General features: G+C 68.3%; 882 protein-coding genes, 3 tRNA genes, 3 rRNA genes, 8 pseudogenes and 2 riboswitches (2 of these 898 only partly in view). Of the genes and pseudogenes, 425 read left to right on the forward strand and 471 right to left on the reverse strand.

Going from position 1 to position 914,466, the window contains the following annotated elements:
* The 3 genes from ACQEVO_RS16970 to ACQEVO_RS16980 form a co-directional block, all read left to right on the forward strand.
* Positions 1-186, forward strand: the final stretch of a protein-coding gene (locus tag ACQEVO_RS16970) for an NAD-dependent succinate-semialdehyde dehydrogenase (RefSeq protein WP_432914193.1). Its footprint begins 1,320 nt before the window's first position; 186 of the gene's 1,506 nt are visible here — the last part of the coding sequence; the start codon falls outside the window, past its left edge; its stop codon occupies positions 184-186.
* Entirely contained in the window at positions 183-1,247 is a 1,065-nt protein-coding gene (locus tag ACQEVO_RS16975; protein ID WP_432914195.1) for a tartrate dehydrogenase, read from the forward strand. Before ACQEVO_RS16970 ends, ACQEVO_RS16975 begins: the two co-directional genes overlap by 4 nt.
* A gap of 500 nt (positions 1,248-1,747) precedes the next feature.
* Positions 1,748-3,001 carry a cytochrome P450 gene (locus tag ACQEVO_RS16980; protein WP_432914198.1) on the forward strand — a complete coding sequence of 418 codons (1,254 nt, stop codon included), beginning with the start codon at positions 1,748-1,750 and terminating at the stop codon, positions 2,999-3,001.
* Between the two features lie 123 nt (positions 3,002-3,124).
* Here ACQEVO_RS16980 and ACQEVO_RS16985 read toward each other — a convergent pair whose 3' ends face one another.
* Complete coding sequence (locus tag ACQEVO_RS16985; protein WP_432914201.1) at positions 3,125-4,876, reverse strand: acyl-CoA dehydrogenase family protein; 1,752 nt, start codon at positions 4,874-4,876, stop codon at positions 3,125-3,127.
* Positions 4,877-5,649: 773 nt separating this feature from the next.
* Here ACQEVO_RS16985 and ACQEVO_RS16990 point away from each other — a divergent pair.
* Positions 5,650-6,615: a glycerate kinase gene (locus ACQEVO_RS16990; protein WP_432914204.1), complete on the forward strand. Its 966-nt coding sequence runs from the start codon at positions 5,650-5,652 to the stop codon at positions 6,613-6,615.
* Positions 6,616-6,814: 199 nt separating this feature from the next.
* Here the strand turns inward: ACQEVO_RS16990 and ACQEVO_RS16995 are convergent, their stop codons facing one another.
* Positions 6,815-6,964 (reverse strand): hypothetical protein, encoded by a 150-nt coding sequence (locus ACQEVO_RS16995; RefSeq protein ID WP_432914206.1) that lies wholly within the window; start codon positions 6,962-6,964, stop codon positions 6,815-6,817.
* 103 nt (positions 6,965-7,067) lie between these two features.
* Positions 7,068-7,535: a PPOX class F420-dependent oxidoreductase gene (locus ACQEVO_RS17000; RefSeq protein ID WP_432914209.1), complete on the reverse strand. Its 468-nt coding sequence runs from the start codon at positions 7,533-7,535 to the stop codon at positions 7,068-7,070.
* Between the two features lie 180 nt (positions 7,536-7,715).
* Between ACQEVO_RS17000 and ACQEVO_RS17005 the strand changes: the two genes are divergently transcribed.
* From ACQEVO_RS17005 to ACQEVO_RS17045, 9 genes are all read left to right on the forward strand, one after another.
* Complete coding sequence (locus tag ACQEVO_RS17005; RefSeq protein ID WP_432914212.1) at positions 7,716-8,138, forward strand: ChaB family protein; 423 nt, start codon at positions 7,716-7,718, stop codon at positions 8,136-8,138.
* Between the two features lie 136 nt (positions 8,139-8,274).
* Positions 8,275-8,505 carry a hypothetical protein gene (locus tag ACQEVO_RS17010; protein ID WP_432914215.1) on the forward strand — a complete coding sequence of 77 codons (231 nt, stop codon included), beginning with the start codon at positions 8,275-8,277 and terminating at the stop codon, positions 8,503-8,505.
* Positions 8,506-9,048: 543 nt separating this feature from the next.
* Positions 9,049-9,369, forward strand: coding sequence for a hypothetical protein (locus tag ACQEVO_RS17015; RefSeq protein ID WP_432922732.1), 321 nt, complete (start codon positions 9,049-9,051; stop codon positions 9,367-9,369).
* Positions 9,359-10,855 carry an aminotransferase class I/II-fold pyridoxal phosphate-dependent enzyme gene (locus ACQEVO_RS17020; protein WP_432914218.1) on the forward strand — a complete coding sequence of 499 codons (1,497 nt, stop codon included), beginning with the start codon at positions 9,359-9,361 and terminating at the stop codon, positions 10,853-10,855. Before ACQEVO_RS17015 ends, ACQEVO_RS17020 begins: the two co-directional genes overlap by 11 nt.
* A gap of 379 nt (positions 10,856-11,234) precedes the next feature.
* Entirely contained in the window at positions 11,235-11,885 is a 651-nt protein-coding gene (locus tag ACQEVO_RS17025) for an ABC transporter permease (protein WP_432922735.1), read from the forward strand.
* Positions 11,878-13,062 (forward strand): ABC transporter ATP-binding protein, encoded by a 1,185-nt coding sequence (locus ACQEVO_RS17030; protein WP_432914221.1) that lies wholly within the window; start codon positions 11,878-11,880, stop codon positions 13,060-13,062. Before ACQEVO_RS17025 ends, ACQEVO_RS17030 begins: the two co-directional genes overlap by 8 nt.
* Positions 13,059-13,844, forward strand: a complete 786-nt coding sequence (locus ACQEVO_RS17035) for an ABC transporter permease (RefSeq protein WP_432914224.1) — start codon at positions 13,059-13,061, stop codon at positions 13,842-13,844. Before ACQEVO_RS17030 ends, ACQEVO_RS17035 begins: the two co-directional genes overlap by 4 nt.
* 71 nt (positions 13,845-13,915) lie before the next feature.
* Entirely contained in the window at positions 13,916-14,932 is a 1,017-nt protein-coding gene (locus ACQEVO_RS17040) for a glycine betaine ABC transporter substrate-binding protein (protein ID WP_432914226.1), read from the forward strand.
* A gap of 19 nt (positions 14,933-14,951) precedes the next feature.
* Complete coding sequence (locus tag ACQEVO_RS17045; RefSeq protein WP_432914229.1) at positions 14,952-16,616, forward strand: FUSC family protein; 1,665 nt, start codon at positions 14,952-14,954, stop codon at positions 16,614-16,616.
* A 46-nt stretch (positions 16,617-16,662) separates the two neighbouring features.
* On the opposite strand, the gene ACQEVO_RS17050 is transcribed toward ACQEVO_RS17045, so the two are convergent.
* A complete protein-coding gene (locus ACQEVO_RS17050; protein WP_432914232.1) occupies positions 16,663-17,409 on the reverse strand; it encodes a maleylpyruvate isomerase family mycothiol-dependent enzyme in 747 nt (248 codons plus the stop codon).
* A 66-nt stretch (positions 17,410-17,475) separates the two neighbouring features.
* Between ACQEVO_RS17050 and ACQEVO_RS17055 the strand changes: the two genes are divergently transcribed.
* Positions 17,476-18,069: a TetR/AcrR family transcriptional regulator gene (locus ACQEVO_RS17055; protein WP_432914234.1), complete on the forward strand. Its 594-nt coding sequence runs from the start codon at positions 17,476-17,478 to the stop codon at positions 18,067-18,069.
* A 16-nt stretch (positions 18,070-18,085) separates the two neighbouring features.
* Here ACQEVO_RS17055 and ACQEVO_RS17060 read toward each other — a convergent pair whose 3' ends face one another.
* Genes ACQEVO_RS17060 through ACQEVO_RS17075 form a run of 4 tightly spaced genes read right to left on the reverse strand, consistent with a single transcriptional unit; the run spans position 18,086 to position 20,524 of the window.
* Positions 18,086-18,364, reverse strand: a complete 279-nt coding sequence (locus tag ACQEVO_RS17060; RefSeq protein ID WP_432914237.1) for a cytochrome C oxidase subunit IV family protein — start codon at positions 18,362-18,364, stop codon at positions 18,086-18,088.
* A gap of 5 nt (positions 18,365-18,369) precedes the next feature.
* Positions 18,370-18,966, reverse strand: coding sequence for a cytochrome c oxidase subunit 3 (locus tag ACQEVO_RS17065; RefSeq protein WP_432914240.1), 597 nt, complete (start codon positions 18,964-18,966; stop codon positions 18,370-18,372).
* Positions 18,967-19,007: 41 nt separating this feature from the next.
* Positions 19,008-19,775: a hypothetical protein gene (locus ACQEVO_RS17070; protein ID WP_432914243.1), complete on the reverse strand. Its 768-nt coding sequence runs from the start codon at positions 19,773-19,775 to the stop codon at positions 19,008-19,010.
* The gene (locus ACQEVO_RS17075; RefSeq protein WP_432914246.1) at positions 19,772-20,524 is read right to left on the reverse strand and encodes a hypothetical protein; all 753 of its coding nucleotides are present in this window, start codon (positions 20,522-20,524) and stop codon (positions 19,772-19,774) included. Before ACQEVO_RS17075 ends, ACQEVO_RS17070 begins: the two co-directional genes overlap by 4 nt.
* Positions 20,525-20,830: 306 nt before the next feature.
* Here ACQEVO_RS17075 and ACQEVO_RS17080 point away from each other — a divergent pair, with 306 nt between their 5' ends.
* From ACQEVO_RS17080 to ACQEVO_RS17120, 9 genes are read left to right on the forward strand one after another with little or no spacing between them, the layout of a single operon-like run.
* Entirely contained in the window at positions 20,831-21,691 is an 861-nt protein-coding gene (locus ACQEVO_RS17080) for an MlaE family ABC transporter permease (protein WP_280425108.1), read from the forward strand.
* A complete protein-coding gene (locus tag ACQEVO_RS17085; protein ID WP_432914250.1) occupies positions 21,691-22,545 on the forward strand; it encodes an ABC transporter permease in 855 nt (284 codons plus the stop codon). The genes ACQEVO_RS17080 and ACQEVO_RS17085 overlap by 1 nt, the downstream gene beginning before the upstream one ends.
* Before the next feature lie 10 nt (positions 22,546-22,555).
* Positions 22,556-23,842, forward strand: a complete 1,287-nt coding sequence (locus tag ACQEVO_RS17090) for an MlaD family protein (RefSeq protein WP_432914253.1) — start codon at positions 22,556-22,558, stop codon at positions 23,840-23,842.
* Positions 23,839-24,876 (forward strand): MCE family protein, encoded by a 1,038-nt coding sequence (locus ACQEVO_RS17095; protein ID WP_432914256.1) that lies wholly within the window; start codon positions 23,839-23,841, stop codon positions 24,874-24,876. Before ACQEVO_RS17090 ends, ACQEVO_RS17095 begins: the two co-directional genes overlap by 4 nt.
* 6 nt (positions 24,877-24,882) lie before the next feature.
* The gene (locus tag ACQEVO_RS17100; RefSeq protein ID WP_432914259.1) at positions 24,883-25,971 is read left to right on the forward strand and encodes an MCE family protein; all 1,089 of its coding nucleotides are present in this window, start codon (positions 24,883-24,885) and stop codon (positions 25,969-25,971) included.
* Entirely contained in the window at positions 25,968-27,074 is a 1,107-nt protein-coding gene (locus ACQEVO_RS17105) for an MCE family protein (RefSeq protein WP_432914262.1), read from the forward strand. The genes ACQEVO_RS17100 and ACQEVO_RS17105 overlap by 4 nt, the downstream gene beginning before the upstream one ends.
* Positions 27,071-28,177 (forward strand): MlaD family protein, encoded by a 1,107-nt coding sequence (locus ACQEVO_RS17110; protein ID WP_432914265.1) that lies wholly within the window; start codon positions 27,071-27,073, stop codon positions 28,175-28,177. The genes ACQEVO_RS17105 and ACQEVO_RS17110 overlap by 4 nt, the downstream gene beginning before the upstream one ends.
* Positions 28,174-29,454 carry an MlaD family protein gene (locus tag ACQEVO_RS17115; protein WP_432914268.1) on the forward strand — a complete coding sequence of 427 codons (1,281 nt, stop codon included), beginning with the start codon at positions 28,174-28,176 and terminating at the stop codon, positions 29,452-29,454. Before ACQEVO_RS17110 ends, ACQEVO_RS17115 begins: the two co-directional genes overlap by 4 nt.
* Positions 29,455-29,464: 10 nt before the next feature.
* Complete coding sequence (locus ACQEVO_RS17120; RefSeq protein WP_432914271.1) at positions 29,465-30,058, forward strand: Mce protein; 594 nt, start codon at positions 29,465-29,467, stop codon at positions 30,056-30,058.
* 6 nt (positions 30,059-30,064) lie between these two features.
* Here the strand turns inward: ACQEVO_RS17120 and ACQEVO_RS17125 are convergent, their stop codons facing one another.
* Together ACQEVO_RS17125 and ACQEVO_RS17130 are read right to left on the reverse strand one after the other, a co-directional pair.
* Positions 30,065-30,652 (reverse strand): TetR/AcrR family transcriptional regulator, encoded by a 588-nt coding sequence (locus ACQEVO_RS17125; protein ID WP_432914273.1) that lies wholly within the window; start codon positions 30,650-30,652, stop codon positions 30,065-30,067.
* 223 nt (positions 30,653-30,875) lie between these two features.
* Positions 30,876-32,099 carry a cytochrome P450 gene (locus ACQEVO_RS17130; protein ID WP_432914275.1) on the reverse strand — a complete coding sequence of 408 codons (1,224 nt, stop codon included), beginning with the start codon at positions 32,097-32,099 and terminating at the stop codon, positions 30,876-30,878.
* 288 nt (positions 32,100-32,387) lie between these two features.
* On the opposite strand from ACQEVO_RS17130, the gene ACQEVO_RS17135 reads away from it, so the two are divergent.
* The 8 genes from ACQEVO_RS17135 to ACQEVO_RS17170 all read left to right on the forward strand — a co-directional run bounded on the left by ACQEVO_RS17135 (position 32,388) and on the right by ACQEVO_RS17170 (position 42,617).
* Positions 32,388-33,713 (forward strand): bifunctional o-acetylhomoserine/o-acetylserine sulfhydrylase, encoded by a 1,326-nt coding sequence (locus tag ACQEVO_RS17135; RefSeq protein ID WP_432914277.1) that lies wholly within the window; start codon positions 32,388-32,390, stop codon positions 33,711-33,713.
* Positions 33,714-34,391: 678 nt separating this feature from the next.
* A complete protein-coding gene (locus ACQEVO_RS17140) occupies positions 34,392-34,487 on the forward strand; it encodes a potassium-transporting ATPase (RefSeq protein WP_099421957.1) in 96 nt (31 codons plus the stop codon).
* Positions 34,484-34,573: a potassium-transporting ATPase subunit F gene (locus tag ACQEVO_RS17145; protein ID WP_098755706.1), complete on the forward strand. Its 90-nt coding sequence runs from the start codon at positions 34,484-34,486 to the stop codon at positions 34,571-34,573. Before ACQEVO_RS17140 ends, ACQEVO_RS17145 begins: the two co-directional genes overlap by 4 nt.
* On the forward strand, positions 34,574-36,244 hold the full coding sequence (kdpA, locus tag ACQEVO_RS17150; protein ID WP_432914280.1) for a potassium-transporting ATPase subunit KdpA: 1,671 nt from the start codon (positions 34,574-34,576) through the stop codon (positions 36,242-36,244).
* Complete coding sequence (kdpB, locus tag ACQEVO_RS17155; protein WP_432914282.1) at positions 36,244-38,391, forward strand: potassium-transporting ATPase subunit KdpB; 2,148 nt, start codon at positions 36,244-36,246, stop codon at positions 38,389-38,391. Before kdpA ends, kdpB begins: the two co-directional genes overlap by 1 nt.
* 1 nt (position 38,392) lies before the next feature.
* Positions 38,393-39,340 (forward strand): potassium-transporting ATPase subunit C, encoded by a 948-nt coding sequence (locus tag ACQEVO_RS17160; RefSeq protein ID WP_432914284.1) that lies wholly within the window; start codon positions 38,393-38,395, stop codon positions 39,338-39,340.
* A gap of 26 nt (positions 39,341-39,366) precedes the next feature.
* Entirely contained in the window at positions 39,367-41,907 is a 2,541-nt protein-coding gene (locus ACQEVO_RS17165) for an ATP-binding protein (RefSeq protein ID WP_432914286.1), read from the forward strand.
* Positions 41,908-41,945: 38 nt separating this feature from the next.
* The gene (locus tag ACQEVO_RS17170) at positions 41,946-42,617 is read left to right on the forward strand and encodes a response regulator (protein ID WP_432922739.1); all 672 of its coding nucleotides are present in this window, start codon (positions 41,946-41,948) and stop codon (positions 42,615-42,617) included.
* A gap of 11 nt (positions 42,618-42,628) precedes the next feature.
* On the opposite strand, the gene ACQEVO_RS17175 is transcribed toward ACQEVO_RS17170, so the two are convergent.
* The gene (locus tag ACQEVO_RS17175) at positions 42,629-44,446 is read right to left on the reverse strand and encodes an alkyl/aryl-sulfatase (protein WP_432922742.1); all 1,818 of its coding nucleotides are present in this window, start codon (positions 44,444-44,446) and stop codon (positions 42,629-42,631) included.
* A 434-nt stretch (positions 44,447-44,880) separates the two neighbouring features.
* On the opposite strand from ACQEVO_RS17175, the gene ACQEVO_RS17180 reads away from it, so the two are divergent.
* Complete coding sequence (locus ACQEVO_RS17180) at positions 44,881-45,114, forward strand: lipopolysaccharide assembly protein LapA domain-containing protein (RefSeq protein ID WP_432914288.1); 234 nt, start codon at positions 44,881-44,883, stop codon at positions 45,112-45,114.
* Positions 45,115-45,268: 154 nt separating this feature from the next.
* Here the strand turns inward: ACQEVO_RS17180 and ACQEVO_RS17185 are convergent, their stop codons facing one another.
* The 4 genes from ACQEVO_RS17185 to ACQEVO_RS17200 all read right to left on the reverse strand — a co-directional run bounded on the left by ACQEVO_RS17185 (position 45,269) and on the right by ACQEVO_RS17200 (position 49,088).
* Positions 45,269-46,954, reverse strand: coding sequence for a SulP family inorganic anion transporter (locus ACQEVO_RS17185; RefSeq protein ID WP_432922746.1), 1,686 nt, complete (start codon positions 46,952-46,954; stop codon positions 45,269-45,271).
* A gap of 122 nt (positions 46,955-47,076) precedes the next feature.
* Complete coding sequence (locus tag ACQEVO_RS17190; protein ID WP_432914290.1) at positions 47,077-47,502, reverse strand: DUF7144 family membrane protein; 426 nt, start codon at positions 47,500-47,502, stop codon at positions 47,077-47,079.
* 57 nt (positions 47,503-47,559) lie between these two features.
* Entirely contained in the window at positions 47,560-48,717 is a 1,158-nt protein-coding gene (locus ACQEVO_RS17195) for an AI-2E family transporter (protein ID WP_432914292.1), read from the reverse strand.
* Positions 48,714-49,088, reverse strand: coding sequence for an SHOCT domain-containing protein (locus ACQEVO_RS17200; RefSeq protein WP_432914293.1), 375 nt, complete (start codon positions 49,086-49,088; stop codon positions 48,714-48,716). The genes ACQEVO_RS17195 and ACQEVO_RS17200 overlap by 4 nt, the downstream gene beginning before the upstream one ends.
* Before the next feature lie 221 nt (positions 49,089-49,309).
* Here ACQEVO_RS17200 and ACQEVO_RS17205 point away from each other — a divergent pair, with 221 nt between their 5' ends.
* Together ACQEVO_RS17205 and ACQEVO_RS17210 are read left to right on the forward strand one after the other, a co-directional pair.
* The gene (locus ACQEVO_RS17205; protein ID WP_432914294.1) at positions 49,310-51,940 is read left to right on the forward strand and encodes a LuxR C-terminal-related transcriptional regulator; all 2,631 of its coding nucleotides are present in this window, start codon (positions 49,310-49,312) and stop codon (positions 51,938-51,940) included.
* 123 nt (positions 51,941-52,063) lie between these two features.
* A complete protein-coding gene (locus ACQEVO_RS17210) occupies positions 52,064-52,261 on the forward strand; it encodes a hypothetical protein (RefSeq protein ID WP_432914296.1) in 198 nt (65 codons plus the stop codon).
* Positions 52,262-52,351: 90 nt separating this feature from the next.
* Here the strand turns inward: ACQEVO_RS17210 and ACQEVO_RS17215 are convergent, their stop codons facing one another.
* The gene (locus ACQEVO_RS17215; RefSeq protein WP_432914298.1) at positions 52,352-53,359 is read right to left on the reverse strand and encodes a polysaccharide deacetylase family protein; all 1,008 of its coding nucleotides are present in this window, start codon (positions 53,357-53,359) and stop codon (positions 52,352-52,354) included.
* A gap of 113 nt (positions 53,360-53,472) precedes the next feature.
* Between ACQEVO_RS17215 and ACQEVO_RS17220 the strand changes: the two genes are divergently transcribed.
* From ACQEVO_RS17220 to ACQEVO_RS17230, 3 genes are all read left to right on the forward strand, one after another.
* On the forward strand, positions 53,473-55,071 hold the full coding sequence (locus ACQEVO_RS17220) for a putative glycoside hydrolase (protein ID WP_432914300.1): 1,599 nt from the start codon (positions 53,473-53,475) through the stop codon (positions 55,069-55,071).
* Between the two features lie 102 nt (positions 55,072-55,173).
* Positions 55,174-56,943: a cutinase family protein gene (locus ACQEVO_RS17225; RefSeq protein WP_432914302.1), complete on the forward strand. Its 1,770-nt coding sequence runs from the start codon at positions 55,174-55,176 to the stop codon at positions 56,941-56,943.
* 293 nt (positions 56,944-57,236) lie between these two features.
* Positions 57,237-57,734: a nucleoside deaminase gene (locus tag ACQEVO_RS17230; protein ID WP_432914304.1), complete on the forward strand. Its 498-nt coding sequence runs from the start codon at positions 57,237-57,239 to the stop codon at positions 57,732-57,734.
* Positions 57,735-57,786: 52 nt separating this feature from the next.
* Here the strand turns inward: ACQEVO_RS17230 and ACQEVO_RS17235 are convergent, their stop codons facing one another.
* A complete protein-coding gene (locus tag ACQEVO_RS17235; RefSeq protein WP_432914306.1) occupies positions 57,787-57,972 on the reverse strand; it encodes a hypothetical protein in 186 nt (61 codons plus the stop codon).
* 265 nt (positions 57,973-58,237) lie between these two features.
* Here ACQEVO_RS17235 and ACQEVO_RS17240 point away from each other — a divergent pair, with 265 nt between their 5' ends.
* The 4 genes from ACQEVO_RS17240 (at position 58,238) to ACQEVO_RS17255 (ending at position 60,656) form a co-directional block, all read left to right on the forward strand.
* Complete coding sequence (locus ACQEVO_RS17240) at positions 58,238-58,570, forward strand: hypothetical protein (RefSeq protein WP_432914308.1); 333 nt, start codon at positions 58,238-58,240, stop codon at positions 58,568-58,570.
* Positions 58,551-59,069 (forward strand): DUF6879 family protein, encoded by a 519-nt coding sequence (locus ACQEVO_RS17245; RefSeq protein WP_432914310.1) that lies wholly within the window; start codon positions 58,551-58,553, stop codon positions 59,067-59,069. The genes ACQEVO_RS17240 and ACQEVO_RS17245 overlap by 20 nt, the downstream gene beginning before the upstream one ends.
* Positions 59,066-59,914 (forward strand): helix-turn-helix domain-containing protein, encoded by an 849-nt coding sequence (locus ACQEVO_RS17250; RefSeq protein ID WP_432914312.1) that lies wholly within the window; start codon positions 59,066-59,068, stop codon positions 59,912-59,914. Before ACQEVO_RS17245 ends, ACQEVO_RS17250 begins: the two co-directional genes overlap by 4 nt.
* Positions 59,915-59,996: 82 nt before the next feature.
* A complete protein-coding gene (locus ACQEVO_RS17255) occupies positions 59,997-60,656 on the forward strand; it encodes a Uma2 family endonuclease (RefSeq protein ID WP_432914313.1) in 660 nt (219 codons plus the stop codon).
* Positions 60,657-60,671: 15 nt separating this feature from the next.
* Here the strand turns inward: ACQEVO_RS17255 and ACQEVO_RS17260 are convergent, their stop codons facing one another.
* Positions 60,672-61,199 (reverse strand): PadR family transcriptional regulator, encoded by a 528-nt coding sequence (locus ACQEVO_RS17260; RefSeq protein WP_432914315.1) that lies wholly within the window; start codon positions 61,197-61,199, stop codon positions 60,672-60,674.
* Between the two features lie 94 nt (positions 61,200-61,293).
* Here ACQEVO_RS17260 and ACQEVO_RS17265 point away from each other — a divergent pair, with 94 nt between their 5' ends.
* Positions 61,294-62,610: a carotenoid oxygenase family protein gene (locus tag ACQEVO_RS17265; RefSeq protein ID WP_432914317.1), complete on the forward strand. Its 1,317-nt coding sequence runs from the start codon at positions 61,294-61,296 to the stop codon at positions 62,608-62,610.
* Positions 62,611-62,627: 17 nt separating this feature from the next.
* Here the strand turns inward: ACQEVO_RS17265 and ACQEVO_RS17270 are convergent, their stop codons facing one another.
* Positions 62,628-63,323 carry a helix-turn-helix domain-containing protein gene (locus ACQEVO_RS17270; protein ID WP_432914319.1) on the reverse strand — a complete coding sequence of 232 codons (696 nt, stop codon included), beginning with the start codon at positions 63,321-63,323 and terminating at the stop codon, positions 62,628-62,630.
* Between the two features lie 219 nt (positions 63,324-63,542).
* Between ACQEVO_RS17270 and ACQEVO_RS17275 the strand changes: the two genes are divergently transcribed.
* Positions 63,543-64,748: a cytochrome P450 gene (locus ACQEVO_RS17275; RefSeq protein WP_432914321.1), complete on the forward strand. Its 1,206-nt coding sequence runs from the start codon at positions 63,543-63,545 to the stop codon at positions 64,746-64,748.
* 59 nt (positions 64,749-64,807) lie between these two features.
* On the opposite strand, the gene ACQEVO_RS17280 is transcribed toward ACQEVO_RS17275, so the two are convergent.
* The 3 genes from ACQEVO_RS17280 to ACQEVO_RS17290 all read right to left on the reverse strand — a co-directional run bounded on the left by ACQEVO_RS17280 (position 64,808) and on the right by ACQEVO_RS17290 (position 67,033).
* Positions 64,808-65,464: a class I SAM-dependent methyltransferase gene (locus ACQEVO_RS17280; RefSeq protein WP_432914323.1), complete on the reverse strand. Its 657-nt coding sequence runs from the start codon at positions 65,462-65,464 to the stop codon at positions 64,808-64,810.
* Positions 65,465-65,507: 43 nt separating this feature from the next.
* Positions 65,508-66,182, reverse strand: coding sequence for a TIGR04282 family arsenosugar biosynthesis glycosyltransferase (locus ACQEVO_RS17285; protein WP_432914325.1), 675 nt, complete (start codon positions 66,180-66,182; stop codon positions 65,508-65,510).
* 179 nt (positions 66,183-66,361) lie between these two features.
* Positions 66,362-67,033 carry a glycosyltransferase family 2 protein gene (locus tag ACQEVO_RS17290; protein ID WP_432914327.1) on the reverse strand — a complete coding sequence of 224 codons (672 nt, stop codon included), beginning with the start codon at positions 67,031-67,033 and terminating at the stop codon, positions 66,362-66,364.
* A 114-nt stretch (positions 67,034-67,147) separates the two neighbouring features.
* Here ACQEVO_RS17290 and ACQEVO_RS17295 point away from each other — a divergent pair, with 114 nt between their 5' ends.
* From ACQEVO_RS17295 to ACQEVO_RS17305, 3 genes are read left to right on the forward strand one after another with little or no spacing between them, the layout of a single operon-like run.
* A complete protein-coding gene (locus ACQEVO_RS17295) occupies positions 67,148-68,482 on the forward strand; it encodes a hypothetical protein (RefSeq protein WP_432914329.1) in 1,335 nt (444 codons plus the stop codon).
* 10 nt (positions 68,483-68,492) lie between these two features.
* Positions 68,493-69,206, forward strand: a complete 714-nt coding sequence (locus ACQEVO_RS17300) for a response regulator transcription factor (RefSeq protein WP_432914331.1) — start codon at positions 68,493-68,495, stop codon at positions 69,204-69,206.
* On the forward strand, positions 69,199-70,218 hold the full coding sequence (locus ACQEVO_RS17305; protein WP_432914332.1) for a sensor histidine kinase: 1,020 nt from the start codon (positions 69,199-69,201) through the stop codon (positions 70,216-70,218). Before ACQEVO_RS17300 ends, ACQEVO_RS17305 begins: the two co-directional genes overlap by 8 nt.
* Before the next feature lie 19 nt (positions 70,219-70,237).
* Here the strand turns inward: ACQEVO_RS17305 and ACQEVO_RS17310 are convergent, their stop codons facing one another.
* The 3 genes from ACQEVO_RS17310 to ACQEVO_RS17320 form a co-directional block, all read right to left on the reverse strand.
* On the reverse strand, positions 70,238-71,287 hold the full coding sequence (locus ACQEVO_RS17310) for an NAD-dependent epimerase/dehydratase family protein (RefSeq protein ID WP_432914334.1): 1,050 nt from the start codon (positions 71,285-71,287) through the stop codon (positions 70,238-70,240).
* 184 nt (positions 71,288-71,471) lie between these two features.
* Positions 71,472-72,074, reverse strand: coding sequence for a DUF3558 family protein (locus ACQEVO_RS17315; RefSeq protein ID WP_432914336.1), 603 nt, complete (start codon positions 72,072-72,074; stop codon positions 71,472-71,474).
* 29 nt (positions 72,075-72,103) lie between these two features.
* Positions 72,104-72,700, reverse strand: a complete 597-nt coding sequence (locus tag ACQEVO_RS17320; protein WP_432914338.1) for a DUF3558 domain-containing protein — start codon at positions 72,698-72,700, stop codon at positions 72,104-72,106.
* Between the two features lie 120 nt (positions 72,701-72,820).
* Here ACQEVO_RS17320 and ACQEVO_RS17325 point away from each other — a divergent pair, with 120 nt between their 5' ends.
* Complete coding sequence (locus ACQEVO_RS17325; RefSeq protein ID WP_432914340.1) at positions 72,821-73,819, forward strand: zinc-binding dehydrogenase; 999 nt, start codon at positions 72,821-72,823, stop codon at positions 73,817-73,819.
* A 107-nt stretch (positions 73,820-73,926) separates the two neighbouring features.
* Here the strand turns inward: ACQEVO_RS17325 and ACQEVO_RS17330 are convergent, their stop codons facing one another.
* The 3 genes from ACQEVO_RS17330 to ACQEVO_RS17340 form a co-directional block, all read right to left on the reverse strand.
* Positions 73,927-74,484: an SRPBCC domain-containing protein gene (locus ACQEVO_RS17330; RefSeq protein ID WP_432914342.1), complete on the reverse strand. Its 558-nt coding sequence runs from the start codon at positions 74,482-74,484 to the stop codon at positions 73,927-73,929.
* A gap of 62 nt (positions 74,485-74,546) precedes the next feature.
* On the reverse strand, positions 74,547-74,870 hold the full coding sequence (locus ACQEVO_RS17335; RefSeq protein WP_432914344.1) for an ArsR/SmtB family transcription factor: 324 nt from the start codon (positions 74,868-74,870) through the stop codon (positions 74,547-74,549).
* A 404-nt stretch (positions 74,871-75,274) separates the two neighbouring features.
* Positions 75,275-76,057: an aminoglycoside adenylyltransferase domain-containing protein gene (locus tag ACQEVO_RS17340; protein ID WP_432914346.1), complete on the reverse strand. Its 783-nt coding sequence runs from the start codon at positions 76,055-76,057 to the stop codon at positions 75,275-75,277.
* A gap of 164 nt (positions 76,058-76,221) precedes the next feature.
* On the opposite strand from ACQEVO_RS17340, the gene ACQEVO_RS17345 reads away from it, so the two are divergent.
* Positions 76,222-76,980 carry an ankyrin repeat domain-containing protein gene (locus tag ACQEVO_RS17345; protein ID WP_432914348.1) on the forward strand — a complete coding sequence of 253 codons (759 nt, stop codon included), beginning with the start codon at positions 76,222-76,224 and terminating at the stop codon, positions 76,978-76,980.
* A 181-nt stretch (positions 76,981-77,161) separates the two neighbouring features.
* Here the strand turns inward: ACQEVO_RS17345 and ACQEVO_RS17350 are convergent, their stop codons facing one another.
* Positions 77,162-77,650 (reverse strand): FBP domain-containing protein, encoded by a 489-nt coding sequence (locus ACQEVO_RS17350; protein WP_432914350.1) that lies wholly within the window; start codon positions 77,648-77,650, stop codon positions 77,162-77,164.
* Positions 77,651-77,989: 339 nt separating this feature from the next.
* Between ACQEVO_RS17350 and ACQEVO_RS17355 the strand changes: the two genes are divergently transcribed.
* Entirely contained in the window at positions 77,990-79,456 is a 1,467-nt protein-coding gene (locus tag ACQEVO_RS17355) for a flavin-containing monooxygenase (RefSeq protein ID WP_432914351.1), read from the forward strand.
* Positions 79,457-79,702: 246 nt separating this feature from the next.
* Positions 79,703-80,767 (forward strand): cell division protein ZapE, encoded by a 1,065-nt coding sequence (gene zapE, locus ACQEVO_RS17360; RefSeq protein WP_432914354.1) that lies wholly within the window; start codon positions 79,703-79,705, stop codon positions 80,765-80,767.
* Here the strand turns inward: zapE and ACQEVO_RS17365 are convergent.
* Entirely contained in the window at positions 80,761-81,222 is a 462-nt protein-coding gene (locus ACQEVO_RS17365) for a hypothetical protein (protein ID WP_432914357.1), read from the reverse strand. The two genes, zapE and ACQEVO_RS17365, sit on opposite strands and share 7 nt — an antisense overlap.
* Before the next feature lie 104 nt (positions 81,223-81,326).
* Here ACQEVO_RS17365 and ACQEVO_RS17370 point away from each other — a divergent pair, with 104 nt between their 5' ends.
* On the forward strand, positions 81,327-81,764 hold the full coding sequence (locus ACQEVO_RS17370) for a hypothetical protein (RefSeq protein ID WP_432914359.1): 438 nt from the start codon (positions 81,327-81,329) through the stop codon (positions 81,762-81,764).
* Between the two features lie 18 nt (positions 81,765-81,782).
* Here ACQEVO_RS17370 and ACQEVO_RS17375 read toward each other — a convergent pair whose 3' ends face one another.
* The gene (locus tag ACQEVO_RS17375) at positions 81,783-84,335 is read right to left on the reverse strand and encodes an acyl-CoA dehydrogenase (RefSeq protein ID WP_432914362.1); all 2,553 of its coding nucleotides are present in this window, start codon (positions 84,333-84,335) and stop codon (positions 81,783-81,785) included.
* A 205-nt stretch (positions 84,336-84,540) separates the two neighbouring features.
* Here ACQEVO_RS17375 and ACQEVO_RS17380 point away from each other — a divergent pair, with 205 nt between their 5' ends.
* The gene (locus tag ACQEVO_RS17380; protein WP_432914365.1) at positions 84,541-84,777 is read left to right on the forward strand and encodes a hypothetical protein; all 237 of its coding nucleotides are present in this window, start codon (positions 84,541-84,543) and stop codon (positions 84,775-84,777) included.
* Between the two features lie 17 nt (positions 84,778-84,794).
* Here the strand turns inward: ACQEVO_RS17380 and ACQEVO_RS17385 are convergent.
* Positions 84,795-85,738 (reverse strand): annotated as a pseudogene (locus tag ACQEVO_RS17385) (TerD family protein); the annotation flags it as partial.
* Between the two features lie 312 nt (positions 85,739-86,050).
* On the opposite strand from ACQEVO_RS17385, the gene ACQEVO_RS17390 reads away from it, so the two are divergent.
* From ACQEVO_RS17390 to ACQEVO_RS17400, 3 genes are all read left to right on the forward strand, one after another.
* Complete coding sequence (locus tag ACQEVO_RS17390) at positions 86,051-86,599, forward strand: hypothetical protein (protein ID WP_432914368.1); 549 nt, start codon at positions 86,051-86,053, stop codon at positions 86,597-86,599.
* Positions 86,600-86,794: 195 nt separating this feature from the next.
* Positions 86,795-88,021 (forward strand): NERD domain-containing protein, encoded by a 1,227-nt coding sequence (locus tag ACQEVO_RS17395; protein ID WP_432914370.1) that lies wholly within the window; start codon positions 86,795-86,797, stop codon positions 88,019-88,021.
* Complete coding sequence (locus ACQEVO_RS17400) at positions 88,015-88,464, forward strand: cytochrome P450 (protein WP_432914373.1); 450 nt, start codon at positions 88,015-88,017, stop codon at positions 88,462-88,464. Before ACQEVO_RS17395 ends, ACQEVO_RS17400 begins: the two co-directional genes overlap by 7 nt.
* Here the strand turns inward: ACQEVO_RS17400 and ACQEVO_RS17405 are convergent.
* The 13 genes from ACQEVO_RS17405 to ACQEVO_RS17465 all read right to left on the reverse strand — a co-directional run bounded on the left by ACQEVO_RS17405 (position 88,408) and on the right by ACQEVO_RS17465 (position 102,433).
* A complete protein-coding gene (locus ACQEVO_RS17405; protein WP_432922749.1) occupies positions 88,408-89,052 on the reverse strand; it encodes a DNA alkylation repair protein in 645 nt (214 codons plus the stop codon). The two genes, ACQEVO_RS17400 and ACQEVO_RS17405, sit on opposite strands and share 57 nt — an antisense overlap.
* 113 nt (positions 89,053-89,165) lie before the next feature.
* Positions 89,166-90,083: a hypothetical protein gene (locus ACQEVO_RS17410; RefSeq protein ID WP_432914376.1), complete on the reverse strand. Its 918-nt coding sequence runs from the start codon at positions 90,081-90,083 to the stop codon at positions 89,166-89,168.
* A gap of 28 nt (positions 90,084-90,111) precedes the next feature.
* The gene (locus ACQEVO_RS17415; RefSeq protein ID WP_432914379.1) at positions 90,112-91,878 is read right to left on the reverse strand and encodes a CocE/NonD family hydrolase; all 1,767 of its coding nucleotides are present in this window, start codon (positions 91,876-91,878) and stop codon (positions 90,112-90,114) included.
* A gap of 54 nt (positions 91,879-91,932) precedes the next feature.
* On the reverse strand, positions 91,933-93,156 hold the full coding sequence (locus ACQEVO_RS17420; protein WP_432914382.1) for an MFS transporter: 1,224 nt from the start codon (positions 93,154-93,156) through the stop codon (positions 91,933-91,935).
* A 6-nt stretch (positions 93,157-93,162) separates the two neighbouring features.
* A complete protein-coding gene (locus ACQEVO_RS17425; protein ID WP_432914385.1) occupies positions 93,163-94,449 on the reverse strand; it encodes a 2-hydroxyacyl-CoA dehydratase in 1,287 nt (428 codons plus the stop codon).
* Positions 94,446-95,759 carry a 2-hydroxyacyl-CoA dehydratase gene (locus tag ACQEVO_RS17430; protein ID WP_432914388.1) on the reverse strand — a complete coding sequence of 438 codons (1,314 nt, stop codon included), beginning with the start codon at positions 95,757-95,759 and terminating at the stop codon, positions 94,446-94,448. Before ACQEVO_RS17430 ends, ACQEVO_RS17425 begins: the two co-directional genes overlap by 4 nt.
* The gene (locus tag ACQEVO_RS17435; protein WP_432914390.1) at positions 95,756-96,994 is read right to left on the reverse strand and encodes a CaiB/BaiF CoA transferase family protein; all 1,239 of its coding nucleotides are present in this window, start codon (positions 96,992-96,994) and stop codon (positions 95,756-95,758) included. The genes ACQEVO_RS17430 and ACQEVO_RS17435 overlap by 4 nt, the downstream gene beginning before the upstream one ends.
* Entirely contained in the window at positions 96,994-98,148 is a 1,155-nt protein-coding gene (locus tag ACQEVO_RS17440; RefSeq protein WP_432914393.1) for a CapA family protein, read from the reverse strand. Before ACQEVO_RS17440 ends, ACQEVO_RS17435 begins: the two co-directional genes overlap by 1 nt.
* Complete coding sequence (locus ACQEVO_RS17445) at positions 98,145-98,963, reverse strand: amino acid ABC transporter ATP-binding protein (protein WP_432914396.1); 819 nt, start codon at positions 98,961-98,963, stop codon at positions 98,145-98,147. Before ACQEVO_RS17445 ends, ACQEVO_RS17440 begins: the two co-directional genes overlap by 4 nt.
* Positions 98,964-99,018: 55 nt before the next feature.
* A complete protein-coding gene (locus ACQEVO_RS17450; protein ID WP_432914399.1) occupies positions 99,019-99,954 on the reverse strand; it encodes an amino acid ABC transporter permease in 936 nt (311 codons plus the stop codon).
* Positions 99,955-100,000: 46 nt separating this feature from the next.
* Positions 100,001-100,918 (reverse strand): transporter substrate-binding domain-containing protein, encoded by a 918-nt coding sequence (locus ACQEVO_RS17455; RefSeq protein WP_432914402.1) that lies wholly within the window; start codon positions 100,916-100,918, stop codon positions 100,001-100,003.
* A gap of 130 nt (positions 100,919-101,048) precedes the next feature.
* Positions 101,049-101,882, reverse strand: a complete 834-nt coding sequence (locus tag ACQEVO_RS17460; RefSeq protein WP_432914405.1) for a PaaX family transcriptional regulator — start codon at positions 101,880-101,882, stop codon at positions 101,049-101,051.
* Positions 101,883-101,995: 113 nt separating this feature from the next.
* Positions 101,996-102,433 carry a MarR family winged helix-turn-helix transcriptional regulator gene (locus tag ACQEVO_RS17465; RefSeq protein WP_432914407.1) on the reverse strand — a complete coding sequence of 146 codons (438 nt, stop codon included), beginning with the start codon at positions 102,431-102,433 and terminating at the stop codon, positions 101,996-101,998.
* Positions 102,434-102,613: 180 nt separating this feature from the next.
* Between ACQEVO_RS17465 and ACQEVO_RS17470 the strand changes: the two genes are divergently transcribed.
* The 4 genes from ACQEVO_RS17470 to ACQEVO_RS17485 all read left to right on the forward strand — a co-directional run bounded on the left by ACQEVO_RS17470 (position 102,614) and on the right by ACQEVO_RS17485 (position 106,504).
* Positions 102,614-103,525 (forward strand): SDR family NAD(P)-dependent oxidoreductase, encoded by a 912-nt coding sequence (locus tag ACQEVO_RS17470; RefSeq protein WP_432914410.1) that lies wholly within the window; start codon positions 102,614-102,616, stop codon positions 103,523-103,525.
* Positions 103,526-103,533: 8 nt separating this feature from the next.
* Positions 103,534-104,427, forward strand: a complete 894-nt coding sequence (gene couO / locus ACQEVO_RS17475) for a 4-hydroxyphenyl-beta-ketoacyl-CoA hydrolase (RefSeq protein ID WP_432914412.1) — start codon at positions 103,534-103,536, stop codon at positions 104,425-104,427.
* Between the two features lie 23 nt (positions 104,428-104,450).
* Positions 104,451-104,918: a p-hydroxycinnamoyl-CoA hydratase gene (couM, locus tag ACQEVO_RS17480; protein WP_432914414.1), complete on the forward strand. Its 468-nt coding sequence runs from the start codon at positions 104,451-104,453 to the stop codon at positions 104,916-104,918.
* Between the two features lie 62 nt (positions 104,919-104,980).
* Positions 104,981-106,504 (forward strand): acyl-CoA synthetase, encoded by a 1,524-nt coding sequence (locus ACQEVO_RS17485; protein WP_432914417.1) that lies wholly within the window; start codon positions 104,981-104,983, stop codon positions 106,502-106,504.
* Between the two features lie 63 nt (positions 106,505-106,567).
* Here ACQEVO_RS17485 and ACQEVO_RS17490 read toward each other — a convergent pair whose 3' ends face one another.
* Positions 106,568-107,017: an MmpS family transport accessory protein gene (locus ACQEVO_RS17490; RefSeq protein ID WP_432914420.1), complete on the reverse strand. Its 450-nt coding sequence runs from the start codon at positions 107,015-107,017 to the stop codon at positions 106,568-106,570.
* Between the two features lie 263 nt (positions 107,018-107,280).
* On the opposite strand from ACQEVO_RS17490, the gene ACQEVO_RS17495 reads away from it, so the two are divergent.
* Positions 107,281-109,449 carry an elongation factor G-like protein EF-G2 gene (locus tag ACQEVO_RS17495; RefSeq protein WP_432914422.1) on the forward strand — a complete coding sequence of 723 codons (2,169 nt, stop codon included), beginning with the start codon at positions 107,281-107,283 and terminating at the stop codon, positions 109,447-109,449.
* A 34-nt stretch (positions 109,450-109,483) separates the two neighbouring features.
* On the opposite strand, the gene ACQEVO_RS17500 is transcribed toward ACQEVO_RS17495, so the two are convergent.
* Positions 109,484-110,812: an RNA polymerase sigma factor gene (locus tag ACQEVO_RS17500; RefSeq protein WP_432914425.1), complete on the reverse strand. Its 1,329-nt coding sequence runs from the start codon at positions 110,810-110,812 to the stop codon at positions 109,484-109,486.
* 12 nt (positions 110,813-110,824) lie between these two features.
* Positions 110,825-111,244: a YciI family protein gene (locus tag ACQEVO_RS17505; protein WP_432914428.1), complete on the reverse strand. Its 420-nt coding sequence runs from the start codon at positions 111,242-111,244 to the stop codon at positions 110,825-110,827.
* Positions 111,245-111,512: 268 nt separating this feature from the next.
* On the opposite strand from ACQEVO_RS17505, the gene ACQEVO_RS17510 reads away from it, so the two are divergent.
* From ACQEVO_RS17510 to ACQEVO_RS17525, 4 genes are all read left to right on the forward strand, one after another.
* Positions 111,513-111,968 (forward strand): DUF7144 family membrane protein, encoded by a 456-nt coding sequence (locus ACQEVO_RS17510; protein ID WP_432914431.1) that lies wholly within the window; start codon positions 111,513-111,515, stop codon positions 111,966-111,968.
* Between the two features lie 77 nt (positions 111,969-112,045).
* The gene (locus tag ACQEVO_RS17515; protein WP_432914434.1) at positions 112,046-113,311 is read left to right on the forward strand and encodes a cation:proton antiporter; all 1,266 of its coding nucleotides are present in this window, start codon (positions 112,046-112,048) and stop codon (positions 113,309-113,311) included.
* 2 nt (positions 113,312-113,313) lie between these two features.
* Entirely contained in the window at positions 113,314-114,279 is a 966-nt protein-coding gene (locus tag ACQEVO_RS17520) for a peptidase (protein WP_432914437.1), read from the forward strand.
* Between the two features lie 64 nt (positions 114,280-114,343).
* Positions 114,344-115,270 carry an LLM class flavin-dependent oxidoreductase gene (locus tag ACQEVO_RS17525; RefSeq protein WP_432914440.1) on the forward strand — a complete coding sequence of 309 codons (927 nt, stop codon included), beginning with the start codon at positions 114,344-114,346 and terminating at the stop codon, positions 115,268-115,270.
* Between the two features lie 27 nt (positions 115,271-115,297).
* On the opposite strand, the gene ACQEVO_RS17530 is transcribed toward ACQEVO_RS17525, so the two are convergent.
* Entirely contained in the window at positions 115,298-116,149 is an 852-nt protein-coding gene (locus ACQEVO_RS17530) for an alpha/beta fold hydrolase (protein ID WP_432914443.1), read from the reverse strand.
* Between the two features lie 53 nt (positions 116,150-116,202).
* On the opposite strand from ACQEVO_RS17530, the gene ACQEVO_RS17535 reads away from it, so the two are divergent.
* Positions 116,203-116,799: a TetR/AcrR family transcriptional regulator gene (locus ACQEVO_RS17535; protein WP_432914446.1), complete on the forward strand. Its 597-nt coding sequence runs from the start codon at positions 116,203-116,205 to the stop codon at positions 116,797-116,799.
* A gap of 35 nt (positions 116,800-116,834) precedes the next feature.
* Here the strand turns inward: ACQEVO_RS17535 and ACQEVO_RS17540 are convergent, their stop codons facing one another.
* The 6 genes from ACQEVO_RS17540 to aztA all read right to left on the reverse strand — a co-directional run bounded on the left by ACQEVO_RS17540 (position 116,835) and on the right by aztA (position 124,932).
* A complete protein-coding gene (locus tag ACQEVO_RS17540; RefSeq protein WP_432914449.1) occupies positions 116,835-117,614 on the reverse strand; it encodes a crotonase/enoyl-CoA hydratase family protein in 780 nt (259 codons plus the stop codon).
* Between the two features lie 157 nt (positions 117,615-117,771).
* Complete coding sequence (locus tag ACQEVO_RS17545; RefSeq protein ID WP_432914452.1) at positions 117,772-121,122, reverse strand: carboxyl transferase domain-containing protein; 3,351 nt, start codon at positions 121,120-121,122, stop codon at positions 117,772-117,774.
* A 366-nt stretch (positions 121,123-121,488) separates the two neighbouring features.
* The gene (locus ACQEVO_RS17550) at positions 121,489-122,775 is read right to left on the reverse strand and encodes an acyl-CoA dehydrogenase family protein (RefSeq protein ID WP_432914455.1); all 1,287 of its coding nucleotides are present in this window, start codon (positions 122,773-122,775) and stop codon (positions 121,489-121,491) included.
* Positions 122,776-122,783: 8 nt separating this feature from the next.
* Entirely contained in the window at positions 122,784-123,788 is a 1,005-nt protein-coding gene (locus ACQEVO_RS17555; protein WP_432914457.1) for a phosphotransferase family protein, read from the reverse strand.
* Entirely contained in the window at positions 123,785-124,093 is a 309-nt protein-coding gene (locus ACQEVO_RS17560; protein ID WP_432914460.1) for a DUF6285 domain-containing protein, read from the reverse strand. The genes ACQEVO_RS17555 and ACQEVO_RS17560 overlap by 4 nt, the downstream gene beginning before the upstream one ends.
* Before the next feature lie 167 nt (positions 124,094-124,260).
* Positions 124,261-124,932, reverse strand: coding sequence for a zinc ABC transporter ATP-binding protein AztA (gene aztA / locus ACQEVO_RS17565; protein WP_432914463.1), 672 nt, complete (start codon positions 124,930-124,932; stop codon positions 124,261-124,263).
* A gap of 59 nt (positions 124,933-124,991) precedes the next feature.
* Between aztA and aztB the strand changes: the two genes are divergently transcribed.
* From aztB to ACQEVO_RS17600, 7 genes are all read left to right on the forward strand, one after another.
* Positions 124,992-127,229, forward strand: coding sequence for a zinc ABC transporter permease AztB (aztB, locus tag ACQEVO_RS17570; protein WP_432914466.1), 2,238 nt, complete (start codon positions 124,992-124,994; stop codon positions 127,227-127,229).
* Entirely contained in the window at positions 127,226-128,143 is a 918-nt protein-coding gene (gene aztC / locus ACQEVO_RS17575) for a zinc ABC transporter substrate-binding protein AztC (RefSeq protein ID WP_432914469.1), read from the forward strand. The genes aztB and aztC overlap by 4 nt, the downstream gene beginning before the upstream one ends.
* Before the next feature lie 60 nt (positions 128,144-128,203).
* Positions 128,204-129,358, forward strand: coding sequence for a zinc metallochaperone AztD (aztD, locus tag ACQEVO_RS17580; protein WP_432914472.1), 1,155 nt, complete (start codon positions 128,204-128,206; stop codon positions 129,356-129,358).
* 190 nt (positions 129,359-129,548) lie between these two features.
* Positions 129,549-130,034, forward strand: a complete 486-nt coding sequence (locus ACQEVO_RS17585) for a DUF4396 domain-containing protein (protein ID WP_432914475.1) — start codon at positions 129,549-129,551, stop codon at positions 130,032-130,034.
* 134 nt (positions 130,035-130,168) lie between these two features.
* The gene (locus ACQEVO_RS17590) at positions 130,169-131,536 is read left to right on the forward strand and encodes a TerD family protein (protein ID WP_432914478.1); all 1,368 of its coding nucleotides are present in this window, start codon (positions 130,169-130,171) and stop codon (positions 131,534-131,536) included.
* Positions 131,537-131,663: 127 nt separating this feature from the next.
* Positions 131,664-132,200: a DUF1990 family protein gene (locus ACQEVO_RS17595; protein ID WP_432914481.1), complete on the forward strand. Its 537-nt coding sequence runs from the start codon at positions 131,664-131,666 to the stop codon at positions 132,198-132,200.
* A gap of 153 nt (positions 132,201-132,353) precedes the next feature.
* Entirely contained in the window at positions 132,354-133,160 is an 807-nt protein-coding gene (locus ACQEVO_RS17600) for a FadR/GntR family transcriptional regulator (protein WP_432914484.1), read from the forward strand.
* Between the two features lies 1 nt (position 133,161).
* On the opposite strand, the gene ACQEVO_RS17605 is transcribed toward ACQEVO_RS17600, so the two are convergent.
* The 16 genes from ACQEVO_RS17605 to ACQEVO_RS17680 form a co-directional block, all read right to left on the reverse strand.
* Positions 133,162-134,052: an acyl-CoA thioesterase gene (locus tag ACQEVO_RS17605; protein ID WP_432914487.1), complete on the reverse strand. Its 891-nt coding sequence runs from the start codon at positions 134,050-134,052 to the stop codon at positions 133,162-133,164.
* Positions 134,053-134,123: 71 nt separating this feature from the next.
* The gene (locus ACQEVO_RS17610; protein WP_432914490.1) at positions 134,124-134,525 is read right to left on the reverse strand and encodes a DUF427 domain-containing protein; all 402 of its coding nucleotides are present in this window, start codon (positions 134,523-134,525) and stop codon (positions 134,124-134,126) included.
* A 55-nt stretch (positions 134,526-134,580) separates the two neighbouring features.
* On the reverse strand, positions 134,581-135,222 hold the full coding sequence (locus ACQEVO_RS17615; protein ID WP_432914493.1) for a carboxymuconolactone decarboxylase family protein: 642 nt from the start codon (positions 135,220-135,222) through the stop codon (positions 134,581-134,583).
* 71 nt (positions 135,223-135,293) lie between these two features.
* Positions 135,294-136,118 (reverse strand): TauD/TfdA dioxygenase family protein, encoded by an 825-nt coding sequence (locus ACQEVO_RS17620; RefSeq protein ID WP_432914496.1) that lies wholly within the window; start codon positions 136,116-136,118, stop codon positions 135,294-135,296.
* A 23-nt stretch (positions 136,119-136,141) separates the two neighbouring features.
* Positions 136,142-136,696, reverse strand: a complete 555-nt coding sequence (locus ACQEVO_RS17625) for a nuclear transport factor 2 family protein (protein ID WP_432914499.1) — start codon at positions 136,694-136,696, stop codon at positions 136,142-136,144.
* 31 nt (positions 136,697-136,727) lie between these two features.
* Complete coding sequence (locus ACQEVO_RS17630; RefSeq protein ID WP_432914502.1) at positions 136,728-137,591, reverse strand: SDR family NAD(P)-dependent oxidoreductase; 864 nt, start codon at positions 137,589-137,591, stop codon at positions 136,728-136,730.
* 5 nt (positions 137,592-137,596) lie between these two features.
* Positions 137,597-138,118, reverse strand: a complete 522-nt coding sequence (locus ACQEVO_RS17635; protein ID WP_432914505.1) for a nuclear transport factor 2 family protein — start codon at positions 138,116-138,118, stop codon at positions 137,597-137,599.
* A 21-nt stretch (positions 138,119-138,139) separates the two neighbouring features.
* Positions 138,140-139,576, reverse strand: a complete 1,437-nt coding sequence (locus ACQEVO_RS17640; RefSeq protein WP_432914508.1) for an aldehyde dehydrogenase family protein — start codon at positions 139,574-139,576, stop codon at positions 138,140-138,142.
* A complete protein-coding gene (locus ACQEVO_RS17645; RefSeq protein ID WP_432914511.1) occupies positions 139,576-141,282 on the reverse strand; it encodes a thiamine pyrophosphate-binding protein in 1,707 nt (568 codons plus the stop codon). Before ACQEVO_RS17645 ends, ACQEVO_RS17640 begins: the two co-directional genes overlap by 1 nt.
* A gap of 2 nt (positions 141,283-141,284) precedes the next feature.
* The gene (locus ACQEVO_RS17650) at positions 141,285-142,199 is read right to left on the reverse strand and encodes an SDR family NAD(P)-dependent oxidoreductase (protein WP_432914513.1); all 915 of its coding nucleotides are present in this window, start codon (positions 142,197-142,199) and stop codon (positions 141,285-141,287) included.
* A 29-nt stretch (positions 142,200-142,228) separates the two neighbouring features.
* Positions 142,229-144,052, reverse strand: a complete 1,824-nt coding sequence (locus tag ACQEVO_RS17655; RefSeq protein ID WP_432914516.1) for a flavin-containing monooxygenase — start codon at positions 144,050-144,052, stop codon at positions 142,229-142,231.
* A 40-nt stretch (positions 144,053-144,092) separates the two neighbouring features.
* Positions 144,093-145,463 carry an aromatic ring-hydroxylating oxygenase subunit alpha gene (locus tag ACQEVO_RS17660; protein ID WP_432914519.1) on the reverse strand — a complete coding sequence of 457 codons (1,371 nt, stop codon included), beginning with the start codon at positions 145,461-145,463 and terminating at the stop codon, positions 144,093-144,095.
* Between the two features lie 58 nt (positions 145,464-145,521).
* Positions 145,522-146,367, reverse strand: coding sequence for an SDR family NAD(P)-dependent oxidoreductase (locus ACQEVO_RS17665; protein ID WP_432914522.1), 846 nt, complete (start codon positions 146,365-146,367; stop codon positions 145,522-145,524).
* A 7-nt stretch (positions 146,368-146,374) separates the two neighbouring features.
* Positions 146,375-147,982, reverse strand: a complete 1,608-nt coding sequence (locus ACQEVO_RS17670) for an SMP-30/gluconolactonase/LRE family protein (RefSeq protein WP_432914525.1) — start codon at positions 147,980-147,982, stop codon at positions 146,375-146,377.
* Positions 147,983-148,360: 378 nt separating this feature from the next.
* Complete coding sequence (locus tag ACQEVO_RS17675) at positions 148,361-149,680, reverse strand: GNAT family N-acetyltransferase (RefSeq protein ID WP_432914528.1); 1,320 nt, start codon at positions 149,678-149,680, stop codon at positions 148,361-148,363.
* A 291-nt stretch (positions 149,681-149,971) separates the two neighbouring features.
* Positions 149,972-151,297 carry an NtaA/DmoA family FMN-dependent monooxygenase gene (locus ACQEVO_RS17680; protein WP_432914531.1) on the reverse strand — a complete coding sequence of 442 codons (1,326 nt, stop codon included), beginning with the start codon at positions 151,295-151,297 and terminating at the stop codon, positions 149,972-149,974.
* 230 nt (positions 151,298-151,527) lie between these two features.
* On the opposite strand from ACQEVO_RS17680, the gene ACQEVO_RS17685 reads away from it, so the two are divergent.
* The 4 genes from ACQEVO_RS17685 to ACQEVO_RS17700 all read left to right on the forward strand — a co-directional run bounded on the left by ACQEVO_RS17685 (position 151,528) and on the right by ACQEVO_RS17700 (position 155,350).
* On the forward strand, positions 151,528-152,472 hold the full coding sequence (locus tag ACQEVO_RS17685) for a TIGR03564 family F420-dependent LLM class oxidoreductase (protein WP_432914534.1): 945 nt from the start codon (positions 151,528-151,530) through the stop codon (positions 152,470-152,472).
* 174 nt (positions 152,473-152,646) lie between these two features.
* Complete coding sequence (locus tag ACQEVO_RS17690; RefSeq protein ID WP_432914537.1) at positions 152,647-153,522, forward strand: ABC transporter permease; 876 nt, start codon at positions 152,647-152,649, stop codon at positions 153,520-153,522.
* Complete coding sequence (locus ACQEVO_RS17695) at positions 153,519-154,562, forward strand: taurine ABC transporter substrate-binding protein (protein ID WP_432914539.1); 1,044 nt, start codon at positions 153,519-153,521, stop codon at positions 154,560-154,562. The genes ACQEVO_RS17690 and ACQEVO_RS17695 overlap by 4 nt, the downstream gene beginning before the upstream one ends.
* Entirely contained in the window at positions 154,559-155,350 is a 792-nt protein-coding gene (locus ACQEVO_RS17700; RefSeq protein ID WP_432914542.1) for an ABC transporter ATP-binding protein, read from the forward strand. The genes ACQEVO_RS17695 and ACQEVO_RS17700 overlap by 4 nt, the downstream gene beginning before the upstream one ends.
* Before the next feature lie 47 nt (positions 155,351-155,397).
* Here the strand turns inward: ACQEVO_RS17700 and ACQEVO_RS17705 are convergent, their stop codons facing one another.
* On the reverse strand, positions 155,398-155,988 hold the full coding sequence (locus ACQEVO_RS17705) for a TetR/AcrR family transcriptional regulator (protein ID WP_432914545.1): 591 nt from the start codon (positions 155,986-155,988) through the stop codon (positions 155,398-155,400).
* A gap of 95 nt (positions 155,989-156,083) precedes the next feature.
* Between ACQEVO_RS17705 and ACQEVO_RS17710 the strand changes: the two genes are divergently transcribed.
* The 6 genes from ACQEVO_RS17710 (at position 156,084) to ACQEVO_RS17735 (ending at position 160,398) form a co-directional block, all read left to right on the forward strand.
* Positions 156,084-156,131 carry a hypothetical protein gene (locus ACQEVO_RS17710; protein ID WP_357048643.1) on the forward strand — a complete coding sequence of 16 codons (48 nt, stop codon included), beginning with the start codon at positions 156,084-156,086 and terminating at the stop codon, positions 156,129-156,131.
* 101 nt (positions 156,132-156,232) lie between these two features.
* On the forward strand, positions 156,233-156,754 hold the full coding sequence (locus ACQEVO_RS17715) for a DUF4242 domain-containing protein (RefSeq protein WP_432914548.1): 522 nt from the start codon (positions 156,233-156,235) through the stop codon (positions 156,752-156,754).
* Positions 156,751-157,782 carry an acyl-CoA dehydrogenase family protein gene (locus tag ACQEVO_RS17720; protein WP_432914551.1) on the forward strand — a complete coding sequence of 344 codons (1,032 nt, stop codon included), beginning with the start codon at positions 156,751-156,753 and terminating at the stop codon, positions 157,780-157,782. The genes ACQEVO_RS17715 and ACQEVO_RS17720 overlap by 4 nt, the downstream gene beginning before the upstream one ends.
* Positions 157,758-158,489 carry an ABC transporter ATP-binding protein gene (locus tag ACQEVO_RS17725; RefSeq protein ID WP_432914555.1) on the forward strand — a complete coding sequence of 244 codons (732 nt, stop codon included), beginning with the start codon at positions 157,758-157,760 and terminating at the stop codon, positions 158,487-158,489. Before ACQEVO_RS17720 ends, ACQEVO_RS17725 begins: the two co-directional genes overlap by 25 nt.
* Positions 158,486-159,640, forward strand: coding sequence for an ABC transporter substrate-binding protein (locus ACQEVO_RS17730; protein ID WP_432914558.1), 1,155 nt, complete (start codon positions 158,486-158,488; stop codon positions 159,638-159,640). The genes ACQEVO_RS17725 and ACQEVO_RS17730 overlap by 4 nt, the downstream gene beginning before the upstream one ends.
* Positions 159,637-160,398 carry an ABC transporter permease gene (locus ACQEVO_RS17735; RefSeq protein WP_432914561.1) on the forward strand — a complete coding sequence of 254 codons (762 nt, stop codon included), beginning with the start codon at positions 159,637-159,639 and terminating at the stop codon, positions 160,396-160,398. Before ACQEVO_RS17730 ends, ACQEVO_RS17735 begins: the two co-directional genes overlap by 4 nt.
* A gap of 87 nt (positions 160,399-160,485) precedes the next feature.
* Here the strand turns inward: ACQEVO_RS17735 and ACQEVO_RS17740 are convergent, their stop codons facing one another.
* Positions 160,486-161,031: a YceI family protein gene (locus ACQEVO_RS17740; RefSeq protein WP_432914564.1), complete on the reverse strand. Its 546-nt coding sequence runs from the start codon at positions 161,029-161,031 to the stop codon at positions 160,486-160,488.
* Between the two features lie 101 nt (positions 161,032-161,132).
* On the opposite strand from ACQEVO_RS17740, the gene ACQEVO_RS17745 reads away from it, so the two are divergent.
* Positions 161,133-161,969 carry a helix-turn-helix domain-containing protein gene (locus ACQEVO_RS17745; protein ID WP_432914567.1) on the forward strand — a complete coding sequence of 279 codons (837 nt, stop codon included), beginning with the start codon at positions 161,133-161,135 and terminating at the stop codon, positions 161,967-161,969.
* Between the two features lie 17 nt (positions 161,970-161,986).
* Here the strand turns inward: ACQEVO_RS17745 and ACQEVO_RS17750 are convergent, their stop codons facing one another.
* On the reverse strand, positions 161,987-162,784 hold the full coding sequence (locus ACQEVO_RS17750) for an SDR family NAD(P)-dependent oxidoreductase (protein ID WP_432914570.1): 798 nt from the start codon (positions 162,782-162,784) through the stop codon (positions 161,987-161,989).
* A 315-nt stretch (positions 162,785-163,099) separates the two neighbouring features.
* Here ACQEVO_RS17750 and ACQEVO_RS17755 point away from each other — a divergent pair, with 315 nt between their 5' ends.
* From ACQEVO_RS17755 to ACQEVO_RS17780, 6 genes are all read left to right on the forward strand, one after another.
* Positions 163,100-163,969: a MetQ/NlpA family ABC transporter substrate-binding protein gene (locus ACQEVO_RS17755; protein WP_432914573.1), complete on the forward strand. Its 870-nt coding sequence runs from the start codon at positions 163,100-163,102 to the stop codon at positions 163,967-163,969.
* A complete protein-coding gene (locus tag ACQEVO_RS17760; RefSeq protein ID WP_432914576.1) occupies positions 163,966-164,991 on the forward strand; it encodes a methionine ABC transporter ATP-binding protein in 1,026 nt (341 codons plus the stop codon). The genes ACQEVO_RS17755 and ACQEVO_RS17760 overlap by 4 nt, the downstream gene beginning before the upstream one ends.
* 12 nt (positions 164,992-165,003) lie before the next feature.
* Positions 165,004-165,666, forward strand: a complete 663-nt coding sequence (locus ACQEVO_RS17765) for a methionine ABC transporter permease (RefSeq protein WP_432914579.1) — start codon at positions 165,004-165,006, stop codon at positions 165,664-165,666.
* Positions 165,667-165,858: 192 nt separating this feature from the next.
* Positions 165,859-167,007: an aromatic ring-hydroxylating oxygenase subunit alpha gene (locus ACQEVO_RS17770; protein WP_432914582.1), complete on the forward strand. Its 1,149-nt coding sequence runs from the start codon at positions 165,859-165,861 to the stop codon at positions 167,005-167,007.
* Between the two features lie 31 nt (positions 167,008-167,038).
* Positions 167,039-168,244: an MFS transporter gene (locus ACQEVO_RS17775; protein WP_432914585.1), complete on the forward strand. Its 1,206-nt coding sequence runs from the start codon at positions 167,039-167,041 to the stop codon at positions 168,242-168,244.
* Between the two features lie 393 nt (positions 168,245-168,637).
* Complete coding sequence (locus tag ACQEVO_RS17780; protein ID WP_432914588.1) at positions 168,638-169,027, forward strand: alpha/beta fold hydrolase; 390 nt, start codon at positions 168,638-168,640, stop codon at positions 169,025-169,027.
* Between the two features lie 85 nt (positions 169,028-169,112).
* Here ACQEVO_RS17780 and ACQEVO_RS17785 read toward each other — a convergent pair whose 3' ends face one another.
* The 5 genes from ACQEVO_RS17785 to ACQEVO_RS17805 all read right to left on the reverse strand — a co-directional run bounded on the left by ACQEVO_RS17785 (position 169,113) and on the right by ACQEVO_RS17805 (position 173,922).
* Entirely contained in the window at positions 169,113-170,462 is a 1,350-nt protein-coding gene (locus tag ACQEVO_RS17785; protein WP_432914591.1) for an alpha/beta hydrolase-fold protein, read from the reverse strand.
* Positions 170,463-170,614: 152 nt separating this feature from the next.
* The gene (locus tag ACQEVO_RS17790; protein ID WP_432914593.1) at positions 170,615-171,127 is read right to left on the reverse strand and encodes a GNAT family N-acetyltransferase; all 513 of its coding nucleotides are present in this window, start codon (positions 171,125-171,127) and stop codon (positions 170,615-170,617) included.
* Positions 171,128-171,130: 3 nt separating this feature from the next.
* A complete protein-coding gene (locus tag ACQEVO_RS17795; RefSeq protein ID WP_432914596.1) occupies positions 171,131-172,114 on the reverse strand; it encodes an ABC transporter substrate-binding protein in 984 nt (327 codons plus the stop codon).
* A 49-nt stretch (positions 172,115-172,163) separates the two neighbouring features.
* Entirely contained in the window at positions 172,164-172,946 is a 783-nt protein-coding gene (locus tag ACQEVO_RS17800) for an amino acid ABC transporter ATP-binding protein (protein WP_432914599.1), read from the reverse strand.
* Positions 172,947-172,980: 34 nt separating this feature from the next.
* On the reverse strand, positions 172,981-173,922 hold the full coding sequence (locus tag ACQEVO_RS17805; RefSeq protein WP_432914602.1) for an amino acid ABC transporter permease: 942 nt from the start codon (positions 173,920-173,922) through the stop codon (positions 172,981-172,983).
* A gap of 704 nt (positions 173,923-174,626) precedes the next feature.
* On the opposite strand from ACQEVO_RS17805, the gene ACQEVO_RS17810 reads away from it, so the two are divergent.
* From ACQEVO_RS17810 to ACQEVO_RS17825, 4 genes are all read left to right on the forward strand, one after another.
* Positions 174,627-175,838: an LLM class flavin-dependent oxidoreductase gene (locus tag ACQEVO_RS17810; protein WP_280422314.1), complete on the forward strand. Its 1,212-nt coding sequence runs from the start codon at positions 174,627-174,629 to the stop codon at positions 175,836-175,838.
* An 11-nt stretch (positions 175,839-175,849) separates the two neighbouring features.
* Positions 175,850-177,208 (forward strand): NtaA/DmoA family FMN-dependent monooxygenase, encoded by a 1,359-nt coding sequence (locus ACQEVO_RS17815; RefSeq protein WP_432914606.1) that lies wholly within the window; start codon positions 175,850-175,852, stop codon positions 177,206-177,208.
* A gap of 123 nt (positions 177,209-177,331) precedes the next feature.
* Entirely contained in the window at positions 177,332-178,609 is a 1,278-nt protein-coding gene (locus ACQEVO_RS17820) for an IS256 family transposase (RefSeq protein WP_432913547.1), read from the forward strand.
* On the forward strand, positions 178,606-179,037 hold the full coding sequence (locus ACQEVO_RS17825) for a HEAT repeat domain-containing protein (protein ID WP_432913549.1): 432 nt from the start codon (positions 178,606-178,608) through the stop codon (positions 179,035-179,037). Before ACQEVO_RS17820 ends, ACQEVO_RS17825 begins: the two co-directional genes overlap by 4 nt.
* Positions 179,038-179,158: 121 nt before the next feature.
* On the opposite strand, the gene ACQEVO_RS17830 is transcribed toward ACQEVO_RS17825, so the two are convergent.
* Genes ACQEVO_RS17830 through ACQEVO_RS17850 form a run of 5 tightly spaced genes read right to left on the reverse strand, consistent with a single transcriptional unit; the run spans position 179,159 to position 186,254 of the window.
* Positions 179,159-179,989, reverse strand: a complete 831-nt coding sequence (locus ACQEVO_RS17830) for a nitroreductase family protein (RefSeq protein ID WP_432914608.1) — start codon at positions 179,987-179,989, stop codon at positions 179,159-179,161.
* A complete protein-coding gene (locus tag ACQEVO_RS17835; protein WP_432914611.1) occupies positions 179,986-181,188 on the reverse strand; it encodes a questin oxidase family protein in 1,203 nt (400 codons plus the stop codon). The genes ACQEVO_RS17830 and ACQEVO_RS17835 overlap by 4 nt, the downstream gene beginning before the upstream one ends.
* The gene (locus ACQEVO_RS17840) at positions 181,185-182,528 is read right to left on the reverse strand and encodes an MFS transporter (protein WP_432914614.1); all 1,344 of its coding nucleotides are present in this window, start codon (positions 182,526-182,528) and stop codon (positions 181,185-181,187) included. The genes ACQEVO_RS17835 and ACQEVO_RS17840 overlap by 4 nt, the downstream gene beginning before the upstream one ends.
* Positions 182,528-182,764 (reverse strand): hypothetical protein, encoded by a 237-nt coding sequence (locus ACQEVO_RS17845; protein ID WP_432914617.1) that lies wholly within the window; start codon positions 182,762-182,764, stop codon positions 182,528-182,530. Before ACQEVO_RS17845 ends, ACQEVO_RS17840 begins: the two co-directional genes overlap by 1 nt.
* A gap of 1 nt (position 182,765) precedes the next feature.
* A complete protein-coding gene (locus tag ACQEVO_RS17850) occupies positions 182,766-186,254 on the reverse strand; it encodes an alpha/beta fold hydrolase (protein WP_432914620.1) in 3,489 nt (1,162 codons plus the stop codon).
* Here ACQEVO_RS17850 and ACQEVO_RS17855 point away from each other — a divergent pair.
* Genes ACQEVO_RS17855 through ACQEVO_RS17885 form a run of 7 tightly spaced genes read left to right on the forward strand, consistent with a single transcriptional unit; the run spans position 186,222 to position 193,142 of the window.
* Entirely contained in the window at positions 186,222-186,512 is a 291-nt protein-coding gene (locus ACQEVO_RS17855) for a hypothetical protein (protein WP_432914623.1), read from the forward strand. The two genes, ACQEVO_RS17850 and ACQEVO_RS17855, sit on opposite strands and share 33 nt — an antisense overlap.
* 2 nt (positions 186,513-186,514) lie before the next feature.
* On the forward strand, positions 186,515-187,540 hold the full coding sequence (locus tag ACQEVO_RS17860; RefSeq protein ID WP_432914626.1) for a BMP family ABC transporter substrate-binding protein: 1,026 nt from the start codon (positions 186,515-186,517) through the stop codon (positions 187,538-187,540).
* Positions 187,541-187,548: 8 nt separating this feature from the next.
* On the forward strand, positions 187,549-189,099 hold the full coding sequence (locus ACQEVO_RS17865; protein ID WP_432914629.1) for an ABC transporter ATP-binding protein: 1,551 nt from the start codon (positions 187,549-187,551) through the stop codon (positions 189,097-189,099).
* On the forward strand, positions 189,096-190,265 hold the full coding sequence (locus tag ACQEVO_RS17870) for an ABC transporter permease (protein ID WP_432914632.1): 1,170 nt from the start codon (positions 189,096-189,098) through the stop codon (positions 190,263-190,265). Before ACQEVO_RS17865 ends, ACQEVO_RS17870 begins: the two co-directional genes overlap by 4 nt.
* Positions 190,262-191,206, forward strand: coding sequence for an ABC transporter permease (locus ACQEVO_RS17875; protein ID WP_432914635.1), 945 nt, complete (start codon positions 190,262-190,264; stop codon positions 191,204-191,206). The genes ACQEVO_RS17870 and ACQEVO_RS17875 overlap by 4 nt, the downstream gene beginning before the upstream one ends.
* 39 nt (positions 191,207-191,245) lie before the next feature.
* Positions 191,246-192,058, forward strand: coding sequence for a DUF1684 domain-containing protein (locus ACQEVO_RS17880; RefSeq protein WP_432914638.1), 813 nt, complete (start codon positions 191,246-191,248; stop codon positions 192,056-192,058).
* 4 nt (positions 192,059-192,062) lie between these two features.
* Positions 192,063-193,142 (forward strand): LLM class flavin-dependent oxidoreductase, encoded by a 1,080-nt coding sequence (locus tag ACQEVO_RS17885; protein ID WP_432914641.1) that lies wholly within the window; start codon positions 192,063-192,065, stop codon positions 193,140-193,142.
* Positions 193,143-193,206: 64 nt separating this feature from the next.
* Here ACQEVO_RS17885 and ACQEVO_RS17890 read toward each other — a convergent pair whose 3' ends face one another.
* Positions 193,207-193,545, reverse strand: coding sequence for a cupin domain-containing protein (locus ACQEVO_RS17890; RefSeq protein ID WP_432914644.1), 339 nt, complete (start codon positions 193,543-193,545; stop codon positions 193,207-193,209).
* A 179-nt stretch (positions 193,546-193,724) separates the two neighbouring features.
* On the opposite strand from ACQEVO_RS17890, the gene ACQEVO_RS17895 reads away from it, so the two are divergent.
* The 8 genes from ACQEVO_RS17895 to ACQEVO_RS17930 all read left to right on the forward strand — a co-directional run bounded on the left by ACQEVO_RS17895 (position 193,725) and on the right by ACQEVO_RS17930 (position 203,360).
* On the forward strand, positions 193,725-195,302 hold the full coding sequence (locus tag ACQEVO_RS17895; RefSeq protein WP_432914647.1) for an ABC transporter substrate-binding protein: 1,578 nt from the start codon (positions 193,725-193,727) through the stop codon (positions 195,300-195,302).
* Positions 195,299-196,249, forward strand: coding sequence for an ABC transporter permease (locus tag ACQEVO_RS17900; protein WP_432914650.1), 951 nt, complete (start codon positions 195,299-195,301; stop codon positions 196,247-196,249). Before ACQEVO_RS17895 ends, ACQEVO_RS17900 begins: the two co-directional genes overlap by 4 nt.
* Positions 196,249-197,133 carry an ABC transporter permease gene (locus tag ACQEVO_RS17905; protein ID WP_432922753.1) on the forward strand — a complete coding sequence of 295 codons (885 nt, stop codon included), beginning with the start codon at positions 196,249-196,251 and terminating at the stop codon, positions 197,131-197,133. Before ACQEVO_RS17900 ends, ACQEVO_RS17905 begins: the two co-directional genes overlap by 1 nt.
* Positions 197,130-198,974 carry an ATP-binding cassette domain-containing protein gene (locus ACQEVO_RS17910; protein ID WP_432914654.1) on the forward strand — a complete coding sequence of 615 codons (1,845 nt, stop codon included), beginning with the start codon at positions 197,130-197,132 and terminating at the stop codon, positions 198,972-198,974. Before ACQEVO_RS17905 ends, ACQEVO_RS17910 begins: the two co-directional genes overlap by 4 nt.
* Positions 198,971-199,957, forward strand: coding sequence for a hypothetical protein (locus tag ACQEVO_RS17915; protein WP_432914657.1), 987 nt, complete (start codon positions 198,971-198,973; stop codon positions 199,955-199,957). Before ACQEVO_RS17910 ends, ACQEVO_RS17915 begins: the two co-directional genes overlap by 4 nt.
* A 37-nt stretch (positions 199,958-199,994) precedes the next feature.
* The gene (locus tag ACQEVO_RS17920) at positions 199,995-201,248 is read left to right on the forward strand and encodes an acyl-CoA dehydrogenase family protein (RefSeq protein ID WP_432914660.1); all 1,254 of its coding nucleotides are present in this window, start codon (positions 199,995-199,997) and stop codon (positions 201,246-201,248) included.
* A gap of 4 nt (positions 201,249-201,252) precedes the next feature.
* Positions 201,253-202,557 (forward strand): LLM class flavin-dependent oxidoreductase, encoded by a 1,305-nt coding sequence (locus ACQEVO_RS17925; RefSeq protein WP_432914663.1) that lies wholly within the window; start codon positions 201,253-201,255, stop codon positions 202,555-202,557.
* A gap of 158 nt (positions 202,558-202,715) precedes the next feature.
* Positions 202,716-203,360 (forward strand): pentapeptide repeat-containing protein, encoded by a 645-nt coding sequence (locus ACQEVO_RS17930; RefSeq protein ID WP_432914666.1) that lies wholly within the window; start codon positions 202,716-202,718, stop codon positions 203,358-203,360.
* Positions 203,361-203,564: 204 nt separating this feature from the next.
* Here ACQEVO_RS17930 and bla read toward each other — a convergent pair whose 3' ends face one another.
* A complete protein-coding gene (gene bla, locus ACQEVO_RS17935; RefSeq protein ID WP_432914669.1) occupies positions 203,565-204,506 on the reverse strand; it encodes a class A beta-lactamase in 942 nt (313 codons plus the stop codon).
* A gap of 163 nt (positions 204,507-204,669) precedes the next feature.
* On the opposite strand from bla, the gene ACQEVO_RS17940 reads away from it, so the two are divergent.
* Together ACQEVO_RS17940 and ACQEVO_RS17945 are read left to right on the forward strand one after the other, a co-directional pair.
* Positions 204,670-205,545, forward strand: a complete 876-nt coding sequence (locus tag ACQEVO_RS17940) for a LysR family transcriptional regulator (RefSeq protein WP_432922756.1) — start codon at positions 204,670-204,672, stop codon at positions 205,543-205,545.
* Complete coding sequence (locus ACQEVO_RS17945) at positions 205,542-206,438, forward strand: serine hydrolase (RefSeq protein ID WP_432914672.1); 897 nt, start codon at positions 205,542-205,544, stop codon at positions 206,436-206,438. Before ACQEVO_RS17940 ends, ACQEVO_RS17945 begins: the two co-directional genes overlap by 4 nt.
* A 16-nt stretch (positions 206,439-206,454) precedes the next feature.
* On the opposite strand, the gene ACQEVO_RS17950 is transcribed toward ACQEVO_RS17945, so the two are convergent.
* From ACQEVO_RS17950 to ACQEVO_RS17960, 3 genes are all read right to left on the reverse strand, one after another.
* Positions 206,455-206,631, reverse strand: a complete 177-nt coding sequence (locus tag ACQEVO_RS17950; RefSeq protein WP_432914674.1) for a hypothetical protein — start codon at positions 206,629-206,631, stop codon at positions 206,455-206,457.
* A gap of 89 nt (positions 206,632-206,720) precedes the next feature.
* Positions 206,721-207,557: a mycofactocin-coupled SDR family oxidoreductase gene (locus tag ACQEVO_RS17955; protein WP_432914677.1), complete on the reverse strand. Its 837-nt coding sequence runs from the start codon at positions 207,555-207,557 to the stop codon at positions 206,721-206,723.
* Between the two features lie 62 nt (positions 207,558-207,619).
* On the reverse strand, positions 207,620-208,888 hold the full coding sequence (locus ACQEVO_RS17960; RefSeq protein ID WP_432914680.1) for a cytochrome P450: 1,269 nt from the start codon (positions 208,886-208,888) through the stop codon (positions 207,620-207,622).
* 418 nt (positions 208,889-209,306) lie between these two features.
* Here ACQEVO_RS17960 and ACQEVO_RS17965 point away from each other — a divergent pair, with 418 nt between their 5' ends.
* Entirely contained in the window at positions 209,307-209,891 is a 585-nt protein-coding gene (locus ACQEVO_RS17965; RefSeq protein ID WP_432914682.1) for a TetR/AcrR family transcriptional regulator, read from the forward strand.
* A gap of 95 nt (positions 209,892-209,986) precedes the next feature.
* Here ACQEVO_RS17965 and ACQEVO_RS17970 read toward each other — a convergent pair whose 3' ends face one another.
* Positions 209,987-210,703 (reverse strand): enoyl-CoA hydratase/isomerase family protein, encoded by a 717-nt coding sequence (locus tag ACQEVO_RS17970; protein ID WP_432914685.1) that lies wholly within the window; start codon positions 210,701-210,703, stop codon positions 209,987-209,989.
* A gap of 93 nt (positions 210,704-210,796) precedes the next feature.
* Between ACQEVO_RS17970 and ACQEVO_RS17975 the strand changes: the two genes are divergently transcribed.
* From ACQEVO_RS17975 to ACQEVO_RS18015, 9 genes are all read left to right on the forward strand, one after another.
* Positions 210,797-212,380, forward strand: a complete 1,584-nt coding sequence (locus tag ACQEVO_RS17975) for an AMP-binding protein (protein WP_432914688.1) — start codon at positions 210,797-210,799, stop codon at positions 212,378-212,380.
* A gap of 35 nt (positions 212,381-212,415) precedes the next feature.
* Entirely contained in the window at positions 212,416-213,612 is a 1,197-nt protein-coding gene (locus ACQEVO_RS17980; RefSeq protein WP_432914690.1) for an amidohydrolase family protein, read from the forward strand.
* Positions 213,613-213,623: 11 nt separating this feature from the next.
* Positions 213,624-215,051 (forward strand): FadD3 family acyl-CoA ligase, encoded by a 1,428-nt coding sequence (locus ACQEVO_RS17985; protein ID WP_432914692.1) that lies wholly within the window; start codon positions 213,624-213,626, stop codon positions 215,049-215,051.
* 65 nt (positions 215,052-215,116) lie between these two features.
* A complete protein-coding gene (locus ACQEVO_RS17990; RefSeq protein WP_432914695.1) occupies positions 215,117-216,217 on the forward strand; it encodes an enoyl-CoA hydratase-related protein in 1,101 nt (366 codons plus the stop codon).
* Positions 216,218-216,678: 461 nt separating this feature from the next.
* A complete protein-coding gene (locus tag ACQEVO_RS17995) occupies positions 216,679-218,076 on the forward strand; it encodes a CoA transferase (RefSeq protein WP_432914698.1) in 1,398 nt (465 codons plus the stop codon).
* Complete coding sequence (locus tag ACQEVO_RS18000) at positions 218,070-219,458, forward strand: amidohydrolase family protein (RefSeq protein WP_432914701.1); 1,389 nt, start codon at positions 218,070-218,072, stop codon at positions 219,456-219,458. Before ACQEVO_RS17995 ends, ACQEVO_RS18000 begins: the two co-directional genes overlap by 7 nt.
* A gap of 258 nt (positions 219,459-219,716) precedes the next feature.
* The gene (locus ACQEVO_RS18005) at positions 219,717-220,976 is read left to right on the forward strand and encodes an amidohydrolase family protein (RefSeq protein WP_432914704.1); all 1,260 of its coding nucleotides are present in this window, start codon (positions 219,717-219,719) and stop codon (positions 220,974-220,976) included.
* 141 nt (positions 220,977-221,117) lie between these two features.
* On the forward strand, positions 221,118-221,765 hold the full coding sequence (locus ACQEVO_RS18010; RefSeq protein WP_432914707.1) for a hypothetical protein: 648 nt from the start codon (positions 221,118-221,120) through the stop codon (positions 221,763-221,765).
* Between the two features lie 143 nt (positions 221,766-221,908).
* Complete coding sequence (locus ACQEVO_RS18015) at positions 221,909-222,649, forward strand: SCO6745 family protein (RefSeq protein WP_432914710.1); 741 nt, start codon at positions 221,909-221,911, stop codon at positions 222,647-222,649.
* A 288-nt stretch (positions 222,650-222,937) separates the two neighbouring features.
* Here ACQEVO_RS18015 and ACQEVO_RS18020 read toward each other — a convergent pair whose 3' ends face one another.
* Entirely contained in the window at positions 222,938-224,131 is a 1,194-nt protein-coding gene (locus tag ACQEVO_RS18020) for an erythromycin esterase family protein (protein WP_432914713.1), read from the reverse strand.
* An 80-nt stretch (positions 224,132-224,211) separates the two neighbouring features.
* On the opposite strand from ACQEVO_RS18020, the gene ACQEVO_RS18025 reads away from it, so the two are divergent.
* The gene (locus ACQEVO_RS18025) at positions 224,212-225,027 is read left to right on the forward strand and encodes a TioE family transcriptional regulator (RefSeq protein ID WP_432914716.1); all 816 of its coding nucleotides are present in this window, start codon (positions 224,212-224,214) and stop codon (positions 225,025-225,027) included.
* A 90-nt stretch (positions 225,028-225,117) separates the two neighbouring features.
* Here ACQEVO_RS18025 and ACQEVO_RS18030 read toward each other — a convergent pair whose 3' ends face one another.
* Positions 225,118-225,972 carry a hypothetical protein gene (locus ACQEVO_RS18030; protein WP_432914719.1) on the reverse strand — a complete coding sequence of 285 codons (855 nt, stop codon included), beginning with the start codon at positions 225,970-225,972 and terminating at the stop codon, positions 225,118-225,120.
* A 269-nt stretch (positions 225,973-226,241) separates the two neighbouring features.
* Between ACQEVO_RS18030 and ACQEVO_RS18035 the strand changes: the two genes are divergently transcribed.
* The 4 genes from ACQEVO_RS18035 to ACQEVO_RS18050 all read left to right on the forward strand — a co-directional run bounded on the left by ACQEVO_RS18035 (position 226,242) and on the right by ACQEVO_RS18050 (position 228,598).
* The gene (locus ACQEVO_RS18035) at positions 226,242-226,445 is read left to right on the forward strand and encodes a hypothetical protein (RefSeq protein WP_432914722.1); all 204 of its coding nucleotides are present in this window, start codon (positions 226,242-226,244) and stop codon (positions 226,443-226,445) included.
* 83 nt (positions 226,446-226,528) lie between these two features.
* Entirely contained in the window at positions 226,529-226,849 is a 321-nt protein-coding gene (locus ACQEVO_RS18040) for a hypothetical protein (protein ID WP_432914725.1), read from the forward strand.
* Between the two features lie 79 nt (positions 226,850-226,928).
* Entirely contained in the window at positions 226,929-228,053 is a 1,125-nt protein-coding gene (locus ACQEVO_RS18045) for a DUF6973 domain-containing protein (protein ID WP_432914728.1), read from the forward strand.
* Positions 228,054-228,061: 8 nt separating this feature from the next.
* Complete coding sequence (locus ACQEVO_RS18050) at positions 228,062-228,598, forward strand: hypothetical protein (RefSeq protein WP_432914730.1); 537 nt, start codon at positions 228,062-228,064, stop codon at positions 228,596-228,598.
* A gap of 279 nt (positions 228,599-228,877) precedes the next feature.
* Here the strand turns inward: ACQEVO_RS18050 and ACQEVO_RS18055 are convergent, their stop codons facing one another.
* The 8 genes from ACQEVO_RS18055 to ACQEVO_RS18090 form a co-directional block, all read right to left on the reverse strand.
* Entirely contained in the window at positions 228,878-229,549 is a 672-nt protein-coding gene (locus ACQEVO_RS18055; RefSeq protein ID WP_432914733.1) for a molybdopterin-dependent oxidoreductase, read from the reverse strand.
* Positions 229,550-229,834: 285 nt separating this feature from the next.
* On the reverse strand, positions 229,835-231,130 hold the full coding sequence (locus tag ACQEVO_RS18060) for an ATP-binding protein (protein WP_432914735.1): 1,296 nt from the start codon (positions 231,128-231,130) through the stop codon (positions 229,835-229,837).
* Positions 231,131-231,724: 594 nt separating this feature from the next.
* Positions 231,725-231,925 carry a DUF397 domain-containing protein gene (locus ACQEVO_RS18065; protein WP_432914738.1) on the reverse strand — a complete coding sequence of 67 codons (201 nt, stop codon included), beginning with the start codon at positions 231,923-231,925 and terminating at the stop codon, positions 231,725-231,727.
* Positions 231,922-232,911, reverse strand: coding sequence for a helix-turn-helix domain-containing protein (locus tag ACQEVO_RS18070; protein WP_432914741.1), 990 nt, complete (start codon positions 232,909-232,911; stop codon positions 231,922-231,924). Before ACQEVO_RS18070 ends, ACQEVO_RS18065 begins: the two co-directional genes overlap by 4 nt.
* Positions 232,912-233,233: 322 nt before the next feature.
* Positions 233,234-233,941: an ESX secretion-associated protein EspG gene (locus ACQEVO_RS18075; protein ID WP_432914744.1), complete on the reverse strand. Its 708-nt coding sequence runs from the start codon at positions 233,939-233,941 to the stop codon at positions 233,234-233,236.
* Positions 233,938-235,278, reverse strand: a complete 1,341-nt coding sequence (locus ACQEVO_RS18080) for a hypothetical protein (RefSeq protein WP_432914747.1) — start codon at positions 235,276-235,278, stop codon at positions 233,938-233,940. Before ACQEVO_RS18080 ends, ACQEVO_RS18075 begins: the two co-directional genes overlap by 4 nt.
* 2 nt (positions 235,279-235,280) lie before the next feature.
* Positions 235,281-235,910 carry a DUF3558 domain-containing protein gene (locus tag ACQEVO_RS18085; RefSeq protein ID WP_432914750.1) on the reverse strand — a complete coding sequence of 210 codons (630 nt, stop codon included), beginning with the start codon at positions 235,908-235,910 and terminating at the stop codon, positions 235,281-235,283.
* Positions 235,907-236,275 carry a hypothetical protein gene (locus tag ACQEVO_RS18090; protein ID WP_432914753.1) on the reverse strand — a complete coding sequence of 123 codons (369 nt, stop codon included), beginning with the start codon at positions 236,273-236,275 and terminating at the stop codon, positions 235,907-235,909. The genes ACQEVO_RS18085 and ACQEVO_RS18090 overlap by 4 nt, the downstream gene beginning before the upstream one ends.
* A 530-nt stretch (positions 236,276-236,805) precedes the next feature.
* Between ACQEVO_RS18090 and ACQEVO_RS18095 the strand changes: the two genes are divergently transcribed.
* Together ACQEVO_RS18095 and ACQEVO_RS18100 are read left to right on the forward strand one after the other, a co-directional pair.
* Positions 236,806-237,744 (forward strand): hypothetical protein, encoded by a 939-nt coding sequence (locus tag ACQEVO_RS18095; RefSeq protein WP_432914756.1) that lies wholly within the window; start codon positions 236,806-236,808, stop codon positions 237,742-237,744.
* A gap of 68 nt (positions 237,745-237,812) precedes the next feature.
* Positions 237,813-238,463: a Uma2 family endonuclease gene (locus ACQEVO_RS18100; protein WP_432914758.1), complete on the forward strand. Its 651-nt coding sequence runs from the start codon at positions 237,813-237,815 to the stop codon at positions 238,461-238,463.
* 82 nt (positions 238,464-238,545) lie between these two features.
* On the opposite strand, the gene ACQEVO_RS18105 is transcribed toward ACQEVO_RS18100, so the two are convergent.
* Entirely contained in the window at positions 238,546-238,983 is a 438-nt protein-coding gene (locus ACQEVO_RS18105) for a TIGR03667 family PPOX class F420-dependent oxidoreductase (RefSeq protein WP_432914761.1), read from the reverse strand.
* A 207-nt stretch (positions 238,984-239,190) separates the two neighbouring features.
* On the opposite strand from ACQEVO_RS18105, the gene ACQEVO_RS18110 reads away from it, so the two are divergent.
* The gene (locus ACQEVO_RS18110) at positions 239,191-239,451 is read left to right on the forward strand and encodes a hypothetical protein (RefSeq protein ID WP_432914764.1); all 261 of its coding nucleotides are present in this window, start codon (positions 239,191-239,193) and stop codon (positions 239,449-239,451) included.
* A gap of 86 nt (positions 239,452-239,537) precedes the next feature.
* Positions 239,538-240,416: a sulfurtransferase gene (locus ACQEVO_RS18115; RefSeq protein WP_432914767.1), complete on the forward strand. Its 879-nt coding sequence runs from the start codon at positions 239,538-239,540 to the stop codon at positions 240,414-240,416.
* A gap of 93 nt (positions 240,417-240,509) precedes the next feature.
* Here the strand turns inward: ACQEVO_RS18115 and ACQEVO_RS18120 are convergent, their stop codons facing one another.
* The 3 genes and pseudogenes from ACQEVO_RS18120 to ACQEVO_RS18130 form a co-directional block, all read right to left on the reverse strand.
* Positions 240,510-240,965, reverse strand: coding sequence for a cupin domain-containing protein (locus tag ACQEVO_RS18120; protein ID WP_432922759.1), 456 nt, complete (start codon positions 240,963-240,965; stop codon positions 240,510-240,512).
* A gap of 48 nt (positions 240,966-241,013) precedes the next feature.
* Positions 241,014-241,310, reverse strand: a pseudogene (locus ACQEVO_RS18125) (DUF952 domain-containing protein); the annotation flags it as partial.
* Between the two features lie 59 nt (positions 241,311-241,369).
* A complete protein-coding gene (locus ACQEVO_RS18130) occupies positions 241,370-242,551 on the reverse strand; it encodes a LacI family DNA-binding transcriptional regulator (protein WP_432914770.1) in 1,182 nt (393 codons plus the stop codon).
* A 158-nt stretch (positions 242,552-242,709) separates the two neighbouring features.
* On the opposite strand from ACQEVO_RS18130, the gene ACQEVO_RS18135 reads away from it, so the two are divergent.
* The 5 genes from ACQEVO_RS18135 to ACQEVO_RS18155 all read left to right on the forward strand — a co-directional run bounded on the left by ACQEVO_RS18135 (position 242,710) and on the right by ACQEVO_RS18155 (position 248,405).
* Positions 242,710-244,029 (forward strand): aryl-sulfate sulfotransferase, encoded by a 1,320-nt coding sequence (locus ACQEVO_RS18135; RefSeq protein ID WP_432914773.1) that lies wholly within the window; start codon positions 242,710-242,712, stop codon positions 244,027-244,029.
* Between the two features lie 39 nt (positions 244,030-244,068).
* Positions 244,069-244,932 (forward strand): ABC transporter permease, encoded by an 864-nt coding sequence (locus tag ACQEVO_RS18140; RefSeq protein ID WP_432914776.1) that lies wholly within the window; start codon positions 244,069-244,071, stop codon positions 244,930-244,932.
* 1 nt (position 244,933) lies between these two features.
* The gene (locus tag ACQEVO_RS18145; RefSeq protein ID WP_432914779.1) at positions 244,934-245,704 is read left to right on the forward strand and encodes an ABC transporter ATP-binding protein; all 771 of its coding nucleotides are present in this window, start codon (positions 244,934-244,936) and stop codon (positions 245,702-245,704) included.
* 18 nt (positions 245,705-245,722) lie between these two features.
* A complete protein-coding gene (locus tag ACQEVO_RS18150) occupies positions 245,723-246,685 on the forward strand; it encodes an ABC transporter substrate-binding protein (RefSeq protein WP_432914781.1) in 963 nt (320 codons plus the stop codon).
* A 268-nt stretch (positions 246,686-246,953) separates the two neighbouring features.
* A complete protein-coding gene (locus ACQEVO_RS18155) occupies positions 246,954-248,405 on the forward strand; it encodes an MFS transporter (RefSeq protein ID WP_432914784.1) in 1,452 nt (483 codons plus the stop codon).
* 65 nt (positions 248,406-248,470) lie between these two features.
* Here ACQEVO_RS18155 and ACQEVO_RS18160 read toward each other — a convergent pair whose 3' ends face one another.
* Both ACQEVO_RS18160 and ACQEVO_RS18165 read right to left on the reverse strand, forming a co-directional pair.
* A complete protein-coding gene (locus ACQEVO_RS18160; protein ID WP_432914786.1) occupies positions 248,471-249,679 on the reverse strand; it encodes a CaiB/BaiF CoA transferase family protein in 1,209 nt (402 codons plus the stop codon).
* Positions 249,676-251,145 (reverse strand): aldehyde dehydrogenase family protein, encoded by a 1,470-nt coding sequence (locus ACQEVO_RS18165; RefSeq protein WP_432914788.1) that lies wholly within the window; start codon positions 251,143-251,145, stop codon positions 249,676-249,678. Before ACQEVO_RS18165 ends, ACQEVO_RS18160 begins: the two co-directional genes overlap by 4 nt.
* Positions 251,146-251,377: 232 nt before the next feature.
* Between ACQEVO_RS18165 and ACQEVO_RS18170 the strand changes: the two genes are divergently transcribed.
* The 10 genes from ACQEVO_RS18170 to ACQEVO_RS18215 all read left to right on the forward strand — a co-directional run bounded on the left by ACQEVO_RS18170 (position 251,378) and on the right by ACQEVO_RS18215 (position 259,667).
* Positions 251,378-252,085, forward strand: coding sequence for an SDR family NAD(P)-dependent oxidoreductase (locus tag ACQEVO_RS18170; RefSeq protein WP_432914790.1), 708 nt, complete (start codon positions 251,378-251,380; stop codon positions 252,083-252,085).
* A gap of 46 nt (positions 252,086-252,131) precedes the next feature.
* Positions 252,132-252,326, forward strand: a complete 195-nt coding sequence (locus ACQEVO_RS18175) for a ferredoxin (RefSeq protein WP_432922762.1) — start codon at positions 252,132-252,134, stop codon at positions 252,324-252,326.
* A 16-nt stretch (positions 252,327-252,342) separates the two neighbouring features.
* Complete coding sequence (locus tag ACQEVO_RS18180; protein ID WP_432914792.1) at positions 252,343-253,695, forward strand: cytochrome P450; 1,353 nt, start codon at positions 252,343-252,345, stop codon at positions 253,693-253,695.
* 134 nt (positions 253,696-253,829) lie between these two features.
* Positions 253,830-255,515, forward strand: a complete 1,686-nt coding sequence (locus tag ACQEVO_RS18185) for a thiolase C-terminal domain-containing protein (protein WP_432914795.1) — start codon at positions 253,830-253,832, stop codon at positions 255,513-255,515.
* Positions 255,516-255,543: 28 nt separating this feature from the next.
* Positions 255,544-256,512, forward strand: a complete 969-nt coding sequence (locus ACQEVO_RS18190; RefSeq protein WP_432914797.1) for an alpha/beta hydrolase — start codon at positions 255,544-255,546, stop codon at positions 256,510-256,512.
* 3 nt (positions 256,513-256,515) lie between these two features.
* The gene (locus ACQEVO_RS18195; RefSeq protein WP_432914799.1) at positions 256,516-257,037 is read left to right on the forward strand and encodes a DoxX family protein; all 522 of its coding nucleotides are present in this window, start codon (positions 256,516-256,518) and stop codon (positions 257,035-257,037) included.
* Between the two features lie 21 nt (positions 257,038-257,058).
* Entirely contained in the window at positions 257,059-257,898 is an 840-nt protein-coding gene (locus ACQEVO_RS18200) for an NAD(P)-dependent oxidoreductase (protein WP_432914801.1), read from the forward strand.
* A 105-nt stretch (positions 257,899-258,003) separates the two neighbouring features.
* Positions 258,004-258,798: an NAD(P)-dependent oxidoreductase gene (locus ACQEVO_RS18205; RefSeq protein WP_432914803.1), complete on the forward strand. Its 795-nt coding sequence runs from the start codon at positions 258,004-258,006 to the stop codon at positions 258,796-258,798.
* Between the two features lie 66 nt (positions 258,799-258,864).
* Positions 258,865-259,251 (forward strand): hypothetical protein, encoded by a 387-nt coding sequence (locus ACQEVO_RS18210; RefSeq protein ID WP_432914805.1) that lies wholly within the window; start codon positions 258,865-258,867, stop codon positions 259,249-259,251.
* A gap of 68 nt (positions 259,252-259,319) precedes the next feature.
* On the forward strand, positions 259,320-259,667 hold the full coding sequence (locus tag ACQEVO_RS18215; RefSeq protein ID WP_432914807.1) for a winged helix-turn-helix transcriptional regulator: 348 nt from the start codon (positions 259,320-259,322) through the stop codon (positions 259,665-259,667).
* A 78-nt stretch (positions 259,668-259,745) separates the two neighbouring features.
* Here ACQEVO_RS18215 and ACQEVO_RS18220 read toward each other — a convergent pair whose 3' ends face one another.
* Positions 259,746-260,537 (reverse strand): NAD(P)H-dependent oxidoreductase, encoded by a 792-nt coding sequence (locus tag ACQEVO_RS18220; protein ID WP_432914809.1) that lies wholly within the window; start codon positions 260,535-260,537, stop codon positions 259,746-259,748.
* 139 nt (positions 260,538-260,676) lie between these two features.
* On the opposite strand from ACQEVO_RS18220, the gene ACQEVO_RS18225 reads away from it, so the two are divergent.
* Positions 260,677-261,525, forward strand: coding sequence for a helix-turn-helix transcriptional regulator (locus tag ACQEVO_RS18225; protein WP_432914811.1), 849 nt, complete (start codon positions 260,677-260,679; stop codon positions 261,523-261,525).
* 32 nt (positions 261,526-261,557) lie between these two features.
* On the opposite strand, the gene ACQEVO_RS18230 is transcribed toward ACQEVO_RS18225, so the two are convergent.
* Positions 261,558-262,727 (reverse strand): MFS transporter, encoded by a 1,170-nt coding sequence (locus ACQEVO_RS18230; RefSeq protein WP_432914813.1) that lies wholly within the window; start codon positions 262,725-262,727, stop codon positions 261,558-261,560.
* A gap of 58 nt (positions 262,728-262,785) precedes the next feature.
* Here ACQEVO_RS18230 and ACQEVO_RS18235 point away from each other — a divergent pair, with 58 nt between their 5' ends.
* Positions 262,786-263,544 (forward strand): AraC family transcriptional regulator, encoded by a 759-nt coding sequence (locus ACQEVO_RS18235; protein ID WP_432914815.1) that lies wholly within the window; start codon positions 262,786-262,788, stop codon positions 263,542-263,544.
* A gap of 34 nt (positions 263,545-263,578) precedes the next feature.
* Here the strand turns inward: ACQEVO_RS18235 and ACQEVO_RS18240 are convergent, their stop codons facing one another.
* Positions 263,579-264,184 carry a TIGR03086 family metal-binding protein gene (locus ACQEVO_RS18240; protein ID WP_432914817.1) on the reverse strand — a complete coding sequence of 202 codons (606 nt, stop codon included), beginning with the start codon at positions 264,182-264,184 and terminating at the stop codon, positions 263,579-263,581.
* Positions 264,185-264,288: 104 nt separating this feature from the next.
* On the opposite strand from ACQEVO_RS18240, the gene ACQEVO_RS18245 reads away from it, so the two are divergent.
* Positions 264,289-264,747, forward strand: a complete 459-nt coding sequence (locus ACQEVO_RS18245; RefSeq protein ID WP_432914819.1) for a MarR family winged helix-turn-helix transcriptional regulator — start codon at positions 264,289-264,291, stop codon at positions 264,745-264,747.
* Positions 264,748-264,817: 70 nt separating this feature from the next.
* Here ACQEVO_RS18245 and ACQEVO_RS18250 read toward each other — a convergent pair whose 3' ends face one another.
* The 4 genes from ACQEVO_RS18250 to ACQEVO_RS18265 are packed head-to-tail and all read right to left on the reverse strand — an operon-like array spanning position 264,818 to position 269,083.
* On the reverse strand, positions 264,818-265,693 hold the full coding sequence (locus ACQEVO_RS18250; protein WP_432914821.1) for an SDR family NAD(P)-dependent oxidoreductase: 876 nt from the start codon (positions 265,691-265,693) through the stop codon (positions 264,818-264,820).
* Positions 265,694-265,703: 10 nt separating this feature from the next.
* Positions 265,704-266,624: an LLM class F420-dependent oxidoreductase gene (locus ACQEVO_RS18255; protein ID WP_432914823.1), complete on the reverse strand. Its 921-nt coding sequence runs from the start codon at positions 266,622-266,624 to the stop codon at positions 265,704-265,706.
* A 32-nt stretch (positions 266,625-266,656) separates the two neighbouring features.
* On the reverse strand, positions 266,657-267,886 hold the full coding sequence (locus tag ACQEVO_RS18260; RefSeq protein WP_432914825.1) for an acyl-CoA dehydrogenase family protein: 1,230 nt from the start codon (positions 267,884-267,886) through the stop codon (positions 266,657-266,659).
* Positions 267,887-267,916: 30 nt separating this feature from the next.
* Positions 267,917-269,083, reverse strand: coding sequence for an acyl-CoA dehydrogenase family protein (locus tag ACQEVO_RS18265; protein WP_432914827.1), 1,167 nt, complete (start codon positions 269,081-269,083; stop codon positions 267,917-267,919).
* 142 nt (positions 269,084-269,225) lie between these two features.
* Here ACQEVO_RS18265 and ACQEVO_RS18270 point away from each other — a divergent pair, with 142 nt between their 5' ends.
* The 3 genes from ACQEVO_RS18270 (at position 269,226) to ACQEVO_RS18280 (ending at position 271,195) form a co-directional block, all read left to right on the forward strand.
* Positions 269,226-270,515 (forward strand): cytochrome P450, encoded by a 1,290-nt coding sequence (locus ACQEVO_RS18270; protein WP_432914829.1) that lies wholly within the window; start codon positions 269,226-269,228, stop codon positions 270,513-270,515.
* Positions 270,516-270,518: 3 nt separating this feature from the next.
* Complete coding sequence (locus ACQEVO_RS18275) at positions 270,519-270,716, forward strand: ferredoxin (RefSeq protein WP_432914831.1); 198 nt, start codon at positions 270,519-270,521, stop codon at positions 270,714-270,716.
* 143 nt (positions 270,717-270,859) lie between these two features.
* On the forward strand, positions 270,860-271,195 hold the full coding sequence (locus tag ACQEVO_RS18280) for a hypothetical protein (protein WP_432914833.1): 336 nt from the start codon (positions 270,860-270,862) through the stop codon (positions 271,193-271,195).
* A 165-nt stretch (positions 271,196-271,360) separates the two neighbouring features.
* On the opposite strand, the gene ACQEVO_RS18285 is transcribed toward ACQEVO_RS18280, so the two are convergent.
* The 3 genes and pseudogenes from ACQEVO_RS18285 to ACQEVO_RS18295 all read right to left on the reverse strand — a co-directional run.
* Positions 271,361-272,128 (reverse strand): enoyl-CoA hydratase/isomerase family protein, encoded by a 768-nt coding sequence (locus tag ACQEVO_RS18285; RefSeq protein WP_432914834.1) that lies wholly within the window; start codon positions 272,126-272,128, stop codon positions 271,361-271,363.
* A complete protein-coding gene (locus tag ACQEVO_RS18290) occupies positions 272,129-273,397 on the reverse strand; it encodes an acetyl-CoA hydrolase/transferase family protein (RefSeq protein WP_432914836.1) in 1,269 nt (422 codons plus the stop codon).
* A 368-nt stretch (positions 273,398-273,765) separates the two neighbouring features.
* Positions 273,766-274,905 (reverse strand): annotated as a pseudogene (locus ACQEVO_RS18295) (CaiB/BaiF CoA transferase family protein); the annotation flags it as partial.
* Between the two features lie 82 nt (positions 274,906-274,987).
* Between ACQEVO_RS18295 and ACQEVO_RS18300 the strand changes: the two are divergent.
* The 6 genes from ACQEVO_RS18300 (at position 274,988) to ACQEVO_RS18325 (ending at position 282,773) form a co-directional block, all read left to right on the forward strand.
* Positions 274,988-276,547: a class I adenylate-forming enzyme family protein gene (locus ACQEVO_RS18300; protein WP_432914838.1), complete on the forward strand. Its 1,560-nt coding sequence runs from the start codon at positions 274,988-274,990 to the stop codon at positions 276,545-276,547.
* Between the two features lie 71 nt (positions 276,548-276,618).
* Complete coding sequence (locus tag ACQEVO_RS18305; protein WP_432914840.1) at positions 276,619-277,530, forward strand: SDR family NAD(P)-dependent oxidoreductase; 912 nt, start codon at positions 276,619-276,621, stop codon at positions 277,528-277,530.
* Between the two features lie 174 nt (positions 277,531-277,704).
* Positions 277,705-278,688 (forward strand): acrylyl-CoA reductase (NADPH), encoded by a 984-nt coding sequence (gene acuI / locus ACQEVO_RS18310; protein ID WP_432914842.1) that lies wholly within the window; start codon positions 277,705-277,707, stop codon positions 278,686-278,688.
* A gap of 13 nt (positions 278,689-278,701) precedes the next feature.
* The gene (locus ACQEVO_RS18315) at positions 278,702-279,895 is read left to right on the forward strand and encodes an FAS1-like dehydratase domain-containing protein (RefSeq protein WP_432914844.1); all 1,194 of its coding nucleotides are present in this window, start codon (positions 278,702-278,704) and stop codon (positions 279,893-279,895) included.
* A gap of 285 nt (positions 279,896-280,180) precedes the next feature.
* A complete protein-coding gene (locus ACQEVO_RS18320) occupies positions 280,181-281,881 on the forward strand; it encodes a class I adenylate-forming enzyme family protein (RefSeq protein ID WP_432914846.1) in 1,701 nt (566 codons plus the stop codon).
* Positions 281,882-282,086: 205 nt separating this feature from the next.
* Entirely contained in the window at positions 282,087-282,773 is a 687-nt protein-coding gene (locus tag ACQEVO_RS18325; protein ID WP_432922765.1) for a histidine phosphatase family protein, read from the forward strand.
* A gap of 138 nt (positions 282,774-282,911) precedes the next feature.
* Here the strand turns inward: ACQEVO_RS18325 and ACQEVO_RS18330 are convergent, their stop codons facing one another.
* From ACQEVO_RS18330 to ACQEVO_RS18355, 6 genes are all read right to left on the reverse strand, one after another.
* Positions 282,912-284,021 carry an acyl-CoA dehydrogenase family protein gene (locus ACQEVO_RS18330; protein ID WP_432914848.1) on the reverse strand — a complete coding sequence of 370 codons (1,110 nt, stop codon included), beginning with the start codon at positions 284,019-284,021 and terminating at the stop codon, positions 282,912-282,914.
* Positions 284,018-285,226: an acyl-CoA dehydrogenase family protein gene (locus tag ACQEVO_RS18335; RefSeq protein WP_432914850.1), complete on the reverse strand. Its 1,209-nt coding sequence runs from the start codon at positions 285,224-285,226 to the stop codon at positions 284,018-284,020. Before ACQEVO_RS18335 ends, ACQEVO_RS18330 begins: the two co-directional genes overlap by 4 nt.
* A gap of 1 nt (position 285,227) precedes the next feature.
* A complete protein-coding gene (locus ACQEVO_RS18340; RefSeq protein WP_432914852.1) occupies positions 285,228-286,007 on the reverse strand; it encodes an enoyl-CoA hydratase/isomerase family protein in 780 nt (259 codons plus the stop codon).
* A 6-nt stretch (positions 286,008-286,013) separates the two neighbouring features.
* Positions 286,014-286,958, reverse strand: coding sequence for an acyl-CoA dehydrogenase family protein (locus tag ACQEVO_RS18345; protein WP_432922768.1), 945 nt, complete (start codon positions 286,956-286,958; stop codon positions 286,014-286,016).
* Positions 286,959-287,393: 435 nt separating this feature from the next.
* Complete coding sequence (locus ACQEVO_RS18350) at positions 287,394-288,614, reverse strand: acyl-CoA dehydrogenase family protein (protein ID WP_432914854.1); 1,221 nt, start codon at positions 288,612-288,614, stop codon at positions 287,394-287,396.
* A 110-nt stretch (positions 288,615-288,724) separates the two neighbouring features.
* Positions 288,725-289,405, reverse strand: coding sequence for a TetR/AcrR family transcriptional regulator (locus tag ACQEVO_RS18355; protein ID WP_432914856.1), 681 nt, complete (start codon positions 289,403-289,405; stop codon positions 288,725-288,727).
* 36 nt (positions 289,406-289,441) lie between these two features.
* On the opposite strand from ACQEVO_RS18355, the gene ACQEVO_RS18360 reads away from it, so the two are divergent.
* The 6 genes from ACQEVO_RS18360 (at position 289,442) to ACQEVO_RS18385 (ending at position 295,106) form a co-directional block, all read left to right on the forward strand.
* Complete coding sequence (locus ACQEVO_RS18360; protein WP_432914858.1) at positions 289,442-290,743, forward strand: acyl-CoA dehydrogenase family protein; 1,302 nt, start codon at positions 289,442-289,444, stop codon at positions 290,741-290,743.
* A 26-nt stretch (positions 290,744-290,769) separates the two neighbouring features.
* Positions 290,770-291,756, forward strand: coding sequence for a phosphotransferase family protein (locus tag ACQEVO_RS18365; RefSeq protein ID WP_432922771.1), 987 nt, complete (start codon positions 290,770-290,772; stop codon positions 291,754-291,756).
* Positions 291,753-292,529: an enoyl-CoA hydratase-related protein gene (locus ACQEVO_RS18370; RefSeq protein ID WP_432914860.1), complete on the forward strand. Its 777-nt coding sequence runs from the start codon at positions 291,753-291,755 to the stop codon at positions 292,527-292,529. Before ACQEVO_RS18365 ends, ACQEVO_RS18370 begins: the two co-directional genes overlap by 4 nt.
* On the forward strand, positions 292,526-293,500 hold the full coding sequence (locus ACQEVO_RS18375; RefSeq protein ID WP_432922775.1) for an NADPH:quinone oxidoreductase family protein: 975 nt from the start codon (positions 292,526-292,528) through the stop codon (positions 293,498-293,500). Before ACQEVO_RS18370 ends, ACQEVO_RS18375 begins: the two co-directional genes overlap by 4 nt.
* Before the next feature lie 295 nt (positions 293,501-293,795).
* Complete coding sequence (locus tag ACQEVO_RS18380) at positions 293,796-294,359, forward strand: dihydrofolate reductase family protein (protein WP_432914862.1); 564 nt, start codon at positions 293,796-293,798, stop codon at positions 294,357-294,359.
* A 60-nt stretch (positions 294,360-294,419) separates the two neighbouring features.
* Positions 294,420-294,578: riboswitch (FMN riboswitch) on the forward strand.
* Between the two features lie 75 nt (positions 294,579-294,653).
* Complete coding sequence (locus ACQEVO_RS18385) at positions 294,654-295,106, forward strand: 6,7-dimethyl-8-ribityllumazine synthase (protein WP_432914864.1); 453 nt, start codon at positions 294,654-294,656, stop codon at positions 295,104-295,106.
* On the opposite strand, the gene ACQEVO_RS18390 is transcribed toward ACQEVO_RS18385, so the two are convergent.
* The 4 genes from ACQEVO_RS18390 to ACQEVO_RS18405 are packed head-to-tail and all read right to left on the reverse strand — an operon-like array spanning position 295,076 to position 299,807.
* Positions 295,076-295,798: an ABC transporter ATP-binding protein gene (locus ACQEVO_RS18390; RefSeq protein ID WP_432914866.1), complete on the reverse strand. Its 723-nt coding sequence runs from the start codon at positions 295,796-295,798 to the stop codon at positions 295,076-295,078. The genes ACQEVO_RS18385 and ACQEVO_RS18390 overlap by 31 nt on opposite strands.
* Complete coding sequence (locus ACQEVO_RS18395) at positions 295,791-296,552, reverse strand: ABC transporter ATP-binding protein (RefSeq protein WP_432914868.1); 762 nt, start codon at positions 296,550-296,552, stop codon at positions 295,791-295,793. The genes ACQEVO_RS18390 and ACQEVO_RS18395 overlap by 8 nt, the downstream gene beginning before the upstream one ends.
* Entirely contained in the window at positions 296,549-298,543 is a 1,995-nt protein-coding gene (locus ACQEVO_RS18400; protein WP_432914870.1) for an ABC transporter permease, read from the reverse strand. Before ACQEVO_RS18400 ends, ACQEVO_RS18395 begins: the two co-directional genes overlap by 4 nt.
* A gap of 25 nt (positions 298,544-298,568) precedes the next feature.
* Positions 298,569-299,807, reverse strand: a complete 1,239-nt coding sequence (locus ACQEVO_RS18405; RefSeq protein WP_432914872.1) for an ABC transporter substrate-binding protein — start codon at positions 299,805-299,807, stop codon at positions 298,569-298,571.
* A 355-nt stretch (positions 299,808-300,162) separates the two neighbouring features.
* Here ACQEVO_RS18405 and ACQEVO_RS18410 point away from each other — a divergent pair, with 355 nt between their 5' ends.
* Positions 300,163-301,017, forward strand: a complete 855-nt coding sequence (locus ACQEVO_RS18410) for a TIGR03619 family F420-dependent LLM class oxidoreductase (RefSeq protein WP_432914874.1) — start codon at positions 300,163-300,165, stop codon at positions 301,015-301,017.
* Between the two features lie 99 nt (positions 301,018-301,116).
* Here the strand turns inward: ACQEVO_RS18410 and ACQEVO_RS18415 are convergent, their stop codons facing one another.
* The 12 genes from ACQEVO_RS18415 to ACQEVO_RS18470 form a co-directional block, all read right to left on the reverse strand.
* On the reverse strand, positions 301,117-301,740 hold the full coding sequence (locus ACQEVO_RS18415) for a hypothetical protein (RefSeq protein WP_432914876.1): 624 nt from the start codon (positions 301,738-301,740) through the stop codon (positions 301,117-301,119).
* A gap of 94 nt (positions 301,741-301,834) precedes the next feature.
* Positions 301,835-302,983, reverse strand: a complete 1,149-nt coding sequence (locus ACQEVO_RS18420) for an acyl-CoA dehydrogenase family protein (RefSeq protein ID WP_432914877.1) — start codon at positions 302,981-302,983, stop codon at positions 301,835-301,837.
* A gap of 7 nt (positions 302,984-302,990) precedes the next feature.
* On the reverse strand, positions 302,991-304,154 hold the full coding sequence (locus ACQEVO_RS18425) for a thiolase family protein (protein WP_432914879.1): 1,164 nt from the start codon (positions 304,152-304,154) through the stop codon (positions 302,991-302,993).
* A 285-nt stretch (positions 304,155-304,439) separates the two neighbouring features.
* Complete coding sequence (locus tag ACQEVO_RS18430) at positions 304,440-305,264, reverse strand: enoyl-CoA hydratase/isomerase family protein (protein WP_432914881.1); 825 nt, start codon at positions 305,262-305,264, stop codon at positions 304,440-304,442.
* Positions 305,261-306,493, reverse strand: a complete 1,233-nt coding sequence (locus ACQEVO_RS18435; protein WP_432914883.1) for a CaiB/BaiF CoA transferase family protein — start codon at positions 306,491-306,493, stop codon at positions 305,261-305,263. The genes ACQEVO_RS18430 and ACQEVO_RS18435 overlap by 4 nt, the downstream gene beginning before the upstream one ends.
* Entirely contained in the window at positions 306,493-307,260 is a 768-nt protein-coding gene (locus ACQEVO_RS18440) for an SDR family NAD(P)-dependent oxidoreductase (RefSeq protein WP_432914885.1), read from the reverse strand. Before ACQEVO_RS18440 ends, ACQEVO_RS18435 begins: the two co-directional genes overlap by 1 nt.
* Complete coding sequence (locus ACQEVO_RS18445; protein ID WP_432922779.1) at positions 307,260-308,426, reverse strand: acyl-CoA dehydrogenase family protein; 1,167 nt, start codon at positions 308,424-308,426, stop codon at positions 307,260-307,262. The genes ACQEVO_RS18440 and ACQEVO_RS18445 overlap by 1 nt, the downstream gene beginning before the upstream one ends.
* A 73-nt stretch (positions 308,427-308,499) precedes the next feature.
* On the reverse strand, positions 308,500-308,877 hold the full coding sequence (locus ACQEVO_RS18450; RefSeq protein ID WP_432914887.1) for a hypothetical protein: 378 nt from the start codon (positions 308,875-308,877) through the stop codon (positions 308,500-308,502).
* Positions 308,874-309,581, reverse strand: coding sequence for an ABC transporter ATP-binding protein (locus ACQEVO_RS18455; RefSeq protein WP_432914889.1), 708 nt, complete (start codon positions 309,579-309,581; stop codon positions 308,874-308,876). The genes ACQEVO_RS18450 and ACQEVO_RS18455 overlap by 4 nt, the downstream gene beginning before the upstream one ends.
* Positions 309,578-310,291, reverse strand: coding sequence for an ABC transporter ATP-binding protein (locus tag ACQEVO_RS18460; RefSeq protein WP_432914891.1), 714 nt, complete (start codon positions 310,289-310,291; stop codon positions 309,578-309,580). The genes ACQEVO_RS18455 and ACQEVO_RS18460 overlap by 4 nt, the downstream gene beginning before the upstream one ends.
* Complete coding sequence (locus tag ACQEVO_RS18465; RefSeq protein WP_432914893.1) at positions 310,269-312,395, reverse strand: ABC transporter permease subunit; 2,127 nt, start codon at positions 312,393-312,395, stop codon at positions 310,269-310,271. The genes ACQEVO_RS18460 and ACQEVO_RS18465 overlap by 23 nt, the downstream gene beginning before the upstream one ends.
* Before the next feature lie 6 nt (positions 312,396-312,401).
* Entirely contained in the window at positions 312,402-313,775 is a 1,374-nt protein-coding gene (locus tag ACQEVO_RS18470; protein WP_432914895.1) for an ABC transporter substrate-binding protein, read from the reverse strand.
* Positions 313,776-314,118: 343 nt separating this feature from the next.
* Between ACQEVO_RS18470 and ACQEVO_RS18475 the strand changes: the two genes are divergently transcribed.
* The 7 genes from ACQEVO_RS18475 to ACQEVO_RS18505 all read left to right on the forward strand — a co-directional run bounded on the left by ACQEVO_RS18475 (position 314,119) and on the right by ACQEVO_RS18505 (position 320,046).
* Positions 314,119-314,649 carry a carboxymuconolactone decarboxylase family protein gene (locus ACQEVO_RS18475; RefSeq protein ID WP_432914897.1) on the forward strand — a complete coding sequence of 177 codons (531 nt, stop codon included), beginning with the start codon at positions 314,119-314,121 and terminating at the stop codon, positions 314,647-314,649.
* A gap of 4 nt (positions 314,650-314,653) precedes the next feature.
* On the forward strand, positions 314,654-315,916 hold the full coding sequence (locus ACQEVO_RS18480; RefSeq protein ID WP_432914899.1) for an aromatic ring-hydroxylating oxygenase subunit alpha: 1,263 nt from the start codon (positions 314,654-314,656) through the stop codon (positions 315,914-315,916).
* Positions 315,906-316,247 (forward strand): hypothetical protein, encoded by a 342-nt coding sequence (locus ACQEVO_RS18485; protein WP_432914900.1) that lies wholly within the window; start codon positions 315,906-315,908, stop codon positions 316,245-316,247. The genes ACQEVO_RS18480 and ACQEVO_RS18485 overlap by 11 nt, the downstream gene beginning before the upstream one ends.
* Before the next feature lie 2 nt (positions 316,248-316,249).
* On the forward strand, positions 316,250-317,464 hold the full coding sequence (locus ACQEVO_RS18490) for a metal-dependent hydrolase family protein (protein WP_432914902.1): 1,215 nt from the start codon (positions 316,250-316,252) through the stop codon (positions 317,462-317,464).
* Positions 317,448-317,864, forward strand: coding sequence for a nuclear transport factor 2 family protein (locus tag ACQEVO_RS18495; RefSeq protein WP_432914904.1), 417 nt, complete (start codon positions 317,448-317,450; stop codon positions 317,862-317,864). The genes ACQEVO_RS18490 and ACQEVO_RS18495 overlap by 17 nt, the downstream gene beginning before the upstream one ends.
* 172 nt (positions 317,865-318,036) lie before the next feature.
* Entirely contained in the window at positions 318,037-319,125 is a 1,089-nt protein-coding gene (locus tag ACQEVO_RS18500) for an acyl-CoA dehydrogenase family protein (protein WP_432922782.1), read from the forward strand.
* 51 nt (positions 319,126-319,176) lie between these two features.
* Complete coding sequence (locus ACQEVO_RS18505) at positions 319,177-320,046, forward strand: acyl-CoA dehydrogenase family protein (RefSeq protein ID WP_432922785.1); 870 nt, start codon at positions 319,177-319,179, stop codon at positions 320,044-320,046.
* A gap of 362 nt (positions 320,047-320,408) precedes the next feature.
* Here ACQEVO_RS18505 and ACQEVO_RS18510 read toward each other — a convergent pair whose 3' ends face one another.
* The 4 genes from ACQEVO_RS18510 to ACQEVO_RS18525 all read right to left on the reverse strand — a co-directional run bounded on the left by ACQEVO_RS18510 (position 320,409) and on the right by ACQEVO_RS18525 (position 323,995).
* A complete protein-coding gene (locus ACQEVO_RS18510; protein ID WP_432914906.1) occupies positions 320,409-320,894 on the reverse strand; it encodes a hypothetical protein in 486 nt (161 codons plus the stop codon).
* 496 nt (positions 320,895-321,390) lie between these two features.
* On the reverse strand, positions 321,391-321,903 hold the full coding sequence (locus tag ACQEVO_RS18515; RefSeq protein WP_432914908.1) for a hypothetical protein: 513 nt from the start codon (positions 321,901-321,903) through the stop codon (positions 321,391-321,393).
* Between the two features lie 196 nt (positions 321,904-322,099).
* Positions 322,100-322,888, reverse strand: a complete 789-nt coding sequence (locus tag ACQEVO_RS18520) for an enoyl-CoA hydratase (protein WP_432914910.1) — start codon at positions 322,886-322,888, stop codon at positions 322,100-322,102.
* Between the two features lie 108 nt (positions 322,889-322,996).
* Positions 322,997-323,995, reverse strand: coding sequence for an acyl-CoA dehydrogenase family protein (locus ACQEVO_RS18525; protein ID WP_432914912.1), 999 nt, complete (start codon positions 323,993-323,995; stop codon positions 322,997-322,999).
* Positions 323,996-324,178: 183 nt separating this feature from the next.
* Between ACQEVO_RS18525 and ACQEVO_RS18530 the strand changes: the two genes are divergently transcribed.
* The 4 genes from ACQEVO_RS18530 to ACQEVO_RS18545 are packed head-to-tail and all read left to right on the forward strand — an operon-like array spanning position 324,179 to position 327,282.
* Positions 324,179-324,829: a TetR/AcrR family transcriptional regulator gene (locus tag ACQEVO_RS18530; protein ID WP_432914914.1), complete on the forward strand. Its 651-nt coding sequence runs from the start codon at positions 324,179-324,181 to the stop codon at positions 324,827-324,829.
* A gap of 54 nt (positions 324,830-324,883) precedes the next feature.
* Entirely contained in the window at positions 324,884-325,738 is an 855-nt protein-coding gene (locus ACQEVO_RS18535) for an acyl-CoA thioesterase (protein ID WP_432914916.1), read from the forward strand.
* Between the two features lie 33 nt (positions 325,739-325,771).
* Positions 325,772-326,851 (forward strand): NAD(P)H-dependent amine dehydrogenase family protein, encoded by a 1,080-nt coding sequence (locus ACQEVO_RS18540; RefSeq protein ID WP_432914918.1) that lies wholly within the window; start codon positions 325,772-325,774, stop codon positions 326,849-326,851.
* Entirely contained in the window at positions 326,848-327,282 is a 435-nt protein-coding gene (locus ACQEVO_RS18545; protein ID WP_432914920.1) for a nuclear transport factor 2 family protein, read from the forward strand. The genes ACQEVO_RS18540 and ACQEVO_RS18545 overlap by 4 nt, the downstream gene beginning before the upstream one ends.
* A gap of 162 nt (positions 327,283-327,444) precedes the next feature.
* On the opposite strand, the gene ACQEVO_RS18550 is transcribed toward ACQEVO_RS18545, so the two are convergent.
* The 3 genes from ACQEVO_RS18550 to ACQEVO_RS18560 all read right to left on the reverse strand — a co-directional run bounded on the left by ACQEVO_RS18550 (position 327,445) and on the right by ACQEVO_RS18560 (position 330,219).
* Positions 327,445-327,729: a hypothetical protein gene (locus ACQEVO_RS18550; RefSeq protein WP_432914922.1), complete on the reverse strand. Its 285-nt coding sequence runs from the start codon at positions 327,727-327,729 to the stop codon at positions 327,445-327,447.
* 188 nt (positions 327,730-327,917) lie between these two features.
* Positions 327,918-328,805: a methylmalonyl Co-A mutase-associated GTPase MeaB gene (gene meaB, locus ACQEVO_RS18555; protein WP_432922788.1), complete on the reverse strand. Its 888-nt coding sequence runs from the start codon at positions 328,803-328,805 to the stop codon at positions 327,918-327,920.
* A 265-nt stretch (positions 328,806-329,070) separates the two neighbouring features.
* A complete protein-coding gene (locus tag ACQEVO_RS18560) occupies positions 329,071-330,219 on the reverse strand; it encodes a thiolase family protein (RefSeq protein WP_432914924.1) in 1,149 nt (382 codons plus the stop codon).
* A 100-nt stretch (positions 330,220-330,319) separates the two neighbouring features.
* Between ACQEVO_RS18560 and ACQEVO_RS18565 the strand changes: the two genes are divergently transcribed.
* Together ACQEVO_RS18565 and ACQEVO_RS18570 are read left to right on the forward strand one after the other, a co-directional pair.
* Complete coding sequence (locus tag ACQEVO_RS18565) at positions 330,320-331,084, forward strand: SDR family NAD(P)-dependent oxidoreductase (RefSeq protein ID WP_432914926.1); 765 nt, start codon at positions 330,320-330,322, stop codon at positions 331,082-331,084.
* A 71-nt stretch (positions 331,085-331,155) separates the two neighbouring features.
* Positions 331,156-331,893, forward strand: coding sequence for an SDR family NAD(P)-dependent oxidoreductase (locus ACQEVO_RS18570; protein ID WP_432922791.1), 738 nt, complete (start codon positions 331,156-331,158; stop codon positions 331,891-331,893).
* Between the two features lie 241 nt (positions 331,894-332,134).
* Here ACQEVO_RS18570 and ACQEVO_RS18575 read toward each other — a convergent pair whose 3' ends face one another.
* From ACQEVO_RS18575 to ACQEVO_RS18595, 5 genes are all read right to left on the reverse strand, one after another.
* A complete protein-coding gene (locus ACQEVO_RS18575; RefSeq protein ID WP_432914928.1) occupies positions 332,135-332,770 on the reverse strand; it encodes a hypothetical protein in 636 nt (211 codons plus the stop codon).
* A gap of 178 nt (positions 332,771-332,948) precedes the next feature.
* Positions 332,949-333,716: an enoyl-CoA hydratase/isomerase family protein gene (locus ACQEVO_RS18580; protein ID WP_432914930.1), complete on the reverse strand. Its 768-nt coding sequence runs from the start codon at positions 333,714-333,716 to the stop codon at positions 332,949-332,951.
* 1 nt (position 333,717) lies between these two features.
* On the reverse strand, positions 333,718-334,806 hold the full coding sequence (locus ACQEVO_RS18585) for an acyl-CoA dehydrogenase family protein (protein ID WP_432914932.1): 1,089 nt from the start codon (positions 334,804-334,806) through the stop codon (positions 333,718-333,720).
* Positions 334,793-335,698 (reverse strand): acyl-CoA dehydrogenase family protein, encoded by a 906-nt coding sequence (locus ACQEVO_RS18590; RefSeq protein WP_432914934.1) that lies wholly within the window; start codon positions 335,696-335,698, stop codon positions 334,793-334,795. The genes ACQEVO_RS18585 and ACQEVO_RS18590 overlap by 14 nt, the downstream gene beginning before the upstream one ends.
* A complete protein-coding gene (locus tag ACQEVO_RS18595) occupies positions 335,676-337,160 on the reverse strand; it encodes a class I adenylate-forming enzyme family protein (protein ID WP_432914936.1) in 1,485 nt (494 codons plus the stop codon). Before ACQEVO_RS18595 ends, ACQEVO_RS18590 begins: the two co-directional genes overlap by 23 nt.
* A 100-nt stretch (positions 337,161-337,260) precedes the next feature.
* Here ACQEVO_RS18595 and ACQEVO_RS18600 point away from each other — a divergent pair, with 100 nt between their 5' ends.
* The gene (locus ACQEVO_RS18600; protein ID WP_432914938.1) at positions 337,261-338,316 is read left to right on the forward strand and encodes a 2Fe-2S iron-sulfur cluster-binding protein; all 1,056 of its coding nucleotides are present in this window, start codon (positions 337,261-337,263) and stop codon (positions 338,314-338,316) included.
* Positions 338,317-338,404: 88 nt separating this feature from the next.
* Here ACQEVO_RS18600 and ACQEVO_RS18605 read toward each other — a convergent pair whose 3' ends face one another.
* Both ACQEVO_RS18605 and ACQEVO_RS18610 read right to left on the reverse strand, forming a co-directional pair.
* On the reverse strand, positions 338,405-338,917 hold the full coding sequence (locus ACQEVO_RS18605) for a DUF1772 domain-containing protein (protein WP_432914940.1): 513 nt from the start codon (positions 338,915-338,917) through the stop codon (positions 338,405-338,407).
* Positions 338,918-339,065: 148 nt separating this feature from the next.
* Entirely contained in the window at positions 339,066-339,674 is a 609-nt protein-coding gene (locus ACQEVO_RS18610; RefSeq protein ID WP_432914941.1) for a TetR/AcrR family transcriptional regulator, read from the reverse strand.
* Positions 339,675-339,788: 114 nt separating this feature from the next.
* Between ACQEVO_RS18610 and ACQEVO_RS18615 the strand changes: the two genes are divergently transcribed.
* The 7 genes from ACQEVO_RS18615 to ACQEVO_RS18645 are packed head-to-tail and all read left to right on the forward strand — an operon-like array spanning position 339,789 to position 345,780.
* Positions 339,789-341,345, forward strand: coding sequence for an acyl-CoA synthetase (locus tag ACQEVO_RS18615; protein ID WP_432914943.1), 1,557 nt, complete (start codon positions 339,789-339,791; stop codon positions 341,343-341,345).
* 12 nt (positions 341,346-341,357) lie between these two features.
* Positions 341,358-342,545 (forward strand): acyl-CoA dehydrogenase family protein, encoded by a 1,188-nt coding sequence (locus tag ACQEVO_RS18620; protein WP_432914945.1) that lies wholly within the window; start codon positions 341,358-341,360, stop codon positions 342,543-342,545.
* Positions 342,542-342,712, forward strand: a complete 171-nt coding sequence (locus tag ACQEVO_RS18625) for a YidH family protein (RefSeq protein WP_432914947.1) — start codon at positions 342,542-342,544, stop codon at positions 342,710-342,712. The genes ACQEVO_RS18620 and ACQEVO_RS18625 overlap by 4 nt, the downstream gene beginning before the upstream one ends.
* 8 nt (positions 342,713-342,720) lie before the next feature.
* Complete coding sequence (locus tag ACQEVO_RS18630; protein WP_432914949.1) at positions 342,721-342,891, forward strand: hypothetical protein; 171 nt, start codon at positions 342,721-342,723, stop codon at positions 342,889-342,891.
* The gene (locus tag ACQEVO_RS18635) at positions 342,888-343,193 is read left to right on the forward strand and encodes a DUF202 domain-containing protein (protein WP_432914951.1); all 306 of its coding nucleotides are present in this window, start codon (positions 342,888-342,890) and stop codon (positions 343,191-343,193) included. The genes ACQEVO_RS18630 and ACQEVO_RS18635 overlap by 4 nt, the downstream gene beginning before the upstream one ends.
* Before the next feature lie 36 nt (positions 343,194-343,229).
* Positions 343,230-344,408 (forward strand): serine hydrolase domain-containing protein, encoded by a 1,179-nt coding sequence (locus ACQEVO_RS18640; RefSeq protein WP_432914953.1) that lies wholly within the window; start codon positions 343,230-343,232, stop codon positions 344,406-344,408.
* A 28-nt stretch (positions 344,409-344,436) separates the two neighbouring features.
* Positions 344,437-345,780, forward strand: a complete 1,344-nt coding sequence (locus tag ACQEVO_RS18645; RefSeq protein WP_432914955.1) for an MFS transporter — start codon at positions 344,437-344,439, stop codon at positions 345,778-345,780.
* A 56-nt stretch (positions 345,781-345,836) separates the two neighbouring features.
* Here the strand turns inward: ACQEVO_RS18645 and ACQEVO_RS18650 are convergent, their stop codons facing one another.
* Positions 345,837-347,669: an alkyl/aryl-sulfatase gene (locus ACQEVO_RS18650; RefSeq protein WP_432922794.1), complete on the reverse strand. Its 1,833-nt coding sequence runs from the start codon at positions 347,667-347,669 to the stop codon at positions 345,837-345,839.
* Positions 347,670-348,098: 429 nt separating this feature from the next.
* Between ACQEVO_RS18650 and ACQEVO_RS18655 the strand changes: the two genes are divergently transcribed.
* Genes ACQEVO_RS18655 through ACQEVO_RS18665 form a run of 3 tightly spaced genes read left to right on the forward strand, consistent with a single transcriptional unit; the run spans position 348,099 to position 350,942 of the window.
* Positions 348,099-349,826 (forward strand): sensor histidine kinase, encoded by a 1,728-nt coding sequence (locus ACQEVO_RS18655; protein WP_432914957.1) that lies wholly within the window; start codon positions 348,099-348,101, stop codon positions 349,824-349,826.
* Positions 349,823-350,488, forward strand: a complete 666-nt coding sequence (locus tag ACQEVO_RS18660) for a response regulator (RefSeq protein WP_432914959.1) — start codon at positions 349,823-349,825, stop codon at positions 350,486-350,488. The genes ACQEVO_RS18655 and ACQEVO_RS18660 overlap by 4 nt, the downstream gene beginning before the upstream one ends.
* A gap of 55 nt (positions 350,489-350,543) precedes the next feature.
* Positions 350,544-350,942 (forward strand): hypothetical protein, encoded by a 399-nt coding sequence (locus ACQEVO_RS18665; RefSeq protein WP_432914961.1) that lies wholly within the window; start codon positions 350,544-350,546, stop codon positions 350,940-350,942.
* 29 nt (positions 350,943-350,971) lie between these two features.
* On the opposite strand, the gene ACQEVO_RS18670 is transcribed toward ACQEVO_RS18665, so the two are convergent.
* The 4 genes from ACQEVO_RS18670 to ACQEVO_RS18685 all read right to left on the reverse strand — a co-directional run bounded on the left by ACQEVO_RS18670 (position 350,972) and on the right by ACQEVO_RS18685 (position 354,576).
* A complete protein-coding gene (locus ACQEVO_RS18670) occupies positions 350,972-352,069 on the reverse strand; it encodes a PQQ-dependent sugar dehydrogenase (RefSeq protein WP_432914963.1) in 1,098 nt (365 codons plus the stop codon).
* Between the two features lie 292 nt (positions 352,070-352,361).
* Positions 352,362-352,877 carry a carboxymuconolactone decarboxylase family protein gene (locus ACQEVO_RS18675; protein WP_432914965.1) on the reverse strand — a complete coding sequence of 172 codons (516 nt, stop codon included), beginning with the start codon at positions 352,875-352,877 and terminating at the stop codon, positions 352,362-352,364.
* Between the two features lie 40 nt (positions 352,878-352,917).
* A complete protein-coding gene (locus ACQEVO_RS18680) occupies positions 352,918-353,364 on the reverse strand; it encodes a DoxX family protein (protein WP_432914967.1) in 447 nt (148 codons plus the stop codon).
* 39 nt (positions 353,365-353,403) lie between these two features.
* A complete protein-coding gene (locus ACQEVO_RS18685) occupies positions 353,404-354,576 on the reverse strand; it encodes a serine hydrolase domain-containing protein (RefSeq protein ID WP_432914969.1) in 1,173 nt (390 codons plus the stop codon).
* A gap of 356 nt (positions 354,577-354,932) precedes the next feature.
* Here ACQEVO_RS18685 and ACQEVO_RS18690 point away from each other — a divergent pair, with 356 nt between their 5' ends.
* Entirely contained in the window at positions 354,933-355,814 is an 882-nt protein-coding gene (locus ACQEVO_RS18690; RefSeq protein ID WP_432914971.1) for a sigma-70 family RNA polymerase sigma factor, read from the forward strand.
* 13 nt (positions 355,815-355,827) lie between these two features.
* On the opposite strand, the gene ACQEVO_RS18695 is transcribed toward ACQEVO_RS18690, so the two are convergent.
* On the reverse strand, positions 355,828-356,796 hold the full coding sequence (locus ACQEVO_RS18695) for an SDR family NAD(P)-dependent oxidoreductase (protein ID WP_432914973.1): 969 nt from the start codon (positions 356,794-356,796) through the stop codon (positions 355,828-355,830).
* A gap of 54 nt (positions 356,797-356,850) precedes the next feature.
* Here ACQEVO_RS18695 and ACQEVO_RS18700 point away from each other — a divergent pair, with 54 nt between their 5' ends.
* From ACQEVO_RS18700 to ACQEVO_RS18715, 4 genes are all read left to right on the forward strand, one after another.
* The gene (locus tag ACQEVO_RS18700; RefSeq protein WP_432914975.1) at positions 356,851-357,273 is read left to right on the forward strand and encodes a MerR family transcriptional regulator; all 423 of its coding nucleotides are present in this window, start codon (positions 356,851-356,853) and stop codon (positions 357,271-357,273) included.
* 366 nt (positions 357,274-357,639) lie between these two features.
* Complete coding sequence (locus ACQEVO_RS18705; RefSeq protein WP_432914977.1) at positions 357,640-358,887, forward strand: cytochrome P450; 1,248 nt, start codon at positions 357,640-357,642, stop codon at positions 358,885-358,887.
* Positions 358,888-358,934: 47 nt separating this feature from the next.
* Positions 358,935-360,578, forward strand: a complete 1,644-nt coding sequence (locus ACQEVO_RS18710) for a flavin-containing monooxygenase (protein ID WP_432914979.1) — start codon at positions 358,935-358,937, stop codon at positions 360,576-360,578.
* Between the two features lie 170 nt (positions 360,579-360,748).
* Complete coding sequence (locus ACQEVO_RS18715) at positions 360,749-361,657, forward strand: MerR family transcriptional regulator (protein WP_432914981.1); 909 nt, start codon at positions 360,749-360,751, stop codon at positions 361,655-361,657.
* Positions 361,658-361,726: 69 nt separating this feature from the next.
* Here the strand turns inward: ACQEVO_RS18715 and ACQEVO_RS18720 are convergent, their stop codons facing one another.
* Genes ACQEVO_RS18720 through ACQEVO_RS18730 form a run of 3 tightly spaced genes read right to left on the reverse strand, consistent with a single transcriptional unit; the run spans position 361,727 to position 363,016 of the window.
* Positions 361,727-361,936: a DUF397 domain-containing protein gene (locus ACQEVO_RS18720; RefSeq protein ID WP_432914983.1), complete on the reverse strand. Its 210-nt coding sequence runs from the start codon at positions 361,934-361,936 to the stop codon at positions 361,727-361,729.
* A complete protein-coding gene (locus ACQEVO_RS18725; protein WP_432914985.1) occupies positions 361,926-362,135 on the reverse strand; it encodes a DUF397 domain-containing protein in 210 nt (69 codons plus the stop codon). Before ACQEVO_RS18725 ends, ACQEVO_RS18720 begins: the two co-directional genes overlap by 11 nt.
* A complete protein-coding gene (locus ACQEVO_RS18730; RefSeq protein WP_432914987.1) occupies positions 362,132-363,016 on the reverse strand; it encodes a helix-turn-helix domain-containing protein in 885 nt (294 codons plus the stop codon). Before ACQEVO_RS18730 ends, ACQEVO_RS18725 begins: the two co-directional genes overlap by 4 nt.
* A gap of 341 nt (positions 363,017-363,357) precedes the next feature.
* Between ACQEVO_RS18730 and ACQEVO_RS18735 the strand changes: the two genes are divergently transcribed.
* Positions 363,358-363,501: a hypothetical protein gene (locus tag ACQEVO_RS18735; protein ID WP_432914988.1), complete on the forward strand. Its 144-nt coding sequence runs from the start codon at positions 363,358-363,360 to the stop codon at positions 363,499-363,501.
* A 165-nt stretch (positions 363,502-363,666) separates the two neighbouring features.
* A complete protein-coding gene (locus tag ACQEVO_RS18740) occupies positions 363,667-363,861 on the forward strand; it encodes a hypothetical protein (RefSeq protein WP_432914990.1) in 195 nt (64 codons plus the stop codon).
* Between the two features lie 97 nt (positions 363,862-363,958).
* Here ACQEVO_RS18740 and ACQEVO_RS18745 read toward each other — a convergent pair whose 3' ends face one another.
* The 7 genes from ACQEVO_RS18745 to ACQEVO_RS18775 all read right to left on the reverse strand — a co-directional run bounded on the left by ACQEVO_RS18745 (position 363,959) and on the right by ACQEVO_RS18775 (position 371,470).
* Positions 363,959-364,720 carry an ESX secretion-associated protein EspG gene (locus ACQEVO_RS18745; RefSeq protein WP_432914992.1) on the reverse strand — a complete coding sequence of 254 codons (762 nt, stop codon included), beginning with the start codon at positions 364,718-364,720 and terminating at the stop codon, positions 363,959-363,961.
* Positions 364,721-364,792: 72 nt separating this feature from the next.
* Positions 364,793-365,953 carry a WXG100 family type VII secretion target gene (locus ACQEVO_RS18750; RefSeq protein ID WP_432914993.1) on the reverse strand — a complete coding sequence of 387 codons (1,161 nt, stop codon included), beginning with the start codon at positions 365,951-365,953 and terminating at the stop codon, positions 364,793-364,795.
* A gap of 52 nt (positions 365,954-366,005) precedes the next feature.
* Positions 366,006-366,494: a hypothetical protein gene (locus ACQEVO_RS18755; protein ID WP_432914995.1), complete on the reverse strand. Its 489-nt coding sequence runs from the start codon at positions 366,492-366,494 to the stop codon at positions 366,006-366,008.
* Positions 366,495-366,546: 52 nt separating this feature from the next.
* Entirely contained in the window at positions 366,547-367,149 is a 603-nt protein-coding gene (locus ACQEVO_RS18760; RefSeq protein WP_432914997.1) for a DUF3558 domain-containing protein, read from the reverse strand.
* Positions 367,150-367,594: 445 nt separating this feature from the next.
* Positions 367,595-368,857, reverse strand: a complete 1,263-nt coding sequence (locus tag ACQEVO_RS18765; RefSeq protein ID WP_432923400.1) for a hypothetical protein — start codon at positions 368,855-368,857, stop codon at positions 367,595-367,597.
* Between the two features lie 231 nt (positions 368,858-369,088).
* Positions 369,089-369,220, reverse strand: coding sequence for a hypothetical protein (locus tag ACQEVO_RS18770; protein WP_432923403.1), 132 nt, complete (start codon positions 369,218-369,220; stop codon positions 369,089-369,091).
* 1,302 nt (positions 369,221-370,522) lie between these two features.
* On the reverse strand, positions 370,523-371,470 hold the full coding sequence (locus ACQEVO_RS18775) for a hypothetical protein (RefSeq protein WP_432923406.1): 948 nt from the start codon (positions 371,468-371,470) through the stop codon (positions 370,523-370,525).
* On the opposite strand from ACQEVO_RS18775, the pseudogene ACQEVO_RS18780 reads away from it, so the two are divergent.
* From ACQEVO_RS18780 to ACQEVO_RS18805, 6 genes and pseudogenes are all read left to right on the forward strand, one after another.
* Positions 371,441-371,677, forward strand: a pseudogene (locus ACQEVO_RS18780) (toxin glutamine deamidase domain-containing protein); the annotation flags it as partial. The gene ACQEVO_RS18775 and the pseudogene ACQEVO_RS18780 sit on opposite strands and share 30 nt — an antisense overlap.
* A gap of 148 nt (positions 371,678-371,825) precedes the next feature.
* Entirely contained in the window at positions 371,826-372,374 is a 549-nt protein-coding gene (locus ACQEVO_RS18785; protein WP_432923409.1) for a hypothetical protein, read from the forward strand.
* Between the two features lie 596 nt (positions 372,375-372,970).
* Positions 372,971-373,897, forward strand: coding sequence for a glycohydrolase toxin TNT-related protein (locus ACQEVO_RS18790; RefSeq protein ID WP_432922797.1), 927 nt, complete (start codon positions 372,971-372,973; stop codon positions 373,895-373,897).
* Entirely contained in the window at positions 373,894-374,304 is a 411-nt protein-coding gene (locus ACQEVO_RS18795; protein ID WP_432914999.1) for a hypothetical protein, read from the forward strand. Before ACQEVO_RS18790 ends, ACQEVO_RS18795 begins: the two co-directional genes overlap by 4 nt.
* A gap of 155 nt (positions 374,305-374,459) precedes the next feature.
* The gene (locus ACQEVO_RS18800) at positions 374,460-375,080 is read left to right on the forward strand and encodes a TNT domain-containing protein (protein ID WP_432915001.1); all 621 of its coding nucleotides are present in this window, start codon (positions 374,460-374,462) and stop codon (positions 375,078-375,080) included.
* Complete coding sequence (locus ACQEVO_RS18805; protein WP_432915003.1) at positions 375,077-375,382, forward strand: hypothetical protein; 306 nt, start codon at positions 375,077-375,079, stop codon at positions 375,380-375,382. Before ACQEVO_RS18800 ends, ACQEVO_RS18805 begins: the two co-directional genes overlap by 4 nt.
* A 261-nt stretch (positions 375,383-375,643) precedes the next feature.
* Here ACQEVO_RS18805 and ACQEVO_RS18810 read toward each other — a convergent pair whose 3' ends face one another.
* Entirely contained in the window at positions 375,644-376,546 is a 903-nt protein-coding gene (locus tag ACQEVO_RS18810) for a LysR family transcriptional regulator (protein WP_432915005.1), read from the reverse strand.
* A gap of 153 nt (positions 376,547-376,699) precedes the next feature.
* Between ACQEVO_RS18810 and ACQEVO_RS18815 the strand changes: the two genes are divergently transcribed.
* Positions 376,700-377,572, forward strand: coding sequence for an aldo/keto reductase family oxidoreductase (locus ACQEVO_RS18815; RefSeq protein WP_432915007.1), 873 nt, complete (start codon positions 376,700-376,702; stop codon positions 377,570-377,572).
* An 87-nt stretch (positions 377,573-377,659) separates the two neighbouring features.
* Here ACQEVO_RS18815 and ACQEVO_RS18820 read toward each other — a convergent pair whose 3' ends face one another.
* Positions 377,660-378,607, reverse strand: a complete 948-nt coding sequence (locus tag ACQEVO_RS18820) for a LysR family transcriptional regulator (protein ID WP_432915009.1) — start codon at positions 378,605-378,607, stop codon at positions 377,660-377,662.
* Between the two features lie 89 nt (positions 378,608-378,696).
* On the opposite strand from ACQEVO_RS18820, the gene ACQEVO_RS18825 reads away from it, so the two are divergent.
* Both ACQEVO_RS18825 and ACQEVO_RS18830 read left to right on the forward strand, forming a co-directional pair.
* Positions 378,697-379,947 (forward strand): FAD-dependent oxidoreductase, encoded by a 1,251-nt coding sequence (locus ACQEVO_RS18825; protein WP_432915011.1) that lies wholly within the window; start codon positions 378,697-378,699, stop codon positions 379,945-379,947.
* A gap of 61 nt (positions 379,948-380,008) precedes the next feature.
* On the forward strand, positions 380,009-381,271 hold the full coding sequence (locus tag ACQEVO_RS18830) for an MFS transporter (RefSeq protein ID WP_432915013.1): 1,263 nt from the start codon (positions 380,009-380,011) through the stop codon (positions 381,269-381,271).
* A gap of 133 nt (positions 381,272-381,404) precedes the next feature.
* On the opposite strand, the gene ACQEVO_RS18835 is transcribed toward ACQEVO_RS18830, so the two are convergent.
* The gene (locus tag ACQEVO_RS18835) at positions 381,405-382,913 is read right to left on the reverse strand and encodes an MFS transporter (protein ID WP_432915015.1); all 1,509 of its coding nucleotides are present in this window, start codon (positions 382,911-382,913) and stop codon (positions 381,405-381,407) included.
* Positions 382,914-383,004: 91 nt separating this feature from the next.
* Here ACQEVO_RS18835 and ACQEVO_RS18840 point away from each other — a divergent pair, with 91 nt between their 5' ends.
* Positions 383,005-383,685, forward strand: coding sequence for a TetR/AcrR family transcriptional regulator (locus ACQEVO_RS18840; RefSeq protein WP_432915017.1), 681 nt, complete (start codon positions 383,005-383,007; stop codon positions 383,683-383,685).
* Positions 383,686-383,732: 47 nt separating this feature from the next.
* Here ACQEVO_RS18840 and ACQEVO_RS18845 read toward each other — a convergent pair whose 3' ends face one another.
* From ACQEVO_RS18845 to ACQEVO_RS18860, 4 genes are all read right to left on the reverse strand, one after another.
* Complete coding sequence (locus ACQEVO_RS18845) at positions 383,733-384,779, reverse strand: CaiB/BaiF CoA transferase family protein (protein ID WP_432915019.1); 1,047 nt, start codon at positions 384,777-384,779, stop codon at positions 383,733-383,735.
* Positions 384,780-384,903: 124 nt separating this feature from the next.
* A complete protein-coding gene (locus tag ACQEVO_RS18850; protein ID WP_432915021.1) occupies positions 384,904-385,860 on the reverse strand; it encodes a TIGR03564 family F420-dependent LLM class oxidoreductase in 957 nt (318 codons plus the stop codon).
* A 91-nt stretch (positions 385,861-385,951) separates the two neighbouring features.
* On the reverse strand, positions 385,952-386,353 hold the full coding sequence (locus tag ACQEVO_RS18855; protein WP_432915023.1) for a cobalamin B12-binding domain-containing protein: 402 nt from the start codon (positions 386,351-386,353) through the stop codon (positions 385,952-385,954).
* Positions 386,353-387,930: a methylmalonyl-CoA mutase family protein gene (locus ACQEVO_RS18860; protein ID WP_432915025.1), complete on the reverse strand. Its 1,578-nt coding sequence runs from the start codon at positions 387,928-387,930 to the stop codon at positions 386,353-386,355. Before ACQEVO_RS18860 ends, ACQEVO_RS18855 begins: the two co-directional genes overlap by 1 nt.
* A 75-nt stretch (positions 387,931-388,005) precedes the next feature.
* Between ACQEVO_RS18860 and ACQEVO_RS18865 the strand changes: the two genes are divergently transcribed.
* Positions 388,006-388,836 (forward strand): SDR family oxidoreductase, encoded by an 831-nt coding sequence (locus ACQEVO_RS18865; RefSeq protein WP_432915027.1) that lies wholly within the window; start codon positions 388,006-388,008, stop codon positions 388,834-388,836.
* A 45-nt stretch (positions 388,837-388,881) separates the two neighbouring features.
* Here ACQEVO_RS18865 and ACQEVO_RS18870 read toward each other — a convergent pair whose 3' ends face one another.
* Positions 388,882-389,715: a class I SAM-dependent methyltransferase gene (locus tag ACQEVO_RS18870; protein ID WP_432915029.1), complete on the reverse strand. Its 834-nt coding sequence runs from the start codon at positions 389,713-389,715 to the stop codon at positions 388,882-388,884.
* 90 nt (positions 389,716-389,805) lie between these two features.
* Here ACQEVO_RS18870 and ACQEVO_RS18875 point away from each other — a divergent pair, with 90 nt between their 5' ends.
* The gene (locus ACQEVO_RS18875) at positions 389,806-390,384 is read left to right on the forward strand and encodes a TetR/AcrR family transcriptional regulator (protein WP_432915031.1); all 579 of its coding nucleotides are present in this window, start codon (positions 389,806-389,808) and stop codon (positions 390,382-390,384) included.
* Between the two features lie 28 nt (positions 390,385-390,412).
* On the opposite strand, the gene ACQEVO_RS18880 is transcribed toward ACQEVO_RS18875, so the two are convergent.
* The 16 genes from ACQEVO_RS18880 to ACQEVO_RS18955 form a co-directional block, all read right to left on the reverse strand.
* Positions 390,413-390,616 carry a zinc-ribbon domain-containing protein gene (locus ACQEVO_RS18880; protein WP_432915032.1) on the reverse strand — a complete coding sequence of 68 codons (204 nt, stop codon included), beginning with the start codon at positions 390,614-390,616 and terminating at the stop codon, positions 390,413-390,415.
* Positions 390,617-390,886: 270 nt separating this feature from the next.
* Entirely contained in the window at positions 390,887-392,086 is a 1,200-nt protein-coding gene (locus ACQEVO_RS18885; protein WP_432915034.1) for a cytochrome P450, read from the reverse strand.
* Between the two features lie 33 nt (positions 392,087-392,119).
* A complete protein-coding gene (locus ACQEVO_RS18890) occupies positions 392,120-393,352 on the reverse strand; it encodes a cytochrome P450 (protein ID WP_432915036.1) in 1,233 nt (410 codons plus the stop codon).
* A gap of 2 nt (positions 393,353-393,354) precedes the next feature.
* A complete protein-coding gene (locus ACQEVO_RS18895; RefSeq protein WP_432915038.1) occupies positions 393,355-393,552 on the reverse strand; it encodes a ferredoxin in 198 nt (65 codons plus the stop codon).
* 43 nt (positions 393,553-393,595) lie between these two features.
* Positions 393,596-394,429 carry an SDR family NAD(P)-dependent oxidoreductase gene (locus tag ACQEVO_RS18900; RefSeq protein WP_432915040.1) on the reverse strand — a complete coding sequence of 278 codons (834 nt, stop codon included), beginning with the start codon at positions 394,427-394,429 and terminating at the stop codon, positions 393,596-393,598.
* A 54-nt stretch (positions 394,430-394,483) separates the two neighbouring features.
* Complete coding sequence (locus ACQEVO_RS18905; RefSeq protein ID WP_432915041.1) at positions 394,484-395,341, reverse strand: alpha/beta fold hydrolase; 858 nt, start codon at positions 395,339-395,341, stop codon at positions 394,484-394,486.
* Positions 395,338-395,949 carry an NADPH-dependent FMN reductase gene (locus tag ACQEVO_RS18910; protein ID WP_432915043.1) on the reverse strand — a complete coding sequence of 204 codons (612 nt, stop codon included), beginning with the start codon at positions 395,947-395,949 and terminating at the stop codon, positions 395,338-395,340. Before ACQEVO_RS18910 ends, ACQEVO_RS18905 begins: the two co-directional genes overlap by 4 nt.
* Before the next feature lie 10 nt (positions 395,950-395,959).
* Positions 395,960-396,949: a cyclase family protein gene (locus ACQEVO_RS18915; protein ID WP_432915045.1), complete on the reverse strand. Its 990-nt coding sequence runs from the start codon at positions 396,947-396,949 to the stop codon at positions 395,960-395,962.
* A gap of 21 nt (positions 396,950-396,970) precedes the next feature.
* A complete protein-coding gene (locus ACQEVO_RS18920; protein WP_432915047.1) occupies positions 396,971-397,855 on the reverse strand; it encodes a coniferyl-alcohol dehydrogenase in 885 nt (294 codons plus the stop codon).
* 27 nt (positions 397,856-397,882) lie between these two features.
* Positions 397,883-399,187 carry an LLM class flavin-dependent oxidoreductase gene (locus ACQEVO_RS18925; protein WP_432915049.1) on the reverse strand — a complete coding sequence of 435 codons (1,305 nt, stop codon included), beginning with the start codon at positions 399,185-399,187 and terminating at the stop codon, positions 397,883-397,885.
* Positions 399,184-400,899 (reverse strand): FAD-binding protein, encoded by a 1,716-nt coding sequence (locus ACQEVO_RS18930; RefSeq protein ID WP_432922800.1) that lies wholly within the window; start codon positions 400,897-400,899, stop codon positions 399,184-399,186. Before ACQEVO_RS18930 ends, ACQEVO_RS18925 begins: the two co-directional genes overlap by 4 nt.
* A 72-nt stretch (positions 400,900-400,971) precedes the next feature.
* Positions 400,972-401,937, reverse strand: a complete 966-nt coding sequence (locus ACQEVO_RS18935) for a 3-carboxyethylcatechol 2,3-dioxygenase (protein ID WP_432915051.1) — start codon at positions 401,935-401,937, stop codon at positions 400,972-400,974.
* A complete protein-coding gene (locus ACQEVO_RS18940) occupies positions 401,894-403,564 on the reverse strand; it encodes a bifunctional 3-(3-hydroxy-phenyl)propionate/3-hydroxycinnamic acid hydroxylase (RefSeq protein WP_432915053.1) in 1,671 nt (556 codons plus the stop codon). The genes ACQEVO_RS18935 and ACQEVO_RS18940 overlap by 44 nt, the downstream gene beginning before the upstream one ends.
* Before the next feature lies 1 nt (position 403,565).
* On the reverse strand, positions 403,566-404,429 hold the full coding sequence (locus ACQEVO_RS18945; protein ID WP_432915055.1) for an alpha/beta fold hydrolase: 864 nt from the start codon (positions 404,427-404,429) through the stop codon (positions 403,566-403,568).
* Positions 404,430-404,470: 41 nt separating this feature from the next.
* Positions 404,471-406,120: an FAD-dependent oxidoreductase gene (locus ACQEVO_RS18950; RefSeq protein WP_432915057.1), complete on the reverse strand. Its 1,650-nt coding sequence runs from the start codon at positions 406,118-406,120 to the stop codon at positions 404,471-404,473.
* Positions 406,121-406,233: 113 nt separating this feature from the next.
* Entirely contained in the window at positions 406,234-407,781 is a 1,548-nt protein-coding gene (locus ACQEVO_RS18955) for an AMP-binding protein (RefSeq protein ID WP_432915059.1), read from the reverse strand.
* Between the two features lie 503 nt (positions 407,782-408,284).
* Here ACQEVO_RS18955 and ACQEVO_RS18960 point away from each other — a divergent pair.
* From ACQEVO_RS18960 to ACQEVO_RS18985, 6 genes are all read left to right on the forward strand, one after another.
* Positions 408,285-409,145: a mycofactocin-coupled SDR family oxidoreductase gene (locus tag ACQEVO_RS18960; protein WP_432915061.1), complete on the forward strand. Its 861-nt coding sequence runs from the start codon at positions 408,285-408,287 to the stop codon at positions 409,143-409,145.
* Positions 409,146-409,315: 170 nt separating this feature from the next.
* On the forward strand, positions 409,316-410,680 hold the full coding sequence (locus ACQEVO_RS18965) for a cytochrome P450 (RefSeq protein ID WP_432915063.1): 1,365 nt from the start codon (positions 409,316-409,318) through the stop codon (positions 410,678-410,680).
* A 64-nt stretch (positions 410,681-410,744) separates the two neighbouring features.
* Positions 410,745-411,836: an amidohydrolase family protein gene (locus ACQEVO_RS18970; protein ID WP_432915064.1), complete on the forward strand. Its 1,092-nt coding sequence runs from the start codon at positions 410,745-410,747 to the stop codon at positions 411,834-411,836.
* A gap of 120 nt (positions 411,837-411,956) precedes the next feature.
* Entirely contained in the window at positions 411,957-413,102 is a 1,146-nt protein-coding gene (locus ACQEVO_RS18975; protein WP_432915066.1) for an amidohydrolase family protein, read from the forward strand.
* A gap of 245 nt (positions 413,103-413,347) precedes the next feature.
* On the forward strand, positions 413,348-413,713 hold the full coding sequence (locus ACQEVO_RS18980; protein WP_432922803.1) for a Rieske (2Fe-2S) protein: 366 nt from the start codon (positions 413,348-413,350) through the stop codon (positions 413,711-413,713).
* 93 nt (positions 413,714-413,806) lie between these two features.
* Entirely contained in the window at positions 413,807-414,676 is an 870-nt protein-coding gene (locus tag ACQEVO_RS18985) for an alpha/beta fold hydrolase (protein ID WP_432915068.1), read from the forward strand.
* A gap of 14 nt (positions 414,677-414,690) precedes the next feature.
* Here ACQEVO_RS18985 and ACQEVO_RS18990 read toward each other — a convergent pair whose 3' ends face one another.
* On the reverse strand, positions 414,691-415,164 hold the full coding sequence (locus ACQEVO_RS18990; RefSeq protein ID WP_432915070.1) for a hypothetical protein: 474 nt from the start codon (positions 415,162-415,164) through the stop codon (positions 414,691-414,693).
* Positions 415,165-415,282: 118 nt separating this feature from the next.
* Here ACQEVO_RS18990 and ACQEVO_RS18995 point away from each other — a divergent pair, with 118 nt between their 5' ends.
* From ACQEVO_RS18995 to ACQEVO_RS19005, 3 genes are all read left to right on the forward strand, one after another.
* A complete protein-coding gene (locus ACQEVO_RS18995; protein ID WP_432915072.1) occupies positions 415,283-416,611 on the forward strand; it encodes an NADH-ubiquinone oxidoreductase-F iron-sulfur binding region domain-containing protein in 1,329 nt (442 codons plus the stop codon).
* The gene (locus ACQEVO_RS19000; protein WP_432915074.1) at positions 416,608-416,877 is read left to right on the forward strand and encodes a ferredoxin; all 270 of its coding nucleotides are present in this window, start codon (positions 416,608-416,610) and stop codon (positions 416,875-416,877) included. The genes ACQEVO_RS18995 and ACQEVO_RS19000 overlap by 4 nt, the downstream gene beginning before the upstream one ends.
* 191 nt (positions 416,878-417,068) lie before the next feature.
* Positions 417,069-417,371, forward strand: coding sequence for an SDR family NAD(P)-dependent oxidoreductase (locus ACQEVO_RS19005; protein WP_432915076.1), 303 nt, complete (start codon positions 417,069-417,071; stop codon positions 417,369-417,371).
* A 104-nt stretch (positions 417,372-417,475) separates the two neighbouring features.
* On the opposite strand, the gene ACQEVO_RS19010 is transcribed toward ACQEVO_RS19005, so the two are convergent.
* The 6 genes from ACQEVO_RS19010 to ACQEVO_RS19035 form a co-directional block, all read right to left on the reverse strand.
* Positions 417,476-417,706 (reverse strand): hypothetical protein, encoded by a 231-nt coding sequence (locus ACQEVO_RS19010; protein WP_432915078.1) that lies wholly within the window; start codon positions 417,704-417,706, stop codon positions 417,476-417,478.
* A complete protein-coding gene (locus tag ACQEVO_RS19015; protein ID WP_432922805.1) occupies positions 417,676-418,179 on the reverse strand; it encodes a twin-arginine translocation pathway signal in 504 nt (167 codons plus the stop codon). Before ACQEVO_RS19015 ends, ACQEVO_RS19010 begins: the two co-directional genes overlap by 31 nt.
* Before the next feature lie 2 nt (positions 418,180-418,181).
* Positions 418,182-419,237 carry a hypothetical protein gene (locus ACQEVO_RS19020; protein ID WP_432915080.1) on the reverse strand — a complete coding sequence of 352 codons (1,056 nt, stop codon included), beginning with the start codon at positions 419,235-419,237 and terminating at the stop codon, positions 418,182-418,184.
* A gap of 23 nt (positions 419,238-419,260) precedes the next feature.
* The gene (locus ACQEVO_RS19025) at positions 419,261-419,566 is read right to left on the reverse strand and encodes a hypothetical protein (RefSeq protein WP_432915082.1); all 306 of its coding nucleotides are present in this window, start codon (positions 419,564-419,566) and stop codon (positions 419,261-419,263) included.
* Between the two features lie 26 nt (positions 419,567-419,592).
* The gene (locus tag ACQEVO_RS19030) at positions 419,593-421,095 is read right to left on the reverse strand and encodes a class I adenylate-forming enzyme family protein (RefSeq protein WP_432915084.1); all 1,503 of its coding nucleotides are present in this window, start codon (positions 421,093-421,095) and stop codon (positions 419,593-419,595) included.
* Positions 421,096-421,227: 132 nt separating this feature from the next.
* A complete protein-coding gene (locus ACQEVO_RS19035) occupies positions 421,228-421,887 on the reverse strand; it encodes a TetR/AcrR family transcriptional regulator (RefSeq protein ID WP_432915086.1) in 660 nt (219 codons plus the stop codon).
* A 146-nt stretch (positions 421,888-422,033) separates the two neighbouring features.
* Between ACQEVO_RS19035 and ACQEVO_RS19040 the strand changes: the two genes are divergently transcribed.
* Entirely contained in the window at positions 422,034-423,209 is a 1,176-nt protein-coding gene (locus ACQEVO_RS19040) for an acyl-CoA dehydrogenase family protein (protein WP_432915088.1), read from the forward strand.
* Between the two features lie 64 nt (positions 423,210-423,273).
* On the opposite strand, the gene ACQEVO_RS19045 is transcribed toward ACQEVO_RS19040, so the two are convergent.
* From ACQEVO_RS19045 to ACQEVO_RS19095, 11 genes are all read right to left on the reverse strand, one after another.
* Complete coding sequence (locus ACQEVO_RS19045) at positions 423,274-423,726, reverse strand: hypothetical protein (protein WP_432915090.1); 453 nt, start codon at positions 423,724-423,726, stop codon at positions 423,274-423,276.
* A 40-nt stretch (positions 423,727-423,766) separates the two neighbouring features.
* Positions 423,767-425,230, reverse strand: a complete 1,464-nt coding sequence (locus ACQEVO_RS19050) for an MCE family protein (RefSeq protein ID WP_432922808.1) — start codon at positions 425,228-425,230, stop codon at positions 423,767-423,769.
* Positions 425,231-425,232: 2 nt separating this feature from the next.
* Positions 425,233-426,504: an MCE family protein gene (locus ACQEVO_RS19055; protein ID WP_432915092.1), complete on the reverse strand. Its 1,272-nt coding sequence runs from the start codon at positions 426,502-426,504 to the stop codon at positions 425,233-425,235.
* Between the two features lie 4 nt (positions 426,505-426,508).
* Positions 426,509-427,756, reverse strand: coding sequence for an MCE family protein (locus tag ACQEVO_RS19060; RefSeq protein ID WP_432915094.1), 1,248 nt, complete (start codon positions 427,754-427,756; stop codon positions 426,509-426,511).
* Complete coding sequence (locus ACQEVO_RS19065; RefSeq protein WP_432915096.1) at positions 427,753-428,787, reverse strand: MCE family protein; 1,035 nt, start codon at positions 428,785-428,787, stop codon at positions 427,753-427,755. The genes ACQEVO_RS19060 and ACQEVO_RS19065 overlap by 4 nt, the downstream gene beginning before the upstream one ends.
* 1 nt (position 428,788) lies before the next feature.
* Entirely contained in the window at positions 428,789-429,805 is a 1,017-nt protein-coding gene (locus tag ACQEVO_RS19070; protein ID WP_432915098.1) for an MCE family protein, read from the reverse strand.
* The gene (locus ACQEVO_RS19075) at positions 429,802-431,085 is read right to left on the reverse strand and encodes an MCE family protein (RefSeq protein WP_432915100.1); all 1,284 of its coding nucleotides are present in this window, start codon (positions 431,083-431,085) and stop codon (positions 429,802-429,804) included. The genes ACQEVO_RS19070 and ACQEVO_RS19075 overlap by 4 nt, the downstream gene beginning before the upstream one ends.
* A 2-nt stretch (positions 431,086-431,087) precedes the next feature.
* Positions 431,088-431,945 carry an MlaE family ABC transporter permease gene (locus tag ACQEVO_RS19080; protein ID WP_432915101.1) on the reverse strand — a complete coding sequence of 286 codons (858 nt, stop codon included), beginning with the start codon at positions 431,943-431,945 and terminating at the stop codon, positions 431,088-431,090.
* 13 nt (positions 431,946-431,958) lie between these two features.
* Entirely contained in the window at positions 431,959-432,753 is a 795-nt protein-coding gene (locus ACQEVO_RS19085; RefSeq protein ID WP_432915103.1) for an MlaE family ABC transporter permease, read from the reverse strand.
* A 775-nt stretch (positions 432,754-433,528) separates the two neighbouring features.
* Positions 433,529-434,035 (reverse strand): hypothetical protein, encoded by a 507-nt coding sequence (locus ACQEVO_RS19090; protein WP_432915104.1) that lies wholly within the window; start codon positions 434,033-434,035, stop codon positions 433,529-433,531.
* Positions 434,035-434,637: a TetR/AcrR family transcriptional regulator gene (locus ACQEVO_RS19095; protein ID WP_432915106.1), complete on the reverse strand. Its 603-nt coding sequence runs from the start codon at positions 434,635-434,637 to the stop codon at positions 434,035-434,037. The genes ACQEVO_RS19090 and ACQEVO_RS19095 overlap by 1 nt, the downstream gene beginning before the upstream one ends.
* 432 nt (positions 434,638-435,069) lie before the next feature.
* On the opposite strand from ACQEVO_RS19095, the gene ACQEVO_RS19100 reads away from it, so the two are divergent.
* The 7 genes from ACQEVO_RS19100 to ACQEVO_RS19130 all read left to right on the forward strand — a co-directional run bounded on the left by ACQEVO_RS19100 (position 435,070) and on the right by ACQEVO_RS19130 (position 443,934).
* Positions 435,070-436,239: an amidohydrolase family protein gene (locus ACQEVO_RS19100; protein WP_432915108.1), complete on the forward strand. Its 1,170-nt coding sequence runs from the start codon at positions 435,070-435,072 to the stop codon at positions 436,237-436,239.
* A gap of 31 nt (positions 436,240-436,270) precedes the next feature.
* On the forward strand, positions 436,271-437,506 hold the full coding sequence (locus ACQEVO_RS19105; RefSeq protein WP_432915110.1) for a M24 family metallopeptidase: 1,236 nt from the start codon (positions 436,271-436,273) through the stop codon (positions 437,504-437,506).
* Entirely contained in the window at positions 437,496-438,620 is a 1,125-nt protein-coding gene (locus ACQEVO_RS19110) for a M24 family metallopeptidase (protein ID WP_432915111.1), read from the forward strand. The genes ACQEVO_RS19105 and ACQEVO_RS19110 overlap by 11 nt, the downstream gene beginning before the upstream one ends.
* 53 nt (positions 438,621-438,673) lie before the next feature.
* Positions 438,674-439,711, forward strand: a complete 1,038-nt coding sequence (locus tag ACQEVO_RS19115) for an enoyl-CoA hydratase/isomerase family protein (RefSeq protein ID WP_432915112.1) — start codon at positions 438,674-438,676, stop codon at positions 439,709-439,711.
* A gap of 611 nt (positions 439,712-440,322) precedes the next feature.
* A complete protein-coding gene (locus ACQEVO_RS19120) occupies positions 440,323-442,785 on the forward strand; it encodes a CoA transferase (protein ID WP_432915114.1) in 2,463 nt (820 codons plus the stop codon).
* Between the two features lie 40 nt (positions 442,786-442,825).
* Positions 442,826-443,461, forward strand: a complete 636-nt coding sequence (locus tag ACQEVO_RS19125) for a type 1 glutamine amidotransferase family protein (protein ID WP_432915115.1) — start codon at positions 442,826-442,828, stop codon at positions 443,459-443,461.
* A gap of 14 nt (positions 443,462-443,475) precedes the next feature.
* Entirely contained in the window at positions 443,476-443,934 is a 459-nt protein-coding gene (locus tag ACQEVO_RS19130; protein ID WP_432915116.1) for a MarR family winged helix-turn-helix transcriptional regulator, read from the forward strand.
* Positions 443,935-444,048: 114 nt separating this feature from the next.
* Here ACQEVO_RS19130 and ACQEVO_RS19135 read toward each other — a convergent pair whose 3' ends face one another.
* A complete protein-coding gene (locus ACQEVO_RS19135; RefSeq protein WP_432915118.1) occupies positions 444,049-444,804 on the reverse strand; it encodes an SDR family oxidoreductase in 756 nt (251 codons plus the stop codon).
* 91 nt (positions 444,805-444,895) lie between these two features.
* On the reverse strand, positions 444,896-447,457 hold the full coding sequence (locus ACQEVO_RS19140; protein WP_432915120.1) for a hypothetical protein: 2,562 nt from the start codon (positions 447,455-447,457) through the stop codon (positions 444,896-444,898).
* 498 nt (positions 447,458-447,955) lie between these two features.
* Here ACQEVO_RS19140 and ACQEVO_RS19145 point away from each other — a divergent pair, with 498 nt between their 5' ends.
* A complete protein-coding gene (locus tag ACQEVO_RS19145) occupies positions 447,956-449,683 on the forward strand; it encodes a sodium:solute symporter family protein (RefSeq protein WP_432915121.1) in 1,728 nt (575 codons plus the stop codon).
* A gap of 10 nt (positions 449,684-449,693) precedes the next feature.
* Positions 449,694-449,942, forward strand: a complete 249-nt coding sequence (locus ACQEVO_RS19150) for a hypothetical protein (protein ID WP_432915123.1) — start codon at positions 449,694-449,696, stop codon at positions 449,940-449,942.
* A 239-nt stretch (positions 449,943-450,181) separates the two neighbouring features.
* Here the strand turns inward: ACQEVO_RS19150 and ACQEVO_RS19155 are convergent, their stop codons facing one another.
* From ACQEVO_RS19155 to ACQEVO_RS19180, 6 genes are all read right to left on the reverse strand, one after another.
* Positions 450,182-450,673, reverse strand: coding sequence for a L,D-transpeptidase (locus ACQEVO_RS19155; protein WP_432915124.1), 492 nt, complete (start codon positions 450,671-450,673; stop codon positions 450,182-450,184).
* Positions 450,674-450,845: 172 nt separating this feature from the next.
* Positions 450,846-452,144, reverse strand: coding sequence for a hypothetical protein (locus tag ACQEVO_RS19160; protein ID WP_432915126.1), 1,299 nt, complete (start codon positions 452,142-452,144; stop codon positions 450,846-450,848).
* Complete coding sequence (locus tag ACQEVO_RS19165; protein ID WP_432915128.1) at positions 452,141-452,365, reverse strand: hypothetical protein; 225 nt, start codon at positions 452,363-452,365, stop codon at positions 452,141-452,143. Before ACQEVO_RS19165 ends, ACQEVO_RS19160 begins: the two co-directional genes overlap by 4 nt.
* Before the next feature lie 281 nt (positions 452,366-452,646).
* The gene (locus tag ACQEVO_RS19170) at positions 452,647-453,621 is read right to left on the reverse strand and encodes an alpha/beta hydrolase (protein WP_432915130.1); all 975 of its coding nucleotides are present in this window, start codon (positions 453,619-453,621) and stop codon (positions 452,647-452,649) included.
* Positions 453,599-454,273, reverse strand: a complete 675-nt coding sequence (locus ACQEVO_RS19175) for a TetR/AcrR family transcriptional regulator (RefSeq protein ID WP_432915132.1) — start codon at positions 454,271-454,273, stop codon at positions 453,599-453,601. Before ACQEVO_RS19175 ends, ACQEVO_RS19170 begins: the two co-directional genes overlap by 23 nt.
* Positions 454,270-455,613 carry a flavin-containing monooxygenase gene (locus tag ACQEVO_RS19180; protein WP_432915134.1) on the reverse strand — a complete coding sequence of 448 codons (1,344 nt, stop codon included), beginning with the start codon at positions 455,611-455,613 and terminating at the stop codon, positions 454,270-454,272. Before ACQEVO_RS19180 ends, ACQEVO_RS19175 begins: the two co-directional genes overlap by 4 nt.
* 173 nt (positions 455,614-455,786) lie before the next feature.
* On the opposite strand from ACQEVO_RS19180, the gene ACQEVO_RS19185 reads away from it, so the two are divergent.
* Complete coding sequence (locus ACQEVO_RS19185; protein WP_432915135.1) at positions 455,787-456,827, forward strand: NAD(P)-dependent alcohol dehydrogenase; 1,041 nt, start codon at positions 455,787-455,789, stop codon at positions 456,825-456,827.
* A gap of 7 nt (positions 456,828-456,834) precedes the next feature.
* Here ACQEVO_RS19185 and ACQEVO_RS19190 read toward each other — a convergent pair whose 3' ends face one another.
* Positions 456,835-457,314 (reverse strand): nuclear transport factor 2 family protein, encoded by a 480-nt coding sequence (locus ACQEVO_RS19190; protein WP_432915137.1) that lies wholly within the window; start codon positions 457,312-457,314, stop codon positions 456,835-456,837.
* Positions 457,315-457,570: 256 nt separating this feature from the next.
* On the opposite strand from ACQEVO_RS19190, the gene ACQEVO_RS19195 reads away from it, so the two are divergent.
* A complete protein-coding gene (locus tag ACQEVO_RS19195) occupies positions 457,571-458,104 on the forward strand; it encodes a mycothiol transferase (protein WP_432915139.1) in 534 nt (177 codons plus the stop codon).
* Between the two features lie 20 nt (positions 458,105-458,124).
* On the opposite strand, the gene ACQEVO_RS19200 is transcribed toward ACQEVO_RS19195, so the two are convergent.
* The 3 genes from ACQEVO_RS19200 to ACQEVO_RS19210 all read right to left on the reverse strand — a co-directional run bounded on the left by ACQEVO_RS19200 (position 458,125) and on the right by ACQEVO_RS19210 (position 460,080).
* Positions 458,125-458,940, reverse strand: coding sequence for an RNA polymerase sigma factor SigF (locus ACQEVO_RS19200; protein WP_432915141.1), 816 nt, complete (start codon positions 458,938-458,940; stop codon positions 458,125-458,127).
* Positions 458,930-459,439 (reverse strand): ATP-binding protein, encoded by a 510-nt coding sequence (locus tag ACQEVO_RS19205; RefSeq protein ID WP_348536632.1) that lies wholly within the window; start codon positions 459,437-459,439, stop codon positions 458,930-458,932. Before ACQEVO_RS19205 ends, ACQEVO_RS19200 begins: the two co-directional genes overlap by 11 nt.
* A 230-nt stretch (positions 459,440-459,669) precedes the next feature.
* Entirely contained in the window at positions 459,670-460,080 is a 411-nt protein-coding gene (locus ACQEVO_RS19210; protein ID WP_432915143.1) for an STAS domain-containing protein, read from the reverse strand.
* Between the two features lie 289 nt (positions 460,081-460,369).
* Between ACQEVO_RS19210 and ACQEVO_RS19215 the strand changes: the two genes are divergently transcribed.
* The 8 genes from ACQEVO_RS19215 (at position 460,370) to ACQEVO_RS19250 (ending at position 465,161) form a co-directional block, all read left to right on the forward strand.
* Positions 460,370-460,978, forward strand: coding sequence for a flavodoxin family protein (locus ACQEVO_RS19215; protein ID WP_432915145.1), 609 nt, complete (start codon positions 460,370-460,372; stop codon positions 460,976-460,978).
* Between the two features lie 63 nt (positions 460,979-461,041).
* Positions 461,042-462,052 carry an iron-containing redox enzyme family protein gene (locus tag ACQEVO_RS19220; protein WP_432915147.1) on the forward strand — a complete coding sequence of 337 codons (1,011 nt, stop codon included), beginning with the start codon at positions 461,042-461,044 and terminating at the stop codon, positions 462,050-462,052.
* A complete protein-coding gene (locus ACQEVO_RS19225; protein ID WP_432915149.1) occupies positions 462,049-462,708 on the forward strand; it encodes a HemK2/MTQ2 family protein methyltransferase in 660 nt (219 codons plus the stop codon). The genes ACQEVO_RS19220 and ACQEVO_RS19225 overlap by 4 nt, the downstream gene beginning before the upstream one ends.
* Before the next feature lie 103 nt (positions 462,709-462,811).
* Entirely contained in the window at positions 462,812-463,021 is a 210-nt protein-coding gene (locus ACQEVO_RS19230) for a CDGSH iron-sulfur domain-containing protein (RefSeq protein WP_432922811.1), read from the forward strand.
* Between the two features lie 180 nt (positions 463,022-463,201).
* The gene (locus tag ACQEVO_RS19235) at positions 463,202-463,432 is read left to right on the forward strand and encodes a DUF6480 family protein (protein ID WP_432915151.1); all 231 of its coding nucleotides are present in this window, start codon (positions 463,202-463,204) and stop codon (positions 463,430-463,432) included.
* 85 nt (positions 463,433-463,517) lie between these two features.
* The gene (locus ACQEVO_RS19240) at positions 463,518-464,102 is read left to right on the forward strand and encodes a nucleotidyltransferase family protein (RefSeq protein ID WP_432915153.1); all 585 of its coding nucleotides are present in this window, start codon (positions 463,518-463,520) and stop codon (positions 464,100-464,102) included.
* Positions 464,103-464,381 (forward strand): BON domain-containing protein, encoded by a 279-nt coding sequence (locus ACQEVO_RS19245; RefSeq protein ID WP_432915155.1) that lies wholly within the window; start codon positions 464,103-464,105, stop codon positions 464,379-464,381. It abuts the gene before it with no gap.
* Positions 464,382-464,405: 24 nt separating this feature from the next.
* The gene (locus ACQEVO_RS19250; protein ID WP_432915157.1) at positions 464,406-465,161 is read left to right on the forward strand and encodes a metallophosphoesterase family protein; all 756 of its coding nucleotides are present in this window, start codon (positions 464,406-464,408) and stop codon (positions 465,159-465,161) included.
* Positions 465,162-465,542: 381 nt separating this feature from the next.
* Here the strand turns inward: ACQEVO_RS19250 and mbp1 are convergent, their stop codons facing one another.
* The 15 genes from mbp1 to steA all read right to left on the reverse strand — a co-directional run bounded on the left by mbp1 (position 465,543) and on the right by steA (position 481,407).
* Positions 465,543-465,821: a microaggregate-binding protein 1 gene (gene mbp1 / locus ACQEVO_RS19255; RefSeq protein WP_432915159.1), complete on the reverse strand. Its 279-nt coding sequence runs from the start codon at positions 465,819-465,821 to the stop codon at positions 465,543-465,545.
* Between the two features lie 113 nt (positions 465,822-465,934).
* Positions 465,935-466,360, reverse strand: coding sequence for a nuclear transport factor 2 family protein (locus ACQEVO_RS19260; RefSeq protein WP_432915161.1), 426 nt, complete (start codon positions 466,358-466,360; stop codon positions 465,935-465,937).
* A gap of 172 nt (positions 466,361-466,532) precedes the next feature.
* Entirely contained in the window at positions 466,533-467,036 is a 504-nt protein-coding gene (locus ACQEVO_RS19265; protein WP_432915163.1) for a DUF1992 domain-containing protein, read from the reverse strand.
* A gap of 86 nt (positions 467,037-467,122) precedes the next feature.
* Positions 467,123-468,511: a hypothetical protein gene (locus tag ACQEVO_RS19270; protein WP_432915165.1), complete on the reverse strand. Its 1,389-nt coding sequence runs from the start codon at positions 468,509-468,511 to the stop codon at positions 467,123-467,125.
* Positions 468,512-468,637: 126 nt separating this feature from the next.
* Positions 468,638-469,570, reverse strand: a complete 933-nt coding sequence (locus ACQEVO_RS19275) for an alpha/beta hydrolase fold domain-containing protein (protein WP_432915167.1) — start codon at positions 469,568-469,570, stop codon at positions 468,638-468,640.
* A 241-nt stretch (positions 469,571-469,811) separates the two neighbouring features.
* Entirely contained in the window at positions 469,812-471,239 is a 1,428-nt protein-coding gene (der, locus tag ACQEVO_RS19280; RefSeq protein WP_432915169.1) for a ribosome biogenesis GTPase Der, read from the reverse strand.
* Entirely contained in the window at positions 471,236-471,994 is a 759-nt protein-coding gene (gene cmk / locus ACQEVO_RS19285) for a (d)CMP kinase (RefSeq protein ID WP_432922814.1), read from the reverse strand. Before cmk ends, der begins: the two co-directional genes overlap by 4 nt.
* Before the next feature lie 20 nt (positions 471,995-472,014).
* On the reverse strand, positions 472,015-473,439 hold the full coding sequence (locus ACQEVO_RS19290) for a pseudouridine synthase (RefSeq protein ID WP_432915170.1): 1,425 nt from the start codon (positions 473,437-473,439) through the stop codon (positions 472,015-472,017).
* 10 nt (positions 473,440-473,449) lie between these two features.
* Positions 473,450-474,217: an SMC-Scp complex subunit ScpB gene (scpB, locus tag ACQEVO_RS19295; RefSeq protein ID WP_432915172.1), complete on the reverse strand. Its 768-nt coding sequence runs from the start codon at positions 474,215-474,217 to the stop codon at positions 473,450-473,452.
* Positions 474,214-475,104, reverse strand: coding sequence for a segregation and condensation protein A (locus ACQEVO_RS19300; RefSeq protein ID WP_432915174.1), 891 nt, complete (start codon positions 475,102-475,104; stop codon positions 474,214-474,216). Before ACQEVO_RS19300 ends, scpB begins: the two co-directional genes overlap by 4 nt.
* Positions 475,101-475,976: a ParA family protein gene (locus tag ACQEVO_RS19305; protein WP_432922817.1), complete on the reverse strand. Its 876-nt coding sequence runs from the start codon at positions 475,974-475,976 to the stop codon at positions 475,101-475,103. Before ACQEVO_RS19305 ends, ACQEVO_RS19300 begins: the two co-directional genes overlap by 4 nt.
* Before the next feature lie 251 nt (positions 475,977-476,227).
* The gene (locus ACQEVO_RS19310) at positions 476,228-477,175 is read right to left on the reverse strand and encodes a site-specific tyrosine recombinase XerD (RefSeq protein ID WP_432915176.1); all 948 of its coding nucleotides are present in this window, start codon (positions 477,173-477,175) and stop codon (positions 476,228-476,230) included.
* An 11-nt stretch (positions 477,176-477,186) separates the two neighbouring features.
* Entirely contained in the window at positions 477,187-477,837 is a 651-nt protein-coding gene (locus tag ACQEVO_RS19315; RefSeq protein WP_432915178.1) for an NUDIX domain-containing protein, read from the reverse strand.
* Positions 477,834-479,561: a CTP synthase gene (locus ACQEVO_RS19320; protein ID WP_432915180.1), complete on the reverse strand. Its 1,728-nt coding sequence runs from the start codon at positions 479,559-479,561 to the stop codon at positions 477,834-477,836. The genes ACQEVO_RS19315 and ACQEVO_RS19320 overlap by 4 nt, the downstream gene beginning before the upstream one ends.
* Before the next feature lie 634 nt (positions 479,562-480,195).
* Complete coding sequence (steA, locus tag ACQEVO_RS19325; RefSeq protein ID WP_432915182.1) at positions 480,196-481,407, reverse strand: putative cytokinetic ring protein SteA; 1,212 nt, start codon at positions 481,405-481,407, stop codon at positions 480,196-480,198.
* Between the two features lie 184 nt (positions 481,408-481,591).
* Between steA and ACQEVO_RS19330 the strand changes: the two genes are divergently transcribed.
* The gene (locus ACQEVO_RS19330; RefSeq protein WP_432915184.1) at positions 481,592-482,011 is read left to right on the forward strand and encodes an SRPBCC family protein; all 420 of its coding nucleotides are present in this window, start codon (positions 481,592-481,594) and stop codon (positions 482,009-482,011) included.
* Positions 482,012-482,245: 234 nt separating this feature from the next.
* Here ACQEVO_RS19330 and recN read toward each other — a convergent pair whose 3' ends face one another.
* From recN to ACQEVO_RS19355, 5 genes are read right to left on the reverse strand one after another with little or no spacing between them, the layout of a single operon-like run.
* The gene (gene recN / locus ACQEVO_RS19335; RefSeq protein WP_432915186.1) at positions 482,246-484,018 is read right to left on the reverse strand and encodes a DNA repair protein RecN; all 1,773 of its coding nucleotides are present in this window, start codon (positions 484,016-484,018) and stop codon (positions 482,246-482,248) included.
* Complete coding sequence (locus tag ACQEVO_RS19340) at positions 483,996-484,964, reverse strand: NAD kinase (protein ID WP_432915188.1); 969 nt, start codon at positions 484,962-484,964, stop codon at positions 483,996-483,998. The genes recN and ACQEVO_RS19340 overlap by 23 nt, the downstream gene beginning before the upstream one ends.
* Positions 484,961-485,782, reverse strand: coding sequence for a TlyA family RNA methyltransferase (locus ACQEVO_RS19345; protein WP_432915190.1), 822 nt, complete (start codon positions 485,780-485,782; stop codon positions 484,961-484,963). Before ACQEVO_RS19345 ends, ACQEVO_RS19340 begins: the two co-directional genes overlap by 4 nt.
* A gap of 1 nt (position 485,783) precedes the next feature.
* On the reverse strand, positions 485,784-486,062 hold the full coding sequence (locus tag ACQEVO_RS19350) for a hypothetical protein (protein WP_432915192.1): 279 nt from the start codon (positions 486,060-486,062) through the stop codon (positions 485,784-485,786).
* 13 nt (positions 486,063-486,075) lie between these two features.
* A complete protein-coding gene (locus tag ACQEVO_RS19355) occupies positions 486,076-486,978 on the reverse strand; it encodes an HAD-IIA family hydrolase (protein ID WP_432915194.1) in 903 nt (300 codons plus the stop codon).
* 336 nt (positions 486,979-487,314) lie between these two features.
* On the opposite strand from ACQEVO_RS19355, the gene ACQEVO_RS19360 reads away from it, so the two are divergent.
* Complete coding sequence (locus ACQEVO_RS19360) at positions 487,315-487,803, forward strand: GyrI-like domain-containing protein (protein WP_432915196.1); 489 nt, start codon at positions 487,315-487,317, stop codon at positions 487,801-487,803.
* A gap of 277 nt (positions 487,804-488,080) precedes the next feature.
* Here ACQEVO_RS19360 and ACQEVO_RS19365 read toward each other — a convergent pair whose 3' ends face one another.
* The 6 genes from ACQEVO_RS19365 to ACQEVO_RS19390 all read right to left on the reverse strand — a co-directional run bounded on the left by ACQEVO_RS19365 (position 488,081) and on the right by ACQEVO_RS19390 (position 497,394).
* Entirely contained in the window at positions 488,081-489,247 is a 1,167-nt protein-coding gene (locus ACQEVO_RS19365; RefSeq protein ID WP_432915198.1) for a hypothetical protein, read from the reverse strand.
* Between the two features lie 413 nt (positions 489,248-489,660).
* Positions 489,661-489,777 (reverse strand): 5S ribosomal RNA (rrf, locus tag ACQEVO_RS19370).
* A 127-nt stretch (positions 489,778-489,904) separates the two neighbouring features.
* Positions 489,905-493,038, reverse strand: a 23S ribosomal RNA gene (locus ACQEVO_RS19375).
* Between the two features lie 320 nt (positions 493,039-493,358).
* Positions 493,359-494,875 (reverse strand): 16S ribosomal RNA (locus ACQEVO_RS19380).
* Together the 16S, 23S and 5S rRNA genes form the textbook arrangement of a ribosomal RNA operon.
* 532 nt (positions 494,876-495,407) lie before the next feature.
* Positions 495,408-496,700, reverse strand: coding sequence for a tyrosine--tRNA ligase (gene tyrS, locus ACQEVO_RS19385; RefSeq protein WP_432915200.1), 1,293 nt, complete (start codon positions 496,698-496,700; stop codon positions 495,408-495,410).
* A gap of 73 nt (positions 496,701-496,773) precedes the next feature.
* Positions 496,774-497,394: a DNA-3-methyladenine glycosylase gene (locus tag ACQEVO_RS19390; RefSeq protein ID WP_432915202.1), complete on the reverse strand. Its 621-nt coding sequence runs from the start codon at positions 497,392-497,394 to the stop codon at positions 496,774-496,776.
* 197 nt (positions 497,395-497,591) lie between these two features.
* Here ACQEVO_RS19390 and ACQEVO_RS19395 point away from each other — a divergent pair, with 197 nt between their 5' ends.
* From ACQEVO_RS19395 to ACQEVO_RS19405, 3 genes are all read left to right on the forward strand, one after another.
* The gene (locus ACQEVO_RS19395; RefSeq protein ID WP_432915204.1) at positions 497,592-498,329 is read left to right on the forward strand and encodes an ABC transporter ATP-binding protein; all 738 of its coding nucleotides are present in this window, start codon (positions 497,592-497,594) and stop codon (positions 498,327-498,329) included.
* Between the two features lie 98 nt (positions 498,330-498,427).
* Positions 498,428-499,180 carry an ABC transporter permease gene (locus ACQEVO_RS19400; RefSeq protein WP_432922820.1) on the forward strand — a complete coding sequence of 251 codons (753 nt, stop codon included), beginning with the start codon at positions 498,428-498,430 and terminating at the stop codon, positions 499,178-499,180.
* Positions 499,177-499,815 (forward strand): TetR family transcriptional regulator, encoded by a 639-nt coding sequence (locus ACQEVO_RS19405; protein WP_432915206.1) that lies wholly within the window; start codon positions 499,177-499,179, stop codon positions 499,813-499,815. The genes ACQEVO_RS19400 and ACQEVO_RS19405 overlap by 4 nt, the downstream gene beginning before the upstream one ends.
* A 10-nt stretch (positions 499,816-499,825) precedes the next feature.
* On the opposite strand, the gene ACQEVO_RS19410 is transcribed toward ACQEVO_RS19405, so the two are convergent.
* Together ACQEVO_RS19410 and ACQEVO_RS19415 are read right to left on the reverse strand one after the other, a co-directional pair.
* Positions 499,826-500,056, reverse strand: coding sequence for a Trm112 family protein (locus tag ACQEVO_RS19410; RefSeq protein WP_432915207.1), 231 nt, complete (start codon positions 500,054-500,056; stop codon positions 499,826-499,828).
* A 47-nt stretch (positions 500,057-500,103) separates the two neighbouring features.
* The gene (locus tag ACQEVO_RS19415) at positions 500,104-500,982 is read right to left on the reverse strand and encodes a GtrA family protein (RefSeq protein ID WP_432915209.1); all 879 of its coding nucleotides are present in this window, start codon (positions 500,980-500,982) and stop codon (positions 500,104-500,106) included.
* Positions 500,983-501,773: 791 nt separating this feature from the next.
* Between ACQEVO_RS19415 and ACQEVO_RS19420 the strand changes: the two genes are divergently transcribed.
* Positions 501,774-502,787, forward strand: coding sequence for a glycosyltransferase (locus ACQEVO_RS19420; protein WP_432915211.1), 1,014 nt, complete (start codon positions 501,774-501,776; stop codon positions 502,785-502,787).
* A gap of 293 nt (positions 502,788-503,080) precedes the next feature.
* Complete coding sequence (gene rffA / locus ACQEVO_RS19425) at positions 503,081-504,217, forward strand: dTDP-4-amino-4,6-dideoxygalactose transaminase (protein WP_432915213.1); 1,137 nt, start codon at positions 503,081-503,083, stop codon at positions 504,215-504,217.
* An 18-nt stretch (positions 504,218-504,235) separates the two neighbouring features.
* Here the strand turns inward: rffA and ACQEVO_RS19430 are convergent, their stop codons facing one another.
* Positions 504,236-507,178, reverse strand: a complete 2,943-nt coding sequence (locus tag ACQEVO_RS19430) for an AMP-binding protein (RefSeq protein ID WP_432915215.1) — start codon at positions 507,176-507,178, stop codon at positions 504,236-504,238.
* A 164-nt stretch (positions 507,179-507,342) separates the two neighbouring features.
* Here ACQEVO_RS19430 and idi point away from each other — a divergent pair, with 164 nt between their 5' ends.
* Positions 507,343-507,921, forward strand: coding sequence for an isopentenyl-diphosphate Delta-isomerase (gene idi / locus ACQEVO_RS19435; protein WP_432915217.1), 579 nt, complete (start codon positions 507,343-507,345; stop codon positions 507,919-507,921).
* A gap of 460 nt (positions 507,922-508,381) precedes the next feature.
* On the opposite strand, the gene argH is transcribed toward idi, so the two are convergent.
* Complete coding sequence (gene argH / locus ACQEVO_RS19440) at positions 508,382-509,791, reverse strand: argininosuccinate lyase (protein WP_432915218.1); 1,410 nt, start codon at positions 509,789-509,791, stop codon at positions 508,382-508,384.
* Positions 509,792-510,003: 212 nt separating this feature from the next.
* Positions 510,004-511,206, reverse strand: a complete 1,203-nt coding sequence (locus ACQEVO_RS19445) for an argininosuccinate synthase (protein WP_432915220.1) — start codon at positions 511,204-511,206, stop codon at positions 510,004-510,006.
* Positions 511,207-511,506: 300 nt separating this feature from the next.
* On the opposite strand from ACQEVO_RS19445, the gene ACQEVO_RS19450 reads away from it, so the two are divergent.
* Together ACQEVO_RS19450 and ACQEVO_RS19455 are read left to right on the forward strand one after the other, a co-directional pair.
* A complete protein-coding gene (locus ACQEVO_RS19450) occupies positions 511,507-511,650 on the forward strand; it encodes a hypothetical protein (RefSeq protein ID WP_280398140.1) in 144 nt (47 codons plus the stop codon).
* Between the two features lie 130 nt (positions 511,651-511,780).
* A complete protein-coding gene (locus ACQEVO_RS19455; protein ID WP_432915223.1) occupies positions 511,781-513,316 on the forward strand; it encodes a protein kinase domain-containing protein in 1,536 nt (511 codons plus the stop codon).
* Positions 513,317-513,482: 166 nt separating this feature from the next.
* Here the strand turns inward: ACQEVO_RS19455 and ACQEVO_RS19460 are convergent, their stop codons facing one another.
* Genes ACQEVO_RS19460 through argC form a run of 6 tightly spaced genes read right to left on the reverse strand, consistent with a single transcriptional unit; the run spans position 513,483 to position 519,291 of the window.
* Positions 513,483-513,992 carry an arginine repressor gene (locus ACQEVO_RS19460; RefSeq protein ID WP_432915225.1) on the reverse strand — a complete coding sequence of 170 codons (510 nt, stop codon included), beginning with the start codon at positions 513,990-513,992 and terminating at the stop codon, positions 513,483-513,485.
* The gene (gene argF / locus ACQEVO_RS19465; RefSeq protein WP_432915227.1) at positions 513,989-514,933 is read right to left on the reverse strand and encodes an ornithine carbamoyltransferase; all 945 of its coding nucleotides are present in this window, start codon (positions 514,931-514,933) and stop codon (positions 513,989-513,991) included. Before argF ends, ACQEVO_RS19460 begins: the two co-directional genes overlap by 4 nt.
* Positions 514,930-516,129, reverse strand: coding sequence for an acetylornithine transaminase (locus tag ACQEVO_RS19470; protein ID WP_432915229.1), 1,200 nt, complete (start codon positions 516,127-516,129; stop codon positions 514,930-514,932). The genes argF and ACQEVO_RS19470 overlap by 4 nt, the downstream gene beginning before the upstream one ends.
* Positions 516,126-517,040 (reverse strand): acetylglutamate kinase, encoded by a 915-nt coding sequence (gene argB, locus ACQEVO_RS19475; RefSeq protein ID WP_432915231.1) that lies wholly within the window; start codon positions 517,038-517,040, stop codon positions 516,126-516,128. The genes ACQEVO_RS19470 and argB overlap by 4 nt, the downstream gene beginning before the upstream one ends.
* Positions 517,037-518,242 (reverse strand): bifunctional glutamate N-acetyltransferase/amino-acid acetyltransferase ArgJ, encoded by a 1,206-nt coding sequence (argJ, locus tag ACQEVO_RS19480; protein ID WP_432915233.1) that lies wholly within the window; start codon positions 518,240-518,242, stop codon positions 517,037-517,039. The genes argB and argJ overlap by 4 nt, the downstream gene beginning before the upstream one ends.
* A complete protein-coding gene (argC, locus tag ACQEVO_RS19485; RefSeq protein ID WP_432922823.1) occupies positions 518,239-519,291 on the reverse strand; it encodes an N-acetyl-gamma-glutamyl-phosphate reductase in 1,053 nt (350 codons plus the stop codon). The genes argJ and argC overlap by 4 nt, the downstream gene beginning before the upstream one ends.
* Before the next feature lie 616 nt (positions 519,292-519,907).
* Between argC and ACQEVO_RS19490 the strand changes: the two genes are divergently transcribed.
* Positions 519,908-520,708 carry a crotonase/enoyl-CoA hydratase family protein gene (locus ACQEVO_RS19490; RefSeq protein WP_432922826.1) on the forward strand — a complete coding sequence of 267 codons (801 nt, stop codon included), beginning with the start codon at positions 519,908-519,910 and terminating at the stop codon, positions 520,706-520,708.
* Between the two features lie 173 nt (positions 520,709-520,881).
* Here the strand turns inward: ACQEVO_RS19490 and ACQEVO_RS19495 are convergent, their stop codons facing one another.
* Entirely contained in the window at positions 520,882-521,454 is a 573-nt protein-coding gene (locus tag ACQEVO_RS19495; protein WP_432915235.1) for a helix-turn-helix domain-containing protein, read from the reverse strand.
* A 64-nt stretch (positions 521,455-521,518) separates the two neighbouring features.
* Here ACQEVO_RS19495 and ACQEVO_RS19500 point away from each other — a divergent pair, with 64 nt between their 5' ends.
* Both ACQEVO_RS19500 and ACQEVO_RS19505 read left to right on the forward strand, forming a co-directional pair.
* Positions 521,519-522,289, forward strand: a complete 771-nt coding sequence (locus ACQEVO_RS19500; RefSeq protein WP_432915237.1) for an AzlC family ABC transporter permease — start codon at positions 521,519-521,521, stop codon at positions 522,287-522,289.
* Positions 522,286-522,609 (forward strand): AzlD domain-containing protein, encoded by a 324-nt coding sequence (locus tag ACQEVO_RS19505; protein WP_432915239.1) that lies wholly within the window; start codon positions 522,286-522,288, stop codon positions 522,607-522,609. The genes ACQEVO_RS19500 and ACQEVO_RS19505 overlap by 4 nt, the downstream gene beginning before the upstream one ends.
* Before the next feature lie 12 nt (positions 522,610-522,621).
* Here ACQEVO_RS19505 and ACQEVO_RS19510 read toward each other — a convergent pair whose 3' ends face one another.
* From ACQEVO_RS19510 to ACQEVO_RS19520, 3 genes are all read right to left on the reverse strand, one after another.
* Complete coding sequence (locus ACQEVO_RS19510) at positions 522,622-523,029, reverse strand: type II toxin-antitoxin system VapC family toxin (protein ID WP_432915241.1); 408 nt, start codon at positions 523,027-523,029, stop codon at positions 522,622-522,624.
* The gene (locus ACQEVO_RS19515; protein WP_432915242.1) at positions 523,019-523,258 is read right to left on the reverse strand and encodes a FitA-like ribbon-helix-helix domain-containing protein; all 240 of its coding nucleotides are present in this window, start codon (positions 523,256-523,258) and stop codon (positions 523,019-523,021) included. The genes ACQEVO_RS19510 and ACQEVO_RS19515 overlap by 11 nt, the downstream gene beginning before the upstream one ends.
* Positions 523,259-523,352: 94 nt before the next feature.
* Positions 523,353-524,057, reverse strand: a complete 705-nt coding sequence (locus ACQEVO_RS19520) for a GntR family transcriptional regulator (protein ID WP_432915244.1) — start codon at positions 524,055-524,057, stop codon at positions 523,353-523,355.
* 109 nt (positions 524,058-524,166) lie between these two features.
* Here ACQEVO_RS19520 and ACQEVO_RS19525 point away from each other — a divergent pair, with 109 nt between their 5' ends.
* Complete coding sequence (locus ACQEVO_RS19525) at positions 524,167-524,766, forward strand: polyketide cyclase (RefSeq protein WP_432915246.1); 600 nt, start codon at positions 524,167-524,169, stop codon at positions 524,764-524,766.
* A gap of 123 nt (positions 524,767-524,889) precedes the next feature.
* On the opposite strand, the gene ACQEVO_RS19530 is transcribed toward ACQEVO_RS19525, so the two are convergent.
* From ACQEVO_RS19530 to ACQEVO_RS19540, 3 genes are all read right to left on the reverse strand, one after another.
* Entirely contained in the window at positions 524,890-525,093 is a 204-nt protein-coding gene (locus ACQEVO_RS19530; protein ID WP_432915247.1) for a DUF397 domain-containing protein, read from the reverse strand.
* Complete coding sequence (locus ACQEVO_RS19535; protein WP_432922829.1) at positions 525,090-525,656, reverse strand: DUF5753 domain-containing protein; 567 nt, start codon at positions 525,654-525,656, stop codon at positions 525,090-525,092. The genes ACQEVO_RS19530 and ACQEVO_RS19535 overlap by 4 nt, the downstream gene beginning before the upstream one ends.
* A 72-nt stretch (positions 525,657-525,728) precedes the next feature.
* Complete coding sequence (locus ACQEVO_RS19540; protein ID WP_432915249.1) at positions 525,729-526,313, reverse strand: helix-turn-helix domain-containing protein; 585 nt, start codon at positions 526,311-526,313, stop codon at positions 525,729-525,731.
* Here ACQEVO_RS19540 and ACQEVO_RS19545 point away from each other — a divergent pair.
* The gene (locus tag ACQEVO_RS19545; RefSeq protein ID WP_432915251.1) at positions 526,312-526,458 is read left to right on the forward strand and encodes a hypothetical protein; all 147 of its coding nucleotides are present in this window, start codon (positions 526,312-526,314) and stop codon (positions 526,456-526,458) included. The genes ACQEVO_RS19540 and ACQEVO_RS19545 overlap by 2 nt on opposite strands.
* Positions 526,451-526,777, forward strand: a complete 327-nt coding sequence (locus tag ACQEVO_RS19550) for a hypothetical protein (protein ID WP_432915253.1) — start codon at positions 526,451-526,453, stop codon at positions 526,775-526,777. Before ACQEVO_RS19545 ends, ACQEVO_RS19550 begins: the two co-directional genes overlap by 8 nt.
* Positions 526,778-527,019: 242 nt before the next feature.
* Here ACQEVO_RS19550 and ACQEVO_RS19555 read toward each other — a convergent pair whose 3' ends face one another.
* Positions 527,020-527,568 carry a TetR/AcrR family transcriptional regulator gene (locus ACQEVO_RS19555; protein WP_432915255.1) on the reverse strand — a complete coding sequence of 183 codons (549 nt, stop codon included), beginning with the start codon at positions 527,566-527,568 and terminating at the stop codon, positions 527,020-527,022.
* 77 nt (positions 527,569-527,645) lie between these two features.
* Between ACQEVO_RS19555 and ACQEVO_RS19560 the strand changes: the two genes are divergently transcribed.
* Entirely contained in the window at positions 527,646-528,854 is a 1,209-nt protein-coding gene (locus ACQEVO_RS19560) for an FAD-dependent monooxygenase (RefSeq protein WP_432915257.1), read from the forward strand.
* A gap of 10 nt (positions 528,855-528,864) precedes the next feature.
* Here ACQEVO_RS19560 and ACQEVO_RS19565 read toward each other — a convergent pair whose 3' ends face one another.
* The 7 genes from ACQEVO_RS19565 to ACQEVO_RS19595 all read right to left on the reverse strand — a co-directional run bounded on the left by ACQEVO_RS19565 (position 528,865) and on the right by ACQEVO_RS19595 (position 536,169).
* Positions 528,865-529,356: a pyridoxamine 5'-phosphate oxidase family protein gene (locus ACQEVO_RS19565; protein WP_432915259.1), complete on the reverse strand. Its 492-nt coding sequence runs from the start codon at positions 529,354-529,356 to the stop codon at positions 528,865-528,867.
* Positions 529,357-529,411: 55 nt separating this feature from the next.
* Complete coding sequence (gene ppc, locus ACQEVO_RS19570) at positions 529,412-532,255, reverse strand: phosphoenolpyruvate carboxylase (protein WP_432915261.1); 2,844 nt, start codon at positions 532,253-532,255, stop codon at positions 529,412-529,414.
* 84 nt (positions 532,256-532,339) lie between these two features.
* Positions 532,340-532,759: a VOC family protein gene (locus ACQEVO_RS19575; RefSeq protein WP_432915263.1), complete on the reverse strand. Its 420-nt coding sequence runs from the start codon at positions 532,757-532,759 to the stop codon at positions 532,340-532,342.
* Positions 532,760-532,835: 76 nt separating this feature from the next.
* Positions 532,836-533,498: a hypothetical protein gene (locus tag ACQEVO_RS19580; RefSeq protein WP_432915265.1), complete on the reverse strand. Its 663-nt coding sequence runs from the start codon at positions 533,496-533,498 to the stop codon at positions 532,836-532,838.
* A gap of 145 nt (positions 533,499-533,643) precedes the next feature.
* Positions 533,644-534,150, reverse strand: a complete 507-nt coding sequence (locus ACQEVO_RS19585) for a GNAT family N-acetyltransferase (protein ID WP_432922832.1) — start codon at positions 534,148-534,150, stop codon at positions 533,644-533,646.
* Between the two features lie 296 nt (positions 534,151-534,446).
* Positions 534,447-535,628, reverse strand: a complete 1,182-nt coding sequence (locus ACQEVO_RS19590) for a Cmx/CmrA family chloramphenicol efflux MFS transporter (protein ID WP_432915267.1) — start codon at positions 535,626-535,628, stop codon at positions 534,447-534,449.
* 235 nt (positions 535,629-535,863) lie between these two features.
* Complete coding sequence (locus tag ACQEVO_RS19595) at positions 535,864-536,169, reverse strand: nitroreductase/quinone reductase family protein (RefSeq protein ID WP_432922835.1); 306 nt, start codon at positions 536,167-536,169, stop codon at positions 535,864-535,866.
* Positions 536,170-536,462: 293 nt separating this feature from the next.
* On the opposite strand from ACQEVO_RS19595, the gene mscL reads away from it, so the two are divergent.
* The 4 genes from mscL to ACQEVO_RS19615 all read left to right on the forward strand — a co-directional run bounded on the left by mscL (position 536,463) and on the right by ACQEVO_RS19615 (position 539,849).
* Entirely contained in the window at positions 536,463-536,933 is a 471-nt protein-coding gene (gene mscL / locus ACQEVO_RS19600) for a large conductance mechanosensitive channel protein MscL (protein ID WP_432915269.1), read from the forward strand.
* A gap of 77 nt (positions 536,934-537,010) precedes the next feature.
* A complete protein-coding gene (locus tag ACQEVO_RS19605; protein ID WP_432915271.1) occupies positions 537,011-537,823 on the forward strand; it encodes an ABC transporter ATP-binding protein in 813 nt (270 codons plus the stop codon).
* The gene (locus tag ACQEVO_RS19610) at positions 537,820-538,839 is read left to right on the forward strand and encodes an aliphatic sulfonate ABC transporter substrate-binding protein (protein ID WP_432915273.1); all 1,020 of its coding nucleotides are present in this window, start codon (positions 537,820-537,822) and stop codon (positions 538,837-538,839) included. The genes ACQEVO_RS19605 and ACQEVO_RS19610 overlap by 4 nt, the downstream gene beginning before the upstream one ends.
* A 317-nt stretch (positions 538,840-539,156) precedes the next feature.
* The gene (locus tag ACQEVO_RS19615) at positions 539,157-539,849 is read left to right on the forward strand and encodes an ABC transporter permease (RefSeq protein WP_432922838.1); all 693 of its coding nucleotides are present in this window, start codon (positions 539,157-539,159) and stop codon (positions 539,847-539,849) included.
* A 51-nt stretch (positions 539,850-539,900) separates the two neighbouring features.
* On the opposite strand, the gene ACQEVO_RS19620 is transcribed toward ACQEVO_RS19615, so the two are convergent.
* The 4 genes from ACQEVO_RS19620 to pheS all read right to left on the reverse strand — a co-directional run bounded on the left by ACQEVO_RS19620 (position 539,901) and on the right by pheS (position 545,567).
* Positions 539,901-540,944 carry a hypothetical protein gene (locus ACQEVO_RS19620; RefSeq protein WP_432915275.1) on the reverse strand — a complete coding sequence of 348 codons (1,044 nt, stop codon included), beginning with the start codon at positions 540,942-540,944 and terminating at the stop codon, positions 539,901-539,903.
* Positions 540,945-541,384: 440 nt separating this feature from the next.
* On the reverse strand, positions 541,385-541,861 hold the full coding sequence (locus tag ACQEVO_RS19625) for a hypothetical protein (RefSeq protein ID WP_432915277.1): 477 nt from the start codon (positions 541,859-541,861) through the stop codon (positions 541,385-541,387).
* Between the two features lie 102 nt (positions 541,862-541,963).
* Positions 541,964-544,465 carry a phenylalanine--tRNA ligase subunit beta gene (gene pheT / locus ACQEVO_RS19630; protein ID WP_432915279.1) on the reverse strand — a complete coding sequence of 834 codons (2,502 nt, stop codon included), beginning with the start codon at positions 544,463-544,465 and terminating at the stop codon, positions 541,964-541,966.
* Positions 544,466-544,493: 28 nt separating this feature from the next.
* Positions 544,494-545,567: a phenylalanine--tRNA ligase subunit alpha gene (pheS, locus tag ACQEVO_RS19635; RefSeq protein ID WP_432915281.1), complete on the reverse strand. Its 1,074-nt coding sequence runs from the start codon at positions 545,565-545,567 to the stop codon at positions 544,494-544,496.
* A gap of 170 nt (positions 545,568-545,737) precedes the next feature.
* Here pheS and ACQEVO_RS19640 point away from each other — a divergent pair, with 170 nt between their 5' ends.
* The gene (locus ACQEVO_RS19640; protein ID WP_432915283.1) at positions 545,738-547,030 is read left to right on the forward strand and encodes a glycosyltransferase family 87 protein; all 1,293 of its coding nucleotides are present in this window, start codon (positions 545,738-545,740) and stop codon (positions 547,028-547,030) included.
* Positions 547,031-547,074: 44 nt separating this feature from the next.
* Here the strand turns inward: ACQEVO_RS19640 and ACQEVO_RS19645 are convergent, their stop codons facing one another.
* Positions 547,075-548,523, reverse strand: a complete 1,449-nt coding sequence (locus tag ACQEVO_RS19645) for a DHA2 family efflux MFS transporter permease subunit (RefSeq protein WP_432915284.1) — start codon at positions 548,521-548,523, stop codon at positions 547,075-547,077.
* 119 nt (positions 548,524-548,642) lie between these two features.
* On the opposite strand from ACQEVO_RS19645, the gene ACQEVO_RS19650 reads away from it, so the two are divergent.
* On the forward strand, positions 548,643-549,185 hold the full coding sequence (locus ACQEVO_RS19650) for a TetR/AcrR family transcriptional regulator (protein ID WP_432915286.1): 543 nt from the start codon (positions 548,643-548,645) through the stop codon (positions 549,183-549,185).
* A gap of 188 nt (positions 549,186-549,373) precedes the next feature.
* Here the strand turns inward: ACQEVO_RS19650 and ACQEVO_RS19655 are convergent, their stop codons facing one another.
* The 5 genes from ACQEVO_RS19655 to infC form a co-directional block, all read right to left on the reverse strand.
* Positions 549,374-550,210 carry a TrmH family RNA methyltransferase gene (locus ACQEVO_RS19655; protein WP_432915288.1) on the reverse strand — a complete coding sequence of 279 codons (837 nt, stop codon included), beginning with the start codon at positions 550,208-550,210 and terminating at the stop codon, positions 549,374-549,376.
* A 133-nt stretch (positions 550,211-550,343) separates the two neighbouring features.
* Positions 550,344-551,138 carry an alpha/beta fold hydrolase gene (locus tag ACQEVO_RS19660; protein WP_432915290.1) on the reverse strand — a complete coding sequence of 265 codons (795 nt, stop codon included), beginning with the start codon at positions 551,136-551,138 and terminating at the stop codon, positions 550,344-550,346.
* A gap of 216 nt (positions 551,139-551,354) precedes the next feature.
* Positions 551,355-551,735 carry a 50S ribosomal protein L20 gene (gene rplT / locus ACQEVO_RS19665; protein WP_033245214.1) on the reverse strand — a complete coding sequence of 127 codons (381 nt, stop codon included), beginning with the start codon at positions 551,733-551,735 and terminating at the stop codon, positions 551,355-551,357.
* A 118-nt stretch (positions 551,736-551,853) separates the two neighbouring features.
* Positions 551,854-552,048 (reverse strand): 50S ribosomal protein L35, encoded by a 195-nt coding sequence (gene rpmI, locus ACQEVO_RS19670; protein WP_033245213.1) that lies wholly within the window; start codon positions 552,046-552,048, stop codon positions 551,854-551,856.
* Between the two features lie 143 nt (positions 552,049-552,191).
* Positions 552,192-552,818 (reverse strand): translation initiation factor IF-3, encoded by a 627-nt coding sequence (infC, locus tag ACQEVO_RS19675; RefSeq protein ID WP_432915292.1) that lies wholly within the window; start codon positions 552,816-552,818, stop codon positions 552,192-552,194.
* Between the two features lie 347 nt (positions 552,819-553,165).
* On the opposite strand from infC, the gene ACQEVO_RS19680 reads away from it, so the two are divergent.
* Entirely contained in the window at positions 553,166-553,714 is a 549-nt protein-coding gene (locus ACQEVO_RS19680; RefSeq protein WP_432915294.1) for a DinB family protein, read from the forward strand.
* 204 nt (positions 553,715-553,918) lie between these two features.
* Positions 553,919-554,260, forward strand: coding sequence for a DUF1844 domain-containing protein (locus ACQEVO_RS19685; RefSeq protein ID WP_432915295.1), 342 nt, complete (start codon positions 553,919-553,921; stop codon positions 554,258-554,260).
* Between the two features lie 57 nt (positions 554,261-554,317).
* Here the strand turns inward: ACQEVO_RS19685 and ACQEVO_RS19690 are convergent, their stop codons facing one another.
* Together ACQEVO_RS19690 and ACQEVO_RS19695 are read right to left on the reverse strand one after the other, a co-directional pair.
* Positions 554,318-554,785: an iron chaperone gene (locus ACQEVO_RS19690; protein WP_432915297.1), complete on the reverse strand. Its 468-nt coding sequence runs from the start codon at positions 554,783-554,785 to the stop codon at positions 554,318-554,320.
* A 122-nt stretch (positions 554,786-554,907) separates the two neighbouring features.
* Entirely contained in the window at positions 554,908-555,264 is a 357-nt protein-coding gene (locus tag ACQEVO_RS19695) for a VOC family protein (protein WP_432915299.1), read from the reverse strand.
* A 211-nt stretch (positions 555,265-555,475) separates the two neighbouring features.
* Here ACQEVO_RS19695 and ACQEVO_RS19700 point away from each other — a divergent pair, with 211 nt between their 5' ends.
* Positions 555,476-558,304: an ATP-binding protein gene (locus tag ACQEVO_RS19700; RefSeq protein WP_432915301.1), complete on the forward strand. Its 2,829-nt coding sequence runs from the start codon at positions 555,476-555,478 to the stop codon at positions 558,302-558,304.
* Positions 558,305-558,555: 251 nt separating this feature from the next.
* Here the strand turns inward: ACQEVO_RS19700 and uvrA are convergent, their stop codons facing one another.
* The gene (uvrA, locus tag ACQEVO_RS19705) at positions 558,556-561,609 is read right to left on the reverse strand and encodes an excinuclease ABC subunit UvrA (RefSeq protein WP_432915303.1); all 3,054 of its coding nucleotides are present in this window, start codon (positions 561,607-561,609) and stop codon (positions 558,556-558,558) included.
* Between the two features lie 334 nt (positions 561,610-561,943).
* Complete coding sequence (locus ACQEVO_RS19710) at positions 561,944-562,342, reverse strand: hypothetical protein (protein ID WP_432915305.1); 399 nt, start codon at positions 562,340-562,342, stop codon at positions 561,944-561,946.
* A gap of 158 nt (positions 562,343-562,500) precedes the next feature.
* On the opposite strand from ACQEVO_RS19710, the gene ACQEVO_RS19715 reads away from it, so the two are divergent.
* Entirely contained in the window at positions 562,501-563,835 is a 1,335-nt protein-coding gene (locus ACQEVO_RS19715; RefSeq protein WP_432915307.1) for a diguanylate cyclase domain-containing protein, read from the forward strand.
* A gap of 127 nt (positions 563,836-563,962) precedes the next feature.
* The gene (locus ACQEVO_RS19720; protein ID WP_432915309.1) at positions 563,963-566,293 is read left to right on the forward strand and encodes a HelD family protein; all 2,331 of its coding nucleotides are present in this window, start codon (positions 563,963-563,965) and stop codon (positions 566,291-566,293) included.
* 257 nt (positions 566,294-566,550) lie between these two features.
* Here the strand turns inward: ACQEVO_RS19720 and ACQEVO_RS19725 are convergent, their stop codons facing one another.
* The 3 genes from ACQEVO_RS19725 to ACQEVO_RS19735 all read right to left on the reverse strand — a co-directional run bounded on the left by ACQEVO_RS19725 (position 566,551) and on the right by ACQEVO_RS19735 (position 568,682).
* On the reverse strand, positions 566,551-567,003 hold the full coding sequence (locus ACQEVO_RS19725; protein WP_195057560.1) for a universal stress protein: 453 nt from the start codon (positions 567,001-567,003) through the stop codon (positions 566,551-566,553).
* 329 nt (positions 567,004-567,332) lie between these two features.
* The gene (locus tag ACQEVO_RS19730) at positions 567,333-567,740 is read right to left on the reverse strand and encodes a DoxX family protein (protein ID WP_432915312.1); all 408 of its coding nucleotides are present in this window, start codon (positions 567,738-567,740) and stop codon (positions 567,333-567,335) included.
* Between the two features lie 60 nt (positions 567,741-567,800).
* Positions 567,801-568,682 (reverse strand): AraC family transcriptional regulator, encoded by an 882-nt coding sequence (locus ACQEVO_RS19735; RefSeq protein ID WP_432915314.1) that lies wholly within the window; start codon positions 568,680-568,682, stop codon positions 567,801-567,803.
* 127 nt (positions 568,683-568,809) lie between these two features.
* On the opposite strand from ACQEVO_RS19735, the gene ACQEVO_RS19740 reads away from it, so the two are divergent.
* A complete protein-coding gene (locus ACQEVO_RS19740; RefSeq protein ID WP_432915316.1) occupies positions 568,810-569,280 on the forward strand; it encodes a VOC family protein in 471 nt (156 codons plus the stop codon).
* Between the two features lie 29 nt (positions 569,281-569,309).
* On the opposite strand, the gene uvrB is transcribed toward ACQEVO_RS19740, so the two are convergent.
* Complete coding sequence (uvrB, locus tag ACQEVO_RS19745; RefSeq protein ID WP_432915318.1) at positions 569,310-571,502, reverse strand: excinuclease ABC subunit UvrB; 2,193 nt, start codon at positions 571,500-571,502, stop codon at positions 569,310-569,312.
* Between the two features lie 121 nt (positions 571,503-571,623).
* Between uvrB and ACQEVO_RS19750 the strand changes: the two genes are divergently transcribed.
* Positions 571,624-572,148, forward strand: a complete 525-nt coding sequence (locus ACQEVO_RS19750) for a DUF402 domain-containing protein (RefSeq protein WP_432915320.1) — start codon at positions 571,624-571,626, stop codon at positions 572,146-572,148.
* A gap of 125 nt (positions 572,149-572,273) precedes the next feature.
* Here ACQEVO_RS19750 and coaE read toward each other — a convergent pair whose 3' ends face one another.
* Both coaE and ACQEVO_RS19760 read right to left on the reverse strand, forming a co-directional pair.
* Positions 572,274-573,476, reverse strand: coding sequence for a dephospho-CoA kinase (gene coaE / locus ACQEVO_RS19755; RefSeq protein ID WP_432915321.1), 1,203 nt, complete (start codon positions 573,474-573,476; stop codon positions 572,274-572,276).
* A gap of 483 nt (positions 573,477-573,959) precedes the next feature.
* Positions 573,960-574,658, reverse strand: a complete 699-nt coding sequence (locus ACQEVO_RS19760) for a TetR/AcrR family transcriptional regulator (protein ID WP_432915323.1) — start codon at positions 574,656-574,658, stop codon at positions 573,960-573,962.
* Positions 574,659-574,748: 90 nt separating this feature from the next.
* Here ACQEVO_RS19760 and ACQEVO_RS19765 point away from each other — a divergent pair, with 90 nt between their 5' ends.
* Positions 574,749-575,426 carry an NAD(P)-dependent oxidoreductase gene (locus tag ACQEVO_RS19765; protein WP_432915325.1) on the forward strand — a complete coding sequence of 226 codons (678 nt, stop codon included), beginning with the start codon at positions 574,749-574,751 and terminating at the stop codon, positions 575,424-575,426.
* 71 nt (positions 575,427-575,497) lie between these two features.
* Here ACQEVO_RS19765 and rpsA read toward each other — a convergent pair whose 3' ends face one another.
* On the reverse strand, positions 575,498-576,964 hold the full coding sequence (gene rpsA / locus ACQEVO_RS19770) for a 30S ribosomal protein S1 (RefSeq protein WP_280400532.1): 1,467 nt from the start codon (positions 576,962-576,964) through the stop codon (positions 575,498-575,500).
* 167 nt (positions 576,965-577,131) lie between these two features.
* Between rpsA and ACQEVO_RS19775 the strand changes: the two genes are divergently transcribed.
* Positions 577,132-577,992 carry a class I SAM-dependent methyltransferase gene (locus ACQEVO_RS19775; protein ID WP_432915326.1) on the forward strand — a complete coding sequence of 287 codons (861 nt, stop codon included), beginning with the start codon at positions 577,132-577,134 and terminating at the stop codon, positions 577,990-577,992.
* 90 nt (positions 577,993-578,082) lie between these two features.
* On the opposite strand, the gene ACQEVO_RS19780 is transcribed toward ACQEVO_RS19775, so the two are convergent.
* Both ACQEVO_RS19780 and ACQEVO_RS19785 read right to left on the reverse strand, forming a co-directional pair.
* Positions 578,083-578,256, reverse strand: a complete 174-nt coding sequence (locus tag ACQEVO_RS19780; protein ID WP_432915328.1) for a hypothetical protein — start codon at positions 578,254-578,256, stop codon at positions 578,083-578,085.
* Entirely contained in the window at positions 578,256-579,140 is an 885-nt protein-coding gene (locus tag ACQEVO_RS19785) for an SPFH domain-containing protein (protein ID WP_432915329.1), read from the reverse strand. The genes ACQEVO_RS19780 and ACQEVO_RS19785 overlap by 1 nt, the downstream gene beginning before the upstream one ends.
* A 170-nt stretch (positions 579,141-579,310) precedes the next feature.
* On the opposite strand from ACQEVO_RS19785, the gene ACQEVO_RS19790 reads away from it, so the two are divergent.
* Entirely contained in the window at positions 579,311-580,396 is a 1,086-nt protein-coding gene (locus ACQEVO_RS19790; RefSeq protein WP_432915331.1) for an isocitrate/isopropylmalate dehydrogenase family protein, read from the forward strand.
* 234 nt (positions 580,397-580,630) lie between these two features.
* On the opposite strand, the gene ACQEVO_RS19795 is transcribed toward ACQEVO_RS19790, so the two are convergent.
* From ACQEVO_RS19795 to ACQEVO_RS19805, 3 genes are all read right to left on the reverse strand, one after another.
* Entirely contained in the window at positions 580,631-581,386 is a 756-nt protein-coding gene (locus ACQEVO_RS19795) for an amino acid ABC transporter ATP-binding protein (RefSeq protein WP_432922841.1), read from the reverse strand.
* A gap of 20 nt (positions 581,387-581,406) precedes the next feature.
* On the reverse strand, positions 581,407-582,336 hold the full coding sequence (locus ACQEVO_RS19800) for an amino acid ABC transporter permease (protein ID WP_432915333.1): 930 nt from the start codon (positions 582,334-582,336) through the stop codon (positions 581,407-581,409).
* 141 nt (positions 582,337-582,477) lie between these two features.
* Entirely contained in the window at positions 582,478-583,341 is an 864-nt protein-coding gene (locus ACQEVO_RS19805; protein ID WP_432922844.1) for an ABC transporter substrate-binding protein, read from the reverse strand.
* 190 nt (positions 583,342-583,531) lie between these two features.
* Here ACQEVO_RS19805 and ACQEVO_RS19810 point away from each other — a divergent pair, with 190 nt between their 5' ends.
* Positions 583,532-584,089 carry a 2'-5' RNA ligase family protein gene (locus ACQEVO_RS19810; protein ID WP_432915335.1) on the forward strand — a complete coding sequence of 186 codons (558 nt, stop codon included), beginning with the start codon at positions 583,532-583,534 and terminating at the stop codon, positions 584,087-584,089.
* A 125-nt stretch (positions 584,090-584,214) separates the two neighbouring features.
* The gene (gene trxA, locus ACQEVO_RS19815; RefSeq protein ID WP_432915337.1) at positions 584,215-584,598 is read left to right on the forward strand and encodes a thioredoxin; all 384 of its coding nucleotides are present in this window, start codon (positions 584,215-584,217) and stop codon (positions 584,596-584,598) included.
* 102 nt (positions 584,599-584,700) lie between these two features.
* On the opposite strand, the gene ACQEVO_RS19820 is transcribed toward trxA, so the two are convergent.
* The 8 genes from ACQEVO_RS19820 to ACQEVO_RS19855 form a co-directional block, all read right to left on the reverse strand.
* On the reverse strand, positions 584,701-585,141 hold the full coding sequence (locus ACQEVO_RS19820; RefSeq protein ID WP_432915339.1) for a 2-keto-3-deoxygluconate kinase: 441 nt from the start codon (positions 585,139-585,141) through the stop codon (positions 584,701-584,703).
* A gap of 376 nt (positions 585,142-585,517) precedes the next feature.
* On the reverse strand, positions 585,518-588,262 hold the full coding sequence (gene polA / locus ACQEVO_RS19825) for a DNA polymerase I (protein WP_432915341.1): 2,745 nt from the start codon (positions 588,260-588,262) through the stop codon (positions 585,518-585,520).
* A gap of 55 nt (positions 588,263-588,317) precedes the next feature.
* On the reverse strand, positions 588,318-589,067 hold the full coding sequence (locus tag ACQEVO_RS19830) for an ABC transporter ATP-binding protein (RefSeq protein WP_432915342.1): 750 nt from the start codon (positions 589,065-589,067) through the stop codon (positions 588,318-588,320).
* Complete coding sequence (locus tag ACQEVO_RS19835) at positions 589,067-590,062, reverse strand: ABC transporter ATP-binding protein (protein WP_432915344.1); 996 nt, start codon at positions 590,060-590,062, stop codon at positions 589,067-589,069. Before ACQEVO_RS19835 ends, ACQEVO_RS19830 begins: the two co-directional genes overlap by 1 nt.
* On the reverse strand, positions 590,059-591,474 hold the full coding sequence (locus ACQEVO_RS19840) for a branched-chain amino acid ABC transporter permease (protein ID WP_432915346.1): 1,416 nt from the start codon (positions 591,472-591,474) through the stop codon (positions 590,059-590,061). Before ACQEVO_RS19840 ends, ACQEVO_RS19835 begins: the two co-directional genes overlap by 4 nt.
* Entirely contained in the window at positions 591,471-592,532 is a 1,062-nt protein-coding gene (locus ACQEVO_RS19845) for a branched-chain amino acid ABC transporter permease (protein ID WP_432915348.1), read from the reverse strand. The genes ACQEVO_RS19840 and ACQEVO_RS19845 overlap by 4 nt, the downstream gene beginning before the upstream one ends.
* A gap of 93 nt (positions 592,533-592,625) precedes the next feature.
* Positions 592,626-593,864 carry a branched-chain amino acid ABC transporter substrate-binding protein gene (locus ACQEVO_RS19850; protein WP_432922847.1) on the reverse strand — a complete coding sequence of 413 codons (1,239 nt, stop codon included), beginning with the start codon at positions 593,862-593,864 and terminating at the stop codon, positions 592,626-592,628.
* A 217-nt stretch (positions 593,865-594,081) separates the two neighbouring features.
* A complete protein-coding gene (locus ACQEVO_RS19855; protein ID WP_280397370.1) occupies positions 594,082-594,678 on the reverse strand; it encodes an ANTAR domain-containing response regulator in 597 nt (198 codons plus the stop codon).
* 218 nt (positions 594,679-594,896) lie between these two features.
* On the opposite strand from ACQEVO_RS19855, the gene ACQEVO_RS19860 reads away from it, so the two are divergent.
* The 3 genes from ACQEVO_RS19860 to ACQEVO_RS19870 all read left to right on the forward strand — a co-directional run bounded on the left by ACQEVO_RS19860 (position 594,897) and on the right by ACQEVO_RS19870 (position 597,167).
* Positions 594,897-594,983: transfer RNA gene (locus ACQEVO_RS19860), tRNA-Leu, on the forward strand.
* 451 nt (positions 594,984-595,434) lie between these two features.
* Positions 595,435-596,031, forward strand: coding sequence for a QsdR family transcriptional regulator (locus ACQEVO_RS19865; RefSeq protein WP_432915351.1), 597 nt, complete (start codon positions 595,435-595,437; stop codon positions 596,029-596,031).
* Positions 596,028-597,167: a serine hydrolase domain-containing protein gene (locus ACQEVO_RS19870; protein ID WP_432915353.1), complete on the forward strand. Its 1,140-nt coding sequence runs from the start codon at positions 596,028-596,030 to the stop codon at positions 597,165-597,167. Before ACQEVO_RS19865 ends, ACQEVO_RS19870 begins: the two co-directional genes overlap by 4 nt.
* A gap of 49 nt (positions 597,168-597,216) precedes the next feature.
* On the opposite strand, the gene ACQEVO_RS19875 is transcribed toward ACQEVO_RS19870, so the two are convergent.
* A complete protein-coding gene (locus tag ACQEVO_RS19875; protein WP_432915355.1) occupies positions 597,217-598,014 on the reverse strand; it encodes a 2-phosphosulfolactate phosphatase in 798 nt (265 codons plus the stop codon).
* 58 nt (positions 598,015-598,072) lie between these two features.
* Here ACQEVO_RS19875 and ACQEVO_RS19880 point away from each other — a divergent pair, with 58 nt between their 5' ends.
* Positions 598,073-598,633, forward strand: a complete 561-nt coding sequence (locus ACQEVO_RS19880) for a histidine phosphatase family protein (RefSeq protein ID WP_432915357.1) — start codon at positions 598,073-598,075, stop codon at positions 598,631-598,633.
* Positions 598,634-598,778: 145 nt separating this feature from the next.
* Here the strand turns inward: ACQEVO_RS19880 and ACQEVO_RS19885 are convergent, their stop codons facing one another.
* Positions 598,779-599,288, reverse strand: coding sequence for an O-acetyl-ADP-ribose deacetylase (locus tag ACQEVO_RS19885; RefSeq protein ID WP_432915359.1), 510 nt, complete (start codon positions 599,286-599,288; stop codon positions 598,779-598,781).
* Between the two features lie 319 nt (positions 599,289-599,607).
* Positions 599,608-600,189, reverse strand: a complete 582-nt coding sequence (locus tag ACQEVO_RS19890) for a TetR/AcrR family transcriptional regulator (RefSeq protein WP_432915361.1) — start codon at positions 600,187-600,189, stop codon at positions 599,608-599,610.
* A gap of 119 nt (positions 600,190-600,308) precedes the next feature.
* On the opposite strand from ACQEVO_RS19890, the gene ACQEVO_RS19895 reads away from it, so the two are divergent.
* The gene (locus tag ACQEVO_RS19895; protein ID WP_432915363.1) at positions 600,309-603,569 is read left to right on the forward strand and encodes an arabinosyltransferase domain-containing protein; all 3,261 of its coding nucleotides are present in this window, start codon (positions 600,309-600,311) and stop codon (positions 603,567-603,569) included.
* Positions 603,570-603,810: 241 nt separating this feature from the next.
* Here the strand turns inward: ACQEVO_RS19895 and ACQEVO_RS19900 are convergent, their stop codons facing one another.
* Both ACQEVO_RS19900 and ACQEVO_RS19905 read right to left on the reverse strand, forming a co-directional pair.
* Positions 603,811-604,368, reverse strand: coding sequence for a GNAT family N-acetyltransferase (locus ACQEVO_RS19900; RefSeq protein ID WP_432915365.1), 558 nt, complete (start codon positions 604,366-604,368; stop codon positions 603,811-603,813).
* Positions 604,365-605,426: a hypothetical protein gene (locus ACQEVO_RS19905; RefSeq protein WP_432915367.1), complete on the reverse strand. Its 1,062-nt coding sequence runs from the start codon at positions 605,424-605,426 to the stop codon at positions 604,365-604,367. The genes ACQEVO_RS19900 and ACQEVO_RS19905 overlap by 4 nt, the downstream gene beginning before the upstream one ends.
* A 727-nt stretch (positions 605,427-606,153) precedes the next feature.
* On the opposite strand from ACQEVO_RS19905, the gene ACQEVO_RS19910 reads away from it, so the two are divergent.
* Positions 606,154-606,471, forward strand: a complete 318-nt coding sequence (locus ACQEVO_RS19910) for a hypothetical protein (protein ID WP_432915369.1) — start codon at positions 606,154-606,156, stop codon at positions 606,469-606,471.
* A gap of 86 nt (positions 606,472-606,557) precedes the next feature.
* Here ACQEVO_RS19910 and ACQEVO_RS19915 read toward each other — a convergent pair whose 3' ends face one another.
* Complete coding sequence (locus tag ACQEVO_RS19915) at positions 606,558-607,061, reverse strand: HAD domain-containing protein (protein ID WP_432915371.1); 504 nt, start codon at positions 607,059-607,061, stop codon at positions 606,558-606,560.
* A complete protein-coding gene (locus ACQEVO_RS19920; RefSeq protein WP_432915373.1) occupies positions 607,058-608,581 on the reverse strand; it encodes a malate:quinone oxidoreductase in 1,524 nt (507 codons plus the stop codon). Before ACQEVO_RS19920 ends, ACQEVO_RS19915 begins: the two co-directional genes overlap by 4 nt.
* Before the next feature lie 105 nt (positions 608,582-608,686).
* On the opposite strand from ACQEVO_RS19920, the gene ACQEVO_RS19925 reads away from it, so the two are divergent.
* On the forward strand, positions 608,687-609,580 hold the full coding sequence (locus ACQEVO_RS19925) for a LysR family transcriptional regulator (RefSeq protein ID WP_432915375.1): 894 nt from the start codon (positions 608,687-608,689) through the stop codon (positions 609,578-609,580).
* Between the two features lie 122 nt (positions 609,581-609,702).
* Here ACQEVO_RS19925 and ACQEVO_RS19930 read toward each other — a convergent pair whose 3' ends face one another.
* Positions 609,703-610,368, reverse strand: coding sequence for a hypothetical protein (locus ACQEVO_RS19930; RefSeq protein ID WP_432915377.1), 666 nt, complete (start codon positions 610,366-610,368; stop codon positions 609,703-609,705).
* 174 nt (positions 610,369-610,542) lie between these two features.
* On the opposite strand from ACQEVO_RS19930, the gene ACQEVO_RS19935 reads away from it, so the two are divergent.
* Together ACQEVO_RS19935 and ACQEVO_RS19940 are read left to right on the forward strand one after the other, a co-directional pair.
* Positions 610,543-611,169, forward strand: coding sequence for a low molecular weight phosphatase family protein (locus ACQEVO_RS19935; RefSeq protein ID WP_432915379.1), 627 nt, complete (start codon positions 610,543-610,545; stop codon positions 611,167-611,169).
* Positions 611,170-611,322: 153 nt separating this feature from the next.
* A complete protein-coding gene (locus tag ACQEVO_RS19940; protein WP_432915381.1) occupies positions 611,323-611,727 on the forward strand; it encodes a hypothetical protein in 405 nt (134 codons plus the stop codon).
* Positions 611,728-611,818: 91 nt separating this feature from the next.
* Here the strand turns inward: ACQEVO_RS19940 and ACQEVO_RS19945 are convergent, their stop codons facing one another.
* The 9 genes and pseudogenes from ACQEVO_RS19945 to ACQEVO_RS19985 form a co-directional block, all read right to left on the reverse strand.
* On the reverse strand, positions 611,819-612,715 hold the full coding sequence (locus ACQEVO_RS19945; RefSeq protein ID WP_432915383.1) for an acyl-CoA thioesterase: 897 nt from the start codon (positions 612,713-612,715) through the stop codon (positions 611,819-611,821).
* Positions 612,716-612,738: 23 nt separating this feature from the next.
* On the reverse strand, positions 612,739-614,157 hold the full coding sequence (gene pyk, locus ACQEVO_RS19950) for a pyruvate kinase (protein ID WP_280397353.1): 1,419 nt from the start codon (positions 614,155-614,157) through the stop codon (positions 612,739-612,741).
* A 233-nt stretch (positions 614,158-614,390) separates the two neighbouring features.
* Positions 614,391-614,954: a TM2 domain-containing protein gene (locus ACQEVO_RS19955; RefSeq protein WP_432915385.1), complete on the reverse strand. Its 564-nt coding sequence runs from the start codon at positions 614,952-614,954 to the stop codon at positions 614,391-614,393.
* 553 nt (positions 614,955-615,507) lie between these two features.
* Positions 615,508-616,336: pseudogene (lgt, locus tag ACQEVO_RS19960) on the reverse strand (prolipoprotein diacylglyceryl transferase); the annotation flags it as partial.
* A gap of 391 nt (positions 616,337-616,727) precedes the next feature.
* Positions 616,728-617,528 carry a tryptophan synthase subunit alpha gene (gene trpA / locus ACQEVO_RS19965; protein WP_432915387.1) on the reverse strand — a complete coding sequence of 267 codons (801 nt, stop codon included), beginning with the start codon at positions 617,526-617,528 and terminating at the stop codon, positions 616,728-616,730.
* Positions 617,525-618,814: a tryptophan synthase subunit beta gene (gene trpB, locus ACQEVO_RS19970; protein ID WP_432915389.1), complete on the reverse strand. Its 1,290-nt coding sequence runs from the start codon at positions 618,812-618,814 to the stop codon at positions 617,525-617,527. The genes trpA and trpB overlap by 4 nt, the downstream gene beginning before the upstream one ends.
* Complete coding sequence (trpC, locus tag ACQEVO_RS19975; RefSeq protein WP_432915391.1) at positions 618,814-619,632, reverse strand: indole-3-glycerol phosphate synthase TrpC; 819 nt, start codon at positions 619,630-619,632, stop codon at positions 618,814-618,816. Before trpC ends, trpB begins: the two co-directional genes overlap by 1 nt.
* Before the next feature lie 146 nt (positions 619,633-619,778).
* Positions 619,779-620,777, reverse strand: coding sequence for a TIGR02234 family membrane protein (locus ACQEVO_RS19980; protein ID WP_432915393.1), 999 nt, complete (start codon positions 620,775-620,777; stop codon positions 619,779-619,781).
* Positions 620,778-620,908: 131 nt separating this feature from the next.
* Positions 620,909-622,498 carry an anthranilate synthase component I gene (locus ACQEVO_RS19985; RefSeq protein ID WP_432915395.1) on the reverse strand — a complete coding sequence of 530 codons (1,590 nt, stop codon included), beginning with the start codon at positions 622,496-622,498 and terminating at the stop codon, positions 620,909-620,911.
* A gap of 35 nt (positions 622,499-622,533) precedes the next feature.
* On the opposite strand from ACQEVO_RS19985, the gene ACQEVO_RS19990 reads away from it, so the two are divergent.
* Both ACQEVO_RS19990 and ACQEVO_RS19995 read left to right on the forward strand, forming a co-directional pair.
* Positions 622,534-622,998 (forward strand): peroxiredoxin, encoded by a 465-nt coding sequence (locus tag ACQEVO_RS19990; protein WP_432915397.1) that lies wholly within the window; start codon positions 622,534-622,536, stop codon positions 622,996-622,998.
* 142 nt (positions 622,999-623,140) lie between these two features.
* Positions 623,141-623,608: a MarR family winged helix-turn-helix transcriptional regulator gene (locus tag ACQEVO_RS19995; RefSeq protein ID WP_432915398.1), complete on the forward strand. Its 468-nt coding sequence runs from the start codon at positions 623,141-623,143 to the stop codon at positions 623,606-623,608.
* Between the two features lie 200 nt (positions 623,609-623,808).
* On the opposite strand, the gene ACQEVO_RS20000 is transcribed toward ACQEVO_RS19995, so the two are convergent.
* Both ACQEVO_RS20000 and ACQEVO_RS20005 read right to left on the reverse strand, forming a co-directional pair.
* On the reverse strand, positions 623,809-624,177 hold the full coding sequence (locus tag ACQEVO_RS20000; RefSeq protein ID WP_432915400.1) for a DoxX family protein: 369 nt from the start codon (positions 624,175-624,177) through the stop codon (positions 623,809-623,811).
* Positions 624,174-624,464: a hypothetical protein gene (locus tag ACQEVO_RS20005; protein WP_432915402.1), complete on the reverse strand. Its 291-nt coding sequence runs from the start codon at positions 624,462-624,464 to the stop codon at positions 624,174-624,176. Before ACQEVO_RS20005 ends, ACQEVO_RS20000 begins: the two co-directional genes overlap by 4 nt.
* Before the next feature lie 80 nt (positions 624,465-624,544).
* On the opposite strand from ACQEVO_RS20005, the gene ACQEVO_RS20010 reads away from it, so the two are divergent.
* Positions 624,545-625,411 (forward strand): sigma-70 family RNA polymerase sigma factor, encoded by an 867-nt coding sequence (locus ACQEVO_RS20010; RefSeq protein ID WP_432915404.1) that lies wholly within the window; start codon positions 624,545-624,547, stop codon positions 625,409-625,411.
* An 11-nt stretch (positions 625,412-625,422) separates the two neighbouring features.
* Here the strand turns inward: ACQEVO_RS20010 and hisI are convergent, their stop codons facing one another.
* The 4 genes from hisI to priA all read right to left on the reverse strand — a co-directional run bounded on the left by hisI (position 625,423) and on the right by priA (position 628,312).
* The gene (gene hisI / locus ACQEVO_RS20015) at positions 625,423-625,773 is read right to left on the reverse strand and encodes a phosphoribosyl-AMP cyclohydrolase (RefSeq protein ID WP_432915406.1); all 351 of its coding nucleotides are present in this window, start codon (positions 625,771-625,773) and stop codon (positions 625,423-625,425) included.
* Positions 625,773-626,546, reverse strand: coding sequence for an imidazole glycerol phosphate synthase subunit HisF (gene hisF / locus ACQEVO_RS20020; RefSeq protein WP_432915408.1), 774 nt, complete (start codon positions 626,544-626,546; stop codon positions 625,773-625,775). The genes hisI and hisF overlap by 1 nt, the downstream gene beginning before the upstream one ends.
* Positions 626,547-626,610: 64 nt before the next feature.
* A complete protein-coding gene (locus ACQEVO_RS20025) occupies positions 626,611-627,528 on the reverse strand; it encodes an inositol monophosphatase family protein (RefSeq protein WP_432915410.1) in 918 nt (305 codons plus the stop codon).
* A gap of 52 nt (positions 627,529-627,580) precedes the next feature.
* Complete coding sequence (gene priA / locus ACQEVO_RS20030; protein ID WP_280399127.1) at positions 627,581-628,312, reverse strand: bifunctional 1-(5-phosphoribosyl)-5-((5-phosphoribosylamino)methylideneamino)imidazole-4-carboxamide isomerase/phosphoribosylanthranilate isomerase PriA; 732 nt, start codon at positions 628,310-628,312, stop codon at positions 627,581-627,583.
* Positions 628,313-628,580: 268 nt separating this feature from the next.
* Between priA and ACQEVO_RS20035 the strand changes: the two genes are divergently transcribed.
* The 7 genes from ACQEVO_RS20035 (at position 628,581) to hisH (ending at position 635,265) form a co-directional block, all read left to right on the forward strand.
* Positions 628,581-630,152: a serine/threonine-protein kinase gene (locus tag ACQEVO_RS20035; RefSeq protein WP_432915412.1), complete on the forward strand. Its 1,572-nt coding sequence runs from the start codon at positions 628,581-628,583 to the stop codon at positions 630,150-630,152.
* Between the two features lie 46 nt (positions 630,153-630,198).
* Complete coding sequence (locus ACQEVO_RS20040) at positions 630,199-630,801, forward strand: maleylpyruvate isomerase family mycothiol-dependent enzyme (RefSeq protein WP_432915414.1); 603 nt, start codon at positions 630,199-630,201, stop codon at positions 630,799-630,801.
* Positions 630,802-630,838: 37 nt separating this feature from the next.
* Positions 630,839-631,270: a hypothetical protein gene (locus ACQEVO_RS20045; protein WP_432915416.1), complete on the forward strand. Its 432-nt coding sequence runs from the start codon at positions 630,839-630,841 to the stop codon at positions 631,268-631,270.
* An 85-nt stretch (positions 631,271-631,355) separates the two neighbouring features.
* The gene (hisD, locus tag ACQEVO_RS20050) at positions 631,356-632,693 is read left to right on the forward strand and encodes a histidinol dehydrogenase (RefSeq protein WP_432915418.1); all 1,338 of its coding nucleotides are present in this window, start codon (positions 631,356-631,358) and stop codon (positions 632,691-632,693) included.
* Positions 632,690-633,829: a histidinol-phosphate transaminase gene (locus ACQEVO_RS20055; RefSeq protein WP_432915420.1), complete on the forward strand. Its 1,140-nt coding sequence runs from the start codon at positions 632,690-632,692 to the stop codon at positions 633,827-633,829. Before hisD ends, ACQEVO_RS20055 begins: the two co-directional genes overlap by 4 nt.
* Before the next feature lie 19 nt (positions 633,830-633,848).
* Positions 633,849-634,481 carry an imidazoleglycerol-phosphate dehydratase HisB gene (hisB, locus tag ACQEVO_RS20060; RefSeq protein ID WP_432915422.1) on the forward strand — a complete coding sequence of 211 codons (633 nt, stop codon included), beginning with the start codon at positions 633,849-633,851 and terminating at the stop codon, positions 634,479-634,481.
* Positions 634,482-634,644: 163 nt separating this feature from the next.
* Positions 634,645-635,265 (forward strand): imidazole glycerol phosphate synthase subunit HisH, encoded by a 621-nt coding sequence (hisH, locus tag ACQEVO_RS20065; RefSeq protein WP_432922850.1) that lies wholly within the window; start codon positions 634,645-634,647, stop codon positions 635,263-635,265.
* A 260-nt stretch (positions 635,266-635,525) separates the two neighbouring features.
* On the opposite strand, the gene ACQEVO_RS20070 is transcribed toward hisH, so the two are convergent.
* A complete protein-coding gene (locus ACQEVO_RS20070) occupies positions 635,526-636,500 on the reverse strand; it encodes an alpha/beta hydrolase family protein (RefSeq protein WP_432915423.1) in 975 nt (324 codons plus the stop codon).
* A gap of 382 nt (positions 636,501-636,882) precedes the next feature.
* Between ACQEVO_RS20070 and ACQEVO_RS20075 the strand changes: the two genes are divergently transcribed.
* Together ACQEVO_RS20075 and ACQEVO_RS20080 are read left to right on the forward strand one after the other, a co-directional pair.
* Positions 636,883-638,061 (forward strand): winged helix DNA-binding domain-containing protein, encoded by a 1,179-nt coding sequence (locus ACQEVO_RS20075; RefSeq protein ID WP_432915424.1) that lies wholly within the window; start codon positions 636,883-636,885, stop codon positions 638,059-638,061.
* A gap of 25 nt (positions 638,062-638,086) precedes the next feature.
* Positions 638,087-638,725 (forward strand): GNAT family N-acetyltransferase, encoded by a 639-nt coding sequence (locus ACQEVO_RS20080; protein WP_432915426.1) that lies wholly within the window; start codon positions 638,087-638,089, stop codon positions 638,723-638,725.
* Positions 638,726-638,759: 34 nt separating this feature from the next.
* Here ACQEVO_RS20080 and ACQEVO_RS20085 read toward each other — a convergent pair whose 3' ends face one another.
* Positions 638,760-639,224 carry a MarR family winged helix-turn-helix transcriptional regulator gene (locus tag ACQEVO_RS20085; protein ID WP_432915428.1) on the reverse strand — a complete coding sequence of 155 codons (465 nt, stop codon included), beginning with the start codon at positions 639,222-639,224 and terminating at the stop codon, positions 638,760-638,762.
* 23 nt (positions 639,225-639,247) lie between these two features.
* Here ACQEVO_RS20085 and ACQEVO_RS20090 point away from each other — a divergent pair, with 23 nt between their 5' ends.
* Positions 639,248-640,075 carry an Rpn family recombination-promoting nuclease/putative transposase gene (locus ACQEVO_RS20090; RefSeq protein WP_432915430.1) on the forward strand — a complete coding sequence of 276 codons (828 nt, stop codon included), beginning with the start codon at positions 639,248-639,250 and terminating at the stop codon, positions 640,073-640,075.
* Positions 640,076-640,176: 101 nt separating this feature from the next.
* Here ACQEVO_RS20090 and ACQEVO_RS20095 read toward each other — a convergent pair whose 3' ends face one another.
* Positions 640,177-641,040 carry an arylamine N-acetyltransferase family protein gene (locus ACQEVO_RS20095; RefSeq protein WP_432915432.1) on the reverse strand — a complete coding sequence of 288 codons (864 nt, stop codon included), beginning with the start codon at positions 641,038-641,040 and terminating at the stop codon, positions 640,177-640,179.
* Positions 641,041-641,293: 253 nt separating this feature from the next.
* Here ACQEVO_RS20095 and ACQEVO_RS20100 point away from each other — a divergent pair, with 253 nt between their 5' ends.
* From ACQEVO_RS20100 to ACQEVO_RS20120, 5 genes are all read left to right on the forward strand, one after another.
* A complete protein-coding gene (locus ACQEVO_RS20100) occupies positions 641,294-642,361 on the forward strand; it encodes a hypothetical protein (protein ID WP_432915434.1) in 1,068 nt (355 codons plus the stop codon).
* A 178-nt stretch (positions 642,362-642,539) separates the two neighbouring features.
* Positions 642,540-643,352 (forward strand): SAM-dependent methyltransferase, encoded by an 813-nt coding sequence (locus ACQEVO_RS20105; protein WP_432915436.1) that lies wholly within the window; start codon positions 642,540-642,542, stop codon positions 643,350-643,352.
* Between the two features lie 102 nt (positions 643,353-643,454).
* Positions 643,455-643,937, forward strand: coding sequence for a hypothetical protein (locus ACQEVO_RS20110; RefSeq protein WP_432915438.1), 483 nt, complete (start codon positions 643,455-643,457; stop codon positions 643,935-643,937).
* A gap of 15 nt (positions 643,938-643,952) precedes the next feature.
* The gene (locus ACQEVO_RS20115; protein WP_432915440.1) at positions 643,953-644,690 is read left to right on the forward strand and encodes an ABC transporter ATP-binding protein; all 738 of its coding nucleotides are present in this window, start codon (positions 643,953-643,955) and stop codon (positions 644,688-644,690) included.
* Positions 644,687-645,523 (forward strand): ABC transporter permease, encoded by an 837-nt coding sequence (locus ACQEVO_RS20120; RefSeq protein WP_432915442.1) that lies wholly within the window; start codon positions 644,687-644,689, stop codon positions 645,521-645,523. Before ACQEVO_RS20115 ends, ACQEVO_RS20120 begins: the two co-directional genes overlap by 4 nt.
* A 50-nt stretch (positions 645,524-645,573) precedes the next feature.
* Here ACQEVO_RS20120 and ACQEVO_RS20125 read toward each other — a convergent pair whose 3' ends face one another.
* The 4 genes from ACQEVO_RS20125 to ACQEVO_RS20140 form a co-directional block, all read right to left on the reverse strand.
* Positions 645,574-646,974 carry a cytochrome P450 gene (locus ACQEVO_RS20125; protein ID WP_432915444.1) on the reverse strand — a complete coding sequence of 467 codons (1,401 nt, stop codon included), beginning with the start codon at positions 646,972-646,974 and terminating at the stop codon, positions 645,574-645,576.
* Positions 646,975-647,205: 231 nt separating this feature from the next.
* Complete coding sequence (locus ACQEVO_RS20130; RefSeq protein ID WP_432915446.1) at positions 647,206-648,123, reverse strand: helix-turn-helix domain-containing protein; 918 nt, start codon at positions 648,121-648,123, stop codon at positions 647,206-647,208.
* A gap of 61 nt (positions 648,124-648,184) precedes the next feature.
* Complete coding sequence (locus ACQEVO_RS20135; RefSeq protein ID WP_432915448.1) at positions 648,185-648,754, reverse strand: DUF397 domain-containing protein; 570 nt, start codon at positions 648,752-648,754, stop codon at positions 648,185-648,187.
* A 542-nt stretch (positions 648,755-649,296) separates the two neighbouring features.
* Positions 649,297-649,668: a winged helix-turn-helix transcriptional regulator gene (locus ACQEVO_RS20140; RefSeq protein ID WP_432915449.1), complete on the reverse strand. Its 372-nt coding sequence runs from the start codon at positions 649,666-649,668 to the stop codon at positions 649,297-649,299.
* 60 nt (positions 649,669-649,728) lie between these two features.
* Here ACQEVO_RS20140 and ACQEVO_RS20145 point away from each other — a divergent pair, with 60 nt between their 5' ends.
* A complete protein-coding gene (locus tag ACQEVO_RS20145; protein ID WP_432915451.1) occupies positions 649,729-650,487 on the forward strand; it encodes an SDR family oxidoreductase in 759 nt (252 codons plus the stop codon).
* Between the two features lie 39 nt (positions 650,488-650,526).
* On the opposite strand, the gene ACQEVO_RS20150 is transcribed toward ACQEVO_RS20145, so the two are convergent.
* Complete coding sequence (locus ACQEVO_RS20150; protein WP_432915453.1) at positions 650,527-651,039, reverse strand: inositol monophosphatase family protein; 513 nt, start codon at positions 651,037-651,039, stop codon at positions 650,527-650,529.
* A gap of 16 nt (positions 651,040-651,055) precedes the next feature.
* Between ACQEVO_RS20150 and ACQEVO_RS20155 the strand changes: the two genes are divergently transcribed.
* Positions 651,056-651,259: a hypothetical protein gene (locus tag ACQEVO_RS20155; protein ID WP_432915455.1), complete on the forward strand. Its 204-nt coding sequence runs from the start codon at positions 651,056-651,058 to the stop codon at positions 651,257-651,259.
* A gap of 114 nt (positions 651,260-651,373) precedes the next feature.
* Here ACQEVO_RS20155 and nadC read toward each other — a convergent pair whose 3' ends face one another.
* The 3 genes from nadC to nadA all read right to left on the reverse strand — a co-directional run bounded on the left by nadC (position 651,374) and on the right by nadA (position 655,335).
* Complete coding sequence (gene nadC / locus ACQEVO_RS20160; RefSeq protein ID WP_432915457.1) at positions 651,374-652,234, reverse strand: carboxylating nicotinate-nucleotide diphosphorylase; 861 nt, start codon at positions 652,232-652,234, stop codon at positions 651,374-651,376.
* 237 nt (positions 652,235-652,471) lie between these two features.
* A complete protein-coding gene (locus ACQEVO_RS20165; protein WP_432915459.1) occupies positions 652,472-654,169 on the reverse strand; it encodes an L-aspartate oxidase in 1,698 nt (565 codons plus the stop codon).
* Between the two features lie 110 nt (positions 654,170-654,279).
* Complete coding sequence (nadA, locus tag ACQEVO_RS20170; RefSeq protein WP_432915461.1) at positions 654,280-655,335, reverse strand: quinolinate synthase NadA; 1,056 nt, start codon at positions 655,333-655,335, stop codon at positions 654,280-654,282.
* Between the two features lie 64 nt (positions 655,336-655,399).
* Here nadA and ACQEVO_RS20175 point away from each other — a divergent pair, with 64 nt between their 5' ends.
* Both ACQEVO_RS20175 and ACQEVO_RS20180 read left to right on the forward strand, forming a co-directional pair.
* Positions 655,400-656,161, forward strand: a complete 762-nt coding sequence (locus tag ACQEVO_RS20175; RefSeq protein ID WP_432915463.1) for an NUDIX hydrolase — start codon at positions 655,400-655,402, stop codon at positions 656,159-656,161.
* A 91-nt stretch (positions 656,162-656,252) separates the two neighbouring features.
* Positions 656,253-656,323: transfer RNA gene (locus ACQEVO_RS20180), tRNA-Gln, on the forward strand.
* Between the two features lie 41 nt (positions 656,324-656,364).
* Here ACQEVO_RS20180 and ACQEVO_RS20185 read toward each other — a convergent pair.
* The 4 genes from ACQEVO_RS20185 to bioB form a co-directional block, all read right to left on the reverse strand.
* Positions 656,365-656,895 (reverse strand): DUF1353 domain-containing protein, encoded by a 531-nt coding sequence (locus ACQEVO_RS20185; protein ID WP_432915465.1) that lies wholly within the window; start codon positions 656,893-656,895, stop codon positions 656,365-656,367.
* A 152-nt stretch (positions 656,896-657,047) separates the two neighbouring features.
* Positions 657,048-657,737 carry a DUF2567 domain-containing protein gene (locus ACQEVO_RS20190; protein WP_432915467.1) on the reverse strand — a complete coding sequence of 230 codons (690 nt, stop codon included), beginning with the start codon at positions 657,735-657,737 and terminating at the stop codon, positions 657,048-657,050.
* Between the two features lie 2 nt (positions 657,738-657,739).
* Positions 657,740-657,967, reverse strand: a complete 228-nt coding sequence (locus ACQEVO_RS20195) for a hypothetical protein (RefSeq protein ID WP_432915469.1) — start codon at positions 657,965-657,967, stop codon at positions 657,740-657,742.
* Between the two features lie 32 nt (positions 657,968-657,999).
* Positions 658,000-659,028 (reverse strand): biotin synthase BioB, encoded by a 1,029-nt coding sequence (bioB, locus tag ACQEVO_RS20200; RefSeq protein ID WP_432915471.1) that lies wholly within the window; start codon positions 659,026-659,028, stop codon positions 658,000-658,002.
* Between the two features lie 147 nt (positions 659,029-659,175).
* On the opposite strand from bioB, the gene ACQEVO_RS20205 reads away from it, so the two are divergent.
* The 5 genes from ACQEVO_RS20205 (at position 659,176) to ACQEVO_RS20225 (ending at position 664,188) form a co-directional block, all read left to right on the forward strand.
* Entirely contained in the window at positions 659,176-659,772 is a 597-nt protein-coding gene (locus tag ACQEVO_RS20205; RefSeq protein ID WP_432915472.1) for a TetR/AcrR family transcriptional regulator C-terminal domain-containing protein, read from the forward strand.
* Between the two features lie 164 nt (positions 659,773-659,936).
* Positions 659,937-661,103, forward strand: coding sequence for an 8-amino-7-oxononanoate synthase (locus ACQEVO_RS20210; RefSeq protein ID WP_432915474.1), 1,167 nt, complete (start codon positions 659,937-659,939; stop codon positions 661,101-661,103).
* A gap of 302 nt (positions 661,104-661,405) precedes the next feature.
* On the forward strand, positions 661,406-662,134 hold the full coding sequence (gene bioD, locus ACQEVO_RS20215) for a dethiobiotin synthase (protein WP_432922853.1): 729 nt from the start codon (positions 661,406-661,408) through the stop codon (positions 662,132-662,134).
* Between the two features lie 275 nt (positions 662,135-662,409).
* Complete coding sequence (gene macS / locus ACQEVO_RS20220; protein WP_432915476.1) at positions 662,410-663,582, forward strand: MacS family sensor histidine kinase; 1,173 nt, start codon at positions 662,410-662,412, stop codon at positions 663,580-663,582.
* 183 nt (positions 663,583-663,765) lie between these two features.
* The gene (locus ACQEVO_RS20225) at positions 663,766-664,188 is read left to right on the forward strand and encodes an Hsp20/alpha crystallin family protein (RefSeq protein WP_280399159.1); all 423 of its coding nucleotides are present in this window, start codon (positions 663,766-663,768) and stop codon (positions 664,186-664,188) included.
* A 491-nt stretch (positions 664,189-664,679) separates the two neighbouring features.
* Here the strand turns inward: ACQEVO_RS20225 and ACQEVO_RS20230 are convergent, their stop codons facing one another.
* From ACQEVO_RS20230 to ACQEVO_RS20240, 3 genes are read right to left on the reverse strand one after another with little or no spacing between them, the layout of a single operon-like run.
* A complete protein-coding gene (locus tag ACQEVO_RS20230) occupies positions 664,680-665,441 on the reverse strand; it encodes an ABC transporter permease (protein ID WP_432915478.1) in 762 nt (253 codons plus the stop codon).
* A 9-nt stretch (positions 665,442-665,450) separates the two neighbouring features.
* Positions 665,451-666,260 carry an ABC transporter ATP-binding protein gene (locus tag ACQEVO_RS20235; RefSeq protein WP_432915480.1) on the reverse strand — a complete coding sequence of 270 codons (810 nt, stop codon included), beginning with the start codon at positions 666,258-666,260 and terminating at the stop codon, positions 665,451-665,453.
* A 9-nt stretch (positions 666,261-666,269) separates the two neighbouring features.
* A complete protein-coding gene (locus tag ACQEVO_RS20240) occupies positions 666,270-666,626 on the reverse strand; it encodes a DUF1048 domain-containing protein (protein ID WP_432915482.1) in 357 nt (118 codons plus the stop codon).
* Between the two features lie 326 nt (positions 666,627-666,952).
* Here ACQEVO_RS20240 and ACQEVO_RS20245 point away from each other — a divergent pair, with 326 nt between their 5' ends.
* On the forward strand, positions 666,953-667,588 hold the full coding sequence (locus ACQEVO_RS20245) for a response regulator (protein WP_432922856.1): 636 nt from the start codon (positions 666,953-666,955) through the stop codon (positions 667,586-667,588).
* Between the two features lie 135 nt (positions 667,589-667,723).
* Positions 667,724-670,198: a DUF2339 domain-containing protein gene (locus ACQEVO_RS20250; protein ID WP_432915484.1), complete on the forward strand. Its 2,475-nt coding sequence runs from the start codon at positions 667,724-667,726 to the stop codon at positions 670,196-670,198.
* Positions 670,199-670,507: 309 nt separating this feature from the next.
* Here ACQEVO_RS20250 and ACQEVO_RS20255 read toward each other — a convergent pair whose 3' ends face one another.
* On the reverse strand, positions 670,508-671,839 hold the full coding sequence (locus ACQEVO_RS20255; protein ID WP_432915486.1) for an adenosylmethionine--8-amino-7-oxononanoate transaminase: 1,332 nt from the start codon (positions 671,837-671,839) through the stop codon (positions 670,508-670,510).
* 459 nt (positions 671,840-672,298) lie between these two features.
* Positions 672,299-672,763: a MarR family winged helix-turn-helix transcriptional regulator gene (locus tag ACQEVO_RS20260; protein WP_432915488.1), complete on the reverse strand. Its 465-nt coding sequence runs from the start codon at positions 672,761-672,763 to the stop codon at positions 672,299-672,301.
* Between the two features lie 29 nt (positions 672,764-672,792).
* Here ACQEVO_RS20260 and ACQEVO_RS20265 point away from each other — a divergent pair, with 29 nt between their 5' ends.
* Positions 672,793-673,335 carry a cupin domain-containing protein gene (locus tag ACQEVO_RS20265; RefSeq protein WP_432915489.1) on the forward strand — a complete coding sequence of 181 codons (543 nt, stop codon included), beginning with the start codon at positions 672,793-672,795 and terminating at the stop codon, positions 673,333-673,335.
* A gap of 223 nt (positions 673,336-673,558) precedes the next feature.
* Positions 673,559-675,961 carry a malto-oligosyltrehalose synthase gene (gene treY / locus ACQEVO_RS20270; protein ID WP_432922859.1) on the forward strand — a complete coding sequence of 801 codons (2,403 nt, stop codon included), beginning with the start codon at positions 673,559-673,561 and terminating at the stop codon, positions 675,959-675,961.
* Between the two features lie 20 nt (positions 675,962-675,981).
* Here treY and ACQEVO_RS20275 read toward each other — a convergent pair whose 3' ends face one another.
* On the reverse strand, positions 675,982-677,382 hold the full coding sequence (locus tag ACQEVO_RS20275; protein ID WP_432915491.1) for an amidase: 1,401 nt from the start codon (positions 677,380-677,382) through the stop codon (positions 675,982-675,984).
* A gap of 123 nt (positions 677,383-677,505) precedes the next feature.
* On the reverse strand, positions 677,506-677,733 hold the full coding sequence (locus ACQEVO_RS20280; RefSeq protein WP_432915493.1) for a hypothetical protein: 228 nt from the start codon (positions 677,731-677,733) through the stop codon (positions 677,506-677,508).
* Positions 677,734-677,869: 136 nt separating this feature from the next.
* Here ACQEVO_RS20280 and ACQEVO_RS20285 point away from each other — a divergent pair, with 136 nt between their 5' ends.
* Both ACQEVO_RS20285 and ilvA read left to right on the forward strand, forming a co-directional pair.
* Complete coding sequence (locus ACQEVO_RS20285) at positions 677,870-678,304, forward strand: nitroreductase family deazaflavin-dependent oxidoreductase (protein ID WP_432915495.1); 435 nt, start codon at positions 677,870-677,872, stop codon at positions 678,302-678,304.
* Between the two features lie 102 nt (positions 678,305-678,406).
* Positions 678,407-679,762 carry a threonine ammonia-lyase IlvA gene (ilvA, locus tag ACQEVO_RS20290; protein ID WP_432915497.1) on the forward strand — a complete coding sequence of 452 codons (1,356 nt, stop codon included), beginning with the start codon at positions 678,407-678,409 and terminating at the stop codon, positions 679,760-679,762.
* Positions 679,763-679,786: 24 nt separating this feature from the next.
* Here ilvA and ACQEVO_RS20295 read toward each other — a convergent pair whose 3' ends face one another.
* Positions 679,787-681,010, reverse strand: coding sequence for a serine hydrolase domain-containing protein (locus ACQEVO_RS20295; RefSeq protein ID WP_432915498.1), 1,224 nt, complete (start codon positions 681,008-681,010; stop codon positions 679,787-679,789).
* Positions 681,011-681,399: 389 nt separating this feature from the next.
* Here ACQEVO_RS20295 and ACQEVO_RS20300 point away from each other — a divergent pair, with 389 nt between their 5' ends.
* Complete coding sequence (locus tag ACQEVO_RS20300; RefSeq protein ID WP_432915499.1) at positions 681,400-682,260, forward strand: helix-turn-helix domain-containing GNAT family N-acetyltransferase; 861 nt, start codon at positions 681,400-681,402, stop codon at positions 682,258-682,260.
* A 64-nt stretch (positions 682,261-682,324) separates the two neighbouring features.
* Here the strand turns inward: ACQEVO_RS20300 and ACQEVO_RS20305 are convergent, their stop codons facing one another.
* Entirely contained in the window at positions 682,325-682,903 is a 579-nt protein-coding gene (locus ACQEVO_RS20305; RefSeq protein ID WP_432915501.1) for a hypothetical protein, read from the reverse strand.
* Positions 682,904-683,061: 158 nt separating this feature from the next.
* Between ACQEVO_RS20305 and ACQEVO_RS20310 the strand changes: the two genes are divergently transcribed.
* The 5 genes from ACQEVO_RS20310 (at position 683,062) to ACQEVO_RS20330 (ending at position 688,831) form a co-directional block, all read left to right on the forward strand.
* Positions 683,062-684,345 carry a PucR family transcriptional regulator gene (locus tag ACQEVO_RS20310; RefSeq protein ID WP_432915503.1) on the forward strand — a complete coding sequence of 428 codons (1,284 nt, stop codon included), beginning with the start codon at positions 683,062-683,064 and terminating at the stop codon, positions 684,343-684,345.
* Between the two features lie 288 nt (positions 684,346-684,633).
* Complete coding sequence (locus tag ACQEVO_RS20315; RefSeq protein WP_432915505.1) at positions 684,634-685,617, forward strand: phosphotriesterase family protein; 984 nt, start codon at positions 684,634-684,636, stop codon at positions 685,615-685,617.
* A 75-nt stretch (positions 685,618-685,692) separates the two neighbouring features.
* On the forward strand, positions 685,693-687,477 hold the full coding sequence (locus ACQEVO_RS20320) for an ABC transporter substrate-binding protein/permease (protein WP_432915507.1): 1,785 nt from the start codon (positions 685,693-685,695) through the stop codon (positions 687,475-687,477).
* A 3-nt stretch (positions 687,478-687,480) separates the two neighbouring features.
* Positions 687,481-688,206: an amino acid ABC transporter ATP-binding protein gene (locus ACQEVO_RS20325; RefSeq protein WP_432915509.1), complete on the forward strand. Its 726-nt coding sequence runs from the start codon at positions 687,481-687,483 to the stop codon at positions 688,204-688,206.
* 130 nt (positions 688,207-688,336) lie between these two features.
* Positions 688,337-688,831 (forward strand): nitroreductase/quinone reductase family protein, encoded by a 495-nt coding sequence (locus ACQEVO_RS20330; RefSeq protein ID WP_432915511.1) that lies wholly within the window; start codon positions 688,337-688,339, stop codon positions 688,829-688,831.
* Positions 688,832-688,844: 13 nt separating this feature from the next.
* Here ACQEVO_RS20330 and ACQEVO_RS20335 read toward each other — a convergent pair whose 3' ends face one another.
* Positions 688,845-689,012: a DUF4236 domain-containing protein gene (locus tag ACQEVO_RS20335; RefSeq protein ID WP_432915513.1), complete on the reverse strand. Its 168-nt coding sequence runs from the start codon at positions 689,010-689,012 to the stop codon at positions 688,845-688,847.
* Between the two features lie 86 nt (positions 689,013-689,098).
* Between ACQEVO_RS20335 and ACQEVO_RS20340 the strand changes: the two genes are divergently transcribed.
* From ACQEVO_RS20340 to ACQEVO_RS20350, 3 genes are all read left to right on the forward strand, one after another.
* A complete protein-coding gene (locus tag ACQEVO_RS20340) occupies positions 689,099-689,713 on the forward strand; it encodes a class I SAM-dependent methyltransferase (protein WP_432915515.1) in 615 nt (204 codons plus the stop codon).
* Between the two features lie 129 nt (positions 689,714-689,842).
* On the forward strand, positions 689,843-690,352 hold the full coding sequence (locus ACQEVO_RS20345; protein WP_432915517.1) for a YbaB/EbfC family nucleoid-associated protein: 510 nt from the start codon (positions 689,843-689,845) through the stop codon (positions 690,350-690,352).
* Entirely contained in the window at positions 690,349-690,666 is a 318-nt protein-coding gene (locus tag ACQEVO_RS20350; protein WP_432915519.1) for a WXG100 family type VII secretion target, read from the forward strand. Before ACQEVO_RS20345 ends, ACQEVO_RS20350 begins: the two co-directional genes overlap by 4 nt.
* Positions 690,667-690,712: 46 nt before the next feature.
* Here ACQEVO_RS20350 and ACQEVO_RS20355 read toward each other — a convergent pair.
* Positions 690,713-691,066, reverse strand: a pseudogene (locus ACQEVO_RS20355) (acyl-CoA dehydrogenase family protein); the annotation flags it as partial.
* A gap of 24 nt (positions 691,067-691,090) precedes the next feature.
* Positions 691,091-694,639 (reverse strand): DNA polymerase III subunit alpha, encoded by a 3,549-nt coding sequence (gene dnaE / locus ACQEVO_RS20360; protein WP_432915521.1) that lies wholly within the window; start codon positions 694,637-694,639, stop codon positions 691,091-691,093.
* A 277-nt stretch (positions 694,640-694,916) separates the two neighbouring features.
* Between dnaE and ACQEVO_RS20365 the strand changes: the two genes are divergently transcribed.
* Positions 694,917-695,366, forward strand: coding sequence for a hypothetical protein (locus ACQEVO_RS20365; protein ID WP_432915523.1), 450 nt, complete (start codon positions 694,917-694,919; stop codon positions 695,364-695,366).
* 280 nt (positions 695,367-695,646) lie between these two features.
* Entirely contained in the window at positions 695,647-696,819 is a 1,173-nt protein-coding gene (locus ACQEVO_RS20370) for a sensor histidine kinase (RefSeq protein ID WP_432915525.1), read from the forward strand.
* Positions 696,820-696,942: 123 nt separating this feature from the next.
* Here the strand turns inward: ACQEVO_RS20370 and ACQEVO_RS20375 are convergent, their stop codons facing one another.
* The 7 genes from ACQEVO_RS20375 to ACQEVO_RS20405 form a co-directional block, all read right to left on the reverse strand.
* Positions 696,943-698,568 (reverse strand): solute symporter family protein, encoded by a 1,626-nt coding sequence (locus tag ACQEVO_RS20375; RefSeq protein WP_432915527.1) that lies wholly within the window; start codon positions 698,566-698,568, stop codon positions 696,943-696,945.
* Entirely contained in the window at positions 698,565-698,918 is a 354-nt protein-coding gene (locus ACQEVO_RS20380) for a DUF485 domain-containing protein (RefSeq protein WP_432915529.1), read from the reverse strand. The genes ACQEVO_RS20375 and ACQEVO_RS20380 overlap by 4 nt, the downstream gene beginning before the upstream one ends.
* A 234-nt stretch (positions 698,919-699,152) precedes the next feature.
* On the reverse strand, positions 699,153-700,904 hold the full coding sequence (locus tag ACQEVO_RS20385) for a cation acetate symporter (RefSeq protein ID WP_432915531.1): 1,752 nt from the start codon (positions 700,902-700,904) through the stop codon (positions 699,153-699,155).
* 322 nt (positions 700,905-701,226) lie between these two features.
* Positions 701,227-701,595, reverse strand: a complete 369-nt coding sequence (locus ACQEVO_RS20390; RefSeq protein ID WP_432915533.1) for a hypothetical protein — start codon at positions 701,593-701,595, stop codon at positions 701,227-701,229.
* Positions 701,592-702,332: a LytR/AlgR family response regulator transcription factor gene (locus ACQEVO_RS20395; RefSeq protein ID WP_432915535.1), complete on the reverse strand. Its 741-nt coding sequence runs from the start codon at positions 702,330-702,332 to the stop codon at positions 701,592-701,594. The genes ACQEVO_RS20390 and ACQEVO_RS20395 overlap by 4 nt, the downstream gene beginning before the upstream one ends.
* Before the next feature lie 99 nt (positions 702,333-702,431).
* On the reverse strand, positions 702,432-702,893 hold the full coding sequence (locus tag ACQEVO_RS20400; RefSeq protein WP_432915537.1) for a VOC family protein: 462 nt from the start codon (positions 702,891-702,893) through the stop codon (positions 702,432-702,434).
* Between the two features lie 97 nt (positions 702,894-702,990).
* On the reverse strand, positions 702,991-703,938 hold the full coding sequence (locus ACQEVO_RS20405; RefSeq protein ID WP_432915539.1) for a hypothetical protein: 948 nt from the start codon (positions 703,936-703,938) through the stop codon (positions 702,991-702,993).
* Between the two features lie 196 nt (positions 703,939-704,134).
* Between ACQEVO_RS20405 and lspA the strand changes: the two genes are divergently transcribed.
* The 3 genes from lspA to ACQEVO_RS20420 are packed head-to-tail and all read left to right on the forward strand — an operon-like array spanning position 704,135 to position 706,507.
* On the forward strand, positions 704,135-704,884 hold the full coding sequence (lspA, locus tag ACQEVO_RS20410) for a signal peptidase II (protein WP_432922862.1): 750 nt from the start codon (positions 704,135-704,137) through the stop codon (positions 704,882-704,884).
* Positions 704,881-705,807, forward strand: a complete 927-nt coding sequence (locus tag ACQEVO_RS20415; RefSeq protein WP_432915541.1) for an RluA family pseudouridine synthase — start codon at positions 704,881-704,883, stop codon at positions 705,805-705,807. Before lspA ends, ACQEVO_RS20415 begins: the two co-directional genes overlap by 4 nt.
* On the forward strand, positions 705,797-706,507 hold the full coding sequence (locus ACQEVO_RS20420; RefSeq protein ID WP_432915543.1) for a hypothetical protein: 711 nt from the start codon (positions 705,797-705,799) through the stop codon (positions 706,505-706,507). Before ACQEVO_RS20415 ends, ACQEVO_RS20420 begins: the two co-directional genes overlap by 11 nt.
* A gap of 2 nt (positions 706,508-706,509) precedes the next feature.
* Here ACQEVO_RS20420 and ACQEVO_RS20425 read toward each other — a convergent pair whose 3' ends face one another.
* The 7 genes and pseudogenes from ACQEVO_RS20425 to ACQEVO_RS20455 form a co-directional block, all read right to left on the reverse strand.
* A complete protein-coding gene (locus ACQEVO_RS20425) occupies positions 706,510-707,328 on the reverse strand; it encodes a PhzF family phenazine biosynthesis protein (protein ID WP_432915545.1) in 819 nt (272 codons plus the stop codon).
* A gap of 323 nt (positions 707,329-707,651) precedes the next feature.
* Positions 707,652-708,275 carry a GNAT family N-acetyltransferase gene (locus ACQEVO_RS20430; RefSeq protein WP_432915547.1) on the reverse strand — a complete coding sequence of 208 codons (624 nt, stop codon included), beginning with the start codon at positions 708,273-708,275 and terminating at the stop codon, positions 707,652-707,654.
* Positions 708,276-708,338: 63 nt separating this feature from the next.
* The gene (locus ACQEVO_RS20435) at positions 708,339-710,765 is read right to left on the reverse strand and encodes an HAD-IC family P-type ATPase (RefSeq protein ID WP_432915549.1); all 2,427 of its coding nucleotides are present in this window, start codon (positions 710,763-710,765) and stop codon (positions 708,339-708,341) included.
* A 153-nt stretch (positions 710,766-710,918) separates the two neighbouring features.
* A complete protein-coding gene (locus ACQEVO_RS20440) occupies positions 710,919-714,140 on the reverse strand; it encodes an arabinosyltransferase domain-containing protein (protein WP_432915551.1) in 3,222 nt (1,073 codons plus the stop codon).
* Positions 714,141-714,359: 219 nt separating this feature from the next.
* Positions 714,360-714,866, reverse strand: a complete 507-nt coding sequence (locus ACQEVO_RS20445) for a hypothetical protein (RefSeq protein WP_432915553.1) — start codon at positions 714,864-714,866, stop codon at positions 714,360-714,362.
* A 95-nt stretch (positions 714,867-714,961) separates the two neighbouring features.
* Positions 714,962-715,141 (reverse strand): annotated as a pseudogene (locus ACQEVO_RS20450) (DUF3553 domain-containing protein); the annotation flags it as partial.
* Positions 715,142-715,681: 540 nt separating this feature from the next.
* Positions 715,682-716,827, reverse strand: a pseudogene (locus ACQEVO_RS20455) (DNA polymerase IV); the annotation flags it as partial.
* Between the two features lie 670 nt (positions 716,828-717,497).
* Here ACQEVO_RS20455 and ACQEVO_RS20460 point away from each other — a divergent pair.
* Complete coding sequence (locus tag ACQEVO_RS20460) at positions 717,498-718,373, forward strand: UTP--glucose-1-phosphate uridylyltransferase (RefSeq protein WP_432915555.1); 876 nt, start codon at positions 717,498-717,500, stop codon at positions 718,371-718,373.
* A gap of 12 nt (positions 718,374-718,385) precedes the next feature.
* Here ACQEVO_RS20460 and ACQEVO_RS20465 read toward each other — a convergent pair whose 3' ends face one another.
* The 24 genes from ACQEVO_RS20465 to ACQEVO_RS20580 form a co-directional block, all read right to left on the reverse strand.
* A complete protein-coding gene (locus ACQEVO_RS20465; protein ID WP_432922865.1) occupies positions 718,386-718,889 on the reverse strand; it encodes an NlpC/P60 family protein in 504 nt (167 codons plus the stop codon).
* A 294-nt stretch (positions 718,890-719,183) separates the two neighbouring features.
* Positions 719,184-720,107: a hypothetical protein gene (locus tag ACQEVO_RS20470; RefSeq protein ID WP_432915557.1), complete on the reverse strand. Its 924-nt coding sequence runs from the start codon at positions 720,105-720,107 to the stop codon at positions 719,184-719,186.
* A gap of 261 nt (positions 720,108-720,368) precedes the next feature.
* Positions 720,369-723,524, reverse strand: a complete 3,156-nt coding sequence (ileS, locus tag ACQEVO_RS20475; protein WP_432915559.1) for an isoleucine--tRNA ligase — start codon at positions 723,522-723,524, stop codon at positions 720,369-720,371.
* A 356-nt stretch (positions 723,525-723,880) separates the two neighbouring features.
* Entirely contained in the window at positions 723,881-724,078 is a 198-nt protein-coding gene (locus ACQEVO_RS20480) for a hypothetical protein (protein ID WP_280398430.1), read from the reverse strand.
* 56 nt (positions 724,079-724,134) lie between these two features.
* The gene (wag31, locus tag ACQEVO_RS20485) at positions 724,135-724,977 is read right to left on the reverse strand and encodes a DivIVA-like cell division protein Wag31 (RefSeq protein WP_432915561.1); all 843 of its coding nucleotides are present in this window, start codon (positions 724,975-724,977) and stop codon (positions 724,135-724,137) included.
* A gap of 63 nt (positions 724,978-725,040) precedes the next feature.
* Positions 725,041-725,343: a YggT family protein gene (locus ACQEVO_RS20490; RefSeq protein WP_280398432.1), complete on the reverse strand. Its 303-nt coding sequence runs from the start codon at positions 725,341-725,343 to the stop codon at positions 725,041-725,043.
* 92 nt (positions 725,344-725,435) lie between these two features.
* Entirely contained in the window at positions 725,436-726,212 is a 777-nt protein-coding gene (locus ACQEVO_RS20495) for a cell division protein SepF (RefSeq protein ID WP_432915563.1), read from the reverse strand.
* A 107-nt stretch (positions 726,213-726,319) separates the two neighbouring features.
* Complete coding sequence (locus tag ACQEVO_RS20500) at positions 726,320-727,021, reverse strand: YggS family pyridoxal phosphate-dependent enzyme (protein ID WP_432922868.1); 702 nt, start codon at positions 727,019-727,021, stop codon at positions 726,320-726,322.
* Positions 727,022-727,325: 304 nt separating this feature from the next.
* A complete protein-coding gene (pgeF, locus tag ACQEVO_RS20505; RefSeq protein ID WP_432915565.1) occupies positions 727,326-728,054 on the reverse strand; it encodes a peptidoglycan editing factor PgeF in 729 nt (242 codons plus the stop codon).
* A 70-nt stretch (positions 728,055-728,124) separates the two neighbouring features.
* Complete coding sequence (ftsZ, locus tag ACQEVO_RS20510; protein ID WP_432915567.1) at positions 728,125-729,420, reverse strand: cell division protein FtsZ; 1,296 nt, start codon at positions 729,418-729,420, stop codon at positions 728,125-728,127.
* Positions 729,421-729,805: 385 nt separating this feature from the next.
* On the reverse strand, positions 729,806-730,498 hold the full coding sequence (locus ACQEVO_RS20515) for a cell division protein FtsQ/DivIB (protein ID WP_432915569.1): 693 nt from the start codon (positions 730,496-730,498) through the stop codon (positions 729,806-729,808).
* A 6-nt stretch (positions 730,499-730,504) separates the two neighbouring features.
* Positions 730,505-731,944, reverse strand: a complete 1,440-nt coding sequence (gene murC, locus ACQEVO_RS20520; protein WP_280398447.1) for a UDP-N-acetylmuramate--L-alanine ligase — start codon at positions 731,942-731,944, stop codon at positions 730,505-730,507.
* Positions 731,945-732,012: 68 nt separating this feature from the next.
* A complete protein-coding gene (murG, locus tag ACQEVO_RS20525) occupies positions 732,013-733,152 on the reverse strand; it encodes an undecaprenyldiphospho-muramoylpentapeptide beta-N-acetylglucosaminyltransferase (RefSeq protein WP_432915571.1) in 1,140 nt (379 codons plus the stop codon).
* A complete protein-coding gene (ftsW, locus tag ACQEVO_RS20530; RefSeq protein WP_432915573.1) occupies positions 733,149-734,576 on the reverse strand; it encodes a putative lipid II flippase FtsW in 1,428 nt (475 codons plus the stop codon). The genes murG and ftsW overlap by 4 nt, the downstream gene beginning before the upstream one ends.
* A complete protein-coding gene (gene murD, locus ACQEVO_RS20535; RefSeq protein ID WP_432922873.1) occupies positions 734,573-736,039 on the reverse strand; it encodes a UDP-N-acetylmuramoyl-L-alanine--D-glutamate ligase in 1,467 nt (488 codons plus the stop codon). The genes ftsW and murD overlap by 4 nt, the downstream gene beginning before the upstream one ends.
* Positions 736,040-736,088: 49 nt before the next feature.
* Positions 736,089-737,165, reverse strand: coding sequence for a phospho-N-acetylmuramoyl-pentapeptide-transferase (gene mraY / locus ACQEVO_RS20540; protein ID WP_280398439.1), 1,077 nt, complete (start codon positions 737,163-737,165; stop codon positions 736,089-736,091).
* Positions 737,162-738,715 (reverse strand): UDP-N-acetylmuramoyl-tripeptide--D-alanyl-D-alanine ligase, encoded by a 1,554-nt coding sequence (locus ACQEVO_RS20545; protein ID WP_432915576.1) that lies wholly within the window; start codon positions 738,713-738,715, stop codon positions 737,162-737,164. The genes mraY and ACQEVO_RS20545 overlap by 4 nt, the downstream gene beginning before the upstream one ends.
* A complete protein-coding gene (locus tag ACQEVO_RS20550) occupies positions 738,712-740,328 on the reverse strand; it encodes a UDP-N-acetylmuramoyl-L-alanyl-D-glutamate--2,6-diaminopimelate ligase (RefSeq protein WP_432915578.1) in 1,617 nt (538 codons plus the stop codon). The genes ACQEVO_RS20545 and ACQEVO_RS20550 overlap by 4 nt, the downstream gene beginning before the upstream one ends.
* Before the next feature lie 90 nt (positions 740,329-740,418).
* On the reverse strand, positions 740,419-742,371 hold the full coding sequence (locus ACQEVO_RS20555; protein ID WP_432915580.1) for a penicillin-binding transpeptidase domain-containing protein: 1,953 nt from the start codon (positions 742,369-742,371) through the stop codon (positions 740,419-740,421).
* A complete protein-coding gene (locus ACQEVO_RS20560; protein ID WP_432915582.1) occupies positions 742,368-743,486 on the reverse strand; it encodes a hypothetical protein in 1,119 nt (372 codons plus the stop codon). Before ACQEVO_RS20560 ends, ACQEVO_RS20555 begins: the two co-directional genes overlap by 4 nt.
* Before the next feature lie 565 nt (positions 743,487-744,051).
* Positions 744,052-745,029 (reverse strand): 16S rRNA (cytosine(1402)-N(4))-methyltransferase RsmH, encoded by a 978-nt coding sequence (rsmH, locus tag ACQEVO_RS20565; protein ID WP_432915584.1) that lies wholly within the window; start codon positions 745,027-745,029, stop codon positions 744,052-744,054.
* Positions 745,030-745,300: 271 nt separating this feature from the next.
* Positions 745,301-745,732, reverse strand: coding sequence for a division/cell wall cluster transcriptional repressor MraZ (gene mraZ, locus ACQEVO_RS20570; RefSeq protein WP_280399476.1), 432 nt, complete (start codon positions 745,730-745,732; stop codon positions 745,301-745,303).
* Positions 745,733-746,222: 490 nt separating this feature from the next.
* Positions 746,223-746,654 (reverse strand): DUF3040 domain-containing protein, encoded by a 432-nt coding sequence (locus ACQEVO_RS20575; RefSeq protein WP_432915586.1) that lies wholly within the window; start codon positions 746,652-746,654, stop codon positions 746,223-746,225.
* Positions 746,655-746,887: 233 nt separating this feature from the next.
* On the reverse strand, positions 746,888-747,325 hold the full coding sequence (locus tag ACQEVO_RS20580; RefSeq protein WP_432915588.1) for an SAV_6107 family HEPN domain-containing protein: 438 nt from the start codon (positions 747,323-747,325) through the stop codon (positions 746,888-746,890).
* 197 nt (positions 747,326-747,522) lie between these two features.
* Between ACQEVO_RS20580 and ACQEVO_RS20585 the strand changes: the two genes are divergently transcribed.
* The 6 genes from ACQEVO_RS20585 to ACQEVO_RS20610 all read left to right on the forward strand — a co-directional run bounded on the left by ACQEVO_RS20585 (position 747,523) and on the right by ACQEVO_RS20610 (position 753,008).
* Positions 747,523-748,137: a GNAT family N-acetyltransferase gene (locus ACQEVO_RS20585; protein WP_432915590.1), complete on the forward strand. Its 615-nt coding sequence runs from the start codon at positions 747,523-747,525 to the stop codon at positions 748,135-748,137.
* A complete protein-coding gene (locus ACQEVO_RS20590; RefSeq protein ID WP_432915592.1) occupies positions 748,134-749,699 on the forward strand; it encodes a phytoene desaturase family protein in 1,566 nt (521 codons plus the stop codon). The genes ACQEVO_RS20585 and ACQEVO_RS20590 overlap by 4 nt, the downstream gene beginning before the upstream one ends.
* A gap of 32 nt (positions 749,700-749,731) precedes the next feature.
* On the forward strand, positions 749,732-750,538 hold the full coding sequence (locus tag ACQEVO_RS20595) for a carotenoid biosynthesis protein (RefSeq protein ID WP_432922876.1): 807 nt from the start codon (positions 749,732-749,734) through the stop codon (positions 750,536-750,538).
* Positions 750,539-750,554: 16 nt separating this feature from the next.
* The gene (locus tag ACQEVO_RS20600; protein WP_432915594.1) at positions 750,555-751,331 is read left to right on the forward strand and encodes an LppM family (lipo)protein; all 777 of its coding nucleotides are present in this window, start codon (positions 750,555-750,557) and stop codon (positions 751,329-751,331) included.
* On the forward strand, positions 751,328-752,515 hold the full coding sequence (locus ACQEVO_RS20605) for a glycosyltransferase (protein WP_432915596.1): 1,188 nt from the start codon (positions 751,328-751,330) through the stop codon (positions 752,513-752,515). Before ACQEVO_RS20600 ends, ACQEVO_RS20605 begins: the two co-directional genes overlap by 4 nt.
* A gap of 121 nt (positions 752,516-752,636) precedes the next feature.
* On the forward strand, positions 752,637-753,008 hold the full coding sequence (locus tag ACQEVO_RS20610) for a hypothetical protein (RefSeq protein WP_432915598.1): 372 nt from the start codon (positions 752,637-752,639) through the stop codon (positions 753,006-753,008).
* Positions 753,009-753,256: 248 nt separating this feature from the next.
* Here ACQEVO_RS20610 and ACQEVO_RS20615 read toward each other — a convergent pair whose 3' ends face one another.
* The gene (locus tag ACQEVO_RS20615) at positions 753,257-754,258 is read right to left on the reverse strand and encodes a methylenetetrahydrofolate reductase (RefSeq protein ID WP_432915600.1); all 1,002 of its coding nucleotides are present in this window, start codon (positions 754,256-754,258) and stop codon (positions 753,257-753,259) included.
* Positions 754,259-754,601: 343 nt separating this feature from the next.
* Here ACQEVO_RS20615 and ACQEVO_RS20620 point away from each other — a divergent pair, with 343 nt between their 5' ends.
* From ACQEVO_RS20620 to ACQEVO_RS20635, 4 genes are all read left to right on the forward strand, one after another.
* The gene (locus tag ACQEVO_RS20620) at positions 754,602-755,702 is read left to right on the forward strand and encodes a polyprenyl synthetase family protein (protein WP_432922879.1); all 1,101 of its coding nucleotides are present in this window, start codon (positions 754,602-754,604) and stop codon (positions 755,700-755,702) included.
* Positions 755,703-755,892: 190 nt separating this feature from the next.
* Positions 755,893-757,491, forward strand: coding sequence for a phytoene desaturase family protein (gene crtI / locus ACQEVO_RS20625; protein ID WP_432915602.1), 1,599 nt, complete (start codon positions 755,893-755,895; stop codon positions 757,489-757,491).
* Between the two features lie 58 nt (positions 757,492-757,549).
* The gene (locus ACQEVO_RS20630; RefSeq protein WP_432915604.1) at positions 757,550-759,229 is read left to right on the forward strand and encodes an alpha-(1->6)-mannopyranosyltransferase A; all 1,680 of its coding nucleotides are present in this window, start codon (positions 757,550-757,552) and stop codon (positions 759,227-759,229) included.
* A gap of 245 nt (positions 759,230-759,474) precedes the next feature.
* A complete protein-coding gene (locus ACQEVO_RS20635; RefSeq protein WP_432922883.1) occupies positions 759,475-760,539 on the forward strand; it encodes a squalene/phytoene synthase family protein in 1,065 nt (354 codons plus the stop codon).
* 695 nt (positions 760,540-761,234) lie between these two features.
* Here the strand turns inward: ACQEVO_RS20635 and ACQEVO_RS20640 are convergent.
* Positions 761,235-761,603 carry an Rv2175c family DNA-binding protein gene (locus tag ACQEVO_RS20640; protein WP_432915606.1) on the reverse strand — a complete coding sequence of 123 codons (369 nt, stop codon included), beginning with the start codon at positions 761,601-761,603 and terminating at the stop codon, positions 761,235-761,237.
* 124 nt (positions 761,604-761,727) lie between these two features.
* Here ACQEVO_RS20640 and pknB point away from each other — a divergent pair, with 124 nt between their 5' ends.
* Complete coding sequence (gene pknB, locus ACQEVO_RS20645) at positions 761,728-763,662, forward strand: Stk1 family PASTA domain-containing Ser/Thr kinase (RefSeq protein ID WP_432915608.1); 1,935 nt, start codon at positions 761,728-761,730, stop codon at positions 763,660-763,662.
* Positions 763,663-763,698: 36 nt separating this feature from the next.
* On the opposite strand, the gene ACQEVO_RS20650 is transcribed toward pknB, so the two are convergent.
* Entirely contained in the window at positions 763,699-765,084 is a 1,386-nt protein-coding gene (locus tag ACQEVO_RS20650) for a class II 3-deoxy-7-phosphoheptulonate synthase (protein ID WP_432915610.1), read from the reverse strand.
* A 134-nt stretch (positions 765,085-765,218) separates the two neighbouring features.
* On the opposite strand from ACQEVO_RS20650, the gene ACQEVO_RS20655 reads away from it, so the two are divergent.
* A complete protein-coding gene (locus ACQEVO_RS20655; RefSeq protein WP_432915612.1) occupies positions 765,219-765,713 on the forward strand; it encodes a polyadenylate-specific 3'-exoribonuclease AS in 495 nt (164 codons plus the stop codon).
* A gap of 64 nt (positions 765,714-765,777) precedes the next feature.
* Here the strand turns inward: ACQEVO_RS20655 and qcrB are convergent, their stop codons facing one another.
* The 4 genes from qcrB to ctaE all read right to left on the reverse strand — a co-directional run bounded on the left by qcrB (position 765,778) and on the right by ctaE (position 770,182).
* The gene (gene qcrB, locus ACQEVO_RS20660) at positions 765,778-767,418 is read right to left on the reverse strand and encodes a cytochrome bc1 complex cytochrome b subunit (protein WP_432915614.1); all 1,641 of its coding nucleotides are present in this window, start codon (positions 767,416-767,418) and stop codon (positions 765,778-765,780) included.
* Positions 767,415-768,563 carry a cytochrome bc1 complex Rieske iron-sulfur subunit gene (gene qcrA / locus ACQEVO_RS20665; RefSeq protein WP_432922886.1) on the reverse strand — a complete coding sequence of 383 codons (1,149 nt, stop codon included), beginning with the start codon at positions 768,561-768,563 and terminating at the stop codon, positions 767,415-767,417. Before qcrA ends, qcrB begins: the two co-directional genes overlap by 4 nt.
* A gap of 102 nt (positions 768,564-768,665) precedes the next feature.
* Complete coding sequence (qcrC, locus tag ACQEVO_RS20670) at positions 768,666-769,529, reverse strand: cytochrome bc1 complex diheme cytochrome c subunit (protein WP_432915616.1); 864 nt, start codon at positions 769,527-769,529, stop codon at positions 768,666-768,668.
* A gap of 44 nt (positions 769,530-769,573) precedes the next feature.
* A complete protein-coding gene (gene ctaE, locus ACQEVO_RS20675) occupies positions 769,574-770,182 on the reverse strand; it encodes an aa3-type cytochrome oxidase subunit III (protein WP_432915618.1) in 609 nt (202 codons plus the stop codon).
* Positions 770,183-770,552: 370 nt separating this feature from the next.
* Here ctaE and trpD point away from each other — a divergent pair, with 370 nt between their 5' ends.
* Complete coding sequence (gene trpD / locus ACQEVO_RS20680; RefSeq protein WP_432915619.1) at positions 770,553-771,611, forward strand: anthranilate phosphoribosyltransferase; 1,059 nt, start codon at positions 770,553-770,555, stop codon at positions 771,609-771,611.
* A 293-nt stretch (positions 771,612-771,904) separates the two neighbouring features.
* On the opposite strand, the gene ACQEVO_RS20685 is transcribed toward trpD, so the two are convergent.
* Positions 771,905-772,180 carry an Lrp/AsnC family transcriptional regulator gene (locus tag ACQEVO_RS20685; protein WP_280402716.1) on the reverse strand — a complete coding sequence of 92 codons (276 nt, stop codon included), beginning with the start codon at positions 772,178-772,180 and terminating at the stop codon, positions 771,905-771,907.
* A 51-nt stretch (positions 772,181-772,231) separates the two neighbouring features.
* Entirely contained in the window at positions 772,232-774,016 is a 1,785-nt protein-coding gene (locus ACQEVO_RS20690) for a DEDD exonuclease domain-containing protein (RefSeq protein ID WP_432915622.1), read from the reverse strand.
* 544 nt (positions 774,017-774,560) lie between these two features.
* Between ACQEVO_RS20690 and ACQEVO_RS20695 the strand changes: the two genes are divergently transcribed.
* From ACQEVO_RS20695 to ACQEVO_RS20740, 10 genes are all read left to right on the forward strand, one after another.
* On the forward strand, positions 774,561-775,136 hold the full coding sequence (locus ACQEVO_RS20695) for a C40 family peptidase (RefSeq protein WP_432915623.1): 576 nt from the start codon (positions 774,561-774,563) through the stop codon (positions 775,134-775,136).
* Positions 775,137-775,302: 166 nt separating this feature from the next.
* Entirely contained in the window at positions 775,303-776,385 is a 1,083-nt protein-coding gene (locus ACQEVO_RS20700; protein ID WP_432915625.1) for an NlpC/P60 family protein, read from the forward strand.
* Between the two features lie 45 nt (positions 776,386-776,430).
* The gene (locus ACQEVO_RS20705; protein WP_432915627.1) at positions 776,431-777,555 is read left to right on the forward strand and encodes a glycosyltransferase family 4 protein; all 1,125 of its coding nucleotides are present in this window, start codon (positions 776,431-776,433) and stop codon (positions 777,553-777,555) included.
* A 212-nt stretch (positions 777,556-777,767) separates the two neighbouring features.
* Positions 777,768-778,148, forward strand: a complete 381-nt coding sequence (locus ACQEVO_RS20710; protein ID WP_432915629.1) for a polyketide cyclase / dehydrase and lipid transport — start codon at positions 777,768-777,770, stop codon at positions 778,146-778,148.
* A 42-nt stretch (positions 778,149-778,190) separates the two neighbouring features.
* The gene (locus ACQEVO_RS20715) at positions 778,191-778,628 is read left to right on the forward strand and encodes an SRPBCC family protein (RefSeq protein ID WP_432915631.1); all 438 of its coding nucleotides are present in this window, start codon (positions 778,191-778,193) and stop codon (positions 778,626-778,628) included.
* A gap of 74 nt (positions 778,629-778,702) precedes the next feature.
* The gene (locus ACQEVO_RS20720; protein ID WP_432922889.1) at positions 778,703-780,175 is read left to right on the forward strand and encodes an ArsA family ATPase; all 1,473 of its coding nucleotides are present in this window, start codon (positions 778,703-778,705) and stop codon (positions 780,173-780,175) included.
* Positions 780,172-780,690, forward strand: a complete 519-nt coding sequence (locus ACQEVO_RS20725) for a hypothetical protein (RefSeq protein ID WP_432915633.1) — start codon at positions 780,172-780,174, stop codon at positions 780,688-780,690. The genes ACQEVO_RS20720 and ACQEVO_RS20725 overlap by 4 nt, the downstream gene beginning before the upstream one ends.
* A complete protein-coding gene (locus ACQEVO_RS20730; protein ID WP_432915635.1) occupies positions 780,687-781,661 on the forward strand; it encodes an ROK family protein in 975 nt (324 codons plus the stop codon). The genes ACQEVO_RS20725 and ACQEVO_RS20730 overlap by 4 nt, the downstream gene beginning before the upstream one ends.
* 189 nt (positions 781,662-781,850) lie before the next feature.
* Entirely contained in the window at positions 781,851-782,576 is a 726-nt protein-coding gene (locus ACQEVO_RS20735; RefSeq protein ID WP_432915637.1) for a lysophospholipid acyltransferase family protein, read from the forward strand.
* Between the two features lie 21 nt (positions 782,577-782,597).
* A complete protein-coding gene (locus tag ACQEVO_RS20740; protein WP_432915639.1) occupies positions 782,598-783,323 on the forward strand; it encodes a phosphoribosylanthranilate isomerase in 726 nt (241 codons plus the stop codon).
* On the opposite strand, the gene ACQEVO_RS20745 is transcribed toward ACQEVO_RS20740, so the two are convergent.
* Both ACQEVO_RS20745 and ACQEVO_RS20750 read right to left on the reverse strand, forming a co-directional pair.
* Positions 783,232-784,116: an EamA family transporter gene (locus ACQEVO_RS20745; RefSeq protein WP_432915641.1), complete on the reverse strand. Its 885-nt coding sequence runs from the start codon at positions 784,114-784,116 to the stop codon at positions 783,232-783,234. The genes ACQEVO_RS20740 and ACQEVO_RS20745 overlap by 92 nt on opposite strands.
* Positions 784,113-785,426: a hypothetical protein gene (locus ACQEVO_RS20750; RefSeq protein ID WP_432915643.1), complete on the reverse strand. Its 1,314-nt coding sequence runs from the start codon at positions 785,424-785,426 to the stop codon at positions 784,113-784,115. The genes ACQEVO_RS20745 and ACQEVO_RS20750 overlap by 4 nt, the downstream gene beginning before the upstream one ends.
* Positions 785,427-785,594: 168 nt before the next feature.
* Between ACQEVO_RS20750 and ACQEVO_RS20755 the strand changes: the two genes are divergently transcribed.
* A complete protein-coding gene (locus ACQEVO_RS20755; protein ID WP_432915645.1) occupies positions 785,595-786,359 on the forward strand; it encodes a sporulation protein in 765 nt (254 codons plus the stop codon).
* A 286-nt stretch (positions 786,360-786,645) separates the two neighbouring features.
* Positions 786,646-787,923, forward strand: a complete 1,278-nt coding sequence (locus ACQEVO_RS20760) for an FAD-binding oxidoreductase (RefSeq protein WP_432915647.1) — start codon at positions 786,646-786,648, stop codon at positions 787,921-787,923.
* 102 nt (positions 787,924-788,025) lie between these two features.
* Here ACQEVO_RS20760 and ACQEVO_RS20765 read toward each other — a convergent pair whose 3' ends face one another.
* Positions 788,026-788,442 (reverse strand): cytochrome c oxidase subunit 4, encoded by a 417-nt coding sequence (locus tag ACQEVO_RS20765; protein WP_432915649.1) that lies wholly within the window; start codon positions 788,440-788,442, stop codon positions 788,026-788,028.
* A 13-nt stretch (positions 788,443-788,455) separates the two neighbouring features.
* Positions 788,456-789,442 (reverse strand): aa3-type cytochrome oxidase subunit II, encoded by a 987-nt coding sequence (gene ctaC / locus ACQEVO_RS20770; RefSeq protein ID WP_432922892.1) that lies wholly within the window; start codon positions 789,440-789,442, stop codon positions 788,456-788,458.
* Between the two features lie 445 nt (positions 789,443-789,887).
* Here ctaC and asnB point away from each other — a divergent pair, with 445 nt between their 5' ends.
* The gene (asnB, locus tag ACQEVO_RS20775) at positions 789,888-791,831 is read left to right on the forward strand and encodes an asparagine synthase (glutamine-hydrolyzing) (protein WP_432915650.1); all 1,944 of its coding nucleotides are present in this window, start codon (positions 789,888-789,890) and stop codon (positions 791,829-791,831) included.
* A 242-nt stretch (positions 791,832-792,073) separates the two neighbouring features.
* Here asnB and ACQEVO_RS20780 read toward each other — a convergent pair whose 3' ends face one another.
* Positions 792,074-793,045, reverse strand: coding sequence for a carbohydrate kinase family protein (locus ACQEVO_RS20780; protein WP_432915652.1), 972 nt, complete (start codon positions 793,043-793,045; stop codon positions 792,074-792,076).
* A gap of 182 nt (positions 793,046-793,227) precedes the next feature.
* A complete protein-coding gene (locus tag ACQEVO_RS20785) occupies positions 793,228-793,584 on the reverse strand; it encodes a HesB/IscA family protein (protein ID WP_432915654.1) in 357 nt (118 codons plus the stop codon).
* A 251-nt stretch (positions 793,585-793,835) separates the two neighbouring features.
* Between ACQEVO_RS20785 and ACQEVO_RS20790 the strand changes: the two genes are divergently transcribed.
* From ACQEVO_RS20790 to ACQEVO_RS20820, 7 genes are all read left to right on the forward strand, one after another.
* Positions 793,836-794,513, forward strand: coding sequence for a DUF3043 domain-containing protein (locus ACQEVO_RS20790; RefSeq protein WP_432915656.1), 678 nt, complete (start codon positions 793,836-793,838; stop codon positions 794,511-794,513).
* A 7-nt stretch (positions 794,514-794,520) separates the two neighbouring features.
* Positions 794,521-795,087, forward strand: a complete 567-nt coding sequence (locus ACQEVO_RS20795; RefSeq protein ID WP_432915658.1) for a bifunctional adenosylcobinamide kinase/adenosylcobinamide-phosphate guanylyltransferase — start codon at positions 794,521-794,523, stop codon at positions 795,085-795,087.
* 29 nt (positions 795,088-795,116) lie between these two features.
* Positions 795,117-795,767, forward strand: coding sequence for a maleylpyruvate isomerase family mycothiol-dependent enzyme (locus ACQEVO_RS20800; RefSeq protein WP_432915660.1), 651 nt, complete (start codon positions 795,117-795,119; stop codon positions 795,765-795,767).
* Positions 795,764-795,979 (forward strand): hypothetical protein, encoded by a 216-nt coding sequence (locus ACQEVO_RS20805; protein ID WP_432915662.1) that lies wholly within the window; start codon positions 795,764-795,766, stop codon positions 795,977-795,979. The genes ACQEVO_RS20800 and ACQEVO_RS20805 overlap by 4 nt, the downstream gene beginning before the upstream one ends.
* 217 nt (positions 795,980-796,196) lie before the next feature.
* On the forward strand, positions 796,197-797,405 hold the full coding sequence (gene cobT / locus ACQEVO_RS20810) for a nicotinate-nucleotide--dimethylbenzimidazole phosphoribosyltransferase (protein ID WP_432915664.1): 1,209 nt from the start codon (positions 796,197-796,199) through the stop codon (positions 797,403-797,405).
* Between the two features lie 25 nt (positions 797,406-797,430).
* Positions 797,431-798,180 carry an adenosylcobinamide-GDP ribazoletransferase gene (locus tag ACQEVO_RS20815; RefSeq protein WP_432915666.1) on the forward strand — a complete coding sequence of 250 codons (750 nt, stop codon included), beginning with the start codon at positions 797,431-797,433 and terminating at the stop codon, positions 798,178-798,180.
* Between the two features lie 214 nt (positions 798,181-798,394).
* The gene (locus ACQEVO_RS20820) at positions 798,395-799,108 is read left to right on the forward strand and encodes an MBL fold metallo-hydrolase (protein WP_432915668.1); all 714 of its coding nucleotides are present in this window, start codon (positions 798,395-798,397) and stop codon (positions 799,106-799,108) included.
* Positions 799,109-799,152: 44 nt separating this feature from the next.
* Here ACQEVO_RS20820 and ACQEVO_RS20825 read toward each other — a convergent pair whose 3' ends face one another.
* The 3 genes from ACQEVO_RS20825 to ACQEVO_RS20835 all read right to left on the reverse strand — a co-directional run bounded on the left by ACQEVO_RS20825 (position 799,153) and on the right by ACQEVO_RS20835 (position 802,230).
* Positions 799,153-800,253, reverse strand: a complete 1,101-nt coding sequence (locus ACQEVO_RS20825) for a branched-chain amino acid aminotransferase (protein ID WP_432915670.1) — start codon at positions 800,251-800,253, stop codon at positions 799,153-799,155.
* Positions 800,254-800,335: 82 nt separating this feature from the next.
* Positions 800,336-801,430 carry a glycine cleavage system aminomethyltransferase GcvT gene (gene gcvT, locus ACQEVO_RS20830; protein WP_432915672.1) on the reverse strand — a complete coding sequence of 365 codons (1,095 nt, stop codon included), beginning with the start codon at positions 801,428-801,430 and terminating at the stop codon, positions 800,336-800,338.
* A 188-nt stretch (positions 801,431-801,618) separates the two neighbouring features.
* Complete coding sequence (locus tag ACQEVO_RS20835) at positions 801,619-802,230, reverse strand: GNAT family N-acetyltransferase (RefSeq protein WP_432915674.1); 612 nt, start codon at positions 802,228-802,230, stop codon at positions 801,619-801,621.
* Positions 802,231-802,332: 102 nt separating this feature from the next.
* Here ACQEVO_RS20835 and ACQEVO_RS20840 point away from each other — a divergent pair, with 102 nt between their 5' ends.
* Both ACQEVO_RS20840 and ACQEVO_RS20845 read left to right on the forward strand, forming a co-directional pair.
* The gene (locus ACQEVO_RS20840; RefSeq protein WP_432915676.1) at positions 802,333-803,136 is read left to right on the forward strand and encodes a helix-turn-helix domain-containing protein; all 804 of its coding nucleotides are present in this window, start codon (positions 802,333-802,335) and stop codon (positions 803,134-803,136) included.
* A gap of 9 nt (positions 803,137-803,145) precedes the next feature.
* A complete protein-coding gene (locus ACQEVO_RS20845) occupies positions 803,146-804,657 on the forward strand; it encodes a leucyl aminopeptidase (RefSeq protein ID WP_432915678.1) in 1,512 nt (503 codons plus the stop codon).
* Positions 804,658-804,973: 316 nt separating this feature from the next.
* On the opposite strand, the gene ACQEVO_RS20850 is transcribed toward ACQEVO_RS20845, so the two are convergent.
* Complete coding sequence (locus tag ACQEVO_RS20850; RefSeq protein WP_432915680.1) at positions 804,974-805,327, reverse strand: oxidoreductase; 354 nt, start codon at positions 805,325-805,327, stop codon at positions 804,974-804,976.
* 254 nt (positions 805,328-805,581) lie between these two features.
* On the opposite strand from ACQEVO_RS20850, the gene sucB reads away from it, so the two are divergent.
* The 6 genes from sucB to ACQEVO_RS20880 all read left to right on the forward strand — a co-directional run bounded on the left by sucB (position 805,582) and on the right by ACQEVO_RS20880 (position 811,007).
* Positions 805,582-807,363, forward strand: a complete 1,782-nt coding sequence (gene sucB / locus ACQEVO_RS20855; protein ID WP_432915682.1) for a 2-oxoglutarate dehydrogenase, E2 component, dihydrolipoamide succinyltransferase — start codon at positions 805,582-805,584, stop codon at positions 807,361-807,363.
* Between the two features lie 10 nt (positions 807,364-807,373).
* Complete coding sequence (locus tag ACQEVO_RS20860; RefSeq protein WP_432915684.1) at positions 807,374-808,264, forward strand: TIGR01777 family oxidoreductase; 891 nt, start codon at positions 807,374-807,376, stop codon at positions 808,262-808,264.
* Entirely contained in the window at positions 808,261-808,788 is a 528-nt protein-coding gene (locus ACQEVO_RS20865; protein ID WP_432915686.1) for an N-acetyltransferase family protein, read from the forward strand. The genes ACQEVO_RS20860 and ACQEVO_RS20865 overlap by 4 nt, the downstream gene beginning before the upstream one ends.
* A gap of 2 nt (positions 808,789-808,790) precedes the next feature.
* Entirely contained in the window at positions 808,791-809,564 is a 774-nt protein-coding gene (gene lipB, locus ACQEVO_RS20870; protein ID WP_432915687.1) for a lipoyl(octanoyl) transferase LipB, read from the forward strand.
* Positions 809,561-810,583, forward strand: a complete 1,023-nt coding sequence (gene lipA, locus ACQEVO_RS20875) for a lipoyl synthase (protein ID WP_432915689.1) — start codon at positions 809,561-809,563, stop codon at positions 810,581-810,583. Before lipB ends, lipA begins: the two co-directional genes overlap by 4 nt.
* 136 nt (positions 810,584-810,719) lie before the next feature.
* On the forward strand, positions 810,720-811,007 hold the full coding sequence (locus ACQEVO_RS20880; protein ID WP_432915691.1) for a putative quinol monooxygenase: 288 nt from the start codon (positions 810,720-810,722) through the stop codon (positions 811,005-811,007).
* A 165-nt stretch (positions 811,008-811,172) separates the two neighbouring features.
* Here the strand turns inward: ACQEVO_RS20880 and ACQEVO_RS20885 are convergent, their stop codons facing one another.
* Positions 811,173-811,604, reverse strand: coding sequence for a pyridoxamine 5'-phosphate oxidase family protein (locus ACQEVO_RS20885; RefSeq protein WP_432915693.1), 432 nt, complete (start codon positions 811,602-811,604; stop codon positions 811,173-811,175).
* A gap of 131 nt (positions 811,605-811,735) precedes the next feature.
* Here ACQEVO_RS20885 and ACQEVO_RS20890 point away from each other — a divergent pair, with 131 nt between their 5' ends.
* Positions 811,736-812,329, forward strand: a complete 594-nt coding sequence (locus ACQEVO_RS20890; RefSeq protein ID WP_432915695.1) for a DUF4760 domain-containing protein — start codon at positions 811,736-811,738, stop codon at positions 812,327-812,329.
* A gap of 150 nt (positions 812,330-812,479) precedes the next feature.
* On the opposite strand, the gene ACQEVO_RS20895 is transcribed toward ACQEVO_RS20890, so the two are convergent.
* Positions 812,480-813,313 (reverse strand): SDR family oxidoreductase, encoded by an 834-nt coding sequence (locus tag ACQEVO_RS20895; protein WP_432915697.1) that lies wholly within the window; start codon positions 813,311-813,313, stop codon positions 812,480-812,482.
* A 99-nt stretch (positions 813,314-813,412) separates the two neighbouring features.
* Here ACQEVO_RS20895 and ACQEVO_RS20900 point away from each other — a divergent pair, with 99 nt between their 5' ends.
* Complete coding sequence (locus ACQEVO_RS20900; protein WP_432915698.1) at positions 813,413-813,949, forward strand: SgcJ/EcaC family oxidoreductase; 537 nt, start codon at positions 813,413-813,415, stop codon at positions 813,947-813,949.
* Positions 813,950-814,014: 65 nt separating this feature from the next.
* Here ACQEVO_RS20900 and ACQEVO_RS20905 read toward each other — a convergent pair.
* Positions 814,015-814,091: transfer RNA gene (locus tag ACQEVO_RS20905), tRNA-Met, on the reverse strand.
* 178 nt (positions 814,092-814,269) lie between these two features.
* A riboswitch (cobalamin riboswitch) is annotated at positions 814,270-814,482 on the forward strand.
* A gap of 101 nt (positions 814,483-814,583) precedes the next feature.
* Between ACQEVO_RS20905 and ACQEVO_RS20910 the strand changes: the two genes are divergently transcribed.
* The 3 genes from ACQEVO_RS20910 to ACQEVO_RS20920 are packed head-to-tail and all read left to right on the forward strand — an operon-like array spanning position 814,584 to position 817,413.
* Positions 814,584-815,639: a FecCD family ABC transporter permease gene (locus ACQEVO_RS20910; RefSeq protein WP_432915700.1), complete on the forward strand. Its 1,056-nt coding sequence runs from the start codon at positions 814,584-814,586 to the stop codon at positions 815,637-815,639.
* Positions 815,639-816,412 carry an ABC transporter ATP-binding protein gene (locus tag ACQEVO_RS20915; protein WP_432915702.1) on the forward strand — a complete coding sequence of 258 codons (774 nt, stop codon included), beginning with the start codon at positions 815,639-815,641 and terminating at the stop codon, positions 816,410-816,412. The genes ACQEVO_RS20910 and ACQEVO_RS20915 overlap by 1 nt, the downstream gene beginning before the upstream one ends.
* Positions 816,409-817,413 (forward strand): ABC transporter substrate-binding protein, encoded by a 1,005-nt coding sequence (locus tag ACQEVO_RS20920; protein ID WP_432915704.1) that lies wholly within the window; start codon positions 816,409-816,411, stop codon positions 817,411-817,413. Before ACQEVO_RS20915 ends, ACQEVO_RS20920 begins: the two co-directional genes overlap by 4 nt.
* Before the next feature lie 45 nt (positions 817,414-817,458).
* Here ACQEVO_RS20920 and ACQEVO_RS20925 read toward each other — a convergent pair whose 3' ends face one another.
* From ACQEVO_RS20925 to ACQEVO_RS20940, 4 genes are all read right to left on the reverse strand, one after another.
* The gene (locus tag ACQEVO_RS20925) at positions 817,459-818,187 is read right to left on the reverse strand and encodes a nuclear transport factor 2 family protein (protein WP_432915706.1); all 729 of its coding nucleotides are present in this window, start codon (positions 818,185-818,187) and stop codon (positions 817,459-817,461) included.
* Positions 818,188-818,309: 122 nt separating this feature from the next.
* Positions 818,310-819,233, reverse strand: a complete 924-nt coding sequence (locus ACQEVO_RS20930) for an SDR family NAD(P)-dependent oxidoreductase (RefSeq protein WP_432915708.1) — start codon at positions 819,231-819,233, stop codon at positions 818,310-818,312.
* A gap of 136 nt (positions 819,234-819,369) precedes the next feature.
* Complete coding sequence (locus ACQEVO_RS20935) at positions 819,370-820,008, reverse strand: NAD(P)-dependent oxidoreductase (RefSeq protein WP_432915710.1); 639 nt, start codon at positions 820,006-820,008, stop codon at positions 819,370-819,372.
* A gap of 52 nt (positions 820,009-820,060) precedes the next feature.
* Positions 820,061-821,284, reverse strand: coding sequence for an MFS transporter (locus tag ACQEVO_RS20940; RefSeq protein ID WP_432915712.1), 1,224 nt, complete (start codon positions 821,282-821,284; stop codon positions 820,061-820,063).
* A gap of 79 nt (positions 821,285-821,363) precedes the next feature.
* Here ACQEVO_RS20940 and ACQEVO_RS20945 point away from each other — a divergent pair, with 79 nt between their 5' ends.
* A complete protein-coding gene (locus ACQEVO_RS20945) occupies positions 821,364-822,236 on the forward strand; it encodes a LysR family transcriptional regulator (protein ID WP_432915714.1) in 873 nt (290 codons plus the stop codon).
* 41 nt (positions 822,237-822,277) lie between these two features.
* Here the strand turns inward: ACQEVO_RS20945 and ACQEVO_RS20950 are convergent, their stop codons facing one another.
* Positions 822,278-822,910, reverse strand: coding sequence for a class I SAM-dependent methyltransferase (locus ACQEVO_RS20950; protein WP_432915716.1), 633 nt, complete (start codon positions 822,908-822,910; stop codon positions 822,278-822,280).
* 122 nt (positions 822,911-823,032) lie between these two features.
* Between ACQEVO_RS20950 and ACQEVO_RS20955 the strand changes: the two genes are divergently transcribed.
* Positions 823,033-823,281, forward strand: a complete 249-nt coding sequence (locus ACQEVO_RS20955) for a hypothetical protein (RefSeq protein WP_432915718.1) — start codon at positions 823,033-823,035, stop codon at positions 823,279-823,281.
* Between the two features lie 51 nt (positions 823,282-823,332).
* On the opposite strand, the gene ACQEVO_RS20960 is transcribed toward ACQEVO_RS20955, so the two are convergent.
* Positions 823,333-823,722 carry a MarR family winged helix-turn-helix transcriptional regulator gene (locus ACQEVO_RS20960; RefSeq protein WP_432915720.1) on the reverse strand — a complete coding sequence of 130 codons (390 nt, stop codon included), beginning with the start codon at positions 823,720-823,722 and terminating at the stop codon, positions 823,333-823,335.
* A gap of 193 nt (positions 823,723-823,915) precedes the next feature.
* On the opposite strand from ACQEVO_RS20960, the gene ACQEVO_RS20965 reads away from it, so the two are divergent.
* Together ACQEVO_RS20965 and ACQEVO_RS20970 are read left to right on the forward strand one after the other, a co-directional pair.
* The gene (locus ACQEVO_RS20965; RefSeq protein WP_432922895.1) at positions 823,916-825,244 is read left to right on the forward strand and encodes an MFS transporter; all 1,329 of its coding nucleotides are present in this window, start codon (positions 823,916-823,918) and stop codon (positions 825,242-825,244) included.
* A 203-nt stretch (positions 825,245-825,447) separates the two neighbouring features.
* The gene (locus tag ACQEVO_RS20970) at positions 825,448-826,653 is read left to right on the forward strand and encodes an FAD-dependent oxidoreductase (protein WP_432915722.1); all 1,206 of its coding nucleotides are present in this window, start codon (positions 825,448-825,450) and stop codon (positions 826,651-826,653) included.
* A 99-nt stretch (positions 826,654-826,752) separates the two neighbouring features.
* Here ACQEVO_RS20970 and ACQEVO_RS20975 read toward each other — a convergent pair whose 3' ends face one another.
* Entirely contained in the window at positions 826,753-827,073 is a 321-nt protein-coding gene (locus tag ACQEVO_RS20975) for a DUF6191 domain-containing protein (protein ID WP_432915724.1), read from the reverse strand.
* 233 nt (positions 827,074-827,306) lie between these two features.
* Here ACQEVO_RS20975 and ACQEVO_RS20980 point away from each other — a divergent pair, with 233 nt between their 5' ends.
* The 5 genes from ACQEVO_RS20980 to ACQEVO_RS21000 all read left to right on the forward strand — a co-directional run bounded on the left by ACQEVO_RS20980 (position 827,307) and on the right by ACQEVO_RS21000 (position 834,050).
* Positions 827,307-828,092, forward strand: a complete 786-nt coding sequence (locus tag ACQEVO_RS20980) for an enoyl-CoA hydratase/isomerase family protein (RefSeq protein ID WP_432915726.1) — start codon at positions 827,307-827,309, stop codon at positions 828,090-828,092.
* Between the two features lie 17 nt (positions 828,093-828,109).
* Positions 828,110-829,093 (forward strand): ABC transporter substrate-binding protein, encoded by a 984-nt coding sequence (locus ACQEVO_RS20985; protein ID WP_432915728.1) that lies wholly within the window; start codon positions 828,110-828,112, stop codon positions 829,091-829,093.
* Positions 829,094-829,179: 86 nt separating this feature from the next.
* Positions 829,180-831,519: a CoA transferase gene (locus ACQEVO_RS20990; RefSeq protein WP_432915730.1), complete on the forward strand. Its 2,340-nt coding sequence runs from the start codon at positions 829,180-829,182 to the stop codon at positions 831,517-831,519.
* 29 nt (positions 831,520-831,548) lie between these two features.
* A complete protein-coding gene (locus tag ACQEVO_RS20995) occupies positions 831,549-832,496 on the forward strand; it encodes a quinone oxidoreductase family protein (RefSeq protein ID WP_432915732.1) in 948 nt (315 codons plus the stop codon).
* A gap of 9 nt (positions 832,497-832,505) precedes the next feature.
* Positions 832,506-834,050, forward strand: coding sequence for an AMP-binding protein (locus ACQEVO_RS21000; protein WP_432915734.1), 1,545 nt, complete (start codon positions 832,506-832,508; stop codon positions 834,048-834,050).
* A gap of 165 nt (positions 834,051-834,215) precedes the next feature.
* Here ACQEVO_RS21000 and ACQEVO_RS21005 read toward each other — a convergent pair whose 3' ends face one another.
* The 13 genes from ACQEVO_RS21005 to ACQEVO_RS21065 form a co-directional block, all read right to left on the reverse strand.
* On the reverse strand, positions 834,216-835,100 hold the full coding sequence (locus tag ACQEVO_RS21005) for an IclR family transcriptional regulator (protein ID WP_432915736.1): 885 nt from the start codon (positions 835,098-835,100) through the stop codon (positions 834,216-834,218).
* Positions 835,101-835,314: 214 nt separating this feature from the next.
* Positions 835,315-836,166 carry an alpha/beta fold hydrolase gene (locus ACQEVO_RS21010; RefSeq protein ID WP_432915738.1) on the reverse strand — a complete coding sequence of 284 codons (852 nt, stop codon included), beginning with the start codon at positions 836,164-836,166 and terminating at the stop codon, positions 835,315-835,317.
* Complete coding sequence (locus ACQEVO_RS21015) at positions 836,166-836,486, reverse strand: DUF362 domain-containing protein (RefSeq protein WP_432915740.1); 321 nt, start codon at positions 836,484-836,486, stop codon at positions 836,166-836,168. The genes ACQEVO_RS21010 and ACQEVO_RS21015 overlap by 1 nt, the downstream gene beginning before the upstream one ends.
* Before the next feature lie 3 nt (positions 836,487-836,489).
* Positions 836,490-837,500 carry an NAD(P)/FAD-dependent oxidoreductase gene (locus ACQEVO_RS21020; RefSeq protein WP_432915742.1) on the reverse strand — a complete coding sequence of 337 codons (1,011 nt, stop codon included), beginning with the start codon at positions 837,498-837,500 and terminating at the stop codon, positions 836,490-836,492.
* 264 nt (positions 837,501-837,764) lie between these two features.
* Positions 837,765-838,589: an ABC transporter permease gene (locus tag ACQEVO_RS21025; RefSeq protein WP_432915744.1), complete on the reverse strand. Its 825-nt coding sequence runs from the start codon at positions 838,587-838,589 to the stop codon at positions 837,765-837,767.
* Positions 838,586-839,449 carry an ABC transporter ATP-binding protein gene (locus ACQEVO_RS21030; protein ID WP_432915746.1) on the reverse strand — a complete coding sequence of 288 codons (864 nt, stop codon included), beginning with the start codon at positions 839,447-839,449 and terminating at the stop codon, positions 838,586-838,588. The genes ACQEVO_RS21025 and ACQEVO_RS21030 overlap by 4 nt, the downstream gene beginning before the upstream one ends.
* On the reverse strand, positions 839,446-840,399 hold the full coding sequence (locus tag ACQEVO_RS21035; RefSeq protein WP_432915748.1) for an ABC transporter substrate-binding protein: 954 nt from the start codon (positions 840,397-840,399) through the stop codon (positions 839,446-839,448). Before ACQEVO_RS21035 ends, ACQEVO_RS21030 begins: the two co-directional genes overlap by 4 nt.
* 411 nt (positions 840,400-840,810) lie before the next feature.
* The gene (locus ACQEVO_RS21040) at positions 840,811-841,683 is read right to left on the reverse strand and encodes an alpha/beta fold hydrolase (RefSeq protein ID WP_432915750.1); all 873 of its coding nucleotides are present in this window, start codon (positions 841,681-841,683) and stop codon (positions 840,811-840,813) included.
* 40 nt (positions 841,684-841,723) lie between these two features.
* Positions 841,724-842,677, reverse strand: coding sequence for a catechol 1,2-dioxygenase (locus ACQEVO_RS21045; protein WP_432915752.1), 954 nt, complete (start codon positions 842,675-842,677; stop codon positions 841,724-841,726).
* Entirely contained in the window at positions 842,677-844,017 is a 1,341-nt protein-coding gene (locus ACQEVO_RS21050; RefSeq protein WP_432915754.1) for a M20 family metallopeptidase, read from the reverse strand. Before ACQEVO_RS21050 ends, ACQEVO_RS21045 begins: the two co-directional genes overlap by 1 nt.
* Before the next feature lie 131 nt (positions 844,018-844,148).
* A complete protein-coding gene (locus tag ACQEVO_RS21055; RefSeq protein WP_432915756.1) occupies positions 844,149-845,444 on the reverse strand; it encodes an aromatic ring-hydroxylating oxygenase subunit alpha in 1,296 nt (431 codons plus the stop codon).
* Positions 845,445-845,530: 86 nt separating this feature from the next.
* The gene (locus tag ACQEVO_RS21060; protein ID WP_432915758.1) at positions 845,531-845,944 is read right to left on the reverse strand and encodes an acyl dehydratase; all 414 of its coding nucleotides are present in this window, start codon (positions 845,942-845,944) and stop codon (positions 845,531-845,533) included.
* Positions 845,941-846,426, reverse strand: a complete 486-nt coding sequence (locus ACQEVO_RS21065; RefSeq protein ID WP_432915760.1) for a hypothetical protein — start codon at positions 846,424-846,426, stop codon at positions 845,941-845,943. Before ACQEVO_RS21065 ends, ACQEVO_RS21060 begins: the two co-directional genes overlap by 4 nt.
* Before the next feature lie 102 nt (positions 846,427-846,528).
* On the opposite strand from ACQEVO_RS21065, the gene ACQEVO_RS21070 reads away from it, so the two are divergent.
* Genes ACQEVO_RS21070 through ACQEVO_RS21080 form a run of 3 tightly spaced genes read left to right on the forward strand, consistent with a single transcriptional unit; the run spans position 846,529 to position 849,199 of the window.
* Positions 846,529-847,380: an alpha/beta fold hydrolase gene (locus ACQEVO_RS21070; RefSeq protein ID WP_432915762.1), complete on the forward strand. Its 852-nt coding sequence runs from the start codon at positions 846,529-846,531 to the stop codon at positions 847,378-847,380.
* Positions 847,377-848,642 (forward strand): multidrug effflux MFS transporter, encoded by a 1,266-nt coding sequence (locus tag ACQEVO_RS21075; RefSeq protein ID WP_432915764.1) that lies wholly within the window; start codon positions 847,377-847,379, stop codon positions 848,640-848,642. The genes ACQEVO_RS21070 and ACQEVO_RS21075 overlap by 4 nt, the downstream gene beginning before the upstream one ends.
* A complete protein-coding gene (locus ACQEVO_RS21080) occupies positions 848,639-849,199 on the forward strand; it encodes a flavoprotein (RefSeq protein WP_432915767.1) in 561 nt (186 codons plus the stop codon). Before ACQEVO_RS21075 ends, ACQEVO_RS21080 begins: the two co-directional genes overlap by 4 nt.
* Before the next feature lie 80 nt (positions 849,200-849,279).
* On the opposite strand, the gene ACQEVO_RS21085 is transcribed toward ACQEVO_RS21080, so the two are convergent.
* Positions 849,280-850,503, reverse strand: coding sequence for an MFS transporter (locus tag ACQEVO_RS21085; RefSeq protein ID WP_432915769.1), 1,224 nt, complete (start codon positions 850,501-850,503; stop codon positions 849,280-849,282).
* Between the two features lie 97 nt (positions 850,504-850,600).
* Here ACQEVO_RS21085 and ACQEVO_RS21090 point away from each other — a divergent pair, with 97 nt between their 5' ends.
* Positions 850,601-851,563: a LysR family transcriptional regulator gene (locus ACQEVO_RS21090; RefSeq protein WP_432915771.1), complete on the forward strand. Its 963-nt coding sequence runs from the start codon at positions 850,601-850,603 to the stop codon at positions 851,561-851,563.
* Between the two features lie 73 nt (positions 851,564-851,636).
* Here ACQEVO_RS21090 and ACQEVO_RS21095 read toward each other — a convergent pair whose 3' ends face one another.
* Positions 851,637-852,650 carry an Lrp/AsnC family transcriptional regulator gene (locus ACQEVO_RS21095; RefSeq protein WP_432915773.1) on the reverse strand — a complete coding sequence of 338 codons (1,014 nt, stop codon included), beginning with the start codon at positions 852,648-852,650 and terminating at the stop codon, positions 851,637-851,639.
* Between the two features lie 135 nt (positions 852,651-852,785).
* On the opposite strand from ACQEVO_RS21095, the gene ACQEVO_RS21100 reads away from it, so the two are divergent.
* From ACQEVO_RS21100 to ACQEVO_RS21110, 3 genes are read left to right on the forward strand one after another with little or no spacing between them, the layout of a single operon-like run.
* Positions 852,786-853,886: an NAD/NADP octopine/nopaline dehydrogenase family protein gene (locus ACQEVO_RS21100; protein ID WP_432915775.1), complete on the forward strand. Its 1,101-nt coding sequence runs from the start codon at positions 852,786-852,788 to the stop codon at positions 853,884-853,886.
* A complete protein-coding gene (locus tag ACQEVO_RS21105) occupies positions 853,883-854,917 on the forward strand; it encodes a 3-hydroxybutyryl-CoA dehydrogenase (protein WP_432915777.1) in 1,035 nt (344 codons plus the stop codon). Before ACQEVO_RS21100 ends, ACQEVO_RS21105 begins: the two co-directional genes overlap by 4 nt.
* Positions 854,918-854,930: 13 nt before the next feature.
* Positions 854,931-856,346, forward strand: coding sequence for an MFS transporter (locus ACQEVO_RS21110; RefSeq protein WP_432915779.1), 1,416 nt, complete (start codon positions 854,931-854,933; stop codon positions 856,344-856,346).
* 65 nt (positions 856,347-856,411) lie between these two features.
* Here the strand turns inward: ACQEVO_RS21110 and ACQEVO_RS21115 are convergent, their stop codons facing one another.
* The 8 genes from ACQEVO_RS21115 to ACQEVO_RS21150 form a co-directional block, all read right to left on the reverse strand.
* On the reverse strand, positions 856,412-857,959 hold the full coding sequence (locus tag ACQEVO_RS21115) for a solute symporter family protein (protein ID WP_432915781.1): 1,548 nt from the start codon (positions 857,957-857,959) through the stop codon (positions 856,412-856,414).
* Complete coding sequence (locus ACQEVO_RS21120; RefSeq protein WP_432915784.1) at positions 857,956-858,255, reverse strand: DUF485 domain-containing protein; 300 nt, start codon at positions 858,253-858,255, stop codon at positions 857,956-857,958. Before ACQEVO_RS21120 ends, ACQEVO_RS21115 begins: the two co-directional genes overlap by 4 nt.
* A 114-nt stretch (positions 858,256-858,369) precedes the next feature.
* Complete coding sequence (locus tag ACQEVO_RS21125) at positions 858,370-859,326, reverse strand: PDR/VanB family oxidoreductase (RefSeq protein ID WP_432915786.1); 957 nt, start codon at positions 859,324-859,326, stop codon at positions 858,370-858,372.
* A gap of 10 nt (positions 859,327-859,336) precedes the next feature.
* Positions 859,337-860,077, reverse strand: coding sequence for an SDR family NAD(P)-dependent oxidoreductase (locus ACQEVO_RS21130; protein ID WP_432915788.1), 741 nt, complete (start codon positions 860,075-860,077; stop codon positions 859,337-859,339).
* Positions 860,074-860,586, reverse strand: coding sequence for an aromatic-ring-hydroxylating dioxygenase subunit beta (locus tag ACQEVO_RS21135; protein ID WP_432915790.1), 513 nt, complete (start codon positions 860,584-860,586; stop codon positions 860,074-860,076). The genes ACQEVO_RS21130 and ACQEVO_RS21135 overlap by 4 nt, the downstream gene beginning before the upstream one ends.
* A complete protein-coding gene (locus tag ACQEVO_RS21140; RefSeq protein WP_432915792.1) occupies positions 860,579-861,871 on the reverse strand; it encodes an aromatic ring-hydroxylating oxygenase subunit alpha in 1,293 nt (430 codons plus the stop codon). The genes ACQEVO_RS21135 and ACQEVO_RS21140 overlap by 8 nt, the downstream gene beginning before the upstream one ends.
* Before the next feature lie 20 nt (positions 861,872-861,891).
* Complete coding sequence (locus ACQEVO_RS21145; protein ID WP_432915794.1) at positions 861,892-862,257, reverse strand: hypothetical protein; 366 nt, start codon at positions 862,255-862,257, stop codon at positions 861,892-861,894.
* A 32-nt stretch (positions 862,258-862,289) separates the two neighbouring features.
* Positions 862,290-863,444, reverse strand: a complete 1,155-nt coding sequence (locus ACQEVO_RS21150; RefSeq protein ID WP_432915796.1) for an acyl-CoA dehydrogenase family protein — start codon at positions 863,442-863,444, stop codon at positions 862,290-862,292.
* A 174-nt stretch (positions 863,445-863,618) separates the two neighbouring features.
* Between ACQEVO_RS21150 and ACQEVO_RS21155 the strand changes: the two genes are divergently transcribed.
* The 6 genes from ACQEVO_RS21155 (at position 863,619) to ACQEVO_RS21180 (ending at position 868,516) form a co-directional block, all read left to right on the forward strand.
* Positions 863,619-865,112, forward strand: coding sequence for a PAS domain-containing sensor histidine kinase (locus ACQEVO_RS21155; RefSeq protein WP_432915798.1), 1,494 nt, complete (start codon positions 863,619-863,621; stop codon positions 865,110-865,112).
* A 66-nt stretch (positions 865,113-865,178) separates the two neighbouring features.
* Entirely contained in the window at positions 865,179-865,736 is a 558-nt protein-coding gene (locus ACQEVO_RS21160; RefSeq protein WP_432915800.1) for a flavin reductase, read from the forward strand.
* Positions 865,712-865,981, forward strand: a complete 270-nt coding sequence (locus tag ACQEVO_RS21165) for a hypothetical protein (protein ID WP_432915802.1) — start codon at positions 865,712-865,714, stop codon at positions 865,979-865,981. Before ACQEVO_RS21160 ends, ACQEVO_RS21165 begins: the two co-directional genes overlap by 25 nt.
* Positions 865,978-867,264, forward strand: coding sequence for an amidase (locus ACQEVO_RS21170; RefSeq protein WP_432915804.1), 1,287 nt, complete (start codon positions 865,978-865,980; stop codon positions 867,262-867,264). The genes ACQEVO_RS21165 and ACQEVO_RS21170 overlap by 4 nt, the downstream gene beginning before the upstream one ends.
* Positions 867,261-867,818 (forward strand): nuclear transport factor 2 family protein, encoded by a 558-nt coding sequence (locus ACQEVO_RS21175; protein ID WP_432915806.1) that lies wholly within the window; start codon positions 867,261-867,263, stop codon positions 867,816-867,818. Before ACQEVO_RS21170 ends, ACQEVO_RS21175 begins: the two co-directional genes overlap by 4 nt.
* 77 nt (positions 867,819-867,895) lie before the next feature.
* The gene (locus ACQEVO_RS21180; RefSeq protein ID WP_357979766.1) at positions 867,896-868,516 is read left to right on the forward strand and encodes a response regulator transcription factor; all 621 of its coding nucleotides are present in this window, start codon (positions 867,896-867,898) and stop codon (positions 868,514-868,516) included.
* Between the two features lie 6 nt (positions 868,517-868,522).
* Here the strand turns inward: ACQEVO_RS21180 and ACQEVO_RS21185 are convergent, their stop codons facing one another.
* Positions 868,523-869,293: an IclR family transcriptional regulator domain-containing protein gene (locus tag ACQEVO_RS21185; protein WP_432915808.1), complete on the reverse strand. Its 771-nt coding sequence runs from the start codon at positions 869,291-869,293 to the stop codon at positions 868,523-868,525.
* A gap of 126 nt (positions 869,294-869,419) precedes the next feature.
* Between ACQEVO_RS21185 and catA the strand changes: the two genes are divergently transcribed.
* The 5 genes from catA (at position 869,420) to ACQEVO_RS21210 (ending at position 873,376) form a co-directional block, all read left to right on the forward strand.
* A complete protein-coding gene (gene catA / locus ACQEVO_RS21190) occupies positions 869,420-870,268 on the forward strand; it encodes a catechol 1,2-dioxygenase (RefSeq protein ID WP_432915809.1) in 849 nt (282 codons plus the stop codon).
* Positions 870,269-870,298: 30 nt separating this feature from the next.
* Positions 870,299-871,420, forward strand: coding sequence for a muconate/chloromuconate family cycloisomerase (locus ACQEVO_RS21195; protein ID WP_432915811.1), 1,122 nt, complete (start codon positions 870,299-870,301; stop codon positions 871,418-871,420).
* A gap of 11 nt (positions 871,421-871,431) precedes the next feature.
* Complete coding sequence (gene catC / locus ACQEVO_RS21200) at positions 871,432-871,722, forward strand: muconolactone Delta-isomerase (RefSeq protein WP_432915813.1); 291 nt, start codon at positions 871,432-871,434, stop codon at positions 871,720-871,722.
* A gap of 209 nt (positions 871,723-871,931) precedes the next feature.
* Positions 871,932-872,954, forward strand: coding sequence for an alpha/beta hydrolase (locus tag ACQEVO_RS21205; protein WP_432915815.1), 1,023 nt, complete (start codon positions 871,932-871,934; stop codon positions 872,952-872,954).
* 209 nt (positions 872,955-873,163) lie between these two features.
* Positions 873,164-873,376: a hypothetical protein gene (locus tag ACQEVO_RS21210; protein ID WP_432915817.1), complete on the forward strand. Its 213-nt coding sequence runs from the start codon at positions 873,164-873,166 to the stop codon at positions 873,374-873,376.
* Between the two features lie 157 nt (positions 873,377-873,533).
* On the opposite strand, the gene ACQEVO_RS21215 is transcribed toward ACQEVO_RS21210, so the two are convergent.
* On the reverse strand, positions 873,534-873,857 hold the full coding sequence (locus ACQEVO_RS21215) for a 4a-hydroxytetrahydrobiopterin dehydratase (RefSeq protein WP_432915819.1): 324 nt from the start codon (positions 873,855-873,857) through the stop codon (positions 873,534-873,536).
* Entirely contained in the window at positions 873,854-875,182 is a 1,329-nt protein-coding gene (locus ACQEVO_RS21220; protein WP_432915820.1) for a hypothetical protein, read from the reverse strand. Before ACQEVO_RS21220 ends, ACQEVO_RS21215 begins: the two co-directional genes overlap by 4 nt.
* 166 nt (positions 875,183-875,348) lie before the next feature.
* Between ACQEVO_RS21220 and ACQEVO_RS21225 the strand changes: the two genes are divergently transcribed.
* The 3 genes from ACQEVO_RS21225 (at position 875,349) to ACQEVO_RS21235 (ending at position 877,012) form a co-directional block, all read left to right on the forward strand.
* Positions 875,349-875,699 (forward strand): hypothetical protein, encoded by a 351-nt coding sequence (locus tag ACQEVO_RS21225; protein ID WP_432915822.1) that lies wholly within the window; start codon positions 875,349-875,351, stop codon positions 875,697-875,699.
* Positions 875,700-875,766: 67 nt separating this feature from the next.
* A complete protein-coding gene (locus tag ACQEVO_RS21230; RefSeq protein WP_432915824.1) occupies positions 875,767-876,090 on the forward strand; it encodes a hypothetical protein in 324 nt (107 codons plus the stop codon).
* Positions 876,091-876,424: 334 nt separating this feature from the next.
* The gene (locus ACQEVO_RS21235) at positions 876,425-877,012 is read left to right on the forward strand and encodes a hypothetical protein (protein WP_432915826.1); all 588 of its coding nucleotides are present in this window, start codon (positions 876,425-876,427) and stop codon (positions 877,010-877,012) included.
* A 371-nt stretch (positions 877,013-877,383) separates the two neighbouring features.
* Here the strand turns inward: ACQEVO_RS21235 and ACQEVO_RS21240 are convergent, their stop codons facing one another.
* The 4 genes from ACQEVO_RS21240 to ACQEVO_RS21255 form a co-directional block, all read right to left on the reverse strand.
* Positions 877,384-878,112 (reverse strand): hypothetical protein, encoded by a 729-nt coding sequence (locus ACQEVO_RS21240; protein WP_432915827.1) that lies wholly within the window; start codon positions 878,110-878,112, stop codon positions 877,384-877,386.
* Positions 878,113-878,189: 77 nt separating this feature from the next.
* On the reverse strand, positions 878,190-878,987 hold the full coding sequence (locus tag ACQEVO_RS21245) for a hypothetical protein (RefSeq protein WP_432915829.1): 798 nt from the start codon (positions 878,985-878,987) through the stop codon (positions 878,190-878,192).
* A 5-nt stretch (positions 878,988-878,992) separates the two neighbouring features.
* Positions 878,993-879,316: a hypothetical protein gene (locus ACQEVO_RS21250; RefSeq protein WP_432915831.1), complete on the reverse strand. Its 324-nt coding sequence runs from the start codon at positions 879,314-879,316 to the stop codon at positions 878,993-878,995.
* Positions 879,317-879,424: 108 nt separating this feature from the next.
* On the reverse strand, positions 879,425-879,991 hold the full coding sequence (locus ACQEVO_RS21255; protein WP_432915833.1) for a hypothetical protein: 567 nt from the start codon (positions 879,989-879,991) through the stop codon (positions 879,425-879,427).
* A gap of 347 nt (positions 879,992-880,338) precedes the next feature.
* Between ACQEVO_RS21255 and ACQEVO_RS21260 the strand changes: the two genes are divergently transcribed.
* The 3 genes from ACQEVO_RS21260 (at position 880,339) to ACQEVO_RS21270 (ending at position 881,668) form a co-directional block, all read left to right on the forward strand.
* Entirely contained in the window at positions 880,339-880,635 is a 297-nt protein-coding gene (locus ACQEVO_RS21260; protein WP_432915834.1) for a hypothetical protein, read from the forward strand.
* A gap of 26 nt (positions 880,636-880,661) precedes the next feature.
* Positions 880,662-881,042 (forward strand): hypothetical protein, encoded by a 381-nt coding sequence (locus ACQEVO_RS21265; protein WP_432915836.1) that lies wholly within the window; start codon positions 880,662-880,664, stop codon positions 881,040-881,042.
* Between the two features lie 326 nt (positions 881,043-881,368).
* Positions 881,369-881,668: a hypothetical protein gene (locus tag ACQEVO_RS21270; protein ID WP_432915838.1), complete on the forward strand. Its 300-nt coding sequence runs from the start codon at positions 881,369-881,371 to the stop codon at positions 881,666-881,668.
* A gap of 423 nt (positions 881,669-882,091) precedes the next feature.
* On the opposite strand, the gene ACQEVO_RS21275 is transcribed toward ACQEVO_RS21270, so the two are convergent.
* Positions 882,092-882,898 (reverse strand): DUF3048 domain-containing protein, encoded by an 807-nt coding sequence (locus ACQEVO_RS21275; RefSeq protein WP_432915839.1) that lies wholly within the window; start codon positions 882,896-882,898, stop codon positions 882,092-882,094.
* Between the two features lie 564 nt (positions 882,899-883,462).
* Here ACQEVO_RS21275 and ACQEVO_RS21280 point away from each other — a divergent pair.
* Positions 883,463-884,200, forward strand: a complete 738-nt coding sequence (locus ACQEVO_RS21280) for a DUF4352 domain-containing protein (RefSeq protein ID WP_432915841.1) — start codon at positions 883,463-883,465, stop codon at positions 884,198-884,200.
* 86 nt (positions 884,201-884,286) lie between these two features.
* Here the strand turns inward: ACQEVO_RS21280 and ACQEVO_RS21285 are convergent, their stop codons facing one another.
* The 4 genes from ACQEVO_RS21285 to ACQEVO_RS21300 all read right to left on the reverse strand — a co-directional run bounded on the left by ACQEVO_RS21285 (position 884,287) and on the right by ACQEVO_RS21300 (position 885,838).
* Positions 884,287-884,478 (reverse strand): hypothetical protein, encoded by a 192-nt coding sequence (locus ACQEVO_RS21285; RefSeq protein ID WP_432915843.1) that lies wholly within the window; start codon positions 884,476-884,478, stop codon positions 884,287-884,289.
* Positions 884,475-884,843 carry a hypothetical protein gene (locus ACQEVO_RS21290; protein WP_432915845.1) on the reverse strand — a complete coding sequence of 123 codons (369 nt, stop codon included), beginning with the start codon at positions 884,841-884,843 and terminating at the stop codon, positions 884,475-884,477. The genes ACQEVO_RS21285 and ACQEVO_RS21290 overlap by 4 nt, the downstream gene beginning before the upstream one ends.
* Positions 884,844-884,895: 52 nt before the next feature.
* Positions 884,896-885,132: a hypothetical protein gene (locus tag ACQEVO_RS21295; protein WP_432915847.1), complete on the reverse strand. Its 237-nt coding sequence runs from the start codon at positions 885,130-885,132 to the stop codon at positions 884,896-884,898.
* Positions 885,133-885,310: 178 nt separating this feature from the next.
* A complete protein-coding gene (locus ACQEVO_RS21300; protein WP_432915849.1) occupies positions 885,311-885,838 on the reverse strand; it encodes a DUF3885 domain-containing protein in 528 nt (175 codons plus the stop codon).
* Between the two features lie 256 nt (positions 885,839-886,094).
* Between ACQEVO_RS21300 and ACQEVO_RS21305 the strand changes: the two genes are divergently transcribed.
* The 7 genes from ACQEVO_RS21305 to ACQEVO_RS21335 all read left to right on the forward strand — a co-directional run bounded on the left by ACQEVO_RS21305 (position 886,095) and on the right by ACQEVO_RS21335 (position 891,776).
* Complete coding sequence (locus ACQEVO_RS21305) at positions 886,095-887,171, forward strand: hypothetical protein (RefSeq protein WP_432915851.1); 1,077 nt, start codon at positions 886,095-886,097, stop codon at positions 887,169-887,171.
* A gap of 170 nt (positions 887,172-887,341) precedes the next feature.
* Positions 887,342-887,848 (forward strand): hypothetical protein, encoded by a 507-nt coding sequence (locus ACQEVO_RS21310; RefSeq protein WP_432915853.1) that lies wholly within the window; start codon positions 887,342-887,344, stop codon positions 887,846-887,848.
* Positions 887,849-888,101: 253 nt separating this feature from the next.
* Positions 888,102-888,560 carry a hypothetical protein gene (locus ACQEVO_RS21315; RefSeq protein ID WP_432915855.1) on the forward strand — a complete coding sequence of 153 codons (459 nt, stop codon included), beginning with the start codon at positions 888,102-888,104 and terminating at the stop codon, positions 888,558-888,560.
* A 315-nt stretch (positions 888,561-888,875) separates the two neighbouring features.
* Positions 888,876-889,595, forward strand: coding sequence for a hypothetical protein (locus tag ACQEVO_RS21320; protein WP_432915857.1), 720 nt, complete (start codon positions 888,876-888,878; stop codon positions 889,593-889,595).
* Positions 889,596-889,612: 17 nt separating this feature from the next.
* Complete coding sequence (locus ACQEVO_RS21325; protein ID WP_432915859.1) at positions 889,613-890,095, forward strand: hypothetical protein; 483 nt, start codon at positions 889,613-889,615, stop codon at positions 890,093-890,095.
* A 33-nt stretch (positions 890,096-890,128) separates the two neighbouring features.
* Complete coding sequence (locus ACQEVO_RS21330; protein WP_432915861.1) at positions 890,129-891,253, forward strand: hypothetical protein; 1,125 nt, start codon at positions 890,129-890,131, stop codon at positions 891,251-891,253.
* Positions 891,254-891,305: 52 nt separating this feature from the next.
* A complete protein-coding gene (locus ACQEVO_RS21335) occupies positions 891,306-891,776 on the forward strand; it encodes a DIP1984 family protein (protein WP_432915863.1) in 471 nt (156 codons plus the stop codon).
* A gap of 230 nt (positions 891,777-892,006) precedes the next feature.
* On the opposite strand, the gene ACQEVO_RS21340 is transcribed toward ACQEVO_RS21335, so the two are convergent.
* The 3 genes from ACQEVO_RS21340 to ACQEVO_RS21350 all read right to left on the reverse strand — a co-directional run bounded on the left by ACQEVO_RS21340 (position 892,007) and on the right by ACQEVO_RS21350 (position 895,615).
* On the reverse strand, positions 892,007-893,152 hold the full coding sequence (locus ACQEVO_RS21340; RefSeq protein WP_432915865.1) for an oxygenase MpaB family protein: 1,146 nt from the start codon (positions 893,150-893,152) through the stop codon (positions 892,007-892,009).
* Positions 893,153-893,272: 120 nt separating this feature from the next.
* A complete protein-coding gene (locus ACQEVO_RS21345) occupies positions 893,273-894,634 on the reverse strand; it encodes an MFS transporter (RefSeq protein WP_432915867.1) in 1,362 nt (453 codons plus the stop codon).
* 36 nt (positions 894,635-894,670) lie between these two features.
* Positions 894,671-895,615: an SDR family oxidoreductase gene (locus tag ACQEVO_RS21350; RefSeq protein WP_432915869.1), complete on the reverse strand. Its 945-nt coding sequence runs from the start codon at positions 895,613-895,615 to the stop codon at positions 894,671-894,673.
* Between the two features lie 210 nt (positions 895,616-895,825).
* Between ACQEVO_RS21350 and ACQEVO_RS21355 the strand changes: the two genes are divergently transcribed.
* Positions 895,826-896,671: a helix-turn-helix transcriptional regulator gene (locus tag ACQEVO_RS21355; RefSeq protein WP_432915871.1), complete on the forward strand. Its 846-nt coding sequence runs from the start codon at positions 895,826-895,828 to the stop codon at positions 896,669-896,671.
* A gap of 157 nt (positions 896,672-896,828) precedes the next feature.
* On the opposite strand, the gene ACQEVO_RS21360 is transcribed toward ACQEVO_RS21355, so the two are convergent.
* A complete protein-coding gene (locus tag ACQEVO_RS21360) occupies positions 896,829-897,002 on the reverse strand; it encodes a hypothetical protein (protein WP_432915873.1) in 174 nt (57 codons plus the stop codon).
* 207 nt (positions 897,003-897,209) lie between these two features.
* Here ACQEVO_RS21360 and ACQEVO_RS21365 point away from each other — a divergent pair, with 207 nt between their 5' ends.
* On the forward strand, positions 897,210-897,746 hold the full coding sequence (locus tag ACQEVO_RS21365; protein ID WP_432915875.1) for a hypothetical protein: 537 nt from the start codon (positions 897,210-897,212) through the stop codon (positions 897,744-897,746).
* A gap of 50 nt (positions 897,747-897,796) precedes the next feature.
* On the opposite strand, the gene ACQEVO_RS21370 is transcribed toward ACQEVO_RS21365, so the two are convergent.
* The gene (locus ACQEVO_RS21370) at positions 897,797-900,553 is read right to left on the reverse strand and encodes a helix-turn-helix transcriptional regulator (RefSeq protein WP_432915877.1); all 2,757 of its coding nucleotides are present in this window, start codon (positions 900,551-900,553) and stop codon (positions 897,797-897,799) included.
* 430 nt (positions 900,554-900,983) lie between these two features.
* On the opposite strand from ACQEVO_RS21370, the gene ACQEVO_RS21375 reads away from it, so the two are divergent.
* Together ACQEVO_RS21375 and ACQEVO_RS21380 are read left to right on the forward strand one after the other, a co-directional pair.
* Complete coding sequence (locus ACQEVO_RS21375; protein ID WP_432915879.1) at positions 900,984-901,544, forward strand: hypothetical protein; 561 nt, start codon at positions 900,984-900,986, stop codon at positions 901,542-901,544.
* Between the two features lie 171 nt (positions 901,545-901,715).
* Complete coding sequence (locus ACQEVO_RS21380; protein ID WP_432915881.1) at positions 901,716-902,027, forward strand: hypothetical protein; 312 nt, start codon at positions 901,716-901,718, stop codon at positions 902,025-902,027.
* A gap of 300 nt (positions 902,028-902,327) precedes the next feature.
* Here ACQEVO_RS21380 and ACQEVO_RS21385 read toward each other — a convergent pair whose 3' ends face one another.
* The 3 genes from ACQEVO_RS21385 to ACQEVO_RS21395 form a co-directional block, all read right to left on the reverse strand.
* Positions 902,328-903,149 (reverse strand): potassium channel family protein, encoded by an 822-nt coding sequence (locus ACQEVO_RS21385; protein ID WP_432915883.1) that lies wholly within the window; start codon positions 903,147-903,149, stop codon positions 902,328-902,330.
* A gap of 121 nt (positions 903,150-903,270) precedes the next feature.
* On the reverse strand, positions 903,271-903,678 hold the full coding sequence (locus ACQEVO_RS21390) for a VOC family protein (RefSeq protein ID WP_432915885.1): 408 nt from the start codon (positions 903,676-903,678) through the stop codon (positions 903,271-903,273).
* 59 nt (positions 903,679-903,737) lie between these two features.
* Positions 903,738-904,670 (reverse strand): AraC family transcriptional regulator, encoded by a 933-nt coding sequence (locus ACQEVO_RS21395; protein ID WP_432915887.1) that lies wholly within the window; start codon positions 904,668-904,670, stop codon positions 903,738-903,740.
* Positions 904,671-904,781: 111 nt separating this feature from the next.
* On the opposite strand from ACQEVO_RS21395, the gene ACQEVO_RS21400 reads away from it, so the two are divergent.
* Positions 904,782-905,465 carry an NAD(P)H oxidoreductase gene (locus ACQEVO_RS21400; protein WP_432915889.1) on the forward strand — a complete coding sequence of 228 codons (684 nt, stop codon included), beginning with the start codon at positions 904,782-904,784 and terminating at the stop codon, positions 905,463-905,465.
* Positions 905,466-905,868: 403 nt separating this feature from the next.
* On the opposite strand, the gene ACQEVO_RS21405 is transcribed toward ACQEVO_RS21400, so the two are convergent.
* A complete protein-coding gene (locus ACQEVO_RS21405; RefSeq protein ID WP_432915891.1) occupies positions 905,869-906,561 on the reverse strand; it encodes a TetR/AcrR family transcriptional regulator in 693 nt (230 codons plus the stop codon).
* A gap of 142 nt (positions 906,562-906,703) precedes the next feature.
* Between ACQEVO_RS21405 and ACQEVO_RS21410 the strand changes: the two genes are divergently transcribed.
* The 3 genes from ACQEVO_RS21410 to ACQEVO_RS21420 all read left to right on the forward strand — a co-directional run bounded on the left by ACQEVO_RS21410 (position 906,704) and on the right by ACQEVO_RS21420 (position 910,407).
* The gene (locus ACQEVO_RS21410) at positions 906,704-907,795 is read left to right on the forward strand and encodes a homogentisate 1,2-dioxygenase (protein WP_432915893.1); all 1,092 of its coding nucleotides are present in this window, start codon (positions 906,704-906,706) and stop codon (positions 907,793-907,795) included.
* A gap of 130 nt (positions 907,796-907,925) precedes the next feature.
* Positions 907,926-909,101 carry a serine aminopeptidase domain-containing protein gene (locus tag ACQEVO_RS21415; protein WP_432915895.1) on the forward strand — a complete coding sequence of 392 codons (1,176 nt, stop codon included), beginning with the start codon at positions 907,926-907,928 and terminating at the stop codon, positions 909,099-909,101.
* 97 nt (positions 909,102-909,198) lie between these two features.
* A complete protein-coding gene (locus tag ACQEVO_RS21420; protein ID WP_432915897.1) occupies positions 909,199-910,407 on the forward strand; it encodes a CaiB/BaiF CoA transferase family protein in 1,209 nt (402 codons plus the stop codon).
* A gap of 79 nt (positions 910,408-910,486) precedes the next feature.
* On the opposite strand, the gene ACQEVO_RS21425 is transcribed toward ACQEVO_RS21420, so the two are convergent.
* Entirely contained in the window at positions 910,487-910,684 is a 198-nt protein-coding gene (locus ACQEVO_RS21425; RefSeq protein ID WP_432915899.1) for a hypothetical protein, read from the reverse strand.
* Positions 910,685-910,734: 50 nt separating this feature from the next.
* Between ACQEVO_RS21425 and ACQEVO_RS21430 the strand changes: the two genes are divergently transcribed.
* Positions 910,735-911,598: a P1 family peptidase gene (locus ACQEVO_RS21430; protein WP_432915901.1), complete on the forward strand. Its 864-nt coding sequence runs from the start codon at positions 910,735-910,737 to the stop codon at positions 911,596-911,598.
* A 37-nt stretch (positions 911,599-911,635) separates the two neighbouring features.
* On the opposite strand, the gene ACQEVO_RS21435 is transcribed toward ACQEVO_RS21430, so the two are convergent.
* A complete protein-coding gene (locus ACQEVO_RS21435; protein ID WP_432915903.1) occupies positions 911,636-912,808 on the reverse strand; it encodes an acyl-CoA dehydrogenase in 1,173 nt (390 codons plus the stop codon).
* Between the two features lie 129 nt (positions 912,809-912,937).
* Between ACQEVO_RS21435 and ACQEVO_RS21440 the strand changes: the two genes are divergently transcribed.
* Both ACQEVO_RS21440 and ACQEVO_RS21445 read left to right on the forward strand, forming a co-directional pair.
* Positions 912,938-913,720, forward strand: a complete 783-nt coding sequence (locus ACQEVO_RS21440) for a hypothetical protein (protein WP_432915905.1) — start codon at positions 912,938-912,940, stop codon at positions 913,718-913,720.
* A gap of 1 nt (position 913,721) precedes the next feature.
* Positions 913,722-914,466, forward strand: the 5' portion of a protein-coding gene (locus tag ACQEVO_RS21445; RefSeq protein WP_432915907.1) for a hypothetical protein. The gene runs 353 nt beyond the window's last position; the window shows 745 of its 1,098 coding nt (coding positions 1-745); its start codon is at positions 913,722-913,724; the stop codon falls past the right edge of the window.

A 914,466-nucleotide genomic window follows, 5' to 3' on the forward strand; every position in this document is an offset into this window, starting at 1 on the left:
AGCCTGCGCCGCGGCCTGCGGGTCTGTGAGGCGCTCGACACCGGCATGGTCGGCCTGAACCAGGGCGTGGTGTCCAATCCGGCCGCGCCGTTCGGCGGGGTGAAAGAATCCGGACTCGGCCGCGAAGGCGGTCTGGTCGGTATCGACGAATTCCTCGAGATCAAATACATCGGAGTGCCCCTGTGAGCTCATATCGGATCGCGACCATCCCCGGTGACGGCATCGGCGTCGACGTCACCGCCGAGGCGGTCAAGGTCATCGACCGGGTGCTGCCCGGGATCGAATGGACCGAATTCGACTGGTCCTGCGAGAACTATCTGCGCACGGGCGCGATGATGCCCGCGGACGGCCCGCAGACCCTCGCCGGGTTCGACGCGATCCTGCTGGGTGCCGTCGGCTTTCCCGGCGTCCCGGACCACATCTCGCTCTGGGGGCTGCTGATTCCGCTGCGCCGCGCCTTCGGCCAGTACGTCAACCTGCGTCCCGTCCGGTTGCTGCCCGGCACCGAATCCGCCCTGCGCGACCGCACCGCCGCCGACCTGGACCTGCTGATCGTGCGGGAGAACTCCGAAGGCGAGTACTCCGAGATCGGCGGTAAGCACAACCCGGGCAGGCCGGAGGAATTCGTACTGCAGGAGTCGGTGTTCACCCGCGCCGGCTGCGAACGGATCATCCGCTACGCCTTCGAACGGGCGGGTGAGCGCACCGGCCGGCTGTGCTCGGCGACCAAATCGAACGGCCTGATCCATTCCATGCCGTACTGGGACGAGATCTTCGACCGGATCGCCGCCGAATACCCGGCGGTGCAGACCCGGCAGATGCACGTGGACGCCCTCGCGGCCGAGATCGTGCTGCATCCCGACCGGCTCGACGTGATCGTCGGCTCGAACCTGTTCGGTGACATCCTCTCCGACCTGGCCGCCGCCGTCACCGGCGGTCTCGGCCTGGCTCCCTCGGGCAATATCAACCCCGAGCGCGACGCACCGTCGATGTTCGAGGCGGTCCACGGCAGCGCCCCGGATATCGCCGGGCAGGGTATCGCCAACCCGGTCGCGCAGATCCTCGCGGGCGCTATGCTGCTGGACCACCTCGGTGAGCACGCCGCCGCGGCAGCGGTGGACCGCGCCGTCACCGACGTCCTGGCAACGGGCGGCCCCCGCACCCCCGACCTCGGCGGGAACGCCACCACCACCGAGGTCGGCACCGCGATCGCCGACCGGGCCGCGGCCCTGCTCCCCGCCGGCTGACGACAGCGGGCACCCGGCACGAACGGCTCGTCCGGTGGGGCCGCGGTTCTCCTCCCGGCCACACCGCTGTTCGTGGTCCACAAGATCCGGTCACCGGCAAACGGACTGGCCGCCAAGGGATAAGGGGAACCCGGCGCCGCCGTTCCGGCTGCCGCACCGCGGGGCTGTGAGTATGATGCTCCGACGTGGAACCTGTTGTGTGCGAATGCCTCGGTGGGAGGAACCGGCCGGGACCGGCGGTATCGACCGCCCGGCGGTACCCGGACGCAGACACCGGTCGCGCATTCGCAGCCGTCCCGGTTTCCGCCGTATGAACGGCGGAAACCGTCCACAGGTGTACAGGCATATGCCTTCCGGCGAACTATCCTCTCGAGTTCGTGTGGAGGCAATCCCTACCCGCCGCCGGCGGAAGCTATAACGCTGCCACGGGCCAGCGCAGCCAGACGCCCGAGACCTCGGCATTTTCGTCGTAATCCTGTTACGTACCTGGAGTCCCCGCATTGACCACACATTTCGAATCACCACACCACCAACCCCGGTACGCCGGTAACCAGCCGGTACCCACCATCCACGACCCGGGCCGGGTGCCGCTGTACATGGAGGATTTCGCCGCCGACCCGCACCGGACCTACTCGTCGATGCGTGCCCGGCACGGTTCGCTGGCGCAGGTGGAACTGGCGCCCGGCGTCCCCGCGACGTTGGTGATCGGCTACCGGACCGCGGTGCGGATCGGTAACGACCCCGCCCATTTCCCGGCAGATCCGCGCACCTGGGAGCAGAGTGTCCCCGATGCGTGCCCGGTGAAATCGATGATGCAGTACCGCCCGAATGCACTGCGCACGGCGGGAAACGAACATCTGCGCTACCGCGGGGCCACCGTGGACAGCATCAACGAGATCGATCTGTACAACCTGCACACCGAGATCGAGCGGATCGCTGTTCCGGAGGTCAACTCGTTCTGTGAAACCGGACAGGCCGACTTGGTGAGCCAGTACGCCGTTCCGGTGACATTCGCCTACCTCAACAGCATGGTCGGGTGTTCGGCGGAAATCGGGAACCGGGTCCGCCAGGGTATGGCCACGATGTTCGAAGGTGACCCGACGGGCGAAGGCAATCAGATGTTCGTCAGCGCGTTGTCGGACCTGATTCTGCTCAAGCGGGAGCAACCGGGCAACGACGTGGCCACTCGCCTACTGCAGCACGGGGCCGGACTGAGCCACGAGGAGCTCGTCCACCAGCTCGTCCCCATCTACGGTGCGGGAATCGAACCACTGGCGAACCTGATCGCCAACACGCTGCTGCTGATGCTGAGCGACGACCGGTTCGGCGGGGAGGCGGCGCTGACGACGATCGACGCGCTCAACGAACTGCTCTTCAAGGACCCGCCACTGGCGAATTTCCTCATCACCTATCCCCCACAGCCCATCCTGGTCGAGGACGTCTGGTTGCCGGCTCATCAGCCGGTGGTGACCAGCATGGCGGCCTGCAACAACGACCCCGAGATCGCCGGTAATTTCACCGACAACCGCTCGCACCTGGCCTGGGGCACCGGGCCACATGCCTGCCCCGCGCGGTCGGTCGCGTATTCGGTCGCGCAGAACGCCATCGATCAGCTGCTCGATATGCTGCCGGAAATCCGGCTCGCGTGCCCGGCCGAGAAACTGGTATGGCGGCCGGGTCCGTTCCACCGTTCGCTGGCGAGCCTGCCGGTGACTTTCGAACCGTCCCGGCCGTTCACTCCCGTATCCCGGTGAACAGCTGATACGCCGGCGGCCCCGGGGAAGAGGCGCAGAGCATCTTCCCCGGGGCCGCGCCGAATGCGATGACATACCGGCGGGCTCACCTGTCGAGTGACCCGCCGGGCCTTCCGGCTACGGTCAGCGACGGCTCGGCTCGGTGAAGCGGGCGTTCCACGCTCCGGGCAGATCGTCCGACAGCACTGGAGCGTCGAGGATCTCGTCGTCGAATTCGAACGCGTCCAGCAGCGCTGGCAGGTTGGCGGCCAGATGGTCGATGGCCCGGCGCAGCCCCTGCTTCGTCTTCTCGACGCCCGCGATATCGAGCAGACCGTGGGTGAGGTACCACGTGGCGTGCTGGTCGAGATAATGCAGCGCGAAAACATCACGCACAGCGGCGATTTCGGGCAACTCGGCGTGCCGGTCGAGCAAGCGCAGGGCTGCTTCGGCGCAATAGGCGTCGGCGAGGTCGAGGGCGTGCGGGATAACCGCCAGCCGGTCCTCGAGTCCCGGAGTCTCCAGGTGCGGCCGTGCTTCGTGGGCGATCGTCGCGGTGCGCGCGCTCAACAGACGCACGCGGTCCCCGGTGTCGGCAGGATCGTGCAGGACAGGCGCCGGCGGCGGTGTGGCGAGCAACTGTTTGGCCAGTGCTCGTCCGGCAACGGAACCGAGGACGGCACAGTCGCCCTCGCCGGTGATGGCCGCGTGACAGACGCCGAGGTAGTTCGCGATCCGGTTGGCGCTGAACATGCCCTGTGCACCCATCTTGATACGGCAGTGCGTGACCGTGTCCAGCGCATGCAGCTGGATGAAGTACTTGGCCAGCATCGCCGTCACGACGGTATCGCGATCGGTCAGATCACTGCCCGCGAGCATGGTCTTGACCTCGTTACCGTAAATCGTCCGGGCCACAGTACCCGCCAGGTCGGTGAGCAAGGTGTCCCGAACATGGGGGATATCGACCATGAGCGGATGGTCGACCGCCGTCATCGGCACCACTCGCTTGGTGGCGTAGTTCAAGGCGATGTAGAGCGCGGCGCGCGCCGACGCGTTCAAGCAGGACGCGAGCGCCATCCGGCCGACGGTCAGCTGGCTGATCGCCGACGGGAACGACCGCCGCCGGCTGTCCTCATCGCGCCAGGTGAGCACGCCGTTGTCGTCGATGGTGGCCAGATCATTGCTCAGCCAGGCCGCGCGATCGACCCGGAGGTTGTCGAAGCTGATGATCGCGTTGTCCATCACGACCAGCGGCTGATGGTCGAGCTGGGTGATCGTCACGCCGGGGGCCGGTTCGCCGTCGGCGTCGCGTAGTCGCGCGGTGAACAGGTGCACGCCCTGGTCGACGCCCGCGCCGTCGACGAAGCGGGCCGCGACGATGCAGACCCGGGAGACCGGGATACCCACCGAGGGCATGAATTTCCGCGCCCGCGGATTCGGGGTGTTGATGACGAACCCGTCACCGTCCCAGGTCGCGGTGGTCTGCATGAATTGGATATTCGACCCGCACCCGTACTCGGTCAGCAGGATGACGCCGATACTGGAGCCGTTGTCCAGATCCTGGAGGTACGGCGCGGCGGTATCGGAATCGGTGAGAGTGGACAGGCTGCCCGACACCAGGTTGTAGTGCCCGGAAATAAGCGGGACCAGGTCCGTCGCCAGCACCGCGGACCAGTCGAACACAGCGAAGAGGGCGGGCAGATCGGTTGCCGTGGTGCTGGTACTGCCGAACTTGCTGACCAGGTACTTCAGCTGGTCGTAGGCATTGGCACGCCGTTGCTCCTGGCTCTGCTGTTCCGTAACGGCGAAGTCCGGATTACTCAGGATCTCCTGGAGCTGCCGGTGCATCTCCGGGCTTCCGTGCCGAATCAGCTCGGCGAGCGATGTGCGTTCCATTTTCGTCTCCTACTCACTACCGATCCCACCGGTTCCCACCGCTGGGCATACGGTCATCGCGGCCGGCTCCACCGCTCCGGGACCGACGGTCACGACACGTCTTTGTGCGCGCCATCTGGACGGCGCGGAGCGGGGAAGCCGGACGATCACCTGTCAAGAGGCCAATACACCACACACCTTTACGGGGTTTGGTTCCGCCACCCGGCCGACGGAGGTGGTTACCCCGGCACGCAGCGGCGATAGCCGCCGAACACCGGTCGTTTTCACGCAGGGAGTGCGGGAGCGAGTTACGGCCACACGGCAGGAAGTCCCCGCAGAGCCGGAACTTGCGACCACCTCTTCCGGCAACAAAACTGTTGCCGTAGAGTTGCCGCCGACCCGCCCAGACACGAAATGTATTGTGCCACAGTCGGAGTTATCACTCATGCCGAATCATCACAGGACTTTGGTCTAGGCCTATCACCTGGTGTTCCGCGAAATATCGGCTCAGCAGCATATATCCACACCGATCGGGCAGCCGAACCGGCCACTGATTTGCCAGAAATTCTTTCTTACGAAACGGTCGGTACCCTTTGGCTTTCAGCGAGTGCGGCCGGTCGGCGCGCACGCGGACGATCCGGCCCCGTGGACAACAGAAGACGAATCGGCCGCGAAGCCGCGCGGGCGGGACAGCGGCGAGGTCGGCCGACTGCGATGCGATACCGGCCGGTCATTAAAGTCGCATCCATGGGTGTATCAGGGAATCGCGGCCCGATGGACGAGGGAACGCAGTCGTGACGGTGCTCATCGCTCCGGACAGTTTCAAAGGCACTTTCACCGCGGTGGAGGTCGCCGAGGCCATCGGTCAGGGGGTGGGGGAAGCCGGCGGCCGGGCGATCCGGCTCCCCGTGGCCGACGGCGGCGAGGGGACCCTGGACGTCCTGCGGGAACCGCTCGGTCTGCATACGGTGACCGTTACCGCGCGTAATCCGTGGGGCGCGCCCTGTTCCGCGACGTTCGGGTTGTCCGACGAGGGTGTCGCCGTGGTCGAGATCGCCGCGGCCAGCGGAATCACGACACCGCACGACGGCCCGCGTGATCCGGTCACCGCCGATACCTACGGCACCGGGATGCTCATCGCGGCCGCCGCGCGGCGCGGGGCCCGGCGGATCGTGGTCGCGGCGGGGGGTTCGGCGACCACCGATGGTGGTGCCGGCGCGATCTCGGCCATCGAGGACGGCGGCGGGCTGGGCGAGGCGTCGATCACCGTGCTCACCGATGTCACCACGCGGTACGTCGATGCGGCCCGGGTTTTCGGACCACAGAAGGGTGCGGATCCGGCCACCGTGGAATTGCTGACCCGGCGGCTGGCCGATACCGCGCGCCGCCTGCCGCGCGACCCGTCCGGAGTGGACGCCACCGGCGCGGCCGGCGGTTTCTCCGGCGGGATGTGGGCGCAGTACGGTGCCGAATTACGGTCGGGCGCCGAATACGTGCTGGATGCCGCCGGGTTCGACGCGCTGGTCGCGCAGGCGGATGCGGTGGTGGTCGGCGAGGGCCGCCTCGACGGGCAGACCCGCGCCGGGAAGATCATCTCGGCGATCCTGGCGCGATCGGGCACCACCCCGGTGTACGCGGTGGTGGGGTCGGTCGGCGCGGACCTCGGCGACTACCGCTCCCGATTCGCCGAGGTCATCGTCGCCTCCGACGCCGCCGCCATGCATGCGGCGGGCCTGCGTATCGGAGCGGAGGCCTCCTGAATTCCGCCGCGGCCAGGCGTCGGCGGCCCGCTGCCGGCATAAGGCGTGCATCGGTGCGGAACGACCGGCGGTATGCCGCGCGATCGGCAGCCGCCCGCCGGTCGTCGCCGGGGAGTCCCTCAGCCCGGCGACGGTACCGGGGCGCCGGGCGAATACCCGCGAGATTCGAACTGCGGGCCGGAACACCGCGATCGAGGCGCTACCACCAGGTCGACCGGCCGCCGCGCAGGGCAAGCACGCATCTCCGTCCGGGCGCGAGCAGCTGGGCGCCACCGTCCACGTACACCTTGTAGCCGTTGCCGGCGGCCTCGCCCCCGGCAGCCGCTGCCGCCGGGTGGACCTGGTTCACCGGATACCCGACGTGGCGCGCAGCTGCGCGATGGACATATCGCGGCGGCGGCTTCGGTGCCGTGGCAGGATACCGCTCGGGTTCTCGCCTTACCGCGGGCGACTCAGTCGACGGGGGCGTGTTCCGGTGGGAAACCGCCGGTCGCGATCGGACCCCAGCGTTCGATGGCGATCCGGATCAGCGATTTGTTCTGCCGGGCCATGGCCGCCCGGTATTCGTCCCAGTCGGGGTGTTCGCCGGCGATGCCGCGGTAGTAGTCGACGAGGCCGTCGGCGGCGTCGGGCATATCGATCACTTCGCCGCGCCCGTCCACCTGGACGTAGGCATCGTCGAAGTCGTCGGAGAGCACGCAGATCGAGACCCGGGGGTCGCGCCGGATGTTGCGGGTTTTGGCGCGGCCGGGATAGGTGGAGACGACGATCCGGCCCTGCGGATCGAGACCACAGGTCACCGGGGACATCTGTGGTGAGCCGCCGGCTCGCGTGGTGACCAGTACGCCGTGATGGCGGGTGCGCAGGAATTCCAGCAGGGCGGCGTGGTCGACGGTGGTGGCGGTCGCTGTGCGTGGCATGGAGGCCTTCCGGTCCGTTCGCTGGGTGGGCTTTCCGCGCAGCATATCCAGCGGGCACGACCGCCCGCGGTTTCCGGCGGCGGTCCGGATTCAGGTCTGTGGGAACGGGTAGCCGCCTCCTACCCGGGCAGGCCGGAGGGCAGGCCCGGACCACAGCCGATATCAGGAAGGAGCCAGGCGATGCCGAAAACCACCGGTCGCGGGACCGCCGTGAAGTCCGAATTGCCGAGCACCCTGCAGCGTTCGGACGCGAAGGCACAACGCACCTTCGCCAAAGCCCACGATTCGGCGATGCAGACCTACGGTAGCGAGCAGCGTGCGCACCGGGTGGCCTACGAGGCGCTCAAACACAGCTACGAGAAGGTCGGCGACCACTGGGAGCCCAAGAAGAAGCGGGGCCCGTCGGACGAACGCGCCGCGAGCGGCGGACCGAATCCCGAGGGCGCGACGGCCGAGGGTGTCGATGCCAACGCCTCGAAACAACATCTGCTCGACATCGCGGGCCGGCTCGATATCACGGGCCGGTGGAAAATGACCAAGGACGAACTCGTCTCGGCGATCGAGAAATCCAACCGCCGCGCGACCGCCCGCAGCCGGAAGTAACCGGCGCGGCAGCCGGTCCGCATCGATCGAGCGCGCCGCCCGGTTTACCGATCACACGGCCGGGTAGCGCGCCGATGGCGGGAACGAACACCGTCGGCGCCCGGATCGGGCGCGCATCGTCGAACAGGAGGCCGCAATGAGCATCCAGCAGGAAACCGGCCAGTTCACCGGAACCATGGACAAGGACTACAACCTCATCTGGTTCACCGAGGCATGCCTGAGCAACGCGTTGCGTATGGAGGTCTACAGCCACGACGCCGAACGCGCCGGCGATACCGAAGTCGCCGAATTCTTCAAGCGTGCCCAGCACGAGAGCCAGAAGGGCGCCGAGCAGGCCAAGGCCCTGCTCGCCCAGCGCCTGAGCTGACCGCCGACCGGCCCCGGCACCCCGGCCGCAGCCCGGCTCGCCGGCTCCTGAGCTGCCGGAACCCGAGAGGACGATCATGCGTGACGTCGAGCCGCAGCCGCCGCCCGAACCCGAGCCGTTACCCACGCCGCCGCCTCCCCCGCCGGATCCGGGGCAGCCACCCCCTGCGCCCGAACCCGGCCGGCCGCCACCGATGCCTGATCCCGATCGCCCGCCGCCGGATCCAGGTCGTCCACCGCCTGTTCCCGATCCGCCGCCACCCCCGTTCCCGGATCCCGGCCGCCCGCCCGCGCCCGTCCCACCGGACCCGGGCAGGCCGCCGGTACCGCCACCTGTGCCGCCGCCGGACCCTGGCCGGCCACCACCCGTCCCGGGCCCCGGCCCGGACCGGCCGCCGGTACCCGATCCAGCGCATCCCGCACCGCCCGGGCCCGCCCCCATCTGAGGTGGCAACGGTCTCGTGCGGCCGGTGGTTCAACCGCCGGTGAGCGGGTATTCGGGCCGAAGTCCCTGGTCGGAAGCTCGACAGGAAAGGACATGACCATGGTCGCCGGACACGAGCCGCAGCCCAGCGGCGAGCCGCATGAGCACCGTTTTCCCGATACCGAGCGGACCACGCGTTCGCATGCGGGGGAATCGATCGAAGACGCCCGGAACTGGCCCGGCATCATCTTGACCGCCCTCGGCCTCGTGCTGGTGGCCCTGACCCTGACCGCCGCCGGTTACGGCTTCGAGGGCTGGGCCGTCGTGGCCGGAATCTGCGCCGGTGTGTGCCTGGTGGCCGGTATCGGGCTCGTGGTCCTCGAGCATCGCCGGGTGAAGGTGGGGGAAGGGGCGACGCTGCGGGAGCCGCGTGGGCACTGAGCGGGGCGCCCGGGACGGTCTCGATCAGTCCCGGGCCCCACTGCTGGAAGCGCTGGCCGATTATCAGCGGCTCGGCCGCTACGGGTTCACCCCGCCCGGTCATCGGCAAGGACGGGGAGTGGACGAACGCGTCCTCGAGGTGATCGGCCGGGATGCCTTCGCCGCCGACGTACTCGCTTCGCCGGGACTGGACGACCGGCTGGCGCAGGGCGGATTCCTGGCGCATGCCGAGGAGCTCATGGCCGACGCTGTGGGCGCGGAGCGGGCGTTCTTCTCCACCTGCGGGAGTTCCCTCTCCGTCAAGGCCGCGATGATGGCGGTCGCCGGCGGACACGACGGCGGGTTGCTCGTCGCCCGCGACTGTCACAAGTCGATCGTGGCCGGCCTGATCTTCTCCGGGGTGCTGCCGCGCTGGATCACACCGCGCTGGGATACCGAACGCCATTTCACCCATCCCCCGTCGCCGGAGCAGGTGCGTGCCGCCTGGGCGAAATATCCCGACGCCGCGGGCGCGCTGATCGTGAGCCCCAGCCCGTACGGCACCTGCGCCGATATCGAAGGAATCGCGAAGGTATGCCACGAACGCGGGAAACCGCTGATCGTGGACGAAGCCTGGGGTGCGCATCTGCCGTTCCATCCCGACCTGCCCACCTGGGCGATGGATGTCGGCGCGGACGTGTGTGTGGTGAGCGTGCACAAGATGGGCGCCGGTTTCGAACAGGGTTCGGTGTTCCACCTGCAGGGCGATCTCGTCGACCCGGTACGGCTGCGGCACTGCGCGGACCTGCTGATGACGACCAGCCCGAACGTGCTCGTCTACACCGCACTCGACGGCTGGCGCCGGCAGATGGTGCAGCACGGCCGCGAAATCTTCGATCGTGCGCTCGGCACCGCCCGCCGTGCCCGCACCGAACTGGACCGGATACCGGGTATCCGCGTCATGGAGGACGAACTGCTCGGGGTGGAGGCCTCGCACGATCTGGATCGTCTGCAGGTGCTGATGGATATCTCCGAAACGGGTGTCAGCGGTTACGAGGCCGACGCCTGGTTGCGCGACCACTGCCGGATCGACCTCGGTCTCAGCGATCATCGCCGGCTGCTGGCGACCTTGTCGCTCGCGGACGACACGGAATCGATCGGCACCCTGATCTCGGCGATGCACGCCTGGCGGGCGCAGGCCCGGCCCAGCGATACCCCGCGCGAGATCCGGGTGCCCGGCCCGGACGAGCTGCTGCTGGAGACGACGATGCTGCCCCGTGACGCCTTCTTCGGACCCACCGAGATGGTGCCCATCGGCGCCGCGGCGGGGCGGATCGCGGCCGAACAGCTCACGCCCTACCCGCCGGGGATCCCGGTGGTCGTCCCGGGCGAGCGCCTGGAGCAGGGGGTCCTGGAGTATCTGAGCACCGGCCACGATCGCGGGATGAACGTGCCCGACGCCTCGGACCCCGAATTGGCGCAGGTCCGGGTGGTCGCCGGCGCCTGATTCGGCGGCCCGGCGCCGGGTACGCGCCCGATATGGAAATACTCGTGATCATCGGGATCGCGCTCGTGGTCGCCGCGGTCGTCGGGTACCGGCGCTTCACCGGCAGGCGCCCGGATACTCCCGAATCCCCGGACAACGACGGCCGGTGAGCCCGCCCCCGTACCCGGCGCGGCGGTAGTCACGCCGGGAGTGCGGCGCGGGTCTCGGGCGGGTTTCGGTCCGGTCACGGTCGGGTACTCCCCGCGCGGGCTCCGCTGCGCGCGCCACGCGACAGCCGGCGCCCGCCCCTGTGCTCTCGCCGGCGACGCGCCGCGCCGGAAACCGGTCCGGCCGCGGTGAGGCGACAGCCGCGCCGCGCCGGACAACTGGAGGTCTCGCCCTGGATACGCTGTGGACCTTCGTCGTGGAGCGGCGCCACCAGCTCTTCGTGGATTCCTATCTGCATGTTTCGGCGGTGGTGCAGTCGCTGGTGATCGCCACCGTGGTCGCGGTACTGATCGGGGTGCTCGTGTACCGCAGCCCGGCCGGTTCCGCCGCCGCCACGGCCGCGGCCGGCACCATCCTCACCGTGCCGTCGTTCGCGTTGCTCGGCCTGCTCATCCCGCTCTTCGGGCTGGGTGTGGTGCCGACGGTGATCGCGCTGGTGCTGTACGCGCTGCTGCCGATCCTGCGCAATACCTTGGTGGGCCTGTCCGCGGTCGACCCGGCGGTGGTCGATGCCGCGCGCGGGGTCGGGATGAACCGGCTGCGGGTGCTGGCCACGGTGGAACTCCCGCTGGCCTGGCCGTCGATTCTCACCGGGATGCGGGTCAGCACCCAGTTGATCATGGGCATTCTCGCCCTCGCCGCCTACGCCAAAGGTCCCGGCCTGGGCAACCTGATCTTTTCCGGCCTGGCCCGCCTCGGCAGCCCGAACGCGGTGCCGCAGGCCCTGACAGGCACCGTGCTGATCGTTCTACTCGCTCTACTGCTCGACGGGATCTTCCTGCTCGTCGGCCGTTTCACCATTCCGAGGGGGATTCGTGCCTGATTCCGCTACCACCGCCGACCCGGCGGTCTCCGGGGTCGAGATCGTGCTCGACGCGGTCACCAAACACTATCCGGGGCAGCGGCAGCCGGCGGTCGACGCGGTGTCGATGACGATCCCGGCCGGTGAGATCGTGGTCCTGGTGGGGCCGTCCGGATGCGGGAAGACCACCACCATGCGGATGATCAACCGCCTCATCGAACCCACCTCCGGCACCGTCACCATCGACGGCCGCGACGCCGCCGCCATGGATCCCGACCGCCTGCGCCGCGGTATCGGCTATTCGATCCAGCAGGCCGGTTTGTTCCCGCATATGACGGTCGCGAAGAACATCGCCACCGTCCCGGGCCTCATCGGCTGGGACCGGAAACGGATCGCCGCCCGTACCGACGAGATGCTGGAACTGGTGGGCCTGGACCCGGACACCTATCGCGGCCGTTACCCGCGGCAGTTGTCCGGCGGTCAGCAGCAACGCGTCGGGGTGGCCCGCGCGCTGGCGGCCGACCCGCCCGTGCTGCTGATGGACGAACCGTTCGGCGCGGTGGACCCGATCACCCGCGGCCTGCTCCAGGACGAATTGCTGCGGTTACAGGCCGAACTGGGCAAAACGATCGTGTTCGTCACCCACGATTTCAACGAGGCGGTCAAACTCGGCGACCGGATCGCCGTGCTCGGCGACCGGTCGCGCATCCTGCAATACGACACGCCCGCCGCGATCCTGGCCGACCCCGCCGACGACACGGTGGCCGGGTTCGTCGGCGGCGACGCCTCCCTCAAACAGCTGACGCTGACCCGGATCCGGGACGTCGTCCTCGGCGACTGCCCCACCGTCACCGAGGACGATTCGGTGGAAGCCGCCCGCGCCGCGGTGGCGGACCGGACCTGGGGCCTCGTACTCGACGCCCGCCGCCGGCCGGTGCGCTGGATCTCCGCCGCGCAGCTCGCGCACGCCGGATCGGTCCGCGAGACGGGAACGCCGCTGGGCGAAACGCTGTCCATGGCGTCGACGCTGCAGGACGGTTTGGAGGCGTTGCTCACCGATCACCACGCCACCGGCGTCGTCACCGGGCCGCGCGGCGAATACGCGGGCCTGATCACGATCGACACCCTGGTCGCCCATTTGCAGGCGCTGCGCAGCGAGCACGGCAGCGACCCGGTCGCGACGGAAGCGCCGGCATGACGGCCATCACCGGGCAGGCCGCCCCCGAGACGACCACACCGCCGGCCCTGCGGCGCGCCGACGGTGCGCGGCTGCTCGTACAACCCGTGCTGGTCCTGCTCCTCACCGTCGGTGTGCTGGTGTGGGCGCTGCGACGCGACCTCACCGTCACCCAGCAGGCCAGCCTGAACACGAGCAATCTCGTCACCGTCACCTGGCAGCACGTAGTGATCACGGCGACGGTGGTGGTGATCGTGGTCGCCGTCGCGGTACCGCTGGCTACCCTGCTCACCCGCCCGGGCTACCGCCGGCTCGCGCCGTTGTTCATCGGTCTCGCCAATATCGGCGCCGCCGCCCCCGCCATCGGGCTGATCGTGCTGTTCTACCTGGTCACCCGCACCACGGGGTTCTGGATCGGCGTCGCCCCCATCGCGTTCTATTCGCTGCTGCCGGTGCTGCGCAACACCATCCTCGGCTACCAGCAGGTGGATCCGCTGCTCATCGACGCCGGACGCGGACAGGGGATGTCGCCGGCCACCGTGCTGCGCCGCATCGAGTTCCCGCTGGCCGTGCCCTACATCCTGGCCGGCCTGCGCACCTCGCTGGTACTGGCCGTGGGCACCGCCACGCTGTCTTTCCTGGTCAGCGCCGGTGGACTCGGCATTCTCATCGACACCGGGTACAAACTGCGCGATAATGTCACGCTCGTCGTCGGCGCCGTGCTGGCCGTGGCGCTGGCACTGCTGGTGGACTGGCTGGGCGCGGTCGCCGAACGCCTCCTCGGACCGAGGGGGCTGGCATGAGTGGGTCGGGCCCGGAGGCGGTAGCGCAGCGTCACCACGCAGGGCCCCCACTCATGCCCCATCGACACAGCATGAGTGGGTCGGGCCCGGAGGCGGTAGCGCAGCGTACGCCGGCTCTCCGCCGCGCGATATGGGCGGTGTTGCTCGCGGGGGTTGTGCTGGTGGCGGGTTGCGGGCTGCAAGCCGGGAGCGCGGTGCCGTTGCGGGTGGGTCCCGGCAGTATCCGGCCGGTGCCCGAATTGCAGGGTGTCGCGGTGACGGTGGGGTCGAAGGATTTCACCGAACAGCACATCCTCGGCTACATCATCGAATTCGCGCTGGTCGCGGCCGGGGCCGAGGTCCGCGATCTCACCGATATCCACGGTTCGAACAGTTTGCGCGACGCGCAGCTCAGCGGTCAGATCGATATCGCCTACGACTACACCGGCACCGGCTGGGTCAACTATCTGGGCAACGAGAAACCGGTTCCCGACGAACAGGGCCAGTTCGACGCCGTACGTGAGGCCGACCGCGCGCAGCACGCGATGGTGTGGGCGGCGATGGCGCCGATGAACAACACCTACGCGCTGGCGACGGCCCGGCGCACCGCCGAGAAAACCGGAGTGACAACGCTGTCCGAGTACGCCGAGCTCGTCGCGACCGAGCCGGCCGCGGCGGCGACCTGTGTGGGCACCGAGTTCAATGTGCGCCAGGACGGGTTCCCCGGGATGGCCCGCGCCTACGGGATCGACGAGGGCCGGGTGCAGAAACGGATCGTGCAGGACGCCGTCGTCTTCCAGGCCACCGCAGATGCCGGCCAATGCGCGTTCGGTTCGGTGGCCGCCACCGACGGCCGGATCCCCGCCCTGGACCTGGTGCTGCTGGAAGACGATCGTGCCTTCTTCCCGAAGTACAATGCTGCGCTGGTGATGCGTGCCGAATTCGCCGACGCGCACCCGGAGGTCACCGCGCTCATGGCCCCCATCTCCGGGCTGCTCACCAACGAATCGATCACGGAGCTGAACCGGCAGGTCGATGTCGAGGGGCGCGAACCGGCGGAGGTCGCGCGGGATTGGATGGTCGCGAACGGGTTCGTCACCGAGGAGTGAACTGCTAGGAGGCGGTGGAGTGGTTGCCCCGGACGGCCCGAAGATACCGTCTCCCGCACCGGCCCGGTCGGTGCTGTTCGGTCTACCGCCCGCGGGCCGCCGGTTTCCCGGCGCCGCCCGGGCCGCGGTGGCATTCGGGGCACCCGCACTGCTGGCGGTGGCGCTGGGGCACGAACAGCAGGGCCTGATGGCGGCCACCGGTGCCCTGGCGGTGATCTTCGGTGAGGGTCAGGTCTACCGGCGCCGGTGGCGGGTGATCGGCGCGGCCGCGGTGGCCTTGGCGGTGTCGGCGTTCGCCGGCGGCCTGGCCGGGGAACTGATCGAGGGGCGGATCGCCGGCGGCGGATCGCAGTGGTGGCAGCTCGTACTGGTCGTGTTGATGACGGCGGTCGCGGTGGCGGGCACCTTCGTCAATTCGGCGCTGCGCCTGGGCCCGCCGGGTGGATTCTTCTTCGTCCTCGCCGCCGGCGTCGGCGCGCTCATCACCGGTCACGGGGTGCCACCCGATGAGGTGGCGTTGTGGACGGCGATCGGCGGGATCAGTGCGCTGCTCGCCGGGATATCGGCGGCACTCACCCGCGACAGCGCTCCGGAACAGCGCGCGGTGGCGGTCGCCGTCGCCGCGGTACACGATTTCGCCGCTCTCGACCCCGGCATCGACCGTACCGACGCCCGTTACGCCACCGCCATGAAGGTGCAGACGGCCTGGGCGTTGCTCGACGACGCCCGGCGGCCGCCGAACGACCGCGCGGTCGAGGAGCTCACCGGCGCCCAGCGGTCGTTCGCCGCGGCGCTGCATCGCGGCGATACGGGCGACGACGAATCCGATCTGCTGTTCGATACCGGCCGGCCCGCCCCGACACCCCGCCCGGCCCTGCGGTACCGGCTGTTGCGGTCGGTGTCCCCGGACAGCCACGCCGCGGTCTCGGCGAACCGGATCGCGATCGCCGCGCTGCTGGCCGGCGGGCTGACGGTCGCGCTCGACCTGGGGCGTCCGGACTGGGCGGTGCTCACCGTTACGGTCTTGCTGCATCAAGGCCCGGACCGGATGCGCGGGACCTACCGCGGGGTGCACCGCATCGGTGGTACCGCGTTGGGGCTGGTGTTGTTCGCCGGCCTCTACGCGCTCGAGCCGCGCGCCTGGGTGCTGGTGCTGGTACTGATGGCGCTGCAATTCGCGATCGAAACATTCGTCGCGCGCAACTACGGGCTGGCGGTCGTCTTCATCACCCCGCTCGCGCTGCTGATGGGCGGCGGCGGGCACTACGGCGATATCTTCCCGGTGATCCGGGACCGGCTGACCGAAAGCGTGATCGGTGTAGTGATCGGCCTGGCGGTGCTGTGGTCGATCGACCGCCGTGCGCACCGGCGGGTGCTGTTGCGAAACGATCAGCGGGTACTCGAGGTGGTCGCGCGGATACTGCGGTTGCTGTCGCTACCGCCAGTGCAGCGCCCGGACGCGGCCGGAGCCCGGCGGGAACTGGAATTCGAACTGATGGGTTCGACTCTCGGCGCGATCGACGCCGCGCACAACGAACCCGAATGGGCCCGCGCGCACTGGACCCGCCATCAGCGTATCCGCCGGCTCGGGCACGAAGTCCTCGCCGCGGACCTGTCCGCCGGCACCCGGGTGGATCCGGACCGGCTGAGCGGCTGGTCCCGCAGCCTCGCCGAACTTGCCTAGCGGGAGGAAGTGCGATGCCCGGGCCGGTCGGATATGCCGGGCGGGTTCAGGGAACGATCGGCTCCCGCAGCATCGCGTCGATATCGGCCCGGTCGCCCTCGACGGTCAGTCCTGCCTCGTCGACGGTGATACGGCCCCACAAGAGCAGCGCGAGACCTTCGGCGGAACCGGAAACCCGCAGCGGCACCTCGTCGATATCGCTGCCCACGCCACCGAGCACCCATCCGGGAGCGGGGTCGAGATCCGTGGCCACCAGCGCGAGCGGGGCCGCCAATGGGGCCATCCGCCCGATACCGATCTGGCGGGGGTAGAACACCGTCACCACTTCGTCCACCGCGTCCGCCCAGACCTCGGGCACCGCGCGCATCGACCCGAGCGCCGCCTTGCCGGCGATGGCGGCGCGCAGATCGTGACCGTGGACGAGTGTTTCGTGGACCTGCCGGCGGTGCCAGAACGACACCGGCCCCTCGGCCATCGGTTCCGGGTACGCCAGGACGCGGGCGGTCGCCGCCGGGTCCAGTTCGGCGAGGGTTTCGCGCAGTTCGGTGGCGCAGGCGGCATAGTGATCGGCGAGGTCGAACGGACCGTCCCCCAGGCGCGTCGCCTTCTGGTCGCGCGCATTGGCAGCCGCCCAGTGATGCACGAACGCGAGGTGCTCGACGAGTTCGCGTACGGTCCACGTGCCGCATGCCGGGACGGTGGCCGACGGATCGGCGTCGGGAATCGAGGCGAGGAACTCCCCTTGGAAGTCTGCCAGCAGCAGTGGGAAATCGAGACCGGAATGCGCGCTCATGGCGCCAAACTACCGCAGGTCTGCGACACCACGGTCGGCTCGGGCCGGGTCGGATAACCTGGCTGCATGCTCGCCGACAGCCCGCCGCAACGGCCATTCAGCAGTATTCCGTGGACCGCGGCGCAGCGCCGGACGATGGCGGCCGCGCTCGACCTGATCGGCGTGTACGGGGTGAGCGGAACATCACTGCAGATGATCGCCGATGCGGTCGGTGTCACCAAGGCCGCGGTGTATTACCAGTTCAAAACCAAGGAGGAGATCGTCGTCGCGGTCACCGCGAACGAGCTGGCCATCCTCGAGGACGGGCTGATCGCCGCCGAGGCCGAACCGGATCTGGCCCGCGCCCGCAAGGTGCTGCTCGATCAGGTCATCGAGCTCGCGGTATCCCGCCGGCGCTGGGTGAGCACCTTGACCAACGATCCGGTGATCACCCGCATCCTCAGTCAGCACGAACCGTTCCGGCAGTTCCTGAACCGCCTGTACTCGGTGCTGCTCGACGAGCGGCACGGCGACGACACCCTCACCCGGGTCTCGGCGGCCGTACTGTCGGCGGCGATCGGCGGCTCGGTGATCAACCCGCTGGTCATCGATATCGACGACGAGACGCTGCGGGCGACGCTGATCCACCTGACCCAGCGAATGCTCGATCTGCCGGACTGAAACCGGGTCATCGGCGCTACCACAGATAGATTCCCAGTACCGCACCCCACAGCACGATCAGCCAGGCATCGGTGGCAAGCCCCAGCCAGCGCGGCGCGGTACGTGCCTCCATGAAGTACCGGACGATCAGCCGGCCTTTGACAGCGCTTAGCACGATGACCAGCACCGTGATCGGCGTGCTCGCCGATACCGGCGCCGTGCCGTGACCCGGGGCCAGCGCCCAGGACAGCAGGGTGATCGCGGACAGCAGCAACCACACCGTGGTGGTCGCGCGCGCGGCAACGAATCGGAGCACTGCCCTCACCTCATCACATAGAGCAGGCCGAAGATGACGATCCACAGCAGATCGACCATATGCCAGTAGATCGCCCCGGATTCGGTTACCGATATCCGCCGCCGGCGCGGCGAGCGCAGTTCCCGCACCACGACTCCCAGGATCAGCAAGCCCAGCGCGACGTGGAACAGATGAACACCGGTGAGCATGTAGTAGAAGGTGAAGAACTCGCCGGACGAGAGGGTACGGCCCGCACCGGCCTCGGCGAACCATTCAAAGGCTTTGATCATCATGAACAGCACCCCGCAGGCGGCACCCGCGTAGACCAGGCGCAGCGCGCGCTCGTAGGTGCCGGCCCGGGCCGCGTGCACACTGCGCGCGACGAACCACGAACTGGCCAGCAGCACCAATGTATTGAGCGTGCCGAGATCGAGGTTCAGATGCTGCTGCGCGGCCAGGAATTCGTCCGGTGCCATGGCGCGATGCACCATGAAGATCACGAAGTAAGCGCCGAAGATCAGCAGGTCACCGAGCACCATCACCCACATATGCCCGTCACCGGGCAGCGGGGGACGCGCCCCCGCCGGGGCGGTTTCCGTGACGGACCGGTCGATATCGGTCATCGCGAACACCTCTCGTACGGGTGGGTTCCGGGCCCCGGGCGTCACGGCAGCGGTGGTTCGCCGGCGGGCTGCCTCTGCCCGGCTTTTCGCAGAAACGTGATGACACACATCAACCAGAACCCGAAAACAACCGTGCCCATCCAGAAGGAGATCGAACCGTTCCAGGCGAACGGCCCGGCCGTGGAGATGAATACCGGCGTGGCGAGTATTTCCGTCACAACCTGCCAGATGGTCACGTAGCCGAGCCATTTGGGGAATATGTTGTGGCGATCGTAGAAAATAGCGAGGGCGAATCCGATATACGCGGTCGTGAAACAGCCGAGTGAGCCCACATAGGAGAGCAGGCCGAGATCGTAGAGCAGGGCCAGGATTTCGGGATCGCGATCGGGGCGATACACCGCGACCAGGAAGCAGAACGCCACAAGCAGGCAGCCGGGCAGGGCACCCACCGCCATACCGCCCATATAGATGTAGGCGCCCACCGAGCCCGCCGACATCCGCTTCATGTGATAGACGACGATTCCGTTCGATATTCCCGCTCCGCCCACGATGAGCAGCAGGATCGCGAAACCGATCTGGATCGTGACGGTGTGCGTATCGAAGAATTCGGTGATCTGTGCCGGATTCGTATCGGGCCGGGGCGGGGGCATCACCCGGGCGAGTAGAACGAAGATCAAACCGAATGCCGTGTAGAACGCCGGAACGATAGCGAAGCAGAGCCAGACATCCCTTTTCCCGGCCGGCTTCGCGCCGGCGGTGCGCAGCGGCCGGTGCGCGGTGCTCTCGAGGAGTGGTTGCAGCAGTTTCATCGCGGGGTATCCCGTTGGGCGGCCTGCCGGTGCAATACGGCGCGCAGGACGAAGAACATCACCGCGACGAATACCGCGAACGCACCGTTGCGCAGCCAGAACGAAATGATCCCGTCCCAGGCCAGCGGACCGCTGGTCACCACGGCCGCTGCGGTGGCGGGGGCCATCGCCACGGCCGTGCCGACGGCGAAATGGCCTACCCAGCGCGGGAATATCCGGTCCGGTCCGTTGTCGAAATAGATCGCGGCGGCCAGCAGCAGATTCTGTGCTACCAGAATGCCCACGGGGGCGATGAAGATGATCCAGGCCATATCGTTGAGCAGCAGGATCAGTTCGGGGTCGCGGCCGGGCCGGAAAGCCGCGGCGAGATAGCAGATATCGGCGAGTGCGAAAATCGTCGCACCGCTGACCGTCGCGGTCAAATAGCAGTAGGCGAACACATGACTCTGGGTGGTCATTCGTTTCATCTGCGCGACGATCACCATGAAGAACGGAATCAGCATGATTCCACAGAGATTGAAGGTGATCATGCTGAACCGGATCAGCGCCTGATTGTCGGCGTAGAACGCTGCCACTCGATCCGCCGGCAGGTCGGGGGACATCGGTGGGAAGAATCCCGGGAAGGCCAGGAACGCGATCAGCAGGACGGCGCCGGCCACAGGCCCGGTCCACAGGCTGATCGTTTGGATCTCCAGATCCGCGGTGGACGTGGTTTCCGTGCCCGCCGCCGTTTCGGCCGGAATCTGCATCGCCCCTCGATTCACTCCGGACCGGCACCGGATGCGGTGCCGGACACGGCATATCACGCCATTCCACCACACCTAGCCGAACGGCTAGAACGACTGTAAACCCGGAGAGCGGACTTTGTCGATCCCCTACTTTCCGATTCTTCTGGGAGGCAGGCTTTTACCACACGACAAACCGTCGAGTGGGCCGATTCCGGATAGGAATTTTTTTCTAGCCGTTCGGCTAGCACGGCCATTCCGGATCCGTTAGCCTGCCTCCAACGCCGCTGAGCGCAAGCTCGATACCCAGCGGGTGGGCGGAGGTCTTCCATGAGCATCGGACCAACCCTCGACGACAACAAACCGGTAGCGACCGAGCAGATCACCGGATGGTTTCGCGGTTACCTGCAGCGCCATCCCGTTGCCGCGCTGGCAACTCTCGGACGCCAGGTACTCATGGGCCGGCAAGCATTGCGCTATCTGTTCGCCGACCTGGCCACCGGCCGCTTCCCGGTAGGCGAGTTCGTACACCAGGCCGCGTTCATGGTCCGCACCTCCTGGCTGCCGACCGTCGCGGTGGCGCTGCCCATCAGCGCGACCCTGTCCATCCAATTCGGTTTACTCGCCGGGCAGGTCGGGGCGACCTCGCTGGCCGGTGCCGCCAGCGGGCTGGCCGTGATCCGGCAATCGGCGCCCATGGTCACCGCGATCCTGATGGCCGCGGCGGTGGGTTCGGCGATCTGCGCGGATCTGGGCGCCCGCACCATCCGCGACGAGATCGATGCCATGGAGGTCATGGGTGTTTCGGTACTGCGCCGGCTGGTGGTGCCGCGGCTGGCCGCCGGGATCGTCGTCGCCGCGGCGCTCACCGGGTTGAGCTGCTTCATCGGCTTCCTGGCCGGATATCTGTTCAACGTCTATGTGCAGGCGGGCACCCCGGGCAGCTTCATGGCCACGTTCTCCTCCTTCGCCACCGCGAGCGACCTGTATCTGGCGATGGTCAAGGCCGTCGTCTTCGGTGTGATCGTCACGGTGATCGCCTGCGAGAAAGGCCTGAGCACCCGGGGCGGGCCCGGCGGGGTGGCCGATTCCGTGAATGCCACGGTGGTCGCGTCGATCATTTTCCTGATGGTCGTCAACGTCGGGTTCACCGAGATGTACACGATTCTCTTCCCGAGGACGACACTCTGATGGCCGCGACCTACCATTTTCCCGGGACCGCGCGGCCGATCGCGCTGGTCCGCCGGTGCGGCCGCTTGTTCATCACGCTCGGCCATATGATCACGTTCTTCGTGCGCGCGGTCGTTTCGATCCCGGTGGCCCTGCGCCACTACAGCCGTGAATCGATGCGGATCCTGTCGGATGTCACTTGGGGCAACGGATCGTTGGTCGTCGGCGGCGGAACCGCGGGCGTCATCATCGTGCTGGGGGCCGCCGCGGGCGCCATCGTGGGGATCGAGGGGCACAGTGCGCTGAAGTTGCTCGGGATGGAACCCGCCACGGGCATGATCGCCGCGACCGCCGCCACCCGCGAACTGGCGCCGATCATGGCCTCCATCGCCTTCGCCGCGCAGGCGGGTTGCCGGTTCACCGCCCAGCTCGGCGCGATGCGGATCGCCGAGGAGATCGACGCCCTGCACGCCGTGGCGATCAGGCCGATCCCGTATCTGGTGTCCACCCGGCTGCTCGCATCGATGATCGCCGTCGTACCGCTGTACGTCGCCGCGCTGGCCGCCGACTATCTGGCGGTGGAGTTCTTCGTCTGGGTGGCCGGGGGCGAATCGTTCGGAACCTACGAGCACTACTTCAATCTGGTGCTCGGCGGTACCGATGTCCTGTACTCGCTGCTCAAAGCGCTGGTCTTCGTGGTCATCACCACGACGGTGCAGTGCTATTACGGCTATTACGCGGCGGGCGGGCCGCAGGGTGTGGGCGTGGCGGCCGGCCGGGCCATGCGGGCGAGTATCACAGTGATGATCTCGGTGAATCTGCTGCTGACCCTGGCGCTGTGGGGTTTCGACTCCGGTTCACGGATCAGCGGGTAGGGGGCCTGAGATGCCGAGTCCTTTCGAAGCCGACGACCGGAACCTGCCGGATTGGAAACTTCTGCTGCGCGGGATCGGGTTCGCGCTGGCCGCCGCCGTCCTGGTGGCCGCCGGGATCGCCCGCTCACAAGGCGCTTTCGAAACCACGGTGCCGGTGACCGCACTGATGACCGATATCGGGGACGGTCTGCCGGTGAAGTCCGACGTGAAATACCGTGGTGTTCTGGTCGGCCTCGTCACCGAGGTCACACCCGGCACCGGCGGCGGACCGAACCGGATCGGGATCGAATTGTGGCCGGAACAGGCGCGCGGAATCCCCGCAACGGTCACCGCTCGCGTCGTCCCCAGCAATGTGTTCGCCGTTCCCTCCATCCAGTTGGTGGACAACGGCTCGGCGCCCGCGCTACGCCCCGACGCCGAGATACCGCAGGACCGCAGCCTCGCCACCGTCCAGCTGCAGACCTCGCTGACCGCATTGAGCCGGATCGCCGCGGCCGCCGGCCGCTCCCCCACCGACCCCACGGTCGGGATCCTGGCCACGGTCCAGCGCGCGACCAGCGGTCGCGGCGCGGAGATGGTGCGCGCCGGTGCCCAGCTGGAACGGATCGCCCAGGCGCTCGGCGAATTCGCCGCACCCGGCCAGGGCCCGTCGACGATCGACGCGCTCGCGCAGGCACTGGCCGGTTTGCAGTCGTCGGCGCCGGATCTGCTGCAGGCGGTGAACCATACGGTCGGGCCGATGCGTGTCGTGGCCCAGCAGCAGGGGCAGCTGGCCGCTCTGCTGTCCGGCGGCCTGGTCACCACGTCGAGTATCGGAACCGCCCTGAGCAATCACACCGGCACCCTCACCGATATCACCGGCAGCATGGCGCCGGTCCTGGATGTACTCGCCCGCGGTAGTCAGAACTTCGTTCAGATGACCACCTCGCAGGCGCGGCTCTCGCGCAAGTTCGGGACCGAGATCTGGAAACCCGGAACGCAGAGCGCCGCCGCCGCGGTCATCGTCGAACTCACCCCGCACAAGCAGTACACCCGCGCCGACTGTCCCCGTTACGGAAACCTCGCCGGACCCAGCTGCGCGACCGGCCCGGCCGGTTCGGCGCCGGTGATTCCCGGCGGGTTCACGCCCGCGAGCGCGGAGTACGGGGCCGGGGCGGTCGGCGGCCGGGGAGAACGCGAGAAGGTCACCACGGTGCTGGGTACCGAAGCCGACGATCTGTCGACGCTGCTGCTGGGGCCACTGGTGCGCGGCAACGAGGTCACGGTCGTACCGGCCACAACGGAAGGGCCGCGATGAGCTACCGCAAACCCTTACTCGGCCTGTCCCTCTTCCTGGTCGTCGCCATAACGCTGACCTGGATGGTGTACCTCACCCTGCAGCGGGGCGTGGCCGGGGAAACCCATTCCTACGAAGCTGTGTTCACCGATGTGTCGGGTCTGCGTGCCGGTGACGATGTGCGGATGGCGGGGGTGAAGGTGGGGCGCGTCGATTCGATCGCTGTCGACGGGACGCACGCCCGCGTGCGTTTCGAGGTCACCCGGGATCAGACGCTCTACGGCAACACCCTCGCGACGATCACCTATCAGAATCTGATCGGGCAGCGATACCTCGGACTGGCGCCCGACGATTTCGGCAGCCCCGAACCGCTCGGACCGGGGGCGGTCATCCCGGTGGAGCACACCGAACCGTCCTTCGATATCTCCGGCCTGCTCAACGGTTTCCAGCCGCTGTTCAGCATGCTCGACCCCGGCGATATCGACAAGATCACGGCCGCGCTGATCCGGGCGCTACAAGGTGAGGACGGGGCGCTACTGGCGCTGATCACCGAAACCAGTGCGCTCGTGGAATCGTTCGCGGGCCCGGATCAGGTGCTGGGTTCGATCATCGACAATCTCGGCCGGGTTCTCACCGATCTGTCCCGGCACAGCGGCGAACTGCAGACCACGATCACGCAGACCCGCAAGATCTTCGACAGCCTGCACGCCCGGCGCGACACCCTGCTGTCGCAGACCACCGATATCGCCGTCGTCCTGGACCGGGCGGCGCAGGTGGTCGGCGGCGCAGCCCCGGCGCTGGCCCATTTCGTCACCCGCGAACCGGGTTTCGCGCGGCATTTCCTGGAGAACAAACCGAAGTTCGCCTATCTGGGCGCCAACCTGCCACTGATGCTGAAGGCACTCGCCCGAATCGTCGACAAGGGGGCCTATATCAATGCCTACGTCTGCGATATCGGGTTCAGCATGGTGCCCGGTTTCGACCCGCTCATTGCCCAGATACTCGCGCTCGCCACGCCCAGCGGCCGGGTCGAGCATTCCGCGATCTGCAGGTGAGGACAGATGAAGTCGACACTGCGCACGGCCGGCGGATATATCGCGGCACTACGGAATCGGTTACCGGCCCGCCCGCGGCGCGCTACGGCGGACCGCGCCACCGGACCCCTCCGCCTCGGGATCGTGACGGTCGCCGTGGTGGCCGCGGTTCTGCTGGTCACGGTATTCGTCAATTCCCTGCACCTGGGAAAAACCACCTATCGGGCGCATTTCCGGCAGGCCGCGGGGATCGCCGCCGGCGATTCGGTGACCTACGCCGGGGTCCCGGTCGGCACGGTCACCGGCACCCGCCTCGACGGCGAACACGTATCGGTCACGATGAAGGTCGACCCCACCGTCCGGCTGGGGGCCGACACCCGGGCCGCGGTCAAACTCACCACCCTGCTCGGGACGCGGTATGTCGAGTTGCGGTCCACCGGAATCGGCGCGCTGCCCGACCGGCTGATCCCGCTTTCTCATACCAGCGTTCCCTACGATCTGGAAACCGCCCTGCAGGATGCGACCACCACCTTCGCCGGGGTCGACGCCGACCGGGTCGCGACGTCGATGACCGCACTCGCGCAGCAATTGCGGGGCCTGCCCCCACTGGTCCCGCAAGCCCTGCAGAACATCGAGACCGTCGCCGGTGTCATAGCGCAACGCCGGGACCAGATCGGCGCGCTGCTGCAGAGCACCGAACAGGTGACCACCGTATTGCGCGACCAGCAGGCCGATCTGGGGGCGTTGATCGGCCAGGGCCGCACCGTTCTCCAGGAGATCGCGGCCCGCCAGGCGGCGCTGCGCCGGCTTCTCGACGCGACCACGAATCTGGTGCGGGAGCTGGAACCGATCGTTGTCGGGGAACGCGGCAAGATCCAGGTACTGCTCGACGATCTGCGCGCGATGACGCAGCTGATCGCCGATAACGATGCCTTGCTGCGCAATATCCTCCAGGTCCTGCCGGTGCCCTGGCGGCTGTGGGCCAATGCCACCGGTACCGGAATGGAACTGTCGGCCAACGCCCCCGACGGCGCGTTCATCGATGCCTTCATGTGCGCCCTCAGCGGGCGTGCTGTCCAACTGGGTAAGGCCCCGTATTACGAGGACTGCCGATGAAACGATTGGCGCACCGCGTCGTGCTCGCCCTCATGGTGCTGGGGGTGGGGTTCGGTGGCTGTGCGAGCGCTCCCGGCCTCCGCACGCCCGACACCACCATTACCGCCCGATTCGCCAACGCCAACGGCCTCTACCCCGGCAACGCGGTGTCGGTCCTGGGTATGCGGGTCGGCGAGATCACCGGGATCCGGCCGGGCGGAACCGGGGTGGATATCGACCTGCGCGTCGACGGTTCGATCCGGCTGCCCGCCGATGTACTGGCGGTGGCGGTCTCGGATTCCCTGCTCACCGACCGCCGGATCGAACTGAGCCCGGTGTACCGCGGCGGCCCCGAACTGCCGCGCGACGCTGTGCTGGGTCTCGACCGCACCCGGGTTCCGGTCGAGTTCGACAGTCTGCTGGCCATGGTGCAGAAACTCGCGAACTCGCTCGGCGGAGACGGTGCGGGCAACGGCCCGGTCGGCGATCTGCTCGACCTCGGCACCGGCGTCACCGCCGGCCACGGCGAGCAGATGCGCACCGCGCTCGGGGAACTCTCCCGGGCACTCCAGCTCGGCAGCGATCAGGGCGCCGCGACCCGCGACGCGATCACCGCGGTGGTGACAAACCTCGACGAACTGGTCGCCGCCGCCGACCGCAACGATACGACGCTGCGCGAATTCGGCGCCGGTGTGCACCGGCTGAGCGATTTCCTCGCCGCGCAGGGCCTCGGGTCCGGTGATACCGGCACCCGGCTGAACCGGATCATCACCACGGTCACCGAACTGCTGCAACAGAACCAGGACACACTCGGCGCCCTCGCAGGTAATACGACCACCATCACCGGTGCACTGGCCGACTACCACGTGAACATCGGCGAATTCCTCGACGTCTTCCCGCTGGTCGTCGACAACGCCTACAACGCCATCGACCAGAACGCCGGCGCCCTGCGCGTGACGTTCGATCTCAACAAGTTCCTGCTCGACGGGCAGATGGTGAAAGAAGTGTGCAATCTGCTGCACCTCACCGAACTCGGGTGCGATACCGGAACCATGCGCGATATGGGACCCGATTTCGGTCTCACCGCGATTCTGCAGGCCTTGGCGGAGGGACAGCCCCGATGACTCCGGGCAGATTCACCAGATTCCTCGCCGTGGCGGCGGTCGCGACAGCCACGGCCACCGGCTGCTCGGCGAGTCTCGACGAGCTACCGCTACCCGCACCCGGAGTTCCGGGCGACTCCTGGTCGCTCACCGCGACCTTCGCCAACGCGCTCAATCTGCCGGCGCAGGCGAAGGTGCGCTTCAACGGCGCCGACATCGGCCTGGTCGAATCCATGGTGGCGCGTGACTACACCGCGGTGGTCACCATGCGGATCCGGCCCGAGGTGCAACTTCCGGCCGGGACGACCGCCGAACTGCGGTCGGCGACCCCCATGGGCGATGTGTACATCGCACTCGCCGCACCGCAGTCCCCGCCCCCGGACGGCGGTCTGCTCGGCGAAGGCGCGACCATCCCGATCGAGTCGACCTCGGCCGCAGCGACCATCGAAGAGGTCCTCAGCAGGTCGTCGTTGCTGGTGAACGGTGGGGCGATCAAGAACCTCACCGAAGTCGCCCAGGCGCTCGGTGAACACCTCGACGGCCGCGGCGACCGGGTGGCCGCGGTCCTGGACCGGACCCGGCAACTACTGGAAACATTGACCGCCCGCTCCGGGCAGATCGACGCGATACTCACCAGCGCTGCCGCGTTGAGTACCACCCTGGGTACCCAGCACACCGCCCTCGGCGACGCCGTCGCCGCGGCGCAACCGGCCACGCAGGTCCTCGGCGCGGAAACCGATTCGCTCATCGCCCTCGTCGACCGGTTGCACGCCATCACCGTGCAACTGGCCCGGTTCCCCTCGATCCAAGGCACCAACCAGGGCAGTATGGTCGCCGATATCAACGGTCTGGCGGCGGGGCTCAACGCCGCGGCGGTGAATCCGGAAGCCGACCTCGGCACACTCAACGACATCCTGTCGATCGTCCTCAAAGTCACCAACGGGTCCTCGGCGCATGCCGATATCGATGTCGCACAACTCGCGCTGGGTGCCGTACCCGATCCCAACTTCCCGGGCGATCCGGGCGCGCGCCTGCCGGACGCCACCGACTGGACCGCCTTCGTGGGATCGCTCCAGTACATGCTGGGGCGGCTCGGCGGACGACTGAACGGTCCCCCGCGATGAGCCGCCGCGGCGCCGTGGCCGAACGCCCGGCACAATTCCTCGTCGGCACGGTCGGCCGGATCCGGCGTTACCGCACCACGACATCCCTGCTGGGCCTGCTGCTCGTGCTGCTCACCGGCAGCGGATATCTGCTGTTCGGTGCGCTCGATATGAATCCGTTCGCCGGGCAGTACCGGATCCGGGTGGAACTGCGCGAATCCGGTGGGCTGCTGCCGGGCCAGGACGTCACGCTGCGCGGGGTGCGGATCGGCGAGGTCGATTCGGTGGAAGTGGCCGGTGGCAAGGTCGTGGCGGTCGCCGCCGTCGACGAACGGATCCGGATCCCGGCCACCGGGCGGGTCCGCACCGCTGCCCTGTCGGCCGCCGGCGAGCAGTACCTGGATTTCCTGCCGGAAACCGAGGGCGGCCCGTTCCTCGCGCCGGGCGCGGTGGTGACCCAGGACCGGACCTCGAGCCCGGTTCCGTTGTCCACCATGCTGGAAGGACTGTCCGGCATCCTCGCGCAGGTCGATCCCGATCAGCTCCGGGCGATCTCCGGCGAATTGGGTGTCGGCGAGGCGGGGCCGGACAAACTGGCCGCCCTCATCGACGGTGGCTTCTTCATGATCTCCGCGCTGGACGGAGTCCTGCCGGAAACGGTGCGCCTGCTACACAACAGCCGGACCGTACTCACCACGGTCGCCGACACCACGCCCGGACTGCGCGACACCGCGGCCGATCTGTCGGCAACCATGGGCGGAATCGCCGCCATGACAGGTGGATTCGAGCACCTCATCGGACGCACACCCGAAACTCTCGCGGCGATCGACACGTTGATGGCGCACAACGGACCGACCATGGTGCAGCTACTCGGCCAGCTCACCACCGTCGCGCAGATGGCGAACCCACGAGTACCGGCCTTCGAGGAGTTCTTCTTCCCGCAACAGCGCACCGGCTCCGCCCTCGACGCCATGGCCACCGCCTTCCACGACGGAAAGATCTGGGCGCTGGCCAGTATCTACCCGCGCTACCAATGTGATTACGCGGTCCCCCGGGCGCCCGGCCCCATCCCCGATTATCCCGAGCCATACCTGTATTCCGACTGCACCGACCCGGATCCCACCCTGCTGCCCCGCGGCGCGCGCAACGCCCCGCGCCCACCCGGAGTGAACCCGCTACCGGTGGTACCGCCGGGAGCGGGCCCGCTGGATACCGCCGACCCGACCCCCACCGGGCCGCTCACCATCCCGACCCCGTACGGCGGGCCGTATACGCCCACCTATGTGCCGCCCAACTGAGGAGCCAGCAGTGACATCCCAGGATGAAGCCACTCCGGATCCGGAGACCGCCACACCGGCACCGGACCGCACCGCCGGAACCGGGCCCGGCACAGACCTGTCCGCCACGGGAACGACGGTATCCGGCCGGCCCGCGCGCATCCTCGCCGGAGTCCTCACCGTGCTGCTGATCGCCGCCACCGGCCTGGCCGGCGTCCTCGGCTGGGAATGGAAGGACCGTCGCGATACCGACCGTGCGGCCACTGCCGCCCTGGCCGCGGCCCAGCAGTACGCGGTCGCGCTGACCAGTATCGATACCGAACATATGGACGCGGACTTCGCCGCCATCGCCGACGGCGCCACCGGCGAGTTCAAGAATATGTACAGCCGGTCCGCCGAACAGCTCAAACCGCTGCTCGCCCAGGCGCAGTCGGTGAGCAAAGGCAGAGTTGTCGCGGCGAGCGTCCAATCCGCGTCCCGGGACCGGGTGGTGGTTCTGCTGTTCGTCGACGCCGAGATCACCAACACCACCACACCGCAGCCCCGGCTCGACCGTAACCGCATCATCATGACCATGGACCGGGTCGGCGACCGCTGGCTGGCCGGCGAAGTCGAACTCGTCTGACCGGCCTCAGTCGACCGGCAGCCGCGAATCCAGCAGGAACGGCAGCAGGAAATCGCGCAGCATCGCCCGCTCCTCGGCCTCGTCCGCGGGCGGCAGCGTCAGCAGCGACACCATGATGCGCACCGCCCACCGGCCCAGCCGTTGCGCCGCCGCGGACGACAGCTCGGGCCGGAACCGGGTGACGAACGCGGTCACCAGGGCGTCGATCACCGCCGACGAATCCGCCAGCCGCGCCACGATTCCCGCATTGGCCGGTTCGAACCAGACGGCCAGATGCGGTGTCTTACGGGTCTCGGCCAGGGTGGCGGCGATACCGTCCAGCAGGCGTTCGGCACGGTCCGGGCCGTCGAGCGGGTGGTCACGCCAGACCCGTTCGATCAGCTGAGTCGCCTCGCGGCCGGCGAAGGCCACATACAGCGATTGCCGGCTGTCGAAATACCGGTAGAGCGTCGCGCGGGAACACCCGGCGGCCTCGGCGACCTCGGCCATCCCGACGGTCCCGGCGCCCTTGTCGATCACCAGCGTCCGCACGGCATCCAGAATCCGCTCCGCCGCCAGTTCGGTCCGCCCGCCCGCCAGCCAGTCACCGCTCATACGGCGTCCCTCACCCCCGGGGCCGAGGGCCCTGCGTGCTCACGTTGCGCTACCGCCTCCGGGCCCGACTCGCTCATGCTCTGCCTATCGGGCATGAGCGAGGGCCCTGCGTGGTGACGCTGCGCTACCGCCTCCGGGCCCGACTCGCTCATGCTCTGCCTATCGGGCATGAGCGAGGGCCCTGCGTGGTGACGCTGCGCTACCGCCTCCGGGCCTGACTCGTTCATGCCGTGCACCGGAACGGCACGCCGGTGGGGCGCCGGACATAGGGGCCGGGAGCGTAGGTGACGGCGTCGATATCGACCCGGTAGTCCGGGAAGCGGTCGAGCAGTTCCTCCAGCGCCACCCGTGCCTGCATCCGGGCCGCGGCCGCGCCGAGACAGTGGTGGGGGCCGTGCCCGAAGGTCATGATGCGCTGCGGGTTGCGGTCGATGTCCAGTTCCGCCGCGTCGGCGCCGAAGGCCTGTTCGTCGCGATTCGCCGAGCCGTACACCAAGAGCACTTTACGGCCCGCCGGGATCGTCCGGCCGCTCAACTCCACATCCCGGGTCGTGGTGCGGGCCAGTCCCTGGACCGGCGAGGTGAGCCGCGCGAGTTCCTCCACGGCGACCCGGATCCGTTCGGGGTCCCCGGCGAGCGCGGCCCGCTGCTCGGGGTTCTGTTGCAGCAACTGCACGGCACCGCCCAGCAGCCCGGTGGTGGTGTCGTTACCACCGGTAACCATGGTCCAGGTGTAGGCCAGGATCTGCACCAGCCCGTCCACATCGGAGTCGTCGGCCGCCATCCCCGCCTGCACCAGCAGCGACACCGTATCGTCGCCGGGGTCGGTGCGCCGCCGTTTGACCAGTTCGGCGAAATACCCCAGCATCTGCATCGACGCCACCTGCGCGTCCTCGGTGCGCTGAGTGCTCGCCGCGACCACGGCGTCGGTCCAGCCGTCGAACAGCGGCCGGTCCTCCTCCGGAACGCCCAGGTAGTAGGCGACCACCATGGTGGGCAGCGGTTTGAACAGGTCGAGCACGATATCGCCACCGCCGTGGGCGGCCAGCCGGTCCAGCCGCTCCCGGACGAACCGGCGCACCACCGGTTCGACCTCCTCGACCTGCCGGGGTGTGAAACCACGGGCCACGAGTTTGCGGAATTCGGTGTGCTCGGGCGGATCCTGCATCACCATCGGCGGGTTGGCGGTGAGGCCGATCTGCTCGAGTTCGCCGTATTCGACGGTCAGCCCCTGGCCGGAGGAGAAGGTGCCGACATCGCGTGCCGCCGCGTACACGTGTTCGTGCCGGGTCAGCACCCAATAGTCGTTGTCCGGGCGTTGCGCCGGCACCACCCGATGCACCGGATCGTGCTCCCGGAGCGCGGCGTACATCGCCCACGGCGACCGCCATGTCTCCCCCGAGCGCAGCTCGAAATACGCCTCGTCCTGATACGTCTTACCCTTCATGTCGTAACGGTAAGACATAATCAGCTATTTGTCTAAGAAATGCGTGGCGTTCGGCGGCGGCCGCCATACGAACCCGAAAACGCCGAACCCTGGTATCCACCGCTCCGGCACGGCACAGTTGGAATCGGAACGAACAAAACTGTGGTTTGTGCACCACGGAACGCCCTAGGTTTGGCGGGCCGCAGCGGTGCACGGGCCGCGGCAGGCCGGAACGCGTGTGCCCGAAGGGGATTCGTCGCGTTACCCGGCGCGATCGGCTGTTTCCCCGACCCTCAGGAGTATTTCGCGATGACCGAGTCCACGCCCCCGGCCGACCCGAGTGCCGGCTGGAGCTTCGAGACCAAACAGGTGCACGTCGGGCAGACACCGGACGGCACCACCAATGCCCGCGCGCTGCCGATCTACCAGACCACGTCCTATACCTTCCGCGATACCGCGCACGCCGCGGCGCTGTTCGGGCTGGCCGAACCGGGCAATATCTACACCCGGATCATGAACCCGACCCAGGACGCCGTGGAACAGCGGATCGCGGCGCTCGAGGGCGGGGTCGCCGCGCTGCTGCTCTCCTCGGGGCAGGCCGCCGAAACGCTGGCGATCCTGAACCTGGCCGGCGCCGGGGATCACATCGTCTCGAGCCCGCGGCTCTACGGCGGCACCTACAACCTCTTCCACTACACCCTGCCCAAGCTGGGCATCGAGGTGTCCTTCGTCGAGGATCCCGACAGCCTGGACCAGTGGCGCGCCGCAATCCGCCCGAACACGAAGGCGTTCTACGGGGAGACGGTGTCGAATCCGCAGAACCATATCTTCGATATCCCGGGGGTCGCCGAGGTCGCGCACAACGCCGGTGTCCCGCTCATCGTCGACAACACGGTGGCGACCCCGTATCTGATCCAGCCGCTCGCGCACGGCGCCGATATCGTGGTCCACTCGGCCACCAAGTACCTGGGCGGCCACGGTGCCGCGATCGCCGGAGTGATCGTCGACGGCGGCACCTTCGACTGGACCGTCCGCGGGGACGACGGGCCGCGTTTCCCCGGTTTCACCGAACCGGACCCCAGCTACCACGGCGCCGTCTTCGCCGACCTCGGCGCACCGGCGTTCGCCCTCAAGGCACGGGTCCAGTTGCTCCGTGATCTCGGTGCCGCCATCGCCCCGTTCAACGCGTTCCTGATCAGCCAGGGCCTGGAAACGCTGAGCCTGCGGGTGGAACGGCATGTGCAGAACGCGCAGGCCGTGGCCGAATTCCTCACCGAGCGGCCGGAGGTCACCTCGGTGTCGTATGCGGGCCTGCCCTCCTCCCCCTGGTACGAGCGCGGTAAGCAGCTCGCCCCGAAGGGCACCGGCGCGGTCGTCGGCTTCGAACTCGCCGGCGGGGTGGACGCGGGCAAGAAGTTCGTCGACGCGCTGACCCTGCACAGCCATGTCGCCAATATCGGCGACGTCCGCTCGCTGGTCATCCACCCCGCGTCCACCACGCATTCCCAGCTCACGCCCGAGGAGCAGCTGAGTTCCGGGGTCACGCCGGGGCTGGTGCGGCTCGCGGTGGGTATCGAGGGAATCGACGATATCCTCGCCGATCTGCGCGCGGGATTCGCGGCCGCCGCCGACTGAACCGCACTGCCGCCCGAACTCTCCGAGCCGGATCCGCGCCACCGCGGGTCCGGCTCTTCGTTTCGGCCGCACCGACTCGTCCCCGCCCGTTCGGCGGCCGGATCCCGGCCCGCCGCCCGCACCGGATGCGACGAGACGGACGGTACGCGGATTTCAGACCGGGACGCAGGGCGTGCCCGAGGAGTACACGTGCAGCACGCAGCGCACGGCCAGGATGATGGCATCGGCCAGTTCCGCGGGGGTATAGGCGAACGGGTGCATGAACAGTCCTCCGGGGTGCGGGGCCGGGCGGAACCGGCCGGACGGACATCGGTGTGCGTGAAGCCTTCCCGCAAGCGTGCGCTCTCGATTCCGTTCGTGCGCCGATTCGCCGGATACAGCTTGACATCGACTTCGCGCTCACCATCGCGCCTGAGCTCGGATTTCTCCCTTCGGCCGCGGAGCGGCACGCGGATGAATGCGCGAGGCGCGCGGCCGTGCCGGCGCGCCGTAGCAGTGATCTCGTAACGGTCCGCACCACACCTATCGCCGGCCGCGCGCAAGGAAGGCGTCAAGGCGCGGAAGCAGGGCGTAAAGGAGTCGTCAACGGGCGCGGCGCCGCGGTGCGGGACTCGTAGTTTCGACCCGGTTGGGCAGCCGCAGCCGCTCCGGTTGTGTCGCGCTGCCCCGGGTTTCGGAATGGAGGCGTACGTGTCGATCCTGGCCTATCTCGTGGTCACGGTCGCGGTATTCGGTGTGCTCGGGTTCGTGCAGCGGATGGTGGAGCGATTGTGAACGTCGTCAATGCCGTGGGCCTGGTCCTGGCTGTCCTGGTCACCGGGTTGCTGGTGGCCGCCCTGCTGTTTCCCGAGAGGTTCTGAGTGAGTACGACCGTGGCGGGTGTGCTGTTCCTCGGCACCCTGGTGGCGGCGCTGGCCGTGGTTCATGTGCCGCTGGGGGACTACATGTACCGCGTCTACACCGGCACGAAGCATTCCCGTTTCGAGCGGCGGATCTACCGGCTCGTCGGCGCCGATCCCGACCGTGAGCAGACCTGGGGCGGGTACGCGCGCAGCGCCCTCGCCTTCTCCGCGGTGAGCGTGATCTTCCTGTTCGTCCTCTTGGTGGTGCAGCACAGGTTGCCCCTCTTCCCGGACGGAACGGCCACGCCGATGTCGGCGGCGCCGGCCTGGAACACCGCGATCAGTTTCGTCACGAACACGAACTGGCAGAACTATTCGGGTGAGTCCACGCTCGGGCCGCCGGCGCAGGCCGCCGGGCTGACCGTGCAGAACTTCGTCTCGGCCGCGGTCGGGATGGCGGTCGCCATGGCGGTGGTCCGCGGGCTGGCGCGGGCCCACGCCGGTACGCTCGGCAACTTCTGGGTGGACCTGGTACGCGGCACGCTACGTATCCTGCTGCCGATATCCGCGGTGGCCGCGGTCGTCCTGATCGCCGGCGGGGTGATCCAGAACTTCCAGCTCAACGATCAGGTCGCGACCACGCTCGGTGGCGCGCAGCAGACCCTGCCCGGCGGGCTCGTCGCCAGTCAGGAAGCCATCAAGGATCTGGGCACCAACGGCGGCGGGCCGTTCAACGCCAACTCCGCGCACCCGTTCGAGAACCCCACCGCGTGGACGAACTGGCTGGAGATCTTCCTGCTGCTGGTGATCGCCTTCTCGCTGCCGCGCACGTTCGGCCGCATGGTGGGCAGCCGGAAGCAGGGATATGCGATCGCCGCGGTCATGAGTGTGCTGGCGCTGGTCAGCGTCGCACTGGTCAGTGTTTTCCAGCTCCAGCACCACGGCACCGTGCCGGCCGCGGTCGGCGCGTCGATGGAGGGTGTCGAGCAGCGTTTCGGCGTCGCGAATTCGGCGGCCTTCGCCGCCGCCACCACCCTCACGTCCACGGGTGCGGTGGATTCGATGCACGATTCCTACACCAGCCTCGGCGGCATGATGCTGATGTTCAATATGCAGCTCGGCGAAGTGGCGCCCGGTGGGGTCGGGTCGGGTCTGTACGGCATGCTGGTTCTCGCGCTGATCACGGTATTCGTGGCCGGATTGATGGTCGGGCGCACGCCGGAATATCTCGGGAAGAAGATCACGCCCCGGGAGATCAAACTGGCCGCCGCCTACTTCCTGGTGACCCCGGTGATCGTGTTGAGCGGTACCGCGCTGGCCATGGCCATGCCGGGGCAGCGCGCCTCGATCCAGGATTCCGGGCCGCACGGTCTGTCGGAGGTGCTGTACGCGTTCACCTCCGCCGGCAACAACAACGGTTCCGCCTTCGCCGGGCTCACCGGTAACACCGAATGGTTCAACACCGCGCTCGGATTGGCCATGGTCTTCGGCCGGTTCCTGCCGATGATCCTGGTGCTGGCCCTGGCCGGCTCCTTGGCGAAACAGGGCACCACCCCGGCCTCGCTGGGGACATTGCCCACCCATCGGCCGCAGTTCGTCGGCCTGGTCGTCGGTGTCACCGTGATCCTGGTCGCTCTCACCTTCCTGCCCGCGCTGGCGCTCGGGCCGCTCGCCGAAGGGCTCCACTGATGTCCGCACCCACCCTCGAATCGACCCCCGTACCGGCGGGTTCGCAACGCATGAAGAGCCAGGTCCGCGGCGGCCTGCTCGACCCGCAACTGCTGCTCACCTCGCTACCGCAGGCGGTGCGCAAACTCGACCCGCGCACGCTGTGGCGCAATCCGGTGATGCTCATCGTCGAGATCGGCGCGGTCTGGGCCACCGTGCTCGCCGTGGCCGACCCGAGTTTCTTCGCCTGGGCGATCGTCGCCTGGCTGTGGCTGACCGTGGTGTTCGCCAATCTCGCGGAAGCCGTCGCCGAAGGACGCGGTAAGGCGCAGGCCGACACCCTGCGCAAGGCCAAGGCCGATACCGTCGCACGCCGGCTGCGCGACTGGGCCCCCGGCGCCGCGCCGGCCGAAGAATCGGTGCCGGCCCCGGAGTTGCGCCGCGGCGATCATGTCGTCGTGGAAGCCGGGCAGGTCGTGCCCGGTGACGGCGATGTGGTCGAGGGGATCGCCTCGGTGGACGAATCGGCGATCACCGGCGAATCCGCACCGGTGATCCGGGAATCCGGTGGCGACCGGTCCGCTGTCACCGGTGGCACCACGGTGCTGTCGGACCGGATCGTCGTGCGGATCACCCAGGAGCCGGGCCAGAGCTTCATCGATAAGATGATCGCGCTGGTGGAGGGCGCGGCGCGGCAGAAGACGCCGAACGAGATCGCACTGAACATCCTGCTGGCGGCGCTCACCCTGATCTTCCTGGTCGCGGTGGTCACGCTACAGCCGCTGGCGATCTTCGCCCAGGACAACAATCCCGGTGTGCCCGACGGTCTGGCGCTCGGCAGTTACGGGATCACCGGGATCGTGCTCGTCTCGCTGCTGGTATGTCTGATCCCGACCACGATCGGTGCGCTGCTGTCGGCCATCGGTATCGCGGGGATGGACCGGTTGGTGCAGCGCAATGTGCTGGCCATGTCGGGCCGGGCCGTGGAAGCGGCCGGCGATGTGAACACCCTGCTGCTGGACAAGACCGGCACCATCACGCTCGGCAACCGCCAGGCCGCGGCTTTCGTGCCGCTGTCCGGGATCGGCGAACAAGAACTCACCGATGCGGCGCAATTGTCCAGCCTCGCCGACGAGACCCCCGAGGGCCGGTCCATCGTGGTGTACGCGAAGGACACCTACGGTCTGCGCGAACGCACCCCGGGCGAACTCGCCCACGCCGAATGGGTGCCGTTCTCCGCGACCACCCGGATGTCCGGGGTGGATGTGGACGGTGTCCAGCTCCGTAAGGGCGCCGCGAATTCGGTCGCCGAATGGGTCCGCGCCCAGGGCGGTTCGGTCCCGGCCGAACTCGGCGCCGTGGTCGATGAGATCTCCGCGGCCGGCGGCACCCCGCTCGCAGTGGGGGAGATCCGCGACGGCGCGGCCCGCGTACTGGGCGTGATCCACCTGAAGGATGTGGTGAAACACGGGATGCGGGAACGGTTCGCCGAAATGCGCCGGATGGGCATCCGCACCGTCATGATCACCGGCGACAACCCGCGCACCGCCAAGGCCATCGCCGACGAAGCCGGGGTGGACGATTTCCTGGCCGAGGCCACACCCGAGGACAAACTGGACCTGATCCGGCGGGAACAGCAGGGCGGGCGCCTGGTCGCGATGACCGGGGACGGTACCAACGACGCACCGGCGCTGGCGCAGGCCGATGTCGGGGTCGCGATGAACACCGGGACCTCGGCCGCCAAAGAGGCCGGGAACATGGTCGATCTCGATTCCGATCCCACCAAACTGATCGAAATCGTGGAAATCGGCAAACAGCTGCTCATCACCCGCGGGGCGCTCACCACGTTCTCGATCGCCAACGATATCGCCAAATACTTCGCGATCATCCCGGCACTGTTCGTGGGCTTGTTCCCGGGTCTGGATCTGCTGAACGTCATGCGGCTGGCCAGTCCGCAATCGGCGATCCTGTCGGCGGTGATCTTCAACGCGCTGGTCATCGTGGCGTTGATCCCGCTGGCGCTGCGCGGTGTGCGGTACACGCCGGGCAGTGCGGCCAAGCTGCTCGGCCGCAATCTGTCGATCTACGGGCTGGGCGGGATCATCGCGCCGTTCCTCGGCATCAAACTCATCGACCTCGTGATCCAATACCTCCCCGGGATGTCCTGATATGCCTGTTTCCGATCTGATCCGTCAGCATCTCGCCGCCCTGCGGGCGCTGCTGATCCTGACCTTGATCACCGGTTTCGCCTACCCCGGCCTCGTCTGGGTGGCCGGCCAGCTGCCGGGACTGCACGACAAATCGCACGGTTCGCTCATCGAAGCCGACGGCCGGGTCGTGGGCAGTTCCCTGATCGGCCAGTCGTTCACCGACGCGAACGGCGACCCGATCGCGTGGTACTTCCAGAGCCGGCCCTCGGCGGCCGGTGCCGGCTACGACGGCCTCGCCTCGGGCGGATCCAATCTCGGCCCGGAGAACATCGTCGACACCCCGGCCGACCCGGCCCTGCTCGCGGCCGGTACCGATCCGGAATCGGCGGGCTTCGAACCGAGCCTGCTCACCCAGGTCTGCACCCGCAGCCACGAGATCGGCCTGCGCGACGGGGTCGACGGCAGCCGGCCGTTCTGCACGGCGAGCGGCGTCGGGGCGGTGCTCTCGGTCATGGGGCCCCGCGCCGCGGACGGTTCGGTGCTCGCGGAGCGGGTCGTCAGCGTGAACGAGCCGTGCCCGGCCGGAGCCGGCGGCCCCGCCCCGGTGTTCCGCGCCGAATACCAGGGCGTACCGGTGGAGTGCGCCCGCTACGGCGAAGATTATTCGACCGGCCGGATCGTGCCGGTCGCCGGGGACGCACCTGCCCCGCCGGCGGTTCCGGCGGACGCCGTGACCAGCAGCGGCAGTGGTCTGGACTCGCATATCTCCCCCGCCTACGCCGAGATCCAGGTGAACCGGGTGGCGGCGGCCCGCGGTATCGACCCCGCGGCGGTGCGCGATATCGTGGCCGCCCACACCACCGGCCGCGAACTCGGTTTCGCGGGGGAACCGCGGGTCCATGTGCTCGAGCTCAATCTCGATCTGGACCACCGCTACCCGGTGTCCGGCACCGCGGGCGGTGCATGAACCGTGCACGATGACATGATGCGGGAGTGACCACGCCCGCCGACCGCACCCCGGGTGAGCTGCGCATCTATCTCGGCGCGGCCCCCGGGGTCGGTAAGACGTTCGCGATGCTCGGGGAGGCGCATCGCCGGCTGGCCCGCGGCCAGGATGTGGTGGCCGCCGTGGTCGAAACGCACGGCCGGGCACAGACCGCGGAACTGCTGGAAGGTATCGAGCAGCTGCCCCGGATCGCGATCTCCTATCGCGGCACGGTGCAATACGAACTGGATGTGGAAGCGGTGCTGGCGCGCCGGCCCGACCTCGTGCTCGTGGACGAACTCGCGCATACCAACACCCCGGGCAGCCGCAACCGCAAGCGGTACCAGGATGTCCAGGAACTGCTCGCCGCCGGGATCGATGTGGTGTCGACGGTGAACATCCAGCATCTCGAGGGTCTCAACGATGTGGTCGAGCAGATCACCGGGGTCACCCAGCGCGAAACCGTGCCGGACGCGGTGGTGCGCGCCGCCGGCCAGATCGAACTGGTCGATATCACCCCGGAGGCATTGCAGCGCCGGATCACCCTGGGCAATGTGTACGCGCCGGAGAAGGCCGACGCCGCGCTGGCGCACTACTTCCGGCGCGGCAACCTCACCGCGCTACGCGAACTCGCCCTGTTGTGGCTGGCCGACCAGGTGGACGCCGCGCTCGCCAAATACCGGGCCGATCACCGGATCACCGCCACCTGGGAGGCCCGCGAGCGGGTGGTCGTCGCGGTCACCGGCGGCCGGGAATCGGAAACCCTGGTGCGGCGGGCCGGGCGGATCGCGGCCAAATCCAGTGCCGAACTGCTCGTCGTGCACGTAGTCCGCGGCGACGGGCTGACCGGGGTCGCCGCCCCGCAGATGGCGGCGGTCCGCGAACTGGCGGCTCATCTGGGCGCCGAACTGCATACCGTGGTCGGCGATGATGTGCCCACCGCGCTGCTGGATTTCGCGCGAACGGTCAACGCCACCCAGCTGGTGCTGGGAACCTCGCGGCGGTCACGCTGGGCACGGATGGTCGACGAGGGCATCGGCGCGGAGGTGGTCCAGCAGTCCGGCACGATCGATGTGCACATGGTGACCCACGAGGAAGCCCGGCAGCGCCGGCGCCGGCGCAAACCGCGGCCCAAGCTGCGCCGCATGGCGGCCTGGGTGGCCGCGTTCGCGGTGCCGTCGGCGATCTCGGCGATCCTGGCCGTCTGGCTGGACCGCTACCTCGACCTGGTCAGCGAGAGCGCCCTGTATTTCGTGGCGGTACTGGCGGTCGCGCTGTTCGGCGGTGTGCTGCCGGCGATCGCCGCCGCGCTGCTGGCCGGGCTGCTGCTCAACGTCCTGTTCACCGATCCCCGCTACAGCATCACCATCCAGGAGCCGAACAACTTCCTGCCCGCGGTGCTGCTGCTGGTGGTCGCGGTCGCGGTCGCGGTGCTCGTCGATACCGCCGCGCGCCGCGCCGAACAGGCCGGGCAGGCGTCCCGGGAAGCCGAACTGCTGACCTTGTTCGCGGGTTCGGTCCTGCGCGGTGCCGACCCGACCGCCCTGCTGGACCGGTTGTGCCAGACCTACGGCCAGCGCGCGGTGAGCCTGCGCCACCGCGCCCGCGGCGTGCTCGCCGCGGTCGGCACCGATCCCCCCGAACGCGCCGATACGGCCGATACCGCCGTCGAGATCGGTGACGGCGACTATTGGCTGCTGTTGTCCGGCCCGACGCTGCGCGCCCGCGACCGGCGTGTCCTCGAAGCGGTCGCGGGCCAGGCCGTGGGCCTCATCCAGCGTCAGCAGCTCACCGAGGAAGCGAACCAGGCCGCGGCGCTGGCCGAGGCCGACCGGCTACGCCGCGATCTGCTCTCCGCGGTCAGCCACGATCTGCGCACGCCGCTGGCGGCGGTGAAAGCGGCGGTGTCGAGCCTGCGCTCCGACGATGTGGAGTTCTCGCCGGAGGACCGCGCCGAACTGCTCGCCACCGTGGAGGAATCCGCCGATCAGCTCACCGCGCTGGTCGGTAATCTGCTCGATTCCTCGCGGCTCGCGGCGGGCGTGGTGCGGCCACGTTTGCGGGCGGTGTATCTGGACGAGGTGGTGCACCGGTCGCTGGTCAGCGTGGGGGTGAGCCCGCGCGGGGCGCGCCGCGGCGCGCTCGACCGCGTACGGGTGAAAGTCGGGGCGACCGCCGTCGCGGCCGACCCCGATCTGCTGGAACGGATCCTGGCCAACCTGGTCGACAATGCGTTGCGCTACGGCGCGGAATCGGAGGTGCTGATCGATGCCGCCACGGTGGACGGCCGGGTGCTGGTGCGGGTCGTGGACCACGGGCCGGGATTACCCGGCGCGGATGCCGAACGGGTTTTCGACCCGTTCCAGCAGCTGGGCGACCGGGACAACACCAGCGGTCTCGGGCTGGGACTCTCGGTGGTCCGCGGTTTCACCCTCGCCATGGGTGGTTCGGTGAGCGCCGCCCCCACCCCCGGCGGGGGACTCACCGTCACCGTCGAACTCGCGGTCGCCGACCGCGGCGACACGCCGACCACGGAGGTATCGCAGTGAATGCCGCAGCGCCCGAGCACGCAGCGAAACAGCCCACGGTGCTGGTGGTCGACGACGAACCACAGATCCTGCGGGCCATGCGGATCAATCTGTCGGTGCGCGGCTACGACGTGGTCACCGCGTCGACGGGTGCGGGAGCGCTGCGCGCCGCGACCGAACGCAAACCGGATGTGGTGGTGCTCGACCTCGGTCTCCCCGATATCGACGGGATCGAAGTGCTCGCGGGATTACGCGGCTGGACCAAGGTGCCGATCATCGTGCTGTCCGCCCGCACCGATTCGGCGGACAAGGTGGACGCGCTCGACGCCGGCGCCGACGACTACGTCACCAAACCCTTCGGCATGGACGAATTCCTGGCCCGGCTGCGCGCCGCGCTGCGGCGGGCCGCGGATTCGGCCGACCCCGGTGAACCGGTGGTGGTCACCGATTCGTTCACCGTCGACCTGGCGGCGAAGAAGGTCGTCAAGGCGGGGGCCGAGGTCCACCTGACCCCCACCGAATGGGGTGTACTGGAGATGCTGGTGCGCAATCGCGGGAAACTGGTGGGCCGCCAGGAACTGTTGCGCGAGGTGTGGGGTCCGGCGTATCAGGCCGAAACCCATTATCTGCGTGTCTATCTCGCGCAGTTACGCCGCAAACTGGAGGACGATCCGTCCCATCCCCGGCATCTGCTGACCGAGCCGGGGATGGGCCACCGCTTCCGGGAGTAGGTCCCCGGCCGTCAGGGTGTCACGATCGGGAATTGCGGATCAGGCGTATCGAGCAGGCCGATGAAGGTGTGCAGCAGGCTTTCGTCGCCCTTCATGGTGATCCCCTCGAACCCACCGCCGCCCAGGGCCGTCAGCAGCTGTGCCTTGGTCATCGTCAAGGTCAGGTCGGCGTGCCCCGGCGCCGGTACGTCGGCCGTGGGCGTGCGGTGGGTGAGGGCGCCGTGCGAGAGGGTCAGGCGGTGTACCCGGTCCTCGTCGGTCAGCTCCCAATCCATGGTGAAATCGGACTCGGCCGCGCGCAGGCCGTCGATTCGAACCGCGAGCGAGTCGACGATCATGTCCAGTGACAGGACGTTCAACATTCCCGGGCCGGTGGTACTGGTGGGCGTCGGACTCGGGCCCGTACGCAGTTCGTGGGCGCCGACCAGAAAGAAGTTGCGCCAGGTTCCGTTCTCGGCGCCGTGACCGAGCCGGTCGTAGACCTGTGCGAGCTCCTTCTTGGCGCCGGTGTGCTGCGGTTCGGCGAATACCGCGTGCTGCAACAGGGTGGCGGCGAAGCGGAGATCGCCGTCGGCGGCGTACCGGCGACCCTTGTCGACGATCGCCTCGATACCGCCGTAATCGGCGACGTAACGCCGTGCCAGCTCGGCGGGTGGGTGTTCCCACAGGTGGGCGGGATTCCCGTCGAACCAGCCCATGTACCGCTGATAGATCGCCTTGACGTTGTGGCTCGTGGAGCCGTAGTAACCGCGGTTGGCCCAGAGACCGTCCAGCGCGGGCGGGAATTCGAACTGTTCGGCGATCTCCGGCCCGGTCAGCCCCCGGTTCGTCAAGCGCAGTGTCTGATCGTGCAGGTAGGCGTACATATCCCGTTGCCCGGCCAGCCACGCCGTCCAGTTCTCCCGGCCCCAGGTCGGCCAATGATGGGAAGCGAAGGCGACGTCGGCCTTGTCACCGAACCGGGCGATGGCCTCGTCCAGATACCGCGCCCAGACCCGTGAGTCGCGGACCACCGCACCGCGCAGCGTCAGCACGTTGTGCATATTGTGGGTCGCGTTCTCCGCCATACAGAGTGCGCGCTGATCCGGGAACAGGAAGTTCATCTCGGCGGGCGCCTCGGTACCAGGGGTGAGCTGGAAGACGATCCGGACGCCGTCGATCTCCTCTTCCTGCCCGGTCCGGGTGATGTCGACCGTCGGCGGTATGAGGGTGACCGTCCCGGTCGACGTCGTCATGCCGAGGCCGGCACCTATCTGCCCGTCGGGTGCCTTGTCCAGCGCCGCACCGTACATGAAGACCGCGCGGCGGTTCATCGCGTTACCGGCGTAGACGTTCTCGCTGACGGCGTGCTCGAGGAAACCCTCGGGCGCCAAGATCGGAACCTGCGGATGGCCTTCGGGCAGTATTCCCCGGGCACCGCCGAAATGGTCTACGTGCGAATGGGTGTAGATCATCCCGGTGACCGGGCGATCACCACGGTGTTCCCGGTACAGCGCCAGGCCCGCGGCCGCGGTCTCGGCCGAGATCAGCGGATCGATCACGATGACACCCGCGCGGCCTTCGACGAAGGTCATATTCGACAGATCCAAGTTCCGTACCTGGTAGATCCCCGCGGTGACCTCGAAAAGCCCCTGCTTGTTGCAGAGTTGCGCCTGCCGCCAGAGGCTGGGGTTCGCCGTGTCCGGGCAGTCACCGGCGAGGAATCCGTAGACACTCGTATCCCAGACCACGCGTCCGTCCGCGGCCTTGACCACCGGTGGGTCGAGTTCGGCGATGAACCCGCGGTCGGCATTCTCGAAGTCGGTGGTGTCGTCGAAGTCCACCTGCATGGTCATCGTTACCTCACTCTGCGATGTCTCGGCTGATCAAGCGGTCACGGCGCGGAGGTTCGAGCACCCGTTCGCCGGGCAGTCTTCCGGGCAGGACGGGTGTACCGGCGTTTCTCACGCTAGCCAGCGCCCGGCGCCGGAGGTATCACCTGAGGCGGGTGAATTATGCGTGTCGCGCAATCAGTGCGCAGGGCGGTCCCCGTCCCGGGACAAACCGGTCGCGTGCTGCCCGGCACAGCAAATCGACCACTTTCGGTGCGGGCGGCGGCGAGCGCGGCGACGGCTCGGTGGCCCCACCGGAGCAGACCGGCGCCGGCGGACAGAGCCGCCGTGCCCGGGCGAAGGCCGAACTCATCCGCCGAGGGTGAGGGTCGGCGGCCACCGGCGCGGCAGACTTCGGGGTACATCGCCGGCCGACTGTTCGGAGGACACCGATGACCACCGAGAACGCGCGAAAACCGACCCTGCTGTCGCGCATATCGTTCAATCAATGGCTGGCCGCCGTCCTGATCGTGCTGGCCGTCGTGTTCATCGTCCAGAACCGGGACCGGGTGGATATCAACTTCCTGCTCGTCACCGTCACCTCGCCGATGTGGCTGGTCCTGCTGGTCCTTTTCCTCGTCGGCACGCTCGCAGGTCTGCTGATCCGGCGCCGCGCACGCCGCTGACCCGACGCCACCGGCGCCACGAGAGTGCCGGGTGGGACGGAACTGCCCCGGGGGGACAGCGACGCGGTCCCATCGCCGGCGGATCGCCCAACGGAGCAGGCACCACCACCGGCTGGGCAGCTCTCCGCCCGACCGGATCCGGTGCGGCCGCCGGTCAGCGCGTATCAGCTCGCCCCGTTGCCCGCGGTGGTTCGGCTGTCGCGGCGGTGACGCTGGCGAACACCGGAATACGGTGGGCTCCCGATTGGGCCGCTGTCAGTTCGTCGCCGAACTGGCCGATCGAGCGGGCGATACGGAACTCGATACCGCGGTGGGCGAGGCTGTCGCGCAGATCGACCAGCATGGACGCGGCCGTGAAGTCGATGGCCGGGGAGGTTTCGGCGTCGAGTACGACCAGCCGGGTGTGCTCGGTGCACAACTGTTCGATCCGGCGCCGCACATGGTCGGCGTTGACGAAGTACAGCCCGGCTTCGACCCGCACCACCAGCTGGTCCGGTTTCGGGGCGAGCCCCGGGTGCCGGTGGACGTCCAGCCACAGGCCGTCGCGGGGTCCGAGAACCGCGATATGCGGCTGGGAACCGCGGTACACCAGCAGGACTATCGCGACCCCGGCGCCGATGAGCAGGCCCGGAAGCGTGTCGAACAGCAGCACACCCAGCAGCGCGGCGATCGCGGCGAGGAAATCGGCGCGGGCGGCGTGGCCGTAGATATTGCCCAGCCATTGCGTCCATACCCGGTAGAGCCGCCGTAGCGCCCCGATATCGACCAGTTCGACCACCGCCGCGATCACCACGGCGGCCAAGGTGGCTTCGGGCAGTTGTTCGAAGAGCCCGGTGAGTAACAGCAGGGTGAGCACGGTCAGCGCCGCCACCACCAGACCGCTCACCTGAGTTTTCGCCCCCGCCGCCCCGTTGACCGCGGTTTTGGACAGGCTGCCGTTGACCACCATCCCGGCGCAGAAGCCCGCACCGAGGTTGGCCGCGCCGAGGCCGAACAGCTCTCGGTTGGGCTCGATTTCGTACCCGGCCTTCGCCGCGTAGGTTTTGGCCGCCCCCAGCCCTTCGGCGAAACCGATCAGCAGCACCCCGACCGCGGGCCCGAGCAGGTCGACGTAGTCGTGCCAGGCCACGCCGCCGGGCAATCCGGGAACGGGCAAGCCGGAGTCGATCGGCCCGACGATGTCCACCCCCTTGTCGTCCAGGTCGAACAGCGCCACGGCCAGGATGCCGGTGAGTACGGCGAGTAATGCCCCCGGGACGATCGGCAGCCATTTCTTCACCGCGAGCACCAGCAGCAGGCTCAGCCCGCCGACCAGCAGCGTGCGCCACTGCGTATCGCCGAGACCGGTCAGCACGCCCCATAATTGTTCGAAGAAGTCGCCCTCGTGTTTTTCGATACCGAACAGTTTCGGCACCTGGCCGATGATGATCACCAGCGCCAGGCCGATGATGAAACCCTTCAGCACCGGCTCGGAGATGAACGAGGCGATGAACCCGAGGCGCAGCAGACCGGCGAGCAACCCGACCACGCCGGTCGCGAGCGCCAGTGCGGTGGTGAGCGCGAGATAGCGGCCGCCGTCGGCGCCGGCCAGCGGCGTGATCAGAGCCGCCGACAACGCCGCGGTCGCCGACATCGGGCCCACCACCAGCTGCCGGGAGCTGCCGGCCAGCGCGTACAGCACCAGCGAAGGGACCGCCGCGTACAACCCGACCACCGGCGGAACACCCGCGATCGTCGCGTACGCCAGCGCCTCCGGGACCAGCACCGCCCACACCGTCAGGCCGGCGACCACATCCGGGCGCAACCAGTTACGCCGATAACCGTGCAGCGACGGGAACAGCTGGGCGGCAAGGGCCCGGAGGTCGCCGGAGGTTCCGCCGGGCCGGGTAGCCGGGTCGCTCACAACTCACCGTGCCCTTCCTCGTGAATGGCCCTGCGCCGCGTTCGTCGCGGGAGCCGCCGTCAGGGCTGCGGGTGCCAGGTGGCTATCGCCCAGATCCCCACGACGCTCAGGGCGATGACCAGCGTGGACCACCACGGGTAGTACGGCAGCCACAGGAAGTTCGCGATGATCGCGAGCGCGAGGAAGCCGATGGACAGCACCTTGCCCCAGGTTTTCCCCGTCATCAGGCCCAGCGCCGCGGCGATCAGCAACGCGCCGAGCACGATATGGATCCAGCCCCACGTGGTGACGTCCAGCTCGTAGATGTAGGCGCCGCCGAGGACGAACAGGTCGTCGCGCGCGACCGCGGCGATCCCCTCGAACAGGGACAACGCGCCGACGGTGAGCAGCAGGACCGCGGCGGCGATCGAGGTGGCCGACGCGAAACCCGGTTTTATCGGTGACTGCACGGGGGTCGCGGCGGTGTACTGCTCTGCGGTGGTCATCTCCACTCCTTCCGGGCGCAGCACTACGACTGTCGCCGGTCGCGGTGCGGTCTCGCCTCACCCCGGCCGGGTGAACCGGCGCTTCCCCCCCGGCTCCCCCGGCTCCGTGGCTTCGGCGCCGGGCCGCCGGGCACGGTCGGGGACACGTTCCCCGATGAGCACGTCCATCCATCTGGTCGACGGATCCATATCGAACAGCAGTGCCTTCGCCAGCAGCGTCAGCGGAATAGCGAGCAGGGCGCCCAGGGCGCCCAGCACCCACGACCAGAACACCAGCGAGAGAAAGGTGATCGTCACGCTCAGCCCCACCGCGTCACCCACGAATTTGGGCTGGATCACCGACTGCACGATCACGTTGAACACGCAGTACAGCACGATCACCCAGATCATCTTGGTCACGCCGCTGTCCAGCAGCGCCAGCAGCGCGGGCGGCACCAGCCCGATGACGAAACCGATATTGGGGATGTAGTTGGTGATGAACGACAACAGTCCCCACAGCAGCGGGAACGGCACCGCCAGCAACCACAGCGCCACACCGTCGAGCACCGCCACGATCAGGCCGAACACGGTGGACACGATCAGGTATTTGCGGGTGCCGGCGGTGAACGACTCCAGCGCCTGCGCGATATCGGGCCGCATACTGCGCAGGACACCGATCCGGCGGCCGATGCTCATCCCGTCGAACACCATGAACAGCAGCAGCGTGACCACGAAGACCAAGTTGGAAAAGATGCCGGCCAGCCCCCGCAGCAGATCCTCGAACAGCTCCACCAGTTTGCCGAAATCGATTCCGCTCAGCGCGTGATCGATACGTTCCTGGTCGATATCGAATCGCGCCAGCAGGTCCTGGATCTGCCCGAGCAGATCGGCGAACCGGTCGGAGTAATCCGGTAGCGCGGTGGCCAGCTGGGCGGCCGAGACGGCCAGCGCGGCGACCAGCCCGAGCAGAATCAGATAAACGACCACCAGCGCCGCGAGCATGCCCAGCCAGGCGGGCCGCCCACGGCGCTGCATCCGATGCTGGATGGGTTGCACGGCGATGGTCAGCATCAACGCCAGGAACACCGGGCCCAGCACACCGGAGAACGCCTTCGCGCCCGTCACGGCGACCACTGTGGCCGCCGCGACGAGCAGCACGATCAAACCGCGCGGGATCGCCCACTGCCCGGACCCGGGCGCCGCGGGTGGCGGTGCCTGCGGGGACCCGTCGGTCACGCCATGGCCTTGGCCTTGAGCCGTTCGAACTCGCCTTCGGTGATGGTGCCCTCGGCGAGCAGCCGTTTCGCCTCGGAGATCTGCGCGGCCGGATTGGTACCCGCGGTCCGCTGGATGTATTCCTGCTCCGCGGCCTGCACCTGCCGGGCCTCGGTCATGGACCGTTGCGTCATCCCTTTACCCCGCACGATGAGGTAGACCAGCGAGGTCAGCAGCGGGAGCACGATCAGCAGTACCACCCAGATCGCCTTGACCCAGCCGGAGGTCTCCCGGTCCCGGAAGAGGTCGCCGATGATGTAGAACAGCAGCAGCAGATAGGCGATGAACGCGAAGCTCACGACAATCAGCCACAGCGCTTCCCAGAACGACACGGTGCACCTCGCTCACGTCGGATCCATCCGTCCCCGGGGTGGGGATCCACTCCACGCTAGGGCGGGCGGGCGGCGGTGCGACTCACCCGATCCGGATGAATATTCCCGGATACGCGCTGGTAACAGGTTGGTTCAGGTGCCGCTGAGGGTGCCCTCCGCTCCGGTAGGCTCCGGCCCAGTGCGTGCTAGTGCTGTTTCGGGAATTCTCTTCGGGAGGCACCGTGACCACTTCGCCAACACTGGATCCGACGGGCCGCCCGATAGCGCGAGCCCGGCCGCGGTCGCATATCCCGGTGTTCCCCTTCGACCCGGTGCCGCGGCCACGATTGCATGCCGGCCTCGACGCCGTCGTGGAACGCCGCCACGGCGGGGTCCTGCTCGTCTGCGGCGCGGTGGGGGTCGGCAAAACCGTGGCGGTGGCGGATTGGGCGGCAACGCATCTGCCGCGCGTCCGGCCGGACGCCCGGATCGCCTGGCTCACCGTGCGCGATCAGACCGCGCTGTGGCCGGAGCTGCGGTCCCGGCTGGGAGTGCGAGCCGCCGGATCGGGGCAGCCGGCCGCGGGGGTGGGCGAAGCGGATTCGATCCGCACCGCCCTGGCGGCCGGTGCGGAGCCGACGGTGCTGGTGATCGACGACGCGCACCTCATCACCGATCCCCTCGCACTGGCGGGCCTGGAATACTTCCTGCAGTACGCGCCGCCGACTCTGACAACCATCGTCTGCGCGCGTTTCGAACCGCCGATCCGCTGGCATCTGCTGCAACTGCAGTCCCGGCTGACCCGCTGGAGCGCGCACGATCTCGCCTTGTCGGCCGAGGAGGCCGCCCGCCTGTGCGAAGGGCACGACTGCGGCCTCGACCCGCAGGCGCTGCACACCTTGATGAACCTCACCGAGGGGTGGGCGGCGCTGGTCCGGATCGCGGCGATCTATCTCACCGCGAGTCCGAGCGAGAACGCCGACGCGCTCACCGCGCTCGCCCGGCCGCCGCACGCGTTCGCCGACCTGCTGGTCGGGGAACTCATCGATACCCTCTCCCCCGCCCTGCGGCATTTCCTCACCTGCACCAGCGTGCCGGAGGAGTTCACCGAACAACTCGCCGACGATCTGGTCGGCGGCGGGGCCGCGCATCTGCTCTACGAACTCGACCGGATCAATTTCCCGATGACCTCGCTCTCCCGCGGCGGCAAGGTCTGGTATTCCTACCATCCGATGCTGCGGGCCTATTTCCTGGCCGAAGCGAACCGGCTGGGCCCGGATCTGTGCGCCGATCTGCATCTGCGGGCGGCCCGCCGGCTCACCGCGACCGGTGAACTGCAGGCCGCGCTGACCCATCTGCTCGCGGTACCCGATCATCGTCCGCTGGGGTCGTTCCTGGCGGAGAACGCGCTGGCCCTGGTGTTCGCCGACCACGGGGAATCGCTGTTCGACGCGCTGGCCGCCGCGGCCCCCGATGTGCTGACCGATCCGTTCCTGCGCTTGCTGCAGGCCACCGACGCACTGCTGCACGGCGGCAGCGGTACCGCGCAGGCCTACCGGGACAGTGCGCGGATCCTGGCCGACGACGACCCGCATTCCGTGGCCGGCCCCTACCGCCTGGAAACCCTGACCGCGGCCGTGGACGCCGAACTGGCGGTGGCGACCGGTGCCGATACCGAGCCGATCGTGTTCCCGGACCGGATGCCCCCCGCCGACCGCCCCGACCTGGACGGCTACCTCGCCGTCACCACCGGCACGGCGCTCGCGCTACGCGGCGAACTCGCCCGCGGCGAGGAACGGCTGCGGATCGCGTTGAGCCGCACCCGGTCCCGTTGCCACCCGCGGCTGCGGCTGATCGCGGTGACCCGGCTCGCCGTCACCGCCGGGCTGGCGGGTTCGATCACCACCATGCGCCAGCGCGCCGAACGGGCCTGCGCCATCGCCCGCGACCACGACCTGCTCGACCTCCCGGAAACCGTGCACGCCACCGCACTCGAGGCGTACGGGGCGTATCTGCAGGGCTCCGATCCGCAACCGGAGCAGATCCGGATCCTGTGCGCCGAGCACATCCGGCGCGACGGTACGCCGGGCCCGGTAGCGGGCTGGCTACCGCATGTGGTGGGCAGCCTGCTCGACTGCCAATGCGGTGACGACCGCAGCGCGGCCGTCGACCGGTTGCGCCGCAGTATCGGCCGGCTGCTCGACGCCGACCCCGCCCCGGTGCTCGGCGGTGGCCTGCTCAGTGCCGCGGTGTGGGCGCTGCTGGGCGCCAACGAGTCCGCCGCCGCCCGCCGGCTGGTGGAACGCGGGCGGACCGTGCTGGGCATCACCCCCGACACCGTGCTGTCCACCGCCGCGCTCACCTCGATCGGCGGGAACCACCACGCGGTGATCGGCCAGGTGGAACCGGTGCTGACGCAGCCGGCCACGCATCCGGTCGCCCGTATCACCGCCTGGCTGTTGTATGCCCGCGCCCACCATCACCTGGGTAACGACGCCAAAACCCGGGAAGCCGTGGACAACGCGTTGCGGATCGGTGCCACGCACCGGATCGCCCGGCCGTTCTTCGACGTGCCCGGCACCGTCGACCTGCTCGACTACTACGCCGGCTGCTTCGGGCACTGCAGCGCGTTCGCCGATAGTGTCCGGGCCGGGCACCGGTCGCGGCGGCGGGTCCAGCATCCACCGCTGACGGCCACCGAGCTGCGGATCCTGCAGCAGCTGCCCTCGGGCCGCACGACCCAGCACATCGCCGACGATCTCAGTGTCTCGATCAATACGGTGAAAACGCATCTGCGCGGTATCTACGCCAAACTCGGCACCCGTTCGCGGATGGAAACGCTGCAGGAAGCGCGGCGCAGCGGGTTGCTCTGACCCGCCGCGGGCCGGTTTCACCCGGTGCGGACGATGTGCGGCCCCGGGACCACGGAACACACTTCTTTCCGACGCGGCGACGCCTGCCGCCGCGGCCCGGTCCGGACGAGGCAGGAGACGGCGATGCGATACCAGTTCACCATCGACGGCGAACTCTCCGAACGCGCGCTCGCCGCCTTCCCCGAACTCACCGGCGGCCATACCCAGGGCACCACTGTGCTGGCCGGTCCGGTCACCGACCCGACCGGGGTACGCGGCATCCTGGCGCGGATCGACAATCTCGGTCTCACAGTGATCGAGATGCGCCGCCTCCCGGACTGACCGCGCTCGCCGCACGGCGAGCCTTCGGCGCCGGCATGGCCTGCGCGGCGGCGGAATCGCGGGCCGGGCAATATTTCGCGCCCGAAGCCTTCAGTACGGATTCGCTCGATCCGCAAACCGCGGGGCGAGCCGGTCGGCCGAGGTGCGCGGGAACGAGATCCGCGCCGGGTCGCCGTCGGAGGTGTAGCGGCGGGCCGGATCGGCTGCCAGCACGTCGAGCCAGTAGGCGGAATCGAACGGGACCTCCCCCAGCCCGGACCGGATCCGGGGCACCGCCACCGGATCCACCGGGCCGAACGGGGACGGCGCGGGATTCGCGCCGACCAGCATCGCGGCGCCGAAGCGGTAGGCGGTGCCGCCCCAGGTCCCGGCGAGTGCGAGCGCGGGATCGGCCGGGGAACTGCCCAGCGGTAACGCCATCGTGCGGACCTGCGCACCCGGTACCGCAGCGGTGACCGCCCGGACGTTCTGTGCCAGCTCACGTTGCACGCCGGTCGCGTCCAGGCCCGCCAGGTCGGGGTGGGTGGCGGTGTGCGCGCCGATCTCGTAGCCGTGTCCGGCCAGCCAGGGCAGTGCGCGCGGGTCGGCTTCGAAGGGGTCGTTGTTGACGTAGAAGGTCGCACGGGCCGGGAAGTCCGGGTGTTCGGCGGCGAATCGTTCCAGCACCCCGGCAGCGCAGTCCGGGGTGGGTTCGCCGGCGGCGGTGAAGCGCAGCTGGCTGCCGGTGGAATCGTCGAAGGTGAGCACCACGGGATGGGTCCCGGCCGGTATATCGATCTCGCCGGAGATGTACTGGGCGGCGGTGATCGGGCGGTAGCCCTCCCGGTACAGCCGGTCCAGTTCGGCGCGGAACTCGGCCGGGCTCTGGTCGTATTCACCGGACGGGCCGGCGGTCACCTGGTGGTACATGAGGATCGGAACCTCGCCCAGTTCGTCGGCACCGACGGCCGCGGGGTCGGGCGGCGCGGGCGGTGGCACCGAGCTACTCGGGGGCGGTTCCGCCGCGGCGGGCTCCCCCGCTGTTCCGCAGGCCGTGGCCACCGCGCACACCAGTGCCGCCGCGACCACCCGAACATACTTCCCCGGGTACCGCACCATCGCCCGGATATTACGTGCCGGCAACGATTTACGGTTCATCTCCGCGAAACAGATCGGGGCCCGGGCGGACTCACCCATAGTGGGCGGGAAGCTGTTCTGGAAGTTGGTGTGTTGTGCTCGTGCGGGTCCGGGCCGCCGACCGGAAACGGTTGGCAGCCCTTGTTTTCGGTGTCGTCGTCGTTGTTCTGCTGGTATCGGCCGGTCTCGGCGCCGGCCGTTCCCCGGCGCCGGATCTGCCGATCGGCGGCCTGCCGGACGGGCCCGTCGGTGCCGCGGCGCTGCGCGATCTGACTCTGCGAGTGGACGCCACCGGTCACGACCCGCACGCCGTGCAGCTCACGGTGGACGGTTCGCCCGTCGCGGGCCGGGTCGACGGTACTTCCGTCCTCTATCGGCCGGAAGGTCTCGCCGACGGTGAGCACACCTTCACCGCCGAGATCCCGCCCGGCGGGATCACCGGATGGCTGCGCGACGGACCGGGCGCCACCGCGACCTTCACCGTCGACACCGCGGCGCCGGAACTCGAAGTGACACAACCGGATAAGGTCGCCTCCTATCGCGATCCGGTCACTGTGCGCGGCCGCGCACCCGATGCGCGACAGGTCTCGATCGGTACGCATGCCGTGACACCCGGCCCGGACGGCAACTTCACCAGCGAACTGCCGCACAGTCCCACCGGGGCGGAGGTCGTCGCCGTCGACGCGGCGGGTAATGCCACCACCCAGGCCCTCACCACCGGGATAGATCTGCCGCGGATGCGGGCCGTGCACGTCACCGCGCACGCCTGGTCGTACGCCCCGATGCGGGATGCCGTGCTGGACCTGGCCCGGCAGGGTCGCATCGATACCGTGCAGCTCGATATCAAGGACGAGGACGGTGTCGTCGGTTACGCCTCGCAGGTACCGCTGGCCCGCACGACCGGCGCCGCCTCTCCGATCTACGACGCGCGGGCGGCCCTGCGGCAACTGCACGAGATGGGCGTTCAGGTGGTGGGCCGGATCGTCGCCTTCCGCGATCCCACCCTCGCCGAATGGGCCTGGCACCACGGCCGCCGCGACTGGGTGGTGCAGAACCCGGCCCGGCAGCCGTACTCCAGCCACTACGGTGCGATCGCGTTCACCAATTTCGCCCATCCCGACGTCCGCGGCTACAACATCGCGCTCGCGGTGGAGGCCGCCGAACTGGGCTTCGACGGGATCATGTACGACTACGTCCGCCGCCCCGACGGCAGCCTGTCGAGTATGCGGTTCGCCGGCCTGAAAGGACCCGCGACCGAAGCGGTCGCGGGGTTCCTGGCACAGAGCCGCGATCCGGTGCACGCGGCGGGCGCCCACCAGAGCGCCGCGGTGTACGGCATCTCCGCGACCCGGCCCGATCAGATCGCGCAGGATATCCGGCTCATCGCCCCGCAGGTGGATTTCGTGGCGCCGATGATCTACCCCTCGCACTGGGGTCCGGGCGAATACGGTGTCGCGAATCCGAACGCCCAGCCGTTCGATATCGTCGCCGCCTCGCTCCGCGATTTCCAAGCCGTGACCAAGGGCACGGGCGCGACGGTGATCCCGTGGCTGCAGGATTTCAGCCTGGGCGTCGACTATGGGGATGCACAGGTCAGGGCACAGATCGATGCGACCTACCGGGCCGGGATCGACAGTTTCTTCCTGTGGAGTCCCAGCGTGGAATACCACGGCGGCGCCCTCGACCCGAAGTGATCGCGTAACGCCGCATTCCCCGGCCGCGACGTCTCCGGTGACGTAACGGCCCGTCGGGGGGCCAGTCCGTCCATTGGACAGTTCTGGAATGGAGCACGGGACATGGCTTTCCGAAGTATCTGGATTCTGCGGTTACGCAGCCGGCTCGCCCGGCACCGGGCCTGGTGGACCCAGCACCGTCTCGCCGCGGCGATCACCGCGCCCGCGGCGCTGGGTGTGGTGGCCGCGGTGGGCGCCACCTGGTCGGTGACCGCCCCCTCCCAGCAGGCGGATACGCAGCTGAAGGCATCGGTCACCGAATGCCACGATATGGTCACCATCTCGGTGGCCGGACGCGGCGACACACCCGCCGCGGGCACCACGAAACTGCTGGTCGACGCGAACGGTAACCCGCTGCCCGCGGCGCTGTCCGGCGATCACAGCAGCGAGTGGGTCGACCCGGTGGTCAACGCACCCGCCGACGATGTGGCGGCCGGTTCCTACGCCGCGGTCTACATCGCCTACCCGGCGGATATGGCCACCTACGAGGACGCGGTCACCACCGGCGTCGCCAACACCCAGCAGGTGATGCGTGAGATCACCCAGGCCTGCCCGGACACCCGGTTCGCCATCGTCGGCTACAGCGAGGGTGCCGATGTGGTGCGCCGGGTCGCGATGGAGATCGGGCATCAGGAACCGCAGGACGGCAGCTACGCGATCGTCGATCCGAACAAGGTCACCGGCGTGGTGATCCTCGCCGACGCCGGCCGCGCCGCGGGCGACGGACCCTTCCCGGGCGCCGAGAACCCACACGGCAACCCGGACGGTTTCGACCAGGCGTATCAGAACGGGAAGAACCCGGTCCCCGGCCAGGGCGCGCTGCCCGACACCGGCGGCGATTTCGGCGCACTGAACGGCAAGATCGCCTCGTTCTGCTCCGACGGCGACCTCACCTGCGCGGCTCCGGAGAACATCGCGCTGCTGCAACTGGTGGTGAACGTGGCGCGGCAGATGAACGTCGACGCCCTGGAACGTGAGGGCCTGACCCCGGCCACCGGGCAGGATGTGGCGGTCGTGCTGAGCCGGGTCGCGCTGCTCGCGCTGGCCGATATCCGGTCCCAGCCGAACTGGATGGCCAGTGACGAAACGTTCCTGGAAGTCCTGCTGCGCGTTTCGGAACCGGGCTACGAACCCGGCGCCGCCCCGCCCGCATCCGAGGATCCCGCGGATGCCATCTCCACCGACGAGATGGCTCCCCTGGCCTACCTGCCGCAGAAGGTGCTCAACGAGATCGTCGGGCTGATCGTCACCAACCAGAACACCATCCCGGTGATCCTCTCCGACCCCTACAACCTCACCCTCGGACCCAACGCCACCGGCCACCACTTCGACTACTGGCGCGACGCCGACCCGGCAAACGGTAAGCCGCTGACCTCCGCCGAATACGCGGCGGCCTGGCTCACCCACCTGGCGAAACAGGCGCAGGCCGGGGAACCGGTGAACACGAAGTCCACCCCCACCCCCGAGGATCTGGACGACGCCTACCGGGCGGCCGCGGCCACCGAATCCGCCGAGCCGACCACCACGGGCGCCGCGCCGACATCCACCACCGGCACCACGGCACCGACCACCACCGGTACCACCACGACAGCCCCGACCACCACGGACACCGCCCCTGCCACGACCACACCGGAAGCGACCGGCGAGCAGACAACCGCGCCGCCGTCGTCGGCAACGGACGCCCCGAGTTCGACGACTGCCGCCCCGGCAACGGAGGTGGCCGCGCCGCCGACCACCACACCCACCACCACCGTGCCCCGGACCACAGAGTCCACCACCGCGGAAACACCCGCACCGCCGGCCGGCGAGTCGGTCGCGCAAACCACGCGCTGACCGTCCGCGACTGCACATCAGCTGGACAAGAGGCCGGGACCGGCGAAACGGTCCCGGCCTCTTCTGTTCAGCCGCTCGCCACGACGGCCTCTGTTCGCCGAGAGGCGCACTGATGCCCGATTCGCCGATCGGCAGGGGCGATCAGCACGTGCGGCCGCCGCCTGACGCCCACGCGAGGGGAAGTTCCTCGCGGGCGGCGCCGACCGGCCGCGAGGCGTTGGCCGGTGCGCCGGCTCCGACACGGCATCGTTCCCGCTGCGTACGCGCGTCTCCGGATCGGCGAGGATATCCGTATGACCGTTACCGAACAGGATCTGACCCACCTCCGCCGCTGCGTCGACCTGGCCCGCGAAGCGCTGGCCGACGGTGACGAACCGTTCGGCTCCCGGCTCGTCGCCGCCGACGGCACCGTCCTGTTCGAGGACCGCAACCGGGTGAAGGACGGCGACCCCACCCAGCACCCCGAATTCGCGATCTCCCGCTGGGCCGCCGCCCACCTGCCCCCGGAGGAACGCGCCACCGCCACCGTCTACACCTCCGGCGAACACTGCCCGATGTGCTCGGCGAGCCACGGCTGGGTCGGCCTCGGCCGCATCGTCTACGCCACCTCGACCCGGCAACTCTCGGCCTGGCTCCAGGAATGGGACGTCCCCGCCGCCCCTGTCGCCGCCCTGCCGATCGGCGATATCGTCCCCGGCGCCGTCACCGACGGCCCGGTCGACGAACTCGCCCAGGAAGTCCGAGCCCTCTACCACGCCTGCTTCGCCCAACGACGCCAGAGCTCGTCCTGACCCGAGCGCCCACGGTTGCCCGCGTTCACTTCTTCGACGAACGAGCTCCGGCTCAACTCTCGGATATCAGCGCCCGCAAACTCATGATCTCGGATTTGTCCACCACCCGCCCGAGTTCCAAATCGACCTCGAACTCCGCCGGAGCGGCACCGCACTGCGCGATCATCTCGTGCGCCTGCGCGCGGATCGCCTTCCGGTCCGCTACGAACCGGCACACCCCGAACGCCGGTGCGTACAAAAACCACTGTGTCCCACAGCAACTCACCTGCACCGAGAACAACACGACCGCCCCTTACGTCTGTCGATGGTTTGCTCGCCGCGCCGAGGATGTAGGCACCCGGCGCGGCGGCTGAGAGAGACGCTAAGAGCGGGCTGCCCGACCGGTCCATGCTTATGCCGAGAAATGCTCGAATCCTCTTGAACCGCAGAAACGACGGAATTTTTGGGAGATACTTCGAGGGCAGCGCGCATAAGTGCGCCTACCACCGACAGGGGATCCGATCATGCGAATTCGATTTCTCGGCAAAGGCGGAACAACCGGCGGCGGTTGCCCGTCGCTCTACGCCACCGACAGAAGCACCTACCTGGTGCAGGGCTGGAAAACCGACCGGCCCGGAATGGTCGAGATACCGCACCTGCTGCTCGGGTACGCCGAACCGGATACATTCGTGGGCACCACATTGACCGACACCGGCCGGGGCACGTTCCTGCTGTCCGGTGCGCCGGTGTCGGACCCGGAAGCCTTGGCGCAGATGGATATCTACGCGGACGAAACGGCTGTCGAAGTGCCGAAGTCGGAGAGGAGCTTCTACGGCAATGCTGCTGTTGCAGGGTGAGGCGTTCGAGGAACTGTTCCGAAAGTCCGAACACGAAGCGTTCCACCTCGAGGTCCAGGACACCTACGAGACCCCCGAGGAGTCAGAGCCGTTCCGGCGGTTCCTCGCCGGGGAACCGGACGATTACGGCTGGTTCCAGCCCTGGCTGTCGCATGTCCGGGAGACCACGGCGCGGGGGGTCGCGGTCAACCGCACCCGAGTTGTCTCGGTGCCGCACACCGACTACACGCGGTTCGCCAAGGACGTCGCCCGGTTCAATGCCGAAGCAGGGGAAGATGTCCGCTATGTCTCCCGGCACCTCATCGACCCGGCCGTGCTCACCGAAGACGACTGGTGGTTGTTCGATGACGAGATTCTGGCATTCACCGTGTTCGAGCCGTCCGGCCGCTGGGCCGGTGCAGCGGTGACCACCGACCCCGTGATCGTCGATCATGTGCGGCGGGTCAAAGAGCGAGTCTGGTCCATCGCTGTCCCGTTGCCGGAATACACGACTCGGTGACCGGCCCGATTCGTGAGGCCAAAGAAGCTCTCGGGGGCAGGCTCCGAGAGCTTCGCCTCAGCTCCGGCCTGTCGGGCACCGAACTCGCCCGGTCGGCCGGCTGGCATCAGACCCGCGTACCGAAGATCGAATACGGCAAGACCAAGCCCACCGAAGCCGATATACGACTCTGGTGCTCCCTCACCGGAGCGGACGACCAAGTGCCCGACTTGGTTGCCACGCTCCGTAATATCGACGCCGCATATCTCGAATGGCGCCGTGTGCTGGCCGCCGGCACCAAGCGGCGACAACAGCTCTCGGTAAAACTCGAAGCGGACACCGAGTTCATGCGCTGGTACGAGCCGTTCTTGATACCCGGCTTGTTGCAAACAGCGGAATACGCCGAGGAGATCCTCCGCAACGTCATCGAGTTCTACCGCATAGCGGACGACCTGGACGAAGGCGTATCCAAACGAATGGAGCGCCAGCAGATCCTGTACCGCCGAGACCACCGATTCCACTTCGTCATCGCCGAACAAGCACTACACACCACAGTCGGCAACGACGACATCGTGATCGGTCAGCTGGACCGTCTGCTCGCGGTCTCGAGCATGCCGCGGGTCACCTTCGGCATCGTTCCGGCCACTACCCGTTATCGCGTACCGATCTCGAACTTCATCATGTTCGACGACCGCCGCGTCATGGTGGAGAACACGACGGCGGAACTCACCATCACTCAGCCGAGAGAGATCGCCCTGTACGCGCGTGCGTTCGAAACCTTGGCTGCCCAGGCGCTGGCAGGGGAGGCAGCTCGCGGACTGATCCGGGAGGCTCTGGAACGCCGGCGAACCGGCTCCGCGGGCTGAGAAGCGCGGATCTCGCGCCAGGTTGTTCCGAAATCCGCAGGTCAGCGCCGGGACCGGCCGAACTTGCTTGTAGCATGAGCGTATGGTCATGCCGAGTGCCCGCGACGCCGATCGTCCTGATCTTCCCGAGTACCTGACCTGGGAAGAACTCGAGCGGTTGCCCGACGAGACCGCCGCGCAGATCGAACTGTGGGACGGGCGGGTGGTCTGGTTGCGGCGGGGGCCGGGAGAACATCAGACGGCGATGCGGCGCCTGACCAACGAAATCGAACGGTGTGCTCGTGGTGATATGTCGTCACATACCGAGCGATGCTGGCGGGTGAACCTCGAGACCAACGTGTTTTTCGGGCACACCGGAAAGTCCGACTTCGTCACTCCCGATTTTCTCGTGCACCGTTGCCTTCCGCCGGGTTCGGATGTTCGAGCCACCGATACCGTGCTGGTAGGCGAGGTGCTTTCGCCGTCGAATACCCCGGGCGATATCGAAACGAAGAAGGCGCGGTATGCCGGCGGTGGCATTCCTTCCTATTGGGAGGTCGAACTGCGGCAGGATCTCACCGGTATCGCGGCCCTGCGTGTGTACATCCTCGAAATCGGCCACGCCGAGCTTCCACCGGGGGTCCGTCCGCTCCGGTCGGCCAATTACCTGATGGCAGGCGAGTGGACCCCTGACGCCGTCGCCGGAGTGTCTTTCCCGTACCCGTTCCCGATCGAGGTCCCCTGGTCGTCGCTGGCTTTCTGACCCGCCCGGCGAACCTCAGCGGGCCGCGTCTCGCCGGGCGGTGAGCCGGTCGGTGGCCCAGCGCGCCCATTCGGCTTCCATCCGGTAGTGGCGCAGCCCGTGTTCCAGGGCGATGCGGCCGAATTCGTTCGGCTCGCCGGCCCAGTCGATCTGTTCCAGGAGCGTGGTCAGATGCGCGAGTCCGGCCTCGGCCTCGTGCCGGATATCGGTGAAGAATTCGATCGCTTCCGAGGTCTCCACCTCCGACAACAGGAAGACCCGGAGCAGGCGTCCGCTTCTCGTCGGGGTGGTGTCGGGGGTGGCGAGCCAGTCACGCAGCGCCTGGCGGCCGGTGTCGGTGATCGCGTACATCTTGCGGCGGCGCGGGCCTTCGGCGGCGAGCTCGATCAAGCCTTCACGCTCGAGCCGGCCGAGTTCACCGTACAGCTGGCTCTGGGTGGCGGCCCATACGTTGGCCATCGAGATCTCGAAACGTTTGAGGAGGTCGTAACCGCTGCCGGGCTCTTGCGCGAGAAGACCGAGCGCGGCGAAGCGGAGACTCATGCGGCGATGATATCCCACTCTTGTCATGTCACTACTGACATGACAAAGTGGTAGGTATCGGCGCGCTTCCACTTCGTCCGAAAGGTACGATCCGATGCAGCTTCCGCACGACACCGATTCCTCGACGGGCCATCTGACAGGCAACTTCGCCCCGGTCGACCGTGAAGTCACGGTGGGAACCCTCCCAGTGACGGGCCGGATCCCCGCCGAACTCGACGGCCGGTACCTGCGCAACGGCCCCAACCCGCGCGACGGCTCACCCCACTGGTTTCTCGGGGAGGGCATGCTGCACGGTGTCCGGCTGCGCGACGGCAAGGCGGAGTGGTATCGCAATCGCTGGGTGCGCACCACGACATTCGACGGCGACCCCACTCCTCTCTACGATCCGGCCACCGGCAGCCGGAATCTGCACGTGGCCAATGCCAATACCCATATCGTCGGTCACGCCGGGCATCTGCTCGCGCTCGTCGAATCGTCACTGCCCTGGGAAGTGAACCGCGAACTGGACACGCTCGGTGTCTACGATTTCGGTGGCGCCCTGACGAATTCGATGACCGCCCACCCCAAGACCTGCCCCGCCACCGGCGAACTCCATTTCTTCGGCTACGGCAGTCTCACCGCCCCGCACGTGCGCTACCACCGCGCCGACGCCGGCGGCACTCTCGTGGTGGATCAGCCGATCGACGTCCCCGGCCTGACCATGATGCACGACTTCGCGATCACCGAACGGTACGTCCTGTTCTTGGACCTACCGGTGGTGTTCAGCCTCGACTTGGCACTACAGGGGACGATGCCGTATCGCTGGGATTCCGGCTACGGGGCCCGGATCGGCGTCCTGCGCCGCGACGATCCGGCCGCCGCGGTCCGCTGGTTCGAGATCGCGCCGTGCTACGTCTTCCACGTCGCGAACGCCTTCGATACCGGCGGCGTGATCACCCTGCACGCGGTGCGCTACGAATCGATGTGGGTCGGTTCCAGCTCGGCCTTCGACGACCACGGCACCCTGCACGAATGGACGATCGACCTCACCCGCGACCGGATCACCGAGCGGCCACTGGACGACCGCAGTATCGAGTTCCCGCGGATCGACGACGCCTCGACCGGCCTGCCGCACTCCACCGTGTACGCCGTCGGGTCACATCACCTCACCGGCTACGACATGACCTCGAACCGGCACCGCACCCACGAGTTCGGTGCGGACCAGCCCGGCGAGGCGGTATTCGTGCCCTCGTCCACCGGCGCCGGATATCTGCTGTTGTTCGTGTTCCGCGCCGAAACCGCCACGAGCGACCTCGTAATTCTCGACGCCGCTGATCCGGCCGCTCCCCCGCTCGCGGCGATCCATCTCGGCGTCCGCGTCCCCACCGGCTTCCACGGCAACTGGTTCCCCGACACCGATTCCGCGAGCTGACCGCCCATCGAACAGCCTTACGGCTGGTCACGAATGTGCCACCGTTCCACGACCATGACCATCTCCCGGCCGAGGTAGTCGAGATAGTCCGCGATCTCGTTCAGCCGGACACCCGAAGATGTTGTCGCACCCAGTATTCCGGCTCCGATCCGGGCGACCCGGACCCGTTCCTCGGCGGCCCGGGCGAGTTGCAGCGTGGTGCGGTACCAGGTGTCGCCGTCGATGTAGTAGCGGTCGCGGCGCGCAGTCCGCTGCCGGCGGAGGAGGTCGCGTTTCTCGAGCGCGCGGACGGCCGTGGAGATGGACGCGGGGCTCACCCCGAGCCGCTGGACCAATTCCGCGGCGGTGAGGCTACCGGAGTCGGTGAGATGCAGGCAGGTCATCACCCGTGCCTGCATGCGAGGCATCCCGTCGTAGACGAACAATTCGGTGAACTGCGTGGCGAATTCGCGTAGCGCCTCGTTGCCGGCCGTGACTTCCGGTGGCGAAGAGTGTTGCGGCCCAGTCACTCCGCTTCGCCGGGCCCGGACAGCGGTGGCCCGGTGCGCCCGCTCGGCGCGATAACGACCGGGCCCGCCGTTGCGCGCGACCTCCCGGCCGATCGTCGACGCCGGTCGCCCGAGCCCGCGCGCGATCTCGGTGTAGCCCAGACCCTCGGCCAGTCCGGACTGGATACATTCCCGTTCACGCAAGGTGAGTCTGCCGCCGGGCATGGGTGCCCTTCTCCCTTCGGTCCGTCGTGCCAGTATGCGTTCAGCACCATCCCATTGCACATCGGGTTCTGTTCGTTGCGTTAGGCGGCAGGGTCATTGCATCGGCGTAGCGGTCCTTTACCTGGGCTTATTGTCAGATCCTCGAGGCGTTCCGTTGAGTCATTTCTGAATGCAACCTAGCGTTCAGCTCATGCTGAATCCTGTGCCGGAAGGAACTCGATGACCGAGCCGGTGACCACCGCTGTATCGCTGCCCACCGCCCGGCCTCCCGGCTGCCCCTTCGACCCACCCGTCGAATCGGCACGGTTCCGGGAACACAACTCGCTGATCCGCATGGTCTTTCCGGACGGTCACCACGGCTGGCTGGCGACCGGGCACAGCACGGTGCGCGCCGTCCTGACCGATCCCCGCTTCAGCGCACGGCCCGAGTTGATGCACTCCGCCCTGGCCGACCTCGGCCCACTTCCCCCGGCACCTCCCGGTAACTTCCTCAATCTCGACGCACCCGAGCACACCCGCTACCGGAAGCTGCTCACCGACCGATTCACCGTCCGGCGGATGCGGCGGCTCACCGAGCGCATGACCCGGATCAGCGGCGAATACCTGGATGCCATGGAACGAGCCGGTGGTCCGGCGGATCTGATGACCTCGTTCGCCGCGCCGGTGCCGGCGACGATGATCTGCGAACTACTCGGCGTGCCCGAGTCAGACCGAGATAGGTTCCGGCAATTGATCGCCGGCCTGGTCACCACGTTCAACGATCCGGACATGCCCGTCGACCGCTCCTTCGCCGCTGTCGAGGAGACACAGGAGTACATCCGCGACCTGGTCGCCGCGAAACGAGCGCGGCCGGCCGAAGACCTGCTCAGCGATCTGGCCGCCACCGACCTTTCGGGCAGTGAGCTCACCGGAGTAGCGCTCCTGCTCTTGATCGGCGGTTTCGAGACCACGGCGAATACGCTGGGCCTCGGCACTTTCGCGCTGCTCCGCCACCCGGAACAGCTGGCCGCACTACGCGCCGAACCGGGCCTGGCCGATCGAGCGGTCGAGGAGTTGATGCGCTACCTGACTGTCGTCCACACGACCACCCGGTCCGCGCTGGTGGATGTCGAACTCGACGGACAGGTGATCGCGGCCGGTGAGACGGTGGCACTTTCCCTGCAGGCGGCCAACCGCGACCCCGCCGTGTTCGCCGATCCGGACCGTTTCGACCTGCGCCGGAACCCGGCGCGACACCTGGGTTTCGGACACGGTATCCATCACTGCCTCGGCCGGCAGCTGGCCCGGATCGAAATCCGCACCGCGCTGCCCGCCCTGATATCCCGGTTCCCGGAGCTGCGACTGGCCGTTCCGGCGGACACGATCACGATGCGCCCGGACAGGTTGGGTGTCCTCGGCGTGCAACGGCTTCCGGTCATCTGGTAGCCGGTTGCCGGCACGACGAGCCGCGATCACCGCTCGGACTCGACAACGCACGACACCGGCTATGTGATCAGCGGATTCTGTGCGGGTCCGCGTAACCAGGCGATATGGCGATCGGACACCTCGGCGGTGCCGAGCAGGCCGAATCCGGTTTCCGCGGCGAGCGCTGCGGCGTGATCGATAGCGGCTTCGGCCCAGGGGAACCAGTCGCCGGCGTGGGCGTGGGTTTCCAGGCGGATGTCCTGGACTCTGATTCCTGTTCCGGGAGGGGCGAATTCGACGACGGCCACGCCGCCCGGCCGGAGCAGCCGGGCAACCCGGCGCAGCATCCGGTGCGGGTCGCCGCCGATTCCGATATTGCCGTCGGCGAGCAGTGCGTAGTGCCAGCGTCCGTCACCCGGAAGAGGGCCGTAGACGTCGCGGGGTACGGCGGGGGCGCCGCGGTGGCGGGTGACCGCGACGGCGGTCGGGGAGATATCCACGCCCAGCGCCATCACGCCACTGCGGCAGAGGGTGGCGACGAGGCGGCCGGGGCCGCAGCCCAGATCGACTGTGGGACCGTCGCAGCAGCTCACCAGGGCCGAATCGACACGCCTGTCGGCCGCGGTGACGCGGGCGCCGCCGAGCCACCGGCGGGTCGGCAAGGGTGTGCGGTCGCCGTCGGCGGTGCGTACCCAGCAGTCCCCGCCGGTGAGCGCCGGATCGAACCGCCCGATCATCGCGGCACGCGCCGGTCGCCGAGCGCAGACCCGGACCACCTGATCACCGCGTGACCCGTTCCGCGTCGAGTACACGGACCTCGGCGGCGAACCGGCCTGTGCAGTCGGCGGCGACCCGCAGCGCGTCGGCATAGTAATCGACATCGGCGAGCGTCGGCAGCGTTTCCACCCGGTAGCCGTGGTCCTGCAGCGCCTTCCTGGTCACCGCACCGGTGCGGCCGGTCGACATCGGTACGTCGGTGAGCAACCGCGCGGCCCGGGGATCGGAAAGCCCCAGCGCCCACCACCCGCCGTCGGCGGCCGGGCCGAGCAGTGCCTCGGCGCCCGCGGCCAGCGAGCGGGCGGCGTCGGTGAGTAGCCGGGGGCCGGCCTGCGGGGTGTCCATGCCGATCTGCAGAACCGGTAGCCCGGCGCGCGCCGCGTCGGAGTGCGCGTTCGCCAGACGCACCCCGAATCCGCTTCCCCGCTGGCGCACGACCTCGAAATCGGCGAGCGCCCCGCCGATTTCCCCGCCGTATTCCGCTCCTGCGAGATCACCGGTGAACGCGACCATCCGGGTGGCGGCCGGGCAGGCACGCACCGCGTCGAGCGTGTCCAGCAGCGCGGCCGCCGCGAGCCGCGCCGCCTGTACCGGGGTCAGCGGTGGACTCATCCTCGTCTTGGCGAATCCGGGGACCGGCGCCTTGGCGACGATCAGAACAGTCACCGGAATCGGCATATCGGGTACTTCCTCTGATCTCGGGAACGCGTGCCGTTCCCGTGCGGTCTCGTGTTCGGCCCGCTCCCCACACCCGTGCCCGGGTGGCGTATCGGCCGCGGGCCGCCGGGCCGTGTTTGCCCCAGCGCACGTGGCCGCGTCCCGTGCTCGGGCGTCTGCCGGGCGTGGCGCCGGGCGGCTCATCGCAGCACCGCCAGGAAGTCGCGAGTCGCGCGCAGCGATCCCCGGGCCGACCCGGAGATCTTCGATTCTCCACCGGTCCGGGGGCGGTAACTGATGTCTATTTCGCGGACCGCCCACCCGGCCGCGGCCGCCCGGACCAGCAGCTCGAGAGGATAACCGAAGCGGTCGTGCAACCGGCCCAGCGATACCAGCCGGGCCCGCCGCGCGACCCGCATCGCACCGATATCGTGCACGGGCAGCCCGTAGCGCCGGCGTAACCGCCGGGCGACGACCCGGTTCCCGAGCCGGGTGTGCCACGGCCAGGCACCCCGGGTGACGGCTCGCCGGCGGCCGACCGCGAGATCGGCGCCCCCGCGGACCGCGGCCACCAGTCCGGGTAGTTCGCCCGGGTCCATCGACCCGTCACCGTCGAGAACCGCGACGAGTTCCGTACCGGCGGCGGCGATACCGGCCTGAACGGCGGCACCGTAACCGGGCCGCGTTTCGGAAACCACCCGCGCGCCGTGCTCGGCCGCGACGGCCGCGGTGGTATCGGTCGACCCGTTGTCGACCACGATCGCGCGGTAACCGGCCGGGACCGCGGCCAGTACGCCCGGCAACGCTTCGGCTTCGTTGCGGCACGGGATCACTACGGTGACACCGGCCGGTGCGCTGTCCTCTGTCGCCATGGCTGCCACGCTAAGCCCGAACCGGCCGGAAACCTGTGACAAAACGATGACGTCGTGTCCGGCCACCACGTGGATCCACGGTGACCGGCGGTGTCCGGGCCTAGGGTGGCCACTGTGCCGGATCCGATCGAAATCACCGCGGCCCGCCCCCGGGTTCGCGGTGAGCTGCTCGGCGCGGGTGCCGCCGCGCTGCTGGTGCTCGCCGCCTTCACCGTTCCGCAAATCGCGAGCGAATCCTGGCGGGAGCGCCTGTTCGCCGGGGCCGCACCGATCTTCGGCTGGTGGTCGCCGCATATCGGCTGGGGCACCGTACCGGCGGTCGCGCTGGCTGCGGCCGTGGTCGCCCGGGGACCCGCGGTGGCTCGGCGACTGGGCTGGCGAGCACTGCTCGCCGCCGGGTACGTGACCGCACTGGCCTGGGCCTTCGCGCTGGCCTTGGTGGACGGCTGGGAACGCGGGTTCACCGCGCGGCTGGCCGACGGGCACGAATACCTCGCGGAGGTGCCCGGGGTCAGCGATATCCCGCTGATGCTGGACACCTTCACCGACCGGATCCTGGACGGGCAGCCCGATTCCTGGACCACCCACGTGTCGGGTCATCCGCCGGGAGCGCTGCTGTTCTTCACCCTGCTCGACCGTCTCGGACTGGGCGGTCCGACCTGGGCGGGGATCGTCTGCGTGGTCATCGGCTGCAGCGCGCCGATCGCGGTCGCGGTGGCATTACGCGCCCTGGGCAGCGAAGACCGTGCGCGCACCGCGCTGCCGTTCCTGGTCCTCGCCCCCGCGGCGATCTGGATCGCGGTCTCCGCCGACGCCGTGTTCGCCGGTGTGACGGCGTGGGCGGTCGCCCTCCTCGCCCTCGCCACCCGGGCCGGGCCGGTGGTACCTACGGCCGGGGCGGCGGGGATGCTGTTCGGTTTCGGGATCTACCTGAACTACGGGCTGGTGTTGATGGGATTCGTAGCGGTGGCCGTGCTGGTGGCGGGACGCACCGCACGCCCGCTGCTTCCGGCGGTACTCGGCGCGCTGCTCGTGGTGGCCGCGTTCACCGTTGCCGGGTTCTGGTGGTTCGACGGTTATCACCTGGTGGTCGAACGGTATTACCAGGGCATCGCGACGGAACGTCCGTACGGGTACTGGTGGTGGGGCAACCTCGCGGCGACCGTGTGCGTGGTGGGCCTGGCGACGGCGGCGGCACTGCCCCGCGCACTCACCCGCCTCCGCGTCCGCGAACCGGCGGCGCTGCTGGTCGCCGGGGCGCTGTGCGCGATCGCCGCGGCCGATATCAGCGGCCTGAGCAAGGCCGAAACCGAGCGGATCTGGTTACCGTTCGATATGTGGCTGCTCGCCGCGACGGCCTACCTCCCGTACGCGCGGGCGCGGCCCTGGCTGGCGGTGCAGGCCGCGGGGGCGCTGGTGCTGGTCCATCTACTGTTCACGAATTGGTGAGGGCGATCCGATGTGCATACTCGTGGCCGACGACGACCCGGTGGTCCGGGAGGTGGTGCGCCGGTATCTGGAACGCGACGGCCGCACGGTCGTGGAAACCGGTGACGGCCGGGCCGCCCACGCCGTGCTCGCCCGCACGGGCACACCCGACGATGTGGAACTCGCGGTCCTGGATGTGATGATGCCGGAACCCGGCGGAATCGACCTGTGCCGGGCGGTGCGTGCCGGGCAGCGGCCGGATACGCCGATCATCCTGCTCACCGCGCTGGGTGACGAGGACGATCGGGTCCTGGGCCTGGAGGCCGGCGCCGACGACTACGTCACCAAACCGTTCAGCCCCCGCGAGCTCGCCTTGCGCGTGGCCTCGGTACTGCGGCGCAGCTCCCGGCCCGAACCGGCACCGGACCAGCAGCTACTGCGCGACGGTCCGTTCACCGTCGATCCTTCCGCTCAGCTGGTTTTCGCCGGCGATACCGCGCTCACCCTCACGCCCCGCGAATTCGATCTGCTGGTGTTCCTGCTGCGCAATCCAGGGCGGGTGTTCAGCCGGGAGAGCCTGCTGGAACAGGTGTGGGGCTGGGATTTCGGGGATCTGTCGACGGTGACCGTGCACATCAAGCGGTTGCGCGCCAAACTGGGTGCCCGGCATCGGATCGATACCGTCTGGGGTCGCGGCTACGCCTGGGGCCGCGCGGAGCTCGCCGGGGAGCCATCGGATGCCTGAGAACCTGCTCGAGATCGTCGGCTACACGCTGGCGTGTTCGCTACCGGTGGTACTGGCCGGCGCGCTGGCCCTGCGCGCACTGCGTGACCGTTCGCTCACCGCGAGTATGGCGGTGCTGGTGCTCATCCCGACGCTGGCGACCCTGGCCGGTATCACCGGTGTGAGCGGTTTGATGTTCACCGAGGAGTTCCGCCGCACCTCCCTGGTACTGCTGCTGGTGGCGGCCGTCACCGTGCCCGCGGCCATCCTGCTGGGCCGTGAGCAGGCGCGTAAAACAGTGTGGGAGAAGCAGATCCGGGAACAGGAACGCGCCGCGGAACAGTCCCGCCGGGAACTGGTGGCCTGGGTGAGCCACGATCTGCGAACTCCGCTGGCCGGTATCCGGGCCATGACCGAGGCGCTCAGCGACGGCGTCGTCGCCGATCCCGCCGATATCGCGCGTTATGCCGGGCAGATCGAACGGGAAACCCGGCGGCTGTCCCGGATGGTCGACGATCTGTTCGAGATGTCGAAGATCTCCGCGGGCGCCCTGCATCTCGATCTCGAACCGCTCGACCTGCGCGAACTCATCGACGAGATCTATGCCGCACACCGCACCACCGCCGACCGGGCGGGCATCGGTTTCACCGCCGAACAGCCCCCGGCCCCGCTCCCCGTCGCGGCCGACGACCACGCCCTGGGCCGGGTGCTGGCCAACCTGGTGTCCAATGCCATCGCCCACACACCGCCCGGCGGGAAAGTCGTGATCACGGCCGGACGCGACGACGGGCATATCTGGACCCGGGTCGACGATTCGGGTCCGGGTATCGCGGAAACCGATCTCCCCCGGATTTTCGAAGTCGCCTACCGCGGCACCGCGGCCCGCTCACCGGTGGCGGACAACGGCGTGCCGACGGGCAGCGGGATGGGTCTCGCCATCGCGGCGGGCCTGGTCCAGGCGCACAGCGGGGCGATCACCGCGACCAACAGAGAAATCGGCTGCCGCTTCGAGATCCGGCTGCCCGCCGGATAGCGGGAGCAGGGGTACCGGGTCAGCCGATAGGCACACCGAGTGCCGCGGCCGGGCGCAGTGGGGCTGTCGCGAATTCGGCCAGACCTGTGTCGGGCGTGAGCTGCGCGGTGAATCCCAGTATCTCCCGGGCGCGGGTGGGGTCGGCGACGATATGCCGGACATCGCCGGGGCGCACCTCGCCGGTGATCACGGGCTCGGGACCGCCGTGCGCGGCGGCGAGGGTCCGGGCCACCTGTCCGATGGTGACCGGCCGGCCCGAGCAGATGTTCAGCGGTACGAACCCGGGTAGTCCGGTTTCGAGGGCCGCCAGGTTGGCGGCGGTGATATCGGATACGTGCACGAAATCTCTTGTCTGGCCGCCGTCTTCGAAAACCCGCGGGGCACGGCCGGCGGCGAGCGCGGACCGGAATATCGCCGCGACTCCGGAATACGGTGTGTCCCTCGGCATTCCGGGCCCGTACACGTTGTGGTATCGCAGTGCCGTCACCGAAGAACCGGTGAGAGCCGCCCAGGCCGACGCATAGTTCTCCTGCGCGACCTTGCTCGCTGCGTACAGGCTGCGCGGCCGCAGGGGCGTGTCTTCCGGCACCGGCGCCCACGCGAGGTCCAGGCCGCCGGACCGATGCTCGAATCGGCCGGCCGCCAGATCCTCGCCGCGCCGTGCATCCACGGCGACGACACCCTCCGGTCCGCGATACAGCCCCTCGCCGTACACCACCATCGACGACGCCAGCACCAGCCGCGAGCAGCCCGCCCGGTCCATCGCCGCGAGCAGTACCGCGGTGCCGTAGTCGTTGTGCCCCGCGTAGGCGGGGGCGTCCTGTGCGTCGACCCCCGCACCCACCACCGCCGCCTGATGACAGACCGCATCGGCACCCCGCAGCACCCGGTCCAGCTCCGCCGGATCACGGATATCGACCCGGCCCACCCCCTCGGGCGGCCGGGCATCCGGACCGTGCGCGGCCGGCAGCATGAGATCGACGGCCACCACCTCATGACCCGCCCGCCGCAACGCGGAATGGATATGGGAACCGATGAACCCGGCCGCGCCGGTCAGCAGTACTCGCACCGCACCGATCCTGCCCGCTGCCCCGCCCGGGACGGGAGAGCCACGGCGGCGACGTCACGAATTCGTCAGATCCGCCCGAGCCTCGACCGCCCGAGGTGCCACATCCCCACGGGGCCGCCCGGCCGGTAGATCTTCCGGCAAGCCGCCAGGTGCTTCCCGACAGGGCCGGCGGACCGAACCGCGGTCACTCCATCTTGCCGGCGATAACCGTGGCGATATCGACGGCCTTCGGACAGGGGTCCCAGCTCACACCGGAGCGGACCCCACCGGCCGCTACCGAGACACTGAACGACCCGCCCGACGCCGCCCGGACGGACACACCGCAGCCACTGTGAGTGCCGTCGGCGTGGAGGTCACCGGGTTCCACCACGGCGCGTTCACCGCCGACGGTGATCTGCTGCGCGGCCGGGCCCCGATGTTCACTGTCGGTGTGGTCGAACCGGTCAGGCGCGAATCGAACCGTGAACGACCCGGACGGCGAGGTCTGGACGGAATGCCAGCTACACGCCGGAGGCGAGTTCGGCGGTGTATCCGGCACACCTTCCGGTCCGAGGACGAACCGGGCCGTGTCCTCGCCGTCCAGCACCGCGCACGGGTGATAGGTGAGTTCGCCGACCGTCCACGGGCGCTCCGGAACGGGTGGTAGCACCGGGACCACGACGGTGGTCGCCGGGGCAGGCGGAGTGGTGTCGCACGCAACGACGAGTGTGCTTGCCGCACAGGCTGCGAGCACGATCGTGTGCAGCCGCAGGGTGGGGTTCGTCCTGAGCCGCCTCGGTGCGGGCACAGCAGCTCCCCCGGATCCGCCGACGCCGCTCACCGCATTCGCCCCGCGACGAGGGTGGCGATCTCGACGAGCGTGTCGCAGTCCTGCGGAGTGATCACCGCGGCGGAGTCGTAGTCGGCGGAAAACTGAAGGAGCCCGCCCGAGCGGACCGAGACGTACGCGGTGCAGCCGAGCGGCTGTACCGCATCGTCGATGAACAGGAAGGCCGGCCGATCCGCCACGGCGAGCGTTCGAGTACCGTCCGGGCTCTTCTCGCGGTACACGTCTTCGGACACCTGGTAGTTGCCGTCATGGTCCGGTACGAAGCTCACTGTGTAGGACCGGCCGGCGCCGTCGCGGCCGTTCCAATAACAGTTCGGCAGTTGCGGTGGCGTACTCGCACGGCCGGGGGTTTCCAACCCGAATCGGGTGAGCTCGGACTCCTCGAGTACGACGCATGGATGGTAGGTCAGCTGCGCGGCCGTCCACGGCGCGACGGGCAGCGGCATCCCCGGTCCGGGTACCTCGACGACTACGGTTTCCGGTGCGGCCGCGGTCGTTTCACAACCCACCGCACCCGGCACGAGTACCGACACGGCGGCCATGACCCCGATCCCCCGGCACCGGGCCCGGACGGCGTTGCGCATCTCGATCTCCCTCCTGCCCGGAATCCAACCAGATTTCCGCCGGGATCGCCGCCGGACTTGACCTCAACATAGATCGAGGTTTCAGACTGGTCCGCGGACAACGAACCGAGGAGGCTCATCATGCGGGCAGTGCAGGTCGAGGAATTCGGCGCACCCGGGGTGCTCGAACTACGGGAGGTCGCGGCACCGGAACCCGGACCGGGCCAGGTGCTGGTGACGGTCGACGTCGCCGATGTGATGTTCCTCGATACCCGGCTACGGTCGGGCTGGGGCACCGATTTCTTCCCGGTGCAGCCCCCGTACATCCCGGGCGGCGCGATCGGCGGTACGGTGCGCGCGGTCGGGGCCGGTGTCGACACCGGCTGGGTCGGCCGGCGCGTCGCCGCCCGCACCGCGGCCAGCGGAATCGGCGGTGGACTACCCCTCGGCGGATACGCCGAGCAGGCGCTCGCCGGAGCCGATGTGATCACCGAGGTGCCGGCCGGGGTGAGCCTCGACCAAGCGACCGCACTGGTCCACGACGGGCACACCGCGCTCGCCGTCTTCGACCGCGCCGCCGTGCGGCCGGGCGATTCGGTGCTGATCACCGCGGCGGCCGGCGGACTGGGCACCCTGCTCATCCAATTGGCCCGGCAGGCCGGTGCGCGGGTGATCGCGGCGGCCCGCGGCGCGACCAAACTCGCGCTCACCGAACGCCTGGGCGCGCATACCTCGATCGACTACTCCGAACCCGGCTGGACCGACCGCGTCCTGGCCGCGACGGGCGGCCGGGGCGCGCACCTGGTGCTCGACGGTGCGGGCGGAGAACTCGGTGACGCCGCCCTCGCGATCACCCGCAGCGGTGGGCGATTCATCGGTTACGGGGCGGCCGCGGGCGAATTCGCCGGAAAAGCCTCGGACGGTGCGCGGCAACGCGGTGTCGACGTGGTAGGTCTGCACGACCTGAACACCGGTAACGACCACCGCGCCGCGTACGCCACCCGCATCCTCGAGGCGGTCGCGACCGGCACGATCGAAGTGGTCGTCGGCCAGACCTACCCGCTGGCGGAGGCGGCCCGGGCGCACGCCGCCATCGAAGCGCGCGCCGCCCTCGGCCGCACCCTCCTCCACATCGGCTGACCGGCCGCTGCCGCCTCCGGGCCCGACTCGCTCATGCTGTGCTCATCGCGGCACGAGCGAGGGCCCTGCGTGGTGACGCTGCGCTACCGCCTCCAGGCCTGACTCGCTCATGCCGGGGTCGCGTCGACGGCCTCGGTGTAGCGGCGGCGCAGGGCCGCGACCTCGTCCGGGTCGGGCATCTCGATCGGCCGGCCGTCCAGGGAATCCACCAGTTCGTCGAGGCAGACGTGGTATCCGGCGGCAGTTCCGGACAGTCCGTGCGGGCCGGGCGTACCGAACCACACCGTGCAGACCAGCCGGGTGCCCGGCTCCTCGGCGAACAACTCGAACCGCAGATGCTCGTCGTCCCACAGGAATTCGAACACGCGCGGCGGCTCCCAGGTGAGGATCCGGCCGGGCAGTTCCGGATCCTCGAGGTCGATGTCCATCTCGGTCAGTTCCGCCGAGGCCTGTTCCACCGCCTCGGGCCAGAACCGGAACCGGACCTCGGCACCGGCCCGGCGGTCGCCGAGGATATCGGCCGGGAACCAGTGCCGGAGATGATCGGATTCGGTGATCGCACGCCATACTTTCGCCGGCGGATGCGCCAGAATACGTTCGTAGCGCGTGCCCACGCGATCACCGTCGCGCAGTACCTCGCCGAGTCGCTGGGTTACTCCGGTCATGTCATTCCTCCGGTACAGGTTCACAGGGGTTCGCGGAGGCCGTTGCGAAGGTCTCGCATCGTTCACTCCTCCGGTTCGTCGGGCAGGGTGTCGAGATAGGTTTCGAGATCGTCGAGCCGGTCGGCCCACATCTCGCGGAACGGGGCCAGCCACGCATCGATCTCCCGCAGCCGGCCGGAGTCGAGCGCGTAGTGGCGGCGCGGGCCGTCCACCCGGACCCGCACCAACGCCGCCGCATCCAGCATTTTCAGATGTTTGGACACATTGGGTTGCGCGGTGCCCAGCGCCCCGACCAGATCGCCGACGGTGCGCTCACCGTCGCGCAGGAGGTCGAGAATCCGCCGCCGGGTGGGATCGGCGAGAACCTCGAATACATCGCGTGCCACGGCACCGATAATTCCCCATAAGGAATATTCTTGTCAAGGCATATATCTACGGGCCGCCTCGCTGCCTACGCGGTGCAACGCACACCGTCCCCGCACAAGGTGTAGCGGAATGGCTTTGACCAGCGATAAGACCAATGCGAGAAGGATCGCTGGAAGGTTTCGATCCCGGAAGGAGGTGAGACCCATGGGTTCCTTCGGACTCGATGTCGGTGTCGGCCTCGACCTGTTCCTGAAGTGGCTGTCCGTCACATTCGGACTCGGTGTCGGCATCAGCTGACCACCGGCCGGCAGCCGGCCGGGGCGGTCCGCCTTCTCCCGCTCCGGCCACCACGGCAGTGGGCAGCGCACCTGTCCCGCACTGCCCACTGTCCCGGCTCCGCGGCGACCGAACCGACGGCGGTCGATCAGGCCGACGCCCGGTCGACGCTGCGGCGCACGAACGACAGGAATGCGTCCACCTCGTCCGCGGGCAGGGCAAGCGCGCCCCGGCGCGGCCGTTCGAAACTCCGCAGCGCCTGCTCCACCAGCGCCCGGAAATTGTTCTCGGCGGCGGCAATCGATCGTCCGGCCTGTCGTTTGGACACCCAGCGCCCGGTGCGGCAGTAGCACACCGCCCGGCACCCGTTGAGCACCCTGTTGTCCGCGAGATGCCCTGCTCCCGAGGCATGTTCGTGCACAGACGCCGAAACGGCAGCCAGCAGGTCGCTCCGCCGGGGTGCGCCCAGCACCTCCCGTATCGGGCGGCCGGCGAGCGTCCATCCACTCTGGTGCCCGATCGCCCGATCGATCACATACCAGAAGCCCGGTGCGCCGGCCGGTTCGAAATCCGCCACGGCGGGTAACAAGGGCCCGGTATTCAGATTGAGCAGATACCCCGCGTCCGGCGCACCCCCCGCGGCGAATGCGGAGTCGTACACGACCAGTTCCAGCCCGGCCGCGGGGCAGCGGAACCCGGGATGCGCCAGCACTTCCGCCAGTTCGTGCGCCGATCGCCCCGGCACCGCGGGGTCGACGACAACCATGACGTCGATATCGCTGCGCCCGTGCTGGTAGTCGCCCAGCGCCAGCGACCCCACGGCACCGACGCTCACCAGCCGGTCCCGGTAAACGGCTGCCACCCGCCGCACCAGCTCGGACAGATAACGTTCCACTTCCGCGGGCGGACGCGCCGGTTCGGAATCCATCATCCTTCGACGGTAGGACATACGCCGGCCGCCGAACCGCCACCGGCCGACCTGATCGGGTCACCCGTCGTCCAGGCCTGGAACCCGGGGCATCGCCCCCGATCGCCGGTGGTCGATCGGCGGCCGCCCGCACCGAATCCGGTTGACACCAGGGCTGTAATGGAGCGGTGACGAACCTGATCAACGCGGTACAGACGCGAGACCGGGCGGCGGCCGGCGCACTGCTGAAGGCCGGTGTGTCGCCGGAAGAGACGAGCGCGGAGGGCACCACACCGCTCTATCAGGCCTCGGTCGACGGTTGCGCGGACCTGGTTCGCCTGTTGCTGGCACACGGTGCCGACCCGAATCGGCCCAGCGCGGTCGTCGAGGAGGGCCTGCCCCTGTGCGCCGCGGCCTGCTGGAATCATGTCGGCGTCGTGTCCGCACTGCTGACCGCCGGTGCCGACCCCGATCTCTGCGAGCCACCGCATCCGCAGCAGCAGGGTCCGGGGACACCGCCGTTGCTGTGGGCAGCGAGCAACGGGCACCTCGAAACGGTCGATCTCCTGCTCGCGGCGGGCGCCGACCCGAATATCGCGGGCACACCGCTCACCCGCGCAGCCGGACGCGGATGCTACGGAATAGTCCGGTCGCTACTGGCCCACGGCGCCGACCCCCGCCGCACAGACCACGAGGGGCATACCGCCGCGACGATCGCTGCCGGGCTCGCGAACGCCGACCTGGTCGCCGTCCTCGCCGATCAGCCGGGCTGGAGCGGGCGCGCGTACACGGTCGAGCGAACTCCCGCGGGGGACGGCACCGAACGGATCACCCTGCGCTACACCGACGCCGCCGGTGGCGGCGGGGAGACATCGATACAGAACGGGCACGCCGCTATCGCCGCACTGCTCGCGGGCTCGGGCGATTCCGGTCCGGGCCCCACCTGACGACCGGCCGGCCTCCTCCCCGGCCGGCACGGGCCGGCGTTCCGGACCGTCCCGGCCGGGGAGGAAGCGAGCATGACCGGATCCCGTCGTGGTGCGGGATCCGGATCATGCCGCGGGTTCGGTCTCGAGTATCGGCGCATCGGCCACAACCTCTTTCTCTCGTGCTCGATTCAGGTGACGATCAGGAGCGGACCCGGCCGAGGAACGCGGTCACGTTCTGCCCGACCTGCCTCACCCGGTCATCGGTATCGAAATCGTCGCGGTAGGCGCGGCCCAGCGTCGGCGTCTTCTTACGCCGGGCGTACAGGGAACAGGACAGGTCCTCGCACATGTAGGTGCCGGTGGTGTTCCCGCGGCGCCCGGCCTCGCCGGATTTGCGGGCGGTCATCAGTACGACCCCGCCGTTGCTGTGGGTGGTCGAGCAGATCGTGCACATCTGGGATCGGCGCGGACCGCCCGTTTCGTAGCGCAGGGCGATACCGGCGAGACCATCGGCCTCGGGGATCACCAGATAGGCGCGGCCGGGCAGGCCGGGGTCGGTCCAGCCGAGGAAGTCCAGATCGTCCCAGGGGCGGGTGTCCAGGTCGGCCGGTACCGTGAGGCGTTTGGCGTCTCCTTTCGAGCAGTTGACGAACGACGCTCTGATCTCTCGTTCGGTTACGGGTTCCATCGGGTGTCGAAACTCCTTCACATGATGAGGATGGGCAAACCGCGACACCTTATCGACCGCACCGAAGCGTCGGCAACGCCATTTCCGCACGTGAGGGAGTCGATCGATCCTGCCGGCATGCGGGTCCGGCCCCGGATCGGGCGTCGAACCGGTTGCTCCGCAGTTCGACCCGTTCCCCGGCCGGTTGGCCGAAAGTATCGATCCCGACCCGCACCGCAGACCTACAGTGAGAGGGGCCACAGTTGGACACGACCGGGCATGAGCGGGCCGGCCCCGGCGACGGCGGTCGGGCAGCCCGGCACCGGAGTCGACGCCCGGGTCCGATGGACAGGAGTAGCTATGAGTGGGGCACACCGGGTGTCGGTGCTGGTGATCGGCGCCGGTTTCGGCGGTATCGGGGTGGCGATCGAATTGCGGCGCCACGGCGTCGACGATATCGCCATCCTGGAGAAAGCCCACGATCTCGGTGGGGTCTGGCGGGAGAACACCTACCCCGGAGCCGCCTGCGATGTGCCGTCACCGCTGTACTCCTACTCGTTCGAACCGAAGCCCGATTGGCCGCAGCGCTACTCCGGGCAGGCCGCCATCCACGACTACCTGCGCGGGGTCGCGCGCCGGCACGATCTGCTCGACCGCATCGAGTTCGGCACCGAGGTCACCGAGGCCGTATTCGACGAGAAAACCGGCCGCTGGACGGTACACACCGCCGACGGCGCCACCCGGACCGCCGATGTGCTGATCTCCGCGGTCGGCCAGCTGTCCCGCCCGCAGCTGCCCGATATCCCGGGCGTGGCGAGTTTCGCCGGGCCGGCGTTCCATTCGGCGATGTGGGATCACAGTGTCGAGCTCGCGGGCAAACGCGTCGCGTGCATCGGCACCGGCGCGAGCGCGATCCAGTACGTACCGCAGATACAGCCGCGGGTCGCCCACCTCACCCTGTTCCAGCGCACCGCCGCCTGGGTGCTGCCGAAATTCGATACCGATTATTCGCCGGTGCAGCACAAATTGTTCGCGCGAATTCCCGGCATGCTGCTGGTGGAGCGTCTCGGCTGGTGGCTGACGGCCGAAGTCTCCTCGCTGGGGCTGGTGGAGCTGCCGATCATCAGCCGGCTCGTGGCGCGGCTGGCGGAACGGAATCTGCGCAAGAACGTCGACGATCCCGAATTGCGCGCGAAACTCACCCCGGATTATCCGATCGCGTGTAAACGCACACTGTTCTCCAGCGATTACTACCCGGCGCTCACCCAGCCGAATGTCGAGGTGACCACCGCCGCCGTCACCGAGATCACCACCGAGGGTGTGCGCACCGGCGACGGCGTGCTCCACGAAGCGGACGTGATCATCTACGGCACCGGTTTCAAGGGCACCGAATTCCTCTGGCCGATGCGGATCAGCGGCCGCGGCGGGCGGGAACTGGCCGAGGCGTGGGCCGGCGGGGCGCACGCCTACTACGGGATGACGGTGCCCGATTTCCCGAATTTCTTCCTGGTGTACGGACCCAATACGAATCTGGGGGTCGGGTCGATCATCTACATGATCGAAACGCAGTCCCGGTATATCCGCCAGGCTGTGCAATTGCTCGCCGGTAGACCCGGCCACGTGCTCGAGGTCCGCGCCGACACCGAGCGTGCGTTCAACGAGGCGCTGCAGAAACGCCTCGAGCGCACCCCGTGGAATTTCTGTTCCAGCTGGTATCGCAACGCGGCGGGGAAAATCACCAACAATTGGCCGGGCACGGTGACCCGCTATCGCCGCCGCGTCCGCCGGCTGGAACCCCAGGACTACACCCTCACCCCGGCCGCGTAACCTGCGGCGCGCTCACCTGACCACTCCGTCCCGTCCGGTCCGCTTCGACCGTGTGGGCGCGCGGGCGGCCCTGACGACCACAGTGGCGCACGACGTTCCCTCCCCATACCACGGCGAGTCGCCACCGTCACCCACGCAGGTCCGCCGGCCGGTTCCCGGCGCGATTCTTTTCACATGTGCCCCTCGTCTCTGGGTTCCGGGGACCCCGGCTGTCAGGCTGACCGCAGGCTCACAGGGAGGTGCGCGGTGGCGGGAACAGGCTGGGCGGCCGGGGTATTCGCGACGGCGGCGCGCGATGCGGGATTCGCACTCGACGAATCACAACGTGTCGCCGCCGCTCGTCTCGACCGCCTCGGCACCGAATTATGCGGGCGGCGACGTCTTTTCAGCACACCACCGCGCGGCGCGTACGTATGGGGCCCGGTGGGGCGTGGGAAGAGCTGGCTGGTCGACACCTTCTACGAAGCCGTTCCCACCCCGCGGAAAAGGCGGATCCATTTCCATGAGTTCTTCCGGGAATTCCACACCCGCTACGCCGCCCACCGCGACGTCGCGCGGGCCGGGGAGCGCGCCGTGCACGACCTCCTCGGCGACGCCCGCCTGGTGTGTTTCGACGAATTCCACGTCCACGACCCCGGCGACGCCACCATCCTGGCCAAGGTCGTGGACTCGCTGTTCGCCCGCCGGATAACCCTGGTCACCACGTCGAACTATCCGCCGTCGGGACTACTGCCCAACCCGCTGTTCCATCATCTGATCGAACCGGTGGCCGCGGCGCTGGAGGATGCCCTCGACATCGTCGAGGTAGCGGGTCCGTCCGACTACCGGCGCCACAGCCCGGCGCCGGCGGCCGGGTTCGGACTGGGACGCTACCTGTGGCCGGGGGACGCCCGGCAACTCACGGCCGCCGATCTACGCCTACCGGAACCCGGCGAACGCCATCGGGTCGGCGCCGGCAACCGCTCCGTCACCGCGCTGGCCGTGCGCGGGGATACGATCTGGTTCGATTTCGCCGATCTGTGCGACCGGCCCTACTCCACCATCGACTATCTGCACCTTGCCGACCGGTACCGCCGGTGGACGGTATCGGGACTCCCGATACTGGCGACCGTCCACCGCGACCCCGTACAACGTTTCGCCAACCTCGTCGATATCCTCTGCGACCGGCAGATCCCGCTGACCCTCATCGGCCGCGCGCCCTTGAACGAATGCCTCGCCGGCGATCAGCTGCCCCCGGATATCCACCGCACCGCCAGCCGCCTGGCGCTGCTGGCCGGCGCCACTCTCCCCGCCGCGCCGGCCGGTCAGTAGTCGGGGAACAACCACAGATCCTGGTCGGTCACGGCCTGCAGGTACGCCGCCAGCGACCGCACCCGGGTGAGCGCGTGCCCGTCGTCGCTGTCATCGCCGAACAAGGGCACCGCCGCATCCCCCGTTTCGACCCGGGTGAACCATTCGTCGAGTCGTTCGAGGAAACCGCGCACGTCATCGGGGTCGAGTACCTCGTACAGGCTCAACCCGAACTCGTCGGACACCCATTTCTCGTACACCTGGCCGCGGAACCCGGTCGGATCGCCGTCCGACGGCCAGAACAATCCGCCCTCGGCGAAATCGCGGGGTAGTTCCTCGAACGGTTCGAGATCGTCGGGATGCAACCACCCGAATTCCCCGCGTTCCTCCGGCGGCATCGCCTGGAGCTGCTCGAAGGCCGCCATATCGGTAACCCGGCCCTGGTTCGGCCGGACCGCGTATACGTCGAGTCCCATGCGCACGAGCCTATGCGTTTCCCCGCCCGAGCGCAGGCCTTGGGTTTACCCTGACCGCTGCGAGGGGTAACCCGCGCGCGAACGTCTTTGAGAGGAAAGTTTCTTTGCGAATGCTTCTGCGGCCGTTGGCCCTCGCTGCCCTCGCCGCATCCGCCCTGTTCCCGGTCGCCGCGCCCGCAGGTGCCCAGACGGCCGCCGATTTCGAGGACGCCCGGGTGGACGTGGCACCGGGCTGCGCCGGCACCGTCCGCACCGCGGTCGCCGTGGCGCCACTACCGGCCAATGTCCTCGGTGTCGCGGTGGCAGTACTGTTCCGGGCCGACCGGCAGGACCCGTCGTGCGTGGTGACACCCACGGTGTCCTGGCGCAATCTCGATTCGGGAGCCACCGGCTCCACGGAGGTCGCCGTTTCGTCGGTCCCCGCCCCGGTGGGCCCCTTCCCCACCGACCACGGCTACAACCGCGCCCTTGCCGACACCGGCCCCGGCACGGTGGTCGTCACCATCACCACGAACCCGGGCGAAATCACCATCAGGGTCTGATACCGGTGCGCCGGTCGATCAGGTCCGGCGACCACCCCGCGGCACCTCCCGGAACGGCACATTGTTATCGGAGCGCGCTTCCCGCGGCATCCCGAGCACTCGTTCGCTGATCACATTGCGAGCCATTTCGGTGGTTCCGCCACCGATACAGCTCACCTGCCGCATCAGGAACACGTCGGCGGTATCGCCGAACTCCCCGTCCCATACCGCATCCCCGGCGACCTCGAATTCGATAGTTGCCCGGCGGGATTCGGCGATACCGCGAAACAGGCGCCCGATACCGGCCGACTGTTCGGGCATCCGGCCGGTGGCCATCCCCATCCCGAGCCGTCGCTGCAGCGCGGTGCCGACGATATCGAGCATCCGGTCCTCGCCGATGAGGTCGCGCACACCCGGTTCGTCGATGGTGCCGGCCCGGCAGGCGATCTCCACCGGCGACCGGTCGGAGATGGCAGGTTTCGCGGGCACCGTGACATACGGCGATTCCGACAGCAGCCGTTCGTGCGACATCCACCGCGTTCCGACCGTCCAGCCCCCGTCCACTTCGCCGATCCGGTCGGAATCGGGGACCCGCACATCGGTGAGGAATTCCTGGCAGAATTCCCGGGCACCGTTGAGCATCTCGATCTGATGCACCTCGATCCCCGGCTGGTGAATGGGCAGGATGAACACCGTGAGCCCGCGGTGTTTCGGCACATCCCAGTTGGTGCGGGCCAGGCACAGCGCCCAATCGGAATACCAGGCGCCGGTGGTCCAGATCTTGGCGCCGTTGAGCACCCAGTCGGCACCGTCGCGGACGGCGGTGGTCACGGCGCCCGCCACATCGGAGCCGCCGCTGGGTTCGGAGAGGAACTGCATCCAGATCTCCTCGCCCCGCAGCATCGCCGGAATATGGCGCCGCTTCTGCTCCTCGGTCCCGAAATCGAGCAGCACCGCCGCGCACGGCGACAGCGTGGGCACCTGGCACCGCGACGGATACTCGAAACCGGCCATCTCCTCGGTGAACGCCCGCTGATGCGCGACCGTGAGCCCCTGACCACCGTATTCGACCGGTATCGCGATCCCGGCGAACCCCGCGTCGTAGAGCTTGCGTTGCAGCCGCCGGTCGTTGCCGACTGCCGCCAACTCCTCTTCCCGCGAAACCTTCCGCAGTCCGGCGACGGCTTCCGGCCGGTACGGCCCCAGGTTCGCCCGGATCCAGGCCCGCGCCCGCAGTCGGAAACTCTCGACGGCCTCGGGTTCTGTAGTTGTTCCCGGCCGATCGCCCAGGCCCGTTTGCCCTGGGTCATCACGCTCCGCGACCACCGTCCCGCCGGAGGGACTCGCCGACTCATCGGGAGTGGGCAAGGCTCCGCCGGGCTCGCCCTCCGGCGCCGCCACGCCGCGCGCCTGCTCCGAAGGATCCGGTGCCCCGCGATCATCCTGCCCCAGGGCTCCGGGGTCCGACGCGCTCGCCGCATCCTGTTCGATCAGCCGGTCGGCGATACGCCGGCGGTGCTGGGCCGGTGTGCCGTACAGCGTGCGGTTGACGGTGGCCCGGCGCAGGAACAGATGCAGGTCGTGTTCGAATGTCAGCCCGATTCCGCCGTGCAGCTGAACACAGTCCTGCAGCAGCTCCGGCCCGTAGTGGCCGATGAACGCCTGCGCCACATCCACCAGCTCATCCGATTCCGGGGACTGTTCGCCCACCGCGGCGGCGGCCCGGTCGGCGATCGCGTGCGCCGCCTCGAGCCACGATTTGAGATCGGCCGTCCGGTGTTTCAGCGCCTGGTACGACGCCAGCGGCCGCCCGAACGAATACCGGTCCGCCATCCAGTCCAGCACCATCTCGAAGCCGGTCTGCATGGCCCCCACGGTTTCGGCGCACTGCACGACCACCGCGATCTGCTCCTGCCGCGCGATCTGCTCCGCCGCCGCCCCGGGCACACCCACCAGCGCGCTGCGTGGAACCCGGACATCATCGAAGGCGACCGCCGAGAACCGGCGCGTGAGGTCGGGCGAGCGCAGCGGCGTCACGGTGACTCCCCGGCTCTCCACCGGCACCAGAACCTGGGTGAGGCCACCCTCGCACAGCCCGGTGACCAGCAGATACCGTGCCACCCCAGCCGACTCGACGGGCTGTTTCCCGCCGTTGAGGACCAGCTCGTCCCCGTCGACCCGTATCTCGAGTCCGACCCCGCGCTGCGGTGCCGCCTCGGCGTGACACCAGGTCGCGATCGATTCACCCGACAGCAATTCGGCGAGAACCTCCGCGTGCGAACCGTTCTCGGCCAACGCGGCAGCCACGATATTCCCCGGCACCAGCGGCCCGGGCGCCGCATGCCGCCCGAACTCGTACGCGATCAACGTCAGATCGACAACCGGCCGCCCACTGATCGATCCGCCGCCGGCCTCCTCCCCGACCAGCAAGGATGTCCAGCCGAGTTCGGCTCCACCCCGCCAATACTCGGCCCCGAACCCGTGCTCGTCGTGGCGCAACTCGCGAACCTTCTCCTGCGGGACACGGGCAGCCAGGAACTTCGCGGTCGTGGAGCGGAAGAACTCCTGGTCATCGGTGATATCGAACAGCATGCGGTCGGCTCACTTCTCTATGGGTCTCGGGAAGCCGGTCACACGCCGGAGTGTCAGCGCCACCGATAACGATGCTTCCTGATTCGGAAATATCACTCTCTCTATCGTAGATTCCTCTTCTTATTCGAATACCGCACAGTCAGGCACTTCCGCAATACCCGACACCAACTGCCCTGATAGGAGGCATCGCCGGGGCCTCGAAGGCATGGCAGCGAAATCGACACCTGGCACGACCTGGGGCCCCGTCGCGGCCCGGGTGGCCTTCAACGGCACGGTGCAGAACTGGGCCGCACGCAACGACGGCCTCAACGACGAAGTCCTCCAGGACACCGGCCTCGTCGACACCGTCACCACGCAAACCTGCCCCGATGTGCGCGACCGGGCCCTCGAAGCCCTCGACGCCGAAACCCTCGCCGCGGCCCTCGCGGGCTTCGGCGAATAGCGAACAGACCCTACTGTTTACGCACTGGCAGGTTCGACAACGGGTGCCGATGACTCCGATTGCTGTTTGGGCGCTGCGGGCGACCACGCCCGCAGCGGTTGCAACACGCTCCCGTAGAACGCGTCGACCGCGCCGGTCACGCTCGTGATGAAGCTCGAGGCAGTCCCCGATCGACGGTTACCCATCGGGAAGCTCTGCTCGAGAGTGAACGATGCGATCTGGCCGGAACGGCCGCCGGTCAGCAGTTTGGGTTCGGCACGTACCGCCTCGAGATACTCGCACGCCTCGTTTCCGTCTTCCGAGTACACCGCCTCGATCCGTACCGCACCCGGTGCGTCGGCGAGCTGTTTGAGCAGCCAGGACAATCGCCGGAAGGAGGTCCCTTCATCAGGGGCGGCCACCGTAGAGCGGCACAGTATCTTGTTCGTCCGCACATCGGCTACCACCACCAGATCGCCCACGGTGTCGGGGACGCGCAGCACCGCTTCGAACACCCCTTCGGCGGCCAACCTGCCGGCAAAGGCCGCATCGCGAGCAGCGGGATCGTTGGCAAACCGCCGCGGAAGGATGTTCTTCACCGTCACGCCGAGTTCGGCCGTGAGCCGCAACGCCAGGTGCCGGGACAGCGACACCCACCTCTCGGCGACCGCCGCCGCCTTCTGATCGCCGGCGCGCAGGGTTCCGCCGACCACCGCGTCGCGGACAGCCACCCAATTCCTGCCCATGTCCACGAATTCCCGCGCCCCTGAGCGGGGATGTTCGAGATAGCGGAGGAGCTCACCCAGCAGCCACACCTCCAGGCCGTCCTCGATACCCCGCCGTGTGTCAGCAGCATGCGGGCCTCGTGCGCAACCTCCGCCCACGACAGATGCCGCAGTGCGACTTTCGCCAGCTTGCGCCGGTCCACCTCCACCGGCAGTTCACCGGGCGCGGCCGGGACATCGTTGGACAGGCTGATCACCGCTTGGACAACAAAACAGACGTCACGGACTTCACCTTCGATCGAGGCGCGGAAAGGAGTTATGTCACACGCACATCGAGCCGGGGTAGGCGTCCGTTACGAGCCGATTTACCAGAAATCGCAGTTACGCAAACTTTTCCATAGCCTCCAGGATGCAACATGTTGACGACCGCCACTCGAGCCACCAGCCGGTTGCTGGAAACGTTTGTCGCCCGCCCTCGAGCTGCGCTTCGTCGCGCGGTTCGAGATGCGTATGCGACCTGACTTGGATTCCGATGCGTTAGGGTGGGCTCAGACTGATGGGGGGTTCGTATGACCGGTCCGCTGAACAATGCCGGCTACCCCGCTCCGCCACCGGGCTCCGGACACCCTGCACCGCTCGGTCTTTCGCCACGAGCACCGAACAATGGGACTGCGCTGGCGGCTGCCCTCATCGGCCTGCTCGGCGGAATCGTCGCAACCGTGCTGGCGGTCAATTCCTACTTCGCGTGGCGCAACTATGTCGAGACGGTCGATGAACTGAACGACGGGATGCCGACGGCCATCGCACTCGACCCCACTGTGTTCGTGTATGTGCCGGTGTTCGCGGTGACGGGGGCTCTCCTGCTCGCCGGTTCGGGATTGTTGTTCGCTCGTACCCAGCTCGGCCGGGTACTGCTGGTCATCGGCGGTGCGGTCGGCGCGCTGGCCGCGTTCGTGCCGCTGGTCCGGATGGCAATCGAGATCAACCGTATCTCCGAACTAGATATTCTCGTTCTGCAGTTGTTCGTGTCCGGCTCTATGGCGTTCGGTCCCGCAGCGGCCGGTGTACTGGCCGCGCTGCCCACGACCGGACGCTGGATCGCCGCGCGCCAGCGGTGAACCGGGCCCCCGCGCGGCCAACTGAATCGAGCAGCCGCATCAACCGTCCGACCACCGCAAACGTAAGCGTCGGACACTGACGCAGATGTGCCACTGTGAGCCAGGGAACACCCTCGGCCACAATGACTCTCGAAGCAGCGAGCCGAGTGCGGCTAAGGTGGGCCACATCACCAGCGAAGGGAGGGGGTCGGTTCGGTGCTCGTCATCGCCGACAAGCTCAGATCGGGTGCGGAGAAGCGGGTCGTCGCCTGGTTACGGAAATGGCAGGACGATTACCGGGTTCCCGGGGTCGCGATCGCGAACTGTTTCGTGGCCGGGCAGGAAGTCGATCTGGTGATCATCACGCCGTACACCACCGTCGTGTGTGAGATCAAGGGGGTGAATCCCGAGGTCGGCGGGGGTGTTCTGCACTGCACCAGCAACAGCCGGTGGACGGTTTCGGGGTTCGAGGGCGATCCGGTGAGCGTGCGGCACAGCGATACCACGCCCTACGATCAGGTGCGCGAAGCGGTTTTCAAACTGAAATCGGTGGCCGCTCGCGCCGGCGGGCCCACATTCGTCAGCGGTCTCGTGGTGGTGGTCCCGCCGCGTGAGACGACGTTACGGCTGGACAAGAAGTCGGCGCCGCAGGGCTGTGATGTGCTGGTGTGCAATAACCAGAACCCGCTGCGCGCCTGGTTCCACCGAGCCCATCACCGCGCTGCGGTCGTCTGGACCGCCGAACAGGCGTACGCGCTGGTCGATGCCCTGGAGCACGGCGGCAGCACCACGGTCGCCGACCTGGCCCACGAAGGGTTCCCCCTCGATGCCCCCGCCCGGTCCGCCGCGCCGCCCGACCGCGGTGAGCCCGCGAAAGCGGCGGCGCCGGCTTCCCCGCCATCAGCCCGGGTGGCGCCGGCGCCCGAGGTTTCGGCTCCCTCGGCCGCGGTCCCGCCGCCACCGTCCGCACCACCCCGCACACCCGGCGCCGGAACCCCATCGGTGCCCCCGGGACCCACGCCACGCCGCGCCCGAGCAGAGCCCGCCGGGCCGATACCGCCTTACACAGGGAACCAGGTTTCCGCCCCCACCGATCCCGCTCCTCCACCGGTCGCCGAAACATCGCTTGCTCAGGCCGCCCCCGGACCTGCCACTGCCTCGTCCGCACCCTCGGACTCGGAGCCGGCCGCAGGCTCGCGACGCCGGCGCCGCATCCAGCCCCAGACCGCCGCGGCGCTGGCGGCGATCGCCGTCCTCGCCGCCGGGATCTGGCTCTTGGCCCAACTCGGCAACGGGCGGACCGAGCCCCGGGGAACCACCGGTCAACCGCAGAACGGCTCGGCCACCGAACAGACAACGATGCCCCCTCCGCCGACGCCTCGCGTGGGACCACCCGCGCCACGAACAGAGCCTGTCTGTTTCCCGTTCCAGCCGAATTGCTGACGGGCGTAACCACCATCCCCGCGGGTGCGCACGTCCTGCCGCTGGTCGGCTCCGCGAATCGCGACCCGCACCGCTTCGCCGACCCCGGCGAATTCCGGCTCGATCGACCCGATATCCAGGACCACCTGGCATTCGGCGTGGGCATTCACTACTGCATCGGAAGCGCGCGCCCGGATGGAAGCCACAGCGTCGTCGCGGAGATCGCGCGTCGGGTGCCCGCCCTGGCGCCCGCGGGAACACCGCAGCGCATCGCGAGTCCGGTGTTGCACGGCCAGCGCAGCCGACCGGTTGCCCTGGGTATTCCCGCCGCACGACACCGTGACACCGGCCGGGAGCAGGTCAGGTCGAGGACCACCGGGCCCGTCCTCAGGCGCCGCCGCAACGACTCAGGCGCCCGCTTTGCGGCGCACCATTTCGGCGATCCAGGTGGGCGCGAACGGTGAGGTGCAGTTCGGCGGAGTCGGGTAGTCCTTCAACACCTCCAGGCGCTCGCCGATGGCGAGGGCCCGGGCCCGATACTCGGCATGCTCGATCCCGATCTGGGCGAGACACGTGTTCATGGCCCATTGCAGACGGTCCGGAGCGTTCTGCATTTCCGCCTCGATGATGTCGAGCAGACCCGCGAGATCGAGGCCCTCGGGTTTCTTCACCACACGTTCGGAGGTCAGCGCCCAGCCCGCACTGGCCACCACCGGGTCGGGATCGGCGAACCAGGCCAGGCGCAGCTCCTCGGCGTGCGGGTTCTTCTTCACCACATAGTTGACCAGCCAGTCGTGCACCTTGGGCGTTCGGGCCTGCCGCAGCATCGCGTCCAGTTCGTCCCGGTCGAACGCTTTCGGGCGGCAGATCAGCAGTGCGAGCAGTCGTGCCGCGGTGTCCTCGGTCGCCCACAGCTCGCGGGCGAAGTCCTGCCGCGTTTTCAGCCGTTTGGCGACAGCACGCAACTTGGTGAGATTCACGCCGTGGTCGTCGCCGTGCTTCTCGTTCACCGCGCGTATCTTCGGGTCCTCGAGCGCGGAAAGTTCCGCCATCACCTCGGCCACCGTTACCGGTTCCTTCGTGGTCCGGGCCACCTCGCCTCCTCTCCTCGCCTGTGGGCTTCAGCCTACGACGGCCGGGAAGCCCGTCATCCGTAGCCGGATGGTCAGAGATTCTTCGTTCGTACCGTCCAGGTGGGTTTGGTGCACAGGCCGCAGTCCGCGCCGGCGAATTGCGCTTCGGCGTCCTTGTTGCCGTGGAGGGTGTAGTCGAACCAGTCCGTGACCATCGTGTATCCGGCGATCAGCATCGGGCCGCTGGTGTCGCCGGCGTCCAGGCCGTAGGTGAGGCCGCTGTGGCCGGCGGTTTCCTGGGCGACGAGGACTGCGGGGGTGTCGAGTAGTTCGAAGTTGTCGACGCTGTTCTGCTGAGCTTGGTCTTTGTCACCGCCGTTGAACAGCAGGGTCGGTACCTCGATCTTGCTCAATTCGGTGCGTTCGAACCCGAACCGCTTGCGCGGGAAGAAGCCGGTGTTCAGGCCGGCCACGGAATCGACCCGCGGGTCCGATGCGGCGAGCAGCGCTTCGACACCGCCGCACGAGGTGCCCATCACCCCGATTGTGCCGGTATCGGCTTTTCCGCCGAACTGGGTGCCGCCGGTATCAGGGTCGGTGGCCCAGTCGATCGCGTCGGTCAGCCGGTCGGGGCGGGCGAGGGTGTCGTCGGGGAGCTGTTCGATCGGGTGTTCGCCGGGTGCCCCGTTCGCGATCACGATGTAGCCTTGGGCGGCGATACCGGTCAGGAAGCTCGTGGCGGGGATATTGCTGGTGCGGCAGCCGCCGTTGGCCCAGGCCAGGATCGGAACGCTGCCGTCGGGAAAGGCGTCCAGGTCCGCGGGCCGGTATACCGTGTGCCCGTCCAGTCCTGCGGTGGCCTCGCGGACGGTGGGGTGGTAGTCGTCTCGGGCATTGGCTGTCGCGGCCGGTGCCGGTTCGGACGTGCTCTGGCCGGTGCCGCAGGCGGTCGCGAGACCACCGGTCACGGCGAATGCGCACAGCAGGGCGGCGCTTCGGGAGAATTTCATGGATGACTCCTGGCTTTCGGGGCGGTGATCAGGACTTGACGACGGGCAACTGGACCAGCGACGGGTGTGCCGGATCGGAGACGACCTCGATCTTCGATCCGTGGGCGTCGGGTAGCGGGATGCTTTCCCGGTGGTCGTAGCCGGTCACCGTGATCTGCATCCGGTGGCCTTCGCGGAAGATGTAGGAGAGGGGCAGAATGTCGAACCGCATCCGTACGGCCTCCCCAGGGGTCAGCGGTTGCGCATCCTGGCGGAACGAACGGTGGTACGGCACTCCGGCCGGAAGAGCGTACGGTGCTTCGCTTTCCGTGCGCAGCGAGGCGGTGAGCCGCCCTTCGGTGACGACCGATACCGTGCCGTCCGGTGCCACGTCCTCGACGAAGGCGAAGAGGTGGGCGTCGCTGCGGTCGGCCCGGACGGTGAGAGCCGCGATCGGCGTACCGGTCACTTCGGTATCCCGGCTGAGGGGTGCGCTCGTGTACGAGGTGCCTTCGCCTGCCGTGTGACACGGTTGGACGGTCGACCCCGAGCCCGCCTCGGGGCATTCGACCGACGTGTTCACGGTGAACTTCCGGCTGCCCGGAGTGGCCGAGCCGAGTACCCCGTCGCCGCCGAGCGTGAAATCGGTGAGACCCGAATCGGTGGGCGGCCAGGCCTGCGCTGTACGCCAATCGATGGCACCGGTGGGGTTGTCGATATCCGAGACGGTGGCGTAGCGGATCGGTGGCTCCTCGTCGAGGCCGGTGTCGATCCCTTTCAGATGCTCGTCGAAGAACCGGTGTGCTTCCTGCACGAGCGCGAGACCGGGGTTCTCGCAGTGCAACCAGGGGCCGATCAGCAATTTCGAACCCGAAGTGTTGAGTGCGGTCACGATCCCCTGGTCCCGGAATTCGTCGCGCCACCCGCCCACGATGTACAGCGGTACTTGTGATTCGCGGATCTGTGCGGCGTAGGTGCTGAGGCTGCCTTCGGCCCAGAACCGGGAGCCGACCAGCGGGGAGAAATCGTCCCGGTACGGCATACCGGCCCACATCTTCGCCAGCGGTGTGGATTTCTGATGTTCCTCGGCGGCCTGCCGCAGCAGCACTTTGTCCTCGTCGCCGGCGACGGGGGTGACCGTCATATCGTCGGCGACGGTGCGGGTGGGCCCGTACCCCCACTGCGCCGCGATCCCGCCGCGCCGCATGGCGTCGAATTTGTTCCACGAGAAGCAACCCGCGAAGGCGGCTTTCAGATGCGGGGGTCGCATGGAGACCGCGTGCATTGCCGCGTCGCCGGTGTTGGAACACCCGTAGATACCGACCTGCCCGTTCGACCAGGGTTGGGTGGCGAGCCATTCGGTGACGTCGTAGGCGTCCTGCGCCTCGACGCGGTCGTGATATCCGCGCCGTACCCCGAACGATTGACCGTTCCCACGCCGGGCGACCTGCGCGATCGCATATCCGTGTTCGGTCAGGGCGGTGAGATTCGAATAGCCCGCTTCCCGCGGTCCCACCCCGTCTTTGGGGCTGGGGTAGATATCCAGTTTGTGATGCCAGATCACCGGGAACCTGCCGTCGGCAGCGCGGCCGCCGACGGCAGGGCGGTGCAGGAGGACCGCCAGCCGGGTCCCGTCCGTCATCGGAAGGTAGAAAGTTTCGGTGGTCGCCTCGGTGTACTGCTTGCCGGGGGTGTAGTCGGCGAAACCGGCGCGCGCGGAATCGGTTCCGGCCGGTCGAGTGACCGCCGCGAACAACGCGCCTGCGACGACCAGGAGGCCGACGAGACCCGCGACCAGCCAGCGAGCTCTGGACATAGGTATCTCCTTGAATTGTCACGGCGAGCAGAACTCGCCTGCACACCGCGGCGACTAGCGCAGCAGCGGTGAGTGTTCGGGCGCCGGATGCGGTGTCCGGTCGCCGCCGCGGGCGAGAACGGCGCCGCACACCAAACAGGTGATGGTGCCGACGAGTAACGCCACCCGCGCCGAGGAACTGTCGATGATCGAACCGGCGATCACGGCACCGACCGGGGCGACGCCGACGCTGCTCATGGTGAGCAGCCCGGCGGACCGCCCGAGCAGCCCGGGCGGGCTCAGCATCTGCACCGTGCTGTTGAGGGAGCTCTGGAATGCGCCCAGGCCGAGTCCGATGAGCGGCGAGAGCAGCAGGAATATCAGCGGATTCGGCGAGAACGCCGCCGCCCCCAGCGCGACCCCGAGAGTTGCGGTGGACAGCGCGACCACCCGGGTGCCCCGGTGCGCGATCGCCGAGATGATCAGTCCGCCGATCACCGCGCCCACCGCGTTCAGCGCGTGTGTGGCGCCCAGTTGCGCCGGATCGCCGTCGAGGGTGATGGTCACCATGGCGGTGACCACCACCATGAAGTTCATGGCGAGAACCGTGACGGCGATATTGGTACCGAACAGGCGCCGCAGGGTCGGGTCGCCGAGGAGTGTCCGCACCGCGCTCTTGTCGGTTTCTGCGGTCCGAACCCGCTTTTCCGCGAACGCCTTCGGATTCATCAGGCACAGTGCGAGCAGCACACTCGAGTAGGTGATCGCATTCACCGTGAAGCAGGTCGCCGCACCCGCTGCCGCGTAGGTGAGGCCGGCCAGCCCGGGCCCCAGCGACCGTGCCGCGGACAGCGCAACGGTGTTCAGCGAGACCGCCGCACCGAGTTCACGCGGACCGACGAGTTCGTACAGGAACGCCTGTCCGGCTGTCCGATCGAATGCCTGCACGACTCCGCTGATTGCGATGATCCCCAGCAGCGTGACCAGTTCGTCGTGTCCCGATGCGGCGGCGACGGCCAGGGCGGAGGCGCACAGCATCATCAGCGGTGCGGTGACGAACAAGATGGCGCGCGGCCGGAATCGGTCGGCCACCGCTCCGGCGGGTGCAGACAGCAGCAGCATCGGGGTGAACTGGCATACCGCCACCATCGACAGTGCCAGCGCGCTCTCGGTGGTCTCGACGATCCACAGGCTCAACGCCAGATTCTGGAACCAGACTCCGGTGTTGGAGAAGATCTGCCCGGCGAAGTACAGCAGGAAGTTCCGCCGGCGCAGCGGCGGCGGTAGCAGGGGTGCCATGGCGGGTCAGCCGAGAACTCGCCGCTCCAGGAAATCGCCGATGGCGGTTTCCAGCGCCGCCGCGGCGCCACCACGGGAATCGGCGTTGTCGGCGTTGATCTCCAGGACCGGGATACCGGCGTGTTCCAGTGCTTCGGTGGTGAACGCCGACCCCGGGACGTCATCGGCCACCAGGTGGACGACCGCGTCGACACCGTGGTTGCGCGCTTCCTTGACGTACCACTGCGCCGACATGGGCGGGGTGTACAGCTGGTCGGTGAATCCGGCGAAGCGGGCCGCGAGGGCGCGCATCGGGTCGTCGCCGTAGCGGGCGTAGCCGTCGGCGGCGATCGCCAGGTACATCGACCAGACGAACACCGCGCCGTATTTCTCCTGGAACCGCTGGTACAGGCCCAGATCGAACCAGAGCCCGCGCCCGATCCACATCAGCCGCACCCGCTCCCCGGGATATACGGCGCGGCCGTCGCGCACCGCTTCCTCGACCTCGTGGTACAGCGCGCGGGCCGCATCCCGCCCCCATTCGCTGCCGCGATGCCACTGCGGGATCATCACCGCGGGGATACTGTCGTTGAGGGAGACGGGGGCCGGGCGAGTGGCGGCGATCAGGTCCCGGGTGCGTTTGTTCCATTCGGCCTGCTCGTTGACCAGCACCATCACCTCGGCGAGCCGGTCGATCTCGAAGGTGCGCCCGGTGCGCTCGGTGAGGAATTCGACGAGCTGCCAGTTCTCGCTGGTCATCAGGTCGAGCCGGTCCTGCGCGTAGGCGCGGTCCCAGTGGTGCGGGACGATCTGCCACCAGTTGTCCGGTGCGGTGGTGGCCGAGGACCGTTCGAACGGGAAGAATTCGGTCTCCGGATGCTGCGCCCACAGCTCGAACACCTTGCGGGTGGCGTCACCACTGCATTCGGCGATCACGAAATCCGGCCGGGGCAGGCCGCCCCACGGCGCCTTCTCGGCCGGCAGGTCCATGGATCCGAGACCGATGGCGTCGTATTGCAGGGAATCGTCGGGATAGCCTTGCGCGGCAATACTGTTCAGCGCTTCCGGGCCCAGGCGTTTGGCCGAGACGACCGACGCCCACCACTGGTTGACCACATACGGGATTCCCATGGCCCGCAGGATTTCCTGCGGCGCGTCGGCGTTCACCAGGGCGAGCGGCGCCCCGGCGGCCACCTCCTCGCGCATCCGGGCGAACCACTGCTTCTGATACGCGGTCGCCGCCGTTGCCGCGGCGAGCCGGGTGGGCGGGACTGCAGCGACCCGGGTATTCGGTGCGGTGTGTGGTGCGTTCATCGTGCCGTAGCCTCGCAATCTTCCCGGATCAGCAGCGCGACGGCGGCGCCGAGTTCGTCCGCCGACCAGGTGTGGGCGGCCACGGACAGTGCCGCCACCCGCAGGTCCGATCCCAGTTCCCGGATGAGTCCCGGCCGGTCCCAGCCGGGCGCCGGATCGTTGTGGCGCCCGATCGAGAGCACTACCTCGGCGGCACAGCGGCGGGCGCAGGCCGCGCTGAAACGGGCGCGATCGGACAATCCGGACGTCTGTGCCATCGGACCGAGCCGCAACCGGTGCTCGGCGATCGCCGTATAGGTAGCCGCCGGTTCGGTGGCCGCAGCGGGCGCAGCCCAGAGGTCCGCGACCGGATCGCCCCAATTGTGGTCCTCACCGACGATCAGCACGCCGGCGGCTTCGAGCTTTTCGTACACCGCAACCTGATCGACCGTGCTCCCGGTGAGGAAGACACGGGGCTTACCTTCGGCCGGTGACTCGCTCGGGCCGACAGCTCCGGCCCGCCGACCCGCGGACCCAGCGCTGTCGGCAGTACCACGTGTGGCCGAGTGCAGGTCCGGTTCCCGGGGCGCAGCCGGCCGGGCCGATTCGAGCACCGCATCGATCAACGCGATCGAGTCGGCGGGCGCCTCGGTCTGCGCAAGGGCGTACAGGCGCAGTGCGGTCGCACCGGGGACGGCGCCCGCGACCCGCTGGGCGCGGAGGTCACGCAACGCCCCGGCCAGCTGCCCTCGCGATTCCCGTGCCTTGTAGAGCGTGGCCTCGGTGAGTGCGGTTCCGGTCCAGCCGGCCACGACCTCGGCCAGCGCCGCGATCTGGCGGGCGTTGTAGTCGCGCGTCGACTCCCGCGACAGGTGCAGCAGGTCGACCAGATGGACCTCCGGTACCGTGCGACCCTGCCGCGCCAGCATCCGCAGCACATAGAACAGGCGCAGCGATCCCTGGCAGTCGCGGGAAACGACCAGTGCACGCAGGAAACCGAATTCACCGGTGAGTATGCGGTCGAGAATCGAGTGGAATACCGAATCGACGGCAGCTCCGAGCAATTCGACCGCCTCCACGCCCGCTTCACGCTCCGCGGCGGACAACCGGAATGCGCGCCCACCACACGCCTCGATGATCTCCACCGGCACATCGCCGCCGACCACCCCGATCACCGGGCGACCGGAGCCGGCGCGTGCGGGTTCGGATTCGCCGGCGACCACACCGGCCACCGGGCGTGGATCTGCGGGTTCTCCAGCGATCCCCAGCCCTGCTGCGGCCCGGTCCACGCTGGAATCGTGGAGCTCCCGGACCCGTTCCGCGACGTTCACAGCACCTTGCTTTCCGCGAGGGCAGCGATCCGCTCGGCGTCGTAGCCGAGGAGCCGGCCGAGTACATCGGTGTTGTGTTCACCCAGGGCGGGTGCGGGCCGGTCCAGGCTGGTGTCGCTCTCGGACATGCTGATCGGCAGACCGCTGCCGAACAGTTCCACGACCTCGCCGTAGCTGGGGTGGCTGAGCGGCACCACTTCCCCGCGCTGCTGCACGATCGGATCGCGGACCGCGTCCCGCGGCGAGCGGACCTCCGCGCAGGGGGCGCCGTTGCGCTCGAGTTCGGCGATCACCTCGGCCACCGGTTTGTCCGCGGCCCACTGCGAGATCATGGCGTGCAGTTCGTCGGCGTTGTGCACCCGGCCGTCGCGTTTCGCGAACCGGGGGTCGGTGATCAGGTCGGGGCGGCCGATGGTGGTGAGTACCCCGTGCGCGAACGGGTCGGTGGGACCGCAGATCGCGAAGTATCCGTCGGCGGCCTCGAAGATCCCGAACGGCGCCAGCCGCGGCACCATATCGCCGGTGCGGGTGGGTAAGCCGATCATCTCGAAGGCGTCGAAGGGTTCGGCGGCGACCAGGGAGGTCAGCGCACCCAGCATGGAGACGTCGACGTGCTGGCCGCGCCCGGTCTGCCCGGCCTGGATCACCGCCGACAGGGTGCCGATCACCGCGAACAGCGGGGCCAGGAGGTCACCGATCGGGAGGCCGAACCGGATGGGGCCGTCGCCGGGGCTGCCGGCGGTCAACATGGCCCCGCTGAGTGCCTGGATGATGGTATCCATCGCCTTGCCGGTGCCGGGCCCGCCCTGGCTGCCGAACCCGCTGATCGAGGTATAGACGATTTTCGGATTCACCTCGGCGACCGCGGCGTGATCGATTCCCAGCCGCGTGGTGACTCCGGCGCTGTAGTTCTCGACCACGATATCCGCGTGCGCGACCAGGTCGAAGAAGACGTCCCGCCCGGCGGGCTGCTTCAGATCGAGGGTGATCGACTCCTTGTTCCGGCCGCGCGAGAGCATCGATACCGACATGTCCTCGTCGCTCGTGCGGCGTATCGACAGCCCGTCGCGGGTGACGTACGGGGAGTTGTTGCGGGACGCGTCACCGCCCCGCTCCGGATTCTCGATCTTGATCACCCGGGCGCCCAGCCCCGCGAGCAGCAGGGTCGCGTACGGGCCGGCCAGTGCGGTGGTCAGGTCCAGCACGACCTTGCCTTCCAACGGGCGCTGAGCCATCACAATGTCCTTTGCTGTTCGTGGGGCGCGGTTACCGTGACGAGATCCGCGTCGCGATGGAACTCGGTATCGAAACCGGCCGCCCGGGTGATCTTTTCGATGTAGTCCGCGACCTCACCGCCGCGCGGGTCGCCCGGTGTCAACGGGACCGGCCGGGCGTCGTCGTCGATCCAGCACGGCACGAACCCGGCGCGGACGATCCCCGCCGGGCCGAACGTGCAGGACGCGATCGCGGTATTGCGGCTCTCCGGGTGGAAGGGATACGACGGCATATCCGGATCCGGCACGAATCCGAACATCTGCTGCCGCCGTGCCGCCCAGGCCCGCCGTTCCGCGGAATCGCCACCGACCGGGGTCAGCGCATGCGTCACGGTGACGAAGTTGCCGAGTCCGTGGAAGATCGGCTTCCCGCGGTACATTTCGATCCCGCGCATGATGTGCGCGTGGTGCCCGATCACCAGATCGGCTCCCGCGTCGACCGCGGCCTGCGCGAGCGGCGATTCGTAATCGGCGAGGACCGCCGGTGTATGGCCGATCCCCTTGTGCAGGGCGACGACCACCACGTCCACCTCCGCGCGCAGTGCCCGGATATCGGATTTCATCCGGGCGAGGCTGTCGGGAGCGACGAAGGTGTAGACCGTGGGCGGCCCGCCGGGGGTGGCCGATTCGAGTTCGTAATGGGTGAGCACTTTGACGTAGGCCGCGCCGGCCTTCTGCGAGGCCGCCCACGAATCGCGCGGGCCGACACAGTTGAAGCTGAGCACCCCGATCCGCAGTCCCCCCGCCTCGTGGACGGCGGGTTCGCGGGCCGCGGCGAGGTTCGCTCCCCCACCCGCGGTTTTCAGGCCGGCTGCTCGCGAGTACCTGATCGTATCCAGCACACCGTCGGTGCCCACGTCGTAGAGATGGTTACCGGCCAGGGTGACGATATCGAATCCCGCATCGGCGACGGCGTCGAGCGCTGCCGGATCGGCCGGCGGGGCCGGGACATCGGTACTCGCCTGGACGGTACTGGTCGAATGGGGGACCTCGATATGCCCGATCGAGAGGTCGGCGGCCCGTAGCAACTCCGCGCTCGGCACGAAATACGCGGCGGGATCGGGTTCGTCGAGAACGAGATCCCCGACGGCGAGAATCGTGCAGGTGCCGCTCACCGGACCTCCTCGACGAGTTCCCGGCCACCCTTGCGGGATTCGTTGAATCGGCTGAGGAACCGCTGCAATCGCTGCGTCTGCGGTCGCTCGAAGAAATCTTGCGCGGTGTTCTGTTCGACAACCTTGCCGTCGACCATGAACACACAGCGGTCGGCGACCTGGCGGGCGAATTCCATTTCGTGGGTCACCACGACCATCGTCAAACCCGAGCGGGCGAGATCCTTGATCACGCTGAGCACCTCCTCGACCAGTTCGGGGTCCAGGGCGCTGGTCGGCTCGTCGAACAACAGCACCCGCGGCCGGGTGGCCACCGACCGGGCGATCGCGACGCGCTGTTGCTGGCCGCCGGACAGCTGTCGCGGATAGGCGTGCGCCTTATCGGGCAGGCCGACCTTCTCCAGCAGCGTTTCGGCCCGCTCGCGGGCCTCGTCCTTCGACATTCCGTGTATCGCCACCGCGGCCTCGGTGATATTGCGCAGCACCGTCCAATGTGGGAACAGGTTGAACTGCTGGAAGACCATGCCCATCCGGCGCCGCTGCTTGGCGATATCGTCCTCCGACAGCGGTCGCAGGGCGCCGTGTTTGTGCGCGAATCCCAGGAGTTCACCGTCGAGGTAGATCGCGCCGCCGTCGATCTTCTCGAGCTGGTCGATACAGCGCACCAGTGTGGACTTCCCCGACCCGGACGGGCCGAGCACGACGACGACCTCGCCTTCGGCGACAGTGAGATCCACACCGTCCAGTGCAGGCCGGCCGTGATAAACCTTGCGCAGATTCGACACCCGCACCAGCGGCGTAGGGGTCTGCTCGGTCATAGTGCCTCCTTCGAGGGCAGTACATGCGGTCGGCGGCGAGCGCAGCGTCGGCGCCTCACCGCGACTTCTTTCCCCGGCCCAGCGCACTACGCCAGCCGCTGCCGGTGCGCTCGTCACGGCGCTCACCGCGGCCGTAGCGGCGTTCGAGCCGGCGCTGGAAGAACGTCAGCAGCGTGACCACGGCCAGATACCAGAGGCAGGCCACGATCAGCAGCGGCACCACCTGATAGGTGCGGTTGTATATCAGCTGTACCGAGAACAGCAGGTCGGTCATGGCGATAACCGAGACCAGCGAGGTGCCCTTGAGCAGCGAGATGAACTGGTTGCCGGTGGGCGGGACGATCACCCGCATCGCCTGCGGCAGGATTATCCGCGAGAACGTCCGCCAGCGGCTGAAGCCCATGGCCATCGCCGCGTCCCGCTGTCCGGCGTCGACAGCGCCGATACCGGAACGGATGATCTCCGACATGTACGCGGCCTCGTGCAGGCTCAGCCCGATCAGCGCGGCGGTGAGCGGGCTGATCAGCTCGGTCGACGACCACGAGGCGAACGTCGGGCCGAACGGGATGCCGATCGACACCTGCGGCAGGAGGTAGGCGAGGTTGAACCAGAAGATCAGCTGAACCAGCGGCGGAATACCTCGGAAGATACCGACATACCCCTGACACACCAGCCGGACCGGCCAGAAATCGCTGTTCTGGCCGGCGGCGATCGCCACCCCCAGCAGCGAGCCCACCACCATCCCGACCACGGTGATGAACACCGACATGGCCAGGCCCTTCAGGACCGTCGGGTAGAACAAATAGCCCCAGACGATATCCCAGCCGAACCGCTCGTTGGTCACCACGAAATTGACCAGCTGCGCGGCCAGCACCAGCAGGATCACCGAGACGATCCACCGCAGTGGTCGCAGGCGGGGCCGGGCGGCGGAGACATCGTCGGCGGCGGCGGTGACGGTCGCCGACGGGCGCTCGGTCAGGGATGCGGTCATCGCTTTTCCTCGTTTGTCGAACATGGGACGGCCGGCCGGTCGCAGGTCACGCTGTCGCGGTGGGGTTCAGGACCGGTTCCGGGATCGCGATATCCGCGAGATTCCATTTCTCGACCAGTTCGGCGTATTGCCCGCCGGCGAACAGCAGCTTGAAGGCCTCGTAGAAAACCGGTCCCAGATTGTTGGTCTTGGGTGAGAGCAGCACCAGCTGATCGGCGCGGGCGCCCTGCTCCTCGGTCTGCGCGACGGCGCGCCAGGTATTCGGCTGCGCGGCGGCGGTATCGATGGCACCGCTCTGGGTGAGTGCCGCGGAATCGGCCCGGCCGGACTGGACGGCCAGCAGGGTGGCATTGGTATCGGCGAGGCCGACGAATTCGAGGCGCTGTTTGCCGTTGCTCTCACACCAGCCGGAGAGTTTGGCGGCTTGTTCCTCGGTGATCGACCCGATCACGCCCGCGGTGCGGGTCCCGCACAGATCGGCGGTGCTCTGCGCGCCGATACCACCGTTGATCGGCAGCAGATACGACGTCCGGCTGGTCAGCCACTGCACCCCGTCGAATTCGGCCAGGCGCTGCGGTGTGGCCTTCACCGGGCCGTTGAACGCGTCGTACCGGCCGGACAGCATCCCCGACAGCATGGCCGGAAGCCCGCTGGAGACCTCCATCCGGATCGGGATGCCCAGCACTCCGGACAGTGCCTGCTGGATATCGGGGTCCATACCGGTCACCGTCTGCCCGTCGGGCCCGACGGTGCGGTACGGCGGATGCGAATCGCCGACGAAGACGATCTCGCCCTTGTCCTTGATCGCCTGCGGCAACTGGTCGTACAGCACGCCGGCGTTCGCGCCCGGGCCGGACAGTTGTTCGGATTGCGCGGTCTTCTCGTCGATCGACGTACAGCCGGCGAGTGCCAGCACAGATAACGCGACGGCGGTGGCAAACGCCTTGGTACGAGTGAAGCTCATCGAATCCCTCACGTGATGGGCCGAATGGAATGTGCACGATTCGGGCCAGTGGACGAGCGCCGCCGGGCATCCGATGTGACCTGGCCAACATTAGATCTATTTTGTTCTACCGTCAACAAAATGACGAATATCAGCGGCGCGGTAGCGATTCCGGCGACCGGAGATCCAGCCGCTGCGCGGCCTCACCCCGGGCCACGGCGTCCAGCCGGTCGTGCAGGTCGTGGAACAACCGCTGGGCGGGCGCCGCGGGCCACGGGGCGGGCAGATGTTCCAGCGGCAGCCGGGGATCCTGGCGGATCACCTCGAGCCATTCCGTCACCAGCAGCAACTGCACGCCGAGCGCGCTGTGCGAGCGCGTCCGCTCCGGATCGCTCCAGCGCTCGATGAAATCGCTGTACAGGGCGGAGATCCCGGCGATATCCCAGGCGTCGCGCAGCATCCCCGGGATATCGGTCTCGGCGTCGGCCCGGCTCCGGAACACGCGCACCCGATCGGCGCCCTCGATACCCCGGAGCACCTCGCGAACGTCGGTGCCGGCGGGCGCGATCCACAGACCACCTTGGATCGACCCGAAACCCGCCCATTGCAGCCGCGCCCGCAGATCGTGCCGCTGACGCTGCCACGATTCCGGAAAGGTGAAGGTCAGCATGGTCCACGACCCGTCCCAGTTCGCCTCCACGGCACCGGTGCGCCAGATCCGGATATGGCCGTCGCGCAGTATCTCGGTGAGCCGGGGAGTCAGTGCGACATAGGCATTGCGGCCGGCCCGATGCCGGGTGAGCAGCCCGCGTTTGGCCATGCGATTGAGGGTCGAGCGGGTGGCGTGCTCGCCGATCCCGATCGAGGCCAGGACATCGATCAGGCTGGTCGTGCTCACCACCATGTCGCGATCGAGGACGTAGCGGCCCAGGACCGTGAGCAGAACGCTCTGTGGTTTCACCGACGACGCAAGGTCGTTAGGCATAATTTCTGCATGCGTCATGAATATGACCATATACACGCCGCAATGCCGGCGGTAGCGAAACGCCCCATCCCGGGGAACCGGACACTCCGGCAACCCCGGCGTCGAACCGGACTCTAGCCCGCCGACACCAGAACCCGCAGCGCCTCGCGCAGATCGTCGAGCACCTGTTCCGGCAAGTCACCGAAGCACTTGCGGTGGGCCTCCGCCACGAGCGCGCGCGCCTCGTCCAGCAACCGGTTGCCGGCCTCGGTCGTGACGATCAGCTTGTTGCGCCGATCGGCCCGGTCGGCGATCCGCTCGACCAGGCCCCGCCCTTCGAGCTCGTCGACCAGCGCGACGATCTGACTGGGGTCGAGCCCCATCGTGAGCGCCACCGCCCGCTGGTTCACTCCCGCCGGGTTCTCTCCGGCGAGCACCAGCACCGAGTAGGGACGCACCTTCAACCCGATCGGAACCAGCGCCTTGTTCACCGCCCCCGCCACGAGACCTCCCGCCCGCGACAGCAGGAAGCCGAGGTCGTCCATCAGCCGGACACCTTGGGACTGGTTCATCGAGCCTCCTCGGAAGCGGTAACCCGCCGACGACAGCGGCCACAGCAGCGAAGGTGCCGAATCGCACCCCGTGCCGCAGCCTGCGGTGATAGCGGACATAGGCTAGCAGAAATCAATAATTGACTTTTTCAACTATAGATGTTTCCTTGTTATCGGCACCACAATCCGAAGGAGCACGTAGTGGATCTCAGCACCAAGGTCGCCGTAGTCACCGGCAGCGGACAGGGCCTCGGCCTGGCCTACGCGACAGATCTCGCCCGGCACGGCGCGGCGGTCGTCGTCAACGACGTGAACGCCGAAGCAGCCGATAAAGCCGTTGCCGAGATCGAGGAAGCCGGCGGCCGGGCGGTCGCCGTCGTCGCGCCGGTCGGCCCCACCGAGACCGCGCAGCGGCTGGTCGCCACCGCGGTCGAGGAGTTCGGCCGGCTCGACATCATGGTCACCAATGCCGGCATCCTGCGCGACACCGTGCTCTGGAAGATGAGCGACGACGCCTTCGACGATGTGATCTCCGTGCATCTGCGCGGCACCTTCACCTGCGCCCGCGAAGCCGTGCTCCGGTTCCGCGAACAGGGCGAGGGCGGCCGCCTCATCTGCGTCGGATCCCCCGCCGGCCAGCGCGGGAACTTCGGGCAGACCAACTACTCCGGCGCCAAGGCCGGCATCGTCGGCATGGTCCGCACCTGGGCGATGGAACTCCAGCGCGCGGGTATCACCGCCAATGCCGTCTGCCCGGTCGCGGTCACCGCGATGACCGAGACCATTCCGCTGTTCCGGCCCTATATCGAGGAGATGAAGCAGACGGGCACCCTGCCGCCGCTGATCCGTCGCGATATCGGTATGGGCACCACCGGCGACGCCGCGGGAATCGTCACCTTCCTGGCGAGCGACGAGGCCGCCGAGATCACCGGCCAGGCCTTCGCCATCGGCGGCGACCGGGTCGCCCTGTGGACCCATCCCGCGCTCAGCGCGATCACCTACCACGACGCGGGCTGGAGCGCCGAAGACCTGGCCGCCGCATGGCCGGAACTGGCCGGGCACCGCGAGTCGGTCGGCGAGGAGTTCCCCGCCGAACTGACCGGCGGAAAGTGATACCCGCGATGACCACACGCTACGAATACGGTATCGACTTCGACACCATCGAAGCTCTCGATATCCACACCCACGTCGAAATCGACGGTTGCGGACACCGCTCCCTCGACGACGAGCTGATGGCGGCCTCGGCGAAATACTTCAAATCCGGTGCGGAACGCACCCCCACCATCGACTCGATCGCCGGCCACTACCGCGAACGCAAGATGGCCGCGGTGGTGTTCACCGTGGACGCCGCCGCCGGCAGCGGGCACGCACCGAACTCGGTCGAGGAGATCGCCGAGAAGGCCGCCGAACACAACGATGTACTCATCCCGTTCGGATCCGTCGATCCCTGGCAAGGGAAAGCAGCGGTGCGCCGGATCCACCGGCTCGTCGCCGAGTTCGGCGTGCGCGGCTTCAAATTCCACCCCAGTATGCAGGCGTTCGAGCCGAACGATCCGGCCTTCTACCCGCTCTACGAGGCGCTCACCGAAGCCGGGGTGCCCGCCATCTTCCACACCGGGCAGACCGGAATCGGCGCGGGACTGCCCGGCGGGCACGGCATCAAACTCCGTTACTCCGATCCGATGCTGCTCGACGATGTCGCCGCGGATTTTCCCGAATTGACGCTGATCCTGGCGCATCCCGCGGTGCCGTGGGTAGACGCGCAGATCGCGATCGCCACGCACAAGGCCAACGTCTACATCGACCTGTCCGGCTGGTCACCGAAATACTTTCCGCCGCAACTGGTGCGGGCCGCGAACACGGTGCTGCGGTCGAAGGTTCTGTTCGGCTCCGATTTCCCCGTCATCCAGGTCGACCGCTGGATGAACGATTTCGCGCACCTCGAGATCAAGCCCGAGGTGAAACCACTGATCTTCAAAGAGAACGCCCTACGCGCGCTCGGCATCACCCGCTGACTTCCGAACACTGGAGAAACCCCATGAGCACCACCACCCATGTGGCCACGCTGGCCGACCTCGTCGCACTCGAAGGCCGGTCCCTCGGCACCAGTTCCTGGATCGAGATCCCGCAGGACCGGATCGATACGTTCGCCGACGCCACCGGCGATCACCAGTGGATTCACGTCGATCCCGAACGCGCGAAGGCAGAGAGCCCGTTCGGCGGGCCGATCGCGCACGGTTATCTGACCCTGTCGCTGATCATCCCGATGTGGGACGAGGTGCTGAAGGTCGACAGTGTGACCATGGCGGTCAACTACGGCCTGAACAAGGTCCGTTTCACCAATCCCGTTCCCGCCGGGGGCCGCGTCCGATTGAACGCCACACTGCAGAAGGCCGAGCAACTGCCGAAGGGCGGTGTTCAGGTGACCGTCGATGCCCGGATCGAGCTGGACGGTGCCGAACGCCCGGCGGTGGTCGCCGAGGCCGTCTACCGCTTCTTCGAGTAGCCCCAGCCCACAATCCGGACCTGCCACACCCGGGTCGATCACCCGGCATCCGAAGGAGTCCCATGCGCAACCACGGCACCGGTTCCTGGCCCCTGCGCCGCGCCCGGCTGTGCCCGGACAAGACCGCGATCACCTTCGCCGGAGTACCGACGAGCTACCGCGACCTCGACGACCGGGTCACCCGGCTGGCGCACGGTTTACGCACGCTGGGTGTCCGCCGGGGTGATCGGGTCGCGCTGCTCAGTGCGAATCACCCCGCCTATCTCGAAGCCCTGTTCGCCTGCGGGCTGCTCGGCGCCACCTTCGTCCCGCTCAATGCCCGCTCGACCGCGGGCGAAGTGGAGTACGTACTCCGGGATTCCGGAGCGAGCACGGTGATTCACTCCGCGGAATTCGCCGCGGTCGCGGTGCCGGCCGCCGATGCGGCAGCGGTCGACCGGCGGGTGCTGCTGGACGGCGGCGACGACGGCCGGGCGACCCCGGGCTACGAGGAGCTGATCGAGCGGTCCGCCCGGGACCGGATCGACGAGCCGGTCGGCCACGACGACCCGTGTTTCATCATGTACACTTCCGGCACCACGGGCCGGCCCAAAGGTGTCGTACTCACCCACGGCAATATCGTTTTCGCCGTGCTGAACGCGGTCCTCGACCTCGATCTGCGCAGCGACGAGACCGCCCTGGTCTACGCACCGCTGTTCCACACCGCGGCACTCGATATGGTCGCGCTGCCCACCCTGCTCACGGGCGGGCAGGTGATCATCGATACCGGTTTCGATGCGGGGCGGGTGCTCGCGACCATGGAGCGCGAACGGGTGACCTACGCGTTCGCCGTGCCGACCATGCTCGACCGGATGAGTGCGCACGACCGGTGGTCGCACACCGATCTGTCCGCGCTGCGCCGGATCCTCGTCGGGGCGGCCCCGGTGCCGCCGCGGACGCTGCGCACCTACACCGACCGCGGTATCACCATGTGCCAGGGGTACGGCCTGACCGAAGCCGGTCCCAGCACGCTGGTGCTCACCGCCGACAATGCCGAACGCAAACTCGGCACGGCGGGTGTCCCGCATTTCTTCACCGATGTCCGTCTCGTCGACGAGGACAACCGGCCTGTCTCTGCCGGTGAACGGGGCGAGATCCAGATCAGCGGCCCGAATCTCATGCGGGAGTACTGGAACAACCCGCAAGCCACCGCGGCCGCGTTCACCGAGGACGGCTGGTTCCGGTCCGGTGATATCGGGGTGGCCGACGACGAGGGCTTCGTCCGCATCGTCGACCGGCTCAAGGACATGATCATCTCCGGCGGTGAGAACATCTACCCGGCGGAGGTCGAGTCCGCGATCCTCGAGATGCCCGGGATCGAGAGCTGCGCGGTGTTCGCGGTGCCGGATCCGAAATGGGGTGAGGTCGGGCGCGTCGCCGTGACGTTCGGTCCGGACGGCACCGCGACCTATGAGCAACTGGTCGAATTCCTGACGCCCCGGCTGGCCAAGTACAAGATCCCGAAGTCCATGGTGGTGCTCGGCGAGATCCCGCGGAATGCGACGGGCAAGATCCGCAAGGACGAACTGCGGCGCCGCTTCGGGTGAGCGCCCGGAGCGGTTCGGCGGACCGCTTCCGCGGCGGCGGCCGGACTTCGGGAACCGCCGGTGCTACTGCTCCCCCGCGTCCCCGGAACAACTCGCCGAGGCATAGGGGCCGCTGGAGGTCTGTTCGGACATCACCTTCCCGCCGACCAGGATCCGGCAGGTGATGTCGCCGCCGTCGGGGCCGTTGTTCGCGGTCAGCGAGACGATCTTGCCCCACCCTTGGATCGTCACATCCTTGCTCCACGGCACGGCGACCCCGGTTTCCCGGGCCATGCCGAGGTCGGGGCCCAGATAGGTCACCGAGGACGCGGGGGCTGTCCCGTCGACCCGGTAGGTCACCGTGATGTCGCCCTCGACCTGTTCGTCCGCCTCGTTCACCAGCATCGCGTACGCCGCGACACACCCGCCGACGAGGAGGACGAATACCAGCGCGACCCCAGCGACGATCCACGGCCATCTCGATGTCTGCCGTGGCGGTTGGTGGCCCTGCTGCTCGCCGGAAGGATATGACAATGTACCTCCTCTGCTCAGGGCGCACGTCCGCGCCATCGGGAGGTAGATCACAATTTCCCTCAGTGATGTTACACCGCTATTTATCCAGCTCATAAACATCGTCCGACCCGCCGATGCGCCTCCTCGCCGATCTTGTTCGACGGGTCGCCGCGGTCACCGACGGATACGTCCTCGCCCCTGCCGGGCGCCCGGCCCGTGGACCCGGGCGCGTCCGGGTGGGAAGATTTCACCAACCGCGTTCCGATTCCCGAGGACGGTGAGTCATGGTGGACAGAGCGAACGGGGTGCCGCGGCCGGTGGATATCCGGAATGTGGTGCTGGTCGGGGGCAGCGGAGCCGGCAAAACCACACTCGTCGACGCGCTGGCACTGGCCTGCGGTGCCGTGAACCGGGTGGGCCGGGTCGAGGACGGCACTTCGCTGTCGGATTACGACGAGATCGAGCAGCGGCGGCACCGGTCGGTGCAGTTGTCGGTGGTCCCGGTGCAGTGGGGCGGTGTGAAGGTCAATCTGATCGATACGCCCGGTTACGCCGATTTCGTGGGTGAACTGCGGGCCGGGTTGCGGGCGGCCGATGCCGCGTTGTTCGTCGTCTCGGCGGCCGACGGGGTGGAGGGGGTCGGCGGGGTGTCCCGGGCGCTGTGGGAGGAATGTGCGAGCGTCGGGATGCCGCGGGCCATCGTGCTGACCCATCTGGATACGGCGCGCGCGGACTTCGAGGAGATGGCGCAGACCTGCCAGGCGCTGCTCGGCGGGAGTTCGGCCGAGAATGTGCTGCCACTGCATCTGCCGGTGTACGGGCCCGCCGCCGCCGACGGGCACCGGCCGGCCACCGGGCTGGTGGAACTGCTGGAACAGCGGGTGGCCGATTATTCGACCGGTGAGCGGCGCTGGGTACCGGGCTCGCCGGACGATACGGCGCTCGTCGAAACGGCCCGGAACCGGCTCATCGAGGGCATCATCGCCGAGAGCGAGGACGAAACCCTCATGGACCGGTATCTGAGCGGGGAGGAACTCGAGCTCAGCACCCTGGTGGCCGATCTCGAACGGGCCGTGGCCCGCGGCAGTTTCCATCCCGTGCTGTTCGCGGCCCCGGCCGCGGACGAGGGACGGCAGGGTCTGGGCACCGTCGAACTGCTCGACCTGGTCACCGCCGGGTTCCCTACTCCCGCCGAGCACCCGGTCTCCGCCGTGCATACGGCGGACGGTGACCGGCCCGTCGCGTTGCGCTGCGATCCGGCGGCCGAACTGGCGGCCGAGGTCATCCGCACCTCCTCGGACCCGTATGTGGGCCGGGTGTCGCTGGTGCGGGTGTTCTCCGGAACGCTGCACGCCGACGACACCGTGCACATCTGCGGGCACGGTCCCGGCGCCGGCCACGACGCGGAGGAGCGGATCGGCGGTGTCACCGCGCCGTTCGGCCGGGAACAGCGCCCGCTCGACGAAGCGGTCGCCGGGGATATCGCCTACGTGACCAAACTGGGGCATGCCGAAACCGGCGATACGCTGTCCGGCATCGGTTCTCCCCTGCTGATCGAACCGTGGCAGATGCCGGACCCGCTGCTGCCCACGGCCGTTCGCGCGCACAGCAAGGCCGACGAGGACAAACTGTCGCAGAGCCTGGCCCGGCTGGTGGCCGAGGACCCGGCGCTGCGGGTGGAGAACAACGAGCACACCGGGCAGTTGATGCTGTGGTCGCTCGGGGAAGCGCAGCGTGATGTGGCGCTGGAACGGTTGCGCAGCCGGTTCGGGGTCACCGTGGATATCGAGGAGTACCGGGTCGCGCTGCGGGAGACGTTCGCGGGTAAGGCGGCCGGGCTGGGGCGGCATGTGAAACAGTCCGGCGGGCACGGGCAGTACGCGGTCTGCCGGATCGAGGTCGAACCGGCGCCGGAGGGCTCCGGGATCGAATTCGTGGACAAGGTGGTCGGCGGGGCGGTACCGCGGCAGTTCGTGGGTTCGGTGGAAAAAGGTGTGCGGGCGCAGGCCGCGCGCGGCGTGACGACCGAATACCCGCTGGTCGATGTGCGGGTGACGCTGGTCGACGGTAAGGCGCATTCGGTCGACTCCTCCGATGCCGCGTTCCAGACCGCCGGGGCGCTGGCCCTGCGCGATGCGGCGGCCCAGGGCCGGATCGATCTGCTCGAACCCATCGCGGAGGTGACGGTCCGGGTCCCCGACGAACATCTGGGGGCGGCGCTGAGCGATCTGTCGGTGCGCCGGGCCCGCATCCTGGGCACCGAACCGGCCGACGCGGGGCGGACGCTGATCCGCGCCGAGGTACCCGAGCTGGAACTCGCCCGCTACGCGGTGGATCTGCGCTCGCTCACGCACGGCGTCGCGCATTTCACCCGGCGATACCTGCGCCACGACCACGTACCCACTCAGCTGGCGGAACGGGTCCGCGCCGGCGCCCCGGTCGGCACCGGCTGATCCCGCGGCGCGGTACCGGTGGATGGGGCGGCTCTCATTCGCCATCGGCGGGCGGTGCCGACCGGCCGCCGGTCGGTGGGTCGAGTAGTCGGATCTTGTCTTCGAGCACCGTACGTTCGCGCGCGTTACCGCACCGGGACACCGCGCGTTCCAGTTCGATGCGCGCCTCCGGCGCACGGCCGAGGCGGGCGAGCAGCTCCCCGCGCACGCTCGGTAGGAGATGAGAATTCGGCAACGCGTCGGCAGCCACCAGATCGTCGACGATCCGCAGCGCCGCAGCCGGGCCCTCGGCCATCGATACCGCCACCGCCCGGTTCACCTCGACCACCGGGGAGGGCGCCAGCCGGCCGAGCGCTTCGTAGAGCAGCACGATGCGGTCCCAATCGGTCTCGGCGACCGACGGCGCCACCGCGTGACATTCCGCGATCGCCGCCTGCAGACCGTAGAAACCCAGCCCGCGTCCGGCCTTCCCGGCGCGCGCCAGCGCGGCACGGCCCCGGCCGATCGCGCTGCGGTCCCAGCGGCGCCGATCCTGGTGTTCCAGCAGTACGGGCGCACCGTCTGCTCCGGTGCGGGCGGGGAAACGGGCGGCGGTCAATTCCAGAAGTGCGAGCAGGCTGTGTACCTCCGGTTCGTCCGGGACCAGCCTGGTCAGCACCCGGGCCAGGCGCTGTGCTTCGGCCGCCATATCGACGCGGATCAGATCGCTGCCCGAACTGGCCGACGACCCCTCCGTGAAGATCACGTACACCACCCGGAGCACCGAGACCAGCCGCGCGGGCCGCTCGGCGGCGGGCGGGACCTCGAACGGCACCCGGGCGGCGGCCAGGGTTTTCTTCGCCCGCGTGATCCGCGCCTGCACGGTCGCCGTCGGGACCAGGAACGCGCGCGCGATTTCATCACTGGTCAGGCCGCCGACCACGCGGAGCGTGAGCGCCACCCGCGCCTCCGGCGACAGCACCGGGTGGCAGGAGATGAACATCAGGGCGAGTACATCGTCATCGATCCGGTCCGGATCCCAGAGTTCCGCGCCCGCCGTCCGAGCCTGCTGCGCCGGATCGCTGCCCGCGGCTACGCCGCCCTCGCCCAGTTCGCGGGCGAGAGCGGCGTAGCGGTCGTCGAGGGCGGCACGCCGGCGGAAACCGTCGATGGCGCGCCGCTTGCCGACGGTGAGCAACCAGCCGGCCGGGTTCCGTGGCACCCCCTCCCGGGGCCAGGAAACCAGGGCTTCGGCCAGCGCTTCCTGGGCCAGGTCCTCGGCGAGGGCGAAATCACCGGTGTAGCGGGCGAGGGCACCCACAATGCGCGCGGATTCGATCCGCCACACCGCGGCGACCGCGTCGCGGCCCTCGTGTTCGGCCATCGTCGGCCGCGCTCAGAGCTGGCCGGTGGCCTCGCGCCAGGCCTTCTCCTTCTGAATCCAGATATTGTCCTGCGGGAACTCGTCGATCGTGCTGACCCGCCGGATCTCGGTTTTGAAGCCCGGGCCCGCCATCGGCATCCGTTTGGCCCATTCCACCGCCTCTTCCTTGGAGGCGACGTTGAGAATGTAGAAGCCGCCGAAAAGTTCTTTGGTCTCGCCGTAGGGGCCGTCGGTGACCACCGGATCCTCGGCGGAATAGTCGACGACCACCCCTTCTGCGGCATCGTCGAGACCTTCCGCGGCGAGCAACACGCCGGCCCGGATGAGTTCGTCGTTGTACCGGCCGACGGTTTCCAGCATCTGCTCGAAATCGATATCGCCCATCTGGGCGAACGCTTCGTCGGTCGCGCGCATGATCAGCATGTACTTCATGGTCTGGTCTCCCTTTGTCGTCGGGCCCCGTCCGGACCCTTTCACCCATAGGTCGAACGCGGAACCGGCGGATCGACAACCTGCCGGAAATCTTTCAGAAGTATCGCGACTCGGCACCGAAACCGCTCGGTTCGACGGTTTACCACCTGGTCGGTGGCATACTCACCGTGCAGAACAAGGGAATCGAAGTGTGCGGCGTATGAGGGCGTCATCGGCGATCAGTTCGCAGGGTCCGGTGTGGCCCCTCCCGTCCCGAAGGGAGTTCCACATGACCACCCAACCCGCAGCGCAGGCTCCCGGAACCGGCCCCGCCGGAGCGCACGCGGCACCCGACGAACAGCCGGTGAAACAGGCCTTCGCCGGCGGCGCCACCATCGCGGCCGCCGCGTTGTTGCTGACCGCCGGTTTCATCACCCTGTTCCAGGGGATCTCCGCGGTCGCCGAGGACGAGGTGTTCGTCGCCGGCCCCCAGTACACCTACGAACTGGATCTCTCCAGCTGGGGCTGGGTCCATATCGTGTTCGGCATCCTGTTGATCCTCACCTCGCTCGCGCTCATGACGGGCGCGACCTGGGCGCGGATCACCGCCATCGGCTTGGCCGCGCTGTCGATCGTGGTGAATTTCCTCTGGCTGCCCTACTACCCGCTGTGGTCGATCCTGATCATCGCGCTCGATATCGTCATCATCTGGGCGATCGCCACCTGGGATACCGGGCGAGCCTGAACCTCGTATGGCAACGGTAGGACTCGTTCACCGTGTCGGCGCCGCGAGCCGCGGCGAACCGATGCGACCATGATCGAATGACGATTCGGGCGGCGTCCGTGGATACGGATCCGTCGGCGATCGTATCGCTGTTCTGGATCGCTGCCACCGCGGTGGTCGCGCCGCTGCTGTCCCGGCTGCTGCGGGGCGCGATCCCCGATGTGGTGCTGCTTCTGCTGCTGGGTGTGGCCCTGGGACCACACGCCCTGGCCCTGGCGGGTACCGCCGGGGGCGTCGACCTGCTCAGCGAACTCGGGCTCGGCATGCTGTTCCTGCTCGCCGGCTACGAACTGGACCCGAAACTGCTCGGCGGCAAACCCGGGCGCACCGCCTGGGTGACCTGGCTGGTCGGGCTCGTGCTGGCGCTCGGTCTGGTGTGGCTGGCCGCGCCCGACGCCGGATTCACCGCCTTGATCGCGGTCGCCATCGCCCTCAGTTCCACCGCGCTCGGCACACTGCTGCCGATCGTGAAGGAAGACGGTGTACTCGACCAGCCGCTCGGCCGCGCGGTGCTGGCGCACGGCGCGGTCGGCGAACTGGGCCCGGTCCTGGCGATCTCGATCCTGCTGACCGGGCACAACCTGCTGGCCTCGCTGGTGGTCCTGCTGCTGTTCGCGGCGGCCGCGGGTGTTCTGCTGTGGGTTCCGCAGCGGATCCTGGACCGCCACGCGGGGGCCGAACGCCTGATCGCGACGCTGGCGACCGGCACCACCCGGCTCCCGGTGCGGCTGGTGTTCCTGCTGCTGTTGATCCTGATGACCGTGGCGGAGGTTTTCGATCTGGATGTGGTGCTGGGGGCATTCGCGGCCGGTCTCATCCTGCGCCGGCTGGTCGCCGAAACCCATCCCGGAATCCAGGATTCGCTGGAAACCATCGGATACGGCCTGCTCATACCGATCTTCTTCGTCGTCTCAGGTATGGGTATCGACCCGGCGGCGGTCGCCGACGAACCCCTGATGTGGGTGTTGTTCGTCCTCGCGATCGGATTCGCCCGGGGGTCGACGGTCTGGTTCAGCGAACGATTCGTTCCGCACGGCGCCAATCTCGAATTCCCACATGAACGGGTCCAGCTGGCCCTGTACGCCGCGACCGGACTACCGATCATCGTCGCGGTCACCCAGGTCGCGGTGCGAGGCGAACTGATGACCGCGAATATGGCGTCGACGCTGGTCGCCGCCGGGGCGACGACGGTGCTCGTGTTCCCGCTCGCCGCCAAATGGGTGCGCGGCCGGGCCACCACACCGCCGCCCGGCACCGGCACACGCCAGGGCCCGGCTCGGTACACACCGGAGAACCAGGGGTGAGGATGAAACGCATACTCGTACTCGTCGCCGCCGCGCTGCTCGCCGTGGTGGGCTGCGATGACCAGACCGGTCCGGGTACCGACACCGGCGCCGGTTCTGCCGGCGCGCCGGTGAAACCCGGCCCGCCGCCGGAATTCTGGTCGGCACCGGCCGACACCCCCGAGCAGCAGGCGGCGGTGGCCCAGGCCACCCGCGAGCTCGATGTCTGTGCGCTACTCCCCCGCGAAACCCTCGACGACCTCGGCCTCGGTGATATCCGGAAGGTCGCGATCGGACTCGACTCGTGCCGGGCCGTCCTCGATGGCCCGGCGGGCGAATCCACGCTGACCTGGCATACGACACTGCTGCCGCCGCTCAACCCCAATCGCGGCACCAGCAAACAGCTCGGTGATGTGTTTGCCTTGCTCGTCCCCGTCCGCGACGGTGATCCGCGTGCCTGCGGCGCCACCGCCCGCTTTCCGGCGGGCGCCGCGTTCTACCTCGGCATCGCCGTGCCGGACCGCGATTCCTGTGCCGTGGCCGACGGTCTGCTCCCCGGAATGATCGAACGTTGGCGGCAATCACCGGGCCAGGGCACGTCGCCGGACACTGTCGACACCGTTCTCCTCGGCGCCGACCCGTGCGCGGTGCGTGCGAAACTGGCCGGCACCGCCGATACCGATCAGCGCCGGCTCACCGAATGCCTGTTCCGATACCGCGACGAAACCGTCACGGTGACCTACGCGTACCGCGTCCCCGAACAGATGCGGGCCCGCGGCACCGAGGAAAAATTCGACGGTCGCACCGTCTACCGCTCGACCTCGCTGTACGACCCCAGCATCCCGATCTACCACGCCCAGGTCGGGCCGGAGTTACCGCTGGACAGCACGGAGGGAGTTCCGCGCATTCCGGCCGTGGAGGTCACCTCCGCCACCGACGGCGTCGCCCGGGACGTGATGGCGCAGGCGCTGACCCTTTTCCCGCAATGACGGCTCCGGCGCGGGTGCGGCGAAACCGGCAACCCGCCGGGTACCGCGCTGTTAGCTTCGAGCGGTGGAGTTCGGGATTTATGTGCCGCAGCTAGTACCGGAATACCGGCCGCTGCTCGAACTGGCGACAACGGCCGAACGTGCCGGATTCGCCAATTTCTGGCTTTTCGACCATCTGTGGTCACCCGGTTTGCCGGAACACCCGTCGCTGGAAGCGTGGACCACGGCGACCGCGCTGCTCGCCGGGACCACGACCCTGCGGGTCGGCGCGCTGGTGTTGTGCAACAACTTCCGGCACCCGGTGGTGCTGGGCCGGATGGCGACCTCGCTGGATGTGATCTCCGGCGGCCGCCTCGAGTTCGGGCTCGGTAGCGGTTCGATCGCTACGGAACATCGGCAGTCCGGACTCCCTTGGGGCGCGGCGGGGGAACGCGCGGAGCGCTTGGGTGAGGCGCTGGAGATCATCACCTCGATGTTCGCCCGCGAACGCACCTCGTTCGACGGCAAGCACTATCAGGTCAGCGATATCCCCAATGTGCCCGGTCCGGTACAGCGGCCCCGGCCACCGATTCATATCGGCGGCGTGGGGCCGAAGTACACCCTGCCTTTGGTCGCGCGCTACGCCGATGTCTGGAACATCCCCACCTACGGTCTGTCCGACCACCGGCGGTTGACCGGACTGCTCGATGCCGAATGCACCCGGATCGACCGCGACCCGGCCTCGATCCGCCGCTCGCACCAGGCGATTCTGGCGATCGCCGAGAACGAACGCGAACTCCCCGAGGTGCAGGCCCGGGCGCGGCGCCACTACGGCGCGGAGGCGTTCGGACTCGACGACGGCTACGTCGGTACCCCGGCGATGCTGGTGGACCGGCTGGGCGAACGCTCCGAGCAGGGTATCGATGCGGTGATCTTCATGGTCGGGGCGAAACAGGCGGCCGCGACGATGGAACTGTTCGCCGCCGAGGTCGCGCCGAAGCTGCCCGCCTGAGGGCTCGGTGCCGACCGCCGAGACAACTCATGTGCCGGTTTCGGTGCGTTCGGTGAGGAGGAACTCCGACATGGCCTTCGCGACGGCCGCCGGCTGGTCGAGCATGGACAGCACGTAGGCGTCGGGGATTTCGACGAGCCGGGCCGCCGGAATCAGTTCGGCCAGTCGCCGCCCGTGCGCACGGGGCATCACCTTGCCGGCCGCGGACCACAGGATGAGCGCGTCGCCGCGGAATCGGCGCAATTCCTCGGTGTGCGCGATCAGTTCGCGGGCGGGGAATCCGGAACGCGTGTAGGCGAGCAGGTCCCGGCGGATGGCCGGGTCGCGCAGACCGGGTTCGGTCCAGCCGCGCACCAGGTCGTCGGGCAGCGGATTACGGGCCATCCAGCCGAAGAGCAGCGGCGTGCGCCGCAGCCACGGCACCCGTAGTTGCCGCAGCGCCAGCGTGAATCCGCCGGGGATCCGGCTCGTGACCGTCGCCATCTTCCCGGGGAGCCCGGGTGGGAAATTGTCGAACGCCTCGCACGGCAGTACCACGAGCCGGCCCACCCGCTCGTCGAGACCGTAGGCGGTGAGGAACAGCGCACCGCCCCAATCACTGTGCACCAGTACGACATCGTGCAGGTCGAGCGCGGCCAGGAAGTCCGCGACCACTTGGTTGAGCCCGCGCATACTCAGATCGGTGCCCGGTGCGAGGGGGATCGGGTGGGCCCCCAGCGGCAGGTCGGGCCGGATATAGCGGAACCCCGGCGGCAGCAGGCCGATGACCTCGTCCCAGATCGTGTGATTCATCAGCAGGCCGTGCAGCAGCACCACGGGTGGGCCGTCACCGTCTGCCACATAGTGCATCCGACCTGCGGGTATGTCTACTGTCGGCATCGGTGCGCCCCTTTCGAGCGATCGCTCTAGAGTGATTGCTCTAGTCTGGAACGGTGACCGAGAAGATGTCAACCACCGGCACCCGCGATCGGCTGGTGACCGCCACGATCGAACTCCTGCGCACCTGCGGCTACAGCGGCACCAGCGTGAAACAGATCAGCGCGGCCGCGAACGCGCCGATGGGGTCGCTCTACCACCACTTTCCGGGTGGAAAACCCGAGCTCGCGGCCACCGCGCTCCGGGACGCCGGCGTCGCCTACGGGCAGCTGATCCCGCTGCTGCTCGACCCGTACGCCGACCTGCAGGAGGCGATCCCCGCCGCCTTCGCCACCGCCGCCGAACAGATCGAGCAGACCGGCTGGATCAATATGTGCCCGGTCGGCACGGTCGCGGGCGAGATCGCCGACGCCGAACCGGGCCTGCGCGAGGTCACCGCGGAGATCATCACGTCCTGGATCGAGGACGGCACCGCCTACTTCGTGCGCCGCGGCCTACCGGAGGACTCCGCCCGCGAGCTGATCCTCGGCACCCTCACCGCCCTCGAAGGCGCATTCGTGCTGAGCCGCACCCTGCGTTCGACCGAGCCACTGCACGCCGCGGGCAGGGCGATGAGCGCACGGATGGTGGAACTGACCGCGCGGACGCTGTAGGCCACAGCCGATCCTCCGGCACCGAACACGGGCCGTCAGCCGAGGTCGGCGAATGTGCCCCCGCGGCCGGCACCGGCGGCGAAACGCTGAGCACCGGAAGCGGCGTCGGCGGTGAACGAGATCATGCCGTGTTCCCATTCGTTGGCGAGGGCCTCCTGTTCGGGCATACCGTCCTGTTCGAGCAGGGAGAGGCGGTCCTGGCGGGCGCAGGTCTGCGGAAAGCGGGCGATCTCGGCGGCGAGTTGTTCGGCGGCCGCGCGTTCCTCGCCGGCCGGTACGACACGGTTGGCCAGGCCCATGGCCAAGGCTTCCGTGGCGTCGACAGGGCGGCCGGTGAGGACCAGGTCCATGGCCCGGCTCGTACCGATCAGGCGAGGTAGGCGGACGGTCCCGCCGTCGATGAGCGGAACGCCCCAGCGACGGCAGAACACCCCGAATACCGCGTCGTCGGCCGCGACCCGTAGATCGCACCAGATCGCCAGTTCCAGACCGCCGGCGACGGCGTGGCCGGCGACCGCGGCGATCACCGGTTTGCTCAACCGCATCCGGCTCGGGCCCATCGGGCCGGGGCCGTCGGGGGCCAGGCGGTTGGCGCGGTCGGTGCCCACCGATTTCAAGTCGGCGCCGGCGCAGAAGGTGCCGCCTTCACCCCACAGCACGGCCACCGACGCGGAGTCGTCGTTGTCGAATTCGGTGAAGGCGTCGAACAGGGCGGCGGCGGTGGGGCCGTCCACCGCGTTGCGGGCGTGGGGTCGCGACAGGATCACGGTGAAAACCGGGCCGTCACGTTCGATGCGTACCGCTGGACTTGTCACAGGATCTCCGTTCGGTGTCGACGGCAAGGGGCCGGATCGGGGCGGGTGGGAGTCGTTTCGCTGCGCTCGTGCGGTTTCCGTCGAGCACGAACCGGGGACCTTCGTGGTTACGCTGCGCTACACCTCCGGGTCCGACTCGCTCATAGGCCGCGATCACCTACCAAGTATCAATTCCCACGCTGCGCGCGCTGTTGCGCCAGCCGTCGCGCGGCGGGCCCGGCCGGGAGAGCAGCACCGCCGCCAGGACTGCGCGGGTATCGGCCGGGTCGATCACATCGTCGATCTCCAGGTGCGCGGCGGTGTTGACGGCGCTGCCCTGCGCGTAGGCCAGGGCCACCAGTTCGTCGAATCGGCGGGCGCGTTCGTCCGCGTCGGGAATGGCGGCCAGGACGTCGCGGGAGGCGAGGTGCACCGCGCCCTCCAAGCCCATACCGCCGAATTCGCCGGTGGGCCAGGCGACGATCATATTCGTGTTGTGGAAACCGCCCCCGGCCATCGCCAGGGCGCCCAGGCCGTACCCCTTACGCAGGACCACTGTCACGATGGGCACGGTGAGATGGCCGCCGAGGACGAAAAGCCGCGGGAAATGCCGGACGGCCGCCTGCTCTTCGGAATCGGGTCCGACCATGAAACCCGGTGTATCGCACAGCGATACGACGGGCAGCCCATAGGCGTCGCAGAGTTGCAGGAAGCGGGCGAGTTTATCGGCGCCGGGTGCGTCGATCGCGCCGCCGAGCAGTGCCGGATTGTTCGCGACGACTCCCACCGGGGCGCCGTCGATCCGCGCGAGCGCGGTGAGCACGGTGGGGGCGAAATCGCGGCGGAGTTCGAGCACGGAACCGCGGTCGAACAACGTCTCGAGCACCGCGCGGATGTCGTAGACGCGTTTGCGGTCCGCCGGGACGAGATGGCGCAGAACGCGCTGGTCGGGCACGTCACCGCCGGGTATCCGGCCCTGGAAGTAGGATAGGTAGCGGCGCGCGACCGCGGTGGCTTCGGCCTCGTCGGCGACGACGATATCGACCACGCCGTTGTAGCGCTGCATCTCGATCGGCCCGACTTCTTCGGGTGCGTACACACCGAGACCGCCGCCTTCGATCATCGCCGGGCCGGCCATGCCGATCGTCGAGTTCTCGGTCGCGATGACCACATCGCAGGTACCGAGCAGGGCGGCGTTACCGGCGAAACAGCGGCCGGCGGCGATCCCGATGGTGGGCACGACTCCGCTCAGCGCGCCCATGGCCGCGAAGGTCGGGTAATGCAGTCCCGCGACCATCGGCGGATCGCTGTCGCCGGGCCGGCCGCCGCCGCCTTCGGCGAAGAGCACCACCGGATAGCCGCTGGTGCGGGCGAGTTGGAGCAGGCGGTCGGTTTTCTGATGGCTGAAATAGCCCTGGGTGCCGGCGAGAACGGTGTAGTCGTAGGCGAGCACCGCGCATGTGCTGCGATCGGTATCGAAATGGTCGCCGTTGATACGGGCCAGGCCGGTGACGATCCCGTCGGCGGGGGTACGGGCCTCGAGGTCGGCGAGGTCGCGGCGGCCGCGCTGGGCGGCGACAGCCAAGCCGCCGTATTCCACCAGCAGTCCGTCGTCGGTGAGGGCGGCGATGTTCTCGCGGGCGGTCCGCATACCGAGGCGGTGTCGTTTGGCGACCGCTTCGGGGCGGGCTTCGTCGTGGAGCTTGGCGCGGCGTTCACGCAGCGCGGCGAGGTCGGGGCGGATGTGGTCCGGGTCGGCAGCGGTTTCGGTGCTCCGGCCGGATTCGGCGGGCCCGGCCGCGGGGTCCAGCAGCGCGACCGTTTCCCCTTCGGCGAGGAAATCGCCGATATCGACCGCGACGTTCGCCACCGTCCCGGCGCGACCGGCAGTCACCGGGTGGTGCATTTTCATCGCTTCGACCACGGCGATCGTGGTGCCGGCCGAAACCACCGTGCCGGGTTCGGCCTCGATCGCCACGACGACGCCCGCGGTGGTGGTGCGTACCGCGTGATCGTCCCCGGCGGAAACCGGAACCGGCGCGGCACCTCGCGCGGCGCGGTTCGCGTCGCGGTGGCCGGTGGGCCCGGCCGGGGTGTGGGCCGCAGAACCCCGCCGGGCCTGCGGGGACGCCTGCTGTTCGAGTTCCTTTGCGCGCGCGGCCAACTGGACGAGATGGCGATCGACCCAGGTCGTATCGGCATCGCCGGCGGCGAAGGCCGCATCGGTCAGGATCGCCCGCTGGAAGGAGAGATTCGTGGGCACCCCGGTGATCACCGTTTCGCGCAGGGCCCGGCCGGCGAGCCGGTGCGCGGCGGCGAAACCCTCGCGGTCGTGCACCACGATCTTGGCGAGCAGCGTGTCGAACCGCGGATTGACCGGCGCTCCGGTGCGACCGGCGGTATCCACGCGGATCCCGGCGCCGGTGGGCAGGTCGAATCCGCTGAGGGTGCCCGCGGCGGGCGCGAGAGTGCCGTCGAGCCGGACGGTTTCGGCGTTCACCCGGATCTGGATCGCGCACCCGGCCGGTTCGCCGATCGTCGTCTGGTCGAGGCCGAGTTCGGCGAGGGTGGCCCCGGCAGCGAGCCGCAGCTGAGCGTGCACGATATCCACGCCGGTGACCTCTTCGGTCACGGTGTGCTCCACTTGCAGTCGCGGGTTGACCTCGAGGAAATAGAAAGCCCCGTCCGGCAGCGCGAGGAATTCGACCGTCGCGACACCCCGCAACCGGGCGGCGCGCCCCAGCCGTACGGCCGCCGCGAGCATCCGGTCCCGGGCGTCGCCGGTGAGTACGGTGCTCGGCGCGATCTCGACGAGTTTCTGGTGCCGGCGCTGCAGGGTGCAGTCGCGATCCCAGAGGTGTACGACTGCCCCGGTGCCGTCGCCCACCAACTGGACTTCCACATGCCGGGCCCCGGTCAGCAGCCGTTCGACGTACAGGTCCCCCACGCCGAATGCGCTCATCGCCTCGGCCCGGCACTGCTCGTAGGCATCCGGTAGCTGTTCGGCCGAACGCACCACCCGGGCCCCGCGACCACCGCCCCCGGCCACTGCTTTCACGATGACCGGGCCGTCCTGCCCGCCCAGGAATTCGATGGCTTGCGCGGGCGAGGTCGTGCCGGTGGTTCCGGGTAGGACGGGGACCTCGTGGTCGACGGCGAACTGCCGCGCGCGGACCTTGTCGCCGAACAGCTCCAGCGTTTCCGCCGCCGGCCCCACGAAGGTGAGGTCCGCCTTATCGCAGGAACGGGCGAAAAGCGCACTCTCCGAGAGGAATCCGTAGCCGGGGTGGATCGCGGTGGCCCCCGATTCACCGGCCGCCGCCACGATCGCATCGATATCGAGGTAGGCGGCCGGGCCCGAACCGGGCAATACCACCAGGTCGTCGCACCGTTGCGCGTGCAGCGCGCCGTCGTCGTCCTGCGAACGCACCCCGACCGTCGCGATCCCCATCGACTGCGCGGCGCGGAATATCCGCAGCGCGATCTCGCCGCGATTGGCGACCAGCAACCTGCCCGGTTCTGCGCTCATCGATCCTCGTACCTCCGCTCCTACCCACCGCCGCGGGCCGCATCCGACGCTACCCGGTTCGTCCGCTCGCAGGTCACGGCCCACGACGGGGGCGATCTCCCGGTCTCAGCGCTCCTACCGCCGGGGCGGTAGCGGGCCCGACGCCACCGCCGTCCGCCGCACAACGCGACCGAGCACAGGACTCACCGCGGGCCGAGCGGGCTTGTCGACTCCGCGCCGCTCGATCCAGCCGGCCGAGCAGCGTTTCCGGGATCGGAACCGGAGGCCCACCAGTGGCAAGCCTGCCGATGAGGCGGGCGCGTGGCGGCGCCGGGATGGTGTCCCCCGCACTGTCGCGGCGGTCGTACCCGCAGCACCGGCCGATTGCTAATGCGCCCCGGGGGCGCCGGTTCCCACGCCCTTGACCACGGCCCGGTCCATGAAGCCGAACAGGTAGCCGGCGACCCGCCGCATCTGGATCTCCTCCGCGCCCTCGGTGATCCGGTAGCGGCGGTGGTGGCGGTAGATGTGTTCGAAGGGGGTGTAGCGGGAGTAGCCGAGGCCGCCGTGCACCTGCATGGCCCGGTCGGCGGCCTCGCAGCACAGCCGGTTGGCCCAGTAGTTGCACATCGAGACCTGCTCGGATACCGCGAACGTGCCGTACTTGTCCATCGACCAGGCGGTCTTGTGCACCAGGGCGCGCAGCATCTCGCACTGGGTGTGCAGTTCGACCAGCTGGAACTGGATGGCCTGGTTGGACGACAGCGGTTTGCCGAACGGTTTGCGTTCGTTGGCATACGCGACCGCGCGATCCACGCAGTACTGCGCGGCGCCGAGGCTGGACGCGGCCTGGCGGATGCGGTTCTCGTTGAAGAAATGCTGGACCACCGCCAGCCCGCGGCCTTCCTGCCCGAAGATGGCCGCATCCGGGACCCGGACATCGGTGAGCGAGACGCGGGCGTGGTCGGTGGGCATATTGAAGGTCCACAGGTATTCCTCGACCTTGAACCCCGCGGCGTCGGTGGGGACCAGGAACGCGGTGATACCCCGCCCGTCGCCCGCGTTTCCGGAGGTGCGGGCGAAGATGAGGTCGGCATCGGCGATATGGACGCCGGTGTTCCAGGTCTTGGTGCCGTTGATGACCCAGTCGTCGCCGTCGCGGACGGCCGTGGTTTCCATATGGGTGGCGTCGGAGCCGTGTTCGGGTTCGGTGATACCGAAGGCGAAGAACCGGGTCCCGGCGGCGAGGCCGTCGACCCACTGCTCTTTCTGCGCCGGTGTTCCGTATTCCAGCATCAGCAGCAGGCCGACGTTGTTGGCGACGATCGCGTGTTCGTTCTGCAGGTCGCAGTGCAGGCCCAGCCCGCGCCGGGCGAGATGTTCCCGGATCACGGCCATGCCGAGGTTGGTGCCGTCGCGGCCACCGAATTCCTTCGGGAAGGCGTACCGGTAGTGGCCGGCGGCGTCGGCGCGGCGACGGGATTCGGCCAGCAGTTCCTCCCAGTCTGCGCTGGGCAGGCCGCCGCGCTCCCAATCGGTGCGGGCGTCTTCACGGCGATGGTCGAAGAACCGGATGTTGTCGTCGGTTCGTTCGAGCGGTTCGATTTCGCGTTCGATGAATTCGTCGAGTTCGGTGAGGTAGGCGCGCAGCTCGGCGGGCAACTCGAAATCCACAATGACTCCTATGCTTTCGCGGTGGGGCGAATCTGCATGAGCAGATCCCATTCGATTTCCGAGACCCGGCGCCCGCTGGCGGCCATGACGATATCGCGGACGGTGCCGTCCAGATGCGCGGCCGCCTGCTGGGCCAGGCCGGCACCCCAGTACAGGGTGCCCATCACCTTCCACCAGCGGAAGCGGTCGAGGTCGAAGGTGCCGCCCGCCTCCTCGTAGCCGCTCACGAACGTGTCGCGGCCGGCGAAACCGCCGAACTCCTGCGCGTCCTCGCGGAACCGCCACATCCGCAGAGCGGGCCAGGCGATATCGCGCATGGGGTCGCCGAAACGCTGGGTGCCCTCCCAGTCGAGCACGGCCCGCAAACCCTGCGCGCTGACGATGAGGTTGCCGTTGCGCATATCGGTGTGCACGAGCGCGGGCCGCGGCGGCGGGCCCGGCAGCCGCTTCTCCAGCCAACGCAGGGCGAGGGCGAACACGGGCCGGTCGGGCAGCAACTCCCCGACCACCGCCGCGACCTCGGCCAGGTGCTCGGCGGCGGGGTCGGCGCCGGCCGCCGGAACCGATTCCGGTGCCCGCGCCGGGTCGATGGCGTGCAGCCGGGCCATGGCCGCGCCCCACTGCCGCGCCGTCTGTTCCGCGTTCCCCGCGGCGGCGAGCGTGCGCAGCACCCGGCGCGGGACGGTTTCGCCGTCGATATGTTCGGAGATCAGGAACGGTTCCCCGACGTAGGAAGTATCGGTGCAGGTCGCGACGACCGCCGGGACGGGAACCCCGTGTGCGCGCGCCAGCTCCCGGACGCCGGCTTCCGCTCCGACGGGCATGAGTTCGACAGCCGGCGGAACCACGGTCGCGACCAGCCGGCGCGGCGTATCGCCGGCCGTCGCGGTGAAGGCGATATTGCGCCGCCGGGCTCCTGCCGAGAGGAACCGGAGATCGGAGATGGTGACCTGATCACCGAGTTCGCCGGTGAGGAAATCGGCGAGGCCGCGGGCGGGGCCGGCGTCGCTCATTCGCCCTCCCAGCTGTCGTAGCCCGGTTTGGCAATGGCGAGATCGGCTCGCACCACCTCGGTCAGCGCCTGCCAGAGCGCCTCCTCGTCACCGGCCGGAACCGCCTCGAGCAGTTCCTTCTCCCGGGTGGCCGCCGCGGGTCCGAACTCGACCTCGCGGCCCAGGATGCGGGCCAGATTCGCGCCGACCCGCGCGCGATGCTGCAAGTCGGCGGGCAGCGCCGGCAGCAACGTGTCCTCCAGCAATTCGGCGAGTGATTCCAGCAGCTCCGCTGCCGTGGGTCTGTTCTGCACTACGGCTCCCATCGATGGATTCCGGCGTCGCGGGACACGACGGCAGGCTCGCAGGAGTCCACGATCCGACCTCCATGTCGTCGCTTATGGGCGCGGGGTGAGACAAACAGTAGAGGATCTTCTCACCGTCGCACCAGGGCTCGTCCGGCCGTAGCAGTCCAACCGCGCGAAGCCGCGGTTTACGCGACCGCGGTGAGAACAGCCTCGGGTTCGCCCGCTCCCACCACGCGCCCACCTCGCAGCAGCACGCAGTGGTCGGCGTGCCGTACATCGGCGAGGTCGTGGGTGGCGTGCACGACCGTGACCCCCGACGCCGCGGCCTCCCGGACGGCGGCGCCGATGGCTTCCTGCGCGGAGGCGTCCAGTCCCGTACTCGGTTCGTCCAGGAGCAGCAGATCCGATTGCTGCGCCAGCGCGCGGGCCAGCAGGACCCGCTGACGCTGCCCGCCGGACAGCGTGTCGAGCCGGCGGCCGGCGAGATCGGCGATATCCATCCGCGCCAGGCAGTCCGCGACCACGGCCCGGTCGGCACGGGTGAGCCGGCGCCACAGACCGCGCTGCGCCCAGCGGCCCATGGCCACGGTTTCGGCGACCGTGATCGGCAAGGTCGGCGGAACCGACTGCTGCTGCACGACCAGGGCCGGGCGGTGGCCCCCGGGCCGGGCGACCGATCCGGACGCCGGCGCCAGGATGCCCGCCAGCACCGCGAGCAGCGTGGATTTCCCCGACCCGTTGGGACCCATCAGCGCGGTCACCCGGCCGCCCGGAAGAGTCGCCGTGACCTCGCGCAATACCGGGTTGTCCCGGTATCCCGCCGACAGTCCGGTGATTTCGATATCCGCCGCGCGCATACTGTGACTCCCGCAACCCAGTTGTAATGACAATCGTTTTCAGTTTACAGTCTTCGATCATGGATTGGCTGCTCACCCCGTTCGAGGTCTCATTCGTTCAACGGGCCCTCTGGGGCGGGCTGCTGGTCTCCTGCCTGTGTGCGCTCGCGGGAACGTGGGTTGTGGTGCGCGGTATGGCTTTTCTCGGCGAGGCCATGGCGCACGGGATGCTGCCCGGTGTCGCGGTGGCCGCACTGCTCGGCGGGAACCTGCTGATCGGCGCACTGGTGAGCGCCTCGGCGATGGCGGCGGGGGTCTCGGTACTCAGCCGCAACCGCCGGTTGTCGACCGATACCGGGATCGGACTGCTGTTCGTCGGGATGCTGGCAACGGCGGTGATCCTGATCTCGAGATCGCAATCGTTCGCGGTGGATCTCACCGGTTTCCTGTTCGGCGACGTGCTCGCCACCCGCCCGCGTGATCTGCTGTTCCTGCTGGTGGCGCTCGCGGTCGCGCTGGTGATCACGGTGGTGGGGCATCGCGCGTTCGTTGCACTGAGTTTCGATCCGCGGACCGCCCATACGCTGGGGTTGCGTCCACGCGCCGCACAGGTCGCACTGCTGGCCTTGCTCACGCTGGCGATCGCGGCGTCGTTCCATATCGTGGGCACCCTGCTGGTGCTGGGTCTGCTGGTGGCTCCCCCGGCGGCGGCGACCTACTTCAGCCATCGGATCCCCCGGATCATGCTGCTGGCAGCGGGTTTCGGCGTACTGTCCACCGTGCTCGGGCTGCTCGTCTCCTGGTACGCGCGGACCGCCGCCGGGGCGACCATCGCGGCGATCGCGGTCGCATTCTTCTTCCTCTCCGCCCTGACGGCACGGGTCCGCAGCGCTGTGCGGGCACGCACCGGAAACGAGGGGGCGAGCGGCGGTGGTCCCGATGAGCCCGGACCGTACGGCGGCAACTCCGGGCCGGGGGTATCCGGACCGACCGAGGAGGGCTCGGGCGTCTCCACAGTGCAAGAACCGGGCCGGAATCCGGGCGAGGCGGAGGCTGTCCCCGCGAACCCGGTATCCGCGAAAACCGATACGAACGGCGCCCGGTCCGAAAGCTCGGCGGCCGGCCGCGGCCGGACGTTCCGCGGCGCCCGACGGCTGGCGGCACCGAGAACCGTTGCGGGGGTGGTGCTCTCCGGGCTGCTGGTGGTTCCGGTCGCCGCGTGCGGAAGCGCGGAACCGGCCGCCGAATCGGTGCCGCACGGGTATGTGGAGGGCGCCGAGGAGAGCGCGAGCGCGCAACCGCGGCTGGTGGTCGCCGATCGGGATTCCGGCGCGGTCCGGCTCCTCGATCTGGTGACCGAGGAGGTCACGGAGCTGGATTCGGTCCCCGGTGTCGGCGGGATCGCGGGGGACGGGCGCTATGCCTATCTCGCCGCGGGAGGCGCGACCACCGTGGTGGACACCGGTAGCTGGGTGGTCGACCACGGCGACCACGTGCACTATTACCGGGCGCAGCCACGCCGGGTCGGCGTCGCCGAGGGCGCCGTCCGGTCCGCGTACAGCGATCCCGTGGTGGCCGCCGCGGCACTCGATACCGGGTCGACCGTCCTGGCCGACCGCGCGGCTCTCGATGAGGGAGAGCTGCGCACCGGCCCGGTGGTGGACGGGGTCGCGGTTCCCTACGGTGGGCAATTACTGGTCGCGCCCCCGGATTCCGCGCGCATCGAAGTCCGCAGCCGGGAGAACCGGCCGGTCGAGACGTTGACACCGGAATGCCGCGACCCGGGCGGATACACGGTGACCCGGCGCGGCGCGGTCTTCTCCTGCGCCGACGGCGCCCTGCTGGTAACCGAACGCGACGACCGGTTCGCGGCCGAAAAGCTGCCGTACCCGGCGGGGACCAGCGGTAGCGTGGGCGATTTCTTCCACCGGCCGGGCAGCGATGTGCTGGTGGCCGTCCGGGAGTCCCGGGTGCTCGTACTCGATATCGCCCGGCGTACCTGGCGGCCCATCGAGACAGGGCCGGTGATCGCCGCGACCACCGCGGGTGCGGATACCGCGATCCTCGCGCTCACCCCGGACGGCGTACTGCACGCCTACGATCCGGACACCGGCGCGGAAACCGCCCACAATCGCGTACTCCCCGCACCCGTGGACCCCGCCGCGGCCCCGGCTCTCCTCGTCGATTCCGAGCGCGCCTACCTCAACGACCCGGCCCGCCGCGAGGTGCACGAGATCGATTACGCCGACGACCTGCGGGTGGCCCGCACCTTCCCCTTCGATATCGAACCGGACCTGATGGTGGAGACCGGACGATGAGCACGATCACCCGTATCTGCGCCGCCCTCGTCGCCGGCGTACTCGCGCTGAGCGGCTGCGGCATCACCGATTCCGGCGGCGGCGGTGTCGTGGTGACCACCGATATCCTCGGTGATATCACCCGCGCCGTGGTCGGCGATACGGCACCGGTGACGGTGTTGATGCCACCGGGCTCCGATCCGCACTCCTTCGCGCTGTCGGCGCAGGAAGCCGCGGTGCTGGACGACGCCGATCTCGTGGTCGAGAACGGGCTCGGCCTGGAAGAGGGCCTGGCCCGGCATGTGACGGCAGCCGCCGAAGCCGGGGTGCCGAAACTGTCGGTGGGCGACCGGATCGATCCGCTCCCCTACCGGTCCGGCGATGCCGCCGGTGCACCGGACCCGCATTTCTGGACCGACCCGCAGCGGGTCCACACGGCGGTCGAGGTGATCCGCGACGAGGTGATCGCCTCGGTGCCCGGTATCGACGCCGCCGCCGTGCGCGCGAACGCCGGGCGCTATCTCACCGAACTCGACACGCTGCGGCAGTGGATGACCGAGCGTTTCGGCACCGTGGCGCCCGAGCGGCGCAAACTGGTCACCAACCATCACGTATTCGGCTATCTCGCGGAACGTTTCGGATTCGAGGTGGTGGGCGCCGTGATTCCGGGCGGAACCACGCTGGCCTCCCCGAGCGCCGCCGACCTCGCCGACCTGGCCGCCGCCATCCGGGCCACCGGGGTGCCCGCGATCTTCGTGGATTCCGCGCGGCCCGACCGTCTCGCGCAGGCACTCGCCGAACAAGCCGGCGTCCGGGTGCGGATCGTCGGCCTGTATTCCGAATCGCTCACCGCGCCCGGTGCCGGTGCGGCCACCTACCTGGAGATGATGCGCGCCAACACCACGGCGATGGTGGCAGGCCTCGCGCCCGCCTGACCCCGCACCACCCGCGGTGGACCGCCGCCGCGGGCAGCACGAAGAAGATGAGGGAACAGTATGCACACTCGGTCCGGCCCGAAACGGGCCGTCGCATTGTCCGGTCTGCTCACCGCGGTGGTCGCGTTGAGCGGCTGCGGCAACGGCGATTCCGACGAACAGACATCGATCGCCGACCCGCTGGCCGTCACCTACGACGGCGGTATCCATCTGCTCGACGGCACCACGCTGGAACGGGGCGGCGGGGTGGAGATCGGTGGCTTCAACCGGGTCAATCCCGCCGGTGACGACCGGCATGTCATCGTCTCCACCGCCGACGGTTTCGAAGTCCTGGACGCGGCCGGGGCACGGTTCACCGGTATCGAATTCCCCGGGCCGAAACCGGGGCACGTCGTGCGGCACGCCGGGCGCACGGTGTTGTTCTCCGACGGCACCGGCACCGTGATCTCCTTCGACCCCGCCGAACTCGCCGCCGGAAAACCGGAAACCACCGAATACCAGTCCGCCGCACCCCATCACGGTGTGGCAGTGGAACTGGAAAGCGGTGAACTCGCGGTCACCCTCGGTACCGAGGAGGAACGGGCCGGGCTGGCGATCCTGGATGCCGGGCGCAAGGAGATCACCCGCAACGAGAAATGCCCCGGCGTGCACGGCGAGGCGACCGCGGCCGGGGACACCCTGGTCGTCGGCTGCGAGAACGGCGTCCTGGTCTACCGCGACGGCAAGCTGACCAAGATCAGCAGCCCGGATTCCTACGGCCGGATCGGCAATCAGGCCGGCAGCGAGGTGTCCCCCATCGTGCTCGGTGACTACAAAACCGACGAGCACGCGGAACTGGAACGCCCCGAACGGGTTTCGCTGATCGACACCGAGAAGGGCACACTGCGGCTGGTCGACCTGGGTACCAGCTACACGTTCCGTTCCCTGGCGCGTGGCCCGCAGGGCGAAGCGCTGGTCCTCGGCACCGACGGCGCCATCCACGTGATCGACCCGGTCGCCGGCACCGTGACCCGCACCATCGACGTCCTGGATCCGTGGCAGGAGCCCATCGACTGGCAGCAGCCGCGGCCCGCCCTGTTCGTCCGCGACTCCATCGCCTACGTCTCCGACCCGGCCACCAAGCAGATCCACCGGATCGACCTGGCCACCGGTGCGATCACCGGATCGGCGACGCTGCCCGATATCCCGAACGAACTCAGCGGCGTGAGCTCCTGACCGGCGCCGGCGCGAGCCATCCCCGGTGCGGACCCGGATTCGCCGGGCCCGCACCGCGCCGCGCCGGAAGCGGGACATATCCGGGCGCACAGTGGCAGGATCGGCAGAATCGGTACGACGGACCGGGGTCAGTTCGAGCCGAAGGAGCGCAGATGGCCGACCGGAGGTACGCGACGCCGGGCTTCCGGCGATGAGCGGGCATCATCCGGGGCTCGCGGAACCGCCACACTCCGCGGGCGGCGGCTGGGGACCCGCCGTCTCGGCGACCCTGCACTGTCTCACCGGGTGCGCCATCGGTGAGGTACTCGGCATGGTCATCGGCACGGCCGCGGGTTTCCACAATGCCGCGACCGTCGCGCTGTCGATCGTGCTGGCCTTCGTATTCGGCTATGCGCTCACCATGCGCGGTGTGCTCCGCGCCGGGGTGGGGCTGCGGCGGGCGCTGCGGGTGGCGCTGGCCGCCGATACGGTCTCCATCGCGGTGATGGAACTGGTGGACAACCTGATCATGGTGGTGATCCCGGGCGCGATGGCAGCGGGCATCACCAGCCTGCTGTTCTGGGGTTCGCTGGCCTTCTCGCTCGGTATCGCCTTCGTCGTGGCCGTTCCGGTGAACAAATGGATGATCGGGCGCGGGATCGGGCACGCCGTCGTCCACGAATATCACCATCACTGACGGACGATCGGCGATCCGAATCCGCTGTCGTACCGACGGGGGCCTGCCCGCGTCGACCCGAACTCGGTACACCTCCCCCCGCCCGCCGCGCCGCCCCTACGCTGGTGGCGACGCGACGAACGACAGGGGAACGGATGTCCGAGACCATCGGTAAGGGCGCGAATACCGCACTACGCGGGGGCCGGTTGCGAATAACGGCGAGCCCGGCCGGAATCGACCTCACGGCCCTGTGCCTGCGGGAGAACGGCAAAGTCGGCAGCGACGACGATTTCGTGTTCTACAACCAGCCGGTCTCACCGGATTCCGCGGTACGACTGGTGGACGGTGCCCTGGCGATCGACCTGTCCGTGGTCGCGGCCGGTACGCATCGGCTGGTGGTCGCCGCGTCCGTGGATACGGGATCGTTCGGCGCGATCCCGCTCGCCGTGCGGGTCACCGAGGAGGGCGGCGGCAGCTTCGAATTGCCCATCACCGGACTGACCTCGGAAACCACGGTCCAGCTCGCGGAGGTGTATCGCCGGGGCGGGGGCTGGAAACTGCGCAATATCGGCCAAGGGTACGCCACCGGTTTGGCCGGTCTCGCCACCGATTTCGGTATCACCGTCGACGATCCGGGCACACCGGCGGCCGCGGTTCCGCCCACGCCCTCTCCGGCCCCACCCGTTCCGGCCGCGTCCGGGCACCCGTCCGCACCGGGGGATACGGCGCTGCCCACCGCCGGCTATCCACCTCCTCCCGGCCCGCCGGGATATCCCCCACCGGGCGGTCTTCCGCCGGCAGCGGCCGAATATCCCCCGCCCACCTCGTACAGCCCCGCGGCCGGGTCGGGTGGTATCGCCCCGGCAGGAGCGCCGGCGCCCGCGGCTTCTGCGCCCGGCGTGAACTTCAGTAAAGGCGCCGTCACGCTCACCAAGGGTGCACCGGCGGTGCTGCTGGAGAAGGCGCCGATGGTGCGGCTGCGGGTCGCGTGGGCCAGCGGTACCGATTACGAGGCCTACGCGCTGGTGGTTCTGAGCAGCGGGGAAGTCGTGCACGTGGCGACTTTTCCGGCGGCGGGGATTCCGGCGAACCCCCAGTTCCGTGATCTGGTGCGCCATCTCGGCGACCGCGGCCGCGGCGATGTGCGGCGCGGCGGGGGGCAGACCGAGGAGATCATCGAGGTGCGGCCGGCACCGGAGATCGTGGCAGTGGTGCCGGTGGCGTATTCGGCGATCAACAACGGCACCGGGTCGTTCCACAAGTACCGGGTCACCCTGTCGATCGAGAACGGTGCGGATACCGTCACGATCCCCGCCGACCAGGCCAAGAAATCGAGCTGGATCTTCACCTGTGTGCCGGGCATCGTCTACAACCGGCCCGACGGTGTGCTCGTCGAACGCCTCGAGCTCTACAGTCGCCGCTTCTCCGAACACCGTCCGGCGGTAACCCTCCAGCCCGACGGGCGGGTGCAGGTCCGGATGGACAAGGGACCGGTGAACCAGTTCAAGGTCGACCGGACCTGAGGGCGCGGACGGCCGCGGTCCCGGCACGGCGGGCACGAGCGGACCGGAACCGGGCTACGCCGGAGGTCTACCGCTTTCCGTGGCACCCTGCCGCTGTTGACGACAGGTAGCGCGGGAGAATCGTGTCGTGACGAGTTCTGCGGAGCAACCGCCCTTCACCTATGCGGAGGTCGGCGCCACCCGCGGCGCGCTGCCGGCCGGCTACCACCATGTCCGGGTGCGGCGGCGGCTGGGGCACGGACGCGCCGATTTCGAGCGCTTCGGCGATGCCGTTCTCGCCTACCGGATGCAGCGCGGCCTGCACCTGCTGGCCGACGCGCAGGCACCCCGGGCCGAGCCGGGAGCGCGCGTCACGGTCCGGCTCGGATTCGGCCGGCTCGGCGTGCTCGCACCGTGCCGGGTGGTGTACGTCCTGGACGAAGAAGACCGTCGCGGGTTCGCCTACGGCACGCTGCCCGGTCATCCCGAGTCGGGTGAGGAACTGTTCGCGGTCGAATACGACCCGGCCACATCGGCCGTGTACGGCGTGGTCACCGCGTTCTCGCGGCCCGCGGCCTGGTACACCCGCCTCGGCGGCCCGATCGGCCGCGGAGTTCAACGGCTTGCCGCGGAAGCCTATGTGGCGGTTCTGCGTCGTACACCCCGCCCGCCGGCGACTCCCTGAGGCGGCGCGGCCGGCGCCCCGGCCCCACCGGGTCCACCTGCGGCGCCGTCGAAGAGGTGGCCCGTCCTTTTAAATATTGCAATTATTGATGGGCTAGCACTTTCGCTATAAACTCGCGGGTATGGTGCACTTTTCCGGCCGTAAGCGGCTGTCGTGACGGCCCCGCGGCGTGGGCGGGTCACCCAGCATCGGGTGGCGCAGACGGTCGCGGCGGAACTGCGCACGCGAATCCTCAACAGCACCGACGATTACCGCCTCCCCACCCAGGATCAACTGGTCCAGGAATTCGGGGTGTCCTACCCGTCGATCCGCGAGGCCATCCGCATCCTGGAAACCGAGGGCCTGGTCACCGTGCGCCGCGGCAATGTCGGCGGCGCCGAGGTGCACCGGCCCGACGAGACCTCGGCGGCCTACCATCTCGGGCTCGCCCTGCAGGGCGGGCGGGTCACCTTACGCGATCTGGCCTCCGGCCTGCAGATGCTCGAACCGATGTGCGCGGCCGAATGCGCGCGGCGCGAAGATCGCCTCGAAGCCGTGGTGCCCGTGCTCACCGAGAACATCGAGAAATCGCGAGACCTCGTGGACGACGGAGTCGCCTTCACCCAGACCGCGCGCGAATTCCACGATCTGGTGGTCTCGTTCACGCCGAATGCGACGGTCCGCTATGTGGTCAGCAGTCTGGTCGCGCTGTGGTCGGCGCAGGAGGAGGCCTGGGCCGAAGCGCTGACCGGCCGCGGCGAATACCCCTCGCGAGAACAGGCACAGGCCGCGGTGCGCACCCACCAGAAGATCGTCGACGATATCGCCTCCGGTCAGGCCTCGGCGGCCGAACATATCGCGTGCGCGCATCTCGCGGCCACCCAGGCACTGCTGCTGGACCGGTTCGACGACGGCATCGTCAACGCCTCGTCGTCCATGGCCCAGCAGGCGATCCGCGGCGCCCACGGCATCCGCCGCTGACCTACAGCCGCGCTTCGCTCGGGATATCGGTGACCGGTCCGCGTTCGAAGGCGCGGATCATCGCCTCCTGGGTGAACGAGGCGATGAGCCGCCCGCTGCCGGTGCTGATCTGACCGCGGATATGCGCCGAACCCGCGCCCACGAAGGTCGCCTCGTGGTGGTAGCGCAGCCAGCCGTCCCAGGTCACCGGGTCGTGGAAGGTGACCGAAATACCCATCGGCGCCGTCGACAGGGTGTGATGCGCCTGCGCGGTACCCAGCCCCGCATGCGGTCGCAACGCGGTGGAGATCCCGAGATGCCCGGTGAAATGGGCCAGTACGGCGCGTTGCAGATCGTCGCGGGCGGGCACCTCGTCGTAGCGCACCCACGCGTCCACCACCGGCGGGCCGGTCTCCTCGGGATCGTTGATATCGGTGCAGCCGACGATGCGGACCTCCCGCCCCGGCAGCGGCAGACTGTCGGCGAGGATCGCGTCCGCCGGGCCGGGTACCGGCAGGCCGGCGGGTTCGTCGCGGCGGACGAGATCGGGTTGCGGGATATCCAGCAGCACCGTGCAACTCGTGCGGACCTTCAGTTCCTGCCGGGCGGTGACGGTGGCACTGGCGAAACTACGGCCGGCCTTGATCGTGGTGACGGTGAAGTCCAGCGGGATATCGGGATCGGCGGCGGAAACGAACAGGGCATGCGCGGTGCGGACGGTCCGGCCGGGCAGGGCCTTGCTCGCGGCGACAATGCTCTGCCCGAGGATCTGGCTGCCGTCGACAACCCGCCGGGAGCCGCCGTCGCTGTCACCGAGATACCGGGCCGGGACAACGGGATCGGGCCGGACATCGAAAATATCCACCATCCGCGCCATCGAGGATGCTGCCGCCTCCGGGCCTGACCCGCTCATGCTGTGCCCATGGGGCACGAGCGGGGGCCCTGCGTGGTTACGCTGCGCTGCCGCCTCCGGGCCCGACCCGCTCATGCCCGGACCCCCGTGTACCGGCCGCTACCGATGGTCACCTGGACGGCGGACTGGTCGAAGGCGATATACCCGGCCAGCCGCGCCACCGGGGGATGCGGGCGCGGGTAGGTCCAGGCGATCCAGGGCCGGTCGCTGCCGGGCAGGGACCAATACGACGCCTGGCCCTTGAACGGGCACACGGTGTGCAGGTCCACGGGTTCGAGCAGGGACAGGTTCACCGCACTCGGCGGGAAATACACGACCAGGCCGTGGTCCTGTTCGTCCACCAGCAGGGTTTCGTCGCTGGTGGCCAGCACCGTACCGTCGACGGCGGCGGTCATCGTGTTGGTACGGGCGAGCAGGTCGACCCGGTAATCCGGGCGGTCCCGGTACCCGGATACTACGTTCTCATCGTTCATCGTTGCTCCGAATCTCGCTCACGGGTCCGGCCACTACGTGGCCGGACCGTCGATTTCACTGTCGCACAGGCAAGTACGGCTCCAGGTCGGGCTCCGGCCGGACCCCGAACGAACGCATCGCCATCGCCAGCATCGCGTACGCCCCGACCGTGAAAACGATATCCATCAGCTGCTGTTCGTCGAATTCGGTGGCGAGCGCCCGCCACGTGCCCGCCCCGATCACGCCCGCATCGCGCAGTTCGTCGGCGGCCCGCAGCAAGGTGGCCTCCAGCGCCGACCAGCCGGCGGCGGCGGGACCGGCGGCGACCCGGCGGATCTCCTCGTCGGTCAGACCCGCATTGCCACCCAGTACGGCATGCTGGGCCCATTCGTACTCGCTGTCCCACAGATGGGCGACGCGCAGGATCAGCAATTCGCGCTGCCGGTCCGACAGGGCGGTCCCGTAGAGCAGGTGCCCGTTGAACGGCAGGAACGCCATGGTGAACGCGGGATGCCGGGCCAACGTCCCGAGCAGGTTCGTACCCGAACGCGTGTTCGCGGGCGCGGGTCCGCCGTGGTGCACCCGGCTGCGGAAATCGGCGAAGAACGCCCGTAGTTCCGCCGACCATTCCGCGGGCTTCAGCGGAGGGATCCGCTCCATCTCCCTCCCCTCCACGTGGTCACCCTCCGCTACCGCCTCCGGGCCCGACTCGCTCATGCTGTGTCCATCGCGCACGAGCGAGGGCCCTGCGTGGTCACGCTCCGCTACCGCCTCCGGGCCTGACTCGCTCATGCGATGGGCTCCGATCCGAGTACCGTCGACCGTGCCATGCGGCGCGGTTCGGACCGATCGAATTCGCAGGCCCGGTGCACCAGGCCGGTGTTGTCCCACAGCACCATGTCGCCCACCGACCAGGTGTGGGTGTAGACGCGGTCGGGGGTGGTCGCGCGGTGTTCCAGTTCGTCGAGCAGTTCCCGGCCCGCCGGATCGGTGCCCTCGATATGCGAGGCGGTGGCACCGAACACCAGGGATCGGCGGCCTGATTCGTGCTGCCACACCAGGGGGTGCACGCGAGCGGGGCGGCGCTCCCATTCCGCGATCTGCTCGGGCGTGGGATCGGGATGGCTCAACCGCTGTACCCGCGCCATTCTGTGGACGACCCTGATATCGGCGAGTTGTTCCTTCTCTCGCTCGTCCAGTTCGTCGTAGGCGACGTAGGTACTGGCGAACGCGGTTTCCCCGCCCCGGGCGGTGATCACCCGCGCGCTCATGATCGAGGTTTTGGCGATCATCCGGTCCAGGCAGCCATCGATATGCCAGTAATCGTTGCTCGGGAAATACGGCGCCAGCGGGTTCGCGGGATCGAAGCTGATCTCCATCACGTTCTTGTTCGGAAACTGCGGGAAAACCGCCAGCTCACCGAGTTTCGCGCCGAATTCGACCTGCGCCGCGTCGGTGGCGTGCAATTCGCGGAACAGCACCACCCCGTACCGTTCGAGCAGGTCGTCGCAGATCCGCGGGAGGTCGGGATCGGTGATCAACCGTTCGGCGTCGACATCGAGAACCTCGACGCCCACTTTCTCGCTCAGTTCCCGGGTGGCAACCGCCGGCATGATTGTCTCCTCACTCCCTGTGTTCAGCTCGGGATATTGGGCCGGCGCATATTGCGCAGCGGACGCGTATAGGACGGATCCTGTGGGCCACGCGACGGCACACCGTTGGCGTGGATATCCGGGATATCGGCGAACGGAATCGGCATCGTCGGCACCGTTCCGGACCATTCGACGGCATTGGTGCGCAACGCGATCCGCCACTGCCCGGCGCGGCGTTCGAGGCGGTCCAGATAGCGGCCGCCGGCCAGCCAGTTGCTGTCGTCGCGATTACGTGCCGCGAAGAGGTAGTAGGTTTCGGTGTGGGCGGTATCGCCGTCGATATCGCAGGTGTGGTTGAGCAGATTGTGGTGGGTCGCGTACTGGCCGCTCTCGTGCATGGCCGACGCCCAGTCGTAGAGGGCCTCCGGTCCACCCACGAAATCACCGGCGGCGATTTCGGCGTCCGGATGGAAAGCCGACAGGAACAGTGCCCGGTCGAACCGGTCCATTCCACGGCTGAACCTGGTCAGGCAGTCGAGAATATCCTGGCGGTCCAGGAGGGCCGCGAGTCTGGCCTGCTGGTCTGCGACGGTGCTCATAGTTCCTCGGAATATCGTTGCGGCGCAGTCTTCATGGAATCGGCGCCCAGATCGGTGCACCACGGGTTTCGCGCAGCGACGGGATCTCCCGGCCGTCGATATCGGTGATGCCGTATTCGCCGGCCAGTTCCGCGGTGATGAACGTCCCGCCGGTACGACGCATCAGGGCGGGATCCTGCGCGAGCGCGGCAATCACCCGGCCCGGGTATTCCGGGGAACAGCCGTGCGCGGGGGTGGTCGCCGCCTGACCGGCGAGTCCCGGGACCGTGGCGAGATTGCGTTCGGCCCGTTCGGTCATCGTGAGACCCTGCCACAGCGAAATCGAGGCGATACCGAACGGTTTCAACTCCACCGCCATATCCCGGGCCATCCGGTCCACCGCGGATTTGGCGGTTCCGAAAACCACACCGTAGGTGTAGGCGATTCCGGTGTAACCGGAAATCGCCACGATGAGACCGGATTCCCGCGGCACCATCAGGGCGGCGGCGTACCGGGCGGCCACGAAATTCGAGCGGACACCGATATCGACCATTTCCCAGTTCGACAGTGGTTTCTCCCAGAACGGTGCGGGATCGGTCAGATCCTCCGGCAGGGAGAACGCATTGTTCACCAGGATGTCGAGTCGGCCCTGTTCGGCACGGACCCGGTCGAACAGGGCCGCGACCTCGTCGTCGCGACCGTGGTCGACCGGGACCGCGACCCCCCGGCCACCGCGCCGTTCGCATTCCGCCGCGGTTTCGCCGATCGTGCCGGGGAGCGGGTGTTCGCCACCCGACACAGTCCGGCCGGTGACGTAGACCGTCGCACCGTGCTCGGCCAGCGCCAGGGCGATCCCCTTGCCGATTCCGCGGCTGGCACCGGTGACCACGGCGACCCGGCCGGACAATGCACCCATCTCGCCTACCCGCCGAAGAATTCTTCGCTGAAATCACCGTGTGCGCGCCCGACGAACCGCTGGTCGCGCAGCGGCGCACCCAGTACACCCTGCGACCAGTCCGCCGAAACACCCTGATCCTGCGCCCAGTCGTAGAGCATGATGCGCTGCGCGATCCGCCACCGTTCGTCGCGGAATTCGAACCGGTCCAGGTAGCGGCCGCCGAGCACCGAATCGCGGTGCTCGGCGCCGGTATCGAGCCGGTGGTAGGCGATCACCTGTGTTTCGGTGAGCGCATTGTCGCCGCGCAGGTCGATCGAGGTCTGCCCCAGCAGATGCTGAGTCGAGACCACCGCGGGCGAGCCGGGGATCACCCAGTTCAGGTACTGGTCGAAAGTGCCGTCGAAAATTCCGAAATCGACCGTGGCATCGGGCCAGAAGGAATCCTTCACCAGGGTGGCGTCGCGGCGGTCCTCGCCCCGCGCGAGCCGGACCAGGCAGTCCCGGATACGCGCGTGGGCCAGAATCGCCCGGACTTCCTCGGACACAGCGTTCACCTCGGGTCTTCCCTACGCCTGCGCCGCTTCGGGCGCATACCCGAGGATGCCCTTGACCTCCAGGTATTCCTCGAAGCCGGCGTCGCCCCATTCGCGACCGTTGCCGCTCTTCTTGTATCCGCCGAACGGCGCCGCGAAATCGAAACCGCCGTTGATACCGATCGAGCCGGCCCGCAGGCGCCGCGCGACGGCACGGGCCTGGTCCAGATCGCGGCCGGCGACGAACCCGGCGAGGCCGTACTCGGTGTCGTTGGCGATCGCGACGGCGTCGTCGATGCTGTCGTATCCGATGATCACCAGGACGGGGCCGAAGATCTCCTCCCGGGCGATGGTCATCTCGTTGCCGACCTTCGCGAAGACGGTCGGTTTGACGAAGTACCCCTTCTCCAGCCCGTCGGGACGGCCGGTACCGCCGGCGACGAGGGTGGCGCCTTCGTCGATCCCCTTCTGGATGAGTGCTTGGATCTTCTCGAACTGCGAGGCGGCGACCACGGGACCGACCGCTACCTCGCCGGTGGGATCGCCGACGGTGATTCCTTCGACAGCGGCGCGGGCGGCTTCGATCGCCTCCTCCATCCGTGCGCTGGGAACCAGCATGCGCGACGGCGCACTGCAGGTCTGGCCGGAGTTGCCCATCATATTGCCGACACCCGCACCGACATTGGTGGCGAAATCCTCGTCGTCGAGGATGATGTTGGGTCCTTTACCGCCCAGTTCCTGGGTCACCCGCTTCACCGTGGGTGCGGCGTTGCGGGCGATATCGACCCCGGCGCGGGTGGATCCGGTGAACGAGATCATGTCCACCTCCGGATGCGACGACAGCGGAACGCCGACACCCGGGCCGTCTCCTTGGACGAGGTTGAACACACCGGCCGGCACACCGGCGGCCGCGAGGATCTCGGTGAAGATCTGGCCGGTGAACGGGGAGCGCTCGGACGGTTTCAGCACCATCGTGCACCCGGTGCCCAGGGCGGGGAAAACCTTCACCGCGATCTGGTTCATCGGCCAGTTCCACGGCGTGATCAGGCCGCATACCCCGATCGGTTCCTTGACGATCAGGGTCGCGCCGCGCTGCTCCTCGAACCGGTAGTTCTCCAGGACCTCGATCGCCTGCTGCAGATGCCCGGCCGCCAGGTCGACCTGGAAACCGTTGGCCAACCCGGCGGGCGCGCCCATCTCCTCGGTCAGTGCGGCGGCCAGATCGCCGGTGCGTTTCTGGTATTCGGCGCCGATGGCACGGAACAGGTCCAGGCGTTGCGCGACCGTACTCGCCGCCCACGCCGGAAATGCCGCGCGCGCCGCGGCGACGGCCGCGTCCACATCGGCGGCCGAACCGGCCGCGACCTTCCCGCACACCTCCTCGGTGGCGGGATTGACCACGTCGAAGGTCTCGTTTCCGGTGGGGTCGACCCATCGACCGCCGATATAGAACTTCAGGTATTCGCGCATCACTGCATTCCTTCCGCGTACCAGGTGCGGAACTCGTCGTAGCTCGGCATCTCCTCGGAGTTCGCCTTCGGATCCACCGCTACATGGATGACGCCGGGCTTACCGCTGGCGAAGGCGCGTTTGATGGCGGGGGCGATCTCGGCGTCGGTGTCGACGTATTCGCCGTAGCAGCCGAAGCCTTCACCCACCTTGTCCAGCCGGGTCTGTTTGCTCCAGTGCACCGCGGTTTCGCGGGAGCCCTGACCGAAGGTGCGCTTGTACACACCGACCTCGAGCCCCCAGGCGTAGTCCACGGCGACCACACAGACCAGCGGAAGATTCAGGCGCGCCGCGGTTTCCAGTTCCGCGATCTGGAACTGGAACGAGGAGTCGCCGGTGATCATCAGCACCGGGCGTTTGCCGCCGTCGGCCACCGAGGCGCCGACCGCGTACGGGAGACCGGTGCCCAGATGCCCGAAGTTCTGGTTCCAGATCACATCGTGCGGTTTGCACTGGGTGTAGGTCCAGCCGAAGATCGTGGTGGCGCCGCCGTCGCGGACCAGGATGCCGTCGGCCGGGAAATCCTTGGTGGCCTCGACGACCAGCCGGGCCGGATGCACCGGGGACCTGCCGGACGGCGCGGATTCGGCGAGTTCGGCCAGCCGGGTGGCGTCCTGTTCGATCCACCGGGCCAATTCCGGGGTGGCGGTGCGCGGGGTGTCCTTCAGGGCGGCGGAGAGCTGGGGTACGACGGCGCGCAGATCACCGACCAGCGGTACGTCGATGGGGCGGTTGACCCCGATCGCGGTGGGGTCCTGTTCGATCAGCACCCACTTCCGGATCGCTTCGTTTTCCAGCCAGTGCCGGCCGCGGCCGTAGTGGACGGGTTCGCCCAGTTCGGTGCCGATCGCCAGGCACAGATCCGATTGCACGACCGCTTCCACCGCGGACGGCGAGAAACCGTACGGGAAGGTGCGGTCTTCCAGGCCCTCGATGAAGGAGGTGCCACCGGAGGTCTGCACGACCGGGCAGGCCATGAGATCGGCGAGCTCTTTCACCGACGCGCCGGCCCGGGAGGTGTGCACCCCGTGCCCGACCAGCAGCACCGGCTGCTTCGCCTGCCGGATGAGCTCGGCGGCCTCGTCGATCTTGTCCTGGCCGGCCGTCTGGCCGACCAGCCGGTAGCGGTGTGGCGGCAGCGGCGCCGGAACGTCGAGCTCTTCCTGGATCACATGCGAGGGGTATTCGATATACACCGGGCCCGGTACACCCGACAGCGCCTTGCGCAGGCCTTCGCGGATGATCTCGTCGGTCTGGTCGGCGTATTCGATACTCGCCGCATATTTCACCGAAGGTTCCAGCAGGCCGGACTGTTTCACGAACTGGATCCGCCCGCGGCGCACCCGCTGTTCGGTGATCCGGGCGCGCTGCCCGCCCAGGAAGATCACCGGCGAATTCTCCACCTTGGCGCACATCATCGCGCCGGCCATATTCGCCATACCGGGGCCCAGGGTGCCGATGCACACCGCGGCCTTACCGGTCATCCGGGAGACGGCTTCGGCCATGAACCCCGCGGATTCCTCGTGGTGCGGGGCCACCACGTTCCAGCCGCGTTCGTCCGCGAGGTGGAACAGGTGCACGAAATTCGGATCGGGGATGCCGAAGATCGTATTGATTCCCTCGGCTTCGAACAGATCCAGAATCCGTTCGTAGACTTTGACCGCCATACTCACTTTCCTCCCATGGCCATTGCGAAACTCCGACCGATATGGTCGCTGTGGGCCGACGGAACGACCGGCAGCAGCCATGAATCCTTGCTGTCCCGTATTTCGCCGATCCGGGCGTCGACGTCCTCGATCGACCACTCCGGTTGATACACGCCGGGGGTTTCCGCGATATACGCCCGCGCCACCCGGCCCGCGAGCGCCACCAGCATTTCACCGCTGACCGAACACGATTCGTGCGCCAGCCAGCCCACCGCGGGCGCCACCAGTTCCGGCTCCATCGGTGGATATTTCGAGGTGTCCAGCCCGTCGGCGAGCCGGGTGACCGCCGCGGGGACGATCACATTGGATTTCACCCCGGATTCGGCGCCCTCGAGCGCGACGACGTTCGACAGTCCGATCACACCGGCCTTGGCGACGGCGTAATTCGCGACATTCTGATTGCCGTAGAGGCCACCGATGGAGGAGGTGAGTACCACCCGCCCGTATCCGGCTTCCTTCATCACCGGAAAGGCGGCGCGCACCACGTGGAAAGCGCCGCGCAGATGCACATCGAGGACGGAATCGAAATCCTCGTAGCTCATTTCGGTGAGCGGGGCGTAGCGCACATTGCCCGCGTTGTGGATCAGCACATCGATGCGGCCGTAGGTGTCGAGCGCCTGCGCCACGATCGCCTGTCCCCCGTCGGGGGTGGCCACCGAATCGGCACTCGCCACTGCCTGCCCGCCGGCCGCGGTGATCTCCTCGGCCACCGAACCGGCCACCCCGATATCGCTGTCGCCGCCCGGAATGCTGCCGCCCACATCGTTCACGACGACCTTCGCGCCCCGGGCCGCGAGCAGCAGGGCATAGGCCCGCCCCAGGCCGCGACCGGCCCCGGTGATCACCGCGACCCGTTCGTCGAACCGCATTTCGGACAACGTTTCTCCTAACCCTTCGCCGCGGCGTGTCATTCGCCGAGCGCCAAGCCCTCCAGGCGGCCGCTGTCCCGCCAGTTCTGCAACAGTTCTTCGAGGGCGTAGAAACCCGGCCAGTACGGTTCGCCGAGATGGGACCGGATGTTCTGTTCGCCCTCGTTGTTGTAGTAACCGGGCGTGCATTCACGCTGGAAGTTGCTGTTGTCGACCGCGGTTTCCTTGATGGTGGTGCACCACTGGTCGACGGCCTCGGGCGTGGGTTCCACCGTCTGCGCACCCCGGTTCAGCGTTTCGCCGATGATGTAGGCGGCGTGCGTGGCCTGCTGGTCGAACATATCGGTGGTGCTCGCGGTGACCCCGCCCTGGATGAATCCGGTGAAGAACAGGTTCGGGAACCCGTTGCTGGTCAGGCCGTGCAGGGTGCGGTAGCCGTTCGCCCAGTGCTCGTAGAGCGAGAGCCCGTCGCGGCCGGCGAACGGGTGGATACCGTAGCGGCGGTCCAGTTCGGTGGTGATCTCGAAACCGCTGGCGAAGATGATGCAGTCGACCTCGTGTTCCACCCCGTCGGCGACAATGCCCTTCGCCGTGATCCGCTCGACACCCTTGGTCGCCGAAACGTCCACCAGGGTCACGTTGTCGCGGTTGAAGGTGGGCAGGTATTCGTCGTTGAAACACGGCCGCTTGCACAGGAACCGGTAATACGGCTTGAGCGCCGCCGCGGTCGCCGGGTCCTTCACGATCGCGTCCACCCGCTGCCGGACCCGTTCCATCGCCCGGTAATCCTGGATTTCCCGGATCTCGACGAACTTCTCCGGCGTGACCTCGGCCCAGAGGTTGTTCTCGTCCAGATAGGCCTGGGTGTTGCGGCTGACCTCGGTCCACCCGTCGCACACCAGGTCCGGCTGGCCGGGGGCGAACGCCTCGAAGGCCGCGGTGTGGAAATTGCGGCGCCGCTCCAGCTGCCAGCCCGGCTGCAGGGTTTTCACCCATTCCGGATCGGTGGGCACGTTCCCGCGCTCGTTGATATAGGACGGCGTGCGCTGGAAGACGTACAGATGCTCGGCCGAACGCGCGATATGCGGAATGATCTGGATGCCGCTGGCGCCGGTGCCGATCACCGCGACCTTCTTGTCCTCCAGCCCGGTGAGCCCGCCCCGCATATCACCGCCGGTGTACTCGTAATCCCAGCGGGCCGAATGGAAGGTGTGGCCGGTGAAATCGTTGAGCCCGGGGATACCGGGCAGTTTCGGCTTGTTGAACGGCCCCTGCGCCATCACCACGAAGCGGGCGCGGATATCGTCGTCGCGGTTGGTGCCGATCCGCCACCGCCGGATGGATTCGTCCCATTCCAGCGATTTCACCATCGTAGAGAAGACGGCCTTCTCGTACAGCCCGAAATGTTTACCGATCCGCTGCGCGTGCTCGAAACATTCGTCGCCGTAGGCGTATTTCTGGGTCGGGATGTAGCCGGTTTCCTCGAGCAGCGGCAGATAACAGTAGGCGTCGGAATCACATTGGATGCCCGGGTAGCGGTTCCAGTACCAGGCGCCACCGAAATCGCCGGCCAGTTCGATCACCCGGAAATCCTCGACCCCGGCCTGCGTGAGCCGGGCGCCGGTGGTGAGTCCGGCCCAGCCGCCGCCCAGGACCGCGACATCGATATCCTCGTTCAGCGGTTCCCGGGGGGTGTACGGCGTGTAGGGGTCGCCTTCGAAGAAATCGGTGAACCCGTCCTCGGTCACCACATACTGCTGCTGCCCCTCCGGTCGCAGCCGCTTATCGCGTTCGGCCAGGTATTTGGCGCGCAGGGCGATATGGTCGACCTCGGGGGTCTGCGTGGGTGCGCAGTTGTTCATTGAAGATTCCTCGGTGGTGATAGGGCCGGCGGTGCCGGGATCAGGTGAGGTCACGCGGTGCGCCGGTGCCCATGTATTTCGCGAGGTTGTGGTGCAGGTTCACCACACTGCGCTCGCGGTACGGATTCGGTTTCGGGCCGCTGAAACCCGCGGTTTTCATGCCCTGCTGGACGGCCGCCATATTGTCGAAATCCTGCGGCAGCACGGTGCGCCAGCCCGGATCGTCCTGCGGGGTGTGGATCCATTCCGTTTCCGGCGCTTCGCCTTCGGGGAACAGCTCGTAGACCGCGGCCTCGAAAATGCATTTGTCCGGGTCGTAACCGTAGGGTCGCGCGCTGTAGCAGAGCATATTGTTCACCGCGTGCCCGATCTGGAAGTTCGGGAAGATCTGCCAGGCGGTACCGGCGGCGGCCACCTGCGCCGGGGTCACGGTCGGCCAGATGACGCCGCGTTTCTCGTCGGCGGCCCGTGCCGAGGCGAGCCAGTGCTGCATCACCTCCGGGGCCGGGGTGCCCTCCGGCAGTTCCTCGGTGAGCCGCCGCGCCGCCTCCACCATGGTCCAGGTGGTGTTGGTGTTGGCGTTCTCCCAGGTGAAGTTCTGCAGTTCGATGGTGGATTTGCGGGCGTCGGGGCCGTGGCCGAGCCGGATCTTGCCCTGGCTCTCCTCCTGGCCCTTCGGCGCGTCGTAGCCGATATTGCTGTGCTTGCCCTGCGCCCGCGCCCACCCCAGGAACATGCCGAAATTCATGAACTCCGGATGGGTGTAGGGCACGTGGTAGGTCTCCATGAAGGCCTCCAGCGCGACCTTCCAGTTGCAGTCGAACACCAGCCAGCGCCGCCACCGGTACCGCATGTTCTCCAGCTGGAACGGGTCCAGATGGGTCGCGGCCGGCTCGAGGTATTCGCGCAGCGTCTCCGACGGGTTCGGATCGAGATTGACGAAAATCCAGCCGCCCCACGTGTCGACGTGCACATCGACCAGGCCGTCGTTGCGTTCGGTGAGCCCGCAGGGCCAGTCCTCGCGTTCGGGCACGAAGGTGTTGCGGCCCTCGAGGTCGTAACGCCAGCCGTGAAAGCCGCAGACGAACTGCTTCTTCTGTCCCTTGGCGTTACGCTCCCCCGGCGGGACGTCGACCAGTTTGCGCCCGCGGTGGGCGCAGACATTGTGATACGCCCGGATCTTGTCCTCGGCGGTGCGCACGATGATGATCGAATCGTCGAGGATCTCGTAGGTGAGGTAGTCACCCACCCGCGGGATCTCCTCCACACGACCCACCTGCTGCCAGACCTTGCGCCACAACTTGTCGCGTTCGGCCTTCACGTATTCGGGACTGAGGTAGGCCTCCACCCCGATCGTCATCGGCGCGGACAGCGGTTCGGTGTCGGTGGCGATATCGACGGTCTCACTCATTGCGTTCTCCCACCCCGGGTCCGGGGACAGTCGGTGTCGGTGCAATACATATCGGTGGCTAGCTGGTGATTGCGGCGCGGAACCCCTCGTCCTTCAGGAACAGCGAGGTGTTGTCTGCGCCCAGATGCGTCCATTTCAAGTTGAGCCCGCCGTCCACCAGGATCGTCTGCCCGGTGATGTACGACGACAGCTGCGAGAGCAGGAACAGCACCGCCCCCGCCTGCTCCTCCGGCCGGCCGCGGCGGCCCATGGCGATCGCGGTCCGATCGCGGACGGGGTCTTCGTCGACATAGGTTCCCGACGCCGGGGTTTCGGTGACACCCGGCGCGATCGCGTTCACCCGGATATCGCTGAGCGCCAGCTCGACCGCCAGCGTGCGGGTCGCTGCGACGAGGGCGGCTTTCGCCGTGCCGTAGGCGATATGGAAAGGCGCGGTGTTCATCCCGCTGATCGAGGACAGCGAGACGATCGAGCCCGGGCGGCCGGCGGCTTTGATCTCGGCGGCCACGGCCTGGCTCATGAAGAACATCGATTCGAGGTTCTGCGCGAACAGGGCCTGCCAGTCCGCGCGGGTCACCCGGGTCGCGGGCATCCAGGTGGCGGGTGCGGCGCCACCGGCGATATTGACCAGCCCGTACAGCTCCCCGTCGGCTTTCCGGGCGGCGTCCAGCACGGTGGCGATACCTTCGTCGGTGGCGGCATCGGCTTGGACGGGAACGACCTTCAGCCCTTCCCCGGCCAGCGGTTCCACATGTTTCGCCAGATTCTCCGCGCCCCGGCCGACCCCCAGCACGGTCGCCCCGGCCTGCGCGACCAGCCGCGTCACCGCCGTACCGATACCGCCGCCGCCCGCTCCGGACACGATCACCACGCGCCCGTCGAGTCCGAAGAATTCACCTGTCATGTCGGTTTCACCCGTCCTTCCGGAACGCGAGCACACTGCCCTCGGCATCGGCGGCGATATACAGGGTTCCGTCCGGTCCGGCGGTGATCCCCGCGAACGGCCCCTGCGGACCGGAGAACGGCGGCATACCCAACAGCGGCTTCGGTGTCACCCCGGGCGGGGCGCCCACCGGCAGATTCCAGGCAAGTACTTCGCGCGCCTTGGTTTCCAGATCGACCGCGACCAGGTTCTTGGCCCCGGAATCGACGATCAGCAGCTGCGCGCCGCGGACGAGGATGCCCTGCGGTGTGTCCAGACCGTCGACCACGGTGTCCACGGCCCCGGCCTGCACCGAGACGATCCGCCCCGCACCGGATTCGGCGACCAGGCAGGTCCCGTCCCCGGTGAACGCGACGCCGATCGGCTTGTCCAGCCCGGAGGCCAGTACATCCACTCCGCCGTCACCGCGCACGCCCAGTACCCGGCCGGTGCCGAATTCCGTGGTGACGATGAGCCCGCCCGGCCCGGCCTCGATCCCGTACAGCTGATCCAGCGGCGCCTCGGCACCGGCGAGGAATTCGCTCTCCCCACTCGCGGGCCGCCACCGCGCGACCTGCCCGCCCGCCGTCGCAACGAGGAACTCCCCCGGCCCCGTGGCGGTGACACCACGCGCGAAACCGGGGTAGCCGGGGCTGAAAAGCATGCCCAGGGTTTCCAGCCCGTCGGGGCCGACCGAGTAGAAGTAGGTGCCGTCGGCGACGAACAGGGTGCCGTCGGGACCGACGGTCAGGTCGAGTGGCCAGTTCAAGCCGCCCGGGAGCGTGGTGCGGGTGGTGCCGTCGGACCGGATTTCGGTGATCTCACCGGTGAAGTTGGAGACGAACAGCCGGCCGTTCACCAGCGTGCAGTTGTCCAGGCCCGGGTTCAGTTGCGCGAGGACGGTTTTCTCGCCGTTGCGTGGGTTGATGCGCAGCACCTGACCCGAGGCGACCTGCGTGGAGACGATGTACCCGTCCGGATCGAACTTCACCGAATCGGGGACGCCGAGATCCCCCGCGACCCGTTCCGGTTCGCCACCGTCGGGATGGATCCGCCAGATCTCGTTGAGACCCATCACCGGGTAGTAGAGCAACCCGTCGGGCCCGACCTCCATGGCGTTGGGCTGTTCGAGGTTCTCCAGCAGGATGCGCGGCGTACTACCGTCCAGCGGCAGTTCCATGAGCCGCCCGCCCGGCCGGCATTCGTTGACGAACAACCGGCCCTGATACACCGTGATGCCGTTGGCGCTGGGCAGATCCGCGCGCAGCAACCGGGTGGTGCCGTCGGCATTGCGGGCGCTGACCCGGCCGTCCATCACCTCGGTGGCGTACAGGTTGCCGTCGGGGTCGAAGGCGCAGTCGTCGGGCGCGATGATGTCGCCGCCCTTGGCGCTGATGGTTTCGATCGCGCCGGTATCGATATCGAGGGCGCTGATCTGGCTACCGGTCACCTGGGCGATATAGATCCGCCCGTCCGGCCCGGTCCGCAACCCATTGGCCCCGAACAGCCGGCTCGGCGGCGTGACGCGCCGCTGACTCCAGCCCGCCGCGAGCCCGATCGATTGACCGCCCTGATAGCGAGCCTCTTGCTGCAACATTCCGACTGACTCCCAACCGACCCGGCCGATAGCGCTGATCCGCCTCGATGTCGAGGACTTTGTAAGGAATCTAACGCTCCATCCAGACAAGCGCAATAAGTATTGCAATCTTTGTAAGGATAGGTACGAGCATGGGGTATCCGCAGGAGCACGAGCACTTTCGGTGCCGTCCGGAAGCATGCACGGACACCTTCGCCCATGCAGAGGAGAATATCATTCTCCTTTTGGGAAATGGGTCAGTCTGCCGAGATCAGCGCGCGCCGGGAAGCGCAGGTCGGACAGCGGGCACCCGCCCCGAGCCGGCCCTCCCGGCCCGGCCCGACGCACAAGATGAATGCCCGCTGGACCCTCGGACGGCTGCGGGACGTATCGGCCGGACTATTGCCTCGGCGGCACGTTCGGTGCAGGCAGTTTCCTGTGCCGGCCACCTGCGCCGCTGCCGGGAACCGGCCTTCGCACCCTGCTCTGGCCCGAACCGGCGACGCCCGAGGACATACCGTCAGAAATACGTTCCGCTGAACGGGTGATCGTCCACCGCGAACAACATATCGGCGGCGGCCGCGGCACCGGGTCGGTGCTCCACCACTCGGCCCGCCAGCGCCAGATGACGCCACGGCGTGCCACCGAGGTAGGCGGCGGCGAGCGTGGCGATATCGGTGCCGAGATCGGCGGGAGCGTCGGTCGCCGCCGCGCCGTCCTCGGCGATCCGGTAGGTCGCGTTGTTGGCCGGCAGGAGCGAATCCGTGACCGCGAGACCACCGGCGGCCCGGGTTTGTAGGCGCGGCGCTGCAACGCGGCGGCTACGTCGACCACCCGCAACCAGGTCTCGTCGCGGATATCGGTGACGGTGACCGCCCGCTCGTCAGTCAGTAAGTGCCGCAGCGGCGCATCGGGCGCCGCCATCGGGATCACCACGGAATCGACGATATCGGCGGCCAGCAGATGCCGGATGAGCCCCAGGTAGGCGGCGGGCGTGGTCGCGACCAGATCGTCGACCACCACCGTGCGGTGCGGGCTGCGTGGCCACCCGGCGGATTCGGCGGCGCCGTGATAGCGGACGAAACCGTCCTCGGCGCCGGGTTCACCGTGCACCGCCACATGCCCCGAGTCGCCCTTCGACTGCAGCAGCCGCCACCACTGCGGCGGCCGGTCGATGGCGCCGACCCAGGACACCCCGGCCGTGGCGTAGATCTTCGCGGGCACCTCCCACGCGTCGGCGGGCGCGAGCAACCGGACCGGACCCGACTCCGGCACAGTATCGCGGAACCGGGCCCGCCGCCGATCGATCTCCAGCCGCGCGGCCGAGCCGGCGACACCGTAGCCGAACCGTTCGTAGATACCGCCCTGCGTGGCTCGTAGCGTCGCGACGATCTCGCCGCGCTCCGCGATATCGATGAGCTGACGGCGCAGCAGCGCCGACGCGATTCCCCGCCGGGCATGCGTCGGCAGCACACCGACATGGGTGACCGCGGCATGCGGTACCCGCTGCCCGCCCGGTACGACCAGCCAGCTCGTATACGAATTCACGGTCCCGACGAGTTCGCCGCCGATCCGGGCGCCGAACGTGCGGCCGGGTTCGTTCAGCTCGCCGCCGACTTCCCGTTCCAGCAGCGGCACCCCGACCATCGCGGTCCGGAACACCTGCTGCGCGGCCCAGAGGTCCGCCGGGTCGGTCAGGCTTTCGATATCGACGGGCATATCAGCACTCCACTGTCTGGTTGGGGTCGGTGCCGCTCGCCGCCGCGAACCCGGCGGCAGGCGCAGGGCGGGGCACCCGAACAGTCATACCCTGTGGCCCACTCGGCGCGCGCAGTGACAGGACGCGCCACAAGGTGAAGGGCCGCCCGGCCGGTACGCGACGACCGCGGTTGCTCACCGCGGACAATCGCCGGGCTCCGCCGGGTACCCGATGCCGTCGGCAGGCGGGTCCCGGCACGGTTCCGATCCCGGCAAGCGAGGCCGACACCGGGCGGGTCCGGGTTCGGCAGCCTACGACACCGCGACCGGTTCATGGGCGGGCGCGGGCAGTGGTGGCAGTTCGAGATTGTCGCGGAACGTCGCGCCCAGGTAATCGTTGCCGACGATATCCCGGCGGCGTAGTTCCGGAAGGAGTCCGTTGGTCACGAAATCGCGCGTGCGCGGATCGTCGAGGCCGCCCAGGGAAACGACATCGAGAACACCTGCGCGATAGCGTTCCTCGATGGTGTCGGCCAGTTGTTCCGGGGTGCCCGCCGCCGACCAGTGGCCGGTGTGCCGGGATTCCAGGATGAGTTCACGCAGGGTGCGTCCCGAGGCGGCGAGCCGGGCGAAGATCTCCACCCGGCCGCGTCTGCGGTGCACCGAACCCACCTCCGGCAGCAGAGTCTCCGGGATCGGGCGGTCCAGCGGGAGACCGGAAAGGTCCACACCGCCGCCGAACATATCCTCGAGCAGCCGCCGCCCCGCCTCGAGATCGAAGCTTTCTTCCTGTTCACGCACCAGCCGCGCGACCTCGGCCTCGGAAGCTCCGTAGGTGGCATGGAACGAACTGAAGATGTAGGGCAGCCCTGGCGCGCGTCCCAGTTCCGCGGCGCGGGCACGAATCCTGCGGGTATAGGCGAGCGCATCGTCGAGCGTGGTGAGCGAGGTGAAAACGACTTCGGCGAAACGGGCACCGAGTTCCACACCACCGGCCGACTGACCGGCCTGGAACTGAACCGGCCGGCGCTGCGGTAACGGCGGGATGTTCAGTGGTCCGCGCACGGTGAAGTAGCGGCCGCGATGCTCGATCGGCCGGACCAGCGCAGGGTCGAGTGCGGCACCGCCACGGCCGTCGGGGGTGAGTGCCCCCGGCTGCCAGGAGTCGTACAGGGCGTGCACCACCTCGAGTGATTCCGCGGCGCGGGCGTACCGTTCCTCCGGGCTCGGCAACTCCAGATCGCTGTAGTTCTCCTCCCCCAGCGAGGACGTCACCGCGTTCCAGGCGGCGCGGCCGTTGCTCACATGGTCGAGCGTGCCGAACAATCGCGCGAGGTTGTACGGGTGGTGGAACGTGGTCGTAACGGTCGCGATCAACCCGATGTGGGAGGTCACCGCGCTGAGTGCCGAGAGGTAGATCAGCGGCTCCTGCGCCCCGATCGCGCCCTGCGCGCCGAAACTCAGCAGATCGGCCGCGAAGAGCGCATCGAACTTGTGCTCCTCGGCGATCTTCGCGACAGCGACCGCGGTATCGAGTGTCGAACGGGCCGGGTCGACGGCCGCCGCGTAGATATCGGTCCCTCCGCTGACTCCGGTAACCGTCTTCAAATGCCGCCGGGGGATGCTGCGCGATGCCACCGAACGACGGTATGCCCGCAATCGCCGGCGAGAAATGCTTGTGCTCAGAGTGATTCCTGCTCCCCGCACCGCACGGACTCGGGTCCGGGCGAGGACATTCGGTGGCGGAATCCCCGCCGGTGGCGGCGATCGCTTAGCAGAAATCACCGCGCCTGTCGCTGTTCGGATTCGGTCCGAGTTCAATCGCCCGGGCCGGAATACGGGTCGCCGCGCGACCGGTTGCGGCGGATATGGCACTCACCGCACCGATCGGTATCGCGCTCAATCCCGACCCCACGGCGGCCAACACCGTCGACGATCTACTGGAGCGGGCGCGTTTCGTGCAGCGCGCCGGGATCGACCGGGCCTGGTTCGCGCAGCGTTTCGATTTCGATTCGCTCTCCGTCGCCGCCGTCGTCGGCGCCGCGGTTCCCGGGTTATACGTCGGCACCTCGGTGGTACCGATCAATCCGCGGCACCCGCTGGTGGTCGCGAGCCAAGCGCAGACCGCCCACGCCGCCAGTCATCGGCGTTTCACCCTCGGACTCGGCCTCGGGGCGCGGGCCCTGGAAGAACCGGCGTTCGGGGTTCCCACCGACCGCCCGATCCGCCGGTTGCGCGAATACCTGACCGTCCTGCGTTCGGTACTCACCACGGGCACGGTCGATTTCACCGGAGAGACGGTCACGGCCGCCCCACGGCTCCCGGCCGCTGTCGCCGGCGGCGAGAATCCCGATATCGTCGTCGCCGCCATGGGGCCACAGGCGCTGGCGGTCTCGGGCGAACTTGCCGACGGAATCGTCCCGTTCCTGGCGGGACCGCGCGCCCTCGGCGACGATATCGTGCCCCGGGTCGAGAAGGCCGCCCACGCCGCCGGTCGTCCCCGGCCCCGGGTGATCACGGGGGTCGCGGTGGTGGTCACCGCCGACCCCGATCGGGTCCGCGCCGAGGCGGCCGAACGGATGGCCTTCTACGACGCCATCCCGTCCTACCGGTCGGTGCTGGACCGGGAGGGTGTCGCCACCGCGGCCGACCTGGTGGTGACCGGCAGCGAAGCCGAGGTCGAGGCCCAGCTACGCCGCTACGTGGACGCGGGTGCCACCGAATTCCTCATCACCCAGACAGACCTGGGCGGACCCGAGGACGAGCGCGCCACCTGGCGTTTCCTGGGTTCGATCAGCGGTAGGCGGGGCTGAGTCCACGCCCGCCGGTGGATTTCGCTCACGGCGCGTCCAACTCTTCCCGCTACCGGACCGTGCCGGTACCGTCGCCCCTCGTGCCGATCGCCGCTGGTCGGCTCGGCAGCCCTGGTCGGGCGGAAGTATGGAGAACGGTGTGGCCGGCTCGGGGCGAATTGTGTGGTGTGAACGATGACCGCCACGGCTATGCCGGCGCAGACTCCCACCGAGCCGGCGGAGCGGGCGGCCCGGCATGATCTCCGCGCACTGGTTCGTCCCGCACTGACCCGGCTCGGCGCGCTCGCCCTGGTACTCGGGCTGTGGGTGCTGGTGACCGCGGCCGGACTGGTGGATCCGCTGTATCTCCCGTCGCCCGGCGCCGTATGGGATGCGTTCGTGCGGGCCAGTACCCGGCATCCGATCGCGCCCGGTGTCGACCGGATGGTGATCGGCGCGCAGGACTATTACCTCTGGGAGCATCTGGTCGCCAGCCTGCAACGGATCGGCGTGGGGGTCGGGCTGGCAGTTGTGGCCGGACCGCTGATCGGATTCGTCATGGGCATGCTGGCGCCGGTCCGGCTGATCACCGAACCGATCCTCAACTTCCTGCGCGCATTGCCGCCGCTCGGCTACATCGGGTTGCTGATCGTCTGGTTCGGTATCGGCGATGTGTCGAAGATCTGGCTGCTGTTCCTGGCGGCGTTCCCGCCCATCGCGATCGCCACGCTCAACGGTGTCGCGGGGGTCCGGCAGGACTATCTCGACGCCGCCCGGTCGCTGGGCGCCGGCCGCGGACAGGTGATCCTCCGGGTCGTGCTCCCCGCGACCCTGCCCGAAGTGATCAGCGGTATCCGCATCGCCACCGCCTTCGCCTGGACCACCGTCGTCGCCGCCGAACTGAACAACGGCATACCCGGTATCGGCGGGCTCGCCTATATCTCCGGAACGCAGCTGGATACTCCGTTGACCATCGCCTGCATCATCGTGATCGGCTGCGCGGCACTGGTTCTCGATTCGATCATCAAACTCGCCGGTGACGCGGCAGTTCCCTGGAAGGGCAAGGTATGACACGCACACTGCGTACCGTTCTGGCGCTGCTGCTGGCTCTCGCCGCCGCCGGATGCGTGGAATCCGGGCGCGGCGACACCGGTGCGCAAGACGGCGCGACCTGCCCGTTCGAGCCGGATACCGGGATCACCGCCACCGCGCGTCTCGGCTATCAGGCGATCCCCAATGCCGATCTGTACGTGAAGGACCGCGGCCTGCTCGAGGCCTGCCTGCCGAACGCGACCATCACCTGGAGCCGGTTCGCCTCCGGCGCCGATGTGGTGCAGGCCTTCGGTGCGGGCAGTGTCGATATCGCCACGCTCGGGTCCAGCCCGGCCACGAAGGCGGTGTCGGCGCCGCTGAACCTGCCGGTGCGGGTGCTGTGGATCCACGATGTGATCGGGGAATCGGAATCACTGGTGGCCAAGGCACCGATCACCGAGGTCGCCGGTCTGCGCGGGAAACGGGTCGCGACTCCGTTCGGCAGCACCGCGCACTACAGTCTGCTGGCCGCGCTCGACCGAGCCGGGCTGACCGGTCAGGTCGACCTGGTCAACCTGCAGCCCGAGGCCATCCCCGGCGCCTGGACCGGTAACCAGATCGACGCCGCCTGGGTCTGGGCGCCGACGCTGCCGAAGCTCATCGAAGCAGGCGGCACCGTCATCGCCTCCAGCGCCGATACCGCCGCCGCGGGCTCGGCCACCTTCGATGTCGCCGCCGCGACCACGGCATTCCTGGACGGGCACAGCGATTTCGCGGCCGTCTGGGCGAAGGTCCAGAATTACGCGATCGGCCAATTGCGCGACAACCCGCAGGACGCGGCCGTGTCGGTGGGCGCGCAGTTGGGTATCGACCCGCAGGAGGCGCTGCCGCAGCTCGCGGGATACACCTATCCCACCGCCGCCGAGCAGGCCGGACCGCGCTATCTCGGCGGCGAATTCGCCGGCAACCTGCGTAGTACCGCACAGTTCCTGCTGAATCAGGGCGGTGTGGAGGCGGTCGGCAGCGAACAGGACTACCGGGCCGCCCTCTACCCGGACGCGGCGCGGGCCGCGCAATGAGCGAAACCGCCCACCAGGTCACCTTCACGGGGGTGGCCAAGAGCTATCCGGGCGCCGACGGCCCCACCCAGGTGCTCGCGCCGACGGATCTGACCCTGGAGAGCGGCGAATTCGTCTGTGTGGTCGGGCCTTCCGGGTGCGGGAAGACGACCCTGCTGAAACTGCTGGCCGGGTTCCTGGAGCCCACGCAGGGCACGGTGCGCGTCGGGGAAAGTCCGGTCACGGGCCCCGACCCGGAGCGCGGCGTGGTGTTCCAGCAGCCCGCCCTGTATCCGTGGCTGACGGTCCGGCAGAACGTCGAATTCGGCCCGAAGATCCGTGGCATCGCCCGCGCCCGGCGCACGGCCGAGGCCGACCGGCTGCTCACCATGGTCGGCCTCGACCACCTCGGCGGCCGCCGCCCCTACGAACTCTCCGGCGGCCAGCAGCAGCGCGCCCAGATCGCCCGGGTCCTGATCAACGATCCGCGGATCATCCTCATGGACGAACCCTTCGGCGCTCTGGATGCCCTGACCAGGGAGAACCTTCAGGGCGAGCTGCTCGCGCTGTGGCGGGAACGCCGCAAGACCATCCTGTTCGTCACCCACAGCATCGACGAGGCGCTCCTGCTGGGCACCCGGGTACTGGTCATGGGCACCCGGCCGGGACGCGTCATCTACGACCGTCCCACCGCCTTCAAAGCCGGCCTCGGCGACGCGCCGTTCCCGGCACTGCGCGCGGACCCGGGCTTCACCGCCATGCGCGACGAGGTCGCCCAGCACATCTACACCGCCCACGCGTCCCCGTGACCGACCGCAGAAGATCTACTTTCCGGTCCCGGGCGACCGTGCGCGCGTCATCTCTCCCGGAGAAGTCCGGCGGCAATCGCCCGGCCCATCTGTAGTGGCTCGATCGCATGCTCGAGTTTGGAACCGGCCAGGGCACCGTCGTAGATCAGCTGGATACGACGGGCCAGGGCAGCCGGCTCGGGGGCGCCCCGGGCCTCGAGCAGTTCGGTCAGGGTATCGAGCATCCAGCGGCGGTGCGCGATCACGGGCGCGAGCGGCTCGTCCGGGAATTCCGTTGCCGCATTGGCGTATTGGCAGCCGCGGAAACCGCGGGACGGGGCGGAGGCCAGCGCGAGGTCGAAGAAGGTGAGGATCCGGTCGCCCGGATCGGTCACCTCGGCGACAGCCTGGCTCCAGCGGGCGCGATCACGCTGATCGAGGTTTTCCAGATAGGCGATGACCAGTGCGTCCTTGGATCCGTAGGCCGAGTACATACTGGCCCGCGCCACCCCGGCCTCGGCCAGTACCCGGTCGATACCGACCGCGCGGATACCGTACCGGGCGAACAGGGTGGTCGCGGTGTCCAGCAGGCGTTGCGCCGGGGTGGGTTTGCCGCGGCGGTCCGCCGAGGACACCGCCGACTCCGTTGTTGTGGCCACGCCCCCACCATAACCATTTCCACCTATAGACAGATCGTTCTGTCTACCGTTAGTCTTGAACCGTGACCCGCAGCAACCTCACCCGCCGCCTGCACGTGGACCTCGTGCGCGTGGCCACCGCTGCCTGTCGTCACCAGCGCTGATCCGGCTCGTATCCACGGGTCCTCGCTTTCGCGCTTCTCACCACCGGCCGCCGCGAGCGGTCGCGTCCATTCGCAGATTCCACTGTTGGAGGCAGCTGCCCATGTCGTTGTATCTGTACGAGCTCGTACCCACCGGTCCCGCGAACCGGACCATCGAAGAATTCGGCGCGCGCGCCGAGAAAGAAGGCGGGGCGCTGATCGAGGCGCAGGTCACCGGCGGTGCCTCACGTATCTTCGCGATCACCGAATTCGCCGGCTGCCGTGCGCCCGAGCTGCCCGCCGCCGAAGTACTCGCGGTCACCGTCGACGGCCCGCATCAGGTCCGGCTGGTCGGCGCCGAGCTGGCGGCGATCAAGGCCGCCCGGCCCACCGCGGGATACCTCGTCGAATGGGATATTCCCGCCGAGATCGATATGGACACCTACCTCGCGCGGAAGAAGGCGAACGCACCCAAATACGCCGATGTGCCCGAGGTGAGTTTCCTGCGCACCTACGTCCGCGAGGACATGGACAAATGCCTGTGCTTCTACGACGCGCCCGACGAGGCCGCGGTGCGCCGCGCCCGCGACGCGGTGAACACCCCGGTGGACCGGTTGCACGAACTGGCGGATCCGCAGATATGACCGCCACTGTCACCGCCCTGTCCGCCGTCACCGGATTCGTCCGCGACCGGGCCGCCGACCTCGATGAGGGCCGTACCGATATCCGCGCCGATATCGGGGAAATCGGCGGGCGGGGTCTGCTGTCGGCCGGATTGGGCGATTCGGATATCCGCGAGATCACCGAGGTGGTGGAGCAGGTCGCGGCGGAAAGCCTGGCGGCGGGTTTCTCGCTCTGGGCTCAGCGGATGACGCTCGAATACCTCTGGCGCGCACCGGAACCGGTCCGGGACCGGTATCTCGGCGAACTCTCCTCCGGCCGGCGCATCGGGGTCACCGCCATGGCCGCCGCGCTCAAACACCTGGCGGGACTCGGCGAGCTGCCGTTACAGGCGGAAGACGCAGAAGGAGAGCGGATCTGCGGACCGATCGCCTGGGCCTCCAATGTTTTCCGCGATTCGGTGATCGTCTTCCCGTTCCGCGGCAGCGACGGACGCGGACGGGTCGGGGTGGTGGACGCCGATACCGAAGGCGTGCGCATCCGCCCGGCGCCGGAACTGCTCGCCCTCGGCGCCACCGCTTCCACGGCACTGACCTTCGAACAGGTCGAGGTTCGCCCGGATCAGCTCGTCACCGCGGATCTGCCCGGCTTCTGCGGTGCGATCCGGCCGGTGTTCCTGCTGCTGCAGTCCGCATTCTGCACCGGTATCGCCGGCACCGCGATACGGGAGTCCGGTAACCGCCTCGACGGGCTCGGCGCCCAGTTCCGCGACGAATACCGCGTCCTCGCCGACCATTACGCCACTGCCCGGCAGAGCCTCTACGACCACGCCGCCGATGCCCACGCGACGCCACCGGCGGAGCTGCTGCGGCTGCGGCTCGCGGCCGCCCGGCTGGCGGTGGAGGCAACCCGGCTGGAATCCACGCTCTGCGGCGGCGCCGGCTACGCCCTGCGCTGCGGCACCAACCGGCGGTTCCGGGAAGCCGCCTTCCTCCCCGTCCAATCCCCTTCGGAAGGCCAGTTGCGGTGGGAACTGTCGCAGTACGACTAGCGGATGCCCGCAAAACCTATTCCGGCCGCAGCGAACCCGTCCTCGACGGCGTGGACCTGCGGATCGGTACGGGCGAACTGCTCGTGGTGCTCGGCGCCAGTGGCAGCGGGAAATCGACCCTGCTCCGGGTGATCGCCGGACTCGACCGGCTCGACGCCGGGGAGATCACCTGGGGCACCGAGACGACCGCGAGCCCTGCCATCGGAATGGTTTTCCAGCAGCCTTTGCTGATGCCGTGGCTCACGGTGCGCGACAACGTCCGGTTCGGTGCCCGCTTCGCCCGGCACCGCGCGAGTTTCGATCCCGGCTACGCGGACGGGCTGCTCGAACGATTCGGGCTGGGCGGTCTCGCCGGCCGCCGCATCGACGAGCTCTCCGGCGGGCAGGCGCAGCGGGTCGCGGTGATCCGCGCGGTGGCGGTGCGACCTCAGCTGCTCCTGCTGGACGAACCATTCAGTGCGCTCGACCCGGCGGTCCGCGCGGATCTACAGGGTTGGCTGGCCGATCTGGTGCGCGATATCGGCTGCACGACCGTGCTGGTCACCCACGATATCGACGAGGCACTGCGACTGGGTGACCGGATCGTACTCATCGGAACGGGCGGAACGGTCCGCGAAGAGTTCACCGGGCTCGGTGACAGCGGGGAACGGGACAGCTTGCGGCAGCGGATCATCGACCGCTACCGGGATTCGTCGGTGACGGTATGAGCGGGCCGTCGATCTCGCGGCGTGGACTGCTCTGCGGCTGCGCCGGACTGGTCGCGGCGGGCGGTATCGCCGGGATGGCCGATCTCGGCCGGGCCGCGGCGCAGCGGCGCGGCACCGGCGGTGAACGGCTCCGCATCGGCTATCTGCCGATCACCGACGCGGCTCCGCTACTCGTCGCCGAACGGGGCAGTGCGCCGGTTGCTTTCGCCGAACCGGTGCTGTTCCGCAGCTGGGCGTCGCTGGCCGAGGCGTTCCTCACCCGGCAGGTCGATATCGCGCATCTGCTGATGCCGATGGCGGTGCAGTTGAAGTTCGGTCTCGGCGCGCCGGCGCGGATCCTCGGCTGGAACCACACCAACGGATCGGCGCTGACGGTCGCGCCCGGCATCACCGAACTCGGGCAGCTGGCCGGAACCCAGGTCGCGATCCCGTTCTGGTGGTCCATCCACAACATCGTGATCCAGCAGTTGCTGCGCGCGAACGGGTTACGGCCGGTGATCCGTGGTTCGGCGTCGCGGTCGGCGGGCACGGTGGAACTGGTGGTGATGAGCCCGTCGGATATGGTTCCCGCGCTGGCGAACGGTTCGATCAGCGCGTTCACCGTCGCCGACCCGTTCAACGCCGCCGCCGAAATCAAGGGTGTCGGCCGCATCCACCGGTTCCTCGGGGACCTGTGGCGCGACCACGCCTGCTGCGCGCTGGTGGTGCAGCAGGATCTGGTGGACCGGCGGCCCGCGGCCGCGCAGGCGGTCGCCGATGTGGTGGTCGCCGCTCAGCAGCGGATCGGCGCCGACCGGCCCGCGGCCGCGAAACAGCTGGCGGGCAGATATCTGCCGCAGCCGCTACCGGCGATCACCAAGGCCCTCACCTACTCCGACGAGCTACCGGTCCGCCATCCGCAGTGGCGCCCGCAGCGGATCGGCTTCCAGCCCTTCCCTTTTCCGAGTTTCACCACCGCGCTGGTCGCCGCCATGCACGACACCGTGGTCGACGGTGACACCCGCTTCCTGTCCGCCCTCGACCCGGACCAGGTACACGAACAGCTCGTCGACGACCGCTTCGTCCGCGCCGCACTCGACCGGGCGGGCGGCCCGGCCGCGTTCGGGCTACCGGACCGGCTCACCCGTATCGAGGAGATCGACCCATCGTGAACACCGTCGTCACCCGGCCCCGGACCCCCACCTGGCTGCCCCGGCTCGCCGCCGTCGCACTCGCGGTACTGCTGTGGTGGGTGCTCACCGATCTGGTGGCCGGGCCCGGCTCGCTACTGCGCGAATTCGGGCCGCAGCATGTGCCCGGCGCGGCCGCGCAACTGTTCGACCGCGGCGTCCTGCTCCCCGATATCGCGGTCAGTATGTGGCGGCTGCTGGTGGGACTGCTGATCGCGGTCACCGTCGGCGTCCCGCTCGGATTGCTGCTCGGCCTGCACGCCGCCACCGAGCACGCGGTGGCCCCGGTGGTGCAGTTCCTGCGGATGATCTCCCCGCTGTCCTGGGCGCCGATCGCGGTCGCGCTGTTCGGGATCGGGAATCAGCCGGTGATCTTCCTCGTCGCGGCGGCGTCGGTCTGGCCGATCGTGCTCAACACCGCGGCGGGTGTGCGGGCGATCGATCCCGGACTGCTCCTGGTGGCCCGCTCGTTCGGGGCGTCGCGGCGCGAACAGCTGTCGTCGGTGGTGCTGCCCGCGATCCGAGGTCAAGTGCAGACCGGTTTCCGGGTGGCGCTGGGGATCGCGTGGGTGGTGCTGGTACCCGCGGAAATGCTGGGTGTGCGCTCCGGGCTGGGGTACCAGATCCTCAACGCCCGCGACCAGCTGGCCTACGACCAGGTGATGGCGGTGATCGTCGTGATCGGCATCATCGGCTACGCACTCGATTCGCTGTCCCGGGTACTGCTCGACCGCCGATGACCCGCCGCCGAGACCCCGGTGCCGGACCGCCGATTCGTGACGGGAGCACCGGGGTCGACACAGTAGGCCCCGTGGTGACACGGCCGGTCAGCGCGGTTCGATCAGCTGGATCTCCAGTTCGATCTGGACGGTATCGCTCAACAGTCCGGGTAGCGCGGCGCCTACGGCGAAATCGGAGCGTTTGATGGTGCCGGTCGCCGAGAACCCGGCGTGCCGTTCGCCGTCGGGACCGAAATCGCCGACCCCGCCCCATTCGACCACGAGGGTGACCGGCGCGGTGAGCGTACCCAGCGTGGCCTCTCCGGTGACGGTGAACTGCTCGGCGATCCGCACCGGTTCGGTGGCGCGGAAGGTGAGGGTCGGCCGGTTGGCGACGTCCAGGAAGTCGGCGGCCCGGATATGCGCGTCGCGGTCGGGGTTGCCGGTGTCGAACGAATCGAGGTGGATGGTCGCGCCGAGGGTGGCGGCGCCGGAGTCGTCGACCTCGAACCGGGTGTCGAAGCGGCCGAACCGGCCGCGCACCTTGGAGATGCCCAGGTGACGGATGCTGAAGGCCACCGACGAGTGGGCGGAATCGAGGGCCCACGAACCGGCGCGCAGGGTCGTGGTGGAGGTATGCGGTGTTGTCGTCATGAGACCCACCATCTCCGGACCGCGGTCCGCCGGCCAGACCCTGGTTATCCCCGCACTGTCAGGGCGTGGCTGGCCTCGCCCCGGCACGGCACCATGGTGGAATGACCCGCAACGCCTTCGCGGAATACCTGGTCAGACGCCGCGCCGAGCTGCGTCCCGCCGATCTCGGCCTGCCCAGCGGCGGCCGGCGCCGCACCCCGGGCCTGCGGCGTGAGGAGGTCGCCGTCCGGGCCGGAGTGAGCGCCGACTATCTGGCCCGGCTGGAACAGGGTCGCGATACCAACCCGTCGATCGCGGTGATCGAGGCGCTCGCCCAGGCACTGCTGCTCGACGAGGGGGAACGCAGCGTTTTCGGCTGGCTGGCGATGACCAGCGGCCACGAGGCCCGCTGTCCGGAACCGGCACCGGCTCGCGAGCAGGTATCGGAGACGATGGAGACGGTGCTGCGGTCGCTGGACCCCACCCCGGCGTTCGTCCTCGGCCTGCGGCTGGATGTACTGGGCTGGAATTCGGCGTGGGAGGATTTCGCCCGCCCGCTGGGACTGCTGGACGAGCGGGAGAACGTGAACCTCGCCCACTACGTCTACTCGCATCCGCAGGCACGGCGGATGCTGCACAACTGGGCCGGTGCCGCCGATACCTTCGCCGAACTGCTGCGCCGCGCCACCTTGCGCAGGCCCGGCGACGCGGTCCTGCGCGACACCATCGCCACGCTGCGCAGGAACCCCGATTTCGCGGCCCGCTGGCGACCACAGGGCGCGGGCCTGCCGATATCCAAGGTCCTGCGGTTCGACCATCCCGAACTCGGCGCCGTCGACGTCCCGGTCGAGATACTGGAGAACGATGCCGACCAGAGCCTCGCGATCTGGCTCCTCGACCGCTCCGCCGCGGCCGCCCCCGGCCTGCGCCTGGTTCCGCCACGGGCGGCCGGAGCGTGAATTGCGACCGATATCGGTCAGTAGTACACCGGCCCGGGAACACCGCCGCCCGCCGCGACGGCGTCGCCGGTGATCGCGATACTGCGCGGTGAGGCGAGGAAGGTCACCACATCGGCGACCTCCCGCGCATCGATGATCCGGCCCACGGTGTTCTTCGCGAGTTCCGCTTCGAGTTCGGCGACCGGCTTTCCGGATTCGGCGGCCTGTGCGGTCAACCGCTGGGTGAGGCGTTCGGTCCGGGTCAGCCCCGGATGCACGACCGTCACGTTCACGCCGTGCGGGCCGAGTTCGTCCGCCAGATTCTTGGTCACCGCGGACACACTGATATTGCGGACGGTCTGCGCGATGGAATTGGCCTGCCGGGCACCGAGCCCGCTGATATTGATGATCCGGCCCCAGCCCTGCGCCACGAAATGCGGCGCCACCGCGCGGGCGGTCCGCAGATAGCCGAGAACCTTGATCTCGATCTCCCGGCGCACCACGTCGTCGGTGGTGTCGGCGAGACCCGCGGCCGACCCGGCGCTCCACGGTGTCGCCGCCGCATTGACCAGGATGTCCACTCCGCCCAGCTCAGCGACGGTGCGCTGAACCAGCTCTCGGACCTGCTCGTCGTCACCGGTATCGGTGACCACGCCGAGTACCCGCCGTCCCGACTCACCGGCCACCGCACGCGCCGCGGTTTCGAGCGTTTCGGCCGAACGTGCCGCCAGCACCACATCCACCCCTTCGGCGGCGAGCCCACGGGCAACGGCCAGCCCGATCCCTTTGCTGCCGCCGGTGACGATCGCGCGTTTCCCATCCAGTTCCAGGTCCATTCGAGCCACGCTAACAACCGGCGCCCGCCCGGTCGCCGATCTTGATCGACTCGAGCCGAACCCGGTGTGCGCCGTGCCGGGGCACGGCGGCGCCGTACTGCGGCACGCTCACGCAGGCGTGGCCGGGGTCCGGCGGGCAACATCGCGGGTACGCAAGGCGCCCCTGGGCTGCCTGTCCCCGGGTTCTGCGCAAAATAGCGAGGACCCGCGGACCGAACCAGGTTTTGGTTCAGCACTATCCGAACCATTGCCGCCACCCGGGCAGGCGGCTGGGATTACCGCGACGATATCGCCACGAGTATTCGGGAGCACGGGTTGAAATTCCCTCGGTTACTGACGATCCCCGCTGTGCTGGTGGCCGCGGCGCTGACCCTCACCGCCTGCGGTGGTGATTCCGGGTCCGGCGATGTGGTGCGAATCGGCACCACCGAAAGCAGTCCCGAGTGGGATATCTTCGAGCGGAAGGCGCAGGAGCAGGGCATCACGCTGGAGATCACGAACTATTCCGACTACTCCCAGCCCAATATCGCGCTGTCACAGGGGCAGATCGATATCAACCTGTTCCAGCATCTGCAGTTCCTCGGCGAGTACAACGTCGCCAACAATGCCGATCTCACCCCGATCGGCGCCACCCAGATCGTGCCGCTCGGCCTGTATTCGAAGAAACACAAGTCGGTGGCCGATATCCCGCCGGGCGGGGAGATCGCGGTCCCCAACGACCCGTCGAACCAGGCCCGGGCGCTGTTCGTACTGGAGGCGGCGGGACTGGTGAAACTGTCCTCGGACACCCTCGCCCCCTCCCCCGCCGATATCGACCGGGGAGCATCCAAGGTGAAGGTGGCCCCCGTCGATGCCGCGCAGACCGCGCTCTCACTCGAATCGGTGGACGCCTCGATCATCAACAACACATTCCTCGAGCGCTCGGGTATCGACCCGCTCTCCGCGCTCTACAAGGACGACCCGGAGAGCCCGGGCGCCGAACCGTATATCAACGCCTTCGTCACCCGCGCCGAGGACAAGGACAATCCGACCTACCAGCGCCTCGTCGAGATCTGGCACGACCCCGAGGTCCAGCAGGCGGTCGCCGAATCCTCCAAGGGCACCTCGGTGGAGGTGCGCCGCACCGGCGCCGAGCTCGCGCCGATCCTGCAGCGGGTACAGCAGACCATCCGCGACGGGCAGTGAGCGGCAAACCGGGCGGCCCGGCGAGCGTTCCCGCGGTCGAATTCCGGTCGGTGACCAAGGTTTTCCGCACCGGTAAGCAGGAGCAGACCGCACTGGCCGATATCGACCTGCGGATCGAGCAGGGCGAGATCTTCGGCGTGATCGGTTATTCCGGGGCCGGTAAGAGCACGCTCGTGCGGTTGATCAACGCACTGGAGAAGCCGACCAGCGGCACCATCGAGATCGCCGGCGCACCGATCACGGGCGTGCCGGAGGCCCGGGTGCGGCAGCTGCGCCGCGATATCGGCATGGTGTTCCAGCAGTTCGATCTCTTCCGCTCCCGCACCGCGGCCGGCAATATCGAATACCCCCTGAAAGTGGCCGGGTGGCCGCGGGCGAAACGTAAGGAACGGCTCGCCGAACTCCTCGACTTCGTGGGACTGTCCGACAAGGCCCGCAGCTATCCCGACCAGCTCTCCGGCGGGCAGAAACAGCGGGTCGGGATAGCCCGGGCGCTGGCGACTTCCCCCGCGCTGTTGCTGGCCGACGAGGCCACCTCCGCGCTCGACCCCGAAACGACCGGCGAGGTGCTGCGCCTGTTGCGCAAGATCAATACCGAACTCGGTGTCACGATCGTGGTCATCCCCCATGAAATGGATGTGATCCGCGCGGTCGCCGACCGGGTCGCGGTGCTGGCCGAGGGCCGGATCGTGGAGCTGGCGAACACCTTCGACGTCTTCGCCGCCCCGCGCTCGGCGCCCACCCGCTCGTTCGTCGACACCGTCCTGCACAACCGGCCCGCTCCCGACGAGCTGCGCCGGTTGGGCGAACTGCACCGGGGCCGGCTGGTGACCGTCGATATCGACGACTCCCGCGGTATCGGCCCCGCACTCACCACCGCCGCACAGTCCGGCGTGCATTTCGAAGTGGTGTACGGCGGCGTGAGCACCTTGCAGGACAAAACCTTCGGCAGTATCACCCTGGCTCTCGACGGACCCGACGCCGCGGTCGACAAGGTGATCACCGAACTCGGACAACGGTAGCGAGAACACCGCATGCAGACCGACTGGGACAAACTGCGCCCACTGCTCACCGAAGCCATCGGCACCACCGTCTACCTCGTTCTGCTCACCTTCGTGGTGGGCGGGCTCATCGGCTTGTTCCTCGGCACCGCCCTCTACACCACCCGCAAAGGCGGCCTGCTCGCCAACGCCCCGATCCACTGGCTGTTGAACGTGGCCGTCAATATCGTGCGGCCGATCCCGTTCATCATCCTGCTCGCCGCCCTGGGCCCGGTGACGCTGGAGGTCGTGGGTACCACCATCGGCACCGAAGCGGCCGCCTTCGTCATGATCGTGGCCGCGTCCTTCGCGATCGCCCGGATCATCGAACAGAACCTGGTCACGGTCGATCCCGGCGTGATCGAAGCCGCCCGCGCCATGGGCGCCGGACCGCTACGAATCATCCTCACCCTGCTCATCCCCGAAGCCCTGGGCCCGCTGATCCTCGGCTACACCTTCATCATCATCGCCATCGTCGACATGTCCGCGATGGCGGGCACGGTGGGCGGCGGCGGCCTCGGCGATTTCGCCCTCGTCTACGGCTACCAGCGTTTCGACTGGGAGGTCACCCTGGTAGCCACCCTGCTCATCATCGCCGGTGTGCAGGGCATCCAATTCCTCGGCAACTGGCTGGCCCGGAAGGTCCTCCGCCGCTGACCTCGATCAGCATCGCAGGCGATGAGCAGCGGTCCGAAGTCGTCCATCGCCACGACAACAACGAGCTACGGTTTGTTAACCAAATAGACTGCGAACCCCAGCAATTCGTCGTAGTACCGATCTTGACTCTCCACCGCCATCGTTACTAGCGTCGTTCTGGACCAAGGATGGTCCTGACTGGGGGATTTCATAATGCACACTGCAGCAAGTATTTTCGATCCTGATCTTTACGCGGGAACTCGTCTGCCACTGGATCGGGCTGTCACCTTGCCACACTCGGTGTACACCGACCAGGCTTGGTTCGAACGGGAACTAAAGACCATGTTCCGTCCAGCTTGGCATTTCGCTGGACTCGCCTCGTCCATCCAGCAACCTGGCGACTACTTCACGCTGCGCCTGCTGGATGAGCCGCTGCTGGTTGTACGCGGCGACGACCACGAGATTCGGGTGTTTCGCAATTCCTGCCGCCACCGCGGATCGTTGATCATCGACGAACAGGCAGGAACCTGTCGGGGCTTTCGCTGCCCTTATCATTCCTGGACGTATGGTCTCGACGGTGTTCTCAGGCATGCCCCTGGCCTCCACCGTTACGGACGCGACGAGCTCGGAGAGCTCGGCAGGGACCTGCTCATGGTGCCGTGCGGAGTCCGCGAGGGCCTGATCTTCGCCCATCTCGGAGATGTGGCAAATTCACTCACTCTGGACGAGTACCTCGGCAACTTCATCACCGCGGTCGCCGCCCCACATAAGACAGCACAGATGGTCCCGGTCAGCCAGCGAGAGTATGTCCTCGATTCCAATTGGAAGTTGTATGTCGAGGTAGATATGGAAACCCTGCATACCAAGCACATCCACCGCGGTTCGATCGGTGAGCAACCTGTCACCGTCTCGGCTTCCGCCGGCAACTGGATCGGCGTCTACCACGAGTCCGACCACACCCCGGCCCTGTATCCGGAAGAGCGAGGCACCGGATTTCCCCATGCCAAGGGTTTGACCGGCAAGGCCGCCAAAGGCACCCACTTCTCGATCCTTCTGCCCGGGTTCTTCCTGGTTACCGCGCAGGACGTGATGTGGTGGATCCACAAGATCCCGGACTCACCCACCCGCACACGGGTGCGTGTCGGATACTCATTCCCCGCTTCGACCATCGCACGACCCGACTTCGACGAAGTGTCCAAACGCTACTACAAGCGTCTCGATCAGGTCATCGAAGAGGACGACTGGATCACCGAGCACCAGCAAAAGGGCCTCAATTCCTCCGCACCGGGCTGCTATCTACCGGAGGAACATGTCGTGCACCAGCTCGACAACTGGATACTGGATCAGGTTCTCAGTGCTTAGCCCACCCATACTCCGTCTGGCCGGGTGGTCGATGCTCGCAGGCTGTTTCCTGCTCGGCTTCTTCCACCGGTTCGCTCCCGCAACCTCCGCGGAGGCACTCTCTGCCGACCTGGACGCCGGCGGTACAGCGCTCGGTGCCTTGGCTTCATGGCATTTCTGGATGTACACGGCGGCACAGATACCGGCCGGGATGCTCGTGGACCGCTACGGCACCCGCTGGTGCGTCACCGTCGGCTCGCTGGTAACTGCCGCCGGATCCTTCGTACTCGCGGGGGCCGAGAGCTTGGCCATGGCCTCGGCGGGACCGTTGCTGACCGGCGCCGGCCTATCCGTGGTGTTCGTCGGCATCATGAAATACAATGCGGCCTGGTTTCGCCCCGAACGCTACGGCCTGGTCACCGGCATCACCATGCTGCTGGCGACCTGCGGCGCCATCGTTGCCGGATCACCCACAGCATGGTTGTTGGAGCATTTCACATGGCGGCAGATCTTCTCGGTCGCCGCAATGGTCGGACTGGTGCTGTCGGTAGCAGTGGCGGTCGTGGTACGCAACCGGCCGGCATGGGCGACCGCCGAACCCACAGCACACCGCGGTAGCAGTTGGGGCGGTCTGCGTACCGCGCTTCGGAGTCGTGAACTGTGGCCGCTGCTGTTGGCAACCCTCGGCACCAACGGCACCTTCTACGCCTTCGCCGGACTGTGGGGCGTTCCGCTGCTCACCGAAACCCGCGGTCTGTCCAACACGGTCGCGGCGGCATACACCACCGGCGCGTTGGCCGTTTACGGCGTGGGATGTCTCGTCATCGGCGTGTGGTCCGACCGTGTAGGGCGCCGCAAGCCGTTTCTGCTGGGGACCAGCAGTATTGCCGCACTCGGTTGGGTCGGACTCGCCGCGTTACCCTGGGAAGCCGGTTGGCAGGGATTGGGCCTGTACGCCCTTGTCGGCGCGGCCGCTTCGCAGGTAACCATATCGTTCGCAGCCTTGAAGGAGTCCGTACCCGCCGAGATAGCCGCCACGGCGCTTGCGGTTCTCAATGCCGGCGTTTTCGCCGCATCTGCTGCGTTACAGCCACTGTTCGGCCTGGTGATCGACAGCGGAGCAGATTGGGGATGGGCACTGGCACTCATGGCCGGGGTTTCCGCGGCCGGGGTGGCTTCCGTCTGCTTCGCCCGCGAGACCTGGTGTGCACCGCTACCGGCCATCCCCACCGAACCAACAGCAGAAGTATCTCCATAACACTGAATCCGGACCACGCGGTACAGGCCGGAAGTCGGCACTTGCTGGACCACGACTCGTGGGATAGACCGCAGAAGGCGGCCTGCTCAGTTCGGGCCACCTCGGCCGAGATGGTCTGTTGATGGTAGAGGTGTTCGTATTCGTATTCGACCGGTGGCCGGTATCCGATCGCGGAATGTCGCCGGTTCGAATCGACGCTCACATTCGGATACTCGTTTACAGCGGCAATGCGCGCGGGTTCGGTTACGTGCTGCCCGGGAACGCGGACGCCGGCTCGGCGCACAACGCATCGAGCCCGGATGTCGGGATCTTCGGCGCGCCCGCAGAATCGGCATCGTGCCACGGCACATTTTGTGCGATATCGGACGACCGGGTAGAAATATGCTGGTGGAGGTGAATACCGGCCGCGCTCAGACCCGCCACGAACGCGAAGACGTGGGCGGGTTCGAGAACCCGGCGCAGGGCACCGATCGACGCGCGGACAGCGCCGGCAAAAGCTACGGTCTCGGCGTCGTCGAGCAGATCGAGGGTCGCAACGTGACGACGAGGCTCGACGAACAGGTAGCCCGGCCGGGCCCACTCCCCCTGCGCGGGCCGGTGAAGTTGGGCGCCGGAAGTGTCGGCCCCGCCCTGCACCGGCAGCTGAGCACGGTCGCCGATGACCTCACCGGCCACGTGATCCCGGACTGCGGTCACATCATCCCACTCGACCGGCCCGAAGCGCTTCTCGTCCAGATGCTCCCGTTCCTGCGCTCACGCACGGACGCGCTGGAACGACGGTGAACGCGCGACCGATGGGGGCCGTCCGTGCCCTCGCGATGCAGCGGGCGCATCCGCCGGCCACTCGAGCGGGAGGGCCACCCGGTCACTACACGGGAGCCGCTGGTCGCAGCCGGGCGATGATGCCGTCGAGGTCGACGGTGAACAGTTCGGGCCGGAATACGTGACCGCCGGACGGCTCGTATGCTTCATGCGGGATTCCGGCGTCGCCGAGGCGTTCGCGGAACTCGCGCTGGCCGGCGAGCACCTGGGTTTCGTTCACGCTGTCGAACCAGTTGATCGGGCTCGGACTGGTGCCGGCGACCAGGAAGATCCGTTTGTTGCGGTAGCTGTCGATACGCTGCACCGGGTTGTCGGCGGTGACCCTGGCCTGGTTCCAGAACGGTGCGCCGTAGATGGTGCCGCCACCCAATTCCACAGCCGCCGAGGACAGGTTTGCCCAGTGAACGACCAGGCCGAAATCGCGGCGCAGACTCGCGGGGCCGGAATGGGCGCTGACCGAAGCGAAGTAGCCGGGGTACTTGGCCGTGTATTTCAGGGCACCGAAGCCGCCCATCGAGAACCCGGAGACGGCGCGCCCCTCGTACTCCGCGAATGTCCGGAAATTCGCGTCGATCCAGGGAACCAGCTGGGCAATGTGGAACGTCTCCCAGTTGCGCGGGCCGACGAACGAGGCGACCGGGTTGGAATACCAGCCCGCGTGGCCGCCGTCGGGCATGACGACGATGATCGGTTTTCCGGCCGTCAATTCGCGGATGCCCAGGAAGTCGAACGTGCGGAAGTCCTGGTCGACGCCGCCGCCGTGAAGTAGGTAGAGGACCGGATAGTTCAGTCCGCTGGTGTGGTAGCCGTCGGGAAGCAGGACGTTGACCCCGGGGTTCCAGCCCATCGCCTGGCTCTGGAACCGGTAGTACCACATGCGTGGGTCGTCCTCGTTGCGATCCACGATCGTCAGTCCGAATCCGTCACTGCGCCCGACGAATATGGTGAGTACGGTCCCGGCGTCGATGTAGTCGGGATCGGCGATGCCGTTGACGGAGGCGATCACCGGGGAGAACGAGACATCGCCATAGAAGCGAGCAGCCAAGGCCGACAGCGTATCCCCGGCGAGAACTGTGCACCTGGTGAGCTCGGGGATTATCAGATGCTGCTCCCCGGCAACGGCTTCGAGTTCGGTGATTCCGCTGGCCGCGGCGATTAGTGCGGACAGCGAGGGGTCGTCGTAGAAGCGTGCCGCCAAGGCGGACAGCGTGTCTCCGGAGCGGGTCGTGTATCTCGCGAAGTCGGGAATTATCAGTTGTTGCCCCACGCCGACGGCGTCGGGGTCGGGAATCCCGCTGGCCGTGGCTATCAGCCGCTGGAGTTCGGCGTCGGCGTAGTAGCGCAACGCGAGGGCAGGCAACGTTTCACCGGCGACAACGGTGTGGGTTCTGACCATTCGATTCACCCCATCGATAGCAGATTGCTCTAGTGTCCATCGATGGGAATTCGTTGTCCAGCAGTCCATTCTGAATCAGCGATGGCCATCCAGGCATCCTCCCGTCATCTGTTGTCACAGTTCGGGTCCGAGGGTGGCCGATCGAGATCGTCTCACGTGTAGGCCTTCGTGCCGCCTGACCGGGGGGCCGCACCGGTATTCAGCTGCTTCTCGAAGGGATGTAGTCGCCCGACCTCGTGCTCGATCACGCGCTCCAGGGCCGTGTATCCGGCGGCGTTGTACAGCGCGACCGCCTCGGGCTGGCGGGGGCCGGTGGTGAGGTAGATGCGCTGGTAGCCGCGGCGGGTGATCTCGGTTTCCAGTTCGGCGAGTACCAGCCGGCCGAGGCCGCGGCGGCGGTGGCCGCGGGCGGTCCAGATGCGTTTCAGCTCCGCGGTGTTCGCGTCGTAGCGGCGGAAGGCGCCGCCTGCCACCGGTTCACCGTGCTCGGTCACCACCAGTAACCCGCCGGACGGAGGCGCGAATTCGGCGGCGGGGTAGGTCGCCAATTCGTCACGGATTTCGGCGGCGGTGCGGCCGTAGCGGGTGCTGTATTCGATGGACAGTTCGGTGAGGAGCGGGGCAGCGAGCGGGTCGTCCTGGGCTACGTGGTGGATGCGGCGCATCGGTCAGGCCTGCTGTTTCGGTAGTCCGGGCGGGTTGATGCGCGACTGCGGCACGGCCTCGCTCTGCAGGCCCCAGCGGTCGATGACCTGCTGGTAGGTGCCGTTGTCGATGGCGTACTGCAGCGCCTGGTGGATCGCGCCGATCAGGCCGTTGCCCTTCTTGGTGGTCACGGCGATCTCGGCCTGCAACGCCTCGCCCGCGCCGGACAGGGTGGCGGCGATCTTCGTATCACCGGAAGTTGCGGAGTGGTAGACGGCTACGGGGTTGGGTCCGAGGAAACCGTCGATGCGGTGTGAGGACAGCGCCAGATAGTAGTCGGTGGTCTGCTGGTAGTAGGCGATATCGATGGCGGGTAGGCCCTCGGCGATATTGCTTTCGTTCCATTCGACCAGCAGCTGTTCCTGGTTGGTGCCGCTGCCGACGCCGATCCGTTTACCGGCCAGTGATTTCCGGTCGGTGTAGGTCCAGTCGTCGTCCTCGGGGATTTCCAGCGCGATATTGTCGAGCCGGTAGGTGGCGAAGTCGTATTTCTCTTTACGTTCCTCGGTGACGGTGACATTGGAGATGAAGGCGTCCACCTCGCCGGAATCGATCTTCACGAAATTCTGCGACCAGTCGGCCGCGCGGACGTCGAGCCGGAGTCCGAGAATATCGGCGACCAGGTAGGCGAAGTCGACTTCCGAGCCGACGATCGTCCGGTCGTCGGTGGCGTAGAACCGCAGCGGTGGGCCGGTGGTGGACGAACCGGTGACGACCAGGGTGCCGCGGTCCCGGATGGTTTGCGGGACCTGGGCGGCGATGGCGTCGACCTTGCCGGTGCGCACGCGCGTCGGTTGTTCCGGGGAGAGGTCGAAAACCTGTCCGTCGGCGGTGCGGACCTCGTTACCGACCTCTCCGCCGCCACCGCAGGCGGCCGTCACCAGCGCGACAGTGGTGAGTGCGGCGGCCAGTGCGGCGCGCCGCCGGCCGGTTCGGGCAAAACGCATGGGGGTTGTCCTTCACTTCTCCGAAATCGGTGGCTCGGGCGAGGGCCGCTCAGAGCACATGCGCCAGAAAGGCTTTGGTGCGCGGGTGGCCGGGGTTGTCGAGCACCTGGTGCGGTGGTCCCTGTTCGACGATGCGGCCGGCATTCAGCAGGACGACGGTGTCGGCGATCTCCCGGGCGAACCCGACCTCGTGGGTGACGATCACCAGGGTCGCGCCGTCGCGGACCAGACCGCGGATGGCGTCGAGCACTTCACCGACGAGTTCGGGGTCCAGGGCGGAGGTGGGTTCGTCGAAGAGGATCACCTTCGGCCGCAGGTCCAGTGCCCGCGCGATCGCGACCCGCTGCTGCTGCCCGCCGGACAGCTGCCGGGGGTAGGCGGTGGTCCGGTCCCCGAGCCCGACCCGTTCCAGTAGTTCGGTGGCGGCCGCTTCGGCCTCGGCCCGGGGGCGGCCCTGCGCGGAGATCGGTGCCAGCGCGACATTCTCCAGCACCGTGAGGTGCGGAAACAGGTTGAAGTTCTGGAAGACGAAGCCGATCCGGGAACGCTGCCGCAGTATTTCCCGCTCGCGCAGTTCGTGCAGTTTGCCGTCCTTGCGGCTGTAGCCGACGAGTTCGCCGCCCACCCGCACGGTGCCCGCGTCGACCTTCTCCAGGTGGTTGATCAGGCGCAGCAGCGTGGACTTCCCCGAACCGGACGGTCCGAGGATGGCGGTCACCTCGCCGGGGCGCACGGCCAGATCGACTCCGCGCAATACCTCGGTGCCCGAATACGATTTCCGGACGCCGCGTAATTCGACGGCGTACTCGGGTGACTGGCCGGGCCCGGTCATCTCCACTCCCCTGGTTCGGCGCCGAACAGACTGCTCACCGGCGCTCCGCGGTGATCTCGGCGATTTTCCGGCGGACTCGCTGGAGCGGCGTAGGCGGTAGTTCGCGTTCGCTGCCCTTCGCGAAATGGCGTTCGATGTAGTACTGGGCGACCGTGAGGATGGTGGTGAGCACGATGTACCAGACCGTGGCGACCATCAGCAGCGGCACCACCCGGCCGTTGCGGCCGAAGATCACCTGGACCTGGTAGAAGAGTTCGGCGATCGCCATCACCGAAACGATCGAGGTGCCTTTGAACAGGCTGATGACCTCGTTGACAGCGTTCGGCAGGATCCCGCGCATCGCCTGCGGCGCGACGATGGTGAAGAACTGCCGCCGCCACGGCAGCCCCAGTGATTTCGCCGCCTCCACCTGGCCGGGATCGACGGAGATGATGCCCGCCCGGATGATCTCCGCCGCGTAGGCGGCCTGATGCAGCGCCAGCCCGATCACGGCGGCGGCGAAGCCGCTGATCACACCGTTCACGTCGAAAGTGACGAACGCGGGACCGAACGGGACTCCGAGGGACAGGGTTCGGTAGAGGTAGGCGAGGTTGAACCAGAACAGCAGCTGCACGATCAGCGGGATCGACCGGAACGCCCAGATGTAGGTCCACGAGATCACCTGCAGGACCGGATTGTGGGAGAGCCGCCCGATGGCGAGCCAGACACCCAGCAGGAATCCGAAGAACGTGCCGTACAGGGTGAGCTCCACGGTCACCCGCAGCGCCTTCAGCACCGCGTCCGCGGTGAAGTACTCGAGGAAGGTCGGCCAGTCCCAGCCCGGGTTGGTGACCAGCCCGTGCACGAACTGGGCGACCAGGGTCAGCGCGACCGCCGACACCGCCCACCGCCACGGATGCCATCGCCGCGCCACCGGCAGGGCGGTCTCGTCGACCGCCGCAGCGGGGTCGTCGTCGACCGTTGCGACTGTGTTCATGACACGATCAGTCCTCCGGCGGGCTCGGTGGTGGTACCGGCCCGATATCGGGGTGCGGCACCGGCCGGTGCGGCTCGCCCCCTGGTCCCTGCGGATGGTGAGCCGAATGTAGGCGCCGCGGTAGTTCGTTGTCGCCGTTCATGTTCAGCGTGAGTCCAATCGAGCGTCGGCAATATCCGGGCGGCCGGCCCGCCCACCGCATGCTCGGCCACCTCGGCACCGCCGTGCGAATGCCCACCGGTCGCCCGCGGGCCGCCGTGGGCGTGCTCGCCGGTCGCATCGGAGTCGCCGTGGGCAAGGCCCGCACCGGGTTGGCGCGCTCGTCCGGCTCACAGCAGTGGCCGAGCACCGTTGGCGGCACAGGGCGGGACGCCCCTTCGCCGGCAGCGACGTGAGCGTCTGCGGGAGGCGCTCGGCGCCGTCCTGCGACCGCGGCATCCGGCGAATCGCCGCCGGGTGGAGCCGGCGCATTCCGGCCGGCTCGGGTTGATCCCAATCGTTGACACCGGCTGCCCGGAATTCCGCAGCAGCAGCTCGGAGATCCTCGGTGGCTCCCCTACCAGGTCTGACGCGTGAGCGGAACGTCGCCGCGACGAGCCGCGGGCGATCCGCTCGGCCCGCCGATCCCCGCAAAGCCGGCCGTGTCCCGGCGAACCCCGCGTTCACCCGTACACCACTCGCGGACGCACAGGAAACGGGAGACCATGGCGCAGCAACTACATGTCGGCGTAGCGCTCGACGGGGCGGGATGGCATCCTGCCGCGTGGCGGGAGCCGAATTCCCGGCCGGCCGAACTCTTCACCGCCGGCTACTGGACCGACCTCGCCACGACCGCGCAGCGCGGCCTGCTCGACTTCGTGAGCATCGACGACAGTCTGGCGGTTCCCGGTGACCGCGGCACCGCCGACGGCGGACCGGCCGACCGCGTGCGGGCCCGGATCGACGCCCATCTGATCGCCGCCCGGATCGCGCCGGTCACCCGGCATATCGGCCTCATCCCGACGATCACCACCACCCATACCGAACCGTTCCATGTCTCGACCGCGCTCGCGACCCTCGACTACACCTCGCGCGGCCGGGCGGGCTGGCAGGCCCGGGTCTCGGCCACGGCCGCGGAGGCCGCGCATTTCGGGCGGCGCACCGTACCCGAACTCACCGGCGCCGAACTCGCGCAGGCCCACGCCACCGGCACGTTCCCCGATTTCGTCCGGGACTTGTTCGACGAAGCGGCCGACGCCGTGGAGGTGGTCCGGCGGTTGTGGGACAGCTGGGAGGACGGCGCCGAGATCCGTGACGTTGCCACCCGGCGGTTCATCGACCGCGGCAAGCTGCACTACATCGATTTCCGGGGGCGTTACTTCGACGTCCGCGGGCCGTCGATCACCCCGCGGCCGCCGCAGGGGCAGCCGGTGGTCACCGCACTCGCGCATGCACCGCTGATCTACGAATTCGCGGCGCGCAGTGCAGATCTCGTCTTCGTCACCCCGGCGCGCGATACCGGACCGGAAGCGATACTCGAACAAGTCGCCGCCGCCGCGGACGCGGTGGGGCGGACCGGGGAACCACTGCGGACGTATGCGGATCTGGTGGTCTTCCTGGATACCGCCGACACCACCGGACCGCAACGCCTGGCCCGGCTCGACGATACCGCCGGAGCCGAATTCGTCTCGGACGCCGCGATCTTCGCCGGCAGCGCCGACGACCTCGCCGATCTGCTCGTCGACTGGGCCGCGCGGGGCGTCGACGGGTTCCGGCTGCGGCCGGGCGTCGCGGTCGACGACCTCGCCGCGATCACCGACCGGCTGGTTCCCGCACTCCAGCGCCGCGGCGTCTTCCGCACCGGATACCCGGACGGGCCCCTGCGCGCGCTGCTCGGCCTGCCCACCACCGTGCCCAACCGTTACGCGACTGCCTGAGCGAGGTCAGCATGAGTACTCCCCGGAAACAGGTCATTCTCGGCGCCTACCTCGGTGGCGTGAACCATCACACCGCGTGGTGGGATCCCGAGGCCGGTAGCCAGATCGATTTCAGCAGTTTCGAACACACCGCGCGCACCGCGGAACGCGGCCGGTTCGATTTCTTCTTCCTCGCCGAGGGACTGGTCCTGCGCGAACGCGCGGGCAAGATCTTCGACCAGGACATCATCGGCCGCCCGGATACCTTCACCGTCCTCGCCTCCCTTGCCGCCGTGACCGAACATCTGGGCCTGGCGGGCACGATCAACACCACCTTCAACGAGCCGTACGAGCTGGCCCGCCGCTTCGCCAGTCTCGACCATCTGTCCGGCGGGCGCGCCGCGTGGAATGTGGTGACCTCCTTCGACGCGTTCACCGGTGGAAATTTCCGCCGCGGCGGCTTCCTCGACCCCGCCGACCGGTACGTGCGGGCCGCGGAGACCTTGGCCGCGGTACGTGAACTCTGGGATTCGTGGGCGGACGGCGATGTGCTCGCGGACAAGGCCTCCGGCCGGTTCACGGCCCGCCCGGAGGCCGGCGCGTTCGCCTTCGGCGGCGCCCAGTTCGATATCTCCGGCCGGTTCACTGTGCCACGTAGCCCGCAGGGCCGGCCGGTGATCCTGCAGGCGGGGGTGTCACCGCAGGGCCGCGATTTCGCGGCCGCCAATGCCGATGCGATTTTCTCCCCGTACGGACAGCTACCGGAGGCGGCGGAGTTCTACCGCGATATCAAGGCCCGCGCGGTGGCAGCGGGGCGGGCGGCCGACGATATCAAGATCCTGCCGTCGGCGAGTTTCGTGCTCGGCGATACCGAGGCCGAAGCGGTGGAGAAATACCATGCCGTCCGCAACGAACAGGTCACCGGGCAGACCGCGCTGATCCTGCTCGAACAACTGTGGAATCGCGATCTGTCCGATTACGATCCGGAAGGCCCGGTACCCGATATCGACCCCGATCCCGACGCCCCGCCGATCATCCAGGGGCGCGCGTTCGTGCATCAAGACCGCTTCGCCACGGTGCGGCGGCTGCGCGAGGTCGCCGAGGCGAAGAAACTGACATTGCGGGAAGTGGTGCTCGACCAGTTCGAGCGGGGGCCGCTCGTCGGTACACCCGCGCAGGTCGCCGAACAGATCGACAGCTTCGTCCAGAGTGACGGCTCGGACGGGTTCATCCTCGGCTCCCATCTGGTGCCGTGGGGTCTGGACGAATTCGTCGACCGGGTGGTGCCGTTGCTACAGGATCGTGGGGTGCTGCGGGCCGAGTACACCGGTACCACTCTGCGCGAGAATCTCGGGCTGGCGAACGTGGGCTCGGCGGTCGCGGCCGAATGAGCGGTACCGAGCAATGATCAGAACCTGTGGATGACCGGGGAGGATGTACCTTCCTGGATGATCTGAAAGCCAAGGATCTGATCAGTCCGGCGCGCCAACGCCGGGCGGGAAGGTACGTCCCGGATGTTCAAGGTAATCGACGGCGGCGCCAGCTCCAATGGGGACGGCGTGGCGGGCGGCGAGTCGTGTTCGCCGATCGACGAGATCGTGCGTGAGGGTGCTCGGCGGATGCTGGCCGCGGCGTTGCAGGCCGAGGTCGCCGCCTATGTCGAGCAGTTCGCCGACCAGGTCGACGAGAATGGGCGGCGGCTGGTGGTGCGCAACGGCTATCACACTGAACGGGCTGTGCTCACCGCAGCGGGTGCGGTCGAGGTGCGTGCGCCGCGGGTCAACGATAAGCGCACCGATCCGGAAACCGGTGCGCGCCTGCGCTTCTCCTCAGCGATTCTGCCCGCTTGGTGCCGGAAATCGCCGCAGATCAGCGAGGTGCTGCCGCTGCTGTACCTGCACGGCCTGTCCTCGGGCGACTTCGCTCCGGCGCTAGAGCAGTTCCTGGGCACCGGCGCGGGTCTGTCGGCCGCGTCGATCACCAGGTTGACCACGCAGTGGCAGGACGAGGCCCGCGCCTTCGGGCGCCGCGACCTGGCGGCAGTGGACTATGTGTACCTGTGGGTCGACGGCATCCACCTGAGAATCCGGCTGGAGCAGGAGAAACTGTGCCTGCTGGTGGTGATCGGGGTGCGCGCCGACGGCCGCAAGGAGCTCGTCGCGCTGACAGACGGGTTCCGCGAGTCGAGCGAGTCGTGGGCCGACCTGCTGCGCGACTGCCGCCGTCGCGGCATGCGTGCCCCGGTCCTGGCGGTCGGCGACGGCGCGATGGGGTTCTGGAAGGCGCTGCGCGAGGTCTTCCCCGAGACGAAGGAACAGCGTTGTTGGTGGCATAAGCAGGGCAATGTCCTTGCCGCGCTGCCGAAGTCGGCCCATCCCGGCGCGGTGGCGGCGATGAAGGAGATCTACAACGCCGAGGACGCCGACTCGGCCCGCCTCGCGATCACGGCGTTCGAGCGGGACTACGGCGCGAAGTTCCCGAAGGCCGTCGCCAAGATCGTCGAGGACGCCGACGTGCTGCTGGAGTTCTACAACTACCCGGCCGAGCACTGGATCCATCTGAGAACGACGAATCCGATCGAATCTACCTTCGCCACTGTGCGATTGCGGAGCAAGGTCACCAAGGGGCCGGGCTCTCGTGCGGCAGGGCTCGCCATGGTGTTCAAGCTCATTCAGGCCGCCGAGCAGCGGTGGCGCAAGGTCAACGCGCCTGGGTTGGTCGCCCTCGTCCGCGCTGGGGCAACCTTCCGCAACGGGAAACTCATCGAGCGCAACGACGAGGTGGCCGCGTGAACCCGCTACAGGCCGCCCTGGCGGGCATCACCCACGACAACCCCCGCCACCGCGACCTCGCTGTCGAATATCTCGCCGACCTCCTGGGCCGCGCCGTGCTCAACGAAGCCGACGCCGAAACAGCCGTCAGCCGCCTCGTCGCACTTCTCACCACCGAGACCGACCCCTCCGTGCAGGAAGCCGCTCTCAACGCCATCTCCGAGGCCTTCGGCCCTTATTGCTTCAGCCTGCAGCTGTTCGAGCCGTTACGCGCCCTGCTGGGCGCGATGCCGCCGACCCTGCTCGACTACGCCCTCATGATCCTCGCGTGCACCCACGATCCGGACGCCCGGCCGACAATCGAAACCTTCCTTGACCACCCCAACGCCGCCGTCCGTGCCTCTGCCGCCGAAGCCCTCACCGAACTCCCCGGACGCACCATCCCGTAAGCCGCCATCCACAACTATTGACAATTGCTCGCGGTACCCGGCCTGTCCCCCTCATCGGGACAGGCCGGGAGCCCTCGCGCCGGTGCAGCTGTCGAGTCGGCGCGCCGGTGGCGGGCGCGGGTCAGCGGAGTTCGAAGCCCTGGTTGCCGAAGCTGGTGCGGATGCCCTGGCGGCCGTGCAGGCTCTCCTTGGTCGAGATGCGACCGGCCAGCCGGTTCTTCACCCAGTCGGCGGGTAGCTCTTGTTCCCGGTAGTAGGTGTTGATGCGGTCGAGGTACTCGGCGATATCGGCGTCCGCGGGGGGCGTGTAGGTGTTGCGGTGGACGACGACGTTCTGGTTGTAGCGGGGTTTGATACCGGCGGGTTCGTCGGGGTCGGGGATGCCGACGGCCAGGCCGTAGACCGGGAAGGTCCATTCGGGGAGTTCGAGCAGGGTGATCACCTCGTCGATGCGGTTGCGCAGGGCGCCGACGAAAGTGATGCCGTAGCCGAGGGATTCGGCGGCGACGGCGGCGTTCTGTGCCGAGAGGGTGACGTCGACGATGCCGGAGATCGCGCTGTCGAGGTAGTGCGCGGCTTCGATGGTGTGGCCGTGTTCCCGGGCGATGGCGATATTGCGGGACCAGTCCGCGACCCATACCAGGAAGACCGCGGCGTCGAGGATCAGCTGCTGGCCGCCGGCCAGTTCCGCGAGCCGGGCGCGAACGGCCGGGTCGTCGATCACGACCACGCTGGTGAACTGGAAGTTCGCCGAGGTCGACGCCGATTGGGCGGCCGCGAGGATCAGCCGGAGTTCGTTCTCGCTGATCTCACCCGGTAGGTACTGCCGCACGGTGCGGTGACGGAGCAGCACCTCGAGGGTGGCGTTACCGGTGCCGTCGGCGTCGGGTGCGGTGGCACCGTAGCGCGCCTCCAGATGGTGTCGCAGGGAATTCGGGAGCACATGGGTCACGACGGAGTTCCTGTCTGGTCGGTCGGGGGTTCGTCGAAGCTGGGTGGGAGCAGGGGTGTCCGAGTGAACTGGGCGGCGGCGTGCCGGTAGGCGGGCCAGCGGTCCTCGCCCCACCACTGGCGGAGGACGAAGACGAGTTTGGGGTTGTGTTCTTCGTCCTCGAGCCAGGCCCGGCGGGCGGTCACCTCGAATTCGGCCGCGGGGAGTTCGCCGGAGTCTGGACTCTCGTCCCGGTAGATATCGGCGAGGGCGCGCAGTTTGCGTGGGTCGGGGATCTTGGTTTCGGCGGCGAGGATGATCCGCAGCCCCGCCCAGAACAGGTCGTGGATGCGGTCCCGCTCGGCGGGCGAGCCCAGCCGGTCGGTGATCACCTCCAGGGCGAACAGCGAGGTGATCAGGTGCAGGACCACGAAATCACCGGGGACGGCCAGGTACAGCAGGGTCACCGCCCGGCGGAGTTCTTCGCGCCGATCGGTTCCGTCGCGAACCCAGGCGGGGGTGTCGGAGAGGGCGGGGATATCGGCGGCGGCGATCGCGGCCACCCTGGCCTGCAGGCCCGATCGGCGCAGCTCCGGGTGTAATTCGGTGACCGTGTCGGTGTGCTCGATCACCGGTTCGACGGCGGACCGGAAATCCGGATCGTCCGCCCAGCCCGCACTCAGCCGGACCAGCGATTCCCAGGGGTCGGCGGCGGCGGTGTACGGGCTCGGGGTGCGGTCGCCGGGGGTTACCGGCACGGCGGAGAACGTGAGGTAGGCGAGCGCCTCCGCGGTCATGCCGGGGTGGCCGGCCCAGACCGCCCAGCCGAGATGGATCGTGGCGTGGGTGAAGGCACCGATCCAGCCGGACAGCAGTTCGGGGGCGTAGGTGGCGAGTGCGCCGTCGATACCGAGGCGCCGTACTTCGGTATCGAAGAATTCGTGGTAGGCGGTGAAATGCACTCGCTGACCGACGTATTCGCGCCAGTTGTCCGCATCTATCACCTGGCTCGAGGTGCGCTTCGGCTCCAGTGGGAAGCCGTAGGCGGTGAGCCGGGCGTATTCGGTGTAGTAGGCACGGATGAGGCCTTCCGGTGCGCCGATCTCGGCGAGCGCGATCACCGCGTGTTTGACGTGATTGGTGAGGTGACCGTTGAATTCGATGTGATAACTGCGGTCGTCGAGCAGATCGGCGACCGCGCTGAGTGTCGGGTTCGTCATGAACGGAACTCCTGTCTGTCGTCCGAATGGGCGCTGTGGTCCGAGTGGGCGCTGTCGTCCGAATGAGCACTGTCGTCCAAGTGGGCAGTGCGGTCCGAGCGGGCACTGTGGTCCGAGGGCGCACTGCGGTCCGACTGGGCACCGTTATCCGAATGGGCCTCGGTGGTGTCGCCGACGGTCGCGGCGAATACGGTTTGGGCAAGTGCGGTGAGCAGGAGGGCGGTCAGCGGTACCGTCCAGCCGTCGCCGGTATGCCGGAGCAGCCCGAACGCGTAGGGGCCGAGAGCGGCGACGAGGTAACCGGTGCCCTGCACCGCACTGGACAGCAGCACGGCCTGGCCGGTGGATCCGGCGCGCAGCGTGATCACGGTCAGTGCCAGCGAGAACACCGACAGACCGGCCCCGAGAATCAGTGACCACAGCAACGGTGCCGCCCCGGGGGCGACGAGGAAACCGGCGATCCCGGCGACGCTGCACGCGCTGAAACCGGCCAGCCACCGCGACGGGTGGGCCGAGCCGGCCACCAGCGGTGTGACGAGCAGGCTGACCGGCAACCCGACGCAGGTCAGCAACGCCAGATAGCCACCGGCGGCGGCCGCGGTCTGCCCGGCGTCGCGCAGCACCGACGGCAGCCAGCCGATCACCACGAACGCGACCAATGCCTGCAGCCCGAAAAAGATCGCCAGCCGGATGGATTCGGTGCGGCGTAGGTAGCGCACGGGATCGGTGGCCGTGACGGGGCCGGGCAGAGCAACCGGTGACGGGCCGCGCTGCCCCCGCCACAACGTCGCCGCGGCGACCGGCGCCAGGACCGCCCACAGGGCCAGACCCCACTGCCAGCCGAGCCACTGGGACAGCGGGACCACCGTCGCGAACCCCAGTACCGCGCCCCCTTGGAGCGCGGTCGTGAAGGCGGTCACCAGGATTCGGGTGTTGCCCGCGCTCCGGATCAGGGCCGGGAGCAGTACCGTCGCCAGACCGGCGCCGACAGCGGCGAAGAAGGTCGCGATGACGAAGCCGGCCGGCCCGGCCCAGGGCCGTACCGCCAAGCCCACGCCGGTCGATGCGAGTGCCCAGAACAATCCCGTCCGGACCGATATCCGGGCGAGAACGACCGGGGTCGCCAGGCTCACCAGCGCGAACGCGAAAACCGGCAGTGCGGCGACAACCCCGGCGGTGCGGGCACCGGCCGCGAAATGCGTAGTGATGGTGTCGAGTTCGGGGCCCACGGTCGTCACACCGGGCCGCAGGTTCAACGCCACCGCCGTGACGGCCGCGACCGAGGCGCCGAGCGCGGCCGGTGCGGCGATGCCCGTGGAGGTTCCGGTTTCCGCCGCCATCAGTAGTCCGGTGACCGCAGGAGCCGGTTGCCTGCGGTGTTACCGCGTTCGCTGATCCGGGGCCGGTACACCTGCTCGTCCCACTGCTGTGCGGGAACACTTTCCGTGCCGATCGACACGACGCCCTCGGCTACGCCGTAGGCTCGGGCGACCGCGGTGACGATCTCGGTTTCCAGCCGGCGGCGGGCCTGCTCGGACAGCTCGGCGGGCTGATGCCAGATCTCTACATGCGGCATCTCAGATCAACTCCTGTTCCAGGTCGTGCTCCAGCACCGCCGCCGCGATATCGAGTGCTCCGGCGGTGAGGATGTCGTAGTGGTGGTAGGGCAGATTGCCGACCGGGCGGGTGCGGCAGCGCAGCGGCGGGACCGGCACATCGGCGAAGGAGGGGCCGTCGCCGCGGGCGCGCAGGAAGATGCTGCGATCCAGCAGGTCGGGTTCCACGCCGGTGGGCTGGTCCCGGAGCCGGTAGGTGTGTTCGACCACGGTGACGATCCGTTCGGCCAGGTCGCGGCCGAAGGCGGGTTCGCGGGCCGCGATCAGGTCGAGGAATTCCGGCCGGTTCGTCACGCGGGTGTCCAGGTCGGCGGCGTAGGGCGGTGCGGTACTACCGCAGAACACCGAGGCGAGGATCCGTTTGAAATAGGTGTTGCGGTAGTCGGCGTCACCGGTGTCCTCGGGCAGGCCGGCGATCACCGGGGAACCGGGTGCGATCAGGACCAGGTGGTCGACGCGACGGCCGGCGCCGGTGAGCTGTTGTGCCACCTCGGCGGCGATCCGCGCGCCGAACGAGTATCCGACGATCCGGTACGGTTCCGGCAATCCGAGCGCGAGCAGTTCCGCGACATCGTCGGCGACCAGCGCCGCGATCTCCGTATGCGGCCGCTCACCGGTGTTCAGACCGCGGGCCTGGACCCCGTACACCACCTGCCCGGGCTGGGCGAGTTCCCGCGCGAGCGGGCGCAGGCTCATCGGGTATCCGCCGAGTCCCGGCCAGATCACCGTGGTGGCGGTGCCGGTGCCCGGGGTCCCGGCCAGCCGCAGAATTCGCGAGGGGACCGCGGGCTCGTCGCCGGACCCGCGAACTCCGGGCGACTCCGGCGGCCGCGGAACCGCCCGGCCGGGGCCGGTGGCCGCGAGCTGCCCGGCGCCACCGGTGTGTTCGGCCGTCGCCGCGGCCAGACCGGCGAGCGTCGGTGTGCGGAACACGGTCTGCACCGGGAGGGTGCCGCCCAGTCGCTGTTCGAGGGCGCGGAGCAGCCGCAGCGCCGAGATCGAATTACCGCCCTGGTCGAAGAAGTCGTCGTCGCGGTACACGGGCCGGTAGCCGAGGATCTCCGACCAGATCCGCGCGACCTCGCGTTCCCGTTCGGTACGTGGTGGTTCGGTGTTGCGTTGCCGCGCCCGGTCCAGCCGGGCCGCCAGTTCGGTCAGCGCCGCACGGTCTTGTTTTCCGTTCTGCGACACCGGTATCCGGTCGACCACATGGATCTTCGCGGGCACCATGGCCCGGGGCAGCACGGTGTGTAGATCGGCGATCAGCAGTTCTTCCGGGCCCGCCATGTGCACGGCGTCCTCGGCCATGCCGGTACCGGCCAGTTGGGCGTCCGATACCCGGCCGCCAACCACGAAGTAGGTGAGTGAATCGGCAAGCGGCGTCTCGGCGAACAGTTCGTCGAATCGCCGGGCCGAAGGCAGCGGGCGCCCGGTCAGTGACGCGTACCCCGCCGACATGAGACCCAGATTCGCCCGCGTACCGCGCTGCTGGAGATGCGCGAGGGCCCGGCCGAGTTCGGTGAACCCCGTCCACCCCCGGTCCCTGGGGATGGTGAGGATGAGGCCGAAGGCCGACCGATCGTAGGAGCGCTGGTTGATGGCGATCACATGGCGCCGTTCGATCTTGTGCTCGGTGAGCCGCCGCGAACCGAATTCGGTGAGCCGGTAGATCCCCTGCGGCGTACTACCGATATCGCCGTGGACCTGGATCAATGCCTGCACTTCCGAGCGCGGCCGCGGGGTACTCGGTTGCGGATCGACAGCGACGGTGGCAGTGAGTTCGCCCTCGGGCACCCCGCCGGGCAGTTCCGCCACCACCGTTCGCAGCTGCCAGCCGTATTCGGCGCCGGCCTCGTCGAGGACGCCGAGAATATGGCCGGCTTCGAAATGCAGTACTTCCCGGACATTGGTGGAATACACCGATTCGATCACCCGGGCCAGCCCCACCAGGTGCAGGTGCACGCCGCTACGGGTGGCCGGGGCCACCCGGAAAAGGCTGTGCCGCAAGGGATGGAAGTAGTACACACCGTCGGCCAACCCTCGCAGGCCCCGCGCCTCCACGTACACCTGGGTGGCGTTGAGCGCGCCCGGCGACGCGTAGGCGTATTTGGGCAGCAGCCGGTCGGGACTGTGGAACGGTCCCAGCCAGCGCAGCAGCGCGCCCAGGGTGGCGAGGGTGAGCGGGCGGCGGGCACGGGTCACGTCGTTCGCTGCGCCCTGTACCAGAGCGGTCACCTCGGCCAGGGTGGGTGCGGTGTCGTCGAAGGTCCGATAGGTCTTGCGGGCGAAGACCCGGCGGCGCACCTCGGGGCGCGGCTCGGCACCCGGTAGTGCGATACCCGCGTCGTGCCCGAACTCCCGGACCCCGAGAGCGGAGAGTTGCGCCGTCACCTGGGTGCGCGTCGATTTGGACCGATGGTGACGCCCCGCCAGCTCTTGATCCATCAGCGGCGCCTCCTCGGGGTCGAGCTCGACGAAGCCCGCCAGCCGGGTCCCGCCGCGTTCGGGCAGCCACGGCACCACCGCGGCCGAGCGCACCCAGTGATGCTGTTCGATACGGGCCCGGACCTCCCCGGTCTCCACCCGGTGGCCGTTGATCTTCACCTGTTCGTCGTCGCGGCCGACGAACTCCAGGACCCCGTCCGCACGACGACGCACAAGATCACCTGTGCGATAACGGCGTTCGGGCGCACCAGCGTCGAGGGCCGCGGTGCGGAACTTCTCCGCGGTGGTCTCCGGCCGGCCGCGGTAACCGGCTGCCAGCTGTACGCCGCCGATGAGCAGCTCACCGATCTCGCCGTCGCGCACGAGCGCACCGGCCGGATCGACCACCACGGTGTGGCAGCCGGGTACCGGCCGCCCGATCGGGACCACCCGCGAGCCGGTGAGGTCGGCGGTGGTGAAGTCGAACCAGGTGGCGTTGATGGTGGTTTCGGTGGGCCCGTAGAGATTGATCAGTCGGGCGCCGGGCAACGTCTCCCGCAGCCGCAGGGCGAGCGGTACCGGTAGCGGTTCCCCGCCGCTGGCCACGGTGGTCAGGCTCGTCGCGGTGGCGAGGCCGGGCAGGGTGACCAGCTCCGACCACACGGTCGGCACGCACTGCAACACGGTGACCCGGTACCGGTGGACGTAGTCGAGAATGCCCTCCGGGCTGGTGTGGGTCCCGGCCGGGGCCACCACCACGGTGGCTCCGACCGCGTTCGCGAGCAGCTCCCACTGGGCCGCGTCGAACCCGGCCGGGGTCTTGAGCAGAATCCGGGCGCCCGGCGCCAAACCCAATTCTGCGGCCAGCCAGGTCATCTGGTTCGTGATGGCGCGCTGTCCGATCACCACGCCTTTATGTGATCCGGTGGTGCCCGAGGTGTAGATGGTGTACGCCGGGGAATCGGCGGCGGCAGATATGACCGGGGACCCCCGGTGGTCGCCGTCCGGCCGCCGGTCGATCGGCACGGTGCGGGCGGCGCCCAGGTCGTCAACACCGAAATAGCCGGTGCCGTGACCTGGCGGTTGTTCGACGCCGGCAGCGCCACCGCGGTACGTGCCGCCGCCGGGCTCGACCGGCACTGGCGCAATGCCCGCACCGTCTCCTCGCACAATCCGGCCGCCTACAAGGCATCACTGCTCGGTGACTACACGGTGAACGGCGCCGCACCCCGCAGTTTCCTCAACAGCCTCGCCGCCGAGCGGGCCCGGGCCGAAAGGACATAACCATGCGCACCACCCGATGGTTCGCCGGATTCTGCGCCGTGGCGGCGGTGGTGACCGCCGCCACGGCCTGCGGTGGCAGCACCGCGGACACCGATTCCCCGGCGTTCGTCTACATCACCAACGCGCCGATCGGCCAGAACGAGTTCCTGCAGCTCGGCCGCACCGGCACCGAGGCGGCCGCGGCCGCCCTGGGCGGTGGCGCGCGCACCTACGAGAGCAAGGACGAACAGTCCCGGCGCGCCAATATCGAGGCCGCGATCGCCGCCGGGCCGGAAGCGATCGTCCTGATCACCTACGAATTCGACGATCTCGTGGTCGAATACGCCGAACAGTACCCGGACCAGCAGTTCGTGCTCATCGATTCCTGCCCCGATCCGATTCCGGAGAATCTGCGCTGCGGAACATTCCAGGAGCACGAGGCGTCGTATCTGCTCGGCGTCGAGGCCGCCCTGCTCAGCCGCAGCGGCCATATCGCCACGGTCGCGGCCCGGGATTCCCCGTTCTTCCACCGCTGGTCGGATGCGTTCGCGCAGGGCGCCCGCAGCGTGAACCCCGCCATCCGCGACACCCAGCTGTTCGTCGGCGGCGACAATGCGGTGGGCGACCCGGCCCGCTCCAAGGAACTCGCGCTCACCGCGATCCACGCCGGCGCCGATCAGGTGTACGCGGTGACCGGTGGCGGGAACGGCGGGATCTTCGAGGCCGCCGGCGTTCGGCCCGGGGTGTCCGCCTACGGCGTGGATGTGAACCAGTGCCCGCTGGCGCCGGGCCGGATCGTCGACAATGCCATCAAACGTATCGACACGGTGGTGCTGGACCTGCTCACCGCCATCCGTGACGGTGTCCCGGGCGGCACCGCCAAGGCGTACGGCCTGGCCGAGGGCGGATCGACGGTCACCTCGCTCACCGACGACGCCGCCGCGAGCGGATGCGCGGTCCTCGGCCATCCCGAGATCGTGGCGCGGGTGCGGCAGGCCCGCGACGATATCGTCGCCGGCCGGGTCACCGTCCGCGCACCCGGCGAATAGGCACCGGCGTGCCCACGCTCGAACTCGACGGCATCACCAAACGTTTCGGCCCGGTGCTCGCCAACGACGGTATCTCGTTCACCCTCGGCCCCGGTGAGGTGCTCGCCGTCGTCGGGGAGAACGGTGCCGGGAAAACCACCCTCATGTCCATCCTGTACGGCCTGGTGAATCCCGATTCCGGACGGATCGTGCTGGACGGGCGGCCGGTGGAGTTCACCTCGGCGGCCGCGGCCATCGCGCACGGACTGGGTATGGTGTTCCAGCATTTCCAGCTCTTCGGCGAACTGTCGGTGGTCGAGAACATCTGCTACGGCGCCGAACCGGGCCGCTGGGGTGTCCTGCGCCGCGCCGAAGCCGTCCGGCAGGTGACCGCGCTGGCGGCCGCCCACGGGCTCGAGGTGCCGGTGCACGAACCGGTCGCGGATCTGCCCGTGGGGGTGCTGCAGCGGATCGAGATCCTCAAGGCGCTCTACCGCGGGGCGGAGCTGTTGATCCTGGACGAACCGACCGGTGTCCTGACCCCGCAGGAGACCCGTGCGCTGTTCCGGGTGCTGCGCACCTTCACCGCGCAGGGCCGCTCGGTGGTGCTGATCACCCATAAACTCGACGAGGTCATGGCCGTCGCCGACCGGGTGGTCGTGCTCCGCGACGGCCGGAAGGTCTTCGAATCCGCGGTCGCCGGCACCGGTACCGCCGAACTGGCCCGGCATATGACCGGCCGCCGGGTCGACCTGCGACCCCGGCGCGCGCCCGGCCCGCCCGGGGAGCCCGTGCTCCGGGTAACCGAGGTGCGGACCTCCTCCGGTCCCGGTGCTCTGCACGGTGTTTCGCTCACGGTGCGCGCCGGTGAGATCGTCGGCGTGGCCGGGGTCGCGGGCAACGGCCAGGAGACCCTGGCCGCCGTCGTGGCCGGACATCACGCGCCCGCCGCCGGATCGGTCGAACTGGACGGCGCCGAGGTGACCGGTCTGGACAACGGCGGCCGCCGGCGGCGCGGGCTCGCGCATATCCCCGAGGACCGCAACCGCGACGGGGTGGCCCCGGACGGTTCCGTCGCCGTCAACCTGGCGGCCGGATTTCACCGCCGTCCGCCGCTGGCGGTGCGGGGCATTCTGCGACCACGCGCGCTCCGGGCACACGCACGTGAGCTGATCGGCCGGTTCGGGATCAAGGTCGCCGATCCGGCCGACCCGGTCCGTTCGCTGTCCGGCGGTAACACCCAAAAGCTGGTCGTCGCCCGGGAACTCGCCCATTCGGCACGGCTGCTGCTGGCCGAACAACCCACCCGGGGTGTGGATCTCGGCGCGGTCGAATTCATCTACGAACGGCTCGACGAATACCGGGCCGGTGGCGGTGCCGTCCTGCTGATCTCCAGCGATCTGGGTGAACTGCGCACGCTCAGCGACCGGATCCTGGTGCTCTCCGCCGGGGTGATCACCGGCGAACTCGATGCGGCCGACGCCGACCCGGAAACGATCGGGATCCTGATGTCCGGTGGACGGTCTCCCGGAGTTCCTGTGCCGGACAGTGATTCGGTTGTCGCCGAGGTGGCCGGATGAGTGTCACCACCGAAACCGCCCGGCCACCGGCTCCGCGCCGGACGGGTCTGCGCCGCGTCTTCGCCGACCCGGACCTCCGGGTCCGCGCGTGCGATACCGGGCTGGCGGTGGCCGCCACCGCGGTCATCATGACCGGCCTGTTCGCCGCGCTGGGGTATCACCCGGGAACCGTGTACCGGACGATGTTGCAGGCAGCACTGACCGGTCCCGGATTGGTGACCACCGTGCAGCAGGCGATCCCGGTGATCGGGCTGGGGCTGGCGTTATCGTTCTGCTTCCGGGCCGGGCAGTTCAATCTGGGTGGCGACGGGCAATTCGTCGCCGGCGGGCTGGCCGGAACGGTGGTGGCGTTATCGCTGCCCGGCCCCGGCCGGCTCGCGATCGTGGTTGCCCTGGTGGCGGCCGCGGCCGCCGGGGCGCTCGCGGCCGGCGCGTCGGCGCTCGCGTTCACCCGGTTCGAGGCACCGGTCTTCGCGACCTCGCTGCTGCTCAACTTCCCGATCATCGCGCTCACCTCCTACCTGATCAACACCGTGCTGGCCGATCCGGGATCGAAACGCGACGCCACCGCGCCGATCCCGGCGGACCGCCGGTTGCCGGCGCTCGCGCCCCGGGATTCGGGGCGGCACGATCTTCTCGAATCACTGTTCGGCTCCGACAGTGTCATCACGCTGCTCGGCGCCGGGGTGAACTGGTCGGTGCTCGTGGTCGCCGCCGTCTTCGCGGTCTGCGTATTCGTGAACAACCGGCTGCCGATCGGCTACGAGACGGCGCTCATCGGCCTCAACCCGCGGCTGGCCGCCGGCGTCGGGGTGCGCACCGGCCGGGCGGTCGTGGTGAATATGGCCACCGGCGGCGCCGTCGCCGGGCTGGTCGGGGTGCTGGTCGTCCTCGGCTCGCACTACCGGCTCATCGACGGCGGACTCGACGGCACCGGGTTCGCGATCACCGCCCTGCTGGTGGTGCTGCTGGCGCGCACCAGCCCGGTCGCGGTGGTGGTCGCGGGATTCCTGTTCACCGCGCTGGGGGTGGGCGCCGCACAGCTCGAACGGGATTACGGGTTGTCGTCGTATGTGTCCACGGTGGTGCAGGCGCTGGTGGTTTTCCTGGTATCGCTGCAGCTGACCCCCGCTGTGCTCACCCGCCGCTGGGGAGTGCGCCGGTGAACCTCGCGCTGCTGATCTCTCCCGAGGTGCTCGCCGCCGTCGTCCGCTCGCTGGCGCCGCTGTTGCTGCTCGGTGCCGGTGGCCTGATCTGTCACCGGGCGGGCGTGTTCAACGTGGCCCTCGAGGGCCTGCTACTGCTCGGCTGCTTCACCGCCGTCGCCGCGAGCGCCTACACGGGCAGCGCCTTCCTCGGCGCCGTCACCGCGGCCGTCGCGGGTGCGGCCGCCGCGGCCGGGTTCGCCTTCGGCACCGTCACCCGCTACGGGCATCCGCTGATCCTCGGGTCCGCGGTCAACCTGCTCATCGCCGGGTTGACGACGTTCGCGCTGGAGGCCTTGTTCGGGGTTCGCGGCACCTATCAGAGCCCCGATCTGGCGCGTCTGCCGCACTGGTTTTCCGGCGCCGCCGGGATTCCCGGGATCGGGCCGGCGCTCGCCGCGCTGACCCCGCTGGGACTGCTCGCCCTCGCCGCGGTCCCCGTCACCCACCTGGTGCTGCACCGCACCATCGCCGGCACCCGGCTGCGCGGCGTCGGCGACCATGCCGAGGCCGCTCGCTCACTGGGTGTCCGGCCCGACCGCTACCGTTTCGCCGCCCTCGTGCTCTCCGGGATCCTGGGCGGTCTGGCCGGCGCCGAATTGTCACTGGGCGCGGTCGCCCTGTTCACGGAGAACATGTCCGCCGGGCGCGGCTGGATCATCGTGCTGGCCCTGCTGCTCACCGCCGGCCGCGCCGGGCCGCTGCTGCTCGCGCTGGCCTGCTACGCCTACACCCAGGCCCTCGGTTTCCGCCTGCAAACCGTGGGCCTGCCGATGCAGGTCTCGGACGCGGCACCGTATCTGGCGACGCTGGTGCTGATGGTGTGGTTCGGTGCCCGGCGCCCGCGGGCACAGAATCAGGCCGAGCGGAAACGTTTCTCCTTCGGCCACCGCGGCGGATGATCGCAGCACGGTCTCGCCCCCGATTCGGAGGGAATATCCATGACGACAGCCGCGACCTCGGCCGATACCTTCACCGCCGAATGGCAGGACTGGCATCGGCAGCAGGAAACGAACCTGGCCGATCCACACGGCTTCCTGGCCGTCACCGGCCTGCACTGGCTCACCGCGGCACCACAGCGGTTCCCCGGCGCGCCGGGTGCCTGGTCCACCGGACCCGACGGGGTCACGGTGGTGCTCGACGACGACGAGGAGCTGCTGATCGACGGGAACGCGGTCCGCGGCACCCATCGCTTCGGCGTCATCCCGGAACGAAGCGGGATCAACGCGGTCTGGGGTGACGCGGTGATCGAGGTCGCCAAACGCGGTGGACACGATATCGTCCGCCCGCGGCACCCGGACAATCCGTTGCGCACCGGTTTCCGCGGCACCCCCGCCTACGCTCCGGATCCGAAATGGGTGGTCGGCGGGCGGTACACGGCTTTCGCGGAGCCGCGGCCGACCACGGTGGGCGCCGCGGTGGAAGGACTCGAGCACGTCTACGACGCACCCGGGCAGATCGAGTTCGAACTGGACGGGCACGAAATGCGCCTCACCGCGTTTCCCGGGAAGGCACCGGGGCACCTGACGGTGTTGTTCACCGACGCGACCTCCGGTGTCACCACCTACGCCGCCAACCGCGTACTCCAGCTACCGCCACCCGAATCCGACGGTTCGGTGACCCTGGACTTCAACCGCGCGGTCAACCTCCCCTGCGCGTACACCGATCTCGCGACCTGCCCGCTACCCCCGGCCGAGAACCGGCTGCCGGTCGCGATCGAGGCGGGCGAGAAGATCCCCTACGAGCGCGGCTGAGCCGATGGCCGCCGGCGAACCGTCGATCACGAAACTCGCGCTGCTCACTCCCGGCAACTATCCCGACGGTGATCCCGCCGCCGGGCTCGAGGACACCCTGAGGCTGTTCGAATACGGCGAACGCCTCGGTGTCGACGGTGCCTGGATCCGGCAGCGGCATCTCGAGCACGGCGTGGGGTCGGCGGCGGTGTTCCTGGCCGCCGCCGCCCAGCGCACCAGCCGGGTCGAGCTGGGAACCGCGGTGATCCCCATCGGCTACGAGAGCCCGTTCCGGCTGGCCGAGGATCTGTCGATGGCCGATGTGCTCTCCGGTGGGCGGCTGCAACCCGGTTTCAGCGCGGGCACCCCGCCGCACGCGGACCTGATCGGCGATCTCGTCTTCGACGGCGACTGGCGCAGCTACGACCTGTCCTACGGCCGGATCGCCCGGCTGATGGACAATCTGCGCGGCAACTACCTGGGCGGCCCGGATACGGTGATCCACTCCCCCGGCAACACCCAGCGCCCCCGCCTGCAACCGCACAGCCCCGGATTGATCGACCGGCTCTGGTACGGCGGCGGCAGTACCCGCTCGGTGCGCTGGGCCGGGGAGGCCGGCCTCAATCTGCTCACCGGGAACATCGTCTTCGGCGAGCACAGCGACGATTTTGCCACCACCCAGCTGAGTCTGATCGACGACTACCGCCGCCGCATCGATCCGTCCCGGCCGGCCAGGGTGGCGGTGGGCAGGGTGCTCGTCCCCTTCGACAGCGCCGGCCGCGCGACCCGGGAACGCTACCGGCAGTATGCGGCCGCCCGGCACGACCGGACCCTCGCTCCGCAAGGCGAACGGCGAATCCTGTTCGCCCCGGATCTGGCCGGCCCCGCCGAGCAGATAGTCGAACGCCTAAGCGCCGACCCGGTGCTCGCCCACACCACCGAACTGCGCCTCGAACTGCCCTACGAATTCCACCGCGAGGACTACGAGCAGATCCTGCACGACACCGTCGAACTCATCGCCCCGGCGCTCGGCTGGAAACCCGCAGCGGCGACCCCGCGACCGGACTTCACGGCACCGGAACCCGAAGCAGCCGGCTCTCCCTGAGCCGATGCCAGGTCGGCGTCCAGACCCCGCACCCCGGCGGCTTTCGAGGTCGGCAGTGTCCACTTCAGTGTGCGGGTACCGAAACGCAGACCATCGTGGTGTCCTCGAACGCCTCGACGACCCCCGGCGCCTGCTCCGGTACGTGTACGTAGTCGCCCGCGCGAAGGGTTACGGCATCGCTGCCCTCGCCCACCCGGAGTGCTCCGCTGAGCACCACCCAGACCTCCGCGTAGGGAGCAGGCAGGTCGGCACACGCCCCCGCGGCGAAGAACGCCGTGTAGGCACTCATCGCCGCACCGGCCTCTTTGTCGAGACCGGGAGCTATGCGGATCCCCTCGCCGAACGGGACGGCGGCGCCGGCCACCGAGCTGTACTTGCGGGCCCGCGCGGGGGTGCCGGTCATGATGAATCCCTTTCTCGCCGGGTGCCGGCCGAGCATCGAGTTCGGTCGCGAGATGCACAGGTACCGGCGGAAACCGGCCGGAAACGAATCACGCTGAGCCAATGCCGTGAGCGCCCGGATAGATCGTCCTATGTTTCTGCGTCGGAAGTCTTCGTTACCGACGGAAAGTATGCGGCCCAGTGCGTAGGAACAAGCGCTACACCCTCATCGCGGCAGGTTTGGCAGCCGTGGTCCTGCTCACCGGTTGCTCGGCCGGCGGGAACGGCGGTACCCCGGTGGACGGCGGTGAGTTCATCACCGGCCTGTATCTGGAACCGCGCGGGCTGGATCCGCACCGGCAGGTCTTCTGGGAGACCTACCGGGTATCCCGCCATATCTTCGAACCGCTCGTCGGGGAGGACCTGACCACCACGACGGGCGTACCCGGCCTGGTTCCGGTGCTGGCCACGAAATGGGAGCACAGTGCCGACGGCCGGGTCTGGAATTTCCGGCTCCGCGAAGGCGCCACCTTCCACGACGGCTCGCCGTTCGACGCGGCCGCGCTGGACAAGAACGTCCGGCGGGTCTGGGATCGCTCCTACGAGTTCTTCGACGAGGAGAGCGCGGGCCGGGTGCGGGTGTGGTTCGACAATCTGCGCGCTGCCCGCCCCACGGGAACACACAGCTACACCTTCGAATTCGACAAACCCTTCCTCGGCTTCCCGCGCATCCTGGCGCAATCCATGTACACACTCCCCATCGGAAACCCCGCGGTGTGGGAGAAGTACGGGAACAACGGTTTCGCCGAACATCCCGAAGGCACCGGGCCGTACCGGTTCGATTCGCGCGCGATCGGCGATCGCCTCGTGCTGCAACGCAATCCCGGGTACTGGGGTACGCGACCACGCCTGGATACGCTGACCTTCCGGGTGATTCCCAACAACCAGACCCGGGTCGCCTCCCTGCTGAACGGCGAAGTGGACCTCATCAGCTATGTCCCGCCCGACGATGTCGAATCCCTGGAGAACGCGGGCTTCGAGGTCCCCGAGGGCACGGGCGCCGAACTCGTGTACTTCTCCTTCAACCGGCGTAATCCCGTGTTCGACGACGACCGGGTGCGCAAGGCGCTCATCCACGGTTTGAACCGGGAGGCCCTGGCCGACGAGGTCTACAACGGGTACGCCACACCCCAGTACTCGTTCCTGCCGCCGGGCAACGAAGCCTTCGACCCGGCGGTGCGGGATTTCCCGTACGACCCGGACCGGGCCCGGCGGCTGCTCGCCGAGGCAGGTTTCGGCCCGGGCGAACTCCGGTTCGGCCTCGTCATCGATGTGGCGAACGAGAATGTGGGCCAATGGTTGCAGGCTCATCTGAAGGAGATCGGCGTCGAGGTCGATATCGTCAGCCTCGACCGCGTCAACTACTCGTCGCGCATCCGCAATCCGCAACCGGGCGACGGCCTGAGTATCGACGAGTTCGGTGAGACGAACGCCGAATGGCTGCACAACGGGTACACCGGTTTACAGAACCGCGGCCTGGACCCGTCCGAGCACCCGGAGGTGACCGCGGCGATCGACACTGCCCTGCACACTCCTGACGCGAAGGCGCGGATCGGGTTGTGGAAGCAGGCCGAGGAGAAACTGCGGAACGAGGCGCTGGTGATTCCGGCGGTGAACCTGAACCGCTACTACGCGACCGGTCCGAACGTGGAAGGTTTCGTATTCCCGGCTACGAACTGGTACGACCTGTCCCCGGTCTGGTTATCGGGCACCCGATGAACCGGTTGCGTCATATCGGGTTACGCGTCCTCAATGTGCTGCCCATCCTTTTCCTCGTTTCGGTGCTGGCATTCCTGCTCGGCGCGCTCACCCCGGGAGACCCGGTGGATCAGTTCGCCCTGCGGTTCACCCCCCAACAGCTCGACGAACTACGCGCCACCTACGGGCTGGACCGCCCGCTGTGGGAGCAGTACTTCGTCTGGCTGAAGAATCTGGCCGCCGACGGCGGCGGATTGTCCCTGACCCTGGGCACGCCGGTTTTCGATATCCTCGTCCCGCCTTTCCTCAACACACTGATACTCACCGCAGCCGGGACCGTGGTGTGCCTGGTGTTCGGCACGCTGATCGGCGCGGTGGCCGGGATCTGGCACGGCACCTGGGCCGACCGCGCGGTGATGCTGGTGGCCCAGATCGGCAGCAATCTGTCGGTGTACTGGTTCGGGCTGGTGCTGATCAGCGTGTTCGCCCTGCAACTGGGCTGGCTGCCGGTGGGCGGTATGCAGTCCCGCGGCGGCGGTGGATTCGGCGATCTCCTGCAGCATCTGGTGCTGCCCGCGATATCCGCCGCACTGATCTCGATGCTGGTACTGGCCCGGTTCGTCCGCATCGGCATCGTGCGCGAAACCGGCAGTGACTATGTACGCACCTTTCGGTCGCAAGGGTTACCGCAGCGAAAGATATATGGCAAGAATGTCTTCCGTAATATCCTGCCGAGTCTGGTCAATATCACCGGCCTCGAAATCGGCACCTTGATCACCGGAGTGTTCTTCGTCGAAATCGTGTTCAACTGGCCCGGTATCGGCACCCAATTGGTCAATGCCGTGAACGGTAAGGACTATCCGGTGATCCAGGGCGGGATCGTGCTGGTGGCGCTGTGCTATCTGCTGGTCAACCTCGTCACCGATGTGATCGTCGATGCACTCGATCCACGATTGCGAGGCGTGTGATGGTCTCCGTCCGGGTATCCCGCGCGCCCCTGACCGCCGACCGGCAACGCGACCGCGGGCGGCGCTACAGTGCGCAATTCGTCGCCGCCGCCGTACTCATCGGGGCCGTGGTGGTCGTCTCTCTGTTAGCACCGGTACTCGCGCCGTACGACCCGCTGGCGACCGACCCCGCCGCGAAATTCCTGCCGCCCGGCAGCGCCGGGCATCTGCTGGGCACCGACGATCTCGGCCGGGATCTGCTGAGCCGGCTGCTCTGGGGTGGCCGGACCTCGCTGCTGCTGGCGGTTCTCGCGGTGGCCGCGGCCACGGTGGCCGGGTCCGGGGCCGGGCTGCTCGCCGGTTTCGCCGGCCCGAAGGTGAGCGGTGCCGTCATGCGGGTCGTGGACATGTTGTTCGCCTTTCCGGTGATTCTGGTCGCGGTCGCGCTGGCCGCCGTCCTGAGCCCGGGGCCGGTGGTCGTGGTGGCGGCGATCGTGTTCACCGTGGTCCCCTATGTGACCCGCGTGGTGTTCACCGAGGTCAAACAGCAGGTACGGCGGGAGTACGTCGAGGCCGCCACCGCACTCGGTGCCACCCGGTGGGAGCTGATGGTGCGCGAGGTGCTGCCGAATGCGCGCGGCGCGATCGTCGTGTACGGCACCGGCATGGTCGCCACCATGGTGGTGTTCTCGGCGAGCCTGAGCGCGGTGGGGATCGGCGTGCAGCCCCCGACCCCGGACTGGGGCCAGATGATCGCGTCCGGCGCGAAGGTCGTGCTGTCCGGGCATATGCACGTGGCGGTGACCCCGGGTCTCGCGGTCGTGGTCGTCGCCCTGGCCTTCAACTGGCTCGGCGATGCCCTGCACGATCTGTCGAATCCCCGCACCCGAGAAAGCCGCCGATGACCGCGCTGTCCACACCGCACCTCCGCCCCGGCGACGCCGGTGCCGCAACCCGCACCGTCCTCGAAGTCGACAACCTGGGCATCGCCTTCCCCGGCGATCGGCCCGGCGACCCGACCGTCGCGGATATCCGGTTCACCCTCACCGCCGGGGAAGTACTGGCCCTCGTCGGGGAATCCGGTTCCGGGAAAAGCCTCACGGCGGCCGCGATCATCGGCCTGCTGCCGCGCGAGGCACGGATCACCGGCGGCGCCGTCCGCTTCCATTCCGGGACGGGCGAGGCCGTCGAGCTCACCGCGCTGCCCGACCGCCGGCTCCGCAGCTACCGCGGGTCCGGGATCGGCATGGTGTTCCAGAACCCGCTCGGCGCCTTGGATCCGGCGCACCGGATCGCCGCCCAGTTCGACGAGATCATCGTCCACCATCGCCCGCAGCTGCGGCGTTCCGCGCGGCGCGAACTGGCGGCCGGCTGGCTCGCACAGGTCGGGTTCGACAGTCCGGACCGCGTCCTGGCCTGCTACCCGCACGAACTCAGCGGCGGAATGCGCCAGCGGGTCGCGCTGGCGCTGGCCGCCCTGGCCGAACCGCTGGTGCTGATCGCCGACGAACCGACCACCGCGCTCGATACCGTCGTCCAGCGCCAGATCCTCGATCTGCTCCGCGATATCACCCGCGCCACGGGCTCGGCGCTGCTGTTGATCACCCACGATTTCGATGTGGTCGCCCATCTGGCCGACCGGGTGGCCGTGCTCGCCCAGGGCCGGATCGTCGAAACCGGGGCCCGGGAGAAGGTGCTCACCGCACCCGATCACCCGTACACCCGTCGCCTGCTCGACGCAGTGCCCCGCCTGGGCAAACGCGCCACGCTCCCGCACTGGGACGGGCCGCGGCGCTTGGCGTCGCCACCCGCGCCGTCGGCGCCCACACTGTCCGCGCCCGCACCGTCGGCGCCCACACTGTCCGCGCCCGCACTGCCCGCGCCCGCACCGTCGGCGCCCACACTGCCCGCGCCCGCGCGGCCGACCAGTGCAGGGAACACCGAACCGGTCGTGCGGCTCGATTCGGTCTCCAAACGATTCCGGGTGGGTGGTTTCGGAACGGGGCTCACCGGACGCGAATTCATGGCCGTGGACAACGTATCCCTCACCGTGCGGCCCGGCGAAATCTACGGGTTGATCGGGCCGTCCGGCTCCGGGAAGTCGACTCTCGGCCGGGTGCTGGGCGGACTGCTGCCCGCCACCGCGGGCTCGGTGAGCTTCGCCGGGAATCGGCTCACGGGTGCGGCACCGGACGAGCTGCGTGCGCTGCGATCGCGGCTGCAGTATGTCTTCCAGGATCCGGTCGGCGCGCTCAACCCCGCGCTGCGGGTCGGCGAGCAGATCGCCCGGCCGCTGTACCGCTTCGGCCGGGTGCACAACCGGAAACAGGCCGCGGAGGCGGTGGCCCGGGCGTTCACGCTCGTCGGCCTGCCCGCGGGTTTCGCCGACCGGTATCCGCATGCGCTGTCCGGTGGCCAGGCGCAGCGGGTCTGCCTGGCGCGGGCGCTGGCGCTGGAACCCGGTCTGCTGGTCCTCGACGAGCCCACCTCCTCGCTGGATGTCTCCACCCAGGCCGAGATCATCGACCTGCTGCTCGAACTGCGCGAACGCCTGAACCTGACCTGTGTGTTCATCGGTCACGATCTGGGCCTCGTGGAATGGGTCAGCGACCGGATCGGCGTACTCACCGGCGGCCGGCTGGTCGACGAATTCCCCACCGCACTCCTCTACGACGGCGCGCGCTCCGCCGAGACCCGCGCACTGCTCGACGCCGATCTCGGCCGACGGAAAGAACAGGCGGCATGACCTCTGCACGCTCCGGCACCCCGATCCTCGCCCTGGCGGTGACCACCGCCGAAGCCGCGGCGATCCTCGCCGACAGCACCCTGCGCACCGCGTGGGAACGGCAGCGAGCCGCCTTCGCGGTGATCGGAATCGACCGGCTCACCGGCCCCGTACCCGCCGCCACCGATCTCGACCCCAGCATCCTGGCCACAGCACTCGCCACCTACGGCGGGCCGCCCGTACTCTTCGCCGCGGCCGCCCATATCGACCTGCCCTACAACCTCGCCCGGCGGGCGCTCTCGCTTGATCACCTCACCCGGGGCCGGTCCGGAATCCTGCTCGGCAGCCGCGATACCCGCGGCCGTACCGGCGATGCCTGGAGCGGAGCGGGTCTGGGCAGCAGCGCCGAACTCGGGCCGCAGACCACCGCGGATACCGCCAGCGCACTGATCGGCTTGTGGCAGAGCTGGCCCCGCAGAAGCATCATCGGCGACAAGGACAGTGGAATCCTGGTGCGGTCGAACCTGATCCGCCGGGTGGACCACCGGGGCGTCACCCGCACGGCCGGACCGCTCAGCATTCCGGCCTCCGCCCAGGGCACACCGGTTCTCGCCCGGTACATCACCGGTCCGGAATCGGAGGCTTCCGGCCCCGGTGATCTCACCGTTCTCGGCGGGCGGCCCGATCGTGATTCCGTCACCGCCGCCCTGGAAGCCGGCACCACGGTCCTCGTCGGCGAGGCCGCCGATATCGATACCGCCACCGGCCTCCTGACCGCCGGCGCCCACGGAATCCTGTTCCGCACCGGTACCGGCGGCTCCCCCGCCGAAACCGCCACCGACCTGCTACGCACCGCGGCCGCATTCGTAGCGGACCGAGGTGGACCCGGCGCTCTCGACACCCACGCGACCCTGCGGACCGTGCTGGGCCTGGCGCCGCCCGCCGATCTGCTGACCGGCGCCCCACCGGCGTTCGCCGAACCGTCACCCGCCGTCTACCGCTGAAACCGCGCGCAGTGCACCGACTTACCGAAGGAACCCGATGACAGCCTCCACCTCGACCGGCCTCCGATCGCTGCTGGCGGCCCCCGACGCCGGATACGAATCCCTCAGCGCGACCTATCAACCCGTCTTCGACCGTATCGGCGAAGGCAACCTCGCCCGGGAACGCGCCCGCGAATTCCCCTACGAACAGGTCCGGCAGCTGGTGGACGCCGGATTCTCCCGGCTGCGGATCCCCCGCGAACTGGGTGGCGACGGCGCGACCCTGCAGCAGTTGTTCCGCCTGCTCGCCGATCTCGGCGCCGCCGACCCCAATGTGGCGCATATCTTCCGCAACCATCTCGCCTTCGTGGAGGACCGGCTGAACGCACCGGAGCATCCGGCCACCGAGATCTGGCTCGACCGGTTCCGCCGCGGCGAGTTCGTCGGCGGCGGCTGGACCGAGGCCAGCAACGCGAAGTTCGGTGATATCGGCACCCGGATCAGCACCGTCGATGGAGTCACCCGGGTCACCGGCGAGAAGTTCTATGCGACGGGCAGCCTCTACGCGGACTGGCTCGACGTGATCGGCAAGGACGCCGACGACCGCCTGATCACCGTGCTCGTCGCCCGGCATCAGCCCGGCGTCACGCTCGTCGACGACTGGGCCGGCTTCGGCCAGCAGACCACCGCCAGCGGATCGGCCCGCTACCGCGACGCGGTGGTCGACGAACACGGCCTGTTCCCCGCCGAGGAACGCTTCGCCTATCAGGGGCTCTTCTATCAGACAGCGCTGCTGGCGGTACTCACCGGTATCGCCCGGGCCGCGTTCCGCGACGGCGCCGCCGCGCTGCGCCGCCGGCCCCGCAACTATCCGCTGGGCATCGACGAGGTACCCGCCCGCGACCCCCTACTCCAGCAGCGTATCGGTGTGCTGGCCACCCGGGTGTTCGCGGCGGAGGCGGCGCTGGAAAAACAGGCGGCCACCCTCGACGCCGTCGCCGAAGCCCATTTCCTGCAGGACGCGGAGGCCGAACAGCAGGCGCTCGTCCAGGCGACCGTGCGCACCCACGAGGCGCAAACGGTCGTCATCGAAGCCGCGCTCGAGGTCACCGGGACGGTGTTCGATGCCCTCGGCGCCTCCGCGACCGCGGTCGGCGCGGGCCTGGACCGGCACTGGCGCAATGCCCGCACCCTCGCCTCGCACAACCCTCGCGTGTTCAAGGAACGCGTACTCGGCGACTACTACGTCAACGGCACACCACCGGCGGGCGGATCGAACTCCTTCCTGCGCCCGCAGGGCCAGGGAGCGTGACCGCATGACCGAACCCCGCACCGGCCACGTCCTGCTCGGTGTCAATGTGCTCGTCTACGGCTATATCCCCGCCGCCTGGCGCTCACCGCTGCTCGGAACCCAGGATTTCGTCGAACCCGCGTACTGGGAGCGGATCGGCCGGCTCGCCGAACGCGCCCGGCTCGACGCGGTCTTCCTCGCCGACGCGCTGGGTCTCGGCGATCCCGCCTACGACGCCAACCCCATCCGGCTCGACCCGGCAGTCACCTGGGCCCATATCGCCCGGAGCACCGAACACGTCGGCCTCATCGCCACGGCGTCCACCACCTTCAACGACCCGGTGGACCTGGCCGCCCGGATCCTCACCCTCGACCACGTCTCCCACGGCCGCGCCGGCTGGAACCTGGTGACCACCCGGGACGACCGTTCCGCAGCCAATTTCGGCCTCGAGCAGGTGATTCCCCGCAGCCGGCGCTACGAACGCGGCGCCGAATTCGCCGAACTCTCCCGCGCCCTGTGGTCGGCAGCCGGAACCGGTGCCCGGGTCCGCCATCACGGCACCCATTTCGACTACGACGACGAATTCCGCGCCCCCGCGTCACCGCAGGGTATGCCGGTGCTGTTCCAGGCCGGCGGCTCCCCCGGTGGCCGCGATATCGCCTCCCGCTACGCCGACGGCGTTTTCACCGCCGAGATCACCCTCGAGACCGCGCGCGAGCACTACCGAACCGTGAAGGACGGTGCGGCGCGCGCCGGACGCGACCCCCGCGACGTCGCGATCATGCCCGGCCTGCTGCTGACCCTCGGCTCCACCGAGGAAGAGGCCCGCCGCCGCGTCGACGAGCTGTACGAGTCGAGCCCCAGCGCGTATTCGGCGGCGTGGCTGTCCCACGCCATCGGCGTCGACGTCGGCACCCTGGATCCGGACGAGCAGTTCCCGGACGAGGTTCTGCGCGGCCCCGCCGACCCGGAAATCTTCACCGGCAGTATCGGTTTCCGCGAATCCATTCTGGAACAGATCCGGCAGACCCGGCCCACCGTCCGCGAGTACCTGCGCCAGACCCGGTACTCCGGGTCCGGGCACGGCGGTTTCGTGGGCACCCCGGAACAACTGGCCGACCGCATCGAGCAGTGGTACCGCGGCTACGCGTGCGACGGTTTCAACCTGCAGCCCGATATCCTCGTCGACAGCCTCGAGGTGATCGCCGACGAGCTGATTCCGCTGCTGGTTTCGCGCGGCCTGTTCCGCGCCGACTACGAAACCACCACGCTGCGCGGGCATCTCACCGCGGCTGCCGGCTCGACCGCGGTCCGGCTGCCGGTGCACTGATCCTCCCCGCCACGGAAGCCGGCGTCGTCGTCAGGGGTGCGGTCAGCGGCCGACAGCGCGCGGCCGGTCACCGGACGGGTCACGGGCGCCGGCCGGCGCGGCGTCGAGGACGATGGTCCACACTGGGACCCGTTGACGCCGACCTGGTGAGGAGTGCGATGCCCCGGGAACTGACCGACCTGTCGTTCGCGAAATGGCTGGAGCCGGCCGCCGCCGGCCTCGAGGTGGACCGGGAGTACGACTGTGCCCGGTTCGACGACGTGGTCTTCACCGACGCCGATCTCCGCAACACCCTGTTCGGTCAGTGCGCCTTCCGGTCGGTGACCGTCGCGGGCGGGGTGGGCGGCGGTGCCCGCTTCACCGATTGCTGGCTGCACGGGGTCCGGTTCACCGGGACGGAGATGCCGGATTCCGCGTGGATGGACGCGGAACTCATCGAGGGTGCGTGGTCGGGGGTGGAAGCCAGCGGCGCCGAACTGCGGCGGGTGGTGTTCCACGGCTGCAAACTGGATTCGGTGAATTTCCGCAACGCGCGGTTGACCAAGGTCGAATTCGTGGATTGCGTACTGCGCCATGTGGATTTCGGGAACGCGAAACTGTCGGAGGTAAGCTTTCCCGGTTCCGAGATCTCGGCGCTGATGGTGCGGAACGCGCAACTGAAGAAGGTCGACTTCCGGCGTGCGCAGAGCATCGGTATCGCCGAAGGCGTGGAGTCCTTACGCGGCGCACTCGTGACCCCTGCCCAAGTGCTGGACCTCGCGCCCACCCTCGCCGCCGCGGTCGGGCTCGTCGTGCAGGCCTGAGTTCGAACCGGGCGCGGCAGGCAACGGCCACCGCCGTGCCGAGGCGCTCCCGCCGGATCCGCGGCGGGCGTCCTGCCTCCCACGCGGCCGACTCCTACGCTGAGGCGGTGACCCCAGCAACAGTCCGATCACCGCACGTCGCAACTGAATCGCTCGGGTACTTCCTGCTCTACACGAGCTTCGCGCGGGGCGCCCTGGCCGGCGTCAGCTCGTCACAGCTTTCAGCACGGCTGTTGTCGCGTCGGCGATCGCCTGGTTGCTGGGGGCTGCCATGGGATAGCCGGTGGTGGAGCGGCTGAATATCGACAGCACGACCGAGGTACCGGTGGGGCTCCACACCACCCCGGCGTCGTTCACGGTGCCGTAGGCGCCGGCGCCGGATTTGTCGGCGGCGGCCCAGCCGATGGGCAGGCCCTGCCGCATCCGTTCGCCGGAGGTGACGCTCGCGCGCATCCAGCCGGTGAGCAGCCGCCGGTGTTCGGGGATCAGCGCGTTACCGAGGATCAGCCGGTTCAATCCGCCGGCGAAGGCGGCGGGAGTGGTGGTGTCGCGGGTGTCGCCGGGCAGTGCCTCGTTGAGCGCGGGTTCCCAGCGGTCCAGCCGGGTTTCGGAATCGCCGATCATCCGGGCCAATGCGGTGACGGCGGGGGGACCGCCGATACGGCGCAGGATCAGGTTGGCGGCCGTGTTGTCGCTGCGGACGAGTGCGGCCTGGGCGAGGTCGTACCAGCTGAGGGTTTCGCCCCGGTGGTAGTGGGTGACCGGTGACCCGAGCACGAGCTCCTCGGGGCGGATCGGTACCCGCTCGGCGAGATCCACTTCTCCGCGTTCGGCCATCCGCAGCAGCGCGGCGACCGCGTACACCTTGAAGGTCGCGGCCAGCGCGAACCGGTCCCCGGCGTGCCATTCGAACGTCCGGGCCCCCGTCGGGCTGTAGGCGGCGATACCGAACATCACGTTGTGCCGGGCTTCGAGGACCATCAAGGTGTCGCTGAGCTCGACGAGGGGCGGTGGGCTCATCGGCGTCGCCGGCGTGGTGTCCGGATCGGCACCGCATGCGGCGGCGGCGAACGCGGTAACCGCTACAACGGCCGCCAGCGACCGGCGACCGGCCGGGATACGGAATACGGATCGGTTCGGCTTCACATCGGCAGCACACACGGGCGCGCCGATGCCCGCCAATATCCGACACTCCCGCGCACGATTCATATTCGATATATAAGCAGTTCGGAGCAGGTTTCTGTCCGCGATGGAGCCGCTGAAACCGCAGTTGGACGGCGGCCCGTCGGCCCGCTGGTTCAATATGGCTATGGACCTGATCCGCCACCTGGGCTATTTCGTCGCCATCGCGGACGAGGGCCATTTCGGGCGGGCGGCCACGGTTCTCGATATGACCCAGCCGCCACTCTCGCAGGGATTGCGGCGGCTGGAGTCGCAGCTGGGGGTCGAACTCATCCACCGGACCCGGCAGGGCGCGGTGCTCACCGCGGCCGGCCGGCAACTACTTCCGCGGGCGCGGCTGCTGGTCGACGACGCACAGCGGCTGCTGGCCGAGGCCCAGCGCATCGCCCGCACCCGCGGCACCGTGCACTGGGGCGCGACCACCGCGCTCCCCGACCGGCTTCTCACGGCGTGTGTCACCGCGCTGCGCACCGAGAAGAACGGCGGTGACGCGGTCTCCACCACGGTTGCCGCCACCGTCGACCTGGTATCGGCCGTGCGGTCGGGGTTGTGCGATGTCGCGGTGATCGAACATCCGGCGCTGGTCGAGGGCGTGGAAGCGCGGCCGGTGGTGAAACTGCCGCGCTGGATCGTCGTCCCGGCCGAGCATCGCAGCGCCGCGACCGAGCGCCCGGTGTTCCCGATGCTCGCCGACCTGACGTACGCGGCCTACCCGCGGGCCGCCAATCCCCCGGCCTCCGATACGGTCCGGGATCTGCTGCGGGAACGCGGCCTGGACGCACCGACTGTCACCGTCCACGACGATCGGTCGGTGCTCGCGGCGGTGGCCGCCGGCACCAGTTTCGGTCTCACCACGACCCCGCCGTCCGATCTGCCGGGCGTCGCCTGGTTACGGATGGCGCCGCAGGCGGTGGCGCTGCGCTGCCGGGTGATCCACCGCGCCGGGGCGGAGGAGCAGGCGAACGCCTTGGACGGTGTGCTCTACCGGGAACGCCTGCGGTGACCGCCACGGACCGGATTCGCGCGGTATTCGCCGACGCGGGCTGCACCGGCCGGCTGCATGCCCGCCGGTGTGACGGAAGCAGCGAGGAGGTGTCGATCGGCGGCACCGAACGCGTGGTGACGGCGTCGGTGTACAAACTCCCGCTGCTGCTCGCGTACTGCCGCGCGGTGGACGCGGGCCGGGTCGATCCGCTGGAGCGGCTGACCCTCGTCCCCGCCGAATGCACCCCCGGGCCCACCGGGATCTCCGCCCTGCACGACCCGGTCACCATGAGCCGCCGCGACCTGGCGACCTCGATGATGACGGTATCCGACAACGCCGCGGCCGATCTGCTGCTGGGCGAAATCGGTCTCGCCGACGTACACGAGCTGCTGGCAGCACACGGCCTCACCCGGACCCGGCTGGTCGGCGGTACCGCCGATATCCAGCGCAGTCTCGTCGCGGATACCGATACCCACAGCACGGTGGAGGCGTTCGCGGCGCTGGCCGACAACGACGAGGCGTGGACGGTCGCCGCCTACGATCCCGCGTACACCAGCGCGACCACGCCGGAGGAGATGACCCGGCTGCTGTCGGCACTGTGGCGCGGTGAGGTGCTGTCGGCGGAACAGACGGAATTCGCGCGTTCGGTGATGCGCCGCCAGGTCTGGCCGCATCGGGTAGCCGCCGGTTTCCCGCATCGCGCGGTCTCGGTGGCCGGGAAAACGGGAACCATCGGCATCATCCGCAACGAGGTCGCGGTGGTGGAATTCCCCGGCGAATATCCGGTCGCCGTCGCGGTCTTCACCCGCGCCGCCCGCGCCGACCCGGCCCTGCCCGCCGTCGACGCCGCCATCGCCGAAGCGGCCCGGATGGCAGTCACCGAACTACGCCGCGCCCTCCCCCACGACTGACCACCGGCGGCCGACGTCAGAACTCCTCGAGCTCCGACCACGGGATGTCGATCGCAAACGGGAAGTCGATGGTGATCCGCTCACAACCGTCCGGCGACCACTTACCGGCCAGCAGATAGTTCGCGGGATAGAGCGGGTGGACGCCCTCCGGGAGCCGCCCGTGTGTAGCCTCCGGCGCGAATGCTCGCACCATCGCGATGGCACTTTCCTCCCGGGCCAGTGGCCCTGGGGGCCGTACGGTGCAACCGGCCGGAGCAGGCCGGTTACACCGGAGCGGCGTCTCTATTTGAGCATGGACCCGCAGTCCACCGGCAGGGTGACGCCGGTGAGGTAGCGGGCTTCGTCGGAGGCCAGGTAGAGCACGGCGTTGCTGATATCGATCGGGTCCACCCACGGCACGGGCAGGGTGTGGAACATCTGGCAGATCGGCGCCATATCGTCGGCGGTCGGGTTCTCCAGATCGGGGCGGAACATCTGGAACGTCTTCTCGTTCATGATCATGGCGGTGCTCACGTGCGTGGGGTGCACCGAGTTGACCCGGATCATGTGCTGGCCCAGTTCCACCGCGAAGGCGCGCATCAGGCCGACGACACCGTGTTTGGCGGAGACGTAGTGCCCCGTCTGCGGGTAGGCCTTCAGACCGCCGACCGAGCTGGTGAGCACGATGGAACCGCCCCGGCCGCCCTCGAGGATGTGCGGGATACCGGCTTTCACCGATTTCCACACACCGCTGAGGTTGATATCGATCGTTTCCTGCCAGACGTTCTCGTCGGTCTCGGCGAGGGTGTCGCCGCCGCTGGCGATACCGGCGTTCGCGACGATGATGTCGAGACGCCCGAGCTTGCCGACCCCCTCGGCGAGGGATTCCTTCAGCCCGTCGGCGTCGCGGACGTCGACCTCGGCGGTGACGATCTTGCGGCCGGTGGCCTTGACGAGTTCCGCGGTTTCGGCGAGGTCGGCCGGTGTCGCCGGCGGGATCTCGGCCGTTTCGATCGGTTTACAGATATCGATGGCGATGATGTCGGCGCCCTCTTCGGCCAGCCGCACAGCATGGCTGCGGCCCTGGCCGCGGGCCGCGCCCGTGATGAACGCGACCTTTCCTTCGACCCGTCCGGTCATGTCTTCCTCATTTCTCGTTGCGGCAGCGCAACCTGCCGGCTTGCGTTGCTGGATACGCTTTTTCAGGAATTCGGCGTGAAAGTGATGTGCAGTTCGGTCAGGCCGCGCAGGATGAAGGTCGGCTCGAACTGGAACACCGGATTGTCCGCGGAACCGTGCTTTTCCGGATCCACCCGGATATCGAGCATCCGATCCAGGATCCGTTCCAGCGAGACCCGGCCCTCCACCCGCGCGAGCGGGCTGCCCGGGCAGGTGTGCACACCGCGCCCGAAAGCCATGTGCTCGCGGAAGTTCGGGCGGTCGAGATCGAATTCGTGCGGGTTCTCGAAACGCCGCGGGTCACGGTTGGCGGCACCGGGGCACACCATCACCAGATCGCCCGCGCTCAGCGGCACATCGCCGACTTCCACGGCCTTCTTCGCGAGCCGGAAACCGCTCTTCACCGGTGCCTGCATCCGCAGGGTCTCCTCGATGAAGACGGGGATCTTGCTGCGGTCCGCGCGCAGCACGTCCTGCAGGTCGGGGCGGGTGATCAGGAACTGCATGGCACTGCCGAGCAGTTTGGCGGTGGTCTCCTGACCCGCGGCGAAGAGGAAGGTCGCGGTGCGGACGACCTCGGTGACCTCAGGTGTCGAACCATCCGGGTATTTCGCGCCGGCCAGCGAGGTCAGCACATCGTCCTGCGGGTTGCGCCGCCGGTCGGAGATCAGCTCGCTGAACAGGTTGTCCAGCCATTCCAGCGGGTTGACGGGCACGATCTCCTTCTCGATCGAACCCACGGTCGGCCCACCGGCCAGGTTGATGCGCAGTTCCTCGTGATATTCCTCGGGAACACCGAGCAGATCCGCGATCACCAACAGCGTGAAGACCTTGGCGTAGGCGCCGAGGAATTCACATTTGCCGTCGTCGATGAATTCGTCGAGCTGTTTATCGGCCAGCTTCCACATGAACTCCTCGTTCTCCTTCAACCGGGAAGGGACGAGCAGCCTGTTCAGCAGCGACCGGGCATCGGTGTGCTCCGGCGGGTCCATGGTGACCATATGTTCGTACATCGGCAGTTCGGTGCGATGCGCGGCGATCTGGGCGGTGATGTCGTCACCTTCGGGCGTGAACGGCAGCGGCGGGAACGGCCCGCCCACGGCGATGCACGAGGAGAAGGAGTCCGAATCGCGCAGGACGTCGTTGGCTTCCTGATAGCCGGTGACCGCGTACACCCCGTAGTTGGGCTCTTTGGTCACCGGGCATTTTGCCCGCAGATGGTCGTAGTAGGGGTGCGGGTCGGGCACCAGTGCGGGGTCGGTGAAGTAGTCGACCGTATCGAAATCGGTCACGGGAACCTCCTGATATCAACAGAGTCTTGTTGTCAACCGCGGATCACCGGTTGATACGGCTCGGCCGTCCAGCTGCCCACTCGGGCCGCCGAAATACGCCGCTCGCGGCGCGTGGAGGAGCCCTGTACGCCCACGGCAACCTCCCTGTCCATCGGGCATGAGCGGGGTCCTGCGCGGCGATCGTTCGCGACCACCCGCTGGACTCTCATGCCTTGCGCCGGAACACATCTCACCCACGGACGCCACTGCCCGGAGCCGATCCGGAACGACCCTTGCTGAGCGACCGCTCAGGTGTGATGCTGAGCACATGCTTAGCATGCGCGGCACGCGGACGTCAACAGTCGCTGGTGGCGGGATACCATCCCCGGTGATCTCGAGACCACCACGGCCGCGCGGATATCCAGGAGGAGACACGACCATGTCAACACCCCGCCGGCTCGGCGCACCCGATGCCAAGAACCGCGGTGTCCTGATGGACGCCGCCGAACAGCTGATGCTCGAACAGGGTTGGGCGGCCGTGACCTCCCGGCGCATCGCCGAACACGCCGGCCTCAAACCACAGCTGGTGCACTACTACTTCCGCTCGATGGACGAACTGTTCCTCGAGATGTTCCGCCGCCGCGCCGACCAGGGACTCGAGGCGCTGTCGCAGGTCCTGAAATCCGACCGCCCGCTGCACGCGCTGTGGGCCTTCGGCACCGATGCCACCGCCGCCCGGTTCACCATGGAGTTCGTCGCCCTGGCCAATCACAAACCGGCCATCCGCGCCGAGGTGGTGCGGTACTCCGAACAGTTCCGCGCGGCCCAGACCGAGGCGCTGGGCCGGATGCTCGAGGGGTACGGGGTCGATACCGGCCGCTTCCCCGCCGAGGTGCTGTCGGTGCTGATGACCAGCGCGGCCCGGATGGTGGTCCTCGAACAGGCCCTCGGAATGACCGCCGGGCACGCCGAAACCTTCGCGTTCGCCGAACGCGAGATCGACCTGCTCGAGCCGGGCCCGTAGGCATATTCCCGAGCGCGCCGCCACCTCCGATCCGGCCGCATTCGCGGCGACGGAGCGAGAACGGCCCGTATCCGCCGGGCGGCGCGGGGGCCGGTTCATCTACCGCGATTCATAACCCGGTCCGCCGCCGCCCAATGCGCGTCGGACACCCATAACTTCGCGAAGGCATCCACCGCTTCTTCCGGGCTCGCCCCGTCGATCACTCGCTTGATCTCACCCGCCGACGGATTCGCCAGCGCCCGGGCCAGCGACCGCCAGCCCGCTTCGAATTCCGCCCGGGGCAGTACCCGGTCGACCAGCCCGAGCCGTTCCGCGGTGGGCGCGGTGAGAATCTCCCCCGACCCCGCCAGCAGCAGCGCCCGGCTGCGCCCGACCAGCCGCGTGAGCCGTTCGGCACCGCCCCAGGCGGGCATGATGGCGAGCGCGACCTGATTGAAACCGATCTTGATATCGTCGGCCGCGATCCGGATATCCGCCGCCACGGCGACCTCCGCTCCGCCCCCCAGCGCATGCCCGTTGAGCGCGGCGATCACCGGCCCGGGGAAGCCGGCGAGCTTATCGCATACCTGCCGCATCCGGTTCGCCATCGCGGCCGCCTGCTCGTGGGTGCGCAGCGCCGCGAGTTCCTTGAGGTCGCCGCCGGAGACGAACGCCTTGTCGCCCGCGCCGGTGATCACCAGCGCCCGCGCGCCGGCCGCCCCGTCGATCGCGGAGTCCAGCTCGTCCATCGTGTCGAGCGCGATGGCATTGCGCGCGTGCGGGCGGTTGATGGTGACGACGGCCAGACCGTCCGCTACTTCGAGCTCGATCACGACTTGTTCTCCTCGACGGAAATATGATTCTCTTGACTAGAGAACCATATACTTTCCCGCTGGTTTCCGGCGCGCGGATCGGGAGTTCGATATATGCGCAAAGTTCCCCCCGAACTGGCCCTTCGCTATCGCGAGGCGGGCTGGTGGGCCGATGAGACACTCGGCGAACTGCTGGCCCGCAGCCTGGCCGAGGCACCGGAAGCGATCTTCACGGTGCATTCCCGGACCCGCCCGTACACCGGCACCTTCGCCGAGGTGGAACTGATCGCCCGGCGACTGGCGGCCGGGTTGCGCCGGCGCGGCGTGGGCCCCGGCGATATCGTCGCCTTCCAGCTCCCGAACTGGATGGAGGCGGCCGCCACCTACTGGGCGTCCGCGCTGCTGGGCACCACCGTCGTACCCATCGCGCATTTCTACGGCCGCAAAGAGCTCGGCTACATCCTGGGCGCGGTGGCGCCGAAGGCGTTCATCACCTGTGAGCGCTTCGGCTACAACGAATTCGACCCGCAACTGTGCGCCGCGGTCCCGGTGGTGGGTGTGGTCGGCCGGGATTTCGAGGAGTTGCTCGACCCCGAACCGCTGGCCGGCGTCCTGACCACCGATCCCGACAGCCCCGCCTGTATCGCATTCACCTCCGGCACCACCCGCGCACCCAAGGGCGTGGTGCACAGCCACAACACCCTGGGCTACGAGGTCCGGCAGCTGGCCGGCATGTACCCGCCCGATCGCGGCGATCAACTCACCTCGGCGCCGGTGGGCCATTTCATCGGCATGCTCAACGCCCTGCTCATCCCCGTTCTCGACGGCGCGCCGATCCACCTGCTCGATACCTGGGATCCGGGCTGGGTGCTCGAACTGATGGAAACCGAGAACATCTGCGTCGGCGGCGGGGTCAGCTATTTCGTCACCAGCCTGCTCGACCACCCCGACTACAAACCCGCCCACCTGGCGCAGCTGCGCTACGCCGGACTCGGCGGCGCGGCGGTCCCGGCCGCGGTGAGCAAGCGGCTGGAGAGCCTGGGCATCACCGTCTTCCGCTCCTACGGCAGCACCGAACATCCGTCGATCACCGGCTCACTGGCCACCGCACCCGCGGACAAGCGGATGTTCACCGACGGCAACGCACTGCCCGGGGTGGAATTCCGGCTGGCCGACGACGGCGAAATCATCAGCCGGGGCCCGGATCTGTGCCTCGGCTACACCGATCCCGACCTCACCGCCCGCGCCTTCGATTCCGAGGGCTGGTACCACACCGGCGATATCGGCGTCCTCGATGCCGACGGCTATCTGACCATCACCGACCGTAAATCCGACATCATCATCCGCGGCGGCGAGAACGTGAGCGCGCTGGAGGTCGAGGAGGTGCTGCTCACCCTGCCCGGCGTAGCGGAGGGGGTGGCCGTCGCCGTCCCCGACCCGCGGCTCGGTGAACGGACCGCCGCGGTCGTGCGGTGCCTGCCCAGCCATCCGGAACCGGACCTGGACGCCCTGCGTGCCCATTTCGAACGAGCCGGGCTCGCCAAGCAGAAATGGCCGGAAGAACTGCATATCGTCCCCGACTTCCCGCGGACTCCCAGCGGAAAGATCCAGAAGTTCGCCATCCGGCGGGATCTGGCCGCGGCACGCGAGGACGCCACCGCGACCGGCAACGAGGCCGTTGCGGCCGAACCACAATGAGAATACGATTCTCATAAATAGCCAAGGAGGATTCCATGAGCAAGGTCGATCTGCCCTACCAGCTCTTCGACGCGGACAACCACCTCTACGAGACCAAGGAAGCGCTCACCCGGCACCTGCCGGAGAAGTACAGCGGCGCGATCCAGTACGTCGAGATCAACGGCCGCACCAAGATCGCGGTCCTCGGTCAGATCAGCGAGTACATCCCCAACCCCACTTTCGAGGTCGTGGCCCGGCCGGGCGCGATGGAGGATTACTTCAAGCACGGCAACCCCGAGGGCAAGAGCCGGCGCGAGATCTTCGGCAAGTCGATGAAGGCGATCGACGCCTTCCGTAACCCGGAGGCACGCCTGCAGGTGATGGACGACCTGCAGTTGCAGCGCGCGCTCATGTTCCCGACCCTGGCCAGCCTGGTCGAGGAGCGGATGCGCCACCATCCCGAGCTGATCCACGCGGTGATCGAATCGCTGAACCGCTGGATGCTCGACGACTGGGGCCAGGACGGCAGCTTCGTCCACTCCGGCCGCATCTTCACCGTCCCGGTGATCACCCTGCCGATCGTCGAACGCGCGATCGACGAATTGAACTGGGCCGTCGTCGAACACGGCGCCAAGGCCATCCTGGTGCGCCCGGCCCCGGTGCCCGGCTACAAGGGCATGCGTTCGTTCGCACTGCCGGAGTTCGATCCGTTCTGGAAGCGGGTCCAGGAACTCGACGTACTGGTCACCATGCACTCCTCGGACAGCGGCTATTCGCGCTACGACGCCGAATGGGACGGTAGCGACAAGGAGATGCTCCCCTTCCAGACCAACACCTTCGCGATGACCAACCAGTGGCGCCCGGTCACCGACGCGGTCGCGTCCTGGGTGTGCCACGGTGCGATGTACCGCTTCCCCGATCTGAAGATCGCCGTGATCGAGAACGGTTCGGCCTGGCTGGAACCGCTGCTGCAGCAGCTGTCGGATGTCTACAAGAAGGCCCCGGAGGGCTTCGGCTTCCAGGATCCGGTCGAGGCCATCAAACGGAGCCTGTATGTCAGCCCGTTCTGGGAAGAGGATCTGGAACGCCTCTCGCAGGTGATGGGCGAAGACCATGTGCTCTTCGGCTCCGACTGGCCGCACCCGGAGGGCCTGTCCGAGCCGGCGCGCTACATCAACGAGATCAAGGATATGCCGCAGGAGAAGCAGGCCAAGATCATGGGCGGCAACCTCTCACGGTTGCTGAAGGTCTAGCGAGCCGACGGATGACCTGGGAAACCATTCCGCAGTTGGCCCTGTCCACCGCCGACCGCTTCGGTGACGCCGAAGCGGTGGTGGACGGGGACCTGCGGTTGACCTACACAGAACTCGCGGACCGGATCCGCCGGGCCGCGGGCTCCTTCGCCGACGCCGGGATCGGCAAGGGCGACCGGGCGGCCATCTGGGCGCCCAACTCCGCGGAATGGATCGTCGCCGCACTCGGACTGCTCACCGCGGGCGGCGTGCTGGTCCCGGTGAACACCCGGTTCAAGGCCGAGGAAGCCGCCGATGTGATCCGGCGCAGCGGCGCCAAGGCGCTGCTGGTGCAGAAGGGGTTCCTCGGCGGGGACTATCCGGCGCCGCCCGGCGTACCGGTCTTCGACCTGAAATCGGATTTCCTCGGCAGCGGGGCGCCGTTCGAACGCGAGGTGGCCGGCACCGATATCGCCGACATCATCTACACCTCGGGCACCACCGGGCGCCCCAAGGGCGTGATGATGAACCATCTGCAGACGCTGCGGCTCTACGCGGAATGGTGCGATCTGGCCGATCTCCGCGAGGGCGATCGCTACCTGATGGTGAATCCGTTCTTCCACACCTTCGGGTTGAAGGCAGGTATCGTCTCGTCGCTGATCCGCGGCGCCACCATGCTGCCGGTACCGGTTTTCGACGTCGGCAAGGTGCTCGAACTGGTGGAAACCGAACGGGTCACCATGCTGCCCGGCCCGCCGACGCTCTACCACTCCCTGCTCGAATACGACGGCACCCGCGATATTTCGTCCCTGCGGGCCGCGGTCACCGGGGCGGCCGATATCCCGGTCGACCTGATCCGGCGGGTCCGCGAGGAACTGCCGTTCCAGTCGATCATGACCGGCTACGGTCTCACCGAAGCCGGCACGGCCACCGCGTCGCGGCCCGGCGACACCTTCGAACAGATCGCCACCACCGCCGGCACTGCCTGCGACGGGATAGAACTGCGTATCGCCGACGACGGGGAAGTACTCATCCGCGGTTACAGCGTGATGCAGGGCTACCTCGACGACCCCGAGGGCACCGCCGCCGCCATCGACGCCGACGGCTGGCTGCACACCGGCGACCTGGGCAGTCTCGACGAAGGCGGCCGGTTGAAGGTGATCGGGCGCAAGAAGGATATGTACATCGTCGGTGGGTTCAACGCCTACCCGGCCGAGATCGAAGGGTTCCTGCTGGAACATCCGGCGGTCTCCCAGGTCGCGGTGATCGGGGTGCCCGACGAACGGCTCGGTCAGGTCGGCAAGGCGTTCGTGGTGGCCCGCGGCGAGGTCGGCGCGGACGAACTGATCGCGTGGAGCAAGGAACGCATGGCCGGGTACAAGGTGCCGCGCTCGGTGGTGTTCCTCGACGAACTGCCGCTCAACGCCACCGGGAAAGTGCAGAAGGATCAGCTGCGCTGACCATCGGCTGCGCTGATCGGGCGGCTGTCCGACCGCCCGGACAGCGCGGCTGGTAGAAAGCAGAAATGAGCGGCCGCACCGTCAGCACCGAACCCACCGCCGGAGACGGCGCGCGGTTCACGTCCGCGGCCGAGTTCGAGGTAGCGCTGGAACTCGAACTCTCCCCGGCGGGGGTTCCGGCACGCCCACTGATCCTGCTGGATCTCGACGGTCTGCGCGAATCCGAGCCGGCCGAGATCACGCGGTTCGCGCAACGCTGCCGGGAATCCGTGGCACCGGTCGTCGGCGTGCTGGGTGGCGCACCGGAGCCGCGCCTGCGCGACCTCGTGCGCGCGCTGACATTCACCCTCACCCGGGCCGAATATGCCGAATGGCCTGAGCTCGTCGTGGTCGGCGATCTCGATACCGCCGTCGGCCACGTCTGGGCAGCGGTGCAACACAATCCCCAGGCCGCGATCGCCTGCGCACGTCTGCTTCGGCAGACCCCCGGGCTCGATACCACCGACGGTCTCGCTGCCGAGGCGGCGGTGTTCTCGATGCTGCTGGCCGGCCGGGAATTCCGGCGCTGGCTCGACGACCGCGGCACCGCCCGCCCGGTCGCCCCGCCGCCGGGCGACCTCGTCCGCGCGCACCGCGACGGCACCCGGTACTCGGTCGTACTCGACCATCCCCGGCGCCGCAACGCCCTGAGCTTCCGGCTCCGCGAAGACCTCCTCGCGGCGCTGCTGCCCGCCCAACTCGATCCCACAATCACCGAAGTGGAACTCTCCGGCGCGGGGCCGTCGTTCTGCAGCGGCGGCGACCTCGCCGAATTCGGCACCTCCGACGATCCGGTGGCCGCCTACCTCGCCCGGCTCGATCGCGCGCCGTGGCGGGTGATGGACCGCATCGCCGACCGGCTCACCGTCCGCATGCACGGCGGCTGTATCGGCGCCGGCGCCGAGATGGCCGCATTCGGCGGCACCGTCGTCGCCGCCCCCTCCACATTCATCGCCTTCCCCGAGGTCGCGATGGGACTGATCCCGGGCGCCGGTGGCACGGTGAGCGTCACCCGGCGCATCGGCCGCTGGCGGGCGGCCTGGCTCATGCTCACCGGCAGCCGCATCGACGCCGAGACCACGCTGCGCTGGGGCCTGGTGGACCGGATCGCCGGAGCAGCGCAATGAGCGAATCCTCCACTGCCGGTACGCCGTCCGCGCCATCGGCAACCCGTCCGGACGAACGGTTCACCCACGGACAGCCGGATCTCACCGCCGGTGGGAGGCCCCGCGACCGGTACCTGCACACCAGGGACGCCGTACTGGAATCATGCCCGGCGGACGGCTGCCGAACGGCCGACCGCGCCGCCTCAGCCACTGTCGATCGGCCCTCGCCCGGCGGCGCCGCATCCGCCGGCGAGGAGGCAGGCGAGGAGCCCGCGCGATACGGCCCCGGCAGGTGCCCGGGTGCTGCGGCGACAACCCGTGCCGAATGGGTTCCCGCCCGGTGGCGCCCTGGACTGAAGGTACCGGTCACCGCGACCGGTGTCGTTCGGGATTGGCTCCGCGGACTCGACGGCTTTCCGGCGAATTCCCCGGCTGCGCCGGACGCGCGGTGCCCGGCGTTGGCCTGGGCCGCGTCCGGTGCCATGGACCTCACAGGTGCCGCCGACGGACCGCCCGATGTCTCCCCCGCCCGCACCTACGCATTGCTCGGGACGGTGCTGCACACATTGGAAGGCCTGACCGCATGCCAGGGCCGTCGCGTCGCGCTCGATCCCGCGACTGTCCTCGGTCTGCGCGCCGCGTGGTCGGGCTATCAGCGGGCCGGACGCCGGTCGGCCGGTGGCGCCACCCGGCTACTTCGGGCAGCGGACGGATGGTGCGCGGTCACGCTGTCCCGGCCCGACGATATCGCCTCGGTCCCCGCCATCGTCGGCGACGACCGGCCCGGCGATCCGTGGGACGTACTGGCCCACGCGACACAGTCGATGACGGCCGCTGATCTGGCCGACCGCGCGCAGCTCCTGGGCGTCCCCGGTGCGGCCCTGCCGGTCGATCCAGCCCGCACACCCATACCTTGGCGGGTAACGCGAATCGCGGATCCCACACCCCCAACCGGGCTGACCGGCAAACTCGTCGTGGACCTGACCTCGATGTGGGCCGGCCCGCTGACCGCCCGGATCCTCGGCTCGGCCGGAGCCGAGGTGGTGAAGGTCGAAAGCCCGCACCGCCCCGACGGCGCCCGCGCCGATGCGCGTTTCTTCGATTGGTTGCACGACGGCCACGAATTCCGGACCGTGGATTTCCGGTCCACCGCCGGGCGCAGCGAACTGGCCGGACTCCTGGACCGGGCCGATATCGTGCTAGAGGCGTCCCGGCCGCGGGCGCTGGCGCAATACGGTCTCGGCCCGGAACAGCGCACGCACCGTCCTGGGAAGGTGTGGCTGAGCATTACCGGATATGGGCGCACCGAGCCGATGCGGGTGGCGTTCGGTGACGATGCGGCGGTGGCCGGCGGGTTGGTCGGCTGGGCCGGTGGCGGCCCGGTGTTCTGCGCGGATGCCGTCGCCGACCCACTCTCCGGTGTCTGCGGCGCCCTCGCGGTGACGGCCGCCGTCGCGGCGGGTGGGGGCGTCCTACTCGACCTGTCGATGCGCGATACTGCCGCGGCATTCGCCGCTGCTCCCCCGCTCGACCACGGACCGCATCCGGTCACGCGGACCCACACCGGCTGGGTTGTGCACTGCGCGAATACCGGAGACCGGCAGCCCGTACTCCCACCCCGGGCCTCGGATAGCCCCGGCGTACTCGGCAAAAACCCCTTCTCCGCCGAGGGCACAGATCACAGCGCCGGCGCGAACGCCGGCCTCGTGCCTCCCGGCGGCCCAGGCTCCACCGGCGCCGCTGGTCCATCCGAAAGCTCGCACACCTGTGCGGGCGAGCGTTCCCTCGACACAACTCCCGGGGCGTGTTCTCGCCCGGCCGGCGACTCGAGCGGCGACGCCGGTGGTTCCTCCGGTGCGGCGGGCGCGGCGCCGTGCTGATCCGCAACGCCACGGTTTTCGGCAGCGCCCACACCGATGTGCGGTGGCGCAGCGAGCGGATCACCGAGTGCGGGACCGGTTTGCGGCCGCTACCCGGCGAGGACGATATCGATGCCCGCGGCGGCTGGTTGCTACCCGGTTTCCACGATCACCACATCCATCTACGGGCGCTGGCGGCGCAACGGGATTCGGTACGGGCTGGGCCACCGCATGTGCATACCGCCGCCGATTTCGCCGCGTCCCTGCGCCGGGCCGATACCGGCCTGCCGCCGGAGCGCTGGCTGCGCGCCGTGGGATACCACGAGTCGGTGGCGGGCGCGCTGGATCGTTCGGTACTCGATCGCCTGGTGCCCGACCGACCGGTCCGGGTTCAGCACCGCACAGGCGCCCTCTGGGTACTGAATTCGGCGGCCTGCCGGGCCGTCGCTCTCGCGGACTGCCCGCTCGACGGCATCGAACGCGATGGCACCGGCCGCCCGACCGGGCGGCTCTGGCGGATGGATTCCTGGCTCGGAAACCGTGTGCCCGCGACGGTTTCCGATCTCGGTGCGATCAGCGCGGCGGCGGCCGAGGCCGGGATCACCGGATACACCGACGCCACTCCGAATCTCACCGAACCCGATATCGACGATTTCGCGCAACTGGTCGCGAATTCCACGATCCGCCAGCGCTTGCGGTGTATGGCCCCACCCGGGATCACGCCGCCCGCTGTCGGCCGATTCACTGTGGGCGCCACCAAATTCCTGCTCGACGACACCACATTGCCCGATCTGGGCGACTTCGCCGACCGGATTCGTGCGACACATGCCGAGGGCCGCCCGGTGGCGGTGCACTGTGTGACCCGGGTGCAACTGGCGCTCACGATGGCCGCCCTCGATACCGCCGGGGTCGTGCCCGGGGATCGGATCGAACACGGCGCCCTGATCTCACCCGACATCATGGCCTGGTTGCGCGACCGCGGGGTGACCGTGGTGACGCAGCCTCATTTCCCGGTCGAGCGGGCCACGCAATACGCCGAGGAGATCGCGGCCGAGGACCGGCCGGATCTGTGGCGGCTGGGGTCGCTGCGGGCCGCGGGGGTGCCGCTCGCGGCCGGAACCGATGCACCCTTCGGTGATCCCGATCCCTGGCGGGTCGTGCGCGCGGCAATCGGCCCCCGGCCCGGATCCGCCGGCACCGAAGAACTCACGCTGGTCCAGGCGATATCACTGTTCCTCGGCCGCGCCGGTCAACCCGCGATTTCCCGCACAGTATCGCCGGGGTCGGCCGCCGACCTCGTACTACTGCGGTTTCCGCCGGCCGAGATCGACGTCCCGGACCGCTCACTCGTAACCGCCACGATCGTCGCGGGCGAACCGGTTCACTACGCGCCGGACACATAACCGGAGCACGTCACCTTCACCGTCGAACGGCCCGGAACACGCGCGTGCGCCGGGCTCGGCCTGCGGTCCGGAACCTCGGGTTCGCGAGCGCGTCCGCCGGGCGACAGCGGCAAATCCGGAACCTTCGATCTTCTCGACCGGGAGGCCGGGAAAGGTGTATCGTCAACCGAAAAGAGAGCGCGATTCTCATTTACAGAGATCTTCGATCTCATTCGGTCCGGGTGCGCCCGGCGTCGACCATGAACAGCGAGGAGTCCGGTGAATATCGACGACATGATTCTGGTGAGCATCGACGACCACGTGGTCGAACCGCGCGATATGTTCGACAACCACGTGCCGAAGAAATACGCCGAGTACGTACCCAAGGTCGTCGTCGACGAGAACGGCATCGATCGCTGGATCTACCGGGACCGGCCCACCGGTGTCACCGGCCTCAACGCGGTCGTCTCCTGGCCGCCCGAGGAATGGGGCTACGATCCCGCCGGCTACGCCGAGATGCGCCCGGCCGTCTACGACATCCACGACCGGGTCCGCGATATGGACGCCAACGGCGTCCTCGGCTCCATGTGTTTCCCCACCTTCACCGGTTTCAGCGCCGGGCATCTGAGCCGCGGCGGAATGGACGAGATCACCGTCGCCATGATCTCCGCCTACAACGACTGGCATATCGAGGAGTGGGCGGGCGCCTACCCCGGCCGGTTCATCCCGATCGGCATCCTGCCGCTGTGGGAGCCGCAGCTGGCCGTGAACGAGATCAACCGTCTCGCCGCCAAGGGCTGCCGTTCGGTGACCATGCCGGAGCTGCCGCATATCGACGGCCTGCCCAGCTACCACGATATGGACTATTGGGGCCCGGTGTTCCAGGCGCTCTGCGACAACGACACCGTGATGAACCTGCATATCGGGCAGGGCTTCGGCGTACTCAAACTGGCACCGGACGCCCCGATCGACAATCTCATGGTCCTCGCGCCCAGCATTTCCCTGATCGGCGTCCAGGATCTGCTGTGGGGTCCGGCCTTCCGCACCTACCCGAAGCTGAAGGTCGCGATGTCCGAGGGCGGCGTCGGGTGGATTCCGTTCTTCCTGGACCGCTCCGACCGGCACTACACCAACCAGCGCTGGCTGCGCCGCGATTTCGGCGGCAAAATGCCGAGCCAGGTGTTCCGGGAGCATGTCATGGCCTGCTACGTCACCGACCCGACCTCGCTGAAACTCCGCCACGAGATCGGTATCGACAACATCGCCTGGGAATGCGATTACCCGCATTCGGATTCGCTGTGGCCGGGCGCCCCGGAGTTCGTGCTGAGCGAACTCGAAGGGGCCGGCGCCGACGACTCCGATATCGACAAGATCACCTGGCAGAACGCCTGCCGCTGGCTGAACTGGGATCCCTTCGCCCACCAGACCCGCGAAGAGGCCACGGTCGGCGCGTTGCGCGCCAAGGCCGCCGATGTGGACCTGTCCACCACCACCCGCCAGGAGTACGCGGACCGCTACGCCGCCAAGCACGCGAGCTGATCAGCGCGCGCGAGGGGGCAACCCTCATCCGCCCTCTCGCATTCGCCGATCCCCGCCCCCGGGCTCCAGAAGAGCCCGGGGGCGGTGGCGTATCCGGCCGGGCGGTGTGAACCTGTCGGACCGGCTCGATAATCTGCCGGGATGGTCAAACCCGATCCGGCGCTACGCCGCCTGCTGCGCGAAACGCAGAAGTTGCTGGAGCCGTACGGTTTCGACGGGAGTGATCCCCGATGGGTGCGAGTCGAGCCGGGTGGGGTCGCGGCGGTCGGGCGTACCCGGGCCACTCGCACCTGGGCCGACGGACAACAGGTGCTCCGATTCGATCTGTTTCTGAGCGCGACCCCGGCCGCCTGGTGGGATTTCGGCAACTGGCGCAATGCCCGGCTGGGCCTGCCGCCGATCCCGGCGGAGGAGGCCACCGGCCCCGACCTGCTCCCCACGCACGGCCTGGCGGGCGAGCCGTGGTGCCTGCGCTCCGGCCCGGACGGGCACGTCCCGCCGGCGGATCTCGACGCCGTCCGCGCGGAACTCCCCCGGCGGATCCACGCCTACGCACGCCGCGCGCTCCAACTCGTGGAACCCGACCGCTACCTCGACGAACTCGTCGCGCAAGCCGATCCACACATCGGCACCTGGGAGACGATCGTCGTCCTGCTCGCCGGCCGCGGCCCCGGACCGGAACTCGATGATGCCGTCCGGCAACTCCGGGCATGTTCCGCCGGCCGCGAACCGTCGGCCTACACCGAGGACGTCATCGCCTACGCGCACACCCGAGCCGCCCTCGTCTGAGCCGGGCGGTACCCGAACCGGTGACACCGCGACCCGCCCCCGCGCGGCGGACGGCGTGGATGCGTCGCGGTCCGCGAGCCCCTTCCATACACCGTAAGAACCGGTTACGGTGACTGCGAGCAACAAGACGAGAGGGAACCCGAATGTCGGTCGGCGCCACAGTGAACAGGCATATCCAGGAACTCGGCGGCGGGTTCATGTTCTCCCGGGAGGCACGCACCTACGCCGCCGAAACCGGTATCGACGAATTCTTCGGCCCCTACACCCGCGGCCGCGGCGGGGTGCTCGGCGAGGTGGACGCCGATGTGGTCACCGCGGCGTTCGGGTTCTTCCCCGGGCACTCCGTTCGCACGGCATGGGAATCGGTGCCGATGCCCGCCGAGAAAGCCGCGCAACGCTACGCACAGGCCTGCCAGGAGTTCGGCCGCCGCAAACTCGGTGCGTTCGAGGAAGCGCCGCGGCTCGCGGAGCTGCTGGAAGCGGTGGCCGCGGCGGCCGATCCCGCCGGGGTGCCGCTGTTCGCGGGCTGGCGGGCGATGCCGCTGCCCGCCGATCCGGGCGCCCGGGTCATGCAACTCGCCCACGTGCTGCGCGAACTACGCGGCGGACTGCACCTGCTGGCCGTCCGCGCCTCCGGCATCACCCCGCTGCAGGCCGTATTGATCTCCGGCTCCCCGCTCAACGACGGCCCCGGGCAGGCCCGCTGGTACGGCTGGCCCGAGCCGTTCGAGGAGATCACCGACGAGGTCCGCGCCGCCTGGAAACAGGCCGAGGCGGTGACCGACCAACTCATCGCCCCGGCCTTCGCGGTCCTCGACGACGCCGCGGCCGCCGATCTCGTCAGGCTGGTCGCCGCCGCCCACGCCGCGACCTTCGCCCGCTGAACCACCAGCAGCGACCGACTCCGAACCCTGGCCACGATGCGCCGGCCGGCCCGCCGGACATATCCCGAGCCCGGGCAAACCGCACGACGGGCTGGTCAGGCGCATGAGTTCCCGGCATGCGGCAGTGGGTTCGACCACGACAATGGTCGTGCCGCACACGCCCGCGTCCCGGTACACCCGGCCGCCTTTACTCCCACGCGCGCAGCCCCACTCGACGGCCGCGCGCAAGGACGGGCATGTGGGGTCGCCGCCGGGCGATTCGCGTAGCGAACGAGGGACTGCCGGGAACTATCCGCGATCCGCGTTCGCCGGCCGCTCGACCGACACTTCGTCCCGGCCCGAACTTCGGATGACGGCACCGTCATGGATGTGCAGGACCGCATCGGCCGCTTGTACCGTCGCGCCGTCGAGCGGAAAGTAGCCGTGGGCGGATGTGTGGTCGGTTCGCCGAGCAGCGGCAGGAAGCTCGCCGGGCCCGATGAAATCCCGGGCGGCGATCCTGCTTTGCAGGAAACTTTCGTAGGTGCCGGCCGCGGGTTCCGGCAGGCCGATGGTTTCGTCCCGGCCCAGACTGCCGATGACGACCGAGTACCGCGAACCCACCATCGACCCGATGATCGCACCCGCGCTGTACCAGTCGAGGTTCATCTCGCCCATCCGCATATGACTCCGGTTGCGCTGCAGGTGCAGGTTGTGGGCGAACACCAGCGTCGCGCCGCGCCCGGCCTCGATACGCCGGATATCGAGAAGGTTCTGGGCCATCAGCACATCGCGGGTGGCGCACATGCGGGTCCACCGCGCCTCCTGTTCGGCCTGCGACGCCGCCTGCTTGTGGTAGGTCAGCAGACCCAGACCGGCTCGGAGGTGAGTTTCGGCCCGGAACCAGTCGGCGCGCGAGGTTTTCGCCATCAGCTCCGGCGCCCGGGTGTGGAGGTCGATGTCCATCTCGTCGGCGTACCCACGCAGAGCTGCTGCCTCGGTGGTCGCGCCGGGCGATTCGGCCGGGTCCAGCACCGCCTCGGTGCGGTGCCAGCGGTCGTCCGCGCCGGCAAGTGCGGCCAGGTCGTAGTCGAGGCCCAGGTAGTCGCGTACGTATTCGAGGTAGCGGCGCGGGCTGGGCACATTCATGGTCTCGAGGGATGCGTCGAATCCGTGGAATGCCAGCCGCTCCTCCGCGGGGCGGTGCTCGTTGTATTCCCGCATCCACGCGACCAACTGCCGGTTCGCGTCCAGCTCCCCGAAGCCGTGCGAGAAGCCTTCCGCCATCGCGCTTTCGAGCGTGCCGGCACCGTGCCGGACGTACTCGTCGACGGCCAGTGCGGCCACGCGATCGGTTTCGAGGGCGATGGACCGGAAGCGGCCGGCCAGTTCGGCGAACAGGTCGTTGCGGGTCCAGGCGAAGGCAGGTTCCAGGTGGGTCGGTTCCCCGAAACCCAGCAGTTCGGCGGTGCCGAGTCCGAGGGTCCGTGTATCGAAGGTCATTTCTTGAATCGTATCTTTGAAACCTCGGTTGATACTTTTCGGAGAGATACACCAGTTCGATCAGTAGGAGTTTCAAACCGATGCACGCCCTCCGCCCGGCCGACCTCGCCCGCGAGCACGGCCTCTCCACCCAGGCCGTCCGGAACTACGAACGCGACGGATTCCTCCCCGCCGCCGATCGCACCGCCAGCGGCTACCGCATCTACACCGAAGCCCACGCCGCCGCCCTGCGCGCCTACCTGTCCCTCGTCGCCGCGTACGACCACGCCCTCGCCAGCCACATCATGACCGAACTGCACGCGGGCGAACTCGACCACGCCCTCGAACTCATCGACCGCGGCCACCAGCAGCTACTCCGCGACCGCGAAACCCTCGACGCGGTACGCAAAGCGATCGGTCACCTCACCACCGAGTCTCCCACCACCACGACCGGCGCACCGACCCCCGCCGCCCGTACCGTGGGCGAACTCGCCCACCACCTCCGCGTCACCCCCGCGACCCTGCGCAAATGGGAAACCGCCGGCATCCTCACCCCCGTCCGCGACCCCGCCACCGGCTACCGCATCTACCGCTCCCCCGATATCCGCGACGCCGAACTGGCCCACCTACTCCGCCGCGGCGGCTACCCGCTGTCCCATATCGCCACCGTGGTCGAACAGATCCGCACAGCCGGCGGCACCCAAGCACTGGCCGCCGCCCTCGACGGCTGGCAGCACAAGCTCACCGCACGGGGCGTCGCGATGCTCAAAGCAGCCGGTCTACTCGGTCGTTACCTGCCCCTTCTCCCCGACGCGGCCGCACCGCCCACACCTCATCCGGAACCCTGCCCTCAGGAGGCCGTGCATCCGGCCGGGAGCCGTGGCACCGGGCGGCACGCGTCGGCGATGGTCGAATGACCGAGGACGTACCCATTTTCTCACCGCGACACCACTGCTCGGTGGGCGCCGTTCCTCTGCGGTCGGCCTCCACAGCCGGCGGCGCGGAGTTCAGAAGCCTCCGCCGCAGCCGTGGCCGCCGCTTCCACTGTCGATTCCGAAGCCGGTATGTGCGGTGGTGTGCCGGTTCGCGGACCGCGGACTCGGGATATGCCGCGAATCAGCCCATCGGCTCGCGGTGACTGCCCGCCACCAGAACTCGAAAGTTACGCCGGTTTCCCGTTCGATTTCCCGGCGGTCGTTGTCATCCCAGCCCACGGTATAGCCGCCCGCGCGACCGTAGGTTTCCTGCAGCTTCTCCGCCAACGCGCGAGTACTCAGCGACGAATCGTCCGCGTGAAAAACGTGGACCACCCGTTCCTGCTCGTCGATGCGGTAACTCCACCGGGCTGCTGCCGACACCGCCCGGATCCGTTCGAGTTCCCGGGCACTCCGCTCGGCACTTTCCCGAGCCGCCGCACGCCGGCGTGCTTCCCGCTCCTGCAGCCGCGCCGCGATCGCCTCTCGGACGGGCCGGTATTCCTCGTCGAGGTACCGCACCCGCTCTCGGAATTCGACGAACGACCGCCGCAATCCGCGGTAGTTCAACCGGCGCCCCGCCGCTCGCCACCCGATTACCCGCTGTACCGAGACCCAGCCATTCGCTTCGGCGATATGCAGTCCATGATCCCGAAGAAGCCGCGCCGCGGCCTCACCGAGCCCCCGGCGCGCTCGCACCTCCGCCCTCGACCAGAGGGCCACCTCACCCGCGGTCGCCTCGATCACGACAGGCGCGTGACAATCGCGAGAGCCGGCCCACAGTTCCGCTTCGGCAACCTGCCACGGCTCGTCCGGCGGATAACCCCACGCCTGCCCGGCATCCAGTCTGTACAGTTCGAAATTCACCGGGCGCACGTCGAAGCCCACACGCCACTTCCTTCTGGCGAGAACGGTGCCGAACTGAAAACCGTACCGGTGCGATGTCACCTCGACCACAGTGACTCTCCCTCCGCGGGGCGTCTTTCCACAGTTACCGCGAAATCCACTCCGCGCCTACGGCTGTCCGGTTCGTCCCTCGCCACTCGCCCCGGGCCGCTCTGGCCCCGCAGCTCCCGAACCGGGTGTGCAAGGATGTTCGCGACCGAACTGGACGGCACCCGAGTGGCGCGGTTCGCCGGGGGCAAAGGGGAGAACGAGTGAACAGCAGTGACCGGGCCGCGGAGATAGCCCGGATCAACGCGAAACTGGCCGAAATCCGCGGCTCGATCCGATCTCGGGACGGCAGCGTCCACATCGAAACCGATGTAGCGGGCCGCATCACCAAGATCTGGCTCGCCGACTACGCCATGGACGACGGCCCGGACCACCTGGCAAAAGTCATCGCCGATACCCACCGGTAGGCGTTAGCGGAAGCTACGGCAACGGCCGAGCGGACTTTCAACGGCACCGGTGAAGGTGCCACCGAACGAAACCACCTGCGCTGATGACGAATCTCGACCCCGCCAAGATGCGAGCACTGGCCGTCGAACTCCGGGCGCACGCCACGACCATCAACGGCGTGGCACCGATAGCGAAAGCAAGCCGTGATGCCGCCCGCGACCAAATGGACAACTCCGACCTCGCAGTCAAAATCGAAGAATCGCTCAAGGCCATGGACAGGGTTGTGCAGTATCACGCGGGCCGGCAGACCTGGTTCGCCGACGAACTCGATCGGCAAGCCGCCTCTTTCGAAGCCACCGATCAGAATATTGCCAGCAATGTAGAGGGCGCCGGGGAAGGCCTCGAACAGACAGGACCCCGATGAGCCGGAAACCCTTGACCATCGATGAAGTACTGAGCTGGCAGATTCACCACGTTCGTGACACCGCGTTCAAAATGACCCAATGTTCCCAAACCGTGGATCGCGAGGCCGAGGCAGCGTCGAAGAAGATCGACACCTCACAGGATTTCTTCGACAGCGAAGCCGGAACCGCCGCCGCGATCGGGCACGGATCGACCGCAACGACACCTTCAACACCGCCGACATCCTCGATGAAATGGCAAAACTGGCCACCCGTCTGGCCGATACGATCGCCCCCGAAATCCAGACCATCCGGGACACAAAAGAAGAGGTCGAGTCATCCCGCTGGGAACTGTACGTCAACCATGACGGTACCGTCGATTCACGCCGGTCCAACTGGGAAATAGCGACAGAATTCTTCCCTTTCGGGCCCGCCGCTGTTACCGCTAAAGAATCCGCCGAAATGTCCTACGAAATCACGATACAAGGGGCACTCACCAAGATCCTGGAAGCGGACTTGGAAGGCGGGGCGAAGTTCGCAACTCTACTCGAGAAGCTGTCGGACTCCGTGAAAACCGCCCTCGTCGCCAAACCGAGCGACCCGGAACTTGCGAGGATCCTCGAGGACTACCAGACCGACTCATCGGTCGGCGATCTGCAACTATGGCCGACCGGATTGGAACTCGAAGCACTCCAGCGCATAAAGCCGGGCCTGCAACCGCAGATGCTCAGCACCGAAGAGATCGCCGTGATGTCGATGCTGCTCGCAAAGAAGGACTACGCCGGAATCGTCGACCAGTTCGAGATGACGCAGCAAGCTCAAGAAGCTGCAATCCAGGTCTATCCACAATCTGTGGACGACGGCCACGGTGATGCGTTCCGTCACGCATACTGGAATGCACTCATGGCGCAACGATTCGGCCCCGAGTGGACCGAGATGTACGGTATCTCTCACGAAAAGAGCGGCGGCAACCCGCCGAATCGCGAAGCGATGGACTTGTTCAACAACCAACTCGGACGAGAGATAGGCGCCGCCAACCCAGATGCTTCACCAGAGGAATTGCAGCAACTTATCAAGAATGAAATAGACAAAGGGAACGCACTTGTACTTGCGCCGCCAACTGGAGACCTTGAAGGGACCCCGGTTATCACCTGGAGCAACCAGGTGGCCGAAACCGGGACAAAGCAGACCTCGGGTGTAGACATACCGCTCCCTCGGAAGGATTAGGCCAGGAGATGAAGGGAAAATACACGCTTGTTGCGGTCATAACCTGCATTTCGATGCTCGCGAGCGGCTGCTCGTTGGTTCGCGAGGCACTCGGGACGGGCCCGAGCGAAGACACCCCATGCGTCGGAACCGAATTCGACCTCTGGGCCTCTAGGGAAGTACTGGTCCCTGCCGAACCTTTCAATGCCGAGGCAGATCGGGCCGCCTCAGCGTCCGAGCCCACCACGCTAGACGCCATCACAGCTGTCGCGGGCTGGCAAGGGAGCTGGGACCGGATGATCGATGTTCCCGACCATGCCACCATCGATATGCTCAATTCCTGGGCGGGAAGTAGTTCCATTTGCTGGGATGGGCTCAGCACTGAAGTCGGGTGGACTGAGGGAACTTCGGAAGGGGTGTACCTCTTCATGGACGGTGCAACACCCGTTCAGACTGTGCGGTATACCGGCCCCGAAAGGCTCTTTTTCATCAACAGAAAGCCTCCGGTTGTCGAGCGCCACGAAGTTCTCACCCCGAACGGTTTGTACTTGCTCCCGCCCGAGTAGATCCTGAGATAGCTGGTACGCAGCAACTCCGACATCTCGCCCAGGTTGGTCTGCAAGAGTGACCGGCCGGGCCTCGAGGTAGCCAGTGAACCGCCCGAAGGCTGTCGAGGTCAACGGATTTCTCCCCGCCGCCGAACGTACCGCCACGGGCTACCGCATCTACCGCGCCCCCGATATCCGCGACGCCGAACTGGCCCACCTCCCGACCCGGCCACCACGCCGAATCGATGAATCCGGCCGTCGTGGGATCGGCGAGCCGGATCCTCAACAGAGCGGCGGTCAGCGCGGCCGGGCGCGGCTGCCGCGGGCACTCAGTGCGCGGATCGGCCCGATCAGCGCCCGGTAGACCGGACGCACGACCCGGCCGGGGAGGTAACGGTGGCGTTCTTCGTGCCACACCCGCGCTCGCGGGTGCGAAGCGAGCGGCGACCAGCGGTCGGAGATGGGCGGTTGCGAGGTGTGGAATTCGATGCGGCAGAGGTGTTTCGTATTGACGTAGCCATACTGACCAGGACTGACCAGCCGCACCGGTGTGCCGTGATCGCTGTCGAGCGGCCGTCCGTCGAGTCGGTCGGCGATGAGCACATCCTCGGCCATGACATCGTCGATCGCTACGCCGGACCGATAGCCGTCGAGACCTTCGAAAACGAGATAACCGATCACCGCGCCGGGTTCGAGCAGCGGCTCGACCTGCGTTCGATAGAACGTCTCGAACGGGACCCCTTCCCAACGCAGTCCCGTCGCCGACCACCCCGCGACACAGTGGAAATCGGCGTCGATCTCCCGTCTCGGCATGGTGGCGAGGTCGGCCACCGGCAGCGTGCGCGGCTCGGTCAGGACGCCGGCGAGTTCGATCACCGGATTGTCGGGGACCGCCGGCGGCGGACGATGCAGATGGGTGCCGAAGCGCGGAAAACCCTCGACAGCACGCTGCCCCGGTGGGAGTGCCATACCGACCTCCTGTAGTTATACGGCCCCGTATAACTCCTGCAGCGTACTGGCCGATCCATCTGTTGCGCAGCAAGAAAGCTCACAGCGTGCGCCAACCCACAACCCCGGGATACCGAAAGGCGTCGAGAAGCTGCCGCGTCAGGCGGTCGCGACCACCGAGTCGTTGATCGACTGGATGACCCCGCCGAGCGTTTCGTCTGTTCGGGTGCGAACAATTTGCCGACTGTTTTTGCCCGGTGTGGTCCGGAAGACGTCGGTCGGAGCGCTCGGCGAGTGGCTGCGGGTTCAGGCGCGCGGGAGTGTGATGAGCCGCCCGGCAGGGGAGGTGACCTCGCTGATCCGGGTGCGCTCGGTGATGGGTGCGGCTTTCTCGCGGCAGTCGAAGATGGCCAGAACGCCGGTGTCGAGTTCGAGGCGGTCGAGGTAGGCGTCGAGTTGGGTCAGGCCCTTGTCGAGGGGGTCACCTTCTTTGTCCGCTCGGCGTTTCAGTTCGAAGGCGAGGCGTTGCTCGGCACGCACCCCGCCGGGGCCGGTGTAGGGCTGGCGGATGAGCAGGTCGATGCGACCGGCGCCGACACCGTATTCGCGGGCGATGTATCCGCCGCCGTTGACGATGCGGTGCAGGAACGCCATGAGCACCAGTTGCGGGGCGACTTCGTGATAGCTGTGCCGGGACGCAAGGAATTCGCCGTTCTCTTTCCAGAACGAGGTGAAGGCTGTGAGCAGTTTGTGTACGTCTAGACGGCCGTCGTCGAGCCGGAACCGGGCGGGTTCGGCAGTGACGCTGCCTTCGATGCTCGAGCCGAGGACGCGGACGATGACCTCGTTGTAGATCGGATTCGCGATGCGCACGGGGTTGTCGCGGGCGATGAGGCCCAGGTCGGCGACATAGGAGCGGGCGGCGTCGAAGTCGAGGGCGCTGTCGACGTTGTTTCCGGCGAGCAGGGGTTCGATCACCTTCTTGACCCTGGGTTCGTCGAGCTTGGTGACCAGGGAGTCCAGGTGAGTGGCTCGGGCGACGATCAGGCGTTCTTCGGCCCGGTCGATGTGGTCCTCGGTGATGGTGGTCTCGATGCGCATATTGTCGACGACCTCGGCGGCGAGGGCGTTGACGAGCCAGGGCTGGCCTTGGGTGTAGTAGTAGGCGAGATCTGTTGCACGAGGGCTGAATTCCTGCCCGGTGTCGGCAGTGTGCTGGGTATAGAGGGCGCCGACCTCGTCGCGGTCGAAATCTCCGATGCGGATGGAGTCGACTTTGATATTGAACGGACTGGCACTGCCCAACCGGGAGGGATCGCCGCCGGCCGCGGCCTTGTAGTCGCGGACATCCCGTAGCCCGCACAGCACGATCGAATGCACGAATCCGCGGCGATTCGTGGTGTAGCCGGTGCGCAGCTGGCGGAGCACGCTGATCAGACTTTCGCCACGCAGAGAGTCGATCTCGTCGAAGAACAGCACCAGCGGTTTCGGGCATCGTTCGGCCCAGGCGGTGAGTGCCGAGAGCAGCGCATATCCGGGTTCGGCCGCTGGCCACGGCGCCGGTGGTAGCTCGTCGGCGGGGAGCCCCCTGATCCTGGTCATCTCGCGGATGTGTCTGAGCAGCGCACGCTCTGTGGCACCAACGTCGTCCCCGAACGTGCTCCCCGGTTCGCAGCTGAAATGCAGTGCCGTGTACTTGCCTTCGGCAGTGAGCTCATGTGCGAGTTCGATAAGGGAGGTGGTCTTTCCGGTCTGGCGAGGCGCGTGCACCACAAAATACTGGCCGCGGGCAATATGGCGGCGAGCATCCGGAAGCCGTTCGCTCGCAGGCAACATATAGTGCAGCTCCGCATCGCACGGCCCGGTGGTGTTGAAGTACCTCACAAGCCCTCCCGTTTCCGCTACCCGAGCCCGCGGTGAACTCATTCGCGCAGCATACCGGGTGTTCGACACCGCCCTGCGCGTTGGATTTCCCTGGCTGTCGGTGGCGGCCCGCCGGGAATCCTGCGGTTATTCGAAGTGGTCCTCAGACTCACCAGCTGCCGCTCTCGCACAGCAGACCCACCCGTGACCACCTGCCGACCAGCGCCGTCCGCACGGGTGCGCTGGTCGACAGCGATTCGGTGTGCGGCCGCCGCACACCGAGTTCGATCTGGATGATGTCGTGTTCGCGTCTATCAAGCCTGTCGGCGCCGGTCAGTGCTGGAATCGGGCAGAGGCGAGTGCCGCGACGAATCCGTCCCATTCGGCCGGGCCGAATGCCAGCGTCGGGCCGGACGGGTTCTTCGAATCGCGTACACCGACTGTCCCGCCGTCGAGGAATGCCACCTCTACACAATCCTGCTGTCCGGAACTTCGGCTGCTCTTGAACCAGCGTGCGGTAGGTAGGTCGGTCATCGGTTCCACTCCTTCAACGCGCCGAGCACCAGGCCTCTGGCCTCATCCTCCGAATGCGCCACTCGCCGCAGTCTCTCGACAGCCCGTGTGTACACCGCTACCTCGGCCTCGCGCTCTATATAGACCCTGCCGAAGTAGCCTTCTGCATATGCTACCGACGGCTGACGCATCCGGGAGGTCGGCATAGGCGGCAAATCGAACAGGACGAATGGTCCGGCGATCAGCCCGATAGGGTCCCGGGACTGCCTGCCCACGATCCGCAGCGTGACATTCTCGCGTTCCGCAGCCGCCAAGAGGTGTGACATCTGGTCCGCAACGACTGCTGGACTGCCCACCATGGTGTGCAGCGCATGTTCGGCGATTACCGCCTCGAAGTGAAAGCTTTGCTTGTTCAACACTTCCTGCCGCCGCACAACGAGATCAAGAGTCAACTCGACCTCACGGGTGGGCATCTCCGGATACTCCGCCCACAGCAGTGCCCGGCGGTATTCCCGCGTCTGTAGCAATCCGGGTATAAGAGCCACCTGCCACGAGAAGACATGGATCGCGGACTCTTCCAGCCCGATGAAGTGGTTGAAAGTTCTCGGTACGGCCTCCGCATACGCCTGCCACCAGCCACCGTCCGAGCCCATCGACGACCGGATCTCCCGGGCCAGATCGAGGACCGTCCTCCGCTCCTCATCGGTGCTGGAGAACGCGTTGCACAGGGCGTTCATCGCCAGATCTGTGACCTTGGTTTTGAGGCCGTCTTCCAGCCGGCCGTAGGTCTGCGGTGAGGTTTCGGCCGCACGTGCGGCACCGGCCTGTGTCATTTCCGCCCGGAGGCGCATTTTGCGAAGCTGCCGCCCCAACGCGCGGCGGGGAAGCATGGACCCACTACCCACGGTATTTACCCTCGCTAACTGGATCGTTTCGATATGGAAGGTGCCGTGGTGGAAATGTCTCCGCGCCACGGCTTTTCCCCGGCGATGGAGCGGCGCGAACACCTGCCGGTCCGATCTACTGGAGAAACGCCCGGCGCAGGCCGTTCCTCGACTCACCTTCGAGGAGCGTCGCCACCGCAGCATCAAAACTGCTGCGGCAGGGTCCGGCACCGTCCATGTGCCCCCGCCGGACCCTGTGCCGGGCGTAGGCCAAGACTAACCCCAGGAGCGGAAGATGTTGTGCGAATGCGGTTCTGCGTCATCAGGCAGTGGAGCGCGGGGCGCTGCGGGCAGACGCCGTGCCAGGCACCCGCCGTACCCTTTGGATATTCGCCGTACCCCGCGTCCGCGGTCATCGCTGGGGCTGGTACCGGGCCGCAGCAGTTCAGGCCGGAGTGACCAGTTTCGCCAGGAGTTGTTTGAGCTCCGCAGTCGAGACCGGGTCGATCCGGAAATCCCGGTATTCGTGCCGGTAGACGTAGCGTCCGTCGTCGCGGATATCGAACCAGCTCAGATAGCCGGGCGGGAAAGGGCGTGTGTCGTGGAGCCCGCGCCGCACCTCGATATGCCCCGAGCCGGTGCGGGGTGCGCGGAGCATGCGGCGCATGCGGTCGGGGACCTGCGGGGTGGAACCGATCCACATACCGTCGGTTTCCCGCATCCGGTCGATATCGTCGATCAACGAGGGCCCGGATCCTTTCGGTACATCGCCGAGCACTGCGTCCACCATCATCGGAACGACCTTCGGTGTCCCGGCCCGCAGCACAATCGTGCCGCCGGTTTCCGCATCGGGGCCGGGTCGCTGCACCATGGCGACACCCACGGTGCCGTCGATGGCGGCGTAGGCGCGAATCGGATCGTCCCGCGAACCAGAAAGTGCCACAGTCGTTTCCGGCGCGGCGGCCACCCGCAGAGCAGCGTCGAGGTCGGGGTCGGAATTCTTCGGGAGGCGGGCATTCAGTTCGGCGGCGAGCCGGTCGTAGTCGGATTCCCAGCGGGCAGCCGACACCACGCTCAGCGGGAACGGGTAGCGGTCGCGATCGGTGACATTCCAGACGTGCATGAACTCATCGGGGGTGAACTCCCATCTCACCGATGACCGCCCCGATCGCTCGCGGGTTCGGCTGCCGCCGCATCGTCGCCGATGGTCGGCGGCACCATCGGCTGTTCCGGGCCGAGCAGTTCCTCGCTCCGGTCGATGATCAGGTAGTCGGGGATCTTGTGGTCCTGCTCGTCCTCACCCCGCCGGGCGGCCCCCGGGGACATCATTCCCGGCATACCGCCCATACCGGCGGGCCGTCCCGCGCGTGCTGCCTGAGCGGCCGTGGTGCCGCCCGGAGCGGGTGTGGTTCCCGGCGCGCCCGGAACACTGCGGCCCGGCACGGGTGGTGTTCCTGGACGGCCGGGCGAACCGGGAACACTGGGTACACCGGGGCTTCCGGGACGCGACGGGGTTCCGGGGACCGTGGGTGTACCGGTGGGAGCACCGCGCGGAGTATCGCCCGACGTCGTAGTGGACGGTGTGGTGGCGGGCTGCTGGCCTGCCGGATTACCGGCAGGCGTTTCGGCGCCGGCGGCGGTGGTCGCCTGCGGCTCTTCCGTACCCGGCTGTCCGGGCTGCTCCCCTGTGGGCTGGTTTCCCGGCGCTCCCGTGGTGTTTCCGGGCGTGCCCGCGCTGTTGGTGGTGGACGTGCCCGGCGGGTTCGTTCCCGCGGGTCCCTCCCCGGGCGTGTCCACCGGGACGAATGTCGGCACGCCCTCTCCGGCCGGCTGGTAGGTCGGCTTGTAAATCGAGTTCATCACGCCGATGGCGACCTGGCGCTGCTCTTCCTGCTGCCGTCCGAAGTCGGCCTCCGACGACGGTGCGGCCGCGCCCAACAGGACAGTCGCGACCTGTTCGGCATCGTCGGGCAGCCCCTCAGTTGGCACAGCACGCACGGGCGGTGGCGGCACCGACAACTGCACCGCATCCGCGCCAGCCGCCACCGAACCGACCCGATACCCGATCGCCGAAACGGCACGCTGCAAATTGTCGGCGCCGTCGAAGAACGTTTCCGCCGCGGTTGCCGCAGTGGTGGCGAATTCACCCGAAAAGCCTTCGGAGAGTGCGCGATTCAGCGCGAGCCGAGAACCGAGAACTTTGGCCGACAGACCGGTCGCGATTGTCCGCCATGTTTCACCCAACTCGGTGATGGCACGGACATTCATCGCGTCCACTTTGTCGTAGATCTCCGCATGCGACAAGCCCTCGAAATGCTCCATCGCGGTGATGTACGGCGGATCCTGCGAATCATGGGTGATATGACGCTGGGAACTCGCGGCCCCGTCACGACCCTGCTGAGCCAGGATCTGCGCCTCTTGGGCCTCGATCAATGCCTGCGAGTTCTCGGGAGCGAATACCGGGAACTCTGCCTGCGGTTCTTCGCTCATCGTCAGTTCTCCTCACCGATTTCCTGCTCGATCAGAGCGGCAGTCTTCTCGATCCCCATACACGGATCGGAGCCTTGGGCCCGCCCTTCGAGGTTGAGCATCTGGTTGACGAAAACCGCACCGACCGCGGTGCGAATGTTCACCTCGCAGACATCAGGATGCTCGGGATCCACCCCCTTAGTTGCGTCTCGGCCATTGACCTTGATCGGCTGCTGCCATGGTCCGGTCTTCTGGCTCTTCTGGACTTCTTCCTCCAGTGTCACGTTTCCGGACATCACTGAAAGGTCGAGCACCTCTGATTCGAAATGGCAAATGAGAAAGGTCCATTCCGCGATGAAATCTTCTCCACGTTCGCGAGATGCCGGATCGAATCCGGCCTCCCGAATCGTTTCGTCCCTGATCCAGGTACACGGGTCGAATACCACGTCCGGGCGGTCCTTGTTGACGCGGCGTCCTTCCTGAGCGGGCGGCTGCAAGCTCGGCGCGGTGAGCGTCGGCCGCGAATTCGCTGCGGTTTCATCCACCACAGGGGTAGCCGACGACCCCGTTCCGGCCGGCTCCGCATCGTTTGAACAGGCCGACACCATCACCAATGCCAGCAATCCGACAATGCCTCCGAGGTTCCGCCTCATTCCGGTGCTCCTTCCCCTGCCACGACCAACGCCCGGCGATTCATATCATCGGCTTCCTCGAACAGCTGCCCTGCACGCAAATAGGCCGCCGCCATGCGCAATGCGGCTTCCTGGAGCGCGATCAATGCTTCCTTCAGCTTTCCGCCCTTCTCCAAGAACCGGGTTTCGAGCTGGCTTGCCGAATCGAACCCGCCGAACCCAACAGCCTGGCGTGTGTCGTCAGCTTTCAACACCTCATCACCCAGGCTGTCAGCGAATCGCACGAACACGTCCGCGCACCGCTCTGCCGCCCCCGCTTCCATCCGGAATGTCCCGGCCCCCGCCTGCTCCCACAGCGCGGCAGCCTGCCCCTGCCCGATATCCACTGTTCGCCCGCCCTTCCGTACGACGCCTCACTGTATCGGACGCGCCCGCACCGCCTCTGGTTCCGACTTCGGCGACCGTATGAAGCCCCGAAGACCTGCCGAAAACCGATACGCCTCCGAATCGCCGAGGCTTCCGTCGACCTCCGTCCGCCGCTACGCGCCGGGCAAGAACCCACTGTCCATCAGACTCCGCCTCGCCGAGGCGTACCGCCACACCGACCGTAAGATGATCATGCTCAGTTGCAATGAATCGAGGGGGGCACATGCCTATTCGCTGGTCACGGCTTTTCGTCCGGAGGAAAATCGCGGGCGACGCAGTCCGGATTCCGGGCACAGCGATACACGGCAGGAAACCGCGGACCGGAAGGATCACGTTCGCCGGCCTCACCCTCGCGGCGGCATTCGGCGCCACGGCATGCACCTCTCCATCGACACCCGCAGAGTCCGCCGGCCCGACCACGCTCTCGACCCTGCCCTATCCGGACTTTCTCACGGCCGAGCAGCGGGACACGCTCGCCTACCGAGCCGAGATGAGCACCGTGGATCCCTGCGGGTACCTCGATATCGGTGCGATCTCCAGCATCGGGACCGCCGACCACATCGGCACACAGGGCGCCTACGGAACCTGCACAGTCCACTTCTCCCCACCGGCGGGTCCCCAGCGGATCCGGGAGATCATGGTCCGAATCGGCAGCACCGGCGGTGACTACGGGACACCCGTCGAGGGAACCCCGGTCCGGCTCAGCGCCACACCCGACCTGTGCACGTCCTATATCCCGTTCGACGAGGCCCGCAAGGTGGGGTTGTCCTATACCGTCTCCGCCGCCGGCGAGCTCACCGCGTCCCAGACCGGGGCTCGTGAAGATCTGTGCACTGCGGCCCTGACAGTCGCCGAGGCCGGGCTACCACTGACGGCGACCAGACCGCAGCGCTCGGCGTCGCCGCCGTTCACCGAGAACCCCCCGTTTCCCGCGCACGCGCAGGTGAACCACCCGCTGGCCACTCTCGACCCGTGTGCCGTCCTGGGCACTCTCGCCGTCGATTCGCCGGCTCTGTATTTCTCTCCCGGCCCCGTAGGTTGGGAGTGCCATTTCGCGATAGGCACCGATCACACGAAAACGCGCCACATCACCTACTCATACGACTACCTGAGCAAAGCGCTGGAAACCGAGCGCTATTCCGACAAGGAATCCCGTATCACCGTTGCCGGGCTTCCCGCGGTCGAAAGCCGCCTCACTTCGCATGCGACCGGCCTGAAGTACTGCGGGATCACCCTCGCCACCGACCCCGACGCCACAGTTGAAGACGCCGAGGGGAACAGACTGCAAGGTCACTTGATCAGGGTGAGCATCGACGGACTGGGCTGCGACGCGGCCCGCCGGACGGCCGAAGCAATCGCCACCCGCTACAACGCGCACTGCCGAACGGTTCGACCTCAGTTTCCCGCGATGGGACGCTGCGGCGATTGACCTCCGCGGGGAACACCTCGAAACCACCGGAGCGCCGAGCGCCACACTCCGCGCATACCATGAAACCCATGCCCACCCCTTCGGTCGAGCGTCCCGACCTCCCGGAGTTCATGACCTGGGAGGGACTCGAGCAGTTGCCCGAGGGGATCGCCCAGCAGATCGAACTCTGGGACGGCCGGGTGGTGTGGGTGGGGCGGGGGCCCGCCGAGCATCAGGAATTCACCAACCTGCTGTGGAGCGCGTTGCGTGGCTGTGCTCGCGGTGAGATGGACCGGGATACCGAACAGTGCTGGCGGGTGCACACCGAGACGGATATTTTCTTCGGCCGGACCGGAAAGTCCGATTTCGTGACCCCCGATTTCCTCGTCGCGCGCTGTCTGCCCGAGCCCTATCAGGACCTTCGCGCCGACGATGTACTCCTCGCCGGGGAAGTGCTGTCGCCGTCGAATACGCAGACGGATATGGACGCGAAACGGGCCCGATACGCGAAGGCCGGCATTCCCTGGTATTGGGAGGTCGAGCTGCACCGGGAGCGCAGCGCCATCGCGGCCGTGCGCGCCTACGCCCGGGAGACGACGCACGAACTTCCCGCCGGCGTCCGGCCGCTGTATCCGGCCGACTACCGGCTGATCGGCAAATGGACACCGGATAACTCCGACGCCGTCACGGCCGCCCACCCGTTTCCGATCTCCATTCCCTGGTCCGATCTGCAGTTCTGAGTGCACCGTCGGCTCGTTGACGATTCGGCAATCCGAGTGGCTGTAGTGGGCTCGGCGCAGGTCGCGCGGCAGGCCCGGCGGTTCAGAATCCTCGGAGGCGGTCGGGTACGACTCGGATCGGCACCGAGTAGTCGGCGCGGAACTGGTCGGCGGTTATCGACAGTCCGGCCAGCCCATCTCGGTATTTCTCCAGGTAGGCGGCGGTCTCGTCGGCGTCCGGGCCCAGTTCGAGCCGGGCGGTGCCGCCGAACACGATGATATCGCCGCCGGATTCGGTGCTGTTGAAATGCAGCGCCACCCGGGGGTTGCGGGCGATATTGCGGAGTTTGGGCCGGTCGGGCTGACTGAAGATCAGGAAGGATTTCCCGTCCCAGCGGAACCAGACCGGGTTCGGCTGCGGGGTGCCGGTGGGACCGGTGGTGGTGAGCCAGATGATCTCTTCGCGTTCCAGCCTGTCGGCCACCCGGGCGCCGAATTCCGTTGCCGGGTCGAATAGTTCGTTGACCTGCGATGTTGCCATGGGCCGACCTCCAGATCCTCGGGGATTTCGCCGGAACAACACCCTCGCCCGCGCTGCTGTTCCGCGCAATAGCGGTGACCGGGCAAAACCGTATGCATTCGATAACGGGGAATTTTATAGGTCACTTTTCCACAAAAACTGTCGCCTGGCGGCTACTTGCCGTGCGAAGCTGCTGCAGGCCTGTCAACGCCCCTGAAAGAAGATGCCATGAGAACCCTCGCCCTCCTCGGCGCGACCGCCCTCGCCTGCGCGGCCGCCGGCACGATCGTCGCGGCCCAGCCTGCCGCCGCCCAGCCCGGCGCCGGGTGCCACGCCTCGTACGACCCCTGCGTCCCCATCACCAGCGATGCCGACTGCGAAGGCGGCAGCGGCAACGGCCCCGCCTACACCGGACGGGTCCGGGTGATCGGCCCCGACGACTACGACCTGGACCGTGACGGCAACGGAATCGGCTGCGAAAGCAGCTGACAGCTACCATTTCACTGCGCCGTCGGCGGCCGTGATCGCCGACCGGGGATTCGAGACGGTGAACCCGTGAGGTGGAGGGCTGTTCGATGACTACTCGTGCCGAGGTATTCACCACCGCCGGCGACTTGGCGCAGGCGATCGCGGCGGGCGAGCCGGTGACGCTGCTCGATGTGCGCTGGCGGCTCGACCGGCCGGACGGCCGCGCGGACTATCGCGCCGGCCACCTTCCCGGCGCCGTCTACGTCGACCTGGAAACCGAGTTGTCCGACCACTCCGTACCGGGCCGCGGCCGCCACCCGCTGCCCGGTGGGGCGGCGCTGCAGCGGAACCTGCGGGCCTGGGGTGTGCGCGCCGGCGCCCCGGTCGTGGTCTACGACGATTGGAATCGGGCCGGTTCGGCCCGCGCCTGGTGGGTGCTGACCGCCGCCGGACTGCCCGATGTCCGCATCCTGGACGGCGGACTCGCGGCCTGGCGCGAGTCGGGCGGCCGGCTGGACACCGGCGATACCGAGGTGGCTCCCGGCGATGTCACCGTGACCGTGGACGATCTGTATGCCGGTGCGCGCGGGGTGGTGACCGCGGCGGAGCTCGGCGCCGTCGCCGCCCGCGGCGCCCTCGTCGATGCCCGCGCACCGGAACGGTTTCGGGGTGAGAACGAACCGGTCGATCCGGTGGCCGGGCATATTCCCGGCGCGGCCAATGTTCCCGCGACGTCGCTGCTGGACGAATCGGGCCGCTTCCGCCCGGACGACGAGGTCCGGACTCGGTTCCCGGCGGCCACCGGCGCCGAGCCGATGGTCGTCTACTGCGGTTCCGGGGTCACCGCGGCCGTCGCCGTCGCCGCACTGACCGCCGCCGGGCGGGAAGCATCGCTGTTCCCGGGTTCCTGGTCGCAGTGGAGTGCGGACCCGGCCAATCCCGTCGAGGTCGGCGAGTCAGCAGCTCCTTCCGCCACCCCGGAATAGATTTCACTGCGGAGCGCCGCCGGGCTCCGGCCCCGGCGGCGACCGGGCCGGAACGAAACCGGTGATCGCGACCGAGCGATCACAGCGCCGGGTTCAGGACGATCCGGGCGGAGAATCGAAATCGGCGAAATCGAAGCCCGGCGATACGACACAACTGACCAGGACCTCGTCCGCCGCGCCCGCCAGCGGTTCGGCGCTCTGCCACCGGCCGGCCGGTACCAGCAATTGCGGCCGCTGACCGGCGAGCACGTCACCGCCGAGAATGTGACGCTCCGCGAACTCCGGCCGTGGCCCGTCGCCGCCGAGGGTCAGGGCGAGCGGGAGACCGGCATGCCACAGCCATAGTTCGTCGGAGCGGACGCGATGCCATACGGACCGCTCGCCGCGTCCCAGCACGTAGTAGATCGCGGTCCCCGCGGTGCGGGCCCCGGGGTAGCCCGCGGGGGTGAATGTGTGTGTACTGCGCCAGGTTTCGCGGAACCATCCGCCTTCGGGATGGGGCAGCAGATCCAGGGATTCGACGAGCGGCGGGCGGCGGTCGAGGCTGATGTAGGTGCCGTTGACATCGCGTCGCGCGTAGCGGATTTCGGTGATCGCGGAGCGCTCGACAGGTCCGTAGACATGGGGAATCGGCCGTTTGCCGCCGTTCGTGCCCGGAAAACTCGCCTCCTCGAAGCGGACCGGCGCGCCGATCTTCGCCGGATCGAGTATCAGCGCGACCATGGGTTCGGCTTCGTTGCGATGGAAGGTGTTCGCGAACTGCAGCATCGTTGCCTCATCCGGTGCGCATCGCACGAAACCGTCGGTGTGCACGGACTCGACGGCGATCGGCGCGTCGGATGCCGGTATGTCCGATACGCGCAGCAGGTGGATGATCAATTCGTTCGGCACCACGCCAATCTACGCAGCACGCTGCCGGCTCGGCGGCAGCACCCGGCAGCGGATCGCCGTGATCACGTCGAGGTCGGCGCGGCAGCGACACCTTCCGCCACCCCGGAACAGGGTTCACCGCATCGGCTGCCGGACCCCGCGGCGGCCTGATCCCCGTCCGCCGGCCCGGTCCGTTCCGGCACGACGGGCGCACCGTGGCCGACGGCGGCCGGGCCGGAACCGGTTCCGCAGCCGCACGATTCACCCGTATCCAACGCGACCTCCAGGTGCGCCGGTGCCGCGGCCTCGCTCTCGGCATTGTCACCGAGCAACCGGTCCAATGCGGCGCGGGTGATGGCTCCGATGGGTTGCCGGACCGAGGTCAGGGTGATCTGCCCGAAAACACCGGCGGTATCGGCGTCGAAACCGACGATCCGGATATCGCCCGGTATCCGCAAGCCGGCATCGGTGACCGCGCGCATCGCGGCCGCGGATTGGCCGCCCGTACCGATGACCATTCCGCCGGGCGGCCGCCGGGTTTCTCGGAGGAATCCGCGCACCGCGGCGTAGGCGCCTTCGGCCGTCAGATCGGTGCGGACCACCTGGTGGTCCGCACCCGCGGCCGCGGCGAATCCCGCATATCGCTGCGCGACGGTTTCCCGGTCGCCGTGGTGCACGGTGTCCTCGGTGAAACCGCCGACGAAGACGAGATTGTCACAACTGTGCGCCGCGGTGAGATGACGTGCCGCGAGCCGGCCCGCGGCCCGGTGGTCGGCGCCGACGATCGGCGAGTCGATCATGCCTCGGCTGTTGTGCACCCAGACCACCGGGATTCTGGCCCGATCACAGATCGCGGCGGTCCCGGGCGCGTCGACCGCACCGACGACCAGCAGTCCGTCGATTCCGATATCGATGAAGGCCGCGGCGAATTCCCGCTCCCGTTCGGGGTCGAATCCGGTGTTCCCGATCATCGTCAGGTGATCCCGGGCCCGCGCCTCGATTTCGACCCGGCCGGCGAACGCGCCGAACAACGGCATCGTCATATCCGGGACGAGCAGGCCGATCTGGCGCCAGCGCCGCGGCCGGCGCAGGGCCCGCGCATTGCGGTCGGGCCGGTAGTTCAGCTCGTCGGCCGCGGCGACGACCTTGGCCCGCAACCGGTCCGATACCGGGCGCGGCCCGTTGTTCATCACATAGCTGACGACGGCCGTGGACGTGCCGGCACGTTGGGCGACATCGGCGAGGGTGGGGCGTTTGACACTCACGATCGATCCAGTCTGGTCGTCGGGCACTGCACTGCCGGAGGGTTTGATTCGCCCCGATTCTTACACTGTGCCCGCGGTCGCGGCATCCCTACGCTAATCGATTAGACCCGTTACGAGCAGGACCCACGGGTGTAACGAGCGAAGGGTGGAGTAGACGCATGGCATACACACGACCGACCGGCGTCACCTGGTGCGACCCCGAGAACGCCTACGACAGTTACGTTCTCTTCACCGGAGCCGACGCGGTCACCCGGCTCATCGACCTCAACGGGACCGTGGTCCACGAATGGCCGTTCGCGGGTGTGCCGCCGCGCCTCATCGATCCCGCGCTCAACGGCGGGCGACTCGGGGATGTCGGGGTCCAGCTGTCGGACAGCGGTGACGCACGCGGCGGGATCTACGCCAACGGGACGGTCGGTCAGCTCAGCTGGTCCGGCGAACGGGTCTGGGAATGGGGACATCAGGCCCCCGGCGGCGCGGCTCGGCAGAACCACGATTGGGAGCTGCTACCGAACGGCAACCGGCTGCTGCTGGTGACCGTGCCGCGGGTCGTCCCCGGTCTCACCGACGCGACCGTGGGCGATCAGGGCTTGGTCGAAGTGGACGAGCACGGTGCGATCGTCTGGCAGTGGCTGGCCGGCGACCACCTCGGCGAACTGGGGTTCTCCGCGGCGGGCTGGGCCGCGCTACGGGAAACAGCGGAACGCGATCCGGAGGACCCGTGGGGGTACCTGGAGATGAACAGCGCGAAATCCCTCGGCCCCAACCGCTGGTACGACCGGGACCCGGGCAGTGTGTTCCATCCCGACAATGTTCTCGTCAGTTTCCGCAAGGCCAATATCATCGCCCTGATCGACAAGACCTCCGGCGCTGTCGTCTGGAAACTCGGCCCCTACTTCGAAGCGCTCGCGGGCGCCCAGCATCAGCGGATCAACGTGCACAAGGTGCCGCGGCCGCTGGATCAGATCTCCGGCCAGCACAATCCGCATATGATCGCCGAGGGCCTGCCCGGCGCGGGCAATATCCTCGTCTTCGACAACCAGGGCGGGGCGGGATACCCGCCGGCGGCGCTCGGGATCTACGCGGGCTCGCGGATCCTGGAGATCGACCCCGCCACCGAGCAGATCGTCTGGCAGTACACCGCCGAGGATTCCGGCCGGCCGTCCTGGACGTTCTTCAGCTCCTTCGTCAGCAACGCGCAGCGGTTGCCGAACGGCAACACGCTGATCACCGAGGGCATGCAGGGGCGGCTCTTCCAGGTGACCGCGGACGGCGACGTGGTGTGGGAGTACCACAGTCCCTACGAGGGCTACGGCGTCGCGGGTGAGCCCGAGGTCCGCGAACCCCGGGTGCCGGGAGTGGACCGGCTCACGCTGACACCTCTGGTCTACCGGGCCCAGTCGGTGCCCTTCGAGTGGGTTCCGGCGGATACGCCGCGCGCCGCGGCGCGCCCCGTCGGCATATCACCGAATACGTAAACCCTTGTCCCCCAGATTTTCCCAGGAAGGTTCGCCGACGTGACCATCAGCGTACGAGCCACGACCGCCGGGATCTCACCCTCGTCCGGCGCTCCGCCGGACCCCGGCCCGAAGAGCACCGGACGCACGGTCCGGCGGTGGATCGCACGCTTGCGGGCACTCGGCTGGACCGTGGCCGGGCTCGCGCTGGCCGCGATCGTCTGGAGCCTGGTCGTGGCGAGTGGCCAGTTCCCGCGCGAGCTGTTTCCCAGCGTGCCGGAGATCGTGCGGGCCGGATACGACATGACGGCCGAGGGCTTGCTCACCGAGGATATCTTCGCGAGCCTGCGGCGCGCCTTCGCGGGATTCGGCTGCGGTGCGGTCGCCGGTATCGCCGCCGCCGTGGTCACCGCGAATACCGCGGCGGGACGGAAGCTGCTGCAGCCGGTCCTGCGCCTGTTGTCACCGATCCCGACCATCGGCCTCGTACCCCTTGCCATCCTCTGGTTCGGGCTGGGCGAGAGCAGCAAGACGCTCGTCATCGCCCTCGGTGTGTTCGTCCCGGTCTGGATCAACAGCCATGCGGGACTGGCGAGTACACCGGCGGATTATCTGCGCGCCGCCCGCTGCCTCGGCGCCGGGCGGTGGCAGACCCTCACCCGGATCGTCGTGCCGGAAGCGACCCCCGATATCGTCGCCGGTCTCCGGGTGGGCGCGGCCATGGCCTTCGTACTCATCGTCGTCGCCGAGATGACCGGTACCACAGCGGGTCTCGGATACCGGATCTATCAGGCACAGCTGTTCTCCCAAGCCGACAGGCTCATCGCCTGCCTGATCGTGCTGGGAATCATCGGCGCCCTCTGCGATCTCGTGATCGCGTCGAGCACGGCACCGGTCACCCGCTGGGCGCGCAAGGAGCAATGACATGCCACTCGAAATCAACGACCTCGTCGTTCGGTTCCCCGGACAACCGCGGCCGACGCTGGACCGGATCGATCTGACGATTCCGGACGGCTCCTTCTCCGTCCTCGTCGGCGCCTCGGGCAGCGGGAAGTCGACGCTGTTGCACTGCCTGGCCGGGCTCATCACCCCCACCGCGGGCACGATCACCGATAACGGTGAACCGGTTGTCGCACCGGACCCCCGCCGCGGGATGGCCTTTCAGCGCGATGTGCTGTTCCCGTGGATGAGTGTGGCGGACAATATCGAATTCGCCCTGCGCGCCCGTGGTGTGCCGGCGCGGCTACGGCGCAGCCGTGTGCCGGAACTGCTCGAACTAGTCGAACTCGCCGCGGACGTGGGACACCGGCGCCCCGCCGAACTCTCCGGCGGAATGCGGCAGCGGGTGAGTATCGCGCGCGTGCTCGCGGGCGAGCCCACCGTGATGCTGATGGACGAGCCCTTCGCGGCCCTCGACGCGCTGACCCGTCTGAAGATGCAGGACCTGCTCATCGATCTGTGGACCCGCCTGCACCGCACGGTCGTCTTCGTCACCCACGATATCGACGAGGCGATCCGGCTCGCCGATACGGTCAGTGTCCTGCGCGACGGCCGCATCGCCCACCGCATCACCAACCCACTCGGCCGCCCGCGTCCCGCCGACGCACTCGCCGACCGGCCCGGTTACAGCGAGATCCGGAAATCGCTGCATCACGAACTCGGTATCGACCACGCCGTCCCCGCGCACCACCCCTGAAGCAGAAAGTCCCTCATCGTGAAGATTCGTCTCCGGCGGCTGCTGTCCGCCTCGCTCGCGGCCGCCGCAGTCACCCTGTCCGTCGTCGCCTGCGGTGACACCGGCAGCGATTCCGACACCCTCACTGTCGGTTTCGTCGTCGACCCGTCCTGGGCGCAGATCCCGGTCGCCGACCAGAGCGGTTATTTCGACAAGCACGGTGTCGAGGTCGAGGTGGTGAACTTCCCCTCCGGAATCGAGGCACTCCAGGCGGTCGCCGCGGGCCAGGTCGATATCGCGACGGCCGCCGATGTGCCCACCTCCGCCGTCCTCACCCGTTCCCCGTCACTGCGCGTCGTGGGCGACGGCTCCCGCTGGGAGGGTTCGCGGATCGTTGCCCGCCGCAGCGCGGGAATCGACAGCATCGACGATCTCGCCGGAAAGTCGATAGGCACACCCATCGGGACGAGCGCGGCGTATTTCGCCGTCGACGCACTGTCGGACCGGTCGATACAGGCGAACCTCGTGCAGGTCGCACCGTCGGCGACGGTCACCGCGGCCACCCAGCGCAATGTCGACGCGGTATCGATCTTCCAGCCCTACCAGGCGCAGGTGATCCAGGCCCTGGGCGAGGACGCGGTCGAACTCGCCGGCGGCGGCTACAGCCAGCACAGCCTGTACCTGGCCACCCAGCCCGCGATCGATACGAAAGGCCCCGCGCTCACGGCATTCTTCGCCGCGCTCGGTGACGCCGGAAACGACCTGACGAACCTGTCCGATCCCGCGGTGGCGGCCGTCGCCGCGGCCACGCAACTGGACCCGCAACTCCTGCGCACGGTCCTGCCGCAGTTCGATTTCACCATGCAACTACAACCGGATCTCGCCGCGAAACTGACCGAACTCGCCGAATGGGCCAAAACACAGGGATCTCTCCAGGATTCGACTGCGCTGCCCGACTACGCCGCTTTGCTCGACAACCACTTCCTGGCGGCGGCCGGCTGACACACCTCATGGTCCGGCCGGATACACGGTCCGCCGAGACCGCCGGCGTGCGGCTGTGACGCCTGCCCACCTGCCGCCGCGGGATCGCCCATGATCCGCCGGCATACGGCTGTGCCGCCTGGCCCCCTGCCGCCGCGGCCGGTGATCCGCCGGCGTGCGGCTGTGACGCCACCGTCCCGCCCGCCGGCGCGGATTTGCCGGTGATCCGGCTACCGCGGCGCCGAGTGTCGAACCGGCCGGACCCGCGGGATCCCCTATCTTCGGTTGGGTGAGTACCGCTGAGCTGCCCCGGCTCCGGTCGGCGTCCGGCCGCTGGATCGTGCTCGCCACGGTTCTCGGTTCGTCGGTGGCCTCCCTCGATGCGACGGTCGTCAATATCGCCCTGCCCCGCATCGGCGAGGCGCTGGAGACCGATGTCGCCGGACTCCAGTGGACGCTGAACGGCTACACGCTGACACTGGCCTCGTTCATCCTGCTCGGCGGTTCGTTCGGCGACCGCTTCGGCCGGCGCAAGGTGTTCGTGGCCGGCGCCGTGGGTTTCGCGCTGGCGTCGGTGCTGTGCGGCGCGGCGGTGTCCATCGAAATGCTGGTGGCCGCCCGGGTCCTGCAGGGTGTGGCGGGCGCGATGCTCACGCCGGGCAGTCTCGCCCTGATCTCCGCGTCCATCGACGATCGCGACCGGGGCGCGGCGATCGGGCTGTGGTCCGGTTTCAGCGGGGTGGCGGGCGCGCTCGGGCCATTTCTCGGTGGCTGGCTGATCGATGCGGCGGGGTGGCGGTCGATCTTCTTCATCAATGTGCCGCTGGTACTGGTGGTGGTGCTGGTCTCGCTGCGGCACGTACCGGAGAGTCGCGACCCGAACGCCGCGACCCGGCTCGATCTACCCGGCGCGCTGGTGATCGCGGTCGCGCTCGGCGCGCTGACCTTCGGGCTGATCGATTCAGATCCGCTGCTGGTGGTAGCGGGCCTTCTGCTGCTGGCGGCTTTCGCCGTCATCGAGGTACGCAGCGACCATCCGCTGGTTCCGCCCTCCTTGTTCGCCTCGCGGGTCTTCACCGCGGCCAACCTGGTGACGCTCGCGGTCTACGCCGCGCTCGGCGGGGTGTTCTTCCTGCTGGTACTCCAGCTGCAACTGGTGGCGGGATACTCACCGCTGCTGTCGGGTGCCGCGACCGTTCCGGTGACCCTGTTGATGTTGCTGCTCTCGGCGCCGGCCGGACGGTGGGCCCAGCGACACGGCCCGCGCCTGCCGCTGACGTTCGGGCCGCTCGTCGCGGCGGCCGGGCTGGTGTTGCTGCTGCGAATCGGCCCCGGCGCGGCCTACGTGGTGGATGTACTGCCCGGTGTGCTCGTATTCGGCCTCGGGCTCGCCGTGCTGGTCGCGCCGCTGACCGGGGCCGTGCTCGGCGCCGTGGCGACAACCGAGGCGGGCATCGCCTCCGGTGTGAACAATGCCGTCGCCCGGACGGCGCAGCTGCTCGCGGTGGCGGCGTTGCCGGGGCTGGCCGGTATCTCCGGTTCGCTGGACGATCCCGCGGCCTTCGATGCGGGTTTCGCGGTCGCCATGGGAATCTGTGCCGGGCTGCTGCTCACCGGGGCGCTACTCGCGGCGGTGCTGCTTCGCCCGCCCCGGCACGCACCGTCACTGGACTCCGTCGATTGCCTGCCGCAGTGCGCAATCGACGGCCCCGCACTCGCACCGGAACGCACCCCGGGCTGATCCGGGGCGGATCGATGTGGTGCCGGGGTTTGGTCCGGCACCACATCGTCGTCCGCGTCAGCGGCTCAGGCCACGGCACCACTGGTTTTCAACTCGATGATGCGGTCCCAGTCCCAGCCGAGTTCGAGCAGGACTTCTTCGGTCTGGGCCGCGAACTCCGGACCCGGCCGCAGTTCCGGTGCGGTGACATCGAACTGCACCGGGCTCGACACCAGTTCCAATTCCCCCGCGGGGAGAATGTATTCGTTATCGCGGATCTGGTGATCGTCGGCGACCTGACGGGAATCCTGGACCGGGGCCCAGGGACCCTTGAGGGTCGCGAATTTCTTCGTCCATTCGGCGAGAGTGCGTTGCGCGATCGCCTCGCGCAGGATTTCCACGCCGGCGTCGGTATTGGCCGCGATCTGGGCGGCGTCGGCGAAACGGGGATCCTCGGCCATATCGGGGCGGTCGATGTGGTGGCAGACATCGGCCCAGAACTTGCCCGGTTGCAGCATGACGAACGACAGATAACGGTCGTCGGCTGTTTTGTACAGGCCGGACAGCGGATTCGACATCGCACCGTGTGTTCCGGGCGGCGGGGCGATCATCGGCTCGCCCTGATACGCCGACAGTGCCACCGTGTGGCCGAGCGACCACAGCCCGCTACCGAGCAGCGAGACATCCACGATCGACGGCTCGCCGGTGCGTTCCCGTTTCAGCAGGGCCGCGGCGATACCGCCCGCCAGATTGGTGCCGGAGATGGTGTCGCCGAAGGCGGGCCCGGGCGGTGAAATCATCCCGTCGGTACCTTCCGGGGTGATGGTGGCGGCCACGCCGCCCCGGCACCAGAAGGCCGTCATGTCGTAGCCGCCGCGGTCGGATTCCACACCGCGCGGACCGAGCGCGCTCCCGCGGGCGTACACGATCTTCGGGTTCACGGCCCGGATATCGTCGACGTCGATCCCGAATTTGGTGCGCGCCGACGGCAGGAAACTGGTGAGGAACACATCCGCGCGCTTCGCCAGTTCGTAGATGACCTCACGACCGCCCTCGACCGACATATCGATACCGATACTGCGTTTGCCGCGGTTGGCGTGTTCGATATTCGGGTTCGGATCGCCCTCGACCTTGAATTTGCCGATCTGGCGCAACCCGCGCTGCGGGTCGCCCGTCACGGCGTGCTCGACCTTGATCACGTTCGCACCCCAGTCGGCGAGCACCGCGCCCGCCGACGGCACGAAGCCGTACATGGCGACCTCGAGGACCGTGATCCCCTCCAGCGGTTTACTCACGAAGCCACCACCTCGGCGATGGTTTTCGTCTCCATGAATTCCTCCATCCCCACGACACCCATCTCGCGGCCGACACCGGACTGCTTGTAGCCGCCGAACGGCGCGTCGGGGTGGAAGTAGTTGCCGCCGTTGATGCTGAAGGTGCCGGTGCGGATACGCCGGGCGACCGAGCGGGCGCGTTCGGCGTCGGCACCGAAAACACCACCGGACAGGCCGTAGATCGAGTTGTTGGCGATCGCGACGGCGTGGTCGATATCGTCGTACGGGATCAGGGCCAGCACCGGGCCGAACACTTCTTCCTGCGCGATCTCGCTGTCGGGGTCGACATTCGACAGCAGGGTCGGCTTGTAGAAGTAGCCGGGGTCGACCTTCTCGCCGCCGCATACCAGGGTGGCGCCGGCCGCGACCGCACGCTCCACCAGGCCGTGCACCTTGTCGCGCTGGCGTTCGCTGATCAGCGGGCCCATGTAGTTCTTCGGGTCGGCCGGATCGCCGTAGGTGATGTTGGCGAGATTCGCGGCGACCAGTTCGGCGACCTTGTCGTGGTCGGCGCGCGGTACCAGCAGCCGGGTGGTGATGGCGCAGCCCTGGCCGGCGTGCGAGCAGATGCTGAAGGCCGCGAACATGGCGCCCAGGTTGTAGTCGGCGTCGTCGAGCAGGATGGCCGCGGATTTCCCGCCGAGCTCGAGGAACACCTTCTTCAGGGTCTCGCTGGCGGCGGCCATGATCTTGCGGCCGACCGGCGTGGAACCGGTGAACGAGACGACGTCCACATCGGGGTGCGTGGTCATGCGTTCGCCGACGGCCACTTCCGAACCGGCGAGGATGTTCACCACGCCGGCCGGGATATCGGTGTGCTGCGCGATGAGTTCACCCAGGGCCAGGGTGATGAGCGGGGTGTCGGGGGCGCCCTTGAGCACCACCGTGCAGCCCGCGGCCAGCGCCGGCGCGAGTTTCGCGAAGGCCAGCTGGTAGGGGTAGTTGTAGGCCGCGATCGCCGCGACCACCCCGGCGCCTTCCTTCTCGACCCACCGCTGATGCTGCGCGCCGCGGATCTCGACCGGGCCGAGGTCCTCGGACCAGCTGTAGTCCTTCAGCACGCCGGCGTAGTACTTGACGATCTCGAACGGCGTTTCGAGCTGGTTGCCCTTGGTGAGGATGAAGCTCGCACCGACCTCGGCGATCATCAGGGCCCGCAGCTGCTCCACATTGTCCTGCAGGGCCTGATACAGCTGGTCCAGGCAGCGGGCCCGGAATTCGTGGTTCGTCGACCAGTCGGTGGTGTCGAACGCGCGGCGGGCGGCGGCGACAGCGGCGTCCACCTCGGCGATACCCGCCTCGGGCGCGTGGCCGACCACCTCACCGGTCGCGGGATTGAGCGAGGCCAGGGTGCGCCCGGTCTCGATCAGCTGCCCGTCGATGAGCAGCCGTTGGGTGGCAGTCACCGCCTCTTCCTGCGTTGACATCCCGCCTCCTCGAAGTTCGTGGAAATAGCATTCTCGTTTCAGGAGAATAGTACATTTGGGAGTGTGCTCGCGCGGGCGATTCGATGAGCAGGAACTATCCGGTTCGCCGCAGCGCAGCGACCGGTTCACGCGGATCCACCGGATCTTGCGCAGCCGATCAGCACGAGAGTACGGTTCTCGTATTCGGAATGCATGTTCTTGCGCCGGTGGGCGCGAGAGAGGAGAGGCAAGCGTGAAAACCGCAGTTGTCACCGGCGGCGCCTCGGGCATCGGACTGGCCATCGCGCAGCGGTTGCGCAGCGACGGATTCCACGTGGCGGCCCTCGACCGCAACGCCTCCGCCGACGACGATTCCGCCTACCAGGCCGACGTCACCGATCCCGACAGTATCGCCGCGGCACTGGCCACCGTCCGCGAAAAGCTGGGACCCGTCACCGTTCTGGTGAACGCGGCCGGCGTCGACGGATTCAAACGATTCCAGAACATCGATTTCACCGAATGGAAACGGGTTATCGAGGTCAACCTGCACGGGGTTTTCCATACGATCCAGGCGGTGCTGCCGGATATGCTCGATGCGGGCTGGGGCCGGATCGTGAACATTTCCTCGTCGAGCGCGCATTCGGGCCAGCCGTTCATGTCGCACTATGTGTCGTCGAAATCCGCGGTCAACGGCCTCACCAAATCGCTGGCACTGGAACTCGGCCCGTCCGGGATCACCGTCAACGCGGTACCGCCGGGGTTCATCGACACCCCGATGCTGCGCCGCTCCGAGGAACGCCGGCTGCTCGGCGGCAGCGTCGAGGACCATATCCAGCGCACCCCGGTGCGGCGTATCGGCAAACCCGAAGATATCGCCGCGACCTGCGCTTTCCTGATCTCCGAAGAGGCCGGCTACATCACCGGCCAGATCATCGGCGTCAACGGCGGACGCAACACCTGATCAGCCCCAGGTATCCGCCGATCTCACCCGAAGGGAAGTGACAACCGTGAAGGTCCATGTCGATCAGGAACGCTGCCAGGGTCATACGCTCTGCGCGATGATCGCGCCGAAAGCGTTCGAGCTCAGCGAAATCGACGGCCATTCGTCGCCGGTGGACGAGAATGTAGCCAACGACCAAGAGGACCAGGTGCGCGAAGCCGTGCATTCGTGCCCCGAGCGCGCCATCTCGCTCACCGAGTAATACGAGGGGGCATCCGATGTCCGCCACCGATCCCACCGACCGTCGCCGTCCCCAGCTCGATTTCGACCGGTACGCACCCGGATACCGGGAATCGTTCCAGGCGATCACCGAGCATATGCATCAGCACTGCCCGATCGCCTGGACCGACCACCACGACGGTTACTGGGTGGCGGCGGGCAACCGGGAAGTCTTCGAACTGGCCCGCTGCCCGTACGTTTCCAACGACCGTGATGTCGAGGGCGTACGGCGCGGGTACCAGGGCATCACCATCCCGTCGACCAACCAGGCCGCCATCCGCAACGGCATCCTGGAAATGGACGACCCCGAGCATCGCGAATTACGTTCGGTGCTCAACCCCTATCTGTCGCCCGCCGCGGTACAACGGTGGATTCCGTTCGTCGACGAGCTCGTGCGGGCGGCACTGGACGAGAAGATCGCCACCGGCCGGATCGATTTCGTCGATGATCTGGCCAATATCGTGCCCGCGGTCCTGACCCTGGCCATGCTGGGAATTCCGTTGCGCAACTGGGCGGTCTACAGCGAACCCGCACACGCCACGGTCTACACACCACCCGACTCCCCGGAATACGAGCGGGTGCACAAACTGCACCAGGACATGGGCCTGGATATGTACACCAACCTCGTCGAGATCCGGGAGCACCCGCGGCCGGGCCTGATCCACGCGCTGGCCACCGAAGCGACGCTCGGCGGGCAACCGCTGTCCGATATCGAGATCCTGGGCATGCTCGGGCTTTTGATCGGTGGCGGATTCGATACGACCACCGCACTTACCGCGCATTCACTGGAATGGTTGTCCGAGCATCCCGCCGAACGCGATATGCTCAGCCGCGAACGCGACGAACTACTGGATTCGGCGACCGAGGAATTCCTCCGCTATTTCACACCCGCGCCCGGTGACGGCCGAACCCTCAATGCCGATGTCGAACTGGCGGGTGCGCGCTTCGCCGAAGGGGAACGGCTGTGGCTGTCCTGGGCGATGGCCAACCGCGACCCGGCGGTGTTCGAACAGCCCGATTCGGTCGTACTGGACCGCAAAGGCAACCGGCACTTCAGTTTCGGGCTCGGCATCCACCGCTGTATCGGATCCAATGTGGCCCGGGCGGTGTACAAGCGGATGCTGCTGGCGGTGCTGGACCGCATCCCGGATTTCCGGTGTATCCCGGACGAAACGGTGCACTACGAGACGATCGCGGTGATCCAGGGGATGCGCCATCTCCCGGCCACGTTCACCCCGGGTGAACCGCTCGGGCCGGGGCTGGACGAAACCCTCGAGAAACTGCAGACGGTCTGCGACGAACAGCGTCTGGCCGAACCGGTCACCATCCGGAAAGACGCGGCGCAGATCTAGGAACAACGCGGATCGAGGCAGACCACAACGGATTCCCGTCCCGCGGCGGGTGGCGACCGGCCACCCGCCGCGGGCGCGGAATACTGACACAGAGGTCGCCGGACGGGCACCGGCCGGCGGCACGAGGAGGCGATATGGCATCGACGACCGGTGACGATCCGGCACCCCGCTCCGGGCGACCGCTCCCCCTGCTGTCCCTGGACACCGAATTCTTCTGGACCTCCGGCGCCGACGGGCAGCTGCGAATCCAGGAGTGCCGGGCGTGTTCGGCGCTGATCCATCCGCCGCAGCCGATCTGCCGGTACTGCCGGGGTCGCGATCTGGGCCCGCGCGTGGTGTCGGGGACTGCGACGCTTGCCTCCTTCACGGTCAACCACCGTTTCGCGCTGCCGGGCCTGCCGCCGCCGTACGTGGTGGCGACGGTGGCACTCGAGGACGATCCGCGCGTCCGGCTCACCACCAATATCGTCGACTGCGACCCGGACGCCCTCGTCCTCGGTATGCGGCTCGAGGTGGTGTTCCAGCAGGACGACGACGTCTGGCTGCCGTTGTTCCGGCCGGCCGCGCAGCAACCGGAACCGGCGCCGCTGCCGGTCGACGAGATCGCGCCCGCCGACTTCGGACAGCGGGTGGCGCCGATGCTGCGGCGCGAGAAGTTCGAGGACAGTGTGGTCCTCACCGGTATCGGGATGTCGGATATCGGGCGGCGGCTCATGCGGCCGCCACTGGAACTCACCGTGGACGCCTGCGAGCGCGCGGTGGCCGATGCCGGGCTGACGCTCGACGATATCGACGGCCTGTCCTCGTATCCGGGCGGTGGCAACCTGGGCGGTTTCGGTGAGGGCGGTGTCACCGCGCTCGAAGCGGCGCTCGGTATCCGGCCGACCTGGCACAACGGCGGTATCGAGACCTTCGGGCCCGGCGGGTCGGTGATCGCGGCCATGCTCGCCGTGCACGCCGGGCTCGCCAGGCATGTGCTGTGCTTCCGGACGGTCTGGGAAGCCACCTTCAACGAGCTGATGAAACGCGGCACGATCGAGGTGTCCGGCGGTGGCCGCACCAGCAGCTGGATGCATCCGTTCGGCTCCACCTCGGCCGCGCATACGCTGGCGCAGAAAGCACAGCGGCATTTCCACGATTACGGCACCACCCGCGAAACACTGGGCTGGATCGCGCTGAACCAGCGCGCGAACGCCGCATTGAACCCGAGCGCGGTCTATCGCGACCCGATGACCATGGACGACTACCTGACCGCGCGCCCGATCACCACGCCGTTCGGTCTCTACGACTGCGATGTGCCGTGCGACGGCGCGGTCGCGGTGATCGTCTCCGCCCGCGATGCGGCGGCCGACCTGCCGGTGCCCGGGATCGAGGTGGCGGCCGTGGGCACCCAGATCGTCGAGCGGATCGAATGGGATCAGAGCACCGTCACCCACGAACCGCAGGTACTCGGCCCGGCCGCCCACCTGTGGACCCGTACCGATCTGCGGCCCGACGATGTGGATGTGGCGCAGCTCTACGACGGGTTCACCATCAACTGCCTGTCCTGGATCGAAGCCCTGGGCTTCTGCAAGATCGGGGAGGCCAAGGATTTCCTGGACGGCGGGAAGAACATCGCCCGCGACGGCATCCTGCCGCTGAACACCCACGGCGGGCAGCTGTCGCACGGACGCACCCACGGAATGGGGTTGTTGCACGAGGCGATCGTCCAGCTGCGCGGGACGGCCGGGGAACGCCAGGTCCGGGACGCGAAGGTCGCGGTGGTTTCCAGCGGCGGCCTGACCCCGGGCGGTGCGATGTTGCTGCGGAGCGCATCCTGATGCGCGCGGTATCGCCGCGGAGTACTTCATGACGCTGACCGATTCCGATCTCGCCCCCACCGATTCCACCGGCCCGTTGCCGGTGGTCGCCGAGGTACCGGAGGTCGAGGGGATTCCGGTATCCGGATTGCTGGCCGAGGCGCCCGCACCGCGCGCGGTCGTGGTCGCGTTGCACGGGGGCGCGGTCGATGCCCGCTACTTCGACTGTCCGGGGCATCCGGAATTCTCGCTGATGCGCACCGCGCAGCGACTCGGATACACCGTGCTGGCGCTGGACCGGCCCGGCTTCCAGAGTTCCGGGCCCTATGCCGACCGGCTCGCGGATCCGCGGCGGCGCGTGGATCTGATGTACGGCGCGATCGACGCGCTGCTGGACGGATTGCCGCGCGGCGGCGGCGTTTTCCTGCTCGCGCATTCCGCGGGCTGCGAGCTGGCGGTGCGCATGGCGGCCGACGACCGGGGCGCCGGCCTGCTCGGGCTGGAGCTGGCCGGAACCGGGCGGCAGCATCAGCCGGTCGCCCATGAGCTGCTGTGGGGGGCGAACCGGGCACCGGGCAAGCGCCCGGCAGGGGTCGGGAAACTGATCTGGAGCCCGCAGCGGCTCTATCCCGAGGACGTCCTCGGCGGCGGCACCGTGGCCGCGCGCGGGTCCGCGATCGAGGCGAAAGCCCTGCACGAGTGGGCCGCCCGGGATTTCCTCGGCCTCGCACCCCGGATCCGGATCCCGGTGCGCTACACCCTCGGCGAACACGAACGGGTGTGGCGCAACGACCCGGAGGAGATGACAGCGGTAGGTTCCTTGTTCACCGCCGCTCCCCGGGTGGTGGTGCACCGGCAACCCAATACCGGGCACAACATCAGCCTCGGCCATACGGCGCCCGCGTATCACCTCACCGTGCTCGCCTTCGCCGAGGAATGCCTCCTCGCCCGGCAGGCCGGCGAATTCTCCGGTCCCACCCTGCAATTCGACGGCGGCGCCGCGGCGCCGGAAAGGTAACCCATGGACGTCACCGATATCGCACTGTTGCTGCTGCGGCTGGTCGTGGGAGGAACCATGATCGCGCACGGCGTGAACCACTGGATCGGGGGCGGCAAGATCGCCGGCACCGGGCGCTGGTTCAGCAGCCTCGGGCTGCGCAACGGCGTACTCCAGGCCTGGCTGAGCGTGATCACCGAGATCGGGGCGGGTGTTCTGCTGGTCCTCGGGCTGCTCACCCCGCTGGCCGCGGCGGCGGTGGTTTCGGTGATGCTCGTGGCCGCCCTGCTGGCGCACCGCAAGAACGGGTTCTTCGTGATGAAGGACGGCTACGAATACGTGCTGGTGCTCGGCGTGGTCTGCGTGGCCATCGGCATTCTCGGGCCGGGGTGGCTGTCGGTGGATCATGCCGCCGGTATCGAGATCACCGGCTGGGCCGGCGGCCTGATCACGCTGATCGTCGGGGTTCTCGCGACGGCCGGGCTGCTGGCCGTGTTCTGGCGGCCCGACGCCGGACAACCGGATTCGGCGAACGCCGACTCCTGATCTGCTCGAAGGGAAAATCATATGCGCGTCGGATTCATCGGACTGGGCAGCCAGGGCGGGCCGATGGCCCGCCGGATCGTCGAAGGCGGCTACCCGACCACGCTGTGGGCGCGCCGCGCCGCCTCGGTCGAACCCTATGCCGATACCGCGGCGAAGATCGCCGAGAGCCCGGCCGCGCTGGCCGCCGGCAGCGATCTGGTGTGCCTGTGCGTCGTCGGTGACGCCGACGTCCGGGAGGTGCTGGAACGCGAGGACGGTATCTTCGCCGGCTTCGCCGCCTCCGCGGCCGGGCGTACCGAGCGGCCGGTGATCGCGATCCACAGCACCGTCCATCCGGACACCTGCCGTGACCTCGCCGGCAAAGCCGCCGAGCAAGGCATTTCACTGATCGACGCACCCGTGAGCGGCGGCGCCCCGGCTGTCGAGGCGGGCCGGTTGCTGGTGATGGCCGGCGGCGACGCCGATACCCTGGACCGCTGCCTGCCGGTGTTCGGCACCTACGCGAACCCGGTGGTGCATCTGGGCGATGTCGGTGCCGGGCAGACCACCAAACTCCTCAACAATCTGCTCTTCACCGCCCATATGGCCACCGCGGTGAGCACGCTGGAACTCGGCGAACAGCTCGGGGTGAGCCCGCAGCGGCTCGGCGAGGTGATCGGGAACGGCAGCGGGAACAGTTTCGCGCTGGGCCGCATCCTGGCCGGCGGCGGATCACTGGATCAGATCGCGAAACATGCCGGTGATCTGCTGCGTAAAGATGTCCGGCTGATCAGCGAACTGGCCGCGGCCGCCGGTGTCACCCCCGGGGCGGTGCTCGACACCGCCGACGCGACCCTCGCCCTCATGGGCAAACCGCGCTGAACCAGCGGATTCCCGGACAACCCGGGGCGATCGCGAGGACGCGCACCCAGCGGGTCCCGCTCGGCCGGCGGAAAACCGGCGTCCCACGATTCGAAGGAGAACCGAGTGCGTATCGGATTCGTCGGCGCCGGCCGGATGGGCGTCCCCATGATCCGGCGCCTCGTAGCGGCCGGGCACAGTGTGCGGGCGGTGGGGCGTAAACCCGCCGCGCGCGAAGCGATCAACAGTGTCGGCGCCACCGCCGTCGGCTCCGCGGCCGAGGCCGGCCACGATGCCGAGGCGGTGGTGATCTGTGTCTTCACCGATGAGCAGGTGCGTGAGGTCTGCCTCGGCAGCGGTCTGCTCGAGACGATGCCGCGCGATGCGGTCCTGATCCTGCACACCACCGGCAGCCCCGATACCGCGACCGCGATCGCCGCGGCCACGACCCGCCATCATGTGGTCGACGCCCCGGTCAGCGGCGGCCCGCACAATATCGCCGACGGTGCGATCACGGTGTTTCTCGGCGGGAGTCCGGAAGCGGCCGGCCGCGCCCGGCCCGTACTGGCGGCCTACGCGGATCCGGTGCTACCGGTCGGCGCGCTCGGCAACGGCCAGCGGGTCAAGCTGGTGAACAACGCCCTGTTCGCCGCTCAGATCGGCTTGGTCACCGAAGCCGTCCGGCTGGCCGGGGAACTCGGTCTGGCCGAATCGGAAGTCCTCGCGGCGCTCCCCCACGCCAGCAGTTCGAGCCGTGCGGTGCTCAGCATCGCGGCCAAGGGTTCGGTCGCCGCTTTCTCCGAATCGGTGGGCGAGTTCCTCCGCAAGGATGTAGCGGTGGCCCGCGAACTCGCCGGCCGCCTCGGCGGCGACCTCGGCCTCCTCGCGCCCGCAATCCACGCGGCCGTCGGGCCTTCCTGAACAGCGGGCCCTTCCGTAACCCCTGGCCGCGATATGCCCACTTGCCCTTGCCTCTATTATAGAGGCATGACAGACTCCCCCGTCCTCACGTCCTGGCGCGATGGCGATACCGATCCCCTGATCGAGACTCTGGCGCCGGATGCGGTGTTCTCCAGTCCGGTCGCCGATTACCGGGGCCGCTCGACCGTCGGGCATATGCTCGGCCTCATCTCGCGGGTGCTCGACGAACCCGTTCCGGTCCGCCGGTGGAGCCTCGACCACGACAACGTGTACCGGTTCCGGGCGCGCGTCGGCCGGGACGAAGTCCAGGGGATCCTGCACGAAGAACGCGACGAAGCCGGGCAGCTGGCTCACATCACGTTGTTCCTGCGGCCGTATTCCGCTCTCCGCGAGGCGATCCGCGCGATGAGCCGACTACTCGAACAGTCCCCGCCGGCGGGGCCATCGGCTTGAGTCCGCCGGAGGTGCCCAGGCCCGGGGCGGGAAACAAGGTCCGCGGATCGACGACCGGGCGTCCGGTCATGGCCCTGCTCGATCTCCTCGGCCGACGGTGGGCGCTACGCATCCTCTGGGAACTCCACCGATCCCGGCAGCCACTGACCTTCCGTGAGCTCCGCTCCCGCTGCGACGACATATCGTCGAGCCTGCTCACCCGCCGGCTGCACGAACTCGGCGAAGTACGCATCGTCGCGCGAGCGGCCACCGGATACGTACTGACCGAAACCGGCCGGCAGCTCATCGACCTCCTCCAACCGCTCACCGCATGGGCACAGCTGTGGTCGGAAGAACTCGGTACCGCCAGCGAAGCAGCCGACAGCTCCAACTCCGAGCCGGCACCCGGTCATCCGAGCTCCGAAAACGATCGGTGAGCCGCGAGGCCTCCGACCGATCACCTCATAACACTTCTACCGACGGCACCGGTGTTCATCACGGCAGGGCGCGGCGGCTCACCGCCGAAGGTCGCCGCGTACGTGCAGACCGAAACCGGTGCGGCCCGCGGGTTCGAGGCCCCGTTTCAGTTGCAGCGAGGGGATTTCGTAGTCGCCGAAGTTCTGCCGGCGGAACGGGATCGGCTCGGTGGATTCCAGGGTGAGCAGACGGCGTTCCCATGCCTTGGCGAGGTCCGGATAGTCCGCCGCGGTCATGCGGTCGGCGCCGTACGACACGAACGGCGGCAATACTTCGATGCCCGGGTAGTAGAGGATGCCGTGGTGGATCGGGAAGAGCAGATCCTCGACGGGGCCGTTGATCCCGCGCGCGGCGTAGTGCGATTCCAGGCCGCCGATGGTCACCGAGAGCAGCGCCTTGCGGCCGGCGAGGGTGCCTTCGCCGTAGCGTTCGCCGTACTTGGTGTCACTGTGCTCGCCGACGCCGTAGGCGAAGTGGTAGGTGAATACGCGGTCCACCCAGCCCTTGAGGATCGCGGGCATCGAGTACCACCACAGCGGGAACTGGAAGATGATCGTCTCGGCCCACAGCAGTTTCTCCTGTTCGGCGCGGACCTCGGGGGCGAGCGCCCCGGTATCGAAGGCCCGGCCCGAATCGCGGACGACCTGCAGCGGCCGCGAGGCGGCGGGGCCGTAGTCGGCGGCGTCGACGACCGCCTTCCAGTTCATCGCGTACAGATCGCTCACCCGCACCTCGTGTCCCGCCTGCTCCAGCGTGGTCACCGCGAGGTCTTTCAGCGAGCCGTTGAGCGACGCCGGTTCCGGGTGGGCATACACGATCAGTGTCTTCATCTGAACTCCTTCGGATCGGGATGTCCTCGATCCTGGGCGCCGCGGCGCCCGCCGTTCAGGGGCGGCGCTACCCACGGACCGGGCTTCCTGGTATCGGCAGGACCACCTTCGCCGGCGACCGCGTGGCCATACTGGGGGCATGGACGATCTCGCGGGCTTCCTGCGGACCCGGCGTTCCCGGGTCGACCCGGCGGCTGTCGGTATCCCTGCCGAGCGGCACCGCCGGGTCGACGGACTGCGCCGCGAGGAAGTCGCACACCTGTCCGGCGTCAGTGTGGACTATTACGTGCGCCTGGAGCAGGGCCGCGCGACCCAGCCCTCCGAACAGGTTCTCGATGCGCTCGCCCGCGTGCTGGGCCTCGACGAGACCGAACGCGAGCACCTCTACCGGCTCGCCCGCCGGCGCCGCCGCCGCGCGAAGACACCGGGTGGGCAGATCCGGCCGGAGCTGCTGCGCGTCCTGGACCTGGTCGCCGACGCACCAGCGCTGATCATGAATCACCGGCTGGACGTGCTCGCCGGCAACCGCCTCGCCGGGCTCCTGTACGGCCGGCCGATACCGGGCCTCAACACCGCCCGGCACATCTTCCTCGAGGAATCCGAGCGCGGTCTGTACGCCGACTGGGAGACCTGCACGCTGGATGCGGTCGGCCATCTGCGGCTGGCCGCGGGCAAATTCCCCGACGACCCGCAGCTGGTCTCGTTGATCGGCGAGCTGGCGATGGGCAGCGAACGTTTCCGCCGCCTCTGGGCGCGCGCGGATGTCCGCGCCCGGACGCACGGACGCAAGGCGTTCCGGCATCCGCTGGTCGGGCTGCTGGAACTACATCAGGAAAATTTCGCCTTGCCGGACGAATCGGGCTTGGAGCTGCTGGTGCTGTCCGCACCCGCCGGTAGTCCGACCGAGGACGGGTTGCACCTGCTCGCCGGTCTCGGGGCGGACAGCAGTGCCGCACATTCCACGACGAACGCTCCGGCCGGCGAGTAGCCCGCCCACCCGGCACGGCGGGTGCGGTGAGGTCATACCGCCGCGGGGGCCGGTTCGGTGCTGCGGGTGGTGGCGGGATCGCGCAGTGTACAGAACAGCAGCCCGCTGAGCACGGGCATCGCTATCAGCGGCATCAGCGCGACCTGCAGAGACGTCATGTCGGCGAGGCGGCCGAGCACGGGGCTTGCCAGACCGCCGATACTCACGGTGAGTCCGAGAGTGATCCCGCCGGCGGTGCCGGGCCGCGCGGGCAGATAGTCCTGGCCGAGCGTGACCTGCAGGGAGAACGGTACATACAGCCCGGCCGAGGTCATCGCCACGAACAGGTAGACGGCCGGGCCCGGAATCCACACCACCCCGGCGAGCGCTACGGCGGTGAGCGCGTAGGACCAGCGGGATACGACCACCCGGTCCCAGCGGGCGGCCAGCTGCCCTCCCAGCACCGATCCGAGCACGCCGCCGAGGTAGAGCACGAACAGCGCCACTGTGCCCGCGGCCGCGTTCCCGCCCATGCGGTCGCCGATGAAGAGGGCGAGGAAGGTACTCGAGCCGATGAACGCGATCGAGCGGAACACCACCGCCAGCGACAGCCGCACGAACGACGGCATATCGTCGCTCCCCGCGGGCGGGCGGTCGGTGCCACCGGCAGCCCGGTGCCGTCGCAGCGCCCGGGTCACCGGAACGGTCGTCATCGCGCCCGCCAGCGCCGGGATCAGCAGCAGTGGTGCCCAAGTCAACCCGCCGACCGCGATCGTGCCCGCGACCAGCAGCGGCGCCAGCGCGAATCCGATATTGCCGCCCGTCGCGAAATAGGCCATCGCCGTGTGGCTGCCCCGGCTCGCGACCCGGGCGATCCGCGCGGCCTCGGGATGGTACGCGGCCACCCCGATCCCCGAGATCCCCACGAATACCAGTGTGAGCGCATACGATCCGGACAGCCCGCTCAGCGCGATCCCCGCGCCGGCGAGCACGGTGCTCACCGGCAGCAGCCACGGCATCGGCCACCGGTCGGTCAGCGCACCGAACACCGGCTGCACGACCGACGACAGCAGCGACGCCGCCAGCACGATCCCCGACACCGCCGCGTAGGTGTAGGCGCGTTCGGCGACGAAGAACGGTACGAGCGCGGCCACCGTGCCCTGGTAGACATCGACGCAGGCGTGACCGGTGGACAGCAGCAGAATCGGGGAGTTTCGGCGCACGGGTTCCATGTTCACGAGCCGGGCGGGTGACGCGCTTCCGATAAACTGCCAACTTGTAATGGAAATCCGCCCACAGCCGGTAGCGCCGACGCGCGCCCAGCGGCTCGCCCCCGGCGAGCGGATCGGCGCCCACCACCATGCAGACCACCAGATCATCTACGCCGGTCGCGGCGTGCTCTCGATCACCACCGGCGCCGGGACGTGGGTCGCTCCCGGCACCCACGCCCTCTGGGTGCCGGCCGGTACCGTCCACGCGCACCGCGCCTACGGCGAACTGGAATTGCATCTGGTGGGCCTACCGGCCACCGACAACCCACTCGGCTTGACCTCCCCCACCGTGCTCGCGGTCGGCCCGCTGCTGCGCGAACTGATCATCGCCTACACCCGTGACCTCCGCGACAGCCCTGAACACGCTCGCCTGCGCGCGGTACTGCTCGATCAGCTCCGGGCGTCGCCTCAGCAGCCGTTGTACCTGCCCACCCCCACTGCGCCGCTGTTGCGCGCGGTGTGCGACCTGCTGATCGACAATCCCGGCGATACCCGCACGCTGGCCGAACTCGGGCGCGCGGTCGGGGCCGGCGCCCGCACGCTGTCGCGACTGTTCCACACCGATCTCGGGCTCACCTTTCCGCAATGGCGCACCCAGTTGCGCCTGCATCATGCGCTGATCCTGCTGGCCGAAAAGACTCCGGTCACCACCGTGGCCCACCGCTGCGGCTGGTCCTCGGCCAGTGCGTTCATCGACATCTTCCGCCGAACATTCGGCCATACGCCGGGCGCTCACCTCCACAATCAGCCGTCGGGCAGCACGCCGTGAACCACGAGAACGCCGGGCCGGAGGCCCTACCCGCTCACTGCGATTCGGGCCAATTCGGGGAGCGGCCGAGCATGCGCAGGATCCGGTCGAGCGCGGGACCGGTACCGGATTCCGGGAGCGCATGCGCGAACGGTGAGTGCGGGTCGTCGCGCTCGGGACCGTCGGGAATCCGCTCGACGATCCGCAGCGCCGGTTCGGTGCAGGCGGGTTCCGGGTTGTAGTCCTGCCCGATGGCACGCGCGAGATCCCAGCCGTGCACGACGTAGTCGACCAGGTGGAAGCCGATGGCCTGATGTCCGGGCACGGTGACGTCGGGTCCGAATTCGGGTAGCGCGAAAGGGCGATCGGGCACATCCGCGGGGGCGAAGGCGGCCAGCACCTCGGCCGCGGATTCGGCGTATTCCGCGCTGGTGTGCGGGCCGGGCGGGCGTGGCTGCCACAGCGTGAGGTCGCCGCCGGTGCCTCGCGCGGCCGCCGCGAAACCGCGGTGCTGGGCGGCCATATGGGCCAGCAGTTCACCGACGGTCCAGGCGGCGCAGGGGGTCGGGCGATCGAGCAGGTCCGGGGTCACGAATTCGGCGATTTTCACGGTGGCGAGCACGGCGGTTCGGTCGGGCTCGCGAAGGTCCTCGTTGGTCATACCGGAAATAGTATGCACTCGCTTATCATATGTCCACGCTTATTATTTTCCGCCGGTCCGGCAGCGGCGACGGTGCGCAGCGCCCTGCCCGGTAAATTCGGCCCATGGGATCCACGGACCGTCCGGACCTCGCGGCAATGCTGGCACCGCTGACCCGCACGCTCATCGCCATGGAACGCCCGGTGCTCGAGTCGTACGGGCTGAGCATGTGGGCCTACAGCGTCCTGGTCGCACTGAGCCGGGGCCCGGCCCGCGGCCAGGGTGTGCTCGCCCAGGAGATCGGCGCGGACAAGACCCGCATCATCGCGGTCCTCGACGACCTCCAGGAACGCGGACTCCTGCACCGCACCCCCGACCCGTCCGACCGCCGCGCCCGGCTGCTCGAACTCACCACGGAAGGCCGCCGAGTCGTCACCCGAGCCCAGGCCGAGATCCAGAACCGCGAAGAGCAGCAGGTGCTCCGGCATCTCCCGACCGCCGACCGCCGCGCCTTCCTCAGCGCCCTGCGCACCCTGGCCGATATCCCCCGCGACCGGCTCGAGAACGCTCCCGATCCGGACTGATCACGGCGGGAACGCCGCAATCACTGTCACGGCAGATGCGGCCCGAGCACGCTGCCGCGGAGCGGCGCGATCAGTTCTCCCGGGACCGGGCCGCGTCGTCGGCCCGCAGCACGCGCAGCGGCGCGTGATTGGCCCAGCCTTCGGCCGGCCAGTTGAACCAGCCGGCCGAGGCGTGCGTTCCGCCGTCGGGGTGCAGGGTGGTGCCGGTGATGTACGCCGACAGTTGCGAGGCCAGGAAGACCGCGCAGTGCGAGATATCGGTCAGGCGGCCGGGGCGGCCCATGGGGATGGCGACCTTCACCCCTTCGGGATCCAGCATGGCGTTGTCGCCGGTGCCGATCCGTTCCAGGTTCGGGGTGGGGACGAAATCGGGGGCGATGTTGTTGACCCGGATTCCGTCGGGCGCGACCTCGATCGCGAGCGTGCGCGCGAACTGTTCCACCGCGGCTTTCGCCGCCGCGTACACCGCGAAACCCGGTGCGGCGCGGTGCGCTTCGATGGTGCTGATATTGATGATGCTGCCGCCGCGGCCACCGGCCCGCATGAGCGGAACCGCCAGGTGGCAGGCGTGCAGCACATGCGACAGGTTGGTGCGCAACAGCGCGTCCCAGCCTTTGGGGCGGGTTTCGGTGAACGGGGCGCGGAAGGTGCCGCCCACCACGTTCACCAGGGTGTCGAGGCGGCCCCAGCGCTGCTGGACGGTATCGAACAGGCCCGACAGTTCGGCGGGGTCGCGGGCGTCGCCGTGCTGCACGAGCGCGTCCTGACCCTTGTCGCTCAGCAGTGTGCGCAACTCCCCGGCGGCCGCCGGATCGATATCGAGTACGGCGGGGCGGACGCCGTTGTCCGCGAGGTCTTCGACGATCGCCCGGCCCAGACCGCCCGCGCCACCGGTCACCACGGCGACCGTGCCCGCCAGGCCGCCGTGTTGCTCGAACCAGCCCATTCGCGTGTCCTTACCGGGAGATGTAGGTCGTACCGAAATCCGTCAGGAAATCGAAGGTTGCGTCCGGGTCGAGAGTTTCGTGCACGCCTGCGCGTGTGGAGACGACGATCCAGTCGACACCTGCGCGCTCCAGTTCCGCCAGGGCTTCCCGGTGCGGGCCCGGATCGGACCCCGGTCCGGTGAGACCGGCGTGACTGTAGGAGTACACGAGGTCGATATGGCCGGTGCGTCCGGCGTCCGCGGCCGCCGCCCGTATCTCGGCGATCTTGCGGCCCAGTTCCTCGATACCGCCGAGTTCCGGGGTGCGGGCGGTACTGCTGAGTTCGGCCCCGCCCGACATCGGGATCCAGCCGTTCGCGGCGCGGGCGACCCGGCGCCGGCTCAGGGCCGAATTGCCGCCGATCCAGATCGGGATCGGTTGCTGGACCGGGGTCGGGCGGGCCTGGACCTCGCGGGCACTGAAATGTTTGCCGGTGTAGCTGAACGGCTCGCCCTTCCAGTGCAGCGGCAGCACCTCGAGCGCCTCGTCGAACAGCGTGTTGCGCTCGTCGAAATCGACGCCGAGGGCGTGGAATTCACCCTTCAAGTAGCCGGTGCCGATACCCAGGATCGCCCGCCCGCCGGAGAGTTTGTCCAGTGTCGCCGCCGCTTTCGCCAGCAGCATGGGGTTGCGATAGGGCGCCACCGACAGATAGGTGATCAGCTTGATCCGCTCGGTCACCGCCGCGGCGTAACCCAGCGATACGAACGGGTCCAGCGTCTGATGTCCCCCGGCGCCCAGCCAGCGCGCACCGGGAGCCGGATGCTCGCTGAACGAGAACCCGCCGAATCCAGCCTGTTCGGCCGCCACCGCGACCTTGCCCAGCGGACCCGCGTCGAGCACATCGCCGTCGGTACCGCCGGTTTCCGGGTAGTGGAAGATGAACCGCATCAAAGCCTCCGCGTCGTCGGGTTCCGGTACACCTACCGGCCCCGTTTCACCTCGTTGAACGGCACGTCGCGGTCGGCGGCGTACTCGCGGGGCATACCGAGCACCCGTTCGCTGATCACAGTGCGCGCGATCTCCGTACTGCCACCGGCCAGGCTCCACGCGGCGCGGAACAGGAAATCGGTGCCGATCTTGGCGGTGTCGAGCGGGTCGCCGGGCGCATGCGTCGCGGCGTCCGCGCCGGCGACCTTGACCGCCATATCGGTTTGCAGCCAGGAATTCTCGGCGCTGAACAACCGGGTGATCGAACCGGCCGCCGGTGGCAGCTCACCGGACATGATGCTGCGGGTGATATGGGCGATCAGCTGGTCACGCACGACCGTCATGGCCCGGGCTTCGCCGATATCCTCCCGGACCCGGATATCGTCGAGCCGGCCGAGCTTGCGGGCGATCTCCAGCACCGGGGACTCCTCGCCGCCCATATGCGGGCGGGCGCCGCTGGTGTACGGCGAGGTCCCGCCGATCGCGGATCGCTCGTGGTAGAGCAGCCGCGACGCCGCCTCCCAGCCGTTGTCCACCTGGCCGACGACCGCGTCGTCGCCGAGGGTGACATCGTCGAAGAATTCCTGGCAGAACTCGGTGGACCCGGTGACCTGTTTGATCCGCTGCACCGTGACGCCCGGCGCGCCGATCGGCACCAGGAACATGGTGAGGCCGCGATGTTTGGGCACCTCCCAGTTGGTGCGGGCCAGGCACAAGCCGTAGTCGGCGGCGTACGCGCCCGAACTCCAGATCTTGGATCCGTTGAGGATCCACCGGTCGCCGTCGCGGTCGGCGCGGGTGGTGAGCCCGGCGAGGTCGGATCCGCCGCGGGGTTCGGACAGCAACTGCACCAGCAGTTCGTCGCCGCGCAGCACCGCGGGCAGATGTTCGCGTTTCTGCTCCTCGGTGCCCAGGTCGAGCAGGGTCGCCGCGCAGATGGCCAGCGTCGGCACGTTCAGGTGCACCGGCATCTCGTACGGATAGGACTCCTTGGTGAACGCCTGCTGGTGTTCCGGGGTGAGTCCGAGCCCCCCGTATTCCTTCGGAAAGCAGATCCCGGCGAAGCCGCCGTCGTGGAGCATCCGCTGGAGTTCGCGGATCCGGTCCCATTCTTCTTTGCTCTCGGGCGGGCCCTGTTCCGGCGGGGCCGGGGGAAGGTTCTCGCGCAACCAGATCCGGGCGCGCTCACGGAATTCGGCGACGGGTTCCATCTCGGTGGTCATGGTCGTACTGCCTTCCACGGGGTTCCGTCGCTACGCGGCGGCGACGAGCAGGTCGGTGATCCGGCGGCGATGCTCTTCGGGCGTGCCGTACAGCGCACGCCCCAGCCCGATCCGGCGCAGGTACAGGTGCAGGTCGTGCTCCCAGGTGACGCCGATACCGCCGTGCAACTGCACGCAGTCCTGGCCGATCACCGGGGCCTTCGCGCCCACATAGGATTTCGCGACGCTCACGGCTTCGTCCGCGGTCGCCGGATCGTCGTCGCAGGCCGCCGCGGCGGCCGCGGCGGTGGCGCGGCAGGCCTCCAGCCAGGTCTTGTTGTCGGCCATCCGGTGTTTGAGGGCCTGATAGGACGCGAGCGGACGGCCGAAGGTGAAGCGGTCGGCCAGCCAGCCCAGCGTCGCCTCGACGGCCATATCGGTGGCGCCCACGACTTCCGCGGCGGTCAGCACCGCGGCGGTGTGCAATTGGGCGCGCACCGCGGCCGCGGCTTCCGCACCGGTGTGCGCGACGGCACCGGCCGGTACGGCGACCCGGTCGAATTCGATCCGGGCGGTGCGGCGGACCAGGTCCAGGGTCCAGGTGGGCGTCACGGTCACCCCGGCGGTATCGGCCGGAACCACCATCTGCACCGGACCGTCCGGGCCTTGCGCGGTCACCAGGAACACATCGGCCTGGTCACCGGATTCGACACGGTCCTTGATCCCGCTGAGCAGATACCCGTCCCCCTCGGGGACCGCGCGGACCCTCGAGTCCGCCGAACCCGGACCTCCGTGCCCGTCCGCGCCCGGATACATCACTTCCATCCCCCGGCCCGGTTCGTAGACCGCCCAGGAGGCGACCAGTTCCCCCGCGGCGATCCCGGAGATGGTGTCGCCGAATCCGGCACCGGCGCTCGCCAGCCCGGCCAGCACCGCGTTCGTGGTGACGAACGGTCCCGGCGCGCACGCCCGGCCCAGTTCCCCGGCGACCAGCGACAACTCGGTGAGCGGCCGCCCGGAGATGGATCCGCCGCCGTGTTCCTCGGCCACCAGCATGGCGGTCCAGCCGAGTTCGGTGGCCGAGCGCCACCAGTCACGGTCGAATCCGGTCTCGGCCTCGCCGAGAGCGCGTACTGTCGCCACCGGAACGGTCTCCGCCAGGAATTCCCGGGCTGTCTGCTGGAAGAGCCGCTGGTCAGCGGTGAGATCGAGGGTCATGTTCTCCGGTCCTCCGGTTGACGCACGGCACGCCGTGTGGAAATCTCATACTCACAGATGAGAGTTATATTCTCAAATGCGGAAGTCAACCGGCGGAGCTGCTCGTGGCGGCGGGAGCCGGCGGAGCGAAGGGAACCGTCACGTGAAAAACTTCCAGGATCTGGACTTCTTCCTCGGACAGGAGTTGATCGCGGATCCGTACCCGTATTTCCAGGCTCTTCGCGACCAGTGCCCGGTGACCCGGGAGAAGCACCACAACGTCATGATGGTGACCGGCTACGACGAGGCGCTGGAAGTCCTCAACGACGCCGAACAGTATTCGTCCTGCATTTCGGTCACCGGTCCGTTCCCCGGTTTTCCGGTTCCCATCGACGAGAACTCCGATGTGGACGCGCTCATCGCCGAACACCGGGATTCACTGCCGCTCAGCGATCAGCTGCCGACGCTGGACCCGCCCACCCATACCGCGCACCGCGGCTTGCTCATGCGGCTCATCACCCCGAAACGCCTCAAGGAGAACGAGGAGGCGATGTGGGATATGGCCGATAAGGTGCTCGACGAGTACCTGGCCGCGGGTCGCGGCGATATGATCCGCGATTTCGCCGGCCCCTTCACCCTCTACATCATCGCCGACCTGCTGGGGGTCCCGCCGGAGGATCAGGAAGAGTTCCTCAATGCCCTGCAGCGCGACCCGCACCGCAAGCAAACGGTCGGCAGCACCGAGGGCGAAGGCGGGATGTCGCACAACCCGATCGAGTTCCTCTACGGGAAGTTCTCCGGATATATCGAGGACCGCCGCGCCGACCCGCGCAACGATGTGCTCACCAGCCTCGCCGAGGCCACCTTCCCCGACGGCAGCCAACCCGAGGTGCTGGATGTGGTGCGCGTCGCCGCCAATCTCTTCTCGGCAGGCCAGGAAACCACCGTGCGGTTGTTGTCCTCGTCGCTGAAGATGATCGCCGAAGACCCGGAACTGCAACGCTGGCTGCGCGCCGACCACGAGCGGATCAACAATTTCATCGAGGAAATGCTGCGGATGGAAAGCCCGGTGAAGGGCGATTTCCGGATGGCGAAGAAGAACACCACCGTCGGCGGCGTGGAGGTTCCGGCCGGTACGGTGCTGATGCTGGCCAACGGCGGCGCCAACCGCGACCCCCGCCGCTTCGAGAACCCGGACACCTTCGATCCGCAGCGCGCCAACGCCCGTTCCCATATCGCATTCGGCCGCGGTATCCACACCTGCCCCGGCGCGCCGCTGGCCCGGGCGGAGGCGAAGGTCGCGATCAAACGCCTGCTGGAACGCACCACCGATATCCGGATCGACGAGAGCGTGCACGGCCCGGCGGACGAGCGCAAATACACCTATCTGCCGACATTCATCCTGCGCGGAATCACCGAACTGCACCTGGAATTCGACCGGACGGAAGGCTGACCCATGAAGGTGATCGTCGACGCGGATTCCTGCAAAGGTCACGGAATCTGCACCACCCTGTGCTCGGAAGTCTTCACGCTCAACGACTACGGCTACGCCGAGGCCATCGACACCGAGATCCCCGAAGACCTCACCGAGGCGGTGCAGACCGCCAAGGACGCCTGCCCCGAATGGGCGATCAAAATCGTCGACGAGACATAGGAATCATCCCGGCTGCCACCATGTATCCGAATTGCGGCACATCGGAATTCGGCTTACCGGTCGGCTCTTTTCCTCAGCGTTGGAAATTGCCTACCGCCGAGGCTAGTCTGAGAATCTTTCCGAACTCGTTCGAAAGGCGAGCAATGTTCTCGAATTTTGTAGCCAAGGCTGTCGTGGCCTCGGCGCTCCCGCTCCTCGCTACGGCCGCTGTTGCGGGCAGCGCGTCCGCGCACACCGCTCCGGTACCTTCTCCGCAGGTTGCCGCCCCCGTCGCCGGTATTCCGCTGGAGACCCCGCAGCACACCACCAACCCGGGCGCGCAGTACCCCGATCCGGTGCTCAACGGTGCGGCGCTGGGCGCGGGAATCGGCTCGGCGGTGGGTTCGGCCACCGGCTCGGGTGGCCCCATCCTCGGCGGCCTCATCGGTGCGCTGGTCGGTGCCGTGAACCCTGCCGTGGTGCCGCAGGTTCTTCCCTGAGCCGGTCCCGAGACACCCGCTCGGCCACCGGGGAACACGGAGGCTGAACGGGTATCCATCGGGTGACGAGGGCGGGCGCATCAACAGTGCCCGTCCTCGCCACCGCCGAATCCTTCGATCAGCCCGCATATTCCGCCGCGGAACACCGGCTCACGGGTCCGCAGTTCAGCGACCTGTCCAGCGCGGTTTCCGCTTCTCCGCGAAGGCAGCGGGTCCTTCCTGAGCGTCCGCGCTGCGGTAAGCCCGGGACGCTGCGTGCCGCGCTGCCTCCAGCGCCGCCGACCGGCTCATCTCGGTTGCCAGCATGACCGTTTCGCGCGCCGCGCGTACCGACAAGGGTGCGCCGGCCAAGATCTTGCCCGCCAGTTCGAGCGCCGTATCCAGCAGGTCGTCCGGTTCGGCGAGGCGGTTGACCAGGCCTATCTCGTAGGCGCGCCGGGCGGTGACGGGGTCACCGGTCAGCAGGATTTCCATCATGATCCGCTGGGGGATCATATGGATCAGCGGCGCCGCCCAGGGCGAGCTGCGGCCGACCTTCACCTCGGTGACCGCGAACGTCGCGGTCGTGCTGGCCACGCACAGATCGCAGGCCTGGGCGATCATCCAGCCGCCGGCGAAGGCGGCGCCGTTGACGGCGGCGATGGTGGGTTTGGACAGTTCGATGGTGTCGTAGGGCAGCGGGAACATATCGCGGGGCGGTTCGGCCATCCGGGTTTCGACCATTTCCGCGAGATCCCCGCCCGCGCAGAACGCTTTACTGCCCGCGCCCGTCAGGATCGCGATCCGCAGCGACGGGTCGTGTTCGAAACGGTCCCAGGCCGCGAACAGGCCGGCCCGGATATCTTTGTCCAGGCAGTTGCGCCGCTCGGGTCGGTTCAAGGTGATCACCGCGATGCCGTCGGGGCGGGCATCGAACAGTACGGCGTCGGACATTCAGAATCCTCTTCGCTGGATCTCGGAAGCGGCCCGGTCCAGGTCTTCCCGGAAATCCGGATGGGCGATGGCGATCAGCCGGCGGGTACGTTCGGCCAGCGAGCACCCGGCCAGTTCGGCGGCACCGAATTCGGTGACGATCACGTCGACATCGCTGCGGGCCGTGGTCACCGGCCCCGACAGCTGGGCGGTAATCCGGCTCACCGTGCCGCCTTTCGCGGTCGCCGGTAGCGCGATCACCGCATGCCCACCGCGCGAGCGGGCGCCCGCCCGGACGAAATCGACCTGGCCGCCGGTGCCGCCCAGATAGGCCGGACCGCTCTGCTCGGCGTTCACCTGTCCGGTGAGATCGACTTCCATCGCGGAATTGAGGGTGACCAGCCGGTCGAGCCGCGCGAGCACCGCCGCGTCGTGGGTGTAGGAGGTCGCGCACAGCCGCAGCTGCGGGTTGCGGTCGGCGAACCGGTACAGCCGGTCGGTGCCGATGAGCGCACCCGTGACGGTTACCCCGGGGTCGATCTGCTTGCGCGCGTTGGTGACCGCCCCGGCCTCGATGAGGTCGACCAGACCGTCGCCGATCATCCCGGAATGGACACCGAGATCCCGGCGGTCGCCCAGCAAACGCAGCACGGCGTCGGGGACGGCACCGACACCGACCTGCAGCACGGCGCCGTCTTCGATATAGGTCGCGACGTATTTCGCGATGGCTTCGTCGGTGGGTCCGATCGCGGCGGGCGGAACCTGGACCGGGCGGCGCGAAACCCGGACCGCGCAATCGATCTCGTCGGCGTGCAGACCTTCACCGGGGGTCCACGGCACCTGATCGTTGACCTCGGCGATCACCACTCGCGCCCGGTCCACGGCCGCCCGGGTGTGATCGCCGATCAGCCCGAAACTGTGCCGGCCGTTCTCATCGGCCGCGCTTACCTGGACGAAGGCCACATCGCAGCCGAGGGTTCCGTCATCGATCATCGGACCCACCCGGCTGACGTGACACGGGATGATCCCCAACCGGTGCGCCTTGGTGAGCGCGCGCAGCGAACCGATCGCACCCATACTCGACAGCGCGAACGATTCGACGGCTTCCGGAGTGAAGATTCCGGAGAAACTGGTGGCGACGAAGGCGGACAGCCCACCGATATCGCGGCCCTGAGCGATCAGTGCCTCGATCAGCGTGGTCGGTTCCCCGCAGGCCTGACCGATTACGATCCGGTCCCCCGCGCGTAGGTATCGGCGCAGGTCGAGTTCGGCGGCTTCGATCGTGGTCATCGGCGCTCGCCCCGATCCGAGGGAGTCACCCGGGCCCCCACGGATCTCACTTGCCGAGCAGTGGCACCGGGTTCTTCCGCGCCGGCCTGCACAGGATCGGTGTCGGTCGCAGCTCCCGTCACCGGGTGTGCCGCACCGCCGGAAACGGTTTCGGCGGCACCCGGCCTCCTCGGCCCGGCTTCGGGCGCATCCCCGGTCGCCGGCCCGGCCTGGACAGGATCGGCTTCGGACCCTGGATGCGCCGCACCGGCCGGTACGGCTTCGGCTGTCCCTCCGGACCCTGGTTCGAGCGCTTCGACCGGCCGGCCGCCTGCCTGTGCCACCCCGGGCGCCGAGGATTGCGTGGCGGCCCCCACGGCTCGGGCAGCGGCGCCGGCGACACTGTGCACAACCTCGTCGGTATGCTCACCCAGCCTGGGTGCAGGCCCCGCGACCCGTCCCGGCGTGCGGGAGAACCACGTGGGCGGCCCCGGGAAACGTACGGGCCCGGTGGGGGTTTCGACCGTCTCGAAGAAGCCGGTGGCCGTCAGCTGGGGGTTGTCGAACAGGTCGTCGAGGGTGTGCACGGGTGCGGCCGGGATATCAAGGGAATTCAGCAGGTCCAGCCATTCGGCGGTGGTGCGGCCGAGGAAGGTCGTGCGCAGATGGGCGTACACAGTGCCGATTCGGGCGGCCCGCTGCGCGAGCGTAGCGAGTTCCGGTCCGGCCCAGTCCGGTTTCACCGCGCCCACGAATGCGTTCCACTGTTTGTCGTTGTAGACCAGTGCGGAGATGTAACCGTCGGCGGTGCGGTACGGGGTGCGTTCGCTGGTGACCGCCCGCGGATAGGCCGCGGTACCCAGCGGGGGATCGAACAGGGCGCCGTTGGCGTGTTCCACCAGCATGAACGCGGCCATGGTTTCGAACATGGCCACCTCCACCTCCTGTCCCTCCCCGGTGCGTTCGCGATGGAACAGCGCCATCATCGTCGCGTAGAGGGCGGTCATCCCGGCGATCTTGTCGGCCATGATCGTGCCGACATAGCCCGGTTCGCCGGTGAGCAACTGCTGCACGTACGGCAGGCCGCATTCGGCCTGGATGGTGTCGTCGTAGGCGGTGCGGTCGGCATCGGGGCCGCGGCGGCCGTAGCCGTAGCAGTTGGTGTAGACGATCGCCGGGTTCACCGCCGCTACCTGCTCGTAGCCGAAACCCAATGCGGTGACGGCTTTTCCGCGCATGGAATGGATGAACACATCGGCCTCGGCGATCAGTTCGCGCAGCACCGACTTGTTCGACTCTTCGCGCAGGTCGAGGACCACGCTGCGTTTACCACGGTTCACATTCACGAAAACCCCGGCCATCCCCTCCTCGGGACCCACGGAGATGTACCGGGTGTTGTCCCCGGCCGGGGGTTCGATCTTGATCACGTCGGCACCCATATCGGCCATGATCTGGGTGCAGTACGGGCCCATCACCATGGCGGTCAGATCGATCACCCGGACCCCGGCCAGCGGCCCTGTGTGCTGCATTGCGCCCTACCTTCACCGGGCCGCGCGAACAAATCGACGGCTATCTGATGAATCTTTGTAAGGATAGTGATATCAAGTATGGGTGCCCAGTTTCAATGGCGAGAACGTCGTTCCCGGCGGCGGCGCGGAGACCGCGGCCGACGGCGGCCGGGCGATCCGCCTGCCCGCGTCCGTCGCCGAGGTGCTCCAGCCTGCCCTCGCGGCACATCCGGACGCCCCCGCGATCGAAGCGGCCGCGGGCATCTGGTCCTACCGTGAACTCGACCGGCACGCCGATGCCGCCGCGGCGGCGCTGTGGTCGTTCGGGGTGCGCCCCGGCGACCGGGTGGCGGCCTGCCTGCCCAACGACCTCGATATCGTCGCCGCCTTCCACGGCGCGCAGCGCATCGGTGCGATCTGGGCGGGGATCGGCGAAGCCATGGCCGCCGCCGAACAGCAGTACCTGCACGATCTGATCGAGCCGAAGGTCGTCCTGGCCGGGCCACGCTGCCAGGTCGACTCACCGGCCTGTGTGGACCCCGCACAGTGGGCAGCAGCCCAGGACGCCCCCGCGGCATCGCCGGTGACCACCGGCCTCGACGCACCGGCGGGCATCGCCTTCACCAGCGGCACCTCCGGCCGGCCGAAAGCGGTCGTGCACAGCCAGCGCACTATGCTGCTGCCCGGCGCCGCCCTGGTGGCGACCCGCGGCTGGGGCCCGGATCTGCGCAAAGGCGATAGTTTCCCGCTCACCATCCTCAACATGATCATCCTGTCCACGTTGCTCACCGCTCAGGCCGGCGGCTGCGCGGTGATCATGGACCGCCGCGATGTGGCCGGGGTCGCGGAATGGATCGCGACCCGGAACGTGACGGTCTGGAACGGCGCGCCCGCCCAGCTCTTCGATCTGGCAGCCCGCCCGGAACTCGACCTCGGTTCGCTGCGGGAGGTCTGGAGCGGCGGCAGCGATACGCCGGACACCCTGCGCGCGGCCTTCGCCGCCGCACACGGACTCGTCCCGCGGGTCACCTACGGACTCACCGAGGCCCCTACAGTCGTTTCGATCGACCCACCCGGCGAGGAGTGGCATCCACGAACCAGCGGCCGGGTACTGCCGCACTACGATGTGGCGGCCTACGACGACGACGGAAATCGTCTCGCACCGGGCGAAACCGGCGAACTGCGGTTGGCCGGGCAGACCGCGGGACCGTGGGCCGAGCTGTGGCGTCCGCTGCTGGGACACTGGGCCGACGGTGGTATCCGGCCGCCCCCCGAGGGCCCGGTCGCCACCGGCGATATCGGCAAGGTCGACCCGGCGGGCTGGCTCACGCTGCTCGATCGCAAGAAGATGGTGATCATCCGCGGGGGCGCGAATATCTACCCGCTCGAGGTGGAGCGCGTCCTGGACACCCATCCCGCGGTGGGCAAGGCCGCGGTCTGCGGGATACCGCACGAAAGACTTGGACAGCAGGTCGCGGCGGTGATCGAAACGAACGGGGCCCCAGTGGATTTCACCGAACTCGGCGCATACTGCCGGCGCGAGCTCGCCGGATACAAGGTTCCCGAAATCTGGGCAGCCGTCGAATCGCTGCCCACCAATGCCATGGGCAAAGTGGTACGCACCGAACTCCCCGGCATCATCACCCGCGCGGGCACCGCATGAGCAGGTCACTTCCGGAGCCGGCAACGCCGCGTGACGACGCCGGGATCTCGCACCCGCCGGCCGGATACCGTATGAGCGCACCGGGCCCGACCGCGGTTGCCGGGCCGGCACCCGCACCGGATCGAGACGACTCACCGGCGCCGCGCGAGAAGCCGGCCGGGCGCCACGACCACGCCGGACCTTCGCACCGTCCGGCGCATCCCTTGACCGCCGGCGATCCCGTACCCGCCCTGCCGTCGTTCACACTCGACGGCCGGACCGCGATCGTCACGGGCGCGTCGTCCGGGCTGGGCGCCGCGGTGAGCCGGGCGCTCGCCGGGCTGGGCGCGCGGGTGGCCGTGGTCGCGCGGCGGCGCGACCGGCTCGCGGAGCTGGCCGGCGAGATCGGCGGATTTGCCCTGGGTTGTGATCTGTCCGACCCCGGCGGGATCGCCGAGATCGGACCGGCGGTGGCCGAGCGGCTGGGGCCGCCGGAGATCCTGATCAACGCCGCGGGGAACCGTTTCGGCACCGAACGCGCGGAATCGGAACCACTCGACGACATCCGGCGCACCCTGGACCTGAATCTGCTGGCTCCGCTGCTGCTGGCCCAGCAGGTGTTCCCGTATATGCGTGATCTCGGGCGCGGTTCGATCGTGAACATTTCCTCGATCAGCGGGCGCGTCGGGGTACCCGGTATTCCGCAGGCGTCGTATGCCGCGAGCAAAGCCGGCCTGTCGGGGCTCACCTCGGAGCTCGCGGTGCAATGGGCCCGGCATTCGATCCGGGTGAATACGGTGGCGCCGGGGTTCTTCCGCAGCGAGATCACCGACAGCCTGTACGACAGCGAGCGCGGCGCCGAATATCTGCGGCGCAATATTCCACTGCCCACCGAAGGAACCGCCGAGGACATGGTCGGCGCGATCGTCTGGCTGGCCGGTGACGCGGGGCGCTACGTCACCGGGCAGACCATCGTCGTCGACGGCGGCTGGACCGCGCGCTGACCGCCCCGGCCAGGGTGTTGACACCGATAAGCACGGGTGGAAATATCATTCTTGTATTTGGAGAATATAACTCTCCACTGCGCGAGCGGACCGGCACCCGTCCACCGAGCCATTGCCGTTCGAGATGCTGGAACGGCACATATCCGAACGGATCGAGGAAGGACCACATCACCGATGTTCTCCGCAATTGTGATCAACAAGGGCGAAGCCGGCCCCCAGGTCGAACTCACCAGCGTGGACGAGAACCGGTTGCCCGAGGGTGACGTCGAAATCGAGGTGGCCTATTCCACCCTCAACTACAAAGACGCCCTCGCGATCACCGGCGCCTCCCCCGTGGTGCGCAAGTTCCCGATGGTTCCCGGTATCGACCTCGCCGGCACGGTGACCAGCAGCAGCCACTCCCGCTGGTCCGCGGGCGACAAGGTCGTCCTCAACGGCTGGGGTGTCGGCGAAACCCACTGGGGCGGCCTGGCCCAGCGCGCCCGGCTCAACGGTGACTGGCTGATCCCGCTGCCCGCCGAGTTCACCGAACGCCAGGCCATGGCGATCGGCACCGCCGGCTACACCGCCGCACTCTGCGTGGACGCGCTGCTGAACCACGGTCTCACCCCGGACGCCGGCGAAATCCTGGTCACCGGCGCGACCGGCGGCGTCGGCAGTGTCGCCATCGCCCTGCTCACCAAGGCGGGTTTCACCGTCGTCGCCGCCACCGGCAAGGCCGATGAACACGCCTACCTGAAGCAGCTCGGTGCCACCACGATCGTGGACCGCGCCGAACTCGCCGAGAAGGGCAAACCGCTACAGAAGGAGCGCTGGGCCGGTGTCGTGGACACCGCGGGCAGCCACACGCTGGCCAATGCCGCCGCACAGACCCGCTACGGCGGCGCGGTGGCCGCCTGCGGGCTGGCCCAGGGCATGGATTTCCCGGCGACCGTCGCCCCGTTCATCCTGCGCGGCGTCTCGTTGCTGGGTGTGGACAGTGTGATGGCCCCCCTCCAGAAACGTCTCGACGCCTGGGCCCGGCTGGCCCGCGACCTCGATCCCACCGTGCTCGATTCGATCGCCCGGGAAATCTCCCTCGGCGAGGCGATCGAGGCGGCCGGCGGGTTCATCGCGGGCACCGTCCGCGGCCGCACAGTCGTCGATGTGAACCGCTGAGCAGGAGTTTCTCGTGACCAAGAAGGCGACCGAAGCCCCCGTCGAACTCGACCTGAGCGATGTCGAACACCGCGTGGGCAAACCGATCGGCGGCGGCCAGCTCTGGGATCCGTGCAGTACCTCGGATATCCGGCGCTGGGTGATGGCGATGGATTATCCGAATCCGCTGCACTGGGATCAGGAATTCGCCCGCGAATCCCGGTACGGCGGGCTCGTGGCGCCGCAGTCGATCGCGGTCGCCCTCGATTACGGTCACGGCGCGGCACCGGCCTGCGTGGGGCATATCCCGGACAGCCACTTGATCTTCGGCGGCGAGGAGTGGTGGTTCTACGGCTGCCCCGTGCGGCCCGGTGACCAGCTGTTCCAGGAGCGGCGGTTCCACGACTACAAGGTGGCGGAGACGAAATTCGCCGGGCCCACCATGTTCTCCCGCGGCGATACCGTGCACCGCAACCAGCACGGGGCGCTCGTCGCCAAGGAACGGTCCACCGCGATCCGCTACCTCGCCGAGGAAGCGAACAAACGCGGGATGTACGAGAACCAGTTGGGCGAGATCAAGAAGTGGACGGCCGCCGAACTCGCCGAGGTCGACGCGTTGCGCACCGAATGGCTGCATTCGAACCGGCTCGGAGTGTCACCGCATTTCGACGAGGTGAAGGTCGGCGACAAACTGCCGCGCCGGGTGATCGGCCCGCACAGTATCGCCAGTTTCACCACCGAGTACCGGGCATTCCTCTTCAATATCTGGGGCACCTTCCGATGGACCGCGCCCGAGGGGATCGACGATCCGTGGGTCTACCAGGATCCCGGCTGGACCGAAGGTTTCGGTTTCGACGAAGAGGGCGCGAAAATCGACCCCCGGTTGCGTGACGGTCTGTACGTCGGCCCCTCGCGCGGCCATATCGACGCCGACAAGGCCAGTGATGTGGGGATGGCCCGCGCCTACGGGTACGGGGCCACCATGGGCGCCTGGTGCACGGATTATCTGGCCTACTGGGCCGGAAACGACGGGATGGTCCGGCACACGAAGGCCGATTTCCGGGGTCCCGCGTTCGAAGGCGATGTCACCTATTTCGACGCCGAGATCGTGGACAAGACCCCGGAATCGACCTGGGGTGTGCCGCTGGTCCAGGTGAAGCTGAAACTCACCAACCAGGACGGCGGCACGCTGGTTTCCTGCACGGCCGAGGTCGAACTCCCGCTGTGAGAGGACCCTCGTGCGCCGCACCACGGCGCGACGCACGAGGGCACAAGAGAACGGACCGAGAACTCGGCCGCACACTGCAGGCCCCGACCCACTACCACGGCGGTCCCCGCCCGCAGCGCTGCACTGCCGGGGCGATTCGGCGGAACGCCGGACCGCGCAACGGGATACACCGAGGCCCGGGGCGGACAACAGAACCACGGGCCAGGCGCAATATGGGGTGCCCGGTCCCCTCGACAGCACCATTCGTGCACCGCGTGCGGTGCACCATCAGAGAGGACACCGGCGATGAGCACCGGTACCGAGCCCACCCCCGATACGGCGGCTGTCGTCGCCGGTCCGCCCCTCGCCGAGGAGCCCGGTCTGGGCACGCTCACGCTACCGGGCTTTCTCCGGGAGGTCACCGAGTCCTACGCCGAGCGCACCGCGCTGGTCTCGCCGGAGGACGGGACCGAATGGAGCTACGCCGATCTGTGGGAACGGGCGAACGAGGTCGCGCGGGCACTGCGGGCATGCGGGGTGGGCAAGGACAGCCGCGTCGGGGTGCTGATGACCAACCGCGCGGAATGGCTGGCCGCGGTTTTCGGGACCTCGCTGGCCGGTGGGGTCGCGGTGGCGCTGAGCACCTTCTCCACGCAGCCGGAGCTCGATCATCTGCTCCGGATCTCCGGGGTTTCGGTGCTGCTGTTCGAACGCCGGGTCGCGAAAACAGATTTCGGTGAGGTGCTCACCGGCCTGGAACCGCAGCTCGCTACAGCCGAACCCGGTGCCGTGGCCTCCACCGAGTACCCGTTCCTGCGCTATGCCGCCGTGGTGGGCGATCCGCATCCCGGAACGGCGATCGAGAGCTGGGACGACTTCCTGGCCCGCGGTAAGGACACCGATCCCGCGCTGATCACCGCGACCGCCGCGACCGTACAGCCCAGTGATACGGCCGTGTTGTTCTTCTCCTCCGGCACCACCAGCAAGCCGAAAGGTATCCGCAACGCGCACCGCGGGGTCACGATCCAGCTGTGGCGGTTCCGCCGGATGTTCGGCTTCAGCCCGGACGACGAGGTGCGCTGCTGGACCGCCAACGGTTTCTTCTGGTCGGGTAACTTCGGCCAGGCGCTCGGCTCGACCCTCGCCGCCGGCGGCACCCTGATCCTGCAGTCGCTGTTCGACGCCGAGGCGGCGCTGAACCTGATGCAGGCCCAGCGGGTCACCTTCCCGGTGTCGTGGCCGCACCAGCACGCCCAGTTGCAGGGCGCCCCCAACTGGGACACCGTGGACCTGAGCAGCCTGAAGTTCGTCGACCGCGACCTCCCGCTGGCCACCCATCCCACCATCGACACCGACTGGACCGAACCCGGTCACGCCTACGGAAATACCGAAACCTTCACCATCACCACCTGTTTCCCGGCCTGCACACCGGAAGAAACGATCGCCGGGAGCAGCGGGGTGCCGCTGCCCGGGAACACGATCAAAATCGCCGATCCGCTCACCGGCGCCACACTGAACCGCGGCGACCACGGCGAGATCTGTGTCAAAGGCCCCACCCTCATGCTCGGCTACGTGGGCACCCCGCTGGACGAAACCCTGGACGACGAGGGCTACTTCCACACCGGCGACGGCGGCTACCTCGACGACGCCGGCCGCCTCTATTGGGAAGGCCGGCTCACCGACATCATCAAAACCGGCGGCGCGAACGTCTCTCCCCTCGAGGTCGACGAGATCCTCGCCCAGTACCCCGGCGTGAAGATCGGCCGCACCGTGGGTGTCCCCCATGAAACCCTCGGCGAAATGGTCGTTGCCTGCGTGGTCCCGCATACCGGCCACACGCTCGACGCCGCCGCCATCCGCGACCACCTGCGCACCCAGCTCGCCAGCTACAAGGTCCCCCGCGAAATCCTGTTCTTCACCGAGGACGATCTCGCGCTCAGCTCGAGCGCCAAGATCAAATCCAGTGACCTCCGGACGCTGGCGGCGCAACGACTCGCCACCGAGTAGGCGCGGCGGCGCCACGACGAGCTCCCGGGCCGAGTAGCCGACCCGTGGCAGGTGACTCGCCGAGAATGTCATTCAGCGGGAAGAACCCGGACGTTCTCCCCTTCTGCACTTAACGTACCGGTTCTGGCCACTTTTCCGTTCCAGCGTGGCCCGGATCCATCCCGGAGGAGTCCCTGTGTACCTGATCAAATCTCGCCTGTCCGCGATGATCGGAGCGATCGTCGCGGCGGCTGCGATCCTCATCGCCGGCGGCGGTACCGCGGTCGCCGAACCGCACGCCGGTGAAATGTTCCTCACCTTCATCCGCCACGGCGAATCGGCCGGCAACGCTTCCGGCCTGATAGATACCTCCACCCCGGGCCCCGAACTGACCGACAAGGGCTGGGCCCAAGCCGAAGCGGTAGCCGGGTACCTGGCCGATTGCAAATTCGACGGTATCTACGCGTCGAAGATGATCCGGACCCAGCAGACGGCGAAACCGACTTCGGACCGGTGCCGGCAACCCGTGACCGTCGAGCCTGGTCTCCACGAGATCGAGGCCGGAATCTACGAGGGCCAACCGGAGCACGACGCGGGCCGGACCTACTTCGAAGCACCGCTGCAGTGGATCCAGGGCAACCGGGACGCCCGCATCCCCGGCTCGATCAACGGCCACGAATTCAAGCAGCGGATGGACGACTCCCTCCGCGATATCCAGAACCGCGGCAGCAAACGCGCGACGATCTTCTCCCACGGCGGCGCCATCATGATCTGGACGGCCATGTCGGTATCCAACCCGGACCTGAGCAAACTGCAGAACGATCCGCTGCAGAACACCGCCCGGGTAGTGGTCAAGGGCACCCCGGACAAGGGCTGGAAGCTCGTCTCCTGGGACGGCAGCCCCACCACCTGATCCGCCCTTACCGATTGTCCCCCGTCCGAGTGCAGACAGACGGGGGACATCGCCGTTGGTTCGCGTGACAACAGGGCCTGAAGCCCGATCTACCGGACAGGGCAACTCCGGTAGCTGCGGTGTCGTGTCCCGGCCGAATCACCGATAGCGAGCGGCGAGTTCGCGGCGGTGGGCCGTGGGTGAGCCGTAGAGGGTGCGGTCGAGAGTGGCGCGTTTGAGGTAGCGGTGGATTCCGCTCTCCCAGGTGTAGCCGATGCCGCCGTGGAGTTGCATGGCCTGGCCCGCGACCCGGACTGCTGCTTCGCCGGTGAACGATTTCGCCATGCTCACCGCGCGGCCGACTTCGGGGGCGCCCTCCGCCATGGCGGACAGTGCAGCGGTGACCAACTGGCGCGCGACGGTCAGGTCGACGAGCATATCGGCGCAGGCGTGTTTGACCGCCTGGAAGGAGCCGATGGGGCGGCCGAACTGTTCGCGGACCCGGGTGTAGTCGACGGTCGCGTCCACCATGGCGGCCGCGACGCCCAGGCTGTCGCAGGCGACCGCGAGAGCGGCCCGGTCGTAGAGGTGGCGCAGCGGTTGCGGCGTGCCGGGGGCGAACAGCTGGAACGACTGCGGTGTCAGTGCCACGTCGTGCGCGGTGACCCGGCCGAACGAGCGTGTCTCGTCGACGACCGGCTGTTCGGTGACCTCCAGACCGGTGACACCCGGTTCGACCACGGCGATGCCGGGCGTGCCGTCGGCAGCGTGGGCGGGGACCAGCAGGACGGTCGCCGACGGGGCCTCGAGTACATAGTCGGCCGCCCCGGACAACAAATATTCCGGACCGGTTTGGACCAATTCGAAGGTGGGTACTATGCCTCCGGTGCCGGCACACGCCGTTTCGCCGCCGGCCGCCGGCACCATATCTCCAGCGAGCACCGCCACGGGCAACGCAGTCCCCGCGACGGTCTCACGCAGTACGGCGTCGCGGCGGGTACTCGGCTCCAGTAGGTTCAGGGCGCCGATACCCGTCGCGACGACCGCGGGATACGGGGTGCGGGCGGCGGCCCGGCCGATCTCCTCGAGCAGGATCGCGATTTCGGTGAACGTGGCCGCGGCGCCGTCGAATTCGTCCGCCGTTTCCAGTCCGGTCCAGCCGGCTCGGGTCAGGGCAGGCCATTCCACCGCGGCCGCACCCGCCTTTCCCAGTAGTTCCCGCGCCACGGTGCGCAGTTCGTCGTGGAACTCGTGGAAGTCGCTCATCATGCCCCCGCCGGTTCTCTGGGCAGGCCCAGCCCGCGCTCGCCGATGATGGTGCGCTGGATCTCGCTGCTGCCGCCGGGAATCGTCCATTCCCAGGAGCCGACGAAATCCAGTACCCAGGCGCCGGATTCCCAGCCGCCGGACATGGGTTTGCGCAGGATCGACTGGCCCGGCAGGCCGCTGATCTCGGCGCCGAAATCGGTCATCCGCTGCAGGAGTTCGCTGTAGTACAGCTTGACGATAGAGGCATCGGCCGGGCCGACGGTTCCCGCATCGTGCCGTTCGACCAGGTCGCGGCACAGTGCCCGCAGGCCGGTGAGTTCGGTTTCCAGCCGGGCCAGCCGGTCGGCGATCAGCGGGTCGTCGAGGGCGGGCGTACCGAAGGCGTCCGGTTTCCGGCATTCCTCCACCAGCCACCCGAATCCCGCATTGCCGAGGCGTTCGGCCAGTTCCAGCATGGTCAGGCCGCGTTCGGCGCCGAGCGTCTGCTGTGCGACCTGCCAGCCGCGGTTCTCGCCGCCGATCAGGTTGGCGGCCGGGATCCGCACCTCGTCGAGGAAGATCTCGCAGAAATGGGATTCGCCGGTGGCCTGCCGGATCGGCCGCACCTCGAGACCGGGGCTGCGCATATCCATCAGGAAATACGAGATGCCCTTGCGTTTCGGTGCGTCCGGATCGGTGCGGGCCAGCAGCAGGCACCAGTCGGCGTATTGCGCGCCGCTGGCCCAGACTTTCTGGCCGGTCACCACGTAGTCGTCGCCGTCACGGCGGGCCGCGGTACGCAGCGAGGCGAGGTCGGACCCCGCGCCCGGCTCGGAGAACCCCTGCACCCACAGCTCACCGTCCAGGATCGCGGGCAGATGCCGCTGCCGCTGGGCGTCGGTACCCGCGGCGAGCAGGGTGGCGGCGGCGTGGTGGATCGCCACGAACGCCAGCACCAGTCGGGGTGCGTCGTGCGCGGCGAGTTCCTGATAGAGCACGATCTGTTCGGGGATCGGCATTCCGCCGCCGTATTCGCGCGGCCAGTGCGGCACCGCGTACCCCGCGGAACGCAGCTCCTGGAACCAGTTCTGCTGGAACGTGACGAATTCCGCGTCGGCGGCGCCGGTCTGGGCGGTGCGCCAATCGGCCGGCACATGGGTCCGGCACCATTCCCGCACCGCGGCCCGGAAATCGGCGAGATCGCCCGAAGAGGTTGCGGCGCCCACGTTATCGCCGGGCCCGTCCGCGCAGGGCTTCGAGCCGTTCCCGGTGTTCCGGCGACTGCATGGTCACCACCTCGGCCGCGAAACCCGCCTGCAACGGGCCGGCCAGCGCCTGCGAAAGATACATGTTCACCACACGTTTGGTGCTGCTCAGCGCGTTCTGCGGTTGTTTCGCCAAGCGGTCGGCGAGGCTGCGGGCGGCCGCAAGCAACTCGCCGGCGGGCACCACCCGGCTGGCCAGCCCGAGTTCCACCGCGGTGGCGGCGTCGATCCGGTCGCCGGTGTAGAGGTATTCGCGGGTGCGCAGAATCGGGGTCAGCAGCGGCCAGAACGCCGCGCCCCCGTCACCGGCCACCAGCCCGACCGCCACGTGCGGGTCGGCGAGGTGGGCGCGGTCGGAGATGAGCACGATATCGCACAGTATCGCGATACTGGCGCCCAAACCCACCGCCGGACCGTTGACGGCGGCGATCACCGGCAGCGGACAGCGCAGCAGTTCCTCGATGATCTCCGCGCCTTCGCGGATGCTCTCGTCGCGGGCCACCGGGTCGTCGAGGAACGAGGTGATCCAGTCCAGGTCGCCGCCGGCGCTGAAGGCCCGGCCCGCGCCGGTCAGGATCACCACTCGTGCCTCGGTATCGGCGGCGAGCTGCCGCCAGACCTGGGCCAGCGCCCGGTGCAGATCCGCGTTCACCGCGTTCAGCTCGTCCGGGCGGTTGATGGTGACCGTGCGCACCGGGCCGTCGGCGGTGACGGTGAGCACCTCGGGCAGGTCGTATCGCATAGTGCCTCACACTCCCGCCGGGTCGGAGAACAAACCGGCCAGACCGCGGCGGCCGATCCGGCTCGTCAACGCTTCCTCGGTACCCACCGCGCCGACCGGTAACCGGCGCAGCGGCAGACTGTAACGGGACAGCCAGGACAGTGTGGTCTCATCGCAGAAACCGACGGCACCGTGCAACTGATGCGCCACCCGGAACACGATATCGGCGGCCTCGATCGCGGCGAGCCGTAACGCCAGCGCATCGTCGACCGCCTCCGCGCGACCGGACTGGATACTCCACAGCGCGTACCGGGCCAGCACATCGAGTCCCCGCCGCTCGACCTCGGCATCGGTGAGCTGGAACTGCACCCCCTGGAATTCGGCCAGCGGCCGCCCGAACTGCTCGCGGATCCGCACATGGGTGCGGGCCAGTTCCAGCGCGCGGTCCAGCATGCCCAGCAGCGTCCAGCACGGCAGGGTCAGGGCGAGCGCGAGATCACCGCGGCCGTCACCGTCCAGCGGACGGACGTCCAAGGGGACCACGAAGGCCGATTCCCGGGCCGCGGCCATGGGCACTCCCGGAGCAGCCGCCCCACGCACCCCTTCCAACGAGACGGTCGCCCAGCGCAGGTCGATTCCTTCCACCGCACCCGCGGGCTCGACATCGGCGACCACGATCAGCCCGTCGTAGCCGGGATCGTCGGGGCGGGACAGCCGCTCGGCCACCGGGTACGGCGCCGCCCAGTACCCGGTGGCGCGGCATACCGCGGCCGCGGCCTCGAGCTCCACCGGATCCCGCCGCGGCGCCAGCTCCCACACTCCGAGATCGCCCAGCACCGGCTCGACCAGGCCGCCCCGGGCAGCGGGATCGCGTTCCGCGCGCTGGACGAGTTCGTCGCCCCCGGCCGCGCCCAGCGCGCGCACCACTTCGCGGCCGAATTCCTGCGCCTCCGCGGCCAGTTCGAGTTGCACCCGGTGGGTGCCCTCGGCGGTCGATGTACTCACGCTGTCCTCCTCCGCCGACCGCGGTAGCCCCGCCGATTGTGGGCGGCACTCGAATCTTCGCCCGGTACCCGGTGGGCGGCCGCGCGCTCCCCGGTCGTCTCGCGACGCCGGATCCGGCGGGAAGGCTGTTGTGCCCCGGATTCCGGCGCGCGGTGCGCATCGCCGGAAATCCCGTGTGTGGTTGCCGCGCACCGCGTCTCAGAGCGGACCTGCGCTGGTGGTGTCCGGACCGCGGACCGCGGACCCGGGCCGACGGTGTAGCACTCTCCGCCCAGCGGTCCAGAACTGTCCGCCGTCTCGACCACAGGCTGCGATGCGCCCGGCTGGGCTGTCCGGTGAATCGGCTCGACACCCAACGCGCACGGCGTAGACACGCGGCAGCGCTCCCTTGCACCGGCCGGCTCACTCATACGCCGGCCCGCGGCCGCTCTCGCCGGACGCGGTCCGGCCCGACCGTGCTGCCGCACCCGCGCTCCCCGATCCGGACAGCAGTTCCCGTGCCAGCAGAATGCGCTGTACTTCGATACTGCCGGAGGCCACGGTGGCGGCATTGGCATAACGCCAGTGGTCGTGGACCGCCCGCCGGTACCGGCGCCGGGCATCGTTGTCGGCGGGGACCGCCGCGGTGAGTTCCACCAGGACTTCGGCGCTCTCCTGGTCCAGGCGGGTCACCGCGATCCGGTACGCGGCCGCGTCGCCCGGCGCGACGGTACCCGAATCCTGCAGTGAGACAACCTGATAAGCGAGCAGTCTGGCGCGCCGGCAGCGGGTGAGCATTCGGGCCCAGCGGCCGCGCAGGGCCGCGGGGATATCGTCCCAGCGGTCGCCGAGCACCTCGGGTGCGGCGTGCAGGAGTCGTTCACAGCGGGCGTAGCGGGCGATACCCACCCGTTCGAAAGCCAGCACTTCCTGGACGACCGACCAGCCGTTGCCCACCTCGCCGAGTACATCGGCCTCGGTCGCGCGGACACCGTCGAAAAACACTTCGTTGAGATGGTGCGGCCCGAGCATCGCGTCGATGGGCCGCACGGTGATTTCCGGATCCGACATCGGCAGCAGAAAGACGGTGAGCCCGTGCTGTTTACGACCCTCGCTCGAGGTCCGGGCCAGCAGGAAACACCATTGCGCCATGGTGGCGTAGGATGTCCAGATCTTCTGGCCCGAAATGGACCAGCCGTCGCCGTCGGGGCGGGCCGTGGTGCGCAGCGACGCGAGGTCGGAACCGGCCTCGGGTTCACTGAACCCCTGGCACCAGATCACCTCACCGCGCGCGATGGGCGGCAGGTGTTTACGCTGCTGTTCCGGCGTTCCGTGCCGCATGATGGTCGGCCCGACCCAGTTGACACCCATGTACTGCGCGCCGCGTGGTTCGTGCTGCGCCCACATCTCCTCGCGCACCACGGTCTGTTCCCAGATCGAAGCGCCGCGCCCGCCGAACTCCTCCGGCCAGGCCAGGCACAACAACCCACGTTCGGCCAGGGTCGCGCAGAAGCGTTGAGCGACAGCGAGATCGGCGGGATCATCGGTGAAGGCACCCAGATAGCCGGCGGGGACCTCGTCGGCGATCAACCGGCGGATCTCTCCGCGGAGCTCCCCGGCGGTCGCACCCATCGTGAAGTCCATGGGCGTACATTACGTCAATCCTAACAAGGATTGCAATGTTTACCGGGTTGGGTAGCCGGTAGGCCGAGGCCGCGCCGGACCCCGCGTGTCCGCCGCTTCCCACCGGCCGCTCAGCGCCCTTCCGGCACTCCCGGCCCGGATGCCGGATCCGCCGCCGCGGCAGCCGCCGACAGGCAGAAATCCACCAGTCGCTCGACCTCCGCGGGGTCCGGCTCGGTGGCCGCCCACAGATGCTCCGACAGTTTGCCCACCGCCGCGTAGGCGAGCAGCCCGGCGCAGTACTCCGGTTCGCGCACACCGAGTTCCCGCAACGGCTCGTGCAGCAGGACGGCGAGCCGCCGGGGCGCCGATCCGGCCTGGCCGGCCACCAGATCCGCACCGAGCGCGCCGGTCTGGCACAGCACCGCCCGGGTATCGGCCGCACTTCCCGATTCCGCCTGCGCCAGAATCGCCGCGACCCAGCTCCGTACCCGATCCCGGGGTCGCGATTGCTTCGCCATCCGGTGCGCGACATAGTCCGCCAGCCGTTCCGCGCCATCGGCCAGCACCGCCGCCATCAACTCATCCTTGGACCGGAAATGGCGATAGAACGCGTCGTTGGACAGTCCGGCGGCGGCCACGATATCGGCCACCCGCGGCCGCGCGTTCGGGCCGCACCGCCGCACCTGATCAAGGGTCGCATCCAGCAGCCGGCGGATCTCGCCGGCGTATTCGGCTTCCCGTTCGGCCACCGCCTTCCGGGCGATCCGGCCGACCAGCCCCGATTCCGGAAGAATTGCATTCTTGTCCACAAGAAGGATATTCTCACCAAACGAGAGGAGGCGCAAATGGCATGGGATTTCGAGACCGAACCCGACTTCCAGGCGAAACTGGACTGGGCCGATACGTTTGTCCGGGACGAGGTGGAACCACTCGACCTCATCTGGCCGCATCAACAGTTCGTGCCGCTGGAGGGCGCCCGCCGGGCGGCGATCGATCCGCTCAAACAGCGGGTCCGGGAGCAGGGCCTCTGGGCGACCCATCTGGGTCCCGACTTGGGTGGCCAGGGTTACGGACAGCTGAAACTCGCGCTGCTCAACGAGATCCTGGGCCGTAGTTCCTGGGCGCCGATCGTCTTCGGCTGCCAGGCTCCGGATACGGGTAACGCCGAGATCATCGCCCACTACGGCACCGAGGCGCAGAAGCAGAAGTATCTGCGGCCGTTGCTCGACGGCGAACTGTTCTCCTGCTACTCGATGACCGAACCCCAGGCCGGCGCGGATCCGACACTGTTCCGCACCCGGGCCGAACGCGACGGCGACGACTGGGTGATCAACGGCCGGAAGTTCTTCTCCTCCAACGCCCGTACCGCGGCGTTCCTGATCGTCATGGCGGTGACCGACCCGGCCGTGAGCCCCTACAAGGGCATGTCGATGTTCCTCGTCCCCGCCGATACCCCGGGAATCGAGATCGAACGCAATATCGGGCTGGCCGGGGAGCCACTGAACGACGGCTCACACGCGCTCATCCATTACAACAACGTCCGGGTACCCGCCGAAGCCCTCCTCGGCGGCGAGGGCCAAGCTTTCGTGATCGCGCAGACGCGGCTCGGCGGCGGGCGCATCCATCACGCCATGCGCACGATCGGCCTGGCGCAGAAGGCGCTGGACATGATGTGCGAACGAGCGCTGAGCCGCGAAACAGCCGGCAGCCGCCTCGCGGACAAACAGTTCGTCCAGGGCTATATCGCCGACTCCTATGCCCAGCTCAAACAGTTCCGGCTGATGGTGCTGTACACGGCCTGGGAGATCGACAAATACAACGACTACAAGAAGGTCCGCAAGGATATCGCCGCGGTGAAGGTCGTGATGCCGGCCGTCCTGCACGATATCGCCTGGCGGGCCATGCAGGTACACGGCGCCCTCGGCACCACCAACGAGATGCCGTTCTTCACCATGATCCACGGCGCCGGGGTCATGGGGCTGGCCGACGGACCCACCGAGGTCCACAAGATGACCGTCGCCAAACAAGTGCTGCGCGATTACCGCCCCAGCGACGACGACTGGCCCACCGAATGGATACCCCGGCGACTCGAGGCGGCCCGCGCCAAATACGCCGAATACCTGAACGCAGAGGCGGACAACCTGTGATCGACTTCGCGCCACTGGCGAAATGGATGGACGAGTCCGGACTTCCGGGCAAGGGCGAACCGCTGCGGACCCGGTTTCTCTCCGGCGGTACACAGAACGAGATCTATGAGATCACCCGCGGCGAACACCGGTGTGTACTCCGCATCCCGCCCGCCCACGCCCCGGCCGACCGGGACAAGGGCATCGTGCGGGAATGGCGGATCATCGAAGCCCTGGACGGCACCGATGTGCCGCATACGCCCGCCGTCGCAGTCTGCACCGACACCTCCGTGCTCGGCCGCACTTTCTATCTGATGGGTTTCGTGGACGGCTGGTCGCCGATGGATCTGCGCCGGGTCTGGCCGGCGCCGTTCGATACCGACCCCGCCGCCCGCGCGGGCCTGTCCTACCAGCTCGCCGAGGGTATCGCCCTGTTGTCCAAGGTGGATTGGCGCGAGCGCGGCCTGCACGATCTGGGCCGGCCGGACGGGTTCCACGAACGCCAGGTCGCCCGGTGGACCGGGTTCTTCGAACGGATCAAGGGCCGCGAATTGGAGGGGATGGACACCGCGACCCGCTGGCTGCGCGACCACCGCCCGCTGGATTACATTCCCGGCCTCATGCACGGCGACTACCAGTTCGCCAATGTCATGTACCGCCACGGCGCCCCCGCGCGGCTCGCCGCGATCGTGGACTGGGAGATGGGCACGGTCGGCGATCCGAAACTGGATCTGGCGTGGATGGTCCAGGGCTGGCCGGAGGATACGTCGGTGCCCGACGAGTCCGGTTATGTGGATATGCGCGATATGCCGTCCCGCGATCAGGTGGTGGCGCATTATGCGGAAGTGTCCGGACGCCAGGTCGACGATCTCGACTACTACCTGGTGCTCGCCAAATGGAAACTCGCCATCGTTCTGGAACAGGGTTTCCAGCGCGCGGGCGACGATGTGAAATTGCAATCCTTCGGCCCGATCGTGCCCGAACTCATGCGCTCGGCCGCCGAACTCGCGGAAACGACGGGGTACCGCTCATGAGTGATGACGAATTCCTGGTGGACAACCGCGGCGCGGTCACGATTCTCACCCTGAACCGCCCGCAGGCCCGCAATGCCCTCAACGGGAACCTGATCGCCGGCATCGGTGCGACGGTGCTGGCCGCCGAGAAAGATCCCCAGATCCGGGCTCTCGTGCTCACCGCTGCCGGGGAGAAGGCGTTCTGTTCGGGTATGGATCTGCGGGCGTTCTCCGGCGGCGAGGACATCGGGTTCGGCGATACGCCGGAGAACCGGGCCTTCCAGCGCCTCACGCGGGGCAAGGTGGAGGTTCCCGTGATCGGCGCCGCCAACGGTACAGCCGTGGGCGGCGGGCTGGAACTGCTGCTGGGCTGCGATCTGATCGTTGCCGCCGATACCGCGAAATTCGGGCTCCCGGAGGTACAGCGCGGACTCTTCCCCGGTGGCGGCGGCACCTATATCGCCGAGCGCATACCCCTCGGCATCGCCTTGCAGCTCACGTTGACCGGCGAATTCTTCACGGCCGCCCGCGGATACGAGATCGGCCTGTTCAACGCGGTGACGCCGGCGGACCAGGTACTCGGCACCGCGATCGCGTTCGCCGAACGGATCGCCGCCAACGGACCGCTGGGTGTCGCGGCCTGTAAGGAACTCGTACGCCTCTCGGTCACCGACCCGGCCGCGGCGACCGAACGGCTGCGGCACTGGCAGAGCGTGGTCTTCGCCAGCGCCGACGCCAAAGAGGGCGCTACGGCGTTCATGGAGAAGCGAGAGCCGGTGTGGCAGGGGAAATGACCGTCCGGGCGGTGGTCTGTCCCGAATACGGGACACCCGACGTCCTGCGGCTCGAGCAGCGCCCCGCGCCCGTACCCAGCACGGGGCAGGTCCGGGTGCGGGTACATGCCGCGGCCGTCAACTTTCCCGATGTGCTGTTGATCGGCGGGAAGTACCAGATCACCGTGCCACCGCCTTTCGTCCCCGGCAGTGAATTCGCCGGGGAGGTGGTCGAATCGGGACTCGATTGCGCGGGCTTCGCGGCCGGTGATCGGGTCACCGGCACCGGCCTCTACGGTGCCTTCGCCGATCAGGTCCTCTGCCCCGCGGCGAATCTCACCCGGATCCCGGACGGGGTGGACTATCACACGGCGGCCGCGTTCGGCGTCGCCTACCGCACCGCCTACCACTCGTTGCGCTCGGTGGCGCGGATTCGCCCGGGCGACACCGTGATCGTGCTCGGTGCGGGCGGCGGGGTGGGCCTGGCGGCGGTGCAGTTGGCGGTGACGCTCGGCGCGGAAGTGGTCGCGGTGGCGTCCTCGGCCGCCAAACTGGCCACCGCTCACTCCTACGGCGCGACCCACCTGATCGACCACCGCAACGGCGACCTGCGCGAACAACTCCGTACCGCCGTCCCCGACGGCGCCGCCGCCGTCCTCGATCCGGTCGGTGGCGACCTGTCCGAACCCGCCCTGCGTTCCCTGGCTCGCGGTGGACGTTTCGTCACCATCGGCTACGCCGCCGGCACCGTCCCCCGCATCCCGCTGAATCTGGTGCTGGTCAAAGGACTGCACATCCTCGGTTTCCAGTTCCGGGACATTCCGCCGGAGGAATTCACCCGGAACGAGGAAGAACTCACCGGCCTGCTGAGCTCCGGCCGCGTCTCACCCCATATCGGTGCTGTGTTCCCCCTCGAACAGGCGGCCGCGGCGCTGCACGAAGTCGCAGCCGGGCGCGCGGTCGGCAAGATACTGCTCGATCTGGACACCTGAGCATCGACGGGACATCGGATTCGCCCCCGGGACACACCTTGCTCGACATGCGGCCGGGCCGGGTCCACGGAATTCGAAGTCGCCTTCGCCATTGCGGAGAGATCTCCCCGCAATGCCCGGGTTCCGCGGTTTCGGCTTGTCCACGAGCCCGGCTGCCCCGCGGCGGGCGGCGCGGCCCGCGACCGATGAGTTCGGTGTCGCCGGCTCGTCCGTATAACGGGAAGGTCCTACTTCCGAGCCGGCGACGCGGACCCCGGCGCCCGCCGGCCGGCCGCTACGGGGTGCGGGAGTGAACATGGGCAGGGTCGCGTGGGGGTTCACGTGCTCGATCGACGGCTTCATCGCCGGACCGGGGCACGATATGAGCTGGTTGTCGGCCACGGAACCCTCCGCCGAGGGCACCACGGAGGGCTTGGCCGCGAATGTCGCCGTGATCATCTCCGGCCGGGCCGGCTACGACGCGGCGATCGCCCAGCGCGACGAACGGGACGAGCTGACCTCGGCGGCCTACGGGGGCGCGTGGTCGGGGACCGAGTTCATCCTCACCCACCGCCCGGAGGAGCTCGCCGATGATCCCACCGTCGTCGCGCTGAACTGCGATATCCGGGAGGCGATCCGGCGCGCCCAGGAGATCGCCGGCGACCGCGACATCCAGATCATCAGCGCCGATATCGCGCGCCAGGCGCTCGAACACGACCTGATCGACGAACTGCAGGTTTTCGTCGCGCCGGTCTTCCTCGGTGACGGTATCCGCATCTTCGACGTTCCGGGCGGCCGCCGGATCGACTGGGAACTGGCCGAGATCTACGACCACAGCCCGCGCAGCTTCGGCCGCGCCTACCGCCCGAAAAGGGGTTGATCGATGGCCGCCGGGGGCGCCGGTACCGCGCCGGCCGGGCGTTGTTAGAGTCCGGGCTGTACACGTTCTCAGGGCGGGGTGGAATTCCCCACCGGCGGTAATGGCATCCGGGCCGACCCGGAGGCACGAGCCCGCGAGCGCCACCCTCCGGGGTGGGTCGAGCAGATCCCGGTGCGATTCCGGAGCCGACGGTCACAGTCCGGATGAAAGAGAACGCGGCGCCGGAGTGCCCGCGCGCGGGCCGCTCCTGTTCGCGTTGCCATGCCCTGGGTGACATAGCGAAGAGGAGTACATATGTCGCCCACCCCGAACCGCATCGCTCTCGTCGCCGCCCGCTGGCACGCCGATATCGTCGACCGGGCGGTGCAGTCGTGCCGGGCCCGGCTCGCCGAGCACGGATTCACCGAGGTCGAAGTCGTCGAAGTACCCGGGGCCTTCGAGATCCCACTACGTATCAAACGGCTGGCCGCCACCGGCCGCTACGCCGCGCTCGCGGGCTGCGCGCTGGTGGTCGACGGTGGTATCTACCGGCACGATTTCGTGGCGTCGACCGTGGTGGACGCGCTCATGCGGATCCAGCTCGAGACCGACGTCCCGGTGTTCTCGGCGGTGCTCACCCCGCATCATTTCCACGAGCACACCGAGCATCTGACGTACTTCACGCGGCATTTCGAGATCAAGGGCACCGAACTGGCCGACGCCGTCGCGGCCACCGTTCACGGGGAGGTTGCGGTGCCGTCGAAATAGGCGGCGGTCAGTTTCGCACGGTCGGCGAGCAGCTGTCCGGCGGCGCCGGACAGCACCACCCGCCCGTGGTTGAGCACGATCGCGCGGTCGGATACGGCGAGCGCGAGTTCGACGTGTTGTTCCACCAGCAGGACCGCGATACCTTCCGCGCGGGCGATCTCGCGGATCGCGGGCAGGATGTTCCGGACGACCATCGGCGCCAGGCCCAGGCTCATCTCGTCGACCATGAGCACCTTCGGCCGCGCCACCAGCGCCGCGGCGATGGCCAGCATCTGCTGCTCACCACCGGACAGCAGACCCACCTTCCGCCCGCGCAGACCTTCCAGCGCGGGGAACCGGGCGAGCACCGATTTCTCCCGCTCCGGGTCGGGCCGCGCAGCGGCGAGGCGAAGGTGCTCCGCGACGGTCAGCGGGGCGAACAACCCGCGATCATCGGGGACCAGGCGCATTCCCCGGCGGGCCGTCCGGTAGGGCCGCCGGTGGTCGACCGGGGTGCCGAGGATCGTCGCGCGGCCGCCCATGCGCGGCAGCAGGCCGGCCAGTGTCAGCAGTGTCGTGGTCTTGCCGGCGCCGTTGGGCCCGAGCAGTGTCAGCACCTCACCGGCGGCGACGGCGAGATCCAGTCCCTGGACCGCGGGTATCCCGTGGTAACCGGCGACGAGTCGGTCGGCCACCAGCACAGCCTCAGTCATCTGTCTGCTCCATCGGCGCTCCGAGATAGGCGGCGATCACGCCCGGATCCACCCGTGCCTCGGCCGGTGTGCCGGAGAAGATGATGCGGCCGAATTCCATGACGTAGACGCGATCGCATACCCCGAGCACGAGCGAGATGTCGTGGTCGATCAGCAGCACTCCCGGACCGCGCGCGGCGACGCCGCGGACCCGTTCGGCGAAATCGCCGCTTTCCCGGCTGTCGAGCCCGGCGGCGGGTTCGTCCAGCAGCAGGATGCGGCAGTTGCCCACCAGTGCCCGCGCGACACCGGCCAGTTTCTGCTGCCCCAGCGTCAGGTCCCGGGCCGGGGTGGCACCCACCGCGCCGAGACCGACCGCGTCCAGTGCCTCGGCGACCGCCGGATCGGCCCCGTGGCGGCGACGGCCGAAGAGATCGGTGAGAACGGTCGAGAAACCGCCGGGACGCAATGCGGCCGTGACGTTTTCGGCGGCACTGAGGTTGCCGAACAGCTCACCCGATTGCCAGGTGCGCGACAGTCCTGCCCGGCGCCGCCGATGGGGCGCGAGCCGCGTCAGGTCGGCGCCGTCGAGCGTCACCGACCCTTCGGCGGCGGTGAATCCGGTGATCGCGTCGACGAACGAGGTCTTGCCGGCGCCGTTGGGTCCGATGAGCCCCACGATCTCACCGGGTTCCACTGCGAGGGTGACATTTTCGTTCGCCACCACTCCCCCGTAGCGAACCGTCAGATTCTCGGTCGACAGCCCCTCGCTCATGGTCGGCCCACCGCCTCTCGCGCACGGTCTGTGGTGTGCGGGCCGGCCGCCGGCGCCACCGGCCGCCGGCGAGCGCGCAGGCGATCCGCGACCCGGCCGGCCTCGCCGGCCATACCGACCGGGTTGAGGACGGCGGTGACGATAAGCGCGATACCGGAGATCAGCGCGTAGTAATCGCCGAGCTCGAGCACCTCGTGGATCAGCACGTAGAGAATTCCGAGCGGGCCGAGGACACCTGCGATGGCGGCCCCGCTGAACGAGGTGATGCCACCGAGGTAAGCGACCGCGAGCACCTGCAGGCCCACGAATACGGTGAACGATTCCGCGGACAATTGCCCGGCGCTGTAGCCGATCAGGCACCCCGCCAGGCCGGCGATGAACGCCGAGAGGCCGAATCCGAGGAGTTTCGTGCGCCGCACATCGATACCCACCGAGGCGGCGGCCCGCTCGTTCGCTCGCACCGCGAGAAACGTGCGGCCGGTATCCCCCGCGGCGAGCCGGATGAACGCCCAGACGACGAGGGCGGCGAGGACGAGCACCATCAGCGAGAACGGCAGCCGGGCGATCTCGCTGCCCGCGCGGACGCCGAGGTTCAGCCCGAACAGGTCCGGGTTCGCGATCGGATTCCCCGAGGCCGGCGTCAAACTGTAGTTGTTGAACACGAATCGTTCGATGGCCAGCGCGGCCGCGATCGTCACGATGGCGAGCTGGGCGCCGCGGATCCGGAACGCGGGCAGGGCGACCAGCATCCCGAGGAACGCCGCGACCAGCGCGCTGAGCAGCACCGCGAGCAGCATCGGCATATTCCAGTCGGTGGTGAGCTTCGACAGGGTGAACCCCGCGGCGCCGGCGAACGCGGTCTGCGCCAGCGATATCTGGCCGAGATAGCCGGTGATCACCACATACGACAGTGCGAGCAGCATCAGGATTATCGAGTAGGTGAGCCCGAACCGATAGGTGCTCGAAGCCACCGCCAGTACGACACCCAGCACCACGAGCAGGGCGAGCGCCGGAACCGGGCGGAAAACCGGAGTTTTCACATCCGGCAGTTTGATCGTCTGCAGCGCTCCCCGGGACGGCAACCTGCTACCGAACACCAGCAGGATCACGATGACCACCACGAACGGGACCACCTGGTCCAGTCCCGACGCCGCCCACACCGGCCACCACTCCTTGCCGGTGAAGAGATTCACCAGGGATTGGAAGGCACCCAATAGCAGTGCGGCGAGAGCGAGCACACCGATCGACTCCATCCGGGCCACCAGCAGCACCGCCAGCGCCGGCACGACGAGCAACGTGTAATTCTGTGGGTTGAGCCCGGTCAGACTCGACCCGAGCATCACCCCGAGGGTGCCGACAACCGCCGCCCCGACCGTGGCGATCGCCGCCAGCCTATCCGGCGAGAAGCCGAGCAGGGTGGCGCCGCGCTCGTTCGCCGCCGCCGCCCGCGTCGCCGCGCCCAGCCGGGTGAACCGGAAATACGCCCAGATCAGCACCGAGGTCGTCAGCATGATCGCCGCCATGACGAGTTCGGCGGAGGAGAGCCGGGTACCGAACAATTCCACCGAACCCGACGGGATCAGTTCGTCGACGGGAATATTGTTCGGGCCGAACCGGATCACCACCAGCGCCTGCATCGTCAGCATCAACGCGACGGAAACGACCACCTGCGCCAGCGCCGGTGCGTGGCGGACCGGGCGGAAAACCAGGTAATGCGTGAGCAGTCCGACCGCGACAGCCGAAACCAGCCCGATCGAAACGGACACCCCCATCGGCGGTGGCTCCGGGAAACGCACACTCCCGATCGGCAGCACCAGCGTGCCGTCCCGGCCGAGCTGCGCGAACACGTACGCGCCCCACATCGCCGTGGCGCCCTGCGCGAAATTGATGATCCCCGTCGCCCGGTAGACCAGCAGCAGGCCGTTCGCCAGGCCGATGTAGACGGCCCCGAGCCCGAGGCCGAGCACTACGAACTGTAGATACGTATCCATCGGAATGCTCCGCTACCGCCGGCGATCAGGGCTTCGGCAGCGCGGACAGATCCAGATCGACGTACCCCGCCTCGTTCACCGGGGCGAGCGTGCCGTCCTGCTGGACCTCGAAGAAGATCGCCTGCGCGTTGCAGGTGGTCGCGACATCGGGCCACTGTTTGCCGTCGCAGGTCACGGTGGGGCCCGCGAACGATTCGAAATCGGTGACCTTCTCGAAGGCCGCGGTCACCGACTGCGCCGTGATCTCCTGCGTACCGGCCGCGTTCAGGACATTCGCGATATTCACCAGCGCGGCGAATGTGTACAGCGAGCGGGACGACAGTTCTTCCCCGTGCCCCACGGCCTGCATGGACATCTCGAAGATATCCAGCTCTTCCTGGACCTTCGGCGGCGCCGATTCCTTCGCGAGCGGGACCCACAGCCGCGGCTGGGTGACGATACCCGCGCCCTGCGCCCCCATCTCGTCGATGAACTGGGAGCACGAACCCGCGAGAATCGTGCCGTCGTATCCCTGCCGCCGCAATGCGGTGAACAATGCCGTGCAGGCGTCCTCGGGCAGTGCGATCACCCCGGCGACATCCGGTGTGTCCGAGATCTGGGTCGCCGCGACGACATTGAGATTCGCCCCCGCGGCGGGCGGATACTGCACCTTGATATCGATGCCCAGGTTCTCGGCGATGGGCCGGATCAGATCGTCGACGTAGGCGTGACTGGTCGGCGATTCGTTGACCGCCAGCGACGCCGATTTCTTACCCATCGAATCGAACAGCGTCATACTGCTCAGCGACGCGAACGAAACCGGGCCGGTGAAGTAGAAGGCCTTGCCGTAACCGGCCTTGTCGGCGACGAAGGATCCGGCCAGCGTACCGATGATCGGGATATTCGCCGACCCCAGAATCGGCACCGCCGCGCCCATACTCTGGTCCACCGCATCGATGACGAGCGGAACCTTTTTCGATACGAACCCGTTCGCGCAGTTGATCGATGTCTCCGGGCTGCCGTCGCCGCTGCATACATCCACCTCGACGGGACGTCCGTGGATTCCGCCCAGCACCTCGTTGATGTAGTACTCGGCCGCTTCGATCCCGAACCCGCTCTGCGGGTACGCCGTGGCACCCTTCAGCGGCGCCTGCGCGCCCACGACAATGGGTTCACCGGTGGCCGCGGTACCGCTGAGCTCGTCGCCCGCGCCCGAACCGCCACACGCCGAAAGTACCAGCGCCGCGGCAAGACCCAGCACGCCCATCGGAAAGATCTTCTTCACGTCTGCCATCCATCATCGACCGTGCCGCGTTTCCGATTCCGGGAAGTTGCCCAGCGCGTGGACGTGGTTGCCGACGGCAGCCGGGGCCGGCCGGCGCACCGAACCGGCAGCCGACCCGAGTTCCGGGAACGACAGCGGAAATACCTGGCTGACAGGCGTTCCCGGCGCGCGGGACCGACTTTCAGCGTGATCGACATTACATCAATCCTGTCAAGGATAACAAGGTTTGCTGGCCGAATTCCGGACGAACCGGACCAGCTCGAGCGCGGGAATTTTTCCGGGCCGCGGCGGTTGTCCGCAGAGTCGTCGCGCGGTCCGGCCGGATCGCGCCGCGCCCCGACTCGGAAGGCAGAGCATGAAGTTCGCCGTCAGCTACAGCACCGCCCACCTGGGCGCAGACCCGGATCGGATCGCGGACTATGCGCGGTACGCGGAGGAGTACGGGTTCGAGGGGCTGTATCTGCCCGAGCATCTCGTACTGCATCCGGGTGCGCAGTTGCACGGGTTCGAGGTCCCGCCCACGCTGCCGTTCCTCGACCCGCTCGAGACGCTCGCCTACGTCGCGGCGGCCACCGATCGGCTCCTACTGGGTACCGGCGTTCTGCTACTGCCCTACCGGAACCCCGTGGTCCTGGCCAAACAGCTGGCGACCATCGACGTCCTGTCCAAGGGACGGATGCGCCTGCTGACCGTGGGAGTGGGCGCGCTCCCCGCCGAAGCGGCGGCCACCGGGGTCGACTTCCGCACCCGGGGCCGCCGGGCCGACGAGGCCATCGACATCCTGCGGCTGCTGTGGTCCGGCGACGAGACCGGTGTTTCGTTCCACGGCGACTTCTTCACCTTCGACAACCTCGTGCAGTTCCCGAAGCCGTATCGCGCCACCACACTGCCGATCCATATCGGCGGGTCGAGCCGCCCGGCCGCCCGCCGCGCCGGATCACGTGGCGACGGCTACTTCGCCGGCGGTGCGTTGCTCCCGGACGAGCGGATGTCGCAGTGGGAGCTGGCGCGCGCGACGGCCACCGAAGCCGGCCGGGATCCGGGCCGGCTCGAATACACCCGCTGGAGCGGTTTCGATATGACCGAAGAACGACTCGCGGCCTTCACCGCGCAGGGCGTGGACCGGGTGGTGATGAGCGCGAGTTCGGCGGACCCGGGCGAGCAGCGCGACGAACTCGCCGGCTTCGCCGAACGATTTCTCACCCGGTGACACCGGAAAACCCGGCCGGTCGATTGCCGGAGGCCGGGTCCCTCCGGAGCCGGCTCGGCCCGGCAACACACCGCATCGCCCGGGGAGGGAACCGGGAGCTCAGACCGCGCGGACCAGCGCCTGGCGGCCCCGCAAGTCGGCCAGCAGCACCTCACCGCTGTGGAATGTTTCGACGGCTTCGTCGGCTCGCTCCGGAATTCCGGCGGCGGCGAGCGCGCAGCGTTTGAACGCCTGGGCGGCGGTACTCAGGCGGTGATGCGCCGTGGCGACCCGGCGGGCGAGTTCGTCGGGGAGGTCGTCGCCCCAGACGGAGAGTTCGGCCAGACCTTTGTCGAGGCAGTCCAGGGCGCCTTTGCGGACCCATTCGTGCGAGACGAAAACATCGGGTGCCAGCAGGACGCTCTCCGGCCAGGTGTCGTGCACAGGCGAGGCCATCGCGGTGGTCAGGTCGAGGACGGTGGCGCCGAGGATCTCCAGCGGGCGGACATCGTCGTGTTCGGTGAGTACGGCGACGACCTCCCAGCCGCCCATCATCCGGTCGAAGATGAAACCGCCCGCGTACTGCACCGCGTCCACGGTGTTCGGGGCCACGATCGCCAGCCGGTGCCGCAGCGGATGCCGCCGGGCGTGGGCGCGCACGATATCGACCGGATGGAGGCCGGCGCCGACCCCGCATTCCGTCTCCAAAGGGCAATCAGCCTGTTCATCCCGCGAACCGATCACCGGGTACTCCGTTCGATAAACCAACTGCTGAAACAGTAGGGTCGAACGCGGCTCTGTGACGCACATCTCACCGAAATATCCAGTGTGCTATACATCACAAACCGAGGTCTTTGGCAATGATAACTTTCATGACCTCGCTGGTACCGGCATAGATCCGGGCGACGCGGGCATCGGTGTAGAGCCGGGCGATCGGATACTCCATCATGTAGCCGTACCCGCCGAACAATTGCAGGCAGCGGTCCACGACCCGGGCCTGGGTTTCGGTGGCGAACAGTTTCACCCGGGCGGCATCCGCACCGGAGAGCTGCCCCTCGACCAGATCCAGCACCGCCCGGTCCACCATGGTCTGCGCCGCCTCGACCTCCGCCGACATCGCAGCGAGTTCGAACTTGGTGTTCTGGAACGACGCCACCGGTGTCCCGAAGGCCTTGCGTTCCTTCACATAATCGATGGTCGCTGTCACCGCGGCGCGCGCCTGCGCCACCGAGCCCACCGCCACCGTCATCCGTTCCTGCGGCAGGTTGTGGCCCAGATAGCCGAAGGCGACGCCCTCCTCCCCCAGCCGGTTGGCCACCGGCACCCGGACATCGGTGAACGACAACTCCACCGTGTCCTGGACCTTGCAGCCCATCTTGTCCAGCACCCGGCCGCGGGTGAACCCGGGCATTCCGCCCTCCACCACGAGCAGCGTGAGCCCGGCACGCCGGTTCTCCGGATCGGTACCGGTTCGCGCGACCACGATCACCAGGTCGGCGAGCAGGCCGCCGGTGATGAAGGTTTTCGCGCCGTTGAGGATGTAGTGGTCGCCGTCGCGGACGGCGGTGGTGCGGATACCCGCCAGATCGGAGCCGGTGCCGGGTTCGGTCATGGCGATGGCGGTGAGCAAGCTGCCGTCGGCCAGCCCGGGGAACCAGCGGGCCCGCTGCTCCGGGTCGGCGTATTCGAGGAAGTACGGCAGGATCACATCCAGCTGGGTACGGACCGTACTCAAGGTGACCAGCGCCCGCTGCGCTTCCTCCTGGAGCACCACGTTGTAGCGGTAGTCGCGGGTTCCCATACCGCCGTATTCCTCGGGGACGGCCGTGCCGAGCAGCCCGAGACCGCCGAGTTGGCGGAACACCTCGCGCGGCATCTGTCCCTGCTTCTCCCACTCGGGATAGTTCGGGACGATTTCTTTCTCGATGAACTCCCGCGCGAGATCCCGGAAGGCCTCGTGGTCGGGGGTGAACAGATCGCGGCGCATTGTCTTCCTAAGAGATGAGTTCGACGACGGTGGCGTTGGCGGTGCCGCCGCCTTCGCACATGGTTTGCAGTCCGTAGCGGATCCCGTTGTCGCGCATGTGATGCAGCATCCGGGTCATCAGGACGGCGCCGGAGGCGCCGAGCGGATGGCCGAGTGCGATGGCGCCGCCCAGCGGATTGACCAGGGCCGGGTCGGCACCGGTTTCGGCGAGCCAGGCCAGCGGGACCGGTGCGAACGCCTCGTTCACCTCGAAGATCCCGATATCGGCGAGCGCGAGACCCGCCTTGCTCAGCACTTTCTCGGTGGCGGGGATGGGCCCGGTGAGCATGAGCACCGGGTCGGCACCGGCGACCGCGCCGGCCCGATAGCGGGCCAGGGGGCGCAGGCCCAGCTGAGCGGCCAGCTCGGGAGTCGTGATCAACAACGCGGCCGCGCCGTCGGAAATCTGGGAGGAATTGCCGGCGTGGATGACACCGTCGTCCTGGAAGGCCGGTTTCAGGCCGGCCAGCTTCGCCGCGCTGGTGCCACGCCGGATCCCCTCGTCGGCGGTGATCGCACCGCCCTCCGTGAACTCCCCGGCCGGAGCCACGACCTCGACGATCTGATCGGCGAAGGCACCGCGATCCTGCGCCGCGGCGGCCAGCTCGTGCGACCGCGCCGAGTACTCGTCGACGACGGTACGGGTGAAACCCCATTTCTGCGCGATGAGTTCGGCCGAGATGCCCTGGTTGAAGGAGAATCCGTCATACCGTTCCAGCACCGCCGGGCCGTAGGGCTGACCGGTGGCCCGGGCGGCACCGAGCGGAACCCGGCTCATCACCTCGACCCCACCGGCCACCACCACATCCTGCTGCCCCGACATCACCGCTTGCGCCGCGAAGTCCAGGGCCTGCTGGCTCGACCCGCAGGCCCGGTTCACCGTCGTTCCGGGGATGGATTCCGGCCAGCCCGCGGCCAGGACGGCGTACCGGCCGATATTGCTCGACTGATCACCGACCTGGGAAACACAACCCCACACGACATCGTCGATGAGCTGCGGACTCACCCCGGTACGCTCGACCAGCGCCCGCAACACCACCGCGGACAGGTCCGCGGCGTGCATCGCGGACAGACCGCCCTTCCGTTTGCCGACAGGCGTACGCACCGCACCGGCAATCACTACTTCCCGCATCTATCCACTCCGTTCTCCACGTTCCTGGCGGTCGGCCGGCCCCTGTCGGCGCCGGTCTCGCACAATCGCTGCCCAGCCGGCCCAGGCCGGGGTTTCCGCAAGTTCCACCGCGGTGTGGCGACCGACCTTCACCCCGATTGCCCTATCGAGCTCACCACAGCCCTCGTCCTGCCGAGCGGGTACCGGCGAATCCATTCACAGCGGCCGCCGGCGCGGATATGCCGGGCGACGGCGTGCTCCCTACGACCGCCCGGCGATCGCTTCCGGCCGGCGGAGGCAGACCTCTTACTCATCCTTGCCGCTCCCGGCCGGAGGCAGCGACCAGGCGCCGGTGAACCGGGGTGTGCGTTTCCCCGCGAAGGCCGCGTAGGCCTCCGGTGCGTCGGCGGTGGCGAAATTGACCCCCTGGGCCCGGGCCTCACCGGCCAGCGCCTCCCGCAGGGTCGCATCGGCACCTTCGTTGAGCAACGCCTTGGTCTGCGCCAGCGCGACCGGTGGTCCCGCTGCCAGCCGATTCGCCAGATCCGCGGTGAATTCGTCGATTTCGCCGGCGGCGACGATCCAGCTGACCAGACCGAGGGATTCGGCGCGGGCCGCGTCGATTGTCTCGGCCAGGAGGGTCAGCCGTTTCGCCTGTTGCAGTCCGACCAGTTTCGGGAGCAGCCAGGAGCCGCCCAGATCCAGCGACAGGCCGCGCCGGGCGAAAATCTGCGCGAAGGTCGCGTCCGGTGTGGCCACCACGAGATCGCAGCCCAGCGCCAGGTTCCAGCCGGCGCCGACCGCCACGCCGGTCACCTTGGCGACGGTCGGGGTCGGCAGTTCGTGGAGTTGTAGCGCGAGATCGCTGAAGATCCGCATCTTGTCCATCGGGTGCCGGGCGTCGGGCACCGAGATATCGGCGCCCGAGCAAAAGGCTCCGCCGGCGCCGGTGAGGACCAGCGCCCGCACGGACCGGTCCATGCCGGTATCGCGCAGGATATCCGCCAGCTCGCGCCACATCGCCCAGGTCATCGCGTTCTTGCGGTGCGGCCGGTTGAGCGTGACGGTCCGTACCCCGTCGCGGTCGGCGACGAGCAGGTCGGCTGCCGCACCGTTGCCCGAGGCGTTCACGACCGGTTCCGATCGGCGCCGGCCTCGTATTCGGGGCCGATCACCTTCGCCGCCCGCAGCTCGGCGATATCCGCCGCCGTCCGGCCCAGCTCCCGCAGTACCGCGTCGGTGTGCTCGCCCAGCCCCGGGACCGCGCCCATCGGCGGTTCGAATCCGTCGACCACGGCCGGCGGCAGCAGCGCCGGAATCGGACCACCTGGACTGTCGATCTCGCGCCAGCGGTCGCGGGCGGAGAGCTGTGGGTGTTCCAGAACATCGGTGGTGGTGTTGTAGCGGGAGTTCCCGATACCGGCGTCGTCGGCCGCCTTCTGCACCTCGGCCAGGGTGTGCCCGGCACACCAGGTGCCGATCGCCTCGTCGAGGTCGCGGCGATGCCGCACCCGGTCGGAATTCGTCCGGAACCGGGGATCCTCGGCGAGATCGACCCGGCCGAGTATTTCCCGCGCCAGGCGTTGCCATTCGCGATCGTTGGTGGTGCCCAGCACGACGGTCTGACCGTCACCGGTCGCATAGGCACCGTAGGGCGCGACCGCCGGAGAGCTCATACCGAGCGGCTGCTGTTCCACACCGGAGTGCCGGGTGTAGTTCAGGTGGTAGCCCATCATCTCGGCCATGGTGTCGAACAGGCTGAGGCTGATCGTGCCGCCGGCCGGGCCGGTCTCGCGGTAGCGACCGCACAGGGTCGCCAGGATCGACAGCGCCGCATACAGTCCCGTGGTCACATCGGCGACCGCGGGGCCCGGTTTCGCGGGTTCACCGGGCCGGCCGGTGACCGCGCATACGCCGGATTCGGCCTGGACGAGCAGATCGTAGGCGCGTTTGTGCGATAGCGGCCCGCCCGCGCCGAAACCGTCGATCTCCAGGGCGATCAGCCGGGGATATCGTTCGGCCAGCTCGGCCGGGGCCAATCCCAGTCGCGCGGTGGCGCCGGGCGCCAGATTCGATACCAGCACATCGGCGCGGCTGAGCAGGTCGTGCAGAATGTGCAGGCCGCGCTCGGATTTCAGGTCCAGGGTCACCGATTCCTTGCCCCGGTTCACCCAGACGAAATGCGCGGCCTGCCCGGCCACCACATCGTCGTAGTGCCGGGCGAAATCGCCGCCCACCGGGTTCTCGACCTTGATCACCCGGGCCCCGAAATCCGCGAGGGTGCGGGTGCACATGGGCGCCGAAACGGCCTGTTCCAGCGCCACCACGAGCACCCCGGCCAGCGGACCGGCGGCCGGCATCACATCACCATGCCGCCGTCGACCGGCAGCACCTGCCCGGTGACGAAGGACGCGGCGTCGGAGGCCAGGAACACGAACGCTCCGGCCACTTCCTCGGGCTCGGCCCAGCGGCGCAACGGGATCCGGTTGATCATCTGCTCGGCGAATTTTTCGTCGGTGCGGATGGTTTCGGTCATCGGGGTCGCGGCCAGCGGGGCCAGCGCGTTCACCAGAATATTCTTGCGGGCCAGTTCGCGGGCCAGCGATTTGGTGATCCCGATGATCCCGGCCTTGGCCGCGGAATAGTTCACTTGTCCCAAGGTGCCGGTGAGCCCGGCCGACGAGGTGACATTGATGATGCGGCCGGTGCCGTCGGTCGCCAGATACGGCAGCGCGGCCTGACTGCAGTTGAACGTCCCCAGCACATGCACGTCGAAAATCTTGCGCATGGATTCCGGGGTGGTCTTCGGGAACATCGCCGGCGCGGTGATTCCGGCATTGTTCACCACGATATGTATTGCCCCGCCACCCAATTCGGCGGCCTGCCCGGCTGCCGCCACCGCGGATTCCGGATCCGCGACATTCAGCGCACAGGCCCGGGCGCTCCCGCCGTCTGCGGTGATCTTCTCGGCGACGGCCTCCGCCGCGGCACCGTCGAGATCGGTGACCAGCACCGCCGCACCGTGGGCGGCCAGCGCGCGGGCCACCGCCGATCCGATACCGCCCGCGGCACCGGTGACCAGCGCCGTCCGGCCGGTCAGATCGAACAATCCGTTCTTCGCTGCCATCAGTAACTCCTCGGCATTCCCAGCACATGCGATCCCAGATAGTTGAGGATCATTTCCTGACTGATCGGCGCGATCCGCATCACGCGTGATTCCCGGAAATACCGGGAAATGTGATACTCCTCCGAATACCCCATCCCGCCGTGTGTCTGCATCGCGCGGTCGGCGGCCTCGAAACCGGCCTCCGCGCACAGGTATTTGGCGGTATTGGCCTCGCGGCCACAGGGTTTGCCCTGGTCGTACAACCAGGTCGCTTTCCGCAGCACCAGTTCGGCCGCGTCCAGCCGGGCCAGCGAATCAGCCAGCGGGAACTGGATTCCCTGATTCTTGCCGATCGGTCGCCCGAAGACCTCTCGCTCGTTCGCGTAACGCACCGCACGATCCAGTGCGACCCGCCCGATGCCGAGCGCTTCGGCCGCGATCAGCATCCGCTCGGGATTCAGGCCGTCGAGCAGATATTCGAAACCGCGGCCCTCCTCCCCGACCCGGTCTTCCACCGGGATCTGCAGATCGTCGATGAACAATTCGTTCGACGACACCGCATTACGGCCCATTTTCGGAATGGGCCGGATATCGACATGGTCGCGATCGAGATCGGTGAGGAACAGCGTCATACCGCTGGTCTTCTTCTCCACCTCGTCGTACTTCTGCGTGCGGGTGAGCAGCAGGATCTTCTCCGACTCCAGCGCCTTGGAGATCCACACCTTGCGGCCGTTCACCACATAGTGGTCGCCGTCGCGGCGGGCGAAGGTGGTGATCCGGCTGGTGTCCAGCCCGGCGCCCGGTTCGGTGACACCGAAACAGACGTGCAGTTCCCCGCGGGCGACCCGCGGCAGCGTGCGCTGTTTCAGTTCCGCCGAACCGTGCACGATCACCGGCTGCATTCCGAACAGGGACAGGTGGATGGCGGTGGCGGCATTCATCCCGCCGCCGGACCGCGACACCTGCTCGGCGAGAATCGAGGCCTCGGTGATACCGAGCCCGTGCCCGCCGTATTCCTCGGGAATGCAGATCCCCAGCCAGCCGCCGTCGGCGATGGCGCGATAGAACTCGGTGGGGAATTCGTGGTCCCGGTCCTTTTCCATCCAGTACTGATCGTCGAATTTACGGGCCAATTCGGCCACCGAATCCCGGATCAGCCGCTGATCCTCGGTCAGCTCGAAACTCATACCGTCGGACACATCAACTCCTCACATTGTCATCGCCGGGTAACGCGACCCCGGCTTCCGGAGCCGGAGCGGTTCAGCCCTGCCGAATCCCGGCCTCCCGGTATTCCTCGTCCGCCCCGCCGGGCAGGCGCCCGGCGAGCTGGGCCAGGTCGTAGGACTGACGCGCCATCCAATACCGCAGCACCCCGGTGAGCGAGTACCGCAGGAACAGTGCCGCGCCGACGATGCTCAACGACACCCCGGCCAGCGCGATGATGATCGCGTCGCGCTGCACCAGCGCGTCGGAGGTGTTGTTGGACATCAGATAGCCCAGCACGATCACCACCGGGCCGAGGATCAGCAGCGCGACACCGGCCCGCAGCCACAGGCCGCCGCGACCGGCGGCGGGATCGGGGATCTTCAGGTCCGCGAGTTCCTGGACGAAACGGTCCGCGCGAGTGGATTCGGTCATGACGAACTTCCTAGGTAGAGAGTGGCCAATTGGTTGCGCAGGCCCAGATCGGGCGGGCCCTGGTGTTCGACACGGCCGCGTACCAGTACCGCGGCGGTATCGGCGATATCGAGTACCGCGGCGGCGAATTGTTCGACGATCAGCACCGCCACGCCCTGGCGGGCGATCTCGGCGACCTGCTCGTAGAGCCGTTCCACCACCAATGGCGCCAGGCCCATGGACAATTCGTCGAGCAGCAGCACGGCCGGGTCGGTGGTCAGTCCGCGGGCCAGCGCCAGCATCTGCTGTTCACCGCCGGAGAGCGTGCCCGCGGTCTGCCCGGCGCGCTGGGCCAGGATCGGGAACCGCGCGAAGGCGGTATCCTCGATCTCCGCGACCGGCCGGCCGGTGAACGACATCATCAGCAGGTTGTCGCGCACGGTGAGATTGGGGAAGATGCCCCGGCCCTCCGGGATCAGGCAGACGCCGGCGCGGGCGAGGTCGCGCGGGTCCACCCCGTTGACCACGCGCCCGCCGAGCCGTAATTCCCCGTCCGCCACCGGATGCACCCCGGCGGCGACCTTCAACGTGGTGGTCTTACCGGCGCCGTTCGGGCCCAGCAGCGCGACCACCTCACCGGCCCGCACACTCAGATCGACACCGTGCAGCACGGTGATCGCGTCGTAGGCGGCGCGGATTCCGGTCAATTCCAGTAGTGCGGTCACGAGTCCCCCAAGTAGGCCGCGAGGACCTGTTCGTTGCGGCGGATCACCTCGGGCGGCCCGCTGGCGATCACCGACCCGAGATCGAGGACGTACACCTGATCGCAGACATTCATCACCAGGCCCATATCGTGTTCGACCAGCACCACCGCGGTACCGTCCGCGGCGACCGAACGCAGCAGTTCGGCGAACCGGTCCGTTTCGGCGCTGTCCTGGCCGGCGGCGGGTTCGTCGAGCAGCAGCAGGGTGGGCCGTACCGCCAGTGCCCGCCCGACTTCGATCAGCCGGGCGAGTCCGGTGGGCAGCGAATCGGCCAGATCGCCGGCCCGGTCGCCGAGGTCCAGCCGGTCGATGATCTCGTCGACTACCTTCTCGGCCCGGCGCCGGTGCGGCCCGAGCTCGGCCGCGACCAGCAGGTTGTCCCGGACCGAGAGCCGGCCGAAGAGTTCGAGCCGCTGGAAGGTCCGGGCCATTCCGCGCCGGGCCCGCCGGGCCGGATCGAGCCGGGTGATATCTCGATCCCCCATCCGGACCCGTCCGGCGGCCGGGCGGCGCAACCCGCAGATCACGTCGAACAGGGTGCTCTTACCGGCGCCGTTCGGCCCGATCAATCCGGTGACCTCGCCCGCTTCGGCCCGCAGCCCGGCACCGTCGAGCGCGCGCCGGCCGCCGAAGGTGACGGTGATATCGCTAACGTCCAGCAGCGATGGCATGATCGAGCACCTCCTTGTCCGCGGGCCGCCACGGCCGTTTCACGCCCCACCATTCGACGGGTACGTCGGGTTCGGCCGCGGCCGCGCGTTGTTCCCGGTTGTTCGCCCAGATCCGCACCGCGAATACGGCGAGTACCGAACCCCAGAAGAAGATCCAGCCGTCGATCACGCCGCCCAGCCGAACCAGCCACAGCAGCACCGGGATACCGACCATCAGCGCCAGCGCGATCCGGTTTCGGATCGCGGCCTCGAACCCTTCCCGCATCCGGGCGACCGCGCCGTGACTCACCACACCGCCACCGAAGGCGATACCGGCCAGCGCCGGCAGCACATGCATCAAATTCTCGGTGGAGGGGAACAGCACCGGGATCGCCAGCATCGGCCCGTAGAGTGCGACGCCCACGAACAGTCCGTTGCCCAGGGCACCGAGCCCGGCGAATACCGCCACCAGGAAGATCGGCAGACCGGCCACGAAGTTGAACTGCTCGGGCGTCACCGAGCCGATCTGCATCCCGAACAGGGCACCGCCCAGTCCGGCCAGTCCCGCGCTGAGCGCGAAAACGGCCACCTTGGCGCGCAGCAGGTTGCCGCCGAGCGTGGCGTAGGCGGCTTCACTGTCGCGCAGGGCGATGAGCCGCCGGCCGAAGCGCCCGCGCCGCAACGCCGCCACGCCGAGGGTGGCCAGGGCGAGGCAGACCGCCGCGAAAATGGTGATGCCCTCCGCGTTGTCCACGCGCAGCCCGAACAGGTTCGGCCCGTGCACCTCGACCGACCCCTGATCGAAGAACTTGATCGTCACTCCCGCGATCTCGAAGGACGGCAGGGTGAAGATCCACCGGTCGAGCACCACCGCAAAGGCCGCGGTGCCGAGCGCCAGATACACGCCGGACAGCCGCAGCGCGGGCAGTGCGATCAAAGTACCGGCGAGCGCCGCGATCACCACCGCGGCGAGCAGACCCCACAGCTGCCCGTCCGGTGCCAGATGCCCGTAGGCGATCGCACCGATTCCCGCCATGCTCAACTGGCACAGCGAGATCTGCCCGGCATACCCGGACAGCGGGACGAACGACAGGGCGATCACGCCGAAGGCGAACATCGGCCCGTAGGCGATCAGATCGCTTTCGCCGAGCATGGTGGCGACCATCAATCCCAGGATCACGATCACCCCGGCGAAGAACACCGCGCCGCCGCGCGACGGGGTGGGCACCGGACTGAGTTTGCGATCGCGGCCCCGCAACCGCCCGTGCGGGAACAACAGCAGCGCCACGAACAACAGCAACGCCGGCGCCGCCAGCCGCAGGCCGGGCAGATATTCGTTCTGCGGCAGATACCCGGTGAGGTAGCTCTCCATCAAACCCACCACGACCGCGCCGAGGAAGGTCATCGGCAGGCTGCGCAGCCGGCCGAAGATCGCCGCGGTGTAGGCGCTGACGATCAGCAGCGACAGCGTCGCGGCGTCCAGCGAGACCGTGGGCGCGATGAGAATGCCGCCCACCGCGGCCAATTCGATACCGAGGATCCACGCGACCCGGTTCGCGCGCACCGGGTCGGCACCGGTGAGCCCGGCCAGGGCCCGGTCGTCGACGGTGGCCCGCATCTCCGCACCCGTGCGGGTGTTGAACAGCAGTACCCGCAGTGCCACCGCCACCGCGATGGCCACCAGCATGGTCAGCGCCTGATGCCAGGTGACGGTGGCGGCGCCGAGCCGGAGGGGTTCGGCGTCGGCGAAAAAGATCGGCAGCGTACGGGCTTGCATCGGATCCCAGATCCAGCGTGCCGCCGCGATGAGGCCGCTCAGCAGCGCGACCGTCATCACCAGTTTCTCCGCGTCACCCAGCCCCTGGACAGCCCGTAGTGCCCGTTCGACGAGCAGACCCGACAGCGGTGCCAGCACCAGCAGCACGATCACCAACGCGATCGGCACCGGGACCCCCCAGCCGGCGGTGAGCTGCCAGTACGAGAAGGCCGCCATCATCCCGGCCGCGCCGTGCGCGAAATTGAAGATTCCGGTGGTCGTATGGGTGAGCACCAGGCCGCTGCCGATGACGGCGTAGACGGCGGCGGTGCTCAGCCCGACGATTCCGAATGCGAGGAATTGGTCCATGATGGGTTACTTGACGTCCGCCATGGTTTTGCCGACATCCGCCAGCGTCAGCGGCTCACCGTAGTTCCCGGTGTACCGGTAGGGCGGGGTGCCGCAGCGGAACAGGCCGTCGTTCGCGCCGAAATCGGGCGCTTTCCAGCCCTCGGCCGTGGCCTGCATGACGTTGAAGCAGGTCGGAGCCCGGTCCTTCACGGACATATCGTTCGGGCTGTGCAGCCCGCCGCCGGTCCAGCCGGTTTCCTTCTGCGCGGTTTCCACCAGGCAGGTCCGGGTGAGTTCGGCACCGCAGCCACTCGCGGCCTTCGCGAAAAGCAGCCAGGCCGAGAAGGCACGGATGGCGGGCAGGGTGATCACCGCGTCCGGCGCGTACTTCTCGTAGAGGTCCTGCAACTGCTGCATCGCCGGCGACTGATCGGCCAGCTGCGGCGGCACCACACCGCCGAGATCCACCAGGTTGTTCTGGAACGACGCCGAACGGCCGAGCAGTTCGAGGTAGTCTTCGCGGAAGGCGTTGTTGTTGGGGTCGATCCAGTCGAGCTTGTAATCCATCGAGGTCAGCTTTTCCTCGAGTTTGGCCAGCGGCGCGTCCTCGCCGTACCAGATCAGCCCGCGCACACCGCTGTTCTTGATGGCCTGCGCGTACGGCGTCCAGTCGGTGACCCCGCCCACCGGATACAGCTCGTTGTAGATCACTTTTGCGCCCATCGCGTTCAGCGATTCGACGGCCTTGTCGCCCAGCACCTTGGTCACCGGGGAGTCGCCGTTGATGATGCCGACCGCACCCGCCGACTGCGGATAGGCCTCCTTGGTGAGCCACTGCCGGAACCCGTTGTAGGGGTCGTAGTGGGCGTAGGTGCTCTGCGACGCGATCACCTGCAGGTCGGTGCCGAGGTTGGGCTGCTGGGAGACCTGGGCGGGGAAGTCCGGCAGCGTGCATTCGAGGCGTTCCTTCGCCCCGAGGCCGTCCAGGCCCGCACCACCGCCGACCAGCGCGAAATCGGTGCGGCAGGCTTCCACCATCTTCTGGCGCACGGCCATCACCTTGGAGTCGTGGACTTCGGTGGTGATCTTCCGTCCGTTGATCCCGCCGGCCGCGTTGCACCAGGAGGTGAAGACCTTCGCGGCATCGACGAATTCGGGGTTCTTGGAGTAGCCGACGTCGCTGAAGACGCCGACGGTGATCTCGCTGTCGGTGACGCCCTGGGTGGGGGCGCCGGAAGCGTCACCGTCCTGGCAGACCCCGCTCAGGTCGCCGAAGTCGGCGACCACGGTGTCGCCGGAGGAGGTATCGCCGGTTTCACTGCCACTGCGGCCCGAGCAGCCGGCGGCGGCCAGTAATGCCACGGCGAGCAGGGCGGCTGCTGTTCGCTTCGGTCTCACGATTGTCCTTTCTGCGCTGACCCCCATCGGTCAGCCGATCGTGATCGGGCGAGGAATAGCGGCCCGCCCATACACCGAGTTCGCTTCACGACACCGGCCGTGTGGCCGTGTACCCAGCTCCCGGTGAATGAAAACTAGCTTCTCACTTATCGAGAATCAATATCCTGTTTTTCGGGTACACATCCGCAGGACGATCCATGTCCGCCGTGGCAGCGGCGGGTCGTCGACGCCTTCGCGACTGCCCGCGCCACCTGGCGTTACGACTTCGCGTTGACTATCCGGCCGCCTCATGGAAACCTGTTATCCGAAAGCGAGAATACCATTCTCATCGAGAGGAGGCGCGATGCGAGTACCACCGCTGCCCGCGGACCAGTGGGACGACGAGGTCGACGACGCGCTACGGGTGATGCTGCCGCGCCGGTTACGCAACCCGGAGTCGGCGAGCAACGCCCTGTCGACACTTGCCCGGCACCCCGCGCTGACCAAGGCGTTCCTCACCCTGAACGTCCACCTGCTGTTCCGCTCATCGCTGCCGGCGCGGCTGCGCGAACTCGCCATCCTGCGCGTCGCGCACCTGCGGGACTGCGTCTACGAGTGGAACCACCACCGCGAAGCCGCGCTGGCCGAGGGGATCACCGCCGAGGAGATCGCCGCCGTAACGCGCGGCGAGGCGGCCGAGCCGGTCGAGCAGCTGGTCCTGCACGCCGTCGACGAACTCGACGAGAAGGCGAACCTGTCCGATTCCACCTGGGACGGACTGTGCGCGCACCTCGACGAACACCAGCGGATGGATCTGATCTTCACCATCGGCACCTACAACACGCTTGCCGCAGCCTTCAACACCTTCGGCATCCGATCCGAGTACGAGAGGTAATCCCTTGGCACACTTCAACAAACCGGCAGCGGGTAGCTGGACCGAACACTACCCGGATCTGGGCACCGAGCCGGTCGACTACAACGATTCCATCGATCCCCAGTTCTACGAGGACGAGCGCAACGCCATCTTCAAGAAGACCTGGCTCAATGTGGGCCGGGTCGAGCGGCTGCCGCGGAAGGGCAGCTACTTCACCAAGGAACTCTCCTGCGCGGGTACCTCATTGATCATCGTGCGGGGTAACGACGATCAGATCCACGCCTATCACAACGTCTGCCGCCACCGCGGCAACAAGCTGGTCTGGGACGATTTCCCCAACCAGGAGACCTCGGGCTTCTGCAAACAGTTCACCTGCAAATACCACGCCTGGCGCTACAGCCTCGAGGGCGAACTGACCTTCGTCCAGCAGGAGAAGGAATTCTTCGGCCTGGACAAGGCCGACTACGGCCTCAAGGATGTGCGCTGCGAGGTGTGGGAGGGGTTCATCTTCGTCAACCTCGACCCCGATGCCGAACCACTGACCACCTTCCTCGGCCCGATGATCAAAGGCCTCGAGGGTTATCCGTTCCACGAGATGACCGAGGTGTTCAGCTACCGGGCCGAGGTCGGCAGCAACTGGAAGCTGTTCATCGACGCCTTCGCCGAGTTCTACCACGCACCGATCCTGCATATGAAGCAGGCGGTCAAGGACGAAGCGGACAAACTCGCCGGCTACGGCTACGAGGCCCTGCACTACGAACTGCAGCCGCCGCATTCGATGATCTCGTCGTGGGGCGGGATGGCCCCGCCCAAGGACCTGAACATGGTCAAGCCGATCGAGCGCGTGCTGCGCAGCGGCCTGTTCGGCCCGTGGGACCGCCCCGATATCGAGGGCTTGGACCCGCTGCCCGTCGGGATCAACCCGGCCGGTCACCGCGCCTGGGGCGTGGACGAATTCGAGATCTGGCCCAACTTCTCGCTGCTGTTCTGGGCGCCGGGCTGGTATCTCACCTACCACTACTGGCCGACCGCGGTGGACAAGCACATCTTCGAGGCCAACCTGTACTTCGTACCCGCGAAGACGGCCCGGGATCGGCTGGCCCAGGAACTGGCCGGCGTGACCTTCAAGGAGTACGCGCTGCAGGACGCGAACACCCTGGAGGCCACCCAGACGATGATCGCGACCCGCACCGTCACCGATTTCCCGCTCAACGATCAGGAAATTCTGCTCCGCCACCTGCACAAGACCGCGCAGAAGAAAGTCGAGGAATACCGCAATGGCAACTGAGGAAACGAAAGCGCTGCCCGCCGAATTCGCCGATCTGGCCCGGTTCTCCGACTGGATCCTGCCCACCGAACCCGAGCGGTACGCGAAACGGCTGGCCTCCACCATGCCGGAGATGCAGGACTTCTACGACGCGGGGATGGCCCGGCTCGAGGACGCCATCGCCTATTGCGACAAGTTCCCGCTCGACGACCTGCCCGACGAGGCCCGCAACCTGTTCCATCTGATGCAGTCGCTGGTGATGGCCTCGTTCCCGGTGGAGGTCTGGAAACAGCCCAGAGTGCCCGACAGCGGCGCGGCCTACCTGGACATCGTGCGCGAACCGGTGGTGTAGCCGTGCTGACACTGCGGGCCGCCGGGCTGCTCGACGTGGATTCCGGCGAAATCGTCCGGCCCGGTATTCTGCGTGTGGACGGGGACCGGATCGTCGGCGTCGGCGGGGAGCCGGAGGGCGAGATCATCGAGCTCGGCGATCTCGTCCTGCTGCCGGGGCTGATGGATATGGAGGTCAACCTCCTGATGGGCGGCCGCGGCGAAACCGGGCTGACCTCCTCGGTGCAGGACGACCCGCCGCTGCGGATGCTGCGCGCGGTCGGTAACGCCCGGCGCACCCTGCGCGCCGGGTTCACCACCGTGCGCAACCTCGGGCTGTTCGTCAAAACCGGCGGATATCTGCTCGACGTTGCGCTCGGCAAGGCGATCGACGCCGGCTGGATCGACGGTCCGCGGATCGTCCCGGCCGGCCATGCGATCACCCCCACCGGCGGCCATCTCGACCCCACCATGTTCTCGGCCTTCGCCCCCGACGTACTGAAACTGACCCTCGAGGAGGGGATCGCCAACGGTGTCGACGAGGTGCGCAAAGCCGTGCGCTACCAGATCAAACACGGCGCCCAGCTGATCAAGGTCTGCGTCTCCGGTGGCGTCATGTCCCTGACGGGAGCGCCCGGCGCCCAACACTATTCGACCGAGGAACTGCGGGCGATCGTGGACGAGGCGCACCGGCGCGGGCTGCGGGTGGCCGCGCATACGCACGGAGCGGAGGCGGTGAAGGAGGCGGTCGGGGCCGGGATCGACTGTATCGAGCACGGTTTCCTGATCGACGACGAAGCCATCGACCTCATGGTGCGGGAGGGGACCTATATGGTGCCGACCACGCGCCTGGCCGATGCCATGGACGTCTCCAAGGCGGCACCGGAATTGCAGGCCAAGGCGGCCGAAATGTTCCCGCGGGCCCGCACCTCGGTGAAGGCCGCGTTCGACGCGGGCGTGAAGATCGCCGTCGGCACCGACGCACCGGCGATCCCGCACGGCCGCAACGCCGACGAACTGGTGGCCCTGGTCGAGCGGGGCCTCGACCCGTTGTCGGTGCTGCGGGCGGCGACGGTGGTCGCGGCCGAACTCATCCAGGTCACCGATCGCGGCCGGCTCGCGGAGGGGCTGCTCGCCGATGTGATCGGCGTACCCGGCGATCCCCTGGCCGATATCACCGTCACCCAGCAGGTGCGGTTCGTGATGAAAGGCGGAAAGGTCTATGGCGGCAATCGATGACCTGATCGAGGTCCAGCAGTTGCTGGCCCGCTACGCGGTGACCATCACCAAGGGCGATATCGAGGGCCTGGTCGGGGTGTTCACTCCCGACGGCACCTACAGCGCCTTCGGTGACACCTACACCCTCGACGTGTTCCCCGAACTCGTCGACGCCGCGCCGAAAGGCCTGTTCCTCACCGGAACCCCGCTGATCGAACTGGACGGCGATACGGGCACCGGCACCCAGCCGCTGTGCTTCGTCGAGCATTCCAGCCACGATATGCGGATCGGCTACTACACCGATACCTATCGGCGCACCGACAAGGGCTGGCGGCTGGCCACCCGGGCGATGACCTTCATCCGCCGCAGCGGTGTGCACGATTCCGGTATCCCGCACGCCTTCGAGCGGCCGGCGGTCTGAGCTCATGCTCGATGGAGACAGCGTGAGCGAGTCAGGCCCGGAGGCGGTAGCGGAGCGTCACCACGGAGGGCCCTCGCTCATGCGCGATGGAGACAGCATGAGCGGGTCAGGCCCGGAGGCGGCAGCGCAGCGTCACCACGGAGGGCCCCCGCTCATGCGCGATGGACACAGCATGGGCGTCGAGGAGTTCCGGTCGCGGGTGCGTGACTGGCTCGACGCGAACGATCTCACCCCCGGACCCGAACCCGGTTTCGACGCGCAGGTCGCGCAGCTGGGCCGGGTCCGGCGGGCGCTGTTCGAGGCGGGCTGGATGCGCTACGGCTGGCCGGAATCCGTCGGCGGGCTCGGCGGGCCGGCGCTGCTGCGGGCGGTGCTCGGCGAGGAGGTCGCCACCCGCGACCTCGCCGAGCCGGGCATCTACTCGATGGTCGAGGTCCTGGCCCCGACCATGATCTCCTACGCCCGCCCGGAGCTGGCCGCCGAGATGGTGCCACGGCTGCTGGACGGTAGCGAACAGTGGTGCCAGGGTTTCTCCGAACCGGGATCCGGCTCGGATCTGGCCTCCCTGCGCACCCGGGCCGAACGGCGCGGGGACGAGTGGGTGATCAACGGGCAGAAGGTGTGGACCAGTCTCGCGCAGTTCGCCGCCCGCTGTGTCCTGCTGACCCGCACCGGTCCCGGCCACGATGGGATCACCGCGTTCTTCGTCGATATGGACACCCCGGGAATCACCGTGCGCCCGCTGCGCACCATGCACGGTGTCGACGAATTCGCCGAGGTCTACTTCGACGATGTCGTGGTGCACGAATCCCGCATGCTGGGCCGGCCGGGCGACGGATGGCGGGTCGCCATGGATCTGCTGCCCTATGAACGCTCCACCTGTTTCTGGCATCGGATCGCGTATCTGTTCACCCGCCTCGACCGCGTCCTCGACCAGACCGCCGACGGCGACGATGCCGAGCTGGGCGCCGCCTACCTGGCCTTGCACACCGTGCGCTGCCGGTCCCGCGCCACCCAGCGGCGTCTCGCCGGCGGCGCCGCCCTGGGCCCGGACACCTCGATCGACAAGGTGCTGCTGGCCACCGCCGAACAGCAACTCTTCGATACCGCCCGCGACCTGCTGCCCGGCGAGATCGAACTCACCGATTCCGAATGGCGCCCGGAATTCCTGTATTCCCGGGCCGCGACCATCTACGGCGGCACCGCCGAGATCCAGCGCAATATCATCGCCCGCCGCCTGCTCGACCTGGGAAAGGAGTGAGCGGTGGACCCCGCCGAACTGACCCTGCTCACCGATACGCTGCGCAAGACGATGGCCACGGCCACCGGCGCCGAACTCTATCCCGCACTGTGTGACCTCGGCTGGCACGACCTGCTCACCGGCGACGACACCGCCGATTCCGCGGTCCCCCTGGTCTTCCGCCTACTGGGCGAGACCGGCAGCCACGCCCCGCTGGTCAACGATGTGGTGGCACACGCGGCCGGCCGGCCGTTCGGCGAACCGGTACCGCTGCCGTTCACCGGCGGCCGCTGGGTGCGCTGGCCGGAAACCGCCGCCGCTGCTCCGGACGCGGGCACAAGGACCGACATCCCGGCAGGTCGACGGCAGGTCGACGGCCCATTCGTCCTCCTCGATTCCGAGCTGCCGCTGTACGCCGCCGAGGGGCCCGCCGAATCACCCGCCGCCACCGCGGTCCCACTCGCAGCGGCACGGCGTGCGCTGGGCTGGTGGCTGACCGGCTCCGCGCGCGCCATGCTCGCGCTCGCCCGCCGGCACGCACTGGAGCGGGAGCAGTTCGGCAAGCCCGTAGCCGGTTTCCAGGCCGTCCGGCACCGGCTGGCCGAAACCCTGGTCGCCATCGAAGGTGCGGAGGCCACCCTCGCGGTGGAACCGCCCGATGCCCACCATCCGGCCCACCCCGCCTCCGCCGTACCGCAGGACTACGACGCCCTCGCTGCCTCGCTCGCCAAGGCCGCCGCCGGGCGCGCGGCACTGGTGACCGCGCGCCACTGCCAGCAGGTCCTGGGCGGGATCGGATTCACCGCCGAGCACGAATTCCATCGCCACTACCGGCGGGTCCTCGTGCTGGACGGACTACTCGGCAGCGCCCGGGAACTCACCCGCGAAGCCGGTGCGGCCCTACGCGAACTCGGCTACGTGCCACGCCTGGCACATCTGTAAACCTCGCCGTAGCAGGCATATCCCCGGCCGGCAAGCCGCCGTCGACACCGCGGACCGCACCGCGGAGGTGAGCCGGCTGCTCGACAGCGGCCCCGGATGTGCACGGGTTGCCACCGCAGAAGCTGCGCCGTCCGAACCACACGCCACCGGAGGTGTCGCCGGCACGACCGCCACTGAACGAGGCGGCCGCGGCGGCTGGTGAAGCAGGCGCGGGAGACCATCAGCGGCAGCGGCGTTGCGGCTGTCGAGCGGGGCCGTACCTCGGCACAGCAGCCGCGGACTCGGCCGGCCGATGTTCCGGACGTCTACTTCTTCGGCGCGGAGGTCGACGGCCGCCGGTTCGCCGTACGCCGACGGCCGCCTTACGCGCAGGCCTGTGACACTCCCCCGGAAATCGCGACCAGGCCGCACATGGTGGTGGCCGCGATCTTCCAGCCGTCGGATTCCCTGACAGCGTGACCGATCTGGTTGCTCACCACCGGATTGCCGGAGATGTTCAAGGTGAACCGGAGTTCGGCATGCGTCGCGTCGAGCACGACGACCTCGGCGATCTCGACCGTGGTGAGCGCCGTGCGGATATGGTTCACCATCCCCGAGATCTCGGTTTCGAAATCGTCGCCGCGTTCGACTAGCGCGATCCGGTCCGACGTCGAGGTGGCGGGGGCGAAAAACGCTTGGTATACGCCGGTTATCGAGGCCGAGGCCGCGGCCGGCGAATCCGGGGCGGCAGCGTTCACCCCGGGGCTCGCCGCCCCGGCGGCGACGTCGGTGGCGGAGGCTTCCGTCGACGGTAGTACGTAGCAGTTGTCGGGCCCGAAAAAGTTACTGCACCCGGTGATCGCGCTCAACGAGAGCGCGACTCCACAGGCAGCGGCGGTGCGCGCTACCCGGTGTCTTCGTGACATCGGTTCGTCTTTCTGGAGAGTGATAGTGGGCGTGCCCGGAAATCCGGTTCCGTTTACGCCGCGCGGAGTTTAGCCCGAGAACATCATGGGTAAAGGCGGATTCACGGACTTTACCGGAGATATATCCGGTTAATGCTGGGGCGGACTCGGTTCCGTGGGCGAGCCGCCGGCGGAGCCGGCCGGCCGGAACAGTGCATGCGCCCCAGCAGCACGAGCCGGGTAACCGGCTTCGCACGGGTACGCGGCGGATCGGGTACCGACCCGCCGCACCTGCACCCCTCCGGTCCCGCGGCCGGGCGAGCCGGAACCCGGATGCCGTACCGATACTGCGCAACCGATACGACGCCCACCTCCTGCGCTCCGCCCGCCCATCGGGCGGGCCACTCGCGGTGCTGCCCCGGGCCGAGACAGCCACCGGGACAGCGAAACCCAGCGGTGATCAGCTACAGGCCGGGATCACCTGGCCCGAGCCCTGGACCGCGAGCAACGCACAGAAGGTCATCGCGGCAACCTTCCAGGTATCACCTTCCTTGACCGCCTGCCCGGACTGGTCCGGCAGTACCGGGTTCCCACCGAGCAGCAAGGTGTAGGTGACGTCGGCGGTCTTGTCGTCCACGACCTCCACGGCGGATACGGTCACGCTCGTCCCCTGCGCGCGCGGGTCCGCGGCCATTCCTTCGAGGAAGGGTTTGAATTCGTCGCCCTTCTCGACCAACCCGGCCCGGGTCGCGGGAGCGGCCTTACCGTCGAAGAAGGTGACGAAGGCGTCCGAGATCTCTTTCTCGGTCTCCGGAGACGCCGCAGCGGGGGCGGCGGAACTGGTGGCGGCGGCGGGGGCCGAGGTGGCCGCGGCCGCATCCTCGTCGGAATCGCCACAGCCGATCACGGCCGTGGCGGTCAATGCCACCAGGCCGAAAAGAGTGGTGGCACGCCGGATTCTGCTGGAACGCATGGCGGAAACCTTTCCGATGGACATTTCGATTGTGTCGTCCATCCGGGAAATTTCGAAAATGGGATTCCGGGCGGTCGTCATTCGGTTACGCTGCCCGTGTCGGAAGAATCCCTGACCGCCGGTTTCCGCATCGGCGTCATATCTTCGATACGGGGACCGTTACCGCGGCGAACGGTATCGGTCCCCGTTTCTGTTCCTACTTCATATTCGTCTTCATCTGATCCAGGTCGACCAGGATCGGGTAACCGCTCACACTGAGCGCGTTTCCGTGCCCGGTGGAATGGATATCGAACACCGATTGGATTGCGGCGTAGAAACCCTGCACATCCATCGTCTGGTTCACCGCACGCTTGGCCTGACGCAACCCGAACGGCGGCATCTGCGCGATCTGCCCCGCCAGTTCCGCGGTCTTGGCCGGCAGGTCCGCGAGCGGCACCACCATATTCACCATCCCGGCCTGCTCCGCCTCCTCGGCGGTGACCGGACGGCCGGTGAACAGGATCTCCTTGGCCTTGCGATGCCCGAGTTCCCAGGTATGCCCGTGGTATTCGACGCCGCCGATCCCCATCATGGCCACCGGATCGGAGAACAGCGCGTTGTCCGCCGCGACGATGAGGTCACACGGCCAGCACAGCATCAGGCCACCTGCAATACAGCGACCCTGCACCGCCGCGATCGAGGGTTTGGGCACATTCCGCCACCGCAGCGTGTATTCCAGGTACCGGCGGCTCTCGGTCTGGTAGATCCAATCCAGCGTAATCTTCTCCGGTTTGGGCCAGCTGTCGTCTTTGAGGTCGTGCCCGGCCGAGAAATGTTTTCCGGCCGCATTCAGGACGATCACCACGGCGTCTTCGTCGTTCGCGGCCCGGGTCCACGCGGCATCCAATTCGTCGAGCAGTGCCGAATTCTGGGCATTGGCCGCCTCGGGGCGGTTCAGCGTGATCGTCGCGATTTTATCGGCGACGGAATAGTCGATATAGGACAAAACAACGCTCCTCGGTTCCGGGATGCACCGGGCGCACCCGATGCTCGTATTCCGTTTGCTACACGGCCCGGCGTCCGGCGCCCGGGCGCGCATTGATACTGCCGCCGATCAGCTCCGGGCGGCGAGGTACTCCCGGGCCACCACCGCGCGATGCTCGGCCGCGCCGCCGAGGAGCAACTCCCCGGCCTTGGCCCGTTTGATCGCGAACTGCAGGTCGTTCTCCCAGGTGAATCCCATGGCGCCGAACAGTTGCACCCCGTGCCGGAAAACCACCGACTGGCACTCTCCCGCCGAGGCCTTGGCCATCGCCGCCGCGGATCTACGCCGCGGATCGTTCTCCGCCAGGCACAGCGCCGCGAAATAGCCCAGCGCGCGAGCGCGTTCGATGGCCAGATGCATATCGGCGGCCTTGTGCTGTACCGCCTGGAACGCACCGATCGTGGTGCCGAACTGCTGCCGGGTGCGCACATGGTCGAGAACTAGATCGAGGATGCGCTGGCAGGCGCCCACGGTGGTCAGCGCCAGACCCGTCAGTGCCAGCTGCCGGGCCCGTTCCGGATCGGCGTCGGTGCGATCACCGTCGGTGACCCGCACATTGTCGAAGGTGACCTCCGCGACGTGCAGTACCGGATCGAAGACCTCGATCCGCCGGGCGGTGACGGTATGCGCGGGGACGACGAACACCCCGGCGGAGGTGACCACTGCCAGGCGATCACATCGGTCGCCGTCGAGTACCTGCCCGGCGGTGCCGCGCAACAACCAGCCCGCTCCGTCGCGGACCGCGGTGACCCCCTCGAACACCGCGGCACCGGTTCCGTCCGCGGCGGCGGAAGCTCCTGCCAGCGGTGCGAACTGGGTCATCGTGGCAAGATAGGGCGTCGGGTCGGTGGCCCGGCCCAGGCCCTCGAGCACGATACCGAGTTCCACGGTCGCTTCCGGCTCCACGAGTTCGGTCCAGCCGAGTTCGACATAGGTCTTCCAGAGCCGGCCCGGATCGGCGCCGGAGTCCACGATCTCCCGGATCACGGTGGCCGGGCATTCCTTGGCGGTGACTTCGCGGACCGTATCGCGGAGCAGCCGTTGGTCGGCATCGAACTCGAAGAGCATCCGGGCTCCTCCTGCTGGGCGGGTTGCGTTACGTTCAGGAGAATAGCATTCTCTTGAGATGAAATTAATAGTCTCCTCAACGGTGCGAACACCGGACGCGCCTGCCCGGACATGGGACGTTCTCCGGTACAGTGCACCCATGTTCTCCACAAATGGGATCGATGGGATCGGACGGGCCAGCCGGTGACCAGCCCAAGCGAAGAACCGGCCTGGAAGCAGCGCGCCGTAGAGCGCTCCATCCGCACCGCGAAGCTGCGCGCCGAGCAGCGGGTACAGCGCTTCCTCGATGCCGCCCAGGCGATCATCACCGAAAAGGGCACCACGGATTTCACGGTCCAAGAGGTCGTGGACCGGTCCAAACAGTCACTGCGCAGCTTCTACCTGCAGTTCGACGGTAAACACGAGCTGCTGCTGGCACTGTTCGAGGACGCCCTGAGCCGGACGGCCGATCAGATCCGCGCCGCCGTGGCGGGTAAGGACAACGCCCTGGACCGGCTGCAGCTCGCCGTGGAACTGCTCTACGAACTATGCCGTCCGGACCCCACCGCGCAGCGACCGCTGTTCACCGATTTCGCGCCGCAGCTGCTGGTCAGCCATCCCGCGCAGGTGAAGGTCGCGCATACACCGCTGGTCGTCCTGTTCACCGAGCTGATGATCGATGCCGACAAGGACGATCTGCTGCGCGAAGAGGTCAATCCGCGCCGGATGGCTGCGATGGTCATGCAAACCGTGATGTTCACGGCCCAGTCCAACGGTGGTATCGACGACGAGACCGCCCACCCGATCTCGGCCGAGGAGATCTGGGAGTTCTGCGCCCGGGGCTTCGCCCGCTGAATCCGAGCGAGAATAACGTTCTCCAAAGTTGAGATACGGGTTTACACTCGCTGTATGCCCGATCTCTGGACCGACCTTCTCGCCTGCATGGACCTGCGCCTGCGCCCCACCGCACCGCAGACCGACGACGACGCCACGGCACCCACCCCCGACCCGCAGGCCACCCTGTCGGTATTCGAGGGCCCCAATCAGCAGCTGGAATACCATCGGCTCTTCGGTGGTCAGCTGCTGGCCCAGTTCCTGCGCGCGGCCGTTTTCGCGTGCCCGGACAAAACGGTGAAATCCGTGCACGTCATCTTCGCCCGCGAGGGCAAGAGCGACGCCCCGGTCTACTACGTGGTGCAGCCGCAGCACCGCGGCCGCTCCTTCGCGACCCTGACCATCGTCGCCCGGCAGAAGGGCGATGTGATCGCCACCGCGCTGCTGTCGATGACCGCGCTGGAAGACGGGCGGGAGAACCAGGAGATCGCCGCGGTACCGCCGGTTCCGGGTCCCGAGCACACCGTCGAGATCGGCCTGATCCCGTGGGAGACCCGGTCGCTCACCGATCTGAGCGACAAGTCGGCCGGACCGGCCGAATACGACCTGTGGATGCGCACCCCCGAAGTCGGCGCCGAACTCGCCCCCGGGCTCGTTTCCTACGCCACCGATCTGAACGTGATCGGCACCGTCCTGCGCCCCATCGAAGGATTCGACCACAGCGGCAACGGCACCGAATTCACCTCCGCCACCACCTCGCACACCCTGTGGTTCCACCGCCCGTTCCGTAGCGACGACTGGTTGCTGCTGCGGCACGAGGGCCTGGTGATGGCACACGGCCGCGCCTACGGCCGCGGCGATGTGCTCACCGCGGACGGCACCCTGGTCGCCTCGTTCGCCCAGGAAGCCCTGCTCCGGTTCCGGCCCTGAGCCCGGCCCGCACGCCCAACCGATAGGCTTCCGATGCAACCTTCCCCCTCGGCGGCCCCGGCAGCGCAGCCGGCCGCAACGTTACGGGTCGCGCAATGGGCCACCGGCACCATCGGCGCCCGCGCCCTGCGCGGGATCGTCGAACATCCGGAACTCGTGCTGGCCGGTGTGTATTCACACAACCCGGACAAACAGGGTCGCGATGCGGCCGACCTGTGCGGGTCACCGACACCGACCGGCGTCCGGGCGACCGGCGATATCGGCGAGATCCTGCGCGACACCCCGGATTGCGTGCTCTACATGCCGCAGACCTGCGATATCGACGAGGTGTGCCGGATCCTGGCGGCCGGCACGAATATCGTCACCACGGCCGGCGTCTTCCACCATCCCGGCAGCATGGATCCGGCGGTGCGGGCGCGGGTGGAGGCGGCATGCACCACCGGCGGCACCTCGATCCACAGCACCGGCAGCAGCCCGGGTTTCATCACCGAAGCCGTGCCGATGGTGCTGTCGTCGATTCAGCGGCGCCTGGACCTGCTCACCATCCAGGAGTACGCGGATCTGTCCCGGCGCAACTCCCCGGGAATCCTGTTCGACGTGATGGGATTCGGTGGCCCGCCGGGCGATTTCGCCCAGGTCCGGCTGGATCATCTGCGCAACAGCTTCGGTCCGTCCCTGCGGCTGCTCGCCGACGGTATCGGCCGTCCGCTGGACGAGGTGACCGCCACGGGTGAGGTCGCCACCGCCACCCGCACATTCGACATCGCCGCCGGCACGATTCCGCAGGGAACGGTTGCCGCCCAGCGCATCACGATCTCCGGCGTACATCAGGGCCGCACCGTGGTGCGCTTCCAGGCCATCTGGCATTGCGGCGCACAGGCCGAGACCGATTGGGAGATCCGCCCCACCGGATGGCATCTCAGCGTGGCGGGTGACGCACCGCTCGAGATCGATATGGTCTTCCCGTTCCCGCTCGACCAGATGGCCCGGCATTCCCCCGCCTACACCGCGAACCGGGCCGTCAACGCGATCCGCTACGTTTGCGCCGCGGCACCCGGTATCCGCACCGTCCTCGACCTGCCCCCGATCACCGCGACGCTGGGACCCCGATGAACGACTACGAAGCGATCCGCGCCCTCAAGGCCCGTTATTTCCGCCTGATGGATACCAAGGATTGGGCCGGTTTCCGGCAACTGTTCTGCGATGACGTCGTCATCGATGTCACCGGTTCGGGTGGCGAGGTGATCACCGGCGCCGACGAATTCCTCGCCTTCCTCACGCCCCGGATCGGCGACGCGATCACGATCCACCACGGCCATACCCCGGAGATCGAACTGTTCTCCGACACCGAGGCCACCGGCATCTGGGCCATGGAGGACCGGCTCACCTTCCCGGACGGCACCCGGATCCACGGTTTCGGCCACTATCACGAAACCTACGCGAAGACCGGCGACCGGTGGCGCATCCGCACCCAGCGCCTGACCCGCCTGCACCTGGACTACACACCAGCGCAGGGAAATCCGCCGGGTGACACGGCAGGCTGAGTCCCCACGCCGTGTCTCCCGGTACTCGGCGCCGTCCCCGAAACCCACGCAGCCGGGTCGGTTCGGCGCGCCGGCGGGGGGGCCGAAGCCGCACCAGCCCGTCGGTGACGACCGCGATGGCGGCGCCGCGGCCCGGACGCTGTGTTGCCGGCAGCGGCTCACTCAGACGCGGCGCATGAATGCCATTGTGTAGCAGGAAGTGTCGATGTTTCGTTCGACCACGCTGACCAATTCCCAGCCTTGGGATTCGAGGAACTCTATCCCGTTGACCAAATGGACGACGGGCTCGAAGACAGCGCGTCGATAGGCGTCCCCGCTGAACAAAGAGCTGCTACCGATTCGCGGGGAACTCAGGACGAGATTCCGGCGCGGATAGGACCGCAGGTCCACTGCGCCGTTCAACACGGCCAACACATCGAAAACCGGGCCTGGTGCGGGAGCATTCACGCCCCCATCATCCGGTATCCCCGCCGAGCCGCACAGTGCCGTACATCCTCTCGGGTTGCCCGATGCCGGACAGGACACGAGTTTCCATCGTGAGACGAGCCACGGCTCAACAGTTCCTGTTCTCGGCCGTAGCGCGATAACCAGTGACGACGCGGCGTCGGGCCGCCACAGCCCGGCCGCCCACGCGCTTACCGACCACCCACCTCGCCGTCCCCGGCCGGCAGTTCCGCGGCGTCGGACGCCAACCGTTGTGCGGCGGTGTAGGGATCACAGCGTCCGGTGGCCACCGCGGCGGCGAGCGTCTCGAGTTGCGGATGCGCGCGCAACCTCGAATAGGCCAGCGACAGGATCTGTGATCTGGCCCGGGCGGCCCGGCGTTCCGCGGTGTCGGCGCGGTGGTGATCGTCGATGGCCGTGACCAGATCGGGGATTCCGGTGCCCTCGGCGGCGACGGCGGTGAGAATCGGAACCTCGGATTCGGCCCGCAACTCACGAACGGTCTGGTCGGCACCGGGGCGATCCGCCTTGTTCACGACCAGCAGGTCGGCCACCTCCAGCAGCCCGGCTTTCGCCGCCTGCACGGCATCACCGGCGCCCGGGGTCAGGACCACGACGGTCGGATCGGCCACGGCGGCGATCTCGATCTCCGATTGCCCCACACCCACCGATTCGATCACCACGAGGTCGTAGGACAGTGCGCCCAGCAACCGGATCGCCGCGGGTACGGCCGCCGACAATCCACCCAGATGTCCCCGCGTGGCCATCGACCGGATCAGCACCTGCGGATCGTCGATATGCGCGGCCATCCGGATCCGGTCGCCGAGCAGGGCGCCGCCGCTGTAGGGCGAGGACGGATCCACGGCCAGTACGGCCACCCGCAAACCCTGCGACCGGTAGGCCGTGACCACCGCGGCGATGGTGGTGGATTTGCCGGCACCGGGTGGTCCGGTGAACCCGACCACCCGGATCGGCGCGACCTCGAGCAACCCGAGCACCTCATCGCGCCGGTCGCCCTCGATCAGGGTGAGCAGTCGCCCCGCCGCCCGCACCGAACCCCCGCGCGCCGCGTGGATCAGTTCTCCCGGGTCCTTGGCTCTACCTACGACAGCCCCGGAGTTGCGGCCGCCGGCCGAGTCCTCGGCGCCTCCTGCGGCGCGGGGACCCGCGACGGTACCTCCGGCATCGCGGAGCGCGGCGGGCCCCCCGTCGTCTCGATTTCTCACGCCTGCGCTCCTCGACTCCGTTCCCCCGCGTATACCCGTGGCCGGCCATCCACCTCGCGGCCGGACCCGGACGGACGCCGGGCCCGGACCGCGGCGGTGGAGATCAGGACCGGCGTTCTCACGGAGCAGCGACGTCGAGGACCGTCGCCGACCCCATGCCACCGCCGGCGCACATCGCGACGATGGCCAACCCGCCGCCGCGGCGGCGCAATTCGTGGATCGTGGTGACGATCATGCGGGCACCGGTGGCCGCGACCGGGTGGCCGAGGGAGCAGCCGCTACCGTTCACGTTCACCAGGTCGGGATCGAGATCCAGCGCGCGGATGGCCGCGATCGGTACCGAGGCGAACGCCTCGTTGATCTCGAAGAGTTTCACCTCGCTGAGCGAGATCCCGGCTTTCCGCGCGGCCTTGGTGATCGCTTCGATCGGAGCGAGGCCGGTATCGGCGGGGTCGACCCCCACCGAGGCCCAGGACCGGACGGTGGCCAGTGCGGGCAGGCCCAGTTCGTCACTGGCGACGGTGAGCAGCGCGGCGCCGTCGTTCGCGCCCGCCGCGTTGCCGGCCGTGATCGAGAACCCCTCGATCTCCGGATGCAGGACCTTCAGCGAGGCCAGCTTCTCCATGGTGGTACTGCGGCGCGGATGCTCGTCCACGGCGAACAGCCCGAACGGGGTGTCGATCGGGACGACCTCGTCGTCGAACCGGCCCTCGTCGATCGCCGCGACGGCGTTGCGGTGCGACCGCAGCGCCCAGGCGTCCAGTTCCTCGCGGGTGATCCCGGATTTCACGGCGGCGTTCCAGCCCACCGTGATCGACATGTCCAGGTTCGGCGCGTCCGGGCGGTCCGGGTGCGAGGGCGAGACCCAGGGATCCGCCCATTCGTCCGGCCCGGTCTGGAAGCGCGCCCGGGGGGCGGTGGAATCCGCGTTGACCCCGCCGGCCAGCACCAGCCGGTCCATCCCCGCACGGATACCCGCGGCGGCCGTCTGTACGGCGGCCATTCCGGCCGCGCAGTGCCGGTTGTGCGCCAGGCCCGGCACACCGGTGAGCCCGGCCGTGATCGCGGCGTGGCGCGCGATCACGCCACCGCCGTATCGGCCCTCGCCGAGGATCAGGTCGTCGACGGGGGCGTCGGTGTGCAGCTGTTTTGCCGTCGCCTCGACCACATGATGGGCCAGATCGAAAGCGGTGGTTTCGCGCAGGGTGCCCTTGCGGGCGGTACCGATCGGGGTGCGTAACGCGGATACGATCACGGCTTCGGGCATCAGTTCTCTCCAGTTTCCGCCACGTCGACGATCTTGCCGATATACATGAGAATAGTATTCTCTCAATCTGAGAGCGATAATCGCAAGAGAGGGAAGCGTCATGCAGATCGAAGGAAGTTCGGCGATTGTCGTCGGCGGTACGGGCGGACTGGGCGAGGCGACCGTCCGGCGGTTGCACGCGGCCGGAGCCAAAGTGGTCGTCGCCGATGTCGCCGACGACAAGGGCAAGGAACTGGCCGCCGAACTCGGTATCCGCTACGTGCACACCGACGCCACCAGCGAGGAATCGGTGCAGGCGGCCGTGGACGAGGCGAAATCCCTCGGCCCGCTGCGTATCTCGGTCGACACCCACGGCGGTCCCGCCACCGGCGGGCGCCTGGTGGGCAAGGACGGTAAACCCCTGGCGCTCGACGGTTTCCGTACCACCATCGAGTTCTATCTGACCGCGGTCTTCAACGTGATGCGGCTGTCCGCGGCGGCCATCGCCGAATCCGAACCCACCGAAGAGGGTGCGCGTGGGGTCATCGTGAACACCGCCTCGGTCGCCGGGTACGAGGGCCAGATCGGCCAGCTCCCCTATTCGGCCGCCAAAGGTGGCGTGATCGGGATGACCCTGGTCGCCGCCCGCGACCTGTCGCCACTGGGCATTCGGGTGGTCACCATCGCCCCGGGCACCTTCAACACCCCGGCCTACGGCAAGGCCGCCGACCAGCTGGAACAGTACTGGTCGCCGCAGATCCCGTTCCCGAAGCGGATGGGCCGCTCACCGGAGTACGGGCAGCTTGTGCAGTCGATCGTGGAGAACGATTACCTCAACGGCGAGGTCATCCGCCTCGACGGCGCCCTGCGGTTCCCACCGAAGTGAGCCCGGTGGAATCGGCCCGCGACGGGGCGCAACCGGCGCACCAGCCCACCGGGGCGGACAGCTCCGGGCGGCTGGCCGGAAAGGTTGCGCTGGTCGCGGGCGCCAGCCGCGGTATCGGTGCCGCGATCGCCGAAACCCTTGCCCAGCACGGTGCGACCGTCGCGGTCGCGGCGCGCTCCGAACAGGCCGGGCGGGTACCGGGAACCATCCACGAAGTGGCCGACCGGATCAGGACCACGGGTGGCCGGGCGATGGCGGTGCCCTGCGATGTGACCCGAGAGGAATCGGTACACGCCGCCGTCTCCACGGTCGTCGCCGAGTTCGGCGGAATCGATATCCTCGTCGCGAACGCCGGTGTGCTGTGGCTGGGCCCGGTGGAAACCACCCCGCTCAAACGCTGGCAGCTGTGCCTGGACGTGAACCTCACCGGGGTTTTCCTGGTGACCCGCGAGGTGATCCCGCAAATCCGCGCCCGCGGCGGCGGCTCGCTCATCGCGGTCACCACCACCGGCGTCGAGATGACCGACCGCGGCGCCAATGCCTACTGGGTGTCCAAGGCCGCCGTGGAACGCCTCTATCTGGGACTGGCCGCGGATCTACGACCGGACAATATCGCGGTGAACTGCCTGAGCCCTTCGCGCGTCGTGCTCACCGAGGGCTGGAAAGCGTCCGGCGGTGGCGATATCCCGGCCGAGATGGTGGAACCGCCGGAAACGATGGGCCGGGCCGCCGCCCTGCTCGCCGCCCAGGACGCCACCGGTATCACCGGCACTATCCAACGCTCGGAGTCGCTGCTCGCTACTCGATAGTCTTCGCCGGCAACCCCTCCCACGGCCCCACCGGGTGCAGCCGCACCTCCGGGAAGCAAGCGTGATCGCAGCACGGTATGCCCATGGGGCGGGCATACCGTTGAGCACGGCGGAACGACTTCGACCGCAATGGTTTCCACGAATGGGAGCCGGTTCGGCCATCGGGGCGGGCGACTGTGGCGGGACAGATACTCCAGCCTGAACCCACCTCGGGCTCACGACCGAACGGAGCGCAAGGCATCTACCGAGACGGCTCGCTATCGTCCGGGCGGCGGGTCTCGCCGCCACCCGCACCCGGTGTTTTCGGCCGGTAGGCGCCGAGCTCTTCCCGTTGCCGGAGCCGGTTCAGGTCCCATAGTGCGATCCCGGCGACCGCCACCGCACCGATGGCCAGAACCATCAGGGGATAGACCGCGGTCAGCGCTTCCCGCCGGCCACGTTCGGCAGCGATACCGGACCACACCGGAAACCGGAGTACGGCAATCGAAGCCGAGGTGGCGAGCGCAGCCACGCCGAAGGCCAAGCGCCGGCACGCCGACCGGCGGCGTTCCAGCGCCACCCGGTAGTCCGCCCACCGGGCGTTGGCGGTCGTATCCAGGTGGGTGGTGTCGCCCTCGATCTCCCGGATCCGCGCCAAGGCATGCGCCACCGAGCGGTCCAGGGAGTCACGCCCTTCCAGGCCCTCGGGCCAATCCGCCCGGAGTTCCACCAGCGCGGCGAGCCGCTCGTACGGTGTCCTGCGCGCAGACCGGAGCGCGTACCGGCCACCGATCCAGGCAACGAGCACCACCGCCGGCGGAACGGCGAAGGTCAGGACATCTGTCCACCACGATCCGGAGGGTGCCGGGTCGGCTGCTGCTGCGAGCCACTCGATCACGCGCCGATTTTCGCACTCATCGGCGCCGGCCGTTATCGGTTCGGCAAACTTCCGGAAACCGCACGGACGGCAGCGCATACGTCCATCCGCCTTGCACAGCGATCATCCAGCAGCCCGGCACCGGACGGCGGCCGGTGCCGCGATACCGGCAGCTCCGCGTGTGAGAGTTCCGGCTCGGTTATTTCTTTCCGGAGGTGAGCCGGGTGATGGTGGCGTGGAAATCGTCGGTCTGGAACGACTGGTATTCCGCGGTGAGGGCGTAGTCCAGGGAGGTCAGTACGGCCTTCTCCAGCTGCATGTTCAGGACCCGCTTCGTGGCCTCGACAGCCTGGCGGGGCATTTCCGCGATCCGCTTGGCGCAGGCCAGCGCCTCGGCCATCGGATCGGCGACCACATGGTTGGCCAAGCCCATTTCCCGGGCGCGGTCGGCCGAGATACGGGCGCCGGTGAGCGCGTACTCCTTGGCCAGCAACAGGCTGGTGTGCAGGGGCCAGGTCAGCGGTCCGCCGTCGGCCGCGACCAGGCCGACCTGGACGTGCGGGTCGGCGAGGTAGGCGGTTTCGGCGAGGTAGACGATATCGCTGAGCGAGACGAGGCTGCAGCCCAGACCGACGGCCGGGCCGTTGACGGCGGCCACCACGGGTACCCGGCAGCGGGCCATGCCGAGGACGATATCGCGGCCGTGCGCGATGGTTTTCTCGCGCAGCGCCGTATCGCGGCCCAGCTCTTCGAGATAGCTGAAATCACCGCCGGCCGAGAAGGCCTTTCCGGCGCCGGTGAGCACCACGGCCCGTACCTCGGGGTCTTCGGAAATCCGCGGCCACAGCCGGGCGAGCCCGGAGTGCAGGGCGTCGTCCACCGCGTTGAGCGCGTCCGGCCGGTTGAGGGTGACGATCCGCAGCGGGCCGTCGGCCCGGACGTCGATTTCGGCGGGCATATCGTACATTTCAGACTCCCAATCCGAGGATGCGCGAGGCGATGATGTTCTTCTGGATCTGTGAGGTCCCGCCCATCACGCTCTGTGCGCGGCTGTACAGGTAGGAACCGAACATCTCCTGGTCGCCGGTACCGGCGACGGCAAGGGCGGCGTGGCCCACCGATTGGTCGACCCAAGTCATGAGCAGTTTGTCCAGCGACCCCTGCGGTCCGTGGGTCACCCCGTCGAGCTGTTCGGACAACCGCCGGCGCACATGCAACCGCAGCATCTCGGCCTGCACCGCGGCCCACGCGAGTTCCTCCGGTGCCGTCCCGTCGACCCGGGTGGCCAGCTGCCGCACGAGTTTCCCGTAGCGGGCGGCGTAACCGAGGGTCGAGGGTTCACGTTCGTGCCCGACCACGGTCATCGCGAGCTTCCAGCCCTCGCCGGGTTCACCCACCATCTGGGCGGCGGGTACCCGCGCGCCGTCGAACAGCACCTGCCCGAACTCGGTGGTCACGCCGCTCATCATTTCCAGCGGCCGCTGCTGCACGCCCGGCTGTTTCATCGCGACGACGAACGCCGAGATGCCTTTGTGCCGGGGCGCTTGCGGATCCGTGCGGGCCAGTAGCAGACACCAGTCGGCGACATCCGAGTAGCTGGTCCAGATCTTGTGGCCGTGGATCACGTACTCGTCACCGTCGCGGGTGGCGGTGGTGGTGAGGGAGGCCAGATCCGATCCGGCGCCCGGTTCGCTGAACCCCTGGCACCAGCGCTGGCTGCCGTCGATCATGCCGGGCAGGAACCGCCGGCACAGTTCGGGGCTCGCGTGCCGGCCCAGACCCTGGATCAGATATCCGAGGCTGGGCCGGGGCGGAGCGCCCGCGATGGCCAGTTCCTCGTCCAGGATCACGTCGTAGACCGGGGGGAGATCCTGGCCGCCGTACTCCCGGGGCCAGGACAATCCGAAGAATCCGGCCCGGTACAGCTCGGCATGCCATTCGCCCTGCCGGGCCCAGTATTCGTCGCCGGAGGTCGGGTATTTGCCCGCCACACCGGCGAGCCAGTCGCGCAGCCGTTCCCGGAACGCTGCTTCTTCCGGGGAATCACGATAGTCCAAGGCCGGCCTCCTCCAGGCGGACGGGAAACAGTTCGGTGGACACCAGGGCCCGCCGCAGATACACGTGGGCCAGGCATTCCCAGGTGTTGCCGATTCCGCCGTGCACCTGGATGGCGGTTTCGCAGACGGTGCGGGTGGCGCGGGCCGCGTAGATCTTCGCGATCCGCGCCGCCCGCACCGCGGCGGCCGGCTCGAGTTCGTCGACGGCCCAGGCCGCATGCCACAGCACGCTGATCGACCCTTCGATCAGCGCCTCGCTTTCGGCCAGCAGATGCGCCACGGCCTGGTAGGAGCCGATCGCATTACCGTATTGCTCACGGACTTTCGCGTATTCGACCGCCAGCTTCTGCGCACCGCGTGCCGTACCGACCAGGTCCGCGCAGGTGATCGTGAGGGCCAGCGCCTGCCAGCGGTCGCGGTGCGCGTCGGAGATATCCCCGCGCGGCTCCCACGGCCCGACGGCCGCCGCATTCCCGCGCGTGAGGTCGGCGCCGGGGAGCGGGTCGCCGACCGACCCCGCGAGCAGCCGGCTCCCGTCCAGTCTCAGCACCCGGTCGCTGCCGCGGGCGTCGATCGCGCTCCCCTCCACCGCGATCGTCCACCGCGACGTATCACCGTCGGACCGGCCGTGCAGATCATCGGCCAGCACCGGCCCGAGCAGTGCCGCATCCACCAGCCCGCGACCGAATTCCTCGGCCACGAGCGCCACTTCCACACCGGAGGCCCCGTCGGACCGCAGTTCCCGGAAACCGGTACCCGCGACCGCGTCCTCGAGCCTGCCCCGGCGCTTCTCGTCGGCCAGATCCAGGACCGAGCCGGGCCCCAGCTCGTCGGCCAGTTTCGCCGCCGCTTCCCGGAGTTGCCGCTGTTCACTCGTCAGCCGGACGTCCATAACGCTCCTTCAGCACTCGCCGCAGCACCTTGCCGGACGGCAGGCGGGGGATTTCGTCCACGAACTGCACCTGCCGCAACCGCTTGTAACCGGCCAGCCGCTGTTCGACCGTGGCCATCAGTTCCTCGGCCGTCACGGCGCCCGCTCGCGCTACCGCGGCGACGATCGCCTCTCCGTTGGCGCCGTCGGGCACACCGAACACCGCGCAGTCGGCGACCGCGTCGTGCCCGTGCAGGACCGCTTCGATTTCCGCGGGCGCCACCTGGAATCCGCGGACCTTGATCATTTCCTTGGACCGGTCGGTGAGCCGGAGCCAGCCGTGTTCGTCCACGTTGCCGACATCGCCGGTGCGGTACCAGCCGTCGTCGAACGCCGCCGCGGTCGCGGTTTCGGGCAGGTATCCGGCCATCACCGACGCGGCCCGCAGCTGGATCTCCCCGTCCTCGCCCGGCCCGAGCGGTTTCCCGTCGTCGAGCGATACCACCCGCACCTCGACACCCGGCACGGCCTTGCCCACGCTGTCCAAGCGCGGGGAGTCGATCGGATTGCAGGCGATCACGGGCAGTTCGCTCGCCCCGTAGGCGGGGAGCCAGGTGACACCGGTGCGGCGGGTCACGGTTTCGGCGACGCTCGCGGTCACCGGGGTCGCACCCCACATGATGTAGCGCAGCGAGGACAGATCGTAGGACTCCAGGTCCGGGTATTGCGCCATGGCCAGCGCGATCGGCGCGACCGCCATCTCGATGGTGATCCGGTCGGATTGGATATGCGCCAGCACTTTCTGCAGGTCGAACCGGCGATGCAGCCGCACCCAGGACCCGGTTTCCAGGGCCGTCACGATATTGAGGATGCCGAGGATATGCGAGGGCGGGGTCGCGACCTGGATCCGATCGGTTGCGCCCAGTCCGAGCGCGTCCTGCCAATGCCGCACCGCCGCCGCGAAGGAAGCGTGGGTGTGCCGCACCGCCTTGGGCAGACCGGTGGTGCCCGAGCTGAAGACGAGCACCGCGTCGGCGGCGGGGTCCGGGGGATCGAAGGTGCGGGTGACGGCGGGCAGCGGCTCGTCCAGCGACACCATCTCGCTGAGACCCGCCAGCACCGGATGGTCACCGACCGCGTGCCGGGCGCCGGTGATCTCCAGCGCGTGCGCGACCTCGGCGTCCTTCCAGGCCGGGCTCAGCAGTACCACGGCGGCGCCCAGCCGCCAGATCGCCAGCACCGCGGTCACGAATTCGGGCCGGTTCGACGACATCAACGCCACCCGCTCGCCGGAGCGGACGCCACGCGCCGCCAGCGTCTCGGCCAGGCCGTCGGCCATGGCATCGAGTTCGGCGCGGGTGTACTCGTGTTCCTCGAACGCGAGAACGGTGGGTTCCGCCCGTTGCGGGGCCGGCGCGGGCTCCGGCCGCCCGGCGGGCGCGGGGGACCCGGGAACCTCCGCGGGCACTGTGGCCTCACTCATCTGCCGCCCCCGATCCGAATGCACGTCATCGCTGTTCCTATCCGAATTTGAGAATACTATTCTCGCCTGGATAGAATCTTAATACCAGAAGGAGGCGACCATGGCGAGACCACCACTGTTCCGGCGCGCGAAGGTGATCCGGATCGTCAAGGAGACACCCGATACCCGCACCTTCGTGCTGGAACCGGAAGACGGGCCGTTCTCCTATCAGGCCGGGCAGTTCTGCACCTTCAAGGTCACCGTGGACGGCAAACCGCTGTTCCGGTCGTACTCGATGTCCAGCGCACCGGAGACCGACACCGAGTTCATGACCACGGTCAAAAGGGTCCCCGGCGGTGCGGTGTCGAACTGGATGCACGACAACCTCAGCGAAGGCGACGAGGTGGAGCTGACCCTGCCCACCGGCCGGTTCTGCCTGCGCGAGGGCGATGTGCCGGTACTCGGTTTCTCCGGCGGCAGCGGTATCACCCCGATCATCTCGCTGGCCAAGAGCACCCTGGCGAGCACCGGCCGTACGGTCCGGCTGCTGTGCGCCGATCGCGACCGGCCCTCGGCCATTTTCGAAGCCGCACTCGACGAACTGGTGGCGAAGTATCCGGACCGGCTGACCGTCGTCCGCCACCGCGACGACGAACACGGCTACGTGGACGCGGCGAAGGTCCGTGAATTCGTCGGCGAGCACACCGCCGGCGATGCCTACATCTGCGGCCCCGAACCCTTCATGGAGCTGGTGGAGAACGCGCTACCCGGTCCGGGCCGGATCTTCTCGGAACGTTTCGGCGGTGGCGCCCCCGCGAAACCGGCGCCCACCGCCCCGGCCCCGTCAGCGGAACCCGCGGTCACCCAGCCCGGTTCGGCCCCGGCGCCGTCCGCACCCGCCGAAGAGGGCACCGTGACGATCTACCTCAACCGGAAGAAGAAATCGGTTCCCCGCCGCGACGGCGAAACCCTCCTGGAAAGCGCCCGCCGCGCCGGGCTCACTCCCCCGTTCTCCTGCGAATCGGGTAACTGCGCCACCTGCATGGCCAAACTCACCGAGGGCAAGGCCACCATGCGTATCAACGATGCCCTCACCGACGACGACCTCGAGGACGGCTACATCCTCACCTGCCAGGCCGTCCCCGACACCCCCTCGGTGACGGTTCGCTACGAGTGACCGGGCCGGGCACTTCGTAGGTCGGACCACGCCCCCGGGGCACGAGTGGCCGCGTTGTCCTGCCGGCTCGCTCGTGCGCGGCGACGGCTCAACCCTGCGCCTGGGTCCGTCCCCACTGCACCAGCGCCCACGTAAGGAAAACGAACGCCAACCCGCTCGTCGCCACGCGGACGTAATTCCAGGCGACCCACCGCGCCTCGTCGAACGCCGCCCGCACGGCCGCCGGGTCCGCCATATCCGCCGGCGCACCGGCGGCCTTCAGCGCGTCGTTGAGCGGTAGGTGCACCGTGCCGGTGACCACGACGGTCACCAGATAGAGCACCGCCGCGGCCACCGTCCACCAGAGCACGGACGAGCGGCCCGGACCGAGCTGCAGCAGGGCCGCCGCGATGGAAAGTACGAGTGCGCCCATGAATGTGGCCAGGAACAGCGGGTTCACGATCGCCCGGTCGATCGCCTGGAACGACCCGATGAACGTCCGGTCGTCGGTGTTTTCCAGCCCGGGCATCACCGCCAGCGAGTAGATACCGAACACCCCGGCCATCAGTCCGGTGGTCACGGTGGCCGCCACCAGCACGGTCGCGCGAATTCCGTCGAGCATTCTTTCACCTCGTCCGAGTGGTCCCGACTACCTCATCCGAGGCGCGGCCTGCGGGATTCGCAGGTAGACATCGAATACCGTACCGGTCCCCCGGTTTCGATTCACCTGGGCGGGAGTGCGCGACCTACCGCTGCCGGGCGTCGCGACCTCACTCCGGTGCATCACCCGCGAAGCCGGAGGCCCAGAACCGGCCGCGCAGCGAGAGATCGCGCAGCATGGTGGTGACCGCTTCCGGGGACATCGCGCGCGTTTCCGGTTCCAACCACCACTGCAGCACGCCGATCTGCTCGCCGGCCCACGCCCGGGCCAGTAGCTCGATATCGACATTCGGCGTCACGCCCTGGGCTTGCGCGCGCGCCGCGAATACCGCCGCGGCGGTGGCGGCTTGGGCGTCGGCGAACCGGCGCAGCGCGCGGCCGTCCCCTTCGCCGCGCAGGATCACCCGGTAGGTATCGCGTTCCTCGGCGGCGTGCCGGAACATCTCCAGGATCGGTTTACCGGTGAACCCCACCGACGAGGTCGAGACCAGCGGTCGCTGCCGTTCCTGTAACTCGGCGATCAGGTCGGTGACGATGTGTTCGAGCAGGTCGTCCTTGTCGGTGTAGTGCGTGTAGAAGGTGGCGCGGCCGAGGTCGGCGCGCGCGGTGATGTCCTCCACGGTGACGCTCGCGTACCCGCGTTCGAGGATCAGCGCGATCAGGGCGTCGCGCAGGGCCCGCCGGCTGCGCCGGACACGGCGGTCTTCGGGTGGTGGCACTGGTTCCCTTTTCCTGTCGAGAGCCGTCTGCGTTCGAGCATATCGCGTATTGACACGACGCCTGTTATTAGACAGTCTGTCCATTAACAGCCATCGTGTCGGTTTGGAGTTTCGATGAATCTGGGCGGTTACCTCACCCGCAGCGCCACCTTCTGGCCCGACCGAGAGGCATTGGTCTGCGGATCCGCGCGCTGGACCTACCGGGAGCTGGAGGCCGAATCCAACCGGCTGGCCTCCGCGCTGATCGGCCGGGGGCTCGCCCCGGGCACCGCGGTCGGTACCTTCGCGGCCAATTCGGGCGAATTGGTGGTCACCGAGATGGCGCTGTCCAAGGGCGGTTTCGTGCGGGTGCCGGTGAACGCCCGCCTCGGTGGTGACGAACTGGCGCATATCCTGCGCGACGCCGCGGTGCGGGTCCTGTTCGTCGATCCCGCGCACGCGGAAACGGCGGCCGCGGCCGTCGCCCGGGCGGAGGCCGATTGCATCCTGGTCGATTACACCGGCCGCTCCACGGGGCCGCGGGCGTACCGGCAGCTGCTCGCGGAAGGGTCGGCCGAGGCGGTCGCGGTGGACGTGGACGCCGGCGAGCCGGCGGTGCTGAACTACACCTCTGGGTCGACCGGCAAGCTCAAGGCGGCGGTGCAGACGCACGGCAACCGGCTGGCCAATATGCGCAAACGGCTCATGAGCCCGTCCGGCGCGACCCAGCCCGACGACCGGTATCTGGCCCCCGGCCCCATCACCCACGCCTCCGGCATGATGCTGCTGGGCGTGCTGGCGCGCGGCGCGGCGGTGGTGATCCTGCCGGCCTTCGATACCGGGAAGTTCCTGCGGACGGTCGAATCCGAACGCATCACCACCACCTTCATGGTGCCGACCATGCTCAATATGCTGCTGGATCATCCCGCGATCGCCGAGGTGGACCTGTCCAGCCTGCGGGTCCTCGGTCTCGGGGGCGCCCCGGTGTCACCCCAGCGGTTACGCGACGCCGTGCGGGTATTCGGGCCGATCGTCATCCAGGGTTACGGGCTGGGCGAGACCACCAGCGGAATCACCGTCCTGACCGCCGAGGACATCGTGCGCGGTATCGAATCCGATCCGGAACTGCTGATGTCTTGCGGGCGGCCGGTTTTCGATACCGAGGTGCGGGTCGTCGACGAGGCGGGGAGGCCGCTGCCCGCGGGCGAGATCGGCGAGATCGTGGCGCGCGGCCCGGACTGTGTGCGCGAGTACTGGCACGAACCGGAACTGTCGGCGGAGACCTTCCGCAACGGCTGGGTGCACACCGGTGATGTGGGCTATTTCCGGTCCGACGGCTACCTGTTCATCGTCGATCGCAAGAAGGACATGATCATTTCCGGCGGTTTCAACATCTACTGCAGCGAGGTGGAGGCCGCCCTCTACGAACACCCCGGCGTGGCCGAGGTGTGTGTGGTCGGCGTGCCCGACGAACAGTGGGGCGAGGCGGTCAAGGCCGTGGTGGTCCCGCGGACGGGCGCGGCACCGACGGAAGAAGAACTGATCGAGCACTGCGCCGGCCGGCTGGCCCGGATGAAGAAACCGCGATCGGTGGATTTCGTCGCACAGCTACCGGTGAACCGCAACGGCAAGATCGACCGCCGCCTCGTCCGCGAGGGCTACTGGTCGGCCGCCGGCCGGCTCGTGAACTGACAGGGAGACCCGATGACCTTCACCCTCACTCCGGACTACGCCGACAACCCGCGTTTGGCGGATCTCGTCGGGCGGCTGCGCGACTATCTCGACGGCGAACTCGCCGAATACGAAACCGGTCTCGGACTCACCCGCGAATCCCGGTACAGCCGCGATGTATTGGAACCGATCTGGCGACGCAGCCGCGAACTCGGATTCTACGGTATTCACCTGCCGGTCGAATACGGCGGCCAGGGACTGACCTTTACCGAACTCGCGGCGCTCAAGGAGGAAATCGGCGCCTCGCCCCGGCTGTTCTCGAGTTCGGTACTGGGCGATATGGGCGGACCGCTGCGAATCGGCGCCATATTCGATTACGCCACCCCGTATCAGCTGGAGAAATATCTGCTCCCGGTGCTGCGCGGCGAACGCGCCTGCTGTTTCTCGCTCACCGAGAACGATGCCGGGTCGGATGTGCGCGGAATGCTGACCACCGCCACCCCGGACGGCGACGGCTGGCGATTGAACGGCCACAAAGTATTCTCCAGCGCCGGGCCTTTCGCGGATTTCTCCATTCTCGTCGCCCGGATGATGGATACCGACGGTGCACCTACCGACAATTATTCGGCGTTCCTGGTCGACCTGGATGCACCCGGTTGCACTGTCGCCGAGGGGCAGACGCCGATGTCGGGAGAACATATCGAGGCCGATATCGTGCTCGACGACTGCTATATCGGGCCCGAACAACTGCTGGGTGAGATCGGCCAGGGTTTGCGGATCGGGCTCGGGCGGGTCACCGTGAACCGGCTGCTGCACTGCCCCACCGCGATCGGCGGGGCCCGCCGCGCCCTGCAGCTCTCGCTCGACTATGCCAAGACCCGCCGGGTCAACGGCGCACCGCTGGGGATGTTGCAGTCCATCCAGCACCGGCTCGCCGATATGGCCGCCGATTACTACGCCGCCCGGTCGATGACCTACGACGCACTCGCCGCGCTGGATACCGGCGCCCGCCCGCGGACCGAGGCGTTTCTGTGCAAACTGTTCGTCGCGGAGAAGGCGTTCACGATCGCCGATCACGCGGTGCAGATCCACGGGAAGGCCGGGGTGGTGCGCGGCGGCGAGATCGAAGGACTCTTCCAGAAGCTGCGGATGTTCCGGATCCTCACCGGTTCCTCGGAGATCCAGCGCAACGGTATCGCCCGCGAACTCCTGCTCGCATGACGACGGGTACCGATTTCGAGATCGACCGGGAACCCGATTACCGGTTCACCCTCGCCAACGAACGCACCTTCCTGGCCTGGATCCGCACCGCGCTCGGCCTGGTGGCCGGCGGGATCGTGGTGGGCCAGTTGTATTCGGCCGGGTCGGTCCGGCCGCGCATCAGCTGATCGGCGCGGTGTGCGCGGTACTGGCCTGCGTGATCGCGCTCGGTGCGTTCCGGCAGTGGCGGCGGGTGCAGCAGGCCATGCGCCGCGCGGCCCCGCTACCCCGGCCGCCCCTGGTCACAGTCACGGTCGCCGGAGTCTGTGTGGCAGCACTGCTCTCGGTGGCGTTGCTCGCGCTGTGACCACCGACGCCGGACTACAGCCCGAACGCACAGCACTGGCCTGGCGGCGCACCCTGCTGGCCGCGACCGTGCTGTTCGTCCTGCTCATCCGGTCCGCCGTGGTCACCCCGTCACCGAGGGCCTTCACCGGGTTGTGTGGCGCTGTGGTCGTTCTGACGGCACTGGCCGCGACCGCCCGCCTGCGCCGCCGCCGCTATCTCCACGATCCCGCCGATCCCCGGCCGATTCCGGTAGCAGCGGCCGCGGTGGTCTGCGCCGGGATCTGCTGCACCGCCTGCGGTCTGCTACCGCCACCCGCCTGAGCCGGTCCCCGCCGCCCGGCCCGAAGAGGAGAATCCATGACCCGAACCATCGACCCCCGGGATATGACCTGGACACGCGGGTTCCTCGACCCCGCGCACGTCCGTCAGCACGCCACCACCATCCGCGAGATGAGTCCCACCCGCCGGGTCTGGCGGGGCACCGGCACCCGGTGGGAGCTGCCCACCGCCCCGGCCGATCTCGCCGAGTTGCCGATCCGCTGGACCTGGGACCGCACGGTACCGCTGAGCCGGGCCTTGGCCGAATCGGATACCGACGCGCTGGTTGTCGTGCACCGCGGCCGTGTGGTGTACGAGCAGTACCTGCACGGATACCTTCCGCACGCACCGCATCTGAATGCCTCGCTCACCAAGTCGTATATCGGCCTGCTCGCCGCGCTCGTCGAAGATCAGGGGTTGATCCGGCGGGGCGAGCGGGCCGAGACCTACGTCCCGGAACTGGCCGGCACCGGCCTGGGTGCGGCCACCCTGCAGGAACTACTGCATATGACCACCCAGGTGAATTTCGGCGGCCGGCCCTATGACCGGGTACTCGAGGCGCATCGTTTCTGGGCGGTGGTCTCCCCCGGATTGCGCCCGGCCGGATACACCGGACCCGGCACCATCCTCGATCATCTCGGCACCAGTAGCGCGACCGGATCGTTCGGCACCGAATTCCGGTACGACAACGCCAACACCGAGGTCATCGCCGAGGTGTTGCGCCGGGTCACCGGACTCTCGACGGCCGATCTGCTCGGCGAACTCGTCTGGTCGCGGATCGGCGCGGCCGAGGACGCTTATTTCGTCGTGGATTCCGCCGGCGCCGAAATGGCCTGCGGCGGTTTCGCCGCCACCGCACTCGACGGCGCCCGGGTGGGCGAGATGCTGCGCTGCGAGGGCGCGGTGGGCGGACGGCAGGTGATCCCGGCCGCGGTCGCACGCTCGATCACCGCGATACCGGAGGGGCCTACACGGAAGGTCCGGTTGCCGCGCGATCCCGTCGACACACCGCCCCGGCTCGGCTACCACGATTTCTGGTGGATCCTCGAAGACGGCTCCTATATGGCCAGCGGTATCCACGGCCAGCGGCTCTACGTCTCCCCCGGCCGGGAACTGGTGATCGTCCACTACGGCGCGCACATCCTGTCGCCGGCCGTACCGCCCCCGCCGCTGGTCGTCCTCTTCGCTCAGCTCGGCGCCGCTCTCTCCGCCGGCTGACCCGCGGATTCATCGACAAGGAACTGCAATGACGCACTCCTCTGCTTCCGTTCTGCCCGGTCACCGGGCCCGCCGGGGTAAGAACCTTGCCCTGCTCACCGGCTCCTCCGCGATGGACAATGCCGAAGCCAATGTGACCTCCGTGCTGTTCCCGCTGATGCGGGAGGCACTCGGGCTGTCGAATTCCGCCCTCGGCACGATCGTGGCCGTCGGGAAGGCGGTCGGCGTATTCGCCGGCGTGCCGTGGATGATGCTCGCCAACCGCTACTCGCGGCGGACCGTGCTGGCGATCTGCGCGGGCTTCTGGGGTGTGTGGTCGATCGCGGCCGGTATGTCGGCGAGTTTCGGCCAGTTCGTGGTGCTGTACGGGATCGCCGCCGCCGGATTCGCCGGTGCGGGACCGATCGCGCTGGCCATCCTGTCCGATATCTACCCCGACAGTCACCGCGGGCGGGCCACCGGCGCCCTGTACGGCGGGGTCGCGCTGATCACCGGGATCTCCGGGCCGGTCTTCGGACAGTTCTCCGGGTTCGCCGACGGCTGGCGCTACGGTTTCTATCTCTCCGGCGGGATCACCCTGGTGCTGGGTGTGCTGATCCTGTTCTGCCTCGACGATCCGGTATCGCGGTCCCGCCGCGACGTCGACGTACCGTCCATCGACCGGATCGAGGACAAGGCCCGGAACCTGCGCGCCGGGCTGCGGGAACTCCTCGCCATCCGGACCTATCGGTACCTGCTGGTCCAGCGGGTGTTCTCCGGGCAGAACATCATCATGAGTTTCGCGACGACCTTCATGGTCACCGAACGCGGGCTCAGCACGGCCACCGCCGCGGCGATCGTCCTGCCGTTCGCCCTCGGTTATATGGCGGGCACGTTCACCGGCGGCCGGGTCAACGATCTGTGGCATCGGCACCGGCCGCGTACCGGCCGGGTCGCGATGCTGCAGGTGGTTCAGCTGGCCTTCGCCGCGGTCGCGTTCGCCGCCATCCAGCCGGTGTGGTCGCATACGGGGATCTACGTGCTGCTGTTCACGGTGCTGGGTTTCCTGCAGGGGCAGGTTCCGGTCACCAACCGGCCGCTGATCATGGCGGTGGTTCCGCCGCCGCTGCGCGGGCTGGCGTTCGCGGTGTCGGTTTCGACGGTCGAGGCTCTCGCCTACGCCGGGTACGCCCTGCTGGCCGGTTTTCTCGGTGACGCGATCGGCCTCCAGGCCACGCTGCTCCTGATCACGGTGGGGCTGACCGCGGCGAACGGAGTGTGCTCGGCGGCGCTGTACCGGCCGTATGCGCACGACAGCGCAGTGATCGCTGCCCGTTGGCCGGATGCTTCCCCTGTCGTGTCGAAGCCGCCGGTGGTCGGCGCGCCGGAGTAGCACGCAGACCGCCCCCTCTTCCCGGGCCGGGCGGAGGGGGCGGTGGTTCGACGGGTTCAGGGGGTGACGATCGGGAAATCCCGGTTCGGGCTGTCCAGGAGTTCTTTGATCTGCTGCAGGAGTGCGGGATTGCCGGTGACGCGAATATCGCCGGACCGGACGGCCCCGGCGAAATCACCGCCGCCCAGGATCACCTTCAGCAGGGTCGCCCTGGTGAGATCGAACGTGGCGCCCGGCGCGGTGCCCGGTGCACCGGGCGGCAGGTCGTAATGGACCAGCACACCGTTGCGCAGTTCCGTCCGGTGGGTGCGGCGTTCGTCGCGGATACGCCAGTCCACCACGATCCGCTGATCCCACGCCTTCGGCCCGTCCACCCGGACCGCGAGGGCGTCGAACACCATCTCCACCGTCAGCGCCGCACTCAGCCCCGCGTTGTCCGAACTGGTCGGCGTACCGAACGACCCGTTGCGCAGTTCGGTGGCGCCGGAGAGGTAGAAGTTGCGCCAGGGCGCGTTCTCCGCGCCGTAGCCGAGCTGTTCGAACGCACTGGCCTGGATCTGTTTCGCCGCCGTGTTCGCCGGGTCGGCGAAGATCACGTAGTTCACCAGCTGTGCCACCCAGCGGTAGTCGCCGTCGCGGTAGGCCGCGCGCGCCTTGTCCAGGACGGCGTCCGCACCGCCCATGGCGTCCACGTGCCGGGCGGCCGATTCGGCCGGCGGATGCTCCCACAGGTGGGCGGGATTACCGTCGAACCAGCCCATATAGCGCTGGTAGATGCCCTTCACGTTATGGCTCAGCGAGCCGTAGTAGCCGCGACTGTGCCACGCCTGCCGCAGCGCGGGTGGCAGTTCCAGCATTTCCGCGATCTCGCTGCCGACAAAGCCCTGGTTGATCAGCCGCAGTGTTTGATCGTGCAGGTAGGCGTAGAGGTCGCGCTGCAGCTCGAGGTATTCGACGATCCGCTGCGACCCCCACGTCGGCCAGTGATGCGAGGCGAACGCGACCTCGGCCTCACCGCCGAACAGGTTGATCGCCTCGGTGAGGTACGCCGACCACATCCGCGCGTCACGGACCTGCGCGCCGCGCAGAGTGATCACATTGTGCATGGTGTGGCAGGCGTTCTCGGCCATGCACAACGCGCGGTGGTCGGGGAAGTAGAAGTTCATCTCCGCCGGCGCCTCGGTGCCCGGGGTCAGGTGGAAGACGATGCGCACACCGTCGAGGGTTTCCTCCTGCCCGGTGCGGGTGATGTCGAGGGTGGGCGGGATCAGGCCGATGGTGCCGGTCGAGGTGGTCTGCCCCAGTCCCGACCCGACCTGCCCCTTGGGTCCGCGGGGCAGGGCCGCGCCGTACATGTAGCCGGCGCGGCGGCTCATCGCCGGGCCCGCGTAGACGTTCTCCGAGACCGCGTGTTCGAGGAACCCGACGGGCGCCACCACCGGGCAGCGGCCCGCCCGGACCTCCTCCGGCGTGATCACCCCCAGCGCGCCACCGAAGTGGTCCACATGGGCGTGCGTGTAGATCAACCCGGTGACGGGGCGATTTCCCCGGTGCTCCCGGTACAGGGCCAGCGCGGCGGCCGCCGTTTCCTTCGAGATGAGCGGGTCGATCACCACAACGCCGGTCCGGCCCTCCACCAGCGTCATATTCGACAGGTCCAGGCCGCGCACCTGATAGATCCCCGGCACCACTTCGTAGAGGCCCTGCCGGGTCACCAGCTGGGACTGCCGCCACAGGCTCGGATGCACCGAGGGCGGGCAGGGGTCGCGCAGGAAGGCATAGGAATCGTTGTCCCACACGACCTTGTCGCCGTCCCCGCGCACCACGCCCGGTTGCAGCGCTCCGATGAAACCGCGGTCGGCGTCGGCGAAATCCGCGGCATCCGACATCGGCAGTGTTTCGGCCGCCCGCCTGTTCAGGTCGAGGATATGGTCGCTGGGCTCGGCGACCTCGGCGAAAGCGCCGTCATCGGCGGCCCCCGGAGAATCGCAACCGGTCACCGTCGCACCCACCGCGGTCACCGCCAGTGCCGCCGCCCCGAAACCGAGAACTCCGCGCCGCGAAAATGTGCGGTTCGCGCCGGAATCCGGTTCTCTCGCGCCGGTCTCCCTGCCGCTGTCTTCCGTCATCGTCGACATCACCCACTCACTCGAAAAACACTCGGCGCAGCTATCCGATATATCTCTGCTCAATTGCCGGAAAAAGAATTCCGTGGCCGCGATCACATCACAAGTTTTCGTGCGCACTTTGCGAAACAAGCGATTCGAAAATTATGTGCATTGTGTGCAGCGGAATGGCTGCACAGTATCGTGCACGAGGTGGTCGGAGCACGATTCCGGACGATCCGGTTACGGACACAGGTCCTGCTGTTGCAGGTTCTGGTTCTCGCGCTGGCCTTTGTCGTCGCCGTCGCGATCTGGGCGTTCCGCAGCGATGTCCGGTTGCGCAACAGCTACGGGCAACAGGCGCTGGCCACCGCCCAGGTGCTGGCCGCCGAACCGGGAGTGCGGGAGCAGGTCACCGGGGCCGCGACGGCACCCCGGCCGGAGCCGGGACAGCACCGCGACGAGCCGGGCAACCTGCTGTTGCAGCGCACCCTGGTCGCGACACAGCAGCGGACGGGCGCGCAGTCGCTCCGCGTCACCGACGATCGCGGCGTCGTCCTGGCCGGCACGGATTCACCCGCCGTCGGGCTCACACCCGGGGACAACCCGGCCGATGCTGCCCCACCCACCACCGCGCCCGGCGAGAATCCGGCCGGCACCACCACACCCGCCACCGTGCCCGGCGAGTATCCGGCCGGCACCGCCACGGACACGGAGGAATACGGAACCGATCACGGCACCGCATGGGCCCGGGCACCGATCCATGCGACCGGAACCGACCGGTTCACCGGCACCGTCGAGGTCCGGATCCCCACCCCCACCCGCGTCGGCGAACTGCGCAATGCTGTCCCGGTCGTCGGCGCCGGGCTGCTGCTGGGCGTCCTCGGCGCGGTCCTGCTCGCCCGCCGCTGGCGCGGTCTCACCCTCGGTCTGGAGCCCGCCGACCTGGCCGAACTCGTCCGCGGCCAGGCCGCCGTCCTGCACGGAATCGGTGAGGGCGTCGTCGCCGTCGATTCGCAGTGGCGCACCACCTTCGTCAACGAGCAAGCCGCCCGGCTGCTCGGTATCGACCCGGTACCCGGCCGCCCGATAGGCGATATCGGCCTGACTCCACGAGTCCGGGACCTGTTCCGCACCCTCGAATCCCGCCCGACCATGGCCACCGTGGGCGACCGGGTCGTGGTGGTCGCGGCCCGCCCGGTCCGCCACGACGGCCGTGATCTGGGTGCAGTCCTGGTCGTGCACGACCGCACCGATGTGGAATCGCTGGCCCGGCAGCTCGACGCGGTGCAGTCCATGAGCACGGTCCTGCGCGCCCAGCGCCACGAGTTCGCCAATACCCTGCACCTGCTCAGCGGTCTGCTGCACCGGGGCCGGATCGACGAAGCCACCCGCCGGATCGACGGCGTCCTCGGATCGGGTCCGCTGGGGGCCGCGGCACCGGGTATCGACGCCATCCACGATCCGTATCTACAGGCATTCGTCGCGGCCAAGGCCGCCCACGCCCGGGAGCGTGGTGCCGAACTGGTGCTCGGCCCGCACACGGCTGTCGACGGTGATCTCATCGATCCGGTCGATGTCACCACGGTGCTGGGCAACCTCCTGGACAACGCCTTCGACGCCGTCGCCGGCAGCCCGGTGAAACGCGTGGAAGTGGAACTGGTCCAAGAGGAATCGGCGCTGTACCTCACCGTCGCCGACAGCGGTCCCGGGATCGCACCGGAACTGGTGGACAGTATTTTCACCGAGGGGATCTCCACCCGTGACGGGTCCACGATCCCCGGCGGGCGCGGCGTCGGCCTGGCCCTGAGCCGGCAGCTGGCCCGGGCCCGCGGCGGCGATGTCCTCCTGTCCAGTCCGGGCGGCGGCACCGCGGTACTGTGCGGAGCCGAATTCGTCGCCCGTATCCCCGGCGTCCTGAGGGTGAGGAACGAGCCATGAGCACCGACCCGCTGCGCGTGCTGATCGTCGAGGACGATTTCCGCATCGCCGACCTGCACGCCGAGATCGCGGCCGCGGTCCCCGGCTTCACCGTCGCGGCGACAGTGGGCACCGTGGCCGCCGCCCGCACCCGCTACCGCGACCTGGCCGTCGACCTCGCCCTGGTCGACGTTTACCTCCCGGACGGCGACGGTATCGATCTGGTCCGCGAAATGCACTGCGATACCATGGTTCTCACCGCCGATTCCGAGGGAACCACCGTCCGTTCCGCGCTCGCCGCCGGCGCACTCGGCTATTTCGTCAAACCCTTCCCCCCGGCCGCCCTCAGTTCCCGCCTGGCCGGTTACGCCCGCTACCGCCGCCTCCTGGCCGACCCGGGCGTAGACCACGCCCGCGTCGAATCCGCCCTGGCCGCTCTCCGCCCGGCCCCCGCATCCAGCCCGGCCACACCGGTCACCTCACCGACAAAAGACCTCGTCCTGGAAGCGATCCGGCGTTCTCCCCAACCGCTGTCCGCCGGTGAGGTCGCCGATACCATCGGCGTCTCCCGCCCCACCGCCCAACGCCACCTCACCGCCCTCGTCGCCACCGGCGTCCTCCGCATGCGCCTGCGCTACGGCCAGGCGGGCCGCCCCGAACAGGAATACTCGCCGACCCCGTAACCGCTGCAAACGCGTCACAAATGGTCACCACAGACTCGCTGGGTAGCATGACGCGATGGTCATGCCGAGCGGTTCGAGCACCGATCGCCCCGACCTTCCCGAGTCGATGACCTGGGAGGAACTGGACCAACTGCCGGAGGAGATCGCCGCGCAGATCGAACTGTGGGAGGGCCGCGTGGTGTGGGTTCGGCGGAGGCCGGGAGCAGGCGCGGGAATCCCCTCCTACTGGGAGGTGGACCTGAAAAAGGATCTCACCGGAATCGGTGCCCTACGCGTGTACGTTCTCGAGATCGGTCACGCCGAACTGCCGCCGGGGGTGCGCCCGCTGCGGAACGCGAACTATCTGCTGGCGGGCGAGTGGACGCCGAACTCCGCCGCGGACGTCTCCTTTCCCTATCCCCTTCTCGATCGAGATCCCCTGGTCGGCGCTGGTATTTTGACCACGCCGCACTGATCGGGTCGCGCAGTCCGTCGACGGCAGCTTCAGGTGCCGGGTTCTACGCGCAGGATCCGATCGTCGCCGGGGGCGGGGTTGCCGCGACCGTCGGTGTTGTTGGTGAGCACCCACAGCGAACCGTCGGGCGCTACGGTGACGTCGCGCAGCCGGCCGTACTCGCCGGCCAAGTGTTCGGTGGAGGTGGCGGGATCGTCGAGCGGGATCTGCCGTAATCGCCCACCGCGCAGGTTCGCGAGGTAGATGCTCCCGTCCTGGACGGCCATCCCGCTCGGGCTGGCGTCGGCGGGCCGCCACTGCTGGACCGGATCGCGGAAACCGTCGCGACCGGCGATACCTTCCACCTCCGGCCAGCCGTAGTTGCCGCCGGGTTCGATCACATTCAGTTCGTCCCAGGTGTCCTGTCCGAACTCGCTCGCGTACAGCGTGCCGTCCGCGGACCAGGCGAGACCCTGCGGGTTGCGGTGGCCGTAGCTGTAGACCAGGGACCCGGGGAACGGATTGTCCGCGGGTGCCCGCCCGTCCGGGGTCATCCGCAGGATCTTGCCGGTGAGTGCGGCGCGTTCTTGTGCGCTGCCGCGGTCCCCGGCATCGCCGACGGTGGCATACAGCATCCCGTCGGGACCGAAGGCGATCCGTCCCCCGTTGTGGAACCTGGCGGCCGGGATATCGGCCAGCAGCGTTTCTCCGGCTCCGAGGCCGAGAGCGCCGGGCGCGCCGGTGAGTTCGAATCGCTCGATACGGTTCTCGCTGCCTGCGGTGTAATAGGCGTAGAGGCTGCCGTCGCGCACGGCGATACCCTGCAGCCCGCCCTCACCCGACGCCGCGACGCCCGCGATCACCCCGGCCTCGCGCGGAGTTCCGTCGGTGCCGAGTTCGAGGATGCGGCCCGAATCCCGCTCGCTCACCAGCGGAGTTTCCCCGTAGAAAGCGATCGACCAGGGTGCGGCGAGGCCGGTGGTGATGGTGGTGACCGTCCGGTCCGGTGAAGAGGAAGGCGATCCGGCCGGGGTTCCGGTCGAAGGGGGTCCGGCCGGATCGGTGCCCGGGCCGGGCGTGCACGCGGCCAGTACTCCGGCGGCCAGAGCCGGCGCGATGAGCCCGGTGAATCGTCGCCGCCCGGTCATCGCTGCCCACCGGTCCCGGCGCCGTCCACCGGCAGCCTCCGGCATCCCCACGGCACACTCGGAGACGCGAATCGCCCGATCTCGCCGATTCCCGCGCTCGATCCCATCCTTCGAGGCTACGACCCCGGCCGGGTTTCCGGGGCTGGGCACTCACGTCGGCCTCCTTCCCTCGCCTCGAGGCCGGGCCGTGCGCATATCGAAGGCCGGGCCGTGGGCATATTCGCTCGAACACTCCGACGGGGCCGGGGCAGTAGCGCCCCGGCCCCGTCGGCCGGTGGTTCCTTTCGACCCGTCAGGCCGGCACGGGGCTCCACTGTTCGGCCGGCGACCGGCCCGGCAGCGGCTTACCGATGAGGGCCAGCGGGACGAAGAAGTTCACCTGGCCGATCGCCATCGCGAGCGTGGCCAGGGCCTTGTCGTCGTAGTGTTCGGCCGCCCGGGTGTAGAGCTCGTCGGGGACCCGCTCACCGTGTGCGGCCGGTTGCAGGACGGCCTCGGTCAAGGCGAGCGCGGCGCGCTCCGCCGCGCTGAAGTACGGGGCGTCGCGCCAGGTCGCGACCGCGGCGATACGTTCCTCGGATTCGCCCGCGGTGCGCAGGTTGCCCGTGTGCAGGATCGCCAGGTAGGTGCTGCCGACGATCTGCCCGGCCCGCAGCTGGACCAGGCCGATCGTGGTCCGCGGAATCGCCCCGTTGCCGGTGGCTTTGAACAGTGCCGCCCCGACCTCGCCCAGTTCCGGGACGAGCTGCTGCGGGTTGGGCAGCCGGGAGCCGGTGGTTTCCTGCGTGGCGGTGGTGTTTGCATTCATGACAGTTGTTTCCTTCTCTTGTGTGGTGAATCGGTGGGGATCAGGCGGGCTGCGGCCGGTGGCGGGAACCGCCGAGAGCACGCAGGGCCGCGGTGGTGGAGCCGCCCTGCGGCAGCCAGGCACGGGCGGCGAAGGTGCAGGCGGCGAAGGCCAGCGGCATGGCCCATTTGTCGGGGCCGTCACCGGCGGCCAGATGGGAGGTCGCGGCGCCGCCGTAGACGAAGACCAGCCCGGCGTACGCCCATTCCTTGGTCCGGGGATGGCCGGGGGTGAGGATCGCGGCGAGCGCCGCGGTCTTGGCGACACCGAGCATGGTGGCGAAGTACATGGGGTAGCCGAGATGCTCGAACGAATCGCGGACGTAGGAGATCCGGGCGAGATCCCAGTACGCGCCGACCGCGGTCTCGGCGAGGACGGCGGTCACGGGAACCCAGCGCGCGAGTTTCAGGCCGCGGGATCGGATCATGGAAGTGGTGCGAGTGGACATGGTCGGACTACTCCTCGTAGTTGATCAGGGGTCGGGTTATCAGGCGGCCCAGGCGATTTCGGTGGCCGTCGCGGCACGGTGCAGGGCAGCGGCCAGCCGGGCATTCTCGGGAGCGTTGAAGGCGAAGGCGGCGCGGCGGCGGGTGTAGCCGTAGGTGAGGCCGCTGTGCGGATCGGCGAAGGCATCCGACCCCGCGGAACCGGTGTGCCCGAAGGCGTTTGCGCCGAGGAACGGATACAACAGGCCCTTGGCTTCGAATCCCAGTGCGTAGGGGGCCCGGTCGCCTCGCACCAGGTCCGCTCCGCTGGAATGGATCGCGGAAACGGTGGCGATGGTGGTCAGGGACAGCAGCGGCTCCCGCCCGTCGATACCGGTGGTGGCCGCCGCATACATCGCCGCCAGACCCTGTGCGCTACCGACCCCGCCGGCCGAGCCCTGCCCGAGGCGGCGCAGTGTGGTGTGGTTGGGCAGGGTCATGACATCGGCAGCGGTGAAACCGCGCGCGTTCAGGTTGTAGGAGATCCCGGCCACGCTGTGCGGGTTGGGCGAGTTCGCCGCGAAGGCCGCTTCCATTTCCGCGCTCGCCCGCCACGGCAGGATCGGCAGGTAGCGATGATCGAGTCCCGCCGGTAGGCCCAGGTACACATCCAGTCCGTAGGGGGCGCGGATCCGCTGCTCGAAGAGCTCCTGGATGGTGCTTCCGGTGACCGTCCGCACGACCTGGCCGACGATGGCGTAGGTGACGAACCCGCCGTACCCGTGCACACTGCCGGGCGCGAACCAGGGCCGCTGCCCCACCAGCCGTTCGGCGATGATCTGCTCGTCCGCCAGCTCGGCGACGGTGAAACCACCGTCGGCACCGACGATTCCGGACCGGTGCACGAGCACATCGCGCACCGTGATGTGCTCCTTACCCGCTGCGGCGAACCGCGGCCAATAGTGCGCGACCGGCCGGTCGATATCGAGCGCACCGTCCTGGATCAGCAGCGCGACTACCAGGCCGGCCGCTCCTTTGGAGGTCGAATGCAGCCCGGTCAGCGTGGTCCCGGTGACCTCCTCGCCCGCCCACAGGTCCACCACGCGCCGGCCCCGGACGTACGCGGCGAGCTGCGCGCCGGATTCCCCGTTCTCCTCGGCGACGACGGCGGCGAACTCGGCGCGCACCTGCTCGTACCCGTCGGCGACGGTGCCGTGTACTTCGATCGCGTTCATGGTTTCCGATTCCCTTCGATAGACGCCGAACACCCCGCGTGGCCGGAGCTCCCGGGCTCCGGCTGCTGCCGCGGAAGGTGTTCTGCTGCACTGACGTAGGGTCCGCACAAAACGTGACCGCGGAATACGAAATCGCAGGTAGAAGCGCATATCACTGAAGTCGCCGGGGCCGGCCGAGGCCCTTCCGGGGCGCGGGCGCGGCCGTCCGGCGTTGCGCGGACGGAGTCGACCCGCGTTTCGCGGGTGGTCCCGCGCCGCGGGTCGTCCGGCACCGTACGACAGACCTGTGAAGAGTTAGGGTCACGTTCGTCTTCTCCGGTTCGTCATCGGTACAAGACGAGATCGAGGAGGACACCGTGCACGATGACCAGTTCCTGGCCGAGCGGTTCGAGGAGCACCGCACCCATCTGCGGTCGGTCGCCTACCGCATGCTCGGCTCGGTCACCGAAGCCGACGACGCGGTGCAGGAGGCGTGGCTGCGGCTGGCCCGCACCGACACCTCCGACGTCGGCAACCTGGGCGGCTGGCTGACCACGGTCGTCGGCCGGGTCTGCCTGGATATGCTTCGCGGCCGCAAGTCCCGCCACGAGGAACCCCTCGAAGCCGAGCACCTACCCGACCCGGTCATCGTCAGCGAGACCACTCCCGATCCGGAAAAGGAAGCGCTGCTGGCCGATTCGGTCGGCCTGGCGCTTCTGGTCGTCCTGGAATCACTGAGCCCCGCCGAACGACTCGCCTTCGTCCTGCACGATATGTTCGCGCTGCCCTACGAACAGATCGCCCCCATCGTCGACCGCACCCCGCAAACCGCGAAGAAACTCGCCAGCCAAGCGCGCCGCCGGGTCCAGGGCGCCACCCCGAACCCGAACCCCGACCTCGCCGGTCAACGCCGCGTCGTCGACGCATTCCTCGCCGCGGCCCGCGGCGGCGACTTCGACGAACTACTCCGCTTACTGGACCCCGGCGTGGTGCTACGCGCCGACGCGGGCGAAACCATGCGCGTGATCCGCGGCGCCGCCGCCGTCTCCGGACAGGCCGAGACCTTCCGTCGCATGGCCACCCTCTGCACCATCCACCCCGCCGTGGTCAACGGCGGGGCAGGCCTGGTCAACACCCTGGACGGCAATCCGTTCTCGATCATCGGATTCACCGTCGCCGAGGACCGCATCACCGCCATCGATATCCTCTCGGACCGCGACCGGCTGACCCGCCTCGACCTGTCCGCGATCCTCGGATGAGCGCGTAGGGCCATCACAGAATCGGCGCGGCGCCCGTTGCCGCGACGGAGAGTTCCCACAGCCGTGCGGCCGAGCCGGGATCGACGGCGTAGGCGCGGACGCCACCGTCGTCCATCGGGGTATCGGGGCCGGAGACCCGCGCGACCTCGCAGTCTTCGAGGTACAGCCCGCCGCGTCCGTCGAGCAGCGGTGAGGTGGCGGCCCACAATCCGGTGGCGGCACCTTGGGCGGGCGTTTTGAAATCGGCGCCGATCACGGTGCCGTGCTCGTCGATCCAGCCGCGGTCGATCTGCTCCTGCCGGGTCATCTCCCGCTGCAGCCCGGTGATGATCTTCCCCGGATGCAGCGCGAACGCCCGGACCCCGTCGTTGCGCCCCAGCGCGTCGAGCTGCACCGCGAACAGGGCGTTGGCGGTTTTGGCCTGGCCGTAGGCGAGCCATTTGTCGTAGCCGGTGCGGAAATGCGGGTCGTGCCGGCGGATATCGGTCAGGGTGTGCCCGGCGGAGCTGTTGACGACGACACGGGCCCCGTCGGCGGCGGCCAGCAGCGGGTAGAGCGCGCAGATAAGGGCGAAATGCCCGAAATGGTTCACGGCGAGCTGACCTTCCCAGCCCGGCCCGACCCGGCGCTCCGGTGTCGCCATGACACCGGCGACGGCCATGACGAGGTCGAGCTTGTCCAGGGAATCGCCGATCCGCGCGGCGACGGCGCGCACGCTGCCGAGGTCCGCGAGATCCATGGGGATCACCGCGCAACCGTCCACGTCCGCGAGTACGGCGCGCGCTTCCACCGGCCGGCGGGCCGGAACGACGACACGGGCACCGGCCGCCGCCAAACCGCGGGTGGTTGCCAGTCCGAGCCCGGAGTAGCCGCCGGTCACGAGGGCGGTGGCGCCCGAGAGGTCGATATCGGTGAGTACATCCTGGGCGGTACTGGTGGCGGAGAAGGGTGAGCCGAGCGGCTGTTGTTCGGTGACGGTCATGGGGGCGACCCTAGGAACTAGAGTGAGGTCTAGATCAAGTCCTAGAGTCGACGTATGGCGACTCCCGGCACACGTACGGAACCTCTGGGCATCGGCGAGGTGGCCGAGCGCACCGGTTTGAGCGTGCACGCTTTGCGCTTCTACGAGCGCGAGGGCCTACTGGTCGGGCCGGTCGAACGCACCTCCGGCGGCCGGCGGCGATACACCGTCGCCGATGTCGATTGGCTGCGAATCTGTGTCAAACTGCGCGAATCCGGTATGCCGCTGGCCGACCTCAAACGGTTCGCCGATCTGGTCCGGCAGGGGCCGGGCAACGAGGGCGAACGGCTGCGGCTCCTCGATACCCACCAGCAGCGCGTCGAAGCACAGATCCGGGCGCTGGAGGAATGCCGCTCGATCATCGCTTGGAAGGTCGGGGTCTACGCCGACCACCTCGCCCGCGGCGCCGCCGGCGGGCTCTGGGATCCGACGGCCTGAGAGCCGGGCACATCGGTGGGGCCGGTGGCGCCGCATCCACTCGGCGAACAGCAGCGGCCGGCCGCTTTCTCCGATTCGACGGTCCGCTGCCCGACGGCCTCGCACTGCCGGTGCCACCGGACGATCGCCGGACAGCCGGTGGCGGGACCGAGCGTGAACAGTTCGGCGGCGCCGCCGGTCTCACCCGGCAGGTGTGCCGCGACGAGTCCGGCAGCTACCAACAGGTTACCGTGCCGGTCTCGCTAAAACCGTTGGACCGGAACACTTTCCGGTATGGTGCCCTGACGTGCCCACACAACGAATGCCAGGCCGTCCCACAGCAGGCAGGAAGGAACACAACGCGTCACCGCTCGTGAGGTTCACACGTTGAGCGATACAGCTCCGGGCTTGCAGGGCGATTTTCCCGTCGCACACGGGTACCCGACATCCGCCGGCTCCTACGCCCGGCTGGACGATCCCGCGTTCGCGGCCGATCCGCACCGCGTCTACGCGGAGATGCGCCGCCACGGACCGTTGGTACCGGTCGAGCTTTCCGCGGGTGTGCCGGCGACGCTGGTGATCGGCTACCAGGTGGCGGTGCAGATCCTCAACGACGAGACCCATTTCCCCGCCGATTCCCGCCGGTGGGAGAAGAACGCCGCACCGGATTGTCCACTGCGGCCGATGCTGGGCTATCGCCAGAACGCGCTGCGCACCGCGGGCCTGGAACACGAGCGGTACCGGCGCACCATTATCGCGGCATTGGAAACCGTCGACCTGCACCAGGTGCACGACGCGGTCGCGCGGGCCGCCGAGGCACTGATCAACAGCTTCTGCGAAAAAGGTGCCGCAGACCTGCAGATGGACTACGCGTATCCGCTGACCTTCCGGGTGCTGAGCGAACTGCTGGGCTTTCCCGAAGACGCCGCCGCGGCGGCCTACGAGGGGATGGCCGCGATGCTGGAGGGGGTAGGCGCCGAGGAGGGGCAGCAGCGTTTCGTCGAGGCGCTGGTCGGAGTCGTCCAGCAGAAGCAGGCCGCGCCGGGCGACGATCTGACCTCGGAGCTGCTGCGGCATCCGGACGGGCTCGACCTCATGGAGATGGTGAATCAGGCCGCGCTGCTGTTCTCGATGGGTACGGAACCGACCTGCAATCTCATCCTCAACGCGCTGCTGCTGATGATGACCGACGAGCAATACGGCGGCGAGGTCATCAGCGGTGCCATGGACACCCGCGACGCCATCGATGCCGTGCTGTTCGAGGACCCACCGCTGGCGAACTGGTGCGTGAGCTACCCCATCCAGCCGCAACTGGTCGGCGATACGTGGCTGCCCGCCGACCAACCGGTGGTCATCAGCCTGGCCGCGTGCAACAACGATCCCGCCGTCTCCGGCGGTGACCGCCGAGGCAACCGGTCGCATCTGGCGTGGGGCGGCGGTCCGCATGCCTGCCCGGCGCAGACTCTCGCCGGGACGATCGCCGCGCAGGCCATCGACCTGCTGCTCGATGCCCTGCCGGATATCCAGCCGCAAATACCGGCGGAGCAACTGGATTGGCGGCCGGGTCAGTTCCACCGCGCGTTGGCGGCGCTACCGGTCGAGTTTCCACCGTGCCCGCCGATGCGGCTCTCCTGATCTCCCGACAACATCACACCGCTACTCACCGAAAGGCAGGTCCCGGAATGACCGCGACCTCGGAGCACTCCGCAGTATCGACCGGGCAGCAAGCTCGTGAGATCGACGCAGTCGTCGTCGGTGCCGGCTTCGCCGGCCTCTACATGCTGCACAAGTTGCGCGAACTCGGACTCTCGGTGCAGGTGTTCGAAGCGGGCGACGGTATCGGCGGCACGTGGTTCTGGAACCGCTATCCGGGTGCCCGCGTCGATGTGAAAAGCATGTACTACAACTACTCCTTCGACCCGGAGCTCGAGCAGGAGTGGGAGTGGACCGAGAAGCTGCCGCCGCAGCAGGAGTTGCTCCGCTACATCAACCACGTCGCGGATCGTTTCGATCTGCGTAAGGACGTGCAGTTGCGGACCCGGGTCACCACCGCGGTCTACGACGAGTCCGCCGCACGGTGGCGGATCACCACCGATCGGGGCGAGGTCGTCTCGGCGCGGTACGCGATCATGGCGACAGGCTGCCTGTCGGTGCCGAAGATGGTGGAGGTGCCGGGTATCGAGAAGTTCCGGGGCCGCAGCTTCCACACCGGCGAATGGCCCGAACAGGACGTGGACTTCACCGGCCGGCGGGTCGCGGTGATCGGCACCGGTTCCTCCGGGGTGCAGGTGATTCCGCTCGTCGCCGAAGCCGCCGCCGAACTCACCGTATTCCAGCGGACCGCGAACTATGTGCTGCCCGCCGGCAATCACACGATCGACCCCGAATTCCAGCGCGATATCAAATCGCGCTATCGCGAGGTGCGCAAGGCCAACCGGGAATCGTCGTTCGGCATCGCCCGCCCCGAACCCACCAAGGGTGCGCTCGAGGTGAGCGAAGAAGAGCGAAATGCCTTCTACCGCCAGGTATGGGAGGACAAGAACAGCGAGCTGGTGAGCATGCTGACCGGGTTCACGGACACACTCGCCGACGAAGCCGCCAACGAGACAGCCGCCCAGTTCATCCGCGAGCGCATCGCCGAGATCGTGACGGATCCGGCGGTGTCCAAGCTCCTGCAGCCCACCGGCTTGTTCGGCGTCAAGCGCCCGGTCCTGGGGACGAACTATTACGAGACCTTCAACCGTCCCAATGTCCGGCTCGTGGATGTCCGCGCGACCCCGCTCACCGAGATCACCGAGTCCGGGCTCGCGACGACGCAGGAGCGTTTCGAGTTCGACGACATCATCTACGCCACCGGATACGACGCGATGACCGGTGCGCTGGACGCGATCGATATCCGCGGCCGCGGTGGTGCGTCGCTGCGGGAGAAGTGGGCCGCCGGGCCGGTCACCTACCTCGGGCTCGCCGTATCGGGCTTCCCGAACCTCTTCACGATCACGGGCCCCGGTAGCCCCGCGGTCCTGTCGAATATGCTCGTCTCCATCGAACAGCACGTCGACTGGGTGGCCGACGCGATCGAGACGATGCGGTCCAAGGGCGTCACCACCATGGAGGCCGAGGTCGCCGCCGAGCAGGAATGGACCCGCCACGTCGGCGAAGTCGGCGATATGACGCTGTACCCGAAGGTCGACTCCTGGTATGTCGGATCGAATGTGCCCGGCAAGCCGCGGGTGATGTACGCCTACATCGGCGGCGTCGGCGCCTTCCGCGAGAAATGCGACCAGGTCGCCGCCGACGGCTACGAGGGTTTCACCCTGGCGCGGTGACCCGCCTGGAGCACCGGACAGGCCGGGGTCGAAACCGGCCACCTCGATCCGGCCGGAATCCTCGAGAAACCGATACTCGAAATTCCGTCGCTGGTGTTCGGCGGTCCTTCCCCGAGACGCGCCGACCGCGGGCTTGACCTTCCACCCGCTGGAAGGTTCAGGCTGTACTCGTGACCGACCGCGACACCCTGTTCACCATCGGCGAGCTGGCCCGGCACACCGGCCTCGACGCCCGGACCATCCGGTTCTGGTCGGACGAGGGACTGGTGCCACCCACCACCCGCAGCCCCGCCGGGTACCGGCTGTACGACGTCGAAGCCGCCGCCCGGCTCGAGCTGGTGCACACCCTGCGCGACCTGGATATCGATATGGCCACCGTGCGCGCGGTCCTCGACCGGCAGACCGGCCTGGCCGAGGTGGCGGCCGCGCACGCGCGGGCGCTGGACGCCGAGATCCGCACGCTGCGGGTGCGGCGCGCGGTGCTGCGGTCGGTCGCGCAGCGCAACAGCACCACCGAGGAGTTGAGGATCATGCACGAACTCGCCACCCTGTCCGCCGCCGAACGGCAACGAGTCATCGACGATTTCGTCGACGAGACGTTCGCCGGAATCGACCCCGATGCCCCCGGCGCCCATATCGCCAACGGTATGCGGTCGATGCCGGCCACCCTGCCCGACGACCCGACACCCGAACAGGTCGACGCCTGGATCGAACTGGCGGAACTGGTCCGCGACCAGGGTTTCCGGGACCGCTGCCGGGAAATGGCGGTCACCGGCGCCTCCGCCGACGCACAGGTGCCCGAGGCCGATACAGCCGCCGGCACCGCCGCCATGGAGGCCGGCGCGGCCGCGCTGGCGGCCGGAATCGCCCCGGACTCGGCGGCAGCCGCCGATATCCTCGCCCGAGCGCTGCCGGACGTCACCGACCGAACCGCCCTGGCCGACCAGCTGGCCACGTTCACCGACCGCCGGGTCGAGCGTTACTGGTCGCTCCTGGCGATCATCAACGGCTGGCCCGCCCGGCCACCGATGGTCCCGGGCGCGGAATGGCTCATCGCCGCGCTGCGCGCCCACGCATAGGTAACGACAAACCCCGCTTCCGGGAGAATTCCAGGAAGCGGGGTTCATATCGTCGAAATGGGAGGTCGCTCAGGAACCTGTTCCGAACCCGTCGTCACCGAGGGCAGCGGTGAACGCATCCCACGCGGCCGGACCGAAGACCAACGCCGGGCCGGTTGGGTTCTTCGAGTCGCGCACACCCACCATTCCGCCCCCCAGGTGAGCAACTTCGACGCAGTCGTTGCCGCTGGCGCTACGGGTGCTCTTGAACCAGACAGCACCAACCAGTTCAGCCTTCACGATTCGCACTTCCTCCGCCGATTGCGGAAGTGAACGCGTCCCACGCGGCCGGGCCGAACACCAAGGCTGGTCCGGTCGGATTCTTCGAATCCCGCACACCTACCATCCCACTGCGCAGATGGGCAACCTCGACGCATTCTTTGCCACTCGCGCTGCGGCTGCTCTTGAACCATGCTGCGCCGGATAGGTCGTTATTCATGACCGGTGCTCCCTCGCCGTCGCCTCGATGAGGCGATGTGTGTCTCGCTCGTCCAATGCTACGTGCAAGATGGACTGACGGGCGGCCTGATACCTTACGATCTCGCTCGGCTTGTCCAAGTACAACGCTCCGGTGAAGCCCTCGACATACACGACGGGCGGTTCTGTGAGCACCGGATTCAGATGCTCGGGAAACTCCAGGAAGAGAAAATCTTTCGCGTTCAAACCCAGATGATCCGGAGCATCGAGCGGAACAACCCGCAGCGACACATTCGGCAGTACGCACAGTTCGGCGAGGTGGTCCAACTGTTCCGCCATGACCTCTGCTCCACCGACTGGATGCCGGAGCACAGCTTCGCTCAGCACAACCCCCAAAGCGAAACCCGCTTCGTCACGTAGACGCTCCTGACGTCGCTGCAGCAGAAGAACTTCCCGGTCGAGATCCACGGGATTGCCGAGCGTCTGCGCGATCTCCCACATGGCGCGCCGGTAGCCAGGGGTTTGCACCAGCCCCGGCAGTGACATCGTCTGCCAGGTGAACACTTCGCACGCCGCTCGTTCGAGGTCGAGGTACATCTCCACCTCCGGCACCACAGCGTCGGCATAGGATTGCCACCATCCATCCTTCCTGGATTCGTCCACCAGCCAAAGAAGTTCGCGCCGATCGTCGGCACTTGCCTCGTACACATCGCACAGCGCGTTGATGACTATCTTCTTGGTCTCGCTGTTCCGCCCGGTCTCCAACCGCCACAGGGTTTGTGCGCCCATCTCGCAGCTGCGGGCCGCCTTCGCCCGGGTCAACCCGGCCAGCTCGCGCATCTCCCGCAGGCGGCGGCCCAGGACGCGGCGCGGCAGGGTCGGAGGGTTCGGTTCGATCGACATAGGGATGCCGCCTTTCGTTAGCGTTACTCGGGGTTATGTCATGTCGAATGGAACAGTCGAACAGCTTGGAATTACCGATCCATTCGGATCAAATCCATTGTGCGACCGAATCTTACGATCCTCTCCACATTTTCGGAAGTGGATGATCTACTGATCCTGCACCCGCCGTACCGGATACTTCCGCCGTGGAGATTTCCGCACCGGAGGTGATGTCCCAAACGAGTCAGAATTTTCCCCGGAATCGACCGCCGGGGCGTTGTGAAGACCGACAACCGACCCGAACTTGCGAGGCGTCCATGTTTTTCGGCCTACCGGTGACAGATCACCGCCGCATCCCCGTGATGACCGTCGAGAACGCCCATCTCGTCATGCAAACCCATATCGAATGCCCCCTCACCGCCTGCCCGCTCAAACGCCAGGCCAGGGACCGGCTGGTCGAGGAGCGCCGCCTCGTACCCGGAGATCAGGAGTTCCTGGGCTATTGACCGAATTCACCGACAAATCGTCGAATGCAAAACTCCCGCAGAGAATTCAGCATGCAATTTCCATTCCTGATGCATCCGAAGGGGAACAGTCGGCCGATATCGCAGTTCTGACGCGAATCGCCGATGCCCTGCACCGCTGGCAACCACCCGAACGGAGGTCGAATCGTGGCCGATGAACCGGATAGCAGCAATACCGTCGCGACATTCGGCGCACTCGCGATACGCGCCCGCAGGTCCGGATATCAGCTCACTCGCGGATCCCAACGGCCGGAATTCTGGTCGTTGCTGGATGCGGAGGACGGCGAAACCCTGCACACCGCATCGTCTCTCACCGAAATCGCGCGGTACCTCGATGAATGACCCCGAGCTGAGCCCGGAACGATCCGCAGGCCGGTTCTCCGGCGCCCGGCCACGATACGCGCGCCTCGGCTTCGACACCGGAAAGCGGTGACGGTTGTTACCAGACGTCCGGTTCGTCCTCACGGATACGACTCAGCGCGCGATCGATCCATTCGGCGAAACCGGCCGCAATATCCCGCGCACCCGCCGGCCGCACGCTGACATGCTCACGAGTCCGCTTTTCCAGATACCGCCCGTCACCGGTGATGTCGTACCACTGGAACCGGTACCACGGCGCCGGCCGGTCCAGGATCGAACCCACGCGCAGGCCGGCGCCCCCGCCGCCGTCGGCGGGACGCCGAGCCAGCCGCCGGTACTGTTCGCCGGGGCCACGCCGCAACGATTGCTGCTGGTCGCGATCGGTACCGAGATCGTCGATATGGAATGTGCCGGGCGCCTCGCGGCCGGGATCGCACGCCGGCAGCATCCCGGCGAGACGTTTCGGGAGCTGCTCGGCGGCGAACAGGTGGGCATGTACCGGACCGTCGGTACCGTCGATCGCCGACTGCGCCAGCAGCATCCCGTAGCGGCTGTCGCGCGCACCGACAACCCGGTACTCCCGGACCCCGCCCTTCGTCGTCGCCGTCGACGAACCCCGGATCTCGATCCGCAGGTCCGCATCGATCAAGGTGTGCAGCGTGCGGCGGATCATCTCGTGCTCGTCGCGGTCGTAGCGGGCGCGGACCTCCGCGGCGTGCGCTTCATACGGGTTGCGGGTCTTGTACCGGCTGAGATAACGCAGCGGACGCGGGAACCGGTCGATTCCGTCGCGGTACCAGAGCGCGGCGAAATCGTCCGGCTCCCAGATCCATGTGCTCATTGTCGGTGGTGTTTCCTCGATAACGTGGCAGCGGCCGCCGCCTGCGGGTGCCCGGCGCGGGCATACGGTCGCTCAGTCGCGTTCCGCCGGCCGCGCGGCCGGCACATCGCCGCCCAGGACTCCGCCAGGGATCGTCGGCGGCAATTCGCCGAGCAGTTCCTCGGTGTTCTCGGCATTGATCAGGTAGTCCGGGATGTCGTGCTTGTCGTCGTCGCCACCCTGCTGGCCACGACCGGCCATACCCGGCGACATCATCCCCGGCATACCACCGCGCGGTGCGCCGGAATTGGTGGTCCCGGTGGCCGCCGCCACGGGAGCCCCCGCGGTGTTCGGGGCACCGGATACCGTTCGGCCGGGATCGCCGGTGGTCACCGGGCTGCCACTCGGCAAACCCGGTGCACCCGGCGAGCCCGGACCAGTGGTGGTCGTGCTGGGCATGGTGGTGGTACTCGGCGTGGTGGGCACCGGGCTCTCGGTGGTGGACGGAGTCGTGTTCGCGGGCGTCTCACCGGGCTGTTCGGTGCCTGTCGGCTGATCGGTGCCCGCTTCCTCCCCCGGCTGCTCCTCGCCGGGTTCTTCCTCGGTGGGGTTCTCGCCCGCCGGTTGGCCGGTATCCGTCCCCGTGGGATTGCCGCCCGGATTTGTGGTCGTACCACCGGGTCCGGGCTGGTCACCATTGCCGTTATCGGTGTGCAGGGGCTGGGTCGGGTTCACCGGGACAGGCAGGACCGGTATGAGCCCGTCTGCCTGCGTGAAGCCGGCCACGTAGTGGTCCTGCATCACCTGCCGGGCCGCTTCCTCGTTATCGGTACGTTCGTTGTCGAAGCCGAAGATGGTCCACTCGTCCATGTGCCATCCCGGCTTTTTCTCGATCACCTCGGGCAGGTTGTTCTGGGTGCGCATAATCGCCACCACGGCGTTCTCGACCTGAACCGAAAGAGCATGCAGCACGGGAACCAGGTCTTCGGCCCTTTTGGCGTAGTTGTCGATCGCCTGCCGCGCCTGCTCCGCGGCCGTACCCTCCCAGGCCGCAGCACTCGACCGCCGGATCCGCGAAGCGAAAACCGTGACGCCGTTCTCCCACTGCTGCGCGATCTGCCCGTATTGATCCGACGCCATCATCCCGTGGTCACCGGGCACCAGCGGCTTGAACGCACCATTGATCTCCTGGTGGGAGAACCCGCCGGGTTTCTCCGGGTCATTGATCTTCGGACCCTCGTTCGTAAAGGTCATAGCGCCCCCTGTTTCGAACAGACTGATCTACTACGCAACCTCGTCCCACCCTCTACGGAATCGGGAACGGCGGGGGCAGCTGCAACGGCACCGAAGGCGGCGCAGCCGCCATCAACTCGTTGTACCGCGCCGCGAACGCGTCATCGGTCTCCATGTACCGCTGCGCTATCACGCGGTGCAACTCCTGGATATCCACGACGATCTGATAATGCTGCTCCAAGATCGCATGAACATCGTTGCCGTCGCCGGATTCCATAGCTTTGTGCCGGAAACGGCCTACGAGGGTTTTCGCCGAGTGAAGGTCGGGATTGTTCTCGCCGAGATCCCATCGCTCACGTCTCCAGATATCCTCGGCGGCGGTCTGCAGCTCGCGGATCAGGAGTTTGAACCCCTCACAGTCCCGCTCCATATACACGAACTCTTCTGCGTTGACCCGAATCGCGTCACCCGCTGCACCTGATCCGAGATTTACCGACAACCGGCCCTCCTGAGCTTCGGTCAGCAGATCCTCCAGCGGCCGCGGCGGCTTATCCTCACTCACGGCCGACTCCCTCCATAATTCCGATCAAATCCACACCGACCCGATACATGGCTCACTCATCCGGGAGCAGCGGGGCAACTTTCTCCGCCAAACCGAGTGCCAGCCCGCAGGTGTCCAGTTGCCCTGTCTTGGCATTGGACGCCGGATTACTCATCGACAGTTCGAGGCTCCCCCCGGCCATCTCCACATAGAAGGTGCATGATGCCCGTTTATCGGATTGGTCGACAGCATCCACCGCTATCGCGGGCCGACCGTCCACGGTGTATTCATTCCGTACAGCGAACTCGTCGTTACCTCGCACCGCTCCGAGCGTGAGGTTGGTCGTCGTGATCCCGACCGCGTAGCTGTCCGGCGCCACGTACCGACATCCCCGCCATTTGATCCCCTGAGCCCCATCGACATTCGCATCCGTAACCCCGCGCCGCAGATCCTCCGACGCCAGCACGTCCTGCGGAATATCGGTACACGGATCGAATGATGACGGCGCCTCCGCCGCAATCGCCAACCCGGTCGTCGTGGTCACCGGCGTCGCCGTGCCCTCATTATCGGTACCGCACCCCCCGACCAGCAGCGCAATCCCCGCACCGCACACGATCGCGCGGATCGACCGACCAACGGTCATCACAAACCTCCCGACACCGGTAGTCCAGTACATCGAACGGGAACCGGCCGGCCCCCCGCGTCCCGCCGACCCTATCACCACGGGGTAGCCCGCATCAGGTCCAGACCGCTGCCGAATCGGCCTCAGCGGACCGGTCCACAGGTCACTGCCAACAGCCTGCCCGGTCCGGCAGCGCACGCCGAAATGGGCCGCTGGCCTGCGCCGGGCATCAGTACCTACTCTTGTCGATCCGAATTTTTGCGCGGTGTCAGCGAGTATTCAGCCCGCCGTCGCCGGGCCGGTCGAGTACGAGCACCATGACGGAGATTCCGACGATAGTTCCAGTCACGCGACGACATCGGCTTCGCGTTCGAAACGGCGGGACAGTTCCGGGTCGGCGTAGACCTCACTTCGCGCGTCCTTCGGTAACGGGTGGCACAATCTGGGCGGTTCGACCGGCCGGAAATTTTTTTTCCGGGTCCGTGGAACCGGGTGGTGTTCAGCGGCGTCGGTATGGGTGATGGTTCTGTTGTCGAAGTGGAGGGGGCTTCCCGTGCGCCGCTCGTTTACGCGTCTCGGATGCGGTCGCCGGGGCCGGGTCACTGGTCGTCCGGTGGTTGTGGTGGTGTGCTGAATGGGTATCGAGATCCCCGAAGCCTTGCAGTGGGTCTGTAAATACGTTGCCGGTGCCGGTGATTGGCCCGAGGGCGATGAAACCGCGATGCGCCGGGTGGAAGCGGCCTGGACCCAGTTGGCGACCGATCTGACCGAGATCGGCCCCGACGCCAACCACGCCATCGACCAAGTGCTGGCCGCGATCGAAGGCGACACCGCCCAAGCCATCAGCGACCGCTGGACCGAACTCGGCCACGGGCAGGGCGCGTTCGACGGGTTGATCAAACATATCGAAACCTTGGCCGATGAGATCGGCGACGGCGCCGCCGATATCGAACACACCAAACTGGTGATCCTGGCCAGCCTCGCGATCTTCGCTGTGGAGATGGCGATCCTGTTGGCTGCCGCGTCCACCGGTATCGGCGCTCCCGCGGCGGGGGCGAGGGCCGCGGTCGCGCAAACCGTCACCCGGGTCGCGGTCCGCACCGCGATCAAACAACTGCTGCAACGGCTGATTTCGAAGGCCGCGGTGAAAGCCGCTGCGCGTGCGGCGGTGCGTGGGGCGTGGGCGGCGGCGCTGGAGGAAACCGCCCTGGATATCGGGATCAAGGCGGTGCAGGTCGCGGCCGGGCGTCGTGACGACATCACGATGGATGATCTGAAAGAGGCGGGTAAGACCGCGTTGACCGCCGCGGCGACCGGCGCGGTGACCGGGGCGATGGGCCCGGATGGGTTGACCTCTCGCAATGTTCCTGGCGGTCCCGAAGGCGGGAATCCGCTGGCGAATGCTGCGAAGGACGCGGCGAAGGAAACCGTGGCCGGGGTGGCGGGTGAGGTCGCTGGTGAAGCGACCAACGCTGCCCTCAACGACCGTGAGTTCAGTCTGGAACAGGCCCTGTCGCCGGAGAATCTGTCCTCCTCGGCCGCGGCGGGTGTGCAGCGGGGCACGGAAACGTTGGGGGAGAACAACTCCAGCAATAGCGGCGAGGACCCCGACAGCGGGGGCGACGAGTCCTCGAACGAGTCCCCCAACGGTGACAATCCACCGGGTAACGACAGCGACAGCGGCGATTCCGATGATCCCGGCGCCCAGAGTCAGGGACAAAACCAATCCCAAGGTCAGCCACAGACCCAGCAGCCAGGACACCAATCACCATCCACTCAGCCCTCGTCCACCGACACCCAGACCCAACCCTCGTCGACAGGTCAGCAGCCGCCCGGGCAGGCTTCCGACACCGGTGACCAACCCACCGGACAGCAGCCACCCGGCCACGACGCACCCTCGCAGGAAACCCCCGCCGCCACCCCGGAACAGGACTCGCCGACGGGCGACACTGCCGCAGCCCCGCAGGCACCGCCACCTTCCGAAACCGCAGACTCACCACCGGCCCAGCCCACCGAGTCCGGCGCACCTCAACCACAGCAGCCTCAGCCCGCCGACCAGGGCGACCAGGGCGACCAGGGCGACCAGGGCGCACCACAACAGTCCCCCGAGACCGGCGCTCCGCAATCTCCCGACTCCGGTGCCTCGCAGTCGCCCGACTCCGGCACCCAGCAATCCCCCGACTCTGGTACCACGCAGTCGCCCGACTCCGGCACCCCGGAACCCTCTCAGTCGCAAACCCCCGATACCGGCACCCCCACACCCGAAACCCCTCCCGCACAGAACACACCGCCGCCCGGAACCCAGCAGCCGACGTCCAGCCTGAACCTGCCGCCGGACCCACCCCCGCAACAACCTGCCTCGAGCCTCAACCTCGGCCCCGAAACCACGCCCCCGCCCACCGGCACACCCACCAGCCCAAGCCCACAGAACACCCCCGAAACGGCGACCACTCCGGGAACCGCCACCCCACCCGCCACGGCCCCAACCACGCCGGGCACCCCAACAACAACCGGTTTGCCGACCACGCCGAACCAACCCGGCACCACCCCGCCGACCACACCGGGCGACATCACCCCCACCGGCGCACCCGTCACTACCGCGCCCACCACCGGCGTCCCGCAAACCCCGGCCACCAATCCCGCACCGGCCACCGCACCGGAAACCACGCCCACCACAACATCCGCCGCCACAGCCACACCGACACCGACAACCCCCAGCCCGGTGCTCACGCCGACCACCCCGGCCGAAACCCCACGCACCCCCACACCCGCAGACTCCGCAACCGGCGCCTCCACCACACCCACCGGTGTTCCGAGGAACCAACCCCGCACCACCCCTCAACGGCTGGGCGACTCCACGCCGGCGACAGACCCCGCCCGCCCACAGAACAGCGACCAGACTCCGGCCACTCCCGGACCAGGTCCAAACACACCGGGCTACGACTACAACATCTACGACCCCGCCAACCACGCCCGCTTCCTCGCCGACTTCTCCCGCCCACCCATCCCCACCCGCCCCACCGACACCGACCCCACACCCAACCGCGACAGCACAGCCTCACAGCACCCACGCCGGCCTGATCAGCCGGCGACTACACCGAACCGAACTGACCCGACTACATCGGATCTCACGCGCACTGATTCACCGACACCTCGCACCGGCCAACCGTTCCCCACCACACCCACGCGAAGTCCGGACCGTCCTTCCCCGGACATTGCCCGGCTCAGCCCTTCCCACCCGAACGCCCCACGCCCCGGCGACCCCATCTGGAACTCGCCCGACCAGAACACCCTGCACCACACCGATCGAAGCCGGAACTCGCCGCATCGAACCGACGCTCCGGCGCCCACTCCCGGCCGTAATTCGTCGAACGCTACGCACACCCCACCGCCCACGAATCCAGCGCACACTCCCCAGCAGAGCCGTTCAACTCCCCACCCGAACGTCCATCAGACCGCTGCCGGGCACAACAACCAGGCAAACCCGCGTTCCGCTCCAGCAGCGCCGCCTCACAACCCGAGCCACGGACACCCGACACCCACGGCACCGGCTCGCCGGCAGCCCTCCCAGTTGGAGCGGGTCAGGGCTATTCGCGAGCACTACCGCACCCAGCCCCCTCTCGGCAACCGACGCACCGGAGTCCCCGCGCACGGGACGCGATACACCAACGGCCGCCCCTCCTACACAACGACGCAACATCGCCTCCCCAACGGCGAAACCCTTCACATCGCCACTGTCCGCGTACACCTGAGCACACGCCCGGACACCAGGCAGGACGAAGTTCGCCAGATCATTCGGTCGGCGGAAGATGCTGTAGACCGCGCCTTCAACACCGGGCCCCGGCTTCTCTCCGGCGACCGGCTCATGGTCGATGTGGTCTTCACCAACGACCCCAACGACGCACACCTGAGCATCAACAACAACGCCGGTGATCGACAAGATCGCAATACCTGGTCGGCATCCGACTCCCAGAATCAGCGAACCGACGACATACGGATGCATCTCGGTCTGATGCCGGCCGGTACCGATCCGCATCTCACCACCGAGGACCTCCGGCAGATCAGCAACGATATCGCCCTTGCCAATACTCGACCCCGGTTCGACAACCCTGCCGACACCCGGGTCGAAGGCCCACGTCGGCTTGCCGAGATCGAGAACCCGGTTCACCAAGAGCGGGTCGAAGACTCGCTCCGCGTCGGCAACCGATTCATCGTCGGAGCAGACCCGCGGAGCCACCGGTACGGACAACTCATCAACGACGGAGGGGTCTCGGCGCCCGGCCGCAACACCAACTGCGTCGACTGCGCCATCTCCGCCCTCTCCTCTTTCTTCGGAAACCCACAGGTGGCCGCGCCACGGCATCTGGATCTTCAATCGGACGGCACTCCTGACCGGCATGCCGGAGAGCGTGGCGGACTCGTCCGCGCAATCAATTGGCTCAACGGCACCCCGGTCGACCACAGTGCCAATGGGCAGTCGGTCCCCGAACAATTCCAGGAACTACACAATCAGATCGCTGCTCTCGGGGAGGGTTCTGCGGCTCTCGTCGTGAACGCCTACACCGATGGCGGCCGTCACGCGACGGTCATCGTCTACCCGCCGGGCGCCGAGGGGCCGGTCTGGTGGGATCCCCAAACCGGTGAGACTTCGGATGGCCCACCACCGGCCATGGTGAGCCGCTCGTCGCACCTTCTTTCGGTCCCCATTCCAGCAAACCCAGGAGTTGAACATGCCGGATCAACAGTTCCGAACCAGGGACCAGGTAACCCAGTATCTGACCCAGGTGTTCAGTCCGGACCGTCAACACACGATCCTGGAGACGGAATACGGATGGGTTTGCCGGCCGGTCCTGACCCAGCAGGAGATAGCTCAGGGACAGGACCTGGGCCTGGGCAACTACGTGGTGAACAAAGTCAGCGGAGTGGTGACAGCCCATCGCAGCCTGCCCCCGGACCTGATCGGGCAGGAGTACGACCAGGCCATCCGAGCGGGCCAACCAGTGCAGGGCGCCCAGATCTATCCACCGATGTGGGACATCCAGATCACGTTGACGCGGGAGACCGCGACCGAGGTCGAGTACCGGGTCCAAGCCCGTTCGCTGACACAACCACAGGCGGAACAGTCGATCGATCAGCAATTGACGATCGACAAGCAGACACTGCGGACACGAACGGACACCCGGATAATCCACTCGGCCAGCCGCCACGCAGTGAGTTGGGCGGAGTGGCGCAGCCGGCAGGACGGGACCTGGCCCCAGAGCGGGACGTTTCAGTACTGAACCAAGCCGCCACCGACACTGGCGGAGCCACAGCCACGCCGGAAACAAAAACCACCGGTCACGAGAGTAGAACCGAGGCGGTCCACACAGGAAGCCGGCGACAACCAGCCGAGGAGAACCGCAGCAGCGATTCGCCACGCGCGACGACGACGCCAACCATCGCCGACCATCCCCACAGACCTACCAGTCGCCCCTCGAACCGGGAGTCCACGACTCCACCGGGCGGTCGATCAGCACCCAGCGCTCCAGACAATCAACGACCGGACGAGGCAGGCCACGCCCCACCGCATTCGGATGCTCCTGCCGCCGTAGCCGGCCCCACATCCCCATTGCCGTCGCTGCCAGAAAGCGACTACTACCGGCCGGATGGGACCCCGGTCCCAACAAACGAACTCGTCCACCCAGACCTGGAAACCAGCGAACTCGAGCGAATACGCGCGATTGATGACCGGCTGCGCGACGCCGCCGAGGATTACAGGAGCAAACACGGCGCCTACCCTCCCGCATCGCCGGGAGTCGGCAGGCCACATCCAGCGGTCGAAGCTTTGGTTGCGCCCGGATACGACCCGTATCACGGTATGACTCGGGACCAATGGATGGATTCCATCACGGACTCGGGCGGCAATCTGAACTGGGCCGACGCAGCGCGGCATCCGGAGGGTTTCTCGACACCGGTCGGCCGACATCCGGTCGTTCTGCCAGTCGGTGAAATAGTCGACCGATTCGGAGGGCCCAACGGAAGGTATACCTCGCCACCGGGCGTCGCCTACCCGGAGAGGGCGTTACCGCCCACCAGCATCGAAGGCGATTCCTATCACCAGTACCGGGTGGTGCGGCCGCTGCCGGTCTGGTCAGGGGAAATCGCACCTCAAATGGGCGAACCCGGACTGGGCACCCAGCACTTCTTGCCGGGTTCGGTTCAATCCCTCATAGAGGCCGGCTATCTCGAGGAAATACCAGCCGAACCGCGTGATGCGGTGCCGCCCTCGAGCGGAACCCCGCCAGGGGCTAGCCCGAACGACGATCCCGACAACGAAGGACCGTCCAGACAGTCTCACCCCTTGAACGGGCGTCCCGGTTTCTCGTTGATGAGCGAGAACGACAACTTTTACCGGTATTCGCAACATACGGCCCCACTTCCTGGCCACTACGATGTCATTGCCCATGGAACCACTAATGATATCGAAATGGCTTCAGGAAATAACAGACTTTCCGCACGGGAACTGGCGGACATGATTCGTCACCGCCCTGACTATCAACCAGGTACACCGGTTCGCCTGCTATCCTGCAATACGGGTCATGTCGACGGAAATGTCGCAGCCCAGTTGGCCCGCGCCCTGAATACAACTGTAATCGCGCCAGATGGATTCCTATACGTCGATAACACGGGAGTCATGGGTGTCGACCGACGAAGCACGAACGAAATAGCCGTACTCCTGGTCCGTAGGCTAAGGAACACATTCGTCAGATTCCACCCGGACGGCACATCCGAGGAATTGGAAAGAAAGGAATGGGAAGGTTGAATAAAATCCTGAGAATCCCAGATATTAAAGAGGTACTGGAAGCAGCGAATGCCACTGCCCCAGCGAGCACGGAGATCGTGCCTATTCGTGATCTGATCGGCAAGCTGGACAACAAAATTCGCGAACCCCTCGCAAATTACTTGCGGAACTGTCCCATAATTTGGGTGAGCCAGTCCGAGAAAGATCCTCTGGATCCATCGAAAGGCTTCGTAATGCCTACGGGGATCGCAACCGACGGCACGTGGGTCTGGAGGATCTACTGGGGGTATTTCGTAGCCGAATACGGAGTAGCCGTACCCGATCACTTCGTCGCGCACGCGCGGGACCAGAAGTTCGAACCGCCGGTGTTGACGCCTGATGAGATAGAGCAGGTGATAGACCAGTACGAACAGCAGTGGCCGAACTGAGAACGGCTCCCTAGGCGTAAGGTTTCGACGTGGATTTCAGTGAACTGCAGCGGATACTCGACGGTTTGGGTGTCCCCGACACGGACGCGTCCGTGGGACGGTTGCGGGACGACATGTTCTGTCTCATCCCCGGGAACGCGGAGGGAACGTTCGAGGTGTTCTGGTACGAGCGGGGCAACAAACATGACCTGTGCGTTTACGACAACGAGTCTGCGGCGTGCTACGGCTTCCTCGGACTGATCGGCGGCGCCCTCCGAGGTAAGCAACCCCTCGATCCGGGCCGGGGCACCGCGGGAGCTCTCGGCGGCGTACCCATAAACCACAGAACGCTGCAGGGACTGCTCGACGGCGCAGACCTTTTCGGTGGCATGGGAGAACCACAATGGGCACGCCAGTTCGTCGCGCCCGAAGACTTCGGTGCCTCGTCCGGCCGACGACGGCTCATATGGCCCGACCAATCACAGCACCCGGACGGATTCCTCTCGCCGACTCACCGCTCGCCCACACGTATTCCCGCCCGCCGAATAATGGATTCCTTCGGGACCACGTTCACTCGTTTTCTGTACGATACCGGGGCCCTCATACCGGAACGGTCGCTGCCGATCGACATGGTGGAATCCGGATACCGACGGTGGCGGGTTCTCCAACCCACTCCCGTGTGGGTCGGACCCGCAGCACCGTGGTTCGGTTTGCCCGGCGGCGCCAACCAATACTTCACACTCATGCCTGTCGTCGATCTCGTGGGCTCAGGATTCATCGAGGAGATAAAGCTGTGACTACAGGCGGCGACATCCATCCCGAAAACCTCTTCGCCCAGGACCCCGTCAGCCAACTCGGCCAATTCTCCAAGGTAGGAGTTCCGGAAGGGCTCATCTCGGAGGGCGCACTTCGAGAGAATTCCTGGTGCATGATCCAGGCCGAAGACGGCTGGTGGGATGTCTTTTACTACGAACACGGCTCCCGCACAACCAACCTCGGCCGCGCCGCATCCCGCCTCGCCGCCCTGCGACTGCTGGGCGGACGCTTCCTCTACACCGACATCCTCAACCGAGCATCCTCGCGAGAGCCCGGCGAATAACATCTGCAAGCTCAACCGGAAACGCCTGAGGGAGCGAACGGTTCGGAGACCGCGCACCCCGTGACCGGTCCCGGTTTCCGGCAGGATATTGCCGAAAGCCGATGAGGAAGTCGCGATTCGGCTTCGACCGAGCGGAAACCGGCAGAATCCTGCCGATTTCTCCCAACCGGTCGCCTGCTACCTGTAGACCGACGGCCCGAGACCGGACGTCTTCTCCGCCGGAGTCGGATCTCCGGGTCAGGGTTCGGCGGCACGCCGGTTCTACCCGGCGAACTCGTGATCGACGGCGTCGGTTCGGCCGCCGAAATCGCTCGGTTCCAGTTGTTGAGCAGTTTCCACGAGGCCGGCCAGGGCCCCGGAGTGAACGCCGGCCGGCCAGGCGAGGAGCGTGGTGGCCGAGGGGGCGTCGAGGACGGGGACCGCGACGTGTTCCGGCCACTGCCAGGCGCGGCTGGATGCGGGGATGACCAGGAGGGTGCGGCCGAGGGCGACGAGTTGGGCGAGCTGGGATTGGCTGCGGACCTCGGGACCGGGGCCCGGTGGATAGGTGTGGTCGTGGCGGGGCCAGCGGGCGATAGGCAGGTCGGGGACGGCGCTGACCTCGGCCATGGTCAGGCTGGTGCGCCGGGCGAGCGGATGGGCTGCCGGCACGATGGCGACCTGGCCTTCGGTCAGGATTTCGGCGCTGTCGAGACCGGTCATCACATCGAACGGCGCGTGCATGATGGCCACATCGGCGCGACCGTCGCGCAGGCGCTGGCCTTGCTCGCCGATCTCGCACAGCAGCACATCGATCTCGACAGCGTCGGGACGCGCGGCGTAGGCGTCGAGGAGCTCTTTCAGTAGCTGATGGGAGGCGCCGGCTTTCGTGGTGAGGACGAGGGCGGGTCGCGCGGCGGCGGCGCGGCGGGTGCGGCGGACGGTGGCATCGACGGCGTCGAGTGCGTGCCGGGCCTCCACCAGCATGGTCTCCCCGGCGGGGGTGAGCGAAACCCCGCGGCGATCCCGGTCCAGCAGGGAAACTCCCAGGCGGCGCTCGAGCTGCTGGATGGCGCGGGAGAGCGGCGGCTGCGCCATAGTCAGGCGTTCGGCGGCACGGCCGAAATGCAGTTCTTCGGCGACCGCTACGAAGTAGCGCAGTTCGCGGGTTTCGAGTCCGTCCACGACTCCAGTATGGGCCTGATACCGGGGCGGTATCAGGCCGGATCGAACCGGTCTTGGACTCTGCGTACTCCGCGCCCGCACGATGTCCTCGGAAGCGTCGAGCAAACAGCTTTGCCTGATAAGCGCTTTCACTACTTTCACGAAAGGCATACGGTGAGCACGACTCCTCTTCCCGGCGGCACCTGGACCCTGGGCGATATGACGGTGACACGGTTCGGCTACGGCGCCATGCAGCTCGCCGGGCCCGGCGTGATGGGCCCGCCCGCCGATCGCGACGGAGCCCTCGCCGTGCTCCGCACCGCCATCGACCTCGGCATCACCCATATCGATACCGCGGACGCGTACGGCCCGCGGATCACCAACGCACTCATCCGGGAGGCACTGCACCCGTATCCCGATTCGCTGCGCATCGCCACGAAGGTCGGGGCGACCCGCGACGAGCAGGGCGGCTGGCCGCCGGCCCGCCGGCCCGACCAGCTGCGCCGCGCGATCGACGACAATCTCGAAGCCCTCGGGGTCGGCACACTGGACCTGGTCAACCTGCGACTCGGGGACGCCACCGGGCCGCAGCCGGGTTCACTGTCCGAAGCGTTCGAAACACTTGCCGACCTGCGGCGGCAGGGCCTGATCCGGCATCTCGGCGTCAGCAACGCCACCGCGGAACAGGTCGCCGAAGCCCGGTCGATCGCGCCGATCGTCTGCGTGCAGAACATGTACAACCTCGCCTACCGGCACGACGACGAGCTCATCGACCGGCTCGCGGCCGAGAACATCGCCTACGTGCCCTTCTTCCCACTCGGCGGGTTCAGTCCGATCCAGTCCGAGTCGCTCGAGGCGGTGGCGCAACGGCTGAACACCACACCGATGTCGGTTGCACTGGCCTGGTTGCTGCAGCGGTCACCGAATATCCTGCTGATCCCGGGTACCTCGTCCGTGACTCACTTGCGAGACAACGTCGCCGGCGCCGGTATCCGGCTCAGCCGCGAGGATGTCGCCGAACTGGAGAACATCGGCGCACAGGTGTAGCCGCACGGTCACCGTTGTCGCCGGCGAATATCGCTTGGACGTGGCCGCCGGGCTCCCCGATTGCGGGACCGATTGCGGCTCAGGCTGTTACGCCGGGCTCTTCGCGAGCACGTACCGGGCGTATCGGGCGATCAATTCGCCGGCGGCTTCGACCGCCGTCCGTGTCTGTTCCGCTCGCACCAGCCAGGTGCGCATGGGGAAGGCCGGCTCCACCAGTTCGATCCACGGCCAGCCCGGGAGGAGCCGGTGGGCGCTGGCCTCGCTGAGCAGCACCGCATGCGACCCGGTGACTTCCGCGCAGGCCAGCGCGTTTTCGACGAACGACGCGAACTGCCAGATCGGGGCGATCCCGGCCTCGTAGGCGACCGAGATCAGGCGGTCGTGTTCGGCGGGGATCTGCTCGCGGGCGTGGGCCAGCACGCGGAGGTTGTCGAGTTCGGCCAGCGGACAGGTTTCCCGTTCGGCCAGTGGGTGATTCGGGCGGACCGCGAGGCCGAAGGGTTTCTCGAACAGCTCGATCGAGTGCAGGTTCGACGGTGGGTTCTGGTGGACGAGACCGATATCGAGCCTGCCCTCCTGCACCGAGCGGAGCTGGGCGCTGCTGTTCGCGTCGCTGAAATCGATTCGTATATCGGGTGTTTCGCGCTGAAACGCGTGGATGAGACCGGTGAGCCAGTCGGCCGGCAGGCCCGGGGGCAGGCCGATGGAGATCAGTTCGCGGGCGGCCGACGCCGAGCGGGCCACGTCCCGGGTGACGGCCGCCAACCCGAGTAGATGTGCCGCGTGCTGGTAGAGGGCGGTGCCGGCGGGGGTCGGTTCCACGCCGCGGGGTATGCGGTCGAGGAGGGTGATACCGCATTCGCGTTCGAGTTCTTTGATCTGCCGGGTGAGCGCCGGCTGGGACATCACGAGCCGGTCGGCGGCGCGGGAGATCGAGCGCTCTTCGACCACTGCGACGAAGTATCTGAGATGGCGTAACTCCACCGCGCCAGCTTGCCATACCCAACAGGTATACCGGGTCGCCGATATAGGCATTGGACGCGGAGCATAGGTATCGCAGAGAGTTGTGACTCAGTCCACAGGTGTTTCCCGGCTGCGCGCCGGGCAGGGATAGGAGCTCAACGGTGACGCTCAGTGAGCATGTCGATGTTGTGGTGATCGGCGGTGGCGCCGGCGGGATCGCGGCGGCGGTCGGGGCCGCACGCAGCGGGGCGCGGGTGCGGCTGATCGAGCGGTACCCGTTCCTGGGTGGTGCGGCGACGAACAGTTCGGTGCTCACGTTCTGCGGTTTCTTCGATCAGACCCACGAAACGGTGGTGGCCGGCGTCGGCGGGGAGGTCTTGGACCGGTTGCGGGCTCGCGGCGTGTACGCGGAGAAGGTGATGGGCTGGACCGGTAACCGGATCGTGCTGCTGGACGCCGAAACCACGAAGATCGTCTGCGACGAACTCGTCGCCGATGCGGGGGTGGAGACCCGGCTGCATTCCACACTGATCGGGGCGACCCGGCGCGACGGCGCGATCACCGAGGTCGAGGTCGCGCATCGCGGCGGCACCGAACGCCTCACCGCCGACGCTTTCATCGACGCCAGCGGGGACGGCGCGCTGCTGGCGCTCGCCGGGGCCGCGGTGCGCACCGTCGACCTGGCCGACCGGCAGACGAACACTCTGGCCTGCCGGTTCGGCGGAGTCGCCGCGGACGCCGACCTCTCCACCGACGGAATGCGCGCCGCGGTGGCCGCCTACAACGACGAAACCGGTGCCGCGCTGCCCCGCGACCACGGCATCGCCGTCCGGCTGCCGGTGACCGGTGAGGTGATGGCGCTGCTCGTCGACGAGCATTTCGACACCCTCGATGCGCGGCAGTTCAGCGCCGCGGAGGCGAGCGCCCGCGCGCAGTCCTGGCGCTATCTCGACGCGATGCGCAAGGGTATGGCCGGATGGCAGCAGGCCTACCTGGTCACTTCCGGCCCGCAGATCGGTATCCGGGAAAGCCGGCGGCTGGTCGGCAAGGCCATGATCACCGCCGACGATGTGCGGCGGGCCCGCAAACGCCCGGACGAATCCATCGGACGCTGCGGCTGGCCGATCGAGGACCACGCCGGGCCGGGCGTGACCAATTACGAGGAGATCGATGGCGGCCGCTGGTACGACGTCCCCTACGATGCCATCCGGTGTGCCGACACCGGCAATGTGTGGGGTGTCGGCCGGTTGACCAGCTCGGACGACGAGGCGTTCGCCTCGGTACGGGTGATGGGCACCGCCTTCGCCACCGGGCACGCCGCGGGGATCGCCGCCGCGCAGTACAGCGAGGGCCGGCGGCACGATCTGCCCGGTATCCGCCGTGCCCTGCTCGCGCAGGGGGCGATCGTATGAGCCGGTCAGCGGTGACACCCCAGCCCGCACTACCGTCGTTCTGCGAATCGGAGCACCGCCCATGAGCGTTCAGCACTCCCCTGCCTATCGGTGGGTCGTTCTCACCATGTGCTGGGCGGCCTTCACCATGACCTCGGTGGACCGGTCGACCTGGGGTCCCGCCTCGGCATCGGTGAGCGATTCCCTGGCCGTGCCGATCGCCGCCATCGGTATCTTCGCGACCTGCTACTACATCGGCTACGTCGCCTCCAACGCCTTCGGCGGTTTCCTCACCGACTGGCTCGGCGGGCGCATGATCCTGTCGCTCACGGGGCTGGTCGCGGGATCGTTCATGATCGTTTTCGGCACCATCGAGTCGATCACCGCGGGTTTGATCGTGCAGGGCATCGTCGGGTTGTTCGCCGGCGCCGACTACGCGGGCGGGCTCAAACTCATCGCGACCTGGTTCACACCGGCTCAGCGCGGTTTCGCGATGGGTGTGTTCATGACCGCGACCTCCCTGGGCACCGTCATCGCCAACGCCGTCGTCCCGCGGCTGATCGAAGCCTCGGGGTGGCGCGAGTCGTATCACGTGTTCGGCATCGTCACCGTCGTCATCAGCGTCCTGTGTTTCGTGCTGCTCCGGGATCGGCCGCACGGTGCGGAACAGCAGGTGGAGCAGCAGAAGTCACGCGGCAGTGCGCTGCCGGATCTGCGTCCGCTGCTGCGCAACCGCGATCTGCTCCTGCTCGCCGTCACGGGCTTCGGCGGGCTGTGGGGCACCTACGGCTTCGTCACCTGGTCGAATACGCTCATGGTCAAGGCCAACGGTATCGACCCGGTCGACGCCGGCACGGTGCTGGTGATCTTCGCCGGCGTCGCGGTCGTGGCGAAGCCGATGGTCGGCTGGGTGACCGACCTGTTCCGCCTCGGGCAGAAGCTGCCGATCATCGTGATCCTCGTTGTTTTCGGCGGCACGCTGCTGACCTTCGGATCACTGTCCGGCCTCACCCAGTTCCTGGTGTGTGCACCGCTGCTGGGGCTGGGCGCCTATGCGTATTCGCCGCTCACCGCCGCGCTGACCCCGGCGCTCGCCGGACGCGACCTGGTCGGCTCCGCGGCCGGCGGCGTGAACGCGGTCTGGCAGCTCGGCAGTGTGGTGGTGCCCGCGGTGGTCGGTTTCGTCTTCCACGCGACCGATTCGTTCTACGCCGCGTTCGTCGTCCTGGCGATCGGCCCGTTCGTCGGCGCCGCCACCTGCTGTTTCATCCGCTCCGACCGGCCTGCGAAGGGAGGCGGCGGCTCTGTGCCGACCGAGGAAGCCGAGCACCGACTAACCGTGTGACCGGCGGATGACCGAACCACAGCGACCCCCTCTGGACCGACAGCCCAGAGGGGGTCGCTTCGTTGTGAGAACCGAACGCGGGACGCGTCTTCCTACCCGCTTCGGCCCCCGCACGAGCCCGGGCGATACCGGCTCAGGCGTGCGCGACCGGGTGTTCCCGATCGGCCGTGCGGGTGCGGCGCGGAAGACTGACCAGCACGACCACCGCCATCACCAGCAGTACGGCCGCGCCCACCGTGGTCGCCACGTGCATACCGCCGACGAACGATTCGCGGGCCGCGTGCACCAGCGCCGGATCGTCCTTCGCGAACTGGATGGTTTCGCCGATGGTCGGGGCGAAATCACCGCCGGACCGGAAAATCACCGCGGCCAGCGAACCGAGCAGCGCCAGCCCGAGGGCGTTGCCGAGTTCGAAACTGGTCTCCGAGATGCCCACCGCGGACCCGGCCCGCTCCGGCGGCACCGACGAGACGGCCACCTCCGAGACCAGGGTGAACACGATCCCGTAGCCCACGCCCGCGATCGCCGACCCCGCCACGTACCAGCCGACGCCGCCGTCCACGCCGACTCCGAAGAGCATGAGGTTGCCGACCGCGGCCGCCGCCAGCGCCGACGCGAACGCCGCCCGGCCACCCAGCCATTGCCCGACCCGCGAACCCGTCATCGAGAACACGAACACCGTGACGGCCATCGGGATACCGAGCAACGCGGCGGCCAGCGGGTCCCGGCCGGTGACCGACTGCAGGTACACGCTGGACAGGTAGCTCAGCCCCGCCAGCGACATCATGCCGGCCAGGCTGGAGCCGATCGCGACCGAGAACTGGCCGTGCCCGAACAGCCGCAGGTCCAGCAGCGGTTCACTGATCCGCCGTTGCCTGCGTACGAAGGAGGTCAGAAGTGCGCCGCCGATCAGCGCCGATATCAGCGCCACGGAATCGATCCCGTATTCGGCGGCGTGCTTGACCGCGTACACCACCGGCAGGATGCCGCCGATCGACAGTGCGACACTCGGCAGGTCCAGCGGACCCAGTTCGGTGGCCCGGTGTTCCGGCAACAGCAGCCGCCCGAAGACGAGCAGTACCAGCAGCACCGGGACGTTGATGAGGAACACCGACCCCCACCAGAAGTGGTGCAACAGCACTCCGCCGATGATCGGCCCGACCGCCGAACCACCGGCGAAGAACGCCGTCCACACGCCGATCGCGGTGGCGCGCTGCCGGGCATCCGGGAACAGAGTGCTGATCAGCGCCAGGCTGGACGGCAGCAGGGTCGCTCCGCCGAGACCCATCAGTGCCCGCGCCGCGATCAGTACCTCGGCGCTCGGCGCGAACGCCGCGAGTATCGACGCGACCCCGAACAGCATCGCGCCGGCCAGCAGGATGCGTCGGCGGCCGATGCGGTCGCCGAGGTTGCCCATGGTGATCAGCAGACCGGCGATGAGGAATCCGTAGATATCGAGAATCCACAGCTGCTCGGCGGCCGACGGGTCGAGGTCGACGGTCAGTGTCGGCAAGGTCAGGAACAGGACGGACATATCCATCGACACCAGCAGCACCGGCAGTACCAGGACGGCAAGGCCGAGCCAGGCACGCCGCGAGCCGCCCGCCTCCGGCGTGGCGTGCAGTGCCTCCAGGTTCGTCATCAGTGGTTCCCTTTCGCTGACGCGTACGGCGTACGCATGGTCCGGGGTACAGTGTACGCATGTTAGTTCCGAGGCCGGAGCCAGGTGCCCGATGACCGAACCGAAGCTCACCCGGGCCGCCATCATCGATACCGCCATCGACCTCGCCGATGCCGACGGTCTCGACGCACTGTCCATGCGGCGGATCGCCGACCGGATGGGCGTGGGCGCGATGTCGCTGTACCGGCATATCGCCAACAAAGATGTCCTGATCGCCGCCATGGCCGACGACGTGGCGAGCCGTTACCCGTACCCGGCGGTCGAGGGCAAGGACTGGACATGGCGGGACCGGGTCCGGATCGCCGGGGATATCGACTGGGAGCTGTACCAGCGCCATCCGTGGGTGCTGCTGGCCTTCGCGACCCCCCGCTACAGCTTCGGACCCAGCAGTCTGCAATGCCTGGCCTGGCTCGTCGAAGGCTTCCGCGAACTCGGGGTCTCGACCCACGAAGCCACCGAGATGTCGTTCGCGGTCTGGAACTACATCTCCGGCGCCACCCTCCCCCACATCAGTTCGGCGCTACTGGCCCGCAAGGGAGTCGACGACTCGGACGAAAACGGCCTTCGTTCCCTGCTGGCCGGCAACCCGGTCCATCCGACTCCGCCCGCACTCGGGGAACTACACGGCACCGGCGACCAGTTCGCCCAGCTCGACCTGCTCCATCTCGGCCTGACCGCCCTGTGCGACGGCTTCGCCCTCCGCGCCGGCCGGCCGAACCCTACAGACCTCTGAAACGTAGCGGTCGGAACTCGGGTCACAGAACACCGAAGGTATGCCCTCTATGTCGCGGCGCCGCCGTGTTCGCCGAGGCGGGGTGGGGGGCGGTAGTCCGGGGTCCAGCCGGCTACCCGGATGGGTGAGGCGACAAGGCGGTGGTTACCGGCTCGGACGACCATCTCGGGGGTGGCGTCGAGAGCCTGCGGGAGGGTGCGGACCGCGGCGGCGGGGACGCCGAGCGGGCGGAGGCGGGTTTCCCAGGAGGCGGCCGTATCGGTGGCGAGGGTTTCGGTTACCAGCGTGAGGACTTCGTCGCGGTGGGCGACTCGTTCGGCCATGGTGTCGAAACCGGTGAGCCCGGCTTCCTTCGCGAAGGATCTCCAGAAGCCGTCGTGGGTGATGAACAGGGCCAGGTAGCCGTCGGCGGTCGGGAACAGTTGGGCGGGAACGTAATACGAATGGGCGCCGTGGGGGCGGCGTTGGGGTTCGATGCCGTTGTCGAGGTAGGCGGCGGCGTGGTAGTTCAGCTGGGAGAGCATCACGTCGCGGAGGGATACGTCGATCTGGCCGCCTCTGCCGGAGACGATCTGGGCGAGGAGGCCGAGGGCTGCGGTGAGGCCGGTGGAATTGTCGGCGGAGGAATAGCCGGGCAGCGTGGGCGGGCCGGCCGGGTCGCCGGTGAGGGCGGCGACGCCGGTGGCCGCCTGGACCACGTAGTCGAAGGCGGGGTCGTCGCCGTTGTCCAGGCCGAAACCGGTGAGGGCCACGCATACGATGCGGTCGTTGTGGTGGCGGAGCGCCTCGTAGGTGAGGCCCAGTTTGCGGATCGCCGACGGTTTCAGGTTCACCAGGAGCGCGTGGGACTCGGCGGCCAGTTCGCCCAGTCGGCGCTGTCCGGCGTCCGAGGTGAGGTCGAGGCGGATACTGCGTTTGCCGCGGTTGAGGCTGGCGAAATAGGAGTCACCGACCTTGCGGGAGATATCGCCCCCTGCTGGTTCGAGTTTGGTGACCTCCGCGCCCAGATCGGCCAGCATCATGGTGGCGTAGGGGCCGGCCAGCATGGTGCCCACCTCGAGCACGCGGATACCGGCCAGCGGGCCCGCGGTCACGGCAGTTCCTCGAGTGCGGGTTCGTGCGGTCGGCGGGCGCCGGAGCGAAGGTGGAGGTGCCACATCATGGATGCTGCTGCGCAGGCGGGTCCGTGTAGGCCGTGGCCCTGCCGGAGGTACCGCGTCATCGGAGGTCCTTCGCGATCTGCGCGATCACCTCGCGGGTACGGCGTTTGGAGGCGATGAGTTCGTCGCGATTGTCGCCGATGGGCAGCAGGCGCACGGAGAGGTCGGTGGCACCGGCGTCCGCGTAGCGGCGCAGGCCCGCGGCGATTGCTTCCTCGTCGCCGGCGATGCAGATATCACCGATATCCTTCGCCTCGCCCTTTTCCAGGAGCCGTTGATAGTTCGGGGAAACCTCGGCCTCGCCGAGAATGCGATTGGCGCGTTCGCGGGCGGTGTCGATCTCGTTGGACGCGCACAGGCAGATGGGCAACCCGGCAACGATGCGGGGTGCGGCGCGACCGGCGTCGGCGGCGGCCTTGGTGATCCGCGGGACCACATGGTCGGCTATAGCGCGTTCGTCGGCCATCCACAGGATCGTGCCGTCGGTGTGTTCGCCGGCGATCCGCAGCATGACCGGGCCCAACGCGGCGATCAGCACCGGCAGCGGAGCGATCGGGCCGAGATCCAGCTGGTTGTTCACAGTGAAGCTGCCGTTGGAGACCTGGACGGTGCCCGGGCCGTTCAACGCCGGATCGAGGACTTCGAGATAGTCGCGGGTGTAGGCGGCGGGCTTCTCGTAGGGCAGGCCGAGCATGTCCTGCACGATCCAGTGGTGCGAGGGCCCCACGCCCAGCGCGAGCCGGCCGCCGGCCACCGCGTGCGCCGACAGCGCCTGCCGGGCCAGGGCGATCGGGTGCTGGGCCTGCAGCGGCACCACGGCGGTACCGAGTTCGATTCGTTCGGTGACCGAACCGAGCAGCGCGACGGTCACCAGCGCGTCGAAATCCGTGGGGATCTGCGGAATCCACGCGGTGTCCATACCGGCCGATTCGGCCCATTTGATGTCGTCGACCATCCGGGCGGCTTTGCGCGCGGTATCGCCGCGCTCGGGTCCGATCATCACACCGATACGCACGATTCCTCCACTCTCACAAACGAATTAAGAGGAGCCGCCGCCCACCGTTACGGCGGCGGCTCCGGGCCCGGACGCCGGAGCGTCCGGGGGATCAGGACGGGGCCGTGGTCCCGGTGAGGGCCCGCATCTCGGTGACCAGGACGTCGAGCGGGGTGCCCGTGGGGAATACGGCGGCGGCGCCCGCCGCCTGCAATTTCTCGATATCGGCCTGCGGGATGGTGCCGCCGACCACTACGGCGATATCGCCGGCGTCGGCCGCGCGCAGGGCGTCGACCACCCGTTTCGTCAGGGCTACATGGGCACCGGAGAGGATGCTCAGGCCGACCACCGCCACATCCTCCTGCACCGCGATCGAGACTATGTCCTCGATACGCTGCCGGATCCCGGTGTAGACCACCTCGAAACCGGCGTCGCGCAGCGTGCGGGCGACGATCTTCGCGCCCCGGTCATGGCCGTCCAGACCGGGTTTCGCGACCAGTACGCGCGCGGTCATCAGAACACCACCGGCTGCTGGAATTCGCCCCACACCGATTTGAGGGCGGCGGTCATCTCGCCCACCGTGCAGTAGGCGTTGGCACAGTCGATCAGACGATGCATGAGGTTGTCGTCTCCTTCCGCGGCCCGCGACAGCGCGGCCAGGGTGTCGCGCACGGCTGCGGAATCCCGCTCGGCCTTCACCTTGGCCAGCCGTTTCAGCTGGGTTTCCCGGCCTTCGGCGTCCAGTTCGTAGGTGGCGATCTCCGGGGCCGGTTCGTCGGTGACGAATTTGTTCACGCCCACCACCGGTTTCGCGCCGGATTCGATGTCCTGGTGCAGTTTGTAGGCTTCGTCGGCGATGAGGCCCTGCAGGTAGCCGTCCTCGATCGCGCGGACCATCCCGCCCCGGTTCTCCAGGTCGGACATGATCTCCTGGATGGCCGCTTCGGTTTTATCGGTGAGCGCCTCGATGAAGTAGGAACCGCCCAGCGGGTCGGCGACCCGGGTGACCCCGGTTTCGTAGGCCAGGATCTGCTGGGTGCGCAACGCCATGGTCGTGGATTCCTCGCTGGGCAGCGCGAACGGTTCGTCCCAGGCCGCGGTGAACATCGACTGCACGCCGCCGAGTACCGCCGCCATCGCCTCGTAGGCGATGCGGACCAGGTTGTTCTGCGCCTGCGGGGCATACAGAGAGGCGCCGCCGGCCACACAGCCGAAGCGGAACATCGACGCCTTGTCGGTGGTGGCGCCGTAGCGTTCGCGCACGATGGTCGCCCAGCGGCGCCGGCCCGCGCGGTATTTGGCGATCTCTTCGAAGAAATCGCCGTGCGTGTAGAAGAAGAACGAGATCTGCGGGGCGAATTGCTCGATACTCATCCGGCCGCGTTCGACCACGGTATCGCAGTAGGTGACACCGTCGGCGAGGGTGAACGCCATCTCCTGGACCGCGGTCGCGCCGGCGTCGCGGAAATGCGCGCCCGCCACCGAGATGGCGTTGAACCGGGGTACTTCGGCGGCGCAGAACTCGATGGTGTCGGCGATCAACCGCAGCGAGGGCTGCGGCGGCCAGATCCAGGTGCCGCGGGAGGCGTATTCCTTGAGGATGTCGTTCTGGATGGTGCCGGTGAGCTTCTCCCGGGGCACGCCCTTCTTCTCCGCCGCCGCCACATAGAAGGCGAGCAGGATCGCGGCCGTGCCGTTGATGGTGAAGCTGGTGCTGATCTTGTCCAGCGGGATGCCGTCGAACAGGATCTCGGCGTCGGCGAGGGTGTCCACCGCGACACCGACCCGGCCGACCTCCTCCCCCACTTCGGGATCGTCGGAGTCGTAACCGCACTGGGTGGGCAGGTCCAGCGCGACCGACAACCCGGTGCCGCCCTGGTCGAGGAGATAGCGGTAGCGCCGGTTGGACTCTTCGGCGGTGCCGAAGCCGGAGTACTGCCGGAAGGTCCACAGCCGTCCCCGGTAACCGGTGGCGTAGTTGCCCCGGGTGAACGGAAACGCGCCGGGCGCGGGTGGTTCGGTATGCCGGTCGGCCGGCCCGTAGACCGGTTCGAGCGGGATACCCGAGGAGGTATGGACTGCATCGTTCATCGTTGAATACGATACTTGCAGAAAATGAGAATGCCAATACCGCTTCGTGCGAACGCGTAATCGACCAGGAGTGTTATGTCCACCGAGCAGCAGAACTTCACCGACCGGACCCTCGTGGTCTCCGGAGCCAGCCGCGGTATCGGCCTCGCCATCGCCTTGTCCGCGGCCCGCCGCGGCGCGAATGTGGTGCTCCTGGCCAAGACCGCACAACCTCATCCGAAGCTGCCGGGCACGGTGCACACCGCGGTCGCGGAGATCGAGGCAGCCGGCGGCAAGGCGGCGGCCGTCGTAGGTGATGTGCGCGAGGAAGCCGATGTGGCGCGGGTCGTGGAGACCGCCCTGGAGCGTTTCGGCCGCATCGACTACTGCGTGAACAACGCCAGTGCCATCGCCACCGAACCCACCGAGAAACTCTCGGCGAAGAAATTCGACCTGATGCAGCAGATCAACCTGCGCGGCACGTTCCTGCTCACCCGCGCCTGCCTACCGCATCTGCGCGAGGCCCCGAACCCGCACATCCTGACGATCGCCCCTCCCCTGAACACCAGCCCCCGCTGGCTCGGCGCCCACCCCTCCTACACGCTGTCGAAGTATGGGATGACCCTACTGACCCTCGGCTGGGCCGCGGAATACGCCGATGCCGGAATCGCCGCGAACTGCCTGTGGCCGCAGACCTATATCGCGACCTCCGCCGTCGCGAACCTGCCCGACGGCTCGGAACTGCTGGAGTCCTCCCGCAGCCCCCGGATCATGGGCGACGCCGCCGCCGAAATCCTGTCCCGAGAAGCCAAATACAACACCGGCAACACCTACATCGACGCCACGGCACTCATCGAATCGGGCCGCACCGACCTGTCGGAATACGGCGGCGGCGCCAACCCGATCCCGGATATGTTCTTGGATTAGCCCATCGAACGCGCCGGCGGGCCGGAGGTGCGTCACACTCGGTCGCTATACCTTCCGGGTAACGACGGCGAAATTCAACGGGATCCGTGGCGCCCTGCCAGGAAGTGTCCAGCCTTCGGGGCATTCGACGAGGTCCGGGAAGGCGCGCCAATCCATGTAGGGCAGTTCGTGAACTGCTTCGATCCGCAAGCCGGCGCGTAGCAGTGAACCGATGATCTCGCCCAGGTCGTGGCGCCACTCGTGCACCGTGGCCTGGGTGATCTGCCCGGCCGAGTTCTCGGTGTAGCTACCCGAATCGGTGTAGGTCCGGGGGCCGGTTCCGCCGAGATAGTCGTCGGTGATCTCCCACGGCTCGAAGTCCATCGCGCCGAGAATCGGATGGTCGTCGCGGATCATGAACACCGCGCCGGGTGCGAGCAGGTCGTGGATCGAGCGAGCCCACTCGGTGAGGCCGGGCAGCCATACGATGGTGCCGGCGCTTGTGACGACGAGGTCGAACTGCCGGTCGATCAGCGTGGACGCGTACCGTGCGTCGCCCTCGACCCAGGCGAGCTCGCGGCCGTCGGCCCGGGCGATCCGGTCGGCATGACGCAGCGAATTGGGCGAGAGGTCCAGACCATGGACATCGACCGCACCGAGGCGGGCCCACGACAGTGTGTCCGTGCCGATATGGCATTGCAGGTGCAACAGGGATTTGCCCTGGACTCCGGTTTCCGGCAGGTGCGGGGCCAGCACCGATAGGTCGTTGCGCACTACCGACGAGACGGCTTCCGGGTCGGCCAGGAAGGCGTCGACGTCGTACATTTCGGACCGCCGGTGCACATCGGCCCGTTCGTCCCAGTTCGCGCGGTTGGCGGCGATGGCTTCGGCGTGGTCCATGATGGGTTCCCCTCGGCGGTCGGATGTGGTGCGCCGATTTTGTATCACATGCGTGATGTAACCAGACAGCGGTTTTCTAGACTGTGCCCCGTGCCTATCCGGGTAGATGCCGATGCGCGACGCCGCCATATCGTCGATGCCGCCTTGAACCTCATCGTCGCGGGCGGTCCTTCCGCCGCGACTTTCCGCAAGGTCGCCGCCGAAGCCCGCCTGAACATCGGCTCGGTGCGCCACTACTTCACCGACCACGAAGCCCTGGTCGTCGCCGTGGCCACCGAAGTCGGCGACCGGATGGGCCGGCGCCTCACCCGCCACCCGGCCGCAGCGGCCGGAGACCGGCCCGCGGCAAAACGTCACCTGCTGCGGGTGCTCGAAGAATTGGTCCCCTTGGACGACGAGCGGCACCGCGAAGCGGTCATCCTCATGGAAATCATCGCCGCCGCACGCATCAACCCCGCGTTCGAACCGGTCGTCCGGCAGATGGCCGCGGACCTACGCCAGGTCCTCGTCGACGCCCTGGCCGCCACCGGCACCCCCGCCCCCGAACACCACGCCGTGCACCTGGCCGCACTGATCTCCGGCCTTTCCCTGGACGCCGTCACACCACACGGATCGGTCGACCGTGCCACCATTCGCGCCGTACTGGAGCAGCAGGTCGCGGCGCTCTGACCCGGTGCGGGCGGGTCGGCGGTTCCCGTCAGGCTTCGATCGCCGCACCGCAGATACCGCAGATCTCCAGCTGCCGGCGCTTCCAGCGGGCGACCGGTATGAAGAAAAGCGTGAACTGCTTGAACTCCCGCACCCGTTGCCACTGAGTGGTGTTGTGGCAGCGCGGGCACGTCCGGGTTTGCCCGAAGCCGAGATTCTGCCGTTTGGTTCCGAAACCGAAGATGAAGAACATCAACCCAGCGTAGAGAGCGGCCTCCTCGGGAGTACTGAGCTTATTCAGCACAGTGGCAGTACGAAGTCACCAGCGGGGCACGAATACGGTACGCAATCGATGATCAGCGCCGGACATCATGGGTCACGAAGGCCGGAACCGGACATCCCGGAATTACAGATCGCGGCAAAGGTGGCGGCCGGCGCTCACGTTGGCCACACGGCCTACGAGGGACGTCCGTACGACATCGGGTCGGAATAGTCGACCACTCCGACCTGATGCCGGTTCCGGTCAGAACGACGCCGGCATGCTCTCCCAACCACGCACCGTCGAGGTGGGCGAGAGTTTGGCCTGTGACAGGTCGACTTCCCATTCGGGGAAGCGTTTCAGGATTTCCTCCAGGGCGACCCGGCCCTCCAGGCGCGCCAGTGCGGAGCCCATGCAGAAATGGGTGCCTACGCTGAACGCCAGGTGAGGTTTGCTTTCGCGGTGGATATCGAAAACGTCGCCGTCGGGGGCGAATTGGCGGTGGTCGCGGTTGGCGGCGCCGATGAGCAGCATCAGGGCGCTGCCTTCGGGGACCGTGTGGCCGTGGTATTCGATATCGCGGGTTACGTAGCGGGCGACGTGGGGGGCCGGGGGCTCGAAACGTAGTAACTCTTCGATGGCCGCCGGGATCAGGGCGGGGTTCCGGGCCAGTTCGCGGCGCTGGTCGGGGTGTTCGGCGAGGACTTTTCCGGCCCAGCCGATTAGTCGGGTGGTGGTTTCGTTACCGGCGCCGGAGACGACGTTGATATAGGTGAGGATCTCGTCGCGGGTGAGGTGGCGCAGGGTGCCGGTTTCGTCCTCGAACTCGACGTTCAGGAGTTCGGAGATGATGTCGTCGGAGGGGTGTTCGGTGCGCCAGTCGACGTATCTCTCGAAAAGTTCGCCGCCGACAATCCCGGCTTCGGCGGCCTTCATCGGTTTGCCCTCTTCGGTCCGCATCTGCTCGTTGGCGAAATCGCGGATCGCTTCCTGATCCTCCTCCGGAATGCCGAGCAGCATACCGATGGTGCGCATGGGCATCTGCGCGCCGAGGTCGGCGATGAAATCGATCTTTCCGGTGCCGATCAACGGGTCCAGGCTCTGGCAGCAGAATTCGCGGATCTTGGCTTCGAGAGCGGAGATCTTACGTGGGGTGAACATGCGCGAAAGCAGCTTCCGGTGCATGGTGTGGATCGGCGGATCCTCGAAAATGAGTACGCCCGGCGGTATTTCGATATTCGCCTTGATCAGTTCGATGATCGCCCCGCGTGCCGAGCTGAAGGTGTCCTTGTCGATCAGCGCGGCGTTCACGTCGGCGAACCGGCTCAATGCGTAGAAATCATGGGTTTCGTTGTAATACAGCGGTTTTTCCTCGCGGAGCCGCTTGAACATGGGATACGGGTCGGCGTTGAGCCCGACATCGTAGGGATCGTAGTAGACATCAGTGGGCGCGGTGGTCGTCACAGCTGAGTCTCCTTTCGGCGCAGTTGTTCGGGATCACCACGTCACCGGCAGGCGGTAGACACCGAATGCCAGCTTGTCGTGTTTGAATTCGACCTCGTCGAACGGAATGGCGAGTCGCAGACCGGGCATCCGCCGCAACAGGGTTGTGAAGACGATCTGCAATTCCACCCGGGCCAGCTGCTGGCCGACGCACTGGTGCGGGCCGAAACCGAAGCCGACGTGCAGGCGGGCGGGACGGGTCAGATCGAGTTTGTCCGGTTCGGGGAACTGGTTGGGATCCCAGTTCGCGGGGGCGAGGTCGATGATGACGCCTTCACCGGCCTTGATGGTGTGGCCGCCGATCTCGATATCCTCCAGCGCGACCCGGCGCTGGCCGTTCTGGATGATGCTCAGATACCGCAGCAGTTCCTCGACCGCGTTCGCGACGACCTTCGGATCGTCGGTATCGCGCAGCAGCGCCAGCTGGTCCGGGTTGTGCAGTAGCGCGAGCGTACCCAGCGCGATCATGTTCGCGCTGGTCTCATGGCCGGCGATGAGGACACCGGTGCCGATCTGAGCGGCTTCCTTCATGGAGATCTCGCCGGCGGTGACGCGCTCGGCCAGCTCGGTGACCATATCCTCGGCGGGGTTGTCCATCTTGGTCTTGATCAGGTCGATCAGGTAGCGCGCCAGACCCACCCTGCCCCGCTGCGATTCCTCCGCGGTGGCGTATCGGGAGACACCGGTCGACGCGTGCTGCTGGAAGAACTCGTGATCCTCATACGGCACGCCGAGCATTTCGCTGATCACCAGCGACGGCACCGGCAGGGCGAGCGCCTCGACGAGATCGGCGGGCTGCGGACCGGCCAGGATGGCGTCGATATGGTCGTCGGTGATCTGCTGGATCGCCGGGCGCAGTGCGTCGACCCGTTTCACCGTGAACGGTTTGGTCATCATCCGCCGGAACCGGCTGTGCTCCTCGCCGTCGGTGTTGAACACCGACCGCGCCCGGTGGTTCACCAGTTCGAGCATGCCCTCGTTCCAGTGCGGGAACCCGGGCTGGTGGTCGTCGGTGCTGATCCCGGGATGCGACATCAGCGCTTTGAGTTCCGCGTAGCCGGTGACCAGCCACGGCGTGCTGCCGTCCCAGATCCGGACGCGGCTCAGCGGCCGCTCGGTGACCAGGCCGAGCACTTCCGGCGGCGGTGCGAACGGGCAGGCAGCATCCCGCTCCAGTGGGTAGTTCAGGATGTCCGCGGTTTCCGGCGCGGCGTGGGTCTCGGTCACTGTCACTCCTCGTGGACGTGGATGGCCATGGCGGGGCACACGGCGGCGGCTTCGCGGACGTCGTCGGCGAGATCGTCCGGGGGGTTCTCGTCGAGCAGCACGACGATGCCGTCTTCCTCGCGCTGATCGAATACCGCGTCGGCCGCCATCACGCAGTGCCCGGCGGCAATGCATTTCCCTTGTTCGACAGTCACTTTCATGACGTTCTCTCTCCTGGGTGAAGGGGTCGGGGGCTGGGGCGGCTCATGATTTCGCCGGGGCGGAACCATTAGCCGCCGCGCGTCGCGGCACGGCTTTGCCGGCGGTGGTGCCGCCGTCCACGGCCAGGACCGTGCCGGTGAGATAGCGGGAGCGGTCGCCGGCGAAATACACCGCGGCCTCGGCGACATCCTCGGGAGTGCCTTCGCGCGGCAGCGGGCGGTCGCGGTTCATCATCTCGCGCATGGTGCGGGTCATCCGCTCGGCTTTCTCCGGCGACATGGTGCTGGATGCCTTGGCGAGCAGATCGGTGGGGATATTGCCGGGGGCGATACAGTTCACGCGCACGTCGTACTGGGCGAGTTCGATGGCCGCGGATTTCGTGAAATGGATGACGGCGGCCTTGGAGGCGCGGTAGGTCATCACCCCGCCGCCGGCCTGCACCCCGCCCACCGAGGACAGATTGATGATCGAACCACCGCCGTTCTCGGCCATATGCCGGGCGGCCAGCCGGGTCCCGGCCATGACGCCGAGAACGTTCACCGACATCACCCGCTGGAAATCGGCGAAATCGTCGTCGAGGATGCTGCGGTGCATCTTCCCGGAGATACCGGCGTTGTTGCCCATGATGTGCAGCCCGCCGAATTCCGCAACGGCGAGGTCGACGAGCTGGGCGAGCTGTTCGGGGTCGCCGGCATCGGTGACGCGGAACCGCGCGGCAGCACCGCAGCGATCGGCAAGGGCCCGGCCCTTCTCCGCGTCGATATCTCCGACGACCACCCGGGCGCCTTCGGCGACGAACCGTTCCACCATGGCACTGCCCAGCCCGGACGCGCCGCCGGTGATCACCGCGACCTTGCCCGCCAACTCGTTACCCATGCGCTGCTCTTCCTCTCGTACGACATACCCTGTGACCTGAGCCGACCGTTCGGCTCAACCGCTGTGCGCGTACGCCGATACCGCGCCGGTGCGGGAACGGCGGTCCAGGAAATCCAGCAGCAGGGCGTTGACCGCCTCCGGTCGTTCCAGTTGCGGACAGTGACCGGCGTCGTCGATCACCGCCGATTCGGCGTCCGGAATCCGCGCGGCGATCTCGGCGGCCCAGCCGCGCGGCAGGAGCTTGTCGGCGCCGCCCTCGACCACCAGCGTGGGTACCCGGATCCGCTCGAACGGCCGGTCTCCCGGGCCGGGTGGTGTTTCCGCGCCGGGCCGCCGGAAGCGGGCGGCCGCGATCGCCTCCCAGGCGCCCGGCGCGGTCGCCGACTCGAACCGCCGCTGCACATAGTCCTCGTCGGCGGGGTACGCGGGCGAAGCGAACAGGGCGGTGACGATGGCGCGCATGGCGGGCAGGGTGGCGTCGAAATCGTAGAGTGCGCGCATATGCTCGTTGGCCTGGATCTGCCCGCCACCGCAGATGGTCACCATGGCGCGCACCGGTAGGCGCGGATTCGCGGAGGTCGTATCGGCGAGCAGATTGATCGCGCCCATCGAATTGCCGACGAAATACGCGGATTCGATACCGAGTACCGCGCAGAATCGGGCGATATGCCGGATCCGCAGCCCGCGGCCGTCGGTGAAATCGACAACCTTCGCGGATTCACCGAAGCCGAGCAGATCGGGGGCGAGTACGCGGTAGCGCTGGGCGAGCGCGGAAATGGTGTGTTCCCAGCCCAATTCGGCGCTCGCACCGAATTCACCCCCGTGCAGCAGCACGACCGGCTCCCCCGCCCCGGCTTCGAGGAAATGGGTGCGCAGGCCGTCGACCTCGATCGTCCGATGCTCGTAACTCATGGGGTGCCGATCGGTTTCGCGCTGGTGAGTACCTGCACGGCGAGCAGCTCGAGCTGGCCTTTCACACCGGTGTCGACGAGGGCGCCGGATTCGTCCCAGATCTTGTCGGCCGAATTGATCGCGACCCCGATCGGGGTGGGCCAGGCGCGCAACGCGTGCCCGATCCCGCGCAGCTGGCCCAGGGTGCCGACGGCGGCCTGCCAGCCGTAGGCGCAGGTGATACAGCCCCAGGGTTTGTTGTCCAGGTAGACCGTGGGGTCGGTGCGCATATCCTCGACGTAGTCGAGGGCGTTCTTCACCAGCCCGGAGATCGCGCCGTGGTAGCCGGGCGAGCCCACGATCACGGCGTCGGCTGCTCGCAGCGCCTCGACCAGGGCGATCGCCTCGGGGGTCCGCACCGGATCGTGCGGGTTGTACATGGGCAGATTGATCTGTTCACCGCTGAACAGCGCGGTCCGGCCACCGCGCTGTTCGACGGCGTCCAGGCAGTGCCGCAGCGCCCGCTCGGTCGACGAGTTGGCGCGGAGCGTGCCGCCGAGTCCGACGACGAACGGGCGTGATCCGGTTTCGGATGCGGTGCGATCCATCATTGTGCTTCCCACGGTCATAGCCGGTCTCCTATTTGATGGCGATGGGGTTGATCGGGGAACCGACCGCACCGACCACCCGCAGCGGCGGGGCGATGAGCTGGAATTCGTAGACGCCGTCGGCGGCGCAATCGGCGGCCAGGGCGGTGAAATCCCAGTATTCGCCCAGCATCAGGCCCATATCGCGCAGGCACAACATATGCATCGGCAGGAAGGTGCCCTCCACCCCCGACACGGGATTCTCGACCATGAGGTTATCGGCGGCCACAGCCGCGATCTCGTGGTCGTGCAGCCATTTCGCGCAGGTCCAGTCCAGGCCGGAATAGGGTTCGGCGCCGTCACCGGCCTCGAGAAAACGGTTCCACCAGCCGGTGCGGACCAGCACGATATCGCCGGATTCGATGGTCACGCCCTGACGTTTCGCGCATTCGTCGAGTTCGTCGCCGGTGATCGGCTCGCCGACCTCGAGGAAGGTTTCCGCGCCACGATATTTCACCAGATCGAGTAGGACGCCGCGGCTGGTGATCCCCTTGCTGTCCACCTTTTCGATCCCGCAGTGGAAGGCGCCCATACTGGTCACCGAATCGGCCGGGAAACCGTTGTAGAGCTTGTCGCCGTAGTAGACATGGGAGAAGGCGTCCCACTGGGTGGCGGCCTGCAACGGCATGATGAGCATATCGTCGTTGAACCGGAACGGGTTGTCGGCGAAGAATCCGGCCAGTTCGCCCGCCACCGAATTCTGCAGCCATTTCGGGCCGTACCGGGTGAGGGTTTCGGCGTCGCCGCCGTCGACGGTCATCACATGGGTGGGATTGGCCCGGAATTTGAACGCGCCCTGCGGGCCGTTGGAGCTGAAATCGATTCCCAGCGGGAACACCTTCCCGTGCCGGACCAGTCCGGCCGCGGCGGCGACCTTCTGCGGGGTGATGAAGTTCAGCGTGCCGAGTTCGTCGTCGGCGCCCCAGCGGCCCCAGTTACGCACGGTGTCGCCGAGTTTGTAGAAATCGGTCAGAGATGCCACGTTGCTGTTCCTTCCAGCTGCTTACTTCCGCTCGCCCGGGACCACCCCGGCGGATTCGGGCGAACCCGCACCGGCGCTCTGCGGGGGCGGACCGGCCAGTTCGCCGGCCAGGCGCGCGGCGAGGTTGCCGCCGTCGACCCACAGCACTTGACCGGTGATGTATCCGGCGGCGCGGCTGCCCAGGAACAGCAGTGCGGACGCCTGTTCGACGGGGTCGGCGGACCGGCCCAGCGGTTTGGGGATCCCGTCGAGATAGTCCTGGCCGTATGCCGAGCGCAGCTGGTCCAGGATGGGAGTTTCGGTGACGCCGGGGCCGGTGCAGTTCATCCGGATACCGCGGCGCGCGAGTTCCACCGATGTGCGGACGGTGTAGAGGATGATCGCCTCTTTGGACAGGCGGTAACCGCCGTCCGCGATGGCGTCGGGATTCGCGAGGCACCAGGCGATTCCCTCCTCCATCGAGGCGGTATCCAGGAACCCTTTGACCGCCCAGCGGTTCTCCAGGTATCCGGAGGCGGCCAGCGAGGACACGCTGACCACCGCCGAGCCCGGTTTCATATGCGGGACGAGCGCTTCGGTGAAATGCCGCATCCCGAGGAAATTGATGGTGGCGACGCGCAGCGGGTCGCCGATACCCGAGGAGACTCCGGCGATATTGAACAGGACGTCCACCTCGGTCCCGATCAAGCGTGCGGCCCGGTCGATGGAATCGGGGTCGGCCTGATCCATCTCGTGGAACTCGTCGAGTTCGGTACCCGGGCGCAGCAGATCCAGGCCGACGATCTCGGCCCCCAGATCCCGCAACTGCGTCACCAGGCAGGCGCCGATACCGGAGGCACAACCGGTCACCACCACCCGTTTCCCGTCGTAACGCCACCGCCGGGCGATCGAGTCCACCTCGGGCACCACGCTCTCCTCTCCCGCTGCTGCCGCTCAGCCCTGCTGCTGTTCCTTCAGTGCCTGCGCGGCCTTCACCCGGCCTTCGTTGATCTCGGCCATGGCCTCGGGGATCTCGCTGGCGGTGAACTTGCCGCCGCGGCCGGTGGGCAGGCCGCCGATCGAATAGTTCTCGTCGAATTCCGGGACAGCCCAGGGCCGGCGCCGCGCTTCGGCCTTCTCCAGGACCGGTTCGAGCCGCTTGGCCTTCTCGGCCCGGGCCACCTCGTCGCGTTCGATGAATTCCGGCAGGATTTCCTTGCCCATGATCTCGATGGATTCCATCGTTCCTTCATGGCTGCGCGGGTTCAGCAGCAGGATGATCTCGTCGACCCCGCTCTCCTCGTAGCCGCGCAGGAATTCGCGCACCGTATCGGGGCCGCCGATGGCGCCGCGACCGGGGCCGTAGGCGAGGGTTTCGTCTTCCTTCACCGCGTCCAGGTACGCGTCCCATACGCCGGTGCGGCCCGGGGTGTGCATACCGGTCATGTAGTAGTGCATGATGCCGAACGAGAAGAACCCGCCGCCCAGACCGAGGCGTTTGACCGCTTCCTCGTCGGTCTTGGCGACCATCATCGACAGGTCACCGCCGATGGCCAGAATATTCGGGTTCATCTGCGGTACCGACGGCGCGGCGGCGTTCTCGAATTCCTCGTAGTAACCGCGCACGCGCTCACCGAGCGCCTCCGGGCCGGTGTAGGCGAAACTCAGTGCGCCGATACCTTTCTGGGCCGCCATCTGCACCGACGACGGCCGGGTACAGGCCACCCACAGCGGCGGGTGCGGGGTCTGCCGCGGCTTCGGGATGACATTGCGGGGCGGCATGGAGATGTGCTCGCCTTTGAACCCGCTGAACGGGGTCTCGGTCATCGCGCGAACGGTGACCTCGAGGGCTTCCTCCCACTGGGCACGCTTGTCCGCGGGGTCGATATTGAACCCGCCGAGTTCGGCCACCGACGACGATTCACCGGTGCCGAATTCCACCCGGCCACCGGACAGATGATCCAGTGTTGCCACCCGTTCCGCGGCGCGGGCGGGATGGTTGATCCCCGGCGGCAGATGCATGACGCCGAAACCGAGCCGGATGTTCTTCGTGCGCTGGCTGGCCGCGGCCAGGAACATCTCGGGCGCGGTCGCGTGGCAGTACTCCTCCAGGAAGTGGTGCTCGGTGAGCCAGACCGTGGAGAAACCGGCTTTATCCGCAGCTTCTACCTCGTCCAGCCCGTCCTGGAACATTTCGAATTCGTCGTCGTCGCTCCACGGCCGCGGCAGGGCGAACTCGTAGAAGAGGGATATTTTCATCGATTACCTCCAGTGGTTTCGATCGTCTGTTCTCCATCGGCCGCGGCGGCCGCCCCCTCGCCGGTGTCCCCTGCCGTCCGCCCGGCACAGTGCTCGGCGGCGATATATCCGAAGGTCATGGCCGGCCCGATGGTGGCGCCGGCGCCGGCGTAGCTGCGGCCCATCACCGCGGCCGAGGCATTCCCGACGGCGTAGAGGCCGTCGATCGCCGACCCGTCGGCGCGCAGTACCCGGGCGTGCTCGTCGGTGCGCAGACCGCCCGAGGTGCCGAGATCGCCGAGGACGATGCGAAAGGCGTAGTAGGGCGGTTTCCCGATCGGGTACAGGTTCGGATTGGGCAGGGTCGGGTCGCCGTAGTAGTTGTCGTAGACGCTGTCGCCACGCTGGAAATCGTCGTCGTGCCCCGACTTCGCCAGTTCGTTGAACCGGGCGGCCGTGGCTTCCAGCGCGTCGGCGGGCACCTCGATCTGCGCGGCCAGTTCCGCCCAGCTGCGCGCGGTTTTCACCACACCGGATTCGAGCCACGCCCGCACCATCTTGTAGCCGGTGGGCACCGGCGCGAACGGCACCTTCGGGATGGGCAGATGCCCGCCGATCACGTACTTGTGCCACGAACGGTGGTCGGTGACCAGCCAGCACGGGATATGCGTGACCCCGCTGCGCTGGCCCTCGATCATGGCGTGCCCGAAATCCATATAGGGCGCGGCCTCGTTGATGAACCGTTTTCCGGCGCCGTTGACGATGAACTGGGCGGGCATCATCCGCTCGTTGAGCATGAACTGCATCCGGCCGTCCGGCCACTGGATGGCCGGGAACCACCAGGCCTCGTCCATCAGGTCGGTCGCCGCACCGGCTTCCTGTCCCGCGCGGATACCGTCGCCCAGCGCGACCGGGTTGCCGAAACTCCAGTCCTGGTCGACCTCCGGCAGTTCCTCTTTACGCCAGGCCATATCGTGGTCGAAACCGCCGGTCGCGACGATCACCCCGCGCCGGGCCCGGATCCGCACCGGCGCACCGTCGCGGAGCACCACCGCGCCGAGGACCGCACCGTCGGCGCCGGTGATCAGCGAGGTCATGGGCGCGCCGAGCCACAGCGGGATATCGCGTTCCTGCATCGCCAGCCGCAGGCGGGCGATCAGCGACTGGCCGATGGCGGCGATCCGGTCGCCGAACACATGGGCCCGGAACATCCGCCAGATCAGCTTCAGCATCACGGCCTTACCGCGCCAGTTCTGCCGCACCTGATAGAACAGCCGCAGATCCTTGGGCCCCAGCCAGATACCTTTGGGCGCCAGCGCCAGCGGTTTGAGGAGTTTTTCCTCCTCATCGCCCAGTTCGCGCAGATCGATCGGCGGCACATTGATGGTGCTGCCCTGCGGTGATCCGCCGTCGAGTTCGGGGTAGTAGTCGGCGTAGCCGGGCTTCCACACGAATTCCAGCCACCGGCTGCGTTCCTCCAGGAACGCCATCATCTCCGGTGACTTCTCCACGTACGCCCGCAGCCGTTCCTCGCTGACCAGGCCGTCGGTGATGGTGCGCAGATAACCGACCACCGCGTCGGGGTCGAGGGAGAATCCGTCGCGTTGCTGCGCGGGCGCGTTCGGCACCCAGATACCGCCGCCGGACAACGCCGTCGACCCACCGTAGTAGTCGGCCTTCTCCACCACCAGGGTGTCCAGTCCCAGCGCCTCGGCCCGCAGCGCGGCACTCATACCGCCGCCACCGGAGCCGATGACCAGCAGATCGACGGTTTCGTCGAAATCCGTGGCTTCGTCGGTGCTCACTCAGCGCCTCCTGTCGTCGTCGGTCTCATCGGCCGGCCGCGCGGTGCGCACGGCGAAGCCCGCGATGAGTTCGGGGGCCGGCCGGTAGTAGCGCACCTCGGTGCGATAGGACCCCTGCGCGGCCAGCGCCGCGAAAGCCGCCACCCAGGTACGCACTTCGTGCGCGGAATTGCCGGCGATACGGGTGATCTCGTCGTTGTCCCAGTCGTCCACCGCGGCCAGGGCGCCGGTATCGACCAGTTCGAGGAACGCCCGGTCCCAGCCGGGGTTGAGCGGTTGCAGCGCACTGTCACCGGCGGCGAAATCGCGGGCCGCGGCGATCACCGCGCGCTGCCGGGCCTGCCGCTGTTCGGTGGTCATCGGGCGGCCGTGCACGATCCGCTCCAGCACGGGTTCCGGCGCGGTATCGCGGCGCGGGACGGGCGGGTCGTGGGAGAGCCCGCCCGAACCGATCACCAGTACCCGTTTACCCAGCGTCGCCAGATGCCGGCCGACGGCGGTACCCAGCGCCCGCACCCGGCGCAGCGGGCCCAGCGGGGTGGCCACGGAGTTCACGAAGACCGGGATCACCGGGCGGGCGGTGGCCTCGCCGAACAACCGTTGCAGCGGCTGTACGGTGCCGTGGTCGACGACCATCTCCGCCGAGGTCGCGATATCGATACCGGCGGCCAGCAGCGATTCGGCGAGCCGCTGCGCCCGGTCCGCGGGCACGTTCAGCGGTCCGGCATACGTCCCGTAGTCGCCGACGGCGGTCGCGGCGGTGCCGACGCAGAACGGCGGCATGAGTTTGTAGAAGAACCCGTTGTAGTGGTCCGGGGCGAACAGCACCACCAGTTCGGGATCGAATTCGCGCACGAAATCGCGGGCCCGGTCCAGCGCCGCGCCCACCTCGCCGAGCAGTTCGGGGCCCGGCCCCGGCAGCTCAAGAAGCGGGCTGTGCGAGACGCAGCATACGGCCAGCGGCATCGGTACCTCCCGGGGTGAGCGTGAGCGTGTTCCGCAGTGCCGCACCGAGTTCGGGGGCATGCTGGGCGATACATGCGCCGGCGACGAACCGGTCCGGGCGCAGGAACAGCACGGAATCGAGCTGGCCGTCGAACCATTTCTTCAGCGCGCCGGTGTGATCGCCGAGCACCAGCACATCGGGGTCGTCGTGACCGGTCCAGTGCAGCTGGGTGGCCGGCCTGGCCTCCACGAAGCGGGCGCCCAGCTCTTTCCAGCGCGCGAATTCTTCCTCGCCCAGCGTTTTCCGGGGCTGGTTGTTCCAGCACAGCACGGCGAACCAGGGGCCGAGCGTTTCGTCCAGCAGCACATCCGGCCGGGCCCGGGTGGTAACCCGCGGCTGGATGAACAGCGTGCCCACGGCCGAATTCGGCGACCGCGACCAGCCGTGCACCACCGCGCCCCGGTCGTAGCGCGGCATGGGTTTGAACCGCATACCGAGCACATACCGTTTCAGCGGCGGCACCGCGGCCAGCGCGCGCACCGCCACATCGCGCACCGCGGCGACCCGCGGGTTCGTCGGCGAGATGACCCGCCCCACCATGGTCGACAGATCGATCATGGCGCGCGCATGCTTACGCCGTTCCTGGTCGTAGCTGTCCAGCAGAGCGTCACCGGCCAGCCCGGTGGCCACGGCCGCGAGCTTCCAGCCCAGATTCGCCGCGTCCCGGATTCCGCTGTTGTACCCCTGCCCCTGCCAGACCGGCATCAGATGCGCGGCGTCCCCGGCCAGCAGCAGACGGCCCTTGCGGAACTCGCCGGCGATCCGGGAATGATGGGTGTAGACCCGGCGCCGGATCACATCCAGCCGTTCCGGGTGCGGGACGAACGGTTCGAGCAGCCGCGCCAGGAATTCCGGGGTCTCGGCGTCCTCGTCGGATTCGCCCGGATGCAGCAGGAATTCGAAACGGCGGATTCCGTGCGCCAGGGAGATGGAGACGTTGGGCCGCGCCGGATCCGCGCCGACCTCGACGTTCGGATGCCCGAGCGGGTCACCGTCGATATCGACCACCAGCCAGCGGGTCGAGGAGGTGGTGCCCTCGAAACTCACTCCCATCCGGTGCCGGGTGGCGCTGCGGCCGCCGTCGCTGCCCACCACATAGCGGGCCCGTACGGTATCCGGGCCGTCGGGGGTTTCCAGCTGCACCCGGACCTCGTCGCCGCTGTCGTGGCAGTCGATCATGGCGGTGCCCCAGCGGATCTCGACGGAATCGAATCGGCTCAGGCCGCGCATGAGCTCGGCGTCGACCAGCGGCTGGATGAATCCGCTGCGTTTGGGCCAGCCGAACTGCTGATCGGTGGGCGCGATCTCGGCCAGCAGCCGGCGCTCACCGTCGACGAACCGCATGATTTGGTTCGGGTTGGTATGCGGCAGGATCTGCTCGACCAGACCCGTCGATTGCATGGTGCGCAGCGATTCGTCGTCGATCCCGACACCGCGCGGATAGTCGATGAGGGCGGGCCGCTCTTCCACCAGCAGGGTGCGAACTCCGTAGCGGCCCAGCATATTCGAAATGGTCAGGCCCACCGGACCAGCGCCGACGACCACGACGTCGTAGCGTTCGGGGGCGCTGCCGTCACCGGTATCCATATCAACCACCCAGCAGGAATTCGAGATGAAGGGCGTTGAACGCCGCCGGCGCCTCGTACTGCGGCCAGTGCCCGCACTCCGGCAGCACCTCGAACCGGGCGCCGGGGATCATCGAAGCGATCCGTTTCCCTTCGGTGACATCGGCGGTGGGGTCGTCACTGGTCCACACCACCAGCGTCGGCGCGATGATGGCACCGTATTCCTTCGGCCCCAGCAGGTTGCGGGCTCTGATCTCCGGATCCTGCAGGGCCATGATGTCGCGCATGGCGTCGACGAACCCGGGCTGGGAGTAGACCCGCTGCCGGCTGGCGACGATATCGTCGTAGTCCTTCGATTTGTCGGCCATCAGCCATTTGATGCGGGCCTGCACCGTTTCCCAGGTGGGGTCGGCGGCCGCGGCCATCGACAGCTTGACGATCCGGGCCATCACCTCGGGGTCGGCCTGGGAACCGCCGGCGGTGTTGAGGACCAGCCGGCCGACCCGGCCGGGATGGTCGCAGGCGGCGCGGGCGGCCACCCAGCCGCCCAGCGATTCTCCGCTGATATGGGCGCGGGCGGCGCCGATCGTATCCAGGAACGCGATCAGATGCCGTACATAGTGCTCGACCTCGAGCGGATGACCCGGCTTATCGGTGTAACCGTGCCCGAGCATATCGATCGACCAGGTCGAGAAATGCTCGGCATGCGCCGCCAGATTCCGGACATAGGCCTCGGCGTGCCCACCGGACCCGTGCAGGAACACCAGTGCCGGTTTGTTCCGGTCACCGGCATGCAGGTAGCGCGTCCGCACCCCCGCCACATCCAGGTATCCCTGGCTGAACGCGACCCCCTGCAGATCGCACCACACGCTCTCGTATTCCGACACTGCTACCTTCCCGCTCTGTCCGTGCTCGCCGCTGCGCGCGTTCAGCACTTCGCCGATTCGCCGGTGGCCGCGTTGTATCCGGCCCGGAACCCGAAGACCATGCCCGGGCCGATGGTCCCGCCGGCGCCGCCGTACGCCCGCCCGGTCACACCCGCCATCGCGTTACCGACCGCGTACAGGCCCGGGATGACCTCGCCGCCGATATGCCGGACCCGGGCATCGCGATCGGTGCGCGGGCCACCTTTGGTCCCCATTGCGCCGACCGTCACCGGAACGGCGTAGTACGGGCCGGTATCGACCGGGCCCAGCGTTCGGCCCGCGACCGTTTCGGCCTCGGGATCGCCCCAGTAGCCGTCGTATTCGCTGGCACCGCGGCCGAAGTCGGGATCCGCACCTGCGGCGACCGCACGGTTCCAGCCGGCCACCGTGCGTTGCAGGCCCTCGGGGTCGATACCGGTCTTCGCGCCGAGTTCGGCGAGATCGGCCGATTCGCAGAACCAGTCCGGTGCCGTACCGCCGGGTTCCACCCCGAGGAACCCGTACCGGCGCAGATGTTCGGCGTCGAACACCATCCAGCCGGGGTTGTTGACGTACCCGCCGCGCGGATCGAGATAGTGGAATGCGCCCGCCATCGAGTTGTATTCGGCGGCCTCGTTGACGAATCGTTTCCCGGCCCGGTTCACGATGATGCTGCGCGGGCGCGTCCGTTCCAGCCGCACGCTGCGGCTGCGCTGCCGGCCGTCGATCGTGTCGCCGGGCAACTGCACCACCGGCACCCACCAGGCCTCGCCCATGTTGCCGAGGTCCGCCCCGTGCGCCATGGCCATCCGCAGTCCGTCACCGGTGTTGTTCGGCGGCGAGACGGGTCCGGTCATCGGGCCGCGCAGAAACGCTTTGACCAGCCCTGCGTCCCATTCGAAACCGCCGGTGGCCAGCACCACCCCGCGCCGCGCGCGTACCGCGATCTCGCGGTCGCCGACCGCGATCCGCGCACCGGCGATCGCCCCGTCCGCCGCGATCAACTCGACCCCGCGCGCACCGGTGCGCGGAGTGACCCCCGCCGCCAGCACACCGTCGAGCAACCCCGCCACCAGTGCTTGCCCGGCGACGCAGACATCCGCCGAGGCATCTCCCAGGACGGCGCGCAGCCGGGCCCGGGTTTCGGCGTCGAAACCCACGTTGCTCCAGTCCAGCGGGAAGGTGGTGAGCCGATCCCGCCATTCGCCGAGCCGGGCCAGATCGTAGGCGGCCGGCCCGATGGACCGGCCACCCGCGGGCCGCCCACCGGGAAGTTCCGGTTTGTAATCGGGAAAACCCTCGGCCACCTCGAATTTCACCGCGCTGTGTTGTTCGACGTAGTCGAGCATCCGCGCGCCGGTCCGGACGAACACCTCGACCAGTTCGTCGTCCATGGAATCCAGCGATTGCGCACCGAGATAGGCCAGCGCGTCCTCGACCGTGAGCTCACGGTCGGCCCGCGAATGCGCCGGAATCCATGCCAGACCACCGGAAACCGCACTGGTGCCGCCGACCGTGGGCGCCTTCTCGAACAACTCCACGGCGGCGCCTTCGACCGCCGCGGTGAGCGCCGCGGTGAGTCCGGCGGCACCGGAACCCAGGACGACGATATCGGTCTCTTCGTCCCAGGCCGTCGTATCGGATTCGGCGGCCGGGGGCTGATGCGATGGCACTGCGCTGTCCTTTCGGCGAGCAGGCGGAGCGGAAAGCGCCGGTCCGGTGGGCTGTCGTGCGGGCACGAACCGGACCGACTCGCGTAAAACGATAATCTCCCTTTTCGAGAATCTTATTCTCGCAGGATGGATGCCGCAATACCCTTCCGGACCAAATGTTTCTGGATCTTGCCGCTGGGGGTCCGCGGGAAGTCCGTGGCCTCGAACAATCGGGCCGGCAACTTCTGGCGCGCAACCCCCGCTTCCGCGAAGAACGCGCGCACCTCGTCCCGCGACGGCAGCGCGCAACCGGGGTTCAACCGCAGCACGGCCCCGACCACCTCACCGAACCGACTGTCCGGCAGGGCGATCACCACGGACTCCGCCACCTGCGGCATGGCATCGAGCACATCCTCGACCTCACGTGCCCCCACATTCTCGCCCCCGCGGATGATCACATCCGCCTTGCGATCGGTGATGGTCAGGCAGCCCGACGAATCCAGTACGCCGATATCGCCGGTGTGATACCAGCCCTCGGCGTCGAACACCCGCGCGGTGAGTTCCGGATCGGTGTAGCCCAGGCACAGATCCGGCCCGCGGCTGAGGATCTCCCCGTCCGCAGCGATGCGGATCTCCACCCCCGGCATCGGCCGTCCGTCCGTGCCGATCCGCTCGCGCTCGGGTGCATCGAGCGCCGAAGCGGTGATGGACGGATGCTCCGTACTGCCGTAGGCCCGGAACGCGACGATCCCCAGCTCGGTGAGCATGCGGGTCACCGCGGCCGGCACCGCCGAACCACCCAGCCCCACATACCGCATATGCGCGAGATGCTCCGGGGTGTAATCGGGATGTTCGACCATGCTCGACACGAAGTACGGGGGTCCGCCGCCCACCACGAGGCCGCCGTTCTTCATCAGCGCCAGCGCCCGGCCGGGATCCCAGACGTCGAGCATATGTATCGGGCGCCCGTGCAATACCGGCAGCAGGAACGCGCCCACCATGCCGATGAAATGACCGACCGGGGTCGCCGTGAGCTGGTCACCGCGATCGTCGCGATTACGTTCGGCGAGCTGCAGCGATTCGCAGCCGAGGGTCTGATGACTGTGCACCACCCCCTTGGGCGCGCTGGTGGTGCCGGAGGTGAACGCGATGAGAGCCGGTCCGGCCGGGTCGGCCGGTAGCACGCCCGGCATCGGTTCCGCGGCGAGCAGATCGTCGAAATCCTTGCCGACGACGCCGACGATCGGCACCCCCGCGCAGACTTCGGGATCGTAGGTGCGGCGGCCGAACTCCGCCATGGTGACGAAAACCTTCGGTCGCGAAACCCGGAGGATATGGCCCAATTCGCTGGGGCCGTAGAAATGCACGACCGGGACCACCGCCGCGCCGAGGAACGACGCCGCCCAGAAGGTCGCCGCGGCCTCCATCCAGTTCGGTAACTGGAACGCGATCACATCCCCGGGCCCCACCCCGCGGGCGCGCAGACCGCCGGCCAGGCGCCGTGCCACCAGTTCCACGTCGGCGAAGGTGCCCTGCCACGGACGGATATCGGAATACACCCGGAACACGGCGCCGGGCGCCGCCGCCAGCGACCGGCTCAGCAGATCGCCCATGGTGTCGCGAGTCCACCAGCCGGCCGCTTCGTAGCGCTGTCGCAGTTCGTCCGGAACGGTGCGGGTCATCCGCGCTCACCTCGTATGCCTCGCAGGGTCATGACCGTTCACCCCTTTCGCACCGCCGGAGTCGCGGCCCACCGCTCGGACCGTCCCGGGCGAGCGCGCCGGAGTCGACACCCGCCGGCTGGTGAAAATTCAATTCTCTTGTCAAGAAAACGGGATATGCGCCGAGCGGCGTACGTCCGCTGAGATCATTGCGCGAGGTAGAGCAGTCGTATCTGCCCGCCGACCGGAAATATCGCAGCCGACCAGGCTTCTCCCGAAACCTTGCCGCCGACCCCACGGGTAGAGTACCGTTCTCGTATGCGAAAACGCAGTTCTTTTCGCATACGAGAACAGCCGTATGTCCGCAGCCGGTACCCGGCGGTGCTGGGTCGACACCGAATCGGGGGCCGCGGCCGGATCGACGCGCGGCAATCGCCGCGCACCCTGTCCCGTGCCGCCTGCCGCTCCCGGTGGACCGGCACACCGGGCAGGTCACTCCCGAACACAGATCGAAAGGGAATGCTGTGGGACGTGTTGAGGGCAAAGTCGCATTCATCACGGGCGCCGCGCGCGGTCAGGGCCGTAGCCACGCGGTACGACTGGCAGAGGAAGGCGCCGATATCATCGCCGTCGACCTGTGCCAGGACTTGTCCACCGTCGGTTACCCGCTGGCCAAGCCCGAGGACCTCGAAGAGACCGCACGCCTGGTCGAGAAGACGGGTCGCCGGATCATCGCGACCCAGGCCGACGTTCGTGATGCTGCCGCCCTGAAAACCGCTGTCGACGCCGGCGTGGCCGAATTCGGCAAGCTCGATATCGTCATCGCCCAGGCGGGTATCGCCGGGATGAAGGGGGAACCGCAGGTCCAGGCCTGGATCGATGTCATCAATACGAACCTGATCGGCACCATCAACGCCATTCAGGCCGCTCTGCCCCATCTGGGCGACGGAGCCGCCATCGTGGCCACCGGATCCACCGCGGCCCTGATGGATACCGGCAAGATGGACAACCCCGGCAACGACCTCGGCGGTATGGCCTACGTGCATTCCAAACGAGCGCTGTCGTACTACATCTACGATATCGCCCGGCATCTCGCACCCCGCGGCATCCGCGCGAACGCCGTCCACCCGACCAACTGCAATACGGACATGCTGCAGAGCGAGCCCATGTACCGGTCGTTCCGGCCCGATCTGGAGAACCCGACCCGCGCCGACGCCGAGCCCGCCTTCTATGTCCAGCAGGCCATGAAGACCCCTTGGATCGAGCCGGTCGATATCTCCAACGCCATCCTGTATCTGGTCTCGGACGAAGCCCGCTTCGTCACGGGTATGCAGATGCGGGTCGACGGCGGCGGCTACCTGAAGTGGTACGACCACAAACTCTGATCCTCACCCGGCCACGCCGGCGCAGGCGGCGCGCGAATATCGCAGGCGATCGAGACGCGCGCCGCCGCCCGGTGGCGAGTCGGCACCCCCGACCACTCCCGGAGCGGCGCAGAGTTCCGGGCCCCCGGCGAAGGTTCGCCACCCAGTGACCAGCAGAGGGACTACAGACCGTGACTTCTACGGAAAAAGACCAGCGCAAAGAGCCCCGGTTCCATTTCGATCGGCACACCCCCGAATACCGCGAGCAGTTCGCCGAGATCACGCACGAGATGCACGCGAAATGCCCGGTGGCGTGGACCGATACCTACGACGGGCACTGGGTCGCCGCGAGCGGTAACGCGGTCTTCGAACTCGCTCGTTGCCCGGAGGTCTCGGTCGACCACGATGTGCACAACGAACGCCGCGGTTATGTCGGCATCTCCATTCCCACCCCGCGCCGCGCCGCCATGGTGCGCGGCGGCATGCTGGAAATGGACGATCCGGAACACCGTACCTACCGCTCGGTGCTCAACCCGTACCTCTCCCCCGCCGCGGTGAAACGCTGGCAGCCGTTCATCGACGAAATCGTCCGCGCCAGCCTGGACGAGAAGATCGAAACGGGCCGTATCGATTTCGTCGACGATCTGGCCAATATCGTGCCCGCCGTACTGACGCTGGCCATGCTGGGCATTCCGCTGAAGAAATGGTCGGTGTACAGCGATCCGGTGCACGCCTCGGTCTACACACCCGAGGATTCCCCCGATGCCGCCCGCGTCGCGGAAATGCACCGCACCATGGGTATCGATATCCTGACCAGCCTCAACGACGCCAAGACCAACCCGCGCCCGGGCCTGATCAAGGCACTCACCGAACTGCGGATCGACGGCGAGCCCGCCCCCGATATGGAACTGCTCGGGATGATCGGCCTGCTGATCGGCGGCGGTTTCGACACCACCACCGCGCTCACCGCCCATTCCCTGGAATGGTTGTCGGAAAATCCGGAACAGCGCGAAGAACTCAGCCGAGACCGCGACGAACTGCTGGATCCGGCCACCGAGGAGTTCCTGCGCTATTTCACCCCCGCGCCGGGCGACGGCCGCACCATCGCCGACGACTGCACCTACCAGGGCATCGAATTCAAAGAGGGCGACCGGCTGTGGCTGTCCTGGGCGATGGCCAACCGCGACCAGAGCATCTTCCCCGACGCCGACGACATCGTCATGGACCGCAAGGGCAACCGGCACTTCAGCTTCGGGCTCGGAGTACACCGGTGCATCGGCTCCAATGTGGCCCGCACGGTATTCAAGTCCATGCTGCTGGCCGTGCTCGACCGGATGCCGGACTACAAATGCGATCCCGCGGGCACGGTGCACTACGACACGATCGGCGTCATCCAGGGGATGCGGAACCTGCCGGCCACCTTCACTCCCGGGAAACGTCTCGGCCCCGGTCTGGACGAAACCCTCGAACAGCTGCAGCGCATCTGTGACGAACAGGGTCTGGCAGCACCGGTGACCGAGCGGCCGGATGCCGCGGTGATCGACTTCAAGTACTGACCGCGGTGCCGGCCGCCACCGCGGAGTTCGGCCGGCACCCTTCGACTTTCCGACGAGGATCGCGATGAAGGATCTGCCCGACGGCACCCGCACTCCGGTGATCGATACCAGCGTGCATATTTTCTTCCGCTCCAACGACGATATGCGCTCGTATCTGCGCGAGCCGTTCAAGAGCCGCGGAATTCCGGATGCGGAAATGGACTGGTACGGGGCGCCCGGCGGTGAATACGTCAAAGGCGCGCGCGGACCGCACAAGGGGTACCCGGGCTCGGATCCGGAGTTCGTCGGGCAGGAGTTGTTCGGTGCACGCGGTACCGATATCGCGGTACTGCACCCGATGACCCGCGGCATCCTCCCCGACCGGCACCTCACCACCGCGGTCCTCTCGGCGCACAACGACATGATGGTGTCGCGCTGGCTCGACAGCGGTACCTATCACGAACGCTTCCGCGGCACGCTGCGCGTCAACCCCGAGGACATCAGCGGCACATTGCGCGAAATCGACCGGCTGGGCGATCATCCGCGCATCGTCCAGCTCGGTATCCCGCTGCAATCGCGCGAACTGTACGGGAAACCGCAGTTCTGGCCGCTGTGGGAGGCCGCCGCCGCGGCGAACCTGCCGGTGGCGGCGCATATCGAAACCGGCGAGAGTATCGCCCTGCCACCGACCCCGTCCGGCCATCCGCGCACCTATGAGCAGTACTACGGGTTCATGGGGCTGAACTACATCTATCACCTGATGAACATGATCGCCGAGGGTGTGTTCGAACGGTATCCGGACCTGAAATTCGTGTGGGCCGACGGCGGCGCCGATCTGCTCACCCCGTTCACCTGGCGGATGGACACCTTCGGCCGGCCGCATCTGGAACAGACCCCCTGGGCACCCCGGATGCCCAGCGACTACCTGCCCGGACACGTCTATTTCGTGCACGCCACGATCGACGGCCCCGGCGATGCCCCCTTCGCGGCGGAATGGCTGGACTTCACCGGCAAGGACGACATGGTGATGTTCGGATCCAGCTACCCGCACTGGCATTCCGGGGGTACGGATACCCTGCCGGCCGCGCTGTCCGCCGAGCAGCGCGAAAAACTCTACTGGCGAAACGCGGCGCGGCTCTACAGCATCGATGTAGACGCCGTGACGGCTGTCGGCTGATGTCTGCTCCGCGGTCGCGGCTCGTGCGGTCGGATCTTTCCGCAATGGTGTTCGAGGAGGCGCTGTGATGCGTCGCTACGGCCTCCGCCGACCATATGTAGCCCCTACGAAGGAGGCGTGATGACAGCAGCACAGGACCTGGCGCGGGTTCCTTCCACGGAACTGGTTCCGGTACGCGTCGTCGATTCCGATGTGCATCCCGTGCCCCGCCGGGGTGATCTGGTGGAACATATCCCGGAACCGTGGCGCACGTCGTTCTTTCTCAGTCATCGTGTGGGCGACACCATCGTCTACGACGCACCCGACTACGCGCATTCCAAGGCGATGCGGGTCGATACGTTCCCGGAGAACGGCGAATTCCCCGGCAGCGACCCGGATATGGCCTTCCGGCAGCTCATCATGGACGCCGGCTCCGATATCGTGATCCTCGAGCCGACCGTGAAGGCGACCCGCCTGCCCGAGGCCACGGCCGCGATGGCGACGGGCGTCAACGGCTGGCTGGACGCGCAGTGGCTGGATTCGCACAACAACTGGCATCAGCGCTGGCGCGGGTCGATCTGTGTGGCGATCGACGATCCGCGCTCCGCGGTCGCCGAGATCGAGCACTGGGCCGGGCATCCTTATATGGCGCAGATCCTGATCAAAGCCGAACCGCGCCCCTCCTGGGGTGATCCGAGTTACGACCCGATCTGGGCAGCGGCGGTGAAAAACAACCTGCCGGTGAGCTGCCATCTCAGCCGCGGCGCGTACGAGACCATGCCCATGCCGCCGGTGGGTTTCCCCAGCTACAACCACGATTTCATGGTCACCTACTCGCTGCTCGCGGCGAACCAGGTGATGAGCTTGATCTTCGACGGTGTCTTCGACCGGTTCCCGGCGTTGCGCATCGTGTTCGTAGAACACGCCTTCACCTGGATCCTGCCGCTGATGTGGCGGATGGACGCCATCTACGCCGCCCGCGGATCGTTCATGTCGATCAAGCGGAAACCGTCGGAGTACGTGAAGGAGCACATCAAGTTCACCACCCAGCCGCTGGACTACCCGGAGGACAAAACCGAGCTCACCCGGGCGTTCGAATGGATGGAGGCGGACAAGATCCTGCTCTACTCCTCGGACTATCCGCACTGGACCTTCGACGATCCGCGCTGGCTGGTGAAACATCTGCCGCCCGCGGCCCGGGAAGCGGTGATGTTCCGCAACGGCATCGAGACCTACCATCTGCCCGAGACCGTTCCGGCGCTGCCGGGACAGATGCGGGTGCACTGATGGCGGCCGGTGAACAGACTCCGGCGCCGGCGCCGATCGGAAACTCCCCGGCAGCGCCCGGCAGCGCGGATACGGCAGCAGCGGCGGCACCCGGTGCCCGCCCGGCAGAGGCGGCGCCGGGGACAACGGCGCCCGCCGGCCAGAACTCGCCCGCGGCTCGGTCCGGCAGTGTCGTCTCGGGCTCGCCCGGCGGCGACAAGGCGGCACAGCCCGGGAGTACAACAACAGACGGGCCTCGCCCCCGGCTGGCGCAGGGACGGGAACATATCGTCGCCCGAGTGGACGAGATCCCGCCCGGGTCGTCGAAAGTGGTGCCCATCGGACGGCACGGGGTCGGTGTCTACAACGTCAACGGCACCTTCTACGCCATCGCCAATTACTGCCCGCACGAGGGCGGCCCGCTGTGCGCCGGCCGCGCGCGCGGCCGAACGGTGGTGGACGAATCGGTGCCCGGTGATTCGGTGATGGTGCGGGACAACGAGTTCATCTATTGCCCCTGGCATCAGTGGGGATTCGAACTCGCCACCGGCACCACCGCGGTGAAACCGGAATGGAGTATCCGCACCTACCCGGTGCGGGTGGTCGGCGACGACGTGCTGGTCACCGCCTGACCCGAACAGCAGATCCCGGCCGGCCGTCGATACGGCCGGCCGCGGGAGTGTCCGCACGGGGCAGCTCCCCGAACCTTTGGCAGGAGTGTGCAGATGCCCGCGGTAACGGTCAACGGCGGCAAAGTGGTCTACGAGATCCTCGGTGACACCGGGGATCTCATCGTGCTGACGCCCGGCGGACGGTACAGCAAGGAGATCCCCGGCCTGCGACCGCTGGCCGAAGCATTGGTGGCCGGGGGCTACCGGGTGCTGCTGTGGGACCGGCCCAACTGCGGGGCTTCCGATGTGCAGTTCTACGGACAGACCGAATCGCATATGCGCGCCGAAACCCTGCACGGGCTGCTGACCGAACTGGGTACGGGTCCGGTGATCCTGGCGGGCGGGTCGGGTGGTGCCCGCGACTCCATGCTCACCACCATGCTGTATCCGAGCCTGGTCACCGATCTGGTGCTGTGGAATATCGTCGGCGGCGTCTACGGCACCTTCAACCTCGGCGCCTACTACGTGCTGCCGAGCCTGCAAACGGTGCGGGGGCTAGGTACCGAGGGCCTGCTACGGATGAAGGAGTGGCAGGAGCGGATCGCCGAGAACCCGGACAACGAACAGCGGCTGCGCGCCCTGGACGCCGGCGAATTCGTGAAACTCTCGCTGCGCTGGCTCAACGCCTATGTACCGAAACCGGGACAGACCATCCCCGGGGTGGACGACGAGATGTTCGAACGAATCCAGGTGCCCACCTTGATCATCCGCGGTGGCGCCAAGGATATGGACCATCCGAAACGCACCTCGCTCGAGGTGCACTGCCTGATCGAAGGCTCGACGCTGATCGACCCGCCGTGGCCCGAGGACGCCTGGGAGCGCGCCATGGAAGACCGCGCGCAGGGCCGGGTGCAGCAGTACAACATGTTCGACACCTGGGTACTGGCCGCCCCGGAGATCTTGAAGTTCCTGGGCGACCGATGACTCCGGGCCCCGCGTCAGACCGTGCTGATCCGAACCTCGCAATTGGTCGAGGCCTCCAGCGCCGTATGGATCCGGCTCTCCGGCACCCGCTCGAGATCGGCCTCGCGCAACCGCACCTCCAGGATGTCGTACCCGTCGGATCCCGGTACCCGGATGATCTCCCCGGCGAGACCGAATCCCGCCAGCACCCCGTAGGCGTCGGCATCGGTACCGCGGCTGACATAGGTGACCACACCCGGAACCGGTTCGGTACCGAACACCCGGGCACAGACCGCGACCACCCGCGCCGTATCCGCGACCGCGTCCCCGGTGTCGAGCAGAACCTGCACCTCACGCCGGGACCGCGGGGCGGCACCGAGATCCTTGTCCAGGACTTCGCCGCCGGTCTCGGCGAGCGCGGCGGCCAGTTCCGCCATCCCGCGGGCCAGCGATTCGCCGGTGAGCGCACCGGCCGGATCGACATTCACCCGCACCACCGCAGTTCGCATGCGCACGAGCCTAACCGGCGCAACCGGGTGCGGCCCAGCCCTGATACACGCGACCGCGGCGACCACGGGGTACGACCTTTCCGAGCGGCCGGGGCGCCGCACCTGTTCAGGAGGCACGATGCAGCACACCTTCTCGTCGGCCGGGGGCTTGGCGGTGGTCCCGTATCCCGGTAGCGAGCCGCGCCTGCTGCGGCTCGGCGGCGGCGTCGAATCCGCGTACGAATACCGCGACAGCGGCGGCTACCGCCCTGTCGGTTCGGTGGCCGCACTCGCCGACGCGGTCGAACACAGCGGGTTGCGCGGACGCGGCGGCGCCGGGTTCCCGTTCGCGGTGAAGGCGCGCGGTGTGCGCGCCGGCAGCCGCGCCGGGACGGGAGCGCCCGCCGGCTGGACGGAAACCGTGGTCGTCGCCAACGGCGAAGAGGGCGAACCCGCCTCCTTCAAGGACCGTTGGCTGCTGCGCAACCGCCCACACCTCGTGCTCGACGGGTTGCGGCTGGCGGCCGCGCTGGTCGGCGCCCAGCGCGGGTACGTCTACGTCTCCGACCCGGAAGCCGATCGCTCGGTGGCCGCGGCCCTCGACGAACTCGGCGGCGCGATCCCCGGCGGCCCCGAAGTCGCCGTCGTCCGCGTCGATCCCGGGTACGTCGCGGGTGAGGAGACCGCGGCCGTCCAGGCGATCAACGGTGGCCGGGCGGTCCCCACCGATAAGCCCCCGCGGCCGTATGAGGCGGGTGTCGCCGGACTGCCCACGCTGATCAGCAATGTGGAAACCCTGGCCAACCTGCCGTTCCTGGACCGGTGGGGCGCCGACGCCTATCGCGCGGCGGGTACCGCGCTCTCCCCCGGTACCTTCCTGTCCACTGTGACCGCCGCCGGCCGGGCACCCACGCTGTACGAACTCCCGCACGGCCTGCCGGTCGCCGACCTCCTGGACCTGCACGGCATTCCCGCCGAATCGGTACGCGGCGCGCTGGTCGGCGGATACTTCACCGGTCTCCTGGATCGCCGGATCACCGAGCTCACCCTCGACCACGAAACCCTGCGCCGCGCCGGTGCGGGCCTGGGCTGCGGGGCGATCGCGTTCCTCACCGAGGAATGCCCGGTAGCCGTCGCGGCCGCGGTCCTGAACTATTTCGACCGGGAGAACGCCGGGCAGTGCGGATCGTGTTTCAACGGCACCGCCGCCATGGCCGCCGCCACCACCGCCCTGGCCGAAGGATATGCCACCGAGGAGGATCTGGCCCGGCTGCGCCGCTGGTCACAGGTCCTGCGCGGCCGCGGCGCCTGCGGCACCCTCGATGCCGCCTGCAATACCGCGGCGAGCCTGCTGGACCGCTTCCCGCAGGAGGTCGCCGCACATCTCGACCATCACTGCCCGGACTGCGCGGGTAGCCCCGCCACCGACCGAGCCCCCTACTGCGTGGAAACGGAGGCGCTCCTGTGAAGATCAAACTGGACCGCACACTCTGCGACGGTTTCGGTATCTGCGCCAGACACGCCCCCGAACATTTCCCCCTCGACGACTGGGGGTACGCATCCCTCGCCGGCGACCCGGTCATCGCCCCCGCCGACGAGCCCGCGGTCACCCGCGCCCTGCTCGACTGCCCCGTACACGCCATCACCGTGCTGCCCGAGAACGACCATGCGGGCACCGAACCCGGTGGCCGGTCGGCCGGGGAGCCGAGCAGCGAGAGGGCGGTTCAGGCGTAGCCGCGCCGCATCGGAACGGGTCGGTGATCCAGAGCGTGGTTTCCAGCCCATCGGGATCTGCGTCATCGCGTGCGGTACGTCGGCCGGATCCATCGCTCACCTGCTCAGCGGGTTTCCCTCCCGCACCCGTTCGAGCTTGTGCGGATTCCGCACGATGTAGAACCCGGTGACCCTGCCACATGGTCCGGGCGGTGTTCGAGACCAACGGCTTCAGCGTGATCGCGGTGACCGATGCGGTCCTGCCGCTGCGGCGGCGGAGGCCGGCCCCGCGCATCGTCGATGTCAGCAGTCACGCCGGCTCGCTCGTCCTCGTCGGCGACCCCGGCGGCCCGTTCGCCGGGCTGCTGCCCTCGGCGGCTTGCTCACCGTCGAAAGCCACGCTCAACGCGCTGACCGTGAACGACGTGAACGAGCTGCGCAAGGACGGCATCCTGGTGAACGCCGTAGCACCCGGCTATGTCGTCACCGACAGCAACAACCACACGGGGTTCTGACACCCGAGCAGGGCGCCGCGGTGCTGGTACGCCTGGCCACCCTCGGCGCCGACGGACCGACCGGCGGGTTCTTCGCCGCGGACGGCCCGCTGCCCTGGTGAGGATTACCGCGTTTCCTGCCAGCCGCAGGGCATTCCGCAGGTGATATGCGTTTCGCGGTCGGTCGTACCGTCGGCGAAGGTACGTACGGTGGCCGAGGCTTCGGCGGTGTAACCGCAGCGTGGGCAGACCGCGAAGTAGTCGAGCACCGGATACACCGTCACGAGCACCGGGGCCTCGCGCCGGACCCGGGCCGGGGCCCCGCTCAGACGGGATCGAACGACGAGATCAGCCATGAGTCCTCTACCTTCGACAGCGTCACGCGGACGCTACTGGCGGCCAGCGCCGGATCGGGTTTCTCGGCACTGGTGGTGGTCTGGTTGATGAACAGCAGCGCGACCGCGGAATCCGGATGCATTTCCGCTACCGCCGAACGCACGATGGTCGCCGAGGTTTTCACCGATTTCTCCTTCGCGGCGGGCGCGATGACCTTTTCGGTGAACTGGGTGTAGTAGGTGAGGAAGTCGCCGGTCATCCGGGATTTGGCGGTCGCGAAATCCTGGTCCAGCGTTTCCGGGGAATACGACAGCAGGGCGACAGTGCCCTCGGTCGCGGCGGAGAGCACTTCGTTCTTCGCCGCGTCGCCGCGGGTGTCGGGCCGGTACTGGAAGATCAGCAGCGCGGCGGCCACAGCCACCGCCACCACGGCCACCAGGGTGAGCAGAACCGGTTCCGGGGACTTCCGGACGGAACGGAAGAAGCTGGGCATAGTCACGGCACGAACTCCACTTTCGACATCTTCAACTCCGAACCCTCCCGGGTGACGGTGACACTCAACCGCCACACCCGCGGCTCCTGCTGCGCTCCCGCGGAGTTGGTGACCCGGGAAACCGCCGATACCAGCACGACCGCCGATTCATCGGTCATCGACTCGACGGCGGCGGCGGTGATCTCACCCTGCGTGGCGACCGCGGACTGCTCGACGACCTTGGTGAAATCCTGGGAGCGGGTCTGGAAATCCGTACGGAAAGCCCCGGTGGAATGGTCGAGGACGCGTTTCACATCATCGGCGGCCCGCCCGGAGTCCAGGGTGGTGAGCGCGATAACGCCTTCCCGCGCGGCATTGAGGAATTCGTCCTCCCGCGCCTGGTCCGCGGTGAGCTGATGGTGATTCCATATCGAATACCCACCGGCTACCAGCGAGACGAGCACGATCACCGCCACCACGGCCCGGCCCACGGTCCGGCGCCCCGGCCGCCGTATCGCGCCCGGTTTCACCCGGCGCACCGCAGCCGAGAACCCGCCGGCCACCGCACCCGTCGTCTTCGGATCAGCGCTTTCGCCGGCAACGCCCGCCGAGTCGATAGTCGTGGATGCGGTGCCGCCCTCCGCGCCGGCGCCGGTCGTGGCCGTGTCTTCCGATTCGACACCCGCGGACGCGCCCTCACCCACATCGACGCCCTCCGCAGCGGCGCCCTTCGACAGCGCTACCGTCGCCGAAGCGTCCGCTGCCGAACGGTCACCTTCCGCGCTCCCGGCAGTTTCGCCGGGCACCGCCGCAGCCTCCGCACCTGAAGTGCGGGCGGTCTCCGCTTCGGTGGTGCCGGCTTCCGCCGGCGACGCAACCTCGTCAGCGGTGGAAACCTCGACCGTATCCGGACCGCCGGTACGCTCGCCGGCCTCCCGGCGCAGTTTCGCGGCCCGGGCCCGAGCCCGCGCCGCGGTCGCGGACGCCTGCGCGGCCAGCGCCTCAGCTTCCGCCGCCGCTGCTTCGGCATCGGCTTGTTCGGCCGCCAGGATCAGCGGGTCGGTGGCGGTTTCGGGCATCTATCCCACCTCGATCAGTCGGTCTAGTCGCTTGCGGGCAGCGGTTTGGCTTCCTTGACGGTCAACGGGGTGCTGCCGACACTGAGCGTGCCGGCGCCCGCCTTGGTCACCAGGACTTCCGCGCCCTGGTCGTCGACGTAGCGTTTGCCGATCAGATTGCCGTCGGCGAAACCCTCCTGCGGGCTGCCGGATGGCGCCGCGGCGCCGCCGTCGATGGGCACCATCGGCACGCCGCCGGCCCGCAGGTCGTCGAGGCTGTCGGCGGCCCGGACAATGATCACCTCGGTATTGCACACCTGGCTCCGTAGCCGGGTACCGGTTTTGACCATCTTCTTATTCCTTTCGAAGGCGGCGGCTACGCGCCGGCGGTTTCGCGGGTCAGTTCGGCGATCAGATCGCGCCGCAGAATCTTCCCGGTAGGTGTGGCGGGTAGTTCGGGCCGGAAAACGACTCGGTCGGGGGTCCGGGAACCGCGCAGCCCCGCACGGACGTAGGCGCGCAACTCTTCCGGATCGGGGGTCGTACCGGGTTCGGCGGGAACCACGACGGCCACGATGATCTGCCCCCATTCGGCGTCCTCCACACCGACGACCGCGCAATCGTGCACGGCGGGATGTTCCACCAGCACGTCCTCGATCTCGGCGGGCGCGATGTTCTCGCCGCCGCGGATGATGGTGTCGTCGCTGCGGCCGTGGATGAACAGATAGCCGTCGGCGTCCAGGAGCGCGAGGTCCTTGGTCGGGAACCAGCCCTCGGCGTCGAGGACCGAACCGATCCCGGTGTAGCGGCCGGAGACCTGCGGGCCGCGGACGAACAGTTCCCCGGCGACCCCGGCGGGCAGCACGGCCCCGGCCTCGTCGCGGATCTGCACCTCGATACCGGGTACCGGCTGCCCGACCGACCCGAGTCGCCGGGCGACCTTCTCGTCGTCGGCGGCCAGAGCGGCCCGGTGATCGTCGGGGCCGAGAACGGCGATGGTGGAACTGGTTTCGGTGAGCCCGTAGGCGTTGACGAAACCGACTTCGGGCAGCAGTTGCAGCGCGGTGCGCACCAGCGGCAGCGCGACTTTCGAACCGCCGTAGGCCAGAGTGCGCAGGGTGGGCAGCCGGGAGCCGGAGGTGTGCAACGCGCTGACGATCCGGTCCAGCATGGTGGGGACAACGGTCGCCGTGGTGACCCGTTCGGTTTCGACCAGCCGGATCCATTCCGCCGGATCGAAACTGCGCAAGTACACCATTTTTCGCCCGGCGTAGAGGTTCGACAGCGCCGCGCCGACCCCGGCCACATGGTAGGGCGGCACACAGATCAGCGATACGTCGTCGTCGGCGGCGGAGGCGAATTCCACCGTACCGGTGATATAGCTGACCAGGTTGTTGTGCGAGAGCTCGACCGCTTTGGGTTGCGAGGTCGTGCCCGAGGTGAACAGCACGACCGCCGGCGAATCCGGATCGGGTTCCACCCCGGCCGGTTCGGCGCCGCGGGCTGAGTCCAGGAATCGCGCCGAATCCCACAGCCGCTCGGCGGTACCGGCCACCGCCTCGGCGTAGGTGTCGTCGTGGATCACCAGCGGGGCATCCAGCCGGTGTACCAGTTCGGCGAGTTTGTCGGCGCTGAGCCGGTAGTTCAACGGCGTGAACGGTACCCCGGCCCGGGCCGAGGCGAAGATCAGCAGCGGCAGCAGCGCGCCGCCGGTACCCACGTACGCGACACTGCGGGCGCCGGAGGCGGCGATCGTCCCCGCGCCACCGTGGGCCAGGGCGTCCAACTCGGCGCCGGTCCACCGCTGATCACCGGATACGACGGCCACCCGGTCCGGGGTACTCGACGCCGCCATATCCAGCAGTAGCGAAATACTCATGCGACAACTTCCTGAACGCCGAGCGCCGCGATCCAGCGCCCAGCCGGTGATATCGGTATTCTCGAAAATCGAGAATACCATATCCGCTGGCCTGCGGGCCCTGATGGGCCAACCGGCCGGTCCGGACGCCGGTCACGCCCGAGCCGCACTGCCGAGTGCGCCGAACGCGCACAGATTCCACACCTCGGCGGCCGTGATCGGATGCCCCCCGTCGTCGGGCCGCGAACCCTGCGCCACGAACATCACCGTCTGCAGGGTCATCGCCGCCAACCGGCGCGGCCGCGCCCCCACGCGCAGATAGCCTTCGGCCTCGGCCGCGCTCACCAGATCGGCGAGCAATTCGAACAACGAGGCGTGCGCGACCTGGATCTCGATGGGATCCGACATCAGCAGTTGCGGGGCGAATTCGGTGAACAGCGGGCGATGCGCCCCCGGATCCGGCCGGCAGAACTCGAACAGCAACTCCACCGCGGTACGCAGCTTGTCCAGCGAATCGGCGTCGTTGCCGGTGGCCTCGCGGATCTGCTCGGCCACTTTGGCGATGGCCTCTTCATAGAGGGCCAGCAGCAATTCGTGCTTACCGTCGAAGAGCAGATAGAAACTGCGCAGCGACTGCCCGGCCACGTCGACCACCTCGTGCATGGTGAAATCGGTACTGCCGCGCTCGGTGATCAACGCCCGGGCGGCATCGAGGAACCGCTGCACCTGCGTGCTGCCGAACAGCTTGGTCGTGCGCACCGAGCGCGCATCGATCCGCTGCTGCAGGGTCAGCCCACTGCCGGTACTCCGCATGGCCGTACCTCCCATCGCCGTATCCGTCGGGCGGCGAGGCCCCGCCGGAGTGAACCCTTGCGTCCGGCCCGGTCGTACCGCCCACGGAAACTAGAATATCCCGATGAGAGAATGATATTCTCATATTCGGCCAAAGGAGGTACCCAGTGCAGCTGACTTTCGACGAGGACGTGGAGCGGTTCCGCGCCGAGTTCATCGCGTTCCTCGACGAGCATCTGCCGCCCGAGGCGATTGCCACCGAGCGTCCGCGGTCGAGTTCGCATGTGCCCGAATGGTCCCGCGCCTGGCAGAGCACCCAGTTCGACCACGGCTGGCTGGTCCCCGGATATCCGCCCGAGTTCGGCGGCCGCAACGCGACCGTCCTGCAGCAATACGTGCACCGGGAGGAATTGGGCCGCCGCAAGATCTACGAGAGCTGTAACCCGCAGGGTCAGGGCATCATCGCCGCCTCGCTGATCACCTTCGGCACCCCCGAACAGCAGCAGCGCTGGGCGGTACCGATCCTGCGCGGCGAAATGCCCGCGGCGCTCGGGATGAGTGAGCCCGGCGCCGGTTCCGACCTGGCCGGCCTGCGCACCCGCGCCGCCCTCGACGGCGACCATTTCGTCGTCAACGGCCAGAAGGTGTGGACCTCGGGTGCGCACGATTCCGATGTCATCCTCACCTTCGTCCGCACCGATCCGGACGCTCCGAAACACAAAGGCATCTCCGTACTACTGATCCCCACGGATACCCCCGGAGTGCGCCGCCGCCCGTTCGCCTCGGCCTGCGCCGGTGACGATCTCGATTTCAACGAGGTGTTCTTCGAAGACGCCCGGGTACCGGTAGAAAATCTGGTCGGTGAACTGAATCAGGGCTGGACGGTGGCCACGGGCTCACTCGGCCACGAACGCACCCTGCTGTGGATGAGTTTCGCGCAGCGCCTGCGCATGCTGGTCCAGGATTTCCGGCCGCGCACCGATCTCGATATCGACCGTTTCGCCACCGTCGTCATGGACCTGCAGGCCCTCGAACTACTGGGTTCGACAGCCCTGGCCCGGGAAGCGCGCGGCGAAGCGGATGTGGCGGCGCTCTCGGTGCTGAAACTGCTGGGCTCGGAAAGCGTGCAGCGCGGTCTGGAAGCCGCCCTCGACGCGGCCGGCGCCGAGGGTCTCGAACATCCCGCGGTGACCTCACGGCACAGCCTGCTCAACCTCGAAGATCACGCACCGAGCTGGTTCGAACGGTATCTGCGCAGTTTCTCCGGCACCATCGCCGGCGGCACCTCCGAAATCCAGCGCAATATCATCGCCCAGCGCGTCCTCGGCCTGCCCCGCAGCTGAGCCACCCGGCGCGGCCGGGCCCGCACGATAAGCCCGCCTCTCGTACCCGGCCGCGCCGCGAGGGCTATCGCAGCTGTTCGGTCAGCCGCTCCAGGCCGTCCTTGATCAGCCGTCCGTAGTCGTCGTCGCCCAGTGCGCCTATGGTGGCCTGCGCATGAGCCAGATGCTCCCGGGCCCGGACGAGATCACCGAGCTTGCGGTAGCAGTCGCTCAGGTTCAAATGCAGCGACGGATACAGAGCTACCGCAGACATGGCCACCCCGGCCTGCGTCAGTTGCGCATCGGTCACCAGGGCAACAGCCGCCAAGGCTCGCTGGTCCCAGACCAGCTCCGCACCGACATCGTCCTGCGCGTCGGCCATGGTGTGCGCGAGCGTGCAGCGGTGGAGCGCGTCACCGTCCTCGCCGCCGATCTCGTCCCATAGCGCGGCGAGCATCAGACGTGCTTCCTCCCGCTGTCCACCGTGATTGAGCTGCGCGGCCTCGCCGATGCGTAGGAGCGTCGGATCCGTGATCATCGGCGAATTCTCCCATCCGCCCACGGCATTCGCGACCGCATCAATGCGGCAGCATTTCCTCCCAGCTGCCGTGGCTGTCGGCCACCAGATCGGTCTGCCGGTAGAGCTGTCCGTCCGGGGCCAGGTATTCGCCGGTGTTCGGGTCGTACTGGGCGTAGGCGACCGCGGGCGCGGCAGACGGCGCGGGCTCGGTCGCGGCTGCCGGAGCGTTCCCCGGGGGTGTGTTGCCGGGGGGCGGGGCGAACCGCGAATCCGGCGGAATTCCCTGACCTTCCAGCTCGGGGTCGCGCGGGTAGGGGCCGAGCACCGGTTGCTCCGGCGCGACCGGCACGAATTCCTGATCGCTGTTGCAGAGGGCCGCCGTGGGGGCACGTTTGGCGGGGTTGTTGGCGCACGGGATATTGCGCGCGCCGCGCACTGCGACCGGATGATCCTGCGGCAGTTTGCAATACAGGTTGTCGGGGGTGTCGATGGTGGTGGTGTCCTGTGGGGACCGCCATTCCGAGGGCGGCAGGAAACCGAGCGTGCAGGCGGGCGGATCGGACACCCCGCTGACGCGGAAGTCACCGATACCCAGGCCGGAGGCGTTCTTGGTCGGCTGGACGGCCTGGACCAGCGATACCACCGGCGGGAGCAGGACCAGCAGCTGTTCGAGGCCCGCGTTGTAGGTGACCGCGAGCTGACCGACCGAGGTCAGGTTCGACAGCAGCACCGGCAGGGTCAGGTCCACCGAATCCAGCAGTCCGGCCACCTCGTCGGCGAAGCCCGGACCCGAATGCAGGACCTGGCGGATCTGCGGATCGTTCGCGACGAGCTGACCCGTCACGTCCGCGGTGGCCCGGGTCCAGATACGGATCGCGTCGGCCGTCTGCACCTGTGAGTCCAGTAGCGGTTGCGCATCCTGGACCAGGGTGCGGGTGGCATCGCCGGCCCCGTTCATCTCCGCGGTCAGTTTCTCGGCCGAGGTGAGCAGCGAATCGAGGTCGTAACCCGCCCCGTTGACCCCGGCGAACATCTCGTCGAGCAGCCGGCGCAGATCGTCTTTGGGAATGGTGTCCACCAGGGCGCTGAGTTTGTCGAGCATCGGGCCCACGGGTTGCGGTACAGCGGTGTCCCGGCGTTCGATGGTGGCCCCGTCGTACAGGTACGGCGGGGAATCGGTGCGCGGCAGCAGGTCCACGTATTGTTCACCCACCGCGGACACACTGCGTACCTCCGCGGTGAGGTCGGCCGGAATCCGGTACGAGCCGTCGATGGCCAGCCGCGCCCGCACACCGTCGCCGCTGAGTTCCACCGAGGTGACCTTGCCGACCCGGATCCCGCGGTAGGTGACATTGCCGAACCGGTACAGCCCGCCGGCTTCCGGGAGTTCCACCGTCACTCCGATGGTGCCGATACCGGCGAGCGTCGGCAGCCGCATGTACACCACCGACATCACCACCAGCCCGATCACCGAGAGCACACTGAAGATGATCAGCTGGGCTTTGACGAAACGGGACAGCAGCATCAGCCGCCTCCAATCCCGGGTATCTGAGGAAGCTGGATCTCCGGCAGCGGGAACGGCAGGCCGGGCACCGGCGCGGGGGCGGGCGCCGGCGGCGGCGCGGGGGCCGGGGCCGGAGGTTGTTCGGGAGCAGGTGCGGGCGCCGCGGCCGGGGGCGGCGTCACGCCGAACCCGAGCGGGTTCTTGGTCTGCTCGGCATACCCCGGATCGCCGACGGCGGCCTGGATGACGGCGGTCGGATCGCCCCACGGGGTGCCCAGCAACAGTTCGCGCCGCAATCGGGGAATGGTGAGGTCGACGGTGGCGAACAGGTTGATGAAATCGCCGCGCACCCCGTTGTCGACCAGGTACTGCCCGTACGGGAACACGGTCGCGAACTGGATCGCCGAGTTGATATCCGGACCCACGTCGGCCAGCGCCTTCAAGGTCGGTTCGAGGTTGCGCAGATTGGTGAGCAGATCGTCGTGCACCGCCGTCAGGACACCGTTGGTGGTGTCGCTGAAGGTGCGCAGCCGGTCCAGTGCGGTGACCAGATCCGGGCGCTCGGCGATCAGCACATCCAGTGCGGGGGGAATTCGCTGCAGCGCCTCGGTGAGCACATCACGCTGCGCGGCGAAGGTGCCGCCGAGACGGTTCAGGTTGTCGATGGTGGCGACGATATCGGCGCGCTGGGCGTCGAGGGTTCCGAGGAAGACGTCGAGACGGTCCAGGAGTGCTCGCACATTCGTCTCCCGGCCTTCGAACGCGGCGCTGAGGCTACCGACGATATCGCCGATCTGCCCCAGGCCACCGCCGTTGACCACCACCGAGAGCGAGGCCAGCGTCTGTTCGGTGGACGGGTACGTGCTGGTCTCGTCCAGTTCGATTCGTGCTCCCGGGGCGAGTTGCCCCTGCGGCGCCTGGCCGGGTGGCGGGTTGAGCGCCAGATGCATCGACCCCAGCAGACTCGTCTGCCCGACCCTGGCCTGCGCGTTCGCCGGCACCACCTGGCCGGGCTGGATGGATACCTCCACCAGCGCGTGCCAGTTCTCCACCGTGATATCGCCGATGCTGCCGACCACCACGTCGTCGATCAGGACCGGCGAATTCGGTGTCAGCGTGCCGACGTCGGCCATTTCCACGTACAGCACGGTGGCATCGGCGCCGCGGCCGGTGGCGCCCGGCAACGGCAGTGAGTTGACACCGTCCCAGTTGCAGCCGGTAGCGGTCAGCGCGACACACGCGCAGCCGAGCACCGCATCGCGAATTCTCCTGCCTTTACCCGGTTTCGTCATATGCTCACCGCCCACCGGGGAAGAGGATGTCGGCCAGGTTCGGCGCCGGTGGTGCCGGTGGTGGTGCCGGCGCGGCCGGGTTCACCGCCTGCGGGACCAGATGGGGTTCGCTGTAGATGAGGTTGTCCGGGTTCGCCGAGGGTCCCAGGGCCGGGTTCACCGGCACCGGCAGGTAGTTGAAGTTGAGCAACCCGAGCACCGGGCCGAGGTAGTCACGGCATTTACGCGCCGCCTCTTCGGCCCCGATGTTCTCCACGCTGGCGATGCCGCCGCAGACGAATTCGATCGGATTGGAGAAGTTGTTCAGCACGAAAACCCCTGCCTCGGTACCGGTGTCGGGGTTGTAGATGTTGTAGAAGTTGGCCAGGCTGGTGGGGAAGATATGCAGCAACTCCTCGAGCTCGCCGCGGTTGTCCACCAGATTCTGGGTGACGTCGGCCAGCCGGCCCACCTGCTCACCGGCCTTGTCCCGGTTCTCCGCGACGAACCGCTGCACCTCGCCCACCGCGATGGACAGATTGGTCAGGGCTGCGTCGAGATCGGAGCGGCTGTCGGACAGCACACTGGTCAGGGTCGCCAGCCGGTTCTGGAACTGCACGATCTGCACATTGCTGTCACGCAACGCGGTGACAAAGGTCTGCAGGTTGGTGATGGTGGCGGCGATATCGCCACTACCGTCGGCCAGGATCCGCCCGACCCCGGACAGCTCCGACAGCACCTGCCGCAGTTTGTCACCGTTACCGGCAAGGGCATTCGCCGCGCTGTCGATGAACCGCCCCGCCGGCCCGGAGGCCTGGTCCCCGTCTGGCCCGAGTTCGGTGGCCAGCCGGGTGAGCTGCGTTTTGATCTGATCCCATTCGACCGGGATCGCGGTGCGCTCCAGCGGGATCACCGTATCGTCGGCCATGGTCGGACCTTCCCCGCGGTAGGCGGGGGTGAGCTGGACGTAGCGGGAGTCGACCAGGCTCTGGGCGACGATCACCGCACCGGCATCGGCCGGGATATCCACCTCGCGGTCGATGTGCATCGTCATCTCCACGGTGGCGCCGCGGGGTTCGATGGCGGCGATGGTACCGACCTTCACCCCGGATACCCGCACATCGTCGCCGGGGTAGATCGCGGTGGCGGTGGTGAAGATCGCGCGCACGGTGGCCGGCGCGAACAGCGCGCGGTTCACCACCACGAACGCCGCGACCACGACGGCCACCGCCAGGGCGCCCGCCGCCACACGGATGATCAGTGTCCGGTTCATCGTGGCGCCCCCGGTTGCGGTACGGGTTGTGGTTGCGGAACCGAGCCGCCGAACGCAGCGTCGACGAACGGCCGGATCCATTGGGCCGGAATCAGGTTGGCGACGTAGGCGTTGTAGAAGGGCCCGCCCGACACCGCTTCACCTTGGGTGAGCGAGGCTTTCGCCAGGCCGGGGATCGCCTTGGCGATATTGTCCCGGTTACGTTGCAGCAGTTCGGTGACCGAGTTCAGCCGGTCCAGCGCGGGCCCGAGTTCGGCCTCGTTGTCGGCGACCAGCTGGGTGAGCTGGTCGGCGACGGCCGCCGTGTTGGCCAGCAGGGTGGCGATCGCCTGCCGGCGCTCGTCGAGCACCCCGACCAGCGTGTTCGCATTGAGCAGCATGGTGTTCAACTGTCCGCTGCGGTCGGCGAGGATACCGGTGACCTCCTGGGTCGCGGTGAGCAGATCGCCGAGCGCGGTATTACGGCTGTTGATGGACTTCGACAGTTCCGACAGGCCGTCGAACGCGGGCCCCAGCTGGGGAGCGATCGAATCCAGCGTGGACGACAGCAGATCCAGCGAACTGTTCAGCGCGTCGGTGTCCATGGCGGCACTGGTGGCGGTGAGGTCGCCGAGTGCGTCGGTCAGTGAATACGGCGACGATGTGCGTTCGGCCGGAATGGTATCCAGCGGACGCAGCGGCTCGTCACCGTGCGAGACCACGGTCATGATCCGTTTGCCCAGCAGCGAACCGGTTTTGATCTGCGCGGTACTCGAGGCGCCCAGCGTGACCCGGTCGCCGACGGTGAAGACGACCAGTGCCTGCCCCCGTTCCAGGCTCACCTCGGTGACCGTCCCGACCTTGAAACCCGAGACCATCACCTCGTCACCGGCCTCCAGTCCGCCGGCCTCCTCGAACACCGCCTGGTACCGGACGGTCGTGCCCCAGGCGATCACCTGCTGCGATTGCAGGCCCAGCGAGATGACGCAGAGGATGAGCACGATCCCGACCAGGCCGTGCCGCAGTAGATGTCTTCCGCGGTATCGAAACATCTCAGGGAGCGCACCTTCCGTCGGTCTGTACGGCGGCCGGTATCTCCACGACCTGCCCGGAGAGGTCGTTGACCCGGATCGTCAAATCGCACAGGTAGTACTGGATGAAATTGCCGTAGGCCCCGGTGCGCACGAGTTTCCGGAAATTCTCCGGGGCTTTCTGCAGGGCGGTATCGAGAGTGTCCTTGTCGCCGTCGATATTCGCGGCCAGCTGATTGACCTGGTCGATCGTGCCGGCCAGGCCGGGCCTGCCCTGGGTGAGCAGATCGGCGACGGTGGCCGTACCGGCTTCCAGCGAATCGATCGCGGCCGCGATGGGGTCGCGTTCGTTGTGGAGCTGGGTGATGAGTTGTTCGAGCCGGTCCACCAGGCCGGAGAACTGCCCGCCCTCGTTCGCCAGCGTGGTCATCACCGTGTTCAGGTTGTCGATCAGCTGTTCGACGATCTCGTTGTTGTCGGCCAGCGCGGCGGAGAAGGAGGCGGTGCGGCCGAGCAGCGAATTCACAGTGCCCTCCTTACCCTGCACGATTTCCAGCAGCGACCAGGTCAGGGCGTTCACATCACGGGCGTTCAAACCCTGGATCACCGGTTTGAGACCACCCAGCAGCAGATCCAGATCCAGCGCGCCGGTGGTGTTCTCGATCGGCAACTGCCCACCGGCCGGCAGTGCGTTACCCGGACGGTCGGTGATCTCCAGATAGCGGTCGCCGACGAGATTCAGGTAGCGCACCGCGACCTCGGTGCCGGTGGTGAGCGCCAGCGAGCGGTCGGCGTCGAATTCCACCCGCACCCGGTGATCGTCCTGCAGCGCGATCCCGCGCACCGAACCCACCACGACCCCCGCGACCCGCACCGTATCTCCCGTGCGCAGCCCGGACGAATCGGCGAAGACCGCCGAGTACTCGGTGGTCGAACCGCTGCGGTACTCGCCGAACACGATGATCAAGCAGGCCGAGAGCACCACCATCACCGCGGCGAAGATCCCGAATTTCAGCAGCGGAGTATTGCGATTGCTCATCGCGGTGCTCCCTTCCCCGCGGCGGCGGGCCCGAAGAGCGCCTCGGCCAGTGAGGTGGTGTTCAGCGTCAGGTTCGGCCGGAACGGACCCGCGTGCGGGTTGGCTCCCACATCGGCGACCACGAACGGCGGGAAATCCTCGTACGCCACCGGCAGCATCGAACACTGCGGTCCGCCCGAAGCCGCCACCTTCGGCAGATGCTCCGGATAGCGATACGGCTCGACGCCCCACAGGAAGTTCGCCGACAATCCGATACCGGGCACCTGCACCGGTGTCACCGTGGACAGGTAGCCGAGTCCGTCCAGGGCACAGGTCAGTGCGGTGTGGTAGCGGTTGGTGAGATCGAGCGTGGGTACGAGGGTGTCCATGGCGCTCACCAGGCCGGGCCCGCTCTCCCCGACCACCCGGTTCCCGGTATCGGCGAGCCCGATGAGGCTCATCAGCAGCACATCGAGTTGTTGCTGTTCCTCCACGATGGTCCGGCCGATCCGGGTCGCGTTACCGGCCGTTTCCATCAGGGCCGGTGCGGCATCCGCGTAGGCGCCGGTGACCTGCGGGGCCATGGCGAGATCGGCGCGCAATGCGGGCAGTCCCGGTTCGACCTTCGCGAGGAACGATTCCAGGTCGACCATCATCTGGCCCACCCGGTCACCGCGTCCGCGCATCGCATCGGCCAGGGCGCCCAGGGTTTCGTTCAGCTTCTCCGGCTGGATCTGCCCCAGTACCTGGGTGAGCTGTTCGAACACCGTATTGATCTCGACCGTCACGCTGCCGGCGTCGAATACCTGGCCCGGTTCGAGGTGGCCGGCCGACGGCTGCGCCGGCGGCACCAACTGGATGTACTTCGCGCCGAACACTGTGGTGGAAGCGATATCCACGGTGACGTCGCCGGGTATCCGGGTGAGATTGCCGCGGTCGATGGCCAGTTCGATCTCCGCGGTGCCGTCCGCCCGTTCGACAATGGAATCCACCGCGCCGACGGTCACCCCGCGCAGTTTCACCTCGGCATCGGGGTACATCACCAGACCGGCGCGCGGCGCGTGCACGGTCACCGCGACGGTATCGGCGAACCCGCCTTGGAACAGGGTCACCGCAAGCACCACGATCGCGGTACCTGCCGCGAGCGCGGCGAGTCCCGCGGCCGGCCGGCCCACGGCGGCCAGCGCCCGCAACCGGTCGCGCGTGCGCCGGCGCCGGTCCGTGGCCGCCGCCTCCGGTCGCCCGTCCGGCGGCGGGGCCACGGCCCACCGGTTCTGCGTATCGTTTCCTACCAGCGCCATCCCTACCCCGACAGCTCGAAGTTTCCGTTGGACCCGTACACGGCCAGCGAGACCAGCAGTGTCACCGAGACCACCGCGATGAGCGAGGTCCGCACGGCATTGCCCACGGCCGTACCCACACCGGACGGGCCGCCCGCGGCGAAGAACCCGAAATAGGTGTGTATCAGCAGGATCGTGATCGCCATGAGTATTGCCTGCAGGAACGACCAGAGCAGGTCGATCGGGTTCAGGAAGGTGGCGAAATAGTGGTCGTAGAGACCGGAGGACTGGCCCAGGATCACCACCGTGGTGAACCGGCTGGCGAGGAAGGAGGCGATCACCGCGATGGCGTACAGCGGGGTGATCGCGATCATCCCGGCCATGATCCGGGTGCCGACCAGGTAGGAGATCGGCTCGATCGCAATGGATTCCAATGCGTCGATCTCCTCGTTGATCCGCATGGCACCCAGTTGGGCGGTGACACCGGCACCGAACGTGGCCGCCAGGCCGATACCCGCCACCACCGGTGCGGAGATCCGGACATTGATGAACGCCGACAGGAATCCGGTCAGCGCCTCGATCCCGATATCACCGAGTGAGCTGTAGCCCTGAACCGCGAGGGTGCCGCCGGTGGCCAGCGTCAGGAAGCTGACGATCACCACCGTTCCGCCGAACGCGGCCAAAGTGCCCGCACCCATACTGATCTCCGCGATCAGCCGGATCGTCTCGCGTTTGTAGCGCCAGGCCGCCATCGGCGCGAATGCCAGCGCCTTCACATAGAAGATCGCGTGATCGCCGACCCGGCCGAGTACGTCCACCGGTTTACGCAGCCGGCGGATCACCGCCGGATACCGCGTGGCGAGAACCTCGGAGGCTGTCATCGGATTCCTCCCCTCACCCGGTTGTCAACTGGATGCCGATCGCCGTGACCATCACATTGATGACGAACAGCGACATGAACGCATAGACGACGGTCTCGTTGACCGCGTTACCCACCGCTTTCGCACCGCCGGTGACGATCAGCCCGCGGTAGCAGGCGACTATTCCGGCGACGAGTCCGAACAGCAGCGCTTTCACCGAGGAGATGATCACCTCGTTGATCCCGGTGAGCAGGGTGATCCCGGCGACGAACGCGCCCGGATTGACGTCCTGCACGTAGACGGAGAACACATAGCCACCGAGCACGCCGATGATGCAGACCAGATTGTTCAGCAGCAGCGCGACCAGCCCGGAGGCCAGCATGCGCGGGGTGACCAGCCGCTGCACCGGGTCGATCCCGAGTACCTCCATGGCCGCGATCTCTTCGCGGATGGTCCGCGACCCCAGATCGGCGCACATCGCGGTGGCGCCGGAACCGGCGACGATCAGCACCGTGACCATCGGCCCGACCTGGGTCACGGCGCCGAATGCCGCGCCGGCCCCGGAGAGATCGGCGGCACCGAGTTCGCGCAGCAGGATGTTGAGCGTGAAGCTCACCAGAACGGTGAACGGAATCGCCACCAGCAGGGTGGGTACCAGCGATACCCGCACGATGAACCAGGACTGTTCCAGGAATTCGCGGGTCTGGAAGGGGCGGCGGAAGGCGAATTTCACCGCGTCGGCGGTCATCGCGAACAGGCCGCCGACGGTCTGCAGTGGTCCCTCGACCCGGTCTCTGAGCCGGATCAGATACGGGGTGCGGGTGGTCATAACCACCTCGGCGTACATGGCTCGAGGGCCGCCGTGCCGATCGGGCGCTGCCCGGGAAGGCCGGGAGCACGCCCGGGCAAGGAGGATTTCGGCATCGAAGTGCTCCTGTCGAACGATCGACGTCTCGATGGGATTCACCGGCACGGGAACCCACCGAGACGGGGGCGGCTCACGAATCGAGCCGCGGTATGACGGGGCAGCTCCGGCCTACGGCTTCGGCGGACTGTCCGATGGCTGTACCGTCCCAGCCGGCGCTGCTGTCACTTATCTCGGTACGGAAATGTCATTCTCAATTTCCAATAGGATGACATCCGGTATGCGAGAACACAATACTTGCGGGCAAGTTTCCGGGAAACCCCAGGAAGAGCCGGGACAAACCGGCGGCCAACCGCCGAAAAGCCCCCGAGCAGGCATGATAACCCCAGCGAAGAGCCACCGAGGCGGCGGATCACGCCGCAACCGACCCGGAAGAATCGTGAAAATCAACGTTTCAAATTTGCCCGAGACCGGGCCGCTGTTTCGAATTCGCACAAATGCGACCACCCCCGGCAAGTAATTCATCGGATAAATCCGCGTATAACCCCTCGGCAACACCGTAAAACAAAGGCTGTCGATGGCACTTCCACCCCCGGAAACCGCCCGATACGCGGTTCCCGGCGCCAGTGTCCGGGTCAGCCCATCACCGACCGACCCGGCCGGCCGTTCACCTCATACCCCTCGGAGCGTCCCCTCCCCGTGCATGCGCAACCCCTCGTGGCTCCCCACTCTTCGCGCGTCAGACCGCCGGAACGAGGTCCGCACAGACCGGCACATACTCCGTTGCACCGCTGCGGAATATCTCGCTCGGCGTGACCGCCGCGGCCGGCAGACCGGCCGCCACCAGGGCTTGAGCCTTGAACGCGCGAGCGGCGTAACTCAGGCGGTGCAGGACCGGATCGACACCGTGATCCTGCCCGGCCGGCCAGCCCTCACCCCAGACGACGACCTCGATCCCGCGGTGCTCGAGCGCACGCAACACACCTTTACGGGCCCGGCCGTCCCGACTACAGACATCGGCGTTCACCGCCAGCGCCTGGGGCAGCCGGCCCGGAACCTCGGTCGCCAGCACGGAATCGAGCTCGCGCACCTCGGCGCCGAGGATCTTCAACGGGCGGATATCGGCCGGCTGCGCGAGCAGGACCGTCACCTCCCATCCGGCCACCGAGCGGTCGAACAACCACCCGCCGGCGAATTGGACCGCGTCGGCCACGGTCGCCGCCACCACATCGAGCCGGTACCTCATCACATCTCCTTCGCCGTCAAGTCGCGGGCCAGCGACTCGGTGTAACCGTTGAATACGTCGGCCAGCGGGATCGAACGATCGAGCAGCCACGAGATCTCCATTCCGTTCAAGAAGGCGACGATCTCGACCGCGCGCATCCGCGGATCGATATCGCGCCGGTACCGGCCGCTGTCCTGGCCCCGCCGAATCGCCTGGGTGACGATTTCGACGGCCGTGCGCCAGCGATCGAGCATCCGATCGTGTAGTGGCGCCTCGGGCGTGAGGTTCTCCACGAGCAGGACGACGAAGGTGCCGACCAATTCCGGAGAACGTTCCATCCTGGTGACGACCTTGCGGATCTCGACGATGAGATCGCCGCTGATATCCGCGTCCCTCAGGTCTTCGGCATCGCGGGCGTCCAGGACAGCATGTAGAAGCTGTTCTTTCGAGGAGAAGTGATGCAACAGCCCCGCGGACGTCACGCCTGCCTCGCCGGCGATCTGCGCCAGTGTCGTACTACGCCATCCGTTACGGGTGAGCAGGCGCTGCGCCACGGCGAGAATACGCTGCCTGCGGTCCTCCCCCTTGGCAAGGAGTGAGGCATAGGGACGAGGAGCTGTCATGGTCCGAACCCCGATCTAACAAACCTAGTGAACACACAGTAGGTTGGTTTCGATCCTGTGACAAGGGTTACAGAGAAGTTGCTCCAGCAATGGGGCTTCACGTGCGGCTCCGGGGTGGTGGAGGCCGCGAATCAGCCCTCCCGAACCCGTTCCCGATACGGCCGGGAACCCAGTTGAAAATAGCATTCTCGCTGCGTCAACCGCGGCGGAACAGCCGAATCACGCCGCACCCGTAGAACGCCGCTCTCCTATTGTGATAATGTCGTTTTCAGCTTGGCGGGCTACCCACCGGCTCCCGGCCGCCTGCTCCACCGGAGAGGTGGGCGGTAGGTCATAGCGGTTCGACATAACGCGAATGCGGCGGTCGGCCGCCGAGGGACGGCGACCGCCGACGGCAAATTCGCGAATCAAACGATCCATTGGAGGGTCACGATGCCGACTTCGCCCAGCAGTGCGCCGCTCTATCCCCCGCAGGGGTTCGGCCCGCCGAAGGATCGCCGGGGCCACGCCGAGGGCACCCTCGGACTACCGGCCGGCACCGAGGTGTTCTCCGCCGACAACCACATCTCGCTCGCGGACGATATCTTCTACGAACGTTTCCCCGAGGAGCTGCGGGACAAGGCACCGCGGGTGTGGTACGAGGAGGGCGCGTACCAGATCGGGCGTAAGGGAAAGTCGTTCCTGCCCGGCGATTTCAGCCGTGTGCTGATGCAGTACGACCCCCTGGACGGGTCCGGTAGCACCAACCTCGAGGCCCGGGTCGCGGATCTGCGCGCCGACGGAATCGACAAGGAGCTGGCTTTCCCCAATTCGCTGCTGGCCCTGCTGTTCTACCCCGACAAGGCCGTCCGCGAACGCTGCTTCCGCATCTACAACGAGTACATCGCCGAGGTGCAGGAGCGTTCCGGCGGCACGCTCTACGGTGTCGGGCTGATCAACTGGTGGGACGCCGACGGTGCGCGCCGCACACTCGCCGAACTGAAATCCTTGGGGCTCAAGACTTTTCTGTTGCCCCTGTCGGCCGGCAAGGACGACGACGGCAACGTCATCGATTACGGCAGCACCTCGATGATCGGTGTCTGGGACGCGATCGAGGAATCCGGTGTGCCGGTTTCGCACCATATCGGCGAATCCCCGCTATCGGCCCCGTGCGAGGTGAACAGCGTGGTGGTCGGAATGATGCACAATGTCGCCCCGTTCCGAGAGCTGTTCTCCAAGTATATCTTCAGCGGCATCATCGACCGGCATCCCGGGTTGCAGATCGGCTGGTTCGAGGGCGGGATCAACTGGGTCGCCTCGGCCCTGCAGGACGCCGAACATATGCACGCGTCCTACCGGCATATGTACAACCGCCCGCTCGACCACGAGGTCCGCCACTACTGGGACAACCATATGCGGGCCTCCTTCATGGTCGACCCGCTGGGCCTGGCCATCATCGACCGGATCGGCGTGGACCGGGTGATGTGGTCCTCGGACTACCCGCACAACGAAAGCACCTTCGGCTACTCGGAGAAGTCCCTGGCCACGGTCGTCGACGCGCTCGGCCCCGAGCAGGCGGCCCACGTCGTCAGCGGCAACATCAAGCAATTCCTGGGCGTCTAGGACCGAGCCACGCCGAGAGGGACCACGTGCAATGACCGCATTCCCCGCCGCGACCACCGCGGCGATCGAAATACCCGACCTCCCCGACCGCGCCCGCATGCGCCGGGAGACCGGGGCCCGGCTGCGTTCGGCCATGGCCGAACGCGGTGTGGACGCGGCGATCCTGCTGCTGAACAACAATGTCGTGTACGCGACCGGCGCGAACTGGCCGCTCGGCGATGCCGGACTGGCCCATGTCGAACGGCCGGTCGCGGTGGTGACCGCCGACGACGAATGGCCGCATCTGTTCCTGCCGTTCCGGGCCGGCGCGGCGGCCGAAGCCGAACTGCCCGCCGACCATCTGCATCCGCCGGTGTATCTCGAATTCGACGAGGGCGTCGAGGATTTCCGCCGCCGGCTGGCCGAGCTGGTGCGGCCGGGTTCCACGGTCGCGGTGGACGAGTTCACCGGCGCCATGCTGCGCGCGCGGGACCGGCTCTTCCCCGGCGCCCAGCCCGTGGACGCGGCCACGGTGATCGGGCCCGCCAAATTGATCAAAACACCCGACGAACTGTCCTGTATCCGCAAGGCCTGCCGGATCACCGAGGAGGCCATCGTCGACGTACAGGCCTCGCTCGCACCCGGAGTGCGCCAGATCGACCTGTCCGCGGGTTTCGTGCGGCGCGCGTTCGAACTCGGTGCCACGGCGACCATGCTCGACGCCATCTGGCAGGTGATGCCGGACAGTAAGGCCGACGGCGTGTGGACGACGCACGGTGATCTCGCTCTGCCACTGCTCACCACCGAACGTGAGCTGAAGGCCGGCGATGTGCTGTGGACCGACGTCAGCATCACCTACAACGGCTACTGCTCGGATTTCGGCCGCACCTGGATCGTCGGGCAGGATCCGAGCCCGCGCCAGCAGGCCCAGTACCAGCAGTGGCGCCATATCCTGCAGGCGGTACTGGCGCAGATCCGCCCCGGTGCGACCGCGTCCCAGCTCGCCCACGCGGCGACCGAGGCGGCCGGCGGGCAGCGCCCCTGGCTGCCGCATTTCTATATCTCGCACGGAATCGGCGTGAGCGCCGCGGAGATGCCGATGATCGGCACCGATCTCGGCGCCGAATTCGACGACAATTTCGTGCTCCGACCCGGCATGGTGCTGGTCCTCGAACCCGTGGTGTGGGAGGACGGCACCGGCGGCTATCGCAGTGAGGAGATCGTGGTGGTAACCGACGGAGGCTGGATGCCTCTCACCGACTACACCTATGCCCCCTATGGCGACTGAGATCCTGCCGGACGATCGCGCGCTGCGGGCCGGGCGCCGCGAGCGTGTGCTGGCACAGATGCAAGCCCATGACCTCGATGTACTGATCGCCGGCCGGCAGGCAAACGCCCGCTATCTGTCCGGCGCGCCCCAGCTGTGGGTGGCCGGTACCCGGCCGTTCGGGCCGGTGGCGTTGCTGATGCGGGAGACCGGAGCGGTCCACCTGCACAGCACCTGGGACGAAGGTATTCCCGAGGACATCCCGCACGAGAACCTGTACGAAACCATGTGGGATCCGCGCAATCTCATCGCGGTCCTGCGCGATATCGAGGGTGCGGCCACGGCACGCCGGGTGGGCACCGACGCCCTGTCCCCGGCGTTCGCGCAGCTGCTGCCCCTCGCGTTCCCCAACGCCGAGATCGTCGACGGTGAACTCGCGTTCCGGGCGGCGCGGCGGATCAAGACCGCGGCGGAGATCGAGACGATGCGGGCCGGGATGCGGGTCGCCGAAGCGGGACTCGCCGCGGCAGTGGCGCAACTGGCTCCCGGGGTTACCGAACAGGCGCTGGCCGGGGTCCTGCTCGAGGCGTGCGCGGCCGGTGGGGTGAGCACGCCCGCCACCCAGGACGCCGCGTGGGTGACCGCGCGCGACCATCCGTGGCGGCGGGCCACCGCGGACCGCCGCGTTCAGGAGGGGGATCTGGTCGCGTTCTCCTCCGGTGTGCTCGGCGACGGTTATATCGGAGAGGTCGGCCGGACCCGGCCGGTCGGGCCGGTCACTCCGGCGGTCGAGAAACTGTACGGCCGCTGGAACAAGTTGTGGGAGAGGCTGTTACAGGCCTGTCGCGCAGGCGCGCCCGCTTCCGGACTACTCGACGCCTACCTCGACGCGGGCGAACCCCTGCCCGCGATGCCGGTCGCCCGCGGGCTCGGCATGGGTTTCGACCCTCCGGTCGTGGCCCCGGCATTGCGCGCTACCGCCGACGCGGAGCAGCTCGAGCCCGGGATGGTCCTCGCGGTGACCGGTTATGTCTGGGGCGAGGGCGTGGGCGCCGTATTCGGCCGTGACGCGGTCCTCATCGGCGACGACGGCCCGCAGGTGCTCACCTCGAGCCCGCACTGGAGTCCTCGATGACCACCCGGAAACCGGCCGCGGGCGCGCGAACCGGCAAAAAAGGAGCGACGCAGATGTCCGACAGCGGAACCGGGAACACCCCGGGGGGCACGGCAAGCGAAACGGGCCCGGACGCGGAGTCCGCCCGCAGCGACTCGGCGGCTGCCGGGCCCAGCGCCGAGGAGATCATCCGGTATTCGAAGGATCCGGCGACCCGGATCGCGACCATCACCTTCGACCGCCCCGATCAGCTCAACGCCCCCACCATGGCCGCGCGCCTGCGCTACGGCGACCTGATCCACCGGGCCAGTATCGACGACGAGGTCAAGGTCCTGGTGATCCGGGGCGCCGGCGACGATTTCGGGTCGGGTGCCGATCTCGGCGAATTCATGGCCGTGCAGAACGACCCCGACCAGGGCCCGCGGCTCAGCGAGTACAAGATCGGCCCCGACGAGGTGCGCTACCCGCCGAAGGAATCGTTCCGGCACGGCGCCAGCATCAGCCAGTGGTACGCCAACGCGCAGGCCGGCTGCCGGAGCCTGCAGGAATTCAAGAAGATCAGCATCGTCGAGGTGAAGGGCTACTGCTACGGCTGGCACTTCTACCAGGCCGCCGACGCGGATCTGGTGATCTCCTCCGACGACGCGCTGTTCGGGCATCCGTCGTTCCGCTACTACGGGTGGGGCCCGCGGATGTGGACCTGGGCGCAGACCATGGGATTGCGCAAGTTCCAGGAGATGGTGTTCACCGGCCGCCCGTTCTCCGCGGCGGAAATGGCCGAGTGCAATTTCCTCAACAGCGTCGTCCCGCGTGCGGAGCTGGAAGCCGAAACCGCGAAGTACGCGCTCGCGTGCGCCCGGAACCGGCCCACGGACACGGTGTTCATGCAGAAGGTGTTCTTCGAGATCATGAAACAGCAGCAGGGCGAATACATGGGCAGCCTGCTCAGCGGTTTCTTCGAATCGATGGGCGGCCATATCCACGCCGACGACAACGATCTGATGCTGGACAACGCCTTCGACAACGGTTTGAACAACTCGGTCAAGGACAACGACAGCCGCTTCCCGCCGGAGTTCCGGCTCAGCAGGTCGGGGCGGCGCAAAGCCGAGTAATGGGCGAGGGTATCAGATCGCCCCGCGACAGCGGCGGGCAAGCGCGAGCCTCGCCACCTTCGGTGTCCTCGGCCGAGCCGGGCACACCGGGATACCGCGTCGCCCGGGCAGGAGCACCGCGTATTCCACCGCCGGGAGCCCGTCCCGCAATGCCGGGACGGGAAACGCGAGAGCCTGATATCCGCGCTCGCCGGGTCCCGTGCGCGGCAAAGCAGCCGGCGTGATCGGCCGCACCCTGCCGCCGCCGGCTCCTCCCCGAGCCGCGCCGCACTGCTGGGTGGGACGGAACCACGCCGGATAGCGGAGCCGGCCGACGGGGTGTCGCGCGCTTTCGCCGGTCTTCGTCGCCGGCGATGCCGAAGCGTTGGCTTGACGTTGCGCGGCGGTAGCGCGCACGGCACCTGTCGGCACCGTGCGCATCCGTCGATCGGGTACGGACCCACGCCGCCCGGATCGGCGGAGTGAATAGAAATCCTGCGGAGGGCCGTTCGCCCTACCGCCACAGCGGGAAGTGAGCCCCCATGCATCAGGAGCCCACCGTCGAGCAGCCGGCGAGCGGGTCGCGCTCTGCTACCGAGCGCGGCAGCAGAGACACCGTGGCGGATCAGGACGTGGCAGCGTACGACGATCGTGGCGGACACGGGGTGCTCACCGGATACACCGTCGTCGCGCTGACCGGTGGGATCGCCGGCGTCTACTGCACGAAGCTGCTCGCCGACGCCGGTGCCCGGATCGTGTTCGCGGAGCCGCCGCAGGGTACTGCGCTGCGCCGCCGGACATCGTCGGGTGCCGTACCGGAGCCGGGCGGCGACGGGGCGCTGTTCCAGTTCCTCGCCGGAGCCGGGCACAGTGTCGTGGTCGATCCGTCGCCGGCGGACAACCGCGACCTGCTCGACGCGCTGCTCACCGAGGCCGATGCCGTTGTCTGGTCGCCCGGCGGGGGTCCCGGTGACGATCCGCGCTTCGCACCGGCAGCGCTGCGGGAGCGCCACCCGCATCTCGTGGTCACCGCGATCACGCCGTTCGGTCTCGACGGCCCGTGGGCCGGGCGGCCGGCCACCGAATTCACCTTGCAGGCATGGTCTGGCGGCATCGTCGGGCTGGGCCGCGGGGCGCCGGAACGCGCGCCGATCCATGTCGGCGGCGAGGTGGGCGAATGGTTCGCCGGCGCCCATGCGGCGGCCGCGACCCTCACCGCCCGGCACCGCGCCCTGACCACCGGCACCGGGGAACTCGTCGACCTCTCGATGCTGGAAACCCAGATTCTGGGCCTGTCGTACTACCCGGTTTCGTTCTACGACACCGTGCACCGGCCGTTTCGCACCCAGCGCCGGCTCAGCCGCCCCGGCGTCGCCACCGCAGCCGACGGGCTCATCGCTGTTGGGTGCGGTACCGCGCAGCAGTGGTTCGACCTGTGCGTGATGGTCGGGCATCCGGAATGGATCGACGAGGATCCCACGCCCGCCATCACCGAACGCACCAACGAGAAGGCCGAGGAGATCGCCGCCTGGTTCGCCGAGCATACGGTGGACGAAATCCGGGAACTGGCCACAGCTTTCCGGATACCCAACAGTCCCGTGGCCAATGGCGCCGATGTCACCGAACTCGATCAGCACCGTGCCCGCGAGTTCTTCACGGTGAACCCGGGAGCTGGTTTCGTCCAGCCGGGTCCGCCGTTCCGAACCACCCCCGCGCTGCTGCGCTCCCCCGAACCGGCTCCGGCCCTGGGCGAACACACCGCCCACTACCGCGCGACGACCGCGGCCGGTGCCGCCGCCCGCGAGGAGAGCGCCGGCTCCGCGGCCCGGCAAGCGCATACCGGCACAACGAACCCACTTCCGTTCGTGGGCCTGCGTGTTCTCGATATGACCACCTTCTGGGCCGGACCGTCCTGCACCCACTACCTGGCGCTACAGGGCGCCGAGGTGATCCATGTGGAATCCGCCCAACGTCCCGACGGAACTCGCCTCATCGCCGGTGTCCCCGTCGACGAGGAACGCTGGTGGGAGAAATCCGGGATCTTCTCCGGACTCAACACCAACAAGCGCGGAATCACCGTCGATTTCCGCACCGACTCCGGTCGCGAGATCCTGCGCCGTCTCGTCGCCTCCTGCGATGTACTGGTGGAGAACTACACGCCGCGGGTGATCGAGCAGATCGGCCTCGACTACGACAACGTTCGCATCTTGCGCCCCGATGCGATCATGGTCCGGATGCCCGGATTCGGGCTGGACGGGCCGTGGCGGGACAACCCGGCCTTCGCCTATGTCATCGAGGACGCCTCCGGGCTGACCTGGCGCACCGGCTATCCCGACCAGAACCCCGTCGAGCCCTACAGCCTCGGCGACCCGAACGCGGGCGTGCACGCGCTGGTCGGACTGCTGCTCGCCCTGGAGCACCGCCGGCGTACCGGCGAAGGGATGCTCGTGGAGGCGGCCATGGTGGACGCGGCCCTGAACATCACCGCCGAACAGGTCATCGAATACTCCGCGTACGGCAACCTGCTGGAACGCGACGGTAACCGCGGCCCGCACGCGGCACCGCAGAACCTGTATCGCGCGGCCGGGGCCGACGAGTTCGGCCGTCCCGACAACTGGATCGCGCTCGCGGTCACCACCGACGAACAGTGGGCGGCGCTCACCGAGGTGCTCGGTCGCCCGGACTGGGCGACCGCACCGCGTCTGTGTACGGCCGCGGGACGGCGCGCCCACCACGACGAGATCGACGAACACCTGTCCGCATGGTGTGCCGGCCGGCCGGCCGGCGAGATCGTCGACATGCTGTGGGCGGCGGGTATTCCGGTGGCCGAGGTCCGGCAACCGCACCGGCAGACCGAGATCCCGCAGCTCGCGCACCGGAACTTTTTCGAACCGGTGCCGCATCCGATCAATCCCACCGCACGTCACAGCACGGTCCCGGCCCGCTACTCAGCCGGTCCGGCCCGCTATCACCGCCGGCACGCGCCGCTGCTGGGGCAGGACAACGATGCGGTGCTGAGCGAACTCGGGTACACGGATGAAGAGATCGCGGCTCTGGAAAAGGACAAAGTGATCGGCGGAGCCCCGGGCTTCTGAGCCAATTGACAACACACTGTCATATTGACAGAATGTTGTCATGACTCCGCAGATCGTTCACCTCGCCGTCTACAACACCCTCGCGGACTGGGAGGTGGGCGCGGCCACCGCGCATATCAACAACGGCAATTGGCACCGCGAACCCGGCAGGTACCGCATCCGCACGGTCGGCGCGAGCACCGAACCGGTGACCACGATGGGCGGGATGCGAATCGTTCCCGACCTCACCCTGGCCGAGGTATCTCCCGCGGACAGCGCCATGCTCATCCTGCCCGGCGCCGAGGGCTGGGACTCCGGTGAGTTGACCGACTTTGCCGGCAAAGCACGAGAATTCAGCACCGCCGGGGTCCCGGTCGCGGCGATCTGCGGCGCGACCTTCGGCCTTGCCGCGGCCGGGTTGCTCGACGACCGCGAACACACGAGCAATGTCGCCGAATATCTGGCCGCCAGCGGTTATTCCGGCGGCGACCACTACCGGGAAGAACTCGCCGTCACCGATCGCGGCGTGATCACCGCCAATTCCACCGCACCGTTCGAGTTCGCCCGCGAAGTACTGGCCGCCCTGGATATCTACGAACCCGCCGTACTCGACGGCTGGTACCGGTTGTTCGGCCGGAACGACCCGGCGGGCTACGCGGCGCTGGCGGAGTACGAAGCCCGGCAGGCCACGGCCTGAACCGGGGCTGCGCGATGGAAAATTCCGAACAGCACCTGTTCAGCACCGCCGCCATCACCTCGTTCCGGCTCAACGGCCAGTTCCTCGCGCTCGCCGAGAAACTGGCCGCACCCGCGGGTCTCACCGCCGCCTGGTGGCAGGTACTGGGCGCGGTCCTGCGCGAACCACTGCCGGTGGCGGGTATCGCGCGCGCCATGGGCGTGACCCGGCAGAGTGTGCAGCGGATCGCTGATCTGCTCGTGGCCCGCGGTCTCGCCGAATACCGGCCCAATCCGGCGCACCGGCGCGCGAAACTGGTGGCCGTCACCGCGGATGGACGAGCGGCCGTCGAACGTATCGGCCCCCAGCACACCGAATTCGCCACCCGCCTCGCGCAACAGGTGGGCCGGGAGCGGCTGACCGAAATCGTGCAGGCCCTCGCCGACCTCTCGGCCGCCGTCGAGCTCCTCGACACCGAGGACGAACACCGATAGCAGCCGGCCGGCCGGCTGGTACACACTCCGGTGGCGCTGCGGCGGGAGAGATCCGCATGTTTACCCACCCGATGATGACAACGCGACCGGCCGGGCCCGCGCCACAGCCCGGATTCAGATACCGGCGATTCGGCGCACGATCGGCAGCGGCAGCACCTTCATCGCGAAACCGAACGGAACCCACGGCCAAGCGGGGGTGTAGGCCTTGAACCGGCGCTTCTCGATCGCCGTCACCATGGACCGGACCCCGGTGGGCGTATCGACCAGGAATTTCGGCGGGTGCGCGGCCTTCTCGTTCATCTCCGAGGCGATATAGCCCGGGAAGATGATCGAGACATCCACTCCCGGAACGCCTTCCGCCGCAATACCTTCGGCCATGGCTGCCACCCCGGCCTTACTCGCCGCATAGCTGGTCATCGTCTTCGGCATCCCGCGCAGCGCGGAAATCGACGAGATCACCACGAGATGCCCGCCGCCCTGGGCCCGGAAGATCTTCATGGCCGCTTCCATCTGGGCCATCGCCCCGAGGAAGTTGGTGTTCGCGGTCTGCCGGTTCGGCCGGTCCCCGCCCTTGCCGAAGGGCACCCCCTTCCCCAGCCCGGCATTGACGATCACCCGGTCCAGGCGGCCGAATCCGGCGGCGAACTCGTCGAACACCCGCGGCACCGCATCGAAATCGGTGACATCCAGGGCGGCGGTGCGGACCCGCACCGCCGGATGCGCGCCGGCGATCTCCGCAGCGAGTTCGTCGAGCCGCTCGGTGCGCCGGGCACACAGCGCCAGGTCGTAGCCCAGGGCGGCGAACTGGCGCGCCATCTCGGCGCCCAGACCGGAACTCGCGCCGGTGATCAGAATCGAACCTCTAGCCACGGTGGTGCATCTCCTGGGGTCGGCCGCACCGCTGACGGCCCGGCGAAGGTCGGCACGTTTTCCCGAGCCTAATCCCCGGGGCGGCGTCCGGTCAGCGGGCTGCCCGGAGTTGCGGGGCTTCCGGGTTCGCGAAGGGAGCCAGCGCGCCCTGCACCTGCTGCTGCGACAACCGGCTGTGCCGGCGGCCGGGCAGACCGTCTTCGGGCGCTCCGGTGGCCGCCCGGCACACATCGGTATCGGTGACCGCGGGATCGGCCGCGAACCGTTCCCCGATCAGGTCGATCGCCGCCAACCGGTTCCCGCTCCGGGCCTCGTACACACTGAGCCGGTACGCCATCGCGAACAGATTCAGCGTCCGGCCCACCGGCTGCCCCGGCGCGGGCGGAAATTGGCATGTGCGCACCAACTCCCCGAGCCGCACCTGCGATACGCAGGCGACCAATTGCACCGACCGCGCATCGACGGGGTGCCATACGGCGGCCGGGCCGGCCGGGGTGAACTCGGAAAGTTCCCCGGCCAGATGAATCGGGCTGGGGCCCGTCGCCGAATAGGGCGCGGCCACCGTGGTCCCACCCTCGCCCTGGCACAGGGCCCCGTATTCCGCCACATCGAACCGGGCGAATCCGGAAGCCGCGAAGACGGTGCCGGTCACCGCCGCCAGCGCCGCGCCGGCCACCCCGACCGCGATCGCATACCGCGCGCCGCGCCCACCGGTGTTCGTCCCGGCCGGCCGGCCCACGTCCGCCGGCCGACCGCGTTCCGGCCCGCGCGGGCGGTCCGCCGCCGCCCGAGCTGCCCCGGCACGCGCCCGCGCGCGGCCTGGTACCTGCCGGAGCCGGGCGATCTCCCGCCGGATGCCGACCGGGGTCCGCACCGACCTTCGGGGCTCACGGGCGGGAGTCCCGGACACAGACGACCCCACCGGGACCCCGGCCGGACCGCCCGGGCCCGCCACTTCCCCACCGGTTATGGAATCCCCGGCCGAAACCGGCGAATCAGCCTCTCGCTTCGATGCTGGGTCACCGGCGACCGGCGACAGCGAGCCCTGGGAACCTTCCGTGGCCGACGTCGCGGTCCGCAGCGAATGCCCGTGCCGGTCGGCGACCTCCACAACGCCCCGCTGCCGCGGCGGGCGGTTCACGGCTGCCGGGGGTGCCGCAAACCCCACCGGAGACTCCGGAGATCGCTCCGCCGGTCGCCGTGAACGCCCCACCTCACCGGTATCCGGTTCCGCGAGCCGGTCTTGCCCCGCGGAACGGCCCCGCACCGCGGTCTGGTCCAGCACCGCAGGCCGGTCTTGCCCTGCGGACCGGCCCCACGCCGCCGACCGGCCCGGTTCCGCAAGCTGGTCTTGTCCCGCAGACCGATCCGGCACCGCGGACTGCCCGAGCTCCCCGGGCCGGCCCCGCACCACAGGCTCGTCCAGCACCGTAGGTTGGCTCTGCACCGCAGGCCGGTCCGGCATCGGAGGCTGGTCTTGTCCCTCGGGCCGGTCCGGTGCCCCGGGCCGCGGCACCGGCTCGACATCCGGTCGCGACTTCTCGCCACGGCCGAGGTCCGGCCGGCCGATCACCGCCGGTCGCTCCGCGGCCGTGTTCCATTCGTCGTTCGTACTCCGGTCCACCTCAACGGAATCGCGCGTGGCGACGTCCGGTTCCTCCCGGCGCCGCGGGACTGCCGGGCCGGCGCGTCCGGCTCCGGCGTCGGACTGCCGATCGGCGGTACCGGCCGAGGGCTGCCGCTCGGGCGATTCCGGCCGGGCGGCGCCGGCGTGAGCCGACCGGTCGTCAGGGGAGGGGACCGAGCCGGAGCCGGTCACCGAGAGTGCCTGTTCCGCCTGGAATTCTTCGGCAGGCGCGGACCCGGCTGTTCCGGGAAGCGCGAGTGCGCCGCCGATGCGCTGACGCGTGGACGTACGGCCGGAACCGGCGAATCGCGGGAAGACCGTCTTCCGCGCCGACCGGCCCCCGGTGGGCGCCGAAGACGCCGGGAGCTGCCCGCTCTCGGTTCCGTTCGCCGCGACCGTGAACCCCTCGGCCGCCAGCTCCTCGGCATCCGGTGTCGACAGCGGGATTCCGAGCGTTTCGAAGGCCTGGGCGATATCGGCGGCGCGCCAGCGGGCGGCGCCGGCGGGCGGATGCTCGAAGTACTCTGTCAGGCTCGCCGATTGCCCGATCCGGACCATGATCGTTTCTTCGCCCGCCTCCTGCGGGGACGGGCTCCAGGTGATCCGCGAACCGGTCTTCGGGATCAGCACTACGAGAACGTCGATGTGCTCGGGCATTCCGTGCCGGTGGAACACCGCCTCCAGTTCGGCCCGCTGTCTGCGGCCCCGCACCAGCGGGTTCACCGTCCCGGAACCCGTTCGCAGATCGGCGGTCCGATCGTCGACCTGCCAGCGACCGCCCGGCGGTGTTTCCAGCACACCGTGCTGAACCGACCGGAAATCCGCGAGCACCACCAGCGTGCACCCGGACGGTGTCCAAACCAGCAGGTCGACCACCGTTGTGGATCTGCGGCGGGGGCGGGGCAGTGCACCACCGAGGAGGGCGACGCCGCCGATGCGCTCGGTTCCGCGACCCCAGTCGCCGAGCAAGCGGAGCACGAACCGCTGCACACCGGACAATTCGGCACTCTGCACGCGTACAATCACGGCGACCCCTACTTCGGTGACCACGAAACCCACGCACACCACGGGGCGCCAGGGAGATCTTAATTCCCTGGCGCACAACGTTTTTGGATGCGCCGTCGTCAATGGTAGCAATCCACGCCAGGGCGCACGAGAGCCTGCGCCCGCAGGCATGCGTGCGCATTCGTGCATATCGCGACGACCTGCACTGCCCGTTACCCCTCGGCCGCCCGGAGTGCAACAACTCACCCGACTGCGGCCGGCCGACCCGAACAGGAACAGGCAGGCCCGGCCGGCCGCACGCCCACCCGATACCGGCGCGGCCCCGCCGATTTCGCCCTCGGTGACCGGTCGCCGGCCCTCCGCCACGGACACGCCCGGCTTTGATCAACACAGCCCGCGGCGCCTGCACGCGCGGTACGTTTTAGGTACCAGAGCCGATCTGGTAGTGCGGCCGGCCATCGGTGGTGCCGATGCGGTGGGCCGCACGCGGTTGCCGTGGCCGCTCGAGGAGAACGTTGTATGCCGCAGTTCGAAGTTTCCCAGGAGGTCGTCACACTCGCGGAAGGTGAGGTGCTGCGACTCGACGCTCAACCGGTCGACTACGCGATAGTCGCGCTGTATTTCGTTTTCGTCCTCGGCATCGGCCTGATGGCCCGCCGGCGCGTGTCGTCGAGTATGGATTTCTTCCTGTCCGGCCGGTCACTACCGGCCTGGGTCACGGGTCTGGCGTTCATCTCGGCGAACCTGGGCGCCGTCGAGATCATGGGGATGTCGGCCAACGGCGCGGAATACGGTTTTCCCGCCTTCCACTACTTCTGGATCGGCGCGGTCCCCGCCATGCTGTTCCTGGGCGTGGTGATGATGCCGTTCTACTACGGCTCGAAGGTCCGCAGCGTGCCGGAGTTCATGCGCCGCCGCTTCGGCACCGGCGCGCATCTGGTGAACGCGCTGAGTTTCGCGGTCGCCCAGGTACTCATCGCCGGCGTCAACCTGTATCTGCTCGGCACCATTCTCAATGTGCTGCTCGGCTGGCCGCTGTGGGTCGCGGTGATCGCGGCGGCGGTGATCGTGCTGTCCTACATCACCCTCGGCGGGTTGTCGGCGGCGATCTACAACGAGGTGCTGCAGTTCTTCGTGATCGTGGCCGCGCTGCTGCCGCTCACCCTGATCGGCCTGCACCGGGTCGGCGGCTGGTCGGGGTTGCAGGACAAGGTGGCCGCTTCCCCCGGCGGCCCCGAACAGCTGGATTCCTGGCCGGGTAACGCGCTGTCCGGTTTCGCCAACGATTTCCTGTCCATCCTCGGCATCGTCTTCGGCCTGGGTTTCGTGCTCTCCTTCGGCTACTGGACCACCAACTTCGTCGAGGTCCAGCGCGCGCTGGCGACCCATTCCATCGCCGCCGCCCGGCGCACCCCGATCATCGGCGCCTACCCGAAGATCCTGATTCCGCTGATCGTGATCATTCCCGGCATGATCAGCGCGGTCCTGGTGCCGCAGATGGCCGATTACAAACAGGCGGTCACCGCGAATCCCGATGTCGAGAGCGATACCACCTACAACCAGGCGCTGCTGTACCTGATGAAGGAAGTGCTGCCCAACGGCCTGCTCGGGGTCGGGCTGGCCGGTCTGCTGGCGGCGTTCATGGCCGGGATGGCGGCCAATGTCTCGGCCTTCAACACGGTGTTCAGTATCGACCTGTGGCAGCAGTACGTGGTCAAGGACCGGCCGGATACCTACTATCTGACCGTCGGCCGGCTGGCCACGGTGGGCGCCACCGTGGCGGCGATCTTCACCGCGTTCATCGCGGGCGGGTTCAGCAACATCATGGACTACCTGCAGACCTTGTTCAGCTTCTTCAACGCGCCCCTGTTCGCGACCTTCATCCTGGGCATGTTCTGGAAACGGATGACTCCGACCGCCGGCTGGACGGGTCTGGTGGCCGGTACGGCGGTCGCGGTCACCATCTTCGTGCTGAACGAGACAGAGGTGTTCTCGCTGTCCGGCCAGGGGGTCAGTTTCGTCGCGGCGGGCGCCGCCTTCGTCGTCGATATCCTGGTCAGTGTGGGTGTCACGATGGTCACCGCACCGAAACCCGCGGCCGAGCTCGTGGGCCTGGTGTATTCGGAGACGCCGCGTGAAATGCGCACCGATCCGGAGGCCGCGACGCTGCCCTGGTATCAGCGCCCGGTACTGCTGGCGGGTATCGCGCTGGTACTCGTGATCATCCTCAATATCGCGACCGGATAGGACAACGACCGTGCTCTTCGATATCCGCACCATCGTCGGGGGCCTGCTCGGCCTCTACGGCATCGTCCTGGTGATCACCGGACTCGTGCACGATACGGCCGACGAGGAAGCCAAGACCGGCGGTATCAACGTGAACCTGTGGGCCGGTCTGGGCATGCTCGTGGTGGCCGCCGCATTCATCGCCTGGACGCTGCTGCGCCCGGTCGCGGTCGACCGGCCCGACCCGGGTGCCGAGATCGAATCCGGCCGGGACCGATGACCCGCTCGGCTGCCGGAGACACGGCACCGGCCCGCGATGACGCGGACCGGTGAACTATCGGGAGCGGCCGGGAGCCGTCAGTCCGGCAGGCCGATCGCGAAACCGATAGCGATGAGCAGGCAACTGATGACCGATACAGCCAGGATGATCCACATCGGGCAAGCGTACGAAATCGGCTGAACGCGCCCGGTACCGGGTCGGGCGGTGCGGCCCGGTCGGGCAGGTGGTGCGGTCGCGGATCAGGCCACGACCTCGACGATATCGCCGGGGTTCAGATAGTGGTAGACGGCCACGGCCCCCGGTTCGGTCAACCGGATACAGCCGTGCGATTCGGCCTGCACCGGACCGATATGGAAGGCGATATCGCCGTTGAAGAACACCGCGTAGTGCATCGGTGCGTGATGCATGGTGCTCCAGTGGTACGGGCGTTTGAAGTCGACGTCGAATACGCCGGTCGGGGTCTCGTAGCCGTCCATCCCGTGCGACATCGGCGTCGGCCCGTAGACCACCCTGCCGTTGTCCATCAACCAGACCTCGTTCGTGGACAACCGCAGGCAGGCCCGCGCCGCCGGTGAACAGGGGGCTTCGGCCGGGATGATCGCCGGCACACCGGGGACGTTGGGCCCGTTCGGCCACAGCGGCTCGGCGAATGCGGGTGCCGCCGGCGCCAGGGCCGCCGCCGCGACCCCGGTGAGTACAGCCATCCGGTGGAGGAAGTGTCCGTTGCTCATCTCGTACCGACCTCTTTTCTCGATCCGTCGCCACTCCGGCGGGGCCAGCAAATCCAGAGCTAAGATCTAGAGAACCATTCGACGGTACTGAAAATTCGGCGAACTGTGGGTCGCATTCACCGCCGACGCGCCGATTCGACACCATTCCGCGACGGAATACGACCCACTCGCCTCAGGCCACGCTCCAGCTATCGGAGGCCGCGCCACGTCGCCGGATACGACGTCGCCGCTGGTAGAACACCTCCTCCACCGAAACATTGGGGACCTCCTCGACGATCCCGGTGAGCCGGCCGCCGAGCTCCAGCTCGGCGATCCGCCGGTGCAGACCGGCGCGCCGCTCGGCCGTCAGATCGGCCCATACCGCCCCGATCCGCCGCTGCGCGGGCTCCTCGGCAACCGCCAGCAAACGCAGCAGTTCGGGCCACAGATCGTCGGCATTGGCCACCGAGGGCAGTTCGGCGATCTGCTCCACCGGCATCCGCGCCACCAGCCCGGCGATATAACGCTGCACGTCGGGGTGGCTCCGTTCGGCGAGCAGCAGCAGGCCCTTCCACGGCCCCGGTTTGAACGCGACGATCAGCGATTCGATGATCGCGATCAGCGCGGCGGTATTGGCGAAGATGGGGTTCATCGCCATCCGCTGCAGGCCCGGCTGACTGAACTTCGAGACGAAGGTCATCAGCTCCGGCGCCGCGCCGCGCTGGATGGTGTGCGCGCAGAGTTTGCCCAGGGCTTCGGGGGTGGCCAGGGACAGCAGGATATCCCCGATCCGGAAGACCACGTCCGCGTCGGCCCGCGACATCACCGATACCGCGGCCTCCTGCAACTCCGCCGAACCGGCCAGGACGTTCTCCATCATCCGCGGGATCCGCTTCGATCCGCCATCCAGCAACTGGCGCAGTATGTTGCTGACGGCGGACGCGGAGTAGGCGTAGGCGGCGGAGAAGATGATGCCCTCGTCGTCGAGGGTGCCGCGTTCGACGGCCTCGACCATCTTCGGTGAGGCGTATTCCAGGAACGGCCCGGCGGTGATGTGGTCCTTGCGGCGCAGGACCTCGTTCACGATCGCGACCAGCGGTTCGGCGGCCATGATATCGCCGAGTTCACCGAGCGCTTTGGGATCCACATACGGTGTGCAGTCCGCCGCGTACTCGGTTTTCAGCATCGTGAGCGTATCGGCGGCGGCGTCCGGGTATTCGACACCGACGGCGCCCGCGGCGCGACCGGTCATCATGGGCGGCACGATGCGCTGGACCAGCGGTAACGACACCTGCAGCGGGATGATCGGGATCAGCCGGCCGATCCGTTTGAACATTTCGCCGTGGTATTCGAAGATCCGCCCCGAGATCCGCTGTTCCAGTTCGTGCAGATGTTCGGCCCCGAGCCGTTCGAGGTAGGCGATTCGTTCGACAGGAACATGTAGCGTGCGCGCGAGCAGGATCATCTGCGCGCGAGTGACCAGATCGCTCATTTCTCGAGGAGATCCCCGAACATGATCCGGCGCGTGATCGTTTTGAACGGGGGCGGGAAGTAGCGGATCATGCCGTTCACCGCCTCGATGAGCAGCTCCTTCTCCTGTAGCTGGGCGCTGCGGAACAACCCGAGCAGATCCTGGATCTCTTCATCGGAGAGCATCTCCGAGGCTGCGGTGGGTCCGTTCAGTTCGCGGACGAGTTCGGTTTTGGCACTCATTCTGCTCCTGTGTCTCACTCGGGGGCCGGCAGCCGCGAAACCACCGCCGACCCCGTGTATTACCCGCACGACGATATGCCGAATCCTCATGGCCGTTAAGGCATTCACATCTGGCGTTACCTGCCTGCAATTTGGCGTGTATCACATCGCGGGGTACGCGTGACGCTACCGCAGGGGTGACTCCGGTCCGTGTGTCGCCGGTGCGGACGGGAACCGGGTCCGCCGGGTGACCACCACGGTTGCGCCGCCGTGCGACAACCGTGGTGGTTGCCGATCCGGGACTAGTTCGGCGCGAGGTGGCGGCGCAGGAACATCAGTTGATGCCGAAGGGCGGGCTCGAAGAAGGGATTGCCCGGCCACACCCCGAAATGGTCGCAGGGATAGTGGCGGACCTCGGCACGCGCCGCGAACGCGGCCTTGGCGGCGGCGTACGGCGGTGCCCCGCGGTCGAAATCGGCGATCTGCACCAGCACCGGAAGTCGCAGTTCCGCCGCCGCCCGCGCCGGACGGAACCCGGCCAGCTGCGGCAGCACGCCCGCGTCGATCTCGTTGCGCCAGGTCGGCCCGGCCAGCGCCCGATAGGACTCGTACCAGCCGTCCAGGGCCAGCGCCGCGACCTCACCGGGCCGGCCCACCAGGGGAATCAGGCCCGACCCGCCGGTCACCGCGTCCAACTGCCGCCGGATCGAGGCATAGGCGCCGCGCAGGGTCGCCACGGGGCCGCCCGAGCGGACGGCCAGCGCCGCGGCGGCCCGGCCGTCCACCAGTGGCGTCACCGAGACGACCGCGGCCAGCGTGGCCCGTGCGGTGGCCGTTTTCCCCGGTGTGGCACGCGCGGCCGCGGCCGCCGCGAAGACGTGGCCGCCGGACAGCGAGACGCCCCAGAGCACCACGCGGTGCGGATCGACCCCCGGCAACTCGGCGGCCGCGCCGACCGCGGCCCGGTAGTCGGCGAGCTGATCGGCCATCCGGATCCGCTGGCGGGGTTCGCCGCCGCTGGCGCCGAAATGCCGGAAGTCGAACGCCAGGACATCGATTCCCGCGGCCGCGTAGGCGCGGGCGAACGGTTCCAGCCCCGAATCCTTGGTCCCGCCGAATCCGTGTGCCATCACCACGACCGGCCGGCCGGACGAACGCTCGAGGTCCGCCGACCCGGCCGGGAAATGCCAGGCGTGACACAGGTCGGCACCGGACCGGAAGGTCAGTTCGGCAGGGGCGGCGGCGGTCCCCGTTTCAGGGAGGTGGTGCAGGGTCATGACGGTTCCTCGCGGTGGTGGGTTCGGCGGGCTCCGGTTCGTGGCCGTAGATCGAGCGCAGCCAGACGGTGACCACCGATTCGATATAGCGTTCCCGGTCGAGTTCCACACCCAGGGTGAGGCGTTCGAGCAGGCGTTCGTTGAGCAGCAGCAGGACATCGGCGAGGGTGGTGGCGTCACCGCCGGCGGGGGCCCGGCCCGCCCGGCGCTCGTCCTCGATCATGGCCGCGATCGCCGGGATGAACGCCTGGCGCTCGGTTTCCCAGATATCGCGCACGGCCGGTGAGGCGCTGCGGGCCTCCAGGACGGCGCGATAGAGGTGGCGGTGGCGGTCCCAGAAATCCACCAGCCCGCGGATCGTCCGTTCGATACGCCCGGCCGGTTCCCCGGCGCCGAGCAGAATATCGTTGACCGCGAATACTTCCTCGTAGATTTCCTCCAGGGCGGCCCCCACCGCGGACGCCTTGTTCTCGAAGTAGAAATAGAACGCCGATCGCGTCAGTCCGGCCCGCCGGGAGATCTCGGCGATATTGACGGCTTCGAGCCGTCCCCCGTTATCGCGCAGCAGTTCGTCCAGCGCCACGAGAATGGCGCTGCGACGCTGGTCGCCGCGGTGCGGGGCGCGCCGGTCGGTCCGCGAACGCACCGTCATCCGGTACTCCCGGCCGGAAGCGCACCGTGGGTCCGGGCCCGGCGCAGCCCGGCCGGCAGTTCGCTGAGCCGCAGATCGCGTTCGTAGACGAAATAGTCCAGCTGCTGGGTGTGGCGCGGCCGGTCCACCACATGCCCGGTGAAGCGCCGCTGGTCCGCCTCGATGATCCGGTACATCGTTTCCTCCGACGGCGGCCGGTAGTACCCGGCCGCCCAGGCGGCGACCAGCCGGGCCTGGCATTCCACGAACGGGAACAGCGTGGGGAACGGCTGTGCGAACCCCACGAACGCCAGGTTGTCCACACCGGGTTTGAAGATGCGCTTGTACAGCGAGATCCGGTTGTCGGGCGCGCTGATGAACTCCGGATCGAAGAAGGGGAAGGTGATGTTGTAGCCGGTGCAGTAGATGATGACGTCGAAATCCTTGTGCGTTCCGTCCACGAAATGCACGGTCTCGCCGTCGAGCCGGCGCACATCGGGTTTGGCCACCACGTCTCCGGAGCCCAGCCGCAGCGGCAGTTCCACCGATTGGGTGGGGTGCGCCTCGAAGAACTTGTGGTTCGGCGCGGGCAGGCCGTACTTCACCGGGTCGCCCGAGATGTAGGGCGTGAACGTCTGGACCAGTTTGCGCTGCCAGGACAGCGGAACATAGGGCACCGTGCGGAAATACCGGTCGGCGGGGGTCCCCGCGAAGTATTTGGGCACCACCCACGCACTCGACCGGGTGGACAGCCAGACCTCGTTGTCCATTGCGCGCGAGGACAATTCGACGGTGATATCGGCGGCGCTGTTGCCGATGCCGACGATCAGGATGCGTTTGCCGTACAGATCGAGCGGGGTCCGCGGATCGATATAGGCGTGGGAGTGGATGGACTGTCCGGTGAACTCCCCGGGGAAATCGGGGAACCGCGGATCCCAGTGGTGCCCGTTGGCCACCACCAGCAGGTCGGCGCGCCGGTTCTCGCCGCGTTCGGTGGTGAGCTCCCAGCCGCCACCGGCCGGAGCGGCGTGCCGGATACCGTTGCCGAATTCGATGGCCCGTTTCAGGTCGAAGGCCGCCGCATAGCCCTCGAGGTATTCCTTGATCAGGCTGTGGTGCGGGAAATCCGGGTAGGAATCCGGCATCGGATAGTCCCGGAACGAGAGCTGGTATTTCGAGGTATCGATATGCAGTGACCGGTAGGCGCTGGAATGCCCGTTGGGGTTACCGAACGCCCAGTTCCCGCCGATCCGGTCCGAGGATTCGAAGCAGGTGTACTCGATTCCGTAGTCGCCCAGCATTTTTCCCGTGGTCAGGCCGCTGATTCCGGCCCCGATGACCGCGACGGTGGGTTTCGGCATACAACCTCCTGCGCGTTCCGCCCCGACAGCGGAGACAACCCGGCAGTGACACCGGTCACAGGAACCCTAGGACCGGTTTTGACAGGTGTCAAGAAAAATCAACCCTTGTCAGCCGACCTGCCGCGCTCTACGTTGTGAGTCACGTCATACCGGTCGGATCGGGAGGAAACCCCATGCGCGCTCTGCAACTCACCGAACCCGGCCGCCTCGAGATACGCGAGGTCCCGACGCCCGAACCCGGCCCCGGCGAACTCCTGATCCAGGTGGGCGCGTCCGGGATCTGCCATTCCGACCTGCACGTCCTGCACCTGCCGTTCAAGGTGCGCGACGAACCGCTGACCCTCGGCCACGAGATCGCGGGCACCATCGCCGCGGTGGGCGACCGGGTATCCGGCCGCACCACCGGGGAACGCGGAGTGGTGTATCTGTGCTGGTCCTGCGGAATCTGCCCGGAATGCGCGAGCGGGAACGAGAATGTCTGCCGGGCTGCGGGCCGGGTCGCCATGCCGCCCTGCCCGGGTCTCGGGCCCGACGGTGGGATGGCGGAATACGTGGCGATCCCGGCGAGCTCGTTCGTACCGATCGGCGATCTGGATTTCGTCGCCGCGGCACCGCTGGCGGATGCCGCGCTCACCAGCTACCACGCCATCCGCGGCGCCCACGACCAGCTGTTTCCCGGATCGACCGCGGTGGTGATCGGCGCCGGCGGGCTCGGCCACGTGGGAATCCAGATCCTGCGCGAGCTCACCGCCACCCGGATCGTCGCGGTGGACACCGACCCCGCCAAACGGGAACTGGCCACCGAATGCGGTGCCCACGAAACGTTATCGGCCGGCGACGATACCGCCGACCGGATCCTGGCGATGACCGGCGGCCGCGGGGCGGAGGCGGTCTTCGATTTCGTCGGGGTCGATGCCACCGCCCAGCTCTCGGTGCGCAGCGTCGCCCCCAACGGCGCCTACCGGATGATCGGGCTCGGCGACGGGAACCCCGAGATCACCGCCGGACCGGCCGGTGGCCCCGGACTACCGTGGGGCGCCACGGTGCGCAAATCCTACGGCGGCACCAAACGCGATCTCATCGACAGTATCGCGCTGGCGCGGGCCGGCCGGATCAGTGCCCGCACCGAGCAGTTCGCCCTCGCAGACGGCGCCCATGCCTACGCCCTGCTGGAGCAGGGGCGTATCCGTGGCCGCGCCGTACTGGTGCCCTGACCCCTCACTACTCGCCGGCCGGCGCCCACATATTGCTGATCAACTTGTGGCTGGGTGTATCGGCCAGCGACTGCGACGATTCGTAGATCCGGACGTAGGATGTGGCGCTGATCCGCCATACTCCGTCCTTGCCCCGGCGATACCGATCGGTGTAGTAGCCGGCGCCCCGGATGAGGAATCCGTAATCGGTCGCGATCACCGTATCCTCGAACAACCAGCTCCCGGTGGCGGTGTCCCCCTCGACGACGATCTCCGGATGGTTGGCGACATGGGTGGTCACGATGCCGGGCCCCATGTTCTCGCGCATGAATCCGACCACCGCGTCGCGTCCGTCCAGAGTGAGTTCCCGGCCCATGGCGTGGGTGCCGTAGCGGGCCTCGATCGCCGGGTCGAGCGTGGCGGCGAAATCGTCCCACTGTTTGAGGTCCAGCGTGCGGAAGTACCGGTATTTGAGACCGCGGATGAGTTCGAGCGCCTGCAGATCCATGCAGTTACCTTGACACGCCTCGATCCGCGCGGCAAGAACACGTTCTAGTTTACCGATGCCCGGCCGATCGCTGCCGCGCCGGGGCCGATCGTGCCGTGCGGCCATCTCGCCGAACACGCACCCGAGCGCACCGCCCCGGCCGCCCCGGTTTGCGGGCGCCCGCCGGTGGTACTGCGCCCGAAACAGAAGCAGAGAGTTCGCGAGAGACGGCCCGCCGCGCCGGACGCCGCTCCCGCCATCGAACGACGGAGAGACCATGAACAGCGCCGATTTGCTCACCGATGCCTTCGACCGGATCCGGGAGGCCGTGCACGAGGCCGTCGACGGGCTCGACCGGGACGCCCTGCACTACCGGCCCGATCCGGGAGCCAATTCCATCGCCTGGCTGGTATGGCATCTGACCCGGGTGCAGGACGAGCACCTGGCGGAACTGACCGGCACCGAATCGTTGTGGACCGGCCGCGGCTGGTACGAGCGTTTCGACCTGCCGATCGACCGGCAGGCCACCGGCTACGGCGACACCCCCGCCGAGGTCGCCCGCATCCAGGCCCCGGCGGAACTGCTCGCCGGCTACTACGACGCCGTGCACGCCCATACCCGGCGCTTCCTGGGCACTCTCACCGAGGCCGATCTGGACAAGGTGGTCGACGAGAACTGGGACCCGCCGGTGACCATGGGCGTGCGGCTGGTCAGCGTGATCGCCGACGACCTCCAGCACGCGGGGCAGGCCGCCTACCTACGCGGCGTATTCACCCGTTCGGCGGCGGCACCGGCGGCCGCCCGGCACTGATCGGGCCCCGGCCCGCGGGGTCAGTCGCGCAGCGCCTCCTCGCGCAACCAGCCCAGGGTGCGCGACAGTATCCGCGAGATATGCATCTGCGAGACGCCGAGCCGGTCGGCGATCTGGGATTGGGTCTTGGATTCGAAGAACCGCATCCGCAGCACCTGGCGTTCCCGCTCGGTGAGTTCGCCGAGCAGCGGTTCGACCGCCAGATAGTCCTCCACCCAGCCGTACGACTCTTCCTCACTGCCCAGTGATTCCACCAGCGGCGGCGCGGCGGACTCGCTGTCGTCACCGGCGGGGGCGTCGAGCGAGGACGTCTGGTAGGCATTACCGGCGATCAGCGCCTGGGTGACCTCCACCAAGTCGATATCGAGCTCGTCGGCGATCTCCCGGGCCCGGGGTACCCGGCCCAGCCGCTGAGACAGGGTCTCGATGGTCGGGCCCAGGCTCAACTGGATCTCCTTGACCCGCCGGGGCACCCGCACCGACCAGGTGTTGTCCCGGAAATGCCGGCGCACCTCCCCCATGATGGTGGGCACCGCGAACGACAGGAACGACGAACCGCGGGACACATCGAATCGTTCGACGGCGTTGAGCAGCCCCAGCCGGGCCACCTGCAGCAGATCGTCGTAGGTTTCACCCCGCCCGGAGAACTTCCGGGCGATATGTTCGGCCAGCGGCAGGCACCGGTCCAGGATTTCCGCCCGAATGGCCGCCCGCTGCGCCGAACCCTCCGGCGCGGCGGCCATATCGCCGAACAACGGCTCGATATTGTCGTAGCTGTCGTTGCCACGATGGCGGCGTGAAGGCCCCGGATCTACGCGCGGTGCCTCATGCGCCATCGGCGCCCCCTCGGTACCAGCTGAATTCGACATCGGTCGGGTATCCACCACTCGCCACGTCGTAGGGATGCTGCACCACGTCGACCCCGCGGGTCAGGGTCCGCACGATATGCCAGCCGAAACCTTCCTGATCGAGAAGCGAATCGGTCGCCGCAGTCGAGGTTACGCGCACGGTCATGCGGTGCCGGTCATAATCGAAGTCGCAGCTCAGTGTCGAGTCGGCAACGGCCGCCGCAATCAACGAGGTGGCCACCTCGTCGAGGGCGAGCCGGATATCGGTCACCTCGTCCAAGCCGAAATCGGCGATCAGCGCCACCGTCTCGGCCAGCGCGCGCAGCATCACCAGCTGCTCTTGCTGCGCCGGGACGCGTACGCCGACGGTTGTCGTATCTCGTGAAGTCGTATCCACTGAGTCGGAGACGCTGTCCACCATGCGCACCACCACCTCGTTACTGCGGCCCACCCGACGCGGGCCGGGGGCGCCTGCCGGGGCCCTCACGGCCTGGATCCGGCGGCGACGCCGCGGCTGTCTGTCCTCGGCCTGATTGTCACATGCGCAGGTACCCCGCATCGGGGTGCCGAAACCGCGACAACCTTCCGACAACTTACTGGCGCGCGTCCACACGGTAACCGGGCAGGTCCGAATCGAGCAGGTGGAACGATAATTCGCGGGCCCAGGACAGAACGCGACCACCGCCGACAGTATCGGCGGTGGTGCCGGGGCCGGCCTCAACCGATCAGGGCCGTGCGCAGCGTCGGGAAATAGCGGAACTGGTGGCGCACCCCCGTGACCCCCAGCGCGCGCTCGATATCGTGACGCCCGCTGACCAGCCGTAACTCGACCCCACAACGCCATGCGTCGGATTTGGCGGCGGCGAGCGCCGCGGCGGCGCGCAGACACAGGAATGTGGTGGCACGCAGGTCCAGAACGACCACACGGCATTCCTCCCGGCAACAGCGGCCGAGCAAGGCGCGGAAATCGTCGAGGCCGACCGCATCGAGTTCGCCTTCGACTCGGGCGATCAGATAATCGGGGCGCTCGGTGCTGCGCCGCGACCACATCCGGCCGCCGCCGGCGGCGGCGCGCGGATCACTTCTCCGGTGCTGATCGACCTGGTAAAGGGCGGTGGTTACCGACATATGCATCCCGTCCGTTGCGGTGTGGGATTCCGGTTGGCATACCCGATCGGGACCAGCGACCACGCGGGCATCGCCCGCCTGGAGAGCCCGACTACCGACATACGCCGCACCGGGTTCGGCTGTGTGTTTCAACCTCGTCCTCATTCTGGCACGACCGGCTGCCGCTGTACACCGGGCGCGGGCACCGCCTGCGCACCGGCACGTTTACCCCGCGCGCGGGCGGCTATTGCGGGGGCAACGGGGCCGGGCGGCGGTTCCGGTTCCCAGAAGAGCGGAGGTTGGCACGACGATGGCTTCTCTGACCGCAGTCGCGCTGGTGTGCACGCTGAAGAAATCACCGGCCGAATCCAGCAGCGACCGGATCGCGCGCCAGTTGCTCGCCGAACTCGCCGGGTACGAGGTGACCGGCAAGGTCATCCGGGTGGTGGACCACGATGTCCGGCCGGGTGTTTCCGCCGACGAGGGCGAGGGTGACCAGTGGCCCGGTATCCGGGCCGAAATCGCGGCGGCGGATATTCTGCTGTTCTGCACCCCCACCTGGCTGGGGCATATGTCGTCGGTCGCGCAGCGCGCACTGGAACGACTGGACGCCGAACTGTCCGAAACCGACGACGCGGGCCGGCCCGCGATGTTCGGCAAGGTCGCGATCGCGGCCGCGGTGGGCAATGAGGACGGCGCTCACAAGATCATCGCCGATGTCTTCCAGGGGCTGAACGATATCGGTTTCACCGTTCCCGCCCAGGGCGCCACCTATTGGAACGGCGAGGCGATGAGCGGGGTCGATTACCTGGACCTCGAGCGCACCCCCGATGCCGTCGCGTCGACCAATGCCACGGCGGCGCGCAACGCCGCCCACCTGGCCCGACTTCTGCGTTCCGCGCAGTATCCGGCCGGCTGACCGCCGCCGGGTCCCCGCGGTGCGCCCGGACGACGACACCGTCGCCACGAAAGGTGAAATCCTATGGTCGAAACACTCGCCGCCCCGGGCACCGTCTCCCGGGGGATGCGCCTGCCCACGCCCCGGGGCCCGCTCTCCGCCGATCTGGTGGCCCTGCTCCCGGCCGAACCGGGCAGCCCGGTCCCGCCCGCGCCGCCGGATATCGACCCGTACGGTGACGATCTCCAGCTGGCGTTGCACACCTGCTACGAACTGCACTACCAGGGCTTTCGCGGAGTGGACCCGGAGTGGGAGTGGGACAGCGAACTGCTGCGGTTGCGCCGGCAACTGGAACGCCGGTTCGCCGACGCGTTACGCGCCGAGGTCCCCGGTGGTCACGATGTGGAGGCCGAACTGGACCGGCTGCTCGCACCGCCCGTCGCGGGCGGGGTCCCGGCCTTCCTGCGTGACGAGGGCACCTGGGAGCAACTGCGCGAATACTTCGTCCAGCGCTCGATCTACCACCACAAGGAAGCGGACCCCGTGGCCTGGGTCATCCCACGGTTGCGCGGCCGGGCGAAAGCCGCCCTGGTGGCGGTGGAGTTCGACGAATTCGGTGGCGGGCACGGCGACCGGATCCATGCCCGGCTCTACGCCGATCTGCTGCGCGCCGCGGATCTGGACGACGGCTACCTGCACTATTTGGATATCGTGCCGGCGCCCATGCTGGCCCTGGTGGACATGATGTCGCTGTTCGGCCTGCACCGCTCGCTCCGCGGCGCGCTGGTAGGGCATTTCGCGGCGGTGGAGATCACCTCCTCCCCCGCGTCCCGGGTGCTGGTGGAGGCGCTGCGGCGATTCTCGGCGCCCGCGGACTGCGTGCGGTTCTACGCCGAGCACGTCACCGCGGACGCCGTCCACGAACAGGTGGTGCGCCGCGATGTGCTGGCCGATCTGCTGGCCCGCGAACCCGAGCTCGCCGAATCGGTGGTCTTCGGGATCCAGGCCACCGACCTTCTGGAGGACCGATGCACCGAGCTGATGCTGAGCCGCTGGCGGGCCGGCCGCAGTGCGCTGCGGACCGAGGCCGGGTGAGCGCCGTGTTGATGCGTGCACCCGGTGTGTACCGGCCGCAGCCCGACACGTGGCTGCTGGCCCGCGCCATGACCGAGGCGGCCCTGCCGGCCGGGGCCAGCGTGCTCGACGCGTGCACCGGGACGGGTGCGCTCGCGATCCATGCCGCGCGCACGGGCGCGGCAGCGGTGACCGCGGTGGATCTGTCCCGCGCCGCGGTGGCCTCGGCCTGGCTGAACAGCCGGCTGAACGGGGTACGGCTGGAATTGCTGTGCGGGGACGTGACCGAGGTGGTCGCCGGACGCACCTTCGATGTCATCGTCGCCAACCCGCCGTACGTCCCGAGCGACCGTCCGGTGCCGGACGGTCGCGCGGCCCGCGCCTGGGACGCCGGTCGGCACGGCCGCTCCCTGCTCGATCCACTGTGCGCGATGATGCCGCGCCTGCTGAACAACGGCGGCACCGCGCTGCTGGTCCATTCGGGCCTCTCCGGGACCGCGACCAGTCTCCGCCAGCTCCGTAGCGGCGGACTGAAGGCGACGGTGGTCGCCCGCACGGTGATCCCCTTCGGACCGGTGCTGACCCGGCGCAGCGGCTGGCTACGCGACCGGGGCCTGATCCGGCCCGGTCAGCGACACGAGGAGTTGGTGGTGATCCGTGCCGACCGAACACGATAAGCAACCGGTTCCGGCGCACGCCTCGCCCGCCGGCTGCTCCCGGCTCGGCAGTATCCGTCCACCGGCCGGCCGGCCCGGCACGGACGATCCCCCTGCCGTTGCCGTGACGCCGGCGGACGGGCGCGCCGAACCCGTGCGGATCGTCTTCACCGAGGACGGGCCCGCGCTGGTCGACGGACCGGTGGATCTGGTTACCGCAGACGGCGAGGTAGTGCACGCGGATCGTTTTCTCGTCGCGATCTGCCTGTGCAAACGGTCGCGGAGCTACCCACTGTGCGATACCAGCCACCGGCGCCGCGGCGGTCACTCGTGACCACCGGTGCGCGATATCGCGCCGATTGACCGCCCGCGCAGCGGGTACGCGCGACCCATGACCGACGATCACCGCCGCCGTCGTCCCGCCGGTACGCGGGCCCGCAGCGGTCCGTAGGCCGGGTGAGCGGCGGCCGACCCGCCGGCCGTGCCGGCGACAACGGAAGGCAGGGCAGCGCTCATGAATTCGATGGACCCCGATCCGTCCGCGACCCCGGACCTGGAGCCCGGTGGTGGTGTACCCGCCGGCTCCACCCCGCCGGATACGGCACAGACCTCCGGCCTCTCGGCCCCCGAGCCGCGCACCAGCCGTCGTTTCCCGCCCACCGGGATCGTGGCGGTGCTGGCCGCAGTCGTGCTCGTGGCGGTTTTCGTGGTGGTGGCCGTCGTCCTCATCGCGTCACTGGGCTGAGACCGGCGGGATGCCCCGGCGGTGGCACGGCTGCCCGGCCGGTCATCCGCTGATTAGTTGCGCGGGCCCCGGGTAGCCGCCTCATATGGTTCCGACCGAGGAGCAACTGCTGCACGCATTGACCCGGGCCGCGAACGCCCTGAAACAGGAGGGCATACCGTTCGCCGTGGCCGGCGGTTGCGCCGTGTACGCCCGCGGCGGCCCGCCGTCGGATCACGATGTCGACCTGTTCGTGAAACCCGAGGACAGTGCGCGGGCGCGCACCGAACTGGCCCGGGCCGGTCTACGCCTCGCGGAGGCCGCCGAGGACTGGCTGATCAAGGCCTACGACGGTGACACGCTCATCGATATCATCCACCGGCCCAACAACCGGGACGTCGACGACGCACTGCTGGGCCGGGCCGAGACCATGCGGGTGGGACCAACCCTCGCGCCCGTGGTCGATGCCACCGACCTGCTCGTCGACAAACTGCTCGTCTTCGACGCGCACCGGCTCGACCTCAGTCCGCTGCTGCGGATCTCGCGCGATCTGCGGGAACAGGTGAACTGGCCCGCGGTACGCGCCCAGACCGAGCATTCGCCCTACGCACGGGCATTCCTCGGATTGATCGACGATCTCGGGATCGCCGAGACGAGAACGGGGTCGCGCGACTCCGGAAAGGCGGAGTAGATGTCCGGCAACCCGCATTCCTCCCGGCAACGACCACCGGAATACCTGGCCGCCGAAATACATCGGGCACTGGCGGAGGACCCGCGCACCAGCGAACAAGGGGTGCAGGTCCGGATCCGCGGCGATGTGGTGGTCCTCGACGGCGAGGTGAGCACCGCTGCGCGGCGCCGTCTGCTCGAGGAGGTGGTGCACGATATCGCCCCGGAACTGCCGATCCACAACGACGTCCACGTCACCGCGACGGCCCGGCCGGGCGAGTCCGAAGACCTCGGCGCGTGACGCCGGGCAGAAGGGAGCAGGCAGATGCGGATCGCCGCTGTCGGAGACGTTCATCTGGGCACCGATTCCCGCGGCCTGTTACGGCCCGCGCTGCGGGATCTACCGGCCCTGGCCGATGTGCTGCTCCTGGCCGGTGACCTCACCAGGCACGGGACACCCGCCGAAGCCGAGGTGGTCGCGCGGGAATTCGCCGACGTGGGGGTGCCGGTGGTCGCCGTACTCGGCAACCACGACCACCACAGCGATGCCGCCGCCGAGATGACCGAAGTGCTGCAATCCTGCGGGATCACCGTGCTCGAAGGCGCCGCCACCACCCTCGAGATCGACGGCGCCACACTCGGTATCGCCGGCACGAAAGGTTTCGGCGGAGGTTTCGCGGGCAAATGCGCGAGCGTGTTCGGGGAACGGCTGATGCGTGATTTCGCCGGGCACACCGTCGAGCTGGCGGCCGCGCTGGACAGCGCGCTGGCCGGGTTGCACACCGATGTCACGGTCGTGCTGACGCACTACTCCCCCGTCAGCGACACATTGCACGGGGAACCGCGCGAAATCTATCCGTTCCTGGGCTCGTATCTGCTCGGCGAACCCATCGACAACCACCGGGCCGATCTGGCCGTGCACGGCCATGCGCACGCCGGCACCGAACGCGGCAGCACGCCGGGTGGTATCCGGGTGCGCAATGTCGCCCAGCCGGTGATCGGCAAGGCTTTCGCCGTCTACGAACTCCACGGCAGCGCCGCGGGGGAACCGGTACCCGACCGGTCCGCGGTTTCCGGCTGAGTCACCCCGGCCGGGAGCACACCACGGACCGTCGCCGCCGAACCGTCACCGCCCGCCGCGGGTAGCTGCCGGAGAACACCCGCCGGCCCCACACTCGCGGCGGTCGTTCGACAGAGGTCTCCGCGGCCGGCCTCGGTCACGCTGCGTAGGACGGCCGCGGCGCCCAGGGTTTCGGCGGCGGCCCACCCGGCCGGTGGCGCGTGCGCACTACCGCGTCGCGGCCCTGGACCGGTTCGCGAGCGGTATTCGCCCCGCCCAGTCGAGCCGGTAGCGTCCCGCACAGCGACCGCGTACTTTCTCCCGGAAAAGACCGCGGCGACCTCGTAAGAGGTCGCCGCGGTGGACTGCCGCCCGGTCGGCACGGTGCCACCGGGCCCGCCCTCAGGCGTCGCGCGGAGTCGGGGCCACCGTCTGCCCGTGACCCGGATCCTGCTGGGACCGCTGACGCTGCTCGGCGTCCGCGGCCCGGAGACGTTCCTGCTGCGCCTCGGTCTCCTTCTCGGCAGCGGCCCGCTGCGATTCCCCCTTGTCCTGCTGGGCCTTACCTTCCGTGCGCAGGCTGTCGTTGTCGAGAACCGCTCCCGCGGCCTCCTTGACCTTGCCCTTCGCGCCCTCGACGACACCTTCGATGCCCTCGCGTGCGGTCTTGTGCTCGGCCACGATATCCACCTCCGAATCTCGGTTTCTCGGTCGGATATCGGCCGCGTACCCGGGCCCGGCGGGTTCAATCCGGCGGCGGCGCCCCGATGGGGTGTCCTGGCTCACCGGGCCGGTCAGGAGAACGCGGCCTCGAGACCGTCGAACCAGGCCGCTTCCTCCACCAGCCGGGTGCTGCGCCAGCCGTCCGGAGTACGGACCAGCTCGTGGTTGTACCAGCCGCCGCAGGTGAACTGCTTACCCGGCGAGACGATCATCGGGTTGAAGAACATGGCGCGCACCGTCGCGGTGTCCGCGCCCAGATCGACCGCGATATTGGAAATGAAATGCTGGGTACGGGTGAACAGCGCCAGTTGATCGGTGAGCGCCGCGACGACGGTTTCCAGATCGCCGGTGGGGCCGCCGGCCGTGCTGTAGTCGATCTGCGCGTCGGCGGTGAACACCGTGCGGTACAGCGTCCAATCCTTGGCGTCGACGGCGGTGGCGTAGCGGGTGAGCAGATCGGTGATCTCGATCCGGTCGGCGAGGGTACGTGCGTCCATCCCCTCATACAACCGCACCGACCCCGGTTCCCGGCGGGTATCGGCTCGGCTTCCCCCGTACCCGCGCGACCCCGGTTCGCCCTCCGCAGCAGTCCCGCAGACCCGGTTCGACTTCCGTGGGCCCAACGGGATCCGGTTCGACGACCACAGGGATGTCGGCGCGATATCTGGATCAGCCGCTGCGCCGGAGTCGTCGCCACCACGGGCGACGTACCCCGGGCCGGGGACGTTCGGGGTCCCGCGCATCGGTCACCGGGCGTCCACCGGTGTGGTTTGTGGCAGACCGCCAGCCCGCAACGATCTCCTCGGTATCGACCGGGGCGATCGGGATCTGCGGGCCGGTCGGCAATCGGAGCCAGTCCACGATCCGGCGGTTGAGTTCGGCGACAGCGGCGCGCACCTCGGCTTCGGTGCCCAGCTCCCGCACGGTGCCGGGTAGGCGTTCCACATCGCGGCGCAACAGCAGCGAGGGCGGTAGCATCGCCTCCCCGCTCACGCCCTCCCGGCGCAGATAGTCCCGCAACCACGCATCCTCGTCGTGGTACGGATTGCCCGCCCCGGGCAGCGGTTTCCCGGCGCCGGGCAGATTCTCGAACTCACCGCGCTCGGTGGCCTCGCGGATCTTGCGATCGACCCACGACTCGAAATCGACACCCGCGGGTTTGCGCTCCGACATCGTGCCTCCTCACCGTCGCCCGCCACGGTGGTGGTGCCGCCACCGTGGCGGTGTTCCCGTGGCCGAGACGGTGCCGGCGCGGCCGGTCAGGCCCCGTTGGTGGAGGTGCTGCGGGTGCGCCCCGAGCGGGCCTTGCGGCGTTCGGCCTGGAGTTCGGCCAGTTCCTGCTCCAGGATATCGGCGACCCGGAACTGACCGGTGTCGTAGCCGTCGGAGGAGCGCACGACCTCCAGGAACTCGTCGGTCTCCTTGTCGCCGGACAGCTTGCCCTTGGCATTCGATTCCGACGGGCCGCTCTTGGCACCGTTGGTCGCGTCCGCGGACCCGGCCTGTTTGTGCTGGCCGAGTTTCCGGGCGGCGGCGGTCGCCGAGGTGGTGATCGGAAACTTGTCGGTGGTCTCCGCGGATTTGCCACCGGGTTCGTCGAACAGCGGTGAATTCGTGGCCATTTCGTCGAGCAGGGAGCTGGTGCGGCCGATCAGGCCGGACGTCACATCGGCGAGATCGCCCGCCCGCTTCTTCGCCGGTTCAGCGGTTTTGCTGTCCGACCGGAACGCACCACCCGCGGATTGTTTCTTCGAACCGGTTTCCAGCGCCGCCGGTTGCGCCACGGCGGTGTCACCGGTCGGCAGGGTCCGCGCCTCCACCGCGTTGGGATCGAGTTTCATCGTGACCCGCGGCAGGCTGTTGCGGATCTGCGCGGCCGGATCGGGCAGTACCCGGACCTGTTCGGTGGCCCGCAGGATCGCCATCCCGTAGCGGGCGCTGGCCGCGTCGTGGATGAGCAGCGCGACACCGATCATCACCGGCGCGACCGCGTGCACGCCCACGTCGTACCAGTCACCCACCCGCAGGTACGGGTAGGTGTTGAGCCCGACGGTCAAGGCCAGCAGCGCGATCTCGGCGGCCGCGGTCTGCTTCCGGTTGTTGACCACACCCCATTCGGCGACCTTGTTGGTACCGATCATGATGATGATCAGGCAGACGCTGATCATCCCTTCCAGCAGGTAGCTGAACCAGAACAAGGGGTCACTGGGGCCGGTGGGCGCGATGTTCTGCTGGACGTTGACCGCCGACCACAGCATGCCCGCACCGACCACACCGGCCAGCGCGCGCAACGACCAGGACCGATGCCGGTACAGCGAGGCCAGTTTGGCGTGCGGGCTGGATTCCCGGCGCTGTGCGGCGATGGCTTTACGGGCGAGCAAGAGGTCGCGCATATCCGCCTTCTCGATCTGCTCGGTGGTCTGCCTGGCCCGGTCGTTCGCCGCGGCGACGGCCTGGATCTCCTTCCAGCGCTGTCCGCGCTCCTGCTCGCGGATACGCTCGGCGAGTTCACGTTCGGCGCGCAGCTCCGATTCCGAAAGCGCCTCGGTGAGCGCGGGATCGAACTGGTAGGCCAGCCGGCTACGGGCATGTTCGACTCGCTGGGCCAGTTGCGTGACATCGTCCTCGATCGGCGGCTCGACGGTCATTACGGCTCCCGCCTCGGGTGATTCGACAGCAGACAAGTGGTCACGCCGGGGTACGGTACCGGGCTTTGCCGCGGGATGCACCGTCACGGTCGAAACAACCGATTTCTGTCGACGTTCACAGGCCGTTCACGAGTTCCCCTGGCGGGGTCGCGCTTCCGGCTCCACGGCAGCCGGACGCACGCTGTATTGCGCCACGGCGGCCAGGATCGCCCGCACCGCGGGCTCCGCCTCGGGGATCGGGAGGAGCGGATAGACGTGACAGGCTCCGGCCTCTTCGACGAAACGTACGGCCGAACCGGCACGTTCGGCGAACAGCCGCGCATCGGGGTGCAGGATGTCGTGCGTGCCCATGAAGACATCGGCCGGCGGGAGCCCGTCCAACGGGCCGTTGATCGGGCTCAGCTCCGGCAGGCCGAGATCGTCCCCGCCGGCCCAGACCCGGCCCGCCTCCAGGAGACCCGGGCGCGCCAACCACGGATCCACGTCCTCGATCCGGTCGATCTCCGGATTGGACAACCGCATATCCAGACACGGCGACAGCAGGATCAACCGGGCGGGCGCGGGAAGCCCGGCGGCCGGCAACGATTGGGCGAGCGTGAGCGCGAGGGTTCCGCCGGCCGAATCCCCGGCGAGCACAACCCGCCCGGGGTCGGATTCGCCGAGCACACTTCGGTAGACCTCGATCAGGAAGGGATGCGCGGCCCGGTACGTGTGGTGCGGTGCCAGCGGATAGATCGGCACCTCCACCCGATGCCCCGCCGCCACCAGTCGCCCGATGAACCGCCAATGCCACCAGCTGATCTCCCGGAAGAAACTCCCGCCGTGCAGGTAGATCACCACCACACCGGATTCCGTCCCCGCCCGCGGCGCCACCGTGTAACACGGAAAGCCGCCGACGGCCCGGCTCACGACCCGATACCGCCGCCGTAACCCCCGCGGCGGCGCGTGCTCCCCCGCGGGCTCGGACATGGCGGCCCGCGCCTTCTCGGCAGTGTCCATCCCCCGTTTCCGGGTCAGCCGCAGGAACATCGACAACGCCCGGCCACGCCGACTCACCATGTACTTCTCCTCGCCAGGACATACCGTGCCCACCGAACCTACCCACCGTTCCGGCCACGGACACGTGCCGAACTGCGTCTTCGGCGCCGCCACGCCGCCCGACGGCGGCGGCACTGTCGACCCGCCACCCGGTGCGTCCCGGGGCGGCGGGCGCCGGAGACCCCGATGCGTGTACGGCAGGCTGAGCCCATCGCACGGGGGCGGTGGGCTCAGCGGTGGTGGCGCCGGTCGGCCACCCGGTTCACTTCTTGGGGCGCTTCTCCCGCACTCGGACGGAGATCCGGACGGGCGACCCGTCGAAACCGAATTCCTCACGCAGCCGCCGTTCCAGGAACCGGCGGTAGCCCGCCTCCAGGAAACCGGTGGTGAACAGCACGAAGGTCGGGGGGCGGGTGGTCGCCTGGGTGGCGAACAGCACCCGAGGCAGCCGGCCACCGCGCATCGGCGGCGGAGTCGCGGCGATCACTTCCTTCAGCCAGGTGTTGAGGCGGCCGGTCGGGATGCGTTTGTCCCACGATTCGAGCGCGGTTTCCATGGCGGGCACCAGTTTCTGCACCGCCCGGCCGGTATGTGCGGAGATGTTCACCCGCTGCGCCCACGGCACACGGATCAGGTCGCGATCCACCTCGCGGTCCAGTTGCAGGCGGCGGTCCTCGTCGACCAGATCCCATTTGTTGAACGCCAGCACCAGCGCCCGCCCGGAATCGGCGACCAGGCTGATCACCCGCAGATCCTGTTCGGTGATCGGCTGCGAGGCGTCGATCAGCATGATCGCCACCTCGGAGGCCTCCAACGCCGATTTGGTGCGCAGGGAAGCGTAGAACTCGGTACCGCTGGCATTGGCGACCTTGCGCCGCAGCCCGGCGGTATCGACGAACCGCCACACCTTGCCGCCCAGTTCCACCAGCGAATCCACCGGGTCGACGGTGGTGCCGGCGATATCGTGCACCACCGACCGTTCGTCCCCGCTGAGCTTGTTGAGCAGACTGGACTTGCCCACATTCGGTTTCCCGACCAGCGCCACCCGGCGCGGCCCGCCGACGCCGCCGGTGCCTTCGCGCGGGGTCTCGGGCAGCACTTCCAGCACATCGTCGAGCAGATCGCCGGTACCCCGCCCGTGCGCCGCGGACACCATCCGCGGTTCGCCCAGGCCCAGCGACCACAACGCCGCCGCATCGGCTTCGACGCGCTGGTCGTCGACCTTGTTCGCGACCAGGATCACCGGTGTCTTCGCCCGCCGCAGCACCTTCACCGCGGCCTCGTCCGTGGCGGTGGCGCCGACCACGGCGTCCACCACGAGCAGGATCGCGTCGGCGGTGTTCATGGCGAGTTCGGCCTGGCGGGCCACGGACTGCTGCAGCCCCTTGGCGTCGGGTTCCCAGCCGCCGGTGTCCTGCACCCAGAACCTGCGGCCCGACCAGCTCGCCTCGTAGGAGACTCGGTCGCGGGTTACGCCCGGCACATCCTCGACCACCGCCTCACGACGGCCCAGAATCCGGTTGACCAGCGTCGATTTCCCCACGTTCGGGCGGCCGACCACGGCCAGGGTGGGCATCGGCAGGTGATCGGCGGCTTCCGGATCGCCGGCGAGATCGGTGATCTCCCAGTCGGTTTCGTCGCTCCACACGCCGTCGCCGGCGAGTACGTCACTCATCGTGTCCCCGCTCATCCGCCGGCTCCCCGGCGCCGCATCGCATGCCGTTCGCGGGGCCGGTCCAATTGCCGGGCCACTTCGCGATACAGCTCCTCGATCGTTTCGTCCATGGTCAGCTCGCTGGTGTCGACCTGAACCGCGTCCTCGGCGCACCGCAGCGGCGAGACCGCCCGGGTCGAGTCCAAGCGGTCGCGGCGCTGCACATCGGCGAGCACCCCGGCGTAGTCGTCCCCGCGGCCCTCCGCGATGTTCTGCTGATTACGCCGATGCGCCCGCGCCTGCGCGGACGCGGTCAGGAAGATCTTGGCGTCGGCGTCGGGCAGCACGGTGGTGCCGATATCGCGGCCCTCGACCACGATCCGGCCGGCGCTCACCGCGATCTCGCGCTGCAAGGCCACCAGTTGTTCGCGGACCTCCGGCACCGCCGACACCGCCGACACCGCCGCGGTCACCGCCGGACCGCGGATCTCGGCCCGCACATCGTCACCGTCGAGTTCGATCAGCTCGTTCTCGGGATCGGTGCCGATCCGCAGCGGCATATCGGTGACCGCCTCGATCACGGCCGCCGAATCGGCCGGGTCGATCCCGGCGCGCAGCACCCGCAGGGTCGCGACCCGGTACATGGCCCCGGTATCGAGGTAGCGGGCCGACAGCCGAGCCGCCAGCCGCCGCGAAACACTGGATTTCCCGGTGCCCGAGGGCCCGTCCATCGCCACCACCAGCGACCGGTCGCCCGCCGGGTTCGCGACGACTCCGACCGGAGCTTCCATACCGAACACGTCGGCCCCCTTCACAGTGACACCGCCTCGTAGAGTTTGCCGATTTCGTCGCGGCCCAGGACCCGCAGGGTGCCCGGCCGTTGATCGGCCAGTACCACCGGGCCGATATGGGTGCGGACCAGCCGGACCACCGGGTGACCGACCGCGTCCAGCAACCGCCGCACGATATGTTTACGCCCTTCGTGCAACACCACCTTGACCAGGGAACGTCCCGCGTCGACCTCGAGGACCTGGAATTTGTCCACGGTGGCGGGGCCGTCCTCGAGTTCCACACCCTCGCGCAGAATCTTGCCGATCGAGCGGTGCACCTCACCCTGCACGGTCGCGAGATAGGTTTTCGACACCTGGTACGAGGGGTGCATGAGCCGGTGTGCGAGGTCGCCGTCGTTGGTGAGCAGCAGCAGCCCCTCGGTATCGGCGTCCAACCGGCCGACATGGAACAGCCGTTGCCCGGCCGCGACCCGCTCGGCGACGATATCGCCCACACACGGGCGGCCCAGATCGTCGGACATGGTCGACTGCCAGCCCTTGGGCTTGTTCAGCGCCAGATGCACCAGTTCCTCGCGCACCACCACCCGGATACCGTCCACGCGCACGACGGCGTTCTCCGGGTCGATACGCAGGCCCTGTTCCCGCACGATGATGCCGTCGACCTCGACGCGACCCTGATCGATCATCTCCTCGGCCGCCCGCCGCGACGCGACACCGGCCTTCGCCAGCACCTTCTGCAGGCGTTCGCCCTCACCCCAGGGCATCTTCTCGTGGCCCGGCCCCTCCGGTTCCACATGCTGGTGGCGGGCCGGTTTGGCGTTGTTCAGCTGCGGTGTGCCGCTGCCGGAGCGGGCGGTCTGGCTCTTCCGTGCCGGTGCCCCGCCACCGGGCCGGCCACCGGCCCGCGAGCCGGGAGCGGAACCACCGCGCCCGGCAACCGAGTAACCGGGGCGTCCTGCCCCGGCGGAACCACCACGTCCGGATACCGCGGAACCACCGCGCCCACCGGCACCGGGACCACCGCGGCCCGCCGCACCACCGGTTGTGGGCGACCCACCACGTCCCGCGGAAGCCGCGCCGGTACGGCCGGTCGCAGGCGACCCACCCCGCCCGGGCGATTCGTACCCACCACGCCCGGGCGAATCGAAACCACCCCGGCCGGCTACGGGCCGGCCATCACGGCGACCGGCCGGCGTCTCCGGGCCACCGGCGCCGCGCCCCGGCCGCTGAACCTGTTCGCTGCGCGCCCCACGCTCGGTGCTGCGCGTTCCCCCGGCACGTCCGCCGCGCGGCGGCTCGGCGCCGCGCCCGTACCTGGGCGGCTCACCACCGCGGCGGGCCTCCCCCGCCCCACGCGGCGCGCCGCGCCCCCGACCGGCCCTGCTGGGCTGGTCACTACGTTGTCTACGATCCGGTGTGCCATCTCGGCGAGCGGGTGTATTCACGATTTCCTGTTCAATCCTCGGCGCCGAGTTTCAGATCTTCCTCGGCGGGTTTGCGCAGTCTGGTGTAACGGGGATCCGTCTCCAGACTGTCATTGATCTCATCGATCAGGTCGACGCCCGGTAGCAGGGGCGCCAGCGGCGGCAGATCGTTCAGCGACGCCAGCCCGATACGTTCCAGGAACAGTTCGGTGGTGCCGTAGAGCGTGCCGTTGGTTTCCGGGTCGGTGCCCGCCTCGGTGATCAAACCCCTGGCCAGCAGGGTGCGCATCACACCATCGACATTGACACCGCGCACCGCGCTGACCCGGGCCCGGGTCACCGGCTGCCGGTATGCCACCACCGCCAGCGTCTCCAGTGCCGCCCGGGTCAACTTCGACCGGGCGCCGTCGAGCAACATACGCTCCACATACGGTGCGTACTCGCTGCGAGTATAGAAGCGCCACCCGTCCCCGGCGAAACGCAGATCGATCCCACTGCGCCGCGCGGCCAGCTCCCCCGACATCTCCCGCAGGGTTTTCTCGACCCGGCCAGCCGGTTCGTCCAACGCGGTCGCCAGCTGCTCTACCGGCGCGGGAGTGTCCACGACGAGCAGGATCGCCTCGAGCGCCGCCCGGAATTCGGCATCGTCCAGCGGCTCGGGCGCGAATTCGGTCACACTCCCCTGATCACGCTCCGCTACCGCCTCCGGGCCTGACTCGCTCATGCTCTGCCCTTCACGGCCGAGCGAGGGCCCTCCGTGGTCACGCTGCGCTACCGCCTCCGGGCCTGACTCGCTCATCCGTAGTCCTCCTCGATTGTTACCGGCGCGGCTTCGGCATCGTCCCCGATCCAGCGGACCGCGAGGGGGCCCAGGGGGTCGGGCTGGTCGAACTCGATCGACTTACCCCGGTAGAGCTCGAGCAACGCCAGGAATCGCGCCACGATCTGGATCGGCGCCGCGCAATCCGACACCAGATCGGCGAAAGTGGTCCAGATGCCGGCGCCGCGGGCCTGCAGCCGCTCCAAGACCAGGGTGGCCTGTTCGGCGACCGATATCGCGTGCGCGTGCAGATGGTCCAGGCCCACCGTCGGCACCGGCCGCGGCCGGAACGCCGCCGCGGCGATCTCGGCGAACGCAGCCGCGTCCACCCCCAGCGTCACTTCCGGCAGCAGCCCCGCGAACCGCTCCTCCAGGCCCACCGCCCGCGGATACCGGCGCAGCGCGGCCGCCTCGAGTTCGCCGAGCAGTTCGGCCACCTGCTTGAACGCCCGGTACTGCAGCAACCGCGCGAACAGCAGATCCCGCGCCTCCAGCAGTTCCAGATCGTCGGGATCGGTGACCTCCCCCGAGGGCAGCAGCCGAGCCGCCTTCAGATCCAGCAGAGTCGCCGCGACCACCAGGAATTCGGTCGTCTGATCCAGGATCTTGTCCGTGCGCAGCGAATTCCCCGGCTCGGCCAGCCCGGCGGTGAGCGCCTTGGTGTAGGCGATGAATTCATCGGTGACCTGATGCAGCGCCACCTCGGTCACATCGAGACGGCGCTGCGAGATCAACTGCAACAGCAGATCGAACGGACCCTCGAAATTGCTCAGCCGCAGATGGAAACCGGTTTTCTCCGGCGCCGCGGCCGCGGTGTCGCCGGGTTCGCTCGTACTCGACGGTGCGGGTCCGGGTGCCGCGCTCACCGACCCGACCGGTGGATGACTTCCCGTGCCATCGCGCGATACGCCTCGGCCCCGCTGGATTTCGGCGCCCACGTGGTGATCGGCTCACCGGCGACACTGGCATCCGGGAACCGGACGGTCCGCGCGATCGCCGTGTCGTACACCAGGTCCCCGAACACCTCCACCACACGGGCCATCACCTGACGGGAATGCAACAGCCGGGCATCGAACATGGTGACCACGATGCCGTACAGGCTCAGCCGCGGATTCAGCCGGTCCCGCACCTTCTCGACGGTGTCGTTGAGCAACGCCAGCCCGCGCAGCGAGAAATACTCGCATTCCATCGGGATGATCACCCCGTCGGAGCAGGCCAGCGCGTTCACCGTGAGCAGTCCCAGCGAGGGCTGGCAGTCGATGAGGATGTAGTCGTAGCGGTCCCGGATCGATTCCAGCGCCCGCCCCAGCGACTGTTCGCGGCCGACCTCGTTCACCAGCTGGATCTCGGCGGCGGACAGGTCGATATTGCTGGGCAGCAGATCGAGGTTCTCGACCTTGGTCTGCATGAGCACATCATCGGCCCGAACGGGAGCGCCGATCAGCAGGTTGTGCACCGTCAGGTCCAGGTCGTGGTGGGCGACACCGAGACCCGCCGACAGCGCGCCCTGCGGGTCGAGATCCACCAGCAGCACCCGCCGGCCGTATTCGGCCAGGGCGGCACCCAGATTGATGGTCGAAGTGGTCTTGCCGACCCCGCCCTTCTGATTGCACATCGCCACGATGAGCGCATTGCCCTCGTGCGAGGGTTCGGGGGGATCCGGGACCTGGCGCAGCGGCCGCCCGGTAGGACCCAGTGCGGCGTCGGCGGGGACGGGTTCGGGGCCCGCGCCCCACACGGACGCGGCGCGCTCGTCGTTCTCGGCGCCCCTCGGCGGTTCCGCCGCTCCGACAGTCGTCACGATCCGTTGCTCCTTATACGTTCCTGCCCGTCACCTCGTAGAGCGTAACGAGGCCGATCAAGGCACGGTCTCGCTTTCGCCACGGTCCGGCTCCCCTAGACGCTACCTCTTGACAGCACTTCAGCGCCCGGTGTGGCAACGGCGTGTTCCTTTCCCGCACCGGCCTGCCCGAAACGCATCATCGCAAGTCATCGCGCCCGGGGGTGTGCGGTGGCCCAGACTTCGCGCAAGGTACCCACGGTGACCAGCGTGTAGATCTGGGTCGTCGTCACCGACGCGTGACCCAGCAGTTCCTGTACCACCCGCACGTCGGCGCCGCCGTCGAGCAGGTGGGTGGCGAACGAATGCCGCAGTGTGTGCGGCGAAACCGTGGCGGTGATCCCCGCGTGTTCCGCGGCCCGCTGCAGGACTTGCCAGGCACTCTGCCGCGACAAGCGACCGCCACGAACATTGAGGAACAGCGCGGCGGCAGCGCCCGGCGCGCGGACTCCGGCGCGTCCGCGGGCCGCCAGCGCCGGACGCCCACGGACCAGATACGCGTCCACGGCGTCCAGGGCAGGCCGTCCGACCGGGACGATCCGCTGTTTACCGCCCTTGCCCCGCAACATCACCGCGCGACCCGTGAGGTCGAGATCGTCGATATCGAGCCCCACGGTTTCCGAGATCCGCGCACCGGTGGAATACAGCAGTTCCAGCAGTGCGCGATCCCGCAGCCCACGGGCCCCGGCATCACCACCGGCACCGGTATCCGCGCCCACCGCTTCCAGCAACCGCAGGACCTGGTCCACCGGTAGCGCTTTCGGCAACCGCTGCCCCACCATGGGCGGCTTCACCGCATGCGCGACATCGGCGCTGATCAGCCCCTCGGCGGCGGCGAAACGATGCAGGCCGCGCACCGCGATCAGGGCACGCGCCACCGACCCGGGTGCCAGCGGCGGATGCCGCTCGTCGCCCGCGCGCAGCGCGACCGTGAATTCCCCGATATCGAGCCCGGTGACGGCCTCGAGCTCACCGATGCCCCGGTCCTTCAGGAACTCCTGGTATCGCCCCAGGTCGCGCCGGTAGGCCGACAGTGTGCTGCGCGCGGCGCCCCGCTCCACCGCGAGATGGTCCAGGTAGACGTCGATCTCGCGCACCGCATACCCGCTCAGTCCGAATCCCGCTGCGCCGCCTGGCGACGCAACAGCGCGGTGGGCAGCCCGGGCCACGCCGCGCCGGGCGGCCGCAGTGGCAACTGCGCCGCTTCGGCGGCACGCAGGGCCAGCAGCCCGGCGACCGCGGTGGCGTTCACGATCTCACCGGCCAGGGCCGCGCGGACGGCATCGTCCAGCGGCATCCGCACCAGTTCGAGATCGGCTTCCTCGTGTTCGGGCGGAGGCCGGTGGGTATCGGTGAGCCCGCGTGCCAGGTACACCCGCAGCGCCTCGTCGGTGAACCCGGGCGACAGCGCCACATCCACCAGCACCGACCACTCCCGCGCGGCGAGCCCGGTTTCCTCGGCGAGTTCCCGCTGCGCCGCTTCGAGCGGATCTTCCCCGGCGATATCGATCAACCCGGCCGGCAGCTCCAGCAGCCGCTCCCCGAGCGGATGCCGGTACTGGCGGATCAGCACGACCTGGCCGTCGTCGTCCACCGCCACCACCGCGACCGCGCCGTGGTGCTCCACGACCTCCCGCTCCACGACCCGCCCGTCCGGCATTTCCACCTGATCCAGCCGCAGGGCCACGATGGCACCGCGGTAGACCAGCCGGCTGTCGACGGTCCGGAAATCGTGGCTGCCCGGCTCGAGGACGCTCACGAGGCCCGCTCGGCGGTACCGGCCATTTCCTGCTCCCCGGGGATGTCCACGGGCAGCCGTTCGGCCAGTTTGTACCGCAACGCGGCGGCGATCAGTTCGGCGAACAGCGGATGCGGCCGGGTGGGCCGGCTCTTCAGTTCCGGATGGGCCTGCGTGCCGACGAAGAACGGGTGGACATCACCGGGGAGTTCGACGAACTCCACCAGATGCCCGTCCGGCGAGGTGCCGCTGAACCGGAGCCCGCTGGTGGCGATCTTGTCGCGGTAGGTGTTGTTCACCTCGTACCGGTGCCGGTGCCGTTCGGAGACCTCGGTGGCGCCGTAGGCCCGGGCCACCACCGACCCCTTCTCCAGCACCGCCGGGTAGGCGCCCAGCCGCATGGTCCCGCCCAGATCGGCCTCCCCGGCGACGGCCTGTTCCTGATCGGCCATGGTGGAGATCACCGGGTGCTCGGTCCCGGGTTCGAATTCGGCGGAATTGGCATCCGTGAGCCCGACCGAGCGCGCGGCCTCGATCACCATGCACTGCAGACCCAGGCACAGCCCCAGCAATGGCAGCTTGCGGGCGCGGGCATGGCGGATCGCACCGACCTTGCCCTCGATACCGCGGATACCGAAACCGCCCGGGATCAGCACGGCGTCCACATCGCGCAGCGCGGCCTGGGCACCGGCCGGGGTCTCGCAGTCGTCGGACTGCACCCAGCGCAGTTTCACCTTCGCGCGGTGGGCGAACCCGCCGGCCCGCAGCGCCTCGGTCACCGACAGATACGCGTCCGGCAGGTCCACGTATTTACCGACCAGCGCGACCTCCACCGTTTCCCGCGGCGTGTGCACGCGGTCGAGCAGATCACCCCAGACGGTCCAGTCGACATCGCGGAACGGCAACCCGAGTTTGCGCACCACATAGGCGTCGAGCCCTTCCCGGTGCAGCACCTTCGGGATGTCGTAGATCGACGGCGCGTCCGGCGTGGAGATACACGCGTCGACCTCCACATCGCACATCAGCGCGATCTTGCCCTTCAACCCGGCCGAGACCTCGCGGTCGCAGCGCAGGATCAGCGCGTCGGGCTGGATACCGATGCTGCGCAGCGCCGCCACCGAATGCTGGGTGGGTTTGGTTTTGAGCTCACCCGACGGCGCGAGATACGGCACCAGCGAGACGTGCAGGAAGAAGACGTTGTCGCGGCCGACGTCGTGGCGGATCTGCCGGGCGGCCTCGAGGAAGGGCTGCGATTCGATATCGCCGACCGTCCCGCCGATCTCGGTGATCACCACATCCGGTTCCTGTCCCTGCAGGTCCGGGCCGCGCATCGCGAGGATGCGCGCCTTGATCTCGTCGGTGATATGCGGGATCACCTGGACCGTATCGCCCAGATATTCGCCGCGGCGTTCCTTGGCGATCACCGACGAGTAGATCTGGCCGGTGGTGACGTTGGCGTCCTTCGACAGGTCGCGATCGAGAAACCGCTCGTAATGCCCCACATCGAGATCGGTCTCGGCGCCGTCCTCGGTCACGAACACCTCGCCGTGCTGGAACGGGTTCATGGTGCCGGGATCGACGTTCAAATAGGGGTCGAGCTTCTGCATGGTGACTCGTAGCCCCCGCGCGGTCAGCAACTGACCGAGGCTGGAGGCGGTGAGACCCTTACCGAGTGAAGAGGCGACACCACCGCTGACGAAGATGTGTTTGGTGGCTGTGCGCGCCTGAATCCGTGTATGACCCACGGGTCTTCACAGTAACACGATATCGGCGCGGTATTCGACCGCCACTCCCGGTTAACCACCCGATCGCCCGGCCGGGATCCACCCGGAAACCGCAACCGTGACCCGACCGGCACTCACTTGCGCCCCGGCGGTACCACCGGCCACTTCCTCCACATCCGCAATCCCAGCGGGAAACCGAAAACCTGCCTGCTCCGAAGTACCCCTGAGTGCTGAACGGTTGCGCTGACCTCCCCGCACCACGGTCAGAGGCCTGACCACCCGGCACTCCGCCGTTCATCGGCCGCACAGCACACCACGACCGATAGCCGCCCACAGGAGCGCCGCACCGGACCCGGACCTCGGAGTGCCGCGATCTCCGACGCCACCCTCCCCTCGCGCGGCGAACCCCGCCGCGACCGCCCCGCCGGTGTTCAGCGGCCGAGGCGACCGGTCTGCACGGCCGCTGGCGTCAGCTTCGCCCGCATCGGGGCCGGTACCGACCCGAGTGGAGTTTCTCCGGCGTGGACTGGACACGGCCGTCGCCGGCATCGAGCCGGCGCCCGGATGGCGAGAACGTCCTGCAACCCCACGGGACGACCTGGAGTGCGGAGGCTGCGGCCCCCTCTCGGACCACCCTGTCTCCACCTCCACCCGGCTATCCGGCGCGTGCGAGTACTTCCCGGCCCCACAGCTCGGCCCGGGTCAACATCTCCTGCGCGCCGGCCAGCATTTCGGTGCCGTGCCCGGCCGCCAGGATCGCGACGATCGCCGCGCCCAGCACGGCCAGGATCAACAGCGCCGCGAGCACGCCCGGGAAACGGTTGCGGTACAGCGTGGCCACCGCGCCGGCATCCATGATCGATTCCCCGACCTTCAGCCGGGTCAGGAAGGTCGCCGGATTGCTTTCGCGGCGGCCGCGGTCGAAGAACTCCTCCAGCGAAGCGCTCGCGCCCGCCGTGACGACCAGTGCAGCGCCATGGTGATGCGCCAGTAGCAGCGCCAGATCGGCGGGGGTCCCGGAGCACGGGAACGTGGTCGCACCCAGCCCCAGTTCCTTGACCCGCTCGAGTCCCCCGGCGCGGCCGTCCAGATCCGCGGGAATGATCAGTTCGGCGCCGCTGGTCAGGGTTTTCGCCGTCAACTCGTCGGGATTCGCGACGATCAGGTCCGGCCGGTAACCGGCTCGCCGCAGCGTTTCCGCACCCACGCCCACGCCGATCATGACCGGGCGGTATTCCTTGATGAACGGTTTGAGCTTCCGCAGATCCTCGGCGTGACCGGCACCGGCGCCGACCACCACGACCTGCCGCCCGCTCAGCTCGAGGTCCACCTCCGGTACGCCGATACCGTCCATGAGCAGCGACGATTCCGCCCGGAGGAACTCCAGCGCGTCCCCGGCGAACGATTCCAGATGTTCGGCGAGCCCGTGCCGCGCCTCGCGCATCCGCTCGGTGATCGCGTCCTCGTCCAGTTCGAGGCATTCGACCAGCGCCTCCGGCTCCTTCCGGGTGAACCGGTCGGCGTAGACGACACCGTCCTTGATCCGCACCCGGGTACCGTCCTTGATCCGCCCGAACGCATCGGAGCTCACGGTGTCCAGCAGCAGCACACCCCCTGCGACCAAAATCTCGGGCCCGGTATTCGGGTACCGGCCCGAAATCGATGGGGAGGTGTTCACCACCGCCGCCACCCCGGCCGCCACGAGCCGTTCGGCGAGGGTTTGATCCAGGTCCATTTCGTCCAGGACGGCGATATCGCCCGGTCCGAGCCGCGCGAGTAGCCGCCGGGTATCGCGGTCGACCCGGGCCGTCCCGGTCCGGCCGGGCAGTGTCTCGGAGTTCTTCGACAACAGCGCCAGCATCTTCATGCAGCGATGATGTCGGGAAACCCTCAACCTTTGGTGAAGACACGCCGCCGACCGCCGCTCTTCGGTCTCGATCGGGCAATCGAACAGTTACCCGGCGTTCCGGTGCGCCCGGCCGACACCCCGCGGAAGCCCGCCGGTCCGCGCCGTATGCTGCCGGGCACAGCTATTCGAAGAGGAGACTCCCATGGCCAGCACCACCGTCGACACCGTGATCGCCGCCCCGCGCGCGACCGTGTACCGGCTGTTCGCCGACCGCGAGAGCATCAGCCCCTACCTCGCGGTGAATGTCACGCTCGTGCAGCCGGGCGCGACGGAACGCGAAGGTGTGGGCGCCCAGCACAAGATCGGTGTGGGCCCGGTCGGCGTGGTGGAGGAGATCACCGCCCTCGTCCCGAACGAGCGCATGGAATACAAGATCGTCAAGGGCGCTCCGGTGAAGAGCCATACCGGCGTCATCACCTTCGCCGATGCCGGCAACGGCACCCGCGTCGTCTACACCATGACGTCCGAGCCCACCCTGCCGGTGCCCGCCAAGGCGCTGGAGGCCGGCCTGAAGGGACTGATCAACCAGTTCATCGCCGCCGCCCGCAAAGCCGTCCGCTGATCCGCAGACCGGCCGACCGCCGGGAAAGATCCCACCTCGGTGACACCGCTGTCGCCGCCCGTCCCGGTCGGTGCCGCGGCGCAGTTCGGCCGCCCGCCGGCTGCGCCGGACACCGACACCGGTCGGCGGCCGCTCGGCGGGTCCCGGCGATCCCGATCCGCTGAGCTCGGCCGGTATCTTCGCGGTGATATCGGTACAACCGGCACGGCCACCTCGCCACCCGTGCGAAGGGGGTCAGCGGGCCGCCATCCGTTCGGCACGGGCGATATTGAGCAGTTCCCAGGCGTGCGCGCGCCCCGTTTCGGTGTCGTCCAGCCCGGCGAGCATCCGGGCGAGTTCCACGATGCGTTCGTCTTGTGTCAGCGCCCGGACCCCCGAGTTCACGGCGCCCTCACCGTCGTCGGATTTGTTCACCACCAGATGCGTATCGGCGAACGCGGCCACCTGCGCCAGGTGGGTCACCACGATCACCTGGTGCGTACGGGCCAATCGCGCCAGCCGGCGCCCGATCTCGACCGCCGCCCGGCCGCCGACACCGGCATCCACCTCGTCGAACACCATCGTCACACCGTGTTCGTTACCCGCCAGCACCACCTCGAGCGCCAGCATCACCCGCGACAGCTCACCGCCGGACGCGCTCTTGCTCAGCGGCAGCGACTGCGCCCCGGAATGCGCGGCGAGCCGTAACTCCACCTCGTCCACCCCGGCCGGCCCGGCGTGCAGTTCGGTGCCGTCGATCAGCAGTGGTGCCGAATCCTGCGGCCCGGCCGGCACCGGGCGCACCTCGACCTCGAGCCGCGCCTTACCCATCGCGAGCCCGCTGAGCTCTTCGCTCACCGCCGCCGCCAGCGCACCGGCCGCCGCGGTGCGCGCCTCCGACAGTTTCACCGCCGCGGCCCGCACCCGTTCGGCGCCCGCCTCGACCTCCGCGGCCAGCGCCGCCAGCGCCGCCTCCGACACGTCGAGCGATTCCAGCTTGGTCCGCGCCTCGTCCGCCCAGGCCAGCACCCCGTCGATATCGGGTGCGTATTTGCGGGTCAGCGATTTCAGTTCGGCCTGCCGGGTCAGCATGGAATCCAGCGCACCGGGGTCCGACGGCAGATCGGAGAGATAGCCGCTCAATTCGGTGGTCAGATCCACCACCACCGCGATCGCGTCGGCCAGCCGGGGCGCCAGCGCCGCCAGCGCCGGGTCCTCGGAACCTTCGACCCGCGACCGCGCGACGCCCAGCGCGTCCAGCGCCCCGGCATTCTCCCCCGGATCGTCCTCCGGCCCGGCCAGCGCCTCGTGCGCGGTCGCCGCCGCCTCCCGCAGCGAATCGAGATCGCTGAGCCGGCGGATCTCGGCCACCAGGCGTTCGTCCTCACCCGGCTCGGGTGCCACCGCATCGATTTCGGCCAGCGCCTGGGTGAGACGTTCGGCTTCGGCCGCCATCTCCCGGCTACGCGCCGTCCGTTCCAGCAGCGCGTTGCGCGCGTCCAGCCAGGCCCGCCGGTGCTCGGTGTACTCCTGCAGCAGCGGCCCCACCGTCGCGTCCGCGAACTGATCCAGGGCGCGCAACTGCTGTTCGGGCCGCTGTAATCGCAATTGGTCGTTCTGCCCGTGCACGGTGAGCAGCGGCGAGGTGAAATCCGCCAGTACCGACGCCGGCACCCCGCGACCCCCCAGATGCGCCCGGGACCGGCCGTCGCTGCCGACCGTGCGGATCGCGATCACCGTACCGTCGTCGTCGGCCACCGCGGCCGCGGCTTCCAGCACGCGCTCCGCCTCCGCGCGCGCGGTCGTGTTCACCTCGTCGAGGGTGAACCGGCCCTCCACCACCGCGCGGTTCGCGCCGAGCCGCACCCGCCCGGCATCCGCCCGCGCCCCGCTGAGCAGGTGCAGACTGGTCACCACCATCGTTTTGCCCGCGCCGGTTTCCCCGGTGAGCACCGTCAGCCCTTCGTGGAATTGCGCGGTGGCCGTGGAGATAACGCCCAGTCCGTCAATTCGAATCTCTGTCAGCACGTGTGCCCTCCGTTCGCCGCCGGCCCCGCCAACCGGTTACCGGCAGCTCGAACTTGCGCACCATCCGGTCTGCGAACGGCGCGGAATCCAGCCGCACCCACCGCACCGGCTCGGCACCACGGACCGCTTCGACCCGGCCGCCCCGCGGCAGTGCGAGGGTGCGCCTGCCATCCAGGAAAACTATCGCATCGTGGCCGGTGGCAACGGATTCGACCGCGATCCGGGAATCCGGGCTGGTCACCAGGGGGCGGGCGAACAGGGCGTGGGCGTTGCTCGGAATCACCAGCAGCGCTTCCAGTTCCGGCCACACCACCGGCCCGCCGGCCGAGAACGCGTACGCGGTGGAACCGGTAGGGGTCGCGACAAGGATTCCGTCACAACCGTAGGACGACACCGGCCGGCCGTCGACCTCGAGCACCACTTCGAGAACGCCCATCCGGGCGGCGTTCTCGATACTGGCCTCGTTCAACGCCCAGCCACGTTCGATGATCTCGTCGTCGAGCCGCACGCTGACATCGATGGTCATCCGTTCCTCGACCCGGTAATCCCGGCGCACCACCTGCGCGAGCGCCTCGTCGAGATGTTCGGCCTCGGCTTCGGTGAGAAACCCGATGCGACCCAGGTTGATCCCGAGCACCGGGACGGTGACGTGCCGCGCCAGTTCCGCCGCCCGTAGCAATGTGCCGTCGCCGCCGAGCGCGAGCACCATCTCACAACCCAGTGCCGCGTCCGGCTCGTGCGCCACCACCTGTACGGGGTAACCCCCGGATTCGGTCACCGGTTCGGAACCGGCCTCGAACCGGGTGCTGTAGGCCTCGTCGGCGAGGACGCGCAGCCCGATCCCCGCTTCCGCGCAGATCTTCGCGACCCGATGCGCCGTTTCGCTGATCTCGGCGCGCCCGGGATGGGAAACCAGCAGGATCTCCCGGACCGTTCCCGCGCTCATCGGGGGCCTTCTTCGACCGCCAGCCGCACCATTTCCGCCACCTCGCCGGCCGTATCGCCGGGTATGTCCTCCCGGCGCAGCCACAGAAAGTATTCGACATTCCCGGACGGTCCCGGCAGCGGGCTCGCCACCACCCCCACCGTCCGCAACCCGGTCTCGGCCGCCGTAGCGGCCACCGCGCACACCGCCTCGGCACGTAACTGCGGGTCGCGCACCACACCTCCCGAACCCACCCGGTCCTTGCCGACCTCGAACTGCGGTTTCACCATCGGCACCAGATCCGCACCGGGCGCGGTGCACGCCGCCAGCGCCGGCAGGACCAGGCCCAGCGAAATGAACGACAGATCGGCGACCACCATGTCCACCGGCCCGCCGACATCCTCGGGCGTCAGCGACCGCACGTTGGTCCGGTCGAGAACGCGCACCCGCTCATCGGTACGCAACCGCCACACCAGCTGCCCGTAACCGACATCGGCGGCCACGACCTCCCGTGCCCCACGGCTGAGCAGCACATCGGTGAATCCGCCGGTGGAGGCCCCGGCGTCCAGGCAGCGCCGACCGGCGATCCGCAGGCCACGTGGTTCGAAGGCATCCAGCGCGCCCAGCAATTTATGTGCCCCGCGCGACGCCCACGCGACCTCGTCGACCTGTTCCTTGACCACCAGGGGAGTCCCGGCTTCCACCGCCGTCGCCGGTTTCACCGCGACCGCACCGTTGATCAGCACCCGGCCGGCCCCGATCAGTTCCACGGCATGGTCGCGTGACCGCGCCAGTCCGCGGCGGACCAGTTCCGCGTCCACCCGCGCACGCCTGGCCACCTCAGATCTTGTCCACCGTCGCCAGAGCCCGGACCAGCACCTCGTGTGCCTGTTCCAGGATGTGCGCCCGGCGGGCCAGGTCGGTACCGGCGGTTTCGTCCCCGGACGCCGCACCGGCGGCCGGCCCGGTGGCGAGTTCGGCGAGTAGTTCTCGGACTTCGGCCCGGATCTTCTCCGGATCGGCGAGTTCGCCGTGCCCGGAGGCTCCGGGCAGATGCTGACCGGGCAGCGGCACCCGGGCGGTGCCGGGCGTGTTCGGGCGAGGAGTCGGGGTAGTCATCGTGCAGTCAACGCTATCGGATTTCCGAACGGGGCGCGCGTACCCTCAGGGCCCGGCCGGGCTGCGCGAGCAGCGCGCGCCGGATCGCGTCCGGCTCGTCGATACCACCGGCCACCGGCGCACTGTTCAGCGCGGCCAGGCTGCCGGCGATATAGGTCGGCCACCGATGCTCCGGCAGTCCGGCCAGTTCCTCCACCGTGCTCACCCCGGTGAGGACCAGCAGCGAGTCCACGGCCACATTCTCCGCGCCGTCGATATCGGTGTCGAGCCGGTCACCCACCACCAGCACGGCGCGGGTGCCTGCCCGCTCCAGGGCGTTTTCCAGCAGCGGCGGATAGGGTTTACCGGCCACCACGGGTTCCCGGTCCGAGGCGGCGCGCAAGGCGGCCACCATGGCACCGTTCCCCGGCGCCAGTCCTCGTTCGTTCGGCAGGGTGCGGTCGGTGTTCGCGGCCACCCACAGCGCACCCGCGCGCAGGGCGTACGACGCCTCGGCCAGGTCGGGCCATGCGGTCTGCGGTGAATGCCCCTGCACCACCGCCACCACCGATTCGGCCGCGCGCCGTACGGGTTGCAGTCCGGCCGCTTTCACCTCGGCCGCCAGATCGTCGGTCCCCACCACCAGTACCTCGGAGCCACGCTCGACACGTTCGGCGAGCAGCCGCCCGGCCGCCTGCGCGCTGGTCACCACATCGGTTTCCGCCGCCGGATAACCCATATCCGCGAGATGAGCGGCCACCGAACCGGCGGCCCGGCTCGCATTGTTGGTGACGTACACCAACCGCTGTTCGCCTCCGGCCAGTTCCGCCGGCCCGCCCTCGATCACCGCCGATCCGCGGTACAGCGTTCCGTCCAGATCCAGCAGCAGCGCTTCGTACCCATCCCGCAACCGCGGCGTTCCACTCGCATCCCGCACACCCCGGACCCTACGTCGTCCCCCGCCACCGCCCCACGCCCACTCCACGGGCTAGCACACATTTCCACGGGACCCCCGCGCCAGTACACCCCGTCCACGGGAACCTGCAGTCAGGACACCGCTTCCGAAGCGCGATGATTTCCACGGCAAGAACTGGACGCCCGATTACGGGTGTTGTTCATCGCACTCGGACCCGTCCGGTTCGCCTCGGAATACACCGAACCGAGCGACCTGCGCGCGGGTGACCGATAAGTTTCCACCGCGAACGGCGTCGTATCAGCGGACACCTGCTCGGTCGCGGCCCCGCGACCCGAGACACTCGATTGTGGAGGACATATGACCGCGGAACCAGTTGATCAGAGCACCGAACCGCATCTGCTGGAAGTCGGCGGGGACACACTCGCGGTGGTTCACGGCCGAGTCTCCCCCACCGAGATCCGCACCTTCTTCGATACCTCGTTCGGCCGCCTCGCCACAGTTCTCGGCGAGCAGGGGACGAATATCACCGGACCCGCGCTCGCTCTCTACGGCACCGCCACCGAGCAAACCCTGGAGATCACCGTAGGCTTCCCGGTGGACCGGGAGATCCGTCCGGACGCGGAGGTGGTCGCCGGCCGGCTCCCCGCCGGGCGAACCGCTCGCCTCGTGCACCATGGGTACTTCGACGAGCTGGGCCAGAGCTGGGACCGGCTGCATTCCTGGATCACCGCCCAAGGGCTGAGCCCGGCAGGCGCGCGCTGGGAGGTCTACCTCACCGAACCGAATCCGCATATGGACCCGGCCGACCTCCGCACGGAACTCAACTGGTCCATCGCTCCGGCGTGATCCCAAAATCCCGAGGTGGTTCCATGGACCAGACGGGGGACCAACCGAGCAATCCGCCCGAGCGCCCTGAAAATCCCCCGCCGAACGCGATCAGCTCATAGCCCGCAGCGCCGCTGTACACGGTGCGGTCCAGCCTTCTTCCGTATCGGCGCCGACGTGCTTCGGCCTTCGAGGTCTTCCAGCCGAGCGACGGGTACGCCGTCGTCGGCACCTGCAGTCCAGCTGCGGCGGCACAAGCCGTGATTCGTGCGCCGCACGGGCAGCGTAACCGCGGCCGTCAGGACCCGCCGGTCAACTCCGCCGCCCGCTCCTCGGCATCGGTTTCGCCGTCGAGATCGGCGGCCGCGGCATTGAAGAACCAGGTCAGGCCTTCCTCGGTACGTCCAGCCGCGACCAATGCATCGGCGTAGGCGTAGAACAGCCGCGCGGGTCCGGAACCCGTGCGGGCCGGATCGAGGTCCGGGGTCTGCAACGTGACCACCGCTTGGTCGTACTGGCCGAGGTCCATCCGGGCGCCGGCCACCACGATCCGCAGCTCGATCGCTTCGTCACCGGTCAATGCCCGGCCTTCGTCGCTGCGCCCGATCTCGATGGCACGCTCCGGCCGGCCCAGGCCGCGTTCGCAGTCGGCCATCACGGCCAGCAGCCCGGTACCACCCGCCATCCGCCGTGCGGCCCGCAACTCCGACAGCGCCTCGGCCCACTCCCCGGCATGGTAAGCAACCACACCGGCTGTCTCGCGAACCACGGCTATCCGGCCGGCGCGCTGCCGAGCGGCGCGGGCATGGGCCAGCGCCAGCCGTGGGTCGTCGTCCAGCACTTGGGCCGCCATTGCCAGGTGTCGTGCCACGGTATCCGCATTGCCTTTGTCCAGGCTCAGCAGATCACGCCGAACGGTCGAGTCCAGATCGCTCGCCTGCACGTCGTCGGGCAGATCCGGCTCCTCGGGCCGCGGCGGCCGTCGATCGATTCCCCGTGCGGCACCTTCGCCACCACGGCGGCGGGGCCCCTCGGGGCCTGCGCCGCGCGAGCGCTCCGCGGGCCTGTTGCGGTCGAATGAGCGCCCCGCCCCGCGCTCCGGCCCGCCGGAGCCGCCGCGCGCACCGAACCGTCGCTCTTCCCCACCCGGACGCGATTCCTCGCGTGCGCCGAATTCCCGTCGCCCACGATCCCCACCCCCGCGCGAATCCCGGTCGCCCGGCCGATCCTGCGCCCGGAAATCGCTCCGCTCGCGGTAACCGCGTTCCGGCTTCTCGCCCCCCGGCCGCGAGTCGCGGTCCCGGTAACCGCGGGAATCATCCCGGCCGCCTGATGACCCGGACGCATAGCGGTCGCCTCGCGCTCCTTCGGAGCGGAAACGGCCGCGTTCCTCCGCGCCACCGGTGCGCCCGCCACGCTCACCCGAAGCGCGCGGGCGTTCGGACCGGTTCCGGTCGTCTCGCACCCCACGTTCCCCGCCGAAGGAGCCGCGAGGTCTGTCGCTACCGCCACCCGACCCCGGACGACCGCGGTTCTCCCCCCGCGAATCGCCGGGGCGGTCACTATGTGCCCCGCCCGTCGTACCGTTGTCCCGCCGGAAACCGGCGCGCTCGTCCCCACGTGGCCGGCGCTCGCCCCCCGCTCCGCCGGACCGGGGCGCGTCTCCGCTGCGACCGGACCCGTTTCCCGCCCCGGAAGAATTACGCCGGAACGGTTTCCGGCCATCGCTCTGTTCCGGCACGGCGGATCCCTCTCTCAAATGGAAATCGGCTGAACGAACACGGTGAACATATGCTCACGCCAAGTTTACGGGTCAGAACCCGCTACAGAAATGCCGGAAGGGGACCCAGAATCTGGGTCCCCTTCCGTGAAAGTATGTTCCGGCGGTGTCCTACTCTCCCACACCCTGTCGAGTGCAGTACCATCGGCGCTGGCAGGCTTAGCTTCCGGGTTCGGAATGGGACCGGGCGTTTCCCTGCCGCTATAACCGCCGTAACTCTATGAAACTGTCCACAGACAGCGCACTCACACCCTCCCCACGGTTCAATCCACGGGTTCGTGTGGTGTCTGCTGTATCTGTGTGTTGTTTCAGATACTGCACAGTGGACGCGTAGCAACCTTTGTTTGTAAGCCCTCGGCCTATTAGTACCGGTCACCTCCACCAGTTACCTGGCTTCCAGTTCCGGCCTATCAACCCCATGGTCTGTAGGGGGCCTTAACCACTCTAGGTGGTGGGAAACCTCATCTTGGAACAGGCTTCCCGCTTAGATGCTTTCAGCGGTTATCCCTTCCGAACGTAGCCAACCAGCCGTGCCCCTGGCGGGACAACTGGCACACCAGAGGTTCGTCCGTCCCGGTCCTCTCGTACTAGGGACAGCCTTCCTCAAGTTTCCAACGCGCGCGGCGGATAGAGACCGAACTGTCTCACGACGTTCTAAACCCAGCTCGCGTGCCGCTTTAATGGGCGAACAGCCCAACCCTTGGGACCTACTCCAGCCCCAGGATGCGACGAGCCGACATCGAGGTGCCAAACCATCCCGTCGATATGGACTCTTGGGGAAGATCAGCCTGTTATCCCCGGGGTACCTTTTATCCGTTGAGCGACACCGCTTCCACATGCCGGTGCCGGATCACTAGTCCCGACTTTCGTCCCTGCTCGACATGTCTGTCTCACAGTCAAGCTCCCTTGTGCACTTGCACTCGACACCTGATTGCCAACCAGGCTGAGGGAACCTTTGGGCGCCTCCGTTACATTTTGGGAGGCAACCGCCCCAGTTAAACTACCCACCAGGCACTGTCCCTGAACCAGATCATGGTCCGAGGTTAGAGGTCCAATACGACCAGAGTGGTATTTCAACGACGACTCCACACACACTGGCGTGCATGCTTCACAGTCTCCCACCTATCCTACACAAACCGTACCGAACACCAATACCAAGCTATAGTGAAGGTCCCGGGGTCTTTTCGTCCTGCCGCGCGTAACGAGCATCTTTACTCGTAATGCAATTTCGCCGAGTCTGTGGTCGAGACAGCAGAGAAGTCGTTACGCCATTCGTGCAGGTCGGAACTTACCCGACAAGGAATTTCGCTACCTTAGGATGGTTATAGTTACCACCGCCGTTTACCGGGGCTTAAATTCTCAGCTTCGCGCCCAAAGGCGCTAACCGGTCCTCTTAACCTTCCGGCACCGGGCAGGCGTCAGTCCGTATACATCGTCTTACGACTTCGCACGGACCTGTGTTTTTAGTAAACAGTCGCTTCTCTCTGGTCTCTGCGGCCCACACCAGCTCAGGAAGTAAATTCCGTCACCAGCACGGGCCCCCCTTCTCCCGAAGTTACGGGGGCATTTTGCCGAGTTCCTTGACCACAGTTCTCTCGATCGCCTTAGTATTCTCTACCTGACCACCTGTGTCGGTTTGGGGTACGGGCCGTGTACCAACTCACTAGAGGCTTTTCTCGGCAGCATAGGATCACTGAATTCGCCTCAATCGGCTACGCATCACCTCTCAGGCTATATGAGACACGGATTTGCCTATGTCTCGCCCTACAGGCTTACACCAGTACAACCACTGACTGGCCCAGCTACCTTCCTGCGTCACCCCATCGCTTGACTACTACAGCCAGGGTCGTGCGCAGCCACATCCGGCCTCCCGAAGGAGGTCCATCCGCTTTTGGGCACTTAGCACAACTGATTCGCCATTGGGCGCGGATACACGGGTACGGGAATATCAACCCGTTGTCCATCGACTACGCCTGTCGGCCTCGCCTTAGGTCCCGACTCACCCTGGGCGGATTAACCTGGCCCAGGAACCCTTGGTCATTCGGCGGACGAGTTTCTCACTCGTCTTTCGCTACTCATGCCTGCATTCTCACTCGCGCAGCCTCCACAACTAGGTCACCCCGCTGCTTCCCTGGCTACACGACGCTCCCCTACCCAGCCACACCACTGCACACCCTCCCGTAGAAGAGTGCGGATGTATTGTGTGACTGCCGCGGCTTCGGCGGTGTACTTGAGCCCCGCTACATTGTCGGCGCAGGATCACTCGACCAGTGAGCTATTACGCACTCTTTCAAGGGTGGCTGCTTCTAAGCCAACCTCCTGGCTGTCTGCGCAATCCCACATCCTTTTCCACTTAGTACACGCTTAGGGGCCTTAGCCGGCGATCTGGGCTGTTTCCCTCTCGACTACGAAGCTTATCCCCCGCAGTCTCACTGCCGCGCTCTCACTCACCGGCATTCGGAGTTTGGCTGATTTCGGTAAGCTTGTGGGCCCCCTAGACCATCCAGTAGCTCTACCTCCGGTGAGAAACACGCGACGCTGCACCTAAATGCATTTCGGGGAGAACCAGCTATCACGGAGTTTGATTGGCCTTTCACCCCTACCCACAGCTCATCCCCTCAGTTTTCAACCTAAGTGGGTTCGGGCCTCCACGACGTCTTACCGTCGCTTCACCCTGGCCATGGGTAGATCACTCCGCTTCGGGTCTAGAACACGCGACTCAAACGCCCTATTCGGACTCGCTTTCGCTACGGCTACCCCACACGGGTTAACCTCGCCACATGCCACTAACTCGCAGGCTCATTCTTCAAAAGGCACGCCATCACCCCCAGCAGCAAGCTGCTCGAAGGCTTTGACGGATTGTAAGCGCACGGTTTCAGGTACTATTTCACTCCCCTCCCGGGGTACTTTTCACCTTTCCCTCACGGTACTAGTCCGCTATCGGTCACCAGGGAGTATTCAGGCTTACCGGGTGGTCCCGGCAGATTCACAGCAGATTTCACGGGCCCGCTGCTACTCGGGCACTCACTACAACAGAGAACATGTTTTCGCCTACCGGACTCTCACCGTCTACGGTTGGCCGTCCCAGACCAATTCGACTAACACGCTCTTTTCTGACTGTTGCTCATCACGGCAGTAACAAGAAAGTGAGCCCCACTACCCCACACGTGCAACCCCTGCCGGGTATCACACACGCATGGTTTAGCCTCATCCGCTTTCGCTCGCCACTACTCACGGAATCACATGTTGTTTTCTCTTCCTGTGGGTACTGAGATGTTTCACTTCCCCACGTTCCCTCCACACCAGCTATATATTCACTGGCGGGTAACACGACATCACTCGTGCTGGGTTTCCCCATTCGGACACCCTCGGATCACAGCTCGGTTGACAGCTCCCCGAGGCTTATCGCAGCCTCCTACGTCCTTCATCGGCTCCTGGTGCCAAGGCATCCACCGAACGCTCTAAAACACTTACAAAACAAAGATGCTCGCGTCCACTGTGCAGTTCTCAAACAACACACCCACTCGAATCGAACATCAGGACTTACCGGCCAAGCCAGCAGTATCTCAGAAAATCCGAGCAGATCGTTTTTTGCCTGGAAAGAACGTCTGTTCTTTCAGGACCCAACAGTGTGTTGATATATCCACCAGCACCGAGAACAGAGTCTCAGCCGTTTGTGATGGAGATTGTCAGCGTTCCACCCATGAGCAACCGCAGTCCCACAGTCGGGGACATGAACGGCCTCTGCCACAACCGGATCTCGACTCTTCGAGCCGGCGTGGAGAATGCTCCTTAGAAAGGAGGTGATCCAGCCGCACCTTCCGGTACGGCTACCTTGTTACGACTTCGTCCCAATCGCCGATCCCACCTTCGACGGCTCCCTCCACAAGGGTTAGGCCACCGGCTTCGGGTGTTACCGACTTTCATGACGTGACGGGCGGTGTGTACAAGGCCCGGGAACGTATTCACCGCAGCGTTGCTGATCTGCGATTACTAGCGACTCCAACTTCACGGGGTCGAGTTGCAGACCCCGATCCGAACTGAGACCGGCTTTAAGGGATTCGCTCCACCTCACGGTATCGCAGCCCTCTGTACCGGCCATTGTAGCATGTGTGAAGCCCTGGACATAAGGGGCATGATGACTTGACGTCGTCCCCACCTTCCTCCGAGTTGACCCCGGCAGTCTCTCACGAGTCCCCGCCATTACGCGCTGGCAACATAAGATAAGGGTTGCGCTCGTTGCGGGACTTAACCCAACATCTCACGACACGAGCTGACGACAGCCATGCACCACCTGTACACCGACCACAAGGGGGCCTACATCTCTGCAGGTTTCCGGTGTATGTCAAACCCAGGTAAGGTTCTTCGCGTTGCATCGAATTAATCCACATGCTCCGCCGCTTGTGCGGGCCCCCGTCAATTCCTTTGAGTTTTAGCCTTGCGGCCGTACTCCCCAGGCGGGGTACTTAATGCGTTAGCTACGGCACGGATCCCGTGGAAGGAAACCCACACCTAGTACCCACCGTTTACGGCGTGGACTACCAGGGTATCTAATCCTGTTCGCTACCCACGCTTTCGCTTCTCAGCGTCAGTTACTTCCCAGAGACCCGCCTTCGCCACCGGTGTTCCTCCTGATATCTGCGCATTTCACCGCTACACCAGGAATTCCAGTCTCCCCTGAAGTACTCAAGCCTGCCCGTATCGACCGCAAGCTCGGGGTTGAGCCCCGAGTTTTCACGATCGACGCGACAAGCCGCCTACAAGCTCTTTACGCCCAGTAATTCCGGACAACGCTCGCACCCTACGTATTACCGCGGCTGCTGGCACGTAGTTGGCCGGTGCTTCTTATACTCCTACCGTCACTTTCGCTTCGTCGGAGTCGAAAGAGGTTTACAACCCGAAGGCCGTCATCCCTCACGCGGCGTCGCTGCATCAGGCTTCCGCCCATTGTGCAATATTCCCCACTGCTGCCTCCCGTAGGAGTCTGGGCCGTGTCTCAGTCCCAGTGTGGCCGGTCGCCCTCTCAGGCCGGCTACCCGTCGTCGCCTTGGTAGGCCATTACCCCACCAACAAGCTGATAGGCCGCGGGCTCATCTTGCACCGATAAATCTTTCCACCCACAGTCATGCAACTGCAGGTCATATCCGGTATTAGACCCAGTTTCCCAGGCTTATCCCAGAGTGCAAGGCAGATCACCCACGTGTTACTCACCCGTTCGCCGCTCGTGTACCCCGAAGGGCCTTACCGCTCGACTTGCATGTGTTAAGCACGCCGCCAGCGTTCGTCCTGAGCCAGGATCAAACTCTCCGTTGAAGACTCACAATCACACCCGAAGGCGCAATCAAAAGTACAAACTAGAGTCCGAAAACCTAGCAAAACAATCGCCAGCTGGAATTTAGCTGACTTAAATGTTCGGCCCTCCACACGGGGGTATGAAGAACCGAAACCAAATTAAATATTTGGCACTGACATTCATCAACACACTATTGAGTTCTCAAAGAACACACGCACACAACTCGGAGACTGGCTAACCAGTTCTTCGTTGGGGCAGGTTTTCTAGCTTAACCGTCCAGTGGCTCAGAGTCAAACTCCGCTCTTCGGCCGGTCTCATCAGGCGCTCATCGTACAACCTCGTTGTCCCTGGTCCCTCCGGCTCGGCGTTTCCGCCTCGCTCCCGGGCCCCTGGTCGGTGTCCGTGTCGCTCTGACGTTGAATAAGTTACGCGGCGGAGAACGCTACGTCAAATCGCCACTTCCTACCCATATTCGCGCTGGTCAGAGGCTTGCCGGAGGGCGATCCGGTGGGCCGGGCCGGGTATTTGTGACCCAGCCCACCAAGATCAATTTCAGGCGCCCCGCCGGACACCCGCGAAGTTGCGCTTCCCGCGGCGCAGCACCAACCACTTACCGTGCAGGTAATCGCCGGTTTCCGGGATCCAATCCAGATCCTTGATCCGCTCGTTGTTCACCGATGCGCCGCCTTCGTTGACCGTCCGCCGGGCGGCGCCGCGGCTTTCGCACAGGCCCGCCGCCACGAGCAGGTCCACAATCGTGTCCTGACCGGGCACCACGGCCGCGACCTCGCCCTCGCCGGCGGCTTCGCGCAATGCGGCAGCGAGGGTCGGTTCGTCGAGGTCCCGGAGTTCGGCGCGACCGAACAGCGCCTGACTGGCGAGTTGCACGGCCCGGGTGTTCTGCTCACCGTGTACGAGCGTGGTCATCTCGGCGGCGAGCCGGCGCTGCGCTTCCCGGGCATGCGGACGTTCCGCGGTCGCCACTTCCAGTTCCGCCAGTTCGTCGCGGTCCAGGAAGGTGAACCAGCGCATGTAGCGGACGACATCGGCGTCGGCGGTGTTCACGAAGTACTGGTACCAGGCGTACGGACTGGTGAGTTCCGGATCGAGCCAGAGGCTGCCGCCGCCGGTGGATTTACCGAACTTCTTACCGTCGGCGGAGGTCACCAGCGGGACGGTCAATGCGTGGACCGCGGCGCCGTCGACGCGGCGGTTCAACTCGACGCCGGCGATGATGTTGCCCCACTGGTCCGAACCTCCGACCTGCAGGACGCAGCCGTGGGTGCGGCGCAACTGCAGGTAGTCGTTTGCCTGCAGCAGCATGTAGCTGAACTCCGTGTAGGAGATGCCCTCACCCTCCAGCCGCCGTTTGACGGTGTCCCGGGCGAGCATCACGTTCACCGAGAAGTGCTTGCCGATATCGCGGAGGAAGTCGACGGCACTCAGCTCACCGGTCCAGTCCATGTTGTTCACGATGAGCGCGCCGGTCGGCGAATCGTCCAGGGCTACGAACCGCTCCAGCTGGGAGCGGATCCGCTCGGCCCATGCGGCGACGGTATCGGCCGAGTTCATCGTGCGCTCGCCGACGTCGCGGGGGTCACCGATCAGCCCGGTCGCGCCACCGGCGAGGACGATCGGCCGGTGGCCGGCGCGCTGGAATCGGGTGAGGGCCAGCAGCGGCACCAGGTGCCCGGCGTGCAAACTGGCCGCGGTCGGGTCGAAGCCCGCATAGAGAGTGCGCGGGCCGGCGGCCAGCGCCTGCCGCAGCGCGTCGAGGTCGGTGGACTGCGCGATGAGACCGCGCCAGGTCAGTTCGTCGATGATGTCGCTGCTCACGGGTTTCATCTTCGCGTACCACCGCAAGCCGATTGCGGGCGGTGCGATCAGGCGCGTGGGCCGGGCCGACCGGCAATGCCGGTCAGGCCGACTCCTCTACCCGCGGCGCCCGCGGACTACGGCGGTAGGCCGACACGGCACGGGAGTCGCGGAGCCAGAGCCGCCATGGGCGATCGGCCTCCTCGCTCACTCCTACGCGTGGCCCCGCCGCGATCCGGGAGGGATCGGCGGGCGCCCCGAGTTCCAGCCGGATTCCGGAACGGCGATCGAACAGGTCGGTGCCGTAGTCGTCCATCCGGATACCTAGGGCACTACCCAGGTTGCCCGGGCCGCGCGCCAGGTCGTCGTCGCCCCGGGCGGCCGGGCGGCGAGCGCGCGCGACGTCGTGGCCGGCGGTGATCTCCGCGGACCGCAGTAGCACTCCGGACGCCACACCGTCCGGGCCGCTGATCACGTTGGCGCAGGTGTGCATGCCGTAGCTGCGATACACGTAGAGCCGGCCGGGCGGTCCGAACATGGCGGCGTTGCGCGGTGTGCGGCCACGGCCGGAGTGGGCGGCCGGATCGTGCCAGGGGCCGGCAGGGTCACCACCGTAGGCCTCGACTTCGACTATGTAGGCGGCCACCGGGCCCGACCACAGGGTCGCGCCGAGCAGGCGCTGGGCGGCGGTCAGTGGATCAACAGCCAGTTCCTCGGCACTCACCCGTGGATTGTCGCAATCGGCTCGAGGTATGTGCACCGGGGGCGGATTTCACCCGCTCATACCTGGCGCGGGACCAGTGGGCCGTGCACGGCCGCCCCTGTTGACGAGTTTTCTCCCCGGGGGTCTTGCGGTGCGCCTCGTCGCGGCGAAGAATTCAACAGGTAATGAATTCAACACCGGATGAATAGGGCGGTTCCATGTCCGAAACCGGCACACCGGACGCTGTGGAGGTACGCGGCCTCACCGTGCGTCGCGGTAAACGGGAAGTGCTGCACGATATTTCGCTCACCATCCCGCAGGGATCGATCACCGGGCTGCTGGGCCCTTCGGGGTGCGGGAAGACCACCCTCATGCGCAGCATCGTGGGCACCCAGATCGTGGCCGCCGGGGAGATCACCGCGCTCGGGTTGCCGGGCGGCAGTGCCCGGCTGCGGCGGCGGATCGGGTATGTGACGCAGGCACCGAGCATCTACGCCGATATCAGCGTCCGCGACAATGTCGCCTACTTCGCCGCGCTCTACGGCGCGGATCACGAGGGCGTCGAGCGCGCGCTCGAGGCCGTCGGTCTGCTCGACCATCGGAATCAGCGCGGTGACGAGCTGTCGGGTGGGCAGCGTACCCGGGCGTCCCTGGCCTGCGCGCTGGTCGCCGCACCGGAACTGCTGGTATTGGACGAGCCGACCGTCGGGCTCGACCCGGTGCTGCGGGTCGAACTGTGGAAACAGTTCCGGGAACTGGCCGCCGGCGGGACAACTCTCGTGGTGTCCAGCCATGTGATGGACGAGGCCGAACACTGCGATCGGCTGCTGCTCATGCGCGAGGGCCGGCTGCTGGCCCAGCTGAGCCCTGACGAACTGCGCGAACGTACCGGCGAGCAGAACCTCGAACAGGCCTTTCTCGCACTCATCACCTCGGGAACAGAGGAGGCGGCGTGAGCAACACCAGCGACCGGCAAACCAGGCCGGCCACCGCGGCCCCGGGCCACCCCGGGCCGGCGGCACAGCTTCTGCAACGTCCCTCGGGGCCCCGGCCCCTGGGGGCCTATCTGGCGACCACCACCCGGATTCTGCGGCAGCTGCGCAACGATCACCGCACCATCGCCATGATCCTGGTGGTCCCGGCGCTGCTGATGACGCTGCTGTACTTCATCTACCAGGATGTTCCGGCCGCACCGCAACAGCCGGTGACAGTGTTCGACCGGGTCGGGATCAGCATGCTCGGGATCCTGCCGTTCATCGTGATGTTCCTGATCACGGCGATCGCCATGCAGCGCGAACGCACCTCCGGGACGCTCGAACGGCTGCTCACCACGCCCCTGAGCAAACTCGATCTGCTCGGCGGATACGGCACCGCGTTCTCCCTCGCCGCCGCCGCGCAGGCTGCGGTGGCCTGCCTGGTCTCGTTCGGCCTGCTGGACCTGGATGCGGCCGGCAGTCCCGGGTGGGTAGTCCTCATCGCCATGGTCGACGCGGTGCTGGGGGTCGCGCTGGGGCTGCTGTGCAGTGCGTTCGCGCGAACCGAGTTCCAGGCGGTGCAGTTCATGCCGGTGGTGGCGGCACCACAGATCTTCCTGTGCGGGCTGCTGGTGCCGCGGCAGCAACTGCCCGACTGGCTGGAGGTGATCAGCAATGTGCTGCCGCTGAGTTATGCGGTGGACGCGCTGCACGAGGTCTCGGTACACAGCGAACCCACCGGGCTGATGTGGCGGGATCTGGCGATCGTCGCCGCGTTCGCGGCGGTGGCCCTGGGCCTGGGCGCGGCGACCCTGCGCCGCCGGACCGCGTGAGCACCGCGGACGACGCACGACGCGCCCGCTCCGGACGGCGTCCGGGGTCCTCCGGTACCCGGGACGCGATACTCACGGCCGCCCGGGTGCGGTTCGCGCAGGCCGGGTTCGACAAAACGTCGATCCGGGCGGTGGCGGCGGACGCCGGAGTGGATCCCGCGCTGGTGCACCACTACTTCGGTACAAAACAGCGTTTGTTCGCCGCGGTGGTGCAGCTGCCGATCGATCCGGAGGTCGTGCTCGCGCAGGTCGACGCGGTACCGCTGGACCGGTTGGGTGAAACCATCGTGCGCACCGTGGTGGGGCTGTGGGACTCCCCCGTCGGCGCCGGCGCGGTGGCCTTGGTACGCAGCCTGGTCGCCGGTGGTGATGTCTCGCTGGTGCGTGATTTTCTGCTGTCGGTGGTACTGGAGCGGGTCCGGCGGCGGATCGCCACCGAATCCGACGACGGCCGCGCACGGGTGGCACTTGCCGCATCGCAGATGGTGGGGGTGGTGGTGACCCGCAAGATCGTGAACCTGCAGCCGGTTACCGAGATGTCACTGGATCAGGTGGTGGCCGCGGTGGGGCCGACCTTGCAGCGCTATCTCACCGGGGATATCGGGGCGGGCCCGCCGGAACCCCGCGAGCCCTGAACGGCCGGTGCTACTCGCCGAACTGTCCCGCGAAATCGGCATGCTCGGCCTCGTCGACCGCGCGGGCCTCATCGGCGAGCAGCACCGGGATCCCGTTGTCGATCGGGTACGCCACGCGCAACCGCGGGTTGTACAGCACGTCCGCGCCGTCGCCGGTGCGGACCAGGTGCAGTTGCCCCTTGTCCTGCGGGCAGGCCAGCAGGCTCAGCAGCATGGGGTCGAGAATGGTTTGCTCCGACATGGGAGTGAAGCGTACCCGGACCCGGAACCGATGCCGCCGGGCTCCGATCACACCGCGGGCCGGCGGAACGAGATGTACCGGTGGCCGAAGAAGGTACCGGCGGCGACCGCCCCCATGACCATCACCGCGGACGGCGCGCGCGGGAAACCGAACAGGCTGACGGCGACTTCGAGCAGCAGGGCGTTGGCGATCAAACCTCCGCAGTTCACGGCGGCGAACCCGAGGAAATCGCGGACGATCCGCCCACGGACTCGGAACACCAGCCGGCGGTGCAGGACGAACGCGATACCGATACCGGTCAGGTAGGCGGCGGCGACCCCGGCCGAGGGTGGCACCGAATCGCCCAGGACAGTGAGCCAGGCGACGGTGAGCCCGATGCCCATCACGGTGTTGACGGCACCGACGATCGCGAACGCGGCTTCCTGCCGGCGGACCAGCCGCAGCAGGAAGCCGGAGCCCGCCGGGGGCGCCTCGGCAGCGCGGCATCCGCCTGTCCGGGAGTCCGATCCGACGACCGGATCCCGATGGCCGGAAGGCAGTCGAAAGCGCCGGGCACGCGGACCGGTTGTCCGGCGCCGGGGGTCGTCGACAAGCGGAACCGGATCAACGTCGAGACAGCTCGGTTTCCGGGTGCCGTCCGGCGGCCGGTCCGGTTCCCGGTGCCCTGGAACACCGGCAGACGGAATCGGATCAAGGCCGAAACGGCCGGGTGCGCGGGTGCCGTCGGACGCTCGGCCGGGTTCCCGATGCCCCGCAGTATCGGCGGACGGAACCGGATCGAAGCCGATACGGCCCGGTTTCCGGGTGCCCGCGGGCGGGCGGTCGGGTTCTCGATGCCCCTGCTCACGGTGTCCGGGGGCGGCCCGGGTCCCGTCCGTGACCTGGACCGGCGCGGTGTCCGGAGAGCCCGTGGTTTCACTCGTCATGGCCGCGCCTCCACCCGATCCGGTGTCGCGATGCCTTGTGTCGATGTCCGTGTGTGTGGCGCCCGCCGCGACGCGCCCGTGCCGACCGGGGCAAGCCCGGCCCGTGCGGCGGATGCGGAGGCAAGGCCGGTTTTCCGGCCCGGCGCAACCCGGGTGCGTTCGAGTTCGGCGACGCGGGTGCCTGATCGGGTATCACCTACCGCGAAACTGTTCGCCGCCAGGTCGATCGGCCGCTGTGCCGGGGCGAGCAGTCCGGTCTCGCCGATCGCGCAACTGCCGGCCTGTGGGCGCCCGGATATCGGCACCGGAAACCTTCCGTCCCACCGGTATCGCCCGTCTACCGCCCACCCGGAGCCGGTGTCGCCGGTACCGGAATGCCGGGAATTCGCCGACCGCATCACCTGGGAGGCGGCGAGGACCCCCGCCGCGCACACCGGGCCCCGCCGGAGCGCAACCCGGCGATCATCGGCTCGGACATACGCCATGGGTTCCAGACCCTACCGCGCCCGGGACGGTGAACGACCGTAACGACGCATACCGAATCTACCCGCGCGGTGCCCACTGCACCTGCTAGAGTTCGCATTTCTCGGGCTCACCAGCGTCATCGAGACCCGGCACGCGTTATCCTCCGTCGAAAGTCGATCTCGCCAATGCCGTTTTCGCCCAGCTCCGTTTCCGGTCCGGATACCCGCCGCCGTACGACAGCCGGCTCCGCGGCCCTTCCCTCCCCCAGTTCCTTACGACCCGGTTCGGCCGCCGTCGGCCCGGGACCGGACACCGATTCGCCCGGAGTGTGCGGGGTTTCGGTGGTGGTCCCGGTCTACCGCGGTGAGGAGACCGTCTCCGCGTTGGTCCGGGAATTGTCCGGACTCGCCACGAGCACCACGACACCGGGCGGGCTCCGGTTCCGCGTCACCGAAATCGTTCTGGTGCACGATTGCGGCCCGGACCGTTCCGATCTGGTGCTCCAGCGCCTGGCCCGGGAGAATCCGCTGGTCCGGGTGATCTGGTTGAGCCGCAACTACGGTCAGGACGCCGCCACGATCGCCGGTATGGCCGCGGCGCGGGGTGGCTGGATCGTCACCATGGACGAGGACGGTCAGCACGACCCGGCGTGTATCGCCGAATTCCTCGATACCGCCTACCGGGACCGCGCCGACCTGGTGTATTCGCGTCCCACCAACACTCGCCCGCACGGGCCGCTGCGCAATATCACCTCGCGGGGAGCGAAACTCGTCCTCGCCACGCTGTTCGCGTTTCCCGCGTCCACCCGGTTCGAGAGTTTCCGGCTGATCCGCGGCGATATCGGACGCCGCCTCGCCGAGGTCGCCGCCAACGGCGCCTATCTCGATGTCGCGCTGACCTGGGTGGTCGGCCGGACGGCGAGCGCACCGGTGCGGTTACGCAGCGAGGGACGCCCCGAATCGGGCTACAACTACCGGCGACTGTTCTCGCTGTTCTGGAAAATGGTGCTGTGCACCGGGACTCGCGGGCTGCGGGTGGTGAGCCTGCTGGGTGTCACGCTCGCGCTGGCCGGCACGATCCTGGCCGGGGTGATCATCTATACCGCGTTGACCAGCGGGGACAACAACCCCGAGGGCTGGGCGTCGATTATCGTCGTGCTCCTGCTGTGCTCGGGAGCGCTGCTGTTCTCGCTCGGCCTCATCGCCGAATACCTCGGCGTGGTGCTGCACATCCTGGTGGGTAAACCGCTGTATCTCACCATCGAATCGCCCACCCCCCGGCCACCGGCCGAGCCCGCCCATCCCCGTGCCCGGCCCCGCACCGAGTTGGCCGCGGGATGAGCGGGTCAGGCCCGGAGGCGGCAGCGCAGCGTCACCACGCAGGGCCCCCGCCCATCCCCGACAGGCAGAGCATGAACGGGTCGGGCCCGGAGGTAGCAGCACAGCACAAACACAGAAAGCCCCCGATCATCCCCGACGGACCCAGCGTGAGCGGGTCAGGCCCGGAGAGGGCGGCGCCGCGTCGCACAGGGTCCGCGCTCATCGGCAATGGACGCAGCGGACGCGAGTCGGAATCAGCGGCGGCCGCACGGCACGAACATGCCGGGCATCCACCCATCCGCGACAACGAAGCGGTGGGCGAAAGGATCATTTTCAGCCGGCCATACCGGGCGGCCCGGGAACTGGCCAATGTGACCGCTGTCCTGGAATCCGACCACTGCCACGGGGACGGCCCGTTCACCGCGGCCGCGACCGCGAAACTCGCCGAGATCACCGGCGCTCCGCATGTGCTGCTCACCACCTCGTGCACACATGCGCTGGAACTGGCGGCGCTCCTGCTCGAACTGGGTCCCGGTGACGAGGTGATCGTGCCCAGTTTCGCCTTCACCTCCACCGCCGCCGCCTTCGCGGTGCACGGCGCAACCTGCGTTTTCGTCGATATCGACGGCGAGACCGGCAATATCGACCCGGCGGCAGCCGCGGCAGCGATCACCGATCACACAAAGGCGATCGTGGTGCTGCACTACGGCGGGGTCGCGGCGGATATGGACGCACTCGGAAAGCTGGCGCGCGGCCACGGCCTGGCCATCGTCGAGGACAACGCGCACGGCTTGGGCGGTTCCTGGCGTGGGCGGGCGTTGGGGACTCTCGGCACACTGGGGACGCAGAGTTTCCACGACACCAAGAACGTGCACTGCGGCGAGGGCGGCGCCCTGCTGCTTTCCGACGACATCCTGATGGGCCGTGCGGAGATCATCCGCGAGAAGGGCACCGACCGGGCGCGATTCCTGCGCGGTCAGGTGGACAAGTACTCCTGGCAGGACATCGGGTCCAGCTATCTGCCCAGCGAGCTGAACGCCGCGGTACTCGATGCGCAACTCGCCGAATTCCATACGATCCAGCGGGCCAGGCACCGGGTGTGGCATACCTACGCGGCCGGGCTGGCGGCGTGGGCGGCGGGTCAGGGCGTTGTGCCGATGACTGTTCCGCCGGATCGCCGGCACACCGCGCATCTGTTCTATCTGCGCATGCCCGCCGAGGAGACCCGCGACGAATTCATCCGGCATCTCGCCGCGCGTGGCATCGTGGCACCGTTCCACTACGTACCGCTGGATTCCAGTGCCGCGGGACTCAAATACGGTCGTACGCCGGTTCCGTGCACCCGCAGCGCCGATTTCGCGGCGACGATCGTACGACTCCCGCTGTGGCCCACACTCACCCGCGGCCAGCTCGACCGGGTCCTCGAGGCGGTCACCGAATTCCGCTGCTGAACACCCAGTGCCGGGTGCTCAGGTGAGCAGGCCCAGCGACCCGCCGTCGGTGAGAACCTCGTAGGTCTCGGTATCCGGGTTGTACCACCAGGTTCGGGGCCCGGGCCGGGGCGTGTGTGTTTCCCGCACCGCATGCGCCGACGGACGGAACGACGGGCTGCGCGGAATATCGTCGACCACGTAGACCAGATCCGGGCGCTGCCCGGGCGGCAGCGACCGCAGCGCCTCGGTCACATCATCGGCGGTGAGTTCGAAACCGGGGCGTACGCTCACCGCCGCGACGGCCAGGATGCGGTCCCGGGTGGGCAGGGCGTACGCGACCTCCATATCGACCGCGGCGATATCGTTGAGCACATCGACGACGGGCTGGGTGAACACCGGGCCCCGGCGGGTGCGGATCACGGTATCGATCCGGTCGACCAGCCAATAATCGCCCTCGCTGTCACGGCGGAACAGGTTCTCGGTGGGCAGCCAGGAATCCTCCGGTTCGAACACACCGCGCAATCCGCCGCGCGACAGATCGACCCCGGCACTCGCCGAACCGATCAGCAGCCCGACCTCGTTGTCCGCGCACCGCCGGGCGTACCCGTTGTCGTCGACCATGACCTGCCCGGACACCGGATCGAACGCCACCAGTTCGACGCGGGCCGTGCCCGGTACCGGGCGGCCCTTGCAGCCGAATTTCACGCCGGGCACATTCGCCAGCACCACATCGCCCTCGATGGAGGCATAGAACTCGAGGACCCGGGCGGGGGCGAACTGTTCCATCGTGCGCCGCCACAATCCGGCGGGCATCCCGGAACCGATGAACAGCCGGATCGGATGCGGATATCCGGCCGGGAAGACCTCGGCGTCGAGGATATCGCGCAGCATCGTCCAGGTGTAGGTCACGACCGTGACCCCGTACCGGTGCACTTCCTCGGCGAACCGTGCCGGATCCAGCGACCGGGCCAATGCGATCCGGCTGCCGCCGGCGATGGCGCCGCCGAGGCTCACCAGCAGGCCGGACGAATGATGCAGCGGGGCCAGGCAGTACACCGTGTCCTTGTGGTCCAGGTCGGCCGCCGACGCCGTCCCGAAAGCGGAGAGCGCCCAGCGATGGTTGGTGATGTATTTGATGTCCAGCCGGTCGGCGGCACCCGACACCAGGATGAAGGCCAGTTCGCGGGCCCGGCCGGGATTCGGCCGGTACCAGCCGGGCAGCCGCACCCGCTGCGGGTCGATCTGTTCCAGGTCCACGAGGTCGGTGCCGTCGGGAACGGCGAGGCCGCGGGAATCGCCACCACCGAGTACGAGTACCCGGGCCCCGGTCGCGACGGCATGGCGCACGTTCTCCGGGTCGGATACCAGGATCATCGTGCCGGTCTGTTCCAGCGCGCTGGTCAGATCGCTGTCCGGTGCGAGCAGCACCGCGACCGCGCCGATCCGGGACAGGGCGGCGAGGGTCACCAGGGCACTGGGGCGGGTCTCCATCACCACGCCGACCCGGGTGGCCGGGCGGATCCCGACCGAGATCAGGCCGCGGACCACGTTCTCGATCCGGGCGTCGACCGCCGCGTTGGTATGCACTCGGTCGTCGAACAGGAAGCATTCACCGTTCGGTGCCCGCCGTGCCTGTTCGGCCATGAGCCGGCCGATGGAGATGCGGGTGCCGGATTGGATCATGCCGAGGCGGGTCAGCCGGGGCAGGGTGCGGGCCGCGCCCTCGACCACCCCGACCGAGCCGCGCAGGGTACTGGCGGCCACATGTTCCAGCGCCCGGCCGACATCCGCGCCCGCCTCGGCCAGCGCCGTGGCGGTGTGCACGGCCCGCAGCAGCGCCGTCCGCGGGGCGTCCGCGGGGGGCTGATCGGCCATGGGCACGATCTCCTCGGGCAGCGGGTTGCCGCTTTCGACCCAGCCCACCCAGTCGCGCACCCGCGGCCAGGTGCAGCGGGTCGCCACCGAACCGGCAACCAAACCGAAATGCCCTGAGACCACGGATGATTCATACACTTCCGCCCGTGGCGCGGCACGGACGATGCCGCGGACGGCGGCCGGCTGGCCGATTTCGTCGACCTCACCGAGGAACGCCAGGATGGGGCATTTCAGATCGGCCAGCGAGATCGGCTGATCGCGGATGACGAAGCCACCGAGCATCATCCGGTTGTGGACGACGAACTGTTTCAGCAGGTCCGCGGCGGCGGGCCCGGCGTAACCGACCCAGCCCTCGTTGCTCAGGAACCGCCGCTGGCGTTCCTTCGGTAGCAGCGCCTCCCGATCGTGCAGCTGGCGCAGGAAGTCGATCCGGGCCTTCGCGGTTTTCACCGGGTCCAGCATCTGGAATCCGATCCGTACCATCCGGTCGGTGATCGGCAGCCGGGGCACCACGTGATCGGCGGCGAAATCCACGAGATCGGTGACCGCGGCATGCGGTAGCCCGAGCGGCATCCCGGCGACGATATCGACCGGGCTGCCGAAGGTCACGATGCTCGCGATTCCCTTACCCGAGCGGAACGCGGCGGCTTGGTAGGCGAACATCCCGCCCTGCGAATACCCCATGAGATGCACGGTGCGGCCGGTTTCCGCGCAGACGGTGTCGATGGCGCTGTGCACGGCCAGCACATGATCGGCCAGATCCCGCTGCCAGCCACCTTCTTCCGACGACGGGGAACCGAAATCGACCACCCAGCAATCTATTCCGGCGCGGTGCAGCATCCCCACGGCACCGTCGTCACCGTTGACGTCCCAGATATCGGCGCTCACCATCAGCGGCGGTACGAGCAGGGCCACCGGACCGCCCGTGGTCTCGGCGGCGAAGTAGTGCCGCAGCCGGTACATGGGCCGGCGCTCGGCGATATCGAACGGCGAGGAGTCGGTATCGCGGCCGAGCCCGCCGAAGCGGATGACTTCCAGACCGTTCTGCGCGGTGGCCAGCACCCGCTGCGCCGAACCCACCAAACCTCGCACACTCAACTTCACGTTCCACTCCCAGCCCTACCCGTGGCGTGGTCTACCTCACAAACCACGAGGTATGCACCAAACCCTGCCATATCGCACGCCGGGCTGTTCGCCCGTTGTGACATCTACATCATGTACCCGTCACCTCGGCGGAACCGCACGCCCGCGCCGATAGGGTGGTGATCGTGACCGATCCGACCCGTATGCCCAGGCCCGGGCGCCCCGCCCCCGACCGGGAGTCGCTGCCCGTGGAATTGGTGGACGCGGCCGGCAACACTGTCGGTTCGTGTGCGGTCGCCGACGCGCACCGGGCCCCGGGCGCCCCGCATCGGGCCTTCTCGGTCCTGATCTTCGACAGCGCCGGGCAGACGTTGCTACAACAGCGCGCGGCCGGTAAGACGCGGTTTCCCGCGCGATGGTCGAACACCTGCTGCGGTCATCCGGCGCCGGGACAGCCGGTCACCGAAGCCGCGAGTATCCGGTTGGCCGAGGAGATGGGCTTGCGGGTCAGCCTCACCGAAGTCGGGGTCTACCGGTACCGCGCCGAGGATCCGCGCACCGGGTATGTCGAACACGAATGGGACCACGTATTGGTGGGATCGCTGGACGACGGCAACCCGGAACCCGACCCCGCCGAGGTCGCCGCCTACCGCTGGATGCGGCCGGAAGAGCTGCGCCTGCGGCTACAGGAGAAACCGGACGAGTTCAGTCCGTGGTTCGCGGGCGTACTCGAGGTCGCCACCACACAGCAGCCGGCTTCCTGAGCTCCTCATAGCCGGGCCCGGCCGGGCCGCGGCGCTTCGACTGCGGCGCCGGTGGCGATCTCCGCATTGCCGTACGCGGAGCCGACGAACGGCGAGCGTAGTACGCACCGGGTAAAGGGCGACCTGTGAGTGCCGCAGGCGCAGATCGTCGAGCTGGAACCCTGGGCGCGAGGTTCACCCGAGGTCGTCGCCGCGGCTCCCGAGCTTTTCTTTGCTTACTCCGCCTGTGACGATAAATATTTGGATGCGCATATTTACGTATGGGCACATTAAAGCGGGCGCCACGTCAAAGTCCGGGTACAACATGGTTCGGGCCGCCCACAACTCCGAGACCCTCTTCAGTAGGCGGGTGCGCAGAACGTTCGGTCCAGACCCGCTCGTCGTCCGGCGCCGGGTGTTCGCGGCTCCGGACGGGCGACCGGGTCACCATCTCCGGCTCGGCCCGGCCGGGCGCGGAGGCTCAGCCGAGCCAGGCGCGGATCTCGGCGGCGGCCTGCCGGACCTCGGCGAGTTGTTCGCGCACCCGCTCCCCCGCCGTGCCGCCGCGGGCATTGCGTGAGGCCACCGAACCCGCCACTGTCAGGACCTCGCGGACCTCGGGGGTGAGAGCGGGATCGATACCCGTGAATTCCGCGTCGGTCAGCTCGTCGAGCCCGACCCCGCGCGCCTCGGCAGTACGAACACAGGCGCCGGCGGCCTCGTGCGCGACCCGGAACGGCACACCCCGCCGGACCATCCACTCCGCGATATCGGTCGCGAGGGTGAAGCCGGCGGGCGCGAGTTCGGCCATGCGATCGGTGTGGAAGGTGAGGGTGGCGATCAAACCGGCGATCGCTGGCAGCAGCAGTTCCAGCTGGGCCACCGAATCGAACAGCGGCTCTTTGTCCTCTTGCAGGTCACGGTTGTAGGCCAGCGGCTGTGCCTTGAGGGTGGCGAGCAGTCCTGTGAGGTTGCCGATCAGCCGGCCGGCCTTGCCGCGGGTCAGTTCCGAGACGTCCGGGTTCTTCTTCTGCGGCATGATCGACGATCCGGTCGACCAGGCGTCGGCCAGCGTGATGTACCCGAACTCCGGAGTGCTCCAGAGAATGACCTCCTCGGCCATCCGGCTCAGGTCGACACCGATCATCGCCAGCACGAACGCCGCTTCGGCCGCGAAATCGCGGGACGACGTGGCATCGATGGAATTGGCGGCGGCAGCGGTGAAATCCAGGTCCGCGGCGATCGCTTCGGGGTCGAGACCGAGCGAGGAACCGGCCAGGGCGCCCGAACCGTACGGCGAGATCGCCGCACGTTTGTCGAAATCACGCAGCCGGTCGATATCGCGCAGCAGCGGGTGGGCATGCGCGAGGAGATGATGGGCCAGGAGCACGGGTTGCGCGGCCTGCAGATGCGTTTTGCCGGGCATCACCGCGTCCGGATGGGCGGCGGCCTGCTCGGTCAGTGCATCCACCACGGTGATCAGACCGGCCGCGATGCGCCGGACCGCGTCGCGCAGCCACATCCGGAACAGCGTGGCGACCTGGTCGTTACGCGAACGGCCGGCCCGCAGCCGGCCGCCGAGTTCGGTCCCGACCCGCTCGATCAGTCCGCGTTCGAGCGCACCGTGGACATCTTCGTCCGATTCGGCCGCGGCGAACGCACCCGATTCGACGTCCGCGGCCAAGCGGTCCAGGCCCGCCAACATGGCCGTCAGATCCGTATCCGACAGCAGCCCGGCTTTGTTCAGCACCCGGGCATGCGCCTTGGACGCGCGGATATCGTAGGGCGCCAGCACCCAGTCGAACTGGGTCGATTTGCTCAGCGCCGCCATCGCCTCGGCGGGCCCGGATGCGAATCGCCCGCCCCACAACGCGCCCTCGTTGGTGCCCACTGTCGCCTCTCCACGTCTCGATATACCGGCCGGTTCACTCGGCCGGTATTGGGTCTGTGCGCCGCTACTCGCCGCGCCCGTCCGCTTCAGCCGCGACTACGCAACATTGTGCGACCTACCAGCTGGTCGCTGTTCTGCCGTCGAGGGCCGCACGCCCCGGCCCACTGCGGCCTGCCCGGCCGCCGTTGCGGGCGACCGGGCATCGGGGTTTTCTACTTCTGGTTCAGGTCGCGCTTTGCGGCGACCTTCGAAGACAGGCCGTGGATCTGCACGAAGCCCTTCGCCAGCGACTGGTCGAAGGTATCGCCCTCGTCGTAGGTGGCCAGGTTGAAATCGTAGAGCGACTGGTCGCTGCGGCGGCCGTTGACCACCACGTTGCCGCCGTGCAGCACCATCCGGATATCACCGCTGACGTGCTGCTGGGTTTCGGCGACGAACGCGTCGAGGGCGCGCTTGAGCGGGGAGAACCACAGACCGTCGTAGGCCAGCTCGCCCCAGCGCTGTTCCACCTGCCGCTTGTACCGGCCCAGTTCCCGCTCGAGGGTGACGCTTTCCAGGGCACGGTGCGCGGTGATCAGCGCGATGGCGCCGGGCGCCTCGTAGATCTCGCGGCTCTTGATTCCGACGAGCCGGTCCTCGACCATGTCCAGCCGGCCGACGCCCTGGCGGCCCGCCCGCTTGTTCAGCTCGACGATCGCCTCCAGCACGCTCACCTGGCGGCCGTCGATGGCCACCGGGACACCGCGGTCGAAGGTGACGATGAGTTCGTCGGGCGCCTCGAAGTTGACGGTCGGGTCGGTGGTGTAGTCGTAGACGTCCTTGGTGGGCGCGTTCCACAGATCCTCGAGGAACCCGGTCTCCACAGCCCGGCCCCAGACGTTCTGGTCGATGGAGAACGGCGATTTCTTGGTGACATTGATCGGGAGCTTGTTCTCCTCGGCGAAGGCGATGGCCTTCTCCCGGGTCCACGCGTAGTCACGGACCGGGGCGATCACGTTCAGGTCGGGTGCCAGGGCGCCGATGCCGACCTCGAACCGGACCTGGTCGTTGCCCTTACCGGTGCAACCGTGGGCGACGGTGGAGGCGCCGTGGAACTTCGCGGCCTCGACCAGATGCTTGACGATCAGCGGGCGGCTGATCGCCGATACCAGCGGGTACTCGTCCTGGTAGAGGGCGTTGGCCTGGATGGTGGGCAGGCAGTATTCGTCGGCGAATTCGTCGCGCGCGTCGATGACCACCGCTTCCACGGCACCGCAGTCCAGGGCGCGCTGCCGCACCACGTTCATATCCTCGCCGCCCTGCCCCAGGTCGATGGCGACGGCCACGACCTCGGCGCCGGTCTCCTTGCCGATCCAGCTGATGGCGACGGAGGTGTCCAGCCCACCGGAGTAGGCGAGTACGACGCGATCGGACATGTTCTGGTGCTCCCTCGGATATGCGTAGGTCTGCTGTGTTTCAGGTGTGCGGTCTCCGCGGGATCCGGTGACCGTCGGCCGTCAGTATGCTGGCCCGTTGCCGGTCCGGCTCGCGCCGCCGTTGCAAATGATTATGCACGATGGTGCAATCTCATTCATAACCGGGGGTCGCACCGGGCGTTACCTGCGTCGATATCACCACAACCGGCCACCCAGCTCGATAACGACCCCTTGGCCGCCCGCGCCAGTCGTGAGACGCTGGTCACATCCCGAAGCGCAACGGCAAGGGAGGAGAAGATCGTGCAGACACTCCAGCAATGGGCGCAGGACAACTACGAGACGATCGGCTTCATCGTCATCACCCTGGGCAATGCCGCCCTCTCGCTCGGCGTGATGGGCATCGAATTCGCCACCCCGTTCCTGCAGGAGCTGGTGAACACCTGATCGCCCTTCGTCACCGTAAGCCCGGTGACCTCGGAGGACCGGCGGCGAGACGCCACCTTCGCCGATAGAGTGCGCCACCGGGCCCACAGGACCCTGCCCGGAAAGTGCGGTACCGTCACGGCGTCCGAACGTGACGGAGGGAGCGGCAGTGCTGGGGGTGGGTGCGGCCTTCGCCGGGTACCGGATCGAAGGCGTCCTGGGCCGGGGCGGAATGGGGACCGTCTATCTCGCCCGTCATCCGCGACTGCCGCGCAGTGTCGCGCTCAAACTTCTCGACCACGAAGTCTCCACCGATACCGAGCTGGTCCGCCGCTTCGAACGCGAGGCCGATGTCATCGCCCGCCTCGAACACCCCGGCATCATCGGCGTGCTCGATCGCGGCGCCGACGACGGACATCTGTGGATCGCGATGCAATATGTCCGCGGTTCCGACGCGGCCTCGCTGGATCCCCGGGCATATCCGGCGGCCACGGTGGTGCGACTGGTCGGTGAGACCGCCTCGGCGCTGGACTACGCGCACAGTCAGGGCGTCCTGCACCGCGATGTGAAACCGGCCAACATCCTGATCGCCGCCTCGGACGCGTTCCGGGAATCGCACGCGATACTGACCGACTTCGGGATCGCCCGCCTCACCGACCCGGCCAGTACGAAGGTCACCGCCACGGGCACTTTCACCGCGACCCTCTCCTACGGGTCGCCGGAACAGCTGTCCGGGCAGGCCGTGGACCACCGCTCCGATCAGTATTCGCTGGCGTGCACGCTGTTCGCGATCCTCACCGGGCAGCCGCCGTACACCGCTACGAACCCGGGCCAGGTGATCATGGGGCATTTGTCCCAGCCGGTGCCCCGGCTCACCGCCACCCGCCCGGATCTGCCGCCGGCAATGGATGCCGTGCTGGACCGAGCCATGGCCAAGCAGCGCGATGACCGGTTCGCGTCGTGCAGCGAATTCACCGCCGCGGCGCTCGGCGCCCTCGAGGGCCTGCATATCGCGGGGTCGGCCCGCTCGGCAACGACCGCGGTGCACAGCGCGCCACACGAGCAGCCGGTATCAGCCGCCCCGATACCCGAGCACCGGCAGGTTTCCCCGGTGTGGACGCCCGAGCGGCAGCCGGCTCCACCGGTGTGGACACCACCGGGCCCGGTTGCCACGCCGCACCCCTACCCGAGGCCATACGCCGGAGGGGCACGCCGGCCGGCAGAACGGTTCGAAACGAGGCCGTCCCGGACCACGGCTCTGACGGCGGTGATCGTCACGCTGATCTGCGCGTTGTTCGGGACAGCGGGGTTCCTGATCGCACTCGCGGCGGCCCTCCGGGCGGTCGCTGCGGGCAGCCCGCACGTCGCCGCTTACGCCGTGGTACTCCTGATCGGTGGGGTGCTCGTGCTCCTGTGGAACAGCGCCTGGCTACTCCTGCTGGCGGCACGACACCTCGGGCGGATGCTGACCATTGGGTGTTCGGGACTGGGCACGATAATCGGTGTGCTGGGCATGGCGGCCTCGCCGTACGTCGTGATTCCCGAGCGTTTCCTGGCCGCCGCGCAGGGCACCGCGGCGATCGTGCTCTGCGCTTCGGCGGCCGGCCTGGTGTGCGCCGCCCACAGGTCCACCGCCCGCTGGATCGCCTACCGGACCGCGCATCGGAATACGCCACGCGGGTGGTAGGAGCGGCACCGGCGAGCCGTTGGATCAGCGCGCCACCGCACCGCTGCGCACGCGGCGGCGGCGGACTACTCCGGGCTGCACAGCACGCGTCGAATCGGCGATTCGCCCGATGACCGTACCGGCCGACGGGACAGGTGTCGCCACGGCCTACCGGCGAATTACCTGGTCACGCCAGGTTTTCGATTTTCGCGGCGAGTTCGGCTCCGGTGAGGGGTTCGCGGGCGATCACAGCGATGGTGTCGTCGCCGGCGATGGTGCCGACGATGTAGGGCAGGGACGCACGATCGAGGGCGCTGGCCAGGAAGTGGGCGGCGCCGGGCGGGGTGCGCAGGACCGCGATATTGCCGCTGGAATCGGTGGAGACCAGCAGATCACCCAGGAGTTTCGCGAGCCGGCCGGTGCCGCCGGTGACACCGCGGACCGGGCTGCCGTCCTCGGGGACCACATAGACACCGGCCCCACCGTCGGCGGCGCGGAGTTTGACCGCGCCGAGTTCGTCGAGGTCGCGCGAGAGGGTGGCCTGAGTGGTTTCGATACCCTCGGCCGCCAGCAGGTTGGCCAGTTCGGTCTGGCTGCGCACCGGGTGGGCGGCCAGCAGCGCGATGATCCGCGACTGCCGGCCCGCCCGGGTGGCGGCCGTGATAGGGCCGGTGGAATGCGTTCGGGCCTCACTCATCGTCGGTGTGTGCCCTCGTGTTCCAGCAGCCAGACCAGCAGCGCCTTCTGCGCGTGCAGGCGGTTCTCGGCCTCGTCCCACACCACGCTCTGCTTTCCGTCGAGCACCTCGTCGGTGATCTCCTCACCGCGATGCGCGGGCAGGCAGTGCAGCACGACGGCGCCCGCGTCGGCGTAGGCGAGCAGTCCGGCGTTCACCTGGTACGGGCGGAACGGTGCCACCCGGTCCAGGCCGTCGCTTTCCTGCCCCATCGACGTCCAGGTATCGGTGACCAGGACATCGGCCTTGTCCGCCGCGGTGTAGGGGTCGTCGGTGACGGTGACGCTGCCACCGGTTTCCGCGGCACGAGCGCGCGCCGCAGTGAGTACCGCCGACGCCGGCTGGAACCCCGAGGGGGCCGCGATCCGCACGTGCATACCGGCGGTCACGCCACCGAGCAGCAGCGAATGCGCCATATTGTTGGCGCCGTCACCGAAATAGGACAGCACCAGGCCCTTCGGATCACCCTTGTGTTCGGTGATCGTCTGCAGATCCGCCAGCACCTGGCACGGGTGGAAATCGTCGGACAGCGCGTTCACCACGGGAACGGTGGCCGCGCCGGCCATTTCCTCCAGGCGCCGCTGGCCGAAGGTGCGCCAGACGATGGCGTCGACGTAGCGGGAGAGCACCCGGCCGGTATCGGCGAGGGTCTCGTCGCGGCCGAGCTGGGTGTTCTGCCCGTCGACCACCACCGCGTGCCCGCCGAGCTGGGCGATACCGAGTTCGAAGGAGAACCGGGTGCGGGTGGAGTTCTTGTCGAAGATCACCCCGACCCCGCGCGGGCCCTCCAGCGGCCGGCGGGCGAACGGGTTCTTCTTGAGTTCGGCGGCCAGCGCCAGCACCTCGGCCTGTTCGGCGGGTGCCAGATCGTCGTCGCGCAGAAAGTGCCGGACGGCGCTCATGCCGGGCCCCCTTTCGTCTCGGCCAGTACCTCGTCGAGGATCACCGGCAGATCCAGCACCAGGTTGTCGGCCTGGGTTTCGGTGAGCACCAGCGGCGGTGCCAACCGGATGACATCGGGTTTGGCCGGGTTCACCAGATATCCGGCGGCGCGGGCGCGCGCCTCCACCCGCGGGGCGACCGGATGGGTGAGGCCGATACCGATGAGCAGTCCGGCGCCGCGGACCTCGGCGATCAGCGGATGTTCCAGCACCGCGATACCGTCGCTGAGCCGTTTGCCGACCGATTCGACATGTTCCAGCAGGCCGTCCTCGGCGATGGTGCGCAGCACCGCCAGCGCCGCGGCGGCACTGACCGGGTTACCGCCGAAGGTGGTGCCGTGCAGGCCGGGGGTGAACAGCTCGGCGGCATCCCCGGTGGCGAGGACGGCGCCGATGGGCAGTCCCGCGCCCAGCCCTTTGGCCAGGGTCATCACATCCGGAGTGATCCCGAAAGCCTGATGCGCGTACATTTTCCCGGTCCGCCCGATACCGGTCTGCACTTCGTCCAGGATGAGCAGCGCACCGTGCCGGGCCGTGATCTCGCGGGCCCGCGCCAGGTAGTCCATCGGCGGGACCACCACACCGCTCTCGCCGAGGATCGGCTCGAGGAACACCGCGGCGGTATCGGAATCCACCGCACGCTCCAGGATTCCCGCGTCGCCGTAAGGGATGTGCACGACGCCGGGCGGCATCGGCTCGAACGGTGCACGCTTCGACGGCTGACCGGTGAGCGCGAGCGCGCCCATGGTCCGGCCGTGAAACGCCTCGTCGCAGGCGATGATCTTGCGCCGGCCGGTGAGCCGGGCCAGTTTGAACGCCGCCTCGTTGGCCTCGGTGCCGGAATTGCAGAAGAACGCGCGGCCGCCGCCGTCCCCGAAATGCGCGAGCAGCGATTCGGCCAGCTCGATCACCGGCTCGCTGCCGTACAGGTTGGAGACGTGCCCCAGGGTTCCGAGCTGATCCATGACCGCGCTCAGAATCGCCTGGTGGGCGTGGCCGAGACTGTTGACCGCGATCCCGCCCACGAAATCGAGGTAGCGGTTGCCGTCCGCGTCGTACACCACCGCGCCGTTGCCCCGGGTCAGTACGACCTCCGGGGTGGCGTAGTTGCGCATCATCACATTCGACCACCGTTGCCGCAGTTGCGCAGTGTTCATGCTCTGGCTCCGTTTTCCTCGTCCGCCGCCGGTGTGACCATGGTGCCGATACCCTCCCCGGTGAACAGTTCCAGCAATACCGAATGGGCTACGCGGCCGTCGATGACATGGGCGCTCGGCACCCCACCGCGCACCGCGCGCAGGCACGCCTCCATCTTGGGGACCATCCCCGCGTCCAGCGCCGGCAGCAGCGCGGCCAGCGCGTCGGTGTCGATCACGCTGGTCAGCGACGACCGGTCCGGCCAATCGGTGTAGAGACCTTCGACATCGGTGAGGACAACCAGTTTCTCCGCGCCGATCCCCTCGGCCAGCGCGGCGGCCGCGGTATCGGCATTGATGTTGTGCACCACGCCGTCGGCGTCGGGGGCGATGGTCGAGACCACCGGGATCCGGCCCGCACCGATCAGATCCAGTACAGCGCCGGGATGCACATCGGTGACATCGCCGACCAGGCCGATATCGGTGGCCGCACCGTCGATATCGACGGTGCGGCGGGTCGCGGTGAACAGGCGGGCATCCTCACCCGAGATACCGACCGCGTACGGTCCGTGCGCGTTGATCAGCCCGACCAGTTCCCGCCCGACCTGACCGAACAACACCATCCGCACCACCTCCATCACCTCGGGTGTGGTGACGCGGAAACCGCCGCGGAACTCCCCGGCCAGGCCCAGCCGTTTCAGCATCGCCGAGATCTGCGGGCCGCCACCGTGTACCACCACCGGGTGTACGCCGACGGTGCGCAGGAAGGCCATATCGGCGGCGAAGGCGCGTTTGAGATCGTCGTCGATCATGGCGTTGCCGCCGTATTTGACGACGACGATCTTGTCGCGGAACTTCTGCAACCACGGCAGGGCGCCGGCCAGGATATGCGCTTTGTCCAGCGCGGACAGATCGTGGAGGGCTTCGGTCATGAGCTGTAGGCCGAGTTCTCTTCGACGTAACCGTGGGACAGGTCGGTGGTGCGGACGGTGGCGGTTCCGTCACCGAGCCGCAGATCGACCACCACCGAGATATCGGCGCCGGACAGGTCGACGTCACGGGCGCCCGGGGCGCCGGTGCCGTCGATACAGACCGGGAAGCCGTTGAACGACACCGAGATCAGATCGGGATCCAGTTCGATGGGGGCGGTGCCGACTGCGGCCAGCACCCGGCCCCAGTTCGGGTCGGAACCGAACAGCGCGGTCTTGACCAGGCTGTCCCGCGCGATGATGCGGGCCGCGGTGAGTGCGTCGTCCTCGCTGTGCGCGCCCTGCACGGTGACCAGCACCCGTTTGGTGACGCCTTCCGCGTCGGCCATCAGCTGACCGGCCAGATCGTCGCAGACCGCCAGCACCGCGGCGTCCAGTTCCTCCTGGCTCGGTGCGACCTCACTGGCGCCGTTGGCGAGCAGCAGGACGGTGTCGTTGGTGGACATCGAACCGTCCACGTCGAGCCGGTCGAACGTGAGCCGGGTGGCCTTGCGCAGGGCACTGTCGAGCTGTTCGGCGGTGGCGACCGCATCGGTGGTGAGCACCACCAGCATCGTCGCCAGGGACGGCGCCATCATCCCCGCCCCCTTGGCCATACCGCCCACGTTCCATTTGCCGGGGTGGTGCAGCGAGGCTTCCTTCGGCACGGTGTCGGTGGTCATGATGGCGTGCGCGGCGTCGGTGCCGCCGTTGATCCCGCCGCCCATTTCGCGCACGATCTCGGTGACCGCCGGGATCAGTTTGTCCATCGGCAGCCGGTCACCGATCAGGCCGGTGGAGCAGACGGCGATCTCGCCCGCACCGGTTTCGGTACCCCAGTTGCTCAGGGTGGTGGCGAGTTCCTCGGCGGTGCGATGGGTGTCCTGGAAGCCCAGGGGTCCGGTGCAGGCGTTGGCGCCGCCGGAGTTCAGGATCACCGCGCGCAGCCGGCCGGATTTCAGCACCTGCTGCGACCACAGCACAGGGGCGGCCTTCACCTTGTTGCTGGTGAACACCCCGGCGGCGGCGTAGTCGGGGCCCTCGTTGAAGACGAGGGCGAGGTCGGGTTTTCCGCTGGCCTTGAGGCCCGCGGCGATCCCGGCCGCCCGGAAACCGAGCGGCGCGGTGACACCCTGGTTGTGGACGAGATTGGCATCGGTGGTCACGGAGCCACTCCTACGGTGGACAGCCCGGCGGTCTCGTCGAGGCCGAGCGCGAGATTCATGGACTGCACCGCGGCGCCCGCGGTGCCCTTGGTCAGATTGTCGACCGCGCCGATCACCACCAGCTGGCCGGCGTCGGGGTCGACGGTCACCTGCAGGGTGACCGTATTCGCGCCGAGCACGGCGCCGGTCTGCGGCAGCACTCCTTCGGGCAGCAGGTGCACGAAGGGTTCGTCGGCGTAGGCCTTCTCGTAGACCGCGCGTGCCTGCGCGGCGTCCACCCGGACCGGGGCGGTGCAGGTGGCCAGGATGCCGCGCGGCATGGGGGCGAGAACCGGTGTGAACGACACCCGTACCGGGGCCCCCGCGACGGCGCTCAGGTTCTGCGCGATCTCCGGCGTATGCCGGTGCGCACCGGCCACCCCGTAGGCCCGGGCCGACCCCATGACCTCGGAGCCGAGCAGGCCCACATCGAGTTTGCGGCCCGCGCCGGAGGTCCCGCTGACGGCCACGACGTTCACCGCCGGATCGACGATGCCCGCCGCCACCGCGGGCGCCAGCGCGAGGCTGGCGACAGTCGGGTAGCAGCCGGGGACAGCGATCCGGGTGGCGCCACGCAGCACTTCGCGGGCGCCGGGCAGTTCCGGGAGCCCGTAGGGCCAGCTGCCGGCGTGCGGACCGCCGTAGTAGCGGTCCCAGGCGGCCGGATCGGTGAGGCGGAAATCGGCGCCGCAGTCGATGATCACGGTCGATTCGGGCAGCTCGGCGGCCAGGGCGGCCGACTGTCCGTGCGGCAGCCCGAGGAAGACGATATCGTGCCCGGCCAGCTCCGCGGCGGTGGTCGGGGCCAGGATCCGGTCGGCCAGCGGCAGCAGGTGCGGCTGCAGCGCGCCCAGGGCGGTACCGGCGTTGTTCCCCGCGGTGAGCGCCCCGATCTCGAGGCGCCCGGCTCGGTACTCCGGATGCCCCAGCAACAGACGCAGCACTTCCCCGCCCGCGTAACCACTGGCACCGGCGACGGCCACCCGCAGGGGCGCGTTCCGGTCGGGCATATCCGTGTGATCAGCCATGTGATGATTATGCACGATCGTGCAAGCTCATTCATCGACGGGTTCGACCACCCTCCATCATCCACAGTGCGATCCCCACCGCGGCGCACTCCCGGCGCTCCGTGGCACGCGGCACATCGGCACTCGGCCGTTCACCGGTCGACATCCCCCGGCCGACCGCGGGCCTCGAACTCGAACGGCGCAGCCGGTCCCACCGCACACCACGCATCGACGATCCGCACTGCACCTTCCCCGCACCACGCGCTAAGGTTAGAACATGTGTTCGAATTGCGCGCTTTCCGCTCAGGTCCGCGCATTGGAACACGTCGTCGATGCACTGCTCGATCTCGACCTGACCACCGCGACCGACGCCGAACTGAGCGATACCCTCGCCCGGGTAGCGGCCCGCGCCCGCCATCTCACGGGATTCACCGCCAGGCTCACCCACCACCACGAGCGTCGCCGGTCCACCGGCACCCGGCCACCGGCCGGGGCGGACCTGACGTTCCCCACCGCCGACCGGACCCCGGCACGAACAACGGAACCGGCCCGGCACCGGCGGCACCGATCGGGCATTGTTGCCGGGGACAACCGCAGCATCGTGGCCCGAGGAGCAACCGTGACCGCACCCCTGCGCGTGGAGCGCACCGGCGATATCGTCGTCTGGACCATCGACAACCCCGACCAGCGCAATCCGATCTCCGACGAAGCGACCATCGAGGCCCTGGAAGCCGCGGTGGGCGAGGCCAACCGGGACCACACCCTGAGGGTCGCGATCCTGACCGGCGCGGGTACGGCGTTCAGCGCCGGCGGCAATGTCAAGCACATGCGCGACAAGGCGGGGATGTTCGGCGGCACCCCCGCCGAGCTGCGCCAAGGCTATCGGCACGGGATCCAGCGCATTCCGAAAGCGTTGTACCACTGCGAGATCCCGACCATTGCCGCGGTGAACGGCCCGGCGGTAGGCGCCGGCTGCGATCTCGCGCTCATGTGCGATATGCGGATCGCCGCGACCACCGCGACCTTCGCCGAAAGCTTCGTCCGCCTCGGCCTGATCCCGGGTGACGGCGGCGCCTGGCTGCTACCCCGCGCGGTCGGCATGGCCCGCGCCAGCCAGCTGGCCTTCACCGGCGCCACCATCGACGCCGCGACCGCCCTCGATTGGGGCATGGTCAACGAGGTCGTCGAACCCGATCAACTCCTCGACACCGCGCACCGGCTGGCCGGCGAGATCGCGGTGAACCCCCCGCATGCCCTCCGCATGACCAAACGCCTGCTGCGCGAGGGCCAGCACCAGAGCCTGGAAACCCTGCTCGAACTCTCCGCCGCCATGCAGGCGATCACCCACCACACCACCGACCATCACGAGGCCGTCGCGGCCATGCTGGAACGACGCCCACCCGAGTTCACCGGCGACTGACGGTCACCCGCGATGCCGGCAGGGTCATGCTGCGCTCGGGCCGATTGCCTGATAACCCAACGCCGGGCGTGCCCTCACCCGTGGGGCGGCGGCCGTTCGGTTCACCCACGGTGCGTAGCTGTTCGCCGTAACCCGAATCCCGGGCTCGGGCCCGCGCATGCGGGCCGGTGGCCTCAGGTGTAGTCCAGGATCAGCGCTGCCGTGGTTCCCGGCTCCAGTGCTTCGAAGATATGGGATACGTCGGCGGGATACATGATGTAGTCGCCCGCTGCGAGTTCCTCCGCGTGCTCGGCGGTGCCGACCAGCGCCCGGCCCGACCCGAGCAGTACATGCTCGACCACCCCGGGCATATGCGGCTGTGATTCGCGGCGATGGCCCGGCTCCGCGGCGACCTGATAGATATCGCGCCGGGCGCCCGGTGGGCTCGCCGCGAGCAGGGTCGCGCGGTAGTCCGCCTGGCCGGAATGCACGGCCGGGCCTTCGCCCGCGCGGATCACCCGGACCTGCGGCCGCGGTGGGTCCAGGAGCCGGGAGAAGGGCACATCCAGCGCCACACACAATGCCCACAGGGTTTCCAGGCTCGGGTTGCCGGTGCCGGATTCCAGTTGCGAGAGGGTGGATTTGGCGACGCCCGCGCGCCGCGCGACCTCGGTCAGGGAAAGTCCCGCCCGGTTGCGCTCCCGGCGCAACGCGGCGGAGATCGCCGCCTGCGGCCCCGGCGCGGAAGCGTGCGCACGCTCGGTCATGTTCGCTCCAATAGTCGGTTGTTCGGTTTGACGAACGGCTACCGTGTTGTTCACTATCGTAGGCATGCGTTCGATATGGCGAACAACAGGCCGAGAGACCCGCTCCGCCGTCGCCCTGCTCTGCGCGGCGGTCGGCACGGTCGGGCTCTCCTACGGCGCCATGGCCGCGAGTGCCGGGTTCCCGTTGTGGCTGCCCCTCGCGCTGAGCCTGCTCGTCCTGGCGGCGGGTTCGGAATTCCTCTTCCTCGGCATCCTCGCCGCCGGGGGCAGCCCGCTCGCCGCGCTCGCCGCCGGATTGCTGGTGAACGCCCGCCACCTCTCGTACGGGCTGTCCATCCCGCAAGTGGTCACCGGCGGCGAACAGTGCCGGACCGCCGCCCCACTGCATCCCGCGACCGCCGCCGGGCAGCCGGAAACCCGGTGCGCCGAGTGGCGTTTCCGGACGATGGCCTGGTTGCGTACCGCAGCCCGGGCACATCTGCTCAACGACGAAACCGCGGCGCTCGCGCTGACCCAGCCGACACCGGCGGCCGGGCGCGCCGCCTATCTGCTCTGCGGCCTCGGAATTCTCGTCAGCTGGCCGGCCGGAACCCTGCTCGGCACAGCCCTCGGCACCCTTGCCCCCGACCCGGATACGCTCGGCCTCGACGCCGTGTTCCCTACCGTCCTGCTGGCATTGATCCTGCCCGCCCTGCGCAGGCCGGCGGTGCGGCGCGCAGCACTCGCCGGCTCCGCCACCGCCCTCGTCACCACGCCGTTCCTGCCCAGTGGGTTGCCGGTCCTGCTGGCCGCGGCGACATCCCTCGCCTCGATCTCGGCGAGCCGGGACCGATGAACAACACCGCGCTCGTGTGCACTGCCGTATTCGCCCTGGCGGCAGGCACATTCGTATTCCGGCTCGCGGGCCCCCTACTGGGCGCACGGATTCCCCCGTCACCACGGGTCACCGCCGCGCTCGAAACAGTCTCCGTCACCGTCCTCGCCGCTTTGGCCGTGACCACCGCGCTCACCGAGGGATCGACCCTCGCCGGTTTCGCGCGCCCGGCCGGAGTACTGCTTGCCTGCGCCCTGCTCTACCGCCGGATTCCGCTCCCGCTCGCGCTGGCGGCCGCCGCCGCGACCACCGCCACGCTGCGCCTGGTGGGAGTCCCCTGATCGGTACGGGCGTCAGACGACGAGTTCGATCCGGCAAGGCAGGCCGGGGGCCTTGCTCAATTTTTCGTCGCAGGTCAACAGTGGTATGTCCAACCGCTGCGCCAGCGCCACATACAACGCATCGTAAAACGTGATGGTGTGGCGCAACGCCCATGCCTCGGAGGCCAACCACCCATGATGCGAATATCGGTGATCGACGAGAGTACCGAGCATTCGCAGGCCGATGGCGGCGGCCGCATCATCGATCATGCCTCGTCGCTCATGGCGCCGGAGCACGTGCCCGACCTCGGCGTCGATCAGATGGGGGGCGTGACACAGCGCGGTTTCGAACAATCGGCCGACCGCCGCTCCCACCGCGTCTTTGCGCAACAACACGGTAGCCGCTGCCGAGGCGTCGACGACATATTCGTCATTCACCACGGACGGCCCGCAGTTCACTCACGATCGACTCGGCATCCGCTCCGGACCGCGGATCGTCGTCGAGCGCGGCCCGGATGGCGGCCATCGCCTCGGCCTTGGTGCGCCGGCGCGCCGAGGCGATCAGTTCCCGCCGCATGTACGCCTGCAATGACATCCCGGCCGCTTCGGCCCTCCGGCGCAGAATCGCCGCGTCTTCGTCCGGTACATCGCGGATCTGAATCGTAGCCATAGCGCTATTCTAGCGCATTACAGTATGCAAACCAGCGCTGCCAGTGGGTCGAACAGCCCTCCAACGACAGGTCGTGATCGAACACGCCCGTGCCTCAGACTTCCCGCGCTGTTTCGCGGGCGGGGTGCCCGGTCAGTGCCGCCGCGGTCAGAGTCAGATGCCGGGTCAAGATCTCGGCCGCGGCAGCGCCGTCGCGAGCCAGCACCGCCGCCTCCAGCTCCTGGTGCTCCGCCACATAATCCCGGCCGGGCGAGCGGGGCGCCGACCAGCGGCGGGCGAGTTCGCTCGCGGTCCACAAGCGGTCGAAGACGTCCAGCAGGACCGTGTTCCGACTGCCTTCCAGCAGGGTGCGATGGAAAATCCGGTGCGCCTCGGCCCATTCCTCGCTGTAGTACTCGCCTTCCCCCGGCACGAACGCCGGTGTACGAACCAGCCGGTGACAGGCGGCCCGCACGCGCGTCTCCCATTCGACGTCGCCGCGTTCGATCGACATCCGCAGCAGGGCCGGTTCGATCGTCCGGCGCGCCTCCGCGATCTCCTGCCAGCGGCGGTCGGAGAAAGCCGGTACCGCGAAGCCGCGGTTGGGTAGCCGGACTGCGAGCCCTTCGCCGACCAGCCGCACGAGGGCTTCCCGGACGATGGCGAGGCTCACGCCCTGCTGCCCGGCGAGATCCTGTGGTTTGAGCGGGTCGTCAGGGGCGAAGTCACCGCGCATGATCGCATTCCGCAGCCGTGCGTACACCTGCTCGGAAAGCATTTGCTTGCCGGTCGATACCGAGTCCCGGGCCGTCCCGATCATGCGATCATCATAGACTATTCGACCAATAATCGATTATTACTGATATCGTCGATTCTGCCGCCGCACTTCACGGCCTCGATCGCATCGGGCACCGAACAGGAACGAGACAATGAACACCGATACTCCCTCCACCCAGCTCCCCGACGATTCCCGAACCGAGCAGAGCGATACCGCTACCCCTGGCGCACCCGGGCAACCCGGAGACCGCAGCGCGACGGAGACACCCGGCGGGGCCGGTGCCACCGAACGGCTCGAAGTGTCCCGCCTCATTCCCGCGCCCGCCGGCGCCGTTTTCGCGGTCCTGACCGATCCGCAAGGGCATGTCGATATCGACGCGTCGGGAATGCTCCTCGACGCCGAAGGCGAACGGGTCGAGCGGCCGGGCGACCGGTTCGTGGTGCATATGGACCGGGAAGCCCTCGGCGACGTCCCGCTGGGTAAATACGACGTCGAGGTCGTCATCACCGCACTGATCCCGGACGAGGAAATCGCCTGGACCGTCGAAGCCCGGGGACAGCAATTCGGCCATATCTACGGCTACCGGCTCCACCCGGCGGAGGCAGGCACTCTCGTCACGTCCTATTACGACTGGTCGGCCGCCGACGCCGAGTGGAAGGCGCGGGTCACCTTTCCGGTGATTCCCGAGTCCGCCCTCAAAGCGACCCTCGGCATCCTCGAGCGAACCGTCCGCCGGAGGTCCGCCGGCTGAGGGACAACCGCATACAACGCATCGTTCAACAAGATGGTGTGGCGCGGGAAGCGCCAGATGATCGGTCGCACAAACGGAACCGCCCCGCCGATTCGGTCGGCGGGGCGGTTATGGCGTACGCGATCAGGCGCGATCGAAATCGCCGCCCTTGGTGCTGGCCAGAAACGCATCCCACTCGCCGGGAGTGAAGATGAGCGCCGGACCGGTGGGGTTCTTGCTGTCCCGCACGCCGACGAAGCCCTCGCCGAGGTGGGCGGCCTCAACGCAGTCCCGGTTGCCGCCGCTGCGCGTACTCTTGAACCACTTTGCGCCGGTCAGGTCCATCATCTGTGCTCCTTCGCATATCGCAGCATCAAGTCTCGGGATGCCGACGCGGACAACGCTACATTGCGGATTCGTCCTGCCTCATCGGAGAATTTTTCGACCTCAGCCGCACGCTCCACGTACAGGCCGCCGGACAGGCCCTCCATGTAGGCCACGGGAGGTTCCTGGAGCCTGGACGTCGGCAGCGGCGGGAACGAGAACAAGACGAAGCTACCGGCATTCAGCCCTACCGGCCGATCCTGCGCGAATGGGACGACCCGGATCTCGATTCCATCTTGCTCCGAACGCTCCAGGAGTTGAGCAACCTGACCGGCCATTACCCCCGGCCCGCCGACGCCATAGCTCAGGACAGCCTCTGTCAGCAGCGCTTCGAATCGGAAGCCGGGCCGGTTCAGTAAATCCTGTCGCCTGACGACCACATCCAGCATCCATTCCACTTCATCGGGCGATCGGTCCGGCATCATGGCCCATGTCAGCGCTCGGCGGTATTCCCTGGTCTGAAGCAGACCCGGCACAACCGCAGTTTGCCACGATGTCACCCAGTTCGCGGCCTCCTCCAGTGACAGGTAATGGTCGAAATCTTTCGCAACAGCGTCGTCGGCGTACCCACGCCACCATGCCGATCCGGAAGTACTGGCCTACCTGATCTCGCGAGACAACCCGAGAAGTAGCTGCCGCTCGGTGTCGGTGGCTTCGTAGGTGTTCGCGAGCGCGTTGAGTGCCAGGTCGGTGACCTTGGTGGGGCGCCCATCCTCCATGCGCCCGTAGGACTGGGGCGATACCTCGGCGACCCGGGCCGCGGCGGCTTGCGTCAATTCCGCTCTCTCGCGCAGCTTCCGAAGTTGGCGGCCCAGAGCTCTTCGAGGAAGTGTCGATCCAGAAGCCATATTCATTACCTTCGTTAACCGGATGGATGGAATATGGAAGCCCCCACGGGCGAAGGCTCCCCCGATGAAGATTGCCTCGAGAAAGTTCGTGAACTCCCCCGCGGTTATTCCACGATAGCGCTTCCAAATCCATTGCGGGAGGGCTCTACTGAGGGAGCGCCCGGTGCAGGCCACCTCGAATCGCAGTCGAGGACACCAGTTCGACGCCAGGAGTGCCGAAAGCTGGTGGTCTGTCACAACACAGTCAGCGGACAGCGCTACCGCACACTGACACCATTTGCCGGACCCTGCACCGGGTGCTCGCCAAAAACTATGCCAGGAGCGGGGATTCATCATGTGTGCAGCAGAGCCATTGCCGGTACGGGTCCGGGGAGATTCGAGCCATCGGGTGCCCACCGCGTGGGCGTTACCCACGCTCGCCCAGCTGGAACTGTTCCTCGCTGCCATGCGACGGTGGGCCGAGGAGGGCGATCGTGCGTGACCGCGCCCCGGCGGCGATCGGCTTGGTCCGGTTGAATATCCCGGCTCCGGGTATCGACCTTTACGAGCTCGCCGCGCGCAACGGCTGCCGGCTGGTGTACACGGTCGAGACGAATGCCCGGGCATTCGTCGCCGCCCACGCGCTGGCACGGTACGCCGCCGAGTTCGATGCCCGGGCGGTGGTGGTTCCGGGGTTCGAGCACGCCGACGATATCCGCCACATCATCACCGACAACGCCGCGCTCATCACCCCCATGCGGATCTATCCACGCGGATACCGCTGGCGCCGAGAGGACATCCCGTGTGGTGGGGACACGTAGCACTGGGCGTGGTGATCTTCGGGTTACTGGGGTCGATCGGGTACACGGTTCTCCTCGCCCGGTGGATCGAGAGGGACGCGGGAGAGCACCGCACACCTTCCGCGCTCGACCGTCTTCTCCGGTATCTCCGGGAGTAATCGGCACGCCGGAAGCCGGATATGCGCTCATGCCGCCGACCGCTCGGGAAACCGGCGAATAGACGGACAAGTCCCGCGCGGTTCGGCGGCGGGCGGCCGTCCGGGTCAGACGCCGAGCGCCGCGCAGGCCGCGTCGACCGCCGCCGGGCGGAGTTCGCCGACCGGTGTATCGGCCAGCAGGACCAGGCAGTCACCCAGCCCGCCCAGGGCGACGATTGCCCGCGCCTGCTCCGCGACACCGGCGTCCGGCCCCACCAGCAACGCGGTGAGGCGCCGGCGCCAGTCCACCACCTGCCGCAGGAAACCCAGTTCACCGAGGGGTGCGGCGTCGCGGAGCAGCAGGGCGGTCACGGCACGGTGGGCGTAGGAGATATCGAAGTAGCGGGTCAGGACCTCGCGGGCGTCCATCGGCTCGTCACCGGGCCGCGCCTCGTCCGCGGCGATCATCGCCTCGATATCGTCCGCCAGCGGCTGTACGAGACTGCGCAGCAGGTCTTCACGCGAGGAGAAGTGGTAGTACAGCGCGGGTTTCGTCAGTTCGACCGCCTCGGCGATCTGGCGCAGGCTGGTCTCCCGGATACCGCGGGTGGTGAACAGTTCCAGCGCGGCGGCCTGGATTCGCTCGCGGGTCTCGGTGGAGCGCGGTCTGGGCATCGCCCGAGTCTAGCGCGTTGACCGTCCGGTAAGTAAACTCGTTTACCGACCGATAGGTAAACGAACGAGGTGGCATCGTGAACATCTTGATCTCGGGCGCGAGCATCGCCGGACCGGTCCTCGCATACTGGCTGGACCGCTACGGATTCACCCCCGTAGTGGTGGAACGCACCCCGCGCCCCAGGCTGGGGCTGGGCGGTCACGCGGTGGACCTCTTCGCCCCGGCCGGTGCGGTGATGGACCGGATGGCACTGCTGCCCCGGCTGCGGGCGGCGAGTGTGGAGACTTCGGCGCTGCGATACGAAAAAGCGAGCGGATCCGCCGTCGAGATCGATCTGCGTGATATCTCGGCGGCTTTCGGCGACGACCGCCACCTCGAGATCATGCGCGGCGACCTGGCCGCGATCCTGCTCGATGCCACCGCCGACCGCGTCGACTACCGCTTCGGCGATTCGATCGCGACGCTCACCGAGGACGGCGCAGGCGTCGAGGTGACCTTCGACAGTGGCCGCACCGGCCGGTTCGATCTCGTCATCGGCGCCGACGGCCTGCACTCCACTGTCCGGCGGCTGGTGTTCGGCCCGGAAGACGAACTCGAGCACCACCTCGGCGCCTACCTTGCTGTCGGCACGCTACCCAATTACCGGAATCTGTCGACGCATACGGTGCTGTACAACGCGGTCGACCGGATCGCCGCGATGTACCCGGTCGCGCGGACCGGCGAGGCGCGCGCCGTGTTCCTGTTCCGCCGCCCCGGCGCGGTGGACTACGACCACCGCGATATCGACGCCCAGCGTCGGCTGCTCCGGGCGGAGTACCGCAGCGAGGGCTGGGAAATCCCGCGCCTGCTGGACGAGATGGATCGTGCCGACGACTTCTATCTCGACTCGATCAGCCAGATCCACCTGGACTCGTGGTCTCGCGGCCGGGTGTCGCTGGTCGGCGACGCCGGATACTGTCCCGGGCCGGCGGTCGGCGGCGGTACCACCTTGGCCGTTGTCGGCGCCTACGTGCTGGCCGGCGCCCTCGCGGAGAGCAGCGGCGCGCACGAAGCCGCCTTCCGCGCGTACGAAGAGCAGCTCGGGGACTACGTCCGCCGGTGCCGTGCCGTGGCACCGGGCGTGCTGCGCCGGGGTATCCCGCGATCACGCGCGCACCTGCTCTTCAGCGATACGGCCCTGCGCGTACTCCCCCACCTCCCGGCCTCGATCAGCAAGCGGCTCATGTCCGGCGGCGCGAGCGCGACACTCTCCGATTTCGCCGTGCCCGATCGAGTAGCGAAGTAGCCACCACGGGCTACTGCTTCTCGACCACCCGCTCCCCCTCGCCCGGTTTCCAGATGGTGATCTTCAGCAGGTCGTCGCCGACCTCCACCGAGGACGCCGAGGTGAGATCGGCGACGAAGAAATGGTCGAAGCGCTGACCGCGCAGATCCATTCCGCTGTCCTCGTACAGGAATTCGGCGAACCGGGCGTGCAGGGCGGTATCCGGGTCGTCGACCACGACGCCGAAGAGTTTCGCGTCGCCGTCGGTGACCATGGTGTCGACGGTCGCGGTGTGCAAGCAGAACCGCGGATCGCGCAGGAGGTCGCGGAATTTGGTGGTGCCCGGCATACCGGCGATCACGAGTTTCTGCTCGAAGATCATCGGCTCGACCGGGCTGATCCGGGGATAGCCGTCCGAACGCAGGGTGGCGAGCATGCACAGGTTGCCCGTCGCGAGATGGCGGCGGCGGAAAACCTCACTGATATGTGGCGCTTCCGTGGTGAATTCGCTCCATGTCGTCATAACGCCGACGGTACGACGCCACTGTGACATTGCAGGTCGCGACGGGCCGCCCGGATCAGCCCGAGTTGCGCAACGCGGTCGCGAGACCGTTCATGGTGAGCAGGATGCCGCGTTTGACCAGTTCGGAATCGTCCCCGGCGCGCAGCCGGCGCAGCAGTTCGACCTGCATCTGGTTCAGCGGCTCCAGATACGGGAACCGGTTGTGGATGGATTCGGCGAGCGACGGGTTGTCGGCGAGGAGATGATCGTTGCCGGTGACGGCGGCGTGCATGGCCACCGTACGGGCGTGCTCACGCTCGATCATGCCGAAGATCCGCTCGCGCAGCTCGCTGTCGTCGACGAGTTCGGCGTAGCGGGCCGCGATGGCGAGATCGCTCTTGGCCATGACCTGCGCCAGGTTCGACAGTACGGTGCGGAAGAACGGCCAGCGCCGGTACAGGTCCGACAGCCGCGCGAGCCGGTCGGGATCGCCGTCCACCCATTCCTCGAGCGCGGTGCCGGTGCCGTACCACCCGGGCAGCATCACCCGGGCCTGGCTCCAGGACATCACCCAGGGAATGGCGCGCAGATCGGCCACGGATTTCGTGGGTTTCCGGGAGGCGGGGCGGCTACCGATATTGAGGTCACCCACCTCGGCGACCGGGGTCGACTGCCGGAAGTACTCGACGAAACCGGGAGTGTCGTGCACCAGCCGCGCGTAGGCGGCGCGGGCCCGGGCCGCCAGATCGTCCATGAGCGCGTACGCGGATTCGGCGTCCGGCCCCAAGCCCTCGACATCGAGCAGTGTCGATTCGAGTGTGCCCGCGATGAGCGATTCCAGATTCCGGTACGCAGAACCCGGTTCGGCGTATTTCGCGGCGATGATTTCGCCCTGTTCGGTGAGCCGCAACGAACCGCGCACCGCACCCGCGGGCTGGGCCAGGATGGCGTCGTAACTGCGTCCGCCGCCGCGGCCCACGGTGCCACCGCGACCGTGGAAGAGCCGCAGCCGGATCCCCTGTTCGCGGGCCAGTTCCACCAACTCCAGTTCCGCGCGGTAGAGCGCCCAGTTGGCGGCCAGGTATCCGCCGTCCTTGTTCGAGTCGGAATAGCCGAGCATCACTTCCTGACGCATCCCGCGCGCGGCCACCAGCTCCCGGAACTCGGGAACTTCCAGGGCCGCGCCCAGCGTGGCCGCCCCGGCCGCGAGATCCTCGATGGTTTCGAACAGCGGCACGATCCCGGCCGGGCAGGACGGGGCGCCGCCGGGCTCGCCGGGATCGAGCAGACCGCCTTCTTTCAGCAGCAGTGCCGCCTCCAGCAGGTCACTGACCGAGGTGCACATGGAGATGATGTAGTTGGGGATCGCGTCCGGACCCAGCGCCGCCACCACCTCGGCCGCGGCCCGGATGATGCCCAGTTCCTTCTCGGCGAGGTCGCTCAGCCGTGCGTGCGGGCCCAGCAGCGGGCGGCGGATCCGCAGTTCCCGGGTGAGCAGGTCCACCCGGTCGGCTTCGGGCAGGCTCGTATAGTCCGCGTGCACACCGGCCCAGGCCAGCAGTTCGGCCACGACCTGTTCGTGGGTTTCCGAGTTCTGCCGCATATCCAGGCCCTGCAGGTGGAATCCGAAGGTCTCGACGGTATGCCGCAGGACCGCGAGCTGATCGTCGGCGAGCAGACCGTCACCGCTCGCGCGCAGCGAGGCGTCGACGGCGTCCAGATCGTCGAGCAGTTCCTGCGGGGACGCATAGGGGCGCACACCGGACACCACGGCACCCCGGCCGGTGAAGTCGCGCAGCGGACTGTCGAGCGCGGCCACCGAGTCCGGCAGGGTCGCCGCGGCGTCGGTATCGCCTGCGCCCACCGCACGCAGCGCGTTGCGCGCGGTCACCGTGAGCCGCGCCCGGATCCCGTAGACGGCCCGGCGATACGGTTCGTCGGCGTGGGTATCCGGATCCGGGTATCCCGCCTCGGACAGCGCTCGCAGCGCCGGGGTCACCGGGACCAGCCGCGCCGACAGCGCGAGCGTCTTCTCCAGGTGCACCAGATCACGCAGATACCGCCCGAACGCGACCCCCGCGGCCTGAGCGGCGGCTGTCCGCACCACCTCGGCGGTGACGTATGGGTTGCCGTCCCGGTCGCCCCCGATCCACGACCCGGTACGCAGGATCGGTTTCGGCAACAGTTGCTGCCCGGGCCAGCGCGACCACAGCGCCGCACGCACATCGGCGTTGATCGCCGGGATCACATCGAGCAGCGTCAGCTCGTAATACCGCAGTCCGACCGCGATTTCGTCCTGGATCCGCAACCGGGACAACCGGATCAGCGCCGTCCGCCACAGCGTGAGTACCTGGCGGCGGATCTCCCGGTCGAGCCGGGGCTGTTCCGCGGCCGGTGCACGCAGCCGCTGCCGCATCAGATCGGTGATCCGGGCCTGGGTGTCGAATACCGTCCGCCGGCGGGTTTCGGTGGGGTGGGCGGTGATCACCGGCGACACCAGGGCATCGGCGAGCAGTTCCGCCACCCGTTCACCCTCGATACCCGCCGCGTCCAGTTTCCGGTAGGTGGCGGCCAGTGAGGAATCCTGCGGCGCCTCCCCGGCGGCCTCGTGCGCGGCGCGGCGGCGGTCGCGCTGGATGTCCTCGGCCAGATTCGCCAGCAGGACGAAATAGCTGAACGCCCGGATCAGCGGCAAGGCCACCGCGATATCCACCCCGGCAAGCATGTCGGCGACCGCGCTGCGCCGCACCTCCTCCCGGCGCACCCGGAACGCTTCGACCCGCACCTTCTCGACGAGGTCGAAAACCTCCGCCCCCTCGTGATCGCGAATCGTGTCACCGAGTACGCCACCGAGGAAGCGGATATCCTCGCGGAGCGGCCGGGTCGCGTCGTTTCCACTGCCGTTCTGCGCATCACCCATGGTCAGACAGTATGGTCGGCCGGGCCGTCCACGGCTGTGACGACGCACACGGCCCGGCCGAACCCGTAGCCGACCGGGCCCGATTCAGCCCAGGGGCTGGGAGAACCGCAGGAAATTTCCCCACGGGTCGGCGAAACCGCAGTCGCGCACACCGTACGGCTGATCGGCCGGTTCCTGGGTCACCGTGACCTCGGCGTCCCGCAGGCGGGCGAAGGTCGCATCCACCGAATCGGTGGTGAAGATGAGCGTTCCGTGCGCGCCGGCGGCGAGCCGCCGCTGCGCTTCGGCCTGCTGTTCCGGGTCGGGCACCATCGACGGCGCCTCCAGCAGGAACTCGATACCCGGCTGCCCGGCCGGGCCCACGGTCACCCAGCGCACCGGGCCGAGCGGGATATCGGCCCGCACCTCGAGGCCGACCACATCCCGGTAGAACTCGAGCGCGGCCTGCTGATCGCCCACCAGCAGGGCGACGTGCGACAGCGCGAGATCTTTTCCTGTACTCATAGCTCTCCTCCGTAATTTCCGGTGTGCCGATGTCCGCGCCACCGGCATCAGGTCGGACGCCCCGCGCGGCCGGAATTCATCGCTCGCCGGCCACCTCGTCCGACCGTGAGGTCGCGGGCACCCGGCCCGTCAGCCATATCGCGGTCGCGACGATTCCCGCTACGAAAACGAGTTCGGCGGTGTTGGTCAGCAACATCGGCGGCATCGCGGCGGAAACCACCGTCATCGTCACGGTCGTCACCGTCCACAACCGATAGCCACAGACCCGCCACACTGCGACCGCGGCCACCAGCACCACCACGACAGTGACCACCGGCGGTAACAAGCCCGCGAGGGACGAATGCGCGGTCGTATAGCGGAGCGTCCCGGACCATTCGGCCGGTCGCAGGGTCAGCCGGACGAGTTCACCGAACACTCCCAGCGCGATCACGCCCAGTGTCACGCCGTAGACCACGGCCCGCGGACCCGGCCGGCGCACCCAGACAACACCCGCCCGGCCGGCCACGGCCCACGCCCACGGCATCAACAGGGGTGTGAGCACGATATGCGCCCAGAACCGGAAGGCCGACAAAGTCTCCAGGGTGGCGCCTACGCCGATCCAGCGACCGGCCGCCAGCACCGCGTTGTCGTAGACCAGGGCCACGCACACCACGGCCGGCACGACCAGGATCCGGTCACCGGTCCGTCGGTACCGCAGCGCACACCACACGACCAGCGCCAGCTCCGCGGCGGCGAGCACTGCGAAAAGTATCGAAGCCGGCACCCCGCGCCCCTTTCCGGCCCACTGATTCGCCGGCCGCGGCCCACCCTACTGCGACCGATCCGGTTCCGGACCTCCGGTGGCAGACACAGGCAGCAGGCGCGGGCGCGGGTGCGAGGTTGCGCTATGCCGGACGTGACTGCGGGCCGATATCGACGGCGGCGCCGACGAACTCGCGCGGCCGTCCCGCCACACTCCCGAGGATCTTCTCGAAGCGGTATCGCCCCCCGATCTCGCTCACCTCGGCGTAGCCCGCCGCCGGGTAGAGCCCGCGCGCTTCGGGCTGCCGGTCGCCGACCGTGGCGAACGCGCGCCGGTAGCCCAGCCGGACCATTCCCGCTTCCAATTCCGCGAGCACCTGGGTCGCCAGGCCGCGACGGCGATGTTCGCGGGCCGTCCACAGTCTTTTCAGCTCGGCCGTGCCGGCGTCGACACGGCGAAACGCGCCGCCCGCCACCAGCTCTCCGTGTTCCATCAGCACCACCAGAGCACCGTGCGGGGCCAGGAAATCGGTGGCCGGCCGGTCGCGCATCCGCCGGTGTATCGCACCGGCGGTGCCGCCGTATCTGATGCTGTATTCGATCGCGAGTTCCGCGAGCAGCGCCGCCGCCAGCGGATGATCGGGCCGCATATGGTGGATATGCGGTTCTCGCGCACGCCGATCGATAGCCGAAAGTGTTCTCACGCGCCGTACCTCCATCACCCCTGGCCGCTGCGCCACACCACCACGGCCACTCCGGATGGTCGTCCGAGCTTATCCGACCGGACCTGCGGAAACACCGGTTCGAGTCGAGTGTCACGAAACTCTGGACACCGTTACGTCGCGTTTACACCACCGCCGGTTCACCCGGTGGCAACCGGAGCGCGCCGGGGAAGCCCCGAACCGGCCGCCGGACAGTCGTTCCCGGCGGCCGGCCCGGACTCCGGCTACAGAACCGCGGGTACCGGCGGGCGGGAACCGCCGACCAGGACGGAACGGCACCCGGCGGCCAGCAGCAGTGCGGCTGCCACGAGCACACCGCTGCTCACCGCCGGACCGAGCGACCCGAGGCCGGAACCCAGGGCTACGCCCGCGACGACGGGTCCCACCACGGCGCCGATATTGAGCGCCGCCGTCGCATAGGACCCACCCATGGCCGGCGCGCCCGCGGACTCGTACAGCACCCGGGTGATCAAGGTACTGCCCACGGCGAACGACAGCGCGCCCTGAACGAACACGAGGACGAGCAGGATCACCGGCCGGCCGGCGGCCGCCGCCGTCGCGAACCAGCCCGCGCACAACAGCGGTCCGGCCACTGCGACGACGCCCCCGGGGCGCGTATCGGACAGCCGCCCGGCAACCGTCACGCCGGCGAAAGACCCGGCGCCGAAGAGCACCAACACCACCGGCACCCACAACTCACCCAATCCGGCCCTACCGGTCACCAGCGGTGCGAGAAAGGTGAAGGCGCCGAAGGTGGCGGCGTTCACCAGCGCAGCGAGCAGCATGACGGCGATCAGCCGCGGCCGCGCGAGGAGAGCGAGTTCGGCGGCGAGATCCGGACCCGGAGTACCCGGATCATGCCGCCGCGCCGGGAAACCGGCGAGCACACCGACCGCGGCGGGCAGGCAGACCAGCGCGACCGCCCAGAAGGTGACGCGCCAGCCGAAAACCGCCCCGAGCAGCGCACCGCCCGGTACGCCGGCGATGGTGGCGATCGTGGTGCCGGAGAGCAGCACCGCCAGTGCGCGGCCGCGCTGCCCGGCCGGTACGAGCGAGGTCGCGGCGGACAGGGCGACGGCGAGGAACCCGGCGTTCGCGAGCGCGGCCACCACCCGGGTGGCGACCAGGACAGCGAAGCTGCCGGTAACGGCGCCGGCGATATGCGCGGCCAGGAATACGGCGAGGAACCCCAGCAGGCTCGCCCGCACCGGCCGATTCCGGGCGAGCGCGGCCATCACGGGTGCGCCGACCACCATCCCGATGGCGAAGGCGGAGGTCAGCAGGCCGGTACTCGCGATTTCCACGCCGAGCTCGGCGGCGATATCGGGGACCAGCCCGGCCAGCATGAATTCCGAGGTGCCCATGGCGAAAACGGCCAGGGCCAAGAGATAGAGCGCAGGGGGCATCGAACAACTCCGAGGTGGGAGAGACAGGACAGAACGTCTCGCCACCCCGGTCAGCGACCCGGAGGGTTTCGGTGGGCGATGCCGTCAGGACGGCACCGCGGGAGAATGCGGGTTCAGGGGCTGACGGGGGTGACCGGCAGCCCCACTCTGGATGCCTCTGGGCTCGACATGCCGGGCACGCTACCGCATGCGCCGGGTGTCCCGCATATCGTTTTCGCCCGTGCCGCCCGCCGGGTCAGCCGAGAGCGTCGGGCCGGACGCGGACGGTCACCCGGCCCTTCTCGTCGCGACGCGCCGTCGCGTGCCCACGCACCTGTTCGTCGCGGAAATGCAGCAGGATCGGGCTGCCCTCGCCGAGGAAGTTGCGCCACCACGATTTCTTATCGGGCATGGCGACCCCGATGACGTACTCATCACCCTTCTTCATGTAGTTGACCGGCGTACGGAAGACCTGACCCGAGCGCCGGCCCACGTACTCGATCTCCACGAATCCCTTACCCAGCAGTGGTCCGAGAACCGGCACGCCCATGAGGGCGACCATCCCGGTGTTGAAACCCTGGACCGCGCGGCCCACCAGTGTCGATGCCACGGAAATCCTCCTGGTCGAATGCGACGATGCGCACAACAGGTCCGACCCTACTGGTTTTCGGGCGGCGCCGCGGCCGGCCGGCGGCGCGGACCGGCGGCCTGGTGCACGCGTTATCGCTCCGGTTTGCGCGGCGTGTGCTGGGCTGTCACCATCACCTGCCGTATGGCGCCGGACCCCCGGCCGCAACCGCCGGGCGGGAACCGGCCGGCGGTGAACACAGCAGCGTTCGATACGGAGTTGAGTGGATGCTCAAGGGTTTCAAAGACTTTCTGATGCGCGGCAACGTCGTCGACCTCGCCGTCGCCGTGGTGATGGGTACCGCGTTCACCGCGATCGTCAGCTCGGTGACCAAGGGTGTGCTGGAACCGTTGCTGGCCGTTCTGGGCGGCAGTGGCCAGCTCGGGTTCGGTGTGACCCTGATCGCCGGTAAACCCGCGACGTTCATCGCGCTGGGGCCGATCATCAGTGCCGTGATCAATTTCGTGATGGTCGCGGCGGTACTGTACTTCGCGCTCATCCTGCCGATGAAAACCGTGCAGAAGCGGTATCTGGCGCGTAAGGGCGCCGGGACGGAGAAGCCGGTACCGACCGATATCGAACTGCTGATCGAGATCCGCGACCTGCTGGCCGAGCGCGCGGTCGGGGACCGCAACGGCGCCCGCGACAACGGTTCGGCACAGAAGGACTCCGAGCGGGTGTCCTCGCCCTCGGCCTAGGAGGACCGGGGTCGTGAGTTCGGATCACGTGTCGTAAAACCCTGTCCCCCGCTGGATACCGCACGTATTTTCCGCGGGTGACCTCGACCCCGCACCCCGCGGCACTCACCGTGCGCGGGGTTCGCCGCAGTTTCACCGCGGCCACGGTACTGCGCGATATCGATCTCGATATCGCGCCCGGGGAGATCGTCGCGCTCCTCGGCGCCTCGGGCTCCGGGAAATCGACGCTGCTGCGGCTGCTCGCCGGCCTCGATCTGCCCTCGGCCGGGTCGGTGACCATCGACGACCGGCCGGTGACCGGGGTGGATCCGCGGTGCGCGGTGGTGTTCCAGGAACCGCGGCTGCTGCCGTGGCGCGATCTCGCCGGCAATGTGGCGCTGGGGTTGCCCGCCGGTACGGGGCGTTCTGCCGGGGCGCGCGCGGTACGTGAACTGCTCGACGTCGTCGGACTCACCGGATATGCCGGCTACCGGCCCCGCCGGGTCTCGGGCGGGATGGCGCAGCGCGCGGCGCTGGCCCGGGCGCTCGTACGCCGGCCCGGGGTGCTGCTGCTCGACGAACCCTTCGCGGCGCTCGATGCCCTCAACCGGCTGAAGATGCAGAACCTGCTGATCGAGGTCCATCGCGAAATGGCCACCACGGTCGTGCTGGTCACCCACGATATCGACGAAGCGCTGATGCTCGCCGACCGAATCGTTCTCCTCGAATCCGGGCCCGCGGCCGGCTCCGCGATCGGGGCGGTGTACGAGGTGCCCGGATCCCGGCCACGGGACCGTACCGGCCCGGCGCTCGGCACGCTGCGTGCCACCCTGCTCGACCGGCTCGGCGTCCCCGAGCCCGGCGCGGCCACCGCCGCCGCCGATCGTCTCGTGAAGGAGACCGTCCGATGAGATTGCGCCCGTTGCGTTCACGGCCCGGTGGGCCGGCTTCCAGGAGATTCGGGACGGCTCTGCCGGCGGTCCTCGCCACTGTCGCCACCCTGACCTCGGGCTGTGTCCAGGGTGAGGGTGCCGGCGATGCGGCCGGGGCGGATATCCGGCTGGACTACGCCTACTACAACCCGCTCAGCCTGGTGGTCCGCGATCGGAAACTCCTGGAGAACGCCGGCCACAGCGTGACCTGGATCCTGTCCGCGGGCAGTAACAAGGCGAACGAGAATCTGCGCGCCGAGGCCATCGATATCGGGTCGACCGCCGGCTCGGCGGCGCTGATGGCGCGCGCCAACAACACCCCGATCAAGGTCGTCTCGCTGTACAGCAAACCGGAGTGGGCGGCGCTGGTCGTTCCGCAGGATTCGCCGGTCGGGTCGGTAGCGCAGTTACGGGGACAGAAGATCGCCGCCACCAAGGGCACCGATCCCTATTTCTTCCTGCTGCAGGCCCTCGGCACCGCCGGACTCACCGGCAAGGACGTCGATATCGTCAATATCCAGCACTCGGACGGGAAAACCGCGCTGGAACGCGGGTCGGTGGCGGCGTGGGCGGGGCTCGACCCGTACATGGCGCAGAGCCGGCAAGAGGGGAAATCACGCCTGCTCTACCGCAATCCCGAGTTCAACACCTACGGCACACTCAACGCCCGCGAGGATTTCCTCGCCGAACACCCCGACCGGGCACAGGCCGTGGTCGATGCCTATGAGCAGGCCCGGGTCTGGGCGCTCGCGCATCCGGCGGAACTGGCCGCGCTGCTGGCCCGGGAGGCGGGCATCACCCCGGAGATCGCCGCCGAACAAGTGGAACGCACTGTGCTCGACAACGAGCCGGTGCCGGGCCCGGAACTGCACGCGGTCCTCGCCCGGGTGGTGCCGATCATCGTCGCCGACGGCAGCGTGCGGTCGGCGCAGGACGCCACCGCGGCACTGGAATCGCTGTTCGAACCACAGTTCGCCACCAAGGCGACCGTGTGAGCGCGACACAGCCGAACACGAACCCGGCGCAAGCCACCACCCCGGCTCCGGTCGAAAAAACCCCCGCCCCGAATCAAGACGCCAGGGCCACAGCTCGATACGCGACGGCCACGGACCGAGACGTCGCCGCCCGCAGCCGGAGTGCGGCGGATCCTGTCCTGGACATCGTGGCTTCGGACCCGGACCGATCGGCCCCGCCCCGGCCCGGCGCCGATCGGGTTCGGGACGTGCCCGGCGGCACAACGGCTGCCCCGGCGATCGGGGGGACATGGCGGCGGATCGGGCTCGGCCTCATCGTCCCGCTCGCACTGCTCGGGTTGTGGCAAGCAGTGACGGCCGCGGGCCTGTACTCCCCGTCCCAGCTTCCGCCACCGGCGGAGGTCGTTTCGGCGGCCGGGGACCTGTTCGCCGACGGTGCGCTGTGGAACCACCTGGCCATCAGCGTGCAGCGGGAAGTAATCGGCTACCTCGTCGGCGCCGCCGCGGCACTGGCGCTCGGGGCACTGATCGGCCTGTCCGATCTCGCCCGCCGCCTGCTCGCACCGACCGTGGAAGTGCTGCGCACGGTACCGTCGCTGGCCTGGGTGCCGCTGCTGTTGTTGTGGCTCGGGATCGGGGAGCAGCCGAAAATCGTGCTGGTCGCGATCGGCGCGTTCTTCCCGATCTACACCACCACCGCGTCGGCACTGGCCCAGGTGGATCCGCACCTGCTCGAGGTGGGCCGCGCCTACGGCCTGCGCGGGACCGCTCTGCTGACCCGGATCATGCTGCCCGCCGCCGCCCCGTCCGTTCTCAACGGTTTACGGCTGGGGCTGGTCAACGGCTGGCTGTTCCTGGTGGCGGCCGAACTCATCGCGTCCTCGAAAGGTCTCGGCTTCCTGCTCATCGACAGCCAGAACACCGGGCGCACCGACATCATGCTGCTGGCCATCGTGCTGCTCGCCGGGCTCGGGAAGCTCAGCGATATCGCTTTCGGCGCGGTGGAACGCGCGGTCGTAGCCCGACGGTGAGCACCGCACCGCCGGGAGCCGCGACAAGCACAGGCAACGCGCGACCGGCCCTCAGCCCGCCGGCGTGAGGATTTTCAGGACCTCGTCGGAGTAGTAGAACGGTTCCAGGCGTTCCCGGATCAGCCGCTCGAGCACACCGTCGCGTTTGGCGGCCTCGACTACGGCCGGGCCGTAGCGCAGGATCTCGGTGACGATATCCGCGCCGGTCAGGCCCAGTTCACCGAGCACGTCGGCCAGGGTGTGGTCGCGATACTTCTCGTGGAACACCTGCACGCATTCGTCGACCAGCAGGCCGAAGTACTCCTTCTCCCGGGTGGTCACCGCGATCCGGTAGCAGAGCCGGACCAGTTCGTTGAGGTCCTGTTTGGTGAGGTATTCGCGCAGGCCGCTGATCGGTTCGTCGGCGTGCAGATCCCAGAATTCCATGGTGGCGTCGTGGACGGGGGCATCGCGCAACATCTCGCGGATGGCGTTGTTGGTGCGTTTGAGCGCGTACATGGCGCCCTTCCCCGCGATATCGCCCAGGATGGAGTTGCTCTCGGCGACCTTGCGCGCCCGGTCGGCGGCGGATTGGCCGATCGACATGAGCGTCCCCATCCCGGGGATCTTCTCCGCGCGCTGCCGGTTGGCCTCCACGAAATCGCCGACCAGTTTGTCCACGAACTTGGAGGCGACCGTGGCCACGAGCGGGCTGTCGGTGAGCCGTTCCAGGACTCGCTCCTGGGTCTGGTGCATCGCGACGATCTTCTGCAGCAGCGCCTCGACCGGTTCGCGTTCGACCAGCTCACCCAGCGTGTGGTCCTCGTTGGCGGCGATACTGTCGTAGATCGCGTCGGCGAACACCCCGGTCATCTCGGCGAGCACGGCGCTCCCGCCGACCTTGTCGACCACGGTGGCCACGGTGGTTTCGAGCTGCTCCACCTCCACCACCTCGCCGGCGGGCACAGTGGCCGCCACATCGAGTACGGCCGCCACATCGCGGGCGACGGCTTCGGCGAACCGGTCCCCGCTCACCTCATCGAGCAGCCACCGCACCTGGGCGTCGAGGAGCCGGTCGGCAAGAACGCGGGCGGTCACGTCGGCAGTCTCGGTCACGAGTTCTCCTCTGGAGCGGGGTCGTGCGGTCCGCGGAGGCCGGAGCGTCGGCGGAGGTATCGCCTCACGAATTCTCCTTTTCCACGGGTACCGGCCCGCTGCGGACCGAGATCATCGATCGATCACCGGCCGCACGGGCGATCGGGCGTGACGACCCTATACCGGACCGGGGCACCGGCGACATACTTGTCTGAGACGGATCGGTACCGTGCGGGCGTGGACGCCCAGGCCCTCGGGATCGCCGGCGACACAACCTGCCCGACCTGCTGATACACCCGAATCACACGATGCCGCGATAGCGCCGCGGCTGTTCCGTGGGCAGTATCACACCGGAGCGGTGGCGGCCACGCCGCGGTCGGCGGCAGTGAACGGACCCGCGGCGATCGCCGCCGGAAACTTCGGGGCAAGCTCGATCGGCCGGACCGTCGCCGAGTCACGGCCTAACGGTTGTCTCCGTCGTGCAGTGAGGTCCGGATCTGTTCCAGGCGTTCCCGCGCCGCTTGTTCGCGCGCCTCCCACTGTTCCTCGACGCCGCGCCCGGCCGGGGTCTGCCGATCGAGTTCGCGGGTACCGAACGCGGTCCCGATCCGGCGCTCGACCTTCTCGCGCATGGACTCGAAGGTCGGCATACCGCCGCCGGTGTAACCGGAAGCCGAGCCACCGGCTCCGGCGCCGACACCACCGGAGTGTGACGATCCGACCCCGCCGGCGGGTTGTAGACCCGAGGGCACAGTGCCGGCGGACCCCGGTACGGCCTGGCCGGTCTCCGACAGCAGCCTGGTCGCGACGTCGTACAAGGGGCCCAGTTTCTCCCGGCCCGCCGTGGCGACGACCAGCACGGCCAGGAGCTGTTCGTCGGGCAGGGCCGCCAACCGCGCGGCGAGCGCGCCCGGATCGCCTGCGTTCGGTTCACTCATGCGACCAGCCTACGACTTCCGGCCCGCCCGTTCGGACGGACCGGAACTCTGTTGCCCGTGGCCGTAGCCCAGCGCACGCCGGAGCGAATACGCCGAGTGCGCTCAGGAGCGGATCACGGCGCCCACCGCCTCCGCGGCGGCCGCCACCGCGGCATCGCGCGCCGCACTGGCCTCGTCTTCGGTGAGGGTGCGGTCGGCGGCACGGAAACGCAGCGCGTAGGTGAACGATTTGCGACCCTCCCCCGCCTGCGCACCCTCGTAGACGTCGAACAGCGCGAGATCCTCGAGCAGTTCGCCGCCACCGGACCGCAGCGCCGTTTCCACCGCGGCCGCCGGAACTTCGGCCGGCACACTCACCGAAACATCCTGCAGCACCGCCGGGAACGGGGAAATGGCCGGCGCCGGCCGGGATTCGGTCAGCGGGAGCGCGTCCAGGTCGAGTTCCAGCGCGCAGGTGCGCGGCGGCAGCCCGGACCGTTCCAGCACCCCGGGGTGCAGTTCGCCCGCATAGCCGACGACCGTATCGCCGACCACCAGTTCCGCGCAGCGGCCGGGATGCCAGGGCAGGTACTTCGCGGGCCGGCGTTCGAGCCGGACCCCGGCGGCTTCGGCGATCACCTCCGCGAGCGCGAAGGCGTCGGCGGCCTCGGCCGCCCGGCCCGGGCCCCACGGGCCGCGCGGTTCGCGGCGCCCGGTCAGCACCAGGGCCACATGCTGTGGCTGTGCGGGCAGCGAATCGAGCAGTTCGCCGATCTCGGAATCACTCGGGCGGCGGTCCACCGGCAGCGGCGCCACCGGCTTGGTCGCCGGCCCGGGCAGTACCACCTGGGCGATCCCGTACAGCGCGAGGTCACGGGCGCCGCGCGAGATATTGCGGGCCGCGACCTCGAGCAGCCCCGGCAGCAGGGTGGTGGCGAGTTCGGCGCGTTCGACATCCAGCGGGTTGAGCACCCGGGTGGTCGTGCGGCGCGGATCGTCGGCTTCCAGGCCCCAGGTGTCGAAGACCCCCGCGGGCAGGAACACCGGCGGCGGCACCTCGACACACCCGGCGAACGCCAGCGCCCGGCTCACGGCGCGGCGGCGGCGCTGCACCGCGGTCAGGCCGCGGCCGGCCGGCGCCTGCGGCAGTACCAGCGGGATCTGTTCCAGCCCCTCGAGCCGCAGAACTTCTTCCACCAGATCGGCGGGCTGCGCGAGATCGGGCCGCCAGGTCGGCGGGGTCACCACCAGCTGGCCGTGCCCGCTGGTCTCGTCGACATCGACCTCCACCTGGCAGCCGATCTGGGTGAGCCGGCGCGCGGAGGTCCCGGGCGCGTAGTGGACACCGGCCACCCGATCGGGCAGATCGATGTCCATCCGGATGGGGGCCACCGGATCGAGTGCGACGCGGATATCGGTGAGCGTGGGCTCGACCGTGCCGCCGGCGATATCGGCGAGCAGGGTCGCGGCGCGATCCAGTGCGGCCAGGTTGACCTCCGGGTCCACCACCCGTTCGTAGCGTTTGCTCGCCTCCGACACCAGTTTGTGCCGGCGCGCGGTGCGGTAGATGAGCAGCGGATCCCAGGTGGCGGCCTCCAGCACCACATCGGTGGTTCCGGCGCCCACCTCGGTGGACGCGCCGCCCATCACCCCGGCCAGCGAGACCACTCCGGTGTTGTCGGCGATCACCACGTCCTCGGCGTCGAGTTCGCGTTCGGTGTCGTCGAGCGTGCGCAGCGTTTCCCCCGCATGCGCCCGCCGCACCACCAGCCCGCCGCTGAGCTTCGCGGCGTCGAACGCGTGCAGCGGCTGGCCCAGTTCGAGCATCACGTAGTTGGTCACATCGACCGCGGGCGAGATCGGCCGCACCCCCGACAGCAGCAGCCGCCGCTGCAGCCACCACGGGCTCACCGCGTCCGGGTCGATCCCGGTCACCCGGCGGACCCCGAACCGGGTGCAGCGCGATTCCGCGTCCACCCGCACCGGCCACGCCTCCGGGCCCTCCGGCAGCGTGCGGACGGCGGGGTCGGCGTATTCGAGGTCGAATCCGCAGGCGAGTTCGCGGGCCAGCCCGCGCACCGAGAAGCAGTACCCGCGGTCGGGGGTGATGTTCAGTTCGATGACGGTATCGCCGAGGCCGAGCAGTTCGTTGGCGTCGGTACCGGGTTCGGCGGTGCCGGGTTCCAGCACGAGGATCCCGGAATGGTCCTTGCCGATCCCGAGTTCGGCGACCGAGCAGATCATGCCGTTGGAGATATGGCCGTAGGTCTTACGCGACGAGATGGCGAAACCACCCGGCAGCACACCGCCGGGCAGCACCACGACCACCAGATCCCCGACCGCGAAGTTGGTCGCGCCGCAGACGATCTCCTGGAGTTCCTCCGCCCCGATATCGACCTTGCAGAAGCGGATGGGTTTCTTGAACTCGGTGAGTTCGGTGATCTCGGCCACCCGCCCGACCACCAGCGGGCGCTCGATCTCACCCGACACACGTTCGAGCCGGTCGACCTCCTCGACCTCGAGCCCGACCCGGACGAAACCGGCGTCGAGTTCTTCCGGGGTGACCTCCCAGTCCGGGACGGTGCGGCGGATCGTTTCGGTCAGCCAGGACTGCGCTACTCGCACTGTGGGTGTTCGCTCTCTCGCTCGGGAATCAGGACCGGATACCGAAGGGCAGGGTGAACCGCACATCACCCTCGACGATGTCGCGCATATCGGGGATGCCGTTGCGGAACTGCAGCGTGCGCTCCAGGCCCATCCCGAACGCGAAACCGCTGTACTCGTCGGGGTCGATACCGCTGGCGATCAGCACCTTGGGATTGACCATCCCGCAGCCGCCCCATTCGACCCAGCCGGCGCCGCCCTTCTTGTCCGGGAACCAGACGTCGACCTCCGCGGAGGGTTCGGTGAACGGGAAGTAGTTGGGCCGGATCCGGGTGGTGGTGTCGGGGCCGAACAGCGCCCGCGCGAAGGCGTCGAGCGTGCCGCGCAGATGCGCCATGGTCAGGCCCTTGTCGATGGCCAGGCCCTCGACCTGGGAGAACACCGGCGTATGGGTGGCGTCCAGTTCGTCGGTACGGAAGGTCCGGCCGGGGCACACCACGTAGATCGGCAGCTCGCGTTCGAGCATCGAACGCACCTGTACCGGCGAGGTGTGGGTGCGCAGCACCTGCCGCGATCCGGCCGGCGCGATATGGAAGGTGTCCTGCATGGTGCGTGCGGGATGATCCGGGAGGAAGTTCAGCGCATCGAAGTTGAAATGCTCGGTCTCCACTTCGGGGCCCTCGGCGACCTCCCAGCCCATCGCGACGAACACATCGGCGACCTGCTCGGAGATGACCGTGATCGGATGCCGGGCGCCGACCGGCCCCCGGTTCGCCGGGAGCGTGACATCGATCGCCTCGGCCACCAGCACCGCCGCGTCCCGTTCGGCGAGCAGCGTCTGCTGCCGTTCCTCGAACGCCCGCGAGACCCGTCCCCGCGCGACATTGACCCGTTTACCGGCGTCGGCCTTCTCCGTTTTCGGCAGGCTGCCCAGCGACCGCTGCGCCAGCGCGATCGGCGATTTACCACCCATATGCTCGGATTTGGCGGCGGCGAGGGCGTCCAGGTCGGCGGCGGCCGCGAAGGCTTTTTCGGCGGCCGCGGCCGCGGCGGCCAGGGCCTCCTCGGTGAGCGCGGATTCCTGCCCGCCGGTCGCTTCGCCTGCGTCGGTGTCGTCGGCCACGGTCTACTCGTCTCTCCCCTAGGCATCTGTGAGCGGACCCCGGTAGGCTCCGGCGCCCGTATTGCTGCTGGTGGAATCGTATTCGATGGCCCGTGCCCGGTTCACGCCGATATCCCCCGCCGCTCACTGCCGGAGTGCGGCGACACCTCGAACCGGTAAAGTCCCTCCCGATGACGAACGCCCCGACCCGCACCGAGACGCTCGCCGGACGCGCCCGCCAGCAGGCGATCTGGTTGTTACCGCTACTAGCGGTGGTTGTGACGTGGGTACTGATGTCCCGGCCCATCGAACCGTTCCGCGCGATCAGCGGCGAATACATCGACCTCGAGGTGTACCGGCTCGGGGTCGAACAGTGGCGTTCCGGCGGCGACCTCTACGGCCATCTGCCGGAAACGGCCGCCGATATCAGCCTGCCGTTCATCTACCCGCCGTTCGCGGCGCTGGCGCTCGGTGTCTACGCACTGCTGCCGTGGGCGACCGCGGTGATCGCCTACCTCGCGGTCTCGGTGGGCGCGCTGGCGCTCACCCTCTACCTGGTGGCCCGGCAGCTCTGGCCCCGCCAGGACCAGCGCAAACTCGCGCTCGTGGTCTGCGCGACCGCCACTCCGCCGGCACTGCTGCTGGAGCCCATCTGGTCGACACTGGACTTCGGCCAGGTCAACCTGATCCTGATGGGCCTGGTGGCCGCCGATTGCCTGACCCGCACGCCGCGCTGGCCGCGCGGGATGCTGCTGGGGATCGCCGCGGCGATCAAACTGACACCTGCCGCGTTCGTCCTGTTCTTCCTGATCCGCAAGGACTACAAGGCCGCCGTGACCGCCGCGGTGAGCGGGGCGGTGGCCACGGTCATCGGTTTCGCGGTGATGCCCGATGAATCGGTGCGGTACTGGTTCGGTGGTTTCGGCAACGTCGGCGGGCTGAGCGGGTCGGAATTCCAGACGAACCAGTCTGTGCAGGCCGTGCTGGCCCGGTTCGGGATCACCGGCACCCCGGCCACGGCCTTGTGGCTGCTGGCGGCGGCCGCGCTGGTCGCGCTGGCCGTGGTCGCCATCCGGCGGACCGGGACACCCCCGATGATCGCGCTGGCGGTCAACGCGGTGGTCGCGCTGCTCGTCTCGCCCATCTCGTGGTCGCATCACTGGGTGTGGGTGGCGCCGGCGCTGCTGGCGATGGCGGGATACGCCACCACCCTGCCGTGGCCCCGGGCCGCGGGCTGGTACGCCGCGGTCGCGGCCACCGCGGTGGTCTTCGTCCGCGCCGAACACAGCGACCTTCCCGGTAACGACGGCCGGGAACTGGACTGGTCGCCGTGGGAACAGGTGATCGGCAACGGATACGTCTGGTTCAGTGTGCTGCTGGTCGTGCTGTACGCGACCGCCGCCGGACGCCGGCCGCGCGGCACACCTGCGCCCGCCACCCCTGCCGATTCGGACGAAACCCTGGTCACGGTCCGCAAAGGCTGACCGGCGGCCGTCCCCGGTACCCGCACGCGCCGCCGATCGATGATCTACGCCCGTTGTCCGGTACGCATGCGACCGGGCAGCAGAGCCGCGGCCAGCGCTCCGGCCGCCACGATCGCCGCACCCACCCGGACCGCGGGCACCAGGCCGTCGACATAGCTCTGCGGGTCGGTGTACGCGCCGTAGGAGGCGAAGACCGAGGCCAGTACCGCGATCCCCATGGCCACGCCGACCTCGCGCACCGTGTTGTTGGTTCCCGAGGCCACCGAACGATCCGCTTCCGGTACGGCGGCCATCACCACGGTCGCCAACGGCGCGAAGGTCAGGCCCATACCGATACCGGCCAGCAGCAGCGGCGCGACGAAGGCGCTGTAGGCCAGGTCCACCGTGGTCACCGCCGCCATCCAGGCCAGCGCCGCGGCCAGCAGAACCTGCCCGGTGACGAGCAGGATCCGCGCGCCGACCCGGTCGATCACCAGGCCCGCGAGCGGGGCCACCACCATCGGCGCCATGGTCCACGGCATGGTGCGGATTCCGGATTCCAGCGGACTGTAGCCCTGTACCACCTGGAAGTACTGGGCGAGCAGGAAGATCGATCCGAACACCCCCACGGAGAACGCGAAGGCCACCACGTTCGCGACCCCGAACGCCCGCACCCCGAACAGCCGCGGCGCCAACATGGGGGCGGCCGCCCGGTGCTCCCAGCCGATCAGCGCGGCCAGCAGTGCCGCACCGCCGATCAGCGCGGCGAGCACAGCACCTGACGTCCAGCCGTCGTCGGCGCCGTGCACGATTCCCCAGACGATGGCGACCACGCCGCCCGAGGCCAGGATCAGGCCGAGCGGGTCCAGCCGGCCCGAGCCACCGCGGGCATCCCGCAGCGCCCAGGCGACCAGCGGCAGCACCAGGATCCCGATCGGCACGTTGACCCAGAAGATCCACTGCCAGCTCAAACCGTCCACGACCGCGCCGCCCAGCAGCGGCCCCAGTGCGACCCCCAGGCCGGCGATCCCGCCCCAGATCCCGATGGCCGCACTGCGCAGCCGTTCCGGCACCGCGTCGGAGAGCAGGGTGAGCGAGAGCGGCATCACCGCCGCGCCGCCGAGCCCCTGCACCACCCGGGCGGCGACGAGCGTCGCCGGATCGGTGGCCAGCGCGCAGGCGGCGGAGGCGAGGGTGAACAGCGCGATCCCGCCCAGGAAGATCCGGCGGCGGCCCAGCCGGTCGCCGAGCGCCGAGGCGGTGAGCAGGAGCGCGGCGAACGACAGCGTGTAGGCGTTCACGAACCATTGCAGATCGCTGAGCGAGGCACCCAGTTCGGTGCGGATCACCGGCAGCGCGTTCGTGACGACCAAGTTGTCCAGCGTGACCATGAACATCGGGATTCCGACCGCGGCGAGTACGGCGGCCAAAGGCCGGCGCCGGCCCGGTCCGGTGGCGACCACCGCGGCCGGATCGGATTTCGTGCGCGGGCTGAAAGTAAGCGTTTCAGTCATGACCCGTCCTAGTTGTAATTGACTGATAACTACAATTTCCACGGTATGCATCGACTGATAACCTGTCAACAGACCGAACGATTGCGAGGAGGACCATGCCGGAATCGAGCAGGACCAGGATGACCGCCGAAGAACGCGGCGCCCAGGTATTGGACGCGGCGGTCTCCGCCTTCGCCGAATCCGGCTACGCGGCCACCCGCACCGACGAGATCGCCCGGCGCGCGGGTGTCTCACAGCCCTATGTCATCCGCCTCTTCGGCTCCAAACAGCGCCTGTTCCTCGCCGCGGTGGGCCAGGTCTGCGACCGAATCGAGGCAGTATTCACCGAAGCCGCCACAGCCGCCGGCCCGGGCGCACCCCTCGACGCGCTCTCGGAGGCCTACAACCGGTTCCTCGCCGACCGCAACCTGCTCCAGGTCCTCCTGCACGCCTTCGCCGCGGCGGGCGACCCCGATATCGGCCCGGTGATCCGCGACCGCTACGGCCGCATCTATCGCCTCATCCGCGAACTCACCGGCGCCCCGATCGCGGAGGCCCGGCGTTTCCTCGCGACCGGCATGCTGCTGACTGTGCTGGCCGCACTCCGCGTGACCGGACCGGAAGCGATAGCCGCCGACTGGGCCGAAGACATGCTGGCCGATCTCTACCAGCACGGCATGTGAACCGACCCGGGAAGCGGTAGCGATACTCGCACGTCCGTGCCCGACCGATTCGATGGCGCGTATGCGGTCGCTGTCGAGTCCGCTGGACGCTGCGGCCGACACCGTACACGTTGCGCCCGGACGACGAGACCGGACGAGTCGTCGGTTCCGCATACCACCGGCAACCGGCCTGCCGTCGTTGTCGGCAGCTACGTCGCTGATCCCGTGCCGTGCCGAACCCGGGAATTCGCGTACAGGCAGATCGCCGCGGCCGCGGCGATATTGAGGCTTTCGGCCCGCCCGTGGATCGGGATCCGGACCCGGTGCCGCGCCCGCCGCGCCACCTCCGGATCGAGGCCGTGCGCCTCGTTGCCGAACAGCCAGGCCACCGGGCCGGTGAACAGTTCGCCGGCGTCCTCGAGGTCGAGCTCACCGTCGGCCGCGGTGGCCACGGTGGCGATCCCGGCCTCTTCGATCCGGTCCAGCACCGCGTATGTCTCACGATCACGCACGATCGGCACATGGAAGAGGCTGCCCGCGCACGATCGGACACATTTCCCGTTGTGCGGGTCGACACTGTCGCCGGCCAGCACCACCGCATCCGCACCGACCGCGTCGACCACCCGGATGAGTGTCCCGGCATTACCCGGATCCGCGATCCCGACCGGCACCGCCAATATCCGGGGGGTCGGCGACCCGGGTTCCGCCGGCAGGATACGGTCCAGCGGCACATCGACCAGATCGCAGACGGCCACCAGGCCCGGCGGCGTGACGGTCTCCCCCAGCGCCTGCGCGGCCCGGTCGGTGACGAGCGTCGTGCGCACACCATCCGCCGCGGCACCGGCTATCAGCGCATGCTCACGGGTGGCGCCTTCGGCGGAGTAGAAGAGTTCCCGGACCCGCCCGGTGTCGAGCGCCGCGCCCACCGAGTTGGCGCCTTCGGCCAGAAACCGCCCGGTCTTCTTGCGCGCCGCCCCCCGATGCAGTTTCGCGGCGGCGACCACGCGGGTATTGCGCCAGTCGATGGCTTCCTGTTGACCACGCACCCGTAGATCGTAGTTCCGGCCCGCACCCGCTCACCCGCAGCCGTGCCCCTGTGCAGACAGCAGCCCCTCCCATTGCCCCGGCCCGGCCCCTCGGCTGTCGCCACGCCGGGTGACCGGCACCGGGTCCCGGCGTTCAGCCGCCGAGGAACGTCGCGATCGCCGCGGCCATGGCCGCCGGGGCGTCGTCGTGGATCCAATGGCCGGCACCGGCGATCTCGGCCGAGCGGGCACCGGGTCTGCGGGCGACCATTTCCTCGGCGAGCCGGGCGGGAAGCAGGGCACTGTGTTCCCCGCGCAGTACCAGTGCCGGACAGTCCGAACCGAGCCAGTCGTCCCACCAGTCCCCGACACCGCTGAGCTGAACGGCCATCATGTCGTTCCAGTCGAAGAGGAACCCGCGCTGCCCATCCGGCATGGTGACCGCACTCTGCAGGAAGTAGCTCGCATCGGGTACGCCACGGGCGAGCAGCGCCTCCGCCAGCTCTGCGTCGGTCGGCGCGGTTTGCGGCCAACCGTGCACCGGTAGCACCGGGTGCTCGACCTCGGGACGCCGCATAACCGGACCGACATCCTCGATGACGAGGCCTGCCACGAGCTCTGGATGGCGGGCCGCGAGCTGGTAGGCGGTGATACCGCCGCGGGAATGGCCCAGGATCACCGCCGGCGCGAGATCGAGCCCGGTGAGCACGGCGGCGGTGTCGTCGACGAAATCTGCGCAGGTGTAGCTGTCCGGATGACCGCTGAACCCGTGCCCCCGCTGATCCGGTGCGATGATCCGGGCGACGCCGCTGAGTTCGCGCGCCAGGCCGGCGAAAATCGCGCCTCGGCCGAATGTCCCGTGTAACGCGAGAACCGGGGTGCCGCCACCACCGAAGTCCGTGTAGGAGATCCGCACACCGTTCGCCTGCAGGGACAGTTGTTCTCGCACAACACGGATGTTGTCATTCCGGCCCACCGGGATGCGAGCCATTTGCGCACCGGACCACATCCACCCGGACCGGGAGGCGTCGACCGACCACGTCCGCCGCTCACCGTTGCGACAGCCGACTCGGCCGGGCCGGTCGTCGGACAGCACGAGGGCCCCCTCCCGAAGGAGAGGACCCTCGTTACGGCCGGACCGGCTCCGGTCCGCGAAATCTACGGCTCAGGCGGCCGGGGCGTTGACATCCGCGGGCAGCGCGGCCTTGGCGACGGCGACCAAGCCGGCGAACGCTTCGGCATCCGAGACGGCCAGTTCGGCGAGGTTCTTGCGGTCGACCTCCACACCGGCGGCCTTCAGGCCCTGCACGAAGCGGTTGTAGGTGATGTCGTTGGCGCGGGCCGCGGCGTTGATACGCGCGATCCACAGCTTGCGGAAATCACCCTTGCGCGCCCGGCGGTCCCGGTAGGCGTAGGTGAGCGAGTGCAGCTGCTGTTCCTTGGCCTTGCGGTACAGGCGCGAGCGCTGCCCGCGGTAACCCTTCGAGGCCTCGAGGATGGAACGGCGCTTCTTCTGAGCGTTGACGGCCCTTTTGACGCGTGCCACTGGTCAGTCCTAATCGATCTTGGGGGTGCTGGTCGTACACTGCGCACCCGAGTGGGTCGGTTCATCGGCGTCCGGTCGCGGAGGCGGTACCGGACGGTATCTGTCCCCGAGAAGGGAATCAGATACCCAGCAGCTTCTTCACCCGGCGGACATCGGCCGGTGCGACGGCCTCGGTGCCTTCCAGACGACGAGTCCGGCGGGAGGACTTGTATTCGAACAGGTGCCGGCGGTTGGCCTGCTGACGGCGCAGCTTGCCCTTACCGGTCACCTTGAAACGCTTCGAAGCGCCGCTGTGGCTCTTCATCTTCGGCATGGCAACCTCAATCTGTGTCGTGCCCGCGCAGGGGCGGACCAGGTGTACTGATCAGCGTTATTGCAGGCTCGACGCAATAGCGCTGCGGCGTGCGCCGCGGTTGTGTGCGGCTCGACGCCGCAGTGTGCACGGCTACGCCGTTGTTACTGCGCGACCGGCCGTCCGGCATTCGGCGCCGCGCCGCCGGGCTGCGACCGGACCGAATCCTCGGCGGCCTTGGCCCGCGTCTTCGCACCCTTGTGCGGGGCGAGGACCATCGTCATGTTGCGGCCGTCCTGCTTGGCCGAGGTCTCGACGAAACCCAAATCCGCCACATCGGAGGCCAGCCGCTGCAGCAGCCGGAAACCGAGTTCGGGCCGGGACTGTTCGCGTCCCCGGAACATGATGGTGACCTTGACCTTCGACCCGGCTTCCAGGAACCGCACCACATTGCGCTTCTTGGTCTCGTAGTCGTGATCGTCGATCTTGGGCCGCAGCTTCTGTTCCTTGATCACGGTCTGGACCTGGTTCTTCCGGGACTCGCGCGCTTTCTGCGCGGTCTCGTACTTGAACTTGCCGTAGTCCATGATCTTGCAGACCGGCGGACGGGCGTCCGGTGCGACCTCTACGAGGTCGAGGTCTGCCTCCAGGGCGACGCGTAGTGCATCTTCAACACGCACGATCCCAACCTGTTCACCGCCGGGTCCGATGAGCCGGACCTCGGGAACACGAATGCGATCGTTGATGCGGGTCTCAGTGCTGATGGGGCCTCCTAGGTCTAGCGGTGTCATCCGACGACCGCTGAAATGAACCCCTTGTTCAACACGAAAGCCCCGGTGCGGTATTTCACCGCCACGGGGCCCGATGTCGACCGGCCACGCAGGTAACGACACCTACGCCACCACCTCGCCGTGCGAGATCGTGCACCCACCCAGCGGGTGGGGGACCGGACCGTTTGACCAAGCGATCACTCGCCGGCAACGGTGGGAGTCGGGCTCCACTTGTCTGCCCCGGACAGGCCCGGGGCGGTCGTCGCCGAAGAGTCTAACAGTTCCGGGCCGGATGAACGAATCGCGCTCCCGGGGCCGGCGCGGAAACCGGTTGCCCGCGCCGCGCCGGCCTGCCAGGCTCACCACCCGTGAGCAGCCGACGTGACCTGCTGCGCTGGCAATTCGACCTGATCTGGTCGCTGTCCCAGCTGCATTTCGAGGCCCTGACCGACGACGATACCCATTGGGCGCCCGCCGAGGTGGTCTGGACAGTCCACCGCGGCACCGACGGGCGGTGGCGACCGGATTTCGCCGAGACCGAGCCCGACCCGATCCCCGCCACCACCATCGCCTGGCTGACCTGGCATATCGGCTGGTGGTGGAGTTCGGCGATCGCCCACGCCGAGGGCCGCCCTATCCCCGAGCGCACCGAGATCTGCTGGCCGGGCGATACCGCCGCGGCGCGGACCTGGCTGAACGAACTGCGCGAGCACTGGCTCGGCATCCTCGACGGCTGCGACGACACGGAACTCGAATGTGCCACGTCCTACCCCTGGCCCGCCGATGCCGGGCTCACTGTCGCCCACTTGGCGGCCTGGGTCAATGTGGAACTGCTGAAGAACGCGACCGAGATCGGTCAGCTGCGGATCATGCGCGCGGCGCGATCCGCGGGGCCGGCCGGATCACCTGGCCGTTGAGGGGCGGCGAACCCAACTGTTGCGCGAAGGTGCCGCGTCCGGCCGGGCGGCTGCCTACAGTGCCGCTCGCCGGAATTCCGGCGGCGTGATCGCGGACACGCCTGCCGGTACCGGGTACGCCGCCGCGGCGCGTGAGAAGAGTCGCGGAGCACATCATCGCGGCCCGGGCGGGTCACCCGGCGCGGCGCGCCTAGGCTGATGCGCATGACCGAACAGCCCGATGGCGACGTGCGCGAACTGGCCGATATCCCCGCCGTGGAGGTGATCAGCCGGGCCGCGGTGATGCTGATGAGTTCGGCCGCGGAGAAGCTCGGGCTCAGCGACGCCGACCCGGAGAACAGCCCGCACCGCGACATGGACGAGGCGCGGCGGGTCATCACCGCACTCGCGGGCCTCATCACCGCGTCGGTGGAGTACCTCGGCCCGCACGCCGGACCGCTACGTGAGGGATTGCAGTCGTTGCAGAAGGCGTTCCGGGAAGGTTCCGCCGTCCCCGATGCTCCCGGCGCGGGCCCCGGCGAGAAGTACACCGGCCCGGTCTACTGACCGGGCACCCACACGCTCCCGGCACCGGCTCTCCGGCGCCTGGATGCGGGCAGTTGCTCAGCCGGCCGCCTTCCGTACGAGCTCGCCGATCCGCGATTCGTCCGCGGGGGTCAGCGCGGTCAGCGCGTAGGCGGTGGGCCAGATCGCGCCGTCGTCGAGCCGCGCGGCATCGTTGAAACCGAGCGTGGCGTACCGCGCCTTGAATTTCGCCGCGCTCTGGAAGAAGCAGACGACCTTGCCGTCCCGGGCGTACGCCGGCATGCCGTACCAGAGTTTCGGAGTGAGCCCGGGTGCGTTACCGGTGACGATGGCGTGGATCCGTTCGGCCATGGCCCGGTCCGCATCCGCCATCTCGGCGATCTTGGCCAGCACATCGCGTTCACCCTCGGCCTTCCCGGTTCGCCCGCCACGGCGGGCGGCGGTCTTCAAATCGTGGGCGTGTTCCTTCATGGCGGCGCGTTCCTCGGCCGTGAATCCCACCGAGGTCTTCGCGGCACTGCGGGTGGCGGTCTTCTGAGTGTTCACAATGGTTCCTTCGTTGCGGGTCGGATGAACGCGATACCGGGCGGGCTTCGGCCGCGGATCGCGGTGGCTTGGTGCGGGGTCCGGTGCGGCGTGCGTGCCGGTGCGCGGACGACGAGTGGTGTTCAGCGATCCTGGAGGAGGCCGAGCACGTTGCCGTCGGGGTCGGTGACCGTGGCGACCAAGCGACCCTCCCCTACTTCGCGCACGGGTTCGTGCACGGTGGCGCCGGCGGCAGTGACCTCGGCCAGCTTCGCCGCGATATCGGGCACCTGCCAGTAGGTCACCGGCGCGGTCATTCCCTGGGGCCCGCCGTCGGGTACCAGGCCGATGTGCTGGCCGCCGATATCGAAACCGATGTAGTAGGTGCCTTCGGTTTGTGGCGCGATCCCGAGCAGGGCGGTGTACACCTTGCCCGCTTTCGCGAGATCGGATACAGGGTGCAGAACGGTGGTGATTCCCGCGGTGGCCGCGCTGGTCATCGGTACTCCTGGTGTCGGGTTGCGGTGGTCGAGTGGCTCGGCTTCCGTTGTGGCGGAGGCCGTTCCGCCGGTGGTCGGTCCGCCGGCTTCGATGGGAACAACGTTATTTCCGGCCGGCGGCGCACACATCCGTGCCGACCACGGAACCCACCACTGAGTCCGCACGTACCGGGCCACGGATCGGTACGGCGCCGTACGCGACAATGGCGCGGTGTCGAAGCAGAAGGTCACCGGTGGGATCTCGGACCGGGAGGCCGAGGTGCTGGTCTTGGTGGGACAGCACCTCAGCAACGCCGAGATAGGTGCGCGGTTGTACATCTCGGTGCGGACGGTGGAAACGCATGTTTCCGCGCTGCTGCGGAAGATCGGCGTGCCCGACCGGCGGGCCCTGGCCGGGCGCGCGGCCGAGTACGTTTCGTCCGGCCCGGTGGACGAACCGGTGTCCGTGCTGCCCGCACCGCTGACCTCGTTCATCGGCCGTGACCGGGAGCGCGCCGATCTGCGGGCCGCCGTCACCACACACCGTCAGGTGACCGCACTCGGGCCCGGCGGAGTCGGTAAGACGCGGCTCGCCGCGACGGTGGCCACGGACGTCGCGGCGGAGTTCACCGGCGGGGCCTGGTTCGTGGACCTGGTACCGGTCACCGAACCCGCCCTGGTCGGGTCCGCGGTGGCGCGGGCGCTCGGCCTGGGTGAGCAGCCGGGACGCGGTATCGACGATTCGGTGCTGACCGCCCTCGCCGACCGCCACCTGCTTCTCGTCCTCGACAACTGCGAACATCTGCGCGACGGTGTCGCGCCCTTCCTCGAGCGTCTGCTCGCACACTGTCCCCGGGTGAGCGTCCTGGTCACCAGCCGGGCCCGGCTGCTGGTTCCGTTCGAACAGGTCTACGAGGTACCGCCACTGGTGCTCGACGGCGAGGGGAAACCGGGCCCCTCCGACGCCGTCGCGCTGTTCCTGGACCGGGCCCGCGCCCTGGGCAGTCCGATCGAGGAGACGCACCTCGACCGGGTGGACGAGGTGTGCCGCCGGCTCGACGGACTGGCCCTGGCGATCGAACTCGCGGCGGCCCGGCTGCCCACCCTCGGCCTGGACGGACTGACCGCAAGTCTCGCCGATCCGCTGCGGCTGCTGGTCGGTGGCCGCCGGGCCGATGAACGACACCGGTCGGTCCGGGCGATGCTCGACTGGAGCCAGGCCCTGCTGACCGACGCGGACCGGCTACTCCTGCGCCGGCTCGCGGTGTTCGCCGCACCGTTCACCGTCGCCGACGCCACCGCGGTCGCCGGGCATCCACCACTGGACCCACCGGCGGTCGCGGACGGTTTGGCCCGGCTCACGGAGCACAGTCTGCTCGCCCTGGTCGCCACCGCGGACGTCACCCGATACCGGGCGCTGGAAACCATCCGTCAGTACGCCACCGAACAGCTCACCGCCGCCGGGGAGTTCGACACCGCCCGCGCCTGCCACCTGCGCTGGTGCCGCACGAGCGCCGCGACACTGCTCGCCGGCCTCGCGCCCACCGCGACCGGATGGCGCACCCGGTTCGACGCGACGATCGACGAATTCCGGGCGGCCTCGACGTGGGCGGCCGACCGGCCCGAGCACCGCGACGATGCGCACGCTCTGGCACTGTCCGTGGCCCGGCTGACCTTCGCCCGCAATTTGACCGGTGAATCACAGCGCCGGTACGAACAGGCAGCGGCCCTGGCCGGCGAACCGGGCGCCGAGGCCGCCGCCCTGCGTCATGCCGCCGCGGTGGCCGGCTGCCGGCTGCGCGGCGCGGAGATGTTCGAGCTGTATCGCCGTGCCGCCGACAGCGCGCGGCGCGGCGGGGACACGGCCGGCGCCGCCCGCGACCTGGCCACCGCGGCGATCACCGTTTTCCGGATGTCGGACACCTTCACGCAGGCACCTGCGCCCGGGGCGGCCGCCGAGCTGCTGGCCGAGGCCCGCGCACTGGCCGGCGACGACCCGGGCGCGCTCGCCGCGGTAGCACTGGCCGAGTGCGGGGTATCCGCCCACACGGGTGATCCGGCGGCGGGACGCGAACCCCAGGCAGGTGAGGCCGGGGCGGTCGCGCTGGCGGAACGGGCAGTCGAACTCGCCTACCGCACCGATGACCGGGTGGCACGCAGCGCAGCCCTCGACGCCCTCACCGCGGCCCAGTGCTGGTTGGGTGACAATTTCGCCGCGGCGGAGACCGCACGCCGCCGGGTGGACCTGCTCGCCGCGGACCCGGAAACCCCGGCGGAGGCTGTCGAACAGGTCAACGCGTTCGCCGAGGCCGCCGAGATCTGTCTCGGTGTGGGAGACCTCGCCGGGGCCCGGCGGTGGGGGGTGCGCCTGCGCGACCTCCCGCTACTGGCCGAGCGCGGCGATTTCGCGACCTCCCGGTTGCTGGTCGCGGACGCGCTGGCCGGCCGGGCCGACGACGTGCTGGCGAACAGCAGCCGATTCGCCGACGCCTGGGAACTCGCCGGGCGCCCGTATGCCCCGCATCTCACCCCCGCGGCCACCGCGGTGGCACTGGTGCACGGCCTGCGCGGCGACGGTACCGCGCGGGCACAATGGCTGGACACGGCCGCCGGACTGGGCACTCCCGCGCGCCACGAAACCGCCTACGGTGCGGTTTTCGAGGCGATCCTCCTGCTCCACCACGGCCGGGCCGCGGCGGCGGCGGTCGAACTCGCGACCGATCTCGCCGAGCTGGACGTCCGCGATGTCTGGGTCTGGCGGCACTGGTACTTCGCGCTACGCGCCGAGGCCGCGGTCCTCGCCGGCGCCCCGGGAGCCGGCGAATACCTGGCTGCGGCGGCCACAGAGGTCCGCGGCAATCCGATCGCCGAGGCGATCGTCGCCCGGGCCGCGGCAATGCACACCGACGATCCCGCGCAACTGCCGGCCATCGCCGCCGCCTTCGAAACGGCCGGATCCCCGTACCAGCGCGCCCGCACCCTCACGCTGATCGGCGGTGATCAGACCGCGGACGCGGAGCGCCTCCTCGGCGAGCTCGGTCTCGCTCCAGCAGAGACCTGACCGCACGCCGAACCGCTGACCGCGCGCTCACCGGCCGGACGCCGGGCCACTGACCCGGTGCATCGAGCGCACCGGATGTTGTGGGGCCCTCGGGAACGAGGGCAGGGGCACGCGGCGAGCCGCAGATCCAGGCTCGCCGGCCGCTTCCGGCGCAGTGTCCCGGTCTTTGCGGCGAGGTGGCACCGGGTACCACCGCGATCCCCCGCACGGCACCGTCGTGTGGGGGATCGCGCTACCGGACCACTACGTGCTCAGCGCAGCGCGGCCGCCTTCCGCGCCAGGCGCTTGGCCTTCTGCGCGTCCGGCGCTGTCGCGGTCTTCGCCGATTCCGCCGGCGCCGCGACCTTCGCCGTTTTCTTCGCCGGTGCCTTCTTCGCCGCGGCCTTCCGTGCCGGTGCGGTATCCGGTTTCACCGCGCCACTGCCCTTCGCGGGCGATCCGGTGGCCGCGGGCTGCGCCAGGATCTCCTTCAGGAACTCGCCCGTGTAGCTGCCGGGGGTCGCGGCGATGTCCTCGGGCGTGCCTTCACCGACCACGGTGCCGCCGCCGGAACCGCCCTCGGGGCCCATATCGATCACCCAGTCCGCGGTTTTGATCACGTCCAGGTTGTGTTCGATGACGATCACCGTATTGCCCTTGTCGACCAGGCCGTTGATCACCGCGAGCAGTTTGCGGATGTCCTCGAAATGCAGGCCCGTGGTGGGCTCGTCGAGGATGTACACCGTGCGCCCGTTGGAGCGTTTCTGCAGTTCGGCGGCCAGTTTCACGCGTTGCGCCTCACCGCCGGACAGGGTGGTGGCGCTCTGGCCCAGCCGCACGTAGCCCAGGCCGACGTCGACCAGGGTGGACAGATAGCGGTGGATCGAGGTCACCGGTTCGAAGAATTCGGCGGCCTCCTCGATCGGCATATCCAGCACCTCGGCGATGGTTTTGCCCTTGTAGTGCACCTCGAGGGTTTCCCGGTTGTAGCGGGCACCGTGGCAGACCTCGCACGGCACGTACACATCCGGCAGGAAGTTCATCTCGATCTTGAGGGTGCCGTCGCCGGAGCACGCCTCGCAGCGGCCGCCCTTCACATTGAAGGAGAACCGGCCCGGCTGGTACCCGCGAACCTTGGCCTCGGTGGTGGCGGCGAAAAGGCTGCGGATCTTGTCGAACACGCCGGTGTAGGTGGCCGGGTTGGAGCGCGGGGTCCGGCCGATCGGCGACTGGTCCACCCGCACGAGCTTGTCCAGCTGATCGAGCCCGTTGACCCGGGTGTGCCGGCCCGGCACCTGACGGGCACCGTTGAGCTTGTTCGCCATGACGGTCGCCAGGATGTCGTTGACCAGCGTGGATTTACCGGAACCGGAAACGCCGGTGACGGCGGTGAGCACGCCCAGCGGGAACGCCACGTCGATTCCGCGCAGGTTGTTCTCGTTGGCGCCGACCACGGTGACGCGGCGTTTCTTGTTCACCGGCCGCCGCATCATCGGGATTTCGATCCGCTCGCGCCCGGACAGGTACGCGCCGGTGAGCGATTTCGGGTCGGCGAGCAGTTCCGAATAGGGGCCGCTGTGCACCACCTGACCGCCGTGTTCACCGGCGAACGGGCCGATATCGACGACCCAGTCCGAGGCGCGGATGGTGTCCTCGTCGTGCTCGACCACGATCAGCGTGTTGCCCAGGTTCTTCAGCCGGGTCAGCGTTTCGATGAGCCGCCGGTTGTCGCGCTGGTGCAGGCCGATGGACGGCTCGTCCAGCACGTACAGCACCCCGACCAGCCCGGACCCGATCTGGGTCGCGAGCCGGATCCGCTGCGCCTCCCCACCGGACAGCGTCGCCGCCGCGCGGGACAGGGTCAGATAGTCCAGGCCGACATCGAGCAGGAAGCCCAGCCGTGCCTGTACTTCCTTGAGCACCTGACCGGCGATCGCCGCCTGCCGCTCGCCCAGCGTCAGCGCGTTCAGGAACTGCGCGCAGTCGCGAATGGACAGTTCGCTGACCTCGGCGATGGATTTGCGTTCCGACCCCGCGGCCAGCGTGACCGCCAGGATCTCCGGCCGCAGCCGCGCCCCGTTGCACACCGGGCACGGGACATCCCGCATATAGCCCTCGTAGTGCTCTTTCATCTGCTCGGATTCGGTGTTGTCCAGCCGCCGCTGCAGGAACGGCATCACACCTTCGAAATCGGCGTAGTAGGAGCGTTTGCGGCCGTACCGGTTGGTGTAGACGATATGCACCTGATCGGAGCTGCCCTCCAGTACCGCCTTACGCGCCCGCGGCGGCAGATCACGCCACGGAGTGTCCAGATCGAAGCCCTGGGCGGCGGCCAGCCCGGAGAGCAGCCGCAGGAAGTACTCGGCGCTCTGCCCGCGTGACCACGGCGCGATCGCGCCCTCGGCCAGGCTCAGCTCCGGATCGGGGACCACGAGTTCCGGGTCGACCTCTTTGCGGACACCGAGGCCGGTGCAGTCGGGGCAGGCGCCGTAGGGCGAGTTGAACGAGAACGACCGCGGTTCCAGATCCTCGATATCGAGGGGATGCCCGTTCGGGCAGGCCAGTTTCTCGGAGAAGCGGCGCTCCCGGTCGTGCGCGTGTTCGTCGCGGTCCACGAAATCGAGCACCACGATTCCGTCGGCCAGCCGCAGCGCGGTTTCGATGGAATCGGTGAGCCGCTGTTTGGCGGTGGGCTTGACGGCGAGGCGGTCGACCACCACCTCCACATCGTGCTTCTCCTGTTTCTTCAGCTTCGGCGGATCGGTGAGCGGATACACCACCCCGTCCACCCGGACCCGGGCGTAACCCTGCGCGTTCAGCTGGTCGAACAGATCGACGAACTCACCCTTGCGGGTGCGCACCACCGGTGCCAGCACCTGGAACCGGACGCCCGGCTCCATGGCCAGCACCTGATCCACAATCTGCTGCGGCGTCTGCTTCGCGATGAGCTCCGAGCACACCGGGCAGTGCGGGACACCGGCGCGCGCGTAGAGCAGGCGCAGATAGTCGTGGACCTCGGTGATGGTGCCGACGGTGGACCGCGGATTGCGGTTGGTCGATTTCTGGTCGATCGAGACCGCGGGCGAGAGCCCCTCGATGAAATCCACATCGGGCTTGTCCATCTGCCCGAGGAACTGCCGCGCGTACGCGGACAGCGATTCCACGTACCGGCGCTGCCCCTCGGCGAAGATGGTGTCGAAGGCCAGACTGGACTTTCCCGACCCCGACAGGCCGGTGAAGACGATCAGACTGTCGCGGGGCAGATCGAGGTCGATCCCTTTGAGGTTGTGCTCCCGCGCGCCACGGACAGTCAGGCGTTCCGCCACCAGGTCGGTCCCTTCTCGTTTCGTTCGCCGCGCCGGTCGGGCGCGCCATGAATGCAGTTCCGATGGAGCCGCCGCGACCGGCCCGGGCGGGCGGCCGCGCGGAGGACGGCCTCGTCGGCCCGGTCGGCACAATCGGCTCGGGCCGCGGATCGGCCCGCGGTGATGCTAGGACGGGCCACCGACAAGTTTGGCCGAACAGCCGGGTACCGGCGGAAACGGCGCACACCCGAGGGCCGCGGCACAGTCTCGCCGGAAACGGCGGACCGGCGCAACGGATGGGCCGGACAGGCTCACCACCCCAGGGTAGGCCAAGCGGGTACGCCGGCGGGGCGTGTCACCGATCACCCGGACCGAGGACCACCGACACCGGGTCGACGGCAGCGATCGCAGGGAATCGCGACCGCCGAACTCCGCGGTGGGCGGCTCCGGCGAAGGCCGGCCAGTGGCGCACATCACCGCACACCGCCGTATGCACCTCTGCCGCCCGCAGCCCCGGCAACCACCCGCGGTCGCGCGGTACCGGGTAGCGTCCCGCGGCCGGGTCGCCACCCTTGGGGACCGGCGCCACCCAGCCGCCCGCGGCCGGATCTGTCCCGTACCCGGGTTCGAAACGCGCCGCGGACACACCGCTGAGCAGGCCGTCCCACAGCGTTCCTGACCTCCAGCCGTACCCGGTGACCGCACCGGTTCCGGTGATCGACATAAGATCGATAACGCGTCCGGTGCCCGCCATGACAACTCCTCCCCGGCCCCCGGTCCTACCGCTCCGCCGGGAACAAGTCGTGGCGTGATCGTGCAAGGAATCACACCTGCCCTTGTGGATTCCCTGTGTGTGGATACCGGAGTAATGCCGTGTTTGAATATCCGGGTCAGCCGACGATGGGGGTTGGTATGGGAGATCGCAGGGCCTCCGCCGCCGAGCAACTCGCGCATCGGTATCGCTCCCTGGTCGAGCACTCTCCCGACGGAATCTGTGTGCACGAACGCGGCATCGTCGTCTACGCCAACCCCGCATGCCTGCGGATCGTGCGAGCGCGCAACCTCGCCGAGGTGCTCGGCCAGGACATCGCCCGCTTCGTCCACCCCGAGTCACGCAAGGCCATGTTCGAACGGATCGCCGCGCTCACCGCGACCGGAGTCGCCACCGATCCCACCGAATGGACGCTGATCGCCCTGGACGGCCGCGAGGTCCCGGTGGAGTCGGTTTCCGTGCTCACCGCCTGGCACGACCGCCTGGCCTACCAAGTGGTGATCCACGACCTGTCCGCCCAGCGCCGTGCCGAACGGGCCCAGCGCCGCGCCGAACAACACTTCACCACCGTGGTGGCGCAGCTCGAGGAGGGCGTGGCGGTCATCTATCGCGACGGCGTCATCGGCTCCGCCAATCCGGCCGCCCGCCGAATTCTCGGCCTCGACGAACAGCTGCCGGTGGTGGGTACGACGATCGCCGAGCTGCCGGTGGAGTGGATGGATGCCAACGGGGCACCGATGCCCCCGGCCCGGCATCCGGTCGCGCGGACCCTCGCGACCGGCGAGACGGTCACCGGCTTCGTATTCGCGATCGGCCGGCCGGACGGCCGACGCCGCTGGCTGAGCGTGTCGAGCCGGCTGCTGAACCCGGACGAACCCGGCACGGCCGCGGTGTGCTCGTTCACCGATATCACCGAGTACCTGGCGAGCCGCCGGCAGCTCGAATACCAGGCCACCCACGATCCGCTCACCGGACTGGCCAATCGCTCGCTGATCCTGTCGCAGCTGTCCGGGGCGCTGGCCGCCAGCGGCACGCACCGCCGGGTCTCCACGGTGATGTTCATCGACCTGGACCGTTTCAAATCGATCAACGACACCATGGGCCACGCCATCGGCGATACCGTGCTGCGGATCGTGGCGCACCGGTTGCAGCGCGCACTACGCGCCGAAGACCTGGTGGGGCGGCTCGGCGGCGACGAATTCCTCGTCCTGCTGGCCGGGCGCCCCGACGACGAGGACCTCGCGCCGCTGGTGCAGCGGTTGCGGATGGCCATGGCCGAACCGATCGTGGCGCGCGGGCACCGGATCGCGGTGAACGCCTCCATCGGGGTCACCATTCTCGAACCCGGCGATACCCGCACCCCGGAAGCGGTGCTGCACGATGCCGATATCGCCATGTACGAGGCCAAACCCGCGGTGCAGCGGGATCCGACACGGGGCCGCGGCCTGCGCGGCGACAACAGCAACGTCTCCTGATCACGAGGGCGGGACCTGCGGAAACGTCATGTGAACGGCGCTCGCAGTAGACTCGACAACTCTGTGCACGGCACAGCGCACGTGTTTCGCCGAGCTTGTCCCGCCGTGGGTGAGAAGGAGCCAGAACTTGCCCGACAACCGCACCCAGGAACGCTCCACCACCCTGGACTCCACCGATTCGCCGCCGGATGCGGCGAACCGCGACATCGATCAGGAGCAGGCGTACCTGTCGGTGCTGTACGACCGGCTGGACGGTATGCGCGCCTACGCCGAGCAGCGGCTGCGCACCGTTCTGCTGGAAACCGGGGGCACCCCGCAGGCGCGCACCGAGCGGGAGTCGTTCACCCAGCTCTACACCGAGGATCTGGCCAAATACGATGCCGCCGAACACGGCCTGTGTTTCGGCCGGATCGATCTCACCGACGGTGACGAGGGTCCGGAGCAGCGCTATATCGGCCGCCTCGGCATCCTCGACGAGGACAACGACTACGACACTCTGCTCCTGGACTGGCGGGCCCCGCTGGCCCGGCCGTTCTATCTGGCCACCACCGCGGCTCCGGACGGGGTGGCGCGGCGGCGGCATATCCGCTCCCGCAACCGCCGGGTGACGGCGGTCAACGACGAATACCTCGATCTCGATGCGGCCCGCCGCGCCGGGGTCACCGCGTCCGACGGCGGGGTCGGTAGCGAGAGCGCCCTGCTCGCGGCCCTGAACGCGGCCCGGACCGGGCATATGTCCGACATCGTGGAAACCATCCAGAGCGAGCAGGACGCGATCATCCGCTCCCAGCACAAGAGTGTGCTGGTGGTGCAGGGCGGGCCGGGTACCGGCAAGACCGCGGTCGCGTTGCACCGCGCCGCGTACCTGCTCTACACCTATCGCCAGCAACTGGCCAAAAGCGGTGTGCTGATCGTCGGGCCCAACGCGACCTTCCTGGACTACATCGGCCAGGTTCTGCCCTCCCTCGGCGAGACCGGGGTGCTGCTGTCCACCATCGGCGACCTCTATCCAGGGGTGAAGGCGACCCTGCCGGAATCCCTGCGCGCCGCCGAACTGAAGGGGTCGCTGCAGGTTCTGGACATCCTGAAGAACGCCGTCCGCGATCGGCAGGAGGTGCCGCGCGAACCCATCACGCTGAGTTTCGACGGCTACCCGGTGACCCTGGACCGCAAGATCGTGACCCGCGCCCGCGGCCGCGCCCGGTCCTCACGCCGCCCGCACAACCTCGCACGCCCGATCTTCGTCTCGATGGTGATCGAAGCGCTCACCGACCAGCTGGCGCAGACCATGGGCGCCGACCCGCTGGGCGGCGGGCGCAGCCTGCTCAGCGCCGCCGATCTCAGCGAGATCAGCGACGAGCTGCGCGCCGACCCCACCGTCACCCGGGTGCTCGCCGAACTGTGGCCGCTGCTCACCCCGCAGCAGGTGCTGGGCGATCTGCTCACCGACGCCGGTCGTCTCGACCGTGCCGCCGGGAAGATCCTCGACCCCGCCGACCGCGCCGAACTCCTGCGATCCGGTTCGGGCGAGTTCAGCGCGGCCGACGCACCCCTGCTCGACGAACTGGCCGAACTCCTCGGCACCGACGACGCGGAGGAACGCGAACGCGCCCGCCGGCGCTGGCGCGCCCAGCTCGCCGAGGCCCAGGACGCCCTGGACATCCTCACCGGTTCCGCCCCGCAGGACCTCGAGGACGAACTCGATCCGGAAATCCTGATGGCCTACGACCTCATCGACGCGAGCCAGCTCGCCGAACGCCAGCAGGTCCGCAACCGGCAGACCACCGCCGAACGCGCCGCCGGCGACCGCAACTGGACCTACGGGCACGTGATCGTGGACGAGGCCCAGGAACTGTCGGAAATGGCGTGGCGCATGGTGATGCGCCGGATCCCGAACCGATGGGTCACCGTGGTCGGCGATATCGCGCAGACCGGCGCCCCGGCGGGCGCCACCTCGTGGTCGCAGATGCTGGAACCGTATGTGGCCAAACGCTGGAAACGCACCGAGCTGACCGTGAACTACCGCACCCCGGCGGAGATCATGGCGGTCGCGGCGGATGTACTCGCCGCCATCGACCCGACCGCGCAGGTTCCGCGGTCGGTGCGGGAAACCGGCCATACCCCGCGGGCACATCGGGTGGCCGCAGGGCGGATCGCCCCGGAACTCGCGCGCTTACTCGCAGGCGAGCACGGGCCGGGAACCGCCGCGGTGCTGGCCCCGGCCGAACTGATCGGCGAACTCGCCGGACTGGCCTCCGAATCGGTCCGGGTGCTGACGGTGACCGAGGCCAAGGGCCTGGAATTCGATGCGGTGTACCTGGTCGAACCCAACGCCGTGATCGCCGGCTCACCGCGCGGCCGCAACGATCTGTACGTCGCGCTCACCCGCGCGACCCAGCGGCTGGCGGTGGTCCACACCACCGATCTGCCCCCGGAACTACGGCGTCTGGCGAGCTGAGAACTGTCCCGGGTACGCGTTGCCCGGCACACCGAACCGGTATCCGGCCACCCGCCCCCGGGAGCGCTGAACCCGGATACCCGGCGGGGCGGCGGTCGACGCACCGAACCCGGTTACCCAGGCCGAGCGGCGGCCGGAGCACCCAACCCTGTTCCCAGCCATACGACGCCCGGCCTATGAGCCGGTATTCCCGCTGAGCAAAACGCCCCACCCGGGAATGTTCCGGGTGGGGCGAGATGATTGCTGCTGCGGCCGGTTCAGCGCACGGTGTGCACGATCAGCACATCGGACTTGGATTTGCGCGCCACATCCGAGGGCACCGAGCCCAGCAACCGGCCGGCCAGGGTGTTCAGCCCGCGGTTACCGACCACGAGCAGATCCGCCTGGGTTTCCTTCACCAGATCCAGCAGGGATTCGACCGGTTCGCCGACGATCGCCTTCTCGACGATCTCCTTCGCGCCCGCGGCCACGGCCCGATCCCGCGCCGTGCGCAGGATCTCGTTGGTGGGCGCCGAACCACGAACCTGATACGCCTCGTCCTTGAGCATATCGCTCGCGGCGGCGACGTCACGGTCGTCGGTCGGGTAGTAGGCGCAGGCCACGATCAATGTCGAGCCCGCGGCTCCGGCCAGTGCGGCGGCCTTGTCCACGGCGACGTACGACGAGTCCGAGCCGTCGGTACCGACGACAATGGTCCGGTAGGCGGTCATTCTCTCCTCCAACTGTGCAGGGTATAAACGCGGCTGCGGCCGGACGTTCCCGGAATACCGGGCAACGGCACAGCGACTGCGTAGACCATAGCCGTAACCGAGGCCCGATCAACCGGATTCGTTCCACATCACAGTGCGTCGAAACAGCACCGGTGTTTCACATTTTGCTACCACAACCGGCAACAGCCGCGCCTACCTGGTGATTCCCGCCCGCGTGCGAGTAAACCTGTGACGGGTCACAACAAACCCCAACACTGTTGGCGCCGTGGGATTTTCCTCACACAGCAGGCGGCCGCCGTGGCTCGCGCGGTAATTCCCGGGGCCGCGGCCTAGAACAGTGGCCCGGTAATCGTCAGGCCCAAATCCTCGTTGCGGGCGAAAAAACCGAACATCATCACGAGGGCGCCCGCCAGGGCGAGATCCTTGTTGAACTGAATGGTCTCCGCCTGGGTCGCCTCCGGATCGGTTTCCTTCCAGAAACTGTGCATCATGATCATGGTCGGCACGATCATCACCAGCAGCAGCAAGGCGCCCAGATCCGCCCATATCCCCAGCAGGATGCTGATACTGCCGAGCAGCATGAGCGCGCCCGACGCGCGGACCGCCATCTCCGGCATGGGCACCCCCTTCGCCTGTGCGTAGCCGGCCATGGCCTTGGTCTGGGTGAAATGGCCCAGCGCCGAGCTCAGGAACAGAATGACGAACATCACCCGGCCGATCAAAATCACGACATCCATGTCCAGCTCCTTGATCTGTCGCCGACGAGTAGGCGTTTACATATCGAGCCCGGTATTCGATTATGTGGCAGGCAACACCTTGGCGGTCACCTCATCGCGCGAGCGTAACGAATTCTTCGCGTATTCCAGCGGCGCCATTCCGACCTCCGCGGTGAACTCCCGGGTGAAATGCGCCTGATCGAAATATCCGAGCTCGGCGGCCAGCGCCGCGAGATCGGCGGTGCGGCCGCGTGCGAGCAGATCCGCGCCGTCCTGGAGCCGGTACCGGCGCAGCACCCATTTCGGGCCCGCCCCGATATAGCGACGGAACAGCCGTTGCACGGTCCGCACCGATACACCGAAACGGTCGGTGACCTGATCGACCCGGGTGAGTTCCGGATCCTCGGCCATCGCGGCGGCGATCCGCAGGACAAGCCGGTAGTTCGGGTCGTCACCGCCGCGGGCACGGGTACTCAGATAGTCCTCCACCAACCGGCGCCGGCCGGTATCCGCGGATTCGGCCAGTACCCGTTCGGTGAGGTCACCGAGATCGGGCAGCACCTCCCCGGCGGGCACGGCCCGGTCCCGCAACCCCCCGACATCGAGGCCCGTGAACGCACCGAACCCGCCCGGCCGGAACCGCACCCCGAACGTCTCCCCGCGCCCGGCGAGCTCCCGCACGTATTTCCGGGTACATACGCCGTTGACGAAGGCCCCGGACCGGTCGCCGTCACGTTCGAAGGTGAGATGGACGCACGGAAACGGCAGCACCTCCGCGCAGTACGGCGCCCGTCCCCGCAGATCCCACCGCACGGCCCAGTACCACTCGACACAACCGGCCACCGCAGGTCCGGCGGGTAACCGGTTCAGTGTGCGGTACCGCTCCTGCTCGTGCGGATACAGAATCGCCTTGCGGTCACCGGCGTCGGGTACCCCGCTCACCGCGGAGCCCGAATCAGTCACCACCGGATCCTCCGGCACCGACGCTCGTCCGGGCACCCCCGCACCTCCGCGAAGCCGCGTCAACGGTGTGGCCGGCCTGTCGCTTTCTTACAAGAATCCGGACGGGCGGCCGAGCAGACTCGAATCCATGAGCGAAACAGTGAATCCGATTCCCGAGGGCTACCACTCGATCACCGTGTTCATCGCGGTTGCCGACGGCAACGCCGCGATCGACTTCTACCGCACGGTGTTCGACGCCGAAGTGCTCTCCCGCAACGACAATCCCGACGGGCAACCCGCCCATGCCGAACTGAAGATCGGTGATTCCACGATCCAGCTCGGCATGCCCTTTCCCGAGCAGAACGTCCTCGCGCCCACCGGCGAATGGGTACACACCTCGCTGGTCCACTACTGCCCGGATGTCGATACCGTGGTCGCCCGCGCCCGCGAGCACGGGGCGAAGGTCGCCGAGGATCCGGCCACCTTCGTCACCGGCGACCGCTACGCGGCCCTGCTCGACCCGTTCGGGCACCGCTGGGTCGTGATGACCCGGGTCGAGGACGTATCCCGGGAGGAAGCCGAACGCCGGGTCGACGAATGGATGGCGACCCAAGGCTGATCGCCCGCGCGCCGGGACGGCGTCGCCGGTCATTTCAGGCCGGCCGCGTCCATCCCGCGCAGCTCCTTCTTCAGGTCGGCGATCTCGTCGCGGAGCCGGCCCGCGAGCTCGAACTGCAGTTCCCGGGCCGCGTTCATCATCTGATCGGTGAGCTCGGAGACCAGGTCGGCGAGTTCGGCGCGCGGCATCGACTTGATATCGCGCCCCTCCACGATGCCCGCGCTCACCGCCCGCCCCGGTTCGCCCTGGGCGCGGCGGCCGCGGCTGGCATTACGCCCGGAACCGCCCACCGCGACCTCGTCGTCGGCCTCCGAATAGACCTGGTCGAGGATATCGGCGATCTTCTTGCGCAGCGGCTGCGGATCGATCCCCATTTCCTCGTTGTAGGCGATCTGTTTGGCCCGGCGGCGTTCGGTTTCGTCGATGGCGTCGCGCATCGAATCGGTGATCTTGTCCGCGTACATGTGCACCTCGCCCGACACATTGCGGGCGGCGCGGCCGATGGTCTGGATCAGGCTCTTGGTGCTGCGCAGGAACCCTTCCTTGTCGGCGTCCAGAATCGCCACCAGCGAGACCTCGGGCAGATCCAAGCCCTCCCGGAGGAGGTTGATACCGACCAGCACGTCGTATTCGCCGAGACGCAGCTGCCGCAGCAGTTCCACCCGGCGCAGGGTGTCGATCTCGGAATGCAGGTAGCGCACCCGCAGCCCGAGGCCGAGCAGGTAATCGGTGAGATCCTCGGCCATTTTCTTGGTGAGCGTGGTGACCAGCACCCGCTCGTCGCGTTCGACCCGCAACCGCACCTCGTGCACCAGATCGTCGATCTGACCCTTGGTGGGTTTCACCACCACCTGCGGATCGACCAGACCGGTGGGGCGGATCACCTGTTCCACCACCTCGCCGCCGGTGCGGCCGAGCTCGTAATCGCCCGGGGTGGCCGACAGGTACACCGCCTGCCCGATCCGCTCGGCGAATTCCTCCCAGGTGAGCGGGCGGTTGTCCACCGCGGACGGCAGCCGGAAACCGTATTCGACGAGGTTGCGCTTACGCGACATATCCCCCTCGTACATCCCGCCGATCTGCGGCACCGTCACATGGGATTCGTCGATGACCAGCAGGAAATCGTCCGGGAAATAATCCAGCAGCGTCGCGGGCGCCGAGCCGGCGGGCCGGCCGTCGATATGCCGCGAATAATTCTCGATACCCGAGCAGAAACCGACCTGCCGGATCATTTCCAGGTCGTATTGGGTGCGCATCCGCAACCGCTGCGCTTCGAGGAGTTTGCCCTTGCCTTCCAGTTCGGCCAGGCGTTCGGCGAGCTCGGCCTCGATATCGATGACCGCCCGCGCCATCCGCTCCGGACCGGCTACATAGTGAGTGGCCGGGAAGATCCGCACCATATCGACCTTGCGCACCACATCCCCGGTGAGCGGGTGCAGATAATAGAGTTCCTCGATCTCGTCACCGAAGAATTCGATACGCACCGCCAATTCCTCGTAGGAGGGAATGATCTCGACGGTATCGCCGCGGACCCGGAACGAACCCCGGGTGAAGGACATATCGTTACGCGTGTACTGGACGTCCACCAGCATGCGCAGAAACGCGTCCCGGTCGACCTCCGCACCCACCTCGAGCAGCACCGACCGATCCAGATACGACTGTGGCGTGCCCAGACCGTAGATACAGGACACCGAGGCGACCACCACCACATCGCGCCGGGACAGCAGCGCCGAGGTGGCCGAATGGCGCAGCCGCTCGACATCGTCGTTGATCGAGCTGTCCTTCTCGATATAGGTATCGGTCTGCGCGATATACGCCTCGGGCTGGTAGTAGTCGTAGTAGGAGACGAAATACTCCACCGCGTTGTGCGGCAGCATCTCGCGCAGTTCGTTGGCCAGCTGCGCCGCCAGGGTTTTGTTCGGGGCCATCACCAGCGTGGGCCGCTGCAGCCGCTCGATGAGCCAGGCCGTGGTCGCCGATTTACCGGTACCGGTGGCGCCCAGCAGCACCACATCGGGTTCGCCCGCGTTGATCCGGCGCTCCAGTTCCTCGATCGCGGCCGGCTGATCGCCGGCCGGCTGATACGGACTGACGACCTCGAACCGCCCGCCGGTCCGCTCGATCTCCCCGACCGGGCGGAACTCCGATTTGGCCAGTGGAGTCTGCCCGTCGGCCTCGGTCCCGGAGACGCCGGCCGCACGGAGTTCGGTTGCGAATGCCATATCCCAAGACTAAGCCCGCCCACCGACACGTATCCGGCGTCCCCGCACCGGGCGCCCGGCGCCGGGCCCGACGCGCACCGAGCCGGGCACGCCGCCACGCACCTGGGTAGATTCAGCAGCTGTGACCAAGGCAGCCAGTGTGCACGTCCACCGGCCGAAGGTGGAGTACTTCGATATCGCGGAACTGACCAACACCGACCCGAAAGGCTTCGTCCGCGAGGTGGAGCGCTACCACCTGGAGCCCTGGGGCCTGTACATGGCCCGCACCGCCGACCACCCGCAGTTCCACTACCTCGAATCCTGGCTGCTACCGGAACTGGGCCTGCGCGCGACGGTCTTCCATTTCCGTCCCGCCCATCTGCGCGACCAGGACTACTACGTCGATATCGGCGAATTCGGCGAATTCGAGCCGAAACGCTGGCGGTCTGTCGACCATTACCTGGACCTGGTGGTCCGCACCGGCCGGGAAACCCAATTGCTCGACGTCGACGAACTGCTGGCGGCCCATACGGCCGGGCTGCTCGATGCGGCCGCCGCCGAACAGGCGGTGGCCACCGCCACCCGCGCCATCGACGGCATAGCCGCCCACGGCCACGATTTCCTGGCCTGGACCGCATCCCTGGGCATGCCGCTCACCTGGTTGTGAGCGTGACCGGCAAGGAGATCGGCCCTTCGGCCACCCCGACCGGGGCGCCTCGGGGGTCGTCTACTCGTATCCGGTGGCGGTGACGAGCGCGTCGGCGAAGAGGCGCCAAGGGGTAGTCACGTGGACTACGGGGCAGCGTTGTGCTCCGGATGTTCCGCTCGCCAGTCGCGTACCTGCTGTGACGTCGCGGACAGCCAAGATTCCCGAACCACGGTGAACTCGGCCCAGGCGTCGTCTCCACCGACTCCCTCGGCTTTCTTCGCCGCTGCACGAACCATATCGGCGTACTCGACGCGGGCCGGCTCCTCCGCGCGCAACCAGTCGCGGCACGCCAAGGCGAACTCCTGGTCCGGGCTGCCCGCCACACGTAGGTACACGACAACAGGCCGACCCGGGTCTGCGGTGCCGTGCACCTGCTGCTTCGTATCTGCGGTGCCGGCGCCGGGAGCCGCCTCGCCTGCCGATCGCGGAAGCTGCGGGAACCCCGCCCCCGCCAAAGCCTCGCGGATGCCGTCCGCGGCGGCCTGATCGGCGACCGTGACCTGCAGTTCGAGCACATCCGGTGCAGGCAGTCCGGGGACCGCGGTGGCGCCGATATGGTCCACCCGCACGGCCGCCGCACCCGCCGCCACCCGCAACCGCGCGATCAGCCGCTGCGCCTGCGCCGCCCACTCCGGCCGGGCTTCGACGAGAGCGAATTCCGGGCGCACCGCGATTCCGGCGCGCATATTCGCCTCGAACGGCACCAGCCGCTGCTCCCACAACCGCGCGACCTCGGCCGCTACGGCACCGGCGGCGCCGTTGTTGTCCAGCAGGACGTCGGCGGCCGCATAACGCTGTTCATCGGTGGCCTGCGCCGCGATCCGGGCACGCGCATCGTCCTCGGCGACACCGCGGAATTCGACCAGCCGCCGCAGCCGGGTCTCGGTGGCGGCGTCCACCACCAGCACCAGGTTCACGAACGGCGCCATATTGTTCTCGACCAGCAGCGGAACGTCCTGCACCACAATGGCGTCCGGCGCCGCGGCCGCGAGCAGTTCGGCGGTGCGCTGCCCAACCAGCGGATGCGTGATGGAGTTCAGAGTCGCGCGGGATTCGTCGTCGCGGAACGCCTTGGCGGCCAGCGCGGGCCGGTCGAGACTCCCGTCGGCGGCCAGGATATCCGCGCCGAACGCCTCGACGAGCGCGGCCAGTCCCGGGGTTCCGGGCGCCACCACCTCCCGGGCGATCAGGTCGGAATCGATGATCACCGCCCCGTGTTCGGCAAGTGCCCGCGCGACGGTCGATTTGCCCGCGCCCATACCTCCGGTCAGGCCGATTCGTAACATTGGCCCAGTTTCGCATCCGGCCCGCGGCGGCGAGCCATGAGGTCATCGGCCGGCGCGCGGCGACGACACGCCGGGCGACCGCCTTATCCGGAAAATGTCCGGGCCACGAGTTTTCCTCCGATAATCTTCGCCTGCGTGCAACACCGACCGGAATTGCCCTTTTTCCGATAGCACTTGTTTTCGACAAGCGAAGGAAAGAGTATGCGCACCAGTAAAAACCGCACAGGCCGGCACCGGCTGGGTTCGGCGGGCCGAGTGCATTGCATTCTGATTCCGGCTGTCGCGAAATATTTGCGTACACACCGGCGTTCCTGGTTCACCGTTTTCACGGCTCCGGCGCAACACAGTATCGCCGCCAAACGCCGGCGGACCGTCGTGCCCCGGGTCCGTGTGCGCTGGATTCCGGCTCCCGCCGGCTGACGGCCTTTCCCGAATTACGGCCCGGCACATACGCCGGGCCGTATTCCATTTCCGGGGAAAAGATTACAGCCCGAGTCCGCGGACCAGTGCGCGCATCTCGGCGTGGAAGAGTTTGGCCGGGTCGGGAGTTTGCGGCCCCAGATGGCCGTACACCTCCAGCGCGATCAGTCCGTGCATCCGGCCCCAGACACGCAGGGCCATGGCCAATCCCGCCGGTGGCAGTTCCGGATAGTCCGCCCGCACATGCCCGACCAGGTCCGGCGCGAAATCCGTCCACTCGAACGCGACACCACTGTCATCGCGGACTTGTGGCCACGCCCCCGCGACCAGCCCGACCAAGCCCGTACAAGCGCGCAGTTCCGCGGCACCGGCGGGTCCGCCCGGCGGCGGCCGGTAACCGGGCACCGGATCGCCGTAGACGAGCCGGAATTCGGCGGGTCGCTGCACCGCCCACGCCCGGACCTCTTCCCCCCAGGCGATGATCCGGCCGCCGGGATCACGCCCGGGCACCGCGTCCCGGGCGGCTTCCACGCGGTCCATCAGGGCCGTGTAGACGTCGGAGATCAGAGTCGAGATCAACTCGTCCCGGGTCGCGAAGTAGCCGTAGACCGCACCGGCGGTCATCCCCATCTCCCGGGCGATGGCACGCAGGGCGACGGCATCGGGCCCGCCCTCGGCGAGCAACCGCAACGCGATCGTCTTGATTTCCTGCGTTGTCTCCGCACGCAGACGCTCCCGGCGACTCGTCACTGCCTCGGCCACGCTTGACACCCTACACTGTGCGGTTACCATTCACCGTGAAGTTACTGAACGCCGTGTAGTATATGCACGGCATGCACATCGGAGTTGTTGATGGATATCGGAGTTTTCGGCGCCACCGGCGTCATCGGTTCCCGGGTCGTCGCCGAGGCGATACGCCGCGGCCACCGGGTCCGGGGATTCACCGGGGATGCCGCTCGTTTTCCGCGTGACCGCGGCGAGGTCACCTGGCAGGTGGCCGAATGGCGCGATGCGGACAGTGTCGCCGCGGCCATCGGCGGCCTGGACGTCGTGATCAGCGCTGTCAACGCGGGGCGCGGTATCGACGAGACCATCGCGCGGGCCGGCGATTTCGTCGCCGGGGCAGAGGCCATGGTGCAGGCGCTGGCACGGCATCCGATCATCCGGGTGATCGTGGTCGGCGGTGCGGGCAGCCTGGAGGTGGCGCCCGGCCGGCAGCTCGTGGACGAACCCGGTTTCGCCGAGGGACTGCCGCGCGAGCTCGGCGTCCCCACGGAGTACCACCGCGTCGTCTCGGCGCTGCGGGACGCGCTGAACGTCTATCGGGTGTCGAACCGCCGGTGGACCTATCTGAGCCCGTCGTCGGGCCGGATCGAACCGGGAGAACGCACGGGGCGGTTCCGGATCGGCGGAGATCAGCTACTCGATACCGGTGGCCGCGATATTTCGGCCGAGGATCTCGCCGTGGCCCTGCTGGACGAGGCCGAGCTGCCGCAGCATATCCAGCGGCGGTTCACCGTCGGGTACTGACAGCGAAAACCCCCGGTTCACCAGGAACCGGGGGTTTTTCGTTCGTTCTCTCGGGACTACCCGATATCGCCTCAGGCGTTACCGGACAGCTTCTCCCGCAGCGCGGCGAGCTGCGCATCGCTGGCCAGCGAACCACCGGTGGATTCCGGCTGGCTGGACGCCGACTGCGCGCCGCTCTCCGAGGAGTAATTCGACGAACCGGTACCGCCCGCGGCCTCGGCCGCGGCGTCGGCCGCCATCTTCTCCATCTGCGCGGTGTGCATCTTGTGCCGGCGCTCCGCCTCGGCGTAGCGGCCTTCCCACTCTTCGCGCTGCTTGTCGAAGCCCTCGAGCCATTCGTTGGTCTCGGGATCGAAGCCCTCGGGGAAGATGTAGTTGCCCTGCTCGTCGTAGCTGTCGGCCATGCCGTACTTCGACGGATCGAACTCGGGGCTGTAGTCCTCGTTGGCCTGCTTGAGGCTCAGCGAGATCCGGCGACGCTCCAGGTCGATATCGATGACCTTGACCATCGCGTCGTCGCCGACGACCACGACCTGATCCGGGACCTCCACGTGGCGCTCGGCCAGTTCGGAGATGTGCACCAGGCCCTCGATGCCCTCTTCGACGCGGACGAACGCGCCGAACGGCACCAGCTTGGTGACCTTGCCCGGCACGATCTGGCCGATGGCGTGGGTGCGGGCGAACTGCCGCCACGGATCTTCCTGGGTGGCCTTCAGCGACAGCGAGACGCGCTCGCGGTCCAGGTCGACGTCGAGAACCTCGACGGTGACCTCGTTGCCCACCTCGACCACCTCGGACGGGTGATCGATGTGCTTCCAGGACAGTTCGGAGACGTGCACCAGACCGTCGACACCGCCGAGGTCGACGAAGGCGCCGAAGTTGACGATGGAGGAGACCACACCCTTGCGGACCTGGCCCTTCTGCAGCTGGTGCAGGAACTCGCTGCGCACCTCGGACTGGGTCTGCTCCAGCCAGGCGCGACGCGACAGAACCACGTTGTTGCGGTTCTTGTCCAGCTCGATGATCTTGGCTTCGATCTCCTTGCCGACGTACGGCTGCAGATCGCGGACACGGCGCATCTCGACCAGCGAGGCGGGCAGGAAGCCGCGCAGACCGATATCGAGGATCAGACCGCCCTTGACGACCTCGATCACGGTGCCGCGAACGGCCTCGTCCTTCTCCTTGAGCTCCTCGATCGTGCCCCAGGCGCGCTCGTACTGAGCCCGCTTCTTGGACAGGATCAGGCGACCCTCTTTGTCCTCCTTGGTGAGAACAAGGGCCTCCACCTCATCGCCCACGGAAACGACCTCGTTCGGGTCGACATCGTGCTTGATGGAGAGCTCGCGAGACGGGATGACGCCTTCGGTTTTGTAACCGATGTCGAGCAGGACCTCGTCGCGGTCGACTTTGACGATGGTTCCTTCGACGATATCGCCGTCGTTGAAGTACTTGATCGTGGCGTCGATGGCGGCGAGGAAATCCTCGGCGGAGCCGATGTCGTTGACGGCTACCTGCGGCGAGGTGACGGTGGTGGGCATGTGGCGGTTTGCTCCGGACGGATTGTGATCGGTTGCGGACATTGAGACTTTCGGTACGCTGCGATACACCCAGCGGCTCCGGGTGTGATCACTTGCGGGTTCAGCGTACGCGACCCGTATCCAGCCGGGCAAACGACCCCCCGCTGCGGATCTATAGGCTTCGCATCGTGTCCGACGACCTCGTTCAAGATCGCCACGCTCAGGCCACCGCACTGCTGGGAACCACGGGTGCCGCACGCTCACGAGTCGATTCGGCCGAAAGCGAGCGTGCGAACCGGCGCTGGTGGGATGCCGACGCCGGCCAGTACCACGATACGCACGGCGAGTTCCTGGGTACGGCAAGCCCCGGGGGTGAGTTCGTCTGGTGCCCCGAGGGCCTGCACGAGGGCGATATGCGGTTGCTCGGCGAGATCACCGGCAAGCGGATCCTGGAAGTCGGCTGCGGTTCGGCGCCCTGTGCGCGCTGGCTGGCCGGGCAGGGCGCGTATCCGGTCGGGCTGGATATATCGATGGGAATGCTGTCACGGGGGCTTACCGCGATGGACCGCGGCGGCCCCCGCGTCCCACTGGTCCAGGCGGGCGCCGAGGCGCTGCCGTTCGCGGACGAATCCTTCGATCTGGCGTGCTCGGCGTTCGGCGCCGTCCCCTTCGTCGCCGATTCCGCACTGGTGATGCGTGAGGTGGCCCGGGTCCTGCGCCCCGGCGGACGCTGGGTCTTCGCGGTGAACCATCCGATGCGCTGGATATTCCGCGACGACCCCGGCCCGGACGGCCTGGAAGCCGTATTCCCCTACTTCGACCGCACCCCGTACACCGAATTCGACGCCGACGGCCGCTGCACATATGTGGAACACCACCGGACCATCGGCGATCGCGTCCGGGAAATAGTGGCGGCCGGCTTGATCCTCGACGACATAGTCGAACCGGATTGGCCCGAATGGCTCGACCGCGAATGGGGCCAATGGAGCCCTCTACGCGGCCAGATTTTCCCCGGCACCGCAATCTTCATCAGCCACAAACCTGAATGACCGCCCCCGGTCCACTCCCCGCCCCCACGGTCCGATCCACTCCCTGACGCGGTCCGGTCCCTCCGACTCCGAGGGACCGGACCCACTCGTTCAGCTGTTGTCGCCACGACCCGGCCGCGGCGAACGCCCGGCCTGTTCGAGAGCGCGCCGCAGCGCGAACTCGATCTGTGCGTTGACACTGCGCAGATCGTCGGAAGCCCATTTCGCCACCGCGTCGTAGACCGCCGGGTCGAGCCGGAGCAGGACCTTCTTGCGCTCGGCCATCAGGCGTACAGCGATCCCGTGTTCACCACCGGCTGGGTCGGCCGGTCACCGCACAGCACCACCAGCAGGTTCGACACCATGGCGGCCTTCCGTTCCTCGTCCAGTTCGACCATTCCTTCGGCGGCGAGCCGGTCCAGCGCCAGCCCGACCATGCCGACCGCGCCCTCCACGATCCGGGTCCGGGCCGCGACCACCTGGTTCGCCTGCTGGCGGACCAGCATCGCCTGGGCGATCTCCGGCGCGTAGGCGAGGTGGGTGATCCGGGCCTCGATCACTTCGATCCCCGCGGTTTCGGTGCGATCGCGCAGTTCCACGGTGAGTTCCGAGGCGACCTCGGCACCGTCGCGCAGGCTGGTCCGGTCGTCGTCGTGGGCGTCGTAGGGATGGGTGGTGGCCAGATGCCGCACCGCGGCCTCGGACTGGGTTTCGACGTACTCCTCGTAGTCGTCGACGGCGAACGCGGCCTTGAAACTGTCGACCACTTTGTAGACCACCACCGCCGCGATCTCCACGGGGTTACCGTCGGCGTCGTTGACCTTCAGCTTCTGTGTTTCGAAGTTGCGTACCCGCAGCGAGATGCTGCGCCGGTCGGTGAGCGGCAGCACCGAGAAGAACCCCGGATCGCTGACCGAGCCGATGTAGCGCCCGAAGAACTGCACGACCTTGGCCTCGTTCGGGTTCACCACGGTCAAACCGGTGATTCCGAGCAGCAGTAGCACCCCCAGCACGCAGGCGACGATCGCCCCGACCAGCGCGGCGGCGTTCTGGTTCTGCGCGAAAGCGACGAAGCCCGCCACCGCTACGGCCGCCAGCGCGATCGTGAGCACGAACCAGATCAGCAAGACCACGAACCCGTTGACCCGTGCGGCGTCCCGGAACTTCATGACATCCTCCCTCTATCAAAGTGATATCACCAAGATAGCAGGGGGCCCGAGTGCCGACAAGGTCGGTGCCGCGGCGACACCCTGCCGTCCGGCCCCGCAAGGCCGGTCACACGACGTCGTCACCACCGGCCGGCACAGTTCGGTGCGCACGCACCTGCGACGATGACCGGATGGACGGGACGGCATCGAAACAGCGGCTACGACTGGGGCTTGTCGACGGCGACGGGATCGGCCCCGAGGTGGTGGCTTCGGCCCGGCGGGTCGTGGATGAGGCGCTGGCAGCCGCCGGCAGCCCGGCCGCGGAGTGGATCGCGCTGCCGATGGGCCGGCGGGCGATCGAGGAATTCGGTACCGCGCTACCGGAATTCACCCTGGAAGGCCTGGCCGGTACCGACGGCTGGATCCTCGGCCCGCACGACAACGCGTCCTATCCGCCGGAGCACCGGATCGCCCCCGGTGGCGCCATCCGCCGCCATTTCGGGCTATACGCCAATATCCGCCCGGCGCAGGCATTTCCGGGAATCCGCGCGGTGGCCGGCGATATCGATCTGGTGATCGTGCGGGAGAACAGCGAAGGTTTCTACGCGGACCGCAATATGGCCGTCGGATCCGGCGAATTCTGCCCGACCCCCGATATCGCCCTCTCGGTCGGCCTGGTGACCCGCGCGGCGTGCGAGCGGATCGCGCACGAGGCGTTCCGGCTCGCCGCGACCCGCCGCAAGCAGGTGACGATCGTGCACAAGGCGAATGTGCTGCCGCTGACCATGGGACTGTTCCGGGACACCTGCCACGCCGTCGCGCGGGAGTACCCCGGGATCGCCGTGGACGATGAACACGTCGACGCGGCCGCCGCTCATCTGGTGCGCTCCCCCGGCGACTACGACGTGCTGGTGACCGAAAATCTCTTCGGCGATATCCTCTCCGACCTCGCCGCCCAGCTCGCCGGGTCGCTGGGCACCGCGGCCTCGCTGAACTCCTCGGCGGACCGGGCGATGGCGCAGGCGGTACACGGCGCCGCACCCGACCTGGCGGGCCACAACCGGGCGAATCCGGTGGCCCTGCACCTGTCCGCGGCCATGTTGTTGCGCTGGCTGGCAGACCGCCGCGAGCTGCCGGCACTCGCGCGGGCGGCGGACCGGGTCGACCGTGCGGTGGCCGCCACGTTCGCCGCCGGAATCGCCACCGCCGACCTCGGTGGACTGGCCTCGACAGCGGAATTCACCGAGCAGGTCATCGCCCGCGTCCACCACCGCTGACGCTCCTGCGGGCGGAGCGCGCCCGGCAGTACCTCCGGACACGCTGTCAGGCTGTGCGCGAGCGGATGGCGGACGAGCACCGCCGAGAGCAGCGGCAGCGGGGCCCGCCCCGTTTCCCGGATCGGCGCAGCCACACGCATACCGGTGCCGGCACCGTCACCCCGGGCGCGGAGCCCGCAGCGCGGACCGAACGCGGACCGCCCCGGGCTCGTGCCGGGTGCCGCGGCGCCCCGGCTACTCCAGCAGCCGCGACAGGAACTCCTTGGTGCGCTCGTGTTCCGGATTCGCCAGCAGGTCGCGCGGCGGACCGGCTTCGACCACCACACCGGCGTCCATGAACACCAGCTGGTCGGCGACCTCGCGCGCGAAACCCATCTCGTGGGTGACGACCACCATGGTCATCCCGGAATCGGCGAGTTCGCGCATCACCGTGAGGACCTCGCCGACCAGCTCGGGATCCAGCGCGGAGGTGGGCTCGTCGAACAGCATGAGTTTCGGGTCCATGGCCAGGGCGCGGGCGATCGCGACCCGCTGCTGCTGCCCGCCGGACAACTGCGCCGGATAGGCATTCGCCTTGTCCGCCAGGCCCACTCGATCCAGCAGTTCCTTCGCCCGCGCCGCCGCCACCGATTTGCGGAGCTTGTTCACCTGCACCGGCGCCTCCATGACATTGCCGAGCGCCGTGCGATGCGGAAACAGGTTGAAATGCTGGAAAACCATCCCGATCTCGCGCCGCTGGCGGGCGGCCTCGCGCGGGTGCAGCTCATAGAGCCGGCCCGCTTTCTCCCGGTAACCCACCAGTTCCCCCGCCACGTACAACCGTCCCGCGCTGACCTGCTCGAGGTGGTTGATGCAGCGCAGAAAGGTCGATTTCCCCGAACCCGAGGGGCCGATCAGGCACAGCACCTCGCCCTGGCGGACCTCGAGCGATATCCCGTTGAGCACCCGCAGCGCGCCGAAATTCTTGTGCACGCTATCGGCGCGGACCATCGGCTCCGGACTCGTCGTGCTCATTTCGCCCGTGCCTCTCCCTGCGCGTCGGCCAGTTCCTGCAACTGTTTGGCGGTCAGCTGCCGGGAGATACCGCGCGAATAGTATTTCTCCAGGTAGTACTGGCCGACCATGAGAACACTGGTGATCGCCAGGTACCAGGTGGCGGTGACCAGCAGCAGCGGGATCGGCAGGAAGTTCACCCCGTAGATATCGCGGGCCCGGCCGAACAGATCGGTGCTGAGCGGGATGGCGGTGACCAGCGCGGTGGTTTTGAGCATGCTGATGAGCTCGTTGCCGGTGGGCGGGATGATCACCCGCATGGCCTGCGGCAGCACGGTCCGGCGCATGGTCTGCGACCAGGACATACCCAGCGCGATCGAGGCCTCGCGCTGCCCTTCGCCCACCGAGTTGATCCCGGCCCGCACGATCTCGGCCATATACGCCGCCTCGTTGAGCCCCAGCCCGATCACCGCGAACGCGAACGCCGCCTGCAGGCTCTGCACATCGACCTCGAGCAGGCGCGGCCCGAACGGCACCCCGAGCGCCACGTGCTGATACAGCGAAGGCACCAGCCCCCAGAACACCAGCTGCACGTATACCGGGGTGCCACGGAATACCCAGAGGTAGACCCAGGCGGTGGCGCGCAGCACCGGGTTCGGCGACAACCGCATCACCGCGAGCGTGGTACCGAGGGCCACGGCGATCACCATGGCGAGCACCGTCAGCTCCAGCGTGACGACCGCTCCGGCCGCGATGCGGGTATCGCGCAGATAATCCCAGTACACGTCCCAGCGGTAGGCGGGGTTGGTGGCGGCACCGTAGAGGAACAGCCCGACCAGGGCCAGGATCACGACCGCGGCGAGCCAGCGGCCCGGACGCCGCAGCGGCACCGCCTTGATGGGTTCGGGTTCGGATTGCTCGCCTACCGCGCCCGCACCGCCGGTCATGGCAGCTCCCTCCGATGGTGTTCCTGCGGCCGGCGGCGGCCGAAGCCTCGGCGGTGGTATCGCGTCATGAAAGCTCCATCGGGTCGTATTCCTACGGTCCGCGCAGGCCACAGCTGGCGACGGGGGTAATCCATCACGGCGTCAGCTCCCCGCGCCGTTGATCACGGAGGTGTCCAGCGCACCGTCCTGCACGCCCCAGTTCTCGGTGATCTGCCGGTACTTCCCGTTGTCCATCAGATGCTGCACCGCGTCGCGCAGCACCGGCGCGAGCGGTGATCCCTTCGCGACGGCCCAGCCGTAGGGGGCGGCATCGAAGACCCGACCGGCCGGTTCGATCTTGCCGTCGGTCTGCTTGATGGCATACGCGGTCACCGGGGAGTCCGCGGACATGGCGTCCACCTGCCCGAGTACGAGCGCGTTGGTGACCGCGCTCTGCTCGTCGAAGGCGTCGATGATGATCGGCTCCTTACCGGCCGCCACACACGCCTCGCTCTTGGCCGGGACCTCTTCGATATGTTCGATCGTCGTGGCCTGGACCGCGACCCGGAGCCCGCAGGCGTTCTCCGGGTCGATCTCGGCGCCGGTGCGCTGCGCCCACCGGACACCGGCGGTGAAATAGGTGACGAAATCGACCTGCTGCTCCCGTTCGGCGGTATCGGTGATCGAGGACATCCCGAGGTCGTAGGTGCCGGCCTGGACGGCGGGGATGATCTTCTCGAACGCCGATTCCGCGTAGCGGGCGCGGATTCCCAGCACCGCGGTCACCGCGTCCATCAGGTCGATATCGAAACCGACTATCGCCCCGTGCCGATCCTTGTATTCGTTCGGCTGGTACGGCACGTTCACGCCGACCACCACCTCCCCCGCCGCGGCGATCTCCGGTGGTAGCCGGGCGGCGAGTTCGGGCACCACCTGCACCGGAACCTTCTCCGGTATCGGCCCGGTGTCCTCGATATTGGTCACACACCCGGCCGTCAGCGCGATACCGGCGAGCACGCACAGCATCCGCCGGATCCGCGCCGCGGGTCGATCCGCCACCGTCACCACCTGCCGTCGAAATCGTGGCCCACAGTCCACACAGTCATCACTGGACGTTGTCAGCACAGTAGGCGAACGGGCGGGACAACACGGTCGTAGTAACCGAGATTTGACCCGGCGGGTACCGGCAACACCCGATCCGCCGGATATCCGGCGGATGAGCGGCTACCGTCTGCAGACCATGGTGCAGTCGGTGGAATTCCTGCTCGACGAGGTGGCCGAGCAGCGGATCCGGCGACAGTGGGAACTGCTCGCCGAAGCCGGTCTGCCCGGCCTGGGGCGTGGCGCCCGGGCCGGCGATACCGAAAGCCACCGGCCCCATATCACCGTGGCGGTGGCCCGCCAGATCTGGCCGCGGATCGAAACAGGCCTGGACGGTCTACCTTTCCGGCCGTTCCCGATCCGGCTCGGCGGGGTGCTGGTGTTCGGGGCGCGCCGGCCGATCCTGGTGCGCGCGGTGGTGCCGTCGGAACATCTACTGGCCTGGCACCGCCGCGTCCATCAGATCGTGGCACCGTGCCCGGATGTCCCGGCGAACCTGCACCCCGGCCAGTGGACCCCGCACATCACGCTGGCCCGGCGCGTCCTGCCGGCGCGGCTCGGTGAGGCGGTCACCGCGGTGGCCGCGGACAAGGATATGAGCGCGACCGTGGTGGGGTTGCGCCGCTGGGACGGTGACCGTCGCCGGGCGTGGCCGATCGCCGAACACGGCTGACGCAGGCACCCACCCGGCGGCGGGGCGGGCACGTAGGGTGGGGTCCGGTGGCGTACGACACCGCCGTGGAACAACCGCGGCCGGGGCCGGCGTTGCAGCCTGTATACCGACCACGAGAGGACGTCATGGCCACCCAGACTCTGACGCAGCAGAACTTCGATGAGGTAGTCACCAGCAACGACGTGGTACTCGTCGATTTCTGGGCTTCCTGGTGCGGACCGTGCCGCAGTTTCGCACCCACCTATGAGGCATCGTCGGACAAACATCCCGATGTCGTGCACGGCAAGGTCGATACCGAGGCCGAGCAGGGCCTGGCGGCGGCCGCCAATATCCAGTCCATCCCGACCATCATGGCCTTCCGCGAGGGCGTCCTGGTCTTCGCGCAGCCCGGCGCCCTGCCGCCGCCGGCGCTCGAGGATCTGGTGACCCAGGTCAAGGCGCTCGATATGGACGAGGTTCGTAAGCAACTCGCCGAGCAGCAAGCGGCCAACGGCGAAGTGGCCGAATAGAATCGACAAAAGACGGCGGGCTCTACACTTTCCGGGGATGGTGTAGAGCCCGCCGTCGCGTCTTGTCCGGCGCCGGGTTTCGCGCCCGGCGCCGGAGCAGGTCTAGCGCTGCGCGACCAGCCGGTTCACGCTGGCGATCATCGCGCGCACCGACGATTCCGCACCGTCGGCGGCCAGCGCGACGCCCCAGCCGCGGCGGCCGTCGAACTCACATTGCACGAAGGTAGCGGTGCCCACGGCGGTCCGGCGCTGATGGAAGCGGAGGATCTCCACGGGATAGCCGGCCTCGTAGAGCGCCGAGGTCATGGCGGCGATGGGACTGCCGGCGGCCACCACGGAACGGGACCACCCCGGGAATTCGAGGGTGGCGGTGAACGCGCCGCCGCGGGCACCGGTGGACGACCAGCCGGCGAGGCCGATCGGACCGGCGCATTCGCCGTAGCGTTCGTGGAATTGGGCCGCGGTCAGCTCGGCGCATTCGGCGCGCAGGCTGCGAGGAGCGGCGGTGGTCAGGGCGTCGTTTTCCAGAGTCAGTGTGGTCATGAGCACGTAGGTCTTCCCAGAGAAGGTCGGCAGGTTGGGGGACCAGCAAAATCGAGAAAAGGGGGCCCGCAGCGAGGGGGCCGGTCCGAATCAGACCCCGCTACGGCGGGTTACTACTACGGCAAGTACCCGACGTGCCGGCTCCGCGGTGCGCGCGAGCAGCACCGCACCCTCGCGGTCTGCGAGAATCGGCGCGGCGCATAGGCCATCGGCGGGAATTTGCACGGGTTCGAGGATAAAGACTCACCGGACGGTTGGCAACCATGACGCGCGGCCGTTCCTCGCTACCCAGCAGTAGTGTTTCCGCTGGTCATCGGCGCGTTACCCGGAATTTCCCGACGCGTGTGGTGACGAACCAGACTGCTTCGCGAACAGTTCAGTGCGCGGCGGCGTCCCAGCTGCGGCCGATACCGACCGAAACGCTCAGCGGCACGGACAGTTCGATCGCCGAGGACATCTTGTCGCGGACCAGGTCCCGCAGCCGGTCCTGTTCACCCGGGGCCACCTCGAACACGAGTTCGTCGTGGATCTGCAGCAGCATCCGGGACCGCAGACCCGATTCGGACAGCGCCCGGTGCGTATCGATCATCGCGACCTTGATGATGTCGGCGGCGGTGCCCTGGATGGGGGCGTTGAGCGCCATTCGCTCCGCGGACTCGCGGCGCTGCCGGTTGCTGTGATCCAGGTCCGGCAGGTAGCGGCGGCGGCCGAACAGTGTCTGGGTGTAGCCGACCTTGCGGGCCTGTTCGACGACGGCGTGCAGGTAGTCGCGGATACCGCCGAACCGGGCGAAGTAGATGTCCATCTGCTCCTTCGCCTCCTGCGTGCTGATCTTCAGCTGCGCGGACAGACCGTAGGAACTGAGACCGTAGGCCAGGCCGTAGGACATGGCCTTGATGCGGCGGCGCAGTTCCGGGGAGACCTCGGAGATGGGGATGTCGAAGGCCTTGGACGCGACGAAACTGTGCAGGTCCTCGCCGGAATTGAAGGCTTCGATCAGGCCCTCGTCGCCGGACAGATGCGCCATGATCCGCATCTCGATCTGGCTGTAGTCGGCGGTCATCAGCGATTCGTAGCCGGGGCCGACGACGAAGGTATCGCGGATCATCCGGCCGGTATCGGTACGGATGGGAATGTTCTGCAGATTGGGTTCGGTGGACGACAGCCGGCCGGTGGCGGCGATGGTCTGGTTGAAGGTGGTGTGGATCCGGCCGTCGTCGGCGACGGATTTCAGCAGCCCGTCGACGGTGACCTTGAGGCGGGTGGCGTCGCGGTGCGCGAGCAGATGCCGCAGGAATTCGTGCTCGGTTTTCTCGTACAGCGATTCCAGCGCGTCCGCGTCGGTGGTGTAGCCGGTTTTGGTGCGTTTCGTCTTGGGCATATCGAGTTTCTCGAACAGCACCACCTGCAGCTGTTTCGGCGAACCGAGGTTGATCTGCTCGCCGATCACCCCGTAGGCGGCGTTCGCGGCCTCGCTGACCTTATCGGCGAACCGCCGCTGCAATTCGCCGAGCTGATCGGTATCGACCGCGATACCGGCGTCCTCCAGTTCGGCGAGCACCCCGAGCAGCGGCAGTTCCATCTCGTCCAGCAGCGGCCGGGATTCGATCTTGCCGAGTTCGTCGTCCAGGGCGCCGGCCAGATCGGCGACGGCGCGGGCGCGCAGCATCTCGCCCTGCGCGAGTTCGGTATCGACCGCGTCCTCGGAGTCCAGCAGCGAAAGCTGCGGGGTGGCCTCGGTTTCGGTGCGCAATTCGCGATGCAGGTAGCGCAGCGACAGATCGTCGAGGTTGAAGCTGCGCTGCCCGGGCCGCACCAGATACGCCGCGAGCGCGGTATCGCTGCTGAGGCCGGCGAGGGTCCAGCCGCGACCGCGCAGGGCGTGCAGCGCGCTCTTGGCCTCGTGCAGCGCCTTGGCGGGGGCCGGATCGGCCAGCCACGCCGCGAGCGCGGCCTCGTCTTCGGCGGTGAGGGCGGTGACATCGATATACGCGGATTCCCCGTCCGCGGCGGCGATCGCCAGGGCGCGCACGTCACCGGCGGCCGGAACGCCGTTTCCTGCCAGCGAGAGTCCGTGCCTGGCACCGGCTTTCGCGTGCTCGGCGAGCCAATCCGCGACACTGCCCGGCTCCAGCGTCTGCCCGCTGATCTCGAAACCGGATTCGGCCTCGACGGTGGGCGGGGCCAGGGTTTCGAACAGCCGGTCGCGCAGGACCCGGAATTCCAGATCGTCGAACAGCTGATGGATCCGTTCCCGGTTCCAGGCGCCCTGGGCGAGCTGATCCGGGGTGTAGGGCAGCGGGACATCGCGGACCATCTCGGTGAGCTGCCGGTTGAGCACGACGCTGCTCAGGTTGGCGCGCAGGGCGTCACCGACCTTGCCGCGGACCTCGTCCACCTTGTCCACGAGGGTATTCAGATCGCCGTACTCGCGGATCCATTTGGCGGCGGTCTTCTCCCCCACGCCCGGGATACCGGGCAGGTTGTCGCTCGGATCGCCGCGCAGCGCCGCGTAGTCGGGGTACTGCGCCGGGCTCAGCCCGTACTTCTTGTCGACCTCCTCCGGGGTGAACCGGGTGAGGTCGGAGACACCCTTGCGCGGGTACAACACGGTGACGTTCTCGTTGACCAACTGGATCGCATCACGGTCACCGGTGACGATGAGCACCCGGTACCCCTGCGGGACCGCCTGGGTGGTGAGGGTGGCGATGATGTCGTCGGCCTCGTAACCCTCGATCGCCATCACCGGGATGCCCAGGGCACCCAGTACCTCTTTCGTGAGCTCGACCTGGCCGCGGAATTCGTCCGGGGTCTTCGCCCGATTCGCCTTGTACTCCGGGTACGCGTCCACCCGGAAGGTCTGCCGGGAGACGTCGAAGGCCGCGGCGACGTGTGTGGGCTTCTCGTCGCGCAGCAGGTTGATGAGCATGGCGGTGAACCCGTACACCGCATTGGTGGTCTGGCCGGTGACCGTTTGGAAGTTTTCCGCCGGCAGGGCGAAGAACGCACGATAGGCCAGTGAGTGCCCGTCCAGTAGCAGCAGCGTGGGCCGCGTTTCCGGGGACCCGGAGGAGGCGGCGGGGACGGAGGTGCTGGGCTGCGCGGTGGTCGGTGGGGTCACACCCGGAGAGTCTAGGGACTCCCACCGACACCGTGTCCACGGACTACGGCACGCCCTATCCCACGCCGAGGTAGGCCGCCTGTACCGCCGGATCGTCGAGCAGTTGCGGCCCGGGACCGGTCTTGACCACCTCACCGGTTTCCATGATGTAGCCGCGATGGCTGCGGGCCAGCGCCTGCTGGGCGTTCTGTTCCACCAGCAGCACCGTGGTACCGGTCCGGTTGATCTCGGAGATGATCCGGAAGATCTGCTGGATCACCATCGGCGCCAGCCCCATGGACGGTTCGTCGAGCAGCAGCAGCCGCGGCCGTGCCATGAGTGAGCGGCCGATCGCCAGCATCTGCTGTTCCCCGCCCGAGAGCGTGCCGCCGACCTGTTTGCGCCGCTCGCGTAGCCGCGGGAACAGGTCGAATACCTGCTCCAGCGCGGTGTTGTAGTCCGGTTTGCGCCGGTAGGGCCGCGCATAGCAGCCCATATCGAGGTTCTCCTGCACCGTCATACCGGGGAACACCCCGCGACCCTCCGGCGCCTGGATCAGCCCGGCGGCTACTCGGTCGTGGGCCTTCATCCGGGTGATATCGCGACCCTCGAACAGGATCCGGCCGCGGGTCAGCGGCAGCAGCCCGGACAGGGCGCGCATGGTGGTGGTCTTACCCGCACCGTTGGCGCCGAGCAGGGTGACCAGTTCACCCTCTGCCACCTCTAGCGAAATACCGTGCAGCGCTTGAATTCTGCCGTAGTTGACGACGATATCGTCGACCGCGAGCAGGGCGTCCGGCGCGGGCCCGGAACCGGATTCCGTCATCACTGTCCTTCCGGTGGATTGCGCGGATCCTGGAGTTCGTCGTCGGGCACACCGAGGTAGGCCGCGATCACCGCCGGATCCTGCCGGATATCGGCGGGCAGGCCGTCGGCGATCTTGCGTCCGAATTCGAGCACGACGATACGGTCGGTCACACCCATCACCAGGCGCATATCGTGCTCGATCAGCAGCACGGTGAAACCGTCGTCGCGGATCTTGCGGATGAGATCCATCAGCGCGGATTTCTCGCTGGGGTTGAAACCGGCGGCCGGTTCGTCCAGGCACAGCAGTTTCGGTTCGGTGGCCAGTGCCCGGGCGATCTCCAACCGGCGCTGATCGCCGTAGGACAGGTTGCGAGCCTTCTCCACCGCGCGCGGGGCGATGCCGACGAATTCCAGCAGCGCCATCCCGCGTTCGACAGCGTCGCGTTCTTCGCGACGATGCCGTGCGGTGCGCAGGATCGCGCCCGGTATCGAGGTCCGGTGCCGGGCGTCGGTGCCCACCACCACGTTCTCCAGGGCCGTCATCTCGCCGAACAGCCGGACGTTCTGGAAGGTCCGGGCGATACCCAGCCGGGTGATGGCATTGCGTTTGATCTTGCCCAGCGGTTTACCGTCGAAGTAGACCGTGCCCCCGCTCGGCCGGTAGACCCCGGTGATGGCGTTGAAACAGGTGGTTTTGCCCGCACCGTTGGGTCCGATGAGGCCAAGAATCTCGCCACGCCGAATCTCGAAACTCACCGCGTCCAGGGCCGTGAGCCCGCCGAATTTCACGGTGAGGTCTTCGGTGCGCAGTAGCGACTCCCCCATCGCGGTGCGGATATCCCGGTGCGGGGCAACGGTTTCGGCGACCACGGCGGCATCGCCGAGGGCCGGATCCACGGCGGTCACGTCGACCGGGCCGGCGGGTTGCTCCACCACGGGCAGTTTCTCGGTGGCGTATTCGGTGTTCATATCGCTGTTGTCGAACAGCGCGTCACCGGCGTGCGGCCCGGTCATCGGGTCACCTCCGCAGCCGCGGACGGCCGGACCGCCCGGGTGATACGCAGCCCGTAGGCCAGCAGTTTCTGCCGCACCGGGAACAACCCTTGCGGTCGCAGGATCATCATCACCACCAGCGCAATACCGAAATACAAGTACTTCAAATCACCCAGGGACTGGGCTCCGCCGGGATAGAACAGCAGGATGCTGCTCAGCAGCAGCACCGCGTAGATCGCCACCACGATCGTCCCGATCAGATACGCCCAGCGGATCCAGATCGCGCTCTGCCGGCGCGCCCACAGCCGCCAACCGGCGATCAGTGCCACGAGCACCACCGCCACCACTGCCAGCTGCACATATCCGGTGGCTTCGTCGGTCACCAGCTGCACCGACATCAGCCGGTTCGGCAGATACACCACCAGGAACGCCCCCACGATGACGCCGAGCTTGTTGCCCTGGCCGCCGATCACCACCGCGCACAGGAACAGCATGGAGTTGATGATGTTGAAGCCGGTCGGGTTGATGAACTGGACCTGGCCGGCGAACAGGGCACCGGACAACCCGCCGATCCCGGCGCCGATCATGAACGCCCACAATTTGAATTTGAACGTCGGCACGCCCATGATCTCGGCGGCGTCCTCATCCTCCCGGATCGCCACCCACGCCCGGCCGACCCGGCTGCGCTCCAGATTCCCGACCAGCAGCAGCACCGCGACCACGGCGAGAATGCCCACCCAGTACCACCAGGTACCCGAGTTGGCGCGGTCCAACAGGCTCCCACTGTCGGAACCGACATTCCCGGAGGAGAAGACCCCGCCGGGACTGGTCTCCGACTCCCCCACTCGCGGGTAGGCGATACCGGAGAGCCCCAGGCTGCCGTTGGTGAGCTCACCCAGATTGTCGGCGAGCAATCGCACGATCTCGCCGAAGCCGAGGGTCACGATCGCCAGATAGTCGCCCCGCAGGCGCAGCGTCGGCGAGCCCAGGATCAGCCCCGAGACCGCCGTCACCATGATCGCCAGCGGGACACAGGCCAGCCAGGCCCAGTCCGAGTCCAGCCATCCGCCGTCGGTCTGATTCCACGGGCTGTTCGGGCTGGTCAGGAGACCGACCGTATAGGCGCCGACGGCGTAGAAACCGACATAGCCGAGGTCGAGCAGACCGGCCTGCCCCACCACCACGTTCAGCCCGATGGCGATGAGCGCGTACATGGCGAACTGGGCCATGACGCCGCCGAAACTCGTACCGGGCGTATCCAGTAGCGGCGGCGGGAACAGCGGCAGCAACGCCAGCACGGCGATCACGGGGACCCCGACCGCCCACTGCCCGGGCCGGCTCAGCCCGTTCCACCAGCTCCGCAAGGTATCGCCGAGGCCCTGCCCCGGGGCGGCGGGCGGCTGTTGCGGCGGGGATTTCGTCGTGACACTCATACGCGGGCCTTCCCGAGACTTTCGCCGAGGATGCCGGTCGGCCGGAAGAACAGCACCGCCACCAGCACCACGAACGCCACCACATCGCGCCATTCGGTACCCAGCAGCATCTGCCCGTAGTTCTCGACCAGCCCGAGCAGCAGGCCACCCAGCAGCGCCCCGCGCAGGTTGCCGATTCCGCCGAGCACGGCGGCGGCGAACGCCTTGATACCGAGGACGAACCCGCCGGAGTAGATGATCCCGTTGGGGATCTTCAGCGCGTACAGCATGGCCGCGGCACCCGCGAGCAGACCGCCGATGAGGAAGGTCAGCATGATGACGCGTTCCCGCGAGACACCCATCAGCGTCGCGGTATCGGGATCCTGGGCCACCGCACGGATACCGCGCCCGAATTTGGTGCGGTTGATCAGCAATTCGGCCAGCCCCGCCAGCACGATCGCGGCCGCCACGATCACCAGTGTCACATTGGTGACCTCGGCGCCGCCGATACTGAACTGCACCGTGGGCGCCACCAGGATGATCGGCTGCTGGGCATTGGTTCCGCCCAGATCCGGCCACAGCTTCGGCAGCACGAAATGCACGAATTCCTGCAGTACGAAAGACATTCCGATGGCCGTGATCAGGAAGACCAGCGGTTTGGCGCCGCGCCGGCGCAGCGGCCGGTAGGCCACCCGTTCCAGCCCCACCGCGGTCGCGCCGGAGACCGCCATTCCGAACACCATGGCCAGCGCCAGATAGGTGACCGTCAGGATCACACCCTGGCTGTACACATCGCCGCTGGGTGAGAAACCCAGCAGCATCAACCCCACGTACTGGCCGAACATGCCGAGCATGAACACCTCGGAGTGGGCGAAGTTGATCAGCCGCAGCACGCCGTAGACCAGCGTGTAGCCGACGGCGACCAGGGCGTAGATCGCCCCGTAGGACAGACCGTCCACGGTCAGCCGCCAGAACTGGTCGATCACGCCTTCGTAGTTGAAATCGATCGAACTATCGGCCAGGTAATTGACCGGACCCGCTGCCGGCAGCACCGCACCGGCAGGCCAGATTGCTGTCATCGAACCCTCATCGTCCCGGGGCCGGACCCCTGCGGATACGCGAGCGGCACGCCCGCCGGGTTTCCCACGGCGTGCGTGCCGCTCGTGCGACCGCTATTTGACCTCGTACATCCAGATCAGCGCGTTGGACAACTCGCCGTCGGCGTCCCACTTGTATTGGCGGGCCAATCCGGGGCCGTCGTAGCCGCGGACGAATTCGAGCAGGTCGGGCCGGGTGACCTTACCGGAGTCGATGCCCTTGACCAGGATGGTCGCCAGGTCGTAGCCCTCGACCGAATACACGCCGGGCGCCTGCCCGTTGAGTTCCTGATACGCCGCCGCGAACTCGTCGGGGGCCGGGCCACACGGGCAGGACAGCTTCGCACCCTGGGCCGAACCGCCGGCCTGGGAGACGAACTGCGGATCGTTGGTGCCGTCGGCGGAGACGAACACCGCGTCCACGCCGCCCGATTTCAGCTGCTGCGCCAGCGGGGCGCCCTCGGCGTAGTAACCGGAATAGAAGATCGCGTCCGGGTTCGCGCCCGCGATCTTGGTGACGGTGGCGGAGAAGTCCTTGTCGCCCTTCTTGATCGAGGCCGCGCACGCCGGATCGGCCGCGGCGCCGAGTCCCTGGGTGATACTGGCGGCCAGGCCGACACCGTAATCGGTGTTGTCCTGTACCACGCACACCTTCTTGTACCCGGCGGTATCGGTGAGGTACTTGGCCACCGACGGACCCTGCACATCGTCGTTGGCCAGCCCGCGGAAGAAGGTCTTCCAGCCGTTCTGGGTGAGCGTGGCATTGGTCGCCGAGGCCGACACCGCCACCAGCCCGGCATCGCTGAGGATCTGCCCGGTGGCCTTGGTCTCCCCGGAGAACGCCGGGCCGACCAGGCCGATCACCGTGGGATCGTTGACGATCTGCGGAATCACCTGGCTGGCCTTCTGCGGATCACCCTCGGTATCGAAGGGCTTCACCTCGACCTTGCACCCCGGGTTGGCCTTGTTGTGCTGGTCGAGAGCCAGTTTCACGCCGTTGATGATATTGATGCCCAGCGCGGCATCCGGGCCGGTCAGCGCGCCGGCCATGGCGATCTTCAGACCCTGCGGGCAGGTCGCCGAACCGTCACCGGCCGGGTCCACGGCAGCCGCGGCGTCGGTGGCGGCAACTTCCTTACCCGCCGAGTCGATCTGCATCAACGGTTGAATGGACAACTCCCCGGCGCCACCCGGGGAATCGGAGGTACCCGCCGATTTATCGCTGCACCCGGTGAGCACGAGCGCCGCGACGGCACCGATCCCCACCAGACCGTGCGCCGTGCGGCGGTACCTCGACGGCCCGCTGCGCCACATCGAACCAAGCACGATGATCCCCTATGTTCCTCATCACACCCCGGGGTCCGGGGGAGCCGATCACGTCGGCTCGGGAGAAACATAACTCCGGTATGTTGATCGCGCGTGACATTCGGATCATCGCGATGATCTCGTCGCGAATTCTTGCCCGAGTTTTGTTTCGGGCCGGTAAAACGATCTTATCCGCGGATATTGCGCCGCCGGCGAACGGACCGTTTCACTGCGGCGCGAGATTCTCCAGCACAACCTCCGCGACCGCTTTCATCGTGGTACGGCGGTCCATCGCGGTGCGCTGGATCCATTTGAACGCCTGCGGCTCGCTCAGCCCCTGCGTCTGCATGAGCACACCTTTGGCCCGCTCCACCAGCTTGCGGGTCTCCAGCCGCTCCGCGAGGTTGGCGACCTCGCTCTCCAGCGCGGTGATCTCGTGGAACCGGCTCGCCGCCAGCTCGATCGCGGGCACCAGATCCGATTTGGTGAACGGCTTCACCAAATAGGCCATCGCCCCGGCGTCCCGCGCCCGCTCCACCAGGTCCCGCTGACTGAACGCGGTCAGGATCACCACGGGCGCAACGCGTTTCGACGCGATCTCGGCGGCCGCGTCGATCCCGTCGCGGCGCGGCATCTTCACATCCATGATCACCAGATCGGGCCGGTGCTCCACCGCCAGATCGACGGCCTGCTGCCCGTCCCCGGCCTCCCCGACGACGCGGTAGCCCTCCTCGGTCAGCATCTCCACCAGATCCATCCGGATCAACGCCTCGTCCTCGGCGACGACCACGCGTTTCGCCCCGGCGTCCGCACTAGTGCTCATACACGACCCCTCTGGTTCCGATGCCTCATCCCGATACGGCAGACGACGGACCCAGCCGATCCTCGGCCGTCGATCCGCCGCCACGCGATCGGTGCTCTAGAGACTACCGTTCACCTCCGAAGGCCGATGCATATACCCTGCGTAACGCCCCTCCCCCACCACACCCGACCCGGAATTCGGCGATCCGGCCGCGGCGGGCTATCATTTGCACCCGGTGCGCCGAGTTGGCGGAACTGGCAGACGCGACGGTCTCAAAAACCGTTGTCCGGAAGGACGTGTGGGTTCGAGTCCCACACTCGGCACCAAGGTCGGACGGTGTTTCCGATTCCCGGCCATCTCCCGCAAAGTCCGCGGCAGTCCGCGCGCCGGTGTGCCGACCGCGCTCTACGCCCACACCCACCGAGCCGAGATTCCCGAATCCTCGCTAACCGAGAAGTGTGGGTGCGACGAGTGCCGTACCCGGCCCACCTCTCGCAGTCGCGTGCGAATCTGCCGGCACTTCACCCGGTCGATCGGCTGTGCTCGCGACGCATGACCTGCCCCGACCTCGAACTTGCCTGCCTCTTCCCGGCCGTCGACCGGCTTCCTGCTGCCCTCGCAGGCTCGAACCCTCGCCGTGGACGCGGGAGTCGATGCAGGCCACGGGGTGTTCGGTGAGAACTGGGCAGAACTGCACGCGAACAGTCCCCATCAGGCCCGGGCCGGTCGTGCAACAGATGCTTGATTCATTGCATCATTTGCGAGTATGTTGCATTCATGAGTGTTCCCCGTCACAGTGGGTCCGGGTCCGATCTGGCGATCGATTCCGCACGGCGCAACTTCCTGGCGGGCAACCGATTGGACATGCAGAAGCTTGCCGCCGAACTGGGCGTCGACCGGTCGACCCTGTTCCGCTGGGTCGGTAAACGCGACGAACTGCTCGCGACCGTCTTGTGGTCGCTGGCCGAACCGACCTATCGCAATGCAATAGCGGCGACAACACGCACCGGCGCCGCCCGGATCGCCGACGCGACCGGCACGTTCGCTCAGGCGCTCATCGACGCCCCGTACTTCCGCACGTTCCTTCGCCGCGAGCCCGAACGCGCGTTGCGCCTGCTCACAACCCAGGCCAGCCCGGTTCAACGCGAAACGGTCGGTGCCACAGAGCGTCTCGTGCAGCAAGAAATCGACCGGGGGAATCTGATCCATCCCATGTCGGCGCACGATCTCGCGTACCTCATCACACGTATCTGCGAATCGTTCGTCTACGCGGACATCGTCACCGGAGAAACCCCCGACGCAGCAAAGGCGGCCATCGCGGTCGCGGCGCTGCTCGGCGATGCCACCTATGTACCGAAAGGGATTTCCTCATGACCGTTTACGGGCACTGTCGCCCCGAATTCGACGAGCTACGAACCGAGTTCGAGAGCAACATAGTCTCCGGTGAGGAGCTGGGGGCGTCGATTGTCGTCGACATCGACGGCGAACTCGCGGTCGATCTCTGGGGCGGATTCTGCGACAGCGAGCGATCTCGGCCATGGGAGATCGACACCATCACAAACGTCTGGTCCTCGACGAAGACGGTCACGAGCCTGGCCGTGCTGATGCTGGTCGACCGTGGCCTGCTCGATGTGCGCGAACCGGTCGCGGAGTACTGGCCCGCGTTCGCAGCCAACGGAAAGGAGCGCATCGAGCTCCGCCATCTTCTTTCACATACCTCCGGTGTCGCCGGATGGGAGCCACCGTTCGGTATGGACGAGCTCTACGACTGGGAACTGGCGAGCTCCCGGCTGGCCGGCCAAGCTCCGTGGTGGGAACCGGGAACCGCGTCCGGATACCATGCGCAGAACTTCGGCCAGTTGCTCGGCGAGGTTGTTCGCAGGGTTTCCGGGAAGACCCTCGCCGAGTTCGTCGCCGATGAGATCGCGGACCCGCTGGACGCCGACTTCCAGATCGGTGCTCGAGAATCGGATTGGCGGCGTATTGCCGAGGTCGTTCCGCCACCTCCGCTTCCGTTCGATCTGACCGTGCTCCCCAAAAACAACCGGACACGCCTTGCGCTGGGCACCCCGCAACTCGATGCGGCCGCCGCAAACACCTCGTCGTGGCGGCGCGCCGATCTCGGTGCCTACAACGGACACGGGAACGCCCGATCGCTTGCTCGCATCATGTCGGTCATTCCCCGGGGCGGGACAGTCGACGACGTCACATTGTTGACGCCGGGCACGATCGACTCGATTTTCGAGGAGCAGTCCAACGGGAACGATCTCGTGCTGGGACTCCCCCTGCGCTTCGGCATCGGCTATGGACTTCCGCACCCTGTCAGCTTCCCGTATATCCCGGACGAACGAATCTGTTTCTGGGGCGGCTGGGGCGGGTCAATGGTCGTCATGGACCTCGACCGCCGCATGACGGTCACGTATGCAATGAACAAGATGGGCCCGGGCATCATCGGTTCGCCACGGAGCGAAGCGTATCTCCGCGCGGTGTATCGCCTGGTGAAGGCCTAGTCACTCGTTCCACGCCGAGCGTGGTCTACCCCACCGTCACCAACCTTCATCAGCAAGGACGTGTGGATTCGGCATCGCCGACGCGGGCGTCGGCACCGTCATCGACGAACATGCCCTCGACAAGCACCGGGACCGCGGTGGTGGCGTCCATTTCCGTGGCAACCGCGACATCATCGCCGAAGCCCATGCCGGCGAGCTCACGCGCTGATGTGCACTCGGAGATCAGTCCCGGCACGTCGATGATCCCCTCGTACAGTGTCCCGGCCGCCGAGGCTTCCGCGGAGAGCGGCCCCGCTCCTGTCGCGGCGAGACCGGAGACGACCGCCCCGGCGCCGATCCAGTCTTCGATGGCCGGCCGCACAGTGTCCTGGCCGGGCCACTTTTCACCGGCGGGAACGATCGCGATCGGCCGGTCGGCGGTACCCCAGCCCTGCCGAGTCATCCACGCGGCCACAGCGGTGGCGTTGCGCAGGCACGCGGCGACCACCGGCACCCCGGAGACAGCAGCCGCGATGGCCGACCCATTCGGTGACGGCAAGACCAACCGGGGCGGTGCGGGCGCGTTCCTCAGCGCGGCAGGCGACAGCGACCAGGGTCGCTGCGGGGATATCGCACGCCGTCCGACCGCCAGAGCAGCGTCGTGTCGTACCGCGAACTCCTCCGCACTGTCATCCCGCCACGGGTAGGGAAGCACCGCGGTTCCGGCGTCGACGGCCACCGATACCGCGGTGGTGAACGACAGCACATCGACGACCACCAGCGCCGCGCTGTGCGGGCCCAGCGCGCGGGCGCCCGCCTGACCCCACTCGACCCGTATTCCCGCGCCCGACTGCACAGCCCAATCCACGGTCCTCACCATATGGCTGAAAAGCCGTAGGGCCTGCCGAGTACTGGAAACTATGTGCGTGAGGTCCTCGATCGTCCTGGTCCGCCACGCCCGATCCGTGCCACCCACACCGGCCGGACCCGGCGACTACCGGCGTCCGTTGACCGAACTGGGTATGACGCAGGCAACCGGACTCGCCGATTGCCTCGCCGGCCTCGGGCCCAGCGCGATCGTGTCGAGCCCCTACCTGCGCGCCAGGCAGACACTCGAACCGGTTGCCGGGCTGCTCGGCTTACCGATCCAAACCGACGAGCGGCTACGAGAGTGGGATTCAGGAATCGAACCGGCTCCCGACTACGAGCGCCACTACGCGGAGAGCTGGGCTCGGCCACAGTGGGCTCGTCCCGGCGCGGAGAGCCTGAACGAACTCACCGAGCGGGCGGTCGGCACCCTGACCGCCCTCGCCGACTCTGCTGGTCGAGCTCTCGTCGGTAGCCACGGCACATTCATATCTCGCGCGCTGCTCGGCCTCGGCTGCTCCGGGATCAACTGGGATTTCCATCGCGCGATGCCGATGCCTGCGGTCTACCGGCTCGACTTCGATGTTCACGGCGTCCACGCTGCCGGGCCCGGCCTTTGAATATCTCTACCGCGGCGGCCTGCACGAACGGAAATCGTCCCGTCGGGACATTCGTAGATAAAGGCCCGGCGCAATTTGCCGAACGACTGAATCCTCGTGCCACACATGCCGGTACCCCGGCTGGTAGGTCAGCGCGACATCCGAGCTATTCCAGTGCTGCGGCAAAGGCCGCGAGTGCTTGCTCGTCGAACAGCACAAACCGCACGTACTCGACGGCCGTTTCGGCGGCACGCACCGTCTCGACGGCGATTCGGGCACCGTCGTCCATCGGCCAGCCGAAGATGCCAGTGGAGATTGCCGGGAAGGCCACGGTCTCGGCGCCCAGTTCGGCTGCCACGCGCAGGGATTCGCTGTAGCAGGAGGCGAGCAACGCCGAGCGGTCCTCGGTGGCCGACCATACCGGGCCCACGGTGTGGATCACCCAGCGCGCGGGCAGTCGGCCCGCAGTAGTCGCCACCGCCTGCCCGGTCGGCAACCCCTTGCCGAGGTGCGCGGCACGCAGATCCCGGCACTCCGACAAGATCTCGGGCCCGCCCTTGCGGTGAATGGCGCCGTCGACGCCACCGCCACCGAGCAACGAGGAATTCGCGGCGTTGACCACCGCGTCGACCTGCTGTTCGGTGATGTCCCCGCGCACTGCCTCCATTCGCGTCATCGGCCCATTGTGCTGGTACGACCGATCGCGACGCCATCGGATATGCGACGTACCTATCCCCGACCCAGAAACTGTAAGTCCTGGAGGTACATCGCTGATCGTCGGTAGATCGGCTTATAGCGGAGGCCAATCGAGAGCCTGCACCGCCTTCCCACTCAGTGGTGGTTGAGAATCAGCCCACCTGTTGTCGCTGTCCATGCAGTTCATTGGCACGGACTGCCGGCTGCTGGAAATCTGTCCAAAAGTTCGGCGCGTCTCGCTTGGAGCGGTACTTGTACGTGCGCATACGTCAAAGAACTCCGTCACAGCGCGACGTTCGTCAGGTCCTCACTCGGAAAGGGGCGAGAATGACGTCGTCGACGAACCGGAGAAATTCCCGATCGACCACCGCCGGGTCCGGGGCGGTGAAGTACCGCATCAGGTATCCCTGGAGCGCGGTGAGTCCGACAACCGCGCGGGTGGCGGCGATATCGGCGGGCATGCCGATGGCCACGAGCCGTGTTTCGAAGTTGCCGATCAGCCGGCTCAGCGTTTGTGCGGTGTAGTCGGCGTAGGGACTGTCCTGCGCGCAGGCGGCCCCGAAGACCTGTTCCAGGATCCTTACGCTGACGTGTTTTTCCCCGCGGGTTATCGAATCCCAGTCGGCCAGGATGTAGGCGCGCAGGTCGGCAACCGATGTGGAGACTCCGGGGTCCGGGGCGGCGCGGCGCTGTTCGTGGTCGATGACTTCGAGGATCAGTTTCTCCTTGGAGCCGAAGTAGTAGATCAGCATCCTGGCGCTGGTGTCCATTTGCGCAGCCAGTGAGCGCAGGGACGTGTCGACGACGCCGCTGCGGGACAGTATCTCGCAGGCCTGCTCGAGCATCGTCTCGCGTTTTGTCGGATCCGTTCGCCGTGACACCGCTTGACTGTAACAAGTGTTTCAATTAGACCTGTCCGGGTGAGCAGACACGATTGCGGCTCGCAATGCTGCGGGAAGAGCGCTGTGGGGTTCCGGCGGGAAATCACCGGCCTCCGATCATGACTCTGACTCGCGCCGAAGAGCGTGTCCCCGTTTCCGCGCCGGCAGCTCCGGTCACCGAGCCGTATCGATTGTGGCGTCGGATCGCGGTCCTGGCCGGTCTTCTCGGTGCAGTACTGGCCGTGCTGGTGCCGTTTCTGCCGGTGAGTCAGGACCAAGCATCGTTGTCGTGGCCGCAAGCCGGCCGGTCGAACAGTGTCACAGCGCCGCTGGTGTCCTACTCGCCGACCAGTGTGACCATCGACCTGCCGTGTGCCGCCGCCTCGAACCTCGGCGAGAGTGGCGGAAATCTACTGTCGACGGTCCCGCCGCAGTCCGGGCAAGCATGGCATTACGGCCTGAACGCTGTGGTCACACCGGCCCAGGACGGCGGGCGAATACAGATCGTGCTGCGCGACCGCACGCTGCTCGACAGTCCGGTCGCCGAGCTGCCTGCGGACTGTCGGGCGGTAGTCACCTCCGACAGCACCCGCACCAGCGTGGACACCGGCGTCGGCGAACCGGTGATCGTGCACGGCGATCACCGCCCGCAGATGGTTGGATTCTTCACCGATCTCGCCGATCCGGGAACGGTCGGTGTTCGCGCCGAGGCGGTGATCGATTCCCGATTTACGACCTCGCCGACTGCCCTGAAGCAGGGCGTGCTCGTCGCCGCCCTGCTCACCACCGCACTCGCATTATGGGCCTTGCACCGGCTCGACAACTCCGACAGCCGCCGAAACCGGCGCGTGCTGCCGCGCCGCTGGTGGCGGCCGCGACCGATCGACGGCGTGATCCTGGGGATCCTGCTGCTCTGGTACTTCATCGGCGCCGGCACCGCTGACGACGGCTATATCCTCGGCATGGCCCGGACCGCCGAGCACGCGGGGTATCTGGCGAACTACTTCGCCTATTTCGGAGTTCCCGAAACACCGATCGGCATCCCCTACGACTACCTGTTCGGATGGCTGGCCCAGATCTCGACCGCGAGCATCGTGGTCCGGCTACCGGAACTGATCATCGCGATCGTCTGCTGGCTGCTCATCAGCCGTGAGGTCGTGCCACGCCTCGGTATCGCGGCACGGACCGAGCGGGCTGCGATATGGGCAGGCGGCCTGCTGTTCCTGGCGTTCTGGTTGCCGTACAACAACGGGCTGCGCCCCGAGCCCGCGGTGGCCGTCGGGGTATTGCTGACCTGGGTGTCGATGGAGCGCGCGCTGGCGACTCGACGGTTGACACCGGCTGCGCTGGCTTTGATACCGGCGGCGCTGGCTGTGGTCACCAATCCTTGTGGACTGATCTGTTTCGCGGCTCTGCTCGCGGGGGCGCGGCCGCTGGCACGAATCATTTTTCACCGTGCACGTGTTTTCGGCTATGCGGCCTTGATCGCGCCGGCGCTGGCGACCGGCTTGGCTGTACTGACCATCGTTTTCGCCGGACAGCCGATCGCGTCCGTCGGCGCGATGCTCGACGCCCACCAGGTGGTCGGCCCGAATATGCCCTGGTACGACGAATACCTTGTCTACCAAAATCTTTTCCAGGCGATGCCCGACGGCTCGCTGGCGCGCCGATTCGCCATGTTGACAATGTTCTTGGCTCTGGCTGTGTCGGTACTGGCGTTGCTCCGATACGGCGGCCGCATTCCGGGGCTGGCGGCGGGGCCGACCCGGCGGATCGTGGGCACAACGATCGCCGCGATTCCGCTGATGATGTTCTCTCCGACGAAATTCACCCACCACCTCGGTGTCTTCGCCGGACTGGCGGGCGCGGTAGCGGTGGTTGCCGCGGTCGCGGCCGGCCCGCGTGTGCTGCGATCGAGGCGGAACCGGACGCTGTTCGCCGCGGCGGTACTCGCAGTACTGGCGCTATCGTTCGCCAGCTCGAACAGCTGGTGGTATGTGGGCAGCTACGGAATCCCGTGGTGGGACAAACCGATCTCGGTCGCCGGTGTTCCGGTCGGCACAGTTCTGCTCGGATTGTCTTTGCTCACCGTCGTAGCCGCAGGTTGGTTCCATGTCCGTGAACCGTTCCGGCGCGCGGAGAGACCGGCCCGCAGACGAATACCGGCGCTCACGCTCGCGATAGCTCTTGTGGTGACATTCCAGGTGGCTTCCTTCGCCAAAGCGGCCGCCGACCAGTACCCGGCGTACTCGATCGCGAAAGCGAACTTGTCCACACTCGCCGGCAATCCTTGCGCGTTGGCGAACGACGTACTGGTGGAACCGGACCCCAACCACGGAGTCCTGAGAGCTCTTTCCGGTGATCCCGCCACCGCACTCGGCGCCGGAACCACCGATGGGTTCACCCCCAACGGAATCAATTTCGACGATCTCGTTCCCGACGCGTCGGAGACAGCTGCCGCGTCGGTCGGTCAATCGCTGGGCAGTACCGGCACGACAACCGATAAGGATCCGGCCGCCGGTATCGGGCCCGGTGGCGTCGCCCGGACAGGTATCAACGGCAGCACCGTCCCGCTACCGTTCGGACTGGACCCCGCGACGACCCCGATGCTCGGCAGCTATGGGAGCCCCGAACCGAGTAAGAAACTGATCTCCGGGTGGTACGACCTACCCGATCCGGCGGCCGACGGCAGGCGCGGTGAGATCATCGCAATCGCCGCGGCGGGCCGGGTCGCCTCGACCGACCTCGATGGCCTTCCGGTGGCCGGACAAAACCTTTTCGTCGAATACGGAGTCGCAAGGGATAGCGGTGTGCAACCGCTGGGACAGGTTGTGCCCGACGATGTGAGCGTGCTCCAGCCGTCCTGGCGAAACCTCCGGATCCCGCTGGAGCAATTACCGGCCCAGGCCGATGCCGTTCGCATCGTCGCGTCGGTCGACAGTGCGGACCCCACCCAGTGGATCGCCGTCACGCCACCGCGCGTACCGCGACTACAGTCACTCGACTCGCTCGTGGGACACACCCGTCCGGTACTGATGGATTGGCTCGTAGGCCTGCAGTTCCCGTGTCAGCAACCTATGCGACACCGATACGGCGTCGCCGAAACACCCGAGTACCGCATCACCCCGGAATTCTCGGCCACCATCATGACCACGAACTGGCAGAGCCATACCTCAGGCGGCCCTCTCGGATACACCGAACTACTGACCCGCTCCGAAGTCATACCCTCCTACCTGCGCGACGACTGGAAACGCAACTGGGGTGAAATTCACCGACTCGTTCCCTACGATCCGACAGCCACCCCGGCACTGCCGGTCACAACCACTGTGCGCCGATCCGCGCTCTGGAATCCTGGGCCACTGAACTTCGCGATCCGATAGGAGCGCGCACCCACCCCAGAAGGCCATGCCTATCCCGTCCTCGGCCCGGCCACTGCCGATAAGCACCGAACCCACGCAAGCAACCCAGCCGAGCCCCACGACACCTGGGGCGAACTCCCGCAGTCCGCCGAAGCAGCTGAACTGGTCGTCCCGCTCTGCGGAGTCGTAGCTCAGGCACAGATCGGCGAGGGACATGCCTCACCCGTTGGCACTGACGGTCGGTCCGGACGAATCGGCCAGGTCAGAGCGGTAAGTCGTGCATCAGCACGTCGAACCGGGGGGCATCCTCCCAGCTCGGGCGCAGCCAACCGACCCGGTACCAGCCCCATTTCCGATACCGGGCGTAGGCGCGCTCGTTGTCCGGCTCCACCAGTAAGGTCGCGCGCTGCTCGGACCGGCCGCGCAACAGCTCGTCGTGGAGTGCGCGGGCGAGGCCGCGGCCGGTGTGTTCGGCGCACACCATGATCTCCGATAGAGCGAATGTCCGGTCGCCGGTTTCGGCGGTGAACTCCTCGTGGTCGCCGTCATCGAGTCGAAGGCCGTTCCACCACGCCGCGCCCGGCGGCAACGGCCACCCCCACGACTGCCCGGCCGGGACACCATCGACGTATGCCACCACCAGTTCGAAAGTCCGGTCCCTAGCGGGGTCGGTGTAGGCGTCGAACCGGCGCATGAACTCGGCCGGTGAATCGAACGGGTCCCCGGAGGCTATGGCATCCGTATACGACCTGCGGTAGATGTCCTCTACGGTGCGGCGGAGGTCGCGGGCTTGAGCGGCGGTGAAGTGCTCGAAAGTCATGTTGTGCTCGCTTTCTGCTGCATGCTCGCGGCCAACGCGTCGAACCGGTATCGGAACTCCTCCCCGGCCGTCGAGTCCGTAACGGACCGTATCCTTTTCAGCACCCGCAAGGTGCGTGGACTGGCGATCGCTTCGAGCTGATCCAACACCGGCGTGCCCAACTCGATCGCGGTCCGGATGTCGCCGAATTGGGCGTGTGTGGCGGCGGCCCACGCCTGCGTGTGTGCGGTGTTTCGACTTCCGGCTTCTTCTCGTATCGCGGTGTCGAAGCATTCCAGGGCGCGCACACTATCCCCGACGTCCCGCCAGCCACGTGCCTCATGTCCACGTATCTCCGAGAACGTGACAAACCGCAACCACTGCGGGCATCGGTCCACCGGCTCGAGTTCCTGCGCGTACTCGACCTCCCTCCACGCGGTCGCTATCGCCCTGCCGAACCCCTCCCGGTCACCGAGCAGGCTGCGGGCCTGTGCCTCGCGCGCGGCGATCAACGCATGGATACGCCCGGGCGGCTGTCCCCGCACCAACGTCCGGGCCCGGTCGATCAGCTTCAGCGCATGGTGTGGGCTGCCCTCGCCCGAACGGGACACGGCAATCGATTGATTCGCCGAGTACAAGCAGACGCAGGCAATCAGATCCTCATCGCCTGCTTCGGTCGCCAATGCCAGCGCGTCGGTGAAACAGCGCCGCGCCAGCGGATGCATCCACGAGTCGTAGGCCAACCACCCGGCCTGCACCGCGAGATGCCCGGTCGCGGAAGCGAACGCCGCGCCGGTCGACCCGTCGTAGGAGCCGGTATCGAGCGTGCGCTTCGCACGGGCCAACTGCTTCACCGCAAGCCCGACCAGCGCGCCACTGCCGGAAACCTGATCCTGCGCCTCCAACCGATTCACGCCGTCCAGCAGGCGCCGCACATCAGCCATACCGATGTGCTCACCGAACTTCCACCCTGTTATCGCGGCGGCGCCGGCCGCGGCCGCAAACTGCCCGAATTCACGACGCCTCACGTCTGTATCTACTTCCCGCGCATCCAGCCCGAGGTTGCTCGGCTGGCCCACTACCTCACCGCCGCGAGGAACCAGGTCAGCTACAGCCGCTATCTCGGTGTCGAACCGGGCGCGTTGTTCGGAATTCAGCTCACGCAACATCGTGTCCAGCGCTTCCGCCGAACGCCCCCGCACCGGCTTGTCCCATGTTGCCCGATGCCATTTCTTGATCGTCGGGAGCACATACCCGGCGCGCTCGGCGAATTCCTCCTGCGTTTCGCGGAGCGCGGCCAGGCGGAGCGCCCGGACTTCCGTGCCCGTCCATCTGCTGACAGTCATCCCACCCCCTCAGAACGTAACCGACCTGCTGGTTGTCCGAAGCATATTCCCTCCGTGGACTTTTCGAGGCTCCTCGAGCAACCCGACGTGGGCAACGCTGAGAACCGGCCCCGGCGCCGGGTGGGCAGGGGAATGAACGGACAACCGGTACCGCACCTCACCGAGCCGCAATACCCCGGCGCCGGGTGCTCCTCAACGGAATCCACCAGGAGAACGATGCACAGCGAGCACAGTGCGAGAACCCGGTCCGGGCAATCCCTGCCGAAGCGTACGACCAACCAGGAACTCACCGTGACGATTCGACCGCGGGCTGAGAGCGAATGCTGCGACCGGTCAACGATCGAACGGTGTCTCGAAGGGTTGCGCGCGCTCGGGACACCGACCGCACAGCCCACCGTACAAGCCGAGATAGACGGTGTGATCGCCCGCTGGCGTGCCGCACGGACGAGCGAGGCGCGGCATGCCGATTGACCACACGGGGTCCACCGGATCGGCCGGGAAACGAAGGGCGATCATCATCGGAAAATACGAAACCGATGCGCCCGGACTGGACGAACTCATCACCCGCCACCGCCTGGAGGTGGTGTTCACGGTCTACGCGCCCTCGGCGCCGAAGCCGGCCGCACTGGTCACCGTCCAGCACATCCTCGAACACGACGCCGACGTAGTGATCATCCAGCACCTCACCGCCGCCGAAATCCGGGCCGAGGAACTGTGGCGAGCGGTGGCAGGGCTCGCCGATATCGTCACGTCCGACGGCACCTGGCTGCGGTCATGAAGCATCGGCACGCCGAGAGCCGCACCCGGCTGCCGCAGCCGAGCACGGATCGGGCGATCTCTCGATTGTTGTGGACCACGAGTGATTCAGGTTTCTCGTAGCCACTGGCCGAGGGCTGTGAAGTCACTTTCGCCAAGGCCATGGTCGGGCTCGACGTGCCGCAGGAACGCGCGGCCGGGATGGTGTGCGCGGACCCAGTTGCGATCGGAGTCGGTGATCTCGTCGTCGATCCATGCGAACGGCCGGCCGGCCGCCCAGTCCACCAGGGTCCGGGTTTTCCAGCACAGGCCGAACCATCGGTCCTCATGCTCGTGTTCGGGGGACGGATCGGGCCAGTGGACGACCGGTAGCCGGGGCAGCCCGATTCGGGGCGCGATTTCGGTGTTCGCATCGTCTTCCCAGGTGGTGGCCCAGACCATCTCATATGGCAGCGCAGCCAGGTGTCGACCCAGTTCGGGATCGAGCCGCCGCAGGTGCGAGTCCCCCACCGCGTCCGGCGGTTCGTGTCGAGAGCCCGCACCGAACGGAAGAAGGGGCCCATCGACATCGAGGAACAGCAGCGGGAGTTGGGGGCCCGCAAAGACCCTCATAGACGGGTGGGACCAGCGGTCCCGGGTAGGTCGAGCGATCTCGAGGCTCCTGGCGTCAGTCCGAGAGATTCTGCGGTCCGCTCCAGTGCGGCTCGATACTCGGCCGCATCCACGGTGCGTGAGTTGTTGCTCGGGACCGCGTTGGCCAAGGTCGCGCGCCAGGTGCCGCTCATGTGTCCAGGAAACCACTGATCGAGCAGGTCGAGCATGATCGGCACGGCGGTGGATGCTCCTGGGGATGCGCCCAAAAGTCCGCCGATTGTGCGGGTGCCGCCGACTACAAGTTCTGTACCTTGTTGGAGTACGCCGATCCGCCGCCGGTGTGGCGTGACCAGTTGTGCTCGCTGACCAGCCGGGACGAATTCCCAGTCGGATCGCTTTGCTTCGGGATAGAAGTGTTGCAGTTGCGAGAACTTGGCCCGAGGTCGCGCGAGTAGTTCGCCGATCAGATAAACGATCAGCGCGACATTCTGGAGCATCGCGGCGACGATGACGTGGAGGTTGTTCCAGCGGAGTGTGGTGAAGACATCGCTGAGGCGTCCGTGTTTCAGGAGCTTGGTACTGAAGGTGGCGAACGGGCCGAACATCAGGTATTCGTTGCCGTCGACAATCCGCTTGTCCATGTGTGGCACCGACATGGGCGGTGCCCCGACGCGGGCTTGGCTGTAGGCCTTCACATTGTGCTGAGCGACAACGCCGGGGACTGAGCATCGAAAGAACGCTGCACCCACGGGAAGAACTGCGTAGCCGCGCACCTCGGGGAGCCGCGCTGTTTGCAGGAGCCGCAGGGCGTGGCCGCCCGCGCCCACGAAGACTCGTCCGGCGCTGACCTCGAACTTGCCGGAGGGAGCCCGCCCACTCACAACCCAGCGCCCCACGGGGTCACGATCGATCGCGCGGACATCGTGACCGAGCATGACGCTGCCGCCTTCGGACTCGATGATCTTTGCCAGCCCACGGGTCAATGCGCCGAAATCCACGTCGGTGCCGTCCTCGATTCGGGTAGCGGCGACGGGCTCGTCCGAGATGCGGCCCTGCATCAGGAGTGGCGCCCACTGCTCGATGACCGCCGGGTCCTCGGTGAACTCCATTCCCTCGAAGGTTGTGGTCGCCGACATGGTCGTGAAGCGTTCGCGCAGGTAGGCGATGTCACGCTGACCGAACACAATGTCCATGTGCGGGGTGTGGTGAATGAAGGTGGCCGGGTCCAGCAGCTTCTTGTCGGCAAGGTATGACCACCACTCGCGAGTCAGCAGGAACTGTCGCGCGATCGACTCGGGCTTGTCGGCGTTGGCCGGATCCGGCATGTAATTCAACTCGCAGAAGCCGCTGTGCCCGGTACCTGCGTTGTTCCACGGGCCACTGCTTTCGGTGGCAAGTGCGTCGGCCTTCTCCAAGAGGACAACCCGCAGGTCTGGTTCGAGTACCGCGAGCATCGATCCCAAGGTCGCCGACATGATGCCGCCCCCGATGAGTACGACGTCGACCTCGATGTGCTGGATGCGGCTGCTGGTTTTCATTACGCCTCCTGGACTGCGCGGACTCACCGATATGAACTCGCAGATCCAGCCTCCACCGACAGATTCATTCCGTCCAATGAATGATTCGATAGATACAATCCGCAGATGGATCAGTGGTCCGAACACTTCGCTCCGCAGTTGGCCGCGCTCGACACGCTCGCCGAGCACGACGGTCACATGACGCGAGCCGCTGAGGCTCTCGGCATTCCCCAATCGTCGATGAGCCGCCGAATTCGCGCGTTGGAGAAGTCACTCGGCATCCCGCTACTGATTCAAGACGGCCGTCTGGTGCGACTGACGCCGGCTGCCGCAGAACTCGCTCGTCAGCTGCGCGGGCCGCTCAGACAGGTCGATTCGACCATCGAGGCGATTGCGAGTGATGCCGACCCCGAGCGGGGTATCGTGCGGTTCGGATTCCCGCTGACCATGGGCTCTGGTCCAGTACCCGACCTGCTCGCCGAGTTTCGCCGCCGCCATCAAGGCATTCGGGTCGTCCTCAAGCAAGCGCACGGTGCCGAGCTCGCTTCCGACCTGGTGGCCGGCCGCCTGGATCTGGCGATCACCATTCCGGCTCCGGATCGACTACCTCACCGGCTGATCGGCACGCAGCGAATTTTCGCGGTTCTTCCCGAAACCTGTGCGCTCGCCAGCCGAAGCGCCATAGCTATCGAAGAACTCGCCGGGGAGACCTTCATCGCCAACCCCGTCACCTACAACCTGCGCATACTGACCGAGAGCTGGTGCAATACGGCCGGGTTCACTCCGCGAATCAGCATGGAGGTCACCGAGTTCGCAACCATCCGGGAACTGATCTGCCGAGGACTCGGCATCGGCCTGCTGCCCCACGACGAGCACACCCCGCAGGGCGCCGTCGAAGTCCCACTCAGTGGCGCGGCGTATGAACGGCCCATCGCGCTTTCATGGGGCGCTGCCGTCGAAGCCCCGGCCACGCGACGACTGTCGTCGTTCGTCATCGAACGATGGACCGAACCGACCTGATTATTACCGGCGGCATCGGGCGGTCATGCGGCGGTGGCTGCTCACATTTGACGGAGATGCCACGGTCAGACCGCGCTCCGGCGCGGACGAGAGGACGGATCGGGAGAGGTGGCCGCAGGGGGTCAGCGGTGGAACTGCTGGGCGGGGTGCGGCATGCCGTAGGCGGGTGGCGGGGTGGGACGCCTGGTTACCGCGAGGACGATTCCGCTGACGGTGGCGGCGAGCAGGGCCGCGAGCAGGAACGGGAGGGCGACCGCGTAGGCCAGCCGGAAGCTGAGTGCTTCCGAGACCACCTGATTGACCAGGGGTGCGATCACCAGGGCGAGGGCGCTGATGGCCGCCACCGCGATCGCGGCGATTCGCCGGCTACCGTCGAACGGGCGCAACAGTGCGGCGATCGTCCCAAGGGCCGCGCCGGCGCCGAGACCGCCGAGCACGCGGCCGATGAGCAAGGTGGCGGGGCCGCCGCCGAACGCGACGATCAGCACGCCGAGGAACATGACGCCGATCGACGGCAGGATCACTGCGGTCAGGGAGCGGGGTGCGAGAGCGACGCCGAGGGGGAAGGCCGATGCCGCTGCGACAACGTAGGCGACCACGCCGGTCAGCAGGAAACCCGCGTTCGACAAGCCGAGCTCGACCTGTAGATGCGAAACCCCGTCGAGCCGGTAGACCCCGGTCACCAGCGAGAGGCCCACAATCGTTGCGAGAGCGGGGCCGATCAGCGCCCACACGGGGTAATTTCCGGACGAGAGTTGCGGATTGCGCGCAGGCGGTAGAGCGGCCATGCACACACCCTATGCTGGCCTCCCCATGCACGCCGCCTGAATGCCGAACCCCGCGCCGCCGCAGGCGGCGCCAAAAAAACAGCATGCTACGAGGAGATGAATTCACCGGCGCGGGGGTGTGATATTGGTTGAACAGCGCTTTTGGGCAGGTCGCGGGCGAATTACCGTAGCCGCATGCACATCCTGTTCGTCTGCAATGGCAATGTGTGCCGTTCGGTTATCGCCGAGCGGCTCACCCGTTCCATCGCGGTCGAATACCGGTTGACCGGGATCACCGCCGAAAGCGCCGGAACCCGGGCCCTGGTGGGGTTTCCGGTGGAACCGCGGGCTGCCGAGGCAATCACCGGACTGGGCGGGGATCCGAGTAACTTCCGGGCCCGCAAACTCAGGAACGAGCATATCGATCGCGCGGATCTGATCCTCACCATGACTGAGAACATCCGGGACGAGGTCGCCGAGATGGGGGCCGCGGGGTCGCGGACGTTCACGTTGCCGGAGGCGTATCGGATCGCGCGGGTCACCGGGGCGCGCACCGTGGCCGATCTGCATCGCAGCCGCCACAATCTGTCGCGGGTGGGGCGGGAGAACATCGCCGACCCGGTGGGGCTTTCCGCGAAGGCGTACTGCGAGGTCGGGGACAAGATCGCCGATGCGCTGGTGCCGTTGCTGGTGGCGCTCGCCCCGGCCGCGCTCCCGGCCGACCGGAATTGGGGGCGGCCGCCGCTGGTGGTGCAGCCGGCCCCCGCAGCGGCGCGGCTTTCCCCGCTCGTCGCCGCCCAGCACAACGGCTGGTACGCGTGAACCGATCCGCCGGATGAGCGCCCGGCGGGCGGTCGATACCGGATGGTGACGCGCGGGCCTGACTTTCCCCGCCGCGCGCACTACACTCGCGGACCGGAACACCGATCCGAGAATCACTCCCGTTGCAGGTTCGACACACGACAGGAATCAGGCATGCCGAAACGCATTTCGGATGTTTCGCTTCATGTTTATGTGACACCGGAAACGCTGGAACAACTGGTCGAATCCGTACGCACGGAATTGGCCGACCATCTCGACGACGGTGAGGTCTGCGCGTGGCGTTTCACGCTGCCGGTCGCCGAGGACGATTCCCGGCACCGGGAATTCGACAGTCGCTGGCGCGCCGGGAATCCCGGCGTGGAACCGTCCGGGCATGCGACGTTCGAGATCGCGCTGAGCCTGGTGGGTGATCCGGCCGAACTGACCGACGGCTATATCGGTGCCCTCGAGGATCGGCTGCGGGGCCTGGACGCGCTCGGCACCGGTGCGCCGTTCACGCTCAGCGCCGAACAGCGCACCGATGTCGATCTCGAACCGCTCCTGGCCGACCGCGTCTGAACCGGTGCCGGGGCTCGGCGATCCGCTCCGAGCCCACAACCGGCCACTGCGCGCGGTGCGGCGATCGACTGCGCCCCGCACCGGCGTGGGATCAGCGCCGCGCGGGGAAATGCCGGATAACGCCTTCCTGCACGGTGGTGGCCAGCAGGTCGCCCGAGCGGGAGTAGAAACGCCCTGTCGCCAACCCGCGTGTCCCCGCGGCCACGGGCGATTCCGTGGCGTACAGCGCCCATTCGTCGAAGCGGAACGGGCGGTGGAACCAGATGGAATGGTTCACCGTGGCGGCGACGATCCGGTCCAGGCCCCAGGACAATCCGTGCGTGGTGATGATCGAATCCAGCACCGTGGTGTCGGACGAGTAGCTCAGCGCGGCCACGTGGATCAGCGGATCGTCGGGCAGGGTGCCGTCGGCGCGCATCCACACCCGGTTGTGGTTGAGCTTCTCGCCGGTGCCCTTGAGGATCCACGCCGGATCGTTGGTGTAGCGCATATCGATCGGGTGCGGAGCGTTGACGAACATCTCCAGCTTGTCCTCGAACCCCGCGAAGCTCTCCTGGATCCGCGGCAACGTCTCCGGGTCGGGCACCTCGGGGCGTTCGTGCGCATGTTCCAGGCCGCCTCTGCCCCACTCCTGGAAGGAGGCCAGCATGACGAACAGTTCCTGGCCGTCCTGCGTGGCGGTGACGGTGCGGTTGGCGAACGCCCGGCCGTCGCGATGGCGTTCGACGTGGAATTCGATCGGTTTCTTCACATCGCCGCCGCGCACGAAATGGGCGTTGAGCGCGTGGATCGGCCGGCTCCCGGCGGTACGGCCGGCGGCCATCACCGCCTGGGAGACGAGCTGACCGCCGAACGTCCGGCTGGCGACCTTCTCCGGATGGTGTCCGAGGAAAACGTCCTCGGCCACTTCCTCGAGGTCCAGCAGTTCCAGCAGGATATCGAGATCGCCGTGCCGGCCGGGGGCGGTCTCGTCCACCGGCGCGCTCACCGGCAGGCTCCGTTCGGATTCATTCAGTGGTCCTCCTCGCCGATACGGTGCACGTGGATCAGGTTCGTGGACCCGACGGTACCGGGCGGCGAGCCCGCCACGATCACCACGAGGTCGCCCTTGCGGTAGCGGTTCATGCTGAGCAGCGCCTGATCGACCTGCTTGATCATCGCATCGGTGCTGTCCACGGTGGGCACGATGAAGGTTTCGGTGCCCCAGGTGAGCGCCAGCTGGCTGCGCACTTCCGGCAGGGGGGTGAACGCCAGCAGCGGTAGCGGGGTGTGCAGGCGGGCCAGCCGGCGCACCGTATCGCCGGACTGGGTGAACGCCACCAGCGCCTTGGCGTTGAGCCGCTCCCCGATATCGCGGGCGGCGTAGGAGATGACGCCACGTTTGGTGCGCGGGGTGTGGGTCAGCGGCGGCACGCTGGTGGATTCGGTTTCCACGGCATGCACGATGCGGGCCATGGTGCGCACGGTTTCGATCGGGTATTTGCCGACCGAGGTCTCCCCGGACAGCATCACGGCGTCGGCGCCGTCGAGCACCGCGTTGGCCACATCGGAGGCCTCGGCCCGGGTGGGGCGCGAGTTCTCGATCATCGATTCGAGCATCTGGGTCGCGACGATCACCGGTTTCGCGTTCTCCCGCGCCATCTGGATGGCACGTTTCTGCACGATCGGCACCTGCTCGAGCGGCAGTTCCACGCCGAGGTCGCCGCGGGCCACCATGACCGCGTCGAACGCCAGCACCACGGCCTCGAGGTTGTCGATCGCCTCCGGCTTCTCCAGCTTGCCGATCACCGGTACCCGGCGCCCGACCCGGTCCATCACGTCGTGGACCAATTCGATATCGGAGGGGGACCGCACGAACGAGAGCGCGATGAAATCCACGCCCAGGTTCAGGGCGAATTCCAGATCCTCGATGTCCTTTTCGGAGAGGGCGGGCACCGAGACGTCCATGCCCGGCAGCGAAACACCCTTGTTGTTGCTGACCGGGCCGCCCTCGGTCACCTCGCACACCACGTCGTTGCCTTCGACGCGGATCACTTCCAGCCCGACCTTGCCGTCGTCGACGAGCAGGCGGTCACCGGATTTGGCGTCGGCGGCGAGCTGTTTGTAGGTGGTGGATACCCGGTCGTGATCGCCGACGATATCGTCCACGGTGATGCGGACGACCTCACCGGTCGCCCAGATGGTCCGCTCCTCGGCGAAACGGCCCAGCCGGATCTTGGGTCCTTGCAGGTCGGCCAGGATGCCGACGGCGCGGCCGGCGTCCTCACACGCCTGCCGCACCTTCTTGTAGTTTTCGGCGTGGTCGGCATGTTCGCCGTGACTGAAATTCAGCCGGGCGACATCCATACCACTGTCGACGAGCTCTCGAATACGTTCCTCGGTGGCAGTGGCCGGGCCGAGGGTGCACACAATCTTCGTCCGTCGCATCACGAGTCGAGCCTAATCCTGCCGCCTTGTCGCGTCCCGCCCGGCCCGCTGGCCGGGCCGGACCGCCGAACTTCGGGTGAACGGCGGCCCAACGCCGCCCACCCCAGGATGAACCACCGGTTCGACGGGCTTGTTACGCGCGGCGAAATTTCCGGAATCCGCTTGAACGAACCGCCGGAAACGACGAATGCGGGCCCACCGAAGCGGACCCGCATGTCGTTTCACGACGGTGCGGCTCAGTCCCGCAGGGGACGGCCGTAGGAGTCGGTCACCTTGCCGGTGAGCATCATGATGCCGTCGATGAGACCCCAGATCGTCCCCGCGATACCGCAGGTGAAGATGGTGGCCGCGATCTGGCCGACGGCGATACCGGTGTCACCGATGTAGAACCGGCCGACACCGAACCCGCCGAGGAAGATCTGCAACAGCCCCGCCACCAGCTTCTGCTTGTCCGACAGCGGCACACCGTACATATCGCGGCCGTACGGCGCCTCGGGGTCCATCGGGTTGTACCCCATGGGCGCGCCGTAGCCGGGGCCCGGCTGCCCGTAGCCGGGCGCGGCACCGTACTGCGGGTCCGGCTGCCCATAGCCCGGCGCAGCACCGTACTGCGGGTCGGGCTGCCCGGGATAGGGCTGCTGACCCGGATACGGCTGCGGCTGCGACCCGTACGGCTGCGACGGGTACGGCTGGGCCTGCGGCTGCGACGGATAGCCCGGCGCCCCGGGTGATTTGCTCAGATCCGGGCCGGTACCCGGCGGACCGTACTGCGGACCGCCTTGCTGGTACGGATCGGTCACATTCTCCTCCTTGTTTTCGGCGCCGCCTTCGGCGGCGCGGGGTTCGGGGCCCCCTTGGTCTCGTTCTTCACTCCGCCGCTCCTCCGCTTCGCTCCCCCGCTCTGTCGCTCCAGAACGAGACGGGCCCCGAACCACGGAGGTGGGCGGTTGGATTTCCTACCTGCTCAGGCCTTCTTCGTTGCACCGGCTGCGGACTGCGCATCCGCCTCGGATACAGGATCGGTTTGTGCACTCCCGGATTCGCCCGGGGTGGATTCCTGCGCGCCGGGCTTCGTGTTCGTGACGCCTTCGTCCTCAGCGGATTTCGGCGACTCGTCGGCTGCGCCGTCTTTCGCGGTCTCGTCTTTCGCGGTCTCGTCTTTCGCGGTGTCGTCCTTCGTCAGATCGACCTCGGAGTCACCGGCGTTTTCGGCGCCGGTGTCCGGAGCCGGCTTCGTGGACTCGTCGCCGGCAGATTCAGCGGTAGTGGAACCCGGTTCCGCGGCGTCCGCTGCCCGCAGGGCTCCCCACTGCCACGGCCACGGCCGCGGACCCGATCCGGGTTGCAATTGATCCGCAGTTTCCCGGCCCTTGGTCGCGAACAGGAAGTAGGCGATCGCGGCCAGGAACACCAATGCGGAAGTGAACGAGTTGATCCGGATTCCGGCGATCTGGGTGGCCTCGTCGTCCCGCATCAGTTCGACGAAGAACCGGCCGAAGCAATATCCGGCGACGTACAGGGCGAACAGCCGCCCGTGCCCGATCCGGAACCGCCGGTCGATGTACACCAGCGCCACGACCACCGCGACATTCCACACCAGCTCGTACAGGAAGGTCGGGTGGACGACGGAATGCACCTCGCCCGAGGAGACGCCGTTCATCATGTCGAGCCGGCCGGCCTCGTCGAAGCGGAGGTAGATCTCCAGCCCCCACGGCACCTCGGTTTCGCGGCCGTAGAGCTCCTGGTTGAAGTAGTTACCGAGCCGGCCGATGGCCTGGGCGAGCAGAATCGGCGGGGCGACGGCGTCACCCAGGGCGGGCAGCGGGATCTTGTAGATCCGGCAGGCGATCCAGGCACCGATCGCGCCGAGGAACACCGCGCCCCAGATACCGAGGCCGCCCTGATAGATCTTGAGCGCGTCCATCGGGCTGCCGTCGGCGCCGAAATACTTCTGCCAGTCGGTGGCGACGTGGTAGAGCCGACCGCCGATGAGCCCGAACGGTACGGCGAATACCGCGACGTCCAGAACGGCCCCGGCTTCGCCGCCGCGGGCGCGCCAGCGTTTCTCGCCCCACCAGATGGCGACGACGATGCCGAGGATGATGCACACCGCGTACGCGCGCAGCGGGAACGGCCCGAGCTCCCAGACGCCCTGCGGGGGGCTGGGTAGGTAGGCCAGCAGTTCGGTGGCGGGCGGGACGACGCCGCCTGGGGTTCCGGCGGTCGAGGCGGTCTCCGGTACGGCAAGAACGGTCACGGGGCAACCGTAGTCGAGGAGGACTCGATCGCAAGTACGGCCTCCGGCCGAGTTGGGGTGTAGGGCACCGTCGACCCGGCCGGCAAGTCCGCACCCGGTTACCCCCGGGACCTCGGGCAGCTCCGGATCCGCGACCGGCGGCACGGATCAGCTCGGGATGGAGCCCGCGATCCCGCGGATGTCGGCAGGGTGCCGGGCGGCCCAGGTCAGGCCGCGGGCCGACACACCCGCGCCACGTCGGCAGCCTGCCGAGGAGACGAAGTCAGGACGCGCCGACGGCTTGCGCGCGCGGCAGCGGGCCGCGGGGCGGACCGGGTCAGGATGCGATCGCGGCGGCCCGGACTCCGTCAGCCAGTTCCGCGGTCAGCGCACGCACCGCGTCGAGGCCCTCGGCGGCGGCCGTGACCAGGGCCGAGCCGACGATCACACCGTCGGCGTAGGCCGCGATCTCGGCGGCCTGCGCGCCGGAGCGCACCCCGAGGCCCACACCGATCGGAATATCGCTGTGGGCGCGGATCCGCGCGCACAACGCGGGCGCCATGGTGGAGACCGCGTCCCGGGCGCCGGTGACGCCCATGGTGGAGGCGGCGTAGACGAAACCGGAACTGGCGTCGAGGGTGGCCGACAGGCGCTCCTCGGTGGACGACGGCGCCACCAGGAATATGCGATCGAGATGGTGTGCGTCGGAGGCGGCGAACCAATCGCCGGCTTCCTCCGGGATCAGGTTCGGGGTGATGATGCCGGCGCCGCCGGCCGCGGCGAGGTCGCGGGAGAACCGGTCGACCCCGTACTTGAGCACCGGGTTCCAGTAGCTCATCACGACCGCCTGCGCGCCCGCCTCGGTGACGGCTTCGACCACGGAGAACACGTCACGGACCCGGACACCGCCGCGTAGCGCCTGGTCGGCGGCGGCCTGGATGGTGGGCCCGTCCATCACCGGATCGGAGTAGGCGACCCCGATTTCGACGATATCGCAACCGGATTCGACCATGGCCTGCACCACCCGGCGGGAGCCTTCCAGGTCGGGATATCCGGCCGGCAGGTAGCCGATGAGCGCCGCGCGATCGTCTGCCCGGCAGGCCGCGAAGGTGGCGCCGAGACGGGATTCGGAACTCACTGACCGTTCTCCTTGCCGGTGTCCGGATCGTCGAACAGCCCGAACCAGCGGGCGGCGGTATCCATATCCTTGTCGCCGCGACCGGACAGGTTCACCAGGATGATGGCGCCCTCGCCGAGTTCGCGGCCCAGTTCCAGCGCACCCGCGACGGCGTGCGCGGATTCGATGGCCGGGATGATGCCCTCGGTACGGCTGAGCAGTAGCAGGGCGTCCATGGCGGCGGTATCGGTAACCGGCAGGTATTCGGCCCGGCCGATATCCTTCAGGAACGCGTGCTCGGGGCCCACGCCGGGATAGTCCAGGCCGGCCGAGATGGAATGCGATTCGATGGTCTGGCCGTCCTCGTCCTGCAGCAGGTACGAGTAGGCGCCCTGGAAGGCGCCGGGCGAACCACCGGCGAAAGTCGCGGCGTGCCGGCCGGTTTCCACACCGTCACCGGCAGCTTCGTAGCCGACCAGCCGGACGGCGGGGTCGTCGATGAAGGCGTGGAAGATACCGATCGCGTTGGATCCGCCGCCCACGCAGGCGGCGACGGCATCGGGCAGCCGACCGGTCAGGCTCTGCACCTGCGCCCGGGCCTCCAGCCCGACGACCCGCTGGAAATCGCGGACCATCATCGGGAACGGATGCGGGCCGGCGGCGGTGCCGAAACAGTAGTAGGTGTCGTCGGCGTTGGTGACCCAGTCGCGCAGGGCCTCGTTGATCGCGTCCTTCAGCGTCTGCGAGCCGAGGGTCACCGAGACGACCTCGGCACCCAGGAGCCGCATCCGGGCCACGTTCAGCGCCTGCCGGGCGGTATCGACCGCACCCATGTAGACGATGCACTCCAGGCCGAGCAGGGCGCAGGCGGTGGCCGTGGCGACCCCGTGCTGCCCCGCGCCGGTTTCGGCGATGATCCGGGTCTTGCCCATCCGCTTGGCGAGCAGCGCCTGACCGAGCACGTTGTTGATCTTGTGTGAGCCGGTGTGGTTCAGGTCCTCGCGTTTGAGCAGGATGCGCGCGCCACCGGCGTGTTCGGCCAGGCCCTTGCATTCGAACACCGGCGAGGGGCGGCCGGTGTAATCGCGTTGCAGCCGATCGAGTTCGCCGAGGAAATCCGGATCCAGACGGGCCTTGTCGTATTCGGCGGTGACCTCCTCGATCACCGCCATCAGCGCCTCGGGCACATGCCGGCCACCGTAGACGCCGAAATGGCCGCCCTCGTCGGGCTCGTGCTCACTACGCTGCGCGACGCCTTTGCTGGCCGCGGGCAACGGGGTGTCGGTGGACGATCCGTGCGCCGCCATCAGCGGCCCCGCCGAGCCGGTTTGGGGCAGGAGGGATGGGTGCCGGCGGTGACCAGTTCCGATACCGCGGCGCGGGGATCACCACTGGTGACCAAGCCCTCGCCGACCAGCACCGCGTCCGCGCCGGCACCCGCGTAGGCGAGCAGATCGGCGGTACCGCGTACCCCGGATTCGGCGATCCGCACCACTTCGGTGGGTAGCCCCGGCGCGATCCGGGAGAAGCAATCCCGATCGACTTCCAGCGTCTTGAGGTTCCGGGCGTTGACGCCGATCACGCTCGCACCGGCGGTGAGCGCGCGGTCGGCCTCTTCCTCGGTGTGCACCTCGACCAGCGCGGTCATCCCGAGCGATTCGGTGCGATCGATCAGCGACGCCAGGGTGTCCTGTTCCAGGGCGGCGACGATCAGCAGGATCACATCCGCACCGTGGGCGCGCGCCTCGTGGATCTGATACGGGCCCACGACGAAATCCTTGCGCAGCACCGGAATGTTCACGGTCGCGCGGACGGCGTCCAGATCGTCCAGCGACCCGTGGAAACGCCGGCCCTCGGTGAGCACACTGATGATCCGGGCGCCCCCGTCCTCGTAGGCCTTGGCGAGGCTGGCCGGGTCGATGATCTCGGCGAGCGCCCCCTTGGAGGGGCTGGCCCGCTTCACCTCGGCGATCACGCCGATTCCGTCTTCGAGAAGTGCGGCCTTCGCATCGAGCGGCGGGGGCGCGGCGGCGGCCGCTGCCTTCACCGCGGGGAAGTCCAGCACCGCTTCCCGAGCGGCTACATCCGAGCGGACCCCGTCGAGAATCGAGTCGAGTACCGTCATCTGGCTCGAATCCTTTCTGGGGAGACACGCGAGTTACTGCCTGCAGGAATTCCCCCAGGCGCTGTCTCACCGATGCTGAACAAGAGTAAATGGCAGGCCGCGGCGCACTGACGCCGGGGGCGGGTCACCCGGTTTCGACCGGCCTGCTATGGGGTATCGGGCGAATCCGCGGGGCTCGGCCCGGGCCGGTCGCGTTCGGGAACAACACCGCTATCCCGGCCTGCAGGATCGCCGGACGGGGGCTCCGGTGCGCTGCTGCCCGCATCCTCGGCCGCCCCGGCGGATGGCCGCGGTGCCGCGCCGGGCGGGTTCTGTGACCAGGACGGGTCGGCCCGGCCGGTGCGGGACGACGGGTCGGCCGGGTCTGCCCGGTCGCCGGAGCCGACCGGGTCGGCGAGTGGTGCCGGGTCGGTCGAGCCGGCCCTGCTGGTCGAGTCAGCAGGGTCGGTGGGGTCGGCGCCGGCGTCCAGCGCGTCCCACAACACCCGTTCCGGCAGTACGTCCCCCGACTCGCGGTCCTGCACGGCACGGGTGGCCGCGGCCTTGCGGGTCGCGGGGTTGTCGTACTTGCCCGACAACTGTTTGACACCCGACGGCATGCGGGCAAGTAGTAGTCCGGCGCCGAAGGCGGCCAGCGCGCCGCACAGGGTGAGCACGGCCGGGGCGCCGGCGGTCACCAATTCCTGTACCTGGGCCCGGCCGGGGAGTTCGGCCAGGTCCGCGGCCCGTTGTTCGGTGGCGCCGGACCCGGTGAGCAGTGCCAGCGCCGGTACCGCGGTCACCGCGGCGATCAACGCGACCACCACCCCGACCAGCCGCCGGACCCAGCCCTTGGTCGCGAGCACGGCGGCGATGGCCGCCAGCAGGACCAGCGCCAGCGGGGTCAGCGCACCGAACCAGACCCCGCCGTTCAGTTCGTCGGTCCGCGGCTCGGTCAGCCCGTCCGCGGAGGTCACCGTGACCCAGGTGAGCCGGGAGGAACCCCACAGCGCCGCCGCCCCGAACGCCAGCAGAGCGATCGCGGCGACCGGATAACGCCCGCCCCGGGCAGGCGCCGGGTCGACCTCGGCCAGGTCCTGGTCGTCACCCCAGTCGAGGGGGCCGGGACGCGCAGCGCCGGTTCCGGTCGTACCGTCAGAGCTCATATCGACGGGAGCTGCCTCCCCGGTTCGCGCGGCAGCGTCGGGTCCAGCGCCTTCCGGCGCAGTTGAGCGCGAGGACCTGGCCTCGGGGTCGGGGTTACCGGCGGTGTTCGGGGGGTGGGCGTCGCCTGCCGTCATACGCCCCCTCCGGAGGAGGCGGTGACCGATTCTCGGTCCTCGTCGCCGGGCACCTCGTCGCCGAAGGCGCGCACGGTTTCGGCGGCGGCGATGGCGCGCAGCACCGCCATCGCCTTGTTGCGGGATTCGGTGTCCTCGTATTCGGCCTCGGAATCGGCCACCACACCCGCGCCCGCCTGGACGTAGGCGGTGCCGTCCTTGAGCAGCGCGGTGCGGATGGCGATCGCGGTATCGGCGTCACCGGCGAAATCCAGGTAACCGACGACCCCGCCGTACACCCCGCGCCGGGTCGGTTCGAGCTCCTCGATCAACTGCATTGCCCGGACCTTGGGGGCGCCCGAGAGCGTGCCGGCCGGGAAACAGGCGCGCACCGCGTCCAAGGCGATCTTGCCGGGGGCGAGCCGGCCGGTGACCGTGGAGACCAGGTGCATCACATGGCTGTAGCGCTCGACGTGGCGGTACTCGGTGACCCGCACCGTCCCCGGTACACACACCCGGCCCAGATCGTTGCGGCCCAGATCGACGAGCATGAGATGTTCGGCGTTCTCCTTCTCGTCGGCCAGCAGGCCCTTCTCGAGCAGCAGATCGTCTTCCTCGGTGGCACCGCGCCAGCGGGTACCCGCGATCGGATGCGTGGTCGCGACCCCGTCCTGCACGGCCACCAGCGCTTCCGGGCTGGACCCGACGATGGAGAACGCGGTCTCCCCGGCGCTGTCGGGGATGTGCAGCAGGAACATGTACGGGCTCGGGTTGGCCGCGCGCAGCATCCGGTAGAGGTCGATGGGCGTGCCGCCGTAATCCATTTCGAAACGCTGCGACAGCACCACCTGGAAGGCTTCGCCGGCCTCGATCTCGGCGACCAGGCGGCGCACCCCGGCGCCGAACTCGTCCGGCGTGCGGGCGCGGCGGTAGTCCGGTTCGGGCTGGTCGAACACCGACACCGTCGAGACCGCGGGGGCGGCCAGCGCGGCGGTCATCCGGTCCAGCCGGGCCAGCGCGTCGTCGTAGGCGGCGTCCACATTGTCGGCGGTGCCGTTCCAGTTCACGGCGTTGGCGATGAGGGTGATCGCGCCCTCGTGATGGTCGAAGGCGGCCAGATCGGTGGCCAGCAGCAGCACCATCTCCGGCAGGTGCAGATCGTCGGCGGCGTGCTCGGGCAGCCGTTCCATCCGGCGCACAGCGTCGTAGCCGAGGTAGCCGACCATGCCGCCGGTGAGCGGGGGCAGGCCGGGCAGCCGTTCGGTGCGCAGCAGCTCCAGGGTTTCGCGCAGCGCGTCCAAGGGGTCGCCGCCCGAGGGGGCGCCGGCCGGGGTGGCGCCCAGCCAGGTGGCCGCACCGTCGACGGCGGTGAGCGCCGCCGGGCTGCCCGCGCCGATGAACGACCAGCGCGACCAGGACCGGCCGTTCTCCGCGGATTCGAACAGGAAGGTCCCCGCCCGGTCACCGCCGAGCTTGCGGTAGGCCGAGAGCGGGGTCTCCGAATCGGCCAGCACCTTCCGGGTCACCGGGACGACCCGGTGTTCGGCGGCGAGTTCGCGGAATCGTTCGCGGGTGGTTGTCGCGGGAGCGCCGTGCATTCGAACCATCTTTCCAGCCGGGCACCGCCGGTACTGTTCTGGGTATGCAGATCGGCCAGCTCGCCCCGGCATTCGAACTCCCGGATCAGACCGGCGCACTCCGCTCCCTCGATTCCCTGGTGGCCGGCGGGCCACTCGTGCTGTTCTTCTACCCCGCCGCCAACACGCCGGTGTGCACGGCCGAGGCGTGTCACTTCCGGGATCTGACCGCCGAGTTCACCGCGCTCGGCGCCGGCTGCGCGGGGATCAGCGCCGATGCGGTCGACGTTCAGGCCGGGTTCGCGGGTGCGCAGCGGCTGGACTATCCACTGCTGTCGGATACCGACGGCGCCGTGGCCGAGAGCTACGGCGTCAAGCGTGGCCTGCTGGGCAAACTCATGCCCGTCAAACGACACACCTTCGTCATCGATACCGACCGCACGATACTCACCGTGATCAGCAGCGAACTGCGCGCGAATGTGCACGCAGATCGCGCGCTGGAGTTCCTGCGCGGCAGAACCACCGCGTAACGCCGGGAGTACGGCCGGGGCTGTGAATGGCCTCACCTTCGTTTCCGAGTTGACACACTATCGAGCGAAGTCGTGGCAAACTTTCTCCTACAGCCGGGTGACCCTGCCGCAATCGTCACCGGGCCGGAGAGAAGGCGGACTAGTGACGGAGTGGCTGAACCCGGTCGAAGGACGGGCCTGGCGCGCGGTGGTCGCACTGCTCAACCGTTTGCCGGGGGCACTGGACACCGACCTGCAGCGGGAATCCGGCGTGACCCATTTCGAGTACTGGGTGCTCACCCTGCTCTCGGAGGCGCCGGATCGCCGGCTGCAGATGAGCGAACTCGCGCAGCGGGCAAATTCATCGCTATCGAGACTTTCGCATGTGGTCTCGAAGTTGGAGCGAATGGGCTGGGCCCGGCGTACCGCCACCACCGGGCGCCGCGGTGTCCTGGCCCTGCTCACCGAGGAGGGGCACCAGAAGGTCGTGGAGGCCGCTCCCGGCTATATGGACGTGGTGCGCCGACTGGTGTTCGACGGGCTCGACGCCCAGCAAACCGAGGCCCTGGCCGATCTCGGCGATACGCTCACCACCCATCTGAGCACCGTGCTCGGCCGCGCAGCCCAGTGATCCCGGACGAACCCGGATCCCCCCGAGGGCGGATCGAGCGCTCCATGGCCGGAGTGCTCCGCGGACCGCGTCCGGCGGGACAGTGCGCACCGGCCCCGGACCGCGCCGTTCGTCACCCGGAGAACGACACCGGTTCGGATCTTTCCGGTCCGGCGCCCGCGCCGGCCCCCGGGATCCGCGCCGCGTAGCACTCGCGGTAATCAGCCGGCCGCCCACGCGAAGTAGCCCGCGGCAGCCACGGCCGACGCCAGGAAGCCGGCCGGAAAAGCGATATTGTGCAGCACTCCCGCCCGTATATGGACGGCTACCGCTCCCACGAAGAACAGCACCAGTCCGAGGGCGGCGGCCAGTCCCACAGTTCGCAGGCCGAACAGGCCCGCCACCAGCCCGGCGACCCCCGCGCCTTCGAGCAGCGCGAGATACGGGATCCACCGCGCCGCCACTCCTACCTCGGCAGAGTTTTGCACCACGAACCGCGCGCGAACGGCTTTACCGGCCACCTCGGCGGCGTTGGCCAGCACGCAGAAGAGGGTCGCGACGAGCAGCGCGACCTCGACCGCCCCGGTCACCGGGCGTACCGGCCCGGCACCGCGGCCTGCCGCGGTAGCACCGGGCCGCCGGTCCACCCGGCGATCTTCGCCGAGAACTCCCGGGCGGCCGGGATCCCGGGGAGCGGGTTCGCCTCGTTGCCCCGCAGGATCAGCCCGAATTCGGGTTCGCCGCCCGGCCTCATCGCGGTGTAGCCGATGCCACCGGCGCCGGCCGCGGCGACCGCGGCGAACAACTCCGTGACGGCACCCTCGACTTCCGGTATCCGATCCGGCCGGGTGGCGAATCGGAGGACTTGTACGCTCATATCTGTCTCCTCGGGGCATATCACGTCGGGTCGGCTCTCACCCCTCCTGACGTCCGCCCCGCCCGAAAGGTGACCTGCCCGTGGAAATCGTCGAGAAATTCGAGGCGGCCCGGCCGCGACTGCTCTCGGTGGCGCACCGGATACTCGGCTCGTATCACGACGCCGAGGACGCGGTGCAAACCGCCTGGACCCGGGTGCAGGCGGCGGACCTGTCCGAGGTGGCCGAGCCGGACGCCTGGTTCACCACCGTGACCGCCCGGTTGTGCCTGGACCAGCTCCGGGCCCGGGAGCGGCGCGGCGAACTCCCCCTGCTGCTCGACGACATCCCCGGCGAGCAGGCCGGTGCCGACGAGACCTTTCTCCGCCGCGAAGAGGTGTCGCGGGCGCTGCTCGTCGTACTCGGCGAACTCTCCCCCGGCCAGCGCGTGGCCTATGTCCTGCACGATCTCTTCGCCGTCCCGTTCGACCTGATCGCCCGCGTGCTCGATTCGAATACCGCGGCGGCGAAGAAACTGGCCAGCCGTGCCCGCGCCCGCATCGGCGCCGACAGGTCCGCCGAATCCGATCCTGCTGCCGCCGATTCCGGAACCGCCGCTCATCTCGATATCGTCGAAGCGTTCCTGGCCGCGGCGCGGGGCGGGGATATCGCCCGTCTCGTCACGCTGCTGGCACCCGATGCCGTCCGGACGGCCGATCCGCTCCTGCTCCCCCCGGTGGCACCCACCGACGTGCACGGTGCCGGGGCGATCGCCGAGGAGACCCGCTTCTTCGCCGGCCGGATCGCGGTGGCGACCCCGGTTTTCGTGGCGGGGGCGCCCGGGGCGGTCATCGCGCCGGGCGGTCACCCGTTCGCGCTCATCCGCTTCCGATTCCGGGAGGAACTCGTCTCCGGAATCGAGATCGCGCGCTACACGACGGGGTCGGTATCCCCGGCCGGTACGCGGTGAGCGCTGCGGCGTCAGGCCTGTTCGGCCGGGAGCAGGACGTCGGTATCGAAGCAGGTGTGGGTGCCGGTGTGGCAGGCCGCACCCTGCTGGTCGACCACGAGCAGCACGGTATCCCCGTCGCAGTCCAGCCGGACCTCGTGCACATACTGGGTATGCCCGGAGGTTTCCCCCTTGACCCAGTACTGCCGGCGCGAGCGCGAATAGTAGGTGGCGCGGCGGGTTTCCAGGGTGCGGGCCAGCGCTTCGTCGTCCATCCACGCCATCATGAGCACATCGCCGGTCGCGCGCTCCTGGGCGACGGCGGCCACCAGGCCGTCATCGTTGCGTTTGAGCCGCGCCGCGATCGCCGGATCCAGGGCCATCAGCGCACCACCAGATCGTTCGCGCGCAGGGCATCCTTGACCTGCGGAATCGTCAGGTCCCCGAAGTGGAAAACGCTGGCGGCCAGGACGGCGTCCGCTCCCGCCTCGACCGCGGGCGCGAAATGCTCGACCGCGCCGGCACCGCCCGAGGCGATCACCGGGATCGAGACGGCGGCCCGCACGGCGCGGATCATCGGCAGATCGAAACCGGTTTTGGTGCCGTCGGCGTCCATCGAGTTGAGCAGGATCTCGCCCACGCCGAGTTCGGCTCCGCGCTCGGCCCATTCCACCGCGTCGATCCCGGTACCGCGGCGGCCGCCGTGTGTGGTGACCTCCCAGCCGGACGGCGTATCGGGTTCGCCGGCGGGCACGGTGCGGGCGTCGACCGACAGCACGATGCACTGCGACCCGAACCGCTGCGACATCTCGTGCAGCACCTCGGGCCGGGCGATGGCGGCGGTGTTCACCGAGACCTTGTCCGCGCCCGCGCGCAGCAGCCGGTCCACATCGTCGACCGTGCGGACGCCGCCGCCGACGGTGAGCGGGATGAAGATCTGCTCGGCGGTCCGGGTGACCACGTCGAACATGGTGGCGCGGTCCCCGCTGGAGGCGGTGACGTCGAGGAAGGTGAGTTCGTCGGCGCCCTGGGCGTCGTAGGCGGCGGCGAGCTGGACCGGGTCACCGGCATCGCGCAGGTTCTGGAAGTTGACGCCTTTGACCACCCGGCCCGCATCGACGTCCAGGCAGGGGATGACGCGCGTCGCCAGGGTCATGGATTCTCCCTAGTAGCCGGTACAGGTGATCGGCGGAGGCCGCAGCGTGGGCGGAGGTATCGCATCACCGCTGCTCCGTACTTCTGTCGGGCGCGGCCGCATCGATATCGCCGCCGGGGGCGCCGGGGATCCCGCCCGCGGGGGCTGTATCGCGGTCGTCGCCGACCGGGGCGGCCGCGGCGCCGCGGGTCGCGGCGATCATATCCAGCAGTTCGGCATGGATCCCCGGGGCGGCAGCCAGCACCGAGCCGGATTCGATGGTCCACTCGGCGCCTTCGAGGTCGGTGACGATGCCGCCCGCGCAGCGCACCATGAGGGCGCCCGCCGCGTTGTCCCACGGATGGTGGCCGAAAACGATGGCACCGCCCAGTGTGCCGTCGGCGGTGAAGGCCAGGTCGATACCGGTCGAACCGTGCATGCGCACGCGCGAGGACAACCGGCTCAGCGCACCGAGCACCCGGTGGCGGAACAGCCCCGGGACGCGGCCGGAGGATTCGATGTTGAAGGCGCCGAACCCGATCATCGCCTCGTCGAGCACGCCTGCGGGCAGCGGCGGCTGCGCCACCCCGTCCACCAGCAGCGGCCCACCGGCGAGGGCGGCGTAGCGGCGGTCCAGCGGCGGGAACCAGGCCATCCCGAGAACCGGCTCCCCGTCCCGGACCAGCGCGAGCAGGGTGCCGGTGAGCGGATGCGCGTTCGAATAGTTGAAGGTGCCGTCGATGGGGTCCAGTACCCAGGCGGTGCCGCTGGTGAGGGCCGGGCCGCCGAATTCCTCGCCGTGCACCTCGATGCCCGTCCGAGCCTGTAATTGCTCCGAGATGGTGCGCTCGAGTTCCAGATCGAGTTCGGTGGCGAAATCCCGCGACCCCTTCGCGACGGCGCTCGGTGCGCCGAGACCTTCGAGGAATCGGTCACCGACACCGTCGAGCACCTCGGCCGCCGTGGTCAGCAGTCCGGCCAGTTCGGTCTCTGCCCTGGTCATCGCCTCGGCTCCCGGATTGTCGCGATCGGTGTGCTGCGGTGCCCGCGCATCGTCAACGGACGGCGGCCAGCGCCTCGGGCAGGGTGAACCGGCCCGCGTACAGGGCTTTGCCCACGATCGCGCCTTCCACACCCTCGGGCACGAGTTCGGCGATCGCGGTGAGATCGGCCAGGGCCGACACCCCGCCGGAGGCGATCACCGGCGCTTCGGTGGCCATACAGACCTCGCGCAGCAGGTCGAGGTTCGGCCCGGTGAGGGTGCCGTCCTTGGTGACATCGGTGACGACATAGCGGGAGCAGCCGTCGCGTTCCAGCCGTTCCAGCACCTCCCACAGATCCCCGCCGTCGCTGACCCAGCCGCGGCCGCGCAACCGGTAGTCGCCGTCGACGATCTGCACGTCCAGCCCGACCGCCACCCGTTCCCCGTATTCGGCGATGGCCCGGGCGCACCACTGCGGATCCTCGAGGGCGGCGGTGCCCAGGTTCACCCGGGCGCAGCCGGTGGCCATCGCGGCCTTCAGCGATTCGTCGTCGCGGATCCCGCCGGACAGTTCGACGGCGACATCCAGTTCGCCCACTACCCGGGCGAGCAGTTCCCGATTGGACCCGCGGCCGAACGCCGCGTCCAGATCCACCAGATGCACCCATTCGGCCCCGGCGTCCTGCCATGCGAGGGCGGCGTCGCGGGGCGAACCGTAACTGGTTTCACTGCCCGCCGCGCCCTGTACCAGGCGGACGGCCTCTCCATTGGCGACATCGACAGCGGGCAGCAGCACAAGACTCACTCGCAACAGCGTAATAGCCCGGGGTTCGCCCGCGCCGCCCGCCCGGTCGCGAGTCGGCGCCGCCGGCGGTCCGCGCCGGGGCCGTGGCGGCGTTAAGTGATATCACCCACTGACCCGGTCGGAGGGCCCGCTACACTCGTCGGCGAACGCGTGAAGGTCACGGACGCGTTACGCGTGAACTGTCACCGACGCGTGATGCGAAAGGGCACCGACGCGGAATGTCACGATTTCGAGAAGGTTCGGAGTAGGCGCCATCGATACCGGTCAGATGATCGCGGATCACTACCGCCTGGTCGAGCAGATCGGTAGCGGCGGCACAGGCGTGGTCTGGCGTGCCGTCGACGAGCGTCTGCAACGGTCGGTGGCGATCAAGCAGATCCATATCAAGCCGAGTCTGCCGCCCGCCGAGCGCGATGTGCTGCGCCAGCGTGCGAGCCGGGAGGCCCGGAACGCGGCCCGTTTCCAGCATCCGAACGCCATCGTGGTCTTCGATATCACCGAGCACGGCGGCGATCCGTGCCTGGTGATGGAGTACATGAAGTCGCGCAGCCTGGCACAGGTGCTGTCGTCGCAGGGTCCGCTACCGCTACCGCAGGTCGCGCGGATCGGCGAACAGGTGGCCGCGGCGCTCATCGCGGCGCATCAGGCCGGGATCGTGCACCGGGATGTGAAACCGGGCAATGTACTGCTCGACGACCACGGCACCGTCAAGATCACCGATTTCGGTATCTCCCGGGCCACCGGTGATGTAACCCTCACCGAAACCGGGTTGATCTGCGGCACGGCCGCCTATCTGGCCCCCGAGGTCGCGCGCGGCGCCGATCCGACGCCGGCCGCTGATGTGTTCGCGCTGGGCGCGACGCTGTTCCACGCGCTGGAGGGCGAACCGCCCTTCGGCTCCGGTAACCCGCTCAAGGTGCTCTACGCGGCGGCCAACGGCCAGGTGAGCGAACCGCAGAACGCCGGGCCGGCCACCGATTTCCTGCTCGATCTGCTGGAGGCCGATCCGCGGCTGCGGCCCACCATGCAGGAGGCCCGCGAGCAACTGTCCCGCTTCGCCGGTTTCCCGGGCGCGAGCGCGGAGCATGTCGGGTTCGTACCGGCGCGCGAAGCCTTCGACCGCAACGGTCACGATCGCAACGGGCACGCCGGCGGCGCCGCGGTGAGCACGATGGAATCCCCTGCACCCGGCCGCACCCGGGGCCCGGCACCCGCCCCGCGCCGGCGTCCCGACCCCACCGACGACCACGACGGATACGACACCCGGCCGCCGCGCCGGGCGCCGAATCATCCCCCCACCACCACCCAGCCCGTCGCCGGGGGCTCGGGCTCGGGTAACGGTGGTGTCCGGCGGGCGGTGCTCATCGGCGGTATCGCGGGCGCCGCGGTGGTCGGCGGTGTGCTGTGGTTCAGTTCGTCGGATTCCGGCGACGACAGCCCCGCCCGGGCCGATACGTCGGTGAGCTCCACCGCGCCGCGTGCCTCCGACACCACGGCGGCCACGAGCCCGGCGCTGGGTTCCACGCCGAGCAGTGGCCAGGTCGAATGGGTGCAGGCGGGCCAGTTGCTGGAGCAGTTCTACCTGGATCCCGCGGGGTCGTGGTCGCTGCTGACGCCGGCCGCCCAGCAGGTCTACGGCAGTCAGGCGGAGTACGAGCAGTACTGGTCGACGCGCACCGTGGAGAGCTTCAACCGGATCGAGGCCTTCAAGGGCAACAATCCGGACGGGTCGGTCGATATGCGCGTGAACAACCTCAGCTACGGCGGACAGACCCGCAATCCCACACTGCGGGTGGTGAATTCGGGCGGCCGGCTGCTAATCGACAGCGATACCCGCTGACCCGTAACCGATCCCGGCGCGCCGGGGCCGGGTTAGGGTGTGCGGCATGGATATTCGTGGGATGCTCGCCGCCGAGCGAGCCGAGCTGACCGCGCTCCTGCGAGACCTGTCCGACGCGGAGTGGGACGCACCCACGCTGTGCACCGGCTGGCGGGTGCGTGACCTGATCGGACATCTGCGCTACGACGCGATCACCCTGTCCGAGTACTTCGGGATCGCGGTGCGCCACCGCTTCTCCATCGACGGCGTCAACAACGCCATGGCCGCGGAGGGGTCGCGCCGGACACCGGTGGAACTGCTGGCCGAATTCGAATCTGCCCCGCGGACCGTCTCGCGGCTGTGGCCGCGCCTCGGACTGGCCGATCTGCTGGTCCATCAGCAGGACATCCGCCGCCCGCTGGGCCGGCACCGCGAAATCCCCGCCGACCGGCTGCGCGCCGTACTCGACCGGCCCGACCCGTTCGCGCGCCCCTGGCGCCTCACCAAGGGGTTACAGTTCGTCGCGACAGATTTCGACTGGGTCAAGGGTTCCGGGCCGGTGGTCCGGGGCCGCGGCGAAGCGCTAGCGTTGGCCATGGTGGGCCGGCCGGTGGTCCTCGGTGAACTCGAGGGCGAAGGAGTCCCGGAACTACGTCGCCGCTGCAGCTGAACATCCGAAGTCCGCTTCATCGATGGGAGACGTGCAGATGACCGATTCGCCACTCGCCGCGATGGCGGCGATGATCGGTGAATGGAGGACAACCACCGACAGGTACCCCGACGTCGTCGGGCGGACGACCATCGAGTGGCTGGCCGGCGAGGCCTTCCTGCTGGTGCGCTACACGGTGCCCGAGGCGGGTATCGAACGGCTGTGGGCCATGGGGGTCGACGACGCCTATCCCGAGCGGCTGAAGGTCCTGCAGTACGACAGCAACGGTGAGCGCCGGATCTTCAACGGGGCCGTCACCGGGCCGCTGTGGCGGGTCTGGCGCGACGCGCCGGGCGATTCACAACGCCTGACCGGCAACCTCGACGAGACCCAGAACACACTCCGCGCCACCTGGGAGCGCTCGGAATCCGAATTGGACCCGCGCACCTGGGAACACGAGCTGGATATCATCTTCACCCGCATCACCTGAGGCGGACCACACCGATAACCGGTGGTATGGGCCCGTTAGGCTGGTCGGTGTCAACTCGGACAGCCGGACAAGGACCGATACCACCATGACTTCCCGTATCGAGCTCGCGCGCGTCGATCTGCGCGGCCGCACGCCCACCACCGCGCAGTTGCGCACCGCGCTGCCGCGCGGCGGGGTCGATGTGGACTCGGTACTGCATCAGGTCCGGCCGGTGGTCGAGGCGGTCCGCGATCGCGGCGCGGTCGCGGCCCTGGAATTCGGCGCGACATTCGACGGCGTCACCCCTGCCACCGTGCGCGTACCGGCGGCGGAACTGGCCGCGGCACTCGACGGGCTGGATCCCGCGGTGCGAGCGGCACTCGAGGTCGCCATCGAACGCACCCGGGTGGTACACGCCGATCAGCGGCGTACCGACACCACCACCGAGGTGGTACCCGGTGGCACCGTCACCGAACGCTGGGTGCCCGTGGAGCGGGTCGGCCTGTACGTGCCCGGCGGTAACGCCGTCTATCCGTCGAGCGTCGTGATGAACGTCGTGCCCGCCCAGGCCGCGGGGGTGGAATCACTGGTGGTGGCCTCGCCACCACAGGAGCAGTTCGGCGGGCTGCCGCATCCCACCATCCTGGCCGCGGCGCATCTGCTCGGGGTCGAGGAGGTGTGGGCCGTCGGCGGGGCGCAGGCGGTCGCGCTGCTGTCCTACGGCGGTACCGATACCGACGGCGCCGCGCTGGCGCCGGTCGATCTGATCACCGGGCCGGGCAATATCTACGTCACCGCCGCCAAGCGCCTGTGCCGCGGCCTGGTCGGCATCGACGCCGAGGCCGGTCCCACCGAGATCGCGATCCTGGCCGATGCCACCGCCGATCCGGTGCATGTGGCCGCCGATCTGATCAGCCAGGCCGAACACGATGTGCTGGCCGCGAGCGTACTGGTCACCGATAGTGCCGCGCTGGCCGACGCGGTCGACAAGGCGCTGACCACCCAGCTGGCCGTGGTGAAACACGCCGACCGGGTCACCGCGGCGCTCACCGGCACCCAGTCCGGCACCGTACTGGTCGACGATATCGACCAGGGTCTGCGGGTCGTGAACGCCTACGCCGCCGAACACCTGGAGATCCAGACCGCGAACGCGTCCGCCGTCGCCGCCCGGGTCCGCAGCGCGGGCGCGATCTTCGTCGGCCCGTACGCCCCGGTGAGTCTCGGCGACTACTGCGCCGGGTCCAATCACGTACTGCCGACCGCCGGCTGCGCCCGGCATTCGTCCGGGCTGAGCGTGCAGACCTTCCTGCGCGGTATCCACGTCGTGGAATACACCGAGGCGGCGTTGAAGGACGTCGCCGGGCATGTGGTGGCGCTGGCCGATGCCGAGGATCTGCCCGCGCACGGGCAGGCCGTGCGGGCGCGTTTCGAGGCGCTGTCGTGAGCGCCGCCCTCCCCGCCCAGGCGGTGCCCGGCGCCGGTATCGGCCTCGACGACCTGCCGCTGCGGGAGAACCTGCGCGGTAAATCCCCGTACGGCGCACCGCAACTCACCGTCCCGGTACAGCTCAACACCAACGAGAACCCGCATCCGCCGACGCGGGCGCTGGTCGAGGATGTAGCCGAAGCCGTCCGCGCCGCGGCCGCCGAGCTGCACCGCTACCCCGACCGCGACGCCGTCGCGCTACGCGCCGACCTCGCCGCCTACCTCACCCGCCAGACCGGGGTCCCGGTGGACGCGGCAAATGTGTGGGCGGCCAACGGTTCCAATGAAATTCTGCAGCAGCTGCTGCAGGCCTTCGGCGGGCCGGGCCGGCGGGCACTCGGCTTCGTCCCGTCGTATTCGATGCATCCGATCATCTCCGAGGGCATCGACACCGAATGGGTCGAGGCGAAACGCTCCGCCGATTTCTCCCTCGATATCGACGCCGCGCTGGCCGCCATCGCCGAACGCCGGCCCGATGTGGTGTTCGTGACCAGCCCGAACAACCCGACCGGGCACAGTATCCCGGCCGCCGACCTGGCCCGGATCCTGGATGCCGCACCCGGGATCGTGATCGTGGACGAGGCCTACGGGGAGTTCTCCGCACAGCCCAGCGCCCTCGGCCTCATCGACCGCTATCCGGCCAAACTGGTTGTCAGCCGGACGATGAGCAAAGCCTTCGCCTTCGCCGGCGGCCGCCTCGGCTATCTCGTCGCCGCGCCCGCGGTGATCGACGCGCTGCTGCTGGTCCGGCTGCCGTACCACCTGTCGGTGGTCACCCAGGCCGCGGCCCGCGCCGCGCTGCGCCACGCCGGCGAGACTCTCGCGAGCGTCGCCGAACTGGCCGCCCAGCGCGACCGGGTGGCCCGCGCGCTCACCGGACTGGGTTTCACCGTGGTACCCAGCGACGCGAACTTCCTGCTGTTCGGGACATTCCGCGACGCTCCCCGCGCCTGGCAGCACTATCTCGACGAGGGTGTGCTGATCCGCGATGTCGGGATCGGCGGCCATCTGCGGGTCACCATCGGCCTGGCCGCCGAGAACGACGAATTCCTGCGGGTCAGCGCGAAACTGGCCGCCACCGAACTGATCAGCTGAACCGACGACGGAAGTGAGCATGAACCGAACCGCGCGAGTGGAGCGCACCACCAAGGAATCCCGCATCGTGGTGGAGTTGAACCTGGACGGCACCGGGCAGACCGATATCGCCACCGGGGTGCCGTTCTACGACCATATGCTCACCGCGCTCGGCACCCACGCCAGTTTCGACCTCACCGTACGCGCCGACGGCGATATCGAGATCGAAGCGCACCACACGGTCGAGGACACCGCCATCGTGTTCGGTCAGGCGCTCGGGCAGGCGCTGGGTGACAAGAAGGGCATCCGCCGGTTCGGTGACGCCTACATCCCGATGGACGAAACCCTGGCGCACGCCGCCGTAGACGTCTCCGGGCGCCCCTACTGCGTGCACACCGGAGAACCCGATCATCTCTTGCATGCCGTGATCCCGGGTGCGCCGGTACGCGGTCGCAACGACCCCGGCGCACCGTACTCGACGGTGCTCAACCGGCACGTCTTCGAATCGATCGCGCTCAACGCCCGGATCGCGCTGCACGTCCGGGTGCTCTACGGCCGCGATCAGCATCATGTCACCGAAGCCGAATACAAGGCGGTCGCCCGGGCACTGCGTGCGGCCGTCGAACCCGACCCCCGGGTACAGGGCGTCCCGTCGACCAAGGGTGCGCTGTGAGGCGGTCGGTACCGTCGCCGGGTGCCCTCGCCGCGGGGCGGGCAGCCGGGCCCGGGGACCCGCTGCACCGCCGGACGCACGGACTGCGGCCCGGCAAGGATTTGCGAGCCCCCGGCCGCGCCCGACCGCCTGTATCGCTTGTGAAGGAGACGCCGTGACCTCGGTGGTTCTGCTGGACTACGGATCCGGCAATCTGCATTCCGCCGAACGCGCGCTGGTCCGCGCGGGTGCGCGGGTCGAGGTGACCGCCGACCCCGAGGCCGCCCTCGCCGCGGACGGTCTCGTGGTGCCCGGTGTCGGCGCCTTCGCGGCCTGTATGGCGGGTCTGCGGGCGGTGCGCGGCGAACGCATCATCGGTCAGCGGCTGGCCGGCGGTCGCCCGGTGCTGGGAATCTGCGTGGGGATGCAGATCCTGTTCGAGCGCGGCGTGGAATTCGGGGTGGAAACCGAGGGCTGCGGGGAATGGCCCGGCACCGTCGACAAACTCGAGGCCCCGGTGCTTCCGCATATGGGCTGGAATACGGTCGAGGCGCCCGCGGACAGTGTGCTGTTCGCCGGGATGGACCCGGGCACCCGCTTCTACTTCGTGCACACCTACGCCGCGCGATCGTGGGAACTCCCGCCCAGCGACCATCTCGCCGCCCCCAAGCTCACCTGGGCCGAACACGGCAGCCGTTTCCTGGCCGCCGTCGAGAACGGCGCGCTCTCGGCCACCCAGTTCCACCCCGAGAAATCGGGAGATGCGGGCGCGCAGCTGCTGTCCAACTGGATCAAATCGCTCTGAACTCCCGCACCGGAGATCGCCGGCCGCAGCGTCGGCCACCACGAACTCCTCCGCGAGACCGTGTGGGGTCGCCCGTCGGCTCGGCTTACCGTCGGTTACCTGTATCCGCCCGTGTCGGCGGGGTAAGAGCAACCCCTTCACAGTCGCGGGGGAGTTTCACACGCCGAGCGGTGAGGGTGCAGGCGTCGAACTGTCGGCCGGCACGGGGTACCGGGTGCCTATCCGGTACCCCGTGCTCGACCGGGCGAGGGCTGTACGGATTACGCCGCGCATTTCGCGTTCGGCGGAGCCGGTGGCACGGCGACAACACCCGCGGCGACATCGACCAGGTAGTCGCGGTTGCCGTCGACCGGTTCGGTGCCCAGCAGCAGGCGTTCCACGACGCAGCCCGCTTCGAACAGCACGGGGCCGACATTGTGGCGACCGGGTTCGACCACTCCGTGCAAGGTGCGCCCGCTGACGATCGAGTACATCGTGCTCGGTTTCCCGGCCAGCATGAGGGCGGCACGCATCTGCATACTGGCCGCATACGGCACCACCTCGTCGGCGGTGCCGTGGACCAGGAACGCGTGCCGGATACCCATCCGCCCGGCTTGTAGTGCGGGCGACCGTTCGGCGTAGGCGAGCGGGCAGGCCAGCGGGACGCAGCCGCCGGCGTCGCGCTGGATCTGTGCCTGCAGGGCCGGGTAGTCGGCGGCGGGGCCCTGAAAGTGCGTGAACAGGTTCGAGGGGCCGAAGGTGTCGACCCAATAGTCGAACAACCCGGCGGGCCCGTAGGCGGCGGCCAGGCCCGAGGTCATCGCGCCCTGACTCCACCCCCACAGCACGGTCCGCGCGACTCCGGGATGCGTGCTCTTGTACCACTGGGTGGCCGCCACCAGATCGCGCCATCCGGCCCACAGATTCCATTCGCCGGTCGGCCACTGCGGGCTGCCGCGCAGGTCCATCGACAGGACCGGGGTCGCGGTGCGCGCCGCGATCGATATCAGGTATTCGGCGTACTGGGCCGCGGAACCGTTGTGCCCGTGCGCGGCCACCACCAGGGCATTGCCGACCGCACAACCACGCGGTTCGTACACCAGCCCGGTGGCCTGTTCACCGTCGACCTGCAGCGAGACCGGGCGCGTCTGCACCGAGCAGGTGCCGGTCGCGGCCGCGGGCGCCGCCGCCAGCAGGGTTGCCGTCAACGCCGGGAGCAGCAACCCGGCCAGATAGCTCAGTGCGCGTCTGCTCATGAGTCGAGTTTTCCACGCTCGGGGTGGTGGAAGCGGGAACCCGGCTGGGCCCGTCGGCAATTCGCGCGTCGCACAGTGCCGGCGCACGCGCAGGCAACTCCCCGGCCACCCAGGGCATCACATACTCCGGCACGGCACGACACGGCACGGGGCGGCACACGGCACGGCACGGGGCGGAGCGACCGACGCCACGCGCCCCGGCGGCGAGTTCCTGCCGACCTTGATCCCGGCGCCGACGCTGCGCGTCCTGCCCACCTTCCTGCTGGTGTGTCGCCCTGCGCCGCGACCGCTGGCCCCTGCCGTACGCCGCGAATACGGTCGGCTGCCGGGACGAGGCGGCGCTCCGCCCGATGTGTCGGAGGGCGCCGCTAACATCCGCCTCGTGTATGCCTTCTCCACAGCGCAGCGACGGGCCCGGATCGGGGTCCGGCACCGGCTCGCGACCGAGTACCGCAGCGACGATGCCACCGAGATCGCGCGCTCCGTGGTGGTATTGCACGCCACCGATCCGGCGACGGTGCACCTTTCGGTCGCCGCCCGCGGCCGCGCGATCGGCCCCACTCAGGTCGAGCGAGCCCTGTACGAGGACCGGTCGCTGCTGCGCATGCTGGCTATGCGGCGCACCATGTTCGTCACACCCGTCGAGCTGGCGCCGGTATTGCACGCCGCTTGCGGCACCGAATTGGCAGTGAAACAGCGGCGCACCTACGCGAAGTTCCTGGCGGAGGCCGGTATCGGCGGCGACGATCCGGAAGGGTGGCTGGCCGCGGTCGCCGAGGAAACCCATCGCGCGCTGCTGGCCCGGGGCAGCGCCACGGGTGCGCAGCTGAGCAAGGATGTCCCCGCATTGCGCACCCAGATCGATACGAGCCCCGGGAAGTCGTATTCCAAACCGACCTCCATCACCACCTGGGTGTTGTTACTGCTCGGCACCGAGGGCAGGATCGTGCGCGCCCGCCCGGGCGGCAGCTGGTCCAGCAGCCAATACACCTGGGCCCCAATCGAATCCTGGCTGCCGACACCGATCGATGAACTCGACGCCGAACACGCCCGCGTCGAACTGGTGCGCCGCTGGCTGGCGGCGTTCGGCCCCTCCCCGATCGGCGATATCAAATGGTGGACGGGCTGGACTCTCGGGCAAGTCCGCAAGGCTTTGGCCCGGATCGATATGGTGGAGGTCGATCTCGACGGCAGCCCGGGAATCCTGCTCGCCGACGACCTCGACCAGGTGCCCACCCCGCAACCCTGGGCCGCGCTGCTACCCGCCCTGGACCCCACCCCGATGGGCTGGCAATCCCGCGAATGGTACCTGGGCGAACACCGGCTCCAACTGTTCGACCGCAACGGCAATATCGGGCCGAGTATCTGGTACGACGGCCGGATCGTCGGCGGCTGGGCTCAGCGCAAGGACGGCGAGATCGTCACCCGTCTCCTGGAAGACGTCGGCGCCGACGCCGAAGCCCTCATCGCTGCCGAAGCCGAACGCGCCGCGACCTGGTACGGCGATATCCGCCCGATTCCCCGGTTCCGCACCCCGCTGGAACGAGAACTCACCGCCTGATCGGCGCGCGGGTAGATTGTCGGGTATGCGAATCCGGACGTTCCGCCCGAGCGACCGGACGGCGTTGCAAGAGCTGGCCACGCGGGCCGCTCAGGGCTCGCCGACCGAAACGCTCTGGGGCCATCCGGAATCCGAGGCCGCGATCTATCTCGAGCCGTATATGGATCTCGAACCGGAGTCGTTGTTCCTGGCCGAAGCGGACGGCGAACTCCTCGGCTATCTCACCGGTTGTGTGGATACGGCGGCGTTCCCGAGCGAGGACGCCCGAATCGCGCACGCGATCCGCGCACACCGCCTGATCCTGCGCCGCCGACCGGCCGCTTTCTTCGCCCGCAGCGCGCTCGACGCCGCCGGGGCCGCACTGCGCCGCACACCGACCGCCGGGGAAATCCACGATCCGCGCTGGCCCGCGCATCTGCACATCAATGTCGCCCCCGAGGCCCGCGGCACCGGAGCTGCCGACGGTTTGATGCAGCACTGGTTCGAACGGCTCCGGTCGGTGGGTTCCCCCGGCTGCCACCTGCAGACCTTGGTCGAGAACACCAGGGCCGTACGGTTTTTCGAGCGCACAGGTTTCACTCCGCACGGACCGGCGGCGCTGGTTCCGGGGATGCGTTACCAGGGCCGCCGGGTGCACCAGCGGACAATGGTCCGCAGTTGCTGAGGGAGCACCCCACCCGCGATCGGAGCGGTCCAGGCTAGGATCCGGCACCCCGGGCCGCGTGGTCGTCGAGGATCCGGCCGAGCATGGTGACCAAGCTGCGCCGCTCGGCGGCGGACAACGCCGCCAGCAGATCCCGCTGGGCGCCGTCCAGCCTGCGATCCAGCTCGGCGAGGTGGTCGCGGCCGAGGCCGGCCAGCGTCACGATATTGCGGCGGCGGTCGTCGGGATCGGCGGTGCGCTCCACGAAACCCCTGCCGACCAGGTCGTTCAGTACCGCGACGATATCGCTGCGGTCGATTCCGGTGCGGCGGCCGAGGTCCGCCTGACCGGTGGCGCCGCCCTCACGCAGCGTCGTCAGCACCGCGTAGTGATGCCGGCGGGACCCCGTCCCGGCGAGTGCTTGCTCGGTGGCCCGGCCGGCTAGTACCGCCGTCTGGTCGATCAGTCGCATCGGCAGACTGCGCAGCCTACCCGCAGCCCCCTGGTGCGCGGCATCCATACCGGCAATCTAGCAAGCGGCCGTTGGCGTCACCCAGAATGTCCGGCGCCGCCCGGCATCACCGCATCCGGGCATCGAGACAGCTACCCCTGCAACGGCTTACGACGTCGGCCACGCCCTGGCGCCTGGTCGCCATCTGGCGGCAACAGCTGGCCGACAGCCACCGCGACCGCACACGCCCAGGCACCCCCAAGGCGACCACTCTGCCCGCGATCATCCCGCTGGTTGTCCACAACACCGCCGAAGGCAGGGCCTGGTCGGCGCCCACCGAACTGGCCGACCTGCTCGACCTCGACGACGAGGCCCGCGACGCCCTGGGCCCGTATCTGCCCCGGTTCCGGTTCCTGCTCGACGATATCGCCGCCCTCGATGTCGCCGCCCTGCGTGAACGCGACCTCACTCCCGCGGCCAGGGTGCTGCTGGTGCTGCAACGGATCGCACCCAAGAATCCGGCGCTGGGTCGCGATATGCTGGACTGGCTCGAAGACCTGCGCGCCCTGGAGTCCGGCCCGGACCCTCTCGGCGACTATCTGGCCGTTTTGACCTACCTCATGACGGTCAGCGAAACCCCCGAGGCCGACCTCGCGGCGGTATTCGAAGAACTGGGCCCGCGAGCGAAGGAGGCGATTGTGACCACAGCAGAGATCATCGAAGCTCGCGGCGAAGCCCGTGGCGAGGCCCGGGGCGAAGCACGCGGGCGCGCCGAAGCACTACTCGAGCTGATGACCGCCAAGTTCGGCCCGCTGCCGGCCTGGGTATCCCACCGCGTCCGGTCGGCAGACCCCGGCCAGGTCCGCGCGTGGACCACGCGGGTCCTTACCGCGAGCGACCTCGACGAAATGTTCACCTGAGGCCGGTCGGGTGATCACTCCGGCACGATAGCCCCGTCGTAGACACGGAGAAGGGCACGTCGGTCGCCGAGTGACGGCAGCCAGGTCGCCGCGGCGATTGGTCAGTTCACTGTCCACGGGGCGCGAAGCAGCGCCGCGATATCGGCGTCGGGAAGCTCGATATCGAAGACTTTCGCCAGCGTCTCCGGTATTTCCACGAGGTCCAGCTCGCGGGAGCGGCTGGAGCCGTCGGGGTGTTCGGTGGTCAGGGTGCGGCCGTCGAGGATGTGGTGGACGTCCGGGTGGAAGCGCTGGACGAACGGGCGCCGGGTGAACGGCGACCGCGGGGAGGTGGCGACGAAATGGTTGCCGACCTCGTAATCCACCCGGTACTGCGGCGCGAGGGTGAAGGTGTAGCGGTCCACCCACCCGTCCTTCGCGAACTGATGCAGCACCCACTGTTCGGTCTCCAGCTCGCCGTATTCGCGTGCCAGCCGGAACCGCCACTCCCCGAGCCTGAACTCCGCGGGACTGTCGACGAGCGCATACGGTTCGGCCGGTCCGGCCCCGAACCCCACATCCACCAGCCACACCCGGTCGTCGTCCCCGGTGGTGACCCGCAGCAACGCATGGGTGGCCGGCCGCAACCCACCCGACCCCATGGTCACCCGCCCGGACAATCCGGTGACCCCGAATCCGAAGCGCTCCAGCACCGCGGCGAACACGGTCACGTTCTCGTAGCAGTAGCCACCCCTCCGCTGCCGTAACAGCTTGTCCTGCAACGTTTCCAGGTCCAACGGCACCGGCCGCCCGAGCACCGCCTCCAGATTCTCGAACGGTATCGACGTCGTATGAGCGCCCACCAGCGCCCGCAGCGCAGCCAACGTAGGTGTCCGCGGCCCCGTGTACCCGATCCGGCGCAGATACAGCTCCAGATCCAGTTGCGCACCGTTCCAGCGATAGGCCTCGTCCGCAGACTTCGGCATGACACTCCCTTCACCAGGTATTTGCCACGAGCAACCGCCCCCGCCCGGCAAATGTTCCGACCACTGCTGATGAGGAGCGCTCGGTCACGCCCTACTTCTGACCACCGCGCGACCACACACCGCCCGGATCACCGCGAACCCAGGACGATCCATAGAATTCGGTCGGCGTCGACCCTCGCCGGGATCTGACCGTCCTCTCGGGCCGGCCATATGCGAGACTGACGACGTGCAGCCGAAGCGTAGGGTTCACTTCGTGGGCAGCCTGCCCGCACAGTTGGACAGTCCAGCGAAGGCGATGGCGTTCGCTGTCGAGACGGCCGGTGAGTTCCTGGACGGCATGGTTCCCGGCGGCGAAGCGGATCCCTATCGCGCCCAGTGGTACATCAGACCCCTCATCGACCGGCTCGACGGTATCCCGGCGCTGGAGCCGGTGCGCCGCGGTGATTGGTCGACGCTGCGTTCCCGCAACACCTTCCGGCTTCGCGCCGGCCGATCATTGGGTGAAGCGGATATCGACGCCGCGCTCGGCTATGCGGAAGAGGCCGAGCGTGCCATCGAGGCATTGGCCGATATGCGCCGAACCGATCCCGGACTACGCTTACAGGTAGGAATACCGACGCCGTTCGTCATCGGTTTCATTGCTTTCGAGGCACGAATGCTCGTGTGGCGTCGACGCTCCACCGGCCGCGGTGACCGAAACTTCCCCTACTACCGCCCGATCGTCGACGCGACCGTCCGGGAAATCGTCCGAATCCACGAGACGTTGCGGGACAACGTCGTTTTCCAACTCGAACTTGCCGCGGAGACCCTCCTCTGCGCGCGGATGCCCGCGATCGCGCGGCAGGCTGTGGCCACCGGGGCAGGTCGGGCGATCGCGCGCCTCGTAGCACGGGCACCCCAGGGAGCCCGTTTCGGAGTGCACCTCTGCTACGGGAGCCTCGACGACAAGCCGGCCGTGGTGCCGGGATCGACGGCTGCGGTCGTGGCGCTGGCCAACGCGATAGCGCGATACTGGCCCGCGGGCAGACATCTCGAGTTCGTCCACCTGCCTATCGGCGACGGCAGGCAGGCACCGGTCCGACCGCGCTACTACGAACCCCTGGCACACCTCGAATTGCCTGCCACTACACGTGTTGTCGCCGGGCTTGCGCATCCGGCGCAACCGCTCGCGCAGGCCCGGCAGAGTCTGGCGGCGGCGGAGTCGGCCTACGGCGGCCTGTTGGACGTCGCGGCCCCGTGTGGTCTGGGCAGATATAAGACGGTCGACCGGGCGCGGTCCGCAGTAGCGCACGCGGTCGCCCTGGCCGAGACCGATCTGTGAAACGTCCTGCGGTCACGGCAGCCGCCGCCGTCCCTCGACGCCGGTCCGACCCGTCCCGGAGCAATTCGGCCGGGCAGAGCGCCGACTCGTTCGGGTCACGCATCCGCCACTGCGTACGAGACCGAAAGATCTTCGGAGCAAGGCACACCCGAGGTGGCCGTCGGCTACGATTGCACCCGTGGTCGAAGGAATCGAAGGGCCTGCGCCGGAAAGCAACCGGCTGCCGCGCCCGTTCGACACGGATAAGCTGACTTCCGCCCGGGTGTACGACTACCTGCTGGGCGGAAAAGACAATTACGATGTCGACCAGGACATGGCCCGTCAAATGTTGTCCAGCACACCCGAACTCAAGACGTTGGCCTGGTTCACCCGGAGTTTCATGCACAAAGCAGTCGAGACAGCCGCTGATGCCGGTATCCGTCAGTTCATCGATCTCGGCTCGGGTACCCCGAATTCGCCCAATGTGCACGAGGTGGCTCGGGAGGTCGAGCCGTCGGCGCGGGTGGTGTATGTCGACTACGACCAGATCGTCGTCACCCATTGCGATGCGCTGCTGGCCCGATCGCCCGGTGTCGCAGCACTGTGGGGAGATGTTCGTCGTCCTCACGATATTCTCGATGAGCTGGTCGACCTCGAGCTGATCGACCTCGACGAACCCGTAGCAATCACCCTCGTCAGCGTGCTTCATTATGTGATGGACCACGAACACCCCGCCGAGATCCTCGCCGCCCTCCGTGACCGGATCGCGCCGGGCAGTTATCTGGCGATCACTCACGGCTCCAGTGATTCCTCCCCGGAGATACTCCAGGTACTCGCCGGCACCAATGACACCTCGGCCCAGGTCGCCTTTCGGTCCACCGCTCAGACGGAGGCATTCCTCACCGGCTTCGAGTTGCTCGAACCTGGTGTGGTGCCGGTACAGCAGTGGCTCCGCCCCGGCTTGCCGGATACTCGCATGGTCATGCTCGGTGCCATCGGCCGCAAACCGTGAGGAGCCGAGATGGCCAGAAGTAGTCTCGAACACGCTGATTTCTCGGCCACCTGCACAGTCGAGCGTGCAACAGGTGCTGTTCCGGTCCATCAGAGGATGAAAATGAAGACCCTCAAAATTGTCGCTGGTGTCATCTCGACCATCGCAACGGTCGCCGCGGTCACCACCGGCGCCTCGGTTGTCAATGCTCCTGCCGCCTCCGCGGCGCCGGGTGAGTTCCTCATCACCCGGGAGGTCCCTACCCTGGAAGATCTAGACGCCCAGGTCGCTTTCCTGATCGAGAAACCCGCCTCCGACGAGGCCAAGGCGGCCAATATGGAAGGCGGTATGAGGGCCGTCGTGGTGGCGCGCACCCTCTACAACACCGGCCTGTATCGAGCTCCGCGCGGGTCGAACGAGATCACCGGTCCCGAAACCCACGACGGCAACGTGCACACCGCTATGCTGCGCAGTAAGTCAGCGGGCCAACCGGATCTGGTTGCGCGGGTGGTCTGGAAGCGTATCGACGGTGTCTGGAAGCTGTCCAACAGCTCCGTATGCGAAGGCGTCAAAGCCGTAGGGCTGGCGATGGCCTGCGATTTCTGACCGGCTGCGAACACCGTGATCGACATCCGTGACCTCACTCTGGGCTATCCAGGCGTCACCGTTCTCGAGATCCCCGAATTGACGGTGGCCGACGGGGCACTCACCTACCTGCTCGGTCTCAACGGCACCGGTAAAACCACACTGCTGCGGAGTATCTGCGGCGTCATCGCGCCCACCCTCGGCACCATCCAGGTCGACGGCACCCTCGTCCGGGCCCATCACACCACACCGGCAACGCTCGGACTGCATATCGACTACCGGGCCTTCGACCCACGTCACACCGCACGGCGGCACCTACGCTGGATCACCCGCGCCCGCGGGCTCCCCACCGGGCGGGTGGGCGACGTTCTCGAGATCGTCGACCTCGCCCGGGTCGCCGATCGCCGATTGGGGCACTATTCGCTCGGTATGCTCCAACGTGTCGGCATCGCCGCCGCATTACTGTCCGAACCCCGAACCCTGTTGCTCGACGAACCTCTCAACGGCCTCGATATCGCAGGCATCCGCTGGATACGCGAACTGCTGCGCGACCTCGCCGATGCCGGGACCTGTGTCCTGGTTGCCACGCATCTGCTCGATGAGGTCGAACGCAACGCCGACCACATCGTCATCCTCGGAAACCGGCGCATTCTGGCCGACCAGCCGTTCGCCCACCTCATGGACACCTTGGGTCCTGGCGAGACCAGCCTCGAAGACGTCTATCTGCGAATCGCCGGCCTGCCTACCGATCTCGTGTCGGGCACGGCCTCATGAACAGTCCCGGTGCGGCCACACTGATCCGCCGCGGCATCGCCGCCGAATGGACCCGCACCACCGGGCGCAGTTTTCTGTGGTTCGTCGCAGTTCCCCTCACCTTCGTACTGCCGCTGATCGTCACCTTCGCAATCGCCGCTGTCGCAGAACGGCTCGCAAGCCTGCCTGGGCAGAGTTACCTGGCCACAGTCTCCACAACCAACTCGGTGTACTGGGTGATCACCTTGTCCGTATCGGTCATGATGGTCACCACCGCCTACGCCCACGCCGCGCAATGGCGCGGTCAGACAGGTGATCTCAATGCGTTCCTGTTTCCCCGGTTCTGGACGGTTGCGCTGGCCCGGTGGTTCTACTACGGCACCATCACTGCGGTATCGACAGTTGTTCTGCTCGGCGTCGTCATGGTCACGCTGCCGACCCAGTTCCCCCAGATCTATGGTGCTGTGGACATCACGGACTCGGCCGGTATCCGGTTCCTCTGGACCGTCCCGAGCTACGGATTCGCCGCTTGCGGTGTGGGTGTCGCGGTGGGGTCATTGATTCGCACTCCGTCCGCCGCTGTGGCCGTCCTGCTGTTCTGGGTCTATGTGGCCGAGAATTCCATCAATATGTTGCCCCACGGGTACACTTTGCAGGCCTATGCCCCGTTCCTCAACGCCGTCGCCGCAACCGGCCAGGAAGTCGCGTTCGTCCCCCGCTTCGGACGCAACGGATCTCTGCTCTACTTCGTCCTGTTCGCAGTCGTCCTTTTCGTCGCCGCGGCTGTCCTGCCTGCTCTGGTTCGCAAGATTTCGGCTTATCGCAGAGCTGCGGTCACCAAATCGGGTGCCTGATTCACGGCGCCGGCTGCGGGGTCGTCACGGTAATCGAATCGGCCGCACCGTTACCGGGAGACCGGACGAACCTCGAGCGGAAGCTTGCCGATCCCAGGGATCGGCCCCATGGCCCGCGGTACCTTCTCGGTGACGACCGGCCGAAACTCCCACTTCGACAACAAACTGTGGAGCGTCGTCTGTAATTCCATCCAAGCAAAATTGTTGCCGATACACATCTGATTGCCCATGCTGAACGGGACGAAGCTCCGGCATTTCGTCCCGGAGCTCGAGGCCGGCCACCGATCGGGGTCGAAAGTGTCCGGCTCGGCGAATATATCCGGGTTTCGATGAATGGCCGCAATACTGTAGCCGATATCCGTCCCGGCCGGAAAGGTGAAACCGCCGAGATCGACAGTGGTGACGGTACGTCTGGTTTGCAATAGCGGTGAATGGATCCGCGTGACCTCGTTCAGGAACCGGTTCAGATAGTCGAGCCCGCCGAGGCTTCGGGGGTCGAGTTCCCCCGCATCGGCGATCTCCTCCCGCAGTCTCGAAGCCACCTCCGGACGCTGCGACAACTCGTACAGAGCCCAGGTCAGCGTGGTGGTCGAGGGGTCGATTCCACCGAAGAGTACGGTCACGGCCTGCTCTGCCAGGAACTTGTCACTGCGGTGTCCGTCGTCTGAGGAATCCAGCAGGATGTCGATCAAGTCGTTGCGGCGATCACCGCTGACCCGGCGCGCGACGATCAGATCCTGACAGTATTCCCGCAGTTGCGTGCCGGCAGACAGGAATTTGCGGTTCACCGGTAACGGCAGGTTCGCAAGCTTCTTGGGCAGCACACTGCCTACCATGGCACCTGCGCCTATATCCTCGACCAGACCCGAGATGAACTGCAGCTCTCCGGTATCGGGTTTATGCGAGAACATGGACTCGAGCACGTTGGCGATCACCACTTCCAACATTGCCGAACGAGCCTCGATGTTGTGGCCCGGCCGCCACGAACTCGCCAACGCGTCCGCGTTCCGCTTCATGATATCCGCGTGACTTTCCAACTCTTTTCGATGAAACGCAGGTTGAAGCAGACGGCGAAGATCCCTGTGCTGCTCACCGTCGGCCACGATCAGCGATTCGCCGAATATGAGACGGATTCGTTCGAACAGGAGCCCTCTCTCGTAGGCGTCGGAGTTCTCGACCAACACCCTGTGGAGTAGTTCGAAATCGGTAATGACATAGACGACGAGACTGCCGATATCGACACGTACGATTTTCCCGATGCCCGCCAGATCCGCCATGAACCGGACTGGATCACGCCACATTCCCCAGCCGTGTCCGATAACAGGTAAACGGCCGGGTCCGCACGGGACGTCGCGGATATCCACTGTATCTTGCCCCTTACTATCGGCAGGTTCAGACCACGGAATTCGGCATATCAGATCGGATCGCCGAGTCCTGTGGTCGATCCACACGTTACCTCAGCGCGGATTCGCGCGGCGGCGAGTCGGCATGCGAATACGTCTGTCCCACAGTGCAAAATGCCATGCTGCGGACGGAGCGCCACTCCGGCACGGGATCGGTGCCGGTCATGCCGCCGCCGACGGGACGCGGCGTTGAACGCGGCTTCGGTTCCGTGTCCCGCGCAATGGGCGCTCGTCTTCGATCGCGCCGCCGGCCGAGACCGATGCCCCAACCCTTCGGCGCTAGCCGACTTTGTCGAGGAGCTCACGCAGGAGCAGCGGGGTTCTGCCCGGTGGATGCGCGTAGCCTGCACACAGGGTGTCCATCAGCTTCCGGTAGCGCTGCAGATCGGCGCCTTTGTCGAGATAAAGTGCGCTGGTGAGCTGTTCGAGATAGACGATATCGGGCAGTTCGTCTTCGGGGAAGCGCAGCATGCTGAAGGACCCGCCTTCGGCGGGCGTGGGCCCGGCGGATTCCGGGAGCACCTGCATGGTGATATTGGGCTGCTCGGTCAGCTCGAGCAGGTGCTGCAGCTGGTTACGGGCCACGCACGGATCCGGTGGCAGCCTGCGCAGCACGTGCTCATCGATGACCGCCCATACACTGGGCGGGTTCGGTGTGCGAGTGAGTATGCGCTGGCGGCGCATCCGCATATCGACGAGGCGCTGGGCGTCCTCCCGGGAATCGAGACCGAAGACGTAGCGGGCGTATTCGGCGGTCTGGAAAAGGCCCGGGATGTAGTGGGTTTCGTAGATGCGAATGCCGAGGGCGGCCTGTTCGAGACCGACATAGGTCTCGAACCAGGAGGGCAGTAGGTCATTGTAGCGATGCCACCAGCCCGGCTGGTTGGCTTGACGAGCCAGCGCAAGGAACCGGTCGCGCTCGTCGGCGTCGTGCACGCCGTACAGCGTGAGCAGGTCGCCCATATCGCGTGGTTTGAATCCGGTCCGCCCCAGCTCGAGTCGGGCGATCTTGGATTCGGTTGCGCGCAATGCCTCACCGGCTGTCCCGCGACTGATCCCGCGTTCCTCGCGCAGTTTGCGTAGCTGGACGCCGAGCGCGATCCGCAAGACGGTGGGTCCCCGTTCGACGGAAGCTTCGGCCGTCGCGCCACCGTCATGGTCGAAACTCGCTGCCGTGGAGTCGGCCCTGGCTGTCATCGACTCGACTCCCATCCAGTACGAATCCATATCCCCTCGTGGCTGCACCCCCCGCAACACCTTACAGCATGAAGCTATCGAAGCGGCCGCCCTTGATCTCGCGCAGCAAGGCAGCGAACTCCGCGCGCCCGAGGGTCAGAACGGAGCCCTGTGGGTCTCGGGAGTTGCGCATTCCGATGCAGTCGCCGGAAATACGCCCCAGCTCGACACAATTGCCGTTCGGTCCACTGTAAGAGCTTTTCCGCCAGGTGGTGGCACTCGGGAGCGATGGGGACTCGGGGGTGGGATCGGACACGACACTCTCACTGTTCTTGTCGATGAACGAGATTCGCGGCCTACTGTACACACAGATGCACATGCAGTTGCAGATCCATTCGAAGATGCAGAAGCATCTGCCGTTGCATCTGCACCCAGAGTTCGGAACACTGTCGCGAGCCGGAGACGCCTGGTGTGAGGATGCGACGCGGGTAGTCGAGTGTTGTCCCTCTGACAGGAGACGTTCGGCCCCAGTTCGTCTCGCGGGCACAACCGACAGGCCCACCCTCGCGGCCGGGGTGGCGAAAGGCCGGCACAACCGGCGGTGTTGCCGTGCAGACGGTGCGCAGCCGGCCGGACCCGTCCGGATCGGCATGAGGGATTCGAGTCGTCCCGGTGCGGGGTGCAGAGTCCCCCGGACCGGGAACCTTTAGCCGCGGGGGAAGCCGAATGAAGCGAGAAGGGCCGCGTACGACGACAACCGCCGACGGGATGAAGACCGCGGTCTGGTCGCTGACACAAAGACGCCCGTGGATTCGGCGCGTGTCGCTGCTCGGCGACCCGAGTCCCGCGATCCAGTGGCCTGACAAGCCGCTGCCACTGGCGCAACGTGGAACAGTCGTATTCGCCGAAGACACGGGACCGCTGGATCTCGCCGATGCCCGTGAGGTGTTACCGCAACATCAGGACCTGTGGGATGCGGTGCAACGGGAGTTCTGGACGGCTCTACTCGACTCGAGTTCCCCCGGCCGTGAACGGCCGGGATCCCTGCGATGCGCTGCGGCCGTTGATCACCCGCCGCGAACGGTTGGGCCGGTTCGTGCTGCGCCGCGATGGCCGGTTACCTCGCGGGCACCGAGCGAACCGACATAGCCATCCACCAGGGCACGGCGCTCCCTGCCCGGTCACAGCCGCGCGTCATTTCGCGGTGCCCCGCCTCCACACCGCGCCCGAACCGCCGCGAGCCCACGACTCGGACCAGTCCCACAGCGACTGCAGGGCTTCGCTGAGGCCCACCCCCGCCGCCGAGAGTTCATAGGCACCTTTCGGCCCATGCCGGTCCACCAATCCTGATACCTGCAACTGCTGCAGGCGATTCGACAGCATGCTGGAGGAACAGTTACCCATCCTGCGGCGCAACTCCAGGAACCCGAGCGGTCCGGGTTCGAGTTCCCACACCACCCGCAGCATCCACCGCTGTCCCAGCAACTCGATCGCGGTGTGGACCGATTCATGGGCCGGATCGCCGCCCTTGCTCACCTCGGGACCCCCACCATTTGCGCTTCTCATTCAGAAGCACCATAGTTGCTTCTGAATCAGAAGCACTACGGAGCCGGGAGGCGATGCGCAATGACCCGTTCGAGCCCGAGCCGACGGCGAATCGTGCTCATCACCGGCGCCTCCCGCGGCGTAGGTGCGGCGACAGCGCAGCAGCTCGCCGGCCCGGGCACACACGTCGTGGTCAACTACCGGGAAAAGCGCAAACGAGCGCTGACCGTGGTCGACGGAATCGTCGCAGCGGGTGGCAGCGCCTCCGCGATGGGCGCGGATCTGTCCGACCCCACCGCGGTCACCGCCATGCTCGATGAAATCCGCGCCGAGTTCGGCAGGCTGGACGTACTCGTGCTCAACGCCTCCGGCGGCCTCGAACGCGGTGCCGACCCGGGCTACGCCCTGCGCCTCAACCGGGACGCACAAGTCCGAACGGCCACACTCGCGCTCCCGCTGATACCCGCGGGCGGGCGTATCGTTTTCGTCACCAGCCATCAAGCCCACTTCCTCGACCGAGGTCGTCCACTGCCACCGGGCTACGAGCCGGTCGCCGCGAGCAAACGTGCGGGAGAGCACGCACTACGAGCACTGATCCCGGATTTCCACGCCCACGGAGTGGGTTTCGTCGTGGTCTCCGGCGATATGATCGACGGCACGATCGTCGTCCGTCTGCTGGAACGCCGCGACCCCGCAGCCGTCGCTCTCCGCCGCGCCGGTGGACCGTTACCCACCCTCGGCCAATTCGCCGACGCCATCGCCGAGTCGATCGATGCGCCGGTCCCCCATGGGCACACGATCTACATCGGCGGCCACGACTACCTCACGGCCGGCGTCTGACCAGATGAGATTCCTCCGACTGATGGTCGGCCGGATAGCTCAACGCTTCAACGACCGACAGATTTCCTCGGCGAGCGCAGGATTCCCGGCGGCAATGAAAGTCTGGCGCCGGTTCATTGCCCGATTGATGGATTCCATCGAAACCAGATCACAGTCCAGCGGCAGTGGGGTGCCGTGCAGATCCGTCACGGTTCCGCCCGCCGCATGCAGAATGTAGTGCCCCGGGGACAGGTCCCAGACCGCAAACCCTTTGGCGAACTCGACCATTGCGTCCGAAAAGCCGGCCGCAACGTGACACAGGCCGATGGACCCGAAATCGACGCCGATACGCCCCTTCGCCTTTCCGTCAGCAGAGACAACACTCAATGCGTCGATGAAATCGTTCTGCCGGGCGAGCGCCCGGAACCGTTGTTCCGGCCGCATCAGGTAGTTGGTGACCAGAGCTTCGGACAGACTTGCAGACGAGGGCCCGCTCAACCGGCGCTCGACGCCGTCCGCGGTGATCAGAAACGCAATGTCCGCACCGGTCGCGTCCCGCGCAGCAACGTACACCTGGCAATGGTGGAAGATGTCCCCGAAATATACGGTATTCAGCGATACCCGATCGCCGAAGCTCGCCGCACTGATCGCCATCCAGCACATCATCGAGCACAACGCCGAAGTATTGGTGGTCCCACATCTCACCACCGCGGGGCTGACGAACGACCGCCGGTGGCAGGTCGTCGTCGCTGCCGCCGACCTCATCACTGCCGATGGCCCGGTCATCGGCTAGAGAGGGTCGCCGGCTGACGTCGGGAACTGTTCGCATAGGCAACCTCGACCGAATGGGTGAGCTGGTAGACCACAACAGGCCGGGTTTCGGGTCCTGCGGACAGTCGCGACGCCGCTACATGTCGAGACCGAGGTCCAGCACTCGTACAGAGTGGGTGAGGGCGCCTACGGCGAGGTAGTCGACGCCGGTGCGGGCGTAGTCGGCGGCCATGTCGAGGGTGAGGCCGCCGGAGGATTCCAGTTTCGTATCCGGGGCCAGGGTGTTGCGGCGCTGGACGGCGGATTGGGTTTGCCAGAGGGGGAAATTGTCCAGCAGGACCAGCTGGACGTTTTCGGCCAGGACCTCGTCGAGCTGGTCGAGGGTGTCGACTTCGACCTCGCAGTCGATATCGGGGGCGGCGGTGCGCACGGCGCGCAGGGCGTTCACCACCGAACCCGCGGCGACGACGTGGTTGTCCTTGATCAACGCCGCGTCGCCCAGGCCCATCCGGTGGTTGACGCCGCCGCCGGCGCGGACCGCGTACTTCTGCAGGGCGCGCAGGCCGGGGAGGGTTTTGCGGCTGTCGCGGATGCGGCAGTTCGTGCCCGCTACCGCATCGACCCAGGCGGCGGTGGCGGTGGCGATACCGGAGAGGTGGCAGAGCAGGTTGAGCATGGTGCGTTCGGCGGTGAGCAAGCCGCGGGTGGGGGCGACCACGCCGAAAACGGTGTCGCCGGCGGCGATGCGGGTGCCGTCGGGGACGCGTTCGGTGAGCTCGTAGTTGCCGGCGCCGATCACCTCGTCCAGCACGAGCAAACCGATATCGATACCGGCTACTGTGCCCGGCTGCCGGGCTACGACCGCGGCCTTCACCGCGGCGTCTTCGGGAACCGTGGCAACGGTGGTGATATCCGGGCCGTACCGCAGATCCTCGTCGAGTGCGGTGCGGATGAGACCGCGGACTGCCTCGGGATCGAGTGTGGCGTCCAAAGTCATTGTCAACTCCTCATATCCGATTCTGTGCGGGTCATTCGACCGGAAGACACCGCCGCGACTCTGCGACCGCCGGGAACGCGATAGAACGCTGTGCCCGTGCTGAGGTCGCGTACCGCAGGGCACCGCGGCGGCCGGGCCGGCTACCGGCAGGCACGACGCATCCGCTGCGCGACCTATAGCCACCGCACCCGCATACCGGCACCGGGGCGGTCCGGTCGGCTACCCGCGAAAGCCCGGTCACGAGGCCGCCAGCGGTGCGGCGCACGACGCGCCCGCGTCGCCGCCGTTCCGCGGCCCGCCGGCCCATTCCGCCGCGATCTGCGGTGTACCTGTGCTGTTCAACTGCACCGCGACAGGTCGCGCCCAGCCCGGCGCCGGGGCCGGGTGATCGGCACGGGTATGGCAACCGCGGCTCTCGATACGCGCCGAAGCGGCCAGCAGCAGCGCCTGGGCGGTGACCGTCAGGGCGGCGTCTTCGTACTCCGCGATCAGGTCCGCCGGCCGCTGCGCCGCCCTGTACGACCCGTTCATCTGCGACGACAGCCTGCTGCCGGTAATCCCCGTTCGAGCCACGGTGTGCCGCGCGCCGGGGATGCCGAGAAGGTCACCTGCCTGCGCGAGCCCCCACCCGTCGCGGACGACCGAGGCATGCTCGGTCATCGTCTGCTGCAGCAGACTTCGCTGCAGTACCGTCCGCTGCGCGGCCGGCCGATCGGGGACCAGCGCCGGTTCACCCAGTCGTTCGAGTGCCGCCAGTCCCGCGCGTTCGCCCATCACCAAACCCTCGAGCAGGCTGTTCGAGGCCAACCGGTTCGCACCGTGCAACCCGGTACGGGCGACTTCCCCGGCCGCGTAGAGTCCCGGAACCCCGGTCCGTCCGTGCAGGTCGGTGACCACACCCCCGCATTGATAGTGCGCGGCGGGCGCGACCGGAATCAGATCACGCCGGGGGTCGATCCCCACGACCCGGCACGAGGTCGTGATCGTCGGGAATCGATGGACGAAGTCCGGCACATCGCGGGCGTCGAGGTAGACGTGGTCCTCGCCCAGTTCCCGCAACCGGGCGGCGATGGCCCGCGACACCACGTCCCGCGGGGCCAGGTCACCGCGCGGATGAACCCCGGCGGTCACCGATTCGCCGCGGGAATCGACGAGCACCGCACCTTCGCCGCGCACCGCCTCGCTGATCAGCGGCTGCCGGCCGAACCCGTCGGGCGAGTACAGGACGGTGGGATGGAATTGCACGAACTCGAGGTCGGCCACCGTCGCACCCGCCCACAGGGCCAGGGCCACGCCGTCGGCTGTTGCCCCGGCAGGGTTGGTGCTCAGGGCATAGAGCTGGCCGAGGCCGCCGGTGGCGAGCAGGACCGCCGGGGCGTGCACGCGTCCCAGCCCGCGTTCGGAGACCGCGAGCACACCCTGCACGCCGTGCGCGTCGGTGACCACCTCGAGTACCGCCGTCCCGAACAGCACAGGCAGGCCTGCCGCCGACAGCGCCCGCTGCACCTCCGCACCGGTGGCGTCGCCCCCGGCGTGGATGATGCGCCGGGTGCTGTGGCCGCCTTCGCGGGTCCGGGAGATCTGGCCGTCGCGGCCGAGGTCGAACACCGCGCCGAGGTCGGTGAGGGCGGCGACCGCGTCGGGGCCCGCTTCGACGATGGAACGCACCGCGTCGGGGTCGCACAGGCCACCACCCGCCGCGAGCGTGTCGGCGACATGGGAATCCACGGAATCGCCCTGCGGTGCGACGACCGCGATCCCACCCTGCGCGTATTGGGTGGCCGTATCGCTGGGGCCACCCTTACTCAGGATCAGCACCCGCATACCCCGGCGCGAGGCCGCACGCGCGGCGGTGAGCCCCGCGACGCCGCCGCCGATCACCACCAGGTCGGCGCGTTCTTCCCAGCCGGGAATCCGTCGTTCACCAATCATCATGTCCTCCACTGCCGTTCACCGGCGAGTGCGCACACATGCGGTCCGCGCCGCGCGGTGTACCGGACGGCCCAGCGTGTCCACCGAGAATCGGGGAACGGCGGAAATCGGTCTCATTCCCCGCCGCCGGGGTTGCCGATCTCGATCATGCGCTGGACCGAGTTACGGGCCAGGGCGGCGGTTTCCGCGTCGACGTGGACTTCGTCGCGGTTCTCCTGCAGGCAGCGCAGCAGCGCGGCGGGGGTGATCATCTTCATGTATTTGCAGGCGGCGCGGTCGTTCACGGCCTGGAAATCGATACCGGGCGCGGCTTTGCGCAGCTGGTGCAGCATGCCGACCTCGGTGGCAACCAGTACCTGGTTCGACTTGGCGGCGCGGGCGGCGTCGATCATGCCGCCGGTGGACAGGATGTGCACCCGGTCGGCCGGGAATTCGCCCTCGCCGGCCAGGTACAGCGCCGAAGTCGCGCAACCGCATTCGGGATGCACGAAGAGTTCGGCGTCGGGGTGGGCCCGGGCCTGCTCGTTGAGTTCGTCGCCGTTGATTCCGGCGTGGACGTGGCATTCGCCCATCCAGATGTGCATGTTCTCGCGGCCGGTTTCCCGTTTGACGTGCGCGCCCAGGAACTGGTCGGGCAGGAACAGCACCTCGCGATCGGGGTCGATGGAGGCGACCACGTCCACGGCGTTGGACGAGGTGCAGCAGATATCGGTCAGCCCCTTCACGGCGGCCGTGGTGTTGACATAGGACACCACCACCGCGCCGGGGTGCTCGGCCTTCCAGTCGCGCAGCTCGTCGGCGGTGATGGAATCGGCCAGCGAGCAACCGGCCCGCTCGTCGGGGATGAGCACGGTTTTCTCGGGGCTCAGGATCTTGGCGGTTTCGGCCATGAAGTGCACACCGCAGAACACGATCGTGCCCTCGGGAGCTTCGGCCGCGATCCGCGACAGCGCCAGCGAATCACCGACGTGGTCGGCCACGTCCTGGATCTCCGGGAGCTGGTAGTTGTGCGCGAGAATCGTCGCATTGCATTGCCGCGCCAGGCGTTTCACCTCGGCCGCCCATTCCGGCGTCGCCTCCACCCCGGTATAGCCCGTGGGCCCGTCGACGATCCGCTCCCGCAGTGCGGTACCCGGCGCCGGGGCCAATTCTGCTCCCATCGTCGCCATGGTCGCTCCTTCCTTCGCGCGTTCGGCAACCCCGCCGATTCGCACTCAACCAGGTTTTCGACTTATGATCGAAAACGTGGACCAGTTTAGCACCATCCATGAATCGCTCACCGCGGTGTTCCAGGTTCGCCGCTTCCCCGCCAATATCGCCGCAGGTGAGAGCGGTCACGACGGGATGATCGACCGCTGCCCGCCGGGGCAGCGCAGCGAACTGGCGGTCCTGCTGTGGCAGCGCGCACTCGACCCGCAGCAGGGCACCTGGTCGCTCCCGGGCGGCCGGTTACGCAACGACGAGGACCTGGACACCTCGGCCCGCCGCCAGCTCGCCGAGAAGGTCGACGTGCGCGAGGTGGACCACCTCGAACAGCTGTCGGTGTTCAGCGCCCCGGACCGGGTGCCCGGGCCGCGCCGGATCGCCTCGGCCTACCTCGGTCTGGTCCCGCTCACCGCCGATCCCCGCCTGCCCGCCGACACCCGCTGGCATCCGGTGTCGGCGCTGCCCGAGATGTCCTTCGACCACGGCACCGTGGTCGGCCACGCCCGCGCCCGGCTGGCCGCGAAACTGTCCTACACCAATATCTCGTTCGCCCTGGCGCCGGACCGGTTCACCATGTCGACCCTGCGTGCAATCTATTGCGCGGCATTGGGTTATGACGTCGACACCACCAACCTGCAACGCGTCCTGACCCGCCGCAAGGTGATCACCCCGACCGGCGATACCGCCACCCCCGGACGAGCCGGTGGACGTCCCGCGTCGGTCTACCGATTCACCGATTCCGGCCTACGGGTCACCGACGAATTCGCCGCGCTACGACCCCGCGGCTGATCTTCCGGATCCACCGGCCCGAAAACCCCGTGCGGCTCGCAGCGCCGTGCCGCTACCGTCTCCGGTACGCGCGGGCCGCGGCAGCGCGCGATCGGGTATGGAGTAACGGCAGCTCACCGGATTTTGGTTCCGCTGGTCCAGGTTCGAATCCTGGTACCCGAGCACTGTTCTCGCCGATCCGCGCAGCCGGCGCCACGGTGACTTCAGGTTTTCATCTGCGGCCGGGGTACCGCGGTACGGCGTTCCGGGGGCGCGAGCCGATCCACCGCCCAGGCGATCAGCTCGACGAACCAGAACAGCACCAGGAATACGGTGACCACGACGGTCGGTATCGCCAGGAACACGACCGAGGCCACCGCGATCACCAGCCACACCGCGAACGCGGCCGGGGTGATCCCCGCCAGCCTGCTTCCCAGCCGGACCGCCGCCCACATCATCCAGCGCCGCGGCCGCGAGACATCGCATTCGCGCAGTGTGCGCCGGAAGATCCCGTCGGCATCGGCCGCGCTCACCCGCTCCGTCCGGCACAGATAGTCGTGCAGGATCGCTGCCCGCGTATACACCCCGTACCGGGGGATGAGCCAGACCAGCGGCCGCGGCACCGAGGCGAAATCGGTGCGGAAATCCGCCGGAACTTCGAATTCCTCGTCCGCGCCCTGATATTTCAGCGGCTCCCGGACCTTCCAGAACTTCCCGTCGATCTCCTCGACCACGAGCGCACTGGTGAACCCCACGTCTTCTCCCTGTCGTCTCCCCGAACGCGCTCAGCCTACGGCCGGGCAGCGGGGTTCGCGCGACAGGCGGGGGGCGGATCCCGCTGCGCGGGACGGCGACGGTACGGGCGAGAAGTATTGCCGGTACCCCTTTTCCGAGCCGAAGGGCCGGGTCACTTCGACAGCGACGGCCCGGGTGGCGATGACTCCTGTGGGGACAGCACCGGATCGGCGCCGGCCGGCGCCGGAGCACCCGAGGGCACCCGTTCGGCGGCGTCGCCGGGATAGAAGGCGTCGTCGTACTCCGGCTCCGCGTACGGCTGCGGGCGTGACTCCCCGAAGGGGCTCATGAACCCGCTACCGAGATCCTCGGTAGCGCTGAGGCCGGCCAGGACCAGGATCACCAGCGCCGCGGTGAGCGGCTGGACCAGCAGGACCAGCGGACTCTCGAGACCGACCGGCAGCGCCACGATCTGCCCGACCGGCGGATCGTCGGGCCGCGGATTGTTCCAGGTGGTGACGGCTTCCCCGGCCCACGCCATCACCCACGCACCGGCGGCCGATCCCAGCAGCAACCCGATGAGCTGGATCGGGCCGCGCATGCGCCGCCACCGCCAGGCCGCGGCCGCCGACAGCACACCGGTCACCGCGCCCGCACCGGCGAAGAGCGCCAGTGCGTCGAACCGGTGCAGGCTCTCGCCCACCAGGGTGGCGCCGCGGCCGGGTTCGACGACCAGCACCAGTTCGGTCGGGGCCAGCAACCCCCAGACCACGCCCGCAACCACACTCAGCACGACCACCGCGGCCGCCAGCACGGCCGCGGCCCGGAGTTCCCTGCGGGCTCCGCCGCGCGTCCCGGACACCCCTACCGCCTTTCCAGCCCGGCGGAATCGATGTCTCCGTGCCGCGAGCATCGGGCCCGCCAGCCGCCGGGGTCGATCTGCACGACCATCCGGCGTCCGCAGTGCGCGCAGAACCGGGGCGGCTCCAGGCCCAGTGCCACGGCCCGGGAGGCCGGTTCGTCGTGCCCGGGCACGACCGGTGTGCCCGTGAACGGGTTGTAGCGCTCGTCCATATCGCCGACAGTACTCATCCGGAGGTGCCTTCCGCGGTTGACGCCGCCGATCAGAATGTCTCGTTGAGTGCCTTGATCGGCATCTGCAGTTCACCGAGCAGGTCGAGGTCCTGTTCGGCCGGGCGGCCCAGGGTGGTCAGGTAGTTGCCGACGATCACGGCGTTGATACCGCCCAGGATGCCCTGCCGAGCGCCGAGATCGCCGAGGGTGATCTCGCGGCCCCCGGCGAAACGCAGGATGGTCCGCGGCAGGGCGAGGCGGAAGGCGGCGACGGCGCGCAGCGCGTCGGCGGCGGGCAGGACCTCGAGATCGCCGAAGGGGGTGCCCGGGCGTGGGTTGAGGAAGTTCAGTGGTACCTCGTCGGGTTCGAGGGCGGCCAGATCGGCGGCGAATTCGGCGCGTTGTTCCAGCGTCTCCCCCATGCCCAGGATCCCGCCGCAGCAGACCTCCATCCCGGCCGCGCGCACCATCCGCAGGGTGTCCCAGCGTTCTTCCCAGGTGTGCGTGGTGACCACGTTCGGGAAGTGGGACCGGGCCGTCTCCAGGTTGTGGTTGTAGCGGTGCACGCCCATCGCGGCCAGCCGGTCGACCTGATCCTGGGTGAGCATGCCGAGCGAACAGGCGACCTGGATATCGACCTCGTCGCGGATGGCCGCCACGCCCGCGGCCACCTGCGCCATGAGCCGTTCGTCGGGCCCGCGGACGGCGGCGACGATGCAGAATTCGGTGGCACCCGTTTTCGCGGTCTGTTTCGCCGCTTCGACCAGGCTGGGGATATCGAGCCAGGCGGCACGCACGGGCGAGGCGAACAGGCCCGATTGCGAGCAGAAATGGCAGTCTTCCGGGCAACCGCCGGTTTTCAGGCTGATGATTCCCTCCACCTCGACCTCCGGTCCGCACCAGCGCATCCGGACCTCGTGCGCGAGTTCGAGCAGCTCCTCGAGCCGGTCGTCACCGAGCCGCAGGACGGCCAGGGTCTGCTCGCGGGAGAGTCCGGTACCGCGGTCGAGCACCTGCTCGCGGGCCACGGCGAGCACATCGTCGACGGATGCTCCGGTGGTGACGGGGGCCTGGGTCACGGGCGAATCCCTTCGTCGGGTGGTGTGCGGCGATCGCGTCGGCACACCGGACTTGAACAGCGTTCAGGACAGGGTAGCGGCAAAGATTGAACAGCGTTCAGGCTGGGGTAGCGTCAGGGACGTATCGAAGCCACGGGAGGACGCACTGTGCAGCTACACCGAGACGACGTCGTGGACGGGGCGCTGGCCATCCTCGACCAGTACGGCCTCGCCGACCTCACCATGCGCCGGCTCGCGGGTTCGCTGCGGGTCCAGCCCGGCGCGCTGTACTGGCACTTCCCCAATAAACAAGCCCTGCTCGGCGCCGTCGCCGACCGCATTCTCGCCCCCATGGAACAGCCCATCGCCGCGACCGACTGGCCCGGAGCCCTGAGCGAACTGGCGCACCGGCTGCGCAACTGCCTGCTCACCTACCGTGACGGCGCGGAACTGGTTTCGGCCACCTATGCGTCGCGCCTGACCACCAGCAAGGGCCGCGAACGGATCGCCGGTGCCGTGATCCGCGCCGGTATGCCCCGCGACCAGGCCGAACTCGCCGCCTACACGCTGCTGTACTACGTACTCGGTCACACGGTCGACGAACAATCCCGGATGCAGATGGATTCAGCCGGCGCCCTGCCGGAATCGTCGCGCCCCGACTCGGCCGAGCCCGAAGAGGCCGCCGATCCCACGGCGCGCTTCGATTTCGGCCTGCAACTGTTCGCGGCCGGTATCCGGCATCGATTGGGCGCGGATATCCGCTGACGGCGTCTATGGCGGCGCCCGCGAAACCGCCGAGTTCGGGGAAAGGTGGGGTATCGACTCGGCGACGGCCGGGCAGAGCAGGCTCAGTTCGCCGGCGCGCCGGTACAGCGCCTTGTCCGGGCATGCCAACTCGACAGTCTGGCTAACTTGAACGGTGTTCAAGTATGGTGTGGCTCGTGACCCACGATCCACTGGCCTGGCTCGATGACCGCGCGGCTGCCCGTGTCTCCGCCGGATTGCGGCGGCGGCTGCGGCCGCGCGCCGCGGATTCGCCGGTGCTGGATCTGGCTTCCAACGACTATCTGGGGCTGGCCCGGCACCCGGAGGTCGTCGCGGGGGCCGTCGAGGCGGTGCGCCGCTGGGGTGCCGGGTCGACCGGTTCGCGGCTGGTCACCGGGACCACCACCGACCACGAGCTGCTCGAAGCCGAACTCGCCGATTTCACGGGGTTCGCGGCGGGGCTGGTTTTCGCTTCCGGATACGCCGCCAATCTCGGTGCGGTGACCGCGCTCGCGGGCCGGGGCGCCCTGATCGTCTCCGATGCCGGCTGCCACGCCTCCCTCGTCGATGCCTGCCGGCTGTCCCGGGCGCGGATAGCGATCGCGCCGCACCGCGATACCTCCGCCGTCGCACGCCTGCTCGCCGAACGCACCGAGGAACGCGCCCTGGTACTCACCGATTCGGTGTTCAGCGCCGACGGCGACCTGGCGCCCCTGGCCGAACTGCACCGGGTGACCCGGGCGCACGGCGCGGTCCTGCTCGTCGACGAAGCACACGGGCTCGGCGTCCGCGGACGCGGCGGGCGCGGCCTGGTCCAGGAGACCGGACTGGCCGGCGAACCGGATGTGGTGGTCACCGTGACCCTGTCCAAAGCACTCGCCGCCCAGGGTGGTGCGGTCCTGGCCGACGAGCGCGTGCGCGCGCATCTGATCGATACCGCCCGCACCATGATCTTCGATACCGGCCTGGCGCCCGCCGCCGTCGGTGCCGCCCGCGCGGCGCTGCGCATTCTGCGCCGGGATCCCGGACTCGGGCAGCGGGTCCTGGATCGCGCCGCCGATATCGCCCGGATCGCCGGGGTCGCGGCCCCCGATTCGGCGGTCGTACCGGTAATCCTCGGCGACCCGCAGATCGCCTACGACGCCGCCCTCGCGTGCCGCGAACAGGGCGTGGAAGTGGGCTGTTTCCGCCCGCCGTCGGTACCCGAGGGCACGTCCCGGCTACGGCTCACCGCCCGCGCCGATCTGACCCCCGCCGATCTCGACACCCTCGCCGCGGTACTGACCCCGGTGCTGGCGCGCGCCCGCGAATACGGGACGGTACCGGCGTGAGCGCGCCGAGTCCGGGGGCGGCAGCGCACCTCCACTACGAAGAGCCCCTGCTCACGCCGAACGAACAGAGCGTGAGTGAGTCGGGCCCGGAAGCGACAGCGCAGCGTCACTACGAAGAGCCTTCCCTTGCGCCGAACGAACACAGCGTGAGTGAACCGAGCTCGGGGGCGGAAGCGCAGTACCACCACGAAGGGCGCTCATACAGACCGCATGAGCACAGCGTGGGCGAGCCGGGCGCGGAGGCGCCGGCTCAGCGCCGGCGTGGACGGACCTCGGGCACGCCCGATCGGCACGGCGCGAGGTTGCTGTTCGTCACGGGAACGTCCACCGAGGTCGGTAAGACCGTCACCACCGCGGCGCTGGGCGCCGTCGGGTGCGCCGCCGGTCTTTCGGTCGCCGTCTGCAAACCCGCGCAAACCGGTGTCACCGCAACCGAACCCGGCGACCTCGCCGCCATCACCACGCTCTCCGGAGTGACCCGCACACTCGAAATCGCTCGCTACCCCGACCCGCTCGCCCCCGCGACCGCGGCCCGCCGCTGCGGCGTCCCATTCCTCACTCTGACCGAAACAGCCTCCGCCGTAGCGGCTCTCGCCGCCACTGCCGATCTGGTTCTCGTCGAGGGCGCAGGCGGTCTGCTGGTGCGGCTGGGCGAGTTCACCCTGCTCGACCTCGCCCGGGAACTCGCGGCACCGGTACTGGTGGTGGCAGCTTCGGGATTGGGGACCCTCAACCACAGTGAACTGACCACCCGGGCGCTCCGGCAGGAGGGTGTGCGCTGCGCCGGACTGGTGGTCGGCTCCTGGCCGGAGCAGCCCGATCTGGCCACCCGGACCAACCGCACCGATCTGCCGCGGGTCACCGGAGCCGAACTGGTGGGAGCGGTACCCGCGGGTGCGGGCTCGTGGCCGCCGCCGCGATTCCGGGCGGCCGCGCCGGGCTGGTTCGACCGGGAATGGATCCGGCAGCAGCTCGGGATCCACCCGCCTGCCGACGAGTTCCGAGCGGAGCGCGCCGCAGCCGGTGCCTAGAGTTCGGGTATGACCACCACCAGAATCAACCAGCCGAGGCCGGGAGATCCCCGCTCGATTCGCCAGTTTTCCGGTTACTGCTGAGCCACCCGGGCCATGACGCCGAACCACCGCGGCCGGTGCGCGAACCGCTACCGGCAGCCCTTCCGAGGGCATGCGAAGCGCCGACGAAAGGCCGTATCGGCAGCGGTCGAACGCCCACGAAAGGCGGTAGCCGGCGCGGGTCTCCGGCCATACCGACACTCATCCGTCCGTACCCGATCAGGAGGGCACCGATGAGCTCCGCGCATCCGGCCGAACCCGACCCCGCCGAGGCCGCGACCGCCCCGCTGTGGCGGGCGGTGCAAGCGTTCCGGCTGGTCACCCTGCTGTATGCGGTGGGTCAGCAGATCGCATCCGTGCGGTATTACGAGAATCAATGGCTGAGTTGGTTTTTCATCGCGCTCATGGTGATCTGGTCCGGGATCTCGGCGCTGCTGCTGGCCCAGGTGCACGGCCCCGGCACCGCACGCATCCGTCCACTGGTGGTGCTCGGCGACCACCTGCTGGTGCTGGGGTTGATCGCGGCGACCCCGCTGGTCGCCGATTACGCCTGGTATCACGGGCATCAGCCGCTGCCCACCACCATGTGGTCGGCCAACGCGGTCATCTCCGCGGCGATTCTGCGCGGGCCCCTGGCCGGGGTCGCGTCGGGCCTGCTCATCGCGGCCACGATCATCACCATGCGGCAGCAGTGGGGTGAGGATGTGTGGGCGGATGCGACGGCCCCGGTGCTGGTGTCGGTGGGCCTGGCGCTGGGCCTGGCCGCCGACACCGCCCGCCGCGCCCAGGAACAACTGCAGCGGGCGGTGCGGCTCACCGCCGCCACCGAGGAGCGCGAACGGCTGGCCCGGCAGGTCCACGACGGGGTGCTTCAGATCCTCTCCTACATCAAACGCCGCGGCACCGAGATAGGCGGTCCGGCGGGGGAATTGGCGCAGCGCGCCGGGGAGCAGGAGGTCGCGCTCCGGCGGCTGATCTCCGAACAGGCCGCCGGGCGCGAGACCGGCGAGACCACGGTGGACCTGCGACCCCTGCTCACGGCACACGCCACGCCCCGCGTGGTGGTCTCCACCCCCGGCGAACCGGTACGCATCGGCCGCTGGACCGCGCGGGAGATCGCCGCCGCGGTGGCCGCCGCCCTGACCAATGTCGATCTCCATGCCGGTCCCGAGGCCCGCGCCTACATTCTGCTCGAGGACACCGGCACCGAACTCATCGTCAGCGTCCGCGACGACGGCGTCGGTATCGCCCCGGGCCGTCTCGTCGAAGCCGAGCACGAGGGCCGGATGGGAGTGTCGCGCTCGATCACCGGCCGGATCGCCGCGCTCGGCGGCACCGCCGAACTACTCACCGCGGAGACCGTCGGCGAGGGCACGGAATGGGAGTTCCGTATCCCCCGTACCTGACTGTACGGCGGCGGCCGGTCCCACGTATGGAATAAATGCGCTGGCCACAGCTCTGATCGGCAAATTTCCCACTGACACTTCTTGCACTCTCCGGGGTAGAGTGCTAAAAATTATCTGTGTCAGATGACAGAGGTTATCTGAGTTCCCTTCGACAATGAATGGAGTGAACTGGAGGTGGCGACCATGCTGATGCGCACCGACCCCTTCCGCGACCTCGATCGCCTCACACAGCAGGTTTTCGGCACGCCGGCCCGTCCGGTGACGATGCCGATGGACGCCTGGCGCGACGGCGACAACTTCCTGGTCGAACTGGATCTGCCCGGTATCGACCCGGAATCACTGGATCTGAATGTCGAACGCAACGTCGTCACAGTGCGTGCGTCGCGGCCGGAACTGGACGCCGACCGGTCGATGATCGCCGCCGAACGCACCCGCGGGGTCTTCAGCCGGCAACTGTTCCTCGGCGAGAACCTCGATACCGACGCAATCCGCGCCGACTACCGCGACGGTGTGCTGCGCCTGGTGATCCCCGTGGCCGAGCAGGCCAAACCCCGCAAGATCGAGATCGCACGCCACGACCACGAGCGTCAGGCCATCAACGCCTGAGCGCCGGGCCGGCGTCCGACCCAGGGAGTCCGGCCATGACCACACCGACCGGTACCAGCGCGAACGAGCTGTCGCGGGTGGATCCGCGGCTGCTGGTTCTGGACCCCGACCTCGAGGAGCTGTTCGCCGAGGTCGCCGAGGCGCTGCACACCGCCCGGGTGCGGTGGCCGCCGCGGCTGCACACGGCCCGCGCTCCGCGGCTGCGTTGCACCACCCCTCGACGGCGACCTCCTCGGCCGCGAGGTCACCGGCCGGATCCGGTCCGAGCCCGCCAGCGAGGCCCGCCCGGGAATCACGGATCCCCCGGTGGCCGATCGAAGATACAAGAGCGAGGTGATGCCTGTTACGCACTCGCAGCAGAAGAATTTCTCCATATCGCTCCGGCAAACGGGTGGGCCCGTAGATCGCGGTTCTACCGGGCCCACTCGCACGTCCGCCGGCCGGCGAGTCCCGGTGAGCGCGGGACCGCCGGCCGGCGGAAGCGATGCGATTCAGGAGATCTTGCGGCGGTAGGTCCGCATCGCGAACAGGTAGGCCACGACGAGGATCCCGACACACCAGCCCAGGGCGATCCAGATATCGCTGCCCACCGGCTGCTGGGTGAACAGATCGCGGATCGCGTTGATGATCGAGGTCACCGGCTGATTCTCGGCGAACGCGCGGACCGGGCCGGGCATGCTGTCGGTGGGTACGAAGGCCGAGCTGATGAACGGCAGGAAGATGAGCGGATAGGAGAACGCGCTCGCGCCGTCCGGCGTTTTCGCGGTCAAACCGGGAATCACCGCGATCCAGGTCAGTGCCAGCGTGAACAGAACCAGGATGCCGGCCACCGCCAGCCAGGCCGGCACCCCCGCGCCCGAGCGGAACCCCATGAGCAGGGCGACGAGTACGACCACCACCACCGAGATCAGGTTCGCGACCAGCGAGGTCAGGACGTGCGCCCAGAGGACCGCCGAGCGGGCGATGGGCATGGACTGGAATCGCTCGAAGATTCCGCTCTTCATATCCAGGAAGAGGCGGAAGGCGGTATAGGCGATACCCGAAGCGATGGTGATCAACAGGATGCCGGGCAGCAGGTACTGCACATACGAATCCGATCCGGTATCGATCGCGCCGCCGAAGACGTAGACGAACAGCAGCATGAAGGCGATCGGCATGATCGTGGTCGTGATGATGGTGTCGGCACTGCGCGTGATGTGACGCAGCGACCGGCCGAGCAGCAGGCCGGTATCGGCGAAGAAATGCGTGGTCATCGTTGTCCTCTACGTCGTCCGTACCGCGGCGCGGTCCTGGTCGGGGGTGTCGTCTTCGCTGTCCGGGCCGACGAGGGCGAAGAAGACGTCTTCGAGACTCGGCTGCTTCTCCACGTATTCGACCTTCGCGGGCGGCAGGAGTTGCTTGAGCTCGGCGAGCGTGCCGTCGACGATGATCCGGCCCTTGTGCAGGATCGCGATCCGGTCGGCGAGCTGTTCGGCCTCCTCGAGATACTGGGTGGTGAGCAGCACCGTCGTGCCGTTCTCGGCGAGTTCCTGCACCGCCTGCCACACCTCGACGCGCGCCTGGGGATCGAGGCCGGTGGTCGGCTCGTCGAGGAAGACCACCGGCGGATCACCGATGAGGCTCATGGCGATATCGAGCCGGCGGCGCATACCCCCGGAGTAGGTCGATACCTTCCGCGCGGCCGCGTCGGTGAGCGAGAAGCGGGCGAGCAGGTCGTCGGCGATGGCCTCCGCGCCCTTCAGATGCCGCAATTTGGCGATCAGCACCAGATTTTCCCGGCCGCTGAGGATTTCGTCGACGGCGGCGAATTGTCCGGTGAGGCTGATGGATTCGCGGACGCTGCCCGCCTGGGTGGCCACGTCGAAACCGTTGACCTCGGCGGTTCCGCCGTCCGGTTTCAGCAGCGTGGACAGAATCCGCACGACCGTGGTCTTGCCGGCCCCGTTCGAGCCGAGCAGGGCGAAGATACTGCCCCGCTCGACCTGGAAGTCCACGCCGCGGAGCACCGTCAGCTTGTTGTACGACTTCTGCAGACCCTGTACGCGGATCGCCGGAGGGTGTTGTGCACTCATCGGCCGGACCTACTTTCCTGCCGTGGCAGCGCGCTCGATGGCACGGCCGAGCCGGTCGCGTTCCCGATCGACCCACGAATCCCGGCGATAGTTCCGCGCGAACGTCTCGATGAACTGCGCGGGGTCCTCCCCGACGATGTCGCGCAACGGGGTGTGGTCGGTCGCATGCTGTTCGAACAACTCGGCGAGGTCTTCGAATACCGACACATCGCCGCCCCAGCCGGTGTGCAGGAGGTAGCGCTCGCACGCGTCCACCGCCGTGCGGTAACTCGCGGGCAGTTGTTTCGACCGTGCCTTGTAGTTTCGCCAGCGCCGTTTGTCGCCGAGGTCGCCGACCACCTTCGCGGTGATATCCGACATGTTCATGACTGTCTCCTGTTTCCCAGAACGGTCCGCGCGGTGCGGGTGCACGGCGGTCCTCGTGATCTCGGCGGTGTTGATATAAGTAGATGTATACGTACACGCCGTGGCCTAACTATAAGTAGACATATACGTACACGCAAGCCCGGGTTGGAAGACGTCCCGATCTCGCGCCTTCACCTGCCCGTATACGCCGGGCGGGCTAGCGTGGTACCGAGTTCCGGGCCGATCCGCAGCGAGGTATTCCGGCCGCGGCGGTACCGGAGGCATGCGGCACCCACACGGGAAGGAGCAGTGCGGTGACCGGAGAGGCGGCGGAGGCCATATCGGTGATGGTGGTCGACGACCACCCGATCTGGCGCGAGGGCGTGGCGCGGGATCTCGCGGAGGCCGGCTTCCGGGTGGTCGCCACCGCCGAGGACACCGCGACCGCGGTCCGGCGGGCGGCTGCGGTGCGTCCGCGGGTGGTGCTGATGGATATGCAGCTACCCGACGGGAACGGCGCCCGGGCCACGGCCGACGTGCTGCGCGTCTCCCCGGACAGCCGGGTGCTGGTGCTCTCGGCATCCGGCGAACGCGACGATGTACTGGACGCGGTGAAAGCCGGGGCGTCGGGCTACCTGGTCAAAAGCGCCTCCGCCGCCGAACTCGTCGCCGCCGTGCACGATACGGCCGCCGGCCAGGCGGTGTTCACGCCCGGATTGGCCGGCCTGGTGCTGGGTGAATACCGGCGGATGGCGACCGCGCCCGGCGAACCCGGCTCCCCGGAGCGTCCGGCGCTCACCGACCGGGAAACCGAGGTACTGCGCCTGGTCGCCAAAGGACTGTCGGCCAAGCAGATCGCGGCCCGCCTGCACCTCAGTCATCGCACGGTCGAGAACCACGTCCAGGCGACCCTGCGCAAACTCCAGCTCGCGAACCGGGTGGAACTCACCCGCTACGTGATCGAACAGGGGCTCGACGAATAGGCGACCCACACCAGGTGAGATCGGGTGTCTCCACCCGTGGGCCGGCACGGCGAGCACGGGGAACGGGTAGATCCCGGGGCAGCGGCGAGTAGTTCTACTCATCCGCGGCTGCCGCCGGCGGCCGACCATCGAAATATGACGATTCCGATCGATCCGGCGCTGGTCGCCCGGCTGTCCGGCGAGTTCATCACCCTCGCCGACGATTTCACCGGGCTGGGTGGCCGGATGAGCACCCTCGGCCGCGATCTGGAAGCGCTGCACCGGCACGTGCTGTCGGCCGCGCCCGCACCCGACGCACCGGCCGGCCGCGCCGACGAACCTGCGGCGGTACCGAAGCCGGATGCCGGGTCCCGGGGCGAGCCCCGGGCAGCGTGCCCGGACTCGGTAACCGGCCGGGCAGCACCAGAGAAGACCACGGCAACTCCCGGCCCCGTGCCGGGGGTGCCGGCGACCGGTGTGCGCGTCGGCGGGGTGCACACACCGGATACGCCGGGCGCGGCCGCCTCCGCTCCGGGAGGCGCCGCGTCCGGTCCGGGCGACCCGGCACCGCGGCAGAATCCCGAGGTAACAGCAGTCCCGTCGACGTCGGCCGGGAAGACGAACGAACCGCATCATGGGCCGGCGGGGCACGCGCAGCAAGCCGGCGAGCCGGGCCGGCCCGGTCCCGCACAAGCGCACCATGTTCCGGCAGCGCCAGGCGCACAGGACCCCGCGCAGGCGCCGCGGGATACCTCACCGGCTCAGAGTGCACCAGCAGCGGCTCCCCGGGAAGCCTCCGTGCATATGCCGCACGGCGCACGGGCGTGGACAGGCCCGGCAGGGAGTTCCTCACCCGCACAGGGGCAGATGCCGTGGGGGGCACCCCCGCAACCGCCCGGTCGTGCACGGACGGCCGCCTACTACCCGCAGGTTGGGCAACGGTATCCGGGCGCCGGATATCCGGGCCCGGTGCCGCCGCGGCCGATGGGGGCGCCCGGTCCCGTGCCGCCGCGGATTCCGTGGTGGCAGCGGGAGGGCGTGATCAGCCGGGTGCTCGCGGTCGCCGGGGTGGGGGTGACGCTCATCGGTGTCGTGATGCTGCTGGTCCTCGCGGCGCAGGCCGGTGTTTTCGGGCCGGTCCCGCGGGTGCTCGCGGGCGCGGTGTTCTCCGCCGTTCTCGTGGGAGCCGGGATGCGGGTGTATCACCGCGCCGGCGGGCGCGTGGGCGGTATCGCGCTCGCGGCAACCGGTTTCGCCGGGGCCTACCTGGACGTGATCGCGGTGACCGCGATCTACGACTGGCTGCATCCGGTACCCGGGTTCGCCGTAGCGCTCGGGGTCGCGGCGGCAGGGGTCGGGCTGGCCGTGCAGTGGCGGGCGCAGCCGCTGGCGGTGCTGGTGGTGGGCGGGGCGGCGGTGCTCGCGCCGTTCGTCACCACCGAACTCGCGTTGCTCGCGTTCCTGATCGTGCTCCAGCTGGCCTGTGTGCCGGTGCAATACCGGTTCGACTGGCCGTTCCTGCATCTGGTCCGCACGGTGCCGGCGGTACTGGCCACCCAGCTGACCATTGTCGGCTTCGTGATCGACCGGCCGGACGACCACCGCCCGGTGCTGCTGCTCACGGCGGCCGTGGCGGTGGCCGCGATCGGGCTCGTGGGCACGCTGGTGATCGTGCGGGCCCGGCCGGGCGATCTGGTGGCGAGCCTGACGTTCGCCTTGACCATCACTCCCCTGCTGGCCGCGCCCGCGCTGTTCGAACGGCCGGCCACCACGGCGATCGCCGCGGTCTACGCCGTTGTCCTGCTTGGGGTCGCCGCGACGACACTGCTGCCGGCTGTGCGCGATATCGCCCGGGTGCCGGGGCATACCGCGCTGGTCGCGGCCGTCGGTGGTTCGTTCGCGCTGCTGGAAACCTGCTGGGATGTCACCACGGGCGATACGCTGCCGATCGCGCTGTTCCTGGTAGGCACCTGCTATCTGGGAGTCGCGGGACAGGCCCGCAACCGGGCTGCCACGTTCCTGGGGATCGGGTACGGAGTGATCGGAGGTCTCACCTTCCTGGTGGCGGCCGACCCGGACACCCTGGCCTCTCAACTCGCCGCCGCCGACGGCCTGTCCATTGCCACCGCGGCCTCGGCGATCGCCGGACTGGGCCTGGTCGCCGTCGGATTGTGGGCGCTGCGCCGGGTATTCGGCTCATCCATCGACGAAGCGGGGACGACGCTGCTGTGGATAGGCGGCAGCGCGGTCGCGCTCTACCTGGTGACCGCCGCGACGGTCTCGTTCGGTGTGGCCTCCGGGGCCGCGGACGGATTCGTGATCGGGCACAGCATCGCCACGATCGTCTGGATGGCCGGGGCGCTGGCCGCCTTGCAGTACGGACTGCGCAACCTGGGCGCCGGGACAACCACCACGGCGAAGGTCGCGCTGGGATCCGGGCTGCTGGTCAGCGCAGCGGCCCTGGCGAAACTGTTCCTGTTCGATCTGGCCACGCTGGGCGGGTTGATCCGGGTCGCGGCGTTCCTGGTGGTCGGAATCCTCCTGCTGGTCGCCGGAACCCGCTATGCCCGGGCGTTCGCGGAAACCGGGGCGCGGGAGCCGGGCACCGAGGCGGACAGTTCCCGGCGCTGATCCGATAGGGAAACCACCCGCTGGACCAGACCCCCGGCCACCACTGCGCACTCCCCTCCGGGTGCGCGGTGGTGGCCGGCGCGACAGGCAGTATTCGTCGGGCTGCGTCTTCCATCAGCCCACCGGTTGGTCACCGGACCGGGCACCGCAGTGCCTCGCCACCGATCGGCCGCGCCTCCTATCCGCATCCGGCGTCGTCCCCACAGAACCGGGGCACCGTCGCCACACCACCGCGGTCCGTAGCCCGCCACTCGCGGGATCCGAGGCGCGGGCGACGTGCCACCCACAGCCTGCGTCCGGCTCGCATGGTCAGGCTGCCTGCGGCCGAGGCGGCGGATCTTCCCCTCCCCGCTGTGAATCGGCGGCGCGGCCCGCTCGCGCTGCCGCCACCATCGCGCGAGTGATGATGTCGAGATCCTCCGGCCCGGTGATGAACGGTGGCATCGCGTAGATCAGATCCCGGAACGGGCGAATCCAGGCGCCGGCGGCGACAGCCGCATCCGTGGCCGCGCGCATCTCCACCGGGCGGTCGAGCTGGATCACGCCGATTCCGCCCAGCACCCGCACATCGGTCACGCCCGGTAGGTCCCGGGCCGGCGCCAGCCCCGCGCGCAGCCCGGATTCGAGTCCCGCGACCTCACCGCGCCAATCACGCGACAGCAGCAGTTCGATCGAGGCCACCGCGACCGCACAGGCCAGCGGATTGCCCATGAAGGTGGGCCCGTGCATGAGACCGCCGTGGGCCGCGCTCACGGTTTCGGCCAGCTCCGCGGTGCACAACGCGGCCGCGAGGGTCAGATATCCACCCGTGAGCGCCTTGCCCACACACATGACGTCCGGCGCGACCCCGGCCTGCTCCGCCGCGAACAATGTTCCGGTGCGGCCGAATCCGGTGGCGATCTCGTCGAAGATCAGCAGTACCTCGTGCTCGTCGCACAGCCGGCGCAGATCCGCCAGATAGCGGGGGTCGTGCCGGCGCATTCCCCCGGCACCCTGCACCACCGGCTCCACCACGACCGCCGCGAGTCCGGCGGCGTGCCGGGCGAACGCGTCCGCGAGTTCCCGCACGTAGTCCGGGCGGTACTCGCGCGGTGGCGCGGAAACGAAAACCTGCTCGGCCAGCACATCGGTCCACAGGGCGTGCATTCCGCCTGCGGGGTCGCAGACGCTCATCGGGGTGAAGGTGTCGCCGTGGTAGCCACCGCGCCAGGTCAGCAGGCGGCGTTTGCCCGGCTGCCCCACGGCACGCCAGTACTGCAGGCACATCTTCACCGCGACCTCGATCGACACCGAGCCGGAATCGCAGAGGAACACCTTGTCCAGCCCGGCCGGTGTGTGCCGTACCAGCAATTCGCACAGGCGGACGGCGGGTTCGTGGGTGAGTCCGCCGAACATGACATGACTCATCCGCCCCGCCTGCTCGGTCAACGCCGCGTCGAGCACCGGATGCCGGTAGCCGTGCACCGCCGCCCACCAGGAACTCATCCCGTCCACCAGCTCCCGGCCGTCGGCGAGGGTGAGCCGGGTGCCGGCTGCGGACTCGACGACGAGGGGTTCGGTAGTAGCCGGGAAACCGCCGTAGGGATGCCAGACGTGCCGGGCGTCGAGTGCCGAGAGCTGCGCCGCGGGGGCAACGGTCACGGTGATCCTCCAATCGGTGGCGGGCCGCGGCAACGGACCTGAACACTGTTCAAGTTACCAAACCGGCCCCGGCGCCGGTATCTGCACACCCGACCACGCGGCGGTCGTGCCGGACCTCGGAAGGACGCCCGGTCGGCCGCCGGACACCGGGTGACCGGCAGGACCACGCCCCGGACAGGCGATAGCCGGGACCGGCCCTATGCAGCAGCCGGTTCTCGTCGGCCGCCGCGCCGCCGGGCGCGGCGCCGAGAAACAGTCGACCGGCTCACCCGGCGCCGGTGACCGGACGAACGCGGCCACCGGCACAGACGGAGAAGGAACAGGCACCGCCACGATCCGGCCACAACTTCCGGACCGGAGTCCGCGACCGGCCGGACCATCAGCAGGCACAATCACCGGCCGAACGCGGATCCCGAAGCGCCGCAACCGAGGTGGCCGCGGCGGCAAGCCGATGAACCGCTACCGCCGCTCCCCCGGGGGAGCGGTCGCCGGCCGGTCCAGAATGTCCACCACATGGGCCAGTAACCGCCGCAAGTCGTCCATACCCGCCGCGCCCAACTCCGCACGCAGCCGATGCTCGATTCCGGCGATACGGTCTCCGGCCAGCCGTAGCGCGGCATGCCCGGCCGCGGTGCACACCACCCGCCGGGCCCGGCGGTCGGCCGGGTCCACCTGCCGCCGTACCAGACCGGCGGTTTCCAGCTGCCCGATCAGTTCACCCATCGACTGCTGCGTCATCCCCGCCGCCTGCGCCAGCTCCCCGACCCGGGAACCCGCCGGGTCGAGGTACCGGAAGACCGCGTAGTGCGCGGGCCGCAGGCCCTCGTCCAGCCGGGCCCGCAGTTCGGTGTTCAGCTCGTCCTCGACCGCCCGCGTGGCAAGGGTGAGCAGTTTCAACAGGGACGCCGGATCGGATGTTGACATATTATGAAGGTAACCTTTCTAATTGATTCATGACACCCCGGGTCCGCACTTTCCGTAACGGCCACCGCGTCACCCTGGTCGACCAGGGCACCGACGAGCGTGGGCCCTATCTGCGGCTCCGGCACGAAATTCCGGAGCCCGGCCGGCAGGCCGGGCCGCATTGGCATCCGGTGCTGAGCGAAGAATGGACGGTCCGCCGGGGTGCACTCCGGTTCCGGATCGACGGCCGCGAAATCCTGGCGGAGCCGGGCGATACCGTCGCCGCCCCGGCGCGCGCGGTGCACGAATTCCGGAACGAGGCCACTGACACCGTCGTCGACCACGAGATCCGGCCGCCGCTGCGGCATTGGCAGATGTTCACCCTGTGGAGCGCGCTCGACGAAGCGGGAGCCACCACCGGCTCACGGCTACCGCGCAACCCCCTGGCACTCGCCCTGCTGTGGGAACTCCAGGACGGCTACCTGGCCGGACTACCGGTCTGGCTGCAACGCGCGACACTGGGCTCTCTCGCCGCAATCGCCCGGCGAACGGGCTACGCGCGCCGCCTGTTCGCCGCGGCCGAGATGAACTGAACGATTGACCAACGACCCCTGACGGAAGTTCGCCGCCATCGCGCTAGGGTCATGTCCATGCACGCGTCCGACTCGCTGCCCGAGGGTGCGCCACCACGGAGATCACCGGATGCCACCCGGCGACGGGACCACGCTTACCATCCTCGGTGACCGTGCCCCCGCGCCGTGATCGCGGGGCCAGAATCCGTCCGCCGTGCCACCCCAGGACCCGACCGAGAACCGTATGCCCGCCGACCCGCCGCGCTTGCGCCCCACACCGCGCCTCACCCCGGTCCGCAGCACCTACCGGCTACAGCTGCGCCCGGACGGACTGACCTTCGCCCAGGCCGCGGCCACCGCGGAGTACCTCCAGCAGCTCGGGGTCTCGCATGTCTACCTGTCCCCCGTGATGACCGCCGCGCGCGGCTCCACCCACGGCTACGACGTCACCGACCCCACCACCGTCTCCCCCGCACTCGGCGGCCCGGTGGGCCTCAAGGCACTCTCCGACGAGGTACGCAACCGCGGGATGGGACTGATCATGGATCTGGTGCCCAACCATGTGGGGGTCGCCGATCCGCAGCAGAACCCGTGGTGGTGGCATGTGCTGCAGTACGGCCGGAAATCCCAGTTCGCACCGTTCTTCGATATCGACTGGAGCCCGGGTAACGGTGTCGGCGGCCGGCTGGCCCTGCCGGTCCTGCGCAGCGAGAACGACCCCGCCGCGCTCACCGTCGACCGCACCGGTCCCGAACCGCTGCTCGCCCTCTACGATCTGCGCTTCCCGATCGCGCCCGGCACCGACGGCGACAACGCGCTGCGCATCCACGACAAACAGCACTACCGGCTGGTCAGCCGCAAATCCGGAATCTGCGGTTACCGGCGCTATCTGGCGATCGACGGGTTGGCCGCGCTACGCCAGGAAGACCCGCTGGTCTTCGAAGCCACCCACCGCGAACTGGCGGCCTGGTGCGAACACGATCTCATCGACGGCGTGCGCGTGGACCACCCCGACGGGCTGGCCGATCCGACGGACTACCTGCAGCGTCTGCGCCTGCTCATCGGCCCCAACCGGTTGCTGCTGGTGGAGAAGACCCTCGCCAACCGCGAACCCCTCGACCCCACCCTGCCGATCGACGGCACCACCGGCTACGACACCCTCGCCGATTTCGGTGGAGTCCTGCTCGAACCCGCCGGCGAACCGGTCCTCACCGAACTGTCCCGGCATATCACCGGCCACGGCAGCGACCGGATATGGGTCGGGGAGAAGGAACACCGCATCAAACGCGCGGTAGCGGAAAGTATTCTGCTGCCCGAGGTACGCCGGCTGGTCGCCGCGATCAAACAGGACGCCAACGCCCCGGATTTCGACACCATGGCGCTCACCAACGCCACCATCGAGGTGCTGTCCTTCCTGCCGGTGGCCCGGGCCGACTACACCCCGCTGGCGGGCATGATCAGCGCCGTTCTCGCGGAGGTCGAGAAGCGTAATGCCGAACTGCGGGTCCCGCTGTCCGTACTGGCGACAGCCCTGACCAAGATCGGCGCCGCATGGACCCGGTTCCACCAGGTGAGTACCGCCATCGGCGCGAAAGCCGTCGAGGACATCCTGTTCTATCGCGCGGTGCGCCTGGTCTCCCTGCAGGATCTGGGCGGGAACCCGGCCAGGTTCGGCCGTACGGTCAACGAATTCCACCTCGCCAACGCCTCCCGTGCCCTGCGCTGGCCCGCCTCGATGACCACGCTGTCCACCCACGACACCAAACGCGGCGAGGATGTGCGGGCGCGGATCGGGATCCTGTCCCAGGTCCCGCGGATGTGGGCCCGCGCGGTCACCCTCTGGCTCGAGAAACTACCGCCGCCCGACGGCGCGACCGCCTTGTTCCTGCTGCAGAACATGTTCGGGATATGGCCGGCCGACGGCCGGCCCGCCTCCTCGGTGCCCGGGCTGCGCGACCGGGTTCACCGGTTCGCCGAGAAGGCCATGCGCGAATCCGGCCTGCACACCGCCTGGGAAGAACCCGACCTCGAGTTCGAGAACGCGGTACACACCTGGCTCGATCAGGTGATCGACGGACCGGTGGGCCGCCAGCTCACCGACCTCGCCCACGATCTCGCGCCGCACGCCTGGTCGGATTCGCTGGCGCAGAAACTGCTGCAACTGTGCGCGCCGGGTATCCCGGATATCTACCAGGGCTGTGAGATCTGGGAGGACTCCCTGGTCGACCCGGACAATCGCCGCCCGGTGGATTTCGGGTCGCGGGCCGCGATGCTGCACACCCTCACCACCACGCCGCCGCTGGACATCACCGGCGCGGCGAAGATGTGGGTGGTGGCGTATGCGCTGTGGCTGCGCCGGGAACGGCCGGAATGTTTCGTCGGCGGTAGCTATACGCCGGTGTTCGGGCACGGCGAGCACGCCGACAAGCTGGTGGCCTATGCCCGCGGGCGGGTCGGGATGGATCCGGAGATTCTGGTGGCGGTGACCCGGCACAGCGTCGCGATCGGCGAAACCGGCTGGGGCGATACCTATCTCGAACTCCCGTCCGGTTCCTGGACCGACCGGCTCACCGGCCATACCTTCCAGAACCGGGCCCGCACCGAGAAACTGTTCGCCCGCCTGCCGGTCGCGCTACTGGTGCGCTGACCCCGCATCGGACCCCCTGGTCAGGAGTCGCCGATCCGCGGGAACGGGCGTTGCGCCTCCAGCAGGAAAGCCAGTTCGAGCAGGGTCCGTTCGTCGCCGTAGGCGCCGCTGAGCATCACCCCGACCGGCAGGCCGGCGTCGGTGAGTCCGGCCGGGACCGCGATCGACGGGGAGCCGGTGACATTGTTGATCGGGGTGTAGCCGACGAAGTTCGTGACCCGCTCGAGCAATTCGTCGAACGGAACACCGGGACGCAGGTAGCCGAGTTCGGGTGTGGTGTGGGTGAGTACGGGCGAGAGGATCACGTCGTAGCGGGTGAGCACCTCGTCGTAGTCGGTCCGCGCCTTGTTCAGCCGGTACAGCGAGCCCGGCGTGGCCAGGAACTGCCGGCGGAACGCGGCGGCGAGCCCCTTGGTGAACGCGTCCAGGCGGGCGGCGTCGAAACTGCGGCCGTGGCTGAATTTGCCGGTGACGCCCGACATCTGCGCCAGGAAACCCCAGTAGCGCAGGAAATCGTCCACCAGGCTCGGCGCCACCGGTGCGGCCATCGGCTCCACGGCGTGCCCGGCCGCCTCCAGGATCGCGGCGGTGTCGTGGACGGCCGCCGCCGTCGCGGCATCGGGTTCGCGGCCGTTGCACGCCGTGGTGAGCAACCCGATCCGCAGCGTCCGATCCGACGGACCCTCGACGGTGCCGATGGGCGGGAGTTTCGGGTTACGCCAGTACTTTTCGGCGGCGGCGTGGTAGGCGGCCTGATCCCGCACCGAGCGCGACAGCACGCCTTCGGAGACGAGTTTGATCGGCAACTGCCGCGCCTGCGCGTTGTCCAGATGCCGGAACCGGCTGGGTTTCAGCGATACCAGCCCGGCGCACGCCGCCGGGATCCGCAACGAGCCGCCACCGTCGTTCCCGTGCGCGACCGGCACCACACCCGCCGCGACCATCGCCGCCGAACCACCCGAGGAACCGCCGACCGTGTAACCGGTATCCCAGGGGTTGCGGGTCGGGTCGCTGCTCTCGAATTCCGTGGTGGAGGTGAAACCGAACTCGGGCATGGTCGTTTTCCCGAGCACGGTGATACCGGTGCTGAGCAACTGCGCACTGAACCGATCGTCCTTCGCGGCCGGATGCGGGGTGATGGCCGCGCTGCCGTGGCACGTCGGCAGCCCGGCCAGATCGGCGTTGTCCTTGACGAAGGCCGGAACGCCGTACCACACCCCGGAATCGGCGGGCGCCACCCGCGGGCTCGGGCACCGGTGCGCGATCGCGTTCAGCCGCGGATTCACCGTATCGGCCCGCACCAGCGCCGCCTCGGCGAGTTCGCCGGGACCCAGCGCGCCGGATCGGACCAGCTCCGCCAGGGCTACCGCGTCGTGGCCGCCCAGGGCGTCGTCGGTGAAGGCATGTACTCGATCGCTCATATTCTCGGCTCGCGTGTACCTCGGGGCCCAGGACGGTCGATCCGGACCAAGTTGGACGTCGGTTCAGTTCGGCCCACAGTAGTACGCGTCAGGGCTACGCGGAGACGATCCGGCGCACGCGGTTCAGCGTGCGGTCCGCCACCATCCCAGCGTCCACAGGCCCGCGCCGACGGCGGCGCCCAGCAGAACACCGGTCTGCACCGAGCCGAGGACCAGTGCCGCGACCAGCAGCGCCAGCAGGCCGGCCCCCACAGCCTCCAGCTTGTACACCGGCCAGGGCGACCCCGCGATATCGACTTCCGCCCCGCGGCGCACAGCAGCGCGAGGATCGAGAGTGCGCGATGCGGTCATGCAGTAAGGCTACCCGTGCCACCGGTGTTCGGACCATCGAACTTTTGTCTTTCCGCACACAGATCCCGGACGCCCGGCATCAGGTGGACACGCCGCCCCGGGAACAACAGCGCCCGGACGAGACGTTTCCGGGGATATGCCATTGACCGGAGAATACGCACCGTCCACGTCCGACTGGGCCCGTGAGCAGGCCGAGAAGATCGAGAACTCGGGGGGCACCGAGGGCACCACCCTCAACGGTATGCCGGTGGTCGTGCTGACCACCGTCGGGAACAAGACCGGCAAACTGCGCAAAACCGCCCTCATGCGGGTCGAGCACGAGGGCGAATACGCTGTTGTCGCCTCGCTCGGTGGCGCGCCGAAGCATCCCGTCTGGTACTACAACGTGATCGCGCAGCCGCAGGTCGAACTGCAGGACGGCACGGTGACCAAGGATTACCTCGCGCGTGAGGTCTTCGGCGCGGAGAAGGCGCTCTGGTGGGAGCGGGCCGTCGCCGCCTACCCGCCCTACGCCGACTACCAGCGCAAAACCGATCGGCAGATTCCGGTCTTCGTCCTCACCCCGCGCTGAGACAACCGCGTACGTGCCGCGCCGGAGCCGGGTGACCGGCGCGGCGAACGAAACCCCAGTACAGGCCACCCGCCGCAGCCTCCGGCGGCGGCAGGTGGCACCATGGTGCGGGTGTCCGATGTGCTGACCCATCTGCCCGAAGCTCGTCCCGCGCTGACCGCGGACGAGATCGACGCCGCGGCCAAACGCATCGCCGACATCATCGAACCCACGCCGCTGCAACTGTGCCCACGGTTGTCCCAGCTCACCGGCGCCGAGGTGTACCTCAAACGCGAAGACCTGACCGTCGTCCGCTCCTACAAACTGCGCGGCGCCTACAACTTGGTCGTCCAGCTCAGCGAGCCCGAGCGGGCGGCCGGTGTGGTCACCGCCAGCGCCGGCAATCACGCCCAGGGCGTGGCTTTCGCCTGCCGGGCGATGGGCATCACCGGCCGGATCTACGTGCCGACCACCACACCCAAACAGAAGCGCGACCGCATCCGGGTACACGGCGGCGAGTTCGTGGAACTCATCGCCGTCGGGGAAACCTTCGACGCGGCCGCCGCGGCCGCCGCCGCCGATGTGCGGCGCAGCGGCGCCACCATGGTTCCGCCGTTCGACGACACCCGCACCGCGGCCGGTCAGGGCACCATCGCGGCGGAGATCCTGGATCAGCTCGACACCCCGCCCGATCTGGTGGTGGTACCGGTCGGCGGCGGTGGGTGTCTCGCCGGAATCGGCACCTACCTGCGTGAACGGTCACCGCAGACCGGCATCCTCGGGGTGGAACCGGCCGGGGCCGCATCGATGACCGCGGCACTGATCGCCGGGTCACCGGTGACCCTGCCGGAGGTGGACCCCTTCGTCGACGGCGCCGCGGTGCGCCGCATCGGCAAGGTGCCCTTCGACGCGGTGTCCGGGTTCGGCGGCCGAGTGGTCTCGCATGCCTCGCTGCCCTTGCTCACCGCCACCGATTCCCCGCGGGGTGCGGGCGCGTTCCAGCTGTTGCGAGTGGACGAGGGCGCCGTATGCACGGCCATGCTGGACCTGTACCAGAACGAGGGCATCATCGCCGAACCGGCCGGCGCACTCGCGGCGGCGGCGCTGCTCGAGGCCGCTCCGGAACCCGGATCGACCGTCGTCTGCCTGGTCTCCGGCGGAAACAACGATGTCTCGCGGTACGGCGAGGTCATCGAACGCTCCCTGGTGCACCAGGGTCTCAAGCACTATTTCCTGGTGGATTTCCCGCAGGAGCCGGGCGCGCTGCGCCGGTTCCTGGACGAGGTCCTGGGCCCCGACGACGACATCACGCTGTTCGAGTACGTCAAACGCAACAACCGGGAGACGGGCGCCGCGCTGGTGGGTGTGGAACTGGGTGAACGCACCGGGCTGCAACCGCTGCTGGACCGCATCGCGCGCTCGCCGATCCAGTGCGAACGGCTGGAACCGGGCTCTCCGGCCTACCGCTACCTGACCTGACCGGCCACTGTCCGGCCGGGAAGGTCAGGCCGCGGCTTCCCGGGGCGCGCTGCGGGCGATCCGGCGCGCCGACCGGGCACCGGCCACCACCAGCGGCAACAGCCACGCGAACGCGGGCTGATCGATGGCCAGCATGTCCAGCGAGAGCCGGTTGTGGGTGAACCCCACCGAAAGCCCGCTGTCGGGATCGGCCCAGCCGAAGGAACCGCCCAGGCCGATATGGCCGAAACCGCGCGGTGCGCCGACCGTCGGCATGGCGTGATAACCCAGATGCCACAGCGGGCCCATGTACAGGAACAGCCCGGTATCCGGCCGGAACCGCTCGATCCGCCGGATGGCCTGCATGGTGGCGCCGGACAGGTACCGTTTCCCGCCGGCCATACCGTCACAGGCCAGCGGTTCGTACAGGGCGGCCAGGCCGTTGGCCGTGCACACACCGTTGGCGGCCGGCATCTCGCTGTCCAGTACCGGCGGATTCGGGCCGGCGAGGATGGCTTCCGCGCCGGGAATGAACAGCGAACGGCTACTCACCCCGAGGACACCGGGAATGTTCTGCAACAGCGAGACCAGGCGGGAGCCGTGCGGCGTGCCGGCGAAGGCGAAGCCGGCACCGAAACTTTCCGCGGCCATGGTCACCGAGCCCGCGGGCGGGCGGCCCAGATGGATGCCCTCGATACCGAGTGGTTCCGCGACCTCCTGCTGGAACAGCTGTTTCATACTCTGACCGGTGATGGCCCGCGCCAACCCGGCGAGCAGCCAGCCGTAGGTCATCGCGTGATAGGCGGGGACACCGAGCAGCCGGTCAGGGGTGGCGGCGGCCAGCCGCTGCGCCATGAGTTCGTGATCGAGTAGCTCCGACCCGTGCGCGGCCAGTGTGCCGACCCCGGACAGCCCGGCCGAATGCGTGAGGATCTGCCGGACGGTGATGCAATCCTTCTTGTTACAGCCGAACTCGGGCCAGTACTCGGCGACGGGGGCGTCGTAATCGATCAGCCCGCGGTCGGCGAGCCGGTGCATCACCGTGGAGGCGATGCCCTTGGTTGCCGAGAAGACCATGGCACCGGTATCTCGGGTCCACGGCCGCGCGGGCGCGGACTCCCCCGTCCAGATATCGAGGATCGGCTCCCCGTGCCGGTAGACCGCCAGCGCCGCACCGACACCCTTCCGGCCACCGTAGACCCGGGTGAAGGCGGACGTCAGCCGCCGAAACTCTGCTCCGGCGGTGCCGGAATAAGCGACGCTGCTCATCCTTACACAGTAAGGTCATCCGGCACGTTCCGGCAACGCCGTCCGGGACGGTTGACGGCGTGGCGATAGAACGCACCGTCCCCGGCCCGGCCCGGTGAGCTCTACGGGCGGCGACTCCGTGCGATACCCGAATGTAATTGTCCGGGACACCCCGGGCCTGCCATGGCACTGCGCGCGGCTCCGGAATTCCCCGGCAGGCGATACGACACGAGTCCCGGCAAGGCACTCGACAAAGCAGAGATAATTCCCGGCTAAGGAAACGAAATCATTACCTCAGGGGCGCGAAAAGGTCCCGGGTTTCAACGCACAGCGAATATCGAAGACACTCGATAAACGTCGGAACCGGCAAATTTCTCGAAACGGATATTTGCCTCTATATAGTGGGCCGCATGACCTCCTTGGAACCGCCGATCGTGCGGGACCAGGTGCGCGGTGACGCGCTCCCGGTCGCCGACGCGACCGTTTACGCCGGCTGGTTTTCCTGCCTGGCCGACCCGACCCGGGTCCGGTTACTGCACCAGGTCGCCACGAGCCCCGCCGGAATCCATATCGGCGAAATCGCCGAAGCCCTCGGTATCGGTCAGCCGACCGTCTCCCACCACGTCCGTAAACTCACCGACGCCGGGTTCGTCACGGTGCACAAAGAGGGCACCGCCACGCTGGTCACGATCAACCCCGACCGGTGCACCGAACTGCCGCACACCGCCGACGCGGTGATGGGCATCCTGACCCCGCAGCCCACCTGCCCCGACGATCCGCCCGGCGACGTGACCGTCCGCGCGATGACCGGCGACGACTGGCCCGCGGTCCGCGCCGTCTTCGCCTCCCGCGGCACCGCCTACCCCGCGATGTCCGCCACCGAGGCCCCGGCCCCGGAGGTGCTCGACGCGCAGTGGCTACCGGACCACCGCTGGGTCGCCGAGACCCACGGCCGGATCGCCGGCTGGGCCGCGCTCACCCCTGTCTCCGGGCACGAGTTCTACCGGGATATCGCCGACAGCTGCGTGATGGTCGCCGATGATCTCGAGGGCCGGGGTATCGGCACCGCGCTGCTGCGCCGCCAGGTGATGGCGGCCGAGGACGCCGGTCTGCGCACCCTGCAGACCACGCTGTACCCGGAGGACCGGACCGGTATCTCGGTCCATCACGCCGCGGGCTTCCGCACTGTCGGTATCCGCGAGCGGATCGGTCGTTTCGAGGGCCGCTGGCGCGACGCGGTGCTGCTGGAACGCCGCAGCCCGCTCAACTGAGGAAGCTGTCGACCGACGGCGATACCGGACAGGCGCCGTGGCAGCACAATGCCCGGTCCGGGCGTCAACGCCCGGTGCGGACGGGCCGGAGGATCACCTTCAACCACAAGGTGGCCAGACCGCACATCACACACAGCACCGCCGCGCCCGCGGTGAGCCACCCGGCCAGGCCCAGCCCGCCGAGGCCGTGGTCGCCGTAGACCGACAGCGGATACACCCCCACGGCAAGCATCGCCAGCGTCCCGAACAGCGATACCAGCGAGGCCGGAATCCACCGCAGCCACCGGTACGGGCGCACACTCTCCGAGGGGGCGGCGCCGGAGAAGATCAGCCCCACTTGCTGCCACGCGAAACTGTTCACCGTGAGCAGGCCGGCGTCGAGCAGCAGCGCACACAGGGCGACGGCCAGGGCACCGATCGGCGGTTCCGCGGCGAGCGCGGCCAGCGCGCCGGACACCATCGCGCCGATCGTCAGGACCACCCCCAGCGCCGCGAGCGCCGCCCAGCACACCGACCATTTCCACCGGGTCGCGGCCAGCTCCGCCGTCGCCGCACGTTCGGCGGCGCTGCACGCCTCGTACCATCCGGGGTCTCCGGCGGAAATCTTCACAACTGCCTGCCCCGCACCCGTCGGTCCTGCCACTACCTCGCCGCGGCCGCCGGTACACCGGCTTTCCGCGTGCGCACCGACTCTAATCGCAGCCACCGGTCCGGGCGGCCGGGCGCAGGCAATGAGGCCGGCCGGCCGCCACACCGCCCGGGCCGCATCCCGGCCACCGCGGCGCGCGATCATTATCGCCCGTGGAACAACAACGGGCGGCGCACAGCACCGAAGCGGTGGTCGGGATGGTCGCACAGACCTTCCTCCGGGACCGCCACCAGTTCGTCGGCGAACTGTCGCAGCTGATGCGCACCCAGTTACCGGTGCTGGACCGCGATGAGCGGCTGCGGGAACTGATGGAAGCGGGCACGACGGACAACCTGATGGAAATCCTGCAGTTCCTGCAGAACGAGGCCGGCGAGGACGATGTCCGGGCCCCGGAACGGGCACTGGCCTACGCCCGGATACTCGCTCAGCGCGACGTCCCGGCCGCCGCCCTCATCCGCGCGTACCGGGTCGGCCAGGCCGGTTTCCTGGACACCGGTATGCGTTACGCGATCGAATTCGGCGGTGGCGGTCCGGTCACCACCTCGGCCATCGTCCATATCGTCAACCGCACCTCGGTGTACATCGACCGGGTATGCGAGCAGGTCGGCGTCGCGTACGAAGACGAACGCGACCGCTGGTCCGGTAATCGCAGCGGGCTACAGCGGCAGTGGGTGACCCGGCTGCTCGACGGTACGGTCACCGATACCGACGCCGCGGAACAGTACCTGCGGTATCCGCTGTCGCGGGGACATCTCGGGATCAGGGCCTGGACCGGCCCGCAGCTCGATCCCGCGACGGCCGCGACCGTCTTCGACCAGCTCCGGACCGCGCTGACCACCGTATTCGGCCGCGCGCACGCGACATTGGTGGTGCCCGTGGACGACCACGAGATCCGGATGTGGCTCGCGTGGCCGGCCGGAACCGCCGTCGACAGCGGCGCGATCGCCCGGGCGCTGACCGCCCGGGGCGTGCCGGTACGCGTGGCCATCGGTGGTTACGGCACCGGCCTCGCCGGCTTCCGGCGTACCGCCGCGCAGGCCGGCCGGGTACGCCGGCTCGCCCTGCTGGGCGGTGACCACGGCGCGCGGGTTCTCGCCCACGCCGACGTCGCGGCGGTCGCCTTGCTGGCCGGGGATATCGAGGCGCTGCGCGAATTCGTCGCCGACCAGCTCGGGGAACTGGCGGTGGACAACGAACGCAATCTCTGGTTGCGCGAGACCCTGCGAGTGTTCCTGGCCGTCAACCGAAGTTACGCCGCGGCCGCCACTCGCCTGGCAGTGCACCGCAACACCGTCCAGTACCGCGTCCGGCAGGCGCTGGACATGATCGGCCCGCACGCCGATGTCCCCGGCGGGGATCTGTACCCGCGGCTGGCGTTGCAGGCGACCGAATTGCTGGGCACCGCGGTGCTGCGACCGGAACCGGACCGGAACTGACCGGCCGCCGGCGAACCGGCTGTCCCGGTGCCGCGTAACCACCTGCCCGGCAGTGCGTCACGTGGGCCCTGTGCGCCCCGCACAAATGCCGTCCACGCTTTCATGCGGCCCGAACATGGTCGCCCCCACCGCCGGCGCCCTAAGCTTCGATCATCCCCGCCGAACCGGCACCCACCTCGGTAGACGAGCAGCCGGCAACCCTTCGCCGCGCCCCCACCGGGTGGTGTCGCGGACCGTACCCGCACCCGTCGTGCCGCATCTCGCGCCGCCTCGCCAAGGAGTTCTCCCGTGCCCTCGATCCACACCGTCCGCGGTGCCGTCGACACTGCCGATCTCGGCGTCACCCTCATGCACGAGCATATTTTCGTACTCAGTTCCGATGTCCAGCAGAACTATTCGCAGGAATGGGGTTCGGAGGACGACCGGATCGAGGACGCGGTTCGCCGGCTGACCACCGCCTACGAGGCCGGAGTCCGGACGATCGTGGATCCGACGGTCATGGGTTTGGGCCGCTATATCCCCCGGATCGCCCGGATCGCGCAGCAAGTACCGATACAGCTGATCGTCGCCACCGGTCTCTACACCTACAACGACGTGCCGTTCTACTTCCACTACCGCGGTCCGGCGCTGGACCCGCTGGTGGGCACCCACGTACCCGATCCGATGGTGGATATGTTCGTCGGCGATATCCGTGACGGTATCGCCGATACCGGTGTCCGGGCCGGCATGCTCAAATGCGCCATCGACGCGCAGGGCCTGACGCCCGGCGTGGAGCGGGTGATGCGGGCGGTGGCCCGGGCGCACCACGAGACCGGTGTGCCGATCACCGTGCACACCCACCCCGAATCGGGTTCCGGGTTCGAGGTGAAACGTGTGCTGTGCGACGAAGAGGGCGTCGATCCGGAACGGATCGTGCTGGGCCACAGCGGCGATACGGCCGATCTGGAATACCTGACCGCGCTGGCGGACGCCGGTTTCGTCCTGGGCATGGACCGTTTCGGCATCAACCTCGACACCACCTTCGAGACCCGCGCCGATACTCTGATCACGATGGTGCGGCGCGGCTACGCCGAACGCATGGTGCTCTCCCAGGACGCCAGCTGTTATATCGACTGGATGGAACCGGCAACCCGCGCGGCCGTACTGCCGCAATGGCACTACACCCACTTGTTCGACGACGTTTTCCCCTACGTGCTCGATCGCGGGATCGAGGAACGGCAACTGCACACCATGCTCGTGGACGTACCCCGCACGTTCTTCGCCGGCAGCTGACCCGCGCGGCCGCGGGCGGCCACACACGCACCGGGTGCCCGGACCGGCTACGCCCGGAAGCTAGGGTTGTCGATCATGGCCAGACTGTCCCGTGCGCTGCTCACGGCACTGCTGCTCGCCGTCGCACTCCTCGCGGCGGCGTGCGGTGGTGGCGACGGCGGCGATACCGCCGCCCGCGATCTGTGCGCGCCGCCCGGTCCCGAAGCCGCGTCGGCCGCCCCCGAGAAACTCAGCGCACCGGGCGGCGGGTCGGAGGACCGGTTCACCACCCCGTCCACCGTCCCGGTGGAATCGGTCGATATCTCGCGGCTGGGATTGAGCCGGCCCGGAGTGCTGAGCGTGGGCACGCTCTCGGACGCACCGCCCAGTATCTGCGTGAACTCGGCCGGCGATTTCACCGGATTCGACAACGAACTGCTGCGTGCGGTGGGGGCGAAACTCGGCTTGCAGGTGACATTCTCCGGCACCGAATTCGCCGGGTTGCTGGCGCAGGTGGCCGGCAAACGATTCGATGTCGGCTCGTCGAATATCACCACGACCGATGCGCGGCGGCAGCAGGTCGGTTTCACCAACGGCTACGATTTCGGCTATTTCTCGCTGGTCGTGAAGGACGGGAGCCCGGTGCGCGGGTTCGACGATCTGGGGCCCGGGTCGCGTGTCGCGGTGGTGCAGGGCACCGTGCAGGACGAGTACGTGGTCAACGAACTGGGCCTGGACCCGGTGAAGTTCCCGGACTACAACACCGCCTACGCGAATGTGAAAACCGGCCAGGTCGATGCCTGGGTGGCTCCGTCCGCGCAGGCCGAGGGTGCGATCGCGCCGGGGGACGCCACGTCGGTGGTGGAGAATTCGTTCAGCCTGGACAATTTCGCGGCCTGGGCGGTCGCCAAGGACAACCGGCCGCTGATCGACGCGCTCAACGCCGGCCTGGACGCGGTGATCGCCGACGGCACGTACGCCCGCCTCTACAGCGATTGGGTACCACGGGAACTCCCGCCCGGCTGGAAACCCGGGTCCAAGGCCGCACCCGCTCCCCAGCTCCCCGATTTCGCCGCGCTGGCCGCCGAACGCGGCCCGCAGGAGCACACCGAGCAGGCGCCGAAATCGACGCTGGAACAGTTGCGCGATACGTTCTTCGACTGGTCGCTCTACCGGCAGGCGTTCCCGGAGCTGGTCAAGACCGGGCTGCCCAACACCTTGATCCTGGCCGTGGTCTCCGGGGTGCTCGGCACGCTGCTGGGCATGCTGCTCGCGGTCGCGGGAATCGCGCGGACCCGGTGGCTGCGCTGGCCCGCCCGGATCTACACCGATATCTTCCGCGGCCTGCCCGCGGTGGTGATCATCCTGATCATCGGCCTCGGGATCGGGCCGGTGGCCAGCGGTATCACCGGCAACAATCCCTACTGGCTCGGCGCGGTGGCGCTGGCGCTGCTGGCCTCGGCCTATATCGGGGAGATCTTCCGCTCCGGAATCCAATCGGTGGAGCCCGGGCAGCTCGAGGCGGCCCGCGCGATCGGCTTCGGCTATCGGCAGGCGATGACGCTGGTGGTGATCCCGCAAGGTGTGCGCCGGGTACTGCCCGCACTGATGAACCAGTTCATCGCGCTGATCAAGGATTCGTCGCTGATCTACTTCCTGGGCCTGCTGGCCACCCAGCGGGAACTGTTCGCGGTGGGCCGCGATCTCAACGCGCAGACCGGGAACCTGTCGCCGCTGGTCGCGGCCGGGCTGGTCTATCTGCTGCTGACCATTCCGCTCACCCACCTGGTGAACTACATCGACCGCCGGATGCGCACGGGGCGGCCCGACCAGCCGATCGACCCCGTCGAACAGCAGACCATCACCGAAGGGCGGGGGTAACCGATGAGCTCCTCACTGACCGGTACCGGATTGCATCTACGACTCGGCAACAACGAGATCCTGCGCGGCGTGGACATCCATGTGGACGCGGGTAAGACGACCACCGTGATCGGGCCGTCCGGTTCGGGTAAGTCCACGCTGCTGCGCGTGCTGAACCGGCTCCACGAACCGGATTCCGGCGATATCCTGCTCGACGGCGAATCGGTACTCACCGAGAACCCCGACCGGCTGCGCCGGCGCATCGGAATGGTCTTCCAGCAGTTCAACCTCTTCCCGCACCGGACGGTCGCCGACAATATCGCGCTGGGACCGCGCAAACTGCGCGGGCTGAGCAAAGACGAAGCGCGAGCGCTGGCCGTGGAACAGCTCGAGGTGGTGGGCCTGGCCGGTAAGGCCGATTCCCGGCCCGCCAATCTCTCCGGCGGACAGCAGCAGCGGGTCGCGATCGCCCGGGCACTGGCCATGAAACCGGATCTCATGTTCTTCGACGAGGCCACCTCCGCCCTGGACCCGGAACTCGTCAAAGGCATTCTGGCGTTGATGTCCGACCTCGCCGCGGGCGGTATGTCGATGATCGTGGTGACCCACGAAATGGGTTTCGCACGCAGCGTCTCCGATCATGTGGTGTTCATGGACGCCGGCCAGGTCGTGGAATCCGGCAGCCCGGACGAACTGTTCGACAATGCCGGAACACCCCGGTTGCGCCGCTTCCTCGATCAGGTTCTGTAAGCCCGGGGCCGGACGTTGCGCCGCGACCGCACCGAAAGTACTGCGCGGCAACCATTGACGCGACGAGAACGTGGATACCCCGGCCGCGCGCTGCGCACCGGCCGGGCCGCCGGACGACCATACTGGTGGCATGAGCAGCGAGCAGAATCCCTACGGCACACCGAGTACCACCGGACCCCAGGAGCCCGGCGCCGGCCAGGCGCGCACCAACCGGATCATGCGCACGCTGTTGCGTACCCCGGTCCTGTCGAAGGTGATCGGCAAACGGTTGCTGATCCTGCATATCGTGGGCCGGAAAACGGGCCGGGCCTATGACATTCCGGTCGCGTACACCAAACATGGCGACGCACTGCTGATCGGGACCTCGACGCGACCCTGGGTGAAAAACCTCGCGCCCGGAACACCGGTCACCGTCACCCGCGGCAGCGGGCCCGAACAGTTCGACCCGCTGGTGCACACCGGTGAAGCGGACGTGATGCGGCTGTTCGAGGTCATCGCGCGGGACAACAAAACCAACGCGCGGTACAACGGCATCGGATTCGACGCGGCCGGCAATCCGAACAAGGCCGATCTCTACCAGACCTGGCAGCAGGGCGGCGCGGTGATCGAACTGCGCCCGCGGTAACGGACCCGCGACCTCAGCGCTGACGCCAGCTCAGCGGGCCGGGCAGATCGACACTGTTCTTCTTGGTCCGCGAGTTCCACGACCACGGGCCGATCTCGAGCCCCCACGAGGACATACCCGATTGGGTGAAATTGAACTTCAGCGGCCCGAATGATGTTCGTTTACGGAACCTGATGGGCATAACGGCCTCCCTGACTCGGCCCCAGGATAGCGGATCCGGGTGTTCCCCCATGGCGATCGAGCACGCCGGGTGCAAGAGTGGAGGACGTGGGAATGTACCGGGATCATGTCGTACCCCGCATCGTGAACGTGGCCTGCGGGATGAAGGCGAACGAACCGTTGCGCGAGCGGGTGTGCGCGGGGCTGTCCGGCCGGGTGGTCGAGCTCGGTTTCGGGTCGGGTCTCAACGTCCCGTTCTATCCCGCGACCGTCACCTCGGTGAGCGCCGTGGAACCGGCCGACCTCGGCTGGAAGCTCGCGGCCGGGCGGCTGGCCGCGGCCCGGGTACCGGTCGAACGGGCCGGTCTGGACGGTCAGCAATTGCCGTTCGCCGACGACAGTTTCGATACCGCGCTGTCGACCTGGACCATGTGCACCATCCCCGATATCGATACCGCGCTCGCCGAACTGCGCCGCGTGCTGGTTCCCGGCGGCACCCTGCATTTCGTCGAACACGGACTCGCCCCCGATCCCGCGGTCCAGCGCTGGCAGCATCGCCTCGACCCGCTCCAGCAGCGCATCGCCGGCGGCTGCCACCTGAACCGCGATATCGCCGCCCTCATCGGATCCAGCGGGTTCGGCATCCGCGAACTGGAGATCTTCAAGAGCGAGGGGCCCGCGTTCATCGCCACGCAATCGCTCGGTGTCGCCACGAATCCCTGAGTCCGGCCCGCACCCCGCCCTGGGCCCGGCCCGCGCCCGAGTCCCTCCGGCCCGAGCACGGAACCATTGGGCGATCGGGCGCGTCGAAGGTAGAAAGAACCCGACGCGGAAAAACGGAAGGGCGACCGGATGAGCACTGAGGATCGCGCCGCCACCCAGGCAGCCAGCGAGATCCTGCGGGAGAGCGTGGACGAACTGATGGCCACGTTCGAACGGCAGCGAGCGGAAATGGCGGCCGTGGAACAGCGGCTGGCCTCGACCACCGTAACGGCGTGGTCGTCGGACAATCTGGTCCGCGTCGACGCCAACACCGCCGGGGTCCCCGTGGACGTGCACCTCACCCCGGAGGCGTTCAAACGGTCCACACCCGAGAAACTGGGCCGGTCGATCCTGGAGGCCGTGCAGCACGCGGCCCGGCAGGCCACCGAGGTCTCCCAGCAGGCCTGGGCGCCGATCGCCGCCCTCGCCGACGACGTCCCGGATCTGCCCGATATCGCGCCCGGAATGCCGAGTATCAAATCCGTGGTCGATTCGCTGTTCCCCGACCCCGTCACCACACCGCCACCCGCGGCGCCGCTGGACGACGAGGACGAAGACGAATTCTTCCGCACCCGCGGCTACCTCGAGGGTGGGAAATGAGCGAGATCAAGGTCGACGAGGCGGCCCTGCAGGCCGCCCGGCCCGCCATCGCCCAGGTGGCCGACCAGGTGGCCGGGGCGGTGAACGCGGCACTGGCGGTGATCAACGCCGAGGGCGAATGCTGGGGCGGCGACGAAATCGGCCAGAAATTCGCCGAAAAGTACACACCGGGCGCCGAGGAAGGACTCACCGGCCTGAACCTGCTGAACCAGGCGGTCAACGGGGTGGGCGACGGGGTCGGGGCGGTCGCGACGGATTTCGGCAATCAGGACGAATCCAACGCCAATGCCCTCGGCGCCGTCGCTCCGCAGTAAGCCCGGAGCCGTCGGGTAGCCCCGCCGGCCGCCGCGGACGCCGTTCGGCGGTGGTGGTGACGGCTGCCGAATCGGAGCCGAAGCTCGGTTCGGTGATCGCCATCGACGCCCACACCTTGCCGAACCGTTCCAGCTGTTCATCGGTGGCGACCGCGGCGATCGCCGCGTTGCCCAGGCCCTGGTACGGGATCGACAGCATCAGCCCGACATCACCCCACGAGGTTTCCAGGGCGTTGAGCAGGGCCGACATATTGCCGCCGTTGGCGTTGACGGGCATGGTCGCGGGACCTTCGTCCTCGTCGGACCGTCCGCCGGCCGCGCCGCTGATCTTCTGGGTGCCCGAATCGCTGAGCCCGTCGACCATGGTGTCGAGTTCCACCGGGGACTCGTGCTCGGCGAGGTGCGAGCCCGGCGCCGGTTCGGTTCAGGTCAGGCAGCCCGGGCCCAAGAGCGCTTTCAGATCGCCCATGAGGGCCGAGGACGGTTCCACCCGGAGGCTGTCGTCGAGTTTGAGCAGGGTGGTCTTCTCTCGGGCGCCCACGTACCGGACATGCACATCCGAGGTGCCCGGATGCCGGGAGAGCACCCGTTTCAGTTCACCGATCTTGTCGCGGGTGCACATCCGGGTGGAGATCGTCACCGACAGCGGTTTCGCGACCCCGATCGCGGACAGATCCGGTACCGCGAGATCGTTGGCGATCAGCGAGATCCGGTCGTCGCGCATCGAGACCCGGGCCTTCACCAGCACCACCGCGTCCTCCACCACGTCCATTCCGTAGACGGAGTAGGCCTGCGGGAAGAACAGCACCTCGATACCACCGGTGAGATCCTCGAGCTGGGCCGAGGCCCAGGCCAGGCCGTTCTTGTTGATCCGGCGGTTCACCGAGGCGAGGATGCCGCCGACGGTCACCTGCGTGCCGTCCTTGATATCGCCCTCGAGAATGGCCGGGATCTGGGTATCGGCGGCCGCGGCGAGCACGTGATCGATCCCGTTGAGCGGATGCCCGGAAACGTAGAGGCCGAGCATTTCCCGTTCCAGGGCCAGCCGGTGTTTGGTGTCCCATTCCTCGTCGGGCACCTTCACATCGAACACCGACGACATCGATTCGTCGCCGTCTTCGCCCATCCCGCCGAACAGGTCGAACTGGCCGATGGCCTCGGCTTTCTTGGTGGACATCACGGCGTCGATGGCATCGGAGTGCACGAGCATCAGCCCCTTGCGGGGATGGCCCAGTGAATCGAAGGCACCGGCCTTGATCAGCGATTCGGTGACCTTCTTGGTGCAGGCCACGGCATCGATCTTGTTCAGGTAATCGGAGAAATCGGTGAACTTCGATTTCTCCGTCCGGGCCGCGATGATCGAGTTCACCACATTCGTGCCGACATTGCGCACCGCGCCCAGCCCGAACCGGATATCGGCGCCGACGGAGGCGAAGTTCGTCTCCGATTCGTTCACATCCGGCGGCAGCACGGTGATCCCGAGCTTGCGGCAATCGGACAGGTAGATCGCCGCTTTGTCCTTGTCGTCGCCGACGCTGGTGAGCAGGCCGGCCATATATTCGGCGGGGTAATTCGCCTTCAGGTAAGCGGTCCAGAAGGAGACCAGGCCGTAGCCCGCCGCATGCGATTTGTTGAACGCGTACCCGGCGAACGGGAGAATGGTGTCCCACAGCGCCTTGATCGCGGGTTTGGAGAAACCGTTGGCCTGCATACCGGCTTCGAATCCCTCGAATTCGGCCTCCAGCACCTCGGCTTTCTTCTTACCCATGGCGCGGCGCAGAATATCGGCTCGGCCGAGCGAATACCCGGCCACCTTCTGCGCGATCTGCATGATCTGCTCCTGATAGACGATCAGGCCGAAGGTATCGGCCAAGATCTCCTTCAGGGGTTCCTCGAGTTCGGGATGGATCGGTTTGACCTCTTGCCGGCCGTTCTTCCGGTCGGCGTAGTCGTTGTGCGCGTTCATCCCCATCGGGCCGGGGCGGTACAGCGCCAGCACCGCGACGATATCCTCGAATCCGGTGGGCTGCATCCGGCGCAGCAGATCGCGCATGGCGCTGCCGTCGAGCTGGAAAACGCCGAGAGTGTCACCGCGCGAGAGCAATTCGTAGGTGGGCGGATCGTCCAGCGGCAGATTGTCCATATCGAGGTCGATACCGCGATTGGATTTGATGTTGTCCAGCGCGTCACCGATGACGGTGAGGTTGCGCAGGCCCAGGAAGTCCATTTTCAGCAGGCCGATGGCCTCACACGACGGGTAATCCCAGCCGGTGATGATGGCGCCGTCCTGCGCCCGCTTCCACAGCGGGATCGCCTCCATGAGCGGTTCGGAGGACATGATCACCGCGCAGGCGTGCACGCCGGCATTGCGGATCAGGCCCTCGAGACCGCGGGCGGTTTCGTAGATCTTCGCGACATCGGGGTTGCTGCCGATGAGTTCGCGGACCTCGGCGGCCTCCTTGTACCGCTCGTGTTCGGGATCCATGATCCCGGACAGCGGAATATCCTTCGCCATGATCGGCGGCGGCAGCGCCTTGGAGATCTGATCGGCGATGGCGAAACCGGGCTGGCCGAACTGGACGCGCGCCGAATCCTTGATGGCGGCCTTGGTTTTAATGGTGCCGAAGGTGATCACCTGCGCCACCCGGTCGCTACCCCAGCGTTCGGTGGCGTAGCGGACCATTTCCCCGCGCCGGCGATCGTCGAAGTCGATATCGATATCGGGCATCGAGACGCGTTCGGGATTGAGGAATCGCTCGAACAGCAGACCGTGCGGAATCGGGTCGATATTGGTGATCCCCATGGCGTAGGCGACCAGCGAACCCGCCGCCGAGCCACGGCCCGGACCGACCCGGATACCGACCTCGCGGGCGTGGTTGATCAGGTCACCGACCACCAGGAAGTAGGCGGGGAAACCCATTTCGATGATGACGTTCAATTCGAACTCGGCGCGTTCGACGTAATCGCGCGGCACCCCGTCCGGGAAGCGCCGTTCCAGCCCGCGGTGCACCTCCTTGCGCAGCCAGCCCGCCTGATCCTCGCCCTCGGGCACCGGGAAGACCGGCATCCGGTCGCGGTGTTCCCACACCTCGGCGTAGGACTGGACCCGCTCCCCGATCCAGACGGTGTTGTCGCAGGCCCCGGGCACCTCGGCGTCCCAGAGCGCACGCATCTCCGCGGCGGATTTCAGGTAATAGCCGTCGCCGTCGAATTTGAACCGGGTGGGGTCGGACAGGGTTTTACCGGTCTGCACGCACAGCAGCGCCTCGTGGTTGCGCGACTGCTCTTTGGTGACGTAGTGGCAGTCGTTGGTGGCCAGCGGCGGGATATCGAGGGTCCGGCTGATTTCCAGCAGCCCCTCCCGGACCCGTTTCTCGATGGACAGGCCGTGATCCATCACCTCGAGGAAGAAATTGTCCCGGCCGAAGATCTCCTGCCATTTCGCGGCGGCTTCCAGGGCTTCGCGTTCGTGCCCGAGCCGCAACCGGGTCTGCACCTCGCCGGAGGGGCAGCCGGTGGTGGCGATGATGCCCTCGGCGTGCGCGGCGATGAGCTCCTCGTCCATACGGGCCCATTTGCCGAGCTGGCCCTCGATACTGGCCAGCGAGGACAGTTTGAACAGGTTGCGCAGGCCCGTCGCGTTCTCGGCGACCATCGTCATATGGGTGTAGGCACCCGAACCGGAGACGTCGTCGCTCTTCTGGCTGGGATCGCCCCACTGGATACGTTTGGTGTCGAACCGGGAGCCGGGCGCGATATAGGCCTCGATGCCGATGATCGGTTTGATCCCGGCCTTCTTCGCGGAATGGAAGAACTCCGCGGCGCCGTACATATTGCCGTGGTCGGTCATCCCCACCGCGGTCATCCCCAGGCGGTCGGCCTCGGCGAACAGCGGTGAGATCTTGGCGGCACCGTCGAGCATCGAGTACTCGGTGTGGTTGTGCAGATGAACGAATCCGGACGACGTGGCCAAGATCTCGTCACTCCCAGGGGTTCGGCGGCGGTTGGTGTAGCGAGTTTATTCGTACCCACCGACAACTCCCGCAGCGGTCCGGGTGCCCGGCGGGGACCGGGCGTGTCGCCGTTCGATGATCATCCGCGGCGCCGAATCGGCCACCGGCCGGGCGCGGCGCTGGTAGGGTCGGGCCGCGTCACGAACGGACGCAGCGAAGGTCCATCCGGACCACCACTGCTCCGAATCCATCCGAGGCTCGGCCCCGCAAGCCCATGAACGACCCAGCGAGGTGACGATGACAGCACGTACCACGGCGTTCGCTCTCCCCGCGGCCGCGACGGCGCTCGCGGTGGGGGCGCTGGCGGCGACCGCGGCACCCGCGACTGCGGACGGCGGCGAGTTCGACCCGGTGTATTCACTCGCCCAGGGCGCCTGTGTCGCCCAGCTCGATACCTCCGTCACCGGCGACGCGTATCCCGAGCATGCCGCGTTCACCGTGTCCACGATCATGTTCGGGGTGGGGCCGTGCACCCTGCCGGTCACCCTGAACTGGCGCAATCTCGACACCGGCGCCACCGGTTCGGTCACGCAGACGGCCAACGGCCCCGGCCACTGGATGAACGACGGCCGCTCGGCCCTGTTCCGTCCGGGCATCGGCCGCTTCACCGCGACCGTCACGGTCGGTACCGCCCACATCCCCGAACCCGGATCGGTGGATTTCACCGTTACCGCCTACCGGAGGTGAGCGCCGGCCCCCGGTAAACGACGGCGAGTCCTGCCGCCACGGCACGCAGAGCCGGCGGCAGTTCCCACGGAAACCGTTCCCCTCCGCCCGCCGCCTCGCCGGCCCGGGCCGGTTATCGCCTCCGGAGAAGGTTTCCCGCATGCAATGGCGGTTGCCGCGGGAAGCGTGAGACGATGACCGGCCCCGGCCGGCGAGTCGGCGGTCGCGTGCGGCCGGCTCGCCGCCCGCACCGCGTGCGGCGGGGACGCCGGGTTCCGGCGGCAGCGAGACAGGGGGTGCGATGACCGCGACCACCGTGGTGATCTCCGTGGCCGCTGTGCTCGTCGTCGGCGCGCTGCTGATCTGGGCGCGGCCGCGCCGGATGGTCACCACCCCGGCCGAACGCGCCGTGCACGCGGCCCTGCATACCGCCTCGCTCGCGGCGCGGTCGCTACGCCAGGGGCTCACCGAAGAATCGGCCGTGGACGCCGCGCCGCATCTGCGGGCCCTCGTCGGCGCGGAGGGGCTGGGGGTGACCGATCCCGACGGCGAACTCCTCGCGTGGGACGGCGCCCGGCTCGTACCGGCCGGCGAGTTCGCCACCGCGGCAAGGCGTGCCATCGCCGGACGGCGACCGGTGATGGTCCATCTGCCCGACCCCGAACACCCGGGCCGCACCCTGGTCGCCCAGCCGCTGCTCACCGACAGCGATGCCGTCGCCGGGGCGCTGGGCATGGTCACCGCGGCCGCACCCGGCCCCGGCACCCTCGGAGCCCTGGCCGAGGTGGCCCGCTATGCCTGCGGCCAGCTGGAATTGGCCGAACTCGACGCTTCGCGCGCCCGGCTGGACCGAGCCGAGGTCCGGGCGCTGCGCGCGCAGATCAGCCCGCATTTCATCTACAACGCGCTCAACACCATCGCCTCGTTCGTCCGCACCGATCCGGCGCGGGCCCGTGAACTCATCCTGGATTTCGCCGATTTCACCCGGTACTCCTTCCGGGTCGCCGGCGAATACACCGTGCTGTCCGACGAACTCAGCAATATCGAGCGGTATCTGGAACTCGAACGCGCCCGGTTCGGCCCCGCGCTGCAGGTGCGGTTGCGGATCGCGCCCGAGGTGCTCGGGGTGACGCTGCCGTTCCTGGCCTTGCAGCCGCTGGTGGAGAACGCGGTACGGCACGGTCTCGCCGGCCGGCCGGGCGGCGGCACCGTGACCATCGAAGCGCTCGACGCCGGCACCGACTGCGTGATCAGCGTGGAGGACGACGGCACCGGCATGGACCCGGAGGTGCTGCGTTCCGGCTCGCTGGATACCGCCGAGGGCGAGGCACCGCATATCGGGCTGGCCAATGTGGACGATCGGCTGCGCGCCGCGTTCGGCAACGATTACGGGCTCGTGGTGGATACCGCGCCGGGGGCCGGGACGAAGGTGAGTATGCGGGTGCCGAAGTTCCGCGCCGGCATCCGGCCGTGATACTGCGCCCGGCGCACAGAAAAACAGCCGGACCCCGTTCACCCTCACAGAACGGGGTCCGGCCGCACCTGCACCGGGAATTATCCGCCCGGATGCCGCCGCGGCGGCATCCGGGTCCCGGTATCAGTGCACGACGGCTTTTTCCGCGCCGACGCCGGTCAGTGCCCTGACCTCCATCTCCGCGGCCTTCGCCGGGTCTTCGTCACCGCCCAGGTAGGTGCCCACCACGCCGAGCACGAATGCCAGCGGAATGGAGACGATGCCCGGATTCGACAGCGGGAACCAGTCGAAATCCAGATCCGGCAGCATGGCGCTCGCCGAACCGGACACCGCCGGGGAGAACACGATCAGCACGATGGTGGAGATCAGCCCGCCGTACATGCTGAACAGAGCGCCGCGAGTGTTGAAGCGCCGCCAGAACAGCGAGTACAGGATGGTCGGCAGGTTGGCCGAGGCGGCGACGGCGAAGGCCAGCGCCACCAGGAAGGCGATGTTCTGCCCGTTGGCCAGGATGCCCAGCCCGATGGCGAGGACACCGATCACCACGGCGGTGATCCGGGAAACCCGCACCTGGGCGTTGTCGTCCACCTTGCCGCGGCGGATGACGTTGGCGTAGATATCGTGCGCGAACGAGGCCGAGGCCGTGATGGTGAGACCGGCGACCACCGCGAGGATGGTCGCGAAGGCCACCGCGGAGATGATGCCGAGCAGGATCACCCCGCCCAGTTCGAAGGCCAGCAGCGGCGCCGCCGAATTCTGGCCACCGGCGGCGGACAGAATCTTGTCGGGACCGACGAGTGCGGCCGCACCGTAGCCCAGCACGAGGGTGAACAGGTAGAAGGCACCGATCAGCGCGATCGCCCAGACCACCGAGCGACGGGCTTCCTTGGCGGTCGGCACGGTGTAGAAGCGCATCAGCACATGCGGCAGGCCCGCGGTGCCGAGGACGAGCGCCAGCCCGAGCGACAGGAAGTTCAGTTTCGACATCTCGCTGCCGCCGTACTGCGCGCCGGGGGCGAGCACATCCCGGGCGGCCACCTTGGAATCGGTGGAGCCGGCGATGGCGCTCTGCGCGCCACCGAGGATGTCGGAGAAGTCGAAGCCGAATTTCGCCAGCACCATCACGGTCATCACGGCCGCGCCGGCGATCAGCAGGACAGCCTTGATGATCTGCACCCAGGTGGTGCCCTTCATCCCGCCGACCAGCACGTAGACGATCATCAGCACGCCGACCACGGCGATCACCACGGCCTGGCCGGCCTTACTCGATACATCGAGCAGCAGGGCGACCAGCCCACCGGCGCCGGCCATCTGCGCGAGCAGGTAGAACAGCGAAACGGCCAGGGTGGTGATCGCGGCCGCGGTGCGCACCGGGCGCTGCTGCAACCGGAAGCTCAGCACATCGGCCATCGTGAACTTGCCGGTGTTGCGCAGCATCTCGGCGACCAGCAGCAGGGCCACCAGCCAGGCCACCAGGAAGCCGATCGAGTACAGGAATCCGTCGTAGCCGTACACCGCGATGGCTCCGGCGATGCCCAGGAAACTCGCGGCCGACAGATAGTCACCGGCGATGGCGATACCGTTCTGCGGGCCGGTGAAGCCGCGGCCACCGGTGAAATAGTCGGCGGCGCCGCGAGTGTTGCGGCCGGCCCAGAACACTACGATCATCGTGACGACGACGAACAGAGCGAAGATTCCGATATTGGCCGCGGGATTGCCGACCGTATCGGCGGCGAACAGCGTGGTCACGACCCGCTTCCTTCCAATTCGGCGCGCAGCGCGGCGGCGCGGGGGTCCAGTTCCCGGTTGGCGAACCGGACGTAGAGGCCGGTGATGAGGAAGGTCGAGACGAACTGGCCCAGCCCGAGCAGCAGCCCGATATTGACCTCACCGAAGACCTTGGTGCCCATGAAATCGTGCGCGTAGGCGCCGAGCAGCACATAGCCGAGGTACCAGAGCAGGAACAAGGCGGTCATGGGAAAAATGAAGCGGCGCAGCCGGGTACGGAGTTCGGCGAATTCCGGGCTGGCTTGGGCGGCAGCGAAATCGGTGGGCGCCGTGGGCTGCCCGCCGCTGTCGTCGAGATCCGTATCGGTCATGCTGTATCTCTCTCTGCATGCCCGAGGGGCCCTACGTGACTACGCAGGCTGCCGCCTTCGGGCCCCGGCTAGGTCATGCCGTGTTCTCGCAATGTGATGTGTGTTACCTGGAATGAAGCTAGCGAGCCCCGTAGCCCGGCAACAGATGTGATGCCGGTCACTCGGTGAAGGTGGGTGACTGTGCGGTGAATGGTCGCTGTGACGCGATGAGCGGTCGGCGGCGGAGCGGGTATCTCAGCGGTCCGGCCGGGTACCGGGCTCCCGGTCGGCACCCATCCCGAGCCGTTCCGGGGCGTGCATCCGGACGAAAACGCGGCCGACGTCGGGTGGTTTCGCGGTGAACCGGCTCACCAGCACCATCGTCGCGAACGACAGCGGTACGGCGACCGCCGCGGGATAGCCGAGCACCGCGGCCGGCCAGCCACCGGCCAGCTCGTCGGCGACCCCGCCGAACACCGACACCACGGTCGCCCCACCGGCCACCACACCGCCGATCACGAGACCCGCCACCGCACCGGCCGTGGTGAGCCCACGCCACCAGATACCCAGCACCAGCAGCGGGCACAGGGTCGCCGCCGCGAGCGAGAACGCCAGCCCCACCGTGCGGGAGAGGTCGAGCGAGACCACGAACAGCGAAAGACCCAGCGGGACGGCCCCCGCGGCCAGCGCCGCGACCCGGAAATCCCGGATCTGCCCGCGCAGCACATCGGTGCTCAGCACCCCCGCGATACTCACCACCAGTCCCGAGGAGGTCGACAGGAACGCGGCCATCGCGCCCGCCGCGACCAGTGCGGCCAGCAGCTGCCCGGGCAGACCGGCCAGCGCCGAGGACGGCAGCAGCAGCACCGCGGCGTCGGAGGTCCCGGTGATCAGCAGTTGCGGTACGTAGAGGCGGGCGAAGACACCGAGCAGCACCGGGAACAGATAGAACACACCGACCATCGCGATCACCGTCAGCGCGGTGGTGCGGGCGGCCCGCCCGTCGCGGTTGGTGTAGAAGCGGACCAGCACGTGCGGGAGACCCATGGTGCCCAGGAAGGTCGCGATCATCAGCGAATACACCTGGTAATGCGGATGGGGTCCGGAGAAACCGCCGCCGGGTCGCAGCCAGTGCTCGCCGTCGGCGGGGGCGCCCGCCACCACGGGCACCGCCGATCCGGGTTCGAGGACGAGCCGGGTATCGCGGGCCAGTTCGTGGGTGCCCGCGGTCAGTAACACCGGACCGTCCACCGGCCGGTCGTCGAGTTCGCCGTGCACCGAAACCCATTGCGGCGCGGGTAACTGCACCAGCACCGGCGTGGTCACCTCCACGGTGGTACGTTCGCCGACCGTCGGCGGGGCCGCCGTCCCGATCTCCCGTTCCGCCGGCCCGGTGCCGAAGAAATGCACGAGCAGAACCAGGGCCGGCAAGGCGACCGCGGTCAGCTTCAGCCAGTATTGGAAGGCTTGGACGAGGGTGATCGACCGCATCCCGCCGCCCACCACATTCGCCACGACGATCCCCGCGACCGCCACCGCCCCGACCCAGCCCGGCACGCCCAGCAGAATCCGCAAGGTCAGCCCGGCGCCCTGGAACTGCGGGATCACGTACACCGCGCACACCAGCACCACCACCAGGGCGGCGAACCGGCGCGCCCGGGGCGAACCCAGCCGGAACTCGGCGAAATCGGGCACGGTGTAGGCGCCGGAACGCCGCAGCGGCGCCGCCACGAACAGCAGCAGCGCCAGATATCCCGCGGTGAACCCCACCGGATACCACAGGGCGTCGGCCCCGTATTTGGCGATCAGCCCCGCCACACCGAGAAACGAGGCCGCCGAGAGATATTCACCCGAGACCGCGGCCGCATTCCAGCGGGGGCCCACACTGCGCGAGGCCACCAGGAAATCGGAGGTGGTGCGCGCCCAGCGCACCCCGTACACACCGAGGGTCACAGTGGCCAGCGCGGCCGCCAGCAGGGCGGCCACCGTCAGACCGGAGGAGTTCACCGCGCCCGCCCGGTGTCCCGAGCGACCGTGCGGACCCTGTAATCGGACCCACGCAGAATCCGTGGCGGCGCGGAGTTGCCGCGACCGACGTGCGGCGCCCAGCGATGGTCGCCCGCAGATCCGGGCGCATTGCGTCCGGTCGGGCAGGTCCGATCGCTCGCACGCTGCCGATGGCGACAGCGCACGTCCGTACCCGGCGATCGGTGGTACTCCCGCCGGGGCGAACGGGAACAGTGCCGGGTACCGGGCACCGTAACCGGGCGGGCCGCGCGGTTACGCGCGGGCGGCGCGACCGTGGCCGGCATGCAGCGGTGCACCGTCGTCAATCCCCCGTCAGATCGAGGAAGTCGTGTTCGTTGCGTTCGGCCAGCCGCACATAGACCCGGCCCGTCAGCCACAGCAGCGGGTATGCCGCCGCGCCCAGCACCAGCCAGGGCAACCGGATGCCCAGCACCACCGTTTCCGCGATCGCGGTCACTCCGAAAAGCAGCGGGAGCGCTGCGAGGATCAGCGCCATCACGGCCGCGCAGCTCAGCGCGAGACCGAGCTGGGCCCGGATCAGGCCGCCGATCAGCGCCGCACCGATCTCGGTCTGTTCGGCGACCTCCACCCGGGTGCGCACCCGGCGCGCACCCCGGCGTTCGGCCAGCACCACCCGTTCGCGCGGGCCCTTCGGAGGCGGGCCGATCATCGCCGGTCCGCATGCGGCCCGTGCACGAGCCGCTGTTTGAGTTCCCGTACCTGCCGCCGGCTCACCGGCAGCTCCACCTGCCCCGCGCCGCGCAGGCAGACCCTGGTCGCCGCGCCGACCGTACGCAGCCCGGTGACCCGGTCCAGCGCCACCAGATACGACCGGTGTACCCGCAGGAACCCGTCCTGCCAGCGCTGCTGCAGCGCCGACAGCGGAATCCGCACCAGATGCGAACCGCTGTCGGTGTGCAGGCGCGCGTAGTCGCCCTCGGCCTCCACCCAGCTCACCTGGGACCGGTGTACGAGGGTCGTCACCCCACCCAGTTCGACAGGGATGACCTCGTTGTTCCCGGCCGGCGCCGGTTCCGTACCGGCGCGCGCCCGCCGGGCGGCCACCCGCCGCAGCGCCGCGCCCAGCCGCTCCTGCCGGACCGGTTTGAGCAGATAGTCCACCGCGCCCAGGTCGAAGGCGGCCACGGCGTGGTCCTCGTGGGCGGTGACGAACACGACCGCCGGTGGGTCGGCGAATTCGGCGAGCACCCCGGCCAGTTCCATACCGTCCAGGCCCGGCATATTGATATCGAGGAACACCGCGTCGGCACCGTGCGCGCGCAGTATCCGCAGCGCACCGGTCGCATCGGCGGCACCGTGCAGTTCGGTCACCGTGGGTTCGGCGCGCAGGAGATACAGCAGCTCGTCCAGTGCCGGCGGCTCGTCATCCACGGCCAGCACTCGCATCCGCCCGACCTTTCCCGCTACTTCGACCCGACTATCGTAGTCATCGCCGCAGGACCGCGGGTGCGGGTCCGGGTATCCGGGGTACGACCACCGTCGCGGTCAGGAACCGAGCTGGTCCATCCGCCGCTGCATTTCCTCCGGGCCGATATCTTCCACATGGGTGGCGACCGTCCACTGATGGCCCCACGGGTCGACGAACGAACCGGTGCGATCGCCGTAGAACTGGGTTTCCGGCGGCCTGATCTCGGTGGCGCCGGCCGCCAGCGCGGTGGCATAGGCGGCATCCATATCCGCGACGTAGACATACAGGTTGACGGGGGTGCCGCCGATCGAATGCGGGTCCCGGAAGGCCATGTCCGGGGCCGGATCGCCGAGCATCAGCACGGAGTTGCCGATCAGCAGCTCACAGTGCATGACGGTGCCGTCGGGTCCGGGGATACGCATCCGCTCGGTGGCGCCGAAGACCCGTTTGTAGAACTCGACCGCGTCCGCGGCGCCGGCGATGGCCAGGCCGGGTGAAATGGTGGGATAACCCTCGGGTACAGGGGAGACATCAGACATCACAAGACCTCCGGTCTCGGATCGTTTGTCGGATACCTGTCGAGCTTAAGCCCGTACCGCGCCCCGCGCGGACGACCGACACCGCCGTCGCGGCGCCTCAGCCGCCCCAGCTCACGTTCGTCTCGATGACCTGCCGCAATTCCGTCGCTGTCCGCGGGTTCCGGTAGTACTGGTGCCCGCCGATGGCGATCGACCCGGCGACCGGGAGCGGCAACCCGAGATCGACGGTGATATCGCCGCTGCCCTGCATCACGTAGTCCTCGATATCGAGGGTTCCGGCGGCGTTCGGCAGATCCCAGGTGTCGGATGTCGGGGTCTGCGTGACGTCCAGCCGGATGGACAGCCGGCCACCGTCGCGCGCCACGAGGGTGGCCGTGGTGACCTGGTCGAGGTCGACCCCGCCGCCGACCGACTGGCGCACCTGCCAGACCGCGCCGACCCCGACGGGTTCGTCCGGGAAGGTGATCGACCGGTACACGGCCTGATAGAAGGCCTGTTCGAGGGCGGCGCGCGCCGAATTCGAGGTCTCCGGGGAGGGCGCGAGCCGCAAGGCGGTGATCCCGCCGAGTTCACTCATCTCCAGTCCGGCATGGGAACCGTCGGCGGCGGTGAGCGCCTCGGAGAGCTGCGGATCGGGGGTGGTGACTTCGCCGAGGGTCAGTTCCACGCCGTCGGCGCCGGCGGTGGCGGTCATCGGGATGGTGAGCGCCGGGCTGGAGAAATCCTGGACCTGTTGCGCGTCGATCTGCTGCTGGATGTGGTGATCGGTGCGCAGGGTGACCGCCTGGATCGTGCCCTCGTAATAAGAGGGGCGCAGTGTCGACCGGGGTTCGCTACCGGGATCCACCACGCTCACCTGCGCGGCGGCGATCGGGACCGTGACCTCTTTGCCGATTCCGAGGGGTTCGGTGCCCTCGGCTTCGGCCGCGGTGTCCCCGGTGTCGCTGCACCCGGCGCCGAAGGTGGTCAGTCCCAGCGCGAGAACGAGCATCAGCACTCTGGACCGCGCCTGGCGGGCCGAAGGAAGCGAACACAACACCGTCACGCCCGACAGCCTACGAGGCCTACCTGAGGATGGGCTGGGACATTCACATGAATACCGACAGCTCCGCTCGTGAACGCCTCCGGCGGCCGGAAACGGGATCGAGCCGGCACGGCGAGGGCACGGGCCGGACCACGACGGGAACGGGCCGCCGCGGCACCGTGCCGGCGATCCGGCGGGTGCCCACGTCCGGGCGCTGATCACCTCGAGAGATGATGGTCGCGTGAGTGAGGACCGGCGTACACGCGAGCAGGACCCCGACCGTCCGGGCGGGAACGGGAAACAGCCCCGCCAGCGCCTGCGGCTCCTGCTGGCGGTCGCGGTGACCCTGTTCACCCTCGACCTGATCACGAAGATCGTGGTCGTCTCGCAGATCCAGCCCGGTGAACAGATCCCGCTGATCGGCGATTTCGTCCGCCTCGTCCTGGTGCGCAATCCCGGCGCCGCGTTCTCCATGGCCACCGGGATGACCTGGTTGCTGACGCTCATCGCGGCCGCGGTCGTGATCGGGGTGCTGCGGATCGGCCGCACGCTGCGCTCGCCGCTGTGGGCGATCGGCCTGGGCGGTGTGCTCGGCGGCGCGTTCGGCAACCTGATGGACCGGCTGTTCCGGGCGCCCGGCCCGATGCAGGGTCATGTGGTCGACTTCTTCTCGGTCGGCTCGTTCCCGGTGTTCAATGTGGCCGATTCCTCGATCGTCTGCGGCGCGATCCTGCTGGTGGTGCTCACGGTGTTCGGGTTCGAACCCGACGGCACCCGCTACCGCCGGGACACGCCGGCCGCCGGCACCGAGACATCTGTTGCCGGCGACAACACGCCCGCGACCACCGCGGACAACACCGACTCGGAAAGCACCCCGCCCACCGAATCTCCCCGCGACCCCGACCCCGGAACCCCGGGGGCCGCCGCCACACCGGCCGCGCGCACCGGCGAGGATACCGCCGCATGAGGGAAACCAGGACCATGCCCGTCCCCGACGGGCTCGACGGAATGCGAGTCGATGCCGGGCTGGCGCGGTTGCTCGGCCTGTCCCGGACCGCGGTCGCGGCGCTCGCCGAAGACGGATCCGTCCAGCTGGACGGCGTACCCGCCGGCAAATCCGACCGGCTCACCGCCGGTGCCTGGCTCGAGGTGGTGTTCCCCGAACCCCGGCGCGAGCTGACGATCGAGGCCGAACCGGTGGAGGGGATGAAAATCCTCTACGCCGACGACGATATCGTCGCCGTCGACAAACCGGTCGGCGTGGCCGCGCACACCGGAGTCGGGTGGAGCGGGCCCACCGTGGTGGGCGGGCTGGCCGCCGCCGGATACCGGATCTCCACCTCCGGCGCGCACGAACGGCAGGGCATCGTGCACCGCCTGGATGTGGGGACTTCCGGGGTGATGGTGGTCGCGCAATCCGAACACGCCTACACCGTGCTCAAACGGGCGTTCAAACAGCGCACCGTGGACAAGCGCTATCACGCGCTGGTACAGGGCCATCCCGACCCGAGCAGCGGCACCATCGACGCCCCCATCGGCCGGGCCCGCGGTAACGACTGGAAATTCGCGGTGACCTCCGACGGCCGGCCCAGCGTGACCCATTACGACACGGTGGAGGCCTTCCAGGCGGCCAGCCTGCTCGATATCCACCTGGAAACCGGCCGCACCCACCAGATCCGGGTGCATTTCTCCGCGATCCGCCACCCGTGCTGTGGCGATCTCACCTACGGCGCCGACCCGCGGCTGGCCGAACGGCTCGGCCTGCAACGCCAATGGCTGCACGCCCGCTCGCTGGGTTTCCAGCATCCGGCCGACGGCCGCTACCTGGAGATCAGCAGCGAATACCCCGACGACCTCGCCGAAGCCCTGCGCATCCTGCGTGAGGCCTGACGGCGTGGCCGGCGGCGGGGAACCCACCGGAACGCGCCGCCGGATCCGCGCGCTCGCGGCCGGTGCGACGGCCGCTTTCTGCGTGGTGCTCGTCGTCGTGCTCGGGATCCGGTACCCGCCGGCCGGTGACGGTGTCTCCACCGACCGGCTCGGGCCCGAAACGGCCGAATCGATCACCGGCTACCTGGACCGCGCCCGGGATTCGCTGACCGGCCCCGACGACGGCGCCCGCTGGGCGCTGGTGTCCTTCACCGAGTACCTGCCGGCCACCGCCCTCGCCGGTCGGCTCTCCGCTGTGCGCGTGAATCAGGCGCTCTATCAGGTGCCGCTGCCGCGGGTCGCGACACCGCTGGTGGCCGTGCAGGTTCCGGACAGCCCGGCGGCGCTCGCGCGGTCTGGGGACGACGCCGCCTGGCTGCTGGCCGACCGCCGTCGGTTCGCCGCCGGCGGGAGCCGCGGCGCCCAGATCCTGGACACGTCGATCGCCCGGCTGCGGGCCGGCTGCGCCTGCGCGCCCGGCGTCCTGGTCCGTGCTCCGCTGCCGGCGCTGCGTGAACTCGCCATCCGGCCCGGTATCCGCGCGGTCCAGGCCCTTCCGGCCGATGCGGTCGCGGAAACGTTCGCCCTCGCGCCGCTGTTGCCCGACAGCGCGGATCCGGTCATGCCACCGCCCGACGACGGCCCCGTACCACCCGGCTGACTTCAGAAGTCCAGGCTCACCACACCGTCGAGGTAGCGGCGGCACCGGCCGCTCAACAGCACCCGGTCACCGGCCAGTTCGACCCCCAGCGTCCCGCCCCGCCGCGACAGCTGCCGCGCGACGAACCGCTGCCGCCCCAGTTCGGCGCTCCACAGCGGCGCGAGCTGCGCATGCGCGGAACCGGTCACCGGATCTTCCGGGACACCGACGCCCGGTGCGAAGAACCGCGAAACGAAATCCACCTCGTCGCCCGGTGCGGTGACGATCACGCCGCGCGGAACCGGCGGGAACGCGCTCAGCGCTGGCACCACATCACGTACCTGCCGCTCGGTGTCGACCACGAGGACCACATCGGTGCCGGTGAACGCCCGCACCGGATGGATACCGAGCGCGGCCACCAGCGCCGGATCGGGTTCGGCCGGTTCCGACACGACGGCCGGCAGGTCCAGGATGTAGAGATCGTCGTCGGTGCGATCCACCCGCAGCCAGCCGCTACGGGTGTAGAAATTGACCGCGTCCTGCCCGGGTTCGATATCGGTCAGGATCTGCGCGGCGCCGGCCAGCGTCGCGTGCCCGCACATCGCGACCTCGACGGCCGGGGTGAACCAGCGCAGGTGATAGGCGATCCCGGCCACCGGCGGCGCACCGGCCTCCGGAGGTAACTGCGAGGTGTAGAACGCGGTCTCGGCGAGATTGTTCTCCTCGGCCAGCTGTTGCAGCACGCTGTCGGGTAACCAGGCCGGCAAGGGCATGACGGCGGCCGGATTACCGGAGAACGGTGCGTCGGCGAACGCGTCGATCTGGTGCAGCAATACCTCCATGCCCATGAAGGTACTCCAGATCCGAATCAGCGCTGCGCACAAGCCATCTGGGCGTCCATGGACCACCGCCCGCACGCCCGGTCAGACACGGAGAAATCGCCGTATCGAGGGGCCGGAGGATCGGCGAGTCGGCCGCGGCGCCGGCATCCTCGGCACCACCCGCGCGGCGTGTCCCCGCGGTGCTCGACTTCTCCGCCCGGAGAGTTGCCCACCGGTTCCACCGATCGAGGGCAACCCCGCAGATGCGGGTCACCAGGGGCCGCCGCCCGGAGCCGACGAAGGGCGACAGTGCTGCGGTCCGGCGGATCGCCGACCGCGGCGGTTCAGCCGACCGGCCGCGGTACCCGCCACATCGGCCACAGATCCGGGCCGCCGCCGGGAAGGCTGATCGTGCCCGTCACCTCGAACCCGAATCGCTCGTAGTAGCCGATGTTCACCTGTTTACTCGATTCCAGGTAGGCCGGAACTCCCTCCCGGTCACACTGCGCCAGCCGCGCGTCGAGCAGAGCCCGGCCGTATCCGCTGCCGCGGTGCGCCGGATCGGTGCCGAGGGTCGCGAGATACCAGTGCGGTTCGTCCGGATGGACGGCGGTCATGAGGTCCACCAGTTGTTTGCCTGCCCGCATCCGGCCGCCCAGCGCCCGGATCAACTGCGGGAGCATCCGCAGTTCGGTCAGCGGGGACGATTTCCATCGTCCGGGCGGATCCCACAGCGCCGCCCCGGCGATCGCTCCCGCCGGGTCCACGGCGATATCCACACCGCCGGACGCGAAATGCTGGTGCCGGGTGTTGGCGTCGAACAGGCGCGACAGGCCCCGTACCCGGCGCCGCGCGTCCGGTAACAACCATTCCATGACCGGATCGTCGTGGAAGGCAACGGCCAGCGTGCGCGCCAGCGCCGCGATCTCGGCACGCCGGGCCGGCCGTACCTCGAGCTGGTTCGACATTGCGGTGTCCTACCTCTCGTCGAAAAGATGTCCGGCCTGCGCCCGGCCTGCGCCAGGATCCGGTCAGGCTTCGCCGGGGGCCGCGGGGATCAGTTTGTGCGATTCACCGCGCAACGTCGCGCTCGCCCACCAGGCGATTTCCACCAGGACGATACCCACGGCACCGCAGGCGAAGGCGGCGGTGGTGAGACGGAGGTTCGACGGGTCGAGAGCGAAGAATTCGCGGGTGAACGGCACGGTGAACAGCACCAGGTAGGCGAGCACCGATACCACCAGCAGGACGATCTTCCACCAGTTGTAGGGGCGGGCGACGATCGCCAGCACCCAGACCGCGATCATGATCAGGGTGATCAGCGCCGTAGTTCCGGCCTGCACCTTCTGCTGGTCACTGGCCTCGGGGCCGGCGTAGGCGATCAGATAGGCGATGAAGGTCGCGGTGCCGATCACCACGCCCGACGGGATCGCCAGCCGCATCACCCGCCCGACGAAACCACTGCGGGCCCGTTCGTTGTTCGGTGCCAGCGAGAGGATGAAGGCCGGGATACCGATGGTGAACCAGGCCGCGATCGTCACATGCCGCGGCAGGAACGGGTAACCGATGGGTTCGTAGCCGAAGATCTGCGATCCCACGCCCGCGACCCCGATCAGGAACGCCAGCAGCACCGAGTACACGGTCTTGGTGAGGAACAGATTCGAGACCCGCTCGATATTGCCGATCACCCGCCGGCCCTCCCCCACCACGTACGGCAGGGTGGCGAACTTGTTGTCCAGCAAGACGATCTGCGCGACCGCGCGGGTCGCCGGGCTACCCGCGCCCATGGCGACACCGATATCGGCATCCTTGAGCGCCAGTACGTCGTTCACACCGTCACCGGTCATGGCGACGGTGTGCCCGCGCGACTGCAGCGCGCCGACCATGGCCCGTTTCTGGTCCGGCCGCACCCGGCCGAAGGTGGTTTCCGCGTCCAGTACCGCGGCGAGTTCCTCGCGGTCCTCGGGCAGGGTCCGCGCGTCGACGGCGTGATCGCCGCCGGGCAGGTCCAGGGACGTGGCGACGGCACCCACCGAGACGGCGTTGTCGCCGGAGATGACCTTGATCGATACGTCCTGGCTCGCGAAATAGTCGAGGGTGTCGCGGGCGTCCGGCCGGACCTTCTGCTCGAGCACCACCAACGCGACGGGGGTGATGGTCCCGGGCGCGCCGGTGGCGTCGACGGGCCGGTCGCCGCGGGCGAGCAGCAGCACCCGCAGCCCGGTGGCGCCGAGTTCCTCCGCGGCGCGGGCATCGGCCGAGCCCGCGTCCAGGAGCACGTCAGGTGCGCCCAGCAGCCAGTCGCCGTGCTCGCCGTAGGAGAACCCGCTCCATTTCTTCGCCGACGAGAACGGCGCCACCGCCGTGTATTGCCACCCGGGTGTTTCCGGTAGCGCCTCCGCGATCGCCTGCACGCTGGCGTTCGGCCGCGGGTCGTCGGCCGCCATCGCCGCCAGTGCCTGCCGCGCCGCGGTTTCCGCCGCCGAACCGGTCTCGAGCATGCGCAGTTCGGCCAGCCGCATCCCGTTCTCGGTGAGTGTGCCGGTCTTGTCCGCGCACACCACGTCCACCCGCGCGAGGCCCTCGATCGCGGGCAGTTCCTGAACCAGGCATTGCCGCTGCCCCAGCCGCACCACCCCGACCGCGAACGCGATCGAAGTCATCAGCACCAGGCCCTCCGGCACCATCGGCACCAGCGCCGCGACCATCCCGGTGACCGCGGGCCGCCACGACTCCCCGCTGGACACCAGCTGGTTGTAGATGCTCAGGGCCCCGGCCGGGATGAGCAAATAGGTGATGACCTTCAGAATGGTGTCGATCCCGTTGCGCAGCTCCGAATTCACCAGCGTGAACTTGCTGGCCTCCTCGGCCAGTTTCGCCGCGTAGGCGTCCTTGCCGACCTTGGTGGCGCGGTAGGCCCCCGACCCCGACACCACGAAGCTGCCCGAGAGCACCTGTGCGCCCGCTTCTTTGGCCACATCGTCGGATTCGCCGGTGAGCAGCGATTCGTCGACCTCGAGCAGTTCGGCCTCGGCGACCACCCCGTCCACCACGATCTGGTCCCCGGGGCCGAGTTCGATCAGATCGTCGAGCACCACATCCTTGGGCGCGATCTGCTCGGCGCGCCCGTCGCGGCGCACGGTGGGCCGGGCCTGACCGACGATGGCGAGCCGGTCCAGGGTGCGTTTGGCCCGGACCTCCTGGATGATGCCGACCGCGCTGTTGGCCACGATCAGCAGCCCGAACATCCCGTCGATCACCGACCCCGTGGCCATGACCAGGACGAACAGCACACCCAGAATCGCGTTGATCCGGGTGAACACATTCGCCCGGACGATATCGCGCACCGAGCGGCTGGCCCGGTCGGGCACATCGTTGGTGAGCCCGTCGCGGCGCCGCTGCGCCACCTCCTCCGCGGTGAGCCCGGGCGCCCCGACGGCCTGCACAGTGGTCGACATGACGGTCAGCCTAATGACAGGCCGCGCACGGCCGGATCGGAGGCGGAGCTACGTCCGGCCGGGTGCGTGAGCCAGGCTCGGCCGCGATAGCGCAGCGTCACCATGCAGAGCCCGCGCGCACGCATATCGACCCGGCACCGGGCGGGCGGCGGCTCACCAGGCGACGTCGATCGGGCCGGGTGTCCAGGTGCCCGGATGTTCCTCCTGGGTGATCCGCGGCCGCGCCGGTACGGCGTCCGGGTCGATCGGCAGGAACTGCTGGAGCTGGCCCCAATCACGGTCCCAGTCGTGGTTCAGGTAGGTCGGCAGGGTGCGCGCGTGCAGCAGCAGCTCCGTCCAGCCGAGCGGGCCGCCGCCGTCGTGGTTCTGCCACAGATTGGTGTCGTGGGCGCCGACCCGGTCCGGCAGGATCCGGTACTTCGGCACCTCCGCGATCCCGGTGCGGTGATCGAACGGCCGCTGGCACGGGAACTGCAGGCCGACGGCCCAGTCCAGCAGCACCGGATCGGTGGAGCCGACAACCGTGTTCAGATCCTGGGTCTGCGGGATCCGCGGCGGGGTGAAGGCCAGCCACTGGCGCGGGTCACGGTCGCGGTCGGCGGCGACGATCCGCACGGTATCGGCATCGGCGTACCCGTCCAGCGGGACCCGCAGATTCCGCCACGACGGGGCGGGCCCGATATCGATCGGGTTCACCCGCCGCAACGGCACCGGTTCGGTGGCCGAACTGCCGGGCGCGGTGGTCGAGCCGAATTCCAGTTCCAGGGACTGCCCGTGGGTGACCACACCGTCGGCGTCGCGCGACCAGATCCGGCCGGCGGCGCTCAGCGCGAGGATATCGGCGCGTTCGGCGACGGGCGGCAGCCGGAACCAGCCGCTGGTGAGTTCGGCCGGGCCGTCCGCCTGATTGCTGCCCAGCACCGGAGTCGCCGGGTCGAGACCGAACGGCAGGGCGGGACTGGAGGTTTCGGTGGCCACCCCGGTTCCGACGGTGGCATCACCCATCGAATCGGCGATGGCGGCGTCGGCGCCTTCCTCGGCGTCGGCGCTCAGATCCCCGGCCACCCCGGCCGGGGTGAAACCGGTGCCGGTACCGGCCAGCGCCGTCGCCGGATCACCGGCGAGCGGGGTGAGCATCCCGCGGTTCGGATCGGTTTCCACCAGTACGTGCGGCGCCAGCCCGCAGGCGTCGCCGGTGAGCACGCCCAGATTCGAACTCGCCAGCGAGAACGCCGGATACTGCGCGACCGCACCCTTGGCGAACGACGCCACCTCGAAGAGCACCATGAAGGCCGCCGCGACCGTGAGCGGCGGAATCTTCGCGAACCGCCACCCCCACCGCGAGATCCGGTGATGTCCCGTATCGGGCGCGCGCACATGCCACCACGCGGCCAGTGCCAGCAGCAGCACCGCACCCAGCAGGAAGACCTTGTTGACCGCGAAACCGGCCACCGAAGGCTGTTTGTCCCACCACGGAATGCTGAAGGACGAGACATACCACCAGCCGTTGGGTCCGGAGAACACCAGCGCCATCAGGAACGCCACCCCGGCGGCGAACAGCGCGCGGTTGCGCGGACCGCGCATCACCCGCGGCCCGACCGCCACCGCGGTGAGCACCGCGACCGCGCCCGCCAGCCCGGCGAACACACCCAGATGGTGCGTCCATTTGGTGGGAGTCGTCATCATCAGCGCAATCGCGCCGACGGTGACCCCGAGGATTCGACGCGACGGCCCCACCGCCGCGGTCGGGATGCGGCCGCCCTTGTGCAGCAGGGTCAGCAGGCAGACCACCAGTCCGGCGACCATCACGAAGATCCCGAACCGGCGGGCCAGCGAACCGTCCACCGTCCCCATGAACAGGTACTGGTAGCGCAGGTATTCGTCGAACCACAGCACGTTCGGCCCGGCCAGCTCGTGCACCCGGCGCATTTCCATCATGGCCGCGAAGGTCTGGTCCGCGAAGGCAACCACCAGCACGAGGACGCCCGCGGCGGCGAGCGGCAGCACCTGGGCGAGCCACCCCATCCGCCGCGCCCGCGCCGAGAGGATCTTGAACAGCGGGCGCAGCCCGGCCAGCAGCGCGGCCAGGCAGATGATCCCGTGCGGCCCCGCGGTACAACTGAACGCCGCGATCAGGATGCCGATCGCGAACGGCAGCAACCGCCGGGTCGCGATACCGCGTTCCACCGAGCACCAGGTGAGCAGCACACCGAGCGCGACCATGGGCTCGGGACGCAAACCGTTGTTGTAGGGCAACCAGACCGCGAGGAACACCAGCGCGCCGGTCCACGGCACGAACCGGTTGCGGTGCAGGGCCGCCCCGAAGCGCGGCACGACCTCCCGGCTGATCACCATCCAGGCCACCAGGCCCGCCAGCAAAGTCGGTAGCCGCACCCACGGACTGGCGGTACTCACCTGCGCCAGCAGCCCGATGATGTCGTAATACGGGGTGCCGATCGGATTCTCCGGCACCCCGAAATAGCGGAAATAGTTCGCCATGTATCCCGCGGCCTGCGAGGTACGGCCCATCCCGAACTGGTAACCGTCGTCGGAGGTGGTGGCGCCGATGAAATGCCACAGCACGAGTGTGCCGAGCACCACGAAATCCACCGGCCGGAACGTCCACCAGCGGGCGGGCAGGAAGCGGCGGGCGCGGCGCCCGTCGAGCCCGTCCAGGCGATGCAGCGCGACCAGCGAGATCAGCGTCGCGACCACGGCCGTCCAGATCGCGATCCGTTTCAGCAGCGCCGGGGTGGAACTGAACCGGCTGTCCACCTCGGCGGTGACGGTGGTGCCGGCCGGATCGGTGAGGTCGCTGTACACCCCGACCAGTTGCGGCCGGAAATCCCCGCCCAGTACGACGGGTTCGTGGCCGGTGAGGCCGGCCACGGTTTCGGTCATCCCCGCACCCACGGTGAGCTCGCATCCGGGCGCCAGCTCGGCCACCGGAACACTGAACAGGTTCTGGTTGCGCAGCACCACTTCGAGCACGGGGCCGGATTCGGGCGTGGCCGACCGTACCCGGGCCACGAACCCGTAGCGTTCCAGATCCGGGGCGCCTGCGGGCGCGGTCGAGCTGAGCACCCCACCGGCGGTCAGCTGCTGGATCGCCGCGCAGGGCACGGTGGCGTCGAAACTCAGTGGCGCGTAGGCGACCAGCGGCGCCTCGATCGATGCGGCGGAATCATCCTGCGGCCAGCTCAGGGTCGCCGCATCCACCCGCACCGGCAGGAACGGCACCGCCACCGCCAGCAGTGCTCCGATCAGTGCCGACACCAGCGCCACCGGCCGGGCCCAGCCGCCCCGCGATCGGGGTCGCGGACTATCGGAGATCTCTGCCGGCTCGGGCGCCGCCACCACCATCGTGTCAGCCACGGAGCGCCATCCTAACGGGCGCGGTCACGGGGAGGCTCACCCGCTGGACCGCCGACGCGACCACGCGCCCCTACGGGTCCGGGCGTATCGAGACGGCGCGGCGGGGCTCCGCACACGGCGGACCCATGGGTACCGCCCATACCGGTTACGAAAAGCCTCGACAACCCGAACCGGCCGGCTCCGCACTGTGCGGAGCCGGCCGGTTCGGCAGCGGTTGCGTCAGGCCGTGCAGGCCGGCGACTGGATCTGCGCGTTGGCGAGCATGGTGCAGGTCCACTGCTGCTGCACCTTCCACACCCCGTCCTCGGCGACGAACGGAACATCGGCCACGCTGGTCTGGCCGTTCAGCGTGAGATTCGCCTTCGCCTGGATCTCGGTCCCGAAGTCCTGCACATCGGTGACCTCGATCGTGGCACCGGACTGGGCGTAGAACTGGCTGAGCTTGGACGGCAGCTCCGGATCCGCCTCGGCGCCCTGCACCATCTGCAGCTTTTCCTCGTTCGGGACGTTCGGGTCGAGCGCGCGCTGGAGCTGGGCGTTCAGATCGGCCGGAGTCGGTACCGGCGGCGTATCGGCGGCCGCTTCCTCGGTGGTCTCGGCCGCGGCCGAGGTGGTCGCGGCAGTGGTGTCCGAGTCGGAATCATCGCTACCACACGCCGTCAGGGTCAGCGCGGCCACGGCGGCCAGGCCGGCGATCGCGATACGTCCGGTTTTGCGAAGCTTCAACTGCTCGTCCTTTGCGTTCGGGGTTCGGTGTCGTGCGCTGCGGCAGCCCACCGGAACCGGCGACGCTGCCCGGCACCAACCTACCGGGCGGGGCGTCAGGACAGGCTGCCGAGCGGGTCCGCAGGGCGCAACTCGGTATTGTCGGCTGCGAACGTACGCGCGATCCCCGGCCCTGTCGAGCGGGACTCGAACCGCACGGTGACCCGCCCGTGCCCCGCGCCCTGCACCCAGCCGAAGCCGAATCCGGGGTGCCGCACATCCATTCCCGGCCGCCAGTCGACGACGCTACCAGCGCGAACCCGCGAATCCTGCGGCACGCCGCCGATTTCGGCCGGGTCATCGCCGGGCACTCCCGGCACATCGGACAAGCCACTCGAACCGGGCGCGGGCCCCGGAGATCTCACCGAATCCACAGAACCTTCTTGCTCATCTGCCACGAATCCCGGGACACCCGCCCCCGAACCGTGCGCCTTCACAGCGGTTCCATCCGGTGAGACCCCGGCGACACCCTGCCCATCCGAACGATCGGCGACCTCACCACGCGACCCTCTGCCGTGCACCGGCGGAACCGCGGTAACTCCCTGCCCCTGCGAACGATCCGCGACCTCATCACCCTGCCGCTGCCCGCGCACCGACAACTCCGCAGAAATTCCGCGCCCATCCGAACGATCCGCTGCCTCATCATCACGCGGCCCCCGCCCGCGCGCCGGCCGAATCGCGGCGACTCCGCGCACTCCCGGACGATCCGCGACCTCATCACCCGGTTTCTGCCCGCGCACCGACGGATCCGCGGTGGCTTCGCGCCTTTCCGGGGCGCCCGTGCTCTCGCCCGGCCGCCCGCGTACCGGCTCCGCCGGCGGCGGAGCCGAATCACCGGGGCTGCCCGTGTCCGCCCCGGCAGCCTCGGATTCCGCACCCAACCGGTCCAATTCGGGAAACAAGGATTCCTGCCGGATCATCGACAGTCCGGCGTACCCCACCCCCACCAGGCGTACCGGTCCCAGTTCCCGCGGATCCACCGCAGCCCGCTGAGCCGCCGCGGTGAGCGTGGGCAGATCCTCGGTGGCATAAGGAAGCGTGGTGGACCGCGTGGTGATACTCATATCGGCGCGTTTGAGTTTCAGCACCACGGTGCGCGCCGCACGACCGTCCCGCAGGAGCCTGCGATGCGCGGCCGCGGCCATCTCGGTGATCGCCGGCCGCAGCCGTTCCAGCGTGACGATATCGGTCTCGAAGGTGGTTTCCGCGCTGATCTGTTTCGCCTCGGCACGTTCGGCCACCGGCCGATCGTCGATCCCGCGGGCCAGCCGGTGTAACGCGGCACCGACACTGCTGCCCAGGATCGAAACCGCCTCCACCTCGGGTAATGCGGCGAAGGCGCCGACGGTCTCGATCCCGAGCGCCCGCAACCGGCCCTCCGCCACCGGGCCGATCCCCCAGAGTTTGCGCACCGGCAACCCCGCCAGCAGCTCTCCCTGTTCACCGGGCGCGATCACCCTGATCCCGTCCGGTTTGGCCAGCCCGGAAGCGATTTTGGCGAGCTGTTTTCCTGAACCGGCCCCCACCGAGGCGACCAGTCCGGTGTGTTCGCGCACGGCCGCCCGTAGCTCCGCACAGAATTCCAGCACCTCGGACACGCTCGCCCCCGCCAGTTCCGCGGGTTCACCGAACGCCTCGTCGAACGACAAAGTCTCGAGCACCGGGATGCGCGCCCGCAAGGTTTCGAACACCTGACCGCTCAGCACCTTGTACAACGCGCCGCGCGGCGGCACCACCACCGCCGTCACCCCCACCAGCCGGCGCGCCTGGTGCATCGGCATCGCCGACCGCGCACCGAACACCCGCGCCTCGTAACTGGCCCCCGCCACCACGCCTCTCCCACCGGTTCCCCCGACCAGCACCGGCCGGCCCCGCAGCGTCGGGCGGGTGAGCTGCTCACAGGAGGCGAAGAAGGCGTCCATATCGATATGCAGCACCCAGCGCCGCGCGGTCTCCGCGGCGAACGCATCCGCACCCGGCCCGGCAGCCGCCTCGCAACCACGGTCACTTACCACTGCACGGCCCACCGACGCCGGTACACCTCACTCGCGCCCCTGGTCACGCCCCGGCTGGTCCATGAGCCGCAATGTACGCGTCCGCACCGACAGGTCCAGCGATACCAGTCCGGGAAGGTAAGAACGAAACCGGTCCGCGAAGGTTGCTGTGTTTTTGGCGCGCTGGCGCGCGCGGGGGTTCGGCCCCCTTGGTCCCTGTGTTCAGCCCCGCGATACTCGCGCCTGCGGCGCATTGTCTCGCGGGGCTGAACGCAGGGACGGGCCGAACCCACCAAGTGCCTCGCTGAACTCGGCGCCGCCGTGGTTGTGTTTGGTTTCGGGGTTACGGGCCCCAAGTGCCTCGCTGAACTCGGCGCCGCCGTGGTGGCGTCTGATTTCGGGGTTGGCGCCACGCCGGGGTCTCGCCGACTCGGCGCTGCAGTCGGGCATGTCCGGTTCGGGGTGAGAGCCGTCGAGTTCCCGGCTGAACTCGGTCGCGGGGGCGGGTGCATCGATGATGGGTGCGACCGATCGTCGAAACGCGCGGCCGTGGGGGCCGCAACCGGCGTGCGCGGGGTATCCGCCATAAACTCACCGTATGAAGATCCGTAAGGCTGTGATTCCCGCCGCCGGTATCGGTTCCCGGCTGCTGCCGCTGACCAAGGCAATCCCCAAGGAGATGCTGCCGGTCGGCGACAAGCCGGTGATCGAGCACACGGTGCGCGAACTGGTGGCCTCCGGGATCACCGATATCACGATCGTGGTCAGTGGTGGTAAATCGCTCATCCAGGATCATTTCCGGCCCAACCCGGCGCTGGTCGCCCAGTTGCGCGCCGACGGAAAGACCGCCTACGCCGACGCGGTGGAAGAGGTCGGCGAACTGTCCCGGCTCGGGCATATCACCTACCTGGACCAGCACGGCCCCTACGGCAACGGCACCCCGGTTCTCAATGCCGCCCGCACCGCCGGTGACGAGCCGATGCTGGTGCTGTGGCCCGACGACGTTTTCGTGGCCGAGGTGCCGCGGGCCCAGCAGCTCATCCAGGCCTACGAGTCCACCGGCTGCCCGGTGCTGGCGCTGATGCCGATGAATCCGAACGAATCGCAGCGTTACGGCGTCCCGGTGGTACGCGAGGATCTGGACGACGGGCTGCTGCGGATCTCCGGTCTGGTGGAGAAACCCAAACCGGCGGACGCGCCGTCGGCGTACGCGGCCATCGGCGGCTATGTCGTCACGCCCGGCATCATCGACGAGCTGCGCACGCAGACCGAGAACTGGTACAACCACCGCACCGGCGAGGTGTACCTGACCGATTCGATCAACGCCTACGCCGCCAACCATGCCGTGTACGGCCAGGTCATCCAGGGCCGCTGGTACGACACCGGCAATCCGGGCGACTATCTGATCGCCCAGTTCGCCTCGGCGCTGGCCCATCCCGATTACGGCCCGCTGCTGCGGCGTCAGGTGGAGTGAGCCGGGGCCGCCTCAGAAGCGCCGGATGCTGTGCACGTAGAACTGCTCGATCGGGGTGAGCCCGACCGGGACACCGGCGCCGTAGGCGTTGAGTACCTGCCCGGACCCGGCGTAGATGCCGACATGGGAGGCGTCCTGATTGATGATCACCACATCGCCGGGCGACAGCGCGTACGGGGGCACCGAGGCACCCACCTTCGCCTGTTCCCAGGTGGTACGCGGGAGCAGCACGCCGACCTGGCGGAAAGCCCATTGCACCAGGCCCGAGCAGTCCCAGGTATTCGGGCCGGTGGCGCCCCATTCGTACATTTTCCCGGTCTGTGTGAGAGCGGCGGCCAGCGCACCGAGACCGCTGGGGGTCGGCACCGGAAGCGCGGCCGATCCGCTGGCGCTCAACGAACTGGAGCCGGAGCCCGCCGAACCACTGGCGCTTCCGGAGGGCTGTGCCCAGCCCGGGGCGGCCGCCACGGCGCCGACGGCCGTGGCGAGAAGTAAGCCGGCGCAACTCCGCCGCAGTGCGATTCCGATCACGTGCCCACCCTTCTGCCGGTCGATACGCGGGGCACCGTGCGGTGTCCCGGTTGACTCGCGGCATCCGCCGGAGAGCTGGCTACCGCGGACCATCGGAGTTACGCCGGAGCGAATCCGCTCCGGCGCAACTCCGCTCAGGTAGAACCGAACGAAATGATCACCGTTCCCGCTGCTCGGAAGGTTCTGCGGCAGCGGTATCGCGATGATTGTGCCCGGCCCAGGGGTGAGCTACAAGCAACCTGGCAAACATTCAGCGTGTGATGAGAATCACAAAAATGTTTATTGCGTTTGGGTGAGGATGTCGTTCAGCGTCTTCAGCACCGCATCCTTGGTCGCCTGCGGGGACTCCACGAAGACACCCACCTGCCAGACCGGTTCGCCACCGGGTTCCGCGGCGAAATAGCGGCTGAGATCGATGGTGTACTTCCCGTCCTCGTTCGTGGGCGTCTCCACATACGAGGTGTTCGGGTCGAACTGCCGCGCCTCGCCCTCCTTGTCGAACCAGTCCGCGTCGAACGTGCTCCGCGTCGCCGCGTCGCAGGTGGTCGGGCATTTACGAACCATCAGGTTGACCCGTTGCCCGGCCTTGGAATTCCCCTCGTCGACACAGCCCCAGGCGTTGGCGTCCGGGATCGTATCGATCGATCCCTTCATGCACCCCCACGAACCCGGCGTCCGGAACGCGAACGGCCAATCCTTGAAAGCCATGGTGTACGTGTCTTCGCCGTCCTGAAAAGTGGGGCCCGTCAAGACGACCGGCGTCAGCCCCTCGCGCAGCGCGGGTGTGCCCGGCGCCGGCGCGGCGGCGCTCGTGCTGGTGGTAGCGGTGACCGAAGTGGTGGCAGCGCTGGTCGTCGCCGTGGTCGAACTCGGCGCCGCGGCGGCGTTCTCCTGCGATCCCCCCGACCGCAGGATCACCAGTCCGGCAACACCGGCCAGCACCAGCACCACCACCACGGCCAGCACCGCGAGCAGCGTCGTGTTGTTGTTCCGCGGCGGGCCGGTATGTCCGAGCGGCGGCACCTCCCATGCCCCCTGCTGCGGGGTGGGCTGCGGAAGCTGTCCCGCGCTGTGCCCCCACTGCGTTCCCGGCTGCCCGCCCGGAGACGGATTGCCCTGCTGCCACTGCCCCGAAGGGGAGTTCTTGTTCTGTTGCCCTTCGGGTGCATGCTGCCACCACTCGTCGGGATTGTCCGAAGCCATAAGTGCCTACCCTAGTGGGCCACCCGCACTCGGTCATGGCCGTAACCGCGCGGGCCCGCGTACCGGCGTGACCGCCGGCAGCGCGCAGCGCGTACCGTCCCGGCCCGGCGAACGACGCGGACGAGAGCCGGTGCCGCCCGGCCACTCCGGTGCGCCTCGCCGATTCGGAACCGAGCGCCGGGCCGGTGTGCGCACCGTCGCAACGGCACGCACACCGGCCCGCATCCGGCTTACCGGGTAAGCGGCCCCGGCCGTAGGGAACTACCGGCCGGCCTTGGCGATCCGAGCCCGCGAACCCCCCGTCAGCTCGGCACCCTCCGGGCCCACGGGCCCGAATTCCAGTTCCACGGCCAGGATCTCACCGGCGATGAGCTCCCGGTGCGCCTGTGCCCACTGCTGCCGGTCGGCGGGGACCTCCAGTGTCGCGGTGATCCGGTCGGAGACCTCGAGCCCCAGTGACTTCCGGGTCTCCTGCAGATCCCGGATGAGATCGCGGGCCCAGCCCTCGGCCTCCAGTTCCTCGGTGACCACCGAATTCAGCACCACCAGACCGGCGTTACCGGGCAGTGCCGCGGTGGATTCCGGTTCGGCCGCCACCAGGCGCTGCGTGTATTCCTCGGGCAGCAGCTCGATTCCGGCCGCGCTGACCACACCGTCGGCACCCTCCGACCAGTCACCGGCCTTCACGGCCTTGATCACCCGCTGCACGTCCTTGCCCAGCCGCGGCCCGGCCGCACGCGCGTTGACCGCCAGTTCGAACCGGCCGTGTGCGGCGATATCGGTGGTCAGGTCGACCTTCTTGACGTTCACCTCGTCGGCGATGATATCGGCGTACGGTGCCAGGCGTTCCGCGTCGGACGCGGCGATCGTCACCTCCGCCAGCGGCAGCCGGACCCGCAGCTTCTGCGCCTTGCGCAGGCTCAGCACCGTCGAGCAGACACTGCGCGCCTCGTCCATCGCCGCTACCAGTTCCGGGTCCCGCGGCAGCGTATCGGCCGCCGGCCAGTCGGCCAGGTGCACCGAACGCTGCCCGGTGAGCCCCCGCCAGATGACCTCGGTGACCAAGGGCAGCAGCGGAGCCGCCAACCGGGTCACCACCTCCAGCACCGTGTGCAGAGTGTCGACACCGTCGCGATCCTCGGCCCAGAACCGCGAACGCGACCGCCGCACATACCAATTGGTGAGCGCATCGGCGAAGGCCCGCAATTCCTCGCAGGCACCCGCGATATCGAACTCCTCCAGCGCCGCGGTCATCCCGTCGCGGGTCTGCGCCAGTTTCGCCAGGATGTAACGGTCCAGCACATTCGCCGAATCCGTGCGCCATACGCCGGGTTCGCCCGCGTAGAGCTGCAGGAACGTCCACGCATTCCACAGCGGTCGCAGCGCATGGCTCGCGCCCTCCCGGATCCCGCGCTCGGTCACGATGAGGTTCCCGCCGCGCAGCACCGGCGAACTCATCAGGAACCAGCGCATGGCGTCGGAGCCGTCGCGCTCGAACACCTCGTTGACATCCGGGTAGTTGCCCTTGGACTTGCTCATCTTCAGGCCGTCGTCGCCCAGCACGATGCCGTGCGCGACCACGTTCGAGAACGCGGGACTGTCGAACAGCGCGGTGGCCAGCACATGCAGGGTGTAGAACCAGCCGCGCGTCTGCCCGTTGTACTCGACGATGAAATCGCCGGGGAAATGGGTGTCGAACCAGTCCTTGTTCTCGAACGGGTAGTGCACCTGCGCGAACGGCATAGAACCCGATTCGAACCAGCAGTCCAGTACTTCCGGTACCCGGCGCATGGTGGAGCGGCCGGTCGGATCGTCGGGATTGGGCCGGGTCAGCTCGTCGATCATCGGCCGGTGCAGATCCGTGGGCCGGACCCCGAAATCGCGTTCGAGTTCGTCGAGCGAACCGTAGACGTCGATGCGGGGGTAGGCGGGATCGTCGGAGGTCCAGACCGGGATCGGGCTGCCCCAGTACCGGTTGCGGCTGATGTTCCAGTCGCGGGCACCTTCGAGCCATTTCCCGAACTGGCCATCGCGGATATGCTCCGGCACCCAGTTGACCTGCTTGTTCAGCTCCACCATCCGGTTGCGGAACTCGGTCACCGCCACGAACCAGGACGGCACCGCCATATAGATCAGCGGCTGGCCCGACCGCCAGCTGTGCGGGTAGGAGTGCTCGATGGTCTCGTGCCGCAACAGTTTCCCGGCGGCCTTCAGATCCTTGATGATCACCGGGTTGGCGTCGAAGACCATCAGCCCCTCGTACGGGGGCACCATCGAGGTGAACTTGCCGCCCGGGTCGAGCGGCTGCACCAGCTCGATCCCGTTGGCGCTGCACACCTCCATATCCTCTTCACCGAACGCCGGCGCCAGATGCACCAGGCCGGTACCGGAATCGGTGGCGACGTAGTCGGCCGACAGCACGCGGTGCGCCCGCGGATGGCCGACGAAGAAATCGAACGGCGGCTGGTACTCCAGCCCCACCAGCGCGGCACCGTCGTACTCGCCGAGCACCACCGGTTCCTCGCCGAGTTCCCGGGCGTAGTGGCCGAGCCGTTCGGCGGCCAGCAGGTAGCGCTTGTCGCCGGCGCCGCGCACCTGGACGTAGCGCACATCCGGATGTACGGCGATCGCCAGGTTGGACGGCAGGGTCCACGGGGTGGTGGTCCAGATCAGCGCCGCCACGCCGTCGAGATCGCGCAACGGATGCTCGGCCGGTACCCGCAGCACCATATCGACGGTGACGGCAGGATCCTGGCGCATCTTGTAGGCGTCGTCGAGCCGGGTCTCCTGGTTCGACAGCGGTGTCTGCTCGTACCAGCTGTAGGGCAGCACCCGGAAGCCCTGGTAGATGAGGCCCTTCTCGTACAGCGATTTGAATGCCCACATCACCGACTCCATGAAGTCGAGATCGAGGGTTTTGTAATCGTTGTCGAAGTCCACCCAGCGGGCCTGGCGGGTCACATAATCGCGCCATTCGCCGGTATAGCGAAGTACCGAATTCCTGCACGCGGCATTGAATTCCGCGAGACCCATCGAGTCGATCTGTGATTTGTCCGTGATACCGAGCTGCTTCTCGGCTTCTATTTCCGCGGGGAGCCCGTGACAGTCCCAGCCGAATCGCCGGTCGACCCGCTTGCCGAGCATGGTCTGGAAACGGGGGATGACATCTTTGACGTATCCGGTGAGCAGATGCCCGTAGTGCGGCAGACCGTTGGCAAACGGCGGGCCGTCGTAGAAGACGAACTCCCCGGCGGCCCCCTCGGCCCCGGCGGTGCGCTGCTCGATGCTCGCGCGGAAGGTTCCGTCGGCAGCCCAGGCATCCAGGACCGCCCGCTCCAACTCGGGGAAGCTCGTACCGGATCCGCCGCCGAGATCGACGCGGGGATAGGCGCTGCTACTGGAATTCTCGTCCGCCATCGCGGATTCACGTCTCCTCGTGCCGGCGCCGGAGCGCTGTGTGTACGGCACGGGGACGACAACCGGCACAATCGGTGCGCCGGTACCGCGGTACCACCCCGCTTGTCCACCGGCCGGCGGGCCGGGCGGACCTCTCGTTACGAGCTGTGACGGGCTCACCCGTTCGGTTCTACTGAGCACCCGCAGCCTGGGAAAACTTGCTGCGCCGCGCCGTTCTTCCGAAAGCTCCCCGGTGATGGCCGGATCGTCGCCGACTTACAGGTTTGATTCTAACCGTGACGGTCAACCACTTATACAGCGCCCGCCGCCCGCGCACCACGGAAGGACAGTTCGGTTCTCGCTCGTAGCAGTTCTCGTCAGCGTTTCGCGTGCTGGTCCCGCGGCGGCAATTCCTCATCGGGCGCGCGCATCGACAGCGCACTCACCAGCAACACCACAGCGCCCAGTCCGCACACCACGATGCAGCCCCACGCCCAGACCACCGACCCGGTGGTCAAGGACAGGATCAACAGCACCAGGCCGATAGCGGCGAGCGCCAGTGTCAAGACAAGCATGATGACCCCCAGGACAGCAGGCCGGGTGCCCGTACGCGCCCAGCGGTATCGAGCGCTTACTCGCCCTTGCCGAACGAGGCGGGAGCAAGCTGGTTGGCCCCGGTATCGAAGCTGTCACCTTCGTCCACCGGTACGGCCGACCCACGGTTCTCCAGCTCTTCGAGCTGCGATTCCAGATACGATTTCAACCGCACCCGATACTCGCGTTCGAAGGTTTTGAGGGTCTGGATCCGGCTCTCGAGGACATTGCGCTGCTGGGTGATGGTGCCCATGATCTCGGTGTGCTTGCGCTCGGCGTCGGCCTGCAGTGCGTCGGCCTTCTCCTTGGCCTGGCGCAGCTGGCTGTCCGACCTGGTCTGCGCGTCGGAGAGCATGGATTCGGATTTGTGCCGGGCGTCGGCGATCATCTCCTCCGACCGGGCCCGCGCATCGTTGACCAGGCGCTCGGAATTGGCCCGCGCGTTGGCCAGCAAATTCTCGGCTTCGCTCTTGGCGTCGCTGGTGAGCCGGTCGGCCATCTCCTGCGCCAGGCTCAGCACCTTCGCGGCCTGCATATTCGCGTCGGCACCGGCATCGGCCGGGGCGGGCGCCGCCGGTACCACCGGGATGGGTGCCGAGGGCGGTGCCTGGACCGGCGGTTTGATGGGTTCGGGCGGCGGTGCCTGTTGCACCGGCTTGCCCAGGGAGCCCGCCGGACCGCGGCTGCTCTTGGCATCGGCCAGTTCCGCGTCGAGTTCGGCAACCCGCTGGCGAAGGTCCGCGTTCTCCTCGATCAGCCGGGAAAGTTCCTGTTCGACCAGATCCAGGAAGGCGTCGACTTCGTCCTCGTTGTAGCCGCGTTTGCCGATAGGCGGTTTGCTGAACGCGACGTTGTGCACATCGGCTGGGGTCAGCGGCATGGAAGGATCCCTTCGCGCGTTGTCAGATCTAGCGGCTCTGGCAAGTCTTCTCGGACCATTCTGTCACACCGGAGTTACCGACCCGCCGAGGCTGCTGACGACCGACATCAGGATGAACACCAGGAACAGCAGGACCATAATCGACAGATCCAGTCGAATTCCGCCCAGTGAGATCGGCGGTATCAGCCGCCGGAGCAGCTTCACGGGGGGATCGGTGATCGTGAAGATCACCTCGAGGATCACCACGACCACCCCGGTGGGACGCCAGTCGCGGGCGAAACTACGGATGAACTCGACGATCACCCGGCTGATGAGCAACAGCCAGAAGATGAACAGTACGAAGTACAGCACCGCGAACAAGGCCACGATCTCACTCTGCCGCAAAATCGGCGCGGTGCAAAATGCCCGCGCCGATTCCGGTTCCGGTAGCGCCGCGCCCGGCCCGGGCGCGGCGTACGTTATTTCTGGTTGTAGAAGCCGGTTTCGGCGATCCGGCGCCGTTCCTCGGCCGATACGTCGACATCGGCCGGGGAGAGCAGGAACACCTTGGTGGCGACCTTGTCGAACGAGCCGCGCAGGGCGAAGGCCAGTCCGGCGGCGAAATCGACCAGGCGTTTGGCGTCGGCGTTGCTCAGGTCGACCAGGTCCATGATCACCGGGTTGCCCTCCCGGAATCGTTCGCCGATGATCGCGGCCTCGCTGTAGTCACGCGGGCGCAGCGTGGTGATCTTGGACAAGGGACCTCCGTCCTCGAAGATCGCGGGACGGCGGGCGGCGGCCGGTTCGGGGCGGACCCGTTCGGCCAGCCGTCGCTCCTCGGCGTCGGGATCGACTGCCAGCGCTCCCCTGGTCGCGCCGCGCAGGGAGGCACCGCCGCCCGGACGATACCGGCCGGAAGCGGCGGCGTCGATCCGAGTGGGGCGGCGCGGGCCCTCGTAATCGTCGGCGTAGGCGTCGCCCGGGTAGTCGTCGCGCCGGGGCGGCGGGTAGCTGGGCTGGTAGGACGACTTGTACGGGGCATCGCGGTAGTCGGGACCGTCGTAGCGGTCCTCGGCGTACCGGTCGTAGTCCGGACGATCGTCGTACTCGCGGGGAGCGCGGGCGGAGTAGTCACGCGGCCGGCGCGCGCCGCGATCCTCGACCCCGCGGGGGGTGCGATCGTCGACGTAGTCGTCTTCGTAATCCTCGAGCGGAACCATGCCGAAGTACGCCTTGAACTTGTGCAGCGTGCTCATTCTGGTCGACCTTCCTTCGGCCCCGGTGGCGGCCGGGTGTTGAAGTCTTGCTCAGCCCTCGTCGTGTCCCAGCATATGTGTCGAATGTGACTGATGAGGTTTGTTTGCTACGCCGAGGTTATCGGTCGCTCGCCCATGAGGGCGGTACCGACACGCACACATGTCGATCCATGGGCAATAGCCCTTTCAAGATCGTTGGACATTCCGGCGGACAGTTCCGTGGCCGCAGGGTGATCGGCGCGCAGGCGGGCGTGCAGGCGGGCCAGGCGCGCGAATTGCGCGTCCGGGTCGGCGGACAACGGCGGAATTGCCATAATCCCTGCTAATCGCAGTTCCGCGGATTTCGCGATCCGGTCGGCCAGCGCGGGCACACCCGCGGGTGCCACGCCGCCGCGGCCTGGGTCGGCGTCCAGGCTCACCTGGATCAGCACCTCGAGCGGCGCCGTCCGGACGCCGTCGTCCAGCGCGGCCGCCGTGGCGGTCTCCAGTGCGGTCGCCAGGCGTTCGCTGTCCACCGAATGGACGGCGTGGGCCCACCGCGCGACGTGGCGCGCCTTGTTCCGCTGCAACCGGCCGATCAGATGCCAGCGCAGTGGCCGCAATTCGTTCAGTTCCTCGGCTTTGGCGCCGGCCTCCTGCGGCCGGTTCTCCCCGAAGTCGTGGCGGCCCAGACGATGCAGCACCGCGATATCGGAAGCCGGGAAATATTTCGTCACCGGCAGCAGGCGCACCTCGCCCGGATCGCGGCCCGCAGCCACGCACGCAGCATCGATCCGCGCGAGCAGGCCGGTGAGCCGGCGGGCCAGCACCTCGGCCCGGGTCGCGTTTCCCGGGGCGCTCGGCGCGGTGTCCGGGACAGCCGCGCCCGCACCGCCGGGCGCCTCGGCCGTTCCGTCTCCGGAAGAAAATCCGGCGGATTCCGGCCGGAGGGATCCGGGGAACCGGCCGGACGCCCCGCTCACCGGGCCCCGCCTCTGCGCACCCGTGACGCTGTCGTCATGAATGTCCTCCTCCGCACTCGGTTTCCGCAAGCCGCCGCCCGCCGGTGCGGACGGTTCGGTGGTTATCCGCGTGGTGCCGGCCGCCGGAGCCCGCCGGGCGGTACCGGAACCCTCACGCGGCGGGTTCCATCCAGATCACGCTGCCCAGCCGGCCGGTGGGTGCGCCGCGACGATGGCTGAACAGGGTCGCGTCCTCGATCGTGCAGCGCGGATCCTCGGCGATGGCGCCGACCCCCGCCGCGGTGAGCTGACGCCGGATCCCGGCACGCAGATCCAGCCCGGGTGTACCCCGCACGGTGGTCGTGGCACTGCCCGGCAGATGCGCTTCGACATCGGCGCGCATTTCGGCGGGCACCTCGTACTGCCGGCCGCTGGCCGCGGGCCCCAGCAGCGCGCCGATCCGCTCGGGCCGCGCACCGGCGGCGATCATCGCGTCCAGCACCCGGCCCACGATCCCGATCCGCGCCCCGACCCGGCCCGCGTGCACCGCGGCGATCACCCCGGCCCGATCGTCGGAGAGCAGGATGGGCACACAATCGGCGGTCAGCACCACCAGGGCCAGCCCCGGCCGGGTGGTCACCAGCGCGTCGGTACCCGGCACCGGTTCGGTACGCGGGCCGTCGACCGTCGCCACGGTGCGGCCGTGGATCTGGTCCATCCAGATGAGGTGATCGGCGGGCAACCCGAGCGAGGCGGCGAGGCGGGCCCGGTTGCGGCGCACCGCTTCCGGATCGTCGCCGACGTGATCGCCGAGGTTGAACGAGTCGTAGGGCGGCGCGGAGAAACCCCCGGCGCGCGTGGTCACTACCCGTCGAACGGTGAGTACCGGTGCCGCAGTCATGATTCGAGCCTAGTAGGACAGCGGCTCTCGGCCGGGGCCGGTTCCGCACTCATCGGACCGGCCACCTCGGTCAGCGGCGCATGAAATCCGGAACGTCCACGTCGTCGTCGTCATCGGGCAGTTCCTGGGCGGGCGGCTGGATATGCGACCGGCCGCTGTGCCCCAGGCCCGGATCCACCGGGGCCCGGCCCCGGTCGGAATCGCGGTAGCTCGGCGCCGGCCCGCGGGCGACGGACGAACCGGAATCGGCCGAGCGGAGCGGTGCCGGGTCCTCCGAGTGACCCCGGCCCGCACCGAGTTCGGCGGGGCGGGAGTGACCGAGTTCGGGGTTGCGCGAGGACTGCGCGGAGATCTCCGCGGTACGGCCGGAACCGAGCGACCCCCGGCTGCTCGCCGATTCGAAGGTACGCCGGGCGGGCCCGCCACCGTCGAATCCGGCGGCGATCACGGTGACCCGCACCTCGTCGCCGAGCGAATCGTCGATCACCGTACCGAAGATGATGTTGGCCTCGATATGGGCCGCTTCCTGCACCAGCGAGGCGGCCTCGTTGATCTCGAACAGACCCAGGTCCGAACCGCCGGCGATCGAGAGCAGTACTCCGTGCGCGCCGTCCATCGACGCTTCCAGCAGCGGCGAATTGATGGCTGCCTCGGCCGCTTTGACCGACCGGCCCTCACCGCGTGAGGAGCCGATACCCATCAGCGCGCTACCGGCGCCCGACATCACGCTCTTGACGTCGGCGAAGTCGACGTTGATCAGGCCCGGGGTGGTGATCAGGTCGGTGATGCCCTGCACACCGTTGAGGAGCACCTCGTCGGCGGAGCGGAAGGCGTCCATCAGGCTCACCGCGGCATCGCCGAGCTGCAGCAGCCGATCATTGGGGATGACGATGAGGGTGTCGCAGGATTCGCGCAGCAGGTTGATACCCACCTCGGCCTGGTTACCGCGACGTTTGCCCTCGAACGAGAACGGCCGGGTCACCACGCCGATGGTCAGCGCACCCAGTTTGCGCGCGATACTCGCGACCACCGGGGCGCCGCCGGTACCGGTACCGCCGCCCTCACCCGCGGTCACGAAGACCATATCGGCGCCCTTGAGCACCTCTTCGATCTCGTCCTTGTGATCCTCGGCAGCCTTGCGGCCGACCTCCGGGTCGGCGCCGGCGCCGAGTCCCCGGGTGAGCTCCCGCCCGACATCGAGCTTCACGTCGGCATCGCTCATCAGCAGTGCCTGGGCGTCGGTGTTCACCGCGATGAACTCGACACCCTTGAGACCCTGCTCGATCATTCGGTTGACGGCGTTCACGCCGCCGCCGCCGATACCGACGACCTTGATCACGGCAAGGTAGTTGTGCGGGGGCGTCATGAGCTCTCGCCTTCCTTCGATCCAAAGTCTGTCGTTTTCGGATACCCGCTACCGGTCCGCGTGATAACAATCCGCGGCCCCTGATCCGGGCGAACCCTGAACCTCAACCATAGGGTTGGAGTTATGTCAAGTATCCGACTGGTGCCGAACGCTATTCGCCGCCGTCGCGATCCGCCCGCAGGCGCGCCGAGACGAGCAGCAGATTCTTCGGCGAACTCGCCACAATCCGGACGGCTTCCGTCATATCGTGAACGGTTACCGTCCGGCCTGCGCCCACATCGTGGGACGCCACCGGCACCCGCACCGGGTAACCGCCACGGGATCGCCCGGGGGCGCCGCGGCACGGCGAACCGGACAGGATCGGACCGAACAGGATTGCTGGAGTTCATTTTACCGTGACCAGACTGGGACTCGAGACGTCGAACACGGTTCCCGGACGCGTCAGCAATGGCAGCACCACCGCCGATTTGCGTTCGCCGTCCTCGCTGCTGCCCCACAGTACCGTGCGACCGTCGCGCAGTGTCAGCGAAACATCCGAGACGCTGTCCGCGCGCACCGTATCCACCTGCACCGCCAATTGCGGTGGCAGCACACGCACCACGGCGATCGCCGACCGGGTGAGCGGATCCGCGGTCCCCGGGCGCTCGGTCAGCAACTTCGGGACCCCGATCGGCGCCGGCTCGACGGCGTATTCGATCCCGTCGGCATCCAGCAGATGCGCGCCCTCGGGAGTGTCGTAGTACAGCACCGCCGTTCGCGGCTCGACTCGCACCCGCACCGTCGACGGCAGCACCCGCTGCACTTTCGCACTGCGCACCTTCGGAATGCTCGCCACCCGCTGCGCCATCGCGGCGGTATCGAGCCGCAGGATCGATCCCTGGTCGGGGATCTGCAGCAATTCGCGGATCCGGTCCTCCGGAATCGCGCCGGCCCCCTCGATCCGCACCTCGCGCACCGACAGCACCGGGGAGAACCAGGCCAGCCCGGCCAGCACGGTCACCAGCGCCACCGCGAGCACCGCCCACAACCGGAAACGCCGTAACCCGCCCACCCCGAATCGCCGCGTTCCGGACCGCACCCCGCGTCACCGCCCGTACTGCGGACGCGCGCGTAGTCCGTCCAGGATCTGGCTGCCGAGCATGGTCACATCCCCGGCGCCCATCGTGATCACCACATCGCCGGGCTGTGCCAGACCGGCGACCTGCCGGCCCACTCGCGACATATCCGGCTGATAGTGCACGGGTTTGCCGACCGCCTGGGCCACCAAGGCGCCGTTGACCCCGGGCAGCGGTTCCTCGCGCGCCCCGTACACATCGAGCACCACCACTTCGTCGGCCAGGTCCAGGGCGGCGCCGAATTCGGCGGCAAAAGTCGCGGTGCGGCTGTAGAGATGCGGTTGGAAGACCACGATCACCCGGCCCCGGCGCGACCGGGCGCCGTCGCGGGCCTCCTGTTCGACCAATTCGGCGGCGGCCCCCAGCACGGCGCGGACCTCGGTGGGATGGTGGGCGTAATCGTCGAAAACGCGCACCCCGTTCTCCCGGCCCACGAACTGGAACCGGCGGTGCACCCCGCCGAAACCCTCCAGCCCCTGGATGATCTCGTCGGTTTCGGCGCCCGCGGCCTGCGCCGCCAGCAGCGCGGCCAGTGCGTTCAACGCCATATGCCGGCCCGGGACCGACAGCCGCAGGGTGCGCGGCGCGGCTTCACCGGTGAGCTGGAACTGGGCGATACCGCCGACATCGCGCGGCTCCCAGCTGTGCAGCCGGACCCCGACCGGGATCGGTGCGTCGGCCAGTTCGCCGGAGCCGTAACCGAGGACCCGGACCCCGCGCTCGGCCAGCCGCTTCCCGGTGCGTTCGGCGAGCGCCCGGGCGCCCGGATCGTCCAAGCACACCACCAGCAGGCCGCCGGTGCCGAGGCGGTCGGTGAAATCGTCGAACACCTGCACATAGGCGTCGTCGGAGCCGAAGAAATCGAGATGGTCGGATTCGATATTGGTGACCACGGCGACGTCCGGGTCGTATTGCAGCAGGGAGCCGTCGCTTTCGTCGGCCTCCGCGACGAAGGTGTCGCCGCTGCCGTGATGGGCGTTGGTGCCTGCCTCGTTGAGTTCACCGCCCACCGCGAACGACGGGTCCAGCCCGCAGTGCTGCAGCGAGACGATGAGCATGGAGGTGGTGGAGGTCTTACCGTGTGTGCCCGAGACCAGCAGGGTGCGGTGGCCGCTCATCAGGGCGGCGAGCACCGCCGGCCGCAGCAGGACCGGGATATCGCGGCGCCGGGCCTCGACCAGTTCGGGATTGGTCTTCGGGATTGCGGCATAGGTCGTCACCACGACGGTGGGGCCGCCGGGCAGCAGATCCAGCGCACCGGCGTCGTGCCCGATCCGCACCTGCGCGCCGCGCGCCCGCAGCGCCAGCACCCCGCGGCTCTCCTTGGCATCGGAACCGGAGACGGCGCCGCCCCGCGACAACAGGATCCGGGCGATACCCGACATCCCGGCACCGCCGATCCCGACCATATGCACCCGGCTCAGCTCCGGCGGCAGCGCGCCGGGCCCGGCGGGGACCGAGGTCAGCTGGTCCTCGCTCACCGGCCCGCCACCCGCAGCACGATCCGCGCGACCTCGTCGGCGGCGTCGCGGTGGCCGGCGCCGGCGGCGGCACGGCCCATCTCCGCAATACGTGCAGGATCCGTGAGCAGCGGTATCACCTCGTCGATCACATATTTCGGGGACAGTTCGGGGTCACCGACGATTCTGCCACCACCGGCGGCGACAACGGGTCGCGCATTGAGTTCCTGTTCGCCGTTTCCGTGCGGCAGCGGCACGTACACCGCGGGCAGCCCCACCGCCGAGACCTCGGCGACGGTCATCGCACCGCTGCGGCAGACCACCGCGTCGGCGGCCGCGTAGGCCAGATCCATCCGGGAAAGATAGGGAACCGCGACATAGGGCGCGCGCGGGTCGGCGGATTCCACCTCGAGGGTGTTCTTCGGCCCGTGCGCGTGCAGTACCGAGATCCCGGCCGCGGCCAGCTGTGGCGCGGCACCGGAGATCGCCTCGTTGATCGACCGCGCACCCTGCGAGCCGCCGAACACCAGGAGCACCGGCCCCTCGGCGGGCAGCCCGAAATGTTCGCGGGCCCGCGCCCGCAGCCCGGCCCGGTCCAGTTCGGTGATCGCCGCCCGCACCGGGATTCCGACGACTTCCGCCGCGAGACCCGAATCCGGGACCGCCGCGAGCACCCGGGCGGCGCGCCGGGCACCGACCTTGTTCGCGATCCCCGCCTTGGCGTTCGCCTCGTGCACCACCACCGGCACCGCGCGGCGGCGCCCCAGCAGCCCCGATCCGGCCGCCAGATAGGCGGGCAGCGCGACGTAGCCACCGAACCCGACGATCACATCGGCGCCGACGGCGTCGATGATCTCGCGGGTACGCGCCACCGAGGCCCGGACCCGGCCCGGCAGCCGCAGTAGATCCGCGCTCGGTTTCCGCGGCAGCGGTACCGGCGGGATCAGTTCGAGCGGGTACCCGCGCTCGGGCACCAAGGTGGTCTCCAGGCCCCGCTGTGTGCCCAGCGCGGTCACCCGGGTCCCGGGCGCCAACCGGCGCACCGCATCGGCCACGGCCAGGGCCGGTTCGATATGTCCCGCGGTGCCGCCGCCGGCGACGATCACCGACAGCCCGTCCGCACGTGGTTCCTCATAGGCGGACTGAGGTGCGCTCACCTGTACTTTCCCCGTTCTCGTCCGTGTGTCACCGAATAGCTGGGTTCCCAGGCCCGGGTCGCCCGCAGCGTATCGGTACCCCGGCTGTTGGCGCGGGTACGGGTACGCGGCGGGTCGGGCTCGCGGGGGCGGTCGCGCGGCTGCGGTTTACCGGCGGCCGCGCCCGGCCGGGACCGGGGTGGATGGTAGATCTCCGGTTTGGGCAGCCGCAGCAGCCGGCTGACCCGGCCGTCCTGCCCGGCGTGCAGGGCCGCGACGGCCTCGGGTTCGTGCCGGGCCGCGTTGGCGATGATGCCGAACATCAGCAGGGTCAGCGCCAGCGACGAACCACCGGCCGAGACCAGCGGCAACTGCAGTCCGGTGACCGGCAGCAGCCCGACCACGTAACCGATGTTGATCAGTGCCTGCCCGGTGATCCAGGTGGTGGCGGTGGCGGTGAGCAGCCGCAGGAAGGGGTCCACCGAACGCGCGGCGATCCGCAGCCCGGTGTAGACGAACAGCGCGAACAACCCGAGCACCAGCGCGCAGCCGAGGAAGCCGAGTTCCTCCCCGATGATCGCGAAGATGAAATCGTTGTGTGAGTTGGGCAGGTAGCTCCATTTGGCCCGGCTCTGGCCCAGCCCGCGACCCCACAGCCCGCCGTCGGCGAGCGAGTACATCGCCTGCCGGGCCTGGTAGTTGATGCCCTGCGGATCGTCGCCGGGGTTGAAGAAGGCGCGCATCCGGTCGGAGCGGTATCCGGCCGAAAGCGCCAGCACCAGCGCGGCGATCGCGCCGGAGGCGAGAATCGCGAGGAACAGCCGCAGCGGCAGCCCGCCGAACCACAGCAGCGCCAGCAGCACGATCCCCAGCGCGATGGTGGTGGACAGGTTCGGCTGCAACACGATCAGCAGGCAGACCAGCAGACCGGCGGGAACCAGCGGCACCAGCAGATTCTTCAGCCCGCCGGGGTCGTTGGCCGCCCGCGCGGCGGCCCGCCGCGACACCAGCAGGTGGGCGCCCCAGACCACGAACGTCACCTTGACGAACTCGGACGGCTGGATCGAGAACAAGCCCAGGTCGATCCAGCGCCGCGCACCGTTGACCGTGCTGCCGATCCCCGGGATCAGCACCAGGACCAGCAGCAGCACCGACACCGCGAACAGCGGGAACGAGGCCTGCCGCAGCCAGCGCAGCGGGATCCGCAGCGCCAGATAGAACAGCACCGCACCCACCAGCGCGTACATCGCCTGCTGGACGAACAGCGAATACGCCGACCCACCGTCGGCATAGGATTCCACGCTCGACGCCGACAACACCATCACCAGGCCGAGCACGGTGAGCAGGGTCGCGATGGTGACCACCAGGTGGAACGAGGCCAGCGGCCGCGCCAGCCAGGCGCCGAACCGGCCGGCCTGCAGCTGTCGCGTACCGCGCGGTCTCATAACCGCCGCCCGAGGTCCTCGTCCTTCAGGTCCCCGACCGCGGCCGCGAAACTGCGGCCGCGGTGGGTGTAATCGGTGAACATGTCGAACGAGGCCGCGGCCGGTGCCAGCAGCACCGTATCGCCGGGCCCGGCGAACGCCGCCGCTTCCCGCACGGCGCGGACCATGACCGCATCGGCGATATCGGTATCCGGCGTGCCGGTGATCGCTTCGTTCATCAGGGCCTGACCCATGCCGGAATCGTCTCGCGTATCGAGCTCCAGCACGGGGACTTCCGGCGCGTGTCGCGCCAGCGCGGCCGCGATCGCCGGGGCATCCTGCCCGAACAGCACCACCGCGACCAGCCGCTCGGCCACCTCTTCCACCAGATCCTCGACACCGGCGCCCTTGAGCTGGCCACCCGCCAGCCAGACCACCTGCTGATGCGCCAGGATCGACGACCGCGCGGCATGCGGGTTGGTGGCCTTGGAATCGTCGATGAAATCGACGCCGCCCAGTTCGCGGACCAGCGCCGACCGGTGCGGCCCGACCTTGTGCGCCACCAGCCCTTCGCGGACGAACTGCGGCGCCACATCGATCGCCCGGGTCAGCGCGGCCGCGGCGAGGGCGTCGGCGACGCCGGCCGGGCCGGGCGGGCTGATCTCCTTGGACTCGGCCAGGATCGCCGCCTTGGTGAACGCCCGGTCCAGCAGTTTTCCGTCGACCACACCCAGTTCGCCGTCGGCGGGCACGCCGATCCGGAAACCGATGGTGCGCTTGGCCTTCGAACGGCGGGCCAGCCCCGCGGCGATCCGGTCGTCGAGCCCGACGATCCCGACCCGGCCCAGTAGCGCGCGGGCCTTGGCCGCGGCGTAGGCGTCGAGCCCGCCGTGCCAATCCAGATGATCCTCGGCGACGTTGAGCACCACCCCGGCCTCCGGGCGCACCGAGGGCGCCCAGTGCAGCTGGAACGAGGACAGTTCCACGGCCAGTACCTGCGGGCCGGGGTTGCGGCGCAGCGCGTCGAGAATGGGCAGGCCGATATTCCCGCAGGCCACGCTGGGAATCCCGGCGGCGCGCAGAATGGAGTGGGTCATCTGCGTGGTGGTGGTTTTACCGTTGGTGCCGGTGATCACCAGCCATTTGCGGACCGGACCGTAGATCCGGGCCTGATCGACCCACCAGGCGAATTCCACATCACCCCAGACCGGGATGCCCTCGGACACCGCCGAAGCCAGTACGGGCGAATCCGGACGCCAGCCCGGGCTGGTGATCACCAGCGCGAAGCGCGACCAGTCGGTGTTCTCCAATTCCGGCGCGGGGGCGATATCGAGGCCCAGTTCGGCCGCTTCGGCCAGGGCGCGGGCCCCGTTGTCGGTGACCACCGGCCGGGCGCCGATATCGCGCAGCGGCGCGATCAGCGAACGGCCCGAAACGCCCCACCCGGCGACCAGTACCTCCCGGCCGCGCAGGAATTCCAGCATCGGCCCCGGTGAACGCAGGGCCCGCGGTGCGTGATCCTCCATCGTCAGCTCACCCGACCGCCGAGAGATATTCGCTGTAGAACAGGGCGAGCCCGGCCGCCGAGGCCATCGCGGCCAGCAACCAGAACCTGATGATCACCGTGGTCTCCGCCCATTTGCTCAGTTCGAAATGGTGGTGGAAGGGCGCCATCTTGAACAACCGGTTGCGGGTGGTGCGGAACACCGCGACCTGCAGCGCCACCGACGCCGCCTCGGCGACGAACAGCGCGCCGATCACGACCATCAGCAGTTCGGTGCGGGTGGTGACCGAGATGCCCGCGAGCAGGCCGCCCAGCGCCAGCGAACCGGTATCACCCATGAAGATCTTGGCGGGCGCGGCGTTCCACCACAGGAAGCCGATACACGCCGCGGTCCCGGCCGCGCACACCAGCGCGAGGTCCAGCGGATCGCGCACGTTGTAGCAGCCGGTCTCGGGTTTGGTCTCGCACGCGTGGTAGTACTGCCAGAACGTGATGACCACGTAGCCGCCGAGCACCAGGCTCATCGACCCGGCCGCCAGCCCGTCCAGGCCGTCGGTGAGGTTCACCGCGTTGGACCAGGCCACCACGATGAAACAGATGAAGGCCAGGAACACCACCACACTCATGGTGACGGTGTTGATATCGCGCACGTACGACAACTGCCGGCCGGCCGGTGTGAGGCCGCTGCCGCCGGGGAACTGCAGCGCGAGCACACCGAAGACGACCGCCGCGGTGACCTGCCCCAGGTATTTGCCCGCGGCCGTGAGGCCCAGGTTGCGGCCCTTACGGATCTTGATGAAATCGTCGATGAACCCGACCACGCCCAGCGCGGTGGCCAGGCCGAGCACCAGCAGCGCCGACGCCGTGGGCCCTTCGGCCTCGTAACCGATACCGATCAGATGCGAGCCCAGGTAACCGGCCCACATACCGATGATGATCGCGACCCCACCCATGGTGGGTGTACCCCGCTTGGACTGGTGGCTGGCCGGTCCGTCGACCCGGATCTCCTGCCCGAACCCGCGGCGGGCGAATATCCGGATCAGCAGCGGGGTCAACAGGATCGACACCGTGAGTGCGATCGCCGCCGCGAACAAGATCTGTCTCAACGCACTGCCTCCGTGCTCACCCCATCGGCGGCGCCTGCGCCGCCCGGCGCCGGCGAACCGGCACCCGTGTTCTTGCCATCCGCGGCCAGCAGCGCATCGGCCACCGCCCACAGCCCGACCGACTGCGATGCCTTCACCAGCACCACATCACCCGCTTCGACTTCGGCGTCGAGCAACTGTACGGCCGCTTCGATATCCGGGACGAGCACCGACTCCTCACCCCATGAGCCTTCCATGACCGCTCCCTGGTGCATGCCCCGGGAGGGCCGTCCGGTCCCGACGACGATCAGCCGGTCCACATCGAGCCGGACGGCGAGGCGGCCGATTCCGTCGTGTTCCACCACCGATTCCGGGCCCAGTTCGGCCATCTCGCCGAGCACCGCCCAGCTGCGGCGCGGGGTGTCACCGGCCCGCGCCATGGTGACCAGCGCTTTGAGCGCCGCGCGCATGGAATCGGGGTTGGCGTTGTAGGAATCGTTGATCACCGTGACCCCGGCGGCGCTGGTACGCACGTCCATCCGGCGCGCCGAGGCCGCGCGGGCACCGCACAGCGCGGTCGCGAGGGTGTCGAGATCGGCACCGCATTCCAGGGCCACCGCGGCCGCCGAGAGCGCGTTGCCCACCTGGTGTTCGCCGTGCACCGCCAGGGTGATGTCGCGGTCGCCCTGGGGGGTGCGCAGCGTGAACGAGGCGCGCGCCTGCTCGTCGAGCGTGATCCGCTCGGCCCGGATCTGCGCGCCGGCGGCCTGCCCGACCATGACCACCCGCGCCGAGGTCCGCGCGGACATCGCGCTCACCTGGGAATCGTCGGCGTTGAGAACGGCCAGCCCGGTGGCCGGCAGCGCCTCCACGAGCTCGCCCTTGGTTTTGGCGATCGCTTCCCGGCTACCGAATTCGCCGAGATGCGCGGTACCGACATTGAGCACGACCCCGATGCTCGGCGGCGCCACCCGCGCGAGCGCGGCGATATGGCCCGGGCCGCGGGCCGACATCTCGAGCACCAGGAACCGGGTGGTGTGGTCGGCGCGCAGGGCGGTCCACGGATGCCCGAGTTCATTGTTGAAGGAGCCGGGCGGGGCGACCACCGGGCCGAGCGGGGCGAGTACCGCGGCCAGCAGGTCCTTCGTCGAGGTCTTGCCCGACGAGCCGGTGACACCGACGACGGTCAGACCGCCCGCGGCGACCAGCCGGGACACACTTTCGCGCGCCAGTGCGGCCAAGGCGTTCAGCACCGCCGCCCCGGCACCGGTCGAATCGTGGGAGAGCGCGAGCGCACTCGACGGCACCGGATCCGCGGCGGGCGGCACCACGACGGCGGGCACACCCACCGGCCGGGCGGCCAGTACCGCGACCGCGCCCGCCTCGATCGCGGCGGCCGCGTAATCGTGGCCGTCCACGCGCTCACCGGGCAGGGCGAGGAAAATATCGCCGGGCCCGATTCGGCGCGAATCGAATTCGACCGAACCGGTCACCCGCACCTCCGGGTCACCGATATCGTGCAACTGTCCGCCCACGATCCCGGCGATATCCCGCAGTGTCATTTCGATCATGGAACTGTCAAGTCCTCCGTACCGGCCGGCCATGAACCGTTGTCCGAGTTTCCGTGATCGTGCCCCAGTGCCGCATCGATCGCCGTGGCGAGCACCGCACGGTCGTCGAACGGATACTTCACCCCGTCGATCTCCTGTCCGGCCTCGTGACCTTTCCCGGCCACCAGCACCACATCCCCGGCGCGTGCCCACTCGACCGCGGCCTCGATCGCCGCGGTCCGGTCACCGATATCGCGGACTTCACCGCGCTGCTCGGCGGGCACGCTGTGCGCACCGGCCACCAGCGCCGCGCGGATCGCGGCCGGATCCTCGGTCCGTGGATTGTCGTCGGTGACGATCAGCAGATCCGCCCCGCGTGCCCCTGCTGCACCCATCAGCCCGCGTTTCCCGGTATCCCGGTCGCCGCCGGCACCGACCACCACCGCGAGCCGGCCCCCGCTCCCCGCGGCGGCCAGATGGGCGCGCAGCGTCGCGATCACCGATTCCACGGCGGCGGGTTTGTGCGCGTAGTCCACCAAGGCCAGGAATTCCTGGCCCCGCTCCACCCGCTGCATCCGGCCCGGAACGTCCACTGTGGCCAGCGCGGGCGCCGCGGTCGCGGGTGCCGCCCCCGCCGCCGCGCATACCGCGAGCGCGAGCAGGCCGTTGGCGACGTTGTAGTCACCCGGCAACCGCAGGCGTACGACGGTCTCGCCGGCGGGGCCGGCGGCGGTGAATTCCTGTTCCCCGCCGTGCGCACGCGCCGGAGCGGCCAGCGACCAGTCGGCGGGCCCGGTCGTGGCGACCCGGACCGGATCGGCCAGCCCGTCCGCGAGCCGGCGGCCCCAGGCGTCGTCGATGTTCACCACGGCGGTCCGGGCCGCCACCGGCGAATCGGGTTCGAACAAACGACGTTTGGCGGCGAAATAGTCTTCGAAATCGGCGTGGAAATCCAGGTGGTCCTGCGAAAGGTTGGTGAACGCGCCCACCGCGAACCGCACACCGTCCACCCGGCCCAGCGCCAGCGCGTGGCTGGACACCTCCATCACCACCGCGTCCACGCCCTGTTCCACCATCAGCGCGAACACGGCATGCAATTGCGGTGCCTCGGGGGTGGTGAGGGCGCTCGGTACCCGGCGGCCACCGATCCTGGTCTCGATGGTGCCGATCAGAGCCGTGGAGCGGCCCGCGGCGGCCAGCCCGGCCTCCACCAGATACGAGGTGGTGGTCTTACCGGAGGTCCCGGTGATCCCGATGATCGTCAGCTGCTGCGACGGATGGCCGTAGATCGCCGCCGACAGCTCCCCCAGGACGGCGCGCGGATTCTCCCGCACCAGAACCGGCACGCCGAGTTCGCCCGCCGTTTCGGCGCCGGCGGTATCGGTCAGCACCGCGACCGCGCCGCGGGCCACCGCGTCGGCGGCGAAGCGGGCGCCGTGCGCACGCGAACCCGGTAACGCGGCGAACAGATCGCCGGGGAGCACCGCATCGGAGCGCTGTTCGATACCGGTGATCCGCAGCTCGCCGGGTACCGGATTCCGGCACTCGGCGGCGATGGTTTCGAGCAGATCGGACAGCGGTGTCGAGGGCGGCCGGGCGGGCCGCAGCACGTGCTGGCTGGACTGCGCGGGCACAGGGTTCCTCTCTGCATGATGAAGCGCGCGGATACGACGACGAGTCAGGTTACCGACGCCGGGTCTCGGCCGGGTAAGCGGTTCGCCGAATCACGACGCCTGCAGGACGAACTGTTGCTCGGGTTGCCGCGAGGGCGGTATGCGATCCCGCTGCAACGCCCAGGAGGCGATATCGTGGAACAGCGGTGCGGCCGACTGCCCGCCGCCCCCGTCGGAACTGCGGACCGGCGCGTCCAGCATCAATCCGATCACGTACCGCGGGTCGTCGGCGGGCGCGATACCGGCGAAGGTGATCCAGTACGAATCGCTGGAATAGCAGCCGCAGTCCGGGTTCACCTGCTGCGCGGTCCCGGTTTTCCCGGCGATCCGGTAGCCGTCGACCGCGGCGGCCGCGCCGGTACCCATCTGCACACCGGTCGGATCGTTCTGCACCACCGATTGGAACATCGAGCGCACCGTACGAGCCGTTTCCGGCCGCACCACCCGCACCCCCTCGGGCGCCGGTTCCTCGGTACGCGAACCGTCCGGCGCGACCGTGGCGCGCACGATCCGCGGCGGGACCCGCACCCCGTCGTTCGCAATGGCCTGGTACATACTCGTCATCTGCAGCGTGGTCATCGAAAGTCCCTGCCCGATGGGCAGATTCGCGAATGTACCACCGGACCACTGATCCCGGGCGGGCAGCAGGCCCGAACTCTCCGCGGGCAACCCGACCTCGGTGCGCCGGCCGAGCCCGAAGCGGTCGAGCATATCGGCGAACCGGTCCTCGCCGACCCGCTGTGCCAGCATGAGGGTGCCGACGTTGGAGGACTTACCGAAAATGCCGGTGGTGGTGAAAGGCGTAACGCCGTGCTCCCACGCATCGCCGACGGTCACCCCCGACATCCGGATCTCGCCGGGCACCTGATGCACCTCGTCCGGGCTGGTGAGACCGTATTCGATCGCCGCCGCGGCGGTGACCACCTTGTTCACCGAACCGGGTTCGAACGGCTGGGTGACCGACGGATTGTCCAGTCCCGCGGGATCCCAGTGCTCGGGCCCCAGTGCCGGGTTGAACGTGTTGTCGTTGGCCATGGCCAGCACCTGACCGGTTTTGGCGTCCAGCACCACGGCGGAGGCCGATCGCGCGCCCGAACGATCCTTGGCCTGCTGGATCTGCTGCTGCACGTAGTACTGCAGGTACGAGTCGATGGTGAGTTCGATATCGTTGCCGTCCACCGCGGGCTGGCGATCGCGCCAGCTCCCGGGGATCACCGCACCGTCGGAGCCGCGGTCGTAGGTATAGGACCCGTCGGTACCGGCCAGCGCCGAATCCAGCGCGCCCTCCAGCCCCACCCGGCCGTGCCCGTCCCATCCGGTGGCGCCGACGATATTCGCCGCGAGTGATCCGCCCGGGTATTCGCGCAGGTCCTGACGTTCCGCACCGACCTCGGGAAACCGGGCCGTGATCGTATCCGCCTTGCGCGGGTCGACATTGCGGGCCAGATAGACGAACGGCTCGTCGCCGCGCAATTTGCCGAGCAGGTCGGCTTCGCTCGGCCCGTCGGGGCCGAGGACCTCGTGCACGGTGCGCGCAATATCCTTCAGGCGCTCCTCCGGGTCGGGCGCGGACTCGTCCGCGGCCCGGGCGTCGGCCAGATCCTTACGCACCCGGACCGGCTGAAAACTCAGCGCCTGCGCGATCACCGTGAGCGCCAGCGATTTCCCGTGCCTGTCGGTGATCGTGCCGCGGGTCGCGGGCAGATCCTGGTGAGTGGTCCGCTGCCCGGCAGCCTGCGCCGACAGCGAAGGCGCGGCGATGGTCTGGATCCACAACAGTTGCAGCGCGACCACGGTCAGCGCGACGAGCATGATCACCCGGCCCGCGCCCAGCCGCATCCGCACCGGCCCGTCCTTCTTCTTGGCACCCGGCCGCGGCCGTGCGGGCCGGCCGGCGGCGGGCGTCCCCCGGCCGGGCACGGACCTGTTCTTCGCGGTGCCCCGGTTCGCCGCGGAGCGGGCGCCCGGCGCCGGGCGCCCGCGGCCCGACCCGCGTCGATTCATCGCATTCCCTCCCCGGCGACGGCGCCCGGCAGACCGGCAGGAGCCCCGGCCGGCGGTACCGATGTCGGTACAGCCTGTGAGTCATCGCCCACCGGGACCGGATCCGCACCGGCCGCGGCCCCCGCGGGTGCCTGGGCCGGGACGATCGGTACCGCCGCGGCCTCTACCGGCGCCGAACCCGCCGCGACGTCGACACCCGCGACCGGAGCACCGGCGGGAGGGGGTGCGGGCGTTGTCGTTTCGTTCCCGGCCCCCTGTCCTGGTGCCGGGACCCCGGCTGCCCCGGGTTCGCCCGGGGCCGGTGCCGGAGGGGAAACCTCCGGGCCCAGCGGAGCCGGAACATTCTGGGTGCCCCCGGCTTCCGGGACGGGCGCCACACCGGCGGGCGCCTGACCGGGCACGGGCTCGCCGGGTACCGGCTGCGGCGGCGCCGGGGTACCTCCCGGCGACGCCAGCACACTGCCCGACGCGGTATCGCCGGCCGGTGGCGCGCTTTCGCCGGGTTGCGCCGGGCCGGTGCCCCCGGGCTGCGGCGCGGGTGCAGTGGTGGGCACCGGGACGACCCGCTCCCCCGGATCCGCACCGCTGCGTGGGGTGGTCCGCGGCGGCTGGTTCAGCGGCGGCGCCGCCGGGCCCTGCGCCGGAGCCGGTTCCCCGACCACGGTGATGGTGCCGTCCGGGGCGACTACCAGCCGGGCCGGATCGTCGGCGGGGATCATGCCGAGTTCCCGCGCCCGGGTGGCGAGTTCGGGGGCGGAATCGGCCGCCGCCACCTCCCGCTGCAACGCGGCGCGCTCGTCGGCGAGTACCCGGTTGGCTTCCCGGGCGTCGCTGAGCTGATAGCTGTCCTCGGCGGCGCGAGTGGTCAGCACCAGGGTGAGCGCGAGACCGCAGCCGAACATGGCCAGGATCGCGGCGACGAACGGCACCCGTCCGGTGAGTTCGGTACCGGCCGGTGCGGCGGGCGCCCCGGCACGTTGCCGGCGTCGCTCGTATGCCCGTTGCGCCGCCCCGGATTTCACCCGCTCGGCGTCGTGCACCCGCCGAGCCGGCCGCCCGGCTTCGGTGGCCCGCCGAGCCGGCCGCCCGGTTTCCGTCCGTGTTCCCACACTCATAGACACCCCCGTATCGGTGTGATGGCCCGCGCTCCGCGTGCCGCTGTGCTGCGTCCCGGAAAGCCCGGCCGCCGCTTCGATGCCGGGACCCGCCGGCATCCGTTCCTGCGATACCGGGGTACCGCACAGACCCTGTCGTACCCGAAAACTCCTTCGGTAACAATCGAATTCGGGGCCACCGGCTTCGACGAGACGACCCACTCACTCGTCACCGCGCCCCGGTTCGTCCCCTGCCCGAAGGGCAGGGAAAAGACCCGGCCGCCGGTCCACCTGCCGATGCGGCAACCACAGCGGCGCAGAGGCCCTTCCGTCGCCGCGCCCGACCGGCTCGTATGGTGCCGATGAGATGCGAGCACGGGCCCTCCGTGGTGACGCTGCGCCACCGCCACCGCCACCGCCCCCGGGCCCGACCCGGTCACGCGGTGCATATCAGGCACGAGCACGGGCCCTGCGTGGTGACGCTGCGCTGCCGCCGCCGGACCCCGTCTACGCATGCCCTGTCGATCAGGCACGAGCGGGGGCCCTGCGTGGTCACGCTGCGCTACCGCCTCCGGGCCCGAACCGCTCATACCGTCTCCTGCGCGATCTTCTCCGCGGCCCGCATCCGCACCGGCGCCGCGCGGGGATTTTCCTCGACCTCCGCGGCGCTCGCCTGTTCGGCGCCGCGGGTCAGGATGCGGAACAGCGGACCCATACCGGGTAGTTCGACCGGAAGGTCCACCGGGGTCCGGGATTTCGCGCGCTCCGCCAGTTCGTGCTTGACCACGCGGTCCTCGAGCGACTGATACGACATGACCACGATCCGGCCACCCGGAACCAGGGCGTCCAGCGCCGCGGGCAGGGCGGCACGCAACGATTCCAGTTCGGCGTTCACCTCCACCCGCAGTGCCTGGAAGGTGCGTTTGGCCGGATGCCCGCCGGTGCGCCGGGCGGCCGCGGGAATGGTGTCGTAGAGCAGGCTCACCAATTCGGCACTGGTGCGGAAGGGTTGTCGCGCCCGGCGGCGCACGACCTCGGCCGCGATCCGGCTCGCGAACCGTTCCTCGCCATAGGTTTTCAGCACCCGGGCGAGTTCGCCGTGACTGTAGGTGTTGAGGATATCGGCGGCGGTGGGCCCGGTGGTCGGATCCATCCGCATATCCAGGGGGGCGTCCACCGAATACGCGAATCCCCGGTCCGTCTCGTCCAATTGCATGGAGGAGACGCCGAGATCCATCAGCAGGCCGTGCACGGATCCGGTGGCCGGCAGCCCCGCCCGGTCCAGCGCGTCCGCGATCCCGTCGTAGCGGGTGTGGACCAGCGTGATCCGATCCTCGAAGGGCCGTAACCGTTCGGCGGCGTGCGCGAGCGCGTCGGTATCGCGGTCCAGCCCTACCAGGCGCAGATCCGGATGGGTGCGCAGAAAGTATTCGGCGTGGCCGCCGAGCCCCAGGGTGGCGTCGAGATACACGGCACCGGGCCGGTCCAGCACCGGGTCGAGCAATTGCGCCGCGCGGGCAAGAAGAACAGGGATATGTCGTGTGCCGTGCTGCTCACGGTTCACCTGACCTCCCGGAATAGTGCCTCGCTGGGAAATGACCGGCTACGGGCCGACCCGGATCGCGGTGCCCGGTATGGATACCGGCCACGAGCGGTACGGAAATTGCGTGAGATGCGGCGCCGCCACCCGTGCGGGGCGGCCACAGCGTATGCGACAGAAGGGAATTCGGTGGCGCTACGAATGCCGCGGGGTCTCTGACCGAAGCGGCACCTGGCGTCGGGGAAGTACGTCAGGGTCCGCAATCGGGCAGAGGCCGCGTGGCACTCGCCGCGGGCTAGAAAATTCCGCCCAGTGCCTCGTCTCTCGCTTGTGCGTAGTCCTCCTCGTGTTCGGCGAGGTAGGTCTCCCACGCCTGCTTGTCCCAAATCTCCAGGAAGTCGACCGAACCGATGACCGTACAGTCACGGGTGAGGTTGGCGTACCGGCGATGTTCGGCCGACAGCACGATCCGGCCCTGTGTGTCCAGCCGCTGTTCGTCGGTTCCCGCCGCCAGTGCCCGGACGAAGGCCCGCGCCTGCGGATTGCTCCGGGATGCCGAAGCAGCTCGCCGGGCGAGCGCAGTGAACTCTTCCTTCGGATAGACGGCCAGGCTGTGGTCCTGTCCTTTGGTGACCATCAACCCTCCCGCCAGATCGTCTCGAAACTTCGCGGGCAACGTGAGTCGCCCCTTGTCGTCCAGCCGAGGTGTGTAGGTACCGAGAAACAACCCCGATACCTCCTACTGGACCACCTCGAATGGTGTTGGCCGGATGTACCGGCCGAGCGCCTTACGGCCTCTCCTGTAGTGCGCGCTCCACATTACCCCACTTTCCCCCACTTTCAATCGAAACACGGGGTGATGTGGCTCCCCGCCGCATCGATTTCGCAGGTCATGCCAGCTATCACTGGTCAGGTGAACTTTTCGCGCGCTCTGCCTCCTTGCGCGCGTCCGTGCGCGGCGTGTCCCGCCGCGCCCGTCAACTTCCAGCAAACCCCCTGTTCACACGCCGCGAGAGCGGACGTGGGGCGATGTGGGGGAACCCGGTGGGGCGATGTGGGAGGCCGCGGTGAGGAGCCGTGGGGAAAGCGAACCGACTACCCGCGAGACGGAGCACGGTACCGGCGACGCGACACTCCGGGCATATGCGGACAGCGATGCCGCACCGGTGTTCCGGTGCGGCATCGCTGGAAATCGACGAGCGCGCCTCGCGGGGCGGCTAGTCCTGTTCGAACCTTCTACGGAAGCGGTCTTCCATCCGCTCGGTGAATCCGCCGGACCGGCGCTGCCGGCCACGACCACCGGCTCGTGACGATCCCGATTCGGCCGGTGGGTCGTTCGGGGAACCACCGCCCCGGCCTGCCGGTCCACCCTTGCCGCCGCCGAGCAGAAGCAGAACTCCCGCACCGAACATCACGATGAAACCGACCAGACTGATGATCGGGAAACCGCCGGGCCGCACCGGAAGCGCGATACCGGCGACGAGCAGGACGAGCCCGAGTACGAACAAAGCCGCCGCCTGGAGTCTGCGGCGACTCGAGGCAGTACGGAAACGTCCACCGCGGACGGACGACGCGAACTTCGGATCCTCAGCATAGAGAGCGCTCTCGATCTGTTCGAGCATGCGCTGCTCGTGCTCGGAGAGTGGCACGGTACCTCCCCCGGCACTAGGTCGTGGCTGTCGCCTCCGGGTAGGCGACAGATAACCCCTTGGCGGCTATCTGTCATCAATGATACGAGTTCCCCCAGAGCCGTACCACCATATGGGTACAGCAGAACGAAGTTCGTAACCACGATGAGGCCTGGCGAGGCCGAACTCCGTGGTCGGCCCGTTGCGCGGACGCCTGCCGCGGGCGGCCGGGCCGGAGTGTCCCATCCGGACCGCTACCGCGGCGCCTCGGTGCCGTCGCCGGCCGCGCGTAGCCGCGCCTCGGGGGCGATCAGGTCCTCGACGTCGTGCAGGAACGCCCCGACGCGCGCGTAGAACTCGTCGGCGCGGGCATCGTCGATCTCGCGCGGCAGGCCGGCCTCCAGCGCGGCCCGGGTGGCCGAATGCCCGCTGAAATAGTCCGCCCACATCACGAATTCGGGTGCGGCGCGCTGCAGCATCACCCACGCGTTACGCGATCGTGCCCGCGGCGCGGTATCGGCGCCGGTGAGTGCGAGCACCGCTCCCGCCCCGCGCAGCGCGGCCAGATAGGCGACGCGGAACCGCTCGCGCGGATCACTCTCCCCCGCCGCCTCCATCAGCAGTCCGTCGGCGCGTTGCAACAGCATCCCCGCCCGGCCCGGTTGACCCGGGCGAACGCTTCGATCCGCCATGGCCGTCCCTCCGTATCTCCCCCGTCGTACCCCGCGGCGGCCGGCCGGTATGGCAGGCTGAGCGTGCACCGCGAAGGCCGAACAGGTATTCGAACGTGTGGCTCGAGCTTGAATATAGAGACGACCACCGACAAGTTCGCCCGCCGAAATGCCCAGCTCCGCCCGACCGACCGCGAAGGAAGCCCACCGATACCGCAATGACCGCCGTCAAACCCAACCATCTCCCCGCCCCGGTCGTCGTCGACCTGTCGGTGTCCGCGTTGCGGGCCCGGCTGCACGACGCACTGGCGGTGTACGTCGCGGCGATGGACTATCCCCGCGGTACCGAGCACCATCGCGCCCCGATGTGGACCGAACACACCCACCGGGCGGGCTGGCAGGCCGTCGCGGCGGTGGTCCCGGAGCACAACGGCGTTTTCGATCTGCGTAGTTCGCCTCTGGTCGCGATCGCCTACGGCTACCGCGGCGGACCGCATCAGTGGTGGCAGCAGCAGGTGCACGCGGGAATGCGCCGGGCCGGCTGGCCGGAACCGGCGACGCAGGGCCTGCTGGGTGATTATTTCGAGCTGACCGAGCTGCACGTCCATCCCAGCGCGCAGGGTCGCGGTATCGGCGCGATCCTGCTCCGGAAACTTCTGCGGGACCGGCCCGAACGCGCGGTGCTGCTCTCCACGCCCGAGGTATCGGCGGAGGACAACCGCGCCTGGCGGCTGTACCGGCGGATGGGTTTCCAGGACGTATTGCGCGATTTCGTCTTCGCCGGCGACAGCCGCCGCTTCGGGATCCTCGGCCGGACGCTGCCCCTGACATGAGTGTGGTGATCGTCGGCGCCGGACACAACGCGCTGGTCGCGGCCTGCTATCTGGCGCGCGAAGGCCGGCCGGTGCGGGTGCTGGAGCGCGATACCGTGCTGGGCGGCGCGGTATCGACCGTGCCGCGTTTCCCGGGGCACCGGGTGGATCGCGGTTCGTCGGCACATCTGATGATCCGGCACACCGGGATCATCGAGGAGCTCGAACTGGACCGGTTCGGGCTGCGCTACCTCGACTGCGATCCCTGGGCCTTCGTCCCCGTCCGCCCGGACAGCGAGTCGGTGCCGATCGTCTTCCATCGCGACCTCGCTCGGACCTGCGCATCTATCGCCGCCGCCTGCGGCGAACGCGACGCGGCGGCCTATCGCCGTTTCACCACGGAATGGGAACCGCGCGCCCGGCGCGTCATGCGATCGTTCGGTGGCACCCCGGCGCCGGGCCGGCTGGTGCGGTCGTTCTGGGGTCTCGACGCCCGCGGCGGCGGGAGTGCGCTGTCCCGCGAATTCCTGCAGTCCGGTGACGCACTGCTGGACACCTGGTTCGACGACGAACGGCTGAAGGCGGCGCTGGCCTGGTTCGGGGCGCAATCGGGTCCACCCATGTCCGAGCCGGGCACCGCGCCGATGGTGGGGTTCGCGGCGCTCATGCACACCCTGCCGCCGGGCCGGGCCGTGGGCGGCAGCGGCGCGCTCACCGAAGCGCTGGTGGCGCGCCTGCGTGCCGACGGGGGTGAGATCGTGGCCGGGGATCCGGTCACCGCGCTGGCCCGTCGCGGCGACGGCTGGCGGGTGCGCACCGGCGCCGGGCACGAGTACGACGCCGAGACGGTGATCGCCGGTACCCATATCCTCACCACTTTCGATCTGCTGCGGTCCGGTGGTTTCGACCCGGCGGTGCTGGACGGATGGCGGCGCCGGATCCGGGTCGGTCCCGGTATCGGCATGGTGGTGCGAGCCGCGACCAGCGCGCTGCCGCGGTATCCGGGGGCGACGGCGGACGAGTCCGCGACCGGTCTGCAACTGCTGGTGCACGACCGCGCGCAACTGCGGGTCGCGCACGGTCACGCGCTCGGCGGCCGGCTGCCGCCGCGGCCGGTGGTGCTGGGTATGAGTTTCAGCGCCCTGGACCCGAGTATCGCGCCGGCCGGGCAGCATCAGCTCTCGCTGTGGTCGCAGTGGCATCCCTACCGGCTCGCCGACGGGAGCGCGTGGCCGGACCATGCCGAACACGAGGCCGACCGGATCATCGGCGAACTGGACCGTTATGCGCCCGGCGCCGCCGCGACGGTGCTGCGCCGCCATATCCAGACCCCGGCCGATCTGGAAAGCGAGCTGGGTCTGCGCGGCGGCAATGTCATGCACGTCGAGATGAGCCTGGACCAGATGCTGTTGTGGCGGCCGCTGCCGGAGCTGTCCGGGCACCGGGTCCCCGGGGCGCCGGGGCTGTATCTCACCGGCGCCTCCACCCATCCGGGCGGCGGGGTGTCCGGGGCGAGCGGACGCACCGCGGCACGGCTGGTCCTGCGCGACGCCCGGCGTGGGCGGCGGTGGCTGCGCCGGTGACCGCGGCCGCCCGGTGGCTCCGGACGGCCGGCCTGCGCGAGCTGATACCGGCGGGCCTCCTGGTGCTGCTCATCGCGACCCAGATCGCCTACCCACTGACCAGCGGCACCGCCCGGGACGGGGTGACGGTGGCGGTGGTGCTTTTGTCGGCCGGCACCGCACTGGTGCACGCGGGGCTCACGCGCGGCCCGCGCTACGCCGTGGGTTTCGGGGTGATCGTGTCCGGTATCGGCTTGTGCGCCGAAGCGGTGGGCACAGCCACCGGGATACCGTTCGGCGCCTACGACTACGCCGTCGGGCGGCTCGGCCCGGCGCTGTTCGAGGTCCCGCTGGTGGTACCGCTCGCCTGGACCGGCGGGGTGTATCCGATCTGGGTCGTGGCGGGAATGCTCTGCCGTACCCCGCTGCTGCGGATCGCCGCCACGGCGGCCGGCGCGGTGGGCTGGGATCTTTTCCTCGACCCGCAGATGGTGACCGACGGCCAGTGGCGCTGGGCCGATACCGATTCGGGGCTGCCCGGGCTCGAGGTTATCCCGTGGACCAACTATCTCGGCTGGTTCGTGGTGGCCGCCCTGATCGCCGTCGCGCTGACCGTCTGGGAGCGGACGGCCCCGCCCACCCGGCAGGTGGGGGTGCCGGTGGCGATGTTCCTGTGGACCTGGCTGGGTTCGGCGCTGGCGCACGCGGTGTTCCTCGGCTTGCCGTACTCGGCGGTCTACGGCGGGATCGGTCTCGCTGTTCTCGGTGTTCCGCTGCTGGTCCGGCTGATCGGCCCGGGTGCCGGAAGGGACGCGGCGCGGGGCGACGACGCGGCCGGGCCCGTCGCATGGCGTGGGTGAGTTGCGGCCTGGCACCATGTCATCCGTGCCTTCGAGTCCCGTTACCACCGCACCCGGCTCCCCGGTCCCCGTTCTCCGCGCGCGCCGCCTCCGGGCGCGGGTGACGGCGGCCCTCGTCCTGGCGGCCCTGCTGGTGCCCGCGCTGGCCGGCTGCCTGCGGGTACAGGCGTCGATGGGGGTGTCGTCCAACGACCGGGTATCGGGCCGGATCGTGGCCGCGGTGATCCCGGAGAACAGTGAGGACAAGGGCCCTCAGTTCACGGCGCCGGAGGCGCTGGCCACCAAGGTGCGGATCGAACCGTACAACCAGGACGGTTATGCCGGCAGCGAGATCTACTTCGACGATCTGAACTTCGGTGAGGTCGAACAGCTCGCCCAGCTCTCCGATCAGGCGCAGGGCCTGTTCGAGCTGAAATTCCAGCGCAACGGTGACCTGGTGAGCCTCAACGGCCGCGTCGACCTGGAGACCCTGGCCCCGCACGGCTCGGATGTGCAGCTGAGCGTGGCGTTCCCGGCCCGGGTGGCCAAGACCAACGGCACCCGCGAGGGCGATTCGGTGGTCTCCTGGAAGTTGCCCGCCGGTGAGGTGAGCACGGTCCGCGCCGAGGTCGGCTACGCCGATCCGAACACCCGCTCGTTCGCCGGCTGGGCGGGCATCGTCGGCGGGATCACCTTGGCCGTGGCGGCCGCCGTCGCCGCGCTGGCCTTCCTCGACCGCAACCCGGCCGCCCCGGGCGCCCCCGCCGGTTTCTCGCTGCGCCGCTGGTGGGAGCAGGTCAAGAACGACGCATGAGGCCTGCCGCGCGGGATGAGCTGTGGAGCCGGGCGGTGGCCGCGGGGGCCGGAATCTCCCTGGGCTGCGCGGCACTGACGGTATGGAACCGGAAGACGCTGCCCCGGCTGTCCGGCCCGGGCGCGCCGGTCACCGAGGCGGTGACGGTCTGCGTGCCCGCCCGTGACGAGGCCGAACGACTCCCGGCGCTGATCGCCGATCTGCGCGCCCAGACCGGTATCCCCCGGCTGCGAATACTCGTCCTCGACGATGCCTCCACCGACGATACGGCCGAACGGGCACGCCGGGCGATCGACGGCGACCCCCGGTGCACGCTGTTACGCGGCACCGCCCAGCCACCCCGTGGCTGGACGGGGAAGGCCGCGGCGTGCCGGGTACTGGCCGATACCGCCGCGGATCCGGCTCGCCGTACCGGATCAGCGGACGAAATACTGATCTTCCTGGACGCCGATATCCGGCTCGCGCCGGGCGCACTCGCCGCGGCGGCCGCGGAACTGCGCGACCGGGATGTCGCGCTGCTGTCGCCGTGGCCGGAGCAGCAGGCGCGGACGGTCGCCGAACGACTGATACAACCGCTGCTGTGCTGGTCGTGGGCGTCCACCCTGCCGGTGCGATCCGCCGATCGCGGGACCCTGACCTCGACGGTGGTCGCGTGCGGGCAGTTCCTGGTGTTCGACGCCGCCGCCTACCGGGCGATCGGCGGGCATACAGCGGTCGCGGGTAGCGCCACCGAGGATCTGGATATCGCCCGGGCACTGCGCCGCGCCGGTTACCGCACCGCGCTGGTGGCCGCGCACCGGTTCGCCCGCACGCGGATGTACGGGGACGGGAGCGAACTCGCGGCCGGGTACCGGCGCTGGCTCTGGTCCGCCTACGGTGGTTCGGTGTCCGGCGGGCTCGCGGTGGGGGTCGTGGCCGGATGGGCGTATTGGCTGCCGCCGCTGGCCGCCGTGCTGGGCCGCGGCCGGGTCCGCCGGTGGGGACTGCTCGGCTACGGTGCCGCGGTGGCCGGGCGGCTGACGGCACGCGGCCTGGAAACCGGCCGGGCGCCCGGGCCGGGCGACCTGGCCGCCGCGGTTTCCCACCCAGCGGGCGTCGCCGGCTACTTCCTCCTATGGGCCCGGTCACACCGCGACCGCCGCCGCAACGCTCTCACCTGGAAAGGACGCCCACTCGGCGCCTGATAAGACCTGGACTCTCGCTGATTCTTGGTCTTGTGCCGGTACCCGCCGAGTCAGATGATGAATCGGCCCGGACCGATCGGCGGGCAACAGGCCCTTCCGGCCCGGGTTCGAGGAGGCTCGTATGACCATCGCCGTCCACAGCACTGCCGAGACCGACTGGGCGCACTGGCATACCCGCTGCTCGGCGCGGCTGCTCGATCCGCACCACCGGCCCGACCCGATCGCGCGGTACCCGCTCGGCGAGGCGCCCGAGCAACTGCCGGATGTTCCGGGCACCTGGTGGGTCGTCGACGGCCGGGTGTTCATCGCGGCCAAACCGGGCGACCGGCTCGACCACGAAGGAAACCGGATCGCCGGGATCGAGATCCTCGACCCGGTCGAGGGCGGGCCCGGCGTCCTCCTGCGTCACGACGAGCGCGCCCTGGAGATCATCCGGCAGGACGGGCAGACCGTCATCCGCATCTACTCCCCGGCCGACGAACACACTCGCTGACCGAAAGCCTCTACCCGTGTAGCCGCTGCGGCGCCCACCCGCAAGCGGTGGCCGCCTCCCGGACAATCGACGTCCGCTCGCCGAATTGCGTGCGCCGAACGGACGCCTGCACCGATCGGTCCCGGGTGAGTCCCGGTCCTCAGCCCTGGCGCGGTGCCGGCCCCGGAGTCTCGTAGCGAACGTCGGCCCCGTCTCACCGGCCGTCGGTCATATCGGCGACTCGCCGGACGATGTCGGGGTAGCGCGGGTCAGGCGCTCAGCGGCGCGGCCGTCACCCCGTAACCGAGGTTGGCCAGGACCTCGCTGGTGGCCTTGGCGAAGTTCAGGGTGATGAAATGCAGGCAGGGTGCGCCCTCGGCGATCAGCCGTTCACCCATTTCGGTGGCGATCTCGATACCGGCGGCGCGGACCGCGGCCCGATCCTCCTCCGGGCCCGATCCCGCGGCGCGGCGCAAGCGCTCGATCACTCGGTCCGGTAGCGGGCGGCCGCACAACTGTTCGGCGCGTTCGACGGTGCGCAGCGAGGTGATCGGCATCAGCTCGGGAATGATCGGTTTGGCGCCCTCCACGGGGTCCAAGGCCGCGATGCGGTCGCGCAGCCGCAGATATTCGTCGACATCGAAGAACATCTGGGTGATCGAATACTCGGCGCCCGCACGCAGTTTCGCGGCCAGATAGGCGGTATCGCAGTCCAGGTCGGGCGAGCGGTGATGCCCCTGGGGGAACGATGCCACGCCGACGTGGAAATCGCCGAGATCGCGCACGATCCGCACCAGTTCTTCGGCGTACTCCACCCCGTCCGGATGTTTGTGCCATTCGCCGAGCGGATCACCGGGCGGGTCGCCGCGCAGGACGAGAATATTGCTGATCCCGGAATCGGCGTAGGCGCCGACGATGGAACGCAGTTCGGCGACACTGTGCCCGACCGCGGTGAGATGGCCGACCGGCAGCAGAGTGGTCTCCTGGGCGAGTTGCCCGGTGACCCGGACCGTGCGGTCGCGGGTGCTGCCACCCGCGCCGTAGGTCATCGAGACGAACGCCGGATGCATCCGCTCGAAGGTGCGCACCGCACGCCACAACCGCTGTTCACCGGCCTCGTCGCGCGGCGGGGAGAACTCCACCGAGAACGGCACGGCGCCACCGGCGTGCCGTTGCAGGCTCTGCACGACCGAAGGCGTCGCGGAGACGTCCGGTGACGTGGGGGACGGCCGGCCAGGGGTCGGGAGTCCCCGCGCGTTGTCGAAAGTCACCGGCCCAGTCTAAAGCCGTAGCCGAGTACGGACGCCTGCCCCGGTGCCCGAGCACGGCACCACCCGATCCGGGCGGGCGCCTTCCCCCGCGTATTCTGTGCCCATCGAGCATGAGCGGGACTCGGCGACCGGTCCCCGCGACACCGCGGAGCCCGCGGCGCGGGCACAGGTATCGCGGTACCGCATCCGGTTCCGGCCCGCTCATACCGCGATCGAGGTCCCGCCGCGGCGGCGGGTGACCATGGGCATCCTGGGTAGCCCGGGCAGTGCTCCGGCGTAGCCGGCCTCCCATGGTGAACCGACGAACTGGGAGGTCATCCTGTCCGCAGGAACCGGTACTCCGATACGGCCCGGGCCGGCCTCGGCCGTACCCGGGACAGCGGCCTTCGCGGCGGCTGTCGAACAGGCGCTGACCGGCTACTTCGCCACGCGCGCGGACGCCGTCACCGAACTCGGCCCGGTTTTCATCGATGCGGTCGGCGCGCTGGAATCGTTCGTACTGCGCGGCGGTAAACGCACCCGGCCCGGCTTCGCCTGGATGGGCTGGCTGGGCGCCGGCGGCGACCCGGCCGGTCCGCAGGCGGGCGCGGTGCTCCAGGCCTGCGCGGCGCTGGAACTGGTTCAGGCGTGCGCGCTGATCCACGACGACATCATCGACAGTTCCCGCACCCGGCGCCGCTTCCCCACCGTGCATGTCGACTTCGAGCAGCGCCATCACTATCAGGGCTGGTCCGGCGATTCGGCGCACTACGGCGAATCGGTGGCGATCCTGCTCGGCGATCTGGCGCTGGCCTGGGCCGACGATATGGTGCACGGCAGTGGGCTGGATCCGGCGGCACTCGCCCGGTTCGCGCCGGTGTGGGCCGCGATGCGCACCGAGGTATTGGGCGGCCAGCTGCTCGATGTGCACGGCGAGGCCAGCGGCGACGAATCGGTGGCCGCGGCGCTGCGGATCAACCGGTACAAGACCGCGGCCTATACGGTCGAGCGCCCGCTGCATCTGGGCGCGGCTCTCGCCGGCGCCGACCCCGGCCTGATCACCGCCTACCGCACCTACGGCACCGATATCGGGATCGCCTTCCAGTTGCGCGACGATCTGCTCGGGGTGTTCGGGAATCCGGAGGTCACCGGTAAACCGTCGGGTGACGATCTGAGGGAGGGCAAACGCACCGTGCTGGTCGCCGAGGCGCTGCAGCGGGCGGCCGAATCGGACCCCGCCGCCGGCGACCGGCTGCGCGCCGGAATCGGTACCGACCTCTCCGAGGAGCAGGTGAGCGAACTGCGCGACCTGCTGGTCGGCCTGGGCGCGGTCGACGCCGTCGAAGCCCGCATCACCACCCTCACCGACCAGGGCCTCTCCGCCATCGAAGCCAGTTCCGCCACCCCGGAGGCCAAGGAACACCTGAAAGCCATGGCCTTGGCCGCCACCCGGCGCGCGGCATGAGCGGGTCAGGGCCGGAGGCGGCAGCGCAGCGTCACCACGCAGGCCCCCCGCCCATGCCCCAGGGACACAGCATGAGCGGGTCAGGGCCGGAGGCGGTAGCGCAGCGTCACCACGCAGGCCCCCACTCATGGCCCCCCGGACACAGCATGAGCGGGTCAGGGCCGGAGGCGGTAGCGCGGGTGGGGAGAGTATGAGGTCGGTTGCGGGTCCCGTGGACGAAGTTGTGGTGGTCGGGGCGGGGCTGTCCGGATTGTCGGCGGCGTTGTATCTGACCGGTGCGGGCTGTTCGGTCACCGTGGTGGAGCGTGCCGATCATCCCGGCGGCCGGGTGGGGCGGTACCGGTTCGGCGAGTACGAGATCGATTCCGGGGCCACGGTTCTCACCCTGCCCGAGCTCGTGGACGACGCGCTGGCCGCCGTCGGCCGCACCACCGATACCGCGGTGCCACCGTTGCGCATCCGGCCGCTGGCACCGGCGTATCACGCCCGTTTCGCCGACGGATCCGATCTGCGCGTCTTCTCCGACGCCGATCGGATGAGCGCGGAGGTGACCCGTGCCTGCGGCCCCGAGGAAGCGGCACGGTATCGGCGGCTGCGAGCCTGGCTTGGCCGCGTCTACGACGCCGAATACGACGAGTTCCTGGCGGCGAACTTCGATTCGCCGCTGGATCTGATCCGGCTCCCGGCCAAACGGGCGGCCCTGCTGAACCTGGTGCGGCTCGGCGCTTTCGGGCGGCTGGGCCGGCGGGTCACCCGGACCTTGCGCGATCCGCGGCTGAGCCGGCTGTTCACCTTTCAAGCGCTGTATGCCGGGATGGCGCCCGCGCAGGCGCTGGGCGTCTACGGCGCGATCCCCTATATGGATACAGGCCTGGGCGTGTACTTCCCCGAGGGCGGTATGCGGGCCGTCGCCGATACCCTCGCCGGCGCGTTCACGGCCGCGGGCGGGCGGCTCGAACTGAGCACCGAGGTCACCGGAATCGACTACCACCCGGGCCGCGGGCCACGCCGGGCACGGCAGGTCGTCCTGGCCGGCGGGCGGACCCTCCCGTGTGACGCCGTGGTGCTGACCGCCGATCTCGGTTCGCTCGACCGTTTCGGCGTGCGGCCCCGCCGTGGCCTGCGGGCCTCACCGTCGGCGGTCGTCGCGCACGGGGCCGTACCGGCCGCGGTCGCCGGGCAGTGGCCGGTGCAGGCGCATCACACGATCGATTTCGGCGCCGCCTGGGCGCAGACCTTCCGGGAGATCACCGCCCGCCGCGACGGCCGGCCGATGAGCGACCCCTCGCTGCTGCTGACCCGTCCCGCGCTCAGCGATCCCGGCCTGTACCTCGACCGCGACGGAGTGCGCTGGGAACCGTTCTCCCTGCTGGCCCCCTGCCCGAACCTGGATTCCGCGCCGCTGGACTGGGCCCGCCTGGGCCCGGCCTATCTGCGCGAACTGCTCGCGGTGCTGGAGCGGCGCGGATATCACGGGATCGCGAGCGAGTTCCGCGTCGACCGCCTCGACACGCCCGCGACATGGCGGGATCAGGGCATGATCGCCGGCACCCCGTTCTCGGCGGCCCATTTGTTCCGTCAAACCGGCCCGTTCCGGTCGCGGAACTTCCCCCGCGGCAGCGCGAACGTGATCCTGGCAGGTTGCGGAACCACCCCGGGGGTGGGTGTACCGACGGCGCTGCTGTCCGGAAAACTCGCGGCCCAACGCATTGTGGGCGAGAATCGCGGAGTCCGGACGCGCGCCCGGACCACCGTCCGGCAGTCTCCTGTGAAGGAAGCCGTAAACTGATCGCCGACCTATTCGCCCGCGGTTGCGACCGCCGACCATCTGGGGGGACCGACACCTGATGCCAGCCCCCCATACGCGCACCACCACCGCCGTTCAGCTCGCCGGTACGGGCGCTCCCGCGACGGCCCCGCCGGCGCCGGCCCGCACGATCGGCCGGGCCGGTTTCGCGCCCGGTTTCCTGGGCTGGGTGCGGTTCTGCGCCGATTTCCTGCGGAGCCCGGAGGGGCATGCGGCGCTGCTCGGTTTCTTCGGCGCGGTCATGATCACCTTCGGCGGGTTCGGGGCCGGCAGTGTCCGCAAACGCGATCCACTGCTCGAAGCGGTGCATCTGTCCTGGCTGCGGTTCGGGCACGGGTACGCACTGTCGATGATCTGCGTCTGGGTGGGCGTCCTGATGATGGTGGCCGCCTGGGTCCGGCTGGGCCGCATCACGCTGGGCTTCGGCGGCCATTCGGGCGAGGTGCGCCTCAACGAACTGCGCGCGATCGTCGGTATCTGGATCACTCCGCTGATGTTCGCCGTGCCGATGTTCAGCCGCGACGCCTACTCCTACCTCGCCCAGGGCGCGCTGCTGCGCGACGGTTTCGACCCGTACCAGGTGGGTCCCGTCGCCAATCCCGGTGTGCTGCTCGACAATGTGAGCACCGTCTGGACCACCACCACCGCCCCCTACGGCCCGGTGTTCCTGCTGATGGGCCGCGCCATCACCGCGGTCACCGGGGACAGTGTGGTGGCGGGCACCATCGCGCTGCGGTTCGTGATGCTGCCGGGCCTGGTGCTGATGATGTGGGCGGTGCCGTATCTGACGAAACATCTCGGCGGAAAGCCCACGGTCGCACTGTGGCTGGCGGTGCTCAACCCGCTGGTCCTGATCCACCTGATCGGCGGCGTGCACAACGAGATGCTGATGGTGGGCCTGATGTGCGCGGGGATCGCACTGGTGCTGGAACGCCATCATGTGGCAGGGATCGTGGTGGTGGCGATCGGCGTCGCGATCAAGGCCACGGCAGGGGTGGCGCTGCCGTTCCTGGTGTGGATCTGGATGCTGCACGAACGCGACCGGCGCGCCGAGGACGGCCAGCGGGCGGCGCTCGGGACGAGCAGCCGGGAATTCCTGGCGCATCACTGGAAGATGTTCGCCAAGATCGCCTCGCTCGGGCTGGCGGTGTTCGCGGTGGTGTTCGCGGCGGCCTCGGCGATCGCCGGGGTCGGGATCGGCTGGCTCACCGCGCTGTCGGGGTCGCAGAAGATCATCAACTGGTTGTCGCTGCCGACGATCCTGGCGCATATCACCACCTGGATCACGCCCTTCGAACTCGGCTCGATCCTCGAGGTCACCCGCCTGCTGTGCATGGTCGCGCTGCTCGGCCTGCTGGTGTGGACCTGGTGGCGGTTCAAACTCACCGAACGGGATGCGGTGCTGGGGATTCTGATCGCGTTCGTCGCGATCGTCATCCTGTCACCGGCCGCGCTGCCCTGGTACTACTCGTGGCCGCTGGCGCTGGCCGCCGGGTTCGCCCTGTCGACCACCACCCTGATGACGCTGGTCGGGGTGTGCACCTGGCTGATGCTGGTGTTCCAGCCCGACGGTTCGATCGGCCTCTACAACTTCTGGCATGTCGCGGCCGCGACCTTCGCCTCGGTCGTCGCCGCGCTTTCCCTGCGCACGGTGGACCCGCTGCGCCTGCGGGGAACGCCTCGGCAGATCACGACACCCGCCGTCACCGCTGGACCGTGAACGCCGGGCACGGGCACCCGGTCACCGGTGGTCTCGATCTCGGCTCGGCCGGGCAGTCCGATGACACACCGGCAGGTCCCGCCCCGGCGGCCCGCGAGGACGCTGCCGCCACCGGCGCCCCATGTGCGCAATCGGCCGCTCCCGCAGCGCACGGGCGGGCCGCCGACCACGATGCGGGCGCGCGGCCACGCGAATTCCCGGCCCTCGGCGCCACCGTTCGCCACCGCACCGCCGACCCCGCAACACTGCGCCTGGCATACGACCGGTGCCGCCGCACGGCCGCGGTCCACGGGCGCACCTATTACCTCGCCACGCGGCTACTGTCTGCCGAGCAGCGGCCCGCCGTGCATGCGCTCTACGCCTTCGCCCGGATGGTGGACGATATCGTCGACGCCCCCGCACCGAACCCGGCGATGATGCTGGACTCCGTCGAGTGCGCGCTACGCACCTCATGGTCACAGCCCGCCACGACCGCGCCGCCGGGCTCCGTCCGGTCCGCCGCGACACCGCAGCTCGGCTCGGCACCGTCCGCCACGACCCCGCAGCCCGGCTCGGCACCGTCCGCCACGACCCCGGCACCCGGCGCTTCCCTGTGCGCCGAGACCCCGGCCACCACCATGTCCGGCGCGCCGCTCGACCTGCCCCGCCCCGGCGACCTGCCGGACGGATTCGGCGAGATCGCCCTCGCCCTCACCGACACCGTCACCCGGTTCACCATCGATCCCCGGCATTTCTGGAGCTTCCTCGACTCGATGCGGATGGACGCGCCCGGTTCACCGCTGTTCCGCAACCGCTATCCGACCATGGCCGCCCTGCGCGAGTACATGCGCGGTTCGGCGGCGGCGATCGGCCTGCAGCTGTTGCCCGTACTCGGTACGGTGGTCCCGCGCGCCGCCGCCGAACCCGCCGCTGCCGAGCTGGGCAACGCCTTCCAGCTCACCAACTTCCTGCGCGATATCGGCGAAGACCTCGACCGTGACCGGATCTACCTCCCCGCCGACGAACTGGCGGCTTTCGGCGTCGACGAGGCCCTGCTGACGCACTGCCACCGCACCCGGCGTACCGATCGGCGGGTCCGCCACGCCCTCGCCCACCTCATCGCCGTCAACCGCGACCTCTACCGCCGCGCCCGCCCGGGTATCGACCTGCTCCACCCGCGCGTCCGCCCGGGTATCCGCACCGCGGCCACCGTCTACGCGGCGATCCTGGACCGTATCGAAGACACCGATTACAACGTGTTCGCACAGCGCGCGGTGGTCCCGACCCCACGCCGGCTACGGCTCGCAGCCTCCGCGGCACTGTTCGGCTGAACGGCCGCCGGGCCACTCACGCTGGGCCGAGTCGACGACGCACACCCGGTGCCCGAGTCGAGGCAGGATTCCGAGCTCTCGGCACACCCGTCCCGAACGTTCCCAACCGGGGCGCCGAGTCCAGCGAGACACTCCAAGCGCCCAAACCCGCGGAACCGAAGCCAACCACGGCAGCGCAGAGTCCAGCGAAGCACTCGACAGCCCCCGCCCCCAGAACTCGGACGCAACCAGGGCGGCCTCGAGCCCAGGAAGACACTTGCACAGCCCACCACCCGAAACCGAACGCAATCATGGCAGCGTCGAATCCAGCGAGGCCCCGGCGCGCGCCTAATCCCGAAATTCGAACACAACCACGGCGGCCGAGCCCAGCGAACCGCTCGCACGGCCCACCACTCGAAACCAAAGGCAACCACGGCAGCGCAGAGTCCAGCGAGCCATTTCGCACTGCCTTTGGTCCCGAAATCAGACCCACCTACGGCGGCGAGTTCAGCGAGGCACATGGGACCCGTAACCCCGCAACCCCGTAACCAAACGCAACCACGGCGGCGCCGAGTCCAGCGAGGCATTTGGAGGGTTCGGCCCGTCCCTGCGTTCAGCCCCGCGAGACAATGCGCCGCAGGCGCGAGTATCGCGGGGCTGAACGCAGGGACCAAGGGGGGCCGAACCCCCGCGCCGACGGAGTCGGCGCCAAAGATTCAGAAGGGGTCGGCGGCGGCGCGGCGCAGGACCTCGCGGGCGAGCGGGCCGTGCAGCGCTTCCACCGGTTTGCCCGGCAGGGTGTCGTCGTCGGTGAAGATCCATTCCAGGATTTCTTCGTCGGTGTATTTGGCGTCGCGCATCACCGTGATCAGGCCCGGCAGCGGTTTCACCACCGCGCCCGTATCGTCGAAGAAGATTTCCGGGATCCCCACCACACCGTCGCGGCGGACCGCGAGCAGTTGGTTGTCCCGCAGCATCTGGTGGACCCGGGTGACCACGACACCCAGGTTCTTCGCGACATCGGGCAGCGAGAGCAGTGGTACCGAGGCGGGCAGGACATCGGCACTGCAAGGAAAGGCACTCACGGGAGACAACCGTAGACGCTGCGTGCCCGGCCGCGGTGAGACACCCGCACCTGTCCGGCCGATAACATCGTGGGAGCCGCGTGGGCGGCTACCGTGTGGACACGGTACGAGGGTGGAGAGGTTCGTGACAGCCGGAGGAGAATTGATCGGCGCCGTGCTCGACCGGCGCTACCGGGTCGACGCGCCGATCGCCCGGGGCGGGATGTCGATGGTGTTCCGGGGGGTGGATACCCGGTTGGGCCGGCCGGTCGCCATCAAGGTGATGGATCCCAGGTTCGCCGGGGATCCGCAGTTCCTGAGCCGGTTCGAGTTCGAGGCCCGGGCGGTGGCCGGGCTCAAACATCCTTCCCTGGTCGAGGTGTACGACCAGGGCGTGGACGGCGAGTATCCGTTTCTGGTGATGGAGCTCGTCCAGGGTGGGACGCTGCGTGAACTGCTGCGTGAGCGCGGGCCGATGCCGCCGCACGCGGTGCGCGCCGTCGCCGAACCGGTGCTGGCCGCGATCGGGGTCGCGCACAGGGCCGGGCTGGTGCATCGCGATGTGAAACCGGAGAACGTGCTCATCTCCGACGGCGGGGACGTCAAAATCGCCGACTTCGGCCTGGTCCGCGCCGTTGCCGCCGCCAATACCACCTCCGCCAGCGTGATCCTCGGCACCGCCGCCTACCTCTCCCCGGAACAGGTCACCAGCGGTAGCGCCGACGCCCGCAGCGATGTGTACGCGTTCGGCATCCTGATTTTCGAACTGCTCACCGGGAAGGTGCCGTTCACCGGGGACAACTCGTTGTCGGTGGCCTACCAGCGGGTGGAGAACGATGTGCCGAGCCCCAGCGAGTTCATCGCCGGGGTGCCGCCGGAATTCGACCGGCTGGTCGCTCGCGCCACCGCCCGCGAGCCCGCCCACCGGTTCGCCGACGCCGGCGAAATGGTGGCCGAACTGCGCGCGATCGCCGCCCGCCTGAACCTGCCCGACTACCGGGTTCCGGCGCCGCAGGATTCGGCGGAGCACACCAGCGCCCGGCATCCGGTGACGCGTGCGGTACCCGAGCCCGCGGGGGCGCAGGGCCCGCAGCCGACCCGGATGGTGACCACCGCCCGGCCGCGGACCGACCCCCCGCCGCCGCCGGCCTACATTCCGCCGCAGCAACCCACCCAGTACCGCTCCTACCAGGAGAATCACACCAACGGGCGCCGTAACGGCATGATCTGGACGGCTGCGGTGGTGGTGTTGACCCTGCTGGTCGGGATCGGCGGCTGGTGGCTCGGGATGGGCCGCTACAACACCGTTCCCTCGGTCGCGGGTATGACGGTCGAACAGGCCACCGGCGAACTGCGGGAAGCCGGATTCGAGACCGGCACCCGCGACAAGGCCTCCGATACCGTGCCCGTCGGCGGAGTCGTGGGCACCGACCCCGGCCCGGGCGCGCGGGAGACCAAGGGTTCGACCGTCGACATCCTGGTGTCCAGCGGCAAACCCGAGGTGCCCGCCGTCGCGCCCGGCGCCGATTGGGACGAGGTCCAGCAGTTGATCCGCGACCAGGGCCTGCAACCGGTCGATGGTGGGGAGGTCGCCAGTACCGCCCCCGAGGGCACCTTGGCCCGTATCGATCCCGCACCCGGCACGGTGCTGCCCGCGGGCGCCCACGTACAGATCTGGAAGAGCAACGGCTCGCGGCCGGTGCAGCTGCCCGACCTGCGCGCCGACACTCCGGACGAGGCCCGCGAGAAGCTCGAGACTCTCGGTCTCACGGTTGCCGGGGAACGCCCCGCGTACGACAAATTGGTGGAGGTGGGCCGCGTGATCGGCACCGAGCCCGCCGTCGGCACCACCGTCGACGCGGGTTCCGCCGTCACGCTGGTGATCTGCGAAGCGGTCACGATGCCCTCGGTGGTCGGTAAATCCGTCGCCGAGGCCCGGAGCACGCTGGAGGGGCTGGGCCTGCAGGTGCAGGTCCGCCAGTTCGCGCCCCTGGATTCCTCGGTGGTGGTTTCCCAGAACCCCGCCGCGAACGCGAACGTCGAATCCGGCGGCTCCGTCTCCGTGGTCGCCATCCCCTGAGCCGGGGCGCGCCCGGCTACCGGGCGCGCCGCGTACTCAGCGCAGCATCTCGGCGACCAGGAAGGACAGTTCCAGCGACTGCTGGGTGTTGAGGCGGGGGTCGCAGGCCGTTTCGTAGCGGCCCGACAGATCCAGGTCGGAGATGTCCTGGGCGCCGCCGAGGCATTCGGTGACGTCCTCACCGGTGAGTTCGATATGCAGACCGCCGGGATGGGTGCCCAGGGCGTGATGGACCTCGAAGAAACCCTGCACCTCGTCGACGATCCGGTCGAAATGGCGGGTTTTGAAACCGGTGGAGGATTCGTGGGTGTTGCCATGCATGGGGTCGCACTGCCAGATCACCTGATGCCCGGTGGCCTGCACCTTCTCCACGATCGCCGGCAGGACTTCGCGGACCTTGGTGTTGCCCATCCGGGAGACGATGGTCAACCGGCCGGGTTCGTTGTTCGGGTCGAGCCGCTCCACATACTCCACCGCCTGCGCGGGGGTGGTGCCCGGGCCGATCTTCACACCGATCGGGTTGGCCAGCAGTTCGGCGAAGGCGATATGCGCGCCGTCGAGCTGGCGGGTGCGCTCCCCGATCCACAGGAAATGCGCGGACAGGTCGTAGAGCACGGGATCGCCCGCGGAGTTCTCGGCCAGCCGCAGCATGGCCCGCTCGTAGTCCAGGACCAGCGCCTCGTGCGAGGCGTAGATCCGGGCCGATTTCAGGCTGGGATCGTTGACCCGGCAAGCCGTCATGAACCGCAGGCCGCGGTCGATCTCCTCGGCCAGCGCCTCGTAGCGGGCCCCGGCCGGTGACTGCGCCACGAAATCCCGGTTCCAGTCGTGCACCCGGTGCAGATCGGCCATACCGGCAGTGGTGAGGGCACGGACCAGGTTCATCGCGGCACTGGCGTTGGCGTAGGCACGCACCAGGCGGGAGGGGTCGTGTTCGCGGACGGCGGCATCGGCGACCAGCGAATTGATCATATCGCCGCGATAGGACTTCAGCCCGAGCGCATCGATATCGGAGGACCGGGGTTTGGCGTACTGACCGGCGATCCGCGCCACCTTCACCACCGGCACGCTGGCGCCGTAGGTGAGCACCACCGCCATCTGCAGCAGCGTCCGGATATTGCCGCGGATATGCGGTTCGGTGTTGTCGGCGAAGGTTTCCGCGCAGTCGCCGCCCTGCATCAGGAACGCCTCCCCGCGCGCCACCTCGGCGAGCTGCTCCCGCAACTCGTCCACCTCGGCCGGCAGGCAGATCGGCGGCACGCTTTCCAGCACCGTCCGCATATTCGCCGCCTGCTCGGGATCCCACGACGGCTGCTGCAGCGCGGGCCGCGTCAAGGCGTCGTCGAGCCGTTTACGCAGCTCGGCGGGCAACGGCGGCAGCTCGGGCAAACGGTCGATGGGAACGTCGACGGTCCAATTCACCAGTTCAGGATAAGTGGTGCCCATTCGCCCGCGCGGACCGCACCGGTCATTACGACGATCCGCCCGGCCCCCGCGCACCTGGGGCGCGCCCATAGACTCAGCGAGTTCTGTCAGCTGCCGAAGGGTTCCCCTACTTGAGGTATTTCTACGATTCGGAATTCATCGAGGACGGTCGCGTGATCGATCTCGTATCGATCGGTGTCGTCTGTGAGGACGGGCGGGAGTTCTACGCCGTGTCCTCGGAGTTCGATGCCGGACGGGCGGGACCCTGGGTGGCCAAGCACGTCCTCCCGAAGCTTCCCCCGCAGACCTCACCGTTGTGGCGGACCCGCGCGCAGATCCGCGACGACCTGTACCGGTTCCTGGTCCCCCGGCCGACCGTGCAACCCGAGATGTGGGCCTGGGTGGGCGCCTACGACCATGTGGTGCTGTGCCAGCTGTGGGGATCGATGGTGGATCTACCGGCCGAGCTGCCCCGCTACACCAACGAGTTGCGTCAGCATTGGGAGGCGCACGGCCGCCCGGAGCTGCCGCCGCCCCCGCGCGACGCCCACGACGCGCTGGCCGACGCCCGGCACAATCTCGCCAAATTCGAGGCGATCGAGGCCGCCCGGCGGCGGATGAGCTGAGATACCGGCGCCGGACGCGAACAGGCCCCCTGGCTTCCCAGGGGGCCTGTTTCGTATTGCGGGGTCAGTGCCCGTGCTGCCCGTTCGAGCGGGCTTCGTCCTGCACTCGTTTGAGCACCGCCAGCTGTTTGTGCTCTTCCTCCAGCTCGTGGGCGAAATGCTGTTCGCTCTCGGTGCGGGGGTCGGGCCGCAGGAAGCTGCCGGTACCGGGCTGGCCGGCCGAACCCAGCTGGTTCATCTTCTTGGGCACCACCGCGCCCTGGTATTCCAGCGGGAGCGGGTGGCCGTGGTCGTCGACCGGGCCCAGCGGCTGGTGCACCTCGATGTACTCACCGTGCGGCAGCCGCTTGATCACACCGGTTTCGATACCGTGCTCCAGGACCGCCCGGTCACTGCGCTGCAGGCCGATGCAGAACCGGTAGGCCAGGAAGTAGGCCAGCGGCGGCGCGACGAGCAGGCCGATCCGGCCGATCCAGGTGGTGGCGTTCAGCGAGATATCGAACTTCAGCGCGATGATGTCGTTGACGCAGGACAGGGTGAGCACCACGTAGAAGGTGATCGCCATGGCGCCGATCGCCGTGCGCACCGGTACGTCGCGCGGCCGCTGCAGCAGGTTGTGCCGGGCGGTGTCGCCGGTGAGTTTCTTCTCGATCCACGGGTAGGCGATCAGCACCGCGAACACCAAGCCCATGACCAGCGCCACCCAGAAGACCGCGGGCACCGTGTATCGGCCCAGGTACAGCTCCCACGGCGGCATCAGACGGGCCATACCGTCGGTCCACATCATGTAGAAGTCGGGCTGCGAACCGGCCGAAACCTGCGACGGGTTGTACGGGCCCAGGTTCCAGATCGGGTTGATCTGCAGCAGCCCGCCCATGAGGGCGACGAAACCGAGCGTGAACGCGAAGAACGCGCCCTGGTCGGCGGCGAACACCGGGACGATCCGGGAGCCGACGACATTGTTCTCGGTGCGGCCGGGGCCGGGGAACTGGGTGTGCTTCTGGTACCAGACGATCGCGACGTGCGCGGCGATCAGCGCCAGCATGATGCCCGGGAACAGCAGCACATGAGCGATGTAGAGGCGCGGGATGATGATGTCGCCCGGGAAGTCGCCGCCGAACATCAGCCAGTGCATCCAGGTACCGATCACCGGGATACCGATGGTGATACCGGAGAACGCCGCCCGCAGGCCGGTACCCGACAGCAGGTCGTCGGGCAGGGAGTAGCCGAAGAAGCCCTCGAACATGGCCAGGATGAGCAGCAGCGAGCCGATCACCCAGTTCGCTTCGCGCGGTTTGCGGAACGCGCCGGTGAAGAAGATGCGGAACAGGTGGATGATGATCGACGCCGCGAACAGCAGCGCCGCCCAGTGGTGCACCTGCCGGACGAACAGACCGCCGCGCACCTCGAAGGAGATGTTCAGCGCGGTCTCGTACGCCCGCGACATACCGACACCGCGCAGCGGCTGGTACGCCCCGTCGTAGGTGACATGCGCCATCGACGGGTCGAAGTACAACGTCAGGTACACACCCGACAGCAGCAGGATGATGAACGCGTACAGCGCGATCTCACCCAGCAGGAACGACCAATGGGTGGGGAACACCTTGTTGATCGATCGCTTCACGAAAGCGGCGCCGCGATACCGCTCGTCCATTTCGTTGGCTTGTGCCGCAAGCTTGCGGCCGACAGCCGTTCCAGCACTCATGATCGACGCTCCCAGAAGGCCGGGCCGAGGGGTTCGATGAAGTCACCGTTGGCGACCAGGTACCCCTCTGAGTTTACGGTGATCGGCAGCTGCGGCAGCGCTCGGGCGGCAGGACCGAAGATCGGCTTACCCCATTCGGTCGCGGAGAACTGCGACTGATGGCACGGGCAGAGGATCCGGTTGGTCTGCTGTTCGAACAGCGAGGTCGGGCAGCCGAGGTGGGTGCAGATCTTCGAGTAGGCGAAGTAGTCGCCGTAGTTGAAGCTTTCCTGACCCTTACGTTTGATCGCGTTCTTCGCGTCCTCGGGCCGCAGGCGGATGAGCATCACGGCGTTGCGGATACCACGCAGCGACTGCAGGGTCGCGTGCTCGTCCCCGCGCCACGATTCCTTCCACGGGAAGACGGTCTCCATGGCGCCCGCATCGAGATCCTCGGGGCGCACCAGCACGATGTCCTGCGGACGGCCGGTGTCGCGGCGGATGTAGATGGTCTCGCCCTCGTAGTCGGGGGTCCAGCCGGACACCCACAGCGGCGATTTATCGCCCTTGGCCCACGGGTTCTTCACCATGCCGCCGACGAACACCAGCAGTGCGCCGATACCCAGCACACCGACGCCGGCGCCGGCGGTGCGGGTGATCAGCTTGCGGCGGCCCAGGGTGGAGGTCTCGGCGGCATCGGACAGCTGAGCGGCCAGCGTGCGCCGGTCGACCTCACTGGATTTGCCGTCGTGCCGGTCCTGTACCGACAGTTCCGCCGGGATGAACTTCTTGCGGATCAGCACCACCGCGATGCCGATGGCCAGGATCGAGATACCGAAGGTCAGACCGTACAGCGGCGTGGTGAGCGAGTAGATGCCGTGCCCGTCGTCCTCTTTGCCCTTGTACTCCCAGGGCCAGAACAGGAACACACCCACCAGCGCGGCGGCGGCCAGACCGGAGATCGCGAACCACATCGCGACCTGCCGTTCCGCGCGTTTCTCCGCGCGGGTGCCCGGCACCGGCCAGCGTTCCCGCCGGTAGGCGACCTCGACACCGTCCCGCGCGGTACCGAGCTCGACCAGCTCGTCACGCGACATCGCGTCCAGTTCGGCCTCGGTCGGTTCCGCCGGGGTCGCGGCCGCGGAATCTTTGTCCAGGCGACCCATCTCGTTTCGCTCCTGTTCTTCACTCATGGCTGTGGCCCTTCCACCGGGGCAGGCCGGGACGCCCGCCGCGGGCGCGGGGGACGTTTCCCGATACCGGCCCGATCATGTGCGGGATCCGATCCAGATCGCGGCACCGACCACCGCCACGATGCCGATCGCCCAGATGGCGAGGCCTTCGGTGGCGGGACCGAACCCACCCAGGCCCCAGCCGCCGGGAGACTTCGCCTCGGCGGAGTCCTTCACGTAGGCGATGATGTCGCGCTTCTCCTCCGGGCTGAGCTGCCGGTCGGAGAACTTCGGCATGTTCTGCGGGCCGGTGACCATCGCGGTCCAGATCTGCGCCTCCGACGCCGGATCCAACGGCGGGGCGAATTTGCCCGAGGACAGGGCGCCGCCGCGACCGGTGAAGTTGTGGCAGGAAGCGCAGTTCATCCGGAACAGCTCGCTACCGCGGCCGATATCGGTGCCGCGCAGCGACTCCTGGGCGACCTCACCGTTGGCGTCGCGGGGCACCGTCGGGCCACCGCCGTTGGCGGCGACATAGGCGCCGAGCGCATCGGTCTGGTGGGCGTCGAACTTCGGGGGCTTGCGTTCGGCCTGCGCTTCGTTGCGGACCATCGGCATACGCCCGGAGGACACCTGGAAGTACACGGCCGCCTCGCCCACGCCGATGAGGCTGGGGCCGCGGTCGGGCACACCCTGCAGGTTCGCGCCGTGGCAGGTGATGCAGGAGGTCTCGTACAGCTGCTGACCCTCGCGGATCAGCGCCACCGAATCCTCGTTCGCCGTGGCGACCTGCGGCTCCGGGGTGAGCGCAGAGGCGAGGAAACCGGCTCCGACGAGGCCCACCATGAGCGCGAGGCCGCCCGCGATCCGTCGGCGGATGCGGCGCTGCCTGCGCTTCTTGCTGGCCTCGCCGTGCCCACCGCTGGCGGGCGCTGGCGCTGTCGGGGGCGATGAACTCATCTGTGTCCCTTTGGAGTAGACGGAACCGTGGTGGGCTGGAATGGCTACTGGATGAAATAGATCACGGCGAACAGCCCGATCCAGACGATGTCGACGAAGTGCCAGTAGTACGAGACGACGATCGCGGCGGTGGCCTGCGCGGGGGTGAACTTGCTCATCGTGGTGCGCGCGAGCAGGAACAGGAAGGCGATCAGACCGCCGATGACGTGCAGGCCGTGGAAGCCGGTGGTGATGTAGAACACCGACCCGTAGGAGCTGCCCGAGATCGAGGTCCCTTCGGCCACCAGGTGGATGTACTCGTAGCCCTGCCCGGCCACGAAGAACGCCCCCATGAAGAAGGTGAGCAGGTACCAGCGGCGCAGCCCGAACACGTCACCGCGTTCGGCCGCGAACACGCCCATCTGGCAGGTGAACGACGAGGCGATCAGTACCGCGGTGACCGGGATGGCCAGACCGAGATTCAGCTCGGTCGGCGGCATCGGCCATTCGGGTGCCTGACTGCGCGCGACGAAATACATCGCGAAGAGGCCGGCGAAGAACATCAGCTCGCTGGACAGCCAGATGATGGTACCGACGCTGACCATGTTGGGCCGGTTCAGCGAATGCACACGCTGGGTTATGGCCGATCCTGAGGTACCTACTGCGGTCGTCACGACGTAAGTATGACTCTTCGTAGTACGACAGTCGAAGTCGGGTTCCCATCTTGATCTTTTGTGTCGGGATTCACCGGCTCAGCAGGTCGCTCGTCCCGGCCCGGCGTGTCGGACGCGCCCGGCGCCGATCGGCTTCCGAACCTGCGCGGATACGGTATCGCGCCCGCTCGCGCGCGTATCGCCCGCGAACACCGAGCCGCCACCACGCGCACCGCCGCCGGGGCCGGCGATATCCGGCCGGAACGCCGGCCGAGTCGTTCGCAGACCGGGTCCGCGGTGCGCGGACAGCGATACGCCGCCGGACGCGGCGCGCATTAGGGTGTTCATGACCATTCGGTCACCCGGATCCCGGCGCGACGAGGAGATAGAGATGAGCGTGCGCAGCTGGCCCCAGATGCTCGGGGCTCTCGCCGACGGACACGACCTCACCGCGGACGATACGACCTGGGTGATCGATGAGATCTTCACCGACAACTCCACCGCCGCGCAGATCGCCGCGTTCGGGGTCGCGATGAAGATCAAGGGCCCGACCCCCACCGAACTGTCGGGTATGGCGCGCGGCATGCTCGGCCACGCGCGGCTGGTGAAGATCGCCGGCGACGCGGTGGACATCGTGGGCACCGGCGGCGATCGTTCGGGATCGGTGAATATTTCCACCATGTCCTCGGTGGTCGTCGCCGCCGCCGGAGTACCGGTGGTCAAACACGGTAACCGTGCCGCTTCGTCGAAGAGCGGCGGCGCGGACGTGCTGGAGGCGCTGGGGGTGAAACTCACCCTGGGCCCGGAATCGGTGGCCCGGTGTGTCCGCGAGGTGGGGATCGGGTTCTGCTTCGCCCCGCTGTTCCATTCGGGGCTGCGGTTCGCCGGTCCGGCCCGTAAGGAAATCGGGATACCGACGGTTTTCAATGTGCTGGGCCCGCTCACCAACCCGGCCCAGCCGCGCGCCGGGCTGGTCGGCTGCGCCTTCGCCGATCTGCTGGAGACCATCGCCGGCGTTTTCGCCGACCGCGGCGCCGCTGCGCTGGTGGTCCGCGGACGCGACGGCCTGGACGAGATCACCACCTCCGATGTCACCGACGTCTATGTGGTCGCCGGTGGGGAGATCCGGGCCGCGGTGATCGATCCCCTCCGGCTCGGTATCCCCCGGGTCGACCTGGACGCGCTGCGCGGCGGCGATGCCCAGGTGAACGCACAGGTCGCGCGGGATGTGTTCGCAGGTGTTCCGGGCGCGGTCCGCGATGCGGTACTGGTCAACTCGGCCGCGGCGATCACCGCCTACGACCTGTCCCGCGGCGCCGACCCCGCGGGCGAGCTCGACGATCACCTGGCCGCCGGGATAGAACGCGCCGCGACCGCCATCGACAGCGGGGCCGCAGCTGCCCTGCTGGACCGCTGGGCCGAACTCACCCGCGCCCTCGGCGAGGACTGAACCGGGCACACGGTCCGGCCGCCGCGCCGACCGCACCCGGCGCGCGCGGGACGGTACTTCTTCCTGCCTGCGCGGACCGCATCGGCGCCGCACGGCTCACGCCCGTGGGTACGCGGTGCACGTCGTCGTTCGATCGCATTCCGATCGAACTCAGGTACGGGACGACGAGGACTGATCGGTGCCCGGCCGCCCGCCCTCCCGGACACGGTGCGCAGGAGGGCCTGCCCTGTCCGCGTCACGGAAGCGCAACCGGCGTACGCACGCCGGGCGCGGCGCGTTGCTTCGGTGAGCGCCTATTCGCCGATCGAGAATCCGGCCTCGACATCAGCGCTGGAGTACGACTTGAACGCGATATGCGTCACGGTGCGCTGCACCCCGGGCACCTTGTCGATCCGCCCGGTGACCACATCGGCGACCTGCTCGTGGTCGCGCACCCGCACCAGCGCGATCAGGTCGACGTCGCCCGCACACGAATACACCTCGGTGACACCCTCGGTATCGGCCACGGCCTGCGCCGTCTCCGGAATGCGCCCGTTGTCGGCCTGGATCAGAACGATCGCGGTAATCATGGAACCAGCCTAAGCACCGGCCTCCCCCGCCGGGTGCGGCGGCGCCGCCGATCAGCCCCTTTCCTCGTCGTAGGACTGCGCACCCCGCGCCGCGTCCGCCGCGGCATCGGCGGTGTCGGCCCACGCGACCCAGCGGCCGGCGCCGTGCGCGGGCTCGGCATAACCCTCCGTTGTGCGCACGATCCGGACACCCGGGCGTGCCAGCCAGCGCGCGATCACGCCGGTCTCTTCGGGTGGGGCACCGCGCAGCGGCGGGGGCTGGGGTCCCGAATCCAGCGGGAGTTCCGCGGGCCCGGCTGTCCCGCAGGCCGGCTGTACGGTCTGCGCGGCGGTCACGATCCGTTCGACGACCGGCATGGGCGGTGTTCCCCGCGCCGCGGTCCCGGCGCCGGCGAGGCGGCCGTAGCGGATCACCGCGAATTCCCAGCCGCCCGCGCCGTCGGGGTGGGCGGCGATCAATTCGGGAAGCCGGGCCAGTGCGGCCAGCCGCTGGGTGCGGTGCAGGGCGCGGATCACGGCCGCGGCGCGGTCGCGCAATCGGGCCGCCGATTCGTATTGTTCGGAGCTCGCGTGTTTTTCGATCCGGGCGAGCATGAGCCGGATCGCCGCGTCGCCGGTTCCGGTGAACAGTGCCCGGGCGGTCGCGGGCGCCACCGCATAGGCGGTTGCCCCGACGGGGGTCTCGGCGGCGGCGGGGCAACCGCCCACCGCTTCCGGCCGGCAGGTGTGGACCGCGGTGCGCGACAACCGGGTGGTACAGGTGCGCAACCCGCAGTATTCGGCGAGGGTGGCGGCGATATCCGCGGCGGTGGCCCGGGCGTGGAACGGGCCGACCGCGGGACCGGCCGGTTCGCGGACCAGTGTCAACCGGGGAAACGCCTCCGCGGTGAGGGTGATCCACCAGACCCGTTTCGGGAACTTCGAACGGCGGTTGTAGGGCGGGGCGTGCGCGGCCAGCAGGCGCAGTTCCCGGACCCCTGCCTCGAGCCCGTGCGCGCATTCCACATGGTCGACCCGGGTGGCCAGCCGGACCATTTCCCGGATCCGGCCGCGGGTCTCCGATCCGGTGAAGTAACTGCGCACCCGGCGCCGCAGATTCACCGCGGTACCTATATAGAGGACTTCGTCCGACGGCCCGCGGAACAGGTACACGCCGGGCGCGGCGGGCAGATCGACCGCCAGGGCGCGTTTGGCGCGCTGGCCGGCCGTCACCTCGGGCAGGTAGTCGATCAGTTCGGTGAGACTGTGCACGCCCTGATTACCGACGCGGCCGATGAGCGCGTGCAGGACGTCCACCGTGGCGCGCGCGTCGTCGAGCGCGCGGTGATTGGGCGTGGTGCTCGCGCCCAGCAGCTGCGCCAGCACACCGAGCCGCGCCGAGGGCGCCTCGTCCTTGCCGAGGACCCGCCGGGCGAGCCGCACCGTGCACACCACCTGCGGCCGCGGCCAGGGGGTCTCACACCGGGCCGCCGCGGCCTTCAGGAATCCGATATCGAAGCGAGCGTTGTGCGCGACCAGCACCGCACCGGCCGCGAACTCCAGGAAGCCCGGTAGTACGGCCTCGATGGGTGGTGCGGCGCGCACCATCGCCGTGGTGATCCCGGTGATCTGGACGACCGCGGGCGGGATGGACCGGCCGGGATCGACCAAGGTGGCGAATTCACCGAGCACCTCGCCGCCGCGCACCTTGACCGCGCCGATCTCGGTGATCGCGTCCTCGTTGGGGCTGGTGCCGGTGGTTTCGAGGTCGACGACCACGAAGGTGGTGTCGTAGAGCGGGGTGTCGAGTTGGTCGAACGCAAGCTGCTGGGCGCTCAGCGGCACGGGTTCGGACACGGCGGGGAGCCTACGACCGGGGTCCGACAGATTCGCGATATCGGACCGTGATGGACGGCCACAAGGGGGCCCGGAACCAGTCCGTATTCCCCGGCTCGCACCCGATGACCACATATATGTGCGCCAGCTCACATACGATGTGCATTTGCTATTCAATTGCCTGATTCTCGCCGAAATGGTCATCGATCCCAAAACCGGTTCGGCCGCATCGGGCAAACAGCCGAGCCCGCCCCAGGCGCGCCAATGTCACCACAGTGACATCCACCCGCTCGAGCAGTGAAAACCACGCGGCAAACAGAACGAGTTCCGCTGTAACGCCGGAAAATCTGCGCTCTTGGCATACCCGGACGCAACCTCGCCACACTCGCGGCCGCGAGTGTGATTCAACTCGCACAATTTGCTGCCGGAAAGCTGGGTGGTTCGCGCTTATCGGAGTCTCAGGCTTTACAAATGGCCGTGATCTGTTCGTAATCTTTTCGAGACCTCGCGGAGTTCGGCACACCACTGGCGGTGGGCCGGGCGGGGATATCGGAAGGACCGCATCATGGCGTTCAACACCGTCAAGCGACAGGCGCGGCGGGCTGCCGCAACCGGAGCCGTCGGCGCTGCCACCCTGGGCGCGTTCCTGCTGCCCGCCGCCCCGGCGGCCGCCCAGCCGGTGACCATTCCGGGCGTGGGGACCTTCGAGGTGCCCAACGAGATCCCGATTCCGGCGGGTATCCCCGGCATCGTGGCGCCCAACTCCCCCGCCGCCCCGCCCTTCGTGACCCCCACCAAGACCGCCGGCGATCTCGCGCTCGATGCGGCGCTGTCGAAGGTCGGTGCTCCGTATGTCTACGGCGCCGCCGGCCCGGACGCCTTCGACTGCTCCGGGCTGGTGCAGTGGTCCTACAGACAGGCCGGGCTCGAGCTACCGCGCACCAGCGGCGCGCAGCTGTCCTCCGGCACCCCGGTATCGCTGGGCGAACTGCGCCCCGGCGATGTCGTCTCGTTCTACGGCGGCGGGCATTCGGGCCTGTACGCCGGCGACGGCAATGTCGTGCACGCGGCGACCTCCGGCACCCCGGTACAGGTGGCGCCCATCTCGTCCATGCCGTTCGCGGGAGCGCGCCGCTACTGAGCCGGCGCCGGCCCCGTGGCGCCCGGTCCGGCCCGGCGCGGTCATCCGACGACGTGACCGTTTCGTGTCGTACTGGACAGTCCACGGGGCCGTCCGTAATCTAATCGAGACCTAAACCGGGTTCATCGCACGCGAGCGTCACCAGGAGAGCGGGGCACGGCAGGCCGTGGCAGTACATCATCGGAGTCACCGCACCCCCGGGCCGGTCCGCCGGCCCGCCCGTACCGCCCTCGCGGCCGGACTCCTGGCAGCGGCCCTCTACGGCGGTGGCCCCGCGGGTGCCGATCCCGTCCCGGCGCCCGCACCGGCCTCGGCGGGCGAAGCCGTCCAGCAGATGATCGATCTGTCCCGGCAGGCCGAACAGCTCAACCAGCAGGCGCTCACCGCGCAGGCCGATCTCGACGCGAAACTCGCACTCCAGCGCGATGCCGACGCCAAGGTCGCCGGGGCCACCGCGGCCGTGGACGCGGCGCGCAACGAGGTGGCGAAATACCGCCCGATGATCGACCGCACCGCCATCGCCGCCTATCAAGGCGCGCGCACCAACCGGCTGTTCTCCGTACTGGTCAGTGATTCCCCGCAGCAACTGCTGGACCAGATGTCGACCTTGGACGTGGTCGCCACCCAGACCTCCGACCAGCTCAAACAGTACAAACGCGCCACCGACGCGGCGACCGCCGCGCAAACGGCCGCCCGGACGGCCGCCGATGCGGCCCGTGCCGCCGCCGATCAGGCCAACGCGGTCCGCGCCGATGTGGGCCGCAAACAGACCGATCTGCAGAATGCCGTCGCCCGCGTCATCGAGGTCTGGGGCACCCTGTCCACCGCGGACCGCACGGCCCTGGCCGGCTCCCCGTTCCCGCCCGGTTTCGACCGCGACAGCCTGCTGCGGGATCTGGTGCCCGGCAGCGGCACCAGCGCACTCGCCGCCGGACTCACCCGCGTGGGCGACCCCTACGTCTGGGGCGCCACCGGGCCCGACCAGTTCGACTGTTCGGGTCTGGTGCAGTGGGCGTTCGCCCAGGTCGGCAAGCAGGTGCCGCGCACCAGTTCGGCGCAGGCCGCCTACGGCACTCCCGTCGACCGCGCCGATCTCCAGCCCGGCGATGTCGTGTTCTTCTACGACGACATCTCCCACGTGGGCATCTACGCCGGTAACGGTCTCATGCTGCATGCCTCCACCTTCGGTGTCCCGGTGGCGGTCGCCCCGATGGATTCCACGCCCTACCATTCGGCCCGCCGCTATTGAGCCCCGGAGCGCCGCGCTGCCGCGACCGGCAATAGTGTGAGTCGTATGGCTCGAACTCTGCTGGTTACCAATGATTTCCCGCCGCGGCCGGGAGGTATCCAGTCGTATCTGCAGGCGCTGGCCGGACAACTGCCGCCGGACGATCTGGTCGTCTACGCGCCCCGCTGGCGCGGTGACAGCCATCGCCGATTCGACGCGAAACAGCCGTACCAGGTGGTCCGCCATCCCACCAGTCTCATGCTACCCACCCCCGGGGTGCTGCGCCGCGCACGCAAGATCCTGCGCGCCGAGGGCTGCGAGACGGTGTGGTTCGGCGCCGCCGCACCGCTGGCCCTGCTGTCCGGCCCGCTGCGCCGGGCCGGCGCCGAACGGATCATCGCCAGCACGCACGGTCACGAGGTCGGCTGGTCGATGCTGCCGGCGGCGCGGCAGGCGCTGCGGGTGATCGGCGAGAACACCGATGTCGTCACCTACGTCAGCAAATACACCCGCGGCCGGTTCGCGGCCGCCTTCGGGCCGGACGCCGCGCTCGAACATCTGCCGCCGGGGGTGGATACCGAGAAGTTCCGCCCCGACCCCGCCGCCCGCGCTGAACTGCGGCAACGCTACGGGCTCGGCGATCGCCCCACCATCCTCTGCCTGTCCCGGCTGGTTCCCCGAAAAGGTCAAGACGTCCTGCTGATCGCGATGCGCTGGATCCGGGAACGGATCCCCGGCGCGGTCCTGGTGATCGCCGGTAGCGGTCCGTACGAAGACCGGTTGCGGGGATTCGCCGAATCGCTCGGCCTCGCCGACGACGTCGTGTTCACCGGCCGGGTGGCCTCCGCCGAACTCGCCGCCCACCACACGATCGCCGATGTGTTCGCCATGCCGGCCCGCACCCGCGGCGCCGGACTGGACGTCGAAGGTCTCGGCATCGTCTATCTCGAGGCGTCGGCGACCGGCGTACCCGTGGTCGCCGGAATGTCGGGCGGCGCCCCGGAAACGGTGCTGGAGGGCGAAACCGGCCGCGTGGTCGACGGCCGCCGCGCCGACCTGGTCGCCGACGCGATCGCCGATATCCTGGCCGACCGGGATACCGCCGCCGCCATGGGCGCCGCGGGCCGCGAATTCGTCGAACGCCATTGGCGCTGGGACACCTTGGGCACCCGCCTCCGCGGATTCCTGTAGGCCACCGCTCCTGCGCGAAGATGGCGACCACCACCGCTGCGCCGAGTCCAGCGAGGCCCCCGGAGGGTCGAGGCCGCGTCGTGCTTCCGCCCTCGATGCGATGCGGCGCAGCCGCGAGTGTCGAGGGCGGAAGCACGACGCTCAGGGGCCTCGACCCGGCGGCGCCGAAGGCGCCGCAAATAAACACAGCAGCATCTATTACGCTCACCCGGGTGAGCAGTATCCAGGTCGCCGACCAGACGTTTCTCGCCGCGCCGGGCGCCGCGGTGGCCGCTGCGCTCGACGCGCCGGGGAAATGGCGGCGCTGGTGGCCCGATCTCGAACTCGATGTCCGGGAAGACCGGGGCGACAAGGGAATTCGCTGGTCGGTACGCGGCGCGCTGACCGGCACCATGGAGGTGTGGCTGGAACCCTCGCTGGACGGGGTGATCCTGCATTACTTCCTGCATGCCGAACCGCCGCGGCAGCTGTCGCCGCGTAAGCTCGCCGCGGCCAACCGGGCGCGCCGCGTCGCGGGCAAGGTGATGTCGTTCGAACTCAAGGACAGGCTCGAGGGTGACCGGCCGGCCGGGGTCTGCCCGCCCGGGAACTGACGAATTCCATACCGCACCGCCGAAAGGAACCACTGAGAACCTATGGCCGACCGGACCCAGAGATCGATCGTCATCGCGGCTCCCGCACAGCAGGTGATGTCCGTTATCGCCGATCTGGCGTCCTACCCGGAATGGGTATCGGCGGCCAAATCGGTGGAGGTCCTCGAGACCGGTCCGGACGGTCGTGCGCGCACCGCGCGTTTCGTCCTCGACGCCGGCGTCGTCAAGGACACCTATGTGCTGTCCTACACCTGGCAGCCCGATGATCTGGCGGTGAGCTGGACACTGGTGCGCGGCGAACTGCAGAAAGCGCAGGAAGGCCGTTACGAACTCGTCGAACAGCCGGACGGCGGCACCGAGGTGCGCTACGAACTGACCGTGGATCTGACCATTCCGATGATCGGCATGTTCAAACGCAAGGCGGAGAAGGTGATCACCGATACCGCGCTCAAGGAACTGAAGAAACGGGTCGAAGGCTGACCGGGCCGCGCACCGAACCGAACCCGGCCGCCCGCGACGGCGCGCCGGGCCCGGGTTCCCGGACGCGGGTCGAACTGTTCGTCGGTAAGGGCGGGGTCGGTAAGACGACGCTGGCGTGTGCGCAGGCCATGGGGTACGCGCGCGATGGGCAGCGGGTCCTGGTGGCTTCCTTGGACCAGGCACATTCCCTGGGTGACGCCCTGGGTTTCCGGTTCGCGCACGACGCGGGCGCGGTCCCCGGGATCACCCGGGTCGTACCCGGTCTCGAGGTGATCGAACTCGATTCGCTGGCGCTGCTCGAGGAGCGGTTCGCCGAGATCGCCGATCTGCTCGCACTGGACCCGGGCCATGATCACGGATTCGATCTACGGGCGCTGGACCCGGCCGAACTCACCGGCCTGCCCGGTGTCCAGGAACTGCTGATGCTGGTGGAGATCGCCCAGTACGCCGCCGACGGCGAATGGGATGTGATCGTCCTCGACTGTCCGCCCACCGCGGATATGCTGCGCATCGTCACCGCTCCCGACACCCTCCTGGGTTATCTGGACCGGCTCTGGCCACCGCACCAGCGGATGATGAGCGCGATCGGCACCGACCTGCGGCGCGCCGTCCTGGCGGCGACGATGCAGCGGATCGTCGGCGCCGTTACCGAAGTCCGCGATCTGCTCGCCGATTCCGGGCGTACCGGCGCCCGGCTGATCACGCTGCCGGAGCGGGTCGCGGTCGCGGAATCGGCGCGGGTGCGCTCGGCGACGGCGCTGCTCGGCTTGCGCCTGGACGCGGTGGTGGTGAACAAGGTGCTGCCCGCGGTACCGCCGCCGGGGCCGGAATCGCAGCATCCGGCGGTGCGCTGGTATACGCACCGCTACGCCGAGCAGCTGGATGTGATCGCCGGACTGCGCCGGTCCATGCCGGAGGTTCCGGTGCTGGTGGCAGGCCATACGGGCGCCGAACCGGTGGGAATCGGCCCCCTCGCGGGGTTGTCGTGTGTCGTCGCCGCGGACGAAACCGTATCCGGTCTCGACGGCCCGACGTGCACAACCCGCATCGACGGCACCGCGACCGCCCGGGGTTCGACCGGCAGTTCGGCCATCAGCGGACCCGGCGAGGGCACCCGCAACACCGCGACCGGCACCCGCGCCACCGCGGCCACCGAAGACATGGCCGGCAGTTCGCCCGGCAGTGGCGCCGGCCGGGGCGGTGGCGACACCGCGGCCGTTCGGCGTGACAGCGCCGCGGGTTTGCGCGACGATGCGGGTTCGGTGGCGGCGCACCCGCCTGCCGACACTGCCGGACCCACCGTCCGATTGGAATCGGGCACGGGGTTGGATTCGGTATACGCGCTGCGTATCCAGCTACCGGTAGCGGATCCGGCCACGCTGCGCCTGGGACGAGTGGAGGACGATTTGATCGTGGGAGCCGACGGCGTGCGCCGGCGGTTGCGCCTGGCGCCGGTATTGCGCCGCTGCACCGTCAGCACCGCCGAACTCGACGACGGATATCTGGTGATCCGTTTCCGCCCCAACCCCCAGGAGTGGCCGCGATGACCGGAACCGATTACCGGCAGCCGGAGGGTATCGCCGAATTCGCCGACGAACTGCGCCTGCTCGCCGAGACCGTCCTCGAACGGGTGGAACCGGTCCTGCGCGAAGCCGCCGCGGACGGCGAACCGGAATGGGGCAATTGCACCTGGTGCCCGCTGTGCGCCGCGGCGGCACTGGTTCGCGGGGAGCACCACGAGGTGCTGGCCACCGTGGCCGCGCACGGTACGGCCATCGTGACCGTCTTGCGGGAAGCGCTGGCCGGGGCACCCGTGGATCCGGTCATGCCGCACGATCACGGCACGAAACCTGCTGCTGCCCACCATGGTTCCGGCCCGAATGAGCACAGCACGGCGGCCACCGGCCACAGTGCGGACTCCGCGACCCCGCGCACCGGCGAAACCGGCGCCGCGGGAGACGATCCGGGCGCGCACACACCACCGGACGGCACCACCGGGCCGCGCGCTCGCGCTACCGGAAAGTCGCGCTATGTCGGCATACCCGTGAACATCAAGCCATGAGCGCCGCCGGTCCGGGCTCTCCCCTCACCGTCGGTGTCGATATCGGGGGGACGAATATCCGCGCCTCCGTGGTCGACGCGACCGGCGAGGTGCTCGATACCGTGCAGTGCCCGACCCCGCATTCGGCCCCGGCGCTCGAGGCCGCGCTCGATCGCGCGGTCCGCGAACTCGGTGACCGGCACAGTATCGACGCCGTCGGCCTGGCCGTGGCCGGATTCGTTTCCGCCGATCGCAGCACCGTCCGGTTCGCCCCGCATCTGCCGTGGCGGGACGCGCCCGTCGCGCACCGCCTCACCGAGCGGCTCGGCCTGCCCGTCCTGCTCGAACACGATGCCAATGCCGCGATGTGGGCCGAGTACCGGTTCGGCGCCGCGGCCGGCGGCCACAACGTGGTGCTGGTGGCCATCGGCACCGGGATCGGTGCGGCCCTGCTGATCGACGGTGTGCTGTACCGCGGTACGCACGGTGTCGCACCGGAACTCGGCCACCTGCAGGTGGTGCCCGGCGGCCGCGAATGCGGCTGCGGGAAACAGGGTTGCTGGGAGCGGTACTGCAGCGGAACGGCATTGGCCGAATCCGCGATCGAACTGCTGGCCACCAATTCGGCGCCGTCGATGCTGGCCAAGGAGATCACCGCCGATCCGGGCGCGCTCACGGGCCGCCGCGTGGCCGGCGCCGCGCAGGACGGCGATCCGCTGGCCCTGCGGGTGATGGCCGATTTCGCCCGCTGGCTCGGGCTGGGCCTGGCCTTCGTGGGCGATATCTTCGACCCGGATCTGGTGGTCGTCGCGGGCGGGGTGAGCAGTTCGGCGCCGCTGTTCCTCGACGAGGCCCGGGAGGAGTACGCCGCGGCGGTCACCGGCCACGGGCACCGCCCGCTGGCCCGGATCCGGACCACCCAACTAGGTGAGGCCGCCGGCATGATCGGCGCCGCCGAACTCGCCCGCACCGCCCTCATCGCCGGCCACTGAGAACCCGGGTTACGCACAACGGTCCACCGCCGGGAAAACCCCCGGCCGCGCAGAATTCCGGGACGGCCGGCCACACCGAAGGCACGGCAATTTAACACAACCGGGCTTGGAGGAGGTTCGCCCGCGACGGTAGAGTCGGCAGGCAAGGCTCACCCACACTTCCATCCCGATTTCCGGAGTAAGGACGTCATGTTCTACTGGCTGCTCAAGTTCGTGCTGCTGGGTCCGTTCATCCATCTCTACAACCGGCCCGAGGTGGAAGGTGTGGAAAACATCCCGGCCGAGGGTGCGGCCATCATGGCGGGAAACCACCTGTCCATCGCGGACTGGCTCTTCGCGCCGCTGAAGAGCCCGCGCCGGATCAACTATCTGGCCAAGGCCGAGTACTTCCACACCCCGGGCCTCAAGGGCCGGTTCCAGAAGTTCTTCTTCAGCGCCTCCGGTCAGTACCCGATCGATCGCAGCGGCGCCGACGCCGCCGAGGACGCGCTCAACGCCGCCCGCAAATTGCTGGACGAGGGCCGGCTGGTCGGGCTGTACCCCGAGGGCACCCGCTCCCCCGACGGCCGGCTCTACAAGGGCAAGACGGGGATGGCCCGCCTCGCGCTGGAAACCGGGGTCCCGGTGATCCCGGTGGCCGTGATCGGCACCGACCGGGTGAGCCCGCCCGGAGGGTTCCGCTGGCGACGGCACAAGGTCACCGTGAAGTTCGGAAAACCGATCGACTTCTCCCGGTACGAGGGGATGGCGGGCAACCGTTTCGTGGAGCGCGCGGTCACCGACGAGGTCATGTACGAGCTGATGCGGATGTCCGGCCAGGAGTACGTGGACGTGTACGCCGCCAGCCTGAAGAAGAACGTACCGTCGGGTCCGTCCTCGCATACGCCGCGTATTCCGGAGTCCGCCGCGAGCTGAGCTCGGGCGTACCATGATCAGGTGACGGTTCGCGCGAAGGTTTGCGGTATCCGCTCCCGGGCCGACCTGGAAACGGCGGTCAGCGCCGGCGCGGACGCTGTGGGTTTCATCTCCGGCACCACGCATACCAGCGAAGATGCGCTGACCCCCGAGGCCGCCGAGCAGTTGTGCGCGGCGACGCCGTCGTTCGTGAACCGGGTGCTGGTGACCCACCTCGAGGACGCCGGCGCCATTCTCGACCTCGCCGATCGGGTCGGCGTGGACACCATCCAGGTCCACGGTCTCGTCGACGGTGCCACGCTGCGCGCCGTGCACGCGGCCGCGCACAATCGCACCATCGTCCGCGCCGTGCACGTCACCGGCCCCGATGCGATCGCCCGCGCCCGCGAGGCCGCCGCGGACTGCGATGCCGTCCTCCTGGATTCCCGTACCGCCGACCGGCTCGGCGGTACCGGTCGCACCCACGACTGGGCGGTGAGCGCGCGGATCGTCGGCGAACTCGCCCGCCTGGGGTGTCCGGTGATCCTGGCCGGCGGGCTCACCGCCGACAACGTGGACGAGGCGATCGCCGCCGTGCACCCGTTCGGGGTGGATGTGAACAGCGGCGTGGAAACCGAGACCGGCGACAAGGATTTCTCGGCGTGCGCCGCCTTCGTCAAGACTGCGCACGAGCACGTGCCGGGCTACCCAGTTCCAGTCCCACCGCCCCGAGTACGAGGACTCCAGCCATCAGGGTCGCCACGGTGATCTCCGAGCCCACCACCAGCGCCCCGGCAACGGTGGCGACCACGGCCTCGTTGAGCCCGATCAGCCCCGCGGTGACCTCGTCGAGCTCCCGCAGCGCCAGCCAGTAGCAGGCGAAACCCGGTCCGAGCAGCAGCGCCCCGATCACACCGAGGATCACCGCCTGACGGGCCGTCGGACCTGCACCGAGGAACATCGCCATCCCGATCACCGGCGTGGCCAGGACGGCCGCGGTGAGCAACTGCAACCCCGCCGCCGATCCGCTGGGCAGGCCCGGTGATTCCCGGACGACCAGGGTGATCAACCCCGCCACACAGGCCGCGCTGATCAGCGCGAGCGCACAACCGAGCAGCGCCGGGCCGAGTGCCGTATCGGCCGGCCGGTAACCGGCGACCAGCCAGATCGCCGCGCCGATGGCGACCAGTTCCGCGGCCAGCGTCAGCGTGATCGACCGCCGGCCGCGGACGATCCGGACGACGATCAGCAGCACGGGCGAGGTGAGATGCAGGGCCACCACCACCGGTAACGGCCCGAGGTACAGCGCGGCGACATACGACACCAGATTCAGCACCTCGAGGACGCCGAGCCGCAGGAACAGCCGTGGCGCGGCCCGGAAATCCCGCCACGGGGCACCGCCGCGCACCACCGCGAAACCCAGCAGCGCCGCCGCCCCGCCCGCGGCGACCGGGGCCGCCGCGATTCCCGTGGCGCCCACCCCGGCGATGCCCGCGCTCGACACACCCCACAGGCTGGTTGCCGCGACGAGCAGCGCCGGGCCCCGCCAGGCGAGGCTCACGAGAGCAGGTAGGTCACGATCGGCAGCACGACCGCGGTGTAGGCCGCGAACACCGCGGCCGCAATCCGCCCTTTCGCTACCGACGGCAACCGGGTCGCGATACCGGTATAGGTGCCGAGCGCGATGACGACGGTGCCCCACACGACCAGGGCACGGCTTGCGACCACCCCGAGATCGTCCGCGAAGAGCACGGCCAGCAGCACGATCGTGAGCCCCGCGGGCGCCGCGGCGGCCAGCGTGAGCCCGCCGGCGTAACTGTTCATCAGGACGGCCCGCCCCCGGTGCCCCACGACCTGCTGCGCGTCCCGTGGATGCGATCCCCGCTCCCGGCAGATGAGGTCGAAGATCACCGCGGGGTTGACGCGCTGGTTCACCACCCGGCGCACCGCGAGCATGGCCTCCAGGCCCTGCACCGTGGCGAAGGAGGTGATGAATCCGCCTGCGGAGGTGCGGAATCCACCGCATACCGCCGATCTCTCCTGCGTCTCCTGCAATTCGAGCAGTTCCACGAGCCCGCGGCGCACCCCGGGATCGAACACGGCGCGATCGTCGGCGGTGACGACGGCACCGACCGCGAGGTGCAGGCCCAGATGCCGCCACGTGGACGCCATCAGACCTTCCCGGAACGATTCCTCCTCCGCCCCGGCTTTCCCCTCGCGCAGCGCCTGCAGCATGCGCTGCACCGTCAGCTCCCGCACCTTGTCGACTCGTTTACCGCCCACGGCGGCGATCTCCGGCCGGGCGAGCAGCCGCGCGACGTGCGCGCACGCATAGATCGGCTGGGCCCGGGGGTCGTCGCCGAGCATCATCGAGACCACCAGGGACGTGCCCTGTAGCAGCGCCTCGGCCGCCGTCTCGTCGGTACCGGCGAGATCGGCCAGGGCGTGCAGGGCGGCCGTGGTGGCGGTGAGCGAGATCGGGCCGACCGCCTCGGACAACCGCCAGCCGCGGGTATCCGCGTCCCGGGCGGCGTAGAGCTCCCGCAGGCAGCGCACCACCACCGGGTCGTCGGAGGGTACGCCCAGGCAGTGCAGCGCGCGCAGCCGCCAGGACAGATCGATCGGTGACCGGAACACCCACTCCCCGCTGTCGGTGTCCACGACGTCACGGCGCACCAGCGTGCCCACCTCCGCCGCCCGCGGGACCGGCCGGCCGGCCGCGGTCAAGGCGACCACGACCTCGGCGGTGTTCTGCGGATTCGGCAGGACATCGGACAGCCACCCCCATCCGGCACCCCCGTTCCGCACGCCGGCCTGACTGCGGTGCAGCCATTCCACAGCCCAGTCGATCCGCTGGTCGATGTTCGACATTGCACACCTCCATCCGCGCCACCGAAGCCGGGTTCCCCAGGCGCCCAGGGCCGCTGACCACGCTACCGGCACGGTCCGACACGTTCGGCGGGATTCGCGTCTACGCTGTGGACCCACAACCCCACGGCGACGGCCGGATTCGCTGTGGGCCGGAGGGAGAAGAATCGGATGTTCAAAACTCTGCTGGGCGCGCTGGGCTCGAATACGGCCGAGGTGGAGACCGAACTGTTCACGCCCGGGGTACAGCCCGGACAACCGGTTCAGGGGGTGATCCGGATGCGCTGCCAGGACCGTCCGGTCCGGATCAACGGAGTCTCGGTGGAACTGATCACGCGGGCCGAACGCGAATACGACAACGGGGAACAGCTGGTCGATCTCGCGTTCGCGCGGCAACCGGTGTTCGGTCCGTTCGAACTCGTCCCCGGCCATCCGCTGGAGGGCCGGTTCGAACTGGTGACGCCGTGGGAAACGCCGATCACGTTCTACAACGGGCGGCATCTGCCCGGGACCGCGGTGGCGGTACGCACCCGGGTCGATGTGGAGGGCGGATTCGACGCCGCCGATACCGATCCCCTCGGGGTGGGTGCCCTCCCGCCGCAGCACGTCCTGCTCGCGGCCGTCGAGGCGTGGGGCTTCGGGCTACGGCACGCCGATGTGGAAGCGGGCCGGATCGATCGGATCCCGCACCGGCTGCCGTTCTTCCAGGAGATCGAATTCGGCCCGTCCCCGCGCTTTCCGGGACTGAACCAGCTCGAGGTGACCTTCGTGGCCGACCCGCACGGGATGTACGTGGTGCTGGAGGCCGATAAACGCGCCCTGATGTTCGCGCCGGGCCGCGATATCCAGGACGCCATCCGGGTCGAGTACGCGACCTTCGAACAGGTGAACTGGGTCGACGTGCTCGGGCAGCGGTTACATCTGCTGGCCCGCTGACGTTTTCGCCACGCCGTTGCACCGGAGTTGCCCGGCTCGGCGGCGGGCGTTCACCTACCGTTGAACCGGACACGGGAAGCTCGTCGCCGCGACGGTCGCGCAGGCCGCCCGGCCCGGCGCAATCCCCCTGGACACCACGTGGTGGCCCCACCCCGCCCGCCGGCGCCGCCGGGCCCCGGTCGCGCGGGCAAAAACTACAGGTCAGGAGTCCATTCGGCAGGCAGGCGGGAGCAGATCTGTGATTCGATATCGCCGCGGCCGCGCGGCTGTGGTTAGCTTTCGTGCCATGAGCACGCCGCACATCGTTTCGCCCGCCGAGTACCTGCCTCGCGACACCGCGGATGTCGTTCGCACCGTGCGGAATTCCCGAGATCTGTCCAGGCCGCTCACCGTCCACGGAGGCGATCCCGCCACCGACGGCCTCGCCCTGCCCGATCAGCAGACCGTGGTCTCGCTGCGCCGGATGAACGCCATCGTCGACCTCAACCTCGGCCGCCGCACCGTACGGGTGCAGGCCGGGGCGCGGCTGTCCGATATCGACCGCCGGCTCGCCGCGCACGGCCTGGGCCTACCCGTGGTGGGCGATCACCGCGATATCACCGCCGGCGGTTTCGCCTCGGTCGGCGGGGTGAGTACCGCCTCGCACCGGTACGGGTTGTTCATCGACCGGATCGCGGACCTGGAATACGTCGATACCGACGGCCGGATCGGCACCTGCGGACGCACCCACCACACCGAACGGTTCCGCCGCATCCTGGGCGCGGGCGGCCGGGCCGGCATCATCACCGCGCTCACCCTCGACGCGGTCGAGGTGGACAAGGACAACACCTGGCTGTCCACCGATTCGCACCGGTTCCTGGATTTCGACAGTTTCGTCGACTACGCCTACAACGAGGTCGCCGATCCGCGCGACGCGGTATTGCAGGTCGGCCGCTGGGTCGACACCGCCCCGTTGAAGGTGTCCCGCCCCGTCGGCGCCGGGCAGGTACAGCTGGGCACGGTCCGCTTCGGCCAGTGGTCGAGCCTCTACCCCACCGCACCCACCCGGTCCCTGCGCGCCCGCCGGGAGGTCGGCAGCCGGGCCCGGAAATCGCTCGGCGCGATCGCCTCGGCCAGTAGCGGCAAGGCCGGTATGCCGGTCCGCAACGCGGCCGCCGGCGCGGTGATGTTCACCCCCAAGGTGCTCACCCTGCGCGACGCGGAATACCTCGCCGATACGGTGATCAGCTCCTCCGAACGCGGCCCCGCCTACCGGGTCGGCGTCTTCGCCCCGCTGTCGAACTACACCTCGGTGTTCTACCGCCTGCACGACCTGTTCAACGGCCACCGCGAACGCACCGGCTGCTTCACCGTCATCTCCGCCATGACCTACGGCGTCCGTTCGCACTATCTGCGCGCCGAATCCGCGGCCCACAACCTGCCGGAGGCCGACCACGGCCTGATCACCTTCACCTGCCGGCTGCGACCGCACGCCCTGCCCTCGGAGCAGCTGCGCGATATCGTCACCGGCATCGACGAGATCTGCCGTTCGGAGAACAGCATCCGCTACGAATCCGTCGATTGATGGTGTCTCGCGCGTAGTCGGACCCCATCCGGCACAAAACCCCGCTGTCCACTCGGACAGCGGGGTTTTGTTTGCTCCTGCGCCGTAGACCGGCGCTCGAGCTCAGTGCTTCTCGGGGCCCAGGTAGTACTCGAAGACCAGGCCGCCGGCGGCGGTGAGGATCAGGATCACGCCGAGGCCGAGCAGCCAGGGCTCGAAGAAGGCGAAGCCCAGGGCGGTGACCGAGGCGGCGCCGGCGAGCAGGATCGGCCAGGGGCTGCCGGGCGAGAAGAACCCGAGGTCGCCCGCACCGTCGACGATTTCCGCGTCCTCGTAGTCCTCCGGCCGCAGGTCGAGGCGGCGAGCCACGAAACGGAAGTAGGTGCCGATGATCAGCGAGAGTCCCGCGGTGAGGACGATCGCCGTGGTACCGGCCCATTCGATACCCGTCCGCGATTGGGCGGTGAAGAAGCCGTAGATGATGCCCACGATGATGAAGAACACCGTGAGAAGTTCGAACAGACGTGCTTCGATCCTCATCTGAGATCAGTCCTCACTTGCTCTCGGTGGCATCGGTTTTGACCGTGCGATCGGTGTTGAACGGCTGGGTGGAGGTCGCCACCGGCGATTCGCCGATCGATTCCAGCGCCGCGGCGTTGGTCATACCCGATTCCCGCGCCTGGATGTAGCGCTGGAACTTCTCCGGCGTCACCGCGCGGACCTCGAAGTTCATCATCGAGTGGAAGGTGCCGCACATCTCCGCGCAGCGGCCCACGAACGCGCCCTCGCGTTCGATCTCGCTGATCTGGAAGACGTTGTCGGAGTTGTTCTCCTTCGGGTTCGGCATCACGTCCCGTTTGAACAGGAACTCCGGCACCCAGAACGCGTGGATGACGTCGGCGGCGGCGAGCTGGAACTCGATCACCTTGCCGGTGGGCAGCACCAGGATGGGCACCTCGGTGCTGGAACCGACCGTTTCGATCTTGTTGTAGTGCAGGAACGAGAGGATGTCGTTCTCCGGGCGGCCGTGCACGGGGCCGGGCTGCTCGTGGCCGTGCTCGTTGACCCGCTCGGCGTATTCCTGCAGCTGCTCCTGGTTCGCGTCCTCACGCACGGTGTCGACACCGTTGTAGGTGTACCCGTTCTTCAGGTCGACCTCGCGGTAACCGAACTTCCAGTTCCACTGGAAAGCGGTGACGTCGACCACCACATCGGGGTTGTCGACCTTCTCGTGCACGTAGTTCTGCACGACCACGGTGAAGTAGAACAGCACCGCGATGATCACGAAGGGGATCGCCGTGTAGGTCAGCTCGAGCGGCACGTTGTAGCCGGTCTGCCGCGGGAACTCCGGCGAGTTCTTCTTCTTGCGGTGGAAGATGACGGTCCAGAAGGTGAGACCCCAGACCAGCACACCCATGAGGAGGGCGGCCACGACCGACCACGTCCACAGTTCCCGCATCCGGTGCGCCTGCGGGGTGACACCCGAGGGCCAGCCGAACCGCAACCACACATTGTCGATCGAGCAGCCGGAGACGAGCATCGCGGTGATCCCGAGGGATACCGCCAAACCGGCCCGCCGCAGGACACTACCCCGCCGCCGGGCAGGCCGTGCCCCGATCTCGTCGCTCGCCTTGTGCGCCACGCTCACGCCTTCCTGGTCGCCACACATTCCGACATCGCATCCACGGCGGCGGGAACCCGCCTCCGGTGATACAGACAAACAGCTCATCGGGCTTCCCGGGCGGCTCCGCGCACCGCGCGGCACCACCCGGAACAGTCCGAGTACTACGCAGCGTAGACCAAACACGCGCCCGGTACGCCGTCGGGTCGGCTTCGACACTCCGCGCGCCAGCGTAGCCGCAGAACGGAGGTGTATCGCACGGGAGAACCGGGCGTGCGGCATACTCGGACACTAGATTTCGCCCGCCGCGCCCGCCTGCCTCGGCGCGGATCCCCCGACCAGAGGAAACGAGGTCAGCGACGCAGTGTGTGGACTGCTCGGATTTCTGACGTCCGATACCGCCGCGCCGGAAACAGTGCAGCGGGTGTACGACGCCCTGCACTGTGTGCGGCACCGGGGCCCGGATGAGCGCGGTACCTGGCACGACGACCGGCTGATCTTCGGCTTCAACCGGCTCTCCATCATCGATATCGAACATTCGCATCAGCCGCTGCGCTGGGGCCCGGCCGAAGACCCCGAGCGGTACGCCCTCACCTTCAACGGCGAGATCTACAACTATCTGGAACTGCGCGAGGAGCTGGCCCGCGAGCACGCGGCCGAGTTCGGCGACCGCCCCATGTTCGCCACCGAGGGTGACGGCGAGGCCATCGTGGCGGCCTTCCACTACTGGGGCCCGGAGGCGGTACGCCGGCTGCGGGGCATGTTCGCCTTCGCGATCTGGGATACCCGCGAGCAGGAACTGTTCCTCGCCCGCGACCCGTTCGGTATCAAACCGCTGTTCCTCGCCACCGGCCCCGGCGGTACGGCGTTCGGCAGCGAGAAGAAGAGCCTGCTGGAACTGCTCGGCGATCTCGGGCTCGACGAATCCCTGGACCATCGCGCGCTCGAGCACTACACCGTGCTGCAATACGTCCCCGAACCGGAGACCCTGCACGCCGGGATCCGCCGGCTCGAATCCGGCAGTTACGCGGTCGTGCGACCGGGTGCGGCGCCGGTGACGACGCGGTATTTCGTGCCGAAGTTCGGCGTGCGGCCTTTCGCCGCCGGTGGCGAGACCGCCCGTTATGCCGAGATCGCCGCGGCGCTCGAGGATTCGGTCGCCAAACATATGCGCGCCGATGTCACCGTGGGTTCGTTCCTGTCGGGCGGTATCGATTCCACCGCCATCGCGGCGCTGGCGATGCGGCACAACCCGAAGCTCATCACCTTCACCACCGGTTTCGAGCGTGAGGGCTACTCCGAGGTGGATGTGGCCGCCGAGAGCGCCGCGGCGATCGGCGCCCGCCATATCGTCAAGGTGGTCTCCCCCGCCGAATTCGCGGCCGCGATCCCGGAGATCGTCTGGTATCTCGACGACCCGGTGGCCGATCCGGCGCTGGTACCGCTGTATTTCGTGGCCAAGGAAGCCCGCAAGCACGTCAAGGTCGTGCTGTCCGGTGAAGGCGCCGACGAACTGTTCGGCGGTTACACCATCTACCGGGAACCGCTCTCGCTGGCGCCGTTCGACAAACTGCCGGGCGGGTTGCGCCGGCTGGCCGGTAAGGTCTCGGACCTGATCCCGGAGGGCACTCGCGGTAAGAGCCTGCTGCATCGCGGCTCACTCACCCTGGAACAGCGTTACTACGGCAACGCCCGCAGTTTCAGCGACGCCCAGCTGCGGTCGGTGTTGCGCGAGTTCCGCCCCGAATGGACCCATCAGGACGTCACCGCCCCGATCTACGCGCAGTCCGCGGGCTGGGATCCGGTGACCCGGATGCAGCATCTGGACCTGTTCACCTGGTTGCGCGGCGACATCCTGGTCAAGGCCGACAAGATGACCATGGCGAATTCGCTGGAGCTGCGGGTGCCGTTCCTGGACACCGAGGTGTTCCGGGTGGCCGAACAGATCCCGCTGGAGCAGAAGATCACCAAGGAGACCACCAAATACGCCCTGCGCCAGGCGCTCGAGGGCATCGTCCCGGGGCATGTGCTGCACCGGGCGAAACTGGGGTTCCCGGTACCGCTGCGGCACTGGCTGCGCGGCACCGAACTCTACGACTGGGCGCGGCAGCAGATCACCGAATCGCAGACCGGACATCTGCTGGACAAGGCGGCCGTCACGGCGATGCTCGACGCGCACCGCGCCGGCGAGGGCGACCACAGCCGCCGGCTGTGGACGCTGCTGGTGTTCATGATCTGGCACGGGATCTTCGTCGAGGACCGGATCAAACCGGAAATCGCCGAACCCACCTACCCGGTACAGGTCTAGGGACGCACAGCCCGAATCCGGAACGCCGAAGGCCCCGCTCGAAAGAACGAGCGGGGCCTTCGGGTTATGAACCTACGATCCGGGCTGCCCGGAATGCGCGGCGGGAGAATCCGGGGCCGGGGAGGCGGTCGCGCCCGAATTCCAGTAGGCCGGCCCGGCCGACGACGGAGCACGCCCGCCGCGGTCGGCGACGATGATTCGGCCGCCCTACTCTCGCGCGGCGAGGAGACGATCGGTACCGCTCAGCGCAGCAGGGGTTCGATCTCCGCGGCGGCATCGGCGCCGTAGGCCTCGCCGAGGCGTTTCAGGGCGGCGTCGGCGTCCAGGGTCCATTCCTGGGTGCCGACCGTTTCCAGTACCAGCACCGCGATGAACGACCCCAGCTGCGCCGAGCGCTGCAGGCTCAGCCCGGCGGTGTGCGCGGTGAGGAAACCGGCCCGGAAGGCGTCACCGACACCGGTGGGATCGACCTTCGCGTTCTCCGGGACCGCCTCGACCCGTACCTCGGTGCCGTCGGTATCGACCACCAGCACCCCGTCCTTACCGAGCGTCGTCACCCGGATCCCGACCCGGGCGGCGATCTCTTCCTCGGTGAGACCGGTCTTCTGCTTGAGCAGGCCCCATTCGTATTCGTTGGTGAACAGGTAGGTCGAACCCTCGATCAGCTGCACCGCCTGGTCGCCGTCGAGGCGGGCGAGCTGCTGGGAGGGGTCGGCGGCGAACGGGACACCGAGTTCGCGGCATTCCGCGGTATGCCGCAGCATGGCCTCGGGGTCGTTGGCGCCGATCAGCACGAGATCCAGGGCGCGCTGCTCGGCGAGGGCGGTGAGCGAGATATCGCTGGCCTCGCTCATCGCACCCGGATAGAACGAGGCGATCTGGGCCATATCTTCATCGGTGGTGCATACGAAACGCGCGGTATGCGCCGATTCGGAGACCCGGACCGCCGAACAGTCGACGCCGTTGCTCTCCAGCCAGGCCCGGTACTCGTCGAAATCGCGGCCCACCGCGCCGATCAGCAGCGGGGACCGGCCGAGCAGGCCCATGGCGTAGGCGATATTGCCGCCCACCCCGCCGCGCCGGATCACCAGATCGTCGACGAGGAAACTCAGCGAGACATGCTCGAGCTGATCGGGCAGCAGTGCGTCGGCGAACCGGCCGGGGAAACGCATGAGATGGTCGGTCGCGACGGACGCGGATACAGCAATGGACACGTAAGAGGCCCCTTCGGAATCAGCGCGAACAGAAAGTGAACGGGGCCTTGCCCCCGCCGACTCACCGTATCAACTCGAGGGACCTACGACTACGTGTCGTAGCGAGTCGTCGTGACGACTCACCGTCACGTAACCCAGTATTTTCGCCGGCCGGGCCGGCGTCACCGCCGGCCCGCAGCCGGTCAGTTGAACGAGTCGCCGCAGGCGCAGGAGCCGGTGGCGTTCGGGTTGTCGATGGTGAAACCCTGCTTCTCGATCGTATCGACGAAGTCGATGGCGGCACCCTGCACGTAGGGGGCGCTCATCCGGTCGACGGTGAGCGTGACGCCGCCGAATTCGGCGGTGAGGTCGCCGTCGAGGGTGCGATCGTCGAAGAAGAGCTGATAGCGCAGGCCGGCACAACCACCCGGCTGCACCGCGATCCGCAGTGCGAGATCGTCGCGGCCCTCCTGATCGAGCAGCGCCTTGGCCTTGCCCGCGGCAGCCTCGGTCAGCTGCACGCCGTGGGTTTCGGTGGCGGTCTCGTTCTGCACAGTCATGAACTCTCCTATGGACAGCGTGGTCGGTCCGTGAACAGCGCACGGTTCAGGGGTCAACACCCTCGGACGGGCTGCTATTCCCCATCTTGCCATCCCGGCGCCCGCCGGTTACAGCACCAGGGCCTGTTCAGTGCCCTGATCGGGAACCGGGCCCGGGTGAGACCGGCCACGATCCGATTATCCGGTGACCGGCCCCACCCGGCAACCGCCCGGCTTCCGCGCCGGTCAGCCGACCGATTAGCCTGGTTACCGTGAAGTTGTTCCGACGCGGTGAGTCCAGCGGTACCGACGTGTCCGCCGACAGTTCTCGGTCCGCGACCGCCACCGCGAATGCCGGCGAGGCCGACGCGCCGGCGAAAACCACCGTCACCACCGGCAAGGGCCGCCCGACGCCGAGCCGCCGGGAAGCCGAGGGCCGCCGGCGCGGTCCCGTCGCGCCGCCCCCGATGACGGCGAAGGAAGCCCGCGCCCGCCGCAAGGAGACCCGCGGCTCCAAATCGGACCGCAAGGCCGCCGCCGCGGAACGCCGCGCCGCCGCGCAGGACCGCCGGGCCCGGATGCTGGCCGGTGAGGACAAGTACCTGCTGCCGCGCGATCAGGGCCCGGTGCGGGCCTTCGTCCGCGATATCGTCGACGCCCGCCGCAACCTGGTCGGCCTGTTCATGCCGATGGCGCTGCTACTGATCCTGTCCATGTTCGCCGCGCCCGCCTGGCAGTCCATCATCACGCTGGCCATGCTCGTGATGATGGTGTTCATGATCGCCGAGGGTTTCCTGCTGGGCCGGATCGTGAACCGCCGGGTCCGGGAGAAGTTCCCCAAGTCGACCGATACCGGCTACCGGCTCGGCTGGTACGCCTTCGTCCGCGCCTCACAGATGCGCAAGATGCGCGCCCCGAAACCGCGCGTCGGCCCCGGCGACGCCATCTGAGGCGCGGGTGCCGCACCCCGATCCCGCGTCGCCTGCGCCCGTCCCGCCGGGTGACAGGCTGCGCACGCTGGTGCTCGGCGGCGCCCGGTCCGGGAAATCCGCCTTCGCCGAATCCTTGCTGGGCACGGGCCCGGTCCGCTATCTCGCGACCGCCATCCCCGACCCCGCCGATTCCGATTTCGCCGCCCGGATCGCCGCGCACCGCGCCCGGCGCCCGGCGGACTGGACGGTGCTCGACGGTGCCGATCCGGCAGACGTACTGCGCAACTCCCACCCCGAGCCCACACTCGTCGACGATATCGGCACCTGGCTCACCGCCCGCCTCGACGCCCGCGACGCCTGGGAGGCGCCGCGCGGCACGATCACACCCGATACCGACGCCCTGGTCGCCGCGGTAGCCGAGTACCCCGGCAGGCTGGCCCTCGTCACACCCGAAGTCGGGCTCGGCGTGATCCCCGCGACCCGTTCCGGCCGCCTCTTCCGCGACGAGATCGGCACCTTGAATCAACGCCTCGCCCAGGTCTGCGACGAAGTGTATTTCGTCCTGGCGGGGCTGCCGATGCGCCTGAAATAGCGGCCGATGTGTCGTAAGCCTGTGCTTCGATGAGCGGCGTGCAGAAGAGAACGCGAGCGGAGATCTGGGCGGCAATCCACCGGGAACGGGCGGCGCTGGCCGACGAGCTCGCCGATCTGACGCCGGAGCAATGGGCTATCCGCTCCTTGTGCGGCCGGTGGACGGTCCAGGAGGTCGTCGCGCATCTCACCGCGGCAGCGAGCATCGGCCGGTGGCGGTGGATCCGCAGTATGGCCGGTGCGCGTTTCGACGCCGATCTGCACAACCAGCGGCGGATGCTGGAGCATCGCGGCACGGACCCCGCCGAGACACTGGCCCGCTTCCGGGCGGTGATCACGAGTACGACGGCTCCGTCCGGGCACACACCCGCCTGGCTGGGTGAGATCGTGGTGCACGGTCAGGACATCCGCCGGCCGCTCGGACTCACCGGCACACCCGAGATCGCCGCGGTCACCGAGGTCGCACAGTTCTTCGCCGCACAGGATTTCACCGTCGCCGGCCGGACCGTCCGCAAAGGACTGCGCCTCGTCGCCACCGACGGCCCGTTCGATATCGGCACCGGCCCGGAGGTCCGCGGCAGCACCCTGGCGCTGGTCATGGCGATGGCCGGCCGCGACGACTACTGCGCGGAACTCACCGGCGCCGGCGTGCCCACGCTGCGGTCCCGGCTCGCCGGTTGACGCCCACTGGGTCCGCACCGGTGGCCGGGCACCCGGAGGGGCTCGATCGGCCGGTGCGCTCGGGGCCGGTCCGGGAGACCGCGAAACGTTATCCGGTCACCGGGCCGGGCGAACAAGGCGAGGCGCCGGTGAACACCCGGCTCGCGCTCGTCTCCCCCGGCAACGACCGAACGTCGGTGACCGGCGACGGCAGCCCTCTCGGCGACCGGTGACGACAGACCCGCCGGCCACCGCGAGGGGTCGGTCCAGTGGGTGGTGCACGCCCTCGAGTGGAAGGGTTCGCGCGACCGCCGGAGGAAGGTGCCGCACGCCGGCGGGGGCAGGGCGGGCAATATTGTCGGAAGGCCGGCCGGCCGCGACCGGGATCCGTTTCCCGGACCCGTGACCGACCGCTCGGCGCGACAGCTACCCGACCGGAAGGCTCCACCAGTGTCAGAGGGATTCGCACCCGTCACCCCACCGGATCCCGGCGCCCGCGCGGCGGCCGAGCAACGGCAGGCGTCGCTGACCAAACCGCACGGGTCGCTGGGGCGGTTGGAGGCGCTGGGGAACTGGGTCGCGGCATGCCAGGGGGTGTGCCCGCCGCGGCAGTTCGAACGGGCCCGGGTGGTCGTGTTCGCCGGTGACCATGGTGTCGCCGCGCACGGGGTTTCGGCGTACCCGAGCGAGGTCACCGCGCAGATGGTGGCCAATTTCCAGGCCGGTGGGGCGGCGGTGAACGCGCTGGCCCGGGTGGCCGATGCCACGGTGCGGGTGGTGGATATCGCGGTGGCCGCGGAAACCGATCCGGCGGTGTCCGCGCACAAGGTGCGCAGATCCAGCGGCGCCATCGACCGGGCCGATGCGTTGAGCACCGAGGAAGTCGCGGCCGCACTCGCCGCGGGGCGGGCCATCGCGGACGAGGAGATCGACGGGGGTGCGGACCTGCTCATCGCCGGGGATATGGGGATCGGGAACACCACCCCCGCCACCGTGCTGATCGCGACCCTCACCGGAACCGAACCGGTCAAGGCGGTCGGCCGTGGTACCGGCGTCGACGATCACGGCTGGATGCGCAAGGTCGCCGCCATCCGGGACGCCATGTGGCGGGCCCGGCCGGTCGCGCGCGACGGGGTCGAACTGCTGCGGGTGGCCGGTGGTGCCGATATCGCCGCGATAACCGGTTTCCTGGCCCAGGCCGCGGTCCGGCGCACCCCGGTCCTGCTCGACGGGGTGATCGTCACGGCCGCGGCTCTGGTCGCCGAGGATCTGGCGGCGGGCGCGTCGGCCTGGTGGGTGGCCGCGCACCGGTCCACCGAACCCGCGCATACCGCGGCCCTGTCGAAACTGAAGCTCGATCCGATCCTCGGCCTGGAGATGCGGCTCGGCGAGGGGTCCGGTGCGCTCACCGCGCTGCCGGTCCTGCGTTCGGCCGTCGCGGTGCTCGCCGAGATGGCGACCTTCGCCGATGCCGGGGTCAGCACGGCCGCGGCCGATACGGCCACCACCCCCACCGGGACTTCTGCGGCCGCCACCGGCACGACCCGCGGTCACACCGGGACAACCGATGGCCCTGCCGGCTCGGCCGCGGGTCCCGCAGGGACAACCGGTGGTACCTCCGGTACGGCCGACACCTCGACCATCGATATGCGCAAGTGACGCAACTCGTCACGGAGCCGGCCCCGTGCTGACACTGCGGCTCACTTTCTCCTGGCTCACCGTGCTCCCTGTCCGCGGCCCGGACGAGGTGGACCGCGCCGCGGCTGCCCGCGCGACAGCGCTGGCACCGGTCGCCGGTCTCGCGCTCGGATTCGTGGCGGCGGCCGTGCTGTGGCTGCTGGCCCCAGCGGGTGCGGCGGCCGGGTTCGCCGCGGTCGCGGTACTGGCGCTGCTGACCCGGGGTATGCACCTGGACGGGCTGGCCGATACCTTCGACGGGCTCGGCGTGTACGGCCCACCGGAGCGCGCGCGTGAGGTCATGAAGAGCGGCGGCGCCGGACCGTTCGGGGTGGCGGCGATCGTCCTGGCGGCCGGGATCCAGGCGGGCGCGTTCACCACCCTCGCCGGTTCCGGGCACTGGTACGCGGTGCTCGTGGCGGTGGTGCTGGGCCGGGTCGCGGTGGTGGCCGCCTGCCGCCGCGGTATCGACCCCGCTCCCGACACCCGGTTCGGCGCGCTGGTCGCGGGCACACAGTCGCGGGCCACTGTCACGGTGTGGGTAGTCGTGGCTGCCGTGGCATCGATTGCCGCGGTGCCCGGGCTCGCGTGGTCCGGGCCGTTGGTCGCGGTCCTCGCGTTGCTGGTCGCCGTGCGGCTGGCCGACCACGGTATCCGGCGCATCGGCGGGCTCTCCGGCGATCTGCTCGGTGCCGCCGTCGAACTCACCACGGCCTTGTCGGCACTCGGGTTCGCTGTCGCCGCGAATTCCCTCTGAACCGCGGCGAGCACAGACCCGGATCGAACTCGCGACGTTCGATTCTCGCTCGATCGCGGCGAGGAAAGAGGAGGTTCCGGCCACGCTCGGAGCGCCGGCGCGAGTGGCTCAGACACGTTGTGCGCCACAAAGCCGAGCGGCTCTCATGGCTCCCCGCCTCAATATTGCGAACGCAGCGTCTCGCCGGCGCGGCGCTGCCCATAAGGTGGGTGGTATGTCAGCCGAGCGCCTCTACTTCCGTCAACTGCTCGCCGGCCGGGATTTCGCCGTGGGCGACCCGATCGCCACGCAGATGCGTAATTTCGCCTATCTGATCGGTGACCGAGACACCGGAGAATGTGTCGTCGTGGATCCGGCGTACGCCGCAGGCGATCTGGCCGGTATCGCCGAGAGCGACGGCCTGAAACTGTCCGGGGTGCTCGTGACACACCACCATCCGGACCATATCGGCGGCACCATGATGGGTTTCACACTGCGCGGCGTGAAGGAACTGCTCGAACAGACCACCGTGCCGGTGCATGTGAACGACGAGGAGAAGTCCTGGGTCGCCGATGTCACCGGGATCGCGCCCAGCGAGCTGACCGGGCACGGGCACGGCGACAAGCTCGGCGTAGGCGCCTTCGATATCGAATTCCTGCACACCCCGGGCCATACGCCCGGTAGCCAATGCTTCCTCGTCGAGAACAAGCTGATCGCCGGTGACACCCTGTTCATCGACGGCTGCGGCCGCACCGATTTCCCGGGCGGGGATTCCGAGGCGATGTTCGCCAGCCTGCGCTCGCTGGCCGATATGCCGATCAACCCGGAGGTCTACCCCGGCCACTGGTACTCGGCCGACCCGCACGCCTCCCTGGACAGCATCCGCGACAACAACTATGTGCTGCGCCCGCGTTCGCTGGCCGAATGGCATGCCCTGATGCCCGGCTGACACCGCTTCCGGGTACCGGCGTTCCGGTACCCGGATTCCGGGGGTCAGAGCACGCGCATCCACTGGTGGACGTCGGCGAAGGTGCCGCGCTGGATACCGGTGAGAGTGTCGCGCAACGCCATGGTGACCTCGCCGGGCTCGCCGCCGCCGATCACGAACTCGCCGTCCGGTCCGAATACCGACCCGACCGGCGTGATCACGGCCGCGGTGCCGCAGGCGAAAACCTCGGTGATCTCGCCGGATTCGGCGCCCGCCCGCCAATCCTCGACCGAGATCTTGCGTTCGGTGACCGGGTAGCCGGAATCGGCGGCCAGGGTGAGCAGCGAATCACGGGTGATGCCGGGCAGCAGTGACCCGGACAGTTCCGGGGTCACCAGCCGGGCGTCGGCACCGGAGCCGTAGACGAAGAACAGGTTGTTGGTGCCCATCTCCTCGACGTAGCGGCGTTCGCAGGCGTCCAGCCACACCACTTGGTCACAGCCCTTGGCCGTGGCTTCGGCCTGCGCGAGCAGCGAGGCCGCGTAGTTACCGGCGACCTTCGCCTCACCCGTGCCCCCGGGCGCGGCGCGCACATAGTCGGTGGACAGCCACACCCGCACCGGTTTCACCCCGCGCGGGAAGTAGGCGCCGGCCGGCGAGCCGAGCAGCAGATACTTGTAGGCGGAGGCGGGTTTCACGCCCAGCCCCGATTCGGTGGCGAACATGAACGGCCGCAGGTAGAGCGATTCCTCACCGCCGGCGGCCGGCACCCAGGAGGCGTCGACGTCGAGCAGTTGACGCACCGATTCGATGAACAGCTCGTCGGGTAGTTCGGCCATCGCCATCCGGCGCGCGGAGCGGCGGAAGCGGGCGGCGTTCGCATCGATGCGGAAGGTCGCGACCTGCCCGTCCGGCTGCCGGTAGGCCTTGAGGCCCTCGAAGATGGCCTGGCCGTAGTGGAAGACCATGGTCGCCGGGTCGAGGGTGAGCGAACGGTAGGGCTCGACGACGGCGTTGGTCCAGCCGTCGGCCTCGGTGTAGTCGATGGTGACCATATGGTCGGTGAAGTACCGGCCGAATCCGGGTGCCGCCAGAATCTCCTGTACCCGCTGCGCCGGGGTGGGCGCAGGATGAGGGATACGGGCGAACTGTGCAGCAGCGGTCATGACCAGCAGTCTATGTCCTGCCTTCGCGCGGAATCCGCGGTGGTCGGTTGTCCGCGGACACGCGGTGGCCGACCGGCGATGATCAGCTGGTGCGCGGTTTCACGAAGGGCGGCCGCACCACGGTGCAGCGCAGCGCCCGGCCGCGCACATCCACCTCGACCTCGCTCCCGGGGGTGATCGCGGGGTCGAGCAGGGCCAGGGCGATACCGATCTGCCTGGTCGGCGAGAAGGTCCCCGATGTGGTCACCCCCACCTCGCGGCCCTCGTGGCGCACTGTCTGGTTCTCGCGCGGGATCCCCCGGCCGAGCGCCTCCAGACCGAGCAGCGTCCGCCGCGCCCCGGCCGCACGTTCGGCCGCCAGCGCCGCCTTACCCCAGAAATCCGCTTTCGCCCAGCCGACCGCCCAGGACGCCCGCGCCTGCACGGGCGTGATCTCGGTGGACAGTTCGTGCCCGTGCAGCGGGTACCCCATCTCGGTGCGCAAGGTATCGCGCGCTCCCAGCCCGGCCACCGCGCCGTCCGCGGCGCGCACCTGCTCGAGCAGCGCCCGGAACAGCTCTTCGGCGCCCGCCCAACGCGGCAGCAGTTCGTATCCGTGTTCGCCGGTGTATCCGGTACGGCACACCCGGACGGGTTGTCCGCGCCAGTCGGCGTCGGTGAACGCCATGTACGACAGCTCCGTGGGCAGCCCCAATTCCCGCAGGACCTGGGCCGATCGCGGCCCTTGTACGGCGAAGACCGCGTATTCGCGGTGCTCGCCGGTCACGGTGATCGCCGGCGGCGCCGCGGCCGACAGCAGCTCCACCACCGTGGCGGTGTTCGCCGCGTTCGGCACCAGGAAGATCTCGTCGTCGCGCACGAAATAGGCGATCAGATCGTCGACCACGCCCCCGTCGCGAGTGCAGCACAGCGTGTACTGCGCCTTGCCCGGGCCGATCCGTCCCAGATCGTTGGTCAGCGCGGAGTTCACGAATTCCGCCGAGCCGGCCCCGCGCACGGTCGCCTTGCCGAGATGGCTCACATCGAACAGGCCCACTGTTTCGCGCACCGCGGTGTGCTCGGCGACGGTCCCCGCGTAGGAAACCGGCATCTCCCACCCGCCGAACGGCGCGAATTTCGCCCCGAGTTCGACGTGCACTCCATGGACAGGTCCCTGTTGCAGCCCGGCGTCACTCACCCGGCGAGCTTATCCCGGCGCCGAATGGTCGCCGGCGGCCCCGCGCCGGGTGTTCGGTGGGCGGACGCGGTCTCGGCGTCCGGCCGCACGTCGCCCGGCCGGGCATCGTGTCCGCCCAGGCGGCGAGCTCGGTCCGGCCGGTCGGATCGTGCACGGTGACCGCGGGACCTGTGGCGGCGGGCGGTGGATCAGGCTTCGAACCACATGGGGATGAGCGTCGGCCCGTCCTCGGGCAGGGTGTGGGTTTCGCCGGTGCGGACGAACCCCTGCCGGGCGTACAGCCGCGACGACCGTTCGGTACTCGCCTCCAGGTAGGCCGGCATCCCCGCGGCCGCCAGCGCCCGGGTGCGATTGCCGAGAATCGCCGCGCCCGCGCCCCGCCCCCGGAATTCCGGCACGGTGACGATCAGCTCGAGGTAGCGGTGCGGGAACCGGCGCGGATGTTCCCGGGCCAGTAGCTCGGTGACGTAGGCCGAACGCTGCAGCGGCCGGATATCCGGAGCCCGGTCGGCGTGCCCGCGGGCGGTGGCGGCGTCGGCGAACAGACGATCGGTCGAGGTGACGGTCTGCCAGAGCGAGACCGCCCAGATCTCGTCTCCCGCTCCGGCCACCCAGAACTCGTCGCCGTCGAGACCGCGTTCGACGATTTCGGGCAGGTACACGTCGAGGAACTGGTCCATCGGATGGTCGCGCATGATCCATTCGGTCACCGCCTCGTCCGGGGTCGCCCGCCGCAGTGCCGTCATCAGCGCGTCGGAATCGGCCTTGTCCGCACGCCGCACATCCAGTTCCGTACCCACGCCCGCCTCCTGGTGAATGGTGTTCCGGTAACCGAACTTATGCCGCTCACCACCACACAACCATCATTTCGTCACGGTATTTCGTGTGTTGAAATCGAATACGTGACCCATTGTGTGCGCTGCGGCGTGCCGCTCCGGCAACCGGACCGGGGCCGGCGGCGGCACTATTGCTCCCGCTCCTGTCAGGCGCGCGCCTACCGTGCCCGCCGCGGCGCGGCACCCGTGCGCGCCCGCCCGCAACCGCGCCGCCTGTCGACCGTCGTGATCACCCGGGCGGCGGTGGAACTCGCCGACCGCACCGGCCTCGACGGCCTGACCATGCGCCGGCTGGCCGGTGAGCTGGGCGTGGCCACCGCGGCCCTGTACCGGTATTTCGACGATCGGGAGCAGTTGCTCGCCGCGATGGTCGAACTGGTTCTCGGCGATACCGCACCGCCGCCGGACCGGCCGCCGGACTGGCGCGCGCTGCTGCGCTCCGAAGCCCAGCGGGAATGGCAGCTCTACCGGCGCCATCCGTGGGTGTTGCCGGTATTGGCCCGGGTCCGGCCACCGCTCGGCCCGGGTCTGCTGGACAGTGTGGAGCGTGCGCTGTCGGCCTTCGGCGACCTGGATCTGCCGCGCTCGGAGCTGATACCCGCCTACCTGAGTTATTCGGCACTGGTGCAGGGTCTCGCCCTGTTGTGGACCTCGGAACGAGCCGACCGAATCGGCGGGGCCGGCGACGCCGACGCGGCTCCGGCCGGCTTTGCCGACCTCGTGGACGTCGTCGAACGTCCGGTACTCTCGCGTGTCTTCGATCCACGGGCGACGCCGCCGCCGGAAGTCGACTTCGACGCACTGCTGTCCTACGGCGTGGACATGCTGCTCGACGGTGTCGCGGTGCGGCAGCGGACGGCCGGCGAATAGCCTGGGGCCATGACCGCAGTCGCAGATCGTCCGCTCGGACCGGAATTGGCACGTACCCAGACCATCGAGCCCGGCACCGACGTCCTCGTCGTCGGTGTGGCCACCACCGACGACGGGCCCGTCCTGCTGCCCGAAGACCTCTTCGGTGATGTACTCGACGCCGACCTGCGCACCCGGCTGCTCGATCAGGTGACCGCGGTGGGAGGCACCGGTAAAGCCGAGCAGCTCATCCGGGTGCCCGCACCGGCCGGGCTGGACACTGTGACCAGCGTGCTGGCCGTCGGCCTCGGCAGTGCCGAAGACCTGGACGCTGAACAGATCCGCCGCAGCGCGGGGGTCGCCGCGCGCTCGCTCACCGGGGTCGAGCGGGCCGTCACCACCCTGTCCGGGCTGGATATCGCCGCGGCCGTGGAAGGGTTCTACCTCGGCGCGTACTCGTTCACCCCGTTCCGGTCCGCGAAATCGGCGCCGAAGCCCGATGCCGGCCCGCTGGCCCGGGTCGAGCTGCTCGTGCCCGAAGCGGATTTCGGCGGAGACGCGCTGCTGCACGCCCAGCTCACCGCCGAAGCCGTGGCCACCGCACGCGATTTCGTGAACACCCCGCCGAGCCACCTGTACCCGGCCGAATTCGCCCGCCGCGCCGAACTGCTGGCCGAGGGCGCCGGGCTCGAGGTCGAGGTGCTCGACGAGAAAGCGCTGGAAGCCGGGGGTTACGGCGGGGTGCTGGGGGTCGGCAAGGGTTCCTCGCGGCCGCCGCGACTGGTGCGGCTCACCTACCGGGGCGGTGACAAGAAGGTCGCGCTGGTGGGTAAGGGCATCACCTTCGACACCGGCGGTATCTCCATCAAACCGGCCGCGAACATGGAGAACATGACCTCCGATATGGCCGGGGCGGCGGCGGTCGTCGCGACCACGCTGCTCGCGGCCCGGCTCGGCCTGCCGATCACCGTGATCGCGACCGTGCCGATGGCGGAGAACATGCCGTCGTCCACCGCGCAGCGGCCCGGTGACGTGCTCACCCAGTACGGCGGCACCACGATCGAGGTCACCAATACCGACGCCGAGGGCCGGCTCATCCTGGCCGACGCGATGGTCCGCGCCGGTGAGGACGATCCGCAGTACCTGATCGACGTCGCGACCCTCACCGGAGCGCAGATGGTCGCCCTCGGTACCCGCACCCCCGGGGTGATGGGTACCGACGATTTCCGCGACCGGGTCGCCCGGATCTCGCGGGAGGTGGGCGAACACGGGTGGCCGATGCCGCTGCCGAAGGAGCTGCGCGCCGATCTGGACTCCAAGGTCGCCGATATGGTCAACGCGACCTCACACCGCTGGGGCGGAATGCTCGTGGCCGGCACCTATCTGAAGGAGTTCGTGCCCGAAGGCGTCCAGTGGGCCCATATCGATATCGCGGGTCCGGCGTACAACACCGGCGGGCCGTTCGGCTACATCGGCAAGGGCGGCACCGGTGTCCCGGTCCGTACGCTCATCGCGGTCCTCGAGGACATCGCCGGCGAATAGGCCGCAGCGGCCGCCTCGTGGCGTGACGAAACGGCCGGTAGCCCGGCGCTGCCTCCGAGCAGCCCGGACTCCCGGCCGGGGCACCCCCCGGCGCGATTCGCACCGTGAGCGTCGGTATGTCGCGAGGCCGGACCCCCGCTGTAGCGACGGCAGCAGCCTGCGCCGAATGCGTTGTCCGAACGTTTCGTGCGCGCGGATGTATCGATCGATGCGGGAACAGCCGACAAGGCAAGGTCGCTCCGACCGCTGGCCTCGAGCAGCGGCCGGAGCCGTCGCGGGACGCCCGTAGCAGTCGCTGCAGCGCGGGGCGGCCGGTTCAGCTCTCGCCGAGTTCGCGCTCGATCGCGCGTCGGCGTTCGATCCGGCGCCGGGCGTCGTGGTCGCGCATCCGTTGCGGGTAGCCGGTCTTGCCGACGTCGTACACGGGGATCCCGAGATCGCGCGCCAGGCGGTGCGCGCCGCGTTCCCCGACGACCCGCCGGGTCCATTCCCCATCCGCGGCAACCAGCACCACCGTGACATCGGTCACAGTAGTCTTCGGTTCGACGAAACCTTCCACGCCGGTGTGCGTGCGCACCCAGTCCGCGAGATAGCGCACGTCGGGCGAGCGGCCACGGGAAACACCGCCACGCCCAGGTATGACGCGACGGAAACGATCGAGTAAGCCCACCGCGGCCGACCTCCTCCTGTGCCACGAACCCGCCGTACAGGGCGGTGATTCCATGGTGCCGGATAGCGGAATTCGATGCCCTCCGGTAACCGCGCGCGGCGGCGGGTGCAAGGATGGTTCCCGGAACAACAACCACACGGATCTCCGGCGCCGCGCAGAATGAACGCCGGCTGGAGCACCGCCGCGACCCGCGGCGCGATCCTCCGGAACGAGACTGTTGTAGACCCGTCGAGCAGTTAGAGGAGTCAACGGACATGGCCTTCTCCGTCCAGATGCCCGCTCTTGGTGAGAGCGTTACCGAGGGAACGGTGACACGGTGGCTGAAACAGGAAGGAGACACGGTCGAGGTCGACGAGCCGCTGCTCGAGGTCTCCACCGATAAGGTCGACACCGAGATCCCGTCCCCCGCGGCGGGTGTGTTGACGAAGATCGTCGCGCAGGAAGACGATGTCGTCGAGGTGGGCGGCGAACTGGGTGTCATCGGTGAGGCCGGCGAATCCGCCGCCCCCGCACCCGCTCCGGAACCGGCCGCCGCCGAACCCGAGCCCGCCCCCGCACCCGCGCAGGAAGCCGCGCCCGCCGAAGAACCCGCGCCGGCTCCGCAGCCCGCGGCGGCATCCGCCTCCGGTTCGGCCTCCGGGACCCCGGTGAAGATGCCGGAACTCGGCGAATCGGTTACCGAAGGCACCGTGACCCGGTGGCTGAAGGCGATCGGCGACGAGGTCGCGGTGGACGAGCCGCTGCTCGAGGTCTCCACCGACAAGGTCGACACCGAGATCCCCTCCCCCGTGGCCGGCACCCTGCTCGAGATCACCGCGAACGAAGACGATGTGGTGGAGGTCGGCGGTCAGCTCGGCGTGATCGGGTCCGGCAGTCCCGCCGCCGGTTCCGCCCCCGCGCCCGCCCCGGCACCAGCACCCGAACCCGAGCCGGAACCCGCTCCGGCGCCCGCCGCTGCCGCACCGGCACCCGCGCCCGCCCCGGCTCCGGCTCCGGCGCCTGCCCCCGCGCCCGCTCCGGCACCGGCTCCCGCACCCGCGGCGCAGGCCCCCGCGGCACCGGCTCCCGCTCCGGCCGCCGGTAACGGCGCCACCCCGTACGTGACCCCGCTGGTCCGGAAACTGGCCGAGGAGAACGGCGTCGACCTGTCCACCGTCACCGGTTCCGGTGTCGGCGGCCGCATCCGCAAGCAGGACGTCCTCGCCGCCGCCGAGGCCAAGAAGGCGCCCGCCGCCCCGGCCGCGGCACCGGCCGCAGCCCCCGCCGCGAAGGCTCCGGCCGCGAAGGCCGCCCCCAGCCCCGCCCTGGCGGCGCTGCGCGGGACCACGCAGAAGGCCAACCGGATCCGGCAGATCACCGCGACCAAGACCCTGGAATCGCTGCAGACCACCGCGCAGCTCACCCAGGTGCACGAGGCCGACGTGACCCGGATCGCGACCCTGCGGGCGAAGGCCAAGGCCGAATTCGCCAAACGCGAGGGCGTGAACCTGACCTTCCTGCCGTTCTTCGCCAAGGCCGTGGTGGAGGCGCTCGGGGCGCATCCGAACGTCAACGCCAGCTACGACGCGGACCGCAAGGAGATCACCTACCACGCGTCGGTGCATCTCGGGATCGCCGTGGATACCGAGCAGGGCCTGATCTCGCCGGTGATCCACAATGCCAGCGACCTCTCGCTGGCCGGGCTGGCGCGCGCCATCGCCGATATCGCCAACCGGGCCCGCAACGGCGGCCTGAAGCCGGACGAACTGGCCGGTGGCACCTTCACCATCACCAATATCGGCAGCCAGGGCGCTCTGTTCGACACCCCGATCCTGATGCCTCAGCAGGCGGCGATGCTGGGTACCGGTGCCATCGTCAAGCGGCCCACTGTGGTCACCGACGAGTCCGGTAGCGAATTCATCGGCGTCCGCTCGATGTGCTACCTGCCGCTCACCTACGATCACCGCCTCATCGACGGCGCGGACGCCGGACGGTTCCTCACCACCATCCGGCATCGTCTCGAAGAGGCGGCGTTCGAGGCCGATCTCGGGCTGTAAGGTCACGGAGATGCTGGTTGTGGTGGCCGGTTCGTCCGGGCTGATCGGCACTGCCCTCGTCGCGGCGTTGCGCCGGGACGGGGATCAGGTGCTCCGATTGGTCCGGCGTCCGGCCGCCGCGCCCGACGAACACCGCTGGGACCCCGCCCGCGGTGAACTCGACCCGGCCGTTTTCGACGGTGCGGACGCGGTGGTGAACCTGTGCGGCGCCGGAATCGGCGGTAAACGCTGGTCGGGCGCCTACAAACAGGAGCTGCGCGACAGCCGCATCACCCCCACCGATGTGCTGGCGACAGCAGTCGCGCGGGCCGGGGTGCCGACCCTGGTGAACGCCAGCGGTGTGCACTACTACGGCGACACCGGTGCCCGCGCGGTCGACGAAACCGGCCCGCCCGGTACCGGTTTCCTGCCCACGCTGTGCGTGGATTGGGAGGCCGCCACGCATGCGGCCACCGACGCGGGCACCCGCACCGTCCTGCTGCGCAGCGGAGTGGTCCTGACCGGTGCCGGCGGCATGCTGCCGCAGCTGAAGGCACTGTTCCTGCTGGGTCTGGGTGGCCGGCTCGGCAGCGGCCGGCAGTATCAGCCGTGGATATCCCTCGACGACGAGATCGGCGCGATCCGGCACGCCCTCACCACCCCGGCCGTGCGCGGTCCGCTCAACGCGGTGGGCCCGGCACCGGTCACCAACGCCGAGTTCACCCGCGCCCTGGGCCGGGCCCTGCATCGCCCGACCCCGCTGCTGGTCCCGGGGTTCGCCCTGAAACTGGCGATCGGCGAATTCGCCGACGAGGCGATCCTGCACAGTCCCCGGGCGCTACCGGGCGTGCTCGAGGAGACCGGCTACGAATTCCGCCACCCCACCGTCGGGGCGGCGCTCTCCGCCGCGGTGGGCCGATGAACCCCACCACCGCCACCCTGGTCCGCGACGCGCGCCCCGGCGATCTGCCCGCGATCCTGGAGATCCACAACCGCGCGATCGCCGAAACCACCGCCATCTGGGACGACGAACCCGTCGACCTCGCCGACCGGCAGTCCTGGTTCGACAATCGCACCGCGCACGGCCGTCCGGTACTGGTGGCCGAGGTCGGCGGGGAACTCGCCGGATACGCCAGCTACGGTCCGTGGCGGCCGAAATCGGGTTACCGGCACACCGCCGAGAACTCCATCTACATCGCCGACCGTTTCCAGCGCCGCGGGATCGGCGCCGCCCTGCTCGCCGAACTGATCGAGCGCGCCCGGGCCGCCGGGGACATCCACGCGATGATCGCCGTCATCGAATCGCGCAACACCGCTTCCATCGCCCTGCACGAACGGTTCGGTTTCCGCACCGTGGGGCAGCTACCGGAAGTGGGCCGCAAATTCGGTCGCTGGATGGATCTGACACTGATGCAGCTCACACTGGAGATGAGCGTAACGTCGTGATCGTGAACAACACCCGCACCGCAACCCGGTCGGCGCGTTTCGACAGCACCCCCGTCGACGTGCGCGATCTGGGGCTCATCGAGTACCTGCCGGCCTGGGATCTGCAACGTGAACTGGCCGCCGAACGCGCCGAGGGCCGCGGCGCCGATACCCTGCTGCTGCTGGAACACCCGTCGGTCTACACCGCGGGGCGCCGGACCGAGGAGGCCGACCGGCCCACCGACGGCAGCCCGGTGATCGACGTGGACCGCGGCGGCAAGATCACCTGGCACGGGCCCGGCCAGCTGGTGGGCTACCCGATCATCCGGCTCGCCGAACCGCTCGACGTGGTGGATTACGTCCGGCGCCTGGAGCAGGCGCTCATCCAGGTGGTCACCGATCTCGGGGTGGAATGCGGGCGGGTGCCCGGACGCTCCGGGGTGTGGCTCGCCGCGTCCGGCCTGCTGCCGGAGCGCAAGATCGCCTCCATCGGGATCCGGGTGCAGCGCGGGGTCACCCTGCACGGGGTCTCGATGAACTGCTGCCCCGACCTCGGCGCGTTCGGCGCCATCATCCCGTGTGGTATCCGGGATGTGGGTTCCACCAGCCTCAGCCAGGAACTCGGCCGCACGGTCACCGTCGCCGAGGCCCGGCAGCGGCTGGCCGAAGCGATCCCGGCCGCGCTCGACGGCGAGCTTCCGGTCACCGAGCACGATATTCCGCAGGCCGCCACCCCGGCCGTCGCGGATCCCGCCGCCGCCACCGCGGCACGCGACCCGAAAGGTCTGACCGCATGACCTCCGCCCAAGCTCCCGCCGGCCGTAAACTGCTGCGGATCGAGGCCCGTAACGCCGAGACCCCGATCGAACGCAAACCCGGCTGGATCCGCACCCGCGCCACCATGGGCCCCGAATACACCGAACTCAAAGGGCTGGTGAAACGCGAGGGCCTGCACACCGTGTGCGAGGAAGCGGGCTGCCCCAATATCTTCGAATGCTGGGAAGACCGCGAGGCCACCTTCCTGATCGGCGGCGAACAGTGCACCCGCCGCTGCGATTTCTGCCAGATCGACACCGGCAAACCGTCCCCGCTGGACCGTGACGAACCGCGCCGGGTCGCCGAAAGCGTCCAGGCCATGGGCCTGCGCTATTCCACCATCACCGGTGTCGCCCGCGACGACCTCGACGACGGCGGTGCCTGGCTGTACGCCGAAACCGTGCGGGCCATCAAGAAACTCAACCCGAACACCGGGGTCGAACTGCTGATCCCCGATTTCAACGCAAAACCGGATCAGCTCGCCGAGGTGTTCTCCGCCCGCCCCGAGGTGCTGGCGCACAACCTGGAAACCGTGCCCCGCGTCTTCAAACGGATCCGCCCGGCGTTCCGCTACGAACGCTCCCTCGAGGTACTCACCGCCGCCCGCGCCGACGGCCTGGTCACCAAGTCGAACCTGATCCTCGGCATGGGCGAAACCCCGGAAGAGGTCACCCAGGCGATGCGCGACCTGCACGAAGCGGGCTGCGATATCCTCACCATCACTCAGTACCTGCGTCCCTCCCCCCGCCACCACCCGGTGGACCGCTGGGTGAAACCCGAAGAGTTCGTGGAACATTCGAAGGTCGCCGAGGAAATCGGTTTCGCCGGCGTCATGGCCGGCCCGCTGGTGCGCTCCTCCTACCGCGCCGGCCGCCTCTACGCCCAGGCCATGGCCCACCACGGCCGCCGGATCCCCGAAACCATGGCCCACCTCGCGGACGAAGGCACCGCATCCCAGGAGGCCAGTGCCGTCCTGGAACGGTTCGGGTCGCGAGCCTGACCTACGCCGGAAACGCACTCCGGACAACTCCGCCCACTCGAGCCGGACCGAGCATGCACCGAGACCGATCCGACCCGATGAATCAGGCGGCGCGAATCGGTCGATACAGGTGAACCGACCGAACAGGAGTGCATCCATGGTCATTGTCGCCGGACATCTGCTCGTCGCACCGGAAGACAGAGAGGCCTATCTCGCCGGCTGTGTCACCGTCGTCGAACAGGCGCGTTCCGCACCCGGCTGCCTCGATTTCGCGATCTGCGCGGATCTCACCGATCCCGCCAGGATCAACATCTTCGAACGCTGGGAAACCCAGGATGCGGTGGAGTCCTTCCGCGGTGCCGGTACCGGCGAGGAACAGAACGCGGCGATCCGCGCCGCGGCGGTGTCGGAATACGAGATCGCCGAGGTCCGCGCCCTCGCCTGAGCCCCGCAGATTCCGGCGAGATCTGCTGTCTGCCGGTCTGGTCGATCCGGAGGTGATCGCCGGCCGGCTCCCACAGTTCCCCGAAGATATCGGCTGGGCGCCGAACGCGCGCTGCCATGGATCGAGCCGAGACGTTGGCCGCTTCGACCTGAGCGGCCTGCGCTGTCAGAAGTCGTCCGAGTAGTCCTGCGTGATCCAGCGGTCGGGGCGGATCGTGAACAGGACCGATTCGCGGCCGTCCATCTGCTCGGCGAACGCCCGCCCGGCCTCGGGACCGAGGTAACGAGTGGCAATGGCTTCCCGGATGTCCTGCGGGGAGGGATTCGCGGCATCGATGACGGTGCCTTCGATGATGACGTACTGATATGGCAGTTCTTCGCGTTGCACGACCAACGTCACCACACCGGCTTCCCGGATGAGCCCGGCCTTGCGCCGGTTCGCGCCGGTGTTGATCCTGATCTCACCGCCGGGCGTGTAGTCGTACCAAATCGGGACGGACGCCGGCGGACGGCCGTCGGTCGCCGCGACCGACAGCACCGCAATATGCTTGCCCGCGAGGAACTTTCGGCGTTCGTCTTCCGTGAAGGGTTTCGGCATACACGATGCAACCACCTGACGAGCGGTCCTGTTCCCCCGTATGTTCCACGCCGCCAGAGGGCAATGTTGTCCGTCCGCTGGATTGACGAAACCTGCTGAGCGACAACCATTTTGCAACTAAAATCGACGAGATGTCGAATTCCTTCATGATCGCCACGTTTGCCCTCGGATGCGCTGGATTCATATGGCAGATACGCATTTTCACACATGAGACCAAGGAGTCCCGAGCAGCGGTCGAGCGTGGCACACAGGAGGCGATCGAGGAGAATCGACGCCAATGTCGCCGCTATACGCTGGAATTCATCGGGAATACGATTGCGCGCCAGTACGACCTGTATTCGAAGGTTCACGCCGATGACGGATTCCTGGAAAGGGCGAAAGTCCCGAACAGTGAGGAGTACATGGGGTTGCGCTCCTACCTCGGATACCTGGAGAACATTGCCGCGGGCGTGAACATGGGGATCTTCGACCAACAGGTGGTCGACCACACAGCCGGCGCGCGCCTGATCAAGGCATGGGAGCAGTACAGCGGCTGGGTCGAGGCGGTCCGGAAGGCGCAAGGAAACAAGAGGATGTACGAGGAACTGGAGATCCTGGTGCGACGGCTTCCCCCTTTGAATCCGCCTGATTCGGAGAAGGATACGGCGGATGATGACACCTCGGTGGCCGACGGGGGTTCCGCACTGGCAAGGGCAGCCGGCTCACCGCCGGAGTTCCAAGGGTGAGGCGCTGAACCTCACGTCGATGCGGTTATCGCGTTCGAGCGCGTTTGGCAAACCTGCGCCGGCCGTTGTGCTGGAGATGGCCACCGAACTACTCGACCGATTTGATCCACGAGTCGTCCTCGCCGGCAAAGAGCGGACGGTTCCGGCAGCTCACCGGAAAGCGTCGACGTTCTCCTCGGCCCATTGCGCGAAGGTCCTGGCCAGTGATCCCGTCACCCGCAGGACGGTGTCGCGCACCTGCAGCAGGGCGTCGTTGACGGCGCCGCCGGTTACGTCGAGGACGGCGTCGGCGGCGTCCTCGCCGAAGACCGCGACCATGTCGGGGCGGGCTTGCTCCCGGGTGATCCCGGTGAACTCGATGTCCCGGTTCAGCAGCTCAGCGATGGTTTCGACCTGCTGACGCGCACTGATCGGTGCGGGGCCGGTCAGTGCGTACCGGTGACCTCGGTGGGCGGGGTCGGTCAGCGCGACCCGGACCACCGACGCGATGTCGGCGGGATGGATCGTGGGGAGCCCGATGTCGGCGTAGGGCGCCTGGACCGGTTGATCCGCTCGGATACTCGATGCCCACATCAGGGCGTTGGAGGCGAACTGTGTCGGCCGCAGGATCGTCCAGTCCATTCCACTGGCCTCGAGGAGCTTCTCGACCGCCGCGTTGCCGGCAGCGGGGCCTAGGTGGGGATGGGTCTCCACGGTGATCGACGACACCAGCACCACGTGCTCGACACCGGCCCGGCGGGCGCGGTCGAGGATCTCGGCATCCGGTCCGAGTTGCGGCACGAGGAACATCGATCGCACCCCGTCCAGGGCGGCTGTCAGCGAGGAGGGGTCGGCCAGGTCGCCCACGACTGCCTCGACTCCGGCGGGGAAGGCAACTCCAGCGGTGTCACGGGTGACTACCTTGATCGGCCCCGCACCGAACGCGCGCAACTCCTTCAGCAACGAGCGACCGATATTGCCGGTGGCTCCCGTGACCAGAATCATGAACATGTCCTCTCGTGGGGTGATCAGCTGGCCGCCACGCTAGAACCTCAATATAGATACAGGTCAAGATCGAGAATGCCGGTCACAGTTCCCGGTTCGATGCCACTCGCCACCATGGACTTGACCTCAACATTGGTTGAGCTTGCAGGCTGTGGTCAGTACCGAAAAAGGGAGAAAGACATGACCATCCGGCCGAACTTGAACGACCCGACCGCCACTTCGACCGCACACGCCGTGGCCGTCGCCCTCGCAGCCGAATTGCAGAAGGCCGGCGAGACCGGTGACGCCGACCTCTACGACAACTCGTTCGCCGCGGACGTGTTGTGGGGCACGCCCTTCGGCGCCCTGGTCATCGGTTACGACCAGATCAATGCGATTCACCGGCAAATGATGCGCCTGGCGAAGCCCGTCGCGCCGGCCTCCCGTTTCGAGGTCGTCGCCGCGATCGGTCCTGCTCCGGGGGTGGTCGTCACCCAGATCCGCAGGCAGGCCCTCGAACCCGGCGCGTTCTCCGAAGTCGCGCTGTATGTGCTGGTGGAGCGGGAGGGAAACTGGTGGCTGTCCGCCGCGCAGAACACGCCGATCGACGAATCGAAATCGTTCCTGACGCGCACGAACTCGGATCCCGCCGCCTGATCCGAAGTCCTGGTGCCGAAAAAAGCCGAGGCCGGAACGGTGAAAACCGTTCCGGCCTCGGCCGGTGGTAGCGGGGACAGGATTTGAACCTGCGACCTCTGGGTTATGAGCCCAGCGAGCTACCGAGCTGCTCCACCCCGCGTTGCGTTGGTAACCGTAGCGCACGAACCTTCGCCGTACCAAAACGCGCCTCGAACTCCGGTCCGCGATACCCCGGAAACCGGATGCCCAGGCGCGCCTACGCACCGTGCACGATGCCCACCACCGAGTGAGGTGATGCACATTCGCGCCCGGAATGTCCGGTCCCGGAATCCGGGGTGCTACCGTGACCGCGCGCTGGTTACCGCCCGTCGGCGACGGGCGGTTCGCAAGAGGGAATCCGGTGGGAATCCGGAGCTGCCCCGCAGCGGTATGTGGAAACGACCGCGGTCATCAGCACTGGGCCCGCGCCTGGGAAGCGACCGCCAGTAGGTGATACGGGAATCCGTCTCGCGTCCATGAGCCCGAAGACCTGCCGGCGCGGCCCGGCCACAGGCCTGGTCGCCGGTCGACTTCGAGGGAATGGTTGACGAGATATGGGTATACGTCTGTCTGCGCGCGTCGGATCAGGGGTGGTGCGAGTAGATCCGGCCCGATGAGCGGGCTCGAGCGACGCCGCCTGCCCGTGCCGGTGCTGGTGGCGGGGCTGACCGCGGCGCTGGTGGTGGTTTCGGTGCTCGCGCTGGGTCTCGGGGCGGCACATGTTCCGTGGCGCGACACCGTGGGTTTTCTGTGGGCCGAACTCACCGGCGGGACGGTGTTCGCCGGCGATGTGGCGAACTATCGGATCGTCGTGGATTCCCGGCTGCCGCGGGTGCTGCTGGCGGCCCTGGTAGGTGCTGGGCTCGGCGGGGTCGGGCTGATCGTGCAGGCCATGGTCCGTAATGCCCTGGCCGATCCGTATGTACTGGGGATTTCGTCGGGGGCGTCGGTGGGCGCCACCGCCGTCGTCCTGTTCGGCGCGTTCGGTGCGCTCGGGACCTACGCCCTGTCGACGGCGGCTTTCACCGGAGCGCTCGCCGCCACCGCACTGGTGTATCTGATGGCGCGGTCGGCGGCCGGGCTGGTGCCGCTACGGCTGGTGCTCACCGGCACCGCCATCGGCTACGGGTTCTCCGCCGCGACAACTGTGCTGGTGTTCCTCGCCCCGCGCGGTGGCGATACCGCCCGGTCGGTCATGTTCTGGCTGCTGGGCAGCCTGGCGGGCGCGACCTGGCAGATGGTGCCTCTGATCGCCGCGGTCGCCGCGCTGGGGTCGGCGGTGATCATGCTCTGCGCCCGCCGGCTCAACGCCTTGTCGATGGGTGACGAGGTGAGCGCCGCCCTCGGAATGAACGCCGCCCGGTTCCGGCTGCTGCTGTTCGTGCTCTCCGCCGCGATGACGGGCTGTTTCGTCGCGGTGTGCGGGGCCATCGGGTTCGTCGGCCTGATCGTGCCCCATGTCGCCAGGCTCCTGGTGGGTGCCGACCACCGGCGGCTGGCCGTGCTGACCCCGGGGCTGGGCGCGGTTTTCCTGGTGACCGCGGATCTCCTGGCCCGCACGCTGATCCCACCGCAGGAGTTGCCATTGGGAGCGGTCACCGCCGCGGTGGGGGTACCGGTGTTCGTCCTGCTGATGCGGCGGCGCGGTGCGCTGGTGGAGCGCGGCTGATGCGGGTCGACTACACCGGCGTCACGGTCGAGATCGACGGCGCTCCAATCGTGCGGGCGGTGACCCTGGCCGCCGAACCCGGGCAGTTCATCGGCATCGTCGGTCCGAACGGCAGCGGTAAGTCGACCCTGCTGCGCTGTCTGTACCGCGCTCTGGCGCCCGTTTCCGGGCAGGTGCTGGTCGGCGGCACCGATATCGCGGCGATCGGTATGCGGGAGAACGCCCGCCAGGTCGCGGCGCTGACCCAGGATTCCTCGACACCGTTCGACTTCACCGCCGCCGAGGTAGTGGCGACCGGACGGCTCCCGCACGCCACTGTGCTGCGCGGCAGCCGGCGGCGCGACGAGGAGATCTGCGCCGCAGCAATGAAAACGGCGGATATCGCGCATCTCGCGGACCGCGGTTTCCTGTCGCTCTCCGGCGGGGAACGTCAGCGGGTCCTGATCGCGCGGGCCTTGGCGCAACAGCCGCGGGTGCTGGTGCTGGACGAACCGACCAATCATCTCGACGTGCACCACCAGTACAGCGTGCTGGCCGCTGCCCGCGGTCTCGGTATCACCGTGGTCGCGGCGCTGCACGATCTCAATCTGGCCGCGCAGCACTGTGATCGGCTCTTCGTCCTGCACGGCGGCCGGCTGGTGTGTTCGGGCGGTCCGCACGAGGTGATCACCACCGAGGTGATCGGACGCTGGTTCTCGATCGGCGGTCATATCGTCGCTCATCCCCGGCTGGGTGTCCCGCAGATCATCTTCGACGACAAGGACTACGCATGAAAACCCTTCGGCCGATGGTCGCGCTGGCGGTGTCCGCGGCGGTTCTCTCGACTGCATGCGGCGCCGAGGTGCAGGATTCGGCGCACGCGTCCACCGGTCGGCAGGTGACGGTCACCAACTGCGGTGCCTCGCTCACGGTCGACGGGGTGCCCGAACGGGTGGTCACCAACGACACCGGTATCACCGAGATGATGTTCGCCCTCGGGCTGGCCGATCGCCTTGTCGGCTACACCACCTATCCGGGAAAAGAGCGCGATATCGACAGCTCACCGTGGCGGGCCGATTTCGGCCGCACCACCGAACTCGGTGACGCCTTCACCAAGGAGGTCGTCCAGGCCGCGGCCCCCGACTTCGTGTTCGCCGGCTGGAATTACGGCTTCCGGGAGACCACCGGCCTCACTCCCGACTGGGTGCGTTCGATCGGCGCGGACCCGTACCTGCTCACCGAATCCTGCCGGCAAGCCGGCACCACACGCCGCGGCGTGATGGAACCGCTCGACGCGCTGTACACCGACCTGACGAACCTCGGCGAGATCTTCGGCGTGCGCGCGAAGGCCGACGACCTCGTCGCCGCCTATCGTGAACAGGTCGCCGCCGCGGACGAGGGGGCACCGCGGGAACCGGCGCGGGTGTTCCTGTTCGACAGTGCCACCCCGGAACCGTTCACCTCCGGGCGGACAGCCGCACCGTCGCAGATCATCCGGGAGGCGGGCGGCAGCAATATCTTCGACGATCTGAACGATTCGTGGACCTCGGCTTCCTGGGAAGCCGCTGCCCAGCGTGACCCGCAGGCGATCGTGATCGTCGACTACGGCGCCGGTCCGGCGAACACCGTGGCGGCCAAGATCGAGCAGTTGCGCCGGCATCCGCTGATGGCCGGTACCACCGCCGTCCGGGAGAACAATTTCCTCGCCCTGCCCTATGCCGCATTGGTCGAGGGACCACGCAACCCGCAAGCGGTTCTCAGCGTTGCCGAATTCCTGCGTTCCACGGGTTATTAGCGGCGCCACGGCCGATCCGGAGCCGGTGCCGTCGCACGCAGTTCGCTACAGCCCGAACCGCTGCAGCACCGCCGGGATCTTCGATGCCGACATCAGGGCCTTGAACTGCCAGCTGTCGTCGCGCGGGAGGATCCCGCCGCGCTGGGTGACATCGAAGGCGTCGTAGAGGGTTTCGCCTTCCTCCATGAGCCCGTCGGCGTTGAAGTGGTAGCGGTCGACAGCGGGACACTGGATGAAACGGCCGGTGCCGTACAGGACGGGTGCGCTCTCGTCGTAGGGGTAGAGCCGCAGCGGCCCGTCCCAGTGGCCGCTGCCGATGTAGCGGATGACCACCCGGACCTTCTCGTCCGGCGTGACATCGAGATACACCTGGTCGGGCAGCGGGTCGTAACGCCAGTCCGGGATGGCGTCGAAGAAGGCGAAGTTGTACGTCACGAATTCGTCGATCCCGACGATGGTGCGGCCGAAGGTGGTGACATCGGTGTAGCGGATATCCGGTGCGTACAGCTCGTGGTTGAGGCTCATATCGCGGGCCAGGAAACTCCACCAGTACTTCTTCGCCCACTCCATCAGCCAGGACAGGTCGAGGCCGAGTTTGCCGTAGTACTCGAGTTTCCGGTCGAACTGCACGAACCACTCCTGTGTGGTGGCCTGCAGTTCCGGTTCCGGGATCACCCGGATCGGCACGGCGCGATTACCGTCCAGGAAGTCGGGAGCGGGCCGCGCGAGGCGGGGGCGCCGCAGCGCCTGCTGGAACTTTTCCTCACTGAACACAGCGGCAACCTTTCGACGAGCCGGCCCGGCCGCACCGGGTGCCACCGTGCATCGTACGGATACCGGCGCGCACACCTGGCCCTTTCGGCGCAGGAGGGCCGCCCGCGAGTCCGGGCTCGCGATCAGGCCGGTAGCCCGGCCAGCTCCGCACTGTCGCGCCACAGTGTCCGGGCGGCTTCCACGCCCCGCGCCGCCTCGGACGGATCCGACCAGGTGAGCTGCCCACCGCGCAAGGCCGCATAGATCCGTCCGGCGGGTGGGCGAACCACCCCCGAGGCGAGGTCTGCCAGCGTATTTCCGGCGTCGACCCGGGTGTTGAGGGTGCGGTTCAGGCGGCGGACCGGGCGGCTCAGCACCGGCGCCCCCATGACCGACCACACCGCCCGCATATAGAACGGCAGATCCTGGGCCAGTCCCGTACCGAAAACCTGACCGGGGCAGTAGGCGATCACTGTGACCGCCTTGTCCCGCAACGACTCCTGTTCCATCAGCGCCCGAGCGGTGAGCACGGTGCACAGTTTCGACGCTGTGTAGGCGTGTTCGCCGGCTTTGCGCGGGCGCGTGTCCAGTCCGGGATCACGGTCCGGGTAGGCCAGCAGTGCCGCGTCCGCGTGCCGGGGTGGCGTCAAACCGGCGCCGGTAGCGGGATCGTGGGTGCCGCTGGTCGTCAGTACGACTGTGGCACCGGTGGCGAGTTCCGGCAGCAGCAGCCGCAGCAGCAGGTAGTGCGCTAGGTGATTGACCGCGAAGGTGGTCTCGTATCCGTCTACGGTCCGGCGATTCGCGTCGGCACGGACAAGACCGGCGTTCAATATCAGCGCGTCGATCGGGGCGCCGGCCAGTTCGCCGCGGACGGCGCCGGCGAACGCCCGCACCGATTCCAGCTCGGCCAGGTCCAGGGGAAGCGACCCGCCGGGTTCCTGCACCCGTCGCGCTCCCAGCAACAGCCGGTTCTCCGCCGAACGCCGGAGCCGGCCGGCCGCAATAGCCCCGAACCCGGACGTGCCACCGGTCATCACCATCGTCGACATAGCGCCCCTCGGCATCCGTCGGATCGTGTTCTCAGAATAAATCGTGTTCCGGGTCGTTGCCCGCGGAGCCGCGCACACCGTACGGCCCTCGGCCCCACCGCAGGACGAGGCGCGACCGGTACGGCCGCGGCGCTGTGCCGCCGCGGCGAACTCAGTAGGCGGCGGTGAACCGGATACCCCGGTGCGCGGGGCGTTCGGCTTCGTCGAGCAGAACCACCGCGAGATCCTCGTACGACAGCACCGACTCCCCGTCCCGGTCGACCACCAGCATGTCCCGGCCCAGCCGGTACCGGCCGGTGCGGCGGCCTGCGTACAGCTGTGCGGGCGGGCTGAGATAGGTCCAGTCGGTTTCGGTCGCGGCCCGGCACACCGCGAGCTGGCCGGCGCACGCGCGAGCGATTGCGCGCAGCGTTGCGGGGAACCCGGGCTCGTCCATCACCGTCACTCCGCCTGTGCCGGGCACGGTCAGGGTCGCGGCACCGCCCACGAGCAGTAACCGCACCCCCGCGCGGGCCGCGCCGGCCGTGAGGCTCGCGGTGGCGGTGATCAGCTCGTTCTCCCGCCCGGCGGCCGGGCGGGTCGCGCCGATCGCAAGGTCCTGTCCGTCGAGGAGATCGGCGATATCGTCGCGGTCGGCGGCGTCACCGATCCGGATCTCGGCTTCGCGGGGGATCTCGGCGGCGCGGGCGGGGGTGCGGAGGACGGCGGTGACCTGGTGGCCGCGGTGCAGGGCTTCGGCGACGACTCGGCTCCCGACCTGTCCGGCCGCTCCGAAAACGGTGATACGCATGGGTTTTCCTTTTCCTATCGGCAAATGTTCGGAGGTGCGGGAACCCGTCGGTTCACCGCGCGGTCGCGGCGCGCCTGCGCGCCCGATCCACGGCCCACAGCAGCACCGTGGCCGCCGCCAGCACGCCCCCGGCGGCGGTGACTCCCGCCCACCCGGCCCGGTCCCACGCCACCGCGGTGAGGGCCGATCCGGCCGCGCCGCCCAGGAAGAAGGCGGTCATGAACGCCGAGTTCAGCCGGTTGCGGAGTTCGGGTTCCAGCGCGTACAGCACGTACTGGTTGCTGTTGAGCACGGACTGCTGGGCGACGGTCAAGACGATCGCCCCGGTGATCAGGGCGAACAGCGAACCGGCCCCCGCACCGAGCGCGAGCCAGGCCACCACCAGCAGTGCCGCCCCCGCACCCGCGACCCGGTGTACCTGCCCACGGTCGGCCAGCCGCCCGGCGATCGGTGTCGCTGCGGTACCGGCGATCCCGACCAGTCCGAACAACCCGATCGCCGCCTCGGACCACTGATAGTGCGCGCCGGCCAGCAGAAACGTCACCGCGGTCCAGAACATGGTGAACGAGGCCATCGACAGGGCGCCGAGCCCGGCCCGCAGGCGCAGCACCGGCTGAGTGCGGAAGAGTCCCACGGTGGACCGGAGCAGCGCCGGATAGGACAAACCAGCAGGTGTGTGCAGCGGGGGCAGCGTCCGCCACAGGGCGACGGTGACCACCGCGAGCACGCCCGCACCGAACCAGTACACGGTGCGCCAGCCACCGGCCTCGCTCAGCAGGCCCGCGACGGTGCGCGCCAGCAACCCGCCGACCAGTACACCGCTCATTACGGTGCCCACCACCCGGCCACGACGTTCCGGTTCGCTGAGTGCGACGGCGAAGGTCACCAGCACCTGGGCCGCGACCGAGGTGAACGCGGCGAATGCCGTCGCCACCAGCAGTACGACCGGATGCCCCGCGGCACCGCCGGCCAGTAGGAACAACACCGTCGCACCGAAGAGCCCCACCGCCAGCCGCCGGCGCTCGACGAGATCGGCCAGTGGCAGCAGCAGGAAGAGCCCCAGGGCGTAACCCGCCTGCGCGGCGGTGACGATCAGCGCCGCGGTCCCGGTGGACAGCCCGAGATCACCGCGGATGGCGTCGAGCAGGGGTTGGGCGAAATAGTTGCCGGCCACCACCAGGCCGGTGGCCACCGACATCAGCGGCAGGAGCCCGCGGGGTAAACCGGAAGCTTCGAGTGTGGGGTGCCGCGGCCCGGCCGCTGTCGTCGTACTCATGACATCAACCCTGCGGCCCGGCGATCAATGAGTCCAACACATGTTTGTCAGCGTAACGATCGTGATTCACGATAGTTCGATGGAACTGCAGCAGATGCGCTACGTCGTCGCGGTGGCGGAAACGCGGAATTTCACCCGGGCCGCGCGGCAATGCCTGGTGGTGCAGTCGGCGCTGAGTCACCAGATCGCCCGTCTCGAAAAGGAACTCGGCGCGAAACTCTTCGAACGCAGCAGCCGCCGCGTCGAACTCACCGCGGCCGGCGCGGCGTTCCTCCCGGCGGCTCGGCAGGCGCTCGAAGCGGCCGAACGGGCCCGCGCCGAAGTCACCGCCACGGCCGGCGAACTTCGCGGACGCCTCGCTCTCGGCGCGATCCCCAGCGTCGGCGCGATCGATCTGCTGGGCACCCTCCAGGATTTCCGCACCCGTCATCCGCGAGTACAGATCAGCCTGCAGATCGGGACGAGCGGCGACCTGGTCGACGATATCCGCCAGGGCAGGCTGGATATCGCCTTCCTCGGCCTGCCCGCCGATACCGCACCGCGCGGGGTGGCGGCGCGGGAACTGGGCCGCGGCGAGCTGGTCGTCGTGGTCTCACCGACCCACCCGCTGGCCGGGGCACGCGATATCGACGCGGCCCGGCTCGGCGACGAACTGTTCGTCGATTTCCCGGCGGGCTCGGCCGGGCGGGCCCAATCGGACCAGGCCTTCACCGCCGCCGGAGTGCACCGCGAGGTGGCGTTCGAGGTGGTCGCGGTGGACTATTTCGTCGAATTGATCCGGCGCAACCTGTGTATCGGCCTGCTGCCCGCGGCCGTCGTCGCGGCCTATCCCGGCCTCGGGATCGTCACCCTGCGCGACCCGCCGCGGCGGGTGGAATACGTGGTGTGGGGGCAGCGCACACCCGGGCCCGCCGCCGCGGCGTATCTGTCGGCACTCGGGGTGGTGCCGTGACCCGATGACCGGATCGGCGTACCCGGGCCAGGCGGATTCTGTTATTCCGGCTGATGCGAGAGCACGGCCACCAGGAAATCCGACTCGCCGGTGAACGGGCGCAGGTCCCAGGTGGACAGCAGCAGGTCTTCGCGGAAGCCCTGCTCGGCCGCGTCGGCACGGAACTGGGTGAACTCGTAGTCGCGGCCGGCGCCGAAGCCGACAACCACCCGGCCGTCCGGCGCCAGATGCCGCGCGAAGCCGGCGAGTACCGCCGGCCGGGTGGCCGGCGCCAGGAAGGTCACCACGTTGCCGGCACAGACGATGACGTCGAAATCGGCGGCGACACCGCGGGCGGGCAGATCGAGTTCGGCAAGGTCACCCACCAGCCACGTGGGCCCCGGATAGTCCGCTTCCGCGGCCGCGATCAGCACCGGGTCCACATCCACCCCGACCACCGAATGCCCGGAGTTGTGCAGAAATCCGCCCAGCCGCCCGGGCCCGCAGCCCGCGTCGAGTACCCGGCCCCGGCGGCCCAGCATCGCATCGATCAGCCGCGCCTCCCCGAAGATGTCCTGGCCCTCGGCGGCGAGCTTGCGGAACCGCTGGACATACCACTGTGAATGATCGGGATCGGCGGCGACGAGCTCCTCCCATTTACTCGGTACGCGCCCTTCAGGGGTGTGCGCGTTCATCGGCTTCCTCCTCGACCAGAGCTCGGTGACGCTTTCCCCCAACCTACGGCCCGCCTGGCCGGGCCGGATCAGGCGCTCCCCGAGCCGGTTTCCACGCCCTCACCTATGTCATGGTGGGTAGTATGACTCCCCCGGACCCAGTGGCCCTACCCCCGTGTGAGCTGTGCGGGGGCCGGCAGATCGGCAATCTCGCGGTGATGGGCCAGCACCATGTCGGTATTCATCCGGCCGGCCGCACGCTGTGGATGTCGCCCCTGTCCAGACTCTCGGCCGTCACCTGCCTGACCTGCGGACATACCAAACTGTTTGCGATGAACCTGGAGAAGATCCGCGCGGAGGCCACCCAGAACCCCGAACGCTTCCGCTGGTGAACTCGACGCCGGATCCGACGGGCACAGCCCCCGGCGCTCGGGCTTTCCCGGTCAGCCCAGGTGTTTGTGGAGCACTTCCAGGTGGGTCGGTTTGGCGTCGTTCAGCCGCGCCCGGCCTGCCTCGGTGAGTTTCAAGAAGTTCGCGCGACGGTCGAAATCGCAGGCCGCGCGTTCCACCAGACCGGCTTTCTCGAGCCGGGTGACGGTGCGGGAGAGCGCGCTCTGGCTCAGGTACATCTCGGTCTCGATATCTTTCATCTTGACCTTCTCGACCTGCTCCTGGCCGCACCGGCCACCGAGGACCTGCAGGAGTTCGAACTCGCTGAGCCCCAGCCGGTGCCGCGACTGCAGCGCGTTCTCCAGTTCGCAGGATGTGCCGTGGTAGAGGCGCAGCGTTTCGGACCACTTCGCGCAGACATCGTTGTCGGTGTCGTGGTACATGACCCGAGATTATCATGTCAAGTCATTTTATGTCCACGCATTACATGCGTTGACATTTAATGCTCGTGCATTTAAGTTCTCCTTCGTGACCTCGACTGCCACCCTCACGCAGAACCTCACCCCGCCCGCCACCCCGGCCGCCGGCCGCTGGGGACCCAAGCTGTGGGCCATCCTGTTCGTCGCCGGCCTCGCCATGTTCCTCGACGCCCTCGACGTCTCCATGGTCGGCGTGGCCCTCCCCTCCATCGGCCAGGAACTGGGCCTCGACACCTCCGCACTGCAGTGGATCGTGAACGGCTACATCCTCGGCTACGGCGGCCTGCTGCTCCTCGGTGGACGAGCCGCCGATCTGCTCGGCCGCCGGCAGGTGTTCCTCACCGCCCTGGTCGTCTTCGGTATCGCCTCGCTCGTGGGCGGCCTGGTGGACGAGGGCTGGCTGCTGATCGCCACCCGGATCGTCAAGGGCGTCGCCGCCGCGTTCACCGCACCGGCCGCCCTGTCGATCATCACCACCACATTCAAGGAAGGTCCCGACCGCAACCGCGCGCTGTCGATCTTCGCCATCTTCGGCGCCACCGGTTACGCCTCCGGACTCATCGTGTCCGGCCTGCTCACCGGAATCGACTGGCGGCTGACCTTCTACCTGCCGGTCGTCGTGGTCGCCGGGGTCGTGCTCGCCGCCTACCTCGTGGTGCCGCGCAACACCGAAAAGGAAGAGGGCCGTATCGATTTCGCCGGCGCCGCTCTGCTCACCGGCGGCACCCTCGCCGCGATCTACACCATCGTCACCGCGCCGGAGACCGGTTTCACCGCCACCGTCATCGCGACCACCATCCTGGCGATCGGCCTGCTCGGCACGTTCTTCGTGGTCGAGAACCGGGTGAGCCATCCACTGGTGCGGCTGAGCATCTTCAAGGTGAAGTCGATCGTGCGGGCGAACCTGGCCGCGCTGGCCATCTTCGGCTCCTACCTCAGCTTCCAGACCATCGTCTCGCTGTACCTGCAGAACACGCTGCACTGGGAGCCGTTGCAGATGGCGCTCGCGATGGCACCGACCGGCATCATCGTGGCCATCCTCTCGCCGATCGCCGGTAAGCTCATCGATCGCTTCGGCACCACCCCGATGATCCTCGCCGCCCTCACCTCGTTCGTCGCCGGCTACTTCTGGTTCCTGACCCGCGCCGGCAACCCCGACCCGTCCTACGCCGCCGACTACCTGCCCGCATTCCTGCTGCTCGGCCTCGGTTTCGCCCTGGGGTTCTCGGCGGTGATGGTGCAGGCCACCGAGGGTATCGCCGACCACGAACAGGGCCTGGCCTCCGGCCTGGTGCAGACCTCGTTCCAGATCGGCGGCGCGGTGGTGCTCGCCATCGCCACCGGACTGATCAGCGGCGCGACCGCCGACGGTATCGACGGCTACCGGCCGGGCCTGTACCTGGTCACCGCGGTCGCGGTGGCCGGCCTGATCGCCTCCGCCGCGGCGCTACTGGGCCGCAGGCAGCCTCTCGCCGAACTCGCATAAGCCATTTCGACGAGCGTGTGGGGTCGCCGGATCGGCGGCCCCACACGCGTGCGCTGCCCCGGAGGACGCCGCCTCGAGGCACGGATCCCCACACAGTTCGTCAACTTGCGGTTGACGTAGCAGCCTGCGTCAACTACTAGTTGACGCAGGCTGCGTTCGGCCCGAGCGCCGCCGAACAGAGATCCGAGTCAGGAGTAACGACGGTGGCTGTCGAGAATTCGGTGCGATCCACAAGTGGTGAAGAAAAGAAACGCGTCCTGGTAGTGGGGGCCGGGATCGCCGGGCTGGCCGCCGCACTACGGCTGCACCGGGACGGCTGGGAGGTCGTCGTGGTGGAGCGCGCGCCCGCCCGCCGCAGCAGCGGTTACCTGGTGAATCTGCACGGCCCCGGCTACGACGCAGCCGAGCGGCTGGGTGTAGTACCCGCGCTGGAGCCACGCGATATCGGCTTCTTCACTTCGATCATGGTGCACGCCGACGGCCGCGAGAAATTCCGGCTGCCGGCCGCCGTCGCCGAGGCCGCGGTCGGGACCCGGGCACTGAGTATCTTCCGCGGCGACCTGGAATCGGCCCTGTACGAGGCGGTGGCCGGAGACGCCGACATCCGATTCGGCACCACCGTGCGGGAGGTCGTCCAGCACGCGGACAGGGTCGAGGCCACCCTCGGCGACGGCACCCGGATGACAGCCGAACTCCTCATCGGCGCCGACGGCGAGCACTCCGGGATCCGGGAACTGGTATTCGGGCCCGAAGCCGACTATCTGGTAGACCTCGGCCACATGGTGGGAGCCTTCCCGCTCGACACGGTGCCCGCGCACGTCCCGGAGGGCGCCGGCACCACCTATATCGGCCCCGGCCGCACCGCTGCGGTGATGAACTTGGGACCCGGCCGTTCGTCGGCGTTCTTCACCTACCGCTGCGCCGACTCGGAAGCCGAATCGGCTGCGGGCCCGGCCGCCGCCCTCGGCCGAGCGTTCGGAGATCTCGGCGGCGGTGTCGCCGAGGCCCTCCGCCGGCTCGAAACCGATCCGGCCTGCGCCTACTTCGACTCGGTCGCCCAGATCGTCATGGACCGCTGGAGTAGCGGCCGGGTCGTCCTGCTCGGCGACGCCGCCTGGTGCGTCACCGTTTTCGCCGGCTACGGCGCGGCGCTGGCCCTCGACGGCGCCGACCGGCTGGCGGCCGCCCTCGCGGGCAACGGCGATGATCTCCCCTCCGCACTGACCGCCTGGGAAGCATCACTGCGCCCCGAGGTCGTCAAGCGGCAGGCCCTGGCCCGCAAGGGAATGAGCCGGTTCGCCCCCGCCACCCGGGCACAGGTCTGGGCGGGCGAGCTCATGCTCCGCGCACTCGGATTGCCCGGTATCCGCGGCCTGGTCCAGCGCTCGATCAAACGAGCCAATAATTAGTGTGCTCGGCAACGCGACGCAGCCACTGTTCGGGCCGCGCGGACCGTGGGCGGGCGACAACACCTGAGCACCGCGGCCGTACCCGAGTGGAGCTGTCCGTCACTTCCCCGTGGATCCGCGACTCACCAGGCGGGCCACGCCGCTGTCGAGGTCGATTTCGTCGCGCGGCGGCGCCCCGTCCGACGGTGTTTCACGATGCATGAGACTGGTCATCCGCTGCTCGAACTCGAGATGCTTGGAGCCCTGGAACGCGGCGGTGACCTCCTCGAACCCGGCGGCGGCGATCGGCGCGCCGGAACCGGTCCGCGTCCACGGCAACGCCCGCGACCCGGTGAGTTTGTTCCAGAAGACCTCGGCACCGGCCAGCGCGATCAACAGCAGCGCCAGCCCGGGGATGGTCATCGCAACCAGCAGTCCCATCGGAGAATCATAGGCCGCGCCGGCTCTCGGCGTGTTGTGCCGCGGTACCCGACCTGACGCGAGGCCGGAGAAACCGTAACGCCGACCTGATCGGCCGACCGGCCGGCGGGCCGGGCCGCGTCACACTCCGGCAACACCCGGGTTCGTTCACCGGACCCGGGACGGTGCCGGGCGGGACCGCATCGCCGATACTCGGAACCTCCCGCAGTTCGACGAACCACATCGGAGCCGGTATGACCGCTGTCAGCGCCCCACAACACGTCCAGGTGTCCGTCGGTGCGGCCGTGGCCACCGTGACCATCGACCGGCCACCGGCCAACGCCTTCGACCCCGCGCTCATCGCCGAGCTGCTGGCGGCGGTGGAACCGCTCGCGGCCGATCCCGCGGTGCGGTGTCTCGTCCTGCGCGGAACCGGCCGGTTCTTCGTGGCGGGCGCCGATATCCGGGTGATGCGTGAGCTCACCGAGGAGACGCAGCGGGCGATGCGGCCGTGGGTGCAGGTCCAGCGGGTGCTGGAAACGGCGCCGAAACCCGTGGTCGCGGCGATCAACGGGCACGCGCTCGGCGGTGGGGCGGAGTTGACGCTGGCCTGCGATATGCGGGTGATGGCCGAATCGGCGACCATCGGTTTCCCCGAGATCGAACTCGGCCTGTTCCCCGGTGCGGGCGGTAGCCAGCGGTTGCCCCGGCTGCTGGGCGCGCACCGCGCGAAGCTGCTGATGATCGAGGGCGCGCGCCTGACCGCCGCGGAGGCACTGCGGATCGGGCTGGTGGACGAGGTCGTGGCGGATGCCGGCTTCGCGGCTCGCACAGAAGAGCTCGCCGCCTCGCTCGCGGCCAAGCCGACCCGCACCATCGGCCTGCTCAAGGACATCGTCGAGCGCGGCCTCGATGTTCCTTTGCCGGACGCGCTGGATCTGGAGTTCGCCGCGGTGCTCGAACTCATCCGCACCGGCGACGCCGCCGAGGGTCTACAGGCATTCCTCGATAAACGCACCCCGTCGTTCGGCGGCCGGTGAACGGTGGAAAAGGAGTCATGATGAAATTCCGACCCAGGGCACGCGGGATCGCCGCCGTCGCCGCTCTCGTCGCGCTGACGCTGGCGGCGGCCGCCTGCACCAGGCCGGCCACCCAGCAGGAAACCGGCTCCGGACCGATCCGGATCTCGGTGGGCGTGGACCCCTCCTACGCGCCGTTCTTCGTCGCCGAACAGGAGGGAATGTTCGAGAAAGCCGGACTCGACGTTCGGATCGTCCAGACCGAGGGCGGCGCGGCCAGCGCCCAGAACGTGGTCGCCGGAACTTCCGAGCTGTCCGGTAATGCCGATTCCACCGCGCTCACCGTCATGGCCGCGAATCCGAGTCTGCGCGCCCTCGGCGTGTACGAGGAATCGGACCGGTACTTCCAGGTGGTCGTGCGCGCGGGCATCGAGCCGGAACAGATCCGGAAGGTCGGCGTGTTCCCGGGTATCGGCCTGTACTTCACCGATCTGTACCTGCGCAGTATCGGGCTGGACCCGGCCGCGATCGAACAGGTCACCACCGGCCCACCCGACCATCCGGCGCTGCTCGGCCGGGGCGATATCGACGCGTTCGTCTCGTTCGACCCGTGGGTGAGCCAGGCCGTCGCCGGCGGTGCCCGGGTGGTCGCCACCAGCGGCGATTTCGGTGCCCGGTACACCCAGTGGCTGGTGGCGACCGAGGCGTGGCTGTCGGCGAACGAGGAGACCGCCGCGCAAGTATTCGATGTGGTGTCCGAGGCCGCCGCGATCGTCGACGCCGACCCGGACCGCGCCGCCCGCGCGGTGGCGGCCTCGATTCAGCAGGATCCGGCCGAAGCCCGCCGTACCGTGGAGCAGATCGATTTCGGGGTGCGGGATTTCACCGACGAGGACATCGCCCGGGCGAACGATCTGGTCACCTTCTTCCGCGAACAGGGCAAGATCGGCGGTTCGGTGGATACCGGACAGGTACTGCGCCGGGGCTGGGTCGACCAGCACCTGCGCGGCGCACCCGCCTGAGCATCGGCGGCTTCCACACGTAGTGCGACCCGGTCCCGGCAGAGTTCGCCGGGGCGGGTACGAGATCGACACAGAACGGAGCAATCATGACCGAGCCCGCTGTCCGGGTGGTCGAACTGCCCACCCCGCTCACCCGCTTCGCGGGACGGGTGATGGTCGGGCTCGGCTACGAGGTCGTGCTGGTGGAGCCGGTCGGTGGTGATCCGAGCCGGGGCGAATCGGCGGGCGACTGCTTCGCCCACTGGCATGCGGGTAAGAAGTCGGTCGCCCTGGACCTCGACAGCGATACCGGTCGCGCGGCACTCGAACGCCTGCTCGCCACCGCCGACGTCTTCCTCGACGGCAGCGCACCCGGATTCGAACCCGTCACGCCGCGGCCGGGCGCATTGGTTCACGTACGGGTCACACCGTTCGGGCTGGACGGTCCCCGGTCGGGCTGGGCCGCGACCGATCTCACTCTCGCCGCGCAAGGCGGCATGCTGGCGCAGGTCGGCGACCCCGATAATCCCCCGCTCGCGCTCCCGGAGAACCAGGCCGAACAACTCACCGGCATCAATGCCGCGGTCGGTGCGCTGCTCGGGCTGCGCGCCCGGCGGCACGGCCCGGTGCCCGTCGTCGATATTTCCGCCCAGGAATGCGTCGCCGCGAGCTTGGAGGCCGGGACGCTCGCCTACCTGCACGAGGACCGGGTACCGCCGCGCCCGGGCCGGGTGCATCCCCTGGTCCCGCACGGCCTGTTCCAGGCCGCCGACGGATACGTGGGCGGCGGGCTGGGCGGTAGCCCACGGATGTGGGATGCGTTGCTGGCCTGGCTGGTGGAGGAGAATGCCGCCGCCGATCTCACCGATCCGCGCTGGGCCGACCCGGTGGAACGCAAACGCCATCAGGACCACATCTTCGACGTGGTCGGGCAGTTCATCGCGAAATGGCCGAAACACGAGTTCGCGGCCGCCGCGCAGGAACGCAAACTGCCCTGGTCGGCGGTGGATCGGCCCGCCGAGCTGCTGCTGAACCCGCAGCTCAACGACCGGGATTTCTTCCTCGATATCGTCCGCGACGGCGTGACCTCGCGGGATCTGGGGTTCGGCTTCGCCTTTCCCGAGGGAACGCGGATACGTGAACTGCACGTGCCGCACCCGGGAGAACACCAGCAACTCATCCCGGCCGCTGCACAACGTGCCGGTGTGCCACCCACCGGTGCCGCCGATCGGCTACCGCTGGAAGGTATTCGCGTACTCGACCTCACCTGGGTGCTCGCCGGGCCCTACTGCACCCGCATCCTCGCCGACCACGGTGCCGATGTCGTGAAGGTCGAATCCCGCGGCCGCCCGGACCCGACCCGGTTCGCACCGTTCATGCACCTGTCCCGCGGTCCGCACGACGATCCCGACACCAGCGGCTATTTCAACGATGTCAACCGCAACAAACGCAGTATCACGCTCGACACCCGCTCCTCCGAGGGGCTGGAAGTGCTCGCCGATCTCCTCGCGCACAGCGATGTGGTGGTCGAGAACTTCAGTTCCACGGTGATGACGAAAATGGGTTTCGGCTACGAGCAGTTGCGGGCACTACGGCCCGATATCGTCTACGTCTCGATGTCCGGCATGGGCCATACCGGACCGCGCAGCGGATGGGTTTCCTACGCCGATATCGTTTCGGCGGCAACGGGTTTGACCGCACTCACCGGCTGGAGCGCCGACGAGGTGGTCGGCGTCATCTACGGTCACGGCGATATCGTCGCGGGCCTGCAGGCGGCGACGGCGGTGCTGGCCGCACTCGGCCATCGCGACCGCACCGGACGCGGACAGCACATCGATCTGTCGCAGCTCGAGGCGATGTCCTCGCATATGGGCGCCGCGGTACTGCGCGCGACCGGGTCGGGACACCCCGGCGCGCCTATCGGCAACGCCCATCCGGAGATGGCGCCGCACGGCGTGTACCGGTGCCTCGGACCGGACAGGTGGTGTGCGATCGCGGTACGTGACGACGCCGAGTGGCAGCGGCTGTGCGCCGTGATCGAACGCCCGGAGTGGGCGCAAGACGAACGATTCGGGCACGCGGCCGGCCGGCGCGCGGCAGCCGAGGAGATCGACGCGGCGATCACCCGCTGGACCGCCGCCCTGCCCGCCGAAGTCGTCGCGGAACGGCTCCAGGGCGCCGGTGTCCCGGCGGGTGCGGTCAACACCGGCCGCGACCTGGTCGAATCGGACCCCCAGCTGCGGGCCCGCGGGTTCTACGTCCGAGGCGTGCACCCGAAGGCAGGCGCTTTCCTGCACGAGGGCTCCCCCGTCCGGATCGGCGCCCCGGCCGCTGTCCGCCGGACCGCACCGCTGCTCGGCGCCGATACCGAGGACGTACTCGCCGATATCGCCGGCTATCCGCCCGAAACCATCGCCCGGCTGCGCGCCGCGGGCATTTTGAACTGACGCCCCCACACCATCCCCTAGGAGTAACCATGCGTGCCGCCCGGCTCCACGAATTCGGCCGAGCCCCGGTCATCGACGACATCGACATCCCCGTCCGGGCACCAGGGCAGACACTCGTGCGGGTCGACGCCGCGGCCCTCGGGCATCTCGATATGACGGTCGCGAGCGGTACATTCGACGTCCGACCCGAACTGCCGCATATCGGCGGCACCGACGGCGCGGGCACGGTGGTCGAATCGGAGACCTTCGCGCCGGGCACCAGAGTCCTCATCCGCGGTGGCGGTGTCGGACTGTTCAAGAACGGATGCTGGGCCGAGTACCTGGCCGCCGCGGACAAGGTGTTCACCCCCTTCGATACCGCGTTGGACCCGACGGTCGCGGCGACGTTCTTCCTGCCGAGCACCACCGGCTACGTCGCGGTACACGATGTGGCCGGGGTGGGCGCGGGTGACCGGGTGATCGTTTCCGGGGCCTCCGGCGCGGTCGGTTCGATGGCTGCGCAATTCGCGCTGGCGGCGGGCGCGGCCGAGGTGATCGGCGTGGTACCGCGCGCGGATCAGGCCGCCCTGCTGCCCGCGGGAGTGCGCCCGGTGGTGGGCCGCGGCGAACAGGTGGCCGAGGCGCTGGGCAGCGAGCCCGCCGCGGAGGTGTTGATCGATACCCTCGGCGGCGATCTGCTGCCGGTGCTGCTGCGCCGGATCGTGCCCGGTGGGCGGGCCGCCCTCATCGGCTACACCCTGGGCACCGAGTTGCACCTCGACCTGCCGAACTGGCTGCTCGCCGATGTGGCGCTGCTCCCGGTCAATATGATCCGGAAAACGGCCCGGCAGGCCGAGCTGGCGCCGAAGCTGATCGACATGCTGGTGACCGGTGCGATAGAGCTGGCGGTCCAGACGTTCCCGCTCGACGAGATCGCCACCGCGCTGCAGGCCATGCGCGACGGGAAGGTGACAGGTCGCGCGGTGGTTACCCCCTGAGTGTCTGCCATGACAGCTCCCGCCCCCGGTGGCTCGCTACCTGCGGAACTGACGATCCCGGCACTACTGCGGGACCGGGCGGTCGGCCGGGGCGATCACCTCGCCGTGCGGGCCGGCGCGGTCCGGCTGACCTACCGGGAACTCGCGGACCGGGCCGCGGCGATGGCGGGATCGCTGGCGCGCCACGGCGTCCGGCCCGGTGATCCGGTGGCCGTGCTGTCGGGCAACCGCATCGAACTGATCGATCTGGTGCTCGGTTGCGCCTGGCTCGGCGCCGTCGCCGTGCCGCTGAACACCGCGTTACGCGGGGATTCGCTGACGCATGTCCTGGTGCGCTCCGGGGCCCGGCACCTGCTGCTGGAGGAGCGGTTCACCGGCCCTGTCGAGGACGCCGGTTTCGACGGCACGACCTGGGTGGTGGGCACCGAGTCGGCGCCCACCCCGCACGGGCCGGCCGCACCCGTCGGCCCGGTTTCCGCACTGGTACCGGCGTTCGTGCTGTTCACTTCGGGAACCACCGGTCTCCCCAAAGGGGTTCGCTGCCCCCATGCACAATCCCTGTGGTGGGGCCACAGTGTGGGCGCCTCGCTCGGCCTCGGGCCCGACGACGTCCTCTACAACGGCCTGCCGCTGTTTCACACCAACGCGCTCAACACCGTGTTCCAGGCGTTCGTCGCGGGCGCCACCTTCGTTCTCGGGGAACATTTCTCGGTCCGCGAGCAGTGGCGGCGGGTGGCCGAGGCCGAGGCCACGGTGACGTATCTGCTGGGCGCGATGGTCGCCATGCTCGCGGGCGGGCCACCGGGTGCGCACGATCGCGCGCACCGGGTCACCCGCGCACTCGCCCCTGCGACCCCCGCGCATCTGTACGCGCCGTTCCGGGAACGGTTCGGTATCGAGCTGGTCGACGGGTTCGGCAGTACCGAAACCAATCTCGTCCTCGGCAGCCTCCCGGGTGCCCGCCGCGCCGGATACCTCGGCACCGTCATGCCGGGCTTCGACGCCGCGGTGGTCGACGAATCCGGGACACCGGTCGCCGACGGGACCGCGGGTGAACTGGTGGTACGTACCGAACTCCCCGGCGCGTTCGCACTCGGCTACCTGGGTGAGCCGGTTCCCGAACCCGGGTCCTGGCGGCGGACGGGCGATCGGGTGATCCGCGAACCCGGCGGCTGGTTCCGGTTCGTCGACCGCATCAAGGATGTCATCCGCCGCCGCGGGGAGAACATTTCGTCGCTGCAGGTCGAACAGGTGCTGGCACAGCATCCGGCGGTCGGGCAGGTCGCCGTGTTCCCGGTGCCGTCCGAACTGGCCGAGGACGAGGTCATGGCCGCGGTCGTCCCGCATCCGGGCGCGGCAGTGGATCCGGCCGAGTTGCGCCGCTTCGCCTCGGCGCACCTGGCGAGCTTCGCACTCCCCCGCTACATCGACATAGTCACGACCCTGCCGCTGACCGAAACCGGCAAGGTGCGCAAGAACGATCTCCGTGCGCGCGGCGTCACCGCGCAGACCTGGTCGGCCGAGGGCGATCGACCCGGGCTCGGCGTGCGCTGAACCGCGCCGTCCTCGAACCGGGGCCCGGCATGTGCCGACCTACCGGGCACAGCGATCTTTCGAGATCCGACGAGTGCCGATTCACCTGCCACAGCAATCGCCCCGCCTCCGGTATGCACCGATCGACCGTACGTAGCGATCGCCCAGGTCCCGGTTCGCGCCGATCTACCGGCCGCAACCGTTGAGCGTGCACAGCGCCGGCGTGCACATGGCGGCACTGTCCGGGGAACTGTGATGGCAGCGCATCGCCTGCAGTGCCCGGCTGATCCCGACCCCCGCGGTGCGCAGTGCCCCGGTGACCCGGCTGACGTTGAGCCGTGCGGTGGGCCCGGTGACCGAGAGGGCGCCGGCGATGGTCTGAGGTCCGCTGAACACCGGCACCGCGACGCTCATATAGCCGAGCCGGGTCTCTTCGACCTCCACCGCGATCTGTTCCTTGCGCATCCGGTCCAGCTGCTGACGCAGCACCGATACCGACATGGTGGTCCGCGAGGTGAGCGCGGTGAACCCCTGTTCGACCACTTCGGCGAATACCGATTGCGGCGAGAACGCCAGAATCATCTTGCCGGTGGCCGTGCAGTACAGCGGTAGCCGCCCCGCGACCCGGGACTGCTGTTTGAGACCGCGGTGGCCGACGATCTTCTCGATGTAGAGCACGTCGATGCCGTCGCGCACCGCGAAATGCACGGTTTCCTGGGTGGCGATCAGCAGGTCTTCCATATACGGCAGCGCGGCGTCGCGCAGGATCCGCTGCCGGGGCACCAGCTGCCCGAGTTCGAACAGGCGCAACCCGAGCCGATATTTGGTGCCGGACCGTTCCAGCAGCCCCCATTCGACCAGTTCCCCGGCCAGCCGGTGCACCGAGGCCTTCGCGACACCACTGCGCCGCGCAAGTTCGGTGAGGGCGAGGTCGCGGTGTTCGTTGTCGAAGGCGTCCAGGATCATCCGGGCCTTGCTCAGCACCGACGACATCTCGGTGCCCGGGCCCGGCTCCGGTTCGAAGGGCATATCCGGACCTAGATCCGCCGGCCGATGTGCGGCTGTCGTCATGGTGACCTCCTGACGCCTTGCGGGGCCTTCCTCGCGGGGCCCGACCGGCGAATTCGCCGTGAACGGTGACGCTAGCGGCCGTACCTTGGATCCGCAGCATATTCGGGTCCGCTGAGCGGACCCGGTTCGCCCCGTCCACCGAGCGGACCGGGCTCGGCGCCGGTGGACCCCGGTCGAGCCCCCGTCGCTACGTCCGCCGAGCGGACCGGTTCGGCTACGGCCGACCGGACCGGTTCGCTCCGTTCGCCGAGCGGCCCGGCTCACGACGGACGACCCGCAAGAACCGGCGCACGGCGTCGGCGATCCCCGGCGCCTCGTATTCGATCAGCGCGACCGTACCGTCGGGAAAGATCACCTCCTCCACCACCGGTGCGCCGGTCAGCCGGGCACGCAGGGCCGGCAGGTTCCCGATGGAGAAGGGGTCGGCCGCCGCACCCAGCAGCAGCACCGGCGCCCGAACGGCGCCGATCCGGTCTTCCATCCGATAGCGGGCACAGGCTCGATGCCCTTCGGCCGGGTCCACGCCGAAGGTGAGCGCGTCGTGCACGAACCGGTCCAGGAGTTCGGTACCGGGTTGCGGATAGTAGGGGCGGCGCAGGTCCCACAGGGTCTGCAGATGCCGCCCGTCCGGCGTGTGTTCGGCGCGGTCGACCGCACCGCCGCCGGCATGTCCGGCTCGGTACGCCGCGTCGGCCCACGGGCAGGACGACAGGATCACCGCCTCGACCCGGCCCGGCTCCGCGGCCGCCATTTCCAGTGCCACCGCGGCGCCGGTGTGATGCCCGAGCACCGCGGCGGCGGGGATGTCGAGCGCGTCCAGCAGCGCCCATGCGCCGGCGGCGAACACCTCGATGGTCTGCGGCGCCGGCAGTGCGGCGCTGGCACCGAATCCGACCATATCCATCGCGATCACCCGGTGGCCGGGCGCCAGCAGCGGGATCAACTCGCGGAACTCGTCCCACGAGCGCGGTGTCTGATGCAACAGCAGCAGCACCGGACCCGAACCCTGCTCGGCGTAGTGCAACTGACCGAACGAGGTGTCGGCGTAGCCGAACCGCACGCCCATCAGTACGCCGCGACCATCGGGGTGTCCACACCGATGACGTCGATCTTCGCGGCGCCACCCGGATTGCCCACCGGCTCGTCGCGACCCGGCAGGGTCTCGGTGAAGAACCGCACGGCGTCCTGTTTGAATTCGGGGTCGGCCTTGCGGTCCACCGTGATCGCCTCGACCGGGCAGGCCAGTTCACAGGCGCCGCAGTCGATGCATTCGGCCGGATTGATGTAGAGCTTCCGGTCGCCCTCGTAGATGCAGTCGACGGGGCATTCCTCCATACAGGAACGGTCCGTGGTGTCGATGCACGCTTCACCGATGACGAATGGCATGGGTCAGTTCTCCTGTTCGGTGGAATGGCCGGGGAAGATATCGGCCTCGGGATCGAGTTCCGCGGCGGCGTTGTTCACCGCGGTGGCCGCCTCGCCGAAGCCCACGGCGATCAGCCGGACCTTGCCCGGATAGTCGGTGATATCGCCGGCCGCGTAGACGCGCGGCACACCGGTCCGCATCCGGGTGTCGACGACGATATGGCGGTTCTCGATCCGCAATCCCCAGTCGGTCAGCGGGCCGAGGTCGGCGGTGAAACCGAGCGCGGCGATCACCGACTGCGCGGGCAGAGTCGTCACGGACTTATCGGCCTTGTGGTGCACATCCACCTCGGTGATCCAGCCGTTCCCCCGCACCGCGGCGATATCGGAGTTCACCAGCATCCGCACACTGCTGTCCCGGACTTTGGCGACCGTGGACCCGTGGGCGCGGAATCTGTCCCGCCGGTGCACCAGGGTCACCGACGCCGCGACCGGTTCCAGATGCACGGCCCAGTCGAAGGCACTGTCCCCACCACCTACGATGACCACATCACGGCCGGCGTGCGCCGACAGATCGGGCACGAAGTAGCTGAGCCCGCGATCGAGAAAATCCAGTCCCTGCGCCAGCGGGCGCGGGGTGAACGTACCGATCCCACCGGTGACGACCACCGCGCCGGCGGTGATGGTGCGCCCGGAACCGGTGCCCACCACTGCCCGGCCGTCCGGGGTATGGGTCAGGGTCCGCGCCTGCTCGCCCAGGAGATACACCGGGTCGTAGGGCGCCGCCTGCTCCAGTAACCGGCCGATCAACTCCCGGCCCTTCACCGCCGGAAACCCGGCGATATCCAGGATTTCCTTCTCCGGGTACATCGCGCTCACCTGACCACCGGGTTCCGACAGCGCGTCGATCACCGCGACCCGCAGTCCCCGGAACCCCGCGTAGTACGCGGCGAACAGTCCGGCCGGTCCGGCACCGACGACGAGGATGTCCACCTCCGGTCCGGCGCCGGCCGGCCTATCCAGCGTTTCGTTCATACTCAGCACGCTAAGAGCGTTGCGGCGCAGGAGAAATGAAACGGGTCCGGTGAGCAGACCCCGGTCCGGGCAGCGCGCCGCACGCCGCGCAGACGACGAACGGCAGGCCCCGGCACGAATGCCGGGACCTGCCGTCGACCGGTATCGGTCAGCTCACTCTGATGCCTGCGGCGTACTCCGCCCGGCCCGATCGATGAGGCCAGGACACGGGATGAACTACGCCGCCCTCATGGCAGGCACCGTGCGCCGCCCGTGACCGCGCTCTTATTTGACGCCGTAGCGCGCGAGGAACTTGGTCGACAGGATGCGCAGGACACGGTCGAAGAAGAAGCCCATGATGCCGAGCACGATGATGCCGACGAAGGTCCAGTCGATCCGGCCGTAGTTGCGGGCCTGCCAGATCATCGAGCCGAGCCCGTGCTCGGAAGCGACGATCTCGGCGGACACGATGGTGAGGAAGCTGTTGCCCATGGCCAGCCGGGCGCCGGTGACGATCCCCGGGACCGCGGACGGCAGGACCACCGTCTGCATGATCTGCAACCGCCCGGCGCCCAGGTTGGTGGCCGCCTGCAGTTTGTTCTCGCTGATGGATACGGTGGCGGCGATGGTGCTCACGGTGACGATGAACACCGAGGTGTAGAAGATCAGCACCACCTTGGAGGTCTCACCGATACCGAACCAGACCACCGCCAGCGTGACGAACGCGATGGGCGGGATGAACCGGAAGAACTCGATATAGGGGTCGAGCAGCTGGCGGACCATGTTGAACCGCCCCATCAGGATGCCGATCGGGGCGCCGACGAGCACGCCGAGGCTCCAGCCGAGCAGGATGCGCTGCCCCGAGGCGACCACCGAGGTCCACAGGACCCCGCTCTCGGACAGCTCACCCGCCGCCCGCCACACCTCGACGGGCGAGGCGATCGTCGTCGGGCCGTACCACCAGGCCAGGAACGACCAGACCGCCAGGCCGATGAGCGCCGAGGCGATCCACAACGCCCCGGTGCGCAGCACCTGGTTGCCGATTCGCATCCCGGCGCCGCGCGCCGAGACCGCGCCCCGTGGGGCCCGGATTTCCGCTATCGCGGTCATACCTTTTCCTCCTCGCCCCGGACACCCGCGAGGTCCGGTTCGCCTTCGAAGCCCTGATTGCGCAGCGCCGCGACCACTTCGGCCCGGATATCGTCGCGCAGCTGCTCGTACAGTTCGATCACCTGCGGGTTCGCCCGGTCGCGCGGCCGTGGGGCGGTGACGTCGTAGATGCTTTTGATCCGTGCCTTCGGGCCGGCGGTCATCACCACGACACGATCGGCGAGGGTGAGCGCCTCGTCGATATCGTGGGTGACGAACACGACCGTGCAGCCGGTGTGCCGCCAGATCTTGTCCAGTTCGGTCTGCAGGACCTGCCGGGTCTGGGCGTCCAGCGCGCCGAAGGGTTCGTCCATCAGCACCAGCGAGGGCTGGTTGGCCAGGACCCGGGCGATCTGCACCCGCTGCCGCATCCCGCCGGACAGCTGGGCCGGGAATTTCCCGCCGGCGTGTGGCAGACCGACCATGCCCAGGTATTCGGCCGCGATCCGCGCCTGTTCGGCTTTCTTCGCGCCGTGCATACGGGGTCCGTAGGCGACGTTCTGCGCGACGGTCATCCAGTCGAACAGCGCCTCCGAACTCTGGAAAACCATGCCGGCGTGCCGGTTGCCGCCGTCGATCTGCTCGTCGTCGCAGATGATGCCGCCGGCGGTGGGCCGGACGAATCCGGCCATGGCCGACAGCAGCGTCGATTTACCGCAACCGCTCGGCCCGAGCAGGCAGACGAATTCGCCCGGCCGCACCGCGAGGTCGATACCCGTGACGATCTCGGCGGTTCCGAAGTTGATGTCCAGGTCCCGGATCTGCACCGAAACACCTTTATCGGTGCCCGGCCCGGCGATATCGGATGTGGTCACGGTCATTTCTTCTCCTCCTTGTACCAATCGAGCAGCATCGCCGACCGCAGGTCGGGCTGCTCGGAGAGGACGCCGATGTCCTGATAGAAATCGACGATCTGCTGCGCCGAATCCACGTCCTTGTCGCTGAGATTCGTGACCCCGAAATCGATTTCGCGGATCGCGACGAGGGTTTGCTCGTCGGCCACATTGACCGCGGTCCGGGTGGCCACCGCGGCCCGGGCCGGATCCTGTTCCACCCGCTCACTCGCGGCGGCCAGCACCTGCGCGAACCGTTGCGCCTCCGCCGGGTTGTGCTCGAGCCAGGAATCGGTCGATATCGCCCAATGGTGGTAGGTCCAGTCGAAATCGCCGGTCACCGCGACCACCCGTCCGGTCCCCTGCGTGACCGCGGTCGCGGGCCACGGCTCCCACAGCACATAACCGTCGATATCCCCGCGGGCGAGCAGCGCCGGCATATCGCTCGGGGTAGCCGAGATCATCTCGACGGAACCGGCCGCAATTCCGTTGGCTCGCAGATATTTATCGGTCGATACCTGACCGAGGCCGGGGACGAATCCGATCTTCTCGATATCGGCGGCGGACTGGATGCCGTTGCGCAGGACGACCTTGATGTACTCGCCGGACGCTTCGTAGGCGAACAGTGCCCGCATATCCGGGTTCTGCCGCAGCTGCGAAATCGTCGTGGTGTCCGAACTGCCGGCGAGCTGGACCTGACCGCTGGCGAGCGCGTCGACGGCTTCCCCGCCGCTGCCGAATTGCACGAGTTCCACATCCAGGCCCGCGTCGCGGAACATGCCCTCCTGATCCGCGAGGAAGAACGCCGCGAACGAGGAGTCGATCCCCACCGCGACCCGGATCGGCCCGCCCGCGCTCGCCTCCGCTTCGCGGGTGGCGGGCCGGGTGCACGCTCCCAGCGTGATCGCCAGTGTCATCGCGAGTACCGCGAAGGACACCCTCCTGTATCTAGATCGCCACGCCATTTTCTGCACCCTCATTCTGTGATCTGCACCGCATTCGCCGCGCCTTGGACAGGGAACCTATCCGCTGTCCGCGGGCGCGCGAACGAACGCGGTCCGGGGAGCGGACCCGCACCTCGGCACCGCCGGCGGCCGACCCCGATGACCTCGGACGGCCGGGCACCGGCCGGGTCATAGGATGAATATTTGTCTATTGGAAGCTGATGACCAGCACGTTTCCCATACATTTCCGGACCGTTGCCCATATGCGCCATGGACCCCGCCGGGATTGGTCTCCGGGGCCGCGCAACTCCCGCCTGCGCGCGGCACCGTGGCCCGCGAAAGCACCGGGGCCGGTCGCGCACGCTGCGCGACCGGCCCCGGAAGAACTCGACAGTCCCAGTACAGTTACACGGCCGTCTTCACCCGCTCGGCAGCCTCGGCCAGGAACTCCAGACTCAGCACGTTGTACTCCTCGGCATTTTCGTGCTGCGGCCAATGCCCGCACGCGGGATACAGCTGCAACCGGGCGCCCGGGATATCGGCGGCCATTTTCTCGGCCTCGGGCACGTCCCCGAACGGGTTCTCATGACCCCACACCACCAGCGTCGGCGCGGTGATGCGGGCCAGCCGGTCCGGCCGCAGCAGATTGCGCTGCCGGATCTCCATATTCTGCAGCGACAGCAAGTTGCCGATATTGGCCACGAAAGCGGGCTCGTGGTAGATCCGGTGCCGCACCTGCACCAGTTCCTCGGTGGCGTCGGCGGCATCGTGCATGAGCAGCCGCATCCGGGCGCGGGTCAGTTCGATGTCGTCGCTTTCCACCGCTTTGGTCGTGGAGGTGCGGATCCGCTCCATGACCTGCGGGTTCGCCACGGTTCCGCCCGCGGCGAGCAGTTGCAGCGAGAGCACCCGCTCGGGGTGATCACTGGCCAGATACGCCGCGACCCAGCCGCCGAGCGATTCACCGACCAGATGCACCTTCTCCAGCCCCACCGCATCGAGGTAGTCGAGCAGATGTTGCACATAGCGGGGAATCTCGTACGGATAGTCGGGTTTGCCCGTGTAGCCGTGGCCGAGCATATCGATGGCGTGGCATTCGTAGCGCGCCGCGTGCGCGACGATATTGCGGGCGAATGCCTCCAGATGTCCGCTGGTGCCGTGCAGGAATATCACCGCTTCGTCGCCGCTGCCCGCCTGCAGCGAGCGGGTGGGGATACCGGCGGCGTCGACGGTTTTCAGCGCGAAGTCCACGCCGGTCAGTTCGGTCCAGATCGTCATATCGAATCCTTGTCGGTAAATGGTGAGTATCGGGTCGTGATCACCGGCCGGCGGGCTGCCGTGCGGGATCCAGCACGGTGACACCCATTCCGGTGAGCCATTCCGGGATGGCTTCGTAGGCCAGCCGCTCCCCCGGGATGTAATCCAGCATCGCGGCCATCATCAGCCAGGTCCGCAATTCCTGCGCCCCGTTGCCGGCCGCTGCCTCGAGCTCCGCGGTGCGGTATCCGGCCAGTTCGGCGGCCTTGCCGAGGCTGAACAACTCGAGCATCCGGTTGTCGAATTCCGGGGAGATGGCGGCTTCGGCGGCGCGGATGATCTGCCGGCGCCGCACGTCGTAATCGGACCAGTTCTCCCGGCCGTCGAGCCAGGCCCGGACCATGAAGTCCTCGTCCTCGCCGTGCGGGTCACGCCAGTCCGGCCAGGGCAGCCGGTGCGAGAGTCCGCCGGAGGCGATCACCACCACGCGGCTGTCCACCGGATACGCGGTCACCGCCTCCCGCAAGGCCACCGCGAGATCCGCGCAGCGCTGGAAGGTGGGGAGCGGCGGCGCGAAAACGTTCACCACCAGTGGCACGATCGGCACGTCGAGCCCGGCCAGCAGGTACTGGATGGCATGTGACTGGCCGTGGTCGATCTGCAGGCGGGCCGAGAACGCCGGATCGAACCGGCCGCTTTCTATGAGGGAATCGGCCAGATGCCGGGCCAGCTCGATATCGACTCGCTGTGGGCCTTTCGGAGTACCCGATTCGCCGCTGGCGTGACATTCGCCGACCCCGAGCGTGAACGGCGGGATCAGATCGAGCCAGAACCCGCGAAAGTGATTGGAGCCCAGCAGGATCACCGCGTCCGGGCGTGCCGCGGCGATCCGGTCACGGGCCGCGTGGAGTGCGTCGCGGAACCTTTCCGCTTCCGACTTGTGTGTCGTCTGCTCCCAGTGGGTGTTCATCAGCGTGCTGTGTGACGCGCCCACCCCCAGCACGATATTCGCCATCAGTCGATACCTACTTCCTCGAGTGTCCGGGTCGCCGTATCCAACACGACCCGCACGAGATACCGGGTGAACTGTTCGGCCGCCCGCAGATCCACGGTGTTCATGCCCCGCGCGAAATCCACGTCGAACGGGGCGTCGGCAACCTTCGGCATGCCCACCCGGACGGTCGGGATGCCACGGCCCCGCAGGATGTTGGCGTCGGTCGCGCCGCTGGCGTCGCGCACGTCCTGATGGGGTCGCCCTTCCATCGCCTCCCATGCGGTGACTGCGCTGCGGCACAACCACATTCGCGGGTCCGATGATTCTCCGGGGATCGCCAGTATCTGTTCGACATCGATCCGCGCGTCCAGGTCTTCGGCGATCGTCCGCACGGCGGCCCGCAGTTCCCGTTTGGCCGCGGTCGGGGTGGTCCGCGGGCTCAGCCGCAGGTCCACCATCATCCGCACCTGCTCCGGTGTGAACGAGGCGGTGCGCCGCCAGCCGCCGTGGATATTGGCGACCATGCCCTGCGGGTACACCAGCCCGTCCCGGTGCGCCCGCGAGTACTCCGGAAACCACTGCTCGAGCCGCGCCGCCACCGCACCGGCCAGCGCGACCGGGTTGCGATAGGGCAGCCGGTGCCGCGACCCGACGTAGGTGTGGCTGCCGTGCACGGTGATCTCGAACCAGCTCAGGCCCACTTCTTCCCAGGACACCGTCCAGCCGGGTTTGGCGATGAGCGCGAAATCCGCCCAGACGCCCTGCTCCAGCAAGAACGAGCAGCCGGCACCCTGCCCGGTGTTACGCCGGGTACCACCGACGCCCGGCCGGGCATTGGTGGGCATACCACCGGCACCGAACGCGGCGATCAGATCCCCGGTCAGCGGGATACCGGCGGCGTACACGGCCTCGACCGCCGCCAGGACGCAGGCGGCGTGGCCCTTCGGGTTCGAGGCGCCGAGACCGGTCACGTAATCGCCGTCCACGACCGCCCGCGCCGTCATATCCGGGCGCAGGATATCGCCCGCCCAGGGCAGATCCTCCTCGGCATTCCCACTTGTCACGGTGTCGATCGGGGCATAGAGCATCAGATCCGGACCGGCCCCGGTTCCGGGTAGGCGGGCCCACGAATTGGCCTGCCGGTCATCGAGTTCCATCGTCTGTGCCTCGATACCGGCTTCGCTGAACACACCGGTGATATGCCGTGCCAGCGGCCCTTCGTCACCGGTCGGGCTCGCGATATCCACCAGCCCGGTGACGAGTTCCCGCAGGCGGCCGTAATCGACTGCGGCGCAGGCTCGTTCGGCCCAAGAACGCCGTTGTTCGTCGAGTCCGGCAAGCGGGTCGGCCACCGCCGTCATTGCGGGCTGACCTGATGGACCTGAGTATTGTTCCGCGCGGCCAGGAAACGCCAGGCTTTCGGCGCCCCGGCGGCCAGCAGCACACCGGCAGCGATACCGGCGAAGATTTTGCGCATGAGTCCTCTCCTTCCCTATTCGGCCGGAGAACCGTTGGTGTCCCCGGGGGCGGATTTCACCGCAGCCGTTTCTCTTCCGCTCGTACGCCGCGCTCGCACCGGCCGCTCCGGTTTCGCCGGCTCATGGGCCGCGGCGGCCGCGATCTTTTCCGCGTACTCCTCTTCCGCGAGATTGCGCCACGCCGTGAGCGAGATATCGGGCCGGTAGAGCTTCTCCGGGGGCGCGTCGGTGACGCTCACCATCCATTCGTCCTGACCGGAGAACTGGCCGTGGAACAGCCAGCGGATCGCACCCAGGTATTTCGCGTAGAAGCCCAGCTTGCGCACCCCGGTCACGAAATTGACCATCAGTCCCACATAGTTGTGGTGGTCGTCGTCCACCGGTACGTAGAACTCGTAGTGGATGAAGTTCGGGTACGCGATGCGCAGCACGCCGGGCATCGACAGTGACGCGAACCCGGGAAACTGCTGTGCCTCGATCACCGGGTCGGTGCGCAGTCCCGCACCCACGTTCCCGATCTGGGAGATCGTGGTCTCGTCCGGCTTCTTCTTCCACCACCGCTTGTTGGTCCATGTCCCGACGCCGGGGAATTCGGCCTCCCAGTGCACCTCGTCCTGGACGCGGTAGATCCAGCGGCCCTCGGGCACGATCCGGGTGATGTTCCAGGTCGGCATGGGTTTGAACAGCCGCCACAGCGCCGTGCGGTGCAGGTATTTCGCGTGCCCCTCATCAAAACCGTTCTCGCACGCGAAACGCCAGTTACCGCGGCGCGGCTGGATCCGGCCGCCCACGATGCCCTCGTTCTCCACCAGTTCCCGGGGCAGCTGTTCGTCGATCGGCGGCGCCGGTTCGTTGCCGATCGGGATGTACACCCACACCAGGCCCAGGCGTTCGGCCACCGGATAGGTCTGCACCGAGAGCTTGCCGCAGACCTTCGAATCGGGCCCGTCGGTGATGACGGCGGCGAGTTTCCCGTCCGTCAGCCGGAAGGTCCAGCCGTGATACGGGCAGCTGACGGTGCCCGGGAACTGCTGATCGCCCTCCGACAGCGGCACCCCACGGTGCGGACACCGGTCGTGCAGGGCATAGGCGGTGCCGTTGTCCCGGATCAGCGCCAGCTTCTCCCCGCACACGGTATGGCTCGTGGGTTTGCCGGTGATGTGGTTGGACCACGTCACCGGATACCAGTACCCGCGGTAGCCGCTGCCCGCCTGGTCGTAGTACGGCCAGGCCGTCCAGTCCTGCCGGCCTGCCGCCCGCGCGCGCTCCGGGAGCGTGGGCCGGGTGGCCGGTGCCTCGACACCAGTCATATGGGTTCAGTTCCTCTCGATGCGAGATCGTCCGGTTGCTCCGATCTTCGGCCCGGACGCGGCAGCACCCAATGGATCGGGTTCGCTCAGCAGACCGGAGGCCCCGCGGCGACCACGGCCGACCCGGTCGCGCAGACGGTGCCGCTGTCGTCGCGCTCCTCGAGCCGCAGGGTCACCGCGCCGTCCGCGGCCGCGCCGACGACACCGGTGACGGTCAGGGTCGCCCCGACTGCAGCGGGCGCCCGGTTCTGCCAGCTCACCGAGCGCACCGCGGCCGGGTCACCGGCGTACCGGGCCGCCGCGCGGAAGAAGAGCGTGCCGTGCAGTTGCGCCATCACCACCGGGTCGTCGAGGCCCTCGGCACGCGCGGCGCGAGTGTCGTAGTGGATACGGTGCGCATTGTGAGTGGCGGCGCCGAACCGTTGGATCCGGATCGGGTCCGTTTGCAGCGCAACAGGTTCGACGGCATCTCCGAGCCGGGCCGGACGCGGATCCCTCATCGGACGATGAATCCTTCTGTCACCGACACCAGCGGTCCGGCCGTGGACGCGAAATAGACCTTGCCGACGGTGACCAGCACGAAGCGCGAACTCCCCCGGCCTTTCCACTCGACCCGCTCCACGGTGCGCCGCACCTCGATGTCCTCGTCCAAGGGGGTGGCCCGATGGAACTCGACACTCTGCCCGCCCGCCATCAGCCGTACCGCCAGGCCGGCCGTTCCGGGCACCTCGTCGGCGAACATGCCATCGGGCCGGTATTCCTCGTCCCGCGCGCCCGCCGGCCCACGCAGCAGGCTCGGCAGATACAGCGGGTGCACGGCGAACGCCGGATGCCGCGGCTCGAGATATCGCGCGTCGTCCTCCCCGCAGGCCCGCGCGAAGGCGATCGCCTCCGCGGCCCGCACCCGCCCCAGCTCACGTTTCTCCACCGCGCCGAGCAGCGCGGTGGCCCGTGCGTGCACGGTTTCCAGATCATCTGTCATGGGCCGACGCTAGGAATCCGCGACCGGCCGGACAACCGGCCGGGACCGTCCAGCGGACCGCGAACCTTGGGCCCGGCCGCGCCATGCGGTCAGGTGGTGGGTATGGCATCTCGACCGAACAGCTTGTACGCCACCGCAGCCGGTGTGACCTTCCACTATCACGACCTGGGCAGCGGGTCCCCCACCCTCTTCCTGCACGGCGGCGGACCCGGCTGCACCGCCTGGTCGGACTTCGGGCCGGTCGCGGAACTGTTCGCCGGCGACCGCCGGGCCCTGCTCGTGGACCTCCTGCAATACGGCCAATCCGACAAATGCACGATCACCGGCCCGATGTGGGATTTCCACGCCGCGAAAATGGTGGCGCTACTCGACGAACTCGGTATCGACCGCGCCGATTTCGTCTGCAATTCGTGGGGCGGCACGATCGCGCTCAACCTCGCCGCCAAATACCCCGAACGAGTGCGCACCCTGGTGATCACCGGCAGTATGCCGGTTTTCTACGGCCCCCTCGCCCCGCTCCCCGAGTCCGGGCGCCGGGGTCGCAATGCCCGCGACGTGTATTACGGCGGTGAGGGACCGACGCGCGAGAAGATGCGGCAGCTCATCACCCGGCTCGAATGGTTCGACGGCAGCAAGCTCCCCGACGAAACCCTGGATATGCGGTACCGGCAGAGCCTCGACCCCGGCGAAACCGAGTTGGCCGCCCGCTCGGACAACCCGCGCGGCGACTGGCAGGACCTGACGGCCGAGCTCGGCATGATCCAGGCGCCGGTCCTGTTCGCCTGGGGTATGCACGACGCGTTCCTCACCCCCGACTACCCGTTGATGCTCGCCCGCATGGTCCCGCACGGCCATCTCTACGTGATGGACCGGGCCTCGCACCACTTGCAGGAGGAACGCCCATACGACTACTACAGCGTGGTGACCGGTTTCCTCAACCAGCAGCATCCGTGACCACCGAAGAGATCAGGGACACCCAGCCGCTCGATAAACCCGTACAGCACAACAGGATTCGACTCGTCCTGATACTGGGAGCGCTCACCGCGCTAGGGCCGTTCACGGTGGATATGTACCTGCCCGCGCTACCGGTCATCGCCACGGATCTGGGCACCACCGATGCCACCATCCAGCTCACCCTCACCGCGACCCTGATCGGCCTGGCGCTCGGCCAGCTGGTCATCGGACCGCTGTCCGATGTCTACGGCCGGCGCCGACCGCTGATCGCCGGCTCCGCGATCCACGTCGCGGCCTCGGTGGCCTGCTATTTCGCGCCGTCGGTCGCGCTGCTCGGGACCTTCCGCGCACTCCAGGGGATCGGCGCCGCGGCCACCACGGTCATCGCCATGGCGGTGGTACGCGATCTGTTCACCGGCCGGGAGGCTGCGGTCGTCTTGTCACGGCTCATGCTCGTCATGGGCGTCGCCCCGGTGCTGGCACCCTCGATCGGCGGCCTGCTCATCGCCGTCGTTTCCTGGCACGGCGTCTTCCTCACCCTGGCCGGCCTCGGCCTGGTGATGATCGTGCTCGGCTGCTACGCCATGCCCGAAACACTCCCGCCCGCCGCCCGCGCGAGCCGCGGCACCGCCTCGCTGTTCCGGCGCTACGGGGTCCTCGCCCGGGACCGGGTCTTCGTCCTGCTGGTCCTCGTCTGCGGGCTGGTCCGGGCGGTCCTGTGGGCCTATATCGCCGGCTCGGCCTTCGTTCTCCAGCAGCAATACGGTCTGAGCCCGCAGCTCTACGGTTTCGCCTTCGCGATCGGTGCCGTCGCATTGATCGGCTCGTCCCAGCTCAACGTGCTGCTGCTCGCCCGCTGGACCCCCGACCGTCTCTGCCTGATAGCGCTGGTGGTGAGCGTCGTCCTCGGCGCCGTATTCGTCCTCGTCACCGTGACGGGCGCGGGCGGCCTCGCCGGCTTCGCCGTGCCACTCGTGCTGCTGCTCTGCACCACCGGTCTCGCCATGCCGAATTCGGTGGCGGCGGCGCTGTCCCGGCACGGTGAAGCGGCCGGATCCGCCGCCGCGGTCGTCGGCTTCACCCAGTTCGGCGCCGCCGCCCTCGCCGCGCCCGCGGTCGGGGTGCTCGGCAACTCCGCCCACGCGATAGCCATCGTCATGACCGTCGCCGCGACTCTTGCCCTGCTCGGATTCCTCACCGCGCGCCCCGGCCGAGTCGGGCCCGGAGCCGGGACAGCGAGTACTGACATCATGGGACCATGAACGAACGGGGAGAACCGGTCCTGTACGCCCTCGTCACCGGCTCACCACCGGCCCGGTACGTGGGCAGGCTCGTCGACCTTGCGCAGGCCGGCGGCTGGGATGTCTGCGTCGTCGCCTCCCCGGACGGCCGGCGTTTCATCGATCCCGACGCGCTGGCCGCCCACACCGGGCACCCCGTTCGCAGCGAATACAAAGAACCCGGCACACCGGATCTGCTCCCACCCGCCGACGCCGTGATCGCCGCCCCGATCACCTGTAACTCACTGGCGAAATGGGCTGCGGGGATATCGGATACGCTCCCCCTCGGTCTGTTGGTCGAGGCGGTCGGCAAAGGGTTGCCCGTCGTGGCCGTGCCCTATTCCAACCGCGCGCAACTCGGTTTCCCCGCGGTGCAGGAAGCGATCCAGAAACTCTCCGGCTGGGGTGTCGCGGTGCTCTCCGGCGACACGATCGGACAGCACGAACCCGGAACCGGTGAGCACTACCTGGATCAGTTCCCCTGGGAACCCGCCTGGCGCGCCCTACTGAACCACCCTGCCCGCAGCATCGGCGCGTAGCAGTCGAAGGCGGTGGGCTCCGGCCCACCGCCGACGAGTTCCGGTTGCGGTGTACCCGCCGCCGGGTGTGATCGATTGTCCTACTCGGTGCCGGTCGCGGCCCGTTCCGCCGCGACAGCGGGGGCGCGCACGGCACTGCCGGATACCGTGGACAGCGCCGCCAGTGCCGCCAGCCCAGCCGCCGACCAGAGCAGAACAGACAGGCCGGCACCGTCGAAGATCACGCCGCCCGCGAACGATCCCAGTGCGATGCTCCCGGTGAAAGCGCCGACGTACAGTCCGGAGACGGCCTCCCGCCGGTCCGGCGCGGCCTGGACGGCCCAGAGCTGGCTGCACACCGAGACACCGCCGTAGGAGAGTCCCCACAGCACCAGCACCACGGCGGCGCCGAGTGGGCTGGTCCCGAGCAGCGGTAGCAGCAGCAGCGCGGCGGTGATACCGATCGCCAGGACGAGCAGCGTGGCCCGGACCCGCCGCGCGGCCGCCGCGCCCGCCGCGAAATTGGCGGCGATGCCGAACAATCCGTAGACGAGCAGCAGCAGTGATATCCCGGCCCCGTGAACCCCCGACACCTCCTCCAGTGCGGGACGCACATAGGTGTAGGCCGCGAAATGCGCTGTCACCACCAGGGTTACCGCGACCAGCCCCCGGCGCACCGCCGGAAGCGCGAGCAGCGAACCGGAACCCACGGCTTCGTCCGCGCCGGTCTGCGCGGGCAGTGCCGGCAGGAACACTGCCAGCGCGGCGCCGAGCCCGAGCGCCGCCACCGCGAGCGCGCCGAAGGCACTGCGCCAGCCCGCGATATCACCGAGCAAGGTCCCCAGCGGTACACCCAGGACGGAAGCCACCGCGACACCGCTGACCACCAGCGACACCGCCAGGCCCGCGCGAGCGCGCACAAGCCGCGGGACCAGCGCAACGGCCAGCGCCCACACCGTGGCCATGGCCAGACCCACCACCACCCGGCCGAGTGCCAGCACCGCGAACCCCTGGGCGAGCGCGGTGATCAGATTGCCGGCGGCGAGCAGCAACGCGGCGGCCACCAGGACGCGACGGCGGTCGAGCGTGCCGATCACCCGGGAAACGAACGGCGCGAACAGGGCCGCCACGACACCGGTGACGGCCAGGCTGAACCCCGCGGTACCGGCGGAGATACCCAGACCGTCGGACATCGGGGTGAGAATGCCGACCGGCAGCATCTCCGCCGTGACGACGAGAAATGTGGACAGGGCCAGCACGACGATCGAGGACCAGCGTTCGGCGGGTGCGGCGACGGGGGCCCGGGATTCACTCACAGTGGACATGAATCCAGTCAAGGTCGCGCGGTATCGCGGAACAACGGTGATCAGCTCATTGTTCGATCAGCTGAACTGATCGATCGTGGTGAGCGGAAGGAGCGGTATGCCGGACCTTCCCGTCCGCGAGCTGGAATGCCTGCTGATACTGGCCGAGGAACTGCATTTCGGCCGGACAGCGCAGCGGCTGCGGGTTTCGCAGAGCCGGGTGAGCCAGCTCGTCGCCGCCCTGGAACGCAGTATCGGCACCCGGCTCGTAAACCGCACCAGCCGTCGCGTGACGCTCACCGATTTCGGTGCCGCATTCGTGGAACGGGTCCGGCCCGCGTACACCGAGCTGGCCGAGGTGGTCGGTGGTGCGCGGCAGGAGGCCCGGCACGAGAATCCCGCGCCGATCCGGCTCGGTTTCCAGGGCATCGCGTACGAAACGGTCACCTGGACCCTCACCAGGTTCGCGCACGAAAACCCCGATGTGGCGTTGTCCTTGCAGGAGATCCCGCTCGGCGACCCCTTCGGCGCCCTGCTGGACGGCCGGGTCGATGCCGCCGTCGCACTGCTCCCGGTACGGGAGCCGGAGCTCTCGGTCGGTTACGTGTTCCCGCCCGCCCCGCGGATGCTGGCCGTAGGACACGGCCACCCACTGGCGTCGACCGAAAGCATCGATGCCGAAGCGCTGGCGACCGTGGACCTGGTCTCGGTGGACGGACCCGCACCGCAATATTGGCGCGACGTGCACTTCCCACGATTCACACCGCACGGCAAACCGATCGAGGCGACGGTCCGCGTGGCGACGCTCCAGGAGGGCATGACCCTCGCCGCCACCGGCCGGTACGCGATGCTGACCTGCCGCCCGGTGGCCGAACGCAACCAGCGCGCCGACCTGCGCTTCGTCCGCGTCACCGGATTCGACGAGGAGTCGCGGATGGCGTTGCTCTGGCGCTCCACGCACCGCCGCCCGCAACTGACGAAACTGGCGGCCTTGCTCGGCGAACTACCCGGCACGACACAGATACCGGCCGACCCCTTCACCGCTCCCGGGCTGCGGACACAGGTGCCGGCGGTTTCCTGACTACGTGCGGCCGGCAACACCAGTTCACACCGATCCCGGGCCAGGCTCGGCGTCGGTCGGCGGGTGTCCGGCGTCATGCCGCTGTGGGGCGGCAGGTGGTCAACAACTCCAGCGGATAGAAACCGGTGCAGCGGCCCGCGCGGTCGAGTAGTGAGCCCAAACGTTTGGGTGTCTCGAGGGTGATACTGCGGTCCGCGATCACGAGGCCCGGCACCTGCGATTCGAGTTCGTGCTCCAGGCGCGACAACTCGCTGATCTGCCGCAGCCACACCGTCATCAGGACGTTCGCGGTCCCCGTCACCTCGCAGCACACGCGGATCTGCGGGAACGAATCGAGCGCGTCGACGAGCGCGCTGAGCGTACGTGGTGTCGCACGCGCCCAGATATTCGCGGTCACCGGCCAGCCCCCGAGTACATGGGCGACCTCGCAGCGGATCGAGAGGATGCGCTCGGCCACGAGATAGGTGAGCCGGCGCCGGACGGCCGCCGCGCTGATCCCGCAGACACCGGCGAGTTCGACCGCCGAGCGGCGTCCGTCGGCCGCGAGCGCGGCGATCAACGCCAGGTCCACGGCGTCCGGCTGATGGACCAGTGGCCGCGGGGGCGGGCGGTATCGGGACAGCGTCGACTCCTCGCCGTCGTCGAGGGCCCGCACCCGCCAGCGTTCGCTCTCCCCGAACACCTGCATCACCACGCGGGTGCGGGTGCGGGAGACCATCGGCGACGCCGCCAGCTGCTGCACCCAGTCGCCGAGGGTGTCGAGATCGAAGGTCATCACGGTGAGGAGGAGGTCGCCGTCGCCGGCGGTGCGCTGGATGGTCGCGACCATCCCGTCCCGGGCGAGCTCCCGCATCAGCTCCGGCAGGCGCTCGGCCGCCTCGACCTCCACGAAGGCCGCGCATTGCGTATTCAGATAAGCCGGCCCGGGATAGGTGACGATCCACGCCAGCCCGCTGTCCACCAACCGTTCCCAGCGCCGTGCGGCGGTCGGCGCACTCACACCCGCGACTTCCCCGACGGCGCCCCACGGCGCACGCGGCGCGGACTGCAATGCGTGCACGATCCGGAAATCAATGTCGTCTGGCACGTGACAATCCTTCACCCGGTGGCCTTCGATCTGCATTTCTCAACATGCCGCGAAAAACCGGCCACCGCATCTTTACCGTTCCATTTCACATATCGGCGGCTTTTCATCCGGCCGGCGATGGAGGAGGTTATCGGAATGAGGATCACGGTTATCGGCGGCGGCCACGGTTCGTATGCGGCGGCGGCCGATATGAGCGGAAAGGGACACGACGTCATCTGGTGGCGGCGTGCGCACGATGCTTTCGCACCGCTGCTCGATGCGGGCGAAATTCTGGTCGACGACCATCGCGGGCAGCGCGCCCTGCCGATCGGTACCGCGGGCGGAATCGTCGTCGAAGCCGATCTCGGCCGTGCGGTGGCGGGTGCGGAGATAATCATCGTGCCGATTCCCGCCTTCTCCCACCCCGATCTCGCCGAGCGAATAGCGCCGCACCTGGCCGACGGGCAGGTGGTGTACCTGCCGCCGGGCAGTTTCGGTTCGGTGCTCTTCGCGCGGGCGCTGGCCGCCGCCGGTAACCCGGCCAAGGTCGCCTTCGCCGAGACCGGAACCCTCCCCTACCTCGCCCGCAAGCACGGCGGCAACCGGGTGGTGGTGAGCGGTTACGCCACCCGGCTGCCCACCGGTGTCTTCCCCGCACACGACAGCGAGCGCGCGCTGGCGGTGCTGGCGCAGATCTATCCGGTCGAGCCCGTCGAGGACGCGCTGAGCGGGGCGTTGATGAATGCGGGCCCGGTCATCCATCCACCGCTGATCCTGATGAACGCCGGCCCGCTGGAACATTTCGCGGCCTGGGACATCCACAACGAGGGCACCCAGGATGCCATCCGGCGCGTCACCACCGCGCTCGACGCCGAACGTATCGCCGTCCGCACCGCGCTCGGGTACAGCGCGCCGCATTTCCCCCTCGCCGACCACTACACACCGGACGGCGACGAATGGATGTACGGAAACGCCGCGCACGAGAAGCTCACCGACAGCGGCGACTGGCGCGAGCATATCGACCTGCACACCCACCGGTACATGACCGAGGATGTGGAGATCGGCCTCGCCCTGCTGACTTCGGTCGGGCACTGGGCCGGAGTACCCACCCCGGTGGCGAGCGGCCTCCTCGCGATCGCCGCCGCGATCACCGGCCGGTCCCCGGGTAGCGGCGGCCGGACACTGGCCGCGCTGGGGCTCGACGGGCTGGACCGCGACGGTATGAAACAGGCACTGCGCGACGGGTTCTTGCCGTGACCGCGCCGGTCGTGGTGGTCGGCGCGGGCCGCATGGGCCAGGGCATCGCGGCCGCGCTCGCGTTCGGAAAGGTCGAGGTGACCGTCGTCGATCTGCGCGACCGCGGCGCCGGCACCGCGGCGTACCTCGCGACGGCCCGGGCCGAGATCCGCTCGTCGCTGGAGCGGAAGGTCCGGCTCGGGCTGCTGGCCGGATCCGATCTTCCGGAAGTGCTGGACCGGGTGCACGTGGTGAGCCGGGAGCCCGCGGCCATGGCGGGCACCCGGCTCGTCTTCGAAGCGGTGCCGGAAGTACTCGATATCAAGCGAGCGACGCTGTCGTGGATCGAGTCGATGGTCGGTGCGGACACGGCCATCGCCTCCACCACGTCGAGTTTTCTCGTGAGCCGCCTCGCCGAATTCGTCGCCCGGCCGGAACGGCTGCTCAACGCCCACTGGCTGAATCCCGCCGATCTGATGCCGTTGGTCGAGGTGAGTCCCGGCGCCGGGACAGCGCCCTCGGTGGTCGAGGCGACCTGCGATCTGCTGTCGGCGGTGGGTAAAACGCCGGTCGTCTGCGCCGCGTCACCGGGGTACATCGTGCCGCGACTACAGGCACTCGTGATGAACGAAGCCGCCCGGATGGTCGAGGAGGGCGTCGCCGGCGCCGCGGAGATCGACCGGGCCGTCCGGATCGGGTTCGGATCCCGATTCGCCGTGCTGGGCCTGCTCGAGTTCATCGACTGGGGCGGCTGCGACACCCTGTTCCACGCCTCCAACTATCTGCGTGGCGAGCTCGGCGAGCGCTTCGGGCCCGCGCCGCTGGTCGAGCAGCACATGGCCGCCGGACGCCGGGGCAACACCGACGGCGCCGGCTTCTACGACATCGAGCCCGGGACCTTGGACGACTACCGGGCGCAGCGCATCGCGGACTTCGCGCAGGTCCTCGACGCCACGGGACAACTACACAGGTACGACGACCTCCCGCGGGAAGCAGGCCGAGCCGCCGCGGGAGCTCTATCGACACGCCCCGCCGGCGCGTCACAGAACTGATGAGGAGAAGGCTGTGACAGCTCTGAATTCACCCGAGCGCGATGCCGCGACCACCCGCGAGCGGCCGATGAAACTGGCGGTCGCCTCGGGCGTCGGGACCATCCTCGAGTTCTACGACTTCGCGATCTACGGCACCGCCACCGCCTTGGTGTTCAACAAGGTGTACTTCGACACCGACGACCCGTGGTTCGGCACCTTCCTCGGATTCGCCACTTTCGCGATCGGCTTCGTGATGGCACCGGTCGGTGCGGTGATCTTCGGCCACTACGGGGACCGGTTCGGCCGGCGCGCCGCGCTCACCACGGCGTTCATCCTCATGGGCTCGGCCACCTTGATCATGGGCCTGGTGCCCGACTCCCGGGCGATCGGGATCGCCGCCCCGCTGATCCTCATCTTCCTGCGGATGCTGCACGGGATTTCGCGCGGCGGCGAGATCGGCGGCGCGGTCCTGCTGGCGGCCGAGCACGCCCCCGCGTCGCGCCGGGGGCTCTACGGCTGCTTCGTCACGCTCGGCTCGCCGGTCGGCGCGATCCTGGCGAACACCGCCTTCGCACTGGTGCTCCTGCTGCCGATGGACCAGGTCATCGCCTGGGGCTGGCGCATTCCGTTCCTCGTGGGCGGCATCGTGCTGGTCATCGGTATCTGGACCCGGATGCGGATCTCCGAGACCCCGGACTTCGCCGGCGCCGATTCCGCCACGGAGCCGCCCGCCACCCGTGGCCTGGCGGTGGTCCGGCAGGACTGGCGCGGACTGCTCCGCGCCGCCGGGGTCAACATCGGCCAGAACTGCTACGCCTTCCTGCTGTTCACCTTCATGTTGTCGTTCCTCACCGAACCCGATCCGGGCCGGGGCTTCTCGCGTTCGCAGGTGGTCTGGGGCATCACCCTCGCCCTCGCCTGCCACGCCGCGACGGTGGTACTCGGCAGCCATCTATCCGACCGGCTGGGCCGTAAACCGGTGATCGGCTTCGGCATGGCGTCGGCGACCCTCTTCGCTCCGGTGCTGTTCTGGGTCACCGCGCACGGCTCGTTCCTGGCCTGTATCACGGTGATCTGTATCGGTTTCACCTTGACCGGGTTCGTGTACGGGCCGATGTTCACCATGTTCGCCGAGCAGTTCCCGGTGACCCAGCGCTACAGCGGCGTGGGTATCGGATACCAGGTCGGGGCGGTGGTCGGTGGTGGTATCGCGCCGATGGTCGCGAACCGGATAGTGAGTGGTACCGGCAGTGTGGTCCCGGTCGGCTTCTACGCCGCGGCACTCATGCTGATCAGCCTGTTCGCGCTGCTGAAAGGTAAGGAGACCGCACCGCTGGCGGTCGGGAAATCGTTCCGGATGCGGCTCGGCGCGTACGCGGGCGAAAGGGACCGGGACGGCCTGGATGTACTCCCGGCCGACGCGAAACCGCTGGAGCAGTTCAGCCGGTGAACGCACCACCGGCACGTCGATGCCGGCCACCCCTCATCACAGTGGCCGGCATCGACGCAACACCCTCAGGACGGAACGCGTTCCACCACAGGTGGTTCCGTCGTCCGCCCGGTCAGGGCGCGAATGCGGAGCGCGCGGAACACGGTGGCGGCGGCCGCGGCCTCGTCATCCTTCGGGGCACTGGCGAAGGCCACCACGAGGGAGACCAGGAAGGAGATCGGCGCCACCGCCAGCGCCGGATTGGAGAACGGCAGTACGGAATCCGCGCCCTGCACGGCGGGACTGAGCACGATCACCGCGATGGAAAGGACCAGGCCGGTCACGATGCCGGAGATCACGGCGCGTGCAGTCATCCGGCGCCAGTACAGCGTCAGCAGCAGCGCCGGCAGATTGGCGCAGGCGGCGATGGACATACCGAGCGAGGCCAGGAACGCCACATTCTGGCGTTGCGCGGCGAAAGCGATCGCGATCCCCACCAGGCAGGTGGCGACCGTCGCGATCCGGGCCGCGCGGTGCTGAGCGGTGGGCGATACCTTCCCGTTGCGCAGCACCTGGCCGTACAGGTCGTGGGCGATGGCGCCGGAGGTGGCGATCACCAGCCCCGACAGCGCGGCCAGGATGGTCACGAACGCGACCGCCGCCACGAACGCGAGCAGCACACCGCCGCCGAGGGTTTCGGCGAGCTGCGCGACGGCGAGGTTGCCGCCCTTGTTCTCCGCGGCGATGACATCCGGACCGACCAGCACGGCCGCGCCGTAGCCGAGCACCGGGATCATCAGGTAGAAGCCGAAGAAGATCCAGATGGAGGTGTAGGCGGAGGTACGCGCCTGCTGCGCGTCCGGCACGGTGAGGAACCGGATCATCACATGCGGGAGGCCGAGGACGCCGAGCACGAGGCCGACCGTCTGCGACAACTGGTCGAACGAGGCCGCGTCGCCGGAGCGCTGGGGGGCGACGAACTGCTGCCCGAATTCGGCGAGCGCGCTGCTGAACGGCCCGAACGGGTTGAAATCGAAGCGCACCAGGACGAGGACGAACAGCACCACCGCGCAGACGAGCAGCAGACCGGTTTTGATGATCTGGATCCAGCTGGTGGCCAGCATGCCGCCGACCAGCGTGTAGGCGGTGGTGAGCGCGCCGATGATCAGTACTGCGATCGCGTAGTCGAGATCGAACAGCAGCGAGACCAGCAGCGCCGCGCCCACCAGTTGCGATACCAGGTAGACCACGCTGATCACGACGGTGCTGATCGCCATCAGCGAGCGGACGTCCTTACCCGGGAACCGGGTGGCCAGCACATCGGCCAGGGTGAAGCGGCCGAGGTTGCGCAGCGGTTCGGCGATGAGCAGCAACGCCAGCACGAACGCGATCGGGACGAATACGGCGAGGTAGAAACCGTTGAACCCGGTGAGCGCGATGGCGCCGGTGACCCCGAGGAACGAGGCGGCGGAGATGAAATCCCCGGCGATGGCGACCCCGTTCTGCCGCCCGGTGAGCGCACCACCGGCGACATAGTGGTCGGCGGCGGATTTGTTCTGCCGGGCGGCCCAGGCGGTGATCACCAGGGTCACCGCGACCAGGGCCGCGAACAGCGAGGCGGAGACGAGGTTCATGCGCGGGCGCCTTCCTGTGCGACGCGGGCCTCGAGCGCGGCGGCCCGGGCCATGTAGTAGCGGGCGACCACAATGGCCACGGCGAACTGGAAGAACGCATAGAGCCAGGCGACGGTCACGCCGCCGGCCACCACCGTGTCCAGCACGGAGGTGAATCCGCCCAGTACGGGCAGGGGGAAGAACAGGAGCAGGACTACCGCGCTGAGCCGGAACACCAGGCGGGCGCGTTCGCGGGCGAGCTCGTCGAGACCGGGATTCCCCACGGCTGCGGGCGGATCGGAGTGAGAATGTTCCATGAGACATCGTCTTTCGGCTGTGTGATTTTCTACACGCTAAAGCGGCGATGTGAGGTGGAACATCGGAAGAATTCCCGGTCCGAATACGGAATTCCTTTATCCGGGCCCGGCGCGTCAGATCAATTCGATGACCAGTTTGGGACTCTTCGACCGGGAGACACAGAGCGCCATCTGATCACCGGCGGCCTTGTCCGCGACGGACAAACAGTTGTCGCGATGGTCGGGCTCACCCTCGAGGACGTTCGAGACGCAGGAACCGCAGATTCCTTCCTCGCAGGATTTGAAGACATCGATACCGTTTTCCTCGAGCACCGAAAGAATCGAGCGGTCGGCGGGAATTTCGAAACTCTCCCCGGTATCGAGTTCCACGGTGAAACCGGTATCGCCGGAAGTGTCGACCGCGGCCGCCTCGAAATGTTCGATGTGGACATTGCCGATGCCGACCACCGGTGCCACGACCTCGGTCACGGTGTCCATGAATCCGGCCGGACCGCAGGTGTATACGGCGCTGTCACCGGTCAGGCCGGCGGCGACCGACGCCAGCGCGGCCCGTTGTTCCGCGCGGGTACACCCGGTGTGCAGACGCACCCGGTCACGGAACTCCGCCCGGTTCTCCAGCAGGTCGAGGAAGGCGGTTTCCGCGCGGCTGCGGGTGAAGTAGTGCAGCGTGAACTCCGCGCCGGTGGCATGTAGTTCGTAGGCCATGCTCAGCAGCGGGGTGACCCCGATACCGGCGGCGACCAGCACATGCCGGTCGGCGTCCGGCGCGACGGTGAGAATATTGCGCGGTTCCCCGATCGCGATGAGGTCGCCGGCGCACACCTCGTGCAGCGCCGCCGAGCCGCCGCGGGATTCCGGTTCCCGTTTCACGGCGATGGTCAGCGACGCGGTCTCGGTGGGCGGCCCGCACAGCGAATATTGCCGGAGGATGCCGGTCGGTCCGGTGACATCGATATGCGCGCCGGCCCGGTAGGGGCCCAGCGGCGCACCGTCCTCCCGTACCAGGCGCAGCGAGCGGATACTCGGCGTCTCCGCCACGATTTCGGCGACCACCACTTTGGTCTCGGTCACGGGGGAACTCCTAACGCATGTAGAGACCGCCGTTGGCGTCCCAGCATGCCCCGGTGACCGACGCGGCGGCCGGTGACGCGAGCAGGGCGACCATTTCGGCGATGAATGCCGGATCGCCGAGACGCCCGACGGGTATGGATCGGGCGAAACTTTCGAGGTTGCCGGCGCCGACGATGTCGTGCACCACCGGCGAATCCTGCGGGCCGGGCGAGACGGCGTTCACCGTGACCCCGGATGCGGCCAGTTCGCGGGCGAACACCTTGGTCAGCGAGATGACCGCGCCTTTGGCGGAGGCGTAGTGCCCGCCGGTGGCGGTGCCGCCGTTCTGCCCGGCCAGCGAGGCCATGTTCACGATCCGGCCGTATCCCTGCGCGGCCATATGGGCGCCGAACAACTGGCAGGCCTGGAACGTGCCGCGGAACCCGACGGCCATCACGCTGTCGAGTTCTTCGGGGGTGATCTCCAGCAGCGGCCGGGCCTGGGTGCGGGCGGCATTGTTCACCAGCACCTGCACCCCGCCGAAGTCGGCGACCACGGTGGCGAGCAGCTTCTCCAGCGACCCCTTGTCCGCGACGTCCGCCGCGTAGCCCCGTGCCCCGACCGCACCGTCGAGTTCGGCGGCCAGCGCGGCGGCGGCGGTGCCGTCCAGATCGGCCACGGCCACGGCATGCCCACCGGCGTGCAGCCGGCGCACGATATGCGCCCCGAGCCCGCCCGCGCCCCCGGTGACCACGGCGACCGGCGCGCTCACAGCAGGAACCCCGCGGCGGGTACGGCGTCCTCGCTGTCGACCAGCCGGATCACCTTGCGCGCGATCCGGTCGCCGGCCGGCGTCGCACCGAGCCGGATGCGGTATTCGAGGTCCCCGGCCCAGATATCGTGGCGGCCGCGTTTGTAGGCGACGAGGATCTGCGCGGCCCGCAGGTGCACCTCGTCGTCGGTGACGTGCTCCGGGACGAATCGGGAGACGGTGCGGGTCGTGACCGCGGCGTCGACGGCGGCGAGGGCGTACCCCTCGGTCATCCGGACGACGCGCATATCGCGCATGCGGGCATCGTCGTAGATCATGTTCAACGTGTTGTCGAAATCGTCGGTGCTCCGGTCGATCGGCACCACATAGTGGGCGTCGGCGGTGTAGAGCTCCTGCCAGGCGTGGTAGTCCTTGCGGTCGAGCAGTTCGGCTTCGCGCCAGCTCAGTTCGATCGCCCGCGCGACCCGGCTGTCGGTGAACACCGCCGTCGCGGTGCGGGTGTCAGTCATCGCTCATCATCTGCTTCCACTGCTGGTACGCGGCGCGCATTCCGGTCTCGTCGGTGACATGGGAGGTGGGCCAGCCCTCCGGACTCGGTTTCTCCCGCGCGAGGCCGCGGTTGACCAGGATCGGCATCTCGGGGTCGGCCTGCGCGCCGCGCTGGACGCGGTCCCAGCCCTCGGCGTCGTCGGGGGTGCCGAATCCGAAGGGGCCCTGGAAGTGTTCGTGTACCCGCAGCCGGGCCCGGTTGACCGGGTTCACGATCTCGGCGGGCCCGTCGGGGCCGATGGCCACGTGCTCGATCGTGGTCTCGTCCACCGAGATCGGACGCAGGACGCGGAAGAAGGCCGCGGACATGGACACGTTCGGGAACAGGTTCAGGTTGAACCCGGTGCCGTGCATGGCGCGCACGAGTTTGCGGATCGCGGCGTCGTCGAGGCCGGTGGTTTTCAGCTCGGCGATCAGGTCGTCGAACCGGGCCTGCAGCGGTTCGCTGCCGTCGTCGGCGTCCAGATCGGAATGTTCGGGCACCATCTGCATAACGCTGTGACCGTTGCCGAGATCGTGGGTGACCGCTTCCGGATCGGTCATGAACGACATCATGTCGGCGGTTTCGGCGTCCACCGAGGCCATCCAGGAGCGGTGCACGATCGGGAAGTGATAGCCGTCCGTGGTGTTCTCCAGCTGGATCTTCCAGTTCCCGTGGAAGGTGAACCGGTGGGTGCCCAGCACCTTGATCGGGTAGCCGCCGCCCTGTTTCATGAACCGGTCGATCCAGAGCTTCGCGTCGCCCAGGAAGTCGGTGAGCGGTTCGATATCGGCGTTGAAGGTGGCGAACACCATGCCGCCGTAGGATTCCGTGCGCAGCTTCTTCAGCGACAGATCGCCCTTTTCCACCACACCCTCGTAACCGTCGGGGTACGGGATCCCGCGCAGTTGCCCGTCGAGGCCGTAGGACCAGGCGTGATAGGGGCAGGTGAAGCCGTTCGCGACACCGGTCTTCTGCTCGCAGATACTCGCCCCGCGATGCCGGCAGCGGTTGAGCAGAGTGTTGAGCTGTCCCTTGCGGTTGCGGGTCACGATCACCGGCTGGCGGCCCACATGGGTGGATTTGAAGCTGCCGGGTTTCGGTAGTTCGGATTCGTGGGCGACCCAGATCCAGGTGCTCTCGAAGATCCGGGTGATCTCCTGTTCGAAGATCTCCGGATCGGTGTACATCCGGGCCGCGACCCGGTCCGCGCCGACCAGATCGGCGGGTGCCGGGTGCGGGAGTGCTGCGCTGTGCGCGGTCATGATGCCTCCTGGCGGGTTGGTCAGTACTGGCGCGGGGTGAGCGCGCGGCCGATACGGGCCTCGATCTTCAGGAATTTCCAGAGTTTCCAGTCGCTCGTGCCGACCGGGATGGTGCGGACCAGGTTGCAGGCTGCCTTGACGGTGTCGTGGCTGTCGGCGTCGGCGAGGAGGTAGCAGGTCCACGGCCAGCTGTCGGAGGGCCCGACCATGGTGGAGTCGTCGTCGATATCGCCGATGAAGTCGATCCCGTCGAGGGCTTTGATGCCGTCCATCAGGGCGACGAAGGCGGTCCACACGTCGCCGGTGGTGACACCGCCCTGCGGGAGGTCGAAGAAGTTCTGGTTGATGCCGATACAGAAGAGAACGCGCAGCGGGCTGTCGGTCACGAAAAGTTCCTGTCGTCGAAAAGGGCTGTCGGTCAGCGGAATCCGGGCACGGTGGGCGGCTGTCCCATCAGGACGGCGCCCGCGGCGTCGACCAGGCCCGGCCCGAGGAAGGCGTGCTGCGCCGGTACCAGCGCATCGCCGGCCCACTGCTGGAGCGGGTGGCCGTGGAAGATGGCGGCGGTACCGGAGATCTCCACCAGCCGGTTCACCACCGAGGCGGCGGTGGCGGCGATATGGGTCGCCGCGAGCCGCAGATGGGCGTTCTGCTGGGCGGTGACGGGGTCACCGCGCAGCACCGTCTCCCACGCCTCCTCCGTGACCTCGTAGAAATAGGCACGGGCCGAGCGCAGATCGGCTTCGGCCTGCGCGACCGCGGTGCGGTAGTAGGGGCGGTCGGCGAGCTTGGGGGCACCGGTGATCCCCGCCCGGCCCGCGCCGATCTCGGCGGCGTGGTCGAGGGCGGCCCGGGCCACCCCGGCGCCGACCACCGCCAGCACCTGGGCGGCGTAGGCGATGGCCGGGTACCGGTACAGCGGTTCGTCCACGGTCGGTTCGCCGCCGCGGATGAAGGTCCACTCCCGCGGGACCACCACATCCCGCACCACCAGATCGAACGAGCCGGTGCCGCGCATCCCGACCACATCCCAGTCCTGCACGATCTCCACCTGCTCGGGGCGCAGCACGGCGGTGCGGGGTTTGCCCTCGGTGCTCGCGTCACCGGGGATGCCGACGCCGAGAACATCGGCGCCCATACATCCGCTGGCGAATTTCCACCGGCCGTCGATCCGGAAGCCGCCGTCGGTCTCGGGCGCCGGCTGGATCGGGAACAATCCGCCGGCGAACACCACATCGGGGCCGTCGGCGTACAGCGCGGCCTGGGTGTCCAGCGGAAGCGCGGCGAGATAGACCAGCGCCGAGCCGAAGCTGGCCACCCAGCCGGTGGAACCGTCCACCACGGAGATGCGTTCGACGATGCGCAGGAACTCGGCCGGCGGCAGTGGCTCACCGCCGAAGCGGCGCGGGGTCGCGGCGCGGTAGACGCCGGTTTCCTTGAGCCGTGCGACGAAATCCCGCGGCACGTATTTCTGCTCGCCGAACTCCTGCCGCCGCACGGCGAGCTCGGCGAGGACGTCGTCGAGATTCGCCGCGCCGGTCGCGGATCCGACCGTGGCTTGCGAGGTGGTCACGATCCCCTGCTCCTGTCGTCGATGGGCTGTACCTCGACGGTAGGGAGAGCGCGGTCACACGAACATCGGTAATGCCCGCGCCCGAACCGGTGTGAACCACCACCCCCGTAGGGGAAACCTTCAGCTGCCCCGGACGATCGCGAACCGGCAGGTCGGAAAAGCTACGCTGGCGCGATGTCCGTCGATCCGCGTGCTCCCGAACTGGTCGTCTCGGATTTCGTCACGATGATGAACGCCACCGAGGTGTGCGTGCTGGTGCACGACGCCGCGACCAAGAACATCCTGTGGGCGAACCCGGCGGCGTGCGCGATGCTCGAATTCGATCTTGCCGAGATCCGGCCGTTGAAGGCCCACGATATGAGCAGTTCCGCCCAGCAGTACGACCGCGTGATCGGCCGCGCCTGGCTCCAGGACGCCGTCGAGCACGGCAGCAGCCGGATCGAATGGCATTACCGGTCCAAATCGGGGCGGATCATCCCGACCGACGCGGTGGCCACCCGGATCGAACTCGCCCAGGGCCCCGCGGTGATGGTGCAGTTCCGCGATATCGAACGCGAACAGCGCACCGAACGCGCCCTGCGGCTGACCACCACCTATGTGGACGCCCTGGCCCGGCACACGTCCACCCTGGCGTTCGTCCTCGACGAGGCCGGTGAGATCCGCTTCGCCACCGATACCGCCCTCACCCGCCTGGGACTGGACCCGGCCGTCGAACTGCCCGAAGGGCCGCGGCTCACCCGCTACGCCCACCTGCACCGCGACAACCGGCGCACCGACTGGGCGGCGGTGGCCGCGGACGCCGACCCCGTCACCTCCGTGCGGCTCGAGATCGGGCGGCCGGACGGGTCCACCTCCTGGCTCGACGGCAGCCTGGAACGGCTGGACGAAGCCGGCGTACCCGCCTACCTCATGCTCGTGCACGACGTCTCCGACCGGATCCGCGACGAGGAGAAACGCGGGCTGGAACTCCAGCGGGAGAACTATCTGGCCCGCTACAACGCCATGGGCGATATGGCGATGGCCATCGCCCACGAACTGGGCCAGCCGCTGGCCGCCGCCGGCAACTACGTCGCGGGGATCCGCTCGCATCTGCCCGCCGGTGAGGTGCTCGACCACCGCGTCACCTTCGGCCTGGACGCGGCCCGAAAACAGATCGACCGGGCCGCGACCATCGTGTCCACCCTGCGCGCGTTCGTCGGCCATCTGGAGCAGGTCGAACAGGTCGCGGATCTGAACGACATCGTCACCGAATGCCTGTATTTCGTGCGGTTGCGGGCAGCGGACGCCGGGGTACAGGTCGACCTGGAACTCTCCGGCGACCCGGTCGAGATCCGCTGCGAACGGGTGCTCACCGGGCAGGTCATCGTCAATCTGTGTTTCAACGCGATCGACGAGATGGCCCAGTGCCCGCCCGACTCCCGGCGCATCGTGCTCACCACCGCCGTACGCGACGACAGCGCCTGCTTCACCGTCCGCGATCACGGCCGCGGGGTGCCCCGGGATCCGTTCCTGGATTCGTTCACCTCGAAAGCACACGGCAGCGGGATCGGGCTGGCGTTGAGCTATCGGATCATCACCCGCCAGCACGGCAGCATCTGGTGCCGGCCCGCGGACGGCGGCGGTTCGGTATTCGGTTTCGCCCTGCCGGCGCCCGCGCCGGATAAGTAAAACCTTCAGCGCACCCGGAGGAAATCTCGATACCTCGAGGCGCAGATCACTCGTAGCGTCGAGACCATGACCAAGCAATTGACCGCCGAGCAGCGTGACTTCCGGGCTGCGATGTCGAATCTTTCGGCCGCAGTCAACGTCGTCACCACCAACGGACCGCGTGGTCGCGCGGGTATCACGGTCAGCGCGGTGTGCTCGGTGACCGACGCACCGCCGACGATGCTCGTCTGCGTCAACCAGTCCAGTTACGCGCACGCGATCTTCCGGCGCAACCAACGGCTCTGCGTGAACATCCTGAGTTCGTCCGACGAGGAGCTGGCCGGGCATTTCGCCGGTGCCACGGGGGTTCCCATGGCCGAACGGTTCGAGTGGCCGATCTGGGACCACGACACCGAGGACATCCCGATGCTGCGTACCGCGGCGGCGCGGGTGGTGGGCCGGATCATCAGCGACCACACCCAGGGTTCGCATTCGATCTTCCTGGTGAGTGTGCAGCGCGTCGATGTCCGGGAGAACACCGGCGCGCTCGTCTATTTCCAGCGGCGCTTCCACAGCATCGGCACCGACCGCGGCGCGCACCCCGAGCAGGAGAACACCGGATGGACGACGCGAACCACCGCATGACGCTGATGTGCTACAACGACACCCACGGCTACGGCTGGCGCCACGTCGACCTGTTCCTGCACGACGCCGAGGGCCGCGAGCTCAACTGGGTGCACTGGCAGGTCACCGAGGACGGCCCCGACGCCGCCGACCGGATCACCGCGGTCGCCGAACCGGGCCTGCGCCGCACCTCCGAGTGGCGGCACGGGGTGAGCGCCGCGGGTATGGACTACTGGTCGGCCGATGCGATGTGGGTGGAATCATGACCTTCTCCGAATCACTGCATGCCCCTTGGTCTTTACGCGAACTGGTCGACGACCTCGCCGCCGGGCGCACCGACGCCGCGGCGGTATGGGAACGCTCGGCCGCTCGAATCTCCACCACCGAAAAAACCCTCGCCGCCTGGGTGGCCCGCGGCCCACGGCCCGAATTCCCTACGCCGAGTGGGCCGTTGGGTGGCATTCCGGTCGGTGTGAAGGACATCATCGATGTCGCCGGTTATCCCACGCGGTGCGGTTCGGCGCTGCGCGCGGACAGCGCACCGGTGGATCGCGACGCGGAGATCGTCGGGCTGTGGCGGGCCGCGGGGGCACTTCCCGCCGGCAAAACCGTCACCACCGAATTCGCCTATTTCGCGCCAGGACCCACCCGGAATCCGGCGGCACCGGACCATACGCCCGGTGGATCGTCGAGCGGCTCGGCCGCCGCGGTCGCCGCCGGCCAGGTACCGCTGGCGCTCGGTTCGCAGACGGCGGCCTCGGTGACCCGGCCCGCCGCCTACTGCGGTGTCGCGGCCCTGGTCCTGACGCGGGGCCTGCTACCCACCACCGGCGTCACCGGACTCGCGCACAGCCTGGACAGTCACGGCTTCTACGCCGCGCAGGTCCGCGACCTGGCCTGTGCCTGGGCAGCCTTGCGCGGGGAGCCGGATCCGTCGGCCACCTCCTCGGGTCCGCCTCGCGTGGCCTTCTGGTCGGCGTCCCCGCTGGACGCGGTGGAGCCCGTCATGGCCGAGGCGGTCGCGGCATTGCGGGAACGGCTGGTGGCGGACGGCGCCACCGTCACCGATTTCGCCGCGGAGCAGGCCGTCGCCGATACCACCGCCGCGCACCGGGTGGTGATGGCCTACGAGGCCGCGCGGCTCCGCGCCACCGAACTCGCGCACGCCGACGCACTGAGTGCGCCGCTGGCCGAGCTGCTGCGCACCGGTGCTGCCACCGACCGGCACGACTACGACGCGGCCCGCGCAATCGTCGAACGCACCCGGCGCGAGGTACTGGACCTGTTCGCCGGCTACGACGCTGTTGTCGGGCCCGCCGCCCCCGGCCCCGCACCGGCCGGTCTGACCGCCACCGGTGACCCCGTACTCAGCCGCGCCTGGCAGGCACTCGGATTGCCGGTGGTCACCGTCCCCGGCCTGCGCACACCGCAGGGCCTGCCACTCGGCGTGCAGGTCATCGGCCCACCACGCGCGGAGGCGGCCCTGCTCCGGACTGCTTCGTGGATCCAGGCCCGTACCGCCGCCACCGTCGACGGGAGAACGTCGTGACCGAGAGCGAAACCATCGGACGGCTGACCCGCCGGATCGAGACCCTGGAGGGCGAGGCCGAGATACGCCGGCTCCAGGCGCGCTACATGTTCCTGTGCGATACCCCCTGCCCCGAGTTCGGGGTCACCGACGACGCGCACCGGATCGACCTCATCATGGAGCTCTACGCCGAGGACGCGATCTGGGAGGGAGTCGGCGAATACTACGACGACCAGTTCGGCCGGCTCACCGGGCGCGCTGCCATCCGCGCCCATTTCGAACGGTTCTGGGATCCGGACCGCGAACCCGCCCTGGTGCTCAACGCGCACTACCTCACCGCCGAACAGATCCACGTGGACGGCGATGCAGCCACCGGCCAATGGATCCATATGCAACCGTGGCTGTATTCCGACGGCACCGGACTCCTGCGTTCCAGCCGGCTCAACAATGCCTTCCGCCGGGTGGACGGCTCGTGGAAGATCACCCGCACCCGCACCGAGAACGTGTTCGTCGCCCCGCTGCCGCACGCCTTCGCGGACAGTTTCCCGGCCGGTTCGGTCCTGATGAGGCCGTGATGGAGGTGCCGACGAGGTATTCGCCGAGCGCGTACGCGAGCGACCCGCCCGGGTGCGTCGCCGTAGAATCGGCGGGCATGAGCGGTGCGTCCTCCCCCGTCGTCCATATCGTCGACGACGACGAGGACCTGCGCCAATCGCTGGCTTTCCTGCTGCAGAGCGTCGGTATCGACGCGCTGACCTACGCCACCGCGGCCTCCTTCCTGGAGGAAGCCGATCTGGACGAGGCCGGTGTCGTCATCGTCGATGTCCGAATGCCCGGTCTCAGCGGCTTCCAGCTCCAGGAGGAACTGAACCGGCGCGACTACCCCGCCCCCGTCATCTTCTGCTCCGCACACGGGGACATCCCGATGTCGGTGCGCGCCCTACGTGCCGGGGCCGTCGATTTCCTGGAGAAACCCTACGAGCCGCAGCGCATGCTCGAAGTGGTGCAGGAGCAGCTGCTGGCCGCGGGCCGGGCCTTCGCGGAACGCGCCGAACGGCTGGGCGTCGAACGCCGGCTGGCCGATCTCACGCCCCGCGAACGGGAAGTACTGCACCTGGTCATCGAGGGCAGATCCAGCCAGCAGATCGCCAGCCGGCTCGGCACCAGTGTGAAAACCGTCGATGTGCACCGGGCGCGGATCAAGGCGAAAACCGGCGCCGAGAGCCTGGGCACGCTGGTCCGCGACATCCTCGCCTACCGGGTCACGGTCTGATCCGGCTCAGGGTGTCCACCCCAGGCCGCGGCTGAGTTCACCGGCCGCCGCCGATACACACGCGCTCGCGGCGCGTTCGAATTCCTCGGCCGTCGTCCGGCCGGTGGAGGTCGAGCAGGCGATGACCGCGACGACTTCGCCGGACTGGTCCCGCACCGGAACGGCGATCGAGATCAGTCCCTTCTCCAGTTCTTCGGAGGTGAGTGCATAGCCTTTTTCCCGGACGAGGGCGAGCTCGCGTTCGAGTTGTCCGGCATCGGTGATCGTCGTGGCGGTCAGCGGGCGGAACTCGGTCGCGGCGATCACCTCGTCGAGCGTCGCCCGCGGCGCCCACGCCAGCAGCGCGCGACCCATGGAGGTCGCGTACGCCGGGACGCGGGTGCCGACCGAGACATTGATGCTCATGATCCGGCGCACCGGCACCCGCGCGGCATACACCACCTCGGCGCCGTCGAGCACACCGAGCGAGGCCGATTCGTGCAGCTCGTCGGCTACCGCCAGCAGATGCGGCATGGCTTGTTCGAGCAGCGTGTGGGTCGCCGAATAGTGCTGCCCGATGCTCAGCACGCGGGGCGTGAGCGTCCAGCGCGGGCCCGAGCCGGCCACGTAACCGAGCCGCTGCAAGGTGAGCAGAATGCGGCGGACCACCGGTTTCGCCAGCCCGGTGGCGTGCGCGAGTTCGGCCAGGGTGGGGTTCGGCCGGTCGCTGTCGAACGCGGTCAGCACGGCGAAACCCCGCTCGATGCTCTGGATGTAGTCGCGCTCGTTCTCGCTCATACCGCCCGATCCCGTTCCCTTCTTGACAAACCGAGTGACCACGCGCACAGTAATCGGTACGCACAGCGTCAGCCTAGTACGCATAGCGTACTCATTCTTCCCCCGGTTCTCTCCGAGGAGCACGATATGACCACCACAGAATCCGTTTCGCCCACCGCGCTGGGCTCCGGCACCGCCGCCACCGACAAGTTCAAAGGCGAACGGGCCACCGCCGATACCTCCCCGGAGCGCCTGGCGGCCATCGCCCGCGACGCGCTGAGCGCACTGCACACCGTGATCCTCGAGCACGGCGTCACCTACCCCGAGTACCGCGTCTTCAAGCAGTGGCTGATCGACGTGGGCGAAGGCGGCGAATGGCCGCTGTTCCTCGACGTGTTCATCGAGCACGCGGTGGAGGAAGTGCTGGCCCGCAGCCGCAAGGGCACCAAGGGCAGCATCGAAGGCCCCTACTACGTTCCGGACGCCCCCGAGCTGCCCGCCGAATGCGAGCTGCCGATGCGCGCGCAGGACCGTGAACAGACTCCGTTGATCTTCTCCGGGCAGGTCACCGATCTCGACGGCAACGGCCTGGCCGGCGCGAAGGTCGAACTGTGGCACGCGGACGCCGACGGCTACTACTCGCAGTTCGCTCCGCACCTGCCGGAATGGAACCTGCGCGGAACCATCGTCGCCGACGCCGAGGGCCGGTATTCGATCCGCACCATCCAGCCGGCGCCGTACCAGATCCCGACCGACGGCCCGACCGGCGCGTTCATCACCGCGCAGAACGGTCACCCGTGGCGGCCCGCACACCTGCACCTCATCGTCTCGGCCCCCGGCCGGGAATCGGTGACCACCCAGCTCTACTTCCGCGGCGGCGAATGGATCGACAGCGATGTCGCCTCGGCCACCAAACCCGAGCTGATCCTCGACCCGGTCACCGGCGACGACGGCGTCAACCGCGTCACCTACAACTTCGCGCTGGACCCCGCCTGACCCATTCCGCCGCCGCGAGAAAGAGTTTCGATGTCAGACCTGTCGATCGTCTCGGTCGAGACCACCGTCCTGGATGTGCCGCTGGTGCGCCCGCACAAATTCGCCACCACCTCGATGGACGCCCAGCCCCTCCTGCTGGTCGGGATCACCACCGCCGGTGGCGTCACCGGCTACGGCGAGGGCGTGGTGCCCGGCGGCCCGTGGTGGGGCGGTGAATCGGTCGAGACGATGCAGGCACTGATCGAGCGGTACATGGTCCCGGTGCTGCTCGGGCGGCGGGTCGACGAGATCACCGCCGTCATGGCCGATATCGAGCGAGTGGTGGCCGGGGCGCGCTTCGCCAAAGCCGCGGTCGACGTCGCGCTGCACGACGCCTGGGCCCGCTGCCTGAACGTCCCGGTACACACGCTGCTGGGCGGTGCTTTCCGGACCAGCGTGGATGTCACCTGGGCGCTGGGGTCGGCACCGGTCGAGGAGATCATCGCCGAGGCGCAGGAGAAGCTCGAGAATCGCAAACACTTCAGCTTCAAACTCAAAATGGGCGCACTCGACCCCGCCACCGACACCGAGCGCGTCCTGCGGGTGACCGAAGCGCTCGCCGGGCAAGCCGGCGTCCGGGTCGACGTCAACGCGCGCTGGGACCGGCTCACCGCCCTGCGCTACCTGCCCTGGCTGGCCGACGGCGGTGTCCAGCTGATCGAACAACCCACCCCCGGTGAACAACTGGAGGTGCTGGCGGAACTGAACACGCTGCTGCCGATCCCGGTGATGGCCGACGAGAGCGTGCACACCCCGCACGACGCCCTGGAGGTCGCCCGCCGCGGCGCCGCCGACGTGATCGCGGTCAAGACCACCAAATGCGGCGGCCTGCGCCGCAGCCGCGAGGTCGTGGCCGTTGCCCGCGCCGCCGGCCTGGCCTGCCACGGCGCCACCTCGATCGAGGGCCCGATCGGCACCGCCGCCTCGATCCATTTCGCCTGCGCCGAACCCGGAATCGATTTCGGCACCGAACTTTTCGGCCCCCTGCTGTTCAGCGAGGAACTGCTACAGCAACCGCTGCACTACAGCGACGGGCAGGTCCACCTGCCCACCGGCCCCGGACTCGGGGTGGAACTGAACATGGACGCCGTCAAACGGTGGACCCGGAACTAGGAACGAGACGAATGCACCTCTACCACGTGCGCATGGACGTCGCCATCCCCCGCGACCTCGACGAAGCCGTCCGCGCCGATATCGTCGCCCGCGAGAAGAAGTACTCCCAGGAACTCCAGCGGGCCGGGAAGTGGGTCCACATCTGGCGCATCGTCGGCCAATACAGCAACATCAGCGTCTTCGCCGTCGACTCCCCCGCCGAACTCCACGAAATCCTGTGGAACCTCCCGCTCTTCCCCTATATGACCATCGACATCATGCCCCTCACCACCCACCCCTCCGCGCTCGAACCGGCGGCCTGACAGCCGTCACCTCGACGCCGTTACTCCACCGACTCCGCCTGCCTTTCGTCTGCGGCCGATATCTGCCTGCTGTGCCTCGCATCCGCCCACCGGGACCAAGCCGGAAGCCGTGGCAACACGAATCCCTTCCGAAAGCGATCCGCGCAGCCGACGGCTGCCCGCGATCTCTTCCGGACAGTGACCACGCGAGGCAGACGAAAGGCGCGACATTGAGAACACCGCGATTCCCACGCACCACCGCAGTGCGCTGCGCACTCGCCACCGCCCTGACCACCGCCTGCCTGATCGGCACCGGCGGCACCGCGACAGCGGCCCCGGAAGCGGCCGTGGTCTCGGTGCAGCAGGTGAACGACCGGCAGCAACTGGTCTCGGTGTTCTCTCCGGCGATGAACCGGCCGATCCAGCTACAGGTCATCCGGGCCGCGGACGGTTCCCGACCACATCCCACGCTGTATCTGCTCAACGGTTCGCAAGGCGGCCCGAACGGCAGCGGCTGGGATGCGCAAACCGATGCCGTGGACTTCCTTCGCGGCAAAGACGTCAACGTCGTAACCCCGTACGGCGGCGCCAGCTCCTACTACGCCGACTGGATCCGCGACGACGCCACCCTGGGCCGCAACAAATGGCAGACCTTCCTCAACGAAGAACTGCCCCCGGTGATCGAGGAATTCCTCGGCGCCGACGGTAACCGCGCACTGGCCGGCGTCTCGATGAGCGGCACCTCGGTACTGAACCTGGCGATCGCCAAACCCGGCTTCTGGAACAGCGTGGCCTCCTACAGCGGCTGCGCCCAGACCTCGGACCCGCTCGGCCAGGAATTCGTCCGGATCACCGTCGAGAACTGGGGCGGCGGCCAGAGCGTCGAAAACATGTGGGGCCCACGCAACGACCCACTGTGGCGCGCCAACGACCCCCTCCTGAACGCCGACCGGCTGCGCGGCACCGCCCTCTACCTCAGCACAGGCAGCGGCATCCCGGCGGCCCCCCACGACACTCCGGCCGACAAACGGGTCCAGGAAGGCCGCATCCCGCTCCCGATCCAGATCGCCTTCGGCGGCCCGATCGAAGCGGCGATCCAGCACTGCACGATGAACCTCACCAACCGGCTGCGCGAACTGAACATCCCGGTGACACTGCACGACCGTCCGGTCGGCACCCACTCCTGGGGTTACTGGGAGGACGACTTGCACCACTCCTGGCCCTTCCTCGCGGGGTCACTCGGCATCGCCTAACCGCTCTGCACGGCCTCAGAACAACGCCTGCCCGAGACACATTGCCGGGTGTGCGAGCAACGCCCGGACCAACAGCGCGGCACGGGGTCGCGCTTGTTGGTTCATCAAGCCCAAGAAGTGTGTGACATTTTTGCGGTCAGCAGCGATCACAGGTGTGGTATTCGCTCGCCGGGCCTTCTCCAGGTGCCGGAGTCATCACAGGAGGGCCCATGGCCGATCACGAAGTGCGGCTGTCGACGAACGGCCTGCTGATCGACAGAATCGATTTGGATTTCGACGTCAAGATCGATGGCAAGGTGCTGGGCACGCTGAAAGTGTCCGAGGGTGGTCTAGAGTGGCGACCCAAGCACGGTCGCCGGCGCGGCAAGCATGGGACGCTCAGCTGGAAACGGTTTGCGGACTGGGCTGAGAACGTCGCCTGAGACCGCGCCAGGCACACCGAGCCGGTCGGGTCGCCGTGATCCGCGCGACCCGCGCCGGCTCGTCGAAGCATGAACAATTCGAGCGGCACTCCGACCTCGGCGGTAGCCTCGAAATCAACCGCACCGATTTCCTGGAGAAGTCGCTCTGGTGTCGGAATCAGAGCCCATCGACCGGGGTTGCACCGGAGGTGGCCGCAATCCGGTCGATGTGCCGCGCGAGGTCGAAGTCCAGACCGGTCAGCTTCCGCCCGGCATCGTGAGTCGTGATCCGGAACTCGATCCGCTGCCAGGTGATCAGCATGTCGGGATGATGGCTCACCTCGCGGGCCTTCGCAGCGACATACATCGCCAAGTGCACACACTCGTGATAGGTGTGCGCGAAAGTACGCGTGATCTCGTCACCGTCGCGCTGCCAACCCGGCAGGGCCTCGAGGCGGCGGGTGATCTCATTGTCGTCCAGGGGCGCGGGTAGTTCGGTCATGCGAGGGACCCTACGAGGGCGCGAAGTTCGCGCCCTGCCGAGGTGCCTGCCCAAGCCCGAGCGTGGGAAAGCACCCCCTGCAGTTCACTGCGGAGCCTGGCCGACCCGGTGGCTCGTACCGCCTCCACTGCTTTGGCAGCAGCCCATACAGCACGGTCGGGGTCCGGAACTCTGGAGAGCACAGCCGACTGTCGTGCCCGGAACACAGCATTGTCGCGGCGCGCTGACTCCGGCATGGAGTCCATGATCTCGTCCCACAGAGCGGCCGCGTCGGCGGCGTCCCGCGATCTGCCGGTCCTGCCATAACTGGTCGCCCGCTGCACTTCCACGTAGTGCGGTGTGCGGCGGCAGGAGTTCCCCCACGGGTGCGCGTCGTCGATCTGTGTGGCAAGTGGGACAACCTCATCGAGCAGACGATCCGCTGTGGTCCGGTCGCCGACCATAGCGTGGCCTTGCGCTTCGTACTGGAGCGCAATTACCCGAACCTTCGGAGACAGCCTCGGTCCGGCCGCGAGGGCTGCACGCGCGTAGTCGACGACAGTGCGGCCGTCGTTGTCGTCCAGCGCAAGCATCGCCATATTGGACAGCGCATAGGAGATGAGCTGAGGGTCACCACAGCGGTGTGCGAGGGCCAAGGTGGTGTCGCGCCATTTCGCGGAGGCCGTGCGGTTTCCCGCATCCTGGTACAGCCAACCGAGCAGAGCGGCATAAGCGGTGCCGATTTCGAGTAACCCCCACCGCACCGGCGCGTCAGCCGTCCCGGCGAGCCGGGCGATCAGTTCCGTTTGAGCCTGCACTGTGGGGATAAGGTACATCGGCCCCAGGTACATGTCCGCGGTGTAATGGCCGGAGAGCTGAGAACGGAAGTAGTCCAGCAGTTCAGGGGCCACGCGATCACCGCCTACATCCGATACCACCGATTGCGTCGACGCCATATCCGACGTCGTGACCCCCGCAGCGAGAGCGGGCAAACCTAAGATGGTCGTCCCGACATCACGTCGCCTCACGTCATCGACTGCCTGCAGGTCCAGCGGGTCTGCGACGCTACTCACTGGGGCCGGTCCGGCCCAGGCCGTCCGGGAACTGTAGCCCTGATCCCGTAGTGCGGCATCGAACCGGGACCGCTGCTCGTCGTCGAGCCTGCTGTGTGTGGTGTCCATGCATTCGGAGTACTTCGCCCCGAGGGTGATGTCCGCCCCGCGACGTTCCCACTTACCGACCGCCTCGATCGAACAACCGATCCGGTCGGCGAACTGAACCTGCGTGTCCCGCAACGCTGTACGAAGCGCGGCGACCTCGATCCCAGTCCACTTGATAATCGTCATCTCTCGGCGTCTCCCCTCCGCTGCAATACCGCCAGGGTACGGCCTCCGTACGGGTTCGGTGTGTCCTTCTGCCGCACGAACACAGCAATGCTGAAACCGATCATTACCGCAGTCCGCACAGGCGCACGCTCGACTTTCGCCCCGACAGAACCCGGAGCCGACCGTTATGCCCGTTCCCCCAACCGAAACCACCGTCCGCGAGCCGGCCTGCGTGGACCCGATCCCTTCCGCTACCACCCCGGTCGACGACCACCTGCGTCAGGAACTACCGAAACTCCCCACCAGACGCACGCACAACCAGTCGATGGCGGCCACCCTCCGACTCTGGCACACCCATAACCGCGACCTCCTCGAGCGCGTCGCCGCCGGCCTGCGCCACCTCGACCACCCGCCGGCCTGCACAAGCACCGACCCCATCCGCGGGCGAGCACACGCCATCCATCTGATGGCCGACCACACCAAACACAACTGCCCCCGATTCCGGCTCGCCGCCCAATACATCGAGGACCACCAGTGACCGCCGAACCGATGGCGCGCGGCTCGATCCCGGTACGTTCATTTCGAATCGCGGAGGGGCAAGCACTGTGACGGAACCGGACGCACCGACACGGGCGGTTGCCCTCCTGCACAGCACCCACGACCCGGCCACCTACGAAGCACTGACGCGGAAACACCGGCTGACCATCGTCCACACCGTCCACACCGATACCGTCGCAGTCCTGGCCGCGCTGATCGCCGTCCAGTACGCCCTGGAGCACGCCGCTGACGCGGTCGTGATCCCCCACCTCGGCGCCCTCGAGCCGCGCACCCCGTGGTGGGTGGTCACCCAAGCCGCCGACCTGATCACCGCAACACAGGCCTACCCCCTGGGGTCGGCCATCACCACACAGCACCGGACCGAACAGTGATCACGCTCGGATTCGCCATCGCGATCGGCCTGCCACTCGCCGTGCTCATCCTGTCGGTGACACTGCCCGAACGCCGGGACAAGCCATGAACCTCGCGCTCCGAAAGGCAGGTCACCAGGTCTTCACCGCTTTCTCCGGAGGAGAGGGCGTGGAAGCGCGCGACCTCGCCCTGCCGAACCGCTCGAGTCGATGATCCGCGAAGAGACCGCCGCCGGCTACCGGGTCGGCCGAGACACAGACGGCCGACTGCGGAACTGGGCCGGCGACGGCGAACCCGTGAAAGGCGACGCATTCGTAGACCCGCCAATGCGCTGCGTCGGTAGGTTGAAAGACAATGACGCAGCGCCGCTACCGCACCGACACAGCCGACCTATGGGCCGGATGGTCGTACTACGGTGCCGCCCACCGATACGACATCCACAGCACACCCGAGGCCACATCGGCGTGCACGCAGGCAATGGACCGGCTCGAATCAGCCGCCGATGAGGGGCGGTTACGCGAACTCGCCTTCGGCGACGGCGACCGCAGTGCCTTCATCCGGTTGATCGAGATGCTGGTGGACGCAGACCGCGTCGACGACCTGCGACTCCTGGCACACCACGGTGACGACCGCGCATTCACGACACTCATGGAGTATCTGGTCCACACCAACAGCATCGACCGCCGGCGCGCGCAAGCGGTCGAGTTCCCCGGCGCCCGACTATGGCTGGCGCAACTGCACTTCCGTCGCGGCGAGAACCAAAGGGGGCTCGCTGAGCTGGAAGCCGCAGAAAGCGATCCCGACCACGGTTCCTACGCGCACTCCGAACGAATTACGCAGTTGATCCGGCTCGGCCGGATTGCTGAAGTCCGCACGATGGCCGACGCCGGCGACGACACAGCCATACGACACCTCCGGCGGGTATCCACCACACCGGATTGACCAGCGACCCGATTCGATCCACAAAGATCGACCTATCGTCAGACAAGACTGATTCGCCGATGGGCGGTCATGGGACTCGGCATGGCCAAGGCAGGGCTGAAAGAGGGCCGTCAGGAACCTTGGCGGTGGAGGTGATCCATACCAGGCGCTGAAGTAGCCTGCCGATGCTTCGGCGAGGATCTAGGTGCTCTACCTGGTAATCCGCGACCACCACAAGAACCGGTCCAACGTCGTACATACTTCCGGCTGAAAAAGAGCCCTGCAGCAATTCGCCCTGATCAACGGTGACCGCATCACCGGCCATACCGAAAAATAGAATTAGGGTAACAAACCCTACTTAATGAGCTCACAGACGATCCGGCCAGGTTCGATCACAAGAGGGTTCGCTTATGCCGCACAACGCGAGTCGCGAGCTCACTGTCCGACTCGCGATCCAGTTGCGCATCATGGATAAGTACTGGCTTCCGCGCACGAATCCGATCGCAACAATCAACAATATCCTGCGCGATATACTTTGCATCCATTGTACTGACCCAATCCGGGTCTACGACAATGGATATCAACTGCGAACGCTTCGCAGTAACAGCCAGCCCTGGCTGACCGTAACGATTGCGACCCTGACCGTGCACTTCATGCACCGGTTGAGTGAAAAGCTCGTTGTAGAGGGCGTCGTACTCAGCGAGTGTGCGGGTCCGCAGCAAGAGCGGAGCGGCATCACGCATGGATGGTATGGTCGCCGGTGGGACCGTTCCGGATTCGACAAGCTTGACTGCCAATTCCTGAACTGAGAAGTGATAGGCATCCATAATCGACTGCCCGTATTCCTGGGGCGCGAATGCATTTTTCCAAGCCGCCTTCAGCGTGATCGATACCGGTAGCCTATCCAAGCCACACTGCACCTCCACCAGGCTGCTTTTTCGGACCGACGGCTGGGGTGGAGTACTTGATCGGGGTTGCTCGGGATTCTTAGGCGCGGGCGCGGGCGCGGGCAGCGTGCGTGGTCGGGTCGGCGAAACAACCACCAGGGGGTCTTCGTCCCAGAATTCGTCTGGATCGTCGTAATGATTGAAAAAACCGCCCGTGTACTCCCGTGGTGACATCTCAACCCCTAAATATCGCGTAATCTTTATGGGAACAGCTTAAATTTCCCGGATACCATCCCCCCATCGGATCAACCCTAGACCCCATCCTGCTTCCAGTCGTCATCCTTGTTATCGAACTCTTGAGTTTGGCTGGTGGGCCAAACAGGCGGCGTTTTAGTGGCAGACAGACCTGTAGCATCGTTGACCATATTGTTCAGCTTATTCGAAGCAATCACAACCTTGGATTGCACCTCAATAAAGTCGGTAAGCGCAGCAACTACGAAGTCGACGGCAGCTACTACTGCAGCGTTGATATTATTCATACTCCAGATCAATGCAGTACCTGCAGTTGCCGCCGCCTCCCCCAACCCTACGCCCAGCTCGGCCAACATCGTTCCGATGTTCTGAATTGCGTTGGAGTAGAGAATCCGACCTTCTTCCGCAATAACCAGAAGTTCGTCGTGAATTTTCGTGCACTGCCCCGCAACAGTCGTCATAGCTAGCGACTGCGCATTCTTCGATGCAGTGAAAGCCTTATAGGCGCTGCCGTCCCAGTTTCCGTCCATATTGAAAGCAATATCATTGACACGGGCGTTTGCCGCTGAGACCTTCGTACCGACCTCGAGCCATTTAGCCGCATAGTCTATAAAAAGCCAAGGAGCAAACATCCCTTCCACGAGCTCCTCAACTTTGCCCATAAGCTGCTTCAACTTTTCCTGCACATCGTCGCGCTGCCCAGTCAGCATCAGATACGCCGCAGGACTACTGCCTCGAAGCAGATCGAATACAAAGTTCAGCCGGTCCGGCACCCCAGCCACTTCGCCTTGTTGTTCAATTAACCTTTCACGTATTCCCGCTAGTTCATCCTCATTGAGTTGCGGATATTCAGACATTTAATTCAGTAACCCGTCTCTCCCGCGGCATTGTTCAGCGCCTGCTCGTTTGCCGCCTCCTGAACCCCGAAACTGACCGCTGTCGCGTGTAATGCGTTACCCATTTGTTCAGCGGTCGGCGCCGCTTGGTTCAGAAGTTGCTGAATATGTTCGGCAGCATTGGTGTAGGCCTGCCAAGCTGCAATAAACAAGGCACCGAACTGCACCTGCGTGTATTTCAAGTTGTCGATCGATTGGGCAGCTTCTCGAAGCTTCGGTGCAGCTTCGGTAAGCCAGCACTTAGATGTCGCCTCGAGCAGGTCCAGGTCGGCTTTCAAATCGCGAGGCATTTAACTCCATCCAATATTCACCAACAAAACTTTGTTGACATTCCCGAGCATAAATTCACGGTTCAGCCCTGAGACTATCCCTGAGCCGTCGGGAGCGGGGGGTCATTGTCAGGAAACCAGGAAGGCAGCCGTATCACCTGCCATAGCTTCCGCCACGACTCGCGCGCCCGGCGCGAGTGCAGAAATCTCCGGATCTTGACTGGCCTCACCTGGCTGGGATGAGGCATCTGCGCCGTCGACCGAGACGCTGATAATCGCATTTCTCACTCTAAACATGGTTATCGCGGTGTTAGAGGAAGTGAATGCAGAACCGTCGAATGATTCGTCGGCTATTTCTGAATTGAAATCACATTCGTCGAAATTTTCGCATGCCTTGTCGATATGCCGCCCCGCAGCCGATATAGCATCATCGCCCAACCGCAAAGCGATCTGAAGATGAAACGTTCGACGGAGTGGCGGGTTGCCCGACTCAGGCTGGGTCGACACCGAGGAATCGGAATAATTCGCCAGGCAGACCTTCTCGGTAAAACCCGGTCGAGTCGGCGCCGCCCCAGCCTCCTCGAACTCTACTGTTTCACTGTAGAGTTCACCGGTGTACTGGCGGATAGCATCCATCGCCGGTGCAGCAACTTGGGCACAGGAAGCCGCAATTCCGCTGAAGGTCGGCACCTCCACGGGCACCTCCGAGGCGTCGGTCCCGCATCCGGACAGAATGCCGATCACGGACACTATGCATCCAGCGCTTATCAGGCGGCCTCGACGACACCCCATACTCATCACCACCACAACAGTTCCATGTATATCGAGGCGACCAAGCATCCCCCCGGTTGACGGTGTCGACAGTAACCGGTGCGGGTGTTGGGCGGCAACTGGACTCGAACTCGTGGTCGTGACCTCGAACCACCGTGTCCGCATGCTGCGACACGCACCGCGGCGGTCGCTCCACGGATCGAGCAGGCCCAGTACCGATGGCGGAATCCAGGTGCTCGGTGTTGTACCGGTACCACGACGACTTCAAGGGCATGACTCAGGACGACCTTGCCGAAAAGGTCCACCAGATCATGACCGGGCCTCATCAAACGGAACGACTCGGTAAGGACAAAAACGGGAACCCGGTGATGATGAGCTGGGACGGCTACATCGTCATCGTCGACCCGAGCACCACCGATCACGGGACCGTGTACCGCCCCAAAGACCCGCTGGGCGAGTTCATACGCCTCACCAACCAGGTCGAGGATCCGTCGCTCGGTCCCCCCTCTCCACCGGGCGGCCTCGGAAGTACTTACCCTGGCAAGCCAGGCCCCGGACCGGCTCGCTGACCGCACACACATCAGGAGAAACACCGATGGGTTTCGACATGGCCTCGCTCACCCCGAGAGAACGCGAATTCTTGGACTCGGCACTGGCGAGCTACACAGGAGTATCGACCAACGCGCCGATACCTGTGCGTGCGTTCGGGTTCGACGACCGGGACCTTTTCGACGCCGAAGTCGGTAGACTGCGCCACGCCGTCGTTCAGGGCGTAACCCTCAACGACCTCGAAACCGCACGAGTGCTTTTTCTCAGCGAGCTCGCTTTCGGCAGCGACCTACTCGGCGCAGGAGTCGAATTCCAGCTCGTCAGCCCGATACGAGACGACGAAGGGGTCGTGATCCTGCGGCACCTGCAACGCAAGCTCTACACCCGCGACGGGGCCAAAGCCCTTTTCCGCCCCGACCTCTATTGAACTTCGAAGCTTCTGCTCCGACTCACCGAGAGGACCGGATGCGGCGCTTAGCGTTTGCCACACCTCCTGGTGGGCAGACATGGGAGCTGCCGAGCCAATAGCACTCCTCGATTCGACCGGACGTTTCGGGATCGGTGTTTCCGTGTCCACGGTGACGCGCCACGACTCGAGCGATGGATCGGAAAACTGTGAGGCACCGAAGCGTTCGACGAGCGGCGGCCGGTGTGGCGGCATGCATCATCGTGTCGGCTGTCGCGGGGTGCTCGACCGATGAGGAAGAGGCTCGCGACCTGGTTGAATGCGCCGGCATTGTCTTCCCTGAGGAGATGGATGCCCTGTGGTCGTGGACCGACAACGCCTTTCGCGAGGCGACCGCGGCAGCAGTCGTCGATATTCCCGCCGGCTCGGTCGGTGAATTCATGCGGCTGTCCGGGTTCAGTCGGTTCGAGCCCGGAGTTCCGCCGTCGTGGCAGTCTTACTGGCAGGACAGCGGAATGGCCGACGTCCTCTCGGTCGATACCGGAAACGAACACTCGATCGACGAATACCGCGATCCACGCCGATACGTCGTCATCCACGACGGAGGCGGTGAAACGCGCCGGATCTTCGTGCGCACCGACTGCTGAACCTGGACCTACCGATGGGAGTACCCGATGCAGCCGAGGCCGCTGACCGACCTCGAGGCCGCAGTCATTACGAAGATGTTATCGGCGGGTCGACAAGGCTCTGCCGAATACCTTGCGCAGATACCATATTCGCAGGTTATTTCGAACTGGGGCGCCGGATCGCCCAGCGTTGATGTAGAGGTACGCCCGGGTCCAGCCCCGGCGGGCGGTGTGACAGACGGGATCGTCGCGAACGGAGCTGTTACCGACCCTGCGGGAGGGCCGATCGGCGAGGTCATTCTCTGGGTCGAAGCTGGACGATTGAGCGGAATCGAATACGCGTGGTACACCGACGAACGGCCCACGCAGTTACCCGACCCTGACCAGATCGACCTCTTGTAGTTCGGCACCCACCTGTTGCCGTGGCCGGCCGCGCGGTCCCGGTTACCAGAGCTGCGCCGGAATCAGGACTGTCCAGACCTGTCCCGGCGCAAACGGGATGGCTGTACCGCTGGGAGTTGTATAGGTCGTGCCTGCCTTCGGGGAGGGCCGGGACCACTCGGCAGGGAACGCTCGACCGTCGCGAAGTACGACTGCCGGACCGCTACCGGTCGTCTCGGCCAGAGGTGAGACGCTGCCCGCGACGTCGCTGACGGCCGAGTTCTGCACCTGCACACTCTGCAGCACGACCGTACTCGCCATGACCTGTCCGGTATCGGCCTCGGTGTATGCAGCACCGTCCATGGATACCAGCCACCGCTGGCGGTCGGGTGACCAGTCGAAACCGATCACGGTGTCCTGATACCGCGCTTCCCGATATTGCATGGGCTCGCCACCGGCCGGCGCAGGACCGAAGTGCGGTTGCGAAGCCGCCGGCCAGCCGCCGCCTTCGGGCAGCTGATCCGAGCGGACGAACATGTTGTGCGGAGCGACGCGACTGTAGTCGCGGAAGTACGCGGCAGGTTGCCGCTCGGCCGAAGCGTTCTGGAGCGGAGACTGATCGATGGCGGCAACCAGTTCGGGTGCGGCACCGGAGGATGCCAACGTCGGGTTGCCGAACTGGTCCAACAGCGTCAGATCCGTTTCCCGCGCGCTGCGGACAGGCCCGATCACCGGGGGTTTGCCGGCCGAGAACACGGCGGCCAACCGGCTCAAACCACCCTCGACCGGCTCGACGTAGACCAAATCGGCGGCTCCGAGCCCGACCGGTGGCCGTGCCTCCTGGCTGTTGTCTATCTTCGCGACCAGCACGGGCTCCCCAACCCGGGAGGATGAGTCCGGGCCGGGTGGAGCGCGCTCGGGCCGGGTGCCGCTACTGCAGGCGGAAACAGCGCACATCCCCAGTGTGGCCAGGAACGCGGCAATCCACACCCACCATCGCTGCTGCATAAGGGCGACCTCTGACGCACCTCAGCCTACGCCGCATATGACCAGGACAGAAGCGGTCGAACCGACTGCTGGATGAGGCTTCCATGCCCGTATCGGCCGATTCCGTCAGCATGCCGGCGACGCGGTGGGTTGATCTCGGTGATGTCGTTCCGGAGCGATGGCCCACGCCTCTATACCCAATAGTTATATTTTCAAACCTATCTGTTTGTAACGTGCACCGCACATACCGCTATTACCACTCCACAGCACGAATCGTGCTGACCGAACCCACCGCAGAGCCGCGGACACAACCCAAGGTGCGCAACCATGACCAGCCCTCCTTTCCCACCTCCATCGATGCCTCCGGCATCGCCTACCGGCCCCTATTCGGGCCCACCGGCAGTACCGAACAAACAAAAAAACACGATCGGGCTTATCGCGGTCATCGTGGCCGTCCTCGGCTTCGTCTTCGCCTGTATCCCCGGGGCTCTGATCGTCGGCTGGATCCTGCTGCCGATCGCATTCATTCTCGGCATCGTGGGCGTATGCCAGGCCGGTAAGACCAAGGGCACCAGCGTTGCCGCCATAATCACTTCGGTCGTCGGTACGGTCGTCGGCTTCATCGTCTTTTTCACCGTGGTCTCCGATGCGTTCGAAGAGTCTTTCGGCAGCGGCGGTGACGTATCCGTTGCCACCCCGGGCGCACCCGCCCAGGAAGCCGGCCCCGACGCGGGCGACCAGGACACATCAGCGGATCAGGGCACCCGCACGAACCCGTACCCGCTGGGATCGGTGATCACCGAAGGCGACTGGCAGGTGATCATCAACAGCGTCACACCCGACGCGAACGACGCTGTCGCCGAGGAGAATACGTTCAACGATCCGCCCCCTCCCGGCTCCCAGTATCTCCTCGCCAACGTCACCATCACCTACACCGGCTCCGACCCACAGGGCGAAATGCCCTTCACGACGATCACGTACGTGACCGCCGACGGCAACACCGTGAACTCCTACGACAACAGCGTCGTCGCTCCCGATTCACTCGATACACTCAGCCCCCTGTTCCAGGGAGCATCGACCACCGGCAACCTGGCCTTCACAGTGCCGACCGCATCAGCGACCCAGGGCACTCTTGCCGTAGAACCCACAATGTTCTCCGACAAGGTATTCGTCGCCGTGAACTGAGCGCTTCCGGACGACCGGACCACCCGCAGGGCCTCCGGCGACCGGATCGCCGGAGGCCCAACGTGGTCGCGGCCATGGCCTGCAACTCAGGCGGACCCGGCGCGTCGGTGATTACGACGTCGAGTCAGTAGTACACCGGCGAAGATCAGCATTGCGTGCAGGGAGAAGGCGTCGACGACCAGACCGCCGACCAGTGCACCGAGTCCGATTGCCAGGTTGAACACCGCGACCCACACTGCGGATGCGGCTTCCACCGCGGTGGGTGCTGCCTTGATCATTCAGGTTTGCAGAGCGAAACCACCGCAGCCAGTCCCGCGGCGATACCGAACACGGTGCGACGCACGGCGCGTCCGATGAACGCGCCCACGAGGAAGTTTCCGGCGATGCCCGCCACGCCGAATCCCAGCAACAGCGGACCGACGAACTCCGCGCCCATCCCGGACAGCTGCTGCAGCACCGGCCCGATGGAGGTATAGGCCGCGAAATGCCCGGTCACGACCAGGAATGTGGCCAGGATGTCCGCCCGGGCACCCGGGTTAGCGATCGCGGTGCGCTGGGCGTCGGAAAGCCGCCTGCGGATACGCCCGGCTAGCGGACCGCTGGGCCGAACAGGCTCGTTGATCTTCGCCGCATCAGTCGCCACCTCGAGGACCTGGAACAGTCCGGGGCACCGCGAGGCAACGATCCCGCGACCTTTACAGAGCCTTCGCCCGCGCTTCGACCGCGTCCGCGGCTTCCTTCAACCCGGCGGCGGGATCGAGTTGGCGGAAGCGTCTGATGGCCTGGATCTTCTTGTTCCGGCGCAGCAGATCGTCGATTTCGGTGAAGTCGATGCGGTCGGCATCCTCGATCTGCAGATGCTGCAAGATCAGGTCGAGTTTACGTTCGAGACGATTGATCTTGCGCTCGAGACGTGAGTTGTTGTCGAACACGATTACATCGTACGGAGACACCGAACCGCTACCGAAGTGGGAGCAGGGTTCGTGGAAACCGTGGCGGCTCTTCGCACTGGTGAAGGCATTCCTGCCCCAAGCGTCCGTCGATAACCACCGGCGACGCTCGGCGGCCGGTGGACGAGCCAGGATGCGGACAGCCGTCATCGAGACAAGCTCAGAAACCTTCGGGGTGCTGGGAAAGCCAACCCGCGTGCCGGTGCATGAGCGTGTCACGTTCGGCGGTAGTGGGCAGCAGAACATCCGCGCCGCCGTCGTAGGGGTGGTGAATCCGCTCGAAGGACAGGTCGGTGATCATGACCCCAGCGGTGGCGTCGTCGGCGACGGCTCGCAGAAGCTCGTCTACAGCGCCGTGCTGCCAGGGGATCCGGCTGACGAACAGGTGGGTGTAGGAGATGAACTCGGGGTCGGTCTCGGTCGGATCGTTGCGGATCGAGGTCCAGTAGCGGGCACCGAGATGCCACTGTGTGTGGTCTTCGGGTCGCTCGCCCGGCTCGGGACGGTTGGACCAGTCGCAGGTGATGAGGTAGATCTCTTGCCCGGTGAACAACTCGTCCAGGACCGTGTTGTACCGGTCGAGCACGATGCCGTACTCATCGGCAGTTGCCGGGTAGCGCTTCGACCGGGGCAGACTATGGAACCGTACCCATCGATCTCGATAGGCGTGCTTCAGCTCATCAGCCATTGGGGGGCACCGCGGCCACCGTTGTTGCCAGAGCCCCAACAGATCGTCATTACCCATCCGATCACAGTATCCGCGGGAGAGAGCCGGCCCACGAGTCGTTGGTCGAGGACGAAGCACAGTCGACGTTGTTTACCCGCCCAGCAGCCCTACGGCTGCGCCGCAATAAATTTCCGCGGCCGACACGACGAATCGAGCCTGTCACCGCGGTATGGCATTGTGCGGGAATCGAATGCGTAACTGAACGAGGGAGTTCGAGATGACGGGGGTCCGGGGCGCATCCCATCTTTTGGAGCTGGCGCGAGGGCTGAAGGCTGCCGATACGGGCGGCTGGCGCGAACCAGCGCTGCGCGCTGCGATCGAAGGATTCGGCTGGCAGTGGCAAGACACCGACGCCGGACCGCTGTTGCTCCGGGGCACTGAGCCGGAAGCGGCCGGTGGGGCACCCCGGCTTCGTCCCACCGGCCGCTTCGAGAAGGACTATGCGCACGGTGGCGAGGAATACGTGGGACTGTATGTGCCGGTGGGCCCGCCCGATACCAGTGCCGCGGGGAAGGCACAGGCATTCCGGACAGCCGCCGAGACCCTGACCGAAGAGTTCGGCCGCGCCCCCATCATGGGCGTGTACGGCGATCCCGGCCCGTTCTACGACTCCGTGCCTACGTGGGGCGGTCCGTTCCTGCGCTGGCGCGAGCGGGAGAACACGCTGGAACTGCGCGCCGGCGAACACGGCCCGGAACTGCTGCTCCAGCCGACGGACCCGGTGGAGAACTGGTTCTGGCGGCAAGGGCACGGCGAGCTCAACGCACTCGGCGGCTTCTTCGGCACCCGCCGCGACCCCGCCAACGCAGGCCTGAGTTTTCCTGGCGGCTGGCGCACCGACGACTGGGACGTCTTCTCCCGTAGTCTCGGCGCTTTCCTCCATACTCTGCCGGCCGAGACCCACGCCCTGGGCATCGAGCTGGACCTGGGGTTCCACGCTCTGGTTCCCGGCACCCGTGGTCCGATCGTGTTCCACCTCATCTGCGGCGAACGACTGGAGATCGTCTACGACACCGAAGAACTCGGCGAGTCCAGCACCGATCCGCGCTCATTCGGTTGGATACCGCACACCACCCGCCCGGCAGCGCTGGACCACTGGCTCGAGTCTCCCTACCACTCCGGGGATTTCGGCGCGGGCGAGGTGGACGGCCGCGCACTGGCGACAATGATGGTCGACACCCTGCGCGGCCTGGGCGTCGGTTCCCCGAAGGACCTCAGCCTGACCGACCACGCCCAGCGCATCGGCGACTACGACGTCGAATACTACGGCCTCACCCTACGGGAGAACCCGTAGGCGCCGGCAGCTCGGGACGGCCGCTGATCCCGCGAGCGCCGGAATGCCTCAGCCGCCGGGCCCGGAACTTCGTCGAAACGCACGGACAACGGGTTACATACCAGGATGTCCGTCCGTACCGCGAAGCATGGCTCGAGCACGGGATACCTGCCGCGGAGATCGACCGGGCCGTGGCCTTCCACGAGTCCTGGGGTGGCATCGCCCTACCCCCGGCCCCCGCGTACGAGGGCGGCCCGCGTGTCCTGGAGGCCGACGTCCCCGAAAGGCTCGGTACCGACGGGTGGTACTTCGGGGCCGGTGACGGCCGCGTATCCATGGCCTACGGATTCATGATCGGGCCGGGTGGCGAATTCGGAATCGACGCCGATCATTGGACACCTCTACACGCCGGCACGCAGGGATGGGTGGAAGCCCTCGCACTGGCCTACCACGCCGCCTATTGGGCCCGAACCATCACCAAGATCAGGGGCGAGGCCGTCGAACAGTTGGACCTCGACGGATTCGAACCCGTACCCGAAGTCCAGGGGCTCACCGACACATGGTGGCGGAGCAAAGACTCACTCATCGCCATCTACAGCGGTGAAGCTGTCGGCTTGGACGCGCCCCACCGCCGAGAGGCCCATATCTACGGCGGACTCGACGCGTGGGGTCTCGGCGGAACCGGACCGGCTCACTGACACTACGCAGTGCCGTTGCAGAATTAGGCGGCGGTCGAGATCGGTGTCATCGCCGCCTCTGGATGGATGGCGACACATGCGCGAGCGATAGCCGGAGCTGACGCGTCCTGACAATCTCCGAACCAGGGATGATTCAGGGGGCCGAGCCCCAGCAGCCGCGTTACCCTTGTGCTGGAAGAAGTTCGGGCTCCAGGTCGTTCAGTGGCGACCTGGAGGGGAACGGCCGGGCTTCGAGACTCGGGGAGGGTGCGCAATGCTACCGAAGAACAGGATGGTGGCCGTCTTCTTCGGGTACTCCACACTCATTGCTGTTGGGATCGCGTCGGTAGCGAACCTGATCAATGGAACATGGTCGTGGAAGTGGGTGGCGGCGGCCGTTGCGTTCAGCTGCTTCCTGACCTGGTCCATTTACCAACGGGGCCGTCAGCACTTGTATCAGATGAATGCCTGGATCTTGGCTGCCGCCGATCGCTACGCGGAGGGCCGATACCTCGAGGCGAGTGAGCTGTTCAAACGCGCGGGCGCCCGATCTCACGTCCTACTCGGCCCGCAGCATCCGTTCACCGAGTCGCTGCGCGAGAGATTCGATGACGCCTACCGCAAGCACTTGGAGGAACAGAGCCGCGAAACACTCACGGCGATCCTGGATGCGATCAAAGAGCAGCCCGGCACAACCACCGATCGGCGCACCGACCCGACCGCCGACGAGTAGGGCGGGATTCCACAGCGTCGCAGCCGGTTCGATTCCGGTTGTCCACCTCGTCGATCGAATACGGCATCGGCGTCCTCCGGTGATCGAACTCTGTGTTACTGTCCGACGGCACTGAGAGCCCCGGGACGATCCTGCCCGCGGGCTTGTTCGGGGGAGGAAATGGATATCTACACGGTTGATAATCGCGGCCTGCGAGCTGAATCCGCGATGCCTATCGGCCTCGGCTGCCGATCGTCTTTTCTCAGCGGTGCCCGGTTGCTCGGGAAGACCCAGCAACGTGGTCTCTCGGCGCAGGCCACGACCGAATAGACCGACATGGCACCGATTCCCGCACCTCTCCCCGCACCGCCGGCCGACGCCGGGCAGGGCGCCTGGGGTTCACAGCCCATCTACAGCCGCGCCGATGATGTGGCGTTCGCCCGGATAGCCGCCGCGGCGTCCATTGCCGCGGACGCCGCCGGCTGGACGAATGCCGCCGCCCACCTGGACCACTACCTCGGCAACAGCGGCGATCTGCTCACGATCAACGCGGACGCGGTGCTGCGGGATGTGCCCGCGGCCGACGCGCAAGCGAACTCGATGGCCGAAGCGGAGATCCGGCGGATCACCGCCGAGGTCGCGGCCGGCCAACTCTTCGGCCACCCGGTGCAATTCCAGTCGCAATGGCTCGGCTTCTACATCGACAAGGGGCTGAGTGAGGACTGGTTCTTCGCCATGGGTGGTATTCATCTGTCGGTTACCGGGGTAGTCACGGTGATCGCACCCGCTGAGGGTGCCGAGCCGACTGTCAGCGTCGAGTACAAGGTTCACGTACACGATCGCTACAACTGGGACGGGGAGAAGAGCACCGAGATCGCCGGGGTCACGGTGTCGGATAAGCGGATGGGAGCGCTGCACACCGCGGGTTTGGCGCGGGAATACGACATCGAGGGGTCCAGCGGGATCCGTAGCTATCAGGGAGCTGTTCCGACGGCCGCGACCTTGCCCGGGGCGGCCACCGGCAGAGACGGCGAGCGGAGTGATCCCAGCCGATGAGGAATGTGAGGGGCAGAATGCGACGGCTGAAGACGGCCGGTGTCCTGGCCGGTCTCGTGGTTGTCATGGTCGGTATGTCCGGGTGCGGCAGCGAAAGCCGGGACGGCGGCCGCCACACCGATACGAGCCGGGTGGCCGACACCACCGACGTCGTCAGGGCAGCTTCCGAGTTCGGCGGAATCGTCATACCGGAGACCGCCACCGTGCTGGACGCCAGAACCGAGAACGGGCTGGACACGCTCTACCGGCTGGCGGTGTCGACGGATCCTCAGGGCCTCGAGATGCTGCTGGCTGCGTCGAAATTCTCCACACAACTGACCAAGTCCTACAGCGTCACCGAGACCACGATCGCGGGTCCCCCGTTGGAAACCTCGCCGGCGCTCTTGCGGGCGGCGGATATCTTCCGGAACGCCGAGGGAAAGTCGGTCAACCGGAACATCATCGTGGACGAACGGGACCCATCCACCCGGTTCGTGCATCTTCAGCTTTTCGATACATGATCCGCGTGTTCATCCGCATTCGAGGACGCCGTAATGACCGATGTCACCGTTGACCTGGCCAGTCTCGCAGGGTTCGAGCTGGACCTCCGCGATATGGGCGCGAGCTTCGTATCGAATGCCTCCCGGTATCTGCCGCTGATCGCGCTCCCCGCGGGGACTTCGGGTCTGATGGGCACCCTGGCGACACCGCTGGAGACGTTTCGCAGCACCGTGTCCACGGCAGTGCAAGCCGAGCGCACCGCGATCGATACCTTCGGCACGAACCTCGCCACCGCGGCAACCGGCTACCGATCGACCGACGACACCACGTCGAACGCGGTCTCGGCAGCGACAGCACCTCTCGGCGCTTCGGGCGCGCCCGCCCCTTCCGGTGAACAGGGTGTCAACCGGTTCGGTGGCCTGCAGTTGCCCAGCCTGCCGGACGTGCCCGAAACTGAGACTGCGATCCGTCAGACCGTCAGCTCGGCGATCGCCCAGATACAGGTCTATGACGACGCTTTCGCCGCGGTGATAGGTAAACGGCCTGCCGCGGATTACCTCACGCCGCTGGTCGCGGACTGGGAAGCGCTACAGACCATCGGGCAGCGGATCAGCTGGATCGGCATCAACGACTACGTCACCTCCGAGAACCTCGTCAATGGCACAAGGTGGCTGCAATCGAGCTGGACCGGGGAAGCATCCCAGGCGTTCGGAAACAGCACCGGCGGCTTGGCCCAGGCGATCGGCAGCCGAAGCGCCGACCTGGATGCGGTGTCGAAGATCGTCGAGAACGGTGGAATCGTGCTGGAACGCCTCGCCTACAACCAGGCCGCCGGTCTGAGCGCCATGATTCTGCGGACGATCACCCATAAACAGGCGTCGTTCCCGCTGGGCGTATGGGCCTCTCTGATCGGCAACCCGATGCCGGAATCGCTGCGTTCGGAGATCACCTCGGCTCTCGACGAGCTGCGAAACACCGCGGAATCACGGCATACCGCCATCACGGCGATGGCCGGAACGCTCTCCGGTGCAGTGGAATACAGCCCAGGGCGTAGCGCGCCGGTGTACAACCCGAGCGCGTTCGAAGTACCGGAGAAAGTTGTCGCAGATCCGGGCGTTGCCAAGTACGGTTTCGGCGACAACGTGTGGTGGCAGGAAAGCAATGCGTCGGCCGGCTGATCACCGCGGTCGAATGCCATACTCGGGATCTCGTAACCGAAAGTAGGGGGAAATGAAGCTGGCAGAGGCTTTGTCGTTGCGTGCCGACGCGGTGCGCCGGATCGAACAGCTGCGCACCCGGATCGTGGGCAATGCCCGTTACCAGGAGGGCGAGGAACCCGCCGAGAACGCCGCCGCGCTGCTCGACGAAGCCCGTGAAGTGCTCGCGGAGTACGAGGCGCTGATCCGGCGGATCAATCGCACCAACGCCGCCACGAGTATCGGCGCGGACGGCACACTCACCGACGCACTCGCCCGCCGGGACGCGCTGCGGCTCCAGCATTCGGTGATCACCGATGCGGCCGATGCGGCCGCGGGCAAGAACCGGGGCGGTTACGCGCGACAGCTGCGGTCGGAGTTGAAGATCCTGTCCGCGTTGCCGGTCGCCGAGCTCCGGGCACAGGCCGACGGGCTCGCCGCGCAACTGCGTGAACTGGATGTGCGGATCCAGCGGGCCAACTGGGAGGTCGACCTGCTGGACTGAACACGAGCAGTGGAGCAGGTAGCCGGCACGGAGGCGCGCACCGACCCGCTGGACCGACGGGCATTCGGTCACCTCCTGGCGCACGAAGGGCAGTGCGAGGGGTTCGACTCCCCTACCCACAGCGCAGCCCAGCACCGCGCACAGGTGAGCGCGCACAGCGCACAACACACAACCGGGTGCGGATCCGTCACGGTGAGGGCGGGCACGGGGTACTCCACTGAATTCGGCGGCTACGGCTGTTCGTTCGCGGCCAGCAGCCTGCGGGCGGCCGCCAGGTTCGTGTCGATCGCGGCTTGCCACCGGCGCGGATCGCGGCGACGGCGTTCACGTGCCGCGGCGAGGCCGGCCAGCACCGGGCCCAGCCAGGCGTCGGCGGCCCGGGCGGCCGGGATCTTCAGGTCCTGGCACATGCTGTCACCGTGGATTCGGCGCGTGATCGCATTCAGCGCCGGCCGCGCGATTGCTCGTGGCACGTTCAGCACCTCGTGCAGTCTCGCGGTCACCGCGGTGAGCGTCGCCTCGGCGAGTGCGGCGGAGTCCTCGGTGACCGGGCCGGTCACGGTCTGGAAGAGGTCATCGATACGCTGTGCGGCCGCGTTGCCGGTAATCCCCTCGACCAGGCGGGCGTCGATTCCCAGCAGATGGGCGATGTACCACCAGTAGCGGTACAGGTCCGCCGTCTCGCGGGTGGTCAGCCCGAATCCGAGACGTTCCTCGGCCGTGCGGCCGGTCAGGGTGAAGTCGATCCAGGTGCGCCCCAGATCCACCTGATTGATCGGATAGCCGTGGATCGAGGTGTCGTAGCCGCGGTCCAGGGCGATTTTCCGCATATGCGCGTGCAGCATCCGGACTCCCAGGGTGGCCACGTAGCCCGGTTGCCCGGGGCGCAGGCTTCCCGGGATCATCACCTGGGCATGCCAGGCGCCGGTCTCCTGGAGTCGTCGCTCCGCACCGTCGACCAGCCGGCCTGTTGTGGTCAGCACCTTGGAGATCGACGGCGATTCATAGACCCGGATGAGCGCGCCCGCACTGAGCGCGATGAGGTGGACCGGTCCCGGCGCGGTGTAGAACGGCATCGAGGCCTGGTCGAGCACATGGTCGTCGACGTAGTCGGGCGTGTTCTCGGTCTGCCGCAGCAATGCCGCGAGGGCGGGTGGCGGGTCGGCGAGGGCGGCCAGTCCCTCGCAGATTCCCTTGCCGAGCAAGACCCTGGCCTCTGGCATTCCGATCTCGTGCATTTCGGTGACGACGGCGTCGGCGAGTACGTCGCCGGTGGTCAATGCCCACTGCATCAGGTCGGCTCGGGCCGCGCCGAACTGAGCCAGGACGGTCGACCGCCTCGCTCGACCGGTCGGCCACTCGAGCTGTTCGATCACGATGTCTCCTCGATGATGGGGCTGTGCCCGGGTCGGGGTGGTGCCACCCCCGGGCCGCCTCGGCTGGACTGCATGACGGATATGTCGAAGGCCCGGCGGCGGACCGCCGGGCCGGGTCGGTCAGCCACGGACCGGGACGAGTGGTCTGTCGGAGGGGGTTCGGGTGGTGCTGTTCTTGGCGAGGTCGCTCAATACTTCTGCGGCCGCGAGTTCGTCGCGCGCGGCGAGCTGGTCGAAACCGTTGACCGCGGGGTAGACGTAGCGGCCGAGTGTCGCGATGAGGAGCGCGCCGACGACGAGGACTCCCATCAACACGGGGATGACCGGGTCGTAGGAGCCCAGTCGGTCGTAACCCAACCCGAGGAGCAGGGGCCCGAGGGCGCTACCGAGGAGGAACACCGCCTGGACCGGTCCGAGGATCCGGCCGAAGTTGCGGGTGCCGAGATACCGGGTGATGAGCAGGGCGAGCAGGTCCCCCTCGATACCGAAGGCGATGCCGATGAAGGCGACCGCGACGACGGCGGTGGAGAAAGGTGGCTGCAGGAAGAACATGCCGGCGATGGGGGCGAGTATCGCGACCGTACCGATGATCGACGCGTGGACGCGGTCGATGAGGAAGCCGCCGGCGACCCGGCCCACCAGCGATGCAAGGCCGAAGACGACCAGCAGCGAACCCGCCTGGTCGTCGCTCAGCCCGCGGTCGGTCATCATCGGTACGAGGTGCACCTGGAGGCCGTAGACGACGACCCCCACCAGGCCCAACCCCAGTGCGATGCCCCAGAACTGCCGCGTGCCCAGCGCTTCCCGGACCGTCAGTCCCGGCAGCTCGAGGCTGACATCCCGGTCCCCGATATGGGTTTCGTGGACGAGTCGTCCGCGCACGTGTTTTTCTGCCCGGGCCCGGACGAACAAGGTGACCATCGTGACCGACACCAGGGCCGCGATCAATGCCATCACGCCATAGGTCAGCCGCCATCCGATGCTGTCGATGAGCGCACCGGCCAGCAGGGGCGCCAGGGCGGCGCCCAGGCCGATGATGCCCGTCACGATGCCGACGGCGAGGGCGCGGTTGTTGTCGAACCAGCTCACCACCGCTCTGGTGGCGGGGACCGCCGTCCCGGCCCCGAAGAACCCGACGAAGAAGCACGGGATGAAATAGATGGCTTCGACCGGCGGTACCAGCGCGATCGCGGCCATCGAGGTCGCGAACAGCACGAACCCCGGCACGAGGATATAGCGCGCGGCGTATCGGTCGACGAGCTGCGCGACGATGAACAGGCCGATCACCATCCCGATCGCGGCGACCGAGAAGGAGCTGGTGACGGTGGTGCGGCTGAAACCGGTCTCCTCGGCGATCGGCAGGACGAACAGGCCGATGGTGGCCAGGTACATCTGGGGGCCGACGGCATTGGCCGTACCGGCACCGGCGACCACCCACCAGGGGCTTCGTCGCTTGACGGCGGGGCGGGTTGGTGAACTCATACGACTGCTCCGATAGTTCGCGGGTGTCAGGGGTGGTCAGGCGGCCGGGAAGGAGGTCTTCGTGAGGTCCTCGGAGACCCGCCAGACGCGCTCGGCCTCTTCCGTGCTGCGCAACGGCGGGTAGAGCCGATGCTCGGCCGGCGGGCCGCCGAGGTTGCCCGGACCGCTGGGGCCATAGAGGGCGTGGGGTTCGGCGCCGGGGTCGGTCGCCGCCATGAGGGCGGGCAGTGCCGCGGTCTCGCGGGTGCCCGCCAGGATTCCGCGGGTGGAAAGCGCTCGGATCAACCGGTATTGGGGCACTGCCCGGCTGCGGCCGAGCTCGGGCCGGGCGGCCAGCAGGCTGGTCGGGGCGACCCCGGGATGGGCGAGATTGCTGGTGATGCCCCAGCCGTGGGCCTTGCTGCGCCGCTCCAGCTCCAGGCCGAACAGCCCGAACGCGATCTTGGACTGGCTGTACGCGCGCATCCCGTGATAACTGCGCTCCCAGTTCAAGTCGTCCCAGTGGATGGCGCCCCGCCGGGCCGCGATACTGATCTGCGAAGTCACCCGGGCCCGCCCGGCGCGCAGCAGCGGCAGCAGCTGGGCGACGAGCGCGAAGTGGCCCAGGTGGTTGGTGCCGAACTGCACCTCGAACCCCTCGGCCGTGGTCTGGCGGCTCGGCGGCCGCATCACGCCGGCGTTGTTGATCAGAAGGTGAATCGGGTGGCCTTCTGCACGCAGCGTGTCACCGAGGGCCGCGACCGACTCCAGCGAAGACAAATCGAGGCTGCGCAGCGACACATTCGCGCCGGGGGCGACCCGGCCGATCTCGGTGATCGCTACCTCCCCCTTGCGCGGATTACGCACGGGCATGATCACTTCCGCTCCGGCGGCGGCCAGCCGCGCGGCTATCCCGAGGCCCATGCCGTCGCTGGCGCCGGTAACGACCGCCCGCTTTCCGGACAGGCTGGGAATGGTGATGTCGATCTGTGTGCGTGGCATCGTGTGCTCCTGGTTGCCGTTGTGCGTTCGTCATCGCGCCGCTCGCGCCATGGCATTGATCGTCAGCCGATCGGCCGCGCGCATCCAGGACCTCCCGATCACAGGCTCGCCGGGTCACCGCTGCGCGCCGGATGGGGGGATCGGCAATCAGTGGCTACCGTCACCCGCAGCCGGTAGAAACGAGGAAATACTTCGGAAAGGGACACTGTGGTGATCGATCGCACCGGGTTGGCGGAGTTCCTCCGCACTCGACGTGCGGCACTGCAACCGGAAGATGTCGGCCTGCCGCGCGGACCGCGCCGCAGGACCAGCGGACTACGGCGCGAGGAGGTCGCGTCGCTGTGCAATATGTCGGCCGACTACTACTCCCGGCTGGAACGGGAGCGTGGCCCACAGCCCTCGCAGCAGATGCTCGCGTCGATCGCGCAGGGATTGCATCTGTCGATCGACGAACGCGACCATCTGTTCCGCCTCGCCGGGCACAATCCGCCGGCCAGGGGAACGACGGGCGAGCACATCAGCCCGGGCCTGCTGCGCATCCTCGATCGCCTCGCGGACACTCCCGCGGAGGTCGTCACCGAGCTAGGCGAGACCCTGCGGCAGACCCCCATGGGGATCGCGCTCACCGGCGACACGACCCGGTACACCGGGCCCGCCCGCAGTGTCGGCTACCGGTGGTTCACCGACCCTGCCGTCCGGAATTTCTACGCTCCGCAAGAACACGCGTTCCTGAGCCGGCGTTACGCCTCGGGACTGCGTGAGCTCGTCACCCTCCGCGGTCCCGGCTCCCGCGCCGCCTACCTGGCCGATCTGCTCCTGGACCGCAGCGAGGAATTCCGCCGCGTATGGGACGACCACGAGATCGGAATCCGCCCTCACGACGTCAAGCACTACATCCACCCCGAAGTCGGTGCGCTGGAACTGAACTGCCAGCGTCTGATAGACCCGGGACAGGCCCATCTGTTGCTCGTCTACACGGCTGTCCCGGGTAGCGAGAGCTATGAGAAGTTGCAGATGTTGTCCGTAATCGGAGCGCAACCGCTGCTCAGGACTTGACGGCGGGCAGGACCCGCAGTCCGGCCGGACCGGTGTCGTCGTGGCGTATGTCGAGGCCCACCGCGTGACACCGATCGCTCAGCCATTGGTAGCCGTGTCCGGCCGGCCGGTCCCTCCGCTGCCTCGGCAACCGGTCCCGGATAGGGCTCTGCATCGATCAGGAGCCGTGTTCACGCGAGTACACCGGTTTCGAAGCTGATGCGTGGTTCGTAGCCGAAGTCGGTGCGGCGACGGAGCGCGGAATGCCGCGGGTGAGGGACAGGACGACGCCGTCTGCAAGGTTGACGACGTGGACGAAATCCATGGTGTGGCGGCCGCCGTCGATCGACATCCATTTCGATTCCCTGATTGCCGTACGCACGCCGCGGCTCTCCCGTCGCGGTGTGACCCGGTGATGGTTGCGACGCGGTGTCGTACACTCGCTCTGTATCGCAACGGTTTTCGCGATACAGAGCGAGTGATATCGGAGATGGAGCGGGTGGGGATGTCGGTTCGGCAAATAGCGCTGTTGTCCGTTGTGATCGGTTCAGTGATGGCCGTGACGGCCTGCGGAGGGGTGCAGGACAGCACGTCTCCGGTCGGTGCGACCAGTGATTTCGAGGAAGTCTGCACGGGCGGTGATTTCATCGGGCCGAAGCGGACGGCCTTTCCCGATGCGGCGGCCTACGAAGGGACCGGAAACCCGTTGGTCGTTGTGGAGCACGCCGGGATCGACCATCCGTCGTCGGTCACCAGTTGGTACCGGCTTTCCTCGTCCGACCTCGAGCGCATCGAGGACCCGAAACAAGTGCAGTTGGTCGCCTGCGCCGAACACGGTGATGATCACGAGAGCGTCGGCACCTGTACCTTCGACGCCGGCGAGACGGCGAAGGTGTTGCGCTCCAGCGCGAAGGTGACGATCTTCGAGGCGCGCTCGGCGGAGAAGGTCGCCGAGGTCACCGTTGACGCCGCCGAATACACCTGCCCTTCCATCCTGTCGTTCAAGGGTGAACCCACGGTGTACACCTCGCCGACCGTGGACGAGTACCGCGCGGCGTTGACCGAGGCGGTACCCGGTATCGAGATCGTCGGATAGGTAGGAGCGAACCGGCCGGCTCCCGCATCACTCGCGAGCTCGGCCCCGAATTATCGCGCCGGGCGCCGAGTTTCGAGTTGCCGGCGGGATCGGAGGCCGAGTTTGTTGATGAGGTTGCGTAGATGCCATTCGACGGTGGGTGGGCTGATGAACAGGCGGGTCGCGATTTCCGGGTCGGTGAGGCCCTCGCGGACCAGTTTGACGACCTGCGCCTCCTCGGCGGTGAGATCGTCGCCGGTTTCGGCGGGTAACTCGCGGATGTTCGCGCCGGTGGCGGCGAGAGCGCGGGCGGACCGGCCGGCGAAAGCCGGCATACCCATGGTGGTGAAGAGTTCGTACGCGGTGTGCAGGTGTTCGCGGGCTTCGGGGCCGCGGCGTTCGTGCCGTAGCCATTCGCCGTAGAGAAGGTGGGTGCGGGCCAGTTCGCCGCGCAGAGTGGTGCGAGCGAGGTGCGAAAGTGCGGCGCGGAAGCGGGTTTCGGCGTCCGGGCCCGCGCTGAGCAGGGCGTGCGAGCGGGCTTCGATACCCATCGCCCAGTCGGAACCGCTGGGTCGGGTGACCTCGGTGAGGCGCACCAGGGCGTCGAACGCGCGGTCGGTGTCGCCCGTGTGGGTGGCGGCCTCGATGAACTCGACCAGCGACCAGATCGGGATGCCCACCTCCAATTGCACATACTCCTCGTTCGACTCCCGCGCGGCCGCGGCGGCTTCGCCGAACCGTTCCAGGCTGTTGTAGAGCACGGCGCGCGCATAGCCGCCGACCACGGGACCGATTCCTTCGCCGCGCCGCGCCTCGCCTTCATCGGCGTGCCTGCTCAGTTCGAGGCATTCCGTTTCGCGGCCGCGCCAGCCCGCGGCGAGCAACGCGGGATAGACGGGGGCCGTGGCGGCGACCGCATCGGAAACCGTCCGGATCTCGGCGGCCAGCGATTCGGCTTCGGCGAGTTCGCCGTCGAGAACGTGGACGACGCTGCGCAGGGTCAGCGCGAGCGGGAGCGCCGAGGCTCGGCCGGTGGCCCGGACCAGATCCAGATTCCGGACGCTCGATGCCGACAATGTCTCGTGATCCCAGAGTCCGACGGCCGTCACCGAGGTGAGCCACAACCAGCGCAGCGCCTCGTTCGGGGAGAGGTCGGCCCGGTTGAACGCGTGCAGAGCGGATCGGAGCGCAGGCACCGCGGCGGTGTGCCCGTCGAGGATCCGGGTGGCCAGTGCGTCGAGCAGGAGGTCGACCGGGCGCGGGTCGGGTGGGGCCGGCGTGGCGCGGGCCGCGACGGCGGCTTCGTACTGTCCGCGGCGGTAGGCCTTGGGGCCGGCGAAGAGCGCGGCGTTGATGACCTCGAGGTAGGTTTCGCGGGCACTGTCCGCGTCGTGCACCGCGAGCCTGCGCGCGGCGTCCAGCAGCAGGGCCGGCGCCGCGATACCGCGGTCGGTGGTGAACGCGATCCGGGCCCGCACCAGCTCGGCTTCGGCGCGTATCCGGTCGTCGCGCAGGCCGGCTTCGGCCAGCGACAACAGTTTCAGGGCGGTGTCGGGGTCACCCGCCTCGTGGGTCACGCGTGCGGCGACCAGCGCCCTGTCCCGGCGGCGCTGCGGGTCGGGGGTCAGTTCCACCGCCCGCGCGGTGAACGCGGCGGCCGCGGCGATACCACCACGCACGCGGGCACGGACGGCGCAATGCTCCAGTTCCGCCGCGACGGTTTCGTCGGGACCGGCCGCGCCGTGCGCGGCGTGCCAGGCGCGGCGATCGGGGTCGGTAGCGGGATCGGTCACCTCCGCCAGCGCGTGGTGGGCGACGCGGCGGTCAGTGGGCTCGGCGGCCCAGTAGACGACGAACCGGACGAGCGGGTGGGCGAAGCCGACCCGCTCGCCGATCTCCACCAGTCCGGCCCGCACCGCCGGCTCGGCGGCGGCGAGATGGATTCCGCACTGCTCGGCCGCCGCCCAGAGCAGCCCGGGGTCGCCGGTCGGTTCCGCGGCCGCAACCAGCAGGAGCTGCCGGGTTTCGGCCGGCAACTCGGCTGTCCGCCGCAGGTACGCGGCGCGGATGCGGGCGTCGACGCCCCGCGCGGCCGGCAACCCGAACCCGCCGGCCAGTTCCACCGGACTCGATGTCTTCGGCAGTTCCAGCAGCGCCAGCGGGTTGCCCCGGGTTTCGGCGACGACCCGGCCGAGCACGTTCTCGTCCCACGGTCCGGGCATCGTCGCGCGCAGGAGCGCGCGGGCATCGTCGTCACGTAAACCGGCCAACCGCAGTTCGGGCAGGCCCGCGGGCTCCACCGGGTCGGTGCCGGCGGCATCGGGGGGCGACCGGACCGCGAAAACCACGGCGACCGATTCTGCGCCCAACCGCCGGGCCGCGAACGCGAGGGTCTGCATGGAAGCCTGATCGAGCCACTGGGCATCGTCGACCACGCACAGCAGCGGCCGCTCACGGGCGACTTCCGACAGCAGGCCGAGCACACCGAGCGCGACCAGGAAACCGTCGGGTGCGGGTTCGCCGCCCTGCCCCAGTGCGGCCGTCACCGCCGCACGTTGCTGAGCGGGCAACGCGTCGAGTGCGCTCGTCATCGGCGAGCACAGCTGGTGCACGCCCGCGAACACCAACTCCATCTCCGACTGGATACCGGTGATGCGGGCGAGCCGGAATCCGTGCGCACTATCGACCAGGTAGTCGAGCAGCCGGGTCTTACCGATCCCCGGCTCGCCCCGGATCACCAAGGCGCGGCTGCGGCCGGCGCGTACGGCGTGCAGCAGCTCGTCGAGTTGTTCGCATTCACGGTCTCGTCCCAGAACCCGCGATGGCATCGGCGCTCCTGTCGGTATATCGAACGAGTTCGGAGGCACCCGCGGCGCGGGTTCGGGCGGGCACACAGAACTGCTCGCCGGATCGGCGCGAATCGCGCGTCGCGCACCGATCCCGAACGGTGCCGGGCGCCTACGACCGGCACTGTTTCGTCATGGGTTCAGCGTAACGAGCCCGGTACGGTTCGGCGCGGGTACGGCGCCGGGAGCATCCGGCGGCCGGACGTCGCACGGGGGTGCCGGCCGCACGGAACGCCAGCCCTATCGGCGGTCGGCGGCGGCGGGGCGTCACGATGCGACCATTGGCACGGAAAGAACTCGCGACCGTGACTGCTGGGACCGATTCGACCGGGAAGGGCACGATGAACCCGCAGGCTGCCACCGGGCTGTGCGCGCGGCCCGCCCTCCGGCCGCAACCGGCGCGGAGTGCGCGGTGACAACGCCGCGCGGGGTACCGGCGGACCCGGGCCGGCAGACCCTTTTGCACGGCCCGCTGTTCTCCCGCCGCGCACCGTTGCGGCCCGATAACGCGGCCGCCCGGATCAGCGCCTACATCTACGGCAACGTCCTGGTTCTGACCGCCCTGGTACCGGTGGTCACCGCGCACAAGCACGTCGGAATCCTGGTGGTGCTGGGTACTGCCGCCTCGACCTTCGTCGCCCACAGCTTCGCCGAAACAGTGGGCGACACCGTACGCCGGCAACGCCCCGCGACCCGCAACGACCGGATTCGGGGATTACGCAACTCCGTGCCGATTCTCTCCTCGGCGGTACTGCCCTGCGGGATACTCGCGGCCGGCTGGCTGGGCTGGATCGACCCCCGGACCTCGCAAGTGCTCGCCGAGGTCGTCGTCCTGATCCGCATCGGGGGCATCGTGTTCGTGATCGGCCGGTTACGCGGCGAACGCCCGGGTCGCGCCTCGATCGTCACCGCCGTCCTACTGACCCTCGCGGCCACCACGGTTGTCGTCGTGAAAATTGCGCTCACCCACTGAATCGAGATCACCGCTGCTGCTGTCCGATCTGCTGTGGGCGCAGGCGGGCGGGTCGGTGCCGAAACCCCGGTCACGAAAAAACCGAAAATCCGTCGTAACATTTCCCACTCTTGTAGACATATGTGGTCGTAACCACAACTGTCCCACTCGGGACACTATGAAAGGAACAGTGTGAAACACAGAAGTTTCCGCACGTTCGCTGCCGCTGCCTCCATCGCCGCCGCCGGTCTCGGCGCGGCCGGCACCGCGGCCGCAGCCCCGCTGCCGCTGACCGAAGCGGCCCCGATCCAGGAAAGCGGAAGCGCCGAAGGTACCGGTTCCGCAGCTCTGCTTCCGGTTCTGCTGCCGCTGCTCATGAGCGGCTCGGCGGAGACACCGGCCGCCGCCCACACGTCCGATGAAGCAGGCACCGGGTCCGCGGCGACGCTGCTGCCGGCCCTGTTGCCGCTGCTGGCCAGCGGATCCGCCGCCGGCGGCGAGTAGTAACACCCCGTACACCCCTCCATGGACGATTTCGGCCCCGGGTCGCCGGCGCGGCCACTTCAGTGAGGGACGTACACCCCCCAAAATCTGCGCAGGCTCCGAACAACACTCCCGAGCCGCTGAACCCCGGATCGCTTCTCAGCGTCCGGGGTTCGGTCTGTCCGGCCGCGAGTCTCGGGCGTAGCCACTTCAGTAAGGGACGCACACCCCCAAATCTGCGCAGGCTTCGGACAACCCGTTTTCCAGCCGCTGCAACCGGTCGGTTTCCCTACCGTCCGGGTCGCCTGTCCGGTCCCTCGGCTATTGATTCAGCACCGGCGCCGGAGTCGCCTGCGTCGTGACGCCGGTACCGCTCACCGCCGCCGACCCGCCGAATGCGGCGACCTCGGCGCGTAACGCCCGCACCTCGCCGAGCAGCTGGGTGACGTCGGCGTCCGTGCGCTCGGCGGTCTTCTCGACCGCTTTCAGCTGATCGATGACCCAGCTCGTGGTGGTGCCGATGGCGAAACTGATCAGCCCGATCCCGAAGGTCATCAGCAGCAGCGCGACCAGCCGGCCTTCGGCGGTGACGGGATAGTAGTCGCCGTACCCCACCGTGGTCACCGAAACGACCGACCACCACAGCGCATCGCCGTAGGTCTTGATGTTGCTGTCGGTGGCGGTGCGTTCGGCGTCGAACACGGCCAGGCTGCACAGGAAGAGGATCAGCAGCGAACTGACCCCGACGAACACCGACAACCGCGCCCGGGTGAGCCGGACGCGGTTCAGCGTGTCCAGCACCAGCAGCCCGGCCCGGAGCAGGCGCAGCGGGCGGGCCGGCGGAAGGAGCACGATCAGCAGTTCGGCGAGATGGGTGCGCAGGAAATGCCGGCGGCGGGTGGAGAGCATGAGGCGGGCGAGATAGTCGCCCGCGAACAGGGCCCAGATGGTGATATCGGCGGCGGTGAGCCATCGATCGAGGACCGGTGAGGCGGCGGTATCGAGTACCTGCCAGGCGTAGGTGCCGAGGAAGACCAGTGCGAGAACCGCCATGGGCACGTTCGTCGCCCGTTCCCAGGCGAGCCGGCGGCTCTCCGGATCTGCGCTGTCGCGGGCCGGCGCGGCCGCGTCGAATCGGGACATGAACACTCCTGAACGACCTTGCCGGGCCTCGTTGCGGCCACCGTGCTGTCCGCACGCTACCCACCGTGCTGTCCGCACGCTACCGGATCCGGGCCCGTGGCCGGGGTCGCGCGGGATGCGGCTAGGCGTTCGCGGGCCCGGCCGCCGCCGGAATCGGTGTGCCGACGATCCATTCGTGGCCGAACGGGTCGCGCACCCGGCCCTGCCGGGCCCCGTACGGCCGGTCCGCGACCTCGAATACGATCTCACCGCCCGATTCGACCATCCGCCGGGCCAGCGCGTCGGGGTCACCGGCCACCACGGTGAGCAGCAGGCCGCGGCCACCCAGCCGGAGTGGGTCGTGGTCGAATTCGTCGGCGTCCTTCAGTTCGAAAACCGCGCCGCAGGGCAGGCCGAGCCGGGCGAAAACGACCCGCCCGTCCGCTTCGTCCCGCCGCCGGAGCACGGCGCCGAATACCTCGCCGTAGTAGCGGATTGCCGCGTCGGCGCCTTCGACGACCAGTTTCGGAGTGATCTGCTCGATGTTCATACAGGCGAGTATGGGTCGCCGTAGAAGCCGTCGGCTTGGAACTTTGTCGCCTGTGGCGGTCAGACCGCGGCGACCTTGCTGCGGAAATCACTCGGGCGCACGCCGCGGTGGCGTTTGAACGCGGCACTGAAACCGAACGCGTCCGCGTAGCCGACGGCCTTGGCCACCTGCGCGACCGTGAGGTCACGGTCGGCGAGCAGTTCCTCGGCCTCGTCCATCCGGCATTCGGTGAGGTAGGCGAGCGGGGATCGGCCCATGACCTCGGTGAAACGTTTGGCGAACAAGGCCCGCGACACCCCGGCGGCCGCCGCCAGCGAAGCCACCGTCCAGCCCGCGTCGGGACTGTTGTGCATCGCTTCCAGGGCCGGCCCGACCACCGGATCCGCCGGGCCGCGATACCAGCCCGGTGCGTCGGCCTCCTGCCCGTCGAACCAGTCGCGCAGGGTGCACACCAGACCCCAGTCGAGCAGACGGTCCATCAAGGCTTGGGCGCCGGCGGGCCGCGCGGTCGCGTCGGCGGCGACGCTTGCCATCCACGCGCACACCTCGGGATCGTCGGACACCACCAGCACGGGCGGCAGCGCGCGCAGCAGCCGTTCGTGGCGGCGGCCGGAGGTGCGGTAGGCGCCGACGATCAGCGAGGTCTCCCCGTCGGGGTCGTTGCCCCACCGGCCGCCGTCCAGGCGTGCGTCGCAGACCGGGTCGCCGGTGAAACAGGCGATCTCGTATTCGGTATGGGGCCGCCGGATCGAATCGGCCTGATCGGCGAGCAGGAATGGTCCGGTATCGCAGACGACCGCGGTATCGCCGACCCTGATCCGGCGCTCGGTGCCACCGGGCAGCAGGAGCGTTCCGCCACCGCGCAACACCGTGATCATGGTCAGCGGTGCGCGGTCGGCGAAGCGGATCGTCCACGGCGCCTCGAGCACCGCCTGGGTGAGGACGGCCCCTTCCGCCCGTATTCCATTCAGCAGCCTGCTCAGCGGGTCCACCTTCGCCAGCGTAGACGAATTCCTATCGAATGTGGATGTTCACCCATAGATCGTCCACGGGATCCGGGGTGGAATGAGATCACGCCCCACAACTGAACCTTTGGAGGAACTGTGCAGGACAACCCGGCCGCGACCACCCGCACCGCGCTGGTCGTCAGCGCCCATCACCGCACCGATTCGCTGACCGCCCATATGGCCGAGCTGGCCGGCCGCCGGCTGACGGCGGCCGGCTACCGGATCGACCGGCTCGATCTGCACGCCGAGGGATTCGACCCGCGCATGACCGTCGCCGACCAACCCGATTGGAACGACCGCGAGAAGGTCTACTCGCCGGAGGTCGAAGACCATATGCGGCGCATCCTCGCCGCCGATCTGATCGTCGCGGTGTTCCCGGTCTACTGGGTGCAGGTGCCGGCTCTCCTCAAGGGCTGGATCGACCGGGTGTGGAACTACGGTTTCGCCTACGGCCGCAGCAAGCCGCGGCTGGCCGGTAAACAGATGCTGTGGCTGGGCCTGGCGGGTGCGGCGGATGACGACGGCTACGTCGAAATCATGCAGCAGTCGCTGAACGCCCAGCTCAACGAGGGAATCGCCCTGTATTGCGGGCTCTCCCGTTCCCTGGTCGGGCTGTTGCCCGGGGCGGAGGAGAAGCCGCAGCGGGTCGATGCCGAGGGCAACCTGCTGCTCGACGCGGCCCTTACCGGCGCCGCTCGCGCCACCCACTACGAGGCGCTGGAGCGCCGCGCGATCGGCTTCGTGGACGAATTGCTGGCACCCGCCCGGGTAGCGGTCTGATGGAGTTCCGGGCTGGGCAGGCGTTCGGCCGACAACGCATCGAGTCCGGTGCCGCCAGGTCCTGGGGGCCGACAGCCGCCCGCCCCGGTGGGGCGCTTGCAGCCCCCAGGTAATTCGGCGGCGCCGTAACGGGTGTCACATAGACCGCGGAAATAGCCGGCCCGCCCTTGTGGTTGAACACCGGTGTCGGCGTCCGAACAGCCCCGGGCCGCACCCCTTTTGTCGCTACGAGCGACCACTCGCCGAGAGGCGCTTGTGGGACGTCGACCCTCCTTCGAACGCCGCCGAGCCATCTGCTCGGCGGCGTCTCGCATTCTCCGGGCGCGCCCACCCGCGGCGGATGCCGATCGCGGAGCCCACGGTGGAACCGGTGCCCCTCGACGCCGTCACCGGATCGGGCAGGTCATCGGTCTTCCGCACGCTCCGCGACCCGCGCTTCGATACCCGCGACGATGGTGTCCGCGACCAGCCGCGCGTGCCGGCGCACCGCCGACTTCCCGAGTGGGTCGGACGGGGACATCCTGGTCGCCAGCGGTAGCGCGGCGAAGGCCGCGGTTCCGCCGTGGGCGATGAGGAAATGCAGTGAGCGCAGATCGTCGCGGGTCAGGATCCTGCGCTGCAGCAGCGGTTTCAGGGGCTCGGCGAGCAGTACCGACATCGGCTGGATGTGCCGGTCGTAGAGGTAGGTCAGGCGGGGGCTTTCGATCGCGGCTTCCATACTGATCAACCGCACCACATCGGGATACTCGGCCTGGAGTTCGAGGAAGCGGACGATGCCGAGCCGGAATTCCTCGAGCGGGGACAGATCGGTGCGCCCGGGCCGGATCTTCAGCAGGGTGACCGCATTGTCGAAGATCCAGTCCGCCACCGCGTACCAGAGCGCCTCCTTCGATCCGAAGCGCTGGTGGATCAGGTTGTGGCTCACCCCGAGTTCCCGGTTCACGGCGGCTACCGAGGCGCCGGCGAAACCGTCCCGGGCGAAAACCCGCAGCGCGGCCGCGAGGATCTCGTCCACCGAGGCAGGTGTTTCCCCGGCCGGGGGCCGGCCCCGTCCTTTTCGCGACCCCCGCGGTTCCGGCGCGACCACAGCATCCATACCGGAGATTATATTGACTGCAATCAATTTTTCTGCGACTGTGAGCCCAGCCACTTCGTTCCGCGATGCGGCGGCTTCCGGGCGGTCCCGTGCTGCCCGCACCGACCTCCGGCGGAGCGCCCGACGAGGACTGGATACTGCTATGGAATCCTTTGTGCACCTGCGGAAAGGCACTACTCCCGACCGGCTGCACGCCGATCTCGACGGCCTCAAGGACGATGAACTGGGGCGCGGCGGTTTCACCGGACGCACCGCCCAGCTGTATCGGCGCAACGATCCGGTGAACTACACCGCGACCGGCCCGCTCGCCCCGGTGGATGTGCTCGCCGACGCACTGAAACCCACCGACTCGACCGATGCCGCCGGTTCCCCGCTGCTACTGTTCTCCAACGCCGACTGCCGGATCTCGCTGAGCCGCCGCGTTCAGGAGATGCCGTTCTTCGCCCGGTATGTCGACGGCGATCTGCTGTCGTTCGTGCACAAGGGTTCCGGGCTGCTGGAAACCGAATTCGGGCCGCTGCGCTACCGCGAGGGCGACTGGGTCTATATCCCGAAGGCGTGCACCTTCCGGCAGGTGCCCGACAGCGAGACGACCCTGCTCATGATCGAGGCGACCGAGGAGTTCCGCGTTCCGCCTGCGGGGCCATTGGGCCGCCATTTCCCGTTCGACCCGAATCGGCTGACGATCCCCGAGCCCGCGGCCATGGACGACGACGGGCGCGAGGCATACGAGGTGCGGCTGATCCATGACGGTGGCCCGACCTCGCTGTTCTACTCGCATCATCCGCTGGACGTGGTGGGCTGGCAGGGCGACAATTTCCCGTTCACCTTCAATATCGCCGACTACAACGTGATCCTCTCCGACACCGTGCACCTGCCTGCCACCGTGCACCTGTTCATGCAGGCCACCGGCGTGTACGTGATGAACTTCCTGCCCAAACGCGCCGAATCCGCACCGGGCACCGAAACCATTCCCTGGTATCACCGCAATGCCGACTACGACGAGATCGCGTTCTTCCACGGCGGCGAGATGTACGGCGTGCCGATGCCGCCCGGACTGATCTCGCACGCACCACAGGGTGTGCACCACGGTGCCCCGGAGAAGATGCGGGAACGGGCGCGGCGTAAGCGCGACGAGATCACCCGGATCGGCTGGACCACCATCGCCGTCGATACCCGCCGCCGGCTCGTCCCCTCCCCCGAGGTGCTGGCGAACAACCTCGGGGCGCACTGAAAAGCCGCCCGACTCCCCCGCCGATATCCGCGGCCCAGGGTCCCGGCGCACGGTCGCCGCGCGCCGCCCCGGAGCGACAGCGCGACGGACACCGGAAATACCCGCTTCGAAAGACAAAGGCAGGCAACTCATGACCCACCATGTCGAACGCATCCCGTATGTCGTCGCCTACGCGAACACCTCCGGCACCCGCGACGCCTACGGCGGCCTCACCGAGATGGTCACGCTCGATTCGATACTGGTGAAGCCGGCCGATCTGGATTCGGAGACGGTGCTGGTGCTCATGCATCCCGTCTCCAGCGGCACCTACCTGCCCATCGTCACCGCGCTCGCCAAGGCCGGGCACCACATCATCGTGTGCAACAGCCGCTACCGGGGTGCCGACGCCGCGCTGCTCATGGAGAAAGTGGTGCAGGACCTCGGTGAATGTATCCGGGACGCGAAAAAGCGCCTCGGCTACCGGAAGGTGGTACTGGCGGGCTGGAGCGGCGGCGGCTCGCTGTCGGTGTACTACCAGCAACAAGCCCAGCATCCGACCGTGACCGCGAGCCCCTCCGGCGACGGCCCGGACCTCACCGAACTCGATCTGCCACCCGTCGACGGCATCCTGCTGATGGCCGCGCACATCAGCCGCCATCACACCCTCACCGAATGCCTCGACCCGTCGATCCTCGACGAATCCGATCCCACCCGCCGCGATCCCGAACTCGACCTCTACAACCCGGACAACCCCCACCAGCCGCCCTACAGCCCCGAATTCGTGGCCCGCTACCGGCAGGCTCAGCTCGACCGGAACCGGCGGATCACCGCCTGGGTCAAGGAGAAACTGGCCACCATCCAGACCTCCGGCCGCCCGCAGGACGAATTCTGTTTCGTCGTGCACGGCACCATGGCCGATCCCACCGTGCTCGACCCGGCACTCGACCCCAACGACCGTGAGCCGGGCGAGTCCTATCTCGGTGAACCGCAGGAGGTGAACATGGGTGCGTTCGGCCTGGCCCGGTTCACCACCCTGCGCAGCTGGCTGTCGCAGTGGAGTATCGACGACGCCCGCGGCGACGCGGTGGCCTGCGGCCCGGATATCACGGTGCCCACGCTGGTGCTCTACAACGCGGCCGACAATGTCTGCACGCCCTCGCACGCCCACCGCATCTACGAGGCGCTGGGCTGCGCGGACAAGGAACTGCACGAGATCCCCGGCGCCAACCACTACTACCTGGGCCCCGATCAGCGCGAACCACTCGCGAAAGCCATCGGGCTGGTCGACGGGTGGCTGCGGGCACGCGACCTCGGCCCCACAGCATGAGCGGGTCAGGGCCGGAGGCGGCAGCGCAGCGTCACCACGCAGGCCCCCGCTCATGCCGGATGGACACGGCGTGAACCAGCCGGGTGATAATTCTGCGATGGACTCCGCGACCGGCGCATTGGACGGTATCCGCGTACTCGAGATCGGCACCCTGATCTCCGGGCCCTTCGCCGGGCGGCTACTCGGCGATATGGGTGCCGAGGTGATCAAACTCGAACCGCCGGATGCCCCGGACCCGCTACGCACGTGGGGTCAGGCCGAACTCGACGGTCACCATTTCTTCTGGACCGTGCACGCGCGCAACAAGAAGGCCGTCACCCTGAATCTGCGCGAGGACGCGGGCCGCGACCTTTTCCTGGAGCTTGCGGAGAAATCCGACATCATCGTGGAGAACTTGCGGCCGGGCACGCTCGAACGGTGGGGTCTGGGGTACGACGTGCTGCGCGAACGCAACCGCGGCATCATCCTGGTGCGGGTCTCCGGGTACGGGCAGACCGGCCCGGACGCGCAGAAAGCCGGATACGCCTCGGTCGCCGAGGCCGCCAGCGGGTTGCGCCATATGAACGGTTTCCCCGGTGGTCCACCGCCGCGGCTGGCGCTGTCGCTCGGTGACAGCCTGGCCGGGATGTTCGCCGCGCAGGGTGCGCTGGCCGCGCTGTACCGGCGGACGGTCACCGGGGAGGGGCAGATCGTCGACGCCGCCCTCACCGAAGCCTGCCTGGCCGTGCAGGAGTCGACGATCCCTGACTACGACGTCGGCGGTGTGGTCCGCGGGCCCTCCGGCACCCGGCTGGAAGGGATCGCGCCGTCGAATATCTATCGGACCGCCGACGGCAGCTGGGTGGTGATCGCCGCGAACCAGGACACGGTTTTCCGCCGCTTGTGCACGGCCATGGGCCGGGCGGAACTGGCCACCGACGAACGGTTCGCGAATCATCTCGCGCGGGGTCGTAACCAGGACGAACTCGACAAGATCATCGGGGACTGGGCGGCGCAGCGGCAGCCGGGCGAGATCATCGCGCTGCTGAACGAAGCGGGGGTGATCAGCGGTCCGATCAACACGGTCGCCGAAGTGGTCACCGACCCGCAGCTCAACGCCCGCGGCATGATCGCCGACCACTACGACGAACGCATCCGGCGAAATGTCAAGGGCCCCGGCGTTATTCCGGTGCTCTCGGAAACACCGGGCACCATCCGCAACGCGGGGTCGGCACGACCCGGGCAGCACAACGGCGACGTCTATACCGGCCTGCTGGGCAAGTCCGCCGACGAACTGGAATCGTTGCGCGCGCAGGGAATAATCTGAAGTATCGGCTGCTCATCGCGACCCGGATCGACTACCCGCCGAACGCTGCCGACGTGCGGCGGGCCGAGTGCTCACACGTTCATGATTCGCCGGCCGAACCCACCGGCAGCCGCACCAGCCGGCCACTCTGCTCCCACGGCCGCTCGCAGGGGTCGGTATCGGTGGTGTGGTCGGCGGTGGGAACCGCTGCACGTTCGACGAAGAACTCTGCGGTGACACCGGCGACCTTGGCTGCACACCGCCGAGCGTCCTGCCGAAATTCGTTGCGCTGAGCCATACTGGCGTTCGGGCACGGAAACCGAGGCCGCACGATCCGGAGGGGATGACATGTCGATCGGAGTTACCGGTGTTCGTCTCGGGCACTGGTCGGATACCGAAGGCGAGACCGGTTGTACCGTGCTCGTCTTCCCGGAGAACACAGTCGCCGCCGCCGAGGTACGCGGCGGCGCGCCCGCCAGCCGGGAACTGGATGCCCTCTCCCCGGACAAAACCGTGGCATCGGTCGATGCCGTCCTGCTCACCGGCGGGTCGGCGTTCGGCCTCGCCGCGGCCGACGGTGTGATGCGCTACCTCGAGGAAGCCGGCCGCGGCGTACCGACCCCGGGCGGGCGCGTACCGATCGTGCCCGCACTGGCACTGTTCGACCTCGGGGCCGGCGACAACACCGCGCGCCCGGCCGCCGAACACGGATACGCGGCCGCCCGGGCGAGCACGGGCGAACAGGTGACCAACGGCCGGATCGGCGCGGGCACAGGCGCCTACACCTCGCACTGGCGCGGTCGGCAGCTACGCCGTCCCGGCGGAATCGCCTATGCGCAACGGGAACTGGGCGATCTGGTGGTCGGCGCCCTATGCGTTGTGAACGCATTCGGCGATATCGACGACGGAACCTCCGATATCGCCTTGGACGCCGTGGCCGCGCTCGCGCAACCCTTCGAATTCGCCGAAGCCCGCACACACACCACCATCGGCGTGGTCGTCACCAACGCCCGGCTGGACAAGATGGGCTGCTATATCGCCGCCCAAGGCGCCCACGACGGACTGTCCCGCGCGCTGACACCGCCGCATACCCGGTTCGACGGAGACGGATTCATCGCCGCCGCCACCGGCGAAGTCGAAGCCGATATCGACACCGTCCGCTTGATGGCCCTCGCCTCGGTGACCGCGGCCATCCGCTCCCTGGCTCCATAACCGGGCAGTACACCCGGGCCACGCGGCCGGTCCCCGCTCAGAGCAGGGCGGTGCGGGGCGGTTTCAGGCCGATGGTGGTGGCGCCGGCGAGTTCGCGGGTGGTGTCGTAGTCGAAGATCACGTGACCGCTCAGCACATCCACGTCACGTTTCAGACGTTGTAGCGGGTGATCGGTGAAGTGGACGCTCGCGCCGGAGGCGTGCAGGAGGTCGGCGATGATCGCGCGGGATTCGCGCACGATATGGGCGGCGGCGAGGCGGGCCTGGGCGCGCACCGGGATCCGGACGGGAATGCCGGCGTCGAGGAGTGCTTCGATTTCGGCGACGGTGTCGTCGCGCAGCCCGCGGAGGGCGCGTAACCGCACCTGCGCGTGACCCAGATGCGCTTGGGCCATGGGTTTGTCCTGCTGGCGGGTACCGCCTTCGTAGAGGATCCGGCCTTCGAGGCGGTCGGCGTAGAGGTCGGTGGCTCGTTCGGCGGCGCCGAGAGCGGGCATGGCGGCGGCCAGGGCGAGGGCCGGGACCAAGGGCCAGCGGTAGGTGGTGGCGTCGTGCAGGGCGGCGCCGGGGGCGGTGCCGCTGTTGATATCGGCGGAGCGGACCAGGCGGTGGCCGGGGACCTGCGCGTTGCGGATCACCACATCGTTGGAGCCGGTGGCACGCATTCCTTCGGTGTGCCAGACGTCGTCGACGGTGATATCGGTGGCGGGGAGCAGTGCGAGCGCCGGGTAGAGGCCGTCGTCGGGTCCGCACAGGGCGCCGACCATGATCCAGTTCGCGTCCATCACGCCGGTGGCCCAGGACCAGCGGCCGGACAAGGTGATACCGCCACCCTCGGCGGGAAGCCCACGGCCGGTGGGCGCGAGCGGGGCGGGACACAGGAACGGGCCGCCGCCGTAGGCCTCGGCCTGCGCCTGTTCGGGGAACAGGGCGAGCAGCCAATTGTGCAGAGTGTAGAAGCCCAGGGTCCATGCGCTGGAGACGCAGCCGTGCGCCATGTGGCGGATGGGGTCGAGGATTTCCGGGAATTTCTCCTCGCGGCCGCCGAAGCGTTTCGGCACCAGATATCCGAAGAAACCGGAGGCGATCGCGTCGGCGAGGGTCCGGTCCGGAAGTCGGCGCAATTGCTCTGCGGCTCGGGCTCTTTCGGCGAGGGCGTCGACGAAGTTCTGGGTTATTCCGGGCGCGCTGTCCGGCTCGGCCGCAACCATGGTCGCGACCGTAACATACCCAAAAGTATGGAGGAGGCCGCTTGCGGAATCCGGTAATCCGGCCGACATACCGCGGCAAATACTGGCATTTACTGGACTTCCCTGGAATTGCGTCCTAGATTCTCCCCCATGCCCACCGCGGAGGCGCTCGAACAGCGCATAGCCGAGCTACGCACCCAGGTGCGCCGGGCCGCGGGCTCCGGTGACCGGACCGCGGCGCGCCGGCTGCGCGCCGAATTGCGGGCCGCCGAAGCGGAATGGGACGCGGCCGTTCTCGGCAGCCCGGAACCGGCCGAACCACCCCGGCAGCTCTCGGGCGCGGTCCCGGTCCGCGAACATGTGCATCGGGCGCTGACGCTGCTGTCGGTACCCGCCGCCCCGAAGCTCGTTCTCGCGGTACACGAAGCGTTCTTCTCGGGTGAACTCGTGGCGGCCCGGCTCACCAGTTTGCGCCGGGACGAGGAGCGGTCGTTCCGCGCGGCGCCGTACGCCCGCCCGTACTACGTCTGCGCGGCCCTGACCACCGATCTGCTGGCCCCCGCCCGGGGTCTGCTGGCGGTGAGCACCTGGCCACTCGCGCACCGTATGGTCGGGCCGTTGAGTCCGCGGGTGGATCTGCTCACCGCCGCGACCCGGCTGGCCCGGTACCTGGCCGATCACGGCAGTACGCCGGCGGGGCAGCGGGTGTTGTGGCAGCTGGCGGTCTCCATCCCGGGTGCGACCGACGGGCCGTCGATCGACCCGGAGGTGGTGCTGGCGGCCGCGGAACGCGAACTCGAGGTGCACAGAGACGACGACACACAGCAGCGGGCCGCCGCCGCGCGGCGGGCAGAGCGGCAACTGGCGGATCCCGCGGCGCAATTGTTCGGGACGCGGCTCACCGTGGCCGAACGGCGAAGGAACGAGGCCTGAGATGACGCTGGCGCAGAAAACCCTCACCACCCGCCTGGACGAGCTGCGCGGTGCCGCACCGGCCAGCCGGCACAATGCCCGCACCATCGCGGCGCTCACCGCCAACCCCGGCTGTGCGCGGCGGGCGCTGCTCGACGCCGCGGCGGTGGACAAAACCGTGATCGCGCGGGAACTCGGGTTCCCGCCGCAGTTCGGTCAGTCACCGTTCGCGATCACCCGTGGTAATACCTTCGAGGCCATGGTGAAGGCACACGGCTGCGCCGAACTGCTGCGGCTGCTGCGCGAGGAACTCGGGCTGAGCATTCCCGAGGTCGGCTACCACGACCTGGCGACCGTCGGCGACAACGCCACCAATTCCGTGCGCTACCAGCGCACCAAACAGCTCCTCGGCCAGGCGCTGAGCTCCGGGCAGGGCACCCTGTTCGACCACCCGATGCTGCGCCTGGAGATCGCCGGGGCCACCGCCTATCTGGAACCCGATGTGGTGGCGTTGCAGATCGGCGGCAAGTTCTACGTGGTGGAGATCAAATCGTTCGCCATCGTCGACGGCCAGGCCGATCCCGCGCAGGTAGCCTCGGCGGCACGGCAGTCGGCGGTCTATGTGCTCGCGATGCGGGAGTTGCTCCGCGAACTCGGGCACGGCCCCGACGAAGTGGCGCACGAGTCGATCCTGGTGGCCGCACGGGATTTCACGAACCGGCCGGTCGCGGCGAAACTGGATCTGCGTAAACAGCTCGCGGTGATCG

This window comes from Nocardia sp. CA-290969 (assembly GCF_050936135.1).
Classification (GTDB): Bacteria; Actinomycetota; Actinomycetes; order Mycobacteriales; family Mycobacteriaceae; genus Nocardia.

Excerpts from the sequence above, each read along its gene's own strand:
- ACQEVO_RS21085 (WP_432915769.1), bottom strand. The coding sequence starts at position 850,503 with ATGTCCACTGTGAGTGAATCCCGGGCCCCCGTCGCCGCACCCGCCGAA.
- ACQEVO_RS19105 (WP_432915110.1), top strand. The coding sequence starts at position 436,271 with ATGACCGCATTCCCCGCCGCGACCACCGCGGCGATCGAAATACCCGAC.
- ACQEVO_RS21335 (WP_432915863.1), top strand. The coding sequence starts at position 891,306 with ATGAAGCTGGCAGAGGCTTTGTCGTTGCGTGCCGACGCGGTGCGCCGG.
- ACQEVO_RS17630 (WP_432914502.1), bottom strand. The coding sequence starts at position 137,591 with ATGGGTGCATTGTCCGGCCGGGTCGCCGTGGTCACCGGTGCCAGCCGC.
- ACQEVO_RS21140 (WP_432915792.1), bottom strand. The coding sequence starts at position 861,871 with ATGACCGCGCACAGCGCAGCACTCCCGCACCCGGCACCCGCCGATCTG.
- ACQEVO_RS21005 (WP_432915736.1), bottom strand. The coding sequence starts at position 835,100 with ATGACGACAGCCGCACATCGGCCGGCGGATCTAGGTCCGGATATGCCC.
- ACQEVO_RS17730 (WP_432914558.1), top strand. The coding sequence starts at position 158,486 with ATGAGCGGGCCGTCGATCTCGCGGCGTGGACTGCTCTGCGGCTGCGCC.
- ACQEVO_RS21115 (WP_432915781.1), bottom strand. The coding sequence starts at position 857,959 with ATGAACCTCGTCTCCGCCTCGCTGTTCGCGGCCCTGGTCGCGGTGACC.
- ACQEVO_RS18580 (WP_432914930.1), bottom strand. The coding sequence starts at position 333,716 with ATGTACGATATGCCCGCCGAAATCGACGTCCGGGCCGACGGCCCGCTG.
- ACQEVO_RS17355 (WP_432914351.1), top strand. The coding sequence starts at position 77,990 with ATGAGTGGGGCACACCGGGTGTCGGTGCTGGTGATCGGCGCCGGTTTC.
- ACQEVO_RS20980 (WP_432915726.1), top strand. The coding sequence starts at position 827,307 with ATGACCGCTGTCAGCGCCCCACAACACGTCCAGGTGTCCGTCGGTGCG.
- ACQEVO_RS18860 (WP_432915025.1), bottom strand. The coding sequence starts at position 387,930 with ATGAACGATGCAGTCCATACCTCCTCGGGTATCCCGCTCGAACCGGTC.
- ACQEVO_RS19180 (WP_432915134.1), bottom strand. The coding sequence starts at position 455,613 with ATGCCGAAACCCACCGTCGCGGTCATCGGGGCCGGAATCAGCGGCCTG.
- ACQEVO_RS19045 (WP_432915090.1), bottom strand. The coding sequence starts at position 423,726 with ATGATCACGGATCCGACGCTCCTACGCATCGGCGAGGCCGCGCAGCTC.
- ACQEVO_RS18420 (WP_432914877.1), bottom strand. The coding sequence starts at position 302,983 with ATGCGCCGCGATCTGTTCACCCCCGACCACGAGGCCTTCCGGGATCTC.
- ACQEVO_RS20400 (WP_432915537.1), bottom strand. The coding sequence starts at position 702,893 with ATGTCTGATGTCTCCCCTGTACCCGAGGGTTATCCCACCATTTCACCC.
- qcrC (WP_432915616.1), bottom strand. The coding sequence starts at position 769,529 with ATGAGTTCATCGCCCCCGACAGCGCCAGCGCCCGCCAGCGGTGGGCAC.
- aztA (WP_432914463.1), bottom strand. The coding sequence starts at position 124,932 with ATGCGCGCGGCGGATATCGAAATCACCGGACTGTCGGCGGGATACCGG.
- ACQEVO_RS21045 (WP_432915752.1), bottom strand. The coding sequence starts at position 842,677 with ATGGCGAATATCGTGCTGGGGGTGGGCGCGTCACACAGCACGCTGATG.
- ACQEVO_RS20945 (WP_432915714.1), top strand. The coding sequence starts at position 821,364 with ATGGAACTGCAGCAGATGCGCTACGTCGTCGCGGTGGCGGAAACGCGG.
- ACQEVO_RS21345 (WP_432915867.1), bottom strand. The coding sequence starts at position 894,634 with ATGAGTTCACCAACCCGCCCCGCCGTCAAGCGACGAAGCCCCTGGTGG.
- ACQEVO_RS17140 (WP_099421957.1), top strand. The coding sequence starts at position 34,392 with ATGGAGGCGTACGTGTCGATCCTGGCCTATCTCGTGGTCACGGTCGCG.
- ACQEVO_RS17255 (WP_432914313.1), top strand. The coding sequence starts at position 59,997 with ATGGTCATGCCGAGTGCCCGCGACGCCGATCGTCCTGATCTTCCCGAG.
- ACQEVO_RS19810 (WP_432915335.1), top strand. The coding sequence starts at position 583,532 with ATGAGCGGCTACCGTCTGCAGACCATGGTGCAGTCGGTGGAATTCCTG.
- ACQEVO_RS18620 (WP_432914945.1), top strand. The coding sequence starts at position 341,358 with ATGACCTTCACCCTCACTCCGGACTACGCCGACAACCCGCGTTTGGCG.
- ACQEVO_RS19200 (WP_432915141.1), bottom strand. The coding sequence starts at position 458,940 with ATGGCGCATGAGGCACCGCGCGTAGATCCGGGGCCTTCACGCCGCCAT.
- ACQEVO_RS19275 (WP_432915167.1), bottom strand. The coding sequence starts at position 469,570 with ATGGTGAGTCGGCGTGGCCGGGCGTTGTCGATGTTCCTGCGGCTGACC.
- ACQEVO_RS20755 (WP_432915645.1), top strand. The coding sequence starts at position 785,595 with ATGTTCAAAACTCTGCTGGGCGCGCTGGGCTCGAATACGGCCGAGGTG.
- ACQEVO_RS18955 (WP_432915059.1), bottom strand. The coding sequence starts at position 407,781 with ATGACCCGCACCGTTCCGGACGAACTGCGACAGCGCTACGAAGCGGCC.
- ACQEVO_RS20275 (WP_432915491.1), bottom strand. The coding sequence starts at position 677,382 with ATGAGCGATCGAGTACATGCCTTCACCGACGACGCCCTGGGCGGCCAC.
- ACQEVO_RS21370 (WP_432915877.1), bottom strand. The coding sequence starts at position 900,553 with ATGCCATCGCGGGTTCTGGGACGAGACCGTGAATGCGAACAACTCGAC.
- ACQEVO_RS18235 (WP_432914815.1), top strand. The coding sequence starts at position 262,786 with ATGGAAATCCGCCCACAGCCGGTAGCGCCGACGCGCGCCCAGCGGCTC.
- ACQEVO_RS18615 (WP_432914943.1), top strand. The coding sequence starts at position 339,789 with ATGAATCTGGGCGGTTACCTCACCCGCAGCGCCACCTTCTGGCCCGAC.
- ACQEVO_RS18760 (WP_432914997.1), bottom strand. The coding sequence starts at position 367,149 with ATGTACTGGACTACCGGTGTCGGGAGGTTTGTGATGACCGTTGGTCGG.
- ACQEVO_RS17740 (WP_432914564.1), bottom strand. The coding sequence starts at position 161,031 with ATGACGACAACACCGCATACCTCCACCACGACCCTGCGCGCCGGTTCG.
- ACQEVO_RS20330 (WP_432915511.1), top strand. The coding sequence starts at position 688,337 with ATGAGCAGCGAGCAGAATCCCTACGGCACACCGAGTACCACCGGACCC.
- ACQEVO_RS19645 (WP_432915284.1), bottom strand. The coding sequence starts at position 548,523 with ATGACTGAAACGCTTACTTTCAGCCCGCGCACGAAATCCGATCCGGCC.
- ACQEVO_RS19610 (WP_432915273.1), top strand. The coding sequence starts at position 537,820 with ATGAGATTGCGCCCGTTGCGTTCACGGCCCGGTGGGCCGGCTTCCAGG.
- ACQEVO_RS17920 (WP_432914660.1), top strand. The coding sequence starts at position 199,995 with ATGACAGCCTCCACCTCGACCGGCCTCCGATCGCTGCTGGCGGCCCCC.
- ACQEVO_RS20820 (WP_432915668.1), top strand. The coding sequence starts at position 798,395 with ATGTCAGCCGAGCGCCTCTACTTCCGTCAACTGCTCGCCGGCCGGGAT.
- qcrB (WP_432915614.1), bottom strand. The coding sequence starts at position 767,418 with ATGAGTGCTGGAACGGCTGTCGGCCGCAAGCTTGCGGCACAAGCCAAC.
- ACQEVO_RS20885 (WP_432915693.1), bottom strand. The coding sequence starts at position 811,604 with ATGCCGAAACCCTTCACGGAAGACGAACGCCGAAAGTTCCTCGCGGGC.
- ACQEVO_RS18985 (WP_432915068.1), top strand. The coding sequence starts at position 413,807 with ATGCCCGCGGTAACGGTCAACGGCGGCAAAGTGGTCTACGAGATCCTC.
- ACQEVO_RS18695 (WP_432914973.1), bottom strand. The coding sequence starts at position 356,796 with ATGACCGTCACCGAACAACAGCCGCTCGGCTCACCCTTCTCCGCCACC.
- ACQEVO_RS21270 (WP_432915838.1), top strand. The coding sequence starts at position 881,369 with ATGGATGCCCTGTGGTCGTGGACCGACAACGCCTTTCGCGAGGCGACC.
- ACQEVO_RS17035 (WP_432914224.1), top strand. The coding sequence starts at position 13,059 with ATGACGGCCATCACCGGGCAGGCCGCCCCCGAGACGACCACACCGCCG.
- ACQEVO_RS18400 (WP_432914870.1), bottom strand. The coding sequence starts at position 298,543 with ATGGATACGTATCTACAGTTCGTAGTGCTCGGCCTCGGGCTCGGGGCC.
- ACQEVO_RS17090 (WP_432914253.1), top strand. The coding sequence starts at position 22,556 with ATGCCGAGTCCTTTCGAAGCCGACGACCGGAACCTGCCGGATTGGAAA.
- ACQEVO_RS17655 (WP_432914516.1), bottom strand. The coding sequence starts at position 144,052 with ATGAACAACTGCGCACCCACGCAGACCCCCGAGGTCGACCATATCGCC.
- ACQEVO_RS18085 (WP_432914750.1), bottom strand. The coding sequence starts at position 235,910 with ATGAGGCGGAACCTCGGAGGCATTGTCGGATTGCTGGCATTGGTGATG.
- ACQEVO_RS17685 (WP_432914534.1), top strand. The coding sequence starts at position 151,528 with ATGGCACTCACCGCACCGATCGGTATCGCGCTCAATCCCGACCCCACG.
- ACQEVO_RS20460 (WP_432915555.1), top strand. The coding sequence starts at position 717,498 with ATGAAGATCCGTAAGGCTGTGATTCCCGCCGCCGGTATCGGTTCCCGG.
- ACQEVO_RS17930 (WP_432914666.1), top strand. The coding sequence starts at position 202,716 with ATGCCCCGGGAACTGACCGACCTGTCGTTCGCGAAATGGCTGGAGCCG.
- ACQEVO_RS19245 (WP_432915155.1), top strand. The coding sequence starts at position 464,103 with ATGTCCGGCAACCCGCATTCCTCCCGGCAACGACCACCGGAATACCTG.
- ACQEVO_RS20930 (WP_432915708.1), bottom strand. The coding sequence starts at position 819,233 with ATGCCGAGGGGCGCTATGTCGACGATGGTGATGACCGGTGGCACGTCC.
- ACQEVO_RS16985 (WP_432914201.1), bottom strand. The coding sequence starts at position 4,876 with ATGGAACGCACATCGCTCGCCGAGCTGATTCGGCACGGAAGCCCGGAG.
- ACQEVO_RS19395 (WP_432915204.1), top strand. The coding sequence starts at position 497,592 with ATGTCCGAAACCGGCACACCGGACGCTGTGGAGGTACGCGGCCTCACC.
- ACQEVO_RS18900 (WP_432915040.1), bottom strand. The coding sequence starts at position 394,429 with ATGGGTAACGAGTTGGCGGGCAAGGTCGCGGTGATCACCGGCGGCGCG.
- ACQEVO_RS18600 (WP_432914938.1), top strand. The coding sequence starts at position 337,261 with ATGGCGAGACCACCACTGTTCCGGCGCGCGAAGGTGATCCGGATCGTC.
- ACQEVO_RS17975 (WP_432914688.1), top strand. The coding sequence starts at position 210,797 with ATGCGCAAAGTTCCCCCCGAACTGGCCCTTCGCTATCGCGAGGCGGGC.
- ACQEVO_RS20610 (WP_432915598.1), top strand. The coding sequence starts at position 752,637 with ATGACCATCGCCGTCCACAGCACTGCCGAGACCGACTGGGCGCACTGG.
- mscL (WP_432915269.1), top strand. The coding sequence starts at position 536,463 with ATGCTCAAGGGTTTCAAAGACTTTCTGATGCGCGGCAACGTCGTCGAC.
- ACQEVO_RS17940 (WP_432922756.1), top strand. The coding sequence starts at position 204,670 with ATGGACCTGATCCGCCACCTGGGCTATTTCGTCGCCATCGCGGACGAG.
- ACQEVO_RS17455 (WP_432914402.1), bottom strand. The coding sequence starts at position 100,918 with ATGAGCTTCACTCGTACCAAGGCGTTTGCCACCGCCGTCGCGTTATCT.
- ACQEVO_RS21325 (WP_432915859.1), top strand. The coding sequence starts at position 889,613 with ATGCGACGGCTGAAGACGGCCGGTGTCCTGGCCGGTCTCGTGGTTGTC.
- ACQEVO_RS20940 (WP_432915712.1), bottom strand. The coding sequence starts at position 821,284 with ATGAGTACGACGACAGCGGCCGGGCCGCGGCACCCCACACTCGAAGCT.
- ACQEVO_RS20165 (WP_432915459.1), bottom strand. The coding sequence starts at position 654,169 with ATGATGATTGGTGAACGACGGATTCCCGGCTGGGAAGAACGCGCCGAC.
- ACQEVO_RS19520 (WP_432915244.1), bottom strand. The coding sequence starts at position 524,057 with ATGATCGGGACGGCCCGGGACTCGGTATCGACCGGCAAGCAAATGCTT.
- ACQEVO_RS21060 (WP_432915758.1), bottom strand. The coding sequence starts at position 845,944 with ATGAGGGATCCGCGTCCGGCCCGGCTCGGAGATGCCGTCGAACCTGTT.
- ACQEVO_RS20140 (WP_432915449.1), bottom strand. The coding sequence starts at position 649,668 with ATGAGAAGCGCAAATGGTGGGGGTCCCGAGGTGAGCAAGGGCGGCGAT.
- ACQEVO_RS17125 (WP_432914273.1), bottom strand. The coding sequence starts at position 30,652 with ATGAGCGGTGACTGGCTGGCGGGCGGGCGGACCGAACTGGCGGCGGAG.
- ACQEVO_RS20095 (WP_432915432.1), bottom strand. The coding sequence starts at position 641,040 with ATGCCGAAGTCTGCGGACGAGGCCTATCGCTGGAACGGTGCGCAACTG.
- ACQEVO_RS17700 (WP_432914542.1), top strand. The coding sequence starts at position 154,559 with ATGAGCGAAACCGCCCACCAGGTCACCTTCACGGGGGTGGCCAAGAGC.
- ACQEVO_RS17590 (WP_432914478.1), top strand. The coding sequence starts at position 130,169 with ATGTCCGAGACCATCGGTAAGGGCGCGAATACCGCACTACGCGGGGGC.
- ACQEVO_RS21000 (WP_432915734.1), top strand. The coding sequence starts at position 832,506 with ATGACAGCTCCCGCCCCCGGTGGCTCGCTACCTGCGGAACTGACGATC.
- ACQEVO_RS20750 (WP_432915643.1), bottom strand. The coding sequence starts at position 785,426 with ATGTCGAACATCGACCAGCGGATCGACTGGGCTGTGGAATGGCTGCAC.
- ACQEVO_RS18910 (WP_432915043.1), bottom strand. The coding sequence starts at position 395,949 with ATGACCGTGGGAAGCACAATGATGGATCGCACCGCATCCGAAACCGGA.
- ACQEVO_RS18060 (WP_432914735.1), bottom strand. The coding sequence starts at position 231,130 with ATGACCAGGATCAGGGGGCTCCCCGCCGACGAGCTACCACCGGCGCCG.
- ACQEVO_RS17465 (WP_432914407.1), bottom strand. The coding sequence starts at position 102,433 with ATGAACCAGTCCCAAGGTGTCCGGCTGATGGACGACCTCGGCTTCCTG.
- ACQEVO_RS19330 (WP_432915184.1), top strand. The coding sequence starts at position 481,592 with ATGGCCAGCACCACCGTCGACACCGTGATCGCCGCCCCGCGCGCGACC.
- ACQEVO_RS20990 (WP_432915730.1), top strand. The coding sequence starts at position 829,180 with ATGACCGAGCCCGCTGTCCGGGTGGTCGAACTGCCCACCCCGCTCACC.
- ACQEVO_RS19930 (WP_432915377.1), bottom strand. The coding sequence starts at position 610,368 with ATGGCCGCTCTACCGCCTGCGCGCAATCCGCAACTCTCGTCCGGAAAT.
- ACQEVO_RS19170 (WP_432915130.1), bottom strand. The coding sequence starts at position 453,621 with ATGACCCTGCACCACCTCCCTGAAACGGGGACCGCCGCCGCCCCTGCC.
- ACQEVO_RS17425 (WP_432914385.1), bottom strand. The coding sequence starts at position 94,449 with ATGAACGCACCACACACCGCACCGAATACCCGGGTCGCTGCAGTCCCG.
- ACQEVO_RS17180 (WP_432914288.1), top strand. The coding sequence starts at position 44,881 with ATGACCACCGAGAACGCGCGAAAACCGACCCTGCTGTCGCGCATATCG.
- ACQEVO_RS19545 (WP_432915251.1), top strand. The coding sequence starts at position 526,312 with ATGTGTGCAGCAGAGCCATTGCCGGTACGGGTCCGGGGAGATTCGAGC.
- ACQEVO_RS21385 (WP_432915883.1), bottom strand. The coding sequence starts at position 903,149 with ATGTCCCGATTCGACGCGGCCGCGCCGGCCCGCGACAGCGCAGATCCG.
- ACQEVO_RS19790 (WP_432915331.1), top strand. The coding sequence starts at position 579,311 with ATGGACGGGACGGCATCGAAACAGCGGCTACGACTGGGGCTTGTCGAC.
- ACQEVO_RS18505 (WP_432922785.1), top strand. The coding sequence starts at position 319,177 with ATGGCCACGGCCACCGGCGCCGAACTCTATCCCGCACTGTGTGACCTC.
- ACQEVO_RS17065 (WP_432914240.1), bottom strand. The coding sequence starts at position 18,966 with ATGACCGATATCGACCGGTCCGTCACGGAAACCGCCCCGGCGGGGGCG.
- ACQEVO_RS20225 (WP_280399159.1), top strand. The coding sequence starts at position 663,766 with ATGCTGATGCGCACCGACCCCTTCCGCGACCTCGATCGCCTCACACAG.
- acuI (WP_432914842.1), top strand. The coding sequence starts at position 277,705 with ATGTTCTCCGCAATTGTGATCAACAAGGGCGAAGCCGGCCCCCAGGTC.
- ACQEVO_RS19220 (WP_432915147.1), top strand. The coding sequence starts at position 461,042 with ATGGTCGAAACACTCGCCGCCCCGGGCACCGTCTCCCGGGGGATGCGC.
- ACQEVO_RS19920 (WP_432915373.1), bottom strand. The coding sequence starts at position 608,581 with ATGAAAACCAGCAGCCGCATCCAGCACATCGAGGTCGACGTCGTACTC.
- ACQEVO_RS18450 (WP_432914887.1), bottom strand. The coding sequence starts at position 308,877 with ATGACCGAATCCACTCGCGCGGACCGTTTCGTCCAGGAACTCGCGGAC.
- ACQEVO_RS18135 (WP_432914773.1), top strand. The coding sequence starts at position 242,710 with ATGGCATACACACGACCGACCGGCGTCACCTGGTGCGACCCCGAGAAC.
- ACQEVO_RS20890 (WP_432915695.1), top strand. The coding sequence starts at position 811,736 with ATGTCGAATTCCTTCATGATCGCCACGTTTGCCCTCGGATGCGCTGGA.
- ACQEVO_RS18375 (WP_432922775.1), top strand. The coding sequence starts at position 292,526 with ATGACCGTCCGGGCGGTGGTCTGTCCCGAATACGGGACACCCGACGTC.
- ACQEVO_RS19185 (WP_432915135.1), top strand. The coding sequence starts at position 455,787 with ATGCGCGCTCTGCAACTCACCGAACCCGGCCGCCTCGAGATACGCGAG.
- ACQEVO_RS20245 (WP_432922856.1), top strand. The coding sequence starts at position 666,953 with ATGGTGGTCGACGACCACCCGATCTGGCGCGAGGGCGTGGCGCGGGAT.
- ACQEVO_RS19235 (WP_432915151.1), top strand. The coding sequence starts at position 463,202 with ATGAATTCGATGGACCCCGATCCGTCCGCGACCCCGGACCTGGAGCCC.
- ACQEVO_RS17390 (WP_432914368.1), top strand. The coding sequence starts at position 86,051 with ATGACCGGTCCGCTGAACAATGCCGGCTACCCCGCTCCGCCACCGGGC.
- ACQEVO_RS19940 (WP_432915381.1), top strand. The coding sequence starts at position 611,323 with ATGCCGAAACGCATTTCGGATGTTTCGCTTCATGTTTATGTGACACCG.
- ACQEVO_RS18895 (WP_432915038.1), bottom strand. The coding sequence starts at position 393,552 with ATGAAAGTGACTGTCGAACAAGGGAAATGCATTGCCGCCGGGCACTGC.
- hisF (WP_432915408.1), bottom strand. The coding sequence starts at position 626,546 with ATGACCCTGGCGACGCGCGTCATCCCCTGCCTGGACGTCGATGCGGGC.
- ACQEVO_RS19340 (WP_432915188.1), bottom strand. The coding sequence starts at position 484,964 with ATGAGCGCGGGAACGGTCCGGGAGATCCTGCTGGTTTCCCATCCCGGG.
- ACQEVO_RS17230 (WP_432914304.1), top strand. The coding sequence starts at position 57,237 with ATGACCGTTACCGAACAGGATCTGACCCACCTCCGCCGCTGCGTCGAC.
- ACQEVO_RS18870 (WP_432915029.1), bottom strand. The coding sequence starts at position 389,715 with ATGGACCACGCCGAAGCCATCGCCGCCAACCGCGCGAACTGGGACGAA.
- ACQEVO_RS17995 (WP_432914698.1), top strand. The coding sequence starts at position 216,679 with ATGGACCTCACAGGTGCCGCCGACGGACCGCCCGATGTCTCCCCCGCC.
- ACQEVO_RS21055 (WP_432915756.1), bottom strand. The coding sequence starts at position 845,444 with ATGACTGGTGTCGAGGCACCGGCCACCCGGCCCACGCTCCCGGAGCGC.
- ACQEVO_RS17890 (WP_432914644.1), bottom strand. The coding sequence starts at position 193,545 with ATGACCGGCACCCCCGCGCGGGCCCGCAAGTACAGCTCGGTGGCCGGC.
- ACQEVO_RS18560 (WP_432914924.1), bottom strand. The coding sequence starts at position 330,219 with ATGCCCGAAGCCGTGATCGTATCCGCGTTACGCACCCCGATCGGTACC.
- trpC (WP_432915391.1), bottom strand. The coding sequence starts at position 619,632 with ATGACGGTACTCGACTCGATTCTCGACGGGGTCCGCTCGGATGTAGCC.
- ACQEVO_RS20915 (WP_432915702.1), top strand. The coding sequence starts at position 815,639 with ATGCGGGTCGACTACACCGGCGTCACGGTCGAGATCGACGGCGCTCCA.
- aztC (WP_432914469.1), top strand. The coding sequence starts at position 127,226 with ATGAGCACGATCACCCGTATCTGCGCCGCCCTCGTCGCCGGCGTACTC.
- ACQEVO_RS19240 (WP_432915153.1), top strand. The coding sequence starts at position 463,518 with ATGGTTCCGACCGAGGAGCAACTGCTGCACGCATTGACCCGGGCCGCG.
- ACQEVO_RS17860 (WP_432914626.1), top strand. The coding sequence starts at position 186,515 with ATGCGCACCACCCGATGGTTCGCCGGATTCTGCGCCGTGGCGGCGGTG.
- ACQEVO_RS18500 (WP_432922782.1), top strand. The coding sequence starts at position 318,037 with ATGGGCGTCGAGGAGTTCCGGTCGCGGGTGCGTGACTGGCTCGACGCG.
- kdpB (WP_432914282.1), top strand. The coding sequence starts at position 36,244 with ATGTCCGCACCCACCCTCGAATCGACCCCCGTACCGGCGGGTTCGCAA.
- ACQEVO_RS19695 (WP_432915299.1), bottom strand. The coding sequence starts at position 555,264 with ATGACCAGCGCGGCCACCGCGGGAATCACCACCGTTCTGCACCCTGTA.
- ACQEVO_RS20110 (WP_432915438.1), top strand. The coding sequence starts at position 643,455 with ATGAAGACCCTCAAAATTGTCGCTGGTGTCATCTCGACCATCGCAACG.
- ACQEVO_RS20600 (WP_432915594.1), top strand. The coding sequence starts at position 750,555 with ATGTCATCCGTGCCTTCGAGTCCCGTTACCACCGCACCCGGCTCCCCG.
- ACQEVO_RS20825 (WP_432915670.1), bottom strand. The coding sequence starts at position 800,253 with ATGACCGCTGCTGCACAGTTCGCCCGTATCCCTCATCCTGCGCCCACC.
- ACQEVO_RS19085 (WP_432915103.1), bottom strand. The coding sequence starts at position 432,753 with ATGACCACCCGCACCCCGTATCTGATCCGGCTCAGAGACCGGGTCGAG.
- ACQEVO_RS17460 (WP_432914405.1), bottom strand. The coding sequence starts at position 101,882 with ATGCCTAACGACCTTGCGTCGTCGGTGAAACCACAGAGCGTTCTGCTC.
- ACQEVO_RS17770 (WP_432914582.1), top strand. The coding sequence starts at position 165,859 with ATGCACACTGCAGCAAGTATTTTCGATCCTGATCTTTACGCGGGAACT.
- ACQEVO_RS17075 (WP_432914246.1), bottom strand. The coding sequence starts at position 20,524 with ATGCAGATTCCGGCCGAAACGGCGGCGGGCACGGAAACCACGTCCACC.
- ACQEVO_RS18935 (WP_432915051.1), bottom strand. The coding sequence starts at position 401,937 with ATGCCGCTGGCCGTATGCTGCGTCTCGCACAGCCCGCTTCTTGAGCTG.
- ACQEVO_RS17260 (WP_432914315.1), bottom strand. The coding sequence starts at position 61,199 with ATGAGTCTCCGCTTCGCCGCGCTCGGTCTTCTCGCGCAAGAGCCCGGC.
- ACQEVO_RS17790 (WP_432914593.1), bottom strand. The coding sequence starts at position 171,127 with ATGCGCCGCATCCACCACGTAGCCCAGGACGACCCGCTCGCTGCCCCG.
- nadC (WP_432915457.1), bottom strand. The coding sequence starts at position 652,234 with ATGACTTTGGACGCCACACTCGATCCCGAGGCAGTCCGCGGTCTCATC.
- ACQEVO_RS17040 (WP_432914226.1), top strand. The coding sequence starts at position 13,916 with ATGAGTGGGTCGGGCCCGGAGGCGGTAGCGCAGCGTACGCCGGCTCTC.
- ACQEVO_RS18590 (WP_432914934.1), bottom strand. The coding sequence starts at position 335,698 with ATGGACGTCCGGCTGACGAGTGAACAGCGGCAACTCCGGGAAGCGGCG.
- couM (WP_432914414.1), top strand. The coding sequence starts at position 104,451 with ATGAGCACCACCACCCATGTGGCCACGCTGGCCGACCTCGTCGCACTC.
- ACQEVO_RS18385 (WP_432914864.1), top strand. The coding sequence starts at position 294,654 with ATGTCGCCCACCCCGAACCGCATCGCTCTCGTCGCCGCCCGCTGGCAC.
- ACQEVO_RS18685 (WP_432914969.1), bottom strand. The coding sequence starts at position 354,576 with ATGAACGCGATCGAAGTACACGGCACCGTCGCCGACGGGTACGAGCAG.
- ACQEVO_RS19500 (WP_432915237.1), top strand. The coding sequence starts at position 521,519 with ATGCGTTCGATATGGCGAACAACAGGCCGAGAGACCCGCTCCGCCGTC.
- ACQEVO_RS19855 (WP_280397370.1), bottom strand. The coding sequence starts at position 594,678 with ATGAGCACTAGTGCGGACGCCGGGGCGAAACGCGTGGTCGTCGCCGAG.
- ACQEVO_RS20760 (WP_432915647.1), top strand. The coding sequence starts at position 786,646 with ATGAGCACGCCGCACATCGTTTCGCCCGCCGAGTACCTGCCTCGCGAC.
- ACQEVO_RS19795 (WP_432922841.1), bottom strand. The coding sequence starts at position 581,386 with ATGGTCCGCGCCGATAGCGTGCACAAGAATTTCGGCGCGCTGCGGGTG.
- ACQEVO_RS19265 (WP_432915163.1), bottom strand. The coding sequence starts at position 467,036 with ATGTCGGAGCGCAAACCCGCGGGTGTCGATTTCGAGTCGTGGGTCGAT.
- ACQEVO_RS18435 (WP_432914883.1), bottom strand. The coding sequence starts at position 306,493 with ATGCCGGCCGCCGGTCCGCTGGCCGGGGTGCTCGTGGTGGCGCTGGAA.
- ACQEVO_RS17810 (WP_280422314.1), top strand. The coding sequence starts at position 174,627 with ATGGCGCAGCAACTACATGTCGGCGTAGCGCTCGACGGGGCGGGATGG.
- ACQEVO_RS18745 (WP_432914992.1), bottom strand. The coding sequence starts at position 364,720 with ATGAGCACATGGATCTGGGAGCCGGACGATTTCGCCGCGCTCTGGTAC.
- ACQEVO_RS20555 (WP_432915580.1), bottom strand. The coding sequence starts at position 742,371 with ATGAATCGACGCGGGTCGGGCCGCGGGCGCCCGGCGCCGGGCGCCCGC.
- ACQEVO_RS17380 (WP_432914365.1), top strand. The coding sequence starts at position 84,541 with ATGGCAGCGAAATCGACACCTGGCACGACCTGGGGCCCCGTCGCGGCC.
- ACQEVO_RS17420 (WP_432914382.1), bottom strand. The coding sequence starts at position 93,156 with ATGGCACCCCTGCTACCGCCGCCGCTGCGCCGGCGGAACTTCCTGCTG.
- ACQEVO_RS20800 (WP_432915660.1), top strand. The coding sequence starts at position 795,117 with ATGAGCGGCGTGCAGAAGAGAACGCGAGCGGAGATCTGGGCGGCAATC.
- ACQEVO_RS19010 (WP_432915078.1), bottom strand. The coding sequence starts at position 417,706 with ATGGCTGATCTCGTCGTTCGATCCCGTCTGAGCGGGGCCCCGGCCCGG.
- ACQEVO_RS19525 (WP_432915246.1), top strand. The coding sequence starts at position 524,167 with ATGAACACCGATACTCCCTCCACCCAGCTCCCCGACGATTCCCGAACC.
- trpB (WP_432915389.1), bottom strand. The coding sequence starts at position 618,814 with ATGGCGGCGCACGGATCGTCCACCGACACCCCGTTGCCCGCGGCCAGC.
- ACQEVO_RS20365 (WP_432915523.1), top strand. The coding sequence starts at position 694,917 with ATGACAGCACGTACCACGGCGTTCGCTCTCCCCGCGGCCGCGACGGCG.
- ACQEVO_RS19075 (WP_432915100.1), bottom strand. The coding sequence starts at position 431,085 with ATGGCGCTGGTAGGAAACGATACGCAGAACCGGTGGGCCGTGGCCCCG.
- ACQEVO_RS18465 (WP_432914893.1), bottom strand. The coding sequence starts at position 312,395 with ATGGACCAATTCCTCGCATTCGGAATCGTCGGGCTGAGCACCGCCGCC.
- ctaC (WP_432922892.1), bottom strand. The coding sequence starts at position 789,442 with ATGCTCGTCTCCGGCTGCTCGATCGACAATGTGTGGTTGCGGTTCGGC.
- ACQEVO_RS20585 (WP_432915590.1), top strand. The coding sequence starts at position 747,523 with ATGACCGCCGTCAAACCCAACCATCTCCCCGCCCCGGTCGTCGTCGAC.
- ACQEVO_RS19165 (WP_432915128.1), bottom strand. The coding sequence starts at position 452,365 with ATGAGTGCCAAAACCGAACTCGTCCGCGAACTGAACGGACCCACCGCA.
- ACQEVO_RS17495 (WP_432914422.1), top strand. The coding sequence starts at position 107,281 with ATGGTGGACAGAGCGAACGGGGTGCCGCGGCCGGTGGATATCCGGAAT.
- ACQEVO_RS19125 (WP_432915115.1), top strand. The coding sequence starts at position 442,826 with ATGACTCCGCAGATCGTTCACCTCGCCGTCTACAACACCCTCGCGGAC.
- ACQEVO_RS17015 (WP_432922732.1), top strand. The coding sequence starts at position 9,049 with ATGGTCGCCGGACACGAGCCGCAGCCCAGCGGCGAGCCGCATGAGCAC.
- ACQEVO_RS20470 (WP_432915557.1), bottom strand. The coding sequence starts at position 720,107 with ATGGCTTCGGACAATCCCGACGAGTGGTGGCAGCATGCACCCGAAGGG.
- ACQEVO_RS20210 (WP_432915474.1), top strand. The coding sequence starts at position 659,937 with ATGGTGTGGCTCGTGACCCACGATCCACTGGCCTGGCTCGATGACCGC.
- ACQEVO_RS20880 (WP_432915691.1), top strand. The coding sequence starts at position 810,720 with ATGGTCATTGTCGCCGGACATCTGCTCGTCGCACCGGAAGACAGAGAG.
- ACQEVO_RS18595 (WP_432914936.1), bottom strand. The coding sequence starts at position 337,160 with ATGAGTGAGGCCACAGTGCCCGCGGAGGTTCCCGGGTCCCCCGCGCCC.
- lipA (WP_432915689.1), top strand. The coding sequence starts at position 809,561 with ATGACCTCCGCCCAAGCTCCCGCCGGCCGTAAACTGCTGCGGATCGAG.
- ACQEVO_RS17720 (WP_432914551.1), top strand. The coding sequence starts at position 156,751 with ATGACCGCCACTGTCACCGCCCTGTCCGCCGTCACCGGATTCGTCCGC.
- ACQEVO_RS20705 (WP_432915627.1), top strand. The coding sequence starts at position 776,431 with ATGGCTCGAACTCTGCTGGTTACCAATGATTTCCCGCCGCGGCCGGGA.
- couO (WP_432914412.1), top strand. The coding sequence starts at position 103,534 with ATGACCACACGCTACGAATACGGTATCGACTTCGACACCATCGAAGCT.
- ACQEVO_RS20865 (WP_432915686.1), top strand. The coding sequence starts at position 808,261 with ATGAACCCCACCACCGCCACCCTGGTCCGCGACGCGCGCCCCGGCGAT.
- ACQEVO_RS18540 (WP_432914918.1), top strand. The coding sequence starts at position 325,772 with ATGCAACCTTCCCCCTCGGCGGCCCCGGCAGCGCAGCCGGCCGCAACG.
- ACQEVO_RS21025 (WP_432915744.1), bottom strand. The coding sequence starts at position 838,589 with ATGACCGCGATAGCGGAAATCCGGGCCCCACGGGGCGCGGTCTCGGCG.
- ACQEVO_RS18410 (WP_432914874.1), top strand. The coding sequence starts at position 300,163 with ATGAAGTTCGCCGTCAGCTACAGCACCGCCCACCTGGGCGCAGACCCG.
- ACQEVO_RS17115 (WP_432914268.1), top strand. The coding sequence starts at position 28,174 with ATGAGCCGCCGCGGCGCCGTGGCCGAACGCCCGGCACAATTCCTCGTC.
- ACQEVO_RS17745 (WP_432914567.1), top strand. The coding sequence starts at position 161,133 with ATGACCCGCAACGCCTTCGCGGAATACCTGGTCAGACGCCGCGCCGAG.
- ACQEVO_RS19015 (WP_432922805.1), bottom strand. The coding sequence starts at position 418,179 with ATGCCCAGCTTCTTCCGTTCCGTCCGGAAGTCCCCGGAACCGGTTCTG.
- ACQEVO_RS19845 (WP_432915348.1), bottom strand. The coding sequence starts at position 592,532 with ATGACAGCAATCTGGCCTGCCGGTGCGGTGCTGCCGGCAGCGGGTCCG.
- ACQEVO_RS20240 (WP_432915482.1), bottom strand. The coding sequence starts at position 666,626 with ATGAACATGTCGGATATCACCGCGAAGGTGGTCGGCGACCTCGGCGAC.
- ftsW (WP_432915573.1), bottom strand. The coding sequence starts at position 734,576 with ATGAGACCGCGCGGTACGCGACAGCTGCAGGCCGGCCGGTTCGGCGCC.
- ACQEVO_RS18110 (WP_432914764.1), top strand. The coding sequence starts at position 239,191 with ATGAGAACCCTCGCCCTCCTCGGCGCGACCGCCCTCGCCTGCGCGGCC.
- ACQEVO_RS17660 (WP_432914519.1), bottom strand. The coding sequence starts at position 145,463 with ATGAGTGAGACCGTCGATATCGCCACCGACACCGAACCGCTGTCCGCG.
- ACQEVO_RS17955 (WP_432914677.1), bottom strand. The coding sequence starts at position 207,557 with ATGACCGGACGGGTCGAAGGAAAGGTCGCGTTCATCACGGGCGCGGCC.
- ACQEVO_RS17405 (WP_432922749.1), bottom strand. The coding sequence starts at position 89,052 with ATGGCGGAACTTTCCGCGCTCGAGGACCCGAAGATACGCGCGGTGAAC.
- ACQEVO_RS18700 (WP_432914975.1), top strand. The coding sequence starts at position 356,851 with ATGGCGACTCCCGGCACACGTACGGAACCTCTGGGCATCGGCGAGGTG.
- ACQEVO_RS17675 (WP_432914528.1), bottom strand. The coding sequence starts at position 149,680 with ATGCCCGTCGATATCGAAAGCCTGACCGACCCGGCGGACCTCTGGGCC.
- ACQEVO_RS18790 (WP_432922797.1), top strand. The coding sequence starts at position 372,971 with ATGGATTCCATCACGGACTCGGGCGGCAATCTGAACTGGGCCGACGCA.
- ACQEVO_RS20545 (WP_432915576.1), bottom strand. The coding sequence starts at position 738,715 with ATGATCGAAATGACACTGCGGGATATCGCCGGGATCGTGGGCGGACAG.
- tyrS (WP_432915200.1), bottom strand. The coding sequence starts at position 496,700 with ATGAAACCCGTGAGCAGCGACATCATCGACGAACTGACCTGGCGCGGT.
- ACQEVO_RS17545 (WP_432914452.1), bottom strand. The coding sequence starts at position 121,122 with ATGAGCGCAGAACCGGGCAGGTTGCTGGTCGCCAATCGCGGCGAGATC.
- ACQEVO_RS18080 (WP_432914747.1), bottom strand. The coding sequence starts at position 235,278 with ATGAGCGAAGAACCGCAGGCAGAGTTCCCGGTATTCGCTCCCGAGAAC.
- ACQEVO_RS20135 (WP_432915448.1), bottom strand. The coding sequence starts at position 648,754 with ATGCCGATCCGGACGGGTCCGGCCGGCTGCGCACCGTCTGCACGGCAA.
- ACQEVO_RS18190 (WP_432914797.1), top strand. The coding sequence starts at position 255,544 with ATGACGCTGACCGATTCCGATCTCGCCCCCACCGATTCCACCGGCCCG.
- ACQEVO_RS21080 (WP_432915767.1), top strand. The coding sequence starts at position 848,639 with ATGAACGAACGGGGAGAACCGGTCCTGTACGCCCTCGTCACCGGCTCA.
- ACQEVO_RS17100 (WP_432914259.1), top strand. The coding sequence starts at position 24,883 with ATGAAGTCGACACTGCGCACGGCCGGCGGATATATCGCGGCACTACGG.
- ACQEVO_RS19900 (WP_432915365.1), bottom strand. The coding sequence starts at position 604,368 with ATGACTTTCGAGCACTTCACCGCCGCTCAAGCCCGCGACCTCCGCCGC.
- ACQEVO_RS20035 (WP_432915412.1), top strand. The coding sequence starts at position 628,581 with ATGATCGCGGATCACTACCGCCTGGTCGAGCAGATCGGTAGCGGCGGC.
- ACQEVO_RS17160 (WP_432914284.1), top strand. The coding sequence starts at position 38,393 with ATGCCTGTTTCCGATCTGATCCGTCAGCATCTCGCCGCCCTGCGGGCG.
- ACQEVO_RS18015 (WP_432914710.1), top strand. The coding sequence starts at position 221,909 with ATGTCGGTCGGCGCCACAGTGAACAGGCATATCCAGGAACTCGGCGGC.
- ACQEVO_RS17965 (WP_432914682.1), top strand. The coding sequence starts at position 209,307 with ATGTCAACACCCCGCCGGCTCGGCGCACCCGATGCCAAGAACCGCGGT.
- ACQEVO_RS19595 (WP_432922835.1), bottom strand. The coding sequence starts at position 536,169 with ATGGTCGCCCTCATGGGCGTGCCGGTTCTCGGACCACTGCTGGGTAAG.
- ACQEVO_RS18245 (WP_432914819.1), top strand. The coding sequence starts at position 264,289 with ATGGGATCCACGGACCGTCCGGACCTCGCGGCAATGCTGGCACCGCTG.
- ACQEVO_RS19590 (WP_432915267.1), bottom strand. The coding sequence starts at position 535,628 with ATGCCCCCTGCGCTCTATCTCTTGGCCCTGGCCGTTTTCGCCATGGGC.
- ppc (WP_432915261.1), bottom strand. The coding sequence starts at position 532,255 with ATGGGTGATGCGCAGAACGGCAGTGGAAACGACGCGACCCGGCCGCTC.
- ACQEVO_RS19820 (WP_432915339.1), bottom strand. The coding sequence starts at position 585,141 with ATGACCACACTGACTCTGGAAAACGACGCCCTGACCACCGCCGCTCCT.
- ACQEVO_RS18040 (WP_432914725.1), top strand. The coding sequence starts at position 226,529 with ATGACGAATCTCGACCCCGCCAAGATGCGAGCACTGGCCGTCGAACTC.
- ACQEVO_RS19415 (WP_432915209.1), bottom strand. The coding sequence starts at position 500,982 with ATGACGAGTGAAACCACGGGCTCTCCGGACACCGCGCCGGTCCAGGTC.
- ACQEVO_RS17135 (WP_432914277.1), top strand. The coding sequence starts at position 32,388 with ATGACCGAGTCCACGCCCCCGGCCGACCCGAGTGCCGGCTGGAGCTTC.
- ACQEVO_RS21020 (WP_432915742.1), bottom strand. The coding sequence starts at position 837,500 with ATGAACGAAACGCTGGATAGGCCGGCCGGCGCCGGACCGGAGGTGGAC.
- ACQEVO_RS21320 (WP_432915857.1), top strand. The coding sequence starts at position 888,876 with ATGGCACCGATTCCCGCACCTCTCCCCGCACCGCCGGCCGACGCCGGG.
- ACQEVO_RS18645 (WP_432914955.1), top strand. The coding sequence starts at position 344,437 with ATGACGCACTCCTCTGCTTCCGTTCTGCCCGGTCACCGGGCCCGCCGG.
- ACQEVO_RS20735 (WP_432915637.1), top strand. The coding sequence starts at position 781,851 with ATGTTCTACTGGCTGCTCAAGTTCGTGCTGCTGGGTCCGTTCATCCAT.
- ACQEVO_RS17080 (WP_280425108.1), top strand. The coding sequence starts at position 20,831 with ATGAGCATCGGACCAACCCTCGACGACAACAAACCGGTAGCGACCGAG.
- ACQEVO_RS18710 (WP_432914979.1), top strand. The coding sequence starts at position 358,935 with ATGACCGCGACCTCGGAGCACTCCGCAGTATCGACCGGGCAGCAAGCT.
- ACQEVO_RS18365 (WP_432922771.1), top strand. The coding sequence starts at position 290,770 with ATGGACGAGTCCGGACTTCCGGGCAAGGGCGAACCGCTGCGGACCCGG.
- ACQEVO_RS17585 (WP_432914475.1), top strand. The coding sequence starts at position 129,549 with ATGAGCGGGCATCATCCGGGGCTCGCGGAACCGCCACACTCCGCGGGC.
- ACQEVO_RS19145 (WP_432915121.1), top strand. The coding sequence starts at position 447,956 with ATGCCGCAGTTCGAAGTTTCCCAGGAGGTCGTCACACTCGCGGAAGGT.
- ACQEVO_RS18940 (WP_432915053.1), bottom strand. The coding sequence starts at position 403,564 with ATGGATACCGGTGACGGCAGCGCCCCCGAACGCTACGACGTCGTGGTC.
- ACQEVO_RS20895 (WP_432915697.1), bottom strand. The coding sequence starts at position 813,313 with ATGATTCTGGTCACGGGAGCCACCGGCAATATCGGTCGCTCGTTGCTG.
- ACQEVO_RS21425 (WP_432915899.1), bottom strand. The coding sequence starts at position 910,684 with ATGGCTCAGCGCAACGAATTTCGGCAGGACGCTCGGCGGTGTGCAGCC.
- ACQEVO_RS21185 (WP_432915808.1), bottom strand. The coding sequence starts at position 869,293 with ATGAGCGAGAACGAGCGCGACTACATCCAGAGCATCGAGCGGGGTTTC.
- ACQEVO_RS19840 (WP_432915346.1), bottom strand. The coding sequence starts at position 591,474 with ATGAGTGTCACGACGAAATCCCCGCCGCAACAGCCGCCCGCCGCCCCG.
- ACQEVO_RS17530 (WP_432914443.1), bottom strand. The coding sequence starts at position 116,149 with ATGCCGACAGTAGACATACCCGCAGGTCGGATGCACTATGTGGCAGAC.
- ACQEVO_RS17695 (WP_432914539.1), top strand. The coding sequence starts at position 153,519 with ATGACACGCACACTGCGTACCGTTCTGGCGCTGCTGCTGGCTCTCGCC.
- ACQEVO_RS17130 (WP_432914275.1), bottom strand. The coding sequence starts at position 32,099 with ATGAAGGGTAAGACGTATCAGGACGAGGCGTATTTCGAGCTGCGCTCG.
- ACQEVO_RS19130 (WP_432915116.1), top strand. The coding sequence starts at position 443,476 with ATGGAAAATTCCGAACAGCACCTGTTCAGCACCGCCGCCATCACCTCG.
- ACQEVO_RS20480 (WP_280398430.1), bottom strand. The coding sequence starts at position 724,078 with ATGCTTGTCTTGACACTGGCGCTCGCCGCTATCGGCCTGGTGCTGTTG.
- ACQEVO_RS21220 (WP_432915820.1), bottom strand. The coding sequence starts at position 875,182 with ATGACGATTATCAAGTGGACTGGGATCGAGGTCGCCGCGCTTCGTACA.
- ACQEVO_RS17245 (WP_432914310.1), top strand. The coding sequence starts at position 58,551 with ATGCTGCTGTTGCAGGGTGAGGCGTTCGAGGAACTGTTCCGAAAGTCC.
- ACQEVO_RS18970 (WP_432915064.1), top strand. The coding sequence starts at position 410,745 with ATGAAGGATCTGCCCGACGGCACCCGCACTCCGGTGATCGATACCAGC.
- ACQEVO_RS21360 (WP_432915873.1), bottom strand. The coding sequence starts at position 897,002 with ATGTCGATCGACGGCGGCCGCCACACCATGGATTTCGTCCACGTCGTC.
- ACQEVO_RS18020 (WP_432914713.1), bottom strand. The coding sequence starts at position 224,131 with ATGACCTTCGATACACGGACCCTCGGACTCGGCACCGCCGAACTGCTG.
- ACQEVO_RS19640 (WP_432915283.1), top strand. The coding sequence starts at position 545,738 with ATGACGAACGCCCCGACCCGCACCGAGACGCTCGCCGGACGCGCCCGC.
- ACQEVO_RS21100 (WP_432915775.1), top strand. The coding sequence starts at position 852,786 with ATGAGGATCACGGTTATCGGCGGCGGCCACGGTTCGTATGCGGCGGCG.
- ACQEVO_RS17215 (WP_432914298.1), bottom strand. The coding sequence starts at position 53,359 with ATGGTGCGGTACCCGGGGAAGTATGTTCGGGTGGTCGCGGCGGCACTG.
- trpD (WP_432915619.1), top strand. The coding sequence starts at position 770,553 with ATGAGCGTGCGCAGCTGGCCCCAGATGCTCGGGGCTCTCGCCGACGGA.
- ACQEVO_RS19260 (WP_432915161.1), bottom strand. The coding sequence starts at position 466,360 with ATGGACGCACGTACCCTCGCCGACCGGATCGAGATCACCGATCTGCTC.
- ACQEVO_RS17450 (WP_432914399.1), bottom strand. The coding sequence starts at position 99,954 with ATGACCGCATCCCTGACCGAGCGCCCGTCGGCGACCGTCACCGCCGCC.
- ACQEVO_RS21120 (WP_432915784.1), bottom strand. The coding sequence starts at position 858,255 with ATGGAACATTCTCACTCCGATCCGCCCGCAGCCGTGGGGAATCCCGGT.
- hisB (WP_432915422.1), top strand. The coding sequence starts at position 633,849 with ATGAACCGAACCGCGCGAGTGGAGCGCACCACCAAGGAATCCCGCATC.
- ACQEVO_RS19460 (WP_432915225.1), bottom strand. The coding sequence starts at position 513,992 with ATGAGTGAGGCCCGAACGCATTCCACCGGCCCTATCACGGCCGCCACC.
- murC (WP_280398447.1), bottom strand. The coding sequence starts at position 731,944 with ATGGTCGGGATCGGCGGTGCCGGGATGTCGGGTATCGCCCGGATCCTG.
- ACQEVO_RS19115 (WP_432915112.1), top strand. The coding sequence starts at position 438,674 with ATGTCCGACAGCGGAACCGGGAACACCCCGGGGGGCACGGCAAGCGAA.
- ACQEVO_RS17320 (WP_432914338.1), bottom strand. The coding sequence starts at position 72,700 with ATGCGCAACGCCGTCCGGGCCCGGTGCCGGGGGATCGGGGTCATGGCC.
- ACQEVO_RS18440 (WP_432914885.1), bottom strand. The coding sequence starts at position 307,260 with ATGGCAGCGAAGAACGGATTGTTCGATCTGACCGGCCGGACGGCGCTG.
- ACQEVO_RS20080 (WP_432915426.1), top strand. The coding sequence starts at position 638,087 with ATGCGAATCCGGACGTTCCGCCCGAGCGACCGGACGGCGTTGCAAGAG.
- ACQEVO_RS17880 (WP_432914638.1), top strand. The coding sequence starts at position 191,246 with ATGACGACAGCCGCGACCTCGGCCGATACCTTCACCGCCGAATGGCAG.
- ACQEVO_RS18925 (WP_432915049.1), bottom strand. The coding sequence starts at position 399,187 with ATGAAAATATCCCTCTTCTACGAGTTCGCCCTGCCGCGGCCGTGGAGC.
- scpB (WP_432915172.1), bottom strand. The coding sequence starts at position 474,217 with ATGAGCGAGTCAGGCCCGGAGGCGGTAGCGCAGCGTGACCACGGAGGG.
- ACQEVO_RS17375 (WP_432914362.1), bottom strand. The coding sequence starts at position 84,335 with ATGCTGTTCGATATCACCGATGACCAGGAGTTCTTCCGCTCCACGACC.
- ACQEVO_RS19910 (WP_432915369.1), top strand. The coding sequence starts at position 606,154 with ATGCCGATTGACCACACGGGGTCCACCGGATCGGCCGGGAAACGAAGG.
- nadA (WP_432915461.1), bottom strand. The coding sequence starts at position 655,335 with ATGGCGACGATGGGAGCAGAATTGGCCCCGGCGCCGGGTACCGCACTG.
- ACQEVO_RS18675 (WP_432914965.1), bottom strand. The coding sequence starts at position 352,877 with ATGAATGCAAACACCACCGCCACGCAGGAAACCACCGGCTCCCGGCTG.
- ACQEVO_RS21415 (WP_432915895.1), top strand. The coding sequence starts at position 907,926 with ATGACCCACCATGTCGAACGCATCCCGTATGTCGTCGCCTACGCGAAC.
- ACQEVO_RS18185 (WP_432914795.1), top strand. The coding sequence starts at position 253,830 with ATGGCATCGACGACCGGTGACGATCCGGCACCCCGCTCCGGGCGACCG.
- ACQEVO_RS19925 (WP_432915375.1), top strand. The coding sequence starts at position 608,687 with ATGGATCAGTGGTCCGAACACTTCGCTCCGCAGTTGGCCGCGCTCGAC.
- ACQEVO_RS19980 (WP_432915393.1), bottom strand. The coding sequence starts at position 620,777 with ATGAGCTCTGACGGTACGACCGGAACCGGCGCTGCGCGTCCCGGCCCC.
- ACQEVO_RS18975 (WP_432915066.1), top strand. The coding sequence starts at position 411,957 with ATGACAGCAGCACAGGACCTGGCGCGGGTTCCTTCCACGGAACTGGTT.
- ACQEVO_RS18220 (WP_432914809.1), bottom strand. The coding sequence starts at position 260,537 with ATGAAGACACTGATCGTGTATGCCCACCCGGAACCGGCGTCGCTCAAC.
- ACQEVO_RS19740 (WP_432915316.1), top strand. The coding sequence starts at position 568,810 with ATGAGCGAAACAGTGAATCCGATTCCCGAGGGCTACCACTCGATCACC.
- ACQEVO_RS20630 (WP_432915604.1), top strand. The coding sequence starts at position 757,550 with ATGCCAGCCCCCCATACGCGCACCACCACCGCCGTTCAGCTCGCCGGT.
- ACQEVO_RS17445 (WP_432914396.1), bottom strand. The coding sequence starts at position 98,963 with ATGACCGAGCAGACCCCTACGCCGCTGGTGCGGGTGTCGAATCTGCGC.
- ACQEVO_RS18320 (WP_432914846.1), top strand. The coding sequence starts at position 280,181 with ATGAGCACCGGTACCGAGCCCACCCCCGATACGGCGGCTGTCGTCGCC.
- ACQEVO_RS21405 (WP_432915891.1), bottom strand. The coding sequence starts at position 906,561 with ATGGATGCTGTGGTCGCGCCGGAACCGCGGGGGTCGCGAAAAGGACGG.
- ACQEVO_RS17885 (WP_432914641.1), top strand. The coding sequence starts at position 192,063 with ATGGCCGCCGGCGAACCGTCGATCACGAAACTCGCGCTGCTCACTCCC.
- ACQEVO_RS19155 (WP_432915124.1), bottom strand. The coding sequence starts at position 450,673 with ATGAGCAACGGACACTTCCTCCACCGGATGGCTGTACTCACCGGGGTC.
- ACQEVO_RS18880 (WP_432915032.1), bottom strand. The coding sequence starts at position 390,616 with ATGTTCTTCATCTTCGGTTTCGGAACCAAACGGCAGAATCTCGGCTTC.
- ACQEVO_RS17190 (WP_432914290.1), bottom strand. The coding sequence starts at position 47,502 with ATGACCACCGCAGAGCAGTACACCGCCGCGACCCCCGTGCAGTCACCG.
- ACQEVO_RS20265 (WP_432915489.1), top strand. The coding sequence starts at position 672,793 with ATGACACCCCGGGTCCGCACTTTCCGTAACGGCCACCGCGTCACCCTG.
- macS (WP_432915476.1), top strand. The coding sequence starts at position 662,410 with ATGAGCTCCGCGCATCCGGCCGAACCCGACCCCGCCGAGGCCGCGACC.
- ACQEVO_RS17265 (WP_432914317.1), top strand. The coding sequence starts at position 61,294 with ATGCAGCTTCCGCACGACACCGATTCCTCGACGGGCCATCTGACAGGC.
- ACQEVO_RS19445 (WP_432915220.1), bottom strand. The coding sequence starts at position 511,206 with ATGTCCGATCGCGTCGTACTCGCCTACTCCGGTGGGCTGGACACCTCC.
- ACQEVO_RS20130 (WP_432915446.1), bottom strand. The coding sequence starts at position 648,123 with ATGACAGCCAGGGCCGACTCCACGGCAGCGAGTTTCGACCATGACGGT.
- ACQEVO_RS19540 (WP_432915249.1), bottom strand. The coding sequence starts at position 526,313 with ATGATGAATCCCCGCTCCTGGCATAGTTTTTGGCGAGCACCCGGTGCA.
- ACQEVO_RS18660 (WP_432914959.1), top strand. The coding sequence starts at position 349,823 with ATGAGCACCGACCCGCTGCGCGTGCTGATCGTCGAGGACGATTTCCGC.
- ACQEVO_RS19885 (WP_432915359.1), bottom strand. The coding sequence starts at position 599,288 with ATGACGCGAATGGAGGCAGTGCGCGGGGACATCACCGAACAGCAGGTC.
- ACQEVO_RS17055 (WP_432914234.1), top strand. The coding sequence starts at position 17,476 with ATGCTCGCCGACAGCCCGCCGCAACGGCCATTCAGCAGTATTCCGTGG.
- ACQEVO_RS21010 (WP_432915738.1), bottom strand. The coding sequence starts at position 836,166 with ATGGGCGTGCGGTTCGGCTACGCCGACACCTCGTTCGGTCAGTTGCAC.
- ACQEVO_RS18025 (WP_432914716.1), top strand. The coding sequence starts at position 224,212 with ATGCACGCCCTCCGCCCGGCCGACCTCGCCCGCGAGCACGGCCTCTCC.
- ACQEVO_RS17415 (WP_432914379.1), bottom strand. The coding sequence starts at position 91,878 with ATGTCCAGAGCTCGCTGGCTGGTCGCGGGTCTCGTCGGCCTCCTGGTC.
- ACQEVO_RS20785 (WP_432915654.1), bottom strand. The coding sequence starts at position 793,584 with ATGACTGTGCAGAACGAGACCGCCACCGAAACCCACGGCGTGCAGCTG.
- ACQEVO_RS17290 (WP_432914327.1), bottom strand. The coding sequence starts at position 67,033 with ATGGCGACAGAGGACAGCGCACCGGCCGGTGTCACCGTAGTGATCCCG.
- ACQEVO_RS20955 (WP_432915718.1), top strand. The coding sequence starts at position 823,033 with ATGACTCCCCCGGACCCAGTGGCCCTACCCCCGTGTGAGCTGTGCGGG.
- ACQEVO_RS20685 (WP_280402716.1), bottom strand. The coding sequence starts at position 772,180 with ATGATTACCGCGATCGTTCTGATCCAGGCCGACAACGGGCGCATTCCG.
- ACQEVO_RS21285 (WP_432915843.1), bottom strand. The coding sequence starts at position 884,478 with ATGATCAAGGCAGCACCCACCGCGGTGGAAGCCGCATCCGCAGTGTGG.
- ACQEVO_RS17330 (WP_432914342.1), bottom strand. The coding sequence starts at position 74,484 with ATGACCGGAGTAACCCAGCGACTCGGCGAGGTACTGCGCGACGGTGAT.
- ACQEVO_RS19805 (WP_432922844.1), bottom strand. The coding sequence starts at position 583,341 with ATGCTGTGCGTGCTCGCCGGTATCGCGCTGACGGCCGGGTGTGTGACC.
- ACQEVO_RS21410 (WP_432915893.1), top strand. The coding sequence starts at position 906,704 with ATGGAATCCTTTGTGCACCTGCGGAAAGGCACTACTCCCGACCGGCTG.
- ACQEVO_RS20730 (WP_432915635.1), top strand. The coding sequence starts at position 780,687 with ATGAGCGCCGCCGGTCCGGGCTCTCCCCTCACCGTCGGTGTCGATATC.
- ACQEVO_RS17050 (WP_432914232.1), bottom strand. The coding sequence starts at position 17,409 with ATGAGCGCGCATTCCGGTCTCGATTTCCCACTGCTGCTGGCAGACTTC.
- ACQEVO_RS20345 (WP_432915517.1), top strand. The coding sequence starts at position 689,843 with ATGAGCACTGAGGATCGCGCCGCCACCCAGGCAGCCAGCGAGATCCTG.
- ACQEVO_RS20155 (WP_432915455.1), top strand. The coding sequence starts at position 651,056 with ATGTCCCCGAAATATACGGTATTCAGCGATACCCGATCGCCGAAGCTC.
- ACQEVO_RS18105 (WP_432914761.1), bottom strand. The coding sequence starts at position 238,983 with ATGGCAACATCGCAGGTCAACGAACTATTCGACCCGGCAACGGAATTC.
- ACQEVO_RS20765 (WP_432915649.1), bottom strand. The coding sequence starts at position 788,442 with ATGAGGATCGAAGCACGTCTGTTCGAACTTCTCACGGTGTTCTTCATC.
- ACQEVO_RS17005 (WP_432914212.1), top strand. The coding sequence starts at position 7,716 with ATGCCGAAAACCACCGGTCGCGGGACCGCCGTGAAGTCCGAATTGCCG.
- ACQEVO_RS17410 (WP_432914376.1), bottom strand. The coding sequence starts at position 90,083 with ATGAAATTCTCCCGAAGCGCCGCCCTGCTGTGCGCATTCGCCGTGACC.
- ACQEVO_RS18055 (WP_432914733.1), bottom strand. The coding sequence starts at position 229,549 with ATGGCACTCCCACCGGGGCAGCGTGCTGTCGAGGGTTTTCCGCGCTTC.
- ACQEVO_RS17800 (WP_432914599.1), bottom strand. The coding sequence starts at position 172,946 with ATGACCGGGCCCGGCCAGTCACCCGAGTACGCCGTCGAATTACGCGGC.
- ACQEVO_RS19100 (WP_432915108.1), top strand. The coding sequence starts at position 435,070 with ATGCCGACTTCGCCCAGCAGTGCGCCGCTCTATCCCCCGCAGGGGTTC.
- ACQEVO_RS19190 (WP_432915137.1), bottom strand. The coding sequence starts at position 457,314 with ATGGATCTGCAGGCGCTCGAACTCATCCGCGGTCTCAAATACCGGTAC.
- ACQEVO_RS17950 (WP_432914674.1), bottom strand. The coding sequence starts at position 206,631 with ATGGTGCGAGCATTCGCGCCGGAGGCTACACACGGGCGGCTCCCGGAG.
- ACQEVO_RS20965 (WP_432922895.1), top strand. The coding sequence starts at position 823,916 with ATGTTCCTCGACGCCCTCGACGTCTCCATGGTCGGCGTGGCCCTCCCC.
- ACQEVO_RS18280 (WP_432914833.1), top strand. The coding sequence starts at position 270,860 with ATGTTCTCGAATTTTGTAGCCAAGGCTGTCGTGGCCTCGGCGCTCCCG.
- ACQEVO_RS17520 (WP_432914437.1), top strand. The coding sequence starts at position 113,314 with ATGAAACGCATACTCGTACTCGTCGCCGCCGCGCTGCTCGCCGTGGTG.
- ACQEVO_RS18730 (WP_432914987.1), bottom strand. The coding sequence starts at position 363,016 with ATGTCGATCGAACCGAACCCTCCGACCCTGCCGCGCCGCGTCCTGGGC.
- ACQEVO_RS18650 (WP_432922794.1), bottom strand. The coding sequence starts at position 347,669 with ATGTCGGATGCCGCGGATTTCGCCGACGCCGACCGCGGTTTCATCGGA.
- aztB (WP_432914466.1), top strand. The coding sequence starts at position 124,992 with ATGGATTGGCTGCTCACCCCGTTCGAGGTCTCATTCGTTCAACGGGCC.
- ACQEVO_RS18180 (WP_432914792.1), top strand. The coding sequence starts at position 252,343 with ATGTCCGCCACCGATCCCACCGACCGTCGCCGTCCCCAGCTCGATTTC.
- ACQEVO_RS18050 (WP_432914730.1), top strand. The coding sequence starts at position 228,062 with ATGAAGGGAAAATACACGCTTGTTGCGGTCATAACCTGCATTTCGATG.
- ACQEVO_RS17555 (WP_432914457.1), bottom strand. The coding sequence starts at position 123,788 with ATGAGCGACGCCGGCCCCGCCCGCGGCCTCGCCGATTTCCTCACCGGC.
- ACQEVO_RS18525 (WP_432914912.1), bottom strand. The coding sequence starts at position 323,995 with ATGCTCTTCGAGTTCGATGCCGACCAACGGCTGCTCCGCGATACGGTC.
- ACQEVO_RS19020 (WP_432915080.1), bottom strand. The coding sequence starts at position 419,237 with ATGCCCGAAACCGCCACCGACCCGCTGATCCTGGCGGCCGAACAAGCC.
- ACQEVO_RS18495 (WP_432914904.1), top strand. The coding sequence starts at position 317,448 with ATGGCGGCAATCGATGACCTGATCGAGGTCCAGCAGTTGCTGGCCCGC.
- ACQEVO_RS18625 (WP_432914947.1), top strand. The coding sequence starts at position 342,542 with ATGACGACGGGTACCGATTTCGAGATCGACCGGGAACCCGATTACCGG.
- ACQEVO_RS19410 (WP_432915207.1), bottom strand. The coding sequence starts at position 500,056 with ATGTCGGAGCAAACCATTCTCGACCCCATGCTGCTGAGCCTGCTGGCC.
- ACQEVO_RS19625 (WP_432915277.1), bottom strand. The coding sequence starts at position 541,861 with ATGAGTGAACCGAACGCAGGCGATCCGGGCGCGCTCGCCGCGCGGTTG.
- ACQEVO_RS18485 (WP_432914900.1), top strand. The coding sequence starts at position 315,906 with ATGGCAACTGAGGAAACGAAAGCGCTGCCCGCCGAATTCGCCGATCTG.
- ACQEVO_RS18255 (WP_432914823.1), bottom strand. The coding sequence starts at position 266,624 with ATGCGGTTCATCTTCCACTACCCGGAAACCGGCGGTACCGACGGCGAT.
- ACQEVO_RS17900 (WP_432914650.1), top strand. The coding sequence starts at position 195,299 with ATGAACCGGTTGCGTCATATCGGGTTACGCGTCCTCAATGTGCTGCCC.
- ACQEVO_RS19080 (WP_432915101.1), bottom strand. The coding sequence starts at position 431,945 with ATGACAGCCTCCGAGGTTCTCGCCACGCGGTATCCGGCGGTGATCCGC.
- ACQEVO_RS17210 (WP_432914296.1), top strand. The coding sequence starts at position 52,064 with ATGCGATACCAGTTCACCATCGACGGCGAACTCTCCGAACGCGCGCTC.
- ACQEVO_RS18735 (WP_432914988.1), top strand. The coding sequence starts at position 363,358 with ATGACCGTCGAGAACGCCCATCTCGTCATGCAAACCCATATCGAATGC.
- ACQEVO_RS18830 (WP_432915013.1), top strand. The coding sequence starts at position 380,009 with ATGAGCGTTCAGCACTCCCCTGCCTATCGGTGGGTCGTTCTCACCATG.
- ACQEVO_RS18325 (WP_432922765.1), top strand. The coding sequence starts at position 282,087 with ATGATCGGAGCGATCGTCGCGGCGGCTGCGATCCTCATCGCCGGCGGC.
- ACQEVO_RS21040 (WP_432915750.1), bottom strand. The coding sequence starts at position 841,683 with ATGACGATCTGGACCGAACTGACCGGCGTGGACTTCGCGCTGAAAACC.
- ACQEVO_RS18275 (WP_432914831.1), top strand. The coding sequence starts at position 270,519 with ATGAAGGTGATCGTCGACGCGGATTCCTGCAAAGGTCACGGAATCTGC.
- ilvA (WP_432915497.1), top strand. The coding sequence starts at position 678,407 with ATGGTGCGGGTGTCCGATGTGCTGACCCATCTGCCCGAAGCTCGTCCC.
- ACQEVO_RS17805 (WP_432914602.1), bottom strand. The coding sequence starts at position 173,922 with ATGAACACAGTCGCAACGGTCGACGACGACCCCGCTGCGGCGGTCGAC.
- ACQEVO_RS18095 (WP_432914756.1), top strand. The coding sequence starts at position 236,806 with ATGAGCACCGTGGATCCCTGCGGGTACCTCGATATCGGTGCGATCTCC.
- ACQEVO_RS20900 (WP_432915698.1), top strand. The coding sequence starts at position 813,413 with ATGCCACTCGCCACCATGGACTTGACCTCAACATTGGTTGAGCTTGCA.
- ACQEVO_RS18425 (WP_432914879.1), bottom strand. The coding sequence starts at position 304,154 with ATGCGGGAAGTAGTGATTGCCGGTGCGGTGCGTACGCCTGTCGGCAAA.
- ACQEVO_RS21065 (WP_432915760.1), bottom strand. The coding sequence starts at position 846,426 with ATGACAGATGATCTGGAAACCGTGCACGCACGGGCCACCGCGCTGCTC.
- ACQEVO_RS19990 (WP_432915397.1), top strand. The coding sequence starts at position 622,534 with ATGCAGATCGGCCAGCTCGCCCCGGCATTCGAACTCCCGGATCAGACC.
- ACQEVO_RS18215 (WP_432914807.1), top strand. The coding sequence starts at position 259,320 with ATGGCCCTGCTCGATCTCCTCGGCCGACGGTGGGCGCTACGCATCCTC.
- ACQEVO_RS19065 (WP_432915096.1), bottom strand. The coding sequence starts at position 428,787 with ATGTTTCGATACCGCGGAAGACATCTACTGCGGCACGGCCTGGTCGGG.
- trxA (WP_432915337.1), top strand. The coding sequence starts at position 584,215 with ATGGCCACCCAGACTCTGACGCAGCAGAACTTCGATGAGGTAGTCACC.
- ACQEVO_RS21180 (WP_357979766.1), top strand. The coding sequence starts at position 867,896 with ATGAGCGGTGCGTCCTCCCCCGTCGTCCATATCGTCGACGACGACGAG.
- ACQEVO_RS19160 (WP_432915126.1), bottom strand. The coding sequence starts at position 452,144 with ATGAGCGATCTGGTCACTCGCGCGCAGATGATCCTGCTCGCGCGCACG.
- ACQEVO_RS17870 (WP_432914632.1), top strand. The coding sequence starts at position 189,096 with ATGAGTGTCACCACCGAAACCGCCCGGCCACCGGCTCCGCGCCGGACG.
- ACQEVO_RS21330 (WP_432915861.1), top strand. The coding sequence starts at position 890,129 with ATGACCGATGTCACCGTTGACCTGGCCAGTCTCGCAGGGTTCGAGCTG.
- ACQEVO_RS18240 (WP_432914817.1), bottom strand. The coding sequence starts at position 264,184 with ATGACCAACGAGGACCTTCGCGAGCCCGACCGAACCGCCGTGCTCGCC.
- ACQEVO_RS21070 (WP_432915762.1), top strand. The coding sequence starts at position 846,529 with ATGGCATCTCGACCGAACAGCTTGTACGCCACCGCAGCCGGTGTGACC.
- ACQEVO_RS21250 (WP_432915831.1), bottom strand. The coding sequence starts at position 879,316 with ATGCCTCGCGATTTGAAAGCCGACCTGGACCTGCTCGAGGCGACATCT.
- ACQEVO_RS17985 (WP_432914692.1), top strand. The coding sequence starts at position 213,624 with ATGACCTGGGAAACCATTCCGCAGTTGGCCCTGTCCACCGCCGACCGC.
- ACQEVO_RS20325 (WP_432915509.1), top strand. The coding sequence starts at position 687,481 with ATGAGCTCCTCACTGACCGGTACCGGATTGCATCTACGACTCGGCAAC.
- ACQEVO_RS19250 (WP_432915157.1), top strand. The coding sequence starts at position 464,406 with ATGCGGATCGCCGCTGTCGGAGACGTTCATCTGGGCACCGATTCCCGC.
- ACQEVO_RS20370 (WP_432915525.1), top strand. The coding sequence starts at position 695,647 with ATGACCGCGACCACCGTGGTGATCTCCGTGGCCGCTGTGCTCGTCGTC.
- ACQEVO_RS17615 (WP_432914493.1), bottom strand. The coding sequence starts at position 135,222 with ATGAGCGAGTCGGGCCCGGAGGCGGTAGCGGAGGGTGACCACGTGGAG.
- ACQEVO_RS21315 (WP_432915855.1), top strand. The coding sequence starts at position 888,102 with ATGCTACCGAAGAACAGGATGGTGGCCGTCTTCTTCGGGTACTCCACA.
- ACQEVO_RS19765 (WP_432915325.1), top strand. The coding sequence starts at position 574,749 with ATGGATATCGGAGTTTTCGGCGCCACCGGCGTCATCGGTTCCCGGGTC.
- ACQEVO_RS19555 (WP_432915255.1), bottom strand. The coding sequence starts at position 527,568 with ATGCCCAGACCGCGCTCCACCGAGACCCGCGAGCGAATCCAGGCCGCC.
- ACQEVO_RS19090 (WP_432915104.1), bottom strand. The coding sequence starts at position 434,035 with ATGAGGTACCGGCTCGATGTGGTGGCGGCGACCGTGGCCGACGCGGTC.
- ACQEVO_RS19270 (WP_432915165.1), bottom strand. The coding sequence starts at position 468,511 with ATGACCGTCGAGCCGCCGATCGAGGACGATGTCACGCAACTGGCCCAG.
- ACQEVO_RS17240 (WP_432914308.1), top strand. The coding sequence starts at position 58,238 with ATGCGAATTCGATTTCTCGGCAAAGGCGGAACAACCGGCGGCGGTTGC.
- ACQEVO_RS19210 (WP_432915143.1), bottom strand. The coding sequence starts at position 460,080 with ATGTCGGTAACCACCGCCCTTTACCAGGTCGATCAGCACCGGAGAAGT.
- ACQEVO_RS18460 (WP_432914891.1), bottom strand. The coding sequence starts at position 310,291 with ATGCCATCGCTGCTGGACGTTAGCGATATCACCGTCACCTTCGGCGGC.
- ACQEVO_RS17270 (WP_432914319.1), bottom strand. The coding sequence starts at position 63,323 with ATGCCCGGCGGCAGACTCACCTTGCGTGAACGGGAATGTATCCAGTCC.
- ACQEVO_RS20175 (WP_432915463.1), top strand. The coding sequence starts at position 655,400 with ATGATCGAAAACGTGGACCAGTTTAGCACCATCCATGAATCGCTCACC.
- ACQEVO_RS17820 (WP_432913547.1), top strand. The coding sequence starts at position 177,332 with ATGTTCAAGGTAATCGACGGCGGCGCCAGCTCCAATGGGGACGGCGTG.
- ACQEVO_RS19195 (WP_432915139.1), top strand. The coding sequence starts at position 457,571 with ATGAACAGCGCCGATTTGCTCACCGATGCCTTCGACCGGATCCGGGAG.
- ACQEVO_RS21265 (WP_432915836.1), top strand. The coding sequence starts at position 880,662 with ATGGGTTTCGACATGGCCTCGCTCACCCCGAGAGAACGCGAATTCTTG.
- ACQEVO_RS20590 (WP_432915592.1), top strand. The coding sequence starts at position 748,134 with ATGAGTGTGGTGATCGTCGGCGCCGGACACAACGCGCTGGTCGCGGCC.
- ACQEVO_RS18045 (WP_432914728.1), top strand. The coding sequence starts at position 226,929 with ATGTTCCCAAACCGTGGATCGCGAGGCCGAGGCAGCGTCGAAGAAGAT.
- ACQEVO_RS21170 (WP_432915804.1), top strand. The coding sequence starts at position 865,978 with ATGACCTTCTCCGAATCACTGCATGCCCCTTGGTCTTTACGCGAACTG.
- ACQEVO_RS18360 (WP_432914858.1), top strand. The coding sequence starts at position 289,442 with ATGGCATGGGATTTCGAGACCGAACCCGACTTCCAGGCGAAACTGGAC.
- ACQEVO_RS19685 (WP_432915295.1), top strand. The coding sequence starts at position 553,919 with ATGACCGAACAGCCCGATGGCGACGTGCGCGAACTGGCCGATATCCCC.
- ACQEVO_RS19850 (WP_432922847.1), bottom strand. The coding sequence starts at position 593,864 with ATGTGGCGCAGCGGGCCGTCGAGGTACCGCCGCACGGCGCACGGTCTG.
- ACQEVO_RS18210 (WP_432914805.1), top strand. The coding sequence starts at position 258,865 with ATGACAGACTCCCCCGTCCTCACGTCCTGGCGCGATGGCGATACCGAT.
- ACQEVO_RS17300 (WP_432914331.1), top strand. The coding sequence starts at position 68,493 with ATGTGCATACTCGTGGCCGACGACGACCCGGTGGTCCGGGAGGTGGTG.
- ACQEVO_RS18330 (WP_432914848.1), bottom strand. The coding sequence starts at position 284,021 with ATGATGAGCGACTTCCACGAGTTCCACGACGAACTGCGCACCGTGGCG.
- ACQEVO_RS17750 (WP_432914570.1), bottom strand. The coding sequence starts at position 162,784 with ATGGACCTGGAACTGGATGGGAAACGCGCGATCGTCACCGGCGGCAGC.
- ACQEVO_RS20395 (WP_432915535.1), bottom strand. The coding sequence starts at position 702,332 with ATGCGAGTGCTGGCCGTGGATGACGAGCCGCCGGCACTGGACGAGCTG.
- ACQEVO_RS20070 (WP_432915423.1), bottom strand. The coding sequence starts at position 636,500 with ATGAGCAGACGCGCACTGAGCTATCTGGCCGGGTTGCTGCTCCCGGCG.
- ACQEVO_RS19710 (WP_432915305.1), bottom strand. The coding sequence starts at position 562,342 with ATGGCGGGCACCGGACGCGTTATCGATCTTATGTCGATCACCGGAACC.
- ACQEVO_RS20250 (WP_432915484.1), top strand. The coding sequence starts at position 667,724 with ATGACGATTCCGATCGATCCGGCGCTGGTCGCCCGGCTGTCCGGCGAG.
- ACQEVO_RS21420 (WP_432915897.1), top strand. The coding sequence starts at position 909,199 with ATGGACTCCGCGACCGGCGCATTGGACGGTATCCGCGTACTCGAGATC.
- ACQEVO_RS17350 (WP_432914350.1), bottom strand. The coding sequence starts at position 77,650 with ATGGAACCCGTAACCGAACGAGAGATCAGAGCGTCGTTCGTCAACTGC.
- wag31 (WP_432915561.1), bottom strand. The coding sequence starts at position 724,977 with ATGCCGCTGACCCCAGCCGATGTGCACAACGTCGCGTTCAGCAAACCG.
- ACQEVO_RS17500 (WP_432914425.1), bottom strand. The coding sequence starts at position 110,812 with ATGGCCGAACACGAGGGCCGCGACGCGGTCGCCGCGGTGTGGCGGATC.
- ACQEVO_RS21210 (WP_432915817.1), top strand. The coding sequence starts at position 873,164 with ATGGCCGATCACGAAGTGCGGCTGTCGACGAACGGCCTGCTGATCGAC.
- ACQEVO_RS18820 (WP_432915009.1), bottom strand. The coding sequence starts at position 378,607 with ATGCCTATATCGGCGACCCGGTATACCTGTTGGGTATGGCAAGCTGGC.
- ACQEVO_RS18010 (WP_432914707.1), top strand. The coding sequence starts at position 221,118 with ATGGTCAAACCCGATCCGGCGCTACGCCGCCTGCTGCGCGAAACGCAG.
- ACQEVO_RS19030 (WP_432915084.1), bottom strand. The coding sequence starts at position 421,095 with ATGAGTATTTCGCTACTGCTGGATATGGCGGCGTCGAGTACCCCGGAC.
- ACQEVO_RS20975 (WP_432915724.1), bottom strand. The coding sequence starts at position 827,073 with ATGGGACTGCTGGTTGCGATGACCATCCCCGGGCTGGCGCTGCTGTTG.
- ACQEVO_RS18725 (WP_432914985.1), bottom strand. The coding sequence starts at position 362,135 with ATGAATAACGACCTATCCGGCGCAGCATGGTTCAAGAGCAGCCGCAGC.
- steA (WP_432915182.1), bottom strand. The coding sequence starts at position 481,407 with ATGAAGATGCTGGCGCTGTTGTCGAAGAACTCCGAGACACTGCCCGGC.
- ACQEVO_RS20935 (WP_432915710.1), bottom strand. The coding sequence starts at position 820,008 with ATGCGTATCACCGTTTTCGGAGCGGCCGGACAGGTCGGGAGCCGAGTC.
- ACQEVO_RS17690 (WP_432914537.1), top strand. The coding sequence starts at position 152,647 with ATGACCGCCACGGCTATGCCGGCGCAGACTCCCACCGAGCCGGCGGAG.
- ACQEVO_RS19915 (WP_432915371.1), bottom strand. The coding sequence starts at position 607,061 with ATGAGGGTCTTTGCGGGCCCCCAACTCCCGCTGCTGTTCCTCGATGTC.
- ACQEVO_RS20415 (WP_432915541.1), top strand. The coding sequence starts at position 704,881 with ATGAGGGAAACCAGGACCATGCCCGTCCCCGACGGGCTCGACGGAATG.
- ACQEVO_RS18065 (WP_432914738.1), bottom strand. The coding sequence starts at position 231,925 with ATGACCGACCTACCTACCGCACGCTGGTTCAAGAGCAGCCGAAGTTCC.
- pgeF (WP_432915565.1), bottom strand. The coding sequence starts at position 728,054 with ATGACTGCGGCACCGGTACTCACCGTTCGACGGGTAGTGACCACGCGC.
- ACQEVO_RS21435 (WP_432915903.1), bottom strand. The coding sequence starts at position 912,808 with ATGGTTGCGGCCGAGCCGGACAGCGCGCCCGGAATAACCCAGAACTTC.
- ACQEVO_RS18475 (WP_432914897.1), top strand. The coding sequence starts at position 314,119 with ATGCGAGTACCACCGCTGCCCGCGGACCAGTGGGACGACGAGGTCGAC.
- ACQEVO_RS17785 (WP_432914591.1), bottom strand. The coding sequence starts at position 170,462 with ATGGTCAGAACCCACACCGTTGTCGCCGGTGAAACGTTGCCTGCCCTC.
- ACQEVO_RS21240 (WP_432915827.1), bottom strand. The coding sequence starts at position 878,112 with ATGTCACCACGGGAGTACACGGGCGGTTTTTTCAATCATTACGACGAT.
- ACQEVO_RS17435 (WP_432914390.1), bottom strand. The coding sequence starts at position 96,994 with ATGGCTCAGCGCCCGTTGGAAGGCAAGGTCGTGCTGGACCTGACCACC.
- ACQEVO_RS20335 (WP_432915513.1), bottom strand. The coding sequence starts at position 689,012 with ATGCCCATCAGGTTCCGTAAACGAACATCATTCGGGCCGCTGAAGTTC.
- ACQEVO_RS17325 (WP_432914340.1), top strand. The coding sequence starts at position 72,821 with ATGCGGGCAGTGCAGGTCGAGGAATTCGGCGCACCCGGGGTGCTCGAA.
- ACQEVO_RS17605 (WP_432914487.1), bottom strand. The coding sequence starts at position 134,052 with ATGAGCGGGTCAGGCCCGGAGGCGGCAGCATCCTCGATGGCGCGGATG.
- sucB (WP_432915682.1), top strand. The coding sequence starts at position 805,582 with ATGGCCTTCTCCGTCCAGATGCCCGCTCTTGGTGAGAGCGTTACCGAG.
- ACQEVO_RS18565 (WP_432914926.1), top strand. The coding sequence starts at position 330,320 with ATGCAGATCGAAGGAAGTTCGGCGATTGTCGTCGGCGGTACGGGCGGA.
- ACQEVO_RS20430 (WP_432915547.1), bottom strand. The coding sequence starts at position 708,275 with ATGTCGAACCAGCTCGAGGTACGGCCGGCCCGGCGTGCCGAGATCGCG.
- ACQEVO_RS18750 (WP_432914993.1), bottom strand. The coding sequence starts at position 365,953 with ATGACCTTTACGAACGAGGGTCCGAAGATCAATGACCCGGAGAAACCC.
- rpmI (WP_033245213.1), bottom strand. The coding sequence starts at position 552,048 with ATGCCGAAGATGAAGAGCCACAGCGGCGCTTCGAAGCGTTTCAAGGTG.
- ACQEVO_RS18670 (WP_432914963.1), bottom strand. The coding sequence starts at position 352,069 with ATGACCGGGCGGCGACGATTCACCGGGCTCATCGCGCCGGCTCTGGCC.
- ACQEVO_RS20950 (WP_432915716.1), bottom strand. The coding sequence starts at position 822,910 with ATGAACGCGCACACCCCTGAAGGGCGCGTACCGAGTAAATGGGAGGAG.
- ACQEVO_RS21225 (WP_432915822.1), top strand. The coding sequence starts at position 875,349 with ATGCCCGTTCCCCCAACCGAAACCACCGTCCGCGAGCCGGCCTGCGTG.
- ACQEVO_RS20300 (WP_432915499.1), top strand. The coding sequence starts at position 681,400 with ATGACCTCCTTGGAACCGCCGATCGTGCGGGACCAGGTGCGCGGTGAC.
- uvrB (WP_432915318.1), bottom strand. The coding sequence starts at position 571,502 with ATGGCATTCGCAACCGAACTCCGTGCGGCCGGCGTCTCCGGGACCGAG.
- ACQEVO_RS21195 (WP_432915811.1), top strand. The coding sequence starts at position 870,299 with ATGTCAGACCTGTCGATCGTCTCGGTCGAGACCACCGTCCTGGATGTG.
- ACQEVO_RS20040 (WP_432915414.1), top strand. The coding sequence starts at position 630,199 with ATGGATATTCGTGGGATGCTCGCCGCCGAGCGAGCCGAGCTGACCGCG.
- ACQEVO_RS18995 (WP_432915072.1), top strand. The coding sequence starts at position 415,283 with ATGCAGCACACCTTCTCGTCGGCCGGGGGCTTGGCGGTGGTCCCGTAT.
- murD (WP_432922873.1), bottom strand. The coding sequence starts at position 736,039 with ATGCTGGAATTCCTGCGCGGCCGGGAGGTACTGGTCGCCGGGTGGGGC.
- ACQEVO_RS19350 (WP_432915192.1), bottom strand. The coding sequence starts at position 486,062 with ATGACTACCCCGACTCCTCGCCCGAACACGCCCGGCACCGCCCGGGTG.
- ACQEVO_RS18115 (WP_432914767.1), top strand. The coding sequence starts at position 239,538 with ATGACTACTCGTGCCGAGGTATTCACCACCGCCGGCGACTTGGCGCAG.
- ACQEVO_RS18835 (WP_432915015.1), bottom strand. The coding sequence starts at position 382,913 with ATGACGAACCTGGAGGCACTGCACGCCACGCCGGAGGCGGGCGGCTCG.
- ACQEVO_RS20995 (WP_432915732.1), top strand. The coding sequence starts at position 831,549 with ATGCGTGCCGCCCGGCTCCACGAATTCGGCCGAGCCCCGGTCATCGAC.
- ACQEVO_RS19175 (WP_432915132.1), bottom strand. The coding sequence starts at position 454,273 with ATGACGGTGCGTTCGCGGACCGACCGGCGCGCCCCGCACCGCGGCGAC.
- ACQEVO_RS20845 (WP_432915678.1), top strand. The coding sequence starts at position 803,146 with ATGACCGCAGTCGCAGATCGTCCGCTCGGACCGGAATTGGCACGTACC.
- argF (WP_432915227.1), bottom strand. The coding sequence starts at position 514,933 with ATGAGCGCCGTCCGGCACTTTCTGCGCGACGACGATCTGGCACCCGCC.
- ACQEVO_RS18250 (WP_432914821.1), bottom strand. The coding sequence starts at position 265,693 with ATGGGCTGGTTCGAGCAACACGGCGGCCTGGCGGGCACGGTCGCCGTG.
- ACQEVO_RS21030 (WP_432915746.1), bottom strand. The coding sequence starts at position 839,449 with ATGACCGTGACCACATCCGATATCGCCGGGCCGGGCACCGATAAAGGT.
- ACQEVO_RS21160 (WP_432915800.1), top strand. The coding sequence starts at position 865,179 with ATGACCAAGCAATTGACCGCCGAGCAGCGTGACTTCCGGGCTGCGATG.
- qcrA (WP_432922886.1), bottom strand. The coding sequence starts at position 768,563 with ATGGGTCGCCTGGACAAAGATTCCGCGGCCGCGACCCCGGCGGAACCG.
- ACQEVO_RS18225 (WP_432914811.1), top strand. The coding sequence starts at position 260,677 with ATGGACGATCTCGCGGGCTTCCTGCGGACCCGGCGTTCCCGGGTCGAC.
- ACQEVO_RS17110 (WP_432914265.1), top strand. The coding sequence starts at position 27,071 with ATGACTCCGGGCAGATTCACCAGATTCCTCGCCGTGGCGGCGGTCGCG.
- ACQEVO_RS17175 (WP_432922742.1), bottom strand. The coding sequence starts at position 44,446 with ATGCAGGTGGACTTCGACGACACCACCGACTTCGAGAATGCCGACCGC.
- ACQEVO_RS19575 (WP_432915263.1), bottom strand. The coding sequence starts at position 532,759 with ATGAGTACAGGAAAAGATCTCGCGCTGTCGCACGTCGCCCTGCTGGTG.
- ACQEVO_RS18990 (WP_432915070.1), bottom strand. The coding sequence starts at position 415,164 with ATGCGAACTGCGGTGGTGCGGGTGAATGTCGATCCGGCCGGTGCGCTC.
- ACQEVO_RS19865 (WP_432915351.1), top strand. The coding sequence starts at position 595,435 with ATGAGTGTTCCCCGTCACAGTGGGTCCGGGTCCGATCTGGCGATCGAT.
- ACQEVO_RS19780 (WP_432915328.1), bottom strand. The coding sequence starts at position 578,256 with ATGGCCGAGCGCAAGAAGGTCCTGCTCCGGCTCGACCCGGCGGTCTAC.
- ACQEVO_RS20285 (WP_432915495.1), top strand. The coding sequence starts at position 677,870 with ATGCCATTGACCGGAGAATACGCACCGTCCACGTCCGACTGGGCCCGT.
- catC (WP_432915813.1), top strand. The coding sequence starts at position 871,432 with ATGCACCTCTACCACGTGCGCATGGACGTCGCCATCCCCCGCGACCTC.
- ACQEVO_RS17910 (WP_432914654.1), top strand. The coding sequence starts at position 197,130 with ATGACCGCGCTGTCCACACCGCACCTCCGCCCCGGCGACGCCGGTGCC.
- ACQEVO_RS17485 (WP_432914417.1), top strand. The coding sequence starts at position 104,981 with ATGCGCAACCACGGCACCGGTTCCTGGCCCCTGCGCCGCGCCCGGCTG.
- ACQEVO_RS18100 (WP_432914758.1), top strand. The coding sequence starts at position 237,813 with ATGCCCACCCCTTCGGTCGAGCGTCCCGACCTCCCGGAGTTCATGACC.
- ACQEVO_RS17105 (WP_432914262.1), top strand. The coding sequence starts at position 25,968 with ATGAAACGATTGGCGCACCGCGTCGTGCTCGCCCTCATGGTGCTGGGG.
- ACQEVO_RS17620 (WP_432914496.1), bottom strand. The coding sequence starts at position 136,118 with ATGCCGGCGGTTGCCACCCGGGAACTGAGCGAGAAAGTGGGCGTCGAG.
- ACQEVO_RS18165 (WP_432914788.1), bottom strand. The coding sequence starts at position 251,145 with ATGTCAACGCAGGAAGAGGCGGTGACTGCCACCCAACGGCTGCTCATC.
- ACQEVO_RS19515 (WP_432915242.1), bottom strand. The coding sequence starts at position 523,258 with ATGGCTACGATTCAGATCCGCGATGTACCGGACGAAGACGCGGCGATT.
- ACQEVO_RS17085 (WP_432914250.1), top strand. The coding sequence starts at position 21,691 with ATGGCCGCGACCTACCATTTTCCCGGGACCGCGCGGCCGATCGCGCTG.
- ACQEVO_RS18840 (WP_432915017.1), top strand. The coding sequence starts at position 383,005 with ATGACCGAACCGAAGCTCACCCGGGCCGCCATCATCGATACCGCCATC.
- ACQEVO_RS21015 (WP_432915740.1), bottom strand. The coding sequence starts at position 836,486 with ATGCCATTCGTCATCGGTGAAGCGTGCATCGACACCACGGACCGTTCC.
- ACQEVO_RS17670 (WP_432914525.1), bottom strand. The coding sequence starts at position 147,982 with ATGTTGCAGCAAGAGGCTCGCTATCAGGGCGGTCAATCGATCGGGCTC.
- argB (WP_432915231.1), bottom strand. The coding sequence starts at position 517,040 with ATGACCGAAGCCCTCCACGATCTGTCCGCGCTGGACAAAGCGCATATC.
- ACQEVO_RS17225 (WP_432914302.1), top strand. The coding sequence starts at position 55,174 with ATGGCTTTCCGAAGTATCTGGATTCTGCGGTTACGCAGCCGGCTCGCC.
- ACQEVO_RS18665 (WP_432914961.1), top strand. The coding sequence starts at position 350,544 with ATGGTCATGCCGAGCGGTTCGAGCACCGATCGCCCCGACCTTCCCGAG.
- ACQEVO_RS18545 (WP_432914920.1), top strand. The coding sequence starts at position 326,848 with ATGAACGACTACGAAGCGATCCGCGCCCTCAAGGCCCGTTATTTCCGC.
- ACQEVO_RS17925 (WP_432914663.1), top strand. The coding sequence starts at position 201,253 with ATGACCGAACCCCGCACCGGCCACGTCCTGCTCGGTGTCAATGTGCTC.
- ACQEVO_RS21165 (WP_432915802.1), top strand. The coding sequence starts at position 865,712 with ATGGACGACGCGAACCACCGCATGACGCTGATGTGCTACAACGACACC.
- ACQEVO_RS17285 (WP_432914325.1), bottom strand. The coding sequence starts at position 66,182 with ATGCCGATTCCGGTGACTGTTCTGATCGTCGCCAAGGCGCCGGTCCCC.
- ACQEVO_RS20120 (WP_432915442.1), top strand. The coding sequence starts at position 644,687 with ATGAACAGTCCCGGTGCGGCCACACTGATCCGCCGCGGCATCGCCGCC.
- ACQEVO_RS18930 (WP_432922800.1), bottom strand. The coding sequence starts at position 400,899 with ATGAGTGCCGCGCTGCGGGCCGAGGCGCTGGGACTGGACACCCTGGTG.
- ACQEVO_RS17610 (WP_432914490.1), bottom strand. The coding sequence starts at position 134,525 with ATGAACGATGAGAACGTAGTATCCGGGTACCGGGACCGCCCGGATTAC.
- argC (WP_432922823.1), bottom strand. The coding sequence starts at position 519,291 with ATGCCCGACCGGAACGCGCCCCTGCGGGTGGCCGTCGCCGGTGCCAGT.
- hisD (WP_432915418.1), top strand. The coding sequence starts at position 631,356 with ATGACTTCCCGTATCGAGCTCGCGCGCGTCGATCTGCGCGGCCGCACG.
- ACQEVO_RS18905 (WP_432915041.1), bottom strand. The coding sequence starts at position 395,341 with ATGAGTTACGAGCATCGGACGATCGAGGTCGACGGCCTGCGCACCCAT.
- ACQEVO_RS17515 (WP_432914434.1), top strand. The coding sequence starts at position 112,046 with ATGACGATTCGGGCGGCGTCCGTGGATACGGATCCGTCGGCGATCGTA.
- ACQEVO_RS17340 (WP_432914346.1), bottom strand. The coding sequence starts at position 76,057 with ATGATGGATTCCGAACCGGCGCGTCCGCCCGCGGAAGTGGAACGTTAT.
- ACQEVO_RS20580 (WP_432915588.1), bottom strand. The coding sequence starts at position 747,325 with ATGGCGGATCGAAGCGTTCGCCCGGGTCAACCGGGCCGGGCGGGGATG.
- ACQEVO_RS17665 (WP_432914522.1), bottom strand. The coding sequence starts at position 146,367 with ATGACAGGTGAATTCTTCGGACTCGACGGGCGCGTGGTGATCGTGTCC.
- ACQEVO_RS21215 (WP_432915819.1), bottom strand. The coding sequence starts at position 873,857 with ATGACCGAACTACCCGCGCCCCTGGACGACAATGAGATCACCCGCCGC.
- ACQEVO_RS20695 (WP_432915623.1), top strand. The coding sequence starts at position 774,561 with ATGGCGTTCAACACCGTCAAGCGACAGGCGCGGCGGGCTGCCGCAACC.
- ACQEVO_RS18145 (WP_432914779.1), top strand. The coding sequence starts at position 244,934 with ATGCCACTCGAAATCAACGACCTCGTCGTTCGGTTCCCCGGACAACCG.
- crtI (WP_432915602.1), top strand. The coding sequence starts at position 755,893 with ATGAGGTCGGTTGCGGGTCCCGTGGACGAAGTTGTGGTGGTCGGGGCG.
- ftsZ (WP_432915567.1), bottom strand. The coding sequence starts at position 729,420 with ATGACGCCCCCGCACAACTACCTTGCCGTGATCAAGGTCGTCGGTATC.
- ACQEVO_RS17845 (WP_432914617.1), bottom strand. The coding sequence starts at position 182,764 with ATGCCGCATGTAGAGATCTGGCATCAGCCCGCCGAGCTGTCCGAGCAG.
- ACQEVO_RS19585 (WP_432922832.1), bottom strand. The coding sequence starts at position 534,150 with ATGCGGCCCGATCATCCGCTGGCGGCGGCGCTGCTCGCGGAACTCGCG.
- ACQEVO_RS19035 (WP_432915086.1), bottom strand. The coding sequence starts at position 421,887 with ATGCGGAGTACCGGCAGTGGGCTGACCCTGCAGCAGCGGATCGATGCG.
- ACQEVO_RS18200 (WP_432914801.1), top strand. The coding sequence starts at position 257,059 with ATGCGCGTCGGATTCATCGGACTGGGCAGCCAGGGCGGGCCGATGGCC.
- ACQEVO_RS19110 (WP_432915111.1), top strand. The coding sequence starts at position 437,496 with ATGGCGACTGAGATCCTGCCGGACGATCGCGCGCTGCGGGCCGGGCGC.
- ACQEVO_RS19730 (WP_432915312.1), bottom strand. The coding sequence starts at position 567,740 with ATGGATGTCGTGATTTTGATCGGCCGGGTGATGTTCGTCATTCTGTTC.
- ACQEVO_RS17915 (WP_432914657.1), top strand. The coding sequence starts at position 198,971 with ATGACCTCTGCACGCTCCGGCACCCCGATCCTCGCCCTGGCGGTGACC.
- ACQEVO_RS18370 (WP_432914860.1), top strand. The coding sequence starts at position 291,753 with ATGAGTGATGACGAATTCCTGGTGGACAACCGCGGCGCGGTCACGATT.
- ACQEVO_RS21390 (WP_432915885.1), bottom strand. The coding sequence starts at position 903,678 with ATGAACATCGAGCAGATCACTCCGAAACTGGTCGTCGAAGGCGCCGAC.
- ACQEVO_RS17095 (WP_432914256.1), top strand. The coding sequence starts at position 23,839 with ATGAGCTACCGCAAACCCTTACTCGGCCTGTCCCTCTTCCTGGTCGTC.
- ACQEVO_RS19360 (WP_432915196.1), top strand. The coding sequence starts at position 487,315 with ATGACCGCGGAACCAGTTGATCAGAGCACCGAACCGCATCTGCTGGAA.
- ACQEVO_RS19870 (WP_432915353.1), top strand. The coding sequence starts at position 596,028 with ATGACCGTTTACGGGCACTGTCGCCCCGAATTCGACGAGCTACGAACC.
- ACQEVO_RS19835 (WP_432915344.1), bottom strand. The coding sequence starts at position 590,062 with ATGACCGGGCCGCACGCCGGTGACGCGCTGTTCGACAACAGCGATATG.
- ACQEVO_RS17070 (WP_432914243.1), bottom strand. The coding sequence starts at position 19,775 with ATGAAACTGCTGCAACCACTCCTCGAGAGCACCGCGCACCGGCCGCTG.
- ACQEVO_RS19800 (WP_432915333.1), bottom strand. The coding sequence starts at position 582,336 with ATGACCGGCGGTGCGGGCGCGGTAGGCGAGCAATCCGAACCCGAACCC.
- hisI (WP_432915406.1), bottom strand. The coding sequence starts at position 625,773 with ATGGCCCTGGATCCGGCGATCGCGGCGCGGCTCAAACGCAACGATGAC.
- ACQEVO_RS21350 (WP_432915869.1), bottom strand. The coding sequence starts at position 895,615 with ATGCCACGCACACAGATCGACATCACCATTCCCAGCCTGTCCGGAAAG.
- ACQEVO_RS17305 (WP_432914332.1), top strand. The coding sequence starts at position 69,199 with ATGCCTGAGAACCTGCTCGAGATCGTCGGCTACACGCTGGCGTGTTCG.
- ACQEVO_RS20260 (WP_432915488.1), bottom strand. The coding sequence starts at position 672,763 with ATGTCAACATCCGATCCGGCGTCCCTGTTGAAACTGCTCACCCTTGCC.
- ACQEVO_RS19470 (WP_432915229.1), bottom strand. The coding sequence starts at position 516,129 with ATGAACACTGCGCAACTGCGGCAACGGTGGTCGAATGTGATGATGCGC.
- ACQEVO_RS21300 (WP_432915849.1), bottom strand. The coding sequence starts at position 885,838 with ATGGCTGATGAGCTGAAGCACGCCTATCGAGATCGATGGGTACGGTTC.
- ACQEVO_RS18445 (WP_432922779.1), bottom strand. The coding sequence starts at position 308,426 with ATGAGTTTCGAGCTGACCGAGGATCAGCGGCTGATCCGGGATTCGGTG.
- infC (WP_432915292.1), bottom strand. The coding sequence starts at position 552,818 with ATGACACCGCTAGACCTAGGAGGCCCCATCAGCACTGAGACCCGCATC.
- ACQEVO_RS17645 (WP_432914511.1), bottom strand. The coding sequence starts at position 141,282 with ATGGCGGTCAAAGTCTACGAACGGATTCTGGATCTGTTCGAAGCCGAG.
- ACQEVO_RS17765 (WP_432914579.1), top strand. The coding sequence starts at position 165,004 with ATGCAGACCGACTGGGACAAACTGCGCCCACTGCTCACCGAAGCCATC.
- ACQEVO_RS19650 (WP_432915286.1), top strand. The coding sequence starts at position 548,643 with ATGACCGCCGAAGAACGCGGCGCCCAGGTATTGGACGCGGCGGTCTCC.
- ACQEVO_RS17280 (WP_432914323.1), bottom strand. The coding sequence starts at position 65,464 with ATGATCGGGCGGTTCGATCCGGCGCTCACCGGCGGGGACTGCTGGGTA.
- ACQEVO_RS19830 (WP_432915342.1), bottom strand. The coding sequence starts at position 589,067 with ATGACGGAATCCGGTTCCGGGCCCGCGCCGGACGCCCTGCTCGCGGTC.
- ACQEVO_RS19055 (WP_432915092.1), bottom strand. The coding sequence starts at position 426,504 with ATGACGAAACCGGGTAAAGGCAGGAGAATTCGCGATGCGGTGCTCGGC.
- ACQEVO_RS20320 (WP_432915507.1), top strand. The coding sequence starts at position 685,693 with ATGGCCAGACTGTCCCGTGCGCTGCTCACGGCACTGCTGCTCGCCGTC.
- ACQEVO_RS19895 (WP_432915363.1), top strand. The coding sequence starts at position 600,309 with ATGACTCTGACTCGCGCCGAAGAGCGTGTCCCCGTTTCCGCGCCGGCA.
- ACQEVO_RS20725 (WP_432915633.1), top strand. The coding sequence starts at position 780,172 with ATGACCGGAACCGATTACCGGCAGCCGGAGGGTATCGCCGAATTCGCC.
- cmk (WP_432922814.1), bottom strand. The coding sequence starts at position 471,994 with ATGGAAGCTCCGGTCGGAGTCGTCGCGAACCCGGCGGGCGACCGGTCG.
- ACQEVO_RS18290 (WP_432914836.1), bottom strand. The coding sequence starts at position 273,397 with ATGACCACGATCGAAGCCGCCGAACTCGACCTGCGCCGATACCTACGC.
- ACQEVO_RS20920 (WP_432915704.1), top strand. The coding sequence starts at position 816,409 with ATGAAAACCCTTCGGCCGATGGTCGCGCTGGCGGTGTCCGCGGCGGTT.
- ACQEVO_RS18195 (WP_432914799.1), top strand. The coding sequence starts at position 256,516 with ATGGACGTCACCGATATCGCACTGTTGCTGCTGCGGCTGGTCGTGGGA.
- ACQEVO_RS20045 (WP_432915416.1), top strand. The coding sequence starts at position 630,839 with ATGACCGATTCGCCACTCGCCGCGATGGCGGCGATGATCGGTGAATGG.
- ACQEVO_RS17835 (WP_432914611.1), bottom strand. The coding sequence starts at position 181,188 with ATGACGAACCCGACACTCAGCGCGGTCGCCGATCTGCTCGACGACCGC.
- ileS (WP_432915559.1), bottom strand. The coding sequence starts at position 723,524 with ATGGCGGACGAGAATTCCAGTAGCAGCGCCTATCCCCGCGTCGATCTC.
- catA (WP_432915809.1), top strand. The coding sequence starts at position 869,420 with ATGACCACCACAGAATCCGTTTCGCCCACCGCGCTGGGCTCCGGCACC.
- treY (WP_432922859.1), top strand. The coding sequence starts at position 673,559 with ATGCCCGCCGACCCGCCGCGCTTGCGCCCCACACCGCGCCTCACCCCG.
- ACQEVO_RS19530 (WP_432915247.1), bottom strand. The coding sequence starts at position 525,093 with ATGATGGACCTGACCGGCGCAAAGTGGTTCAAGAGTACGCGCAGCGGC.
- ACQEVO_RS21135 (WP_432915790.1), bottom strand. The coding sequence starts at position 860,586 with ATGACTGACACCCGCACCGCGACGGCGGTGTTCACCGACAGCCGGGTC.
- ACQEVO_RS20195 (WP_432915469.1), bottom strand. The coding sequence starts at position 657,967 with ATGAGTACTGTCGGCGATATGGACGAGCGCTACAACCCGTTCACGGGC.
- ACQEVO_RS21090 (WP_432915771.1), top strand. The coding sequence starts at position 850,601 with ATGCCGGACCTTCCCGTCCGCGAGCTGGAATGCCTGCTGATACTGGCC.
- ACQEVO_RS20295 (WP_432915498.1), bottom strand. The coding sequence starts at position 681,010 with ATGAGCAGCGTCGCTTATTCCGGCACCGCCGGAGCAGAGTTTCGGCGG.
- ACQEVO_RS17000 (WP_432914209.1), bottom strand. The coding sequence starts at position 7,535 with ATGCCACGCACAGCGACCGCCACCACCGTCGACCACGCCGCCCTGCTG.
- ACQEVO_RS18380 (WP_432914862.1), top strand. The coding sequence starts at position 293,796 with ATGGGCAGGGTCGCGTGGGGGTTCACGTGCTCGATCGACGGCTTCATC.
- ACQEVO_RS20715 (WP_432915631.1), top strand. The coding sequence starts at position 778,191 with ATGGCCGACCGGACCCAGAGATCGATCGTCATCGCGGCTCCCGCACAG.
- ACQEVO_RS20350 (WP_432915519.1), top strand. The coding sequence starts at position 690,349 with ATGAGCGAGATCAAGGTCGACGAGGCGGCCCTGCAGGCCGCCCGGCCC.
- ACQEVO_RS20960 (WP_432915720.1), bottom strand. The coding sequence starts at position 823,722 with ATGTACCACGACACCGACAACGATGTCTGCGCGAAGTGGTCCGAAACG.
- ACQEVO_RS21245 (WP_432915829.1), bottom strand. The coding sequence starts at position 878,987 with ATGTCTGAATATCCGCAACTCAATGAGGATGAACTAGCGGGAATACGT.
- ACQEVO_RS17795 (WP_432914596.1), bottom strand. The coding sequence starts at position 172,114 with ATGCGTTTTGCCCGAACCGGCCGGCGGCGCGCCGCACTGGCCGCCGCA.
- ACQEVO_RS21050 (WP_432915754.1), bottom strand. The coding sequence starts at position 844,017 with ATGACGGCGGTGGCCGACCCGCTTGCCGGACTCGACGAACAACGGCGT.
- ACQEVO_RS20280 (WP_432915493.1), bottom strand. The coding sequence starts at position 677,733 with ATGACCGCATCGCGCACTCTCGATCCTCGCGCTGCTGTGCGCCGCGGG.
- ACQEVO_RS21260 (WP_432915834.1), top strand. The coding sequence starts at position 880,339 with ATGACTCAGGACGACCTTGCCGAAAAGGTCCACCAGATCATGACCGGG.
- ACQEVO_RS18285 (WP_432914834.1), bottom strand. The coding sequence starts at position 272,128 with ATGTCCGACGCCGTACTGTTCGATGCCCGCCCCGACGGCATCGCGGTG.
- ACQEVO_RS18515 (WP_432914908.1), bottom strand. The coding sequence starts at position 321,903 with ATGCGTTCCAGCAGAATCCGGCGTGCCACCACTCTTTTCGGCCTGGTG.
- aztD (WP_432914472.1), top strand. The coding sequence starts at position 128,204 with ATGCACACTCGGTCCGGCCCGAAACGGGCCGTCGCATTGTCCGGTCTG.
- ACQEVO_RS18265 (WP_432914827.1), bottom strand. The coding sequence starts at position 269,083 with ATGACCCTCGATCTCACCGCTGACCAGCGGCTCTTCCAGCAGACAGCC.
- ACQEVO_RS19985 (WP_432915395.1), bottom strand. The coding sequence starts at position 622,498 with ATGGTTCGAATGCACGGCGCTCCCGCGACAACCACCCGCGAACGATTC.
- ACQEVO_RS18640 (WP_432914953.1), top strand. The coding sequence starts at position 343,230 with ATGACCCGAACCATCGACCCCCGGGATATGACCTGGACACGCGGGTTC.
- ACQEVO_RS19715 (WP_432915307.1), top strand. The coding sequence starts at position 562,501 with ATGGGAGATCGCAGGGCCTCCGCCGCCGAGCAACTCGCGCATCGGTAT.
- ACQEVO_RS19070 (WP_432915098.1), bottom strand. The coding sequence starts at position 429,805 with ATGAGCAATCGCAATACTCCGCTGCTGAAATTCGGGATCTTCGCCGCG.
- ACQEVO_RS20145 (WP_432915451.1), top strand. The coding sequence starts at position 649,729 with ATGACCCGTTCGAGCCCGAGCCGACGGCGAATCGTGCTCATCACCGGC.
- ACQEVO_RS20380 (WP_432915529.1), bottom strand. The coding sequence starts at position 698,918 with ATGACCGATACGGATCTCGACGACAGCGGCGGGCAGCCCACGGCGCCC.
- ACQEVO_RS19505 (WP_432915239.1), top strand. The coding sequence starts at position 522,286 with ATGAACAACACCGCGCTCGTGTGCACTGCCGTATTCGCCCTGGCGGCA.
- der (WP_432915169.1), bottom strand. The coding sequence starts at position 471,239 with ATGAGCGGGGACACGATGAGTGACGTACTCGCCGGCGACGGCGTGTGG.
- ACQEVO_RS17275 (WP_432914321.1), top strand. The coding sequence starts at position 63,543 with ATGACCGAGCCGGTGACCACCGCTGTATCGCTGCCCACCGCCCGGCCT.
- ACQEVO_RS20085 (WP_432915428.1), bottom strand. The coding sequence starts at position 639,224 with ATGGATGCCGCGCACCAGGGGGCTGCGGGTAGGCTGCGCAGTCTGCCG.
- ACQEVO_RS18260 (WP_432914825.1), bottom strand. The coding sequence starts at position 267,886 with ATGACCACCGAGATGGAACCCGTCGCCGAATTCCGTGAGCGCGCCCGG.
- ACQEVO_RS19785 (WP_432915329.1), bottom strand. The coding sequence starts at position 579,140 with ATGAAGTTCCGGGACGCCGCACGGGTCAACGGGTTCGTGGTCTTGCTG.
- ACQEVO_RS20605 (WP_432915596.1), top strand. The coding sequence starts at position 751,328 with ATGAGGCCTGCCGCGCGGGATGAGCTGTGGAGCCGGGCGGTGGCCGCG.
- ACQEVO_RS17980 (WP_432914690.1), top strand. The coding sequence starts at position 212,416 with ATGAGCAAGGTCGATCTGCCCTACCAGCTCTTCGACGCGGACAACCAC.
- ACQEVO_RS21155 (WP_432915798.1), top strand. The coding sequence starts at position 863,619 with ATGTCCGTCGATCCGCGTGCTCCCGAACTGGTCGTCTCGGATTTCGTC.
- ACQEVO_RS20860 (WP_432915684.1), top strand. The coding sequence starts at position 807,374 with ATGCTGGTTGTGGTGGCCGGTTCGTCCGGGCTGATCGGCACTGCCCTC.
- ACQEVO_RS19725 (WP_195057560.1), bottom strand. The coding sequence starts at position 567,003 with ATGACCGCCTACCGGACCATTGTCGTCGGTACCGACGGCTCGGACTCG.
- ACQEVO_RS17640 (WP_432914508.1), bottom strand. The coding sequence starts at position 139,576 with ATGCGCGAATACCTGAAGTTCTATATCGGCGGTCGATGGGTCGACCCC.
- ACQEVO_RS17560 (WP_432914460.1), bottom strand. The coding sequence starts at position 124,093 with ATGGGAGCCGTAGTGCAGAACAGACCCACGGCAGCGGAGCTGCTGGAA.
- ACQEVO_RS18785 (WP_432923409.1), top strand. The coding sequence starts at position 371,826 with ATGCCGGATCAACAGTTCCGAACCAGGGACCAGGTAACCCAGTATCTG.
- ACQEVO_RS17815 (WP_432914606.1), top strand. The coding sequence starts at position 175,850 with ATGAGTACTCCCCGGAAACAGGTCATTCTCGGCGCCTACCTCGGTGGC.
- ACQEVO_RS19495 (WP_432915235.1), bottom strand. The coding sequence starts at position 521,454 with ATGACCGAGCGTGCGCACGCTTCCGCGCCGGGGCCGCAGGCGGCGATC.
- ACQEVO_RS17505 (WP_432914428.1), bottom strand. The coding sequence starts at position 111,244 with ATGAAGTACATGCTGATCATGCGCGCGACCGACGAAGCGTTCGCCCAG.
- ACQEVO_RS20495 (WP_432915563.1), bottom strand. The coding sequence starts at position 726,212 with ATGAGCACGCTGCACAAGTTCAAGGCGTACTTCGGCATGGTTCCGCTC.
- ACQEVO_RS20390 (WP_432915533.1), bottom strand. The coding sequence starts at position 701,595 with ATGATCGGCCCGCCTCCGAAGGGCCCGCGCGAACGGGTGGTGCTGGCC.
- ACQEVO_RS21430 (WP_432915901.1), top strand. The coding sequence starts at position 910,735 with ATGTCGATCGGAGTTACCGGTGTTCGTCTCGGGCACTGGTCGGATACC.
- ACQEVO_RS20235 (WP_432915480.1), bottom strand. The coding sequence starts at position 666,260 with ATGAGTGCACAACACCCTCCGGCGATCCGCGTACAGGGTCTGCAGAAG.
- rpsA (WP_280400532.1), bottom strand. The coding sequence starts at position 576,964 with ATGCCCACCACCGTCACCTCGCCGCAGGTAGCCGTCAACGACATCGGC.
- ACQEVO_RS17625 (WP_432914499.1), bottom strand. The coding sequence starts at position 136,696 with ATGAGCACCGTCGCAGACCAGCAGGCCAGACTCGCGGCCCTCCTGGAC.
- ACQEVO_RS20435 (WP_432915549.1), bottom strand. The coding sequence starts at position 710,765 with ATGTCGACCACTGTGCAGGCCGTCGGGGCGCCCGGGCTCACCGCGGAG.
- ACQEVO_RS17840 (WP_432914614.1), bottom strand. The coding sequence starts at position 182,528 with ATGGCGGCGGAAACCGGAACCTCCACGGGCATCGCCGCACCGGCCGCG.
- ACQEVO_RS20560 (WP_432915582.1), bottom strand. The coding sequence starts at position 743,486 with ATGAGTGTGGGAACACGGACGGAAACCGGGCGGCCGGCTCGGCGGGCC.
- ACQEVO_RS21440 (WP_432915905.1), top strand. The coding sequence starts at position 912,938 with ATGCCCACCGCGGAGGCGCTCGAACAGCGCATAGCCGAGCTACGCACC.
- ACQEVO_RS18395 (WP_432914868.1), bottom strand. The coding sequence starts at position 296,552 with ATGAGCGAGGGGCTGTCGACCGAGAATCTGACGGTTCGCTACGGGGGA.
- ACQEVO_RS17905 (WP_432922753.1), top strand. The coding sequence starts at position 196,249 with ATGGTCTCCGTCCGGGTATCCCGCGCGCCCCTGACCGCCGACCGGCAA.
- ACQEVO_RS18350 (WP_432914854.1), bottom strand. The coding sequence starts at position 288,614 with ATGGACTTCACGATGGGTGCGACCGCCGGGGAGCTCCGCGGAGAGATC.
- ACQEVO_RS20005 (WP_432915402.1), bottom strand. The coding sequence starts at position 624,464 with ATGAGCGTACAAGTCCTCCGATTCGCCACCCGGCCGGATCGGATACCG.
- ACQEVO_RS21305 (WP_432915851.1), top strand. The coding sequence starts at position 886,095 with ATGACGGGGGTCCGGGGCGCATCCCATCTTTTGGAGCTGGCGCGAGGG.
- ACQEVO_RS18865 (WP_432915027.1), top strand. The coding sequence starts at position 388,006 with ATGTCCACCGAGCAGCAGAACTTCACCGACCGGACCCTCGTGGTCTCC.
- ACQEVO_RS17365 (WP_432914357.1), bottom strand. The coding sequence starts at position 81,222 with ATGGGACTCGACGTATACGCGGTCCGGCCGAACCAGGGCCGGGTTACC.
- ACQEVO_RS18855 (WP_432915023.1), bottom strand. The coding sequence starts at position 386,353 with ATGACCGCGCGCGTACTGGTCGCGAAACCCGGTCTGGACGGCCATGAC.
- ACQEVO_RS18605 (WP_432914940.1), bottom strand. The coding sequence starts at position 338,917 with ATGCTCGACGGAATTCGCGCGACCGTGCTGGTGGCGGCCACCGTGACC.
- ACQEVO_RS19095 (WP_432915106.1), bottom strand. The coding sequence starts at position 434,637 with ATGACAGCTCCTCGTCCCTATGCCTCACTCCTTGCCAAGGGGGAGGAC.
- ACQEVO_RS19060 (WP_432915094.1), bottom strand. The coding sequence starts at position 427,756 with ATGAACCGGACACTGATCATCCGTGTGGCGGCGGGCGCCCTGGCGGTG.
- ACQEVO_RS21235 (WP_432915826.1), top strand. The coding sequence starts at position 876,425 with ATGACGCAGCGCCGCTACCGCACCGACACAGCCGACCTATGGGCCGGA.
- ACQEVO_RS20985 (WP_432915728.1), top strand. The coding sequence starts at position 828,110 with ATGATGAAATTCCGACCCAGGGCACGCGGGATCGCCGCCGTCGCCGCT.
- ACQEVO_RS20025 (WP_432915410.1), bottom strand. The coding sequence starts at position 627,528 with ATGACCAGGGCAGAGACCGAACTGGCCGGACTGCTGACCACGGCGGCC.
- ACQEVO_RS18390 (WP_432914866.1), bottom strand. The coding sequence starts at position 295,798 with ATGACTGAGGCTGTGCTGGTGGCCGACCGACTCGTCGCCGGTTACCAC.
- ACQEVO_RS18340 (WP_432914852.1), bottom strand. The coding sequence starts at position 286,007 with ATGCGATACGACCTGCCCGAGGTGCTCACCGTCACCGCCGACGGCCCG.
- ACQEVO_RS17990 (WP_432914695.1), top strand. The coding sequence starts at position 215,117 with ATGAGCGGCCGCACCGTCAGCACCGAACCCACCGCCGGAGACGGCGCG.
- ACQEVO_RS18535 (WP_432914916.1), top strand. The coding sequence starts at position 324,884 with ATGCCCGATCTCTGGACCGACCTTCTCGCCTGCATGGACCTGCGCCTG.
- ACQEVO_RS17715 (WP_432914548.1), top strand. The coding sequence starts at position 156,233 with ATGTCGTTGTATCTGTACGAGCTCGTACCCACCGGTCCCGCGAACCGG.
- ACQEVO_RS17510 (WP_432914431.1), top strand. The coding sequence starts at position 111,513 with ATGACCACCCAACCCGCAGCGCAGGCTCCCGGAACCGGCCCCGCCGGA.
- coaE (WP_432915321.1), bottom strand. The coding sequence starts at position 573,476 with ATGTTACGAATCGGCCTGACCGGAGGTATGGGCGCGGGCAAATCGACC.
- ACQEVO_RS19025 (WP_432915082.1), bottom strand. The coding sequence starts at position 419,566 with ATGGTCAAAACCGGTACCCGGCTACGGAGCCAGGTGTGCAATACCGAG.
- ACQEVO_RS17010 (WP_432914215.1), top strand. The coding sequence starts at position 8,275 with ATGAGCATCCAGCAGGAAACCGGCCAGTTCACCGGAACCATGGACAAG.
- ACQEVO_RS18680 (WP_432914967.1), bottom strand. The coding sequence starts at position 353,364 with ATGTCCACTCGCACCACTTCCATGATCCGATCCCGCGGCCTGAAACTC.
- ACQEVO_RS17775 (WP_432914585.1), top strand. The coding sequence starts at position 167,039 with ATGCTCGCAGGCTGTTTCCTGCTCGGCTTCTTCCACCGGTTCGCTCCC.
- ACQEVO_RS19565 (WP_432915259.1), bottom strand. The coding sequence starts at position 529,356 with ATGACGACATGGAGCGAATTCACCACGGAAGCGCCACATATCAGTGAG.
- ACQEVO_RS20230 (WP_432915478.1), bottom strand. The coding sequence starts at position 665,441 with ATGACCACGCATTTCTTCGCCGATACCGGCCTGCTGCTCGGCCGGTCG.
- ACQEVO_RS20910 (WP_432915700.1), top strand. The coding sequence starts at position 814,584 with ATGAGCGGGCTCGAGCGACGCCGCCTGCCCGTGCCGGTGCTGGTGGCG.
- ACQEVO_RS20425 (WP_432915545.1), bottom strand. The coding sequence starts at position 707,328 with ATGGAGGTATTGCTGCACCAGATCGACGCGTTCGCCGACGCACCGTTC.
- ACQEVO_RS18305 (WP_432914840.1), top strand. The coding sequence starts at position 276,619 with ATGAGCGCACCGGGCCCGACCGCGGTTGCCGGGCCGGCACCCGCACCG.
- ACQEVO_RS19215 (WP_432915145.1), top strand. The coding sequence starts at position 460,370 with ATGGCTTCTCTGACCGCAGTCGCGCTGGTGTGCACGCTGAAGAAATCA.
- ACQEVO_RS19935 (WP_432915379.1), top strand. The coding sequence starts at position 610,543 with ATGCACATCCTGTTCGTCTGCAATGGCAATGTGTGCCGTTCGGTTATC.